This is a genomic window from Arthrobacter stackebrandtii, from assembly GCF_017876675.1.
GTDB classification, from domain to species: Bacteria; Actinomycetota; Actinomycetes; order Actinomycetales; family Micrococcaceae; genus Specibacter; species Specibacter stackebrandtii.
Window position 1 is genome coordinate 916,309 of sequence record NZ_JAGIOI010000001.1, and the last position, 922,746, is coordinate 1,839,054.

747 protein-coding genes, 12 tRNA genes, 12 rRNA genes, 4 pseudogenes and 4 riboswitches (1 of these 779 only partly in view) are annotated in these 922,746 nt (G+C 64.1%); of the genes and pseudogenes, 347 read left to right on the plus strand and 428 right to left on the minus strand.

What is annotated here, in order from left to right; translation table 11 throughout:
• Window positions 1–313, plus strand: the 3' portion of a protein-coding gene (locus tag JOF48_RS03825; RefSeq protein ID WP_209677467.1) for a YciI family protein. The gene continues 53 nt to the left of window position 1, outside the view; 313 of the gene's 366 nt are visible here — the last part of the coding sequence; the start codon falls outside the window, past its left edge; its stop codon occupies window positions 311–313.
• Window positions 314–377: 64 nt separating this feature from the next.
• On the opposite strand, the gene JOF48_RS03830 is transcribed toward JOF48_RS03825, so the two are convergent.
• A complete protein-coding gene (locus tag JOF48_RS03830; protein WP_209677468.1) occupies window positions 378–791 on the minus strand; it encodes a hypothetical protein in 414 nt (137 codons plus the stop codon).
• A gap of 138 nt (window positions 792–929) precedes the next feature.
• Here JOF48_RS03830 and JOF48_RS03835 point away from each other — a divergent pair, with 138 nt between their 5' ends.
• Window positions 930–1,322 carry a phage holin family protein gene (locus JOF48_RS03835; RefSeq protein ID WP_209677469.1) on the plus strand — a complete coding sequence of 131 codons (393 nt, stop codon included), beginning with the start codon at window positions 930–932 and terminating at the stop codon, window positions 1,320–1,322.
• 78 nt (window positions 1,323–1,400) lie between these two features.
• Here JOF48_RS03835 and JOF48_RS03840 read toward each other — a convergent pair whose 3' ends face one another.
• A complete protein-coding gene (locus JOF48_RS03840; protein WP_209677470.1) occupies window positions 1,401–2,105 on the minus strand; it encodes a TetR/AcrR family transcriptional regulator in 705 nt (234 codons plus the stop codon).
• A gap of 25 nt (window positions 2,106–2,130) precedes the next feature.
• Here JOF48_RS03840 and JOF48_RS03845 point away from each other — a divergent pair, with 25 nt between their 5' ends.
• Complete coding sequence (locus JOF48_RS03845; protein ID WP_342591146.1) at window positions 2,131–2,964, plus strand: oxidoreductase; 834 nt, start codon at window positions 2,131–2,133, stop codon at window positions 2,962–2,964.
• A gap of 110 nt (window positions 2,965–3,074) precedes the next feature.
• Here JOF48_RS03845 and JOF48_RS03850 read toward each other — a convergent pair.
• Window positions 3,075–3,157: transfer RNA gene (locus tag JOF48_RS03850), tRNA-Leu, on the minus strand.
• Between the two features lie 298 nt (window positions 3,158–3,455).
• On the opposite strand from JOF48_RS03850, the gene JOF48_RS03855 reads away from it, so the two are divergent.
• Complete coding sequence (locus JOF48_RS03855; RefSeq protein ID WP_209677472.1) at window positions 3,456–4,238, plus strand: CPBP family intramembrane glutamic endopeptidase; 783 nt, start codon at window positions 3,456–3,458, stop codon at window positions 4,236–4,238.
• A gap of 69 nt (window positions 4,239–4,307) precedes the next feature.
• Here the strand turns inward: JOF48_RS03855 and JOF48_RS03860 are convergent, their stop codons facing one another.
• Window positions 4,308–4,451, minus strand: a complete 144-nt coding sequence (locus JOF48_RS03860; protein WP_209677473.1) for a hypothetical protein — start codon at window positions 4,449–4,451, stop codon at window positions 4,308–4,310.
• A gap of 260 nt (window positions 4,452–4,711) precedes the next feature.
• Between JOF48_RS03860 and JOF48_RS03865 the strand changes: the two genes are divergently transcribed.
• Window positions 4,712–5,227: a hypothetical protein gene (locus JOF48_RS03865; protein WP_209677474.1), complete on the plus strand. Its 516-nt coding sequence runs from the start codon at window positions 4,712–4,714 to the stop codon at window positions 5,225–5,227.
• 475 nt (window positions 5,228–5,702) lie between these two features.
• On the opposite strand, the gene JOF48_RS03870 is transcribed toward JOF48_RS03865, so the two are convergent.
• Window positions 5,703–6,344: a metal ABC transporter ATP-binding protein gene (locus tag JOF48_RS03870; protein WP_209677476.1), complete on the minus strand. Its 642-nt coding sequence runs from the start codon at window positions 6,342–6,344 to the stop codon at window positions 5,703–5,705.
• A gap of 53 nt (window positions 6,345–6,397) precedes the next feature.
• Here JOF48_RS03870 and aztB point away from each other — a divergent pair, with 53 nt between their 5' ends.
• The 5 genes from aztB (at window position 6,398) to JOF48_RS03895 (ending at window position 12,756) form a co-directional block, all read left to right on the plus strand.
• Complete coding sequence (gene aztB / locus JOF48_RS03875; protein WP_209677478.1) at window positions 6,398–7,303, plus strand: zinc ABC transporter permease AztB; 906 nt, start codon at window positions 6,398–6,400, stop codon at window positions 7,301–7,303.
• Complete coding sequence (locus tag JOF48_RS03880) at window positions 7,300–8,532, plus strand: ABC transporter (RefSeq protein ID WP_209677480.1); 1,233 nt, start codon at window positions 7,300–7,302, stop codon at window positions 8,530–8,532. Before aztB ends, JOF48_RS03880 begins: the two co-directional genes overlap by 4 nt.
• An 8-nt stretch (window positions 8,533–8,540) precedes the next feature.
• A complete protein-coding gene (gene aztC, locus JOF48_RS03885) occupies window positions 8,541–9,440 on the plus strand; it encodes a zinc ABC transporter substrate-binding protein AztC (protein WP_425353703.1) in 900 nt (299 codons plus the stop codon).
• Between the two features lie 37 nt (window positions 9,441–9,477).
• Complete coding sequence (aztD, locus tag JOF48_RS03890) at window positions 9,478–10,710, plus strand: zinc metallochaperone AztD (protein ID WP_209684103.1); 1,233 nt, start codon at window positions 9,478–9,480, stop codon at window positions 10,708–10,710.
• A gap of 273 nt (window positions 10,711–10,983) precedes the next feature.
• Window positions 10,984–12,756, plus strand: coding sequence for an ABC transporter ATP-binding protein (locus tag JOF48_RS03895; protein ID WP_209677484.1), 1,773 nt, complete (start codon window positions 10,984–10,986; stop codon window positions 12,754–12,756).
• A 210-nt stretch (window positions 12,757–12,966) separates the two neighbouring features.
• Here JOF48_RS03895 and JOF48_RS03900 read toward each other — a convergent pair whose 3' ends face one another.
• Window positions 12,967–13,713, minus strand: coding sequence for an MBL fold metallo-hydrolase (locus JOF48_RS03900; protein WP_209677486.1), 747 nt, complete (start codon window positions 13,711–13,713; stop codon window positions 12,967–12,969).
• Here JOF48_RS03900 and JOF48_RS03905 point away from each other — a divergent pair.
• Window positions 13,705–13,887 carry a hypothetical protein gene (locus JOF48_RS03905; protein WP_209677489.1) on the plus strand — a complete coding sequence of 61 codons (183 nt, stop codon included), beginning with the start codon at window positions 13,705–13,707 and terminating at the stop codon, window positions 13,885–13,887. The genes JOF48_RS03900 and JOF48_RS03905 overlap by 9 nt on opposite strands.
• Here JOF48_RS03905 and JOF48_RS03910 read toward each other — a convergent pair.
• Window positions 13,884–16,178, minus strand: coding sequence for an MMPL family transporter (locus JOF48_RS03910; protein ID WP_209677491.1), 2,295 nt, complete (start codon window positions 16,176–16,178; stop codon window positions 13,884–13,886). The genes JOF48_RS03905 and JOF48_RS03910 overlap by 4 nt on opposite strands.
• Before the next feature lie 107 nt (window positions 16,179–16,285).
• On the opposite strand from JOF48_RS03910, the gene JOF48_RS03915 reads away from it, so the two are divergent.
• Window positions 16,286–16,909: a MarR family winged helix-turn-helix transcriptional regulator gene (locus JOF48_RS03915; protein ID WP_425353704.1), complete on the plus strand. Its 624-nt coding sequence runs from the start codon at window positions 16,286–16,288 to the stop codon at window positions 16,907–16,909.
• Window positions 16,910–16,951: 42 nt separating this feature from the next.
• On the opposite strand, the gene JOF48_RS03920 is transcribed toward JOF48_RS03915, so the two are convergent.
• The gene (locus tag JOF48_RS03920; protein WP_209677493.1) at window positions 16,952–17,983 is read right to left on the minus strand and encodes a LacI family DNA-binding transcriptional regulator; all 1,032 of its coding nucleotides are present in this window, start codon (window positions 17,981–17,983) and stop codon (window positions 16,952–16,954) included.
• 224 nt (window positions 17,984–18,207) lie between these two features.
• On the opposite strand from JOF48_RS03920, the gene JOF48_RS03925 reads away from it, so the two are divergent.
• The 5 genes from JOF48_RS03925 to JOF48_RS03945 all read left to right on the plus strand — a co-directional run bounded on the left by JOF48_RS03925 (window position 18,208) and on the right by JOF48_RS03945 (window position 25,281).
• Complete coding sequence (locus tag JOF48_RS03925) at window positions 18,208–19,149, plus strand: carbohydrate ABC transporter permease (RefSeq protein ID WP_209677495.1); 942 nt, start codon at window positions 18,208–18,210, stop codon at window positions 19,147–19,149.
• Between the two features lie 9 nt (window positions 19,150–19,158).
• Window positions 19,159–20,073 (plus strand): carbohydrate ABC transporter permease, encoded by a 915-nt coding sequence (locus JOF48_RS03930; RefSeq protein ID WP_209677497.1) that lies wholly within the window; start codon window positions 19,159–19,161, stop codon window positions 20,071–20,073.
• A 77-nt stretch (window positions 20,074–20,150) separates the two neighbouring features.
• Complete coding sequence (locus JOF48_RS03935; protein ID WP_209677498.1) at window positions 20,151–21,491, plus strand: ABC transporter substrate-binding protein; 1,341 nt, start codon at window positions 20,151–20,153, stop codon at window positions 21,489–21,491.
• A gap of 114 nt (window positions 21,492–21,605) precedes the next feature.
• The gene (locus JOF48_RS03940; RefSeq protein WP_209677500.1) at window positions 21,606–23,822 is read left to right on the plus strand and encodes an alpha-galactosidase; all 2,217 of its coding nucleotides are present in this window, start codon (window positions 21,606–21,608) and stop codon (window positions 23,820–23,822) included.
• Between the two features lie 214 nt (window positions 23,823–24,036).
• Window positions 24,037–25,281, plus strand: a complete 1,245-nt coding sequence (locus JOF48_RS03945; RefSeq protein ID WP_209677502.1) for an RICIN domain-containing protein — start codon at window positions 24,037–24,039, stop codon at window positions 25,279–25,281.
• Window positions 25,282–26,035: 754 nt separating this feature from the next.
• Here JOF48_RS03945 and JOF48_RS03950 read toward each other — a convergent pair.
• The 8 genes from JOF48_RS03950 to JOF48_RS03985 all read right to left on the minus strand — a co-directional run bounded on the left by JOF48_RS03950 (window position 26,036) and on the right by JOF48_RS03985 (window position 35,957).
• A complete protein-coding gene (locus JOF48_RS03950) occupies window positions 26,036–26,986 on the minus strand; it encodes a carbohydrate kinase family protein (RefSeq protein ID WP_209677504.1) in 951 nt (316 codons plus the stop codon).
• Window positions 26,987–27,063: 77 nt separating this feature from the next.
• Window positions 27,064–28,623 carry a glycoside hydrolase family 32 protein gene (locus JOF48_RS03955; protein WP_209677507.1) on the minus strand — a complete coding sequence of 520 codons (1,560 nt, stop codon included), beginning with the start codon at window positions 28,621–28,623 and terminating at the stop codon, window positions 27,064–27,066.
• A gap of 83 nt (window positions 28,624–28,706) precedes the next feature.
• Window positions 28,707–30,176, minus strand: coding sequence for a glycoside hydrolase family 32 protein (locus JOF48_RS03960; protein ID WP_209677509.1), 1,470 nt, complete (start codon window positions 30,174–30,176; stop codon window positions 28,707–28,709).
• 10 nt (window positions 30,177–30,186) lie between these two features.
• Complete coding sequence (locus tag JOF48_RS03965) at window positions 30,187–31,206, minus strand: LacI family DNA-binding transcriptional regulator (RefSeq protein ID WP_209677511.1); 1,020 nt, start codon at window positions 31,204–31,206, stop codon at window positions 30,187–30,189.
• Window positions 31,203–32,111 (minus strand): carbohydrate ABC transporter permease, encoded by a 909-nt coding sequence (locus JOF48_RS03970; RefSeq protein ID WP_209677513.1) that lies wholly within the window; start codon window positions 32,109–32,111, stop codon window positions 31,203–31,205. The genes JOF48_RS03965 and JOF48_RS03970 overlap by 4 nt, the downstream gene beginning before the upstream one ends.
• Window positions 32,108–32,989, minus strand: a complete 882-nt coding sequence (locus JOF48_RS03975; RefSeq protein WP_209677515.1) for a carbohydrate ABC transporter permease — start codon at window positions 32,987–32,989, stop codon at window positions 32,108–32,110. The genes JOF48_RS03970 and JOF48_RS03975 overlap by 4 nt, the downstream gene beginning before the upstream one ends.
• Window positions 32,990–33,074: 85 nt before the next feature.
• Window positions 33,075–34,427, minus strand: a complete 1,353-nt coding sequence (locus JOF48_RS03980; RefSeq protein ID WP_425353705.1) for an ABC transporter substrate-binding protein — start codon at window positions 34,425–34,427, stop codon at window positions 33,075–33,077.
• A gap of 60 nt (window positions 34,428–34,487) precedes the next feature.
• Complete coding sequence (locus tag JOF48_RS03985; protein WP_209677517.1) at window positions 34,488–35,957, minus strand: GH32 C-terminal domain-containing protein; 1,470 nt, start codon at window positions 35,955–35,957, stop codon at window positions 34,488–34,490.
• Between the two features lie 1,220 nt (window positions 35,958–37,177).
• Here JOF48_RS03985 and JOF48_RS03990 point away from each other — a divergent pair.
• The 5 genes from JOF48_RS03990 (at window position 37,178) to JOF48_RS04010 (ending at window position 42,637) form a co-directional block, all read left to right on the plus strand.
• On the plus strand, window positions 37,178–38,215 hold the full coding sequence (locus tag JOF48_RS03990) for a LacI family DNA-binding transcriptional regulator (protein ID WP_209677519.1): 1,038 nt from the start codon (window positions 37,178–37,180) through the stop codon (window positions 38,213–38,215).
• A gap of 109 nt (window positions 38,216–38,324) precedes the next feature.
• Complete coding sequence (locus JOF48_RS03995; RefSeq protein ID WP_209677521.1) at window positions 38,325–39,623, plus strand: ABC transporter substrate-binding protein; 1,299 nt, start codon at window positions 38,325–38,327, stop codon at window positions 39,621–39,623.
• Window positions 39,624–39,720: 97 nt separating this feature from the next.
• Window positions 39,721–40,626 (plus strand): carbohydrate ABC transporter permease, encoded by a 906-nt coding sequence (locus JOF48_RS04000; protein WP_209677523.1) that lies wholly within the window; start codon window positions 39,721–39,723, stop codon window positions 40,624–40,626.
• Window positions 40,623–41,504: a carbohydrate ABC transporter permease gene (locus JOF48_RS04005; RefSeq protein ID WP_209677525.1), complete on the plus strand. Its 882-nt coding sequence runs from the start codon at window positions 40,623–40,625 to the stop codon at window positions 41,502–41,504. Before JOF48_RS04000 ends, JOF48_RS04005 begins: the two co-directional genes overlap by 4 nt.
• A gap of 41 nt (window positions 41,505–41,545) precedes the next feature.
• Entirely contained in the window at window positions 41,546–42,637 is a 1,092-nt protein-coding gene (locus JOF48_RS04010; RefSeq protein WP_209677527.1) for a glycoside hydrolase family 172 protein, read from the plus strand.
• Window positions 42,638–43,628: 991 nt separating this feature from the next.
• Here the strand turns inward: JOF48_RS04010 and JOF48_RS04015 are convergent.
• On the minus strand, window positions 43,629–45,884 hold the full coding sequence (locus tag JOF48_RS04015; RefSeq protein WP_342591147.1) for a helix-turn-helix domain-containing protein: 2,256 nt from the start codon (window positions 45,882–45,884) through the stop codon (window positions 43,629–43,631).
• Window positions 45,885–47,038: 1,154 nt separating this feature from the next.
• Here JOF48_RS04015 and JOF48_RS19845 point away from each other — a divergent pair.
• The 7 genes and pseudogenes from JOF48_RS19845 to JOF48_RS04045 all read left to right on the plus strand — a co-directional run.
• A pseudogene (locus JOF48_RS19845) lies at window positions 47,039–47,275 on the plus strand (GntR family transcriptional regulator); the annotation flags it as partial.
• A gap of 18 nt (window positions 47,276–47,293) precedes the next feature.
• Complete coding sequence (locus JOF48_RS19520) at window positions 47,294–47,704, plus strand: GntR family transcriptional regulator (RefSeq protein ID WP_245346739.1); 411 nt, start codon at window positions 47,294–47,296, stop codon at window positions 47,702–47,704.
• Window positions 47,705–48,806: 1,102 nt separating this feature from the next.
• The gene (locus JOF48_RS04025) at window positions 48,807–49,997 is read left to right on the plus strand and encodes an NAD(P)/FAD-dependent oxidoreductase (RefSeq protein WP_209677532.1); all 1,191 of its coding nucleotides are present in this window, start codon (window positions 48,807–48,809) and stop codon (window positions 49,995–49,997) included.
• Window positions 49,998–50,060: 63 nt separating this feature from the next.
• Window positions 50,061–51,461 carry a 2-oxoadipate dioxygenase/decarboxylase gene (gene hglS / locus JOF48_RS04030; protein ID WP_209677535.1) on the plus strand — a complete coding sequence of 467 codons (1,401 nt, stop codon included), beginning with the start codon at window positions 50,061–50,063 and terminating at the stop codon, window positions 51,459–51,461.
• A 49-nt stretch (window positions 51,462–51,510) separates the two neighbouring features.
• Window positions 51,511–53,040, plus strand: a complete 1,530-nt coding sequence (gene amaB, locus JOF48_RS04035; RefSeq protein WP_209677537.1) for an L-piperidine-6-carboxylate dehydrogenase — start codon at window positions 51,511–51,513, stop codon at window positions 53,038–53,040.
• 102 nt (window positions 53,041–53,142) lie between these two features.
• Window positions 53,143–54,282 carry a Glu/Leu/Phe/Val family dehydrogenase gene (locus tag JOF48_RS04040; protein WP_245346391.1) on the plus strand — a complete coding sequence of 380 codons (1,140 nt, stop codon included), beginning with the start codon at window positions 53,143–53,145 and terminating at the stop codon, window positions 54,280–54,282.
• A 40-nt stretch (window positions 54,283–54,322) separates the two neighbouring features.
• Window positions 54,323–57,190 carry an FAD-binding and (Fe-S)-binding domain-containing protein gene (locus tag JOF48_RS04045; protein ID WP_209677538.1) on the plus strand — a complete coding sequence of 956 codons (2,868 nt, stop codon included), beginning with the start codon at window positions 54,323–54,325 and terminating at the stop codon, window positions 57,188–57,190.
• A 1,876-nt stretch (window positions 57,191–59,066) separates the two neighbouring features.
• Here the strand turns inward: JOF48_RS04045 and JOF48_RS04050 are convergent.
• From JOF48_RS04050 to JOF48_RS04080, 7 genes are all read right to left on the minus strand, one after another.
• Entirely contained in the window at window positions 59,067–60,047 is a 981-nt protein-coding gene (locus JOF48_RS04050; RefSeq protein ID WP_209677540.1) for an ornithine cyclodeaminase family protein, read from the minus strand.
• Window positions 60,048–60,082: 35 nt separating this feature from the next.
• On the minus strand, window positions 60,083–60,850 hold the full coding sequence (locus JOF48_RS04055; RefSeq protein ID WP_209684109.1) for an amino acid ABC transporter ATP-binding protein: 768 nt from the start codon (window positions 60,848–60,850) through the stop codon (window positions 60,083–60,085).
• Window positions 60,850–61,788 (minus strand): amino acid ABC transporter permease, encoded by a 939-nt coding sequence (locus JOF48_RS04060; protein ID WP_209677542.1) that lies wholly within the window; start codon window positions 61,786–61,788, stop codon window positions 60,850–60,852. Before JOF48_RS04060 ends, JOF48_RS04055 begins: the two co-directional genes overlap by 1 nt.
• 81 nt (window positions 61,789–61,869) lie before the next feature.
• Window positions 61,870–62,790, minus strand: a complete 921-nt coding sequence (locus JOF48_RS04065; RefSeq protein ID WP_209677544.1) for a transporter substrate-binding domain-containing protein — start codon at window positions 62,788–62,790, stop codon at window positions 61,870–61,872.
• A gap of 40 nt (window positions 62,791–62,830) precedes the next feature.
• Window positions 62,831–63,883: an SIS domain-containing protein gene (locus JOF48_RS04070; RefSeq protein ID WP_209677546.1), complete on the minus strand. Its 1,053-nt coding sequence runs from the start codon at window positions 63,881–63,883 to the stop codon at window positions 62,831–62,833.
• 60 nt (window positions 63,884–63,943) lie between these two features.
• A complete protein-coding gene (locus tag JOF48_RS04075) occupies window positions 63,944–64,747 on the minus strand; it encodes a PfkB family carbohydrate kinase (RefSeq protein WP_209677548.1) in 804 nt (267 codons plus the stop codon).
• A 397-nt stretch (window positions 64,748–65,144) separates the two neighbouring features.
• Window positions 65,145–66,056 carry a LysR family transcriptional regulator gene (locus JOF48_RS04080; protein WP_342591148.1) on the minus strand — a complete coding sequence of 304 codons (912 nt, stop codon included), beginning with the start codon at window positions 66,054–66,056 and terminating at the stop codon, window positions 65,145–65,147.
• A 457-nt stretch (window positions 66,057–66,513) separates the two neighbouring features.
• Here JOF48_RS04080 and JOF48_RS04085 point away from each other — a divergent pair, with 457 nt between their 5' ends.
• The 3 genes from JOF48_RS04085 (at window position 66,514) to JOF48_RS04095 (ending at window position 71,786) form a co-directional block, all read left to right on the plus strand.
• A complete protein-coding gene (locus JOF48_RS04085; protein WP_209677552.1) occupies window positions 66,514–66,828 on the plus strand; it encodes a hypothetical protein in 315 nt (104 codons plus the stop codon).
• 1,413 nt (window positions 66,829–68,241) lie between these two features.
• Window positions 68,242–69,234 carry a hypothetical protein gene (locus JOF48_RS04090; RefSeq protein ID WP_209677554.1) on the plus strand — a complete coding sequence of 331 codons (993 nt, stop codon included), beginning with the start codon at window positions 68,242–68,244 and terminating at the stop codon, window positions 69,232–69,234.
• Between the two features lie 314 nt (window positions 69,235–69,548).
• Complete coding sequence (locus JOF48_RS04095; protein ID WP_209677555.1) at window positions 69,549–71,786, plus strand: putative transposase; 2,238 nt, start codon at window positions 69,549–69,551, stop codon at window positions 71,784–71,786.
• Between the two features lie 287 nt (window positions 71,787–72,073).
• Here JOF48_RS04095 and JOF48_RS04100 read toward each other — a convergent pair whose 3' ends face one another.
• The 3 genes from JOF48_RS04100 to JOF48_RS04110 form a co-directional block, all read right to left on the minus strand.
• A complete protein-coding gene (locus JOF48_RS04100) occupies window positions 72,074–72,625 on the minus strand; it encodes a Pycsar system effector family protein (RefSeq protein WP_209677556.1) in 552 nt (183 codons plus the stop codon).
• On the minus strand, window positions 72,625–73,323 hold the full coding sequence (locus JOF48_RS04105) for an adenylate/guanylate cyclase domain-containing protein (RefSeq protein WP_209677557.1): 699 nt from the start codon (window positions 73,321–73,323) through the stop codon (window positions 72,625–72,627). The genes JOF48_RS04100 and JOF48_RS04105 overlap by 1 nt, the downstream gene beginning before the upstream one ends.
• A gap of 72 nt (window positions 73,324–73,395) precedes the next feature.
• Window positions 73,396–74,121, minus strand: a complete 726-nt coding sequence (locus JOF48_RS04110) for an adenylate/guanylate cyclase domain-containing protein (RefSeq protein ID WP_209677558.1) — start codon at window positions 74,119–74,121, stop codon at window positions 73,396–73,398.
• A 917-nt stretch (window positions 74,122–75,038) separates the two neighbouring features.
• On the opposite strand from JOF48_RS04110, the gene JOF48_RS04115 reads away from it, so the two are divergent.
• Window positions 75,039–75,950, plus strand: coding sequence for a nucleotidyl cyclase domain-containing protein (locus JOF48_RS04115; RefSeq protein ID WP_209677559.1), 912 nt, complete (start codon window positions 75,039–75,041; stop codon window positions 75,948–75,950).
• Between the two features lie 172 nt (window positions 75,951–76,122).
• Here the strand turns inward: JOF48_RS04115 and JOF48_RS04120 are convergent, their stop codons facing one another.
• Window positions 76,123–76,509 carry a hypothetical protein gene (locus JOF48_RS04120; protein ID WP_209677561.1) on the minus strand — a complete coding sequence of 129 codons (387 nt, stop codon included), beginning with the start codon at window positions 76,507–76,509 and terminating at the stop codon, window positions 76,123–76,125.
• Between the two features lie 562 nt (window positions 76,510–77,071).
• Here JOF48_RS04120 and JOF48_RS04125 point away from each other — a divergent pair.
• Together JOF48_RS04125 and JOF48_RS04130 are read left to right on the plus strand one after the other, a co-directional pair.
• Window positions 77,072–77,281 (plus strand): hypothetical protein, encoded by a 210-nt coding sequence (locus JOF48_RS04125; RefSeq protein WP_209677563.1) that lies wholly within the window; start codon window positions 77,072–77,074, stop codon window positions 77,279–77,281.
• A gap of 187 nt (window positions 77,282–77,468) precedes the next feature.
• On the plus strand, window positions 77,469–77,789 hold the full coding sequence (locus JOF48_RS04130) for a hypothetical protein (protein WP_209677565.1): 321 nt from the start codon (window positions 77,469–77,471) through the stop codon (window positions 77,787–77,789).
• 475 nt (window positions 77,790–78,264) lie between these two features.
• Here the strand turns inward: JOF48_RS04130 and JOF48_RS04135 are convergent, their stop codons facing one another.
• The 3 genes from JOF48_RS04135 to JOF48_RS04145 all read right to left on the minus strand — a co-directional run bounded on the left by JOF48_RS04135 (window position 78,265) and on the right by JOF48_RS04145 (window position 85,165).
• On the minus strand, window positions 78,265–78,519 hold the full coding sequence (locus JOF48_RS04135; protein WP_209677567.1) for a hypothetical protein: 255 nt from the start codon (window positions 78,517–78,519) through the stop codon (window positions 78,265–78,267).
• Window positions 78,520–79,040: 521 nt separating this feature from the next.
• A complete protein-coding gene (locus JOF48_RS04140; RefSeq protein ID WP_209677568.1) occupies window positions 79,041–82,019 on the minus strand; it encodes an NACHT domain-containing protein in 2,979 nt (992 codons plus the stop codon).
• A gap of 1,646 nt (window positions 82,020–83,665) precedes the next feature.
• Window positions 83,666–85,165, minus strand: coding sequence for a P-loop ATPase, Sll1717 family (locus JOF48_RS04145; protein ID WP_209677570.1), 1,500 nt, complete (start codon window positions 85,163–85,165; stop codon window positions 83,666–83,668).
• Between the two features lie 1,158 nt (window positions 85,166–86,323).
• Between JOF48_RS04145 and JOF48_RS04150 the strand changes: the two genes are divergently transcribed.
• From JOF48_RS04150 to JOF48_RS04170, 5 genes are all read left to right on the plus strand, one after another.
• On the plus strand, window positions 86,324–88,297 hold the full coding sequence (locus JOF48_RS04150) for a type I restriction-modification system subunit M (RefSeq protein WP_209677572.1): 1,974 nt from the start codon (window positions 86,324–86,326) through the stop codon (window positions 88,295–88,297).
• Window positions 88,294–89,652: a restriction endonuclease subunit S gene (locus JOF48_RS19850; protein ID WP_209677573.1), complete on the plus strand. Its 1,359-nt coding sequence runs from the start codon at window positions 88,294–88,296 to the stop codon at window positions 89,650–89,652. Before JOF48_RS04150 ends, JOF48_RS19850 begins: the two co-directional genes overlap by 4 nt.
• Before the next feature lies 1 nt (window position 89,653).
• Window positions 89,654–91,753 carry a GmrSD restriction endonuclease domain-containing protein gene (locus tag JOF48_RS04160; protein WP_209677574.1) on the plus strand — a complete coding sequence of 700 codons (2,100 nt, stop codon included), beginning with the start codon at window positions 89,654–89,656 and terminating at the stop codon, window positions 91,751–91,753.
• 355 nt (window positions 91,754–92,108) lie between these two features.
• A complete protein-coding gene (locus JOF48_RS04165) occupies window positions 92,109–95,177 on the plus strand; it encodes a type I restriction endonuclease subunit R (protein WP_209677575.1) in 3,069 nt (1,022 codons plus the stop codon).
• Between the two features lie 67 nt (window positions 95,178–95,244).
• On the plus strand, window positions 95,245–95,646 hold the full coding sequence (locus tag JOF48_RS04170) for a hypothetical protein (RefSeq protein WP_209677576.1): 402 nt from the start codon (window positions 95,245–95,247) through the stop codon (window positions 95,644–95,646).
• A gap of 981 nt (window positions 95,647–96,627) precedes the next feature.
• On the opposite strand, the gene JOF48_RS04175 is transcribed toward JOF48_RS04170, so the two are convergent.
• Window positions 96,628–97,596, minus strand: coding sequence for a hypothetical protein (locus JOF48_RS04175; RefSeq protein WP_209677577.1), 969 nt, complete (start codon window positions 97,594–97,596; stop codon window positions 96,628–96,630).
• Window positions 97,597–98,279: 683 nt separating this feature from the next.
• Here JOF48_RS04175 and JOF48_RS04180 point away from each other — a divergent pair.
• From JOF48_RS04180 to JOF48_RS04200, 5 genes are all read left to right on the plus strand, one after another.
• Window positions 98,280–98,828 (plus strand): DUF4192 family protein, encoded by a 549-nt coding sequence (locus tag JOF48_RS04180; RefSeq protein WP_209677579.1) that lies wholly within the window; start codon window positions 98,280–98,282, stop codon window positions 98,826–98,828.
• Window positions 98,825–99,301 (plus strand): DUF4192 family protein, encoded by a 477-nt coding sequence (locus JOF48_RS04185; protein ID WP_209677581.1) that lies wholly within the window; start codon window positions 98,825–98,827, stop codon window positions 99,299–99,301. Before JOF48_RS04180 ends, JOF48_RS04185 begins: the two co-directional genes overlap by 4 nt.
• 50 nt (window positions 99,302–99,351) lie before the next feature.
• Complete coding sequence (locus JOF48_RS04190) at window positions 99,352–99,588, plus strand: glutaredoxin domain-containing protein (protein ID WP_209677583.1); 237 nt, start codon at window positions 99,352–99,354, stop codon at window positions 99,586–99,588.
• Window positions 99,589–100,087: 499 nt separating this feature from the next.
• Window positions 100,088–100,303: a helix-turn-helix domain-containing protein gene (locus JOF48_RS04195; protein WP_209677585.1), complete on the plus strand. Its 216-nt coding sequence runs from the start codon at window positions 100,088–100,090 to the stop codon at window positions 100,301–100,303.
• A 120-nt stretch (window positions 100,304–100,423) separates the two neighbouring features.
• Window positions 100,424–101,575: a tyrosine-type recombinase/integrase gene (locus tag JOF48_RS04200; RefSeq protein WP_209677587.1), complete on the plus strand. Its 1,152-nt coding sequence runs from the start codon at window positions 100,424–100,426 to the stop codon at window positions 101,573–101,575.
• A 178-nt stretch (window positions 101,576–101,753) separates the two neighbouring features.
• Here JOF48_RS04200 and JOF48_RS04205 read toward each other — a convergent pair.
• A tRNA-Thr gene (locus JOF48_RS04205) sits at window positions 101,754–101,827 on the minus strand.
• 132 nt (window positions 101,828–101,959) lie between these two features.
• A complete protein-coding gene (locus JOF48_RS04210) occupies window positions 101,960–102,859 on the minus strand; it encodes a DsbA family protein (RefSeq protein ID WP_209677589.1) in 900 nt (299 codons plus the stop codon).
• A gap of 184 nt (window positions 102,860–103,043) precedes the next feature.
• On the opposite strand from JOF48_RS04210, the gene JOF48_RS04215 reads away from it, so the two are divergent.
• From JOF48_RS04215 to JOF48_RS04235, 5 genes are all read left to right on the plus strand, one after another.
• Window positions 103,044–104,495, plus strand: a complete 1,452-nt coding sequence (locus JOF48_RS04215; RefSeq protein WP_342591149.1) for an alpha,alpha-trehalose-phosphate synthase (UDP-forming) — start codon at window positions 103,044–103,046, stop codon at window positions 104,493–104,495.
• The gene (gene otsB, locus JOF48_RS04220; RefSeq protein WP_209677593.1) at window positions 104,492–105,271 is read left to right on the plus strand and encodes a trehalose-phosphatase; all 780 of its coding nucleotides are present in this window, start codon (window positions 104,492–104,494) and stop codon (window positions 105,269–105,271) included. The genes JOF48_RS04215 and otsB overlap by 4 nt, the downstream gene beginning before the upstream one ends.
• A gap of 203 nt (window positions 105,272–105,474) precedes the next feature.
• Window positions 105,475–106,701 (plus strand): amidohydrolase family protein, encoded by a 1,227-nt coding sequence (locus JOF48_RS04225; RefSeq protein ID WP_209677595.1) that lies wholly within the window; start codon window positions 105,475–105,477, stop codon window positions 106,699–106,701.
• A 177-nt stretch (window positions 106,702–106,878) separates the two neighbouring features.
• Window positions 106,879–107,979 carry an ABC transporter ATP-binding protein gene (locus JOF48_RS04230; RefSeq protein WP_209677597.1) on the plus strand — a complete coding sequence of 367 codons (1,101 nt, stop codon included), beginning with the start codon at window positions 106,879–106,881 and terminating at the stop codon, window positions 107,977–107,979.
• A 453-nt stretch (window positions 107,980–108,432) separates the two neighbouring features.
• Window positions 108,433–109,800 (plus strand): DUF4032 domain-containing protein, encoded by a 1,368-nt coding sequence (locus tag JOF48_RS04235; protein ID WP_209677599.1) that lies wholly within the window; start codon window positions 108,433–108,435, stop codon window positions 109,798–109,800.
• Window positions 109,801–110,042: 242 nt separating this feature from the next.
• On the opposite strand, the gene JOF48_RS04240 is transcribed toward JOF48_RS04235, so the two are convergent.
• The 5 genes from JOF48_RS04240 to JOF48_RS04260 all read right to left on the minus strand — a co-directional run bounded on the left by JOF48_RS04240 (window position 110,043) and on the right by JOF48_RS04260 (window position 117,619).
• Window positions 110,043–111,437: an FAD-binding oxidoreductase gene (locus JOF48_RS04240; protein WP_209677601.1), complete on the minus strand. Its 1,395-nt coding sequence runs from the start codon at window positions 111,435–111,437 to the stop codon at window positions 110,043–110,045.
• Between the two features lie 336 nt (window positions 111,438–111,773).
• Window positions 111,774–113,681: an alpha-amylase family glycosyl hydrolase gene (locus tag JOF48_RS04245; protein ID WP_209677602.1), complete on the minus strand. Its 1,908-nt coding sequence runs from the start codon at window positions 113,679–113,681 to the stop codon at window positions 111,774–111,776.
• A 2-nt stretch (window positions 113,682–113,683) separates the two neighbouring features.
• Window positions 113,684–114,598, minus strand: a complete 915-nt coding sequence (locus JOF48_RS04250; RefSeq protein ID WP_209677604.1) for a sugar ABC transporter permease — start codon at window positions 114,596–114,598, stop codon at window positions 113,684–113,686.
• Window positions 114,595–116,232, minus strand: a complete 1,638-nt coding sequence (locus tag JOF48_RS04255) for an ABC transporter permease subunit (protein ID WP_425353706.1) — start codon at window positions 116,230–116,232, stop codon at window positions 114,595–114,597. Before JOF48_RS04255 ends, JOF48_RS04250 begins: the two co-directional genes overlap by 4 nt.
• A 91-nt stretch (window positions 116,233–116,323) precedes the next feature.
• Complete coding sequence (locus JOF48_RS04260; protein WP_209677606.1) at window positions 116,324–117,619, minus strand: sugar ABC transporter substrate-binding protein; 1,296 nt, start codon at window positions 117,617–117,619, stop codon at window positions 116,324–116,326.
• Between the two features lie 342 nt (window positions 117,620–117,961).
• On the opposite strand from JOF48_RS04260, the gene JOF48_RS04265 reads away from it, so the two are divergent.
• The 6 genes from JOF48_RS04265 to JOF48_RS04285 all read left to right on the plus strand — a co-directional run bounded on the left by JOF48_RS04265 (window position 117,962) and on the right by JOF48_RS04285 (window position 124,479).
• Entirely contained in the window at window positions 117,962–119,719 is a 1,758-nt protein-coding gene (locus JOF48_RS04265; protein WP_209684120.1) for a glycoside hydrolase family 13 protein, read from the plus strand.
• A gap of 12 nt (window positions 119,720–119,731) precedes the next feature.
• Window positions 119,732–120,775 (plus strand): LacI family DNA-binding transcriptional regulator, encoded by a 1,044-nt coding sequence (locus JOF48_RS04270; protein WP_209677608.1) that lies wholly within the window; start codon window positions 119,732–119,734, stop codon window positions 120,773–120,775.
• A 230-nt stretch (window positions 120,776–121,005) separates the two neighbouring features.
• Window positions 121,006–121,233 carry a DUF2283 domain-containing protein gene (locus JOF48_RS04275; protein ID WP_209677610.1) on the plus strand — a complete coding sequence of 76 codons (228 nt, stop codon included), beginning with the start codon at window positions 121,006–121,008 and terminating at the stop codon, window positions 121,231–121,233.
• Window positions 121,234–121,874: 641 nt separating this feature from the next.
• Window positions 121,875–123,029 (plus strand): IS1249 family transposase, encoded by a 1,155-nt coding sequence (locus tag JOF48_RS04280; protein ID WP_209677619.1) that lies wholly within the window; start codon window positions 121,875–121,877, stop codon window positions 123,027–123,029.
• Between the two features lie 150 nt (window positions 123,030–123,179).
• On the plus strand, window positions 123,180–123,644 hold the full coding sequence (locus JOF48_RS19535) for a transposase family protein (RefSeq protein WP_245346394.1): 465 nt from the start codon (window positions 123,180–123,182) through the stop codon (window positions 123,642–123,644).
• Window positions 123,529–124,479, plus strand: coding sequence for an ISL3 family transposase (locus JOF48_RS04285; protein WP_245346745.1), 951 nt, complete (start codon window positions 123,529–123,531; stop codon window positions 124,477–124,479). The genes JOF48_RS19535 and JOF48_RS04285 overlap by 116 nt, the downstream gene beginning before the upstream one ends.
• A gap of 210 nt (window positions 124,480–124,689) precedes the next feature.
• Here the strand turns inward: JOF48_RS04285 and rrf (JOF48_RS04290) are convergent.
• The 4 genes from rrf (JOF48_RS04290) to JOF48_RS04305 form a co-directional block, all read right to left on the minus strand.
• Window positions 124,690–124,806, minus strand: a 5S ribosomal RNA gene (gene rrf / locus JOF48_RS04290).
• A gap of 217 nt (window positions 124,807–125,023) precedes the next feature.
• Window positions 125,024–128,170, minus strand: a 23S ribosomal RNA gene (locus JOF48_RS04295).
• Between the two features lie 141 nt (window positions 128,171–128,311).
• Window positions 128,312–128,635 (minus strand): hypothetical protein, encoded by a 324-nt coding sequence (locus tag JOF48_RS04300; protein ID WP_209677621.1) that lies wholly within the window; start codon window positions 128,633–128,635, stop codon window positions 128,312–128,314.
• A gap of 116 nt (window positions 128,636–128,751) precedes the next feature.
• Window positions 128,752–130,284: ribosomal RNA gene (locus JOF48_RS04305) — 16S ribosomal RNA — on the minus strand.
• Together the 16S, 23S and 5S rRNA genes form the textbook arrangement of a ribosomal RNA operon.
• A 1,356-nt stretch (window positions 130,285–131,640) precedes the next feature.
• Here JOF48_RS04305 and JOF48_RS04310 point away from each other — a divergent pair.
• Entirely contained in the window at window positions 131,641–132,840 is a 1,200-nt protein-coding gene (locus JOF48_RS04310; RefSeq protein ID WP_245346395.1) for an IS110 family RNA-guided transposase, read from the plus strand.
• Between the two features lie 969 nt (window positions 132,841–133,809).
• Here the strand turns inward: JOF48_RS04310 and rrf (JOF48_RS04315) are convergent.
• The 7 genes and pseudogenes from rrf (JOF48_RS04315) to JOF48_RS04345 all read right to left on the minus strand — a co-directional run bounded on the left by rrf (JOF48_RS04315) (window position 133,810) and on the right by JOF48_RS04345 (window position 147,344).
• Window positions 133,810–133,926: ribosomal RNA gene (gene rrf, locus JOF48_RS04315) — 5S ribosomal RNA — on the minus strand.
• 217 nt (window positions 133,927–134,143) lie between these two features.
• Window positions 134,144–137,290: ribosomal RNA gene (locus tag JOF48_RS04320) — 23S ribosomal RNA — on the minus strand.
• A gap of 140 nt (window positions 137,291–137,430) precedes the next feature.
• The gene (locus tag JOF48_RS04325; protein WP_209677621.1) at window positions 137,431–137,754 is read right to left on the minus strand and encodes a hypothetical protein; all 324 of its coding nucleotides are present in this window, start codon (window positions 137,752–137,754) and stop codon (window positions 137,431–137,433) included.
• A 116-nt stretch (window positions 137,755–137,870) separates the two neighbouring features.
• Window positions 137,871–139,403 (minus strand): 16S ribosomal RNA (locus tag JOF48_RS04330).
• Between the two features lie 458 nt (window positions 139,404–139,861).
• Window positions 139,862–143,546, minus strand: a pseudogene (gene glgB, locus JOF48_RS20135) (1,4-alpha-glucan branching protein GlgB).
• On the minus strand, window positions 143,546–145,333 hold the full coding sequence (gene treS / locus JOF48_RS04340) for a maltose alpha-D-glucosyltransferase (protein ID WP_209677623.1): 1,788 nt from the start codon (window positions 145,331–145,333) through the stop codon (window positions 143,546–143,548). Before treS ends, glgB begins: the two are co-directional and overlap by 1 nt.
• Before the next feature lie 4 nt (window positions 145,334–145,337).
• Window positions 145,338–147,344 (minus strand): alpha-1,4-glucan--maltose-1-phosphate maltosyltransferase, encoded by a 2,007-nt coding sequence (locus tag JOF48_RS04345; RefSeq protein WP_245346746.1) that lies wholly within the window; start codon window positions 147,342–147,344, stop codon window positions 145,338–145,340.
• Window positions 147,345–147,722: 378 nt separating this feature from the next.
• On the opposite strand from JOF48_RS04345, the gene glgP reads away from it, so the two are divergent.
• Window positions 147,723–150,338: an alpha-glucan family phosphorylase gene (gene glgP, locus JOF48_RS04350; protein ID WP_209677625.1), complete on the plus strand. Its 2,616-nt coding sequence runs from the start codon at window positions 147,723–147,725 to the stop codon at window positions 150,336–150,338.
• A 129-nt stretch (window positions 150,339–150,467) separates the two neighbouring features.
• Here the strand turns inward: glgP and glgX are convergent, their stop codons facing one another.
• The 6 genes from glgX to JOF48_RS04380 form a co-directional block, all read right to left on the minus strand.
• The gene (glgX, locus tag JOF48_RS04355) at window positions 150,468–152,675 is read right to left on the minus strand and encodes a glycogen debranching protein GlgX (RefSeq protein ID WP_209677627.1); all 2,208 of its coding nucleotides are present in this window, start codon (window positions 152,673–152,675) and stop codon (window positions 150,468–150,470) included.
• Window positions 152,676–152,678: 3 nt separating this feature from the next.
• Entirely contained in the window at window positions 152,679–153,674 is a 996-nt protein-coding gene (gene rlmB / locus JOF48_RS04360; protein WP_209677629.1) for a 23S rRNA (guanosine(2251)-2'-O)-methyltransferase RlmB, read from the minus strand.
• Window positions 153,675–154,116: 442 nt separating this feature from the next.
• The gene (gene cysS, locus JOF48_RS04365; RefSeq protein WP_209677631.1) at window positions 154,117–155,562 is read right to left on the minus strand and encodes a cysteine--tRNA ligase; all 1,446 of its coding nucleotides are present in this window, start codon (window positions 155,560–155,562) and stop codon (window positions 154,117–154,119) included.
• Entirely contained in the window at window positions 155,559–156,095 is a 537-nt protein-coding gene (gene ispF, locus JOF48_RS04370) for a 2-C-methyl-D-erythritol 2,4-cyclodiphosphate synthase (protein WP_209684126.1), read from the minus strand. Before ispF ends, cysS begins: the two co-directional genes overlap by 4 nt.
• A 2-nt stretch (window positions 156,096–156,097) precedes the next feature.
• Window positions 156,098–156,877 (minus strand): 2-C-methyl-D-erythritol 4-phosphate cytidylyltransferase, encoded by a 780-nt coding sequence (ispD, locus tag JOF48_RS04375; RefSeq protein ID WP_209677634.1) that lies wholly within the window; start codon window positions 156,875–156,877, stop codon window positions 156,098–156,100.
• Window positions 156,878–157,085: 208 nt separating this feature from the next.
• Entirely contained in the window at window positions 157,086–157,568 is a 483-nt protein-coding gene (locus tag JOF48_RS04380; protein WP_209677636.1) for a CarD family transcriptional regulator, read from the minus strand.
• A 320-nt stretch (window positions 157,569–157,888) separates the two neighbouring features.
• On the opposite strand from JOF48_RS04380, the gene JOF48_RS04385 reads away from it, so the two are divergent.
• On the plus strand, window positions 157,889–158,359 hold the full coding sequence (locus JOF48_RS04385) for a hypothetical protein (protein WP_209677638.1): 471 nt from the start codon (window positions 157,889–157,891) through the stop codon (window positions 158,357–158,359).
• A gap of 465 nt (window positions 158,360–158,824) precedes the next feature.
• Here the strand turns inward: JOF48_RS04385 and JOF48_RS04390 are convergent, their stop codons facing one another.
• The 3 genes from JOF48_RS04390 to JOF48_RS04400 form a co-directional block, all read right to left on the minus strand.
• Entirely contained in the window at window positions 158,825–163,420 is a 4,596-nt protein-coding gene (locus JOF48_RS04390) for a beta-galactosidase (protein ID WP_209677640.1), read from the minus strand.
• A gap of 287 nt (window positions 163,421–163,707) precedes the next feature.
• Window positions 163,708–164,388: a response regulator transcription factor gene (locus tag JOF48_RS04395; RefSeq protein ID WP_203312309.1), complete on the minus strand. Its 681-nt coding sequence runs from the start codon at window positions 164,386–164,388 to the stop codon at window positions 163,708–163,710.
• Between the two features lie 18 nt (window positions 164,389–164,406).
• Complete coding sequence (locus JOF48_RS04400) at window positions 164,407–165,642, minus strand: sensor histidine kinase (protein WP_209677642.1); 1,236 nt, start codon at window positions 165,640–165,642, stop codon at window positions 164,407–164,409.
• A 171-nt stretch (window positions 165,643–165,813) separates the two neighbouring features.
• Between JOF48_RS04400 and phoU the strand changes: the two genes are divergently transcribed.
• The gene (phoU, locus tag JOF48_RS04405; RefSeq protein WP_209677644.1) at window positions 165,814–166,476 is read left to right on the plus strand and encodes a phosphate signaling complex protein PhoU; all 663 of its coding nucleotides are present in this window, start codon (window positions 165,814–165,816) and stop codon (window positions 166,474–166,476) included.
• Between the two features lie 222 nt (window positions 166,477–166,698).
• On the opposite strand, the gene JOF48_RS04410 is transcribed toward phoU, so the two are convergent.
• Window positions 166,699–167,445, minus strand: coding sequence for a phosphoglyceromutase (locus JOF48_RS04410; protein WP_209677646.1), 747 nt, complete (start codon window positions 167,443–167,445; stop codon window positions 166,699–166,701).
• A gap of 211 nt (window positions 167,446–167,656) precedes the next feature.
• Here JOF48_RS04410 and JOF48_RS04415 point away from each other — a divergent pair, with 211 nt between their 5' ends.
• Entirely contained in the window at window positions 167,657–168,490 is an 834-nt protein-coding gene (locus JOF48_RS04415) for a class I SAM-dependent methyltransferase (protein ID WP_209677648.1), read from the plus strand.
• Window positions 168,491–168,978: 488 nt separating this feature from the next.
• Here JOF48_RS04415 and JOF48_RS04420 read toward each other — a convergent pair whose 3' ends face one another.
• Together JOF48_RS04420 and JOF48_RS04425 are read right to left on the minus strand one after the other, a co-directional pair.
• Entirely contained in the window at window positions 168,979–169,338 is a 360-nt protein-coding gene (locus tag JOF48_RS04420) for a DUF2516 family protein (RefSeq protein ID WP_342591152.1), read from the minus strand.
• A 95-nt stretch (window positions 169,339–169,433) separates the two neighbouring features.
• Window positions 169,434–170,630, minus strand: coding sequence for a trans-sulfuration enzyme family protein (locus JOF48_RS04425; RefSeq protein WP_209677650.1), 1,197 nt, complete (start codon window positions 170,628–170,630; stop codon window positions 169,434–169,436).
• 138 nt (window positions 170,631–170,768) lie between these two features.
• On the opposite strand from JOF48_RS04425, the gene tmk reads away from it, so the two are divergent.
• The 5 genes from tmk (at window position 170,769) to JOF48_RS04450 (ending at window position 175,894) form a co-directional block, all read left to right on the plus strand.
• The gene (gene tmk, locus JOF48_RS04430) at window positions 170,769–171,443 is read left to right on the plus strand and encodes a dTMP kinase (protein ID WP_209677653.1); all 675 of its coding nucleotides are present in this window, start codon (window positions 170,769–170,771) and stop codon (window positions 171,441–171,443) included.
• Window positions 171,440–172,609, plus strand: a complete 1,170-nt coding sequence (locus JOF48_RS04435) for a DNA polymerase III subunit delta' (protein ID WP_209677655.1) — start codon at window positions 171,440–171,442, stop codon at window positions 172,607–172,609. Before tmk ends, JOF48_RS04435 begins: the two co-directional genes overlap by 4 nt.
• A 17-nt stretch (window positions 172,610–172,626) precedes the next feature.
• Window positions 172,627–174,183, plus strand: a complete 1,557-nt coding sequence (locus JOF48_RS04440) for an alpha/beta hydrolase (RefSeq protein WP_209677656.1) — start codon at window positions 172,627–172,629, stop codon at window positions 174,181–174,183.
• Window positions 174,184–174,357: 174 nt separating this feature from the next.
• Window positions 174,358–174,433: transfer RNA gene (locus tag JOF48_RS04445), tRNA-Thr, on the plus strand.
• A gap of 192 nt (window positions 174,434–174,625) precedes the next feature.
• Entirely contained in the window at window positions 174,626–175,894 is a 1,269-nt protein-coding gene (locus tag JOF48_RS04450) for a low temperature requirement protein A (protein ID WP_209677657.1), read from the plus strand.
• Window positions 175,895–175,965: 71 nt separating this feature from the next.
• Here JOF48_RS04450 and JOF48_RS04455 read toward each other — a convergent pair whose 3' ends face one another.
• From JOF48_RS04455 to JOF48_RS04490, 8 genes are all read right to left on the minus strand, one after another.
• A complete protein-coding gene (locus tag JOF48_RS04455) occupies window positions 175,966–177,147 on the minus strand; it encodes an ABC transporter ATP-binding protein (RefSeq protein ID WP_209677658.1) in 1,182 nt (393 codons plus the stop codon).
• Window positions 177,144–178,760 (minus strand): ABC transporter permease, encoded by a 1,617-nt coding sequence (locus JOF48_RS04460; protein WP_209677659.1) that lies wholly within the window; start codon window positions 178,758–178,760, stop codon window positions 177,144–177,146. Before JOF48_RS04460 ends, JOF48_RS04455 begins: the two co-directional genes overlap by 4 nt.
• 5 nt (window positions 178,761–178,765) lie before the next feature.
• Window positions 178,766–179,824 (minus strand): iron ABC transporter substrate-binding protein, encoded by a 1,059-nt coding sequence (locus JOF48_RS04465; protein WP_209677660.1) that lies wholly within the window; start codon window positions 179,822–179,824, stop codon window positions 178,766–178,768.
• Between the two features lie 126 nt (window positions 179,825–179,950).
• Window positions 179,951–180,451, minus strand: a complete 501-nt coding sequence (locus JOF48_RS04470; protein WP_209677661.1) for a hypothetical protein — start codon at window positions 180,449–180,451, stop codon at window positions 179,951–179,953.
• Window positions 180,452–180,456: 5 nt separating this feature from the next.
• The gene (locus tag JOF48_RS04475; RefSeq protein WP_209677662.1) at window positions 180,457–181,128 is read right to left on the minus strand and encodes a bacterial proteasome activator family protein; all 672 of its coding nucleotides are present in this window, start codon (window positions 181,126–181,128) and stop codon (window positions 180,457–180,459) included.
• Window positions 181,129–181,490: 362 nt separating this feature from the next.
• Window positions 181,491–181,691 carry a YbdD/YjiX family protein gene (locus JOF48_RS04480; RefSeq protein WP_209677663.1) on the minus strand — a complete coding sequence of 67 codons (201 nt, stop codon included), beginning with the start codon at window positions 181,689–181,691 and terminating at the stop codon, window positions 181,491–181,493.
• 2 nt (window positions 181,692–181,693) lie between these two features.
• Window positions 181,694–183,961: a carbon starvation CstA family protein gene (locus tag JOF48_RS04485; RefSeq protein WP_209677665.1), complete on the minus strand. Its 2,268-nt coding sequence runs from the start codon at window positions 183,959–183,961 to the stop codon at window positions 181,694–181,696.
• A gap of 336 nt (window positions 183,962–184,297) precedes the next feature.
• The gene (locus JOF48_RS04490; protein WP_209677667.1) at window positions 184,298–185,281 is read right to left on the minus strand and encodes an NAD(P)H-quinone oxidoreductase; all 984 of its coding nucleotides are present in this window, start codon (window positions 185,279–185,281) and stop codon (window positions 184,298–184,300) included.
• A 95-nt stretch (window positions 185,282–185,376) separates the two neighbouring features.
• Here JOF48_RS04490 and JOF48_RS04495 point away from each other — a divergent pair.
• Both JOF48_RS04495 and JOF48_RS04500 read left to right on the plus strand, forming a co-directional pair.
• Window positions 185,377–185,464, plus strand: a tRNA-Ser gene (locus JOF48_RS04495).
• A 948-nt stretch (window positions 185,465–186,412) separates the two neighbouring features.
• Entirely contained in the window at window positions 186,413–191,224 is a 4,812-nt protein-coding gene (locus JOF48_RS04500) for an ExeM/NucH family extracellular endonuclease (protein ID WP_209677669.1), read from the plus strand.
• A 138-nt stretch (window positions 191,225–191,362) separates the two neighbouring features.
• Here JOF48_RS04500 and JOF48_RS04505 read toward each other — a convergent pair whose 3' ends face one another.
• Window positions 191,363–193,315, minus strand: a complete 1,953-nt coding sequence (locus tag JOF48_RS04505; RefSeq protein WP_245346397.1) for an FAD/NAD(P)-binding protein — start codon at window positions 193,313–193,315, stop codon at window positions 191,363–191,365.
• A gap of 157 nt (window positions 193,316–193,472) precedes the next feature.
• Here JOF48_RS04505 and JOF48_RS04510 point away from each other — a divergent pair, with 157 nt between their 5' ends.
• The 5 genes from JOF48_RS04510 to JOF48_RS04530 all read left to right on the plus strand — a co-directional run bounded on the left by JOF48_RS04510 (window position 193,473) and on the right by JOF48_RS04530 (window position 197,819).
• Window positions 193,473–195,575 (plus strand): prolyl oligopeptidase family serine peptidase, encoded by a 2,103-nt coding sequence (locus tag JOF48_RS04510; protein WP_209677673.1) that lies wholly within the window; start codon window positions 193,473–193,475, stop codon window positions 195,573–195,575.
• A gap of 140 nt (window positions 195,576–195,715) precedes the next feature.
• Window positions 195,716–195,807 (plus strand) — tRNA-Ser (locus JOF48_RS04515).
• A 100-nt stretch (window positions 195,808–195,907) separates the two neighbouring features.
• A complete protein-coding gene (locus tag JOF48_RS04520) occupies window positions 195,908–196,579 on the plus strand; it encodes a FadR/GntR family transcriptional regulator (protein WP_209677675.1) in 672 nt (223 codons plus the stop codon).
• A 131-nt stretch (window positions 196,580–196,710) separates the two neighbouring features.
• Complete coding sequence (locus JOF48_RS04525) at window positions 196,711–197,073, plus strand: PadR family transcriptional regulator (RefSeq protein WP_209677677.1); 363 nt, start codon at window positions 196,711–196,713, stop codon at window positions 197,071–197,073.
• A complete protein-coding gene (locus JOF48_RS04530) occupies window positions 197,070–197,819 on the plus strand; it encodes a DUF1129 domain-containing protein (RefSeq protein WP_209677679.1) in 750 nt (249 codons plus the stop codon). The genes JOF48_RS04525 and JOF48_RS04530 overlap by 4 nt, the downstream gene beginning before the upstream one ends.
• A 260-nt stretch (window positions 197,820–198,079) precedes the next feature.
• Here the strand turns inward: JOF48_RS04530 and JOF48_RS04535 are convergent, their stop codons facing one another.
• The 8 genes from JOF48_RS04535 to JOF48_RS04570 all read right to left on the minus strand — a co-directional run bounded on the left by JOF48_RS04535 (window position 198,080) and on the right by JOF48_RS04570 (window position 206,863).
• Window positions 198,080–199,063, minus strand: a complete 984-nt coding sequence (locus JOF48_RS04535) for an ABC transporter substrate-binding protein (protein ID WP_209677681.1) — start codon at window positions 199,061–199,063, stop codon at window positions 198,080–198,082.
• A 58-nt stretch (window positions 199,064–199,121) separates the two neighbouring features.
• Window positions 199,122–200,144: an ABC transporter permease gene (locus JOF48_RS04540; protein ID WP_209677683.1), complete on the minus strand. Its 1,023-nt coding sequence runs from the start codon at window positions 200,142–200,144 to the stop codon at window positions 199,122–199,124.
• Window positions 200,145–200,162: 18 nt separating this feature from the next.
• Window positions 200,163–201,680 carry a sugar ABC transporter ATP-binding protein gene (locus JOF48_RS04545; protein WP_342591153.1) on the minus strand — a complete coding sequence of 506 codons (1,518 nt, stop codon included), beginning with the start codon at window positions 201,678–201,680 and terminating at the stop codon, window positions 200,163–200,165.
• Between the two features lie 351 nt (window positions 201,681–202,031).
• Window positions 202,032–202,907 (minus strand): amidohydrolase family protein, encoded by an 876-nt coding sequence (locus tag JOF48_RS04550; RefSeq protein ID WP_245346398.1) that lies wholly within the window; start codon window positions 202,905–202,907, stop codon window positions 202,032–202,034.
• The gene (locus JOF48_RS04555) at window positions 202,900–203,868 is read right to left on the minus strand and encodes an aldo/keto reductase (RefSeq protein ID WP_342591154.1); all 969 of its coding nucleotides are present in this window, start codon (window positions 203,866–203,868) and stop codon (window positions 202,900–202,902) included. Before JOF48_RS04555 ends, JOF48_RS04550 begins: the two co-directional genes overlap by 8 nt.
• A complete protein-coding gene (locus tag JOF48_RS04560; RefSeq protein ID WP_209677689.1) occupies window positions 203,865–204,179 on the minus strand; it encodes an L-rhamnose mutarotase in 315 nt (104 codons plus the stop codon). The genes JOF48_RS04555 and JOF48_RS04560 overlap by 4 nt, the downstream gene beginning before the upstream one ends.
• Window positions 204,176–205,504, minus strand: a complete 1,329-nt coding sequence (locus tag JOF48_RS04565) for an alpha-L-fucosidase (protein WP_209677701.1) — start codon at window positions 205,502–205,504, stop codon at window positions 204,176–204,178. Before JOF48_RS04565 ends, JOF48_RS04560 begins: the two co-directional genes overlap by 4 nt.
• Before the next feature lie 33 nt (window positions 205,505–205,537).
• Window positions 205,538–206,863: an L-fuconate dehydratase gene (locus tag JOF48_RS04570; protein WP_209677704.1), complete on the minus strand. Its 1,326-nt coding sequence runs from the start codon at window positions 206,861–206,863 to the stop codon at window positions 205,538–205,540.
• Between the two features lie 204 nt (window positions 206,864–207,067).
• On the opposite strand from JOF48_RS04570, the gene JOF48_RS04575 reads away from it, so the two are divergent.
• Together JOF48_RS04575 and JOF48_RS04580 are read left to right on the plus strand one after the other, a co-directional pair.
• Window positions 207,068–207,949, plus strand: a complete 882-nt coding sequence (locus JOF48_RS04575) for a fumarylacetoacetate hydrolase family protein (RefSeq protein ID WP_209677706.1) — start codon at window positions 207,068–207,070, stop codon at window positions 207,947–207,949.
• 2 nt (window positions 207,950–207,951) lie between these two features.
• Window positions 207,952–208,710, plus strand: a complete 759-nt coding sequence (locus JOF48_RS04580) for an SDR family NAD(P)-dependent oxidoreductase (RefSeq protein ID WP_209677708.1) — start codon at window positions 207,952–207,954, stop codon at window positions 208,708–208,710.
• Window positions 208,711–208,937: 227 nt separating this feature from the next.
• Here JOF48_RS04580 and JOF48_RS04585 read toward each other — a convergent pair whose 3' ends face one another.
• The gene (locus JOF48_RS04585; protein ID WP_209677710.1) at window positions 208,938–211,088 is read right to left on the minus strand and encodes a RecQ family ATP-dependent DNA helicase; all 2,151 of its coding nucleotides are present in this window, start codon (window positions 211,086–211,088) and stop codon (window positions 208,938–208,940) included.
• Window positions 211,089–211,184: 96 nt separating this feature from the next.
• Here JOF48_RS04585 and JOF48_RS04590 point away from each other — a divergent pair, with 96 nt between their 5' ends.
• The 4 genes from JOF48_RS04590 (at window position 211,185) to JOF48_RS04605 (ending at window position 214,847) form a co-directional block, all read left to right on the plus strand.
• Window positions 211,185–212,600 carry a phosphomannomutase/phosphoglucomutase gene (locus JOF48_RS04590; protein WP_342591155.1) on the plus strand — a complete coding sequence of 472 codons (1,416 nt, stop codon included), beginning with the start codon at window positions 211,185–211,187 and terminating at the stop codon, window positions 212,598–212,600.
• A gap of 30 nt (window positions 212,601–212,630) precedes the next feature.
• Window positions 212,631–213,110: a hypothetical protein gene (locus JOF48_RS04595; RefSeq protein ID WP_245346399.1), complete on the plus strand. Its 480-nt coding sequence runs from the start codon at window positions 212,631–212,633 to the stop codon at window positions 213,108–213,110.
• Between the two features lie 3 nt (window positions 213,111–213,113).
• The gene (locus JOF48_RS04600) at window positions 213,114–213,563 is read left to right on the plus strand and encodes an RrF2 family transcriptional regulator (protein WP_209677714.1); all 450 of its coding nucleotides are present in this window, start codon (window positions 213,114–213,116) and stop codon (window positions 213,561–213,563) included.
• A gap of 111 nt (window positions 213,564–213,674) precedes the next feature.
• On the plus strand, window positions 213,675–214,847 hold the full coding sequence (locus JOF48_RS04605) for a globin domain-containing protein (RefSeq protein WP_209677716.1): 1,173 nt from the start codon (window positions 213,675–213,677) through the stop codon (window positions 214,845–214,847).
• Between the two features lie 169 nt (window positions 214,848–215,016).
• Here JOF48_RS04605 and JOF48_RS04610 read toward each other — a convergent pair whose 3' ends face one another.
• Window positions 215,017–216,846: a phosphoenolpyruvate carboxykinase (GTP) gene (locus JOF48_RS04610; RefSeq protein ID WP_209677718.1), complete on the minus strand. Its 1,830-nt coding sequence runs from the start codon at window positions 216,844–216,846 to the stop codon at window positions 215,017–215,019.
• Window positions 216,847–217,136: 290 nt separating this feature from the next.
• On the opposite strand from JOF48_RS04610, the gene JOF48_RS04615 reads away from it, so the two are divergent.
• Window positions 217,137–217,209, plus strand: a tRNA-Arg gene (locus JOF48_RS04615).
• 256 nt (window positions 217,210–217,465) lie between these two features.
• Here the strand turns inward: JOF48_RS04615 and JOF48_RS04620 are convergent.
• The 3 genes from JOF48_RS04620 to JOF48_RS04630 form a co-directional block, all read right to left on the minus strand.
• The gene (locus JOF48_RS04620; RefSeq protein ID WP_209677720.1) at window positions 217,466–218,239 is read right to left on the minus strand and encodes a lipase family protein; all 774 of its coding nucleotides are present in this window, start codon (window positions 218,237–218,239) and stop codon (window positions 217,466–217,468) included.
• Entirely contained in the window at window positions 218,236–218,973 is a 738-nt protein-coding gene (locus JOF48_RS04625; RefSeq protein ID WP_209677722.1) for an alpha/beta fold hydrolase, read from the minus strand. The genes JOF48_RS04620 and JOF48_RS04625 overlap by 4 nt, the downstream gene beginning before the upstream one ends.
• Before the next feature lie 77 nt (window positions 218,974–219,050).
• Entirely contained in the window at window positions 219,051–219,782 is a 732-nt protein-coding gene (locus JOF48_RS04630) for a FadR/GntR family transcriptional regulator (RefSeq protein WP_209677724.1), read from the minus strand.
• Between the two features lie 433 nt (window positions 219,783–220,215).
• Between JOF48_RS04630 and JOF48_RS04635 the strand changes: the two genes are divergently transcribed.
• The 9 genes from JOF48_RS04635 (at window position 220,216) to JOF48_RS04675 (ending at window position 232,112) form a co-directional block, all read left to right on the plus strand.
• The gene (locus JOF48_RS04635) at window positions 220,216–221,835 is read left to right on the plus strand and encodes an ABC transporter substrate-binding protein (protein ID WP_209677727.1); all 1,620 of its coding nucleotides are present in this window, start codon (window positions 220,216–220,218) and stop codon (window positions 221,833–221,835) included.
• A gap of 135 nt (window positions 221,836–221,970) precedes the next feature.
• Window positions 221,971–222,927, plus strand: coding sequence for an ABC transporter permease (locus tag JOF48_RS04640; RefSeq protein WP_281067957.1), 957 nt, complete (start codon window positions 221,971–221,973; stop codon window positions 222,925–222,927).
• Window positions 222,928–222,930: 3 nt separating this feature from the next.
• Window positions 222,931–224,970 carry a dipeptide/oligopeptide/nickel ABC transporter permease/ATP-binding protein gene (locus JOF48_RS04645; RefSeq protein ID WP_209677730.1) on the plus strand — a complete coding sequence of 680 codons (2,040 nt, stop codon included), beginning with the start codon at window positions 222,931–222,933 and terminating at the stop codon, window positions 224,968–224,970.
• A complete protein-coding gene (locus JOF48_RS04650; RefSeq protein WP_209677732.1) occupies window positions 224,967–225,794 on the plus strand; it encodes an ATP-binding cassette domain-containing protein in 828 nt (275 codons plus the stop codon). Before JOF48_RS04645 ends, JOF48_RS04650 begins: the two co-directional genes overlap by 4 nt.
• Window positions 225,795–225,946: 152 nt before the next feature.
• Window positions 225,947–226,876 carry a dihydrodipicolinate synthase family protein gene (locus JOF48_RS04655; protein ID WP_209677735.1) on the plus strand — a complete coding sequence of 310 codons (930 nt, stop codon included), beginning with the start codon at window positions 225,947–225,949 and terminating at the stop codon, window positions 226,874–226,876.
• Between the two features lie 135 nt (window positions 226,877–227,011).
• Window positions 227,012–227,944, plus strand: coding sequence for an ROK family protein (locus tag JOF48_RS04660; RefSeq protein ID WP_209677738.1), 933 nt, complete (start codon window positions 227,012–227,014; stop codon window positions 227,942–227,944).
• A 35-nt stretch (window positions 227,945–227,979) separates the two neighbouring features.
• On the plus strand, window positions 227,980–228,654 hold the full coding sequence (locus tag JOF48_RS04665; RefSeq protein WP_209684136.1) for an N-acetylmannosamine-6-phosphate 2-epimerase: 675 nt from the start codon (window positions 227,980–227,982) through the stop codon (window positions 228,652–228,654).
• 333 nt (window positions 228,655–228,987) lie between these two features.
• On the plus strand, window positions 228,988–230,079 hold the full coding sequence (locus JOF48_RS04670) for an ABC transporter ATP-binding protein (protein WP_209677741.1): 1,092 nt from the start codon (window positions 228,988–228,990) through the stop codon (window positions 230,077–230,079).
• The gene (locus JOF48_RS04675) at window positions 230,076–232,112 is read left to right on the plus strand and encodes a YhgE/Pip family protein (RefSeq protein ID WP_209677744.1); all 2,037 of its coding nucleotides are present in this window, start codon (window positions 230,076–230,078) and stop codon (window positions 232,110–232,112) included. Before JOF48_RS04670 ends, JOF48_RS04675 begins: the two co-directional genes overlap by 4 nt.
• 9 nt (window positions 232,113–232,121) lie before the next feature.
• On the opposite strand, the gene JOF48_RS04680 is transcribed toward JOF48_RS04675, so the two are convergent.
• The 4 genes from JOF48_RS04680 to JOF48_RS04695 form a co-directional block, all read right to left on the minus strand.
• Complete coding sequence (locus tag JOF48_RS04680) at window positions 232,122–232,643, minus strand: SixA phosphatase family protein (protein ID WP_209677747.1); 522 nt, start codon at window positions 232,641–232,643, stop codon at window positions 232,122–232,124.
• A gap of 132 nt (window positions 232,644–232,775) precedes the next feature.
• The gene (locus JOF48_RS04685; protein ID WP_209677750.1) at window positions 232,776–233,606 is read right to left on the minus strand and encodes a winged helix-turn-helix domain-containing protein; all 831 of its coding nucleotides are present in this window, start codon (window positions 233,604–233,606) and stop codon (window positions 232,776–232,778) included.
• A 641-nt stretch (window positions 233,607–234,247) separates the two neighbouring features.
• Entirely contained in the window at window positions 234,248–235,528 is a 1,281-nt protein-coding gene (locus JOF48_RS04690; protein ID WP_209677753.1) for an MFS transporter, read from the minus strand.
• Complete coding sequence (locus JOF48_RS04695; RefSeq protein ID WP_209677756.1) at window positions 235,529–236,041, minus strand: MarR family winged helix-turn-helix transcriptional regulator; 513 nt, start codon at window positions 236,039–236,041, stop codon at window positions 235,529–235,531. It lies immediately after the preceding gene.
• A gap of 200 nt (window positions 236,042–236,241) precedes the next feature.
• A riboswitch (cyclic di-AMP (ydaO/yuaA leader) is annotated at window positions 236,242–236,417 on the plus strand.
• A 4-nt stretch (window positions 236,418–236,421) separates the two neighbouring features.
• On the opposite strand from JOF48_RS04695, the gene JOF48_RS19540 reads away from it, so the two are divergent.
• Both JOF48_RS19540 and JOF48_RS04705 read left to right on the plus strand, forming a co-directional pair.
• Window positions 236,422–237,126: an aggregation-promoting factor C-terminal-like domain-containing protein gene (locus tag JOF48_RS19540; protein WP_245346400.1), complete on the plus strand. Its 705-nt coding sequence runs from the start codon at window positions 236,422–236,424 to the stop codon at window positions 237,124–237,126.
• The gene (locus JOF48_RS04705) at window positions 237,084–237,887 is read left to right on the plus strand and encodes a formylglycine-generating enzyme family protein (RefSeq protein ID WP_342591156.1); all 804 of its coding nucleotides are present in this window, start codon (window positions 237,084–237,086) and stop codon (window positions 237,885–237,887) included. Before JOF48_RS19540 ends, JOF48_RS04705 begins: the two co-directional genes overlap by 43 nt.
• A 133-nt stretch (window positions 237,888–238,020) precedes the next feature.
• On the opposite strand, the gene upp is transcribed toward JOF48_RS04705, so the two are convergent.
• A complete protein-coding gene (gene upp, locus JOF48_RS04710; protein WP_209677758.1) occupies window positions 238,021–238,659 on the minus strand; it encodes a uracil phosphoribosyltransferase in 639 nt (212 codons plus the stop codon).
• 22 nt (window positions 238,660–238,681) lie between these two features.
• Between upp and tadA the strand changes: the two genes are divergently transcribed.
• Window positions 238,682–239,179: a tRNA adenosine(34) deaminase TadA gene (gene tadA, locus JOF48_RS04715; RefSeq protein ID WP_342591157.1), complete on the plus strand. Its 498-nt coding sequence runs from the start codon at window positions 238,682–238,684 to the stop codon at window positions 239,177–239,179.
• Between the two features lie 85 nt (window positions 239,180–239,264).
• On the opposite strand, the gene JOF48_RS04720 is transcribed toward tadA, so the two are convergent.
• Entirely contained in the window at window positions 239,265–239,765 is a 501-nt protein-coding gene (locus tag JOF48_RS04720) for a hypothetical protein (protein ID WP_209677761.1), read from the minus strand.
• A 24-nt stretch (window positions 239,766–239,789) separates the two neighbouring features.
• Window positions 239,790–240,983, minus strand: coding sequence for a DNA glycosylase AlkZ-like family protein (locus tag JOF48_RS04725; RefSeq protein ID WP_209677763.1), 1,194 nt, complete (start codon window positions 240,981–240,983; stop codon window positions 239,790–239,792).
• Between the two features lie 82 nt (window positions 240,984–241,065).
• Here JOF48_RS04725 and JOF48_RS04730 point away from each other — a divergent pair.
• The 12 genes from JOF48_RS04730 (at window position 241,066) to JOF48_RS04785 (ending at window position 258,690) form a co-directional block, all read left to right on the plus strand.
• Window positions 241,066–241,155: transfer RNA gene (locus tag JOF48_RS04730), tRNA-Ser, on the plus strand.
• A 189-nt stretch (window positions 241,156–241,344) separates the two neighbouring features.
• The gene (locus JOF48_RS04735) at window positions 241,345–242,226 is read left to right on the plus strand and encodes a DUF4132 domain-containing protein (RefSeq protein ID WP_209677766.1); all 882 of its coding nucleotides are present in this window, start codon (window positions 241,345–241,347) and stop codon (window positions 242,224–242,226) included.
• Complete coding sequence (locus JOF48_RS04740) at window positions 242,223–247,208, plus strand: hypothetical protein (RefSeq protein ID WP_209677769.1); 4,986 nt, start codon at window positions 242,223–242,225, stop codon at window positions 247,206–247,208. The genes JOF48_RS04735 and JOF48_RS04740 overlap by 4 nt, the downstream gene beginning before the upstream one ends.
• Entirely contained in the window at window positions 247,205–248,365 is a 1,161-nt protein-coding gene (locus tag JOF48_RS04745) for an ATP-binding protein (protein ID WP_209677772.1), read from the plus strand. Before JOF48_RS04740 ends, JOF48_RS04745 begins: the two co-directional genes overlap by 4 nt.
• Entirely contained in the window at window positions 248,362–251,850 is a 3,489-nt protein-coding gene (locus tag JOF48_RS04750) for a DUF5682 family protein (RefSeq protein WP_209677776.1), read from the plus strand. Before JOF48_RS04745 ends, JOF48_RS04750 begins: the two co-directional genes overlap by 4 nt.
• Window positions 251,843–253,513, plus strand: coding sequence for a hypothetical protein (locus tag JOF48_RS04755; RefSeq protein ID WP_209677779.1), 1,671 nt, complete (start codon window positions 251,843–251,845; stop codon window positions 253,511–253,513). The genes JOF48_RS04750 and JOF48_RS04755 overlap by 8 nt, the downstream gene beginning before the upstream one ends.
• 191 nt (window positions 253,514–253,704) lie before the next feature.
• Window positions 253,705–253,845 carry a hypothetical protein gene (locus JOF48_RS04760; protein ID WP_209677782.1) on the plus strand — a complete coding sequence of 47 codons (141 nt, stop codon included), beginning with the start codon at window positions 253,705–253,707 and terminating at the stop codon, window positions 253,843–253,845.
• 136 nt (window positions 253,846–253,981) lie between these two features.
• Window positions 253,982–254,761, plus strand: coding sequence for a response regulator transcription factor (locus JOF48_RS04765; protein ID WP_209677785.1), 780 nt, complete (start codon window positions 253,982–253,984; stop codon window positions 254,759–254,761).
• Window positions 254,758–256,335, plus strand: a complete 1,578-nt coding sequence (locus JOF48_RS04770; protein ID WP_245346401.1) for a sensor histidine kinase — start codon at window positions 254,758–254,760, stop codon at window positions 256,333–256,335. The genes JOF48_RS04765 and JOF48_RS04770 overlap by 4 nt, the downstream gene beginning before the upstream one ends.
• A 74-nt stretch (window positions 256,336–256,409) precedes the next feature.
• Window positions 256,410–257,072: a hypothetical protein gene (locus tag JOF48_RS04775; RefSeq protein WP_209677789.1), complete on the plus strand. Its 663-nt coding sequence runs from the start codon at window positions 256,410–256,412 to the stop codon at window positions 257,070–257,072.
• Window positions 257,073–257,130: 58 nt separating this feature from the next.
• On the plus strand, window positions 257,131–257,850 hold the full coding sequence (locus JOF48_RS04780; RefSeq protein ID WP_209677792.1) for a YcnI family copper-binding membrane protein: 720 nt from the start codon (window positions 257,131–257,133) through the stop codon (window positions 257,848–257,850).
• A 147-nt stretch (window positions 257,851–257,997) separates the two neighbouring features.
• Window positions 257,998–258,690 carry a DUF4232 domain-containing protein gene (locus tag JOF48_RS04785; RefSeq protein WP_209677795.1) on the plus strand — a complete coding sequence of 231 codons (693 nt, stop codon included), beginning with the start codon at window positions 257,998–258,000 and terminating at the stop codon, window positions 258,688–258,690.
• A 19-nt stretch (window positions 258,691–258,709) separates the two neighbouring features.
• Here the strand turns inward: JOF48_RS04785 and JOF48_RS04790 are convergent, their stop codons facing one another.
• On the minus strand, window positions 258,710–259,264 hold the full coding sequence (locus JOF48_RS04790; RefSeq protein WP_209677798.1) for a hypothetical protein: 555 nt from the start codon (window positions 259,262–259,264) through the stop codon (window positions 258,710–258,712).
• Window positions 259,265–259,465: 201 nt separating this feature from the next.
• Between JOF48_RS04790 and JOF48_RS04795 the strand changes: the two genes are divergently transcribed.
• Complete coding sequence (locus tag JOF48_RS04795; RefSeq protein ID WP_209677801.1) at window positions 259,466–264,376, plus strand: ATP-dependent helicase; 4,911 nt, start codon at window positions 259,466–259,468, stop codon at window positions 264,374–264,376.
• 209 nt (window positions 264,377–264,585) lie between these two features.
• A complete protein-coding gene (locus tag JOF48_RS04800; protein ID WP_209677805.1) occupies window positions 264,586–265,404 on the plus strand; it encodes a DNA-formamidopyrimidine glycosylase family protein in 819 nt (272 codons plus the stop codon).
• On the opposite strand, the gene JOF48_RS04805 is transcribed toward JOF48_RS04800, so the two are convergent.
• The 5 genes from JOF48_RS04805 to JOF48_RS04825 are packed head-to-tail and all read right to left on the minus strand — an operon-like array spanning window position 265,380 to window position 270,088.
• Entirely contained in the window at window positions 265,380–266,129 is a 750-nt protein-coding gene (locus JOF48_RS04805; RefSeq protein ID WP_209677808.1) for a polysaccharide deacetylase family protein, read from the minus strand. The genes JOF48_RS04800 and JOF48_RS04805 overlap by 25 nt on opposite strands.
• Before the next feature lie 40 nt (window positions 266,130–266,169).
• Window positions 266,170–267,192, minus strand: a complete 1,023-nt coding sequence (locus JOF48_RS04810; RefSeq protein ID WP_342591158.1) for a LacI family DNA-binding transcriptional regulator — start codon at window positions 267,190–267,192, stop codon at window positions 266,170–266,172.
• 37 nt (window positions 267,193–267,229) lie between these two features.
• Entirely contained in the window at window positions 267,230–267,961 is a 732-nt protein-coding gene (locus JOF48_RS04815; RefSeq protein WP_209677814.1) for a cupin domain-containing protein, read from the minus strand.
• Window positions 267,962–267,969: 8 nt separating this feature from the next.
• Window positions 267,970–268,923, minus strand: coding sequence for a DUF6807 domain-containing protein (locus JOF48_RS04820; protein ID WP_209677816.1), 954 nt, complete (start codon window positions 268,921–268,923; stop codon window positions 267,970–267,972).
• Between the two features lie 43 nt (window positions 268,924–268,966).
• Window positions 268,967–270,088: a Gfo/Idh/MocA family protein gene (locus tag JOF48_RS04825; RefSeq protein WP_209677818.1), complete on the minus strand. Its 1,122-nt coding sequence runs from the start codon at window positions 270,086–270,088 to the stop codon at window positions 268,967–268,969.
• A gap of 519 nt (window positions 270,089–270,607) precedes the next feature.
• Between JOF48_RS04825 and JOF48_RS04830 the strand changes: the two genes are divergently transcribed.
• Entirely contained in the window at window positions 270,608–271,624 is a 1,017-nt protein-coding gene (locus JOF48_RS04830; RefSeq protein WP_209677820.1) for a LacI family DNA-binding transcriptional regulator, read from the plus strand.
• Window positions 271,625–271,658: 34 nt separating this feature from the next.
• Here JOF48_RS04830 and JOF48_RS04835 read toward each other — a convergent pair whose 3' ends face one another.
• The 11 genes from JOF48_RS04835 to JOF48_RS04885 form a co-directional block, all read right to left on the minus strand.
• The gene (locus JOF48_RS04835; RefSeq protein WP_209677823.1) at window positions 271,659–272,876 is read right to left on the minus strand and encodes an endo-1,4-beta-xylanase; all 1,218 of its coding nucleotides are present in this window, start codon (window positions 272,874–272,876) and stop codon (window positions 271,659–271,661) included.
• 51 nt (window positions 272,877–272,927) lie between these two features.
• Window positions 272,928–273,893, minus strand: a complete 966-nt coding sequence (locus JOF48_RS04840; protein ID WP_209677825.1) for a glycoside hydrolase family 43 protein — start codon at window positions 273,891–273,893, stop codon at window positions 272,928–272,930.
• Window positions 273,890–275,479 carry a glycoside hydrolase family 43 protein gene (locus JOF48_RS04845; protein ID WP_209677827.1) on the minus strand — a complete coding sequence of 530 codons (1,590 nt, stop codon included), beginning with the start codon at window positions 275,477–275,479 and terminating at the stop codon, window positions 273,890–273,892. The genes JOF48_RS04840 and JOF48_RS04845 overlap by 4 nt, the downstream gene beginning before the upstream one ends.
• On the minus strand, window positions 275,472–276,110 hold the full coding sequence (locus JOF48_RS04850; protein WP_209677830.1) for a YesL family protein: 639 nt from the start codon (window positions 276,108–276,110) through the stop codon (window positions 275,472–275,474). Before JOF48_RS04850 ends, JOF48_RS04845 begins: the two co-directional genes overlap by 8 nt.
• A gap of 53 nt (window positions 276,111–276,163) precedes the next feature.
• Window positions 276,164–278,521: a beta-xylosidase/alpha-l-arabinosidase gene (locus JOF48_RS04855; RefSeq protein WP_209677833.1), complete on the minus strand. Its 2,358-nt coding sequence runs from the start codon at window positions 278,519–278,521 to the stop codon at window positions 276,164–276,166.
• Between the two features lie 80 nt (window positions 278,522–278,601).
• Window positions 278,602–279,549, minus strand: a complete 948-nt coding sequence (locus JOF48_RS04860; protein ID WP_209677835.1) for a carbohydrate ABC transporter permease — start codon at window positions 279,547–279,549, stop codon at window positions 278,602–278,604.
• Window positions 279,543–280,580, minus strand: coding sequence for an ABC transporter permease (locus JOF48_RS04865; protein WP_209677838.1), 1,038 nt, complete (start codon window positions 280,578–280,580; stop codon window positions 279,543–279,545). The genes JOF48_RS04860 and JOF48_RS04865 overlap by 7 nt, the downstream gene beginning before the upstream one ends.
• Window positions 280,581–280,658: 78 nt before the next feature.
• Window positions 280,659–282,329 (minus strand): ABC transporter substrate-binding protein, encoded by a 1,671-nt coding sequence (locus JOF48_RS04870; RefSeq protein ID WP_209677840.1) that lies wholly within the window; start codon window positions 282,327–282,329, stop codon window positions 280,659–280,661.
• Between the two features lie 331 nt (window positions 282,330–282,660).
• Window positions 282,661–283,302 carry a maleylpyruvate isomerase family mycothiol-dependent enzyme gene (locus JOF48_RS04875; RefSeq protein ID WP_209677842.1) on the minus strand — a complete coding sequence of 214 codons (642 nt, stop codon included), beginning with the start codon at window positions 283,300–283,302 and terminating at the stop codon, window positions 282,661–282,663.
• Window positions 283,303–283,441: 139 nt separating this feature from the next.
• Complete coding sequence (locus tag JOF48_RS04880; RefSeq protein ID WP_209677844.1) at window positions 283,442–284,473, minus strand: CU044_5270 family protein; 1,032 nt, start codon at window positions 284,471–284,473, stop codon at window positions 283,442–283,444.
• Window positions 284,448–285,035, minus strand: coding sequence for an RNA polymerase sigma factor (locus JOF48_RS04885; protein WP_342591159.1), 588 nt, complete (start codon window positions 285,033–285,035; stop codon window positions 284,448–284,450). The genes JOF48_RS04880 and JOF48_RS04885 overlap by 26 nt, the downstream gene beginning before the upstream one ends.
• 152 nt (window positions 285,036–285,187) lie before the next feature.
• Between JOF48_RS04885 and JOF48_RS04890 the strand changes: the two genes are divergently transcribed.
• Window positions 285,188–286,111 (plus strand): pseudouridine synthase, encoded by a 924-nt coding sequence (locus JOF48_RS04890; RefSeq protein ID WP_209684161.1) that lies wholly within the window; start codon window positions 285,188–285,190, stop codon window positions 286,109–286,111.
• Between the two features lie 109 nt (window positions 286,112–286,220).
• Here the strand turns inward: JOF48_RS04890 and JOF48_RS04895 are convergent, their stop codons facing one another.
• The gene (locus JOF48_RS04895) at window positions 286,221–286,526 is read right to left on the minus strand and encodes a hypothetical protein (RefSeq protein WP_209677846.1); all 306 of its coding nucleotides are present in this window, start codon (window positions 286,524–286,526) and stop codon (window positions 286,221–286,223) included.
• 101 nt (window positions 286,527–286,627) lie between these two features.
• Here JOF48_RS04895 and JOF48_RS04900 point away from each other — a divergent pair, with 101 nt between their 5' ends.
• On the plus strand, window positions 286,628–287,425 hold the full coding sequence (locus JOF48_RS04900; RefSeq protein WP_209677848.1) for a VOC family protein: 798 nt from the start codon (window positions 286,628–286,630) through the stop codon (window positions 287,423–287,425).
• A gap of 185 nt (window positions 287,426–287,610) precedes the next feature.
• Here the strand turns inward: JOF48_RS04900 and ppc are convergent, their stop codons facing one another.
• Window positions 287,611–290,430: a phosphoenolpyruvate carboxylase gene (gene ppc / locus JOF48_RS04905; RefSeq protein ID WP_209677850.1), complete on the minus strand. Its 2,820-nt coding sequence runs from the start codon at window positions 290,428–290,430 to the stop codon at window positions 287,611–287,613.
• Between the two features lie 192 nt (window positions 290,431–290,622).
• Window positions 290,623–291,201 (minus strand): SRPBCC domain-containing protein, encoded by a 579-nt coding sequence (locus JOF48_RS04910; RefSeq protein ID WP_209677853.1) that lies wholly within the window; start codon window positions 291,199–291,201, stop codon window positions 290,623–290,625.
• 134 nt (window positions 291,202–291,335) lie between these two features.
• On the opposite strand from JOF48_RS04910, the gene JOF48_RS04915 reads away from it, so the two are divergent.
• Window positions 291,336–292,142 (plus strand): DUF1684 domain-containing protein, encoded by an 807-nt coding sequence (locus tag JOF48_RS04915; protein WP_209677855.1) that lies wholly within the window; start codon window positions 291,336–291,338, stop codon window positions 292,140–292,142.
• A gap of 347 nt (window positions 292,143–292,489) precedes the next feature.
• Here JOF48_RS04915 and JOF48_RS04920 read toward each other — a convergent pair whose 3' ends face one another.
• Together JOF48_RS04920 and JOF48_RS04925 are read right to left on the minus strand one after the other, a co-directional pair.
• Complete coding sequence (locus JOF48_RS04920) at window positions 292,490–293,689, minus strand: acyl-CoA dehydrogenase family protein (RefSeq protein ID WP_209677858.1); 1,200 nt, start codon at window positions 293,687–293,689, stop codon at window positions 292,490–292,492.
• Window positions 293,686–294,465, minus strand: a complete 780-nt coding sequence (locus tag JOF48_RS04925) for an SDR family NAD(P)-dependent oxidoreductase (protein ID WP_209684163.1) — start codon at window positions 294,463–294,465, stop codon at window positions 293,686–293,688. Before JOF48_RS04925 ends, JOF48_RS04920 begins: the two co-directional genes overlap by 4 nt.
• Window positions 294,466–294,638: 173 nt before the next feature.
• Between JOF48_RS04925 and JOF48_RS04930 the strand changes: the two genes are divergently transcribed.
• Entirely contained in the window at window positions 294,639–295,688 is a 1,050-nt protein-coding gene (locus tag JOF48_RS04930; protein ID WP_209677861.1) for a glycoside hydrolase family 76 protein, read from the plus strand.
• 42 nt (window positions 295,689–295,730) lie between these two features.
• Here JOF48_RS04930 and JOF48_RS04935 read toward each other — a convergent pair whose 3' ends face one another.
• Window positions 295,731–296,969, minus strand: a complete 1,239-nt coding sequence (locus JOF48_RS04935; RefSeq protein ID WP_209677864.1) for a trans-sulfuration enzyme family protein — start codon at window positions 296,967–296,969, stop codon at window positions 295,731–295,733.
• Between the two features lie 113 nt (window positions 296,970–297,082).
• Here JOF48_RS04935 and JOF48_RS04940 point away from each other — a divergent pair, with 113 nt between their 5' ends.
• The 5 genes from JOF48_RS04940 to JOF48_RS04960 all read left to right on the plus strand — a co-directional run bounded on the left by JOF48_RS04940 (window position 297,083) and on the right by JOF48_RS04960 (window position 301,686).
• Window positions 297,083–297,574, plus strand: a complete 492-nt coding sequence (locus tag JOF48_RS04940; protein ID WP_209677867.1) for an Lrp/AsnC family transcriptional regulator — start codon at window positions 297,083–297,085, stop codon at window positions 297,572–297,574.
• A 155-nt stretch (window positions 297,575–297,729) separates the two neighbouring features.
• A complete protein-coding gene (locus tag JOF48_RS04945) occupies window positions 297,730–298,404 on the plus strand; it encodes a fasciclin domain-containing protein (protein WP_209677869.1) in 675 nt (224 codons plus the stop codon).
• A 48-nt stretch (window positions 298,405–298,452) separates the two neighbouring features.
• Window positions 298,453–299,064, plus strand: a complete 612-nt coding sequence (sigK, locus tag JOF48_RS04950) for an ECF RNA polymerase sigma factor SigK (RefSeq protein ID WP_342591160.1) — start codon at window positions 298,453–298,455, stop codon at window positions 299,062–299,064.
• Complete coding sequence (locus JOF48_RS04955) at window positions 299,064–299,915, plus strand: anti-sigma factor (protein ID WP_209677872.1); 852 nt, start codon at window positions 299,064–299,066, stop codon at window positions 299,913–299,915. The genes sigK and JOF48_RS04955 overlap by 1 nt, the downstream gene beginning before the upstream one ends.
• 154 nt (window positions 299,916–300,069) lie before the next feature.
• Window positions 300,070–301,686 carry a molybdopterin-dependent oxidoreductase gene (locus JOF48_RS04960; RefSeq protein ID WP_245346403.1) on the plus strand — a complete coding sequence of 539 codons (1,617 nt, stop codon included), beginning with the start codon at window positions 300,070–300,072 and terminating at the stop codon, window positions 301,684–301,686.
• A gap of 42 nt (window positions 301,687–301,728) precedes the next feature.
• Here JOF48_RS04960 and JOF48_RS04965 read toward each other — a convergent pair whose 3' ends face one another.
• The gene (locus tag JOF48_RS04965; RefSeq protein WP_209677875.1) at window positions 301,729–302,319 is read right to left on the minus strand and encodes a YdeI/OmpD-associated family protein; all 591 of its coding nucleotides are present in this window, start codon (window positions 302,317–302,319) and stop codon (window positions 301,729–301,731) included.
• A gap of 48 nt (window positions 302,320–302,367) precedes the next feature.
• Here JOF48_RS04965 and JOF48_RS04970 point away from each other — a divergent pair, with 48 nt between their 5' ends.
• From JOF48_RS04970 to tgt, 4 genes are all read left to right on the plus strand, one after another.
• Complete coding sequence (locus JOF48_RS04970) at window positions 302,368–302,934, plus strand: VOC family protein (RefSeq protein WP_209677878.1); 567 nt, start codon at window positions 302,368–302,370, stop codon at window positions 302,932–302,934.
• A gap of 55 nt (window positions 302,935–302,989) precedes the next feature.
• Entirely contained in the window at window positions 302,990–303,529 is a 540-nt protein-coding gene (locus JOF48_RS04975) for an NUDIX hydrolase family protein (protein WP_209677881.1), read from the plus strand.
• 206 nt (window positions 303,530–303,735) lie between these two features.
• Window positions 303,736–304,452, plus strand: coding sequence for an SRPBCC family protein (locus JOF48_RS04980; protein ID WP_209677884.1), 717 nt, complete (start codon window positions 303,736–303,738; stop codon window positions 304,450–304,452).
• 146 nt (window positions 304,453–304,598) lie between these two features.
• Complete coding sequence (tgt, locus tag JOF48_RS04985; protein ID WP_245346404.1) at window positions 304,599–305,972, plus strand: tRNA guanosine(34) transglycosylase Tgt; 1,374 nt, start codon at window positions 304,599–304,601, stop codon at window positions 305,970–305,972.
• A 111-nt stretch (window positions 305,973–306,083) separates the two neighbouring features.
• Here tgt and JOF48_RS04990 read toward each other — a convergent pair whose 3' ends face one another.
• A complete protein-coding gene (locus JOF48_RS04990; RefSeq protein WP_209677887.1) occupies window positions 306,084–306,854 on the minus strand; it encodes a queuosine precursor transporter in 771 nt (256 codons plus the stop codon).
• Window positions 306,855–307,144: 290 nt separating this feature from the next.
• Here JOF48_RS04990 and JOF48_RS04995 point away from each other — a divergent pair, with 290 nt between their 5' ends.
• Window positions 307,145–308,062 carry a hypothetical protein gene (locus tag JOF48_RS04995; protein WP_209677890.1) on the plus strand — a complete coding sequence of 306 codons (918 nt, stop codon included), beginning with the start codon at window positions 307,145–307,147 and terminating at the stop codon, window positions 308,060–308,062.
• A 68-nt stretch (window positions 308,063–308,130) separates the two neighbouring features.
• Here JOF48_RS04995 and JOF48_RS05000 read toward each other — a convergent pair whose 3' ends face one another.
• Window positions 308,131–308,730 (minus strand): hypothetical protein, encoded by a 600-nt coding sequence (locus JOF48_RS05000; protein ID WP_209677893.1) that lies wholly within the window; start codon window positions 308,728–308,730, stop codon window positions 308,131–308,133.
• Window positions 308,731–308,894: 164 nt separating this feature from the next.
• On the opposite strand from JOF48_RS05000, the gene JOF48_RS05005 reads away from it, so the two are divergent.
• From JOF48_RS05005 to JOF48_RS05020, 4 genes are all read left to right on the plus strand, one after another.
• A complete protein-coding gene (locus JOF48_RS05005; protein WP_209677896.1) occupies window positions 308,895–310,076 on the plus strand; it encodes an alpha/beta hydrolase in 1,182 nt (393 codons plus the stop codon).
• A 97-nt stretch (window positions 310,077–310,173) separates the two neighbouring features.
• Window positions 310,174–311,100, plus strand: a complete 927-nt coding sequence (locus JOF48_RS05010) for an NADP-dependent oxidoreductase (protein WP_209684172.1) — start codon at window positions 310,174–310,176, stop codon at window positions 311,098–311,100.
• Window positions 311,101–311,293: 193 nt separating this feature from the next.
• Window positions 311,294–312,496, plus strand: a complete 1,203-nt coding sequence (locus JOF48_RS05015) for a hypothetical protein (RefSeq protein WP_209677899.1) — start codon at window positions 311,294–311,296, stop codon at window positions 312,494–312,496.
• An 84-nt stretch (window positions 312,497–312,580) separates the two neighbouring features.
• The gene (locus JOF48_RS05020; RefSeq protein ID WP_209677902.1) at window positions 312,581–313,831 is read left to right on the plus strand and encodes a hypothetical protein; all 1,251 of its coding nucleotides are present in this window, start codon (window positions 312,581–312,583) and stop codon (window positions 313,829–313,831) included.
• A 49-nt stretch (window positions 313,832–313,880) separates the two neighbouring features.
• Here JOF48_RS05020 and JOF48_RS05025 read toward each other — a convergent pair whose 3' ends face one another.
• Together JOF48_RS05025 and JOF48_RS05030 are read right to left on the minus strand one after the other, a co-directional pair.
• A complete protein-coding gene (locus JOF48_RS05025) occupies window positions 313,881–314,804 on the minus strand; it encodes a ketopantoate reductase family protein (protein ID WP_209677905.1) in 924 nt (307 codons plus the stop codon).
• Complete coding sequence (locus JOF48_RS05030) at window positions 314,801–315,301, minus strand: DUF2127 domain-containing protein (RefSeq protein ID WP_209677908.1); 501 nt, start codon at window positions 315,299–315,301, stop codon at window positions 314,801–314,803. The genes JOF48_RS05025 and JOF48_RS05030 overlap by 4 nt, the downstream gene beginning before the upstream one ends.
• A gap of 219 nt (window positions 315,302–315,520) precedes the next feature.
• Here JOF48_RS05030 and JOF48_RS05035 point away from each other — a divergent pair, with 219 nt between their 5' ends.
• Genes JOF48_RS05035 through JOF48_RS05055 form a run of 5 tightly spaced genes read left to right on the plus strand, consistent with a single transcriptional unit; the run spans window position 315,521 to window position 321,250 of the window.
• Window positions 315,521–317,053 carry a fumarylacetoacetate hydrolase family protein gene (locus JOF48_RS05035; RefSeq protein ID WP_342591161.1) on the plus strand — a complete coding sequence of 511 codons (1,533 nt, stop codon included), beginning with the start codon at window positions 315,521–315,523 and terminating at the stop codon, window positions 317,051–317,053.
• Window positions 317,050–318,591, plus strand: coding sequence for a 5-carboxymethyl-2-hydroxymuconate semialdehyde dehydrogenase (hpaE, locus tag JOF48_RS05040; RefSeq protein WP_209677925.1), 1,542 nt, complete (start codon window positions 317,050–317,052; stop codon window positions 318,589–318,591). The genes JOF48_RS05035 and hpaE overlap by 4 nt, the downstream gene beginning before the upstream one ends.
• Window positions 318,588–319,691 carry a 3,4-dihydroxyphenylacetate 2,3-dioxygenase gene (gene hpaD, locus JOF48_RS05045; RefSeq protein ID WP_209677927.1) on the plus strand — a complete coding sequence of 368 codons (1,104 nt, stop codon included), beginning with the start codon at window positions 318,588–318,590 and terminating at the stop codon, window positions 319,689–319,691. Before hpaE ends, hpaD begins: the two co-directional genes overlap by 4 nt.
• 12 nt (window positions 319,692–319,703) lie before the next feature.
• Entirely contained in the window at window positions 319,704–320,489 is a 786-nt protein-coding gene (gene hpaH / locus JOF48_RS05050) for a 2-oxo-hept-4-ene-1,7-dioate hydratase (RefSeq protein WP_209677929.1), read from the plus strand.
• Window positions 320,474–321,250, plus strand: coding sequence for an aldolase/citrate lyase family protein (locus tag JOF48_RS05055; protein WP_209677931.1), 777 nt, complete (start codon window positions 320,474–320,476; stop codon window positions 321,248–321,250). Before hpaH ends, JOF48_RS05055 begins: the two co-directional genes overlap by 16 nt.
• A 75-nt stretch (window positions 321,251–321,325) precedes the next feature.
• Here JOF48_RS05055 and JOF48_RS05060 read toward each other — a convergent pair whose 3' ends face one another.
• Complete coding sequence (locus JOF48_RS05060) at window positions 321,326–321,706, minus strand: VOC family protein (protein ID WP_209677934.1); 381 nt, start codon at window positions 321,704–321,706, stop codon at window positions 321,326–321,328.
• 150 nt (window positions 321,707–321,856) lie between these two features.
• Between JOF48_RS05060 and JOF48_RS05065 the strand changes: the two genes are divergently transcribed.
• Window positions 321,857–322,693, plus strand: coding sequence for an MBL fold metallo-hydrolase (locus JOF48_RS05065; protein ID WP_209677937.1), 837 nt, complete (start codon window positions 321,857–321,859; stop codon window positions 322,691–322,693).
• A gap of 58 nt (window positions 322,694–322,751) precedes the next feature.
• Here the strand turns inward: JOF48_RS05065 and JOF48_RS05070 are convergent, their stop codons facing one another.
• From JOF48_RS05070 to JOF48_RS05080, 3 genes are all read right to left on the minus strand, one after another.
• Window positions 322,752–323,594, minus strand: coding sequence for a VOC family protein (locus JOF48_RS05070; protein WP_209677940.1), 843 nt, complete (start codon window positions 323,592–323,594; stop codon window positions 322,752–322,754).
• Window positions 323,595–323,653: 59 nt separating this feature from the next.
• Window positions 323,654–324,055 carry an NUDIX domain-containing protein gene (locus JOF48_RS05075; protein WP_209677943.1) on the minus strand — a complete coding sequence of 134 codons (402 nt, stop codon included), beginning with the start codon at window positions 324,053–324,055 and terminating at the stop codon, window positions 323,654–323,656.
• A 104-nt stretch (window positions 324,056–324,159) separates the two neighbouring features.
• Window positions 324,160–324,513 carry a hypothetical protein gene (locus tag JOF48_RS05080; RefSeq protein ID WP_209677946.1) on the minus strand — a complete coding sequence of 118 codons (354 nt, stop codon included), beginning with the start codon at window positions 324,511–324,513 and terminating at the stop codon, window positions 324,160–324,162.
• Between the two features lie 208 nt (window positions 324,514–324,721).
• On the opposite strand from JOF48_RS05080, the gene JOF48_RS05085 reads away from it, so the two are divergent.
• Window positions 324,722–325,096, plus strand: coding sequence for a VOC family protein (locus tag JOF48_RS05085; RefSeq protein ID WP_342591162.1), 375 nt, complete (start codon window positions 324,722–324,724; stop codon window positions 325,094–325,096).
• Window positions 325,097–325,138: 42 nt separating this feature from the next.
• Here JOF48_RS05085 and JOF48_RS05090 read toward each other — a convergent pair whose 3' ends face one another.
• Entirely contained in the window at window positions 325,139–325,654 is a 516-nt protein-coding gene (locus JOF48_RS05090; RefSeq protein ID WP_209677951.1) for a putative immunity protein, read from the minus strand.
• A gap of 166 nt (window positions 325,655–325,820) precedes the next feature.
• Between JOF48_RS05090 and JOF48_RS05095 the strand changes: the two genes are divergently transcribed.
• From JOF48_RS05095 to JOF48_RS05105, 3 genes are all read left to right on the plus strand, one after another.
• On the plus strand, window positions 325,821–326,894 hold the full coding sequence (locus tag JOF48_RS05095) for an endonuclease/exonuclease/phosphatase family protein (RefSeq protein ID WP_245346406.1): 1,074 nt from the start codon (window positions 325,821–325,823) through the stop codon (window positions 326,892–326,894).
• Between the two features lie 262 nt (window positions 326,895–327,156).
• Window positions 327,157–327,393: a hypothetical protein gene (locus JOF48_RS05100; protein ID WP_209677954.1), complete on the plus strand. Its 237-nt coding sequence runs from the start codon at window positions 327,157–327,159 to the stop codon at window positions 327,391–327,393.
• Window positions 327,394–327,481: 88 nt separating this feature from the next.
• Window positions 327,482–327,964 carry a carboxymuconolactone decarboxylase family protein gene (locus JOF48_RS05105; protein ID WP_209677973.1) on the plus strand — a complete coding sequence of 161 codons (483 nt, stop codon included), beginning with the start codon at window positions 327,482–327,484 and terminating at the stop codon, window positions 327,962–327,964.
• Between the two features lie 10 nt (window positions 327,965–327,974).
• On the opposite strand, the gene JOF48_RS05110 is transcribed toward JOF48_RS05105, so the two are convergent.
• A complete protein-coding gene (locus JOF48_RS05110) occupies window positions 327,975–328,613 on the minus strand; it encodes a dihydrofolate reductase family protein (protein WP_209677976.1) in 639 nt (212 codons plus the stop codon).
• 206 nt (window positions 328,614–328,819) lie between these two features.
• Between JOF48_RS05110 and JOF48_RS05115 the strand changes: the two genes are divergently transcribed.
• Complete coding sequence (locus JOF48_RS05115) at window positions 328,820–328,987, plus strand: hypothetical protein (RefSeq protein WP_209677979.1); 168 nt, start codon at window positions 328,820–328,822, stop codon at window positions 328,985–328,987.
• A 143-nt stretch (window positions 328,988–329,130) separates the two neighbouring features.
• Here JOF48_RS05115 and JOF48_RS05120 read toward each other — a convergent pair whose 3' ends face one another.
• The gene (locus JOF48_RS05120; RefSeq protein WP_209677981.1) at window positions 329,131–329,658 is read right to left on the minus strand and encodes a hypothetical protein; all 528 of its coding nucleotides are present in this window, start codon (window positions 329,656–329,658) and stop codon (window positions 329,131–329,133) included.
• Window positions 329,651–330,001, minus strand: a complete 351-nt coding sequence (locus JOF48_RS05125) for a PadR family transcriptional regulator (RefSeq protein ID WP_209677983.1) — start codon at window positions 329,999–330,001, stop codon at window positions 329,651–329,653. Before JOF48_RS05125 ends, JOF48_RS05120 begins: the two co-directional genes overlap by 8 nt.
• A gap of 77 nt (window positions 330,002–330,078) precedes the next feature.
• Here JOF48_RS05125 and JOF48_RS05130 point away from each other — a divergent pair, with 77 nt between their 5' ends.
• Both JOF48_RS05130 and JOF48_RS05135 read left to right on the plus strand, forming a co-directional pair.
• A complete protein-coding gene (locus JOF48_RS05130) occupies window positions 330,079–330,804 on the plus strand; it encodes a DNA methyltransferase (RefSeq protein ID WP_209677985.1) in 726 nt (241 codons plus the stop codon).
• 497 nt (window positions 330,805–331,301) lie between these two features.
• Window positions 331,302–331,796, plus strand: coding sequence for a DUF1801 domain-containing protein (locus JOF48_RS05135; RefSeq protein WP_245346407.1), 495 nt, complete (start codon window positions 331,302–331,304; stop codon window positions 331,794–331,796).
• Between the two features lie 70 nt (window positions 331,797–331,866).
• On the opposite strand, the gene JOF48_RS05140 is transcribed toward JOF48_RS05135, so the two are convergent.
• The 6 genes from JOF48_RS05140 to JOF48_RS05165 form a co-directional block, all read right to left on the minus strand.
• Window positions 331,867–333,759, minus strand: coding sequence for an FAD-binding monooxygenase (locus JOF48_RS05140; protein WP_209677989.1), 1,893 nt, complete (start codon window positions 333,757–333,759; stop codon window positions 331,867–331,869).
• 163 nt (window positions 333,760–333,922) lie between these two features.
• Entirely contained in the window at window positions 333,923–335,002 is a 1,080-nt protein-coding gene (locus JOF48_RS05145) for a phosphotransferase family protein (RefSeq protein WP_209677991.1), read from the minus strand.
• Window positions 335,002–336,297, minus strand: a complete 1,296-nt coding sequence (locus JOF48_RS05150) for an acyl-CoA dehydrogenase family protein (RefSeq protein ID WP_209677993.1) — start codon at window positions 336,295–336,297, stop codon at window positions 335,002–335,004. Before JOF48_RS05150 ends, JOF48_RS05145 begins: the two co-directional genes overlap by 1 nt.
• On the minus strand, window positions 336,294–337,088 hold the full coding sequence (locus JOF48_RS05155; RefSeq protein WP_245346408.1) for an SDR family oxidoreductase: 795 nt from the start codon (window positions 337,086–337,088) through the stop codon (window positions 336,294–336,296). Before JOF48_RS05155 ends, JOF48_RS05150 begins: the two co-directional genes overlap by 4 nt.
• A 125-nt stretch (window positions 337,089–337,213) precedes the next feature.
• Window positions 337,214–337,732, minus strand: coding sequence for a GIY-YIG nuclease family protein (locus JOF48_RS05160; protein WP_209677996.1), 519 nt, complete (start codon window positions 337,730–337,732; stop codon window positions 337,214–337,216).
• Window positions 337,733–337,818: 86 nt separating this feature from the next.
• Window positions 337,819–338,658, minus strand: a complete 840-nt coding sequence (locus JOF48_RS05165) for a DMP19 family protein (protein WP_209677998.1) — start codon at window positions 338,656–338,658, stop codon at window positions 337,819–337,821.
• Window positions 338,659–338,873: 215 nt separating this feature from the next.
• Here JOF48_RS05165 and JOF48_RS19855 point away from each other — a divergent pair, with 215 nt between their 5' ends.
• Window positions 338,874–339,317 (plus strand): GNAT family N-acetyltransferase, encoded by a 444-nt coding sequence (locus JOF48_RS19855; protein ID WP_209678002.1) that lies wholly within the window; start codon window positions 338,874–338,876, stop codon window positions 339,315–339,317.
• Between the two features lie 22 nt (window positions 339,318–339,339).
• Here JOF48_RS19855 and JOF48_RS05175 read toward each other — a convergent pair whose 3' ends face one another.
• A complete protein-coding gene (locus tag JOF48_RS05175; RefSeq protein ID WP_245346409.1) occupies window positions 339,340–340,863 on the minus strand; it encodes a helix-turn-helix transcriptional regulator in 1,524 nt (507 codons plus the stop codon).
• A 148-nt stretch (window positions 340,864–341,011) separates the two neighbouring features.
• On the opposite strand from JOF48_RS05175, the gene aceA reads away from it, so the two are divergent.
• Entirely contained in the window at window positions 341,012–342,334 is a 1,323-nt protein-coding gene (aceA, locus tag JOF48_RS05180) for an isocitrate lyase (RefSeq protein ID WP_209678009.1), read from the plus strand.
• A gap of 115 nt (window positions 342,335–342,449) precedes the next feature.
• Window positions 342,450–344,099 (plus strand): malate synthase A, encoded by a 1,650-nt coding sequence (gene aceB, locus JOF48_RS05185; RefSeq protein ID WP_209678012.1) that lies wholly within the window; start codon window positions 342,450–342,452, stop codon window positions 344,097–344,099.
• Between the two features lie 178 nt (window positions 344,100–344,277).
• Here aceB and JOF48_RS05190 read toward each other — a convergent pair whose 3' ends face one another.
• A complete protein-coding gene (locus JOF48_RS05190) occupies window positions 344,278–344,520 on the minus strand; it encodes a DUF2630 family protein (RefSeq protein WP_209678015.1) in 243 nt (80 codons plus the stop codon).
• A 138-nt stretch (window positions 344,521–344,658) separates the two neighbouring features.
• Between JOF48_RS05190 and JOF48_RS05195 the strand changes: the two genes are divergently transcribed.
• Entirely contained in the window at window positions 344,659–345,375 is a 717-nt protein-coding gene (locus JOF48_RS05195) for a DsbA family oxidoreductase (protein WP_209678017.1), read from the plus strand.
• Window positions 345,376–345,467: 92 nt separating this feature from the next.
• Window positions 345,468–346,559 carry a S1C family serine protease gene (locus JOF48_RS05200; protein WP_209678019.1) on the plus strand — a complete coding sequence of 364 codons (1,092 nt, stop codon included), beginning with the start codon at window positions 345,468–345,470 and terminating at the stop codon, window positions 346,557–346,559.
• Here the strand turns inward: JOF48_RS05200 and JOF48_RS05205 are convergent.
• The 8 genes from JOF48_RS05205 to JOF48_RS05240 all read right to left on the minus strand — a co-directional run bounded on the left by JOF48_RS05205 (window position 346,549) and on the right by JOF48_RS05240 (window position 355,615).
• Window positions 346,549–347,490: a TolB family protein gene (locus tag JOF48_RS05205; protein WP_245346410.1), complete on the minus strand. Its 942-nt coding sequence runs from the start codon at window positions 347,488–347,490 to the stop codon at window positions 346,549–346,551. The two genes, JOF48_RS05200 and JOF48_RS05205, sit on opposite strands and share 11 nt — an antisense overlap.
• Before the next feature lie 93 nt (window positions 347,491–347,583).
• Window positions 347,584–348,327, minus strand: coding sequence for a ThuA domain-containing protein (locus JOF48_RS05210; RefSeq protein WP_209678033.1), 744 nt, complete (start codon window positions 348,325–348,327; stop codon window positions 347,584–347,586).
• 1 nt (window position 348,328) lies between these two features.
• Window positions 348,329–349,426 (minus strand): Gfo/Idh/MocA family protein, encoded by a 1,098-nt coding sequence (locus tag JOF48_RS05215; RefSeq protein ID WP_209678035.1) that lies wholly within the window; start codon window positions 349,424–349,426, stop codon window positions 348,329–348,331.
• A 245-nt stretch (window positions 349,427–349,671) separates the two neighbouring features.
• Entirely contained in the window at window positions 349,672–350,511 is an 840-nt protein-coding gene (locus JOF48_RS05220; RefSeq protein WP_209678037.1) for a carbohydrate ABC transporter permease, read from the minus strand.
• Complete coding sequence (locus JOF48_RS05225; RefSeq protein WP_342591164.1) at window positions 350,504–351,478, minus strand: carbohydrate ABC transporter permease; 975 nt, start codon at window positions 351,476–351,478, stop codon at window positions 350,504–350,506. Before JOF48_RS05225 ends, JOF48_RS05220 begins: the two co-directional genes overlap by 8 nt.
• Window positions 351,479–351,561: 83 nt before the next feature.
• A complete protein-coding gene (locus JOF48_RS05230) occupies window positions 351,562–352,866 on the minus strand; it encodes an ABC transporter substrate-binding protein (RefSeq protein ID WP_209678041.1) in 1,305 nt (434 codons plus the stop codon).
• Window positions 352,867–353,306: 440 nt separating this feature from the next.
• Window positions 353,307–354,386, minus strand: coding sequence for a LacI family DNA-binding transcriptional regulator (locus JOF48_RS05235; protein WP_209678043.1), 1,080 nt, complete (start codon window positions 354,384–354,386; stop codon window positions 353,307–353,309).
• Window positions 354,383–355,615, minus strand: a complete 1,233-nt coding sequence (locus JOF48_RS05240; RefSeq protein ID WP_209678046.1) for an ROK family transcriptional regulator — start codon at window positions 355,613–355,615, stop codon at window positions 354,383–354,385. The genes JOF48_RS05235 and JOF48_RS05240 overlap by 4 nt, the downstream gene beginning before the upstream one ends.
• 137 nt (window positions 355,616–355,752) lie before the next feature.
• Here JOF48_RS05240 and JOF48_RS05245 point away from each other — a divergent pair, with 137 nt between their 5' ends.
• The 4 genes from JOF48_RS05245 to JOF48_RS05260 are packed head-to-tail and all read left to right on the plus strand — an operon-like array spanning window position 355,753 to window position 359,809.
• Window positions 355,753–356,487, plus strand: coding sequence for a sugar phosphate isomerase/epimerase family protein (locus tag JOF48_RS05245; RefSeq protein ID WP_209678049.1), 735 nt, complete (start codon window positions 355,753–355,755; stop codon window positions 356,485–356,487).
• A gap of 5 nt (window positions 356,488–356,492) precedes the next feature.
• Window positions 356,493–357,599: a Gfo/Idh/MocA family protein gene (locus JOF48_RS05250; RefSeq protein WP_209678052.1), complete on the plus strand. Its 1,107-nt coding sequence runs from the start codon at window positions 356,493–356,495 to the stop codon at window positions 357,597–357,599.
• A 9-nt stretch (window positions 357,600–357,608) separates the two neighbouring features.
• Window positions 357,609–358,796, plus strand: coding sequence for a Gfo/Idh/MocA family protein (locus JOF48_RS05255; RefSeq protein ID WP_209678055.1), 1,188 nt, complete (start codon window positions 357,609–357,611; stop codon window positions 358,794–358,796).
• Window positions 358,797–358,807: 11 nt separating this feature from the next.
• Complete coding sequence (locus tag JOF48_RS05260) at window positions 358,808–359,809, plus strand: sugar phosphate isomerase/epimerase family protein (RefSeq protein WP_209678058.1); 1,002 nt, start codon at window positions 358,808–358,810, stop codon at window positions 359,807–359,809.
• Window positions 359,810–359,886: 77 nt separating this feature from the next.
• Here JOF48_RS05260 and JOF48_RS05265 read toward each other — a convergent pair whose 3' ends face one another.
• From JOF48_RS05265 to JOF48_RS05305, 9 genes are all read right to left on the minus strand, one after another.
• Window positions 359,887–360,645 (minus strand): SDR family oxidoreductase, encoded by a 759-nt coding sequence (locus tag JOF48_RS05265; RefSeq protein ID WP_209678061.1) that lies wholly within the window; start codon window positions 360,643–360,645, stop codon window positions 359,887–359,889.
• 76 nt (window positions 360,646–360,721) lie between these two features.
• Window positions 360,722–362,065, minus strand: a complete 1,344-nt coding sequence (locus tag JOF48_RS05270; RefSeq protein ID WP_209678064.1) for an MFS transporter — start codon at window positions 362,063–362,065, stop codon at window positions 360,722–360,724.
• 53 nt (window positions 362,066–362,118) lie between these two features.
• Window positions 362,119–363,141 (minus strand): 5-oxoprolinase subunit C family protein, encoded by a 1,023-nt coding sequence (locus tag JOF48_RS05275; protein ID WP_209678067.1) that lies wholly within the window; start codon window positions 363,139–363,141, stop codon window positions 362,119–362,121.
• The gene (locus JOF48_RS05280; protein ID WP_209678070.1) at window positions 363,138–363,854 is read right to left on the minus strand and encodes a 5-oxoprolinase subunit B family protein; all 717 of its coding nucleotides are present in this window, start codon (window positions 363,852–363,854) and stop codon (window positions 363,138–363,140) included. Before JOF48_RS05280 ends, JOF48_RS05275 begins: the two co-directional genes overlap by 4 nt.
• A gap of 1 nt (window position 363,855) precedes the next feature.
• Window positions 363,856–364,644 carry a LamB/YcsF family protein gene (locus tag JOF48_RS05285; RefSeq protein ID WP_209678073.1) on the minus strand — a complete coding sequence of 263 codons (789 nt, stop codon included), beginning with the start codon at window positions 364,642–364,644 and terminating at the stop codon, window positions 363,856–363,858.
• 187 nt (window positions 364,645–364,831) lie between these two features.
• On the minus strand, window positions 364,832–365,647 hold the full coding sequence (locus JOF48_RS05290) for an ABC transporter permease (protein WP_209678076.1): 816 nt from the start codon (window positions 365,645–365,647) through the stop codon (window positions 364,832–364,834).
• A gap of 2 nt (window positions 365,648–365,649) precedes the next feature.
• Window positions 365,650–366,573 carry an ABC transporter permease gene (locus JOF48_RS05295; protein WP_209678079.1) on the minus strand — a complete coding sequence of 308 codons (924 nt, stop codon included), beginning with the start codon at window positions 366,571–366,573 and terminating at the stop codon, window positions 365,650–365,652.
• Window positions 366,570–367,688 carry an ABC transporter ATP-binding protein gene (locus JOF48_RS05300; RefSeq protein ID WP_209678082.1) on the minus strand — a complete coding sequence of 373 codons (1,119 nt, stop codon included), beginning with the start codon at window positions 367,686–367,688 and terminating at the stop codon, window positions 366,570–366,572. The genes JOF48_RS05295 and JOF48_RS05300 overlap by 4 nt, the downstream gene beginning before the upstream one ends.
• A gap of 47 nt (window positions 367,689–367,735) precedes the next feature.
• Window positions 367,736–368,815: an ABC transporter substrate-binding protein gene (locus JOF48_RS05305; RefSeq protein WP_209678085.1), complete on the minus strand. Its 1,080-nt coding sequence runs from the start codon at window positions 368,813–368,815 to the stop codon at window positions 367,736–367,738.
• A gap of 305 nt (window positions 368,816–369,120) precedes the next feature.
• On the opposite strand from JOF48_RS05305, the gene nac reads away from it, so the two are divergent.
• The gene (nac, locus tag JOF48_RS05310) at window positions 369,121–370,050 is read left to right on the plus strand and encodes a nitrogen assimilation transcriptional regulator NAC (RefSeq protein WP_209678088.1); all 930 of its coding nucleotides are present in this window, start codon (window positions 369,121–369,123) and stop codon (window positions 370,048–370,050) included.
• A gap of 121 nt (window positions 370,051–370,171) precedes the next feature.
• Here the strand turns inward: nac and JOF48_RS05315 are convergent, their stop codons facing one another.
• Together JOF48_RS05315 and JOF48_RS05320 are read right to left on the minus strand one after the other, a co-directional pair.
• Window positions 370,172–370,849, minus strand: a complete 678-nt coding sequence (locus tag JOF48_RS05315; protein ID WP_209678091.1) for a 4-carboxy-4-hydroxy-2-oxoadipate aldolase/oxaloacetate decarboxylase — start codon at window positions 370,847–370,849, stop codon at window positions 370,172–370,174.
• A 31-nt stretch (window positions 370,850–370,880) separates the two neighbouring features.
• Window positions 370,881–372,089 carry an aspartate transaminase gene (locus JOF48_RS05320; protein ID WP_209678094.1) on the minus strand — a complete coding sequence of 403 codons (1,209 nt, stop codon included), beginning with the start codon at window positions 372,087–372,089 and terminating at the stop codon, window positions 370,881–370,883.
• A gap of 447 nt (window positions 372,090–372,536) precedes the next feature.
• Between JOF48_RS05320 and JOF48_RS05325 the strand changes: the two genes are divergently transcribed.
• The 3 genes from JOF48_RS05325 (at window position 372,537) to JOF48_RS05335 (ending at window position 374,620) form a co-directional block, all read left to right on the plus strand.
• Window positions 372,537–372,923 (plus strand): hypothetical protein, encoded by a 387-nt coding sequence (locus tag JOF48_RS05325; protein WP_209678097.1) that lies wholly within the window; start codon window positions 372,537–372,539, stop codon window positions 372,921–372,923.
• Window positions 372,924–372,935: 12 nt separating this feature from the next.
• A complete protein-coding gene (locus JOF48_RS05330) occupies window positions 372,936–373,319 on the plus strand; it encodes an RNA-binding S4 domain-containing protein (protein WP_209678100.1) in 384 nt (127 codons plus the stop codon).
• Window positions 373,320–373,441: 122 nt separating this feature from the next.
• A complete protein-coding gene (locus JOF48_RS05335) occupies window positions 373,442–374,620 on the plus strand; it encodes an FAD-binding domain (RefSeq protein WP_209678103.1) in 1,179 nt (392 codons plus the stop codon).
• Between the two features lie 79 nt (window positions 374,621–374,699).
• Here JOF48_RS05335 and JOF48_RS05340 read toward each other — a convergent pair whose 3' ends face one another.
• Window positions 374,700–375,560, minus strand: coding sequence for a TM2 domain-containing protein (locus JOF48_RS05340; RefSeq protein ID WP_245346411.1), 861 nt, complete (start codon window positions 375,558–375,560; stop codon window positions 374,700–374,702).
• Window positions 375,561–375,613: 53 nt separating this feature from the next.
• Entirely contained in the window at window positions 375,614–376,441 is an 828-nt protein-coding gene (locus tag JOF48_RS05345; RefSeq protein WP_209678106.1) for an Rv1352/Rv1906c domain-containing protein, read from the minus strand.
• Between the two features lie 336 nt (window positions 376,442–376,777).
• Here JOF48_RS05345 and JOF48_RS05350 point away from each other — a divergent pair, with 336 nt between their 5' ends.
• Genes JOF48_RS05350 through JOF48_RS05360 form a run of 3 tightly spaced genes read left to right on the plus strand, consistent with a single transcriptional unit; the run spans window position 376,778 to window position 381,748 of the window.
• Entirely contained in the window at window positions 376,778–378,820 is a 2,043-nt protein-coding gene (locus JOF48_RS05350; RefSeq protein ID WP_209678108.1) for a helix-turn-helix transcriptional regulator, read from the plus strand.
• A 13-nt stretch (window positions 378,821–378,833) separates the two neighbouring features.
• Window positions 378,834–380,570 carry a class I SAM-dependent DNA methyltransferase gene (locus tag JOF48_RS05355; protein ID WP_209678111.1) on the plus strand — a complete coding sequence of 579 codons (1,737 nt, stop codon included), beginning with the start codon at window positions 378,834–378,836 and terminating at the stop codon, window positions 380,568–380,570.
• On the plus strand, window positions 380,567–381,748 hold the full coding sequence (locus tag JOF48_RS05360) for a restriction endonuclease subunit S (RefSeq protein WP_209678114.1): 1,182 nt from the start codon (window positions 380,567–380,569) through the stop codon (window positions 381,746–381,748). The genes JOF48_RS05355 and JOF48_RS05360 overlap by 4 nt, the downstream gene beginning before the upstream one ends.
• A 64-nt stretch (window positions 381,749–381,812) precedes the next feature.
• On the opposite strand, the gene JOF48_RS05365 is transcribed toward JOF48_RS05360, so the two are convergent.
• From JOF48_RS05365 to JOF48_RS05390, 6 genes are all read right to left on the minus strand, one after another.
• Window positions 381,813–382,223 (minus strand): hypothetical protein, encoded by a 411-nt coding sequence (locus JOF48_RS05365; protein WP_209678117.1) that lies wholly within the window; start codon window positions 382,221–382,223, stop codon window positions 381,813–381,815.
• A complete protein-coding gene (locus JOF48_RS05370; RefSeq protein ID WP_209678119.1) occupies window positions 382,220–382,627 on the minus strand; it encodes a helix-turn-helix domain-containing protein in 408 nt (135 codons plus the stop codon). The genes JOF48_RS05365 and JOF48_RS05370 overlap by 4 nt, the downstream gene beginning before the upstream one ends.
• Window positions 382,628–382,642: 15 nt before the next feature.
• Window positions 382,643–383,020 (minus strand): hypothetical protein, encoded by a 378-nt coding sequence (locus JOF48_RS05375; protein ID WP_209678121.1) that lies wholly within the window; start codon window positions 383,018–383,020, stop codon window positions 382,643–382,645.
• Window positions 383,021–383,233: 213 nt separating this feature from the next.
• Window positions 383,234–383,788 (minus strand): PIN domain-containing protein, encoded by a 555-nt coding sequence (locus tag JOF48_RS05380; RefSeq protein WP_209678123.1) that lies wholly within the window; start codon window positions 383,786–383,788, stop codon window positions 383,234–383,236.
• A 65-nt stretch (window positions 383,789–383,853) separates the two neighbouring features.
• Window positions 383,854–384,738, minus strand: coding sequence for an ImmA/IrrE family metallo-endopeptidase (locus JOF48_RS05385; RefSeq protein WP_209678125.1), 885 nt, complete (start codon window positions 384,736–384,738; stop codon window positions 383,854–383,856).
• Window position 384,739: 1 nt separating this feature from the next.
• On the minus strand, window positions 384,740–385,063 hold the full coding sequence (locus tag JOF48_RS05390; protein ID WP_209678127.1) for a helix-turn-helix domain-containing protein: 324 nt from the start codon (window positions 385,061–385,063) through the stop codon (window positions 384,740–384,742).
• Between JOF48_RS05390 and JOF48_RS05395 the strand changes: the two genes are divergently transcribed.
• Together JOF48_RS05395 and JOF48_RS20140 are read left to right on the plus strand one after the other, a co-directional pair.
• Window positions 385,062–385,337 carry a hypothetical protein gene (locus tag JOF48_RS05395; protein WP_209678129.1) on the plus strand — a complete coding sequence of 92 codons (276 nt, stop codon included), beginning with the start codon at window positions 385,062–385,064 and terminating at the stop codon, window positions 385,335–385,337. The two genes, JOF48_RS05390 and JOF48_RS05395, sit on opposite strands and share 2 nt — an antisense overlap.
• 457 nt (window positions 385,338–385,794) lie before the next feature.
• Window positions 385,795–386,193, plus strand: a pseudogene (locus JOF48_RS20140) (HipA N-terminal domain-containing protein); the annotation flags it as partial.
• Between the two features lie 64 nt (window positions 386,194–386,257).
• On the opposite strand, the gene JOF48_RS05405 reads toward JOF48_RS20140, so the two are convergent.
• Both JOF48_RS05405 and JOF48_RS05410 read right to left on the minus strand, forming a co-directional pair.
• Window positions 386,258–386,437, minus strand: coding sequence for a nucleotidyltransferase family protein (locus JOF48_RS05405; protein ID WP_209678135.1), 180 nt, complete (start codon window positions 386,435–386,437; stop codon window positions 386,258–386,260).
• 184 nt (window positions 386,438–386,621) lie between these two features.
• A complete protein-coding gene (locus JOF48_RS05410; protein ID WP_209678138.1) occupies window positions 386,622–388,463 on the minus strand; it encodes a DUF262 domain-containing protein in 1,842 nt (613 codons plus the stop codon).
• 545 nt (window positions 388,464–389,008) lie between these two features.
• Between JOF48_RS05410 and JOF48_RS05415 the strand changes: the two genes are divergently transcribed.
• Window positions 389,009–390,922: a lipase family protein gene (locus JOF48_RS05415; protein ID WP_209678141.1), complete on the plus strand. Its 1,914-nt coding sequence runs from the start codon at window positions 389,009–389,011 to the stop codon at window positions 390,920–390,922.
• 84 nt (window positions 390,923–391,006) lie between these two features.
• Here JOF48_RS05415 and JOF48_RS05420 read toward each other — a convergent pair whose 3' ends face one another.
• Entirely contained in the window at window positions 391,007–392,824 is a 1,818-nt protein-coding gene (locus tag JOF48_RS05420; protein WP_209678144.1) for a plasmid pRiA4b ORF-3 family protein, read from the minus strand.
• A gap of 207 nt (window positions 392,825–393,031) precedes the next feature.
• Between JOF48_RS05420 and JOF48_RS05425 the strand changes: the two genes are divergently transcribed.
• The 3 genes from JOF48_RS05425 (at window position 393,032) to JOF48_RS05435 (ending at window position 398,428) form a co-directional block, all read left to right on the plus strand.
• Entirely contained in the window at window positions 393,032–396,220 is a 3,189-nt protein-coding gene (locus JOF48_RS05425) for a type I restriction endonuclease subunit R (RefSeq protein ID WP_209678147.1), read from the plus strand.
• 193 nt (window positions 396,221–396,413) lie between these two features.
• A complete protein-coding gene (locus tag JOF48_RS05430; RefSeq protein ID WP_209678150.1) occupies window positions 396,414–397,382 on the plus strand; it encodes a cyclase family protein in 969 nt (322 codons plus the stop codon).
• Window positions 397,382–398,428, plus strand: coding sequence for an NAD(P)-dependent oxidoreductase (locus JOF48_RS05435; RefSeq protein WP_245346412.1), 1,047 nt, complete (start codon window positions 397,382–397,384; stop codon window positions 398,426–398,428). Before JOF48_RS05430 ends, JOF48_RS05435 begins: the two co-directional genes overlap by 1 nt.
• A 214-nt stretch (window positions 398,429–398,642) precedes the next feature.
• Here the strand turns inward: JOF48_RS05435 and JOF48_RS19550 are convergent, their stop codons facing one another.
• The 4 genes from JOF48_RS19550 to JOF48_RS05455 form a co-directional block, all read right to left on the minus strand.
• Window positions 398,643–400,121: a sulfatase family protein gene (locus JOF48_RS19550; protein ID WP_245346413.1), complete on the minus strand. Its 1,479-nt coding sequence runs from the start codon at window positions 400,119–400,121 to the stop codon at window positions 398,643–398,645.
• Between the two features lie 147 nt (window positions 400,122–400,268).
• On the minus strand, window positions 400,269–401,411 hold the full coding sequence (locus JOF48_RS05445) for an ABC transporter ATP-binding protein (RefSeq protein WP_209678153.1): 1,143 nt from the start codon (window positions 401,409–401,411) through the stop codon (window positions 400,269–400,271).
• Window positions 401,408–403,147, minus strand: a complete 1,740-nt coding sequence (locus JOF48_RS05450; RefSeq protein ID WP_209678156.1) for an ABC transporter permease — start codon at window positions 403,145–403,147, stop codon at window positions 401,408–401,410. The genes JOF48_RS05445 and JOF48_RS05450 overlap by 4 nt, the downstream gene beginning before the upstream one ends.
• Window position 403,148: 1 nt before the next feature.
• Window positions 403,149–404,246, minus strand: coding sequence for an ABC transporter substrate-binding protein (locus JOF48_RS05455; protein WP_209678159.1), 1,098 nt, complete (start codon window positions 404,244–404,246; stop codon window positions 403,149–403,151).
• A 403-nt stretch (window positions 404,247–404,649) separates the two neighbouring features.
• On the opposite strand from JOF48_RS05455, the gene JOF48_RS05460 reads away from it, so the two are divergent.
• Window positions 404,650–405,213, plus strand: coding sequence for a VOC family protein (locus tag JOF48_RS05460; RefSeq protein WP_209678162.1), 564 nt, complete (start codon window positions 404,650–404,652; stop codon window positions 405,211–405,213).
• Here JOF48_RS05460 and JOF48_RS05465 read toward each other — a convergent pair.
• On the minus strand, window positions 405,203–406,165 hold the full coding sequence (locus JOF48_RS05465) for a sugar-binding transcriptional regulator (protein WP_209678165.1): 963 nt from the start codon (window positions 406,163–406,165) through the stop codon (window positions 405,203–405,205). The genes JOF48_RS05460 and JOF48_RS05465 overlap by 11 nt on opposite strands.
• A 197-nt stretch (window positions 406,166–406,362) precedes the next feature.
• Here JOF48_RS05465 and JOF48_RS05470 point away from each other — a divergent pair, with 197 nt between their 5' ends.
• Window positions 406,363–406,863, plus strand: a complete 501-nt coding sequence (locus JOF48_RS05470) for a UPF0158 family protein (RefSeq protein WP_209678168.1) — start codon at window positions 406,363–406,365, stop codon at window positions 406,861–406,863.
• Between the two features lie 124 nt (window positions 406,864–406,987).
• On the opposite strand, the gene JOF48_RS05475 is transcribed toward JOF48_RS05470, so the two are convergent.
• From JOF48_RS05475 to JOF48_RS05535, 13 genes are all read right to left on the minus strand, one after another.
• On the minus strand, window positions 406,988–408,613 hold the full coding sequence (locus JOF48_RS05475) for a ribonuclease J (protein WP_209678170.1): 1,626 nt from the start codon (window positions 408,611–408,613) through the stop codon (window positions 406,988–406,990).
• Window positions 408,614–408,892: 279 nt separating this feature from the next.
• Window positions 408,893–409,096, minus strand: coding sequence for a hypothetical protein (locus JOF48_RS05480; RefSeq protein ID WP_209678174.1), 204 nt, complete (start codon window positions 409,094–409,096; stop codon window positions 408,893–408,895).
• A 122-nt stretch (window positions 409,097–409,218) separates the two neighbouring features.
• Entirely contained in the window at window positions 409,219–410,847 is a 1,629-nt protein-coding gene (locus JOF48_RS05485; RefSeq protein WP_209678177.1) for a DUF5671 domain-containing protein, read from the minus strand.
• Between the two features lies 1 nt (window position 410,848).
• Window positions 410,849–411,310, minus strand: coding sequence for a hypothetical protein (locus JOF48_RS05490; protein WP_209678180.1), 462 nt, complete (start codon window positions 411,308–411,310; stop codon window positions 410,849–410,851).
• A 323-nt stretch (window positions 411,311–411,633) separates the two neighbouring features.
• Window positions 411,634–411,933: a helix-turn-helix domain-containing protein gene (locus tag JOF48_RS05495; protein ID WP_209678183.1), complete on the minus strand. Its 300-nt coding sequence runs from the start codon at window positions 411,931–411,933 to the stop codon at window positions 411,634–411,636.
• Entirely contained in the window at window positions 411,930–412,298 is a 369-nt protein-coding gene (locus JOF48_RS05500; RefSeq protein WP_209678186.1) for a type II toxin-antitoxin system RelE/ParE family toxin, read from the minus strand. The genes JOF48_RS05495 and JOF48_RS05500 overlap by 4 nt, the downstream gene beginning before the upstream one ends.
• A gap of 366 nt (window positions 412,299–412,664) precedes the next feature.
• Window positions 412,665–412,925: a VanZ family protein gene (locus JOF48_RS05505; protein ID WP_209678189.1), complete on the minus strand. Its 261-nt coding sequence runs from the start codon at window positions 412,923–412,925 to the stop codon at window positions 412,665–412,667.
• Between the two features lie 9 nt (window positions 412,926–412,934).
• The gene (locus JOF48_RS05510; RefSeq protein ID WP_209678205.1) at window positions 412,935–413,273 is read right to left on the minus strand and encodes a VanZ family protein; all 339 of its coding nucleotides are present in this window, start codon (window positions 413,271–413,273) and stop codon (window positions 412,935–412,937) included.
• 170 nt (window positions 413,274–413,443) lie between these two features.
• Window positions 413,444–413,737 (minus strand): hypothetical protein, encoded by a 294-nt coding sequence (locus JOF48_RS05515; RefSeq protein ID WP_209678207.1) that lies wholly within the window; start codon window positions 413,735–413,737, stop codon window positions 413,444–413,446.
• Window positions 413,738–413,812: 75 nt separating this feature from the next.
• Window positions 413,813–414,859 carry an LLM class flavin-dependent oxidoreductase gene (locus JOF48_RS05520; protein WP_209678209.1) on the minus strand — a complete coding sequence of 349 codons (1,047 nt, stop codon included), beginning with the start codon at window positions 414,857–414,859 and terminating at the stop codon, window positions 413,813–413,815.
• Between the two features lie 95 nt (window positions 414,860–414,954).
• Window positions 414,955–415,101 (minus strand): hypothetical protein, encoded by a 147-nt coding sequence (locus JOF48_RS05525; protein WP_203312505.1) that lies wholly within the window; start codon window positions 415,099–415,101, stop codon window positions 414,955–414,957.
• A gap of 228 nt (window positions 415,102–415,329) precedes the next feature.
• Window positions 415,330–417,075 carry an ABC transporter ATP-binding protein gene (locus JOF48_RS05530; protein ID WP_209678212.1) on the minus strand — a complete coding sequence of 582 codons (1,746 nt, stop codon included), beginning with the start codon at window positions 417,073–417,075 and terminating at the stop codon, window positions 415,330–415,332.
• Window positions 417,076–418,893, minus strand: coding sequence for an ABC transporter ATP-binding protein (locus JOF48_RS05535; RefSeq protein WP_209678215.1), 1,818 nt, complete (start codon window positions 418,891–418,893; stop codon window positions 417,076–417,078).
• Window positions 418,894–419,115: 222 nt separating this feature from the next.
• On the opposite strand from JOF48_RS05535, the gene JOF48_RS05540 reads away from it, so the two are divergent.
• Entirely contained in the window at window positions 419,116–420,393 is a 1,278-nt protein-coding gene (locus JOF48_RS05540; protein WP_209678218.1) for a hypothetical protein, read from the plus strand.
• A gap of 167 nt (window positions 420,394–420,560) precedes the next feature.
• Here JOF48_RS05540 and JOF48_RS05545 read toward each other — a convergent pair whose 3' ends face one another.
• On the minus strand, window positions 420,561–421,568 hold the full coding sequence (locus JOF48_RS05545) for a 1-aminocyclopropane-1-carboxylate deaminase (protein ID WP_209678220.1): 1,008 nt from the start codon (window positions 421,566–421,568) through the stop codon (window positions 420,561–420,563).
• 177 nt (window positions 421,569–421,745) lie between these two features.
• Between JOF48_RS05545 and JOF48_RS05550 the strand changes: the two genes are divergently transcribed.
• Window positions 421,746–422,399 (plus strand): GntR family transcriptional regulator, encoded by a 654-nt coding sequence (locus JOF48_RS05550; RefSeq protein ID WP_209678223.1) that lies wholly within the window; start codon window positions 421,746–421,748, stop codon window positions 422,397–422,399.
• On the opposite strand, the gene araA is transcribed toward JOF48_RS05550, so the two are convergent.
• The 9 genes from araA to JOF48_RS05595 all read right to left on the minus strand — a co-directional run bounded on the left by araA (window position 422,396) and on the right by JOF48_RS05595 (window position 433,054).
• Window positions 422,396–423,916: an L-arabinose isomerase gene (gene araA / locus JOF48_RS05555; RefSeq protein WP_209678225.1), complete on the minus strand. Its 1,521-nt coding sequence runs from the start codon at window positions 423,914–423,916 to the stop codon at window positions 422,396–422,398. The two genes, JOF48_RS05550 and araA, sit on opposite strands and share 4 nt — an antisense overlap.
• Window positions 423,917–423,961: 45 nt before the next feature.
• On the minus strand, window positions 423,962–424,663 hold the full coding sequence (locus JOF48_RS05560) for an L-ribulose-5-phosphate 4-epimerase (protein WP_209678228.1): 702 nt from the start codon (window positions 424,661–424,663) through the stop codon (window positions 423,962–423,964).
• Window positions 424,660–426,342 (minus strand): ribulokinase, encoded by a 1,683-nt coding sequence (araB, locus tag JOF48_RS05565; protein WP_209678231.1) that lies wholly within the window; start codon window positions 426,340–426,342, stop codon window positions 424,660–424,662. Before araB ends, JOF48_RS05560 begins: the two co-directional genes overlap by 4 nt.
• A gap of 230 nt (window positions 426,343–426,572) precedes the next feature.
• Entirely contained in the window at window positions 426,573–427,610 is a 1,038-nt protein-coding gene (locus tag JOF48_RS05570) for a LacI family DNA-binding transcriptional regulator (protein WP_209678235.1), read from the minus strand.
• Between the two features lie 311 nt (window positions 427,611–427,921).
• Entirely contained in the window at window positions 427,922–429,067 is a 1,146-nt protein-coding gene (locus JOF48_RS05575; RefSeq protein ID WP_245346414.1) for a Gfo/Idh/MocA family protein, read from the minus strand.
• Complete coding sequence (locus JOF48_RS05580) at window positions 429,064–429,852, minus strand: ThuA domain-containing protein (protein ID WP_209678241.1); 789 nt, start codon at window positions 429,850–429,852, stop codon at window positions 429,064–429,066. The genes JOF48_RS05575 and JOF48_RS05580 overlap by 4 nt, the downstream gene beginning before the upstream one ends.
• Before the next feature lie 74 nt (window positions 429,853–429,926).
• Window positions 429,927–430,787, minus strand: a complete 861-nt coding sequence (locus JOF48_RS05585) for a carbohydrate ABC transporter permease (protein ID WP_209678245.1) — start codon at window positions 430,785–430,787, stop codon at window positions 429,927–429,929.
• Between the two features lie 9 nt (window positions 430,788–430,796).
• Complete coding sequence (locus tag JOF48_RS05590; protein WP_209678248.1) at window positions 430,797–431,759, minus strand: carbohydrate ABC transporter permease; 963 nt, start codon at window positions 431,757–431,759, stop codon at window positions 430,797–430,799.
• 65 nt (window positions 431,760–431,824) lie between these two features.
• Complete coding sequence (locus JOF48_RS05595; RefSeq protein ID WP_209678251.1) at window positions 431,825–433,054, minus strand: sugar ABC transporter substrate-binding protein; 1,230 nt, start codon at window positions 433,052–433,054, stop codon at window positions 431,825–431,827.
• A 270-nt stretch (window positions 433,055–433,324) separates the two neighbouring features.
• Between JOF48_RS05595 and JOF48_RS05600 the strand changes: the two genes are divergently transcribed.
• Window positions 433,325–434,350 carry a LacI family DNA-binding transcriptional regulator gene (locus JOF48_RS05600; RefSeq protein ID WP_209678253.1) on the plus strand — a complete coding sequence of 342 codons (1,026 nt, stop codon included), beginning with the start codon at window positions 433,325–433,327 and terminating at the stop codon, window positions 434,348–434,350.
• A gap of 106 nt (window positions 434,351–434,456) precedes the next feature.
• Here the strand turns inward: JOF48_RS05600 and JOF48_RS05605 are convergent, their stop codons facing one another.
• Window positions 434,457–434,972 carry a MarR family winged helix-turn-helix transcriptional regulator gene (locus JOF48_RS05605; protein WP_209678255.1) on the minus strand — a complete coding sequence of 172 codons (516 nt, stop codon included), beginning with the start codon at window positions 434,970–434,972 and terminating at the stop codon, window positions 434,457–434,459.
• 120 nt (window positions 434,973–435,092) lie between these two features.
• On the opposite strand from JOF48_RS05605, the gene JOF48_RS05610 reads away from it, so the two are divergent.
• Window positions 435,093–436,145, plus strand: coding sequence for an LLM class flavin-dependent oxidoreductase (locus JOF48_RS05610; RefSeq protein WP_209678258.1), 1,053 nt, complete (start codon window positions 435,093–435,095; stop codon window positions 436,143–436,145).
• Entirely contained in the window at window positions 436,142–436,849 is a 708-nt protein-coding gene (locus JOF48_RS05615; protein WP_209678260.1) for an NADPH-dependent F420 reductase, read from the plus strand. The genes JOF48_RS05610 and JOF48_RS05615 overlap by 4 nt, the downstream gene beginning before the upstream one ends.
• A gap of 121 nt (window positions 436,850–436,970) precedes the next feature.
• Here the strand turns inward: JOF48_RS05615 and JOF48_RS05620 are convergent, their stop codons facing one another.
• Window positions 436,971–437,510, minus strand: a complete 540-nt coding sequence (locus tag JOF48_RS05620; protein ID WP_209678261.1) for an OsmC family protein — start codon at window positions 437,508–437,510, stop codon at window positions 436,971–436,973.
• 34 nt (window positions 437,511–437,544) lie between these two features.
• Window positions 437,545–437,660: riboswitch (SAM riboswitch) on the minus strand.
• A gap of 171 nt (window positions 437,661–437,831) precedes the next feature.
• Between JOF48_RS05620 and JOF48_RS05625 the strand changes: the two genes are divergently transcribed.
• From JOF48_RS05625 to JOF48_RS05635, 3 genes are all read left to right on the plus strand, one after another.
• A complete protein-coding gene (locus JOF48_RS05625) occupies window positions 437,832–439,469 on the plus strand; it encodes an ABC-F family ATP-binding cassette domain-containing protein (RefSeq protein ID WP_209678262.1) in 1,638 nt (545 codons plus the stop codon).
• 499 nt (window positions 439,470–439,968) lie between these two features.
• Complete coding sequence (locus tag JOF48_RS05630; protein ID WP_209678264.1) at window positions 439,969–441,375, plus strand: FAD-dependent oxidoreductase; 1,407 nt, start codon at window positions 439,969–439,971, stop codon at window positions 441,373–441,375.
• A gap of 203 nt (window positions 441,376–441,578) precedes the next feature.
• Window positions 441,579–442,040, plus strand: coding sequence for a hypothetical protein (locus JOF48_RS05635; RefSeq protein WP_245346417.1), 462 nt, complete (start codon window positions 441,579–441,581; stop codon window positions 442,038–442,040).
• A 287-nt stretch (window positions 442,041–442,327) separates the two neighbouring features.
• On the opposite strand, the gene JOF48_RS05640 is transcribed toward JOF48_RS05635, so the two are convergent.
• The 6 genes from JOF48_RS05640 to JOF48_RS05665 all read right to left on the minus strand — a co-directional run bounded on the left by JOF48_RS05640 (window position 442,328) and on the right by JOF48_RS05665 (window position 448,676).
• On the minus strand, window positions 442,328–443,581 hold the full coding sequence (locus JOF48_RS05640) for an alpha-L-fucosidase (protein ID WP_209678265.1): 1,254 nt from the start codon (window positions 443,579–443,581) through the stop codon (window positions 442,328–442,330).
• Window positions 443,582–443,735: 154 nt separating this feature from the next.
• Complete coding sequence (ccsB, locus tag JOF48_RS05645; protein WP_209678266.1) at window positions 443,736–444,824, minus strand: c-type cytochrome biogenesis protein CcsB; 1,089 nt, start codon at window positions 444,822–444,824, stop codon at window positions 443,736–443,738.
• Window positions 444,824–446,545: a cytochrome c biogenesis protein ResB gene (gene resB / locus JOF48_RS05650; protein WP_209678267.1), complete on the minus strand. Its 1,722-nt coding sequence runs from the start codon at window positions 446,543–446,545 to the stop codon at window positions 444,824–444,826. The genes ccsB and resB overlap by 1 nt, the downstream gene beginning before the upstream one ends.
• A complete protein-coding gene (locus JOF48_RS05655; protein ID WP_209678268.1) occupies window positions 446,545–447,303 on the minus strand; it encodes a cytochrome c biogenesis CcdA family protein in 759 nt (252 codons plus the stop codon). Before JOF48_RS05655 ends, resB begins: the two co-directional genes overlap by 1 nt.
• A 14-nt stretch (window positions 447,304–447,317) precedes the next feature.
• Window positions 447,318–447,905, minus strand: a complete 588-nt coding sequence (locus JOF48_RS05660; RefSeq protein ID WP_209684190.1) for a TlpA family protein disulfide reductase — start codon at window positions 447,903–447,905, stop codon at window positions 447,318–447,320.
• A gap of 108 nt (window positions 447,906–448,013) precedes the next feature.
• Window positions 448,014–448,676, minus strand: coding sequence for a histidine phosphatase family protein (locus JOF48_RS05665; protein WP_209678269.1), 663 nt, complete (start codon window positions 448,674–448,676; stop codon window positions 448,014–448,016).
• A gap of 162 nt (window positions 448,677–448,838) precedes the next feature.
• On the opposite strand from JOF48_RS05665, the gene JOF48_RS05670 reads away from it, so the two are divergent.
• The 3 genes from JOF48_RS05670 to JOF48_RS05680 all read left to right on the plus strand — a co-directional run bounded on the left by JOF48_RS05670 (window position 448,839) and on the right by JOF48_RS05680 (window position 451,267).
• A complete protein-coding gene (locus JOF48_RS05670) occupies window positions 448,839–449,396 on the plus strand; it encodes a YceI family protein (RefSeq protein WP_209678270.1) in 558 nt (185 codons plus the stop codon).
• 183 nt (window positions 449,397–449,579) lie between these two features.
• A complete protein-coding gene (locus JOF48_RS05675) occupies window positions 449,580–450,377 on the plus strand; it encodes a hypothetical protein (protein ID WP_209678272.1) in 798 nt (265 codons plus the stop codon).
• A 191-nt stretch (window positions 450,378–450,568) separates the two neighbouring features.
• Window positions 450,569–451,267 carry a hypothetical protein gene (locus JOF48_RS05680; protein WP_209678274.1) on the plus strand — a complete coding sequence of 233 codons (699 nt, stop codon included), beginning with the start codon at window positions 450,569–450,571 and terminating at the stop codon, window positions 451,265–451,267.
• Window positions 451,268–451,310: 43 nt separating this feature from the next.
• On the opposite strand, the gene JOF48_RS05685 is transcribed toward JOF48_RS05680, so the two are convergent.
• The gene (locus JOF48_RS05685) at window positions 451,311–452,009 is read right to left on the minus strand and encodes a redox-sensing transcriptional repressor Rex (RefSeq protein WP_342591165.1); all 699 of its coding nucleotides are present in this window, start codon (window positions 452,007–452,009) and stop codon (window positions 451,311–451,313) included.
• Between the two features lie 118 nt (window positions 452,010–452,127).
• Complete coding sequence (locus JOF48_RS05690; RefSeq protein WP_209678280.1) at window positions 452,128–452,403, minus strand: glutaredoxin family protein; 276 nt, start codon at window positions 452,401–452,403, stop codon at window positions 452,128–452,130.
• Window positions 452,404–452,511: 108 nt separating this feature from the next.
• Here JOF48_RS05690 and JOF48_RS05695 point away from each other — a divergent pair, with 108 nt between their 5' ends.
• Complete coding sequence (locus tag JOF48_RS05695) at window positions 452,512–453,324, plus strand: HAD family hydrolase (protein ID WP_209678282.1); 813 nt, start codon at window positions 452,512–452,514, stop codon at window positions 453,322–453,324.
• 108 nt (window positions 453,325–453,432) lie between these two features.
• Here the strand turns inward: JOF48_RS05695 and JOF48_RS05700 are convergent, their stop codons facing one another.
• The 6 genes from JOF48_RS05700 to JOF48_RS05725 all read right to left on the minus strand — a co-directional run bounded on the left by JOF48_RS05700 (window position 453,433) and on the right by JOF48_RS05725 (window position 458,431).
• Complete coding sequence (locus JOF48_RS05700; RefSeq protein ID WP_074712200.1) at window positions 453,433–453,531, minus strand: 30S ribosomal protein bS22; 99 nt, start codon at window positions 453,529–453,531, stop codon at window positions 453,433–453,435.
• 114 nt (window positions 453,532–453,645) lie between these two features.
• Window positions 453,646–453,882: a helix-turn-helix domain-containing protein gene (locus JOF48_RS05705; protein ID WP_209678284.1), complete on the minus strand. Its 237-nt coding sequence runs from the start codon at window positions 453,880–453,882 to the stop codon at window positions 453,646–453,648.
• 109 nt (window positions 453,883–453,991) lie between these two features.
• Window positions 453,992–455,137: a 3-deoxy-7-phosphoheptulonate synthase gene (locus tag JOF48_RS05710; protein ID WP_209678286.1), complete on the minus strand. Its 1,146-nt coding sequence runs from the start codon at window positions 455,135–455,137 to the stop codon at window positions 453,992–453,994.
• Between the two features lie 200 nt (window positions 455,138–455,337).
• Window positions 455,338–456,348: an acetylxylan esterase gene (locus JOF48_RS05715; protein WP_209678289.1), complete on the minus strand. Its 1,011-nt coding sequence runs from the start codon at window positions 456,346–456,348 to the stop codon at window positions 455,338–455,340.
• A gap of 204 nt (window positions 456,349–456,552) precedes the next feature.
• Window positions 456,553–457,494 carry a carbohydrate ABC transporter permease gene (locus JOF48_RS05720; protein WP_209678291.1) on the minus strand — a complete coding sequence of 314 codons (942 nt, stop codon included), beginning with the start codon at window positions 457,492–457,494 and terminating at the stop codon, window positions 456,553–456,555.
• The gene (locus JOF48_RS05725) at window positions 457,487–458,431 is read right to left on the minus strand and encodes a carbohydrate ABC transporter permease (RefSeq protein WP_209678299.1); all 945 of its coding nucleotides are present in this window, start codon (window positions 458,429–458,431) and stop codon (window positions 457,487–457,489) included. Before JOF48_RS05725 ends, JOF48_RS05720 begins: the two co-directional genes overlap by 8 nt.
• 339 nt (window positions 458,432–458,770) lie before the next feature.
• Between JOF48_RS05725 and JOF48_RS05730 the strand changes: the two genes are divergently transcribed.
• From JOF48_RS05730 to JOF48_RS05765, 8 genes are all read left to right on the plus strand, one after another.
• Window positions 458,771–460,069 (plus strand): ABC transporter substrate-binding protein, encoded by a 1,299-nt coding sequence (locus JOF48_RS05730; RefSeq protein WP_209678301.1) that lies wholly within the window; start codon window positions 458,771–458,773, stop codon window positions 460,067–460,069.
• Window positions 460,070–460,135: 66 nt separating this feature from the next.
• The gene (locus JOF48_RS05735) at window positions 460,136–461,299 is read left to right on the plus strand and encodes an acetylxylan esterase (protein WP_209678303.1); all 1,164 of its coding nucleotides are present in this window, start codon (window positions 460,136–460,138) and stop codon (window positions 461,297–461,299) included.
• Entirely contained in the window at window positions 461,296–462,138 is an 843-nt protein-coding gene (locus JOF48_RS05740; protein ID WP_209678305.1) for an alpha/beta hydrolase, read from the plus strand. Before JOF48_RS05735 ends, JOF48_RS05740 begins: the two co-directional genes overlap by 4 nt.
• Window positions 462,139–462,213: 75 nt before the next feature.
• A complete protein-coding gene (locus JOF48_RS05745) occupies window positions 462,214–463,521 on the plus strand; it encodes an ABC transporter substrate-binding protein (RefSeq protein ID WP_209678307.1) in 1,308 nt (435 codons plus the stop codon).
• Window positions 463,522–463,591: 70 nt separating this feature from the next.
• Window positions 463,592–464,770 (plus strand): L-talarate/galactarate dehydratase, encoded by a 1,179-nt coding sequence (locus JOF48_RS05750; protein WP_209678309.1) that lies wholly within the window; start codon window positions 463,592–463,594, stop codon window positions 464,768–464,770.
• Window positions 464,771–464,841: 71 nt separating this feature from the next.
• Window positions 464,842–466,191, plus strand: coding sequence for an ABC transporter substrate-binding protein (locus JOF48_RS05755; protein WP_209678311.1), 1,350 nt, complete (start codon window positions 464,842–464,844; stop codon window positions 466,189–466,191).
• 133 nt (window positions 466,192–466,324) lie between these two features.
• A complete protein-coding gene (locus JOF48_RS05760; protein WP_209678313.1) occupies window positions 466,325–468,319 on the plus strand; it encodes a DUF6807 family protein in 1,995 nt (664 codons plus the stop codon).
• The gene (locus JOF48_RS05765; protein ID WP_209678316.1) at window positions 468,316–469,437 is read left to right on the plus strand and encodes a M24 family metallopeptidase; all 1,122 of its coding nucleotides are present in this window, start codon (window positions 468,316–468,318) and stop codon (window positions 469,435–469,437) included. The genes JOF48_RS05760 and JOF48_RS05765 overlap by 4 nt, the downstream gene beginning before the upstream one ends.
• 93 nt (window positions 469,438–469,530) lie before the next feature.
• Here the strand turns inward: JOF48_RS05765 and JOF48_RS05770 are convergent, their stop codons facing one another.
• From JOF48_RS05770 to JOF48_RS05790, 5 genes are all read right to left on the minus strand, one after another.
• Window positions 469,531–470,982, minus strand: coding sequence for an aldehyde dehydrogenase (NADP(+)) (locus tag JOF48_RS05770; protein WP_209678317.1), 1,452 nt, complete (start codon window positions 470,980–470,982; stop codon window positions 469,531–469,533).
• Between the two features lie 119 nt (window positions 470,983–471,101).
• Window positions 471,102–472,184, minus strand: a complete 1,083-nt coding sequence (locus tag JOF48_RS05775; protein ID WP_209678318.1) for a mandelate racemase/muconate lactonizing enzyme family protein — start codon at window positions 472,182–472,184, stop codon at window positions 471,102–471,104.
• A gap of 13 nt (window positions 472,185–472,197) precedes the next feature.
• Window positions 472,198–473,121 (minus strand): 5-dehydro-4-deoxyglucarate dehydratase, encoded by a 924-nt coding sequence (locus tag JOF48_RS05780; protein ID WP_209678319.1) that lies wholly within the window; start codon window positions 473,119–473,121, stop codon window positions 472,198–472,200.
• Window positions 473,122–473,129: 8 nt separating this feature from the next.
• Entirely contained in the window at window positions 473,130–474,065 is a 936-nt protein-coding gene (locus tag JOF48_RS05785; protein ID WP_209678320.1) for an NAD-dependent epimerase/dehydratase family protein, read from the minus strand.
• Window positions 474,066–474,068: 3 nt separating this feature from the next.
• Window positions 474,069–475,490, minus strand: coding sequence for a Gfo/Idh/MocA family protein (locus tag JOF48_RS05790; RefSeq protein ID WP_209678322.1), 1,422 nt, complete (start codon window positions 475,488–475,490; stop codon window positions 474,069–474,071).
• A gap of 210 nt (window positions 475,491–475,700) precedes the next feature.
• Here JOF48_RS05790 and JOF48_RS05795 point away from each other — a divergent pair, with 210 nt between their 5' ends.
• The gene (locus JOF48_RS05795) at window positions 475,701–476,735 is read left to right on the plus strand and encodes a LacI family DNA-binding transcriptional regulator (RefSeq protein WP_209678324.1); all 1,035 of its coding nucleotides are present in this window, start codon (window positions 475,701–475,703) and stop codon (window positions 476,733–476,735) included.
• A 186-nt stretch (window positions 476,736–476,921) separates the two neighbouring features.
• Here the strand turns inward: JOF48_RS05795 and JOF48_RS05800 are convergent, their stop codons facing one another.
• On the minus strand, window positions 476,922–478,181 hold the full coding sequence (locus JOF48_RS05800; RefSeq protein ID WP_209678326.1) for an NAD(P)/FAD-dependent oxidoreductase: 1,260 nt from the start codon (window positions 478,179–478,181) through the stop codon (window positions 476,922–476,924).
• A gap of 167 nt (window positions 478,182–478,348) precedes the next feature.
• Window positions 478,349–483,853 (minus strand): rhamnogalacturonan lyase family protein, encoded by a 5,505-nt coding sequence (locus tag JOF48_RS19860; protein ID WP_281067960.1) that lies wholly within the window; start codon window positions 483,851–483,853, stop codon window positions 478,349–478,351.
• 305 nt (window positions 483,854–484,158) lie between these two features.
• Between JOF48_RS19860 and JOF48_RS05810 the strand changes: the two genes are divergently transcribed.
• Window positions 484,159–486,525, plus strand: coding sequence for a beta-galactosidase (locus tag JOF48_RS05810; RefSeq protein WP_209678329.1), 2,367 nt, complete (start codon window positions 484,159–484,161; stop codon window positions 486,523–486,525).
• Window positions 486,526–486,540: 15 nt separating this feature from the next.
• On the opposite strand, the gene JOF48_RS05815 is transcribed toward JOF48_RS05810, so the two are convergent.
• The 4 genes from JOF48_RS05815 to JOF48_RS05830 are packed head-to-tail and all read right to left on the minus strand — an operon-like array spanning window position 486,541 to window position 491,654.
• On the minus strand, window positions 486,541–488,034 hold the full coding sequence (locus JOF48_RS05815; RefSeq protein ID WP_209678333.1) for a rhamnulokinase: 1,494 nt from the start codon (window positions 488,032–488,034) through the stop codon (window positions 486,541–486,543).
• On the minus strand, window positions 488,031–490,130 hold the full coding sequence (locus JOF48_RS05820; protein WP_209678336.1) for a bifunctional aldolase/short-chain dehydrogenase: 2,100 nt from the start codon (window positions 490,128–490,130) through the stop codon (window positions 488,031–488,033). Before JOF48_RS05820 ends, JOF48_RS05815 begins: the two co-directional genes overlap by 4 nt.
• Before the next feature lie 2 nt (window positions 490,131–490,132).
• The gene (rhaI, locus tag JOF48_RS05825; protein WP_209678339.1) at window positions 490,133–491,299 is read right to left on the minus strand and encodes an L-rhamnose isomerase; all 1,167 of its coding nucleotides are present in this window, start codon (window positions 491,297–491,299) and stop codon (window positions 490,133–490,135) included.
• The gene (locus tag JOF48_RS05830) at window positions 491,292–491,654 is read right to left on the minus strand and encodes an L-rhamnose mutarotase (RefSeq protein ID WP_209678342.1); all 363 of its coding nucleotides are present in this window, start codon (window positions 491,652–491,654) and stop codon (window positions 491,292–491,294) included. The genes rhaI and JOF48_RS05830 overlap by 8 nt, the downstream gene beginning before the upstream one ends.
• Window positions 491,655–491,782: 128 nt before the next feature.
• Between JOF48_RS05830 and JOF48_RS05835 the strand changes: the two genes are divergently transcribed.
• The 3 genes from JOF48_RS05835 to JOF48_RS05845 all read left to right on the plus strand — a co-directional run bounded on the left by JOF48_RS05835 (window position 491,783) and on the right by JOF48_RS05845 (window position 497,859).
• Entirely contained in the window at window positions 491,783–492,787 is a 1,005-nt protein-coding gene (locus JOF48_RS05835) for a LacI family DNA-binding transcriptional regulator (protein ID WP_209678345.1), read from the plus strand.
• Window positions 492,788–492,977: 190 nt separating this feature from the next.
• Window positions 492,978–495,500 carry a rhamnogalacturonan lyase gene (locus tag JOF48_RS05840; protein WP_209678349.1) on the plus strand — a complete coding sequence of 841 codons (2,523 nt, stop codon included), beginning with the start codon at window positions 492,978–492,980 and terminating at the stop codon, window positions 495,498–495,500.
• A 373-nt stretch (window positions 495,501–495,873) separates the two neighbouring features.
• Window positions 495,874–497,859, plus strand: a complete 1,986-nt coding sequence (locus JOF48_RS05845) for a beta-galactosidase (RefSeq protein ID WP_425353733.1) — start codon at window positions 495,874–495,876, stop codon at window positions 497,857–497,859.
• 105 nt (window positions 497,860–497,964) lie between these two features.
• Here JOF48_RS05845 and JOF48_RS05850 read toward each other — a convergent pair whose 3' ends face one another.
• From JOF48_RS05850 to JOF48_RS05895, 10 genes are all read right to left on the minus strand, one after another.
• Window positions 497,965–498,639: a Poxvirus protein I5 gene (locus JOF48_RS05850; protein WP_209678354.1), complete on the minus strand. Its 675-nt coding sequence runs from the start codon at window positions 498,637–498,639 to the stop codon at window positions 497,965–497,967.
• 2 nt (window positions 498,640–498,641) lie between these two features.
• A complete protein-coding gene (locus JOF48_RS05855) occupies window positions 498,642–499,565 on the minus strand; it encodes a carbohydrate ABC transporter permease (protein ID WP_209678356.1) in 924 nt (307 codons plus the stop codon).
• Window positions 499,562–500,515, minus strand: coding sequence for a carbohydrate ABC transporter permease (locus JOF48_RS05860; protein WP_209678358.1), 954 nt, complete (start codon window positions 500,513–500,515; stop codon window positions 499,562–499,564). Before JOF48_RS05860 ends, JOF48_RS05855 begins: the two co-directional genes overlap by 4 nt.
• A 17-nt stretch (window positions 500,516–500,532) precedes the next feature.
• Complete coding sequence (locus tag JOF48_RS05865; RefSeq protein WP_209678360.1) at window positions 500,533–501,819, minus strand: ABC transporter substrate-binding protein; 1,287 nt, start codon at window positions 501,817–501,819, stop codon at window positions 500,533–500,535.
• 234 nt (window positions 501,820–502,053) lie between these two features.
• The gene (locus JOF48_RS05870; protein WP_209678362.1) at window positions 502,054–502,998 is read right to left on the minus strand and encodes a glycoside hydrolase family 43 protein; all 945 of its coding nucleotides are present in this window, start codon (window positions 502,996–502,998) and stop codon (window positions 502,054–502,056) included.
• Complete coding sequence (locus JOF48_RS05875; protein ID WP_209678364.1) at window positions 502,995–503,912, minus strand: family 43 glycosylhydrolase; 918 nt, start codon at window positions 503,910–503,912, stop codon at window positions 502,995–502,997. Before JOF48_RS05875 ends, JOF48_RS05870 begins: the two co-directional genes overlap by 4 nt.
• A complete protein-coding gene (gene arfA, locus JOF48_RS05880; RefSeq protein ID WP_209678366.1) occupies window positions 503,912–505,447 on the minus strand; it encodes an arabinosylfuranosidase ArfA in 1,536 nt (511 codons plus the stop codon). The genes JOF48_RS05875 and arfA overlap by 1 nt, the downstream gene beginning before the upstream one ends.
• A gap of 328 nt (window positions 505,448–505,775) precedes the next feature.
• A complete protein-coding gene (gene gdhA, locus JOF48_RS05885; protein WP_209678369.1) occupies window positions 505,776–507,116 on the minus strand; it encodes an NADP-specific glutamate dehydrogenase in 1,341 nt (446 codons plus the stop codon).
• Window positions 507,117–507,325: 209 nt separating this feature from the next.
• Window positions 507,326–508,168, minus strand: coding sequence for an ArsR/SmtB family transcription factor (locus JOF48_RS05890; protein WP_209678372.1), 843 nt, complete (start codon window positions 508,166–508,168; stop codon window positions 507,326–507,328).
• A gap of 127 nt (window positions 508,169–508,295) precedes the next feature.
• A complete protein-coding gene (locus JOF48_RS05895; protein WP_209678375.1) occupies window positions 508,296–509,444 on the minus strand; it encodes an acetoin utilization protein AcuC in 1,149 nt (382 codons plus the stop codon).
• A 176-nt stretch (window positions 509,445–509,620) separates the two neighbouring features.
• On the opposite strand from JOF48_RS05895, the gene JOF48_RS05900 reads away from it, so the two are divergent.
• From JOF48_RS05900 to JOF48_RS05920, 5 genes are read left to right on the plus strand one after another with little or no spacing between them, the layout of a single operon-like run.
• The gene (locus JOF48_RS05900) at window positions 509,621–510,997 is read left to right on the plus strand and encodes a TrkH family potassium uptake protein (RefSeq protein WP_245346775.1); all 1,377 of its coding nucleotides are present in this window, start codon (window positions 509,621–509,623) and stop codon (window positions 510,995–510,997) included.
• Between the two features lie 40 nt (window positions 510,998–511,037).
• Window positions 511,038–511,676 (plus strand): potassium channel family protein, encoded by a 639-nt coding sequence (locus tag JOF48_RS05905; protein ID WP_062292706.1) that lies wholly within the window; start codon window positions 511,038–511,040, stop codon window positions 511,674–511,676.
• Between the two features lie 49 nt (window positions 511,677–511,725).
• On the plus strand, window positions 511,726–512,235 hold the full coding sequence (locus JOF48_RS05910; protein ID WP_209678380.1) for a methylated-DNA--[protein]-cysteine S-methyltransferase: 510 nt from the start codon (window positions 511,726–511,728) through the stop codon (window positions 512,233–512,235).
• A 13-nt stretch (window positions 512,236–512,248) separates the two neighbouring features.
• Window positions 512,249–512,860, plus strand: coding sequence for an RNA polymerase sigma factor (locus tag JOF48_RS05915; protein WP_342591166.1), 612 nt, complete (start codon window positions 512,249–512,251; stop codon window positions 512,858–512,860).
• Window positions 512,853–513,473, plus strand: coding sequence for a methylated-DNA--[protein]-cysteine S-methyltransferase (locus JOF48_RS05920; protein ID WP_209678385.1), 621 nt, complete (start codon window positions 512,853–512,855; stop codon window positions 513,471–513,473). Before JOF48_RS05915 ends, JOF48_RS05920 begins: the two co-directional genes overlap by 8 nt.
• Window positions 513,474–513,665: 192 nt before the next feature.
• Here the strand turns inward: JOF48_RS05920 and proC are convergent, their stop codons facing one another.
• The 8 genes from proC to trhO all read right to left on the minus strand — a co-directional run bounded on the left by proC (window position 513,666) and on the right by trhO (window position 525,891).
• Window positions 513,666–514,505: a pyrroline-5-carboxylate reductase gene (gene proC / locus JOF48_RS05925; RefSeq protein ID WP_209678387.1), complete on the minus strand. Its 840-nt coding sequence runs from the start codon at window positions 514,503–514,505 to the stop codon at window positions 513,666–513,668.
• A 378-nt stretch (window positions 514,506–514,883) separates the two neighbouring features.
• The gene (locus tag JOF48_RS05930; RefSeq protein ID WP_209678388.1) at window positions 514,884–515,726 is read right to left on the minus strand and encodes a sugar phosphate isomerase/epimerase family protein; all 843 of its coding nucleotides are present in this window, start codon (window positions 515,724–515,726) and stop codon (window positions 514,884–514,886) included.
• Window positions 515,727–515,732: 6 nt separating this feature from the next.
• On the minus strand, window positions 515,733–516,722 hold the full coding sequence (locus JOF48_RS05935; protein WP_209678389.1) for a Ppx/GppA family phosphatase: 990 nt from the start codon (window positions 516,720–516,722) through the stop codon (window positions 515,733–515,735).
• Between the two features lie 135 nt (window positions 516,723–516,857).
• Window positions 516,858–519,665, minus strand: coding sequence for a family 20 glycosylhydrolase (locus JOF48_RS05940; protein WP_209678390.1), 2,808 nt, complete (start codon window positions 519,663–519,665; stop codon window positions 516,858–516,860).
• Window positions 519,666–519,907: 242 nt separating this feature from the next.
• The gene (gene topA / locus JOF48_RS05945; RefSeq protein ID WP_209678391.1) at window positions 519,908–522,697 is read right to left on the minus strand and encodes a type I DNA topoisomerase; all 2,790 of its coding nucleotides are present in this window, start codon (window positions 522,695–522,697) and stop codon (window positions 519,908–519,910) included.
• Between the two features lie 136 nt (window positions 522,698–522,833).
• The gene (locus JOF48_RS05950; protein ID WP_209678392.1) at window positions 522,834–523,109 is read right to left on the minus strand and encodes a hypothetical protein; all 276 of its coding nucleotides are present in this window, start codon (window positions 523,107–523,109) and stop codon (window positions 522,834–522,836) included.
• A 126-nt stretch (window positions 523,110–523,235) separates the two neighbouring features.
• Entirely contained in the window at window positions 523,236–524,897 is a 1,662-nt protein-coding gene (locus JOF48_RS05955) for a DUF7059 domain-containing protein (RefSeq protein ID WP_209678393.1), read from the minus strand.
• A 100-nt stretch (window positions 524,898–524,997) separates the two neighbouring features.
• The gene (gene trhO, locus JOF48_RS05960; RefSeq protein WP_209678394.1) at window positions 524,998–525,891 is read right to left on the minus strand and encodes an oxygen-dependent tRNA uridine(34) hydroxylase TrhO; all 894 of its coding nucleotides are present in this window, start codon (window positions 525,889–525,891) and stop codon (window positions 524,998–525,000) included.
• 75 nt (window positions 525,892–525,966) lie between these two features.
• Here trhO and JOF48_RS05965 point away from each other — a divergent pair, with 75 nt between their 5' ends.
• Entirely contained in the window at window positions 525,967–526,680 is a 714-nt protein-coding gene (locus tag JOF48_RS05965; protein ID WP_209678395.1) for a GNAT family N-acetyltransferase, read from the plus strand.
• 106 nt (window positions 526,681–526,786) lie between these two features.
• Window positions 526,787–529,120 (plus strand): DEAD/DEAH box helicase, encoded by a 2,334-nt coding sequence (locus JOF48_RS05970; protein WP_209678396.1) that lies wholly within the window; start codon window positions 526,787–526,789, stop codon window positions 529,118–529,120.
• A 32-nt stretch (window positions 529,121–529,152) separates the two neighbouring features.
• Here the strand turns inward: JOF48_RS05970 and JOF48_RS05975 are convergent, their stop codons facing one another.
• From JOF48_RS05975 to ssd, 7 genes are all read right to left on the minus strand, one after another.
• Window positions 529,153–529,521, minus strand: a complete 369-nt coding sequence (locus tag JOF48_RS05975; protein ID WP_245346419.1) for an Rv3654c family TadE-like protein — start codon at window positions 529,519–529,521, stop codon at window positions 529,153–529,155.
• Window positions 529,505–529,954 (minus strand): TadE family type IV pilus minor pilin, encoded by a 450-nt coding sequence (locus tag JOF48_RS05980; RefSeq protein WP_245346420.1) that lies wholly within the window; start codon window positions 529,952–529,954, stop codon window positions 529,505–529,507. The genes JOF48_RS05975 and JOF48_RS05980 overlap by 17 nt, the downstream gene beginning before the upstream one ends.
• Before the next feature lie 30 nt (window positions 529,955–529,984).
• Entirely contained in the window at window positions 529,985–530,308 is a 324-nt protein-coding gene (locus tag JOF48_RS05985; protein ID WP_245346421.1) for a DUF4244 domain-containing protein, read from the minus strand.
• A gap of 153 nt (window positions 530,309–530,461) precedes the next feature.
• On the minus strand, window positions 530,462–531,010 hold the full coding sequence (locus JOF48_RS05990; RefSeq protein ID WP_342591167.1) for a type II secretion system F family protein: 549 nt from the start codon (window positions 531,008–531,010) through the stop codon (window positions 530,462–530,464).
• A gap of 2 nt (window positions 531,011–531,012) precedes the next feature.
• Window positions 531,013–531,963 (minus strand): type II secretion system F family protein, encoded by a 951-nt coding sequence (locus tag JOF48_RS05995; RefSeq protein WP_209678401.1) that lies wholly within the window; start codon window positions 531,961–531,963, stop codon window positions 531,013–531,015.
• Complete coding sequence (locus tag JOF48_RS06000) at window positions 531,960–533,249, minus strand: TadA family conjugal transfer-associated ATPase (RefSeq protein ID WP_209678403.1); 1,290 nt, start codon at window positions 533,247–533,249, stop codon at window positions 531,960–531,962. Before JOF48_RS06000 ends, JOF48_RS05995 begins: the two co-directional genes overlap by 4 nt.
• Entirely contained in the window at window positions 533,246–534,409 is a 1,164-nt protein-coding gene (gene ssd / locus JOF48_RS06005) for a septum site-determining protein Ssd (protein WP_209678405.1), read from the minus strand. The genes JOF48_RS06000 and ssd overlap by 4 nt, the downstream gene beginning before the upstream one ends.
• 119 nt (window positions 534,410–534,528) lie before the next feature.
• On the opposite strand from ssd, the gene JOF48_RS06010 reads away from it, so the two are divergent.
• Complete coding sequence (locus JOF48_RS06010) at window positions 534,529–536,244, plus strand: bifunctional 3'-5' exonuclease/DNA polymerase (protein WP_209678408.1); 1,716 nt, start codon at window positions 534,529–534,531, stop codon at window positions 536,242–536,244.
• Window positions 536,245–536,365: 121 nt separating this feature from the next.
• On the plus strand, window positions 536,366–538,003 hold the full coding sequence (locus JOF48_RS06015; RefSeq protein WP_209678411.1) for an amidohydrolase: 1,638 nt from the start codon (window positions 536,366–536,368) through the stop codon (window positions 538,001–538,003).
• 22 nt (window positions 538,004–538,025) lie between these two features.
• Here the strand turns inward: JOF48_RS06015 and JOF48_RS06020 are convergent, their stop codons facing one another.
• Genes JOF48_RS06020 through JOF48_RS06030 form a run of 3 tightly spaced genes read right to left on the minus strand, consistent with a single transcriptional unit; the run spans window position 538,026 to window position 540,789 of the window.
• Window positions 538,026–538,721: an NUDIX hydrolase gene (locus JOF48_RS06020; RefSeq protein WP_342591168.1), complete on the minus strand. Its 696-nt coding sequence runs from the start codon at window positions 538,719–538,721 to the stop codon at window positions 538,026–538,028.
• Complete coding sequence (nth, locus tag JOF48_RS06025) at window positions 538,718–539,560, minus strand: endonuclease III (protein WP_209678414.1); 843 nt, start codon at window positions 539,558–539,560, stop codon at window positions 538,718–538,720. Before nth ends, JOF48_RS06020 begins: the two co-directional genes overlap by 4 nt.
• Before the next feature lie 2 nt (window positions 539,561–539,562).
• Window positions 539,563–540,789, minus strand: a complete 1,227-nt coding sequence (locus JOF48_RS06030) for a hypothetical protein (protein WP_209678417.1) — start codon at window positions 540,787–540,789, stop codon at window positions 539,563–539,565.
• 533 nt (window positions 540,790–541,322) lie between these two features.
• Between JOF48_RS06030 and acs the strand changes: the two genes are divergently transcribed.
• Complete coding sequence (gene acs / locus JOF48_RS06035) at window positions 541,323–543,296, plus strand: acetate--CoA ligase (protein WP_209678420.1); 1,974 nt, start codon at window positions 541,323–541,325, stop codon at window positions 543,294–543,296.
• Window positions 543,297–543,451: 155 nt separating this feature from the next.
• Window positions 543,452–543,910 carry a type II 3-dehydroquinate dehydratase gene (gene aroQ / locus JOF48_RS06040; RefSeq protein WP_209678423.1) on the plus strand — a complete coding sequence of 153 codons (459 nt, stop codon included), beginning with the start codon at window positions 543,452–543,454 and terminating at the stop codon, window positions 543,908–543,910.
• Window positions 543,911–543,934: 24 nt separating this feature from the next.
• Here aroQ and JOF48_RS06045 read toward each other — a convergent pair whose 3' ends face one another.
• Window positions 543,935–545,119 (minus strand): MarP family serine protease, encoded by a 1,185-nt coding sequence (locus JOF48_RS06045; protein WP_209678426.1) that lies wholly within the window; start codon window positions 545,117–545,119, stop codon window positions 543,935–543,937.
• A 256-nt stretch (window positions 545,120–545,375) separates the two neighbouring features.
• Here JOF48_RS06045 and JOF48_RS06050 point away from each other — a divergent pair, with 256 nt between their 5' ends.
• Window positions 545,376–546,053 carry a Crp/Fnr family transcriptional regulator gene (locus tag JOF48_RS06050; protein ID WP_203312602.1) on the plus strand — a complete coding sequence of 226 codons (678 nt, stop codon included), beginning with the start codon at window positions 545,376–545,378 and terminating at the stop codon, window positions 546,051–546,053.
• A gap of 98 nt (window positions 546,054–546,151) precedes the next feature.
• Here the strand turns inward: JOF48_RS06050 and JOF48_RS06055 are convergent, their stop codons facing one another.
• Genes JOF48_RS06055 through sp36 form a run of 3 tightly spaced genes read right to left on the minus strand, consistent with a single transcriptional unit; the run spans window position 546,152 to window position 547,708 of the window.
• On the minus strand, window positions 546,152–547,081 hold the full coding sequence (locus JOF48_RS06055) for an NUDIX hydrolase (protein ID WP_209678429.1): 930 nt from the start codon (window positions 547,079–547,081) through the stop codon (window positions 546,152–546,154).
• Entirely contained in the window at window positions 547,065–547,550 is a 486-nt protein-coding gene (locus tag JOF48_RS06060; protein ID WP_209678432.1) for a RidA family protein, read from the minus strand. The genes JOF48_RS06055 and JOF48_RS06060 overlap by 17 nt, the downstream gene beginning before the upstream one ends.
• 2 nt (window positions 547,551–547,552) lie before the next feature.
• On the minus strand, window positions 547,553–547,708 hold the full coding sequence (sp36, locus tag JOF48_RS06065; RefSeq protein ID WP_170120892.1) for a Sp36 family protein: 156 nt from the start codon (window positions 547,706–547,708) through the stop codon (window positions 547,553–547,555).
• A 36-nt stretch (window positions 547,709–547,744) separates the two neighbouring features.
• Between sp36 and JOF48_RS06070 the strand changes: the two genes are divergently transcribed.
• From JOF48_RS06070 to JOF48_RS06080, 3 genes are all read left to right on the plus strand, one after another.
• On the plus strand, window positions 547,745–549,997 hold the full coding sequence (locus JOF48_RS06070) for a transglycosylase domain-containing protein (protein ID WP_209678435.1): 2,253 nt from the start codon (window positions 547,745–547,747) through the stop codon (window positions 549,995–549,997).
• An 11-nt stretch (window positions 549,998–550,008) separates the two neighbouring features.
• Window positions 550,009–550,959 (plus strand): metallophosphoesterase, encoded by a 951-nt coding sequence (locus JOF48_RS06075; protein WP_209678437.1) that lies wholly within the window; start codon window positions 550,009–550,011, stop codon window positions 550,957–550,959.
• 123 nt (window positions 550,960–551,082) lie between these two features.
• Window positions 551,083–551,159 (plus strand) — tRNA-Pro (locus tag JOF48_RS06080).
• A 254-nt stretch (window positions 551,160–551,413) separates the two neighbouring features.
• Here JOF48_RS06080 and JOF48_RS06085 read toward each other — a convergent pair.
• The 3 genes from JOF48_RS06085 to JOF48_RS06095 form a co-directional block, all read right to left on the minus strand.
• Complete coding sequence (locus JOF48_RS06085) at window positions 551,414–553,366, minus strand: glycosyl hydrolase family 18 protein (RefSeq protein WP_209678439.1); 1,953 nt, start codon at window positions 553,364–553,366, stop codon at window positions 551,414–551,416.
• A 429-nt stretch (window positions 553,367–553,795) separates the two neighbouring features.
• Window positions 553,796–556,444: a glycosyl hydrolase family 18 protein gene (locus tag JOF48_RS06090; protein ID WP_209678441.1), complete on the minus strand. Its 2,649-nt coding sequence runs from the start codon at window positions 556,442–556,444 to the stop codon at window positions 553,796–553,798.
• Window positions 556,445–556,619: 175 nt separating this feature from the next.
• Complete coding sequence (locus JOF48_RS06095) at window positions 556,620–559,130, minus strand: helix-turn-helix transcriptional regulator (RefSeq protein WP_209678443.1); 2,511 nt, start codon at window positions 559,128–559,130, stop codon at window positions 556,620–556,622.
• Window positions 559,131–559,361: 231 nt separating this feature from the next.
• Here JOF48_RS06095 and JOF48_RS06100 point away from each other — a divergent pair, with 231 nt between their 5' ends.
• From JOF48_RS06100 to JOF48_RS06110, 3 genes are all read left to right on the plus strand, one after another.
• Entirely contained in the window at window positions 559,362–559,712 is a 351-nt protein-coding gene (locus JOF48_RS06100) for a zinc ribbon domain-containing protein YjdM (protein ID WP_209678445.1), read from the plus strand.
• Window positions 559,713–559,743: 31 nt separating this feature from the next.
• The gene (locus JOF48_RS06105) at window positions 559,744–561,717 is read left to right on the plus strand and encodes a DUF6541 family protein (protein ID WP_209678447.1); all 1,974 of its coding nucleotides are present in this window, start codon (window positions 559,744–559,746) and stop codon (window positions 561,715–561,717) included.
• A gap of 134 nt (window positions 561,718–561,851) precedes the next feature.
• Window positions 561,852–563,153 (plus strand): helix-turn-helix domain-containing protein, encoded by a 1,302-nt coding sequence (locus tag JOF48_RS06110; protein ID WP_209678449.1) that lies wholly within the window; start codon window positions 561,852–561,854, stop codon window positions 563,151–563,153.
• A 183-nt stretch (window positions 563,154–563,336) separates the two neighbouring features.
• On the opposite strand, the gene JOF48_RS06115 is transcribed toward JOF48_RS06110, so the two are convergent.
• Together JOF48_RS06115 and purD are read right to left on the minus strand one after the other, a co-directional pair.
• Complete coding sequence (locus JOF48_RS06115) at window positions 563,337–564,311, minus strand: phosphoribosylaminoimidazolesuccinocarboxamide synthase (RefSeq protein ID WP_209678451.1); 975 nt, start codon at window positions 564,309–564,311, stop codon at window positions 563,337–563,339.
• A gap of 9 nt (window positions 564,312–564,320) precedes the next feature.
• A complete protein-coding gene (purD, locus tag JOF48_RS06120) occupies window positions 564,321–565,613 on the minus strand; it encodes a phosphoribosylamine--glycine ligase (protein WP_209678454.1) in 1,293 nt (430 codons plus the stop codon).
• Between the two features lie 102 nt (window positions 565,614–565,715).
• Here purD and JOF48_RS06125 point away from each other — a divergent pair, with 102 nt between their 5' ends.
• From JOF48_RS06125 to purM, 5 genes are all read left to right on the plus strand, one after another.
• Window positions 565,716–566,723 (plus strand): asparaginase, encoded by a 1,008-nt coding sequence (locus tag JOF48_RS06125; protein ID WP_209678457.1) that lies wholly within the window; start codon window positions 565,716–565,718, stop codon window positions 566,721–566,723.
• Window positions 566,720–567,073 (plus strand): sterol carrier family protein, encoded by a 354-nt coding sequence (locus JOF48_RS06130; RefSeq protein ID WP_209678459.1) that lies wholly within the window; start codon window positions 566,720–566,722, stop codon window positions 567,071–567,073. Before JOF48_RS06125 ends, JOF48_RS06130 begins: the two co-directional genes overlap by 4 nt.
• A gap of 118 nt (window positions 567,074–567,191) precedes the next feature.
• Window positions 567,192–567,560 carry a hypothetical protein gene (locus JOF48_RS06135; protein WP_245346423.1) on the plus strand — a complete coding sequence of 123 codons (369 nt, stop codon included), beginning with the start codon at window positions 567,192–567,194 and terminating at the stop codon, window positions 567,558–567,560.
• 80 nt (window positions 567,561–567,640) lie between these two features.
• Window positions 567,641–569,203 carry an amidophosphoribosyltransferase gene (purF, locus tag JOF48_RS06140; protein ID WP_209678462.1) on the plus strand — a complete coding sequence of 521 codons (1,563 nt, stop codon included), beginning with the start codon at window positions 567,641–567,643 and terminating at the stop codon, window positions 569,201–569,203.
• 12 nt (window positions 569,204–569,215) lie between these two features.
• Window positions 569,216–570,364 carry a phosphoribosylformylglycinamidine cyclo-ligase gene (gene purM / locus JOF48_RS06145; protein ID WP_209678465.1) on the plus strand — a complete coding sequence of 383 codons (1,149 nt, stop codon included), beginning with the start codon at window positions 569,216–569,218 and terminating at the stop codon, window positions 570,362–570,364.
• A 123-nt stretch (window positions 570,365–570,487) separates the two neighbouring features.
• On the opposite strand, the gene JOF48_RS06150 is transcribed toward purM, so the two are convergent.
• Complete coding sequence (locus JOF48_RS06150) at window positions 570,488–572,005, minus strand: sensor histidine kinase (protein WP_209678468.1); 1,518 nt, start codon at window positions 572,003–572,005, stop codon at window positions 570,488–570,490.
• Window positions 572,005–572,697 carry a response regulator transcription factor gene (locus JOF48_RS06155; RefSeq protein ID WP_209678471.1) on the minus strand — a complete coding sequence of 231 codons (693 nt, stop codon included), beginning with the start codon at window positions 572,695–572,697 and terminating at the stop codon, window positions 572,005–572,007. Before JOF48_RS06155 ends, JOF48_RS06150 begins: the two co-directional genes overlap by 1 nt.
• A gap of 161 nt (window positions 572,698–572,858) precedes the next feature.
• On the opposite strand from JOF48_RS06155, the gene JOF48_RS06160 reads away from it, so the two are divergent.
• Entirely contained in the window at window positions 572,859–573,776 is a 918-nt protein-coding gene (locus JOF48_RS06160; protein ID WP_209678474.1) for a D-alanyl-D-alanine carboxypeptidase family protein, read from the plus strand.
• Window positions 573,773–574,291 (plus strand): LytR C-terminal domain-containing protein, encoded by a 519-nt coding sequence (locus tag JOF48_RS19570; RefSeq protein WP_209678476.1) that lies wholly within the window; start codon window positions 573,773–573,775, stop codon window positions 574,289–574,291. Before JOF48_RS06160 ends, JOF48_RS19570 begins: the two co-directional genes overlap by 4 nt.
• Window positions 574,292–574,524: 233 nt before the next feature.
• Here the strand turns inward: JOF48_RS19570 and JOF48_RS06170 are convergent, their stop codons facing one another.
• Window positions 574,525–574,755, minus strand: a complete 231-nt coding sequence (locus JOF48_RS06170) for a DUF3073 domain-containing protein (RefSeq protein ID WP_209678479.1) — start codon at window positions 574,753–574,755, stop codon at window positions 574,525–574,527.
• A gap of 324 nt (window positions 574,756–575,079) precedes the next feature.
• Here JOF48_RS06170 and JOF48_RS06175 point away from each other — a divergent pair, with 324 nt between their 5' ends.
• A complete protein-coding gene (locus JOF48_RS06175; protein WP_209678483.1) occupies window positions 575,080–576,546 on the plus strand; it encodes a hypothetical protein in 1,467 nt (488 codons plus the stop codon).
• A 94-nt stretch (window positions 576,547–576,640) separates the two neighbouring features.
• Here JOF48_RS06175 and clpB read toward each other — a convergent pair whose 3' ends face one another.
• Complete coding sequence (gene clpB, locus JOF48_RS06180; RefSeq protein WP_209678487.1) at window positions 576,641–579,256, minus strand: ATP-dependent chaperone ClpB; 2,616 nt, start codon at window positions 579,254–579,256, stop codon at window positions 576,641–576,643.
• Between the two features lie 150 nt (window positions 579,257–579,406).
• Between clpB and JOF48_RS06185 the strand changes: the two genes are divergently transcribed.
• The 3 genes from JOF48_RS06185 (at window position 579,407) to JOF48_RS06195 (ending at window position 580,922) form a co-directional block, all read left to right on the plus strand.
• A complete protein-coding gene (locus JOF48_RS06185) occupies window positions 579,407–580,186 on the plus strand; it encodes a MerR family transcriptional regulator (protein ID WP_209678490.1) in 780 nt (259 codons plus the stop codon).
• A 119-nt stretch (window positions 580,187–580,305) separates the two neighbouring features.
• The gene (locus tag JOF48_RS06190) at window positions 580,306–580,716 is read left to right on the plus strand and encodes a hypothetical protein (RefSeq protein ID WP_209678493.1); all 411 of its coding nucleotides are present in this window, start codon (window positions 580,306–580,308) and stop codon (window positions 580,714–580,716) included.
• Window positions 580,713–580,922, plus strand: coding sequence for a helix-turn-helix transcriptional regulator (locus tag JOF48_RS06195; RefSeq protein ID WP_209678495.1), 210 nt, complete (start codon window positions 580,713–580,715; stop codon window positions 580,920–580,922). Before JOF48_RS06190 ends, JOF48_RS06195 begins: the two co-directional genes overlap by 4 nt.
• 384 nt (window positions 580,923–581,306) lie before the next feature.
• On the opposite strand, the gene JOF48_RS06200 is transcribed toward JOF48_RS06195, so the two are convergent.
• Both JOF48_RS06200 and JOF48_RS06205 read right to left on the minus strand, forming a co-directional pair.
• The gene (locus JOF48_RS06200; RefSeq protein ID WP_209678498.1) at window positions 581,307–581,639 is read right to left on the minus strand and encodes a hypothetical protein; all 333 of its coding nucleotides are present in this window, start codon (window positions 581,637–581,639) and stop codon (window positions 581,307–581,309) included.
• A 47-nt stretch (window positions 581,640–581,686) separates the two neighbouring features.
• The gene (locus JOF48_RS06205; protein ID WP_209684212.1) at window positions 581,687–583,075 is read right to left on the minus strand and encodes an MFS transporter; all 1,389 of its coding nucleotides are present in this window, start codon (window positions 583,073–583,075) and stop codon (window positions 581,687–581,689) included.
• A 340-nt stretch (window positions 583,076–583,415) separates the two neighbouring features.
• Here JOF48_RS06205 and JOF48_RS06210 point away from each other — a divergent pair, with 340 nt between their 5' ends.
• Together JOF48_RS06210 and JOF48_RS06215 are read left to right on the plus strand one after the other, a co-directional pair.
• Complete coding sequence (locus JOF48_RS06210; RefSeq protein ID WP_209678501.1) at window positions 583,416–584,297, plus strand: helix-turn-helix transcriptional regulator; 882 nt, start codon at window positions 583,416–583,418, stop codon at window positions 584,295–584,297.
• A gap of 168 nt (window positions 584,298–584,465) precedes the next feature.
• The gene (locus JOF48_RS06215; RefSeq protein ID WP_209678504.1) at window positions 584,466–585,029 is read left to right on the plus strand and encodes a hypothetical protein; all 564 of its coding nucleotides are present in this window, start codon (window positions 584,466–584,468) and stop codon (window positions 585,027–585,029) included.
• Window positions 585,030–585,344: 315 nt separating this feature from the next.
• Here JOF48_RS06215 and JOF48_RS06220 read toward each other — a convergent pair whose 3' ends face one another.
• The 6 genes from JOF48_RS06220 to JOF48_RS06245 all read right to left on the minus strand — a co-directional run bounded on the left by JOF48_RS06220 (window position 585,345) and on the right by JOF48_RS06245 (window position 592,646).
• Window positions 585,345–586,532 carry an acyltransferase family protein gene (locus tag JOF48_RS06220; RefSeq protein ID WP_209678506.1) on the minus strand — a complete coding sequence of 396 codons (1,188 nt, stop codon included), beginning with the start codon at window positions 586,530–586,532 and terminating at the stop codon, window positions 585,345–585,347.
• Window positions 586,529–588,226, minus strand: a complete 1,698-nt coding sequence (locus JOF48_RS06225; RefSeq protein ID WP_209678508.1) for an FAD-binding oxidoreductase — start codon at window positions 588,224–588,226, stop codon at window positions 586,529–586,531. Before JOF48_RS06225 ends, JOF48_RS06220 begins: the two co-directional genes overlap by 4 nt.
• Window positions 588,223–589,497 carry an FG-GAP repeat domain-containing protein gene (locus JOF48_RS06230; RefSeq protein ID WP_209678510.1) on the minus strand — a complete coding sequence of 425 codons (1,275 nt, stop codon included), beginning with the start codon at window positions 589,495–589,497 and terminating at the stop codon, window positions 588,223–588,225. Before JOF48_RS06230 ends, JOF48_RS06225 begins: the two co-directional genes overlap by 4 nt.
• Window positions 589,494–590,717: an MFS transporter gene (locus JOF48_RS06235; RefSeq protein ID WP_209684214.1), complete on the minus strand. Its 1,224-nt coding sequence runs from the start codon at window positions 590,715–590,717 to the stop codon at window positions 589,494–589,496. The genes JOF48_RS06230 and JOF48_RS06235 overlap by 4 nt, the downstream gene beginning before the upstream one ends.
• Window positions 590,718–590,722: 5 nt before the next feature.
• The gene (wecB, locus tag JOF48_RS06240) at window positions 590,723–591,904 is read right to left on the minus strand and encodes a non-hydrolyzing UDP-N-acetylglucosamine 2-epimerase (RefSeq protein ID WP_209678512.1); all 1,182 of its coding nucleotides are present in this window, start codon (window positions 591,902–591,904) and stop codon (window positions 590,723–590,725) included.
• A 67-nt stretch (window positions 591,905–591,971) separates the two neighbouring features.
• Entirely contained in the window at window positions 591,972–592,646 is a 675-nt protein-coding gene (locus JOF48_RS06245) for a hypothetical protein (protein ID WP_209678514.1), read from the minus strand.
• Between the two features lie 218 nt (window positions 592,647–592,864).
• Between JOF48_RS06245 and JOF48_RS06250 the strand changes: the two genes are divergently transcribed.
• Genes JOF48_RS06250 through galU form a run of 5 tightly spaced genes read left to right on the plus strand, consistent with a single transcriptional unit; the run spans window position 592,865 to window position 596,953 of the window.
• On the plus strand, window positions 592,865–593,710 hold the full coding sequence (locus tag JOF48_RS06250; RefSeq protein WP_209678516.1) for an alpha/beta hydrolase: 846 nt from the start codon (window positions 592,865–592,867) through the stop codon (window positions 593,708–593,710).
• Window positions 593,707–594,228 (plus strand): hypothetical protein, encoded by a 522-nt coding sequence (locus JOF48_RS06255; RefSeq protein WP_209678518.1) that lies wholly within the window; start codon window positions 593,707–593,709, stop codon window positions 594,226–594,228. Before JOF48_RS06250 ends, JOF48_RS06255 begins: the two co-directional genes overlap by 4 nt.
• Window positions 594,225–595,214 (plus strand): MsnO8 family LLM class oxidoreductase, encoded by a 990-nt coding sequence (locus JOF48_RS06260; RefSeq protein WP_209678521.1) that lies wholly within the window; start codon window positions 594,225–594,227, stop codon window positions 595,212–595,214. The genes JOF48_RS06255 and JOF48_RS06260 overlap by 4 nt, the downstream gene beginning before the upstream one ends.
• Window positions 595,186–596,064 carry a hypothetical protein gene (locus tag JOF48_RS06265; protein ID WP_209678524.1) on the plus strand — a complete coding sequence of 293 codons (879 nt, stop codon included), beginning with the start codon at window positions 595,186–595,188 and terminating at the stop codon, window positions 596,062–596,064. Before JOF48_RS06260 ends, JOF48_RS06265 begins: the two co-directional genes overlap by 29 nt.
• Entirely contained in the window at window positions 596,057–596,953 is an 897-nt protein-coding gene (gene galU / locus JOF48_RS06270) for a UTP--glucose-1-phosphate uridylyltransferase GalU (RefSeq protein WP_209678527.1), read from the plus strand. The genes JOF48_RS06265 and galU overlap by 8 nt, the downstream gene beginning before the upstream one ends.
• Window positions 596,954–597,124: 171 nt before the next feature.
• Here galU and JOF48_RS06275 read toward each other — a convergent pair whose 3' ends face one another.
• The 4 genes from JOF48_RS06275 to JOF48_RS06290 all read right to left on the minus strand — a co-directional run bounded on the left by JOF48_RS06275 (window position 597,125) and on the right by JOF48_RS06290 (window position 599,867).
• Window positions 597,125–597,673, minus strand: coding sequence for a hypothetical protein (locus JOF48_RS06275; RefSeq protein ID WP_209678530.1), 549 nt, complete (start codon window positions 597,671–597,673; stop codon window positions 597,125–597,127).
• A 38-nt stretch (window positions 597,674–597,711) separates the two neighbouring features.
• Entirely contained in the window at window positions 597,712–597,963 is a 252-nt protein-coding gene (locus tag JOF48_RS06280) for a hypothetical protein (RefSeq protein ID WP_209678533.1), read from the minus strand.
• A gap of 189 nt (window positions 597,964–598,152) precedes the next feature.
• Complete coding sequence (locus JOF48_RS06285; protein ID WP_245346424.1) at window positions 598,153–599,505, minus strand: permease prefix domain 1-containing protein; 1,353 nt, start codon at window positions 599,503–599,505, stop codon at window positions 598,153–598,155.
• Window positions 599,505–599,867: a PadR family transcriptional regulator gene (locus JOF48_RS06290; RefSeq protein ID WP_209678539.1), complete on the minus strand. Its 363-nt coding sequence runs from the start codon at window positions 599,865–599,867 to the stop codon at window positions 599,505–599,507. The genes JOF48_RS06285 and JOF48_RS06290 overlap by 1 nt, the downstream gene beginning before the upstream one ends.
• Before the next feature lie 291 nt (window positions 599,868–600,158).
• On the opposite strand from JOF48_RS06290, the gene JOF48_RS06295 reads away from it, so the two are divergent.
• From JOF48_RS06295 to JOF48_RS06310, 4 genes are all read left to right on the plus strand, one after another.
• A complete protein-coding gene (locus JOF48_RS06295; protein ID WP_209678542.1) occupies window positions 600,159–601,043 on the plus strand; it encodes a DUF4031 domain-containing protein in 885 nt (294 codons plus the stop codon).
• 65 nt (window positions 601,044–601,108) lie between these two features.
• Complete coding sequence (locus tag JOF48_RS06300; RefSeq protein WP_209678545.1) at window positions 601,109–601,816, plus strand: VOC family protein; 708 nt, start codon at window positions 601,109–601,111, stop codon at window positions 601,814–601,816.
• A gap of 137 nt (window positions 601,817–601,953) precedes the next feature.
• Window positions 601,954–602,403 (plus strand): ASCH domain-containing protein, encoded by a 450-nt coding sequence (locus JOF48_RS06305; RefSeq protein WP_209678547.1) that lies wholly within the window; start codon window positions 601,954–601,956, stop codon window positions 602,401–602,403.
• Window positions 602,404–602,778: 375 nt separating this feature from the next.
• The gene (locus tag JOF48_RS06310) at window positions 602,779–603,438 is read left to right on the plus strand and encodes a pentapeptide repeat-containing protein (RefSeq protein ID WP_209678550.1); all 660 of its coding nucleotides are present in this window, start codon (window positions 602,779–602,781) and stop codon (window positions 603,436–603,438) included.
• 145 nt (window positions 603,439–603,583) lie between these two features.
• Here the strand turns inward: JOF48_RS06310 and JOF48_RS06315 are convergent, their stop codons facing one another.
• Window positions 603,584–604,057 carry a hypothetical protein gene (locus tag JOF48_RS06315; RefSeq protein WP_209678553.1) on the minus strand — a complete coding sequence of 158 codons (474 nt, stop codon included), beginning with the start codon at window positions 604,055–604,057 and terminating at the stop codon, window positions 603,584–603,586.
• Window positions 604,058–604,202: 145 nt separating this feature from the next.
• On the opposite strand from JOF48_RS06315, the gene JOF48_RS06320 reads away from it, so the two are divergent.
• From JOF48_RS06320 to JOF48_RS06335, 4 genes are all read left to right on the plus strand, one after another.
• Window positions 604,203–605,420 (plus strand): sensor histidine kinase, encoded by a 1,218-nt coding sequence (locus JOF48_RS06320; RefSeq protein WP_209678556.1) that lies wholly within the window; start codon window positions 604,203–604,205, stop codon window positions 605,418–605,420.
• An 11-nt stretch (window positions 605,421–605,431) separates the two neighbouring features.
• Window positions 605,432–606,058 carry a response regulator transcription factor gene (locus JOF48_RS06325; RefSeq protein WP_209678559.1) on the plus strand — a complete coding sequence of 209 codons (627 nt, stop codon included), beginning with the start codon at window positions 605,432–605,434 and terminating at the stop codon, window positions 606,056–606,058.
• A gap of 198 nt (window positions 606,059–606,256) precedes the next feature.
• Complete coding sequence (locus JOF48_RS06330) at window positions 606,257–607,240, plus strand: aldo/keto reductase (protein WP_209678562.1); 984 nt, start codon at window positions 606,257–606,259, stop codon at window positions 607,238–607,240.
• 46 nt (window positions 607,241–607,286) lie between these two features.
• The gene (locus JOF48_RS06335) at window positions 607,287–608,966 is read left to right on the plus strand and encodes a sialidase family protein (protein ID WP_209684216.1); all 1,680 of its coding nucleotides are present in this window, start codon (window positions 607,287–607,289) and stop codon (window positions 608,964–608,966) included.
• A gap of 185 nt (window positions 608,967–609,151) precedes the next feature.
• On the opposite strand, the gene JOF48_RS06340 is transcribed toward JOF48_RS06335, so the two are convergent.
• A complete protein-coding gene (locus JOF48_RS06340) occupies window positions 609,152–609,667 on the minus strand; it encodes a PspA/IM30 family protein (protein ID WP_209678565.1) in 516 nt (171 codons plus the stop codon).
• A 6-nt stretch (window positions 609,668–609,673) separates the two neighbouring features.
• The gene (locus JOF48_RS06345; RefSeq protein ID WP_209678568.1) at window positions 609,674–610,252 is read right to left on the minus strand and encodes a hypothetical protein; all 579 of its coding nucleotides are present in this window, start codon (window positions 610,250–610,252) and stop codon (window positions 609,674–609,676) included.
• 152 nt (window positions 610,253–610,404) lie between these two features.
• On the opposite strand from JOF48_RS06345, the gene JOF48_RS06350 reads away from it, so the two are divergent.
• The 4 genes from JOF48_RS06350 (at window position 610,405) to JOF48_RS06365 (ending at window position 612,626) form a co-directional block, all read left to right on the plus strand.
• Window positions 610,405–610,806, plus strand: coding sequence for a YccF domain-containing protein (locus JOF48_RS06350; protein ID WP_209678571.1), 402 nt, complete (start codon window positions 610,405–610,407; stop codon window positions 610,804–610,806).
• 102 nt (window positions 610,807–610,908) lie between these two features.
• On the plus strand, window positions 610,909–611,142 hold the full coding sequence (locus tag JOF48_RS06355) for a hypothetical protein (RefSeq protein ID WP_209678574.1): 234 nt from the start codon (window positions 610,909–610,911) through the stop codon (window positions 611,140–611,142).
• Entirely contained in the window at window positions 611,142–611,747 is a 606-nt protein-coding gene (locus JOF48_RS06360) for a HutD/Ves family protein (protein ID WP_209678577.1), read from the plus strand. The genes JOF48_RS06355 and JOF48_RS06360 overlap by 1 nt, the downstream gene beginning before the upstream one ends.
• Window positions 611,748–611,789: 42 nt before the next feature.
• Window positions 611,790–612,626: a PhzF family phenazine biosynthesis protein gene (locus JOF48_RS06365; protein WP_209678580.1), complete on the plus strand. Its 837-nt coding sequence runs from the start codon at window positions 611,790–611,792 to the stop codon at window positions 612,624–612,626.
• A gap of 57 nt (window positions 612,627–612,683) precedes the next feature.
• Here the strand turns inward: JOF48_RS06365 and JOF48_RS06370 are convergent, their stop codons facing one another.
• The 4 genes from JOF48_RS06370 to JOF48_RS06385 all read right to left on the minus strand — a co-directional run bounded on the left by JOF48_RS06370 (window position 612,684) and on the right by JOF48_RS06385 (window position 616,951).
• Window positions 612,684–612,890 carry a hypothetical protein gene (locus tag JOF48_RS06370; protein ID WP_209678582.1) on the minus strand — a complete coding sequence of 69 codons (207 nt, stop codon included), beginning with the start codon at window positions 612,888–612,890 and terminating at the stop codon, window positions 612,684–612,686.
• A gap of 104 nt (window positions 612,891–612,994) precedes the next feature.
• Window positions 612,995–613,675, minus strand: a complete 681-nt coding sequence (locus JOF48_RS06375; RefSeq protein ID WP_209678585.1) for a response regulator — start codon at window positions 613,673–613,675, stop codon at window positions 612,995–612,997.
• Complete coding sequence (locus tag JOF48_RS06380; protein ID WP_245346426.1) at window positions 613,668–615,008, minus strand: sensor histidine kinase; 1,341 nt, start codon at window positions 615,006–615,008, stop codon at window positions 613,668–613,670. The genes JOF48_RS06375 and JOF48_RS06380 overlap by 8 nt, the downstream gene beginning before the upstream one ends.
• A 257-nt stretch (window positions 615,009–615,265) precedes the next feature.
• Window positions 615,266–616,951 carry a DEAD/DEAH box helicase gene (locus JOF48_RS06385; protein ID WP_209678589.1) on the minus strand — a complete coding sequence of 562 codons (1,686 nt, stop codon included), beginning with the start codon at window positions 616,949–616,951 and terminating at the stop codon, window positions 615,266–615,268.
• A gap of 676 nt (window positions 616,952–617,627) precedes the next feature.
• Here JOF48_RS06385 and trmB point away from each other — a divergent pair.
• The 7 genes from trmB to JOF48_RS06420 all read left to right on the plus strand — a co-directional run bounded on the left by trmB (window position 617,628) and on the right by JOF48_RS06420 (window position 630,705).
• Complete coding sequence (trmB, locus tag JOF48_RS06390; protein WP_209678592.1) at window positions 617,628–618,584, plus strand: tRNA (guanosine(46)-N7)-methyltransferase TrmB; 957 nt, start codon at window positions 617,628–617,630, stop codon at window positions 618,582–618,584.
• A gap of 373 nt (window positions 618,585–618,957) precedes the next feature.
• Window positions 618,958–622,671 carry a nitrate reductase subunit alpha gene (locus JOF48_RS06395; protein WP_209678595.1) on the plus strand — a complete coding sequence of 1,238 codons (3,714 nt, stop codon included), beginning with the start codon at window positions 618,958–618,960 and terminating at the stop codon, window positions 622,669–622,671.
• Entirely contained in the window at window positions 622,671–624,389 is a 1,719-nt protein-coding gene (gene narH / locus JOF48_RS06400) for a nitrate reductase subunit beta (protein ID WP_209678599.1), read from the plus strand. Before JOF48_RS06395 ends, narH begins: the two co-directional genes overlap by 1 nt.
• Window positions 624,386–625,015 carry a nitrate reductase molybdenum cofactor assembly chaperone gene (gene narJ, locus JOF48_RS06405; protein ID WP_209678602.1) on the plus strand — a complete coding sequence of 210 codons (630 nt, stop codon included), beginning with the start codon at window positions 624,386–624,388 and terminating at the stop codon, window positions 625,013–625,015. Before narH ends, narJ begins: the two co-directional genes overlap by 4 nt.
• 4 nt (window positions 625,016–625,019) lie before the next feature.
• On the plus strand, window positions 625,020–625,766 hold the full coding sequence (gene narI, locus JOF48_RS06410; RefSeq protein WP_209678605.1) for a respiratory nitrate reductase subunit gamma: 747 nt from the start codon (window positions 625,020–625,022) through the stop codon (window positions 625,764–625,766).
• A 40-nt stretch (window positions 625,767–625,806) separates the two neighbouring features.
• Entirely contained in the window at window positions 625,807–627,042 is a 1,236-nt protein-coding gene (locus tag JOF48_RS06415) for an MFS transporter (protein ID WP_209678608.1), read from the plus strand.
• A 270-nt stretch (window positions 627,043–627,312) separates the two neighbouring features.
• Window positions 627,313–630,705, plus strand: coding sequence for a DEAD/DEAH box helicase (locus JOF48_RS06420; protein ID WP_209684220.1), 3,393 nt, complete (start codon window positions 627,313–627,315; stop codon window positions 630,703–630,705).
• 92 nt (window positions 630,706–630,797) lie between these two features.
• On the opposite strand, the gene JOF48_RS06425 is transcribed toward JOF48_RS06420, so the two are convergent.
• The 4 genes from JOF48_RS06425 to dnaK form a co-directional block, all read right to left on the minus strand.
• Window positions 630,798–631,238, minus strand: a complete 441-nt coding sequence (locus JOF48_RS06425) for a heat shock protein transcriptional repressor HspR (protein ID WP_209678611.1) — start codon at window positions 631,236–631,238, stop codon at window positions 630,798–630,800.
• 87 nt (window positions 631,239–631,325) lie between these two features.
• On the minus strand, window positions 631,326–632,312 hold the full coding sequence (locus JOF48_RS06430) for a DnaJ C-terminal domain-containing protein (protein ID WP_209678614.1): 987 nt from the start codon (window positions 632,310–632,312) through the stop codon (window positions 631,326–631,328).
• A gap of 90 nt (window positions 632,313–632,402) precedes the next feature.
• The gene (locus JOF48_RS06435; RefSeq protein WP_209678617.1) at window positions 632,403–632,972 is read right to left on the minus strand and encodes a nucleotide exchange factor GrpE; all 570 of its coding nucleotides are present in this window, start codon (window positions 632,970–632,972) and stop codon (window positions 632,403–632,405) included.
• 2 nt (window positions 632,973–632,974) lie between these two features.
• Window positions 632,975–634,840 carry a molecular chaperone DnaK gene (dnaK, locus tag JOF48_RS06440; protein WP_209678619.1) on the minus strand — a complete coding sequence of 622 codons (1,866 nt, stop codon included), beginning with the start codon at window positions 634,838–634,840 and terminating at the stop codon, window positions 632,975–632,977.
• A gap of 431 nt (window positions 634,841–635,271) precedes the next feature.
• Here dnaK and JOF48_RS06445 point away from each other — a divergent pair, with 431 nt between their 5' ends.
• Together JOF48_RS06445 and JOF48_RS06450 are read left to right on the plus strand one after the other, a co-directional pair.
• Window positions 635,272–636,126, plus strand: a complete 855-nt coding sequence (locus JOF48_RS06445; protein ID WP_209678622.1) for a methyltransferase domain-containing protein — start codon at window positions 635,272–635,274, stop codon at window positions 636,124–636,126.
• 42 nt (window positions 636,127–636,168) lie between these two features.
• Complete coding sequence (locus JOF48_RS06450; RefSeq protein ID WP_209678625.1) at window positions 636,169–636,597, plus strand: hypothetical protein; 429 nt, start codon at window positions 636,169–636,171, stop codon at window positions 636,595–636,597.
• An 84-nt stretch (window positions 636,598–636,681) separates the two neighbouring features.
• On the opposite strand, the gene JOF48_RS06455 is transcribed toward JOF48_RS06450, so the two are convergent.
• A complete protein-coding gene (locus JOF48_RS06455) occupies window positions 636,682–638,166 on the minus strand; it encodes a multicopper oxidase family protein (protein WP_209678628.1) in 1,485 nt (494 codons plus the stop codon).
• 94 nt (window positions 638,167–638,260) lie between these two features.
• Here JOF48_RS06455 and JOF48_RS06460 point away from each other — a divergent pair, with 94 nt between their 5' ends.
• The 3 genes from JOF48_RS06460 (at window position 638,261) to pabB (ending at window position 641,690) form a co-directional block, all read left to right on the plus strand.
• A complete protein-coding gene (locus tag JOF48_RS06460) occupies window positions 638,261–638,881 on the plus strand; it encodes a LysE family transporter (protein ID WP_209678632.1) in 621 nt (206 codons plus the stop codon).
• 72 nt (window positions 638,882–638,953) lie between these two features.
• Entirely contained in the window at window positions 638,954–639,457 is a 504-nt protein-coding gene (locus JOF48_RS06465; protein WP_209678635.1) for a low molecular weight protein-tyrosine-phosphatase, read from the plus strand.
• Window positions 639,450–641,690, plus strand: coding sequence for an aminodeoxychorismate synthase component I (pabB, locus tag JOF48_RS06470; RefSeq protein ID WP_209678638.1), 2,241 nt, complete (start codon window positions 639,450–639,452; stop codon window positions 641,688–641,690). Before JOF48_RS06465 ends, pabB begins: the two co-directional genes overlap by 8 nt.
• Before the next feature lie 275 nt (window positions 641,691–641,965).
• Here pabB and cls read toward each other — a convergent pair whose 3' ends face one another.
• The gene (cls, locus tag JOF48_RS06475; RefSeq protein ID WP_209684222.1) at window positions 641,966–643,390 is read right to left on the minus strand and encodes a cardiolipin synthase; all 1,425 of its coding nucleotides are present in this window, start codon (window positions 643,388–643,390) and stop codon (window positions 641,966–641,968) included.
• A gap of 210 nt (window positions 643,391–643,600) precedes the next feature.
• Here cls and JOF48_RS06480 point away from each other — a divergent pair, with 210 nt between their 5' ends.
• Window positions 643,601–644,209, plus strand: a complete 609-nt coding sequence (locus JOF48_RS06480) for an HdeD family acid-resistance protein (RefSeq protein ID WP_209678640.1) — start codon at window positions 643,601–643,603, stop codon at window positions 644,207–644,209.
• Between the two features lie 3 nt (window positions 644,210–644,212).
• A complete protein-coding gene (locus tag JOF48_RS06485; protein ID WP_209678642.1) occupies window positions 644,213–645,112 on the plus strand; it encodes an aminodeoxychorismate lyase in 900 nt (299 codons plus the stop codon).
• Window positions 645,113–645,128: 16 nt separating this feature from the next.
• Here the strand turns inward: JOF48_RS06485 and JOF48_RS06490 are convergent, their stop codons facing one another.
• Window positions 645,129–645,767, minus strand: a complete 639-nt coding sequence (locus tag JOF48_RS06490) for a Pr6Pr family membrane protein (RefSeq protein ID WP_209678644.1) — start codon at window positions 645,765–645,767, stop codon at window positions 645,129–645,131.
• A 111-nt stretch (window positions 645,768–645,878) separates the two neighbouring features.
• Window positions 645,879–646,001: riboswitch (SAM riboswitch) on the plus strand.
• An 83-nt stretch (window positions 646,002–646,084) separates the two neighbouring features.
• Here JOF48_RS06490 and JOF48_RS06495 point away from each other — a divergent pair.
• The 3 genes from JOF48_RS06495 (at window position 646,085) to JOF48_RS06505 (ending at window position 648,091) form a co-directional block, all read left to right on the plus strand.
• A complete protein-coding gene (locus JOF48_RS06495; protein ID WP_209678645.1) occupies window positions 646,085–646,345 on the plus strand; it encodes a DUF1737 domain-containing protein in 261 nt (86 codons plus the stop codon).
• A complete protein-coding gene (locus tag JOF48_RS06500) occupies window positions 646,342–646,734 on the plus strand; it encodes a rhodanese-like domain-containing protein (protein WP_209678647.1) in 393 nt (130 codons plus the stop codon). Before JOF48_RS06495 ends, JOF48_RS06500 begins: the two co-directional genes overlap by 4 nt.
• A gap of 145 nt (window positions 646,735–646,879) precedes the next feature.
• Window positions 646,880–648,091 (plus strand): O-succinylhomoserine sulfhydrylase, encoded by a 1,212-nt coding sequence (locus JOF48_RS06505; RefSeq protein ID WP_209678648.1) that lies wholly within the window; start codon window positions 646,880–646,882, stop codon window positions 648,089–648,091.
• A 105-nt stretch (window positions 648,092–648,196) separates the two neighbouring features.
• Here the strand turns inward: JOF48_RS06505 and JOF48_RS06510 are convergent, their stop codons facing one another.
• Window positions 648,197–649,729 carry a UDP-N-acetylglucosamine 1-carboxyvinyltransferase gene (locus JOF48_RS06510; RefSeq protein ID WP_209678649.1) on the minus strand — a complete coding sequence of 511 codons (1,533 nt, stop codon included), beginning with the start codon at window positions 649,727–649,729 and terminating at the stop codon, window positions 648,197–648,199.
• Between the two features lie 235 nt (window positions 649,730–649,964).
• On the opposite strand from JOF48_RS06510, the gene JOF48_RS06515 reads away from it, so the two are divergent.
• Entirely contained in the window at window positions 649,965–651,011 is a 1,047-nt protein-coding gene (locus tag JOF48_RS06515) for a LacI family DNA-binding transcriptional regulator (protein WP_209678650.1), read from the plus strand.
• A gap of 112 nt (window positions 651,012–651,123) precedes the next feature.
• On the opposite strand, the gene JOF48_RS06520 is transcribed toward JOF48_RS06515, so the two are convergent.
• The 9 genes from JOF48_RS06520 to JOF48_RS06560 form a co-directional block, all read right to left on the minus strand.
• A complete protein-coding gene (locus tag JOF48_RS06520; protein WP_209678651.1) occupies window positions 651,124–652,077 on the minus strand; it encodes an L-lactate dehydrogenase in 954 nt (317 codons plus the stop codon).
• Between the two features lie 150 nt (window positions 652,078–652,227).
• The gene (locus tag JOF48_RS06525) at window positions 652,228–653,493 is read right to left on the minus strand and encodes a glycoside hydrolase family 32 protein (RefSeq protein WP_209678652.1); all 1,266 of its coding nucleotides are present in this window, start codon (window positions 653,491–653,493) and stop codon (window positions 652,228–652,230) included.
• 123 nt (window positions 653,494–653,616) lie between these two features.
• Window positions 653,617–654,504, minus strand: a complete 888-nt coding sequence (locus tag JOF48_RS06530) for a carbohydrate ABC transporter permease (protein ID WP_209678653.1) — start codon at window positions 654,502–654,504, stop codon at window positions 653,617–653,619.
• 9 nt (window positions 654,505–654,513) lie between these two features.
• Window positions 654,514–655,470, minus strand: coding sequence for a carbohydrate ABC transporter permease (locus tag JOF48_RS06535; RefSeq protein ID WP_209678656.1), 957 nt, complete (start codon window positions 655,468–655,470; stop codon window positions 654,514–654,516).
• On the minus strand, window positions 655,470–656,864 hold the full coding sequence (locus JOF48_RS06540) for an extracellular solute-binding protein (protein WP_209678660.1): 1,395 nt from the start codon (window positions 656,862–656,864) through the stop codon (window positions 655,470–655,472). The genes JOF48_RS06535 and JOF48_RS06540 overlap by 1 nt, the downstream gene beginning before the upstream one ends.
• A gap of 138 nt (window positions 656,865–657,002) precedes the next feature.
• The gene (locus JOF48_RS06545) at window positions 657,003–657,800 is read right to left on the minus strand and encodes an energy-coupling factor transporter transmembrane component T family protein (RefSeq protein ID WP_209678663.1); all 798 of its coding nucleotides are present in this window, start codon (window positions 657,798–657,800) and stop codon (window positions 657,003–657,005) included.
• Window positions 657,797–659,362: an ABC transporter ATP-binding protein gene (locus JOF48_RS06550; RefSeq protein ID WP_209678666.1), complete on the minus strand. Its 1,566-nt coding sequence runs from the start codon at window positions 659,360–659,362 to the stop codon at window positions 657,797–657,799. Before JOF48_RS06550 ends, JOF48_RS06545 begins: the two co-directional genes overlap by 4 nt.
• A gap of 2 nt (window positions 659,363–659,364) precedes the next feature.
• Entirely contained in the window at window positions 659,365–660,000 is a 636-nt protein-coding gene (locus JOF48_RS06555) for an ECF transporter S component (protein ID WP_209678669.1), read from the minus strand.
• Window positions 660,001–660,047: 47 nt separating this feature from the next.
• A riboswitch (TPP riboswitch) is annotated at window positions 660,048–660,166 on the minus strand.
• Between the two features lie 166 nt (window positions 660,167–660,332).
• Window positions 660,333–663,188, minus strand: a complete 2,856-nt coding sequence (locus JOF48_RS06560; protein WP_209678672.1) for a glycoside hydrolase family 84 protein — start codon at window positions 663,186–663,188, stop codon at window positions 660,333–660,335.
• Between the two features lie 324 nt (window positions 663,189–663,512).
• Between JOF48_RS06560 and JOF48_RS06565 the strand changes: the two genes are divergently transcribed.
• Window positions 663,513–663,773 carry a DUF4235 domain-containing protein gene (locus JOF48_RS06565; RefSeq protein WP_209678675.1) on the plus strand — a complete coding sequence of 87 codons (261 nt, stop codon included), beginning with the start codon at window positions 663,513–663,515 and terminating at the stop codon, window positions 663,771–663,773.
• 86 nt (window positions 663,774–663,859) lie between these two features.
• On the opposite strand, the gene mnhG is transcribed toward JOF48_RS06565, so the two are convergent.
• From mnhG to JOF48_RS06595, 6 genes are read right to left on the minus strand one after another with little or no spacing between them, the layout of a single operon-like run.
• On the minus strand, window positions 663,860–664,225 hold the full coding sequence (gene mnhG, locus JOF48_RS06570) for a monovalent cation/H(+) antiporter subunit G (protein WP_209678679.1): 366 nt from the start codon (window positions 664,223–664,225) through the stop codon (window positions 663,860–663,862).
• The gene (locus JOF48_RS06575; RefSeq protein WP_209684225.1) at window positions 664,222–664,488 is read right to left on the minus strand and encodes an MrpF/PhaF family protein; all 267 of its coding nucleotides are present in this window, start codon (window positions 664,486–664,488) and stop codon (window positions 664,222–664,224) included. The genes mnhG and JOF48_RS06575 overlap by 4 nt, the downstream gene beginning before the upstream one ends.
• 5 nt (window positions 664,489–664,493) lie before the next feature.
• A complete protein-coding gene (locus tag JOF48_RS06580; RefSeq protein WP_209678682.1) occupies window positions 664,494–665,153 on the minus strand; it encodes a Na+/H+ antiporter subunit E in 660 nt (219 codons plus the stop codon).
• Window positions 665,150–666,772 carry a Na+/H+ antiporter subunit D gene (locus JOF48_RS06585; RefSeq protein ID WP_209678684.1) on the minus strand — a complete coding sequence of 541 codons (1,623 nt, stop codon included), beginning with the start codon at window positions 666,770–666,772 and terminating at the stop codon, window positions 665,150–665,152. The genes JOF48_RS06580 and JOF48_RS06585 overlap by 4 nt, the downstream gene beginning before the upstream one ends.
• Window positions 666,769–667,302, minus strand: a complete 534-nt coding sequence (locus tag JOF48_RS06590) for a Na(+)/H(+) antiporter subunit C (RefSeq protein WP_209678686.1) — start codon at window positions 667,300–667,302, stop codon at window positions 666,769–666,771. Before JOF48_RS06590 ends, JOF48_RS06585 begins: the two co-directional genes overlap by 4 nt.
• Window positions 667,299–670,274, minus strand: coding sequence for a Na+/H+ antiporter subunit A (locus JOF48_RS06595; RefSeq protein WP_209678688.1), 2,976 nt, complete (start codon window positions 670,272–670,274; stop codon window positions 667,299–667,301). Before JOF48_RS06595 ends, JOF48_RS06590 begins: the two co-directional genes overlap by 4 nt.
• Before the next feature lie 200 nt (window positions 670,275–670,474).
• Between JOF48_RS06595 and JOF48_RS06600 the strand changes: the two genes are divergently transcribed.
• Entirely contained in the window at window positions 670,475–671,791 is a 1,317-nt protein-coding gene (locus tag JOF48_RS06600) for an MFS transporter (protein WP_245346428.1), read from the plus strand.
• 165 nt (window positions 671,792–671,956) lie between these two features.
• Here the strand turns inward: JOF48_RS06600 and dcd are convergent, their stop codons facing one another.
• Window positions 671,957–672,550, minus strand: coding sequence for a dCTP deaminase (gene dcd, locus JOF48_RS06605; protein ID WP_209678691.1), 594 nt, complete (start codon window positions 672,548–672,550; stop codon window positions 671,957–671,959).
• 190 nt (window positions 672,551–672,740) lie between these two features.
• Here dcd and JOF48_RS06610 point away from each other — a divergent pair, with 190 nt between their 5' ends.
• The 6 genes from JOF48_RS06610 to JOF48_RS06630 all read left to right on the plus strand — a co-directional run bounded on the left by JOF48_RS06610 (window position 672,741) and on the right by JOF48_RS06630 (window position 676,388).
• Window positions 672,741–673,226, plus strand: a complete 486-nt coding sequence (locus tag JOF48_RS06610; protein WP_209678693.1) for a cation:proton antiporter regulatory subunit — start codon at window positions 672,741–672,743, stop codon at window positions 673,224–673,226.
• Between the two features lie 7 nt (window positions 673,227–673,233).
• A complete protein-coding gene (locus JOF48_RS06615; protein WP_209678695.1) occupies window positions 673,234–674,412 on the plus strand; it encodes a cation:proton antiporter in 1,179 nt (392 codons plus the stop codon).
• Window positions 674,413–674,522: 110 nt separating this feature from the next.
• On the plus strand, window positions 674,523–674,804 hold the full coding sequence (locus JOF48_RS06620; RefSeq protein ID WP_209678698.1) for an SHOCT domain-containing protein: 282 nt from the start codon (window positions 674,523–674,525) through the stop codon (window positions 674,802–674,804).
• Between the two features lie 90 nt (window positions 674,805–674,894).
• A tRNA-Gly gene (locus JOF48_RS06625) sits at window positions 674,895–674,965 on the plus strand.
• A gap of 128 nt (window positions 674,966–675,093) precedes the next feature.
• Window positions 675,094–675,228 (plus strand): hypothetical protein, encoded by a 135-nt coding sequence (locus JOF48_RS19865; protein ID WP_281067961.1) that lies wholly within the window; start codon window positions 675,094–675,096, stop codon window positions 675,226–675,228.
• A complete protein-coding gene (locus tag JOF48_RS06630; protein ID WP_209678701.1) occupies window positions 675,225–676,388 on the plus strand; it encodes a N(5)-(carboxyethyl)ornithine synthase in 1,164 nt (387 codons plus the stop codon). Before JOF48_RS19865 ends, JOF48_RS06630 begins: the two co-directional genes overlap by 4 nt.
• A 9-nt stretch (window positions 676,389–676,397) precedes the next feature.
• Here JOF48_RS06630 and JOF48_RS06635 read toward each other — a convergent pair whose 3' ends face one another.
• A complete protein-coding gene (locus JOF48_RS06635; protein ID WP_245346429.1) occupies window positions 676,398–676,820 on the minus strand; it encodes a VOC family protein in 423 nt (140 codons plus the stop codon).
• A gap of 18 nt (window positions 676,821–676,838) precedes the next feature.
• The gene (locus JOF48_RS06640) at window positions 676,839–677,936 is read right to left on the minus strand and encodes a fatty acid desaturase family protein (RefSeq protein WP_209678706.1); all 1,098 of its coding nucleotides are present in this window, start codon (window positions 677,934–677,936) and stop codon (window positions 676,839–676,841) included.
• Between the two features lie 184 nt (window positions 677,937–678,120).
• On the opposite strand from JOF48_RS06640, the gene JOF48_RS06645 reads away from it, so the two are divergent.
• Complete coding sequence (locus JOF48_RS06645) at window positions 678,121–678,540, plus strand: very short patch repair endonuclease (RefSeq protein WP_209678709.1); 420 nt, start codon at window positions 678,121–678,123, stop codon at window positions 678,538–678,540.
• On the opposite strand, the gene JOF48_RS06650 is transcribed toward JOF48_RS06645, so the two are convergent.
• Window positions 678,537–679,790, minus strand: coding sequence for an MFS transporter (locus tag JOF48_RS06650; protein WP_209678712.1), 1,254 nt, complete (start codon window positions 679,788–679,790; stop codon window positions 678,537–678,539). The two genes, JOF48_RS06645 and JOF48_RS06650, sit on opposite strands and share 4 nt — an antisense overlap.
• 130 nt (window positions 679,791–679,920) lie before the next feature.
• Between JOF48_RS06650 and JOF48_RS06655 the strand changes: the two genes are divergently transcribed.
• The 5 genes from JOF48_RS06655 (at window position 679,921) to JOF48_RS06675 (ending at window position 684,971) form a co-directional block, all read left to right on the plus strand.
• On the plus strand, window positions 679,921–680,796 hold the full coding sequence (locus tag JOF48_RS06655) for a LysR substrate-binding domain-containing protein (RefSeq protein ID WP_342591171.1): 876 nt from the start codon (window positions 679,921–679,923) through the stop codon (window positions 680,794–680,796).
• Between the two features lie 73 nt (window positions 680,797–680,869).
• A complete protein-coding gene (gene panD / locus JOF48_RS06660; protein ID WP_209678718.1) occupies window positions 680,870–681,286 on the plus strand; it encodes an aspartate 1-decarboxylase in 417 nt (138 codons plus the stop codon).
• A 101-nt stretch (window positions 681,287–681,387) separates the two neighbouring features.
• Window positions 681,388–682,314 carry an AEC family transporter gene (locus tag JOF48_RS06665; protein WP_209678721.1) on the plus strand — a complete coding sequence of 309 codons (927 nt, stop codon included), beginning with the start codon at window positions 681,388–681,390 and terminating at the stop codon, window positions 682,312–682,314.
• A gap of 30 nt (window positions 682,315–682,344) precedes the next feature.
• Window positions 682,345–683,937: a helicase HerA-like domain-containing protein gene (locus JOF48_RS06670; RefSeq protein ID WP_209678724.1), complete on the plus strand. Its 1,593-nt coding sequence runs from the start codon at window positions 682,345–682,347 to the stop codon at window positions 683,935–683,937.
• Between the two features lie 50 nt (window positions 683,938–683,987).
• Complete coding sequence (locus tag JOF48_RS06675) at window positions 683,988–684,971, plus strand: hypothetical protein (protein WP_209678727.1); 984 nt, start codon at window positions 683,988–683,990, stop codon at window positions 684,969–684,971.
• A 78-nt stretch (window positions 684,972–685,049) separates the two neighbouring features.
• Here JOF48_RS06675 and JOF48_RS06680 read toward each other — a convergent pair whose 3' ends face one another.
• From JOF48_RS06680 to JOF48_RS06720, 9 genes are all read right to left on the minus strand, one after another.
• On the minus strand, window positions 685,050–685,334 hold the full coding sequence (locus tag JOF48_RS06680; RefSeq protein WP_209678729.1) for a DUF4190 domain-containing protein: 285 nt from the start codon (window positions 685,332–685,334) through the stop codon (window positions 685,050–685,052).
• Between the two features lie 112 nt (window positions 685,335–685,446).
• Window positions 685,447–687,372: an NHL domain-containing thioredoxin family protein gene (locus JOF48_RS06685; RefSeq protein WP_209678732.1), complete on the minus strand. Its 1,926-nt coding sequence runs from the start codon at window positions 687,370–687,372 to the stop codon at window positions 685,447–685,449.
• Window positions 687,372–689,591 carry a bifunctional copper resistance protein CopD/cytochrome c oxidase assembly protein gene (locus JOF48_RS06690; RefSeq protein ID WP_245346795.1) on the minus strand — a complete coding sequence of 740 codons (2,220 nt, stop codon included), beginning with the start codon at window positions 689,589–689,591 and terminating at the stop codon, window positions 687,372–687,374. The genes JOF48_RS06685 and JOF48_RS06690 overlap by 1 nt, the downstream gene beginning before the upstream one ends.
• A gap of 268 nt (window positions 689,592–689,859) precedes the next feature.
• A complete protein-coding gene (locus tag JOF48_RS06695; RefSeq protein WP_203314156.1) occupies window positions 689,860–690,141 on the minus strand; it encodes an HU family DNA-binding protein in 282 nt (93 codons plus the stop codon).
• A 390-nt stretch (window positions 690,142–690,531) separates the two neighbouring features.
• Window positions 690,532–690,837, minus strand: coding sequence for a 30S ribosomal protein S14 (rpsN, locus tag JOF48_RS06700; protein WP_203314155.1), 306 nt, complete (start codon window positions 690,835–690,837; stop codon window positions 690,532–690,534).
• A 4-nt stretch (window positions 690,838–690,841) separates the two neighbouring features.
• Entirely contained in the window at window positions 690,842–691,009 is a 168-nt protein-coding gene (rpmG, locus tag JOF48_RS06705) for a 50S ribosomal protein L33 (protein ID WP_044574616.1), read from the minus strand.
• On the minus strand, window positions 691,009–691,245 hold the full coding sequence (rpmB, locus tag JOF48_RS06710) for a 50S ribosomal protein L28 (RefSeq protein WP_113716244.1): 237 nt from the start codon (window positions 691,243–691,245) through the stop codon (window positions 691,009–691,011). Before rpmB ends, rpmG begins: the two co-directional genes overlap by 1 nt.
• 339 nt (window positions 691,246–691,584) lie before the next feature.
• The gene (locus JOF48_RS06715; RefSeq protein WP_209678739.1) at window positions 691,585–691,755 is read right to left on the minus strand and encodes a hypothetical protein; all 171 of its coding nucleotides are present in this window, start codon (window positions 691,753–691,755) and stop codon (window positions 691,585–691,587) included.
• 142 nt (window positions 691,756–691,897) lie between these two features.
• On the minus strand, window positions 691,898–692,671 hold the full coding sequence (locus JOF48_RS06720; RefSeq protein ID WP_209678742.1) for an SGNH/GDSL hydrolase family protein: 774 nt from the start codon (window positions 692,669–692,671) through the stop codon (window positions 691,898–691,900).
• A 111-nt stretch (window positions 692,672–692,782) separates the two neighbouring features.
• On the opposite strand from JOF48_RS06720, the gene JOF48_RS06725 reads away from it, so the two are divergent.
• Window positions 692,783–694,165, plus strand: a complete 1,383-nt coding sequence (locus JOF48_RS06725) for an MFS transporter (RefSeq protein ID WP_209678745.1) — start codon at window positions 692,783–692,785, stop codon at window positions 694,163–694,165.
• A 60-nt stretch (window positions 694,166–694,225) separates the two neighbouring features.
• On the opposite strand, the gene JOF48_RS06730 is transcribed toward JOF48_RS06725, so the two are convergent.
• The gene (locus JOF48_RS06730) at window positions 694,226–696,100 is read right to left on the minus strand and encodes an ABC transporter ATP-binding protein (protein ID WP_209678748.1); all 1,875 of its coding nucleotides are present in this window, start codon (window positions 696,098–696,100) and stop codon (window positions 694,226–694,228) included.
• Between the two features lie 102 nt (window positions 696,101–696,202).
• Here JOF48_RS06730 and JOF48_RS06735 point away from each other — a divergent pair, with 102 nt between their 5' ends.
• A complete protein-coding gene (locus tag JOF48_RS06735; RefSeq protein WP_209678751.1) occupies window positions 696,203–696,664 on the plus strand; it encodes a MarR family winged helix-turn-helix transcriptional regulator in 462 nt (153 codons plus the stop codon).
• A gap of 136 nt (window positions 696,665–696,800) precedes the next feature.
• On the opposite strand, the gene JOF48_RS06740 is transcribed toward JOF48_RS06735, so the two are convergent.
• From JOF48_RS06740 to JOF48_RS06775, 8 genes are all read right to left on the minus strand, one after another.
• Entirely contained in the window at window positions 696,801–698,000 is a 1,200-nt protein-coding gene (locus tag JOF48_RS06740) for a metal-dependent hydrolase family protein (protein ID WP_342591172.1), read from the minus strand.
• The gene (locus tag JOF48_RS06745; RefSeq protein WP_209678754.1) at window positions 697,997–698,419 is read right to left on the minus strand and encodes a VOC family protein; all 423 of its coding nucleotides are present in this window, start codon (window positions 698,417–698,419) and stop codon (window positions 697,997–697,999) included. Before JOF48_RS06745 ends, JOF48_RS06740 begins: the two co-directional genes overlap by 4 nt.
• An 85-nt stretch (window positions 698,420–698,504) precedes the next feature.
• The gene (locus tag JOF48_RS06750) at window positions 698,505–699,536 is read right to left on the minus strand and encodes a siderophore-interacting protein (RefSeq protein WP_209678756.1); all 1,032 of its coding nucleotides are present in this window, start codon (window positions 699,534–699,536) and stop codon (window positions 698,505–698,507) included.
• Window positions 699,533–700,459, minus strand: a complete 927-nt coding sequence (locus JOF48_RS06755; RefSeq protein WP_209678759.1) for an ABC transporter ATP-binding protein — start codon at window positions 700,457–700,459, stop codon at window positions 699,533–699,535. The genes JOF48_RS06750 and JOF48_RS06755 overlap by 4 nt, the downstream gene beginning before the upstream one ends.
• Before the next feature lies 1 nt (window position 700,460).
• Window positions 700,461–701,420 carry a FecCD family ABC transporter permease gene (locus JOF48_RS06760; protein ID WP_245346799.1) on the minus strand — a complete coding sequence of 320 codons (960 nt, stop codon included), beginning with the start codon at window positions 701,418–701,420 and terminating at the stop codon, window positions 700,461–700,463.
• Between the two features lie 104 nt (window positions 701,421–701,524).
• Window positions 701,525–702,673, minus strand: coding sequence for a FecCD family ABC transporter permease (locus JOF48_RS06765; protein WP_209678762.1), 1,149 nt, complete (start codon window positions 702,671–702,673; stop codon window positions 701,525–701,527).
• A 49-nt stretch (window positions 702,674–702,722) separates the two neighbouring features.
• Window positions 702,723–703,778: an iron-siderophore ABC transporter substrate-binding protein gene (locus JOF48_RS06770; RefSeq protein ID WP_209678765.1), complete on the minus strand. Its 1,056-nt coding sequence runs from the start codon at window positions 703,776–703,778 to the stop codon at window positions 702,723–702,725.
• A 231-nt stretch (window positions 703,779–704,009) separates the two neighbouring features.
• Complete coding sequence (locus JOF48_RS06775; RefSeq protein ID WP_209678767.1) at window positions 704,010–704,507, minus strand: MarR family winged helix-turn-helix transcriptional regulator; 498 nt, start codon at window positions 704,505–704,507, stop codon at window positions 704,010–704,012.
• A 148-nt stretch (window positions 704,508–704,655) separates the two neighbouring features.
• Here JOF48_RS06775 and JOF48_RS06780 point away from each other — a divergent pair, with 148 nt between their 5' ends.
• Complete coding sequence (locus JOF48_RS06780; protein WP_209678769.1) at window positions 704,656–705,291, plus strand: NADPH-dependent F420 reductase; 636 nt, start codon at window positions 704,656–704,658, stop codon at window positions 705,289–705,291.
• A 223-nt stretch (window positions 705,292–705,514) separates the two neighbouring features.
• On the opposite strand, the gene JOF48_RS06785 is transcribed toward JOF48_RS06780, so the two are convergent.
• Together JOF48_RS06785 and JOF48_RS06790 are read right to left on the minus strand one after the other, a co-directional pair.
• A complete protein-coding gene (locus tag JOF48_RS06785) occupies window positions 705,515–706,534 on the minus strand; it encodes a glutathione S-transferase family protein (protein WP_209678772.1) in 1,020 nt (339 codons plus the stop codon).
• Window positions 706,535–706,667: 133 nt separating this feature from the next.
• Window positions 706,668–707,888 (minus strand): AI-2E family transporter, encoded by a 1,221-nt coding sequence (locus JOF48_RS06790; RefSeq protein WP_245346430.1) that lies wholly within the window; start codon window positions 707,886–707,888, stop codon window positions 706,668–706,670.
• Window positions 707,889–708,511: 623 nt separating this feature from the next.
• Between JOF48_RS06790 and JOF48_RS06795 the strand changes: the two genes are divergently transcribed.
• Window positions 708,512–709,507: an alpha/beta hydrolase gene (locus tag JOF48_RS06795; protein WP_342591173.1), complete on the plus strand. Its 996-nt coding sequence runs from the start codon at window positions 708,512–708,514 to the stop codon at window positions 709,505–709,507.
• A gap of 221 nt (window positions 709,508–709,728) precedes the next feature.
• On the plus strand, window positions 709,729–710,226 hold the full coding sequence (locus tag JOF48_RS06800) for an HIT family protein (protein WP_209678778.1): 498 nt from the start codon (window positions 709,729–709,731) through the stop codon (window positions 710,224–710,226).
• A gap of 14 nt (window positions 710,227–710,240) precedes the next feature.
• Here JOF48_RS06800 and JOF48_RS06805 read toward each other — a convergent pair whose 3' ends face one another.
• Both JOF48_RS06805 and JOF48_RS06810 read right to left on the minus strand, forming a co-directional pair.
• On the minus strand, window positions 710,241–711,080 hold the full coding sequence (locus tag JOF48_RS06805) for an alpha/beta fold hydrolase (RefSeq protein WP_209678780.1): 840 nt from the start codon (window positions 711,078–711,080) through the stop codon (window positions 710,241–710,243).
• 121 nt (window positions 711,081–711,201) lie between these two features.
• Entirely contained in the window at window positions 711,202–711,363 is a 162-nt protein-coding gene (locus JOF48_RS06810) for a hypothetical protein (RefSeq protein WP_209678782.1), read from the minus strand.
• Between the two features lie 492 nt (window positions 711,364–711,855).
• Here JOF48_RS06810 and JOF48_RS06815 point away from each other — a divergent pair, with 492 nt between their 5' ends.
• The 5 genes from JOF48_RS06815 to JOF48_RS06835 are packed head-to-tail and all read left to right on the plus strand — an operon-like array spanning window position 711,856 to window position 716,978.
• Window positions 711,856–712,965 carry an ABC transporter ATP-binding protein gene (locus JOF48_RS06815; RefSeq protein ID WP_209684233.1) on the plus strand — a complete coding sequence of 370 codons (1,110 nt, stop codon included), beginning with the start codon at window positions 711,856–711,858 and terminating at the stop codon, window positions 712,963–712,965.
• A gap of 16 nt (window positions 712,966–712,981) precedes the next feature.
• On the plus strand, window positions 712,982–713,698 hold the full coding sequence (locus JOF48_RS06820) for an ABC transporter permease (RefSeq protein ID WP_209678784.1): 717 nt from the start codon (window positions 712,982–712,984) through the stop codon (window positions 713,696–713,698).
• 17 nt (window positions 713,699–713,715) lie between these two features.
• The gene (locus JOF48_RS06825; RefSeq protein ID WP_209684235.1) at window positions 713,716–714,465 is read left to right on the plus strand and encodes an ABC transporter permease; all 750 of its coding nucleotides are present in this window, start codon (window positions 713,716–713,718) and stop codon (window positions 714,463–714,465) included.
• Between the two features lie 32 nt (window positions 714,466–714,497).
• Entirely contained in the window at window positions 714,498–715,445 is a 948-nt protein-coding gene (locus JOF48_RS06830; protein WP_209678786.1) for an ABC transporter substrate-binding protein, read from the plus strand.
• Window positions 715,446–715,460: 15 nt separating this feature from the next.
• A complete protein-coding gene (locus tag JOF48_RS06835; protein WP_209678788.1) occupies window positions 715,461–716,978 on the plus strand; it encodes a dihydrolipoyl dehydrogenase family protein in 1,518 nt (505 codons plus the stop codon).
• A gap of 134 nt (window positions 716,979–717,112) precedes the next feature.
• Here JOF48_RS06835 and JOF48_RS06840 read toward each other — a convergent pair whose 3' ends face one another.
• Window positions 717,113–718,225 carry a serine hydrolase domain-containing protein gene (locus JOF48_RS06840; protein WP_209678790.1) on the minus strand — a complete coding sequence of 371 codons (1,113 nt, stop codon included), beginning with the start codon at window positions 718,223–718,225 and terminating at the stop codon, window positions 717,113–717,115.
• The gene (locus JOF48_RS06845) at window positions 718,222–719,595 is read right to left on the minus strand and encodes a glycoside hydrolase family 125 protein (RefSeq protein ID WP_209678794.1); all 1,374 of its coding nucleotides are present in this window, start codon (window positions 719,593–719,595) and stop codon (window positions 718,222–718,224) included. Before JOF48_RS06845 ends, JOF48_RS06840 begins: the two co-directional genes overlap by 4 nt.
• Before the next feature lie 111 nt (window positions 719,596–719,706).
• On the opposite strand from JOF48_RS06845, the gene JOF48_RS06850 reads away from it, so the two are divergent.
• From JOF48_RS06850 to JOF48_RS06860, 3 genes are all read left to right on the plus strand, one after another.
• A complete protein-coding gene (locus tag JOF48_RS06850) occupies window positions 719,707–722,904 on the plus strand; it encodes an alpha-mannosidase (RefSeq protein ID WP_209678797.1) in 3,198 nt (1,065 codons plus the stop codon).
• The gene (locus JOF48_RS06855) at window positions 722,901–724,163 is read left to right on the plus strand and encodes a glycoside hydrolase 5 family protein (RefSeq protein ID WP_209678800.1); all 1,263 of its coding nucleotides are present in this window, start codon (window positions 722,901–722,903) and stop codon (window positions 724,161–724,163) included. Before JOF48_RS06850 ends, JOF48_RS06855 begins: the two co-directional genes overlap by 4 nt.
• A 106-nt stretch (window positions 724,164–724,269) precedes the next feature.
• Window positions 724,270–724,728, plus strand: coding sequence for a DUF5956 family protein (locus JOF48_RS06860; RefSeq protein ID WP_209678803.1), 459 nt, complete (start codon window positions 724,270–724,272; stop codon window positions 724,726–724,728).
• Between the two features lie 156 nt (window positions 724,729–724,884).
• On the opposite strand, the gene JOF48_RS06865 is transcribed toward JOF48_RS06860, so the two are convergent.
• The 5 genes from JOF48_RS06865 to JOF48_RS06885 all read right to left on the minus strand — a co-directional run bounded on the left by JOF48_RS06865 (window position 724,885) and on the right by JOF48_RS06885 (window position 730,240).
• Entirely contained in the window at window positions 724,885–725,310 is a 426-nt protein-coding gene (locus JOF48_RS06865; RefSeq protein ID WP_209678806.1) for a universal stress protein, read from the minus strand.
• 111 nt (window positions 725,311–725,421) lie between these two features.
• A complete protein-coding gene (locus JOF48_RS06870; RefSeq protein WP_209678810.1) occupies window positions 725,422–728,307 on the minus strand; it encodes an FAD-binding and (Fe-S)-binding domain-containing protein in 2,886 nt (961 codons plus the stop codon).
• Window positions 728,308–728,404: 97 nt separating this feature from the next.
• Window positions 728,405–728,896 carry an acyl-CoA thioesterase gene (locus tag JOF48_RS06875; RefSeq protein WP_209678813.1) on the minus strand — a complete coding sequence of 164 codons (492 nt, stop codon included), beginning with the start codon at window positions 728,894–728,896 and terminating at the stop codon, window positions 728,405–728,407.
• Window positions 728,896–729,666, minus strand: a complete 771-nt coding sequence (locus tag JOF48_RS06880; RefSeq protein ID WP_342591174.1) for a GntR family transcriptional regulator — start codon at window positions 729,664–729,666, stop codon at window positions 728,896–728,898. The genes JOF48_RS06875 and JOF48_RS06880 overlap by 1 nt, the downstream gene beginning before the upstream one ends.
• The gene (locus tag JOF48_RS06885; RefSeq protein WP_209678816.1) at window positions 729,659–730,240 is read right to left on the minus strand and encodes a GNAT family N-acetyltransferase; all 582 of its coding nucleotides are present in this window, start codon (window positions 730,238–730,240) and stop codon (window positions 729,659–729,661) included. The genes JOF48_RS06880 and JOF48_RS06885 overlap by 8 nt, the downstream gene beginning before the upstream one ends.
• 173 nt (window positions 730,241–730,413) lie before the next feature.
• Between JOF48_RS06885 and JOF48_RS06890 the strand changes: the two genes are divergently transcribed.
• Window positions 730,414–730,896, plus strand: coding sequence for a hypothetical protein (locus JOF48_RS06890; protein WP_209678819.1), 483 nt, complete (start codon window positions 730,414–730,416; stop codon window positions 730,894–730,896).
• 15 nt (window positions 730,897–730,911) lie between these two features.
• Here JOF48_RS06890 and JOF48_RS06895 read toward each other — a convergent pair whose 3' ends face one another.
• From JOF48_RS06895 to JOF48_RS06905, 3 genes are all read right to left on the minus strand, one after another.
• Entirely contained in the window at window positions 730,912–731,412 is a 501-nt protein-coding gene (locus JOF48_RS06895; RefSeq protein ID WP_209678822.1) for a DUF456 domain-containing protein, read from the minus strand.
• Between the two features lie 128 nt (window positions 731,413–731,540).
• Window positions 731,541–736,883, minus strand: a complete 5,343-nt coding sequence (locus JOF48_RS06900; RefSeq protein WP_209678825.1) for an HtaA domain-containing protein — start codon at window positions 736,881–736,883, stop codon at window positions 731,541–731,543.
• A gap of 173 nt (window positions 736,884–737,056) precedes the next feature.
• A complete protein-coding gene (locus JOF48_RS06905) occupies window positions 737,057–737,863 on the minus strand; it encodes an LPXTG cell wall anchor domain-containing protein (protein ID WP_209678828.1) in 807 nt (268 codons plus the stop codon).
• A gap of 179 nt (window positions 737,864–738,042) precedes the next feature.
• On the opposite strand from JOF48_RS06905, the gene JOF48_RS06910 reads away from it, so the two are divergent.
• Genes JOF48_RS06910 through JOF48_RS06925 form a run of 4 tightly spaced genes read left to right on the plus strand, consistent with a single transcriptional unit; the run spans window position 738,043 to window position 742,723 of the window.
• Window positions 738,043–739,245: a heme/hemin ABC transporter substrate-binding protein gene (locus JOF48_RS06910; protein ID WP_209678831.1), complete on the plus strand. Its 1,203-nt coding sequence runs from the start codon at window positions 738,043–738,045 to the stop codon at window positions 739,243–739,245.
• Entirely contained in the window at window positions 739,242–740,423 is a 1,182-nt protein-coding gene (locus JOF48_RS06915; protein WP_209678834.1) for a FecCD family ABC transporter permease, read from the plus strand. Before JOF48_RS06910 ends, JOF48_RS06915 begins: the two co-directional genes overlap by 4 nt.
• Window positions 740,420–741,250: a heme ABC transporter ATP-binding protein gene (locus JOF48_RS06920; protein WP_342591175.1), complete on the plus strand. Its 831-nt coding sequence runs from the start codon at window positions 740,420–740,422 to the stop codon at window positions 741,248–741,250. The genes JOF48_RS06915 and JOF48_RS06920 overlap by 4 nt, the downstream gene beginning before the upstream one ends.
• Before the next feature lie 51 nt (window positions 741,251–741,301).
• Window positions 741,302–742,723, plus strand: a complete 1,422-nt coding sequence (locus tag JOF48_RS06925) for a DUF2079 domain-containing protein (protein WP_209678837.1) — start codon at window positions 741,302–741,304, stop codon at window positions 742,721–742,723.
• 89 nt (window positions 742,724–742,812) lie between these two features.
• On the opposite strand, the gene JOF48_RS06930 is transcribed toward JOF48_RS06925, so the two are convergent.
• The 3 genes from JOF48_RS06930 to JOF48_RS06940 form a co-directional block, all read right to left on the minus strand.
• On the minus strand, window positions 742,813–743,508 hold the full coding sequence (locus tag JOF48_RS06930) for a biliverdin-producing heme oxygenase (protein ID WP_209678840.1): 696 nt from the start codon (window positions 743,506–743,508) through the stop codon (window positions 742,813–742,815).
• Between the two features lie 136 nt (window positions 743,509–743,644).
• Window positions 743,645–744,919 carry an MFS transporter gene (locus JOF48_RS06935; RefSeq protein ID WP_209678843.1) on the minus strand — a complete coding sequence of 425 codons (1,275 nt, stop codon included), beginning with the start codon at window positions 744,917–744,919 and terminating at the stop codon, window positions 743,645–743,647.
• A 57-nt stretch (window positions 744,920–744,976) separates the two neighbouring features.
• Window positions 744,977–746,029, minus strand: a complete 1,053-nt coding sequence (locus JOF48_RS06940) for a Gfo/Idh/MocA family protein (protein ID WP_209678846.1) — start codon at window positions 746,027–746,029, stop codon at window positions 744,977–744,979.
• Window positions 746,030–746,079: 50 nt separating this feature from the next.
• Between JOF48_RS06940 and JOF48_RS06945 the strand changes: the two genes are divergently transcribed.
• The 4 genes from JOF48_RS06945 to JOF48_RS06960 all read left to right on the plus strand — a co-directional run bounded on the left by JOF48_RS06945 (window position 746,080) and on the right by JOF48_RS06960 (window position 749,473).
• Entirely contained in the window at window positions 746,080–746,466 is a 387-nt protein-coding gene (locus JOF48_RS06945) for a helix-turn-helix domain-containing protein (protein WP_209678848.1), read from the plus strand.
• Between the two features lie 75 nt (window positions 746,467–746,541).
• On the plus strand, window positions 746,542–747,321 hold the full coding sequence (locus JOF48_RS06950; protein WP_209678850.1) for a sulfite exporter TauE/SafE family protein: 780 nt from the start codon (window positions 746,542–746,544) through the stop codon (window positions 747,319–747,321).
• A gap of 132 nt (window positions 747,322–747,453) precedes the next feature.
• Complete coding sequence (locus JOF48_RS06955) at window positions 747,454–748,095, plus strand: hypothetical protein (protein WP_209678851.1); 642 nt, start codon at window positions 747,454–747,456, stop codon at window positions 748,093–748,095.
• Between the two features lie 52 nt (window positions 748,096–748,147).
• Entirely contained in the window at window positions 748,148–749,473 is a 1,326-nt protein-coding gene (locus tag JOF48_RS06960; protein ID WP_209678853.1) for an aminotransferase-like domain-containing protein, read from the plus strand.
• A 130-nt stretch (window positions 749,474–749,603) separates the two neighbouring features.
• On the opposite strand, the gene JOF48_RS06965 is transcribed toward JOF48_RS06960, so the two are convergent.
• From JOF48_RS06965 to JOF48_RS06980, 4 genes are all read right to left on the minus strand, one after another.
• Complete coding sequence (locus tag JOF48_RS06965) at window positions 749,604–751,019, minus strand: dihydrolipoamide acetyltransferase family protein (protein ID WP_209678855.1); 1,416 nt, start codon at window positions 751,017–751,019, stop codon at window positions 749,604–749,606.
• A gap of 11 nt (window positions 751,020–751,030) precedes the next feature.
• Complete coding sequence (locus tag JOF48_RS06970) at window positions 751,031–752,005, minus strand: alpha-ketoacid dehydrogenase subunit beta (protein ID WP_209678857.1); 975 nt, start codon at window positions 752,003–752,005, stop codon at window positions 751,031–751,033.
• Complete coding sequence (gene pdhA / locus JOF48_RS06975; protein WP_209678859.1) at window positions 752,002–753,267, minus strand: pyruvate dehydrogenase (acetyl-transferring) E1 component subunit alpha; 1,266 nt, start codon at window positions 753,265–753,267, stop codon at window positions 752,002–752,004. Before pdhA ends, JOF48_RS06970 begins: the two co-directional genes overlap by 4 nt.
• Before the next feature lie 164 nt (window positions 753,268–753,431).
• The gene (locus tag JOF48_RS06980; protein ID WP_209678861.1) at window positions 753,432–754,553 is read right to left on the minus strand and encodes a histidinol-phosphate transaminase; all 1,122 of its coding nucleotides are present in this window, start codon (window positions 754,551–754,553) and stop codon (window positions 753,432–753,434) included.
• Window positions 754,554–754,617: 64 nt separating this feature from the next.
• Between JOF48_RS06980 and JOF48_RS06985 the strand changes: the two genes are divergently transcribed.
• Window positions 754,618–755,037: a phage holin family protein gene (locus tag JOF48_RS06985; protein WP_209678864.1), complete on the plus strand. Its 420-nt coding sequence runs from the start codon at window positions 754,618–754,620 to the stop codon at window positions 755,035–755,037.
• 32 nt (window positions 755,038–755,069) lie between these two features.
• Here JOF48_RS06985 and JOF48_RS06990 read toward each other — a convergent pair whose 3' ends face one another.
• Together JOF48_RS06990 and JOF48_RS06995 are read right to left on the minus strand one after the other, a co-directional pair.
• Entirely contained in the window at window positions 755,070–756,656 is a 1,587-nt protein-coding gene (locus JOF48_RS06990) for a hypothetical protein (protein ID WP_209678867.1), read from the minus strand.
• Window positions 756,650–757,051 (minus strand): putative T7SS-secreted protein, encoded by a 402-nt coding sequence (locus tag JOF48_RS06995; protein ID WP_209678870.1) that lies wholly within the window; start codon window positions 757,049–757,051, stop codon window positions 756,650–756,652. The genes JOF48_RS06990 and JOF48_RS06995 overlap by 7 nt, the downstream gene beginning before the upstream one ends.
• A 157-nt stretch (window positions 757,052–757,208) precedes the next feature.
• On the opposite strand from JOF48_RS06995, the gene purB reads away from it, so the two are divergent.
• Window positions 757,209–758,651, plus strand: a complete 1,443-nt coding sequence (gene purB / locus JOF48_RS07000; protein WP_209678873.1) for an adenylosuccinate lyase — start codon at window positions 757,209–757,211, stop codon at window positions 758,649–758,651.
• Between the two features lie 125 nt (window positions 758,652–758,776).
• Here the strand turns inward: purB and JOF48_RS07005 are convergent, their stop codons facing one another.
• The 3 genes from JOF48_RS07005 to JOF48_RS07015 form a co-directional block, all read right to left on the minus strand.
• A complete protein-coding gene (locus JOF48_RS07005; protein ID WP_209678876.1) occupies window positions 758,777–759,199 on the minus strand; it encodes a hypothetical protein in 423 nt (140 codons plus the stop codon).
• Window positions 759,196–760,092 carry a phospholipase A2 gene (locus JOF48_RS07010; protein ID WP_209678879.1) on the minus strand — a complete coding sequence of 299 codons (897 nt, stop codon included), beginning with the start codon at window positions 760,090–760,092 and terminating at the stop codon, window positions 759,196–759,198. Before JOF48_RS07010 ends, JOF48_RS07005 begins: the two co-directional genes overlap by 4 nt.
• Window positions 760,093–760,552: 460 nt before the next feature.
• Window positions 760,553–760,834 carry a hypothetical protein gene (locus tag JOF48_RS07015; protein WP_209678882.1) on the minus strand — a complete coding sequence of 94 codons (282 nt, stop codon included), beginning with the start codon at window positions 760,832–760,834 and terminating at the stop codon, window positions 760,553–760,555.
• A gap of 78 nt (window positions 760,835–760,912) precedes the next feature.
• On the opposite strand from JOF48_RS07015, the gene JOF48_RS07020 reads away from it, so the two are divergent.
• Window positions 760,913–763,246, plus strand: a complete 2,334-nt coding sequence (locus JOF48_RS07020; protein ID WP_209678885.1) for a helix-turn-helix domain-containing protein — start codon at window positions 760,913–760,915, stop codon at window positions 763,244–763,246.
• Between the two features lie 9 nt (window positions 763,247–763,255).
• Here JOF48_RS07020 and JOF48_RS07025 read toward each other — a convergent pair whose 3' ends face one another.
• Together JOF48_RS07025 and JOF48_RS07030 are read right to left on the minus strand one after the other, a co-directional pair.
• Window positions 763,256–763,426 (minus strand): hypothetical protein, encoded by a 171-nt coding sequence (locus JOF48_RS07025; protein WP_209678888.1) that lies wholly within the window; start codon window positions 763,424–763,426, stop codon window positions 763,256–763,258.
• A gap of 118 nt (window positions 763,427–763,544) precedes the next feature.
• Window positions 763,545–764,756 (minus strand): aminotransferase class I/II-fold pyridoxal phosphate-dependent enzyme, encoded by a 1,212-nt coding sequence (locus JOF48_RS07030; protein WP_209678891.1) that lies wholly within the window; start codon window positions 764,754–764,756, stop codon window positions 763,545–763,547.
• Between the two features lie 91 nt (window positions 764,757–764,847).
• On the opposite strand from JOF48_RS07030, the gene JOF48_RS19995 reads away from it, so the two are divergent.
• Complete coding sequence (locus JOF48_RS19995; protein WP_209678894.1) at window positions 764,848–765,498, plus strand: aminoacyl-tRNA hydrolase; 651 nt, start codon at window positions 764,848–764,850, stop codon at window positions 765,496–765,498.
• Window positions 765,499–765,623: 125 nt separating this feature from the next.
• On the opposite strand, the gene JOF48_RS07040 is transcribed toward JOF48_RS19995, so the two are convergent.
• Both JOF48_RS07040 and rlmN read right to left on the minus strand, forming a co-directional pair.
• On the minus strand, window positions 765,624–766,748 hold the full coding sequence (locus JOF48_RS07040) for a lytic polysaccharide monooxygenase (RefSeq protein WP_209678897.1): 1,125 nt from the start codon (window positions 766,746–766,748) through the stop codon (window positions 765,624–765,626).
• Window positions 766,749–767,140: 392 nt separating this feature from the next.
• Window positions 767,141–768,400: a dual-specificity RNA methyltransferase RlmN gene (gene rlmN, locus JOF48_RS07045; RefSeq protein ID WP_209678900.1), complete on the minus strand. Its 1,260-nt coding sequence runs from the start codon at window positions 768,398–768,400 to the stop codon at window positions 767,141–767,143.
• A gap of 265 nt (window positions 768,401–768,665) precedes the next feature.
• Here rlmN and JOF48_RS07050 point away from each other — a divergent pair, with 265 nt between their 5' ends.
• Entirely contained in the window at window positions 768,666–769,673 is a 1,008-nt protein-coding gene (locus JOF48_RS07050; protein ID WP_209684248.1) for a YdcF family protein, read from the plus strand.
• A gap of 457 nt (window positions 769,674–770,130) precedes the next feature.
• Here JOF48_RS07050 and JOF48_RS07055 read toward each other — a convergent pair whose 3' ends face one another.
• The 10 genes and pseudogenes from JOF48_RS07055 to JOF48_RS07100 all read right to left on the minus strand — a co-directional run bounded on the left by JOF48_RS07055 (window position 770,131) and on the right by JOF48_RS07100 (window position 779,084).
• Entirely contained in the window at window positions 770,131–771,378 is a 1,248-nt protein-coding gene (locus JOF48_RS07055) for a low temperature requirement protein A (RefSeq protein WP_209678904.1), read from the minus strand.
• A 500-nt stretch (window positions 771,379–771,878) separates the two neighbouring features.
• Entirely contained in the window at window positions 771,879–772,967 is a 1,089-nt protein-coding gene (locus JOF48_RS07060) for an IS110 family RNA-guided transposase (RefSeq protein WP_209676708.1), read from the minus strand.
• A 123-nt stretch (window positions 772,968–773,090) separates the two neighbouring features.
• Window positions 773,091–773,336 carry a hypothetical protein gene (locus tag JOF48_RS20145; protein ID WP_425353734.1) on the minus strand — a complete coding sequence of 82 codons (246 nt, stop codon included), beginning with the start codon at window positions 773,334–773,336 and terminating at the stop codon, window positions 773,091–773,093.
• Window positions 773,337–773,474: 138 nt separating this feature from the next.
• Window positions 773,475–774,783 (minus strand): annotated as a pseudogene (locus JOF48_RS07070) (ISL3 family transposase).
• 90 nt (window positions 774,784–774,873) lie between these two features.
• A complete protein-coding gene (locus JOF48_RS07075) occupies window positions 774,874–775,500 on the minus strand; it encodes an IS3 family transposase (RefSeq protein ID WP_281068046.1) in 627 nt (208 codons plus the stop codon).
• A 16-nt stretch (window positions 775,501–775,516) separates the two neighbouring features.
• The gene (locus tag JOF48_RS07080) at window positions 775,517–775,894 is read right to left on the minus strand and encodes a helix-turn-helix domain-containing protein (protein ID WP_209678913.1); all 378 of its coding nucleotides are present in this window, start codon (window positions 775,892–775,894) and stop codon (window positions 775,517–775,519) included.
• Window positions 775,895–776,083: 189 nt separating this feature from the next.
• Window positions 776,084–776,431, minus strand: a complete 348-nt coding sequence (locus JOF48_RS07085) for a heavy-metal-associated domain-containing protein (RefSeq protein WP_209678916.1) — start codon at window positions 776,429–776,431, stop codon at window positions 776,084–776,086.
• A 215-nt stretch (window positions 776,432–776,646) separates the two neighbouring features.
• Window positions 776,647–776,838 (minus strand): hypothetical protein, encoded by a 192-nt coding sequence (locus JOF48_RS07090; protein ID WP_209678919.1) that lies wholly within the window; start codon window positions 776,836–776,838, stop codon window positions 776,647–776,649.
• A gap of 84 nt (window positions 776,839–776,922) precedes the next feature.
• Window positions 776,923–777,309, minus strand: coding sequence for a DUF1304 domain-containing protein (locus JOF48_RS07095; RefSeq protein WP_209678922.1), 387 nt, complete (start codon window positions 777,307–777,309; stop codon window positions 776,923–776,925).
• A gap of 26 nt (window positions 777,310–777,335) precedes the next feature.
• Window positions 777,336–779,084: a pyruvate dehydrogenase gene (locus JOF48_RS07100; RefSeq protein WP_209678925.1), complete on the minus strand. Its 1,749-nt coding sequence runs from the start codon at window positions 779,082–779,084 to the stop codon at window positions 777,336–777,338.
• Window positions 779,085–779,251: 167 nt separating this feature from the next.
• Between JOF48_RS07100 and JOF48_RS07105 the strand changes: the two genes are divergently transcribed.
• Window positions 779,252–780,733, plus strand: coding sequence for a mannitol dehydrogenase family protein (locus tag JOF48_RS07105; RefSeq protein WP_209678928.1), 1,482 nt, complete (start codon window positions 779,252–779,254; stop codon window positions 780,731–780,733).
• A 103-nt stretch (window positions 780,734–780,836) separates the two neighbouring features.
• Here the strand turns inward: JOF48_RS07105 and JOF48_RS07110 are convergent, their stop codons facing one another.
• The 3 genes from JOF48_RS07110 to JOF48_RS07120 all read right to left on the minus strand — a co-directional run bounded on the left by JOF48_RS07110 (window position 780,837) and on the right by JOF48_RS07120 (window position 784,509).
• Window positions 780,837–781,802, minus strand: a complete 966-nt coding sequence (locus tag JOF48_RS07110) for a type IV toxin-antitoxin system AbiEi family antitoxin domain-containing protein (protein WP_209678931.1) — start codon at window positions 781,800–781,802, stop codon at window positions 780,837–780,839.
• 245 nt (window positions 781,803–782,047) lie between these two features.
• Window positions 782,048–783,481: a xylulokinase gene (gene xylB / locus JOF48_RS07115; protein WP_209684250.1), complete on the minus strand. Its 1,434-nt coding sequence runs from the start codon at window positions 783,479–783,481 to the stop codon at window positions 782,048–782,050.
• Window positions 783,482–783,555: 74 nt separating this feature from the next.
• Window positions 783,556–784,509 (minus strand): sugar-binding transcriptional regulator, encoded by a 954-nt coding sequence (locus tag JOF48_RS07120; protein WP_342591177.1) that lies wholly within the window; start codon window positions 784,507–784,509, stop codon window positions 783,556–783,558.
• Window positions 784,510–784,635: 126 nt separating this feature from the next.
• Between JOF48_RS07120 and JOF48_RS19870 the strand changes: the two genes are divergently transcribed.
• The 4 genes from JOF48_RS19870 (at window position 784,636) to JOF48_RS07140 (ending at window position 788,943) form a co-directional block, all read left to right on the plus strand.
• On the plus strand, window positions 784,636–786,024 hold the full coding sequence (locus JOF48_RS19870; RefSeq protein ID WP_281067964.1) for an ABC transporter substrate-binding protein: 1,389 nt from the start codon (window positions 784,636–784,638) through the stop codon (window positions 786,022–786,024).
• Window positions 786,025–786,095: 71 nt separating this feature from the next.
• Window positions 786,096–786,971: a carbohydrate ABC transporter permease gene (locus JOF48_RS07130; RefSeq protein WP_209684256.1), complete on the plus strand. Its 876-nt coding sequence runs from the start codon at window positions 786,096–786,098 to the stop codon at window positions 786,969–786,971.
• 3 nt (window positions 786,972–786,974) lie between these two features.
• A complete protein-coding gene (locus JOF48_RS07135) occupies window positions 786,975–787,853 on the plus strand; it encodes a carbohydrate ABC transporter permease (RefSeq protein WP_209678934.1) in 879 nt (292 codons plus the stop codon).
• 4 nt (window positions 787,854–787,857) lie between these two features.
• Complete coding sequence (locus tag JOF48_RS07140; protein ID WP_342591178.1) at window positions 787,858–788,943, plus strand: NAD(P)-dependent alcohol dehydrogenase; 1,086 nt, start codon at window positions 787,858–787,860, stop codon at window positions 788,941–788,943.
• Between the two features lie 179 nt (window positions 788,944–789,122).
• On the opposite strand, the gene JOF48_RS07145 is transcribed toward JOF48_RS07140, so the two are convergent.
• A complete protein-coding gene (locus JOF48_RS07145) occupies window positions 789,123–789,848 on the minus strand; it encodes an alpha/beta fold hydrolase (RefSeq protein ID WP_209678937.1) in 726 nt (241 codons plus the stop codon).
• A gap of 75 nt (window positions 789,849–789,923) precedes the next feature.
• On the opposite strand from JOF48_RS07145, the gene JOF48_RS07150 reads away from it, so the two are divergent.
• Window positions 789,924–790,679, plus strand: a complete 756-nt coding sequence (locus JOF48_RS07150; protein ID WP_209678940.1) for a helix-turn-helix transcriptional regulator — start codon at window positions 789,924–789,926, stop codon at window positions 790,677–790,679.
• Between the two features lie 14 nt (window positions 790,680–790,693).
• Here JOF48_RS07150 and JOF48_RS07155 read toward each other — a convergent pair whose 3' ends face one another.
• Window positions 790,694–790,984 (minus strand): MoaD/ThiS family protein, encoded by a 291-nt coding sequence (locus tag JOF48_RS07155; RefSeq protein WP_245346431.1) that lies wholly within the window; start codon window positions 790,982–790,984, stop codon window positions 790,694–790,696.
• 9 nt (window positions 790,985–790,993) lie between these two features.
• Window positions 790,994–792,112, minus strand: coding sequence for a WD40/YVTN/BNR-like repeat-containing protein (locus JOF48_RS07160; RefSeq protein WP_245346432.1), 1,119 nt, complete (start codon window positions 792,110–792,112; stop codon window positions 790,994–790,996).
• A 154-nt stretch (window positions 792,113–792,266) separates the two neighbouring features.
• Here JOF48_RS07160 and JOF48_RS07165 point away from each other — a divergent pair, with 154 nt between their 5' ends.
• From JOF48_RS07165 to JOF48_RS07175, 3 genes are read left to right on the plus strand one after another with little or no spacing between them, the layout of a single operon-like run.
• Complete coding sequence (locus JOF48_RS07165; RefSeq protein ID WP_209678943.1) at window positions 792,267–792,575, plus strand: metal-sensitive transcriptional regulator; 309 nt, start codon at window positions 792,267–792,269, stop codon at window positions 792,573–792,575.
• A gap of 2 nt (window positions 792,576–792,577) precedes the next feature.
• Window positions 792,578–792,802, plus strand: a complete 225-nt coding sequence (locus JOF48_RS07170; RefSeq protein WP_209678946.1) for a heavy-metal-associated domain-containing protein — start codon at window positions 792,578–792,580, stop codon at window positions 792,800–792,802.
• A gap of 39 nt (window positions 792,803–792,841) precedes the next feature.
• Window positions 792,842–795,181, plus strand: a complete 2,340-nt coding sequence (locus JOF48_RS07175) for a heavy metal translocating P-type ATPase (protein ID WP_209678949.1) — start codon at window positions 792,842–792,844, stop codon at window positions 795,179–795,181.
• 130 nt (window positions 795,182–795,311) lie between these two features.
• Here the strand turns inward: JOF48_RS07175 and JOF48_RS07180 are convergent, their stop codons facing one another.
• Entirely contained in the window at window positions 795,312–796,385 is a 1,074-nt protein-coding gene (locus JOF48_RS07180) for an EamA family transporter (protein ID WP_245346433.1), read from the minus strand.
• A 71-nt stretch (window positions 796,386–796,456) separates the two neighbouring features.
• Between JOF48_RS07180 and JOF48_RS07185 the strand changes: the two genes are divergently transcribed.
• Window positions 796,457–797,029, plus strand: a complete 573-nt coding sequence (locus JOF48_RS07185) for a CGNR zinc finger domain-containing protein (RefSeq protein ID WP_209678952.1) — start codon at window positions 796,457–796,459, stop codon at window positions 797,027–797,029.
• Between the two features lie 124 nt (window positions 797,030–797,153).
• On the opposite strand, the gene JOF48_RS07190 is transcribed toward JOF48_RS07185, so the two are convergent.
• From JOF48_RS07190 to JOF48_RS07210, 5 genes are all read right to left on the minus strand, one after another.
• Entirely contained in the window at window positions 797,154–797,945 is a 792-nt protein-coding gene (locus JOF48_RS07190) for a carbohydrate ABC transporter permease (protein WP_245346815.1), read from the minus strand.
• Window positions 797,946–798,046: 101 nt separating this feature from the next.
• A complete protein-coding gene (locus JOF48_RS07195) occupies window positions 798,047–798,946 on the minus strand; it encodes a carbohydrate ABC transporter permease (protein ID WP_209678958.1) in 900 nt (299 codons plus the stop codon).
• Window positions 798,947–799,038: 92 nt separating this feature from the next.
• A complete protein-coding gene (gene ngcE / locus JOF48_RS07200) occupies window positions 799,039–800,457 on the minus strand; it encodes an N-acetylglucosamine/diacetylchitobiose ABC transporter substrate-binding protein (RefSeq protein ID WP_209678961.1) in 1,419 nt (472 codons plus the stop codon).
• 155 nt (window positions 800,458–800,612) lie between these two features.
• Entirely contained in the window at window positions 800,613–801,377 is a 765-nt protein-coding gene (locus JOF48_RS07205; protein ID WP_209678964.1) for a sugar isomerase domain-containing protein, read from the minus strand.
• A complete protein-coding gene (locus tag JOF48_RS07210; protein ID WP_209678967.1) occupies window positions 801,370–802,341 on the minus strand; it encodes a MurR/RpiR family transcriptional regulator in 972 nt (323 codons plus the stop codon). Before JOF48_RS07210 ends, JOF48_RS07205 begins: the two co-directional genes overlap by 8 nt.
• A 92-nt stretch (window positions 802,342–802,433) precedes the next feature.
• On the opposite strand from JOF48_RS07210, the gene JOF48_RS07215 reads away from it, so the two are divergent.
• A complete protein-coding gene (locus tag JOF48_RS07215) occupies window positions 802,434–803,465 on the plus strand; it encodes an N-acetylglucosamine kinase (protein ID WP_209678970.1) in 1,032 nt (343 codons plus the stop codon).
• Between the two features lie 24 nt (window positions 803,466–803,489).
• Here JOF48_RS07215 and JOF48_RS07220 read toward each other — a convergent pair whose 3' ends face one another.
• The 4 genes from JOF48_RS07220 to dnaB form a co-directional block, all read right to left on the minus strand.
• Entirely contained in the window at window positions 803,490–803,867 is a 378-nt protein-coding gene (locus JOF48_RS07220; RefSeq protein WP_209678973.1) for a hypothetical protein, read from the minus strand.
• A gap of 74 nt (window positions 803,868–803,941) precedes the next feature.
• The gene (locus tag JOF48_RS07225; RefSeq protein WP_209678977.1) at window positions 803,942–804,547 is read right to left on the minus strand and encodes a hypothetical protein; all 606 of its coding nucleotides are present in this window, start codon (window positions 804,545–804,547) and stop codon (window positions 803,942–803,944) included.
• A gap of 9 nt (window positions 804,548–804,556) precedes the next feature.
• Entirely contained in the window at window positions 804,557–805,960 is a 1,404-nt protein-coding gene (locus tag JOF48_RS07230; protein ID WP_209678980.1) for an MATE family efflux transporter, read from the minus strand.
• Between the two features lie 75 nt (window positions 805,961–806,035).
• Window positions 806,036–808,636 (minus strand): replicative DNA helicase, encoded by a 2,601-nt coding sequence (gene dnaB, locus JOF48_RS07235; protein ID WP_209678983.1) that lies wholly within the window; start codon window positions 808,634–808,636, stop codon window positions 806,036–806,038.
• Between the two features lie 562 nt (window positions 808,637–809,198).
• On the opposite strand from dnaB, the gene JOF48_RS07240 reads away from it, so the two are divergent.
• Window positions 809,199–809,639 carry a DUF1801 domain-containing protein gene (locus JOF48_RS07240; RefSeq protein ID WP_209678985.1) on the plus strand — a complete coding sequence of 147 codons (441 nt, stop codon included), beginning with the start codon at window positions 809,199–809,201 and terminating at the stop codon, window positions 809,637–809,639.
• A 72-nt stretch (window positions 809,640–809,711) separates the two neighbouring features.
• On the opposite strand, the gene rplI is transcribed toward JOF48_RS07240, so the two are convergent.
• The 4 genes from rplI to rpsF all read right to left on the minus strand — a co-directional run bounded on the left by rplI (window position 809,712) and on the right by rpsF (window position 811,488).
• Complete coding sequence (rplI, locus tag JOF48_RS07245; RefSeq protein WP_209678987.1) at window positions 809,712–810,161, minus strand: 50S ribosomal protein L9; 450 nt, start codon at window positions 810,159–810,161, stop codon at window positions 809,712–809,714.
• A 15-nt stretch (window positions 810,162–810,176) separates the two neighbouring features.
• Window positions 810,177–810,416: a 30S ribosomal protein S18 gene (gene rpsR / locus JOF48_RS07250; protein ID WP_005273147.1), complete on the minus strand. Its 240-nt coding sequence runs from the start codon at window positions 810,414–810,416 to the stop codon at window positions 810,177–810,179.
• An 87-nt stretch (window positions 810,417–810,503) separates the two neighbouring features.
• On the minus strand, window positions 810,504–811,106 hold the full coding sequence (locus JOF48_RS07255) for a single-stranded DNA-binding protein (protein WP_209678989.1): 603 nt from the start codon (window positions 811,104–811,106) through the stop codon (window positions 810,504–810,506).
• Between the two features lie 76 nt (window positions 811,107–811,182).
• Window positions 811,183–811,488, minus strand: a complete 306-nt coding sequence (gene rpsF, locus JOF48_RS07260; protein ID WP_103467154.1) for a 30S ribosomal protein S6 — start codon at window positions 811,486–811,488, stop codon at window positions 811,183–811,185.
• A 278-nt stretch (window positions 811,489–811,766) separates the two neighbouring features.
• Between rpsF and JOF48_RS07265 the strand changes: the two genes are divergently transcribed.
• The 3 genes from JOF48_RS07265 to JOF48_RS07275 are packed head-to-tail and all read left to right on the plus strand — an operon-like array spanning window position 811,767 to window position 817,297.
• Window positions 811,767–813,224: a DUF3375 domain-containing protein gene (locus tag JOF48_RS07265; RefSeq protein WP_209678991.1), complete on the plus strand. Its 1,458-nt coding sequence runs from the start codon at window positions 811,767–811,769 to the stop codon at window positions 813,222–813,224.
• Window positions 813,221–814,003 carry a DUF4194 domain-containing protein gene (locus tag JOF48_RS07270; protein ID WP_209678993.1) on the plus strand — a complete coding sequence of 261 codons (783 nt, stop codon included), beginning with the start codon at window positions 813,221–813,223 and terminating at the stop codon, window positions 814,001–814,003. The genes JOF48_RS07265 and JOF48_RS07270 overlap by 4 nt, the downstream gene beginning before the upstream one ends.
• Window positions 814,004–817,297: an ATP-binding protein gene (locus JOF48_RS07275; protein ID WP_209678994.1), complete on the plus strand. Its 3,294-nt coding sequence runs from the start codon at window positions 814,004–814,006 to the stop codon at window positions 817,295–817,297.
• A gap of 51 nt (window positions 817,298–817,348) precedes the next feature.
• Here the strand turns inward: JOF48_RS07275 and JOF48_RS07280 are convergent, their stop codons facing one another.
• Window positions 817,349–818,188, minus strand: a complete 840-nt coding sequence (locus JOF48_RS07280; RefSeq protein ID WP_209679011.1) for an EamA family transporter — start codon at window positions 818,186–818,188, stop codon at window positions 817,349–817,351.
• A complete protein-coding gene (locus tag JOF48_RS07285; protein ID WP_209679013.1) occupies window positions 818,189–819,040 on the minus strand; it encodes an alkaline phosphatase family protein in 852 nt (283 codons plus the stop codon).
• Between the two features lie 76 nt (window positions 819,041–819,116).
• Here JOF48_RS07285 and JOF48_RS07290 point away from each other — a divergent pair, with 76 nt between their 5' ends.
• Window positions 819,117–819,986: a LysR substrate-binding domain-containing protein gene (locus JOF48_RS07290; RefSeq protein WP_209679015.1), complete on the plus strand. Its 870-nt coding sequence runs from the start codon at window positions 819,117–819,119 to the stop codon at window positions 819,984–819,986.
• Window positions 819,987–820,412: 426 nt separating this feature from the next.
• Here JOF48_RS07290 and rrf (JOF48_RS07295) read toward each other — a convergent pair.
• From rrf (JOF48_RS07295) to JOF48_RS07310, 4 genes are all read right to left on the minus strand, one after another.
• Window positions 820,413–820,529: ribosomal RNA gene (rrf, locus tag JOF48_RS07295) — 5S ribosomal RNA — on the minus strand.
• Window positions 820,530–820,746: 217 nt separating this feature from the next.
• Window positions 820,747–823,893, minus strand: a 23S ribosomal RNA gene (locus JOF48_RS07300).
• A gap of 141 nt (window positions 823,894–824,034) precedes the next feature.
• Window positions 824,035–824,358: a hypothetical protein gene (locus tag JOF48_RS07305; protein ID WP_209679017.1), complete on the minus strand. Its 324-nt coding sequence runs from the start codon at window positions 824,356–824,358 to the stop codon at window positions 824,035–824,037.
• A 116-nt stretch (window positions 824,359–824,474) separates the two neighbouring features.
• Window positions 824,475–826,007 (minus strand): 16S ribosomal RNA (locus JOF48_RS07310).
• A 1,739-nt stretch (window positions 826,008–827,746) separates the two neighbouring features.
• Here JOF48_RS07310 and JOF48_RS07315 point away from each other — a divergent pair.
• Window positions 827,747–829,045: an ISL3 family transposase gene (locus JOF48_RS07315; RefSeq protein WP_245346434.1), complete on the plus strand. Its 1,299-nt coding sequence runs from the start codon at window positions 827,747–827,749 to the stop codon at window positions 829,043–829,045.
• A gap of 219 nt (window positions 829,046–829,264) precedes the next feature.
• On the opposite strand, the gene rrf (JOF48_RS07320) is transcribed toward JOF48_RS07315, so the two are convergent.
• The 6 genes from rrf (JOF48_RS07320) to JOF48_RS07345 form a co-directional block, all read right to left on the minus strand.
• A 5S ribosomal RNA gene (gene rrf, locus JOF48_RS07320) occupies window positions 829,265–829,381 on the minus strand.
• Between the two features lie 217 nt (window positions 829,382–829,598).
• Window positions 829,599–832,745: ribosomal RNA gene (locus tag JOF48_RS07325) — 23S ribosomal RNA — on the minus strand.
• Between the two features lie 141 nt (window positions 832,746–832,886).
• On the minus strand, window positions 832,887–833,210 hold the full coding sequence (locus JOF48_RS07330; protein WP_209676077.1) for a hypothetical protein: 324 nt from the start codon (window positions 833,208–833,210) through the stop codon (window positions 832,887–832,889).
• Window positions 833,211–833,326: 116 nt separating this feature from the next.
• Window positions 833,327–834,859, minus strand: a 16S ribosomal RNA gene (locus JOF48_RS07335).
• A 488-nt stretch (window positions 834,860–835,347) separates the two neighbouring features.
• Entirely contained in the window at window positions 835,348–835,725 is a 378-nt protein-coding gene (locus JOF48_RS07340; protein ID WP_209679019.1) for a hypothetical protein, read from the minus strand.
• A 1,168-nt stretch (window positions 835,726–836,893) separates the two neighbouring features.
• Window positions 836,894–836,976, minus strand: a tRNA-Leu gene (locus tag JOF48_RS07345).
• Window positions 836,977–837,390: 414 nt separating this feature from the next.
• Between JOF48_RS07345 and JOF48_RS07350 the strand changes: the two genes are divergently transcribed.
• Genes JOF48_RS07350 through pknB form a run of 7 tightly spaced genes read left to right on the plus strand, consistent with a single transcriptional unit; the run spans window position 837,391 to window position 847,096 of the window.
• Entirely contained in the window at window positions 837,391–838,194 is an 804-nt protein-coding gene (locus JOF48_RS07350) for an FHA domain-containing protein (RefSeq protein ID WP_209679021.1), read from the plus strand.
• Window positions 838,191–838,676: an FHA domain-containing protein FhaB/FipA gene (locus JOF48_RS07355; RefSeq protein ID WP_209679023.1), complete on the plus strand. Its 486-nt coding sequence runs from the start codon at window positions 838,191–838,193 to the stop codon at window positions 838,674–838,676. Before JOF48_RS07350 ends, JOF48_RS07355 begins: the two co-directional genes overlap by 4 nt.
• 1 nt (window position 838,677) lies before the next feature.
• Entirely contained in the window at window positions 838,678–840,399 is a 1,722-nt protein-coding gene (locus JOF48_RS07360) for a PP2C family protein-serine/threonine phosphatase (protein WP_209679026.1), read from the plus strand.
• On the plus strand, window positions 840,396–841,817 hold the full coding sequence (locus JOF48_RS07365; RefSeq protein WP_342591179.1) for an FtsW/RodA/SpoVE family cell cycle protein: 1,422 nt from the start codon (window positions 840,396–840,398) through the stop codon (window positions 841,815–841,817). The genes JOF48_RS07360 and JOF48_RS07365 overlap by 4 nt, the downstream gene beginning before the upstream one ends.
• A complete protein-coding gene (locus tag JOF48_RS07370) occupies window positions 841,814–843,268 on the plus strand; it encodes a peptidoglycan D,D-transpeptidase FtsI family protein (RefSeq protein WP_209679028.1) in 1,455 nt (484 codons plus the stop codon). Before JOF48_RS07365 ends, JOF48_RS07370 begins: the two co-directional genes overlap by 4 nt.
• Window positions 843,265–845,100 carry a protein kinase domain-containing protein gene (locus JOF48_RS07375; protein WP_209679031.1) on the plus strand — a complete coding sequence of 612 codons (1,836 nt, stop codon included), beginning with the start codon at window positions 843,265–843,267 and terminating at the stop codon, window positions 845,098–845,100. Before JOF48_RS07370 ends, JOF48_RS07375 begins: the two co-directional genes overlap by 4 nt.
• 58 nt (window positions 845,101–845,158) lie before the next feature.
• The gene (gene pknB / locus JOF48_RS07380) at window positions 845,159–847,096 is read left to right on the plus strand and encodes a Stk1 family PASTA domain-containing Ser/Thr kinase (protein ID WP_209679034.1); all 1,938 of its coding nucleotides are present in this window, start codon (window positions 845,159–845,161) and stop codon (window positions 847,094–847,096) included.
• Between the two features lie 106 nt (window positions 847,097–847,202).
• Here the strand turns inward: pknB and JOF48_RS07385 are convergent, their stop codons facing one another.
• From JOF48_RS07385 to JOF48_RS07395, 3 genes are read right to left on the minus strand one after another with little or no spacing between them, the layout of a single operon-like run.
• Entirely contained in the window at window positions 847,203–847,841 is a 639-nt protein-coding gene (locus tag JOF48_RS07385) for an anthranilate synthase component II (RefSeq protein ID WP_209679036.1), read from the minus strand.
• A gap of 1 nt (window position 847,842) precedes the next feature.
• Complete coding sequence (locus JOF48_RS07390; protein WP_209679038.1) at window positions 847,843–848,007, minus strand: hypothetical protein; 165 nt, start codon at window positions 848,005–848,007, stop codon at window positions 847,843–847,845.
• A gap of 2 nt (window positions 848,008–848,009) precedes the next feature.
• Window positions 848,010–848,936, minus strand: coding sequence for a class E sortase (locus JOF48_RS07395; protein WP_342591180.1), 927 nt, complete (start codon window positions 848,934–848,936; stop codon window positions 848,010–848,012).
• A gap of 194 nt (window positions 848,937–849,130) precedes the next feature.
• Here JOF48_RS07395 and JOF48_RS07400 point away from each other — a divergent pair, with 194 nt between their 5' ends.
• Window positions 849,131–849,385, plus strand: coding sequence for a cell division protein CrgA (locus JOF48_RS07400; protein WP_209679040.1), 255 nt, complete (start codon window positions 849,131–849,133; stop codon window positions 849,383–849,385).
• Here JOF48_RS07400 and JOF48_RS07405 read toward each other — a convergent pair.
• On the minus strand, window positions 849,382–849,678 hold the full coding sequence (locus JOF48_RS07405) for a hypothetical protein (protein ID WP_209679051.1): 297 nt from the start codon (window positions 849,676–849,678) through the stop codon (window positions 849,382–849,384). The two genes, JOF48_RS07400 and JOF48_RS07405, sit on opposite strands and share 4 nt — an antisense overlap.
• A 360-nt stretch (window positions 849,679–850,038) precedes the next feature.
• Window positions 850,039–852,711: a helix-turn-helix transcriptional regulator gene (locus JOF48_RS20000; protein ID WP_209679054.1), complete on the minus strand. Its 2,673-nt coding sequence runs from the start codon at window positions 852,709–852,711 to the stop codon at window positions 850,039–850,041.
• A gap of 242 nt (window positions 852,712–852,953) precedes the next feature.
• On the opposite strand from JOF48_RS20000, the gene JOF48_RS07415 reads away from it, so the two are divergent.
• Complete coding sequence (locus JOF48_RS07415) at window positions 852,954–853,121, plus strand: hypothetical protein (protein ID WP_209679057.1); 168 nt, start codon at window positions 852,954–852,956, stop codon at window positions 853,119–853,121.
• Window positions 853,122–853,380: 259 nt separating this feature from the next.
• Here JOF48_RS07415 and JOF48_RS20230 read toward each other — a convergent pair whose 3' ends face one another.
• Together JOF48_RS20230 and JOF48_RS20005 are read right to left on the minus strand one after the other, a co-directional pair.
• Entirely contained in the window at window positions 853,381–853,608 is a 228-nt protein-coding gene (locus JOF48_RS20230) for a Clp protease N-terminal domain-containing protein (protein WP_483414898.1), read from the minus strand.
• A 6-nt stretch (window positions 853,609–853,614) separates the two neighbouring features.
• Entirely contained in the window at window positions 853,615–853,899 is a 285-nt protein-coding gene (locus JOF48_RS20005) for a Clp protease N-terminal domain-containing protein (protein WP_342591181.1), read from the minus strand.
• A 191-nt stretch (window positions 853,900–854,090) separates the two neighbouring features.
• Between JOF48_RS20005 and JOF48_RS07430 the strand changes: the two genes are divergently transcribed.
• Together JOF48_RS07430 and JOF48_RS07435 are read left to right on the plus strand one after the other, a co-directional pair.
• Window positions 854,091–854,702: a histidine phosphatase family protein gene (locus tag JOF48_RS07430; protein ID WP_245346436.1), complete on the plus strand. Its 612-nt coding sequence runs from the start codon at window positions 854,091–854,093 to the stop codon at window positions 854,700–854,702.
• A 473-nt stretch (window positions 854,703–855,175) separates the two neighbouring features.
• Entirely contained in the window at window positions 855,176–855,727 is a 552-nt protein-coding gene (locus JOF48_RS07435; protein ID WP_209679069.1) for a flavin reductase family protein, read from the plus strand.
• A 30-nt stretch (window positions 855,728–855,757) separates the two neighbouring features.
• Here JOF48_RS07435 and JOF48_RS07440 read toward each other — a convergent pair whose 3' ends face one another.
• Both JOF48_RS07440 and JOF48_RS07445 read right to left on the minus strand, forming a co-directional pair.
• Window positions 855,758–856,480: a rhomboid family intramembrane serine protease gene (locus JOF48_RS07440; RefSeq protein ID WP_342591182.1), complete on the minus strand. Its 723-nt coding sequence runs from the start codon at window positions 856,478–856,480 to the stop codon at window positions 855,758–855,760.
• Window positions 856,481–856,718: 238 nt separating this feature from the next.
• Window positions 856,719–857,261 (minus strand): peptidylprolyl isomerase, encoded by a 543-nt coding sequence (locus tag JOF48_RS07445; RefSeq protein ID WP_209679075.1) that lies wholly within the window; start codon window positions 857,259–857,261, stop codon window positions 856,719–856,721.
• Window positions 857,262–857,370: 109 nt separating this feature from the next.
• Here JOF48_RS07445 and JOF48_RS07450 point away from each other — a divergent pair, with 109 nt between their 5' ends.
• On the plus strand, window positions 857,371–858,483 hold the full coding sequence (locus JOF48_RS07450) for a hypothetical protein (protein WP_245346437.1): 1,113 nt from the start codon (window positions 857,371–857,373) through the stop codon (window positions 858,481–858,483).
• Between the two features lie 123 nt (window positions 858,484–858,606).
• Here the strand turns inward: JOF48_RS07450 and JOF48_RS07455 are convergent, their stop codons facing one another.
• The 12 genes from JOF48_RS07455 to dnaA form a co-directional block, all read right to left on the minus strand.
• A complete protein-coding gene (locus JOF48_RS07455; protein ID WP_209679078.1) occupies window positions 858,607–859,518 on the minus strand; it encodes a DMT family transporter in 912 nt (303 codons plus the stop codon).
• A 170-nt stretch (window positions 859,519–859,688) separates the two neighbouring features.
• A tRNA-Ala gene (locus JOF48_RS07460) sits at window positions 859,689–859,764 on the minus strand.
• Between the two features lie 36 nt (window positions 859,765–859,800).
• Window positions 859,801–859,920, minus strand: coding sequence for a DLW-39 family protein (locus JOF48_RS20150; protein ID WP_209679081.1), 120 nt, complete (start codon window positions 859,918–859,920; stop codon window positions 859,801–859,803).
• Between the two features lie 35 nt (window positions 859,921–859,955).
• A tRNA-Ile gene (locus JOF48_RS07470) sits at window positions 859,956–860,029 on the minus strand.
• Between the two features lie 117 nt (window positions 860,030–860,146).
• Window positions 860,147–860,689, minus strand: coding sequence for a DUF3566 domain-containing protein (locus JOF48_RS07475; RefSeq protein WP_209679084.1), 543 nt, complete (start codon window positions 860,687–860,689; stop codon window positions 860,147–860,149).
• On the minus strand, window positions 860,686–863,331 hold the full coding sequence (gyrA, locus tag JOF48_RS07480) for a DNA gyrase subunit A (RefSeq protein WP_209679087.1): 2,646 nt from the start codon (window positions 863,329–863,331) through the stop codon (window positions 860,686–860,688). Before gyrA ends, JOF48_RS07475 begins: the two co-directional genes overlap by 4 nt.
• Before the next feature lie 69 nt (window positions 863,332–863,400).
• The gene (gyrB, locus tag JOF48_RS07485; RefSeq protein WP_209679090.1) at window positions 863,401–865,509 is read right to left on the minus strand and encodes a DNA topoisomerase (ATP-hydrolyzing) subunit B; all 2,109 of its coding nucleotides are present in this window, start codon (window positions 865,507–865,509) and stop codon (window positions 863,401–863,403) included.
• A gap of 326 nt (window positions 865,510–865,835) precedes the next feature.
• On the minus strand, window positions 865,836–866,387 hold the full coding sequence (locus JOF48_RS07490; protein WP_342591183.1) for a DciA family protein: 552 nt from the start codon (window positions 866,385–866,387) through the stop codon (window positions 865,836–865,838).
• A gap of 31 nt (window positions 866,388–866,418) precedes the next feature.
• Window positions 866,419–867,648, minus strand: coding sequence for a DNA replication/repair protein RecF (gene recF / locus JOF48_RS07495; RefSeq protein ID WP_209679095.1), 1,230 nt, complete (start codon window positions 867,646–867,648; stop codon window positions 866,419–866,421).
• A gap of 21 nt (window positions 867,649–867,669) precedes the next feature.
• Window positions 867,670–868,689: a phosphogluconate dehydrogenase (NAD(+)-dependent, decarboxylating) gene (gene gnd, locus JOF48_RS07500; RefSeq protein ID WP_425353707.1), complete on the minus strand. Its 1,020-nt coding sequence runs from the start codon at window positions 868,687–868,689 to the stop codon at window positions 867,670–867,672.
• Window positions 868,610–869,734, minus strand: a complete 1,125-nt coding sequence (gene dnaN / locus JOF48_RS07505; RefSeq protein WP_209679101.1) for a DNA polymerase III subunit beta — start codon at window positions 869,732–869,734, stop codon at window positions 868,610–868,612. The genes gnd and dnaN overlap by 80 nt, the downstream gene beginning before the upstream one ends.
• 457 nt (window positions 869,735–870,191) lie before the next feature.
• A complete protein-coding gene (gene dnaA / locus JOF48_RS07510) occupies window positions 870,192–871,640 on the minus strand; it encodes a chromosomal replication initiator protein DnaA (protein WP_209679105.1) in 1,449 nt (482 codons plus the stop codon).
• 554 nt (window positions 871,641–872,194) lie between these two features.
• On the opposite strand from dnaA, the gene rpmH reads away from it, so the two are divergent.
• The 11 genes from rpmH (at window position 872,195) to istB (ending at window position 883,600) form a co-directional block, all read left to right on the plus strand.
• Complete coding sequence (gene rpmH / locus JOF48_RS07515) at window positions 872,195–872,332, plus strand: 50S ribosomal protein L34 (protein WP_011776797.1); 138 nt, start codon at window positions 872,195–872,197, stop codon at window positions 872,330–872,332.
• Between the two features lie 55 nt (window positions 872,333–872,387).
• Entirely contained in the window at window positions 872,388–872,813 is a 426-nt protein-coding gene (gene rnpA / locus JOF48_RS07520) for a ribonuclease P protein component (RefSeq protein ID WP_209679108.1), read from the plus strand.
• A complete protein-coding gene (yidD, locus tag JOF48_RS07525) occupies window positions 872,810–873,205 on the plus strand; it encodes a membrane protein insertion efficiency factor YidD (RefSeq protein ID WP_342591184.1) in 396 nt (131 codons plus the stop codon). Before rnpA ends, yidD begins: the two co-directional genes overlap by 4 nt.
• Before the next feature lie 18 nt (window positions 873,206–873,223).
• Window positions 873,224–874,186, plus strand: a complete 963-nt coding sequence (gene yidC / locus JOF48_RS07530) for a membrane protein insertase YidC (protein WP_209679111.1) — start codon at window positions 873,224–873,226, stop codon at window positions 874,184–874,186.
• Window positions 874,186–874,707 (plus strand): Jag family protein, encoded by a 522-nt coding sequence (locus JOF48_RS07535; protein ID WP_209679112.1) that lies wholly within the window; start codon window positions 874,186–874,188, stop codon window positions 874,705–874,707. The genes yidC and JOF48_RS07535 overlap by 1 nt, the downstream gene beginning before the upstream one ends.
• 84 nt (window positions 874,708–874,791) lie before the next feature.
• Window positions 874,792–875,430 (plus strand): 16S rRNA (guanine(527)-N(7))-methyltransferase RsmG, encoded by a 639-nt coding sequence (gene rsmG / locus JOF48_RS07540; protein WP_209679114.1) that lies wholly within the window; start codon window positions 874,792–874,794, stop codon window positions 875,428–875,430.
• Window positions 875,431–875,546: 116 nt separating this feature from the next.
• Window positions 875,547–876,551, plus strand: a complete 1,005-nt coding sequence (locus tag JOF48_RS07545) for a ParA family protein (protein ID WP_281068049.1) — start codon at window positions 875,547–875,549, stop codon at window positions 876,549–876,551.
• A gap of 87 nt (window positions 876,552–876,638) precedes the next feature.
• Window positions 876,639–877,694 carry a ParB/RepB/Spo0J family partition protein gene (locus JOF48_RS07550; protein WP_209679116.1) on the plus strand — a complete coding sequence of 352 codons (1,056 nt, stop codon included), beginning with the start codon at window positions 876,639–876,641 and terminating at the stop codon, window positions 877,692–877,694.
• Between the two features lie 2,388 nt (window positions 877,695–880,082).
• Window positions 880,083–880,574 carry a GNAT family N-acetyltransferase gene (locus JOF48_RS07555; protein WP_209679118.1) on the plus strand — a complete coding sequence of 164 codons (492 nt, stop codon included), beginning with the start codon at window positions 880,083–880,085 and terminating at the stop codon, window positions 880,572–880,574.
• A gap of 1,014 nt (window positions 880,575–881,588) precedes the next feature.
• Window positions 881,589–882,833 carry an IS21 family transposase gene (gene istA, locus JOF48_RS07560; RefSeq protein WP_209684278.1) on the plus strand — a complete coding sequence of 415 codons (1,245 nt, stop codon included), beginning with the start codon at window positions 881,589–881,591 and terminating at the stop codon, window positions 882,831–882,833.
• Window positions 882,830–883,600, plus strand: coding sequence for an IS21-like element helper ATPase IstB (gene istB, locus JOF48_RS07565; protein ID WP_209679120.1), 771 nt, complete (start codon window positions 882,830–882,832; stop codon window positions 883,598–883,600). Before istA ends, istB begins: the two co-directional genes overlap by 4 nt.
• Window positions 883,601–885,266: 1,666 nt before the next feature.
• Here the strand turns inward: istB and JOF48_RS20155 are convergent.
• Window positions 885,267–885,836 (minus strand): HNH endonuclease signature motif containing protein, encoded by a 570-nt coding sequence (locus tag JOF48_RS20155; protein ID WP_209679122.1) that lies wholly within the window; start codon window positions 885,834–885,836, stop codon window positions 885,267–885,269.
• A 193-nt stretch (window positions 885,837–886,029) separates the two neighbouring features.
• Here JOF48_RS20155 and JOF48_RS07575 point away from each other — a divergent pair, with 193 nt between their 5' ends.
• Window positions 886,030–888,267 carry a putative transposase gene (locus tag JOF48_RS07575; RefSeq protein ID WP_209679124.1) on the plus strand — a complete coding sequence of 746 codons (2,238 nt, stop codon included), beginning with the start codon at window positions 886,030–886,032 and terminating at the stop codon, window positions 888,265–888,267.
• On the opposite strand, the gene JOF48_RS20160 is transcribed toward JOF48_RS07575, so the two are convergent.
• The 6 genes from JOF48_RS20160 to JOF48_RS07605 form a co-directional block, all read right to left on the minus strand.
• Window positions 888,264–890,138 (minus strand): DUF222 domain-containing protein, encoded by a 1,875-nt coding sequence (locus tag JOF48_RS20160; protein ID WP_425353708.1) that lies wholly within the window; start codon window positions 890,136–890,138, stop codon window positions 888,264–888,266. The genes JOF48_RS07575 and JOF48_RS20160 overlap by 4 nt on opposite strands.
• Window positions 890,139–892,035: 1,897 nt before the next feature.
• Window positions 892,036–892,362, minus strand: a complete 327-nt coding sequence (gene trxA, locus JOF48_RS07585) for a thioredoxin (protein ID WP_209679130.1) — start codon at window positions 892,360–892,362, stop codon at window positions 892,036–892,038.
• Between the two features lie 18 nt (window positions 892,363–892,380).
• On the minus strand, window positions 892,381–893,361 hold the full coding sequence (gene trxB, locus JOF48_RS07590) for a thioredoxin-disulfide reductase (protein ID WP_209679133.1): 981 nt from the start codon (window positions 893,359–893,361) through the stop codon (window positions 892,381–892,383).
• Window positions 893,362–893,448: 87 nt separating this feature from the next.
• Complete coding sequence (locus JOF48_RS07595) at window positions 893,449–894,846, minus strand: ABC transporter substrate-binding protein (protein ID WP_209679135.1); 1,398 nt, start codon at window positions 894,844–894,846, stop codon at window positions 893,449–893,451.
• Window positions 894,847–895,065: 219 nt separating this feature from the next.
• The gene (murJ, locus tag JOF48_RS07600) at window positions 895,066–896,904 is read right to left on the minus strand and encodes a murein biosynthesis integral membrane protein MurJ (RefSeq protein ID WP_209679138.1); all 1,839 of its coding nucleotides are present in this window, start codon (window positions 896,902–896,904) and stop codon (window positions 895,066–895,068) included.
• Window positions 896,905–897,023: 119 nt separating this feature from the next.
• Window positions 897,024–897,560, minus strand: a complete 537-nt coding sequence (locus JOF48_RS07605) for an NUDIX hydrolase (RefSeq protein ID WP_209679141.1) — start codon at window positions 897,558–897,560, stop codon at window positions 897,024–897,026.
• Window positions 897,561–897,697: 137 nt separating this feature from the next.
• Here JOF48_RS07605 and JOF48_RS07610 point away from each other — a divergent pair, with 137 nt between their 5' ends.
• The 4 genes from JOF48_RS07610 to JOF48_RS07625 are packed head-to-tail and all read left to right on the plus strand — an operon-like array spanning window position 897,698 to window position 902,789.
• Window positions 897,698–899,209, plus strand: a complete 1,512-nt coding sequence (locus JOF48_RS07610) for a CCA tRNA nucleotidyltransferase (RefSeq protein ID WP_342591187.1) — start codon at window positions 897,698–897,700, stop codon at window positions 899,207–899,209.
• A gap of 48 nt (window positions 899,210–899,257) precedes the next feature.
• Window positions 899,258–899,881 carry a histidine phosphatase family protein gene (locus tag JOF48_RS07615; RefSeq protein WP_209679147.1) on the plus strand — a complete coding sequence of 208 codons (624 nt, stop codon included), beginning with the start codon at window positions 899,258–899,260 and terminating at the stop codon, window positions 899,879–899,881.
• Between the two features lie 51 nt (window positions 899,882–899,932).
• Window positions 899,933–901,342 carry a glycosyltransferase family 87 protein gene (locus JOF48_RS07620; RefSeq protein WP_209679150.1) on the plus strand — a complete coding sequence of 470 codons (1,410 nt, stop codon included), beginning with the start codon at window positions 899,933–899,935 and terminating at the stop codon, window positions 901,340–901,342.
• Window positions 901,335–902,789 carry a phytoene desaturase family protein gene (locus JOF48_RS07625; protein ID WP_209679153.1) on the plus strand — a complete coding sequence of 485 codons (1,455 nt, stop codon included), beginning with the start codon at window positions 901,335–901,337 and terminating at the stop codon, window positions 902,787–902,789. The genes JOF48_RS07620 and JOF48_RS07625 overlap by 8 nt, the downstream gene beginning before the upstream one ends.
• A gap of 165 nt (window positions 902,790–902,954) precedes the next feature.
• Here JOF48_RS07625 and JOF48_RS07630 read toward each other — a convergent pair whose 3' ends face one another.
• The 3 genes from JOF48_RS07630 to JOF48_RS07640 form a co-directional block, all read right to left on the minus strand.
• The gene (locus JOF48_RS07630; protein WP_209679156.1) at window positions 902,955–903,344 is read right to left on the minus strand and encodes an META domain-containing protein; all 390 of its coding nucleotides are present in this window, start codon (window positions 903,342–903,344) and stop codon (window positions 902,955–902,957) included.
• 176 nt (window positions 903,345–903,520) lie between these two features.
• Window positions 903,521–904,225: an ABC transporter ATP-binding protein gene (locus tag JOF48_RS07635; RefSeq protein WP_209679158.1), complete on the minus strand. Its 705-nt coding sequence runs from the start codon at window positions 904,223–904,225 to the stop codon at window positions 903,521–903,523.
• 48 nt (window positions 904,226–904,273) lie between these two features.
• The gene (locus tag JOF48_RS07640) at window positions 904,274–905,404 is read right to left on the minus strand and encodes an ABC transporter permease (protein ID WP_209684280.1); all 1,131 of its coding nucleotides are present in this window, start codon (window positions 905,402–905,404) and stop codon (window positions 904,274–904,276) included.
• Between the two features lie 198 nt (window positions 905,405–905,602).
• On the opposite strand from JOF48_RS07640, the gene JOF48_RS07645 reads away from it, so the two are divergent.
• The 8 genes from JOF48_RS07645 (at window position 905,603) to JOF48_RS07680 (ending at window position 922,659) form a co-directional block, all read left to right on the plus strand.
• Window positions 905,603–906,895 carry a sensor histidine kinase gene (locus tag JOF48_RS07645; protein ID WP_209679160.1) on the plus strand — a complete coding sequence of 431 codons (1,293 nt, stop codon included), beginning with the start codon at window positions 905,603–905,605 and terminating at the stop codon, window positions 906,893–906,895.
• Entirely contained in the window at window positions 906,888–907,538 is a 651-nt protein-coding gene (locus tag JOF48_RS07650) for a response regulator (protein WP_209679162.1), read from the plus strand. The genes JOF48_RS07645 and JOF48_RS07650 overlap by 8 nt, the downstream gene beginning before the upstream one ends.
• A 169-nt stretch (window positions 907,539–907,707) precedes the next feature.
• On the plus strand, window positions 907,708–909,042 hold the full coding sequence (locus tag JOF48_RS20010) for a C40 family peptidase (RefSeq protein WP_342591188.1): 1,335 nt from the start codon (window positions 907,708–907,710) through the stop codon (window positions 909,040–909,042).
• 435 nt (window positions 909,043–909,477) lie between these two features.
• Window positions 909,478–915,765, plus strand: coding sequence for a carbohydrate binding domain-containing protein (locus tag JOF48_RS07660; RefSeq protein ID WP_342591189.1), 6,288 nt, complete (start codon window positions 909,478–909,480; stop codon window positions 915,763–915,765).
• A 14-nt stretch (window positions 915,766–915,779) separates the two neighbouring features.
• The gene (locus JOF48_RS07665; protein WP_203311757.1) at window positions 915,780–916,358 is read left to right on the plus strand and encodes a hypothetical protein; all 579 of its coding nucleotides are present in this window, start codon (window positions 915,780–915,782) and stop codon (window positions 916,356–916,358) included.
• Between the two features lie 266 nt (window positions 916,359–916,624).
• Window positions 916,625–919,951, plus strand: coding sequence for a DUF7927 domain-containing protein (locus JOF48_RS20015; RefSeq protein WP_209679166.1), 3,327 nt, complete (start codon window positions 916,625–916,627; stop codon window positions 919,949–919,951).
• Between the two features lie 70 nt (window positions 919,952–920,021).
• Complete coding sequence (locus JOF48_RS07675; RefSeq protein WP_209679168.1) at window positions 920,022–921,560, plus strand: SpaH/EbpB family LPXTG-anchored major pilin; 1,539 nt, start codon at window positions 920,022–920,024, stop codon at window positions 921,558–921,560.
• A 19-nt stretch (window positions 921,561–921,579) separates the two neighbouring features.
• On the plus strand, window positions 921,580–922,659 hold the full coding sequence (locus tag JOF48_RS07680) for a class C sortase (RefSeq protein ID WP_209679170.1): 1,080 nt from the start codon (window positions 921,580–921,582) through the stop codon (window positions 922,657–922,659).
• Window positions 922,660–922,746: the final 87 nt, after the last annotated feature.

Below are 922,746 nucleotides of genomic sequence, written 5' to 3' on the forward strand. Positions count from 1 at the left end.
GGAAAGCATGGATCCGGCCGTGATCCAGCCGATCATCAACGCGGTGGATGCGTTCAATGCCAGGCTCCGGGCCAAGGGTGCCTGGGTGTTTGCCGGCGGCCTGCACCCCATCCAGACGGCCACCACGGTGGACAACACAGGAGACGGCGCGGTCGTGACCGACGGCCCGGCCCATCAGGGCGAGGAATACCTCGGCGGCTTTTGGGTGATCGAGGCGGCCGGCCGGGACGAGGCACTCGAGTGGGCCAGGCAGGCGTCGAAGGCATGTGCGGGCGTTGTCGAAGTCCGTGCATTCCAGGACGAGCCCGCCTAAAAGGCCTAAAGCACGACGGCGGCAGGCGTGAAATGCACCGCGGGCCGGACCCGTTGTGGCCCGGCTATCCCACCGCTTTCTTCAGGAGCGCAACCAGCTGCTTCTTCTCAGCGGCGCCAAGCTTCGTCACGGCGTACGCATTCGGCCAGAAATTCCCTTCGTCGAGCTTGGCGTCCTCCTGGAACCCTATGGTCGCGTACCGCACCTTGAACTTCGCGGCGGCCTGGAAGAACACCACAACCTTGCCCGCGGCGTTTACGTAGGCGGGCATGCCGTACCAGGTCTTCGGAGACAGCGCCGTGTGCTCGGCCACGAGGTCGTGCAGCCCCTGTGCCAGTTCCTGGTCAGGCCCCTCCATCTCCGCGATGGCCGCCTCGCATGCCGCCGCCATGTCGGCGCCGGCCTTGGCCGCCTTCGCCTCGGCCGCCGCTGCCCGCATGGCCGCCTTTTCTTCCTTGCTGAACGTTGTGTTTGCCATGTCCTGCTCCTTAATCTCGATTGCACAACCCACACTAGGCGGGCCGCACCGCCTGTGCTTCTTGATTCCTGCTCAGGTGCCGTGACGGCGGCTGCTAGTGTTTCACCAACCGGGCACGACACACACCTAGGGGTTTTCATGATCAGATTTCTTATCCGCGTCGCCATCAACCTGGTCACCGCAGCACTGGGCCTGCTGCTGGCCGGCTGGATCATTCCAGGCGTCACGCTGCAACCAGGCGGTTTCATCGTCGCCATCGTGATCTTCACGGCCGCGCAGGCCATTCTCAGCCCGTTCATCTTCAACATTGCCCGCCAGTACGCCTCCCCCATCCTGGGCGGAATCGGGCTGGTCTCCACGCTGGTGGCGCTGTTCCTGGCCACACTGTTTTCCAGCGGGCTGAAGATCAGCACCGTCACCGCCTGGGTCCTGACGCCCCTGGTGGTCTGGATTGTCACGGCCCTGGGCGGCTGGATCCTCGGCGCCATCTTCATCAAGAAGCGCCTCGAAGCCCGGCGCACCACGGCCTAGCCCGGCACGCCCCGTCCGCACTGAAGCACGACGGCGGCAGGCACCTTCCGCAGGGAAAGCGCCTGCCGCCGTCGAACGTCATGCGCCCAAGGCGGGCCCCAAGTTCCTGTCAGGCCTTGCCAGGATGGTGGCCACGGCCTTGTCCAGTTCCTGTTCGACGTCGGTCCAGTCGCGCTCCAGCTCGGCGGCCACGCGGGGGAAGCGCGCGGCGATGGCGCCGGGCAGCCACTCGGGGACGTCGCGGTCCGGCGCGCCCGGCGGCGGGACGAGGGCGGCGAATGCGCGGGCCAGCGCATCCAGCAGCAGCGCGATGTGCAAGGGGTCGGTGACCTTCCCCCGGTCCAGGACCAGCAGCAGTGAGTTCATCCACGCGAGGCGGTTGGGGTGGCCGGGCATGCCGTTGACCTGGACCCCGGCCAGCCAGGGGTGGTCGAGGTAGCGCTGCCACAGGGCGCGCGTCCAGGCCTGCGCGACTTGTTCCCAACCCGGCCCCGGCGCGGGGCTGCCGTCCAGCTCCGGAGGGATGCCGACCGCCTGCTCCGTCATCAGTTCCACGAGGGCTTCCTTGGACTCCACGTATCTGTACAGGGCGGTGGTGGTCAGGCCCAGCGTGCCTGCCACCTTGGCGAGGGTGAGCGAGGCCAGCCCTTCAGCGTCAGCGAGCGCGCAGGCGGCGGCGGTGACCTCCTCCACGGTGAACCTCGGCTGCGGCCCGCGCACCCCGGGCACCGCCAGCCCCCACAACAGCCGCAAAGTCCTGTCCTGAATCCGTTGACTGTTCATGACGTTCACAGTACATTATTTAACTGTGAATAATATAAACAGTAATCAGAAAACGGTCCTCGTCACCGGCGCCTCCTCCGGCCTCGGCGCCCTCACGGCGCAACTGCTTGCGGAGCGCGGCTACCGGGTGGCCGGCGCTGCCCGGCGCAGCCACCTCGTGGCGGAGCTTCCGGGCGTCCTCCCCGTGCAACTGGACCTCAGCGACGAATCCAGCATCGATGCCGCCGTCTCCGCCGTGGAGGCGGAGCTGGGCCCCGTCGAAGTGCTCATCAACAATGCCGGCTACGGCGAATTCGGCTCCGTCGAGGAAACACCCCTGGACCGGGCCCGCCGCCAGTTCGACGTCAACGTGTTCGGCCTGGCTGCCCTGACCCGGCGCGTCATCGGCCCCATGCGCGACGCCGGGCGCGGACGGATCGTGAACGTTTCCAGCCTCGCCGGCGAATTCAGCTCGCCGCTGGGCGGCTGGTACCACGCATCCAAGTTTGCCCTGGAGGCGCTCTCCGACAGCATGCGTGCGGAGCTGCGCCCGTTCGGCATCGATGTGGCCGTGGTGCAGCCCGGCCCGGTCCGCACCGCCTGGCACGGGGAAGCCATGAGGTCGCTGGAGGCCTCCTCCGGAGGCGGACCCTACGCGGACATGGCGGCCGCCGTGGCCGGCTACCACCGCGCATCGGCGGATGCGCCCATCACGAGCGACGCCGGAACGGTCGCCCGGGTGATTGCCCGGGCCGCCACCGAGGACAGGCCGCGCACCCGCTACCGGGTGGGACGCGGCTCCTCGACGGCGGTGGCCCTGAGCCGGCTGCCCGACCGCATGTTCGATGCCATGACCCGCAGGCAGTTCGGCATCCCCTGACGCTGCGGCACCCGCGGGAGCCGGCGCACCTCCACGGCGGCGGGGTTCCGGCGGCGGGACTTAACCAAAAAAGGCTCCCCGGGAACCGAAGTTTCCGGGGAGCCGTTCTGTGCGCGGAGGGGGACTTGAACCCCCACCCCGTTTCCAGGACTAGCACCTCAAGCTAGCGCGTCTGCCATTCCGCCACCCGCGCAGGTGACCACATGGCTGCGATTGCCCTTCCGGGTGAATCGGCAGCCGCTGCATCAGCGTTGAAGACAATATCACGGTTTCGCTCCCAATTTCTGGCGCCCCTCCCCGGGCCGCTGCCGCGCAGCAGTGCCACCCTGCTCCTGCCCGGTTTGTCTCCTTGCTCTCAACCTCCTGTAACACTGGCGACACACGGGCCCTTTTTACCTTTTTCACGTTCCTGCGGGCAGTAAATTTATGGCATCAGCTCCTGAGCAATCAGGGTCCGGGGGCACACCGATTGAATCTCCAGAGGAGACTCGATGTCAGCACGAGTGAAGGTTCAGGACAAGCAGCGTTTCGGCCGGCTCATCGAAAGGTCCGACGGACGCGATTTTCCCTACTACAACGGGGAACCGGTCGAGGTGGCCGCCTGGAAGTGGGGCCTGATCGTCCTCGCCTGCATCGCCGGGTTCGCCGCGCTCATCTTCTACCCCGCAGCCAACGACGTCCAGGCCTTGGTCCCCCGGATACTGTTCCCCGCCATCCCGCTGGCACTGTTCATCTACTTCACCGGCAGCTACTGGACATCATTGTTCAAGAAGCTGAGCGGCATGGACTTCCTCACCATGGCGGGTTTCGCGGCCTTGAACCTTGCCGTCTCATCGGGCGTCGGCGTGATCGTCATGTCCATCTTCGGCGCCAACGCCAACACCGCCACCGACTCCACCGCGGCAGGCGGTCCGGGCGGGATTGCGGCCTTCTACCTCGGCACGGGGATCCAGCTTTTCGGCGAGGAAATCTTCACGATCCTGCCTTTCCTGGCAATCATGTACCTGCTGCACACCAAGGCCGGCATGTCCCGGAACACCGCAATGCTCGTGGCCTGGTTCGCCACGGCCCTGTGGTTTGGCGCGGCCCACCTGCCCACCTACGGCTGGAACTTCGCCCAGGCCTTCCTCATCATCGGCTCCGCCCGCCTGGTCCTGACGCTGGCCTACATCAGGACCAAGAACATCCTGGTCTCCACCGGCGCCCACATCATCAACGACTGGACCATCTTCACCTTCAGCCTGGTGGCCGCGGCCGCCGCCTCCGCCGCATAGCTCCGCCGCACAAGGCACGACGGCGGCACCCGCCCTTTGCTTGAGGGGCGAGTGCCGCCGTCGGATTTTTCAGGCGCTGCCGCCTTCCGCTTCCTCCCCGCCGTCCTCCGGCGGGGCCGCCGCCCCTTCCGGCGGGATCTCATCCTCCACCATGGGCGCGCCGTAGCCGCCCTCGTGGATTTCCGGCAATTCCGATGGTTCCTGGCTGCTCACCGCATCCTCCTCGGCCTACTGTTTTCGGGTTGTCTGCCGGCGGCGGGCGGGTCTTCGCACCAACTGCTTCCCGGGGTCCCGCGCCGGTCCCCCACTACACAGAATCCCACTGCCGGCCCCCTTGCACCACCCACCCGGCACCCCCATTTTCGGCGGCGCCGGCTGGAGCGCCGGCCGGCGAAAGTGCTTGAACAAAAAACCTGTTCCGGTGGCACACTCCGGCGTAGTGTGATATGCGCAACACTGCTCAGGAGGACACAATGGAACACGCACCAGCAATGATCGTCGGCCTGCCGGACATGATGCACGCACTCCGCCAGGAGTCCCGCCGCATCATGGCCGAGAACAAGGGGGACTACGTCGCCGAGCACATGGCGATCCTCGGCAGGCTCACGGCCGCCGGGCTCGTGACCGGCAAGGAGGCCGCCACCCTGCTGGACTTGTACAAGCTGGGCTTCGACGCCGGCGAGCCCAAGGGGGACGCCCGGAAGGCCTACTTTGAAACCCGCGACGTCTATGCCAAAATGCTCGCCACCGAGGGAACCAGCCCCGTGGCACTGGTAGTCGCCTCCGCCGCCCTGGGTTCCTTTGAAGTCTCCGAGGGCGACGACGGCTCAACCACCGTCAGCATCGCCCGCGTCAGCTACGGCCAAAGCCTTGCCGGAATCGGCGCCGGCATCGGTTCCCTGATCGGCGGCCCCGCCGGCGGCGTCCTCGGCGGTGCCATCGGGGGCCTGCTCGGCGGCATGGTCGACGACAAGAAGGGCAAGAAGTAGCCACGTCAGCGCTGCAGGTCCACACCCAAAACAAGTACGACGGCAGCATTCCCCCGTGCGCCGGCCGGCAGCCTTCGACACCGGGCCCTAAAGCGCTCCTGAACGATCCGCTACCTTCAACCTGCCACAAACTGGCGGCAAATCAACGCAACACCTGCAATGAACTGGAGCCCGGAGGCACCACGCAAGGATGGGGAGCTGCCCGTATCGCAGCCAGGTCGGCGCCCGTCCTGAAACTGCGGAGTGCATTGGCCAACCGTGCTGTGGATGCACGTGCCGGTGGACTTGTGGGGCTCGGCCTGCCCCACCAGAGAAATTGATTTCAGGGAGGACTCTCCATGCTGCAGGCCTTTCCATTATGTGCCAAACATCCTGAGTCGGTGGGCTGTTCCACGTTTGGTGCCCGAGCTTTCACCCTTGCTCGGCCGGGAGGGCGCCATTCGAGATCAAACCACCAGGCTGCCCGGCCGGCGCGCTAGCCAACCCGGCGCCCGCCCTCCAGCCTGATCACCGACGTGGCGGCGGCAATGGAGTCCTCGTCGTGGCTGACGCAAGCCACCGCCGCGCCGCGGCGTGCTTCCTCGGCGAGCATGGAGCTGGTCCGCTCCCGGCTCTCGGCATCGAGCCCGGCCGCAGGTTCATCCAGGAGGAAAATGCCCGCCCGGCGGGCCAATCCCTGCGCGAGCAGCGCCCGCTGGCGCTGGCCCCCGGAAAGGCTGCCAAAGGGCGCATCGGCAAGATCGGCAAGCTGGACGCGGTCCAGGGCTTCCGCCACCCGGAACCGCCGCTCCCTGGCACCGACTCTCCCGGAAGGGGCCGCCGGTGAACCCCAAGTGCCCATCATGGCCACGTCCCGGACGGTAAGGGGCAGCGCATCCGGCACGGTGGCCCGCTGGACCACCAGCGCCACCTCACCGCCCCGCTCCACGGTGCCCGCCAGCGCCCTGCGGACACCGGCCAGGATTTCGATGAGGGTCGACTTGCCGGCACCATTGGGCCCGGCAATCGCAGTCACCGTTCCCCATCGCAGGTCAACATCGAGATTCCAGAGGACGGGAACGGCGCCAAAACTGAAGGACAGGTTTCGCCCGCGCAGGGCATGGTCAGAAGAATTCACACCTCATCCTAACCCCATTTGATAATCGTTCTCATTATCATTAATGTGATCACATGCATTGGCTCACAGACCCCTTCTCGGCGGACTTCCTGCTGCGCGCCCTGTTGGGCGGCGCCCTCGTTGCGATCATCTGCGGCGTCGTGGGGACCTGGGTTGTTGTCCGCGGCATGGCGTTCCTCGGCGAGGCGATTGGCCACGGCATGCTCCCGGGCGTTGCCCTGGCCACCATGGCCGGGGCTCCCGCAATCGTGGGCGCTGCGGCGAGCGCCATCGTCATGAGTGCCCTGATCAGCGCACTGCAGCGGCGCGGCCGGTTGTCCCATGACACAAGCATCGGCCTGCTGTTTGTTGCCATGCTGTCCCTCGGCGTCATCATCGTCTCGCACTCGCAGTCCTTTGCCACCGACGCGACAGCCATGCTTTTCGGCGACATCCTGGCCATAACCGGCGGCGACTTGGTCGCCCTGCTGTGCGCCGCGGTGGTGACAACCATCCTTGCTGCGGTCCTGCACCGCAGCTTCGTTGCCGCGGCATTTGACACCCGCATCGCCGCCACCCTGGGACTGCGGCCCCAAGCAGCACAGCTGGCCCTGGTGGGCCTGGTCACGCTGGCTGTGGTCGCCTCGTTTCAGGCGGTCGGATCGCTGCTGGTGGTGGGGATGCTCCTCGCCCCGGCCGTCGCAGCCACCCCGTGGACATCGCGCATCCCCGCACGCATGGCGGTCGCATCCGCGTTCGGCATTCTCGCCGCCGGGCTGGGCCTGCTCTGCTCCTGGTACGCCGGCACGGCGGCAGGGGCGTCAATTGCCGCGTCCGCCATCGCACTTGCCGGACTTTCCAACGCCGCAAAAGCCCTCACCGCAGTGCGCGGACGCCAGGCGGCAACCACCCTCCAACAAACCATCGAAGAACGCATGCCCCTGCCCGTTACCGTTCCACCTTCTGGAAAGCAGCCATGACCATCCGAACACCACACCCCATACTGGCCGCCCTCATTTTGCTTGCCGTCACGGGATGCAGCAGTGCACCCGCCACGCAACCCGGCGGGCAAGAATCTGCCGCATCCGGGCACGGCGCCATCGCAGGGGTTGCCGAGCTCGCCGAACCACAGCTCCACCTGGTGGCCATCGACGCCGCGGGCCAGGCCTCCATGCTGGACCTCCTGGACGGCACCGAGTCCCGGCTCGGTTCCGTGGCACCTCCGGTGAATGTCGCCAGCGACGGGCGCTATGTTTTCGCGGCCCACACCAACGGGGTGGAGATCCTTGACAGCGGCGTGTGGACCTGGGATCACGGAGACCACTCCCACTACTACCGCACCAAACCCACCAGCCTCGGCACCGTTGCCGGGGAGGGCACGGCTGCTGTCTCCACCGGCCCGCTCTCCACCAGCGGCACCACGGGCATGTTTTTCCCGGCTTCCGGCACCGCTGTCCTGGTTGAGAATTCGGCGCTTTCGGACGGAACAATCTCCGAGACCCTCCGCCTGGATGTTGCCCCGCATGCCGGCATCATCGCACCGCTGGGTGATGGCGCGGTCGTCACCGAAGCGGATGGAAACGGCGCCCCCGCACGCCTGCGCGCCATTGATGCCGAAGGCAGGGAACTGACGACGGCGGATTGCCCCGCCGCCGCGGGCACCATCACCACCCGGGCGGGGCTCGTGATCGGATGCGCCGATGGCGCGGTGATCGCCACCGGCGATGGCACCAAGCCCGTGCTCAAACACGTCCCTTATCCAGACGGGGCACCCGCCCCGGCAACGTCGTTCGACGCCCGCAAGGGCCGGCCCACGGTGGCCGGCCTGGGCAAGGATGCCGGGGTGTGGCTGCTCAATGCACGCGAGGCCGCGTGGAGCTGGCTTCCCACCTCCACGCCAGTGCTCGCCGCCGCCGCGGTGGACGACGCCGCCGGACACGTCGTTGCCGTCGGCGCCGACGGCACAGTCCAGGTCTATGACGGCAAGACCAAGGAGCGCATTTCCTCGACCGCGCCGCTGATGCCCGCAACCCTGGCCGACCCGGAAATGCTCGGGAAGGTGGAACTGGCCGTTGACGGCGAGCGCGCCTACGTCAATGCACCGGCAGAGGGCGTGGTGTTTGAGATTGCCTACGCCGACGGCGCCCGCATTGCCCGCACCCTCACGTTGCCGACGCAGCCTGTGCACCTCGTGGAGACCGGCCGGTGAGGCGCCCAGTGCGCGCGCTCGTTGCCGCGGTGGCGGCGCTGCTTGTGTCGGGGTGCTCGCAACAGGCGCCGCCGCAGGGCCCGCAGGTGGTGGTCACCACGAACATCCTGGGGGATGTGGTTGGTCAGGTCCTGGGCGGCCAGGCCACCGTGACCACGCTCATGGGCCCCGGAGCCGATCCGCACTCCTTCGATGTTTCCGCCCAACAGGCGGCCTTGATGGGCCGTGCGGACCTGCTGGTTTCGAGCGGGCTGGGCCTGGAGGAAGGGCTGGCCCGCCATCTGGAGCGGGCCGCCGCCGCGGGCGCTCCCCTGCTGGTCGCAGGTGAGATGGTCGACGTCGTGCCCTACAGTGCGGGGGACGCGGAAGGCGCGCCGGACCCCCACTTTTGGACCGATCCGGCCGCCATGCTCGAGGTCGTCAACGCCATCGAGGCCGCCGCGGGCCGGATCGAGGGGATCGATGCGGGATTGCTGGCCGCCAGTGCGTCCGCCTACCGGGACCAGCTCACCGAGCTCGACACCGAGATGACCACGGCATTTGCGGCACTCCCCCGGGAACGCCGCGCCTTGGTCACCAACCACCACGTTTTTGGGTACCTGGCGAAAAGGTTCGATTTTCGGCTGATCGGGGCCGTCATACCCGGGGGAACCACGCTCGCGGCTCCCAGCGCGGCGGACCTGCGCCAACTCAGCGAAGCGATCACCGGCGCCGGCGTCCCCACCATCTTTGCCGAATCTTCCCAGCCCGACCGCCTGGTCCAAGCCCTCGCCAAGGAGGCCGGCGTCGACGTGCAGGTCAGCGAATTGTTCACGGAATCGCTGACCGGCCCCGGGGGCGGGGCACCCACTTACCTGGACATGATGCGCACCAACACCCAACGAATCGTCCTGGGGCTTTCCCCCTGATCACGCAGCACAACTGTGCTTAAACCCAACAATGAAAATGAGGAACCACCACATGCTCCACCCAAGAAATTCCCGCCTGGCAGCCACCGCCGTTCTGGCAGGGATCGTACTGATGGCCTCTGCCTGCGGCACCGCATCCGGCACGGCCGGTTCAACTGCCCCGGCGTCCGGCGCCTCGAGCACTGCCACTGACGCACACGGACGCATTGCAGTTTCCTTCGAGGGCGGCGTCAGCGTCCTTGACGGCACGACCCTGGAGGTTGTGAAGACGTTTGATTCAGAGGAGTTCACCAGGCTCAACGCGGCCGGAGACGGCCGGCACGTCTTCGTGACCACGTCGGAGGGCTTCCAGCTGCTCGACATGGCCGAACCCAAACTCACCGATCTGGTGGTGGATGCTGCGGCGCCCGGCCACGTGGTCTGGCACGCAGGCAATACGGTCCTCTTCGACGATGGAACGGGCACCACCACCATCTTCAAGACTGCCGACCTGGCCAACATCAGCGGCGCACTGCCCGGGACACGGACGCATGCGGCGGATGCGGCCCACCATGGCGTGTCCATCGTGCTGGAGGATGGAACGCTGCTGAGCACCGTGGGTGATGAAACGTCGCGTTCCGGAGCCATCGCCTTGGAGGCGCATGAGGACCATTGGCACTCATTCACGGAGGGCAGGGACTGCCCCGGGATCCACGGTGAAGGCACCGCCGCCAATGAGGCCGTGGTGTTCGGCTGCGAGAACGGTGCACTGATGTACCACCACGGCAGGTTCCACAAGTTCACCGCACCGGACAAGTACGGCCGGATGGGCAACGCCTTTGTCTCTGAGACCAGCCCCATCGTGGTTGGCGACTACAAGAATGATCCCGACGCCGAAGGCTACCTGCTCAACTCCGTGGCCCTCATCGACACCGAGCAGCACAGCTACAACGTGGTTGAGCTTGCCGGCAGCATCCGGTACACCTTCCGGGGCGTGGCCCGGGGCCCTGAAGACCTCGCCTACATTCTCTCCACGAACGGCTCCATCCACGTGATGGATCCCCACGACGGAAAGATCGTCAGTGAATTCCCCGTAATTGCGGGCTGGGAGGGCCCCGCCGAGTGGCAGGACGCCCACCCCGCCATCACGGTCAACGGCAACACCGCCTATGTCACCGAACCCGCGGCCAACACCATTCATGCAGTGGACCTCACCACCGGCAAGGTCACCGCCTCAAAGAAAATGGACGTTGTCCCGAACGAAATCGCCATCACCGTCGGGGCACACTAACCGCTCCCGCATTCTCAACACAGCAGGTGCCGCGCCGTTCGGGCTGCGGCGCCTGCTGCGCTGCCTGCCAACATCCAAAACAAGTACGACGGCGGCAGGAGCCTTTCGCAGTGAAGGTCGCCTGCCGCGTGGAACCAGTGCGCCGGGGACGCTGCCGCGGACCGGACCGCGGGGCACCCGGGCGGGGCAGCCGCCGTCGGGCGTGGTCTTGAAAAGTTGCAGGGGAAGACGGCGCGGAACCAATGCGGCAGCAGCCTTGCTATAGTTTTCAGCATGCCTCGGAAAGCGCTTCCCAAGTCGGTTGTTGTGGTCGACGGAAACCACCCCATTCGTTCAGTCATCCGGCTCCTGCTGCGGCGCCCCGGACGGATCATTGCCGCCGTGCTCGCGTTTGCGGTGAAGGAGGTTCCGGTCTGGTTCCTGCCGGTGATCACCGCGGCAATCATTGACATTGTCACCGTGGGCGGGCCGGTGGAGTCGGTGCTGTGGTGGAGCCTGGCGGCGGCGGTCCTGCTGCTGCAGAACTATCCGAACCACATCATCTACACGCGCAATTTCATGACGGTGGTGCGCGACACCGGATCCGAGCTGCGCAACGTGCTGGCGGCGCGGCTGCAGAGCCTGTCGATCGGCTACCACACGCGCATGAACTCCTCGATTGTGCAGACCAAGGTGGTGCGCGATGTGGAGAATGTGGAGATGATGCTGCAGCAGGTGACGCATCCGCTGCTCTCGTCGGTCATGGTGATGACAGGCGCCATCACCATGACGGCCGTGGCCGTGCCGCAATTCCTGCCCGTGTATGCGCTGACCGTTCCGATTGCGATCGGCATCCGCTACGGAATGCGCAACCGCTCGCGGCACCGCAACGAGCGGTTCCGGCTCGAGGTCGAGGGCTTTTCGGCGCGGGTGGGCGAAATGGCCTCGCTCATCCCGGTGACGCGCGCGCACGGGCTGGAGGAGACCGCCGTGACGCGTGTTTCAACCAGCGCCGACGGCGTCCGGCGCGCCGGTCTGCACCTGGACATGCTCAACGGCCATGTTGCCTCAATTTCCTGGGTCACGATGCAGTTGCTCGGCGTGGGATGCCTGGTGCTGGCCGCAGTGTTTTCCATCAGCGGGCTGCTGCCCATCTCACCTGGGCAGGTGGTGCTGCTGTCCACGTACTTCGCGCTGCTGACGCAGGGGCTGACCCAGCTGCTGATGCTGATCCCGGTGGGTGCGCGCGGGCTGGAATCGGTGCGGTCCATTGCCGAGGTGCTGCAGGAGCCCGACCTGGAGCAGAACGAGGGCAAGCTGCCTGTTTCCAAGGTGGTGGGCAACCTGTGCCTCGACGCCGTGAGCCAGCGGTATTCCGACGCCGAGACCGACTCCATCCACAACATCAACCTCGACATCCGGGCCGGCGAAACCGTTGCCTTCGTCGGCTCCTCCGGCTCCGGCAAGTCCACCCTGCTGAACCTGGTGCTCGGCTTTGTGCGCCCCACGCGCGGGAAGATCCTGCTGGACGGCGTGGACATGCAGCTCCTTGACCTGCGCACCGCCCGCCGCTTCGTCTCCGTGGTGCCGCAGGAGTCGGTCCTGCTCGAGGGGACCATCCGCGACAACATCGCCTACGGCCTCCCCCACCTGGACGATGAACGCATCCGCACCGCACTGCGGGATGCCAACGTGCTCGATTTCGTCGAGGGGCTGCCCGAGGGCTGGGACACCACGGTTGGCGAACGCGGCGCCCGGCTCTCGGGCGGGCAGCGCCAGCGTCTGGCCATTGCCCGCGCCCTGGTCCGCGACCCGCGGATCCTGCTCCTGGACGAGGCGACGAGCGCGTTGGACCCCGAGTCCGAACACCTGGTCAAGGATGCGCTCAACCGGCTGATGCAGGGCCGCACCACCCTGGTTGTTGCCCACCGGCTCTCCACGATCCGCCAGGCCGACCGCATTGTAGTGCTCGAGCACGGACGGATCGTGGAGATTGGCACGCACGAGGAACTCCTGGCCGTGTCGGGGAGGTACGCCCAGCTGCACGCAACCCAGGTGGGGCAGTAACCGGCGCCGCAGGAGCAGGCGGCCAGGGCGAACGCCCCGCCCCTATGGGCACCGCCATGGCGCGGCGGCTTACCAGCGGCAGCAGCGCGGGATCGACCACGACCAAGCTGGCGCCGTACGCCGCCGCCTTGTCCCCTCACGATGGCCCGCGGCACGGAACAGCAGCGGGCCCGGCGCGGCGCCGCCGCACCGGGCCACCGAGTGCCGGCCTCATCCGCCCAGGCGGGCGATGATTCCTTCCAGCGGTCCGGCAAAGGCGGGGCCGTGCCCTGGCAGCACCACATCCACCTCAAGGCCCGCGAAACGCTGAAGCGCCGCATGGGCGCCGGGCACGTCGTGGTGGAACATGGGGTGCAGCATTTGCGGGCCGGCCACGGTGCTGATCATGTGCCCGCCGATGAGAGCATCACCGCTGGCCAGCACCCTGGCCTGCGGGAAATAGTAGGCACGGTGGCCGGGAGTGTGCCCCGGCGTGTCAACAGGCACGGGAGAGCCGGGCAGCGCGGCGAGGGTGCCGTCGTCGGCCACGGCGGCCTGGGCAATGTCATTCTCCTGCAGCCCGCCTGCACGGATCGCATGCAGCGACCAGCGAAAGACGCGCGGCCGCCACATCTTGGGCAGCACCTGGGCAAACCCCACCTGGTGCTTTTCGCTTCCCAAAAGGCTGGGACGTTCGGCTGCTGCGGAGTAGACGGGGGTGCCGTAGTTGTTGGCAAGGTGAGCGGCAGCGCCGGTGTGGTCGGTGTGGGCGTGGGTGATGAGCAGCGCGGCGGCATCGGCCGGGTCCAGGCCCAGACCGGTGATGGATTCCAGCAGCAGCGGCAGGTCGCCCGGGTAGCCGGCATCCACCAGGGTGAAGCGCCGTCCCTCGCGGGCAATGACCCAGTTCGACGCCGGCCCTTCCACAAGGAACAGGCCGGGCGCGCATTCACTGGTGTGGAATCTGAGGTGGCTCATGGACAGCCTTTCGACGGCGGGCGGTTGGTTTCCATTATTGCCGGGGTCGGTGGGACCTGGCTGCCAGGCGTGAACGGGCCGCGGCGCGATGCAGCCAGCCAACGGGTGGGCACGGCCACCATCCTGTGGACGCCGGAGCGCCCGGCAACGGTGGAGATCCCGGTCATTCCCTAGGCCGTTGTCCCGCCCGGCGCCGCGGCGTCCCGGTCCTCCCGCGGCAGGCTGCCGCTCTCCCCCGCGGCCGCCGTGCCGGCAACATCCCCCATTTCGCCGTCGTCAGATCCCCCTGTCCGCGACAGCCGCGACGGCCACCAGATCGTCCGGCCCAGGTCGTACGCCAGCGCCGGCACCAGCAGCGAGCGCACCACAAACGTATCCAGCAGCACCCCGAACGCCACGATAAACGCGATCTGCACCAGGAACAGGATCGGAATCACGGCCAGCGCCGAGAACGTGGCGGCGAGCACCAGCCCGGCGGAGGTGATGACCCCGCCGGTGATGACCAGGCCGCGGATGACGCCCGGGCGCGTGCCGTGCTGCAGCGATTCCTCCCGCACGCGGGTCATGAGGAAGATGTTGTAGTCAATGCCCAGCGCCACCAGGAAGATGAAGCCATAGAGCGGCACGGCCGGGTCGGCGCCGGGGAACTTGAACACGTGGTTGAACATGAACGCCGCCACGCCCAGTGCGGTCCCGAACGAGAGCACGGTGGTCAGCACCAGCAGCACCGGGGCTAGCACCGAGCGCAGCAGCAACATCAAAATCGCCAGGATGACCGCCAGGACGGTGGGGATGATGAGGTTGCGGTCGTGGATGGAGGCGTCATTGGTGTCGATGGCGGTGGCGGTGACCCCACCCACCAGTGCCTCCGGCAGGCTTGCCCTGATCCCACGGACGACGTCGGCCGCGGCCCCTGAGTCTGCCGCCTCCTCGAGCGTTCCCTCCAGCATGATGTTCCCGTCCGCCACTGTGGGCAGGGGCACCGGGGTGCCGGGCGGGCCTGCGGGTAAAATCCCTTCGGCGGTGACGGGGGCCGAACCGCTGGCGGAATCGGCGCTCCTGACGGAGACCGAGTTGATGCCCGGCTGGGCCAGGAGCGCATCGGCTGCGCTTTGCAGCTCGGCCTCGGGGACAACCACCAGGACGGGGCTGCCGCTGCCGCCGGGGAAGTGCTCGCCGAGCACTGCTTGCCCGTCGCGGGCCTCCGAGGCACCCAAGACCAGCTCGGACTGCGGGACGCCGCTGGCGTTCAGGGACGTGGCACCGAAAGCCCCCACCAGCAGGATGCCCGTCGTCACCAGCCAGATGGTGCGGGGCCGGCGCTTGATGGCGCCGGCCAGCCTGCCCCAGATTCCGGTGGTGTGCAGGCCGTGCTCCGCGGCGACGACATCGGGTTCATAGGCGGGGAGCCGAGGCCAGAAGGCATTGCGGCCGAAGGCGAAAAGCAGGGCGGGCAGCAGGGTCAGGGCCGAGAGCATTGCGAAAACAATGCCGATGGAGGCCACCGGCCCCAGGGAACTGTTCGACTTCAGGTCGCTGAGGAGCAGGCACAGGAGTCCGGCAATGACGGTGCCACCGGAGGCTGCGATGGGCTCCACCGACTTGCGCACCGCCTGCCTGCTGGCCGTCCACTTGTCAGTGGTCACGCGCAACTCCTCCCGGAAGCGGGAGACATAGAGGAGGGAGTAGTCCGTGGCGGCGCCGATGACCAGGATGAACAGGATGCCCTGGGTTTGTCCGTTGAGCATGAGCACGCCGGCCTTCGCCAGCCACCACACGCTCAGCAGCGCCACACAGAGGGCAAAGAGGCTGGTGGCCAGGACCGCCACGGGCAGCAGCAGGGAGCGGTAGACCAGGACCAGAATGACAAAAACCGCCAGCAGGGCCACCGCCAGGAGAATGCCGTCAATGCCGGCGAAACCGTTGACCAGGTCGGCGGTAAATCCGGCAGGGCCGGTAACGTATGCCGATGCGCCGTCGGGCATGGAATTGCGCAGGGAGGTGCTGATGGCCTCGACGGCCTCGGTCAGGTCAGCGCTGGATTCAATCGGCACAAACGCCTGCACCGCGCGTCCGTCCTCGGAAGGGATGGCCGGGGAGATTCCGGCAGTGACACCGGGGATCTCCGCCAGATCGGCGATTCCCTGGCTGACGGCCTCAAGCTCGGCGCCGGTCAGCGGGTCCGGCGCGGCAACCACCACGACTGCCCGAATGTCATCCGATTCACGGAAGTCGCTGAGCATCCTTTGCACTTGGGTGGCGTCGGCCGATTCAGGAAGGTACGTGGTCTGGTCATTGGAGGACACCTCGCTGACCTTGCCAAAGTACGGGCCGCCAATGGCGCCGCCGACGAGCCAGACAATGATGACCAGCGCCGGCAGCAGGATCCGCAACCACTTGGCAGGCTTATGAGGGGGCGCATCGGTCCCGCTTACGGTCTGGGTGGGCTGCCGCGTCTTGGTCATGTGCTCATCTCCGGTACAGACTGAAATTTCCTCTAGCTTAGCTAGCAAATAAATCGGCACGCAAGATTCATCGCTGCATATATTCGCCGGTCGGTAGAATTATTCTCATGGCAAGTACCGAGGCAACCCCCACACCGTTGCCGGGCAGTCTCTACGACGTGGATGCCGTGGACCCGCAAAGCCAGCTGGTGGACCGGTCCGCCATGTCCAAATCGGACATTGCGCACATCGGGGAGCTCATGGCGGCGCTTGGCAGGCTGCGCACCGCTGAGCAACAGCTCTCCGACGCATCGCTGAAGTACATGAAGCTGAACCAAACTGACATGCGGGCACTGCACTACCTGATCGTCGCAGCCAACACCGGCGCCGTTGCCACCCCCGGCGCCATTGCCGGCCACCTCAAAATTTCGACGGCGTCCACCACCAAGCTGCTGGACCGGCTGGAGAAGGCGGGCCACATCACCCGCTCCCCCACCCCAGCGACCGCCGCGCCCTGGCCATTTCCATCACACCCGAAACCCGCCAGGCAGCCATGGACACCGTGGGGCGCCAGCACGCCAAACGATTCCATGCGGCCGGACGGCTCACCACGGAGGAACGCGATGTGGTCATCCGGTTCCTTGACGACATGGCCAGGGAAATATCACTCACGGATGAAGCTTGGGCTCAACGTGATGCCCCGGCTGAATTGCCCGCCAATACCGATGGTCCCTTGTCCTAGCGGGGCGTGACAGGCAAATCTGCGGCGCGCGGCAATTCTTATTGAGCCGGGGTCAGGCAAACACGCCGGGGCAGCCGCACGACTGCCGGACACGGAGCGTTGTGGGAAAGATCCGCTGCTGCGGCTCCCCCTTGCGGCGCGCCTTCAGGATGCCCTCAACCGCGGCTTCGGCCATCTCCCGCACTGGCTGTTCCACGGTGGTCAGCGCCGGCCACGTGTATTCGGATTCGGCGGAGCCATCGAAGGACGCCAAGGCGATGTCGCCCGGAACGGCGACCCCCGCTTCGTGGAGGGCGCGGAGAATGCCGACAGCCTGCATGTCGGAGCTGGCGAAGATGGCCGTTGGCCGGGTCGCCGCGGCCAGGAGCCGCTTTCCAGCTTCATAGCCGCCTGACCGGGTGAAGGAACTGCGCGCGATGGGCCCTTCCGCAAGCCCGGCCTCCTCAAGTGCCCGGAGCCAGCCCAGTTCACGGTCATCAACGTCGTTGCCAACGTTGGTACCCATGACCAGGCCAATACTCGTGTGCCCGTGCCCAATGAGGTGCTGCACGGCAGCCTGCGCACCGGCCGCGAGATCCACACCGACACCGTTGACCCCTGCAATTTTGTGGTCCTGGTTGAGCAGCACCCAGGGGATGTTGGCCTTTTCAAGGTCTTCAAGGTCCGGATCGAACAGGACGCTGGCCAGGAGCACGCCGTCCACCTGGCGGGCCGCCAGGTTCCGTACGCTGCGGCGTTCCTTGGCGAGGTTCCCGTCGGAGTTGGTCAGCACCAGGGCATAGCCCCGCTCGGCCGCCGCGTCCTCCACTGCATGTGCAAGGAGGGAGAAGAAAGGGTTGCTGTTGTCCGGGATGACCAGTCCGATGGTCTCGCTGGAGCCAAGCTTCAGTGCGCGCGCGGCCGCATTGGGGCGGTAGCCGAGGACGCGGATCGCATCCTGAACCTTCGCTTCGGTGGCTGGTGCCACCTTCTTTGGCCCGCCATTGACCACGTAGCTGACGACGGCGGTGCTGACACCGGCGTACCTGGCAACGTCGTTGCGAGTCGTCGGGCCGCGGGGCGTATGGGTCGCCGGAGTGGTCATGCTGTCCATGCTAGCCGGGCTCTCCTTTCACCTCAGTGAAGAGCAGCCGGGAAGGCCACCTTCAACAGTCCCATCCTGCCATCACAATCTACTCGAGTCAATTTGTCGAAAACTGTACCAATCACTGGATTCAAAGGAATTAATTAAGCTGTTGCCACACCTTTTCTACTCGTGTAACTTGATCATCGTTGTCTTCCACATCACAGTCCAGGAAAGGGGCGACGATGACCACCCTTGCCAAACACGTACGAGCCGAGCGGCCACAAACGGGCCCGCCGAGCCCCCGCGGCGGCTACCGCCGGCTGGGCGACCTCAAGATCGCCCTCTTCTTCATCGCTCCGGCCATGATCGGCTTCATCTTCTTCTACGTCGTGCCCACCGTCCGGGGAATCTACCTGAGCTTCACCGAGTACAGCATCCTGGGCGACCCGGAATGGATCGGCACCAGGAACTATGAACGCATCGCCAAGGATCCGCTGTTCTGGAACGCCTTGGGCGTCACCTCCGAATACGTGGTGATCAACATCGTCCTCCAGACGGCGCTGGCCCTGGGCCTGGCCATCCTCATGCACCGGGTGGCAAAGTCCACGCTCGTCCGGGGAGCGCTCCTGATGCCCTACCTGATGGCCAACGTCATCGCGGCCCTGCTGTGGTTCTGGATGCTTGACTACCAGATCGGCATCGTCAACCAGATCATCGAATGGATGGGGCTGCCCCGCGTGGCCTTCTTCGGCAACGAACAGTGGGCCATCCCCACCCAGGCACTGATCAACACCTGGCGCCACATGGGCTACACGGCACTGCTGATCTTCGCCGGTTTGCAAGCCATCCCGAACAGCGTCTACGAGGCCGCCAGCATTGACGGTTCCAAGGCCGTCAGCACGTTCATGCGGATCACCCTGCCGCTGCTGCGCCCCGTGCTGGTGCTGGTCCTGGTGGTGACGGTGATCGGATCCCTCCAGGTCTTCGACACTGTCGCGGTCACTACCGCCGGCGGGCCCGTCAACGCCACCCGTGTGCTGCAGTTCTACATCTACCAGCGGGCCTTCACCGAACAGGACTTCGGCTATGGGTCAGCCATGGCCGTCATCCTCTTCCTCATCCTCGCCATCGTGGCATTCATCCAAATCAAATTCCTCCGCGGCAACCAGTCGGACCTGGACTAAGGACACCCCATGAGCACTCTTGCCTCCCCCAAGTCCGGCTCCCGCCGTCGTGCCTTCAACTGGCGCCGCGGCATTGCCTTGGCACTGCTTGCCCTGGCTGTCGCCGTGAGCATCCTGCCCTTCTACTGGGTCCTGCGCACGGCGCTGTCCACGAACGGCTCCCTCGCCGCGAACTCAGCCAACCTGCTGCCGGCCGACTTCAACCTGGGCGCGTTCAAGCGGGTGTTTGGCCTCCAGAGCCCCGCCGAAGCCATCGCGGAAGGCGGCTCCGGGGCCTCGATCAACTTCTGGCAATACCTGTGGAACTCGCTGGTCTTTTCCACAATCACCACCGCCTGCGCCGTATTCTGCAGCTCGATGGCGGCCTACGCCTTCTCCCGGCTGCGGTGGAAAGGCCGCGACGCGGTCTTCTCCCTGTTCCTGGCCACCATGCTCGTCCCGCCGATCTTTACCGCCCTGCCCAACTTCCTGCTCATCAAGAACCTGGGCTTGCTGAACTCCATGCTCGGACTCGTGCTGCCCTACCTGTTCATGACCCCGTTCGCGATCTTCTTCATGCGCCAGTTCTTTTTGAACATGTCCCGGGAAGTTGAAGAAGCGGCCATGCTCGACGGCGCCAAACACTGGCGGATCTTCTTCCAGATCGTCATGCCCAATGCCGCCGCCCCGATCGCCACCCTCGCACTGCTGACCTTCATGGGGCAGTGGAACGAGTACTTCTGGCCGCTGCTCGTGGGCACCACCGAGGAATCCCGGGTGCTCACCGTGGGGCTGGGGGTATTCAAATCCCAGTCCCCGCAAGGCGCGCCTGACTGGTCCGGGCTGATGGCCGCCACCCTGGTCTCCGCCACGCCCGTGCTGATTCTCTTCGCCATCTTCGGCAAGCGGATCGTCAACTCCATCGGCTTCAACGGCACCAAATAGTTTTCTCCACCGCCCAGCCGCGGAACCGGCAGAAGCCCGGCCCGCATCCATTTTCCGCATTGAAAGGACCAACCATCATGAACAAGAAGGCATTCACCGCCGTCGCCGCCGCCGCTCTCGCCCTGTCGGCCTGCTCGGGAGGAAGCGCCGGAGGCAATTCAGCCACAGGCGAGCTCGACTACTGGCTCTGGGACGCCAACCAGCTGCCCGCCTACCAGCAGTGCGCCGCGGACTTCACCAAGGCCAACCCGGACATTACCGTCAAGATCACCCAGACCGGCTGGGATGACTACTGGTCCAGGATCAACAACGGCATGGCCTCCGGCACCGCACCGGATGTCTTCACCGATCATCTGTCCAAGTACCCGGACTTCCTCAAGACCAATCAGCTGCTGGCCCTTGACGACGCCGTCACCAAGGACTCGGTGGACCTGACGCAGTACAACGAAGGCCTCGCCGACCTCTGGGTGGGCCCGGACGGCAAACGCTACGGCCTGCCCAAGGACTGGGACACTGTTGCGCTGTTCTACAACAAGAAGATGGCCGCCGATGCCGGCATCACCGCGGAACAGATGGGCTCCCTGGACTGGAACCCACAGGATGGCGGAAGTTACGAGAAGATCATCGCCCGGCTCACCGTGGACAAGAACGGCAAGCGCGGGGACGAGGCAGGCTTCGACAAGAACAATGTTGCCGTCTACGGCCTGGGCCTGAAGGGCTCCGACGCCGACAGCGCCGGCCAGACCCAGTGGAGCTATCTGTCCGCCACCACCGGCTGGACCGCCACGGACAAAAACCCGTGGGGAACCCACTTCAACTACGACGATCCGAACCTCCAGGCCACCATCGACTGGTGGGCCTCGCTCGTCGCGAAGGGCTACATGCCCAAGCTCGAGACCACCGTGGGCGCCGACGTTGCCGACAACTTCGGTGCAGGGAAGGCTGCCATCAACAGCCACGGTTCCTGGATGATCGGCCAGTACACCGGCTACGAGGGCATCGACCTCGGCATCGCCCCCACGCCCCAGGGCCCCGACGGCGAGCGCGCCTCCATGTTCAACGGCCTGGCCGATTCCATTTGGGCCGGAACCAAGAAGAAGGACGCCGCCATCAAGTGGGTCGAGTACCTCGCCTCCACCGACTGCCAGGACGTCGTGGCCTCCAAGGCAATCGTGTTCCCGGCCATCACCACCTCCTCCGACAAGGCAGCTGAAGCCTTCAAGGCCAAGAACGTGGACGTGAGCGCCTTTACCCAGCAGGTGAAGGACAAGACCACCTTCACGGGCCCGATCACGGACAACGCCGCCAAGATTGCTGGCATCATGACCCCGGCCATGGACGCGGTGCTTTCCGGCAAGTCCCCGGCCAGTTCGCTGACGGACGCCAATGAGCAGGTCAACGCCCTCTTCACGGAGTAGGCCTGGTTCCCCGCGGGGAACAACTGACAGGTCCGGGTGCTGTGCGCCCCTCGGCAGCGGCGCCCGGACCGCCCCTTTTCCCACGAACCACCTTTTTCTGAAAGCGAGCGCCACATGCGCCCCCTCCACCTACGTTCCGCCGGCAGCAGCCTGGTGATAAGTTTCAGCAGCGGAGAGGCCGAGGTCATCCATTGGGGCTCAGATCTGGGCAGCACCCTCCCGGACCTGGCCATCCTCAGCGAGGCGATCCCGAACTCCACCATCGACGCCACAGTCCCGGCCGGGATCCTTCCCCAAGGCTCTTCGGCATGGCGGGGCCGCCCGGGCCTTCGCGGCCACCGGATCTCCGACGGCGTGCCCGGCCTCGACTTCTCCCTCCGCCTGCGGGTGGTGGGCGCCACCGCGGACGGCACCACGGCCGCCATCACGCAGTCCGATCCAGAGGCTGGGATCACCGTGGCCTCGCACCTCACCCTGCACGCGGGCGGACTCCTGGAGCTGCGGCACACGGCCACCAATGACGGCGCCACGCCGTTCCAGCTCGACGAACTGGCAACCATGCTCCCGGTGGCGCCGGACGCCGTCGAAATTCTTGACCTGACCGGGCGCTGGTGCCGGGAACGCCACCCGCAGCGCCGCACCATCCAGCAGGGCACCTGGGTCCGCACCGGCCGGCACGGGCGCACCGGGCACGATTCCTCACTGCTTCTCGCTGCGGGGACGCCCGGCTTCGGCAACCGGCACGGCAAGGTCTGGGCCACACACCTGGCCTGGAGCGGCAACCACGAACAGTTCGTGGACAACGTGGCGGACGGCCGCACCATGATTGGCGGTTCCGAGCTTCTGGGCCCGGCCGAGGTGGTCCTGGCGCCCGGCGCCAGCTACACCACACCTTCCCTGTTCGCTGCCTACTCGGACCGCGGCCTGGACGGCATCAGCGAGGCCTTCTACAGCTGGTTCCGCGCCCGGCCGCACCACGTGCTGCCGGCCGCCGAGTCCGGCGGGCCCGCTGCAGGAAAGCCGCGCCCGGTGGTGCTCAACACCTGGGAGGCCGTGTATTTCGACCACAAGCTGGACACCCTGGTGGAGCTGGCCGAGTCTGCCGCGGAGCTCGGCGTCGAGCGTTTTGTGCTCGACGACGGATGGTTCCGCGGGCGCCGCGACGACTCCGCCGGGCTGGGCGACTGGTATGTGGACGAGACGCTGTGGCCGGAGGGCCTCACCCCGCTGATCGACGCCGTGACGTCGCGTGGCCTGGAGTTTGGGCTGTGGGTGGAGCCGGAAATGGTCAACCTCGACTCGGACATCGCACGCGCCCACCCAGACTGGATCGTGCGGCCGTCAGCGGCGTCGCCCAAGGACGGCGGGCGGCTGGCGCTCGAGTGGCGCAATCAGCACATCCTGGACCTGGTCAACCCGGAAGCCTGGCAGTACATCTTTGACCGCATCGACGCCCTGCTGCGTGAAAACAACATCAGCTACCTGAAGTGGGACCAGAACCGGGACCTGCTGGAGCACGGCCACCAGGGCCGGCCCTCGGTCCACCAGCAGACCTTGGCCGCCTACAGGCTGTTCGACGAACTCAAAAAGGCCCACCCCGGCGTCGAGATTGAGAGCTGCTCCTCCGGCGGGGCACGCGTGGACCTGGGGATCCTGGAGCGCACCGACCGCATCTGGGCCTCGGACTGCAACGACGCCCTGGAACGGCAGACCATCCAGCGCTGGACCGGGATGGTGGTTCCACCGGAGCTGGTGGGCGGGCACGTCGGCCCCACCACCTCGCACACCACGGCCCGCACCCACGACCTGTCCTTCCGCGCCATCACGGCCCTGTTCGGGCACTTCGGCATGGAGTGGGACGTCAGGGAAATCGCCGGTGCCGAGCGCGAGGAGCTCAAGCGCTTTATCGGCCTCTACAAGGAGCACCGCGGCCTGATCCACTCCGGACGGATGGTCCGCGCGGACCTCGCCGACCCCTCCCTGATGCTGCACGGTGTGGTTGCTGCGGGGGCCGGCGCCACGGGAACAGCCGGCCCTGCAAGCGGCACGACGGCGGCGCTGTTCGCCTTGGTCAGCACGGGAACCTCATTCGCCGAGCAGCCCGGCCGCATCACCATCCCGGGGCTGGATCCGGACCGCAGCTACCGGGTGGAGGCCGTCTTCCCCGCACCCGGGGACGCGGACTACGCCCGCACGTTCGTTCACACCAGTCCCCCGGCCTGGCTGGATGGCGGAGCCGAAGCCAACGGGCGCTTCCTGGCCGAGGTGGGCCTGCCAATGCCCGTGCTCAACCCGGAACACGCCGTCGTCCTGAGATTTACGGCGCTCTAGGATCCGCATGTCGAATCCTGCACAATCAGCAGCCTCCCGATGCCGGGGGCCGCCGGAAGCCCGGCCCACTGGATTCGGAAGGGGGCCGAATGTTTTCTCAACCCAACTTAGCAATGGGACCCAAGCTGTTGATGGAATTTGCCGCTCAAGGACTTTGAGGGCGTTGCCGTCGACAGCGGGTCCGGATCATCCCATGAATCTGGAGGAAAGCACTATGGAACAACGCAGTTTTGGTCGCCGAACCCTATTTGCCGGCGCGGCAGCACTCGGTCTTTTCGCACCACTGTTGGCGAACAGCCCCAAGGCAATGGCCGCCGGATCGACCTGGTCTCCGGACCATGGCTGGAGCTTCATACCGTCGCTGAGCGACGACTTCACGGCTCCCGCAAGCAGCGATCGCTGGAACCGGGGCCTCTGGTACCCCAAGTCGGGCGCCGGAACCTTCACAGACGGCAACGTTGCCTTCGAAGACGGGCTGCTTAAATTGCATGCCACCGTGGGAGAGGACGGCGGACCCACATACAGGTTCGGCGCCGTTGAGTCCTACTTCGACCTGCCGGGCGTCTGCAGTTACGTTGAGGTGCGGGCCAAGGTGCTCGACCGCCGGGCCAACGTCCTGTCCGCAATTTGGCAGCAGTCGTCCAACTACGACCACGTTGACGAATTGCTCAAGGGGGCCGACCCGCACCCGGAGGTCGATGTGGAGGAAACCTTCTCCTTTGACTCGATGGTGATGGCCAACCACACCTGGGGTGCGGATGGACATGTTGCCTTCGGCGGCAACTATTTCCCAACGGGCCAGGCTGACCTTAGCCAGGAATTTCACACATATGGCATCGAGCGGCGCGATGGGCGTCTGCGCTTCTACTTCGACCGGAAGCTCGCGTGGGATCTCGCCGCGCCGCATCCGTCCCTGGTGCGGATGTCGCGGCACCAGGTGCTCAGCCTGGAAGGCCACTTGGGCCAGCCGAACCCGGAGTTCCTGCCGGCCAGCTATGACATCGACTACGTTCACAGCTACTACTACACGGGTGCGCACAGGGCCCCATCGCAGCACTGCCAGCTGGTCAACGCGGCCAGCGGTCTGGCACTGACCATCGACGGCGCAAGCGGCATGCGACTGCGCAAGCCAAACGGCCGTCCCGGCCAGGCGTGGCTCGTCCAGGAAACCGACGACTTCACCTACACAATCGAGCACCCCAAGAGCCAGACCATGCTCGTGCTGGAGAACGGCAACGGGCAGGTCGGGGTTCCTGTGGTGGTCGAGCCAGCGAAATCCACCGGCCCCGATGACGGCAGCAGTCGCCGCCGATGGCACGTCCTGCCAGCTGGGGAAGACAGCTTCCACATTCTGTCCAAGTTCAGCGGGCTGGCTATGGACGCAGGTGACGGCGCGTTGCTCCAGCAGGAGCAAAACGCCGGCGACTCCCAGCGGTGGCTGCTGCAGCCCATTCGCTGACGCCGAAGGCTGGACGTCCGGTGGGACGTCCAGCCTTCGCTGTTTCAGTCCGAAATGCCCGGAAGTGGGGAGGGCGGATCAGTGACGCGACGACATGGGCTGCGTCTTGGTTAATGGATGTTCCCGTAGCCCATGCGATACAGACATGGTTGCCATTTTGCCATTGGCGTACCTTAAATCCAGTGGCTTCCAAGGACCAGCGCAGGAACGGTCGTCCAACCCTGCACATCCACTATTCACGTCTCGCGGAGAAACTTCTCATGCGATGCCCCTGTTCTTGGATTCGAACCGACGACCCCCGCTTGCTGATCGAGCGGCAAAATATGCCTGCCAAAAGACCCTTTTGACTAGTTCTTGACTGGTGTGCTTGCAACAATGCAAGATACTAAAATGTGGTCGTTGCGCCATCAAAAGTATGAGTTTTGTATGACGTGGTGAGAACTCCTGCCCGACTGACGCACGCCCTCAGCCACGTCAATCAGGCGTCAATACTTCGCTTTTCATTTTACTCTTGATCTATCACTGTCGGCTGACATGTCACCAACTTCAAAATACGACTAGGGCAATCGCCAATGGGTTACCCGCGCACTGGTCCTGGATGGTTGCGGCCTTGGAGCAGATCTTTTGACCACGTACGACGACGCTATTGAAACGGCGACACCATTCCCGGGGTCATTCACCAAAACGAATCCAGGCATCCGGGAACTCTCGAATTCGGAGCGAAACAACAAGGTGGACATGCGAGTTGCCGGAACTACGAACGATAAGTCTCCTCGAAAAGTTCTGCTCGTGTCGGCGGGTCTGCTCCAGGTCGCGAGACAGTGATTGCTGCGGATCTGGCGCAATCAGCAATGAGTTCGGAAATCTCTGTGCTTCCCATCGAGGAAATTGCCTGGCTCACGCGGCTGCCGAACGCTCCCTTGGCGATCAATGCATCGATAAGGGTGCCCATGAAGGTGTCGCCGGCGCCTACTGTGTCGACGACGATTGTGGGTACGGCGGGTACTCGGATTGTGGCGCTGCGGGACATTGCCAGCGCTCCGTTGGCTCCCGAAGTGATTACGACGAGCTCGGGCCCTGACGCGAGCCACCGGTGCGCAACCAATTCCATATCTTCGCCCGGATATAGCCAAGCGATGTCTTCGTCGCTGGCTTTCACAACGTCGACCTTGTTCACGAGCGACAGCACTCGTTGCCGGGTTTCGTCGGGGTTCTCCACCAGACTCGGGCGAATGTTCGGGTCGAAGGTGATCAAGGCCTTGTCGCGGCAGTTGTCCACCAAAACTGTCACTGCATCGGCGCCTGGCTGAAGGGTTGCCGCAATTGAACCGACGTGGAGCATGTCAATCGCACAAACCTCCTCAACGGCCAGGCTCCAGTCGATGTCGAACTCATAGTCAGCCGCACCGTCGGCATCGAGGTTCGCAGTTGCGGTTGACGTGCGTGCAGTCCGTTGCGCATGAACTGTGACACCGGAAGCCTGCAGCCAGGCCGTGGCATCGAGGCCCCGTTGGTCCTCGCCCAAGCTGGTCAGCAGTTGCGGACGTCTGCCGAGCCGGCCAAGGGTCAGGGCCACGTTGGCACAGCTGCCCCCTGGTCTCTCCTCGATGGTGCCATCATGCTGGTGCAAGATGTCGGTGAGTGTCTCGCCGACGACGAGAACTCTGGGTTCACCGATTTTGTCTTGCTGCTGGTATCTGGCCACTTTTAGGCCCTTTCGTGACGGATTGCGTGGAAGGCACCATCCCCGGACTGATTCATCCGGGGATGGTGTCTGGTATCTCAGTTGCTCGCGTCGAGTTCCCGGATGGTGATGCCGCTGAACGTCGCGGTCCCGCCGTCGGAGTAGAACGATATCCCGGTGTCGCCATCTGCAAAGTGAACTTGCTGGGAGAGCACTGTGTGCCCGGCGTTGACGAACACTTCGACGCTTTGGGTGTCCACGAAGATTCTCAGATGCATTGAGCGGGCGTTCGCATCGATCGGAGCACATGCCCGGGAGTACGGTGCGAGTTTGTATCCGTTGACGTCTGAGGGGGCCCGGTCAACATAGATCTCGTTGCCGTATTTTCCAATGTTGGTGTGGCGGGTGCCGTCGGCAGACCTCCCCACCGAGACGCCAACATTGGTGGCGGTGTCCCAGCTGATGTCCAGTTCAAGCTCATATGCCCGTCCGGTGTACGGCAGGACAAAGCTTCCGTTGACGTTTTGTCCAGGAATCGGTGTTGTTGCCCCTGCGTAGTTGGCCAGGGATGCCACCGGGCTGCTCAGCAAGCTGTACGCTCCGCCGGGTTGGCGTTCCAGGCGAAGCTCTCGTGTGATGGAATTCTGGCCGTTGTATCCGTCACTGGCGTCCGTGGGTACGTCGCGAGCTGCGTACTTCCAGTTGTTCATCCACGCGATGGCCAAGCGCCGTGTCTCAGGCGCGTCCTTCGATGGCCAGGTGACGGCAGCATACCAGTCCCAGCCCCAGTCCAGCCACTGCGGGGTGAGGTCCTGGGCTGTGAACTGCTCCCCGTCCCACGTTCCCATCCAGTAGGCGTAGGTCATGGGCAACCCAATGCTGTAGGCGTCCATGCTGGCTCCGAGGATCCAGTGGCGGGTACCGTCGCCAGCGGTCATTTCGAACAGGTCGGGGCATTCAATGCCGCCAAGTGCGTGGTTGGGGTAGTCGAAGTTGAGCTTGAGGGTCCAATCGTGCAAGTTGCTTGAGGTGTAGAAGCTTGCATAGCGTGCCCGCCCAATGACGCACACCCATTCATCGCGTGCGCCGTCCCAGTGAATCTTGGGGTCCCGAAACCACTCCGCGTTTTCGATCTCCGCCGGAGTTGTTGCCGTTCGCCCGTCGGTGTTGACAATCACGGGGTTGGGCAGGGCCGCGAAGGTAAATCCGCCGTCGGTGGACCAGTAGAGGTATTGCTCCTGGTACTTGCGGATACCGTCAGTTGGTTTCGTGGCCAGGGCGATGACTGCACCGGCCCCGTAGTCGGCAGTGTTGGCGGTGTCGACCACTGCGCACCCGGACCAAACCGGGAAGTCCGGTTCCAGCGGCATGACGGTGCCGTGGTGGGTGAAGGACACACCGTCGAGGGTGGTGGCATGGTCCCAACCTCCTGGGCCGTTGTTCTGGCCAGAATGCAGGTAATAAAGTTGGTAGGCGCCATTGGTGGTGACTGGTCGTTGCGGGTCACAGAGCCAGCCTGAGGGTGGTGTCATGTGGTACTTGGCCCGGAGGGAGGTTTCTGCCCGAGCGGCAGTGGGCAGGCCTGCGCTCATCAACAGTGCGAGGGCACCGGTTCCTGCGCCTTGCAAGACAGTTCGGCGGGAGATTTCGGGGATCATAGTTGCTTCCTTTCAAAATCTGGCGGGCGCGTGGGAGTGCCCGCCAGGGTCATTTTGGCAGTTGCAGTACAGGTGCATGTGGATCAGAGAAGGGCTGTGGCCCGCACAGGCTGGGCGGAGGGTACCGGTGCCTGCGTTTCGGGCACGTCACAACTTCGCGACGAAATTCTGCCGGGCTGGCTGCTCTCAAGGCGAGCAGTTACTGGGCCCGTTCCGAGGACAACTAGGTTGGATGCGCTTATTTCGCCGTCATTGACGAAGAGTTCAAGCAGCGGCCCGTCAAGGCTTAACAGGAGTTGTGCTGGCCCTGAGGAGTCGAGGGCAACGGTGCAGGTGGCTGGGAAGTGGGGATGCACAGCGGCCACGGCGTCGCCCTGTCGGGTGATGCTCAAGATGCCAGTTTCGGGAGAGTGTTCAATGACGACTTTGGCTTCGGCTTCGCCGTTAAGGGTGACTCGAAATGTTCCGGTTGTGCTTGGATCCCAACGAAGCTCCATAAACGAATGGCCACTCAGGACTGCCTCAAAGGGTTGCGCAAGGAGCCACTCAGCTGCTGGAGCGGCGGATAAGAACCATTCCTGGACGAATTGTGGCGGTTGTTGGATGAGACGCGGTGAGCCGGCACTGGTGCGCAGTGACAACCGCCGGGGCAACGACATTGCTCCCCGCCACGGAGCCGTGGGGATGGCACCGGCATAGCTCCAGTTACTCATCCACCCGAGCATGATCTTTTCTCCGGCAGGAGCGTTATCAAAGGTCACTCCTGCATAGAAGTCCCGCCCATGGTCAAGCCTGGTCAGTTCGTTTGAGTCTGCGGTGAATGTTCTCCCATCGAAGTCCCCAATCACATAGCTCATTGAGGACCCCTTCGGATCGGGGTTGTCGCCGACGGGGTTGGTGCTGATCAGTAACACCCAGCGGATGTTGCCAGTGTCTCCGTCCACGGGAAGAGGGATGAGATCCGGGCATTCCCAGACAACTCCGTCCGCTCCGAGCGGACCAAACGTACTCTCGTGTTCCCACGTGCGCAGGTCAGTCGATGAGTAGAAGAGCACCTGTCTGTCGTCTGCCTCAACGGTGAGCATGATCCAGTGATTATTCCCTTCCCCATCTGCACATTGGATCACTTTGGGGTCACGAAATGCGCTGGTCCCGCGGTCCAAGACAGGGTTTTCCGGGTCCAGCTCCCAAGTGAAACCGCCGTCAACGCTCGTAGCCCTGGATTGTGCTTGGTGCTCGTCTTCGTAGGCACTCGTGTAATAGGCAGTAAGGAGGGGCCCGCCGTCGGATTGGCTGGCCACGATGGAGCCCGAAAAAATCTGTTCCCTATCTCGATAGGGCAGCGCTACGGAGTGCTCGGTCCAATGCTGCAAATCTGCGCTGGTGGCGTGGCCCCAGCTCATGTTCCCCCAGTCAGATCCCTCGGGGTTGTACTGGTAGTAGAGATGCCAGAGACCGCGGTCGTAGACAAGCCCGTTGGGGTCATTCATCCAGTTGCGTTGCGGCGTGAAATGGAATAATGGCCTCGGCATCAGGCCGTCTGAGTGGTTCATTGATGTGTCCTTAGATAGAGTGCCGCAGAATCGGCGGACAGGCGATGAGCGTGGGCACGGCGCCAGAGGAACTTTCGAGGCCAAGGAGCATCCTGACCCCTGCCGCACCCAGCTCGTAGTGGGGAAGGGCAACTGTCGATAACGGCGGGCGAAGATGGGCCGCAATGACATCCTGGTTGTCAAAACCCATGACAGCCATGTCTTCCGGGATCCGCAGTCCTTTTTCACGCAGTCCGTCGTAGAGACCCATGGCCACCCGGTCATTGTGGCAGAACACCGCGCTCGCGCCGGATGCGATGATATCCGTGGTGGAGACGAAACCGCCTTCTTGCTCTGGGGTCGCGAGAAAAACCAGCGATTCGTCGAAGTCAATGCCGGCGGCATCCAGTGCGGCCCGATACCCAGCTAGTCGTCCTGATTGGGCTGGTGACGGTGTGGTTGTGTTGATGAAAGCGATCCGGCGATGGCCGGCGGCTAGCAGTCCCTCTGTCGCGCTTCGGCCGCCTTGTTCCTCGTCTGGGACGACGGAGGCAAGCCCGCTTCCAGATGCAAAGCAATCCACGAGAACCGCATCCGTTTGTTGAAGCATGGGCGGAACAGTAATCTCGCGGTGATACCAGGTCGAATACAGGATTCCCTGCACCTGGTGTTCAAGCATCATGGCAATTGCTTCGTCTTCGGCAGCTTGATTGCCATCCGTATTGGCAACGAGCAACACATAACCGTTCTTCCAGGCCTCATCCTGTGCACCGTGAATAATCTGGCCGGCAAAGGGAGTTGTTGCAATTGCATCTGCGACGAGTCCAATGAACCGAGACGTGCCTTGTGAGAGGGTTTTTGCCAGCATATTTGGTCGATACGCAAGCTCGGCGACAGCGTTGTGCACCCTCTGCCGCGCTTCGTCTCCGATTCGGGCACCGGGCTTGTCATTGATCACGTTCGACACTGTTGCCACGGATACCCCGGCAGCTTTTGCCACATCACGCATCGTCACCACATGGGTGCCCCTGCCAGGCTCTAGAGTGCTCATCCCTTGGTTCCTCCACTCTCGAGGCCACTGATCATGGCCTTATTTAACACGAGGAATACCAGCAGCAACGGCGTCACTGTCACGCAGACGGCAGCAAACGTCGCCGTCCAATCCGTGTTTCCCATCGCGCCAATGTAATTTTGCAAGCCTAGTGGGATTGTCTTGAGCCCATCGGAGAGCACAAAGGTGTTGGCAAAAATAAAGTCGTTCCAGATGAAGATGCTGTTCACCAGAACCACGGTAATGATGGTGTTTACCGACAGGGGGAAGGTAATCTTGGAGAAAATTCTGAACGGACCGGCCCCGTCCAACGAGGCTGCCTCATACATTTCCCGTGGAATGTATTCGTAAAAAGAGCTGAACAGGTATACGGCCATGGGCAATGCGAAAGCGGCCAGCGGGATAATCATGGACATGTGCGTATCCAAGAGGCCAATTTTGGAGTAGTCGATGAACAACGGAACCAAGGCGATCTGCACCGGAACAATGATTCCCAGCAAGAACAGCGCACGCACCACACCGCTAAAGCGGAAGCCGAGGACCTGCAGTGCAAAGGCTGCCATCATCCCGGCCACAACAATCAGCAGACTCGAACCGAGGGTCACGATGAGGCTGTTGAGGATGTTCAGCCCTAGGTTTCCCGCGGAGAAGGCCCTCGAGTAGTTTTCCAGTGTGAACTGTGTGGGAATAGCGAAGGGGTTTCCGGCGGCAAAGTCAGTGGCTGTGCGAAAGCTGGTCAGGACGAGCCAGAGCATGGGATAGACCTGCACGACGACAACCACCACCACTGTTGCGCTCAGGAGCCAACGCTGGACTCGAAGCCGCGTGGGCTTCTTCCTCCGTGCCGGTTCGCGTGGTGTCGCAGGAGCTGTTTTGGTGGGCGGGGTGAGAACTGAGGCGCTCATGATTTGTCCCTTCGGCGAAGGAGTAGGAAGATCAGGCCCACGGCAACCAGGCACTCAACGACGATGAAGACGGAGATTGCGCTGGCGTAGCCGTAGTCGGTGTGGACGAATGCTGTCTTGTACATGTACGTGGTCAGCAGTTCTGAGGACTGCCCGGGCCCGCCATTGGTGAGCAGGTAGGGAATGTCGAAGCCGCGCAGGGCGAACGTGGTTGCCATGATGGTGGTGGTGATCCAGACCGGGCGGATGTGGGGGAAGCGGATGCGCCAGAATACTTGCCACCAGGAGGCTCCATCCAGGCGAGCCGCCTCTTCCAATTCCTTAGGTACGGAGAGCAGTGCCGCGTAGATGATCAGCATGTAGAGGCCCGTGAAACGCCAGCCTTCTGGAATGGAAACAGCTGCCAGTACCGTGTTTACGTTGGAGAGCCATGCGGTTTGCAGTTGCTCCAACCCTACCCAGGCCAGGACTTGGTTGAACAAGCCAACCGGCTCCAGCGAGTAGATCCGTTGGAAGAGCAAAGCGATGGCGACGGTGGAGATTACAGCAGGAAGCAGGTAGAGGGTTTTCACCAGTTCGCGTGCGCGGGTGATTCCCGTCAGGAGCCCTGCAACGGCGAGCGCGCCGCCAAGTTGGAGCACCAGGCAGATGGCCAGGTAGCCCAGGGCGTTGCCGAATGCGGTCCAGAAGACGTCGTCGCGGGTGAACATCTTGGCGTAGTTATCCAGACCAATGAACTTCATGGCCGTGATGCCGTCCCAGCGGAAGAAGCTCAGGAACAGTGATTGAACAATGGGGAAGAGGACGGCCAGACCGTAGAGGAGCAGCGGCGGGACCAGGAATACTGCCACTGAGAGTCCGGACCGGCCAGGAAGCATGGTCCCGTAATCTGACTTTCTTTTCTTGGCGGGTTTGCCCCGCCCGGCCCGGGGGGCGAGCTGTGCTCCGGGGCTTTGCGTTGTACTAGCCATTGTTGTTCTCCGCGAGGCTTGCGTCCATGGTCTTGATGAATTCATCGGGCTTGATGTTGCCCTGAACAAGCAGGGTCAGTTCCTGCTGCAGACGGGTGTTGGTGGCGGGGTCCAGCTGCGTGTCCCAGGGCATGGCGATGGCGTCGCCTACTTCGTCTGCTGCCTTGACTGCGCGCTCATATAAGGGGGTTGCGTTATCAGGAATGGTGGTCTGGACGTTGTTTGTCGGCGAAAGCGCACCGGTGGCTGCATAGACTTCGGGGTATTTTGCGAGGGCGAAAGCCAGGAAGTCGCGTACCAGCGGATCGTAGGTTTTGGCGTTGACTGCCATGCCAATGCCCGACGGCGTGACGTATTCGTTGGTTTTGGTCACGGCTCCGTCAATGGTGGGCAGGGTGAAGTAGTCCACTGAGTCACGGACAGCCGGATTGAGGTTATCAGTGGCCAAGTTGCCCAGTTCCCAGGTGCCGATGTTATACACGGCGGCCTTGCCTGAGGTGAACAGTGCCTGGGCGTCTGCATAGCCGGTTGAGGAGAAGCCTTCCTGGAAGCAGCCGGACTGTCCCAGCTTGTACAACCATTCAGCTGCTGCCTTGCCGGCGGGGTCCCCAAAGGATGCCTTGCCGTTCTTCAGGTTCTGCACGTACTCGGGTCCTGCCATGCGGAAGGGGTAGTAAGCCATGTAGCGTTCCAGCGGCCACTGGTCCTGTCCGTCCAAGGCGATGGGCGTGATGCCCTTATCGCGCAGGGAGGTGCACATCTGGGGGAAGTCATCGAGAGTCTTGGGAACCTCAACTCCGGCGCTCTTCAAAAGCGAGGAGTTGTACCAGAAGGTCTCCAACTGGAACTCGAACGGCACCATGTACAAGGAGCCATCGTCGAAACGCTGGTAGTTCAGTGCTGCGGGCCGGTATTCATCAGTGAGGTTCAAATCCTTGAGCAGTTCTTCCACATTGACCATGCGCCCCTGTGTGGCAAGCTTCTGCGCAAACGGGGTGGCATCCGTGTCGAAGAGTTCTGGCAACTTGTTAGCTGCTGCCAGTGTCTCGTACTTCTGGATGTAGGAAGGACGGTCAGGGGTGGTGATGAGGTTGAGCTTGAAGCCGGGGTGATCAGCCGTGTATTCCTTGGCAATTTGTTCCATGGCCTTGATGACGCCGCCATCGGCCGGGCGGGACAGCAGCCAGGAAATCTCGCGGGGAACAACATCCCCTGCCGGGTTGATGTCAACAGCCTCGGCGGGACCGGTGGATCCTGAACAGCTGGTCAGGGCCAGTGCTGCTGCAACGACGGCGGTGAACAGTGCGCTCTTGTGCTTGGTGATGTGCATTGAGAGAATCTCCATTGATTGTTCTGCGGATAGTGGTACTTATGGCTGGGTAACGGTGGGTGCGGAAGAGATGAGTTAGGAAATGGTGGCGAGGAGTCCGACGTCGGCGGTGTCCCCTATGGGTTCTCCACGTGTGGTGAGCGAGAACTCGGTGACTGTAGTGGTTCCTTCCCCGACGAACACACCCAACAGGCCTGCCTGGTGGTCATAGATGCGGGTGCTGAGTACGGTCGTGTTATCAACGGTGGCGATGCAAATATCACCATCAACGATGACTTCCAGCTCGTGCTCTCCCGGCTCAAGAGACACTGCCCGTTCCAGTTCGACGGCATAGGGCACGTCCCCTGAAATCTGCCACTGTTCTGTGCCTGTGGAGGTGCGGGGCCAGCGGTCAAAGACCAAACGTCCGCGCTGCGGCTCCAATCGCAGCGTGTAGCCGGTGTCCCCGTCCTTGCTGGCGCGCAGCACCACGCCGCATTCGCGGGTATCTTTGGTGATGTCGAACCGGGCTACGGCCCGGAAGGTGGAACCAGGGTCCTCGGGAAGGAGGGCATCGGCGTAGCCATCGGAGGCGTTGAGAAGTGTTCCGGCGAGGTCTTCAGGCAGCGGGTTGGTGAAGGTTTCGCGGAATTCTTCCGTGGGATGGAAGGCGAGTGTGCCATCCTGGCGCTGTTCGGCCTCGAGCACGGACATGGTGCCCGCCCACTGCCAGGCTCCGGCGTCGTTAGAATTTTCTCGGGACGCTATCCAGCCAAAGAAGAAGCGGCGATTATCGCGAGCTGCAGACTTTGCCGCGTAGAAAGCTCGGCCGTCGAGTGAGTCATATTCCGGGACAATCCAGGGACCGGAGAGGCTGCGTGCCATACGGTACCTGGTGGTGAATGAATCACTGAATTCCGAGTACACCATGTACCACCACTGGCCCCATTTGAAGACTTCGGGGCATTCATGAGCGATGTAGCGTCGTGGGTTCCAAAACGGCGGGGCGGCTTCCCACATGGAGAGATCCCGCGAGGTGCACTGGGCAATGACGCCGCGCCGACGTTCCGGGCCGTGACCGTGGCGAGCGGTGATCAGCATGCGCCACAGCTTGGCGTCCTCGTCCCAGAAGACGAAAGGGTCACGCCAATCCCCGGTTTCGTAGCCCTCAGTGGCCCCGAAGGTGTCTGCTTCGTGGCGCTGCCAGGATTCCATGCCGTCATGGCTGGTGGCGTGCATAACCAGTTGCAGGGCTCGGCCGTCAACGCCTGTATTGGCAGGATTCTGACCGGTGTAGAAGAGGTGATGGACTCCTTTGGGATCCAGCACGATGCTGCCGGTGTAAATATTGAAGTCCGGTGCTCCCGGCCCCCCCGAGGCAACTTCCTCCCCAGTTTCTTGGAATTGCACGAGGTCCTTCGTCACTACACGGTGCCAGGGCATCCCCTCTTTGGGGGTCTTCCTGGACTCGTACAAGTAGAAGAGATGGAACTCTCCGTCCTGTTCCCACGGGATGATGTCACCCACCCATGCGTGGTCCGGCTGGTACAAGCCTCGATGATTCATTAGTTACCTCAAGATGTTTGGTTAAGCGGTTATTCAAGACCATAATCGGACTTGCAAGTCATGGTCAAGCGGTTAACCAAATATTTCTCGAAAATGTTATTACCTGTCTTATGTCTCCCGGACGACTCGGACGGCCGCACTGGGTCAGGGTGGATCCACAACGGAAACCGCTCAGGGAGGGTACATGGAAGGCCACGACACAGCGGAAGTCTTGGCTAGCAGGCACAAAGGCGCTCATGAGAAGCAGTAGTGCACGAAGCAGTGTTCCTATTGACGCAAAGGCCACGACTGGGTCACGAGCGACCAGTACCAACGACAATCTTCAGGCCCACCCTGCCCGAGACGAATTGAACGAGCCGCACCGAGCTGGCGCCCTTCGGCGCCAGCAAGGATGCATTTACCCAAGCCGAGGCAGCATTCGATGGGCGGGCCTCACTCATGGGACATTCGAACCGAAACAGCCTGCGCTGAACGATCCAAGCTAGGACCGAAGGTAAATACCAACGAAAACTGTCCCCGCAGGTCAGAGCTTTTTCAGCGCTATAAACCCATCGTCAATTATCAACGCTTATGAACCCCGCTGTCCCGTCAGGGGTCCAGTTCACACCGCCAATGGGTTTTTTGACCTGTTTCTGCATAGTGAGCTTGCAACAACAAGTGATACTAAACGCTCTCCCCTTTGCACTGATTGGGATGAGTTTTGTATGACGTGGTGGGAACTCCCGCCCTACGGCTTCGCGGCCTCAAGCATCGCCAATCAGCCATCACTTCCGCCCTCACCAGAACAGCGAAGCCGCAACTTCAACCCACCCTAAACTCACACCATTATTTTACCGGTAATGGCAGCATACGGCCGAGTATCAGCTGGGCTGACAACCAACCACTAGCACTTTGGCATTGCGAACGCCCATTCCGCTGCCCGTCGCTCGGGCCGCAGGCGTGTGGATGCCCACCGAACCAAAGGGTATCCAGGATGCTATGGCAGGAAACATCCGCATGCCCGATTCCGCATCACTACCCCAAAACAAGACGGCACCATCTGATCAACAACCATTTCAGGCATGGGACAAGGCCCTAATACCACCTGACGAACGTTACTCAATTGCGTAACGATTGAGTAACGTCATTTGCGTCAACTCGTTTGACGAGATCAAGGTTACATCAATCGTTTGCAGTCAAGAGTCAAACGTTTACATAGACCTTGAAGGAGCGTGCACGTCATGTCACTTGTGACACTGAAAGACATTGCCATCGAAGTTGGTGTGTCAATCTCCGCAGTGTCACTCGTTCTGAACGGCCGCGGTGAAGGCCGAGTTAATGCAAAGGTCGCTGCCCGGATCCAGACTGTTGCCGATGATCTTGGCTACGTCCCAAACCTCCTTGCCCGTGGTCTCAAGACTAAACACTCGCTAACCATTGGATTGTTGGCAGACGGGGTGGCATCAACCTCCTTTGCTGGTTCTATGGTTACAGGCGCCCAGACAGCTGCGGCCGAGTTCGGCTATCTTCTAATGCTTATAGACACGGTGGGCATGACCGGGCTGGAAACTCCGGCGGTCAAGGCACTCCTACAGAGGAATATCGAAGGGCTCATCGTGGCTCCCGATTACCACAGTCATGTAAAGCTGCCACGGGTACCACGATCGATGCCGATTGTTGTACTCGACGGACGGCCCGCTCAGGGAGAGGCCGACGCTGATTGGGTTGTGCCGGATGAGGTAGGAGGCGCTGCTACCGCAACACGTCGCCTCCTTCAGGCCGGACACCGTCGTATTGCCATGTGCAACTTGGATGATGAGCGTTACATCGCGTCATCACTTCGCAGGCAGGGCTACGAGGAGGCGATCCGTGATGCTGGGCTCGTACCCGATCCGTCACTGCACGTGACTTGTGCGGAGCTTAGTGCCGAGGCCGCGCGTGCCATGGCGCTGGAGCTCCTTCAAAGGGCAGATCGACCCACAGCTGTTTTTTGCTTTTCGGACAGATTGGCTTTTGGGGTGTATCAGGCCGCAGCCCAAATAGGGCTCAGCATCCCCGAGGACCTGTCCATCGTCGGCTTTGACAACCATCCCTTCGTGGCTGAAAGTCTCCTACCGGGTCTTACAACCATCCAACTGCCACACTATGCCATGGGCGATTGGGCGGCCCGTTGCCTAATCCGACGCAGCCAACACAGCCAAGAATCCATTCAGCCTGTTTCGTACCTTGCTGCCTGCCCACTCGTGGAACGCGGTTCAGTCGCACCACCAGCTGCCTGACAAAACATCTCCATTCACAAACCCCTAACTCTTTCATAGCGAGCGCTATGAACCTTCGCCGAGCCCATAAACGGGACTGCCGGCAACTACCCAGAGAGGACCTCGCATCATGCGATCCATTTCCCGCCGTCAGGCCCTTGGAGGCCTTGGCGCACTCAGCCTCACAGCACTGACACTTACCGCTTGCAAAGCAGCGGGAGGTGGCAGCGACAAATTCACCATCCTGCAATATGAAGATCCCACCACTCCGCAGGGCCAGGGCTGGCAAAAGGCAGTCGAATTGTTCAAGGCCAAGCATCCAGACGTCACAGTCGACGTCCAGCAAACAAGCTTCGATGCTTTCAGGCAAAATGCCAAGATTCTCCTGAGCGGCAACACTGTCCCGGACGTAGTTGAGTTCAATAAGGGAAACGCCGATGGCGGGCAGCTTGCCTCTCAGGGACTGCTGGAGCCCCTCAATGATGCCGTGACCAAGTTCGGCTGGGATAAGAAGGTCAGCGGTTCGATGGCTGCCTTCGCGAAATATGACGAGGAAGGCAAAGCCGGCTCCGGTGACTGGTACGGAATTCCCAACGTCGGGGAATACGTCTACTTCTACTACAACAAGACCAAGTTCGCCAAGGCTGGCATTTCTGAGATTCCCACCGATCTCGCCTCCTTTGAGGACGCGATGGATAAGTTGCAAGCTGTCGGAGAGTTGCCCATTTCCAGTTCCGCCAGCACAAGCCAGGGATTCAACCAAATGTGGATCTGGTACTCCCTGGTATCGGCGGAAGCAAGCCGCAAGGATATCGACGATTTCATGTTTATTCGGGACCAGGTCAACTTCAATTCAGGCGCTTGGAAGGACGGAACCGAGCGTTTTCAGCAATGGATAGATAAGGGCTATATCGGCAGCCAGCTCGGCGGATTGTCCTTCGAACAGGCCACTGTCAACTTCTTGTCTGAAAAGGCGGCCATGCTCCCTTGGAATAACGGCATGTTCGCCCGTATCCGCGAAGACGCCTCTTTCGACTGGGGATTCTTCATCATGCCAGGCGCCCAACTTTCCATGGGATCATCCGGTCATCTTTGGGGAGTTCCCGCAAAATCGAAGAACAAAGATCTCGCCTACGACTGGATCGAGACCACGCTAAGTCCAGAAGTCCAGAACCTGATAGGTCAGAAAGGCGGACTACCACTAGCTGGGGACACCGAAACCATTTCCGATCCACTCACAAAAGAGTTGACCGAAAGGTTCGACGAAGTCGTCAAGGCTGACACTCTGTCCTTCTACCCCGACTACCCCGTGCCAGGATTCTTGGACTTCATTCAAAACCATATGCAGGCGATGTCGAACAAGAACGAATCGGCCGACGAGTACTTGGACGCACTCCAAGAGTTCTACGACAAAGGCACCAAGGACTAGCACCGCCAGCGTCGGGGTGGAACTCCCCTCCTTGCCCCGACTACCCACTCAATCTGGACACTCTAACGAACTAACGAACTAACGATTGGATTCTGCCGTGAGCAAAGGACTGGCGCCAACATTGCGCCGACCGAGCGGCTACTGGCTATACCTGTTGCCGATCTTCATCGGCTTCCTGGCCGTGGTCGCCGTCCCATTCGGGACCAACATCTATTTCTCGTTCTTCCGGTGGAAGGGCGGGGCAGCGCCCATGCATTGGAATGGCCTCAACAACTACTCCACGCTGCTTGCCGATACCGAATTTTGGAACTCTCTGCGTAATTCGATCTTCATGGTCATCGCCATCGTCATCATTCCCACCGTGATCGGCCTCCTGCTGGCGGCACTATTGACAGACACTATCGGCCGGCGCTTTGGGCCACGGATAGCCAGCTTCTTGAGGGCGACCTACTACCTCCCACAAATCCTTCCCATAGCAGTCGCAGGCTTCATGTGGAGCTGGATTCTAGACCCTGCGAATGGCGCCATCAACACTCTCCTGCACTCACTTGGCATGGATGGCCCAGACTGGCTGGGAAATCCCGATCTGGCCATCTACTCAGTCATGCTAATGCTCATCTGGCTGCAAATCGGGTACCCCCTAGTAATTTTCATGGCGGCACTTTCGAGAGTGGATCCAGAACTCTACGAGGCAGCGGCCCTGGACGGTGCGGGTAAGTGGCGACAATTCGTCGCCATCTCCATGCCAACCATCCGACCGGAAACGTTCATTGTGGTGCTGACAGCCACCGTGGCAGCCCTGAAAGTCTTTGCACCGATCCTGATACTCACCGGCGGAGGACCAGAAGGATCCACCGTAGTGCCGTCGTTCTATGCCTACCGCAACTTTTTTGAACTCTCACAAGTAGGCTACGGCTCCGCAATTTCCACCGTAATGGCCCTAGTTATCTTCGCCATAGCAGCGCTCATGCTGTGGTGGCAACGTAGGCAGGAAATAAGATGATTACCACCAAATTCGTCAATGGTGTTCGAACCAAGCACAAAGGCCGCCACCCCAAACATCGGACAGTTAATGAATGGCTACTTCTAGCCGTCGCTGTACTCTGCGGCATAGCTGTTTTTGCACCCTTCGGGCTAATTATTCTCAATGCCTTCAAGTCCTCCAAAGATTATTCAAGCAACGGACCGCTAAGTTGGCCCACATCAATTTCGTTTGATGCCTTCGTGGACTATCTGGGGCGGGTCGACTTTCCCCAAGCGCTCTGGAACTCCCTGCTGATTTCCACACTTGTGGCAGTCATCGCTGTCACTCTTTCGCTAATGAGTGCTTACCCGCTAGGAGTCGGGCGAGTGAAATCAAGCGGAATGGTCCTGGCCGTCCTGCTGGTTGCCACCATGCTTCCTCACGAATCCTTGATCTACCCGCTCTTCTACGGCGCACAGGCCACAGGAACTTTCAACACCGTGTGGAGCGTCATCATAGTATTCTCCGTCCTGCAAGCAGCCTACGGAACCTACCTGCTGTCCAGCGTCATGGGAGCCATCCCCAAAGAACTAATCGAAGCGGCACAACTTGACGGCGCCGGCCGATGGCAAATCCTATGGAAAGTGCTGGTTCCAATCCTAAAACCAAGCCTCTCCGTACTTGTGGTGTTCTTCTTCATCTGGACCTGGAACGAATTCTACATACCCGTAGTACTGCTATCCGACCAATCCTCCCAAACAATACCCATCGCCCTCGCCACCCTCCGCGGACAACACAACATCGACATCACAGTACTCAACGCAGGCTCCCTCCTGTCATTAGTACCCACCCTTGTCTTTTTCCTCCTCTTCCAACGAACCCTGGTGCGCGGCGTCGCAGCAGGGGCAGTCAAATAGCTTTCACGACCAATTCCCCATCAACGAAAGGCAACATCATCATGACCATCTCATGGGCCATCCAGCCCCCAGGCGTCAGCAGCCGATCCATCAACGCTGAAAACTTCACTGGAGAGTCAGGCCAGGGCGCCAAAGCTTCCTCCAAGCTGGGCCCAGGACGAAAAGGCTCCGCATGGGTCAACATCCCACCAGGTGAAACAGCAATCCTGGCCGACATTAAAGGGACAGGAGTCATCCGGCACATTTGGATGACAGTAACGGACAAGACAGACCACGGACCTTTCGTGCTTCGCGACCTTGTACTTCGCATGTACTGGGACGGTTCAGAAACTCCCAGCGTCGAAGTCCCTCTGGGCGACTTCTTCTGCAACGGATTTGCGCAACGAGCTCTTGTCACCTCCGAACCCATCGTCGTAGCACCCACAGGCGGAATGAACAGCTTCATTCCGATGCCATTCCGAGATGGCGCCCGCATCACCGTCGAGAACCAGCACGGAGGAGAACTGACACATTTCTTCTACCAGATCGACTACACACTGGGCGACGACGTAGCCGACGCGATGTATTTCCACGCCCAGTGGCGCCGCTCTAACGGAAACCTCCCACTCGGAGAAGATCATGTAATTCTGGACGGTGTAGAAGGCAAGGGCACCTACCTAGGTACCTACGTAGGCATCGCCTCTCTACAGCGCTATTGGTGGGGGGAAGGAGAGGTCAAATTCTATGTAGATGACGACACAGAAAACCCCACGCTTTGTAGCACTGGGCTTGAGGACTACGCAGGAGGCGCCTGGGCTTTCCAAGACGAACTACGCAGCGACCCCGAACCCAAAGTCCTCACATTCAACGCACCTTATTTCGGCTACCCATTCCACGAGACAGTCGATCGAACCAAGGGCGCGCCCTTCCACCCCGGGATGCCCCCCATGCATGGCGTCTACCGTTGGCACATCCCCGATCCCATCTACTTCCAAGAGCGACTTCGGGTAACTGTTCAACAGATCGGAACCTGGGACCACGGAGGACTGTTCGAACGCAGCGACGACATCAGTAGCACCGCCTACTGGTACCAGGACAGCGTGAACCAGGATCTTCCTGAACTCCTTCCCGCCGAACAACGGTGGCCACGGTAGGTCTTGGCCTCCCCTACCTATACACAACCTGGCGCGGAACCCACGCCGGGCAAGGTCTCTCATACCTGCCGCTACTACCCATGAAGTTTGGGTTGCGGAGACTAATAGCGACCTCGAGCACCTAGGGAACACACGACCGGAAATCCAGCTATAAAAAGCAGAGGAGCCAGTCACCTAGGGCTCACATTCAACCTGTTATGGAGAAGCAGCCCTGGACTCTGGACGAGTCCAGGGCTGCTTTGTGCAGTCAGTCAGAGGGCCAGACAGTCCTCTCGCCCAGCACTTCCAGGTACAGGCCTGGAGCTAGAGACAATCGAACCGAAACAGCCCGCGTTGGAGGGCTGGAATTTCAACCGCATGTAAATACCAACCAAAACTATCACCACATGTTAGAGCATGTTGAGTACTCAAAACCTCTCATTAGCTTTCAATAGCTAAGAGCCCCGCTGTCCCGTCAGGGTCAATTTCACGCTACCATTGGGGCGTTTTGACCTGTTTCTACATGGCGTGATTGCAGCAACAATAAGTGATACTAAATACTCTCCACTTTGCACTGATTAGGATGAGTTTTGTATGACGTGGCGGGAACTCCCGGCCGATTGCTGCTCGGCCTCGGGCATTGTCAGTCAGCCACCAATGTTGCTCTTCTCATTCTACTCTCGATACATCCTGAGCTGCCCGTTCTATTCTCACCGGGCTGATTTTCTTGTGGATCCGAGTGAACCCGATGATCTGGAGCATAATGCGGGCCATGCGCGAGTGAATGCCGCTTGCCCAAAATAGGCAATCGTGAAAACAGCGGCAATGCAGAGGAACAGTCCCCCAGCTGAATGCTGAAGGGTGGTTTGGGAAGCTATCGAAGTCCCCTCCGGTCACGGAGGATTCAACCTCTTTCACGGCTAGTATGAATTCACGTGCGGCCGGGTGTTTTCACGAGGCGGCTCGCAGCTGACCCCAGGACTCCGGTCATGGCGATTTAATACTTTTAGCATCATGCCTTGTTTTTGATGGCGTATTTGAGGATCAGGTTGGTGCCGGGGTAGCGGGTTTTGGTGTTGGTGAGGTGGTCGCAGAGTTCGGCGGCTGCCGCGGTTTTGGCTTTGGTCGGTAGCGGGTCCAGGGTGATTGTCAGGTGCCCGGGCTCGGCGGTGTCGATGTCGCCGGTCTGGTTAAACATCTGGCGCATGAGGGCGTGGGCTTCCTGGTTCGCGCGTTTGTAGCCGGTGTTGGTGCGGATCTCCCTCGCGATCGTCATCGCGGTGTTGTAGGCGGCCATCCGGATGCCGGTATGGATCAGCTTCGTCTCAGTATCCAGGACTTGTTGGCCCGGGTTCAGGTCCCCGAGGCGGAGCTTCGCCGGAATTCCCTGATGAACTTTTTCAGCAGCAATCAAGGCGTTTTCTGCTTCCCAGAGCGGTGCCATGGCCTGGTTGTGCATGTCATTGGTGACCGTGACAGTCAGTTCCTTGGAGCCTTCCGCCGGGGTTTTCAACGCCATCAAGTTGATATCAGCGATCGCGGCGGCCTCGGCATGGGCGTTGCGGGCGGCAACAACTTTTTGGTAGGCGCGGGCCTTCGCCGGTTCCGGCACCAAACGGTCCTCGTTGTCATCGGTGCTGGTGTAGGAGTCGTGTGAGTCGAGGGCGAAGTGCATGCGCGCATAGCGGAACTGGTTTTCCTGCCGCCACCGATTCCCCATCCGATACACGACCTCCCCAGCGCTCATGGTCCGGTCAGTGGTGAGGATGTGGATTTGCCGTGTGCCACCACCGGTGGTGCCCACGATCCGGCTGATCTGGCGGATACTGAAGACTTCACCGGTCTTCTTCGTGGTGTTCAGGGGCAGGTCAACGAGCGTGTCAGCGACCGACCAAGTCTTCTCTTCACCGTGCTCATCGGTGTAGGACACCTGGGCGAACAACTTTTCTTCGATGTCTTTGGTGGTGCCTTTGCGCCAGGTCAGCACATCAAAACCAGCACTATCCATGTGCTTGAACAAGGCGGGGGACCATCCTCCGCGATCGAAGCCGACCAACACGCGGCGGTCATCACCCACCGCTGTGCGCAGTTCCGGCAACAGGTCGCGGAGTTCGGCGGCCAGGGACGCACCGGGTGCGGCCATGACGACGAAGACCGGCGAACCGTGCGCGTCGGTGACCCAGGTTTCCTCGGTCGCCGGGACCGGGAACTTCAACCTCGTGGAGTAGAGCTTCCCGATCTTTTTCGTGCCCTGGTAGGCGCGCACATGACCATCAACATAGAGGATCGCTGACAGGTCCTCACCACCGGAACCGGTGCCGGCCAGATGGTGTTTGGCGAGGGCGGCGATCAGTTCCCCGGCTTTGCCCGTTTCGGCAAGTTGGCTGATCCGGCGGCGGATGGTTTTCACTTCAGGTGCCCGATCCAACCCCAACACCCGACCAAGCTCTTCTGGGTTGAAGCGTGTGGCGCCTTCGGCGCGGGCTTCCCCAGCCAATGCCCGCAGCACACTATCAATCAGGATCGTTTCGAGGCCGTAAAACCCATTCGGCAAGGACCCGTACACTTCCCTCGCACAGCTGATCAGGCCGGTGGTTTCCAGGGCGGGGAAAGCCAGAAACAGTCCGGCATGGCGAACACGGGCGGCCGGGGAAAACACCGGGACCGCGCACTCAAGGAGCCCGGCAGCAGCACGCTCGGCAGTGCGTGGTGCCGGGGATGGAAAGAGCGGCAGCTCAGGCTGCGGTGCTGGTACTGGTGTTGATTTCAGAGTTTCAGACTCGGGGGCTGCTGCTTCTGTGGCAGCTTGTTCGGCAGCGATTTTCAGGGCACGGCGGACACTGAACTCCGAGACGCCAACCATGTTGCCGACGGCCTGCTGGGACAGGCCGGAGCTGCGCAGTTCCACGATCTGGGCGATGACAGTGTCGCTGAGTCTGGATGCCTTCTTCGGGCCCTTCTTTTCCGGCACCAACGCAGCAATGCCACCGACGGCCGCCCGCTGGACCCATTTCCACACCGCCACCGAGGAAACTCCGAAAGCGGCCGCGATCTGCGTCTGGGAGGCCGCACCCAAACGCACCAATTTCACTGCCGCCCACCGACGTGCTGCAGCGTCTTCGGCATCCCACACGTCACACAGTTGCCCGCGAATATAGACTTCCCCGCCACGGTCGTTCTCCACCAGGGACACCGCCAAGCCCACCGACACGGCAACAGGATCCATCGTCACAGGCAGGGGAAGTTGAGCAGTCATAAAAACCATCATTTCACCCCTCGATAGACGACAAAACTCTAACTCTATTTTATCGTATCGTGGCCAAAATTAACAGCCCTTCAGCCACTCAAAACCCCTGAAAATCAACGAACTTCAAATGCCTGCCCCCAACCATGACCGGAGCCCTGGACCCGGGAAGCAATCTATTGACCGCTTTCCGCGAAATAGCCATGCCATGCTATCGGCAGCAGCAACCGATTGGCGTCCGTGAGCAAAGTAATCCATTCCGGGCCATCACCACCCGGCAGTCAAGTACCCATCAGGTACCGCTGCACGCGTAAACTCGCGTCAACCAGCAGGCAAATTCATTCGAAAGTCATCCACGAACCCAGCCAATCAAGTGCCCATCTGGCAGGAATCGTATTCATTGGCCACGGCTGTCTAGAAGAGGTTTTCCGTAGCAGGCGTGAGGCGATCGGGTAGCGGTTACGGGGAGATCGGGTCAAACGCAGGAGCCCCGGTGTCTCGGATACAGCCGGGTCCTGTGTCAACCATGTGACGAGGATAAACACCAACTACGCGGATGTAACTTCGTGGACTACCGGCACCAACTAGGGCTATCCGCCAGGGAAAATGCGCCCCGTTTCATGGCGTTCCTGTGGAAGTTCGCAATCATGATCCCGCGGCTCGCAAGGTGAAACATACTCTACCGACGTCACCCGTGGCGCACGCACCGACTGTCACCCGCCATCAAACTTGCGGGCCATTTAGCATCCAGCCGACCTTGGAGACGCCTTTGGATAGGCCCAAGAGCGGCTGTTTCACCGGCCCCATCCATTTGGCGGCGGCTGCGACCCGCAATTCACCCACGCGCAAAGGGCGGACTGCATGAAGGTAGCTAAACAAATAGGGCGTGATCCTCTAGGTCCCGCGGTCTTCAGCATGGCGCGGATCCCGACGGCTAGAAATTAGACCCAGCGCAGGCCACACAAGGCCCGACTCGTCGATTGATTACAAAATAAGTTGACCAGCCACCGCTTTGCGTGATATACAATCGATAGTCCATGACTCAGAGAGTTCCGCGGACAGGCACCCCTCGACTAAGTACGAACAGTTAAGGCCACCCACTCGCACGGAGGCCTTTCGTTAGCCTGAAGGAAGCGACTTAATATGTTAAATAAGACCACCACCAACGGACGTATCAAATGACTGGTCCTCAGTATCCTGCGGTAGGCATTCCCGACTTGGGAGACAGCCGACCAACACTCAAAGACGAAGCGGGCTCCATAGTCCGTCGCGCACTTATGTCTGGGGCTATGCAGCCAGGTAAGATCTACTCCGCAAACGCCCTGGCTATCCAACTTGGAGTGTCAAACAGTCCAGTTCGCGAAGCAATGATGGCACTGAGCGAAAAAGGACTACTCGAAGTAGTCCGAAACCGGGGATTCCGTGTCGTAGAGATGAGCGCAGAAGACCAACGGGAGATTTACGGCCTTCGCCTATTGATCGAAGTCACCGCTGTCGGCCGCGTCGCCGAACAAGGCATCTCCGCGGACGATGGTAAACAGTTGTCTGCCATGGCAAAGGCAACTCTAGCGGCCGCCAATCCAAATACCATGGATGACTACCTCGAACTTGACCACGAATTTCACCTATCCATTGTGCGACTATTGGGCAGCCCCCGCTTGTCCAAGATCGTCGAGAACCTTCGGGATCAAAGCCGGGTTAGCGGCTCCTATCATCTTGCCGAGCGCGGACTAATCGCTATCAGCGCAGCAGAACATGCCCCCATCCTTTCCGGACTGATCGCCGGCGATCGAAAACTAGTTGAGTCACTCATGACCAAACACCTCAGCTATTCATTGCCCTAAACTGCACGGTCGTGGCTCTTGAGAAACGAACTAGCGCAGACATTTATGACTTTTCATCACAAGAATTTCGAATGTCCCCCTGCATCTACGCATACTGCTGGAAATCACGAATAGGTTACCGGCACCCCGTCGATAGCCTCTGGCCGTAACGTTGGTACATTCATCTGGTATGTCACCCCGTGGGCGTCAACAACCGAGCGGCTCCAGGCACGGTTTCCGGCCTACCGCGCTCTCAGGCCCTTCGGTCAATCAGATGTGTCAGATGCAATATCCGAAGACACCACCGGCCTGACTATCGGAGCTCGTACCTCATAGTCGGGCGGGCCCGGGGAGCCGGGGAGCGCCGCGGTTTGAATTGAACACCCATCGGCACATGCCCGGCCACGGCCCTCCGAACAAGCACCGGAGCAGCAGGCTCAGCTCACCCAGTACAGCCATGGGATCAGCCCTCCAATGTCATTCAGATTCTTCAGATAGTCGCGCAGTGCTCCCCGCCGAGAATGGACCTGCGTCGCGCGCACCCATCAGGCTGGCGCCTGCCAAACGGTGAGCGTCAGCATAGGGTTCACAGTGCCCAATACCCTCGATGGGGAAGCTAGGATCCGTTTCCCCCATGACAGCCCTTGATGCCACAGCCAGCAAGCAGCTGGTCCATAGGGCCAAGACTCTCGCCCCGAAACCTTCCTGGGTACTGAAACGCATCGAGTTCGCAATGGCCGTCTACGATACCGGCTCCTGGGACGCGCGAAGCCACCTCTCCGCGCGTCCATAAGCGATGACACGATGAACCGAGCTTTGCTTTCAGTGATGGGCGAATACCAGGCAGAAAGGGCGACGGCGGGAGCGACCATTGAATCCACGCCACGAGCGCCCGCATGAACAAGCCGGTGAATGAATGAACTCCAACACCATGGACCCGCCGGGCCCGGCACAACATTGCGTCAGAGACTCCGCCCCACCAGGCCGTCGCACAGAAAGTCATTTGTCAACTTACTTGACGTAGCTCACATCCTGCCTCATGATGGTTGTATATAACCCGTTACCGATAGTTGCTACCCGCAGGGCGGTGGGTACGACATCCGCGCCTGAGACAGGATGATCAATGTCAAATGTGGTCTCGCTACAGCTCCCCCCCGGAACCAAACAACCCTCACACGCGGATGTCGTCATCATCGGTGGAGGCATCATGGGAACCAGCATCGCATTTCATCTTGCCGAAGCCGGTGTTCGCAACATAGTAATTGTTGACCGGTCCGAGCTCGGAGCAGGGTCATCCTCGAAGCCGCTCGGCGGCGTGAGAGCAACATTTTCAGACCCCGCCAACATAGTCTTGGGCCAACGTAGCCTCGCCGCGTTTGACACTTTCCAGCAACGCTTCGCTACGGACATTGGTTTGCGCAAGGTCGGATACCTCTTCCTGTGCCGCAGTGAGTCAGAAATGCTGGACTGCGAGCGAAGCACCATCATCCAAAACGGTCTGGGCGGGGACAGTCGAATGGTTTCCCCCGCTGAAGCAATAGGGATCAACCCCTTCTTGAGCCAGGACGCACTCATGGGCGCTTCCTACTCACCTAATGACGGATTTGCCGAGCCCGGGAAGGTCGTAAGGGCATACGCCGATGCGGCGGCCGCCCTTGGCGTGCGCATTCTTGAACACACGGAAGTCATGGATGTCGGCACGACCGGCGCAAGCATAAGTTCAGTGACCACTAATCGCGGCACTATTAGGACAGAAGCAGTAATTTGTTGCGCCGGCGCCTGGTCTCGCCGCATTGGTGCAATGGCTGACGTCAGTCTCCCTGTAGTACCGTTGCGGCGCCAGATCGGCATCACCCGTCAAATGAGCACCCCCATGCCCACCGTGCCGTTCACGTTGGACCTGTCGACCACCATGTACTTCCACAACTACCGCAACGGCATGCTGCTCGGCATCTCCAACACCAACCAGGAGCCTGGGTTTGACCGGGACTTCACACATGAATGGCTGCCCGAATTTACTGCTGCAGCCCGAGTGTGTGCGCCTGCACTGGCTGAACCGGATCTTGAAGGTGGATGGGCCGGGCTATATGAGAACACTCCCGATCACAACGCACTCATCGGCACGTCTCAGTCCGTCGAAGGGTTCTACTACGCCACCGGATTCTCCGGCCATGGATTCCTGCAAGGACCTGCAGTTGGGGAACTTATTCGAGACCTCTATCTAGGCCGGGAATCCTTCATGGACCACACATCGTTTTCCGCAGAACGCTTCGAAACGGCCGAGCATCGCATTCAAGAAGTCCACATCATTTAGAGCGGGACCCGTGACACCCGGCAATCTAATATCATCAGCAAATTTATCGAAAGGAACCATGCAATGACTGCCCTTGAAACGTGGGAGCTTCGAGCCGAGTTCGCTAGTCGGCTCTCCATCATGTACGGGCAGGAAGTGCCTGCCTACAACACGCTCGTCGATGTTTCCACGGAAGTGAATGAAGCCTATGTCGCCAAACATGGCGCCGAAGCTGAACGGTTGGGCAGCATTTCACGCGTCACGGCCGAGCGCCATGGTGCCATCCGCGTAGGATCACCGAAGGAAATGGCCCAGGTTGCTCGCATCTTTGCAGCTTTTGGCATGTACCCGGTGGGGTTCTATGACCTTCGCGACGCATCCTCAAGTTCAGTGCCTGTTATTTCGACGGCGTTCCGGCCCATTGACAAGGACGAGCTGGCAAGGAATCCGTTCCGCGTCTTCACGTCCATGCTTGCAGCGGAGGATCCGAGATTCTTTGACTCTGAGGTGCGCGCCGAGCTGGCCGAATTCATCGGGGCACGCAACCTGTTTGGAGAGGACCTGCTGACCCTGGCCGACAAGGCCACGGCCAGTGCCGGGCTTGACCCGGACGACGCGGAGAGACTGCTCGACCTTGCCACCGCCGCCTTTGAACTCTCGGGTGAGCCCGTGGACTACGAGTGGTACAAGAAGCTGGAAGCCATCTCGGCTGTGGCCTCCGACATCGGCGGCGTTTCCACAACACACATCAACCACCTCACGCCACGTGTCTTGGACATCGACGATCTCTACGAGCGCATGCAGGCCCGCGGAATTACGATGATCGATGAAATCCAAGGGCCACCGAACTGGGGTGGACCGGACGTCCTCCTTCGCCAAACTTCCTTTCGGGCACTAGGCGAAAATCGAGTATTCCGGTACGCAGACGGTTCCACCGATGAAGGCGAACTGCGGGTGCGCTTCGGCGAAGTTGAGGCACGCGGCATTGCCCTGACAGTGGGCGGGCGCGACCTCTATGACCGTATGGTGGCCGAGTCTGATGCCAGGCTCGCAGCAGCCCCCGAAGGCACGACCCGCGTCGAGGCAGCCGCCATGGTGTGGGCCGAGAACCTTCCGCTCACCGAGAAAGAGCTGGCCTTGCAGGGCCTGGCCTATTTCACCTACGGGCTCGATGAAGGGCAGCTGCGCCAAAAGGATTTGGCCAGCCCGGTCACCTTGGCCAGCCTGGTCGAAGCCGGTATTGCTGTGCCGGAACCAATCGTTTATGAAGACTTCCTCCCCCGCTCCGCTGCGGGAATCTTCCAGTCAAATTTGACCGAGGAAGGCTCCAAGGACGAAGAGCAGATCGGAACCAACTACGACATCCACCAGATGTCAAAGATTGTCGGGACGACGGTCCATGACCCCAACGATCTTTACCAACGCCAACAGGAGGACTCCATTGCGGCCCTCGCTAGTCGCCTCAACGTCACCATCACCCAGTAGCCCCATCCACAAACCATCAAGACCAACCAACCAACCGTAGGAGATCACGATGCCTGAAACTCTGACCCAGACGTCCGAAATTGCAACAATGGTTCGAACCTCACTCGAAGCCTGCGGCGTCAATATTGATGCTCTCGGCGGCCCCCACGAGGCTTCTTCACCCCTCACCGGCGAAGTGCTGATGAACCTTCCGGTCAACTCGGCCACGGACATCCACACCATGATCGGGCAGGCCCACGAGGCGTTCAAAACGTGGCGCGATGTTCCGGCTCCGGTTCGCGGCAATCTGGTCAAACGCTGGGGTGAGCTGCTGACCGAGCACAAGGAAGACCTGGCCAATATCGTGACCGCAGAGGCGGGTAAGATACGGTCTGAGGCCCTGGGCGAAGTGCAGGAAATGATCGACATCTGCGATTTCGCCGTCGGTCTTTCCCGCCAACTCTATGGCAAGACTATGCCGTCGGAGCGTCCAGGCCACCGACTGATGGAGACGTGGCACCCGCTCGGTGTCGTTGGCGTCATCTCCGCCTTCAATTTCCCCGTTGCCGTCTACTCCTGGAATACGGCGGTGGCCCTTGTCTGCGGCGACACCATTGTGTGGAAGCCGTCCGGGATGACGCTGCTCAGCGCGCTGGCAGCTGATGCCCTGCTGGCCCGTGCTGCGAAAGATGTTGGTGCGCCGGAGAATCTGCACAAGCTCGTCATGGCCGACCGCGATGGCGGGCAACTGATTGTCGATGACCCCCGGGTTGCCCTGCTCTCCGCCACCGGGTCAGTCCGGATGGGGCAGGAAGTCGCCCCCCGGGTGGCACAGCGTTTCGGCCGCGCGCTCCTTGAACTGGGCGGTAACAACGCGGCCATCGTCACGCCGTCGGCCGACCTGGATCTGGCTTTGCGCGGGATCGTATTCGCCGCTGTTGGAACCGCCGGGCAGCGCTGCACATCAATGCGTCGCCTGATTGTCCACGAGTCGATTGTCGACGAACTGACGGCCAAACTGGTCGGCGCCTATGCGACGCTTCGCATCGGCACTCCCCTGGATGAGGAGAACCTGATCGGCCCGCTGATCAACAAGGCCAGCTTCGAGGGAATGCAGAACGCCATCAAGGCGGCCCAGGATCAAGGCGGCACTGTCCTGTGCGGTGGCCGCCGTGTCAACGCTGACGCCGAGCCCGGCGCCTACTATGTTGAACCGGCAATCGTGCGCATGCCCGCACAGACTGCCGTCGTCAAGGACGAAACGTTTGCACCACTGCTCTATGTCATGACCTACACCGATTTTGACGACGCCGTTGCCCTGCAAAATGATGTTCCGCAGGGACTGTCGTCCGCTGTGTTCACTAACGACCACGCCGAGGCTGAACGCTTTATGTCTGCCAGTGGCTCGGACTGTGGCATTGCCAATGTCAACATCGGCACCTCGGGAGCTGAGATTGGTGGGGCCTTCGGTGGCGAAAAGGAAACCGGTGGTGGTCGTGAGTCAGGCACCGACTCATGGAAGACCTACATGCGCCAGGCAACCAACACCGTCAACTTCTCAGGCCAGCTCCCGTTGGCCCAGGGCGTGAAATTCCTCTAGTATCCGCACGGTGTCGGTGCTGGCATATCCTGCCGGCACCGACACGGACCACCCCGTTACCTACCCAATTACTTTGCGGCAACACATAAGGAGTATCCAGCGATGGCCAGTCTGTTCGACATGATGGATGAATGGGGACCGGAAAAAATCGTTTCGGTCAGCGATTCAAAAACTGGAATGAAGGGCGTACTTGTCATTGACAACACCGCCCGCGGCATGGGCAAGGGTGGTACTCGCATGCAGCCGGGAGTCACTGTCGAGGAAATTTCTCGGTTGGCCCGTGTCATGACGTGGAAGTGGGCTGGTGTCGACCTTTTCTTCGGGGGCGCCAAGGCCGGCATCCGGGCCGATCCCCATTCCCCTCACAAGGAAGCAATGCTCCGTTCATTCGTGAGGGCCCTCAGCAACGAAGTACCTTCCGAATACGTTTTTGGTCTGGACATGGGGCTGACCGAGAACGACGCAGCCATCATCATTGATGAGCTCGGTGACCGCGGCGCCGCTGTGGGTACACCCTATGACTTAGGTGGTGTGCCCTACGACCAGTTGGGCATTACCGGCTTTGGGGTCGCTGAAGTAACCGATGAGGCAGCGGCTACCATCGGACTCCAAGGCCAGAGGGTCGCCATTCAGGGCTTCGGTGCCGTCGGCCATGCCGCCGCCTCCCGGCTGCACGAGCTGGACTACAGTGTTGTGTCCATTTCCACGGCAGAAGGCGCCTTGCACGACCCGGACGGCCTGGACATTCCGAAACTTTTAGCGATGCGTTCCAGGCTTGGCGACGGCTTCGTGAAGGAGTTCCCGGAACTGGCCATCCCGATAGGCACCGAGTTGTTCGTGGATGCCGAGATCGCCATTCCTGCTGCTCTCCAAGATGTCATCAACGAGGCGAACGTTGGCGGGATCTCCGCCAAGCTTGTCGTGGAAGGTGCCAACCTTCCCACTAATGGCGCCGCACAGCAGGCTCTTCGCTCCGCATCCGTCACCGTGGTACCGGACTTCGTTGCCAACGCCGGCGGCGTCGTTAGTGCAGCGTTTGCGATGGAGGCCAGGTATTCGCCCTTCCGTCCCGAAACGGAACAAATCTTTACAACCGTATCCACGAAGCTCCGAGCCAACACGGTCACCGTCCTGGCCGAGGCCGACAGACTGAACTCGACCACACATGAGGCAGCCCGGTCCTTGGCACAGAGCCGTGTGCGCCGGGCAATGGAGCTCCGCGGCAAGCCCCTTCAGCACTAATCTCCGCCCCACCTCTGCAGGAAAAAGGAAAGCACCGCGCATGAATATCGATCAGGTTGTCCGCGAATTGACCGCGGCCGTTGCAGGCATCGTGGACAGCAGCACGCGTCGGCGCGCGGAGTATTCAACGGATGCCTCGAACTACCGAGTGGTACCCCAGGTGGTAGTCATGCCCAAAGACGAGGACGACGTCGTCGCGGCCGTCAAGATTGCCCGAAAGCACAGCCTGGCAATCACCGGTCGGGGTGGCGGCACGTCCTGCGCCGGCAATGCTGTCGGCCCCGGCATGGTGCTGGACTTCAGCAGATTCATGAACCGGATCATCAGCATTGATCCTGACAGCAAGACCGCGGTTGTCCAGCCCGGCGTTATTCTCAGTGACTTGCAGCAGGCTGCAGCTGTCCACGGGCTGCGTTTTGGCCCCGATCCTTCAACGTCGGCACGGTGCACCATCGGAGGCATGATTGGCAACAACGCATGTGGCCCCCACGGCCTCTCGTATGGGAGAACAGCTGACAATGTGCGCAACTTGCGCTGGCTGACGGGCTCCGGCCAAGTTGTCAGTCTGGGGTCGGGGAAGGACGCCACGGCGCAGATTCCAGGACTGGATGAATTCATCCTCTCGAATCTGGAGGTACTCCGGCTGGAGTTCGGTCGGTTCGGCCGGCAAATCTCCGGCTACAGCCTCGAACACCTTCTCCCTGAAAATGGTCGGAATGTTGCGTCTGCCCTGACGGGCACGGAAGGAACCTGCGGCATCATTCTCGAGGCAGAGGTTCGATTAGTGGAACAGGCACCTGCCCCTGCCCTCGCCGTACTTGGATACCCTGATATGCCTGCAGCTGCGGATGCGGTCCCGCATTTGCTCCCACATCATCCTCTGGCGCTCGAAGGACTCGATGCCAAGCTTGTGAATGTCATCCGCACTGCAAAAGGCGAACAATCCGTCCCGAACATGCCAGCCGGCAACGGGTGGCTCATGGTGGAAATTGGCGGTGCAACCTCCGAAGAAGCCGTCGTCGCAGCCGAAAAGATGGTTCTGGATGCGGGCGCACTTGACTCGCTGATCCTCCCGGCCGGACCCGAGGCGAAGCGATTGTGGCAAATTCGGGCCGACGGTGCCGGTTTGGCAGGCCGAACCGCGGCAGGAAACCAGGCATGGCCGGGTTGGGAAGACTCAGCCGTCCCGCCTGAACATTTGGGCGACTATCTGCGGGATCTTGAAGCTCTGATGGCCAGCGAGGACGTCTCAGGATTGGCATATGGCCATTTTGGCGACGGCTGTGTTCACGTTCGGATTGATTTCCCGTTAGACGGTGACACCGTGGTGATGCGGCGTTTCCTGACAGCGGCCGCGGGACTCGTTTCCAAATACGGCGGATCGCTATCTGGGGAACACGGTGACGGACGAGCCCGAGGCGAACTATTAAAAACCATGTATTCGAACAAAGCACTGGAGGCAATGGCGGGATTCAAGGCACTCTTCGACCTGCAGGACATCTTCAATCCAGGTGTGGTCGTCAACCCGGAACCATTCGACGCAAACTTGCGCCGACCCCAGGCCAATAACCTGTTGGCTTCCGACGGCTTTGCCTTCGCGCACGACGGCGGCAACATCGCCAATGCGCTCCACCGTTGCGTTGGAGTGGGTAAATGTCGTGCGGACCTGCGCCAAGAGGGAGGATTCATGTGTCCGTCGTACCTGGCGACCAAGGACGAAAAGGACTCTACCAGGGGTCGTGCACGTGTCCTGCAGGAAATGCTCAACGGCGGTAGCGTGGACATGTCATGGAATTCTCCCGAGGTTCATGACGCTCTTGACCTGTGCCTCAGCTGCAAGGCCTGCGCCAACGATTGCCCCACTGGCATCGACATGGCCATGTACAAATCCGAAGCTCTGCACCAGACCTACAAGGGAAGACTGCGCCCCATCAGCCACTACACCCTTGGGCGGTTGCCTACATGGCTGGGCATGATCGGACCATTTGGACCCTTGCTCAACAAGGTTGCCTCCATTGGGGTCCTTCGCCGTACGATGCTCCGTCTGGCGGGAGCGGATCCCCGTAGAAGCCTGCCCACGTTTCCCAAGGCCCCCTTCCATTCCCTCAAGGAAGCCGCTCTCCCGGCGGAGGACGATTCCCGCCTCTCGGCTACCACAGCGACTAACCCCACATCCAGCGACGCAGCCCCAAAGGTACCCCGAGTCCTGCTCTGGGTGGATTCATTCTCCGACGCACTGAGCCCAGAGGTCCCGATTGCCGCCCTCAAAGTCCTTAAGGCCGCGGGGTGCGACATTGAGTTAGCGGGTCCTGGCGCCTGTTGCGGATTGACCCTCATCTCCACCGGACAATTGACCGCAGCCAAGGCCTCCCTGCGTAAGACCCTTGACGTTTTGCATCCCCACGTTGTGGACGGAAGGACAATTATAGGTCTTGAACCATCCTGCACGGCCGTGTTGCGCTCGGATTTGCTGGAACTGTTACCCGACGATGAGCGTACCCGGGCAGTTTCTGGGGCAACCAAGACAGTGTCGGAGTTCCTGACGTCCATCAACTGGTATCCGCCAACCAGTGGCGAGCGAATCGTCGCGCAGCCTCACTGTCATCAACACGCTGTCATGAGATATGGCAAGGATCTGGAATTGTTGGAATCCATGGGCTGCGATGTCGAAGCTTCCAATGGCTGCTGCGGTCTCGCTGGAAACTTCGGGATGGAAAAGGGCCACTACGACGTTTCTGTTGCGATCGCAGAACAGGGGATCCTAGCCAAGATATCAAGCGAACCCGATCGTTCGATCGTTGCTGATGGATTTTCCTGTCGAACGCAGGTGAGCGATCTGGCCGGTCTGGAGTCTCGACACATCGTCCAGGTCATCGCCCAAGCTCTCGACAACTCACGCGTTGACTGACTGAACACTTCGAAGGAATCAACCCTTGCCATTTCGAGTGGACAGGAGTCCAATTCAGGTTCCTACCGCAAGTCGTTTTCAAGGTCGAGTTTGCGCTCGCGTCTATTTTGGGTCCGTCGGCGTACTAATCGGCAGTGGTCTCGAATTCTGTTAGGAATGATAGGGCGATTAAATTGGCGTGGCAGAAATACGGTTTCGGGCTGCAGTGCATTGGGAAAACCCGCGTGCTGATCGGAGACAAGTTCGCTCGCACGGAGGCGCGGAACAACGGCGCCAGGCATGTCCACGGTCTACTGTCGGATATGGAGCACAAGACCTCTTAGCCCCTGTCCGAGGGGTGCCCGGCAGGGTACCCCAGATATGATGCAGCGGCTGCTCTCGACGACCGACTGCGGCCGGGCGCAATCCGCAACGCCCTGTTCGGCTACATGAAAAAGCACCCGGGCGCCCTGCAGGCACTCTTGGCAATTCAAGAAATCCGTCTCCTGAAAAGGGAACCCCGTCGGCTGGAATCGCCAGCCAAAATTTAAGCGCCACAATGCGGGCGAAAACTGCCTGATCGACTGTTCCTGCCTAGGCTTGCCGGCCCGGCGCATATTCCTGGATGGGGCACGCTGGCGAATACCGAAATGAATGACGCGGCGCGCCGCAAACGGGCGGAGGTTCCGGTGGATCGGGTGATGTCCACCAGGCCATCCTTGCTGCTGAAATGATTGGCCATGCTCTGGGTGCCGGAGTTGAGGCCGAATGGGAAACCGGGGTCACCGTCCAGCATGCCGGGCTGCACCGTTTGGAATCCCCGGAGGCATGTGTTTAGCAGAAGCTTTCGGTAGCACGTGTGGGTCGATCGGGTAGCGGCTGTGGGACCCGGTAGCGCCGGGTCCCACAGCCGCTGCTTATGTTATTGGCGGTTGCGTCACCTCGCTCCCCGACGTGGGTGCGGCGGTCCGTGTTGGACCCGTTGCGCTGGATGTGTTCGCCGGCATTGGAGAAGACGGGGTGGAGGCGGATTCTCCAATGGCCTCGCCGCAGGGAATTGCGTCCATGAGATGTTCCTCCAAATACAGGTTTGTGGGTTGGCCATTCGGGGACCGGTAATTTAGCACAGTCGCGCCACTCAATTTCTGTCAGTGCCGGGGCGGCCAGACGAGTCGCCACTGGCCTGGCAGCCCAGGTGCAGCAGCCTGTCCACGGTTGCGTGGCAAGGATCTTGGGCATGAGAGCTCATCGAAGCAGGCCGGGTGTACTTTGGAGGATGTCGTGGGGGAGCAATTCGAGTAAGCAGCGTTCTGGACTCAGCCGAGCCCTTCGGCGGCGTCGGTTGCCACGGGCAGGAGCTCGAAGCCCATCGGTTATGACCCGATCAGTGTGCAGCTGGCCGGAGGGCGGCTTTCGTGACTGTCTGTAGACGTGGGCAACGGTTGGGGATCCGGAAGAGCTGACCAAGGGATTTGAGAAAGTAGGCCTACCTGGCGCGAAGCGGCCGAGGGCGACAAGCCATGAAAGCCGTCGTCATCCGGCGCGACCGAAAGCGCTACCCGGTCCCCACGCGCACGCTACCGGATCGACCCACACCTGCTATCCGAAGCCCTTCTATGCAAACACCAGCCCAACAACCACCACGTCACCTCGACAACGAAAGCCCCGCCGGAAACATCCAGCGGGGCTTTTCAACGCCACCCACACCGTCAAAAAACCTGACGGCTAACACATTGGGCTGTACAGCCTCAGTCATATGTCACACCTACAGAAACGGCCAAGCCGGCTGTTACCACCGTTCTAAGGCGCCGCGCGACACCAATAGAACAATACGATGCGCTGATTGGCAATGATACTTCTCTACGCCAGGGGCCATGATTAGTCACACAGAGGCATATCAGAAGGGAACATCGACTCCATAATTATTTTCGAGTGCCCCTTGATAGACGGCCCACGCCGCGGCTGCATCTTGGGACCCAAACCCGAGGCTATGAAAAACTATGATCTGCTCATCGTTTCGCCGCCCCTGCGCTGTCCCCGTCCAGATGTCGCCCACCGGAACTAACTGATCATGCGAGAGGACCCCTGCGTTCAAAGCCTCAACAACACATCCAGCATTGACAACTGCCTTCGATACATCGTCCACGACAACCAGATTGGCTCGAGCAGTAGTGTTCAAGTCCAGTTCTCGCTTGTCCGCCTCATAAGAGCCAAGAGTCAGAACCGTCGCTCCTTGTGCCAACCAAGTTCCATCGATTACCGGTGCCAAACTAAGTGTTGCGGTAGCCACGATTTGAGCGCCTTCGACGGCCTGCCGGCATGTTTCAGTCGCTTGGACATCTATGCCGGTCACCTCTTGTACTTCCAATGCGAGTCTTTCACGATTGGCCTTAGTGGGACTCCAGATCCGAATCTTCGTTATGTCCCGAATCTCCGAAACATGGAGTGCAAGCTCCCTCGCCTGCGCGCCAGAACCAATGATGGCAGCTTCAGTTGCATCCTTACGCGCAAGCAGGTCAGCAGCTGCCAATACACCGTGAGCCGTCCTCATCGTAGTAATTTCAGCACCATCCATGCAGGCTAGCGGGACACCGGTATCAGCGTCCAGCACGGTAACTAGGCCTTGAACAGTTGCAATTCCGGCTGATGAATTACTTGGGATTTGTACACCAAACTTGCACGTAATTCCTGTTGCACCTCGAGTCAACCCAGTATGGACGAACACAAATGAATCTGATGTTGTTCCGGGGTGTTGGAGACTACCACCGACAAAATCATCATGGCGAAGCGCAATAAATGCATCCCGCTGGGCCGCGAGCGATCGCCTAATCGATAGAGACTTCCGAATCTCTGTCGCACTCAGAACTTTAAGCCCCATGTCACACTCTCCTAATTTATCAAAACAATGATCAATTAAACCCTTGAAAGAAACGACTTCGTCCGCTCATGCTGCGGGTTACCTATTACACTTTCCGGGGCACCTTCCTCGACGATATATCCACCGTCCATAAAAACAACATGATTGGCCACATCCCTGGCAAACGCCATTTCATGAGTGACTACAGCCATTGTCATGCCGTCCTGAGCCAGCGACTTCATCACCCAGAGAACCTCACCGACGAGCTCCGGATCGAGAGCAGAGGTTGGTTCATCAAAAAGCATTACCTTTGGCTTCATCGCCAGAGACCTCGCAATGGCTATTCTCTGCTGTTGCCCACCAGAGAGTTGATGCGGGTAGAACCGTGCCTTTTCCACGAGCCCGACTCGGTCTAGCAATTCCATGCCGGCCTTCCGTGAGTCCTCATACTTCTCCTTCTTAACCGTCAGCGGCGCCTGCATGATGTTCTCGAGAGCCGTAAGATGCGGAAACAGATGAAACCCTTGGAACACCATTCCCATGGCTTGACGTTGGGCTGCAAGCTCTTTGGGGTGCATTTCATAGAGCTTATTTTTTTCCCATTTCATCCCAACGGGGCAGCCATCCAGGTATACAACTCCCGAATCAGGTGTTTCCAATCTATTCAGGCACCTAAGAAGAGTACTTTTTCCTGAACCGGACGCCCCAATAATACACGTTACGTCCCCGCGTCTAATAGTCAGGCTGATGTCTTTTAGGACGTGGTTAGATCCAAAACTTTTAGAAACACCATCGACGACCAGTAAAGGTTGTGTAGAAGTAATCACAACGAGCGTTCCTTTCCAACGGAAAATCTAAAGGCATCGCGCCAAGTTCGACCCGCCCCCTTGATTGCGGCGTCGTTTCGCCTTTTGAGTCGCTTTTCGACCACATGCAGAGCAAATGTGAGTATTGTAGCTAAGGCAAGATACCAAAGCGTCGCTACGATCAAGAGTGGGACAGTTTGGTATGTACGTGCGTAAATCATCTGTGCCGAATAGAGCAAATCTGGAAGAGCCAGAACGCTGACTAGGGAAGTGAATTTAAGCATAGAAATGGTGTCGTTACCTATCGGTGGTATGACTATCCGGATGGCCTGGGGCAACACAATTTTTCTCAATGTCTGGCCTCGCGTCATTCCAAGGGAGGCAGCCGCTTCGGTCTGTCCCCCACTGACCGCTTGGATTCCAGCGCGAATCATTTCAGCCGCATACGCGCTCTCCGTCAAAGCGAGACCAAGAATAGCCGCACTAAACGGTGTGATAACCGTATTTGTATCCCACGACATCAAATCTGCGCCAAACGGAATTCCCAGTTTGAGTTCCGGAAATATGAGTGCAAGATTGTACCAGAGCACAAGCTGCACTAGCGGAGGCACGCCGCGGAAGAACCAGATCCAGCCCAAGCTTACCCACTGAAATACTGGGTTATCTGATAGCCGCATAACGGCCACAATGACCCCGATAAAAAGCCCAATAACCATGGCAATCACTGTCAAGAGTATTGTACGGCCCAGGCCAGAAAGGATTTCCGGTGCAAACAGATACTGAAATACTACGGGCCATTGTAAGTTCTCATTGGTTACCAACACTCGCGCGAATGCGAGAACAAGAAGTGCAATGATCGCGCCACCGATCCACCATGATGGATGACGCCGCTTGATGGCTTTTTGGTCGACATGCACTTTCGGGTTGGGACTACTTGTTCGCTCAATGATAGTCATAGCCTGCTCCTTTTGGGCCGAGTTGTTAAAGATTATGTGGCGCCGCCAGATCTGTCTCGGAGGCGCCACACTTCTCTGTTTTTAGGGATTTGGGTTGTTCTCAGTGACAAGAACAGCCTTCTCAAGCAAACCCTGAGTACCTACGCCCCATTTGTCGAGAACTTCTTTATACCTTCCATTATCGATGAGCACTTGGATTGCTGAACGAATTGATTCACCCAGCGGATTTCCTTTAGTAACACCGATCCCGTTGTACACGGGATTCGAGAGTAGATCAGAGACGTACGTCGTCCCTGTTTGTTTGGCGCTGTAGAGAAGCTTTGCAGAGCCGGCGGCCACGATTTCGACACGCTTGGAGGAAACTGCAAGTTCGGCATCGTTCTGAGTCGTAAACTGCTTCAGGTCGATTGGGTTGGCTGAGCAATTCTTCTTGCTCTCTTCAAGGAGATACTGGTAGTCCCAGGCGCCGGTGAGGACAGCTACCGAGTGTCCACACAGATCAGCTGTACTGTCCACCTTGATCGGAGCTGAGGCCAAGGACCCGTACGCAGTTCCTTCTTTGCGCTGCGGGATGAAATCAAGCGATTTGAGTCGATCGGGTGTAACCCCAAAGGATGCAAAACCTGCATCGTACCGTTTGGTGGCTAGCCCCGGAATGACGGATTCAAAAGTCGTTCCCTCGATGCTGTAATCGACACCTAGGACCCCGAAAATTGCAGCTGCCATGTCGATGCTCCACCCCTTGAGCTGACCATCCTCCATGAACTCATCCGGTGGCCAGTCATTGAATGCACCCACCTTGATTTTCTTGCCTTTATAGGCAGCGGGTAGGGCATCGTGCAGGGCTTGGTCAAAATCTTGCGATTTGGCTGCCGGTGACTCGCTCGTGTTCGTCGCTGCATTTGTACCGCCGCATGCACTCAGCATCAATGCTGAGCTTGCCAAAATAGCACAGATGGAGACTACCCGTGATCCGCGCGCATGGCTGGATGTTCTGAACATGATGTATTCCGATCTAATCAATTATTGGACCATCGAAAATTTAGTAATCAACCTGCCACATATAGCGACGACCGTCGAGTTCGTAGCCTGTGGCCGCCGAGAGATAGGCGGCAATTCGTGTTGTGAGTGCGTGATAGACAATTGGACTGACAAAGGCCCGCATCTCGGAATCTACCCCCGAAAATGTAAAGCTCTTGGAGTCGACATACTGAACTTCACCCGCATACGTTTCAAGGAATCTCTTGACACGCTCCCCCATCGGACGCGTGCCGTCTTCACCTAAGAAGACAATGATCTTAGAGCGCTTATCCACGACCTCAAACGGACCCTGGAAAAATTCATTTGAATTCACTGTTGATGCGTGCATCCACTGCATTTCCTGCATAAAGCACATGGTGAAGGTCAATGCAGCACCATACAGTGGTCCAGAAGCAAGCACATAGGTCATGGGCGCCTCTTTGATTGTCTGGGCAATCAATTCTGCTTGTGGCTCGAATTCCTTGAGTGATTCTAAAATCACGTTCGGCGAGTCAACAAGGACCTGCTCTCGAGACGATGTATCGACCCCGTCCAGTCGAAGGATGGCCAATCCAGCGAACTGCAACATCAACTGCGATGCAGCCAGGCCGCCCAATTGAGAACGCAGGCCATCTTCCTCAGGCTCTGGCACAAAAACGGTGTCAAATTGCGAACCGAGTGGCGAGTCTGGCTTGAGCGTGAAAGCAAGAACTGTGGCACCTTGCTCGGCAGCCCAAGCTGCTGCCCTCACCGTTTCCGCAGTGTTTCCAGTGCCTGACAGCGCAATTACAAGGCTGTCCGGGCCAACGGATATCGGTTTACGGTAGTAGAATTCGTCGGAATTGATCCGAGTCGTGGGAATGCTTGACTCGGTATCGAGAATGAACTGCAGGGGAACCAGCCCTACATATGAACCACCTGACCCCACCAAAAAAATTCTCTTAGGAAGGCCGGCCAGACTGGAAATCTCTTCGTCGATTTTATTGCGAACGCTCAAGGCCTTCTGCAGCGATGGCATCAGATCCTCGGGGATAAGGGAAGCCTCGCGGATACCTACGTATGTGCCATTTGTCATGGAATTTCCTCTCGAATAATACAATTATCGTGTTTACTATTGCTGTCTGGTTGAATACTTCTATGTCACTCTTTGGTGAAGAATACTTGGGGCACCATGCCCCACTCCACCAAAGTGTGTGCAAGTTTCTGCCGCCCTACGTGCAGCCTCCTGCAAGAAATCCTGGGGTTGCGTGCCGGCAACCAGCCCAGACAAGACGGTGGCCACGAAAGTGTCGCCCGCACCCAAGGTGTCCAGTGTTTCGACAGGAACAGGAGCAACCGAGAAGGATTCTTTTGCTGAGCGTAGGATGGCTCCGTTACTACCGCGGGTGACGAGAACCCATTGGGAACCGCTAGTCAACGCTAGGTCAACAAGTTCTTCCACCTCTGAATCATCGAGATTTCCTCCCGAAAAACTGGCCAGAAAACAGTATTTCCCAATTTCTCGGATAAATTTCTCATCCGAAATCGTGGAGAAATCATAAGATACGAGAGTTTGTTCAGCCAAGGCTCCAATAAATTCGTCAGTCCCACTTTGCTGGGCGGAATGAACGATTGTATGTCTCGCGGCGAAAGCGATATCACCTTCCGAGAGTTGGAACCTTGAAACTCCCACGTTTGAATCGAGAAACACTCGATCCCCATCCTGGTGTCCAATAATACAATATGCGGATGGGCCATCTATTATACGACCACGTTCAAAGCTGACGTTCTCTTCTTGCAAAGTGGCCCGAATCAGATCGCCTCGAGCATCTGTCCCAACGGCACCAAGATATGAAACCGTCATTCCTGTTCGAGCCGCCTGGATGGCGACATTCAAACAATTGCCACCAGGAAACTCGAGTCCCAGATCTGGATAGCAGTCAACCAGGTTGTCACCCACTGTTAGGAGTGTTTGCATTCAAAAGACCTTCCCATCAGTTACATATTTACAACGCTTGCAGAGCAAATCCGCATCCATGATGTTTATGTGGTGGACATATGTCCGCATTTGCCGCAGACGTATTCCACTCGTTGGCAACGGAGCCAATTTGATTTATTTAGCAATTTACTTGCCATTGACACAATCATGCCCGCGTGTGACTCGGGACACAAGCGAGAGTTCTTGCCTGGTTCCGTTTAGCAAAGCTAAACGATTCTGAGTGATAGTTGGTCCATGCTGCGTCATGGCCCAGCACGGCAGGCGAGCCTGGTCCGACTCGTCAGTCTTCTGCTCTCGTCATGTGGCGGCTTGTATCCGGGAGAAAATAGTCGCCATTTCCTGCTTCACCAAGGCATCACTATGGAATGCCAAGCCCACGAACAGTCTCAGCAATCACCTCAGCCGTCCTGAGCGGAGCTGATCGATCATAGTTATCTTGCAGCCGCTCGATCAGGACGATCTGACGTTGAACTGGCGTATCGAGGCTACAGACCCTTAGGCTACGAGACCCCGCGAACTCAAGCATCATTGGTGTAACCAGACACACCCCTAGCCCTGCAGCCACTAGCGACAGGGAAGCAGCCGTGTCATTAATTTCAAAGGCAGCCCGTGGTTCGAAGCCTGCCTGGCGGCATACGGTCCGTACGGCCACACCGAAGTGAGTGTTGGCAGGTGGAAGGATCCAGTCTGAATGTGCCAAATCAGTCAAGGCCACGCAGTCAGGCATCTCGGAAGTCAATGAAACGGCCAGCCCAAAGTCCTCGGCAAGGAGAGCACGAAGTTTCGTCCCTTCCTCCCTTGGGATGGGCGCTGCCGAATAGTCAAGACCGAGTGCAAGATCCACGTCAGAGAGACGAACCCGTCGCCCAACTTCATCAACGGCAAATTCACGCGCTTGGAGAATGATCAGGGGATATTGGATACGGAGTTTCTCAGCTACGGGCGGCAGCAAGCTACCTACCGCAGTTGCAAAAACGCCCAGTGACACAGTTCCTGCGGCGGCCTGCACCGCGTTTCGCACAGCCTGACGAGAACTCGCTTGTGCCTTTAAGAGCTCGTCGGCGTGCATTGCAAGTACGCGCCCGGCATCGGTAAGCTCCACTATCCTCCCCACACGTTGAAGCAATGGAGTTCCCACAACCTTCTCAAGCGATGAAAGTTGTTGCGAAATTGCCCCAGTCGTGTAGCCTAGCGCCTCAGCGGCGGCGATCATGGTGCCTCGATTAGCGACCTCTTTTAGAGCCCGTAAGGAGGCCCAGCTCATATCCATATCTGATCCTAACTCTCACCCCGAGGATTCCATGAGCGTGGCAAGGTATGGCTCTTTGGCTCCGTAACAGAGGTGATTAAACGCAATTCACTGGACATCATTGGCATGCAAACACAGCCAAGGCCTAGTGGCAGCACCCGCTGACGTAACCCCCCAAGTGTTGCCGACTGAGATTTGCTCCATGGCACTCTCCGTGAATCTTCTGATGCTTTCCTCTTTGCCTAGACGAGTCAAGACAGAAGCAGCACCCTCGGTTTGGTCGACTTTTGGGTGTTGCGCCATGCGTCGTCAGCTGGACTTTTGGCTTATCGAGCGCGTTCAGTGCACGCTTCATCACGTCAAGTTCGATCGTGCCGGCGCTAACACCGAAAAGCTTGATCGCCGGGCGAGCTCCTGCCGTCCTCCCTTGGTCGCCTTAATAACGATTGCGCCAGGGGTCGGGAGGTCACCAAGCCGTATGAACCGCGACCTCGCCTCCGACATTGAGCTCGGTTTCTTCCTCGCCGACTACCGCAATTTCGCCGTCTCCAGCATCGCCGTGACACTTCAACGCAACGGTAAGATCAGCGAACGACCCACGAAGCGCTCCTACGACACCGCCATCATCACCTACGAGCTCATGACCCGCGGCCTGAACAGCGACCGCAGCCGCCACATGACCCGCCTGCTCAACCACGCCCACCGCCACGTTCCCGGCAGCCAAGAAGACTTCCTCTACGTCCTCCTCACCCTCCTCGTCCCAGGTCCAAGGAAGTGGGACACTCCCCCATGAAAATATCTCCGTCCTGGGCTTAGCTCTAGCCGCAAAGGACGGGCGAATCCCAGCAAACGCGGCGACCGGACATTCCAACCGATATTGCTTCGTCGAATAAGCGGTCTAAATTCTCCGACCCAATACATCCAGGAAACTATCGCCGCAGGTCAGCGACATATTCGACGCCGGACAGTCATCAAGAGTTTTCAACGTTTGTCACCCCGCTGTCCTGCCATGGGTCCATTTCAAGCTGCCAATAGGCCCTTTTGACCAGTTTCTGCATGGCGTGATCGCAACAACTAGCGGTACTAAACACTCTCCACTTTGCACTGATTAGGATGAGTTTTGTATGACGCGGTCGGAACGCCTGCAGGACCGTCTAGAGACCTCAAGAATCGCCATTCAGCAACCAACTCAATGCGAGCTATTTTACTCTTGATTTCTCCCGAACGGCCTGTGCATGATCCCAGATCGGTCTTTGTGCAGATCGAACTCTTGCTGCATAGAGAGCAGTGTCATACCCTCAGAACAACAGGCTGGTTGGACAAAGGAGTAGGCGATGTGGATTATGAGATGGTCATTTTCGCATCGGGTATTCACTGACGACAGGATCCAGTCAGAACCGCTGGCGCAACGCTACAAGAATTCTCGGTTTACCGCCCATGTGTGCTGACTGCGCCACAGCTCAATCCTTCAGATTCACGAATATCGGATCTCGCCACCGCTTGACCATGGCTACACGCATTAAGAGTGATCTTGTCAGGTCGGGCTCACAGCACCAGACCTCGGGCCGGCTCAACTTGGGTGCCGCGTACGCCAATTTTGTGAACGCAGTAAAATCACCCGACGTCGTTGGCGGCGCAGTTTCTTATGCGGCAGCCCACCTGTGGAACTGTTCCCCGACCATTGGCGAATTGCGGCTGCCCCAGATCCAGCGCCGAGTCAAGCGTGTGAAGCATGGATCTAATAAGTCGAGCAGAGAGCAGCCCTGTTGGATAATCATCGGGATGATTGATGACCACAACCAACCCGAGGATGACGCAGATGCTCGTGAGCCACGCGCGCGGGAAGGGCATTTGGCATTTGGCGACGGCAACGGCAAAGTCGCGAAAGTGGAAAGGAGCCGTTGCAGATTCCTGAGCTTGGTGACTCATCCCGAAAGGACGAAGGATAACGGCCTTACCAGTGTTCGGCTCGTTCGGGTCAACCAACCAACCCAGATGCGAGGTTCACTGGTCTGGGAGCAGTGTGCCACTAGCCACCGGTCTGGCAGATACCAGCTTCATTTTGCCCCTTGGGCGACAAATTCAGAGACGAATCAGGAACAATCCTGGGAGTTCCAACGCCGTACGAAGTCCTCGTTAGGGCACAGAAAGACGATGCCCCCACCCTCTTGATATTGCGCCTACATGCTTGAAAAAGGAACCTCCGATGGCAAGACCTCTTACCAGCAAAATCGTCCGCACGCTAACTTTAAGGGACGCAAGGGAGTTAATCACTGCGCTAATTTGGACGCCGTTAGCCTTAACAGGAACAATAATAACAATTATTGCCTATTTTGGACTGCAAATACAGCCGCTAATACTCTCCATAATTTTTGTTTCGTATGGAGTCAGCGCCATCCTTGGCCTGATTAGCCTCACCGTGATTTACAGACGGAGAATCGCTCGGCTATCGCAAGAGATAGCGGGAAAACAAGACGAGGCCACGAAGCTGGAGAAGAAATTACGCACTCAAATTGCAATTCATCAGAATCAAAAATCTCTTATCGAAACACAATTCGGAAAAATTATTCGCAACAATGTGGGGCCCCGACACTCCATCAGCTGGACAGAAAAGATAACCATCGGCAGCAACGGGGATACTGTAATTGATCGCATTATGCGAATAAAAGCGATGAAGGGAGGGAATTCAGTATTCTACACGAATCTGTCCGGCAATGACACGTCAACTGAAAGTGACATTACCGTCGAGGCTTGGAGAGTCAGTCTAGACAGCGTTGGAGAGACCGCGGCAGATCTGATACACCTTTTCATCCCATCGAAGAAGCAAAGTGAAATTTTCGTTTTACTTGGGCGAGAAGTTGAGGAGGATGAAGAGTATATTATCCACATACGCTGGTACTGGAGAGGGTACAGCAGGTTACTTATGAGCGGCGCTCGAGAAGACTGGATAATAACTATTGGAAATATTTGTGACCAATTTAGTATAATTATCGACGTACATAAGACTGATTACTTTACTAATAATCGCCTTTTCTTAGACAAGCCTTCTAATAGAATTAATACCCAATTGGATTGGAATCGGACTGAGTCTGACGAAAAATATAGCATGGTAGCTCGAGTCTCTGGAATCAAAGCAGGAAGCGTTCTTGGTGCGCGCTTTAACCCCACAGTTGACCCCACGGTTCAACAATTAGATTAATCTCAATAACGATTGTTATTTATCTTCTCGATTGCATGTGTATAGAGGAGGCTTTCGGTAGCGGGTGTGGGTCGATCCGGACATACAAACCCATGAGTCCCGGCGCCTCCGAAGAGATGAGATTAGATGTCTACGAATTCACGAGATTGCACACCGGATCGACCCCAGGCCTCCGGACATGGTCAGTGCGCGGTTTTTGTAGTTTGTTGAATTGCCGCGGTTCTTACTGCGGCTGAGGCTGTTAATTTCACGCCTGTTGTGAGATAATAAAGGCGTGATGATTTCTTGTGTGGGTGGGTGAAACAATGGTTTCAATGACTACCCAAACCGCCCTTCCCGTACTTCCGGACCTTGGCGCTGTGCTCATGGGCGAGCGTGCGGCCCTGCTGGAAAACGCCTCTGGTGGCAAGGTCTTCATTAACGGGCAGCTGGCCTATGTGTGGGGTGCGGGCCAGGACGGTCTGCGCCGGTTGGCGGCCTCTCAACTGGTCGATACCGGTGCCGCCCAGGTCAACGAGGTCGCCGCAGCTTTCGGCGTCAACACGGAGTCGTTGCGGCGCTGGCGCAAGTCCCTTGAAGGCACTGGCCTGATGGGCCTGGCACCGGTAAAGAAGGGACCCAAACGCCCTTCCCTACTCACGGAAGCCAAAGCAGCAGAAATTCGTGCTATTCGTGCCGGCGGTTTGAGCCTGCGGGCCACCGCTGAAGCGACGGGGGTTTCCACCGACACGGTCCGGCGCGCCATGGCCATGACCACCACGGCAGAAACACCGACCACTGATGCTGCCCACGATTCTCTGGTACCCCTTGAAGCAGCGGGGCAGCGTGCACTGCCGCTCTTACCAGCCCCGGTGGCCCGCGATGCCGAGCGGGCCGCTGCCGGCCTGCTCGAGGCTGCAGCGCCTTTGTTTGCCCCGGCCGCCAACGTTCGCCACGCCGGCTTGTTCCTGGCCTTCCCCGCACTGGAATCCACCGGTCTGATCAGCTGTGCGAAAGAGGTGTACGGGGCGTTGCCGAATGGTTTCTATGGCCTGGAAACGATCCTGATCGATAGCGTGCTGCGAGCACTGGCCGGGGAATCTAGGGCTGAGGGCGCCACCCGCTTTGACCCGGGTGAGCTCGGGCGGGTGTTGGGGTTGGATCGGGCCCCGGAAGTAAAAACCATACGCCGCCGGATCAGCCAACTCGCCGAAACCGGCAAGGCCGGGGAACTGATTGCCGCCCTGGCCAAACACCATCTGACAGGCACCGGGCCTGGCGGTGAGGACCTGGCTGCGGTGCTTTATGTTGACGGGCACGTGCGCGCCTATCAAGGCACGAAAAAGATTGGGAAGATCTACTCCACGAGGCTCAAGTTCCCAGTCCCGGCGACCGAAGAAACCTGGGTCACCGACGCCCATGGTTCACCGATCTTCGTCGTCATGGCACAGCCCGGTGCGTCCCTGGCCGCCGAATTGCGCGAGCTGCTGCCGGAGCTGCGCACAGCCGTTGGGGATGACCGGCGCGTGTTGGTCGGCTTCGACCGCGGCGGCTGGTCACCGGCATTGTTCAAGCACATGGACTCAGCCGGTTTTGATGTGTTGACCTGGCGCAAAGGCGTTACGGAGGACATCAGCGAAGATCTCTTCACAGAGGTCACGCACACCGACGACCACGGGCAGAGACGCAAATGGTCGGTCGCTGACACGCCCGTTGACCTGCCCCTGGCCACCACCAAAACCAGCGGTGAAGTCTTCACGATCCGGCAGATCAGCCGGATCGTGGGCACCACCGGTGACGGGAGCAGGCAAATCCACATCCTCACCACCGACCGGACCATGAGTGCCGGGGAGGTTGTGTATCGCATGGGCAATAGGTGGAGGCAGGAAAATCAGTTCCGCTACGCCCGGATGCACTTCGAGCTTGACTCCCACGATTCCTACACCAGCACCGGTGACGATGAGGAGCGGATGGTGCCGAACCCTGCCAAGGCCAAGGCGTACCAAAAAGTCGTTGCCGCCCGGAATGCTCATGCCGAGGCCGCTGCGATCGCCGAGACGAACCTGATGGCGCTGAAAACCCCGGCAGAAGGCTCCACGGAACTGGCTGTCACGGTCACCAGCGCCATGCACAACCAGGCCATGGCACCGCTCTGGGAAGCAGAAACGGCGCTGATCGCGGCCGAGAAGGCTCACAAAGCCATTCCGGCAAAACTCCGTCTCGGGGAGCTGAACCCGGGCCAGCAAGTCCTGGATACCGAGGTCAAGCTCATCCATACCGGCATCCGCATGGCCGCCTACAACACCGCGATGACCATCGCCCGCGAGATCCGCACCAACACCGGCTACCGGCGCGCCAGCCAGGAAGCCCACGCCCTCATGCGTCAGATATTCAACCAGCCCGGCGACATCGACACCACCAAGCCCGGCGTCCTCACCATCACCCTGGACCCGCTGCCCACCAAGGCCAAAACAGCGGCCGCCGCCCAACTGTGCGAGCACCTAAACAGCGCTGAAACTCGCTACCCCGGCACCGAGCTCATCCTGCGCTACAAAATCAAGAACACCACCTAGCACCCCACAGCAATTACCTCACCATGACCGGAGCCCTGGACCCACACCTGCTACCGAATGCCTCGTCTAAACATTAAGCAGAAATTGCGAGAAATACCAAGACTGCGAGAATTCACCGTGTCCTGCTGGATGGTTCGTTCAGCGGTGAATGAAGCCTGCCAGCTCACGCTCCGGGACGTTGACTGTTGGGCTCCAGGATACTGGACACCAAACCTATGTGCGAATTACTGGCCTAGAACACAGGCAATGACCAATATGAATTTTGTTCACAGCTACTGATTGCTACCTCAGGGGGTAAAGCCAAGCCTGATTAGAGTCGCGCAAGCAACCAGTCCCAGCCCCGCCATTGAGGCAAGAATGAGTGATACCTTTACGAGCAAGTGCTTTTGCCAGGTGATTTTACTCATGCGTACCAACTGGTTAGTCAGGATAGGCAGCATCTTTGCTTCTTGGATCTTGGCTGGCAGTTCATTAAGTGGCCAAAATTTCAAATGACCAAAATAGATAAAATTGTCTTGCCACTCATTTTTGACATGTCGCATGCGAAGTCGCGGGATAACCACCCACATTGCGCATCCGGCAGCCATGATCAAAGCAACAGCAGCCCCGTAGTAGGTTAATTCCTGCCAAGGACCTTCGAGCCGATTGAACAATCGGTCCTTGCCCGAAAGGGTGACGACCATGGCGAAGCCAGCAGACTCTAGCGCAAAAGCAAATGAGGCCTTCGCATCTACTTTGCCGGTCCAGTCAACTATGGCCCCGTGGATACGCCACGCAGTGTCCAAGGCTTCCTTGTCGTCGCTAGCTGGCTTGCGCTCGGGCCGTTGACTCCACCGCATCAGACTCCCCACCTTGCATTGCTTCGGAAGAGCGTCGTGAGCCCACCCTCTTCATTCCGAACATCAGTACGTGTCCAGAAGGCCGTTCCCTCGAAAGAGGTCACCTCGTTGGACATCGATTCATAGACGGCTTTTGTGATGGTGAGCGAGTAGTCATCACGGATCTCACTCAACTTAGCTGCTTGATTTGGCGCTTCGCCGATTGATATCAGGTCGTTGTTGTCCCTCACTCCGCCGCGAACAATCAGGGCCTCCCCAGTGTCGATTCCGATTCCATGTTTAATCGTGTAGTAATTCTCGAAGTCGGTCCAGCGTTCGGCCATCGCCGGCCTCAGGATTTCGACCACCGCCCAGTTGATGGCCAGGGCGGCGCGCACCGCCCTCGTCTCTTTGTCATGCCCGATGAATACGGCCATGACTCTGTCACCATCAAAGCTGCGTATCGCTCCTTGATATTCCCTAAATACACGAGAAGCCGTACTAATGTATGCCCGGATGACAGCAGCGGTGACTTCTTTGTACACAGTCTTGGCCAATTTTGATGACCCAGCAAGATCGGCATACACGTAGGTTGCATTGACCAAACGCCCGCCGTTCTTCAATACAATGTCGTCGGTTTTTGGCACAACAGTTCCGTTACTGATGTTCCAGTCGACGTAAAGGATGTCTTGAACCGATTGCTGAAGGGACGGATACAAGAAGGATCTCCTAAGTGCTTGAAGGGGGATGCGATGGGTCAGCCTCCTGCCCCACTGCCAGACAATCGTTGGTCATTTAAGCGGCCAAAAGTACGATGTTTTGTAGTATGAGTAGGTTTTCCCTCCCATGGCGTAACTGAACGGACCTCGCCACATATCGACACCTTTGCTCAGTTTGGCCGCATCATTCAGTTTGTTGTACGTGCCACTACCGATGAATGTCGAGAAATGATCTTGCCTGAGATCGCTCAATTTTGCCGCGAGGTTTGGAGCGGTCCCGACCGAAATCATGTCGTCGTTTCCTCTGAACCCTGCCCTGACAAGAAGTGATTTCCCGCTTGCTATTCCGCACGCGTGTCGAAGCTGCCATCCGCTTTCTTTGATGGATCCGAACTGACTAGCGATGGCAGGCTGTACCAAGCTGTTCATCGCCCATTTGATTTGCAAAGCAGATTTTGCCGCTCGTGAGTACCGGTCGTTTCCTGCAAAGATCCCCATGACTCTATCGCCGTCGAAGCTACGGATATGTCCATTGTTAGCTCGGATTATTCGTGTACTCACTGACAGGTACGCCTTCATGACTCTGGCGACAGTTTCGGCCGGGGATACAGCAACCAGACCAGAAGAGTCTGCCATGTCGGCGTAGAGATAGGTCGAGGGCAAGTACACGCCCTCTGAGTAACCCATGTTGGACGGGTCAGGAACAGTTTCAAGTGCAAAATCGGTTCGCACAGTGGTGCTAAGCCGCGTATTGACCGTCTTGGCGATGTCGCCTTCAATGTCAGACCTAAGTGCCAAGTCCCCTCCTGTGCTACTTGAACGATGTAACCAAGCCTATCTGGGAGCACCGACATTCAGCTTGCTGTTCGGCCCATATGTCAGCCATGTGTTGGCGTCCAGTTCAAACTGTCCAATCCCGGCCATGTGGGCTGTCTACTTGCGGCCAACAGTGGCGGCCGCCGGCCGGCACGGCCGGGTTCTGGTTCCCACCATTTTCTGGATCGTTTGGGGCTGGTGGAAAAGCGCAGGCAAGCGACGGCCCCGGGTAATCTCTCGTTGGGCATTCGAGAGTCGCCCCGATCTGAACGGCGGTGCTGATTGGAAGACTTCGCGAGCATCACGTCGTTTTAGCTGAACAGAGGCCAAGAGCATGACACTGCTGATCCGCAGTGCCAGAGTCAAGCAGAGACGATGCGAACTGTTCAGGGTTCCTGGACATGGACTGTGCGCCGGAAGACCCGCCCCTCCTCACCCGGCGGCACGGGCGTAGGCACAGCTGCCGTGCCACCGGCAGTCAAAACGTGCCGTGGGCCCCACTGCAGACGACGGGTAACACTCCCTCGGTATTGGCAAACCGTCGTGGACTCCCCACGGTGCAAATGCAGCCTGGTGAACGAGAAGGTGGCAAGGCCGGAGACCATCGTGGGTGCGTCGACGGTCATAGTTGAGGTGAGCTCCAGCTTGGCCCGGAATTTCCGTGCAGTTCCTGCCGATGGGTCTGACTGCCCGCGGGGGCATGAACTGGCCATGGCGGCCAAAATTACCGCGAGCCCACTGGAGGCCAGTGGGCAGTTTCAGTTGTCCGCCGACCTACACGGCTGAATGTCGGACCCAAAAGATAGTCTTGAACTAACTACGAGTGGGAGCAGGATCTCTTGGACCTTGACCAGTTATTGGACACCGTCAGCAAGCGTACAGCCGATAGATTCGAGAGTATGCCGAAGGTGGTGTACAAATCATCATTGGATTTGGCGAATTTACCCATCGACGCGAAAACCTGGCACCGTCTCGATGACCTTGTTGCTGTCTTCTTCGACTTAAAATCTTCCACAAATTTGGAGAAAGGCCGCCGCCCGGCCAGTACCGCCAGCATCTATGACGCCGGGGTCGGTGGTGTGGTAAAGATATTGGAGGCCTTCAGCGCCGATTTTGTCGATATTCAAGGCGACGGTGGTTTCGGATTATTCTGGGGCGATACCCGATTCGAAAGAGCCATGTGCGCCGGTATCTCCATCCGAACTTTCAGCACCGACTTCACCCAGAAACTCGAGAAGAAATGGCCTGACGCCCCTTCAACCGGTTTCAAGGTTGGCATTGCCAGCGGCCCAATCCTCGTTAAACGCGTCGGCCTTCCCCGCCACCTTGATCTGCAGGAACCGGTCTGGGCAGGTCGCCCCGTTAACTATGCAGCCAAGGCCGCCCAGCAGACGGACCCTGACTATCTCTTGGTCACGGGAAGTGTTTGGGACCAGATCGAGAATAATGACTTTCTGGCGTTTTCATGTGGATGTTCCGGCGGTCAGCCTGACTCTGCTACTCCAGTCCTTCTCTGGGAAGAACGGATTTTGGATAAAATCCCCGACGACGAGCGGTTTGGCCAGGCACTGAAAAGCGGTTGGTGCCCGAGCCATGGGGACGAGTTTTGCAATGCCATACTTGCGGGCGAGACCAAACGTGAAGGATTGACCGAAGCAGCACTCCATGGTCGAAATCTCTTGGGTTCAGGATCAATGGAGAAGCTCGAGGCCACCAAACGCAGAAGGATGGATCGGATAGCACTTGACACCGAATTCATGGCCGAGCGAGCCCGCCAATTGAGAGCACTAATCGACGAGCTGGGCCGCTAGATTTCTACTGCGATGTAATGAATCAACACTGATGGCACATGAATCCAATCCGACTCCCACATCCAATCGCTTAAAGCACCGACTTCGGTGACGTGTAGATCCTTGGGTCCGAAAGATTCGACATTATGCGGTGACAACCCGGGGATACCTGAAATCGGAACCCACGGCTGGGTCACCGGTTCCACAAGGTAGCGCGGTGCTTCGCGATGAGTTCGCGCTCAAGTTTGTGGGCTTCGCCTCCGTTTTCTACGGTTTTCCATCGTATTTCCAGCCTCAAATGATCTATGGCCAGACGAGCCACGGTCTTGGCGCGCTGCGCTTGGCCGCGCAGCGCTTCGCCAAGCCTCTCTTGAATCCATCCAGAATCAGCCAGAGCTCTATCGAACGCATGTTCGCCGAGTCCCGACACCGCTCCTTTTCCACTTGCGTACACGGCCAGACGACCGCGCAGCCCATTCCCCTGCCTGAGCCCCGCCATACCGACATACACGGGGGCAGCGTTCGGTTCCTTCGCTGGTCGCAGCATATAGACCCCTGGAAAGGGTGGAATATGGTCCATTGCATGAGAAAAGTCGAACCAATCAGACCAAACTCCGTGCACGACGGTGGCCTGTGGAGCTGCGCCCCGAAGCGTCAAAACGGCACTCTCTCGAGTGGGGGTCGGCCATTGATTCACGATGGGCTTTGGTAGTTGACCCCGTTTCTGCAATCCATTTTCTGCAGCTAGCTGCTCGACGTAGGTTCGCCGGAGAAACCAGTTTCCTCCTCGTTGAGGTGGAACTTGCCAGGTTCCCTCGGGTCGTTCTCTTCGAAGGCGGCGCCGAAGCGTCTGTAAGTTCATATGAAGTAGCTCTGCAGCTTCCGCAGCAGTGAGCGCGTCGTCATCCATACCAACATTCTGACGAATTTGGCGCGCAATCTCGAATATGCGAATTCGACCGCCACCTCTGTTTCAGGTTCCTTGACCTTCTGCGGCTGCCAATTGTCATGAACGATCGCCATTGCTGGGCCCACGTTTTTCGGCTGGTCGCTGATCAATTCGAGGTCTACGATGGATTGAACCAGCGGCATCAGCGCCAGCAGGACAATGGAGTGATTGATGCCCAGACGGGAGGTCTCCTATGCGCATCCATGCCAGCCTCGCCGAGTCAGCCCGCCGCCAAGCCACAGCCAGCCCCGAGGACTGGGAAGCCACCTACCGTCAGATGGTCCTCTACGACCTCGCCACGGACATCGAGCTCGGCTTCTTCCTCGCCTACTACCGCAACTTCGCCGTCCCCAGCATCGCCGCAACATTGCAGCGCAACGGCGAAATCATCGAACGCCCATGAAGCGCTCCTACGACACCGCCGTCGTCACCTACGAGCTCATCACCAGCGGCCTGAACAGCGACCGCGGCCGCCACATGATCCGCCTGCGCAACCATGCCCACCGCCACGTCCCCGGTAGCCAAGACGACTTCCTCTACGTCCTCCTCACCCTTCTCGTCGCCCCATCCACTGGGCCCGTTCACACGTCTTGCGGGCGCCAACCCAGGCAGAGGAAACCGCAGCAACCCGTTTCTACCAGGAGCTCGGCGCCCGCATGAACATCGCCGGCATCACCGCAACATTCCAAGACACAGAGCACTTCTTCGACCGCTACGAACACGACACCATCGCCCACTCCCCCGCCGGAGCCCAACTGATGTCCAGCACCCTCCAAGTTCTCATGTCCAGGCTCGCTGGCCCTGTCAGGCCGTTGACCAGGCCAATGCTTTCCGCCATGTTCGACGACGACCGTCTCACCGATGCACTCGGCCTGCCCACCCATGGGCAGACGAAGCCGGAATTGCCGTAGCAACTTTGAACCACAATGCTCAGCCTGTTTGCCCAGCGGCATGGACGACTCACATCCTGCGAATGAGCGCCGTCTACAACCCTCCGAACGCCGACAGAGCGAATCATGGTGAGGCGCAACCATCTGGTCTGGTCCATCGCCGCCTCGGCTGCATGGGTTCAATCCCACGCCTAGTTCAGTGTCCTGCGAGCTCTCGAATTCGAACCGAAACAGCCAGCGCTGCCCGGCCCGAAGAACAACCGCATGGAACCAGCAATGAAGACTATCGCAGCAGGTCAGAGCATGGTGAGCACTAAAGACCATTCATCAGTTATCAACGTTTATGAACCCCGCTTTACAAGTATCCTGTTGCCGATTGTTGCCAATACCCGCTGTTGGCCCATGTTTCCGAGAACGACGCGGAACAATGGCAGGTACTAAACACTCTCCAGTTTGTGTTGATTCTGGAGAGTTTGTGGCGAGTCGGTTCCAATTCTCACTTGCCGATCTGTGGCCAAGAGAATGCATCCAACCATTCATTGCCATGTTCGGACTTTTCGGCCAGATCCTCGAGAAAACCTTCTCTCCCAACTTCGAAGGTCGCTTCGATTCCCACGGCCTCAAGCAACTGAAATACGATTAGCACCGCCTGAAAGTGCTCACAGAAAAGTAGTCTGCTGGCGCGGTGGCCATTCCTCTCTGCCATAGTCATTTTCGGAATAGCCTCACGATTCTGCTCGGATATCCTCATTTTCATCGGCCTTGAGTGGTCCAGTTTGGCTACACGCCGGGCATGCGCCGCTGATTGAGTGCGACAGTCCCGAGGTAATCGGCCACCAAGGTGGCTCTTCAGAATCCAGTGTGTGGCCCGGGCTGTCGCCGAGGAGCCGCCGGACGCTGTTCACGGGATGGATCCCTTCCACGTCATCCGCCGGGACAACAAGTACCGCCGGCGGATCCAGCAGTCAACGCGCAGACAACGCGAGCGTGCCAGCGACCCACTCTACAAGGCAAGACCGATGGAATCCGACTGCTTCAGCCCAAAACTACACTCTGGACTCTGAAGAGCCCCACAGTAGGCTCATTCATGACTCGTAGCCGTGTCGTGATGAACGCTCCAAGAACATAAATCACAACACGGCTACGAGCCACCTCTATTTAATGTCATCAAATATTTAATGTCATCAAAACAGATTTTCTCACGAACCGCGGAGAGTCCCCAAAATACTATTCCATGCGAACCAACGGCAGAGAGGTATACTACGTTCAATGCTAAATATATTCAACTTCAGATTGCCCGTTTTGCGATCTATTTGATTCCGTCAGCTCAAATACGGAAACCTTATTTTGAAGCCAAAGCCCAGCAAATTCCTTCAGCCGTTCGGACAAAGAATACTTCTCCAACTCCAAAATATCGAATGATGTCGCAGTGGAACGAGCATCGCGAAGGCGTTCAAATAGTCCATTGGCACCTTCAAAGCTCCGTTCAGCATTTGAAACGCGAGGGACCACTTCTGATCTAGATAGTCCAATCAAAAATGTTGTCTCTATAACACTCTGTGAATTTGATAGATCAATGGAATTTCCAGTATAGAATCCCGTGTATACCCCACGAGAATGCGTCCAATGATTACCCGATTCGATCGTTTTCCAAAACTCATTCAAGAAAATCTCAGACAACTCTTCAGAAAATGCCACGGAATCTTCAAAACCATCACGATGATCTGTATGACCAATAAACATCATCAAGCTGGCCAGCGATGTACTTTTCACATGGAGATATGATAAGTCACCAAAATCGAAAAACACATCACTGAAAGCCATGCCACTCTGCAAGCAATGTTCAACAATTTCCTTCGGTGACATGATTCCAGAAATCATCACATCAGACCGATAGGAGAAATCCAACTCAAAGAAGTGCCGCAGATCGTCCGCAACCTCAGTTGCGATTGCTCGAAATAGCGGCATCCATGTCGACCAGCCCTGATCATGCTGGTAAACGCTCCCCGGCCAGGCTAGGCTCTGCCCAAAAAAGATCATGCGGCACGCCGAAATCCACTGTGAGCTACCACGTTCAGCAATGGCCAATTTGATTTCAACACTATGTACTTCAGCGATAGTCTCCCGATGCGCCTCAACGCCCGAAGACATGAGTTCCAACCAAGGTCTGGTCGAGTAATGGAATTCCATCGATCTAGGTTTATCCATTCCATCAAAGGCGAACTGAACACAAGTGCGGGAGAGCTTGCGTAAAAAAGCCGGTGAAATTGTCGAAAAATAGGCGCATCGTGCAATAAATGCGACAACACTTGTTCGACCGAATAACGACCGCTTGCGCCGCTCGTCCAACATTGCCGTTAGTACGCGCTCAGACCCGCGATCGACGCTTTTGTCTTCAATCTGCACAGCCAATTGAGCAACCACATCCCACTCTTCCTTTGCAACTTTAGGAAGAAGGGTTTTCGCAAGCTTCTCTGGCGTATCATGAACTCGCGTAAGGTGGAATGCAGCAAAGTACTCCATAAATGTGCGATGGGTGAATGTAAACAAAGGATCACCGTCGGCGGTCGTCCCTGCGTCAGAAAATACCCACGCGCGGCCCTTACAAAAGTCCACAAACTCAGTTGCAGCCCGTATAGAATCGTCAGCTGTGTCGAAAGCCCTCCCCCGAAGATAGGAGGCCATTTCCTGAACCAGTTTATCGTAGTCAACGCCCGTTTCAACGTCTTGCGTGTCAAGCATCCAGAAAGCTACGTGTTTGAGTGCGGCGTCGACGTGAGCCCGCGCCTCAAGCGGTACCACAATGTCACGATGACCATCCCATTTTTCGAAGAGAAGGTTGGCGCATTTTTCATATACGGCCGGCCGATTTCTTGGAATAAAGTTCTCGCCTCTGAATATAATGCACATGAGCGACAACATCAAAGGGTTCGAACGCAAGTCCGGCACCGACTGGCTTTGCGTCATGAAAGATTCAGTGAGCTTTCCTACTTCGCCATCACCATAGTCATTCTGGCAAGCGAACCATTTATGAACGTAATTTCTTACATCGCGTTCCTCGAAAGACGAAATCACACGCACTGAGAAAATCTCGGCATCCAATTTTGACTGATTATATCCAATCCTCCGTGAAGTTACCAAAATTCTGGCAAGTGGATAGAGCAAACCAAATATCTCGACAGTTTGGCTCACCAATCTGCGCTTAGTTGTATCAATCAATTCATCTAGTCCGTCAAAAATTACGGCGGCCTCACCGGTCATAAGCAAAGCTTCGACTAGCCCTTGTGGAGCCGGGAATTGATATTTGCTACTTAATTGCTGTTCGATATATTGAACTATATTGAATTCGTTAGAAACCTGTGCATATTCTCGAAGGGTTACATGAAAGGGAATAATCCCTTCATCGCTCCCGGCCCAATGCATAGCTATATAGTTAGAAAAAGTTGACTTTCCGCCGCCAGGATCTCCCAGAAGAATGGTTCGATCTATCGTGGTTCGAAAGCTATCAAAATCGAGATTCGATCCATCATTATAGTTTTGCGGTCCACCAACAGAGACATTTGGCAGCACATAGAGTTCTGCCATTGGAAATTTTTGATTATTATCAAAATCTGGCGGCTGAATGAAACCATGAACTCGCGAACACAAAGTTCTGTACGTTGAAATCCATCGTTGTCGGCTCTCGACTGTGCCGGGCGTCATGGTTTCTGATATTGCGGTAAGATTTTTATCTACGTTTTCTAAAACCGCCGTTAGTCTTTTAAGAAGAGCGCCCTGTTGGAGACTCACCAGTGATCCTGGGTTTTTGGTTCGAATCTGTTCAAGGATGGAGACTGACGCCTCCTCTAAGGATGAGATAACATTGTTGCAAAAGAATTCGCAGTCGTCTTCGCTGGACTTAGAAGACAACTCACTTTCAAGGATTATTCTCATGGACAATTTTGTTGAATCAAGGAGATCATGGCTATGATCGGTAACTATGGCAAGGAACATTTGCTTAATCATTCCCCGGAACGCCTGACTATTTAGCGCGTGCTCGACGTCAGTGGCCGTAATCCCACCGCGCATGAACGTTGCAAGGCGGACGGATGAAACCGAAGCAGCCACTGCCTCGGCGTCGAGTTGTTGAACTGCCATTGTCAGGGTATCGCTTGCTCGCTGCTTTTTTCTGCGCGAATGTTCACCAGCCATGGCTGATGCCTGGATCACACATTCAAGAAGTACCGAAACTAGCCCAAAATCTATTGCCATGACCGTCCATCGTAATAGGTATGTCGATATTAGATAGGGTACAGATCGTGGTCCCATCCTCGAGGATTCTAACAGTTCCTTTTGACAAACTCTCCCTCACATCAAGCGTGGATTCGGTAGCATGGGTAGCGTGGTTGATCGGATTGTCGATATGGGGCCCGGGATCACAGGGACCCACTTTTGCAAATCCTCATCCAGGAAGCCGGGGGCGTGATGTCAAGCAAATTGGGACTGCGAACGGATGACGTCATGTGGCGACAATTTCGAGGAAGTCGCAACGCAGAAAATTGCCTCAGATTCACGTGGTCGCTGGTTCGATTCTAGTCCGGGGCACAAAAGGGCCTCTGACCTGCAATTTTACTGTTTCAGCCGAGCGCGTCGAGGGGCCAAATCACGTTATTGAACGAAAAGTTGGTCACGTTTTTGACATTTTCGGGGCCTAATCCGACTCCATTTGACGTCACGATTTTCAATCTGCGGACGGTAAATCGGCGGAAATCCGCGGTTTTTTCATACCCGGGTGGCTTGAAACCGTCGCAACCAAATATTGGCCCTCAGATCGCCGTACGCAGGGCCCTGGCACAAACCCCCCTTCAATGCCCTTAGTCAACCGGGCTCCTGAAGAATTCGAGCAGAGCTATCGTGAGAAACAAGTCGGCTCGTTACCCGAGGGGACACCCGCAGGGCGGCGACAAAATCTCTGGGAAAGTCCACAGCTTAAACGCAATTTCTGGATGGCCTCGATTATCTCCACGTACGCGAACCAGAAGAGCATGTCCTGGCCGATGAGTCTTCTGAAATTGCATTCAATCGCGCTAGAGAGTTCGGCCGTTAGCAATTGTCGTCTCCCGCGCAGTGCGCCCCGATCCATGAGCAGCTCGGGCGCATAATCCAAGCGAGGTCGCGTCGAGGTGGGTTGTGATTGACAGTTCGATCACACGCCGGATCCGGATATGAGACTCGACCAATAACACGCAGAAGGCGACGATTGAACCGACAGTAGCCCAGACATCCAAACCAGAAATGCCAGGCTCCACGATGGCCGGAAAGGCATATATGGCGATCGTAAGTGGGAGGATGAGACCGCATGACAGCCGAAGGTCGGTCCATAATTTTACCAGCTCACTGTCAGTCGGACCGTCGGCATAGCTAGATGGATAAGGCCCCACGGCCTCACGGATAAAGATTTTGTATGCAGCGGGTCTATCCACACTCTCTAGGTCCGAGTAGTCTGCCACCTCCGCCATCTCCGACTTCAGGCGGCGCACGGTGGCTTGCGGCACGTACAGCGACGTCCAAAGACGTCGCACGACATGCCAATCTTCTGTGTTCACGTGTAGCGGCGCCCATAAAACGACGCGGCGCGCCCATAAGACGGCAAATCCAGACGTAAATCCACACCACCATGACCCCAAGAGCGCCGAGAGCACCAGCGCAAGTAGCAGCCACCCGGGTATACTGATCGAGCTCAGAAGAGGCCAAAAGGCGGGCGCGATCCACTTCTGCGGTTGCGCAAATATAGGCCAGCGAGTCAGTATTATGAGTGCACCTAGGAAAGCCAACAATAGGCCTGTTGGTATTGATGACCGCCAATACCTGAATTCTTGAACCATCTCCATAAGCTTGTCAGTCATGCAGCACTCACCTTAAGAGAGACCGAACTTCTTGGACCACGCGTGGGTAAGCGCGTTGTGAAGTACCAATGTTCCCTGAACATTAAGATCTACGTCATTTCGCCGGTGATAGAAGACTAAATATCTCTCTCCTCCGTTGTCGAAGAGATTTCCGAGAGCTCCCGCAAAAAAGAGCAGGCGAAGGAATTCATCCGCCTTTGTCTCCAGTCCTGGGAAATGCTTCTGCAATGAACGTCGGTAATCACCTCTTGTGAACCGCGAATCCTCCATCCATTTCAGAGCCTGCAGGGCAGCCTCTGCCTCTTCGCGGCCACCTTCGTAGCCAGCAAACTCACCGTGGAGCGCATCGACAAAGTACTTAGTCGAGTACTGCAAGACTCCCTCTCGGATAGTCTCGATGGGCAGTGGCTTGACCGGAGTAGGATCCAAATGCATAGAGGCTAAGCGGATGTGTTCCATGAGCTGGAGGATGTCACGGGGTGTATGCCGCGTTAGATTGAGAAGGTATTGCAATCTCGAGGGATTGCGTTGTCGAACACCTCCACGACCCCCAACAGGAGAAATCTTTTCAGGGAAATATGACAGCACGTCTATTGGTCCATCGCCCCGCTCCTGACCGGATTTGCGGTTGATTAGCTGGATCAGAGGCGACGATACCCCGGCCGCACCAGACAGGACGCGCCAATCCAGATCAAATGCGAAGTCACGCATTTTATGGGCGTCTGGCAATACCAAAGAGATACGCGAAAAGATGTCATTTCGGATCAACAACACCACCGATCCAGTGGCCCTAGCTTCCATCAATTCGATGTTGATTTCATAGGCAGCTTGCGCTAGACCAGACAGCGACTCGTCATAGGCTGCATCGTTGAGGAAAATGGAATCTAATCCATCCAAAAGTAGGATATGCCGATTTGGCGAGGTCAGCGATTTCGCCCAGCGTTCAAGATACGGAAGTAGGGTGTAAATCCCGAGCTCCCGTCCGCCTTCCTCTTTGAACAAGGATCCTACCTGGCTGGTTGGAAAGGTGAACTTCGCGCCATGCGCCTTTAGTAGACTGTGGCCTGAGTCGGCGGCCATAAAACCGAAGTCGCGAAGGCCCTTAATCACGCGCCTAATGTCACGGATCTGAGAAATTTTGGTTTCAGGATCGCTCAGCGCGACGTCCAGATAATTACTGAGGAGAATGAAGCGCCAAGCATTTCTCGTGCGGACGGCACCCTGTGGCTCACCCGTCTTCAATTGAGGAATCTCGGCCAAAGGGAGATGAGACGCGTTTTTCATGCGCGCGAAGTAGCGGCCCTTCATGCTGGTCTTCTCGATGTACAGGCCTAGCGCCGATTTTCCTGTGCCCTTCGGTCCCAGAATAAGGTTGACTTCCCCGCTGACTACTCGATCAATTGCGCCGTTCACGTCCACGTAGCTCTTGATGAAGTCCTCGGGGTTTGACCTCAACTCATGGTTGGGATCACTCTTTCCGAAGTACAGCTTCGTGAATGGCGTCTGATCCATGGCTCCTCGTTCGTTTGCTTTCTCGCATGTGACGATAGCACCACACAACTGTTATGTTCCGGAACTGGGCCGAGGGTGAGGCCATCTGCACTTATACAGCGCCCTGAACAACGCAGTTCGTTGAAATGCGACGGCCCGCTCTCAAAAATCGGTGACATGCCGCCTACCATGTCGAGGAACCTGCAAACGGCCATCAAACGGCGTCTCCGGCACTGTGCTGCAGGGCCTCGTCACGTTTTTGCTCACGTTTTTGAACGACAACACACGCCAATCCATGGCATACCAAAGGGGCACTGTCGTCCCGCACTACCCCGGAACCCGGCGGTTTTTGGCGTGTATCGAAGACTGTTGACATGAGGTTCCTGAGTTTCTCTTGGTCGTGGGTTCAATTCCCGCCCGGGGCACCCAAATGTGGCTCTGACCTGCGGTTTCATTCCGCGGGTCAGAGGCGTTTCAGGCCAAAAACGGCCCAAGTCACGTTTTACTCACGTTTTTGAACGAAAACTTGGTCACGTTTTTGGCTAGTTGCGGGACGGAAATAGGTTCGATTTATAGTCACGTTTTTCACTGAAAGCCCCATATTTTTCATCGTCCATTACTGGCGCTTTGGCAGTAAGAGTCGCCAGTCGGCGCGCTGCACACCCAGCAAATTTCCCTCGCCTCCAGAGTCATATACCCATCGGACATCGAACCAAATCACAGCGGTACATGGTCCATCTGAACGGCATTCGATCACACCGGACCACCTTCAGGGGACCAACACTTCGGAGAGGTTCTACTGTCCCCAATAATAGGCAGCGAGACCTGCACTGAATCAGCCCAAATCCCATGATTCAACCCAGACGCCAGTCAGCCGAACATCTTCCGGAGGTGTCCCCATAGCGCGTCAATTCCGTTACGCTAGTCAGCACGTTTCATGGCGCCAACTTCGCCTATGCCCGACCCGGCAGACAAGCCAACTGGTAGGAATACGACCGGCCTACCCCTTCGAATTGTTCCCCGCCGACCAAGTCAAACGCATCCAAGTCAAGGATTGTCCCAAGGCGCTAGTTCGCGACGGGAACAGCAAGACCCGGTTGACGCCATCTCGTCGCATATGATGCAAGCCAAAGAACCTTTAACGTATGGCCCCATGAACACGGGCGGGAATGGGGAGTAGTGGCAGGTAACAACAACGCCAATTTGGTGTGGAGCATCGCGAATATTCTGCGGGGAACCTACAAGCCGGCACAGTACGGGTCGATCATTCTGCCCTTCACCATCCTTCGCAGGCTGGACTGCGTCCTCGACGACACCAAGCAGGCCGTGCTCGATGAACAGGCAAAGAAACAGCACCTGGGCATCCCCCTGGATACCTTCCTGGAGAAGGCGTCCGGCCACAACTTCTTTAACACCTCAAAGTTCAGCTTTGACAAACTGCTGGACGACCCGGCGAACATCAAGAGCAACGTGCTCAGCTTCGTCCAAGCGTTCTCTGAGAATACCCGGGACATCTTCGAGCGTTTCGAGTTTGAGAAGACTCTAGAGAAGCTGGACCACGCGGATCTGCTTTATCACGTGGTCAAGGACTTCGCCGGGATCGATCTCCACCCAGACACCATCACCAACATTGAGATGGGCCTCATGTTCGAGGAACTCATCCGCCGCTTTGCTGAATCCTCGAACGAAACTGCCGGTGAGCACTTCACGCCGCGCGAGGTCATCCAGCTCATGGTCCGCCTCCTCATTGACACCGAAGATGACGTGCTGACTAAGGACGGAATTGTCCGCAGCATCTACGACCCCACCGCTGGCACCGGCGGCATGCTCACCGTCGCCCAGGAACACCTGCGTGAGTACAACCCCAGCGCCACCCTTGTTGCCTACGGCCAAGAAATCAACGACGAGTCCTACGCCATCTGCAAATCCGATCTGCTCATTAAGGGCCAGGACATCTCCAACATCTACGTCGGAGACACACTGGCCAACGACCAGGCAGCCGGCAAACAATTCGACTTCATGCTGTCCAACCCACCCTTCGGCGTCGAGTGGAAGAAAATCCAGCCACAGATCCTGAAGGAACACGAACTCCACGGCTTCGACGGTCGCTTCGGCCCCGGCCTCCCCCGCGTCAGCGACGGCTCCCTACTCTTCCTGCTCCACCTGATCAAGAAAATGCGCCCAGCCCACGACGGCGGCTCGCGCATCGGCATCGTTCTGAACGGTTCGCCCCTGTTCACCGGGGGCGCCGGCTCCGGCGAGTCGGAAATCCGCAAGTATCTGCTGGAGAACGACTTCGTCGAGGCCATCATCGCTCTGCCCACGGATATGTTCTACAACACCGGCATCGCCACCTATGTCTGGGTCCTGTCCAACAACAAGAGGCGGAAACAGCCCGATCGGGTGGGCAAGGTCCAGCTCATCAATGGCGTGGACTTCTTCCAAAAAATGCGCACGAGCCTCGGCTCCAAACGCAAGGAACTCGGTCTCGACGACATCGCCACCATCGTCAGCCTCTACGGAAGCTTCACCAGTGACGACGACACCTCGAAGATCTTCAACACCACAGACTTCGGCTACCGCGCCATCACCGTGGAACGCCCACTAAAGCTCAACTTCGCATTCACACCCGAACGCGTCGACGCTGTTCTCAGCGCTAAGGCATTGGGAAAGCTCGACGCCGGCACTCGACTTCGACTTGAAGCCTGCCTCCGCACCGAAACAGTAGGCCAGAAGAAGGACGTGGTCTACAAGAACCGCGACCAGTTCACCAAAATCCTCAAGGCTGCACTCGTCGCTGACAAGATCATCTTGGCGGCACCCATTCTCAAGGCGGTGCTGGCTGGCTTGTCGGAGCGCGACGACACCTCCGATGTCTGCACGAAGGGCAAAACACCCGAGGCGGATGCGGACTTGCGCGATACCGAAAACGTGCCACTCAACGAAGACATCCAGGAATACTTTGCCCGCGAAGTGCTCCCCCACGTCCCCGACGCCTGGATCGATGAAACCAAAACCAAAATCGGCTATGAAATCCCCTTCACGCGCCACTTCTACAAGTACGTCGCACCACGTTCCTTGGAAGAGATAGACACCGAACTCAACACCCTCATAGCCGAAATCACGAATCTCCTGGCCGAGGTAGAGAAGTGACGAAGTTCGAGCCATACACCGAATACAAAGACTCCGGTGTGGAATGGCTTGGCCAGATTCCAATTGAATGGGACGCACACCGTATCAAGATGTCGGTGCAATCTGCACGCAACGGCATTTGGGGCCAAGATCCTCAGGACGGCTCTCCCTCAGTTTGGTGTGTGCGCGTGGCGGATTTTGATCGCAAGTCTCACACGGTGGGGTCCGCCACACGGACAATGCGGTCGATCACATCTGACGAATTGGTGCCACGTAGGCTTAGCCGCGGTGATCTACTCCTAGAAAAGTCGGGGGGCGGGGAGAACAACCCCGTAGGTTTCGTGGTTCGCTTCGACTACGACGATGTCGCGGTATGCTCCAACTTCGTAGCCAAGATGCAGCTGCTTCCGGGAATGGACTCCCGATTTTGGACTTATGTGCATGCGACAACCTATTCGGTCCGGCTTACACAGCGTTCAATCAAACAAACGTCCGGAATTCAAAATTTGGATCAGGCGAGCTATTTCAATGAAGTTGCGCCATTCCCGCCTCCCAAAACGCAAGCTCAGATCGCTGATTTTCTTGACCGCGAAACGGCTCAGATCGACGACCTCATCGGCAAACAGGAACGCCTCATCGAGCTCCTGGCCGAGAAACGCCAGGCAGTCATCACTCAGGCAGTCACCAAAGGTCTCGACCCCGAGTCGCCCACCAAACCGTCGAGAATCCCTTGGCTTGGCGATGTGAATGCCGAGTGGCCGATTCGACCGCTGAAGGCGGTCGGAGAAATCAACCTCGGAAAAATGATTCAGCCTATGCCGAAGGCAACCGGTGACGTTCAAGCACCGTATTTACGTGCAGCCAACGTCCAGCCCGGCGGCGTGCTTACGATCGACGACGTCAAGGAAATGTGGTTCACCAAACGCGAGCTTTCCTCGTTGGACGTTTTGGCGGGCGATGTCGTGGTCGTGGAAGGTGGTATTGGCGGATTCGGCAGGGCTGCTTTCGTAGACAACGACTTGGCGGGTTTTGGGTACCAGAACTCAATCAACCGGATCCGTCCCAATCAAGACGTCGACGGACGATTTCTCACCTATCTTTTGCTGACTGCCCGTCAGTCGGGCTTCATCCACGCATATTGCACGGGTGTCTCGATGCCTCATCTGACTGCCGAAAAATTGGCCGTCATCCAGGTCCCATTTCCGGATTATGCCACACAGACTGCTATTGGCGATTTTCTGGACCAACGGTTGAAATCATTCGCACAGCTGTCGTCCAAGGCCAGCAACGTGATCAGTATTCTTCAGGAGCGCCGATCAGCACTCATTTCGGCTGCTGTCACCGGAAAAATCAACGTCTTATCCAAGGAGTTGTAGCATGAGCACGGTTTTCAAACCCGTCGGATGGAAGGTTCAGGGACTCGTTGACTCTGTCGAGTCCGGTGTTGTCCAGTTGCCCGATCTACAGCGGCCCTTTGTATGGCCGAAGTCAAAGATCCGTGATCTGCTCGACTCAATGTATAGGGGTTATCCAGTTGGCGAGCTGATGTTCTGGAACGTGTCTCAGGAGGACTCATCCCGCACCATCTCCGGGGCCACTGGTCGAATCGGCTCACATCAGATCATTGATGGACAGCAGCGACTGACGAGCCTGTATGCCGTGTTTAAAGGTGCTTCGGTCAGGGATGCTGACTACAACAACAAGACTATGTCTGTAGCCTTCAATCCACTCACCGAAAAGTTTGAAGTAACTAACACGGCAATCGAAAAGTCGGCAGACTGGATCAGCAATGTGTCCGACTTCTTCGCAAACCCTTTCAAGGTGAGGAAATCCTACAAGAAGCGTTATGAGGAGGCTCGCGGTGAGCTTGGTGAGGACGAAGAAGAGTTGATTGAAGAACGCCTCGGGCATCTGGAGGGCCTTCGCAACTATGAGTTTACGGTCGTCGAAATCCAGCCCGAGGCGGATAAAAAGGTCGTTGCCGACATTTTCGTTCGGATCAATTCGGAGGGCGTGAGCTTGAAAGCATCTGACTTCATCCTGACGTGGCTCAGCGTCTTCTGGCCGGAGGGCCGGGAAAAATTGGAAGACTTCGCCAGAAACTCCCGCCTGACGACCCAACGAGCTAGCGAAATCGCAGGATATAGCGTCAAGTGGACACCGATCAATAACTTCCTCGCAGTAGACCCCGGCCAGCTCGTCCGTGTTCTGGTAGCTGTTGGACAGAATCGCGCGAAACTGGGCGACGCATACAATTCGCTTCAAGCCAAAGATCGCAGCACAGGGTTTGTTGTCGCAGAGCGCCAGGATGCCGAACTCGCAAAGCTGCGGGCCGCACTCCCTGTGGTCTTGAAAGAGCTGCATTGGACAGAATTCATTCGATGCTTGGCCGTTGCGGGCTTCAAATCTAGAAAAATGGTTACCTCGGATATGAATATCCTGTCCAGTTACGCGCTGTGGATTATGGGGCGCACCCGTTTCGGTGTGGACCTCACTGTCCTGCGAAGCCTAATGGCCCGTTGGATTTTCATGTCTCAACTGTCCGGACGCTACACCGGTAGCGCAGAAACGCAGCTTCAGAAGGATTTAGATCGTTTGACGGCCATCGATGGAAACTTGGCTGCGGACTTCGTTTCAGCACTAGAGACTGTGATTGCCGCGGAGCTGTCGGACGATTTCTGGTCGCTACGTATGCCAGAATCTCTGATCACTTCGTCGGCGGCGCTTTCACCTGCCTACCAGACCTACCTCGCAGCACTCAATATCCTAGATGCAGACATGTTTATGTTAGACAACAAAGTTCAGCAGTGGATGGACCCATCGCTCCCAGCACCGAAGGGCACCGAGGGACATCACCTCAACCCTCGCAAGTACCTGGAAAACGTGGTGGGGGTCAAGGACCTCAAGAAGATCAACCAGGTTGCCAACTTCGCTCCAACAGACTGGAGCACGAACATCTGGATATCCGATCGTGAACCCGCCGAGTACTGGCCAGCTCTGGTGGCTGAGCGTGGATTAGAAGGCGACAGGCTACGCCAACAGATGTTCTGGCATGCCCTGCCCGAGGACTGGCAATCGATGGGATTTGACGAATTCCTGCAAGAGCGGCGCATTTTGATGGCCCAGGTTACCCGTGCCGGCTATGAGCGGCTCAGAGCTGGACAATCAGTGGCTTCTCCCATCAACATAATCGCGCATGCGGCCACACGCCCGGAAACTAATATAGGTGACCTGATCGAAGCAGGTGTCTTGTCTGCGGGTGAATTTCTGTGCCCCGAAGACGACTCCATTCGAATGCGAGCCGAAGTGACTGACGACGGAGTAGTCGTCATCGACGGCCACGAGTTTTCAACTCTTGATGCCGCCGCGCATCATGCTGGGGCGGACAATGTTCCCGGGGCCGATTTCTGGCAGCTGGACAGCGACAACGATGATCAGGTCTCAATTCAGGATTTGATGAACAGAGCTTCGCGATGAACACAGTACTTGCTCGGCATGGGACGACCTACTACTTCCGTCACCGGAGCTGCGAACTAGAGGGCCATCTAGTCAGTGAGGGGATGCTCGTCATGGCCGGTTCGTCGGCGCGTAAGGACCCGAGGCCGGGAGCGCCCGAAACCATCATTCATCGCCGAAGCCGACTTCTGTTGGATGGCACTGCGAAAATTGAGTTCAATCGTCTCGTGCTCGCCCAGAACCATCTTTTTGCTACTCCATCACTGGCGGTGGACTTGATGAACGGGGGTCATGTGCGCGAACCATTAAAGTTGTGGCGGGATGCCAATGGGGGAACACTGCAGGATATTCTTGGAACCGAGTAGGGGAACTCACCATGGCACAGCACAACGAATCAGCGTTTGAGGACGAGATCTGCCAGGCACTGCAGAACGACGGATGGCGGTACTCGCCGAACGATCACGGGTACGACAGGGAACGAGCCCTCTTCCGAGAGGACGTTTTTGGCTGGCTGGAGGACACCCAACCGGAACAGTTGGCAAAAGCCATCAAGCCTTCGGACTCTCCGGCTGAGCAGGAGGCCGCGAAGCTGCTTCTGCTGACGCGCCTGTGCAAGGTGCTGGACAAGCCAGCCACGAGGGAAGCCGGCATGCTCTCCGTACTCCGCACCGGATTCAAAGACGTTTCAGCGAAGTTTGACATGTGCCAGTTCAAGCCAGCCATGGGCCTGAACCCCGTCACTCTTCAGCGTTACGGCAAGGTCCGCCTAAGGGTTATGCGCCAGGTGCACTACTCGACGTCGAACCAAAACAGCATTGACCTGGTCTTGTTCGTCAACGGCCTGCCGGTGGCAACCATCGAGCTGAAGACGGATTTCACGCAAAACGTCACCGACGCCGTCGAACAGTACAAGCACAACCGGCTCCCACGGGATGCCAAGACCAACAAGGAAGAGCCTCTGCTAGCCTTCGGCCGGCGGGCACTGGTGCACTTTGCCGTCAGCAATGACGAAATCCAGATGACCACCCATCTCAAGGGCAAGGACACTTTCTTCCTTCCGTTCAACCTGGGCGACGACGGGCACAAGGGCAACCCCGTCAATCCTCATGGCTCGCGCACCAGCTACCTGTGGGAGCAGGTGCTCCAGCGCGACACATGGCTGGGCATCCTGGGCAAATTCCTGCACCTCCAAGTCAGCGACACCACCAACCCTGTCACCGGAGAGCGTGACGTCCGCAAGTCACTGCTATTCCCGCGGTACCACCAGCTGGACGTCGTCACCAAGCTCGTGGATACGGCCCGTGTGGAAGGCCCTGGGCACAAATACCTGGTCCAGCACTCCGCCGGCTCGGGCAAAACGAACTCGATCGCCTGGACAGCCCACCAGCTCAGCACCCTTCACAACGCCAAAGATGCGAAGGTTTTCGACTCGGTCATTGTTGTCACGGACCGCACCGTCTTGGATACCCAGCTTCAGGACGCGATCTATCAGATCGAGCACAAGTCCGGCGTCGTGGTGCCCATTCGCGGAAACGCCGGATCCAAGTCAGCAGAGCTGACCACCGCCCTGGTGGCCAGAACACCGATCATTATCGTCACCATACAAACTTTCCCATTTGCTCTGAAGGCCATCGCTGAGTCGAAGGCGTTGGGCGGGCGGAGCTTCGCCATCATCGCCGACGAGGCGCACTCATCCCAGGCAGGCGCGACGGCAAACAAGCTCAAGCAGGTGCTCTCCGCCGAAGAACTGGCGGACGTCAACGATGGCGGCGAGATCGACGTCGAGGCGTTTCTCGCCGCCGAGATGGCGGAACGTGCGGATGCGAAGAACATTAGTTACTTCGCGTTCACAGCCACACCCAAAGAAAAGACGCTGGAACTGTTCGGCCGCAAGGGTCCAGACGGGCTGCCGCAGCCCTTTCACCTGTACTCCATGCAACAAGCCATCGAGGAGCACTTTATCCTGGACGTGCTCCAGAATTACACCTCCTACAAGGTGGCGTACAAGCTGGCGCACCAAGGTCGCGAATACGACTCCGAAGATCCGAAGGTGGAGAAGTCCGAGGCACTCAAGACACTCATGAAGTGGGTGAAACTCCACGAGCACAATATTGCCCAAAAGGTAGCTCTCATAGTGGAACACTTCCGCGACAACGTCGCCTGGCGCCTCGATGGCAAGGCGAAGGCCATGGTGGTCACCGGGTCGCGCAAAGAGGCAGTGCGGTACAAGTTGGCCATTGACAAGTGCATTGCCGACGCCGGCTACACCGGGATGGGGGCTCTAGTCGCATTTTCCGGCGAGGTCGTCGACACCGACTCTGGCCCAGAGCCTTTCACCGAGCACAATATGAATGATGGACTCAAGGGCCGATCCTTGCCTGAAGCATTCGCTTCCACGGACTACCGCATCATGCTGGTGGCCAATAAGTTCCAGACCGGGTTCGACCAGCCACTTCTGGTGGCCATGTATGTCGATAAGAAACTCTCCGGCGTCTCCGCCGTCCAGACCCTGTCCCGCCTAAACCGGACCGCCATCGGCAAGGACCAAACGTTCGTGCTGGACTTTGTCAACGAACCAGCCGACATCCTGGCATCGTTCGAACCTTACTTCCGGCAAGCGACCATCGAGTCCATCTCGGACCCCAACGTCGTACACGATCTGCAGGCAAAACTCGATGCCGCCCAAATTTACACGGACTCCGAGGTGGAAGGACTGGTCAAGGCCTACCTCACCGAGTCCGGCAACAACGCTCTCTCCGGTTGGGTAGCACCGGCCAAGTCCCGGTTCAACACCCAATACAACGCCACCGTCGCCAACGGCGACACCACCAGTCGGGACAGCCTGGACCAGTTCCGCAAGGATTTGGGCTCATTCATCCGAGCGTACGACTTCCTCTCACAACTCTACGACTACGCCGAGACGGATCTGGAAAAGCGCTCCATCTATTTCAAACACCTCCTTCCCGTCCTCCGCGTAAACGATGCCAGGGTGCAGCTGGACCTCTCCGAGGTCGTGCTGGCGAAGTACGCGCTTAAGGACAAAGGCACCACCACCCTTGAGCTCTCAGGCGACGGAGAACCACTCAAGCCCCTCACGGATGTGGGGACGGGTACGGCTAAGGACCCGGTCATGGTCACCTGGGCCGACATCATCCAACAGGCCAACCTGCCTTTTGAAGGCGAAAAGCTTGATGCTGTGGCTCACTTCGTAGACGGTGTGAAGCGCGAGCTCGCGAAGAACACCACCTTGCAGTCTCAAGCCCGCAACAACTCCCACCAACACTTCCGCAGCAGCCCCGACTTGGCCCACGCCGTCACCACCGCCGTGTCCGACGCTCTGGACAGCCACACCAGCCTGAGCCTGCAAGCGTTGGGTAGCAAGGACAAAATGAAGGCACTGCTGGAGATGTTGAGCTCACTGGTTTATGAAGAGCTCCAAAGCTGAACGCCATTGTTACTGGGGTTCCTCGCTACTGAAACTATTATTTTCCGTCAAGGAAGGTCCTAACGAGATGACTGATCATGAACTGCCAAAACCCTCTGAAAGGGACAAGAATTTGAATTCTGAGAACGACCATAGCGAACAAGCTGAAGAAGGGTCGACTACCCGTTGGCAACGGATCAAAGGGCACCGATATTTCAAACCTGCACTTGCCATTGGCGGTCTTGTCACCATAGGCGGGATCTCGTTCTTTGCCGCAAAGTCTCCAGAAGCCAGAGAAGCCGCCAAGGATCTATTCATTGACGGACTATCAGAGATAGTCCACGAAAGTGGCAACGTCACGAGCGAGGCGTCGAAGAGAAAGTCGCCGGCTGGGCACACCGTGAGCAGCCACGAACGACGGCAACACTTCGGTCCTGGCCGTACTGAAACCAAGACGGTACCCATTCCGTCTTACCCGCGAGGTGGGTAAAGCCTTTACAAAGTTTGCGATTTGGTAAATAGACACACGCGAAGACGAACGGGACACTCCGGGAGTCCCTCTCAGCGGGCAAGAAGCCCGGTTGGACGGACGTCTCATCGGGGACGAGGGAAAGTTAGGGATCGAGATTCTGCCAGCATCTCGGCAGCGGCAAACTACTTTCAGGCCCGACTAGTTGTCGCCAGGCACAGCACTTGCGGCGCTGAGCGATTTTCATGGCAGCGAGGGTGCCCGAAGCCGCTTTCGCAGGCCCGTCGGAGCTGACGACGTCTGCAGGCGTGGGGTAGCAAGGACAAAATGAGGGTGCTTCTGGAGATGCTGAGCTCGCCGGTTAATGAAGAGCTGCAAAGTTAGCTGGCTGCCGGAGCCAAATGAAATCCGTGTGAACTGAATACGACCGTAGTCACTCGAGTGATGACGGATTCAGTGGGCGCCAGAACTGCAAGCCACTCACAATGCACGGACCAATTCGATTATCCGTGTCCACGGCAGGTGCCTGCGCAATAGTCCAGAACGTTTTCGTGGGTTACTTTCAGCCCGGGCTGCGTCGGCAGCGATTTGGACCACGTCGAGGTCTTCGCCGAGAGCCTCAGCCATCCAGACGTACGCGGCCGGACAAAGCAGTCGGTTGTACGTGGTGCGAGCACTGACGTTCGGGACTTGACGAGTGAACGCACCACTTCCTTGGCTGTTCTGGCCTTGAAACCAAGTAACCATATGCTCCCGCTGACTCGTCCACCACGCTCCCTGAAGTTGCGGACAATCACGCTCATAGGCATCAGATATTGGCAAGTGTGGCTCCAATAACTGCAACACACGAGCAAACTCATCTACATGCAAATCGTCGTTCAAGGCACCCCTGACCATCCCCCAACTTTTACGTAAACTTTAGCGCCGTTTGTCCACTGAGCTGACCCACCGGGCATCCTGAGTTCGTAACTGTAGATCCGCCTATTCTGACACCATAAGAGGCTAGACAAGCTGGCGTGTCAGCATATCGGAGAGAAGATCGGCAAACTCATCTCGGAGCTCGGGGAGAGCGTCGGCTGCGTCTCGGTTCAGGAGCTCGTCCACACTCCAGACTGCAAAGAACGGTTGCCGGGGCAGCAGAATGCCGACCCTACGAATGCCCAACGAATCATCAACGTCAAGCAGGGTGTAGCCCAAGAGCTGGAACAAGGTCTCCCGGAGCCAAGGATTGGTGACCTTCTCCGTTGTCTTGAGATCCACGAGAAGGTCCCCGATGGTCCAATCTGCGTCGGCCCCTCCCACCGCTGCACTTCCCAGGAATCGGGGATTCGGCACATAACGTTCGCCTGCCGCGATCTCTTGATTCCACTGATCAATGAGCGGTGTTGCACCGTCACGCATGAGTTCAATGTCGAAGAGCAGCGACTCATCGATGCCCATCATGAGATCGACGGCATCTTTTGCTCGTCTGATCTGCCGTCCAAGATTGCCCGACAACGCCAGTTCAGGGCCGACTCGCATGATGCTCTCGCACCACGCGAGAGCGACGGAGGCTCTGGCAACACTCATACGATGGGGGTTCTTCTCCTTGAGGGTGTTATAGGCAAAACCCAGGGCCATCTCGAGTACTTTGTGGATATGCTTCCCCCGAGGGACGACCGTCATGTCCTTGGCGAGAATATCCAGCCCTTTCTGACCGGCCGTATTTGCGAAATCGAACCCCGGTAGGTCCATACGCAGGCGGTAGTCAAGGGCGATTCCTGCAACGATGGCATGGCTCTTTCGATCCTCAACTGCCTCAGGAATCGAAAGCCGAGCTTCACGTGCCGTAAGTTCATCGAAACCGAAAAACTCAGCCATCGCCTTTCCATCGCGCCCAGCGGTTCCGGCAAGCGCGAGCTCCGGGGCACATGCTTGGATGAACTGCCGAACAGCCGACTGCTTATCACTAAGGTGGGATGTAAGGGTCATGGGGCAACCCTACCGTCGACGACCGACAGTTCAACGGAATGCCGAATCCAGTGTTCTGTCATCGGGCCAGGTGCCGGAAGCCCGGTGCCAGGTCGAATTCCGTCCACCATTTACTATCCGACGTCATAAAGCCCCGCACCCAAATTGAGGTGTCTAGTGAATTCTTGAAATTCATCGAGCTTAAGAATCGGCTGGCCGCAAAAGGCAGCTTCAGGTGGCCAGCAGCAATCTCCACTCGACTTTTGTCCACTATCTGCCAATCCATTTGAATCCAGGCGCTCAACGATGTCGTACTAGAGCACCCGACACGATGAACGAGCATGAACAAGAGTCTTCATCCATGGACTGAGCGCAGTCACACACCACCGGTCAGCATAAGCGACCCCGCCAGTCGATGGACCTGCATGAACTCATGCCGAACCGCGTTGTGCCTTCTGGTACCCCATCATCGCTGGGCGGGCCCTCCACGCAACCAGGGCGCTACGCGCCGGCCACTCCTCCAAAAATTCTTCCTCGGCGCTCCTGCGTCGCTTATTTCCTCGAAACAATTTTTGCCCCGTGCCCGGTACCCCAAGTTGCCCTCCGGCCCCTAACACCCAGCGGTGATTCCTCTTACCAGAAGGCACCAACAGAGCAGGCGGCTGTGAACAACCAGCCACTGTGCACACAGGAAGAGCACGACAATGGAACCGATCAGAATCAGCAGCCCGGCCGACGCCATCAGCTACATGGGCCACAGCCTCGGCTACTGGCCCAAGGACAGCCTCGTCTGCGTCGCCCTCGACGGCAAGAAACTGGGCCCCACCCTCCGCGTCAACCTGCCCAGCACAGCAGACGTCGGCCAGAGCTACGTCGAACGCGTCGCCCACGCCGTCGGCATCGACCGCGACGCCACGGCCGTCCTCATCGCCCTGTTCACCCACCAGCCATGGGGCCCAGAACACCCAAAGCCCTTCGCCGCCATGGTCCAGGGACTCCAGCGACGCCTCCTGGCCGCCGGGCTGCTCGTCCACGACGTGTGGATCGTCGGCCCCGAATCCTTCGCCACCTACGGCGGCGCCAACCCAGCCTCGTGTGACCAGGAGACCCCGCTGGCGGCCCTTGAATCCTGCCTCCTGAACGCCGAGCTGGTCTACCGGGCTGCCTCATCGAACAGAACGACCCTCCCGCCATCCCCGAACTGTTCACCGCCGTCGACCACGAGGCCGTCGAAGCAGCCCTTCAGAACATGACTGCCGACCCGGGCAAGTGCCTCGACGAGGCCTACTGGTTGTGGGTGGACCTCATTGACCACGATGGTGAACCAACCCATGAGCAGTTGGCCGAGGTCCTTGCCGGGCTGCAGCACATTGGGCTCAGGGACCAGATCCTGGCCGACATGCCCGGCCTCAATGAACCCATGGCAGCCACACTATTCGGCGCGACGGAGGCAGCACAGCAGTGGGACCGGATCGACAGCTCCGAGAAGTTGCTGCGTCAGCTGCTCACGATCGCGTCCCCAGCCCACGCTGCCGCGCCGTTGACGATGCTCGGGCACATCTGCTGGTGGAAGGGCAGGGGAACGGCTGCCGCGAATTACATGCACGTCGCCCTGACGTTCGACCCCGACTACCACCTGGCCCGATTGCTGAACCAGCTGCTCGGCGCCGGCGTCGTGTCTAGTTGGGCACAACACAAGACCACCGCGTACCGGAACCACCATTAGCCATTCCACACGATTCAACGCCGGAAGAATCAGAGAGTGAGGTGAGGGCAATGAACGTCATGGTGTACAGCAAGCCAGGCTGCCAGCAATGCAAGTTCACGTGCCTGTCCCTGGACCATGCCGGCATCTCCTACGACGTTGTCGACCTGACCACCAACGCCGCCGCCCTGGAATATGTCCAGGACCTCGGGTATTCCCAGGCCCCAGTCGTCGTCGTGAACGACCACCACCACTGGTCAGGTTTCAACCCCACCGAGATCGAGCGGCTCAAGCTCGCGATCCAATAATCACCCTCCAGCTGGAGACCCAGTGCCGCATGAAAACCTCATGCGGCACTCCCCTGCGCCACCACCCGTTCACCGATATCTCCCCCCAACCCACCGCTGCAGCCAGATCCCACTTCGATCAATTCCTCTGGCAAAAGCACCCCGACTTACCGCGCAGTTTCCGCTACAAAAAATCCCTTCACACATCTGGCATCCAAGGTTTGGGCGTCGATTTTGAGCACGTCGCTGACTGATGCGGACCTTCAAATGGCAGTGTATTTCTGGCCAGGATTTGATGCATGTAGGCGGAGCACCCTTCGTGCAACACCACAAGCCACGCCTTCTGCCCCAATGCTCCGCAACGGAACTCGTTGGCTTCTGTGGCTACTCACAGAGCCTTTCGCTTCCTCAATGTCCGTCTAAGAACAGCCAAGTAACCATGAGTAGAATCCGCACAGATCACGTCGTTTAGCCTGCGCACCACCATGAACAGGTACGAAGGAAACCGGAGGAGGCTGAAATGTATGAGCAAGTGGTAGCAACTGATTCGATCGCTGCAACGACGGATGAGTGGCTGACGCCAAAGGAGATCTGCAGTCTGTTGCAAATCCCGGAACAGACGTTTTACCAGTGGCGAGCCAAAGGGGTGGGACCGCATGCATACCGGATCGGCCGGCACTTGCGCGTCACACGGCAGGATCTGAATGCGTGGCTCGCCCAGCGTTCGGAATCCTAACCGCACAGAACAGGTCATTCAACGATGAGCAGACAACCGCTGCCCCTCGGCGCATGGGGAACCATCCACACCAAACGGTCTCCAGCCAATACTTGGCTGGCGGAATCCCGCTACCGTGACATGGACGGAAAAGTCCGACGGGTGGAGGCACGGGGCCCATCCGCGGCCGCCGCCCGCCGGGCATTGCAACAAAAGCTCGCCAACCGCAAGACGCCGCGCTTCGGTTTGATCACCCGTACCGACAAGATCGACCGCCTCATTGAGATATTTCTTGTGGACCTGGAGGCGTCCGACAGGGCTGCACGCACCAAGGACAAATACGTCTATATGGTGAACAAGCACATCTCCCCCAAGATCGGCTCGATCAGAGTAGGAGAGGCAACCTCTGGTCTTGTTGACCATTTCATACGCTCCGTTGTTCAGGACTCGGGGCCTTCCACTGCCAGAACCTGCGGCGCCGTGCTCTCCTGGATGTTCAAGGTTGCCCTGCGCCACGATGCCGTCGTCGTGAACCCGGTTCTCGGGGTATCGATTCCCCGGCTACGGACGAAGAAGCCTCAGGCCCTGGATGTCTTGCAATATCAGGATCTCCGGAAGAAACTCATTGCGTGGGAGCAAGCACCCGCACTCGGCAGGCCACGTTCACAGGAACTCCACGAAATAGCGGACGGCTTGGTCGCCCTGGGTGTCCGGCCAGGAGAGCTCTTCTCACTTCTCTGGGAAGACCTTGATTTGGAGACCAAACCACCCACCATCTTCGTCCACACCACTGTCATCAGGACCACCAACGGCGGAGTCACAATCCAGGACCATCCAAAGACCAGACACGGCATCCGCCAGTTAACAGTCCCTGACTTCTTGGTCCAGCAACTAAGTGAACGCCGCCTCCGTCAGGCAAAATCAGCGATACCCAACCCGCTGGGCTTGATTTTTCCGTCCTCCACCGGCACTGTGACCGATGCGAACAACGTTGGAAAAATCTGGCGCGAAGCTTCGGACTCGATCGGCTATGACTGGGTGACCCTGAAGACGTTCAGGAAGACCAATGCGACTCTCATTGCCAGGACTCTAGGCCCCGAGGCCGCCGCCTACCAGGCGGGCCATTCGAAGGTGTCCATGACGCAGGAGCACTATATTGAAGAACGCCGCGGGGCGCTGGACACCAGAGCCGTCATTGATGCCTTCAAGCCAACAGACGGGTCTCGACAGCCTCCCCCAGCGAAGCAACCAGCCCCGAAAGCTGGGGCGCAAGGTCCCACCGCCGGACCCTGACAAATCACCGCTTTTGGAGGATCATGGGCCTCATGAAGACCCTCCAAAAACAGCGGAAACTAGCGGCAAACAACGAAAGTGGAGAGTCAATCTGGAGAGTTTGTGGAGACTTTAAGGACGAATGGCCCCTTTCGGGGCCATTCTCACTTCCAAAATCCCTGTAAATCCGGGCTTTTTGGGCCCCCTATCAGATTCGAACTGATGACCCCCGCTTTACAAGAGCGGTGCTCTGGCCAGCTGAGCTAAGGAGGCAGACGCAATCAAGCGCTCCACAAGGCTACCGTAAGCGGGAACAAAAAAGAAAACCGGCCCGTCCGGCGGCAGTGCCGCCCAACGGGCCGGTTTCGCGGGCCGGCTCCCTAGGGATCCAGACCTCAGTCGGCCTTACTTCTTGGCATCCAGGACGCGGGTCTTGAAGGCGTCGAACGACTCCTTCGAGGACCACTGCTCGCCGTCCATGAACACGGACGGGGTGCTGTTGATGCCGTGGTTGGAAGCCAGGGTGCTCGTGAAGTTCACGTACGGGCGGTACGTCTTCGCGTCCACGCAGGAGCTGATGTCGGCCGCGCCGACCTCCTTCGCGTAGCCCACAAGCTTGGAGTTGCTCAGGCCCTTGGAGTTTTCCTGCGGCTGGTTCTGGAACAGCTTGTCCAGGAAGTCCTGGTACTTCTCCGGCGATTCCTCGGCAACGCAGACCGCGGCGGCAGCCGCACGCGAGGAGTAGTTGGTGCCCTGCGAGAAGCGGTCCAGGAAGCCCAGCGCACGGTACTCAAGCGTGATCTTCTTGTCCGTGGCCAGCTGCTTCAGCTCGGCGCCGTAGGTCTTCTCAAAGTCGCCGCAGAACGGGCACATGAAGTCGAAGTAGATCACGGTCTGGACGGGCTCGCCCTTGGCCGTGGCCTTGATGCCGATCTCGTCCAGGCCGGTCGCCGCTGTGGGCGCCGCCGTGGGGGGCGTTCCGGCGTCGGCAATGTCAACGGTCTTCACCGTGGTGGTGGGCGGAATCAACGCGCCGTTGGCACCGAAGGCCACACCGCCGTAGGCGTTCATGTTGCTGGAGACGGGGCCCGCGGCAGGAATGGGCTCATTGTTCTTCTGCGTGTTGATGACCACCAGGGCGATGATGACAACAATGGCCAGCGCGGAGGCCAAGACGCCGCCGCGGATCAGCCAGGAGTTGCGCTTTTCCTTTTTCAGCTGGGCCTCGCGCAGCTTCTTCGCGGTCTCGCGGGCCTGCGCGGTCCGCTCTGCCTTGGTCAGGCGTGGTTCGTTCTTGGAGCTCATAATTCCTCAAGTCATTGGGCAAGAAAAAAGCCGTCCACCGGCGAGTTCCAGATCATCTTATGGGAGAAACCTTGGAGAACGCCGAAAAGTTGGGCATCCCGGATCGTTACCTCTTATATGACGGCATTTACACCCCACCGGCTAAGCTGGCAGCAACCTGAGACCTAATCAATGGGAGTTGCACGTGCCTGAAGAAACAATCAGTAAACCGGCCCTCCACCCCGGCAGTTCAGACTTCATTGTCGTCTCCAACAGGCTGCCAGTGGACAGGGTTTCAACGGAAGATTCCGACGACGGCTGGCGGCGTTCGCCGGGCGGGCTCGTCACCGCGCTGGCACCGGTCATGGCCAGCCGCGAGGGTGCCTGGGTGGGCTGGCATGGCGCCCCCGACGAGGAACTGGCCCCCTTCCACCACGAGAACATGGACCTGATCCCCGTGGCGCTCTCCGCCGACGAGGTGGAGCTGTACTACGAGGGCTTCTCCAACTCCACCCTGTGGCCGCTCTACCACGACGTCATTGCCCCGCCGGAGTTCCACCGCACCTGGTGGGACGCCTACCGCAAGGTCAACAAGCGCTTCGCCGCGGCCGCCGCCAAGACCGCTGCGCACGGTGCCACGGTCTGGGTGCAGGACTACCAGCTGCAGCTGGTCCCCCAGTACCTGCGAGCGCTGCGCCCCGACCTGAGCATCGGCTTCTTCAACCACATCCCCTTCCCTCCTCCGGAGATCTTCGCCCAGCTGCCCTGGCGCGCCGAAATCATCGACGGCCTGCTCGCCGCGGACCTGATCGGCTTCCAGCGCCCCAGCGACGCCGCGAACTTCCTGCGCTCCGCCCGCCGCTTTGTGGGCGCCGGCGTCAAGGCCGCACAGGTGCAGATCAAGGATGAGGAGGGCTCCGTGGTCCACATTTCCCGCGCCGCCGCCTTCCCCATCTCCATCGACGTCACCACCATCCAGGAACTGGCGGTCCGCCCCGACATCATCAACAGGGCCCGGCAGATCCGCGAGGACCTGGGCAACCCGCGCACCATCCTGCTCGGCGTGGACCGGCTCGACTACACCAAGGGCATCACCCACCGACTCAAGGCCTACGGCGAACTCCTCAACGAGGGCACCCTGACGGTGGAGGACGCCGCCATGATCCAAGTGGCCAGCCCCAGCCGCGAGCGCGTGGAAAGCTACCGCCTGCTCCGCGAGGAGGTGGACGGCATGGTGGGGCGCATGAACGGCCAGTTCGACACCATCCTGCACACCGCCGTCCGCTACCTCCACCACAGCTACCCGGTGGAGGAAATGGTGGCGCTCTACCTGGCCGCCGACGTCATGCTCGTGACCTCCCTGCGCGACGGCATGAACCTGGTGGCGAAGGAGTACGTGGCCGCCCGCGGAGACAACACCGGCGCACTGGTCCTGAGTGAATTCACCGGCGCCGCCGACCAGCTCAAGTCCGCGCTCCTGGTCAACCCGCACGACATCGACGGGCTCAAGGCCGCCATCATGCGCGCCGTGCACCTGGCCCCGGGCGAGTCCAGCCGCCGCATGCGCGCCATGCGCCGGCAGATCCTCACCCACGACGTCCAGCGGTGGAGCGAGGACTTCCTCACCACCCTCGCCACCCAGGCCACGCCGGTATGACCCTGGCACCCGAACTCCGCGACGCCCTCGCCGCCCTGGCCCGGACCCCGCAGCTGCTGCTGGCCCTGGACTTTGACGGCACCATGGCACCCATCGTCTCGCGCGCCGGCGACGCCCGCCCCCTCCCCCGCTCCGCCGCGGCCCTGCAGGCCTTCACGGAACTGCCAGGCACGACGACGGCGCTCGTCTCCGGGCGCGCGCTGGCCAGTTTGCGGGAGGCCGCCACACCGCCGGCACCGACACTTTTGGTCGGCAGCCACGGGGCGGAAAGCTGGTGGGGGCCGGACTCCCCCGCCCTGGAGCTGACCGTGTCCCAACAGGCGGCGCTGGACGAGGCCCGCACCAGCGTGGCCGTGGCAGTCGGGGCAAACCCGGGCACCCTGGCGGAGCACAAGCCCGCCGGGGTGGTGCTGCACTACCGGCTGGCCGAGGCGGAGCACGCACGCAACGCGGTCGAGCATGTCCTGAAGACGCTGGGAAACCACCCGGGGCTGCACATCAGCACGGGGAAGATGGTGCTGGAGATCTCGGCCATCAAGGCCGACAAGGGCCAGAGCCTCACGGCGCTGCGGGAGTTCTGCGGCGCCACGGCCGTGTTCTTTGCCGGCGACGACGTCACGGACGAGCACGCCTTTTTGGCACTGCAGCCCGGCGACCTCGGCATCAAGGTGGGCCCGGGCACCACGGCGGCGCCGCACCGGATCGAAACCCCGGACGACCTCCCCGAAGTCCTGGAATTCCTCCTGCAAGCCCGCCAGGCATTCCTCACCACCTAACCCTCACCACCTAACGCGTACCACCCACCTTCCGACGCTGTCGCAGCAATGGCCGGCTTTTCCCCGACGCTGTCGCAGCAATGACCGGTTTTTCCCAAACGCGGTCGCAGCTGTTGGCTAAACTCGGACGCGGCGGCAGCTCCTGCCGCCAAGACCGAACCCGGCACCACCACGCCACGCCACCGCCGTCGAAAGGCCCCGCCATGCCAACAACCCTGATCCGCAACGTCCGGCCGTGGGGCGGGGAGCCCAGCGACGTCACCGTGGCGGGCGAAACCATCGCCGCCGTCACCGCGCACGAGCCGGGCTCCGCCGTCGTGCCTGCCGAAGGGACCACCGTGGTGGAAGGGCGGGGCCGGCTGCTGCTGCCGAGCTTCTCCGACGTCCACGTGCACCTGGACTCCACCCGACTGGGCCTGCCGTTCCGCGAACACACGGGCGCGCCCGGCGTGTGGGGCATGATGCTCAACGACCGCAACAACTGGCGCCACGCGGAGGCCTGCATCGATGAGCGGGTGGAGACCACGCTGCGGATGATGATTGAGCGCGGCACCACCCGGGTCCGCAGTTACGCGCAGGTGGACGTGGACTGCGGCCTGGAGCGCTTCGAGGCCGTCGCCGCCGCCCGCGAGACGCACCGGGGGCGGGCGGACGTGCAGATCATCGCGTTCCCGCAGGCCGGGCTGCTCCTGGAGGACGGCTCCGCGGCCATGCTGGAGGAGGCGCTGAAGGCCGGGGCGGACGTGGTGGGCGGGATCGACCCCTGCTCCCTGGACCGCGACCCCGTGCGCCACCTGGACATCGTGTTCGGCCTCGCCGAGAAGTACCAGCTCCCCGTGGACATCCACCTGCACGAGCCCGGCGAGCTGGGCCATTTCAGTGCCTCCCTCATTGCCGAACGCACCCGGGCGCTGGGCATGCAGGGCCTGGTCACCATCTCCCACGGCTACCCGCTGTGGAGCGTCAGCGAGGCACACACCCGATCCCTCATTGAGACCTGGGCGGAGCTGGACATTTCGACGGCGACCGTCGCCCCCGCGGGCCCGCACCAGCTCCCGCTTGCCAGGCTGGCGGAGGCCGGCGTCCGGGTGGGCCTGGGCGAGGACGGCCAGCGCGACTACTGGTCCCCGTACGGCAACGCCGACATGCTGGACCGCACCTGGCAGCTGGCCTTCGCCAACGGCTTCCGCGCCGACGAGCTCATTGGGCACGCCGCCGCCGTGGCCACCATGGGCGGTGCTGCCATCCTTGACCGTTCCCTGCCCAGGCTGCGCTCAGCCGCCGACCGCCCCGGAACCCAGGTGTCCGACGTCGCAAGTTTCATCCTGGTCCCCGGCGACAGTGTTGCGGCCGCCGTCATGGACCGGCCGGCGGACCGGACAGTGCTGCACCGCGGGCGGGTGGTGGCGGACCAGCTGGCGCTGGTGTAGCGGCCCCGATGTCCGCATGCTGGGCGAAAGCGGCCCGTGAGTTGGAACACGCAGAAAATGTGTCATACTTCATAGGTCAGCTCACAAACTGCCTCGGTGGTTTGCGGCCTGGTGAAAGAAACAACCATTCACAACGGATCGTTCGGCACGTACCTGCCGATGAAGGGATTTATTGCTGTGGCTACAGTAACTTTTGACAATGCAACCCGCATTTACCCGGGCACCACCAAGCCCGCTGTTGACAAGCTCAACATTGACATCGCCGATGGCGAATTCCTGGTTCTGGTCGGCCCCTCCGGCTGTGGCAAGTCCACGTCGCTGCGCATGCTCGCCGGCCTGGAAGATGTCAACGCCGGCCGCATCCTCATCGGCGACCGCGACGTCACTGACGTTCCGCCGAAGGACCGCGACATCGCCATGGTCTTCCAGAACTACGCGCTGTACCCGCACATGTCGGTTGCCGACAACATGGGCTTCGCCCTGAAGATCGCCGGCGTTTCCAAGGAAGAGCGCGCCAAGCGTGTCCTCGAAGCCGCAAAGCTCCTGGACCTCGAGGCGTACCTGGACCGCAAGCCGAAGGCACTCTCCGGCGGTCAGCGCCAGCGTGTTGCCATGGGCCGCGCCATTGTGCGTAACCCGCAGGTCTTCCTCATGGATGAGCCGCTCTCCAACCTCGATGCCAAGCTCCGCGTGCAGACCCGTACGCAGATCGCATCCCTGACCCGCCGCCTGGGCGTCACCACCGTATACGTGACGCACGACCAGGTCGAGGCCATGACCATGGGTGACCGCGTTGCAGTCCTCAAGGACGGCCTCCTCATGCAGGTCGACACCCCCCGCAACCTCTACGATGCCCCGCAGAACGTGTTCGTTGCCGGCTTCATCGGCTCCCCCGCCATGAACCTGCTGGAACTGCCCGTTGTCGACGGCGGCGTGAAGTTCGGTGGCGCAATCTACCCCGTTCCCTCCGCTGTTCTCGGCGAGGCCGCAGGCAACACGGTCACCGTTGGTGTCCGCCCCGAGGACCTCGAGGTTGTTGGCGCCGGTGAAGGCCTGGCTGTTGAGGCCGACGTCGTTGAAGAGCTGGGTGCCGACGCTTACGTCTACGGCCACTCCATCATCGACGGCAACGAGCGCGACATCGTCGTTCGTGTCGACGGCCGCCGCCCACCGCTGAAGGGCGACACCATCCACGTCCGCCCGCAGGCCGGCCACGTCCACCTGTTCGACGCCACCTCCGGTGCACGTCTGGGCGACAAGGCTGTCATCCGCGACTAATTCGCGGCCTCGCTTGTCGAGACCTTGCAAGGCGCGGCTGCCTGTTGGATTTTTCCAGCAGGCAGCCGCGCTTCACTTTTTTGCCCGGCTTTACCGTTTGGCCCGGCTTTCCGTTTTGCCAGGCCGCCGGCAGGCCGCAGGCCGTCCGCGGGCCGCCTTGTGCCTAACCAGAGGCCACCTTGTGCCTGCTAATGGACCGCCTGCACCGGTCCGCGGGCCGGGACTTTGAACATGCGCACGCCGGGGTTCCTCGCTGGCGCAGCCATGATGGTGGCGCACGCGCAGGGGGCTTCGCCGGCGCATGTCCAAAGTCTGCCTCCGGCATGCGCCACGCCGGCGTCCCCACGCGCGCATGTCCGAAGTCGCCCTCCGGTATGCGCCCCGCTGCGACGCTGCCGTGCGCATGACGCGCCGACAATCCACCAGCGCCACTTTTAAGGGAGAATTTGAAGCATGACTGAACAACCAGGCGCCAAGTGGAACCACGAGCCCACCGACTTTGACCAGATCGGCAAGCTGCCGCGCGATTCCGCAGCACCGGCCGCCGTGCTGGGCTCGCTGAACATCACCGCAGCAGCCGCCGACCCCGGCCTGCTGGACCTGCCCTGGCACATCCGGCTCGAGGACTGGCCGGCTGCGAACCTTGCCGCACTCCCCCGCGGCATCTCGCGCCACATTGTGCGCTTCGCCCACCTGGACGGCTCCGTCATCGCCATCAAGGAAACGTCCGAGCACGTGGCCCGCCACGAGTACCACATGCTGCGCAAGCTCGCCCGCCTGGACGTGCCCTGCGTGGAGCCGGTCGCCGTCATCACCGGCCGCACCACGCCGGAAGGCGCACCGCTGGACCCCGTGCTCGTCACCCGGCACCTGAAGTTCTCCCTGCCCTACCGCGCCCTGTTCTCACAGAAGCTGCGCCGCGACACCCTCACCCGTCTCATCGACGCCCAGGCCCTGCTGCTGGTGCGCCTGCACCTGGTGGGCTTCTACTGGGGCGATGTCTCCCTCTCCAACACCTTGTTCCGCCGCGATGCCGGAGCCTTCGCCGCCTACCTCGTCGATGCCGAAACCGGCGAGCTCTACCCGGACCTGTCCACAGGCCAGCGCGAATACGACCTCGAAATCGCCCGCGTCAACATCGCCGGCGAACTCATGGACCTCCTCGAGGGCGGGCTCATCGAGGACAAGGTGGACCCCGTCGCCACCAGCGAACTCATCATGGAAAGCTACCGCCGCCTCTGGGCCGAGCTGACCGAGAAGGAGTCCTTCGAGCTGGAGGACCGTTGGCGCGTGGGCGCCCGCATCCGCCGCCTGAACGAACTCGGCTTCGACGTCGAGGAGTACGCCATCAAGACCACCCCCGACGGCTCCACCATCCAGCTCCAGCCCAAGGTGGTCGACGCCGGACACCACCAGCGCCGCCTGCTCCGCCTAACGGGGATCGACGCCCAGGAGAACCAGGCCCGGCGCCTGCTCAACGACATGGACTCCTTCCGCGCCGACTCCGGCACCACCGTGGATGAGGAAATCAGCGCCCACAACTGGGTCAGCTCCATCTTCGAACCCATCGTCCGGGCCATCCCACGCGAGCTCGGCGGCAAGCTGGAACCGGCCGAAGTGGTCCACGAGGTCCTCGAGCACCGCTGGTACAAGTCCAAGGACGAGGAACGCAATGTGCCCCTGGCCGAGGCCGTCCAGTCCTACGTGGACAACATCCTGCGCTACCGCCGCGACGAGGATGCCATCATGCTCAGCACCGACACCGAGACGATCAAGATGCTCGAGGGCGGGGTCCTCCCCGACGCCGCCTTCGAAGACTGACCCCGCCGCCGGCCCCTCTTTCCCGATGCTGTCGCACCATTGGCCGCTTTTCCCTCGACGCCGTCGCAGCAATGCCCGGTTTTCGGTCGACGCTGTCGCACCCTGCGCCAAGCGGTGCGACAGCGTCCGTGAATAATCAACCATTGCTGCGACAGCGTCCCTTGCGGGCGCCGGATGGCACAGGTAGGATCGGGCGACGGCGTCCCGTCGGGCCCCGGCCGCGTGCCCTTGGGCGCGGGCGTTCAGGGGCGGGCGGGGATGGCCTTGCCCGGGTTGAGGATCCCCTGCGGGTCGAACAGTTCCTTGATGCGCCGCTGCAGCTCCAGCACGTCCTCGGCCTGCTCCAGCGGCAGCCACCGCAGCTTGTACTGCCCGATCCCGTGCTCGCCCGTAATCGTGCCCCCCAGCTCCAGCGCCTTGGCCACCGACTCGTCCAGCGCCGCATTCAACGCTGCAATCCCGGCCGGCTCAAACGTGGGCACCGAGAACGTGGGGTGCAGGTTGCCGTCGCCGGCATGCGCGATCACCTGCAGGTCCACCCCGTGCCGCACCGCCATCTCGCCCAGCGCCGTAATGTAATGCACCAGCTGCGAGCGCGGCACCGCCACGTCCTCCCCCACCCGGTTCTCCGCGTCCACGTCCAGCCCTCGGTTGTTGCGCCGCAGATCCACCAGCCGCCGTGCCTCCTCCGGGTCTTCCCGGCTGACGGTGCCGCCCAGTTTTTCAAGTTCGACGGCGGCCACCGCCTCTTCCGCTTCTGCCGCCAGCCCGTCGAACTGGATCAAAAGTAGCGCGGTGCCCCGTTGGGAGAGGTTGCTGCCGTTGCGGAAGTCGAGTTCCTCCAGGGCCTGGCCGTCCATGAGCTCCAGGATGCACGGCTGCACGCGGGCGGCGCCCAGCGCCAGCACGCCGGCGGCGGCCTGCTGCACCGAGGGGAAGAATACGGCGAGCGTCCGGACAATGGTGGGCAGGTATTTCAGCCGCACGGTTGCCCCGACTACGATGCCCAGCGTCCCCTCCGAACCCACAAACAGGCTGGTCAAGTCGTAGCCGGCGACACCCTTGAATGTGCGGTGCCCCGTGGTGATGAGCGATCCGTCTGCCATGACCACGTCCAGCGACAGCACGGCATCTCGGGTCACCCCGTACTTGGCGCAGCGCAGCCCGCCGGCGTTTGTGGCGATGTTTCCGCCGATCGTGGAGATCTTGTAGCTGGCCGGATCCGGCGCAAACATCAACCCGTGCGCTGCAATGGCGGTGTTGAGGTCGCCGTTGATGACTCCCGGTTCCACCCGCGCGATCTCGTCGGCAGGGTTGATCTCCAGGATATGGTTCATGCGTGTTAAATTAAGCACTACGCAACCGGCGGTGGCATGGGCGCCGCCGGAGACGCCGGTGCCGGCACCCCGCGTCACGAGGGAAACTTTGTGGGAGGCCGCGGCACGCACCACGGACTGGACCTGCTCCACCGACTCCGCCCACACCACGGCCAGGGGCAGCTGGAAGTCAGTCACCGGCCCCTGGTCAATGGCGAACGTCTGCAGGTCACCGCCGTCAACGCTGACCTGGTCCACGCGCAGCACCGCCCGCAACTCCGCCAGAAATTCCCCGCCCGGCCCGATTTCCTGTTCAGCCATGTCCTGCAAGCCCTTCCCACGTCCTCGATTGCAGCTTCCAGTCTATGGTGGCCGGCAGCCGGGCACCCATGCGCGGGCACGCGGCCGCGCCCCGAGGCGGCAACCGGAAACAACGGTCCGCCGGCGTTTTTTCACAACCCGCCATTGCTGCGCTGGCGTCGGGGAAAAAGCAACCATTGCTGCGACAGCGTCGGAGAGGAGGGAACAGGTCGAAGAGAACGCGGAGACGGGGAGAAGGAGAATCGGAGAGGGGCGCCGGCGGGCACCGGCGAGCGGGCCGGCGGGCGCCGCCGGCGGGTGCCGGCGGGCGCGGGCCGGGAATCTAGCGGGAGAAAATCACCACGCCGGCGCCTCCAGCCCGGGCAGCCGCCACACATAGGCCCCGGGACCGCCCAGGGTGAGCTCCGACGCCGTGCCCGCAACGGAGCCCACGCTGAACGCAGGCTCGCCCAGCGCACCGGCCGCCAGCCCCAGCTCGGCCAGCTGCACCGTGGCGGGCGCCCGCACGGCCACCACCAGCAGCGACTCCGCCGCCGACTCGCGCACAAACGCCAGCACGTCGCCGTCGGCCAGCAGCCAGCGCATGCCGCCGCGCGTCGCCGGGCTCCCGTGCCTCAGCGCAGCCAGCGCAGTGTAGGGCTCCCGCAGGTCGGTGACCACGCGGTCCGGCTCGTCCCATGGCATGGGCGTGCGCGACGCCTCGCCGTTCCAGCCCTCCAGGCCAAACTCGTCGCCGGCAAAAACCACGGCAATGCCGGGCAGCAGCATGGACAGCGCCGCCGCCACCACCGGCCCGCCGGGGATCATTACCGACGCCGCGCGGGCCGTGTCGTGCGTGTTCAGCGCGTTCATGGTGGCGCTGCGGACCGGCCAGCTGAAGGCGCTGGAGAGGTCGCGGTGCGTTGCCAGCACGACGTCGGCCGCCACCTTGGGCGGTCCCGACATGGGTGTGCCAAAAAAGTCGACCGACGCCTTCGGGTCGCCCAGCCACTGCCAGATGGGTCGGGTGAAGTTGGAGTACGTCATGGCACCCTGCCAGCCGAAGCCGTCAACGTCAGGCCCGGCATCCGAGGTCTGTTCGCCAAGGACCAGCGCGTCCGGATTGATCTCCAGGATGCGTTTCTGGATGAGGTCGGCGACCTCCTTGTTGAGGTCCTGGGCGCCGAGGCGTCCGGTCATGTTCCCCACGTCGATCCGCCAGCCGTCCAGGTTGAATGGAGGCTTGAGCCAGCGGGCCACGACAGAGTCCTCGCCGGTGACGAAGGCCTCGCGCAGCGCCTCCGAAGCCCAGTTCAGCTTCGGCAGGGACTTGATGCCCCACCACGATTCATAGTCCGTGTGGTCTTCGTTGAAGTAGTAGTAGCCGGCCTCAACTGAGTCCGGGTCGGCCTGGGCCCGCTTGAACCATTCGTGGGCGTCGCCCGTGTGGTTTGAGGTGAGGTCGCCCATCACCTTCATGCCGCGGGCGTGGGCTGCCTCAACGAGGCGGACCAGCGCCGCGTCGCCGCCCAGGAGCGGATCCACCTCGTCAAAGGTGGACGCGTCGTAGCGGTGGTTGGAGCGGGCTGCAAAGAACGGGGTCAGGTACACGATGTCCGCACCCAGTGCCTGCAGTTCGTCCAGTTTTTCCGTCACACCGTCGAGGTCGCCGCCGTAGAACTGGGTGGCGGTGTCCGGGCCGCGGCCCTGCACCGGGGTGTCCCAGTCGCAGGGCACGGCCCATTCAGGGCTCGGGTGCTCCCCGGCCGCCGCGGAACGGGCGAAACGGTCGGGGAACACCTGGTAGAGGACGGCGTCGCGGGACCAGTCAGGTGCCGCAATCGCCGTGGTGCGGCGGAAGTCGTGGTAGTCGGAGGTGTCGCGGTTGTGCAGGCCCTGGTTGTTCAGGTGCCAGTAGACGGGGCCGTCGCTGCCGGGGACCTCGATGACAAAGCGGTACAGGGCCACCGGGTTGACCTGCAGCATGGAGGCCTCCCACCACACCCAGCCGTCAGCACTGCCTGCGCGCCCGACGCCGCTGCCGCCATCCGCTGCACCGGCGCCTTGTGTGCCTTCCGCAGCATCCAGACGAACGGCCTCGTCGTAGCGAGGCTCCGCGTCCTGGACGCTGCGCACCCAGACCCGGGAGGCGCTCCCCCAAACCTGGGGCACGCGCAGCCGAAGCCGGCAGCGTTCGCCGAGTGCCGCCGTCGTGCCTTCAACATGCAGTGCCGAACCATCATGGTGCGGTTGATTGACCGTCATTGCTACCCCTTTACTCCGCCTTGGACCAAACCACTGACAATGTACCGCTGAAGGAACAGGAACAGCGCCATGACAGGCACTGCGGCCAGGACCGCGCCGGCGGAGAAGACGCCCCAGTTTTCGGACCGGGTCTCGGCCACGAAGGAATACAGGCCCACGGCGAGGGTCTGGGTGTCGGGGTCCGTCAGCACCACGGAGGCGATCACGAACTCGCTGGAGATGCCGATGAAGGACAGCAGCCCCACGACGGCGAGGATGGGTGTGACCAGGCGCATGATGATGCCGAAGAAGATCTGCACGTGGGAGGCGCCGTCGATCATGGCCGCCTCGTCCAGGGACATCGGGACCGTGTTGAAGAAGCCGTACATCAGGTAGGTGTTCACGCCCAGCGCGCCACCGAGGTACACCATGATCAGGCCGAGCTGGCTGCCCAGGCCCAGCCACGGGACAACATCCGAGATGCCGTTGAGCAGCAGGAAGATCGCGACGACGGCCAGCAGCTGCGGAAACATCTGCATCAGCAACAGCGAGAGCAGGCCCACGCGGCGGCCCTTGAAGCGCATGCGGGAGAAGGCGTACGCGGCCATCGCGCCGAGGAAGACCGTGGCGGCTGAGGTGACCAGACCGATCACCAGCGTGTTGACGAACCATTTCGCGAACGGGCGGTCGGGGTTGTTGAACAGGTCCACGAAGTTGCCGAAGTCGATGGTGGTGAACAGCCCGGCCGTGCCCACCAGCGTGCCGTTGGAGTTCAACGCGGCGGAGAGCACATACAGCAGCGGAAAGATGGCGAAGATGGTGACCACAACGCCCACCAGGTGGCGCCAGCCCTTGTCCTTGAACCAAGCGCCAAAGGAACGACGGCGGTGCATGGGTTGGTCTGTCTGGGTGGTCGCGGGAGCGGTGATGGTGCTCATCGGTTCACTTCCTCAAGTGCCTTGGTTTGCTTGAAGCTGATGGCTGACACGGTGGCGACAATGATGAAGATGATGATCGCCAGCGCGCTGGCCAGGCCGTAGTCGCGGCCGGTGCCCTGGCCGAACGCCACCTTGTAGACGAGCGTGATCAGGATGTCCGTGGAGCCGATGTTGCGGGTGGTGTCCTCGAAACGGGGCCCGCCGCCGGTCAGCATGTAGATGACGTTGAAGTTGTTGAAGTTGAAGGCGAAGGACGCAATCAGGAGCGGTGCTATGGAGACCAGCAGCAGAGGCAGCTTGATGGAGCGGAAGACGCGGAACGGGCCGGCACCGTCCACGCGGGCCGCTTCGTCCAGTTCAGTGGGCAGCGACTGCAGGGCGCCCGTGCACACGAGGAACATGTAGGGGAAGCCTAGCCACAGGTTCACCACCAGGACGCTGATCTTGGCCAGGACAGGGTCCGTCAGCCAGCCGATCTCGGCACCGCCCAGCAGTGTCTGGTTGAGCCAGCCGAACTGCGGGTTGAGGATGCCGGACCACACCAGGCCGGACAGGAATGCGGGGAACGCATATGGCAGGATCATGAGCACGCGGTAGACCTTCTTGCCGCGCAGGTCATCCCGGTTGAACGTGATGGCCAGGAACAGGCCCAGGGCAAAGGTCAGGATGACGGAGGCGATGGAGAACGTGAACGTCCAGAGCATGACGCTGAGCAGCGGCGCCCGCAGGGTGGGGTCCGTAAAGGCCCGGACAAAGTTGTCAAAGCCCACGTTGATCTTCCAGCCTGTGGAGAGCTGGCTGCCGTCCGCAGCGGCAAAGGCTCCTTCCCCGTTGTCGGTGTACGTGGCCCCTGTTTCAACGTCGGTAAAGGTGTCAGTCGCCGCGTCGTAGGTCATGCTCGGCTTGAAGGCGAAGGATGTGGTGCCGTCGGGCGTCCGCAGGCTGCCCTGTGCGGGGTCGTCGGAGACGGGGACCGCGATGTCCAGGATCGCATCCTGCCGGGCGATGATCTGGTTGAAGTTCAGGGTGTCATAGCCGGGGACGGAGATGGCCTTGCCGGAGCCGTCCGTGACGGCGTCGGTGACGGTGCTCATCGGCTCGGTGGCGGATCCCATGGTCACCACGCCCTCGGGACTGGTGAACAGCAGGAAGAGTTCGCCGTTCTGATCCAGGACGGACGTTTGGTAGGCGGGCGAATCCGGCACACGGGTCTGAGCCATGATCTGGATCGCCGAGATGGCGTCCTCCTTGGTGCTGTTGTGTCCGTCTCCGTAGTTGGTGAAGGCGATGTAGCCGGAGTACAGCACAACAAACACCTGGAACACCACCAGGAAAAACACTCCCGGCGCGAGGTACTTTGCGGGGAGCCCTCCCTTGCGGAGGTAGATCCAGTTGATCAGCACTGTCACCGCCGCAGCGATGGCCAGCACCACCCAGGACTGGGCCATGAACAGCATCATCATGACATAGACGGCGAAGGCGTCCACGAGTCCCAGCAGGACAATCTTGACCAAGATGCCCTTAAGAGAGTCGGGGCCATGGTCCTTGAACTGGCGGGGGCGGCGCTTCAGCTGCGAAGGGGCAGGGGAAGTCGCGACCGCGGCGTCATCGGTGGTTTGGGGGGCTAGCGTCACTGGGGGTCCTCTATAAAAGCGTTTTTCTAGATCAAGGAGGGGTGTGCGGCCGGCAAGGCAGCACACCCCTTCCACTCAGGCTGGGTGGGGCCTAGGCGCCGATCTTGGACTTGATGGAGTCGGCCATCTTGGGCCAGGCGGTGGCGGGATCAGCCTTGCCCTTGATCAGATCAAGCTCGGTGGCGCCCCAGTCGTTCCACACGGCATCCATTTCGGGGATGGCCGGCATGGGAACGCCGCCTTCACCGATCTTGCCGAAGGCTTCAACAATGGGATCCTTGGCAGCCTTCTTGAAGGAGGCGATCAGGGCCGGCGGGCGTCCACCGGTCGTGAACATGGAATCCTGGGCGTCTTCCGTGGTCAGGTAGTTGGTGACGAAGGACGTGGTGGCCAGGGCATTGGCGCTCTTGGCGCTGATGAAGAAGCCGTTGACTCCGACGAACGGCTGGGCCTTGTGGTCGCCCGCGGTGGGCAGCGGGTCGATGGCAAGGTCAATGCCGGCAGCCTGCAGGTCCGGGACATTCCACGGGCCGGTCAGGTAGTACGGGCTCTTGCCGTTCTTGAACTCTTCCTTGGCAATGTCGCCGGTGATGTTGGAGTTGAGCACCTTGGAACCGGTGTCGCCCCACTCAACGAGCTTCTTGGCAAACGCGATGCCCTCGGGGCCGCCGATGACCAGCTGCTTGGCGTCGTACTCGCCCTGGGCATCCGTGCCGAACACTGCCGAACCCATCGAGGTCTGCAGCGGGTACAGGTGGTAGGGGTCTCCCTGCTTGGGGTCCAGACCAACCAGGAAGGCGTACTGGGCCTTGCCTGCGTCAACGACTCCCTTGCCGGCGGCCACAACTTCGTCGAAGGTGGTGACGGCGGCGGGCAGCAGTGCCTTGTTGCGCAGCAGTGCAATGTTCTCCACTGAGTACGGCACGCCGTAGGTGGCGCCGTCGAAGGTCATGGCCCGGATGGACGTGGCAGTGAACGCAGCGGCCTTGTCGCCAAGTTCCACCGGTGCGATAACGCCGTTCTGGACAAACTTGCCTACCCAGTCATGCGGGCCAACAATCAGGTCCGGGCCCTTGCCCGTGGGAACCTGGGTAATGAAATCGTCGCGGACCGCGGAGAAGTCCTTGACGACGAGCTTTACTTCAATGCCGGTCTCTGCCTTGAACTTGGCGGCAATGTCCTTCAGTGCGGGTGCACGCTCGGCATCCACCCACATGGTGATGGTGCTGGCCCCGCCCGCAGCGAGATCCGAAGGCGTCGGAGAGCTGGTTGCGGGCTTGTTGTCGGCGCCGCAGGCGCTGAGTGCAACTGCGGTCACTGCAGAGAATGCGCCCATGGCAAATACGCGGCGGCTAACCGGTGTGGCGCTGATGTTCGGCAACTTCATTGTGTCCCTCTCTTGGGCCCTGCACAGCCGTGACGGCCAGTTCCGGGCAAAAACTTCTGATGGTGGTCCACCTCACAGGTGGTGGGTAGTCACCAACATACATGAAAGCGTTTCCAATTTGAAGTCCGATTTACCAAATTGTGACCTAAGAAGTCACACAAGACGCCGGGAAGCGCTTCACTCTGCAGGCAACGCAGTTAAAATTGCAGGGGCTTGAGACCCGAATTCCCCGCCATTCAGCGATCATTTGCCCTTGCGGGCCGACAAATAATGAGAACGTTTACATTTTTACTTCAAGTCTCTACTCTTAGACACATGTCTTCCATCAACACGGCACACGCAATGACTGCGGCAGCCTCCCCACGCATCGACCCGGCGGCTGCGCCAGAGACGGCCTCCCATCCAGCGCCCGCCGCAGCGCAGTCCCCCGCACCCGCAGCCGCTCCGGACCACCATTGGTCGCGCGACTCCGTGATCTACCAGATCTACCCGCGGTCCTTCAGGGACACCAACGGTGACGGCGTCGGCGACCTTGCCGGAATTACGGCGGAATTGGGCCAGCTTGCCGATCTTGGCGTGGACGCCGTCTGGCTGTCCCCCTTCTTCAAGTCGCCGCAGCGCGACGGCGGCTACGACGTCGCCGACTACTGCCAGGTGGATCCTCTCTTCGGAACCATGGCCGACTTCAACCTGCTCGTGGCCACCGCCGGCCGGCTCGGGCTGCGCACCATCATCGACCTCGTGCCCAACCACTGCTCCAGCGACCACGTTCTCTTCCAGGCGGCACTGGCCGCCCCCGCCGGCAGCCCCGAACGGGACATGTTCATCTTCCGGGACGGCCTGGGAACCGATGGCAGCCTGCCGCCCAACAACTGGCAGTCCCACTTTGGCGGATCTGCCTGGACCCAAACCACCAATGCCCACGGTGCTCCGGGCCAGTGGTATCTCCACCTGTTCGACCCCACCCAACCCGATTTCAACTGGGACAATCCCGCCGTGCATGCCGAGTTTGAACGCATCCTAAGGTTCTGGCTGGATAAGGGCGTGGACGGGTTCCGCGTGGACGTTGCCCATGCGCTGGTCAAGGCAGCAGGCCTGCCCGACTGGGGCGGCACGGCCTGGGGCGGCAGCATTGAGGGCTTCCCCGGCGAGAAGGCACCCATGTTTGGCCAGCCCGGCCTGGCGGACATCTACCGCCGCTGGCGCGAGGTGCTGGCCGAATACGGCCCGGACCGGATTCTCTGCGCGGAAGCGAACGTCGACCCCCTGGACCGCATGGCGAACTGGGTGCGTCCCGACCAGATGCACCACGCCTTCAACTTCCCCTACCTGGTCACGGGCTTTGAGGCCCCCGCGCTGCGGCAGGTAGTGGATGACTCGCTGCAGGCCTTCGGCGGCGTCGGCGCCACCAGCACGTGGGTGCTGTCCAACCACGACCGGGTCCGGCACGCCAGCCGCTTCGGCTATGAGGGCCGCGAACCGCGGGAGGAGGACGGCGTTGGCCCGGCCGACCCGCAGCCCAACCTGGCGCTGGGGCGCCAACGGGCCGCTGCGGCGTCGTTGTTCATGCTTGGCCTCCCGGGAGCCGCCTACCTGTACCAGGGGGAGGAGCTTGGCCTGCCCGAGCACACAACCCTGGCCGACGAATACCGCCAGGACCCCACCTTTGCCCGCACAGGCGGCGAACGCATCGGCCGCGACGGCTGCCGCATCCCCCTGCCCTGGCGCGCACTGTCGGACGGCGCAGGCTTCAGCCACGGCACCGCCACAGCCGCAGCACCCTGGCTGCCGATGCCGGAGGGCTGGGAGGAATACGCCCGCGACCTGCAGTCGGCCAGCCCCTCCTCGCACCTGTCCATGTACCGCAATGCCCTCCGCATCCGCCGTGAGCGGGCCCTTGGTACCGGTTCACTGCAATGGATGGAAGAATATTGCACAGGACACACTCTGGCCTTCCGCAACGGAACCACCGTGGTCCTGCTTAATACGGGCAGCACGCCGGTGGAGCTCCCTGCAGGAACCATCCTGCAAAGGTCCCAGGCACATCTGGGCGGGCACGCCGTCCTGGAAGCCAATGAAGCGGCCTGGCTGGCAACATAAGTGAAGGAACCAATGGACAAAAAAGTCGCAGGCATCAAAGACGTCGCGGAACTCTCCGGACTGTCCATCGCCACCGTCTCCCGGGCCCTCGGCGGCAAAGGCAGCGTCTCCCCCAAGAGCCGCAAGCTGGCCCAGGACGCCGCGGCCGAGCTCGGCTTTGTCCTCTCCTACGCAGCATCCAGTTTGGCGTCCGGGCGCAACCACAACGTTGGTGTGGTTGTGCCCGCCGTCAACCGCTGGTTCTTTTCCTCCCTCGTGGACGGGATCTCCTCGGAACTCATCGAGGCCGGCTACGACCTCACCCTCTACACCACCAGCCAGAATGAGAGCCACCGCGCCACCATTCTCACGGACTTCCTGCTGCGCAAGAGGCTCGACGCCGTCATCGCCGTCTCCCTCGAGCTCACCGAATCGGAAATCCAGCAGCTGCTGGCCATCCACCGCCCCGTCATGGGCGTGGGCGGCGCCCTGCCCGGGGCCGACAGCATCCGCGTCGACGACTTCCAGCTCGCCAAGATGGCCACGGAGCACCTGATCGGGCTCGGACACACACGCATCGCCCACATTGGCGGCGCCAACGAATACGACGCCGACTTCAAGCTACCCCGGACCCGCCGCAGCGGCTTCGAGGTGGCCATGCAGGAAGCCAAGATCAGCTACCCGGCGGAATGGCTGCAGACCTCGGACTTCACCGTGAACGGAGCCTTCGCCACGGCCAAGTCCCTCCTCGGCACAGGCCGAACGCGCCCCACGGCCATCTTCGCCGCGTCCGACGAAATGGCCTTCGGCACCATCATGGCAGCCTACGACTTCGGCCTGCGCGTCCCCGAAGACCTCTCCGTCATCGGCATCGACGGCCACGAGCTCGGCGAGGTCTTCGGCCTGACCACCTTCGACCAGAACCCCCGCGGCCAGGGAGCCCACGCCGCCCGTCGCATCCTTGCCCACCTGGAGCAGAAGTCCCCCAGTGAGCGCGTCCAGCACGAGCCCTACGCCGAGGAATTCCCCACCAGGCTCGTGGTCCGGCACAGCACCGCCGTCCCCCCGGCACCGTAGCTTCCCTGGGGCACCAGGGCAGGCTCCGGCATTCATCCTTAACGCACGACGGCGGCACCCGGCATGGGTGCCGCCGTTCTGTTTTGTGGGCCCGCCTCCCGTCCCTGGCGGACGCGGCTACGGCAGGAAGGGAACGTCAGTCTTTGCCCAAAGCAAAGACACCAGCCGGGTCCGCGTTATCGTGGACAACAAGACCGGGAACATCATCACCGTCATCAAGGGATAGAGCCATGGAAATTACCTACGACTCTCAGGCAGACGCAGCCTACATCAGGATCGGCGGGCCCATCGCTGACGGCCAGGCAACACAGCAACTCAACGCGATCGAAACACCCGGAGGAAACGGGGAAATCACCCTAGATTTTGATGACGCCGGACATCTGCTGGGCGTTGAAGTACTGTTCGCGTCCTCGGTGCTCGCCCCAGATGTACTAACAACCGCCACGAAAATGGACTAAATCCAGTTTCAGGCGATTCAGGCCCTCGTGGCAGTACCGCACGGAGCACAAACCCTGTTAAGTTCTTCGTGCTCTACTGCAACAAGGGAGTGACCGGGGCCACGCCGTGGCCGGAGCGCAAAAGCCCTGGTGCCTGGCGCCGTTCACCAACCCGCCGGCCGGCCCCCAGCCTGCACCCGGCACGAGCCCGACGACCGGACCCCTCGGCGGACGGCACGCCCGCACCCAACACCAACACCAACACCAACATGGTGGCAGGATCCTTCTCCGCGCACGCGGCGGGCGCTCCCCGAACGGGGGCTCATGCGGCGCATGCGAAGGCTGGTGCCTCCCCGGGGCGATGGCCGGCACGGTGCCGGTGGTGGTGTGTGGGTGATGAAATGCGGGTGGCCGCCTGGTGGGGCGGCCGTGGTGGTTTAAGTGGGTGTGGCCGCCTGGTGGGGCGGCCGGGGTGTGGGTGTTAAGTGCGGGTGGCCGCCTGGTGGGGCGGCCGGGGTGTGGGTGTTAAGTGGGTGTGGCCGCCTGGTGGGGCGGCCGTGTGGTTTTGGGGGTTAGCGGCCAGAATGTGTGTATGAAAAGTGGCTTTTGGCCAGTAATCATATGGGATGCAGGGCCCTGTACATGCTTTGAAAGCATGTACGGTGACAGTTCCCAAGAATCACCCCAGGTGTGGTGTATGTACTAAGAAGCTCGTAAAGAATGGCAAGACCAGCGCGGGAAGAACTAGGTGGCGGTGCAAGTCCTGTGGTGCTTCCATCACCCAGTCACGTGTCGATGTCAGCAAGAAAGCAGAGTTCACAGCGTTCCTGTCCTGGATCACCGGCAAGGACCGTCAGGAAGCCCATGCAGGCTCCGCACGCACCTTTAGGCGTCAGAGTGCCTGGTGCTGGACGGTGTCCCCTACAGCCGTCGTGAGCGGCGAAATACACCCCCAGATCATGCTTGACGGAACGTACTTCAACGACTGGTGCGTGCTGGTCGCCTACACCGGCAACCACGTCATCGCCTGGCAGTGGTGCGACAGAGAAAAGAATGCGTCCTGGTCTGCCCTGCTGCAACAAATCCCGGCACCTGCGGTCGCGATCGTTGACGGGCACAAAGGCCTGGAAAGTGCGCTGCGCGAGCACTGGCCAGAGACGAAGGTGCAACGGTGTCTTTTTCATATCCAGCAGAACATTCGAACACACCTCACGATGCGCCCAAACCTCGATGCCGGCAAGGAATTACTGGCACTAGCCAAGGCCCTGACACCGATCCAAGACCTTGACCAAGCCGCTGTCTGGGCCGGGGAATTCGCTTCCTGGGAAGCACGCTGGGAGTCCTTCTTGAAGACCCGAACCTACGCGAAGAAGAACGGCGAGAGGCCCTCCCATATCGGCACGAACCAGCAATGGTGGTTTACACATCTACGCCTGCGTCGGGCCCGCGGAACACTGGCCACGGTATTGAAAAATGGGCACCTGTTCACTTGGCTCACCGCCGCCACCAACGAGCACAAGATCGACCGCACCACCAGCCCCTTGGAAGGCGGAATCAATGCCGGTCTCAAGCACCTTCTACGCGATCACCGTGGTCTCACCGACGACCACGCCAAACGAGCCGTTGACTGGTACCTCTACCTCCACAGCGAGTCTCCGAAAGACCCCTGGACGTTCGTGAAACCCAGCCACTGGCAGCCCCAAAGAAAACAAAGCAAAACCATCGAAGAGCCCATCGGGCCAGCCCTCTACGACACAGCCTTCAGCCCCGAAGACGGGAACGGAATCCAACAAGGATGGGGCGGAAGAAGCCGATGACACGCCCGGGCCATACACACATTCTGGCCGCTAACCCGGCTCTCCGTGGTTCGTGGTGAATTCTGGTTTCGTGTCACTGAACGGAGGTGGCTCGTAGCCTGCGTTGTGATGGATGTTCTGACGCATTCATCGATGACAGGACTACGAGCCTTGAACGAGCTTACTTTGCCGCACGCTGATGCTGCCACCACGATCTTCAATCTTCACGATTACCGCGTTCTGGGAGCCGAGACGTTGAGTTTCGGCCAACGCAGAATCCATATTGAAAGCACCGTCGATTCCGGATGCCCTAGCTGCGGTGTCATCGGCACCCGGCGCCATTCCGGCCGGCAGCAACGCGTTCGCGATATCCCGGTGGCTGGTCCGGTGGAAGTCGTGTGGGCCAAGCGGCGATTGTTCTGCGACGAATCATCATGTCCCCGCAGAACCTTCTCTGAATCCACGCTCGAGATCCCGGCCAGGTCACGCACCACGAGCCGGCTCCATGGCGCACTCGTTGATGCGGTGGTCTCTTTCCGGGCGGGCAGCGACAGAAACAGCCATCGCCCATGGGGTCTCGTGGTGGTTGGTGCAAAAAGCCTTGACCTTGGCGGCAACGAAACTGCCCAACGTTGATCTCTTACGGCCACGCATGCTCGGTATTGATGAACACCGTTTCCGGTCCGTGCGCTTCTTCAAAGACCCGGAAACGAGTCTCTGGAAGCGCATTGAGCCGTGGATGACGACGATCGTTGACCTGGATACCGGGCAGATACTGGGTGTTGTTGACGGGCGAGACCACACCGGGGTCGGTGCGTGGCTCATCAAGCGGCCCCTGGAGTGGCGGCTCGGCGTGCAAGTTGTTGCTATTGATCCCTCAGCAGCCTTCCGAAAAGCATTGCGGATGTGGCTGCCCCGCACCGCCGTCTCAGTGGATCATTTCCATCTGATCCAGCTAGCGAATCAGGCACTGACAGAAGTCAGGCAGCAACTTTCTCATCAGGTACGTGGTCGCCGTGGCCGGGCCGTGGATCCAGCCTGGGCGCACCGGATGCTGCTCCTGCGGGCCAGCGACACACTCTCAGATCGAGCACGGGCGAAGCTAGAGACAGTCTTCGCGACCGATGACCCGACGAGGAAACTCAAGGCTGCCTGGGACGTGAAAGAGCAAGTGCGAATGCTGCTGCGCACCGGCTCCTTGGAGGATGCCGAGCTGGCCAAGGAAGAACTCGAACGCCTCGTCAAGGAATCCAATCAGCCAGAAACGACCAGGCTCTGGCGGACCATTTGCCGTTGGTGGAAAGAGATCGAGGTCCTCATCGTCACCGGCGCCACCACAGGAAAAGTCGAAGCCAACAACACCAGCATCAAACACATCAAGAGGACCGGCCGTGGCTTCGTCAATAGCGCCAACTACACAACACGTATTATGCTCAGGAGCGCCGCCCGAACAGCGGTGAATCATCCATGACAACAATGGAATTCACCACGAACCACGGAGAGCCGGTTAAAGGGGTGTGGCCGTCTGGTGGGGCGGCCGGGGTGTGGGTGTTGAGTGCGGGTGGCCGCTTGGTGAGGCGGCCGTGGTGGTACCGGTGGTGTGGTGGTGGTGTGGTTTGGTTTTTAAGTGGAGGGAGGCCCCGCACCTGGTGGTGTGGGGCCTCGACCTCGTTTTGGTGTTGTCCGGCGGTGTCCTACTCTCCCACATCCTCTCGAATGCAGTACCATCGGCGCTGTGGGTCTTAGCTTCCGGGTTCGGAATGGGACCGGGCGTTTCCCCCACGCTATGACCACCGTAACTCGTTCCCCGAACCGTGTTTGGTTGGGTGGCTTGTTGGGTGTTCCTTTTGTGAACAACTTGTTGTTATTTTATTGTACAGGCCCCTGGTGCCGTCCCGTACCGTTGTGGTGGTGGGGGTGGTCACAGGGTTTCTGTGGTGTTGGGTTTCCAAACGGTTTGTTGTTTGGGAACCACATAGTGAACGCGAGCAGTCTTAGTGTTTATAAGAGTGTGTGTGGTGTAAGTTATCGGCTTATTAGTACCGGTCAGCTTCACGAGTCTTTAGTCCTCGCTTCCACGTCCGGCCTATCAACCCAGTGGTCTAGCTGGGGGCCTCTCACACATAAAGTGTATGGAAATCTCATCTTGAAGTGGGCTTCCCGCTTAGATGCTTTCAGCGGTTATCCCTTCCGAACGTAGCTAATCAGCGATGCACTTGGCAGTACAACTGACACACCAGAGGTTCGTCCGTCCCGGTCCTCTCGTACTAAGGACAGCTCTTCTCAAATTTCCTGCGCGCGCAGCGGATAGGGACCGAACTGTCTCACGACGTTCTAAACCCAGCTCGCGTACCGCTTTAATGGGCGAACAGCCCAACCCTTGGGACCTACTCCAGCCCCAGGATGCGACGAGCCGACATCGAGGTGCCAAACCATGCCGTCGATATGGACTCTTGGGCAAGATCAGCCTGTTATCCCCGAGGTACCTTTTATCCGTTGAGCGACGGCCATTCCACAATGTGCCGCCGGATCACTAGTCCCGACTTTCGTCCCTGCTCGAGGTGTCCCTCTCACAGTCAAGCTCCCTTGTGCACTTACACTCGATACCTGATTGCCAACCAGGCTGAGGGAACCTTTGGGCGCCTCCGTTACTTTTTAGGAGGCAACCGCCCCAGTTAAACTACCCATCAGGCACTGTCCCTGACCCGGATTACGGGCCGAAGTTAGATGTCCAAAGTGACCAGAGTGGTATTTCAACGATGACTCCACCACAACTAGCGTTGCGGTTTCACAGTCTCCCACCTATCCTACACAAGCCACTCCGAACACCAATACCAAACTATAGTAAAGGTCTCGGGGTCTTTCCGTCCTGCTGCGCGTAACGAGCATCTTTACTCGTACTGCAATTTCGCCGAGTTTATGGTTGAGACAGCGGGGAAGTCGTTACTCCATTCGTGCAGGTCGGAACTTACCCGACAAGGAATTTCGCTACCTTAGGATGGTTATAGTTACCACCGCCGTTTACTGGGGCTTAAATTCTCAGCTTCGCACTTGCGTGCTAACCGGTCCTCTTAACCTTCCAGCACCGGGCAGGAGTCAGTCCGTATACATCGTCTTGCGACTTCGCACGGACCTGTGTTTTTAGTAAACAGTCGCTTCCCCCTGGTCTCTGCGGCCCACACCCGCTCACGGACAGCTAGTGTCCTTCACGGGGCAGGCCCCCCTTCTCCCGAAGTTACGGGGGCATTTTGCCGAGTTCCTTAACCATAATTCTCTCGATCGCCTTAGTATTCTCTACCTGATCACCTGTGTCGGTTTGGGGTACGGGCGGTTGGAACCTCACGTCGATGCTTTTCTTGGCAGCATAGGATCACCGAATTCCCCCATGCGGGGGTCCCATCAGATCTCAGAATCGTCATCAAAGACAACACAACGGATTTGCCTATCGTGTTTCCTACATCCTTAGACCGGGACTACCATCGCCCGGCTCGGCTACCTTCCTGCGTCACACCTGTTAATACGTTTACATCCCCAGATCGGGTCCCACGCGCAACAAGACTCCCTGGCCCGAAGGCACGCAGAATCAAGTCTTGGGTGGTTAGTATCACTGGTTCAATAGGGGCGGTTCTTCACCGGTACGGGAATATCAACCCGTTGTCCATCGACTACGCCTGTCGGCCTCGCCTTAGGTCCCGACTTACCCAGGGCAGATTAGCTTGACCCTGGAACCCTTGATCATTCGGCGGACGGGTTTCTCACCCGTCTTTCGCTACTCATGCCTGCATTCTCACTCGTGCAGCCTCCACCACTCGTTCACACGGCGGCTTCAATGGCTGCACGACGCTCCCCTACCACTCCAAACCCCTGAACCAACTTGCGTTGGCTTGGGTAGTGTTTGAAATCCACAACTTCGGCGGTGTACTTGAGCCCCGCTACATTGTCGGCGCGGAATCACTTGACCAGTGAGCTATTACGCACTCTTTTAAGGATGGCTGCTTCTAAGCCAACCTCCTGGTTGTCTAAGCAATCCCACATCCTTTCCCACTTAGCACACGCTTAGGGGCCTTAGTTGGTGGTCTGGGCTGTTTCCCTCTCGACTATGAAGCTTATCCCCCACAGTCTCACTGCTACGCTCTCACTTACCGGCATTCGGAGTTTGGCTGACGTCAGTAACCTTGTAGGGCCCATTAGCCATCCAGTAGCTCTACCTCCAGTAAGAAACACGCAACGCTGCACCTAAATGCATTTCGGGGAGAACCAGCTATCACGAAGTTTGATTGGCCTTTCACCCCTACCCACAGCTCATCCCCTCCATTTTCAACTGAAGTGGGTTCGGTCCTCCACGCGCTCTTACACGCGCTTCAACCTGGCCATGGGTAGATCACTTCGCTTCGGGTCTAGATCACGCCACTACACTCGCCCTATTCAGACTCGCTTTCGCTACGGCTTCCCCACACGGGTTAACCTCGCGACGTAACACTAACTCGCAGGCTCATTCTTCAAAAGGCACGCCATCACCACAACAAGGTGGCTCTGACGGATTGTAAGCACACGGTTTCAGGTACTATTTCACTCCCCTCCCGGGGTACTTTTCACCTTTCCCTCACGGTACTTGTCCGCTATCGGTCATTAGGTAGTATTTAGGCTTATCAGGTGGTCCTGACAGATTCACACGGGATTTCTCGGGCCCCGTGCTACTTGGGATACTCACCAGGGAGTGCACTGCATTTCAGTTACGGGACTCTCACCCTCTACGGTCGGCCATTCAAAACCGTTCACCTATACATGCACCATTCCCCTTCCCAGTCCGGCAGAACTGGATCGGTAAGTCCCACAACCCCGCACCATGCAACGCCCGCCGGCTATCACACATGACACGGTTTAGCCTGATCCGCGTTCGCTCGCCACTACTAACGGAATCACTATTGTTTTCTCTTCCTGTGGGTACTGAGATGTTTCACTTCCCCACGTTCCCTCCACACACCCTATATATTCAGGTGCGGGTCACCACCTCGCCTTGCGACGGGTAGCGGGGTTCCCCCATTCGGACACCCTCGGATCAAAGTTTGGTTATCAACTCCCCGAGGCTTATCGCAGATTCCTACGTCCTTCTTCGGCTCCTAATGCCAAGGCATCCACCGTGCGCCCTTAAAAACTTGACCACACACATGCAGTCAAACTCACAAGAACAACACAAAATGTTGCACTCACAAAATTTTTGTACTTCTATCGAGAGAACCATGAAAACAAACACCAACCACACACACAAGTGCATGCAAGCCGGCATCCAGTTCCAGGTTCATTCATTTTCTCAAAGAAATTGCTTTCTTATAAAAGATGCTCGCGTTCACTATGTAGTTCTCAAACAACAACCCCACCACACACATCCCCACCAACAACACCAAAGTGTCCAAGTCAGCAAGTCCGTCATGTGCGGGAAACCAGGCACAACCACAAACCCAACCCCACAAAAAAGGGGGAGGGCCTGTTGTTGTTCCAGGACCCAACAGTGTGCCAAACACTACCCACCAGAACACAGCAATCCATGATGAAACGTTCCCCGCAACCCCCAAAAGGATTGCTGTACTAATCTCGGACTGCCCCGTGCCGGCAGGCACCTGTTTCATTGATATTCCACCCTTGAGCAACCCACCGAGAAACAAACGTTCTCGCAATGGATTATTCTCCTCACACCACCGGCAGTCACCATGCGGTGCCTGTTGTGGTGTTTGGTGCTCCTTAGAAAGGAGGTGATCCAGCCGCACCTTCCGGTACGGCTACCTTGTTACGACTTAGTCCCAATCGCCAGTCCCACCTTCGACCACTCCCTCCCTTGCGGGTTGGGCCATGGGCTTCGGGTGTTACCAACTTTCGTGACTTGACGGGCGGTGTGTACAAGGCCCGGGAACGTATTCACCGCAGCGTTGCTGATCTGCGATTACTAGCGACTCCGACTTCATGGGGTCGAGTTGCAGACCCCAATCCGAACTGAGACCGGCTTTTTGGGATTAGCTCCACCTCACAGTATCGCAACCCATTGTACCGGCCATTGTAGCATGCGTGAAGCCCAAGACATAAGGGGCATGATGATTTGACGTCGTCCTCACCTTCCTCCGAGTTGACCCCGGCAGTCTCCTATGAGTCCCCACCATTACGTGCTGGCAACATAGAACGAGGGTTGCGCTCGTTGCGGGACTTAACCCAACATCTCACGACACGAGCTGACGACAACCATGCACCACCTGTAAACCGACCGCAAGCGGGGCACCTGTTTCCAGGTGTTTCCAGTTCATGTCAAGCCTTGGTAAGGTTCTTCGCGTTGCATCGAATTAATCCGCATGCTCCGCCGCTTGTGCGGGCCCCCGTCAATTCCTTTGAGTTTTAGCCTTGCGGCCGTACTCCCCAGGCGGGGCACTTAATGCGTTAGCTACGGCGCGGAAAACGTGGAATGTCCCCCACACCTAGTGCCCAACGTTTACGGCATGGACTACCAGGGTATCTAATCCTGTTCGCTCCCCATGCTTTCGCTCCTCAGCGTCAGTTAATGCCCAGAGACCTGCCTTCGCCATCGGTGTTCCTCCTGATATCTGCGCATTTCACCGCTACACCAGGAATTCCAGTCTCCCCTACATCACTCTAGTCTGCCCGTACCCACCGCAGATCCGGGGTTGAGCCCCGGACTTTCACGGCAGACGCGACAAACCGCCTACGAGCTCTTTACGCCCAATAATTCCGGATAACGCTTGCGCCCTACGTATTACCGCGGCTGCTGGCACGTAGTTAGCCGGCGCTTCTTCTGCAAGTACCCTCAACCAGTCAACGACTGGCCTTGTTCCCTACTGAAAGAGGTTTACAACCCGAAGGCCGTCATCCCTCACGCGGCGTCGCTGCATCAGGCTTGCGCCCATTGTGCAATATTCCCCACTGCTGCCTCCCGTAGGAGTCTGGGCCGTGTCTCAGTCCCAGTGTGGCCGGTCACCCTCTCAGGCCGGCTACCCGTCGTCGCCTTGGTGAGCCATTACCTCACCAACAAGCTGATAGGCCGCGAGTCCATCCAAAACCAATAAATCTTTCAACACAACCCCATGCGGGACCATGTCAATATCCAGTATTAGACCCCGTTTCCAAGGCTTATCCCAGAGTTAAGGGCAGGTTACTCACGTGTTACTCACCCGTTCGCCACTAATCCCCCCGCAAGCGGGGTTCATCGTTCGACTTGCATGTGTTAAGCACGCCGCCAGCGTTCATCCTGAGCCAGGATCAAACTCTCCGTTAATAACTAAACAGACACACACAACCACACCGGAAAAAGATGACAGCTGCGTGCACTAAATTCGAAACCAGCTAAACGATCATGCATCACCACAGGGGCGGCAACACACAACCAAATAACCAATCAAATAAATAAATTGGTATCAATAAAACTTGGCACACTATTGAGTTCTCAAACAACAACCACACCCAGCCACACACCCAAACCAAAACAAACGCTTCAGTCCGTGGCGATCAGCACCGGGGCAACTTTTCAATCTTACCCCCCAACAAGCCAGAAAGCAAAACCAACCAAACCGGCCAGCCCCACCCACCAGAACACAACCATCCACCAGCAAAACAAGTCCGCCGGCAAACAATCAAGAAAGGGGATCCGTTGACCTCCGCACCAAGCGGGGCAACTCGAAAAACAATACACCCCTTTCCACCCAAACGCACATCCACCACCACCCCCCACCACCCAAAAACACCCCACACCAACCCACCAACCCCCCAAAAACCCCGGAAACACAACCAACAAACACCCCACTGTGATCCCCATCCCACACCCCACCAACACCCAAAAACCACCACCAAAACCACCACCAAAACCACCACCACCATGACCCACACCACCCCACCAGACCAGACCACGCACCCTCCGCCCGACACCCCGCACCACAAAAAACCCGGGGCCCAGGGGCACACCACCAGACCCAGCAACCAGACCCCGGCCCATCGCTGGCAGCAACCAGCCCCCTGCACCCCCGCCACCAGGCCCCCGCCCATAGGTTGCAGCAACCCGGCCCCGGGGCACCAGGGAACAAGCCACCAGGGCCGCCGGCCGGGCAACAAATCCACCATCCCGGGCCACCAGCGTCACACCCGGACCATGACCGCCGGCAAAAAAATGCGTCCGTGCCACGGCACCCGGCTCCCGGCACCCGCCCCAGCAGCCACAACACCAGACCTGACGCGACGACAGTGCAGGCGAGACAGGCAGCCAAGGGAAACCAGCCCCAGGGCAGGCAGACGGCCAAGGGAAACCAGCCCCAGGGCAGGCAGACGGCCAAGGGAAACCAGCCCCAGGGCAGGCAGACGGCCAAGGGAAACCTGCCCCCCGTTACCTTTTTAGTAGCCCCTAAACGAGTAAGAATTGGGGTTGTTGGCCTGTCGGTCCCGGCATGATTAAGTCCCCCAGTCGTTGATGATCCGGGGGGTGTTGTCACCGGGGTCCGATAGGCGCCAGGGGATCGCTAATGGGGACCGGACCAGCACAAGGAACCGTCGTGTAGGTCAGCCGTAACGTGGATGCCGAGCCTTGCCGCCGTAGGACAAGCCAACGAATGTTTCACAGGACTAGATTTCTGGGAGGTTTACGTTGATCAACAACCATGACGAAGTCGATATCTTCATCGGTGTTGACGTCGGAAAGAGCAATCACCACGCGGTCGCTATTGACCGGGCAGGCAAGAAAATCCTGGACCGGGCCCTGCCTCAGGACGAGGCGAAGATCCGGGCGATCATCCAGGCCGTGGCCGGCAAAGGCACAGTGCTGCTCGTCGTTGACCAGCCCTCGACCATCGGGGCGCTGCCGGTGGCCGTGGCCCGTGCCGAGGGCATCATGGTCGGCTACATTCCCGGCTTGGCCATGCGTCGCATCGCGGACCTGCACCCGGGAGAGGCGAAGACCGACGCCCGGGATGCTGCCATTATTGCCGAGGCAGCCAGGTCGCTGCCGCACACGCTGCGTTCGATCGCCCTGGCTGATGAGCAGGCCGCGGAACTGTCCATGCTCTGTGGTTTCGATGATGATCTGGCCAAGCAGGCCACCGCGACCTCGAACCGGATCCGGGGCCTGCTCACCCAGATCCACCCGGCCCTGGAACGGGTTATCGGCGGCCATCTGGACCACCCGGCCATGGCCGAGTTGCTGATCAAATACCCCTCCCCGGAGAAGATCCATAACGCCGGGCAAACCCGGGTCAGGACGCGGTTGACCAAGTACGCTCCGCGGGGCGGGAAACCCTGGTCTGCGGACATCTTCGCCGCCCTGAGCGAGCAGACAGTGACCGTGCCCGGGAGCGGTTCAGCCGGGATCGTGCTGGCCCAACTCGCCGCGATGCTCAAGCAACTGCGCACCGCCCGCAATGAACTGCTGACACAGATCGAAGCGCTCGTGGAGGCCCACCCTCTTCACGAGGTCCTGACCTCCATGCCGGCCGTCGGTGTCAGGACCGCAGCACGCATCATCACCGAAGTCGCCGGCAAAGAATTCCAATCCTCCGGGCACCTGGCCTCCTACGCCGGCCTCGCCCCGGTCACCTGGCGCTCCGGGACCTCGATCCGCGGCGACCACCCCTCAAGGAAAGGCAACAAAACCCTGAAACGGGCCTTCTTCCTCTCCGCGTTCGCCGCGCTCAAAGACCCGCTCTCACGCGCCTACTACGACCGGAAACGCGCCGAGGGCAAACGGCACAACCAAGCCCTGATCGCCCTCGCCAGACGCCGCTGCGACGTCCTGTTCGCAATGCTCCGCGACGGCACCCTCTACGACGCCCCAACCATCAAAACCACCTAACACCCGGCTCCCGGCACCCGCCCCAGCAGCCACAACACCAGACCTGACGCGACGACAGTGCAGGCGAGACAGGCAGCCAAGGGAAACCAGCCCCAGGGCAGGCAGACGGCCAAGGGAAACCTGCCCCCCAGGGCAGGCCGGAGGCCATGGGAAACCTGCCCCCGGACCCGTGTACGGGAGCCGTCCCCGGGGTCCGGCACCGCCAACAGTGCGATTCCAGCCGGGCGATGAAGGCCCCGGCACCCCTTCAAGGACCTCCCTCCCCAGCCCAAACCCCATACCACCCACACCCCACAACCCCACGGCAGCACGGCTGCAGGGGCAGCGGGGCAGGTGGCGTCGGCGGATTCCTTGCGGGATGCCGGTGTTTGAACCGGCAACCACCGGGACCGGCACGAAAGGAAGGCACCAGGGAACCAGCCACACCGGCAACGCCGGGCCCGCCGGGCGTTCCGGCAACCGGTCATACGTGGCCGGAGCGCAAAAGCCCTGGCGCCGTTCGTCAACCCGGGGCCGGCACCGGCAGCTGCCTGGTGGCAGGATCCTTCTCCGCGCACGCGGCGGGCGCTCCCCGAACGGGGGCTCATGCGGCGCATGCGAAGGCTGGTGCCTCCCCGGGGCGATGGCCGGCACGGTGCCGGTGGTGGTGTGTGGGTGATGAAATGCGGGTGGCCGCCTGGTGGGGCGGCCGGGGTGATGAAATGCGGGTGGCCGCCTGGTGGGGCGGCCGTGGTGGTTTAAGTGGGTGTGGCCGCCTGGTGGGGCGGCCGGGGTGTGGGTGTTAAGTGCGGGTGGCCGCCTGGTGGGGCGGCCGGGGTGTGGGTGGTTAAAGGGGTGTGGCCGCCTGGTGGGGCGGCCATGGTGTGTGGTTGAGCCGGCCGCGGAGAGCCGCCGTGGTGGTTTTGGTGTTTAAGTGGAGGGAGGCCCCGCACCTGGTGGTGTGGGGCCTCGACCTCTTTTTTTGGTGTTGTCCGGCGGTGTCCTACTCTCCCACATCCTCTCGAATGCAGTACCATCGGCGCTGTGGGTCTTAGCTTCCGGGTTCGGAATGGGACCGGGCGTTTCCCCCACGCTATGACCACCGTAACTCGTTCCCCGAACCGTGTTTGGTTGGGTGGCTTGTTGGGTGTTCCTTTTGTGAACAACTTGTTGTTATTTTATTGTACAGGCCCCTGGTGCCGTCCCGTACCGTGTTGGTGGTGGGGGTGGTTACAGGGTTTCTGTGGTGTTGGGTTTCCAAACGGTTTGTTGTTTGGGAACCACATAGTGAACGCGAGCAGTCTTAGTGTTTATAAGAGTGTGTGTGGTGTAAGTTATCGGCTTATTAGTACCGGTCAGCTTCACGAGTCTTTAGTCCTCGCTTCCACGTCCGGCCTATCAACCCAGTGGTCTAGCTGGGGGCCTCTCACACATAAAGTGTATGGAAATCTCATCTTGAAGTGGGCTTCCCGCTTAGATGCTTTCAGCGGTTATCCCTTCCGAACGTAGCTAATCAGCGATGCACTTGGCAGTACAACTGACACACCAGAGGTTCGTCCGTCCCGGTCCTCTCGTACTAAGGACAGCTCTTCTCAAATTTCCTGCGCGCGCAGCGGATAGGGACCGAACTGTCTCACGACGTTCTAAACCCAGCTCGCGTACCGCTTTAATGGGCGAACAGCCCAACCCTTGGGACCTACTCCAGCCCCAGGATGCGACGAGCCGACATCGAGGTGCCAAACCATGCCGTCGATATGGACTCTTGGGCAAGATCAGCCTGTTATCCCCGAGGTACCTTTTATCCGTTGAGCGACGGCCATTCCACAATGTGCCGCCGGATCACTAGTCCCGACTTTCGTCCCTGCTCGAGGTGTCCCTCTCACAGTCAAGCTCCCTTGTGCACTTACACTCGATACCTGATTGCCAACCAGGCTGAGGGAACCTTTGGGCGCCTCCGTTACTTTTTAGGAGGCAACCGCCCCAGTTAAACTACCCATCAGGCACTGTCCCTGACCCGGATTACGGGCCGAAGTTAGATGTCCAAAGTGACCAGAGTGGTATTTCAACGATGACTCCACCACAACTAGCGTTGCGGTTTCACAGTCTCCCACCTATCCTACACAAGCCACTCCGAACACCAATACCAAACTATAGTAAAGGTCTCGGGGTCTTTCCGTCCTGCTGCGCGTAACGAGCATCTTTACTCGTACTGCAATTTCGCCGAGTTTATGGTTGAGACAGCGGGGAAGTCGTTACTCCATTCGTGCAGGTCGGAACTTACCCGACAAGGAATTTCGCTACCTTAGGATGGTTATAGTTACCACCGCCGTTTACTGGGGCTTAAATTCTCAGCTTCGCACTTGCGTGCTAACCGGTCCTCTTAACCTTCCAGCACCGGGCAGGAGTCAGTCCGTATACATCGTCTTGCGACTTCGCACGGACCTGTGTTTTTAGTAAACAGTCGCTTCCCCCTGGTCTCTGCGGCCCACACCCGCTCACGGACAGCTAGTGTCCTTCACGGGGCAGGCCCCCCTTCTCCCGAAGTTACGGGGGCATTTTGCCGAGTTCCTTAACCATAATTCTCTCGATCGCCTTAGTATTCTCTACCTGATCACCTGTGTCGGTTTGGGGTACGGGCGGTTGGAACCTCACGTCGATGCTTTTCTTGGCAGCATAGGATCACCGAATTCCCCCATGCGGGGGTCCCATCAGATCTCAGAATCGTCATCAAAGACAACACAACGGATTTGCCTATCGTGTTTCCTACATCCTTAGACCGGGACTACCATCGCCCGGCTCGGCTACCTTCCTGCGTCACACCTGTTAATACGTTTACATCCCCAGATCGGGTCCCACGCGCAACAAGACTCCCTGGCCCGAAGGCACGCAGAATCAAGTCTTGGGTGGTTAGTATCACTGGTTCAATAGGGGCGGTTCTTCACCGGTACGGGAATATCAACCCGTTGTCCATCGACTACGCCTGTCGGCCTCGCCTTAGGTCCCGACTTACCCAGGGCAGATTAGCTTGACCCTGGAACCCTTGATCATTCGGCGGACGGGTTTCTCACCCGTCTTTCGCTACTCATGCCTGCATTCTCACTCGTGCAGCCTCCACCACTCGTTCACACGGCGGCTTCAATGGCTGCACGACGCTCCCCTACCACTCCAAACCCCTGAACCAACTTGCGTTGGCTTGGGTAGTGTTTGAAATCCACAACTTCGGCGGTGTACTTGAGCCCCGCTACATTGTCGGCGCGGAATCACTTGACCAGTGAGCTATTACGCACTCTTTTAAGGATGGCTGCTTCTAAGCCAACCTCCTGGTTGTCTAAGCAATCCCACATCCTTTCCCACTTAGCACACGCTTAGGGGCCTTAGTTGGTGGTCTGGGCTGTTTCCCTCTCGACTATGAAGCTTATCCCCCACAGTCTCACTGCTACGCTCTCACTTACCGGCATTCGGAGTTTGGCTGACGTCAGTAACCTTGTAGGGCCCATTAGCCATCCAGTAGCTCTACCTCCAGTAAGAAACACGCAACGCTGCACCTAAATGCATTTCGGGGAGAACCAGCTATCACGAAGTTTGATTGGCCTTTCACCCCTACCCACAGCTCATCCCCTCCATTTTCAACTGAAGTGGGTTCGGTCCTCCACGCGCTCTTACACGCGCTTCAACCTGGCCATGGGTAGATCACTTCGCTTCGGGTCTAGATCACGCCACTACACTCGCCCTATTCAGACTCGCTTTCGCTACGGCTTCCCCACACGGGTTAACCTCGCGACGTAACACTAACTCGCAGGCTCATTCTTCAAAAGGCACGCCATCACCACAACAAGGTGGCTCTGACGGATTGTAAGCACACGGTTTCAGGTACTATTTCACTCCCCTCCCGGGGTACTTTTCACCTTTCCCTCACGGTACTTGTCCGCTATCGGTCATTAGGTAGTATTTAGGCTTATCAGGTGGTCCTGACAGATTCACACGGGATTTCTCGGGCCCCGTGCTACTTGGGATACTCACCAGGGAGTGCACTGCATTTCAGTTACGGGACTCTCACCCTCTACGGTCGGCCATTCAAAACCGTTCACCTATACATGCACCATTCCCCTTCCCAGTCCGGCAGAACTGGATCGGTAAGTCCCACAACCCCGCACCATGCAACGCCCGCCGGCTATCACACATGACACGGTTTAGCCTGATCCGCGTTCGCTCGCCACTACTAACGGAATCACTATTGTTTTCTCTTCCTGTGGGTACTGAGATGTTTCACTTCCCCACGTTCCCTCCACACACCCTATATATTCAGGTGCGGGTCACCACCTCGCCTTGCGACGGGTAGCGGGGTTCCCCCATTCGGACACCCTCGGATCAAAGTTTGGTTATCAACTCCCCGAGGCTTATCGCAGATTCCTACGTCCTTCTTCGGCTCCTAATGCCAAGGCATCCACCGTGCGCCCTTAAAAACTTGACCACACACATGCAGTCAAACTCACAAGAACAACACAAAATGTTGCACTCACAAATATTGGTACTTCTATCGAGAGAACCATGAAAACAAACACCAACCACACACACAAGTGCATGCAAGCCGGCATCCAGTTCCAGGTTCATTCATTTTCTCAAAGAAATTGCTTTCTTATAAAAGATGCTCGCGTTCACTATGTAGTTCTCAAACAACAACCCCACCACACACATCCCCACCAACAACACCAAAGTGTCCAAGTCAGCAAGTCCGTCATGTGCGGGAAACCAGGCACAACCACAAACCCAACCCCACAAAAAAGGGGGAGGGCCTGTTGTTGTTCCAGGACCCAACAGTGTGCCAAACACTACCCACCAGAACACAGCAATCCATGATGAAACGTTCCCCGCAACCCCCAAAAGGATTGCTGTACTAATCTCGGACTGCCCCGTGCCGGCAGGCACCTGTTTCATTGATATTCCACCCTTGAGCAACCCACCGAGAAACAAACGTTCTCGCAATGGATTATTCTCCTCACACCACCGGCAGTCACCATGCGGTGCCTGTTGTGGTGTTTGGTGCTCCTTAGAAAGGAGGTGATCCAGCCGCACCTTCCGGTACGGCTACCTTGTTACGACTTAGTCCCAATCGCCAGTCCCACCTTCGACCACTCCCTCCCTTGCGGGTTGGGCCATGGGCTTCGGGTGTTACCAACTTTCGTGACTTGACGGGCGGTGTGTACAAGGCCCGGGAACGTATTCACCGCAGCGTTGCTGATCTGCGATTACTAGCGACTCCGACTTCATGGGGTCGAGTTGCAGACCCCAATCCGAACTGAGACCGGCTTTTTGGGATTAGCTCCACCTCACAGTATCGCAACCCATTGTACCGGCCATTGTAGCATGCGTGAAGCCCAAGACATAAGGGGCATGATGATTTGACGTCGTCCTCACCTTCCTCCGAGTTGACCCCGGCAGTCTCCTATGAGTCCCCACCATTACGTGCTGGCAACATAGAACGAGGGTTGCGCTCGTTGCGGGACTTAACCCAACATCTCACGACACGAGCTGACGACAACCATGCACCACCTGTAAACCGACCGCAAGCGGGGCACCTGTTTCCAGGTGTTTCCAGTTCATGTCAAGCCTTGGTAAGGTTCTTCGCGTTGCATCGAATTAATCCGCATGCTCCGCCGCTTGTGCGGGCCCCCGTCAATTCCTTTGAGTTTTAGCCTTGCGGCCGTACTCCCCAGGCGGGGCACTTAATGCGTTAGCTACGGCGCGGAAAACGTGGAATGTCCCCCACACCTAGTGCCCAACGTTTACGGCATGGACTACCAGGGTATCTAATCCTGTTCGCTCCCCATGCTTTCGCTCCTCAGCGTCAGTTAATGCCCAGAGACCTGCCTTCGCCATCGGTGTTCCTCCTGATATCTGCGCATTTCACCGCTACACCAGGAATTCCAGTCTCCCCTACATCACTCTAGTCTGCCCGTACCCACCGCAGATCCGGGGTTGAGCCCCGGACTTTCACGGCAGACGCGACAAACCGCCTACGAGCTCTTTACGCCCAATAATTCCGGATAACGCTTGCGCCCTACGTATTACCGCGGCTGCTGGCACGTAGTTAGCCGGCGCTTCTTCTGCAAGTACCCTCAACCAGTCAACGACTGGCCTTGTTCCCTACTGAAAGAGGTTTACAACCCGAAGGCCGTCATCCCTCACGCGGCGTCGCTGCATCAGGCTTGCGCCCATTGTGCAATATTCCCCACTGCTGCCTCCCGTAGGAGTCTGGGCCGTGTCTCAGTCCCAGTGTGGCCGGTCACCCTCTCAGGCCGGCTACCCGTCGTCGCCTTGGTGAGCCATTACCTCACCAACAAGCTGATAGGCCGCGAGTCCATCCAAAACCAATAAATCTTTCAACACAACCCCATGCGGGACCATGTCAATATCCAGTATTAGACCCCGTTTCCAAGGCTTATCCCAGAGTTAAGGGCAGGTTACTCACGTGTTACTCACCCGTTCGCCACTAATCCCCCCGCAAGCGGGGTTCATCGTTCGACTTGCATGTGTTAAGCACGCCGCCAGCGTTCATCCTGAGCCAGGATCAAACTCTCCGTTAATAACTAAACAGACACACACAACCACACCGGAAAAAGGCGACAGCTGCGTGCACTAAATTCGAAACCAGCTAAACGATCATGCATCACCACAGGGGCGGCAACACACAACCAAATAACCAATCAAATAAATAAATTGGTATCAATAAAACTTGGCACACTATTGAGTTCTCAAACAACAACCACACCCAGCCACACACCCAAACCAAAACAAACGCTTCAGTCCGCGGCGATCAGCACCGGGGCAACTTTTCAATCTTACCCGCATAAATTCTCCGGAGTCAAATCCGTGATTTCGACCGGTTCAAACTCTCATTTGAACACAATTCAGTGGGCCCTTTTCGAGGCCATTGATTTGGTCTTGTCCGGATCTGAACGGTTCGTTCAGCGGAGTACTAACTCTAGCACCTCCCCGCCGTGAACACCAAACGGAGGGGAGGTGCCCAAAAATTCCCCGGGTTCTAGGCGTTTTTGGGTGCCAAATACAGTGCTGCGAGGGGCGGCACCCTCAGGGTCACAGTGTGGTCCTGGCCATCCCAGGGAAGCCGCTTGGCGGAGAGACCGCCGATGTTCCGGACATCCGATCCGCCGTACTCGGCAAGATCGGTGTTCAGGACCTCCTTCCACACCCCTCCGGCCGGGACCCCGACGTTGAAATCCTCGTAGGCGACGCCGGCAAAGTTGAATACGCACACAAGCGGGTTCCCGGCCTTGTCCCACCTGACGAAGGAGAGCACGTTGTGGGCCGTGTCCCCGCCGTTGATCCAGGTGAAGCCCTCCGGGACATTGTCCAGTTCAAAGAGCGCGGGGTTGCCGGCATAACTGCGGTTCAGTTCGCGGACAAGTTGCTGGACCCCTTCGTGGGCAGGGTTCTCCGTCAGCCACCAATCGAGGCCGTGCTGTTCACTCCATTCCGCTTCCTGGGCAAACTCGGTTCCCATGAAGATCAGCTGCTTGCCCGGGTGGGCCCACTGGAACGCCAGGTAGGCGCGCAAGTTGGCGAGCTGCTGCCACCGGTCCCCCGGCATCTTGCGCAGAAGGGATCCCTTGCCGTGCACCACCTCATCGTGGCTGATGGGCAGCAGGAAGTTCTCGGTAAACGCGTAGACCAGGGAGAACGTGATTTGGTTGTGGTGCCAGCCCCGGTTGACCGGGTCCTCCGCCATGTACTTGAGCGAGTCGTGCATCCAGCCCATGTTCCACTTGATGCCGAAGCCCAGCCCCCCACCGCTGGTGGGGGCGGTGACACCGGCAAAGGCCGTGGATTCTTCGGCGATGGTGACAATGCCGGGGTTGCGCCGGTAGGCGGTGGCGTTCATTTCCTGCAGGAAGCTGATGGCTTCCAGGTTCTCGCGGCCGCCAAAGCGGTTGGGGCTCCAGGCGCCGTCATCACGCGAATAGTCCAGGTACAGCATGGATGCGACTGCATCCACCCGCAGCCCGTCGATGTGGAACTCCTCAAGCCAGTACAGCGCATTGGCGACCAGGAAGTTCCGCACTTCGTTGCGGCCGAAGTCAAAGATCAGCGTGCCCCAGTCGGGGTGCTCCCCCAACTGCGGATCGGCATGCTCATATTGTGCGCCGCCGTTGAACCTGGCCAGCGCCCACTCATCCTTGGGGAAGTGCGCCGGCACCCAGTCCATGATGACGCCGATGCCGGCCTGGTGCAGGGAGTCGACGAGGAACCTGAAGTCGTCGGGATGCCCAAACCGGGAGGTCGGAGCATAGTAGGAAGTGACCTGGTAACCCCAGGAACCTCCAAAGGGGTGCTCTGCCACGGGCATCAGTTCCACGTGGGTGAAGCCGAGCCACCGGGTGTACTCCACCAGCTCCTTGGCCAGCTCACGGTAGCTGAGCTCGGGCCGCCACGACCCGAGGTGCACCTCATACACACTCATCGGCGCATTGTGCGGGTCTGTCGCCGCGCGCCGGGCCATCCAGTCCTGGTCCTTGAAGGCGTAGGAGGATTCCACCACGCGCGACGCCGTCAGCGGCGGCACCTCTGTACCCTGCGCCATGGGGTCGGCCTTCTGCAGCCACTGCCCCTGTTCGGTCAGGATCTCAAACTTGTAGCGTGCGCCGGCGCCCACGTCGGGGATGAACAGTTCCCAGATGCCGCTGTTGCCCAGGCTGCGCATGGCGTGTCCGCGCCCGTCCCAGCCGTTGAACTCCCCGACAACCCGCACTGCCCGCACCGCCGGAACCCAGACGGCGAAGCTGACGCCGCTGACCTCGCCCAGGGAGGAGTGGTAGCGCTGCACATGGGCGCCAAGGACGGTCCACAGGGTCTCGTGGCGCCCCTCTCCGATGAGGTGCAGGTCAACTTCGCCCACGGTGGGTAGGTAACGGTAGGGGTCATCGGTGCGGTGCGAACCCTGGCCGTAGTCGACGTCGATCCGGTAGTCGGGCACGTGGCCGGCCTCGTCCACAGGAACGACCGCAACCCAGATTCCGCCGTGCTCGTGGACCATGGGAAACACCCCGGCGCCGGTCTTCACCGCGACACCCGTGGCCAGGTGGCGGAGGGTGCGGATGGTGGCAAAATCCTCCCCGGCGAGGTGTGCGCCCAGCACTGAGTGCGGCGCATAGTAGCTTCCGGCCGAAATTTGGGCCAGGATTTCTTCGCTGACCGCCAGAGGGGCAATTTTTTTCAGTGCCATGTCACACCACTTTCCTAGAATGAAACAATTCCCGCACCGCATTGACCGGCACCCACGCCCAGCCGGGCCTGTTTTGCAATTCGTAAACCACCTCGTAAAGCGCCTTGTCCAGCCACAATGCCACGAAAAGGGGGTCGGTGCGTGAAATCCCCGCCTGCATGACGTCCTCGTACCCTTCCAGGAACGCCCGGGAGCAGTCCTGCACCCACTGTGCGGCTGTTTCGACGGGTTCAGTTCCGGCGCGGGCCTGTGCACCTGCGTAGTCAAAGGAACGCAGCATGCCCGCGAGGTCGCGCTGCACCACGTCCGGACGGCCGCGTTCGGCCAACGGGCGCAACGGCTCGCCTTCAAAGTCCAGGAAATACCACCCGCTCCCCGGCTCCTCTTCCCGGAACAGCAGTTGCCCCAGGTGCAGGTCGCCGTGGATGCGCTGCAGCGGCGGCAGGGCCTTTATTTGGTTCAGTTGTGCCACAACTTCCTGCAGCTGGTCCCCGTAGGGCCCGACGGCGGGGCCCGCAACTTTCCATGAGCCCTCCAGCCGGGTGCCGATCGCCCGCGTGAAGTCCTCCACGGCGGCACCGCGTCCGGGCACGCCGGGCATCCGTTCGCGCATGGCTGTGTGGAGCCTGGCCAGTTCAGTGCCAATGGCCCGGGCGTGGGCAGTAAAGTCGGCGCCCGGTCCGGCCGCTGCCAGGGCAACTGCCCAGCCGTCCGTGGCCCCGGCCAGGAAGTCATGGACCCCAAAAAGTGTTGCCCCGCCGGGTGTCCAGTTGGCCGCCGCCTGAAGGGCGGGCACGTGGACAGGCGGACCGGCGGCCAGGGCGCGGCCAACGTCGACTTCAGGGTGCAGGCCCCGGTGCAGGACTCGGAAGAACTTGGCAATCAGCTGCCGTCCGCCCACATCAAAGACGACCGAGCTGTTGGACTGCTCGGATGTCACCAGCGCGGCGGAGCCGAGCTCTTCTCCCCCGTCCGGCTGCCAGGCCGGGTTGCGCCACAGCTGCACGCCTGGCAGCCCGGTGGTGCCCGCCGCGACGGACAGCCAGGCCTGCACGAAGCGGCGGTCCGCCAGCCCGTCGAAGACCCAGGCGCCAGGCAGACCAGCCTGCGGCGCCAGCCACCCAATGCAGGCGGGCGAATCGGCTGCGGCAGCCGCGGCGTCGGGCCCGCCGCCGGGGGTGCCCGCGGCACCCAGGGTTCCCGTATGTGGCACAGGCGCGCCATCTTGGGCAATGCTCAGGGGCAGCTGCAGCAAAAGGCCGGATCCGGCGTCGTGCGGGGAAGCGGCGGGCCCGTCCTGGCCGGGATCGGAGTCAGGGGGAAAGTCCACCGTGACGAGCAGGACCAGCAGCCGGACGGCGGGGTCGGGGGACGGCAGCTCGATGCGGCCGGCAACGCTCAGCCGCGCTCCGCCGATGCCCTTGCGCGGGTACCAGCGCTGGTGCGGCAGCCAGTCCGCCAGCAGGTCCAGCAGCGGCCCCGCCATCAGTACCCGAACTCCGACCCGGTGATGACGGGCAGCGCCTGGGTCTGCGTGGAGAGCGTGTTGGAGGCCTGCGAGCGCACGCGGAGCCAGAAGAAGTCGTAGGAGCCGAGGGTCAGGGTGAGCTGGCCGTCGTCGCCGATGCCCGGGAAGATGTCCGAGCCGAAGAGGTCACGCAGGCCGCGGCCGGCGAGCGCGGGCAGTTGGATGCTGGCGGCGGACGGGTGTTGGGAGAGGTTGTAGACGCAGAGGACGGATTCAGGTCCTTCCCCTTCAACGTTGCCCACCGGCAGGACGCGGAGGAACGCCAGGACGGAGTCGTGGGAGGTGGCAACGTGCTCGTAGCGGCCCAGGCCGAAGGCGGGGTGGGCCCGGCGGACGCTGAGGATCTGCTTGGTCCAGTGCAGGAGCGAGCTGCCGTGGGCCATCTGCGCTTCCACGTTGACGTGGTTGTAGTGGTAAACGAGCGACTGCACGACGGGGAGGAAAAGCTTGCCGGGGTCGGCGCTGGAGAAGCCGGCGTTGCGGTCGGGGTTCCACTGCATGGGGGTGCGGGAGGCGTCGCGGTCGTTGAGCCAGATGTTGTCGCCCATGCCGATCTCATCCCCGTAATAGAGGAAGGGGCTGCCGGGCAGGGCGAGCAACAGGGCGTTGATGAGCTCCATCTCGGCGCGGGAGTTGTCCAGCAAAGGTGCCAGCCGCCGTCGTATGCCAATGTTGGCCTGCATCCGCGAATCCGGGGCATACCAGCCCAGCATGGCCTCGCGCTCGGTGGGCGTGACCATCTCCAGCGTGAGCTCGTCATGGTTGCGCAGGAACGTCCCCCACTGGGCGCCGTGCGGAATGCCCGGGGTGCTGGCCAGCGTGTCGATGATGGGCGCGGCCTTCTGGTCGCGGAGCGCGTAGTAGAGGCGGGGCATGATGGGGAAATGGAAGGCCATGTGGCATTCCGGGGCCTCTTCGGTGCCGAAGTAGTCCACAACCTCGTCCGGCATCTGGTTGGCCTCGGCGACGATGATGCGGCCGGGGAACTCCCTGTCCACCATGGCGCGCAGCTCCGCGAGGAACTGGTGGGTTTCCGGCAGGTTCTCGCAGTTGGTGCCGTCCTCGGCGTACAGGTACGGGATGGCGTCGGCTCGGAAGCCGTCGATGCCCTGGGCGAGCCAGAAGCGGGCCACGTCCATGACGGCCTCGCACACGGCCGGGTTGCGGAAGTTCAGGTCCGGCTGGTGGCTGAAGAAGCGGTGCCAGAAGAACTGGCGGCGGATGGGGTCGAACGTCCAGTTGGACTCCTCCGTGTCCACGAAGATGATGCGCGCGTCCTGGTAGAGCTCCGTGGTGTCGGACCACATGTAGAAGTCGCCGTAGGGCCCCTCGGGGTCTTCCCGGGAGGCCTTGAACCACTCGTGTTCATCGGAGGTGTGGTTGATGGGCAGGTCGATGATGATCCGCATGCCGCGCTCGTGGACCTGCGTGACGAGCGACTTGAAGTTGCCCAGCGTGCCGTAGCTGTCCATGACGGCGTTGAAGTCCCGGACGTCGTAGCCGCCGTCTCGCAGGGGCGAGTCAAAGAAGGGCGGCAGCCACAGGCAGTCGATGCCCAGCCACTGCAGGTAGTCCAGCCGGGCGATCAGCCCGTCGAAGTCCCCGGTCCCGTCCCCGTTGGCGTCGGCGAAGCTCTGGACCAGGACTTCATAGAAAACGGCCTTCCGGTACCAGTGCAGGTCATGCGCCACGCCGGGCGCATTCAGGTTGAACTGCGGTGCACTGTTGCTGAACGTGAAGGCCATGGCGCTAACGCCTGATGTGCAGGATGTGGGCCGGTTCCATGTGCGCGTCCAGCCGGAAGTAGTTCCTCTTGCCCCAGTTCCAGGTGGCCCCCGTGACGAGGTCATCCACAATGAAAGTCCCGTCCGGGGAAAGCCCGTCCAGGTGGAGTGCGTCGAGGTCCAGTATGACCTCCCCCTCCCGCATGCTGTGGGGGTCCACGTTGATGACCACGATGATGGTGTCCTTGCGGGCCGGCTCCGTGTCCGTGGCGGCGACGGCCTTGTGCTTGCTGAACACGAGCGTGGCCTCATCAGTGCTTTCGTGCAGGCTCAGGTTTTGCAGGTCCAGCAGGGCGGGGTGGGCGCGGCGGATCCCGTTCAGCAGGGTGATGAACGGGGCCAGTGACTTCCCGGCAGCCTCGGCGGCGGCGAAGTCACGGTCCTTGTACTCATACTTCTCGTTGTCGATGTTCTCCTCGGAACCCGGGCGGGCCACGTGTTCATACAGTTCGTAGCCGGCGTACATGCCCCACAGCGGGCTGGACATGGCCGCCAGGATGGCTCGGATCTTGAACGCGGCCGGCCCGCCGTACTGCAGGTATTCGGTGAGGATGTCCGGGGTGTTGACGAAGAAATTGGGGCGGAAGTAGCCGGCGGATTCGCGGCTCACATGCACCAGGTACTCCTCCAGCTCTTCCTTGGTGTTGCGCCAGGTGAAGTAGCTGTACGACTGCTGGAACCCCGCACGCCCCAGGGCGGCCATCATGGCGGGCCGGGTGAAGGCCTCGGCGAGGAAGACGACGTCGGGCCTCTCTGCGTTGATGGTGCCGATGAGCCACTCCCAGAACCAGACCGGCTTGGTGTGCGGGTTGTCCACCCGGAAGATCCGCACGCCGCGCTCCACCCATAGGCGCACAATGCGCAGGATCTCCGCGCTGAGCCCGGCAGGGTCATTGTCAAAGTTCAGCGGGTAGATGTCCTGGTATTTTTTGGGTGGATTCTCGGCGTAGGCGATGGTGCCGTCCACGCGCGTGGTGAACCATTCCGGGTGCGCGGCGGCCCAAGGGTGGTCGGGGGCGCACTGCAGGGCCAGGTCCAGGGCAACCTCGAGGTCCAGCTCACTGGCGGCCTCCACGAAGGCCGCGAAATCCGCCTCCGTGCCGAGGTCCGGGTGGATGGCGTCATGCCCGCCGTCCGCCGAGCCGATGGCCCACGGCGAACCCGGATCCGCCGGCCCCGCCACCAGCGAATTGTTGGGGCCCTTGCGGTTGATGGTGCCGATGGGGTGGATGGGCGGCAGGTAGACCACGTCGAACCCCATCGCGGCGACGGCCGGGAGCCGGTGCGCGGCGGTGCGGAAGTTCCCGCTGGTCCACTCCCCCGTCTCGGGGTGGCGGCGGGCACCCTCCGAGCGCGGGAAAAACTCATACCAGGCGCCGCGGCCGGCGGCGTCGCGCTCCACAAGCAGCGGGTACTTTTCGCTGCGGGTCACCAGGTCCCGGAGCGGATGGCGCACGACGGCGGCGCGCACCTCCTTGCCGGTGCCGGCGGCCAGGCGGTCGTTGGTGTTCAGGGACGTGTCCCCCAGGGTTCGGGCGGCCTGCTTGAAGATTTTGGCCTGCTCCGGGGCGGCCGCCTTGGCCTCCCTGGCCGCGTTGCCCAGCAGCAGCGCGCCCTCGGCCAGCATGACGTCCTCGTCCACGCCGGCGTTGATCTTGACCTGGGCGTTGTGCGCCCACGTGGCGTACAGGTCCGTCCAGCCCTCCACAGCAAAGCTCCAGCTGCCCTCCGCTGCGGGGGTGAGCACCCCTTCCCAGGAATCCGTGCCCTTGGCCCCGGGGGCCATGGCGGCGCGCTGTGCCTCGCTGCCGTCGGGTGCGAACAGGATGGCCGTGGCGCCCAGGACGTCGTGGCCGTCGCGGAACACCACGGCGCTGACGCGCACGTCGGCACCGCGGATCCCCTTGGCCGGGAAGGCGCCGCCCTCAATGACGGGCTGGACGTTGGTTACCGGAATCCGGCCAAAGCGCAGGCCCTCACGGGGGTCGGCGCCCGGGGCCTTGGCGGCCTCTGATGCGGGGGTGTCCGCGGCGGGGGCGGCCGCGGCCCTCCTCCCGGCAGCGGCAGCCGCCGCGGCGGGCACAGCGGAAGGCGGGACGGGCGCCGTCGTGCCTGGCCTTGAAACAGCGCCATCCCCGGAAGCGGTGGCCGGGGCTGCGGCGGCGGGCACTTTGGGCGAAGGCTGGGATGTACTCACAATCTAGACGTTAGCGACTCCCGGCCCGGATTGCTAAGGTTTGCGGCGATTAGGGCCCCGCGGCGCGTCACGGGTGGACGGCGGCGCGTAACAAGCGCCAAATTTGTCACAGCTTGTGTCGGGGCACGGCGGCGGTGGGCTAGTGTGACCGGCATGAAGGCAATCCGCAGATTTACCGTTCGCACCGTCGTTCCTGCGCAGATTTCCGCGCTGACCAAACTGGCCACCAACCTGCGCTGGTCGTGGCATGTGCCCACCCGCGCCCTGTTCGAATCGCTGAATCCGGAGCTGTGGGAGAAGTCCCGCCGCGACCCGCTGGCACTGCTGGCGGCGCTGTCCCGCGAGCAGTTCCAGGAGCTCGCCGCCGATCCCGGCGTGGTGGCCCGGGTGGACGCGGCGCAGGAGAGCCTGGAGACGTACCTGTCCGAGCCGCGCTGGTACCAGGGGCTGGGGGCCGGCGCGCCGGAATGCATTGCCTATTTCTCCCCGGAATTCGGCATCACCGAGGTGCTGCCGCAGTACTCGGGCGGGCTCGGCATCCTGGCAGGCGACCACCTCAAGTCCGCATCCGACCTCGGGGTGCCGCTCATCGGCGTCGGGCTCCTCTACCAGGCGGGCTACTTCAAGCAGTCGCTGTCCAAGGACGCGTGGCAGCAGGAGAGCTACCCGCTGCTGGACCCGGATGCCCTGCCGCTGACGCTGCTGCGCGAGGACGACGGCACGCCGGCGCAGGTGACGCTGCCGCTGCCCGGCGGGCGGGTGCTGCGCGCACACATTTGGCGGGCCGATGTGGGGCGGGTGCCGATGCTGCTGCTCGATTCGAACGTGGCGGGGAACGATGACGCCGCGCGCGGGGTGACCGACAGGCTGTACGGCGGCGGCGGCGAGCACCGGCTGACGCAGGAACTGCTGCTGGGCATGGGCGGGGTCAAGGCGCTGCGCGTGCACGCCCGGCTCACCGGGACCGCGGCGCCGGAGGTGTTCCACACCAACGAGGGGCACGCCGGATTCCTCGGCATCGAGCGGATCCGTGAGCTCATGGACGCCTCGGTGACTCCGGAGCCGCTGTCGTGGGGCGAAGCGCTGGCGGCGGGCCGGGCGTCCACTGTTTTCACCACGCACACCCCGGTGCCGGCAGGCATCGACCGCTTCCCGCGCGGCATGGTGGAGCACATTTTCGACGGCGGGCTGGCGCCGGGCGTGCCCGTGGGCCCCATCCTGGAGCTGGGCGCCGAGAATTACGACGGCGGCGACCCCGGCGTGTTCAACATGGCCGTCATGGGGCTGCGCCTGGCCCAGCGCGCCAACGGCGTGGCCAAGCTGCACGGCGTGGTCTCGCGCGGCATGTTCTCCGGGCTGTGGCCGGGCTTCGATGTGGCCGATGTGCCCATCACCTCCGTGACCAACGGCGTGCACGTGCCCACCTGGGTCGACCCTGACCTGGCAGCCCTGGCCCGGGAGCGCTTTGGCGCCGAGGTGCTGGACGGGCCCGACTGGTCCAAGGTGTACGAGGTCAGCGACGCGGATGTGTGGGCGATGCGCCGGCGCCTGCGTTCCGCCCTGGTGGACGACGCCCGGCTGCGGCTGCGCGCCTCCTGGAAGAAGCGCGGCGCCGCGGACGCCCAGCTCGCCTGGACCGATTCCGTGCTGGATCCCGATGTGCTGACCATCGGCTTTGCCCGCCGCGTGCCCACGTACAAGCGCCTGACCCTGATGCTGCGCGACCCCGCCCGGCTCAAGGCCCTGCTGCTGCACCCGGAGCACCCGATCCAGATCATCATCGCCGGCAAGTCCCACCCGGCCGACGACGCCGGCAAGAAAATGATCCAGGACCTGGTCCAGTTCACCGACGACCCCGAGGTCCGCCACCGCATCATTTTCCTGCCCAACTACGACATCGCCATGGCCCGCACGCTGTTCCCCGGCTGCGACGTCTGGCTCAACAACCCGCTGCGGCCCCTCGAGGCGTGCGGCACCTCCGGCATGAAGGCCGCCATCAACGGCTCGCTGAACCTCTCCGTCATGGACGGCTGGTGGGATGAGATGTACGACGGCGAAAACGGCTGGGCGATCCCGACGGCAAATACCGGGGCCGGGGACGATGAACGGGACGACATTGAGGCGGCAGCCCTGTATGAGCTGCTCGAAACGCAGGTTGCCCCGCGGTTTTACGGCGAAGTGGTGGCCGCGGCCGCCGGTGCTGCCGGGCCGTCGCAGCCCCACTCCGGCGGGCTGCCGGCGCACTGGATCTCCATGATCAAGCACACCCTTGCCGACCTTGGGCCCAAGGTTTCTGCCAACCGGATGGTGGCCGAGTACGTGGAACGGCTGTACCGGCCCGCCGCCGAATCCGGCCGGGCCGCCCGGGCCGCCAACCATGCCTCGGTGCGCGAATTGGCGGCCTGGATCGACCGGGTCCGGCCGGCCTGGCCTGCGGTCCATGTGGAGCATGTGGAGTCCCACGGCCTCTCCGACGAACCCCAGATCGGCGAGTCCGTCCTGGTCCGCGCCCACGTCAACCTGGGCCCGCTGGCCCCGGAGGACGTGTCCGTCAGCGTGGTGTACGGGACAGCCGGCGACTCCGACGAGCTGCTGGACACGCGTGTCCTGGAACTCGGATCTGCAGAGGAGACCGGCCCCGGCCGCTACCAGTTCTCCGCGGATCTGCTGATCGACCGCTCGGGCAATTTTGGCTACGGCATCAAGGTGCTCCCGCGGCACGCAGCCCTGGCCAACCCCGCGGAGCTGGCGCTGATCACCACGGGGTAGCTGGCGGCTGCATCAATCGGAGGTCCGCGCTGACGACGTGGCAAGCTGGCGAGTGTCCATGAAATTTCATGGACGCTCGCCAGCTTGCCACGTCGTGGGTCCCGACAGCCTCGGCCAGTGGCGTGGCAGTTACCGCGGGGTGAGGTCGTTGCGGTAGATCTGGACGGTGTTGGCGTCCACCCGCACGGCGTCTGCCGGTTCCACCAGCGGAACCGAACGGGGCAGGCGGAAGGTTGGTTCGCCGTCGTCCATGAAGGAAGGTGCCTCCGTGGACATCCGCAGCATGTAGGGGCGGGGTGTGCCGGCGCGGGAGCCGTCGGGGCCGGTGAAGCGCGGGTTTGCGGGGAGCACCACCTGCTCGTCGGTGACGCCGGTGTTGAAGACGATGAGGCCGTCGACCGTGCCGTCCGGGGAGCCGATCAGCATGGTCAGGACGCGTTCGTGCGGGTTGGTCCAGCGTTCCGGGGTCATGGGTGTGCCGTCGGCGGCGAACCAGTGGATGAATGCCTGGCCGCCACGGGTGGGGTAGGTGCTGGGCTGGGCGGCGAGGAAGTCCTTGCGGATCTGCAGGAGGCGGCGGGTGGCGGCGAGCATGGTCAGTGCCTCGCTGTCCATGGTCCAGTCGATCCAGGCGATTTCATTGTCCTGGCAATAGACGTTGTTGTTGCCGCCCTGGCTGCGGGCGAGCTCGTCGCCGGCGGTGATCATGGGCACGCCCTGGGCCAGCAGCATGGTGGCCATGAGGTTGCGGGCGGTGCGGGCGCGCTGGGCCAGGGTGTGGGGGTTGTTGGTGATGCCCTCGATGCCGTGGTTCCAGGAACGGTTGTTGTCGGTGCCGTCCCGGTTGTCTTCCTGGTTGTCCTCGTTGTGCTTGTGGTTGTAGGCCGTCAGGTCCGCCAGGGTGAAGCCGTCATGGGCCGTGATGAAGTTGATGGAGGCGAGCTGGCTGCGGCCCGAGGCGGCAAACATCGCGGCCGAGCCGCCCAGGGCGTCCCCAAACGTGGCCAGCCCCTTGCGGTGGTGGCCGGCGAGCATGGCCGCGCGGTCCGTCAGCCACACCTCACGGACGGTGTCGCGGAAAGTGTCGTTCCAATCGGCCCAGCCGGTGGGGAAATGCCCCGTCTGCCAGCCGCCGTAGCCCACGTCCCACGGTTCTGAAATGAGCTTGGTGGAGGCGAGCACGCCGTCGGTGGCCGCCGCGAGCAGGAACGGGTGTTGGTTGGTGAATTCGTGGACGCCGTTGCGGGCGAGCGAGACGGCCAGGTCAAAGCGGAAGCCGTCGATGTGGAACTCCTCCACCCAGTAGCGCAGCGAATCCATGGCCATCTTGATGACGTGAGGGTTGCCGAAGTTCAGCGTGTTCCCGCAGCCGGTGGTGTCGTAGTAGTGGCCGTCGCGCATCCGGTAGTAGTGTTCCTCGGCCAGGCCCCGCCAGCTCAGGGTCCGGCCGCCGCGGCCGCCCTCGGCGGTGTGGTTGTAGACCACGTCCAGGATGACCTCGATGCCGGCCTCATGCAGCAGCTTGACCATGCCCTTGAGCTCGGCCTGCACCGCCTGCGGGCCGGCCTTGCGCGCGGCCTCGCTGGCGTACCCCACGTGCGGGGCAAAGAAGCCCAGCGTGTTGTAGCCCCAGTAATTGGTTTTTCCGGTGCCGTGCAGGTGCGGCTCGTCGATGTGGAAATGAATCGGCAGAAGCTCGACGGCGGTCACGCCCAGTTCCAGGAGGTGCTTGATCATGGCCGGGTGGGCCATGCCGGCATAGGTCCCGCGGATGTCTTCCGGGATGTCCGGGTGCAACATGGTCTGGCCCTTGACGTGGGCCTCGTAGAACACAGTCTCGCGCCAGGGCGTGTTGGGGCGCCGGGCCGCTCCCCAGTCGAACCCCCGGTCCATCCGCACCGAAAGGTAGCGGCTTTCGCTGTGGACGGCGCCGGCACCGTCCGCACCGTCCACGCCGTCGGGCTGGTCTGTTTGGTCCGTCTGCTCGATGTAGTGGCCGTAGGGATCCAGCAACAGCTGCACCGCTTCCGGATCGATCAGCAGCATTTCCTCCCGGGAGGCGCCGGGCTGGGTGTAGAAACCGTACCGGCTGCCCACGGGCAGGTTTTCCACCAACCCGTGGTGGACGCCGTCGGTCTTGTCAGGCAGCAGGACGGCCTTCCAGTGGCCGCCGGGAGGCTGGAAGCAGAGCACCACGTGGCTGAACGACGGCGAATACACCGCCACGTTGACAGCATCCGGGCCTTGTTCCGCCGGCAGCCCGGTGACGCCGAGCGGAAAATGGCGCGACAGTGCCGCGCCCAAGGTGCTGATGGCCTGGATGACTGTCACTGCCATGGGCTACGCCTGGACCGCGCGCTGCCTCGAGATCTCGTACAGGCTGATGCCCACCGCCATCGAGGCGTTCAGGGACTCCATGGCGGAATCGATCGGGATCGAGACAATCTGGTCGCAGTTTTCGCGGACCAGGCGGGACAGGCCCTTGCCCTCGGAGCCAACCACAATGCACACGGGCTCCTGCGCCAGGGTGAGGGCCGGCAGCGAAACGTCGCCGTCGCCGTCGAGCCCCAGGACAAAGAAGCCCATCTTCTGGAAGGCGCCGATGGCACGGTTCAGGTTGGGGGCCTTGGCCACGGGGACGCGGACGGCTGCGCCGGCGCTGGTCTTCCATGCGGCTGCCGTGACTCCGGCGCTGCGGCGCTCCGGGATGATGACGGCGTGGCCTGAGAAGGCCGAGACGCTGCGGATGATCGCGCCGAGGTTGCGGGTGTCGGTGATGCCGTCGAGGGCGACGATCAGCGGGGCATTGGAGATGTGGCCCTTTTTCCACTTGGCGATGATCTCGCTGGCGGTGTCCACGGCGTCTTCGTACTCGTACGGCGGTATCTGCAGGACCAGGCCCTGGTGGACTGCGTCTTCGGTGAGGCGGTCAAGCTCCGGCTTGTGGGCCTCCAACAGCGGGATGCCGCGCTCGGTGGCGAGCTTGATGGATTCGCGCACGCGCTCGTCCATCTCGATGCGGACGGCAACGTAGAGTGCCTTGGCGGGAATTGCCGCACGCAGCGCCTCAAGCACGGAGTTGCGGCCGGTGACGAGCTCTTCCATGGCCTTGCCCTTGGGGCCGGAGTTGCGGCGCGGGGAGGCGCTGGTGCCGGCACGCTTGGCGGCGGAGCGCTCGGCGAGCGCCTTGTTCTTGTAGGCCTTGTGGTACGTGCGTTCCTCAGCCTTGGGGGTGGGCCCCTTGCCTTCAAGCGCCTTGCGGCCCAGTCCGCCTGTGCCCTTGGAGGGGCCCTTCTTAAGCTTGCGGACGGCGCCGGAACGGGGATTGTTGGCCATGGTGAAACCCTTACGATTGGTGCGGTGCCTAAGTGTTGGCCCCGAAGTTCGTCAAACAAATCTTCTCAGCGGGCACATTTTTGGCACGCTTGATAACGGGAAACAACAAACCCGTAGCTATTAGCTTACGGCCTCAAGGCAAATCGGCCATGTATGCGACGTGAAAAGTGCGCCTTCTCACCATGCTTGGCATCCAAGGCCCCACCGCCGGCTCGTGTTTCGCGGCTCCCCACCCGCCTCTTCCGCACACGACGCTGTCGCAGCAATGGCTGGTTTTTCGGGATCGCTGTCGCAGCAATGGCTGGATTCCATTCAGCGCCGTCGCACTGCCCGAGACGGAGTGCGACGGCGTTGGTGAAAAAGTGGTCATTGCTGCGAGGGCGTCGAGGAAAAGGCGACCAATGGTGCGACAGCGTCGGGTGCGGGGTGAGGGCGGGTGGGGCTATTTCTTCAGGGACCAGGTGGCGCCGTTGGCTGTGTCGGCCACCTCGACGCCGGCAGCGCCCAGCAGGTCACGGATCCTGTCCGACTCCGCCCAGTTCTTTTCCGTCCTTGCCTGCGCGCGGGCTTCCAACTGGGCCCTGACGAGCACGTCCAGGGCGCCCAGCTCGGCTTCGGAACCGCTCCCCTGCTGCCACTGCGGATCGAGCGGGTTGATGCCCAGCGCATCCGTCATGCCCATGACGGCCGCCACAGCCTTCGCCACAGCCTTGCCGTCTCCGGCGGCGATCGCGGAGTTGCCGGCACGGACCGTTTCGTGGAGCACTGCCAGGGCGGCGGGGATGTTCAGATCCTCATCCATCGCCTCCCGGAACTTGGCCGGAATCGCGGAGCGAGACGAGAGCGCCCCCAGGTCCCGCAGCCTTCCGTGCTGTTCCTGCGGCGCCAGGAACGGCGTCGCCGCATCAAGGAAGGTTTCAATGCGTTCGACGGCGGCCGCGGCCTCCGTGAGCGAGCCCGGCCGGTAGTCCAGGACGGAGCGGTAGTGTGCCTGGCCCAGGTAGTAGCGGACCACGAGCGGCCGGGCGAGTTCGAGCATTTCGCGCGGGTTGATGGTGTTGCCGATGGACTTGGACATTTTTTCACCTTCATAGGTGACCATGCCGTTGTGCATCCAGAAGTTGGCGAAGCCGTGCCCGGCGGCCTGCGACTGGGCCATCTCGTTTTCGTGGTGCGGGAAGCGCAGGTCCAGCCCGCCGCCGTGGATGTCGAACTCGGTGCCGAGGTATTTGGTGACCATGGCGGAGCACTCAAGGTGCCAGCCGGGGCGGCCGGCGCCCCACGGGGAAGCCCACTTGGCGGTCTCAGGCTCGCCCTCCTTGTGGCCCTTCCACAGCGCGAAGTCGCGGGGATCGCGCTTGCCCCGGGGGTCGGCGTCGGGCGCGGCCTGCATGTCATCAATGTTCTGGTGCGTCAGCGAGCCATACTGCGGCCAGGAGCGGACGTCGAAGTAGACGTCGCCGGAGTCATCCAGCGCGGGGTAGGCGTGGCCGCGCTCGATCAAGGTGGCGATGAGCTCGTGCATCTCCGGGATGTGGCCGGTGGCGCGGGGCTCGTAGGTGGGCTTGAGGATGCCGAGCGAATCGTAGGCGTCCTCGAAAGCCTGCTCGAAACGGTAGGCCAGGGCCCACCAGGGCTCGGTGTTTTCCTCGGCCTTGACCAGGATTTTGTCGTCGATGTCGGTCACATTGCGGACCACCGTGACGTCGTAGCCGCTTACCTGTAGCCAGCGGGTCAGCTGGTCGAAGGCGAGGGCGGAGCGGACGTGGCCGATGTGCGGCTCGCCCTGGACGGTGGCGCCGCAGTAATACAGCGAAACCTGCCCGTCTTTGAGGGGGGTGAAGTCGCGGGTGGCGGCGGTGGCGGAGTCATGGAAGCGCAGGGTCACGGCTCTAGGGTATCCCGTCGGGTCGATTCGGGGTGTGTGGATTCAGGTTGGGTGCGTTGGACCACCAATGCGGTGGCCATGGCGGTGATGCCTTCGTTGCGGCCGGGGAATCCCAGGCCGTCCGACGTCGTGGCGCTCACCGACACGGGGGCCCCTGCGGCCTCTGTCAGGACGGCTTCGGCTTCCGCGCGGCGCGGGCTGAACTTGGGCCGGTTGCCGATGAACTGTACGGCAATGTTGCCAATCTCAAAGCCGGCATCACGCACGATGCGTGCGGCCTCGGTGAGAAGGCGGACGCCGGAGGCGCCGGCATATTCGGGCCGGTCGGTGCCGAAATGCGTGCCGAGGTCGCCCACCCCGGCCGCGGAAAACAGGGCGTCGGCAGCCGCGTGGGCCACGGCGTCGCCGTCGGAGTGGCCGCTGAGGCCGCGCTCGCCCTCCCACAAGAGGCCGGCAAGCCACAGCGGGGCCGGGGCATCGTCGGGCGCGAAGGCATGGATGTCGATGCCGATGCCGGTGCGGGGCAGGAACATGCTCACCCCTCCACCCAGCGCGGGCGCAGCGGGCCCTCCAGCATGGCCTCGGCCAGCAGCAGGTCCATGGGCGTGGTGACCTTGAAGCTGTGGGTGGATCCCTGCACCACGTAAACCTCGTCTCCCAACGCTTCCACCAGCATGGCGTCGTCGGTGATGCGCGAGGCGGTCTCGGCGTCGAACGTCAGGGCATTCTCATGGGCGCGGCGCAGGGTGGCCAGGTCAAAGCCCTGGGGAGTCTGCACCGCGCGCAGTTGGTCGCGGGACGGGGTGCCGACAACTTTTTCCAGCCCGGCGCCGGTGCGGGGCAGGTTGGCGGGCTGGACGGTCTTGATGGTGTCGGTGACGGCGAGGGCCGGGATGACGGCGGTGGCACCGTCGCGCAGGGCTGCGGCCACGCGGTTGAAGACGCCCGACGGCGTAAGGGGCCGGGCAGCGTCGTGGACCATGACGGTGGTGGTGCCGTCCGCGACCTCGGCCAGCGCTGCGGCAACGGAGGCGGACCGGTCCGCACCGCCGTCGACCACGGTGAACTTCACGCCGGCAGTGGCGGCCTCGGCGCCCAGGCCGCGGCAGATCTCGGCCAGCTCGGCGTCGTCGGCGGGGATGGCAACGCAAATCTGCGCGGCGATGCCTGCCTTGAGGACGCCCTTGACGGCATGCGCCAGCAGGGGTTCCCGGCCCAGTGGAACGCGAGCCTTGGGGACCCCGTGGCCCAGGCGCTGGCCGGACCCTGCTGCAACAATCACCACGGCGCAGCTGCCGTTGTCTACCTCACTCATGGTTCCTACATTAGTCCGCCCGCGCAGAATTGGCCGTGGAGGAAGCCGGGCGCTGCGATGAGGTCCAATAGAAATCAGCCATTGCCGTTGCTGCGATGGCGATGAGGCAAAACCAGCCAATGCTGCGAGAGGGTTGGTGGGCGCGGGCATGAAAAAGCCCCCGCACCGTGGGTGCAGGGGCCAGTTCGTACGGCAAATGCCGGTCAGGCTATGACGCGAGAACCTCGTCGAGGACCTCGGCGGCCTTGTCTTCGTCAGTCTTTTCAGCCAGGGCCAGTTCCGAAATCAGGATCTGGCGGGCCTTGGCGAGCATTCGCTTCTCGCCGGCCGACAAGCCGCGGTCGTTGTCACGGCGCCACAGGTCGCGCACAACTTCTGCAACCTTGATGACATCGCCGGAGGCAAGCTTCTCCAGGTTGGCCTTGTAACGGCGGGACCAGTTGGTGGGTTCCTCCGTAAACTCAGCACGGAGCACTTCAAAAACGTGCTCCAACCCTTCCTTGCCAACTACGTCGCGCACCCCAACAAGGTCCACGTTCTCCGCAGGAACTTCAATCGTCAGATCCCCCTGGGCAACCTTCAGCTTGAGATAGATCTTCTCTTCACCCCGAATGGTGCGCGTCTTGATCTCCTCGATCTTTGCTGCACCGTGGTGTGGATAAACTACTGTCTCGCCAACCTCAAAAAGCATGTGGATTCTCCCTTTCCAATGCCCCTAGTTTACCACGGTTAACCAGTCACTCCCTTGAGTTTCCGCAGGTCAGGCCCCGCCGGAGCTACGCTTGCGGCGCAATTCCTCCAACATTTGGAGATTTCCCGACCCTTGACTATTTCCCGCCGGGATGCATCCGAGGGCCTGGTCCCGTCGCCCCTGACGCAGCTGCCGGAGTCCCGAAGAGTACATTTTGGGCAATTGCGGATAAGCTGGACAAAGATATTTTGTCTTTTCCATGAGGAGTTACTGACGTGAGAATCGCTGCCGGCATTCGCGGTACCAAACGAGCGCAACGCTTGAGCCTGATTGCAGCCATCGGCATTGGTGCCATGGCGTTCACCGGTTGCAGTGCAATCAACCAACAAAGCACCACCATGGAGGTCACTGTTTCCGACGGTGTCAACCTGAACATGGGTCCGCTGGAACTGCGCAACGTCTTGATCATCTCCGAAGCTGCCGGCGAACCCGGCAACGTCATTGGGACCTTCTACAACACGTCCGACAGCGACATCACACTGACCGTCAGCGGCGCACAGGGCGCTTCGACTGAAATCACCGTCACACCAGGCGCGCCCACCGTTGTGGATGCCAAGGCCAACCGCGCAACCCTCAGCACCACGGCCGAGGCACCCGGCGCCATCGAGACCCTCGAGCTGTCATCCTCCGCCGGTGAAACCGAAACCCTGAAGGTCCCCGTCCTCGACGGCACCCTGGCAGAGTACAAGGCACTGGTTCCCACCGCGGCCGCAACGGAGTCCACCCCGTAAGGTTCGGCTGGTTTTACAGAGCTTCGCTCCAGCAGCACACAAGCGGGGCCGGTTGCCATGATGGCAACCGGCCCCGCTTTTGTTGTTCCTGCCGTGTCCCGACGGCGTTGCCTGGCTTTGCCGTGGCCGCTGCGGTTCCGGCGGTGACCTTGTGTGGAACGGAGTCCTGAGCGCGCCGGGCACAAAGCCACCGGGTTTCCACGGACTGCTCCCGCGTCAGGAAAAAGTTGACCACTGCTGCGCTGGCGTCAAAGAAACACCGACCATTGCTGCGCTGGCGTCGGGGAAAAAGCGGTCAATGGTGCGACAGCGTCGGGTATGGCTGGGGCAGGCACCGTTTGGGCCGACGGCGGGAGGCTGGCTTGCGCCGGCATCCCGCCGTTGGTCGGTGCAGCTTTCGCAGGTCGGTGCTGCTTTCTCGGTCGGTGCTGCTTTGTAGCTCGGTGCTGCTTTCGCAGGTCGGGGCTACTTCGCCGGCGGACCTGTGATCTTCAGTGCCTCCCAGCCATGCAGGGTGCCGTCCCCGGCAAACACGGCAACCTTGTTGTCTCCCGGCTTGGTGTCCGCCGGGGTCGAGACCGTGACGGTTCCATCCGCCAGGGCCTTGTGCCAGCCGAGCCCGGCGTCGTTGAGGTACACGTAGAACCATTCGCCGGCAGCCAGGTTCGCCAGGGCCACCTCGCTGGTGCCGCGCGGGAACTTGTTCTTGCCCAGCCCCAGGTCGACCTGGCTCCCCTTCATCAGGTCCGCCTTGGCAGCCGGTTCGGGGGTGAAGGCCGGCTCGGCCGCTTCCGGCGCGCCGACCGTGACGGCCAGCTCCGTGCTGCCCAGGACCGCACCCGACACCGCATCCTTGATGGAGACCTTGGCTGTGTAGCTGCCGTCGGCGGCAATCGCACGGCTTGCCGTGAACGCGCCGCCCTTCACGGGAACCGTGACAGCTTCGCCGCCGTCGCCGAAGTCGACGACTGCATTGGTGAGCGCACCGTCCCCGATGGCAGCCAGCGCGGAGGTGCCGCTGATGGCAACGGGCGTGCCGGCGTCGTACTTCTCCTTGTCAGGCGCTGCCGAAACCTCCGGCAGCGTGTACGACGGGGCCGCGTTCAGCGTGGTGGGCACGCCGCCGAGGCTGGTGCCGCGGTCCACGAGGGTGAAGGAGTCCGGGCCCTCGCCGTCGCGCTCGGTGGTGAGGGCGATGGCGAGCGTGTTGGTGCCGGACTTGTTCAGGAAGCCGCTGGGGATGGTGAAGGTGCTCTGCGGGCCGACGTTGCCGACCCAGGTGCCGGTGTTCCAGCCGTTGACGTAGATGACGGCGCGGGCGAAGGACTTGCGCCCGTTCTCGAACTTGGCGTCGTTGATTTTCAGGCCGACGGCGGTGTCCGTGCCGGCCGGGACGGCGAGGTCGAAGCTGGTGCGGTACCACGTGACGCCGGCCTTGGCGGGCTTGAACATGGTGGTGCCGGCCCAGGCGCTGTCCGGGTAGCCGGGCAGGTACCAGCCGGCGCGTTCGCCGTAGAGGCCGCCGGTGTTGTACATGGTGCGGTCGGTGTCGACGGGCGCCGCCTTGTCCTTGGCGCCCTGCAGCTTCCACGTCACGGCGCCGCTGCTGGGCAGGACGGCGTCGAACAAGCCGCGGTTCTGGCGGGACAGTCCGTCGTCGCTCCAGTCCAGGTTTTGGCCGTGGTTGCGCACCACTGCCGAGACCACCGTTTCCTGGCCGGCCTTGATGACGCCGGCCGGGACCTGGATGGTCGCCATGCCGCCGTTGGCCGCTGCGGCGCCGGCGAAGGTGCCGTTGACCCAGACGAGCATGTTGGCGCCGTTGCCGCCCTGGCCGCGCAGCTGGATGCTGGTGGCGTCCGATGCCGCTGTGAAGTGCGCGCGGTACCAGGTGTCGCCCTCGTAGAAGCCGTAGAACGCGGTGTCCAGGACCTTGCCCTGGTTGGGGCCGGGGCCCTGGCGGGTGTTGGCGGCCGTGGTGGCGGTTGCCTCCAGCCAGGCGGAGTCGTCAAAGTCGACGGCGGACTCCGGGTTCTCGCCGGAGACCTTCCATTCGGTGAGGGCCGGCAGGGCGGCTGCCGCGGGGCCTTCGAGCGTTGCCTCGAGTTGGCCGTTGGTGCCTGCCGTGGTGGCCAGGGCCGTGCCGTTCCAGGTGGCCTTGGTGATGCCGGCGGGTGCGTAAATGCCGATGGTGCGGGCGGACTTGGAGTCGCCGGTGAGGTGGACGGTGTCGCCGTCGAACTCGGCCGAGCGGACCAGGTCGGTGCCGGTGACCATGACGGTCTTGTTCTCCTGCGTGCCCTTCACGAGGCCCTCCAGCGTCCACTGCTGGGACGTGGCGGTGCGGTCGGTGGTCAGGATGAGCAGGTCGGGGGCGCCGCCGCCGGTGATCTTCACCGTGGTGCCGGCGCCGTGGACGTAGTTCAGGCGCAGGGTCTTCTTTTCAGCATCCCAGGTTGACTCCACCGGAGCGCCGCCCAAGGCGGCCACCTGCGGTTCCGAGGCGTACTGGAGAACTGTCTCGCCGCCGTCGTCCCTGGCACCGTTCAGGGCCAGCAGCGTGCCGTCCGCGAAGGGCATCCTGGTGAAGATTTCGGAGGTGCTGTAGAGCATTTTCTGCCCGTCGAAGGCCCAGTCGGCGACGACCATGGCGGCGTCGCGGCCGTGCAGCTTCAGGAAGGTGCCGGCCTTCTGCGGGATGCGGTCAAAGCTGACGGCGTCCGCGGGGGCCTCGGTGCCGGTATCCGGTCCGGAGGTTTCAATGGCGTCGAGGCCGATGAAGGTGCCGTCGGCTGCCGGGTCGCCCTTTTCGCCGGTGTTGACGACCTTGATGGTGTGGTCGGCGCTGGGATCCAGGCCCGTCTTTTCGAAGGCCGTGAAGCCGGACTGGCCGTTGGGGTTGTTCACATAGGAGTTGGTCTGGCCGGCCAGGACGCCGTCAATGTAGACGTCCGCCTTGGCGTGGTTGGTGGCCTGCGGGGTGATCAGGCGGACCTCGGCGGCACGGAAGGTGTATTCGTAGAAGGCGCCCTTGACGTTGCTGAAGGTCTGGGTGCCCTTGTAGTCGTTGGCCGTCCACACCTTGCCGCTGGCATGCTCCCATTGGGACGCGCCGTTGGCCTCGGAGTAGCGGATGGCGGGGTCGACGTCGTCGAGCTTCACCGTGGCGGCCTGGTCCGGGGAGGCGATCACGTCGAAGGCGTCGATGGTGACGAAGGTGCCAGAGCTGGCGGCATCCTTCTGGCCGGTGACGACGATCTTGATGGTGTGCTCAACGGCGGGGTCCAGGCCGTCCTGCTGGAAGGCGACGTACTGGAAGTTGGCGTTCTGGCCGCGGTAGGTGTTGGTCTGGCCCACCTTGACGCCGTCGATGTAGACGTCGCCGTAGCCGTGGTTGACGGACTGGGCCGCGATGACGCGGATGCCGGCGCCGGTGAACTTGTACTCGACAGAGTCCCCTGCCTTGTCGCTGAAGGTTTCCGTGCCCTTGTAGTTGCCGGCGGCCCAGGCCTCCCCGTTGGACTTGCCCCAGTTGCCGGTGAAGGTGATGGCGCCGGTGTCGCGGTCATCGCTGGTGTAGCTTGCCTCGACGACTTCCTCGGCGGCGCCGAGCGTCAGCGGGACCGTGAACTGGGCCTCGGCGGTGCTGTTGCTGTCCGACTGGCGGAAGCCGAGGTAGCGTGCGCCGTTGCCGGTGACCGAGTTTTCCGCCTGGCCTTCCGAGGCGATGCGCTGGTAGGACTTGACGCTGCCGTTGCCGCCGTCCACGGGGGCGCCGTTTTGCGGGACCATGTTGGAGATCGGGTCGAAGTCGCGCTGGAAGTAGCCGAGTTCCTTTTGGACAGTGGCTTTGGGGGTCAGCTGGCGGTCCTCGTTGATGGCTGCACCGTAGTCATAGGACGTGAAGCCGGACGACGGCGAACCGGTCCAGCCCCAGTTGGTGCCGCCGTACTGCATGTAGTAGTTGAACATGTTGATGCCGTTGTTGAGGTTGTTCACCCCGTACTGGCGGGTGAAGGCCGGGTCCACAAATTCGGCACACCGGTCGGTGTTGAAGTTGGCGCCCCACGGGGTGAACGCGCCACCCTGCCCTTCTGCAATGAACATGGGGCTCGTGGCCGTCATGGCGCGGAAACGCTGCTCCATGTCGGGGATCTGGCCGCGGCCCGCCGAACACGTGAAGCCCAGCGGATACTGGTCAAAGGCGTAGAAGTCCAGGCCAACGTTGCCGCCGGCCGTTCCGGATCCGGGGACGTAGGCGCCGTTCATGCTGTAGTCGTTGTGGAAGACGGGGACGGTGATGCCGTCTCCCTTGATCTTGTCCACGAGCGCCTTCATGAAGGCCGGGCGGTCGCCTCCTTCATTGAGGAGTTCATTTTCGGCCTGGTACATGACGATCGATCCGCCGCCGTCGGTGACCTGGTGCTTGAGTGCGATCTTGTTAAAGGCGTTGATCCAGTCAAGGGACTCCCGCAGCGCTTCCGGGTCGGTGCTGCGCAGCGAGTGCGAGCCGTTCTTCGTGAGGTAGGCGGGGAGGCCGCCCATGGAAATTTCCGCGTTGACGTAGGGGCCGGGGCGGGCGATGACGTACAGGCCCTCCTCCTCGGCCATGGTCAGGAGGAGGTCAAGGTCCTTGATGCCGGTGAAATCGAACTGGCCGGGCTCGGTGGAGTGCAGGCCCCAGAAGAAGTACAGCGAGACGGCGTTGAATCCGCTGGCCCGCATTTTTTGGAAGGTGTCACGCCAGTCGTCCGGGCTGGGCAGGCGCCAATAATGGAACTCGCCGGACCAGACGTTGAGGCGTTCCCCGTCAACCATGAACGACTTGGAGTCATGGGTGACGGTGTGGGCCCGGCCGTCATTGCCGGGAAAGAGGACCTTGTTGCCGGACGCCGCCGTTCCGGCCACGGCTTCCGTGGCACTGGGCGCGGCTCCGGCGTTGGCGTCGGTTGCGAAGGCGGGAGCGGAGATGCTCATCAGGCCCATGGCAGCAGTGGCCATGATGGCGGCAGCCTTCACGCCGTGGCGCTGCCTTGGGGGTCGGGACGAAAACACAACCATGGGTCAAGTCCTTCAAATCTGGCGGGACCGCATGGTCCGCGCGTGATGTTATCCATCACACCGTATGACGTGAAGCACACTCAGGCAAGCAAATTTGAACAAATTACCCGAAATTACGAACAATCTAGCCGAATGGCCAACAGCCTGGACCGGCACCGTTTTGGGGCAGGCGCCGCGTTCGCCGGGCATCGGCGGGAACGCCCGAAAGCTGAAAGGCCGTCTTTCGGCAGGCGCCCGGCGATGGCAGGGCGCCTGCCGAAAAGCCCCCAAAGGTGGCAAGGGGCCTGTCAGGGCTCAAACTTGTAGCCCAGTCCGCGGACGGTGACCAGGAACTTGGGCGCCGCGGGGTCGGGTTCGATCTTGCTGCGCAGCCGCTTGATGTGGACGTCGAGCGTCTTGGTGTCGCCCACATAGTCCGATCCCCAGACCCTGTCGATCAGCTGCCCGCGCGTGAGCACCTTGCCGGCATTGCGCAGCAGCATCTCAAGCAGCTCGAATTCCTTCAGCGGGAAGCTGACCGACTCCCCGTGCACGTTCACCACGTGCCGCTCCACGTCCATCCGGACGGGGCCGGCCTGGACGGTGGAGTTCAGCAGCTCCTCGGGCTCGGCCTGGCGGCGCAGCACGGCGCGGATCCGCGCGATCAGCTCCCGCGATGAGTACGGCTTGGTGACGTAGTCGTCCGCGCCGAGCTCCAGGCCAACGACCTTGTCGATCTCCGAGTCCTTGGCCGTGAGCATGATGATCGGGACGCTGGATCGCTGGCGCAGGTGCTTGCACACCTCGGTCCCGCTCATGCCGGGCAACTGCAGGTCCAGCAGCACCAGGTCGGCGCCGCTGCGCTCAAATTCAACCAGGGCGTCCAGGCCGTTGTCGGCCACCTGGACGTCGTAGCCCTCCTTGCCCAGCAGGAAGGACAGCGGGTCGCTGATGGATTCCTCATCCTCAACTATCAAGATTCTGCTCACGCTCGTTGCGCTCCTTTGTTAAAGATTGGGGTGCCGGCCGGCGCTGTGGTGCGTGCCGGCGTCGGACGTTGGATTGGAAAGTTGAGGCAGGCGCACGGTGAACGTGGACCCCATCTTTGGCGCAGACCACAGTGTCACCTCGCCGCCGTGGTTGCCCACGATGTGCTTGACGATGCTCAGGCCCAGGCCCGTGCCGCCGGTGTGGCGGGAGCGGGCGGCATCGACCCGGTAGAAGCGTTCGAACACACGGTCCTGCTCGGCGGGGGTGAGGCCGTCGCCCTGGTCGGAAACGCTGACGGACACGACGCCGCCCTCGACCGAGAGCCCGATCCCCACCTGGGTGTTGTCGGGCGAGTAGCGCACCGCGTTGTCGATCAGGTTGCGCAGGGCGGTCACCAGCTGGGACTGGTCGCCGTAGACGGCGGCCGGCAGCGCGGCGCCGACGGCCAGCGTGATGTTCTTGCTCTGGGCCGGCATCCGGGTGCGGTCCACAGCCTCGGCGATGACCTCGTTGATGTCCACCTCGGTGGCCACTTGCGCCACGTCCTTGCCCTGCAGCCGGGAGAGCTCGATGATGTCCTGGACCAGCGCCGCGAGCCGGGCCGATTCCGTCATCATCCGGGAGGCAAAGCGCTTGACCGTGGCCTGGTCCTCCGGGGCGGACTCCAGCGCCTCGGCCAGAAGGGAAATGGCACCGACGGGGGTCTTCAGTTCATGGGAGACGTTGGCGACGAAGTCGTTGCGGACGGCCTCCGTGCGGGCGATCTCGGTGCGGTCGTCGGCCAGCAGGAGGATGTATTCCTCCCCCAGGGGGGCCACCCGGACCTGGATGACCAGGGTGCCCTGTCCGGGACCGCCGGCCGGGGCCGCCTCCGAAGGCGGGCCGGGCGCCGTCGAACTTGGGGACGCGGCACTGGAGAGGACGACGCGCGGGAGGATGAGGTCCGCCTCCTCGATGACGCCGTCGCGCCGGACCCGCTGGGCAAGCCTGACCAGTTCCTGGTGGACCACGGTGTGGCCGCGCACCAGGCCGAAGGCGTAGGCGGCGGGGCTGGCCCGGACCACGCCGTCGACGGTGTCGATCACGATGTACGCCTTGCCGACGACGGAGAGGACTTCGGCGGCCCCGTCGGGCAGGGTGGGCTCGTCAATGTGCACCGGAAAGCGGCGCGAGCGTTCACTGAGACTGAACGCGAACATGCCGAAGATGCCCAAGGCCAGGCCTATGAGCCCGGCAAACAGTCCTACAACCATGGGATCCACGCCTCAAGCCTATGCTGTGGGCACGGCGAATTCGGCAAAACCGGTCCGTTGCACGGCCCGTTCAACAAACGTTCACTTTGCGGTGCCGCGCAGTTCACCTTGGGATGGCATGCTAATAGCCACATATGGGCACAACTCTCTGCCCCTTGAAAGGACACACGCGTGCGTAAAGTTTTCCAGGCCGAGCTTCACCAGATCGGCGAAGGGCTCATCGAGATCTCCTCACTGGTGGGCGAGGCCGTCATCAAGGCCACCACGGCTTTTGCCTCTGCGGACCTCCAGCTGGCCCAGGAAGTCATCGCCGCCGACGCCCGCATCGACTTTTTGCAGAACGACCTCGACGAGCGCGCCATTGACGTGCTTGCGCTGCAGGGGCCCGTGGCGAGCGACCTGCGCATGATCGTGGGTTCGCTGCGGATGAGCGCCTCCCTGGAGCGGATGGGCGACCTCGCCCGCCACATCGGCCAGCTGACCCGCCTGCGCTACCCCAACCATGTGATCCCGGCACCGCTGACGGAGACGTTCGCGGAGCTGGCGCGCCTGGACATCCACATTGCTGAAAAGGTCACGGAGCTGCTGGACAGCCGCGACCTGGAACTGGTCGCCGACATCTCCGCGGCAAAGAGCCAGATCAATGCGCTGCACAAGACGGTGTTCTCCACCATGGCTGCACCCGAATGGCAGGAAACGGCCGCCACCACGGTGGATGTGACGCTGGCCAGCCGGTACTTCGAGCGCTTCGGCGACCACGGCGTCTCCGTGGCCCGCAAGGTCTCCTACCTGGTCACCGGCGAATGGCAGCCCGAGGACTTTCTCGCCGGCTAGTTCCTGTTTTGCCCAGCTGTGCATTTGCCCAGTGAAAAATGATCCCGATCCCGCCAAATGATCCCGGAATATCGGGGTCATTTGGCAGGATCGGGATCATTTTTGTGTGCCGCCGCGCGTTGGCCCGCCGGGGCGGCGCTTAACGTTCGACGGCGGCCGGTGACCTTTCGCGCGAAAGGTCACCGGCCGCCGTCGTAATTTAAGGCAGTGTTGCTGCTTGCCTTACTTCTTGCCCTGGTTTGCCACGGCCTGGATGGAGGCGGCTGCGGCTTCCGGGTCCAGGTACTTGCCGCCGGGGGTGATGGGGGCGAAGTTTTCATCCAGTTCGTAGACGAGCGGGATGCCGGTGGGGATGTTCAGGGAGGCGATGGCGTCGTCGGAGATGCCGTCGAGGTGCTTGACGAGGGCGCGCAGCGAGTTGCCGTGGGCCGTGACCAGGACCGTCTTGCCGGCCTTGAGGTCTTCCTTGATGTCCGATTCCCAGTACGGGAGCAGGCGGACCAGGACGTCCTTGAGGCACTCGGTGCGCGGCAGGGCGTCGCCGAGGTCTGCATAGCGGGGGTCGTGTGCCTGCGAGAACTCGCTGTCGTCAGAGAGCGCGGGCGGCGGGGTGTCGTAGCTGCGGCGCCATTCCATGAACTGCTCTTCGCCGAACTCGGCGAGCGTCTGGGCCTTGTCCTTGCCCTGCAGCGCACCGTAGTGGCGCTCGTTCAGGCGCCAGTCGCGCTTGACGTCGATCCAGCCGCGGTCGGCCTTTTCCAGGGCCAGGTTGGCGGTGTTGATGGCACGCTTGAGGCGCGAGGTGTAGAGGATGTCGGGGAGGAGGTTGTTCTCCACGAGCAGCTCGCCGCCGCGGACGGCCTCGGTGCGGCCCTGGTCGTTCAGGTCAACGTCCACCCAACCGGTGAACAGGTTCTTGGCGTTCCACTCACTGTGGCCATGTCGAAGCAAAATCAGCGTATAGGTCATGCTGCCATCCTACCGGGCAGGGTTGTGCGGCCCGGAAATACTACGCGCTTGCTACGTCGCCGGGGGCATTGCCTGCGGAAAATGTGTCCGGTCGCACAGCCTGCAGGGGCCCGTTTTGGCGAGACGGTCCGCAGGCACAAAATAAAATTTACAGGTGGTTCAACGTGCGCAAAGAGTAGGCAGCCCCTCCGCCGACCCCTCAAAACGGGCCGTGCGGCAACGCAACAAGCCGTTTGGCAACGCCACCCGCGGCACCACCAATCCCAACCGCCTGCGCCGCGTGGACCGCTGGCTCGCGGGCCCCGAGGCGTGGCGCCTGCGCTGCGAGAGCAGCCCCCTGGTGGTGGACCTTGGCTACGGCGGCTCCCCCGCAACGGCCGTTGAACTGTACTCCCGCATCCACGCCGTCTGCCCCGACGCCCACGTGACCGGCATCGAGATTGAACCCGAGCGCGTCCGCATCGCCAAGCCCCTGGAGCACGACGGCCTGGACTTCTGCGTGGGCGGCTTTGAAATCCCCATCCCCGGCCAGGCCACCATGGTCCGCGCCTTCAACGTGCTGCGCCAGTACGACGAAGCCGACGTCCGCCTCATCTGGGACACCGTCTGCGCCCGCCTCTCCCCGCACGGCATCTTCGTGGACGGGACCTGCGATGAGATCGGCCGCCGCAGCACCTGGGTCGCCCTGGACGCCGCCGGCCCGCAGTCGCTGACCATCTCCATGCGCTTCGGCGGCTTCGAGCTGCCCTCCGACATCGCCGAACGCCTCCCCAAGGCGCTCATCCACCACAACCTGCCCGGCGAAAACATCCACGGCTTCCTGCAGGCGCTGGACAAATGCTGGCTGGCTGCGGCTTCGCTGGCCCCGTTTGGGAACCGGCAGCGCTGGCTGCGCATGTGCCAGGACATGCACGACGCCGGATGGCCGGTTGTGCGTTCACCGGCACGTTGGCGTCTGGGAGAGTTGACGGTCGACTGGGCCGCGGTGGATCCGGCCGCGGTTTATGTGCCGCCCGCGTCGGCCGCCGCCCCCGTGGCGGTTTAAGGCGCCGCGCGCTGCAGCACCACCCGGTGCCAGTGGCGCAAGCGTGCTGTTCTGCGCAAAGTTTGATGCTGGCCCGACGCAGGACAGTGTCATGCGTCGGGCCGCGGCCTGGCTCTGCGCAGAACAGTGCACTCTGCGTGGATTTTTAAAGCCCGACGGCGGCCAACGCACCTGGGCGGGCCGGACGCCGTCGAGCTTCACGGCGCCTGCGCACGGTTAAATTCGAATCGTGCGCAACTCCAAGAGCGGCGCACGATTCAAGAAAAACCGCGCGCAGGCGTGGTGAGTATTGGCAGGCAGCGAAGAAATTCAGCCGCTGCGCCCTGCTGGTGGGGCAATCAAGTGGGCCAGCCACCGAACGTATACGCATGGCTCAGGCCCAGTCATGCGCCTGGGCACTCATACGCACAACTCAAGCCCAGTCATGCGCATAAGTTCTCCCATGTCTGCGGCGGGCAGGGCTGCATGCCGGCGGGCGGTGCCGGCTGCTACCAGGAGGAGCCGCGGTTTTGGTGTCCCCTGCCCCGGCCGCGGACCTCTGCGAGGGCGGGTCGGACGTCGGCCAGGTAGACGCCTGCTGCGGTGGCCCCGGCCAGGGACAGGATCATGCCCATTCCCATGGAGGGCACCATGAGGGCCATCAGCGGAACCACTGCATAGAGGAAGCCGAAGAACACGGCGCCTGCTGTGATGGCCGTCCAAAAAGTCTTGGTCTTCTTGTAGACGCGCTCAAAATCGGCGGACGGCGTGCGCAGGCAGTCAACCAGTGCCCACACCTGAATTCCCAGTGCCAGCAAGCCGAGGGCACCGAGGACAAAGAACTGGAAGAAATTCAAGTAGATAGCCACAATCCAAGCTTACAGTGGCGCGCCTGCAATTCGGCAGGGCTTCGGCTGGGATTGCGCTGGGCGCCACCGTTCCGTCGGCGGTACCGCCCGGGACGCTACTGTGCCGGGGCGGCCAGGCCCCCTCGGGCAGCCTGCGACAGCGCCTGGTTCAGGTCGGCCCAGAGGTCCTCGACGTTTTCAATGCCCACGCTCAGCCGCAGCAGGCTGGCGGGGACCGTGGCCGGCTCATTGGCGTGGCGGCGGCGGCGTTCAATGAGGGATTCCACCCCGCCCAGCGATGTTGCCGGCGTCCAGACCTTCAGCGCGGACACCACGGCGTCCGCCGCTTCCTGGCCGCCGGCCACCTCAATGCAGAGGATGGAACCGAAGCCGCTCATCTGTGCCTTGGCGCGGACGTGGCCCGGGTCGGAAGGCAGACCGGGGAACAAAACCCGGGAAACGCCGTCGTGCATGTCCAACCGGTGGGCCAGGTCCAGCGCGCTTGCCTGCGAGCGCTCCACCCGCAGTGCCAGTGTGCGCATGCCGCGCAGGGCCAGCCAGGCCTCAAACGGGCCCGCGATGGCGCCGTGGATGGAGCGGTGGTGCAGGAGGGTGTGGCGCAAGTCGGCATTGGAGGTGGCGAGGGCGCCAAGGATGACGTCGGAGTGCCCGGCCAGGTACTTTGTGACGGAGTGCAGCACGACGTCCGAGCCCAGTGCCAGCGGCTGCTGCACGAGCGGAGTGGAGAAGGTGTTGTCGGTGACGACGAGGGCGCCGACGGCGTGGGCGGACCGGCAGAGCACGGCCATGTCGGCCACCTCCAGCATGGGGTTGGTGGGGCTCTCCAGCCACAGCATGTCCGCGGCCTTCTCCCCGGCACCGGTGAGGGCGGCGATGACCTCGTCATTGTTGGCAACGTCCACGGTGCGCAGCGTGAACAGCCCCTTGGCTGACTGCTCCTGTGCCATGACCAGCGCGCCCTGGTAAGAGTGGGAGGGCATGACCAGCACCCCGCCCACGGGAATCAGGGAGAGCGCGGCGGAGACTGCGGCCAGGCCGGAGCCGAAGACCAGGGCCGGCTCCGTGGCGCCTTCGAGCTGCGCAATGGCGTCTTCCAGCGGGTCCCACGTGGGGTTGGAGTAGCGCCCGTACGCGCGGTCGCCGTCCACCACCTGCCCGGTCCCCACATAGGTGGAGGAGAGCACGATGGGAGGGTTGACCGGTGCGTCGTGCCCGCGGGCGGGCCGCCCGGCCGCCACTACAACGGTGTCGGGGCTGAGCTGGTCTGGGTGTGCGGAAGGCTGGTACGTCATAGCTTCCAGCGTAGACCGCCCGCGCCGCCGCCCCCGCGCAATGTGACATTTGCGCTCAACATTGTGGATAACACGTAATTGTGGACAACTCCGCCACGGCCCAAGGATGCTTTCAGTTTGGGCCGGTAGGCTTATGGCGTGACTGAATACTCTGCCCCGAAGCCGGGCCTTTTTATTGCCTTCGAGGGCGGCGACGGTGCGGGAAAATCCACCCAGGCGCTGCTGCTGGCCAAGGCCATGTCCGACGCCGGCCAAACAGTCGTGCGGACCCGTGAACCGGGCGGGACACCGGTGGGCGAAAAACTGCGCTCGCTGGTCCTCGACCACGGCCAGGGCGAGATTGATGCGAAGACCGAGGCGCTCATCTTTGCCGCCGCCCGCGCCGCACACGCCACCCAGGTCATCGCCCCCGCCATTGCGCGCGGCGACATTGTCATCAGCGACCGCTACGCCGATTCCTCCATCGCCTACCAGGGTGCCGGGCGCGGGCTCGGCACGGACGCCATCGTGGCACTCAACAACTGGGCCACGAGCGGGCTGTGGCCCGACCTGACCGTCCTGCTGGACGTCTCCCCCGAGTCCGGCCGCGACCGCCGCACCGCCGGGGACGCCGCGGAGGACCGGCTGGAATCCGAGCCCGACTCCTTCCACGCCGCCATCCGCGAGGCCTTCCTGGCCCGTTCCTCCGCCCACCCGGACAAGTACCTGGTGCTGCCGGCGTCCGCCTCCGTGGCCGAGCTTGCCGCTGCCATCGAGGCCCGCGTCAAGGCCCTGCTGGCCGGCCACGGCGCAACCGCCGCGGGCTCCGCATGAGCGTCTGGGTCGACCTCCAGGGGCAGGACTCCGTGGTGGCGCAGCTGCGCCGTGCCGCCCAGTCCAGCAACCCCACCCACGCGTGGCTGCTGACCGGCCCGCCCGGCTCCGGCCGCTCCAACGCGGCCCTCGCCTTCGCTGCAGCCCTGGTCTGCGAACAGGAACAGCTGCAGGCGCGCGGCTGCGGCATCTGCAAGGCTTGCCACACCACCATGAGCGGCACCAACGCCGACGTCACGTTCATCGCCACCGAAAAAACCACGATCACCATCGAGGAAGCACGCGAGCTGGTCCGCAAGGCCCACGACAGCCCGTCCTCCGCCCGGTGGCGCGTCATGATCGTGGGCGACGCAGACCGCATGGCCGAGCGCACCACCAACGTGCTGCTCAAGGCCATCGAGGAGCCGCCGCCGCGCACCATCTGGATCCTGTGCGCCCCCAGCCCGGCAGACGTCCTGGTCACGATCCGCTCCCGCTGCCGCACCCTGACGCTGCGCCTGCCCCCCGTCGAGGACGTGGCCGCGCTGCTGGTCCGCCGCGACGGCATCGAGCCGGAGCTGGCCCTCACCGCAGCCCGCGCCGCCCAGAGCCACATCGGGATCGCCCGCCGCCTGGCCACGGACGCCGGGGCCCGCGAACGCCGCGACGCCACCGTCCGCCTGCCGTTGAACCTGCGCGACGTCAGCACCGCCGTCATGGCCGCGGCCTCCCTGCTGGAGTTGGCCCAGGCTGAGGCCGCCTCCTCCAATGAAGAGCGCGACGCCGTTGAGAAGGCTGCGCTGCTGCGGTCCCTGGGCGCACCGGAGACCGGGACGCTGCCGCCCCCCATGCGGTCGCAGGTCCGGGCCCTCGAGGAGGACCAGAAGCGCCGGGCCAAGCGCTCGGTGACCGACCACCTCGACCGGGCCCTCACCGACCTCCTCTCCTTCTACCGGGATGTGCTGGTGCTGCAGCTGGACACCGCAGGAGGGTCCGGCGTCGGGCAATCACCGGCAGACCTTGTCAACGAGCCGCTGCGCGCCATGCTCACCGATTTTGCCGCACGCTCGCGCCCTGAAACCACCTTGGCGCGCATGGATTCGGTCAACGCCGTCCGGCGCCGCCTCACCACCACCAATGTCGCCCCGCTGCTGGCCCTTGAGGCCATGGCAGTCAGCCTGCTCTAACCCGTGAAGGATTCCCCATGACTGCCGCACCCGTCCGACGGCGACCCCGCCTCCGCCTGCCCCTCACCGCCGCCGCCGCGGTCCTTGGGCTGCTGCTGAGCTCGTGCTCGGTGCTGGCGCCGGAGAAGCCCGCGGCGACGCAGCAGACCTCCGCCGGGCCTGAGATTGTGGGCGACGTGCCGGCCGCGCTGGCGGATTTTTACACCCAGGCGGTGACCTGGACTGCCTGCAACGGCGGGTTCCAGTGCGCCGAGGTGAAGGTGCCGCTGAACTATGACAAGCCGAAGAAGGACTCCATGGCGTTGTCCGTCATCCGGCTGCCGGCCACCGGCAAGCGGCTCGGGGCCATGCTGGTCAACCCGGGCGGGCCGGGAGGTTCGGGCGTGAACATGGTGAAGGACGGCGGGAAGTCGTACTTCTCGGCCAAGCTGCGCGGCGCCTACGACGTGGTGGGCTTTGACCCGCGCGGGGTGCAGCGCTCGGCGCCGGTGAAATGCCTGGACAACGCGCAGATGGATGCCGCCCGCCAGGTGGACTACGACCTCTCCACCGACGCCGGCTTTGCCGCGGGCGAGGCCGAGACGAAGGCGCAGACTGAACTGTGCAAGAAGAATTCCGGGCCCGACCTGCCGTTCATCGACACCGTCAGCTCCGCACGGGACATGGACATCCTGCGGGCCGTGGCGGGCGATCCCAAGCTGAACTACATGGGATTCTCCTACGGCACCAAGCTCGGCGCCACCTACGCGGGACTGTTCCCGGACCGGGTGGGCAAGTTCTCCCTGGACGGCGCCCTTGATCCGGCGCTGGACATCGACGCCGTCTCGATGGGCCAGGCCGTGGGCTTTGAAAATGCGCTGCGCGCGTGGGCCGCGAACTGCCTCACCGGGGCGGACTGCCCCGTGTCCGGCACCGTTGACAACGCCATGGAGCAGATCCGGAAACTAAACGCCGTGTACACGGCCACCCCGCAGCAGACCCCGTCCGGGCGGGTGGTGACGGGATCGGAGTTCATGAACGCCATCGCCTTCACCATGTACTCCACGGACCTGTGGGAGCCCCTGTCCGGCGCCCTGGCCCAGGCCTTCGCCGGCGACGCCTCGGGCATGCTGATGCTCGCCGACTTCTCGGCGGACCGTGATTCGGACGGAAACTACAACTCGAACACTTCCGCCGCTTTCACAGCGATCAACTGCCTTGACTACCCCATGAACTGGGACCTCACGCACATGCGGGAGCAGGCCGCCCTGCTGAAGAAGGCGGCACCCACGTTTGGTGAACTGCTCGCCTATTCCGGGCTGTCCTGCAAGTACTGGCCGTATCCGGCCACAGGCACGCCGGCGCCCATCACCGCCCCCGGGGCCGGGCCGATCCTGGTGGTGGGCACCACCGGGGATCCGGCCACCCCCTACAAGTGGGCCGAGGCCATGGCCTCCCAGCTGGAATCCGGCGTGCTGGTGACGTGGGAGGGCGAAGGCCACACCGCCTACGGCCGTGCCAACGACTGCCTGACGAACGTTGTTGACGACTACTTTGTGGACGGGAAGGTGCCGGCCTCCGGCACGCGCTGCTGACCCCGGGGCGGGAGGATCGCTGGCGGCGGCAGTTCCCGGGCCGGCGCAGCGACGGGCAGCACGGCTCCGTCCGGACCGGACGGCGGGTGCGGATTTTGTACATCCGCCCTGCTCATATTAGAGTTGTTTCTTGTGTTCAGCTGCTCGTCCCTGATGGGACGGAGATGACCGCAGGCCTCCATAGCTCAGTTGGTAGAGCGTCTCACTCGTAATGAGAAGGTCAACAGTTCGATTCTGTTTGGAGGCCCCACGAAAACCCCGCCACGGCGGGGTTTTTTTGTTTCCCGGCACCCGAGCTGCAGGCTCCGGTACATCCCGCACACCTGCCAAACGCATTTCGGACGGTGCCTGCGGAAAGGGACGGACGCATTTCCCCGTCCTTTCCGCAACTACCGTCCTTTCCACCGGAGGGCGTCCTGGGGCCCGGGTCTACCATTGGCACATGGACGGAAAGCCCACAAGAGGTGCCCTGCCCGGCCGTCCCCGGGACGCGACTGGCCAGTCCAAGCGACGGCCGACGCAGGCGCGCAGCCGCACCCCTGCCCGCGAGCCCGGCAGGGTCCACTGGATGGAGCTGTTTTTCGACCTCGTGTTCGTGGCCTTCGTGGGACAGCTGGCCCACGGCATCCATGGGGATCCAGGCTGGGCCGAGTACGGCACGTTCCTGCTGCTCTTCTTCCCGGCATGGTGGGCGTGGGCCAACATCGTCTCCGTCATCAACCTGCTGCCGCAGCTCACCTCGCGCTCTCTGGGCGTGGCCATGCTGGCGGCCATGGCGGCCTCCGCGCTCATGGCTGCGGCGGCGCCGGAGGCCCTCGGCCAGCGGGCCTGGGCATTTTCGCTCGCCAACGCCGTGCTGCGGGTCCTGCTGCTGGTGCTGTGGCTGTACCAGCACCGGGGGCATTCCGCGGACCCTTCCTGGCGCATCTGGATCTACAACGGCGGAACGGCCGTCCTGTGGCTGGTGGCTGCGCTGCTGCCGGTGCCGGGCGCCGTCGTGCTGTGGGCGGTGGCCATCGCGGTCGAGGTGGGCATGGTGGCCAACAGCAACCGGATCGGGGCCGACCGAAGCATGGCGGGCATCAACATTGAGCACGCGGGCGAGCGGCTGGGCCTGTTCGTCATCATTGTCCTGGGCGAGTCCGTGTTCAGCATTGTCACGGAGGCGGCGGAATATTGGAGCGCCGGCGCGGGCCTGGCGGCGGCGCTGGGCTTCCTGGTGGTGGCGCTGCTGGGCTGGGCGTTCTTCCAGTACGGGGTGGGCACGCTGAACGCCGGGCTGGAACGGCTGCACACCCGCGGGGACCTCACCGGCATCCTCCAGACCACCTTGTTCCTGCCGTTCATCCTGATTGTCGGGGTGACGTCCCTCGCCGCGGGCATCGCCACGGCCATTCCGGCACCGTTCGACCCCCTGCCGTGGGGTGCGGCCATCGCGGTCGGCGGCGGCATCGCACTCTTCTACGCCACCAACGCCGCCGTCTCCCTGCGCTACGGCCGGCCGGCCCGGCCCGTCTTGGCGTGGGGCATCCCCACCGTGGTGCTGGCGCTGGGACTCGTGCCGCTCGGCGCAACCCGGCCGGCCGCCGTCGTGCTGGGGGCTGCGGTGGTGCTGCTGGCGCTCGTGACCACCTACGTCGAAATCAAGGCACGACGGCGCAGCGCCGCGCCCTGGGTGCCGGGCACGCCGCCGGCGGGCCCCGGCGAATGATGCGGCGTTCGCAAATACGGGCGTTTATCTGATGCGGCGTCCGGGAAAACGGGGACGTATGTGATGCGGCGTCACTCGTCCCAGGGGAAGATGACGCCTTCGCCCACGACCTTGAGGGACAGCTGCGTGCCGGGGCGGGCCAACATGGCGTTCCAGTGGCGGATGTTGATGGTTTCGCCGCCGACGGGCTGGTGGGGGTCGCGCGGGTGCTCTGCGTCGACGAGGATTGGTTCGAGTTTGATCCGGACCGTGGTTTCGGGGCCGAAGTAGTCGGTGTCGACCACTGTTCCGCGGATCGGCCCGCCGCTGGAGATGCGGATCTGCTCCGGGCGCAGCATGATGTGCACCTTGCCCTGGACCGGCGGACGGCGCACCGGGATCCCGCCGAGCGAACACAGCGCCAGGGAGCCTTCCATCCAGGCCTCGAGGATGACGGCGTCGCCCAGGAATTCGGCCGTGGCCCGGTCTGCGGGGCGGGTGTAGACCACGAACGGGCTGCCGGTCTGGGCCAGCTTCCCGTCGCGCATGACAGCCACCTGGTCGGCGAAGCTGAGGGCCTCGGCCTGGTCGTGGGTGACGAGGATGGTGGTGACGCCGGCCTGGTCCAGGGTGTCCGAGACCGCCTTCCGGGTGGCCACACGCAGCCCGGCGTCGAGGGCGCTGAAAGGCTCGTCAAGCAGCATGAGTTCGGGCTGGCGGGCCAGCGCACGGGCCAGGGCCACGCGCTGCTGCTGGCCGCCGGAGAGCTGGTGCGGGCGGCGCTTGGCGTAGGCGCGGTCCATGGAGACCATTTCCAGCAGCTCCCCCACCCGCAGCGAGGCAGCCTTGCCGCGCAGGGGCAGGCCGAAGGCGATGTTGGCGCCCACGCTCAGGTGCGGGAACAGGGCGCCGTCCTGGGCCACGTAGCCCACGCTGCGCTTGTGCGCCGGCAGCCACTTTTCCGGGCCCGCCACCTCGGCGCCGCCCAGGGCGATCCGGCCCGAATCCGGTGCCGAGAATCCTGCGATCAGTCGCAGCAGCGTGGTCTTTCCCGACCCTGAGGGGCCGACGATGGCTGTGGTGCGCCCTTGCGCCACATCCAGGTCGACGCCCTTGAGCACCTCCGTGCCGCCGAAGCTCTTGTGGACGCCGGTGATTTGCAGATGGTCGGGGACGTCGCTGGAATCGTGCACAAAGGTGCGGCTGTCGGACCCCGGGCGGGCCGCAGGGGCAGCCGCCGACGTGCCGCGGGAGGGGTGGGGCTGGGTTGTCATTGTCCTGCGGCTTTCTTGGATTGCACAAAAAGAAGGTAGGTCATGGGCGCCGAGAGCACGATCATGAGCAGGGCATAGGGTGCGGCGCCCATGTAGTCAATCTCGCTGCTCATGGACCAGAACTGGGTGGCGAGGGTGCGGGTGCCGTTGGGCGCCAGCAGCAGCGTGGCCGTCAGCTCGTTGACGATGCCCAGGAACACGAGCGCAGCCCCGCCGGCTGCGGCTGGTGCGGACAGCCGCAGCGTCACCTTCAGGAAGGCCACCAGCGGCGGCTTCCCGAGGGCCTGTGCCGCCTCGTCCAGGGTGGGCGGCACCTGCGCCAGGCCTGCCCTGAGGTTGACCAGGGCGCGCGGCATGAACAGCAGCGCGTAGGCCGCCACCAGTACGATGGACGTCTGGTAGATGGCCGGCAGGTTGTGGACCGTGATGGTCACCAGGGCCAGGGCCACCACGATGCCCGGCATGGAGCTGGAAATGTAGTTGACTGCTTCCAGGACCTTGCTGACGGGCCCGGGGTGGCGGATCACCAGGTAGGCGAGGGGGAAGGCGAGCACGGTGGTGACCGCGGCGCCGGCCAGGCCGTAGCCCAGCGTCTGCAGGAGCGCCTGGAGGAGGTCGGCCCGCTCCCAGACCGCGGCACCGCCGGCGATGAGCCACCGCCCCACGTGCCAGAACGGAACGCCGAGGGCCAGCGCGGTGACGGCCGCCAGCCCCAGCTGGGCCGGGAGCTGCCAGCTGCCCAGGCGCAGCCGCTGCGGGCTGGACTGCACGCCGGCACCGACCCGGGCGTAGCGGGCGCTGCCGCGGGTGCGGGACTCGGCCAGCAGGAGCAGCAGGCAGAAGAGAACCAGGACGCTGGCCAGCATGTTGGCGGCCGCACCGTTAAAGGTGGAGCGGAACTGGTCGTAAATGGCGGTGGTGAAGGTGTCGAAGGTGATCATGGCAAAGGCGCCATACTCGGCGAGCAGGTGCAGGGACACCAGGAGGGCGCCGCCGGCCGCCGACAGGCGCAGCTGCGGCAGCACCACGCGGAAGAAGACACGCCATGGGCCGAGCCCCAGCGATGCGGCCGACTGTTCCAGGGCCGGGTCCAGCCGGCTCAGCACGGCAGCCACGGGAATGTAGACCAGCGGGAAGTAGGACAGCACGGAAATCAGCACGCCGCCAAAAATGCCACCGAGCGACGGAATGGCGCTGACCCACGCGTAGCTGTTCACAAATGCGGGGATGGCCAGGGGTGCGGCCAGCAGGACCGACCAGGCCTTGTGGCCGGCCAGCCGGGTGCGTTCCACCAGCCAAGCCCCGCCAATGCCGATCACCACGCACAGCGGAACAGTGATCAGGACCAGGGCAAGGGTGTTGAGCAGCAGTTCGCCAACGCGCGGGCGGAACACCAGTTCAACAATGGTGTCCCAGCCGGCATTGACGGTGGCAGCCACAACATAAACCAGCGGCACGAGGGAAAACGCCGCAATCAGGCAGCAAATGAGGACAACCGGCCAAAGGCCGGGGCGTCTGCCCCGGCCTTTGGCTCGGTGTTTCAAGGGTCGGGCACCTGGCGGGCCAACCGCCGTCGTGCCTGTCCTTGAAGAAAGGTCTTGCTGTGGACTCATTGAATTTAGAGTAGCCCAGCCTGGGTCATCAGATCGGTCACCTTGGCGGAGTTCAGCGTGGCCGGGTCAACCTTGGGGGCGTCCAGGTCCTTGAGCGGGACCAGCTGGTCGTTGGCTGCAACGTCGGAACCCACCGGGTATTCGAAGCTGCCGCCGGTCTGCAGGACGGTCTGGCCGGCCTTGCCCGTGACGAATTCGAGGAACTTCTGGGCGTTGTCCTGGTGCTTGCTGGAGGCCAGCACGCCGCCGCCGGAGATCGAGACGAACGCGCCAGGGTCCTGGTTCTTGAAGTAGTGCAGGGCCACGTTCTTGGAGTTCTCGCCCGTCTTGGCCTGGTCGCCGAACCAGTAGTAGTGGTAGATGACAGCGCCCTCAACCTCGCCGGCGTTGACGGCCTTCATGGCGGTGCTGTTGCCCTCGTAGGCCTTGGAGTTTTCCTTCATGCCCTTGAGCCAGGCGCTGGTGGCGTCCTCGCCCTCGAGCTCCAGCATGGCGGAGACGATGGCCTGGAAGTCGGCGCCCGACGGCGATGCGGCCCAGCGGCCCTTCCAGTCCGGGTTCTGCAGGTCCATGAGGGACTTCGGCAACTGGTCTTCCTTCAGCTTCGTCTTGTCGTAGGCGAAGACGGTGCTGCGGGCGGCGATGCCGGTCCACTTGTTGGTGGAGGGGCGGTACTCGGCCGGAACCTGCTCCTGGATCTTCTTGCTGGTGTCGGCGAAGAGGCCGGCGTTCTCCACCTGCGTCATTGCAGGCGAGTTTTCCGTCAGGAAGACGTCAGCCGGGGACTTGTCGCCCTCGGCGATGATCTGGTTGCTCAGCTCCAGGTCGCTGCCCTGGCGGAGGGTGACCTTGATGCCGGTCTCCTTGGTGAACTCGTCCACCCAGGCCTGCGTCAGCGATTCGTGCTGCGCGTTGTAGACCGTGATGCCCTGCTCCGAGCCGGCGGCGCTGCTGCCGGCCGGCGCGGGGGATCCGCCACAGGCGGCCAGGGCCAGGACGGAGGCGCCGGCCAGGGCGGCCAGCGAGGTCTTGCTAAAGGTCTTCTTGGTGAACCAGGTGCTCATGGGGGCCTCTCGGCGTTGAAAGTAATTAGCGAACGTAAATTGATCGTAATCCATGAGACGGCAGGCTTACCTCACAAATGTCCAATTGTGACGCAGCTCTCCCCATGTTTTTTGCCCGAACGCCCGCTACTCGCCGGTAGCTGCCGTTTTGTGCAGCAGCGCCCCGGCCCTGGCCACATGCCGGTGCACTATTTCCGCCTTGAGCCCGACGCCGGACACCTCCCCTGCGCCCAGCCTCACCAGGGCGAGGGCCTCGGCTGCGGCCGCGAGTGCGGTTCCGGCCTTTGAGAGTTCGCGGTGGACGTCGTTGAGGTATCCGCCGGTGCCCAGCGGCACCTCCAGTCCGTCGCTGGGTGCCGTCTTTTGGGCTTCCATGGCGATGCTGCGGACCTCCGGCAGCAGGTCCGCCAGCCCGTCGGCCAGCTGCACCATGGCGGCGTAGTTGTCCCGCGCGGACTCGGGCGCCTGTCCCGCGGCGGGCGCCGCTTCGGCCAGCCCCTCCAGCATCTGGTGGAAGCGGTCCAGGCCGCGGCGGAAGCGGTCGTGGGCGCGGCGCCAGACGCCCTTGCCGAGTTCGGCGTCGTCGCGCTTGGCTTGTTTTGCGGCGCCAAAAAGTCCCTTGAACATGCGGCTCAGAGGTACTGTCCGGGGGTGCCGGAGTCGGGTCCGCCCATCGCGGAGCTGTCCTGTCCTGTGGTGGCGGGGCCGCCGCGGCCGGCGGGGGCCCGCTGGGGTTCACCGTTGGGGCCCACCACGACGCCGGGTGCAATCACGGTTCCGGGCGGCAGCTGGTGCATGGCAAGGCGCGCGGCGGTCTGCTGGTTGGCCATGGCCTGGGCGGCGATCGCCGTCTGGATGCCGTGGAACAGTCCTTCCAGCCAGCCGACCAGCTGGGCCTGGGCTATGCGCAGCTCGGCATCGGAGGGTGCCTTGTCATCGGTGAACGGCAGGCTCAGCCGGTGCAGTTCCTCAACAAGTTCGGGGGCCAGCCCGTCCTCAAGCTCCTTGATGGAGCGCCCATGGATTTCCGCCAGCCGCGTGCGGGCGGCATCATCCAGCGGCGCGCTCTTTACCTCGTCCAGGAGCTGCTTGACCATGGTTCCAATCCGCATGACCTTTGCGGGCTGGTCCACCATCTCGGCGACGTTTGCCGGGCGGCGACCCTCCCCGTCTTGCGCAGCGCCGGCGCCCGTGGACCTCTCCCCCGCACCGCCGGGGCCAACTGCGGATCCGCCGGCTGCCGTGTCCAGAATTGTGCCTTCGGCCGGGTCTTCAGTGGCCGGGTTCTGCGCCTTTTCACTCATAGGGCCAGTCTCTCACGGCCGCGCAAGGCCTACACCCCGGGTCCACGCCCGTCACTGGGCCCACGCCTGCGAGGGGCCCGCTGCTGGCTTGCCGGCGGTGGGAGCAGGTGGGTGGGTCCACAGGGTCGCGGGCCACATTGACTGTTGGCCCAGCGAGCCGGCAATGGGGAGAACCTGGGGAACGACGCCGCGTCCCCGTCCCCTGCCGACCCGGCACCCTGGTGCCGGCGGGCTGGTGCCGGCGGGCTGGGTGACGGGACCCGGCGTCGTCCGTGGCATTAACCGCCGATGACGTGGCAACCTTGCGAATGTAGGGGTAATTTCCACTACGCTCGCCAGCTTGCCACGTCATGAACGCAGGGTCAGCAGCAGCGGCCCTCCGGGTTGGCATCCTGGCGGTCGGTTTTGTCGCGCCAGAACTCCTTCACCGTCATGGGTGCCGTGGCGCAGCCGGTGGACTGGTGGTGGGCCAGGTACTTTTCGTAAGAGTCCTCGCCGAGGACCCCCTTGAGGTACGTGGCGACCACCGCCAGACCGCGGCCGGCGGCGCGCAGCACACCCATGTCTAGTGCCCGCTCCGGACAGGCTGCTTGCCGGAGTCGGCCCATTCCTTCAGGACTGCCTGCTCGGTGGAGTTGGGCAGGATCTGGGCCGGGGCGAAGATCCTCGAGACCACGGCCGGGTCTTCCTTGCTGGATCCGCCGCCAGCCTTGATGGAACGGACGGTGACCATGACCGCCGTCGTAATCACGATCAGGGAGAGCACCACAAAGATGATGGACAGCGTGCCCTGGACGAAGGTGTTGCGGACAACGGCCTCCATCGCTTCGACGGTCTTGGCAGTGCCGTGGCTGGTTTCGCCGGCGGCCAGCGCCGCCTTGAACGCGTTGTGCTGGGCCCAGTAGCCGACGGCCGGGACGGTGGAGAAGATCTTCTGGAACGAGGCCACCACGGTGACCACGGTGACGAAGACGAGCGGCAGTGCCACCATCCACAGGTACTTCACCTGGGTGTTTTTGGAGACGATGACCAGGCAGACGGCGAGTGCGATGGCGGCGAGGAGCTGGTTGGCGATGCCGAACAGCGGGAACAGTGTGTTGATGCCGCCAAGCGGGTCGGTGACGCCCATGATCAGGATGGCGCCCCAGCCGGCGACCATGATGGCCGTGGTGATCCACATGCCGGGGCGCCAGGCGGTGTCCTTGAACTTGGGGACGAAGTTGCCGATGGAATCCTGCAGCATGAAGCGGGCCACGCGGGTTCCGGCGTCGACCGCGGTGAGGATGAAGAGCGCCTCGAACATGATGGCGAAGTGGTACCAGAAGCTCATCATGGCCTGCCCGCCGGCGACCTGCTGCATGATGTGCGCCAGGCCCACTGCCAGGGTGGGGGCGCCTCCGGTGCGGGAGACGATGGACTCCTCGCCGACGTCCGCCGCAGTCTGGGCGAGGGTGGCGGGGTCAACGTGGACGCCGGTCAGGCCGAGCGAGTTCACGAACGCCGCGGCGCCCTCGATGGTGCCGCCGGTGGCCGCGCCGGAGGAGTTCATGGCGAAGTAGATGCCGCGGTCGATGGACAGCGCCGCGACGAGCGCCATGATGGCCACGAAGGACTCCATGAGCATGCCGCCGTAGCCGATGTAGCGGGCCTGGCGTTCCTTTTCGATCAGTTTGGGCGTGGTGCCGGAGGCGATCAGGGCATGGAAGCCGGAGAGCGCGCCGCAGGCGATGGTGACGAAGAGGAACGGGAACAGGGCGCCGGAGAAGACGGGGCCGTCGGAGCGGCCGGCAAATTCGCTGAATGCCGGGACGTTAATGCTGGGGCGGACCAGCACAATGGAGCCGGCCAGCATAACGATGGTGCCGATCTTCATGAACGTTGAGAGGTAGTCGCGCGGGGCCAGCAGCAGCCACACGGGCAGGATGGCGGCGATGAAGCCGTAGATGATGACAGCCCAGGCGAGGGTGGTGCGGTCCAGGGTGAACGTGGCCGCGCCCCAGTCGGTGGCCGCAACCATGCCGCCGCCAATGATGGCCGCGAGCAGCAGGACAACGCCGATCAGGGAGACTTCCATGACCTTGCCGGGGCGCAGGTAGCGCAGGTAGACACCCATGAACAGGGCGATCGGGATGGTCATGGACACGGAGAACACGCCCCACGGGGATTCGCCGAGGGCGTTGACCACAACGAGGGCGAGGATGGCGACAATGATGATCATGATCAGCAGGGTGGCGATCAGGGCCGCGGTGCCGCCGACGACGCCGAGCTCTTCGCGGGCCATCTGGCCGAGGGAGCGCCCGCCGCGGCGCATGGAGAAGAACAGGACCAGGTAGTCCTGGACCGCACCGGCGAGCACGACGCCGACAATGATCCAGATGGTGCCTGGCAGGTAGCCCATCTGGGCCGCCAGGATGGGGCCAACCAGCGGACCGGCGCCGGCGATGGCGGCGAAGTGGTGGCCGAACAGGACGTTGCGGTCGGTGGTGACGTAGTCCTTGCCGTCGGCCTTGTACTCGGCCGGGGTGGCGCGCTTGTCGTTGGGCTTGAGGAGGTACTTCTCAATGACCTTGGAATAGAAGCGGTAGCCGATCAGGTAGGTGCAGACTGCGGCGAAGACGAACCAGATCGCGTTGACGGATTCCCCGCGGACCACGGCAAGCATGACCCAGGCGACGCCGCCCAGCAGTGCGATGGCTGCCCAGATGGCAATCTTCAGCGGCGTCCACGGGTGGTCGGCCGCCTCCTGCTCGAGGTCCACTGCCACCGGTGGCAGGTTGGGGTCCTGGACAAGTTGGTCGCCCGGATCGGCGGCCCTGTTGGACGGCGTTGTCATAATCTTCCCTACGCTAAAACGTGAATGCGGCCACATAACCGTAGCGACATGACTCACACCCTAATGTCAATGTGGTCCGAATCATGGTCAGCATGCGGTGAACGGTGGCGTTTCAGCGGCGAACGGGAGTGATTGTCGTGATGTCCGACGGCGGGAGGCGGCGTTGCGCTGGCACGCCACCTCCCGCCATTGCTGCGCCAGCGTTCGCAAAAAACCCGCCATTGCTGCGCTGGCGTTGGGAGGGTGGGGTGATTGCGCCGGTGGACGGTGGGGTGATTGTGCCGGTGGACGGTGGGTGCCAAAGGGCAGGGCGCCAGGTGGCGGACCCCAGCGGGCTCAGATCGTCAGAAGAACCTTGCCCACGTGGGCACCGGAGTCGAAGTACTGGTGCGCGGCGGAGGCCTGCTCCAGCGGGAATGTCCTGTCGATCATGGGCTTGACGGCGCCGGAGGCGACCAGCGGCCAGACGCTCTCGCGAACACCGTCCATGATGGCCGACTTTTCCTCGACCGGGCGGGCGCGCAGGGTTGTCCCGATGACCGCCGCACGCTTGGTGAGCAGCGCACCCAGGTTGAGCTCCGCCGTCGCGCCTCCCTGCAGGCCGATGACGACCAGGCGGCCGTAGGTGGCAAGGGAGGCGACGTTGCGGGCCAGGTATTTGGCGCCGACGACGTCGAGGATCACGTTGGCTCCGGCGCCGCCCGTGAACTGCCGCACGCGCTCAACAAAGTCCTCGGTGCGGTAGTTGACGGCCGCGTCGGCACCGAGGTACCCGGTGAGCATGGCGACCTTTTCGTCGCTGCCGGCCGTGGCGATGACCCGTGCGCCGGCGGCCTTGGCGAGCTGGATGGCCATGGCGCCGATGCCGCCTGCACCGCCGTGGACCAGGAGCGTCTCGCCGGCCTGCAGCTGGGCCGTCATGAACAGGTTGGAGTGGACGGTCGCGGCAACCTCGGGCAGCCCTGCGGCCGAAATCACATCAATGCCCTCCGGCAGCGCCAGCACCTGGCCTGCCGGCGCCACCACCTGCGCGGCATAACCGCCGCCGGTCAGCAGCGCCACCACCTTCTGGCCCACACTGAACGGCTTGGTGACATGCGGGCCAAACCCTGCAATCCGCCCGGAAACCTCCAGGCCCAGGATGTCGGAGGCGCCCGGCGGCGGCGGGTAAAAGCCGCGGCGCTGCTGGACGTCGGCCCGGTTGATCCCAGCCGCGACCACGTCAATGAGCACCTCGCCCGGCCCCGGGACGGGCGCAGGCGCCTCGATCATGGACAAAACTTCCGGGCCGCCCGCCCCCGCCGCAACAATCGCCTTCATCGCCTTCTCCATCCCCGTGCGCTACCCGCAAAATCCCGGCGGCCGCCCCGCCATTTTGGTGGCACGGCCCTGCTTATGAAACACTACTAGGGTAAGGAAGGTTGTCCGAGCGGCCGATGGAGCTGGTCTTGAAAACCAGTGTGCGGTAACCCCGTACCAAGAGTTCGAATCTCTTACCTTCCGCGCATCAAGAAGGGAAGTTGGCCCGTCACGGGTCGGCTTCCCTTCGGCGTTTAAGGAACACCTTTCCCAACGATGGCGGCCAAGGTGCGGCCGGAATTCTCGGCGGCGGCATTTCCGGAGATCACTGCGGCAGGCCGCAAGACGTGCGACGGCGCGGGGCACCTTGGGAGCGAAGCGGAGCCGGCCGCCGCCGTGCTTTGGGCGCCGGCGGACGGCGGGGTTGAACCCGCGGGTTACGCGAGCCAGCGAACTGCGGCCACCTTGAACCGGCAGATGATGCGATGGTTGGGCTGATGCGGCGCGCCAACCAGCGGCCCAAGCAGACAAGTTGGATCTGCCGCCGGCTCAAGTAGGCACCGTGCCGTGCGCTGGGCGGGCCTGGGCAGCATCAATCGGACAGCTCCTGCGACCTCCGCACCGTCCGGCCAACCATTCGGACAGCTCCTGCGACCTCCGCACCGTCCGGCCAATCATTCGGACAGCTCCTGCGACCTCCGCACCGTCCGGCCAATCATTCGGACAGCTCCTGCGACGTCGAGGCGGTTTTAGCCGCGTTTGCTGTCCGAATAAATCGTGCGGGACGTTTCTACCCACGTTTGCTGTCCGAATAAATCGTGCGGGTTGCCTCTACCCGCGCTTGGTGTCCGAATGATGCCTGCGGCGGGGTGGCGGCCCTGGATGGCTGCGAGCGCTGCACGGGATGGCGCAGCCCCGCATCATTCCGTGACACGTTTTCGCGGTTTGGACCAAGCTCTTTCGTTTCCACGTAACGTCCGTGCCGTTTGCTTGACCGGCAGCATCCGTTCATGGTTGATTCACATCTATGTGTTTGTATCAAACACGTCCTGCAGGGCCCCTTGGGTCTCCCTAACACTTGCCCCAATTGCAAACTGCGGTTCATCACCACTCGCGGCACAAGGACGTGCCACCCCTTCGAGAGCTGGAGACATGCCGAACAAATCATCCACCAGGGCCGGACTGGGGGCGGTGCTGGCCTTTGGGCTGGTCGCTGCCCCGCTTGCCCTTTCACCTGTGCAGGCCGCACCTGCGGAATCGCCGGCGGCAGCCGCCACCCACGTCATCATCAATGAGACGTACATGAACGGAGGCAGTGCCGGAGCAACACACAAGAACAAGTTTGTGGAACTGTACAACCCCACGGCCGCGGACATTGACCTCAGCGGCTGGTCGGTGCAATACCGCTCCTCGACTGGAACAGCTGCACCGTCGGGCGTTGCGGCACTGACAGGCATCATCAAGGCCAACGACTACTACCTCGTCAAGGGTGCCGCAAACGGCGGCGCCACCCCGGCAGGCATGGACCTGCCTCCCGCGGATTTGGACACCAGCAGCTTCAGCCCTGCAGGTGCCGCCGGAACCGTCATCCTCTCCAACCAGGCCGGCAAGCTTCCCGCGGACCTGCCCGTCGGCTCCCTGGTGGGCACAGCCAACATTGTTGATCTCTTGGGCTATGGCACCTCCAACACCTTCGAGGAGGCCGCGGCCACAGGCCAGTCCCTCACCAATTCGCTGAACCGCACGAACTTCGCCGACAGCAACAACAACGCGGCAGACTTCACCAGCGCAGCCCCGACCCCCACCGGTTCGCAGGGAGCCGGGGAAGTCATCCCTCCGCCCGGCGACGCCGGCACCAAGACCATCGCCGAGATCCAGGGCGAAGGCGCCAAGAGCCCGCTTGAAGGCTCCACCGCCACCACCCGGGGCAAGGTCACAGCGGCCTACCCCACCGGCGGCTTCAACGGCTACTACATCCAGACCCCCGGCACCGGCAGCGACCTGGACATGGCAACGCACAAGGCCTCCGACGCCGTGTTCGTCTTCTCGCCGGCCACTGTGGGCTCCGTTGCTGTGGGCGACTACGTTGAGGTGACGGGCCTGGTCAAGGAATTTGGCGGACCGGACGCGACCACCACGGAGATTGACGTCCCGGACGGTGGCATGACGCAACTTTCCGAGGCCGCGGCAGAGGTGAAAGCCGCCGTCGTCAGTGTCCCGGAAACCACCGAGGGCCGCGAAAGCCTTGAGGGAATGCTCGTGGCACCGCAGGGCGAGTTCACCATCACGGACAACTACTCGCTGAACCAATACGGCGAAATCGGCCTGGCCGTGGGGAACAGCCCGCTGCTGCAGCCAACCGCCGTCGGGCAGGTGGGTTCCGCTGAGCACGCGGCCCAACTTGCACTGATTGCGGCAAAGGCGATCAAGCTCGACGACGGCGCCAGCACCAACTTCTTCACTGCCGCAAACCAGTCGATCCCGCTGCCGTGGCTGAGCGCCGAAACGCCCATGCGCCTGGGCTCGACGTCCGAGTTCATGGCACCGGTCATCTTCGACAACCGCAACAACGCCTACAAGTTCCAGCCGCTGGAGGCGCTCACGCCCGCCAACGCCGAGGCCGTGCAGCCGATCGCGTTTGGCAACAGCCGCGCAGCAGCCGTCCCCGTGGACGTGGGCGGCAACCTGAAGGTGGCCACGTTCAACGTGCAGAACTACTTCATCCAGACCGGCGACATGGACTCCGCCTGCCAGTTCTACAACGACCGCGACGGCAACCCCATCGCGGTGCGGAGCGGCTGCCTGCAGCGCGGCGCCGCAAATGCGGAGAACCTCAAGCGCCAGCAGGACAAGATCGTGGCCGGCATCAATGCTTCCGGCGCCGACGTGCTCTCGCTGGAGGAAGTTGAGAACTCCATCAAGTTCGGCACGGACCGCGACAAGGCCCTCGCCGCACTGGTGGACGCACTGAACGCCGCCGCGCCGGGGACGTGGGACTACGTCCGCTCCCCCGAGCAGCGCCCGGCCGCGTCCGTGGAGGACGTGATCCGCACGGCGTTCATCTTCAAGCCGGCCGTGGCCAAGCCCGTGGGCGACTCCGTCATCCTCGACGACCCCGCCTACACCGGCATCGCCCGGCAGCCGCTGGCCCAGGCCTTCACCCTTGCCGGGAACGCGACAGCCGAAAAGGTCATCCTGATCGCCAACCACTTCAAGTCGAAGGGTTCGGCGGCCACGCCGGATGACACCGACCAGGGCCAGGGCAATTCCAACCTGGCACGCACGAAGCAGGCCACGGCACTCGTGGCATTCTCCACCGCTCAGCAGGCCGCACAGGGCACCGACAAGGTGCTGCTCATGGGCGACTTCAACTCCTACAGCTTTGAAGACCCGATGCTGGTGATGGCCGACGCCGGCTACGTGGACCTGGGCGCCAAGACCGGCAAGCAGTCCTACGCCTACGGCGGCCTGGTGGGTTCCCTGGACCACATCACGGCGACCCCGGGCGCCAATGCGCTGGTCACCGGCCAGGACATCTGGAACATCAACTCCGCCGAGTCGATCGCCATGGGCTACAGCCGGTACAACTACAACGTCACGAACTTCTATGACGACTCTGCCTTTGCCGCCTCCGACCACGACCCCATGATTGTTGGGCTCAACCTTGGCGGCGCTGCGGCGGGCACCCAGGACATCAACCTCCTGAACATCAACGATTTCCACGGCCGCATCGACTCCAACACGGTGAAGTTTGCCGGCACGATCGAGCAGCTGCGCGCAGCCGCAGGGGACGCCAACACCGCGTTCCTGTCCGCCGGAGACAACATCGGTGCCAGCTTGTTCGCTTCTTCCTCACAGGGCGACAAGCCCACCATTGATGTGCTGAACGCGCTGGACCTGCAGGCCTCCGCGGCGGGAAACCACGAATTCGACAAGGGCTGGGCAGACCTGGACGGACGCGTCAGCGACGCCGCCGACTGGGACTACCTGGGAGCCAACGTGTATGCGAAGGGCACCACCACCCCGGTGCTCGATGAGTACAAGGTCGTTGATGTCAACGGCGTGAAGATTGCCATCATCGGCGCCGTCACGCAGGAAACCCCCACCCTGGTCACCCCCTCCGGCATCTCCATGCTGGAATTCGGCGACCCGGTTGAGGCCGTGAACCGCGTGGCCAAGAAGATCACCGACGGCAACCTGGCCGACGTCATCGTGGCTGAATACCACGAGGGTGCCGGCGCCGGAACGCCCGACGGAGCCACCTTTGAACAGGAAGTTGCCGCCGCCGGCGCCTTCCGGGAACTTGTCACACAGACCAGCTCCTCGGTCAACGCCATCTTCACCGGACACACGCACAAGCAGTACGCCTGGGATGCCCCGATCCCCGGTGTTTCAGCTGACGCCGCACTGAAGACCCGCCCCGTGCTCCAGACCGGAAGCTACGGCGAGTTCATCGGCCAGATCGTCTTGACGGTCGATGCCGACAACAATGTAGTTTCCTACACCCAAGGCAACGTCGCACGCCTGGCAGCAGCCGACAAGGATGACAAGGAAGCCAGCGCGGCACTGGACGCCGAACTCGCCGCCACGTACCCGCGGGTCGCCGAGGTCCAGGCCATCACTGACGCAGCCCTGGCCGAGGCCGAGGTTGCCGGCAGCGTCCCCGTCGGCAAGATCTCTGCGGACATCACCACCGCGCAGACTCTTGATCCGGCCACGGGCATTTACACCCGCGATGACCGGTCCAGTGAATCCACACTGGGCAATCTGGTCGGCAATGCCCTCCTGGAAGCCTTGAAGTCTGAGCAGACGGGCGGGGCCGAGATCGGCGTCGTCAATCCCGGCGGCCTCCGCTCGGACCTACTGTACAAGAACGAGGGCTTCGAGGACGGTGTGGTCACCTACGCCAGTGCCAACGCGGTGCTGCCGTTCGTGAACAACCTGTGGACCACCTCGCTCACGGGCGCCCAGGTGAAGACCATGCTGGAGCAGCAGTGGCAGACCAATGCGGACGGCAGCATCCCCAGCCGGCCGTTCCTGAACCTGGGCCTGTCCAAGAACGTGGACTACACCTACGATTCCTCGCGCGACTTGGGCGACCACATCACCTCCGTGGTCATCAACGGTGCTCCGCTGGACCTTGAGCGTTCCTATCGTGTGGGCACGTTCAGCTTCCTGGCCACCGGCGGGGACAACTTCCGCATCTTCACCGAGGGCACCAACACCAAGGATTCCGGCCTCATTGACCGGGATGCCTGGATTGCGTACCTCGGCGAGCAGTCGGCCATTGCACCGATCGCTCCCGACTTCTCCCGCCGCGGCGTGGATGTAGTCGATGCGCCGGCCGCCGTGGTGGAAGGCCAGCAGGTAACGCTGGGGCTCAACAAGTTGGACCTCACCTCACTGGGCGTCACCGCCTCCACCGAGGTCACTGTCCGCTACGAGCCTTCGGGCAGCGGCGGCGGCTTGGGCTTTGCGGTCCTGGCAGCAGCTGTTCTCCCGTCCGAACTGGGCACCTTCCCGGTCACCGGCGGAGCCGCAACCTTGGACTTCACTGTCCCGGAGCAGCTCAACGGTGGTCGTATCACCATCACCACCGACGGCGGCACGTACGCCCGGCTGCCGATCACCATCCCGGTGACGGCAGAGACGGGCACACCGACGGAGACTCCGACCGAGACTCCAACCGAGACCGGCACGCCCACGCCCACGCCGACTGAGACGGACACTTCCGTTCCGGCTCCCACCGAGACGGGCACGACGCCGGCCCCCACCACCCCGGGCGACTCGCCTTCCCCGACGGCCGGCTCGGGCGCCGGCAACGGCAACGGCAACGGGTCGGGTGCTGGCAACCTGGCCTCCACCGGTGCCACGGCGCTCCCATTGGGCTTGGGCGCACTGGTTCTGTTGAGCGCAGGTGCCGCGATTACCTTCGCTGCACGCCGCAAGGCGGCCAGGCACTAGCCCATCGCTGCTGAATCGAACTCTTGATTCAGCAAGGGCACATGAAACTGGCGGGGGCGTATGAATTTCATACGCCCCCGCCAGTTTTTTCATCTGCTCCCGGCAGCAGGGCGCAGGCCCAGTCGTCAGGCTCAGCCGTCAGCCGTCAGCCGTCAGGATGTGCGACGCGATGGCGTCGGAGTCCAGGACGGTCCGGTAGCCACTGCGATATTTGGCCGAGGCCTCGGCCGCAATGGCTGTGCCCCACTGCGTCGAGGACAGCTGCAGCCCCAGAACATACAGCCCCTCAACCGGCGCACCGGCACCGTCCACCACGCGGTACGGAGGCGCCGAGACGTCCAGCCCGCTCGTGGTGACGGGTTCGCCGTCGGACGCCAGCATCAGGCGGGGGCGTGCCAGGCCGTCAGCCATCAGGTTTTGCAGCAGCGTGGATGCCGTGCTGCGGACCTGGTTGGACGGGGCCAGCGCCTCCACGAGGTGGCGGGCCTCGCGGGGAGCACCTGCCACCCACGGGGAGCTGGCCGTGAAGCGCCCGTGCTGGATCCGGAAGACAGGGTCGGGCCCGGCAAAGTGGACCACACCGGCGCGCACCAGGGCTGCCAGCTGCTCCACCCGGAGGGCGGGCGGCCCGCTGGCCAGCCCCTCCACGAACCCCTCGAACCAGCCGCGCAGCTCACCCAGCCACGAACCCTGCGTGATGCCCTGGTCCGCCACGAGCGACTTGATGACGGCCCGGCCGGCGTTCAGTGCACCGATGGCCATCTTGACGGGGTCGTCCTCGCCCAGCGCGGAACCCGCTGCATCCGCCCGGAGATACTCCAGCACGGCGGAATCCAGGTCCCCGTACGAGCCAAACCCGGCCCCCGCGGCGGGCGCATGCGCCGCCAATGGTCGCGCCAGCCCCCGCAGGTCAAGGATGTATCCGTCCCGGACATGCCCCGCAAGCAGGGTCTTGAGACGGTCCTCCCAACCCTGGCCGCCGCCGTCGAGCCCGTCCTGCAGCAGCGCATCCAGCTCCGGCACCAGCGCCGGCGAGACCACCTCCGGCCGGGTCCGGGCCAGGGTGGTGTAGTAGGCCCAGAGGGTGTCGCGGTGCAGGAGCGGCCAGATGTCGTGGTCAAAGCCGGCCGTGGCACCCATTGCCCGGATGGCCGCCACTGCATCCTCGCCAAGGAACCGCAGCTCCACCGACTCCGGGTAGTAGCTGGCCAGCTCCGCCTTGGCCCGGTACGGCGTCCCCCGCCGCGACGCGCCCACAATGACGGGTTCGCGGCCCGACGCCACATAGCGCAGCGCCTCCCCGGCCGGACCGCCGGTGTCCTCAAAACGCCCGCCGCGGCCTTCCGTCAACTGGCCCACCACGTCAAAAAAGTTCAGTCCCATGCCGCGCACCAGCACCGTTTCACCGGCGGGCAGCTGCTCCCAGTCCACATCATTGGGGACGGCCGGGGGCAGGTAGCTCAGGCCGTGTTCGCGTGCTTCGTCCCGCAGTTCGCGCTGGGCGGGACTGAGCTTGGACTCCACGTGGCCCAGCGCCAGCACCACCTGGTCCGCCGCGATCCGCGTCCCGTCCAGCAGCACGACGGCGAACCCGCCTTCCGTCCGGTCACGCACCACGCGCTTGGCCTCCGCGGCATGGACGGTGAGGCGCACGCCGTCGGGCATGGCTTGGGTGAGCTGCGTGAAGCACCACTCAAGGTAGCGGCCGTACAGTGCGCGGCTGGGGAAGTTGGCGGGGCCGAGGGCGGCGAGCTCTTCGATGTCGCCGGCGCTGAGCCGGGCGCAGGGGTTGTCCTGCTGCAGACGGCGCCACTTGTTGAAGCTGCAGCCTGCGACAGGTTCCGCCGCGACTCCCTGGTCCGGGACCAGCGTGGGGAAAAAGCTCTGAGTGTTCATCAGGAACAGGCGCGACTGCTCCGTGCGCCACACGTGCCCGGCGCCCGGCGGGAAGGGGTCGATGAGGTGGATGTGCAGGGGCCGGGGCGCTGCTCCGCGGGCGGAACTCGCTGCATGAGCGGCATGGTGCGCCAGCAGCCGTTCCATGACGGACGTCCCGCGGGGTCCCGCCCCCACAATTGCCACCGTCTGCATGCCCATAGTTTCCACCCCTTGAGCTTAACCGATGCCCGCTCTCACGCTCCTGCGCCCGGTTATCCCTTAACCACGCGCAGCTCCAGGAGTGGCGCGCCAATGAGCGACAACCACGCGCAGGCTCAAAGTCGGCGGCCCGGTTGCCTAGGATGGTGCCATGACTGACACCTCCACTGCCGCCCCGATCGCAGACCAGCCCGCCGATGAGTTCCTCTGGCTTGAGGACATCCACGGATCCGACGCCATGGAATGGGTCCGCGAGCACAATGCCCGCACGGATGCGGCGCTGGTGAACCCCGCCTACACCGCCCTCGAGGCGCGTGTGCTGGAGGTGATGGACTCCAAGGACCGCATCGCCATGGTGTCCAAGCGCGGGGACTGGTACTACAACTTCTGGCGCGACGAGGCGAACCCGCGCGGGCTGTGGCGCCGCACCTCCTGGGAAAGCTATCTGGGCGAATCCCCTGCGTGGGAGGTGCTGCTGGACGTCGACGCACTGTGCGCGGAGTCGGGCGAGGACTGGTTCTGGGCCGGCGCCTCGCTGCTGCGCCCCGCACCCGGGGAGGAGTACCGGCTGGCCATGGTGGCGCTCTCTCCTGACGGCGGCGACGCCGTTTCCTACCGGGAGTTTGACCTCACCGCACGCGCCTTTGTGCCGGGCGGCTTTGGCCTTCCGACGGCGAAGACCCGCCTGAGCTGGGTGGACGCGGACACGCTGTACGTGGGGACCGACACCGGCGAGGGCTCCATGACGGCGTCCTCCTACCCCGCCGCGACCCGGGTGCTGCGCCGCGGTGAAACCCTGGAGCAGCTGGCCCGGAAGGCGCCCTTGTTCGAGGTGCCGCTGGACCACCTCAGCGGCGGCGTCTCGCACAGCAGCACGCCCGGCTTTGAACGGGACGTGGCCTACGACGTCCTGGATTTCTTCAACAGCCGCAGCTACCTGCGCGTGGGCGGGGACTGGGTTCACATCGACGTGCCGGATGACACTAACGTCTCGCTCCACCACGAATGGCTGCTGCTGCGCCCGCGCACCGACTGGACGGTTGACGGGTCCACCTATGCCGCAGGCACGCTGCTGGCCATCGAGCTGGATGCGTTCCTGGCCGGCAGCCGCGCCCTGCGAACCATCTACGCGCCCACGGCGGCCGAGTCGCTGCAGTCGTGGAGCTGGACCCGCGACTTCCTGCTGCTGAACCTGCTCCACGACGTTTCCTCCAGGATCCTGGTCCTGGACCCGGCTGCGGACTGGGCCGCCACCGAGCTGGACGCCTGCCCGCCCCTGCACTCCGTGGACGCCTACGCCGTTGACGACGAGGACCCGGCGGCCGGCAACGACTACTGGCTCATCGCCACAGGCTTCCTCACGCCGTCCACGGTGCTGCGCGGCTCGCTCGACGCCCGCGGCACCGGCGGTGACGCTGCGGCGCTGGTGCGGGAGGCGCCGTCGTTCTTCACTGCGGAAAACTACAGCGTGGAGCAGCACTTTGCCACCTCCGCGGACGGCACCCGCGTGCCCTATTTCCAGGTTGGGCCCAAGGATTTGAAGCTCGACGGCGGGAATCCCACCTTGCTGGGCGGCTACGGAGGGTTTGAGGTGTCGCGGACTCCGTCGTACAGCGGGTCTGTGGGGCGCACCTGGCTGGAGCGCGGCGGCGTGTATGTGGTGGCAAACATCCGCGGCGGCGGCGAGTACGGCCCGGCGTGGCACACGGCGGCGCTGCAGGAAAAACGGCACAGGGCGTATGAGGATTTCGCCGCAGTGGCGCGGGACCTGGCGGCGCGCGGGGTGGCCCGGGCGGAGAAGCTGGGCTGCGCGGGCGGCAGCAACGGCGGGCTGCTGGTGGGCAACATGCTCACACAGTACCCCGAGCTGTTTGGGGCCGTCTCGTGCGGGGTGCCGCTGCTGGACATGCGCCGGTACACGAAGCTGTCGGCGGGCGCGTCATGGATTGCCGAATACGGTGACCCGGACGTGCCGGAGCAGTGGGAGTTCATCAAGACGTTCTCCCCGTACCACCTGCTCCGCTCCGACGTCCCATACCCGGCCACGTTCATTTGGACCGCCACCTCGGATGACCGGGTGGGGCCCGTCCAGGCCCGCAAGATGGCGGCGCGGATGGAATCCATGGACATACCCGTCTGGTTCCACGAGGCCCTCGAGGGCGGGCACGCCGGGGCCGGAAACAACCAGCAGGCGGCTCGGCTGCACACGGCATCCCACGAGTTTTTGTGGCGGGCGCTGAACGGCGGGCTGTAGGCCTGGAGGGTCTCGGCGAGCTGGGATTCCCCCGCGCGCCCCTGCCCGTGATGCCGCAGGGAGCCCTCGTTTTGCTTTGAGGGCCTTCTACTGGGTAAAGTTTGGGATGCTGGTTAGGGGCTTCTACCCTTTCCAGCGCTGGAGACGTGCCAGAGCGGCCGAATGGGCTTCACTGCTAATGAAGTGTGGGGGTTAAACTCCACCGGGAGTTCAAATCTCCCCGTCTCCGCCAAAATATGCACCTCTCGATTCGTCGAGGGGTGCATTTTTGCTTCCTGTCACATGCGGCATTCTTGGCCCCATTAGAAACATCCGACCATTAGACTGTGTGCATGGCTGTAACTGACGAGGCAATCACAAAAATCAAAGACATGATCATCTCCGGTGAGCTGTCGGCCGGTGAACGGCTGCCTCCCGAGAAGGAACTCAGCGAAAAACTGGGCCTGTCCCGCAGCTCCCTCCGCGAGGCCGTCAAGGCATTGGAGATCATCCGCGTGCTGGACGTGCGCCGCGGCGACGGCACGTACGTGACCAGCCTCGAGCCGCAACTGCTCAACGAGGCCATGACCTTCATTGTGGACCTGCACCAGGACAAGTCGATCCTGGAGATCTTTGAGGTCCGCCGCATCCTGGAACCGGCGGCCGCCGCCATTGCCGCCAGCCGCATCGGCCCCGAACAGATCGCCGCGCTGCACGCCACGCTGGAAAGCGTCGACACGGACACGAGCGTTGAGGCGCTGGTCGAGCACGACCTCATCTTCCACAGCCTCATCACGGCCGCCGCCGACAACGCCTACATGGCCAGCGTGCTGGACGCGCTCTCCAGCAGCACCGTGCGCGCCCGCATCTGGCGCGGCCTGACGCAGGAGAAGGCCGTGGACCGCACCCTGGCCGAACATACGGCCATCATCGAGGCGCTCGAACGCGGCGACGCCGAACTCGTCAAGGCGCTCGTCACGGTGCACATCAGCGGCGTCGAGCACTGGCTCCGGCAGGCACTGTAGCCCCTCCCCGCATCATTCCGGCCCGCAGGGGCTCCGAAAATCCGACACATTTCGCGGATTTTGGCGCGCCTGCGGGCCGTCCGCTTTAACTGAAGCTTGCCACGCTATCTAGTTAGACATACTATCTAGACATGAGCCCAACACCTGACGAACCTTGGCCGTCCGACTGGAACCGCGCCTCCCTGGGCCTGTGCACCCTGCAGGCCCTGGCCGGCGGCCCCACGTACGGCTACGCCATCATCACCGCGCTTGAAAAAGCCGGTCTCGGCACCTTCAAGGGCGGCACCCTTTACCCGCTGCTGGCCCGCTTCGAAACGGCCGGCTGGGTCGACATCGAGTGGCGCCCCGGCGAAAGCGGCCCCGGCCGGAAATACTTCTCGCTCACCTCCGCCGGCCGCGGGGAGCTGGACCGCCAGCACCAACAGTGGCTCACCTTCACCGCCAGCACGACGGCGTTTCTCGCCCTCCCCACCAATCAAGGAGTCTCGCAATGAACAGGGAAGCAACGACGAACACGCCCGCGACCAGGAAGTGGGTCGACGAGCTGACCCTTGAGCTGCGCCTCAAGGACGTCTCCGGCCGGTCCATCGGCGACGCCCTGGCCACGGTTCAGGAGTTCCTCGCCGATTCCGGCCAGGCTCCCCAGGAAGCGTTTGGCACTCCGCGGGAGTACGCGGCCAGGCTTGCCGAAGAAATGATGCCGGCCGGCGGCAAGGCCAACGGCACAGGATTGGGCGCCTCGGTCACGCTGAGCACCACGTCGCTCGCCGCATTCCTCATCTTTTCCGCGGCGCTGTCCCCGTGGCTCAAGGGGACGGATCTGCTGGTGGCCGGCTGGCAGCTGGCATCCCTGGCGGTCCTTGTGGGCCTCGTCCTGGCTCTTCCGTTCTACCTGAACTTTATGGTTCGGCACTGGTGGGCGCTGGTCGCGGTCCCCGTTATTGGCGGGGCCGCGGGCGTGCTCTCCGCCATCCTGGCACCCGACACCCCCACCGACGCACTGCTTGTCCTCCCGCCGGCCCCAGTCCTGTTGGCCACGGTTGGCGTGATGGTTGCACTCTCCATCGTTGGCACCGCCATCGCCTTGCGCGAAGCCCCGGACCCCGTCACCGGCCCCCTGGACCCCGCGCCCGCCAAGACACTGGCGGCCCGCTGGTTTGAGATCCTCACGCAGTGGCTGTTCCCGATCTTCGCGCTCGTCCTGCTCGGCTTCACCGCCCTGCTTGAGGCGCTCTCCTAACGCCAGCACGACGGCGCACCCCGTCTCTCGGACGCTGTCGCACCAATGGCCGTTTTTAGGCCGACCCTCTCGCACCAATGGCAGGTCACAACAGGCCCGCGCACGCTGAGGAAAGCGGACTGCGAGGGCGTCGCAAGAAAACAGTTCATTGCTGCGAGAGGGCCATGGTAAAAATGGCCATTGCTGCGAAGGGGTTGGGCAGGGTTAAGCACGGAAGACCCGCAGGCCTTTGGGCCGTGCGGGTCTTCCGTGCTTAACGCCTACTCGTAGAGGTTCGCGGCGATCTTGTCGTCGTCGATATTCTCGGCGTCGTACCAGTAGAAGCCGGTGTCGATGACCTTCTCCACCTTCTCGCCGTTGATCGCGGCGACGGCGGCCTTGACGGTCTCGTAGCCGATGCCGACGGGGTTCTGGGTGACGGCGCCGGCCATGAGACCGTCGCGGATGGCATCCATCTGGGCCTTGCCGGAGTCGAAGCCCACGATGGTCAGATCGCCGGACTTGCCCATCTCCTTGACTGCGTTGACGACGCCGATCGCGGCACCCTCGTTGGTGCCGTACATGCCGGCCAGGTTCGGGTTGCCCGTCATCATGGCCTTGGCGGCATCCGTGGACTTGGCCTGGTCGCCGTCCGCGTACTGGATGTCCACGATCTTGATGTCGGGGGCGTTGGCCTTCATGTAGTCTACGAAGCCGTCGCGGCGGTCGGTGCCGGAGGTGGCCGTCTGGGAGTGGCCGATGATGCCGATTTCACCCTTGTTGCCCAGCAGCTCGGCCATGTGCTTTGCAGCCTCGGCGGCAGCGGCCTTGTTGTCGGTCGAGGCGGTGGCCACGGGGATGTCGGAGTCGACGCCGGAGTCAAACGCGATGACCGGGATGCCCTTGGCCTTGGCATCTTCCAGCACGCCCTCGGCGGCCTTGGAGTCCAGCGCGGCCAGGGCCAGCGCCTGCGGATTCTTCGCCATGGCGTTGTTGAGCTGGTCCATCTGCTGCTGGACGTTGGTTTCCTTGTCCGGGCCCTCGAAGGAGATCTCGACGTTGAATTCCTTGGCAGCGTCCTCCGCACCCTGCTTCACCGACTGCCAGAACTGGTGCTGGAAGCCCTTGGAGACAATGGCGATGTACGGCTTGCCGCCGCCTGCGCCTCCGCTGGCAGCGGGGGCATCGGCCGGGGTGTCACAGGCTGCAACGCCCAGTGACAGTGCGGCTACCGAGGCGAGGGCCAGAAATTTCCTTCTCTGCATGATGTTTACTCCTTTGTGGAAACGGTGATGATCAAATGAACGGTGATGCTGGTGAAAACTAGTTGACGGCCTTCTTGCGGCGCATCATGTCCAGGTAGACGGCGAGCAGGATGACGACGCCCACGGCGACCTGCTGCCATTCCTGCGGGATGGACATGATGGAGAGGCCGTTGGTCAAAACCGACATGATGAGCGCACCAATGACGGTGCCGATGATGGAGCCCTTGCCTCCGGCCAGGGAGGTTCCGCCAATCACGACGGCGGCAATCGCCTGAAGCTCCAGGCCTGCACCGCCTGCGGGCTGGGCCGAGTTGAGGCGGGCGGTGGCGATGACGCCGGCGAGGCCGGTGAAGCAGCCTGCAACGGTGTAGATCAGCACGGTCCACTTGGTGACGTTGACACCCGAGAGCGCCGTGGCCTGCATGTTGGAGCCGATCGAGTAGGTGTAGCGGCCCAGGATGGTCTTGGACAGCAGGAGCCCGGCAATGATCGCAGCGGCGAAGAGGATGAAGACAGCGTTGGGAATGACCAGGCCCGGGATGGACTTGCCCAGGGCGAAGATCTTCTGGAACCCCTCAACCTCGTTGGTGTAAATGGGCTTGGTGCCGGAGATGACCAGGGCCAGGCCGGCGGCGACCATCATCATGGCCAGGGTGGCGATGAAGGAGGGGATCTTCATGACCGCCACCAGGAAGCCGTTGATGCCGCCCATGAGTGCACCGAACAGCACACCGCAGAGGACTCCCACGATCATGGGCATGCCCATCTGCGTCATGAACACCGCCGTCATGACCGAGCACAGGGTCATGCCCGTGCCAATGGACAGGTCAATGCCGCCGGTGATGATGACAAACGTGGTGCCCAGCGCCAGCAGCCCCGTCACCACGGTGGAGAGCAGGATGTTGGAGAGGTTGGCGGCCTGGTAGAAGTTGGAGCTGGCCACGGAGAAGAACAGGACCAGCGCCAGAAGGCTGGCAAACGCCAGCAGCTGCTGGAAGCTGGCGCGGATTCGCGTGTTGAGTTCTGATTTCTTGTGGCTGGCAGCCTTGGCAGCTTGCGCAGCTTCCTTGGTCAAGGTCATCTGAATGCCTTTTCTTTCTTAGTTCGGGACGCGCTGCGCGCTGGATGACGGGAGGGGTGCCAGGACGGCGCCGGCGATGTTTTGGGTGGCCAGTTCCATGATCTTTTCCTGGCTGGCTTCCTCGTTGCTGAGGAAGCCGGTGAGCCGGCCTTCGCTCATGACCGCGATGCGGTGGGACAGGCGCAGCACTTCCGGAAGCTCCGAGGAGATCATGATGATGGACTTGCCCTGGGCGAGCAGTTCGTTCAGGAGTGAGTAGATCTCTTCCTTGGCCCCGACGTCGATGCCGCGGGTGGGTTCGTCAAAGATCAGGATGTCGCAGTCCTTGACGAGCCACTTGGCAATGACGATCTTCTGCTGGTTTCCGCCGGAGAGGTTCTTGGCGATCTGAGCACTGGAAGGGGTCTTGATCCGCAGCTTTTCGATGTATGTGGCTGCGGAGGACTTCATGGCCTTGTCGTTGAGGACACCCATGCGGGAGAACATCTTCAGCGAGCTCAGCGCAATGTTGTCCTTGACGTCGCGCTCCAGCAGCAGGCCCAGGTGCTTGCGGTCCTCCGACAGGTAGCCCACGCCCAGTGCCGCGGCAGCGGCGGGGTTGGCGATGGTGACGTCCCGGCCGTTGAGCTCAATGGTTCCAGCGGACAGCTTGTCGGCGCCAACAATGGCGCGGGCCACTTCCGTGCGCCCGGCGCCCATCAGGCCGGCGAAGCCAAGAATTTCGCCCTTGTGCAGCTCAAAGTTGATGTCCTTGAGGAAGTCCCTGGTTTCCAGGCCCGTGACCTTCAGGACCACTTCGTCCGAGGGCTGGTGGGGCTCGGGCCGCTGGTTGCCGGAGATTTCACGGCCGACCATGAGGTTGATGACCTCGCCCATGGTGGTGTCCTCGGTGTTGACCGTGTCGATGTATTCGCCGTCGCGAATCACGGTGATGCGGTTGGAGATGGCCTTGAGCTCATCCATGCGGTGTGAAATGTAGATGACGCCGGTTTCTTCATTGGTGAAGTTGCGGATCAAGTCGTGCAGTGTGGCGACCTCGGCGTCATTGAGTGCCGCCGTGGGCTCGTCCATGATCAGGATGCGCGACTTGTAGGAGAGCGCCTTGGCGATCTCAACCATCTGCTGCTTGGCCACCGTCAGGTCGCCGACCCGGGCCTTGGGGTCCAGGTCGATGTTGATCTGGTCGAACAGCAGCCGGGCCTTGCGGTTCAGGGCGCGTTCACTGAGGAAGAGGCCCCCGAAGCGGGGTTCGCGGCCGATGTAGATGTTTTGCGCCACCGTCAGGTCCTGCATCAGGTTGAATTCCTGGTGGATGATGCTGATGCCCAGCTCCTGGGCGTGCTTGGTGCCGTTGATGGCCACTTCCGTGCCGTCAATTTCAAAGGTGCCAGAGTCCGGCACGTAGATGCCGGAAAGGAGCTTCATGAGCGTGGACTTGCCGGCGCCGTTTTCACCCACGAGGGCCAGCACCTCGTTGTGGTCCAGGTCCAGCTGCATGTCGGACAGCGCCTTGACGCCGGGGAAGCTCTTGTTCACCCCGGTTATCCGAAGAAGTTTTTTACTCATACTGCCCTCTCAAGCTTCAGATCCGACATCAGACCTCTGTTGAAGCCCACATCGTTGACAACGTTTGCCCGCATTCTGGTTGGAACCCGCCCGGAGCGGCCTGCCCGCATCAGATGTTCACCCTGCGGAGCAAGTCAACATCAGTCATCGTACGTTAGCTGGAACACACATGGGTGTTTTTGACCACAATACATCCGATGTTTACGCAATTGTTACCCAGGCCACAAAGTGTGTGGACGGGACTGCATTGGGGCAAAAAATATCCGGCCCGCAGCTGCAGCTGCGGGCCGGATGGAGGCGCCAAGATGTGTCCAGTGGAGACTAGAATCCATAGGCCCTGCGGGCCGTGCCGGCCCAGACGGCCTGCGCCTCGGCCCGGCTCAGCGAACCGATGAGCCCGGCAATCACGCTGACGGTCTCCGCGTAGGTTCCGCCCAGCAGGCTCACGGGCCAGTCGCCGCCGAACATGAGGCGTTCCGGCCCGAAGGCGGACAGCGCCACGTCCCAGGTGCGGGCCAGGGCCGCCGCGGAAAAGTCCACGCCACCCTCAAACAGGCCGGACACCTTCGCGACGGTGTTGGGCACGGCGGCAACGTCACGCAGCTGCCGCTCCCACTCGGCCATGGAGGCATCTCCGGCTGCACGCGGCGGCTTGCCCAGGTGGTCCACCACCACAGTCAGTTCCGGGAAGTCTCGCGCAATGGCCGCGGTCTGGCCCAGGTGGCGCGGATAGGCGTTGGGCACGTCGAAGGCCAACCCCGCCTTTTCAATCAGCGCCAGCGTTGACCGCACCGGGCCAAGGTCCAGTACGTTGGCCCGGGGGTCGTCGTGGATCAGCGTCCGCACGCCGCGGAACTTGGGGTTGGAGCCCCACGTTTCCAGCAGCGCTGCAGACGCCGTCGGGTCCTCCAGCGGCAGCCAGCCGACCACCCCGACGATCCAGTCGTTGGCGTCGGCCGCTGCGAGCATGGCCTCGTTGTCTTCAGCGGTGTCGTCGGCCTGAACCAGGATGGCCTGTTCGATGCCGGCGGCGGACAGCGCCTCCCGGGCCTGTTCGGCGGTAAACGAGTCGTACAGGACACCGTGCGTGGGCTGCAGCCACGAGTAGCGCCCCTCCCCCAGTTCCCACAGGTGAAGGTGGGAATCCAGGCGGGCCGGAGTGCCGCCGTCGGGCATGGAGACAGTGCCGCTAGCCATGGAAAAGACCTTCATCCAGCAGGCCGCGCGAAACCATCGCGGTCCACATTTCCGTGGGGATGTCGGCCGTCATGCGCTGGGCCGTCTCAACGATCTGCCCCGGCTTGGAAGCGCCCACCACCACGGAACTCACGGACGGGTGTGCCGCGGCAAACTGCAGTGCGGCGGCCGGCAGCTCGACGCCGAACTCGTCGCAGCAGGCGGCCAGGGCCTTGGCACGGGCCAGGATGTCCGCCGGGGCCGGTGCGTAGTTGTAGTTTGCGTCGTCGGGCACCACCGGACGGGCCAGCAGGCCGGAGTTGTAGACGCCCACGTTGACAATGCCCACACCGCGCTCCAGGCACAACGGCATCAGGTCGGTCGCGGCGGGCTGTTCCAGCAGAGAGTAGCGCCCGGCCAGCATGATGATGTCCAGGTCCGCCGCCTGAACGCAGTCGCGCAGCGCGTCCGAGGAGTTGGCGCCGACGCCGATGGCCGAGACGAGCCCCTCCGCGCGCAGCTTCTCCAAGGCGGGCAGTGCCTGGTTGATGCCGGCTTCGAGGTCATAGACATCCGGGTCATGCAGGAACGCAATGTCGATCCGGTCCAAGCCGGTGCGTTCCAGGGAGTCCTCGATGCTGCGGCGGATGCCCGCTTCGGAGGGATCCCAGCGGCGGACGGTGTCAGCCGGGACGTCAAAGCCCTGGGTGTCCCGCGCCCCGGAGGGGTTGTCCACCGGGTCCAGGACGCGTCCCACCTTCGTGGAAATGACAAACTCGTCGCGCGGCTTGGTGGAGAGAAAGGCTCCCACGCGGCGCTCGGACAGGCCCAGCCCGTAGTGCGGTGCCGTGTCAAAGTAGCGCAGGCCCGCGTCCCAGCCGGCCTCCAAGGTGGCGGCAGCAACGTCGTCGGACATGGCCTTGTACAGGTTGCCGATGCCCGCGGCGCCAAAGCCCAAACGGCCCAATTCCGGAACACTCACGGCAGCTCCCACACCTTCGCCAGGCCCATGTCGTCGCCCGAGTAGTCGTCCTCAACTTCCAGCAGTTCCGCCATCACGGCCTGCCACTCGATGTTGACCGGGTCCGTCGCGAGCTCCTTGCGCATGGCCTGGTAGTTGGCCACTTCCACCACGTGGAACAGGTCCCGGCCGCTGCGCCAAATGTTCCAGCTTGTGACGCCGGAGCGGCGCAGTGCAGCGTCCAGCTCGTCGCTGATGCGGGCGTGGACGCGGTCGTACTCGGCTTCCTTGCCGGGCTTGAGCCGTGTGTGCAGGGCAATCTTCTGGGTCATGCGAGTTCGCTTTCTTCAGTGAGGAATAGTTCGATGACGGGCACCGCAACGTTGGGGCGCTGCACTGGAAGCCTCAGGGTCAGGGTCCCGGCTGCTTGCCCGGCAGGGGTCATGTGGCCGGCTTCCTGGCCTTCTTCGAGGATCATCATGGCGACCTCAGAGGCATCATTGAGCAACTGTGCATACCGCACCTTGCCGGCCAGTCCTGGCAGGTGCAGGAACTGGAACGGCCAGGCGAAGGCGTGCACGTAGACACGGTTGCCGCGCTGGGTGTAGCGCACGTCAGTGGGTGGCTGGAAACTGGATGCCCCGGCGCCGTAGATGGACCGGCCGTGGACACGCATCCACTCCCCCATCGCGGCGAGGGCATCGGCGGCCCTCGAATCAATCTCGCCACGCGCCGTGGGGCCGACGTTCAGCAGCAGGTTTCCACCCTTGGCAACCCCGTCAATGAGCATCCGTACCAAAAGGTCCGGCGTCTTGTAGTCCAGGTTGTCGCGGTCATAGCCCCATGAGCCGTTCAGGGTTTGGCAGGCTTCCCAGGGCACCAGCTTGTCGCCGCTGACCATGGCACCGTCCGGCTGGTACTGCTCTGGTGTGACAAAGTCCCCGGGGATGTCCAGGCGGTCGTTGACGACGATGCCGGGCTGGAGTTCACGGATCATCTCCATGAGCGCTTCGGAGCCCCACGCCTCGCGGCCCTTGCCAGGGAACCGACTGCCGGCCGATGCCGTGCCGCCCTCGTTGGGGTAGGAGAAATCAAAGAAGAGGTAGTCGATCGTGCCGTAGTTGCTGAGCAATTCGCGGACCTGTCCGTGCAGGTATTCGCGGTACCGCTCACCCGTCCGGGTGGCGTTGATGGCATCGGCATCGGGGTTGTTGCGGTCCGCATGGTTGCCGTCAATGGCGAAATCCGGGTGATGCCAGTCAATGACGGAGTGGTAGAAGCCGACTTTCAAGCCGGCTTCGCGCAATGCTTCGACGTAGGGCGTCAACAGGTCCCTGCCGCAGGGGGTGTTGGTGGACTTGTAGTCCGTCAGCGCCGAATCCCACAGGCAGAAACCGTCGTGGTGCTTGGTGGTCAGCACCACGTATTTCATGCCGGCGGACTTGGCAGCCGCCGCCCACTCACGGGGGTCATAGAGATCCGGGTCGAAGTGCTCGAAGTACTTGCGGTACTCGGCCACCGGAATTTCTTCCCGGAACATGACCCACTCGTGGCGGGCGGCCAGCGAATACAGCCCCCAATGCACAAACATGCCCAGTCGGGCTTCGGTGAACCACGGCGCATGGTCAATGTGGACTTGGGCGGTATTCGGCTGCATCTTTGTCAGACCTGTTTCATTGCTAGTGGTTGGCTAGTGGACGGCGGCGTTCGTCAGGGCGTCGGCAACCCAGAATGCACCATCGGGGAAAGTGTACTCAGCAACGGACGCGGCATGCATTTCGCTGCCACCGCCCGGGGCAACGGGCGGCCAGTAGCAGCCGTCGTGGACGTCAATCGGCGTGATGAAGTGCTCGTGGAGGTGGTCCACGAACTCAATCATGCGGTCTTCCTTCTGGCCGGAGACGGCCACGAAGTCGAACATGGACAGGTGCTGGACGGCCTCGCACAGGCCAACGCCGCCGGCATGCGGGCAGACGCGGACGCCGAACTTGGCGGCCAGGAGCAGGATCGCGATGTTCTCGTTGACACCGGCCACACGGGCGGCATCGATCTGCAGGACCTGCAGCGAGTCGGCCTGCAGCATCTGCTTGAAGACCACGCGGTTCTGCACGTGCTCACCGGTGGCCACCGGAATCGGCGCCACGCCGCGGGCAATGGCGGCGTGGCCCAGGATGTCGTCGGGGCTGGTGGGCTCCTCGATCCAGGCGATGTCGAACGGTGCCAGGTGCTTCATCCACTCGATGGCTTCCGCCACGTCCCAGCGCTGGTTGGCGTCCACGGCAATCTTGATGTCGGGCCCGACGGCGGCACGTGCGGCGCGCAGGCGGCGCACGTCGTCCTCGAGGTCGGCACCGACCTTGAGCTTGATCTGCTTGAATCCGTCGGCGACGGCCTCGTGGGCCAGGCGGGTCAGCTTCTCATCGGAGTAGCCCAGCCAGCCGGGGGTGGTGGTGTAGCCCGGGTAGCCCTCGGCCAGCAGCGTGGCGGTGCGCTCTTCGCGGCCGGGCTCCGCCTTGCGCAGGATCTCGAGGGCTTCCTCTGGGGTGAGTGCGTCGCTGAGGTAGCGGAAGTCAACCAGGTTGACCAGCTCTTCGGGGCTCATGGTTCCCAGCAGCTGCCACAGCGGCAGGCCGGCGCGCTTGGCCTTCAGGTCCCACAGTGCGTTGGTCACGGCGCCGATGGCCATGTGCATGACGCCCTTTTCGGGGCCCAGCCAGCGCAGCTGCGAGTCGTTGATGAACTCCTTGTAGGTGGCGCCCATGTCGCCCAGCAGCTCTTCAACGTTGCGGCCCAGCAGGTACGGGGTCAGCGCCTTGATGGCGGCCGTTTCAACGTCGTTGCCGCGGCCAATGGTGAAGACAAAGCCGTGGCCTTCGTGGCCGTCGCCGCTGTCCGTGACCACTCGCAGGTAGGCGGCCGAGTAGTCAGGATCCGGGTTCATGGCGTCGGAACCGTCCAGGTCCCGGGACGTTGGAAAGCGTACGTCGCTGGTTTCAACGGCGATGATGGTGCTCACAGGCGCTCCCTATAAGAGGTGTCAAAAGTGGTGGAAGTTACCTCAAGCTAAACATCCGATGTTTTGCATGTCAATATCAGACTTAATGCTGGAAACACGGCCACCTATGGGTAAAGTTGCCTTAAAGCTCAGATGTTAAGGTCCGGCAAGGGCCACCGACAACAAGAACCGCGCACTAAAGCGGTTGCAGAGGAAATGAATTTCATGAAGATTGCACGCCTTGGCGAGCAGGGGCGGGAAATTCCCGTCGTCATTGCCGCCGACTCCAACGGTGCCGAGCAGCACTTCGACGCACGCCCCGTCACAGCCGAGATCGACGGCGTATTCCTGGCCAATGGCGGCCTGGCTACGCTCCGCGCCGCCCTCGACGCCGGCACCCTTCCCGTGCTGGAAAATGCGGCCGAGCTGCGCATCGGCTCCCCCGTGGCACGGCCCAACAACGTCATCTGCATCGGCATGAACTACGCCGCGCACGCAGCCGAGTCCGGCGCCGAGCCACCCACCATCCCGGTGGTCTTCCTCAAGCCGAACAACACCGTGGCCGGCCCCTACGACGCCTCCCCCATTCCGCCGCTGGCGGCAAAGTATGACTGGGAAGTTGAACTGGGCGTCGTCGTCGGCCGCGAGGTCAGCTACCTCTCCTCGGTTGAGGAAGCCGCCTCTGCGGTGGCTGGCTACGTTGCAGCCAACGACCTCTCCGAACGTGAATACCAGCTCCCCGGCGCAGCCGGCCAGTGGACGAAGGGCAAGTCGCTGCCCAAGTCCACCCCGCTGGGCCCGTGGCTCATCCCGGCATCCGAGGTCGATGCCAACAAGCTCCAGCTCAAGAGCTGGGTCAACGGCGAGATCCGCCAGGACTCCAACACGGCAGACCTGATCTTTGATGTCCCCACCGTCATCCACCACCTGAGCCAGTACATGGTCCTGGAACCGGGCGATGTCATCCTCACCGGAACGCCCGAGGGCGTGGCCCTCTCCGGCCGCTTCCCCTACATCCAGGACGGCGACGTCGTGGAACTTGAAATCGAAGGGCTTGGCCGCCAGCGCCAGGAGTTCTTCCGCGCCGGCACCACCAAGGAGGCCTAGATATGAGCCAGGAACTGTCAAACCTCACAGCTGTCATCACAGGCGGCGCCTCCGGCATCGGTGCCGCGATCGCCACAAAGCTGCAGGCCATGGGCGCCAACATTGCCGTCCTTGACCTGAACCCGGAGAACCTGCCCGAGGGCCAGCTCGGATTCAAGTGCAACGTCTCCGACGACGCCTCCGTCAAGGCTGCCATCGATGGCACCGTTGCGGCATTCGGCGGCGTGGACATCGTGGTGAACAACGCCGGCATCGGCGCCATCGGCACTGTCGAAGACAACGACGACGCCGAATGGGCCCGCGTCTGGGACATCAACGTCGTGGGCATGGTCCGCGTTTCCCGCGCAGCGATGCCCCACCTGCGCAAGTCAACGGCCGCCGCGATCGTGAACACCTGCTCCATCGCCGCCACGGCCGGACTCCCCGCCCGGGCACTGTACTCGGCCACCAAGGGTGCCGTGTTGTCGCTGACCCAGGCCATGGCTGCCGACCACCTGCGTGAAGGCATCCGCGTCAACTGCGTCAACCCCGGCACCGCCGACACCCCCTGGATTGGCCGCCTCATGGACCAGGCCGACGATCCCGTGGCCGAGCGTGCGGCACTGAACGCCCGCCAGCCGCACGGCCGCCTGGTGTCTGCCGACGAGGTGGCCGGCGCAGTTGCATACCTGGCAAGCCCGCTGTCCGGCTCCACCACGGGCACGTCCATCGCGGTCGACGGCGGCATGCAGGCCCTGCGCCTGCGCCCCGCAGGCCAGTAGCCCCGCCCCACCAACGCTGCATCACCTTTGGCCCCTTAACGGCCGACGCTGTCGCAGCATTGGCCGGTTTTTCTCGAACGCCGTCGCACCCCGGTGCGGCGGCGTTCGCGGTCTCTGGCCCTTGCTGCGACAAGGATCGTGGGGGCGCCGGGACGCTGATGGAGCTTCGGTGAAAATGGCCCGGAAGGTGACAGAGCGTCCGGGCGGTGCGTGAGCGCGCGGGCCGGTTAGCCGGCCTGGGCAAGCACCAGCGGCAGGACCTGGCCGGCGCCGGCCTGGCGCAGGGCGCGCCCCGCCACGGTCAGCGACCAGCGGCTTTCCACCAGGTCGTCCAGCAGCAGGACAGGCCCGCCGCCGTAGCTTTCAAGCCCCTGCTGCAGCTCCGGCCCCACGGCAAAGCGGTCCCAGACGCCGGCGAGCCGGTAGGCGCTGTTGCCTCCCCGCTCCCCCGTGGGCCCGCCAAATGCCAGCGACATGGCACCAAGGTACGGCAGCCTGCCAATCTCACAGATGGCCTGGGCAAAGGACTCCAGCAGCTGCGGCTTGGTCCGTGAAGGCATGGCAACCACGGCCACGGGGCGCCCGGATCCTTCCCAGCCGCCCTGGCCCCACTCCCGCAGCACCGCCACCACGGCCTGTGCCATGGCGGGATCGAGAGGGGCATCCGGTGCGCCGGAGGCAAACATGGCACGCAGCGCGTTGCCCCAGCCAAGGTCCGTCATGCGGGCCAGGATGCGGCCGGAGGCGGACAGTTCCTCCGCCTTGAGCTTGCCCTTGACGGGCACCCCCAGCCTGTCCATGCCAGTGGGCCACATCGCCCGCGGGTCCAGGGGCAGGCCGGCGTGGCGCAGCGCGTCCCCGGCAGCCTCAGCCGCGCTCGAGACGACGTCGGCGGCAAACCAGCGCCCGGCACAATTGTCACAGCGCCCGCACGGCGCCGCGGTCTCGTCGTCGAGGGCGGCGGCGAGGTACTCCATGCGGCATCCGGACATGCGCTCGTACTCCACCATGGACTGCTGTTCGTCCACCCTGGCCTGGGCGATCCTGCGGTAGCGTTCCTCGTCGTACGCCCACGGCTGGCCCGTTGACTCCCAACCGCCGGACACGCGGCGCACGGCGCCGTCCACGGCCAACACCTTCAGCAGCAGTTCCAGCGGCGTGCGGCGCAGGTCCACCCGGGCCTCCAGCGCGGGGGTTGACATGGGCCTGGGCGACTCGCCGAGCGCCTCGAGGACGGCCATGGCCTTGTCCTGTGCCGGCATGGACGCCGTGGCAAAGTAGCGCCAGATCTCGGCATCCTCCGTGCCCGGCAGCAACAGGACATCCGCGTTGGCGCTGCCGCGGCCGGCACGGCCCACTTGCTGGTAGTAGGCCACGGGCGACGACGGCGCGCCGAGGTGGACGACGAACCCCAGGTCGGGCTTGTCGAACCCCATGCCGAGTGCACTGGTGGCCACGAGCGCCTTGACCTGGTTGTTTTTCAACGCATCTTCAAGCGCCTCGCGGTCCTGGGTGTCGGTGCGGCCTGTGTAGGCCTTGACCACGTGGCCGGCCTCGGCCAGCAGCCGTGCGGTGTCTTCCGCGGCGGAAACAGTCAGGGTGTAGATGATGCCGCTGCCGGGGAGCTCGGCCAGGTGCGTCAGCAGCCAGCCCAGCCGGTCGCGGGAGTCGGCCAGCCGCAGCACGCCCAGTCGCAGCGATTCGCGGGCCAGGGGGCCACGGATGGTGAACACGCCGGCGCCCAGCTGTTCCTCAATGTCGGCCACCACCCGGGAGTTGGCCGTGGCGGTGGTGGCCAGCACCGGAACGGAGGCGGGCAGCTGTGCGATCAGGTCGGCGATGCGCCGGTAGTCGGGGCGGAAGTCGTGCCCCCAGTCGGAGATGCAGTGTGCCTCGTCCACCACCAGCAGTCCCGTGCGCTGCACCAGGGAAGGCAGCTGGTTTTCCCGGAACGACGGGTTGGTCAGCCGTTCGGGCGAGACCAGCAGCACGTCCACCTCGTCGGCGGCCAGCGCTGCTGAAACCTGGCCCCATTCGGTGGCGTTGGCCGAGTTGATGGCCATGGCCCGCACACCCGCACGCTCGGCGGCGGCCACCTGGTCGCGCATCAGCGCCAGCAGGGGCGAAACAATCAGCGTGGGGCCGGCACCTCGGGCCCGCAGCAGCAGCGAGGCCACGAAGTACACGGCTGACTTCCCCCAGCCCGTGCGCTGGACGACCAAGGCGCGCCGTCCGCCGTCGACCAAGGCCTCAATGGCCTCAAACTGGCCCTCATGGAAGACAGCATCCGGGCGCCCCACCAGGGCCCGCAGCACCTCCAGTGCCTGCTCGCGCGTGCTGGACGGGATGGCTTGGGAGGGTGCTGCGGGGAATGTCATGCCCCCAGTATTCCAGCGCGCACCGACAAACGGCCCAACGGGCGCACCGCCCTGTGGATAACCGTCCAGCTTGGCCCCCGGCGGTAGGATGGCATGGTGACTACTGAAGATAATTTGCCGGTTGACCTGTCCAGCTCGTTCAAGGCCTACGATGTGCGCGGGATCGTGGGTGAGACTATCACCACCGAGTCTGTGCGTGCCGTGGGCGCCGCATTCGTGGACGTGCTGGAGCTGAACGGCCAGTCCGTCCTGGTAGGCGGGGACATGCGCCCGTCCTCCGCCGGCTTCTCGCAGGCCTTCGCCGAGGGTGCCGCCGGCCGCGGCGCCAACGTGCGGCTGCTGGGGCTCGTCTCCACCGACGAGCTCTACTTCGCCTCGGGTGCGCTGAAGGCCGCCGGCGTGGTCTTCACCGCCAGCCACAACCCCTCCGAATACAACGGCATGAAAATGACCCGGGCCGGCGCCGTTCCCGTGTCCTCGGAGACCGGCATGACCGAGATCCGCGATCTCGCGCAGCAGTACCTCTCCAGCGGGATTCCTGCGGCGGAGGCCACGGGCACCATCGGCAGCGAAGACGTCCTGAAGGCGTACGCCGAGTACCTGCGCTCCCTCGTGGACCTCTCCGGGTCCCGCCCGCTGAAGATCGTGGTCGACGCCGGAAACGGCATGGCGGGCATGACCACCCCCGCGGTCCTCGGCAATGCGATCCTGCCGGGCCTGCCCTTTGACATTGTCCCGCTGTACTTTGAGCTGGACGGCACCTTCCCGAACCACCCCGCCAACCCGCTGGAGCCGGCCAACTTGCTGGACCTGCAGGCGGCCGTGGTCAAGCATGGGGCGGACATCGGCCTGGCGTTCGACGGCGATGCGGACCGCTGCTTTGTCATCGACGAGCTCGGGGCGCCCGTGTCGCCGTCGGCCGTCACCGCCCTGGTGGCCCGGCGCGAGATCGCCCGTGCCAAGCTCGGCGGCGAAGCCGAGCCCACCGTCATCCACAACCTCATCACCTCCCGTGCGGTGCCCGAACTGATCAAGCACGACGGCGGCCGGGCCGTCCGCACGCGGGTGGGCCACTCCTTCATCAAGGCCACCATGGCGGAGGAAGGTGCCGTGTTTGGCGGGGAGCACTCCGCGCACTACTACTTCCGCGACTTCTTCAACGCCGACACCGGCATGCTCGCCGCCATGCACGTGCTCGCGGCGCTGGGCGAGCAGGACGGCCCGCTGTCCGAGCTGGGCCGCGAATACGAACCCTACGTCTCCAGCGGCGAAATCAACTCCCAGCTGGCCGACGTCCCCGCCGCCGTGGCCCGCGTCCGCGAGGCCTACACCCGCGACGACGTCGTGGTCGACGAACTCGACGGCATCACCTTTACCGCCAAGGACGGCACGTGGTGGTTCAACCTGCGCGCCTCCAACACCGAGCCCTTCCTGCGCCTGAACGCCGAGGCCGTGGACGCCGTCACCATGGCAGACATCCGCGACGACGTCCTGGCGCTCGTGCGCCGCTAAGCGGCCCCAACACCCCATAAAGGAAACACCATGGAGCACACCACAACCGAACAGAACACGCCGGAGACGTCCGCCCCCGCCGAGCTGGCCCCCGAGGTGCAGGATGACCTGAACAAGCTCATCGGCACCGCCCTGGGCGTTGCCGGCGAGCAGCTCGAGGAGCACGGCGCCTTCCTGCCCGTGGGCATCGTCCTGGCCCACAACGGCGAACTCAGCCTCGTGGCCGTCTCGCCGACGGAGGTGGACGGCGGGGAGGAAAGCGAACTCGACGCCGACGCGATGGTGGCGGACCTGTTCGCGGCACTCGCGCAACAGCGCGAACAAAACCGGGCAGCCGCCGTCGTCTGTGACATCCACCTGCCCGACGACGTCACGGACGCCATCCATGTCATGGCCGAACACAGCTCCGGCGTGGGAGTCTCAGCCGTGCGCCCGTACCGCCAGGCGCCCACCGGCTGGGAGTTCGGCAACCCCTTCCTCGAAGTCGGCGAGATCCAGATCTGGGCCTAAGCCATGCGCATCAACTCCTTTTCCGACGTCAGCCTGCGCCTGTTGATGGTGCTGTGCTCGGCGCCGGAGGGCGAACTGTCCACCACCCGCGATCTCGCGGAGCAGGTGGGCACGCCGTACAACCATGTGAGCAAGGCCGTGCTGAAGCTGCGGCAGATGGGGCTCGTGGAAGCCATCCGCGGCCGCACCGGCGGGGTCCGCATCTCCCCCGCAGGGAAGGCCACCACGGTGGGCCAGGTGCTGCGCGTGCTGGACGACCACCAGGACGCGGCCGAATGCCGCACCGAGATGGGTGAATGCCCGCTGGCCCACAACTGCGGGCTGCGCGGCGTGCTAAACCACGCCCGGGAATCGTTCTACGTATCGCTGGACAACGTGACCATCTACAGCCTGGCCAGGAAGACCAATGACGGGCCGGTGCCTGTGATGTTAAGCACAACCCGCCCTGGCTGATCCGCACCAAATCAGCATTTTTCTACGACTTGTAGAAAATGGGAATTTAAACTCGCATTTTAAATGCTACTTTGGGTTTGTCATCCCGACTTTCACCCAAGGAGTACCAAGATGCTTTCGGAAAAATCGCGCCCCATCATTGAAGCCACCCTGCCCCTGGTGGGTTCACGGCTGGGCGCCATCACCCCGAACTTCTACGGCCGCATGTTCGCCGCACACCCGGAGCTCCTCGACGGCCTGTTCAGCCGCGCCAACCAAAACAACGGCGAGCAGCAGAAGGCCCTGGCCGGTTCCATCGCCGGATTCGCGTCCGCCCTGGTGGCCAACCCGGACCTGATCCCCGAGACCATGCTCAGCCGCATCGCCCACAAGCACACCGCCCTGGGCATCACCGAGGACCAGTACGACATCGTCTACAAGTACCTCTTTGAGGCCATCGCGGAAGAGCTCGCCGACGTCATCACGGCCGAGATCGCCGAAGCCTGGACCGAGGTCTACTGGCTCATGGCCAACGCGCTCATCAAGATCGAAAAGGGCCTCTACGCCGCCCAGGCCAACGACAAGATGTGGATGCCCTGGACCGTCGTGGCAAAGACGCCCGCCGGCACCGACTCCATGACCTTCGTCCTGGCCCCTGCCGACGACACCCCCGTCACCGCGGCCCGCCCCGGCCAGTTCGTCTCCGTCAAGATTGCCCTGCCGGACGGCCTGCTGCAGGTCCGCCAGTACTCGCTCAGCGCCGACGTCGAGTCCACCACCCGCCGCGTGTTCACCACCAAGCGTGACGACGGCGGCGAGGTCTCGCCCGTGCTGCACAACAATGTGAAGGTGGGGGACGTCGTCGAACTTTCCAACCCCTACGGCGATGTGACGCTCGACGGCGAGGGCCCGGTTGTGTTTGCGACCGCCGGCATCGGCTGCACCCCCTCTGCGTCGGCGCTGCGGTCGCTGGCCAATGCGGGCGGGGACCGCGAGGTGCTGGTGCTGCACGCCGAGAAGAACCTCGAGGCCTGGGCGCTGCGCGAGCAGATGACCACCGATGTGGACGCCATTGACGGCGCCACCCTGCAGCTCTGGCTGGAGGAGCCCACCGAGGGATTCCACAAGGGCTTCATGTCCCTCGAGGGCCTTGACCTGCCGGCTGACGCGTCGATGTATGTGTGCGGGCCGCTGCCGTTCATGAAGGCGATCCGCAGCCAGGCGATCGATGCCGGCATCCCGTCGACGAAGATCCACTACGAGGTCTTCGGCCCGGACGTCTGGCTCACCGGCGCCGCCAACTAGCCGCTCCCCATCCCGACGCTGTCGCACCAATGACGGGTTTTTCGGCAACGCTATCGCACCGACTGCGATGGCGTTGCCGAATTTCCTGCCATTGCTGCGATGGCGTCATTGGGCCAGGGACGGCAAAGGGCCGCGGTTCCCGTTTCGGGAGCCGCGGCCCTTTGGTTTGTCAGGCTGCGAAGCGCTGCTTCAGACCCTCAAGCTCGGCGGCCATTTCCGCAGGGAGGGAATCGCCGAAGCGGGCGTACCACTCGTCGATGCCGGCGAGCTCGGCCTGCCACTCGGCCGGGTCCACCTTCAGTGCATCCTCGATGTCCGAGGCCGGAACCTCCAGGCCGGCCAGATCCAGCGAACCGTCCGCAGGGACAAAGCCGATCGGCGTCTCGACTGCATCGGCGGTGCCTTCGATGCGCTCGATGGCCCACTTGAGCACGCGGGTGTTCTCACCAAAGCCCGGCCACGCGAAGCCTCCGTCGGCGTTGCGGCGGAACCAGTTCACGAGGAAGATCTTCGGCAGGCGGTCCTGGTTGCCGCCGGCAGACAGGTCAATCCAGTGTTTGAGGTAGTCGCCGGCGTCGTAGCCGATGAACGGCAGCATGGCCATGGGGTCGCGTCGGACCACGCCGACTGCGCCAGTGGCTGCGGCCGTGGTTTCGGAGGACAGCGTGGAGCCCATGAAGATGCCGTGGGTCCAGTCGCGGGACTGGGTGACAAGGGGAACCGTGGTCTTGCGGCGTCCGCCGAACAGGATGGCGTTGATCTCAACACCGGCGGCGTCGAAGTAGTCCTTGGACAGCATGTCCACCTGGTCGATCGGCGTGCAGAACCGCGAGTTGGGATGGGCGGCGGGGCTCCCCGCATCGGGGGTCCAGTCCTGGCCGCGCCAATCCGTCAGGTGAGCGGGCACTTCCTCGGTCATGCCTTCCCACCACACACCGCCGTCGTCCGTCAGGGCAACATTGGTGAAGATGGAGTTGCCCTTGACGATCGCGGCCATGGCGTTGGGGTTCGTGGACCAGCCGGTGCCCGGGGCGACGCCGAACAGGCCGGCTTCGGGGTTGACGGCGCGCAGCTCGCCCTCCTTGCCGAAGCGCATCCAGTTGATGTCATCCCCCAGGGTCTCGGCCTTCCAGCCGGGAATGGTGGGCTCGAGCAGGGCCAGGTTCGTCTTGCCGCAGGCCGAGGGGAAGGCGGCAGCCACGTGGTAGGTCTTCTCCTCGGGGCTGGTGAGCTTCAGGATCAGCATGTGCTCGGCGAGCCAGCCCTCGTCCCGGGCCATGACAGAGGCGATGCGCAGGGCGAAGCACTTCTTGCCGAGCAGCGCGTTGCCGCCGTAGCCGGAGCCGTAGGAGAAGATGGAGCGCTCCTCAGGGAAGTGCACAATCCACTTCTCCTCGTTGCAGGGCCACGGGGTGTCGGCCTGGCCGGGCTCCAGCGGGGCACCGACCGAGTGCAGCGCAGGCACGAAGAAGGCGTTGGTGGACTCAATCTTGTGCAGCACCTCGGAGCCGATGTTGGCCATGATGCGCATGGAGGCCACCACGTAGGCGGAGTCGGTGATCTCCACACCGAACTTGGGGTCCTCGGCATCGAGCGGGCCCATGACGAACGGAATGACGTACATTGTGCGTCCGCGCATGCTGCCGGCGAAGCGGTCGTTGAGGATCTCCTTCATGGCGGCCGGTTCCATCCAGTTGTTGGTGAAGCCGGCGTCGCGCTCCTTTTCGGAGCAAATGAAGGTGCGGCCTTCAACCCGGGCCACGTCCTTGGGGTCCGAGAAGGCTGCGAAGGAATTGGGGAACAGCTCCGGGTTCAGCCGCGTGAGCGTGCCCTCTTCCACCAGCTGGTCCGTGAGCTGCGCATATTCCTGTGCAGAGCCGTCCACCCAGCGGATGTTCTCCGGCAAGGTCAGAGCTGCAACTTCCGACACCCAGGCGGCGAGGCCCTTGTGGGTGGTCATTGCCTGCTCAACGGATTCCTGCACTGGCGCGTGGACCATTATGTTTCCCTTCATTGGGTTTTTAGGTGGTGTCTAAATGCTATGACCCGGCTTTCCCGACTTTTGGGCATTGGATGTGGGATGTATCCACCTCCCCTTGGGGCGATTTCGCGCGTTTCCGCGGTTTTCATTCTCTTTCCCAGCTCAGTTTTGTGACTCACATCACCTAGACCGGTCTAGTGCTGGGGAACACTGTCCCAACAGGGCTTTCCGATTTGGACTCTCCGGCCAAGGTGGGTTAGAGTTATTCACGGCCCGAGGGTCAACAAAGAAACAAAGAAACAAAATATGCGTGCGTAGCTCAACGGATAGAGCATCTGACTACGGATCAGAAGGTTGGGGGTTCGAATCCCTTCGCGCGCACTTCAAGAAAGAGTCCCAAGCTTCGGCTTGGGACTCTTTCGTTTAAGGCGATTGTCTCGCATGGCCTTGGCGATTTCCAGCGATCGGTGTGACCGCCTCATGGATGCTCTCGCAGCAATGGCTGGATTGCGCGGATCGCCGTCCACTTTGAAGTGCGATGGCGTTTCAAATTATCCAGCCATTGCTGCGACAGCGTTTCAAAGAATCGAACCATTGCTGCGATGGCGTTGCCCGGAAAGCCTGGATTGCTGCGCCGTCAGGCCTCCGCCGCCAGTTGTGCCACGGCATGGCCGACGGCGGCCAGCACCGTTTCATCGGACAGCGTGCGGAAGTGTCCGGAGACGGGCAGTTCAATGTTGGCGGCACCGGCCAGGGCACTGCCCCCGGGAATGTGCGGATCAAATTCCGGGTAGATCGAGACAACCTTGTGGTTCAGGGCAGCCTGTTCCTGCAACGCCAGGAGCGCCCCGTCCGCGGGCGAAAAGTCGCGCATGGTCCGGGACATCAGATATCGGGCGTAGGGCGAGCCGGCAAACGGGGTGGCCACGGCCACCATCCCCAGCACCTCTACCCCGGCGGCGGGGGCTGGGAGGGGCGATCCGCCGTCGCGCGTCAGGTCGGTGCGGTGCAGCCGGACGCCTTTGGCACGGTCGGCGTCCAGCATGAGATGCTTGCCGATCAGCCCGCCCTTGCTGTGGGCCAGCAAAATGCACCGGGTGACGCCATGGCCGGCGTGCAGCGCGGCGAGCCTGGCCGTGGCGAGTGCGGCGGAATCCGGCACGGGCAGGCGGTTGAAGCCAAGCGCCGGAACCGTGAAAACCCTGTACCCCAGGGCGCTCAGGCGGGCGGCGGCAGGATCCAGGAAGAACCATGATTCGTACACGCCTGGCAGCAGCACGACGGCCGGCAAGGCGGGGTCGCCCTGTGCGTAGTGGGCCGGGGCCCCGCGGCGGAACACCGACTCGAGCTGGCGCCAGCCCGCGTACAGGTAGTCCAGCGACCACCAGCCCAGGCGCTTGAGCATCTTCATGCGGCGCCCACATGGGCCAGGATGTATTCGGCAACGCAGTGCCCGTCCTTGACCATGGTCTCGTGGCCGCGCCCGGCGACCTCCACCATGGTTGCGTTCGGGATCATCGCCGTGACCCCCTCAACCCAGCCGTGCGGGCAGACGCGGTCCCGGCCGCCGCGGATCACAAGCGTCTGGGCCTGGATGCGCGGCAGCGTGTCCTCGATGCTGTGCTCCATCATGCTGTGCAGCTTCTTGATGAACCAGCGAGGACCGGTTTTCGCATAGTTCCGCACGCCGACGGCAACGACCTTGGGGCTTTCGCCGAACAGGTCCTGCGCCATGCGCCAGGCTTGTTTGCCGATGGTGCGTTCATGGCTGTTGACCGTGGGTGCCACCAGCACCAGCTCCGGGAACAGGTCCGGGCGCTGGGCTGCAGCCTCGGCCACCACCTGGGTGCCCATGGAATGGCCCACCAGGATGGGCCGGTCCAGCTGTTCGGCCCGCACAAAGTCTATTAACAGCGCCCCCATTTGGGCCATGGTGAGTGCCTGTTCGGGTTCGCGTGCGTCGCCAAAACCGGGCAGGTCAATGGCCACCACGCGGCCGTGGCCCTCCAGCGCTGTGCTGAGCTGCGCAAAATAGGAGATTCCCATGCCAATGCCGTGCACCAGCAGGAACGTCCGGGCCGCCACAGTGCCGGTGTCGGTCATGACGATCTCATGCTCACCGAAGACTACTTTGCGCACGCTCATGCTTCACAGTATCGCCGAGTTTCGCCAACCCGGGTGAGACGGGCGCCCGGGTAGTTCACCAGGGCGACCGGCAATGGTCAGTCAACTTCGACGAAGAGCCTGATTTTGGTGCGGATGCCGTCGAAGTGGCGGCTGAGGAGTTCGGCAGCGGCCGCGGCGTCCTTGGCTGAGACTGCGTTGTAGATGTCTCGGTGTTCGGCCGCCGTGTTGACCAGGTTCACGCTGTCCGTGCCGATCTCAACATGGATCTTTCGGTAGACCTTCCAGAACACGCTCATGAGGTTCATGAGCAGGTCGTTGCCAAGCGGCTCAAACAGCAGGCGGTGGAACTCTGCGTCGGCTTCGGAAAATTGTTCACCGCTGGCGGCGAGTGTCTCCATCTTCACCACGGCTGCTTCAATCTCCACCAGGTGTTCCGGGCTGACCACGCTGATGCACCCTCCGATGAGGCCCGATTCGAGAGCCTGGCGGATGTCAACGAGCTGCAGCGCCTCAAGACCTTCGTGGCGCAGTGACAGGCGCCCCCGGAAGGTCAGCCCGTCCGCCAGGGCATCAAAGTTGCTGGGTGCCACAAACATGCCGAACCCATGACGGATCTCAATGACGCCCAGCGCCTGCAGGACTTTCAACGATTCGCGCAGGGTGTTGCGGCCAACGCCGAGAACTTCACACAGTTCGCTCTCGGTGGGCATGGGGTCCCCGGCATCGAGGTCCCGCTCGAGGATGAGTTCCATGATGTCTGCCTGAAGCGCACGAAGCCGTGCCTGGGCACTGAACCTGGCCTTCGGCACTGCGGTTGAAATGGACAACTAAACTCCTCAGTTAGATAGGTGCTGCACGGTCCACACAGATTTTCACTTCAATGGCGAAATCAGGCGAACCGTCCCCGAGTACCATTGTTTCCAAGGCACGTGATCACCGCGGCTCGTGAGCCGGGCACCCGCAAGGGCGCCAAGGTGACCTAAGACATACAATATCGGATGTCCGACGTCTTGCCTATCCCCGCCACGCAGAGGGCCCCCGCCAGGCTTCACCACCCATTCGGGGAGGCTTGACCCGCGGACCCCTTCCGGAACCGGCGTCGCAACCGCCGTCGCGCCCTGGAACTCACGGACGCAGTCCGTGACCAAACCGAGACCACATTGCCACTTGACCTATCTTAGTGATGGCAATTACAGTTTCATCATAAGCATCGGACGTCCTACATCCGATAACTAATAAACGAAATGGTGAGTCCACAGAATGAGCAATACTCTTCAGAACCTACCTGCGACACCGGCGTCGCGTCGCACCTTCCTCAAGGCCGCTGGCGTCCTTGGTGCTGCAACAGCTTTCACCGCCACCCTGGCCGCCTGTGGCTCCAGTGATTCCAAGCCGGAGACCTCTGGCCCCGCGGGCGCAATCAACAAGGATGGCAGCATCGAAGCTGGCATCTCCTACTCGCTGTCAACTGGTTTTGACCCGATGAGCTCCTCGGGCGCAACCCCGATGGCAGCCAACCTGCACATCTTCGAAGGCCTGGTGGAACTTCACCCGGCAACGCGTGAGCCCTACAACGCCCTCGCCAAGGAAGACCCCAAGCAGATCGACGACCTCACCTGGCAGGTCACGATCCGCGACGGCGCCAAGTTCCACGACGGCACCCCCGTCACCACCGAGGACGTTGCCTACTCCTTCGAGCGCGTGCTGGACCCGGCCAACGCCGCCCTGTTCGCACAGTTCATCTTCTTCATCGACTCCGTCAAGGCCCTCGATGACAAGACGGTTGAGTTCAAGCTCAAGACCGCGTTCGCCGGCTTCGGCCCGCGCATCTCCGTGGTCAAGGTTGTTCCCAAGGCCATCGCCTCCAAGGACCAGAAGTCCTTCGACGCCAACCCCGTCGGCACCGGCCCGTACAAGTTCGTCTCCGCAGCCAAGGACGACAAGATCGTCTTCGCCCGCAACGACGACTACAACGGCTCGAAGCCGGCACTGGCCAAGGACATGACCTGGTTCCTGCTCTCCGATGCATCGGCCCGCGTCACGGCCATGCAGTCCGGCCGCGTCCAGGCCATCGAGGACGTCCCGTACCTGGACGTCGATGCCCTGAAGTCCAAGGTTGACGTTGAGTCCGTGCAGTCCTTCGGTCTCATGTTCCTCATGTTCAACCTGTCCAAGGCCCCCTTCGACAAGAAGGAAGTCCGCCAGGCACTGCACTACGCCATCGACAAGGACGCCCTCATCAAGACCGCCCTCCTGGGCAACGCCGCGGCCGCCACGTCCTACTTCCAGGATGGCGGCGCCAACTACCAGAAGGCTTCCACGGTTTACACCTACGACGCCGAGAAGGCCAAGTCGCTGCTCGCTGACGCCGGCGTTTCGGGCCTGAAGCTGACCCTGACCAGCACGGACACCGCCTGGGTCAAGGACGTCACCCCGCTCATCAAGTCCAACTGGGATGCGATCGGCGTGCAGACCACGCTGGAGCCCCTGGCCTCCGCAGCCGTCTACGCTCCTGACAAGGTTGGCGGACTGAACTACGACGTCCTGGCAGCCCCCGGCGACCCGTCGGTGTTCGGCAACGACGCAGACATCCTGCTGAGCTGGTTCTACCGCGGCGACACCTGGGCCAAGAACCGCTTCGCATGGAGCGACTCGGCAGAGTACAAGGAAGTCCAGACCAAGCTCGATGCAGCCCTGGCCGCTTCCGAGGCCGACGCCAAGAAGCTCTACAGCGAGATCATCAACATCGTGGCCGAGCAGGCTCCGCTGTACCCGATCTTCCACCGCAAGCTGCCCACCGCCTGGAACCCGAAGGAACTTGACGGCTTCACGCCGCTGCCCACCACGGGCATCTCCTTCATCGGAGTCGGGCGCGTCTAGCAACACCGTTTCACACAGACCGGAGGGGCTGTGGCCTACCACTGGCCACGGCCCCTCCGCTCTGACACCATCTTTCCTATGACGCAGCGCACAGTCCCCGCTGGCGCCTGCAAAATAGAACCGGAGTAAAGTACATTGGCAAACTTTTTGCGACTGCTGGGACGCCGGCTCGCAGCCCTACCGTTGATGATCCTGGGTGTAACCCTGCTCGTCTTCGTGGTGCTGCAGTTCGCTCCTGGTGACCGTGCCGTTGCAGCCCTGGGCGAAGGTGCCTCACAGCAGGCCCTCGAACAGTACCGCGAGGCAAACGGTCTCAACGACCCCCTATTCATTCAATACTTCAACTACCTCGGCAAGCTGCTCACGGGTGACTTCGGCACGACACTGCCTCCGGCAAAGCCGATCACCGAGGTCATCGCCAGCGCCTTCCCCGTAACGTTGCAGTTGACCTTCCTCGGCGTCTTGATTGCAGTCGTCATCTCCCTGATCTTCGGCGTTCTTGCAGCCCTGTACCGCGACACCTGGGTTGACCAGGTCATCCGCATCTTCTCCGTTGCAGCCATCGCCACCCCGTCCTTCTGGCTGGGCATCCTGCTGATCCAGTGGTTTGCACTCGGGGACAACTCCTGGTTCCCCTCCGGCGGCCTGGCCGATCCCGATGAAGGGTTCGTGGGCTGGCTGCAGTCGATGACGCTGCCGGCCATCGCCCTGGCCATCCCGGTCTCCGCATCGCTGATCCGCGTTGTCCGCACCTCAATGGTTGAGGAGCTGGACCGCGACTACGTGCGCACCGCGATCGGCAACGGCGTCCCGTACACCACAGTCGTTTCCAAAAACGTCCTCCGCAACGCCCTTGTCACCCCGGTGACCGTGCTGGGCCTGCGCATCGGCTACCTGCTGGGCGGCGCCGTCGTCATTGAAATGATCTTCTCCCTGCCCGGCATGGGCCAGCAGATCCTCAACGGCATCACCAACGTCGACACGAACCTGGTCCAGGGCGTTGTCCTCGTCATCGCCGTGACCTTCGTCATCGTGAACATCCTGGTGGACCTGCTCTACCTGCTCATCAACCCCCGAATCAGGACGGTCTAAGTCATGCGTAGCAAACTTGCCGAACGGCTCAGCGCGCCTGGCCTGCGCTTCAAGGCCCTGACACTGGGTTCCAAGCTGTCCCTGCTGTTCCTGGTCTTCATCACCCTCGTGGCGATCTTCGCCCCGCTCATCGCCCCGCACGACCCGCTGCAGACCGGCACCCCGGCCCAGCCGCCGAGCAGCGAGAACTGGTTCGGCACCGACCGCATCGGCCGCGACATCCTCTCCCGCCTCATGTACGGTGCCCAGGCATCGCTCATGATCGGCATCGGCGCCGTCGCCCTGGCCATCGTGCTCGGTGCAACCCTTGGCGCACTGGCCGCGACGTCCTCGAAGGGCGTCAACGAAGTCATCATGCGCATCATGGACATCCTGATGGCGTTCCCGGGCATCGCCCTGGCCGCCGTGCTGCTGACCTCGTTCGGCAACTCGGTGCCCACCATCATCATCTCCATCGCCATCATCTACACCCCGCAGCTGGCCCGCGTGGTCCGCGCCAACGTGCTCTCCCAGTACGGCGAGGACTATGTCCGTGCCGAGCGTGTGATCGGTGCAGGCCGCGCCTACATCATGGTCAAGCACATCGTGCGCAACACCGCCGCCCCCGTGCTGGTGTTCGCCACGGTCATGGTGGCTGACGCCATCATCCTGGAAGCCTCCCTGTCCTTCCTGGGCGCAGGCATCCAGGACCCCGACCCCAGCTGGGGCAACGTCATCTCCTACGGCCGAAACCTGGTCCTCTCGGGCGGCTGGTGGGCCACCACGTTCGCCGGCCTGGTCATCCTGATGACCGTGCTCTCGCTGAACATCCTGGCCGAAGGCCTCACCGACGCCATGGTGAACCCGCGCATCAAGCGCGCTGCGCCGGTGAAGGACGACGACGGTTCGGCAGCTGCCGCTCTCGAGCTCGCCAAGGCTGACGCGGCGGCACGCGCGGCGATTGAAGATCCCTTTGCGGCCCTGAACGAAGAGCTGCTGCAGCTTCGGGCCGTGGAACTCTCCCGAGGAGACCGCCTCCCGCAGGTTCCGGAGACGGCCCGCGTGATCCTCGAGGTCAAGAACCTCTCGATCCGCTTCCCCGGCCGCTACGGCGACACCGCCATTGTGGACAACGTCTCCTTCAGCGTCCGCGAAGGCGAAACCATGGGCCTGGTGGGCGAGTCCGGCTGCGGCAAGTCCATCACCTCCCTCGCCGTCATGGGCCTGCTGCCCAAGACCGCCGAGATCACCGGCTCCATCACGTTCGACGGCAAGGAACTGCTGGACCCCGCCACCAAGCACGCCTCCACGAAGGCCTATGAGGGCCTGCGCGGCGAGCAGATCGCCATGGTCTACCAGGATGCGCTGAGCTCGCTCAACCCGTCCATGCTGATCAAGGACCAGATGCTGCAGCTGACCCGCCGCAACGGCCGCAAGACCCCGGCCGAGCTGCTGGAACTGGTGAAGCTGGATCCGGAGCGCACGCTCAAGAGCTACCCGCACGAGCTTTCCGGCGGCCAGCGCCAGCGCGTGCTGATCGCCATGGCCCTGTCCCGCTCGCCCAAGATCGTGGTGGCCGACGAGCCCACCACAGCCCTGGACGTCACGGTGCAAAAGCAGGTCGTGGACCTGCTGAACGAACTGCGCGAGCAGCTCGGCTTCGCCATGGTCTTCGTCAGCCACGACCTTGCCCTTGTCGCCTCCCTGGCGCACAAGATCACCGTCATGTACGCCGGCCAGGTGGTGGAATCCGGCCAGGCTTCGGAGCTGCTGGCGCACCCCACCCACGAATACACCCGTGGCCTGCTGGGCGCCGTGCTCTCCATCGAATCCGACGCCGTCCGGCTCCACCAGATCCCGGGCACGGTTCCCTCGCCCCGCGAGTTCGCCGTCGGCGACCGGTTTGCCAGCCGTTCACAACGTCCCGACGCCGACCCGAACCAGAAGCTGGCCTTTGTGCCGATCGTCCGGGACGGCGAGACCCTTGAACACTTCTGGGCAAGCCACAAGAAGGAAGATGCACTGGCGGTTTCCGCCGGGGCAGATACGGAAGGTGCCTCATGAGCAAGCATGCAACAGCTGAAGCCGGGACGGGCGCAACGCCCGTCATCGAGCTGAAGGACCTCCACGTCCACCACCGCACCCGCTCCGGCGGGCTGTTCAAGCCCAGCTACGTGAAGGCCGTCAACGGCGTGAACTTCTCCATCAGCCGCGGTGAAACCGTGGGCATCGTGGGCGAGTCCGGCTGTGGCAAGTCCACGCTGGCCTCCGTGCTGGTCGGCCTGCAGACCCCCACCTCCGGAGAGGTGCTGTTCCACGGCAAGCCGGCCATCAAGCGCAACGCAGCGATGCGCAAGGAGTTTGGCCGCTCGGTTGCGGTCGTTTTCCAGGATCCGTCCACCGCGTTGAACCCGCGCATGACCATCCAGGACATCCTCGTTGACCCGCTGGCCGTCCACGGCATTGGCAACAACGCCTCGCGCCTGGCCAAGGTCTCCGAACTGTTGTCGCTGGTCGGTCTGCCGCAGTCGGCAGCCGAGGTCACGCCGTCGCAGGTTTCCGGCGGACAGCGCCAGCGTGTGGCCATTGCCCGCGCACTGGCACTGGACCCGGACATCATCGTGGCGGACGAGCCCACCTCGGCACTGGATGTTTCCGTCCGCGCACAGGTGCTCAACCTGCTCTCTGACCTGAAGAAGGAGCTGAACCTGGGCATGGTCTTCATCAGCCACGACATCCAGACGGTCCGCTACGTTTCAGACCGCATCGCCGTCATGTACTACGGGGAGATTGTGGAAGAAGGCTCGGCCGAGCAGATCTTCGACAACCCCTCGAACGACTACACGAAGAAGCTCCTCGGCGCCGCGCCGTCACTCCTTCACATCTAATGCCCGTGCCCTCCCGCCTTGGTGCTCCGCACCGGGGGCGGGTCCGGGCACGTGGACCCAACGAGCGGCGGGTATCAACATCTCCCGTTCGTCGAATGGGCCCGAAACACCCATAAATTTCCACCCATCAACACAATTTTGGAGCAATTAACGTGACTACCGTCGCATCCCGTTTCCAGGGCGTCATCCCGCCCGTCTGCACCCCCCGCACCGCCGAGGGCGCCATTGATGTCCCCTCGCTGGAAAACCTCACCCGCCACCTGCTCGAAGGCGGCGTCACCGGCCTGTTCGTCAACGGCTCCTCCGGCGAAGTCACCCACATGACCAACGCAGAGCGCGACACCGTGCTGACCACCATTGCCGGCGTCAACGCCGGACAGGTCCCCCTGCTGGTTGGTGCCGTTGAGCAGACCACCAACCGCGTCGTTGAAGAAGCACAGCGCATGGTGTCCCTCGGTGCCGACGGCATCGTGGCCACCAGCCAGTACTACGCCATCAGCAACGCCGAGGAGACCGGCCGCCACATCCGCACCGTTGCAGCCTCGGTTGACGTGCCGCTGTTCGTCTACGACGTGCCGGTCCGCACCCACTTCAAGATGCCCACCGACCTGCTGCTCGACCTCGGCCGCGAAGGCGTCATCGCCGGAGTCAAGGACTCCTCGGGCGACGACGTCTCCTTCCGCCAGCTGCTCATCGGCGCCAAGGACATCCCCAACTTCGACATCTTCACCGGCCACGAAGTGGTTGTTGACGGTGCACTGCTGGGCGGCGCACAGGGTGTCGTCCCGGGCCTGGGCAACGTTGACCCCAAGGGCTACCGCCGCCTGTACGACGCCGCCGTTGCCGGCGACTGGGCCGGCGCCGCTGCCGAGCAGGACCGCCTGGCAGACGTCTTCAACATCGTCTACACGCCCAAGGCCGGCCGGGTTTCCGGCAACGCCGCGGGCCTGGGCGCATTCAAGACCGCGCTGGTGCTCATGGGCATCATCAAGACCAACGTCATGAGCGCCCCGATGCTGGCACTGGACGAGGACGAGACCGCAGCCATCAAGGTCGTCCTTGAGCGCACGGGCTTGATCTAGTCCCCACGCCCTCCCCAACCGAATCCGCTGGCGCGAATTCGGTTGGGGCCCTCGGGCGCGTGGGCCCAAATCGTGGCCCACGAACGATGCTGGGGCGCACGTGTTTTTGTTTGATTTGAATTTGAAGGATTCCTCATGCGGTATGTAGTTGGCGTTGACCTCGGCGGAACCAAGACGGCGGCCGGTGTCGTGGCCGAGGACGGCTCGGTCCTGCTGACGGACCAGATCCCCACCCTGAACCGCGACGGCGGCGAGGCCATCCTGGACGCCACCGCAGCGATGGTGCGCTCCCTGATGGAACGCGCCGCCGCGCAGGGCGCCACGGTCGATGCCATCGGCGTGGGCTCCGCCGGCGTCATCAACGCCGCCGAAGGCACCGTCATCTCCGCCACCGACGCCATCCTCGGGTGGACCGGCACCGCCATCACCGCGGGACTCTCGGCAAGGCTGGGACTGCCGTCCGCCGTCGTCAATGATGTGCATGCGCACGCACTCGGCGAGGCCTGGAAGGGTGCCGGCCACGGCGCCGAAACAGCACTCATGGTGGCGTTCGGCACCGGCGTCGGCGGCAGTTTTGTGGTGGACGGCAAGCCGTTGCTGGGCCACCGCTTTGTGGGCGGGCATGTGGGGCACTTTGCCTCGCCCCTTGCCGTGCACGACGGCGTTCCCCTCGCCTGCTCCTGTGGGCACGCGGGCCATGTGGAGGCCGTCGCCTCGGGCCCGGCCATCCACGCCGCCTATGTCCGCAACGGCGGAAACCCCGCACTGGCAGACACGCGGGCCGTATTTGACGCAGCCCGTGCAGGTGATTCACTGGCTTTGTCCGTGATTGCCACGGCCTCGGCCGCCGCCGGACAGGCTGTGGGCGGGCTCATCAACATCCTGGACCCGGCCGTGGTGGTCGTCTCCGGCGGGCTGGCAGACGCCGGTGAGCTATGGTGGTCCGGCATGGATACCGCCATGCGTGCCGAGCTTCTGGCACCGCTGGCCGATGTCCCCGTGGTGCGCGCCAGCCTGGGCAACACCGCAGCCATGGTGGGCGCCGCCTCCCTCGTTCTTCACCGCTAATCCCGTTTTATCTAGGAGTCACTGTGACGCTGAAAATGACCAACTTCGATGCACTCAAGGGACAGCTCGTGGTCTCGGCGCAGGCCTACCCGGGCGAGCCCATGCGGGATCCCCGCACCATGGCCCAGATCGCGGCAGCAGCCGTGACCGGGGGCGCCGCTGCGATCCGCGTCCAGGGCATAGCCGACATCCAGTTTGCCCGCGCCGCTGTTGAGGTTCCCGTCATTGGTCTCTGGAAGGACGGGCACGACGGCGTCTTCATCACCCCCACGCTGCGCCATGCCCTGTCCTGTGCGAGCGCCGGTGCCGACATCGTCGCGATCGACGGCACCCGCCGCCCCCGTCCGGACGGCCTGACCCTGGCTGAGACCATCGAGGGCATCCACGCCAACTCCAATTCCCTGGTCATGGCCGACTGCGGCTCCTTGGACGACGCCGTTGCCGCCGCCGAGGCCGGTGCGGACCTGATCGGGACCACCCTGGCCGGCTATTCGGGCGAGCGCCCCAAGACCGACGGCCCCGACCTGGAGCTCATCGCCGAGATCGCCGCCGCCAACCTGGGCAAGCCGCTCATCGCCGAGGGCCGGATCCACTCCCCTGCGCAGGCGCGCGCCGCCATGGACGCCGGCGCCTTCGCCGTGGTGGTTGGCACCGCCATCACGCACCCGAGCACCATCACGGGCTGGTTCAAGGCCGCCCTGGACGCCTGACGACTGACGACTGACAGCCTGCCCTGAAAGGCGGTTTCCTCGCTTGACACGCGAGGGAACCGCCTTTTCCGTGCCCGGTGCGGCCCGCCGTTTCCGGGCCGTGGCAGGCGCAGAACTCCGCGATTCCCCGTCTGCAGGCCGCAGCCGCAGCGGTCCACGTGGCGCGGCTGCCGGATCAGCTCCGATATTCATCTCGCCCACAGTTTGCGCGCCGTCCTTGGGATGGAACAGTCGGTGTGGAAAGCTGGCAGGTGATTGACCCTACGATTTCTTGTACTGACTGGTCAGTTTCTGATATTTTGGGTCGGCTCCCCTCCGGACGAAGGAATGCCCATGCTCAGCACCAACCAACTGCACATCATCGGGCGCAGGCACACCCTGCTGCCGGCCACGACAGTGGAAGCCCACAAGGGCGAGGTGCTGCTCATCCAGGCCGACGGGCAGGAACGCCGCACCGCACTGTCACTGGCGCTGACGGGCCGCATGAAGCCCAGCTCCGGAACCGTGGCGCTGGGCCGCGACGCCTCAATGGCGGCGCTGCGCCGGCGGAGCACCATTGTGGACGCCCCGGACGTCAACGCCCCGGAACACCATTTGACTGTCCACTCCCTGGCCTCCGAGGACCTGGCACTGGTCCCGTACAAATTCCGGGACCGCACCCGGCCCACGGAATGGCTGGTCACGCGCGGCTTCCGGGACCTCCTGGGCAAGTGGGTTGAGGAACTTGAACCTGCCAGGCTGCTTCACCTGCAGCTCGAACTCGCCCTGGCCGACCACGGCGTGGAGCTGGTGGTGGTGGATTCCCCGGACAGGCACAGCGCGGACGCCGGAACCTGGCTGCCGCTCCTGGAACTGGCCGCCGCCGGCCGGATGGGGCTTGGCCCCGAGGCGACTGCCCAAACCCCGCCGCGCCCACTGCTGGTTGTCGGCGTGGTGGGCCGGCTGCCCGACGGCTGGGAAGGGCCGTCCGCCGTGGCCGGCAATGCCGACCATCCGGTCGCACATCCCTCCGCGCAGTCGGCCGCACAGTCGGATGGCACCCAGAACCCCGCCCCGGCGGATGAACTGGTCGAGGCGTCCGATGCAGAGGAAGCCGCCATTGCCAATGTCCCGGCTGGGGTGAATGGCCCGGCCGAAGGGGACAAGCCGGCAGCGGTGGCCGACGCAGCAGAGGCGAAAGACCCGGCTTCGGCGGACGGCACTGCTCCCGACACTGGTGCCGCGGGGGCCGTGGCCGGGGAGGCGGGAGACCCACCCGCCGCACCCGCGGACGCTGGAGGGGAACCCGCCCCACCCGCCGCACCCGCCGCACCCGCCGCACCCGCAGAAAGCACAGCGGAAGCCGGGATGGCGGCGCAACCCGGCCCGGCCGACGTCGAACTTTCCGATGCAGAACACCAAGGTATCCAAAAGGACAAGCAATGACAGTCTTCAGGCTCGCACTGTCCGAGCTCAAGCGCATGACAGGTGGCATCCTGCCGAAACTGACCATCGTGGCCATGGTCATGGTGCCGCTGCTCTACGGGGCCGTGTACCTCTACGCCAACTGGGATCCGTACGGAAACCTTGACCAGCTCAAGGCTGCCGTCGTGGTTGAGGATGAGGGCGCCGTCACGAAGGACGGCAAGGAACTGCACGTGGGGCGCGATGTCGCCGAGAACCTGGTGGAGGGGCACAAGTTCGACTGGCAGCTGGCCGACACGCCGGATGAGGCGAACAACGGGGTCAAGAACGGCAATTTCGCCTTTGCCCTCATCATCCCCAAGGACTTCTCCGCCAATCTCGCATCGCCGGAGAACTTTGATTCCGCCACGCAGGCCATGATGAGCGTGACCACCAATGACGCCAACAACTACCTGCTGACCTCGATCGTCGACAAGGTGACCACACAGGTCCACGCGTCGGTCGCCCAACAGGTGGGCGAGCAAACAGCCAACTCGCTGCTGACAGGCTACGGGACCATCCACGCCCAGCTGGTCAAGGCTGCCGACGGGGCCCAACAGCTGGCCGACGGGGCAGCAACGCTTGATACCGGGGTGGGAACGTTGAAAACCGGAACGGCGGAGTTGCTCACCGGCGCGAATACACTCGCCGCCGGGCAGGCCACGCTGCTCAGCGGGGCCCAGTCACTGCAGGCCGGGGCCGGTGCCTTGAATACCGGCCTGGACCAGTTGAACACCCAGACCGCAACCTTGCCGGCTGACACCCAGGCGCTGTCCGACGGGGCTGCCGCCGTGGCCCAGGGCAATGCCACGCTGAACGGCAAGGTCCAGAGTGCCATTGGCACCGTGGACAAACTGGACAGCGCCGCGTCGGAGGCGATCAGCGGAAGACTCGACCAGCTGGTGGCGGACAAGGTCCTCACCGCGGACCAGTCTGCGAAAATCCGGGAAAGGCTGGGTGAGTCGACCACCACCCCGGCCGTCACCGATCTCAAGGACCAGCTGGCCGCCGACGCCGCTGACATCCAGAAGCTCGCTGACGGCTCCGCCGCCGTGGCGGCCGGCGCCTCCAAACTTGCCGGCGCAACCCCCGCCCTGACATCCGCGATAGGCCAGCTGGCCGCCGGTTCCGCCGAGTTGTCCACCGGGTCCGGGACCCTGGTCGAGGGCCAGGATTCCGCCCTCGCCGGGGCAAACCAGCTGGCTGCCGGCGCCCTGAGCCTGGACACGGGTGCCGGTGAACTGAAGGAAGGTTCCGCAAAGCTGTCCACCGGGGCCGCCGAGCTCGCAGACCAACTGCGCAGAGGGGCAGGCGACGTGCCCGACCCCAACGACAAGGACAAGGACAATGCCGCCGGGGTCATTGCAGATCCCATCCGCGTGGACTCGGTGTCCCAGGCCCAGGCAGCCAACTACGGCTCGGGCCTGGCGCCGTTCTTCCTGGTCCTGGCCCTGTGGATTGGCGCCTTCATGCTGGTGCAGGTCATGCGTCCGTTGACGGTGCGTGCGCTCGCGTCCAACGCCCCGTCCTGGAAGATAGCCCTTGGCGGCTGGCTGCCCTTTGCCACCGTCGCCTCAGGGCAGGCGCTGCTTCTGTATGCGGTGGTGAAGTTCGGGCTCGGCCTGGACCCCAGCCATCCCTGGCTGACCTTGGGCCTGCTGCTGCTGGCGTCGTTGGCGTTCACTGCCCTGATCCAGGGGATCGTGGCCCTGCTCGGCACCCCCGGAAAGTTTGTGGTGCTGATCCTGCTGGTGCTGCAGCTTGTCTCCTCCGGCGGCACGTTCCCGTGGCAGACCACGCCGGAGCCCCTGCACATCATGCACCAAATCCTGCCCATGGGGCATGTGGTGGAGGGGATGCGGCACCTGATCTACGGGGCCGACCTTGCCCCGCTTGTCTCCGTTCTCCTTGGCCTGCTCGGCTACACGCTGCTGGGCCTGCTGATGGCGTGGGCTGCCGTGGCCAAGAAAAAGACGTGGACGCTGAAGACGCTCATGCCGGAAATCGAGGCCTGAGCCGGCGCCCTACCGTGGCACCACGAAGTTCTTCAGTTCGGCATCCTGCCCGTCCAGGGTGGCCCAGTCGCCGGTGTGCTCAAACACGGCGAAGGCGCTGGTGGGAAACCCGGAGGCCAGGTCCATGTAGGCGTCCTGGTCCGAGTCCCGCGAGGCCAGCCGCAGCGCCAGCGACTGGATTCCCGGCATGTGGCTGATGACCATGAGCGTGTTGACGGTCTCCGGAACATGGTTCACAACGGAGAGCATCTGGGTGGCACCTGCCTCATACAGGCCGCGTTCCAGCTTGGGGGTGGGCGCCTTGTCCGCCAGCTGCTGGCAGACCCAGGTGCAGGTCTGCCGGGTGCGCAGCGCCGAGGAACACAGGATGAAGTCGGGCACCACGGCGTTCTCCACCAGCCATTTGCCGGCCAGCGGCGCCTCGGTGTGGCCGCGCTGTGCCAGCGGGCGGTCGTGGTCCTCCACGCCCAGCGGGAATGCGGCCTTGGCGTGGCGCATCAGGATCAGCCGTTTGATGTGGTGTTCGCTCATGCCCCCAGTTTAGTGAGTAATAAAAAGTCCGACGGCGTTCGGCCCACCTGGGGTGGGCCGAACGCCGTCGGACGCTGTCAATGCATGGCCGCAGCTTACGAGAAGTGGGCGCGGCCGGGGCTGGGCCTGGGGCTAGATGGAGTATTCCGGGGCGGCCCAGATGACGACTTCGGGGTGCTCGTAGAAGCGGTAGCCTTCGCCGCGGACCGTGCGGACCGTGTTGGCCAGGCGGCCCAGCTTGGAGCGCAGCCGGCGGACATGGACGTCGATGGTGCGCTCGTTGGGGGCTTCCTCGCCGCCGCCCCACAGGTTTTCCAGGAGCTCGTCGCGGCAGACGGTGCGGGCACCGTTTTCCACGAGGTAGTTCAGCAGTTCAAACTCCTTGAAAGTCAGGTTCAGGGTGTCCCCGTCCAGGTGGACTTCGCGGCGGGCCAGGTCGATGAGGACGCCGGAGGGGCGCTGGTCGGCGGGCGGGGCCGGGATGGCCTCCGGGCGCGGGCGGACCGGGACGGTGGGGTCGCCGAACGTGGAGCGCACGACGTCGAGCGGGGTGCCCACGGCGTCGGCCGGGGCGATGGCGACTGCCGCGTAGCTCTGTGCCTGCGGGACGAGGCTCTGGGCATAGGTGCGGATGTCCTGGGCGAGCTTGGCCAGGGAGGTTCCGGCAGCCGCGGCCGTGTCTTCATCAACGCCGACATACAGCACAAAGCCGCGGGCGACGTTGTCGGGGCTGACGCCGCGCAAGCGGTCCGAACCGGCTCCGGCAATAACGGGCGTGGGTGCTGTCATGGGGCTGCTCTCGGCATGGGGCACCGCGCGAAGGCGGTCTGCGGCGGTGGCGGTTTCAGCGCGGGCACTGTAGCCGGTGTGCTCAAGGTGGGCGGTGCGTGCGCCGGACGTGCGGGCGCCTGCCTTGGCGGCATTTCTTACAGAGATGTGGACGTATCCGGATGCTACTGACATTGAACTACCTCGGTGTATGGCCGTACTCAACGGCGCGAATGCTTCCATCGGTCCACGTGGCATGGTGAACCTTTGATGTCCTTTGGCACAAGGACCGGCCCTGGGGCCAAAGACTGGTGCCGCACCGTTGCGGTTGTTGCTGGCGGTGTGACTCCCAGTGCCTGTGAGCTAGGCCTGCATTCGGCAACCGCAACGAGACTGTCCGGTGGTTGCAAAGGGGACAGTTGCTGCGGCTGCAGAAATCACTGAGTGGGTGTTCACATGTGACAGTCTGCTACGTAACATTCACATCCTGCAAGTAATAAACGGCCCAAACGTCCACCATATGAGATTTTGCATTAATTTGTGATCAAGCGGACTCTGTTGCTTTGCTCTCATTTGGAGCGAACTTTGCCCAAAATATCGAAGATATGGGACGTTGCTTGCCGCACTTCAATAATTCATTCGGTCAGAAAGGCATACGCCACGAAATAATTCACCAGCATTCAATGCATGCAAGTGACGCCCCTGGCAAGTTTGTTTCCATGCACAGCATATTCACAGACAATCACGCTAGGTAAACAGCTGTTTACTGGGCGTAACTCCGCCCGGGTCCGCCCGCCCAGTGCCCCCTGCCTGGCCTGCCTTCGGCAGCTCCCAGTTCAGGCTCCGGGACCCGCGCGGTGCAGGCCGTGGACCATGAACGAGGGCCGCAGCTGCCGGACCTGGTCGCGGAACCGGACGTTGTTCCGCCGGTTCATCAGGAGCAGGGCAAGCATCCCCGCCGCCATGGCGGCCACGGCACCCATGCCAAGGGACCAGCGCGCACCGAACTCGGTGGCGATCCACCCCACCAGCGGCGCCCCGATCGGCGTGCCGCCCTGCAGCACCACCATGTACACGGCGAGCACCCGCCCGCGCATGGCCGCGTCCGTGGTCAGCTGGACGGTGGTGTTGCAGGCGTTCATGAACGTCAGCGACGCCAGCCCCACGGGCACCAGCGCCAGCGCGTACCAGCCAAACGTGGGCATGAATGCGGCCACCGCCACCGTGACGCCAAAGGCCAGCGCGCCGCCCACAACATAAAGCATCCGCATGGTCCTGCGCCGCGCGGCGAGCAGCGCCGCTGCGAGGGTGCCCACGGCCATGACCGAACCCAGCAGCCCGTATTCCCCCGGCCCCAGGTGGAACACGGTGGTGGCCATGAGCGCGTTTGTGATCTGGAAGTTCATGCCAAAGGTGCCCACCACAAACACCAGCACCATGATCATCAGCAGGTCGGGGCGCTGGCGGATGTACACCAGCCCCTCCCGGATCTGCCCCTTGGCGCGCGGCACGTGCACGGCCGGCACCAGCTCGCTGGTGCGCATCCGCAGCAGCGAAAGGATGACGGCGCCGAAGCTCGCCGCGTTGATGAGGAACGCCGGCCCCGTCCCCACCAGGGCAATCACGATCCCTGCCACGCCCGGTCCGGCCAGCCGCGCCAGGTTGAAGGACGCACTGTTGAGTGCGACGGCGTTGGGCACGTCCTCCTTTTCGACGACTTCGGAGACAAACGCCTGCCGCGACGGGGCGTCAAAGGCGCTGGCCACGCCCAGCAGGAAGGCCAGCACGTACACATGCCACAGCTCGACGGCCCCGGTCACCACCAGGACTCCCAGCACAAGCGCACAGAACCCCATGGCCGTCTGGGTGAGCAGCAGCAGCCGGCGCTTGTTGACGCGGTCGCCCAGCAGCCCGGCGTAGGGGCCAAGGAAGACGATGGGCAGGAACTGCAGGCCCGTGACAATGCCGGCGGCCGTGCCGGAATTGTTGGTCAGCACCGTCAGCACCAGCCAGTCCTGGGCAACGCGCTGCATCCACGTGCCGATGTTGGACACCAGCGCTCCCGTCACCCACAGCCGGTAGTTGAACACTTTCAGGGCACGGAACATGGAATTCATTCAGGAGCTCATCTCCTGCAGGATCACGGCCGCCTCATGGAGCGTGGCCCGCTGCTGCGGGGTCAGCGCCGCCACCTGCTTCGCCAGCCACGCCGTCCGCTTGGAGCGCGCCCGCAGCAGGGCGGCCGAGCCCGTCTCCGTGATCCGCACCAGCACCTGGCGCCGGTCCTCCGGATTCTCCTCCCGGCTGACCAGCTCCGCCGCGGCCAGGGCGTTCACGATCCGGGTCATGGACGGCGCCTGGACCTGTTCCCGGGCGGCCAGCTGCCCCACCGTCAGCGGGCTGTGCAGGATGCCTGCCAGCACCGAGTACTGGCCGGGGCTGATTTCCCGGGTGGCAGCCTCGGCCCGGAGCCGCCGCGACGTGCGCATGACCGCAACCCGCAGCTCGGCCGCGAGAGCGCCGGCACCGATGGGCTTGCCGGTTTTCCTCCCGCCCACCCCCTGCGCAACGGGGGCCGGGGCACCCGGGGAAGGGTCCGGCGTCGTGCCTGCAGGGGAAAAGTCAGTCATGGGTGCTCAGCTGCCTCAAGGAATTGGTTTCGTATCGTCAAACATCCACTTTAGATCGTTAGCATTGCTAAGTAAATGACGGTTTCGTCACGTAGCTGTGAAAGTGTTACCAAAATGTGACACGCGGCACGGATTCCGTTAAGCTGGCAGAAGTGCCGCTTGGACCACTTCCGGTCCGGCACCAGTGGACGGTTCGCCGAGCTCTGCCGCCGCCCACTCCCGTTCCCGAATAACCAGGCAGAGACGGGGGACCCAATTTTTGCGGGTCTCTTGGTAGTGGAGACCCTTGGGGTTAAGCCGTGCAGCGTTTCTGGCCGCACAGCCGGACGCTCTAGTCCGTTCCCGACAGCTCACCTCGCAGGCGTAGAGAGGCTTCCCACATGTCTGCTGCACCGCAGCGCGGCCGCCGCCGCGCCGAACCCCAGCGCCAACGCACCCTTTTGGGGCTGCCGGCCCAGCACCGGGGCACTCATTCCAACAGCCGTTCCATGCATCCCGCCCTCGCCGCAACCGTGCGCGGCGTCGCCACGCTGGCCGTGGTCGGCGCCCTGGTTGGCGCCGGCGTCGTGGCCAAGCAGCTCGATGTCCCGACCGTCACCAGCGCCGTGGCCAACGGCCACTCCCTCGCCAGCATCGCCTCGATGCTTGAGGGACCGCCCGTTGCCGCCGCCACCAACGCCACGATCAAGTTTCCGGGCTTGGAGGTCTCCTCCAGTGCCCGGCCCACCGTTGACCCCATGAAGGCCGAGGCCGAGCGCATCGCAGCCCTGGCCGTTGACGACGCCGCGGCGGCCCAGGCCTACGCGGCCGGACAGATGGCCTCGTTCGGCTGGGGCGCCGACCAGATGAGCTGCCTCATTCCACTGTGGGAACGCGAATCGGGCTGGCGCACCTCCGCGGCCAACCCCTCCAGCGGCGCGTACGGCATCCCTCAGTCGCTTCCTGCCGGCAAGATGTCCAGCGCCGGCGCCGACTGGGCCACCAACTACGAAACCCAGGTCCGCTGGGGGCTGGGCTACATCCAGGGCCGGTACGGTTCGCCGTGCGGGGCCATGGACCACTCCAACTCGGTGGGCTGGTACTGACCCTGCCTGCACTGGCGGCCATTCCCGGCGGTGCCATCACCCTGCGCGACGCCCGCGCCGGCACCGTCCGCGAGGCGGTGCTGGCCCCGTTTTCCCTGGGCCGCACGCAGCTCACCCGAGCCGAGTGGCACCTGGTGACGGCCGACGGCGGGAGCCCGCCTGCCGCCGTCGGCCTCCCCGCGCATCCGGTCACCTGGTTTCAGGCGGTGGAGTTTTGCAACGCGGCCTCCCAACGCGCCGGCCTTGCCCCGGCGTACCGGATCGACGGGCGGTCTGTGGACTGGGATGTTGCCTCGGACGGCTTCCGGCTGCCCACCGAGGCCGAATGGGAGTGGGCCGCGCGGGCCGGGAGCACCGCGCCGGTCTACGGGGAGCTGGCTCAGATTGCGTGGACGGCCGCCGATTCCGTGGCCGGCCCGCAGCCCGTGGGCCTGAAGCGCGCGAACAGCTTCGGCTTGTTCGACATGATCGGCAACGTCTGGGAGTGGTGCTGGGACTACGCCGACACGGCGCGTTACGGCGACTACCGAAGCCTGCGCGGCGGCGGCTGGGATGACCCGCAGTGGAGGGCCCGCGCGTCTGTCCGGCGGGGCAGTGCGCCCGACGCCGTGCTGGAAGACGTCGGGTTCCGTGTGGCTCGCGGGCCGGTTGGCCTGCCCGGGGCCGGAGCCGCACAGGGCTGGTCTGCCGCGGCGGACCGCGAACGTGCCGCCGTCAAGGGCCCGCGGCCGGTGGGCTGGACGCCGCTGCGCGGACTGTAGCCCGCCGAACGTCCAGTCCGCCCCACCCATTCGCCCTCCCGCCAGCCCATTCGCCGAACGTACAGATGATGCCGATGTTCCACGGGAACATCGGCATCATCTGTACGTTCGAGGTAGGTGGAGGAGGTGGGGGCTAGTCCACGACGCCGTAGAGGCGGTCGCCGGCGTCGCCGAGGCCGGGGACAATGTAGGAGTTCTCATCCAGGCCCTCGTCGATCGAGGCCAGGACCACGTGGACGTTGTCGCGTCCGCCGTGGGCGGCTTCCAGCTTGGCCAGTCCCTCGGGGGCGGCGAGCAGGCAGATGCAGGTGATGTCCGCGGCGCCGCGGTCAAAGAGGAACTTGAACGCCTCGATCAGGGTTCCGCCGGTGGCCAGCATCGGGTCGAGGACGTAGACCTGGCGGCCCGTGAGGTCTTCGGGCAGGCGCTCGGCGTAGGTGATGGCCTCGAGGGTTTCCTCGTTTCGGGCCATGCCCAGGAAGCCCACTTCGGCGGTGGGAAGCAGGCGGGTCATGCCCTCGAGCATGCCCAGGCCGGCGCGCAGGATCGGCACCACCAGGGGTGTGGGCTTGACCAGTCCGGTGCCAATGGCCTTGGTCACGGGGGTTTCAATGTCCACGGGCTCGACGCGTACGCCGCGGGTCGCCTCGTAGGCCAACAGGGTCACCAATTCCTCGGTGAGCTGGCGGAAAACAGGTGACGGGGTGGTCTTGTCCCGCAGGACTGTCAACTTGTGGGCAATAAGCGGATGATCCGCAACCAGTACGCGCATGAATAAAAGCTACCATTGAGCCGTGCCCAACACATCGAATTTTCTGCCTTTGGAGACCACCACCACGGCCCGCCACGCCGAATGGATGGGTCTTGCCCTGACGGAGGCACGGCGCGCCTTGGCCACGGCGGATGTGCCAATCGGTGCCGTGGTGCTTGGCCCGGACGGGGAAATCCTGGGCCTGGGCAGCAACGAGCGCGAGGCGCACGGGGACCCCACGGCGCATGCGGAGGTGGTGGCGATCCGGGAGGCGGCGGCAAAGCTGGGCACGTGGCGTCTGGCGGACTGCACCCTGGTGGTGACCCTGGAGCCGTGCACCATGTGTGCCGGGGCGATTGTGCTGGCCCGCGTGCCGCGCGTCGTTTTTGGTGCCTGGGACGAGAAGGCCGGGGCGGCGGGGTCCGTGTTTGACGTGCTGCGTGAACGGCGGCTCAACCACTGGGTCGAGGTGTTTCCCGGGGTCCGCGAGGACGAATGCGCCGCCCTGCTGCGGGATTTCTTCGGCGGCCACCGCAGCTAGACAGCGCCCCTGCGGCGCCGGGTCTGTGCCGTGACACGTGTGCGCCCCGGCCATGCCCGCCGCGACGCGGCATGCGAGTGGCCTGTCAGGGCTCGATGGTGAGCGCTTCCATGGGAATCTCGCACGAGGCCCGCTGAAGATCCCCCGCACCCGTCCCGGCGGATCCGTTCCCGGTGTCGCCGGAACCCTTCAGACGGTTGTTCTGTCCTGTGTCGTCGCACCAGTCAAGGTCGTAAGGGTACGCCACCACGGCGCCTAGGCCGGGGACGGCAGAAGCGGGGATGGTGACAACGGCACTGAACCCGCCGGCGTCGTTCATGGGTGCAAGGGTGTCAACAACTTTTGCCCCGGAACCGTCCATGATTTCCAGCTGGACCTGCGCGCCGTCGCCGTAAGCCGGATTGCAGTCGGCATCTTTCGCACTGACCGTGACATGAGATCCCGGTGCGGCCGCATCGGCGCTGACCGTGAACGGCGGCGGCATGCAGCCCGTTCCCATCGGGTCCTCCTCGGCGGTGCCGCAGCCGCCGCTGGCCAGCACCACGGCCGCCACAACACCGGACACCACCCAATTCAATCCGCCCATGGCCATGCCTGTCCCCCGTCCTGTCTACCGCGATGCGGCATTGAGTGCATCGATCCGTTTTTGGCGGCTCGCCGGCGAGTCGAGGCTGAAGGAGCGGAAGTCGCCGAGATCCTCGCGGATCCAGTTCTCCACTTCCTGGATCCTGCCCTGAACGGCGTCCGTGGGTTCGTGGAAGAGCCAGTGGGCAATGCGTTCGTTGCCGGGGTCGTACTGCCAGAGCCCGATGATCCGGCCCCGGTCCACGATGGGGTGGTCGGGGAGGTCAGCCGTGAGCGCGAGCTTTTCCCGGCCCACAGCGAGGCCGCGGTCCTCCTCCGCCACGTGGTCGGCCGAGTTGCGGCGCAGCAGGAACAGGGCGTCGGAGCCGGCCAGCAACTGGATCTGCTCCTCCGCGGGGGCCGCAAAGGTCGCGGCAGCCTCGGCGTCGGCCGGCAGCATCCAGAGCCCGTCCGGGTCCACCACGGTGGATTCCACGGCGTCCACGGCGGCGAGCGCGGCCTTGGTCTGCGCCACCGTGAAGGCAGTGAACCACTGGGTCTGCTTGAGCGTGGCCCCGCCCGTCCAGCGCAGGTACCTTTCCATCAGCTTGGCCCGGGCCTGTTCCGGCGATTGCTGCGGAGCGGGCAGCCCCCACGCGGTGTAGGCGTACCGCTGCATGTCGAGCCGGCCGTTGACCGGGACGCGGCGGATGCGGCCGTCGGCCTGCAAGAGCCCCAAGACGGTGGGAAGCGTGGTGGAGGCGCCCTTCTTCTTGCCTTCCTCGCCGAGGCTGCGGACGGCGGCGCCCAGCTTCTCCCGCAGCTCCTTCGGGTCCAGCGGGCCGGTGCCGTTGGCGGCCGCTTCCTGCAGCAGGGCGAGCGTCCGGTCCTCGAGGTCCTTGATCTCCCGGCGTTCGACGCCGAGCTTGTCGAGCACTTTCACCGTCGCCTCCGCTGCCCCCTGGCCAAGCGACAATCCCCAGGCGAAGTCGTCTGCGCCGAGCACATAGGTGCAGCCGCGCGCCGTCGGAAGTTCATGGATCTTCAGGGCTGCCACATCTGAATCGATTTGTTTCCTGCGGATGCCGGCACGGGAGAACAGCGTCAAGTAGGGGTTGGCGCCGCCGATCGAGCGCGCCCAGCCCGTCTTGGTGAGGAGCTCGGCGGCGCTGGTGCCTGCCAGGGATCCGTCCAGGCCTTGTTTGTGCCAGCTCCAGGCCCGGCGCGTTCCATTGTCCATACCGCTTATCTTGCCCCATCTGTCCAGCACAGTACTGGCTCATTTTTGTTGTGACGCTTTGAGCCGGTAAGGTTGTCACGTTGGCGATGTGTCCGAGCGGCCGAAGGTGCAACACTCGAAATGTTGTTCAGGTGAAAGCCTGACGTGGGTTCAAATCCCACCGTCGCCGCCAATTGGAAGGCGCTTGTTTCGTTGAATTTTCAACGGAGCAGGCGCCTTTCTTCTTTAAAGGATCCGCCCTATTGTGCCGCCCTCTGTGCCATCCGAACCCCACGGACAAACGTGTCAGCCCCCTGTGGCAGACTAATCATCGACATCTAGAGGGAGCAATTCCTGCAGGCATTCAGGGGGCATTGGATTCATGACCGTTTGGCTGGACACTGGCATCGACTACAAGGTGGGTGTGCGCGATGGCAAGGTCATTGCGCTCAACAAAGCCGGCAAGGAACTCAAAACCGTTCCTGCCAAACTCAAGGACAACGAGGTCACCGCGAATCTGCGTGACCTCCTCGAATGGTTGGCAGGCCACGAACGTGAAGTCGGCGCCCAAATCAATGACTGGATGGTCCAATCCCTGCCGGTCACCACAGAACTTCTGCGCCAAGTGTGGGCTGATGAAAGCTGGCGCACAGCGCTCACGGATCTTGTCATTGTCCCGTGCTCCTCAACCGGTGTCCCGGCCCCGGGCGATGGACCGTCGGGATTCCTCCGCAGCGCGGATACCACCGTTGGCATCGGCCTGGTCACCTTGGATGGCGAAAGCGAAGTCCTCGAATCCGAGCATTTCCTCATTGCCCACCCCATTGACCTCGGCGAGGACCTCGATGACTACCGCGCTTTTGCCGCCGAACTCGGAATCGTCCAAAACACCGCCCAACTCATGCGCGAAACGTTCACCGCCGGCGAGCGCGACCCCGAGTCAACCAGCATCGCTGACTATGCCGACGGCGAGTTCGAAGCCCTTCAACATGCGACCTCCCGTGCCCGCACGCTGGGCTACGTGGTCAAGGGCGGATTCGCCGTCTGCAACCTAACCTCCCAGGGCGCACCTGTTCAGGCAAGCTACTGGGTTGGCTCCGGAGATCCTCAATACGAGACCTCCACAGGCGATCTCAACTGGGTCAGCGGCGGAACCACCTTGGCGCTCAAAGATGTTGGGGCAGCAGCATTCAGTGAAGGCATGAGGATGGCCGCGGCCATCTATGCAGGACGCAAGGTTGAAGCAGGAGACGATGCAGCGTGAGCACCACCATGGAGGCTAAGTTGAGTGCGGCGGGTGCCATCGTCGCAACTGATCCGGGAACTGAGAAAGTAGTGCCTTACGTAGCGTGCAGCTACTCCCACCCAGCTCTTGCAGGTCGCACTGTGGTGCGGGTCCTGCCCCAGGGGCTGCAGGAAGCAGAGGACCTGGCTCTTTCCACCATGGGGCTGGAAGCAGATTCTTCCGCCACGGTTGGTTTTAGCCGTCGCATCGCCCTCGGCTTCCCGGCCTGGCCGCTGATCCACGACCCCTCCAACGCCCGCCATGCGCTGGCGCTCGTCAAGGACCTGGAACGCGCCGCCCGCATGGCCAAGGCCAAGCCCGGCGCCGCCAAGGACGACATCGATGCCCTTGCCGTCCGGCTCGGATCCAGCGCACCCCATTTTCTGCCCACCTTCTTGGAAGAAGTGGGCCGCATATTCGTGGGCCTCGGCAACCGGCCCATGGCTGGCCAGTTTTTTGGCCGTGCCCGCACGGCAGAACGCGTCCACAGCCTGGCCATCGATGAAAACCGCCATCGGGAAGTCTTCCTTGAATTCGCCTTCGCCGGTGCCCTGACGGTCAAGGCCTTGACCGAGGAAGCCAAGGACCTCCCCTCCCGCGTCTCCGCCGAGGAAGCCTACAAGCTCTTCCGCCACCTCAGCGTGGAACGGGTCGAGGGCGGTCTGCCACCTTACGCGGCCATGGCCAAGGATCTTCGCAGCATGGCCAAGGCAGCCAAACTGGATGCCGTGGCTGAGGACATCTCCGTCGTCGCCGAGCTCCTTACCGCCCCGTCCACCAAGAGGGCCGTCAAGGGCTTCTGGACCACCTATGCCAAGGCCATCGCTGCGGCAGCCAAGGACGACGCCGGTCTCAAGTTAGCGCTGTTAACGTTGTTTCCCAGCGAAGTCGACAGCGCAACGTGGGTCAAGATCCTGCGTGCGGCAGGCGCCGTCGACCTTGCCAAGGAAGGGGCGGTTGAGCTTTCCACATGGCTGGGGCAGCTCATGGACCACCATCACGGGTCAGGGTGGGGATATCCCGCCGCCAGTCCTGAGCTTGAGGCGCTGATTGCAGAAATTGGTGCCCTAATTCTCGCCCAGGCGCCGAGCCAGGAGGGCGCCAGGGTGATCGCGCTTACCGCGTGGCGCAATCTCGACCTGGATCTTCTGGACGTACTGGCGGAACTGAACCTTGAAGTCTCCTACGGCGATCGTGACCGTGTACCGATCGATGTCAGTGACCACCTCAAGCGGGCCAACAACTCCCGCAGCTTGGAACATTTGGCCGCATCAGCGCAATGGAAGCCCATCTTGGAACGCGATGTGGTTCATGCCATGGGCCGCTCCACGCGCCCCAACCCACACACCAAGCGCGGCGTCACCACTGATGAACTCATGGCACAGCTGGATGCCTACCCTGGTTTGCGCACCGCATTGCGCTCCCACCTCAGCGGGGCCATGGCCAGGGCGGAGTCCTCACTCTACGAGTTCGGCCGGCTCATGGACCTTGCCGAAAGCCTTGCCTCCCCCACCGCCATGACCATGGTGGGAGACCTGCTAGCCGACCTCCCAGCGCCCGACATCGCCGCCCAAGTAGCCGCAGTTTTCAACACTGGGATCATGGATGAGCTGGGTTGGGAAAGCCTGGAAACAACAGTTGCAGAGTACGAATCACGGGCAAAGGACCGCTCGGTCAGCGTCACTTCTGCATGGCCTAATGCAGTGGTTTTCGATGATGTCCGCGCCACTGTCGTGGGCCGTGAGGGCATAGTCATTGAGCACACTGCTGTGATTCCCAAGGGCTATGAGCCAGGTAAGTACAGCAGCATTAACTTCACATCCGTTGCGGATGACCTCCTGGTTGATTGGTCCCCGGAGAATCACTCCGGTGATTACGCCTATTGGGCCAGCAACCCGCAAGATATTTTCAAAGTTGATGGGGACTGGGTCCCTTCCTGGATCCGTTCACTGCCCGTGGGTGAGACGGGACGAACCTTTGGGCACCGCCAACTGCAGGTGGGAGAGCGCGCAAAGTTGAAGTACAGGACGGATCCCTTGGCCGGTGACGGGAAACATTTTTGGCTGGCCAAGAACTACCACCGCCATGAGAAGAAGAAATCGGTCTGGCTGGAATTGGATGTCGCCACCGGTGAAGTGGGCCGGGAGTCATTCCCTGCCTTCATTTCCACCATTGCCGCACGCCGCGGTGTCACGGTCCAGCCGGAATCCAGCACCTTGCGGCCATTGCCGACCGAATACGCAGACAATCCCCTGGGCTGGGCCAACGGTGCGGTGGGACATTGCTGGTACGTCAACGAGTCCGGTGACAGCTGCATTGAACGCCTTGACGGCGTACAGGCGGGAGGGTTCGTGGAGCTCTCCCGCCGCCGCGATGAACGATACGCCTTCAGTGACAGCCACCTGATGGCATGGCCCGGCGGTTCCCTGGTGCTGGCAATGAGGAGTCGCCTTGCCAACGCGGGCACGGGCGCAATTGTTTCCGCCTCCGACGGCACCAACCGCTTCCACTATTCAGCGGGGACGACTCATTTGGTAGAGCCGGAACACCGGCACAACCTGCGTCCGCGCCACACCCCCACCAGTGAACGGCTACGTACCGTCACTGGTGCGGATCTGGCCGTGTTGGTGTCCGCCACGCAAACAGCCCCGGCCCGCGACGGTAAACGAGCCGAGTTCACCGCCGCGGAGCAAGCCTCAGTGAACAAGCTTTTCCCAGGCATCCCGTACCCGCTCATGGCTGGCATCATGGGCATTCTGCACGGTGCCAAGGCGGATGCTGCCATTGCAGGACACCTGCGCGGCACCGCCATCGGAAGCCTGGGCGGCAGTGGCCAGGGCACCGCTGAAGAAGCGCGTTCTGCGACAACTGAACTCAGCCGCGCCCAGATTCTTTTCCAAAGGGTGCCTGCCGGGTTCACTTCTCTGACGGGCAGCAGCTACCGCGGCAATTACTACTTCAGCGACGACTCGCAGGACGTCTCCCTGACGGGGATGTTCGCCAACATGTCCGCCACGGCAGCCGTCTTGGACAATGCCGCCACCGCAGGCGGGTTGCAGACAACCACTGATGCCAAGCCCGTAGCTTTCTTCAAGAAGCTGCTGGGCAGGAAATCACCGGAACCCACCGCTCCGGGCGCAACGGCTGCCGCGGAGTGGGTCAACACCGACGGCTCATGGGTGGAAGTGTTCCAATCCCCTGCCGCCATGATCGCCCAAGGCATGGCCGCCCATACCTCCGCTGATGACAAGGACCGCTATGCACTGATTCTGCAAGCCGTCGCCGAATCCGGCCTGGCCAACAGTTCAGGTGAACTGGGCGGTGTTCGCGTCAGGGCAGAAGCAAGCCGAAATCTGCAGCCCGGGCAGTTGCTCGAAAGCGGCGCCGGAAAGGTACTGCTCGTTGCGAAAGTACCCCAGTCCTACCCCATCGATGAGAGCAAGAACTTGTTCGCCGCCGTCGTACACGGGGCACCGTCCTACGAGAAGCTCGGACTGGATCTATTGTTCAGTGTTCCGGCGGAAGCCAGCACCTTAAGTGCTGCGGACCTGCAGACGGCAGCTGGCCTGCTTGGCTCCGCCCCGGCCGCCACCGACCGGGCGGCTGCCAATGGGGCGCAGGTGCAGGCGTTGGTCGAGGCCACCGGCATGCTGGAAGAGGAAGCCATTTTCTTGCTGGCAGGCATCCCCGTCCCCGAGCATTCCTGGCACAACTTGGAGAGCGACTTCGTCAAAACCCTGGGCCTGACCGCCAGCAGCGCAAAGTTGGCCCGGGATACTTTTGATGTCCTGGACCGCTATGAGAAGCGGACCCTTTTGGCCTCCCTTGTGCCAAATAGGGCCAGCGACTACTTCACGGCCGGTGTGGACGCGGGAAAGGTGGCCACGTGCTGGACGGCACTTTTCGGCCCCAAGATTGAAGTGGAGCCGGAAATTCTGCGGGCTGCTTTCGCCGGCCTGAAAGGCGTTTCGCACAGCATGGCCCTGATCCGCTGGGCGTTGTCACCAAATACTGACGCCGTGCTCCATCACGGCAGCGTGCTGGATTATCTGCAGGCGTGCCTGTGGCTGGCATACAACCTGCCAGCCCGGCATCCCTCTCGCGCCCTGCTGCCGCACAAAATCATGGCCATCCGCGGCAGCCTGGCCAATTGGACTGAACCTTTACTGGTTGGCACGGACACCAGCAACTCCTTCCGGACCAGCCACGGCCTGCCCAGCAAGCCGCACGGCGCCAAGGCGCACGCCAAGGAAAACCCGCCGGTGGGCAGCGATTCAATGGGAATCTTCACGGCCAACTACGACATACACAACAGGTGGGAAGAGATTGCCTTTGACCAGATCACGGTGAATGCCGCCAAGTTCACGGCTGCGGACCTGCCCGTTTTGGCAACCATAGAGACCCAAGACAGCAGTGCAAACACCTTGCGCACGCTCTTCGATGGATCACTGGATGAGTTCTGCGCAGCGCTGTCCGCGGAAAACTTCGCTGCCCCCGGCGCGTTGACCAACCCGCTGGTCAGCGCCCCGGACACGGTTGCCCAGGCCGTCACGTCCCTGGGTGTTTCGGAGGAGGCCGCCGCGTTGTTCCTGCAATATCTGGCTATGCCTGACCCCACCAATCCCCGGGTACAAAAATGGAACGGGTGGACCCCGGCCAAACGCACCAAGGCCGGGGCAGAGCTGGAGAAGGCAAAGCTCGTGGTCCGTGCCAAGCGGGCCCGTGCCGGCCGGGAACTGTTCCTGGACGGCGGCTGGGTTACGCTCACCGGCAGCAACTTGCCAGTGGAGGCCTGGAAAACAGCGCTCTATGGCCTCCCCGTTGGCGACAAACCGCAACTCCCGCTGGAGAACCTGCTATTGAGTGAAACCCTCCCACAACTCTTTGAGCGTGCCTGGGCCCGTTACGAATCCGGCGACAAACCCCAGTACTCGCAGCTCAAGACAGGACGTGGAGCATGAACCAGGTGACGGCGCAGCGCCAAATCAATCCTCCCGAGGCTAGCTACGCTACGGAGCTGGCGTTTCTCAAGGCGTACGACGGCGGTCCCCGGCCTCCCGGCTGGCAGCTGACACCTGCCGCCGTGGTCACCTTCATCCTCGGCAGCAGCAGCGCGCTGAGCCTGCCCAAGACGGCCCTCACCCAGGCTGAGGTGAGCTCCGGTGCGGTTCCACAGCGGCTGGCCATCACGCCCAAGTATGTGGGCAGCGCATCGCTGGTGGAGCGGTGCGTTGTGACCCTGGCCGGCGAGCGCGGACTCATGCTGGTGGGTGAACCAGGCACCGCCAAGTCCATGCTGTCCGAGCTCCTGGCGGCGGCGGTGTGCGGCACCTCCCAGCTCACGGTGCAGGGCACGGCGGGCACCACCGAGGACCAACTGCGTTACGGCTGGAACTACGCCCTCCTGCTAGCCAAGGGTCCCAGCCCCGAGGCCCTGGTTCCGAGCCCCGTCATGACCGCCATGACTACCGGGGCGGTGGCTCGCATTGAGGAGATCACCCGCTGCCAGCCCGAAGTGCAGGACGCCCTGGTCTCGCTGCTCTCCGAACGCCGCATCTTTGTCCCCGAGCTGGGCGAAGCCACGTACGCCGTGCCCGGATTCGCACTGATCGCCACCGCCAACCTGCGTGACCGCGGCGTCAGCGACATGAGCGCCGCGCTTAAGCGCCGCTTCAACTTCGAGGTGGTGGACCCCATTGCCGAGCTGGCGCACGAGATCGCCCTGGTCTCGGCGCAAACCACACAGGCGCTGCGACGGGCCGGTTCCACGCTGACCCCGGACGCTGTCGTCATTGAAACACTGGTCACTGCCTTCCGGGACCTGCGCCAGGGCCGCACCGTGGAGGGTTGGCCCGTGGAGAAACCCTCCACCGTGCTCAGCACCGCGGAGGCTGTTTCCGTATCCACCTCCATCGCGCTCATGGGCGGCTACTTCGGTGCCGGGCGGGACCCCTTGGATCTCATCCCCGGCCACCTTCTGGGCGTGGTCCGCAAGGACGACGAGAACGACGCCGTCAGGCTCCTGGGCTACTGGGATGCGGCCGTGCGCCGGCGCGCCGAGTCAGGCACCCGAACCTGGGCGCGTATGTGGGAGCTGAGGGACGAGCTGCAGGCGTGAGTCCCAAACACGCCCCTGCTTCATACCGCCAGGAGCCTGCCGACGCGTTGGCCGCTCTGGTGGATTCCCGCGCGCCCTTCCTCATTGGCGTGCGGCACCATTCGGCGGCCCTCGCCGCGTCCATGGAGGAACTGCTGGACAGCTTTGCCCCGGAGGTCCTGGTCATCGAACTGCCGGCCCAGGCCCAGGATTGGCTGCCGTGGCTAAGCTCGCCGGACACGGTGGCTCCCCTCGCGTTCGCTGGCGCCGGGGCCGATGGCTACCTGGCCTTCTACCCCTTCGCTGACTTCAGTCCTGAACTCGTGGCCCTCCGCTGGGCCCGCGCGCACAATGTACCCGTGCTGTGTGCCGATGCTGCCATGGGCTCGGAACCTCTGGCGTCTACGGATACGTCCGACGCCGGCCACCCCGCCCAGGTGCCCGGCCCCGCCGTCGAGGGTGAGTCACCCACGGCCTACACCGCTTCTCTCCTGCGGCACACGTCCGCCGACCGGGACGAGCTGTGGGAGGTGCATGTGGAAGCGCCGGGAGCCGGGGCAGGCGCCGAGGCCATCCGTGTGGCGGGTTTGGGCATTGGCTGGGCACACCGCTGTGATGAGCTGTCGGCGGCCGGATTGGGTCCACAGGACGCCTACCGTGAAGCCGTGATGCGCCATGTTCTGCAAGGTGCATTGGAAACGCACCAGCGTGTTGCGGCCGTGGTGGGCAGCTTTCACGCGGCAGCGCTTCTGGAACCGGCCGCGGATGAGCTGCCTGCTGCGACCACCACGCAGGTGAGCTGTTCTCTGGTGCCTTATGAATTTGCGCACCTGGATTCGCGTTCCGGCTACCCCTCAGGGGTCAAGGACCCTGCGTGGCAGCAGGGCGTACTGGAAAGCCGCCTGGATGTTGCAGCACTCCGCGAGCACACCATCACCATGGCCACCCAGGTGGCCCGCGAACTGCGCACTGCAGGACACCCCACGGGCCCGGCCGAGGCCCGCGAGGCCGTGCGGCTCTCGCTGGATTTGGCCGCGCTGCGAGGCAACCATGCCGCCGGACGGCGTGAACTCCATGAAGGATTCGCCTCGGTTTTTGCCCAGGGAGATGTTTTGGGCAAGGGCCGGGCCGTGGCACGTGCGGCCCAAAAGGTGCTGGTGGGCCAACGACGTGGAGCCATCGACCCCTTGGCTCCCCGATCCGGGTTGGTGGTGAGCCTGGCCGAAACCATGACTGCTGCGCGGTTACCCTTCGGCCCCGATTTGATGTTGGCGCCGAAGATCTATGACCTTGACCCGTTGCGGACCACCGCTTCCGGAAAGGACGGATTGGACCGGCTCCGCCAACTGGTGCTGGCCCGCCTGGTCGTAGCAGGAATCCACTACGCCACTGCCCAAGACGTTCAGAGCAGTTTTGGCCCGGCCCTAACCCACCGCTGGAAGGTCCAGTATGTGGCGGGCACCGTGGCCACAGTGGAACATGCAGCCCTGCGCGGGGTGACCTTGCAACAGGCTGCGGACGGCGCACTCTTGGCAGCGCTGAGCCATCAAGTGAGAGAACAAGGCCCCACCCCGGCTCAAATCACCGAGGGCTTGAACCGCGCAGCGGGGGCGGACCTGGCAACACCCTTCGCGATGTACCTGTCCGCGGCGGAGGAGACCTTCCTGGACCGGGCATCGCTGGCAGAGCTCCTGGGACTTCACGATCTTCTGGAGCAACTCAGCGCCGGGCATATTGCCGTCTTTTCGGCACAGGAGTGGCTGCCGCGAATCACACGGCTGACCCACCTTGTCCTGGCTGCGGCACTCACCCAGGTGGAGGGGCTGCGTGGCAGCAAGGACCCGGAGGATGCCACCTCCCTGGGGCGGTTATTCAGGCAACTTCCCACTCCTCCGCTGCGACTGGTCGCCACCATTGGCAGCTTCAAGGACAAGGCCTCACCCCTTATCCAAGGCGCGGCCTGGGGCATTCTGGCCTGCTCCGGCCACCTCCCGGAAGACGAGCTCGCCCAGGAACTCAGCGGCTGGATCATCGGATCCAACTCAACAGAACAACGTGAAAAGCTGGGGCAGCGTCTCACCGGTCTCTGGCTCTGCGCCGGCTCCCTCCTGGAATCCGGCAACGCCGTCATGTCCGGGCTCATCGCCACGCTTGAGACACTCAGCGATGCAGCCTTCCTGGAACGCGTTCCGGCCCTGCGCGGCGGTTTTGACGTCCTGAGCCCGGCGGACCGGCAGCGCGTCCTGGACTCCGTGCGTTCCCACACGGGGGCAGCTGTGGAAAACAGTTCCGTGGACCCTCAGCTCCTGCTGGCCTGGGCCACGGCCGATCAGCAGGCCTGGGCTTTCCTGGAATCCAGCGGACTGCGCAACGGCATCACCGCTGTGAACCGTTGGCGTTTGGTGCTGGGTCGTGAGCAGCAGGACCTGGATGGGCCGGGGCGCCGCTATGCCCGCAGCCTAGATGAACTGTATGGCCATGGCTCCGGTGAAGGCGCCGAGAGCGACCGGATGGGCCGTGGGGGCGGCCAAGAGGACAGCTTCCCCAGCGCACGGGTTTGGGCCGATGAGCTGGAGGCGCTCTTCGGCAGCGACGTTCGTGAAGAAGTCCTGGCCCACGCGGTAGCCCGGGGCCGGGCCGATGCTCTAGGCCAGGTCCGCCCGGATGCCGTGGTGCCTTCCGTTGAGCTGCTGGGCAATGTGCTCAATCTGGTGGGCGCCCTCCCCGAATCCCAGTTGGGCCCGGCTCGCGCCCTGGTGCGGAGCATCGTGGAGCAGCTTTCCCGCGAGCTGGCCAATGAACTACGCCCCACCCTGCACGGGATAGCCGGGGTACGCACCACCCGGCGCAAGACCCCGCGAATTGATTTGCCCGGCACCATCCGCGCCAACCTCGCCACAGCCCGGCCACGCGTACTGCATGAACCAGGGAAGGAGCCAGTGGCAGGATGGCAGATCCTCCCGTCCTCCCCCGTGTTCAAAACCCTGTCCAGCAAGTCCTCCACCTGGGACATCATCGTCCTGGTGGATGTCTCCGGCTCCATGGAGCAGAGCGTTATTTTCGCGGCCCTGACCTCCGCCATCTTGGCTGCTGCGCCCGCATTGCAGGTCCACTTCGTGGCGTTCTCCACCCAGGTACTGGATCTCAGCGAGCATGTCACGGATCCGTTGGCACTCCTGCTGGAGGTTTCCATCGGCGGAGGGACGGACATCGGCAAGGCACTGGCGTACGCCCGCACACTTATCAGCCGGCCGCAGAAGACACTGCTCGCCGTCGTCTCTGACTTCGAGGAAGGCGCCTCGGTGCCACGCCTGGTCAATGAATGCGCCGATCTGGCTGCCAGCGGCGTGCACATGATGGGCTGCGCAGCCCTCGACCGCAGCGGCAACGCAACGTATAACGTCAGCATCGCCTCGCAGTTGGTGGCGGCCGGCATGCCTACTGCTGCGGTGACACCGCAGGGCCTGACGGCCTGGGTTGCGGAGGTGGTGAAGCGGCATGCCTGAGAACTATCCGCGTGTCAGCGCCCTGCTGCTCGCCGAGGTGTTGGACTCCCTCCCGGCACGGCTGCGCAAGAAAATCGATCTCGCCCAGAGCGTGGATGCCACCGATCCCGGGCACCTCAGCGACGGCTCGTTCGTGGTCCGGCAGGGCAGCGCAACGGTCACCTTCACCGCGTCCATTGCGCTGACGCTGGAAGATGTGAGCTGCGACTGCCTCCTTTCCCCGCGCTGCCTTCACCTGGCCCAGGCGCTGCTGCGCTGCGAAGTTTCCACCGCCCCAGATCCGACGCCGGATGGCTTGGACGGTGCCTCCGTCACCGATTCGGTGGTCACCGTGCCTGCTGCTGATACTGGTTCCGGCCCCCTGACTCCGGACCAATTGGGGGTGGTGGAACGTTCCCTGGCAGCCTTTGTGAAACTTCTTGGCGCAGGTACGGCGGCGCGGGATCCCCTGCAACTTGCAACGTTTTTGCGTCTGGCGCACGAGGCCAAGGCCCAACGGCTCTACACCCTCGGTGTGCAGTGCACCGCTGTGTGCGCCGTGTTGTCCACGCAGGGAACTATTGCCCGAAACTCAGCAGTTACCAACCTCGCGGACGCCTACTTGGCGGCCCACCATTTGGCGCACCGACATGCCCAAGGTGAGGTTCCGGCGTCGTTCTTGGGGAAGCCGCGCAGAAGCTATGCGGGGAGGGAAGCCCTGTCGCTCCAGGGGATTTTCACGGAACCGATCATTGCCGCAACCGGGCATGCAGGGGTGGCCACTTATCTGCGGGACAGCGGCGGTGCACTGTGGAGTGTGCATTCCAACATGCCGGTTCTGGGCGGGGACGTCGCAACCGACCAGGCACGGCAGTACTACCAGCGTGCCCCGCGGCTGGGCGGGATCAGCACCAGCCATCAGGAACTGACGCGGCGCACCCTCCTGGTGAGCAATGCGAAGGCCAGCGAGGACGGCCGGCTCGGTGCGGCCGCGCAGGTCGCCGCGGTGGCGGGGGCCGTCGGCGACTGGGATCCGCAGTGGTTTGCCGCCGACACCACGGAGGAGATTGACTTTGTGCGGCTCGAGGTTCGCGGGCTGAGCGGCACTGCGCTGGCGTTGGCCGGGCCGGACGGGAGGATTGTTACGGTACAGCCCAGTGCGGCGGCCCGTGCGTTGGGGGCCCTGGATGATCTGCTCGAACTGGCCCGGCATCCTGGGACATTGCTGCACTGCGTGCTGCGGCGCACGGTTGACGGCCTGGAGCTGTTGGCCTTCGCCGTAGACGCCGATCAGATTCGACTGCCGGATTCGTGGCATGGCAGAGTCATGCTGGGATTGGACCGTCTGGCACCGGCATACTTTAGCTCCCCTTCCCAACAGGCCCGGCAGCTGCCGCCTGTGGCCGCCGGTCCGTGGCCGATCATGATGCAATGGCTGGGCAGGGTCGCCGTGCACGGGCGTGCCGCGCTGGTGAACGACAGGAGCTCGCTGGCCACCGATGCTGCCCGCCTCCAGGATGCCAATTGTGTTTATGGGGCCCGACTATTGCTCGAATTGCAGGCCGCTGCTCACCAAAGTTCACGGGCCTTCGACGGAACAATCGTGTATCTTCCTGAGCCCCTGCCCAAAGCGTGGTTGGCCCTGGCGGTGTTTGCGCAGGCCTGGCTGGCTGCGGCGTCGTGAGCCAAAACCACTTGGCGATCTTCACCGTGCCTTGAAAACCTCAACGCAGTACCAATTTGGCGGGAATTGCTAAGCTTGGATAAGCGCCGATGCCTTCGGCGATCTTTTTTCGTTGCGCACCACAGCCTCGTGGAAGCACAGCAACGACTCTCACGGTCCTGTTTCAAACGGCCGCCGAACAAAGGAAACCATTGGCTACTCAAGCAAAAGCACAGACCTCAGCACACTCTTCGGAAAGCACCGCCGGCGACCTGGCAGGAAACATCATCGGAGGCGCTGCAGTGTTCATCGGCGTCGTCGGTTTGGCCCTCTTGATCTTCTTCGGCATGTAATAACGCCGTTAGCCAAAATGCCCGCCGCAATAATGCGGCGGGCATTTTTGTGCCCTGGACCATTGGCCATTTATGACACAGCGAACTTCCAGCAACCGTCCAGCCAACAACGGGAAGCATGTCAGAGAATGGTGGCATGCCCACTACCGCAGCGCCCTCAGGCCCGGCCGCCGCAACTCCCCAGCCCGCGCCGGCACACGAACCCCTCCCCAAGCTCACCCGGGCAGACGGCGAGCCCATCCGCGCGCTGGTGGTGGACGATGAGCCCGAGCTGGCCGACCTCATGCGCCGCGGACTGGAAATGACCGGCTGGGAGGTGCGGACCGCCAATGACGGCTTCGCCGCGCTGCGCACGGCCCGGGAATTTGTCCCCGACGTGCTCGTCCTTGACGTCATGATGCCCGGAATGGACGGGGTGGAACTGCTGCAAAAGCTCCGCACCATCTACCCGGACGTGCCCGCCCTGTTCCTGACTGCGAAGGATGCCGTCACGGACAAGGTGACCGGGCTGGCGGCCGGCGGCGACGACTATGTCACCAAGCCGTTCAGCATGAAGGAGGTGCTGCTGCGCCTGCACCGAGTGGTCCAACGCTCCGGGATCACTGCCCCGCAGTTCGCCCTGCTGCAGGTGGGGGACCTGACCCTGAACAAGGACACCAAGGTGGTCCAGCGCGACGGGACGGACATCCCGCTGACCGGCACCGAGTTCGAGCTGCTGAAGTTCCTCATGGAAAACCCACGGCACGTGCTGAGCAAGTCTCGCCTGCTGGACCGCGTCTGGAACTACGACTTCGGCGGCCAAAGCAACATCGTGGAACTCTACATCTCCTACCTTCGCAAGAAGGTCGATGCCGGCCGGCCGCCCATGATCCACACCGTCCGCGGCTCCGGCTACGTGATCAAGCCGGCACCATGACCAACCCGAGCACCGGTGCCGGCCCGGCCGGAGGCGCCATGGCCGGCAGCGTCGCCGGGACGAGAATCAGCACCAGGCTCCGCCAGCTGTCCCGCCCGAACCGCTGGCACTTGAGCACTCGCCTGGTGGCCCTCCTGCTTGCCCTGCTCACGGTCATCGCCGTGCTGATCGGCATGGTCAGCTACGCCACCTTGAGCATGACACTGACCAACCAGTTGGACTCCTCCCTGCAACAAGCCTCGGTGCGCACCGCCGCGTTCTACGCCAGCGCGCCCGGCACCGGCACGCCCGACCCCCTCGAAGCCCGGGCCACCAGTGCCGGCCAGTTGAGCGCGGTCCTGAGCAACGGCCTCGTGCACTATGCAGGAATCCTCTCCCCCACCGGCGTGCGGCAGCAGCTCACCACATCCGACGCCGACATCCTCGCCGGTCTCTCCCCCAACGGCGACGTCAGCAGCAAGCGGCTCTCGATTGGCGGATACAGGCTGCAGGCCGTGGCCGTGCCCGGCGGGGACACCCTGATCACCGGCCTGCCCCTGGCCGCCACGCAGCAGACGCTCTCCACCCTGGTCCTGTCGATCGTGCTGGTCTCGCTGGCCGGCATGCTGGCCCTGGGCTGGGCCGGAACCCTCATCATCCGCCGCAACCTGCGCCCGCTCGCACAGCTGTCGGCAACGGCCACCAAGGTTTCCACGTTGAGGCTCGACGCCGGTGAGGTCGCCCTGGGCGTGCGTGTCCCGGAGGCCGCGGCGCATCCGGGCACCGAGGTGGGCAATGTGGGCCACGCGTTCAACGCCATGCTGGACAATGTGCAGCACGCGCTGGAGGCCCGCCAGCGCAGCGAGACCAAGCTGCGCCGCTTCGTGGCCGATGCCAGCCACGAACTGCGCACCCCGCTGACGGCGATCCGCGGCTATGCCGAGCTGCTGGCCATGAGCGAACCCCTCAGCGCCGACGGCCAAACCGCGCTGGGCCGGGTCCAGGACCAGTCTGTCCGCATGAGCCGGCTCGTGGAGGACCTGTTGACGCTGGCCCGGATCGACGAGGCCCAGCAGTCCGTGGGAGGGACGGCCGGGCGGCCCCTGCAGCCGCTGAACCTGAGTCCGCTGGTCATGGAAGCCGTGAGCGACCTGCAGGTGGCCACGCCGGACCACACGTGGAGCTTTTCCGTGCCCGACGAACCCGTGGACGTCCTGGGCGAGGACGCGGCACTGCGCCAGGTCCTGCTAAACCTGCTGGGCAACGCAGCCAAGCACACACCGGCCGGGACCACCGTCCACACCGAACTGACGGTTTCCCAGGTCGGCTCCTGCACCCTGGCGGTCAGCGACGACGGCCCCGGGATCGACCCGGCGTTCCAGCGCATCATTTTTGACAGGTTTTCACGTGCCGACCAGGCACGCACCAGCACCACGGGCAGCACCGGCCTGGGGCTGAGCATTGTGCAGGGCATTGTCGCCGCCCACGGCGGCACGGTCTCCGTGGCGAGCAGGCCCGGGAGCACCGTGTTCACCGTGCAGCTGCCGCTGGCGCGTGTCGCCTCGGTCGGCGCCCAAGCCGCGCCCGCACAGTAGCCCGCGGGCCCCTTTTCACGGTCGCAGGCCTTCGCCGATAAACTGGCACCCTTGGCCTGATCGAAGGGAGCACCGTGCCGCACGCTCCCTTCAGGCTGCTCCGAACCACGGTTGTGGGTGCCACGGTAATGGGCCTGGCCGCCGGGGCGCACCTGTTCGCAGGCGGCACGCTTCCCGCAGCCCCCATCATGGCGGCGCTGCTGGCCCTGCACATACTCGGCACCACCGCAGCAACCCAATTCCGGCTTGCCCTCCCGGCCATGTCCGGACTGCTTGCCGGCAGCCAGATGGTGCTGCACCAGGCGTTTGAGTCCCTCTCCCACGGGGCACACCTGGGCGCCCAGGCCGGCGCACTCTCCGGCTCCGCGGCCGGAGCGGCCGCCCACCACACCCAGTCCGCGGAGGCTCACGCGGCGGCCATGCTGGCCCAGGCCGCGGCAGACCCCTCGACCCCGACGCTGGCCGCCATGGGCCACGGCCCGATGTCCGGTTGGATGCTCGCAGCACACATCGGCGCCACGCTGGCCGCGGCGGTCCTCCTGGCCCACGGGGAAAACGCCCTGTGGGCCCTCGCAGGCTGGCTCCGGCCGCTGTACCGCAGCGCCGCCGTCGTGCTGCCTGTTCCCGCGCAGCCGGCCCACACCCGGGTGCTGCCGCCACCGCTGCCCCGCCCGCCGTGGCGCAACCTGCGGCCGGACACCAGGCGCGGCCCGCCCCGGCTCCCCGCCTTCGCATAACACCCTTCGACACGGTCGCGGGGTGTCCCCCCGTCATTTCATTCGAAAGGTTTCACCCATGCGATTTTCGCGCACCCTCAAGTCCTCCGCCGCCGTCGGCACCACTGCCGCCCTCATGATGCTGGGGCTCGGCGCCGCCTCCGCCCACGTCAACGCCACGCCTTCGGAAACGGCCGCCGGCGCCTATTCGCTGGTCACGTTCTCCGTGGCACACGGCTGCGACGGCTCGCCCACAACGTCCATGACCATCACGCTGCCGCAGGAACTCACCGACGCCACCCCCACCGTCAACCCGAACTGGACCATCAGCACGGCCATGGAAAAGCTCGACACGCCGCGCACCCTGGCCAACGGCAGCAAGGTCAGCGAGCGGACCAAGTCCATCACCTACACGGCCAAGACACCTCTCGCCGACCACCAGCGCGACGCCTTCACCCTCTCCGTCCAGCTGCCGGAAACGGCCGGTACCACCCTGAACTTCCCCACGCTGCAGAGCTGCGAAAAGGGGCAGACGGATTGGGCCCAGATCCCCGCGGCCGGCGCCGACCACGACTCCGTTGACGCCCCCGCCCCGTCGCTGACCGTCACGGCTGCTGCCGCCGGTGACGGACACGGCGGCCACGGCACTGGCACGAATGCTGCGGCCGGTTCCGGCGCGGATGCCTCCGGCACGTCCGACGGCGGCGCCTCCTGGCCGGCATGGCTCGGCCTGGGTGCCGGGCTGGCCGGGCTGGCCCTGGGCGCTGCGGCGTTCGTGCGCAGCGGCCGCAAGGCCTGACCCTCCACCGTCTATGACGCGGTTGTTGCACTGGAAAGCGCTTGCTTTCACGTATTTGGTGCAACAACTGCGTCACAGTCGGGACCGGGGCTGGATTGTCGGCGCGTCACCATTGACTCATGCTCCGTGCCCGGCAAAAGTGGGGTCATGACCACTGACAACAGCAGTCCCGCCACCCCCGGCACTCCCGGGAAAAAGTCGAACACCGGAAAGGTCGTCGCCCTGACCGTGACCATCACGGTGCTGGCCGTTGCCGTGGTCCTGCTCCTGTGGACCCAGTTCAACGGCAAGGACACGGCCGGGACGGCCCCCACGGAAACGCCCTCCGCCACCGGGGCACCCACCACTGAGGCGGCCCCAAGCGAATCCGCAACGGCGCCCACGGAGGAGGCATCGCCGTCGACCGCGCCCGCAGCATCGCCCCTGTGCACGGCGGCGTCATTGACCGGCGCCCTGGACGCCAGCAGCGGCGGCGGCGCGGCGGGGAGCGTCTACATGCAACTGGTCCTGACCAACAGCGGCTCCGCCGACTGCATCCTGGACGGCTACCCGGGGGTTTCCCTGGTCAAGGCCGGCACGACCGAGCCCATCGGTGCGCCGGCAGAGCGTGATCCGGCGGCACCGTCCAACGGCCCCATCACACTTGGACCGGGCCAAAACGCCTCGGCCACCCTGAGGTACACGCAGGCCGGCAACTACCCGGACTGCAAGAGCGAGCAGGCCGATTCGGTGCTCGTCTACCCGCCGAGCGACACCGGCCACCTGGAAATCGCACACCCTCTGACAGCGTGCAGCAACGCAGACATCAAGCTGCTGACCATCGGGGCGTTCCAGCAGTAGCAGGCACCAGCCGCGGCGGCTACGGCCTCAGCGCCTCGTCGGGGTCGAATTCCTCAAAGGAACCAATGAAGCCGGGGTCGCTGTCCTGTGATTCGCGGCGCCGGCCGTGGCGCAGTTCGTGCAGCTTGTTGGCGGTGAACGCCAGCACGCCGCAGGCCACCAGCTGCAGCGCCGCACCCCACACGTCGGCGTGGATGAGCATCGCCAGGAAGCCGGCAAGGAACACGGCGGCCCCGGCGGTGATGAGCAGCCGGAAGCGTTCGAAGTAGCCGTACACAACAATGGCCGCGCCAATGGCCAGCCACGGGCCGGTCCCATTGAGAAAAGGCAGCAGCGCGCCCAGCAGCAGGCCCGCCACGGTGCCGCCCAGCAGGTACAGGTAATGGTTTCGCGGGGCAACCCACCAGGACGGGTTCTTCCACAGCCACAGCGCACTGGCGCCGCCCACCAGCAGCGAACCGGCCACCAGCAGCCACGCATCGGCGCCCTGCCCACGGTCGGTCACCATGTTGGCCGCGGCCGCCAGCAGAAACAGCAGGGACAGGCCCAGCAGGGGAACCCAGTTGTTCCCCACATGACGTGTTTGAATAGCCCCCACCTACTTTCAAGACCTGCGGAACCCCGCCCGCACCTCCATGGCCCCGGACGGTTGCCGGCAGCTGGTGCCGCATCTATCGCTAGATTACAGCGTGGCCCCGACACTCCTTCACCACTGGTGTCCCGCATCACATGCAGGCGCGTGTTTGCGCCGCCTTCCCCACACAATGTCGGTGCGATGCGGCATGATGGAGCCGTGCACGCAACCACGCCCGCCGCAGGCCACGCGGCCATGAACCAGTTCGCTGCAGCCACGCGCGAATGGTTCCTCGGCGCGTTCGGCTCCCCCACCCCCGCACAGGCCGGCGCCTGGGAGGCGATCTCCGGCGGCGCCCATTCACTCGTCGTGGCCCCCACCGGATCCGGCAAGACCCTGGCCGCATTCCTGTGGGCCCTGGACGGCCTCATCGCGAGGGACAGCGCCACCCCTTCAAGCACGACGCCGGATCCCGGCCAATTGCCCCCCGGCACCTTCAGCGGGGCTGCTTCGGGGACGGGCACCGCGGGTGCGGGCGCTTCCGGTGCGGCGTCCCCGGAGAAGCCGGGCACCCGTGTCCTCTACATCTCCCCGCTGAAGGCCCTGGGCGTGGACGTTGAGCGGAACCTTCGGGCACCCCTGATCGGCATCACCCAGACCGCCGCGCGGCTGGGTGTTGAGGCCCCGCATGTCAGCGTAGGCGTGCGCTCCGGCGACACCCCCGCCAATGAACGCCGCCGCCTGCTCAGCCACCCGCCGGACATCCTGATCACCACGCCCGAATCCCTGTACCTCATGCTGACGTCCAAGGCCCGCGAAACACTCACCGGCGTCGACACCATCATCATTGACGAGGTCCACGCCGTCGCCGGCACCAAGCGCGGCGCCCACCTGGCCCTCTCGCTGGAACGGCTCGACGCCCTGCTGGAAACCCCTGCCCAGCGCATCGGCCTCTCCGCAACTGTGGAGCCGCATTCCACGGTTGCCCGCTTCCTGGGCGGCCTGGCACCGGTCACCATCGTGGCCCCGGCCAGCACCAAGACCTGGAACCTGGCCGTCACCGTCCCCGTGGCTGACATGACCGAACTCCCCGCCCTGGCTGCCGCGCACGACCTCGGCCGCGCCTCCGGCCTGCAACCCAACGCCTCCATCTGGCCGCATGTGGAGGAGAAGATCGTGGACGCCGTGCTGGCGAAGAATTCCACCATCATCTTCGCCAACTCCCGCCGCCTGGCCGAACGCCTCACGGGCCGCCTCAACGAGATCTACATGGAGCGGCTCGAGCTTGCCTTGGCTGGGGAGCTGGTGAAGGACGACGCCGTTCCCTCCGACACTGAACCGTGGCGGACAGCGCCGTCCCCGGCCCGGCTCCCGGCGGAGATGATGGCGCAGGCCGGTGCCGTGGCGGGCGCACCCAACGTGCTGGCGAAGGCGCATCACGGCTCGGTGTCCAAGGAGCAGCGCGCACTGATCGAGGACGACCTGAAATCCGGCCGGCTGCGCGCCGTGGTGGCCACCTCGAGCCTGGAACTGGGCATCGACATGGGGGCAGTTGACCTTGTCATCCAGGTGGAGTCGCCGCCGTCGGTGGCCAGCGGCCTGCAGCGCGTGGGGCGTGCCGGGCACCAGGTCGGTGAGATTTCAGAGGGCCTGCTGTTCCCCAAGCACCGGGCGGACCTGCTGCATTCTGCGGTGACGGTGGAGCAGATGCTGGCGGGTGAGATCGAGCCGCTCGCCATCCCGGCCAACCCCCTCGATATCCTGGCGCAGCAGACCGTGGCAGCCACCGCACTGGAATCCATCGATGTCGATGAATGGTTTGAGACGGTCCGACGCAGTGCCCCGTTCACCGCCCTGCCCCGATCGGCCTTCGACGCCACCCTTGACCTGCTGGCCGGGCGCTACCCCTCGGATGAGTTTGCCGAGTTGCGCCCGCGCATCATCTGGGACCGGACCGCGGGGACCATTACGGGGCGGCCCGGCGCGCAACGGCTGGCAGTCACCTCCGGTGGCACCATCCCGGATCGGGGGCTGTTCGGCGTCTTCATTGTTGGCTCCGAAGAGGGCGCTCCCGGTACCGCCAACAAGGGCGGGCGCCGCGTAGGCGAACTGGATGAGGAGATGGTCTACGAGTCCCGCGTGGGTGACGTCTTTGCCCTGGGCGCAACGAGCTGGAAGATCGAGGACATCACCTTTGACAGGGTCTTGGTCTCCCCCGCGTTTGGCCAGCCGGGCAAGCTGCCGTTCTGGAAAGGTGATTCCCTGGGCCGTCCCGTGGAGCTGGGCCGGGCACTAGGCGCGTTCATCCGGGAGGTCAGCGCCGCACCTCGCGCAAAGGCGCTGGATCGCTGCACCGCCACCGGCCTGGATGAATGGGCCGCCAACAACCTCCTCGGCTACCTTGATGAGCAAAAGGCCGCCACCACCCAGGTCCCCGACGACAAGACGCTCATGGTGGAGCGTTTCCACGACGAGCTCGGCGACTGGCGCGTGGTCCTGCACAGTCCCTTCGGTATGCCAGTCCACGCGCCGTGGGCACTGGCCGTCGCTGCCCGGTTGCACGAACGCTACGGGCTGGATGGTTCCGCCATGGCCTCCGACGACGGCATTGTGCTGCGCGTGCCCCTCATGGACGATGAGCCGCCCGGGGCAGAGCTGTTCATGTTCGACCCCGAGGAACTGGGCGGGATCGTCACAGCGGAGGTGGGCGGTTCCGCCCTGTTCGCCAGCCGTTTCCGTGAATGCGCCGCCCGCGCCTTGCTTCTTCCGCGCCAGAATCCGGGCAAGCGCTCGCCCCTGTGGCAGCAGCGACAGCGTTCCTCCCAGTTGCTGGATGTGGCCCGGAAGTACCCGCAGTTCCCCATCGTGTTGGAGACCGTGCGCGAATGCCTGCAGGACGTCTATGACCTCCCCGCGTTGAAGAACATCGCCGCCTCCATTGAACGGCGCGAGCTGCGCATGGTGGAAACCACCACGAACGAGCCCTCGCCCTTCGCCCGCTCCCTGCTCTTCGGCTACGTGGCCAGCTTCCTCTACGAGGGCGATTCACCGCTCGCCGAGCGCCGCGCCGCCGCACTGTCACTTGACCCTGCGCTCCTCGATGAGCTGTTGGGCCGGGCTGAGCTGCGCGAGCTCCTTGACCCCACCGTCATCGCCCTGACTGAGTCACAGCTGCAGCGTCTCGCCGCCCCCGGCAAGAACAATGATCGCCGCACCCGGGGCCTGGAAGGTGTGGCGGATCTGTTGCGCCTGCTCGGCCCGCTCACCGTTGCGGAGGTTGCCGCCCGTCTGCTGCCTGCGTTGCAAGAAGCGGACGACGCCGGCCTGCCGCCTGCCGCTGTCGACTCACCGCTGCACGTGGCACAGGCCGCTTCCCATTTGGAAGAGCTGCTCAGGACCAACCGTGTCCTCCGCGTGAACATGGCCGGGGAGGAACGCTTTGCCGCCATTGAGGACGCGGCCCGGCTGCGCGACGCCCTCGGCATTCCTCTGCCAATGGGTGTTCCGCTGGCCTTCATCGAGCCCGTGGCTGATCCCCTCGGCGACCTCATCGCCCGCTATGCCCGCACCCACGGGCCCTTCACCACAGCAGATGTTGCGGTGAGGCTGGGACTCGGTGTCGCTGTCGTCCATTCAGGGTTGACGCGGCTGGCCGCGGATCGGCGGGTCACGGAGGGCGAGTTTTTACCCACCGGGCTTGGCCGGCAGGATGGCGGCCCCGAATGGTGCGATGTTCAGGTGCTGCGGCAGTTGCGCAGCCGGTCCCTGGCGGCATTGCGGGCCGAAGTGGAGCCTGTGGATGCGGCCACCTTTGGGCGATTTCTCCCGGCCTGGCAGCATGTCACTGCCGTGTCCGGTTCCCCTGCCTTGCGTGGTTTGGATGGTGTGCTGACAGTGGTGGACCAGTTGGCGGGATTGCCGATTCCGGCGTCAGCGTGGGAGCCGTTGGTGCTTGCGGCACGGGTCAGGGACTACTCACCTGCCATGTTGGATGAGCTGATGTCCACTGGCGAGGTACTCGTCTCCGGCGCAGGTCCCATTGCCGGAAATGACGGTTGGCTGAGCCTGCACGTGGCTGAATCTTCTGAACTCACACTGCACCCGGCCGCCGATTTTGAGCCCACCGACTTCCAGCAGCGGGTGCTCGCTGCATTGGGCAACGGCGGCGCGTACTTCTTCCATCAGCTGCGTGAGATGACAGCCGACGGGCCGGATCTGGTGGCCTCGGATGACGAGTTGACCGTTGCGTTGTGGGATTTGCTGTGGGCAGGGCGCATCAGTAACGACACCTTCGCCCCAATCCGTGCCCTGCTGGCTGGCGGGCACACTGCGCATAAGCAGAAGGCGCCGCCGTCTCGGTTACGGCCTGCGCGCGCTGGGCGGTACGGGCGGCTGCCCGGCCGTGCCGCGGGTGTGCAGCGCGGGGCGCCGCCCATGGGGGCCGGCCGCTGGAGCCTGCTGCCTACTGTGGAAGCTGCCGCAGACACAGCCCAAAATACCCTGCGCAGCCATGCCCTGGCCGAACTATTTCTGGACAGATACGGCGTGGTGACGCGCGGCTCCGTCATGAATCACGGGCTGCCCGGCGGATTCGGGCTCATGTACAAAGTGCTGGCCCGGCTGGAGGAGGGAGGTCGGTGCCGCCGCGGCTACTTCATCGAGCACCTCGGCGCGGCACAGTTCGCCGTCTCCGCCACGGTGGATCGACTGCGCAGTTTCAGCGAAGACGCCGCACTGAATCCTCACCCGCCGCAGGCTCTGGCGCTGGCCGCCACCGATCCCGCCAGCCCCTACGGCGCGGCCCTGCCCTGGCCACCGCTGGATTCCGGACACCGCCCGGGACGGAAGGCAGGGGCACTGGTAGTGATGGTCGACGGCGCACTGGTCCTGTATGTGGAGCGCGGCGGCCGCACGCTGTTGTGCTTTAGCGACGACGAATCATCCGTTTCGTTGGCAGCCGGGGCGCTGGTGCAGGTGGTCAAACGCGGGGCGATCGACAAAATGGCCATTGCGAAAGTCAACGGCGCGGACGTTTTGGGGACCCCTCTGGCCGTAGCGCTGCTAGCGTCCGGGGCCTACAGCTCACCCAGCGGAGTGCGGATCCGCGCCTAACCCCAACGCCGTATCACCTTTGGCACCCTCTTTCCCGACCCCGTATCACCTTTGGCTGGATTCCGCCCAACGCCGTATCACCTTTGGTTGGGTTCCCTTTCTCCATTGCTACAGCGTTGCCGAAAACCCCACCAAAGGTGACACCGCGTCAGCGAATAATGAACCAATGGTGATACGGCGTCGGGGAGAGGGAGGGGTGTGGATCCGAAATGCCTGAGGGCGATACCGTTTGGCGGCAGGCCCGGGACCTGCGCGCAGTTCTTGAAGGCAAGAAACTCGTTTCCAGCGATTTCCGAGTGCCTGCCCACGCCACGCTGGATCTATCCGGCCAAACCGTAACCTCCGTCGAATCCCGCGGTAAGCACTTGTTGATGTACGTTGGCGGACTCGTCATCCATTCGCATCTCGCAATGGAAGGGCATTGGGACAGTTATCCGGTGCACAACGGCCGGTCTGCAAAGTGGCGCAAGCCAACCTTCGCGGCCAGGGCTGTGCTCACAACGGACCAGGCCCAAGTGGTGGGATTCTCGCTGGGCACGCTGGAAGTCTTGCCGGAAGCGTTGGTGGGGAACGCCGTCGGACATCTTGGACCGGATCTGCTGGGGCCGGGCTGGGATGCGGAAGAAGCGCTGCGGCGGTTGTTGGCCGAGCCTGAACGGGCGATTGGGCTGGCACTTTTGGATCAGCGAAATTTGGCCGGGATTGGCAACATCTACCGCAATGAGTTGTGTTTCCTGGGCCGGATCCACCCGGCTTCGGCTGTCATGGGGGTGCCTGATCTGCCGCGGATGGCGGGTCTGGCCAAGCGGCTGCTCGAGGCCAATCATGACCGGTCGCAGCGTTCAACCACGGGAGGCCAGGCACGGGGCGAGGCGGCGTCGTGGGTCTACGGCCTGGCCGGGAAACCATGTAAGCGATGCGGTGTGCTGATCACGCACGGCACGTTGGCCGACCCTGCGTTTACCGTCCGAGCCGCCCGAGATATTTATTGGTGCCCACGCTGTCAGGCGGAACCCGGCGCGAGCTGATCCGGCACAGCATTTGGAAATTCTGCCGGGCCCCCTCGCGGAAGCGTGAAGGCCCAGCCGGCGGCAATTTTTTCAGGCAACACCCTCTTCAGCGCCGTGACGGTATTGCGCCGGTCGCCCCCGCCATCATGTGCCAAGACAACGGCGCCGGGTTCAAACGCCGCCCGAAGATTGGCGGTCAGCGTTGGCACACTTAGATCGTTGCCGTCCCAATCATGAATGACATTGCCCAGACCCAGCGATTGCATGCCTAAGGCCGCCGCCACCTCGGCCGTGTTACCCCAGCTGCCATTGGGCGCCCTGAAATAGGGAACGGGCGCTGACGGATTCTCCACCACTTGCCGAATAATGGTGAGGTTCTCTTTCAAATCCCGCTCCACCTGGCTGCGGGTCCACGACCCCATGTCCGCAAACGATGTGCCGTGATTGCAGAGCACATGCCCCTCGGAGACGATCCGTCGCAGCAGTGCTGCGCCGCCAGGGGCCAAAATGTTCTCGCCGATGACACAGAAGGTGGCAAGAACGCTGTGTTCTCGGAGGAGGTCCAAGACGTCGGAAGTTTCGCCGGGGTTGGGACCGTCGTCGAGGGTGAGGGCAACCGTGTTGCCCTCACCCCGTGCGGCTGCCAGCGGCGCCGTCGTGGGGTTGACGGCCCCTCCAGCTACAAATTCCCGGTCGCTGGCGGGGCGCCACGTTTCCTGCGCCCCACCGCTTTTTGCTGTCATGGTCCCCTCCGCATGGTTGTTAGCGACTGCCGGCTACTTTTCAGACTTGGGCGGGTGCCGCCGTCGAGCCTCTGACAATAAGTTCAGTACCGAGCTCGATCCGCTGGGGAAGTTCCTCGTCACCATCCAAGTGCCGCAGCAGCGCACGCATGGCCGTTTCAGCCATGTGGACCACGGGCTGTCGGACGGTGGTCAGGCCCGGTTCGATCCAATCGGCGGCGGGAATGTCATCAAAACCAATGATGCTCAGGTCCTGCGGAATGCGCAGTCCGGCATTGCGTGCAGCCCGGTAGGCCCCCAGTGCCTGTTCATCGTTGCCGGTGAAAATCGCCGTGGGGCGGTCCTCCAGCTCAAGAAGCTTGCGGGCTCCTGCCTCGCCGGCCGCTACCGAAAAGTCTCCGGGCACAATCAGGGCCGGGTCCATCTCAATGCCGGCGCGTCGCAACGCCGCCAGATGCCCGTCCTCCCGCGCGCTGCTGCATTGCAGATCGGGGCGTCCACCAATCATGCCGATGCGGCGGTGCCCCAAGGCCAGCAGATGCTCCACAGCCGAGAAGGCCCCCTCCCAGTTCGCAGCCCCCACCGTCATAAGGTCAGGTCCCGGCTGCCCCACAGGGTCGATCAGCACCACCGGGATGCCAAGGGATTTGATGCGTTGAATCTGCTTTGCGTCCAGTTCATAGACTGCCAGGAGCAGACCGTCTGATTTACGCTCCGCCAGATTGGCAAGCCAGGGGCGGATCCTGGAACCATCAAGCGACAAGCTGCTGACCACCGTGCCATAGCCCGCGTCTTGGGCTACGCGTTCCACACCCTCAATGATCTCAAGGGACCATTCCGATCTGAGTCCGGGAAAGACCAGATCGATCAGGCCAGCCTTTTTTTGACGTTTGGCCGGTCGGCGCGAATAGTCACGCCGGGCGATGATTTCTTCCACCCGGGCACGAGTTTCGGCCGCAACGTGGGCGTGCCCGTTGAGTACCTTCGACACTGTGGGAACTGAGACCCCGGCTTCCTGCGCTATCTCACTGATCGTTGCGCGACCGGCGTCTTTTTTGGCCACTTGGACCCCCTTTCTACGGCCGGCACCTTCACCAGCCTCATGAATTTTCCGAAAGTCCCCACGTTTGGATCCGTCCGCACATGCCGTACGTCCTGTTGTCCTTTCGTTGCCCCATGGTAGTCCGCGCATCCTGCAAATAGTAACTATCGGCCCGCTCAAGAAACTCCAACTGCGCTCGTGTCGCCGCCGCTTGCCTTTCGGCCCCGTACACCAGCAGCTTCTGCCAGTGGGAAGTACGCGCACCAACGATCCTTGCCGCTGCGTGGTGGAAGTCTGCCAAGGCCGCAGAACCTTCCTCCAGTACAGCCTTCTTCAGCGCAAAATACCCTTCCAGCGCCAAATCCCGCCGACGGCGGGCCGCGGATTCCGTCGTCGGGTCATCGCTGTCGGCGTCGCCGGGTGTCAAGGCCGCTGCCTGGCTGTAGACCGTGCCATCAACAAGGTGTGCGGGCGGAAACGTCATGACGGCATCACCGTTCTCCGGCAGGCCCGCATTCTGCATCACGACCAGGACACGCAGGTCTCCGGAATCATTGATCGCCCGGTGGATGGTGCCGGGGGTAAACCACAGCACGGTCCCCGGTTCCAATGGCGTGGACTTAAAACCGCCGGAGTCCAGGGTCTCCAGCCGTCCGTGCCCCTGCTGCACCGCATATGCCTCTGCCGACGTCGTGTGAAGATGTGGTGCACCTCCGGCCGCGCCGTCCCTTGCGGGCCAGTTGTAGATGCTGACCTCTGAGAGTGCAGTCGCACCTGGGAAGGTAGTCACAAGCGTGCTCAGACCCAAGCACCCAGGGCTGCCGTGGCTACCCCTGCCAGCGACTCTGCCGATTCCTGGTCAACCTCACCGTCGGAGATCACCACGGCATAGCGATACGTCAGCGGGGCGCCGTCCTGCAGCAATACTTCTTCGCTGAAGAAGGGGGCTGACCCCATGCAGGCAAACATGGAGGAACGGGCAAACCACTGGTTCGGGGCGCCCGGATTGGAGCCATCCTCAACAAAAGTGATAGTGGAGGCATTGCAACTCTGGTCGTGCTTGCCGGTGAAGGCCAACCATTCGGAGCGGGTGCCCATGAACTCATCCGTGCCTGTTCCTGCGGCGGAACGGAACTGGCCACCGGTGAAGGACCGCGGACCACGCCAGAAGAGACCGCCGTAGCCGGCGTTGTCCCGTCCCTCGGTGGTGGGGCTGCCGATGCTGATCGGGGCCGGGGAGATGTTGCTGATTTCGGTTTCAAAAAGCAGCGCCCAGGCGAGGACTCCGGGGACGTCCAGGAGTTGGATGTTGAAGCGGCGTTTCTCCGCAATGACAGGATCGCCTTCCTGGGAGCTCCATTCGAGTTCCTCGGCTGCCGTGATGCCAGCCCCGCCGTCGTCGATGCTGCTGAAGGCCTTGTGGTCCATGGCGCCGTTGTTGTCCAGATCCGTATATTCGGTGGCCCGGGTATAGCTTGCACCACCCCAGAAGTTGTCCTTGCCAACGTTGGGCAAGGCCAGGGAGAGTCCCTTGTGCCAGACATGATCCCATGGCCGGAAAATGGTGACTTCGTCGCCCCCCAGTGTGGTGAGCGGGTGGAAATAGGGCCGCGGGCTTTCATATTGAACGTCGGTGGGGTTGTAGGTGTAGCTGGCGATCTGTTGGCCTCCGACGGTGAAGGTCAGTGCTGCACCGTCATCGGAGTAGCGCAGTTTTGTGGAGCTGGGGAGTGTCGTTACGGGGCTGGTCATGTTGGTCTCCTGGAAAGAGTGACGGTCGATTAAGCAGGGTCGGTTAGACGGGGGAAGGCACGGAAAGGGCGGTTTCATCCAGAACCCGTGTGCCCAGCCCTGCTCCGTCCATCCCTGCATAGAACGGGTGCCCGGGCACGATGTCCCCACGGCGGACAGGTACACCGGTGAACGCGGAGGCATAGATGGCTGCGGCGAGTTCCAGCGTCTGGCGTGCCGAATCGGCGCCTGCAGGAAGAGGCTTGCCCGCATCCAGTGCGTCGTACATGGCCAGGAACTGGGCGGAGTGTCCGCTGCCTCGTTCCAGCGGCTGCCCGCTCCATGCGTTGGCCACCGTGGACTCGTGGCCGGGCGCCGGGGTGAGCGTCCAGTTGTCAGTGGAATAGCCATAGAGGTGGCTGAGCTCAATGGTGGCGAATTCGCAGTCGATCCGGATGTCTGAGGTTTCGCGGGGAGAGAGCAACGAGTTGATCAGAGTTGCCACTGCACCGTTTTCAAATCGGACCAACGCGACGGACAGATCCTCTGTGGAGGTGGCCCGCGCCTGCCTCGAGGCAATGGCGGTGACCTCAGTCCAAGGGCCCAACAGGTGCAGCAACAGGTCAAATTGGTGGATGCCATGACCCATGGTGGGTCCCCCGCCTTCGGCCTTCCAGCTTCCGCGCCACGGTAGTTCAAAGTAGCTGTCGGGGCGGTACCACAATGTGTCACAGCGAGCCACGAGGGGACGGCCAAAATCACTGCCGCCGATCAGGGCCTGCGCTGCCGCCGACGCATCACCAAAGCGGTGTTGGAAAACGCAGGAGAACTGCGTCCCGCCAACGGCCTGTGCTGTGTTGAGTCGGTCAAAATCCGCCAGGCTCAGTGCCGGCGGCTTTTCCGAGAGGACATGCACGCCAGCTTCGAGGCATTCGATGGCTTGGTCAATGTGCAACATCGGTGGTGTGCAGAGGTGGACAATGTCCGGTTTGGCTTCCGCCAGAAGCTGCGTCAGGTCCTGATACCTGCCAACGATGCCGTGCTCATCGCTAAAAGCCGCCAGCCGAGCCTCGTCCACATCACATGCGGCAACCAGTTCCACCCGGTCCTTGGCCCGAGACAGGTTGTCTGCATGGATGGCTGCGATCCCGCCCGTGCCTACCAGTGCTACCTTGTACGTCCTCATCTAAATATCTCCGTCTTTGCAGCTTTGAGTGGTCGCGTCATTCGTGGAAAGTTTCTAACTTGGTCAAGAAGTTTCTTAGCAATCCGCAGGCAAGAAACCCCATGGCTATCAACCGTAGAAACAACATATGCTGAAAGTCAAGGGTTTTGTGCACAGAAAGTAAGCATAACTTTCTGATAATTGTTAAAATGGGCATTTCAAGTCCAAGACGGCTTTGGCTACCGGAATTTCGGGGCCGCGGCCACCAAAGGCTTGCCCCGAATACCACCTCGATTCCACGGTTTGCTTCGCCATCTATTCCGCCGGCAACGCCGCCTAGGCAAAATCGTTTGCGACAGGCTCCATGCCGGATGATTGGTCCCACACCGCCGGAAAGTACAGCGCCGCACAGTTGCTGACGGCAGTGGGGCGCTGGACCCTGCAAGGGCAGGCTACAGGGCAGGCTTGCCCTTCAATGCCCGCCTGAATCAGTACCATGTTAGAAGCCGAGGGTTTCGGCGTCTGGGAAAGGAACGGAAAATGGCCAAGGGCCGCATCACCATTGCCGCAATCGCGAAGGAACTCAGCGTGTCCGTACCGACCGTTTCCCGTGTGCTCAATGGCAAGGAAGACGTCGCCGAGAGTACTCGCGTTCGGGTTGAGGAAGCACTGACCCGCCACAACTACCGCAAGCCCGTCGCAGTGAATTCCACGGCCAGATCAGCAGAGTTGCTTGATCTGGTCTTTCACGAGGCAGGCAGCGGCTGGGCCCACGAGATTATCCAGGGCGTGGAGTACGCGGCGGGGCCGGAGCGTATCGGCGTCGTACTCTCACAACTGGGTGGCTCTCACCGGCCTTCCAAGGAATGGCTCGACAGTATTATGGCCCGCCGTTCCATCGGCGTGGTCCTCGTCCTGTCCGGACTGGATGAATCTCAGCGCCACCAGCTCGATGCCCGTTCAATCCCCTATGTCGTCATCGATGCCCATGGTGACCCCGGGTTGGGTGTGCCCACCGTTGGCTCCAATAACTGGAACGGCGGCCTGGTCGCCACCCGGCACCTCATCAGCCTTGGACACAAGAGAATTGCTGTCATTTCCGGCCCCTCCGATGTCATGTGCAGTAGGGCTCGCGTAGACGGTTACAGAAGTGCCCATGACGAGGCGGGCATCGATTGTGACCCGGCGCTGGTTCGGTGGGGAGACTTCGAGATGACGGCCGGACACAAATATGCTCTCGAGCTTTTGCAGGGCCTTGACCGCCCTACAGCGATTTTCGCCGGTTCCGACTACCAGGCCTTGGGAGTCATGCGGGCAGCCCGCGAGCTGGGCCTGATCATTCCCCGAGACCTATCCATCGTTGGATACGACGATCTTCCCGTGACGGAGTGGCTCACTCCCCCGCTCACCACGGTGAACCAGCCGCTGGTGAAGATGGCAACCATGGCCACGCAGATGCTAATTTCCATAGCCCGGGGAAAGCCACTGGCCTCGTCGCGTGTGGAGCTGGGTACCGAATTGATCGTCCGGGAGTCAACCGCGCCGCCGCAGTCCTAGAACTGCGGCGGCGCCCGCCGCGCCGGACGTGCGCCTACGCAGGAAGCTGCAGGTCAACCTGGGCCGGCCCCGCAGCGAGGTCCACCAACACGTGGGAGTCGCCCGAGGCAACGTCAAAGCTGCCGGCAAACGCGTCAAACTGGATACGTCCGTCGTTGTCGGTGACCAGCTCGACCGGATCCAGCCACCATTCTCCGCGGATGAGATCTCGCAGCGCTGAATACGAGGGTTTCTGCGTGCCGTCTGCTCGCAGAAAACCCACTGGAGCGCCCAGCCACGCGCCTGCATCGTCAAAGCCCCAATAGGTAATCGATTCGACGGCAGGATGCGCCACGAGGGCCGAATAGTGGCGAACAATGTCCTCAGCCTGACGCGCCTCACCATCCGTTGTGGTGGGCCAGTCAGCAACAACGTAATCATTGAGGTCCTCGATCTCCGGTGGCATCAGGTCACCGGACAGGATGGTCGTTTCCGTCCAGTGCAGCGGCAGTCCGAACCGTGCAAAGCGATTGCAAATTTCGTTGAGCTGGTCTTCCCCTCTGAACCCCTGATGCATGTGCGATTGCAGGCCAATGGCATCGATCGTGATGCCTGCCGCCAGTACTTCCTCCACGAGACGCTCATACCGGGGCCCCAAATCGAAGTCATTCAAGATCAGTTGCGCCTCGGGGTTCTGACTCCGCGCCTCCTCGACTGCGAGCGCCACCATGGCTACGCGCCCCTTCTCAGCGCACATGCGTGTGATGGCATTCTTGATGTCGTCCGGCTCGTTGACGAAGTCCGGCATGATGACGACCTCGTTGATCGCGTCCCAGGAATCAACGACGCCGGCAAAGTCGCCCACTTCACGGCGAATGCGCCCGCGCAGCAGCTCCTCTGCCTCGGACAACGGCAGCTCATCCACCCATGGGGCTTTGACTGTATGCCACACGAGCGGATGCCCCTTGAGCCGTACCCCGCGGTTGGCCAACCAATTGGCGCAACGAAGGACGCCCTCACGATCAGTGACACCTCGGACGGGCTCGTAGCGCCCCCAATAGAACGCCAGCGTTGCGGTATCGAATAGTTGGGTCCAGAGTTCGCGGGTTTCGCCTGACTCCTCCGCCATATCCGGCGGTGTGCAGCCAAACCCAAAAGCATGCTGACGTTGCGCAACGGTGATGGGCCTGCCTGACAACGGTCTGCCTAGCTCATCGGTGACTGTGATGGTCGCGTTGACCTTGCGGTGGGCATAACGATCTGTACTAGTCATGATTGATTTCCTTTTTGTTTTCGGCAAGCCCGGAGCTCAGGTAATTGCTATTCAGCGCGGATAGAAGGCATCCAACGCTTTGTATTCGGAAGACTGCAAAGGCAGCACGGTGCCGTGTTTGGTATTTTCCGGGAGACTGAAATACGGCACCCTGCGCCAGTCACCGGCCTCGATATCGGTAGTAGTGTAGGCCTCGTAGCCTTGGGGTGAGCGCGCATATTGGTCCACCCAGAGGTACCATCGGTTCTCATCGTTGTCCCGGAATGCCAATGGCCCTTCAACGTTGGGAGCAATTTCTTGGCCAATATCGTGGGCGACTGTGACAAAGTCATGAGCAAAGAACGCGGAACCTCGTTGATGGAACACATGCAGGCTCCCTGGAGCTGCGTCGTCGTGCTTGGCGAAACGGTGAACGGAGGTGTCCGTCACGAGCACGCTCATGTCAATGACGCCACCGAGCTGCTCCAGATACGTCTCCGCGGGCGTGAAGGCAACAAAGTCCCGGGTTCGCGTCACCATAATTTGGCTGGGCCCGGTCTCTGCCTGCATCTCTGATTCGTGCAGCTGCGGACCACTTGTGGCCAGGCCCGCAGAGAAGAAGACCAGATAATCTCCTGATAACGGATCGTAAACGGCCTTCGGCGCCCAAGCCATCCCTGCTCCTTCCGGAGCGACAGTGATGTATCGCGGCTCAGACCAGCTGATCAAATCGGTGGAATCCCAAATCACCAAATCCCGGCTGCCCTGATGCCTGAATTCCCACCAGTTCGGACCGGCTGGACGCCAGACACGCAGATCTGTCGCGACAATGTGGAACACCCCATTGAGGCCGCGAACGATATTGGGGTCGCGAACGCCGCCTGTTCCACCGCGTGACTCAAGAATCGGCTCACCCTGATTCAAGCGACGCCAGGCAAGAGGGTTGTCTCCCTCGCTCAACGACAGGAATATTTTCTCCATGTGGCCGACGCGATCCTCGACGAAATGCACCAACAGGTAGCCGAAAGGCTCGTTCACTGTCCCTCCCGTAAATCTGAAAAAATGGCGAAGCCGTGATCCCCCGCCGTCAGGGCCCCGTATGTAACTCCCACGAAGCCGCCGTCGTGCTTGGCACAAAGGTGCGAGATGTCCACAGCACCGGACCGTACGGCCACCCCACCATCTGGCTCCCAAACGGCGACCGCGCTGGTGCCGTGCAGTTCAAACGCCAGAACGCCTGACGCCGTTCCCGCCAAGAAATCCGGCGCAGCAAGAGGGGTCCGCAACGTGGTGCGGGCAGATGTTGTCGGAGCGTGCCCATTGAATGACTCAATTTGCACGGCACCGTCACCCACCGTGAGCGTCACGAAAGCCGTGGCGGAGTAACGCAGGCCCAGGCCGGCGCGAACCCCACTGCTGGCATCGACCAGTCGAACCTGCACTCGTGTTGTGAGCCCAGCCAGTCGCTTGGCAACAAAGGCCGGTGTGGATCCGCTGAGGCCTTCCCCGGACTCGATCCGGAACTCATCAGAATCGTCGGTCAACGTGCAGAACTGCGAGGGATGCCGCCGCACAGCGATAACATCTCCGTGCCGGCCAGTGCTTGACGTCGCCGTCTGCTCAGAGTTCACAAAAGTGGCAGAGCTCGAGGGTTGCTGGACTATGAACCCGCCGGGGTTGAGTGGCAACTGCCCCTCGCCCGGCGCGAACACCGGCCACCCGTCTTCCCACGACACGGGGACCAGGAACGTCTCCCGGCCCAGCAGGTCGCAGTGATCCCAGGCCCGGGTGGCCAAACAAACGGCCCACCAGGTACCGTCCGGCGCCTCAACAAGATCGGCGTGGCCAACGTTTGACACGGCTGCCCCACGACCCAGATTTCGATGCGTCAACACCGGGTTTGCCGGGTTTCCAGTGAAGGGGCCGAGGGGAGATGCGGCCCGGGCCACAATAATCGCATGGTAAAAGCCCGTGCCGCCTTCAGCGGCCAATAAGTAGATATACCCCTCGTGGTGGAAGAGATGGGGGCCCTCCGACCAGATTGCCCCGCGCAAGGCCCCGGACCAGATGATGGTCTCCTCGCCTTCCGGTTTAAGCGTTTGGCTGTTCAGCCGCCTCACCCAAACTTCTGTTTGCTGCTCCCATTCAGGCTCGGGAGCCAAGCGGGTGCCATGGGCCCACAGCGTGCCGTCGGGCTCAACCATGATGGAAGGGTCAATGCCGTCCATGTCCCACCAAATCGGATCCGACCATGGCCCTGCCGGGTCAGTGGCGGTGACAACAAAGTTTCCCGATCCATGTTCGCCGCCACCCACCAGCGTGCAAACCAGGAGGAAGCGGGTCCCGTCATGGCGGATCGTTGGCGCAAACAAACCACCGGAATCGCCAACCAGCGAGACATCGATTTGGCCGGTCCGGTCCAGCACATGACCGATCAATTCCCAATTGATCAAGTCCCGGGAGCGGTGAATCGGCAGCCCGGGCAGATACTCAAAGGTGGAATTGACGAGGAAAAACCACGTTCCATCCTCCCCGTCAACACGACACACGGACGGGTCCGGATAGAAACCAGGCAGTACCGGGTTGACACTATCCCAAAGTAAGGCAGTTTGCTGATCAGTCATGTGTGATGAACCTCCGTGTTATCTCAGTAATCAATGGTTGTGCAATGAGCCAGAGAATCCCCATGAAGGCCCAAGCGAGCAGTAGAAGTGCCAGTTCGGAGCCTAAATTGACGGTGCCCACGGCTACCACCAACAGGGCCAAGAAACCAAGGCTCACCCGCCACTGGCTAAACACCTCAACCGCGGCAATCCGCATCGAATCACGGGTCCTGAACGAGAACAGCGAGGCAGCGACCAGCACATGCGCCGACCAGACACCGAGCAGCACCAGGATAACGAAGCCCACCGGCCGTAGTACTGAGGCGAACGGAACGGAGTCAGCGAAGGCAATGTTGACGATCAGCACCGTGTCCGCCGCAACCACGAGGGTCCACCACTTCATGGTGTCTGTGAAGTTCAGCTTGTAGCCACGCCACAGGGCTCGGGCCGGAGAAAGATCCGGTGCTGCGGTCCACGCACGGAGGCCATAAATCGCCGCTGAGAGTGCAGGCCCCACAGGGAGCAGCGCAACGACGAAGAAGCCAATGTTTGCCGAGTTGGCACCCAATAACGTCCACACAACAAGTGTTGGCGCGCACATCAGGGCGAGAAACGCGGCCAGCACGATCAGCCGGTAGGTGGTTGCTGTCATTCGAGACAAAGCGCCCTGCCCAATCTCGGCCGACAATGAATTCGAGCTCATCGCTAACCCCGCTTTGCTGTGTCGGGGTGAACGTGGACCTGGCAGATGGCCAGCAATTCCCGGTCCATGCCAACGACGGTTTCGCGCCCCACCAATGTTCGCCGGAACACGGCGTGCACGTCGCTGCTTGAGCGGGAAACGCGCAGCTCCACCGAGCCCGGCTCCACAATTTGTTGCAAATTGAGCCCAGCGAAGGAGGTCAGGTCCGAGTGCAGCGAGAACTGCACATTCGCACTCTCCCCCGGCTCAAGTACAACCCGCTTGTAAGCCACCAAGCGGATGTCTGGCCGGGTCACCTGCGCCACAGGGTCGTGCAGGTAGACCTGTACGACGTCGGCCATCCTCCTTGCGCTGCCATTGGTGATTTCCACACTCAAGTTCGTATGCTCCCCAATCGGCCATTCTTGGGCGTCACCGTTCGTTTGTCCCCACGTAAGTTCGCCATAGGAAAGGCCGTGCCCGAAAGCAAAAAGTGCCGTGGGGTCCAGATTTGATACGTCGTTGAGCATCCCCAGTGGCGGAGCAAGGTATGTTCCTGGCTGCACGTTGGGTTCCCGCGGAATACTCACGGGAAGGTGCCCGCTGGGGTTGACCGCACCCGTAAGGACTTCGGCGATGGCCTGGCCTCCACGCTGACCGGGGAAAAATGTCTGCACAATGGCCGCACATTTATGCGCCACGTCGCCCAACGCGTAGGGGCGCCCGGCGAGCAGGAGCAGGACCACCGGTGTTCCGGTTTCCAATACTGCTTCCAGCAGAGCCTGCTGCTCGCCCGGCAGGCGTAGATCCGCCGCATCACAACCTTCTCCTGACGTGCCCCGGCCAAATAGGCCGGCCTGGTCACCCAGAACCAGCACAGCAACCTCAGCGCCTGCTGCTGCCTGTGATGCAGCAGCAAACCCGCTCCTACCCTCAGCTTTAACGTCACATCCCTGCACGTAGGAGATCCCACTCCCGTGCTGTTCACGCAGTTCGGACAGCACCGTTCCAATCTCCAACCCAAGTCCACGTTCTGGGTGTTTGACGCCAACATGTGCGGGAAATGAGTAGCAGCCAAGCATGGAATACGGGTCATCGGCCAGAGGACCGATCACTGCGATGCGCGCGGCTGGTTTAAGCGGCAACACCCCATCGTTCGCTACCAAGACCACGGCCTCACGGGCGAGCTCAAGTGCCAGCGACTGAGACCCGGGAGTGTCGAAATCCACGGTCTCCGGCGCAGTGGGCTGGTAATCGGCATCCAGCAATCCCACATCAATCTTCTGGATTAGGACCCGCCGCAGCGCCCGGTTAACGATGTCCTCGGAAATCGAACCGGCACGGACCGCATCGTTCAGCGGTTTCCCGTAGGCGGCAACCGAGGGCAGTTCAACGTCAATCCCGGCTGAGAGCGCCCGGCCGGCTGCTTCGCCGTCTGTTCCTGCGACGCGCTGCAGCGTTCGCAGAAACGCGATGGCAAAGTAGTCGGCCACCACCACACCCTGGAACCCCCACTGCTGACGCAGTACTTCCGTGAGCAGTTCCCGGTCCGCAGCAGCAGGGACGCCGTCAACTTCGGCATAGGAGTTCATGACAGAGCGGGCCCCTCCATGGCGCAGGGCCATTTCAAAGGGCGGGTAGTAAACGTCCGCCATTTCCCGGGGACCTGCTGCCACAGGAGCATGGTTGCGGGCCGCCCGCGATCCGGAATATCCGGCGAAGTGCTTGAGCGTCGCGACAATTCCGGTACTTTCTAGGCCCTGAACATAGGCTGCACCAATGGTCCCGACCAAGTATGGGTCTTCACCGATGGTCTCTTCCACCCGGCCCCAGCGATAGTCACGAACCACGTCCAGCACGGGCGCCAGACCCTGATGCACGCCGACGGAACGCAATGACTGGCCAATTTGCGTAGCTACCCGGGCCACTAGCTCTGGATTGAAACTCGCCCCCCACGACAAGGGGACCGGGTATGCGGTGGCTCCCCACGCGGAGAAGCCCGCAAGACACTCTTCGTGGACTTGGGCTGGTATGCCGAACCTGTTGGCTGCCATGATTTGACGCTGGGCCTTGGCCAGCGACTGAGCCCCTGACAACGGATCAACGGGAACGGTGCCGAAGGGCCGGGTGAGTTGTCCGAGCCCGTCGATAATGACGTCCGCGAACACCGGCGCGTCCTTGCTCATATCACTTTGGTAGGGGGCGACATCGCCACCCCCGTCATCAGCACCAACCCACAAGCCGACCAACTGGCTCGTTTTCTCCTCGAGCGTCATTTCTGCGATCAACGCATCCGCCCGAGCTGCCGATGAAAGCGAAGTGTCCTGCCATGGTTTGGCATGGAGGGATGTCGTCTGGGCGACGGAGCTGTCAATTGTCATTCTTTGCAAACCTTTAACTTGTAGATGGTCCTGGGCAGAGAGCCGAGGAAAGAGCACCGAACAGAGTGCGAATGGTACGTCTAGCCCTTGACGGAGCCAAGCATGATGCCCGAGACAAAATGGCGCTGGACAAATGGGTAGACGCACAGGATCGGAATAACGGTGAGGATCATGGTGACCGATTGGATGTTGGCGGACAGTTCAGTTGCTGTGCTTCCCGCCGCGGCAGCGCCTTCTGTCGCAGCGCTGGACGCACCGGCGAGCAGGTTCCGAAGAAACAAGGTGACGGGGAAGAGTTCACTTTTGTCGAGGTAAAGGAACGCGGCAAACCAGTCGTTCCAGAACGCCACAGAATAGAACAGCACCATCGTGGCGATCACTGCCTTCGACAGGGGCAGGACAATTCGACCGAAGATCCCAAACCAGCTAAGCCCATCGATCTGGGCGGCTTCCTCCAAATCCTTCGGAAGGTTCTCGAAAAACGATTTCATCACCAGCAGGTTGAACACGGAGATTGCACCAGGAATCACCAGCGCCCACATGGTGTTCTTCATGCCCAGAGAAGAGATCAGGACATAGTTTGGAACAATTCCACCATTGAAGAACATGGTGAAAACGGCAAGCCCAATTAAAATCTTTCGTCCACGAAGGTGCTCCTTGGCCAGTACATAGGCGAAACTCGTGGTGAGCACCATGGCGATGATCGTCCCCACCACGGTATAGAGGACTGTGTTGCCGTAGTTGCGCCAGAACATGCCGTTGTTGCCTACTGCTATGTAGGTGTCTATGTTGAAATCGACTGGCCAGAAACTGACCATTCCTGCCTTGATCGCCCCAGGGGAGCTGAAGGACTGCGCCAGCACGGTCACGAAGGGGTACAACATGATCAAGCACAGAATCACCAACAGTGTTGAGTTCACCCACGTGAATATCCTGTAGCCCTTGGACTCCCATGGGCCCCTGGGCTTCCTTGGCTTGTCTGACCGGCGTGTTTTCGCACCTTTAGCCAGGTCTGTTTGAATCACCATAGACTTGCTCCTACCACTCGACGCGAAATAAAGTTCGCGGTCAGAACCATTACCAACCCAATCAACGCTTGAAACAATCCGATTGCAGCGGCATAACTAAGATTGTTTGACACCAGGCCCACGCGGTACAGATATGTCGAAATGACGTCCGCCGTGGAGTAGGTCAAGGGGTTGTAGAGCAACAGGACTTTTTCAAAGCCGACGTTAAGGAAGGTACCGATGTTCAGAATCAGCAGGGTCATCATGGTCGGACGAATGCCTGGCAGGGTGACATGCCAGATCTGGCGCCAGCGATTGGCGCCGTCGATCTCGGCAGCCTCATAGAGTGAAGCATCCACCGTCGTCAATGCCGCCAGGTACAGGATCGTTCCCCAACCCACTGTCTGCCAGACTTCAGAGCCAACGTAGATCGCGCGGAACCATTCGGCACGTTGCAGGAAGGGAATCGCTTCCCCTCCCATCCCCGTGATGATCTGATTCACGGTGCCCTGCAGGGATAGCAGCTGCATGACCATGCCGACGATAATTACGATCGAGAGAAAATGCGGCAAATATGAAATTGACTGCACAATACGTTTGAACGTCTTCTTACGTACCTCGTTAAGAAGGAGCGCAAGCAGGATAGGAAGGGGGAAACAGACGATGAGCGTCAGCCCGCCTAATATTACAGTGTTGGAGAAAACATGCCAGAACACTGGGTCGTTGATGAACATGGAGACATAGCGCATGCCCACCCACTCATCACCGAATATATTGCCGCCCGGGCGAAAACGCCGGAAGGCAATGACGTTTCCAAGCATTGGTGCATAGCGGAAGATGGCAAGGAAAATCAGTGGCAAGATAGCGAGCGCGTAAAGCTGCCAGTCCCGCTGGATGGCTTTGCGCAGCGGCCGCCGTCCCGCGCTCTTTTTCACGCGTCGTGATTGCCCCAGCGGTTCGGTGCCAATCTGGCCCACTGCCCCGCGGCCGGGGAGCCCGCCCGGGGGTGGTGCCGCAGCCGGGTCCGGCTGCTTCGTTTTTATTGTGGTCATTTCTTTGCTCCATCAGTTCGACCGTTTATCGGTTCGAGGCGCCGTGGGGCGCCTCGAACCAGCGAAAATTGCAACGGACTACGCTTTGGCCGCAAAACGCTCGCGGGCGTTGTTCATCAGGTCAACATATCCGGCAAGCCCTTGACCTTCGAGCTCCTTGACGAACGCGCCCCATTCGCTGAGGTCACGTTGTCCGAGGATGAACTTCAAAGTGTTGGTGTCGACAGTGTCCTTCAGCGGAGTAGCCGTCAATGATGCCTGCTCGAGTTCACCTTCTTCCAATGGAGCCGGCGGGGTAGGGGCAAGTGGCGTTCTGGTTGAAAGAACGGCATCGATATATTCAACGTCTTCTGGTGTGCTGTATGACTCCTTCAGCTTTCGACTCTCCGTCGATTCCGAGGGGAAGGTCGCAAAGCCGAGATCAACTTCAAGGTCGGTCTTCCCGTCCGGGTTCAGGTTGCGAGCGTCAAGGGAGAACTCTTTGTTCAGCGTGATTGTTCCGGCTGCGTCCTTGGTGTAGTGCTTGCCCTCAACTCCCCAGCGCAACAATTCACGCGCCTCCGGGTTGTAGTAGAACCAGTCAAGGAACTGCAGGAGGGCCAGGAAGTTCGGCTCGTCTTTCGCCTTGGAACTGATCATGAAACCATGCCAGAAGTTACGAGGCTCCACTATGTTGCCTGCAGGGCCACTCGGAGGCGGAACGAGGCCTACCTTGTAGGCACCGGCACCCAAGGTCTTATCGAGCGCGATCGAGTACTCAATCGCGGTATTAGTGGAACCGGACGCGGCGAAGATCTTACTATTGGCGAACTTCTCGGAAACTGTCGCGTTTCCGCCGCCCGCGTCGGCCGCCGTCATGGACTCAACATCAAGCAAGCCGTCTTCCACCAGTCCGTGGAAGTAGGTGACCATCTCTTTGTATTCGTCAGAAGTTGCAGCGTACTTGAACTTACCTGCGCTTTCGTCCCACATCATGCCGTTGCCGAAGCCCCAGCCTGCCTGCGTCCCGAACGCACGAGCCGCGTAATTCAGCAGCGACTGACCCTCAAAGCCGTCGGCCAGCGGGTACGAATCGGGGTATTTCTCCTTGATCTTGAGCATTGCGGTGCGCAATTCATCCCAAGTATCGGGGATTCCTCCGCCAACTTCCTCAAACACGTCTTTACGAAGCACCACAGAGAACACAGGTACTGATACTTCCTGCAGGCCCGGCATCATGTAGTATTTGCCGTCGGACTGACGCAGGTTTTCAACCATGGCCTCCAGATCCCATTCCGTCGCATACTTCTTGAAGTTAGGCATCATGTCCGAGTAATCACTCAGCGGCAGGACAGCACCGGAGGACACAAATGCTTCCTCTTCGCCTGTGTAAATGAGCGGAATGATGGAGGGGGCGTCACCGGCGCTGATGAGCAGACTCCGCTTTTCCTTGGCGTCGCTGAAGGGGATGTGTGTCAGGTCAAGGGTGACGTTGGTGCGCGACTTGATTTCCTTGAAAATCTCCCAGGAATCCTTCACCGGGGTGTCGGGCCAATCAGTCCAGAGCAAACCAAGGTTCAGTGCTTCGGTGCTCTTGAACTGCGTGTCCGCAGCAAAGTTCTCCATCGCACCGAAATTCTGGGTCGTGATATCAACTTCGGCTTTAGGTTTGCTGCTGCAACCTACCATCGCAAACAATCCTGTCGCGGCAATGCCCGTGATGAACGCGCGCCGACTGACGGGCGGTGTCTTGAACGTGAAAGGTGTCATTTTTCTCTTCCTCGAGTATTGATTGAGCTATCCTGCATCTAGTCCGATAGTTTCGATATATTTCCGATACTTTTGAAGAGTAATTCAGGTCACACTCTATGTCAATGGCTTCTCACGAATGCACAGGCGCAAGAAGACACCGCAAGGCGGAAGCGAGATATCACCCGCCACCACGCAGGGGATGCAAAGCGATTTACCATGACGCGTCGGTACTGGTTCCACCGTCGTTTATTGAGTGGTTGCCACAGACCCCTTGGACGTAGTCCATCCACTGGTGCTGCGTTGCCAAGTTGCCCCGACAGTCAAAGACTGCGGCGCTCAAAGTCCTGCCTTACGGCTCCAGACGCGTGCCCAGCAGCTCCACACCGGGTCCCCGGAGGTCGTCGAGGTAGGCGGCGCGGCCGGCCATCGCCATGACCAAGTTCAGAGTTGGGCCGGTGACGAGCGGGCCGTCTCCGTATATGAAAGGGCCGTCAATGGCTTTCAGGCGCAACCCGGCAACGTTGTTCTTGCTGGGTACGGCAAAATTGCGACTGGCGAAGAATTCAGCAACTGGGGTCAGTGCTTCAACGGTAGGCTCCGTGCTGAGCCCCAGCGGCTGGCGGATGTCCTGGGCATGGACCACAACCTCGCCGAGATACGCCGGAATGTCCGACGTCGGAGCAACAGTGCTGCTCACAACTCGCCGAAAGTTTTCCAGAGTTTGGCTCGGCGTGGTCCCCTTGTGTTCGTTGAGGCGGCGCAGGTTGTGCATGTCAGGGCGGAATCGGGCGCCCGCCATGCTGCGGATCCAACGCCACTGGCCAATGCTTGCCGCGGCGGTCAGGTGAGCCACAACCTGTTCCACGTTCCATTGTCCACACAGTGTTTCATGCTGCCATTGCTCCGATGACAAGCTTGCTAGGTCATCTGCGAGCGCCGCACGTTCAGCATGCACCAGGGCCCACAAATTGTTGTGTTGGTTCTTCGCCATGTGGTTACTTCCCCTATTTCCGTTTACGTGGCTCTAATCCTATGGGGCTGTCCTTAAAGCAGTCTGCTGGTGCGGTTGGCCCCGTTCGTTGAGTCAACCGCACCAGCAAGTCTTGTGTTCATCCCCCACGGAAGGAGGTTTACGGCGCTGAATCCACCACCGAAGTGCGGATGGTGGTCCAGCCAATGGTGGTTCCTGCCGGGATGGATCCCCGATCGGTCAGGGCCACTTCCCGTTCCCCGATCAACTGCCCCGTGGCCGGATCAATGATGATGTCCTGGCGAAATTGGGAAACGTCTTCCACCCTGCCGATGGCGACGCCGGTTTGACCGTCTAGGGTGGCTTGACTCTCCGTGACAGTTACACCCGGAATCATTGCAGCGGCCTTGTAGAGTGCGGCTCGCAGGTCAGCCGGAACAAGTCCCGTTCGCAGAAAATCTGCAATGAAGACGAGGGCCTCCCCGTCCACCGACTGGCCCTTCCCCGCGGTTTTCAGGTAGATGCTGTTCAGCAGCATGCGCGGGTCCCGGGAGTAGGCGGCTAGTTCTTTTTCGTCTGGAAAAGAGCTTACTGAGTCATAAAACGCCCCCCGGTTGCCTCGGAGAAGTTCGGAGGTGTCCCCCATTTCTTCCTTTTGACTCATCGCGACTTCCTTGGCTTCCTCGCTGAAGAACGTGGTGGGGATTCGTCCTGATCGTTCCCAGACCCACTCTTGGTCACGGTCGGCAGGAACATACATGGACATCTTTTCCGTGTCCAGCCAATCCACCTCACCATGAGCACCAACGCCGTCTGGTGGATAGTGCGCACTGGAACGCGTCAGCCAAAGGTTGGTGCTGTCAATCTTCAGGTACTGGCCGGGCCCCACGACGGGATCGCTGGTCTTGATGGCCATCTCGGCGGCCTGGTTGAGTACCTCAGCGGCCTCAGCAGTGGAGGCTCCGCGCCAGCCGGCGAGCCCCACCACATTGGTAGCCACCAGCGCTGTTGCCAAACCCAGCGTGGCAACAGAAGCCAACGAGATCCGCAGAGCCTTGGTCCGGCGTCGTACCTTACCCTTGGCGCGCGGATCAATCCGCTGCAGCAATTGCTGCCGACCGCCGTCGAACACGGCGTCCTTCACGATGGGGGTATCTTTGCGCATGTCACGCAGTAGCTGGAGCTCGTCCATGATCTGCCTCCTCAGTGTTGTTCAGAAAAGCTCCGGCAGCCTCTTTGAGTTTGCGCCGGGCCCGGTTGAGTCGTGACCTCACAGTGCCGACAGGGACGTTGGTTGCCTCGGCGATGCCTTCATAGTTCAGGTCCGCCCAGGCGTAGAGCAGGATGCACTCCCGGTCCGCCGCGGATAGTTTCCGCAGCGCTGCCGCCAGGGCCGAGGTGGCCGCCGCCGCATCAAGCTGCTCGGCGATCCGCTCCGTGCTGTCCGCATAGGCGTCACGACCGGATGACTTGGCCATGATTTTCAGCATTTTCGCCTCGGTCCGATGGTGCTTGCGCAGCAGGTTGGTGGCGATGCCAAAGAGCCAGGGCCGGGCGTCCTCCCAGGCATGGTCGAAGGATTCCCGCCGCTCAAAGGCGATGAGGAACGTCTCTGCCATGACATCTTCCGCGGCAGATTCGCCTGCCCGGCGGCCTGCATAGCGATAGATCATGCGGGCGTATTTGTCGTAGAGCGCGGTGAAGGCGTGGGGGCTCTCACCGGATCTGCGGATCAATTCACTGTCTGTAGTCACGCCATGTATTGCACGGTGGGTCGAAAAGAGTTCACGGGTGCCGCCGTCGTGCTTGTTGTTGCTGTCCGCCAGCGGGTCCTCCAATGATCCTTTTCACCCTAGCAAGCGCTGTGGTCCGGGCTGACCGGAAGCCTCGGTACCCTTGAAAGGTGATGAAATCTCCTCTTCCCGTGCGCAATGGCGTCAATGCCACCCGCATGAGAATGCCCGAAGAAGGCCCCTGGGCTACTGCCATGGAATACGTGCTGGACAAGTTCAACCACGTTGACCCGGTGGGCATTGTGGACCGTTTTGAACGCGGCGAGGTCAAGGCGCTGGGCGGGGAAATCGTCACTCCAACCACACCCCTGAGCGAGCACCTGTTCATTTGGTACTACCGCGAACTGCCGGTGGAAAAGCGCCTGCCGGTGGAGTTGTCTGTGTTGCACCAGGATGAGCATCTGGTGGTGGTGGACAAGCCGCACTTTTTGCCGACGACGCCGGGCGGCATGTATGTGCAGGAGTCGGCGCTGGTGCGCCTGCGCGTGCTGCTGGACCTGCCGGACCTGGTGCCGATCCACCGCCTGGACCGCATGACGGCAGGCGTGCTGCTGTTCTCCGCGAACCCGGAGACCCGCGGCAAATACCAGATGCTGTTTGAGAAGCGCCGGATCGAAAAGACGTACCGGGCCGTGGCCCCCGTCCGTGACGAGCTGGAGTTTCCACTGGTGGTGCGCAGCCGCATGATCAAGTCGCGCACCTACCTGCTGGCGCAGGAAATTGCGGGCGAGCCCAATGCGGAAACCCGGATCGAGCTGATGGACACCCGGGTTTCTGCCTCCGGCGCCACGCTGGGGCTCTACGACCTCCAGCCCCACACGGGCAAGACCCACCAGTTGCGGGTCCATCTGGCGTCGCAGGGAATTGGGATCCTCAATGACCTGTTCTACCCGGTGCTCCACGAGCAGGCGCCGGACGACTACACGAAGCCACTGCAGCTCTTGGCACACAGCATTTCCTTCCAGGACCCGTTGACGCGCGAGCCCGTGAAGTACTTCTCGCAACTGGAGCTCGCGGCGTTTCCGGACCACAACTAGCCCTCGGGTCTTGCCCCTATGTGATGCGGCGTTGGTGAAAACACACCCCTATGTGATGTGGCGTTGGGGAAAACACACCCCTATGTGATGCGGCGTCGCAGGCGCGGGACTAGAGGGTGAGCCACTTCCCGGCGGAGCGGCGGAAGGTGCGCAGCGCACCCGTGGTGGCCACGGTGTTCACACCATGGGCCAGCGAAACCGCAGCGTTGCGCGCAAGCTGGTTCTCGGCGTCGTACTCGCTGGCCTCCACCATGAAACGGACGGTGATCCGGGGAGTCCCGGCCACAATGTCGAGCTGGTTGGCCTCGACCACATGGGCGGCGCCGACGGCGGCGACGGCCATGTCCATGACCTCTTCGGGGGCGTGGCCGGGACGCAGGCCGGTGATCTGGATGGTGGCACGGAAGGAAGGCATTGTTCCAGCCTATTGCGTGCGGGCGCCATCCTTTCCACTGGCGGGGCGGATCAAGCAGTCGTAGGCTCGAGACGGCGGCAAAACAGCGTTGAGGAGCAGCCATGAGCGAAAGAAACCAATACCCGGCCGGGGTCCCGTGCTGGGTGGAGACGTTCCAGCCAGACGTGGATGCGGCCGTGAAGTTCTACTGTGACGTGTTTGGCTGGGAATCAGTTGGGCCCGGACCGTTGGGCGACGGCGGCCGATACTATGTGGCGCGGCTGCGGGGCCTGGACGTGGCCGGCATTGGCTCGCAGCCTTCCCCGGATGTACCGACGTCGTGGCTCACATCAATTGCGGTTGCGAACGTGGACGACGCCGTTGCCTCCGCCGTGGAGGCCGGCGGCTCCGTTGTCATGGGCCCCTTGGACGCCGCCCCGGCCGGTCGGTCCGCCGTGGTTGCCGATCCGCTGGGCGCCGTGCACGGACTGTGGGACCGCGGCACCCGAGCCGGCGCACGCCTGGTCAACGAACCCGGCGCCTGGGCCATGAGCCAACTGCGCACACCGAATCCCGCCGGTGCTGCAGACTTCTATGCGGCCGCCCACGGCTGGACCACCGAAACGTTCGGTGAGGGCGACGGCGCAGCCACCATGTTCCGGCTCCCCGGCTACGTGGGCGGCCTGCCGGAACAGCCGGTGTCCCGGGAAGTCGTGGCCACCATGGTGCACGGCCGCGGGCCGGCGCAGTGGAGCCCCAACTTCTGGGTCCCGGACGCCGATTCCGTGGAAAAGCTGACGGCGGAGCGCGGCGGGCGGACCGTGGTTCCGGCCTTCAGAACGCCAGCCGGCACCACGGTGGTCCTGCTGGATCCGCAGGGCGCCCTGTTTTCCGTGACAGAGGTGCGCCGCAAGGGTTGATCGGCGCTGCCGTCACACAAAAATGATCCCAATCCCGCTTTCTGACACCGGGATCGCGGCGTCAAAAGCGGGATCGGGATCATTTTCCAACGGTGCAGGTGTGGTGTGCGCGGGGAGCTGTTGGGAGGGGCCCACGCTCCCGAGGGCCCCGCCCCGAGCTCGCGAGAGGCGGGAGGGAGTGGGGATTACCCCGTGTTGCGCAGGCCGGCGGCCACACCGTTGATGGTGATCAGCATGGCGCGTTGCAGGCGTTCGTCGACCTCGCTCGCAGTGATGTCTGCCTCGCGGACGCGGCGCAGCAGTTCCACCTGCAGGTAGGAGATGGGATCCAGGTACTGGTCGCGGACGTTCAGGGAACGCTTGAGCAGCGGCTGGTTGTCCAGCAGCTCCGTTTCGCCGGTGAGGAGCTGGATTTCAGCCACGGTGAGGTCGTACTCGGCGCGGATCGTGGCGAACAGGTGCTGCAGTTCGGCGGGCACCAGGGTGGCCACGTAGTGTGCGGCAATGGCCATGTCCGTCTTGGCCAGGGTCATTTCAACGTTGGAGATGGTGGAGGAGAAGAAGTGCCAGTTGGCCAGCATCTCCTTCAGTTCGGCCTCGCGGCCTGCCTCGCGGGCCGCCTTCAGGCCGGAGCCGACACCGAACCAGCCGGGCACGATCTGCCGTGACTGGGTCCAGCCGAACACCCACGGGATGGCGCGCAGGCCGCCCAGGCCGGCGCCGGAGTCGGGGCGCTTGGACGGGCGTGAGCCGATGTTCAGCGACCCCAGCTGCTCCACCGGCGTGGAGGCCAGGAAGTAGGCGGGCAGGTCCTCGTGGTCGATCAGGGTCCGGTAGCTGCCGAACGCGGCATCCGACATGACTTCCATGATCTCGCCGAAGCGGCCCAGGTCGTCCTCGGAGTGGCGCGGCGCCTGGTGCAGCGCTGAGCCCTGCATCACGGCCGCGAGTGAGAGTTCAAGGTTTTCGCGGGCCAGTTCCGGCAGGGAGTACTTGTCGGAGATGACCTCGCCCTGTTCGGTGAACTTGATGGCACCTTCCAGGACGCCGTTCGGCTGGGCCATGATGGCGTCGTAGGTGGGCCCGCCGCCGCGGCCCACGGAGCCGCCGCGGCCGTGGAACATGCGCACGTTGACACCGTGCTTGACGGCGACGTCGCGCAGCTTGCGCTGGGTCTTGTGGATCTCCCACTGCGAAGTCAGCACGCCGGATTCCTTGTTGGAGTCCGAGTAGCCGAGCATGATTTCCTGCACGTTGCCGCGCAGGCGCACCAGTTCGCGGTAGGCCGGGTCGGAGAGCAGCTGGTCCACGATCTCGGCGGAGGCGCGCAGCTCGTCAACGGTTTCCAGCAGCGGGGCGAAGCCGATCTTGGCGTAGCGGTTTTCGCCCGTGAGCTGGACGAGGCCGGCCTCTCGGGCCAGCACGGCGGGGGCCAGGACGTCGTCGGCGCCGCGCGTCATGGAGATGATGTAGGTTTCCACCACGTCCGGACCGTAGGTGCGCAGGGCGCGGCGCACCACACGGAAGACGTCGTAGGTGCCGTTCGCTGCGCCGTCGAGCTTGATGGGGTGGCCGGAGAGCGGACGGTGGCTGGCCAGCTCGGTGCTCAAGACGGCCATGCGCTCGGCGCGGTCCAGCTCCGCGTACGGCTTGCCCAGTTCGCCCACACGGTCCACCAACTGGCCGACGGCGTCGTGGTGGTGGTCGGCGTGCTCGCGGATGTCCAGCGTGGCCAGGTGCAGGCCGAAAGAGGAAATGGCCCGGCGCACCGAGGCGAGCGCGCCGTCGGCCACCAGTGCGGCCGAGTTGTTGCGCAGGGAGTTTTCGAGCAGGCCCAGGTCCGCCAGCAGTTCGGCGGTGGTGCTGTAGTCGCGGCCGGGCTCGTGGTAGGCATCCGCAGCCACGCGCTTTTGCGTGTTGATGAGCTTGGCCTTGATGCAGGTCAGCTTCAGGCGGTAGGGCTCGTCGGCATTGAGCTCAAGGACGCGGGGGTCGATGTGCGGCAGGTTGAGCAGGTCCGCCACGATGGAGTCAGTCAGCGCCTCGTCCGCGCCGTACAGCGCAATCGAGTTGGAGAGGATGCTGAGCAGCTCGTCAATCAGGGCCAGGGAGATCTTGACGGCGTTCTGGTTCTGCAGGATCAGGACCTCGCGCGTGACGTCGGAGGTGACGTTCGGGTTGCCGTCGCGGTCCCCGCCGATCCAGGAGCCGAAGCGCAGCGGTGCGGCGTCGGCCGGCAGGGTGACGCCGTGCTCGCCGAGAAGGTCGCTGAGCTCGGTCAGGACCTCAGGCATGGCGTCGGTGAGGATGTTGCGCAGGTAATAGATGGCGTTGCGGGCCTCATCCATGGGGGTGGGGCTGACCTTGCGCAGCTCGTCCGTCTGCCACATCTGGTCGATGATTTCCGCCAGGGCGCGGTCCTGCCGGGCGCGGGTGGTGGTGCCCTCGTCGGACGGTGTGGCCAGGATGTCGGAGAGCTTTCGGATCTTGTCCAGCACGGACCGGCGCGATGCCTCGGTGGGGTGGGCGGTGAAAATGGGGCGGACGTCGAGTTCGTTGACCACCTTTTGCAGCGCCTCGGTGCCGGCCTGTTCGGCAATCTCAGACACAGCCTTCGCCAGCCAGCCGTCTTTTTCGGCGCGGCTGCGCAGGCTGCGCACGCGGTGCACCTGCTCAGCGGCGTTGGCCAGGTGGAAGTAGAACGCAAAGGCGCGCACCAGGTCGGTTGCCTGCTCAAGCGGCAGGGAGGCGAGGACCTCGCGGACCTGCTCTGCGACGTCGTTGGCGCTCCACGGGCCGGTGCCGGTTTCGCCGCGGGCGGCTTCCTTCGATTCCTTGGTCAGCAGGCGGACCTGTTCCACCATGGCCAGCAGTTCGGGGCCGTGCTGGCGGACCAGTGATTCACCCAGCAGGGTGCTGACGCGGCGCACATCACGGCGCAAATCGGTGTCCTGCTGCGGATCCTGCGCGGCGTCCTGGGGTGTTGTGGGCAAGTCTGAGCTCATGAGTCAGCGTCCTTACGGTCTGTGAATCTGGGGTGCTCGTATGCGGCATTGAATACGGTTGGGCCCAAGACAGGGCCTCTAGGATCCTACTTTGCGCAGGCGATCGGCGGCGAATCTGTCTCACATGATGACGACGCTGCAGCCTGCGCTGCCATCCATGCCCGACGGCGGGGCGCGCCCGGGTGCCCGGCGCTACCCGGCGGCGTACAGCGCGTGGACCTGTTGCCAGCAGGGGTGGAAATCGTCCCACCAGTGCTGCCAGTCAACGCTTTTGCCCTGCAGCGCCTCCTGCAGGTGGTCCAGGTGGACGTGCCAGCCCGCCAGTTGCATGGCCACCACCTCAGCCGGCACCTCAATGGTGTTGCGGAACGTCATCACGGTGCCGCCGCCGTCGGGCTCCAGCTCGATCCGGATCCGCCCGTGCATGGCGTTGGAAATTTCCAGCAGCCGGGGTGCGTCGGCCTCTATGACGCGTCCGTACCACCAGTCGGTCTCGATCCCGTGGCCTTCGTCCTTGACGTTGAGCCATTTCAGGTCGAAGGAGGAGCCGGTCTTGGCCATCCCCCGCGTCCGGGCCCACCACATTTCCGTCTTGTCCGGATCGGTGAACATGGCCCAGACGTCCCCGGGTGCGGCGTCGTAGCGGCGGGTGAAGACCAGCTCCGTCCGTTCCTTGTCCACGGCGGTGAAGGCCCCCTGGGGGAAGCGGGTCATGTCCTTGTTCAGGCCTGCATTGTTTGCGCCTGGTGAATTTGCTGCGTTTGTTGCCATGGGCCCATTGTTTCATCACCATGGCACCGACGTACCGCGCAGCCGCGGTTGGCGGACCCGCGGCTGGCGGCGGAATACGTTCGCGCCTCCGCCCGTTGTGGCAGGCAGTGGACCACCCGCCTCAAAGGAGCAGCATGAGCACCAGCACCGCCGAACTCGACCGCCTGACCCAGCGCTGGGACTGTTTCCGCACGGGCCGCAACGCCGCCCTGGCCGCACCGCACGGCTGGCTGTCGCTCACCTCGTTCCACTGGCTCCCCGCCGCCCCGTCCGCACTTCCCGGCGTCCCTGGTCTCTGGTCCTTTGACGGCACGACGGCGTACCTCACCGCCGCTGCGGAGGACGACCTTTCGATGGTCTCCAGCGGGCAGCCTGTTCTGGGGACCGTCACGGCTGAGTTGTCGGACGAGGAGTCGCTGATGTGGGTCGCGTCCGGCTCCATGGTGGTGGAGCTGGGCATGCGCGCCAACCGCTACATGGTCCGCACCCGCGACGCACAGTCACCCACCCTGGCGTCCTTCTCCGGGGTCCCCGCGTTTGACTACGATCCAGCCATGGTCGTCACCGGTTCCTTCACGCCGTTTGACGCACCGCGGCCCACACCCATTGCCACGGCAAGCCCCGAGGTCCCCGGGGTGGCCGTGCTGGCGGGCGAGGTGTCCTTCGAACTCGACGGCATCCCGTACACACTGGCCGCCGAGGAAGGTGCGCTCGGCTCGCTGGTCATCACCTTCCACGACGCCAGCAATGATGTGTCGTCCTCGCACTGGCGCATGCTGGAGCTGACGAATCCGCGCCCCGACGGCTCCGTGGCGGTCGACTTCAACAGGGCCATCAACTACCCCAGCGCCTTCACAGATTTTGGCACCTGCCCGGCGCCCGTGCCCGGCAACACGCTGCCCGTGGCCATCGAGGCCGGCGAGCGCGACCCGCGGAAGTAGGGACCGCCCGGCCCCGCACCCATCCCCGCCCCAGGTCCAGCGCGACATTCCTCGTGCGCCGCACCTGCACGGGGTTCCACTGCTCCTGCGCACGGTCAAGTCCTCATGGTGCGCAGTTCCTGGAGTTGCGCACGGTTCATGAAGCACGGTGCGCAGGAGTAGTGAAGCTCGACGGCGCCCGGCCCACCCGAGGCGGGTTGGCCGCCGTCGGACATGGCAGACCGGCGCACAAGTGCACTGTTCTGCGCAGCGTCCCGCGCCCACCTGGCGCACAACACTGTTCTGCGCCACGCCGGCACCTAACCCTGCGCAGAACAGCACGCTTGCACCGGATTCGTCCGGAGATCTCACACGATCGCGGAGATGCCTGTGACCGCCCGGCCTGCAATGAGCGTGTTGATCTCGTGCGAGCCCTCGTAGGTGTAGATGGCCTCTGCGTCGGCGAACACCTTCGCCATGCCAAAGTCAGAGACAATGCCGTTGCCGCCCAGGATGGAGCGGCCCAGCGCCACGGTCCTGCGCATGGCCGCCGTGGTGTGTGCCTTGGCAAGGGCAACCTGCCCCATCGCCGGGCCGTCCGGGGAGGCATCCTGCAGCCCGGCGATCCGCACCATCATGGCCAGTGATGCGGTGGCGTTGCCGAGCATCTCCACGAGCTGCGACTGGACCATCTGGAACGATGCGATGGGCCGGCCGAACTGTTGGCGTTCCACCGCATAGGCACGGGCAATGTCAAAGGCGGCCAGTTGCTGGCCCACAGCCTGCCACGCCACGGAGATGCGAGATCCGCGCAGCAGTCGGTTCGTGTCCTCAAAGGAATCCACCGATGCAATCCGGTCGGCTTCCGGCACCCGCACGTCCGTCAGCGTAATGTGCGCGTTCTGCACCGTCCGCAGCGCAATCTTGTTCTCAATCTTCACCCGCTCAACGCCGGGCAGGTTTGCATCCAGGAAGAAGCCGCGAACTTGCCCGGTTTCGGCGTCCCTGGCCCAGAGCAGCATCCGCTCGCAGAATGTCCCGTTGCCAATCCAGCGCTTGGCGCCGTTGAGCACCCAGTGGGTGCCGCCGTCGTCCTCCACCTTCAGCGCGGTGGCGGCCATGCCCCCAGCGACGTCGGAACCGTGGTCCGGCTCGGTCAGGGCGAAGGCGCCGGTGGTCCGCAGCGCCACGGCGTCGGCGAGCATCCGCGCCTGCTGGTCCGGGGAGCCGAAGTCGATGAGCGCCTGGACGAAGAGGTCGTGGTGGACCAGGAAGAACGTGGCGAGGGACGTGTCCGCCCGGGTCATCTCCGCGACCACGAGCCCCGTGAAGAGGTGGCTGTAGCTGCGGCGGTCGGGGGCGGCAAGGTCCAGGGCGGCGATCTTGGGCAGGAGGTGGGCCGGGAACTCGGCGTCGTTCCACCAGCCCACTGCATGCGGGGCCACCTCCTCCGCCAGGAAGACGCGCAGCTGGGCCAGCTTCGCAGCCTCCTCCGCACTCAGCAGCGCCTCGAAGTCGTAGAAGTCGGCGGCCGGCAGCTCCGCCGCCCCTGCGGCAAGGGGGCTCACTTGGGTGCCATCCGAATGGCGCCGTCGAGCCTGATCGTTTCCCCGTTGAGCATGGCGTTGGCAACGATGTGCTCCACGAGCGCGGCATACTCGGCGGGCTTGCCCAGGCGGGAAGGGTGCGGGACCTGCTGGCCGAGGGAATCCTGCGCGGCCTGCGGCAGCCCCGCCAGCATGGGCGTCTCAAAGATGCCGGGCGCAATGGTCATGACCCGGATCTGCGAGCGCGCCAGCTCCCGCGCCACCGGCAGTGTCATGGCCGCCACGGCGCCCTTCGACGCCGCATACGCCGGCTGCCCGATCTGCCCGTCAAACGCCGCAACCGACGCCGTGTTCACAATGACCCCGCGCTCCGGGCCAAACTCGCCGGCGAGGGGTTCGGCGGCAGCCATCGCCTCGGCGCACAGGCGCAGCACGTTGAAGGTGCCCACCAGGTTGATCTGGACGACGCGGCTGAACTGCTCCAGCGGCAGCACGCCCTCGCGTCCCAGCACCTTGCCGGGGGTGGCGACGCCGGCACAGTTCACCACGACCCGCAGCGTTCCAAGCTCCGCGGCGGCGGCAATCGCGGTGCGCACCTGCCCTTCGTCGGTGACGTCGGCGGCCGCAAACACTGCCCGCTCCCCCAACTCCGCGGCCAGGGCATTGCCGGCCTCCGCGGCATGCGGCAGGTCAACCAGCACGACGGCGGCTCCCGCACCATGCAGGCGCCTCGCCGTCGCTGCGCCAAGGCCCGAGGCACCGCCGGTGATGAGTGCGACGGTTCCGTTGGACGAAATTTCCATGGTTCCTCCTCGTTGAGGTCCGCCCCGGCCGAAAACAGGGACGAAAAGAAAATGTTGCGTTAATGCATACTAACTGAATAAGGTCCCCGTTGGCCCCCTCCCGCCGCGCCGGCACACAGGCATCCGGCCCCACATGCGCCGGCTTCCCGGCCGGTACGCTTGGGCTTATGACAGGCGAGTCCCACCATCCCGCAGCACCCGCCGGCTGGGCAGCCCACGCCGAGAATGCTGCCGCGGAGGTCAACAGAATGTTCGGGCACCGCCTCATGGGCCTGCCCGGCACATGGATCGGCGCCATTGCCAGCCCCGCCACGCAGCGTCCCGTGCCGTGGTCGGAATGGCATTACTGGTGGCAGTCGCACTATCTCGACGCCATCATCGACACCGGATTCCAAGGCCTGGAACGCGGAGACAGGACGGGCGCCCGCCGCGAACTGCGACGGGCCCGGGCACTGCTTCGCGGCATCCTCATCCGCAATTTCGGCCGCTTCCCCAACTTCTACTTTGACGACATGGCCTGGCTGGCGCTCGCAGCCGGACGGCTCAACAACCTCTCGCTGCGGCTGGCGGCCCGCCCTGCACGCCTGTCCGCCTTCGCCGCGGGGACACTGACCCGCCAGCTCCACGCCGCCCATGACAACGTGCTGGGCGGCGGCCTCTACTGGTCCCGCAAGCGCGACTTCAAGAACACCCCCGTCAACGGCCCGGCCGCACTTCACTTTGCCAGGACCGGCGACACCGGCACCGCCGCCGCCATCACGGACTGGCTGCGCCGGGAACTGTTCAGCCCCGAACTTGGCCTGTACATCGACGGCGTCCACCCGGCGGCCACCACCCCGGCCACACCCAACGGCCGAAACACGGAACACACCATCTACACGTACAACCAGGGCCCCATCCTTGCCGCCCTGCTGGAATTGGGCCGCCCGCAGGACCTTGCGCAGGCAGCCGCCCTGATCGATGCCGTCGAGGTGCAGCTGGCAACCCCCGGCAACGGCATCCGCCTGGAGCCGGGCGGCGACGGCAGCCTGTTCACCGGCATCCTGTGCCGCTACCTCGCCCTTGCCGCGCACGACGCAAGGCTGCCCGCCCATAGCAGGGACACGGCGTCGCGCCTCATCCAGGACACCGCCCGGCAGGTCCTCGGCCAGCAGCCACAACAGCTCTCGGCCGCCGTCCAGCGCTGGATGGTCTTCTCGGCTGCCGCCTCACTTTAGGCACGACGGCGCCCGGCCGGCGGCAGGTGCCCCGCCGCCGGATCAGCGGGTGGCAGCGCCAGCTGCCAGTTCCGTCCGCGCCGAGTGCGCTGCAGCGAGGGCCTGGTCGAGATCGGCCATCAGGTCGGCCGGGGATTCCAGGCCGATGGACAGCCGGACAAGGTTCGCGGACGGCCTGGCCTCGGGTGCGACGGGGCGGTGGGTCAGTGCGGCGGGGTGCTGGATGAGCGAGTCCACGCCTCCCAGGGACACGGCGTGCGTGAATAGCCGGACGCCGGACGTCAACGCCTTGGCCGCCTCGAAACCGCCGTGCAGGCTGATGGAGACCATGGCGCCGGGGCCGGACATCTGGTGCTGCAGCAGCCCCTTCGGGTCGCCGTCAAGGCCCGGGAAGTGGACCTTTTCCACCGCCGGATGGTTCGCCAGCCATGCTGCAACTTGTTGGGCGCCTTCCTGCTGGGCCCGGACACGCACGGGCAGCGTGGCCAGCCCGCGGTGCAGGAGGTATGCGCCTAGCGGGTGGAGGATGGCGCCGGTGATGGCGCGGACGCGGCGCAGGGACTCGGCCGTCTCCTCGCTGCAGGCGATGATCCCGCCGACGGCGTCGCCGTGGCCGCCAATGTACTTGGTGGCGCTGTGCAGCGACATGGCTGCCCCGAGGCTGATGGGGTTTTGCAGCACCGGTGTGGCGAAGGTGTTGTCTACCAGGACCGGGACGCCGTCGGATTGCGCAACGACGTGGCGGATGTCCACCAGGTCCAGGGTGGGGTTGGCCGGTGTTTCCAGGATGACCAGCACAGTGGTGTCGCGGATGGCGGCGGCCACCCCGTCCTCGTCGCAAAACGTGGTTTCCACCCCGAGCAGTCCCGAGTCCAGCAGGTGGTCGGTGCCTCCGTAGAGCGGGCGCACGGCCACGATGTGGGGCAGGGCGCCGTTGCCCGCACCGGCCCGCGCCGACCCCTTGCCGGCCAGGATCGCAGCCGTCACGGCAGCCATGCCCGAGGCGAAGGCCACGGCGGCCTCCGCCTTTTCCAGCACCGCGAGGCCGGCCTCAAAGCGGGCGACCGTGGGATTCCACAACCGCGCGTATACGTTCCCGCCCCCGGGCAGCGGGTGCCCGCCGGTGGCCATGGACTCGTAGGAGTCCCCGCCATGGTCAATGTCCGGCAGCGGGTTCGTGGTGGACAAGTCAAGGGGCAGGGCGTGGACGCCCAGTGCCGTCAAGTCGTCCCGCCCCGCATGGACGGCCTGGGACTCGAGGTTCATAAATTCAGCAGTCATGCCCCAACCATGAACGAAAATGCAATGAATGGCTAGATAGTTGGGCGAAAGGCCCATAGAATCGGCCCAATCAGCATTTTTCACCACCATAAGGCAATGAGACGGGTGTCACCTTGGAGAAAAAGCAACGGGCGGCAGCCGCACCGGCGGGGCTGGACCACACCGACCTGGCCATCCTCCGCGCCCTCACCGCAGACGGCGGCCTGACCAACAAGGCCGTCGCATCGCACCTGGGCCTGGCCGAGTCCACCTGCGCGAACCGCCTGCGCCTCATGCGCAACTCCGGCGTCATCATCGGCAACCGCATCACACTGAACCTGGCCGCCCTGGGCTTCCCCATCCAGGCCGTCATCAAGGTCCGGCTCGGCAGCCACAACGCCGAACACGTCAATGCCCTCTACACCGCGCTGACCCAGGTCCCCGGTGTCATCCACGCATTCCATGTGGCCGGCGAGGACGACTTCCACCTCCACGTCGCGGTGGAGAGCCCGGAGGCCCTGCGCGACCTCGTCCTCAAGCACGTCACCGTCAACCGAGTGGTCCGCCAGACCGAAACCCAGCTGATCTTCGAGGCCCGCGACGGTGTGGGCGTCCTGGCCAACTAGGAGACTCCGGTCACAAAACTTTCTCCTGCCATTTCCAATCCGTGCCGGGAACGGCTCCGAAGTACTCCCTGACAGCCCAAACCGGCGTCGCATTTGCGGCAACGGTCTGGGAAGCGAAACGGAATCCTTCCGCTTTCACACTAGGGAGAATCATCATGAACACCACCTTGAAGTTTGGAAACCGTAAGAGCCTCAGCCTTGGTCTGGGCCTCTTGGCCATCACCGCCTTGGGCATCACCTCGTGCAGTGCTGGAACCACAACCACTCCCAGCCCCACGACGGAAGCCCCGATGACAACGTCGGCACCCGCCAGCACGGAAGCCATGGACGGCGAAGGACTCGTGGGCGCCGGTTGCGCCGCCTACGCAGCTGCTGTCCCCAGCGGAGCTGGTTCGGTGGCCGGCATGGCTGCGGACCCTGTTGCCACGGCCGCATCCAACAACCCCTTGCTGAAGACCTTGACGGCCGCAGTTTCTGGGCAGCTGAACAAGGACGTCAACCTGGTTGACACGTTGAACTCCGGCGAGTTCACGGTGTTCGCCCCGGTTGATGACGCCTTCGCGAAGATCCCGGCCGAGACCATCGAGGGATTGAAGACGGACTCCGCAACCCTCACGTCGATCCTGACCTACCATGTTGTCCCCGGCCAGTTGGCCCCCAGCAAGATTGCCGGCGAGCATGCAACAGCCGAGGGCAGCAACTTGGAGGTCACAGGCACCGGCGACAACTTGGAGGTCAACGGTGCCAAGGTCATCTGCGGCGGCGTCAAGACCGCCAACGCCACCGTGTACCTGATCGACACGGTCCTGATGCCGCCGGCCAAGAAGTAGCCGGTCAAGCAGCAGAACTTTCCAACACAGATCGAAAGGCGCGGTCCCATGGGCACTGAGCGTGACAAAGTGGAGACCATGCGTTTACCCTGGTTGCGTTCCGTGGAGCCCCTGGCACCACCAACCCACGAAGACTTGATCCGCCTCGTCGCCCTCGGCGACGAGGCGGCCTTCGAGGAACTCTACGACGCGGTCGCACCCAGGGTTTTCGGTTTGGTGCGCAAAGTGGTCCGAGACCCGGACCAAAGCCAAGAAGTAACCCAGGAAGTCTTCGTCGACATTTGGGCGCAGGCTTCCCGCTTTGATGCCGACAGGGGAAAGGCGATGTCCTGGATTCTGGTTATCGCGCACCGCAAGGCAGTGGACAAGGTTCGGGCCAGCCAGGCCAGCAGCAACAGGGACCTGCGCGAGGGCATCAAGGAGTATCAGGAAAGTTACGACGATGTCGCGGATACTGTTGAATCCCAGTTGGAGGCAGAGCGCGTCAACAAGGCGCTTGACTCACTGACGCAGGTACAACAGGAAGCGATCCGGCTGGCCTACTACGGCGGGTACACACACCAGGAAGTAGCCGAACTGTTGAAGATCCCGGTCGGTACTGTTAAGACAAGGATTCGGGACGGCATGATCAGGCTCAGGGACAGGTTAGGAGTGGCGTGATGGAACAACAATTGCATTTACTGACCGGCTCCTACGCCTTGAACGCCCTGGGCGAGACGGAACGGGGAGACTTCGAACGCTACGCGTTGACTGACCCCCAGACATTGGAGGAAGTCCGCAGCCTGAGCGAAACGGCCGCACTGCTGGCCTACGGCACTCCCACTGAAGCCCCGCCCGCTGCATTGAAGGCGGAGATCATGGCGGCGATTCGCAACACCAGACAGCTTCCGGCAGCCTCCGTGGTGCGCGATATTTCCACCGCGACGGGTACTCCGGCACAATCAAGGCGAAATCATGTGGCGCGCGGCCGCGCAACTGAGCGCCCGCAAACCGCCGACGGCACGATAAAGCGCCGGGTTCCTGTGCTCAGCGCCGCGGCGGCACTGGTGCTCTTTGCCGGCGTCGGCCTGGGCGGTTGGGTCGCCGGACAAGCCGCAACGCAGCGGGACATGGAACAAAAACTTGTTGCCATCGCGGCACAACAGCAGGCTGCACAAACCCAACAAGAAGCCATGTTGGGCATCGTCAGCTCTCCCGATGCCAAGATCGCCACCACGGCGCTTTCGGACGGCGGCTCCGTGACAGTTGCCTCCTCAAGCGAGGCGAACAAGGCTGCCGTCATGGTCCAGAATTTGCCTGCGCTGCCCTCCGGCAAAACATATGAATTGTGGTTCATTTCGGCGGCCGGCGCCGTTCCGGCAGGGCTCATGTCCACCACCGATCCCACCGTTGCCGGCATGCAGGTGCTCAACGGGCCCCTGGGCGGGGCAACCCATGTCGGCATCACGGTGGAACCTGCCGGCGGTTCCGCTGCCCCCACCTCCACCCCCATAGTGGTGCAGGAGCTCTAAGGCCTCTGTTGCGCCGGCACCACAGTGGCCTTCAGTTTTTGCAAGCAATCTTGCCGGCGGGCAATCCGGCGGGCGCCCGGCTCCGAAGTACAAGAAAGCACTTCCACCGGCTTCGTCCAGCGGTGGCCACAAAAGATCTTTCAAGGAGCCTGGCATGGGCAAGCGAAGCACCACCACACGGCACAGCAACTGGCGCAGCATGGCAGCAGGATCACTCACGGGCATCGTCGCGGCAGGCAGCCTCTTTGCTGTGGCAGAGCTGGCATCGGCCTTCTCTGGGCCTGCAGCGTCCCCACTGGCCTCGGTGGGGTCAACGTTCATCGATTTCACCCCGGCGTGGCTGAAGAACTTTGCCATCGCCACCTTTGGCACCAACGACAAGCTCGTGTTGCTGATCTCCATGGTCGTTGCAGCGGCAGTGCTGGCGGCGGCGGCTGGCGTGGTGGCACAGCACAAGCCCAGGGCCGGCGCTGCCATGGTGCTGGGTTTCGCCGTCGTCATGGGCTTGTGCATCACCACCCGAGCCGGTGCCGGCGCCTTTGACCTTGTCCCGCTCCTGCTCGGCACCGCGGCCGGCCTCTGGGTCCTGCGTTATCTCACGGCTGCCGCTGCCGGACACTCCACCAACTCGCGACCACCGGCGGAAAGCTCGACGGCGGCAGGAGCCACAGCGGCTCTCGGCCAGGGGGATGCCTCCTCACCCAGCAGACGCGCGTTCCTGTTGCGTTCGGCAGCGGTGGCCGGCGTGGCCGTCGTCGTCGGTTTTGGCGGGACACTGCTCTCCACTGCCCGGAACACGGCGGTGGCGGTGCGCGAGTCGCTGAAGCTGCCGGCACCGAAGTCCAAGGCCGCCCCGCTGCCCGCGGGCGTTCAGGCCCCGGTGGAGGGTATAACCCCGTTTGTCACACCCAACAGCGACTTTTACCGCATCGACACGGCCTTGATTGTGCCTGAAATTGACCCGGCCAACTGGGAGCTGCGCGTCCATGGGATGGTGGAGAATGAGTTCACCCTGAGCTTTGACGAGCTTCTGGCCGCCGAGCTCGTTGAGTCCCATGTGACCCTGACCTGTGTTTCCAACGTGGTGGGCGGGAATCTGGCTGGCAACGCCAAATGGCTAGGCTATCCGCTGCGGGAGGTCCTGGCCCGCGCCAAGCCAACAGCCGGGGCCGACATGGTGCTCTCCACCAGCATTGACGGCTTCAGCGCTTCCACCCCACTGCCGGTGTTGCAAGACGGCCGGGACGCACTGCTGGCTGTCGGCATGAACGGCGAACCGCTGCCCCTGGAACACGGCTTTCCGGTCCGCATGGTGGTGCCGGGACTGTACGGTTTTGTTTCCGCCACCAAATGGGTCGTGGACCTGGAAGTGACAACGTTCGCCGAGAAGGCCGGTTATTGGACGTCCCGCGGCTGGTCGTCCCACGGACCCATCAAGACCGCATCCAGGATCGAGGTGCCGCGGGCGCTGGCCCGGGTCCCGGCAGGAAAGGTCGCCATCGGCGGCAGCGCCTGGGCCCAAACCACGGGGATCTCCAAGGTTGAGGTCAGGATTGACGATGGCGGTTGGCAACGTGCGGAGCTGGCTGCGGAAGCGTCGGTGGACACTTGGCGGCAGTGGTCCTACTCCTGGGACGGCGCAGTGTCCGGCACCCACAAGGTGCAGGTGCGCGCCTATGACAGCCAGGCCCGGTTGCAAATCGAAGAGCAGGCCCCGCCGGAGCCCGACGGCTCAACGGGCTGGCATTCCATAACGTTCACGGTGGCGTAGCCCCGCTCCCGGGACGGCCCCGCCTGGCATGCCGCCATCGGCCTACGCGGGGCGGCGTTTTTGCGGATATGGCGTTTCGCCAGCCTCGAGCATTTGCACAAATCCGGCGATCTTTGACGCCCGGACGGCCGGGGTCTTGACCGAGGTGGTGCGGTAAATAAGGGCATATCGGTTGACCGAGGTAAGCACGTCGAACATGGCCTGCGCCGCTGGACTGGCCGAAATCGCCTCGGCAAGATCATCCGGGACCTGGGCATCCGCCTGCCCGGAGTATGCAATTTCCCATCGGCCGTCTGCCTTCGCTGCGTCGGCGGCTGCCGTCCCGGCCGGGCGCATGCGGCCCTCCTCGCAGAGCCGCTCATAGTGCCCGGTGTTAATCTTTGACCAAATACTTCTGCGCGTCCGGGGCGTGAATCGCCGCAGGTGGCTGCCGTCATCGCGTTTGCCGGCCACCCCGTCGATCCAGCCGAAGCACAGCGCCTCATCCAGCGCGGCCGCGTAAGTCAGCTCCGTGACGGTGCCGCCCTTCTTGTGCAGGACGAGGCGGACGCCGAGGCTTGCAGCGTGGTGTTCAACGAGCCATTCTCGCCAGGCAGCAGCATCGGGCAACAGAAGTTCAGGGAGTTCAGCCATGGTCCAACACTAATATTGGAAACAACCACCGCACCACCAGGAGAAACCATGCTGCGCGTCCGCCCCGTCCACTTCACATCCGATCTCGACGGCTACGCCGCCCAGTTGGAAGACCAGGGCCTCAAATGCGTGGAAAACCACGGCGACTGGCGCGTCTTTGACTCCGGCAACGGCAAGGTGGGCATCCACCAGGCTGATGCCGGCAGCCCCATGGACGGCGCCACCGAGCTGGGCTTCGAGGTGCGCGACCACGAAATCTTTGTCCGCCGCACGCTAGAGGACGGAACACAGGCGGAGGTGGTGGATTCCCGCCACGGCGGCACGGCCCGCGTCACGGCGCCCGGAGGGTTCAATTTTCTGGCCGACCCCGTCACGGACCTCAGCCTCCCCACGGGCGGGCCACTTGCCGTCACGGCTGTCTGGCACACCCCGGACACCGCTGCCGCCGAAAAGGTCCTGGCCGACATCGGCGCGAAATTTGTGCAGCACCGTGCGGACGGCGGATCACTGTTCCGGGCCAAGAACGGCGGTTTCGTGGCGACAATCAAGGGTGGGTCGAACGCCGTCGAACTTGAAATCAGCCGCGACCTGGACGGTGGGGGCAGCGAACAGTGACGGCATTTGTGCAGCGGAGGCGGCACCCGGGCCGCGGATGGGGTAGAACTTAGTTATGAGCGTGCGCACCCCTGACCCGTATCCCGGCTGGCTGTCCCCCGAGGACCTGTACGAGGCCCGCAACCGGCTGCCCATGGTCTACGTCGAGGCGGTCCCGGTGCGCCTGGATCCCCTCGGCTACGTCAACGAGGTGGGGCTGCTGCTGCAGGCAGACGAGGAAGGCTCCATGGTCCGGACCCTGGTGTCCGGGCGCGTGCTGTACCGCGAGACCATCCGCGCCGCGTTGATCCGCCACATCGAGAAGGATTTGGGGCCGCTCGCCTTCCCGCAGCTGCCGGTCAGCCCGGTCCCGTTCACGGTGGCGGAGTACCTGCCGTCGCCGTCCCAGACCGGCTTCACGGATGAACGCCAGCACGCCGTGGCCATGGTCTACGTGATCCCCGTGACGGGCGAATGCACGCCGCGGCAGGACGCGCTGGAGCTGACCTGGATGACGCCCGAAGAGGTGCTCAGCCCCGGCGTGCAGGCCGAGTTCGTGGGCGGCCGCGGCGCCCTGGTCCGCCAGGCGATCTCCTACGCCGGCCTGGGCCGCTGACCCTCCCCTCGACGCTGTCGCAGCAATGACCGCTTTTTAGCCGACGCCATCGCAGCAATGACCGGTTTTTCTGCGATGCTGTCGCACTGCCCGGCACGGCGCCGGAACGCGGCGGCACGCTGGAAGGTGGGCTGCCGCCGTCGGACTTTGGGCCGGGAATGCCGGGATGCTGGCCCGAACAGCCGTTCCAGCGTAGATTACGTGTCATGGCGACTAACCAGCTCTCGGTCCTCATCAACGCCGATGCCGAACAGGTCTGGCTCATGCTCCGCGAGCCGGCCCGCATTGCGCAGTGGCACGGCTGGGACATGGACGGCCTGGACGAGGAAATCCGGCAGATCTACGACTCCAACGTGGTCGAGAGCGGCGACCACCTGCGCCTGACGCTGGAAATGGGCGACGTCTTTACGCTGGAACCGCAGCCTGACGGCACGCTGCTGACCATGACGCGCGGCGTGGCAACGGGCGAATGGGCCAAGTATGACCCCGACATCACGGAGGGCTGGACCATGTTCCTCCAGCAGTTGAAGTTCGCCCTGGAACGGCATCCGAAGACGGCGCGGCGCACCTTTTACGTTGACGGTGCCAGCTCCGCGAACACCAACTTGTGGGACGCCCTGGGCATCGACACCGGCTGGCTTCCGGATCCGGGCGAACCATATGAGCTCACGCTGGCCACGGGCGCCACACTGTCGGGCAAGGTCTGGTACCGCACCGATTCGCAGCTGGGCCTGACGGTGGAGGACTACGCAGAGCACGGCGACGGGCTGCTGATTTTGGCCAGGCAGTCGCGGCTGGAGGGCATCCGCGAACATCCGGGGGCACAGGTTATCGCCACCACGTACGGCCTGGGCGCAGCGGACTTCGACGCGATCGGCAGCCAGTGGGATGCCTTCATGGAGACCCATTTCCCGGACGAATAGGCCGGCCGGCGGTGCGACAGGGTTCCACAGAACCTGGCCATTGCTGCGCTGGCGTCGGCAAGAATTGAGCCAAAGGTGATGCCGCGTCGGGGAGGGGTTGGACACCTTCTGCCGCACCAGCCGGCAATCACTGGCAAAATGGTTGAATGCCCTCCCCTGACAACATGCCTGAGCTCCTTGTGTCCGCGCCCGCCACCACCCCCGGCCAGGCACCCGCCGCAGCGCCGGGCACCGACCCCGGCCATCCGGCGTCGCAGGCGGAATTTGGCTTTGCAGTCACCACGCGCCTGAACGAGACCTGCGCACCGAGCGCGGCGGCGATCGAGCAAAACGGGGGCAAGTTCCAGGGCCGCACGGGCGTCATCACCACACCCCACGGCATCATCAAGACCCCTGCGTTCATCGCCGTGGGCACCAAGGCCACAGTGAAGGCCGTGCTGCCGGAGTCCATGGAGGACCTTGGCGCGCAGGCACTGCTCTCCAACGCCTACCACCTGTACCTCCAGCCCGGCGCGGACATCCTCGACGCTGCCGGCGGCCTGGGCAAGTTCATGAACTGGCAGGGCCCCACCTTCACCGACAGCGGCGGCTTCCAGGTCATGAGCCTGGGCTCGGGCTTCAAGAAGGTCATCAACATGGACGCCGTGGCCGCCTCACCGCACGCCGGAGCCGACGATTCCGTGGCCGTGGGCAAGGAGCGCCTGGCGCACATTGACGACGACGGCGTCTGGTTCAAGTCGCACCTGAACGGGGACATGCACCGCTTCACCCCCGAGGTTTCCATGCAGGTCCAGCACCAGATCGGGGCCGACATCATGTTCGCCTTCGACGAGCTGACCACGCTGCTGAACTCCCGCGGCTACCAGGAAATGTCCCTCGAACGCACCCGCCTCTGGGCGCTGCGCTGCATCGAAGAACACTTCCGCCTGACCGAGGAGCGCACCGGAAAGCCGTACCAGGCGCTGTTCGGCGTCATCCAGGGCGCCCAGTACGAGGACCTGCGCCGCAAGGCCTCCCACGACCTCGGCGAAATGAACTTTGACGGCTTCGGCATCGGCGGGGCCCTCGAGAAGGAAAACCTGGGCACTATTGTGCGCTGGTGCGCCGAGGAACTGCCCGAGGACAAGCCGCGCCACCTGCTGGGCATCTCCGAACCGGATGACATCTTCACCGCGATCGAGAACGGCGCGGACACCTTCGACTGTGTCTCCCCCACCCGCGTGGCCCGCACCTCCGCGTTCTACACCCCGGACGGGCGCTTCAACCTCTCCGGCGCCAAGTACAAGCGCGACTTCACCCCGCTGTCGGAGGAATGCGACTGCTACACCTGCGAAAACTACACGCGCGCCTACATCCACCACCTGTTCAAGGCCAAGGAAATGCTCTCCTCCACCCTGGTCTCGATCCACAACGAGAGCTTCGTGGTCAAGATGGTCGACGACGCCCGCCTCGCCATCGAGGACGGCACCTTCTTCGAGTTCAAGGCCGAGACCCTGCGCCGCTACTACCCCAACCGTTAGCCGCACCGCAGAACCTTTAAACGTACGACGGCGGCACCTGGGTGGGCTTTCCAACTCACCCGGGTGCCGCCGTCGTTCATCACATCACGCGGCCGGCGCAGCGGCCGGGGACTACGCGGCTGGGACGGCCTCCACGTAGGAGGGCTCGTGGCGCTTGAACCAGCGGATTGCCAGCGCGGTGACGGGGATCAGCGCGTACTGCACGCCCACCTTGTAGACGAAGCCCACCAGCACGTAGTTCGCGAACATGCCAAAGCCCACGATCCCAATGACGGGGGCTGCGACGGCGCAGAAGATCAAGGTGTCCAGGAACTCGCCGGCGCCGCTGGAGCCCATGAGCCGCATCCACAGCTTCCGCTCGCCGTGGTGCGCCTTGAGCCGGACCATGATCCAGGAGTTGACGGTCTGGCCGGCCAAAAACGCCAGCAGGCTCGCCAGCACAATTTGCGGGACCGGGCCCAGCGCCTCGGTCAGGGCGGCCTGCTTGGCCACGCCGTAGTCGTCGGTGAAGCCGGGCAGGGCGATGATCACCCAGTAGCAAAGGGAGGCGAAAATGGACAGGGCAAAGGTGGTGAGGATGGCCTTGCGGTTGACCTTGAAGCCGTACAGTTCGCTGATCACATCGCCCAGGATGTACGCGAAGGGGAACAGGAAGAAGCCGCCGTCGGTGATGATGGGGCCAAACTGCACGCCCTTGGAGGCGCCAATGTTGGACAGGATCACAATCACGGCCATGCATGCCAGGAGAATCCCAAAGTAGGGGCTCCCGACGGCGGCAAAGGCGGCACCGGGTGCCGGGGCGGGGGTCGTGGATTTCCCGGTCTCTGGGCCGGTGGTGCGGGGAGGGGTTGCCGAAGCATTGCTTTGCAGCGGGGACGTCATGGGTCTCAAATTTCTTTAGCTGAGTGGTTCGCTCATGCCGCACCCGCAGGGGTACGGCCGGCTGTATTATCACTGGGCCCGTCTGCACCCGGGCCATGCACCATTGTGTCACGGCGCCGAAACCACCCGGTCAACCACGGCATTTCACCTGCGCACCCCCGCCCTGTACCGCACCGCCCTTGCGGCAAAAGCGATCTTTCTTCCCGCAGGCCCGGACACGAAGGGAGGGGACGCGTTAGGCTGAATCGAACGTCGAGTGCCATCGCACGGGAAGCCGAGGAGTTGCACAAATGAATTACTGGTGGGTCAGCCATGGCCGCAATTACGAATCAGCCATCAATGACGGAATGCTGTGGAGCTGCCCGGATCCACACGGCGATCCGGACGGCACCCGCGAGCTCATCAAGGAGCTGCGCAAGGGCGACATCGTGTTCAACTACTTCGGCCCGTATGTGCGCGCTGTCAGCGTGGTGCTGGAGAGGTGGCAGGACGCGCCCCGGCCTGAGGGCTTTGAAAAGGGCCTGGACGAGTCCGACAACGGTTGGCTGGTCCGCACGCATCCGCTGGCCAAGAACCTCCAGCTGCATCGGGACCGCGCCGCGGACATCACTGCCGCCGATGAGCCCGAGGCCGGCGAACCCAAGCCGTTCAACGCCGCCGGCAAGCCCCGGCCGCGCTACATTTCCCCGCTGACGGCGGAAGAGGGCCAGGAGCTGCTGGCGGAGGCCGGCGTCACGGCGCCGCAGTCCTCCGCCATGAGCCTGCGCGGGCTGCCCGGCAGCGCCTGGGGCGCGGACGAACCCGATGACCAGACCCTCACCACCATCCGCCTCGAGCAGGCCTACCTGCGCAAACACCTGCTCAGGGACCGGCTGACGGCCTCCTGCGCCATCTGCGGCGAACACCTCCCGGCCCGGCTGCTGATTGCCGGCTATATCAAGCCCCGGCCCGCCAACAGCGAGGAGGAGCGCATGGACTACGAGCACAACGCCATGCTGACCTGCGCGCTCGGCTGCGACGCCCTCTACGAGTGGGGCTACATCGTGGTCGGCGCCAAGGGCCAGATCCAGCCCGGCCAGCCCGCGGAGACGCCGCGCATCGAGGACGCCGTGGAGGCGCTCGTGGGCCGCAACTGCAGCGCCTTCGACGAAAACACGGCAGATGCCTTCGCCGAAAACAAGCGGCTCATGCTGGAGCCGCAGCCCTAAAGGCACCGCAGGATGGTCGACGGCGGGCACCCGCCAAGGTGCCCGCCGCCGGCTTTCGCTGTGCCCGGCTACCGGGCGAAGGTGAGCACCTCCGCCAGCTGGCTCCACCCGTCCACGGCGGCGAATCGCTGCGCCTGGGCCTCCCCGGCCACCAGGTAGATGACGTCGGCGCCGTGGGCGAAGGCCTCGTCACCCAGGCCGGCCACCATGGCGTGCTCAAACCGGGCAAGCTGCTCCTCGTGCCCGTCGTCAACCGCCAGCCGTGAAATGACGGCCAGCCCGGCACCCATGGCCAGTCGGCCGCTGCCCACCGGCCGGTCAAAGAGGGCCAGCTCCACCAGGTCGTAGTTTTCCATGGGCGCATCGGCCAGGTACGCGTCCGCCGGCAGGTCGGGGTTCAGGTCAAGGTCCTCGGTCGCTGCCCGCAGCAGCAGGGCTCGGTCCGTGGTGCGCAGCCCCAGCGACTGGGCATACCCAACGGCCCCCGCCGCATCCTCGGTCACCAAGACCAGCTCGGCACCATCCACCGGCACGGCCGCCTCACCCGGCCAGACGGCCACGCGCCGGCCGCCCATGAGCACCGCAGCGCCCTCCGCCGTGGACTCAAGGTCCTGCACCGCCGCCCATGCCCGGGCCCAGTCCTGAAAAGTGTCCTGCCAGGAATCCATGTCCTCACCTTTTCCTCACGTACGAATCTGCCGCGCAGCCGCAGGATCCAGCCGGAGAGCGGCCGCGCCCCTCCAGCATAGGCACACGGCGGCGCGGATAATTATCGGACACCGCACGGCCCGCCACACTCGCCGCAGACACCCCAACCCGTTAGCATCAAGCCATGACCTCTTGGCAGCAAGACATCCTCGGCCCGGACTTTGAACAGCTCACCCTTGACCTGCTCGAGGGCTCCCCCGCCACCCTGGTGAGGTACGCAGGCCATGCCCCTAAATGGGAGCCGTCGTCGCTGACCGGGGCCGACATCCTCTACGTCCACGGCTGGTCCGACTACTTTTTTCAGCGCGAACTTGCCGAATTCTGGCACCGCGCGGGTGCCAACTTCTACGCCCTGGATCTGCACAACTACGGCCGCAGCCTGCGCCCCGGGCAGGTTCCCGGCCAGGTGGCCTCGCTCAACGAGTACGACGGCGACATTGCGGCGGCGCTGTCGGCGATGGGGCGCGCCGTGCCCGCAGAAGGTGACGCGGCGCCGCCGGTCCCGGCCCGGGCCGCCGACCAGCAAACTTTTGAACGGGCCTTTCTGGAGGAGGCCCGGCAACGGCTCAGCGCCGCCTTCGACGCCCTGGCTGGGCGGGAACGCACCGAGGTGCCGGAACCGGTTCCCGGTGTCCGGCCTCTGGTCCTGTTGGGCCATTCAACCGGCGGGCTGACCCTGAGCCTGTGGGCCGCCCGGCACCCGGGTGCGGCGGCCGCCGTCGTGCTCAACAGCCCCTGGCTGGAATTCCAGGCCAGCGAGGTGGGGCGGGCCGTGGTGGCCCCGCTGATCCAGGCGCGGTCGCGGTTCAAGCCCCATGCCCCGCTGCCGCAGATCGATCCCGGCTTTTACACGCGGGCGGTGTCCAAGAAGTTTGATGGCGAGTGGGAGTATGAGTCCCAATGGCGCCCGGACCACGGATTCCCGGTGACGCCGTCCTTTTTGAATGCCGTGTTTCAGGGCCAGGCGACAGTGGCTCGCGGGCTGGGCATCGACGTTCCTGTGCTTGTCATGCTGTCCGACAAAAGCTACCTGCAGCCGAAGTGGTCGTCGGACGCGCTCGCGGCAGACGTGGTGCTGAACGTTGATTCGGTGGCGCGGCGGAGCCTGGAACTCGGGCCCGCCGTGACACTGCAGCGGATCACCGGAGCCTTCCACGACGTGTTCCTCTCGCCCGGAACCGTGCGGGCGCAGGCCTATGCCGGGATGGGGCGGTGGGTGGAGGCGGCATTGAACACCGACTCGCGGCGGTTGTGGGACCAACGGACCCGGCCCGGGCAGGCGCAGGTGGGGCAGGCTGCCGGATAGGCCGAACCGTGTGAGCAAGGGCACGGAATCCCGGCCGGGGCGTGCCCGTTGAAACAGGTGCAGCGACGAAAGGAACGTATTCACCATGAGTGCAACCATGAAGGCCATGAGCTACGCCGTGTACGGCGGCCCCGAGGTCCTTGAATTGACTGAACGCCCGGTGCCCAAGGTGGCTCCCGGTTCCGTGCTGGTCCGGGTCAAGGCCGCCGGGGTGAACCCGGTGGACTGGAAAATCATGGCCGGCGGGCTCGACCCGTTCATGGACATCAACTTCCCGGTGACACCGGGCTGGGACGTGGCCGGCGTGGTCGAGGCGGTGGGCTTTGACACCCCCGAATTCCAGGTGGGCGACGAGGTGTATTCCTACGGCCGGCGCGACACCGTCCAGGGCGGCACCTTTGCCGAGCTTGTGGCGCTGCCCGCCGCAATCGTTGCGCACAAGCCCGCCGCGCTCAGCTGGGAGCATGCCGCGGCCCTTCCGCTGACCGGGATGACCGCCCAGCGCACCCTCGACACACTGGGCGTCAGCCCGGGCGAGACCCTCCTGGTCCACAACGGTTCCGGCAGCGTGGGCCGCACCGCCATCCAGTTGGCGGTGCTTGAGGGTGTGCGGGTCATCGCCACCGCGTCCGCGAAGAACCACGCACGCCTGCGCCAGCTCGGTGCGGAGCCGGTGGAGTACGGCCCCGGCCTGCAGGACCGCGTCCGGGAACTGGCCCCCGACGGCGTCGACGCCGCGGCCGATTTCGCCGGAGGTGTCCTGGAGGACACCCTCGCACTGCTGAAGCCCGGCGGACGGCACGCCTCCATTGCCGACTGGACGGTGCTACAGCACGGCGGGCAATACGTTTGGGTCCGGCCCGACGCCGACGAGCTGGCCCGCCTGTCCCTCTTGGTGGAGGCCGGCGCACTGGTTGTCGACGTCGCGCAAACGTTCCCGCTGGAACAGGCCGCCGACGCCTTCCGGGCGAGCATGTCCGGCCACGGCGCGGGCAAGATCGTCCTGACCCCCTTCACCCCCTAACCCGACGCCGCATCAGATAATCCCCACTTTCCCCCAACGCGGCATCAGATAATCCCTATTTCCACCCAACGCGGCATCAGATATGGCGCCGTTCGTCCCAACGCCGCATCACGTGCGGGCATTCTTCGCCGATGCCCGCACGCCGGAGGCGATAACGTTGTAGGGATTCGTCCCGCTGACCGCAAGGAACCCTGTGGCCAAGAAGTCCAAGAACACCAAGAAATCCCGATTCGGCAACCCGGCCAAAGCAGCGGCGGATGCTGCAGCAAAGACTGAAGCCCGCAGTGCTGCCGATGCCCGGCTGGACCGTGCCATGACGGCTTTGTCGTCGGGTTTTGTCGACTGGCTCGAAGCCCAGAGCCGCCCAGATACGTCAATCGATGTCAGTTTGGCCATCTTGGACGACTTCTTCGACATGTACCGGATCATTGAGCCGCACGCGGACCCCACCAATCTGGTGCCCGAGGCCGTCTACGAGGTCATGGATGTCACGGCGGACGCCAACCCCCTCGGGGTCCTGACCCTGCGCAGCGGTGTCAACGATTACGTCAGCTATCTGGCCCAGGCCAGCCTCTGGACGGGGACGCCGGAGGACCTGGCAGCGGTGCGTGCCGAGTTGGTGCGCACCGATGCGCCGGAGACGCTCGACGGCGCACACCTCACCGATGCGGACGGACCGGACGGCGGCGACTTCGAGTTCGCTGACATTTTTATTCCGGAGCTGTCGCCGGAGGATCTCGTGGCGGCCGCGCAGCATTCCCCCTTGTGGTTGAACACCCTGGCACTGTTGGACTGGGTGGGTGACGGCCGCGAGCTGGGGCCGGACGGGAAAATTACCGACCAGGAACAGGCAGCCGCCGTCATCAGCCACAGCGGATTCAAGCGCTTCACGAACGCCCAAAACAACAACACTGCTGGCCAGCATGGTGCAGACCGGTTGGCCTTCTATTGGGAAATGCTGGCCGCGAACAGCATCATCACGGTGGCCGACAACAAGATTTGCGTGGCCGATGGCGCCCCGCAGCAGGACGACACCGACGACATTGCGCACACCATGAGCAACCTGCTCGGCTACTACGTTTTCTCGGTCATCCTGGCGGACGCCGTGGACGATGACCTCGAGGACTGGCAAAATGCCATGGCCGGTTGGCTTTCCAGTGCCGCATCCGCAACCCCACCGGCGGCCGCCGTGCTCTTGCACGCCTTGGAAGAGCCCGAGGAAGATCCGGCCGCCTACTACACGGCCGAGTACATCGCACGATGGGCGGAAGAAGGCCTGGTCACCTTGGATGAGCACCTGCTGGTTCCACCCGCATGGCGCGCCGACGTGTACGACATCCTGCACGATGATTTCCCCATCCAGGCCGTGGGTCCGGGCGCCGAAGCGGGCCAGTAACCGCAGCAACTCCCGCTGCCGAAAGATCCCCTGTGCCCGAGCAGCTACGGTTGAAGCATTCATCCCCTGACCGCAAGGAACCCTGTGGCCAAGAAGTCCAAGAACACCAAGAAGCCCCGATTCGGCAACCCGGCCAAGGCCGCCGCCTCAAAAGCCGCTGGGACGGAAGCGAGCAACGTCCTCTCACTCAGTGACGCCATTGCACAACGTGCCAAGGCCGGATTGCTCCCAGAAACCATGGATCGCCTGGCAGCTGACTTCCGGTCATGGATGACTGCGGCCGGCGTCCCTGGCGACGAGGTCGACCGCTTGTCCAGCCTCCTCATGAACTACTTCCGCAACTACGCAGCCAGCGTGAGCATCCCCGATCCCACGAATCTGGACGTTGAGTTGACCGGCCTGATGCTCGAAGACGCGGGACGTTTCCACCCCGAAATGCGCATCAGTGTCTCCCTCGCACTGAACTCGTACCTCAAGTTCATGGTGACCACCGGGGCATGGACGGGTCCGACAGATGCGATGCTCGAATTGTTGGACCTGACGGCCACCGACATCCTCGCCCCGCCACGCCACGAGCTGGCACCTTATGTTTTCCACGACTCGGCGAATCCAGTTGCGGACGGCGTGGACCGTGCCTCCCGTCCATACGTCCAGCGGGCGGTGGCCCTCCTGACCTGGATCGGCGGAGGCCGCCCGCTGACCGCCACGGGCCTGCTGCGCCGCAAGGACATTGCCGAGGCTGCCGCGTGCGTTGATGCGCACGTTGTCGGCAGCGCACGGGTCGACTACGCAGGGCCCGGCAACGGATCTCCCCGGGCGGTCACATCCATGGCGAACGTGCCTCGCCTGATGGACTATTGGCATGCCCTGATTGACACAGGCCTGCTCACGGCCGGAAAGACCAAGGCGGCACCGACCAAGGCAGCCGAGGCCTTCCTCAAGGCCCCTGAACTGGCACAGGAAAAGACGATGCAACTGGCATACTGCCTGTTCTACGATTGCGCCATTCCTTTCGATGACGCGGCCCCGTCTGTATCCGCCGAGGCTGGGGTCGCCCGTTTGTTGGCAGCGGCCGCTTCCAACCGTCCCGACATCGCTATCCCGTTTGACCCTGAAGAACCCGAGCCGCAAGCAGACACCGAGGGACCAACCCCGCCTTTTCGGCTCAGCTCGTGGCGGACACTCAGGGTGAACAGTTCAATTAGCGAGCTTGTCGGCGCCGGCCTTGTCGAACAAGGACCGTTTCCGGTGGTCCCGCCGTCACTGCGGGGCGCATTGGCGCCCGTATTGGAACACTTTGACGAGATGATCCAGGCAGCAGGGCCCGAAAGGTGATGCCGCGTTCGCCGAAAGAGGCCATTGAGGTGCAGCGCCCGGAAGGGTTTTAGCCCCGGGCCATCCCCGCCTCGTGGACGCGCAGCTGCAGCAGGGCCAGGTCCACCAGAGGTGTGTCCACGCCAACGCTGCGCGCCCTGCGGGCGAAGTCGCCCACGATGTGTTCCCCCTCGTTGGGCAGCCCGGCCGTGACGTCGCGGTACAGCGAGGACGTGAAGTCGGACCCGTCTTCGGTCAGGAAGGCCACCGTCTCCGCCTGCTCCCCCGGGGACACCGGGAACCCGGCAGCCGCCGCCACCGCACCGGCCTCCGCCACGACGTCGGCCACAAAACCGGCACCGCCGGGAACCGCGGCGATGTCGCCCACGGGCCCGCGCATCAGGCACGTCACCACGCCGGCGGAGACGATGAACACCCACTTCTGCCACATCGCGTCGAGGCCATCCTGCGCCGGGACCACATCGATGCCCGGCACCGAGACCTCCGCCACCAGCCGTGCCAGGCGTTCCGACGCGTCGCCGCCCTGCTCCCCCAGCGTCCACCGCGCCAGCGGCCGCAGCACCGCAATGTCGCCGGCCGCATCGATCGTGCCCACCAAATGCACCACGGACCCCAGCACCTTCTCCGCCCCAAACGCCTCCGCGAGCGCATCCATGTGCGCCATCCCGTTCAAAAACGGCACGATCACGGTCTCGGGCCCAACGGCCGGGGCCACATCGGCGATGGCGCTTTGGAGCCCGGCAGCCTTCACGGTGAGAAGGACGACGTCGAACGTCCCACCCAGCTGCCCCGCCGTGGCCACCTTTGGCTCGATGCGCAGCTCCCGCTCCAGGCCGGCCACGCGCAGTCCCCGCTCCCGCAGGAATTCGGCGCGCCGCTCACGGACCAGGAAGGTGACGTCGCGGCCGGCGTCGGCCAGCCGGGCACCAAAATAGCCGCCGGTGGCGCCTGCGCCCACAATGAGAATTTTCATGCCGTGCCGTCCTTTTGCCCAAGCCGTGTTCGGTGCCGGCGGTATTCGTGCCAGGTGAGCACCACAATCAGAATATCGAACAGCGTCAGTGCCACCAGCCCCGCCGACGGCGTCACGGCCAGCTGGTAGAACTGGTACAGGATGAAGATGGCCAAGACGACGATCATCCACGGATACGCCCATAACTTATTACGAAGCAGCGCGGCCACGAGCACCACTTTCACAATGCCGTGGGCCAGCAGGTAGAAGGCGGTGAAGAGGACAACATGGTCGGTCAGGCTGTCGGCGCCACGAAGGATGTGGGTCGCGATGAAGTCGTTGGGATCCTCCGTCAGTTCCGGCTGGGTGACAAGGATGGCCAGCTGCCTGATCCTGTCCGGTGCGGTGAAGAGCAGAAGCGTGCCGGCAATGAGTTCCAGGACGCCGTCGAGGCCCTTGACGATGATGCCGACGTAGAAAAGCCGGGCCCACCAGTCGAATTTTTGAGTAATTTTCACCGTATCTCCTCGCCGCTTGGTGTGAGCGTAGCACCGGAGGGGTGGAGTGGGGCCCGGGCCCCACGTACCCCGGCCCTGGTTGACGTGGGCGCAGCGGCGGCGGAAGCTTGAGCTACATGGTCCGGACGCCGCCCGGCGGAACGGGCCATGGCAGCGCAACCGCCGCGGCCGCCCCGGCCCCGGCAGCAGTCAACGGCGACCGTCAAGGCGGGGTGTTTCGTGGAGCAGGTTTCAGCAGGCACGTTCAGGCAGGCGGGCAAGGTCATCGCCGTCCATGTGTCCTACCGCTCGCGTGCCGAACAGCGCGGCAGCATGCCAACGGAACCGTCCTACTTCCTCAAGGCCGCCTCGTCGCTGGCCCTGTCCGGCACAGAGGTTGAGCGCCCCGCCGGCTGCGAGCTGCTCGCCTTCGAAGGCGAGATCGCGCTGGTCATCGGCACCGCCGCCCGCCGCGTCAGCCCTGCGGAGGCGTGGTCCCACGTCCGGTTCGTCACCGCCGCCAACGACCTCGGGGTCTACGACCTCAAGTATGCCGACAAGGGCTCCAACGTCCGCTCCAAGTCCGGCGACGGCTTCACCCCGCTGGGCCCGGCCCTCATCCCCGCCCCCGCCGTGGACCCGGCCGGCCTGCGCATCCGCGCCTGGCTCAACGGCGCGCTCGTCCAGGATGACAGCGGCGCGGGCATGCTGTTCCCGTTCAGCCGCATCATCGCGGACTTGTCGCAGCTCATGACGCTGGAACCGGGCGACATCATCCTCACAGGCACCCCGGCCGGATCCTCGGTGGCCGTGCCGGGCGACACCGTCGAGGTGGAGGTGGACGACCCCGCCGCAGCCCTGTCCACCGGCCGGCTGCGCACCCCCGTTGTGCAGGGCCAAACCCCCATGGCGGTGTACGGCAGCGGGCCCCGTGCCACCGACGCCGACCGCATCGACGCCTGGGGCTCCCCCGCCGCAGCCGGCATCCCGGAGCCGGCCCCGCCCCTCCCCGCCGGCGGACTCAGCCCGGAACTGCGCCGCAAGCTGCTCAGCGTGGGCACCGCCACCCTCAGCTCCCAGCTGCGCCGCCGAGGCCTGGACAACGTCAGCATCGACGGCCTCGCCACCACCCGGCCCGGGGTGCGGATCGTGGGAACTGCCCGGACACTGCGCTTCGTGCCCAATCGCGAGGACCTCTTCAAGCGCCACGGCGGCGGCTTCAATGCCCAGAAGCGCATCATCAATTCCCTGCACGACGGCGAGGTGCTGGTCATGGAGGCCCGCGGTGATCCCGGCGCGGGCACCTTGGGTGACGTCCTGGCCCTGCGGGCCCAGGTGCTTGGCGCCGCCGCGATTGTCACCGACGGCGGGGTGCGCGACATCGCCGAGGTCGCGGCCCTGGAACTGCCCGTGTTCCACGCCGGAGCCCACCCCGCAGTCCTGGGCAGGCGCCACATCCCCTGGGACACGGACGTCACCGTCTCCTGCGGCGGCGCCACCGTCCAGCCCGGCGACATCATTGTCGGCGACGATGACGGCGTGCTGGTCATCCCGCCGTCGTACGCGGAGGACGTGGCGGACGCCGCCATCGCCCAGGAGCACGAGGAAATGTTCATCGCGGAAATGGTCGCACAGGGCCACAGCGTGGAGGGGCTGTTCCCCATGGACGCGCACTGGCGGACCCGGTTCGCCGTATGGGCCGCCGCGCCCGGAACCGCCCGCCACCCGGGCCACACGGGCCATGACAGCCAAGCAGAAGGAAACGCCCCATGAGCCATTTCATCCCGGACAAGCTGCCCGCGCACATCCGGCACTACATCGACGGCGGCCATGCGGACTCTGTGGGCGGGGAGACCTTTGACGTGCTGGACCCGGTGTCAAACGGCAACTACGCCACGGCCGCCGCCGGGCAGAAGGCGGACGTGGACCGGGCCGTGGACGCCGCCACGCGCGCATTCCGGGACGGGCCGTGGCCGCGGCTGAAGAACCGCGAGCGCGCCCGCGTGCTGAACAGGATTGCCGACGCCATCGAGGCCCGCGAGGACCGGCTGGCCGAACTGGAAACCTTTGACACCGGCCTGCCCATCACCCAGGCCCGCGGCCAGGCGCAGCGCGCGGCGGAGAATTTCCGCTTCTTCGCAGACCTGGTGGTGGCCCAGCTCGACGACGCCATGAAGGTTCCCGGCGCGCAGCTGAACTACGTGAACCGCAAGCCGGTGGGCGTGGCCGGGCTCATCACGCCGTGGAACACGCCGTTCATGCTGGAGTCGTGGAAACTGGCGCCCGCGCTCGCCTCCGGCTGCACCGTGGTGCTGAAACCGGCTGAATTCACTCCGCTCTCCGCGTCGCTGTGGGCCGGGATCTTCGAGGAGGCGGGCCTGCCGCGGGGCGTGTTCAACCTGGTCAACGGCCTGGGCGAGGAGGCCGGCGACGCCCTCGTGAAGCACCCCGGCGTACCGCTGATCTCCTTTACGGGCGAGACCACCACGGGGCAAGCCATCTTCGCCAACGCCGCCCCGAACCTGAAGGGCCTGTCCATGGAGCTCGGCGGCAAGAGCCCCTGCGTGGTGTTCGCCGACGCCGACCTCGACGCGGCGATCGACTCCGCCCTGTTCGGCGTGTTCTCCCTCAACGGCGAGCGCTGCACGGCCGGCTCGCGCATCCTGGTGGAGCGGGGCATCTACGAAGAGTTCTGCGAAAGGTATGCCGCCCGGGCCAGGAACATTGTGGTGGGCGCCCCCCACGACCCCGCCACCGAGGTGGGCGCGCTGGTGCACCCGGAGCACTACGCCAAGGTCATGCGGTACGTGGACCTCGGCAAGTCGGAGGGCCGCCTGCTCGCCGGCGGCGGCCGCCCCCCGGGCCTGGACACCGGAAACTACGTGGCCCCCACCGTCTTCGCGGACGTGGCCCCCGACGCGCGGATCTTCCAGGAGGAGATCTTCGGCCCAGTCGTTGCCATCACGCCCTTTGAGGACGACGCCGGGGCGCTGGCCTTGGCGAATGGCGTCAAGTACGGCCTGGCCGCCTATGTGTGGACGAACGACCTGGTGCGTGCCCACACCTTCGCCCAAGGCCTGGAGGCGGGCATGGTGTGGTTGAACAGCCACAACGTGAGGGACCTGCGCACCCCGTTCGGCGGGGTCAAGGCGTCGGGGCTGGGGCATGAGGGCGGCTTTCGCTCCCTCGACTTCTACACCGACCAGCAGGCCGTCCACATCACGCTGGGCACCGTGCACACGCCCAGGTTTGGCGCGGGGCCGTCTGGGGATGCAGGCCCCGGCCGCCCGCCCCGGGAGGAGCGGCCATGACAGATTTCGTGCACACCCCGAGCCTCCCGCCGCCGGACATCGTGCGCTGCGCCTACATGGAACTGGTGGTCACGGATCTCGCCGCGTCCCGCGAATTTTACGTGGACCTGCTGGGCCTGCACGTGACCTTTGAGGACGCGGACACCATCTACCTGCGCACCCTGGAGGAGTTCATCCACCACAACCTGGTCCTGCGGCGGGGCCCGGTGGCCGCTGCCGCCGTGGCAGCCTTCCGGGTCAGGACCCCCGCCGACGTTTCCCGCGCCGAGGCGTACTACCAGGCGCTGGGTGCCCGCACCGAGCGCCGCCTCGGCGGTTTCGTGAAGGGCATTGGCGACGCCGTCCGGGTGGAGGACCCGCTGGGCTTCCCCTACGAGTTCTTCTACGAGGCGGAGCACGTGGAACGACTGACCCAGCGCTACGACCTGTACAGTGCAGGCGAGCTGGTCCGGCTGGACCACTTCAACCAGGTCACCCCGGATGTCCCGCGCGGCCAAAAGTACCTGCAAGACCTGGGGTTCCGCGTCTCCGAGGACATCCAGGACGCCGCCGGAACCACGTATGCGGTGTGGCTGCACCGCAAGCAGACGGTCCACGACACCGCCCTGACCCAGGGCGACGGCCCCCGCATGCACCACCTGGCGTTTGCCACGCATGAAAAACAAAACATCATCGCGGTCTGCGACAAGATGGGGGCGCTGCGCATCTCCGACAGGATCGAGCGCGGGCCAGGCCGGCACGGTGTCTCCAACGCGTTCTACCTCTACATCCTGGACCCCGATGGGCACCGGGTGGAGATTTACACGCAGGACTACTACACGGGCGATCCCGACAACCCCGTCATCACGTGGGACGTGCACGACAACCAGCGCCGTGACTGGTGGGGCAACCCCGTGGTCCCGTCCTGGTACACCGAGGCCTCCCTGGTCCTGGACCTCGACGGGCGGCCCCAGCCGCTCAGCCAGCCGGCGGGCGTATCCGAGCAGGACGTCACGGTTGGCGCCGACGGCTTCTCCTACACGCGCGGGCCCAGCGGCGTGCAGCACGGCGAGGGCCACGGCGATGGGCCGCAGGGTTTCAAGCTGGGCGGCCAGCTGTGAGGGGGCCGGGCCATGCTTGACGCCGCCACCGTGGCAGCCATCGCCGACGAACTCGTGGAGGCCGGACGGACTAGGATCCCCGTCCCACTCCTGACCGCACGTCACCCCGGCATGACCGTGGACGACGCCTACCGGGTGCAGCGCCTGTGGCGCAGGCGCGGCGAGGCGTCTGGCCGGGTGGTCGCCGGGCACAAGATCGGCCTGACGTCCAAGGCCATGCAGCGCGCCACCGGCATCACGGAACCGGACTACGGCGTCATCTTCCGCGACGCCATCCTGGACAGCGGCGCCACGCTCGAGTGGTCACGCTACACCCGCCCGCGCGTCGAGGTTGAACTCGCCTTCCTGCTCAACAACGACATCCACGGTCCGGACGCCACTGTCTTCGACGTCCTGCGCGCCACCGAATACGTCACCCCTGCCCTGGAAATCCTGGACTCCCGCATCGAGATGGAGGGCAGGACCATCGTGGACACCATCAGCGACAACGCCGCGCTCGGCGCCGTGGTGGTGGGCGGCACCCCGGTGAAGCCGGACGCCGTCGACCTTCCCTGGGTGGCGGCGGTGCTGCACCGCAACCACACCGTGGAGGAAACCGGGGTCGCGGCCGGCGTCCTGGGCCACCCGGCAAACGGCGTCGCCTGGCTGGCCAACAAGCTCGCCGCCCACGGGGAGATGCTCAGGGCGGGCGAACTCATCCTCGCCGGATCCTTCACAGCCCCGTTGTGGGTCAACGCGGGCGACACCATCTACGCCGACTACCGCGAACTGGGGACCATCACATGCCATTTCGAGTAGACCCGTCGCTCAAGGACGCCCTCGCCGACGCAACCCGCCCGCTCGTGGGCATGTGGGTGTCCTCCGGCAGCGCGCTCATGGCCGAGATTTGTGCGGGGTCCGGGCTGGATGTGGTGCTGGTCGACGGCGAGCACGGCCCCAACGGGCTCGAGGGCATCCTCGCCCAGCTGCAAGCCGTCCGCGGCCACCCGGTGACGGCGGTGGTGCGCCCGCCAGTGAACGATGCCGTCGTCATCAAGCAGTACCTGGACATCGGTGTGCAGTCGCTCATGGTCCCCATGGTCCACACCGCGGCCGACGCCGAGGCTGCCGCAGCCGCCGCGCACTACCCGCCGCGGGGTGTGCGCGGGGTCGGCTCGGCACTGGCCCGGTCCTCCCGCTGGAACCGCATCCCGGACTACGTCCAGCGCGCGTCGGAGACGATCACGGTCATGGTGCAGATTGAATCCGCCGAGGCCGTGGGGAACGTGGCGGACATCCTGGCCGTGGACGGCATCGACGCCATCTTCCTCGGCCCGGCCGACCTCGCAGCCTCCATGGGCAGGCTGGGGGCGCAGGACCATCCGGAGGTGGTGGCCGCCGTCGAGCATTGCATTGCTGCGGCGAAGGCGGCGGGCAAGCCGGCGGGGGTCAACGCCTTCGCCGAGGCCACGGCCCGGCACTACCTCGGCGCCGGTGCCGGCCTGGTGGTGGTGGGCGCGGACGTCACCCTGCTGGCGCGCGGCAGCGAGGGGCTGGCCGCCACCTATATTCCCCAGTGATGGAACGACGGCGGCGCACCGGCCAGCGGGCTGGGCCCGGTTTTGCCGTGTGGCAGGTGCCCAGTCAGCGGAGCGTTAGCCGGGGCGGACCGCCGTGAGGCAAAACGGGTGGCCTGCCGGGTCCAGCAGCACCCTCCATTGGTCGGGGGCCGGCTGGATCTTGGCGGCAGTGGCACCCAGTGCCACGGCGGAATCACTTGCCGCATCCAGTTCCTCCACGGCGATGTCCAAGTGAAGTTGCTGCCGTTGGGGGCCTTCCGGCCAGTCCGGGGGAACAAAGCTGTCAACGCGCATCAGCGTGAGCATGGGACCTGCCCCTGCCAGGGCGATGACCCCTCGGTCCGGAGTCGCGAAGGCCTCCGTGAGGCCCAGAAGCCGGGAGTAGAAAGCCGCCAACACGTCTGTATCCGGGCAGTCCAGTGAGATGGAGGCAAGTTGTCCGACACGCTCAGTCATGGACTAAAACTACAGGAACGTGGCCCGGTCCGGGCGCCCTCGAATTGGCCCAGCCGGTTGAGGAAGTCGGCACGGGCGGCGGAAGGCAGGGGTAGCGGGCCAATAGCATGCCAAGGACACGTCCCAACCGGCCGCAGTAGTATCAACAACATGTCATGGACAGAAGTGGGTGCCGGCGTGTTTGTGCAGCGGTATGAGGCCGGGGACATCAACATCGCGGCCGTCGTCGGGCCGCACGGGGTGACGGTGGCCGACACCCGCGGTTCCGGCGCGGAGGCGCAGGAAGTCCTGGACGACGTCGCGCGGCAGTTCGAGCTGCCGGTGGTTGCGGCCATCAACACGCATGCGCACTACGACCACAGCTTCGGCAACGCAACTTTCGCCGGGCTCGGGGTTCCTGTCGTCGGACACCACCGGATTCCCGCCCACTACGCAGCCTTCGAGGCCCCGCGCCTGGCAGCATGGCAGGCAGATCCGTCCCGCGAACCCGACAAGCATTGGCACGACGTCGTGCTGGCGCCGCCCACGGACTCCATCCACCGGCCCACGACGCTTGCGCACAGCGGCCGGGACATTGCGTGCATCCCGGTTTCCGCCGGCCACACCGACACGGACCTGGCCGTCCTCGTGCCGGATGCGCGGGTCTGGCTGCTCGGAGACCTGGTGGAGGAATCCGGGCCGCCCATGTTTGGTTCCGGAAGCCGGCCGCTTGGCTGGCCGGGCGCCGTCGATGAAATCCTGCTGCAGATCCGGCCTGGTGACGTTGTGGTGCCGGGCCACGGCCGGATAGTTGACCGCGATTTTGTGGTGCACCAGGCATCCGCCCTGCACAGCGTGGCCGGCGCCATCCGCAGTTCCCATGCCGCGGGGCACACGGTCGACGAGGCGGTGCAGGCCGCGGCCCTGCCCTGGCCGGATTGGATGCTGCGCTCCGCGTTCGAGGAGGGGTTTTCCGAGCTGGGTGCAGCCCCGCAGGAAGTCCGTTGACGTAGCCTGCGGCCTGGCCTGGACGCAATTCTCGCGGTCCTGGCCCCTGACCGCGCCGTCAGCCGGACGGGGGCGTGAACTGGCTGGCGGTGAATTGGGCTCCCTGGGGGTCCCGGATCAATGCCGTGCGGGTCCAGAGGCTGTCGCTTTGGCCCATGATGCTGGCACCGAGCCGCCCGGCCGCATCCACCGCCTGGTCGCGGTCGTCAACCGTGAACGAAACATGCCAGTGAGGCGGCTCGTTGGGTGCGGAGTCCGCAATCCACGCAATGGCATCCTCGAATCCGGAGGGTGTGGCTACGTTTGCCTGCCGCGCCCTGATGCCGGGATCGATGGTCGCCTCAAGGTGGTCTCCGTAGCCGGGCCTGCGGATCAGCAGCCCGAAGCCAAGGTCGTCGACCTGCCAGCCGAATGCGCCGCCATAGAACGCCGTCGCCGCGCCGGGGTCTGAGGTGTGGAGGTCGCTGAAGTTCCAGGAACCGGGCATGTTCGCCACCTGCGACCCCGGACGGCGCCGGGCCTGCCAGATGCGGAATTCGGCGCCTTCAGGATCTGTGAGCACTGCCGCTCGGCCTCCCTCCCCCGCGTCAGCCGGAGGTGATTTCATCGTGGCACCAGCGGCGACCAGTCGCTGGGAGGAGGTATCGGCGTCGTCCACGGCGATGTAGGTGTTCCATGCTGCCGTGCTGTTCCCGGTGCCGGCGATCCCGCCCACATCCTGGCCGTTGAGCTTGGCTATCAAGTAGCGGCCCGGCGCGTCAGGCGGCATGGCGTCCTCGAATGTCCAGCCAAACATTCCGCCGTAAAATGCGGCGGCCGCATCGACGTCCGGCTGTTCGGTGTCAATCCAGCATGGCACGCCCTGGGGGTAGGTCCGTTGTGTCTTCTCAGTCCCGTCCATGTCCAAAGCCTAGCGAGGAAGGGTCCGCCCGGGTACCCCTGGGCCACGGCAGCACCGCATCAAGGCAGCATGCGGGCGAACAATGCCGGGTAGTCCCGATCGGCCAGGTCCAGGGTGTTTGCCTCGTCAACGCTGAACCAGGCGATTTCGTCATGTTCATCCGGTGCAGCATTGACCACGTCACCATCCCAGTCATCAATCCGCCACACCTCCACGAAGAGACCACCATCGCGGCGAGTATGAACTGCACTGCCGGCCGGCGGACTGATTGCCACGTTCAGTTCTTCCCTCAGTTCGCGAACAAGTGCCTGCCTGCCACTCTCGCCGGGCTGCCGATGCCCGCCAGGAAGGTCCCAGACATTGGGGTGGGAAGGCTTGGTTGGCGACCGGTGCACGAGCAACACGCGCCCAGCCCGAACCAGCAATCCGCACGAAACCTGGTGCCCCACGGCCTGATCCATGAAACGAGTCTACGGACTTCTGAGCTGCCCGGGCCATGCGGATCCCCCGCCCCGCCTTTCGTATCTGGTCCGTGCAGGAGTGCCGCCACCCCACGATGGTGCAGCTAGCGTGCCAGTTGGCGAAGTTGGTCCTCCGCAACCGGGAACGGCAAGGTGTAGTAGATCTGGGGTGCGGTCATGTCGCCCCAGTCGTCCTTCTTGACACGGACGGCTGTGGGCGACACCTCGGCGATTCGTACGCGCAGCCATCCGCCGTCGTCCTGGCGCAGCTCATGTGGTTCGGCAAGGTAGGCCAAGCCAAGTTCATCAAGGGTCTCTTCGGCGTGCAGCCAGTCCACCGCGCCTGTCCGCCGGCGTCCCAGCAGGTCGATGGCGACAAATCCTTCCCCGTGGGGCACCATCCATCCGACGCGCTCCCCGTCACCGGTTCTGCGATGTTCTATCCAGCCCTCTTCCATCCATCCACTCTATAGATCCCGCGCCCCTGTTGCCGGGCATGTCACTGGGGCGTCCCGGCTCGCGGGATACCCCTGTCCTGCCACCGCCAGGCCGGTGGAGCACCATCGACACAACGTCGGGCAATCGCCTTGGACTGTCGGCCGCCATCGGAGCGGTTGTAGAGTCAAATCAATCGAGAAGACAGGGGAACCCATGAGGCTGCATCACGTGCAAGTTTCAATGCCCAAAGACGGCGAAGACCAAGCCCGGATGTTCTACGGGCAGGCCCTGGGGCTGACAGAGGTTGAAAAGCCGCCATCGCTGGCTGGCCGCGGCGGCTGTTGGTTCCGGGCGTTTGAGGGTTCCTCCGTCGTGGCGGAAATCCACTTGGGCGTCGAGTCTGTGTTCATGCCGGCCCAAAAAGCCCACCCCGGCCTTGTGGTTGCCTCCACGGCCGAGTTGGAGGAACTGGCGGACAACATTCAGTCGGCTGGCCTGGAGCTTTCATGGGAAGAGCGGTACACCTTTGAGGGCTACGAGCGGTTCCATTGCCGGGATCCCTTCGGCAACCGGGTTGAAATTCTCACCGCACTGAGCGACTGACGCCCGGAAAAGCCGCCCGCCACCTCCAGCACGCCCGCATATTCAATCACTGAACACAGACCAACAGATGTCATTGCGGCGTGCCTGGTCTTCGAGTATGAGGTCATAAAGGCCGCCGGGAAGCTGCCTGCGCTGCCAGTCACGCTCGGCGCGGCCCGCCTCTTTGGCCCGCACGCTGGGTGCCGCGGCCTGAACGGCCTTGATGGCGTAGGCGGCAGCGCCGAGGTCGTGCTCCGGCACATGGGCGACGCAGGCTGCCTGGCCGGCCGCATAGGCGGCAAACCGTGCGGCGCCCCGCAGCGGGCGCGCTGCCCCCATGGCGTGCCCGCCCAACGCTCGGGTCGCCATCATCTTGGCCTGGCCGAGGGCCCAGGCACGCGCGGCCCCGATTGCCTCGCGGGGACGGGTGTCGCCGCCGCAGGCCTCCTCAAAGAAGTGCAGGACGTGTTCAGCACAGTCGGCCGCCCACAGCGCGAGAAGCCAGTGGTCGCCATCGCCCAGAGTCCCGCCACGGCGGATGCCCACGAGCCGCGGGTCTCGAACATCAGGGAGAATCATGCGGCCACTTTACGCCGCCACGGCGCCTGAAAGGGGAACCCTGCGTGTTGATGACGGCCGGGGCGCCTGTTCATTTGCCGTTGGCCTGCCCCTCATGCAGCACGGAACCAACGTTTGCAAACCACCGCTACCGTGTTGGGCTGAATCCAAACGGGAAAGGTTGTCAATGAACCAGGTGTCACGCAGGAGCGTTGTTCGAGGAATTGCCGGAGCTGCGGCGTTGGGGGCGTTGTCGGCAGCAGGAGCCGGCTCCGCCGCCGCGGCAGCCCCCGACAGGAACCCGTTGAAGGTGCTGGTCCTCAACGCCTGGCACGGCGGCAAACAGGTCCCGGGCGGCGTTGGCATGGTTGCGGACATCATCAGGGAATCGGGGGCCACGCTGGCCTTCATCCCGGAAGCCAACGAGACAACACCTGACATAGTGGCCAGGCTCAACGCCTCGGGGCTGAACTACCAGTACAAGATCACCGGCGACAATGCGATCATCTCCGCCCACCCCATCAGCGAAGCAACCGCCATGCCGTACATGACCAAGGCCGTCGTGACCGTCGGTTCCGTCGAGGTTGCCGCCTACGCAGCCCACCTGCAGTACCAGTGGTACGCCACTTATCTGCCGCGCGGCTACGGCGCAGGCGTGCCCAACGGCGAGTTTTCCGAGTTCGGCTGGAACAAGATGCCCGGCGGCCCGGTGACGGATGCCGCGGCCGTCGCCCGCGTCAACGACGCCTCCGGACGGCCGCAGGTCATCGCCCGGTTCATCGAGGATGCACGCAAGGAGCGGCAGCTGGGGCGCGCAGTCATCCTCGGCGGTGACTTCAACGAGCCCTCAACCCTGGACTGGACACGCCGCACGTCGCGGCTGTTCGACCACAACGGTGTTGTCCTGCAGTGGGGCACAACGCAGGCGTTGCAGGAGGCCGGTTTCGTCGATGCGTACCGGCGCCAGCACCCCAACCCCGTCACGCACCCCGGATTCACCTGGCCTTCGGACAACCCCCACGTCACCACCGGGCAGCTGACGTGGGCCCCGGAGGCGGACGAGCGCGACAGGATCGACTACATCTTCCACCATCCAGACCCGCGCCTGAAGTTGCAGGACGCCCAGGTCGTCGGCCCCCAGACATCGATCGTGCGGAACCAGCGGGTCGCCGAATCGGGCAAGGACCCTTTCGTGCTGGCCGACATGCCCTGGCCCACGGACCACAAGGGGGTCCTGGCGAGCTACACAGTGCGCGGGTAGGACCGCCGCGCGAAGGTGCCGGCCGCCGTCGAGCCTTGTAAAAGACAGGCACGACGGCGGCACACCGGCCGGGCGGTGATGGTCACCGGCGGCGCCGGCATCCTTGCCGCCCTCCGCCACGGATTTCGCCACCTGCCATCACAAGCGGTTTACCCTTAACCTCATGGATGCGACAGGGACGAATCACCAACGCCGGCGTGAGTTGCTGGCTGGGAAAGTTGCCGGGCCGGGGGTCACTGATCCGCAGTTGCGGGCCGATGTGATGGCGCGTAGCGCGGGCGCCACCATATCCGTCGAGAACCCCTACGATGCCCTGGCCCGCCAGATCGGCGAGTCGTCGTATCGGGTAACGGACGCGCAGGTGGAAGCTGTGAAGGTTGCCGCCGGGAGCGACAAGGCCGCCTTTGAGATGGTTTTCGCGGCGAGTGTTGGCGCAGGCCTGGCTCGGTGGGACGCAGCATTGAGTGCCATTGAGGGGCTTGACGATGCGCCTGCATGAGATCGAGCGGGGAGACCGTCCCTCGAGCCGAATGCTGTTCAAACTTATTTCCGCCATGTCCGGAGTCCGGTTTCCGGACGCTGCGCGGGTGGCCTTTTACCACCGTGATTTCGCCGGTCCGGCGCTCAACAATTGGACGCAGCAGGTCATGCGCGGCCCCAGCGAGTGGTCCGTGGGCGAACGGGAGCTGATGGCGGCCATGGTGGCGCGGTTCAACTCCTGTCCGTTCTGTGTGGGCGCCCACGGCGCCGTTGCCGTCCACGGCCTCGGCTCTGAAGTTGTTGATGCAGCTTTGGGCGACTACAAGTCGGCCCCGATTTCCGGCACCCTGCGGGCGGCCCTGGCGTTCATTGAAAAGATGACCCGCACACCCGATGCCCTGGGGACCGATGACGCCCGGGCAGCAATCGCTGCCGGCGTCAGCCGGAACCAGCTGCTCGACGCCGCTGCCGTCGCGACCGTCTTCAACATCGTCACCCGCTACGCGAACGCCCTGGACTTCGAAATTCCGGGTCCCGACGACTTTGCCAAGTCTGCCAAGACGCTGCTGAAACGCGGATACGCGTCCTGATCCCTCGTTCCTACCGGCGATAGGTGACGTGGATGGTGCCGCTTTCGGCGGTCTCGCTCGTGACGGTGTAGTCGTTTTCCAGGCCGCGGAGCTCATCCCACAACCGGATCCCACGGCCCAGCAGGATCGGGGTGATGCCAACATGCAACTGGTCGACCAGTCCGGCCTTGAGGAAGTCGCGCGCCGTCGTGGGGCCTCCCCCGATGCGCACATCCTTGCCGCGCGCCGCCTCAACTGCCCGCCCAAGTGCTGCGTCGGGGCTGGCATCGATGAAGGTGAAGGTCGTGTCGGCAACTGTGATGGCCGGGCGGGGTTTGTGGGTCAGGACAAAAACGGGGACATGGAACGGCGGTTCGTCGCCCCACCAGCCTCGCCAGTCGGGGTCATCAGGGTAATTGTGGAGCCCGAACATGCCGGCCCCCATGATCTCCGCCCCGATCCCCTCGAAGTAGGCAGCCGCATACTTGTCGTCAACGCCCGTGGTGCCTTCGCCGCTGCTCTCATGCAGAACCCGCTCGCGAAAAGTGCGGGTCGCCGTGTAGGCCTCAACAAGGCGGCCCCAGTCCAGCCCAAACGAGTTATCCGGGGTTGCATCCGTGGTCGTGGCGAACCCGTCCAGCGAGATATTCAGGTCAACTCGAACGGCCATGGTGCAGGTCCCCTCACATGAAATGGTGGCGGTGTTGCCGGCATCAGGATATGTCCGGCAGGCCCCCGGCGGAACCCCTCGGGCACATTTTGGAACACGCCCGACGGCGGCAGGCCGGTTGGGTGCCCTCGGCCGCGCGGCGCCGTGGGTACTGTGGGACAACCGACTTACCGGACTTTCTGGACACCACATGGCAGGAGCCATCCATGAACATCGACGAAAATGCACGACTGGCCGCAGAGTACGCCAACAAGGCGTCCGAGGTTGCCGGCAAACTGAAGCCTGGCACCTATGACGCCGTCCAGTCCCTGGCCCTTCTGTCAATTGCCCACAGCCTCATCGCCCAGAACAACGCTGACAAACCCACTCCCTGAGAGGGCTCCGCATGGCGGCACCGTCCAGCCCCTTCGGACAGTCAGCGCGAGTCACCGGATCGAGTGGAACCCGCCAGCGGCATCAGTGGCTGCGTCCGTGCAGGCATGGCACCACGCCAGCCCTGAATGCTCCATCGCGCGGGTCAGCGCCGGAACGCCCGCCAAATCCGGGCGCCCGCCAGGAAGGCCACAAGGACGATCGCCGCCGGCACCATCAGCCACGCCCAACCTCCGGTCCAGCCGATGCCAAACCCTTCCGGCGAAGAGAATGCCTGGACGGGAATGAACAAGAACTGCGAGGTGGCGCTGCCGACAGATGCGCCGTCGACCACGGCGAGCATGCCAAGGGCATAAGTCAAAAACAGTATCCAGTAGACCAAGAGGGCAGCCCCTGCCGTGACAATCCCGATCGACCACAGCGGGCGCAGCGCCCCTTCATCGGTGTAGCGCGCTGCCAATGTCCGCGGCGTCCCCAGGTCGCGCAGTGCAGCGCCCGTCTCCCGGGGATCCGCCGCGAGTTCCTCCCGCAGCCCCTTGACGACGGCCTTGCGCTCCCCGCCTGGCAGGCCGCCCTCAAGGTGCCACTCAAACCTGGTCATATAGGCATCGATGCGAAGGCGGTCGGCAATGGACCTCCGCGAACGGATGGCCGGCGCAATGGCATCAGTCATGGTCTTTTCCTTCATTGGTGAGGGCACTGTCGACGGCGCATGAGACCAGGTGCCACTGCTCCCGCGCCGCATTGCGCGCCTTTTGTCCGGCTTCGGTGATGGCAAAGTACTTGCGCGGCGGCCCGTTCGGCGACGCGACAGGGCGGGTTGTGACCTGGCCGTCCCGTTCGAGCCGGGCAAGCACCGGGTAGATGAGCCCCGTGCTGACGTCCAGGCCCAGGGCACCAAGCCGCTCAAGAATCTCATAGCCGTACGACTCGCGCTCCCCGATCAGGGTAAGAGTGAGCAGCGGCAGCGCCGCACGGACTATTTGGGCATCCTGTTGGGCCTGTATTCGTGACACACTACTAGTAAACTATTAATAGCAAGAAGGCGCAACCATCCCTCAATCCCCCAGCATTGACGGGTAAACTACGCCAGATGAAGGGCCTGGAATCTCAATTGCTCGGCAGCACGCCACCATCGTCCCCGCTGGACGCCCAACTCAGCGCAACAATCGACACTTTCCTGGCGGAACGCCCTCCGGGCGCCGACGAAGATGTCCACATGGTCTCAGCCCTCGCGGACCACATCATTGAACGCTGCACCAAACCGGGAGACCTGGTGTTCGACCCCTTCGCCGGCTTCGGCACAACCCTCGGCCGCGCCGTCGCACTGGGCCGAAGGGCCCTCGGCATCGAGCTGTTGCCCGAGCGCGCGGACTACCTGCAGGAGCGCATTCCGGGGGCGCGCATCATCGAAGGCGACGCCCGGGAGCTGCTCCGGCTTGTCCTCAGCATGGAGCCGCCCGGCGCCGTCACCAGCGTGGACATGGTCCTGGCGTCCCCGCCCTACATGACCTCCACGTTCCACGAGCCCGACCCCCTCACCGGTTACGAGGAAAACAACGGGGACTACAACCGGTACCTGTCCGAGCTCGGCCTCGTGGCAGCCCAGTGCGCCAGCCTCGTGGTGCCCGGCGGCTACGTGGTCTGGAACCTCTCCGACATCCACCACATGGGCCGAACCACCCACCTGATCAGCGACTGCGCACACGTGCTCGCCCAGCACCTCACCCCTGTCGGCATCACCGAGATTGTGTGGGACGAGTACCCGCACGATCTCATCGCCGACGCCCTGCTCGTCTTCCAGCGCCCGCACTCGTAGTTGCCCACGGTTGGGAAGCAGCTCCACGTCCACAACCAGCTCCGATTCAAAATTCCTGGTCGACTCGAGGCTGTCCCACACTGGTTGGCATTTCCTGCCCGTGGTGGAGGTGGTCGTTGTGGCGAAGAGAAGGGGTGGTCAGATCTCGCCGCGGGACGCTACGGCGACATTGCCGATGAGAACCTCGATGGCTTCATCGGACAGCTCGGTGCCCACGCAGCACGGGCCGGTTGATGGCGCGATACCGTCAGACCCACGTCGCTCAGACCGATATCAGCCGGTGGCCCTCAACTTGGGAATTGCGGGCTGAGCTGTGTCGCGTACGACCCGCTGGCATTCAAGACCGGTGAAGCGGCCGCCATGCAGGGCAGGCTTTCCACCTGGGATGGGTCGTTTCGGGGACGCCACGGACCTCTCCCGAATTCCAGCCGTCCCGCCAGCCTGCCGCGGGCAAATTATTCGTGCAATTCCTTGAGCAGCAAGGGATAATCTTCTCCATGACCAGCCGTGAGCCTGACAACCCTGAATCCGCACAACAATCGTCGGACCCTGCAGCGCAAACCGACGTTGCCTTCACGCTGCCGGAAGCCATGACCGGCAGGGCCAGCCCGGCAAAGGCGGCAGTCGGCGACAAGCCCGTCTTCACGTACATCGCCAGCCTGCCGCAGCCGCAGCGCGGCATCGCCGAAGCTGTCGATGCGCTGGCGGCCAGAACGTTGCCGGACCTCCAACGCTCGGTGAAATGGGGCATGGCCTACTACGGCGTCGGGGACGGCTGGTGCTTCAGCTGCGGCGGCTTCGCCAGCCACGTCAAGCTCATGTTTGTGAACGGGGCTTCGCTTGAGCCGGTCCCGCCGGTGACGCCGGTGGGGATGGGCAAGTTGACCCGGGGCGTGGACCTCAAGTCCATAAACGACATCGATGAACAGCAACTCGCTGCGTGGATGAAGCAAATCACGTCCGTGCCGGGTGTTGGCGGCAAGAAACGCTGAAGCGGAGTCCTGATGCCAGGGAACGCACCCGCCCAGGGGATCACGGTGATGCTGTCCATGGCAGCCACGATCACCGCCGCGGCAGCATGATCCCGTCAAAGAACGCAGAGAGCCCCGCAGTCTCCGCCAGCGGCAGCACGTTGGCCACGTACTGGTCCGGGCGGACCACCACCACGGCTCCGCCGCGCGAAATCCCGCGCTCCGCAAAAATGTCCCGCAGGGGATCGGCAGCGTAGACCAGCTCGTAGTCAATGAGCCCAAAGGGGCCCGTCCGCGGCATGAAAAGAGCAGGCACGCGACCCAACGGGACACCCTCAAAGTCCTGCTGGGCAACAAGTTTCACGTCAAACACGGCGTCAATGTCTGCGTCCGGCGGCGTGTAGCGAAGCAGCGGCGAATCCGGTGAAGTGGACATCCACGCCGCCCAGTCCGAGAGCAGGGACGGTTCCCCCACTGCCGGCGCATCCGCGAAGGCGTAGATGCGCCAGCGCCCGTCGGCCCGGTGGTGGTGGCCCAACTGGACAGGATTGGCGTCGGCCACGCGCACCACCGGCGCCGACTTGAACCGCTTGCCAACCGGAAAGCCCGTGGCCAACTCCTGGTGCACGGCAGTGCCAGTGATCATGGACGGCTGGTATTCCGTCATGAAGCCGGCCGGAAACTCAAACGTCCGCACATAGAAGTTTTCCAGCTCGGTGGGGTCCTCCATGTCCTCAGGCCGCATGGCCATGAGCGTGGACCACTCCAGGTCAAAGTCAATGAGGTTCTTCGCAATGACCTGCCGCTCGGCCGAGTACGTGGCCAGCAGGCTCGCGGGACTGCGCCCCTCCAGCACATGCGCAATTTTCCACGCCACGTTGAACCCGTCCTGCATGGACACATTCATGCCCTGCCCGGCCTTGGCGCTGTGCGTGTGGCAGGCGTCGCCCGTGATGAACACCCGCGGCAGCCGCCCGCCGCACTCGGCGAGGGGGACGTCGTCGAACCTGTCCGTCAGGCGGTGCCCCACCTCGTAAACGCTGGTCCAGGCGACGCTGCGCACATCGAGCGTGTACGGGTGCAGGATCTTGTTCGCCTTGGCGATGATCTCCTCGATGGTGGTGCCCCGGACCGCCTCCGAGCCCCCTTGGGGCACCTCGCCGAGGTCCACATACATGCGGAACAGCGAGCCGCCCTCGCGCGGAATCAGCAGAATGTTCCCGCCGTCCTCCGACTGGATGGCGCACTTGGACCGGATGTCGGGAAAATCGGTGACGGCCAGGACATCCATGACACCCCACGCGTGGTTGGCGTGGACGCTGGTGTGCTTGGCGCCGATGCATTCCCGCACCCGGCTGTGCGCTCCGTCCGCACCCACCACATACTTTGCCTGCACCACACGTTCGACGCCGGCCCCCTCACCTTGGGTGCGCGCCAGCGTCACGGCCACCGGATACTCCCCTGATTCGGCGATGGACAGGCTGCGGAACTCCCAGCCATAATCCGGCTTGATGCGCGCGGGCGAATAGGCCATAACCTCGGCAAAGTAGTCAAGCACGCGGGCCTGGTTGACGATCAGGTGCGGGAATTCGCTGATCCCTGTGGTGTCGTCCGGGGCGCGGGCCGCACGGGCGATCTTCGTCCGGTCTGCCGGGTCCGGCTTCCAAAAGACAGTGGCCGTGATCCGGTAGGCCTCCGTGATGATGCGCTCGGCGAAGCCAAAGGCCTGGAACGTCTCCACGCTGCGGGCCTGGATGCCGTCGGCCTGGCCAATCTCCAGCCGCCCGCCGCGCCGCTCGATGATGCGGGTGTTGATGCCCGGGAACGCAGCCAGCTGGGCGGCCGCGATCATTCCCGCGGGGCCGGTGCCCACGACGAGCACGTCCATGGTGTCCGGCAGCTCCGCCGGGCGGTCGATCCCGGTCCCTGCAGCCGCCTTGATCCGCGGGTCGCCTGAGACATATCCGTGCTGGTGGAACTGCATCTGCTGCCCTCCGTACCTGCCAACCCTCCGCCCGCGCCAAGGGGGCGCTGCACCTTCATCATGTGCCACCCGGGCACCCCAATCAAGGGGTGCGGCGGGACACCCGGGGCGGCAGGCCGGCGTCGTGCATCATTGTCCGGGACACCGCAACGGGACACAGGAGTTACGGCAGCCGGGCGGCGTGGGCGGCGGCGATTTCCAGCAGCCGCGGCACTCCTGTTTCCAGCGCGGCCCCGAAGTCCCCGCCGTCGGCACGTTCCCCGTTCTGCCAGCGGGTGTAGATGGCCTCGCTGAAAACGGCGGCCTTCCACAGCGCGAGCGCCTGGTACCAGGGCAGCGCGGACAGGTCCAGGCCAAAGTGCGCGTTGTAGCGCTGCGCCAGTTCGCCGCGGTCCAGGTAGCCGGGCTGCGCCGTCACGGGCGTGAGTTCCAGCAGGGTGGAGGGCGCGCCGGCCTGGGCGTACGTGGCCGTCAGGTAGCCAAAATCTGCCAGCGGGTCTCCCAATGTGGCCATCTCCCAGTCGAGCACGCTCTTCACATGCGCGGGGCCCTGCCGCGCGAACATCAGGTTCCCGAGCCGGTAGTCGCCGTGGATGACGGCGTTGCGCTGCGTGTCCGGCCGGTTCAACTCCAGCCACCCTGTCAGCTCCGCCACCTGCGGCAAATCCCGGGTGGCGCCCATGTCCCACAGCGCCGCAAACCGCGAGACCTGCCGTTTCAGGTACCCGTCCGGGCGCCCGATTCCGGCAATGCCGCCGCTGCCGGCATCCACCGAGTGCAGCCGCACCAACATGTCGACGGCGGCTTCGCTCGTGGCGCGGCGCTGGGCGGGCGCGTCCAGGTGCGCCGGAATTTCATCCGTGATGACGTCTCCCTCCACGTGGCTCATCACATAGAACGGCACGCCCAGCACGTGCTCGTCAGCGCACACGGCCAGAATTTTCGGCACCGGAATGCCCAGCGGCGCCAGCAGCGACTGGATGTGCGCCTCCCGGACCATGTCGTGCGTGGACGGCGGCAGAGGCGGCCGCGGACCCCTGCGAAGCACGACGTCGGACCCCTTCCGTTTGATCCGGAACGTCACGTTGGACTGTCCCCCGCCGATGCGCCGGGCGTGCACAGGGCCGGAGCCGATGCCGGCCGCGTCCAGGAATTCCGCCACGCGCTCGAGCACCAACAGCGGCGGTGCGTCCTGCCGGGCCGCTTCCCCGGTGGTCTGCACGATGTCCTGGCCGGCGCCCATCAGCGTTCCCCTTCGTAAATTCTGGCTGTGCCCTGGAATGGTTCCCCTGCTGCAACTGCGCGGCGGCGTTCCGATGCCGCACGGCGGGCGATGGCCCATTTGTGGGTCTCGGTGGAGCCGTCGTAGATGCGGAACGGGCGGACCTCGTTCAGATATTGGGCCAGGGGAAGGCCGTCGGAGACGCCGTCGCCGCCGCAGAGCTGCACGGCCCTGTCGATGACGCGGTACACGGCTTCGGAGACGTGCACCTTGGCCACGGACGACAGTGCGGACCCGGCCTTTGCATCGACGGCGAGCAGTGCCGCACACTTGGCGATGATGGCGTCTGAGGTTTCGATGTCGATGACGGACTGGGCGATCAAGTCCTGGGCTATGCCCAGCTGTGAGAGGTGTGCACCGAAAATTTCCCGGGTGTTGGCGCGGTCCAGCATGATGTCCATGGCGCGGCGGGCCAGTCCCAGCCAGCGCATGCAGTGGGTCAGCCGGGCCGGGCCCAGCCGCACCTGGGCGTACTTGAAGCCGAGGCCGGCCTCGCCCAGGACAGCGGAGCCGGGGACGCGGACGCCGTCGAAATGCACGTTGGGGTGCCCGCCGGGTAGATAGCTGTCCACCGTGTGGATGGGGTTCCCGATCCGCACCCCGGGTGTGGCCATGGGCACCAGGAACATGGTGGCTCCGGCGGGGGCTGACGCTGCCGTGCCCGCAGCCGCCGGGTCCGGCGCGCCTTCCGTGCCGGCCCCGTCCGCCCCTGTGCGCGCCATGACGATGGCAAAGGAGGCGAAGGTGGCGCCGCTGGTGAAGCGTTTGTGCCCGGTGATCAGCCAGCCGCTGCCGTCACGGACGGCGGTGGTGGCCAGCGCGTCGGGGTCGGATCCGGCGCCGGGGTGCGGCTCGCTCATGGCAAAGCACGAGCTGATCTCGCCGGCGGCAAGGGGCCCCAGAAAGTCCCGCTTCTGCGCGTCGGTGCCGATCAGGTTCAGCATGTGCATGTTGCCCTCGTCCGGTGCCATGCAGTTCAGCACTGCCGGGCCGATCGGCGAATAGCCGGCCTCCTGGAACACAGTCGACCAGTGCTCCAAGGCCAGCCCCTGCCCGCCAAATTCCTCGGGCACGTGCGGGGCGAACACGCCGGCGTCTCGCGCGGCAGCCTGCAGCTCGCGCCGGACGGCCAGGTTCAGTGCCTGGCCAGGCCGCGGTTCGGCCGGGACCACTATCTCGCGGATGAAGGCCCGCGTGCGCACCCGCAGTTCTTCAACGGACGACGGGTGGAGGCCGGCCGGAGGAACGCTGTTCATCCCAGGCCTCCCGCGTTGCGCAGGCCGCCGTCGAGCGTGAGCACCTGCCCCGTCACCCAGGAGGCGTCGGCGGAGGCGAGGAAGGCAACCGCGGAGGCAACGTCGTCGGGCTCCCCCAGCCGCCCCAGCGGATAGGCCGCGGCCACCTCCGCCTCACGCCCCTCATAGAGGGCAGCGGCAAAACGGGTCTTGACCACCGCCGGCGCCACGGCGTTCACCCGGACTTCCGGCGCCAGCTCCATGGACAGCGTGCGCGTCAGGTGCGCGACGGCGGCCTTGCTGACCCCGTAAAGTCCCAGGCCGGGTGCGGGGACGTCGCCGCTGATGGAGCCCACGTTCACCACATTCCCGTGCCGCGCCCGGAACCGCAGCCCGGGATGCGCCAGCACGGCCTGGGTCCAGGCGAGCGTGCCGATCACGTTGACCTCAAAGATCTTGCGCGCCGCGTCCAGGTCTGCTGTTTCCAGCGGCCCGTAGACCGGGTTGATGCCGGCGTTGTTGACCAGGATGTCCAGCCCGCCAAAATGATGTTCGACGGCGGCCAGCACCTCCGCGCGGTGGGCGGGGTCGTCCGCGTGCCCGGCAACGGCAAGTGCACTGCCGCCGAGGGTGGACAGGGCCGCATCGAGGGGTTCCTGGCGGCGTGCGGTGATGAGGACGCGGGCCCCCTCGGCCGCCAGGCGTTGCGCGACCGCCAGCCCGATCCCCCGGCTGGCACCGGTGACAATGGCGTTCTTGCCGGTGAACCTCCGGCCCGGGCGCGTCGTTGCAGGCATGCTGTCTTGGGGCATGGCGGTCCTCAATCGTTGAGCCTCGCGATTACCTGGCAGTAACCAATGCCAGCATGCTGCGGTTTTCGGCAGCGGTCAAGGGATCGCGGCCCGGACGCCACGGGTCCGCGCGCCCGGCTGGGGCCTCAGCCCTTGTCGCGAAGGGCGTTTCGGTTTGCCACCGTGGTGACGGTTGAGACGTGCAACTGCTCGGGTGTCAGCCCGTCGCGGTTGAAGGGTGGGCGGAGTTCGGCGCGCATGGCGTCTTCAATGCCGGCCATGCTGTCCGTATCCTGAAACACGCAAAACGACGTGCCAAGGTTGCTGGCCATCCAGACGCTCAGAAGCTCCTCGTCGGTGTCGGTCAGCCGCGGATGCGCGGACCTGCCGTGCCACTGGGCCTGGAGCCCCAGGACGGCCGCCAGCGAACGGCGAAAAGTGGACTTTGACGTCTGTGTGTCATGGTGCCGTGCCCGGCTGCGCAGGTTCGTCGCCCGCCCCACGTAGATCAGGCCTCCGCGTTTCAGGGGCTGCAACTCGGCAGGCCATTCAACGTTTTTGGGCAGGCCTCCGGTCAGGTAGTACTTGTAGATGCCGGGACCAAGGGGCATCTGCTGCCACGCGGTCTTGGCAGGTGCGGTCTTTGTCCATTTGAGTGCTTCCATGCGTTGACCTTACGGCACGGTTGCGGCGAACCGTCCTTCCGGTTCGCCGCAACCGTGCGGCAGGCTGCGTCTGGCTCCAGCCGGCTTTAGGCCTCGGCGAAGTCCTCTTCAAGCTCAAACTCCACGCTGGCAAGCACGTCATGTGTCAGGGGGTCGATCATGACCGCCTCCTCGTCACCGTCGATCATGATGAATGCGCCCTGGTCGGTGGTGAAGTGCCAGGCCAGGACAGTCTCGCCGTTGTGCTCGTGGTTGGGGTCGCCCATGGTGATCTTCACGAGCTCGTGGCCGGAGACATCGCAGAGCTCGCGGATGATCAGCTCGAACTCCGGGGCGTCCTCCAACTCCGCCTCGGCCCGGCGCTCCTCGAGGTCCTCGATCAGTGCCACACGGTCAGCGATGTGCGCGGCAAGTTCAGCTTCTTCCAACACGAGCATCCCGAGCTGGCTGCGCAGCCAGGCGGCGTTGAGGCCGGTGACGTCCTCGGCCTCGAACAGGTCCTCGAACTCGGCGTCGAGGGCATCCATGGCGACGGCGCCGTCGGCACGGTTTCCTTCCATGTCCGTACCCTCGTCGAGGTAGTCCTGCAGTTCCGTTTCGGTGAGCAGCTCGTACAGTGCGGCGGTCCGGTTGAACAATTCAAGGTGGGCTGTGGCGCCCATGGCCTCGAGCCCCTCGCGGATGTACGTGTCCAGTTCCTCGCGGTCGGGGGTCATGAAAACATACTGGGCGAAACCGCCGTCGAGCGCCTGGGTCAGGTAAAAGTCCACGAAGTAGCTGCGCAGGGCGTTGGGCGCGATTTCATCGGCGTTCAGCAGGGAACGGTACATTTCATTGACGACGGAGACGTTGTCGCCGACAACGTCCTCGTTGTTGCCGGCAGCGCCCGCAGCGGTCAGGACGACGGGAATGTGGTGCGTGGTCATGGAGGTTCCTTAGCGTTCGGGGCCATTGGTGCTGACGCCTTCACGCTATGCGGCCGATTGGGACGCACGACACATGTTCGGGTGAACGTCCGGCGAAGAACCGGGGAACGTTTCCTGCTAACTCAACGGCCCTGCCCGTGCATCGATTGCCGCAGCACGCTGATCTCCACCCGGTTGCACGCGAGTAGTGTTGAGGGATGGAAATAAGGGCTGGGGTGTCCGGCAAAGACGAAGTATCCAGCGTCAAGCTCTGGCTTGACGCTTTGGCCGCGAGGGACGGCGAGGTGGATTCCGAGTCCGTCGGAGCGCGTGCCCGCGAGAAATTCAACGAACAGATCGTCCGATTCGCTGTGCTGGGCCGTGGAGTGGATGGGTTTGCCCTGACCACCAACCCGGATTGGGGCGTGGCCCGTTTGGAGATGCTTGCCATCTCTCCGCACACGTCCATCCGTGGCGGGGGCCGTGCTCTCTTGACCGATGCCATCAGCCACGCCGGAAGGGCCGGCTTCCACCGCTTCGAACTTCAGGTTCGCGACGGCAACTCCAAGGCGATCGGCCTCTACGAATCAGCTGGACTGAAGCAGGAAGGAGTAGGGCAAAAACATCCGTTGGGCGGCCGGCCCATGCTGACTTTTTCCCTATCCCTTGCCGTGATTTAGCTGCCGTGGAACGCCGCCAGAACTAACGCCCTTCATGGGCCGCCAGGAACTTGTACACCTCCGTCTCATCAACCCCGGGGAAGGCGCCCTGCGGCATGGCGGCCAGCAGGTGGGAGTTGGCGCGCGTGGACGGCCACGCATTGCCTGCCCACTGGGCCGAAAGCTCCGACGGCGGCCGGCGGCAGCAGTCCGGGTCCGGGCACCGCGACTGCGAGCGCTCGGTGGTTTCCCGGCCGCGGAACCACTTCACGTGCGCGTACGGCACCCCGATGCTCAACGAGTATTCGCCCGATGAGTGGCGCTCCGTTCTGGCCGTGCACCAGTATGTTCCCACGGCCGTGTCGGTGTATTGGTTGAAGGCGCGGAACTTGTCCGGCACCTCAAAGACGGCGCGTGAGGTCCAGAACCGGCACACGGCCTGGCCCTCGATGGCACCGGTATGGTCGGCGGGGAAGTTCACTCCGTCGTTCTCGTAGGCCTTGTGGATGATCCCGGATTCGTGCACCTTCTGAAAGTGCGTGGTGATGCCCAGGTGCTCCGTGGCCAGGTTCGTGAAGCGGTGGGCGGCCGTTTCATAGGAGACGGCGAAGGCGTCGCGGATGTCCTCAATGGCCAGCTCCTTTGCCGCCTTGGCCTCCTTGAGGAAGTCCACCGTGGCCCGTTCGGGCATGAGCAGCGACGCAGCAAAGTAGTTGGTGTACACGCGCTGGCGCAGGAAGTCGGCGTAGTTGCGCGGCGTCTGGTGCCCCAGGACGTAGTGCCCGAGCGCCTGCAGGAGCACCGACCGCGGATCATGGTCGGAGCGCTGCCCGTGCGTGAGGTAAATTCGGCGGTTCTTCAAATCCGTCACAGACCGGGTCGAATGCGGCAAATCCCCCACGTAATGCAGGTCAAAACCAAGGTGCTCGGCAACGTCGGCGGCTACGTGGTGGGACAGCGGCCCGTGGTCATGCCCCACCGCCTTCAGCAGCTCCTGCGCCTGGCGTTCAATCTCCGGGTAGTAGTTGTTGCGCCCGCGCATTTCCATGCGGATTTCATTGTTGGCCCGCCGCGCCTCCTCCGGCGTGGCCGACTGCTCATCCAGCCGCCGCTCCAGCTCGTGCTGCAGCCCCACCAATGACTCAAGCACTTCCGTGGAAAGCCGCGAGTTCACGCGGACTGTGGGCAGTCCCAGAGACTGGTAGAGCGGCCCGCGCTGCGCCCTTTCCAGCTCAATCTCCAGCGCCGCGCGCCTGCTGGGAGGCTCGTTTCCCAGCATCTGGTCAAGCCCGACGCCGAGTGCACCGGACAGTGCCTGGAGCAGCCCCAGCTTGGGCTCCCGTTTCCCATTTTCAATCAAGGAAAGTTGCGACGGCGCAGCACCCACCTTGGCGCTCAAATCATCCAGGGTCATGCCCAGATTTTTGCGCAGGTGCCGCACCCTCCTCCCAAGTGAAATGATGTCCAGCTCCCCGGAACCGGCAGCTTCCTTGCCGCGCTTGCCCTGCACATCGCCTGTGTTCCAGCCCACATTAGTCATTTCTTGAGGATACGCGAAGAAATACAATTCTTTCCACCATTGCCCCCTAGAAACCCCTTGAAAAGCCCTGAATAGTAGAAATCACAAAGAAGAACCCCTTCCGGACAGACTCGGTCCCCGATCAGTCCGGATACCCCCACCAATGGCGGTGGGGACAAACACAAGGAGCTCCATCATGACTGCAGCATTCGAACCCGCAAAGACGCCGGAACAGATTCGCACCGAAGCTGTGGCCGCCCTCGAACTCGAGTGGGCCGCAGACTCCCGCTGGAACGGCGTGGATCGCTCCTTCAGCGCAGATGATGTCATCCGGCTCCGCGGCCGCGTCAACGAGGAACACACCCTGGCCCGCCGCGGTTCCGAGAAACTCTGGAACCAGCTGCGCAATGCGGCTCCCGGCGGCTACACCAACGCCCTGGGTGCACTCACCGGCAACCAGGCCGTCCAGCAGGTCAAGGCCGGGCTGAAGGCCATCTACCTCTCCGGCTGGCAGGTCGCCGCCGATGCCAATTCCAACGGCAACACCTACCCTGACCAGTCCCTCTACCCCGTGGATTCGGTGCCCAAGGTTGTCCGCCGCATCAACAACGCCCTCCTGCGGGCAGACCAGATTGAATTCTCCGAGGGCCTGCAAACCGTCGAGGACTGGCTCGTCCCGATCGTGGCCGACGCCGAGGCCGGCTTTGGCGGCCCGCTCAACGCCTACGAGCTCATGAAGTCCATGATCACCTCCGGCGCCGCCGGCGTGCACTGGGAAGACCAGCTCGCCAGCGAAAAGAAGTGCGGGCACCTGGGCGGCAAGGTCCTCATCCCCACGGCCCAGCATGTCCGCACGCTGAACGCCGCAAGGCTCGCGGCCGACGTCGCCGGCGTCCCCTCGGTGATCATCGCCCGCACCGATGCCGAGGCTGCAACGCTGATCACCTCCGATGTTGACGAGCGCGACCAGCCGTTCCTCACCGGCGAGCGCACCGCCGAAGGTTTCTACCACGTGAAGAACGGGATCGAGCCGTCCATCGCCAGGGCCCGCGCCTACGCCCCCCACTCCGACCTCATCTGGATGGAGACCGGAACCCCCGACCTCGAGCACGCCAAGAAGTTTGCCGAGGGCGTGAAGTCCGAGTTCCCCGACCAGATGCTCGCCTACAACTGCTCACCGTCGTTCAACTGGAAAAAGCACCTGGACGACGCAACGATCGCCAAGTTCCAACGAGAGCTCGGCGCCATGGGATACACCTTCCAGTTCATCACGCTGGCCGGCTTCCACTCCCTGAACTACTCGATGTTTGATCTTGCCCATGGTTACGCCCGCAACGGCATGAGTTCCTACGTCGAACTGCAAGAGCGTGAATTTGACGCTGAAGACCGCGGCTACACCGCAACCAAGCACCAGCGCGAAGTAGGCACAGGCTACTTCGACCTGGTGGCGACCGCCCTGAACCCAAACAGCGGCACCCTCGCACTGGCCGGCTCCACCGAAGCCCAGCAGTTCCACTAACCCTCCTTCCTTCCCCTTCACATCCATGACGCAGTTGTTGCACCGAAACAGGCCAAATTGGTTGAAATTGGTACAACAACTGCGTCATAGATGAATCCAGACTTGGAGAACTCCCATGAACTCGACCAACAGCCTGAACGGAATCACGTTCAACGGCATCACCATGACGGCACCGCCCATCCACCGCCAGGAAGAAATCCTCACCCCCGAGGCCCTGGACTTCATCGCCGCCCTCAACCGCACCACCACCGCGCGCCGGCAGGAACTGCTCGAAGCCCGCAGCACCCGCCGCTCCCAGATCCTCGGCGGCACCGACCCCCGCTACCTGCGCGAAACCCAGGCCATCCGGGAGGACCACCGCTGGCGTGTCGCTCCCCCGGCCCCCGGGCTGGAGGACCGCCGCGTGGAAATCACCGGCCCCGTTGACCGCAAGATGACCATCAACGCCCTGAACTCCGGCGCCAAGGTCTGGCTCGCCGACATGGAAGACTCCTCCACACCCACCTGGGGCAATGTCATCCGCGGACAGCTCAACTTGATCGACGCACTCGAACGCCGCATCGACTTCACCAGCCCCGAGGGCAAGGAGTACAAGCTGGCCCCGGCGGAGGAACTGCCCACCATCGTGGTCCGTCCCCGCGGTTGGCACCTGCCGGAGAAGCACCTGCTGATCAACGGCAAGCCCATGGCCGGCGGAGTTGTTGACTTCGGCCTGTACTTCTTCCACAACGCCCGCCGCCTCATCGCCCAGGGCAAGGGCCCGTACTTCTACCTGCCGAAGATCGAAAACCATCTCGAGGCTCGCCTCTGGAACGACATCTTCATCCAGGCACAGGACCTGCTCGGCATTCCGCAGGGCACCATCCGCGCAACTGTCCTCATCGAGACCATCACGGCCGCCTTCGAAATGGAGGAAATCCTCTACGAACTGCGCGACCACGCCGCCGGCCTGAACGCCGGGCGCTGGGACTACCTGTTCTCAGTCATCAAGAACTTCCGCACCCGCGGCCCCCGCTTCGTGCTCCCGGACCGCAACCAGATCACCATGACGGCACCGTTCATGCGCGCCTACACCGAACAGCTGGTCCGGGCCTGCCACACCCGCGGCGCCATGGCGATCGGCGGCATGGCCGCCTTCGTGCCCAACCGCCGCGACCCCGAAGCCAACGCCAACGCGATGGCCAAGGTCCGTGCCGACAAGACCCGCGAGGCCAACGACGGCTTCGACGGTTCCTGGGTGGCACACCCGGACTTGGTCCCCGTTGCCATGGAGGTCTTCGACGAGGTCCTGGGCTGGAACCCCAACCAGATCAGCCGCACCCGCGAAGAGGTCGAGCTCGATGACCGTGCCCTGTTGAACATCGCCGGCACGGAAGGGAAAATAACCGAACAAGGCATCCGCGACAACATCTGGGTGGGCATCCAGTACATCGAATCCTGGCTGCGCGGCCACGGCGCCGTCGCCCTGAACAACCTCATGGAGGACGCCGCCACCGCGGAAATCTCCCGCTCGCAAATCTGGCAGTGGATCCACAGCCAGGCCATCACGGACACCGGCGAACTCATCACCTACGACTGGGTCCGCGAAATGCTCGAGGAGGAATTCATCAAGCTCCCCCGCTTCGAGGGCGACCGATTCGACGACGCCCTGGAGATCTTCACCGACGTGGCCATGGGCGAGACCTTCCCCGCCTTCCTGACCACCTCGGCCTACGCGAACTACCTGCACGCCGAGCAGACCGAACGGCAGCTCGCGGCGGCTTAAGTTTGGTTGCCGCACCGGATGCGACGCCACTGCAGGCCCGAGATCCGGGTTCCGGTGAGGCAGCCTTAGTTTCACCCACAGTACGACGGCGGTTGGCGGGTTTCACACGGAACCCGTCAACCGCCGTCGAACTTTGTGCGAGCCGGCCACCCCTGGCAGGGGCCGGCTGCTGTGCCGGCTACTGCCGGTAGCCCTCGACCTCGTCGACCGGGCGCACCTGCGCCTCGTCGGGGCTTAGTCCAGCATGGAGCTTCGCCTGCCGCTGGCGCAGCAGGTCCCAGCACTGGTCCAGCTGGACCTCAATGGCTTTCAGCTGTGCGGCGCGCTCGGGCAGCTTCGCCTGGTCCGGGGCGGAATCGCGCAATTCCTGCTCAGCCTTGACCAGTTCCTCGATTTTGTGGTGCACCTGGTTGTTGTCCATGCCGCATCTCCTCAGCTGCTGTCCGGCCGCATTTTCACTGTCCAGTCCCACGTTAGTGCTGTTTTGGCCCATCGGCGAGGGATGCGCCCGAGGCCAGCACCGTGGAATAACCGGCGCGCCCACCCCGTTGGCGAAAGTATGAAGATTGAAATTTGGTCCGATGTGGCCTGCCCCTGGTGCTACATTGGCAAGCGCCGTTTTGAAACTGCCCTGGACAGCTTCGCCCACAAGGATTCCGTGGAGGTGCAGTGGCGCAGCTACCAGCTGGACCCCACCATCCCCGAGCACTACGACGGCACCGAGCTGAGCTACCTTTCCGAGCGCAAGGGCATGGACCCGGCCCAGGTTGCCGGCATGTTTGAGCATGTGACCGCGCAGGCTGCGGGTGAGGGCCTGAACTACAAGTTCGACGACGTGGTGGTCGCCAACAGCTTCAACGCACACCAGCTGCTGCACCTGGCCGCGGCTCATGGCAAGGGTGACGCCGTGAAGGAAGCGCTGCTGTCGGGCCACTTTGAGCACGGCATGGACATCGGCTCGCGCGAGGCACTCGTGGAGCTCGGCACCGGGGCAGGATTGTCTGCTGCCGAGATCAACGAGGCGCTGGACACCGACAAGTACGCCGACGACGTCCGCCACGACTTTGCCGAGGCCCGCGCCATCGGCGTCACCGGAGTGCCGTTCTTTGTCCTGGACCGCAAGTACGGCATCTCAGGCGCACAACCGGCCGAGGTGTTCAGCCAGGCCCTCGAACAGGCCTGGCAGGAAGCCAACCCGCTGACGATGGTTGCCGCCGGATCCACGGACGGCTCCTCCGACGCCGAGGTGTGCGGCCCGGACGGCTGCGCCATCTAGAGATTTTCCCCCGGCACGGCCGGCCGCCACAAAGCATGCCGTAGCATGGGCCTTGACGCCGCGTTCGCGGCCGTCCTTGATTGGGGTCCCACATGACTGCTCAGCAAGATACCGCCTGGTTCAGGCGGCTCCCGTTGTCCACCTGGATTGCCGCCGCCGTGGCCCTGGCCCTCGTCGCCGGGCTGTTGGGCGGCTGGATCGGCAGCCTGCTGACGCGCCCCGCGGCCACGTCCGCCGCATTGTCCGGCAGCTGCGACGCCACCGATGTGGCCCAGGGCGTGCTGCCCGGCGTCGTCACTGTCTCCGTCAGCAACGGTGACGCGTCCGGCGTCGGAAGTGGTGTGATTGTGCGCCGCGAGGGCTACATCATGACCAACAACCATGTCATCTCCCCGGCGGCCTCCGGCGGCAAGATCGAGGTGCTGTTCAGCGACGGCAACTCCGCGCAGGCGGAGCTGGTGGGCCGTGACCCCAAGTCGGACCTTGCTGTCCTGAAGGTCAAGTCCAGCAAGGGCCTGCCCACTGTTGAGCTGGGCAAGTCTGCGGCGGTTCTGGTGGGCCAGCCTGTTGTGGCGCTCGGCGCTCCCCTGGGACTCTCCAGCACGGTGACCTCCGGCATCGTCAGCGCACTGGGCCGCAACGTGCCCGTGCCCAGCGACGACGACTCCACTGCTGTCCTTGTTGGTGCCATCCAGACCGACGCCTCCATCAATCCCGGAAACTCCGGCGGCGCGCTGGTTGACTGCGGCGGGAAACTGATTGGCATCAACAGCGCCATTGCCACCATTCCCAACGAGGCCGACGTCTCCACCGGCAGTGTGGGGATCGGCTTCGCCATCCCCGTGGACCTGGCGGCCCGGATCACGGACCAGCTCATTGAGACAGGCAAGGTGGCCTATCCCTACTTCGGCGTGAGCGCCGTCCCGCTGCCGCCCGAGGCGGCAGCGCACTTTGGCGTGGAGGACGGCCTATATCTGCAGTCGGTGGCGCCAGGTGGCCCCGCCGACAAGGCCGGGCTGCGGCGCAGCGACATCGTCACCCTCCTGGATGGCCGGCCGGCCACCAGCATCGCCGTCCTGACGGAAGTCACGCTGGCCAAAAAGGCCGGGGACACCCTTAAAGTGACCTACGTGCGCGGTGGCAAGACGGCCACCACTAACCTCACGCTGGGGATCATTCCGTAGCCTTCTCCATCGGGTAGGCGACCATCGCAATCCTGCGGCCGTCTGGCGACCAGCTCGGAACATTCATGGTGCCCTGCCCGCCAAAGACGCGGGCGAGGTCGCGGATGCTGCCGTCTGCCTCCAAAAGGCGAACGACGACTGGCACGTCGGCCGGGTGCCCCAGCGTCCCCGGTGGGAAGCTGACATAGGCGATTCGGGTGCCGTCGGGCGAGGGGTGCGGGAACCAGTTGACGCGTTCGTCAAAGGTCAGCTGCTCGGGTTCGCCGCCCCCGGCGGGCATGCGGAACAACTGGGCGTGCCCGGGTTTCGATGAACCGCGTTCCGAGTTGAAGTAAATCCACTGCCCGTCCGGTGAGAACTCGGCGCCGTCGTCGGGAAACCTGTCATTTGTCAGCTGCCGGTCCGGGCCGCCGACGGCCGGGATGGTGTAGACGTTGGTGCACACTTGTCCACCGTTCACCTCGAGGCCGATGTAGGCCAGCGTGGTGCCGTCCGGGGAGACCCCGTGCAGGTAGTGCCTGAAGTTCGGGCCGTTGTCGTTCGTGACCCGGCGGGGTGCCTGGCCGGCCGTTGCCCGTTGGGTTGCCGCGTCCACTCCAGCAAGATCCACGGCGTAGATGTGGCCGTCGTCGCTGGAGACGTAGGCCGTGCCGCCGTCCGGGCTGATGACGTGGTCGTTGTTGATCCCGGCAATGCCTCCCAGATCTATCTCTTCCAGTCCTGCGCCGTTGTCCGCCGAATCCGCACCACGGTGCCCATCCGCGTGGACGGGCAGCCGGAATAGCTTGCCGCCGCCGTTGATGATCAGGTTCCCGCCGTCGGGGCTCCAGTTCGGCGCCTCGAAGTGCAGTGTTCTCGATGTGTATCGAACTGTGGGCGCACCGGTCGCCACATCGAGCAGCTGTAGTTCAGCACGTTGTTTCGGATGCATCCTTTTGCCCTCCATTTTCGCGAGGACGTGGCAAGGCGGCGAGTGTCGGGGAAATTTGCCCTACGATCGCCAGCTTGCCACGTCACCGGTGAGTCAGGCGAGGAAGGATTCCCTGGCCGGATTGGTCACTGCCGGCTGCTGGCGGTGCTGTTGCGGCTGGGCCACCCAGCCGACGCCGTTGGCGAGGACCCTCTGCACCTGAGGATGGTGGTAAACAGGGTACTCCTGGTCGCCGGGGCTGAAGTAGAAGATCCGCCCCTTGCCGCGGGAGAACGTGACGCCGGAGCGGAACACCTCGCCGCCGGTGAAGGAACTGATGAAGATCAGGTCGTCCGGATCCGGGATGTCGAACAGCTCGCCGTACATCTCCTGCTCCGGGATGACGATGGGGCTCTCCACCCCGGCGGCGATGGGGTGCGACGGCTTGACCGTCCACACCAGTTCGCGCTCGCCCTCGTTCCGCCATTTCAGGGAACAGGTTGTGCCCAGCAGTTTCGTGAAGATCTTGGCGAAGTGTGCCGAGTGGAGGGCCACCAGCCCCATCCCGCCCAACACATGGCGCTGGACCCGTTCCACCACCTCATCGGGCACGTCGTCGTGGGCCATGTGCCCCCACCACAGCAGCACGTCGGTGGAGGCCAAGGTTTCCTCGTCCAGGCCAAATCCCGGGGATGCCAGTGTGGCGGTGGTGATGGCGGCATCCGGGTAATAACGCTGCAGCGCGTCTGCGATGGCTCCGTGCATCCCGTCCGGGTACATGTCCGCCATGGTGGCTGGGTCGTTGTTGCGTTCGTGGACGCCTTCGTTCCACACCAGGATGTTGAGTTTTTGGGTCAATCTAGAGCCTCACTTCTCGTTGTTCACGGGCTGACTGGTAGCAGGCGTCGATGATCAGGGCCCGGGTGAGCGCCACTGATCCGTCATGGCTGCCCCATTCGTCCGCACCCGCGCGGATGGCCGCGACAAAGTCGTCCACCACGGCTTGGTGTTCCCCGTCCTCCAACGGCTCCGCCATATAGTCGGTGTTGGCGCCGTCCTTGTCGGCAAAAATGCGAAGGCTCGATGCCGCGGCGTCGGGTGAATCGACGACCCGCAGCTCGGCCCCGCCTTCCGTGCCGAAAACACTGAAGTCCATGAGGTCGGCCGGGTCCCGGTAGCCGGCCCAACCGGCCTCCACCACCAGCGTCACCCCGCCCTCGAGCCGGATGAATGCGGAGGCCAGGTCCTCCACCTCAAAGGCAAGGCCCGACGCCGCAGCGGTAAATCCCTCACTGCCGCCCCTGCCCCTCGGCCCCAGTTCGGCATAGGTGGACGCCGACACCGAAATCACTTTTGGTTCGCCGAGCAGGTGCAGGGAGTAGTCGATCACGTGCACCCCGATGTCGGCCATGGGCCCGCCGCCGGCCAGCTCAGGGCTGGTGAACCAGCTGCCCAGCGTGGGGATGCCGCTGCGCCGCAGCCACGAGGCCTTGGCGTAGTAGGGGCGGCCCAAGCCGCCGTCGTCAATGATGGACTTGAGCTTCCTGATGTCCCCGCGCCGCCGGTGGTTGAACACCACGTCCAGCACGCGCCCGGCCCCGCGGGCGGCAGCGACCATGGCCGCGCCCTCCTCGCCGTTGCGGGCAAGCGGCTTTTCACTGAGCACGTGCAGTCCACGTTCCAGGGCTCCCACGGCAATGGGTGCGTGCAGGAACGTGGGCACGGCGACGCTGATGGCATCCAGGCCTTCCAGTTCCAGCAGGTCCTCCCACCGGGCGAAGCCGTGCGGAATGCCGTACTCGACCCGGAGCGATTCCAGCAGTTCGCTCTCCATGCCCGCCACGGCCACAATCTCCACGCCGTCAATGGCACGGAACGCCTTGAGGTGTTGCTGCCCGGCCCAGCCGACGCCGACAACACCCACCTTCAGCGGTTCCGGCACGATTTCATTGCTCACAAGGGCACCTTTTCCTGGGTTGTAGGACTTGCCTGAATCTTTCGCGGACCGCCCGCAAATGAGAGCCGGCGCACACTGTCCAAGCTAATGGAACTTTGGTGGCCGTTCAATCAGCCACGGCCCTGCCAATTTTTGATGGACGACGGCGGCACCCGGGTGAGAAGGAAATCCCACCCGGGTGCCGCCGTCGTACCGTTCAGGCGCAATTTCCGGGCCCGCGCATCGCAGCCCGGCCGGCGCGCCTGCTACTTCACGGCGCCGGCTGTCAGGCCTGCCACGAAGTTCTTTTGCAGCAGCAGGAAGCCGATCACGATGGGGATGCTGACCACTACGGAGGCAGCCATGATCTGGTTCCAGTAGACGTTGGTCTGCGTCGAATACAGCTGCAGGCCCACGGCCAGTGTGCGGTTGGCGTCAGTGGTCATGACCGAGGCGAACAGGACCTCGCCCCAACTGGTCATGAAGCTGTAGATGGCGACGGCCACCAGGCCCGGGCGGGCGGTTGGCAGGATCACCTTGAACAGGGCGCGCATGGGGCCGCAGCCATCGACCTTGGCGGCCTCGTCGAGCTCACGCGGGATGCCGTTGAAATAGCCGGCGAGCATCCAGATGGAGAACGGCAGCGAGAACGTCAGATAGGTGATGATCAGTCCCGTGCGGGTGCCCACCAGCTGCAGGCCGAAGTTCGTGTTGATGTTCACGAAGATCAGGAACAGCGGCAGCAGGAACAGCACGCCCGGGAGCATCTGGGTGGAGAGCACCGTGGTGGAGAATATTGTGCGCCCGCGGAACGAGTACCGGGAGATGGCGTAAGAGGCGAAGATCGCGATGATCAGCGAAAGCACCGTGGCCACGGAGGAGACAATTACCGAGTTCACAAAGTAGTCGGCCAGCGGGACGGTCTTCCACATGTCGATGTACGGCTGGATCGTCAGGGTTGAAGGCCACCACGAGAACGCCCCCTGAACATCCTGAAGCGGCTTCAGGCCGGAGATGACCATGACGTAGATGGGCACGATCGTGAAAATGCTCAGCAGCGTGATGGTGGTGATGCGGAAAATCTTGGTGCCGGTTGTGTCATGCATTGTCTTTCCTCCGGTTCATGGCGAGAAGGTAGATTCCGCTGACAACCAGCAGGAACAGCAGGAGCAGCACTGACATCGCGGCGCCGGAGCCGAAGTTCCAGGTCAGGAACGAGGCGTTGTAGATGTGGAACGAGATCAGGTCGCCGGCCGGGGGCTGCGAACCACCGAAGAGGACGAAAGGGGTGTTGAAGTCGTTGAAGGTCCACAGGAACATGACCAGGACCAGGACCATGTTGACGGGGCGCAGCATGGGCAAGGTGATGGCCCACCACTGGCGCAGCGGCTTGGCACCGTCCACGGCAGACGCCTCGTAGACGTCGTTCGGGACGGACTGCAGGCCCGCCATCAGCATGAGGAAGGCGAAGGGCCACAGGCGCCAGATGGCAACAATGACGACGGACAGAAAGGCGTTGTCGCCAATCAGCCAAAACGGCTTGTCGCCCGGGAGCCCCAGGTTGTCGAACAGGAAGTGGTTGAGCGCACCATTGTCCTTCTGAAGCATGAACTTCCAGGCGATGACGCCGGCGTACATGGGAAGGGCGTAGGGGATCAGGAACAGGGTGCGGAAAATGGCGCGGCCCTTGAATGCCTTTTGCAGGGCGACGGCGGCAGCCATGCCCAGCCCCCAGGACAGGCCCACCACAAGGATGGTGAAGGCTACCGTGATGCCGAAGGACTTCAGCAGTCCCATCCCGACGGCGGAGTCAAAGTCGAGGGCGACCTGGTAGTTCTTCAGGCCGATGAATGGTGCATTGCCCCAGTTGGCGATGAACATCTTGGTGAGCTTGAGGAAGCTCATCCAGATGCCCGTCACCATCGGGATGACGTGAATAACAAGTTCAAAGACGACGGCGGGGGCCAGCAGGGCGTACGGCAGCCACCACCCGGCGCGGCGGGGCTTGCCAGCCCTTCTCTTGGGCGCCCCGGCTGCGGGACCGGATTTCTTCAGGGCGGTGGGAGCAGACACTGCAAACACTCACCTTTCATGTGTAGGGGTTGAAGAAGCGGCCGGGAGGCGTCCCATGCGGGACGCCTCCCGGCCAGGGATGATCAGCCTGCTGCTTCAACTGCCTGCTGTGCGGTGGTCAGTGCTGCCTTGATGTCGGCCTTGCTGACGGTGCCTCCGGAGGCGACTGTGGCGAACATCTGGTTCATGGCCTTGCCGACCGTGCTCTCAAACTGGTCCTCGGCGGGAACCAGGGGAAGGGGCTTGGACTTGTTCTCGTAGATGTCGGAGAAGGTCTTGGCCAGTTCCGCGTTGTCGGTGAAGCTCGGCGTCACGCCTGCCAGCACGGGAAGGGCTGCGAAGGGCTTGTCCAGGGTGGCCTGGGTTTCCTCGCTGGTCATGAACTTCACGAATTCCAGGGCGGAGTCCTTGTTCTTCGTGTTCTTGAAGATGGACATGTTGATGCCGGCCACCATGGTGGCAATGTCCTTGCCGCCTTCGGGTGCGGGGAAGGCCACGACGCCGAAGGCATCCTCGGCCATGCCCTGCGAGGCGATGGAGCTGTTGGCGTTGTTCTGGCTCAGGACCATGGCCGCCTTGCCGTTGGCAAAGTCATTGATGGCGTTGGTGGCGTTGTCGTACTGGGCATCGGCCGGGTCCACCACCTTGTCCGTCTGCATCAGGTCGAGGTAGCGGGAGATGCCGTCCACGATGCCGTCCGAGGTGAACGTGGGCTTGCCGTCGGCGTCGAAGAATTCGGCACCGTTCTGGGCGGCGTTGATGAAGGCGAAGTGCGAATTCTCGGTGTAGCTGCCGGCCGCCAGGGCGAAGCCGTGAACGTCACCTGTGGTCAGCTTCTTCGCGGCCGCCACCATTTCCTCCCACGTGGTGGGCGGGGTGATGCCGGCATCCTTGAACATGGCCTTGTTGTAGTACAGCCCATACGCGAGGCCGTACAGGGGCACCGAGGTGGGATCCTCGCCGGGGATGCCGCCGGTGTCCATGGCGGTCTTGACGAACTTGTCCTTGCCACCGATCGCGGTGAAGGCGGCATCGTCGAAGGGCATGAAGGCTCCGGTGGACTGCAGCGAAGCGGCCCACGTATTGCCGATGTTCAACACATCGGGCGCCTGTCCGGACGTGACCGCGGTCTGGATTCGGGTCTGCAGGTCATTCCAGCCGATGACTTCGAGGTTGACCTTGATTCCGGTCTGCTCCTCGAACTTCTTCAGCTCCGGGGTGAGGACTTCCTTGTCATTGTCCAGGCTGGTGCCCTGGTTGCTGGCCCAGTAGGTCAGGGTCTTGCCACCGGCATCGGTGGATCCGCCGCCTGACCCTCCGCTGCAGCCGGTGGCCGTGACGGCAAGGGCTGCGATCGCCGCAGCCGCGGCAAAAGTACGTAATTTCACTTGGATGACTTCCTTGTCTGTGGGGAACTATGCGCAATTATTGGACGTTTGCGAACGCCGAAAGTGCGTTGCGCCCGGCGTGATTCCAAACCTAGAACAACTTATGCCGGTCGTCAATCAAAAGTACGAACTACTTTTGAAACTTACGTACTTTCGACATGAAGAACGGCCTCACGAAACTCGACAGAGCCACCGTTTCATCAGCCAAAATCGCTCAACCATGCCGAAAAGACGCGTATTTTCGGTCAGTCAAGGTGGTGTAACCAGAATAACTGAACCGGTTCAGCACATGAGCTAAGTTACCAAGTTGTTATGAATGGTTGGCGGTCCTGGCCGGCGGCAGCAGGGCAGTCCCATGACTGGCCGAAAGCACCGCCGGCCCGCGCGCCTGCACTGGAACGCCGCGTCGGCCAGCAGTTTAATTCGAACGGCGCGCCGCCCTAAAAGGTGTTGCGCCCCAGGCTCTCACGGACGCTCAGGACGCCGGGAGCGGCTTCCAGGTTGCGGGGCGCGTGTCCGGCGATCAGCTCCAGCAGCAGCTGGGCGGAGTTGCGCCCGAGCTCGGGGACGTTCCGGGCGATGGCGGCAATGCCCGGAGAGCTCAGCCGGCACAGGATGGAATCGTCCCAGCTGACCACCGAGACCTGCCCGGGGACGCTGAGGTTCAGGCGGCCAAGCGCCTGCAGTCCACCAATGGCCATGAGGTCGTTGCCGTAGATGATGGCCGTAGGGAACTCAGGCGCCCCCGGGACCAGGCCGGCCATCAGCGCAATGGTGGCCAATCCGCCGTCGTCCGCGGAATAGTCGGAAGAGCTCAGCGCCACCGTCATGCCCAGCCGTGCGGCATGGGCCAGGATCTCCGCTGTCTTCACCTCCTCGTGGACCAACCCCACCGGTCCGGAAACAAAGGCGATGCGCCGGTGCCCCCGTTCGTGCAAGGCATCCACCACCGTGGCCGCGCCCAGGGCCTGTGACACGGTCAGGTTGGAATTGCGGGGCCCCGGCGGGGTGTCGATGCCGGCACCGAGTCGCACGTAGGGCATCCGGAATCGGTCCAGCACGGCGGGCCGCGGGTCGTCGCGCACCAGGTCGAAGAGGATGATCCCGTCCACGCGCCCCTCCCCCGCCCACCGTTCGTACACGGCCAGGTCCCGGCGCTGTGGACCGGCAACCGTACGCGGGTCCATGATCCGCAACAGCAGGTTCATGTCGTGGGCGCCCAGCACGGCCTCGATGCCGGCGAGAACGCTCATGTAAAACGGTTCTTCACCGATCTGTTCCGGATCACGGTACAGCACAATCCCCACAGCCTCGGTGCGCGACTGCGAGAGGGCCCGGGCACTTGAGCTGGGGTACCAGCCCAGTTCTCCGGCCAGGGCCAGGACGCGTGCCCGGGTGGATTCGCTGACGCCGGGCTGGCCGTTGAGCGCATAGGAAACCGATGCCTTGGAGATGCCCAGCCTGCGGGCCAGGTCGCTGATGGTCACCTTGCCAGCCGGGCCGGAGTCCACGGGGCTCACCCTTGCGGCTGTGCTGCGACGAGCCGGTCCACGGACGCAGGCGCCAGGACGTGGTCAACCACCATGCGGCCGGCGCCCAGCACGCCGGCGTGGTCTGCGGCCATGGACTGGACAATCCGCAGGCGCGCCGTGGCCAGTGGCAGCGAGCGCTGGTAGACAATCTCACGGACTCCGGCCATGAGGTATTCGCCGGCCGAGGACAGGCCTCCGCCAATGACAATGACGGAAGGGTTGAGAAGGTTGACGGACGCAGCCAGCACGTCGCCGATGTCGCGCCCGGCCTGGCGCATGGCCTGGATCGCGGCGAGATTTCCGCGGCGGGCCAATTCCAGCACCTCCTCGCCAGTTTGGGCGGGGACGCCGGCCGCGGACAGCGTTGCTGCCACGGCGGGGCCGGAAGCCATGGCTTCAAGGCAGCCGTAGTTTCCGCAGCGGCACAGCACGTCCCCGCCCCGGGGCACGCGGACGTGGCCGATGTCGCCGGCGGTGCCGTCGGCCCCCCGCTGCAGCAGTCCACCGCTGATGATGCCGGCCCCAATGCCCGTGGCGACCTTGATGAACAGAAGGTCCTGCGCTTCGGGCCAGAAGTTTGCGCGCTCTCCCAGCGCCATGATGTTCACGTCATTGTCCACAAGCACGTCAGTCGCGTACCGCTGTTGCACATAGCCCGGAACGTCAAAACCGTCCCAGCCGGGCATGATGGGCGGGCTGGCCGGGCGTCCCGAGGAATGTTCAACGGGCCCGGGCAGGCCAATCCCAATTCCCACCAGCTCCCGCTCATGGCGGCCGGCCTGTGCCAGCACGGTGCTGCACAGTTCCAGCACCGCATCAAGCACGGGTGTGGGCCCGGCCGCGATGTCGATGTTCTCACGCAGTTCGCTCAGCACCCGCCCGCCAAGGTCCGTCAGGGCGATGAGGACGTGTGTGGCGCCGACATCCACAGCCAATATCACCCGGGAAGATGGATGAAAGGCAAAGCGCGACGGCGGTCGCCCGCCTGAGGAGACGGCCTCGCCTGCCGGACCTATAAGCCCCACCGCGCTGAGCGCCTCGATCCGGGCAGCTACGGTGGAGCGGGCCAGCCCGGTGATCTCCGCCAGTTCCGCGCGCGTGCGCGCCTGCCCGTCACGCAGGACTTGGAAAACGTCACCGGCCCTGGAGTGGCTGAACGGCTCGGCGGCCGTTGGGCCCGCGGATCGCGAATGTTGCTGAACTGGTGACTTTGACATTCCCAATAAATAACACACAGGCTTCCATCTGTCACAATTCAAAGGATCGGCCATTTCGGGTCAACTTTTGCTTGACGCTCGTCAAAAGTTCCCATAGGTTGATGTGGAACACACTTTCATGCCCGCTAGGAGCTCCAATGACGTATTCCCTGCAGTTGTACACCGTCCGCACGCCACTCGAGGCGGACCTGCCCGGCACCATCGCCCGGGTGGCGGAGCTGGGCTTCACCAAGGTTGAGCCCTACAACTTTGTGGCCACGGCCGATGAACTGGCCAAGGCCTTTGCCGAAAACGGCATCACCGCCCCTTCCGGCCATGCACCCCTGCTGAGTGCCGACCAGGACGAAATCTTTGCCGCGGCCAACAAGCTGGGCATCACCACCGTCATAGACCCCTTCGTCCCGGCCGACCGGTGGCAGAGCGCAGAAGACATCCAGAAGATTGCGGACGGCCTTAACGCGGCCGCAAAGAAGGGTGCCGGGTACGGCGTCCACGTCGGCTACCACAACCATGCGTGGGAGCTTGAGTCGAAGGTCAACGGCACCACGGCACTGGAGTACCTTGAATCCCTGCTGGACCCTGAGCTGGTGTTGGAGGTCGACACCTATTGGGTCTCCGTCGGCGGGGCAAACGCCGTCGACATCCTGACCAGCCTCGGCGAGCGGGTCAAATACATCCATATCAAGGACGGCCCCTTGAACAATGACACCAAGGCCCAGCTGCCCGCCGGCCAGGGCGAAGTTCCCGTCTGGGACGTCATTGGCGCGGCAAAGCACATGGAAGTCGGGGTCGTGGAGTTCGACGACTACGCCGGAGACATCTTTGAAGGCATCGCCGCAAGCCTTGCCTTCCTCAATGCTGGAAAGGCCTAAGCACCATGGCAAAAAACGGACCCGTTGGAATCGCCTTCATTGGCGCCGGCAACATCTCCAAGCAGTACCTGGACAATCTCACTTCCTTCCCCGACGTCAAGGTGCTGGTCATCGCTGACCTCTTCGAGGAGGCAGCGGCAGCCCGTGCAGCCGAATACGGCATTGAGGTTTCCGGCGGAGTGGATGCAGCACTGAACCACCCGGATGTGGAAATCATCGTCAACCTGACCATCCCGGCCGCCCACGTGGAGGTGGCCACCGCGGCTGTCCGCGCCGGCAAGCACGTGTGGACGGAGAAGCCGTTCTCCTTGGACAGGGAAAGCGGGCTCGGCCTGCTGAAGGAGGCGCAGGCTGCGGGAGTCCGCCTTGGCTGCGCCCCCGACACCTTTCTCGGGGCGGGCCTGCAGACGGCCCGCCGACTGATCGATGCCGGGGAAATCGGCACGCCGCTGACGGCCCTGACCATGTTCCAGTCCCCCGGTCCGGAATCCTGGCACCCCAACCCGGCATTCCTGTTCCAGGAAGGCGCCGGCCCGCTCTTTGACATGGCCCCCTACTACCTGACCACGCTTGTCCAGGCTTTCGGTTCCATCGACAAGGTGGCCGCCGTGGGCAATACAGCCTTTCCGACCCGCACCATCGGTTCCGGGCCCAAGGAGGGCGAGGTGTTCGACGTCGAGGTTCCCACCCATGTCAGCGCCATCGTCCAGTTTGCCTCCGGCGCGTCGTCGCACAGCGTCTACAGCTTCGAGTCGCCCAAGGCCCGGATGGGGTTTGTGGAGATCACCGGAACCCAGGGCACCATTTCGCTGCCGGATCCCAACAACTTCGACGGCGACATCAAGCTGTGCCGCCGCGGCGAGGACGACTGGACCACCATTGCCGCCGAGGGTCCTGACAACGGCCGCGGCCTGGGCGTGCTGGACATGGCCCGCGCCATCCGTGCCGGGGTTCCGCACCGTGCCACGGGCGAGCTTGCCTACCACGTGCTCGACGCCATGGTCTCGATCAGCGAGTCCGTGGACAGCGGTGAATTTGTCGCCGTCAGCAGCACCGCCCCGACCTCCGAGCCGGTCCCCGTTGACTGGGCACCGACCGCAGCAACCCTCTAGGAACCTCCCATGACCTCCCCCCAATCCAACAGCCCCGGCACCCGCCCCCTGGGTGTCGCCGCCATCGGCTACGCCTTCATGGGCCAGGCCCACTCCAACGCGTGGCGTTCGGTGGCAAACCACTTCGACGTCCCCGCTTTCGAGCAAAAGGTCTTGGTGGGCCGGGATGCCGGGGCCGTGGCCGCCGCCGCCGCCAAGTACGGCTGGAGCGAATCTGCCACGGATTGGCGGGAGGTCATTGCACGCGAGGACATCGACATCATCGACATCTGCGCCCCCGGCTGGCTGCATGCTGAAATTGCGACGGCGGCCCTCGCCGCCGGCAAGCATGTGCTGGTTGAGAAGCCCCTCGCCAACTCCATGGCCGAGTCCGTGTCCATGGTCGCCGCCGCGCAGGCCGCCCGTGAGATTGGCGTCCGGTCCATGGTGGGCTTCAACTACCGCCGGATCCCCGCACTGGCCCTGGCCCGCAAGCTCATCGCCGACGGCGAGCTGGGCACGGTCCGGCAGGTCCGGGCGTCGTACCTGCAGGACTGGCTGGCCGATCCGGAGTCCCCCATGACGTGGCGGCTGCGCAAGGAAACCGCAGGCTCCGGTGCGCTGGGAGACATCGCCTCCCACGCCGTCGACCAGGTCCAGCACCTCCTGGGCGACACCGTCATCGCGGCCTCCGGCAAGCTTCACACCTTCACCACTGAGCGCCCGGGTCCGGACGGCCCCGAGCCGGTCACGGTCGACGACGCAGCCTGGGCCACGCTGGAAATGGCCGGCGGTGCCGTGGCCAGCGTGGATGTTTCGCGGGTGGCCCTGGGCCAGAAGAATGCGCTGCGGGTGGAGGTTTACGGCACGAACGGGGCCCTGACATTCAACCTGGAGAACCCCAACGAACTGTTCTACCTCAATGCCCGGGAGCCCATCGAAGTGCAGGGGTTCCGGCGCATCCTGGTCACCGAACCCGTGCATCCGTACATTTCCGGCTGGTGGCCGCAAGGGCATGTCCTGGGCTGGGAGCACAGCTTCACGCACCAGATCAGGGACTTCCTGCTGAACATTGCCGACGGAACTGACCCCTCGCCGTCGTTCGAGGAGGGGCTCGGCGTCCAGCAGGTCCTGGCCGCGATCGAGGACTCCTCCGCCGCCGGCGGCGCAACCGTCACGCTGGCCGAGCCCGCCATATCCACCACCCGCACTTCCTAAGGACTGAATTCATGGCACGCCCCTACACCCTGTTCACCGGCCAGTGGGCCGACCTCCCCTTCGAGGAAGTTGCCCGGCTGGCTTCCGAATGGGGCTACGACGGACTGGAGATTGCCTGCTCGGGCGACCACCTGGACCCGTGGCGCTGGGACGAGCCCGGCTACGTTGCCGGCAAGCTCGCCACCCTGGAGAAGTACGGCCTGAAGGTCTGGGCCATCTCCAACCATCTCAAGGGCCAGGCGGTGTGCGATGACCCCATCGACTTCCGCCACCAGGCGATCGTCGGCACCAAGGTGTGGGGCGACGGCAATCCCGAGGGAGTGCGCCAGCGAGCCGCCGAGGAGATGAAGCTGACCGCACGGCTGGCCCAGGCACTCGGCGTGAAGACAGTTGTGGGCTTCACGGGCTCGTCCATATGGCAGTATGTGGCGATGTTCCCACCCGTCCCGGAATCGGTCATCGAGGCCGGATACCAGGACTTTGCCGACCGCTGGAACCCCATCCTGGACGTCTTTGACGAGTGCGGCGTACGCTTCGCCCACGAGGTGCACCCCTCCGAAATCGCCTACGACTACTGGACTACCGTCCGCTCACTGGAGGCGATCGGCCACCGGCCGGCGTTCGGGCTGAACTGGGATCCGAGCCACTTCATGTGGCAGGGCATCGACCCGGTCTCCTTCATCTGGGACTTCAAGGACAGGATCTACCACGTTGACTGCAAGGACACGAAGCTGCGCCCCACCGGCCGCAACACGGTCATGGGCTCGCACCTGCCGTGGGGCGATCCGCGCCGCGGCTGGGACTTTGTCTCCGCAGGGCGGGGCGACGTGCCCTGGGAATCCTCCTTCCGCGCGCTGACCGCCATCGGCTATGACGGCCCCATTTCCATCGAATGGGAGGACGCCGGCATGGACCGCCTGCAGGGGGCGCCCGAGGCACTTGCGGCACTGAAGAAGTTCGACTTCGCCCCCTCGGCCTTGTCTTTCGACGCCGCCTTCAGCAACCAGGACTGATTCTTTTTAACCAACGACGGCGGCACCTGGGTGGGATTTTCTTCCCACCCAGGTGCCGCCGTCGTTCTTGTTTTTTCCTAGGCAGCTTCGCGGCGGTCGAAGGTCAGGCCCCCGGGGACCTGGAAGGTGGGCATGAGTTCCAGCATGCCCACGTTAACGTGGCGCGGTGTCTCAACGGCATAGTCCAGGGCGTTGACGATGTCGTCGGTGGTGAGCGATTCGTACCCTTCGTAGTACGTCTCCCACGCTTCCTGCATGGCCTCCGGCGAGCCGCCCATGTTGCGTCCGAAGATCTCGGTTTCAACACGTCCCGGGCAAATTTCCGTCACACGGATCCGCTTGCCCAGGGTGTCGTTGCGCAGCTGCCGCGACACCTGGTGAACGGCCGCCTTGGTGGCGTGGTAGGCGGTGTGACCGAAGAAGTTGTAGAGGCCGGCGATGGAGCTGATGTTGACGATGTGCCCCAGATCCCGCTCAACCATGCCCGGCAGGACCAGGCGGGTCAGCTGGAGCAGGCCGCGAAGGTTGACGTCGATGAGCTCGTCAATGTCGTTTTCGGACGAGGTCAGGATGTTGCCCGGCCGCGAGACTCCAGCACAGTTCACCAGGACATCCACCTTCAGCTCCGACACCATTGCTGTGAGCGCGGCAGTGTCTGTCAGGTCGAGAACGTGCGGGATGGCGCCCGTCCGGTCGGCCAGTTCCGCGAGCCGTTCCTCGTTCCGGGCCACGGCATGGACCGTCAGGCCGCGCTTCGTAAGGCGCTCCGCAATGGCGGCGCCCATTCCTGTTGACGCCCCGGTGACAAGAGCCGTTGAGTAGTCGGAAAATGACATGGTTGTCTCCCAATATGTGTAGTGAATCGTCTATTTGGTACCCGCCGGACGGCTGTTGGGCTGCCCGTCTTGCTGCCTATTCGTCGCGCAGCGGCAAGTGGGCCCTGTCCTGGACCGTGCTGACTGCCAGCAGGGTTCCCAGTGCCGTGATGACCGCATAAAAAGCCGGCATGTAGATGTTGCCCGTGGAGGCAATGAGCCAGGTCATCAGCAGCGGTGCCGTTCCACCAAAAAGTGCCGATGACACGTTGTAGCCGAGACCGTACGCCGAGTACCGCACCCGTGTTGGGAACAGTTCCACGATGAGGATGTGGATTACGGCGGTGTGTCCGGAGAATGCGATCGCCATGATGCAGGCGCCCAGGATGGCCAGGCCCATCTCCCCCGTGGCGATGAGCGCATAGGACGGGATGCCCACAATGGCCATGGCGATGGCGGACCCGGCAATGACCTTCTTACGGCCAATCCGGTCTGAAAGGCTGCCCATGATGGGGATGGCAATGCAGATGACCACCAGGCTGCACGCCGTGACCAGCAGCGCCTGGCCTATGCCAAAGTTGAGCTGCTCTCCCTTCAGGAACGTTGGCATGAAAGAGAACAGGACGTAGTACCCGGAGCCGTTCATCAGGGGAATGAAGAGCGCCAGCAGCATGGCCCGCCGGTGGACGGGGGTGGCGAACGCTTCCTTCAGCGGGTTCTTGGACAGCCCGCCTTCCTCCTTGAGCTTCTCAAAGTTGGGGGTGTCGGTGATCGACTTCCTGATGTACCAGCCAATGAAGCCCATCGGGATGGCCACCAGGAACGGGATGCGCCAGGCAAACGCACCAAATCCGCCGCCGTTGATGGCTTCCTCGGTGAGCCATGGCGACATGGAGTAGGCCACCAGTGTGCCTGTGAGGAGTGCCGCAAAAGAGGCGATTTGGGCATACGAGGTAATGATGCCGCGTCTGCCCTCGGGTGCGTGTTCGGCCAGAAACGTCATGGCACCGGCCGATTCGCCGCCGACCGAGAAGCCTTGGAGAAGGCGCAGGGTGATCAGAAGGATGGGTGCTGCGATGCCGATGGCGGCATAGCCGGGCAGCATGCCGATGCCGGCAGTGGCCACACTGATCAAAAGAATGACGAAGACCAGGAGACGTTGGCGCCCGATCCGGTCTCCGAGATAGCCGCAGACGACGGCTCCCAGCGGGCGGACCAGGAAGGAAATGGCGTAGCCGGCAAAGACGAACAGCAAGGCGTTGTCAGGGTTGCCCGGCGCCAGGAAGACCAGGGCCAGGGTCCCGGCCATGAAGGCAAAGATGCCGTTGTCGTAAAGCTCGACAAAGATCCCTACGCACCCGGCGGTGACGACCTTCCGGGTTTGTGCCGCGTTGAGCGGTGCCTCTGGCGTGCTTTCAACACGCATTGTTGTGCTTGTCATCTATATTCCTCATTGAATTCATGGACGGGCCGTGGCTGGGGTGGTTCATAGCCTCAGGCCGTTTGATTGCTCTCGAGAGCGTTGGCTCCGCTCCCGGTGGTTCCGCTCTGCAAGCCGAGCAGGCCGAATACTGTATTGACGCGGGTCCGCAGCTTATCCAGCTCACGCATTGCGGAGCGGTGGTTCGCAGTGGCTTCGGCAACTGTCGTGTGGCGAAAGGTGATGAGATGTCCTGGCCGGGCTTGCGCCAGGGCATCGAGAGAAAGGCTTGTGACCACTGCCATCACGGGATATCCCGCGGTCACTCCGCGTCCTCGGTGCAGCACCAGCAGTTCGTCCCGCGAGGGGACTTCGACGGCCCCCACGGGCACTCCGCGTGAGAGCACCTCTGAGGTGAGCTGCCGCTCGGGCAGGTCGCCGCGGAGCCGGAGCCCTATGTGGTTGCTGCGGTCACCGACAGTGTAGGAACCGCTGAACAGCTTTTGGGCTGTTTCGCCAAACTCCTCGATGTCCGGGCCGTCCGTGACCTCAATGACCGGATGCGTGCTGATGCCGGGCCTGGACAGTCCGAGCCGGAACAGCGGCAGGTCAAAATAGGGCTGGCGGATGGGTCGTACGCTCCGCCTCGTTGCCAGGGAGTCCCCGTCCATGAGCCGGTGGCCGAAGCCAACCACCGTGTCGGGCGCGCAACTGCCAAGAAGGGTGGGTGTTTCGACGGAGCCATGGATTGCAAGGTACGCACGCAGGCCGCCCCTCATGGCGCGAATGGAAATCGTTTCCCCTGCTGCCACCGAGACCGGCTCCCACTGCGGGCATTCCCTGCCTCCCACGGTCAAGGTCAGGGACGCCCCCGTCACGGATATCAGGATGTCCTCGGTGCTGCGCAGCCGGACATCCAATGCGGTGATTTCCAGCAGCGGCTCATTGTCATGGTTTCCCACGAGAATGTTCGCCGCACGTGCAGAAAACTGGTCCAGGGCACCGTTGACGGGCAGGCCGTAGCGCGGGCCGCGGACACGGCCAAGGTCGGTGACGACGCTGTGGCCGCCTTGTTGAACCAGAAGTGTCCCAGTCATGGCAAAGCCTCCAGCGGTTGGCCGTCGTAGCGTGCGAAGTCCTCGGGTGAAATCCGGTGAAAGCGCAGGACATCCCCGGGCAGGTAGGGCACCAGTGGTTCCCTGGATGCGTCAAGCAGCGTCAGTGGTGTCTGTCCGATGACGCACCAGCCGCCCGGAGCGGAGGCCGGCGCGATGACCGCCTGCCGGCCGGCCACCGAAACGGCACCTGCCGGTACTGAGATGCGTGGGTCCTTCAGCCGCGGAACCGGCAGGGGAAAGTCGGGACCGTCCATCATGGGTGAACCGGCGGGTGCGCCCAGGCAGCGGATGACATAAGACTTGGCTGTGTGAAGCCGGATGATTTCCTCAACGCCAAGGCCTTCATGGTCGGCCACGCGTGCCAGGTCCGGGCCGAACTGCCCGCCATAGACCACGGGTACTTCAAATTGCCGAGGGGTGCGGGAGGTGGCGCCGACGAAGTCGATCTGGCGCATCGCCAGGAGCACAATGGCACGCACCTGGCGCGCCGAGGTGAGGTGGGAGTCAAACTCCACGAGCAGCGAATCATAGGTGGGGACGGCCCCGTGGATGCCGTCCATGCCTGACGAGTCAAGCCAGCCGGCCAGGGCATGGACTGTCTTCCAGTCATGCTCCCGGTCGCCGGTGGTGGCGACGACCCGCAGGGCCGCGTCACCAGCTTCATGCACCTCGATGGTGGTGGATGCACCCATGTCAGGCCACCAGCCGCTTGTTCTCAAGGACCTTGCGGAGCGGCGCAATGCGCACGCCGGAGGCCGTCAGTTCGGTGCGTATAAGCCTCGCAAGGTCCACGGCACCCGGGTTGTCTCCGTGCAGCAGCACCGTGTCTGCAGTGATCGGGAGGTCAGTTCCGTCCACGGCCCGGATCAGTCCTTCACAGACCATTCGAATGGTCCGGTCAACGATTGCCTTGGCGTCGCGGATGACCGCACCCGGCTGGCTGCGGGGAACGAGCGTGCCGTCAGGCATGTAGGCGCGGTCGATGATTCCCACAATTCCGACTGGCAGCCCACGCTCCGAGCCGGCCTTGGACAGCTCCCCGTCCTGCGCCACCAGGATGAGGTCCGGGCGCACGCGGGCCGCCGCATCGGCCACCGCATCGGCGTAGTCCGCCCTGGTGGCCACGAGGTTGCCCAGGCGGCCATGGGGGGCAATGTGTGAAATTTCGGTACCGTGGTAGGCGGCGAAGCCGTTCAGGGCGCCGAGCTGGTATAGGACGTCGTTGCGGACTTCGGCGGCGGTCAGGTCCATGGCACGGCGGCCAAATCCCCTGAGGTCTGGAAAACTGGGGTGTGCCCCGATGCTGACTCCGCGGCGGACACATTCGGCAACGGTGGCCTCCATGATGTCGGGGTCCCCGGCGTGAAATCCGCAGGCGATGTTGGCGCTGGAGACGATGTCCAGCAGCGCCTTGTCGTCCCCCATGCTCCAGGCGCCGAATCCTTCGCCGAGATCTGCGACAAGATCAATTGTGGGCCCCATTGCTGCCTTCCTATACGTTGTTTGGCGTTCCGTGCCGGGAGCTGTTTCCCGGTTTCATGTCATTGAGTCTGTCACCGAGAGTTGGCTCACACAAAGACCTAAAAACTGTCATGAGACAGCTTCGGCTTATGACCCACGCCACGGAAATGGCGGGTGCCGGGCATCCGCCGACACCCGCCAAGGGGTTCTAATTGAGGGCTTTGCGGAGCCCCATGACACGTTCCACCACAACGACGACGGCCAGGGAGATCAGGATAAGGATCACCGAGAGTGCGGCCACGGCCGCATCGGCCGAGTTTTCCACATACCGAAGGACCTGGACGGGAAGTGTCGGGAGCCCGGATTCGGCGACGAAGAGCGAGATCACCGCTTCGTCGAAAGAGACGATGAAGGCGATGACTCCGCCGGCAATGACACCGGGGCGGATGATCGGCAGGGTGACCCTGCGAAACACCGTCCAGGGGCCGGCACCGAGGATGCGTGCCGCATCCTCGCACGAGGTGTCGGCGGTGGCCAGGCTCATGATGGTGGTCCGGATGACGAAGGGGATGGTGATGGCCACGTGCCCAATGATGATCCCTGTGTATGTGTTGTTCAGGTTCAACGGCCCAAACAGAAGGACCATGCCCAATGCCAGGACGATGCTGGGCGTCAGCAGCGGCGAAAGAAAGAACGCTTCCATCGCCGGCTTGGACTTGAATTCGAACCGTTGCAGGGCCATCGCCGCGGGAACGCCGATGGCCAGGACAACCACCGTGACGAACGCGGCCACAATGAGGCTGACCTTCATGCCTTCCACGAAGATGGTTTCCGAGGGAAGCGCCTGGTACCACTTCAGCGTGAAGCCCTCGGGCGGGAAGGAGAGGTATTGGTTGGATGCGAAGGACACCACGAAGACGATGATCAGCGGCGCCAGCAGGAAGAGGTAGAGAAGAAAGACGACGATGTTGAATATCGGCTTCGCGGGATTGAACCGCGGTTTGAAAAGGCGGAGTTCACTCATGGTCAGCCTCCGATCTTTTGGACGATGCGCTGGTATATGGCAATGATGGTGCCGAACAGGACCAGCAGGATGACGGACAGGGCAGCAGCAAACGGCCAGTTCAGCAGGCCCGTGGTTTGGTCGTAGATTTCCGTGGCCAGCACTTGCACACTGCCGCCGCCAAGGAGTCGCGGGGTGATGAACGTGCTGATGGCCATGACAAAGACCAGTAGGAACGCAGTGAAAACACCGGGAAGGCTCAGCGGCAGGGTGATCCGCATGAATACCTTGAACTTGCTCGCACCCAGTGATCCGGCCGCTTCCTCCAGTTGCGGGCTGAGCCGCCCAAATCCGGAGATCATGGCCAGGATCGCATAGGGCATGAAGATCTCGACCAGGCCTATGGTCACGCCAGTCATGTTGTTGGTCAGTTTCAGCGGTGAGCCAATGAGGCCCATGGATTCCAGTGAAGTGTTGACGAGGCCGTTGGTGCCCAAAATGACCATCCAGCCGTAGGTGCGCACAACAGCGGATGTCAGGAGCGGTGCAATGGCGATGGCGAGCAGTAGCCCCTTGTATTTGCTGGTGCTGCGCACGAGGAACAGTGCGATCGGGTAGGACACAACCAGGCACAGCACGCCGACGGTCAGGCCCATCCTGAACGTGTCGAGCGTGACCCGCCAGTAGTAGGGGTCGGTGAGGGGCTTGATGTAGGTCTGGAATGTGAAGGTGTCGATGACGACGCCGTCCGGCGCTCCTTCGTTGAAGGACATCCTGACCATATAGAGCAGCGGAAAGACGAAGCTGACCAGCAGTCCGAGAATCCCCGGTATCAGCAAGGCCAGGTAGGCGCGCTTGCGCCGCTTGTTCGCAGCCGCTTCAAGAACGCCCGATTCCAGGCCCTTGCGGATTCCGGGAACAGGGTTTTCTGTCTTGATCATTGTCATGCCGCAACCGCTTTCGCATGCTCCGGGAGGATGTACGCGTGCTCGGGGTCCCACGACAGGTATGCCGTGTCACCGGTGTGCGGCAGGCTGCCGCTGGTGGTGTGGAGCTGCGATTGCAGGATTTCATCGCCGACCCTGACGGCGATCGTCAGGGTGTCACCTGTGTAACTGACCTGTTCAACGGTGCCCTTGAGTTCCTGGGCGGAAGTTGACGGCTGCAGGGAAGCCCTGAGGCGGTGCGGGCGGATGAGCACGGGCAGGCTGTTGCCGGTCAGTCCGGGGGCGCCCACGGCGCCGAACTGTCCCAGCCCCGGCACCTCGATCTTGTAGTTCCGCTCCCCGGCCGCGGAGGCCTGGCCGACGTCTTCGCCAACTGTGATGGTGAGGAAGTTTGCCTGGCCGATGAAGTTGGCAACAAAGTGTGTGCGGGGACGTTCGTAGACATCGACGGGCGAGCCGAACTGCTCAATGAGGCCGCCGTTCATGACGGCGATGCGGTCGGCCATGTCCAGGGCCTCGTCCTGGTCGTGCGTTACGAACAGGGTGGTGGCCCGGGTGCGCTGCTGGATGGACCTGATTTCCGTGCGCATCGTGTCGCGAAGCTTGGCGTCCAGGTTGGACAGCGGCTCATCGAGCAGCAGCAGGGTGGGTTCGACGACAAGCGCCCGCGCGAGAGCGATGCGCTGTTGCTGGCCACCGGAGAGCGCCTTGGTGGCCCGCTTGCCAAGGTGGCCCAACTGGACCATGTCCAAGGCTTCGGCGACACGGACCTTTTGTTCGGCTTTGGGAACCTGGCGCATCTGGAGCCCGAAGGCCACATTCTGCTCAACGTTCATGTGCGGGAAGAGTGCATAGGACTGAAAAACCATTCCCATGCCGCGCTTGTTGACGGGTTCCTGGGTGATTTCGCGGCCGTCGACCATGATGGACCCGGCGGTGGGATCCATCAGGCCGGCAACCATTCGCAGCGTTGTTGTCTTGCCGCAGCCGGACGGTCCCAGAAGTGCCACCAGGTGCCCTTCCTCCACTTCCATGTTGAGGCGGTCGACGGCGGGCGCCAGGCCTGCAGCGTACTTCTTCGTTAGATCAACGATCGACAGTTTTGATTCAGTCATGGTTTGGTTCTCCTGGAGCGGTAAGTGTGAAGGGCACCTGGGTGCAGTTACTTGATGATCTGGCGCTTCCAGGTGTCAGTCCACTTATCTCTTGCGGATGACAGGAAGTCCACGTCAAGCGGGACGATGTTCAAGGAACCGTCAGTGGGTACAACACGATTCTTGACGTCCTCCGGCAGCTCCGCGTTGGTGACGGACGGAGCATAGAAGAGCTTTTCGGCAAACGCTGCCTGCGCTTCGGCTGACAGCGCGTAGTCGATGAACGTCTTGGCTGCTGCGGAGTGCGGGGCGTCCTTGACCAGGTTGATGGTGTTGATCTGGTAGACGGTGCCTTCCTTGGGGAATGTCACGCCCATCTTCTTGTTGCTCTGGTCGCTGTAGAACTGGCCTCGCGCGTTCTGCCCCAGGCCGAGCACCGTCTGACCGGTGATGATGCTTTGGTATTCGTCGGGGTTCGGGGCGAACGTCTGGACGGCCGGCGCCAATTCCTTCAGGCGGGCCACCGCCTTGTCGATGCTCTTCGTGTAGTCCTCACCCTCCATTTTGGAGGTGATGGCGGTCAGCGAAAGGCCCAGCAGTGATGGCGGCGCATTCACGTTGATCTTGCCTGCGTAGGCCGGATCCCACAGCACATTCCAGCTCTCAGGGGCTGTTGGGAATGTGGCGGTGTCGTAGACCAGGCCAATGGCATCGAGCATTACGACCGGGCCGAATCCGTCCTTGTTCTGGAACTCATCAGCGACGTTGGCCAGGTTGGGAACTCCCGCTGCGTCGATTTTCTCAAACAATCCCTGCTTGTTGCCTGAGGTTGAGACGGAATTGTCCATGATCGCAACGTCCGTGGCCGGCTTGCCCTTTTGGCCTTGCAGCGCACTGAGCATCTCGGCGGACGAGCGCTTGGATGAGTATGTGATCTTGATGTCGGGGTATTTGGCCTTGAAGGGCTCGATGACGGCAGCGTTGTACTGGTCCTGCCAGACACCCGAGTACGCGATGAGGCTCACTTCGCCCGACGTCGGGCTGTCGCCGCCGGCGGCACTGCCGGACCCGCCGCATGAGGCCAGTGCCAGCGCCATTGCGGAGACCGTCGTCACTGCAGCAATCTTGCCCATAATTGATTTCTTCATTTGCAGATTCCTTCTACTTGGCAAGGCACCAGCCTTGCAGTGGACTATTCAAAAAAGCAGGTTTCAGCATTTTCTGCCGATCGGCCAGCGACACTTCCATGTGCAACTACGGCGACAATCCCGGATTGAAGAAGTTTTCATCCCGATCGCCGCAGGATAGAATTGGCGCGGCGTCGGAATTTCCGTCTCAGATCAACCTATTATGCGAGACGTGGATCACACAAAGACCTATTGTGTGTCCCTCCATACATTTCAGATATGACCCCTGACCCGACACCCAGGAGCCATCAGGAAAGAAGAGCACCATGGACACGCGCAGGCTTGCCTATTTTGTGAAGATCGTTGACTCCGGCAGCATCACCAAGGCCGCGGCGGCCCTGCATGTGGCCCAGCCGGCACTCAGCCAGCAAGTCTCTGCATTGGAGAAGGACCTCAAGCAGCGGCTCCTGATCAGGAGCAAGCAAGGCGTCTCCCCCACCGCCGCCGGATACACCCTGTACCGGCACGCCCAAACCATCTTGCGCCTCGTGGAACAGGCCCGCTCGGACGTTTCCGCCTCGGGTGCCGCACCATCCGGGCGCGTCTCCATCGCGATCGCACCCTACAGCATGGCGTCGACCCTGACACCGCGGATCATGAGTGAGGTCAGCCGGAGATATCCCGACATTGTGCTTCATTTGACGGAGATATATGGTGGCGTGCTCAGTGACGCCATCCGCAACGGCCGCCTGGACATGGCCCTCATTTATGAGCCCGGGCCCATTCGGGGTGTCCAATTCACCACTTTGAGCATCGAAGAACTTTATCTGGTGGCAAACGCCAAGCGCGTGTCAGCGGCCGTTGCGGAAAGCGGCATGACAACGTTGCAGGAAGCCGCCAGCTTTGGCATGATCCTTCCGGAACAGAACCACACCCTGCGGCAAATCGTCGAGGAAGGTTTCAAGGACAAGGGTCTGGAACTTCAGCTGGTGGGCGAAGTCGAGTCCTCCCCCACCCTAAGGCAACTGCTTCGCGCCGATCTGGGAGCCACCATCCTTCCCCGTTCAGCCGCCGAGTCCCTTTTTGACGACGAGGATTTCGTCTTCCTGCGTATCACCGATCCCACATTGTCATGCAAGATTGCATTGTGCACCCCGGACCACGAGCCGTTGTCAGAGGCAGCATCCGCCGTTCTGAGAATTCTCAATGAGATGTTCCATGAAATGCTCACCGAAAATGGAGTGCAAAACGCGTAATTAGTCCATTTGCATTTCTAATTCCAATTTCGAACGTTTTCATCGGACCGGTCTGCCCCTCAAAATAGAATTCATTTTGAGGGGCAGGCTGCTGCGTGGACAATTTATCCAGGCCTCTTGGCTACGCGTCCTCAACCAGGAGACCCTTGGCCTTGAGCACCTCCGTGAGGTTGCACAGCTCAATGGTTGTGCCGCCTGCCAGGTACCTGCCCATGAGTTCGCGCTCTTCGTCGTCGCGCTGCTGGGACAGGCGGATGACATCTTCGATTTCTTCACGGCGAATGACGACGACGCCGTCGGCGTCGCCCTTGAGGATGTCGCCGGGGTAGATGATCTCGTCGCCGAAGACCACCGGGTGGTTGATGGGGCCGATCGTCTCCTTGACGGTTCCCTTGATGCAGACGTTGGCCGAGAAGACGGGCAACCCCAGTTCGATGAGGTCCTGGGTGTCCCGGACGCCGGAATCAGTCACCATCGCGGCCAATCCCTTGGCCTTCATGGCGGTTCCCAGCACGTCACCGAACGTTCCGGCTTCACCGTATTCGCCGGCTGACACCAGGACGACGTCCCCGGCTTCGGCATAGTGGATGGCCACCTGCAGCATGAGGTTGTCCTTGGGCGCGCAGCGCACGGTCACGGCCGGACCGCAGAAGGACATGTTCCGGTCGATCGGCTTGATCTTGGAATTGAGTGCGCCCTTGCGGCCCTGCGCCTCGTGAATGGTGGCGGATGAAAACTTGGCCAGCCTGGCAACGGCTTCGGCGGTGGGGCGCTCAAACTTGGTTTTGACATGAATCATGGCAGTGCTCCTTGGGTGTTTGGTGTGGAAACTAGCTAAGTGCCATGACGGATTTTTCAATGGCGGCAAGCGCCTCATTGATGACTTCCACGCTGGTGGCGTAGGAAATCCGGAAGTACGGGCCGACCCCGTAGGCGGATCCCTGAATGACCGCCACTGAGGCGCTGTCGAGCAGGTACATGGTGAAATCCTCATCGTTGCTGATGACGGCACCGTCGGGGGTTGTCTTGCCAACGACGCCGGCACAGTTGACGTAGGCGTAAAAGGCGCCGTCGGGCGTCCTGCAGGCCAGGCCGTCGATGGCGTTGAGACCGGCCACGGCAATGTCGCGGCGGGAGCGGTACACGTCCCGGCTTTCCAGCACGAATGTCTGGTCCCCGATCAGGGCTTCGGCGGCGGCAGCCTGGCTGACGGATGAAGGGCATGAGGAAATCTGTGACTGCAGCTTGTTGATGGCGGCAATCACGGGCTTTGGCCCAACCGCATAACCCAGTCGCCAGCCGGTCATGGCGTACGACTTGGACACTCCGTTGACCATGAGGACGCGCCCGTCCAGTTCCGGTGCCACCCTGAGCAGGCAGGCCGGGCGTTCGGTGCCAAAGTAGATTTCATCGTAGATTTCGTCCGTCAGGACATGAACCTGGGGGAAATCAGCCAGGACCCGGGCCAGTCCGCGCAGTTCCTCTGCAGTATAAACGGCACCGGTGGGGTTGGAGGGAGTGTTCAGGATCAGCCATTTGCTCCGGTCCGTCAGTGCAGCGGCCAGCGACTCGGGTGTCAGCTTGAAGCCGGCGTCTTCACCGCACTCCACAATGACGGGCGTTCCTTCGTTGGCCAGGACCATGTCGGGGTAGGACACCCAGTAGGGGGCGGGGATGACCACTTCGTCGCCTTCGCCCAGTGAGGCCATGAAGGCCGTGAAGATGACCTGCTTGGCGCCGCCGCCAATGGTGATCCGATCTGGCGTGTAGCGGACGCCGGTCCGGGATTCCATGGAGTGGATGATCGCAGCCTGCAATGCAGGCGTCCCTGCAACCGCGGTGTACCTGGTCTCACCGTTACGGACAGCCGCGATGGCGGCTTCCTTGATGTTCGCCGGGGTGTCGAAGTCGGGCTCGCCGACTGTCAGGTCAAGAATCCTCCGGCCCTCTGCCTTGAGCTCGCGGACACGTCCTGCGGCTGCAACGCTGGGCGAAGATTTGATGCGGGTCACCCGAGATGCGGGCACAAATTCAGTCATTGGAATTCCAAGCACTAGGACCGGATGGGGGGTTTCACTTCCTTTGAGCCTAGGTACCCCGGGTGGCCTGTGACCAAGACCTAAACCGCGTGGAACTATAAGCGGATCTTATGGCCTGCGTCACGGAACCTGCTTCCGCCGCTTTCTTATGGCGGCACGCATTTTAGGTATGTCCCCGCCAGACCATTTTCTGAGTAGCCTCCTAGTGAGGCAACAACCCAACCCCTGCAACTGAATCGAGCAATCGCATTGTCCCGCAGCCAGGATGTCCGCCACCGACCAGCATTCTCAACATCCGCGCCGGCGGCGCCGGGATCCTCCGCTGCCGGATATCGATACCGCGGCAATTCCGGTTTGGACCAAAATGCCGCACAGCTTGACCAACTCAGGAGCAGGTTCCAGCAGCAACGCCAGCTTCTTGCTTTCAAGTCCGCCAGACTCCGCGGAGTGACGTCAACGCTGAACCGGCAGCTGGCACTGGCGTTGGAAGACGGCGTGAAAGCCGGGGCGCTGGCGGAGGCCGCCCAGCTCTCACGCAAGGAAGTGATGCATGCGGGGCTGGCGTTCGAGGAGCTCCACCCAACAGGGACGCCGGCCCGACACCACTTGGCGGCTGTTCACAACCTGGGCGACGAGCTTTCCTCGATGAAGCTCTCCAAGGCGGCGACCGAGGCCGACCAGTTGGAGCTGCTTGCGGCTACCCGGAGGCAGGGCATCATGGACGACTTCGAGCTGGCACGCCTGACAGGTCTTCGGCATGACCAGATTCGACGGTTGGCATGGGGCGTAGGTACACACGGCGCAACCTCCCGGCGATCCGGCGGGCCGCAGTAGACTCAAGACATTATGAGCATTCCCAAAAGTTCACCGGCGTCGGTGCGCATTGACGCTTGGCTCTGGTCCATCCGCGCCTACAAGACCCGGTCCATGGCAACGGCAGCCTGCCGCGCCGGCCACGTGAAACTGAACGACGTCAACGCCAAGGCCGCCCACACCGTGGTCCCAGGGGATACCATCCGCGTCCGCCAGCCCGGGTACGAGCGAGTCCTGGAAGTCCGGGCCCTGATCAACAAGCGGGTGGGCCCCGAGGCCGCGTCGCACTGCTTCACCGACCACACTCCCCCACGCCCCGTCTTGCCCGCGCTCGGCCTGCCCCAGCGCGACCGCGGCGCCGGCCGTCCCACCAAAAAGGACCGCCGCAAGATGGACAGGCTCCGCGGGGAGCACTGAGTCGGTTTCCTTGGTCGCGTGCTTTTTCCAAGCACGACCGCGGCATTTCCCTCGCGCGGCCGGGCGCCGCGTGGCGCGTCGCGGGTCTATGCTGGAAAAAAGTGCAGCATCGAGGTGTCGACGTGAAAATCTTGATAGTCGGGGCCGGCATTGCCGGACCAGCCGTGGCATATTGGCTCAACCGAGCCGGACACCAAACCACGATCGTGGAGCACGCCTCTGAGTTGCGAGGCGGCGGGTATATCGTTGATTTTTGGGGCGCCGGTTTTGATGTGGCGAAAAAGATGGGCATCGTTCCGCAGCTGATGCGACGCGGGTACGTCATGACCGAGGCCCGGACGGTCAACCGCAACGGGCACCGGCTGGCCACCTTGAAGACCGAGAAAATCCTGGAGGCGGCCGGGAGATACGTCAGCGTGGCCCGTTCAGATCTGGCGTCCGTCATTTGCGACGCCCTGGACGGCAACACGGAATTGATTTTTGATGACACGGTGATGCATCTTGACGACGACGACCAACGTGTCCGCGTGACCTTTCGCAGCGGCACAACGCAAGATTTCGATTTGGTCGTTGGCGCCGACGGACTGCATTCCCGTGTGCGGCAGCTGGCTTTTGGTCCGGACGCGGACTTTGAAAAGTATCTGGGCATGGTGGTGGCCTGCTTCGAGACCACCTCCTACTGGAGACGCAACGAGCTCGCCGCGATCATGTATGCCGGGGTTGGTTTCCAGGCGACCCGGCTTTCCCTCCGCGATGACTCCACCATGATCCTGTTCAGCCTGCGGCACGACGGCGAACTGCCCGCCACCCGCGTGGAGCAGGAACGGCTGGTGCGCGCGAAGCTGGCGGACCAGGGGTGGGAGCTGCCTGCCATGCTGGAGCTGATGTCGAAAGCAAAAGACTTCTACTTCGACGCGGTGAGCCAGATCCGCATGCCGCAGTGGTCATCCGGCCGGGTGGCGTTGGTGGGGGACGCGGCAGCCTGTCCGTCGTTTCTGGCCGGTCAGGGTTCGGCGCTGGCGGTGGTGGAGGCCTACACCCTGGCGGCCGAACTCGCCGCAACACAGGACCACCGGCTCGCCTTCAGCCGTTACCACGATCGCTTGGCTGCGTTCCTGCTCTCCAAGCAGGATGCGGCGGTTGGCCTGGGCCTCGCCTTCGCACCCAAGAACCGGTTGCAACTGGCCACCCGAAACGTGGTCATGAAACTGATGGCGCTGCCCAAGGTTGCCGACTTGGCGATGGGCAAAAGCTTTCACGACGCCGTCGAACTGCCGCACTTTGCCGCGCACGAACAATGACACCGCTTCACTCCCGGTGACCGCGATGCGGTGACGGAAGGCGATGCGGTGCCATTGTTGACGGTCCTCACGGTGCGGTCTACCCAGGGATCTGCACCCGGGCCACCTGCTGCAGCAGCTGATCCGTTACGCCAACGGTCACCGGGCCGGGTGCGATGTCGAAGGCCACGAAACCGCGGGACTTGTCGCCGGCCACCACGTCGCCCGAGGGCAGCAGGTCATCGGCGAAGAACGCGAAGTCGCCCTCGCGCCCGTCCGCGTCCTTGGCAGTGAAGTACAGCGGGTTGGAGGAGGTTGTTCCTGACTCGGTCTCCCAGAGCACATCGAGCAGCAGGTACCCGCCGTTCTTGGCGTCGGTGGCCAAGACATTCGTGCTGACAACATCCGTGCGGACGGTGGAGAGGATGGTGATTTTTGCGACGTTGCCGTTCTTCAAATCCACCATGAAGGGAACACCCACGGCGGGCTCTGCCGCGGTCGGTGCCTCGGCCTTCTCCGCCGGTGCCTCGGCTTTGTCCACCGGATCGGCCGGAGCCGCAACGGGAGCAACTGCGGCCGGCTTGTCTGCCACTGAATCCGAGGATCCGCCCGCCCCCGCACCACCTGACACCGAACCGATGACCAGCAGCACAGCGGTGACAATCCAGGCCACCACCTTGTGCTTGGCATATCCCGCAAGCGGCCTCCCCTGCTTGTCCGTCTGTTTGCCGGCCAGCGTGATCACCAGATCCACCAGCATCCACACGCCCGCACCGCCAAGTGTGACGAGCTTGAGAATGCCGGTCCCCATCTTGCCCAGGTAGAAGCGGTCCACGCCAAAGACCCCGAGAAACAGGGACAACAGCCACGTGGTGACGAAGGATTTGCTGCCGGCGGATTCCGTCATGGGCAGGTTCGACGGCGGCATCGGCTGCGCGTCCTTGTAAATGTTGTGCGTCATTTTCATGTCTTTCTCTAGGTGCCCGCACCGTTTCCGGCACGGCGTGAGTGTGTCTACTGCTTGGTCCAACTCCCGCAGCGGCTGGACTTGAAGTCCTGCCCTTCGCTGAGTGTCACGGATGGCCGGCCTCCGCCCGGAAGGTCGTTGTCAACGATGTCCGAACCATTTGTCCCCGTGGTCAGAATGGCCCAGTAGCAGGATGAGCCGACGTCGGCCGTGGGAATGTAGCTGCCGGGTTCGATGTCGCGGCCCACTGTCCGGGTGCCGTCGCCGAAGGTGTTCTTGGCCTTGACGGCCTCGGCACCGGCTACGGCCTCCTCGCGCTTCTTCACGGCAGCCTCCGCCTCGGCGACCTTCTTTTCGGCTCCCGCCACGGCTGATTCACGCGCCGTTGCATCGTCGTCCCGGGCTTTCAGGGTTCCCTGCAGGTCGGCATACTTTTCATCCAGCTTTCGAAATGAAACCCTGGAATTCTCAAGGTCCTGTTCCACGGATGACTTCTCCGACGCCAGTTGAACGTAGGCGTCGCTCGTGGCCGGGTCCGGCAAAGTGGTGCCCAGAAATGTTCCCCCGCCAAAAAGTGCGACGGCGGCCAGCCCTCCCGCCAGCACCTTGGACTTCCAGCGGCGCTTCGAACCCGCAGCCGGCTTTTTGGCCGGCGCACTCTTTGGGGCCGCCCCACTTTTCTTGGCCGCGCTCCCCTTGGGTCCGGGACTCTCCTTCGGCGCCGCGCTTCCTTTGGGCGGCACAGGCTTTCCGGTGGCCGGCGGCACAACCTTTCCAGGTGGCGCGGCCGTGCTTGCCGGCGTCTCGCTGCCGGACTTCCGTTCCTCATCTGTCATGGCGACCTTCCTCTTTTCCTTCTCCAGTTCCTTCGTCATCAGGCACATCAGGGGCACCGGCGCCAGCTGGGGCGCCGATGGGAAGGGCCGCCGGGATTGGCGGGGTGCCAAAGAGCTGCCCGTGAGCCAGTCCCAGCGGGTAGCCGGCGCTGCTGAAAATCAGCTTCTGTCCGGTCTTTCCCGTGCCAGCGTTTTTGCTGCCCATGATGTGCTTCCCCCAAACGATTGATGCTTTCCGGATGCTGACAGGAACACGCTATGGCCTAAAAATTCCAACATTCAGAAACCAACTGATAAGAGGACTTATCAACATGTTGTGCACAGATTGTGGACAACGCCCTAAACTGTTCACAGGTCAAAAGAACGGGAGGGCACATGAGCGGGCAGTCGAACACCCTGCGCATCTCCCTGGCCGAAATTGCCGCCCTGACCCGGGTGAAACGCCCGGTGGTGTCCATGTGGCGGCGCCGCAGCGAAGACACGGAGACACCGTTCCCGGAAGCTGTCCAGCTCAAGGGCGGCCAGCAATTGTTCGACGCCGGCCAGGTCCAGGACTGGCTCGCGGCCACCGGGCACGGCAACAATCCCCAGGCGGTGCAGGACATGGCCGCCTTCGCCCGCCACGACTCCTCACGCACGGATCCGGCAGCAGCCTTTGCCGCCACGACCGCGCTCATTACGCTGCGCCGCCTGAACGGCGGCCCGCTTGGGGAGCTGGGCACCGATGACCTGCTCGACGCTGCCGACGAAAACGATCCCGACGACGAGTTCCTGTACTCCGAAATCGAGAACCTGGGCGCGGCCGTCGTGGACTTCGCCCTCCGCGCCGACCAGCTGGTGGAAGCCGCCTACTCCCCCGAAGCAGCCTTCGAAACCCTCATGCGGGATCGCTTCCGCGCCGGCCTGCGGGACCACGCGGACACGGCACTGGCCGGGGCGGCCATCGAGCTCGCCGCACGCGCCGCCGTCGAACTTTCCCGAAACGGCGGAACGGAGGCGCCGGTCTTTGTCGACGCCAGCAGCGGCGGCAGCGACCTGCTCGTGGCCGTGGTGCACACGCTTCCCGAGGACGCCGATCCGCGGCTGCTCACCTCCAATGACGGTGGCCAGGCGTCGCGGACGGCCCTGCGCCGGCTGCTGGTCCATGGCGCCCGCCGCGAACATCTCCAGGTCACGGAGTCGGGCGCATTCGGCGTGTCCGAGCCCGCCGTGCACGTGGCCTCGTACCCGCCACCCGGTGCGCCGGGGATGCGGCCGGCGCAGATGCTCGCCGCCATTGAAAACACCGTGCTGCAGATGGACGATTCGCAACGCGGCGTGGTGGTGGCCCCGGCGGCAGCGTTGACGGATGCCGTGGAGGACCCGGCCGCGGTGGCGGTGCGGTCGGACCTGTTGCGTTCGGGCCGGGTGCGCGCCATTGTCCGCCTCCCGTCCGGGCTGGTTCCGGCGAAGACGCGGCAGGCACTGGCCCTGTGGGTGCTGGGTCCGGCCCACGCCTCGGTGCCGATTGCCGAGCGCTGGACCATGGTGGCGGACCTGTCCGGCACTGCCCTGACCGCCGACGCCGTCCAGGATCTGGTGGGCGATCTTGCCGTCTCGATGGAGTCGGCCGCCACCATCCGCGCCCACGCCATGCGCTTTGCCCGTGTTGTCCCCACGTCCCGGCTGCTGGCCAGCCGGGGCGCGCTGGTCAAGCCTGCCTCGGGGCGCGGTCCTGGCAGGGATGCCGCCGAGCAGGCGGTGCGGGCGGATGCACTGCTGGCCCGGCTCAACGCCCCGTCAGCCACCCCCTCGGGCCTGCCGTTGGCGGTGTCTTTGGGGCACGGCGCCCCGGCCACTGCCTCCGTGGAGGAACAGTTGTCCCGGGGGCACCTGCGCTACGTCAAGGGTGCGCGCCTGCTGGCCGCCCTTCCTGCCACGGACGACGGCGGAGCCCGGGTTTTGGGGCTGCCGGAGCTTGGGCTCGCGGAGGCTTCCGGAACGGGCGCCCCCGGGGAGCGGCGCGTTGACCGGCTGGTGCTGGCAGCGAATCATCCGCATGCCCGCCTGAGCGAGCCGGGCGACGTCGTCTTCGCCACGGCTCCCACTCCGGCGGCGATGGTGGATGTGGAAGGCGGGTCCGTCGTCGAATATCCGGCCCGGGTGCTGCGCATCAGCGGCGCCGATCCCGGCGGGCTCATGCCGGAGTTGCTGGCCGCTGACATCAACGCGGCCGCCTCCAAGAACTGGCGGGGCTGGGCGCTGCGCCTGGTGCCGCATGCCACGGCGCAGCAATTGCGCCCCGTTCTGGACCTCCTGGACCAGGAAGAGGCTGCCGCCCGGCTCCGGCTGGCGCAGCTCACCGAACTCACCGCGCTCCTGCGGGACGGCGTCAGTGCCGGTTCCCTCGTTGTGGACGCTACGATCGATTTAACGTAAAGAAAGCTGGATCATGCCCGCACCAAAGAGAAGTACAGCGAGGAAAGTGGACGCCGCCCCGTCCACCATGAAGGAACTGAAGGACACGTTGTGGAAGGCCGCGGACAAGCTGCGCGGGTCCATGGACGCCTCACAGTACAAGGATGTCATTTTGGGGCTGGTGTTCCTGAAGTACGTCTCGGACGCCTTCGACGAGCGGCGTGAGCAGATCCGCACCGAGCTGCTGGCCGAGGGGCTGGACGAGGACCAGATCGGCCAGCTCATTGACGACACCGACGAATACACCGGCCGCGGCGTGTTCTGGGTGCCGGCCCGTGCCCGGTGGCAGTATTTGGCGCAGAATGCCAAGGGCGCGCAGGCCACACTCGATGAGCATGCCAAGAGCATTGGCGAACTGATCGACGACGCGATGGCGTTCGTGATGGGGGCGAACCCGTCGCTGGCGGCCACGCTGCCGATGATCTTCAACAAGGACAACATTGACCAGCGGCGCCTGGGCGAGCTGCTGGATTTGTTCAACTCGGCCAAGTTCACCGGCCAGGGCGCCACCAAGGCGCGCGACCTGCTGGGCGAGGTCTACGAATACTTCCTGGAGAAGTTCGCCCGCGCGGAGGGCAAGCGCGGCGGCGAGTTCTACACGCCGGCCGGCGTGGTGCGGGTTCTGGTGGAGGTGCTGCGTCCGGACCATGGCCGTGTGTACGACCCCGCGTGCGGTTCGGGCGGCATGTTTGTGCAGGCCGAGAAGTTCCTCGAAGCGCACAACAAGGAAGGCTCGGAGATTTCGGTCTACGGGCAGGAACTCAACGAGCGCACCTGGCGGATGGCGAAGATGAACCTTGCCATCCACGGGCTCAACGGCAACCTGGCTTCGCGTTGGGGCGACACCTTTGCCCGCGATCAGCACCCGGACATGCAGGCCGATTTCGTCATGGCCAACCCCCCGTTCAACATAAAGGACTGGGCCCGTTCGGAGAGCGACCCCCGCTGGAAGTACGGCGTTCCGCCGGCCGGCAACGCGAACTATGCGTGGATCCAGCACATCATTTCCAAGCTGGCCCCGGGCGGCACGGCCGGTGTGGTCATGGCGAACGGCTCCATGTCCTCCAACTCCGGCGGCGAGGGCGAGATCCGTGCCCAGCTGGTCGAAGCCGACCTGGTTTCCTGCATGGTCGCACTGCCCACTCAGCTGTTCCGCTCCACCGGCATCCCCGTGTGCACGTGGTTCTTCGCCAAGGACAAGACCACCGGGGCTGGCGGGTCCGTGGACCGGACCGGGCAGGTCCTCTTCATTGACGCCCGCAACCTGGGACACATGGTGGATCGTGCGGAGCGTGCGCTGAGCGATGAGGACATCGCGCTGATTGCGGACACCTTCCACGCCTGGCGCGGCACCCCGCCGGTCGAGACCCCTTCGCTGGTCGAGCCTGTCGAGACCCCTTCGCTGGTCGAGACCCCTCCGCTTGTCGAGACCCCTTCGCTGGTCGAGCCCGTCGAGACCCCTCCGCTGGTCGAGCCTGTCGAGACCTACGCCGACATCCCCGGCTTCTGCAAGTCCGCCACCCTCGCGGAAATCAAGGCCGCCGACTACGCCCTCACCCCCGGTCGCTACGTTGGTGCGGCAGAGGTTGAGGACGACGGCGAGCCGATCGAGGAAAAGATCGACCGGCTTTCTGCGGAGCTGTTTGAGCAGTTCGACGAGTCCGACCGGCTGGCAGCCGTTGTCCGCGAGCAGCTGGGGCGGGTTTCATGAGTTTGCCCCACGGGTGGAATACGACGCCGATCGGCGAAGCTGGTAAGTGGCTCTCAGGTGGGACACCGAGCACTGGAAATTCCGAATACTGGAACGGTGATATCCCGTGGATCAGTTCCGGTAGTTTGACCAATTTCAGACTCACGACTTCGGACCGGAAGGTCACTGCTAAAGGTGCCGAAAACGGCACCCGAATGGTTCAGCCGAGGACCATCTTGATGGTCGTCCGCGGAATGTCATTGAAGAGTGAATTTCGCATTGGCGTGGCAATGCGGCCGATGACTTTCGGACAAGACTGCAAAGCCCTAGTAGCAGGGGAAAGCTTCGACCCAACTTTTTTGGCCTACGCAATTCTGGCCCAAACTCCGAAGATCTTAGGCATTGTCGACGAGGCCGGCCACGGCACTGGTCGTCTGAATTCTGACCAGCTTTATGCCGTAGAGATAGGCGTCCCACCGATGCCGGAGCAGCGCGCCATCGCAGAAGTCCTTGGCGCCCTCGACGACAAGATCGCCGCCAACACTAAACTCGCTACAACGACAACGAGTCTAATGACGGAATTGATAGCATCTTATTCTGCGACGGTTCCCTTGTCTGACGTGGTTGATCATCGGAAAACATCCAGAAACCCAAGCGCTCTCTCTCGCGGCAGGGTTGCTCACTTCAGCCTCCCTGCCTTTGATCTAGACAAGAGCCCGGAAGTTTGCGAACCCTCGACGATCAAGAGCAACAAGTTCTTGATAGATAAGCCTTCGGTGCTAATTTCCAAGCTGAATCCGCGGTTCCCAAGAATTTGGGACGTAGCAACGTTGCCGGGCATGATGTCTTTGGCCTCAACGGAGTTCTTGGTTCTGGAGCCGAAGTCGATTTCTACCGCCGTGCTCTTTGCCATCCTCTCGCAACCTTCATTCAGCGCTTCCTTGCAGACTCAAGTTGCGGGGACATCTAGCAGTCACCAACGAGTAAAACCAAGCGATCTGATGGCGACACGGATTCCGAACCCGGCAGCGATACCAGAATCTGTTCTGGCCCAGATCACTTCGCTGGGAGCGCATACTGCTTTGATGCGGTTGGAAAACAAGACATTGTCTGCCACCCGCGACGCGCTGCTGCCCCAGTTGATGTCCGGCAAGCTGCGCGTCAAGGACGCCGAACCGCTCGTCTCAGCAGCGGTCTGAAATAGGGGTGGCAATTGTGCAAGTATCACTTGCACAATTGGCCCCAAAGTAATTCGTTCCCTAATTAGTCGGGGACCTGCTCATCGTCATCGTCCGGGAACGGTTCCACTTGAACCAGAGGCATGTATGCGGGCAGTTCCAAAGTCTCCCTTGTGAGAGAAATTGCCACAGAGCCAGCCATGCGGGCATACTCATACAGGGCTTCACAAGCATCTGAAGCCCCAAAGAGTCGCGAAAAATCCTCGTCTGCATACGGAATTCCAGTATCAACGACTAGAGCTCCCACTGAGACGGTCACCTGAACTCCTTCGCCAGCACCATGCAGCCAGCCGAGTGCGTATCGCGCACTTTCCTCAGCGTCTCGTTCACCGTAGGAGACTTCCCACATCAGGTCGTGCGCCGATTCATCACCAGCATGGACTTCGACGCCCACCACCCTGTGATCGATACTAAGAAATAGTTGAGACTGGCTCATTTCGCTACCCCCATTGCGCTAATCAAACGCTTTTCGGTGAGTTTTTTCGCCTGCGCAGGAGCAGTTTGGTGTGCCCGTTGAACCTGACGCGCTCGGTATTGCTCCATCTGCACTATTCGTCCGCGCGCGGCCTGCTGACTTTGGACAGAAAAGGTGGACCGCAGTTCAAGCTTTGCCCCCAAAACATGAAGGGTCTTGGCTAGGCTTCTAACAGTGATGTTTCGTTCACCAGCAAGTCGAGCAGTGACCTCGCTCTTGCTGACGTTCAGCGCCCGAGCAAGTTCACTTTTGGTCATTGCAGAGCGTTCAAGCGCATTGGCAATTAGTTCACTGGCGTCGACCATGGCTGCCTCTTCCGCGTACGCCACGGCATATCCAGCATTTTCGGTGTCAAAGATCCCCATGATCTCGCCTTTCTCTTAATGTCCGCATTCTCTGAAAATATCCAGTGCTTTTTCTATCTCGGCCGGCACTCTATTGTCCTTCGGCTTATCCCGTCCATGGGTCGCATACCAATAGATACCGGCGTTTACCAGGTACAGCCGATATTTATCGGCCTTCAACTCAGCGACAACCAGTCCGCTAGATTCACGCCGGAGCTGCCGATAATTCTCAGGCGACTTGATCGGCGTTCCGTCCCGAAGATACTCCAGGTACCTCTGGTATCTGGCCTGGAAACGTTTTTGTAGACCTTGAATAAACTCAACTGAATCACACCTCCCCGATGGCCGAATCAGCCCAAGGATCGTGCCACAGTCATCCAAGAGCTCGATCGAACTCCTCAGGTGTTCAGTCATAACTGAACACCTGCTCTAAATCTACCAGACCACGCATCCATAGGCATGCACGATAAAGGGAACCGAAAACTTCCATGAGCCGAACATAACAGCAGGGTACGACACGATCCCTTCCACATCAGAAAACTGCCCCTTGAACCAACCACATCGTCTCGCGGCCCGAGCGAGAGGTGAGATATCGCTGGCACGCAAGTGCCCGACGTCGTGCATGGACTAGCGATTCGCTGCCCAGCGGGGTGAATCGAGAAGACCAGTCATCTCCAGGGGCAGGAGTCCGTCATCGAGAGACATCATCTGCACACACAGTTTACGAAGGGCCGCATGGTCAGGGAGATGGCGGCCGGCGATAGAACGCTCGAGCACGGTCACGCTCGTGATCATTTGCAGCTGCCCGGTCTGCGGTTCGGCAGTCCTAAGCCGGCCCAACCGGCGGGACTCGTGCGAGGCGAGGAGCTGCCCTCCACGATCGTCAATGAGAACAGTGACGTCGTATCCTCGCTCAGCTTGAGTGGCAGCATGGGCCACCACCATCATTTCGCCCAGATCTTTGCCGTTCTTGATCCGGCCCGACATGGGCATTTTCGCAATACGTTCAAAGCTCTCACTCAAGGGCCCGGCAGCATCGTCATTGAGGATTTCCAGTAACGCCCGCGGAAGCTTTCCAAGAACGCTCTGCGTGCGTGAAAAACGTTCATCGGTGCGAGCCTTGCGCGTCATTTCCGAATGGACCGTCTCGGGAACACATAGCGGCCCGAGCGCCTCAAACAACGTCCTCTCCCTATTGGATTAGAAGAAGTTCAGGCCGGGGCCCGCGTCCATAATCGGAAGTGCCCTCACATCCCATCGATCCGTTCGCTTAGGGGTTCGTCCGGATCGTCGAGTTCGTCCAGTGCTTCAAGGAAGAATCGATCTGATTCAATAGCTGGAAGGTCCTCGACACGTAACAATTCAGGTTCCACCGCCTTGGGTACGATGCCAGCGGCATCCAATTCAGCTTTAACCTCGGACGCAGGGACGCCTCGAATGGATGCCACAGTCTCAACTGTGATCACGCCTTGCTCATAGCCGCGGATGGCGCGAGTCAGCAGACGCTGCGGCGCACGGGTCCGGGAAGAATCAGCTTGAAGTGTCCGGTATTGGTCGAGCCAGCCGAATTGAGTGGCCAGCCTCGGAGTGCGGAGCGCCATCCATGCAGTCTTGGTTTGCGTGTTGATCAATCCCGCCGAGCAAAGCGCAATTGAAGCAATAGCAGGGGACACGAGGAATGTCTGTACGACGGACGAAAGGTCCGACAGGGATATTTGCCCTGCTGTACGGGCTCGCAGAAACCACTGAAGAGAATCCTCAGGAACGAGCAGATGACGCGCAAAGGCATCGGCACGCGTTTCCCGGAATTCACGAACTACAGGCACCGACTGCTGGAAGTCCACCCAGTCACAGAATATTGCGTGGGAGAGTTCGTGGGCGAGCGTGCTCCGTTGCCGCATCGGGTGATTCGTTTTGGCGACGCCAATAAATGTCGCTTCGCTTTTCGGGTCGAACATTGTGAGGCCATGCTCTCCACCGTTGGTTTCAACTTCCAGAACAGCCACGTCGATGTCCAGGCTGGTTTCAATGAGTGCAACCAAATCGGTCAGGGGCTGCAAGCCGAGTCCGTAATCCCTGCGGAACTTGGCAGCTGCAGCCTTGCCCTCTTGTTCGGCCGAAGGCGTGCTCATCTCAAATCGCCTGGGCATCCAGGTAAGCGTTGAGATCTGCGAATTGCAGCAGCCTGTCACGCATAACGGTCATCTGAGATCCATCTGTGGCGCGCGGGGCATAGAGCACCCTTGAGGCTGCGCCTGATCCGGTCAATGCAGACACAGAAATACCAGTGGCACGGGCAATATCGACCAACTCGCCAGTCTTTGCCATTCGATCGCCTGACACGATCCGGGACAAAGTGGACTGCGAGATTTCCGTGAGGTCCGAGAGCTGCCGCTGAGTCAAGCCAGCGGCCTCATAGGCTGTTTTCACGCGCCGCCCCACGCTGGTTGCGTCCATGGCACACCTCCTTGAATCAATTGCCTTTATTGATTCAATCGTAGCACCGCGCGCGCACACGGCAGTCAGAACCTTCCACCAGAACCGACCAGCGACCAGCGATCGCAACCACAAGGCACAGTGCGTGACGCTGGAACGGAAGTGGCCGGCGTCGAACATGCCGCACATTTCATCCGAGGCGGAACAATCACTGGCTCTGCGCGGCACCCTGATGCACCTGTTCTCGAGTGCATTACTCAATTACCGTGGTTATGTATCGAAATCAGGTACATAACCACGGCGTCGACAGGACTGCGCTGACCAGCACAACGCCCCCCCCGTGCGAATGAGTGCTTCGTTGCGCGCGCGAGGGATCAGCCTTGGCCTCTCGCAGGCGGAACTCTCCAATCAGCTGGGAATCTACTGTACAAGGATCAGCGCAATGGAGAACGGCACTTTCGGCAGCGCCAGGCTTCTGTTTGACGTGTCCGAAGGCATCGGACCGGACGTTTTCCTTCTCACCCGGGACACGGGAGTCGCCCGCGAGATTCGCCACCGCCAAGAATCCGCTTTCGGCGCGTCAGTGGGAACCAGAGTCAAGAGAGCTGCCCGTTCATGTCATCCTGAATGTCTGGCTGGACGGTGTCTACCGAGCTTTCCTAACCACTGACGGTCCCGGTGGAGGAGCCGCGCTCACATATACAACCGAGAGCATCGAAAAGTGAGGTGCCGGATTCCCGCTTGTCTCAGTCCGACTGACCGTTTCGAAAGACATGTACCCCGCCAACAGGAACCGCGCCTTCATTGACGGTCTACTTCCGGAAGGCCACGTCAGGGTACTCCTCGCGGACCGGGCCCGCGTCGCCGCCGACGACACGTTCGGCTTGCTGCGCGCCAACGGCATGGGCTGTGCCGGGGCCGTTCAAGGTGGCGGTGTTCGTGGGCTGACCGACACGGAACTTGCCGACGCCGTCGACGACCTTCCCTCAGCCCCCTGGGAGCCTCCGTGGACCCAGTTGTCCGGACAAGCTAGGGTGGGCTTCAGGGCAAGATGGTTGTCGCTGTTGGCGGCAACCGAATCGGCCTGCCGCTTAACGGCCTGCCCTCGTGCCACATTCTCAAAGCTTCAGCGAGCGCCGACTCCGAGATAGGCCGTTTGAGCAACTGTCACGGGTAGTCGTCGATGCCGCATCAGCCAACGAGAATGCGAGTCTCTTACATCAGGCCGGACGCCTGCATAAGCAGGTTTCCGCCGACGGAATCTGTGTCCACGAAAATGCCAATATCGCTGCGCCCATGCGCCGTTCCGCGGGCAACCGAACCAAAGAGCTTCGGGTTCGTCGCCGCATATTTCGCCAAGAGAGCTTGAAACTCGCCGCGGCGTGATTCGAGCATCTTGCGGAGGGCAAGTGTCTAGGGCGTCGGGACAAGGTTGGACACACCCCAAAGATACCAGGAGTGCTGGACGCTTCTCCCTACTGCATCAGACACTCCGGACGCACTTCCTCCAAATTCAAATGGTCTTTTGAGATGGCTGGTTGCCGGGGCGGCACTGGAAGACGCGGCCCCGGCGTCGTGCCTAACCAACCAGCACGGGCTCCTCCCAGCGCGCAGCCTCTTCAGTATCGGCGGCTGTTTGCACCAGAACGGGCTTGCCCATGGCTGCACCGATGACCTCCAGGAGCGCCTCCTTGCGGGCCTCGAAGAAGCCAGCAAAGTCATCGGCCTCAAGTTGCTCCACGGGGACCAGGTGCGCACGGATGGCATCACGGGTCTCGGCCAGGTCGAGCTGTGCCTTCTGCGCCAGCTCCCCCACATAACGGCTGGGCGCCTTGGCCGAAATGAAGCGGTTGGTGGCTGCCGAAATGGGCGTCTTGTTCACGATGCTCTGCACGTAGCGGTCATCAATACCGTTGTCGGCGCACCACTTTTGCGGGAAGATGTGGTGGATGTCCACACCAAAGTCTTGGTAGGAGCCTTGGTTGATGGTCCGGTTGTAGACCCAGTCCTTGACGTCCCCGCCCATGGTCAAGGCATAGATCCCCTTGTAGGCTGCCGAATTGCGGGTGCGCAGCGTGAAGAGGCGAGAAGGGTCGAACGAGGCGGCAGCAACTGTGCCCGGCTCGTTGCCACCGTGCACCCACGCCTCAACTTCACCCAAGTCCCTTGCAAAACGCGTCTCCACTGCCCCGCCATACAGCTCCCCGAGGACACCGCACCAGTACCACTGGACCAGCAGTTTTGACACACCCATCAAGTCCGCGTCACTACCGAGAACCACGCGAAGTGCAGCAAGTGGCACCAACTGGGTGCGGTAGGGGATGTCCTTTCGTTTGAAAATGGACCGGGCATTCAGGAACTGCCCCGCCCAGATAAATGCGTTGGATAGCGGCTCGGCCCACCTGCGGTAATCCTCCACGGTAAGTTTGAGGATGTCCTTGCGTTTGCAGCTGATGCCCGGGCGCTTCTCATCCGGTCCTGCATGGTCCAGGCGGCGCTGGCGGCTGGTCAGCAGGCTCACCGCCTGCATGAAGTCAGTGTTCTCCACCCCACCCAGCACCTCGTAGGCGTCAACCATGCGCTTTTTGCGTTCCTGCCAATCATCATTGAGCCTGAAATCCGAGCTTCCGGCGGCGAACGTGGCCGTGAGCAGTTCAAAGACGTTCAAGGCCACGCCGCCGGTGTTGACCTTTTCAAAGACGGTGCACACCGCCTCCCGTGAAGTGGTGTTCCGAAGCTCAATAACGGGAACCTTGTATTCCTTTAAAGCTCGCAACGGGCCGGAAGTGAAAGCGGTAAGCTGCTGCAGCAAGTCTTGGCTATCAACATTGCCATCCACCCTCCTCATGCCCATCGCCTGAAGACTGTAACTCATGGCATAATGCTCGTCAAAGACCCGATTCAACGGGAAGACACCGGCTGCTATTTCCTTTTCCAAGGTTGAGTAGTCGGCCTCAACCTTCCTGCCAAAGTCGGACCTGACTATACGGTCCTCCGGCACAAAGAAGATGGCATCGTCTTCCATGTCTGCGGTTTCATCCAGCGACTCGGCAATGCGAATGTAGAACCAGCCGCGCATGGATTTGCCGCGAGTGTCGGTGGTGTCCACAGCGTCCTGGCTTTTTAGCGACTGAAACAGGGATGTGAGCCGTTGCTGACCGTCGAGCAACAACCACTCCGGGGCCGGGTTTGCGGTGCGAACACCCGAGATGGGGCGCACGGCAAAATTGACCTCATCCGATCCTGTTTCCAATGCCATGACCACGCCGACGGGAAAACCCTTTGTGAGACTGGCCAGAAGACTGCGGATCCGATCGACATCCCACTTCCAAGGACGCTGAAAGTCCGGCAATTGGATCCTGCCGTCAGTGACGCTGGTCAAAAGTTCCCGCAGGTCCCGGATAGGGCTGTCAAACGACAATGATCCTCCTCGTAGCGACTATGCACGCCGCCGGGCAGCGCAACTCCATGACTGAGGCTACCTGCTTACCGGGATTTACTCAGAATGTTTCCGGCAGCGCGGTTAAGCCTTCTCCAAATTCAAATGAGACTTGGAGAAAACTTGGAGTTTGGAGGCGGGGCCACGCTGGAAGGTGAGATCAACGGCGTCGTGCGCCGCATGGCGAGAACATTCAGGTCCATTGCGGAAGCCACGAACTTGGACCATCAGATGAGTAAAACATCAAGCTGCGGCGCATCGTTGAGCGCGGGCCTTGCAGGTATTTGGGTTAGTCCTGCGGCTCTGTGGCTTGGGCCAAGCCGAGGGCTTGGAATCCCGGCAGCAATCGTAAGCTGGAGACGGTGCTGGCCCGGTGTCACCGCCGCCACTGCGGGCAACTATCAACCATGCCACGACACAATCCAGCAGCTGTCATGAGGCCCGAATTTGTGCGAGTAAGCTCAGCTATGCAATACCTTGGCATCCAATGATGGGGGCCTGTTTTCCAACCATGATGGGGGCTCATTGTGTCAGACAAGCCAGTTCTGCTATTCCTGCACGGCGTAGGCGACGGTGACCCCGATGGCCAATGGAAGGCGGCACTAGAGCAGTCCCTGGCACGCTCCGGCTATCCAAGCCTCGACGCCGCTACCGTCATAGCTCCCATGTATGCGCATGCGCTCAAGGGTTTCGATGAACCGGAGCAGTTGCCCGCCCGCACTTTCAAGGCGCCCAACCGTGACGCTGCCAAGCTGAATCGCAGGGATTTCGAGCGCCGCCTTGCCGCCATGGAGCACAGGATCGGCAGGCAGGACCAGGAACACCCCTTCAATGAGGCCATGGCGTACGTCGCGACACCCGTTCATGACTGGGCCGCCGATCTGGCAGTGCAGGTCAAGTCCTTTAAGCAAGCGGCGAACTACTTGAGCAGCAAGCAAATCCGCGCCCAGGTCCTGAACCGCATTCTGGCCGCAGTGCCCGAATCCGGCAAGGTGGTCATTGTGGCCCACAGCTTGGGATCCGTCATCGCTGCCGACCTGCTGCTGCGGCTCCCCGTGGATGTTGAAGTTTCCGCCTTGATCACCATTGGCAGCCCACTGGCCAACGGGCGATTCAAGCTCGATGATTTGCGTGATGCACTGACCGACCCGCCGCCTCATCTGTCATGGTGGGTCAATTTCAGGAATGCGTGGGATCCGGTGGCCATTAGGCGCGGACTGTCTTCCGTATTTCCGTGGATGCTGGACCACACCATCAACACAGGTAGTGACACCAACCCCGCTGTCCCGCATGGCGCGATCGCCTATCTTGGTCACAGCACCGTGGCTGACACGATTGGATGTGCGCTCTTTGGTTCCAGGTCCAAGGAGATTGCCTTCGTCCAACCAGCCGTGGACATCCCGCTCAACGAGGTTGAAGTCAAGACATTGATGGGTTTGCGCTACTGCCATCTCATCAAGAATGAGTTGAGCGGCGACATGCGGCGCCGTTACCTCATCGCGCTACGATCTGTTCAGTCGCAGACAATTTCTGATCTTTACGCGCACAATGCAGCCACGAACCGGCCCATCCCATCGCAGTTGGCTCGGCTCGACTTTGACTATTCCAATGACAACTCACTACTGCCGGAACCGACCTTCGACCGGTCGGGAACTTCAAAGGAAGAGGCTGTCACCCTGCTGACAGCAGTCTCCACAACAAACGTTATTGCCCCCTTCGACATCACAGTTTCGAAAGAGATAGAGCAGACGGCGCTGGAAGAACTGGCCTCGGAAATGGGGCTGAAACGTCAGTTCGGGTCCGATGTCCTGGAGGCGGGAAAACGTGCCCAAGGCATCCTGCGAGACAGCCAAAATATGCAATGGGTCAAGGTTGGGGCCCTGGTGGCTGGCACAGCGGCATTGGTTGTCGGTACCGGAGGGCTTGCCTTGACGGCCGCCCCCGGCCTTGCGGGCGCAGCTGTTATCACCAGCGCCTTGGCCAGCTTTGGTCCCGGCGGAATGATTGGCGGGCTGATAACAGCGGGTGCCTTGGTGGGTGGCGGCGGGCTACTGGCCGGTTCCGGCGGAGGAACCATGGTGGCCGGCCTCGCAGGGGACGAGACCAGTGTTGATCAATTCGAAGGATTCCTCGCGCTGCAGTTGGCAGCGGTAATACTTCGCCAGCAGCACAAGATCGACAGCGACCCCTCCGTGTGGCAAGTGCTGACCGAGATAGAAACACGGGTCAGCCGACAACATGAGCGCCTTGATGAAATCTCGGACCCCAAGTCCTCCTCCGTTGCATCTCTGGCCAAGAAGCGCATCATGGTGAAGCGGGCACTCAAATACATGAGTGACAACGGCCTCGAACCCGGCGGACCAGAGAAGGCCGAACCATTGCCCAAAGCTGTGGAAAAGCGCGCGGCACGCTTCATGCCCCAACTGCAGCGCGGCAGGTAGCCCCGCCCGCGGCAACCATCGGCTGGGACCCGCCGGTCCGGCGTCGTACGTGGATTACGACGCAGGCCGGCGGCGGTTGGATGACTAGAACAGCTCCGCGAGCTCTTCGTCCAGCGCCTCGCGGTCGAACTCCTTCGGGTCCAAGGTTTCCCCCTGCTCCATGCCCAGCCAGCCCCGGTATTCGGTGTGCTCCTCGTGGGCGGGATCGTTGACAGCCGCCACAACGTTCTGCCAGCCCCAAGCGCCTCCGCAGTCCTCGGCCGGCCCCATTCCCCGGCCCCCAGTACAGCGCACGGCCGGGCCTTTGGCGAACGGCAAAACCTTCTCCAGGGTGATCCGGTGGCGCCAATTGTCGCCGAAATCGTAGGTGTAGCTGATGTGGTCCTTCTCCGCGTTCAGCAGCTGGCCCACGGTCACGGCAGCCTCATCCTGGGGCGGGTCACCAAAGCCGTCGTCATAGTCGTAGGAAGTCAGCGGTCCGTAGTTGGTGCCGTTGCGCCCCCCGACGTTGAACTCGTGCAGGTGGTAGTCCAACCATTCAAAACTTGCCTGAATAATGCTGTGCAATTGCGCCAGGGTCAGGTCCGAACGCAGCACCAACCGGCGCCACACCGGCGGCTTCGTGTCCTCAATGGCCACCTTCAGCTGCAGCAGCGGCACCGGATGGGTCGGTGCCGGGCCTGGGCCCCCACTGACGGACCCCGGAAGACGTGGACCGGCGACGCCGCCGCCCTCCACGTGCCCACCCATCGCCAGCAAAACCATGGGCACCAGGGCCGGCCGCACCCGCACGGCCCCATCCATGGTGACCAGGCCCAACTCTTCCAGCTCCGCCATGCGCTGGCGCAGGAGCCGGCCGCCAAACTCATCCATGCCCATGCTCTCAAGGGTTTCCGGGTTCTCCAGCAAGGACAACGGAATCGTGTGCCCGGCGAGCGCTGCGGCGTACAGCAGTCCGGCCTGGGCCTCCGCGGCCGGGGCAACCCACGGCGCCCAATCCTGCTCCCCCTTGACCGCCACGGAGAGGAAGTTGGCCATCAATCCGCGCAAGGCTGCCAGATGTGCCGGGTGCCCGGGGCTCAGCATCGCCTCGACGTTGGGGGTGGGCCATGCCTTGGTGGAGCCGACGTCGATAAATCCGCCACCCTCCAGCGCCGCCCAGATCTTCGACAGCAGGGGCAGCTCATGCATGGTCTTCACAATCAGGGGTGTGCCGGGCTCCAGGCCCTCCGCGTTGAAACCGGGTATTAGTTGGCGTTTCGCATTGCGCCCGGCCCCCTTGGCCGCCAGCCCCACGGCCGCCGCGGCGCCCTCAATCTCCGTCAGCTTGAGCGCCCCGGTGGAAGTAACCTGCTTGCCGTCGCCGAGCCATTGCAGCAAGGACGTCAGATGCTTGGCCAGTTGGGTTTCGGACAGCGCGGCAAGTTCCTGCTCCGCGCTCGGGGGCTCCGGCAGGTCCATTCCACCGAGCTCCTCCACTTCCTCGGCATCCATGTGGAACAAGTCATGGATTTGCTCATAGTCCTCCTGGGTGCCGGTCCAGATGCCCGCCTCGTCCAAAAACTCCAGAAACAGGTGGATGGCCTCATGGGCGAACATGAGCGGCTCGTCATCGCCGCCGCTTGCTTCGTCCATGGTCGCAAACAGGGAAGCCAGGGCCTCGCCAAACGGTTCGGCCGCAAATTCGGTGGCCACCGACGACGGCGCCACCTCAAAGTACGCCATCACCAGCAGCTCCACCGGCTTCAGGAAATCCATGGCGTCCTGCGCCGAGATGTCTCGGGTGTCCTTGCACCACTGGATGAAGGCAGGTACGACGGCGTCCACGGCACGGGAGGCGCGCAGCCCTCCAACGGAGGTGACAGTGCGTTGCTCGCTGGGACGCTTGGGCTTCTTGGGCATGGGTTTCCTTTGGGCGGGCGGGCAGGGTCTCGACTACATATTCTATCCGCGGCGGCTGGCCGGGTGGATGCTGGACTTGCGTGCAGCCACGATCCGGCACACCCCTCAGCACACTGATAACCCCTCCTACCGGGTAATACTGCGGCAGCCGGCGCCCGTGCTGATAGCGTCGATCGTGAATCCAGACAGACACGGGGAGAACACATCATGGCAGTGGCAGGCACCGGCTTCTCTGAAGCCGATTGGGAGGGCCTGGCCCTTGAACGGCTGGCCGAGCCGTTGGGCTGGAAACCCGTGCACGGCGAGGACATTGCACCCGGGAAGGGTGAGCGCGAGTCCTGGTCCGAGCTGCTCATCCGCCCCCGGCTGCTGGCCGCCTTGCAAAAGTTCAACCCCACGGTGCCGCTGCAGTACATCAAGCAGGCGCTGGCGGAGATCACCTCCCCCAAGTCCAATGACGCCATCACCGAGAACCAGCGCATCCACGCCTACCTGGTCCACGGCTACAAGCTCAGCTACATTGACCCCGACGGCGCCGACGTCAACGCCACCATCCACCTCCTCAGCGCCGACCCCGATCAGAACGACTGGCTCGCCGTCAACCAGGCCACCCTCATTGCCGGCGACTACAAACGGCGCTTCGACCTGGTCCTGTATTGCAACGGCATGCCGGTGAGCATCATTGAGCTGAAGAAGGCCGGCAGCGCCCAGGCCGATCTCGCCGCCGCCCACGCCCAGCTGCAGACTTACCTGCGCGAATTCCCCATGGCCTTCCGCTTTTGCGTCTTCGCCCTCGCCAGTGACGGCATCAGCGCGAAGTACGGCACCCCGTTCACACCGTTCAACCACTTCTCACCATGGAATGTGGATGACGACGGCGATCCCGTCCCCTTGGGCTTCACCATTGACGGGGAAGTTGTCACCGCCATGGAGACCGCGTTGCTGGGCCTGTACAACCAGGACCGCTTCCTGCAGCTGCTCAACGATTTCACCGCATTCGATGAAAACGCCAACGGGCTGAGCAAGCGGATCGCCAAACCACACCAATACTTCGCCGTCACCAAAGCCGTGGGAAGCACCGTCCAGGCGGTGGAATCGAACGGGAAGGCCGGCGTCGTCTGGCACACCCAGGGATCCGGCAAGTCCATGGAAATGGAGCTGTACACCAACCGGGTGATCCGCCACCCCCGCCTGAAAAACCCGACGGTTGTGGTCATCACCGACCGCAACGAATTGGACGGCCAGCTCTACGAAACCTTCACCCAGAGCCAATTGCTGCCCGAGGCGCCGCGGCAGATCAAGCGCCGCTCCGAGCTGCGGGAGGAACTGGGAAACCGCACCACCGGCGGCATCTACTTCACCACCCTGCAGAAGTTCGGGCTCAGCAAGGCCGAGAAGGACTCCGGCACCGTCCACCCGCTACTCTCCGACCGGCGCAACATCATCGTGGTGGTGGATGAGGCGCACCGCAGCCACTACGACGACCTGGACGGCTACGCCCGCCACCTGCGCGACGCCCTCCCCCACGCCACGCTGATCGCCTTCACCGGCACGCCCATCTCCTTCGATGACCGCAACACCCGCGACGTCTTTGGCGATTACATCGACATTTACGACCTCACCCGTGCCGTGGACGACGGCGCCACCGTGCCCGTGTATTTCGAGCCGCGCCTGATCAAGGTGGGCCTGGCCGGTACCATCACCGAGGAGGATCTGGACAGCGCCGCGGATGACGCCACGGTGGGCCTGGACGTGACGGAACGGGCACGCATCGAGGCGAGTGTCGCCGTCGTCAACGCCGTGTACGGCGCACCGGAACGCATCGCCGCCCTCGCCGAGGACCTGGTTGCGCACTGGGAGCTGCGGCGGGCCGCCATGCACAAGTTTATCGAGGTGCCGGGCAAGGCCATGATCGTGGGAGGGACGCGGGAAATCTGCGCCCGCCTGTACAACGCCATTGTGACGCTGCGCCCGGATTGGCACTCCGGCGAGCTGGACAAGGGCAGGATCAAGGTGGTGTATTCCGGCGACGCCACTGATGCCCCGCCCGTCTCCGACCATGTGCGGCGCGACTCCGAAAACGCCGTGATCAAGTCCCGGCTCAAGGACGCCGAGGACGAGCTGGAACTAGTGATCGTCAAGGACATGATGCTCACCGGATTCGACGCTCCGCCCCTGCACACCTTGTACCTGGACCGGCCGTTGAAGGGTGCCCTGCTCATGCAGACCCTGGCCCGGGTGAACCGGACGTTCCGCGGCAAGGAGGACGGCCTGCTGGTGGCGTATGCACCGCTGGCGGACAACCTGGCCAAGGCGCTGGGCGAATACACGAAGGACGACCAGGCCAACAAGCCCGTGGGCAGGAACATTGACGAGGCGGTTGCCCTGACGTTGGGCCTGTTGGGGACTCTTGGTCAGCTGCTGGCCGGCTTCGATTGGCGGGCAGTTTTGAAGAAGGGCGGGTCCAAGGCGTGGCTCAATGCCGCCACGGGGGCCACCGCTTTCCTGCGCGACCCCGCGCATCCGGGGAACGCGCCGTCGGAAGATGAAACGCTCGCTTCTAAGTACCGCCGCTACAGCGGGCAGCTCTCGCGGGCGTGGGCGTTGTGCTCCGGCTCCGGCGCTTTGGAGGAGGTGCGCCTGGATGTGCAGATGTATGAGGAAATCCGGGTATGGATGGCCAAGTTCGACGCCGCCGACCGCCAGGCCGCGGGCGAACCGATCCCGGAGGACATCCAGAGGCTGCTCGGCGAGCTGATTGCCGGGGCGACGTCGTCGGGCGAGGTGCTGGACATCTACTCAGCGGCCGGCATGCCCAAGCCGTCGCTGGATGACCTGACGCCGGAATTCCTGGCCAAGACCAAGTCCGCCCGTAACCCGCAACTGGCCATCGAGGCGCTGCGCAAGCTCGTGTCCGAGGAATCGGTGGCGACCACGCGCAACAACATTGTGCGCCAGCGCGCCTTCTCCGAGCGCATCACCGAGCTCATGCGCAAGTACACGAACCAGCAGCTCACGAGTGCCCAGATCATTGCCGAGCTTCTGGCAATGGCTGCGGAGATCAATGCCGAGGGCAGCCGCGGCCAAGCCTTCGACCCGCCGTTGAATTCCGACGAACTGGCCTACTACGATGCGGTGTCGGAGAACGATTCCGCCGTGGACGTCATGGGCGAGGGGAAGCTGGCGGAGATCGCCCGTCAGCTGGTGGGCGTCATGCGCCGCGACATCCGCACCGACTGGACCGTGCGCGACGACGTCCGGGCGAAGCTGCGCTCCTCCATCAAACGGCTGTTGGTGATCAACGGCTACCCGCCGGACAGCCAGCCCGAAGCCATCAAGCTGGTCATGGAACAGATGGAATCCATGGCGCCGCGGTTTGCGGAGGCGCGCGGCTGAGCTGCCCCTGGCGCACCCGAGCCCGCCAACTTAACTGGACAAACGGCGTCAATTGTCCAACTTGATCGCTATTGTCCGGGAAAGCTCCTGCTGCGCCCCACGGGTGACCTAAGCTGCGTGTGGCAGCTCACATCACAACGGTGTGTGGGGGCTGCTTCCATCCAGCCGTCCCGCGCCACCAAGGAGCCCAGACATGTCGCCCCACGAAACCGTTGATGATTTAGCCGCAGAAGCAGCTGCCCTCGGCGGGCCAACCGTATCGCAGCAGGAATTCGACGAACTTTTCGAGCAGGTCAAGACGTGGGGGAAGTACTCGAACCCGTCGGCCGGAGCCTGGGAAGCGGTGGGGCCGGCGGCCGCCATCGAGGCGGCATCGCTGGTCAGGACCGGAACCACGGTGTCGATGGCTCTGCCCTGGAATACGACCAGCGGACCCGGCAATGCGAACCCGGCCCTGCACTACATGACCGACCTTGGCGTGCGTGAAGCCCCGGAGCCCTCCTGCAACAAGGATTTCATCGGCGTGGACTACCACGGCAAGGCCGTGAGCCACCTCGACGCCCTCAGCCACATCGCCTACAAGGGCCAGCTGTACAACGGCAACAGCTCACGCGACACGGTCACCGCCGTCGGTGCAGAGTTTGGGTCCGTGACGGCGCTTGGCACATTCGTGGCCCCGGCCGTGCTGCTGGACTTCACCGTCCTGTTCGACGAACCGTGGCTCGAGCCGGGGAAGGCCATCCGGGCTTCGGACATTCTGGCAGCCGAGGAAAAGCTCGGAGTCAAGATCCAGCCGGGCGACGCCGTCCTGATCCGCAGCGGTCACTTCCGACGCCAGCGCGAATGGGGCGTCTGGGACCCCTCAAACTCAAGTGCCGGCCTGCATGTTGACTGCATGCCGCTGCTGGCGGAGCGCGACATCAGATTGCTGGGTGGCGACGGCGACTCGGACGTGCGCCCGTCCCCCACCCCGGGCATCCACTCCCCCGTCCACATCCTGGCCATCACCGCCATGGGGCTGCCGCTGCTGGACAATCTGGACCTTGAGGCGCTGGGGCAGGCCTGCAAGGACGAGGGCCGCTACCGCTTCATGTTTGTGGTGGCCCCGCTGAACATTCCCGGCGGCACAGGCTCACCGGTCAACCCGATTGCGGTGTTCTGATGACATTCACAGTTGGGATTTCAAGGGACTTTCTGGGCGCTGACGGAAAGAACGTCTGGGGCGACATTGGCCTGGACGGGCTGGATGCGGCAGGGATTCCGTGGGAGTACATGGACACGCTGTCACCTGCCCTGACTCCGGATCAAATGGAACGCTACGACGCCATCCTCTATGCCGCCCCGGCCGTCACGGCCGGCTCGTTCGATGGCGTTGCGAACCCACCCGTCCTGCTGGCGCGCTTCGGCGTCGGCTACGATTCCGTGGACCTTGACGCCTGCACCCGTGCGGGCACTGCCGCGACCATCACGCCCGACGGCGCGCGCCGGCCGGTTGCGACCGCCGCCCTGGCCATGCTGTTGTCCGTGGGACACCGCACCGTGGTCAAAGACCGCCTGGTGCGGCAGAAGCGGTGGGACCTGCGGGAAAGTTACATGGGCACCGGACTCACAGGGAAGACCATCGGTTTCCTCGGCGTGGGAAACACCGGCAGTGAACTGATCCGGCTGCTCGAACCCTTCAACGTTCGGTGCATCGGCTACGACCCCTACTGCCCTCCGGAGCGGGCCAAGGAGATTGGCGTGGAACTCATGGAGCTGGACGAGGTCGCAGCCCAGTGCGACGCCCTCGTGATCATGGCACTGCTGACCGAGGCCACGCACCACATCGTCAACGACGCCCTCTTCGCCCGGATGAAGCCCACTGCCACGCTGATCAACATTGCCCGCGGGCCGATCGTTGACGAGCAGGCACTCATCAAGGCGCTGCAAAACGGGACCATTGCCGCCGCCGGTCTTGATGTGTTTGAAGAGGAGCCGGTGGCCAACGAGCTGCTCGAGCTGGAGAACGTGACACTGTCGCCGCACTGCCTGGCCTGGACGGACGAAATGTCCTTGGGAAACGGTTCCAGCTGCGTCCGCGCCATCATCGATGTGGCGTCCGGTGTTGCGCCGCCCTTCATTGTCAACAGGGATGTGGCGGACACCGCCCTGTTCAAGGAGCGGCTGGAACGCCGGCTGGATTCGGCTGCAGCGCTGACCAGCAGGTAAGACAAGAGGTCCGACGGCAGCCATGCGGGCTGCCTCTGTCGACTGCGGCCACTGGGGTCCACATCGAAGAGATGTGGGCCCCTTTCATGTGCCTGGTTGCGGCCGAGCGCACCGGCAGTGGTTGGCGCGAGGGGCCCGTCAACACGAAGTGCCAGGCCCCTGCATGGGCAGGGGCCTGGCACTTCGTGTTGGAAAATAAGTGGGGACCGCGGATTTAGACGGAAGTTGCGTCCACGATGACCCCCGCGGAAGCGCTCCCGTCGTCGAATTTCCCGTGAATGCCGTCGGGCACGGGCATATGGGTGACGAATCCACGCCGTCGTATGGCTTCTTCCCCACCGGCACTTTCAATGATGGCGGCCTGGTCGCTGAATGCCTGGGCATTGACCACTTCCGGATCGCAGATGCTCCTCAATTCTTGGTGCATCGCATCGGCCAGGGTGGTGTATTCCGGGTCCAGGATCAGGTTGCGCCGTTCGTGGGGGTCGGTCTTCAGATCGAACAGCTGGCTCGCATAGTCTCCCGCGTACTCGACATACTTGTACCGCCCCCGCTTGGCCATGAAGATCCCCGTGCTGGAACCGGCCGCGTGATACTCGGCAAAAATGAGTCTGTGCTCGTTGGCGGGGGCTGCCATGACCTCCAAGAGTGATGTGCCAGGGAGGTGGGCGTATTTTTGGCTGCCCGCTCCGATGGCTTCACACACCGTGGGAAAGATGTCCACGTGGCTTACGGGGGTGGAGACACGCCTGCCGCGCTGGACGTTGTGGCCGGCCGCGATCATGGGCACGCCCACAGAGCCCTCGTACATGTTGTTCTTCCACCAAAAGCCATGGTCTCCGACATTGTCACCGTGGTCAGCGGTAAACAGAATCAGGGTTTCCTCTTCCAAGGCCAGTTCTCTGACCGTGTCCAAAATTTCCCCGACCCTGTCATCAAGGAACCGGGTCAGGGCCATGTAGGTGCGCTTCGCATTGCGCACCTGGGCTTCCGTGAAAGGCTCGGCGTATCCGTAGTAGCCACGCAGGATCTCCAGGACGGGGTGCTGCTGGTCCCCCTGCCAGTCGACGGGAAGCTCGACGGCGTCCGGATCCACCGAATCGAAGTACTTCTGGGGCGCTATGAGGGGATGGTGGGGCGACACGAGCGACACAAATAGGGCCCATGGCGAGTCCCTGGTCTTCGCATCCCGCAGCCAGGAACTGGCTTCAGATGCCACGGCCTGGTCGAAAGCACAATAGGATGAATTGCCTGCACCGGCTCCCCGGATCATCTTCGAGAGTTCCGGCCGTGGCTGGATGTTCGCTCGAAGCAGGGAAAAATAGTCCGGGGCTGAGTCAGTCCCGATGGCAAGCCTCTGGTCAGGGAAGCCGACGTCGGCGTTGTCCTTGTAGTGGAGCTTCCCAATCGTGGTGACCTGCACTCCGGATTGCTCCGCTACGTGTCCCCAACTCGGTTTCTGTCCGTTGTAGGGCGTTGCGTTGTCCCAATGGCGGGTCTGGTGCGGGTACCGTCCCGTGGCGATGGCTGCCCTGGCCGGCACACAGATGGGGCTATTGCAGTAGGCGGAATCAAAAACGGTGCCTTCCCGGGCCAGCCGGTCAAGGTTCGGGGTCAAACCCGAAGTGGCCCCATAAGCCCCGAGGTATTTCGGGTTCAGCTGGTCGGCCATGATGAATAGGACGTTTGTCATTTCACTTTTCTTTCAAAAAATCCAAGGGGTCTCGGGCACAGAAAGCTTGCCCGTCGAGGATGGACGGACCAGCCTCCAAAGTGAGGACCTTACCTCAAGGCGTCCGTGCCCTCCGGATTGGTTTCTCGGTCAAGGGACTGCCGGGTGTTACGGTGCCGCAAGCTCCAACTTTTTCACATCCGCTGTCTGTGACCGGTGCTGCTGCTCGTCAGCCGGCACCACATGAGCCAATCGGGGGTCGATGAACAAGCGGAGGCGGGATCCCCGTTCCGGGGCGACTCCCCGACCGAACCTCACGGACAATGGCGTGCTGGAAGCGGGGGAATCCACCGTGCAGCTGCGGAAGCTGCCCATGAACATCGAGTCTGCGACGGTCGCATTGATGACGTTGTCCCCGTCTGCCCTGTCCGCAAATTCAAAGTCCTCCGGCCGGATGGCCAGCCTGGCAGTTTCGCCCTCCCGGACGCCGGCTGCCGCCGATGCCGAAAGCCTGGTGCCGTCTTCCAAGACGACGATTGCTTCATGCGAGACCGGGTCGACTTGCGCCACAGTGACATCAAGCCAGTTGGTCGTGCCGAGGAAGTCCACCACATAGGAGCTCACGGGAGAGGAGTACAAATCCTCAGGTTTTCCGTGTTGAACGACTTCACCAGCGTTTAGGATGGCGATGGAATCCGACATGCTCATGGCTTCGATCTGGTCATGCGTGACATAAATAAAGGTGATGCCGGTCCGCTGCTGGAGGGCGCGCAGCTCGACACGCATGTATTCACGCAGCCGGGCGTCAAGGTTGGACAAGGGCTCGTCCAGCAGTAGGACGGATGGGCGGGACACGAGGGCCCGCGCCAACGCCAGGCGCTGCTGTTGCCCGCCTGAGAGCTGGGCAGGGTTGCGCGAGGACATCCCCTCCAGGCCCACCAGGGCCAGGGCTTCCTCAACCCGGCCCGGAATATCACCCTTGGAAACTTTCTTCATCTCAAGTCCGAAGGCCACATTCTTGAAAACGCTCATGTGGGGCCAGATGGCGTACTGCTGGAAGACCATGCCCATGTCACGCTTCTCCGGCGGCAATGTCTTTCCAGGTGCGGAGAGGATCTTCACATCTGAGAAGATTTTGCCTTCATCAGGTTCCAGGAAGCCTGCAATCATGCGCAGCAGGGTCGTCTTGCCGCAGCCGGATGGACCCAGGATCGAGGTGAATTGGCCGCCGGGGATTTCCAGGCTCAGATTTTTGACCACGTGGTTTCCCTCGTAGATCTTGCTGACGTTCTGTACTGAGATGGAGCTCATTTGGATTCCTTCCGTGCAGCTTTTCGCTGCGGCCGTTCCGCCCCGCCGCGGTTCAAGCGATTGGCGAGATTGGAGACGATGAGCAGCGCGGCGATGATGGTGACAGCAAGGGCTGCCACCGGGCCGAACTGTCCCAATTCATTGAGTCGGATAATTGCGATGGAGATGGTTTCGTTGCCGGAGGAGTACAGCACAATAGTTCCGCCAAGTTCGTTCATGGACGGCATGAGCACCAGCAGCCATGCGGCAATGATGGTGGGTGCCAGCAGCGGCAATGAAATCCTTCTGATCGCCGTGAACCAGGTGGCCCCGGAAATCCGTGCGGCGGCTTCAAGGTCCGGGCTCAGTTGGGAGAGGCCCGAGTTGAGCGCACGGGTGGCCAGCGGGAGAAACCTGACGATGTAGAGCAGCAACAGCAGCGCCGACGTGGCGTACAGGAACCGGAACGGTGGGTTGATGACCGCCAGCAGCAGGCCGAAGCCAATGACAGTGGCCGGCAGGCCAAGTGGCAGCGCTGCGATGTAGTCCGGAACATTGCGGGCCTTGGAGCTGGTCCTCGCGGACACGTAGGAAATCATCAAGCCGATGAGTACACAGATGGTCGCGGCCGCAGCCGCCAGGCCTGCAGAGTTGGCCACCGCCCGGGCGGTCACCGGGTCGTCGACAAACGCCGTCGTGAAATTGTGCAGGGTGAAGTTGGCCGGGGACAGGAAATCTGTGGGCTGGGCTGCGAAGGCGCCCGAGACGAGTACGGCGAAGGGCAGCACTGTCGCGACGATGGCGAACAGGATTGCGAGGGCCGCAGCAGGCCAACGCGCCTTGCCCAGGCTCATGCGCATTGGGGTGATGCCCCTGCCCGCCACGGTGATGAAGGACTGCTTGCTCAAGACCCGTCGCTGGACATAGAGCCCGACTATGGCGAACAGCACCAGGATCAGTGCAAGGACAGCCATTTCGTCCCACCGCGGCGGGTAGCCGCCAAGTGAACTGACGATGCGTGTGGGAAGGAACGTCAACCCCGCGGGACCGCCGAGCACTGCCTGGGGACCAAACTCGGTCATGGCGATGATTCCTGCGAGCAGTGCGCCACCTGTGACGGCCGGCGCCACGAGCGGGAGCACGATGCGGCGGATGACAGCTGCACGCGACGCCTGAAGGGTCTGTGCTGCTTCGATCAGCGGGCCGTCGATGCGCTTGAGCGCGTCGTGGACCATGAGGTAGCTGAACGAGCAGACGTGAAGGCTGATGACCACGACAAGCCCCGGCATGCTGTAGATGTTGAATGTCGGTAGACCCACACTTTTGAAAGCCGTGTTCAGGACCCCTGCCTGAGGACTGAGCAGCAGCGTAAAGGCAATGGCCGTCAGGTATGGGGGTGTCACATAGGTCGCGATGACTGCCGTATGGATTGTCTTGCGGAACGGCCCGTCGGAAACGGCCGTGTACCAGGCCAGCGGCACGCCCACGGCGATTGCTCCCACGGCGCACGAAACACCGAGGATGAGTGTGTTGGAGATGGTCGTCAGCAGCGTTTCGGAGCTGAAAACCGAAACGAAGGCACTGAAGTCAAACCCCTTCGGTGCACCGAAGGCCGTGGCCAGGAGCCAGCCGATCGGATAGGCAATGAGAATCAGCAGGACAACGATCAGTGCGGCGATGGACAGGGGCGAAGTGGGGACCTTGAAGGACCGCTTTTGAGCCCGTTCCCGCTGCCTCGGAAGTTTGGTGGCGGTCATGTCACTGGCCCCATTCTCCACCGAAGATCTTGGCCAGCTTGCCTTGGGCTTCACTGCGCTCCTCAGCGTACTTCTTGTAGTCAGGGACCATGAGCTTGATTTCATCTAGGGGAACGCTTCCAGCCGGCTGGGGAACGCCGTCCCGGGAGACATATTTCTTGCCCACGTCGGCCATGATTTCCATGCCTTCCTGCGACAGCCAGAAGTCGTAGTAGAGCATGGCTGCGTTGGGATGCGGCGCATTCTTCACAACGGATATGGCAGCAGGCTCCAGCGGCACACCTTCACTCGGGATGGTGTAACCGGTTTTCCCGCTGTCGACCTGTGAACTCAGGGCGTGATTGTCATTCTGGGCGATGCCGATGCCCCGTTCGCCGCGTTCGAGCGTCTGCCGCAGCAGTTGTGGCGTCTCAACCTGGAGCGGCTTGCTGGCTCCCCATTTCTCCAGCTGGTCCCAACCAATGTTTTCGCCGAGGGTCCAGAGGCGGGCAGCCCCGGACCCTTGGGCATCACTGAAAAATGCCAGCTGGCTGCTGAATTTCGGGTCCGCGAGATCTGCCCACGATGTTGGCGGGTTGGCGACAAGCTCCTTGTTGTAGGAGATCACGCCCAAGGTCAGCCTCGTATACGTGTAGTAATTGTCCGGATCCTTGAAGTCGGAACGGATCTTGTCAGACTCTGCCGAAACATATGGTTGCGTCAGCCCTTCCGCCTTGAGATAGTTCATTCCCGGCACGTCCGAGGTCTCAATGACATCGGCCTTGATGGACTGCGCCCGCCCTTCTGTGATCAATTTGCTCACGGCGTCCTGTGAGTCACCGCGGAAGTACTCGACCTTGATCCCATATTTTTTGGTAAAGGCTGCGTTGATTGCGTCGAGGGCCTTTACATCGACACTGGTGTAAAGGGTCACCGACCCTTCGGCCTTTGCTGCCTCCACGTCGGGAGCAGTGAGGTTGGATGCTGACTGTGGGGTGTCCCCGGCACCGCCACAACCCGAAATTAGCGCTGCTGATAGTGCGATGGCCAAAGAAATGATGGCACGCTTGCGGTTCAGGAACGATCCTGCCGCAACTGCCGGTCGAGATGAGTTCTTCATTGATCCTCTTCCTGTGATGCTGCTCTGGGGTGGTGCTGGGTTCAGCATCCGTCATGGTGTTCGAACTTCATTCCAAGCTCCTCCGTAATGAGGCTGCTGGCGCCCTGCCGGCGAGGCCGGGCCTGTCCATCTGCTAGATCATAGGAGCCAAAACTACCGCCAGCCGAGGTTTTCCGGGGAATCCGCAGGCATCCGAGCATATGTTCAAGAATGACGACTATTTGAGTGAGCCACGTCATAATTCGACTCGCCGCACCCACTCTTGCACCGCGGAACGGCTGCAAATCCAGTGCAACCAAGAACATTTGTGCAGCTTCGGCAGAATAGTCACCAAGCAGTTCACTTGCCGGCGGCCTCACTCGATACTCGAATGGAAACCACCAACCGCACGGAAGAAGTTGACATGACAAATCCCAGCACTTCACTGGCCCCGGCACATCCCGCGGCGTCATTCAAAATAAAAATGCACCACGTCTGCCTCGTTGTTGCCGACCTCGAGGCCACACGGGACTTTTATGTTGGGGCGCTCGGGTTTACGGAGATCATCCGCCCCACCGACTTTGTTTTTCACGGAGCATATTTCCACAACGGGGACGTTGAGGTTCACGTGGTGCGGGAGAGCAAGCCCGGAAAGCTCAAGGCTGAGGCCATCGCGTGGGACCACGATGAACTGCGAACGGGCCTCTGCAGCCACTTTGCCGTCATGGTGGACTCCTTCGAACCATTCCTGGACGCCCTGGCCAAACGAGGCGAATCACGGGTGGGCGGCCCCCGTGTCCGGGACGACTTTGTGGAGCAGATCTACATCTCAGACCCTGACGGGAACATCATTGAGCTGCTGACCCAGCACGACGAGGCGACAGGCCGCCAGCGCCGGCTGGACATCTTCGACCAGGGCATCGCCGTTCCAGTTGCCCCGGGCTACCCGCTCATCGACCCGCGGGTCAAGTTTGGGCCTAACGGCTGAGTGCAGCCAGCAGTTCCCTTGCGGTGGATTCGTCGGTGACCAGCTCATTGACGAATCCGCCCTTGATGGCGGCGGCCAGGGACCCCACTTTCGGGGATCCCGAAACGACCATGACGCGGCGGGGAATCTCCAACAGCTCCGGCAAGGCTATGCCGATAATGCGGGATGCCAGTTCGGATTCCACTTCCTCGCCCCGGGAATCGAAGAAGTGGCCGCACAGGTGTCCCACCGCCCCGCGCCCTTCCAACTCGGCAAGGGCAACCGGCGACACCGGACTGTAGCTGCCTGTGCCATCAAAACGCTGCATTGAACCCAGGCCGAGAAGTGCAACGTCGCTGGCACGGGCGCGCTCCAGCCCGGCCTGCACTTCCGGCATTTCCAGTGCCTTGTCCCGCACGGTGGCTTCCCGGTAGACAAAGTTGGCCGGCAGCGGCGAAAAGGCCGCGCCGAGGCGGCGGGCGATGTTTTCGGCGACATGATTTCTCTCGTCACTGTCAGTGTTGACGCGCGGCGGGCAGGCCAGAAGATCGACCACGGTGAGCTGGGACTCCGCCCCGGGTTCCAAGGCGGAGGCTACCGCGGCCAAGGTCCGGCTCGCTGCCACACCCAGTTGCACCCCGCCGGACAGCGTGGCCTCCAGGTAGCGGGCAGCCACATAACCAAGCTGGTTGGCCTTCTCCTGGAGGGATTGCGGCCGGTCCATCGAGATGACGCACACGGCGAGGCCAAACTGCCTTTTGAGTTCCTGTTCCAGCTTGGGCAGGCGGTCGACGGGAGGACCGATACGGATCTGGACCACGCCGCGCAGCCGCGCCTCCGACAACAACCTGGAGACCGTGGCCCGCGAGACGTTCACGGACGCTGCGATCTGGGCCTGGGTCTGCCCCTGGATATGGTAAAGGTAGGCAATTTGCTGGATCAACCGGTCGTTTCGCCTGCTGTGGTCGGTCACCTTCGAACTCCTTACCTGGCCATAAGCGCGGATTCCCGCACCTCGATTATAGGCGGGTGGCCGCAGCCACATCCCGGCGCTGCCAGCCCTTCCCCGGTTTCGGCCATCACGGCCCTTGCCCTCCCCGAGGCGGAGGGGGAAATATTGTAGGTGGGGGATTTTCACATCTTCAAGCACCTGTTGCGGAGGGCCGAGTCATGTTGCATTTGAAAGACTTCGATCTTGAGGATCTGGCCATGGCATTGGAAAACCACTTCATGGACTACGACACCTTCTTCTGGGTGGATCCCGCCACGGGCAAGATTGAAATGTGGAGTGAAGGAGTTGCTGACGAGGCCGAGGCGGAAGGCTGGGACGTTGATGAACGCGGCGGCATCCGCATCGACCCCATTGAATCCTACGAGGGTTACCGCGACATGGCGGTCTTCATCTCCATGGTCTCTGACCAGCACTGCAGGGACAGGCTCACCCGTGCGATCGACCGCAGCAAGCCGTTCCGCCATTTCCGCGATGCGCTCAGCCAATTCCCCGCTGAGCAATCGGAGTGGTACGCGTTCCATGACAACCTCATGAAGCGCCGGGCCATTGAGTGGATCCAGGAAAACGGCATGATCGAGCCGGCGGAGGCAGAAACTGCGCTGAACCTGCTTCGGGCAGAGGCCCTGGAGTACCAACCCGGAGAAGGGCAGCCCGACTGATGCCGCATCCGGGAAAACACCCCGGAAGGTGACGGACCCTTAAAAGCCGAGTGCCGCCGTCGTACTTGAAGAAGTACGACGGCGGCACCGGAACCAGGTCTCGACGAGCTCGACCAGCGAAGGCTTACGCCTCGACGATGATGACCGTGTAGACGGGCTTGCGGCGCAGCTGGCGGTCGGACCAGCGCAGCAGGGCCTGGGCCACGGCCTTCTCGGCGTTGGGGCCGGTCTTTTCGCCGCGCAGGCCGGTGATGGTCTTTTCGACCAATCCGGCGGCCTTGGCGACGTCCTTGTCCGTCAGGTTGAAGCCCACGGAGAAGAATTCCGGGTCCTCTTCGATCTTGCCGGTGTCGGGGTTGACGATCAGCAAGACCGTGACGGCACCGTCTTCGGCGAGGCGGATGCGGTCCTGGAGGGACTCCTCCGTGGCCGCACCGGCAACCATGTTCTCGACGTAGACGTAGGCTGCGGGCACGGTGCCGCTGATCTTGGCGACGCCGTCCTTGAGGTCAATGGCGGTGCCGTCCTCAACGATGAACGTGTTCTTCGGCTCGACACCGGTGCGGATGGCCAGTTCTGCGTTGGCCTTCAGGTGGCGGTACTCGCCGTGCACGGGCATGACGTTCTTGGGGCGGACCAGGTTGTAGCAGTACACGAGCTCGCCGGCGCTGGCGTGGCCGGAGACGTGGACCTTGGCGTTGCCCTTGTGGACCACGTTGGCGCCCTGCTTGGTGAGGTCGTTGATCAGGCGGTAGATCGAGGTCTCGTTGCCGGGGACCAGCGAGCTGGCCAGCAGCACGGTGTCGCCCTCGGTGAGGTTGATCTGGTGGTCGCCGCTGGCCATGCGCGCCAGCGCCGCCATGGGCTCGCCCTGCGAGCCGGTGCAGATGAGGACGGCCTTGTTCGGGGCCATCTTCTCCAGTTCCTTGGCTTCAACAAGCATGCCGCGCGGGATCTTCAGGTAGCCGAGCTCGCGCGCCGTGGTCATGTTGCGGACCATGGAGCGGCCAACGAAGGCAACCTTGCGGTTGTACTTGTGCGCGGAGTCGATGATCTGCTGGATGCGGTGCACGTGGCTGGCGAAGCTGGAGACCACAACGCGGCGCGGGGCCGTGCGCAGGACCTGGTCGATGGCCGGGATCAAGTCGGCCTCGGCAGCCAGGAAGCCGGGTACTTCAGCGTTGGTGGAGTCGGGCAGGAACATGTCCACGCCCTCCTCGCCCAGGCGGGCAAAGCCGGCCAGGTCGGTGATGCGCTTGTCCAGCGGGAACTGGTCCATCTTGAAGTCGCCCGTTTCCAGCACGAGGCCGGCAGGGGTGCGGATGGCAACGGCCAGGCCGTCCGGGATGGAGTGGTTGACGGCGAGGAATTCGACGTCGAAGGGACCGAACTTGCGGCGGTCGCCTTCCTTGACCTGGATCATCTTGCCCTTGATCCGGTGCTCTTCCAGCTTGGTCTTCAGGAAGGCAAGGGTCAGCTTAGCGGAGATCACGGGGATGTCGGCACGGTGCTTGAGCAGGTACGGGACACCGCCAATGTGGTCCTCGTGGCCGTGGGTCAGCACCAGGCCAACAACGTCCTGCCAGCGGTTCTTCAGGTACGAGAAATCGGGCAGGATCAGGTCAACACCGGGATGCATTTCCTCAGGGAACAGCACGCCGCAGTCGACGATCAGCAGCTTGCCGTCGTATTCGAAGACGGTCATGTTGCGACCAATTTCACCCAGGCCTCCCAGGGCGACAATGCGCATGGCCCCATCAGCAAGGGCGGGCGGGGTCTGACGAACAGTTCTTCTCATGGGTTCCAAACTTGGTGCTGTAGTGGGCGTTCTGCCGCGGCTGTCCGCAGCTTTCTTGTGCGATGCATTCGGCCAGAAGTTGGTCCAAAGTCGCTAAAAGTTAAGGGGGATTGCTCCAACCCCGATTTTACCACCGCCGCCCGCAGCCCAACGCCAACTGCCGCCGTCGCTGGATGTACGACGGCGGCACTTGTGTTTGGGTTGCTCCCCACCAACATTGGGGTTCTGAGATTACTTCTTTTGTCTCTCGCGGAACCACGCAATGACCAGCCCAAGGGCCGCCCCCGCCGCCACTCCGATGACGATGTTGTCTATGACGATTCCTGCCGCCAGGCCGACCACGAGTCCCAGGCCGAGCCCCGCGCCGGTCCCCTTGTTGGGCGCAGGATTGCCCGTTTTCGGCCTCTGGTCTTTGTCCGTCGTCTTCTCAGTCATCCACCGGGGGTAACAAGGAAGATCCATCGGCAGGGCGGACAGCCCGTAACTACCCCGCGGCTTCCGGTGTTTCAGCCGATCTGGGCTGTCGAGCCGCCTCCGTGGGAACGTGCAGCTCGGTTCTACTCCAGTTCGATGGCCCGCACCGAGCCGGGCCCGTCGATAAGCAGCATGATCCGCGGGCCCGCACCGTCCACCGAGGCGATCGCCGCGGCCAGTTCTTCCTCGGTGGCCTGGTATTCGTCGCCGGCCCTGGCCAACAGCCGGACCCGGGCACCCGTCGACTTCGCCAACGCGGCACGGAGCGGACGGGCATCCCCGCCGGCCACCAGGAGGATTGACTCCAGGGCGCCGTCCGCCTGGGTTTCGGTGGTTTCCAGCACCGTGCGGTCCGCGCGCCAGACTACAAAGTGGTAGAGCGAAACCAGTGCGGTGGCCGTGAGCAACCCGATCGGCGCCCGGACCGACTCGAGCAGGCCCGAGGCCAGCCTGTCGGGTTCCAACAGGAACTCGATGAACCGGAATCCCGCCACCAGAAGTGCGATCAGGGCGACCACAGCGCTGATGCCGAAGACCGCGACCAGGTAGACCCTGCGCCCGCGGGGATCCGCGGGCTTCCCCGGCCGCCAGGCCCGCCACCAGGTCACCGCGCCAAGCACCAGCCAGATCAACCCCGCCAGCAGCAGGCTCCGGGTGTTGTCGCCGGCCAGCGGGGGAACCAACGAAGCAAGTGCTGCGTTGATGCAGACCCCGAGCCCCGAGGCGCCCGCCGCCAGGCCGAGTCCTGAGACCACCTGGCGCCCGGCTTCCAAGGTGCCGGGCAAGCGCCCTGCGAACCATGCCGGCGCGAGGCTGCACACCAGGGAACCGGCAAGGGCAGTGCCCAGCGCCAATGGCGCGGGCGCAAGCAGCTGCAACGACGGACCACGCAACGCGGCATTGCCGAACGTGTACAGCAGGTACCCGGCGCTGCCCAGCGTTGCGGCGCCGGCGGCCAGGACCCCCACGAGCACCAGCGCAACATCGGCGAACCCGCCGCGCACCAACCCCATGCCCCGGCGTACCCAATGCCACCACCACACGGCCAGGCCGCCGGCGATCCAGGGCAGCTGCGCCAGCATGCCCTTCCACCAGGGGCTGCCGATCGAGGGTGCGTGGAAGAACGTGCCAAGGGCCGCGGAAAAGACCACAGACAGCGCAAACGCCACCGCGGTGGCTCCCACGAGCAGGCCGTACCAGCTGCCAAGGATCCCGGGCAGGTTCGGGAGGCTCCGGGGCGCGATCCGGGCATTGCGCCAGATCCGCTGGTGCCACCACCAGACCCCGCCCCATACCAGCGCCGCCGCGAGGTCCTGCCCCCAGCCGTCGGTGCGGCCCATGGCCAGAGTGCCCAGCAGGGAGAACGACGAGGTGCTTGCCGTGATCAGGGCCGTGGCGTACATCGCCGCCAGGTAGAGGCCCCAGGCCGGTGCCGCGGATTCAGCCGGTTGCAGCAGCCTTTTGGACAGCGTCCGCCACAGCAGCAGTGCCAGCGGGCCCGCGATGACCAGGAAGGCGATCGCCCTGGCCAGGGCCGAGGTGCGCCCGGTCCCAGCCGTCTCGCCCGGGCTCATTCCAAGGGCGAGCAACCCCGAGGCGCCCATAGCCGCGACGGTGACCAGTGTGAAGAAGAGAATGTAAAGCACCAGGCGTCGCACCGTGGGCAGCGCGCCCGTGGCCTGGGCACCCGTTGTTTGCGCAGAGGCGGCCATCTCAGTTCACCCCCTGGTCTGTGCAGGCCAGCAACGGCCAGGGTGCGGCGTCGATCGCCCAGCTGTCCTGCCGTTTAACAAGGGCGAAGGAATCCTCGTACCCCGACTCGCCCAGGCCGAAGGGGCCGCGGACCCGAGTTTCGGTGATCGAAACCAGGACCTGGGCGCCGGAGCCGGTGAGCTTGGTGGACAGCAGTGCAACCCGCACGTCTGCCTGGCCGGGGTTTGCCCCCGTCGGGCAGTCACTGGTTGCCTGGGCCGTCAGCAATGCAGCGGCCTGTTCATGGTCACCTGCCAGCAACGATGCTACGTAGCTTTGCACGACCCCCTCGGGGGAACGCGGATCCACCGTGGCACCGCCCGCACGGGTGAGCACCAGCACGAGCGCGAGGACAACCAAGAGCACCGTGATGCCGAGCAGGATCAGCGGCGTGCGGTTCCCGGCCGTTGGCAAGATTTTCATGCCCCAATTATGCAGGGGAAACCACTGCGCGCCTACCTTATCCATCCTGCCGGCCGAATTCCCCCGCTATTCAGGTAATTTCCGTTGCAACGTGATCGTTGTGGCCCACGCCGGGCAGGGTGGGAACCGTGTTGCAACGCGCAGCAAGAGCATACTTGGCATCAAAGTCACCGTCACCGCACCAAGGCGTCGAATGTGAGTTCATGGATGCTTGCGGGAGCTTTGCCAAGGTCTCCCACTTTTGCCACACGCCACTGAGGCGCTGCAGGCGGCCGTCACACCAACGGCGCCCTTGCCCCGGTTGAAGCCCTTGCGCCCGACCATTATGCAGCGATGCGAAGCGATCCGCCGAGAGCATGCGCGATCCTTGACAGCATGACCCCGCCAGGGGCTTGCGCTCCGTTCTCAATTGCTGAGATTACGGCCTGCCGGGTTCCAGCGCGGCGAGCAAGCTCTGTCTGCGTCAGGCCCGCTGCAGTCCTTGCGCCGTAAACGAGTTCCGCCAACTCCAGCCTTGCCTCCGCTTCGATGGATGCGGCGTCGTATTCTTTTCGCTCGGCGGCGGTCATGGCGGACAGCGAGTCGTCCCTCACCTGCTCCCAAGGCGTTGGGTTTGTATTCATTTCTTCTTCCTTCCCTTGTCCGAAGTGTCGTCTTGCGCGGCTACCCGCCTTGCTTCGTGGACGGCCTGCGCCCTCCGTGCCCGCAGGATCTCCGCCCGTTCGTTCATCCGCTGCTTGCGGAACGTCGTCAGCGTCACTGCCTGCCGTACCGGGTCCAGCACGTAAGTGATGCGACGGGCCATGTTTTCGGCGGTAAACCGCAACTCATGCAGCCCCTCACCCAATGGTTTCGTGTGCAGCATCCGCAACATGTGCCCCTGGGTTGCCAAGCGTTCAATGACACGGTCTGCCACTGCCTTGTCCGACGGGCTCAATCCGACATACCAGATGCGGACTTCCTCGGACAGCAAAACGGACCATCTCATGCATCATGTATACCAAGGAGGAGATATCCGATGGTGATGATATTTGTTTCCCAATTTCAGTCATCAGCAAAATTGCCGATGTCACTGAGGACTGCGCTTCAGGACTGCCCGGAGAACTCTAGCCTGCATGCCCCGCGGATGAAATCGGGGACTCTGTGGCCGGGTCCGTGGCGAGTGGTGAGGCAGGCCGCCGTCGTACTTTTTATGAACGACGGCGGCACCTGGCTTTTCATGTCACAGCCGGTTAGGCGGTGGCCGGCTCCCCGCCGATTGCCGGGGCAATGTGCCCGGCAACGTTTTCCAGCATCTTCGTGTTGCATTCGATTCCCAGCTGGCGGGGATGCCGCTGCAGTACGCGCAGCCGGGTTACGGCGAGTCGCGGGTGCTCTCCGGCGCCCCACTGCCATGCATGGAGGCTGCCGGGGTGTCGCGCTGCGCATAGCGCAAGGGCGAGACGACGAATGCAGCGGTCACGAGCAGGACGAGCACGGTCCCGATCGAGCAGACCCGGGTCACCACCGAAGTTGTCCGCGCCCGCAACATACGGCGGGTTGCATTCAGCAGGCCAAACCCGGCCAGGCCCCCAACCGTATTGACGATCAGGTCGGTGGTATCGGAGCTGCCCACCGCCAGGGCCTACTGGCTGATTTCAGGCACCCGGCTCCCCGCGGCGACTGTGGCGGCGGTCTTCCACCACGTCCATGATGGCAGGAGAACGGCGAGGTAGAACCCGAAAGGTACGAAGAGCAGGAAGTTCGCAATGAGTTCCAGGGGCATGCTCGCGCCACTTGTGCCGTTGGCGATGAACGGCACAAGCTTGATCCCGCGCAGTCCGCCACTGCCGACCCAGGGAACCTCGAGCTTCCACAGCACGACCCAAGCCAGCAGGACCAGATAGATCACGAAAAGCACTGCCAGCAGTGTGCTTCTGCCTTCGTCAGGATTCTCATGGGCATGCGTCTCATTCGGGGTCATCGCGGTTCGATTATCCCGCATCAGCGTCCCCCGGCAGGCTCCTCGGTGGCAGGGTTCCATCCGATCGCCGGGGCAATGTACTTGGCGATGTTTTCCAGCATTTTCGTGTTGTACGCAACGCCAAGCTGGCTCGAGATCTGTCACCAATACCGCGGGCAGTCTTGTTAGCCCTACGGGTCGTAGAGATATCCGGTTGCGGGGTCGATTCCAGCGAGGAAGTCACGAATAGAGGCTAAGCGCTGCTCATGGCTAAGTGGTTCAGGGCTGCCGAACGTGCTGAAACCATAACCGTCGTTGGGCCCAGAGATCCAGTCATAATGCGTCGAACCATCGCCGTCGCTCCTGCGCACTGCGAATGTCTCGCCATCCACGGTGAAGTTCCCGAGCTCTCTATAAGTGCGCATGTCCGGAGGCGCAGGCGCATAGAACCATCCCTCGTCCGTAGGGTTGCGATCGCTCTCCATGACTTCAACTCTACCGAACACCGAGAGCCACATCACACAGCATGCCTCTCAGTGGCGCCCCAGATTCTCGGCTCCCTATAAGTTCGGCACCCAGCCGATCGCGGGTGCAATGTGCTCGGCAATGTTGGCCAGCATCTTCGAGTTGTAAGCGACCCCGAGCTGGTTGGGCACCGTGAGCATGAGGGTGTCGGCGGAGCGGACAGCCTCATCGGCGGCCAGCTCTGCCGCAATCTGCGCGGGGTCGCCCATGTAGCTCTTGCCGAAGCGTGAGAGCAGGCCGTCGATCATGCCCACCTGATCGCGGCTGTCAGCCTGGGCACGCAGCCCGAAGTACATCTGGTCCACGTCGTCCACGACAGGAATGACAGAGCGGCTGACGGAAACGCGGGGCGTGAAATCGTGGTCCGCGGCGGCCCACTCGTCCCGGAACAGCTGGATCTGCTCGGCCTGCAGCTGGTCGAAAGGCACTCCTGTGTCCTCCGTGAGCAGGGTGGAGCTCATCAGGTTCATACCCTGCTGGGCAGCCCACACGGCCGTGGCCCGGGAACCGGCGCCCCACCAAATCCGCCGGGACAGTCCGGGCGACTGGGGCTCGATGCGCAGCAGGCGCTCCCCTCCCATGTACGCATGGTCACCGGGCTCCGCCACGCCCGCCCCTGAAATCGCATGTCTGAACGACGCCGTGTGGCGGCGGGCCATGTCGGCGACGGTTTCGCCGTCGAGCGGGTGGTAGCCGAAGTCGGCGGCGCCGTTGGCGGCGGGTTCGGGTGAACCACGGCTGACCCCGATCTGCAGCCGGCCGTCGCTGATCAGGTCAGTGGCGGCCGCCTGCTCCGCCATGTAAAGGGGATTTTCATAGCGCATGTCAATGACGCCTGTGCCGATTTCAATGCGGCTGGTCCGGGCGGCTATGGCGGCCATCAGCGGGAACGGTGAGGCCTGCTGGCGGGCAAAGTGGTGGACGCGGAAGAAGGCGCCGTCGATGCCCAGCTCCTCGGCGGCCACGGCCAGGTCGATGGCCTGGTGCAGTGAGTCCGCGGCCGTGTTGGCCTGCGAGCCCCGGCCCGTGCCGTAGTGGCCGAAGGACAGGAATCCTATGCGTTTCTTGAAAGTTGTCTCCATGTTCGGCACAACACGGCCCCGGCCCGGACTATTCCATGCATACGCATATAGCTACCTGCGCGGAAAGCGCAAGTCCGGGATGCCGGGGCTGCGCGTCAGGCGCGCTTCTTCGTGATCTTGGCTACCGGGTCTGCGGATTCGTCCGCCGCGCCCCGGGCCTTCTTCTCGGCGCGCTTGGCCTTGATGGCGTGGCCCTTGTCCATCTTTTTGTGTTCGTGGTGGTGCGGCTGCTTGTCAGGCATTGCTCTCAACCTCTTCTTCACTGGAAAAGTTCGCTTCGGTTCCGGCCGCACGGCCAAAACCGCCCCCACGTGAAACGTTACGCCTGTTGCCGCCGTCCCGACAGGGGCGGCGGCCGGAGCATGAATCGCGAGGGCGTTCGGGAAAAACGCGCCATTGCTGCGAGAGCGTTCGGGAAAAACGCGCCATTGCTGCGAGAGCGTTGGTGGCGGGTCCGGGACCCGCCGGGGTCAGGCGTCCTGGCGCCAGGAATGCCACAGGGCGGCGTAGGATCCGTTCTTTGCAACGAGTTCGTCGTGCGAGCCCAGCTCGGTGATCCGGCCGGCCTCCACAACGGCCACCCGGTCGGCGTCGTGCGCGGTGTGCAGCCGGTGCGCGATCGCCACGACCGTCCGCCCGGTGAGCACGGCGCTGAGTGAGAACTCCAGGTCGCGGGCGGCCTGCGGGTCGATCAGCGAGGTGGCCTCGTCCAGCACGAGCGTGTGTGGATCGGCCAGGACCAGCCGGGCGAGCGCCAGCTCCTGGGCCTGCGCGGGAGTCAGCGTGTGCGAGCCCGAGCCGACCTCGGTGGCCAGCCCGTCCGGGAGGGCACGCACCCAGGCGAGGGATCCGACGTCGGACAGGGCCTTTTCAATCTCGGCATCCGAGGCGTCGGCCTTGCCCAGGCGGACGTTGTCGGCCAGCGTGCCCACAAATACGTGGTGCTCCTGGGTCACGAGCGCCACCTCGCCGCGCAGCTCATCCAGCGGCCGGTCCACCAGCGGCACCCCGCCAACAGTGACGGACCCGGACGTGGGCCCGTGGATCCCGGCAAGCAGGCGCCCCAGCGTGGACTTGCCCGCGCCGGAAGGGCCAACCATGGCCAGCCGCTCCCCCGGCACGAGTTCCAGGTCGATCCCGTGCAGCACATCGTGCCCGGGGCGGTAGGCGTAGCGGGCCTGGTCCACGAGGATCTCCTCGCTGGCGGGCACGGCGTCAGTGGCGGTGCGGTCAGTGCCCACATTGCGGATGCCCACGATGCGGGCCAGCGAGGAGGCGCCCACCTGGATCTCGTCGATCCACATGATCAGGGTGTCCACGGGGTCGATCAGCTGCATCGCATACAGCGCAACCGTGGCGACCATGCCGGTGGTGACCAGGTCCTGCGAGGCGAGCCAGCCGCCCCACAGCAGGACTGCGGCCACGGGCAGCCAGAAGGAAAATTCGGCGGCGGGGAACAGCACGCTGCGCAGTCCCAGCGTGTATTTTTCCTTCTCGAAGCAGTTCCGCAGCGCGTCGTCGATCCGCCGGCGGCGGTGCGGGCCGAGGCTGAGCGCGTCCACCGTGCGGGCGCCCTCGATGGTTTCTGTGATGGCGCCGTTGAGGACGGCGTAGCTTTCACGCTCGGCGAGATAGCCCGGCGTGGCACGTCTGAGGTACCAGCGCGTGACCGGCAGCAGCAGCGGCACCCCCACCAGCAGTGCGAGCGCCACGAGCGGGCTCGCAATCACGGCCGCCGCCGCGGTCAGGGCGATCGTTGCCACCGACACGAGCACCTGCGGCACGCCGAAGCGGACCGTGTGCGAGACGGAGTCGACGTCGTTCGTGGTGCGCGAAACAAGGTCGCCCGTGCCGGCCTTTTCCACCGTCGACAGCGGCAGCGAGGTGACCTGCTCCATGAATTCCTCGCGCAGCTGGGCAAAAACCTTCTCGCCGAGGACCATGCCCTTGCGCTGCGCCCACCGCGTCAGCAGCGTCTGCACCGCCACAAACCCGGCCAGGCCCAGCGCCACCCCGGCGACAAATCCGCCCGTGGTGCCGGAGGCGATGGCATCCACCAGCCGGCCCACCAGGAGCGGGCCCGCCAGCCCGGCAACGGCCGCAAAGATGTACAGGCCGACGACGGCGGCCAGCGGCTTTTGGTGTTGGCGCAGCAGCCGCAGGCCTTCCGCCTTGACCTGTGCGGAATCCGCCACAGGCAGCCTTGTTTCAGCCATTTATGCCTCCCCTCCATTGCTTTCCAGATGTCCGACGCCGTTTGTTGCGTTGGCACCAACGGCGGCTGCTGCGGTGGTTCCGCCGTGACCGTCCATGCCCTCACCGCGGATGACCACCTTGCGGTATTCCGGGACGGTGTCCAATAGTTCCCTGTGCGTGCCCTGGGCCTGCAACTTTCCGTCCTTCAGGAAGGCGACGGTGTCCATGGCGCCGAGCAGCAGCGGGCTGGCCGTGACCATCACCGTGGTTTTCCCGGGTGTGCCGCGTTCACGCCGCAGGGCCGCGGCAATCCGGGCCTCGGTGTGGGCGTCGACAGCGCTGGTCGGTTCGATGAGCACCAGCACCTCCGCCTCCGTCAGCACCGCACGGGCCAGGGTCAGCCGCTGGCGCTGGCCGCCGGAGAAACTGCGCCCCTTCTCGGTGACCTCGTCATCCAATCCGTTCTCCAGTCCGTCAAAGACATCGTGGGCGCTGGCCACGTCGATGGCGGCCATGATCTCGGCGTCGCTGCGCCGCCCGGCAGGATCCAGTTCCTCACGCAGGGAGCCCGTGAACAGCTGGGGTTCGGCGTCGGAGACCACAATGCGCGAACGCACTTCGCGCAACGGCATGAGGTGCAGCACCTCCCCTCCCCAGCGGACCTCGGCCTCGCGCAGCACTGCGTCCTCAAAGCGGCCCAGCCGCCGGGCCAGGTCCGCAGACTGGGCAGGGTCGGCCGAGACGACGGCACAAAGCCCGCCCGGGGCAACCACCACGCCGGAGACCGAGTCAACCAGGGCGCTCGGTGCGGCAGGCCCGGGAACCGTTGTCTCGGCGTCGTGCACGGCGGACGGCGTGGCCAGGACGTCGATGATGCGGCGAGCGCCAACGTGGGCGCGGATGAAGCGCGAGACGGCGTCGGCTGCGGTGCGGATGGGCGAGACCAGGAACACCGCGTAGCCGTAGAGCGCCACGAGCTGGCCCGGCTCGATCTGGCCAGAGACCGCCTGCAGCGCGCCGATCCAGGTGAAGGCGACACTGAAGACGCCGACGACGAGGACCTGGGCGGCATTGAGGTCGGCCAGGGACCAGGCCACCTTGTTTCCGGCCAGCTGCGTGGCCCGGGAGCGTTCGCGGTAGCGTTCCACGAAGATGTGCTCCCCGCCGATCCCGCGCAGGACGCGCAGCCCGGCCACGGTGTCGGCGCCCAGTGCCGTCATCTTCCCGGCAGCCTCACGCTGTTCCTTCTGGCGGCGCTGCAGCGGCTTGATGACGAACAGCATTCCGGCCCCGCACAGCGGCACGCCGAAGAGCACCACCAGGCCAAGCTGCCAGGAGGACTGGAACACCAGGTATGTGACGAGCAGGTATCCGGCGACGGACCCGGCCAGGCGGGCTGCGACGTCGTAAATTTCACCAATGCGCATGGCATCCGATGCTGTGGTGGACACGACCTCGCCGGTGGAGAACTTTTGCGGGAGCGCGTCGCCGCTGCGGGTCACCTTGTGGCCCACGGTCTGGGCGGAGCGGTAGGCGGCCTGCAGCCAGTTGCTCACCGACGCCCGGTGGCGCAGGGTGGCCGAGATGGATTGGACCACGGTCAGGCCGACGAGCAGGCCCACCCATGAGGCGAGGCGGGCGAAGTCGCCGGGCAGGATGCCCTGATCGATGGCCTGCCCCAGCACGAACGGGGTGAGCGCCTGGCACAGCGTCCAGATGCAGCCGTACAGGACGGCCACCAGAAGCGTGCCGCGCTGGGCGCCGGCCAGCCACAACAGGTACCTTCCGGGGGAACGGAGATCGGGTTTTCCGGCGTTTTTATAGGGAAACGAGCGCACTACGGCCTTCTAGCTTTTTTGTGGATTGGCAGGCGGTTTTGGCGCGATCCGGCAATCCGCCTTCGAGGCGGAGCGATCGGCGCGGGCGGGGGCTGCGTTATCTATCTCACAGGTTCACAGTAGTGCACGCGGGGAGTCCGGGACAACGTTTCCCGGCGCGCCGTCCGAAAATGGGCCGGTTCGGATAGGCTCACGGAATACGCACAAGTGATGGGGGCGGACTTGTCCACGCAGCATGAGCACAACACGGTTGCCATTTCCGAATTCCACCGCGAGAAACGCAGCCAGCGGCGGCAAATCTTCACGCTGCTGTTCCTTGGCTGGCTGCTGTGCCTGCTCATCCTGCAGATCCACCACCCCTTCGACACGGGCGTCATCGCCAACTTCGGTGACCTCAACGTGGTCTGGTCGCGTTTCCTGGAACGGGTGCTCGGCCCATTCACCAATCCCGGAACCTTTGAATTCAGCATTGACGCCCTGGGCTGGATCATCGGGGCCACGGCAACCACGCTGGTGGCCCTCGTGTTCAGCGGCCGCAACCCGCTGGGCATGGCCAACGAGGCCCAGGTCATGGCGCTGGATGAACTACTTGAACTGCTGACCCTGCTGGTGGGAACAGCCGCCGCGGCCACCATGTGGATGGCCCTGCACAATGTGGTGTTCCTGCCCGCCGACCCGGATTCCGGCCCCAAGTTCTTCCTCGCCATGCTGTGCCTGATGCTGGTCATCTTCTCGGTGGTGCGCCAGCGCGACACCGCCGTGCAGCGGGAAATCGATGAGTTCCACCTGACCACCTCCATGCGCCTGCACACCCAGCGGTGGGAACGCATGTGGGGCGTGTCCTCCCGCAACCGCATCCGCGCTGACCACCGCAAGACCAAAAAACTGGTGCTGTGGTGGATGTCCACCGGCCTGCTCATCACGCTTGTTCCGCTGGCCGCCTACAGCGAATTCACGCCCGTGCAGATGGGGCTGTCCGCGGTCGGCCTGGTCCTGCTGGCCGTTGTGACGGCCGCGCTGACCGCATTGGCGGTGTCCCTGTACCGCAGCAATCCGCACCCCGGAGTGGGCCTGGCCTACGCCCTGGTGCTGCTGGTGGTGGTGGTCCTTGTGGTTGTCAGCCCGCTGGCCGTTGCGGCGTGGCAAAACACCCAGGTGCTGCTGTCGCTGCTGGGCTACTTCATCTGGCTGGCCCCGTCGCTGCTGCTGATATTCCGCAAGCCGCAGTCCGCACACATGACGCCGCTGGAATACAGGCTCGCGGCCCGGTCCCAAAACCCCTGGAAGCACTCGCTGGTTGCGGTGTTCGACGGCGCCCGCGAGTCCGCCTATTGGATCGAGCTGGGGCTGGAGGCCCGGCGGCAGCGGCACTACCAGGCGAAACTGGCCCGCCTCATGGCCGACGAGGAGGCCGCCGCGGCCGCTGAGACCGCCTGTGGCCTTGCCGCGGCGGAGAGCTTAGCCGAGGCAGAAGAAATTGCCACGCCACCCGGCAGCTGATTCAAACCCCGCAGCACATCCCGGCCTGTTTTGCCCAACCCTCTCGCAGCAATGGCTGACTTTTTGGGAACCCTCTCGCAACGCTCTTGGCACCCGCCCGGCCCCGGCGGCAGGCGGGCCGGCGGCGCAGGGCGGGTGTCCGGCGTCGTGCTTGGTATTGGTGGGACTCAGCGGAACAGCCCGCTGTAGGCGTTCAGGGCGAGCTGGCCGCCGAGGTGCGCGTACAGGACGTTGCTCGCGGCGGGGATATCCCTGGATTTGACCAGGTCGATGAGCCCGGCCATGGATTTTCCTTCGTAGACGGGGTCGATGATCATGCCCTCGAGGGAACCGGTGAGGTGGATGGCGTCGAGCGTGGACTGGACGGGGATGCCGTAGGAGTCCCCGGCCCAGCCCTCGAGGACGGTGATTTCATCGTCGCGGAGCTCGCGGCCCAGGCCGATGAGGTCCGCGGTGTGGCGGGCGATCCGGGCGACCTGTGCGCGTGTTTTCTCGATCGTGGCGGAGGCGTCGATGCCGATGACGCGGCGGGGGCGGTCCTGCCCGGCGAAGCCTGCGATCATGCCGGCGTGGGTGGATCCGGTGACGGTGCAGACGATGATGGTGTCGAAGAAGACGCCCAGTTCCGCCTCCTGCGCCTGGACTTCATAAGCCCAGTTGGCGAAACCGAGGCCGCCGAGGCGGTGCTCGGAGGCGCCGGCCGGGATGGGGTAGGGCTTGCCGCCTGCGTCCTCAACCTCCTTGATGGCCTGTTCCCAGCTGCTGCGGATGCCGATGTCGAAGCCGGCCGAATCGAGGCGGACGTCGGCGCCCATGATGCGGGAGAGCTGGATATTGCCGACGCGGTCGCTGAGCGGGTCCGGCCAGTCGACCCAGTTTTCCTGGACCAGGCGGGCCTTCATGCCGAGCTTGGCGGCGACGGCTGCGACCTGGCGCGTGTGGTTTGACTGGTACCCGCCAATGGACACGAGCGTGTCGGCGCCCTGCGCGATGGCGTCAGGGACGATGTATTCCAGCTTGCGGGTCTTGTTGCCGCCGAAGGCCAGGCCGGAGTTGACGTCCTCGCGCTTGGCCCAGATCTTGGCGCCGCCGAGGTGTTGGCTCAGGCGGGGAAGGTCGTGGATGGGGCTGGGACCGAAGGTCAGCGGGTAGCGTTCAAAATCCGAGAGTGCCATGACGTCCTTGTCGAGTTGGCTGCGGTGCGCAGGAGTTTGCGGGCTGGCCGCGGTTGAACGGCCAGGCGTTTGCGTATGCAATATATTGCATACCACGGCCGGCCGGGTGTCAAGGGTTGCACGAACACCCATGGGACGGCGGCCCGGAATCAACGGAGGCGATATATCCTATGTTGCATGCCGACTCCCCCGCCCCAAGGAATCCACAAGCGCTCCCTGCTGCGCAATGACGTCTACGAATCCATCCGCGACGCCATCATCGACGGAACCTTCGCCCCCGGCGAACGGCTGCGCGATCCCGAGCTGGAGTCATGGCTGGGCGTGAGCCGGACCCCGATCCGCGAGGCACTGCTGCGCCTGGAACGGGCAGGGCTGATCGTGTCTCAGCCTGGCCGGGCAACCACCGTGGCACCGCTGGACCCCGGCTCCACCGTGAGCGCACAGCAGGTGGTGGCGGCCATGCATGAGCTGGCCACGCGGCTGGCCGTGCCGCAGCTGGGCCAATCGGGGCTGGCCGCCATGGGCCGGGCAAACACCGCCTTTGCCGCGGCGATCAAGAATAATGACGCCGATGCCGCCCTGGCTGCCGACGATGCGTTTCACAGCGTGTTTGTCGACGCCTGCGGCAATGAGATGGTGCCCGTCCTGCTGGAGCAGGCCATGCCTGTCCTTCGGCGGGTTGAGCGCCAGCGATTCAGCTCCCACGAGGCCCAGCATTCTGTGACCGCCCATGCCGAGATCATCCGCCTGGCCGCCCTGGGCGATGCCGACGGCGCCGCCCAGGCCACCCGTGACAACTGGCTGTCACTGGCGGGCGGCGCCGCGCGCTAGAACCCCTGTGCCAGGCGGTAGTATGCCTGGTTCCAGCGGATTTCACGGGCGAAGCCGCGCTGGGTGGTGTCCTCGTCAATGACCAGGAGCTCGGCTTCGAAGATGTCGGCGAAGTCCTCGAACGCCTCGATGCCGACGGCGGTGCTCATCACGGTGTGGTGGGCGGCCCCGGCTTCAAGCCACGCAGCGGCAGAGGTGGCGAAGTCCGGCAGCGGCTTCCACACGGCACGGGCCACGGGCAGGTTTGGCAGCGGCTCATCCAGCGGGACCACCTCAACCTTGTTGGCGGTGAGGCGGAAGCGCTCGCGCATGTCGGAAAGTGCCACCACCACTCCGGTGCCGGGATCGGCGTCGAACACCAGGCGCACGGGGTCCTCGCGCCCGCCAATGCCCAGTGGGTGCACCTCAAGGGAGGGCTTGGACGCGGTCAACGAGGGGCAGACTTCGAGCATGTGCGCACCGAGGATCTTTTCCTGGCCGGGGACCAGGTGGTAGGTGTAGTCCTCCATGAGGGAGGCGCCGCCGGGAAGACCCTCGCCCATGACCTTCGCCGCACGGATGAGCACGGCCGTCTTCCAGTCTCCCTCGGCGCCGAAGCCGTAACCGTCGGCCATGAGCCGCTGCACGGCCAGGCCCGGGAGCTGGCGCAGCCCGCCCAGGTCCTCGAAGTTGGTGGTGAAGGCACCGAAATTGCCGGCTTCCAGGAAGCTGCGCAGGCCCAGCTCAATCTTGGCGCCGTAACGCAGTGACTCGTGGCGCGCCGCTCCCGGGTGGAGTTCGGGCGCCACGTTGTACAGGCGCAGGTACTCCTCGATGAGCGCGTCAACGTCGGCCTCGGACGAGGCGTCCACGGCCTCCACCAGTTCGTTGACGGACCAGGTGTTGACGGAGACGCCGAAGCGGATTTCCGCCTCCGTCTTGTCGCCCTCGGTGACGGCGACGTTGCGCATGTTGTCGCCGAAGCGAGCCAGCTTCAGGGTCCGGACCTGGGCGGCAGCGGCCGCGGCGCGCGTCCAGGTGCCGATCTTTTCCCGCACCAGCGGGTTGGACACGTGCCCCACCACGGTCTTGCGGGCGACGCCCATGCGGGACTGGATGTAACCGAATTCCCGGTCGCCGTGGGCGGCCTGGTTCAGGTTCATGAAGTCAAAGTCGATGTCGGCCCACGGCAGCGCCTCGTTTGCCTGGGTGTGCAGGTGCAGCAGCGGCTTGTTCAGTTCGGTGAGTCCGCGGATCCACATCTTGGCCGGGGAGAAGGTGTGCATCCAGGCGATCAGGCCGATGACCTTGTCGTCCGAATTGGCATCCAGGGCTGCACGGCGGATGGACTCGGAGTCCTTCAGCACGTCCTTGAAGACCACGCGCACGGGGATTTCGGTGGATTCGGCCAGGGTCCTGACCACTTCGGCGGACTGTTCGGCCACCTGGCGCAGGGTTTCCTCGCCGTAGAGGTTCTGGCTGCCGGTCAGGAACCAGACTTCGTATCCGGACAGGGAGTTGTTCAACTGCAAAGACATGTTCATTCCTTCAAGCCTTCTCTTTGAAGGCACAGTGCGGGTGGGTTACTGTCCGTAGACGTTTTGGTAGCGCTGGTGGAGGCTGTCGATGTGGGCGCTGTCAATGGGGATCAGCGGTCCCAGTTCGCGTGAGAGGTGTACGGTGCGGGCCACTTCCTCGCACAGCACGGCGGCCTTGACGGCAGCCCTGGCCGTGGGGCCAATGGTGAATGGGCCGTGGTTTTGCATGAGTACGGCGGGTGAGCGCGAGCCGCTGAGGGTCTCCACGATGCCGCGGCCAATGGAGTCGTCGCCGATGAGCGCGAACGGGCCGACGGGGATCTCCCCGCCGAATTCGTCGCCCATCATTGTCAGCACGCAGGGGATGGGTTCCCCGCGCACGGCCCAGGCGGTGGCATAGCTGGAGTGCGTGTGCACAACGCCGCCCACCTCCGGCATGTGCCGGTAGACGTAGGCGTGCGCTGCCGTGTCGGATGACGGCGCCAGGTCAGGATTGCCCCATCCTCCGTCCACGGGGATCCCGTGGAGGTCGGTGACCACCATGGCTTCCGGCGTCAGCCGGTCGTAGTCGACCCCCGAGGGTTTGATGACCATGAGGTCCTCGCCGGGCACGCGGGCGGAGACGTTGCCGGCCGTCCACACCACAAGCTCGTAACGGACGAGCTCGGCGTGCAGGGTGCACAGCTCCTCCCGGATCCCGGCGATGGCGGCCATGACGGCCGGGGTGGCTGACTCGGGCGCGTTCATGCCGACACCTCCGCAGCGACCTTGTGCGCGTCCCTGGCGATGGCCTTCAGTCGGTGCATGACGTCATTGGCGCCGCGACCAAAGTAGTCGTGCAGGATGCGGTACTCGGCAAACAGGGCGTTGTACGCGCCCACATTTTCCGGGATGGGGGTCACGACCCCCTTGTTCACGCTCCCCATGGCCTGCGAAGCGGCCCGGATGTCGGGGTAAAGCCCGGCCGCAACGGCGGCATGGATGGCAGAGCCAAGCGCCGGTCCCTGGCTTGAGCCGATAGTGGACAGCGGCAGGTTCAACACATCCGAGTAGATCTGCATGAGGAGGGGGTTCTTCATGAGCCCTCCGGCCACAATAAATTCCGTGACAGGAACTCCTGCACTGTTGAAGGTTTCCACGATGACACGGGCGCCGAAGGCCGTGGCCTCCAGCAGTGCCCGGTAGCCGTCCTCCGGGCGCGTGGCCAGGGTCTGGCCGACCACCACGCCGGAGAGTTCATGGTCCACCAGGACAGATCGGTTGCCGCTGTGCCAGTCAAGGGCCACCAGACCGTGCTCGCCAATGCCCTGCTGTTCGGCAAGAGCAGTCAAGTACTCGTGGATCCCGGCCCCCCGCTTGGCAGCCTTGGCGTGGTAGCTCTCAGGCACGGAGTTCTTGATGAACCAGCCGAAGATGTCTCCCACGCCGGACTGGCCGGCTTCGTAGCCGTAGAGCCCGGGGATGATGCCGCCGTCTACGACGCCGCACATGCCGGGCACCTCCCGGAGCTCGCCCGAACTCATGACATGGCAGGTTGAGGTGCCCATGATCGCCACCATCTGGCCAGGCTCCACGGCCTTCGCCGCCGGCGCGGTGACGTGTGCGTCCACGTTGCCCACGGCCACGGGGATGCCCTGGCACAGCCCGGTCCAGGCTGCCGCTTCGGCGCTCAGGCCTCCGGCGGAATCGCCCAGGCTGCCAATGGGGTGGTCCAGCTTGTCCACGACAAAGCGGCCAAAGCCGGGGTTCAGGGCGGAGAGGAACTCCACGGACGGGTAGCTCCCGTCCTGGTAGATGCCCTTGTAGCCTGCCGTGCAGGCGTTGCGGACGTAGTTCCCGGTCAGCTGCCACACGATCCAGTCCGCGGCCTCCACCCAGTGGTCCATCGCGGCGTAGACATCCGGGGCTTCCTCCAGCAGCTGCAGGCCCTTGGCGAATTCCCATTCGGAGGAGATCAGGCCGCCGTAGCGGGGCAGCCAGCTTTCCCTGCGGGCGCGCGCCAGCTCGTTGATGCGCTCGGCCTGCGGCTGTGCGGCGTGGTGGCGCCAAAGCTTGATGTAAGCGTGCGGCTCATGGGCAAATTCAGGCAGTTCACAAAGCGGCGTGCCGTCCGCCGTGGTGGGCACCATGGTGCACGCCGTGAAGTCGGTGCCGATCCCAACAACCAGGGTCGGGTCGATCCCGGCCTGGGCGACCGCGGCCGGAACCGCCTGCTTGAGCACCTGGCGGTAGTCCTCTGGCACCTGCAGCGCCCATTCCGGGGGCAGCCTGTCGGCGGAACCGGGCAGCGAGCGCTCCACGACGGCATGCGGGTAGTCAACAACGGCGGAAGCCAACTCGGCCCCGTCCCGCACCCGCACCACCACAGCACGTCCCGACAAGGTGCCGTAATCGATGCCAACAACGTAAGACTCCTGCGTCCCCATGATTCCCTCTCAAACAGGCCGCCGGCGCAGCGGCCGGAAACCAATGGTATTTGTTAGCGCTAACAATTGCACACGAACCTTACCGCGTCAAGGGCCGCCCACGTCACGGAGATGAATGTCGGCAGCCTGAAGGTGGCCAGGGAGACATTCCGCTGTGAGCGCTAACAGGATACTGGCCGGCCTGCAGCTTGGAACAGTGGAAAGGCGGCCGGTATCCGGCCGGGCCCAGGCTAGCTGCGGGTCAGGGCTGTGGGCTTGGGTCCCGTGCTTGCCCGCTGTGTCAGGTGCGGTTGGATGCGCACGGAAAACAGTGGGTCGTTGCCGGAGATGCCGTCCAGAATCATGGCCACGCAGCGGCGGCCCAGTTCCAGGAAGTCCTGCCGGATGGTGGTGAGCGGCGGGAAGTAGAACCCGGATTCGGGACTGTCGTCAAACCCGACCACCGACAGGTCCCGCGGCAGGTTCAGATTGCGTTCATGGGCTGCGAGCATGACGCCCAGGGACATCTGGTCGTTGCCAGCAAAAACTGCGGTGCATTCACCGGCGTCGATCAGCTCCTGGCCCGCCCGGTATCCGGACTCGGCGCTCCAGTCCCCCACCAGCAGCGGACCCGGCTGCAAGCCGGCGGCAGCGAGTGCCCCCTCCCAGCCGCGGCGCCGCGCCTGGGCGTCCAGCCAGTCGGCGGGTCCCATGATGTGGGCAATCTTCGCATGGCCCAGGTCAAGCAGGTGCTGGGTCGCAAGCCATCCGCCGCGCTGCTGGTCAACGCCAACGCTCTGCACGCCTGCGGCTCCGATGTCGCCGATCACCACCAGCGGCACCCCGGGCTGGAGTTTCTCAATTGCCCGCACAATCTCTTCCTGCGGTGCGATGACCACCAGCGCATCAACCTGGTGCGACAGGTGGTACTCCACGGTGTCGGTGATCGCCTCGAGGCTCATATCCGGCAGCCCCACCGTGTTAACGGCATAACCCGAAGAACGGGCGGCTTCCTGGATGCCGAGAAGGATGCGGGAGGGCCCGTAGTGCTCCATGTTGTGCGCAACAACCCCGAACGTTTCCGAGCTGCGCGTGACAAGCTGCCGCGCGGCAGTGTTGCGCCGGTAGCCCAGCTCGGCGATGGCCGCCTCCACCACGGTGCGCGTCTTGGCACTGACATTGGGATGGTTGTTGATAACGCGTGAGACGGTCTGGTGGGAAACCCCCGCCCTGGCCGCAACATCCTCCATGACGGGAGGGCGGTGGTTGGGCACGACATTCTCACTCATTGAAAGCCTGTTCTTCGGTGGTGGCCGGAATGCTGGGCGCCCGCACACAGCGGCTGGTCAGGGCCCCATTCTCAATCAACTCTTGCTGGGTTCACATTCATTCTCGCAGAGCATGCGCCTGCACGGCCGACCGAAGCGCCGACAGGTCCCGCCCCACTTCTTCATGACAGGGCTGCCACGCATCGTCGTTCGGAGGATGCGCGCTGGGCCTGCGTTCGCCATGGCCGATTGTCATTCTCCGGAGGAGTTCGTTGCCAAGAAAGCGGGTGGGGCACAATGCGTCGCCACACTGTACACCACCCGCTAGTCATTCAGCGCTGCGCGGGAACGCCCCGCCCGGCACCGGACAGCCCCGCAAGCGGCGATTCCCAGCCGGCCAGCACAGCCTTTACCTCCGGATTCAGTTCGGCCTCCAGCGACTGCGCATAAGCGGCGGTGAGGATGTCATCGATGCGCACCCGCTGTCCGGTTTCGGCAGAAAGCACGGCGGCCTCCACCATGGCCAGCGAGTGGACGTTGGCGTGGATTGCCCCGTCCGGCACCACGCCGGTATGCACCGCGGTGACAAACTCGGCGAGGGATCCGGCAATCTCCTCCGGCCCCCCGGCCGAGGCTGGAATCTCCAGTACGGCGCCGTCCAATCCTTCGGCGGTAGGGGCGTTGTCCCCGTCCCACAGTGCCGTCCCCTGCGCACCGTTGACACGCCAGGACCCGTTCCAGGACGTCTCGGCACCATCGGCGCACCATGAGCCCGAGTACACGTAGCGAAGGCCGCCGGCGAACTCAAAGATGGCGGTGGCAGCGGCGTCGGCCTTGAACCAGCTCCAGCTCGGGTTGAACTCCTCGCAGTACACGCTCACGGGGTCCTGCCCGGTCAGGTGGCGGACGGCGTCGAACGGGTGGATGGCCATGTCCAGCAGCAGGACATGGTCCATCTCCTCGCGGAAGCCGCCAAAATGCGGGGCCTTGAAGAACTCGGTGGTGATGACGCCGATGTCACCCAACTCCCCCGCCACGGCTTTCAGCTGCGTGAGTGAGTTGAAGTAGCGGCGCGACTGGCTGATCATCAGCAGCTGCCCGCTGGCCTCGGAGCAGGCGGCAAGCGAGAGCGCCTGCGCCACGGTGGGCGCCGCGGGTTTCTCGCACAGCACCGGCAGCCCGGCAAACATGGCCTCGACATTCACCGGATGGTGGGCCACGGGCACGGTGACATTGACGACGGCGTGTGCCCCGGTCGCTGCTGCCACGTCACCGACGCTCGTGCCGACGGCAACGCCCTGCAGGCCGCGTTGGGCCAGCGCGGCGTGTGCGGCGTCGGTGTTGAGGTCTACGAGGCCGACCAACTCCACGTCGGGGTTGGCGGTGATCGTGTCCAGCCATGCCTGGCCCATCCCGCCGGCGCCGACCTGGACCAGGCGCAGCGGTCCGTCGGCGTTCACAGTTGCGAAAGTGCTCAATTTTCCATTGCTCCCTGGTAGCCGTGGCCGTTGTAAAAGTCTTCGGTGTCGTAGCGCAGCAGGACCGGAACGCTCCGCTCGGGACGCAGGGTCCTGGCCCATTCGACGCCGTTGGCAATGACCTTGCGGACTTCCTTCTGGTGGTAGACGGGGTAGTCCTGGTCGCCGGGGCTGAAGAAGAAGATCTTGCCGAATCCGCGCTTGTACGTCATGCCGCTGCGGAACACTTCGCCGCCGGTGAAGGTGGAGAGAAAGATGAGTTCGTCAGGGGCCGGGACGTCGAAGAATTCTCCGTACATCTCCTGGGCCGGGATGATGAAGGGGTGCGGAATGCCCTGGGCGATGGGATGGGTGGGGTCGACAGTCCAGACGATTTCACGGTCTTCCTCCGAGCGCCAGCGCAGCGTGCAGGAAGTGCCCATGAGCTTGCCGAAGATCTTGGACCAGTGAGCCGAGTGGAGGACCAGCAGGCCCATCCCCGCCAGCACGTGCCGGTGCACCCGCTCAACAACCTCGTCCGACACGTCCGCGTGGGCGGCATGCCCCCACCAGACAAGGACGTCTGTGGCAGCCAGGACTTCCTCGGTGAGCCCGTGCTCCGGGTCGTCCAGTGTCACGGTGGTGACGTCCACTCCGGCGCCAAGGTTCTCCTCAATGCCTTCCTTGATGGTGGTGTGCATGCCGGAGGGATATATGTCCCGCACCTTTTGTTCGACTTGCTCGTGCCGGTTTTCACCCCAAACAACTACTTTGATGGGGGCGGCGGGGCTGGTGGTTCCAGACATGGGGTTCGCTTTCTTGTTTCGATACTTAGTGGCTTTTGGGACTTTAGGCTTCCGGTGAATGTTCCAGGAGCCTTCTACTTGACGGCGCCGCCGGACGCGCCGGCCGCAATGTACTTCTGTGCAATGACCAGCAGCACGATCGCAGGGAGCGAGGACAACACGGCCGTTGCCATGACCGCGCTCCAGTTGGATACCTGGGTGCCGAGGTACTGGTAGATGCCCAGGGTCACCGGCCTAATTTCATCCGTGGTGGTCAGTGTCAAGGCAAACAGGAAGTCGCTCCAGGAGAACAGGAAGGCGAAAAGCCCTGCGGTGATGAGGGCGTTCTTGGCGATCGGCAGGGCGATGGAGATGAATGCCCTGATCTGTCCAGCCCCGTCTACGCGGGCCGCTTCAATGATGGCCGGAGGAATGCTCATCATGAACGCCCGCATGATGAGAATGGCGAACGGGATGGCATGGGTGGCATCCGCCAAGATGAGGCCGACGTAGGTGTTCAACAAGCCAAGGTCGTTGTAAGCGGCATAGAGGGCGTTCGCAATAACGACTCCCGGGATCATCTGGGCAATCAGGATTGCCAGCAGGGCCCAGCTGATCCAGCGAAACTTGAACTGGGCCAGCGCGTAGGCGGCCGGAGCGGCAATGGCCAAGGTGACCACGACCGTGCCCATGGAAATGATCAGGCTGGTGAGGAGATTTCCGCCTTGGTCCGCGATGGCCTTCTCATACCCGGCAAAGCTCGGGTTGAGCGGCAGGAAACTGGCCGAAAGCGTGTTTCCGGACGGTTGCAGGGATGCGTTGATCATCCAGTAGATGGGGAAGAGCATCACGACCAGGAAGATTATGCCCAGGACGGTGGAACTGCGGGTCCGGAGCATTTTCTTCTTCTGCGCTGCTGCATGGTTCACCGGCGGAGTGAGCTGCGTTGTTGTCATGGTGCCCTCCTACTCGTCGACGGCGCGGCGGTTGACGCGCAGGTAGATGACCGCAAATACAAGTGAGATGAGAATCAAGATGTTGGAGAAGGCCGCACCCACACCAAACTGGAAGTTCACAAATGATTCTTGATAGGAGCGCACGGCGATGGTCTGGGTGGCGTTTGCGGGCCCGCCATTGGTCAGGCCGAGGATTATGTCCAGGACCTTGATCGTGTAGACCACCCCGAGTATCAACACAACGCTGACGACGGGACGCATGTTGGGCCAGGTGATGTGCCAGAATGCTTTCCAACCGGTGGCGCCGTCAAGGGCCCCGGCCTCATACAGTTCGGTGGGAATGTCCTGAAGTCCGCCGTACAGCAGGGTGACGTTGAAGGGGATGCCCACCCAGATGTTGACGATGATGACGGCGGCCAGAGCCACCGACGGGCTCGTCAGCCAGGGAATCGCCGGGATGCCGAAGGTGCCAAGGAACTGGTTGAGAATGCCTGAGTCCTGATCGAGGATGGAGCGCCAGGTTGCGCTGGCGACGATCAGTGGCAGCAGCCACGGCAGGAGGAGCATGGCGCGCAGAAAGCCGCTCAGCGGGAACTTCTTGTTGAAGAACACCGCCAGCGCCATGCCAATCGCGAACTGGCCAAGGATCGAGCCCACCGTGAACAGCGCAGTGTTGAGCATTGCCGGGCCAAACAGGTTTGAACTGATGACCGTGACGTAGTTCTGCACACCGACCCACGGCGCCTCGCCCGTAAAGAACGTCTTGGTCGTGTAATCCTGAAAACTCATGGTGACGTTCTTGATCACCGGGTAGCCGAAATACAGGACCATGAAGAGGCCGGCCGGGAGCACAAAGAGGATCTTGGTGATCTCTTCCTTGTTGAACCTGTTGCGCTTTGGAGGCAGCTCGTCCTCGATCCGGGTACTGGCCGGTCCGCTTGCGCGTTTGATTTGTAACGATTCGGAAGTCATGGGTGACCTTTCAGCAGGGGCTCCGCCACCAGGTGGCGGAGCCCCTCGCAGGGACGGTGTTGGTGTTATCCGTTTGCAGCCTGTTTGAAGGCCTCGTCGACACTGGCCTTTCCGGTCAGTGCGAGCTGGATTGCGGTGTATATGGTGGTGGCCGCCTTGGGCCACCCTTCACCAAGCTGGCCCGTGCGCGACCGCGCGTTTGCCACCTGTTCGGTGAAAGACTCCATGGTCGGCATCTCGGCGTTGAATTCCTTCGCCAATTCAGGTTTCGTGGGAACCGTGTACCGCTGCGTTGCCAGCGACATTTGCGTGCTGTCCCTCGTGAAGCAGGTGATGAACTCCGCTGCCTTGGCCTGCTTTTCCTTGTTGCCGGTCTGGGGAACGGTCCACACTTCGCCTCCCAGCGGAGCGATTGGTGTCTGGCCCTCCTTGTTGACGGGCACTTGGACGGAGCCCCACTCCAACGACGGGTCTTCAGAAAGGGCAGGGATCTGCCACGGCCCGTTGACCATCATTGCTGCCTTGCCGGCCATGAACTGGTCCTTTACGTCGCCCTGACCCCAGTTGATGACGCTCTTGGAGGCGGACCCGCTGTCAACCAGGTCCTTCCAAAGCTGCAGTGCCTCCTTGTTTTCCGGGGAATCCAACTTGGCTTCATCGCCGCCGTTGGTCCACATGAACGGCAGGAACTGCCACGAGCCTTCATAGGTTGCAATGGCCGAGAACGCGACACCGTACTGAGAACCCTTTGTCAGCGCCTTTGCCGTGCTCTTCAGCTCATCCCACGTCGCAGGCGGCTGCAGGCCGGCATCAGCCAACAACTTCTTGTTGTAGAAAATGCCCAGCGTGTTGGCGGTCGGGGCCAGTCCGTAGACCTTGCCCTCATAGGTTCCGGCTTCGAGCATGCCCTTGGCAAAACCTGCCGTGTCAACGTCAAAGTCCTCAAGGGGTGCGAGTCCGCCGGTGGCGGCAATCTCCTGCAAATCCGGATTGTCAAGCATCAAAATGTCAGGGAGGGTCTTGGATGAGGACTTCTGCAAGACCTTCTGGATGAGGTCCTTGCCTGGTACCGCCTCGCGTTCGATGGTGACACCAATTTCCGAGGCGCAGCTTTCAATTTCGGTCTTGATTGCCTTGTTGTCCGGCTCGTTGTTGTAGTAGTCCATCAGCGTCAGCTTCGTGGCGTCACCACTGCCGCTGTTGCCTCCGCCACCGCCGCATGCGGTAAAGACGAACGGGATCAGGGCGGCCATGGCCAAGGCCTTGGTCAAGCGTTTCTTGTTGGGGTTTTTCACGTTGGCTCCTTTGCTCATTGTGTTCATGCGGTGCTGCCGAATCAGCATGGGACGATTCGATCCAGCAGTGGAAACTGTCCGAATCGGCGTGCCGCAGCTGACGGGCGGAGAATAGTAAAGCGCTTTACTGTTGCTTGTGAAATAGATCATGCCGTGATGGATGGTCGACTGTCAAGCATTATTTAAGCGCTTTACTTTTGGCATCCAGTAAGCCAGTATGTGAATAAACTAGGTGAGATGCCTTGAGATGCGACCACGGGGAGGAGTGTCATGGCAACGATGCAGGATGTCGCCAACTTGGCGAATGTGTCATTGGCGACCGTGTCCTTCACCATCAACAATTCAAAGCCGGTCTCCCCGAAGACCCGGGCCAAGGTGGAAGCGGCCATGAAGGATCTTGGCTACCGTCGCAATGCCGTGGGCAGCGCCCTTGCCCGGGGAAGAACCCACGTGTTGGCGCTTCTGTACCCGGCCCTGCAGCACCGCTTTTCACCCACGTCGGTCCGGTTCTTTACCAGCGCCGCCGACCAGGCCCGGCTGCGCGGCTACAACCTGGTGCTGTGGCCCATGAGCAACGACGCCGAGGCGGTCTCCGAATTGACATCGTCCGGGCTGGTCGACGGAGTCGTGCTGATGGAAGTGCAGCTGGATGACCCGCGCGTGGCTGAACTTTCGGGAAGCACTGTCCCTTTTGCGCTCATTGGCCGAACCCGGGACACCGCGGGAATTCCCTTCGTTGATGTCGACTTCGAATCAACGGTGGAGAAGGCCATCGACCGCTTCATCCAACTCGGCCACACAGACCTGGTCCTGGTGGACGGCGGCATTGGCAACCAGCTGCTCGGCGGTTACGGCCCGGTGGCAAGGACAAGAAAGGTTTTTGGGGAAGTCACGGCGCAGCGCGGGTTGTCCGGCGCCATCATGAGCGGTGTCCACTCCTCGGCGGGCGGCCGAGAACTGGCTAAGGAATTCGTCGCCTCGCATCCCGAAACGACGGGCGTGCTGATGATGAATGAACAGGCGGGCCCGGGTTTTGTGGCCGGCCTCCAACAAGCTGGGTACCGTTTGCCACAAGATGTTTCGGTGGTGGCCATTGCATCATCGCTGGACATCGTCAGCATGTCTGAGCCTGAGATGGCGGTTTACATTTCCCCCGCAGATGAACTGGGCCGCCTGGGCGTTGACACCCTCATTGACCGGTTGGACAAACTAAGCGACACCCTGCCGCAGCTGCTGATCGAATGCTCGTACTCTTCAGGAGCAACCATGGGCACTGCACCCAAGCGAAAGAAATAGCCCAGGGGAGCCAGCCCCGGCGGCGGGCGGGCCGACAGCCCAGGGCGAGTGTCCGGCGTCGTGCCTGGCAGGGAAAGTGCCCTGCGAAAGAGGCACAGCCTGGGGGCTACTTCCCGGTGCCGAGCATTTCCTCGACGGCAGCACAGGCACCCAGTTCATGCTCCGACAGCGGCGGGGTGTCGCAGGCAACGCGGCGCAGAAGCGTGCGGAACAGCTCTCGCTCGGCCGCGTCCAGGGCGCCCAGGACGACATCCTCTGCCCCGGCGACACTGCGCTGAAGTTCCGCGAGCATGGCCAAGCCGGTGGCAGTTGCCACCACAATGCGGGCGCGGCGGTCGGCGGGATTGAGCTGGCGCTCCACGAGGCCGGCCTTGACGAAGTCGTCCACCAGGTAGGTCATCACGGTGCGGTCAATCCCCAGGTGCTGCGCAAGCGCCAGCTGGTTGGGGAGCTCGCCGCTGGCAACAGCAACCAGGACCTGGTAGCCCCGGGCACCGTGCGGGAACTCACCCATGGCCATGGTCGAGGCATTCTGGTAATTGCGCACCAGGACGCCCAGCGTCCAGCCAAAATCCTCTTGCGGGCTGGTCCGGGGCTGTGCGGTGGCTGCAGTGTTGCTCATGACATCCATCATAACGGAGACCTGCGCTTTACAACAGATCATATTCTAGTAAGATGATCTGTAGAACAACACACATTGTGGCGATGCCACCGGCGGCGCTGCAGACAAGAGGAGCATTTCGTGGAACTTGGCGTATACGGCTTTGGCGATGTCCACCGGGACCCCGTCACGGGTGCAGCGGTCAGCAGCCAGCAGCGCATGGCCGACCTCCTGGAGCGTGCCCGGCTGGCCGATGAAGTCGGCCTGGACTACTTCGGCGTCGGGGAGCACCACCGCGCGGATTTTGCCGTGTCGTCAATCGTCCCCGTGCTTGCCGCCGCGGCCGCCCAAACGAAAAACATCAAGGTCGGATCCGCCGTCACGGTGCTGAGCACGGAGGATCCCGTCCGCGTGTACCAGCAGTTCGCCACCTTGGACCTGCTCTCCGGCGGCCGCGCCGAACTGACGGCCGGCCGCGGCTCCTTCATCGAGTCATACCCGCTCTTCGGTGCCGACCTCAACGACTACGAAGCCCTCTACGAAGAGAAGATCGCCCTGCTGCTGGCCCTCAACGAGGCAGGTCGCAAAGAGGAATCCATCACGTGGAGCGGCAAGTTCCGCCCAGCCCTGGACGATGCCACCATCTACCCGCGCCCCGTGGACAACAACCTGGACATCTGGATCGCCACCGGCGGCACCCCCGCATCGTCGGCCAGGGCCGCGCGCCTGGGCACCAACGTCATATACGCACTGCTGGGCGGGTCGGTCAACAGCTTCGCCCGCCATGCACAGCTGTTCCGGGCCGAAGCCGCCCAAGCCGGACACGACGCCGGCGCACTCAAGGTGGGGGTCAGCGCCGTCGGACTTGTTGCAAAGGACGGCGCGGCGGACACCTTCTACCCCTACTACCGCCACCTCATGGACGGCATTTCCCGCGAGCGCGGATTCTCCGCCCCGAACCGCATAAGCTACGACATGCAGGCGGCACCCAGCGGCGGAATTTACGTCGGCACGCCGGAGCAGGTGGCCGAAAAGATCCTGCTGACGCGCGAACACATGGGCCACGACCGCCACATCCTGCAAATGGACCTGGCGTCGGTGCCGCAAAAGGACGTCCTGAAATCCATCGAACTGCTCGGCACCGAGGTCAAGCCCCTCATCGACGCCGAACTCGCACAGAAGGCCGCAGCATGAGCATCCAGACCCTGAAGCAGCACGACCCCGCCACCACCACAATCGGCATCCTCGGCGCCGGGAAGGTCGGCACCGGCGTGGCCCGCCAGGCCATCAAGGCCGGCTACCGCGTGCTGATCGCGGCCTCCGGAGACCCGAAAGACATCTCGCTGATCATTTCCGTCATGGCGCCCGGCGCCGTCGCGGTCAGCGCGGCGGAGGCCATGGCCGCCGCGGACCTGGTGGTGCTGTCCGTGCCGCTGCACAAGTTCCGCACGCTGGATCCGGCAGGCCTGGCCGGCAAGCATGTCCTGGACACCATGAACTACTGGCGCGACACGAACGGCGACATGCCCGAGCTGGAGGCCGCGCCGTCAAGCTCCGAGATGGTGCACGCACACATCCCCGGCGCCCGGCTGGCCAAGTCACTGAACCACATCGGCTACCACGAGCTCGAGCTGGACGCCCGGCCCGCCGGCGCACCGGACCGCCGCGCCCTGGCCGTCACCTCCGACGACGGGCAGACGCGCGACCTGGTGCTCGGCTTCGTGGAGCACCTCGGTTTTGACGCTGTCGACGGCGGATCCCTCGCCGGGGGCGCCGCGTTCGAACCGGGGACGCCGATCTTCACCGGCTCCTACGACCGGCCCGGGCTGCAGGCGGAACTGCTGGCCCACGCAGCCGGCGCCACCGGCGAAGGGCGGGAGCTGGCACCGGCGCACTAACCCGTACCGGGAGCCACGCACGCCCCACCCCAATTTCGACAACGCAGTTGATGGACCGATTCCGCCATTTTTGGTCCAACAACTGCGTTGTCGATTTTTGGAGCGGATGCGTCCGGCGACGTCAGCCCTTCGTCACCACCGCGCTGACGGGCGTGGCGTTGCTGAACAGGTCCTGCACGGGGCACCGGGCCTCAACAAACCGCCCCAGCTCCTCATAGCTCTCCTGTGATTCCGGGCCGGAAATTCGCACTGCCAGGCGGATGTCGCTGAATCCCGGCCGGACCGACTCATCAATCCCGAACAGTCCCCGCACGTCCAGGTCACCCTCGGCATCCACCTGGATGTCGTCCACCTGAATCCCCAGCAGTTCCGCGTAGAGCCGGTACACCACTACCTGGCAGGCAATGATGGCCCCGAGCGCGTATTCCACGGGGCTCGCGGCCGTGTCGTCGCCGGCCAGCGCGGCGGGCTCATCCACCGTGAATTGGTGCTTGCCGGCGCTGATCCTCGTGGCCACCGAGCCCACCCCCACGCCCGCGGCCTTGTACGTCAGCTGCGCGCTTCCCGGGTTTGCGGCAATCCGCCGGCTCCACGCCGTGCCCGCCTCGAGCAGCCGCGCCGAACGCTGTGCCGCATCGTCAACAAGTGCTGTTTCAGTCATGATGTTCCTTCGGTTTTTGCGGGCGCCGTTCACCCCGCCATACTTACGCCGCAGCGGTTGCCGGGCGTCGAATCCTCACCTGGGGCACCCCACTATGGTGTGGAGGGTTGCCGCCCAGCCGGCCAGGGCCTGTGGCTGGAACTCTTGATTCTGCCCACCAGTCTGCCCGAGCAGCTGTGCCGGCCCCAAGGCCGCCGTCACATGCAGCAACATTCCATGCACGACGCCGGCACTCGCCTCCCCGCCGCCCGACGCCCCGGATGTGGGAGACGCACGCCACGCCCGTCCTGCGCCATCCGCGAAGCAACTTAAGATGGATCCATGAGCGCAACACTTGTGGCCAAGGACCTTTCCGGCGGCCACGCCCACCGCACCCTTTTCTCCAACCTCTCCTTCACGGTTGCACCCGGCGACGTGATCGGAGTGGTCGGTGCCAACGGTGCCGGCAAGTCAACACTTTTGAGCCTTCTGGCCGGAGCCGCCACACCTCAGGGCGGCACCGTGAGCACGGCGCCCCAGGATGCGTTTGTCGGCTGGCTGCCACAGGAGCATGAGCGGGTCGAGGGCGAGTCCATCGCCGCCTACATTGGCCGCCGCACCGGCTGCACCCAGGCCACCGTTGACATGGAGTCCTCAGCCGAGGCGCTGGGGTCCGGCAACTCCGCGGACGACGACCGCTACGCCGCAGCCCTGGACCACTGGCTGGCTTGTGGTGCCGCCGACCTCGATGAACGCATCCCCGCAACACTGGCAGAGTTGGGCCTTGACCTGAGCCCGGACGCGTCCATGACCGGGCTCTCCGGCGGGCAGGCCGCCCGGGTGGCGCTGGCCGCGCTCCTGCTGAGCCGCTTCGACGTCGTGCTTCTGGACGAACCCACCAACGATCTTGACCTGGCCGGGCTGGCTCGGCTGGAGGAATTCGTGAAGGGGTTGCGCGGCGGCGTCGTGCTGGTCTCGCACGACCGCGAGTTCCTGGCCCGCACCATCACCTCCGTCGTGGAGCTGGACCTGGCGCAGAACAAGGTGGCCGTGTACGACGGCGGCTACGACTCCTTCCTGGAGGAGCGTGCCATTGCCAAGCGCCATGCCCGCGAGGCCTACGACGAGTTCGCCGAGAAGAAGGCCGACCTCGTGGGGCGGGCCCGGGTGCAGCGCGAATGGAGCTCGCAGGGCGTGCGCAACGCCATGAAGAAGGCTCCCGACAATGACAAGATCCGCCGCAAGGCCAGCAGCGAGTCCTCCGAAAAGCAGGCACAGAAAGTGCGGCAGATGGAGTCCCGGATTGCGCGCCTCGACGAGGTGGAGGAGCCGCGCAAGGAGTGGGCGCTGCAGTTCAGCATCGGCGCCGCACCGCGCTCCAGCACCGTGGTTTCAACTCTCAACGCGGCCGTCGTGCGGCAGGGCGACTTCACGCTGGGCCCGGTCTCGGCGCAGGTCAACGCCGGGGAGCGGATCGGCATCACGGGCCCCAACGGCGCCGGCAAGTCCACGCTGCTGAAGCTGCTGCTGGGCCGCATCTCCCCGGACGACGGCGTTGCCTCCCTGGGTGCCAACGTCGCCGTCGGGGAGGTGGACCAGGCGCGCAGCCAGTTCCCGGAAGGCACGCCGCTCGGCGACGCCTTCGAGGGGCTGGTGCCGGAAATGAACCAGGGCGAGGTCCGCACACTGCTGGCCAAGTTCGGGCTCAAAGCCAACCAGGTCCTGAGCCCCGTGGGCGCCCTCTCCCCCGGCGAACGCACCCGCGCGTCGCTGGCGCTGCTGCAAGCGCGCGGCGTCAACGTGCTGGTCCTTGACGAGCCCACCAACCACCTCGACCTGCCGGCGATTGAGCAGCTCGAGGAAGCACTCGAGAGCTACGAAGGCACGCTGCTGCTGGTCACGCACGACCGCAGGCTTCTGGAGAATGTTAGTCTGGACACCAGATGGAGCCTGTCCAGAGGTCAGCTGACGGAGCTGTAGCTGCACCGGTTGCAGGGCACCTGCACCGAGGACGTGGCAAAGCGGCGAGGGTAGGGGAAATTTCCCCTACCCTCGCCGCTTTGCCACGTCGTCAGCGCAAGCAGCCCGGCAATGCATTAGCTCAACTAACGAATCTTCACCTTTTGACTTAAGTTCTCTAAAATGTTGCAATGGGTAACAGCTTTGCTGCTCTTTTTGGATCCGCAGCGAAGCCGCTTAATCGAATCTTGGTGCACACGCACCCCACCAGGTTCCGGACAGCACCGCAGGCGTGAGGCCGCGGGTGCACATGTTCCGTATGAACCGCGGGCGGCCATCCGCCTGTTTTGGCCGCAGCCATATCTGCCGCCGCGCACTGTTTGCTTGTTTCGCACCGTGCGCCTTGTAGCTCTGTCACGGATGCACCGTCCCACGGTCCGTTCGCTTGTTCCAGCAGGGCTGTGGATTCGAAGCGTCGCACACAGGCGGCACACATGATCCAAGTGATGAGGAGAACAGCATGACATTGCGAGTCGGAATCATTGGTGCGGGCCCCAGCGGCATGGCACAGTTGCGTGCCTTTGAATCAGCACGCCAGAACGGCGCGGACATCCCCGAGATCATGTGCTTTGAAAAGCAGTCCGACTGGGGCGGCCAGTGGAACAGCAACTGGCGCACGGGCCTGGACGAGCACGGCGAGCCCGTCCACTCCAGCATGTACCGCCACCTGTGGTCCAACGGCCCCAAGGAATGCCTGGAATTCACCGACTACTCCTTCGACGAGCACTTCGGCCGCCCCATCTCCTCCTTCCCGCCGCGCGAAGTCCTCTTTGACTACATCAAGGGCCGCGCCGAGAAGTCCGACGTGCGCAAGTACGTCCAGTTCAACACCGTGGCACGCCACACCGCGTACAACGAAGACACCCAGGAGTTCACCCTGACGGTGGAAGACTTGGCCACCGGCACCACCACCGACCACATCTTCGACAAGTTGGTCGTTTCAACCGGCCACTTCTCCACCCCCGCAGTCCCTGAATTCAAGGGCATCAACAGCTTCCCCGGCGAGGTCCTGCACGCCCACGACTTCCGCGGCGCAGAGCGCTTTGGCGGCAAGAACCTGCTCATGATCGGCAGCAGCTACTCCGCTGAAGACATCGGCATGCAGGCCCACAAGATGGGCGCCCGCTCCATCACCTTCAGCTACCGCAGCGCCCCCATGGGCTTCGACTGGCCCGAAAACACCGTGGAGCGCCCGCTCGTCACGCACTTCGAGGGCAGCACCGCGCACTTCTCCGACGGCACCCAGGGCGAGTTTGACGCCGTCGTGCTGTGCACCGGATACCAGCACAAGTACCCGTTCCTGCCCAGCGAGATGAGCCTGAAGTCGCGCAACGTGCTCTACCCGGGCAACCTCTACAAGGGTGTGGTGTGGCAGCAGAACACCAACCTGTTCTACCTCGGCGCGCAGGACCAGTACTACACGTTCAACATGTTTGATGCGCAGGCCTGGTTTGTCCGCGACGTCATGACCGGTGCGATCGAGCTGCCCTCACTGGAGGAGCGCGACGCCGACATCCAGCTGTGGCTGGAGCGCCAGGCCGCGCTGCCGGACCACAATGCGGAGGCGGATTTCCAGTCGGACTACCTGCGCGAGCTGATCGCGGCCACGGACTACCCGCCGTTCGACCTGGACGCCGTGTCGCAGCTGTTCAAGGACTGGATGGGCCACAAGGAGACCGACATCCTCGGCTACCGCGACATGGTGCACCGCTCAGTCGTCACCGGCACCATGGCCACCAGGCACCACACCCGCTGGCTCAACGCCATGGATGATTCGCTGGAGCGCTACCTCAACGGCCCGTCGCAGGACGTTGACACCGGCACGCTAGCCGCGCTGACCGGCGAAGGCAAGGTCTCCAGCAACTAACCTCCCCCTCGACGCTGTCGCAGCAATGGCTGCTTTTTTCGGGACGCTATCGCAGTTGGTGCGATAGCGTCCCTGTTTAATGCGTCATTGCTGCGATGGCGTTGTTCTGTTGCGCAGGCGCGGGTGCATGCAGCCGGGTATTGACACAGTGCAGAATGAGGCGCATTCTAAAAACATAACTATTGTTTTTAGATGGAGGAGTCATGGCAACGCACTCAATTCCCGCAGCTTCCACGGGTTGGACCTCCCACGCACTGGCGCGCGCGAAGGCCGATCCCACCTACGGCGCGTTCCTGCTGCTGTGGATCGGCTTCATCGCCATCCCGCTGATCATGGGCCTGGACAAGTTCTTCAACGTCCTGACCACATGGGAGAACTACCTGGCCCCCTGGATCGAGAACATCTCCCCGTTCAGCGCCCACGGCACCATGGTCGTGATCGGCATTGTGGAGGTCGTGGCGGCCGTCCTCATGGCTCTGCGCCCCCGCTACGCCGCCTGGGTTGTCTCGATCTGGCTGCTGGGCATCGTGGTCAACCTGCTCACATACTCCGGCTTCTACGACGTGGCCCTGCGCGACTTCGGCCTCATGGTCGCAGCCGTGGCGCTTGGCCTGCTGGCCCGGACGTACACGAAACCCGGCATCCGCAAGGGCGGCATGAAGTAGCCCTCGATCCCAAACTTGAGCTGACGGCGCACCGGAGCCCGCGCCGCCAGCTCATTTCATTGCCCCATCACGACGCCGGACACACGCCCCACGCGTCCGGCCCACCGACGCCGTCGCACCAATGGCCGACTTCCTGCCGGGCCAATCGCGGCAGTTGCGACAGCGTCTGTCATTTTCCAGCCATTGCTGCGACGGCGTCCATCACTTTCCGGCCATTGGTGCGACAGCGTCGGGTGCGGCAGGGGCGTCGGGGGCGGCGGGCGCGGGCGCGGGTGTCAGCCGGGGCATCAATCCGGGGTGTCCGTGGGGGCCAGGTACCGGATCTCCGGCACAGTGGACACGCCGGCGCAGAAGGCCGTCGCGGCAGCCAGCTGCGGGCTCTCCCCCTCAAGCCGGATAACCAGCTTCTGCGCCGTCACAGGCTCGAACACGTGGATCCGCTGCGATCCCACCGTGCCGGCGTCCACCACCAGGTCCCCAGATTCCGTAAAGACCTTGTGTCCGGAAATGCGTTGCCCGCCGGTCAGCACTTCTTCAATCCGGAGGTGGTCAAAGGTGACCGGCGCACCAAAATCAGCCACCCACTCCCCCTCACCCACAGCGGAGAGTGAGGCGGCAAGCGGCGCCGCGAAACGGCGTCGCATTTCACCGGAAAATTCGGCCAGCCGCGCCAGGTCCTCCGCCGGAATCAGCCCGCGCGTGTCCGGCGGCAGGTTCAGCAGCAGGTTCGCGCCCAGGCCGATGGAGCGGTAGTAAATGGCGAGGAGGTGGTCGAGGTCCTTGGGGGCGTCGTCGGGGTGCCAGAACCAGCCGCGGCGGAGGGAGACGTCGCACTCGGGCGGCAGATACAGCGCCTCGGTGAGCGCGGAGGAGTCGACTGTGTAGTTGGAAAACTCGGTTTCGGAGACGACGTAGCGGACGGGGTCGGCGGCCAGCCCGTCCTCGTTGCCGACCCAGCGGATGGTTGGGGCGCCCATGTTGAAGACCATGGCGCCCGGCTGCAGCTCGTCAATGAGCGCCGCAATCCTGTCCCAGGCATACTCGCGGCCCTGTGATCCGGCCCCGTCAAACCACAGCTCAGCGAGCTCGCCGTAGTTGCTGCAGAGCTCGCGCAGTTGGGCCAGGTAGAACTCGTCGTAGGCGTCCGGCTCCGGGTAGCTGGGGGCGTTGCGGTCCCACGAGGAGAGGTACAGTCCCAGCTTCATGCCGTGCTTCCGGCAGGCGGCGGCCACTTCCGCAACAACGTCGCCGGAGCCGCCTCGCCAGGGCGAGGATGCCACCGAGTAGTCAGTGGTGGCGGTGGGCCAGAGGCAGAATCCGTCGTGGTGCTTGGCCGTCAGGACAACGTATTTCGCGCCGAGGGACGCCGCGGTGCGCACCCACTGCCCGGCGTCGAGCTCCGTGGGGTTGAAGGAGTCCGCGGGCAGCGTGCCGTCGCTCCATTCCTTGCCGTGGAAGGTGTTCAGGCCGAAGTGGAAGAACACGCCCAGGGCGTCGCGCTGCCAGGCCAATTGCGCCGGGTTGGGGAGAACTGAATGCATGACGCAAGCCTTTCACACGATTGCCGACAATCCTGCGTTCCGTTAACGCCGAATGGTGCGCCACTTCTGGAGTGGCGCACCATTCGCCCGTAACCACACGCAGAAACCTGATCGCGGGCAGTGGGGGTCGAAAATCAGGGCAGGGGCTGGCGGCCTACAGGCCTGCGTAGGAGTGCAGGCCGGAGAAGTACACGTTGACAATGGTGAAGTTGAAGACCACGCAGAGGTAGCCCACAATCGACAGCCAGGCGGCGCGCGTGCCCGTCCAGCCCTTGGTGGCGCGGGCGTGCAGGTAGCCGGCGTAGACAACCCAGATCACAAACGTCCACACTTCCTTGGTGTCCCAGCCCCAGAAGCGGCCCCACGCCTTCTCGGCCCAGATGGCGCCGAACATGAGGGTCAGGGTCCAGCCCACGAAGGCGATGCCGTTGATGCGGTAGGACAGGTTTTCCAGGCTCAGCGCGTTCGGCACCAGGCGCATGACGGGGGCCTTGTCCGGCTTGCCCAAGGCAATGGAAGCCTCGCGCCGGGCCTGGAACAGCTGCAGCACGGACATGGCAAAGGTGATGGTGAAGAACGCGGACGACAGCACGGCAATGGACACGTGGATGATCAGCCAGTAGCTCTGCAGCGCCGGCACCAGGTGCCCAACGGGCGTCCAGAAGGACACGTGTGCGGCCACAATCATGACCAGCACCAGGCCGATGACAAAGGTGCCAAGGAAGCGCAGGTCGCGCCGCGTGAGCACCAGCAGGAAAACCACGGCCACGGCGAAGGAGCCGGTGGTGCAGAATTCGTACATGTTGCCCCACGGCACGCGCCCAGCCGCAAGCCCGCGCAGGACTACGGCAATGCCCTGTACGACGGCGGCCACGACAGTAAGTGCGACGGCCACCCTGGCCACCACCCGCTTCTGGTTGCCGTAGCGCATGGAGTCGCCGGCCGTGATGCCGTCGGACCCCTCGTGGGTCTTGGAGCTGGGGCGCACGCCGCGGTCCTTGGGCCCGGCCCCCAGGTCCTGCCCGGCAGCGCTGCGGGCGCCGACGCCGGCGAGCACGGCACTGCCTTCGGCGGCACCGCCCTGCTGTGCCGCCTCCGGTGCGGTGGCCAGGCCCTTCTTGACGGCGCTGCTGAACGTCACCAGGTCCCAGACGTAGGCGCAAACGGCCACGGCATAGGCCATGCCGGCCACCAGCATGAGCTGTTCACTGAGTAGTGCAAAGCCTTCATTGATCTCTGGCATTACTGGTCCTTACTTGCCGCGGTGACGCCCGGTGCGGAGTCGGTGGTTGATGTTTGTTCCCCATTTTGCCCCTCGGCCTGCATTGGCACCAGCCACTTCTCGTGCAGTGCCTTGTTGATGGCCGCGTACTCGCCGGCGAGCCGGTGGTCTTCACCGCGGGCCAGCAGGCCGAATTCCACCATGGTGCGCCCGTCCGGATGGTTTCCAGTGCGGATCCAGACACGGCGGCGGTTCAGGAAGAGGGAGGCCATGAGCCCGGCCAGGGCCAGGAGCGAGAAGACCAGGACCATGCCCTGGCCCGGATCGTGCCTGATGTCGAGGGCGGCGAAGCGCTTGATGCCGTCGAAGCTGATGGAGCCGTTGTTGCCCGGCAGCGTGTAGCTCTGGCCCGGTGCCAGCACGATGCCGCCGGCCTCCACGTTGCGGGAGTTGATTTCCTTCATGCCCGACGTGTCCAAGGTGTAGACGTTGCGGGGCACCCCGTTGTCCAGGCCAAGGTCGCCCGTGTAGGCGTTCAGGTTGAGCTGGGGGTTGAAGGGGTCGGGGTCGGAGCCGAAGGCCACTCCCTTGTCGTCAACCAGGGCCGTGGGCAGGAAGAAGCCCACGAAGCCCAGCTGGTTGGGCTTGGCGTCGGGGGCCTTGATGACCATGAGCGAGGTGTAGGCGCCGTCGGTGGGGATGGTGATGACGGGGCCCTGGAAGGCAACGTTGCCCTCGCCGTCCTTGACCGTGACCATGGGCGCGTAGCCGTTGCCCACGAGGTACAGGTTGGTGCCGCCGATGGACACGGGCTCGTTGACCTTCAGCGTCTTGGTCTTGGCTTCGCCGCCGGGCCCGTCCTTGACGGTCAGGGTGGCGTTGAAGTCCAGCGGCTGCCCGTAATGGGATTCCGTGGAGCGGTCGTACTTGACCACCAGGCGGTCCAGGGTGGCGGAGTAGGGGCTGAGCCGGTCGTCGGAAAAGTTGGCGCCCGGGGTGAAGGTGTCGTAGCTGGTCAGGGTGTTCACGAAGGTGTCCCCTTCCACGAGCACCTTCTGCCCGCTGTAGCCAAACAGCCCGCTGAAGGCGACGGCGGCCAGGACGCCGATCATGGCCGTGTGGAACAGCAGGTTCCCGACCTCCTTCATGAATCCGATCTCGGCGCCGACGGAGGGCCGGTCCGTGTCGAGGTCGCGGATGTCCACGCGGTAGTGGCGGGCCTTCAGAATGGCGGCGGCGTCCCTGACCGCGGTTTCAGCATCGATGCCGCTGCCCGCAGGGATGGTGACGGTGCCGTATTCGGCGAGCCGCGAGAGGCGTTTGGGTGTGCGAGGCGGCGCCGAGCGCATGGCCTTCCAGTGGATCTTGGCGCGTGGCAGCACACAGCCGATCAGGGAGGTGAACAGCAGCAGGTAGATGGCCGCAAACCAGGGCGAGGAGTAGACGTCAAAGAGCTTGAACCAGTCCATGATGGGCCCCGAGGTGGGGTTGTCCTTCAGGTACTGGGTCACCTCCGACGGCGCGGAAGGCCGCTGCGGGAACAGGGATCCGGGCACGGCGGCCACGGCCAGCAGGAGCAGCAGGAGCAGCGCGGTGCGCATGCTGGTTAGCTGCCGCCAGGCCCACCGGACCATGCCCGTGATGCCCAGCGCCGGCACCGCAATGTCGCCGCCGCCCTTGGGCGCTTTGCCCGCAACCTTGGGCTCCGCGCCCTTGGGTTCTTCCACCACTGTCTCTTTCATTAGATTGGCAATCTCACGTCATTTAGGAACCACGTCTGCAGCTCATTGATCCAGGTTCCCCACAGGCCCGAAACCATCAACAGGCCCAGCACGATCAGCATGCCGCCGCCAAAGTACTGCAGTCCTCGGCGGTGCTTGCGGAAGAAGGCCAGGGCCCCCATTCCGCGGCGTACACCGAGGGCGATGAACAGGAACGGCAGCCCCAGGCCCAGGCAGTACAGGAATGTCAGGAACGCACCCTTGGCCGCCGAGGATTCATCGAAGTACGACAGTGCCAGAACCGCGCTGAGCGTGGGGCCGATGCACGGCGCCCAGCCCAAACCAAAGGTTACGCCCAAAATGGGTGCGCCCCACAGTCCGGCCGGGGGCTTGGCATGGATCTTGGCCTCGCCCTGGAACCAGCTGAACCCGCCCAGGAACACGACGCCCATGATGATCACGACGACGCCGAGCACCTGGGTGACCCAGGCGGCGTCGGGTCCCATGAGCCAGGCGCCCAGCTGGCCGAACATGGCGCCGATCAGCACAAACACCACGGAGAAGCCGAGCACAAACAGCCCAATGCCGGCAAACATTCGCCCGCGCTTCTGGTTTTCCAGGTCGGCGCCGGTCAGGCCGCTGACGTAGCCCAGGTAGCCGGGCACGAGCGGAAGCACGCAGGGGGAAAGAAACGAGACCAGCCCCGCCAGCACGGCAACTGGCATGGCGAGGAGCATGGATCCGTTGAAGATGATCTCCGCGAAGGGATTGTTCGTCATGGAGGCAGGCGCCGCTAGCTCTCGGCCAGCGCTGAGGTGATGAGGGCCTTCAAGGTGCCCTTTTCGGCCACGCCCAGGACGCGTGCGGAGACGCGGCCCTTCTTGTCCAGCACCAAGGTGGTGGGGACGGACGACGGCGGCACGTACTTGGTCATGGCCAGCAGCACCCCGCCGTCCTTGTCCACGACGCTGGGGTAGCCGAGCTCGAAGGTGCGCTCGAACGCCTCGGCGGTGGCCTTCTCGTCGCGCACGTTCACGCCGAGGAACTCGACGCCGTCGGCCTTGAACTCGGTGTAGAGGGCCTGCAGGTCGGGGGCCTCGATGCGGCAGGGCGCGCATGCCGCGTACCAAAAGTTCAGCACGGCCACCTTGCCGCGGTAGTCCGCCGCGTTCACGGTTGCACCGTCAAACAACGTCCCGGTGAAATCCACGGGGTCCTTGCGGTCGGCGGCGCCGTATTCGCTGACGGAGCCGTCTCCGGCGATGTAGTTCTTGTTGTCGCCGGCATTGGCCTGCTTCGCCAGGGGGTCCTCGCTGGTGCAGGCGGCCAGGGCCACAGTCAGCGCGGCCCCTCCGGCAGCAAAAAGTGCCCTACGGCTCATCAAAGAAGTCACGACGCAATTCTTTCATTTCACGGTTAAGCCATTGCACAGTCGCAGAGGTGGCATTTTGCTCTACAGTACGTCGAAAAGCTGACTGCCAGCTGTGTGTCAGGCCCCGGGTGTGGTGGCCGCGCCCGGGAGCAGGACGGCGGCAGGCTCGCTATAGGCCACGTCCACAATGTCCTCGCCGTCGAACGTCAACGACGTCAGCGAGGCGAGGGTGCATTCCCGGTTGCGGGGGTCGTGCCACAGCCGCTTGCCCTCGGCGCTGCGCCGGGTGGCCCAGATGGGCAGCTGGTGGCTGACCATGACGGCCTGCGCCCCGTCGCCGCCAATTTCGAAGGCTCGACGGCGGGCGTCCCGTGCCGCTTCCAACATGCGTTCCGCCTGAGCCGAGTAGGCCTCGCCCCAGGAAGGGCGCAAGGGGTTGATGAAATAGGGCCAGTGCTTGGGCTTGAGCAATTCTGCCTTGCTCATGACCAGGCCCTCAAAGTGGTTCTCCGCCTCGATGATGCGGGGGTCGGTCACAATTTCCAGGCCCAGAGCCTTGGCCGTGGGCTGGGCGGTTTCCTGCGCGCGGGTGAGAGGCGAGGCAACCAGGTAGACCGGTGCACCGCCGTCGTCCTTCAGCGCGGCAAAGTGCTCCGCCACCATGTCCGCCATGGCGCGCCCGCGCTCGGAAAGGTGGAATTCGGGGAGCCGGCCGTAGAGGACGCCATCGGGGTTGAAAACCTCGCCGTGGCGCAGAAGGTGCACAGTTACTCGGGACATGTTCCCAAGTTTCTCAAAGTTGTTGAACAAGGGGTTAATCCGGACCCGCGAAAAGTTTTTTGAACTCCCGGGAATATTAGATGCAAACGCATGCTTATATCCCGTGAAGGGTTGCTGCACAGGCGATCCTGCAGCTTTGTCACAACTTTCAAGGAGAAGCACATGTCAGCAACAACCATTGAATCCACCGGCCTCGCACAGGGCACCTGGACCCTCGACGCCTCACACAGCACCGTGGGCTTCACCGTCCGCCACGCAGGAATCTCCAAGGTCCGCGGCCAGTTCACCGATGTCGCCGGCGAACTGACACTGGGCGAGACCCTGGCCGACGCCGCCGTGACCGCCACCATCCAGGCTGCCAGCTTCAGCTCGGGCGACGCAGGCCGCGACGGCCACGTCAAGAGTGCCGACTTCTTCGACGTCGAAACCTTCACCACTCTTTCCTTCGCCTCCTCCGCCGTGACCGGCGACGAGGAAGACTTTGAACTGACCGGAGAACTGACTATCCGCGGCATCTCCAAGACCGTCACGTTCAAGGGCGAGTTCAACGGCGTGGCAGTTGACCCCTTCGGCGCCACCCGCGCAGGCTTCGAGGCCAAGACGGTCATCAGCCGCAAGGAATTCGGCCTGACCTGGAACGCAGCACTGGAAGCCGGCGGCGTGCTGGTCTCCGACAAGGTCACCATCACCCTTGACGTTGCCTTTGTGAAGGCCGCATAACCCAGGCCTGCCCACCCTCCGAACCCGGGCACGGCCCGGGGTTTAAGAGGGCTTTAATGCCGGTCCGCTACCATGGCGGACCGGCATTTTCGTGTCCTCGGACGGTGGCCTGCGTCGTTTCTCACAGGACGCTCCCACTACTTTTCGGTGACACGGCACCACTCGACGACTAGGGTTCACACCATGAGCACACCGAATGAGACACCACTTCCCGAACAGGGTGCCGGACAGCCGGCCACGCCTCCCCCACCCGGCTTTGGTTCCCAGCCGGATCCGTCCGTGCCAGGCGGGCAGCCTGCACCGCCCCCGGGCTACCAGCAGCCGGCCCCACAGGCGGGCTACCAGCAGCCTGTCCCCCCGCCCTACCAGGGGCAGCCCTACCCGGGCCAGCCGTACCAGCAGCCGGGGTACCAGCAACAGCCGCCGCCTCCCTACCAGGGCCAGCAGCCGCCGTCGTACCCGGGGCAGCCCGGCTACCAGCAGCAGCCCCCGTACCAGCAGCAGCCGGCCGGCGACTTCTCCGTGGGGATGCCGAAGGACATGCCCAAGTCGTTCCAGGACGTCATGCCGGCCGGCGGGCTGGGCGGGCTCTTCCGCACCGACGGGCTGCCGCAGCTGCTGAAGGTTTCCTACTTCCTGTGGCTGGCGACTGCCGCACTGTGGCTCTTCTTCACATTCTTCGGCTTCATCGGCTCGCTGTTCATGCTGGGCTCGCGCTACTGGCGGGGCGATGCCGTCATGGGCATCATCACCTCGATCATTGCCGCGGCGCTGATTGCCGCAGTTGTTGTGTGCGCCATGAAGCTCAAGGAAGGCAAGCAGTGGGCGCGGATGGCGTTGTCGGCCATTGTGCTGATCGGCTTTGTGCTGATGGCACTGGGCTCCAACGGCGGCAGCCTGCTCGGCGTGGCGGCCGCGGTGCTGATGTGGCTGCCCGAGTCCACGGCGTGGCTCAACGCCCGGGCCAAGGGCCAGGCCTGACGGACCGCTGGCTGTCCCGGCCGGCTGCCCGAACATGTTGCATGGTCGGGTAGTTGGCGCGGGCGGGGTCGCGTAGGGTTTATAGCAAACCCGACGCGGCCCCTTCCCTTTTTAATGCAGCCGCCGACGGCACAGCAGCCCGGGCGGAGCAGCCGCCGGGACCACGGCACGCAAGTGAAAGAGCAGCCATCATGAGCACCCCCGGCGAACAGCCCCAAGAGCGCCCCGCTTCCCGCCCCGGAAGCTATGGCGAGATTGCCCCCGGCGTCCCCCGGTATGGCCAGTACGCCCCGGAAGGCTGGCAGCCGCCGCAGCCGGAGACCCGCGACGCGTCGGGACAGCTGCCCCCGGCCGCCTCCTACCCCGGCTTCAAGGGCGCCCCGCAGGGACCCGACGGCGGCCTGCCGGGTCCGGCGGACCAGCACTTGGCCCCGCCGTCCAAGGTGCTGCTGGCATCGCGGCTGATCCTGGCCGCCGGCATCATGCAGGCGGTCTCCGTGGTGGCGCTGCTGGTGGTGCTGTTTGTTCCGACCATCAAGGCCTCTGTCGTTGACGTGCTGCGCAGCGCCTTCGCGTCCAGCCCCGAGCTGGCAGCCATGTATTCCGACCCCACCATGATGGACACCGTCCTGTTCCTGGCGTTTGTCCTGAGCATCGCCATGACGGCCTGCTACTTCTGGATCTCACGGAATGTGCGCAAGGGGGCCGGCTGGGCCCGCACCACCTCGCTGGTCCTGGCGGCAATTTCCCTGCTGTTCCTGATCCCGCCCAATCCCGTGACCGTCGTCCAGGTGCTGCTGGGGATCATTGCGGTGTACCTGATGTTCCAGGCCCCGGCCGCGGAATTCTTCCGCGCCCGCAAGGACGCCCGGGACGCGCTGAAGCGCTGACGCGCTGACGCCCGCGCGGGGGGCCACTGCCTTCAGGTGCCGCCTACGCGCCCGGGCGGTCCCGCTCCAGGCCCGGCTCCTGCAGCCGCTGCGCGTGGTAGGCCAGGATCTGCAGCTCAGTGGCCATGTCTACCTTGCGCAAGTTGACGTGCTCCGGCACGCTCAGGGCCACGGGGGCAAAGCTGAGGATGCTGTGCACGCCGGCTTCGACCACGCGGTCGCACACTGACTGGGCCACCTGGGCCGGCAGTGCCAGCACCACCATGTTGGCGCGTGTGGATTCCAGCACGGACTCCAGGTTGGCCACGTCGCTGACGCGCAGCCAGCCGATCTCCGTGCCAATAACCATCTGGTCGGCGTCGAGCAGGGCCACCACGTCAAAGCCGCGGGATTCAAATCCGGCGTAGCGGGCCAGGGCTCGGCCCAGGTTTCCGGCACCGACAATGGCAACCCGCCATTCGTGGGTGAGGCCGAGGGCCTGCGCAATCTGCCGGCTCAGGTTGGCCACGTCGTAGCCCACGCCGCGGGTGCCGTAGGAGCCAAGGTGGGAGAGGTCCTTGCGGACGTTGGCGGATCCCACGCCGGCAGATTCGGCCAGGGCGTCCGAGGAGACGTTTTCCACGCCGTCGGCCAGCAGCGCGTTGAGCGTGCGCAGGTACAGGGTCAGGCGCGACACGGTGGCAGGCGGCAGCTGCCTGGCCTGGCCGGCTGGCCGGTCTTCCGGGGTCTGCGCTGGGATCACGGTGTCACTCCACAATTGAAAATGTCAGGCCCAAGCCACTGCCGCACTTCGCAGCGCAGGCAGCATGGAAGCCTGATTCAACTGTAGGACCTGCCCCGCCCCCTGCCAAAAGCTGCGGTTATCCCCCGGTCATGGCGCGACGCAGAACGCTCTCGAGCCGAACAGGATCGATGTGCCAGAAGTCGCGCTGCACGCCGTCGACCAGGACCACCGGGATTTCCTCGCCGAACCGCGCGGTCAGCTCCGCGTCGCCGTCGATTTTCTTCTCTGTCCACGGCAGCCCGAGGTCCCCGGCCACCTTGCCCACCGCGGTGCGGGCGTCGTCGCACAGGTGGCAGCTGGTCTTGGTGATCAATTCCAGCACGGGAACGGTGGCATTGGCAGAGGTGTCCATGCCTACAACCGTACTCAATGCCGGTGGGCCCCGGCACCCGGGTGAAACTTTGCCCACAGTTAATCCCGCGGGCAGGCGGACGCATGAAGGATTGACTAGACTCGTTCCATGCCCGACGTGATCATCAACAGTGCCGAGGCCGCCTCGACCGTTGCACCGCGTCAGGGCGAGGCCGCTTTCTTTGACGTGGACAACACCATGATGAAGGGCGCCAGCCTGTTCCACGTGGCCCGGAAAATGTACCAGAAACGCGCCTTCACGCTGCGTGACGCCGCGGGTTTCGCCTGGAAGCAGGCCAAGTTCATCCTGCGCGGCGAGAACATGTCGGACGTGCACTCCGTGCAGGACTCCGCCCAAAAACTGGCCGCCGGCATCACCGCCGAGTTTGTCCACCAGCTCGGCGAGGAAGTCTACGACGAGATGATCGTCTCCAAGATCTGGCCAGGCACGCGCGCCCTCGCCGAGGAGCACCTGAAGTCCGGCCGGCAGGTGTGGCTGGTGACGGCGACGCCGGTGGAGGTGGCCTCCGTCATTGCCGAGCGCCTGAACCTGACGGGCGCCCTGGGCACCGTGGCGGAGATTGAGGACGGCGTCTACACGGGCCGCATCGTCGGCGAGATCCTGCACGGGCCCGCCAAGGGGCACGCGGTCCGTAAACTTGCCGAGGCTGAGGGCCTGGACCTGGCCGTGTGCTGGGCGTACAGCGACTCCTACAACGACATCCCGCTGCTCACCGCCGTGGGCAACCCCGTGGCCATCAACCCCGACGCCAAGCTGCGCAGGCACGCACGCGAGAACAACTGGCCCATCTACGACTACCGCTCGGGCCGCCGCGCCGCCACCCTGGGGCTCAAGGCCGCCACGGGTGCCGGCGTGGTGTATGGGCTCTGGAAGGGCATCGCCATGGTGCGCAAGCGCTGACCGCAGCGCAGGGCACCGGGGAGGGTCCGCCGTCGGGCATAAAAAACACCCGCCCACCAAAGGTGAACGGGCGCTCTTCGAAGAATAACTTCAAGAAGAAAAGAAGATTTACTTCTTGTTGCGACGCTGGTGACGCGTCTTGCGAAGCTGCTTGCGGTGCTTCTTCTTGGACATCCGCTTGCGGCGCTTCTTAACTACTGAACCCATGAAAGTTCCTCACAAACTGCATAGAACAACCTCGGTTGAGGCCGTAAACGATTAGGTCGACCGATCTCAGGAATCGGTCAAAGCCGAAAATGGATCTTTCCTAGGGTACCGCCTTTACCCTGTATGCGCCGAACCGGAGGTTCCATGCGTCCCTGTGCCATCCACCACGGCCCCGCGCAGATAGCTCTCGACGGCGTTGGCCGGGACGCGGTAGGACCGCCCGAACCGGACGGCCGGCAGTTCCCCGGCATGCACCATGCGGTAGACGGTCATCTTGGACACGCGCATGAGCTCGGCGACTTCCTGCACGGTCAGGAAATTAACGTTGGAGAATTCTTGCTCCTGGGTCATGGCTGTCCTCGATGTTCGATTCACTCGGGAAGGGCCGGCCTCGGCGCGCGGCACCCTCTGCTCCTAAGGATACTGTAGGGGCAGAAGGTGCCCATGTGAAAGTTGTTCTCTAGTGTGACGCGGTCCGGCGGGCGCGCGAGCTGCGGGCCAGGTTGGCCAGCACATCAGCCGTGACGTCCCAGTCCATGCAGGCGTCCGTGACGGACTGGCCGTACACCAGTGCTGCCTGGCCGGCGGCGACCTGGTCCACGTCCAGGTTCTGGGCGCCGCCCACCAGGAAGCTTTCCAGCATCACGCCGGCGATGGTGTGTGCAGAGGCGTCGCCGGCTTCGAGCTGCGCGCCGATTTCCAGGGCGACCTCGGCCTGGCGGTGGTGGCTCTTGCCGGAGTTCGCGTGGCTGGCGTCCACGATCAGGCGAGGGTTGACACTGCCGGCGGCGGCCTTCGCGGAGGCGTCCGCGACGTCGGCGGCCCTGTAGTTCGGGCCCTTGCGGCCACCGCGCAGGATCACGTGGGTGTCCTGGTTTCCGGCCGTGGCAACCAGCGAGGCGCGGCCTTCGCCGTCAATCCCGAGGAACGACTGCGGTGCACTCGCGGCGTTGCAGGCGTCGAGCGCCACCTGGAGGTCCCCGTCGGTGCCGTTCTTGAAGCCGATCGGCATCGACAGGCCGGAGCTGAGCTGGCGGTGGATCTGGCTTTCCGTGGTGCGGGCCCCGATGGCGCCCCAGGAGATCAGGTCGGCCGTGTACTGGGGGCTGATCGGCTCCAGGAATTCGGTGCCGGTGGGCATGCCGAGCTGGGACACCGCCAGCAGGAACTGCCGCGCCATTTCCAGGCCCTTGGCAACGTCGTGGCTGCCGTCGAGGTTGGGGTCGTTGATCAGGCCCTTCCAGCCCACCGTGGTGCGCGGCTTTTCGAAGTATGCCCGCATGACAATGAGCAGGTCCTCCTCGTGCGCCTTGGCGGTTTCGGCCAGCCGTCGGGCGTACTCCAGCCCGGCTTCGGGATCGTGGATGGAGCACGGCCCCACCACCACCAGGAGCCTGTCGTCGAGGCCGTCCATGATGGCACGGACCTGGTCGCGGCCGCGTTCGACGACGTTGCTGCTCGTTGCGTCCAGCGGCAGCTTTTGCGCCAGCTGGGCAGGTGACGGGAGCTCGGTGAACTGGCTGATGCGCAGGTTGGCCGTGGGCTTTGCGTGTGCCGCGGCGGTGTTTTCGGTGGCTGCGTTGTCGACGGCTGCTGTGATGCTCATGGAGAATTTTCCTTTGGTGGGGTGGCAGCGAGCCCCTTGTCAGAAACCCGCCGGAAATGGCGAAGGACAGAGAAAGAATTTCTCTGTCCTGTTGGCTCTGAAGGAAAGTTGGATGCGTGTCAGTTAGACGCGGGCCCCTCCAGAGCCAACGAAAAATACGCATACCAACGGTTTGTCATGCCCTCACCATATGCCCGGACTTATCCGGCGAGCAAATCGGCCACGTAACGCAGCTGCCGGATCCACTGGTGCTCCTGCCCGCCCTCATGGTTGTTGAAGCGGTAGTACTCAATGTCCTTGCCCGGCTGCACGGGTGCGGCGGAGCCGTAGGCGTTGAAGGAGCCGTAAACGGTGGACGGCGGGCAGATGTCGTCCTGGCCGGCGGCCGAGTAGAGCGCCGGGGCGGTGCAGCGGCGGGCGAGGTGGACGCCGTCGAAATAGTTCAGCACCTCAAGGGCGGCGTCATAGTCGTGGCGGCGGCGCTTGAGGTAGGTGGCGATTTCCGGGTAGGGGCCGCGGCCCGCAATGTCGATGGAGCGGGGGAAGTCCTGCAGGAAGGGGACGTCGGGCATGACGGCAATGACGCCGTCGAGCCGGCCCGCGGCAAGGCCGGAGGCGGCGATGGTCAGGCCGCCGCCCTGGCTGATGCCGCTGACGATGACCCTTCCGGGGTCGATTTCCGGGTGGGCCTGCGCGGCCTCGATGGCGCGGAACGAGTCCACGTAGGCGCGGCGGTAGTAGTAGTCCTCGCGGCTGTCGATGCCGCGGGTCATCAGCCCCGGATGGGCAGTGCCGCCGGCGGACGCGTGCGGGTCCGGGGTGTCGCCGAGCAGGCCGCCGTAGCCCTGGCCGCGGGTGTCCATGATGAAGTGGGCGTAACCGGCCTGGGCCCAGCCGGTGTCTTGCTGGACCAGGCCGCGTCCGCCGGAGTAACCGATGTATTGGACCACCACGGGCAGCTTCTCACCGCGGGCGCGGTTGGCGGGCAGGTGCAGCCAGCCCTTGACCGGGTCGCCTCCGAATCCGGCGAACGTGACATCGAAGCTGTCGATGACGGTCAGCATGTTCTCGACCGGCATGAACGTGGCGGCGAGGGGGAATGCACGGGCCTCCGCGATCGTGGCGTCCCAAAAGGCGTCAAAGTCTGCAGGCTCCGTGAGGTCAGATTCGTAGCTGCGAAGCTGTGCCGGGGGCAGGTCAAAAAGGGGCATTGCTGGGTGTCCGTTTCTGGTCGGGCGCGGCAGGTGGCAGGGCGCGCTGGTCCGTTTTGAACATCCTATGTCCATCCCGCGGGCGCCCCGCATGCCGCCGCGAACCCGCACCGCCCGCCCCGATGGACGTTCCACCAGGACAAACATTGCGGGTTCGCGGACAGCCAGACACTGGCCATGCCGGATTCGGCGTGGCGGCGGGTGCTACTTGATGCCTGTGGTGGCGATGCCCTTGATGAGGTAGCGCTGGCCGAACAGGAAGATCAGGAACACGGGCAGCAGGGACACGATCGACATTGCGAAGAGGGAACCCCAGCTCGTGCCGGCCTGCGAGTCGACAAAGGCGCGCAGGGCCACGGGAACGGTGAACATGTCCGGATCCGTCAGGTAGATCAGGGCGCCGAAGAAGTCGTTCCAGGTCCAGATGAACGTGAAGATCGTGGTGGTGGCCAGGGCAGGGACCATCAGTGGCAGGATCACCCGCAGGAAGATGCGGGGGTGGCCGGCCCCGTCAATGCGGGCGGCCTCGTCCAGGTCCTTGGGGATGCCGCGGATGAACTGCACCATCAGGAACACGAAGAACGCATCCGTCGCCAGCAGCTTGGGCACAATCAGCGGCCAGAAGGTGTTGACCCAGCCGATCTGTGAGAACAGCACGTACTGGGGGACGATCACCACGTGGAACGGCAGCATGATGGTCAGCAGCATGACGCCAAAGAGCAGTGTGCTGGCGGTGAACTTCAACCGGGCAAAGGCGTAGGCGGCCATGGAGCAGGAAATCAGGTTTCCCAGGATGCAGCCGATGACGACGATCGCGGAGTTGATCATGTAGTGGCCGAAGGGGTGCGTCAGCGCATTCCAGCCGTTGGTGTAGTTGCTCAGGTCCAGGGTGTTGAGCCACAACCCGGGGTCCTTGAAGATGAGGTCGTCCGGCCGCAGTGATGAGACCACCATCCAGAGGAGCGGATAGATCATGACCGAACCGCTGATGATCAGCAGGACATGCTTGATGAAGGCGCGGCTGCGCGCCTTCCGGCTGAAGGCCAGGGTGCCCCTGGATTCGCGGACACGCCGCTTCTTGCGCGGAGCCTCTGGCACAGCATTGGACACTGAGGCGTCCTTGGAGACGGTTTGCAGGTTAGTCATCGTAGAACACCCAATACTTAGACGCGACGAAGTTGATGGCGGTGAAGGCCCCGATAATGACCAGCAGCACCCATGCCATGGCGGATGCGTAGCCCATGTCGAACTGGCCGAAGCCTTTTTGGTAGAGGTAAAGCGTGAAGAACATGGTTGAATCCGAGGGCCCGCCGCTGCCGCCGGAGACAATGAACGCCTGGGTGAAGGACTGGAAGGCGCCAATGATCTGCAGCACCAGGTTGAAGAAGATGATGGGGCTCAGCAACGGGATCGTGATCTTGATGAATTTCTGCCACGTTGACGCGCCGTCTACATCTGCCGCCTCGTAGTACATGGCGGGAATCTGGCGCAGCCCGGCCAGGAAGATGATCATTGGGGCGCCAAACGTCCACACATGCAGCAGGATGATGGACCCCAAGGCCGTGCTGGGATCGGAGATCCAGCCTGGCCCCTGAATCCCAATCAACGCCAGCAGCTGGTTGACCAGGCCCGTGGTGCCGAAGATCTGCTTCCACAAAATCGCGATGGCGACGGAGCCGCCCAACAGAGAGGGCAGGTAGAACACGGAACGGTAGAACGGCAGCCCCCGGATGCCCTTGTCCAGAACCAGGGCGATCAGCAGCGCAACTGCCAGCTGGATGGGGACACCCACCAAGACATATGTGAATGTGACACCGAGGGAGTTGTGCAGCCTCGTGTCCTTCAACATGCGGGCAAAGTTGTCCAGCCCGATCCAGTTCGGGGACTGCAGCAGGTTGTAGTCCGTAAAGGACAAGTAGAGCGATGCAAGCATCGGGCCCACGGTGATGAAGGCCAGGCCGATGATCCACGGCAACAGGAAGATGTACGCCGCCTTGTTGTCGCGCCGGTCGGCCTTCTTCTCTTCCGCGGTCTTGGGCGCGGTGCGGCGCTTGATCTTGGAAAGTTCACCCAGGGCACTCATGGCTGAGCCCCCTTCGGCATTGTCCCGGCATCAAACATGCCTGCGGTGCGGGCAGCATCGCCTCGGTCGTGGACCAGCATGCGAACCTCCTTTGGTTACGTGGGCGGGGAATTTTTGACAGATTTTCACTAGACTTGGCGTTTGTGCGATGGTGGCCGGCCGAGCCGGAAGGCCCCAAATGAGCGAGACCCACACCACAAGATCGAAGTGACTAATTCCAAAGTAAACGTTTTCTTGACGTCTGTACAGCCCGTTTGGTAAATTTCGAGAAAGCGTTTTCTGTGACCGGCGCCACAAGGGCCCCAAGAGTGCAGATTCGCACCCATGAGAGGTTGAACAATGAAGTTTCAGCTCAAACGGCAGGCCGTCCTTGCAACGTCGGCACTGGCGGCAGCCGCCCTGGTGCTCACAGGATGCGGAGCATCCAGTTCCCCTGAAAAGGAGGGCACGGCAGCCGATCCGGTGACCATCCGCTTTGCCTGGTGGGGCAATGATGCCCGCGCCAAGACGACTTTTGAGGTCATAAAGGCCTTCGAGGCAGAGAACCCGGGCATCAAGGTCAAGGGTGAAAGCACCGAGTTCAGCTCCTACTGGGACAAAATGGCCACGCAGGTTGCCGGCGGCGACACCCCGGACGTCCTGACCATGAGCGGCTCCTATCCCAGCGAATACTCCAGCCGCGGCGTACTTCTGGACCTGGACACGCTCAAGGAGCCCATCGACACCTCCAAGTTCGCCCCCGGCACTGTGGAACTGGGCCAGATCAACGACAAGCAGTACACCATTACCGCTGGCGTGAACTCGATGTCCATGGTCCTGGACCCCGCAGTCTTCGAGGCGGCCGGCGTCGAGCTTCCCAAGGATGACAGCTGGACCTGGGACGACTACAAGGAGATCTCCGCCAAGATCACCGAGGGCTCCCCGACAGGCACCTTTGGCACCACGCCCATGGCCAATGACTCCTTCCTGGCCGTCTGGGCCCGGCAGGGCGGCGAGCCGCTGTACACCGCAGACGGCTCGAAGCTGGGCATCAGCGATGCCCGCGTCGCGGACTGGCTGCAGATGAACCTGGACCTGCAAAAGTCCGGCGGCTCCCCCAGCGCCTCCCAGGTTGTGGAGGACACCTCGGCCCAGCCCGAGCAGACGCTCCTGGGCCAGGGAAAGCAGGGGATGAAGGTCTCCTGGAGCAACCAGCTCAACTCATATTCTTCCAAGGACCTGATCATTGCCAAGCTCCCCGGCGAGTCGGTCCAGGGCGGCGCCTGGCTGCGCTCGTCCATGGAATACGCCATCTCCGCCAAGTCCAAGAACACGGCGGCAGCGGCAAAGTTTGTGGACTTCCTGGTCAACAGCACGGAAGCCGGTGAACTGATCAAGAGCGACCGCGGCATGCCCGCCAACCTCGACGTCCGCGAGGCGGTGAAGCCGCTGCTCAATGAAAACCAGGTCAAGGAAGCCGCCTACCTGGACCGCATTGCGGAAATGAAACTGACCCCGCCCACACCCTTCCCGGCGGGCTCCTCCGCCACCATGGAGATCCTGAACCGCAACATGACGGATGTCCTCTTTGAGAAGGCCACTGTAGACCAGGGCGCCGCGAAATTTGTCGAGGAAGTCAACCTGAACCTCACCAAGTAGCGACACCGCCGGGCCGGGCGCCTGCCACCAGGCGCCCGGCCCTCCCCACTGTTGAAAGGCAACATCGTGGCATTCCCCGAACGGCCCAGCGCCATCCCCGGCTATGAGGACTGGCCCGCCTATGTCCGGTCCCGCCCGACGGCGGACGTCCCGCCCCGCTCGCGGGCGCTGGCCGGCGTGCTTGGCGTGCCAGCTCCCCCGGATGAGGTGTCCCCCACCGTTGAGTGGGAAGGGACGCACGACGGCGTCACCACCACCGCGCTCAGCTGGCAGTTGGGCTTTGGGCCGCGCACGCGGGCATGGCTGGTGAAGCCCGCCGGCACTGCCGGGCCGCTTCCCGCGGTGCTGGCCCTGCACTGCCACGCCGGCGACAAATACACGGGTGCCAGCCGGCTCGTGGAGTTCCCGCCGGGCCGCACTGAGCCCGGCGTGGACAGCGATCCCCGCCGCCACGATTTGTACGGCGGCCGGGCGCTGGCGACGGAGCTGGCCCGCGAGGGTTTTGCCGTCCTGGCCCATGACACATTTTCATGGGGCAGCCGCCGCTTCACCCTTGAGGCTCCCCCGTGGCGCACGGCCGATGCCCTGGCCGGACGTGAGGCGCAGTGGCGGGAACAGTGCCGCACACCGGGTGCGGCCGAGGCCTACAACGCCGCGGCGGCCTTCCATGAGGACACCGTGGCCAAGGCGGCCGGGCTGGCCGGAACCAGCCTGGCCGGCACGGTGGCCCACGACGACCTGGCCGCACTTGGCGTCCTGGCGTCCCTTCCCGGGGTCGACCCGTCACGGCTGGGCTGCCTCGGATTTTCTGGCGGCGGCGGACGCGCCCTGGTGCTGGCAGCGCTGTCCCCGGCAATTCGCAGCTACTCGGTGACCGCCATGATGACCACGTTTGATTCGCTCTTTCCCGCCTATCTGGACGCCCATTCCTGGCTCCTTCAGACCCCGGGGCTGGCACGCCTGGGCGAATGGCCTGAGTTCACGGCCCTCCCGGATGCCGCCCGCTTTCTGGTCCAGTACGCCCTCGAGGATGATCTGTTTCCGGCCGCCGGCATGCGCGCCGCCAACAAGATGCTGGATGACCTCCACCCCTCCGGCCGCTACACGGGCACCTTCTGGCCCGGGGGCCACGAATTCACCATCCCCATGCAGGAGGAGGCTTTCGCCTTTCTCCGCGATGCCCTTGCGCCCGCATCAGCCACGCCAGCCACCACGAAGAGGACCGCATGAACCTGCCGCAGGCCAAGGCACCCGCAGATGCGGCCCGGCACTTCACGGTGACCGGGTCCGGCGTCGTGCCTGAAGAAAGGCGGCAGGAGGGCAACCTCCGCCATGTCGAGGCATTCTGCCCGGCAAACCTTGCCGGGCGCCCCGTCTTCATGGTGCTCCCCGGCGGCGGCTACCGGCACCATGCCGACCACGAGGGCCGTGACGTGGCGGAGTGGCTGAACACGCTCGGCATCAACGCCGTCGTGTTGAAGTACAGCATCGCAGGCGATTCTCCCGTCGATGTGCTGCACCCGGCGCCGCTGCAGGACGCGCGCTCGGTCCTGGCCTGGCTGCGCGGCGGGGACTCCGGACTGGCCGTGGACAGCTCCCGGATCGGTGTTATCGGCTTCTCTGCCGGCGGCCACCTTGCCGCCACGATTTCGACGGGCGCCGATGCCGGCCCGGCCGCCGCCCGCCCCGACTTGGCGGTGCTCTGCTATCCGGTGGTTTCCATGGTGTCGCACACCCACGAAGGCTCCGTTGCGGCACTGTTGGGTCCGGACGCGGCGCTCGACCGGCGGCGGGCGCTGTCCGCGGAACATGCCGTGGACGGCGCGACCCCGCCAACATTTCTCTGGCACACCGCCGACGACGGAGCCGTCCCCGTGGAAAACTCGCTGTCCCACGCAGCGGCCCTGGCCCGCCACGGCGTGCCGTTCGAGCTGCACGTCTTCCCCCACGGCAGGCACGGCATGGGCCTGGCCGTCAATGAACCCGGCGGCCGACACGCGGCCGCCGACTGGGCCCGGCTGTGCCGGAACTGGCTGGCCGGCCGGGGCTGGCTGAACGGCCCGGGCTGAGCCTTGGCCGGCCCGGCCCGAATTTGAGTTCTGCGTTTCCCCCTTTCCATCCCTTTTGCATTGGAAGAAGGCACCATGAAATCCACAATCAACCGACGCCAGTTCGGGCAGCTCCTGTTGGGCACCGCTGCGGTGGGCCTGTTTGCAACGGCCTGCGGGGCCGAACCGGGCACATCGGCCGACGGCAGCACCACGCTGTCCTTCGCATGGTGGGGCAACGACTTTCTCAACGCACAGACCAACGAGGTGACAGCCGCCTTTGAAGCGGAAAACTCCACCGTCACCATCCACCCGCGCCCCGGAGAATGGGGCAGCTATTGGGACAAGCTCGCAACAGTCACTGCCGGCAAGGATTCCCCCGACGTCATCCAGATGGACCAAAAGTACATTGCAGAATACGGCGGCCGCGGCGCCCTCATGGACCTGTCCACCCTGGGTGTGGACACCTCCAAGATCGACAAGGAGGCACTGGCCACGGGACAGTACTCCGGCAAGCAGTACGGATTCAGCACGGGCCAAAACGCACTGGTGGTCATGGCCAACACCGCCGTGTTCAAGGAGGCCGGGGTGGAACTGCCCGACGACCTGACCTGGACCTGGGACGACTACACGAAACTCGCCGCCACAATCTCCGGGGCCGGCAAGGGAACGCTTTACGGGGCGTCGTACGGAAACAATGAGTCGAGCCTCATCATCTGGCTGGGCCAGCACGGCGAGCAGCTCTACACCGCGGACGGGGAGCTTGGCTTCAAGGAGGAGACGGCGGCAAAGTTCTGGGAACAACTCAAGCTCCAGCGCGACAACGGCGCCAGCCCGCCGGCCAGCATCCAAAGCGAGGATTCCTCGGCCAGCCTGGAAAACAGCCTCTTCGGCACCAACCGGCTGGCCATGGGGTGGAGCTGGACCAATCAGCTGGCCTCACTGGAAAGTGCCACGGGCAGTGAAGTCAAGATGCTGCGCGCACCGAGCCTCGACGGCTCCGCCGCGGACAACGGCATGTACTTCAAGCCCACCATGTACTGGTCCGTCTCTTCCCAGTCCAAGAACCCGGAGGCGGCCGGAAAGTTCGTGGACTACCTGCTGAACAACGTCGACGCCGGAAAGATCCTCATGACCGACCGCGGCATCCCCACCAACAGCGAGGTGCTGGCCGCCATCACACCGGCCCTGAAGCCCGCGGACACTGCCGTGGTGAAATTCCTGGCGGACATCAAGCCCGACATCAACCAGGCACCGCCCATCCCGCCCGTGGGTGCCAGCGGCATCCAGGAAGCAATCATCCGCGCCACAACGGACGTGCTCTTTGACAGGCTCACACCGGAGCAGGCAGCCGCGGCATTCACCACCGAAGCCCAGGCCATGCTGGATTCCGCCCGGAAGTAGCCGCCCGCCGCCGGCATGCCGGCACACCGCCAAATCCCGGAGAACGGCCCCACCGAGTAAAGGAACAACAATGTCACTGCTCACCCCACCACGCACACAACCCTCCAGCACCTTGACCGGCAGTCGGATTGAATGGATCAGGCTGTCCTCAGTGGCCCTGCCGCTGGCAGTCCCCGTCAGCGACGCCAAGGTCTTCACCGGCCGGCAGAAGCCCATGACCGAGGTCATTTTCCTGTTCACCGAACTGCGCACCGCAGACGGTACGGAAGGAATCGGATTCAGCTACTCAAAACGCGCCGGCGGCCCCGGCCAATTTGCCCATGCACGGGAGATTGCCGGAGAGCTTCTGGGCGAGGACGCCAACGACATCCAGCGACTTTGGACGAAGCTGGCCTGGGCCGGCGCCTCGGTCGGCAGGTCCGGGCTGGCCACCCAGGCCATCGCATCCATGGACATCGCCCTGTGGGACGTGAAAGCCAAGCGCGCCAACCTCCCCCTCGCCAAGCTGCTGGGCGCCCACCGGGATTCCGTGCGCTGCTACAACACCTCCGGCGGATTCCTGCACACCCCGCTGGAACAGGTGCTGGACAATGCCGACGCCACGGTGGCCAACGGAATCGGCGGCATCAAGATCAAGGTGGGCCACCCCGACGCAGCCGTGGACCTGGCCCGAGTTGCCGCCGTCCACGAGCGGCTGGGCGGGTCCGTCCCGCTCATGGTCGACGCCAACCAGCAATGGGACAGGACCACCGCAACGCACATGGGCCGGATCCTGGAACAGTACAACCTCGCCTGGATCGAGGAGCCCCTGGACGCCTATGACGCCGTGGGCCACGCCGATCTGGCAGCCGCCCTCGACACCCCGATTGCAACGGGTGAAATGCTGGCCAGCGTGGCCGAGCACTGGGAACTGATCCGGCACAAGTCAGCCGACATCATCCAGCCGGACGCCCCGCGGATTGGCGGCATCACCCAATTCCTGAAACTCGCAGCCCTGGCCGACCACGCCGGACTCGACCTGGCCCCGCACTTTGCCATGGAGATCCACCTCCACCTTGCCGCCGCATACCCGCGCGAACCCTGGGTGGAGCACTTCGACTGGCTCGAACCGTTGTTCAACGAGCGGCTCGAGACCAGGGACGGACGCATGCTCGTCCCCGACCGTCCGGGACTGGGCATCACGCTCACCGAACAAGCCCGCGCCTGGACCGTGGCCACCGCAGAATTCGGCGGGCCGGGCCGCTCCTGAGCACCAGCAACACCCCGCCTGCACACCACAGTCAACCGATTCAAGTCAGTCAACGACGATTGGAAGCACCCATGTCATTCATTGCAAGCAACACCGCAACACCCGCCCCCGAACCCGGGCTTTCCCGCCGCGGTTTCCACCGCCTGTTCGGCGCAGCCGCCGTTGCCACGACCATGTCCCTGGCGCTGGCGGCATGCGGTTCCGGCGGCCCGGCAACCAACGCCGACGGGCAGGCGGAACTGCGCTTCAGCTGGTGGGGGTCGGACGGCCGGGTCAAGGTAACGACCGCGGCCATATCGGCGTTTGAAGCTGAAGCCCCCGACATCAAGATCAAGCCGGAGTACGGCGACTGGAGCGGCTACTGGGACAAGCTAGCCACCCAGACGGCAGGCAACGACTCCCCCGACGTGATCCAGATGGATGAAAAGTACATTGCCGAATACTCCTCACGAGGCGCACTGCTGGACTTGTCCAAGTACGGCGTGGACACCACCAACCTGGTTCCCGACGTCCTCAAGGCCGGGCAAAACGATGCCGGCCTGACAGGCATCCCCGCCGGAATCAACGCCGCCACCATCATCGCCAACCCCAAGGTGTTTGAAGCCGCCGGCGTGTCCATGCCGGACGACCAGACGTGGACATGGGAGGACTACAAGAACATTGCCGCTGAAGTGACGGCAAAGTCAGCAGACGGCATCACCGGTTCCACCGCATACAGCGCAGACCAGGCTTCCCTCAACGTGTGGCTGCGGCAGAACGGCAAGGAATTTTACTCGACGGACGGCACGCTCGGCTTTGCCCCCGGCGACATGGAAAGCTGGCTGGCGTTCCTCATCGAGCTCGCCGAGGCAAAGGCCATCCCGGCCGCCTCGACAGTCATTGAGGAGCAGGCCTCCTCCCTGGACCAGAGCGCCACGGCCACCGGCAAAGCCGCCATGTCCTTCTGGTGGTCCAACCAGCTGCCCGCGCTGGAGAACGCCGCCGGAACGGAACTGGTGATTCTCAATTACCCATCCAGGACCGGGTCCTCGGCCGACGCCAAGCTTTGGTACAAGGCATCCCAGTTCTGGTCGGCATCGGCCCGCACCAAGAATCCGGAGGCCGTTGGAGAGTTCATCAACTTCCTGACCAACAGCACCGCCGCAGGCGAGGCGCTGCTGGCCGACCGCGGCGTGCCGGTGAGCACGGTGGTCCGCGCCGCCGTCGCGGACAAGTTGACCCCTGCCGACGTCAAGGTGATCGAGTTCGTCGACAACATCAAGGACAAGCTCGGCCCCGTGCCGCCGCCGGTCCCCAAGGGTGCCGGCGCCATGGAGGACATCATCAAGCGCTACGCCTCGGAAGTCATGTTCAAGCGCCAGTCCCCCGCCGACGCGGCCTCCGGCGCCGTCACGGAAATGAACGCCGCACTCGGAAGCTAGCCCCGAGCCCCGCCGTGGCCATTCGGCACCGGCGGGGCCGGCCCCTTCCCTTGGAAAGCGCTTACCGGATAGTGTGGACAATAACTTGTCATGCACACCCGCTCCGCATCGAACAGACAGAACGGAACCACCCTTGACCACCACGGCCCCCTCAGCTGCCATCGGCACGCCCCTTCCCCGCATCGCACTGGTTGGCGTGCACGGATTCGGCGCCCACCACCTCGTCAACCTGGACAGGCTGCAGGCCCAAGGCGCCCTGGACCTCGTTGCCGTCGCTGACCCCAACCCGCCGGAGGCCGGCCGGCTGGCAGGCTCGGTCGCGGTGTTCAACAACCTCGAGGAGCTGCTCGCCGCCGGAACCGCCCCCGACGTCGTCATCATCGCAACCCCGATCCAGACGCACGCCGCCCTGGGCCTGGCCGCGCTGGCGGCCGGAGCGGACGTCTACCTGGAAAAGCCCACGGCCGCATCCATGGCCCAGTTCCACGAACTCCGCCAGGCCGCCGAGGCCGCCGGCAAGGCCGTCCAGATCGGCTTCCAGTCGCTGGGTTCGCTGGCCCTGCCGGCCCTTGCCGCCCTGATGGCCGACGGCGGACTGGGCACCATCCGCGGCTATTCCGCCACGGGTACGTGGGTGCGCGACAAGGCCTACTACCAGCGCTCGCGCTGGGCGGGAAAGCGCACCATCAACGGCGTGGATGTCGTGGACGGTGTCACCACCAACCCCTTGGCCCACGCCGTGGCCACGGCCCTGCACATCGCCGGGATCCGCTCCGCCAACGCCATCGAAACCGTGGAGACGGACCTGTACCGGGCGCACGACATCGAAGGCGACGACACCTCCGCGGTGCGCATCACGCCCAAGGAGGGACCCGCCGTCGTCAGCGCACTGACCGTGTGCGCAGCGGATCAGACGGAGCCGTTTGTCACCGTCCACGGCACCGCCGGCACCGCCGTGTTCCACTACACGCAAGACATCCTGGACATCACCACGGAGTCGGGCACCACCAGCGAAAGCTACGCGCGCACCGACCTCCTGGAGAACCTGCTCACCCACCGCGCAGACGGCACGCCGCTGCTGAGCTCTCTGGAAAACAGCGGTGCGTTCATGAGCGTGTTGGAGGCCGTGCGCACCGCGGACGACCCGCACCGGATCGCCCCTGAACACATTGAATGGGTGGGGGAAGGAACCGCCGCGCACCCGGTCGTAGCGGACATTGGAGCCTGGATCACGCGCGCGACGGCGGCGCAGGCCACCTTCTCCGAACTGGGCGCACCCTGGGCGCGGCCCGCCGGGGCAACGGACACCATTGAGGTCTCCGGCACCGAGGTGGCCCGCGAAGTCAGCGGCCGCCGGATCGCACCGACGCTGTCGCCGCGCCCGTACCTGCACCCGGTTTCCACCATGGGCGGGACCGTCGTCACCGATGCGATGCCCCTGGACCACGTGTGGCACCTCGGTGCCGGCGTGGCGCTGCAGGACGTCAACGGCGTGAATTTTTGGGGCGGCCGGACGTATCGGCGCGAAGAAGCCGGCTACGTCTGGCGCCCCGACCACGGCCGGATCGAACGGATTTCATCCGTTGACAACGGCGCCTCCCGGACGGAGCGGCTGGCGTGGTTCGGCCCGGACGGGGCGGAACTCCTGCAGGAGGAACGCTCCTGGAGCTGGGAACAGGCCGACGGCGGTGCCTGGACCCTGCGGCTCTCCTTCACCCTGGCCCCGGCCGGCAGCGAACCCGTCAGCCTGGGCAGCCCCGGCTCCAACGGCCGGGAAGCCGGCGGCTATGGCGGCTTCTTCTGGCGCCTGCCGGAGGCGGCAAACATCAACGTCCGAACTCCGCTGGCGTCCGGTGAAGACGCCGTGCACGGCAGCACCGCCCCCTGGCTGGCCTGGTCCGCGGACTTCGCCGGCCGGCCCGCAACCCTCGTGTTCACCGCCCCGCCCGAAGCCAACGACCCCTGGTTTGTCCGGGCGTCCGGCTACCCGGGTGTGGGATCTTCCCTGGCCTGGGACGCCCCGGTGGTGCTGGCGCCGGGCGAATCACTGACCAGGAGCCTGACCGTCACGATCGCCGACGGCCTGGCCACCGACGAACAAATCAAGAATTGGACCACACGCGCATGAACCCCTCAACAATCCTCGCCGACACCAGCACCGCCGCACCCGGTTCAGTCCTTCCTGACACGTCTGCCGCCGACCGCGCGGCCAAGCGCGCCCGGGTCCTGGACATCCTTGCCGCTGCGGGCCGGGACTCCGTCCTGTTGACCAGCCAGAGCGCCGTCAGCTGGTACCTGGACGGCAGCCGCGTGGGCATCAGCCTGGCCGGGGACCCCATTGCCGCTGTGCTGGTCACGGCCGGCGGCGACCACGTGGCGACGTTCAACAACGAGGCCGAACGGCTGGCGGCCGAAGAGCTGCCCGCGGATGTCACCCTCCACGAGGTGCCCTGGCACGGTTCCCTGACGGACGTTTCCGCATGGTTCGGCGCGGGTGTTGCACCGGCGGCCGAGGCGGAGCTGGCCGACGCGCTGCGCCTGGCCCGCCGCTCGCTGCTGCCGGGCGAGCTTCACCGCTACGAGGCGCTGTGCCGCGACGCTGCGGAGGCCCTGACGGAGGTGCTGACCCATGTCACGCCCCGGACCACCGAGCGCGACATCGCGGCGTCCCTGGCCGGACACCTCGTTGCCGCCGGGGCCGACCCGCTGGTGCTGCTGGCCAACGGCGCCTCCCGCGTCGCGTTCCGCCACCCCCTGCCCACGGATGCCGTGCTGGGGCGCCGGGCCATGGCTGTGGTGTGTGCACGCCGCGACGGCATGATCGCCAACGTGACCCGGTGGGTGAGGTTCGACGGCGGCACCCCGGCAGAGCTCGATGCTGAAGCCCGCATCACCGCCGTCGAGGCAGACATCTTCGATGCCACGGTGCCAGGTGCCACGGTCGCAGAAGTACTGGCCGAAATCCGCGCAGCCTACGACCGGCACGGCTTTGGCCCGGACCAGTGGCGCCTGCACCACCAGGGCGGGCCGGCCGGGTATGCCGGCCGCGACCCCCGGGCCACCGACGCCGTCACGGACACCGTGGTCCTGAACCAGCCCTTCACCTGGAACCCCTCGGGTCCCGGCGTGAAAATCGAGGACACCGTGCTTCTGGAGGCAGGCGGCATCCGCCCGCTCAGCCTGGACCCGCACTGGCCTGCAACAACAGTCAACGGGATCCTGCGTCCCCAGACGCTGCAACTGTAGCGAGCCCACCAAGCCGAGGACGTGGCAAAGTGGCGAGGACGTGGGAAATTTCCCACGTCCTCGCCACTTTGCCACGTCCTCACGCTTCAGGAGTTACCCCAACTGCAGCACGCCGTCCACGCGGCGGGGAACGCCCAGCGGGTTGGCCTCGCGCAGCGCCTCAGGCAGCAGCGCTTCCGGGGCGTCCTGGTAGGCAACGGGGCGCTGGAAGCGGCGCACCGCCGTCGCTCCAACCGAGGTAAACAGCGATGTGGTGGCCGGGTAGGGCCCGCCGTGCTGCTGTGCCCAGTTCACGGACACGCCGGTGGGCCAGCCGCCAAAGAGCACGCGCCCGGCCAGGCCGGTCAGCTGGTCCACGAGGGCTGCGATGTCCTCGCCATCCTCAGCCTGCACGGTCGCCGTCAGACTGCCGGGAACGAGGGCCAGGGCCTGCGCGAGTTCCGCGTCGGAGGCGTATTCAATGAGCAGCGTGGTGGGGCCGAAGCACTCCTCCAGCAGCTCCCCCGGGCGCGCTATGACGCCGGCCGCCGTGGTCGAGAAGACCACGGGCGCGGCCCCGTCGGCCTCGGCATCCTGGCCGGTGCTGCCGCTGAGCAAGTCCACGCCCGGCTGGGCGGCCAGGCCGGCAAGCCCCGCCGGGTACGCTGCTGCAATGCGGTCCGTCAGCATGGGCGCAGCCCCCTTGCCGGCGCACTCCGCCGCGACCTCGGCGCCAAAGCTGCTGCCCGCCGGAACGAAAACGAGGCCCGGCTTGGTGCAGAACTGGCCTGCGCCCATCGTGAAGGACGCTGCAAGCCCGGCCGCGAGCTGGCTGCTGCGTGCGGCCAGCGCGGCCGGGGTGATGACCACGGGGTTCAGGCTGCCCAGTTCGCCGTAGAACGGGATGGGCTCCGGGCGGGACACGGCCAGGTCGAAGAGCGCCCGGCCGCCGGGGATGGACCCGGTGAAGCCCACCGCCTTGATGAGCGGGTCCTGCACCAGCGCAGCCCCTGCCTCGCGGCCGGCGACCAGCGCGAACAGGCCGGCGGGAGCACCGGCGTCGGACAAAGCCTGGGTGACAATCTCGGCGGTGCGCTTTGACAGTTCCAGGTGGCCGGAGTGCGCCTTCACAATGACGGGGCAGCCAACGGCCAGCGCGGAGGCTGTGTCGCCGCCGGCCACGGAGAAGGCGAAGGGGAAGTTCGACGCCGAGAAGACGGCCACCGGGCCCACGGGGCGCAGGATGCGGCGCAGGTCGGGAGACGGCGGCGTTGCGCCGGGGTTGGCGTGGTCGATCACGGCTTCCAGGTAGGAGCCCTCCGTGATGACGCGCGCGAACAGGCGCAGCTGGCCGGTGGTGCGGGCCACCTCGCCAGTGAGCCGGACGGTGCCGAGGCGGGTTTCGGAATCGGCAATCTCCACGAGTTCGGCCACGTTGGCGTCGAGGGCGTCGGCGACGGCCAGCAGCCAGGAGGCGCGCACGGCGTCGCTGGCGGCAGCTGCCGGGCCGGATGCTGTGTGGGCGGCGGCGGTCAGGTCTTGGAGTTCTTGCGTTGCGGTCTGCACGGAGGGTTCCTCTGCTTCGGGGTCGGGATGGAACAAGGGGCCGGTTGGGACCGGGCGGATGGTGCCAGGTGGCCCTGTGGGTGGCGGGGCCGGCCGGTGCGCGGGCCCCGCCGGATGCCCTACCGGGCGGGGATGCCTGCGGCGAACTGCAGGCCCAGTCCGGGCACGCCAGTGCCGGAGAGCCGGCTGTCCCGGATCGTGACCGGCGACGGTCCTGCCAGGATGCCCAGCTGCTCGAAGGATGCATCTTCCACGTCCTCGACGGCAACCGGGTTGGCCAGGGTCAGCGCCAGCTGCCCGGACAGTTCCGGGAGCAGGTGCGGAGCCACGGCGATGCTGTTGGTGCGGGCCAGCTCAACGATCCGGCGGAACGGGGTGATGCCGCCAACCCGGACAATGTTGGGCTGGATGATGTCCGCTGCCTCCGCGTCGATGAAGTCGCGGAAGCGCTGGATGGTGTGTACGTTCTCGCCCAGGGCGATGGGCACGGGCGAGTGCTTGCGCAGCCGCCGGTATGCCCAGAGGTCGTCGGCGCGGATGGGTTCCTCCAGCCAGTGCAGGTTGAACTGCTCCAGCCGGGACAGCGCCCGGATGGTGGTGGGCAGGTCCCAGCGCTGGTTGGCGTCGATCATCAGGGCACGGTCCGGGCCGATGACGCTGCGGACCGCAGCCACGCGCTCCACGTCCTCGGCGATGTCGGGCTTGCCCACCTTGATCTTCACTGCGCTGTGGCCTGCGGCAACCCACCGTTCGGCCTGCGCCACGAGCTCCTCGAGCGTGTAGTGCAGGTTCACGCCGGATCCGTAAACCTCCACGGATTCGTGCCGCTGGCCCAGTAATGCCGGCACCGAAACACCCCCGTTGCGGGCGGCCAGGTCCCAGAGCGCCAGGTCCAGCCCCGCCATGGCGATGGTGGTGAGCCCCCCGCCGCCGGCCTCGTGCAGGCGCAGCCACAATGCGTCCCACACTGGTTCCGGATCGGAGGGAAGGCCAACGGCGAATCCGGCAATGTCATGGTCCAACAGTGCCTTGACTGCCCGGGGCCCGATGGTCGGCGTCCAGGAGAACCCGTGGCCGGTGCCGCCGTCGTCCGTTTCCACCGTGGTGGCGATGATGTGGTTTTCCGGTGCCTCCACCCCCCAGCTGCGGCGCAGCGGCACCGTCAGCAGGCGGGTGGTCAGGGCCGTGATCTTGGCGGTCATGGGTCAGGCCGTGTCAGGCGGTGGCCAGCGCGTGGCTGGCGGCCAGCTCGTGGCCCTTGGCCAGGATGTCAGCCAGGCGGCCTTCCTGCTCGGCGGTGGGATTGACCAGCGGCGGGCGGACGGGGCCAACGGGCAGCCCGGCCTGGCGGATGCCGGCCTTGATGAGGGAGACGCCGAATCCGGGGACCTCGTCGCGCAGGCGGACCAACGGTGCGTAGAAGCCCTCGATCAGTTCGGCGCGGCGTTCCTCGTTGCCGTCCATGTAGGCGCGGTAGTAGGCCGTGGCGATTTCCGGCGCCATGGCGAAGGCTGCCGACGAGTACAGCGGCATGCCGAGGCCTCGGTAGGCGCCCTGGGTCAGTTCGGCGGTCAGCAGGCCGTTGAAGAACTGGAAGTCCTCGCGGCCCGTGGCACGCACGGCGGAGACGATTTCCTGGGCCAGGCCCACGTCGCCCACGCCGTCCTTGAAGCCGATGACCTTCGGGTTCGCAGCCAGCTTCACCATGGAAGCGGCGGAGAACTTGGCGTTGGCGCGGTGGTAGACGATCACGGGCAGTGCGCTGGCGGCGGCGATGGCCTCAATGTAGGCCACGAGCCCGTCCTGCGGTGCACCGACCAGGTACGGAGGCAGGACCAGGAGGGCGTCGGCGCCAACCTCGGCTGCGGCACGGGCCGAGTCCAGGGCGTGGCCCAGAGGGCCGCCGGCACCGGCAATGACCGGCACGGCGCCGTTGACAACCTCGACGGCGGCCTGCACCACGGTGCGCACCTCGGCAATGCTGAGGGCATGGAATTCACCCGTTCCGCAGGCGGGGAAGATGCCGCCCGGGCTGAACGGCAGGCGGGAGGCGATGTGCTCCTTGAGAAGGGCAACGTCAACGCTGCCTGCTTCATTGAACGGGGTGACGGGAAAGAAAAGGACGCCTTCGAACTTCATGGTTTCTCCTAGTGTGAGGCGGCGGATGCAAGGTCCGCCCGGTTGGTGTCGGTGAGCTCGGTGCGCCAGCTGCGCTGCGGCGTCCAGCCCAAAACTTTTTGTGCCTTGGCAATGGAAAAGGCCGGGCTTGTGCCGGTCAGCCCGGCAGCCAGGGCTTCGCTGCCCGGCAGGAATTGCGGCATGAGCTTGTCCAGCGGTTCTTTTGCGAGAGCATCTGCGGCGCCCACAAAAAAGGTCTGGGCGTTCTCGATTGAATCCATCTTCTCCAGCAGCACGGCCAGGAAGTCAGCCACGTCGCGGGCATCGACGTAGTTGAACAGTGCCGGTGCGGACAGGGCAGGATCGGCCAGCCGCTCCGCGAGCGTGTGGCCCTGTTGGGTGGGTGCGCCCTCCCATTCCTCCGGGGAGATGACGTAGCACGGCCGGAACGCGGCATACCGCGTGGTGTGGCCGTGCGCCGTGGCGAACATGCGCATGACCTGCTCGGCCACCAGCTTGGACAGCGCGTACGCGTTCCAGGGCTTCGGCTCGGTGTTTTCATCCAGCGGGAAGCTCTCCGGCAACCATCCTGAGGGGTTCCCGTAACCCAGGACGGTGGGGCTGGAGGCGGTGACGATCCGTCCCACCCCGTTCTCGGTGGCGGCCGCGAAAACGTTGTACGCCAGCATGGTGTTCGTCCTGAGGATCACGTCTTCCGGCGCGCTGAAGGGAACGGCGATCGCTGCCAGGTGGATGACGGCGTCGGGCGTGTGCCGGGCCATGACCTCCTGCACCGCCGCCGCGTCGAGCAGGTCAATGGATTCCTGCACGACGCCGGCCGGCGCAGGGTCCCCCGGCAGGGCGCCGCGGTCCACGGAAACCACGGTGTGGCCCGATGCGGCAAAACCGGCAACGACGCTGCGGCCGAGGCGGCCGGAACCGCCGGTGATGAGAACAGTGCTCATGGATCAGCCTTCCTTGTTGTTGTCCGTGTGGCGGGACAGCTCGGCGCCCAGGCCCAGTGAGGGAATGCTGACGGGAAGTCCGGTGACCAGGGAGTCGTTGCCGGCGATGCCCACGGACACGGCGCGCAGCCCGTCCATGTAGCCGGAGGGGCGGCCCAGCGGGTCCTCTCCGGGGCCGTTGAACAGGTCTGCGAGCAGCAGCACGTCGCCGCCGCCGTGGCCGCCTTCGCCGTTGACGATCTCTACCTCGCGGGCAGCCTCCCAGTGGCGCTGGACCACGAGCCGCTCGCCGTTGCGGCGCACGGCATCTTCCTCATCGACGGGGGTGGCGCTGGGGTCCAGGACGTTCTTCTTGTCGTTGCTGTCGTGGACTGCCGCCCGCTCGACCACCTCCAGTTCGGCGCGGCCCTCGGTGCCGTTGACGGCCACGCGGTAGCCTTCCCACGGGCTGTGGGCGTTGAGGGAGTAGCTCAAGGTGGGTCCGCCGTCGTAATCCACGGTCAGGGCCATGTTGTCCTCGATCGTAATGCCTGCGGAGAACACGTCCTGGTCCCGGATGTAGCCGTCAAACTTTTCGTTCGCCAGGTACAGGGCCGCCAGCTTGTCGTCCTCGCGCATGTCCAGGGCAAAGGGGTCGCTGACGCCGTCGAGGGTGCCGCGCGCGGGGCGTTCGCCGAGGCCGCGGTCCGCTGCATTCTCCGCGCCGTAAAAGCGCAGCCCGCCGGAGGCGTAGACGCGGGCCGGCGAATCGTTGAGCCACCAGTTGACCAGGTCAAAGTGGTGGGAGGCCTTGTGGATGAGCAGGCCGCCTGAGTTCTTCTTCTCGCGGTGCCAGCGGCGGAAGTAGTCGGCGCCGTGGACGGTGTCCAGCATCCAGCTGAAGTCGATGCTGGTGACCTTGCCGATGGCGCCGCTCTGGATGATCTCCTTCAGGGCGCTGTTGCGCGGGGAATAGCGGTAGTTGAAGGTGACCACCACGTTGCGCCCGGTTGCCTCGATCGCCTCGGTGATGCGCCGGCAGCCCTCGGCATCGATGGTGAGCGGTTTTTCCACCACGACGTCGGCTCCTGCGTTGAGTGCCTCGACAATGTAGTCCGCGTGGGTAAAGTCGGGCGACGTGACGATGACACGGTCTATGCCGTTGTCCCTGATGAAATCAGTCAATTCTGCCGGGTCAAAGGAGGACGGGGCCGGCGCAGGGTTGCCGTGATCGGCACCGAGGCCACCGGCCAGGGCCGTGTAATAGCCGGTGCGGCCGGGATTGACGTCGCCGATCGCCACCAGTTCGGCCACGTCGGCGTGTGCGCCCATGATGGCTTGCACGTACATTTCGGCACGTGATCCGGCACCGACGAGGGCAAAACGGGTCTTCTTGTTCGACGGCGCTGCTGCGTCCGTTCCGGCTGCTGCCACTGCGGTACTCATGAGCTTGGATGACCTTTCACAACGCTGTAATGGATTCATGCCCCCACTTTTCACGGCTTCCCTTTGAGTGGCCGGGCGTATTGGGGTAGATTTTGAGAAAGCGTTTTCTCAATCCCATATATGATTTGTATCAACAGTCCGGGCGTCCCGTCAAGGGCAGGCAGCGCGGCCGCCGATTTGATCCCGCCCCCTAGTCAAAAAGGAACCTCCATGGCCAAGCGAGACCGACCCGCCCGCATAGGGATATCCGACGTTGCCGCGAAGGCAGGAGTCTCGCTGGCGACGGTTTCCCGGGTCATGAACGGGAACTTTCGCGTTGACCCCGACATCGCAGCCAGGGTGCGTGCGGCAGCGACAGAGCTGAAGTACCAGCCGAACCCCATGGGCCGCAACCTGGCGCGGGGGAAAACCGACACGATCGGCGTGGTCGTGCCGGACCTCGGCAACCCCACGTTCCAGGGCGTGTTGCGCGGTGTCAGCCGGGCAGCAGCACACGACGGCTACCGGGTGCTCATTGCCGACTCCTCAGAAGTTTCCAGCGAGGAATCGATTCTGGCCGGGGAAGCCCGCAGGAGATGTGACGGCGTGGTGCTGTGTGCACCGCGCATGGGCTCGTCTGAATTGGAGGAGCTGGCACCGAGCCTGCATCCACTGGTGTTGGTCAACCGCACCACCGACGCCGAGGACAGCCCCAGCGTGATGGTGGACTACGGCCAGGGCATCCAGGATCTCGCCACGCACCTGGCCGACCTTGGACACGTCCGGATTGCCTATGTCTCAGGACCTGAGAGCAGCGCATCCAACGCGCTGCGCCTGGCCGGACTGGAAAAATTCAAGCAGGGCCACCCGCACGTTGAGCTGGCCATCCTGCACAGCGGCTCCACCTTTGAAGACGGTTACGAGTCTGCCGGCGATGTGGTCGCATCCGGGGCCACAGGGATCCTGGCGTTCAACGACCTGACCGCCATGGGCCTGCTCAGCAGCCTGAATGAGCGCGGCATCAAGGTGCCGGAGGACGTCTCCGTCACGGGTTTCGACGACATCCCGTTCGCCCAGTACACCACGCCTCCCCTGACGACGGCGGCCGTGCCGATCACCGAGGTTGGCGAGCATGCCTGGGCGCAGATGCGGGACCTGCTCAACGGCACATCGACCACGGAATCCGTGCAGGTCTTCCAGCCCCACGTGGTGGCACGCGGCAGCACCGGGGTCCCGGCGAAGTTGAAGGCCAGTTCGCCGAAATAGCCGGATGGGCCAACGATCCCGAAGGCCCCAAGGTCCAGACGCGCCAGCGCCTGGACCTTGGGAGCCGACGGGTGGGCCCACGGCGGCAAGAGCCCCGCGCCGAGGAACGAGGTGTGGGAGCCGACGGGTGGGCCCACGGCGGCAAGGGCCCCGCGCCGAGGAACGAGGTGTGGGAGCCGCCGGGGATCAGCGCAACGGGTTGAAGTGGTGCATGGTGGCGGGAGGGGTGTTGCCCGTGAGCCCGGCCGCCACCATCTTGCCGGTGAGCGGGCCCAGCGCGATCCCCCACATGCCGTGGCCGCCGGCCACGTGCACGCGCGGCGACTTCGTGGCGCCCACGAGAGGGAAGCCATCCGTGGTGCAGGGCCGCGAGCCCACCCATTCCTCTGCCCGGTCCTCCCAGTTGATGCCGGTGAACATGGGCGAGGCCGCATCAACGATCGCCTTGATGCGGCGCGGGTCCAGGGGCGCGTCGGCATCGCGGAACTCCATCATGCCGGCCACCCGGAACCTGTCGCCCAGTGGCGTGCACGCCACGCGTTGCGCCGGGAAGTAGATGGGGTGGGTGGGCATTTCGTCGGGAACCACAGTGAAGCTGTAGCCGCGCCCGGCCTGGACCACCCGCTTGACGCCGAACTTGCGCGCGAGCGTCCCCAGCCACGCACCCGTGGCGAGGACAACGGCGTCGGCCTTGATGAGCCGGCCCTCTGAGCCGACCACATCCACCCCGGCGCCGGTGTCGCGGACGTCGAACACGGTGAAGGCGGTGGCAAGGGTCGCGCCGCGGGCCACCACGGCTGCTGCGAGCGCCTGCATGAACGCCGGCGGGTGGATGAAGCGCTGCTTGTGAATCTGGATGCCGGCCACCACACCGCTGCCAAGCGTGGGCTCCAGTTCACGGATCTCGGCCCCGTCCATGAGGCTGAAGTCCACGTCGCCGCCGGTTTCCCGGATGACATGGAACTCCTTGACCAGGGCGTCGCGGTCCTTGAGCGAGGCAAAGCCGGTGAGGAACGGCTCGGCAGGATAAGTGGGCTCGGCCATGGCGGGGGTGCCGGCGGCAATCTCGTCGAAGGCATCAATCCCTGAGCGGCCAATCTCGGCGAAGATCGCCATGGCGGCCCGCCACTTGCCGGGCGTGCAATTGCGGGCAAAGCCCAGCAGGAACTTCAGCAGGGCGGGGTCGGTGGAGGCCGGAATGTACAGCGGCGAGGCCGGATCCAGCATGGCCTTGACCCCGTACGTCAGCACGGACGGCTCACTCAGCGGCAGGGTCAGGGCCGGGGTCAGCCAGCCCGCGTTGCCCCAGGACGAGCCCGACGCCACCTCGCCGCGTTCCACCACGGTGACCTTGATGCCCTGCTCCTGCAGGTACCAGGCCGTGGACAGCCCAATGATTCCCGCACCAACAACAACTACATGCCCAGGCGCCTTTGCACTGACCACGATTCACACTCCTCGCGCGATTGGCCGGCCTGCTGCCGACGCTGTTCCCAACATAATCATGTTTGGCACTTCCCCCAAATGGCGCTCGCGCGAAAGCACGACGGCGCGTCCCCCGCTTGGGTGGGGAACGCGCCGTCGTGCCTGGGTTGGGTTGGTTGACGGGAGGGCTAGTTGACGGGCGGCCCCGTCACCTTGATGCCGGTCCAGCCGTGGAGGGATCCGTCCCCGTTGAACAGGACCAGCTTGTTGTTGCCGGGCCGGGTGCTGTCCGGGGTGGTCACCGTGATGGTGCCGTCCTCGGATGCCTTGTGCCAGCCGAGGCCGCTCTCGTTGAGGTAAACGTAGAACAATTCGCCGGCGGCCAGGTTGGCAAGCACCACCTCGGAGGCGCCACGCGGGAACTTCTCCTTGTCCAGGCCAAGATCAAGCTGGGTGTCCTTCTTGAGCGTCTTGGCATCGGCCGGGGCCGGCGCGGGTGCCGGCTCCGGGTGGACGGCCTCCCCTGGTGCCGGTTCGGCGCCCGTGTAGGCGATGCTCGGTGCCGCCGGCTTCGCCATGCCCTCACCCAGGAAGTACGAGGTGTGGGGAGGCTGGTTGTAGGCGGTGTTCTGCCAGGCCACGCCCATGCGGTAAACCGGGTCCGATTGCAGGGTTCGCAGCCGGTTCTCGGTCAGATCCACGGTGGTGGCGATGCGCAGAGCCGAGGAGTCGTCCAAACGGGTCACGATTTCCTCGCGCCAGTCGCCGAAGAGATCGGCCTGCAGCGAGGGGTTGCCCTTGGTGTCGTTGTTGGACAGGGTTCCTTCCGCACGGTAGACCTCCTTGCTGGTGTTGGTGGTCCAGTCCCACTTGGAGATGGTGGGCACCCCGGTGCGGGTTTCTTCGGTCCAGGCATGGTCGGTGATCTCCCGCAGGAGGTCCCCGTCCCACCAGGTGAGGAAGTTGGCTGCCGGGATGGACGTGCTGATGAGTTCGCCGTTGGCGGCCACCAGCTGTCCCACGGGCGAGTTCCATGCTGCGTCGCCGCCGATGGCCCAGCCTTCGGCACCGGGGTGCGTCGGGTCGATGTCGGCCATGGCGCCGCGGCCGGTGTCCTTGATGGCCGGAATCGACCAGAGCACCTCGCCGGTGGCGGCGTCGCGGAAGGTGGCGCCGATGCCGTGCTTGGAGGGTGCTTCCTCGTGGGTGGCAAACACCTCCAGGCCGGGACGGGACGGGTCAAAGTCGGAGACATGGAGCGCGTCGCCGTGGCCCAGCTTCGTGTTGTACAGCACCGAGCCGTTGTCGTCGAGGGTCATGGAGCCGAAGACGATCTCATCCTTCTGGTCCCCGTCAACGTCGGCCACCGAGAACTGGTGGTTGCCCTGGCCGCGGTACTCGTCGCCGGCCTGGTTGGAGTCAAACACCCAGCGCTCGTTGAGCGAGGTGCCGTCGAAGTCGTAGGCGGCAACAACGGTGCGGGTGTAATAGCCCCGGCTGAAGACCACGCTGGGGTGCTCGCCGTCGAGGTGGGCCACCCCGGCAAGGAAGCGGTCCACGCGGTTGCCGTAGCCGTCGCCCCACGCGCCCACATCCCCGCGTTCCGGGGTGTAGTCGATCGTGTCCACGGCGGCGCCGGTCTCGCCGTTGAAGACGGTGAGGTATTCGGGGCCGGTGAGCACGTAGCCGCTGGAGTTGCGGTAGTCGGCCCGGGCGTCGCCAATCACGGTGCCCACGCCGTCAACCGTGCCGTCTGCCGTCTTCAGCGTGACCTCGGCCTTGCCGTCGCCGTCCAGGTCGTAGACCTGGAACTGGGTGTAGTGCGCACCGGCCCGGATGTTCTTGCCCAGGTCGATGCGCCACAGCCGGGTGCCGTCCAGCTTGTAGGCGTCCACGTACACGATTCCGGTGTAGCCGGCCTGCGAGTTGTCCTTGGAAATGGATGGGTCCCACTTCAGGATGATCTCGTAGCTGCCGTCTCCGTCAACGTCGCCGATGGAGGCGTCCGAGGCCCGGTATGTGTAGGGCTGGCCGTCCTTGGTGTAATCGTCGGCCGGCTTGTCCAGCGGCACGTCAAGCGTCTGGGAATCCCACACCGTGAAGGGCTCGGTGGCCCACAGCTCGGCACCGTTGAGCACCGTGGAAATCCGGTAGCTCGAGGCCGCTGTGCCGCCGGCGTCCAACACGTTGGTGCTGCCGGTGACGGGCGCCCCGGTGACCAGTTCGCCGTCGCGGTAGACGTTGAACGCAATCGCCTCGGGGTCAAGGCCCAGCATGCGCCAGCCCACGTAGACGCCTTCTCCGGTGGCCACGGCCACGGGTGCCCGGTCCAGGCGTTCCGCCTGGCGGACCAGGGTGGTGACTGCTTCGGTGGTGACGGTCCCGGACTTCTCCGAGACGCCGCCGCCGTTCACTGATGCCACGGCGTACTTGTACGCAATGGTGGTCAGCACGCTCGTGTCCTTGTACTCCGTGCCCCCGGCACGCCCCAGCAGCTTGAAGTCGCTGAAGCTGCCGTCGGCCTTCGCATCGGCGCGGAACACCTGGTAGAACAGGGCCCCGTCCGCTGCAGGCCAGGACAGGGAGACGTCGTTCTTGTTGACGGCGCCCAGGACGGGTTGGCCGGGGACGGCGGCCTTGGCCACGGAGGAGTCAACGGTGGCCACTTCGATGGTGTTGGACGGCACGGACTCGGCGCCGGAGACGTCCAGGGTCACCACGTAATAGCTGTAGTCCAGGCCGATCTCGGCGGTGGAGTCAAGGAATTCCGACGCCGTTGCCTCCCCGAGCGGTTCGGCCGCCTCCGCGGTGCTGGACTTGCGGTAGACGCGGTAGCTGCCCGCGTCGGTGCCGGTCCAGGCCAGGGAAACAGTTGCGGATGCGTCGCCGATGGAGACGTCCGTGGCTGCGAGCGCGGACGGTGCCAGCAGCAGCGGCGTGATCTCAATGCCGTTCAGGCGTGAGGAGCTGCCACCCATGACGATGTTCAGTTGGCCGTCCAGAACCTGAACAGGCTGGCTGAGCTTGGCCGAGACCGAGCCCTTGCCGGCATTGGAGGCGCCAAAGTCCTTGCCCTCAATGATGACGTCCGACTTGGACGTGCCAATCCAGTCGCCGTTGTACGTCTTGACGGCGTAGCTGCCGTTGGGGACGTCCACGGCAAACTCATGCGCCGAGGTGGGCAGCAGGAAGTCGCGTTCCAGGTCGTTCGGGGCCGGGGTGAAGCCGGTCCCCCGGTCGCGCCCGCCCAGGCCGCTGACGTTCAGGAAACCCCAGCCCTTCTCCTTGCTGTACAGCGATTTTTCGCTGGCCTCAAGGTAGCCGGGCATGAGCGGGTTGCCGGCCAGTTGCACGTCAAACTTGTACAGCGGCGCCTTGGTCAGCACCCGCACGGTGTTCGACGGCGCCGAGTCGCCCTTGGCGTTGACGGCCACCACCCGGAAATCATAGGAGGCGCCCTCGGCAAGGTTCCCCACCGTTGCCTGGGGCAGGGTGGATGTTGTGACCATGGACCAGGCCGAGTCTGCGGCATCGGCGTCCTTGCGGAACACCTTGTAAATGTCGGCGCCGTCCACGGCGGCCCACGTCAGCTGTGCCCCGGCGTTGGAAATGGATCCCGCCACGAGATTCGCCGGTGCCGCAGGAACCTCGGCGGGGGCTTCCGCCTCCACCACCTGGGCAGCCAGGGGAATGTCCAGCTTCGCCACATCGGCGGCCACCAGGCGCGCCATCTGGATGGCGCCGTATTCCTGGAAGTGGGTGTCGTCGGCCGTTCCGGACGGACGCGAGGGATAGACGCCTGCCGGCACATGGAGGAAGACGGACAGTGCCGACTCCGGACCGATGCTGTCCAGGTAGGCGCGGGAGGATGCGGAGAGGTCCACGAGTCCGGTCCCGGTATCACGGGCCAGCTCGCTGGCAGCGGCAACGTACTCGGGGAAGGAGACGTTGAATGCTCCGGTGTCTGCATTGAAGGAACGACGCGACACCGGGGTCACCAGGATCGGCGTTGCCCCGCGCTGGACGGCGCCGTCCACGTAAGTGCGCAGGTATTCGGCGTAGTCGGCCGGGGCCGCATACCTGTCGTCAACACCCTTGCTGTTGTCGTTGTGGCCAAACTGCACGAAGAGGTAGTCGCCGGGGCGGATGCCGCGCAGGACCTCGTCGAGGCGGCCCTGGCTGATGAAGTTCTTGGAGCTTCGCCCGCCGATCGCCTTGTTCTCCACCACGACCCCGTCGGAGAGGTAGCGGTCAATCATCTGCCCCCAGCCGGCCTGCGGCGCGTAGTCGGAGGTGTAGCTCTGCACGGTGGAGTCGCCCGTGACCCAAACAGTGGGCTTGGCGCCTGCCTGCCGGGGTGACTTTTGTGTCAGCACCAGTGCGTTGATGTTGGCGGCAGTGCCGCCAAAGTCCAGGTTGAGCTGCCCGTCCACCACGGCGATGTCGAAGGACATCTCCAGGTACTGGCCGGCGGCCTTGGCTGTTTGCTGCACCTTGGCCATCTGCTCGGCCGTGATGGAAATGTCGGTTGCCCCTGCGGCGTCCCCGGCAATCACGTCGACGGTGTAGTCGGCATTGGGCACATCCACCACAAATTCAGTGTCGCCGACGGTGGCAAAGTCGCTGCGGAGGGCGTCGCTGCCGCCCCTGTCGGTGGCTGCAACGGCTGCAGGGTTCACAAATCCGGCGCGGCTTTCGGCCGTGTACGCCGTGCCGGCGCCAATGCCCACCGCGTTGGCGGCGACGGCGCCGCTGCCGAAGTCAAAGGTGAGCGATCCCGACGTCGGAAATTCTGCCGGGGTGGCCGGCAGGGAGGAGACCGCGGCCGACGACGAAACGGACAGCCCCTTGGCGTCCCTGGCCTGAACCTTGTAGAAGTGGACCTTGGTGGTGTCCACGGGGTCGGTGGTGAAGACATCGCCGGTGGTTTCGGCAACCTTCGTGTAGGCGCCGTCAACGGTGTCGGCGCGCGAGACCACGTAGCCGGCAGCGTTCGCCACCTCGTTCCAGCGCAGCGTGACGCCTTGCTCGTCCACGTGGGCCATGCGCACCGCCGTCGGCGCCGCAATCGCGGAGGCCGGCGGGTCAGTGGGCTCCGTGGTCGGCGGGTCCGTGGGCTCCGTGGTCGGCGGGACATCCGTGGCCGCGGTGATGACGATCGCGTTGACATAGCCGCCGGCACCTTCGCCGGTGATGTCAATGGTCAGCTGGCCGTCGGCAACCGTGGTCTGCCACGTCTGCGTGGTGACCGTCTGGCGTGCCTGAACTGTTCCGGCGGCTGCCCCTTCAAGGGAAATCTTGGTCTTGGTGGTGGAGGTTCCGGCCAGCTGGTCGCCGGAACGGATCTCCACGTCATAACTGCCGTTGGGCACGTCCACGGCGAAACCCCAGGCGGTGCCGAGGACAAAATCGTCATTGACGTCGTCGGCCGGGGTCATGCCGCGGTGGCGGGAGACGGGCTCCACACCGTCAACGGGAACGATCCCGAAGCCGGCGGCGGCCGTGTACAGGGTCCCCTGGTTGACACCGGTCCACCCGGAGCCCACGGGGCTTGACGGGGTGCCAAAGTCAAAGGACCAGCGCTCGGGTTCGGCCGCGGACACCGCCGGCAGGCCCAGCAGGGCCATTCCGCATGCCGCAGTCACGGCGACGGCAGCCCTGGCGGGATATCGATATTTGGGTGGGGCTTGCATGCATCACTCCTTGATTCGGTGGACTGCCCGGACGCGGACTGCTTCCGATCCATAAGGGCACTATGTATCGATTCAAATTCTGGCCCGGCAAAATCCCGGCCGTAATTTCCGCAAGTCCAAGCAGTTTTTGCCTGCCGTCGGGCGCATTGAATGCGGCGGCCGCTGCACACGGCGGATCCCTGGGGCATAATGTGGGGTAGCCCACATCTGAATCGATACAACCATAGATTGTTAGCGTTCACAAGGCTTTTTCTCCCGAAGTCGCCGTATGACGGCCCGCCCGCCCGCACCACAAAAGGATTCCCATGCTCCACGCCACGCTCCGCCTGCCCGAACCCCCAGCCGACACCACGCACCGCCCCGTCGCCGCAGAAGGCGGCAGCACAGGGGCGGCCGGCCTGCCGGGAACCGGCACCATCACCGCCAACAGCCGCCACCTCAGCCGGGACGGTGCGCCATGGTTCCCCGTCATGGGCGAATACCATTTCAGCCGCCAGGATCCCGGGCAGTGGCGCACGGGGCTGGAACGCATGAAGCAGGGCGGCATCACTGTTGTCTCGACCTACGTTTTCTGGAACCACCACGAAGAACACCAGGGCACTTTCCGCTGGACCGGCAGCCGCAACCTGCGCGCCTTCGTGGAACTCTGCGCCGAACTGGGGCTGGACTCCGTGGTGCGCATCGGGCCGTGGGCCCACGGCGAGGCCCGCAACGGCGGATTCCCCGACTGGCTCCAGGCCCTGCCCGTCAACCACCGCAGCGACGATCCTGCCTATCTCGCCCACGTGCGGCCCTTCTTCTCCCAGGTTGCGGACCAGCTCAGCGGACTGTTCCACGGCGGCGGCCCGATCGTCGCCGTGCAACTGGAGAATGAGCTGTACGACCAGCCCGGGCACATCCTTACCCTGAAGCACATGGCGCAGGAGCTTGGCATGGCCCCGCCGCTATGGACGGCCACGGCCTGGGGCGGCGCACAGCTGCCGGCCGGAGAGGTGCTCCCGCTCTATGGCGGCTACCCCGAAGCATTCTGGGAAGACGCCCATCCCGGCTGGGCCCGGGGCAGCAGGAAGCACTACTTCTTCAGCCACATCCGTGACGACCATTCCATCGGCGCCGACCTGCGCCCCACGGCCGATTCCGGCACCGCAGCTGAGATGGCGGCACCCTATGCCACCTGCGAGTTGGGCGGCGGCATGCCCTCGGCCTACCACCGCCGGCCCATCATTCCCGCCGCGGACGTCTCCGCACTGGCCCTGGCCAAGATCGGCAGCGGCTCGGTGTGGCAGGGCTACTACATGTTCCACGGCGCCTCGCAGGGCCTGGGCGAGCTCTCCACCTTGCAGGAGTCCCAGTCCACCGGCTACCCCAACGACCTCCCCGTCATGAGCTACGATTTCCAGGCGCCGCTGGGCGAGCACGGCCAGGTCCGGGAGTCGTACCACCGGCTGCGGGCGCAGCATTTGTTCCTTGCCGAGGCGGGCCCCGGGCTTGCCGGAATGCCCATGACCCTGCCGGACACGGTCCCCGCCGGCCTGGACGATGCCGAAACACTCCGCTGGTCCGTGCGCAGCGACGGCCGGGCCGGCTTCATCTTCGTCAACAACCACCAGCCCTCCACCGATGCGCTCGGGGCCAAGGAAGGCGTCCAGTTCAGCGTCACATTGGCCGACGGCGCCCGGCTCAGCATTCCCCGCCGGCCCGCAACCATTGCGGCGGGAGCGCACTTTGTGTGGCCGTTCAACCTGCCGCTGGGCCACGGCGCCACGCTGGTGCACACCACGGCGCAGCTGCTCACGAGCCTGCCGGTTGGACCGCGGACCTGCTTCGTGTTTTCCCGGACAGAGGGCGTGGACACCGAGTTTGAGGTTGCCCTGCCCGCGGACGACGGCGGCACCCGCCAAACGATTCAGCTGGCGGTTCCGCCGGGGCCCGGTCCCGTGGAATTGCCCGTCACGGACCGCGTGTCCATCTTGCTCATTGACGGCGACGATGCCCTGCGCGCCTGGAAGGCCGACTTTGCCGGGGCACCCCGCATCATCCTGGCCGACTCGCTCCTGGCCTCGGCCGGCACGCTGCGGCTGGACATCACCGCACCCCGGCAGGAGGTTGGCATCTATCCGCCCGTGGACAATGTGGCGGCGGTGCCCGGCGATGTCGAGGCTGCCGTCTCACGGCTGGGCGGCGGCGGGCCGCTGGACCGGTTCACGGTGGAGGTCCCCGCCGGATCCCTCGCCACGGCAGGTTCCGCCGAGCTGCTGCAGGAGGCTGCGGGGCCCGCTCCCCTGCGCACGGGCGGGGTGCACGGGCGCGCCGCCGCACCGCTGGACAGCGATTATGAGACGGCCGCCCTGTTCCAGTTGGACTTCACTGCCGAACAGCTGCCGGAGACCGGGCAAAACCTGTTGCGGATCAGCTGGACCGGCGATGCCGCACGGGCGTTCATCGCCGGGGCGCTGGTTTCGGACAACTACTGGAACGGGCTGGCCTGGGCCATCGACCTGGCGCCGCACCGGGACGCGCTGCTGCGCCACGGGCTGCAGATCCGGGCCTTCCCGCTCAATCCCGACGCACCAATCTACGTGGACGAGTCCATCAGGCCTGGGCGAACCACCCTTGACATCCCAGACGTCCGCATCCTGCACCGGAGGCACATGGTCCTGACGGGCCGCTGACGCCCCGCGGCGCCGTCAGCCCCCGGGAAAGTACTTGGTTCCAGGGTGGCTGGCGGCGACAACCGCCCGCAAATCCTGCAGTGCGGCGGGCGCCGCACCGGCCGCACGTGCCTGGACCAGCACATTGCCCAGCGCCGTCGCCTCCACGGGCCCGGCCACAACGGGCAGGCCCGTCGAATTGGCGGTGATCTGGCACAGCAGCTCATTCTGGGAACCGCCGCCCACAATGTGGATGACCTCCACGCGCCGGCCCGACAGTTCCTGCGCCTGCCGCACGGTGCGGGCGTAGGAGGCCGCGAGGCTGTCCAAAATGCAGCGCACGACGGCGGGTGCCCGGCTTTCCAGTCTCCCTCCCGTGGCGCTGACAGCGGCCCGGATGCGGTTGGGCATGTTCCCGGGGGCGATGAAGGCTTCTGAATCAACGTCGATGAGCGGGCCCCCTGCCGGTTCGGCCGCCGCGGCAGCGAGCAGCCCGGCGAGGGACAGCGCGGGTGATGCGGGCGCGGAAGCCGGGGACCCGGCGTCGAGCGCCTCCTCTTCCCAGGAGCGGATCGACTCGCTGAGCAGCCACAGCCCGCCCACATTGCGCAGGTAGCGGGTGGTGCCGTCCACACCGCGCTCATTCGTGAAGTTCGCGGCGCGGCTGGCCTCCGCCAGGACCGGGGCGTCCAGCTCCACGCCCACCAGCGACCACGTTCCGGAGGAAATGTAGGCAAAATTGGGGCCGTCGGCGGGGACGGCGGCCACGGCGGAGGCGGTGTCGTGCGAGCCGACGGCCACCACCGGAGTGCTTCCCGGCAGCCCCGTTCGCGCGGCAGCATCCGGGCGCAGCGTGCCGATGGTTTCCCCGGGCTCAATGAGCGGCGGGAACAGCCTGTCCGGCAGGCCCAGGGCGGCCAGGAACTCGGTGGCCCACTCCCCCGCCACGGCGTCGTACAGGCCCGTGGTGGAGGCGTTGGTGGACTCGGTGCGGCGGTTGCCGGTGAGCTTGAACGCGATGAGATCGGGGATCAGCAGCGCCTGCAGCCCGGTGAGATCCCGGCCGGCGGCCTGCTCGGCAGCCAGCTGGAAGACCGTGTTGAACGGCAGGTGCTGCAGGCCGGTGGTTTCATACAGCCGCTCAGGACCGAGCAGGCCATGGACCCTGCCCACTTGCGTGGCGCCGCGCCCGTCCCTGTAGCTGAACGGGGGCCCCTGGAGTGTTCCGGCAGCGTCGACCAGCCCGTAGTCCACGGCCCAGGTGTCGATGCCGATGCTGGCGACCACGCCGCCAACGGCCGACGCGTGGTCCGCGGCGGCCCGCAACCCGGTGAGCACCTCGGCGAACAGGGCATCGAAGTCCCAGTGCAGGGCGCCTTCACGTTCCACCACGCCATTGGGGAAGCGGTGCACCACGTGCAGTTCGGCCGTCCCGCCCCCAACACCGCCGACGATGACGCGCCCTGAGGACGCGCCAATGTCGACGGCGGCAAACAAAGCCGTGGCGGGCGCGGCAGGGGCAGCGCTCATCGCAGGAAGGCTGCTGCCACGCCGGCGTCGACGGGAATGTGCAGGCCGGTGGTGTGCGAGAGCTCGGCGGAGGTGAGCACGGCGGCGGCGTTGGCCACGTTTTCCGGCAGCACCTCGCGCTTGAGCAGGGTCCGCTGCGCGTAGTATTCGCCCAGTTTTTCCTCGTCCACGCCGTACACTGCCGCGCGCTTGGCGCCCCAGCCGCCGGCGAAGATGCCGGAGCCGCGGACCACGCCGTCGGGGTTGATGCCATTGACCCGGACACCATACTCGCCCAATTCGGCGGCGAGCAGGCGCACCTGGTGGGCCTGATCGGCCTTGGTGGCCGAGTAGGCGATGTTGTTCGGGCCCGCGAAGACGGAGTTCTTGGACGAGATGTAGATGATGTCCCCGCCCATGTCCTGCTCGATCAGCACCTTCGCGGCGGCCTTGGACACGAGGAAGGAGCCCTTGGCCATGACGTCGTGCTGCAGGTCCCAGTCCTTTTCGGTGGTTTCCAGCAGTGGCTTGGAGATGGACAGCCCGGCGTTGTTGACCACCAAATCAAGGCCACCGAATGCCAGCACGGCAGCATCAACGGCGGCACGCACGGCGGATTCGTCCGTGACGTCGGCCTGGATGCCGATGGCCACGTCCGGCCCGCCAAGCTCCAATGCGACGGCCTGGGCCGCCTCCAGGTTCAAGTCGGCGATGACGATGCAGGCGCCGTCGGCGGCCAGGCGGGTGGCGATGGCCTTTCCAATGCCCGACGCCGAACCGGTCACCAGGGCGATCCGGGTGGCGTGCGACTTGGGCTTGGGCATCCGGGCCAGCTTGGCTTCCTCCAGCGCCCAGTATTCGATGCGGAACTTTTCCGCCTCGTCGATGGGGGCGTAGGCGGAGAGCGCCTCGGCGCCGCGCATGACGTTGATGGCGTTGAGGTAGAACTCCCCGGCCACGCGTGCGGTCTGCTTGTTGGCGCCGTAGGAGAACATGCCCACGCCGGGAACCAGCACGATGGCCGGGTCCGCGCCGCGCATGGCGGGCGAATCGGGCAGCGCGTTGCGGTCGTAGTAGGCCGCGTAGTCCGTGCGGTATGCGGCGTGGAGTTCCTTCAGCCGTGCGATGGAGTCCTCCACCGATGCGTCAGCGGGCAGGTCCAGGATCAACGGGGTGACCTTGGTGCGCAGGAAGTGGTCCGGGCAGCTGGTGCCCAGCGCACCCAGGCGCGGGTGCTCTGCCGAGGCCAGGAAGTCCAGCACGGCGGCGTCGTCATTGAAGTGGCCCACCGCGGCCTTGTCCGTGGAGGCAAGCCCGCGGATGGTCGGCGCCAATGCGGCTGCCTTGGCGCGGCGCTCCCCCTCGGACAGCGCACCGTAGCCGGGCAGTGCAGCACCGAACGGGTCCTTGCGGCCGTTTTCCCGGATGTAGGCCTCGGCGGTTTCAATGATCCACAGCGAGTTTGCTTCGGCTTCTTCGCTGGTGGCGCCCCAGGCGGTGATCCCGTGTCCGCCGAGGATGGTGCCGACGGCTCCCGGGTTGTTGTCCTTGATTGCGGCAATGTCCAGGCCCAGCTGGAAGCCGGGGCGCCGCCACGGCACCCAGGCAACCTTGGAACCGAAGATTTTAGCGGTCAGTTCCTCGCCGTCGGCCGCCGTGGCGATCGCGATGCCGGAGTCCGGGTGCAGGTGGTCGACGTGGGCGGCCTCGACCAGGCCGTGCATGGCTGTGTCGATCGACGGCGCCGCGCCGCCCTTGCCATGCAGGCAGTAGTCGAAGGCGGCAACCATCTCGTCCTCGCGCTCAACACCCGGGTAGCTGTTGACCAGGGCGCGCATGCGGTCCAGGCGCAATACGGCCAGTCCGGATTCCTGCAGGGTGCCCAAGTCTCCGCCGGAGCCCTTGACCCACAGCAGTTCCACATCTTCCCCGGTGACGGGGTCCGTGGCAGTGCCCTTTGCGGATGTGTTGCCGCCCGCGTAGTTGGTGTTGCGCTTGTCCGCACCCAAACGGTTGGAGCGGGCGATCAACGCGGCCACCGTGTCGGTGCCGGCCGGCGCGGTGGCGGGGGCCGCCGTCGTGCCTGGTTTGTCAGTCCTGGTGCTCTGCTCGCTCATGGCTACGCGCCCCATCCGGCCTGGGTTCCGCCCACGCGCTCGTCGTTGATTTGCTTCTGGTAGCCGCTTTCAGCAAAGGCGGCGAGGGGGTCCGCGGGCAGGCCGCGGGATTCGCGCCACTCGGCGAGGGCCGGGCGGACGTCGGTGTAGAAGGCGTTGGAGAAGATGTCGTTTGCGCCGAGGACATCGCCGGCGTTCTGCGCCTCGGTGAGGGCAACCCGGTCCACGAGCAGGGCGCGCGCGGTCATTTCCTGCACGTTCAGCACGGAGCGGATCTGGCCGGGGATCTTCTCCTCGAGGTTGTGGCACTGGTCCAGCATGAGAGCCACTTCGCAGCCGCCGCCCAGGCCGCCGCCGCGGATGACCTCGTACATGATGCGGAACAGCTGGTAGGGATCGGCGGCGCCCACGATCAGGTCGTCGTCGGCGTAGAAGCGGGAGTTGAAGTCGAAGGAGCCCAGCTTGCCCAGGCGCAGCAGCTGCGCCACGATGAACTCGATGTTGGTGCCGGGGGCGTGGTGGCCGGTGTCCAGGCAGACCTTGGCCTTCTCGCCCAGGGCGAGGGTGTGGGCGTAGGAGGTGCCCCAGTCCGGGACGTCCGTGTGGTAGAAAGCCGGCTCGAAGAACTTGTATTCCAGGACCATGCGCTGGTTCTCGCCCAGGCGGGCGTAGATCTCCTGCAGCGACTCGGCAAGGCGGTCCTGGCGGCCGCGGATGTCGCCCTGGCCGGGGTAGTTGGTGCCGTCGGCGAGCCAGATCTTCAGGTCGCGGGAGCCGGTGGCATCCATGACGTCGATGCACTCGAAGTGGTGGTCGATCGCCTGCCGGCGGACGGCTGCGTCCACGTGGGTCAGGGAGCCGAACTTGTAGATGTCGTCCTGGAAGGTGTTGGAGTTGATGGTGCCCAGCCCCACGCCGTGATCTTTGGCGTAGGCGTTCAGCGCGTCATAGTCATCCACTTTGTCCCACGGAATGTGCAGCGCGACCAGCGGCGCCAGCCCCGTGAGCTCGTTGACCTTGGCGGCGTCCGCAATCTTCTCCTGCACCGTGCGGGGAGTGCCCGGCGTGCCAAACACCTTGAACCGCGTGCCGGAGTTGCCGTAGGCCCACGAGGGGACCTCAATCGCCAGGTCGTCGAGGCGGCCCAGGGCCGCTGCCATGTCACTCATTGTGTGCATCCTTAGTTTCTTTGCTGGCGGCAGCCAACTGTTCCTCAAGATTGAAAACTTCGTCGAGCACGATGAATCCCTCATCCGGGTTGCCTTCCGACGGCGGGAAGAGACTGGCCATTTCGGCCTGCCACCTGCCGTTGACCTCGGTCAGCGCCATTCGGGCACGCGCCGCGTCCAGGTCGTCGCACTCGAGAATGCCGATCAGCAGGCCGTCATCGCCCAGGTGCAGGGTGTAGTCATTCCAGCCTGCCGCCTTGAGCTCCCGGAGCATCTCGGGCCACACACTTGCGTGTGCTTCCCGATAGGCCGAAAGGTGCCGGGGATCAACGGCAGAACGAAAACAAACCCGCATGGCCTAACCTCATTCTTGAAACGATTCATTGTTACGATTCAAAGTACACTTGTTCACAAATCAATGTCAACCATGGCCCACGACGAAGACCGGGCGGCAATCGGTTGGCTCCATTGCGGAGGAGTTTCATGCGGACTGCAAGCATCAAGGACGTTGCCAACCATGCAGGCGTGGCTGTGGGCACGGTGTCCAATGTCCTGAACTACCCGGAACGGGTGGCCTCAAAGACCCGGGAACGGGTCCAGGCATCCATTGCCGAACTGGGCTTTGTCCGCAACGACGTGGCGCGCCAGCTCCGGGCCGGGCACAGCCGCACCATTGGGCTTGTGGTGCTGGACATCGGCAACCCCTTCTTCTCCTCCCTGGCCAGGGCGGCGGAGGACGCTGCCGCGGAAGGGGGCAACGCCGTCGTCCTTGGCAACAGCGGGCACGATGCCGGGCGCGAGCTGCACTACATCGACCTCTTTGAGGAGCAGCGCGTGCAGGGCGTGCTGATCTCGCCGGTCAAGGACATCACCGCGCGCCTCAAGGCCCTGGTGGCCCGCGGCACGAAGGTTGTACTCGTGGACAGCCCCGCGCAGGAGGGTGCATTCAGCTCAGTCTCGGTGGATGACATTTCCGGCGGCTTCATGGCCACAAAGCACCTGCTGGACATTGGCCGGCGCAGGATTGCCTTTGTGGCAGGCCCCCAGGAATTCCACCAGGTCACGGACCGCCTGACCGGCGCCATGCGCGCGGTGGCGCAGGTCCCGGGCGCCACCTTGGAGGTGCTGCAGGCCTCGGACCTCACGGTGCTGGCCGGGCGCGGCATTGGCGACGCACTGGTTGCCCGGGAATCGCTGCTGCCGGACGGGCTTTTTTGCGCCAACGACCTCCTCGCACTGGGCGTCATGCAGTCACTCACCATGCTGAACACGCTGCGGATCCCGGAGGACGTGGCCCTGGTGGGCTACGACGACATCGACTTTGCCGCCTCGGCCGTGGTGCCGCTGACGTCGGTCCGCCAGCCCACCACGCTCATCGGGCGCACGGCGATCGAGCTGCTCACTGAGCAGCTGGAATCGCCGGAAGCCGGCCCGCGGTCGGTGGTATTCGAACCCGAACTGGTGGTGCGGGCCAGCACCGGAGCCTGATCCGGGCCGGCCGGACTTGAGGCCAACCCCCGCGCAGGACGGTGTTCCCGGCGGCACTCTCGCAAACAAAATGAATCGTGTCAATTTTTGGAGAAATCCTTGACCCCCCGCTCCGGGGGTGGGTACGCTCGGCCATGCACGGAAAGCGTTATCCCACTGAGGGGCGACCCGCCCAGAGATGGATTCAACGATGAATCTCAGCACCCATCCGTTCCGCACAGCCGTGGCCCTGGCCGCGTCCACAGCCCTTGTCTTGGGCGTGGCGATGCCGGCCGGCGCCGCATCCGGCAAGGCCCCGCCCGGCGGCATCCAGCTAGAGTCCCTGGACAGGGGGCTCGTGGCCGTCTCCACCACGGACGGCATTTTCCTCAGCTGGCGCCTGCTCGGATCCGAGGCCACAGGAGCCACCGCGACAGGACTTGCCGGACCTGATTTCACGGTCTACCGCAATGGCACCAAGATTGCGGACGTCACGGACAGCACCAACTTTGCCGACGCCGGCGGCACTGCATCGGACCAATACACCGTGGCACCGGTGGTCAACGGCGTCGAGCTGGCCGCAAGCGGCGCCGTCACGGCGTGGGACCAGGGATTCCACGACATTCCCCTGACCCGGCCCGCGGGCGGGACCACCCCTGCGGGCGAGGCCTACACATATTCGGCCAACGACGTTTCCGTGGGCGACGTGGACGGCGACGGGGCCTACGAATTCGTGGTGAAGTGGGACCCCTCCAACTCGAAGGACGTCTCGCAGGTTGGCTACACGGGCCCGGTCTTCATCGACACCTACAAGCTGGACGGGACGCTGCTCAACCGCATCGACCTTGGCGTGAACATCCGCGCCGGCGCCCACTACACGCAGTTCATGGTCTACGACTTTGACGGCGACGGCCGCTCAGAGACCATCCTGAAAACTGCACCCGGCACCAAGGCCACCGGATTCGCCCCGGACGGATCAGTCAGCAACGAATCATTCGTGACCCTTCCCAAGGCGGACCTCAAGGCAGGCTGGACCAACAGCGACGACTACCGCATGAGCGCCGCCGACTACCACGAACACCTGGTGGGCATGTTCCAGGGCTGGACGGAACACCCGGAAGTGAAGGCGGGCAACTGGCCGGCCACCCTGGAGGAGGCGTTCGGCATCCCCACCACCCACAACTACCCGCTGTCGCGTGCCGATGCCGTGGAGCTGGTGGACTACTTCATGGATGTCTACGCCCCTTCACGCAGCGCCCGGAACCAACTGCGCAACTTTGAAGGCTTCATTGTGGACGGCCCGGAATACCTGACCGTTTTCGACAGCGCCACCGGCAAGGAATTGCAGACGGTGCCCTACGAACCCGGCCGCGGCGACGACGGCCTGATGTGGGGCGACTACGCCATGGCCCGGATCGAACCCGGCAACCGGGTGGACCGATTCCTCGCCGGCGTGGCCTATCTCGACGGCGAACACCCGTCGGCCGTGTTTGCCCGCGGCTACTACACGCGCACCACCATGGCCACCTACGACTGGAACGGCAAGTCCCTGACACAGCGCTGGATGATCGACAGCGGCCACGCCCCCATGAGCAACCCCTTCAACGATTCCCCGCACGGCCGCGACGGCACCGATCCCACCTATGGGAAGATCACCACCCAGGGCTTCCACTCGCTGAGCGCCGCCGATGTTGACGGTGACGGGCGCCAGGAAATCGTCTACGGCTCCGCCACGATCGACGACGACGGCTCGGTGCTGTACAGCTCCCACGACACCATGCCGGCTGGGAGTGCGGACCCCGGAGCAGACGCCCGGCTGGGCCACGGCGACGCCATGCATGTCGCGGACATTGATCCGAACCGTCCCGGCCTGGAAATCTTCACAGTCCACGAAGGCGGAACCTGGGCCCCCTATGGTTCGGCACTGCGCGACGCCGCCACGGGAGAAATCCTGTTTGGCGCCTACTCCGGCAAGGACACCGGGCGCGGGATGATCGGTGATGTGCGCAGCGACGTGCCCGGCATGGAAGTCTGGTCAAGCATGCCCGGCGGCACCGAAGCCAGCGGCCTGCTCAGCTCCGCCGGCACCATCCTTTCCGCAGCGACCCCCGGCACCGACCAGTCCATCCGGTGGTCCGCCAACCTCACCACCGCCATCGTCAACGGCAGCGGCGAGGCCACACCCACGATTGACTCATGGGAACAGGGCCGGATGTTGATTGCCACTGGGACCCGGACAAACAACGGAACCAAGGGCACAGCGTCACTGGTGGCCGATGTCCTCGGCGACTGGCGTGAGGAACTGCTGGTCCGCACGGCCGATTCGGGCGCACTGAGAATCTTCACGAGCACCGAGGTCACGAGCCACAAACTGACCACCCCGATGCACGATCCGCAGTACCGGGTGGAGGTGGCGCGGCAAAACACCACGTACAACCAGCCCTCCTACACCAGCTACTACCTGGCCAGCGACATGGACTTCGCCAAGGTGCCGTTGCTGGCCAAGGCGGCAACCCCCGCGGCGCCCAAGTTCGTGGACGCAGGGAAGTCGGCGCACGGGATCGTCATCATCCCGAACAGCGCCACGATGGACTACTACGTTGACGGGGTCAAGGCAAAGAACGGTTCGACCAAGGTCACCTCGGCATCCGTCACCGTCGCTGCGGTCCCGAAGCCGTTTGTTGCGATCGCCGACGGCGCCACAGCCCGATGGGAGTACACCTTCAAGAAGTAGCAGTCACCCTGCGGCACTGGCCGCGCACATGCCCAGCCGCCCCGGACGACGCACCCCGCGCCCGTCCGGGGCGGCTGTCGTGCTGCGGTCCGAAGACCTGCCACCTGCCGCCGCCGCGGGGACTGCCCTGCCGCAATCGACGGCCTGGAAGGAGGTCTCAAACTACGGCCCGGAACATGGGCGCAACAGTGGAATTGGGAGGGCACCCACGGCTAGACTGGGCCTTTGTGAAACCTTTCAATTTTCACTGAGAGCATTCGAGCAAAGGAGTTCCATGCCTTCCCCCTCCCCCGTTGATTCCAGCAATCCGGCCCCTGCAGCCCTGTCCTCACAGGAGCTGCGCACCGCCCGCCTGTGGGAGTCCCTTCCGGGCATGTCCTATGGCGGGGACTACAACCCCGAGCAATGGCCCAGGGACATCCGCCTGGAAGACATCGGGCTCATGAAACAGGCGGGCGTCAATGCGCTGAGCGTTGGCATTTTCTCCTGGTCGTGGCTGGAGCCGTCCGAAGGCCAGTACGACTTCGACTGGCTCGACGAGATCATGGACAACCTCGCCGCGGCCGGCATCAAGGTTGCCCTCGCCACGGCAACGGCGGCACCGCCGGCCTGGCTGGTCCGCAAGCATCCCGAAATCCTGCCGGTCACTGCCGACGGAACCGTGCTGGGACCGGGGTCGCGGCGGCACTATTCACCGTCGTCGTCCGTCTACCGCACATATGCCGCCGGAATCACGCGCGCCCTCGCCGAACGCTACAAGGACCACCCGGCGCTGGTGCTGTGGCACGTGGACAACGAGCTTGGCTGCCACGTCAGCGAATTCCACGGCCCCGAGGACACCGCAGCGTTCCAGGCCTGGCTGGCCCGGCGCTACGGGACCGTGGATGCAATCAACGAAGCCTGGGGCACGGCCTTCTGGTCTCAGCGCTACGGCAGTTTCGAGGAGATCCGCACGCCCGGCCCGGCGCCCACCACCCTCAACCCCACGCAGCAGCTGGACTTTGCCCGTTTCAATTCGTGGGCGCTGGTCGATTTCTACACCATGCTGGTGGACGTCATTCGCGAGGTCACCCCGGACATCCCCGCCACCACCAACTTCATGGCCTCCAGCGCCACAAAGGCCCTGGACTACTTTGACTGGGCCGGGCGCATGGACGTCGTGGCCAACGACCACTACCTGGTGGCCGCAGACCCCGAGCGCCACATCGAGCTGGCCTTCGGCGCCGACCTGACCCGCGGCGTGGCCGGCGGAAAGCCGTGGATGCTGATGGAGCACTCCACGTCCGCCGTCAACTGGCAGCCACGCAACATGCCAAAGCTGCCGGGCGAGATGGCACGCAACTCGCTGGCCCACGTGGCCCGCGGCGCAGACGCCGTCATGTTCTTCCAGTGGCGCCAAAGCCGGGCCGGCTCGGAGAAGTTCCACTCGGCCATGGTCCCCCACGGCGGGACCGACACCCGGGTCTGGCGCGAGGTGGTGGAGCTCGGCGCGTCCCTGCAGGCCATGGACGCGGTGCACGGCTCCCGGGTGGAGTCACGCACGGCCATCATCTTCGACTACGAATCCTGGTGGGCCAGCGAGCTGGACTCGCACCCCAGCACCGACGTGAAATACCTGGACCTGCTGCGCGCTTTCCACCGTGCCCTGTTCCTGCGCGGCATCACGGCGGACTTCGTCCACCCCTCCGCCAACCTGGACGGCTACGACCTAATCCTGGCCTGCACCCTGTATGCCGTGAACGACGCCGATGCCGCCAACATTGCCGCCGCCGCCACCCGCGGTGCAACGGTTTTGGTCAGCTACTTCAGCGGCATCGTTGACGAGAACGACGCCGTCCGGCTGGGAGGCTATCCCGGCGCCTTCCGCGACCTGCTGGGGATCACCGTCGAGGAGTTCCACCCGCTGCCCGAAGGCGCCGCTGCTGCCGTCGCCGGATCGGGCGTTGACGGGTCGGCCGCCGGCTGGTCGGGGCGGATCTGGAGCGAACATGTGCACTTGGCCGGCGCCGAGCCTCTGGCCAGCTTCACCGAATACCCCTTGGCGGGGGTTCCTGCACTGACCCGAAATGCTGCGGGTTCCGGCTCCGCCTGGTACCTGGCCACGTTCCCCGAAGCCGGGGCGCTGGATGGAATCCTGGGCCGGCTGCTGGAGGAGTCCGGCGTGGCGGCCCCTGTAGTTGCGGCTCCCGGGGTTGAGCTGACTCGCCGCCGGGCAGCCGACGGTACCGGCTACCTGTTCGCCGTCAACCACGGCACGTCCGATGCTTCTGTTGCTGCTTCGGGCATGGAGCTCATCAGCGGCACGCAGTTCACCGGAGTGCTGGCCGCCGGAGCAGTGGCCGTCATCGCCGAGGACTGAGGGCCGGAAAAGCAAAAAGGACGGTATTTGCGGAAAGGGACGGACATATAGTCCGTCCCTTTCCGCAAACACCGTCCGATTCCCCCGGCGGCGCCGTCCCGGGAACTACCGGGCCTGCAATCCCTGCCACCGGTGGTTCACCGAGACCACCGCCAGTGTCATGGCACCGGGGACGATGAAGACCAGCGGCGCCAGCATCCATACGAAGGTCAGGCACATGGCCATGGCGGCGACGAGCAACGCGGTGCCCACCCAGTCCTTGGCCGCATCGTGCCTGGCCTGCGCCCACGCGCCGGCCCAGGCGGAAGGCGGGGTGTCCGCCGTCGAACGTTTCAGCGGGGCAAACTCATGCCACACGCCGGCCGCCCGCAGCAGCAGCACGGCGAACCCGCCGGCCAGCAGCACGGTGGCGGCCAGGACCACGCGCCCGCCCGGCAATTGCCCCGAGCCGGCCAGCAGGAGATTGACGGAGGCAAGCGCACCGGCCCCCAGCAGTGCCAGCCCGAGCTTCCAGCTGCCGGAAAGTGCTGCCTTGAAGTCGGCCCACAACGAGGCGACGGTGTCGGGGCGCCCCGAGATGTGGCGTTCCATGTGGGCCGCGCCGGCAGCATAGGCCGCCGGCGCAGTCACGACGGGCAGCGCCAGGGCAAACAGGCACACCCCCAGGAGCAGGGTCTCGCTCAGCAGGGCAAACTTGTTGACCTTCGGGGCATCGGTGGCGGCGAGCCGGGCGTTGCGGGCCTGGCGGCTTTCCCTGGCGGGCTGGCTGGCGGATGACATGTTTATCCTTTCAGTCCTTGGGTGGAGACGCCTTCGACGATGTGGCGCTGGAAGATCAGGAAGAACAGCAGCACCGGGAGCAGGGCGAGAACGGACATGGCGATCATGGCGCCGTAGTCCGAGCTTTGAGTCTGGTCCACGAAGAGGCGCAGGGCCAGGGGCAGCGGGTATTTGTCGGGGCTGTTGAGGTAGAGCAGCGGGCCGAGGAAGTCGTTCCAGCTCCAGATGAAGGCAAAGATGGAGGCGGTGATGATGGAGGGCTTCATGAGCGGGAGCATGATGCTGCGGAAGATCCGTACGTGCCCGGCGCCGTCGATGCGGGCTGCTTCATCGAGTTCCCGGGGCAGGTTGCGCATGAACTGGACCATGAGGAAGACGAAGAACGCCTCGGCTCCCAGGAACTTGCCCAGCAGCAGCGGGATGAAGGTGTCCACGAGTCCGAGCTGTTGGAAGATGATGTACTGCGGGATGATGACCACGTGGAAGGGCAGCAGCAGCGTCACGATCATGAGGGTGAAGAACAGTTTCCGGCCGGGGAAGTTGATGCGGGTGAACGCGTAGGCGGTCACGGTGGAGGAGAGCACCACCCCGATGACTGAGCCGACGGCCAGGATCAGGGAGTTGCCGAAGAACTGCAGGGTGCTGACGCCGCCGATGCCGTCCATGGCCTTGACGAAGTTGTCGAAGCTGAAGTTCTCGGACCAGATGGCCGCGTTGCCGACAATTTCGCTGCTGGGCTTGAACGAGGATGAGACCATCCAGACGGCCGGGTACATCACCACGGCGATCAGGGCGAGGGTGACGCCGTGGAACAGGAGGGTTTTCAGGCTTTTGCCCAGGATGGTGCGGCTCTTGGGGTCGCGGGCGGCCGGTTCCGCCGGGGCTGTCCCGGCGGCGGGTGGGGTCTTGAGGGCTGTGGATGTCATTTTTCGTCTCCGCTGTAGTGGACCCAGTTGTTGGAGGTCTTGAAGAAGATCAGCGTAATAATGCCGATGACGATGAGCAGCAGCCAGGCCATGGCCGAGGCGTAGCCCATGCGGAAGTCGCCGAAGCCCCTCAGGTACAGGTACAGGGTGTAGAACATGGTGGATCCTGCGGGACCGCCGGAACCGTTGGAAATGATGAACGCCGAGGCGAAGATCTGGAAGGCGTGGATGGTCTCCATCAAGAGGTTGAAGAAGATGACCGGGGAGAGCAGCGGAAGTGTGATGCTCAGGAACTTGCGCACCGAACCGGCGCCGTCCATTTCGGCGGCCTCGTACATTTCGGCGGGGACCTGCTTCAGGCCGGCCAGGAAGATGATCATGGGGGCGCCGAATTGCCACACCGTCAAGAGGATCATCATGGGCATGGTCATGCTCGGGTTGCCGACCCAGCCGCCGATCCCGATGCCGAAGAAGCTCAGGATCTGGTCAACGGGGCCGGCGTCGCCGAACATGGCTTTCCAGACGATCGCGACGGACACGCTGGCGCCGATGAGGGAGGGCACGTAGAACGCGGAACGGTAGAAGCCGCGTCCGCGGCGCTTGCTGTTGAGCAGCATGGCGATCGCCAATGCCGCGATCAACTTGGCCGGGGTGCCGAAGACCACGTAGGTCAGCGTCACCTTCACGGACTGGATGAAGCGATCATCCTGGAACAGCTTGGTGTAGTTCTCGAAACCAATCCACTTGGGTGCTTCAAACAAGTTGTAGTTGGTGAAGGAGAGGTACAGGGAGGAGATCATGGGCCCTGCGGTCAGGAGAATGAACCCCAGGAGCCAGGGCAAAAGAAAGGCGTAGCCGGTGCGGGCCTCCGCCCTCCGCTGCTTGAGTTTCTCATCTCGCAGCGGAGGGCCGGACTTCGCCCGCCGGGTGGGGGCTGGTGTTTGCGTCAATGCGTTGCTTTCGTCGACTATGAGTTTTGGCTGATGACGTCTTCAGCGGACGTGAACCACTGGTCCACGGCCTCGTCAACAGTGACCTTGCCGTAGTTCAGTTCTTCCTGGATGCGCAGGAACTCGGACTCAAGCGTGCCGAAGCCGACGATCGGCGGCTCGGGTGCGTCGGTGAGGTACTTGGCAATGGACTCTTCGTAGGCCACGACCTGGGCGTCAACGCCGTCGAAGGTGGTGCCTTCGCGCTGGGTCTTCGACGCCGGAACGCCGCGCGTGGTCTTGAAGATCTCGCCGACCTCGGGGGAGTTGATCATGAAGTCAATGAACTTCGCGGCCGCGTCCTTGTTCTTGGTCTTGGCGCTGGCCACCATGAGCATGGCCGGCTTCAGGAACAGGCCAAGGTTGTCGGGGTCGTCGGACGGCACGGCCACCATGTTCAGTTCCTTGGCACCGGAGTCTGCAAGGTATCCACCCATGAAGTTGTCCCAGGTGGGCTCGGAGACCGTCTTGTTGGAACCGAAGGGGGACTTGGGCAGCAGCTGGGTGACGTCCGCCGCGGGGATGATCGCGGGGGTGCCGCGCAGATCGCTGTTCATGCTCCACCACGCGTTCAGGTCGGCCTTGGTGAAGCCGAGCTTTCCGTCCGCGGTGAACGCGGGGATGTTGTTCTGGCGCAGGTAGATGTTGAACAGCCACCAGATGCCGCTGAAGTCGGTGGAACCGTAGTACTTGCCACCGCTCTTGGTGCCGGCATCGGTCAGGAACTGCTGGTACTGGGCGTAGGTCCACTTACCTGTGGGCTCGGCAACGCCGATTTCCTTGAGCTTGGCCGGGTCGTAGTAGACGGCGAAGGCGTTGGTGCCGGCAGGCAGGCCGTACAGCTTGTCGTTGACCTGGCCGGACGGCAGCAGGGTCTTGTCAAAGCCGGAGATGTCGATGCCGATGTCGCCGAGGTCCAGGAGCTGGTTGCGCTGGGCGTAGTCGCGCAGGTAGGACAGGTCCCACTGCATGACGTCGGGCAGCCCGCCGCCGGCAGCTTCGGTGGCACGCTTCTGCCAGTAGCCGGCCCAGTCGGTGAAGGTGCCGACAACCTTGATGGTGGGGTTCTGTTCGTTGAAGAGTGCGATGGCCTTGTTCGTGCGCTCGGCACGGTCATCGTTGCCCCACCACGTGTAGTTGATTACCGTGGGCTTTTCCACGGTGCCGGCAGAGCCGCCGCCGTCGGAACCGCCGCATGCCGTAAGCAGTGCCGTGGCAGCCACACCGGTGGCAATGCTGGTGATGAAATTCCTTCTGCTGATCATGGGAGCTCCCTCGCTCATAAGTTCGTCCGACGTCCTGGTGACGGCTGCGACAACGATTCATTCGGCGACTTTCATCACGGCATCCTGTGATGTCAATTACACCTTATGAAACGATACAATATCCGTGATGAGGCACCTTGGCAAGCGCATTCCGCAAAAGTGCCGTTGAAAGGCAGGAAGTTTTGTGAGCGGTAACAGTTGGGTCTCAGTTTGGCCCAAACCTTGTCAATCCTGCTAGTCCCGGCACCCATCGTTCGTCAGCAGCCGGGCCCGCTCAGCCTGAGTGAGCGCCAACAGCGAACCGTGCCGCGCCCCCGGAGGCAGGACCGCGTCCGGGACATGGTCCCAGGCCGCCGCCGCCAGGTCCGTCGTGGTGAACAGCTGATATCCGCGGAGGCCAAACTCGTCCGCCAGCAGGTACCACCGTCCACCTGCGGGGTCGGCGGCAACAGCCGGGCCCTCGGCCCGGACCATGGCCCCCTTGCCAATGTTGCCGGCCACGACGGTGAATGCCGGGTCTTCCAGGGACGTGCCCACCTCCCCAAAAATATGCAGGCCACGGCCAGGTAGCCCGCCCTGGTCGTTGGCGGAGAAGCGGTACCACCGCCCGCCCTCCTCCAGGAACGTTGCGTCAATGACGTCGTGGCCCAGGTCCAGGTAGACCTTCGGCTCCCCGAAAGTGCGGAAATCCGCAGTTTCGGCCATCATCATGCGCTGGTGCGTGCCCGGTCCACGGTCCTCGCCTGCAGCAAAGAGCGCAGAGGCCCACAACACGAGCCATGCCTCGCGCTCCTCGGACCAAAAGGCCTTGGGCGCCCAGGTGTTGCCGGCCCCGGGCGTGGACACGCGGCGGCGGAACGGGCCGTCCCACTGCACAAGATCGGCGGATTCCCACACCAGGATGGAGTCGCTGCCGTGCCGTGTGGCCCGGTTCCAGTCCTGCCCGGTGCCGATTTTCAGGTCGGTGGCGATCATCACGAATCGGCCGTTCCTTTCGTCGCGGATGAGGAAGGGGTCGCGGACGCCGCACTCCCCCACCGCAGAGCGCAGCACTGGCCGCCCGCCGTTGAGCGCCGTCCACGCGGTGGGCGACGGGCCGTCGCTCAGCGCAAACCGCACCTGTTCGCCGTCGGGCTCCTCCTCGCTAAGGAAATAGGCGAGCAGGAAGCCGCCGCTCATCCCAGAACCTCCGAAACCTCAGCCGGCAGCGGCAGGCACAGCGGTTCCGCGGACGGAACCACCTGCTCCAGCAACCCGCCCGGGCCGTGGTGGAGGCGGTCGAAGCGCAGCTCGCGGTGGTAGCCGTTCCCGTCGGGGATGGCGAAGCGGTGGTAGGCAATCACCCAGTCGTCGGTGCCGGGCGCGGCGGTGATGGAGTGGTGGCCCGTGGCCAGGATGCCCCGTGCCACGTCCTTGCGCAGCAGCACGCCCTGGTAGTGCCACGGTCCCAGCGGGCCCGACCCGGTGGAGTAGTGCACCTGGTAATCCTCGCTGCGGGTGTCATCGACGGACCAGGACAGGTAGTAATCCGCGCCGCGGCGGTGCACCCACGCCGCCTCGCGGAAGTTCTCCGGCACCCAGGACACCACGTCCGCCGGCGCGAAGGAGACCATGTCCGGAGCCAGCCTGACGCCGTGGGCCGTGCCGTTGCCCCAATAGAGGTAGGCAGTTCCGTCCGCATCTGTGAAGGTGGCCGGGTCGATCGCGACACCGTCGAAGTCCCCGGGGGACACCAGGGGCCTGCCCGAGTCCACGTACGGACCCGTCGGGGAATCGGCGACGGCCACGCCGATGAAGCCCCGGTCCGCCGTGAAATAGAGGTAATGCTTTCCGTTTGCCTGCGCATAGGCGGGCGCCCAGGCATGGCCGGAGGCCCACTGCGCGTTCCGCACGTCGAAGACTTCCCCGTGGTCCCGCCAATCCCGCAGGTCCGTGGACGTGAAGGCACGGAATGCTGTGGAGCCCCATTCCGGCGAACCGTCCGTGGTGGCGAAAAGCAGGTAGCGCCCGTCCACGACGGCGATATTGGGGTCGGCGAAATGCCCGGCAATGGGCGACGGCGTCTCGCCGCGCCAGCCGTTCTGGCCGCCCATCACGCCTTTTCCACATTAAGTTCGACGACGGCCCAGGACAGGGCGGGCAGCGTCAACGTCAGCTGGCCCCCGGCTGCCGTGACGCCCGTGAGCGGGCGCAGGCCCACCTGGTTGGGCAGTTCCAGGGTGTTTTTGGCGAACCTGTCCAGCCCCGTGGGGACGTCAAGCACCTCAGCCCTGGTGAGCTCTCCGGCGTCGAACCCGCCCAGGCGCACCTCCACCTCGGCGGCCTCGTCCAGTCCCCGGTTGGCCAGGAACAGCGCCATCCTCCCGGTCTCCTCATTCCAGGTGATGCTGGCGTCCACGAGGTCGGTGTCGCCGAAGCGGGCCGTCTCCACCTTGTCCGAGTCCACCACGGTGCGCATGACCTGCCCCTTGGCCAGCTCCGCCATCCGCGCGAACGGGTGGAAGATGGTCTGGCGCCAGGCGGGGCCGTTGGGCTCGGCCAGGATGGGTGCGATGACATTGACCAGCTGGGCCTGGTTGGCGATCTTCACCCGGTCGCCGTGGCGCAGCAGCGAGTTCAGCAGTGTGCCAACCACGACGGCGTCGGTCACGTTGTACCTGTCCTCGATGACTCGCGGGTGCTCCTGCCAGGGCCGCGTGGTCACCTGCTCGGGGCTGTCGGGATCGCCGGGGCGGCTGTACCAGACGTTCCATTCGTCGAAGGAAAGGTTGATGTGTTTCTTGTGCCGGCCCTTGGCGCGCACGGCGTCCGCGGTGGCCACCACGGACTCGATGAAGTGGTCCATGTCGACGGCGCTGGCCAGAAAGCTTGCGGCGTCGCCGTCCTGTTCCTGGTAGTAGGCGTGGAGGGACAGGTAGTCGACCTCCTCGTAGGTGTGGGTCAGCACAGTGTGCTCCCAGTCGCCGAACGTGGGCATGCCCGAGTTTGAGGAGCCGCAGGCCACGAGCTCGATGCCCGGGTCCACGAGGCGCATGGCCTTGGCCGCCTCCTGGGCCAGCCGGCCGTATTCGTGGGCGGTCTTGTGGCCGATCTGCCAGGGTCCGTCCATCTCGTTGCCCAGGCACCAGAGCTTGATGTTGAAGGGGTCCTTGTGCCCGTTTTTCGCCCGCAGGTCAGACCACCGCGTGCCGCCTGGATGGTTGGCGTACTCGACGATTTCGCGGGCCGCGTCGACGCCGCGGGTGCCAAGGTTGACGGCCTCCATGATCTCGGTGCCGGCCTTCCTGGACCAGTCCACAAACTCATGCAGGCCGAAGGCGTTGGATTCCACGGTGTGCCAGGCGCCGTCGAGGCGGCGCGGCCTGTCTGCAACCGGGCCGATGCCGTCCTCCCAGTTGTAGCCGGAGACGAAGTTGCCACCGGGGTAGCGGACCACGGTGGCGCCGAGTTCCTTCGTCAGCGCGAGCACGTCCCTGCGGAAGCCCTGCCCGTCCGCCTCGGGGTGGCCGGGTTCGTAGATGCCGGTGTAGACGCACCGGCCCATGTGCTCCACAAACGACCCAAAGAGCCGGTGCGGAACCTCGGAGACGGTGAATTCTCGGTCAATGCTGATCCGTGCGCGGGTCATGGCGGGTGGCTCCTTGTTGTGTCAGCTTGGGTTGGGATGCATGTGCGCAGCTCCTGGCCGGGCACGCATGCACCCATTATTGTGATCGCTAACATTCAACCTGTCAAGAGATTATTGAAACCTTTCACCCATTGTGCTGCACCTGCTTTCTGCCATCCGTCACACCGCGGCGAACGGCCAAGGAGCAGCGGCGGAGGCCCGGCCGGCCGGGAACGCGCCGCCGCGCCTTGGAAAACACATTAAAAGCACCTGACCCGCAGCCAGCGGGGAAAGCCACGGCAAGATGCGTGAGTTTCCCCGCTGGCTGCGGGTCAGGTGAAGGGGCCTGCTAGATCAGGCCCTGGGCCAGCATGGCGTCGGCGACCTTGACGAAGCCGGCGATGTTGGCGCCAACCACGTAGTTGCCGGGCGAGCCGTAGGTTTCTGCGGTCTCGGCACAGCGGTCGTGGATGCCGATCATGATGTTGTGCAGGCGCTCCTCCGTGTGCTCGAAGGACCAGGCGTCGCGGCTGGCGTTCTGCTGCATTTCCAGTGCCGAGGTGGCCACGCCGCCGGCGTTGGCTGCCTTGCCCGGTGCGAACAGGATGCCCGCTTCCTGGAACACGGAGATGGCGCCGCTGGTGGAGGGCATGTTGGCGCCTTCCGCGAGGGCGATTACACCGCTCTTGACCATGCGGGTTGCGGTCTCGGTGTTGATCTCATTCTGCGTGGCGCACGGCAGGGCAACGGAGGCGTTGACGTCCCAGACGGAGCCGCCCTCGACGTAGCTGACCGAAGCGCCGCGGCGGACGGCGTATTCCTTGAGGCGTCCGCGCTCCTTTTCCTTGATCTGGCGCAGCAGCGGAACGTCGATGCCGTTCTCGTCCACGATGTAGCCGGAGGAATCGGAGCAGGCAACAACCTTGGCGCCGAGCTGCTGGGCCTTGGCGATGGCGAAGGTGGCAACGTTTCCGGAACCGGAGACAACCACGCGCTGGCCGTCGAGGCTGGTGCCGCGGGTCTTGAGCATTTCCTGGGTGAACATGACGGTGCCGAAGCCGGTGGCCTCGGGACGCACCAGGGAGCCGCCCCAGCCGATGCCCTTGCCTGTCAGGACGCCGGACTCGTAGCGGTTGGTGATGCGCTTGTACTGGCCGAAGAGGTAGCCGATTTCGCGGCCGCCAACGCCGATGTCGCCGGCAGGGACGTCGGTGTACTCGCCGATATGGCGGTACAGCTCGGTCATGAAGGACTGGCAGAAGCGCATGACTTCGCCATCGGACTTGCCGCGCGGGTCAAAGTCGGACCCGCCCTTGCCGCCGCCGATGGGCATGCCGGTCAGGGCGTTCTTGAAGATCTGCTCGAAGCCCAGGAACTTCACAATGCCTAGGTACACCGAGGGGTGGAAGCGCAGGCCGCCCTTGTACGGGCCAAGTGCGGAGTTGAACTCAACGCGGAAGCCGCGGTTGATCTGGACACGTCCGGAATCGTCCATCCACGGCACGCGGAAGATGATCTGCCGCTCGGGCTCGCAGAGGCGCTGCAGCACGGCCGCATCAACGAATTCTGGATGCTTATCCAAAACCGGGCCGAGGCTTTCAAAAACTTCCAACACTGCCTGGTGGAATTCTTTTTCCCCGGGGTTGCGGGCTAAAACTTGCTCCCGGATGGCTTCGAGCCTGGTATCCATGAGTCTCCTGAAAAGTGTGAGGCGCCGGAACGCGGCGCATAAATATGCTCACTGGCAATTTTCCAGTCACCCCGGCACTAAGACTAATTTTTCTCATTAAGCGATACGGCGTGCAAGAACCTGCATATTTGGATACCTCAGTCGACGTGACGAAACTCGCCCCAGGCTTTTTTGCGCTTTATTGGCCGCCACTGCCTGCGCTTGCAGGACTAGTCCTTCTTGCGCTTCAGGGATGCCAGCAGCCCGGCACCTTTTTTGGCCGCGCGCCCAACGCTCCTGCTGAGCGCACCCTGCGCTGTGGCGTCGTTGTCCGCGCCGGAGGCAAGAACCGGCTGCGGACCGCGGACGGCCTTGTCCGGAACGGTGGCCGCACCGCGGTTGGCGGGTGTGCCGGCACTGTGCGCCGGCGCCTGGACGGAGGTGCGCCCCGCAGCTTGCCCTGCAGCCTGCGGTGCCGCCTGCACCGATGCGGGGCGTGCGCCTGCGGCCCGGACCAGCTCGGGCGCGGCCACATGCGCGGGCAGCTCGGACCCGGTGGACGGTGCGGCAGCGGCTCTGCCCGCGGCGACAGGGGCAGCAGCGGCGCCTTCGCCACCCTTCGCGGCGGGCTCTTCGACAGTGGCAGGCTGCGGCGCGGACGGTGTAGCCTTGGCCGCCCCGGCGGATACAACCACGGCCGGCTGCCTGCCCGGCTGCCCGGCCAGGGCGTCCGGTGCAGCCTTGGCCGCGGCGGCAGCAGAACCTGCGACGGCGGCAGGCGCTTTGGCGGGCCGGGCGCCGTCGTCCGCAATGCCGGCGCCCAGCGACTCAAGCCAGCTGGACACCAGCGCCAGCGGGGCGGTCTCGATGGCGTAGAACCGCTTCTGCCCCTGGGCGCGCATGGTCACGACACCGGCCTCGCGCAACACGCGCAGGTGCTTGGAAACGGTGGGCTGGGACACCCCCAGCTCGTCCACCAGCTGCCCCACGGCCTTGCTCTCCTGCGCCAGCGCCTCAAGGATGTCCCGCCGGGTGCTTTCGGCAATCACCGCAAAGACTTTTTCAACAACCATTCCACTACCCTAACGACATATGCCCTCCGGGGCATCTTGAGACGCTCCGGAAAACTCGAAAATGACGGGCCGGCGTGTGCAGGTCCCCGAATATTGCGCCGGCCATTGTTTCGCCGGATGGCACGGACTAGTCAAACCACGGGTCCAGCCCGTACAGCGGGAAAACCACCTTGCGGGTGGCCATGACGGTGCGGTCCAGCGCGTCCGACGGGTTGTACCCCACCTCCCAGGAGCGCCACCAGGTGTCGGCGTCCTCGCCCATGAGCAGAGGCGCCACCATCCCGTACTTCTCAGCCACATACGTCCGCCACGTTTCCGGCACGGCGGTGCGCAGCGGCACGGGCCGCCCCGCCACAATCGCCATGAGGTGGCTCCATACCCGCGGCACCACGGAGACAATGTTGTATCCGCCGCCGCCCGTGGCAATCCACCGCCCGCCACACACCTTGTCGGCCAGCGCCGCAATACTCAGCGCAGCCTCCCGCTGCCCATCCACCGAGGTGTTCAGGTGCGTCAGCTCGTCATCCCGGTGCGAGTCGCAGCCGTGCTGGCTGACAATGACATCCGGCCCAAACGCCTCCACCAGCTGGGGCACGACGGCGTGGAAGGCCCTGAGCCAACCGGCATCCGAGGTGCCGGCCGGCAGGGCAACGTTGACGGCGGAACCGGCCGCTCCCGGCCCGCCGATGTCGTTGGCGAACCCGGTGCCCGGGAACAGTGAGATGCCTGTTTCATGCAGCGAGATGGTCAGCACTCGGGGGTCGTTCCAAAAGATTTTCTCCGTGCCGTCGCCATGATGTGCGTCTATGTCGATATATGCAACCTTTGACACGCCCGAGTCCAGCAGCTTTTGGATGGCCAGGGCTGTGTCATTGTATATGCAAAAGCCGCTGGCCTTGTCGGCAAAGGCATGGTGCATTCCCCCGCCAAAATTCACCGCCCGCGGCGTGGCGCCGCTGATCAGTGACTCCGCCGCCCGCAGCGAACCGCCGGCCAGCCGGGCGCCGGCCTCATGCATCCCGGCGAAGACGGGGTCGTCCTCCGTGCCCAGGCCGCGAGCCGGATCGCTGAGTGAGGGGTCCTCCCCCACGCGCCGCACGGCTGCCACGTAGTCGCGCGTATGCACCGAGGCCAGTTCGTCGTCGGACGCCACATAGGCTTCCAGCACACTCACCTGGGGCAGGGCAAGGATTCCCAGCTCGCGGGCCAGGCCTGCCGTGAGGTCCAGGCGCTTGGGCGACATGGGGTGGTTGGGGCCAAAATTGTACGCGGACATGGCCGCATCGCAGACTATGCTTGTCGGGACGGCCGCTGGCCCTGAGCTGGCAATTGATGACATCCATCACAGGCTATCGAAGTCCGGCCACAATTGCCGTATTCGCGGCACTTCAGACAGTTCAAGGCAGAAGGGGCAGCACCGCGTTGAGCGCCAATTCGACACTTCCGCAACGGCTGCCACAGTGGCCCCTGCGCGTTGTGGTGGCCATCCGCGATTTCGTGGACAAGGTGGCCAACAGTTCCCCGGCCCGCCTGGCGCTCATTGTTTTTGCCCTCGTGATCCTGGCGTTCACCCTGACGCTGTGCCTGCCCGCGGCGGCCCGCGACGGCCAGCCCACTGCGTTCCACGACGCCCTGTTCACGGCGGTATCGGCCGTCTGCGTGACCGGCCTGACCACAGTCTCAACGGCGTTGCACTGGTCCTTCTTTGGCCAGCTGGTGATCCTGATCGGCATCTTTGTGGGCGGCCTGGGCATCCTGACGCTGGCCTCGCTCATGTCCCTCATGGTCAGCAAGCGCCTGGGCGTGCGCGGCAAGCTCATCGCCCAGGAGGCAATGAACGCCGGGCGCCTGGGCGAGGTCGGCACCCTGCTGCGCATCGTCATCAGCACCTCCGTGGCCATTGAGGTCATCCTTGCCCTGGCACTGGCGCCCCGATTCCTGATCCTGGGCGAATCCATCCCCCAGGCCATCTGGCACGCCACGTTTTACTCGATCTCCTCCTTTAACAACGCCGGATTCACTCCCCATTCCGACGGCGTGGTCCCCTACGAGGCCGACCTCTGGATCCTCACGCCGTTGATGATCGGCGGCTTCATCGGCAGCCTGGGCTTCCCTGTGTTGATGGTGCTGCTGGCCACGGGCTTCCGCTTCAAGAAGTGGACGCTGCACGCAAAGTTGACCATCCAGGTCTCACTCATGCTGCTGGCGGCCGGAACCATCCTGTGGGGTGCCATGGAGTGGACCAACCCGGACACCATCGGCGGCATGAGCGTGGGGGACAAGATCGTCCACTCGCTGTTTGCCTCCGTCATGACCCGGTCCCTGGGCTTCAACCTGGTGGACATGAACGCCATGAACTCCTCCACCATGCTGCTCACCGACGCCCTCATGTTCGTGGGCGGCGGCTCGGCCTCCACGGCCGGCGGCATCAAGGTCACCACCCTGGCCGTGATGTTCCTGGCCATCGTGGCCGAGGCCCGCGGCGACAACGACGTGAAAATCTATGGCCGCACCATCCCCCAGGGCACCATGCGCGTGGCCATCTCCGTCATCATGATGGGGGCAACGTTCGTCATGATCGCCTGTGGCCTGCTCCTGGCCATTTCGGGCGCAAGCCTGGACCGGGTACTGTTCGAAACCATCTCCGCCTTTGCCACCGTGGGGCTGAGCACGGGGCTCTCAAGCGAGCTGCCGCCGTCGGGCGTCTATGTCTTAAGTGCCATGATGTTCTTTGGCCGTGTCGGCTCCATCACCCTTGCGGCAGCCCTGGCCCTGCGCCAGCGCCGCCAGCTGTTCCACTATCCGGAAGAGAGGCCCATCATTGGCTGACAAAGTAGATTCCAGCAACCGCCCGCCGCACAACGCGCCCGTGCTGGTCATCGGCCTGGGCCGTTTCGGTGCCGCCACCGCGCACCAGTTGGTCAAGCAGGGCCGCGAGGTGCTCGCCATTGAGCGCGACCCCGCCCTGGTCCAGAAATGGGCAGGCGTGCTCACCCACGTGGTGGAGGCCGATGCCACCAACATCGACGCGCTGCGCCAGCTCGGGGCACAGGACTTCAGCTCCGCCGTCGTGGGGGTGGGCACGTCCATCGAATCCAGCGTGCTCATCACAGTGAACCTGGTGGATTTGGGCATCGCGCACCTGTGGGTCAAGGCCATCACGCAGTCGCACGGCAAGATCCTGACCCGCATCGGCGCCAACCACGTCATCTACCCCGAAGCTGACGCCGGCGTCCGGGCCGCGCACCTGGTGGGCGGGCGCATGCTGGACTTCATCGAGTTCGACGACGACTTCGCGATCGTGAAAATGTACCCGCCCAAGGAGACGCAGGGCTTCACGCTCGAGGAATCCAAGGTGCGCTCCAAGTACGGTGTCACGGTGGTGGGCGTGAAGTCGCCGGGCGAGGACTTCACCTACGCCCAGCCGCACACGCGCGTCTCCAGCCGCGACATGCTCATCGTCTCCGGCTACGTCGACCTGCTGGAGCGTTTCGCCTCGCGGCCCTGACCTCACGTTTTTCGGCTTCACCGCGTCTACAAGGCAGGAGGTGTTTTTGATGGTCCAACACATCATTTTTGATTCACCCATCGGCCCGCTGACGGCCGTGGAGAACGACGCCGGACTGGCGGCCGTGTACATGGCGGTCCACAAGCGCCGCCCGGCTGAGGAGACGCTGGGGCCGCTGCTGGCTGCCGGGGTTTCGCCGGTGCTGGCTGCGGCGCAGGAACAGCTGGGCGAGTATTTTGCCGGGCAGCTGCGGGAATTTTCCATCCCGCTGGCACCCGCCGGGAGCGAGTTCCAGCAGCGGGTCTGGTCCGCACTGCGGGACATCCCGTATGGCGAGCTCCGCAGCTACGGCGAACTGGCCGCGACGCTGGGCGATCCGTCCATGGCCCAGGCGGTGGGCTCAGCCAACGGCCGCAACCCGATCAGCATCATCGTGCCCTGCCACCGGGTTGTCGGTGCGGACGGCTCCCTCGTGGGCTATGCCGGCGGGCTGGAGCGCAAGCAGTTTCTGCTGGAACTGGAAAACCCGTCTTGGACGCACACCGAGGCCCTGTTCTAGTGGAGCCGGCCTAGTGGCTGGGGGTTCCGTGCCTGCCGTGCTGCCGCCGTTTGAAGCGGTCGTGTCGGCACACGGCGCCATGGTCCTGCGGGTCTGCAGGGCCCTTGTCGGCCCGTCCGACGCCGACGACGTCTGGCAGGAAACTTTCCTCGCCGCCCTGCGCGCCTACCCGGCATCGTCCGGGGTGCGGAACCGGGAGGCGTGGCTGGTCACGATCGCACGCAACAAGGCGGTTGACCACCACCGGCGGGCAGCGCGCATTCCCGTGCCCGACGGCGCACCCGGCCTGGGCGGCGAGGGCGCCGATGCCAGGGGCCGGGGCGGGCGTCTCCCAGGCGGGGACGGCGCCGGCGGCGGTGCACCGGGAGGCGGGGACGCCGTCGTGCGGGCCGTGGAAGCCGGGGAAACTGCCGCCGGGGTGTGGGCCGCGCTGGCCCGGCTGCCGCGAATGCAGCGGGAGGCCGTGGTGTACCACCACCTGGCCGGCCTGCGGCATGCGGAGGTGGCGGAGCTGTTGGGGAATTCGGAGGCGGCGGCGCGGCGGGCGTCGGCCGACGGGATGAAATCGCTGCGGGCGCTGCTGCTGCCCGGAGGGAGAGTTGTGAGGAGTGGACGTGATGACTGAGCTAAAACTGCCCGCTGGGCTGGCTGCGCTGGCCGGCGGCGAAGAGGCTGCCGCGGAACGGCTGCATGCCGCACTGGCGCGCGCTGCCGCGCAGGACGGCCTGCTGGATGTGGCGTACAGGATTGTTGACTCGCCGGTGGGGCCGCTGCTGCTGGCCGCCACGGACGCGGGGCTGGTGCGGGTGGCTTTTGCCCGCGAGGGGCACGACACCGTGCTTGAACAGCTTTCCGCCGCGGTCAGTCCGCGGGTGTTGAGGGAGCCTGGCCGGCTGGACGGGGCTGCGCGGGAACTGGACGAGTACTTTGAGGGGCGGCGGCATACATTTGGGCTGCCGCTGGACCTCCGCCTGGCCGGCGGCTTCCGCCGCGAGGTGCTGGCCCATCTGCCGGAGATCGGCTACGGGCACACGGCCAGTTATGCGGCGGTGGCGGCCCTGACCTCGAGTCCGAGGGCGGTGCGGGCCGTGGGGACCGCATGTGCGCGGAATCCGCTGCCGCTGGTGGTGCCGTGCCACCGCGTGGTCCGCTCCGACGGCAGCCAGGGCGCCTACCTGGGCGGCACGGAGGCCAAGGCCTGGCTCCTGGCCCTGGAGTCGTCCGCGGCATCAGCCTGACGCCCTTCCCCTCGCGCCCCGCCGCGCCCAGCCCCGCCTGCCAGAGGACCCTATCGCAGCATTGGCGGCTTTTTCATGAACGCCCTCGCAGCAATGGCATCTCTTGGCGAACGCATTCGCAGTTCACTGCGAGAGCGTTCACTAAAATTCAGCTATTGCTGCGAGGGCGTCTGAGGGGCGGGCGGGATCGGATCAGTTGGGGGCGGCGAGCTCTGCCGTGATCTGCGCGGCGCGGGCGGCTGCGGCCTGCGCCCCCGTTTCGATGATCGCCGGGAGGCCGTCTCGGTCGAAGCTGGCGATGGCTTGTTCGGTGGTGCCGTTGGGGCTGGTGACGGCGCGGCGCAGCTCGGTGGCGTTGGCACCTGGTTCGGCCAGCATGATCCCGGCACCGGCGACAGTCTCTCGGGCCAGAATCTGGGCAATCTGGGGCGACAGCCCAAAGCCCTCGGCGGCTGCGGCCATGGCCTCGGCCAGGTAGAACGCGTAGGCCGGGCCGGAGCCGCTGATGGCGGAGACCGCATTCTGTTGGTCTTCGGGAACATCCAGGACCACGCCGGAACCGTCAAAAATCTCATGGGCGGCAGCCAGGTGGTGCTCGTCGGCGGCGGTGCCTGCCGAGAGGGCAACCACGCCGCGGCCAACCTTAAGTGGGGTGTTGGGCATGGAACGGACCACCGGCTGGCCCGGGTGCAGTGCGGCCTCCATCTGGGCCAGCGAGACCGCAGCAGCAACGCTGACCACCACGGCGTCCCCGGGGAGCGCGTCTGCAATCTCGCGGCACAGGTCAATGATGCCAACGGGCTTGACCCCCAGGATCACCACGGATGCACCGGCAACGGCCTCGGCATTTGCACCAGGTTCCTCATTGGAGGCCAGCGCCGTGACCCCATGTCGGGTGGCCAGTTCGTGCGCCCGCTCGGGCCGGCGCACGGTCACCGTGACGGCGCTTGGCAGGGTTCCTGCCGCCAGCATGCCCGACAGGATGGCCTCGCCCATGGAACCGCAGCCTAGAAATACAATCTTTTTCATCATGCCCCCATCTTTGTTGTCTGCCCCACCGCATGCAAGAAAGCCTGTCTCGGTCGCGCCGGGGCGGGAAAGGCCAGCCATCAACCGGAGTGCCGCGGCCGCTGCCCAAACGGCCTGAAGCGAGGTGTCAAATCCGTTAAGGGCAAATGCACAGCTGGCGCCCCGGCTATTCTCAACCACGGCCAGTAATCTTTTAATTACCTCATAAGGGTGCGAGTGATGATCGGACTGGTCCTGTCCTGAAGGCCAGTCAAATCGCCGGAGATCTCGCCAGTGTTTCCCCCCATCCACTGGCCTGTACCTCCGGCGATTTCGCATTTAACGCGGCCCCGGCCGGCACCCCTGGCCTCCCGCCAGCCAGTCAGCCCGCCTGCTCGCTCGCTATGGCAGCGTCTGCCCCAGGTGCACGCGGGCGAATTCCAGGGTCTCGGCCAACCACTCCTCGCGCTGCCCGGCACCCTTGGCCTTGCGTGTGGAGATCTCGGCGACCACTGCGCCGTCGAACTCGTTTTGGGAGATGTGCTGCAGGACCTCAACGCATTCCTGCGTCCCATGCCCGGGAATCAGGTGCTGGTCCTTGGTGGACGGGGAGTTGCCGTCCGTCAGGTGGATGTGCCGCAGCCGCGACCCCAGCGCCTTCACGGCGTCCAGGCTCGAAGCACCGGCCGACGCACCGTGGGAGAAGTCCCAGGTGACGTCCTTGTAGTCCTGCGGAACCGGGTCCCAGTGGGGCAGGTAGGCGAGCGCCTCACGTCCGCGCACGCGCCACGGGTACATGTTCTCCACGGCAATCCGGACGCCAAAGGCATCGGCAATGTCGCGCACGCCCTGGGCAAACGTCTCGGCGTAGTCGTTCTGCCAGCGGAACGGCGGGTGCGCAACCACCACGTCGGCACCCACATCAACGGCCAGCTGGGCCGAACGCTGCATCTTGTTCCACGCGCTCCCCCACACCTGCTGGGTCAGCAGCAGGGTGGGTGCATGGATCGCCAGGATGGGCTGCTCGTAGCGCTCCGCCAGCCGGTTCAGCGCAGCGGCGTTCTGGCTGTCGCCGTTGTGCGTGACCAGCACCTCGACGCCGTCGTAGCCCAGGTCCGCCGCCACGGCGAAGCCGTCATGGACAGAGAGTGGATACACCGACGCCGTGGACAGCGCCACCGGAATGTGGCGGGCCGGACCGGGTGTTGCCACTTGGTCCTGCGCTTGCGTCGTGTGGTCCGTCATCTCCGCCTACCTCAACTCTTCGGAATTCTTCAGCCTAGCAACATGCGCCGGCGGGTCCAGCGGCCCGTCAAACACCAGCTGGTCGAGCCTGCGCAGGATGAGTCCCTCGCGCAGCGCCCACGGGCTGATCTGCATGCTCGTGACGTTGAACTGTTCCAGCGCCCCCTGCGCCACCATGGCACCGGCCAGCACCTGCTTGGCCCGCGCTGCGGACACCCCGGGCAGGTGCAGCCGGTCCGCCGACGACATCGCCGAGAGCCGCTGGCTCCACAACCCCAGGTCGCTCAGGTGCAGTTCGCGGCGCACATACGGGCCCATGGACGACGGCGCAGCCCCGGTGATGCGGGCCAGCGCCCGGAAGGTCTTGGAGGAGCCGGTGACGATGTTGGGCGCACCGAGCGCCTTCGTCTCGGCGATGGGGCCCTTCAGGGTGGCCTTGATGTGCTTGCGCAGCGCCTTGATGCTCTTGGCCGTGGGCGGGTCCTCGTCCAGCCATTCGCGCGTAAGCCGGCCCGCGCCCAGCGGCACCGAATGCGCCAGGTCGGGCAGTTCGTTGGCGCCCTGGGAAATTTCGAATGAGCCGCCGCCAATGTCCAGGTTCAGGATGGTCCCGGCGCCCCAGCCGTGCCAGCGCCGCACCGCGAAGAACGTCATGGCCGACTCTTCCTCGCCCGTGAGCTCCGTGAGCCGGACGGTGGTCTCGTGCTGCACCCGGTCCAACACCGCGGCACCGTTCGTGGACTCCCTGATGGCCGAGGTGCAGAACGCCAGCAGGTCCTTCGCCTTGTGCTTGGCAGCAAATTCCCACGCCTCGAGGATGAACTCGATCAGCTCATGCTGCCCCTCGTCGTTGATGTTGCCGGCGTCGTCCAGGTACTTCACCAGGCTCAGCGCACGCTTGTGCGAGGCATAGGGAACCGGGTTGGCCCCGGGCCGCGCATCAACCAGCAGCAGGTGGACAGTGTTGGACCCGATGTCAAGCACGCCTAATCTCATAGGCCCATTATTGACCCTCCGGACGCCGGGACGCGAAAGGCCGCCCGACGGCGGAGCAACAGTTTCGCTGTTTCGCCGGCCGGGCGGCCCTTGGCCTGCGCCACGGCGGGCACACCGCCTGCCGTGGCAGGCCCGCTACCCGCCGGTTCCGCCTCCGGCCACTGCCGGGTCCGCGGCCGCGGCAGCATCAACGGTGAACTCCGCGAGCGTAGTCCACGGGTTGCCGTTCTGTTCGGACAGGGCTTTCAGCGTCACGAAGCGGCCGGTGGCAGGCGAGGGCAGGGACACCGTCTGGAGGCCGGCCTCGTTGGGGAAGTTCCCCTCGGTCACCTTGGCGCCCGGGGCATCGGCGGTGTCTGCCACGTACAGCTCCCACCCCTTGATGCGGCCGTTGGCGGCGCCGGCGGAGCTCCCCTGGCGCGGCAGGAGGTTCACAGCGCATATGTCCATGGCACTGCCCAGGTCCACCGTGATGGTGTGCGGCAGGGGCGCGTTGGACGGCGTCCAGGCGGTGCCCCAGAAGGTGCCCGGGTCCCCGTCAATTGCGTTGCTGCCGGGGGTGACCTCGCCACCCCCGTTGTTGTAGCTGTCCACGATGGCCGCCACGGGCCGCACCGGCGCATCGGAGCAGCTCAGCAGCGTCGTTGCAGTGGAAGTGACCGACTGCTTTACTGTCCCCGCCTGGTAGGTGGTGGTTGCCGCGATCGAGGAGTCGCCGTAGCCTGCACCTGCTGGCGGCGTGGCCGTAAAGGTGGCCACTTCCTGCGCCCCGGCCGGAATGTTGCCGGGGACATGCTGCTTCCGGTCAAGGGTCCAGCCTGCGGGGACTGCCGGGGTGATTTTGACTCCCTTCATGCGCTCGGGCGTACGGTTGTCCACCGTTACCGTGATGGTGGCCGGCGAGCCCGGAACCAGACGGGCAGGTGCCTCAATGGAAGTGGTCACTTCACCGGCCAGGGCAAAGGCTGCGGCGCCGCGGACATCGGGCGCTTCCTGGGTCAGGGCCCCGGCTGCGTTGACGCTCAGGGGCAGCTGGGTGATGGCATTTCGAATGAGGTATCCGCCGTCCTTCTCCAGGATTTCCCACTTCTGCAGGTTGTTGGCATTGCCTGCGGTCGCACACGTGGACAGTGTCGGGGGCAGGTCCTGCTGCATGGGTGCCTGCAGCCACAGCACGCCGCCGGCCATGGCCAGGCACTGGCCGTTTTCGGCAACGATCTTGTAGTAGTTGTCGCTGGTGGCCGTGAACGTCCATTTTTCGGCCGCCGCGTCGGAGACTGACACTCCGGCTCCGTCTGCATTGACGGACAAGCCGGCGGTCGAGATGCGGTAGCCGCCGTCGCCGACCGGGGTGCGGTCGTAGCTTTCGTAGCCGGGCGCGTGTCCCAGGTTCTTGGCCAGGGCGGTGAATCCGGCGTAGTCGGCGACAGGGCGGGGGCTGCCCCAGGTCGCCTGGGCGACGAAGCGCGTGGCGTCAAGGATCCGCGCATCCATCATGTTTTCGGTGGCCGAGGGAGTGTCGTCCGGCCAGACCGAAAGCTTGGCGCCGACCACGCTGCCCTTGCCGGGCACATCGGTGACGACCGTGCCGCCGTCGAACTTCCTGGGCGTCCAGCCGGAGTTCCACAAGTTGGAAACGTTGGCGGTGAAGCCGCCGGGGCGGTTGAAGTACAGGGCCTGGGAGGAGTTCTGCACGTCGTGGCCGGCATCAAGCAGGGCCTGCGGCTTCGGGCCGGAGTTGAGCCAGTGCTCCACCACAATGTCCTTGTCCAGCGGGATCACGCTGGAGGAGGGGACGCCGTCGTTCCAGATGCGCAGCGTCTTGCCGGTGGATTTCACATGCGCGTTGACCTTGTTCATGAACCAGATGAAGACGTCGCCGGGGCCGGAGCCGGCCGGGAAAATTTCCGGGTGGGCGGCCACGAAGGCTGCGAACTGCGGGTAGTTGGCGTAGCTGTCGCCCATCATGTATTCATCCCCGCCCATGTGCCAGTACGGCTGGCCGGGGAAGGCCGCGGCATATTCATCGGCCAGCCTGGTGACCATGTCGAAGGCTTCGGGCTTGCTGATGTCCAGCTGTTCGACCTTCTTCTGCCCGTTCCTGTTGACCAGCTGCAGCTCGGGGTAGTTGTACAGCCAGGGGCGCATGTGGCCGGGGCTGTTCACCTCCAGGACCAGCTCGATGTGGTATTTTTTGGCCCATGCGGTGATCTGCGCGGCTTCTTCGGCAGTGTAGTAGGCCCAGAAGTTGGCCTTGGGGTAGGCCTCGGTCTTCAGCTTGGTTTCCAGCCACAGCTGGTTCATTTTGTTGTAGGCCATGTCCTTCATGGTGCGCTCCAGCGACTCCAGTGAGATCGTGACCTGGCAGGCACACAGGCCCACTCCGCGTTCGGCATATTCGGGGACGTCGACCGAGGTGCCCCTGGCAACCCGGTTCCCCTGCACCAGCAGCTGGGCGACCGTCTGGGTGCCGTAGAACGCGCCGGTGTCGGTGGCGCCGGTGACCTTGAGGGTCTGCCCCACCACGAGCCCGTAGCCTTCCTTGCCGAGTTCCGCGCTGCGTGAAGGGTCGACGGCGACCACCACGTCGCCTGCGACGGCGCCGGCTGCCGCCGTGCCCACCGTGCGGCCGAGAACTTCGGAAAGCTGCGCGGCGAGATCCCCGGACAGCACGGTGTTCGCACCGATGACTTTCGCACCGGCTCCCAGGGTGAATTCGCCGTCGGCGGCGGTCCAGGAGGCCAGGCCCGGAATGGTCTGCGGTGCGCCTTCCGGGGTCAGTGGGACGGCGCCTGATGGTGCTGCTGCGGCCTGGACGGCCGGGGCGGGCGCCGGTGCGGCCTGGGCGCCAGGCAGGGCCACTGCTGTTGAGGCCAGTGCCAGCGAGGCCGCTGCCAGGGCAGAGACAACAGCCTTTGCGCCTGCATTGTTGCGAATTTTCATGTCTCCCCATGCGGTTGGATTGCTTGGACGTTTCCGGGCCCACGATTCCAATGCCACAACAAAAGTGGCTCACGTCACGGTGCTGGGCCCACGGACATTGTTACGGATAACAATTCGGATGTCCATGGCTTCGCGGGAATTCGATCCCCTTTCTGTCCTTTCGGACAGGCCCACCGGGCGGCCCTTTCCCGCGGCACGCAAAAGCCCCGCACATCGGATGGATGTGCGGGGCTGTGACGATGCTACTTCTTCGGTGCGGCCTTCTTGGCCGGAGCCTTTTTCGCGGCCGGCTTCTTGGCCGGGGCCTTCTTGGCGGGAGCCTTGGCCGTCCGCTTGACCGGGCCGCGCTCGCGCTTGTCGGCGAGCAGGGCGATGGCGGTCTCCCGTGTCAGTTCCTCGATCTCCGTGCCGCGGGGCACGGTGATGTTGGTGATGCCGTCGGTGATGTAGGGGCCGAACCGCCCCTCCTTCACCACGATCTTCTTCTCGGAGACGGGGTCGTCGCCGAACTCGGCCAGCGGCGGCACAGCGGCGCGGGCGCCGCGCTGCTTGGGCTGGGAGTAGATCTCCAGCGCCTGCTCCAGCGTGATGGTGAAGATCTCCTCCTCGGTGCCAATGGAACGCGAGTCGGATCCCTTCTTCAGGTACGGGCCGAAGCGGCCGTTCTGGACCGTGATCTCCGTGCCCTCGGCGTCGGTGCCCAGCACGCGGGGCAGGCTCATGATGGCCAGGGCTTCCTCCAGCGTGACCGTGTCAACCGTCATGGACTTGAAGATGGAACCCGTGCGCGGCTTGGCCTTGACGGGCTTCTTCGGCGGCTTCGGCTTGCCGTTCTTGTAGTACTCGACAGGCTGGTTGGCGATCTGCTCCGCCGTCATCTCCGGGATGACCTCGGTGACGTACGGGCCGTAGCGGCCGTTTTTGGCCACCACGGTGTGCCCGGTTTCCGGGTCCACGCCCAGGACGCGCTCCTCGGGGGCTGCGGTGTCCATGAGCTCCTGCGCCTTTTCAGGCGTGAGTTCGTCCGGGGCCAGGTCCTCGGGGACGTTGGCGCGGGCGGCCTCGATGATCTCGCCGGTCTTGGCATCGACCGTGGGGACGGTTGATTCCAGGTAGGGGCCGAACTTGCCCACGCGCAGCACCAGGGTGTCGGTGATGGGCATCGAGTTGATCTCCCGGGCGTCGATCTCGCCCAGGTTGTTCACGATGTCCTGCAGGCCGCGGTCCCCGTCGCCGCCAAAGTAGAAGTGCTTGAGCCAGTCGGAGCCCTGCTCCTGGCCGTTGGCGATGCGGTCCAGGCCCGTTTCCATGCCGGCGGTGAACTCGTAGTCGACGTAGTCGGTGAAGTGCAGTTCCAGCAGGCGCACCACCGAAAACGCAATCCAGCTGGGTACCAGGGCGGAGCCCTGCTTGCGGACGTAGCCGCGGTCCATGATGGTGGACAGCGTGGACGCGTACGTGGACGGGCGGCCGATGTCGCGCTCTTCCATTTCCTTCGTCAGGGACGCTTCCGTGAAGCGCGGCGGCGGTGAGGTGTCGTGGCCGTTGGCCTTGACCTCGGAGGCGGTCAGGGAGTCGCCTTCCTTGACGTTGGGCAGGCGGCGGTCGGAGTCGTCGGAGGCGTTGCGCGCCTCGTCCCGGCCTTCCTCGTAGGCTGCGAGGAAGCCGCGGAAGGTGATGACGGTGCCCGACGCCGAGAACTCTGCGTCCTGCCCGTCAGCAGCGCCGCCAACAGCCGTGGCACCCAGCTTGATGGTCGCCGTCGAGCCCTTGGCGTCAGCCATCTGGGAGGCGACGGTGCGCTTCCAGATCAGCTCGTACAGCTTGAATTCGTCGCCGCGGAGGGCGCTGGCCACCTGGGCGGGGGTGCGGAAGGAGTCGCCGGCGGGGCGGATGGCCTCGTGGGCTTCCTGCGCGTTGGAGCTCTTGTTGGCGTAGACGCGTTTGGATGCGGGCACATACTCGGGGCCGTAGAGCTCCGAGGCCTGCTTGCGGGCGGCGTTGACAGCCTCGTCGCTCAGCGAGGAGGAGTCGGTACGCATATACGTGATGTAGCCGTTTTCATACAGGCGCTGGGCCGTGGACATGGTCGACTTGGAGGTGAAGCGCAGCTTCCGCCCGGCCTCCTGCTGGAGGGTCGACGTCGTAAACGGCGGGGCGGGCCGGCGGGTGTAGGGCTTGTGCTCAACCGAGCGGACCTTGAACGGCGCCTCCTGCAATGCGCCGGCGAGTGCCTTGGCCGCGACCTCATCGAGGTGGGCCACATTCTTGCCGGTCAGCACGCCCTGGTCGCTGAAGTCGCGGCCGGAAGCCACGCGCAAGCCGTCCACGGCGGAGAGCTTGGCCACGAAGTTTTCGCCGGTTTCGGGGGCGAAGGCTCCGGCCAGGTCCCAGTAGTTGGCGGAACGGAACGCCATGCGCTCACGCTCGCGCTCCACCACCATGCGGGTGACCACGGACTGCACGCGGCCCGCGGAAAGCTTGGGCGCCACCTTGCGCCAGAGCACCGGGGAGAGCTCGTAGCCGAACAGGCGGTCAACGACGCGGCGGGTTTCCTGGGCGTCCACGAGGTCAGTGTCCAGTTCGCGCAGGTTGCCCATGGCGCGCTGCAGCGACTCCTTGGTGATTTCCGCGAACGTCAGCCGGTGCACGGGCACCTTGGGCTTGAGCACCTCGAGCAGGTGCCACGCGATGGCCTCGCCCTCGCGATCCCCATCAGTTGCGAGGTAAAGTTCGTCGGCGTCCTTGAGCTGCGCCTTGAGCTCTGCCACCTTTTTCTTCTTGTCCGGGGAAACCACGTAGTACGGCTTGAAGTTGTTGTCCAGGTCCACGGCGAACTTGCCGATCGAGGACTTTTTCAGCTCGGCGGGCAGCTCGGAGGGCTGCGGCAGGTCACGGATGTGACCGATCGAGGCCTCCACGACGAAACCTTCGCCCAGGTACTTGGCGATGGTCTTGCTCTTGGCAGGGGACTCTACGATTACGAGCTTTTTGCCGGTCTTTGGCTTGCTGGCTGCTGCCTTGCTGGGCACGGTACTCCTACGGGGAATGAAAGGTGGACGAACGGCGTCCCCAAGAGCCTAGTTCACCATATTTTTACCGCGAACGCGCATTGCCTGTGAAACTCCGCCCCAAAAATCACTGCTTTCAGGGGCGGCTCCCGGCCTGTCATTCGTTCTCGCCGCCGAAGGAAGCTGCCTGGACGGCGGGCCGCCCGGACAGTGCGTCGAGGAGGACGTGGCGGGAGCCGCGCCCCTCAATTTCCAGCTCCACTTCCACCAGATTCCCGCTTGTTTGCGCGGTCCCGGCGTTCAGCACCCGGTCCATGACACCGCTGCCGCCGTGCTCCGGAGCCCCCGTGGTGAATCCCAGAATCTGGAATCCCAGCCCGGTGCAGCCCTGCAGGATTTCCCGCAGGGAGCCCGCCCCGTGCCTATATGTCACGTGCAACACATGGAAGCGCCGGCCCGACAGCCGCACCCGCCGCTCCCCCACCGGACCCCGCATCACATATGCCGCGTTTTTCCCCGACGCGGCATCAGATAAGTCCCGATTTCGGGGAACGCCGCATCACTCGCTGGGAAGCAGGAATCCGTCGCGGACGAGGTTGCGGACATCCCGGGCGAGGTCGGCGGCGAATTCGGGGTCGTCCCTTTCCAGCAGCGCCGCCAGGGCGCCGATGATCTGTCCGGCGGTCAGGTCGCCGTCGCACGCGGACACAAAACCGGCCAGCTCGGTGCTCATCAAATTGGTGCGTCGCAGCCCGGCTCCCTGGCGCAGCAGGATGACGCCGGGGTGTTCAGCCCCCGGTTTTTGGTGGCGTTCCTCGGTGACGTCGGTGGCCGTCAGCAGGTATTCAAAGGTGAGGTCGGGGTGCGCCTTGAGCCATTGGGCGCGGTCGAGGGCGTCGGCCAGGTGCGGGCCCACGGGCTGCTCGATCGGGTAGAGGATTTCCTCGAAGCGCGGGTCACTGGCAGTTTCGCCCTCAGCCGGGCGGCGCAGCAAGATGTAGCCGAAACCGATGCCGCCGACGCCGCGGGAGGCAAAGTCCAGCAGGTAGTCCTCGTAGGCGCTGGCGTAGGCATCGGAATCCCGGCCCTGCGAGGCGTCCTGCAGCCACGTCTCGGCGTAGCCGCCCGGGGAAACCTGCTCGCGCTGAATGAACCAAGCTTCTGATCCCGGAGCCAGCCACTGCGAGGGGCGGGCATGCCACTCGGCGTGGGTGCCGCCGTCGGACGTTTCAGTGCGGGTGACCTCCCAATTCCCCAGCATCTGCGCGATGCCGCCCGGGTTCAGCACACCGGGAAGCCCACGGACCAGCTGCTCCACGATGGCGTCGCCGGCCAGGCCGCCGTCGCGGTACGTGAACTGGTCCGCGCTCTGCTCGCCACGGTGGCGGGGCGTGATGACGAACGGCGGGTTGGAGACCACCAGGTCGAAGCGCTCGTCCGCAACAGGCTCGAGCAGGCTGCCCAGTCGCAGGGAAACGCGGGCACCAGGGTTGGCGGGGTCCAGATCCGCCGCTTCGAGCCGGAGCGCGGGTGCGTTCAGGGCGAGGTTGAATCGGGTGAACGCCAGGGCCCGCTCCGAAATGTCGGTCGCAACCACGGTTTCGGCGTGGTGCAGCAGGTGGAAAAGCTGGATGCCGCAGCCGGTGCCCAGGTCCAGCGCCCTGCCAACGGGCTGGCGGACGGTGCCCTGGGCGAGGGTGAGCGATGCCTGGCCAATGCCCAGAACGTGGTCCTTGCGCAGCACGCCGGGACGCTGGTGGGCGCCGAGGTCGCTGGCCACCCACAGGTTGGTGTCCTGTTCCTGTTCGTTCGCCGCGGGCCAGCCGTAGGGGCGGAGGTCGACGGCGGCACGCACCTCTGCAGGCCGGTCCGCCTCCGCGGTGGGGCCGGGAGAGTTGGTGGGTGCGGGCTCAATGAGGCCCAGGTCCGTGAGTGCCTTGAGCCCGGTTCCGGGGAGCGCCCGGGCCAGGTCCCCGGCCGGCACGTCCTGGGCCAGCAGCCACAGTTTGACCACGGTGGCGAGCTGGTCGTTGTTGCCGCGCAGCAGCAGGGCCGCCGGCACCGTCTGGTCCCGGCCCAGCGCATGGTTGGCGTCGTCCCCGAGAAGCTCCGCCACGCCGTCGACCGTGAAGTTGGCGGCGGCGAGGTCGGCCGCAAGGGCCGAGAGCAGGGGAAGGTTGTCGCTGCGCGGGGCACCGGGCACGGAGGCGAAATCAGTCATTGGACAAGCCTAGCGAGTCCGGGGCCGCGCATGGGCGGGCCTGGCGCAGCAGGTGCGTGCCGCCGTCGCGCGTCAAGGGAAGCGCGGGAGGAAGTGGGGATCAGTCGGTGCAGCCCTGCGGGCACTGCAGGGTTTCCGGTGCGCTGGCGCAGTCGGCGCAGTAGAGGTTCAGGTTGCGGCAGCTCGGGTTGGAGCAGTTTTCGAACTTGTTGCTGGGGCTGCTGCAGCGGATGCAGTGGCCGATTTCCTTGGCCTCGTCGCTGAATTCCATGTGCATGCGCTTGTCGAAGACGTAGAGGGAGCCTTCCCAGAGCCCCTTGTCCTTGAAGGTCTCGCCGTAGCGGACGATGCCGCCGTCCATCTGGTAGACCTCCTTGAATCCGCGGTTGACCATGAGGGAACTCAGGACCTCGCAGCGGATTCCGCCGGTGCAGTAGGTGACGACGGGCTTGTCCTTGAGGTCGTCGTACTTGCCGGAGTCCAGTTCCTTGATGAAGTCGTGGGTGGTGTCGACGTCGGGGACGATGGCGTTCTTGAATTTGCCGATCTGGGCCTCGAAGGCGTTGCGGCCGTCGAAGAAGACGACTTCCTCGCCTTTGGATTCCTTCTCGGCCACGAGCTCGTGGAGTTCCTCCGGCTTGAGGTGCGTGCCGCCTCCGACAACCCCGTTTTCATCGACCTTGAGCTCGCCGGGGGCGCCGAAGCTGACGATCTCATCGCGGGCTTTCACGCTCAACCGGGGGAAGTCGTCGCCTGTTCCGTCGGACCACTTGATGTCCATGTTTTTGAAGCCGGGGTATTCGCGGGTGGTCTTCAGGTATTGCTTGACGTCCTTGATGTCCCCGCCGACGGTGGCGTTGATGCCGTCCTTGGAGATGATGATGCGTCCCTTGAGGTTCAGTTTCTCGCACAGGGCACGCTGCCAGAGCTTGATCGCTTCCGGATCGACAAGGGGGGTAAAGCCGTAAAAGAGCACAATTTTGTTCAAAGCCACGTCTTAAAGCCTACGGTGCGGCGCCAAATTGCAGCCGGTGGGCATCATCGGGTCATTCCCGCATAGGCTGTAGACATGAGGTTTGGTTCCATGGAACTTGAGGAGCACACCGCCGCGTGGGTTGCCGGCTGGAGTGCCATACGCGGCTTTCAGGTTCGCACGGGGCCAGGCTACCTGGCCGCGAAGCATCCCGACCTCGACGGTGGTTGGGAGTACGTCTGTGCAGATCCCGCGCGGGAGGCCTTCGCCGTCCTTGCAGCCGAGGTGACCGGCTCAGCCCACCGCTCCCTGTCCATCATTGGCCCCAACATCCACGAATACGTGAAGTGGGCACACGCCGCCGGCATGGGCATGGTCTCCACCTCGGAACACCTGATGGTGTGCGCCATGGAAACCCAGGACAACGAGGACCCCTTCCTGGTTGATCCCGATCTGCGCCTGGTGGTGAAGCATCTTGGTTCCCGGAGCAGCGCATCCGTGTGCCAGGCCAGGCTCACCGGAGCGATCCTGCGCGGCGATGCCATCCTGGCCCGCGGCAGCGTTGCCATCCAGGGCGAACATGCTGTCTTTGACGGGCTGGAGACGCACCCCGGGCACCGCCGCCAGGGGTTGGGCATGATGATGATGAAGTCCCTGACGGCGCGGGCGCTCGAATACCCCGTCACCACGGGCCTGGTGCTGGCAAGCACCGGCGGCCAGCGGCTCTACCACAAGTTGGGGTGGCGCAGTCTCAGCCCCATGACGGAACTCGTCCCGAGGGAGCGCCTGGCGGAGCTGGCCCGGCTCTAGCCGGAACCAGTGGGCGCGGGCGACGGCGGTCCAGGCCTTTTCATTGCTCGGCGCCCGGGTGCCGGTCCCGGCTGCCGCCACGGGCGTGCGGTGGCACAATGATGGGGTGCCTACCAATGATTCGCTGATCTCGCTGCTGGGTGGAGGCGGGAGCCCCCCGCAGCTGCAGCATGTCCGGCGGATCCCCGCGCGGCGGGAGGTGACGGAGCCGTGGCCCGATTGGGCCCACCCGGACCTGGTCACCTCCTATGCCAACCTCGGCATCGCCGAACCGTGGCGCCACCAAGTTGCCGGAGCCAACGCCGCGCACAAGGGTGAGCACACCATCATTGCCACGGGAACGGCTTCTGGAAAGTCGCTGGCCTACCAGCTGCCGGCCCTGGACGCCGTCCACCGTGCAGCCCTGGAACTCGCCGCGAATCCGGGCAGGCTGGAAGACGACGGAGCGGTGGCCCTGTACCTGGCCCCGACCAAGGCGCTTGCCGCCGATCAGCTCGCGGCCCTGCTCTCCCTGCACCTGTCCACCCTGCGGGCTGCCACCTATGACGGCGACACCGCACCGGGCGACAGGCGCTGGATCCGCGACCACAGCAATTTCATCCTGTGCAATCCGGACATGCTGCATTTTGGCGTGCTGCCCAACCACACCTGGTGGGCCCGGTTCTTCCGGCGGTTGCGCTACGTCATCATCGATGAGGCCCACAGCTACAGGGGCGTATTCGGTTCGCACGTGGCGGTGCTGTTGCGCCGGCTGCGGCGGATATGTGCGCACTACGGCTCCAATCCCGTGTTCATCGGCGCCTCCGCCACCTCGTCGGATCCGGGCAGTTCGTTCGCCCGTTTGGTGGGCGCCCCGGTCACCACGGTTACGGAGGATTTCTCCCCGCACGGTGCCACAACGGTTGCCCTGTGGGAGCCGGAACTGACCGAGTTCCAGGGCGAAAACGGGGCCAAGACCCGCAGGACCGCGATTGCCGAAACCTCCGACCTCATGGCCAACCTGGTGTCCTCCCACGTCCGCACCATCGCCTTCATCAAGTCCCGGCGAGGGGCAGAGACCATTTCCACCGTCACGAAGCGGTTGCTTGAGGACGTCGATCCGAGCCTTCCGCCCCGGGTGGCTGCCTATCGCTCCGGCTACCTGCCAGAGGAACGCCGGGAGCTGGAAAAGGCGCTGCGATCCGGCCAGCTGCTGGGGGTATCCAGCACCTCCGCCCTGGAGCTGGGCATCGACATTTCCGGACTCGACGCGGTGTTGGTGGCCGGCTGGCCCGGCACTCGGGCCTCCTTCTTCCAGCAAATCGGCAGGGCGGGCCGTGCCGGACAAGACGCACTGGCTGCCTTTGTGGCCAGCGACGATCCCCTGGACACCTTCCTGGTCCACCACCCCGATGCCATTTTTGACCTCGCCGTAGAGGCCACGGTGTTTGACCCGGCCAACCCCTACGTCCTGGGCCCGCACCTTTGTGCAGCTGCCGCCGAACTCCCCATCACGCACCAGGACCTGGCGATCTTTGATGAAAGCACCCCGGCGCTCCTGGACCAGCTGGTCGCCCAGGGCTACCTGCGAAAGCGGCCCGCCGGCTGGTTTTGGACCCACCCCCAAAGCGCCGCCGCCATGGTGAACCTGCGCGAGGACGGCGGCGGTCCGATCAACATCATCGAGGCCGACACTGGCGCCCTCCTGGGCACGATGGGATCCCCACAGTCCCACTACCAGGCACACACCGGCGCGGTGTACGTCCACCAGGGCACCAGCTATGTGGTTCTTGAACTGAATGAGGCCGAGCACTGCGCGCTGGTGCGCCGGGGAACACCGGATTTTTACACAACGGCCCGGGACGTCACCCAGATCGAGGTGCTGGAATCGCTCCGGCACGAGCAGTGGGGTCCCGTGGAAATGCATTTCGGCCCCGTCCAGGTTCGTACACAAGTGGTCTCCTTTCAACGCAAGGCCCTCATCTCCAACGAAGTTCTCGGTGAGGAACCCCTGGAGCTCGAGGCCCGCGACTTGTTCACCAAGGCAGTCTGGTTCACGCTGGACAACGCAACACTGCTGGCCGGGGGGCTCGTCGAGCCTCAGTTTCCCGGGGCCCTCCACGCCGCCGAACATGCCGCGATCGGGCTCCTTCCGCTGGTGGCCTCGAGCGACCGGTGGGACGTGGGCGGGGTGTCCACGGCCATCCATGCCGACACAGGCCAGCCCACCATATTTGTTTATGACGGCCACCCCGGCGGGGCGGGATTCGCGGAGCGGGGATTCGACATGGCCCGTGTGTGGCTCAAGGCAACACTGGAGGCCATCCAGTCCTGCGAATGCAAGGGCGGCTGCCCGTCCTGTGTGCAATCCCCCAAGTGCGGCAACAAGAACAACCCCCTTGACAAGGACGGTGCCGTGCTGCTGCTGAAGGTCCTGCTCAGGCACTCCCGCCTGGCCTGACGCCGCCGGCCGCGCCGTTCAGGCTTCCCGGTTCAGGGCTGCCCGGGCAGCACGTCCGCCGGTGGAGGTCCGGCCCGTGCCCGGCCGTGCGCCAGCCAGGGCAGCGTGGTCGCAACGGATACCTCCACGGTGGCGGACATGTCGGCGTTGAGGGTGCAGGCAACGAGTGCTGCCCCATGCTGCTGGGCGGTTTCCCCCGCGGCCTGGCAGGGATCCCCTGCCATCAGGCCCCGGTAAGTGTCAGCGGCAGCGAGTGCGGCCAGGTCCGCTGCCGTCGCTGCCTTGGAAGCTGCCACGGCGGCCTGGCCCAGCGCCACGACGAAAACCATGAGCAGCAGCATGGCCAGCGCCAGACCCGCGCTGAGGACGGTACCCGAGCCCCGCTCATCCTTTATTAACATGGGCCACCTCCGCCTTCCCCGCCTCATGGGCCACCGCCGGTGGTGGTGTGGCTATCCCCGGCCACCCCTGCCCCTGGTTGCGCTCCATCTTGGCGCTCGCCTGGGCTGCCTGCTTCCACGGCACCAATCCCGACAGGGCCCCGCCCACACGGCCTTCCACCGTGACAGTGGCGTACTCCGCAGCGGCGCCGACAGAGACCGTGACCGCAGTCCCTGAGACCCTCTGAACAATTTCCATGACCTGTTCCGACGAGTCGCCCCGGGCCAGTGCCCTTGCACCGGCCCGGGCCCCCTCCTCCAGCCGCAGCTGGAGCAGGCCCGCCGACACGGCAAGCAGCAGGATGGCCAGCAACGCCGTAACGGCAGGCAGTACCACGGCCAGCTCGGCCGTCACCGAACCCCGCATGCGGCGCCGTTCGTTGATGGTTCCCATGATGCCTGCCTCCCGTGCCGCGTCCAGGCGCTAAAAGCTCAACGCCGTGCGGATGATGTTCATCAGGAAGCCGCGAACCTCGTCGCTTTTGAGGATCACCACCAACAGCCCGGCAAAGCCCACGGCCGCCAAGGTGGCGATCGCGTATTCTGCCGTGGCCATACCCGCCTCCATGCCGGCCTGGGCCCAGCCCTGGCCCCGTGCCCCGCTGGCGTCCGATGCGCCGGCTGCGAACGGCGGATTCTCCACGGGGGCCTGCAGGCTCGCCCCGGGGAAGATCTCGCTGATGTTCTGTTCCACCCTGTCCCGTGCCATGCCGGGAGCGCTGCCCCCGGCTGCTTCAATGCTGCTCATGCCAACTCCTTGGATCAATTAATCGGTGCCCGCCAGCTGCTGCCGCAGGCCTGGTCCATTCACTCTCCGCCGGCGGGGAGGGGCAGGAAACCCCCAATTTCCAATAGGTGGATGAATCGGCCCCCTGGTGTGCCTGTGGATGAATGGATTAGGCTACATCGACGGAATCATGGCCATCACCACTGGTACGACACCCACCGCGATGAACGCCGGCAGGGAGCAGAGCCCCAACGGCATCACCAGTTTCACGCCCAGCGCGGCCGCCCGCTTCTGGGCGCTCCGGGAGGCGGCCGTCCGGTAGTGCTGGGCCTGGGCATAGAGCAGCGGCGCCGCTGACGCCCCTGTCAGGGCGCCAAAGCTGAGGGCGTCGTGGATCTGCACCATGTCCGTGTCCACGAGGGAGCCTGCCCACGAGTCCTCCCACGATGCACCAATGTTGAGTCCTGCGACCACCTGCAGCAGGCTCTTGCGCAATCGGTTCCCGGCGACACCGGCCACCACTTGCAGCGCACCCTGGATGCTCAGTCCTGAGTCCAGCGCCGTCCCCAAAAGCTCCAGCAGCAGGGGGACTGAGGCCACCCCGCTGGACATTCCCGGCGCCGGCTCGGGCCGGCATGCCTGGGGCAGCCGGCGGGCCGGGGACCGGCCCCACAACAGCGCCGCGGCCAGGGCAGCCAGTGAAAAGACCAGCAAGGCGCCCACGGCTAATTCACATCCTGGAGCACGGATGGACCGGCTGCGCGGGCAATCATCCGCGCCGACCACGTCCGTCCCGCGACGGCAAAGACCGCCCCGACCGCCAGCACGGACCAGCCAACGGGGCTGCCAAAAAGGACCCCGAGGGGGTCCACACCCATGAGCATGCCCAGGCCCAGCCCGACCAGCGGCAGCCAGGTCAGCAGCCGGACAGTGGCGCGGGGTCCTGCGAGCGCAGTTTCACGTTGGGCTGCGGCATCCTGTTCTGCTTCGAGCGTGCCCGCCAGCCGTTCCAGGACGGCGGCAACCGGGGCACCGCTGGCTTCGCACACTTCAAAGCATGCGGCAATGTCCAGCCACAGGCGTCGTTGGTCCAGGCTGAGCGCCCCTTGGTCCGGCGCGGCCCTTTTCAGCCGGCTCCCGCCGGACGTCTCCCGGCAGGTGGTGCGTATGGCTGTGGCCGTGGGCAAGCCCAGCTCGCTGGCCCGCTGCACGGCGATCACCAGGATGAGGGTGGCATCGGTGCCGTCCCGGCCTGCACCCCGTCCGTCACGGCGTGCGCCGGGCGGGTGTTGCGGATGAACGGTTGCCAGCATGCCGTGCCGCAGCATTGTGGCGGCGGCGCCGGGAGGACTGCCGGGCACATCCCACCGCTGAAGCTGCGCCGACGTCCTGGTGGACAACGGCACCCCGCCAGGCGGTGCTGTCCGGTTGAGTTCCATGGCCAGCACATGGACCATGGCCTGCCACAGGGCAGGCCCCGTCCGGCCTGCGGACAGCAGGGACGCCAGTTGCCGCACCAGCCGCGGCTGTTCCTCGCTTGTCGGTGCCATCTGCCTGCGGGACGTGTCACGCAGCCCGAATAGTCTTCGATGCACCGGAACCCACCACCGCCGGCCACGGCTGCCGATGAGGATGCAGGCACCTGCGGAGAGGAACAGCACCAGCACCGCGCTCATGGCCGGTCCACGATGCCGCCACGAACACCAGCCAGGGACGCAGTGTCCATGCCCAGCCGGGCCGCCAGCAACTGCCAGCCCGGACCGGATTGGACACCGCCTCCGGTCCCTTCCCCACCGGGCAACGGCCCGCCGTCGTCCCCAAGGGGCGAACCTGCCGGCCCGCACAAGGTCAGTGCCGGGGTTGCCACGAGCCGGCCGTCGCGCAGCCCCACCACGGCAATCTCGGCAACTGTTCGCCGGCCGCCGACCCTGGCCAGGTGGATGACGACATCCAGTGCGCTGGCCCCCTGCAGGAAGACAGCTTCCGGCCCCATGCCGGCCAGCGCGCCGAGGGCTGCCAGCCGGGCCGGAACGTCGTGGGTACCGTTGGCGTGGATGGTTCCGCCGCCTCCGCTGTGGCCGGTGTTCATGGCCATGAGCAGTTCCCTGACCTCACTGCCCCGGCACTCCCCCACGATCAGCCTGCCCGGATTCATGCGCAGTGCCTGCCGGACCAGCTCTGCCAGCTCGACGGTTCCTGCACCTTCCGCATTCTCATGCCGCGCCTCCAAGGTGACAACGTGCGGATGGACCGGCTCCAGTTCGGCGGCGTCCTCGATGAGCACCAGCCGTTCCGTTGCCGGGCACAGCGCAAGCAGGGTGGAGAGCAGTGTGGTTTTTCCGGCCCCCGTGGCTCCGCTGATGAGGAAGTTCAGCCGCCCCGCAATGATCGCTGCCAGCACGCGGGCCATCTGCCGGTCCAGGCTGCCGTCGGCCACCATGTCCGCCAGGGACAGCGACGTCCTGCGCTTGATGCGGATGGACAGCAGCGTCCCGGCCGAGGAAATGGGCGGCAGGACCGCATGGACCCGGTATCCGCCGTGGATCTTGACGTCGACGCAGGGGCTGCTGTCATCCAGCCGGCGCCCGCCGCTGGCAACCAGCCTGACGGCGAGCGCCCGCAGTTCAGCTTCACCGGCGAAGCGCACCGCCACGCGTTCCGGCCCACCGCCCCGGTCCTGCCACACAGAGTCCGGGGCGTTGACGAAGATGTCCGTGACTGCCGGATCCTTGACGAGCCCCTGCAACGGGCCCAGCCCGTTCAGTTCCGCCGAGATCCGCTCCATCGCCACGAGCGATCCTGCCGTTCCCAGCAGCCGGCCACTTTCCCGCACGGCGGCAGCCACCTGAAGGTCAGTGACCGGCCCGTTCTGGGCCAGCACGCTGCGCCGCACCTCATCCAGCAGCTGTGCATCAATGCCGTCCCACCCGTCCGGGGTGCCCGGGAGCGGCTGGGCGCTCATGGCCGCCGCCTCCCGTGGCGGGCGGCAGGGCTGGCGGCACCGGGTGCGCCGGCAGCAGGCTCCCCGGCGACCCACTGCAGAAGGCCGGAAAGCAGTGTCCGCACCGCCCGCCGTCGCAACAGGTCAGCCGGCCGCTGCGCCTCCAGTGCCCGGGCCACGCCGCGCAGCTGCGGGAACTGGCCTGCCAGGGCAAGCTCGACGGCGTCGGCGACCATCGCGGCGTCGAGCCCTTCGCCGAGGGGTCCGCGCACCACGGCGGCGAGCGGCATGGGCGGCAGCGCCGGGACGAGGGCCAGGGCCGCGGCGGCCGCACGGGCTCGTGCAGGAACTACCAGGGCCAGGCCCTGGCAGTGCGCCGCGAGCGCCGCCACGGCCGACGGATTGCATGCAAGGTCCACCACCACGAGCCCGTACGCGGCCCGGGCCGCCCGCAGCACCTCACCCACGGCCGCGGGCGTCTGTGCGGGCACGTCGGGTTGTGGCGCGGAGTTCCAGGAAAGCATTGCCAGGGCGCCCAGCTGGGGCAGCGACGCGGCCAGCTGTTCCGGGTTGATGGCGCCCGACGCCCGCAGCAGGTCAGGCCAGCGCAGCCCCGGCAGGTGCTGCGCCGACAGCGCCGCGTTGAGCCCGCCGCCCCACTGGTCACCGTCCACCAGCAGTGTCCGGGTGCCGCGCGCCGCCGCCTCGGCCGCCAGCAGCACCGCAAGTGTTGAGGCACCCGCGCCGCCGCTGGCGCCCATGACGCCCACCACCGCGGCGCCCGGGCTGGAGTTGCGAAGCCGTCCCAGGTAATTCGCCAGCCAGGGGGCCGAATCCGGCAGCACGGCGACCCTGTCGGCCCGCTGCTGTTCCGCCCGTTGCCACACCCGTGAACCGTCCTGCGCGAAACCCACCACCACAGTCGGCCCCTTCCAGCCGGTCAGCTCCAACTGCGGGGATCCGGCACCGGCATCCACCAGGACGGCGGCCACATCACCCCAACGCCCCGCCATCTGCTCCAGGCTCCCTGCAATGACCAGTTCGACGGCGGCTGCCGCACACACGCGCCCCACCGCACCTTGCAGCTCGGCCGCATCGGACAACAGCAGGACCGTGATGTCACGGCGGGGCAGCCATGCCCCGGGCTCCGAGGTTTGCGGGTGCCGCATGCGAGTTCTCATGAAGCAACACTGGACCCGGCGCCGGCGCATTGCCACAGCCCCTTGCCGAAAAGTGGACAACTTGGCCGGCAGCGGCGGCTGTGGAGGAATTAACGCCCCGTCGGTGGACAATAGAACTTATGTACGCATTGCTGGCCGCCGGCCCCGACAGCACCACCGCCGCGGTCCAGCTGCGCAACGACGACGGCACGCCGGCCTCGGCGGCCCGGACAGTATCGCGCGCGCAGCTGCCGCAGACGGTGCGGGAGCTGGAGGACGCGCACCGCCCGCGCTGGGTGTGGGACCGTGCCGGCAACTGGTACCCGCAACTGCTCGAGGGCTCGGTCCGGGTGGAGAAATGCCACGACCTCGCCCTGTGCCAAAACCTCCTGCTGTTCTCCGAATTCGCCGCCGCCACCGGCTATGCCGGGCAGGCCACACCGCTGCCGCCGGAAACCATGGCCCCGATCGCCGCCTCGGCCCCCACCGGCCAGGACAGCCTCTTTGACGCCCCCGCCGCCGCCAACGCACCACAGGCATGGGGGCTGGACAGCGTGTTCCGGGAACTGTCGGCGCAAAAGTTGGCCGTCAATTCCGCCACGCACCCGTCCCGGCTCACGCTGCTGCTCATTGCCGAATCGGCCGGTGCACTTGTCGCCGCGGAGATGCAGCATGCGGGCATCCCGTGGCGGGAACAGCTGCACCGGCGGCTGCTCCAGGATTTGCTCGGCCCCGAACCTGCCGGCCACACCCGCCCCGACAAACTCGAGGCCATGGCCGTGGAATTGCGGGCTGCCCTCAACGCCCCGTCGCTGAACCCCGATTCCCCGCAGGACCTCATCAAGGCGCTGCACCGGGCCGGGATCGATGCCAAGTCCACACGCAGCTGGGAACTCATGGAGTTCAAGCACCCCGCCATCGAGCCCCTGCTGGCCTACCGGAAGCTGAGCCGCCTGTTCACCACCAACGGCTGGAACTGGCTGGAGCAGTGGGTCCATGATGACCGCTTCCATGCCGAATACGTCGTGGGCGGGGTCGTCTCGGGCCGCTGGGCGTCAAAGGGCGGCGGCGCCATGCAGATCCCCGCCCAGATCCGCGGAGCCGCCGTCGCCGACCCCGGCTACACGTTTGTCGTTGCCGACGCCGCCCAGCTGGAGCCCCGCGTCCTTGCCGCGCTGGCCCAGGATTCCGCCATGGCCGCCGCCGGCCAGGACGGTGCCGGGCACAACAAGGACCTTTACGCCGGCATCGCCGCCCAGGGTTTCGGCGGCGACCGCAGCATGGCAAAAATCGCCCTCCTCGGCGCCATCTACGGGGCCACCACGGGCGAGTCCGGCCGGCTCGTCCCTCAGCTGGCCCGCATGTATCCGCGCGCACTGAACTATGTGGAGGAGGCGGCCCGCGCCGGCGAACGCGGCGAACGGGTCAGCACCTACCTGGGCCGCAGCACCCCGCCCGTCTCCCCCGAATGGCTGGCCGGGCAGCGCAGCACCACCGCCGATGAGCAGCGCCGCGCCGAAGCCGCCGCCCGGTCCCGCGGCCGTTTCACACGCAATTTTGTGGTGCAGGGGACGGCCGCTGAATGGGCCCTGTGCTGGCTGGCTGAATTACGACGCCGGCTGCGGGCCTTGCCGGGCCCCTCCCCTGCCGCCGGGGCCGGCCGGGCAGCGGGGGCCGAGATGGTGCTCTTCCTGCACGACGAGGTCATGGTGCACGCGCCCCTGGAACAGGCTGAGGAGGTCACCCGGATCATGCACGAATCGTCGCGGCGCGCCACCGAGCTGATCTTTGGCCGGATCCCGCTGGAGTTTCCCGTCAATGTCACCGTCGTGCAATGCTACGCTGACGCAAAGTAGGGCACGGGCCGGATCCCGCCCGGCACCCCGTGACCATTGGAAGGCACCGAAAGGCTCCCTCATGACGACGCACAATCCGGCCGGCACGGCGCCTGCACACCGACCGAAACAACCACGCGGAGTGCGCGGAGTGCACGCGGAGCAGCTGTTTTACAACGGCACCATCCTGACCATGGCCGGCCCGGAGCCCAGCCACGTGGAGTGCCTCGTCACCAGCGGAGGCCGGATTGCCTTCGCGGGCGCCCGGGAGGAGGCTCTCCGGCTGTTCCCCGCCGCCGAGGCCCGCGACCTCGCCGGGGCCGCCTTGCTGCCGGGGTTTGTTGACGCCCACAGCCACCTGGCCGCCGCCTTCGACCTGGCGGACCGGGTCAATGTGGGACCGCCGCCCATGGGTGCATGCACCGACATTGCCTCCGTCCTGGACACTCTGGAAGCCTTCCGGGACAGCCGGGGCACGGGACCGGACGGGTGGGTCACCGGCTACGGCTATGACCAGGAGGCCCTGGCCGAGAACCGGCACATCACGGCGGCCGACCTTGACGCCCGCTTCCCGCAGCAGCGGGTCATGCTGGTCCACGTTTCCAGCCACGGGATCGTGCTGAATTCGGCCGCCCTGGCCTGGGCCGGCATTGACGAAACCACCGCCACCCCGGCCGGCGGCGTCATTGCGCGCGTGCCCGGGACGCAACAGCCGGCCGGCCTGCTCATGGAAACGGCCTACCTGGAGCTCGTGGCAGCCAAGCTGCCGGTCCTGGGCACACAGGACAAGCTGGAACTTCTCGATGCCGTCCAGCAGGGCTACGCCTCCCGCGGCTACACCCACGCCCACGAGGGCTTTTCCGGCGTCACCGATCTGGACTTCTTCCAACAGGCCGCCGATGCGGGACTGCTCTACCTGGACGTGGCCGCCCTGGGCTCCTTCGTCGATGCCCCGCAGTGGCTGGGCAATCCGCACTACCCCACTGGCAAATACCGCAACGGCTTCAAGATTGCCGGGCTCAAGGTTCTCCAGGACGGCTCGCCGCAGGGCCGCACTGCCTTCATGCGCGAGCCGTACCTGACCGGCGACCTGGACGGGAACCCCGGCTGGCGCGGGGAACCCACCATGCCGTTCAAGGTTTTCGCGGAGGTTGTCGCCACCACCCTGGCGCACGGCGTCCAGCTGTATGCCCATGTCAACGGCGACGGCGCAATCGACAACCTCATCGACGCCGTCGAACAGGCCGGATCCACGGTCACCGACGACGCCCGCACCGTCGCCATCCATTCGCAGTTCCAACGCCCGGAACACCTGCCGGCCTACGTTCGACTGGGCATCACGCCCAGCTACTTCACCAACCACACGTACTTTTGGGGCGACGTCCACCGCGCCAACGTGGGCGAGGCCAAGGCCGCGTTCATCAGCCCCATGCAGTCGGCACTGGAGGCCGGGCTCCGGGTGTCCAACCACAGCGACTTCCCCGTAACCGCACTTGACCCGATGTTCATTGTGTCCACGGCCATGAACCGCACCACCCGGACAGGCCACACCCTCGGCCCCGCCGAGCGCGTCGGCGCATACCAGGCTCTGCAGGCGCTCACCTCGGGCCCGGCGTACCAGCTTTTTGAAGAGGACCGCAAGGGCATGCTCAAGGTGGGCATGTTGGCTGACCTTGTCATGCTCGACGCCGATCCCCTCACCTGTGCCGCGGGGACGGTCCAGGACATCCGGGTCCTGGAAACCATCAAGGAGGGCGTCACGGTCTACCGCCGGCCCTAGGGAATTTCCGGGGCGCCCGGGCCTAGATCGGGGCCGGGATCTCCCGGGCCGCATCCCAGGGAACAGCCCAGCCGAGTTCCTCGAAGACGTAGTTCAAGATGCCAGCCGTGAAACCCCACACCACGGTGCCGGCCACCACGAACGCGGGGCCGCGGTACGTCTGCCCGCCGCGGCGCATGACGGCCATGCAGCGGTTTTCCGGATCCAGCAGGTCCCGGACCGGAACGCGGAACACCTGGGCGGATTCGCCGTAGTCCACCACGTCCACGGGCGTCTGCCGCGTCCACCAGCCCACCACGGGCGTGACCTGGAAGTTGCTGACGGGCAGCGGCACCTCGGGCAGCACCCCCAGGACTTCAACGCCGAGCGGGTCCAGGCCCGTTTCCTCTTCGGCCTCCCGCAGTGCGGCAGCCTCCACCCCGGCATCGTCCAGGTCGACACTTCCTCCGGGGAAGGCCACCTGGCCGGGGTGGTCGTTCAGCGTGGCCGCGCGTTCAATGAGCAGCACGTCCAGGTCGGCCGAGGCGAGCGGCTTTTGCGAGGCCGCCGGAACATTGTCCAGGGCGCCAAAAAGCATAAGCACGGCGGCCTTGCGGGTGGTGGCGGCGTCCATGGGCATCTGCCACAGGGATGCCTTCCCCAGCCGCATGGCCTCCGGCAGCGCTGCCGTCTGCGCGGCCTTTAGCGGCAGGGCGGCAAGGTCGGCATAGGCACTCACTTGCCGGTGCCCGTACGCAGGGTCCGGCCCGTCTCGGCTGCTTCCCTCCGGTCCTCTGCCTGCGATTCCTGCCGGTACTGCGCCGCCTGCGCCGAATCCGCCAGCATTTTCGCCAGCAGTTCCTCCTGCCCGGGAGCCAGCTCATACTTGAGCAGCTTGGCAGCCTTCACCGGGTCCACCTCGCCGTCGCCATAGGCGGGGCACAGGTGCGCAATGGGGCACACCCCGCACGCCGGTTTCTTGGCATGGCATATCCTCCGGCCGTGGAACACCACGCGGTGCGAGACCATCGTCCAGTCCCTGCGCTCAAACAAGGCGGCGACGTCGGACTCGATCCGGACCGGGTCCATGGAATCCGTCCAGCCAAAGCGCCGGGCCAGCCGGATGAAGTGCGTGTCCACCGTGATGCCGGGGACCCCAAACGCGTTCCCAAGCACCACGTTCGCGGTCTTCCGCCCAACTCCCGGGAGCGTGACGAGGGCTTCCACGGAACCGGGGACCACGCCGTCGTACTCATCCACCAGGCGGTTGGCCAGGGCCAGCAGGTTGGCGGCCTTGGCCCGGAAAAACCCCGTGGTCCGGATCAGCTCCTCCACCTCCATGATGGGGGCCTGTGCCATGGCGAGCGGCGTGGGGAAGCGGGCAAACAGGGCTGGGGTGATGGCGTTGACCCGGACGTCGGTGGTCTGGGCGGACAGGACGGTGGCCACGAGCAGTTCGAAGGGGTTGCGGAAATCCAGCTCCGCATGAGCGTAGGGATACAGCTCCGCCAGCTCGCGGTTGATTTTCCGGGCCCGGCGCTTGAGCCCCAGCGCGGTTTCCTGATCCCACTTGCCCATGTTTACTGGCTGTCCGAGGCGCGCTCAATCCCCACAAGGTCCAGCAGCACTCCGGTCTTTCCGTGGCTGTCCTGGACCAGGAAGCTGTTTCCGCGGTCCTCGAGGGCCAGGATCCACGCGCCGGGCGCCAGCTTGAACACAAACTGCCGGGTGGTCTCGTCAATCACGTTTTGCGGCCGGTCCACGGCAAACCAGAACGGCTCCGCGCTGACGGCAGGCGCGGCGGCGGGATCCACCGTCGCTGCAATGCTGGCCTTGGCAGGCGCCTCCTCGGCGGGCTGTTCCGGCAGCTGCGGGTTGAACGACGTGGGCAGGTCCTCGACGGGGTCGACCGCCTGCGGCAGTGCGGTGGTCCCGGCCTCGGCAGCCGCAGGTGCCGCTGCCGTTGAACTTCCGACGGCGGATCCCGCACCCTGCGCCGGGGTTGCGACAGCGGACGCGGCGGGGGTTGCAGCGGCGGGGGAAGCAGCGGGGGTGGCGGACGGGGCCGCGGCGGATGCACCGGCAGCCGCGCCAAACACGGCGGCCGCGCCGGTATCGGAGCCGGCACTTGCCGTGCGGGCATCCTTGGCGGGGGTGAACACCTGGCCGGCAGCCGTGTGGCCGGCGGCGCCGGGCCGTGAAGCAGACCAGCCGGACGCTGCGGCAGCGGATGACCCGGAGGCCGCCGGCGCCTTCGCACCCACGGGCTTCGGCGAGGCCGGGTGCACGGCCGGGGCAACGGCGTCGCGCGCGGTCACGTGGGCGGGGACCTCGGCGCGGCCGGCAAAGTCGGCGGCCAGCACGGGGATCCACATGGCGCACGTGGTGGATGCCATGAGCACCACGGCGCCGATCAGGCCCACAAGGTACCCGATCCGGAAGTTTGTGGCGGTGCCGGCGAAGAAGAAGAGCACGGCGAAGACGGCCACCACGGACGCAAACTGGTCCAGGGAGAGCGAGCCGAGCCGCAGCCGGGTGCCGGGGCTGAAGCGGCGGATCAGGAAGAGCGCGCCGACGGCCAGCGGCAGGACCATGCCAATGCCCACGTAGAAAAGGTTCGTGGTGCTCCACAAGTTGAAGCTGCCCACATCGGTCACCACGAGCGGGATCAGCGAGCCGATGAAAATGATCGCCACCGCACCGAGAACGGCAAGGTCCCTGATGGTGAGCGGGCCGGCCACGGCAGTGCCGCCGGTGGTGCCGGAATCTGCGGTGCCCTGAGTTGCTGGCGTGTGTTGCTCCGTCATGGTCATACTCCTCATAGTCACGATTGTTCCCCAGCCTAGTAACAGCAGGGCGGCAACACTAGCGGGGCACAGCGTTTAGGCATTAATTGCGCGCTGATTCACAGCCGCCGTCCAGCTCCCGGAACGACGGCGCCCGGCCCACTTTGCGCGCCCGTGCGGGCTGCGGGGTGTGTGCATCCAGCCGGCACAGGCCCAGCACCCAGCTGTGGCGGAGCCGCCCGCCGGCGCCAGTACCTGCTGGCCCCCGAACCACCAGGCTCCCGCCCGGCGCCGTGTGCCCCACCCCGGCCAACAGCTCCGCCAACCGGCGAACCGCCCGCGGACTGCACTTCACCGCAGATCCGGCACCATTGAACCCATAGCACTGTGACGGCGAACACGTCCACCTGTGAAAAGCGCTACAGTTAACGCAGGAACAACGTTGTCCTTGGCATCCACTGCCGACGCACCTCCACCACTCTAAATGGACGTGTTGCTGTGCTGCACAGGCGGGGTCCGGGGCGGCAGCAAAGTAAGGAATGAAGGGATATTAGATGTCTGAGGTTACAACCGCAGCAGACCAGTCCGGCGACGCACTGGAGAACCTGCTCACGGAAAGCCGCCAGTTCGCGCCAAGCGTGGAATTTGCCGCAAACGCGGTCATCCACGGCGACGAATACGCCAAGGCCAACGCCGACCGTCCCGCATTCTGGGGTGAAAAGTCCCGCGAACTGCTGACCTGGTCCAAGCCCTTCACCAAGACCCTTGACTGGTCCAACCCGCCCTTCGCCACCTGGTTCGAGGACGGCGAGATCAACGCCGCCTACAACGCACTGGACCGCCACGTCGAGGCCGGCAACGGCGACCGCGTCGCCATCCACTTCGAGGGCGAGCCCGGCGACACCCGCACCTACACCTACGCGCAGCTTACCGAAGAAGTCAAGAAGGCCGCCAACGCCTTTGAAACCCTGGGACTGGCCAAGGGCGACCGCGTCGCCGTCTACCTGCCCATGATCCCCGAGGCCGTCATCACGCTCCTCGCCTGCGCCCGCATCGGCGCCATCCACTCCGTCGTCTTCGGCGGCTTCTCCGCCGACGCCCTGCGCTCCCGCGTCGACGACGCCGAGGCCAAGCTCGTCATCACCGCCGACGGCACCTTCCGCCGTGGCAAGCCCAGCTCCCTCAAGCCCGCCGTCGACGAGGCCCTGTCAGCACCCGGGCACTCAGTGCAGAACGTCGTTGTGGTCAAGCGCAACGGCCAGGACGTGGACTGGGTCGAGGGCCGCGACGTCTGGTGGGACGACACCGTCGGTGCGGCATCCACCGAGCACACCGCCGTCGGCCACGCCGCCGAACACCCGCTGTTCATCCTCTACACCTCCGGCACCACGGGCAAGCCCAAGGGCATCCTGCACACCACCGGCGGCTACCTCACCCAGACCGCTTACACACACCGCGCCGTGTTTGACCTGCACCCGGAAACGGATGTTTTCTGGTGCACGGCCGACGTCGGATGGGTCACCGGCCACTCCTACGTCACCTATGCGCCGCTCATCAATGGCGCCACCCAGGTCATGTACGAGGGCACCCCGGATTCCCCGCACCAGGGCCGCTTCTGGGAGATCGTGGAAAAGTACAAGGTCTCCATCCTCTACACCGCCCCCACGGCCATCCGCACGTTCATGAAGTGGGGCGAGGACATCCCCGCCAAGTACGACCTCTCCTCCATCCGCCTGCTCGGCTCGGTGGGCGAACCCATCAACCCCGAGGCGTGGATGTGGTACCGCCGCGTCATCGGCTCAGACAAGGCACCCATCGTCGACACCTGGTGGCAGACGGAAACCGGCGCCATCATGGTGGCCCCGCTGCCCGGCGTCACGAGCACCAAGCCCGGCTCGGCCCAGGTCCCCATGCCCGGCATCGCCGTTGACGTGGTGGACGAGCTCGGCCAGTCGGTGCAGCACGGCCACGGAGGCTACCTCGTCATCCGCGAACCCTGGCCTGCCATGTTGCGCGGCATCTGGGGCGACAACGAGCGCTACAAGGACACCTACTGGTCGCGCTTCGACGACATGTACTTTGCCGGCGACGGCGCCAAATGGGACGAGGACGGCGACGTCTGGCTCCTGGGCCGCGTGGACGACGTCATGAACGTCTCCGGCCACCGCCTCTCCACCACGGAGATCGAGTCTGCGCTCGTCAGCCACCCCTCCGTGGCCGAGGCCGCCGTCGTTGGTGCTGCCGACGAGACCACCGGCCAGGCCGTTGTGGCGTTCGTGATCCTGCGCGGCTCGGCCGTGGAAGATGCCGACATCGTCACCACCCTGCGCAACCACGTGGGCCACGAGATCGGCCCGATCGCCAAGCCGAAGACCATCCTGGTGGTCCCCGAGCTGCCCAAGACCCGCTCCGGCAAGATCATGCGCCGGCTGCTCAAGGACGTAGCCGAAGGCCGCACCGTGGGCGACTCCTCCACCCTGGCCGACAACACGGTCATGAACCAGATCGCGGAGTCCCTGCGCAAGTAGTCCCCGCACCCTCCCCGGTCTCGTTCCTCGGTCGGGGCCCCTCGGGCGCGTGGGCCCAACTATCTGTGACGCAGTTGATGGACCGATTTCACCATTTTTCGGTGTTTTCGCCCCACCAACTGCGTCACAGAATTGTTTAAGGGCATTATTGAGCCATGACTTCTTCCACACCAGCCAACCGCGGCACCCTGCTGGTCCTCAACGGGCCCAACCTGAACCTGCTGGGCACCCGCGAGCCGGGGATTTACGGCTCGGCCACCCTGTCCGACGTCGAACAGCTCACCACAGCGGCGGCCGGGGCGGCGGGATTCAGCACCACCTGCCTGCAGTCCAACCATGAGGGCGCCCTGGTCGATGCCATCCATGCGGCGCGCGGCACGGCGGTGGGCATCATCATCAACGCCGGCGCGTACACGCACACGTCGGTGGCGCTGCGCGACGCAATTTCCGCCGTCGAACTGCCCGCGGTGGAGGTGCACATTTCCAACATCCACCAGCGCGAGGAATTCCGGCACCACTCGTACCTGTCGGCGGTGTGCAGCACGGTGATCGTGGGGGCCGGCGTGCACGGCTACGCGCTGGCAGTCAGCGCCCTGGACAACATGCTGGACTAGGTCCGGCGCATGTTCAGCGCAGTGTCAGCCCACCTTGCAGACACCGGAAGCCACGGCGCTGACCAGGTGCGGGGCTGCGGCGATCACGGGGCCTGCCTCCTCCATGGTGAGGGCAAAGCCCACGTTGTCGGTGTTGGTGGACTTGGCAAAGACCACGCCCACCACGTTGCCGGCAGTGTCCAGCAGCGGCCCGCCGGAGTTGCCCGACTGTACTTGCCCGGCCAGCTGGTAGACGTCCAGCAGCGACGGGGTGCCCCCGGCAATGTCCGGCACCATCATGGGCCCGGAGGAGCGGACGACGGCGGGGCGCACCTGCAGCGGGCCGCCCAGCGGGTATCCGGCAAAGGCGGCCGGGGTGTTGGCCGGGACGGTTCCCGACGACGGCAGCGGCGCCGCGTCGAGGCCGTCGACGGCGAGGACGGCCAGGTCCTTGACCGGGTCAAAGAACACCACGCGGGCCGGCAGGGCGCCCTGCTGCTGGGTCTGCACCACGGGCTCGGTCACGCCGGACACCACGTGGGCGTTCGTCAGCACGCGTCCCGGAGAGACCACAAAGCCGGTGCCGGTCTGGTTCTGCCCGCACTGGAACGCGGTGCCGGAAATTTTCATGACGGACCGTGCTGCGGTGTTCCAGGCGTCCGTGTTGGTGTCGGCATCGGGGGCCGCCACCTCCACGTTGGGGCCGGACGGGTCCAGCAGCGCGGGGATGCCCTCCTCCAGCACGAGCGAGCGGATCTGCGCAACTCCTGCCTTGACGGGATCCGGCGTCCAGGTGTCGATGGCGGAAAGGACTTGGGACTTGCCCAGCTGTGACGACACAGCCGGGATGCCCAGGTTCGAGACGCCAAAAGCCAGCATGGAGACGATAAGTGCGCCCACCACAACATTGAGTGCCCCGCCGAGGATGCGGTTGACGGCCTTGATGGATCCCGACCGGACGCCGCCTCCAATCAGGTTGCCCAGCCGCATGCCAATCGCGTGGCCCAGGGCCATCAACACGATGGTGGCGGCGATGACCATGACGGTGCGCCAGCCGGGGCTCGGGGCGAACTGGCTGACAAACGGCGCCGCGAAAAAGGCCGCCACGGCGCCCGCCGCGAAACCGGCGATCCCGCCAAGGCTCGCCACGAGGCCTACATTCAAGCCGTAGATGAGCTGCCAAAGCAGCCAAAGGACCAACAGGACATCGAGCCAGGAGAAACCAAACACTGCGGTCCATGCCCCTCTCCGGCTCCAGCCGTTTATGGTGGCCGGCGCGGTGTTCCACGCAGGCCGGGCGCAGGCAGCACCCAAATGCACATGTTACCGGGGCAACCCGGGTGCCTGCTGTGCTTTTCCGCCCCCGAATCTGCCAATATGCTGACAACGAACGCCCGGAATGCCAAATTGGTCACAAAAAGGGAAAAGTTCTGAAACAATCAGTAATAGGTCATTACTGAATAGCTACATACTGCAAGGAGTTTTCATGGACATCGAGGTACTACGCCGGGCCCCACTTTTCGCCACGCTCGACGATGAGGCATTCCGCCTGTTGACGGACGAACTGGCGGAGGTCGATCTTTCCCGCGGAGCTTCGGTCTTCCGTGAGGGCGACCAGGGCGACCAGCTCTACTTCATCGTTTCCGGCAAGGTGAAGCTGGGACGCACCTCTTCTGACGGCCGCGAGTCGCTCGTCGCCATCCTCGGCCCGGGCGAGCTCTTCGGCGAGATGGCCCTCTTCGACCCGGCACCGCGCAGCACCACCGCCACGGCTGTCTCCGAGACCCGCCTGGCCGGCCTGAAGAACGAGTCCCTGAACTCGCTCCTGCGCAACCGCCCCGAGGTATCCATGCAGCTGCTGCAGGCCCTGGCCCGCCGCCTGCGCCGCACCAACGACAACCTCTCCGACCTCGTCTTCTCCGACGTTCCCGGCCGCGTTGCCAAGGCCATCCTGGATCTTGCGGACCGCTTCGGCCGTCCCGCCACCGACGGCATCCTCGTCGCCCACGAGCTCACGCAGGAGGAACTGGCCCAGCTGGTCGGCGCCTCACGCGAAACCGTCAACAAGGCCCTGGCCGAGTTCGTCCAGCGCGGATGGCTCCGCCTGGAAGCCCGCGCCGTGGTCATCCTGGACGTCAACCGCCTGCGCCAGCGCTCCCGCTAGCCCCCACCGGCCACTGAACCAGCGGCCCAGCGCAGCGAAAGTACAAAAGATGCCGATGCTCCAGTGGAGCATCGGCATCTTTTGTACTTTCGCTGGACCTACCGCTCGCGGCAGGGCGCACCTTCGGAGGCGGGCGCGGTTGCCACCTCGAGGCTGAAGCTGCCGTCGTCCCCCACCACCAGCTTGGGCCGGTACTCATTGATGGGACGCTTGTGGTTCAGGTAGGCAATGCAGCCGCGGGCGGCGGCGATCTTCTCCAGGATGATCTCCACGCCCGGCACCACCAGCTCACCCAGCACCAGGCCGGAGGTGTTGGGCTGGCCGATCTCATCCCCCAGTTCCGTGGTGGCGCGCTGCGCCAGAATGTCCCCGGCGCTGGCCCAGCGGCCCCACACGCCCTTGCTGCTGAGCAGCGACGCTTCCTGGTTGACGGGGCGCGCCGCGGCAAAGTACCGCGTGTCAAAGCGGCGGTGGGCAAAGTCCGGGCTGGTCCAGTGGTTCAGCGGCTTGAGCAGGTCGGTGCGCAGCGCCAGGCTGTACCGTTCCAGCAGCTCGGCAAAGGTGGACTCCTGGGTGGCGATGGATTCGCGCATCCTCATCCATTCCGGGCCGGTGTTGTTTTCCACCAGCGACGACGCGTCGGCGCCGGCCAGCAGGATGCCCGTTTCCTCGAACAGTTCCCGGATGGCCGCCACCACATGGCGCCTGGCCAGGCCGATGTCATCCGTCCCCAGGCTCTTGGCCCACACTGAGGGGGCCGGTCCCACCCAGTCCGTGACGTCGTCGTCCGCGGTCTCAATGGTGCCGCCGGGAAACGCAACCGTTCCCAGCGGAGACTCGCCCGGCCGGTACGTCAAAAAAGTCTGCAGGCCGGCGGCGCTGTCCTTCAACAGCACCACCGACGATGCCTGGCGCGGCTTGCTCGGCGTGCGTTCGCCGAACTCCAGCCACGCCTGCGCGGCTTCCTGCTGGTCTGCGCTCAGCGGGAAGCGGCGCGTCCCCGTGGGGGTGTTACTGGAATTCTGCAACCAGCTCAACCTCAACGGGAGAGTCCAGGGGCAGGACAGAGACCCCGACGGCGGAGCGTGCGTGGACGCCTGCCTCGCCAAATACTTCACCCAGGAGCTCGGAGGCGCCGTTGATGACGCCCGGCTGGCCGGTGAAGGAGGGGTCCGAGGCCACAAATCCAACCACCTTGACGATGCGTGTTACGCGGTCAAGGTCTCCTATGACGCTCTTGAGCGCGGCAATGGCGTTGATTGCGGAGGTCGCGGCCATGGATTTTGCGTCCTCAGCTGAAATCTCGGCGCCAACCTTGCCGGTAGCTGTGAGTTTGCCGTCAATAAAGGGCAGCTGACCGGAGGTGTAGACGTGGTTGCCGGAAATGACGGCCGGCACGTAGGCGGCCACGGGTGCGGCGACAGGCGGGAGGGCCAGTCCGAGCTCGGCAAGACGGGCTTCAATGCGCGAGGTGCCTTGATTTGACGCGGTTGTCATGGCTACGCCTTCTCCCGCTTCAGGTAGGCCACCAGGCCGCGGCCGTCGGGTCCGGGAACAACCTGCACCAGCTCCCAGCCTTCGTCTCCCCAGCTGTCGAGAATGGCCTTGGTGTTGTGAATAATGAGCGGAATTGTAGAGTACTCCCATTTGGTCATACGTCAAAGCGTAGCCCCTGCCGGTAAACTGGAAAAATGGCAGCAAAAAAACACCCCATTTTCGATACCGCCACAACGCTGGGCAAACTGGTGGCCTTCCTGGGCATCAGCTCCGTCTGCGGCGTCCTCGTGGCAGGTCTGATGGTTCCGGCAGTGGCACTCGCAGGTGGTGCGACCACCTCCGGTCTCACCATGTTCGACGACATTCCGGATGAGATGACAATTGGCACACCCGCCTTGTCGTCCAAGATTTTGGCCTCAGACGGCTCCCTCATCGCCACGTTCTACAACCAGAACCGTACCGAGGTCCCGCTGGACAAGATCTCCGAGCACATGAAGAACGCCATTGTCGCGGTGGAGGATGCCCGCTACTACGAGCACGGCGGCATCGACACCCGGGGCCTGATGCGTGCTGTCGCGTCCATGGCGGGGGGCGGCTCCCGCCAGGGCGCCTCGACCATCACCCAGCAGTATGTCAACAACGTCATCATCCAGACGTACGCTGCCAACGGCGAAAATGACAAGGTCAAGCTGGGCAACGACAAGCAGATTGAAGACAAGGTCCGGGAGATCAAGCTCGCCATCTCTGTCGAGAAGAAGATGAGCAAGGACGAGATCCTCCAGGGTTACCTGAACCTGGTGCTGTTCGCCAACAACAACTACGGTGTTGAAGCCGCCGCCAACTTCTACTTTGGCGCCCATGCCGCGGACCTCAACCTGCAGCAGTCCGCCCTGCTGGCCGGCGTGGTCAACAGCCCCAACTACTACGATCCCGTGGCCAACCCGGAGAATGCCATCTCCCGCCGCAACCTGGTGCTCGACCACATGCTTGACCAGGGCATGATCGATGCCAAGCAGCACGACGAGGCTGTGGCCACCGGCGTGGACCTGAACATCCAGCCCAACAAGCTCGGATGTGTTTCCGCCACCAGGGCTGAATACTTCTGTGACTACGTCACCAACGTGATTGTCAACGACGCCGCCTACGGCGACAGCCCGGAGGCCCGCCGCAAGCTGCTGGAACAGGGCGGCCTGACCATCACCACCACCCTGGATCCGGGCCTGCAGGACGCCGCCCAGGCCCAGTTCGAGAACTTCACGCCCATGGCCAACAACCCGGACCGGGTGGGCCAGGCGCTCGTCACGGTCCAGCCCGGCACGGGCAAGATCCTGGCCATGGCACAAAACACCAAGATCGCAGCCCCCGAGGGACAGTTCGCCTCCGACTACAACTTCAACGTGGACAGTTTCGACAAGAACGGGAACCCGCTGGGCGGCGCCGGCGGCTTCGACGTTGGCTCCACGATCAAGCCCTTCACCTTTGCCGAATGGCTCAATGCCGGCCACCGCACGGATGACATCGTCGACGCATCGGTGCGCAAGTACCCACTGGGCTTCCCGTGGCAGAACAGCTGCGGCGTGTCCAGCGGCATCTACGACGACAACTACCCGGGAGCCAGTGACCTGCAGAATGCCGAACCCGGCTACTACAGGAGCTTCACAGCCCGTGAAGGCCTGTACAACTCCCTGAACACGGCCACCTTTGCCACGGCCGCCAAGCTGGACTTGTGCAACATCCAAAAGATGATGACGGCCACGGGCATCCACAATGGAAGCGACCCCAACCAGCCCTACAACCTGGACAACGTCTCATCGCTGCTGGGTTCCGGTGAGGTTTCACCTCTGATCATGGCTTCGGCCTTCTCCACCTTTGCCGCAGGCGGCGTCCACTGCGACCCCATCGCCCTGCTGTCCATCACCAATGCCAAGGGCGAGCCTCTCCCGGTGCCCCCGGCCAATTGCAGCCAGACAGTCAAGCCCGAGGTGGCTGCCGGTGTGAACTCGGTGCTGCAGCAGGTGCTGACTAAAGGTTCCGGTTGGCAGATTCCGCTGACCTACCCCGCTGCCGCCAAAACAGGCACGACCAACCAGTCCGAGCACACCTGGACCATCGGCTACACGCGCGGCCTGGCCACCGCATCTTGGCTGGGCAGCCCGGAGGAAAAGAGCCGGTCCAACAACGGCCTGCTGGTCGCCAACCAACGCATCGACTACATCGACGGCGCCACCTATGCGGGCAAGACGTGGCAGGGCTACATGAACGCGATGGCGGGCTGGTTCGACGTCGGCGCCTTCGACCAGCCGCCGGCCAGCATGGTCTACCCGCCGGCACCGATCAAGCCGAAGGAAGACCCAAAGGACAAGGGCAAGGACAAGAACGACGGCCAGGACAAGCCCACCGGCGACGACGGCTCGTACAAGCCCGGCCAGGACGAGAAGAAGGACTAGGCGCAGCGTCCATGACACCCAAGCGCACTGCCCCGTCCCGCATCTCCCAACTGGGTGCGGCGGCGGGGCTTGCCGTTGCCGCAGGGGCCGGCGCCGTGGCCTACGGTGCCTTGATTGAACGAAACTGGTTCAGCATCAGGGAGGAGTCCCTGGCCATCCTGCCGGCAGGCTCCGCCCCGTTCACCATCCTGCACCTCTCCGACATCCACTTCTCCCCCGGGCAGCACAAGAAAGTTGCTTGGCTGCGCAGCCTGGCAGAGCTGAAACCGGACCTTGTGGTCAACACCGGTGACAACCTGAGCCACAAGGATGCCATCCCGCCGCTCCTGGACGCCTTGACGCCGCTCCTAGCGTTCCCCGGCGTTTTCGTCCCCGGCTCCAACGACTATTACGCCCCGAGGCTCAAGAACCCGTTCACGTACTTCACGGGGCCGTCCCAGAGCCCCTCTGACGGCAAGCACAAGCCCGTGGAGCTGGACACCGACTCACTGTTTGGCGGGTTTGGCGCCGGAGGCTGGGTCAACCTGACCAACCGCGCCCAGTCCATCCCGATGAAGGGCATCCGCTTCGACTTCAGCGGCGTCGACGACCCCCACCTGAAGCGCGAGCGCTACGCCGGCTGGCCGCGCGGTGCCGCCGGGCAGGATTCCGCCCCGCACCTGAAGGTCGCCGTCATCCACGCCCCCTACCAGCGCGTCCTGGACCACTTCACCAAGGACGGCGCCGACCTCCTGCTGGCCGGCCACACTCACGGCGGCCAGGTCTGCATGCCCGGCTACGGGGCCCTGGTCAGCAATTGCGACCTCCCCACCTGGCGCGCCAAGGGACTCCATGACTGGAGCGCCGGGGGAAGCACGACGCCGGTCAACGTCTCCGCGGGCATCGGCACCTCCCGCATGGCCCCCTTCCGCTTCGCCTGCCGTCCGGAAGCCGTGGTCCTGACCCTGACAGCCAGGGCCTGAATGTGCTGATTTCGCGGCGGCGGTAACAATGGCGCCGGCCGATTTCGTGTTCTCGGCCCCCTTCCGCTATTCTTGAGAGGTTGCTTTTCCAAACCTTCACTGGTTGCGGGAAGTGCAGCGGATCGGGGTGTGGCGCAGCTTGGTAGCGCGCGTCGTTCGGGACGACGAGGCCGCAGGTTCAAATCCTGTCACCCCGACCAAGTGAAAGACCCCCTCCTTCGGGAGGGGGTCTTTGTCGTTAAGCGCCGCTGTCAGTCCCGCGCCGGATCCGGCCAGGGCCGCAGGCCAATAGGGGTCAGACTGGGTGGAGCGCGCAGAAAGGGCCCCGTCCGTGAAGAGGGAGCCCTTTCGTTCATCAGGGTGGAGCATTGGGCGACGGGGAGCCCGGCCGGCCCGTCCAGCCCAGGAACGGTCTGGTTTTTGACGGGGCGGCCGGCGTCACTCCGGGTTCAGGCTAGGCGCAGGCTCCGAGGTTTTCCCAGGGGCCCCACTGGGAGGCACCGGGCTTGTCCCCCAGGTTCCACCACTTGGCCTTGTAGCTGACACCGTCAAGGGTGACCGTGTCGCCGCCAACATAGGTTGCCGTGGCCGCCCAGGCAGCGGCGCAGGTGTCGCCACCGGGGTTTTCAGTGGGCGTGACAGTGGGAACATCCGTCGGCGTGTCAGTGGGAGTGTCCGTGGGGACATCCGTGGGCGTGTCCGTGGGGACATCCGTCGGGGTCTCTGTCGGCTGCTCCGTCGGAGTCGTGGAGCCGTCGCAGTCCGTTACCTTTTCCCAGGCCGCGTCGGTTCCGGGGGCAGCGCCCTGGATCCACCATTTGGCCTTGTATTCAACACCGTTGTATGAAGCCAGCGTGCCGGCCGTGTACGTGCTCGTGGCGTTCCAGGCAGCAGCCTTGCATTCGCCCGGAGCCGGGGGATCCGTGGGGTTCGTGCCGCCGTCACCGGGGTTGCCCGTGACAGGCGGTGCAGGCTCGGAGATGGGGCCGGCCTTGGCTCCACGGAAGTCCGTGGCCATGATTCCTGACAGCTCGCCTTCCTTGTCGCCGTCAAGCTCCCACCACATGCCGCCACCGAGGCCGTTGTCCACAATGTAGTCGGTCTTCTGCTTGGTGGTCTGTGCGTTGTCGTAGCTCCACCACTGCGTGCCGTCGTAGCGCCAGGCAGCACCAAGAGTGGCATCGTAGTAGTCGGTGCCGCGGTTCTTGAGCAGGGTGTAGTCTTCGATGCCCTTCTCCCAGGTGCCGGGAGCACCGTCGGTTGCTGCACTCCATGCCTTCTCAGAGGCGACACCCGTCCAGCCGCGGCCGTAGGCTGCCAGGCCGATGGTGAGCTGCTTGGGGTCTACACCGTTGCTGGTGTAAGCCTTGACGGCCTTGTCAACGCTGAACTGGCGGTGGGCGGCACGCGTGTCTGTGGGGTCGTCATACAGGTTGCCCTGGTGGCCGGCGAGCGTGGAGTCCCACGCGCCGTGCAGGTCATAGCCCTGAATGTTGCCGTAGTCGAGCGACTTGAAGTTCTCGGGGTCGTTCCAGCCGCCGGCTTCGATGTCAACGATGTTGGCCGGCATGAAGGCACTGAGCATGTACTTGCGGTCCTGCGTGGCACCGTACTCGTCCAGCTGCTTGCGGAATTCCGCCAGCAGGGCCTTGAAGTTGGCGCGGTCGTTGACCTCATCAACAATGTTGCCAACTTCACCGTTGGGCGATCCGGGCCATTCCCAGTCAATGTCGATGCCGTCGAAGATGCCGGCAGCGGCACCGGGGCCGCCACGGCCTTCAAACACGGGCAGGTTGCCCTTGATGTACAGGTCGATGCAGCTGGAGACCAGCTTCTCGCGGGACTCCTTCGTGGCTGCTGCGGCGGAGAAGTTCTTGGACCAGGTCCATCCGCCGAGGGAGATCATGACCTTCAGCTGCGGGTGCTTGGCCTTGAGCTGCTTGAGCTGGTTGAACGAGCCGGCCAGCGGCTGGTCCCAGGAGTCGGCCACGCCGGAGACAGACTTGTCCGCGGTGTAGCCCATGCCGAAGTCGGCCCAGGCATCGCCGGCGCCGTCGGAGCCGTTGGGTCCGGTGCCCTGGGCCTTGTTGGCCATGAAGCACTTCAGTGTCTGGTTGTTGATGTTGCCAAACGAGTAGTTGATGTGGGTGAGGTTGTTGGCGGCACCCGAGACATCAAGCTGCTTTGCCTGGAATGCACGGCCATAGACGCCCCACTGGGCGAAGTAGCCCACGTTGCGGTAGCCGTTGACCGTCGAGGTCTGGGGGGCCGACGCCGTGTCACCTACCGGGGCGGCGTTGGCGCCGAGCGTATTCAGCCCGCCCGCCATCCCTGCCACCATGGCCCCGGCGGCTAGCGTCGCCATGACCTTGGAGATGCGGCCACGCCGCTTTGCGAATTCTGACATTCACGATCCTTTTCGTATCGGGGGTGCGATCTGCCGCACCCTTGCCACCCACTACGCTAGGCAACGGTGAACTGGCTCACATCAGCACCATCCACATGTTTTCCCACTGCCCCCTTGCGTAAGTGTTTCCACTTATCCCACGCGCGACGGCGCACGGCCCGCCTTGGGTGCCCTGCCGCCGCACCGAATCCCGGCCCATCCCGTCTGTGACGCAGTTGTTGCAGTGGAAAGCGCTTGCTTTTGCGAAAACGGTGCAACAAGTGCGTCAAGGATCCAGTCCCCGGCAGGGAGCCGGGTGGAGGTGGGGACCGGGCAGGCGGGCACGTCCGCAGCAAAAGGCCCGGCCCCGCACCTGTGAAGGGGTGCGGGGCCGGGCCCGTGTGAACGCTCAGCTAATGGCTGCTCGTGGTGTTGCGTGGTGGTGCGTAATTACTTGCAGAGTATGGCATCACCCCATGCACTGGTGGCACTGGAGCCGGGCTTGTCGTTCTGGTTCCACCACTTGGCCTTGTAGGTGGCGTTGTTGTACGTCACCAGGGCCCCTGCAGTGTAGACACCCGTGGCGTCCCACGCCGTGGCGCCGGTGCAGGTTTCGGACGGGCCTGCGCCGTTGCCGCCGCCGGTGCCGGCGGAGGGTTCAACCACCGTGACGCCACGCGGGTAGTCGGCCAGCAGTGCGTACGTTTCCGAGCCGATGGCGACACGGAAGTTGGAGATCATCGAGGTGGGCAGCGTCCAGGCCAGCTTGGTGTTGACCGTGGCGCCGGGGGCGATGCCGCCCGCGGGAACCTTGATGCTGTAGGTGTGGAAGTCGCCCTTGAGCCCGCCAACATTGCTGCCGGTGTGGTCGCTGGAGATCTTGGTGATGGACCAGCCGGACTGCTCCTTCATTTCGCCGGTGTCGCTGGTGGCGCTGTCGAAGGTGATGGTGGCGCCGGCCGGGATGGCCGTCTTGGTGTTGTTGGTGAAGTGCAGTTCCGGGTTGATGGGGTAGTTGTTGTCACCCAGGGCGAAGCCCTTGAGCTGGACGTCCAGGTCGATGGCCTTGGTGGGCATCGGCACGTTGGCCTTCGTGGCGCCGTAGGGGCCGGACTTGGACAGCGTGTCGTGGATCTTGTTGACCAGCGTGGAGCCCATTTCGTACTGGCCCTTGGTGGAGTTGTACGAGTAGTCGCCTGCCAGTTCCCAGATCATGATGCCGCCCATGCCTTGGTCGGCCACGTAGTCCGCCTTCGCCTGGATGGCCGCGTCGGAGTCACCGGTGAGGAGCGTCTTGGTGGTGTCGTTCCACCACCATTCGTTCTTGGTGACGGCGTCGAAGTTGTGCGAGTAGCTGCCGGTGAACTGCTCTGCAGGAGTGCCGTAGCTGGCGGTGTAGTCGCCCACGACGCCCTTCTGCAGGTTCAGCACGTGCCAGATCGGGTTCACGCCGGAGGGAACTTCAGTTCCTGTCGGGTCGGAGTCGTGCCACAGGTTGTCGATGCCAACAGCGCCGGCGCCGCACTTGGAGTTGCCGCCGTTGCTGGGGCCGGTGCCCGGAGCACACTTGGCCTGGTCGGCCAGAACAGAGGAACCGTACATGCCGTTGGTGCCGCCCTGGACGCCAGTCCAGCCGCGGGTGTAGAAGGGAACGCCCAGGTTGACGCGTCCCGCGGGCAGTGCGCCGCGGAAGTAGTGGTAGGCCCAGTCGGAGTTCAGGTAGCCAATCCCCTTGTAGGCGTTGTAGACGCCGCCGGCGGCAAGCTCAGGGTCCTTGCCGTCGTCGAACAGGGCAGCGTTGCCGCCCACGTAGTTGTTCCATGCGCCGTGGAGGTCGTAGCTCATCATGTTGACGTAGTCGAGGTACTTCACGACCTGGTGGGCTTCCATGCCGCGCAGCAGCCAGCCGGAGGCCGGTGCGGCCACGGTCAGCATGTAGTACTTGCCGTCCTCGGCGCTGGCCTTGTCCAGCTTGGTGCGGAGGGTTTCCATCAGGTGCATGTAGTTCTCGAAGAGAACTGCGCGCTTCTTGTCGGAGAACTGGAAGTCATCCGGGTTGCCGGCCTTGGTGTTGCTGGTGGCGTATTCGTAGTCGATGTCCACGCCATTGAAGCCGTACTTGCGGATAAACTCAACGGCCGAATCGGCAAAGGTGTCGATCTTGGCCTGTGATTCGGTCAGCGTGTAGAAGCCGCCGTCGGCGACGCGTGAACCGTCGGCAGCGAAGTAGCCGCCGGTCTCGGCCCAGCCGCCCACGGAGACCAGGGTCTTCACGCCGGGGTTGGTCTTCTTGAACTTCTCCAGCTGGTTCAAGTGGCCGGTGAATGGCAGCGCCGGGTCCATCTCGGCCCCTGCCACGCCGGGCCAGGTCATGTCGGTTGCGGCGTTGCCGGCGTTTTCGGCGCCGACCGAGACCTTGTTGTTGCCGTCGATGTGGGCGAAGGCGTAGTTGATGTGGCTGAGCTTGTTCCAGGGGATGTCGTTGGCCAGGTAGCGGGGGGTGCCGTCCAGGCCGGTGCGCCAGCTGGTGAAGTAGCCGATGACACGCTGGTCCAGGCCGTTGGGGAGCTTCTCACGGCCCGCTTCGTCGTACACCGAGCAGTAGGGGACGTCGATGCCGGGGGTCTGGTACAGCCCGTCCGGGCGGCACTTCTCATCCGGGTTGCTGGTCCACGGGGTTCCGGTGCCGGCCGTGGGCGTGTCGGTCGGCGTATCCGTGGGCGTATCCGTCGGCGTGTCGGTGGGAGTGTCCGTGGGGGTGTCCGTGGGGGTGTCGGTCGGCGTGTCCGTCGGCGTGTCGGTCGGAGTGTCCGTGGGCGTATCCGTCGGGGTGTCCGTCGGCTCCGGAGTGGGCACGCCGGTTCCACACGGGCCCTGGCTGGTCCACGGGCCCCAGGCGTCGGCGCCCGGCTCGTTGTTCATGGTCCACCACTTGGCCGCGTAGTTCTCGTTCCCGTGCGAGACGACGTCGGTTCCGGTATAGACGGAGGTGGGGCTCCACGCGGTTGCGCAGGCCGTGGTTTCGGCGGCAGATGAGGGGGCCATGGTGGCCATCTGCGTCGTGATGCCAATGGTGGCGACGAGCGCTACGCCCGTCACAAGGGCAGTTGCCCTTTGCCGCCATCCAGGCATTGTGGATGTCTGCATGAAATTCCTGTTCTGAATGGGTGAGTGTGATCCCTGCAGCGCAGGGTTCACACACCCGCGCTGGCTGGCCACCACGCTATCGCCGGAGCGGATCCTCGCACATCAGCACAAATACGCATAGGTGGGACTACGTAGCCGCGGTGCTCCACCCGGCGCCCATGCGGTGGGCGGCAACGCTCAATTCCACGCGCGAACGCACCTGAAGTTTGTGGAAAACCCTGCCCAGGTGGACCTCCACGGTCCGCACGGAAACATGCAGCGTTGCGGCCGCCTGCCGGTTGGAGGCGCCGTCCACCACCAGCATGGCCACTTCCAGCTCGCGTTCGGTCAGCAGTTCCGCCCAGACGGTGCGGCACTCATCCAGCGGCCCCACAGGCAATGGATGTCCGACGGCGCGGGGAGCCTCCGGGACCCGCGGCACCATGCCGGTTTGCACGGCAAGCAACGTCGCGGCATGGGCTGCCCGGATATCTGCCAGGTGCAGCGGGCCGGTGTGCGGCGCCGGCAGTTGCGCCTCCACACCCGGGTGCCCGGCGAGGGAGTCCAACATGTTGTCCACAGCCGTCTGCCAGGCCGGTGTGCCGGTTTCGCGGAAGAGGTCCGCCGCGACCACGAGGTGTTCCCTCGCCATGGCCGCATGGTCGTGGCGCAGGCAGGCCTGGCCCAGCACGAACTCCGTGCGGGCGCGCTCGTAGGGGGAGGACAGGCCGGCACTGGCCGCCTGGGCCTGGCTGTAGTCGCGGGAGAAGCGGTCCGAATCCGTGGACCGGAGCAGGCGCCGGGCCTCGGCGGCCCGGCGGTGGCCGTCCGGCACGAGGCGCAGCGGGCCGGGGACAGGCACGGCTCCTGTGGTTGGGTCCGCGGGTGCGCCAGCGGCAGGAACACCAGGGGATCCGGAATCATCGCGGGCACCGGCCTCCGGCGGTGCGTCGGGGCCGGTCTCGTCAAAGCCCGGCACGAACAGGGGGAACGACGCCCCGCGCGCGGCCCGGTCGACGGCGAGCCGGCCCAAGGTCGAGGACTCGAGCAGATTGCCTTCAAAGTAGGCGGTGAGAGCCCTGTCGGTGAGGTCGGCGGTGCGGATGAAGGACGAGGCCGAGATGGGGCAGCCGGCGCCGAGAGCGCGCGCCATGGGGCCGACCTTTCCGTTGGTCACCACGTCCAGGCGCCGGGCCAGGGCAACGCCCAGCCCGGAGAGCGGCAGGCCCGCCGGGAACACCGTCATGGCAAGTTCCAGCTCTGCCGCAGCCCTGGCGGCGTCGCCCTGCCAGAAATGCAGCAGCGAGGCGGCCACGGCACGGTAGGCCATCCCCAGCGGGGAGGCGGCCCGGTGCAGCTGCCCGATGGAGCCGCGCCGGGCACCTCCGGAACCGGGCGTGCCGCCGCCCGGGCCGGCCACGCAGGGACCTGCCTGTAGCAGCCTGAGCCCGGCTCCGGCGTCGTCCGCCATGCCCATGGTCAGGGCCTCCATGACCACCCTGACATCGGAGAACTCCAGCACCCCGCCCTCCTGCCCCTGGCGGCAGCAGCGGGAGGCGTTGGCTCCGGGGACGCCGAAGAGGGCGCACCAGCCGCGGGCGGCGCACAGGGGCAGCCCCTCGAGGGAATTCTCCTCGACGAGGGCCTCGGCCTGCGCCAGGAACCGGCCGGCGTCCTCCAGCCGGCCGCCGGCGGCGCACAGGCCCGCAGCCAGCCCGCAGGCCTTGGCCACGGAGCGCAGCACGCGGGTGGCACCGTCGCCATCCTGGGCGGGCACGGCCGCCAGCAGCGACGTGGCGCGGCGTTCGGCAAGAACCGTGGGGACCTCGCCCGTCAACAGCGCCTCCGCATGGATGTACGGGGCGAGGGCCAGGGCCGCGAGCTGCGGGTCGGCGGCGTCCAGGACGGGGGCCAGCCAGGCGACGGCGTCGGAGACCAGGCCCAGTTTCAGCGCCGCGGCGCCGCAGGCCAGGTGGCTGTCCAGGACGGCTGGGCCGTTGGCGTGGCTGGCGGCCTCGCGGGCGATCGCGTGGGCCCAGACCGCGTTGCCGGCCAGCTCCGCCTCCCGGGAGAGCTCCAGCAGGGCCGGCACCAGGGCGGTGTCCCCCTCAAGGGTGGCCAGGGACTGGTGCCACACGGCCTTCCCGCGGCGGCCCAGCCCGGCGTAGGCGTGCTGCATGAGCACATGGGCGTTGGTGCGCTCAGCCTGCGTGGCGGTTTCGTGGATCCACAGGCGCATGCGGGGGTCTGCAAAGGAAAAGTGGCCTGCCACAAACTGCAGGTGCGGTCCCAGGGGTCCGCCAATCAGCTCTGCCATGCTTCCGTGGGCCAGCGTCAGCAGCACCTCGGTGCGGTCCTCCACGCAGACGGCGGCGGCGAGCAGCAGTTCGCGGTCGGCCGGGCTGAGCGAAGGGCTGCCGAGCCGCGCGGCGAGCCCGGGCAGCAGCGGCAGGGGGTCCGGCAGGGCGCTGTGGCCGGCAAGCTGCCCGGGGCTGAGGACACCGGCCACCTCCAGGGCGGCGTCCAGGTCCCCGGCAAGGTCGCGGCACAGGGCGGCCGCGACGTTGGGGGCCATGGCGATTCCGCGGTCGGCAGAGATGACCAGCAGGTCCGGAACCGTCCCTGCCGGCCCGTTCCCTTCAGGGTAATCCAGCGTCATCGTGCCCTCCGCCCGAGTCGTCCTCATTAACGCACTGACATTTGTAAGTAATCCTTACAAAGTTGTCACACGATATCAATCGGCGGTTTATCCATACCGTGGATTTCCCTTACACAGTGGAAAAACCCGCGTCACAAACGGAACCAGACCGGCCTTCGGGGCGGCAGCCGGCCCGCCCGGCCGCGGCAGCGCGCCGTCGTTCCCCAGGGGCCAGCGGCTAGGATGGAGGGCATGACTGAGACACTTCCCCCCTGCCCCGTCTGCGCCAGCGCCTACACCTACGAGATGGGCGAACTGTTGGTGTGCCCCGAATGCGCCCACGAATGGTCGCCCGCCGAGGCGGCTGCGGAAGCCGAGGCTGAGACCGTGGTGAAGGATGCCGTGGGCAATGTGCTCGCGGACGGTGACACCGTGAGCATCGTCAAGACCATGAAGGTCAAGGGCAGCCCGCAGGATCTGAAGATCGGCACGAAGGTGCGCAACATCCGCCTCATCGCCCCCGTCAACGGGCACGACATCGACGCCAAGGTGGACGGCTTCGGCCCCATGAAGCTCAAGTCCAGCATCGTCAAGAAGGCTTGATCCAGGCGTCCCCCGCCACCGGACCTGACGCATGAACCTGTGGTTTGAGGCGCTGCCGGCATTCCTGGCGGCCCTGCTGGTCTTCACCCTCCCCGGCGCGGCCGTCCTGGCGGCCCTGCACGTGCGCGGGATCATGCTGCTCCTGCTGGCACCGGCCGTCTCCGTTTCCGTGGTTGCCGTCAGCGCCATCACCGCCCCGCTGATCGGGCTGGCGTGGGGCCTGCCCGTGGTCCTGCTGGGCACTGCCGTTGCCGCGGCCGGCGCGTGGGCTGCACAGCGGTTCATCCCCGCCCTGCGGCCGGCTTCGGCAGGCCGCAGCGGGTGGTCCGGGCTCGCCGCCGTTGCGGCCGGGGTGCTGCTGTCCCTGGCCATCACGACGGCGCTGCTCACCCTGGTTGCCCCGACCCCCGAACAGTTCACGCAGGGCTATGACTCGGTGTTCCACCTGAACGCGACCGAGTACGCAGTGGAACGGGGCAATGCCTCCTCCTTCGCCGTCTCCGGCTTCATCCTCCCGCCGGGGAAGTCGTTGTTCTACCCGGGAGCCTGGCATGGACTGGCCAGCCTCCTCATCACATTGACCGGCATCAGCGTCCCCGCCGCCACCAACCTGGTGTGGCTTGTGGTGGCCGGGGTGGTGTGGCCGTTGAGTGCCATCTTCCTGACCCGGGTGCTGTTTGGCCGGCGCCCGCTCCTGCTGCTGTGCGCCGGGATCTTTGCCGCGGCGTTCCCGGCGTTCCCGTGGCTGCTGCTGCAGTACGGTTCCGCATATCCGAATTCGCTCTCCAACGCACTGGTTCCGGTGGGGATCGGCCTGGTCCTGATGATCCTGCGCCCCGCCGTCCACACGGGGCTGGAACCGGCCCAGGCGCTGGCTGTTGTGGCGCTCTTCCTGCCCGGCGCCGTCACGGCCCAGCCCAACGGGGTGTTCAGCGTGCTGCTGGTGCTGACACCGCTGCTGCTGTTCATGCTGTTTGCGTGGCTGCGGGCCGGCTTCGCGGCTGGCCGCCGCAGCGGCTGGCTGCGGGCGGCCCTGCTGCTCGTGGCGCTGGCTGTGGCGGCCGGCGCCCTGCTGGCCCTTCCTCAGATCCGCAGCCTGTTCAACTACGCCTCCCTTGCGTTCATGCCGTTCCCCCTGGCTGTGCTGCGCAACGCCACCATGGCCCCGGCCCCGATCTGGTTCCCCGCCGTGGCCCTGTCCGCCCTGGTGCTGGCGGGCGTGCTGGCCGGCCGACGCCGCCCCGGCCTGGGCTGGCTGCCCGCCGCAGTCCTCCTGCTCGTGTTCATGTACCCAATGACCGCCGGCACGGACTTTGGTCCCGCCAACGTCATGTTGGCACCGTGGTGGGACAACCCGGAACGCATTGCCGCGCTGCTGCCGCTGCTCGCGGTGCCCCTCGCCGCGCTGGGCATGGTGAGCTGCACCGACTGGCTCGGCCGGCGCCTGCCCTCCCTTGCCCGGCGCAAGGGGCGGCCGGCCGCGGTGGCCGGGCTCGCCGTCGTGCTGGTCCTGGCCAACCCGGGACTGTGGCAGATGAAGGAGCAGGTGGGAATCATGTACAACGTGCCGCCGGCACCGGACGGGCTGGCGCAGGTTGATGCGCAGGAACTGGCGCTCATCCACCGGCTTGGGGAGTTCACCACCCCGTCGGACGTGATTGCGAACAACCCGTACAACGGCTCGGCGCTGGCCATGGCGCTGGCCGGGCGGACCATGCTGTTTCCGTACAGTTCGCAGGCGGAACTGACACCGGACCAGTTCACGCTGCGGTTCTGGCTCAACCGCGTGGACAGCGATCCGGAGGTGTGCGCCGCGGCAAAACGGCTGGGCGTGACGCACCTGCTGGACTTCGGCACGGACTACATTCCGGCGTTCGACCATCCGCGTTCGCTTTACCCCGGCGTGACGCTGGCACCCGATTCCGCCGGCTTCACGCTCGTGGCCAGCGACGGCCATGCCCGCCTGTTCAAGTTGACAACCTGCGCCGGAACACCGGCAAAGTAACGACATTAAAGCCGCAGGGGCCGATTCCGGGCCCTATTTCTGTTAGGTTTTAGCCAACGAACAATCCGCCGGCCGCGGCTCCCCCCACCTGGTGGGCTGCTGCCGGGCGGCCGGTGCCAGGCAAGGAGCAGTACGTGGGCAGCAGTTTTGGTGAACGGCTGAAACAGGAACGTTTGTCACGGAACCTGACCCAGGGTGAACTGGGCGGGGAATTGTACTCGGCGAGCTATATCTCACTCCTTGAGAACGCGCACCGCGAACCTACGTCCGAAATCATCCGGCAGCTCGCCGGGAAGCTTCTGGCAGTGGCACCGGTCACCGGGCCTGCGGTGCGGACAGGTGCGCCCGGCCACTGGGCCGACGGCGGGCCGGACGGCGGCGTGTCGGCGGAGCAGACGCTTGCCGACGGCGCGGCCTCGGCCCGCGACACCGACTGCCTTCGGCTCTCCCTTTGCGCCCGGCAGAGCTGGGACACCCGCGACTACTCCGGGGCCGCCTCCAGCGCAACGGAGGCCGCCGAGCTGGCACGGGACGGCGACAACTCGGTCAGCTGGTGGAACATGATGTTCCTGGCGGCCAATGCGCACATGCGCGCCGGCAACCACGACGCCGCCGTTGCCGTGCTGGGGACACTGCTGGAGGACCCCATGACTGTGGGCTGCGACGCCCTGTCGATGCGGGCGGACCAGGTCATGGCCGCCGCGATGCTCTCGCAGGGATCGCTGGCGGAAGCCATTGAGCACGCCACCAGGGCCGTGGGAGTTGGTTCCGGGGACAGCCCTGAGGAATTCAACGCATACCTGCTGGCGCTCCAGACGCTGGTTGGGGCGCTGACGGAGGTGGGCCGGCTGGATGAGGCGTGGAACCACTCACTGGCGCTGGCCGAATCCATCACGTCGGCAACCCCGCCCCAGGTGGCCGGGGAGATCCACTGGGTGGTGGGCAATGTGGCATTCATCCGCCGCGACACCCGTGCCGGGCTGGAACACCATTCCAAGGCCGCGCGGCTGATCTCCCCCACCGCAGACCTTTCCCGCTGGGCCCAGTTCAACAAGGCCACGGCCTGGGTGCGGCTCTCGGCCGGCATCGTGGAGCCCGCCACGCTGCAGGCCATTGAACGCAGTGAACTGGCGCATTCGGTGGTGGGTGCCACGCCCGCCGAAGTCATGGAGGTGTCATTGCTGCGCGCCCGGTGGCACTACCTCAACGGCGAGCTGGACCTGGCGCTGGAACTCTTGTTTGCACTGGAGCGGGACCACGAGCAGCTGGCCCCCCACATTGCCGGCGACACGGCGCTGCTCCTCGGCGACACCCTGCGCGATTCCGGCCGCAGCGACGAAGCCCGCAACGCCTTCCTTCGCGCCCTCGAACGATTCACCCAGGCCGGCGCGCTGGACCGCGCCGAAGTTGCCTCGGGCCACCTCGCCACACTGTAGGCCGGCTGCGACACCGGGCACCAGGCACCCCACGGGGTTCCCGGCCTGCCCAAAGAAAAATGATCCCGGCCCCGGCTTTTGACACCGGGACGGGATCAAAAGCCGGGGCCGGGACCATGAAGCGGGACCGCGGTCATTGTTCGCGGCAGGCCCAAGGGGGCTGCCTGGGCGAAAGTGGCGCCGCTACACGAATGTGGCGCCGGTGAGCCGCTCGTAGGCTTCGACGTAGCGGGCGCGAGTGCGCTCCACGACGTCTGCCGGCAGGGCCGGCGGCGGGGTGTCCGAGGCACGGTCCCAGCCGGAGGCGTCACTGGCGAGCCAGTCGCGCACATACTGCTTGTCAAAGCTGGGCTGCGCCTTGCCGGGAGCCCACAGTTCGGCGTCCCAGAAGCGTGAGGAGTCCGGGGTGAGGACCTCGTCGCCCAGCGTGATGACGCCGGTTGCGGGGTCGGTGCCAAACTCCACCTTGGTGTCGGCCAGGATGATGCCGCGTTCGCGGGCGATCTCCTCGGCACGGGAGTAGATCTCCAGTGTCAGGGCACGCAGTGCGTCCGCCGCAGCTGCGCCTACGGTGTCCACCATCTTTTCAAAGGTGATGTTTTCGTCGTGCTCGCCCACCTCGGCCTTCGCCGACGGGGTGAAAATTGCTTCATCCAGCCGCGAACCGTCCACCAGGCCGGCCGGCAGCGGCAGGCTGCACACGGTCTGTGATTCGCGGTATTCAATGAGGCCGGAGCCGGTCAGGTAGCCGCGGGAAATGCATTCAATGGGGAACATCTCCAACTTCTTGCAGACCATGGCGCGCCCAGCCACGGCAGCGGGCACACCGTCTTCCACCGTGGTTGCCACCAAGTGGTTGGGCACGTTCAGCTGCTCAAACCACCAGAGGCTCAGGCCGGTCAGGATCCGTCCCTTGTCCGGGATTTCCGTGGACAGGACGTGGTCGAAGGCGCTGATGCGGTCGCTGGCAACCACCAGGACCACGTCGTCACGGCCGGCGAACGGGGCTTCGGCGGCGGTTGGGTCCACGGCACCGAGGGCCCCGGGGCGAGCTTGCGGGCTCTGGGCGGGGTTGGGGACGTAGAGGTCGCGGACCTTGCCGGAGTAGATGTGGGTCCAGCCGGGCAGGACGGGGGCAGCGGGAGTTCCTGAAGTCATGATGGTCCTCTATGCCTGTGCGGCGGTGTTTGCGACGGTAATTTCCCCGCGGGCAGCCTTGGCCGCAATGTCGGTGCGGAACTGGCCGCCCTCGAGGGAGATCTCCTCGATGCCCGCGTACGCCTTCTCGCGAGCATCCTCCAGGTCCACGCCCAGGCCCACAACGGCCAGCACGCGGCCGCCCGCACTGACGGTGTTGCCGTCCGCGTCGGAGCCGGTGCCCGCATGCAGGACGTGCACGCCGTCGAGCCTGTTGGCTTTCTTCAGGCCACGGATCCGGTCGCCGGTGCGCGGCGCGTCGGGGTAGTTTTCGCTGGCCAGCACGACGGCGACTGCCGTCTCAGGTGCCCAGCGCAGCTCGTCAATGTCATCCAGCTGGCCCTTGGCGGCCGCCATGAGCACGCCGCCGAGGGGCGTCTTCAGGCGGGCGAGGACGGCCTGGGTCTCGGGGTCGCCGAAGCGGGCGTTGAATTCGATGACGCGGGTGCCGCGGCTGGTCAGCGCCAGGCCGCAGTACAGGACGCCGGTGAACGGGGTGCCGCGGTGGGCCATGGCATCGATGGTGGGCTGGGCCACGCGATCGATGACTTCCTGGACCAGGCCGGCGGGGGCCCACTCCAGCGGGGAGTACGCGCCCATGCCGCCGGTGTTGGGGCCCTCGTCGCCGTCGAAAATGCGCTTGAAATCCTGCGCGGGTGCCAGCGGAACCACCGTGCGGCCGTCGGCCAGGACAAAGAGGGAGACCTCGGGGCCGTCGAGGAACTCCTCGATGACCACCGTGCCGCCCACGTCAAAGCAGGACTGGGCGTGGGCCAGGGCCTCGTCGCGGTCGTTGGTGACCACAACGCCCTTGCCGGCGGCCAGGCCGTCGTCCTTGACCACGTAGGGGGCGCCGAAGGTGTCCAGCGCGTCGGCGGCTTCCTCTGCGTTGACCGCAACCTTGGCCATCGCGGTGGGGACCTGCGCCTCGGCCATGACGGCCTTGGCGAACGCCTTGGACGCCTCCAGCTGCGCGGCCTCCTTGCTGGGCCCGAATACCGGGATGCCTGCGGCCCGCACGGCATCGGAGACACCGGCGGCCAGGGGCGCCTCGGGTCCCACGACAACAAGGTCGCTTTCCAGCTTGAGCGCGAGGGCGGCAACGGCGGCCGGGTCATTCGCATTCACGGCGTGCGTGGGCACAATCGCGGCGATGCCGGCATTGCCGGGGGCAGCGTGGACTTCACTGACGTTGGGGTCGCTGAGCAACGAGCGGACAATGGCATGTTCGCGGCCTCCGGGGCCAATGACTAAAACCTTCACCCCTTTAGGGTACTTGGCTTCGGTGCAGGGGCCGCAAAGTGACGTTCGCAACTGCGGCGGGTCACCGGCGCCGCCGCCCACCCCAGTGGCTAAGATGAGCGCATGATCCATACCTTTCGGGCGCACGACGCCGTTGAGCTCGCCGTGCTCGAACGCAGCGGATTTGTTGAGTCTGTGCACATCGGTTCGGCTGTCGTGGTGGCCGGCGACGGTTCCGTTGTGACGGCCCTGGGTGATGTCACGGCACCGGTCTACCCCCGCTCCGCCGTCAAGCCCTTCCAGGCACTTGCCTCCATGCAGGCGGGCGTCCCGTTGCGCGGTGCGCAAGTGGCCGTCGCCGCCGGCAGCCATACCGGCTCCCTGGACCACATGGACGTCGTGGAGGGAATGCTGAAGTCGGCGGGCCTGTCCGAGGCCGACCTGGGCTGCCCCGCCGCATGGCCCGGCGACTCGACAGCCCGCGCGTGGCTGGTCCGCACCGAGCGGGGCCAGTCCCGGCTGGCCATGAACTGCTCCGGCAAGCATGCCGCCTTTCTGTGGGCCTGCGTGGAAAACGGCTGGGACAGGAAGGGCTACCTGGAGCCAAACCACCCCATGCAGCGCGCCGTGCGCAACGTCCTGGAGGAATACACGGGCGAGACCGTCCGGCACACCGGCGTGGACGGCTGCGGCGCGCCGGTCATGGCCGTGTCACTGACCGGTCTTGCCCGCGCGTTCGCAACCCTGGCCAAGGCGCCGTCTGACAAAAACGCCAACGCCCGCGCCGCCACCATCGCCACGTCCATGCTGGACTACCCCTGGGCGGTTGAGGGGCATGGCAGGCCCAACACCGTGGTCATGGAACAGCTCGGCGTCATTGCGAAGATGGGCGCGGAAGGCGTGCTCGCCATGTCCACCAGTACCGGGGCCAGCGTGGCCGTGAAGATGCTGGACGGCAACGGCCGCGCCGCAACCTTGGTGGGCCTGACCATGCTGACGGCAGCCGGGGCGCTCGACGTGCCGGAGGTCGCGGACGTGCTCAGCCAGGTGGTCCCGCCCGTCATGGGCGGCGGCCACACCGCCGGCAGCCTGCGCCTGGGCAGCGCCGTCAGCGCCCTCCTGGGCCAATGAGCGCCCGCCGCCGCATCAACATTGAAGAGGGCAGCGCCGCCCTGGCCGCCTGGCGCGCCGGCGAGCGTGCCCGCCCCGTCACCGCCATGGCCGTGCGCTACACCCTCGAGGAGCTGGCCGCGCGTGCCCCCGGCAATTCCGTGGAGGTCCGCGTGCCCCCGTTTGGGGTCACCCAGTGCATCGCCGGCCCCCGCCACACCCGCGGCACCCCGCCCAATGTGGTGGAGTGCGACGCCGAAACCTGGCTTGCGCTGGCGACCGGCGAGACCGGCTGGGGCGACGCCGTCGAACGCGGCCTGGTGGCGGCCTCGGGATTGCGTGCGGACCTCTCCGGCGAACTCCCCCTCTAGCGCCCGCCCGGCTGTCAGCGAAGGACCTTTCGTGGTCCGCCCGGCTGGCAACGCCGGCCCCTCACGGGTCCCCTCCGGCTGGCAGGCGGCTCCAAGCTTGGCCGGGTACCCTTGATCCATGACTTCCCAGCCTGACAACACCACGCCCGCAACCCCGAGCGCCGACACCTCCGGGGCCGCAGAAACCGTGGGCTCCGCCCGCAAGCTGCAGGTGCGCCGCGCTCCGAAGTATGTGCCGTTCCTCGTGGCCGGCGGCCTGGCAGGCATCGTGACAGCCGCCATTTTCACGTTCATGTTCCCGGCCGATGAACAGTTCGATCCCTCGAGCGTGTTCGGTCTTTTTGCCGTGCTGCTGATCCTGCCGGGCATGGGCATGGGGGCTGTGGTGGCGCTGATTCTCGACCGCCAGGGCCGCAAGAAGAGCGAAACCCTCGTCGTGGAGCAGCTCCCTGACGACAACGGCAATGCATCGGCTGAAACGGCCTGAGCAGAGGGCCGTGCGCGTGGCCCCATAACGTCCGTCACACATGGTTCGAGGGCTTGGCCAATACATGAGATAATTTTTTAGTGGCACGCGGAGACGGAAAACTATCACATGACCTTTTGCCCGGCGAAAAGGGACCTCAGGACGCTTGTGGCGTCCTGGGCATCTGGGCCCCCGGCGAAGAGGTTGCCAAACTAACCTATTACGGGCTGTATTCACTGCAGCACCGTGGCCAGGAATCGGCGGGCATCGCTACAAGCGATGGCAAGCGGATCAGTGTGTACAAGGACATGGGGCTTGTTTCCCAGGTTTTTGACGAATCAACACTGAACACGCTGACCGGGCACATGGCTGTGGGCCATTGCCGGTATTCCACCACCGGTTCGGCCAACTGGGCCAACGCCCAGCCCACCCTGGGCGCAACAGGCAGCGGCACGGTCGCCCTGGCCCACAACGGCAACCTGACGAACTCGGCTGAACTGCATGAGCTGGTCATCGAGCGCTACGGCGTGCCCACGGCCGGGGAAATGGCGCAGGGCAACACCACCGACACTGCCCTTGTCACCACCCTGCTCCAGGGCAAGGAGGGCCATACCCTCGAAGAAACCGCCATGGAGCTGCTGCCCAAGGTGCACGGCGCCTTCTCCTTCGTCTTCATGGACGAGCACACCCTTTACGCAGCCCGCGACCCCCACGGCGTCCGCCCGCTGGTCCTTGGCCGCCTCGACAGCGGCTGGGTTGTCGCCTCCGAAGGCGCAGCCCTGAACACCATCGGCGCCAGCCTCATCCGCGAGATCGAGCCCGGCGAGTTCATCGCCATCGACGAAGAGGGCGTCCGCTCCCAGCGCTTCGCCCCGGCCACCCCGGCCGGCTGCGTGTTTGAGTACGTCTACCTGGCCCGCCCGGACGCCACCATTGCAGGCCGTTCCGTTTACGAATCCCGCGTGGAGATGGGCCGCCAGCTGGCACGTGAAAACAGCGCCGTGGCCGACCTCGTCATCCCCGTCCCGGAGTCCGGCACCCCTGCAGCCATTGGCTATGCGGAGCAGTCCGGCATCCCCTTCGCGCACGGCTTCGTCAAGAACGCCTACGTGGGCCGCACCTTCATTCAGCCCAGCGAAACTCTGCGCCGCCTGGGCATCAAGCTCAAGCTCAACGCCCTGGAGTCCGTCATCCGCGGCAAGCGCATCGTGGTGGTGGATGATTCAATCGTCCGCGGCAACACCCAGCGCGCCGTGGTGCGCATGCTGCGCGAGGCCGGCGCCGCCGAGGTCCACGTAAAGATCTCCTCCCCGCCCGTGCGCTGGCCATGCTTCTACGGCATCGACTTCGCCTCACGTGCGGAGCTCATCGCCAATGGCGCCGCCGTGGACGAAATCTGCAAGTCCATCGGCGCCGACTCCCTGGAGTACATCTCCGAGGACGGCATGATCAACGCCACCGAACAGCCGCGCGAACGCCTGTGCACGGCCTGCTTCACCGGCACCTACCCCATTGAACTTCCCAGCAGCGACCGTTTGGGCAAGAACCTGCTCGAACGCACCAAAGCCGGCAACGCCACCCCTTCCACCGGTTGCGATCCGGGTCCTGATTCGGAGATGGAATCCATCCTCACCGACGAAGACCGCACCGCCAGTAATCCGTAAGAAAGAGACGCCATGACCAACGCCTCCCATGATTCGGCCGCCCAGGCAATCACCTACGCCAGCGCCGGTGTTGACACCGAAGCCGGCGACCTCGCCGTCGAACTGATGAAGGAAGCCGTCAAGGCAACCCACGGCCCGTCCGTCGTGGGCGGGTTCGGCGGGTTCGCCGGCCTCTACGACGTCTCCAAGCTGCTGACGTACAAGAAGCCCTACCTCGCCACCTCCACCGACGGTGTGGGCACCAAGGTCGCCATCGCGCAGGCCATGGACATCCACGACACCATCGGCTACGACCTCGTCGGCATGGTTGTCGACGACATCGTCGTGGTCGGCGCCGAGCCGCTCTTCATGACGGACTACATCGCCACCGGCAAGGTTGTCCCGCAGCGCGTGGCCGACATCGTCCGCGGCATCGCCGGCGCCTGCAAGGTGGCCGGAACCGCACTGGTCGGCGGCGAAACCGCTGAGCACCCCGGCCTGCTGGCCCCTGATGAGTACGACGTCGCAGGTGCTTGCACGGGTGTCGTCGAGGCTGATTTGCTGCTGGGTCCGGAACGGGTGCGCGAAGGCGATGTCATCATCGGCATGGCTTCCTCGGGCTTGCACTCCAACGGCTACTCACTGGTCCGCCGCGTCATCAACCATGCCGGCTGGGCACTGGACCGCCAGGTTTCCGAGCTGGGCCGCACCCTGGGCGAGGAGCTCCTGGAGCCCACGCGCGTGTATGCCGCAGACTGCCTGGACCTGACCCGCTACCTGCCCGTCACGCAGGAAAAGGCCGTCCACGGCTTCAGCCACATCACCGGAGGCGGTTTGGCTGCCAACCTGGCACGCGTGCTGCCGCAGGGCCTCATCGGCACGGTGGACCGTTCCACGTGGAGCCTGCCGGCCATCTTCAACCTGGTCTCGCAGCTGGGCAACGTTCCCCTGGCCGATCTTGAGCGCACCCTGAACCTCGGCGTGGGCATGGTGGCCGTAGTTTCCGCCGACGCCGCCGACGATGCAGTGGCCCGCCTGAACTCCCGCGGCCTGCCGTCATGGGTCATGGGTACCGTCACCCGTGAGTCCTCGGATTCCGACAAGACCGGTTCCGACTACACGCAGGGCGCCAAGGGCGTTGACGGCGGCGCGGTCCGCCTGGTCGGCAACTACGCCTCCTAGGCAAAGCAGTCCAGGACTCACCCGAAAATGGACGGTGTTTGCGGATAGGGACCGGGGTATAGCTCCGTCCCATTCCGCAAATACCGTCCTTTTTGCATCCGGGCGCCGCTGTGTGCGCGAGGATCAGCCGGCGGCGCCCTGCGGCGGCAGCCTGACCGTGAAGACTGTTGGGTGGCCCGCGCTGCTGAGCTTCACGGAGCCGCCGAGCAGGCGGCAGTTCTCCTGCACCAGCGACAGTCCCAGGCCGGAACCGCCGCGACTGCGAGAGCTGTCCGTCTTGTAGAAGCGGTCAAAGAGGCGGTCCATGCTTTCCGCGGGAATGCCCCGGCCATGGTCGCCGACTTTCACCACCAGGCTGGTCCCGTCCTTGAACGCCTGCACCTTGATGGGCTCACCGCCGTGGTTGGCAGCGTTCACCAGGAGGTTGCCCACCACCACATCAAAGCGGCGCGGGTCGGTGGTGAAGCGCAGTTCCCCGTCCGCCTCCACGTGGACGCCCGGTCCCATGCCCCGCGATTCCAACAGCACCAGGACCTGGCTGCGAACATTGAAGCATTCCGCCTGCACCGTGTTCCGGGAAGCGTCAAAGCGGGAGATTTCCAGCAGGTCCTCCGTCATGGCATGCAGCCTGCGTGCCGAGCGCGCGGTCACGGCGGCTGCTTCCTGGACAGGCCCTTCGCCTCCGGAGGCGTTTTCCAGCACATCAGCCATGGCCACCATGGCAGTGACGGGGGTCCGGAGCTCATGCGAAACGTCTGCCACAAACCTCCGGGACTGGGCCTCCTTGGCCGTCAGTTCTCCCATGGCGGCTTCGAGCCGGTGACCCGCGGCATTGAATGCCTCCACCAGGCCGGTGAGTTCCTGCACTCCCTTGACGTCGACATCCAAGGTGCCGTGGCCGGCGTCGAGCCTGTCAACGGCATTGCGCAGCTGCCGCACAGGACGGGCGATCCACCGGGCCAGGGCGACGCCCGCCAACGCGGCGACGAGGGCCATGATGGCCACCAGCCAAATGGTGGAGGCCGCCAGGGCGTTAATTTGCTGCTGCTGTGTATCCATGGAATAGCTGGCGTACAGGTAGGCAGCGACCGTGCGCTCTCCCTCCGCCCGGATATCGGGTGCCCTGGTTGGGTCCGTCGGCGCCGCGGAGCTCTTCGGCGCTGCCGTTTCTGGCGGCGCCACAGGGGTCCCGGTTTCCTGCGGGTGCATGGTCAGGGTCACGGGTGCGCCAATGAGGAAGTCGTAGCTGAGGCCATGGCGCTGCCGCAGCCAGGAAACCCGGTCGGATTTCTTGACGGCGTTCTGGAAGGATTCAGGAAACAAGCCCACGAAGCCTGCGCCGGGTTCGTCCGCCGTCCCGTCCAAGGCCAGCAAGGCCGGACCCCGGAGTCCGTCGCTGGCAATGGCGAGGAGGTCCTGGTCCGTCAGCGCGGCGCATTCATCGGGAAGGCACGGCATGGGTTCCTCGGCCTTCACACGCATGGCATAGAACTCGTCAAAGCGCCGTTCCTGCTCGGCCTGCAGGATGTTGTTGCGGGCGCTCGTGTACATCACGACACCGGTCACCACCACGCACACCACCGCGATGAGGGCGCAGGCGATGGCCAGCCTCCCGCCGAGCCCGGACAGAAAGCGGCGCATCAGTCGCCGTCGAATCTGTAGCCAAATCCGCGGACTGTGGCAATGATCTTCGGCTGGGCGGGCTCGTCCTCAATCTTGCTGCGCAGCCGCTGGATGCAGGCATCCACTATGCGGGACTCGTTCAGGTAGTCGGTGCCCCAGACCTCACGCAGCAACTGCACCCGGCTGCGCACCTGCCCGCGGTGGTTGGACAGTTCGAGCAGCAGGCGGGTTTCGGTGGCCGTCAGCGGCACAGTTTCGCCGTTTTTCGTGGTGACCAGCGACTTCCGGTCCAGCACAAGCGTGCCGCTGGCCGCCACGTCGCCGCCGCCCACCGGCGCCGCAGGTAGGGAGGAGCGGCGCAGCAGGGCGCGGATCCGCGCGTCGAGCAAGTAGGGCTCAACCGGCTTGACCACGTAGTCATCCGCCCCGGATTCCAGGCCAAGCACGACGTCGGCATCGTCACCGCGCGCTGTCATCATGATGATCGGAATGGTGGACACCTCACGGATCCGGCGGCACACCTCACGCCCGTCAAGGTCCGGCAGCATGAGGTCCAGGACCACCAGCTCGGGTGCGGGGTCGGCGGTGGCCAGGGATACGCCGTCGTGCCCCAGGAAAACGCCGTGGACACTGTGGCCGCGCTGCGCCAGGGCCAGGCGGAAGGCCGCGTTGATGTCGGGGTCGTCTTCCACCAGCAGGATTCTGGCCATGCAGTCCGCCTCCAAAGCAGTCGATTCCGGCGGGTGCCGCTCACTCCATGGTAGGCGTGGTTTTGCCGCACCAACGCGGGAAATGGTCCGCCGCCACAACTGTGACACGTTGGTGACACTGGCCGGAAGCAGCCCGGACATTCCCTTCCTAGCTTTGAATCATGCAAACATTCACCCAACGATTCATGGTCCTGCTGACCGCCGCGCTGCTGGCCCTGACCACCGCCGTCACCGGCTGTGCGGCACTGGACCTCAGCCGGCCGGCTGCGCCGCCAACAACGGCCTTGGAGGTGGAGTGGCCCTCCGCAGACAGCAGCCTGGTCCTGCTGTCCGGCGGAACGCCCGAGGTAAACCATCCCGACGGCAAGCCCCGCCCCACGGCCAGCACGGCGAAGCTGATCACCACGTTGACGGTGCTGGCGAAGCATCCGCTCGCGGCCGGGCAGCAGGGGCCGTCCCTGGCCCTGGATGCAGGGGATGTGGAGCGCTACGAACGCACCGTCGCGGAAGGCGGAAGCTCCCTGCTGGTCCACGACGGGATGGTCATGACCCAGTACGCCATGCTTGAGGCGATGCTGCTGCCGTCGGCCAACAATGTGGCGGATTCCATGGCGCTGTGGGCCTTTGGCTCCATGGAGGCGTACCGTGCAGCGGCCACCGAACTGGTGCGGTCGCTGGGCATGGACTCCACCACCATTGGCAGCGATGCCAGCGGCTTCTCACCCACCACCACCAGCACGGCCGGCGACCTGGCACTGCTGGCCCGAGCCGCCATGGGCGAACCCGTCATTGCTGAAATCGCAGCTCAGGCATCAGCAGTGATTCCCGGATACGGCCCGGTGCACAACACGAACACCCTGCTGGGAACCTCCGGGATCGTGGGGCTGAAGACGGGAACCAGTCCGCAGGCCGGCGGCGTGTTCATGTTCGCCGCCCAGGTTTCGCTCAAGGGTGTGCCGACCATGGTGGTAGGCGCTGTCATGGGGGCTGGAAAGTCCTCCACCACGGCCATGGAAGCGGCCCGGCGGCTGCTGGACTCCGTCGGCGGGTCCGTCGCACCCGTGGGGCAGCACCAGTGACGGAGCGGTCAGGGGCATTGGCTGTCACCGTGTTCCTTGGCACCGCCGCCGTCCTTGCCGGCGCCATTGCGGCCGTTGCCGGAATCGGCCTGAACTCGGCAGCCTCGAAGATCCTCCCCGCTCCGCCTCCCGCCTGTCCCACCGCGGGCATCGAAGCGGCACCCTTGGCTGGATTGTCGGTCAAGATTCACAATGCCGCACACGTGGAAGGGCTGGCGGCCGGCATGGCCACGCGGCTCAAGGCCCACGGCATCACCGTGGAGTCGGTGGGCAACAGGGATGCTCCCGAGCTGGCTGCGTCCGGGGCCGATGTCGTCATCACTGCCCCCTCCGGGAATCTCGCCCCGGCCATGGCCCTCCAGGGCTTGTTTCCCCGGTCTGTGTTTCTGCTGGAAGACGGCGAAGCCGGCACCAGCCTCTACCTCACATCCGAGAAGCCTGCCATGGCGGACGCACCGGTGGGCGGAATGGGCACGCTGCGCTGCTCGGTCGGCACTCCAGCACCGACGCCCTGAGCACCGGCACGGAGCGCGGAGGCGCCGCAGAGTGGGCGCCGCGGGCGATGGACCCGACCGGAAGCGGAAAGACCCCTACCTGGCCGAATATCCCCGGATTCCCGGCACCTCAAAGCGTGATCGCTGCGGTACTTGCACTAAATCCAAGAACAGCAAAATCCCCGCACGTCGCGGCAGCTCAAGTGCTGCCGGTCGTGCGGGGTTGCTGCGTTTGGTGCTCGAGTGGGAACTACCTAGCCGATTCGGCGGGAGTCCACATCGTCGTCGTCCTCAAACTGATCCGCATACTTGTCTTCGTACGCCGAATAGTCCGGCTCAGCCGGTACATCGCTGTGATGGCTCGAAGTTCGCCGAGATGCTCCACCGAGCTCTCGCTGCAGAGCGGAATAATCAGTGTTCGGGGAGTAGTACTTGATGTCCCGAGCCTGCTTGGTTGCCTTCGCCTTTTGACGGCCGCGCCCCATGGCGTGACCCCCTTTTACACTTGGACCGGAGGTGGTCGCTCGGGCTAAGAGCGAGGCTCCGGAATATTCGGTCAATTTGTCGTACTCCTAGATTACATTAGTTCTGCCGCGATCGTGTCCCCTTTGTGCCGTTCTGCCCTCAGCCAAACGCGGGGAAAGGGCGGCGGGACGCGCGTTATTCGGTAGAGTCACGTATATGGCGAGCATTTCGGCGCTCGAAACGCGTGCCACAGGATGCCGCAAAGTGTCACTAAACACCCTCAGAACCCCATCAAACGCATTGGATCTTGCGCTTAAGGCAGTGCATCACGGAAGGTTGGTCCCATGAACGAGAGCAGCAAAGCCAACGATCATGGCATCCCCGAAGAGCCCGCCGAGGCCACCGTCCCCGATCCCGTGGAGCCGGAAATCAGCACCCCCAGCCTTGGCGAAGCCGAGATCAGCGAGGATGTGGCCGAGTCGGTGGACCTGAAATCCGCAGAAGCGGAGGCCGCAGCGGTTGAGCATGAGGCGGAAATGGCCGCCCTGGCGGTGTCGTCAGATGCGGAGACGTTCGACGGCGGGGCTGCCGCGACTGCCGCCGCCGAGGCCGCGGAGGCTGCCGCTTCCGGCACCCCGATCGAGGTCAGTGAAAGTGCGGACGTTGCGGCGGGACCTGGCACAGATGCGAGCGTCCCGGCACCAGCACCAGCACCTGATGAAACCAGGGCTGAGGCACCGGCTGGTGATGCCCAGGACAGCGGGACCCCGGCCGCGCCGGCAACAGCGGCAGGCGGGGAATCCGCCGTCGGACCTGAAGGTGAAGCATCAGCATCGATACCTCCGACCGGGCCCGTGCACATTGGTCCCGGCATCGACGACGGCCACGGCTGGCGCCGTCCCGAGGCCCGCTGGGAGCAGTCAGGCACTCCGTGGACACCCAAGGGCGACCAGTGGCAGTCGCCTTCGCAGATTTCCCGCAACGCGGCCGATGCCGCAGAGGCGGCTGCAGCGGCCGGTGGCGGCGTTGAGGGCCCCGCGGTTCCGGCAGCCGACACCCCGGAGCCCGTGGTTTATCCGGCCGGCACGGTTCCGCCCGGTTCCGCCGACGGCCGTGGCACCGCAGCGTCCGGGCCAGACGCGGATGGCGCTCCCGTCGTTGAAACCAACTCGAGGAAGCTGCTGACAGTGGCCGCAATCGTCATTGTTGGGCTGGGTTTGCTGATCGCCTTCATCATGCTGCTCGTGGGCCTGTTCAACGGCGGCGACAACGCTGCATCCACAGGCGCGGCCGCGGCCAGCATCCAGCAAAGTGCCACGGTGTCGGCCCAGGCCAGTGCGTCCGTGACAGCATCGACGGCAGCCACTCCGGCCGCCACCGCCGCCTCGGCGGCAGCGTCAGCCAAGCCAACTGCGACGCCCAGCGCCACGGCTGCGGGCAACACTGCCCTGATCGTTGCGAATGTGTCGCCGCTGGACTGGATGGCAGGCGACTGCCTGAAGGACTTCAAGGACACCTCCACCGCCGCCGACGTGGTCCGGTGCAGCACGCCGCACAACGCCCAGCTCGTGGCCACTTTCTACTACGGCGTTGACGAGGCCTTCCCTGGCGTGGCCGAGCTCAAGGCCAAGGCCGCCCAAGTGTGCAAGGGCGTGCAGTACACCTCGGAAGCAGCGGCACTGACCACCCTGAAGCAGACCACGGCCTACCCGACGGAGACAACGTGGACCGAGAAGGATGACCGCCGGGTCGACTGCATGGTGCATGACTCTCGTGGCGGAAACAAGCTGGACACCACGCTGACCCAGTAACCCGGGCGGCATCGCTTGTGCCGCACCTCCCGACGCAAAAAAGCTTGGACCCTGCAGTGCAGGGTCCAAGCTTTTTTGTGCACAGGCGTCCGGACTACTTTCGGCTGACAGTCAATCCGGCGCTGCCGGCCGAGTCCATGTCCAGCTCGTCGAAGTCGGCGGCCGCGTCCACCAGGACGGTGTCCCCGTCCATAATGGTCCCGGCCAGGATTTCCTTGGCGAGACGGTCGCCAATCTGGCGCTGGACGAGCCGGCGCAGCGGGCGGGCGCCGTAGGCGGGGTCGTAGCCGGTCAGGGCCAGCCACGCCTTGGCGGCATCGCTCACCTCCAGGGTCAGGCGGCGTTCGTACAGCCTCGAAGCCAGGGCCTGCACCTGCAGGTCAACAATCTTCGAGAGCTGCTCCACGCTCAACGCATCAAACATGACGATCTCGTCGAGGCGGTTCAGGAACTCCGGCTTGAACGAGGACTCCACGACGGACATGACGGCCGCGTGCTTTTGCTCCTCGTTCAGCGAGGGGTCCACTAGGAACTGCGAGCCGAGGTTGCTGGTCATCACGATGATGACGTTGCGGAAGTCGACAGTGCGTCCCTGCCCGTCGGTGAGCCGGCCGTCGTCGAACACCTGCAAAAGGATGTCAAAGACTTCCGGATGCGCCTTCTCCACCTCGTCGAGCAGCACCACGGAGTACGGACGACGGCGCACGGCCTCCGTCAGCTGCCCGCCCTCGTCGTAGCCCACGTATCCCGGAGGGGCTCCGACCAGCCGCGAGACCGAGTGCTTCTCCGAGTACTCGCTCATGTCGATGCGGATCATGGCGCGTTCGTCGTCGAAGAGGAAATCGGCCAACGACTTGGCCAGCTCCGTCTTGCCAACGCCCGTGGGTCCCAGGAACAGGAAGGAACCCGTGGGGCGGTCCGGGTCGCTGATGCCGGCCCTGGCGCGGCGGACGGCGTCGGAAACTGCCGTCACTGCGGAGGACTGGCCGATCAGGCGTGAACCCAGGACATGTTCCATCTGGAGCAGCTTCTGGCTTTCACCTTGCAGCATGCGCCCGGCGGGGATGCCGGTCCAGGCGGAGATGACCTCTGCGATGTCATCGGCAGTGACCTCCTCAGCCACCATCAACTCGGGCTTGTCGATGGATTCCTCCTCGGCGGCGGCCGCCTCCAGCTCGCGCTGCAGGGCGGGCATTTCACCGTAGAGGATCCGCGAGGCCTGCTCGAGGTCGCCGTCCCGCTGGGCCTTGTCGGCCACGGAGCGCAGCTCGTCCAGCTTCGCCTTCAATTCACCCACCCGGTTAAGTCCGGCCTTCTCGGCCTCCCAGCGCGCGTTGAGCCCGGCCAGCTCCTCCTTCTTGTCAGCCATGTCGGCGCGCAGCGCTTCCAGGCGTTCAATTGAGGCGGGATCGCTTTCCCCGCTCAGGGCCAGCTCCTCCATGGTCAGGCGGTCCACGGCGCGGCGCAGCTGGTCAATCTCCTCCGGTGCGGAGTCGATCTCCATGCGCAGCCGGGACGCGGCCTCGTCCATCAGGTCGATGGCCTTGTCCGGCAGCTGGCGGCCGCTGATGTAGCGGTTCGACAGGGTCGCGGCGGCAACCAGGGCGGAGTCCGCGATGGCCACCTTGTGGTGAGCCTCGTAGCGCTCCTTCAGCCCACGCAGAATGCCGATCGTGTCATCGACGCTGGGCTCGCCCACGAACACCTGCTGGAAGCGGCGCTCCAACGCCGGGTCCTTCTCAATGTTTTCGCGGTACTCATCCAGCGTGGTGGCACCGATCAGGCGCAGCTCGCCGCGGGCCAGCATGGGCTTGAGCATGTTGCCGGCGTCCATGGCACCCTCGGAGGCACCGGCGCCAACCACGGTGTGGATCTCGTCGATGAACGTGACGATCTGCCCGTCGGAGGCCTTGATTTCCTCCAGGACAGCCTTGAGCCGCTCCTCAAACTCGCCGCGGTACTTGGCCCCGGCCACCATGGCAGACAGGTCCAGGCTGATGAGGGTCTTGCCGCGCAGGGATTCCGGCACGTCGCCGGCCACCATGCGCTGGGCCAAGCCCTCGACGACGGCTGTCTTGCCCACGCCGGGCTCGCCGATGAGCACGGGGTTGTTCTTGGTGCGCCGGCTCAAGACCTGCACCACGCGGCGGATCTCCGCGTCGCGGCCGATCACGGGGTCAAGCTTGCCGGAGCGGGCAATGGCAGTCATGTCCACGCCGAACTTGGACAGGGCCTCGAAGGTGTTCTCCGGATCGGGCGTGGTGACCTTGCCGTCGCCGCGCACGCTCGGCAGCGCGGCATCGAGTGCGGCCCGGGTGGCACCTGCCTGGCGCAAGGCACTTCCTGTTGCTCCGGCGTCGTCCGACAGCCCCAACAGCAGGTGTTCAGTGGAAACGTAGCTGTCCCCCATGCGCTCGGCGGCCTGCTGTGCAGCCTGCACCGCGAGGAGGGTGTTGCGGCTGAGCTGGGCCTGGGCCACGGACGTGCCTGACGACGACGGGAGGTTGCGAATGGCCGTGCTGGCACCGACACTGACCTCATCCGGGTCGACGCCGGCGGCCTTCAAGAGGGCGACGGCCACGCCCTGGCGCTGGTCCATGAGGGCCTTGAGCAGGTGCGCGGGCTCCACGGTGGGGTTGCCGGCGGTGGAGGCGTTCATGGCGGCGGCGGAAAGAGCCTCCTGGCTCTTCGTGGTGAATTTGGCGTCCAAGAGAGATCCTTTCGTTGATGGGCGACTCACTATTCGTAAAGTTGAGTCTACTACGCTCAACTTCGAGTTGGGGGATCTTATTCCCGATATTTTTCCGTGGGCGAAATTGCTGTTGACATTGACGCAGCGTCAACCTTTAGAGTTTCTGACATGAGCACCAATGAGGCCCCGACCGACTGGTCGATCCAGGAAATTGCCGCACTTGCAGGAACCACCAGCCGGACATTGCGCCACTACGGAACGATCGGGCTGCTGCAGCCAAGCCGGATTGCCAGCAACGGGTACCGGCACTACAACCAGGGCGCACTGGTGAGGCTGCAGCGAATTCTGCTGCTGCGCGAACTCGGACTCGGACTGCCGGCCATCGCCGAGGTGCTGGCGCAGGAAGGTTCGGCGGCAGCGGCATTGCGCACCCACGTTGCATTGCTGCGGGGCGAACAGGAACGGCTGTCGCGGCTCATCGCGTCAGTTGAAAAGACCATTGCAGCAGAGGCTGCGGGAGAGGAAATCATGGCAAAGGACATGCTGGACGGTTTTAACCACACCGTTCACAAGGAAGAAGTGGAGCAGCGCTGGGGCAAGGAAGCCTATGCCCGCAGCGACGCATGGTGGAAGGGGAAGAAGCCTGCCGAACAGGCAGAGTGGAAGAACCTCGTTGCGGCGCTGAACGCGGACTGGATTGCCGCATTGGCCAGTGGCACCACGGCCGACTCCGCAGTGGCACAGAACCTGGCGCGGCGGCACGTTGAGTGGCTGGCATCGGTTCCGGGAACGCCAGCAGCAACTCCGGGCGGCGATATTCGCAGCTATGTGCTGGGGTTGGGCGAAATGTACGTTGCCGATGAGCGCTTTGCCGCGAACTACGGCGGCCTTGAGGGCGCCAAGTTCGTTCGCGACACCCTGCGCCTGTACGCGGAGCGGGAGCTGTAGAACCGCCCGAACCCGACAGGCCGGCCGCGTGCTTGGGCGCCAAAAAGTAAAGCAACCTTGACATTACCCTGGTGACAATGTCAAGGTTGCTTTACTTTATTGGAGCATCGGAGTTGAGCATGAAGAAACAAGTCATCAGCGTCCTCGCCATCGCACTTGCAGCGCTGGCCATCCTGCTGGGGTGGGCAAACGCCGTCGAACCGCCCCTGGACTTGGCGCCGCGCATCCTCGCCGGAACCGTCGTTTTTGCGACAGGGCCGACGGTCATGTTCCTGAAGAGGCGCCACCAGGCGCGGACGCTGGAGCAGACCGAGGGCAGCTTCGAGAAGGAGATGTCCACACGAGCCCAGTCGGCGGCCTACGTTGACACCCTGGTGATACTGGTGGCAGCCCTGGCGGCGGTGGTGATTTTCGCCGACTCAGCATTCGCTTCATTCTCCCTGCTGGCTGCCATCTCTCTTGCCATTGCCTCATTCTGGTTCCGCTACCACCGCGCACAACGCGCCCTTCTTGCGGAAGAACCTGCGTGAAGAACCAGATTGCCGAATCACGGAAGTCCGCCGGCTGGTCGCAGGAACAATTAGCCTCCGCCCTGGGGGTCTCGCGCCAGACGGTCATTGCCCTGGAACGCGGTAAGTACAACCCGAGCCTCCCACTGGCCTTCCGGCTGGCTCGGACTTTTGAGACCACCATCGAAGACCTGTTCATTTTCAGCGAGGAAAACCAGGACGAGTAGCTTTCGTCCCGGGTTTGGCTGGGCATGGCCGTCTTGTGTTGGTTCGATTCCATCGACGCTGTGGGGGTGATCCATCCGACGCGGCCGTCGGGGTTTGGTTGGGGTGTCCAGCCGCGCAGGGTGATGTGTTGGCGTTCGGGTTCGTTGATGGTGCGGCGTTGGCCGTTTTTGTTTTTGTCGTCTTTGAGGTGGCGCATGCGGTGGTGGGGTTTCGTAGGCGGGGGCGAGCCATGGCCAACTTCACCACCCAAAACCAGCACCAACTCGTTGCTGCCCAACCAAAAAGAACCGTACCAACTGTCCCAGATCCTTGACACACCTCACTCCGGACTGACCTTACGACGATTAGACTTGCAACAGATACTCCTAAAACACTGTCTCAAATCACCATACGGGCGCACTAATTGTCGCGATGTCATTATGCTGTATCAGCAGATCCAAGCTTGCCATCGTTGTAATAAACGCCTGATCTTCGGACATCGATTTGAGGAACGATAAGTGAACGCGCCGCACGCCATCAAGGACCTCTACAGGAACGGACAACGGCGGCACCTCCACGCCCAAGACGGCAGTCACATCTACTTCAAGTGCGGACATCGGATCGAGATCGAGCGCAGTACGGAAAACCGATACTGTCCCTGCTTTCAGCTGCAGGTCACCTACAGCTGATTCGTCCCTGAATGCCAGCGCCATAGAAACAACCGAGTCTCGCTTCACCTGGTGGGGCCTTGGCTCGAATCGGGCCGACGGCCCGGAGTAAGGGATCAGGCTCCAGACTTCACCGGTTTCTTGAGTAACAATCCCACGGCCACGGCTGTGAGCAGGCACAGGCCCGCATTCACCCAAATGGCTGTGGTGACGCCGCTGAGGACTGCATCGGCCTGGTTGTTTCCGATGGCCAGAATCTGGGCGGTGAAGATGGCGCTCATGATCGGGATACCCATCGTGATGCCGATCTGCTGGCTCATAGTGGCAAGGCCGGTAGCCAGGCCCTGCTCATCCTCAGGAAGACCGGAGGTGGCGGTGACCATGAAACCGACGATCACGACAAGGTTGGCAACTCCACCGAGGAATGTGGCAACCAGCACCAGGCCAATGGATGCCGGGTCCGTGCTGAGGAGTACGAGGGCCCCAGTGGCGATCGCCTGGACAATAAATCCGTAGACGATGGTCTTCTTGTTGCCGATCCGTCCGATGACCTTGGGTCCGAGGATGCCACCGAGTACGGTGCCGAGGCCCAGCACTGCGAAGGCCAGACCGGCACCAAGCGGGGTGTAGCCAAGGACCTGCTGCAAGTAAAGGGTCAGCAAGAACACCAGGGATGTTTCGGTGACGAAAGCAAGGATGCCGGCGATGTTGCCCCACGCGACCGTGGAGCGCTTCAAGATCTCCAGCGGCACCAGCGGTGAGGTTGCCCGTCGTTCGACGGCGACGAAGGCAACAAAGAGCACGACGGTTGCCGCCATGGAACCCAGAGTAAGGGGGTTGGTCCAGGAATGCTCGGCCGCGTTCGTCAAACCGAAGACAAGTGCCAGAAGGCCGAGGGTAACGGTAATGGCGCCCGGGACGTCCAGTTTCAACTTCGTGGTGGGCTTGCTCTCGGCAAGGACGACGGGGGCGATGATGAGCACTGCGATAGCTACGGGTACGTTGATGAAGAACGCCCACCGCCAGCTCAACAGGTCCGTCAGGAGTCCGCCGAGAATAGCGCCGGTCGTGAAGCCCGCGGCCATCAGTGACCCGTTTAGGCCGAGGGCCTTGTCGCGCAACGGGCCTTCCGGGAAGGACGCCAGCAGCAACGACAGTGCAGCAGGAACGACAATGGCCGTAGCAATGCCTTGGCCGACGCGGGCGATAAGCAACAAAGCCGGGTCCGACGCCAGGCCGCCGGCTAGCGACGCTGCCCCAAGCAGGGCCATGCCGATGATGAACATCTTGCGGCGCCCGGCAATGTCGGCGACACGTCCGAACAGCAACGTCAGTCCCGCGGCGCACAGTGCGAATGACGTCGCAATCCACTGGAGGTTCTCCAAGCTGAAGCCGACATCGGTGCCGATGGCTGGGAGAGCTACGTTGAGGATGGAGAAGTCCACGGCAAGCGTGAAGCTCGCCGCCAGCAGGACAATCAGTGCCAGTCGCTGCCGGCCCGTCATGCGTCCCACCGGCGCACTCGTTGGTATGGCTTCGATCGAGGGTGGGACGCCGGGTCCTGTGGTGACATCCGGTTGGGTGGTCATTACGGTGATCCTTCTCTGGAGGGTGTAGCCGCCCATGGCGGCATCTTCACAATCTCCACAGTCACGGAATTCCCGGGGATCAACCACACCCCCTCTTGCCTACCCCTGAGAGTAACAGGCGGAATGCTGCCTACCCTGCTTCGGTGCCGTTGTCTTATCACAAGTACATATCACAAGTACGTATATGTGTCTTGACGTTTAGCGTGTCACTGGCAGGGACAGGACATAGACGGAGAAGACCGGCAGAATGGGGCGCATGAGTAATCTAAGTGAACTTGGGGAGTTCCTTCGTGTCCGAAGAGCTGCCTTACAGCCAGAAGACGTCGGCCTTCTGAACTACGGCATCCGCCGGGTACCCGGCCTCCGCCGGGAAGAGCTTGCCATGCTTGCCGGAGTCAGCAACACCTACTACACCCGGCTGGAGCAGGGACAAAGCAACAACGCCTCCGAGGCGGTCATCGATGCCATCGCCCGAGCCCTGAACCTGAACACCGACGAACGCGCGCACCTGTTCAACCTGGCCCGGCCAGGCAGAACCAAACGGCGGACGCTGACTAAGCCCGATAAGGTACGGCCAGGCACGTTGCGGCTAATCCAGTCAATGTCCAACACACCCGCCGTCGTCTTGGGACGTCGCAGCGAAGTACTGGCCTGGAACCGGATTGGTCACCGACTCGTCGCTGGTCACTTGGACTTCACTGCCCCGGAAACGCCTACGACGCGGCCTAACATGACGCAGCTGCTATTCCTGGACCGTCACACGCGTGAGTTGTACACGCGATGGCTTGAGGAAGCCACACGCGCGGTGTCATCGCTACGGCTGGTAGCGGGCCGCTCCACCGATGACCCGGCACTCGCTGCGCTGGTCGGTGAACTGACCATGAACAGCGAAGAATTCGCGAACCTGTGGGCACGGCACCCGGTGGAGAACTGCATGTCGGGGCTGAAGTACATGCACCACCCGGAGGTAGGCGATTTGGTACTGAATTTCGAGGTCCTGACGCCGCCCGATGAATCAGGCCACCGGATCCTCATGTACACCGCTGATCCTGGGACACCCGCGATCGAAGCACTGCAGTTGCTCACTTCCAGCGACGCTGGTGTGGCCAGCGAAGCCCAACACCTCGCCGCCAAGTAGCCGAGGCGCTCCCCCGCCCCTTGCGGTCTCGGTGCTAGGAAGGGCTCCAGGGTCAAACTGCCCGCCGACCAACCAATTTGGGTCGGCGGGCAGTTTGTGTGTTCCCCTGTATCAGGACAGCTCGTCAGCCGATACATAGGAGGGACAGACAAGATCACTGCACACCAGGTGGCATGGCCCAAAGGACGTAGTGAAACCCCTGATGACGTGCGTCGTGCGGGGGCCGAACTGTCCAAAATCTTTGCCTCGATCGACGTGTTCTACGTTGACGGAGCCATCAAGCTGCGGGGTGTCGAAGAGCGTTCTTCGTTGGGAGGCGACGACAAAAAGACCGTTCCTTTCCCTCTCTCGCACGCCGTGTCGCGCCATCTCTTGGTCTCCATTGACCATTTCCATTCCCTGCGGGCATCCCTTCAACTCGCCAATGCGTTGAATACCTATGCCCCCTTCACCTTGCTGCGGGGCAGCCTCGAGGGCGCTACCAATGCCCTGTGGTTGCTGAAACCCGAACAACGCAATGAGCGGATCACCCGCCATGTACTGGCCTGCCTGGCCGAAGAACCCCCGGCGGAGCCTCGGGGTGATTCGATGGAATCGCTCATCGTGCAGTATGGACTCGACCGTTCCAGGGTTCTGGGCGGGATTCCTTCGTTTGGTTCCATCGCCATGACCGAAGACAAGGAGATATGGTGTAAGGGCGACAATATCGGCGAGCTAGGCTGGCGGATGTGAAGTGGACTGGCTCACGGGCGGGAATGGGCAACCTTGCATGTGCCGCATCGGCAGTTCTTGCGTGAAGTCGCTATGCGCGTCTCGGAGGTCCGGCTCATGACGGGAATGAGCGACATCGCTGTAATGGCGCAGCTCGCTTACACCATGTTGACGGAGGCGGTGGCTTTGTTTTCGACCGGTTCAAGCCCCCAATAATGACAGCGTAAAAAGAAGGCCCGATCGTGATGTGAACTGCTCCCCGCAAGTCAGAACTGAATTCTCAGTCCAACTTTCGGGGAGCAGTTCAATGGATCGGACCTTCTTTTACTTACTTCCTTAACTCACTGTAATGGTGGCCTGAGCCGGTTCTGGCTGAACTGGTTTGGGTCGGGGCCGGGCCCACCGGTCCATGACGGGCTTCTCCACCAAGGCGTACAGGGCCCATCCACCCAACAGCGTCGCCACGAAGAACCCAGCTACCACCAACCAGGCGACAGGTGTCGTGTACACCTCGTTGCCAAGCAGGATGCGGCCGTAGAAGATCACCACGCCCTGGCACAGGTAGAAGCCGAAGGAGATGTTCCCCAACCAGACCATGGGTTTGGATCCGAGGAAGCCAGTTCGCCCGGCAATGTCTCGGGTCGCCACGGTGCAGATGGTCGCCGCGACAGGGATGATGGTGGCCACGTTGAAGGAGTACACGAACGGGACAACCATCGCTGCGGCATATCCGGCGACGCACAGGACGAGGATGTGCCACAGCTTCAAAGGAACCCAGCGCCCGGACAGGACGATCCGGGCCAAGATAGAGCCAAGAATGAATTCGATCAGACGGGCGGGCGGAAAGATATACCCGAACCAGAACTGCGCCTCGGAGATCGGCGTCAGGGCCGAAACAGGTGTTGCGGGGATCAGGTAGGTGGTGACCAGTTGAACGGCGATCATCGCAGCGACCATGATCCACACCCAAGCCCAGAGCCGGGTGCCGGGAATCTTCCGGATGGGGACCATCAGCAGCGGGAACAGCATGTAGAAGAGCAGTTCGCTGTTCAGGGTCCATGACGGTGGGTTCACCGCTACGTAGACGGCGGCGTCAGGGATGAACGAGTTCACCAGGAATAGGTTGCTGATCCAGCCAAGCGGTGGGTTGATGGCGGCTGCGAACAGGATCATCGACAGCACCCACATGACCAAATGGTTGGGGAAGATCTTCAGTAGCCGGCGGCGCCAGAATTGTCGCTTCGGTTCGCCGGGTTTGGATGCCCAAGCCAGCAGGAAACCGCTCAGGACGAAGAAGAATGAGACACCGACGTACCCTGCCTTACTGACCAGCCATTCCAGGGTGGATCCGAGCTCCGCATCTGCAAACGGATTGATGGGGTCGTTGGGCGGGATGGGTGAGTTGGACAAGGTGATGTGGAAGAAAAACACCAGCAGCGCGGCGAAGAACCGCAGCCCGGTCAGGGAGGGCAATTTACTGAGGCGGGGACGGGCGGTGGTAGCTTCGGGGACTGGGGCGGTCATGAGGCACTGCCTGTCGGGAGTTCGATGCCGAGGCTGTGGGTGAAGTAGTTGGTTGGATCCCAGCTGGCCTTGGCGCGTTGGAGCCGGGGGTAGTTTCCCTTGAAATAGAGGGTCTGCCAGCCAACACCTGAGCTGTTGTGATCGGAGTTGGCTACATCGACGTCCGGGTAGTTGATGTAGCAGCCATCCAGTTGATCTCCGGGGACGGGGACGCCGCCGGTGTTTTTGAACATGCCTTCGTAGGTTTCCCGCTCCCAGCGAAGGTAGAAGTCGTCGTCGGCGGCTTCCGGCCAGAATGTTTGGAGGCAGAATTTGAAGGCCGACTGCCGTTGGGCGTTGGCTGTGGCATCCTGGGCGACGGCGTTGACCTGGCCGCCGAAGGAGAACAGGACCAGCATGGTGTTCGGGTTGGTGAAGTCGGGCCGGGTCATCTGGCGGTAGAGTACCGCGATCTGGTCATCGGTGAACTTCTGGTTCAGGTATGCCGATTTGTGGGCGCCGCGGCTGGTGGGGTTGGTGATGACCGGATTGTCGGTCCCCACCAGGCGGGTCGCTTGCAGCCATGGGATTTCCCGGGTCTTGAAAAACTCCGGCATAGCCGGGATTTCCCCGTTGGGCTTCTCCACGGGTTCGGCGGTGATGGCGACCCCGTCAAGGACGGCCGCCACATAGCGTTCCATGACGCCCTTGGCGTCCGGGGATGCTGCGTCTATCTGAGTGAACATTCCCAGACTTCCGTGGGCCTTGGAACTGACGTTGAACAGGCTGCTCAGATGCGATTCCGGGGTGCCAGGTTGGCGGTACTTTTCGTGCCATGCTCCGAAGTTGGTCATGAGGCGCCGGAACGATGTTTCGTCCAGTTGGTCCCAAGGGAGGGAGATGGCGCTCACCAGCACGGTGGAGGGGGCTTTGACGAGTTGTTCGGAAGGGTTCTTTCCTTGGGCGCCCGGGGACCGGAACCAGTATTTGGTGACGATGCCCCAGTTCCCGCCGCCCCCGCCGGTGTGCGCCCACCACAGGTCACCGAGCTCGCCTTTGTCGTCCCGTGTTGCTGTGACGGTGCGGACTCTACGGCGGGCGTCCACGGTCACAACTTCAACGGCGTAGAGGTGGTCCACGACCAGTCCGTGTGAGCGTGACAGCAGGCCGTAGCCGCCGCCGGCGATGTGGCCGCCGGCACCGACGCTGTAGCAGATACCTCCTGGAACTGTGACGCCCCAGTTCTTGTAGAGGGTTTCGTAGACGTTCATCAGTCGCGCGCCGGGCTCCACCGCGAAGGCGCCCATCTTTTTGTCGTAGTAGACCGCGTTCATCGGGGACACGTCGAGGATGACCTGGACGGATGGGTTGCAGACGAAATCAGCGAAGCAGTGCCCGCCGCTTCGTACAGAGACTTTCTTTCCGGTGCGCACCGCTTCTCGGACCGCGGCCTCGGCGTCCTTTGTGCTCGTGATGAGCCGGACGTAATCCGGGTTGGAGACGAAGCGCTGGTTGTTGCCCGTCATCAGGTCCATGTAACGGGAGTCCCCGGATTTGATGACGGAGCCGTCAGGGACAACGGCCGAACCGGAGGCCGCATGGGCTTCCGGGGCGTTGGCTGTCCCGATGGCGGCCAATGAAGCTGCCGCGAGAGTGCCTACTGAGCCAGCCATGAAAAACCTACGGCCGACACCGTTCTTTTCGGTGGTCGTCATGAGTTGGCTCCTTCACGTTGGACGGTGTTGTTCGGGTGCAGGGTGATTTCGGCTCGGGGAGCAACGAAGTAGTGCTGGACCGAGTAGGAAATGGTCGCGAAGTCTTCCACACCGCGGCCGGTAAAGTCCCCGGCGACAATCCGAGCGATGGACTCCCCGGAGACCTTCCATTTCAAGAACAAACCCTTGGCCAGGTCAACGGCCTTGTAGTAATATGCGCCTTGCCACGGTTCGGGACCTCGCAGTCCGATGAGAAATTCGTCGTCGCCGTCACCGTCGAAGTCACGGCACATGACGGTGTGGCCGGGCCCTTCGCCGTTCTCGTTTGGGTCCCCGTAAATATCGAGCAGGTGCCGGGTCCAGCCGGTAGCTTGGGTGTCTCCGCCGCTGCGAACATACACTGCCACGGTGTTGCCGTGGAAGGGTTCGATGGCAGCGACGTAGGCCAGCGGGTCTTCGCCCACCCGTCCGCCGTCGACGTCACCACTGCCTTTAAAGGTTGTTTTCTCGAACTGGCTTTCCTCGCCGTCGCCGATATGCTCCCACGCCCAAGCGAGGTTGTCCTGGTCGTAGTAGAGCCAGGTGATACCTTCATCGGAGGCCATGAGGATCGAATCCAACGGTGACCCGGGGATGAGTCCACCCTTTTTCGCGACGCCGTGGATCATGCGGAAGTCCGAATCACTGATGAGTTCCTTATCCCATTCGGCGCGGGGGTCATTGGTGGGGGTGAACAGCACCACGGGCAGGACTGCGTGGACGTCTTCGACGGCGACGATGGGGAATCCGATGATCTGGACTTTGTCGGTGCGGGTGAAATGGCCGACCCGCAGGCGGTGCATGCCGATGGCACGCCCTACGTAATGCCTTTTCCAGTTCTCGGTGGTTTCAGACGGGTTGCCGGGGTTTTCGAGCCAGTCGATCTTTCCGCCTTCAGGATCGGCGTGGTGGATGGTGCCGCCGGGACCGTACAGCTGGTAGCAGACGACCAGGTCGGTGGTCCCGTCACCGGTGATGTCACCGAAGTCCATGCCGACGGGTTCCTTGATTTTGTCGAGCACAAGCTTCTTTTCCCAAGTGGGGTTCTTGTACCAGTAGATTTCTCCAACTTTGAGGCCGTAGCCGACCAGGTCGGGTTTGCCGTCCCCGTCGATGTCAGCGGCTTCGAGCCAGTACCCATCGCGGAGGAAGTCCGTCACGGTTTCGGTGCCGAACACTGGTTCGGTGACATCCACCGATGGTGTGGTTTTGGGCAGTGCCGGGGAGGTCATGAGTAAGCCTTTCGTGTCAGTTCGGTTGCATGTGGTACCGTTTCCGGCGTGCCGGACGGCCCGGTGGGTTGGTTTCGACGCAGCAGCAGCGATGCCGTGCCCATGAGGGCGACAGCGGTGACGGCCAGGGCTGCGCCCACCCAGATGGGGGAGGCCAGGCCGAGCCCTGCTGCGATAGTGGTACCGCCGAGGTAGGCGCCGATGGCGTTGCCGAGGTTGAACGCGGAGATGTTGACGCCGGAGGCCAGCGTTGGGGCCTTGTGGGCGAACGACAGGACGCGTGTCTGCATTCCGGGCACTGCGGCGAACCCGACGGCGCCGAGGAGGAACAACGTCACGGCCGAGCCTGCGGGGCTGTGGACGGTGAGAGTGAACGCCGACAGCACAATGGTCAGGGCCGACAGCAGGACAAGCAAGGATTTATCTAGGTTCCCATCTGCGGTTTTTCCGCCGATGATGTTTCCGGTGAAGAGGCCGGCGCCGAAGATCACCAGCATCCATGCGACGGCGTCCGGCGGCAACCCGGCCAGTGATGTCAGCATGGGCGCGATATAGGTGAACGCGCCGAACATGGCTCCGAAGCCGAAGACTGTGACCAGGATGGACAGCCACACCTGACCGGATGTGAAAGCTCCGAGTTCCCGGCGGAGCTGGCCGGGGCCGCGTTCGGCTGCGTCCTTTGCCGGGACGTAGGCGATCAGCCCGGCCAAGGCGATGACCCCGACGATGGTGATGGCCCAGAACGTGGAACGCCAGCCCAATTGCTGGCCCAGGAATGTCCCCAACGGGACGCCGAGGACATTCGCGATGGTCAGCCCGGCGAACATGACCGAGATTGCCCTGGCCTTACGGTCTGAGGCAACCAGGTTCGAGGCCAGCACGGCACCGATTCCGAAGAATGCTCCGTGGCAGAGGGCGGCAACCACCCTGCCGAAAAACATGGTGGCGTAATCCCCTGAGACCGCCGAGAGAAGGTTTCCGACGATGAAGAGCACCATCAGCGCGCACAGGACTGTCTTGGGGCGGAGGGCCGCCGTCGCTGCAGTCACCACGACGCCACCGACGGCGACACTGAGCGCGTAGCCGGAAACCAGGTGCCCGGCAACTGGGATGCTGACAGCGAAGTCCGCGGCTACCTCCGGCAGCAGACCCAGGATGACAAACTCGGTCAGGCCGATGCCGAACCCTCCTACTGCGAGGGCAAGCAGGCCCAACGGCATCCTGGTCATGCCGCTGATCGTGCTGTAGCAGGCACGAAATCTGCGCCCGGAACGAAGGGCATTGCGGCCGGGCCCATCCGGAAATAGTGTGCGACGGCGGCGATGGTGCGTTCGGTGGCTTTGCCGTCACCGTAGGGGTTGATTGCGGTCGCCATCTCCATGTAGGCATTCGGATCATCGAGCAGGCGTTCGACTTCGTGGACGATTTGGCCACGGTTGCGGCTGACCAGACGCGAACTGCCGGTCAGGATCGATTCGCTGCGTTCGGTGATTTCCCGTAGCACCAGGGTGGGTTTCCCCAAGGCGGGGCCTTCTTCTTCGGCTCCTGAGCTGTCTGAGAGGATCAGGTCGCTGCGCTGGAGCAGCTTGCAGAAACTCAAGTACGGAAGCGGGTCAACCATGTCCACGTTGGGAATCCCAGCCAGGGCAGGGACCATGACTTCACGGACTTTCGGGTTCAAGTGCAGCGGGACGACGATGCGCGCATCCTCCCGACGCCGGGCTATGTCGGCCAATGCTGCAGCGATCTCCCTCATCGGCCGGCCGTGGCTTTCACGCCGGTGGGTGGTGGACAAGATCACTTTGCGGGGATCATCGTCCAGATCCGCCAGGGCCGGTTCCCCGTACCCGCCAAGGTTGTTCATTCCCCATTGCAGCGCATCGACGATGGTGTTCCCGGTGACAACGATCGAATGTTCCCGGACTCCTTCGCGGATCAGGTTGGCACTGTTGCCCGGGGTCGGGGCCAGATGCAGGGCCGCGATCTGCGCCACGAGCTTCCGGTTCACTTCTTCAGGGAACGGCGAGTTGTTGTTGCCGCTCCGGAGACCGGCTTCGACGTGAATGATGGGGACGGAGCGGTGCAATGCTGCCAGTGCACCGGCGAGTGTGGTAGCCGTGTCTCCATGGACCATGACGGCATCCAGGCCTTCCATATGATCTCCGGCGCACAGCCCCTCAAGAATCCGGTGGGTCACTTGTGAGAGGGTCTGTTGTTCTTTCATGATGCGCAGTTCAACGTCAGGGGTGATGCCGAACTCCTCCAGCGTGCTGTCAAGCATTTCGCGGTGCTGGCCGGTGGAAATCAGGACCGGGCGGAACCTGGAGTCCTGGATCAGGGCGTGGATGATGGGGGCGAACTTCACAGCTTCGGGGCGTGTACCGAAGACGATTCCAATGGTTTTCATGGCTTCTCTCTTGAAAATGGGCGAAAAGGACCTGCCGGTTGTGACCGGCAGGTGTGGAACGGAGTGATTAGCTGAGGTGGTATTCCAAAGCGAGCCAGATACAGTCTGTGTCGGCCCGGTATTGGTGCCACGGGTAGACGAACGTACCCTCTCGTTCCAGACAGAACGGCACAGGGTTGGTGTTGCCGGGGCTCAACTGCTGGTCCTCATACAAGGTGGCATGCTCCGGTGACGTGAATTTCTGCATATGGCCGAGCCCGGCAATCTGGGTATGGACCTCAATGAAGTCATGCCGGTTGTGAATTCCGCAGTCTGTTCCTGCGGGGCTGAACCACAAGTTTGCCTTCACGGCGAACGACTTTTCTCCCGGTTCGAGACCGGGCTGGCGGAGCACAACGGCGGGATCCAGTTGGACTGTGCCGATGGTGTGCTGCGCCGAACGGAGAAGGACCGGATGTCCGGGTCGGCCACCATAAAAGTCGACCCAGCCGAGATCCCTGGCGATTTGTTCAGCGTTCGGGATCGTCTCCAGAGAGAGTACGGCGAGCAGAGCTCCCGTGATGGTGCCGCCGTAAAGGACAGTGGAGCTGAAGGTAGGCAATGCCGATGACTGTCCGTGACCTACCAACGCGTCGCTACTTGCGAGGTTCACTACGACGACTGGTCCTGCAACCTCGTATTGCTGCACGTCTCGCAGCACAAGAGCATGAGCCAGTTGGCTGCTAAAGGGCAGTTCTTCCAATAGGACAGTTTCCACAATTACCTCCAAGGTTCATCACTCAATCTTCGTGTGCTTACGGAGCGGCACAAAGAAGTGGGACGGTGCGAAACCTTCGATAGGCCACCACGCTGTCCCACTAGAGCAAGTATTGGCAGTGCCAGGCAAAGTTATCCACCCCCTGTCAGTGCTAGGCAGAACAGGGACAGGCGCGGGTCGGCTCTGGAGTGAAGGATGAAAGCATGACTTCAGATACTTCTGCACGGCCCGGGGCCGCGTACCGCCGCGAAAATCGGCCGAGTGTCCCCTGGACGGACATGTTTGTGCAGGGCGCGGACGGTAAGGACATCCGGGTGCGCGTTTATGAACCCGCAGCCCGCCCGTCCGTAACATTGGTCTGGGCCCACGGCGGCAGCTGGACCCGGGGTTCGATCGAAGGCTGGCACGAAGCGTGCGCCGCTTTGGCATCCCTTGGCACGGCTCGGATCGTCAGCGTGGGCTATCGGCTTGCACCCCGATGGCTGCACCCGACCGCCGTCATGGACATCGCTGCAGCAACCCTTTGGGCACAGAAGAACTACTCTCACTCAATCTTCATCGGCGGTGACAGCGCCGGTGGAACCCTGGCCGCTGGCGTCGCCCTCTGGTTCCGGGACAACGGGCTCGACCTAGACGGGCAAATCCTTGCCTACCCGCCGTTGGATCCCGAATGCACCGCAGACTCCTACAGGGAATCCAGATCTTTCCCGCCCCGTTCACTGCTGCTCGATGCGTGGGGCGAGTACGTCGGCTCGGACACGGAGCTTCGCGGACGGCTGTACCTTTCACCGCTGCACGCCGGCAAACTCTCCGGGCTCTGTCCGGTCTCGCTCATTGTTGGCTCCACTGACCCGGTGCGCGACGACGTCGAACATTTCGTGAAGCGTCTGGCAGCATCTTCGGTTCCTGTCGAACTGGAGATAAGCCCGGCTGTCGCTCACGGACACTTTCTGGACAGTTCACCGACGAACCCGGTTCACCGGTGGATCCACACCCGCTTGAGCAATCCGGACCAACCACCCGCTACGACAGATGGAGAAACGAAATGAGCACGATAACCAGCCCGGACGCTGCCTACACCAAGGCGTTGCTGCGGCACTTCTCCGACCTCCGCGACGGAACACACGGAGAAGCCGTAAGCCGACAGGACAAAGAAGACCTGTTCCGTGCCGCAGCTGACCTGTTGGAACCGTACGCACGCCAAGCCCTCAACGAAGTAAACGAGGTGCTCATGCTAGGTCAAGGAACTGTGGAATCATCCGGGATTGGCCGCTCGCCAGACACCGGCCTGATCTACTCCTGGACGCTCGGATGGGCCGAACAGCGCGCTGCTGGCATCCCTCCAATTACCATTCATGCCTACTACGGCCGTGGATTCCATCACCCACATCTGAGGGGCGGGACGGTCAAGGAATGGCCGTTGAATGTTTTCACCCCCGAACAAGCAGCGCAGGAGTTGCCCATCCTTCGAGCCATAGCCTCCGCCGAAATCCACAACCTCGTCTTCCTGTCCGACTTCACCATCGTGCCCTCATCCAAGCCCGGCACCACCACCTCGACACGATGAGACTCTCAATCCTGGACCAATCCCCCATCGCTACAGGCAAAAGCAAAGCCGAGGCACTGCGCGAAACCATCGCCTTGGCCCGCGCGGCCGAGGAAGAGGGCTACCACCGTTTCTGGCTCGCCGAACACCACGACTCCCCCGGCTTTGCCGGCACCACCCCTTCGCTGATGGCACTGGCCGTTTTGGAGGCAACCACCATGATCACCGTCGGCTCCGGCGGCGTCTTGCTGGGCCTGCACGAACCCTGGCAGGTTGCCGAAGCCTTCGAGATCCTTGCAGCCCTCCATCCCGGCCGGGTGAACCTCGGCGTCGGCCGAGCAGGGAGCGGTGGGACAGGCACCTTCAACGAAAAGGTCATCGAACTGCAAGCCCGTCTCGGCCTGGTGCCCGGAACGAGAGAGCGGGAGGACCTGGATATTTGGTTGCTGGGGGCCGGCACCGGCTCAGCGCCTCTTGCCGCCGCCACCGGATCAGGCTATGCCCACGCCCACTTCCTCAACACCGGAAGCGCCAGGACCGCACTTGCCCACTACCGGAAGAATTTTCAGGCCGGTACGGTGCGTCGCGAACCCGAAACCCTTCTCGCGGTCCGCGTCATTGCCGCCACCACCGACGCTCAGGCACATGAACTCGCGAACCCGGTCCGGCTCTGGAGGGCACGAAAAGACCTGGGCCGGGACGAACCCTTCCCGGTCAGCACCAACCCTGCGAACTGGTCCTCCGAGGAAATCCGCCGTAGTGAAAACACCGAAGCCCGTCTGATCGTGGGGGCCGCGGACGACATCGCACTCCAGCTCTCAGACCTGGCCGATGAACTGGACGTCGAAGAACTGATGATCAGTACCCCAGTGCCGCGACTGGTGGACCGCATCAACTCCAACCGACTCCTCGCCCGTGCCGTGGCCCGGCTGTTCCCGGCAGACGAGAGCGCCATCGCAGGAAAGGACAAACCAAAGAATGCATCCCCTCGTTTCAGCCATTCATGACCTTGCCAGGCACGACCCGGGCAAAGCTTCCCTTCGGTGGAAATGCAATGACTTCCCTTACGCAGCGGTAGACAGACAGATCAACACCCTCGCCCTAGCGATGCAGCTCAAAGGAGTACGGGCTGGTGAGATTGTTGCCTTCGAAGCCTCCTCTGGCCCGGATTCCGTCGTCTCAATGGCAGCGCTCTGGGCGCTCGGAGCCGCCGGGTTTCCAATCCGGTCAGTTGCTGGGGGACCTTTGCCCGCCCATGCGGTCCTTGCGGGGGCCACCGGATTTCTCCACCCCGAAGGCAATTACATCAAATCCGCCGCGCCCGGGCACGAACCACCTGTCCCCGCTTCATTGTGGCTGCACACCGGAATTGGAACCCGGGCGACAGTCGTAGACCACCATCACTTCAACGAGGTGCTGGAAGGGGCTGAAAAGAAGTTCAGCCTCTCATCCCGAACGGTGCTTGGACTAACAGACATCGCGCAGCCCGGCTCGATGCTCGACCTGTGGGCGGTTCTGGCCGCCGGCGGAACAGTCGACCTCCTCAACGACTACGAAACACTGCCAAGCGATTGTCTGCTGCAACACCTACGCGAGACAGGAGCGGACCTACTCATTGCCCATCCAGCACTTCCTGAACGGCTCAGCGACACCCCCGGTGCCGTGTTCACACAGTTCCGCGACGTAGTGGTTCTCGAAGGCTTCGACCTCCAATCCCGCACCACACTTGCGAACGCCTTCCCGTGCTCCATCTTCCACCTGTGGGACTCCTCAACCGATATTGAGGGCATGTCTGATGACTCACCCTCTGACTTTGTCGACGGTACTAACTACAAAATTAAGGACCCTCATGCGTAAAGCAGTTATTCCAGCGGCCGGTCTCGGAACACGATTCCTTCCAGCAACCAAAGCCATGCCGAAAGAAATGCTCCCTGTCGTGGACAAGCCCGCAATCCAGTACGTCGTAGAAGAAGCAGTCAGGGCAGGGCTGACCGACGTCGTTATGATCACCGGACGTAACAAACGTGCCCTGGAAGATCACTTCGACCGTGAGCCCTTCCTTGAACAAATCCTTGAGTCCAAGGGCGATCTTGCTAAGCTGGCCGCCGTCCAAGAATCCTCGTCACTGGTCGATCTGCACTACCTGCGCCAAGGCGACCCGAAAGGCCTAGGGCATGCCGTCCTGCGGGCCCGGGCTCATGTCGGCAATGAACCTTTCGCTGTACTCCTCGGGGATGACCTCATTGACGAGCAAGACAGTATCCTCGACGACATGGCCCGTGTCCAGGAGCTCACCGGCGGCTCGGTGGTGGCGCTGATGGAGGTCGAGCCGGAACAGATCAGTGTCTACGGTTGCGCCGATGTTGTCTCCAGCGAGGTTGACGGGTCTCTCAGGATCCGTGGCCTCGTTGAAAAACCCGAGCCCATCCATGCTCCCTCGAACCTCGCCATCATCGGCCGCTACGTCCTGCACCCGCGCATCTTTGATGTCCTGGATCAAACCCCGCCAGGGCGTGGAGGGGAAATTCAGCTAACGGATGCCCTGCAAACCCTGGCAGTCTCCGAAGGTGAGGGCTCCGGCGTGTACGGCGTGATCTTCAGAGGCCGCCGCTTCGACACCGGCGACAAGCTGAGCTACCTCAAAGCCGTGATGACGGTCGCCTTGGAACGCGGGGACACAGGCCCCGCGCTACGGGAATGGCTCGAAGAAGTAAGGACCCCGGCCCGACAGTCCGCAGATGCTTGACCAGTGACCGACAGAAGGACGGAAAGGCCCAGGCTAGTCGCCAAATGGACACGAACCCAGCAAGATACTAGGCACTTAGAGAAGTCAGCACGGCCAAAGCTACTTCTCCGAAGCAGTCGCCTGAACGCAGAATGGTCACACATGTCTTGTTGCCTCATTTAGAAACCCCCGCTAACCCTTGTGGTTCCACCGGGTGTTGACGGGTGGTTTGGCCGGCGGGATTTTCTTGGCCAGGGAAAGCTTTTCCAGCTCGCCGGCCAGGCGGAGGATCTCGCATTGAAGGTGGGCCGGTTTGATCCTTTTGAAAGCGGCGTTCATGGTGATAGCCGGCCGTTTGCGCATTGTTGGGTGTTTGATGGCGCGTTGGTGCGGGGTCGCTGGAACGTCGTAGCGGTTGATGACCTTGGCCCCGTAGCGCAGCTTGGAAACCAGTTCTTGCTGGGGCAGCAGGTAGTTCGTGAAGACCCGGTCCAGATCCCAAATCTCGTTGAGCGTGGCCAGCTCCGCCGGGGTGTCATAGCGCAGGTACCCGATCACTTCGCGGACCCTGGCCCAGTTCTTTTGCACCACATGGGGGCTATCATTTTTGTTGTACGGCCGAGACCGGGTGAACGTGATCTTGTGTTCTTCGCAATACCTGAAGAGGTGGTCGTTGATGAACTCACTTCCGTTGTCCGAGTCAATCCCGATGATCGGGAACGGAAATACGACCATCACCATCCGCAGGGTGTCAAGCCCCGGGTTTGGTGGAGGGTTTGTTAGACCCGTTCCATCGATTTGATGGCGGGCAGGTTTGCGTAGTAGTTGGTCTCTGCTTCCACGGGTGGGATGTATCCGATTTCTCCGTGGAGGCGCCGGTGGTCGTACCAGTCGACGTATTCAGCGACGGCTATTTCGAGGTCGTTGATGCCGGTCCCAACAACAGGAAGGGCGATCCCGGCCAGAAGCCCAGCCACACCCAATCGTGTGGCATCGCCCCGGTCCTCCGGGAACTGCTCCGGAATGCCCATGCACCCATTTCACCCCGCACGTTCGAGCCGCAAAATAGTTTCTAGAACAAACCTACCATTAATGGATCAGCACCCCGCCCGCACCCGCGATGCGGTGCCGCCGCATTGGGAGCGGCGGGCTACTCGAGGGGAAGTTCAAAAGCACCCTGCATGGCCTCAAGAACGGTCCATGCGACCGGCTGGGCAACCTTACGAAAATGAAAACAAGGGAGGGAAGACCAGTACGACAACAGCAGCCCAAACCCCGTAAACCGGCAAGTAGCTTGTCTGCCATCGTTCAACGACGGCAAACGGTCGCCTGCCGCGCAGGAAGGCGACAGCCAACCATGCAGCCCAGACCAGGTGGATCAGCAGCAGAATGTTCAACCCCAGCGCAGCAGTCCTGTTCGGACTGTATCCAAATTCGGCGATGCGGGTGAGCATTGCCGTCAACATCACGGCATTCACACCAAGCGCAGCGAGCACCAGGACCAGCTGCAGGCCATCAAACAAGCCGGGAGGGGCCAGCGAGTCGCGGGCGGAAATCGAATAGAGCAGCAGACAGAGAACCAACACAAGAATGGCATTCATAAGTATCAGCAGGTTGCGGTCCGCATCCACTAGGCCGCCAGCGGTTGCGAGAACAGGCAACAGCGCCAACAACATGGCAGCCGTCAAAGGCGTAAATACGCGGGTAAGGACGGGTGCAATATTTTCAACGACCTGCTGCTTGGCCTCAACAAGCCAACCCGCAACGACGACTGCGCCGGGCACCGCGAACGGGAGGATCCACTCCTCCATGACTGACTCGAAGTCGATGCCAATGATCTGCAGGGTGGCCAGCGTAAGCCCAATCAGGACTGCGCCGCCCAGCGCCAGGAGCGTGAAGTAAATGGCAAACTCTCCGGTAAACCGAACGAAGTCCATCCGCCGCCTGCCAGATCGCCAGCGCCCGCCGACATAGGCCACCCCCACCAGGAGCCACAGCACCACCACGGAGTGGAGTGCGGCAAGCATGGCTGTGGAGCCCCCGGGCACAAACGGGTACAGGTTGAGCGTGGCCGCCAAGACGACGACGGGGATCACGAGTGCCGCCACCACCCGGATGGACACTCGGCGCTTCCACGCAAAATAGCCCGCCAGGAAGGGGAGGGTGAGCAGCCCGACGTTGCGCGCGAGCGCCTCACCGTCGCCGATCAGCGCCAGGCCAACCTTGACAGCCACTCCCGCCCCGACGGCGAGCGCCAATACCACCGCCAGTTCGCGCCAGGGCGGCGCCCCAGCACCATCGGATCCGTCGGGCAGAAGGACCAACTGCTTCCACAGCCTGTCGGAGTGTTCCCGGGCAAACTCGCGGGACACGGCGTCCAGGTTGCCCAGGCGCTTAATGGCAACAAGGAATGCTTCCTCGTCATCGAGGCCACTTGCCTGCCGTTCGGCAATCTGCTCGCGCAGGTGGTCTTCGAGTTCGTCAACATCCACCGGGGAGATCGCCTGGTTGCGCTGGATATATCCGCGCCACCTGTCGATCTGCGCCTCAAGTTCGTCGTGCGAAACCTCCATCACGCCCAACCTTCCACCGCGGCAGGGAATCGTGGCGTATTTTGCCACACCTGTCGCAACGCGCCTGAGACGACCGCCCACTGTTGCTGTCGGTCGGCGAGCGCTTCCCTCCCAGCCTGCGTGATGGCGTAGTGCTTGCGCCGGCGCCCGGCGTCGGAAGTGCCCCAGGATGAGGACACGTAGCCGAGCCGCTCGAGGCGGTGAAGCAGGGGGTAGAGCATTCCGTCGGTCCACTGCATGCCACCGCCGGAGAGCTCACCGACCCTCTTGAGGATGGCATAGCCATACAGGTCCCCATCCATCAGGATGCCCAGCACCAGCGGGGTGGCGGAAGCCGCCACCAGGTCCTTGTCAATGCGCATGCCAACTCCCATACATAGAACTGAAGGGTATTAAACATAGCAGCTCTAGGTATGAAAGCAGAGAGTGGGCATAACTCTTTTGGGCCGGCAGGCAGGCAAGGGGCCGCCGCTGCAAGCCACCCCTGGAACCGGCCGGCCTGCATTGGCAGCCATCCAACCGTGGCCATGAAGCCTAAAACCATCGACATCGAAGTTCGGGGCCTTGAAGCTACGCCCCTTCTTCACCGAACCCGGCCTGACAGCCGCGGCCGGGGAGGGGCCAGGCACCGACCTGGTGCGTAAACTTGGGCCATGATCTTCATCGATCCGCCATTTTGGCCGGCGCACGGCACGGTGTTCTCGCACCTGATCTCCGACATCTCAGTCGAAGAGCTCCACTCCTTCGCTGCCGCCAACGGCGTGGCTGAACGCGCATTCGACCTGGATCACTACGACGTCCCGGCGCGGATCTACCAGGACCTCATTGACGCAGGGGCAACACCCATTACCGGCAAGGAACTGGCACGCACGCTGGTGGCGTCGGGCCTGCGCATCAAGGCCAAGTACCGGGTCAAGTCCGTGTCCAGCGTCCTCGAACGGCGCTGGAATGCACTCATGCCCGAGCATCCAAGGCTGGGCGCGGAACTGCTCGAACGATGGAACGAACCACACCGCCACTACCACTCCGCCACCCATCTGCTCGCAGTACTGGAAGCACTGGATGCCCTGACCGACCGCCAAACAACCCTGCCAGTGGCACTGGCAGCCTGGTTCCACGACGCCGTCTACAACGGCACAGCCGCAGACGAAGAAGACTCAGCCATTTTGGCACAAGTGCGCTTAAACAAACTTGTACCCCCAGACGAGTCCGACGAGGTCGCCCGCCTTGTGCGCCTGACCGCCACACACTCCCCCTCAGCCCGGGACGACGCCGGACACCTCCTTTGCGATGCCGACCTCGCCATCCTCGGCGGCGGGCCGGACGCATACTCCCGTTACACCGCCGGTATCCGGAAGGACTATGCCCACGTGTCGGAGCCAGACTTTGCCAAGGGAAGGGCCGCCGTCGTGCGTCAATTGCTGGCGCTGGAACCAATGTTCCACACGGCCAGGGGCAGGGAATTGTGGGCTGCCCGGTCGCGGGAGAATCTCAACCGGGAGCTCGAGTCGCTTCTGGCCGGTTTGACCTCAAGCTAACTGCAGCTAGTTTCATGGGGCTGACAGCGCGGCAAGCCCGCATCCCCCGGAAAGGCACTGCAACTATGAGAATTCTAAGCGCATCAATCACCGTCCACGACGTCGCGGAAGCAGCACGGTTCTACCGCAACATCCTCCTGCTGCCGGTCGAGGAATCCCCCAACGGGGCGGTGGTCACGATCGGCGCCAGCCGGCTGGTCATGAGCGCCGGCGAGAGGTTCGACGGCGCACATCACCTGGCGTTTGGCATCCCGCCGTCGGATTTTGGGCCGGCCCATGAATGGCTGGCGCAGCGCGTCCCCCTGCTCCGTTCAGGGGGCTCGGAGGTCATTCTCGGCTCGGACGAATGGAGCTCGAGATCGCTGTATTTCGAGGGCCCCGAAGGCATCATCCTGGAGCTCATCGCGCGCGACGCCGATGCTGCCGCAGCTTCCAGCGTCACCGCAGCGTCCGCTCGGTCCACCGCTTCAGGGACGGGCGGAAATCCGCGCATGCTGTCCATCAGCGAGGTGGGCATTGGCGTGGCCGATGTGCTGGGCGCCGTGGCGAAAGTGTCGCGCGAGCTGGCCATTCCCGTGTTTTACGACCTTTCCGGCACCTTTGCATCGATGGGCAGCCACGACGGACTGCTGATCCTTGTGCACGAGGACCGCATCTGGTTCCCCACAGCCTCATCGCGCCCGGCGCACGGGCCGCTGGCCGTCGAGATTGAATCGCCCGCGGGAAATGCCCGGCTGCAGCTGGGTGCGGAGGCATCGGTGGCCGGCGGGTAGATTCCGGCCGGACCATCGCGGCAGTTTCCCACGCTGCCGCCGGAACTTAGTTTATGGCACTGTTGCGCTACAAAGCGCAGTCGATTCATGGCCCGACCGTGCCATATAACGGCAGTGGCGGCCAGTAGGCTTTGGGCATGAGCCTCAACGACCTCAGAAACGCGCCGGAATTTGCCGGTCTTCCCATCTGCGAATTCGCGTTCCCCGGGCCGCTGCGCGACCAGCTGGTGGCGGCAGTCCTGGACGGCTCCAAGACGTCCACCACCGCCACGCTCATCGAGTTCGAGGTGGAGCAGGAAGAGCTGCCGCGCGCCGGCGAACGCGAAGTCGTGGTGGATTCCGGAGGCCGGGGCGTTGCCGTCATCGAAATGACGGAGGTCCGCTTCGCACGGCTGGCGGATGTCGACCTCCGCCATGCCATCGACGAGGGAGAAGGCTTCACCACTGTTGCCCAGTGGCGGTCCGGGCACGAGGAGTTCTGGCACTCCCCCGAAATGCGCGAAGCCATGAAGGACCCGGACTTTACGGTTGATGACAGCTCCATGCTGGTGCTGCAGCGATTTGTGGTCACGGCCCGGCTGCCGTAGCCGGCACCGCGCATCCGCCGTATGCTGGCGCCATGGAGACTACGGGGACCGTCCGCCTTTGGAATGACGAAGAAGGTTGGGGTGTCATTGACTCTGACGCAACACCGGGCGGCAGCTGGGCCCACTACTCGGACGTCGCCATTGCCGGCTAAAGGACACTGCAGCCCGGACAGGCAGTCTCCTTTGAGTGGGAGGCCGCGACCCAGGACGGCTTCCGCTTCCGCGCAACCAGGGCGTGGCCTGCCGGAACCAAACCAACAGCGGCCGCACCCCCAACGCACGGCGGGGACGCCTACAGTTCAGCACTGGAGATCACCTTCGACGACTGAGGGTTATCAGAAAACCCCAGCCGCCGCACCCGGATAACCTGAGTGCATGGCTTCGAAGAACACGCCCCGCGCACCCCGGCTCACACCTCTGGACCTGCATGACCTCGTGGACAACGAGGACGCCTTCTTCGGCCCCGGCGAAACATACGACGGCGAGCGCTTTGACCGCCCCGCCTTCGACGAAGCAAACCTGACCTCCACCGACTTCCTGGAGTGCGAACTCAACGGCCCCACCCTGAACGACGCCGAACTGCGCGGCGTGCGCTTCCGCGGCACCGCCATCAACGACAGCTTCGCCCCGATCATGAAAGGTCCGCGCACCAGCTGGCGGGACACGGAAATCACCTCTCCGCGCTGGGGTTCGGCTGAACTGTACGACAGCAGCTGGCAGTCGGTCCGGATCGACGGCGGCAAAATCGACTTCCTGAACCTGCGAGCCTCCAAGATCATCGACCTGCAGATCAGCGATTGCATCATCGGCGAGCTGGACCTCGGCGGGGCCAACGTCACCCGGCTGGCATTGAAGAACTGCCGCATCGGAACCCTGGATTTCCAGCAGGCCACCTTGAAGGATGTGGACCTGCGCAGCACGGACTTCCGCACGCTCAACGGTGTGGGATCCATGGCCGGCGTGGTGGTTGACGACTACCAGCTGGGCCTGCTGGCACCCATTCTTGCCGCACACCTGGGCATCACCGTCGCCTGAGCGCACCGGCCGGCCGGCACCCTGCGGAAGGCAGCCCGCCCACCCAGGCGGCTGGGGCCGGAAGGCAGCAACCCAAGCCAGGCCCCGCCGTCGTGCGTGCCAGCAGCCGGCCAAGACCGCCCTGCAAGCCGCACAAACCCGCCAGCTAGCCAACCAGCGAGACGCCCAGCGCCGCGGCGATTCCGAATCCGGTGCCCCAGATAATGATGGAGATGACCTGCCACAGGATCACGGCGTTCTTCGGCGCCCCGAAGGAGACCATGGCGGCGGAGGTGATCTGGCTCGGCAGGATGGCCTGGCCGCCCAGGCTGACGCCGGCGACGCCATATTTGTCGAACGCGCGGCGCAGCTTGGCCCGGCGCGGGGTGAGTTCCTTCGGCGCCCTGCCGGCGGTGGCCTTCGCCCGGACGCCGTGGGCGCCGAGCACGAAGATCAGCATGGAGATGATGTTGCCCGCTACGGCCGCCGCAATGGCCACCACCGGCCCCAGCCCAATCAGCACGCCAATGACCGAGCCAAAGTAGGACTCCACGAACGGGATGGCGGCCACCAGCATCACGCCCAGCCACTGGAGGGCCCCGGGGAGGGTGGCGGCGAACTGCTGCAGGGATTCAATCATGACGGCTGCTTTCATCGGTGGAAACGTTGATGGTTCAATCCTTTCCCGCCCCCGCGCCCGCGCCCAGTGCCGCCGCGTCACCACTTCCCCGGGCACTTTTGCACGGCCCGGCCATGACAAATGTCATTGGCCTAAACTGAAGCGCATGCCCACCCCTGAGATCCCGCAGCCGCACGCCGCCCTGGGCCGCAATGTGCGCACCACCTGGACGTACACGCTGGGATCCATTGTGTTCATCCTCATTGTCCTGGACGCCACGCTGCTCAGCATTGCCGTGGAGTCCTTCAATGCCATGCACGACGCCGTTTCCGGCCTTTTGATTCTTTTCCTCCTCGCCGCCGTGGCCACCCAGGTGCGCTACGCGTGGTTCCTCCGGGTGGGGCTGGGCGGCGGGCTTCCGGCGGTCGGGTGGACCCTGGCGCTGCTGGTGCCGGCTGCTGCAGTGTGGGTGCTGGGGCTGTTCCTGCCATCCGGTGCACTGGTGTGGACGGTTCCCGTGTGGCTGGGGGTGTGCCTCCTGGCGTGCCTGCTGCCCAGACGGCCGCGATGGGCGGTGCTGGGTGCCGGTCTGGCGTCGGCCCTGCTTTTCGCCTTGCTGTACGGGGTGGTTCACGGCGCGTCGGTCCTGGTGCCGGACAACCCCGGCACGCTCATGCTGGTGGTGTATGCGGCGGGCATGCCGCCGATGCTGCTGAGCGCCCTGTGGTTCTGGCGGGTGGTGGTGGAGCTGGACCGGAGCCGGCTGCTGGGCGTCGAACTGGCCGTGGCGCAGGAGAGGCTGCGTTTTGCCGCGGACCTTCACGACATCCAGGGCCACCACCTGCAGGTGATCGCGCTGAAGTCCGAGCTCGCGGAGCGGCTGCTTCCCGTCAATCCAGACGCGGCGCTGGCCAACATCCGCGAAACGAGGCTCATTGCCAAGCAGGCGCTGGAGGAAACCCGGACGCTGGTGTCGGGGTACCGGGAGACGTCGCTGGGCGACGAGCTGGAGAATGCCCGCGAGGTGCTTGCTGCCGCCGGTGCCGACTGCGAGCTGGTGCTTGGGTCGGTTCCCGCCGACCCTGCCACCCACAAGGCACTGGCCATGACGGTGCGTGAGGCCACCACCAACATCCTGCGGCACAGCGATGCCACAGCCGCCGCCATCACGCTGGCCGCCGCACCCGGGGCGCCCGGATCACCAGGGGCAACCGTGCTGACCATCAGCAACAACGGGGTGCAGTCGCCTCATTCCGGCAGCGGCACCGGGCTGCTGGGGCTGCGCGAACGCATCGAAGCTTTGGGCGGAACCCTTGAAACCACATTGGACAACGGCCGCTTTGAACTGCAGGCCCGGGTCCCCGGCAGCCCCATTCCCCAGTAAGGAACACCATCATGACTGAGCCTGCACAGGCCCGCCGCATCCGGCTGCTGATTGCCGACGACGAACATCTCATCCGGGGTGCCCTGGAGGCGCTCCTGGGGCTCGAACCTGACATCGAGGTGGTGGCCAGCGCGGACAACGGCGTGACCGCGGCTGAACTGGCCGCCGCCACCCAACCGGACATCTGCCTGCTGGATTTGGAAATGCCGCAGGCCGACGGCCTCGAGGCGGCCGCGAAGATCCTTGCCACCGTGAACACGCGGGTCATCATCGTCACCCGCCACGCGCGGCCCGGTGTGCTGCGGCGCGCGCTGGCGTCGAAGGTCTCCGGTTTCGTGCCGAAGTCCACGCCGGCCCAGGAGCTGGCGCACGTGATCCGCGACGTGGCGGCCGGCAAGCGCTACATCGATCCGGACATCGCCGCTGCCGCCTTGACGGCCGAGCGCTGCCCGCTCACGGACCGTGAACTGGACGCCCTGCGCGTCAGCCGTTCCACCACCAGCGTCGCGCAGATAGCGCAGGCCATGCACCTGGCGCCCGGCACAGTCCGCAACTACCTCTCCTCCGCCATGATGAAACTCAACGCCGCCTCACGCCACGAGGCCGCCGACAGGGCGTGGCAGCAGGGCTGGATCTAGGCGGAGGGCCGCCCAAACCTTCACCCGGCCACCTGCACGAGGCGCTGGAACCTTGCCTGCCCTGAAGGACTGCCAGCGAACTGCCAGCCGGGCCCCCCTTGCCCCGCCCGCACATTTGCAGGAGCATTTTCATGAATCCACCCGCCAGAAACCCTCCCTCACGGAGCGGCCCGGCATCCACGCGGAAGCAGGAACACCATGAAGACCATGAAATTGGGCAGCCAGGGGCTCGAAGTCTCCGTCGAGGGCCTCGGCGCCATGGGCATGAGCGCGTTTTACGGACAACGGGACGACGCCGAATCCTCCGCCACGCTCAACCGCGCCCTTGACCTTGGGGTCACCTTGATCGACACCGCCGAAATCTACGGGCCGTTCCTCAACGAGCAGCTCATCGCGAAGGCGATCGGGCACCGCCGTGGCGAATACTCGCTCGCCACAAAGTTTGGCAGCGAGGTCACCGACGACGGCGAACGCGGCCCCGTGAACGGAAGCCCGGCTTACGCGCGCAAGGCCCTGGAACGATCCCTGCGCAACCTGCAGACCGAGACGGTGGACCTCTACTACCTGCACCGCGTGGACCCCGGCACTCCCATCGAGGAGACAGTGGGCGCCATGGCCGAGTTCGTCAAGGAAGGCAAAGTTCGTTACCTGGGCCTGTCCGAAGCCGCTCCTGAAACAATCCGCCGCGCCCACGCAGTCCACCCGGTCACCGCCCTGCAGACCGAATATTCCATCTTCGAGCGCGAACCCGAGGGCAACGGTGTCCTGGAGACCGTCCGTGGGCTTGGCATCGGCTATGTCGCGTATTCACCGCTGGGTCGGGGTTTCCTGACCGGCAAGATCAGCACCCCGGATGACCTCCCGGAGGGCGACTGGCGCCGCACCATGCCCCGCTTCACACCCGAAAACCTCGCTGCAAACCTGCAGCTGGTGGACCGGATCAAGGACCTGGCCGCGGCCAAGGGCGTCACGGCCGGCCAACTGGCCTTGGCATGGGTGCTGGCCCAGGGTGTGTGCGCCATCCCCGGCACCAAGCGCCGCACCTACCTGGAGGAAAACATTGCGGCCGCCGGAATCGAGCTGACCGCCGCTGACCTCGAAGCCCTGAACACCGCCGCCCCCGCGGGAACCACCGCCGGCACAAGGTACGACGAAGCCGGGCTGAAGTCGTTGTACAAGTAGGCGGACCCTGGATGCGGCCGGGCATCCGGCTAAACTTACACAGGTGATGACACGTCCTACCTCTTCTGTCCATGTACTTGCCCGACGCGGAGTCGCCGACCACCGCCAGTACCGCATCCCGGCCCTGGCCGTGTCCACGCAAGGCACCATCCTGGCCGCCTACGACGGGCGCCCCAACCTGGACGACCTGCCCAACCCCATTGACCTGCTCCTGCGCCGCAGCACAGACAACGGCGCCACCTGGGGCCCGCAGCAGACCGTCCGCACCGGCACCGGCCTGGACGGCTACGGCGACCCCTCACTCCTGGTCGACACCCACACTGGTCGCATCTTCATGTTCCATGCTGCCGGCACGCACGCCGGATTCTTCGAGGCCGTCCCCGGCCTGGCTGACGAAGACGCCATCCAGCACGCCGACCTCAGCTTCTCCGACGACGACGGCGCCACCTGGTCCCACCGCCGCCTCACAGCCATGCTCAAAACAGAAGGTGTCACGGGGCTGTTCGCCGCCGCAGGCGCCGGAATCCAAATCCACACGGGCCCGTTCGCCGGCCGCCTCGTCCAGCAGTTCGTGCTGCTCCACGACGGCGAGATCAAGGCCGCCAGCGCCTACAGCGACGACCACGGCGAGAGCTGGACCTTGGGCGCGTTCATCCCCGGCGCCAACGAAAACAAGGTCGTCTGCCTGGCGGACGGCAGCCTGCTCATGCACTCGCGCGCCACCCCGCACCGCCTCACGGCGAACTCATCCGACGGCGGCCAGACCTGGTCGCCCGCGCAGCCGCACATGGAGCTGCCCGACCCCAGCGACAACGGCTCCGTCGCCCGCTTCGACGGCCTGCCGAACGTCACCGCACTGGCCACCCCGGAAACCGACAACTGGCTCATCGCCACCCACAACCACGACCCCCTCCTGCGCCGCAACACCCTCCTGAAGCTTTCGCAGGACAACGGCGCCAGCTGGCCCTTCGCCGTCGTGCTCTGCGGCGGCAGCTCGCAGTATTCAACTGCCGCCCGCCTGCCCGACGGCCGCATCGGCGTCCTGTACGAGCGCCAGGGCTACCGGGACATCGTGTTTGCCGCCCTCGATCCGCAGGAACTGTTCGCCTCCCCCGCCGCTTCCCTGACGCACGACGCCGGAACCTCCTTCGCGGGCGGCGTCGCCTTCGATGTGGTGTTGCGTTCCATAACGCCCGGCCGGCCCGCCGTGTGGGAAAGCGTGGGCGAGAGCTTTGTGCTCACCCAGACCGACGGCGACTGGGACCCCGCGGCATGGAAGGAAGTGGGCCAGGGCTACTCCGAGGACGCCCCGCAGGTGCTTTCCAACAGGGAGTCCCAGGACCTGAACTACGGCGCGGTGGTGCCCGGGTACAAGGCCGGCGACGTGCTGGCCTTTGCCGGGCGCATCGAGAACCGCGGCGGCGAGCCCGTGCGGGCCGGGGTGTTGCAGGGCGGCGAATCAACGGAACTGCCAGGTGCCGCGCATGCCGGCACGGTGGAACTGCTGGCCCTGGAACTGCTGGCTCCGGGCACGGTGCGCGGATTCAATGCGAACTACACCGTGACGGAGGCGGATGTTGCTGCAGGCCGGGCGTCGGTGGAATTCAGCCTGCTCATGGGCGAGAAGGAAGGTTCCAAACGGGCGGCAGATGCTGGCGAACCTGCCGGCGGCGCGCGCCGGCTGTTCAGCTTCGACACGGCAACGGGTGACATCACCGAATCCTGACGCCATCGCACCATTGGCCGGTTTCTTCAAGACCCTGTCGCACCATTGGCCGGTTTCTTCAAGACCCTGTCGCACCATGGGCCGGGTGCGGTGCTCCGGACAGCAGGGGTTTGAGCCGGAGATCCCCAAGAACTTGCCATTGCTGCGACAGCGTCCGGGAGAAAGCCGCCAATGCTGCGACAGCGTCAGTTGGGGGACGGGGGTTGCTTGTCCCCAAAATCCTCCAGGGCCTTGGCGATGGACTGGTTGGCGTCGGCTGCCTTGTGCACCGCGCGCAGCGTTTCCGCCGTGACGTTGAAACCGGCCACGCGCGCCTGGAGCTGGGTCAGTGCGGCGATCAGCATGGTTTCCTGCTCGGCGAGGGCGTCACGCTGGGAGACCAGGTCGGCCAGCTGCCCCTCCATGATGAGATGCCGGCCCATGGCTGTTTGGACCGACTCCTCATCTCCATCGTCCCGGGACTTTTCCGCCAGTGCCGCCAGGGCATCCAGCGCCTTTTGGAGGTCGGCGGCCTGCAGGTCCAGCCGCTGGCGGCTCACGGAAACATCGGCAACGCCGCGGCGCATCTTTTGCACCGCGGCCTGCTGCTTCAGCTGCGCATCAGCCAGGGTGAGCTGGCCGTCCCGGGAGGCTCCGCCGTCGAGCTTCCCTGCACTCCTGCCGGCACCGAAGAACGCGGCGATCCGGGCGAACAGGCTCATGGGGGCCTACTGGTCGTTGCCGAGGTCGGTGTAGGTCTTGGACCAGTTCTTGAGCATGGTGGCCTCGATTTCGAGGGAGCGCGTGAGGTCCTGCAGGTCGGAGTCTCCCGCAGGGGCGGCGGCGCTGGCCAGGGCCTTGCGCACGCCGGTGGCGGTCTGCGTGATCTGCTCCACCTGGCCGGCAAGGTTCTTGGCGTAGACACCCTGGATGGCCAGATCCGGCTCCTGCTGGGCGACCAGAAGCTGGTGTTCCATGACGGTGCCGGCCTGCTCCAGCGTGGCGAAGATTGAGGGCAGCTTGCCGGTGTATTGGCCGGTTCCCTCGGCAACGTCCAGGGAACGGCGGGTGGCTTCCAGGGATTCCTGCAGCGACACGCGTTGCCGGAGGATCTCGCCGACGGGGCCGGACGTGGATTCGGCCCGCACCTTCAGGGCGCTGCGCTTGGCGGACTCGTACTTGGGCTTGCCCTTCTTGACCAGGCCCAGGACGCCGCGGGACAGCATGACGCCCCCGGTGACGATGGCAACCACAACCAGGGCGATGACCACCAGTATGACAATGAAAACGACGGTCCAAAGGTCCATGGGTGATAGCTTTCCTGCCGTTGCGAACTAATGCCGATGCAGTTCAGCCTAGCACCGGAAACTCCGCGTTTTTCGGCTCCGGCGGGCGGTTTCAGGGTTAAGGCAGGGGCATCCCTGAGGTGTTTGTCGGCGGCGCAGGGCAGAATGTAAAAATGAAGACAATCTTAAACATCATCTGGCTGCTGTTTGGCGGCCTGTGGCTGGCTCTGGGTTACGTCCTGGCCGGAATCCTGTGCTGCATCCTCATCATCACGATCCCGTGGGGCATCGCCTCGTTCCGCATTGCCGGCTACGCATTGTGGCCGTTTGGGCGCACCGTCATTGAAAAGCCGGGCGGCTCGGGCGTGGCCAGCGTCCTGGGCAATGTCATTTGGATCCTGGTGGCCGGGATTTGGATTGTCATCGGGCACATCACCACCGCCATTGCCATGGCGATCACCATCATCGGCATCCCGCTGGCCATCGCCAACCTGAAGATGATCCCGGTTTCCCTCATGCCCCTGGGCAAGGAGATTGTCTCCACCAACCAGCCCTTCGTTTCCACGTACAGGTGACGGACGCGCACCGCGGCATGGTCCCGGCACCGCAGGCTCCGGCCCCGGCTCCCCGGGCCGCCCTCGCATCGGGCACCCAGCAATGCCGCGTAAGCTTGAGCCATGCGCAATAAGACCGATTGGCTTGACATCCTCGTCAACTTCGCCAGCTTTGCCGCCATGATCATGGTTCTGACATTCGTCCGCGTCGGCCTGCCCCTGAAGATCGTGCTGGCCTTCGCCGTTTCCCTGGCCATTTCCGGCGGCTGGTCGTACTACAAGCGCAAGCTCCGCCGCCGGCCCAGCGACCTCAAGCGCCTGCACGTTTACAGCGAGAAGAACGCGGACGAGCAGTAGTGCAGATCATCCGCCACGCCCCGCTGAAGGACGTCCAGTGGCCCTGCGGCACGGCCCGCCACATCGCCGCCGGCCCCGATGCCGCAAATTGGGACTGGCGCGTGAGCATGGCAAGCCTGGCCAAGGCCGGCCCGCTCACACCCATGCCGGGGAAGGACCGGATCCTCATCGTGGCCGAGGGTGAACTGATCGCCCTGGCCGTCGACGGCGCCGAACAGGCCCTGGAAAAATTCCGGCCCTTCCGCTTCTCCGGCGACGCCGACACCACCGCAACGCTGCCCACCGGCGCCCTGAAGTGCCTGAGCCTGACCACCCGGCGCGGCGCGTTTAAGGGGTTCGCGGCCATCATTGAGCTTTCCAAGAAGCGTCCGCACCCAGTCTTTGCGGACCAGTTCGCCGTGCTGCTGCAGGGTTCCGCCACGGTTTCCCCGGCATTGGCGGACGACGGCGGGGCCTCCTCGGGCGGCTCCGGCACCGATGCGCCGGGAACCCAGGCCACGGTCCCCGAGGTGCTGGGCAAGTTCGACACTGTTGTTGGCGCCGACGACGCGCCGGAAATTTCCGGCCGCGGCTTCCTTGCAGTGTTGAGCATCGACCCCGCCTGACCGCCCGCACCACCCACTGGCCGCACCTGTTTGAGAGGTCCCGTGCAAACCCTTAACTACACCGAAGTCGACGTCTTCTCCGACGAGCCGTACCGGGGGAACGCCCTGGCGGTGGTCCACGGGGCCGACAGCCTGTCCACGGAGCAGATGCAGCAGTTCGCGAACTGGACCAACCTGTCCGAGACCACTTTTCTGTTGGCACCCACCGTGCCGGAAGCCGACTACCGCGTCCGCATTTTCACGGCAAGCGAAGAGTTCCCGTTTGCCGGGCATCCAACGCTGGGCTCGGCGAAGGCCTGGCTCGACGCCGGCGGCACGGTGCGTCCAGACGGAACGGTGGTGCAGGAATGCGCCGCCGGTCTGGTCCGGATCCGTGTTTCGGGGGAACTGCTGGCGTTTGAGGCGCCGCCGCTGACGCGCTATGAAGCCGTGGCCGCAGATGTCGTGGACCGGATTGCCCGCGTGTTGGAGGTTCCCCGGAATCACATCCTGGATGCTTCATGGCTGGTCAACGGGCCCCGCTGGATCGGCGTGCGCCTGGCATCGGCGGAGGCTGTGCTGGCGCTGCGTCCGGACCCGGCGGCGCTGGGCAACCTGGAAATCGGCGTCGTGGGCCCCTGTCCCGCCGGCGCGCAGACCCAGTTTGAAGTGCGGGCCTTCTGCGGCGGGGACGCCGTGTGGGAGGACCCCGTGACCGGGAGCCTGAACGCCGGCCTCGCCCGATGGCTTGTGGGCACGGGCATCGCTCCCCCGCAATACGTCGCCTCCCAGGGCACCGTGTTGGGCCGCCTGGGCCGGGTGCACATCAAGGCGGACGACGGCGCCATCTGGGTGGGCGGGCATGTAACCCCGTGCGTGGCGGGCACGGTGCGGCTCTAGCCTGGGCTGCCGGCCGCTGCCGGCCCGGGTTTTGGACCTGGTCACGCCGGCACGACGTCAGAAATGCTGCGGTTCGCGCTCCCATTCAACCCGCACATTGACCCCGCCCACCGAGGTGTGTTCAATATGCGTCTTGATGTCGCCCGGCTTGGCACCCATGTCGGCGATCTTTTGCCGGTAGCCCTGGACCAGGACCTCAAGGCTCTCCTCGGTCCACTCCCCGGGGCGCAACTTGGTTGAAATCTCCACATCGTTGGCACTCATGACAACTACTCCCACTCCACAAGATCCGTTGCTGATCATTAAAAGGTAGGACCCCGGCGGCGGTCAGGCAAGGGAAACGGGCACCAATTCGTCAGTCCCGGCGCCTACCCCAGAAGGCGCCGCTCATAGGCGAAGGCGACCAGTTGCAGACGGGTGCGCAGGCCAAACTTGTCCAGCACGCTGCGCAGGTGCGTCTTGACCGTGGCCTCGGAGACGAACAGGCTGCCGGCGATCTCGGCATTGGCCAGCCCCTTGGCCGCCAGCAGGAAGATGTCACGTTCACGAGGCGACAGTGGTGCCAGGATGGAGAGGTCGGGAACCTCCTGCGGATACGTCCTGGCGGCATGCAGGAACAGGTCCTGAACGGATCCGGGCGCAATGACGGAATAGCCTGCATGAACCGTGCGGATGGCCGAGAGCAGGAATTCAGGCTCCGCACTTTTGAGCAAATATCCGCTGGCCCCGGCCCGGACCGCTTCCACCACGGCCTGGTCTCGGTTGAAGGTGGTCAGTGCGATGATGCGCGGTTTGTCGATGCCCGCAGCTGCCGCCGCTTCGGAAATGCTGCGGGTGGCGGCAACGCCATCCATTACCGGCATGCGCACATCCATGAGCATGATGTCCGGTTGAGCGCTGGCAGCCAGGGCCACCGCTTCCTCGCCATTGGAAGCCTCCCCGGCAAACACCATGTCCTTCTGGCTCTCGACCATCATGCGGATGCCTGCACGGAATAGGTCCTGGTCGTCAACGAGCGCCACGGAGATGGCGGAACCAGGGTTACCCACTGTGACTACTTCCCGCCGCGGCAGGCTCCAACGCGCCCTGCAGCAGTGCCAGCCCAGTGCCGGGGGCGCGGCCTGCAGTGTCCGTGGCACCGCCGTCGGACGAGCTCTGGGTCAACCCATAAGGGAGGAAAACCGTTACACGGAAATGCTTGCCGTCCATGCCGGCGCTCATCCATCCGCCCGCCATGTGGGCACGTTCGCGCATGCCTGCGATGCCGCGCCCCTGTCGGGGAACCCCCGGTTGCGTGGGCGGGGATTCCGGCAGGTCCGAGGAAATGTGCAGTGTCAGGCCCGGGCCGCTCCAGTCAAAATGCACCGCGACAGCATTGCCGCGGCCACCGTGCCTGAGCGCATTGGTGAGACATTCCTGAACGATCCGGAACACGGCAACCTGCGCACCTGCGGTCAGGTCAACCGGGATTCCGGACTCACTGCGAGTGATCTTCAGGCTGCTCTGCTGCATCCGCTCGATCAACGGTTGGACGTCACTGAGATTTGGCTGGGGTGCGGCCGTGCTGCCGGTGCCCACACCTTCAATGACCCGCTGGGCGTCCACCAGCGCGTTCCTGGCCGCTCGGGAAATGTTCTCCAGTGCCGTGGCAACGTGACCGGGCTGGTCTTCGCTGAGGTAGCGGGCACCGTCGGCCTGCGCGGCAATGACCGCCAGGGAGTGCGCCAGGACGTCATGGAGATCCCGGGAGATTCGGGTCCTCTCCTGTTCAACCACCAGGTCGGCTTCCGCCCGCGCCAAGGTTTCCTCCACCAAGGTGCGGTCTTGGAACAAGCCCAAACGCTCCTCATACAGCGAAAGCGTGCGTCCCGCCGCAGCAAAACCTGTCCCGATCAGGAGCAGGAGCGCCAGAAGCTGCCAACCGTACATTCGCAGCATGGCAAAGTCCCCCATGTTGTTGAAGTACCAGCCAACACCGCCACCGTACCGCCACGACAGCATGAGAACGGTCATGAGCGCCGCAAAGATGGCGTTGCAGGCCACCGAGACAACGCGTTCACGGCGGTCACCGGTCCACTGGATAAAGGCCATTGCCATGAATGAACCAAGATACATCGGCCAATAATTGGACTCCATGGGTGGTATCACGCCCAGCAACTGCCCCACCAGGAGAGCGCCGACAAGGCCCAGCGATACGTACGGCTGCCACGTGGCCACGGCGATTGCGCACGCCACCAGGAACAGCGGCCAGAGGCCGGCCCACTGAAGCAGGTCAGGCCACGGACCCATGCGACCGGCTTCGCCAACCATCCACAGGACCACGAATACCACGGCGGCGAGCGGGGCACCCCAAGTTCGCAGCACCTTCATCAAATTTTCCATGCCTGCAACACTAGCCATGCCCAATGGATGTGACGCCGGGTTTGGGGCTTCCCGGGCCGAGTTCCACCCAAAAGCCAGAAGGTTCAGCCTTTGGGCCAGCCGCGGGCAGGCGTTCGGCCGGCAGGTGCCGCGGCGGCGCGAGGCGCGCACCGCCGTCGCGCATCAGCATGTTAAACAAAAATGCCCGCAAGGAACGGCGGCAGTCCCCGAAAATTCGTGGACATCCGCCGTTCCATGCGGGTCAGTTTTGGCAGGGTCTAGCGGCCGCGGCGCTGGTTTGAGGCCGGGGCCGAGGCGCGGCGTGATCCGCCGGAACGGGCCGGGCGGGACTGGCCGCCGCCGTTGGCGTTGTAGCTGCCGCCGGAGGTGCCGCCGGTGTTCGAGGACCAGACGGCGCCGGAGCCGCTGCGTGAGCCGGCACCTTCCGACGATCCTTCGCGGGAGCCGCCCTGGCGGGTGCGGCGGCCGCGTGCCACGTCGCCGTCGCGGGCCGGGCGGCCCTCGCCGGAACGTGCAGGACGGCCGGGACCGCCTGCACGCGGGGCCTGCGCGATGCCCTCGCGGCGCTCGGAACGGTTGCCCGCCGAGCCTTCGCGTGAACCGCCTTCGGAAGCGACGCGTCCACGTCCGCCGCGGCCGCCACGGCCGCCGGCTGTGGGGGCTGCGCCGGAGCGGGCGCGCTTGCGCTGGGCGTTGGCGCCGGTGGAGGTGCCGCCACCTTCAGCCGGGCGCTTGGCTGCGAGCAGTGCTGCCCGGGTGCGCGGGTCAACCTTGTCTGCAATCTCACCGACGAGGTCGGCGATCAGGGGTGAGGACGTGGTGACGCGCTCGAAGTTCACGTTGACGCCGGCGGCGCGCATGAGCTTCTTGACGTCGCCCTGCTGCTCGGGGAGCGTCAGGGTGACCACAACACCGTCGGAGCCGGCACGGGCCGTACGGCCTGAGCGGTGCAGGTATGCCTTGTGCTCTGTCGGCGGGTCAACGTGGATGACCAGCTCGATGTCGTCAACGTGCACGCCGCGGGCGGCAACGTCGGTGGCGACCAGGACGCGCACGTCGCCGGAAGCGAACTCGGCCAGGTTCCGGTCGCGGGCGTTCTGCGACAGGTTGCCGTGCAGGTCGACGGCGGGGATGCCGGCGTCGGTCAGGGTCTTGGCCAGCTTGCGGGCGTGGTGCTTGGTGCGCATGAACAGGATGCGGCGGCCGGCACCGGAGGCCAGCTCGGTGATGACCTGCTTCTTCACGGTCTGGTCGTTGACCACCAGGACGTGGTGCTCCATGGTGGATACCGCGGCCTTGGGCTCGTCCACCGAGTGGGTGAGCTGGTTGGAGAGGTAGCGCTGGACGATCTTGTCCACGCCGTTGTCCAGGGTTGCGGAGAACAGCATGCGCTGCCCCTGCGTGGGTGTGGTGTCCAGCAGGCGCTTGACCACGGGCAGGAAGCCGAGGTCAGCCATGTGGTCGGCCTCGTCCAGGACGGTGATCTCAACGCTTTCCAGCGACACAATGCGCTGCTTCATGAGGTCTTCGAGGCGGCCGGGGCAGGCGATGACAATGTCGACGCCGGCGCGCAGCGCCTTTTCCTGGCGGGCCTGTGAGACACCGCCGTAGATGACGGTGGTGTTCAGGCCCATGGCCTTGGCGAGGGGCTCAATTGTGTTGTTCAGCTGGGTCGCCAGCTCGCGCGTCGGGGCAAGAACCAGTCCCATGGGGCGGCCGGGCTTGCGGAAGTACGGTGCTTCGCGCTCGGCCAGGCGGGCCACGAGCGGGATGGCGAAGGCAATGGTCTTGCCCGAGCCGGTGCGGCCGCGGCCCAGCACGTCGCGGCCTGCCAATGTGTCCGGCAGGGTCTTGACCTGGATGGGGAATGCTTCCTCAATGCCGTTTCCGGCGAGCGAAGCAACAATTTCCTTGGGCGCACCAAGGGCAGCAAAAGTCGTCATGTAAAGAGAAAATCTTTCGTAAGGCGGTTCAACGTCCCACGGGCAGTTTTGACCGCGGGTTCGCCGATTCAATGCCAGAGCCAGTCAACCGCGAGCGCCAAAGGGCAATTTCAGTGCGGGACAAGATGCATGCGTTCATCGACGCAGAATGCGCAGGATGCACATTAAGTAAGGCAATTCTAACAGCCTTACGACGCCGGACCCCTCCTTGGTGCCGCATCTCACCATCCGCTCCGGGTCGCCGGGGCGGATGGCACAGCCGGGGCGGGCAGGAAAAGTGCCGACAGCTGGGCAAAACCCGGCCGACAGGTCGGGGCAGGGCACGGCGACGGTGGGCAACGCACGGCCGGCGTGATTCACTCTTCGAGCCAGCAGGCTATGCGTGCAGCTCGTGCTTCGATGTTGAAACAGCAGCACCTGCGATCGCCCAACTTCAAACAGCGGCTCTTGCGGCAATCCCAGCGGCAAACCAGCGATTTCATCGCGATTTTCATCGCAGGTGCTGCAGTTTCAACTGCGGCAGTCGCATGTACTGCGGTTTCAACCGTGGAAATCGCAAGAGCTGCTGTTTCAACGCACCTGTCCACCCCGAAATCGTGTCATCTGCCGACTCAGCGGGAGCAAGCCCAATCGGCGCTTCCCGGGGCCCGTCCGAACCCCGGTACCCTTAATGGTGATGAGTGAAACCCCAGCTTCCGCACCCGAATCCGCAGAATCCGCTGCAACCACCGCGCCGGCGGCAACGGACACCGCCACCGCAGGCAACACCGCCGAGGAGCGCGCACCGCGCACGGAGGACGGCACCGCCCGCCCCATCACCCCGGGGACGCAGGCCGCCGAAGGGACCTACCGCCGCCAGACGGTCTCATTCGTGCGACGCGGCACCCGCCTGCAGGGCAAGCGGCAGAAGGCCTGGGACGAGCACTCCGCACACCTGGCCGTTGACGTGCCGCGCCACATTGCAGACACCTCCGTGCACCCCGAATACGTCTTTGATGCCGCGGCGGAGTTCGGCCGCACGGCGCCGGTCGTCGTCGAGATTGGTTCCGGCCTGGGCGACGCCGTCATCCACGCCGCCATGGAAAACCCGGACAAGGATTTCCTCGCCGTGGAGGTCTACACGCCAGGCCTGGCCCAGACCATCCAGAAGATCGTCGCCAACAACATCACCAACGTCCGGGTGGTGCAGGCAAACGCCCCCGAGGTCCTGAGCAGCATGCTCCCGGCCGGATCCGTCAGCGAGGTGTGGGTGTTCTTCCCGGACCCGTGGCACAAAACCAAGCACAACAAGCGCCGCATGGTGAAGGACGCGTTCGCCCCGCTCGTGGCCCGCGTCCTGGAGCCCGGCGGCACCTGGCGCCTGGCCACCGACTGGTCCGCCTACGCGGAGCAGATGCTGGAGGTGGGCAACGCTTCGGAGGACTTCACCAACATTTACGACGGCGAACGCACCGGTGCCGAGAGCCCCCTCACCGAGGCGCGGCTCAGCGGAGTTGACTGCGAACAGAGCGATGAAGCGGACGAGGCAGGAGGCTGGGCCCCGCGCTTTGACGGGCGCGTCCTGACCAGCTTTGAGGGCAAGGCCCACAAGGCCGGCCGGGTCATCTTCGACCTCGCCTTCCGCAAAAACTAGCCAGCGGCGGAGCCGGGGCGGGCAGTGGCGGCCCCTCCGCCCCGGCGGACGGCAGTTCAACCTGCGTCAGCAGGTGCCTTGGCCCCCGGGAATACGTGTAGGCCCCCAAATTCGAGATTTGGGGGCCTACACGTATTTCCGGCGCCATTCTGCACCGCCTGGGGCCGCCCCACCAGGCCAGCTGCCACCGGCGCAGCTCGAAGCAAATTCAGCGTAACAATCAATTTTTCGCGCGTAACATTCGATGAGACCATTGACACATTCCTCCTCGCCTGCGCAAAAGTCGCATATTTTAGGCAAGAATTAGATCACCCTTATGTTGACTATTTGACCGGTCGTAGAAAACGCCTGCGATGCACCATATGGTGGTGCCATGACTGCCGAAACTTATGTCGCTGGGGTCGATGGCCCGGCGTCGGACGCGATGTTGAAATTGGGGCGTTTCTTCACCAAATGGGATGAAACCGACGATGGCCGGGCGGTGTTCCGAGAGGGCGGACGTGCCGGGGACATCTTCTACCGCGACCGGTGGAGCCACGACAAGGTGGTGCGCTCAACCCACGGCGTGAACTGCACGGGCTCCTGTTCCTGGAAGGTGTACGTCAAGGACGGCATCATCACCTGGGAATCCCAGCAGACCGACTACCCGTCCGTGGGCCCGGACAGTCCCGAGTATGAACCCCGCGGCTGCCCCCGCGGCGCCGCGTTCTCGTGGTACACCTACTCCCCCACCCGCGTCCGCTTCCCCTACGCCCGCGGCGTCCTCGTGGAGATGTACCGCGAGGCCAAGGAACGCCTCAAGGACCCCGTCCTCGCGTTCGCCGAGGTCTCCACGGACCCCGAAAAGCGGCGCAGGTACCAAAACGCCCGCGGCAAGGGCGGCCTGGTCCGCACCTCCTGGGCAGAAGCGCTGGAAATTGCCGCCGCTGCCCACGTGAACACCATCAAGACGTACGGCCCCGACCGCGTCTCCGGCTTCTCGCCCATCCCGGCCATGTCCATGGTCAGCCACGCGATCGGCACCCGCTTCGTGCAGCTCATCGGCGGCGTCATGACCTCCTTCTACGACTGGTACGCGGACCTTCCCGTCGCCAGCCCGCAGGTGTTCGGCGACCAGACCGACGTCCCGGAGTCCGGCGACTGGTGGGATGCCACGTACCTGATGATGTGGGGCTCCAACGTCCCCGTCACACGCACCCCTGACGCGCACTGGATGGCCGAGGTCCGCTACCGCGGCACGAAGGTCATCGCCATCAGCCCCGACTATGCGGACAACACCAAGTTCGCCGACGAATGGCTCCCCGCCCAGGCCGGCACCGACGCCGCCCTCGCCATGGGCATGGGCCACGTGACGCTCAAGGAATTCTTCGTTGACCGCCAGGTCCCGTTCTTCCAGGACTACGTCCGCCAGTTCACCGACCTGCCTTTCCTGGTCCGTCTCGAGAAGCACGACGGCGGAGCTTACGTTCCCGGGAAATTCCTCACCGCCGCGTTCGTCCCCGGCCAGGAAAACCTCGAAGACGCCGAGTTCAAGACCATGCTCTTCGACAAGGTCACCGGCGAGGCAATCGTCCCCAACGGCACCATGGGCCACCGCTACTCCAAGACGGGCGAAGGCAAGTGGAACCTTGATTTGACGGGCATCGAGCCGGCACTGAGCCTGGACGAGGTCACCGGCGAATCCGTGGAGATCCTGCTCCCCTGCTTCGAGGACCCCGAAGGCGCCGGCACCATCATGCACCGCGGCGTGCCCGCGAAGATGGTGGGCGGCCACCTGGTCACCACGGTCTACGACCTCATGCTCGCCCAGTACGGCGTGGGCCGGCCGGGCCTGCCCGGCACCTGGGCCAAGGACTACAACGACGTTTCCGTCCCCTACACCCCGGCCTGGCAGGAGGAGATCACATCCGTCCCGGCCCAGGCCTGCATCCGCGTGGCCCGCGAGTTCGCCCGCAACGCCGAACAGTCCAAGGGCCGCTCCATGATCATCATGGGCGCCGGCATCTGCCAGTGGTTCCACGGCGACACCACCTACCGCGCCATCCTGGCCCTGGTCATGCTGACGGGCTGCATGGGCCGCAACGGCGGCGGCTGGGCCCACTACGTGGGCCAGGAAAAGTGCCGCCCCATCACCGGCTGGGTATCCCTGGCCAATGGCCTGGACTGGTCGCGCCCGCCCCGGACCATGATCGGCACCGGCTACTGGTACATGCACACCGACCAGTGGCGCCAGGACGGCTACTCGGCCGACGCGCTAAAGTCGCCGCTGTCCACGGGCAACCTGGACGGCATGCACACGGCCGACGCCCTGGCACAGTCCGTGCGCCTGGGCTGGATGCCCTTCTACCCGCAATTCGACTCCAACCCCCTTGACCTCGCGGACAAGGCCATCGCGGCAGTGGCAGCCGGGGAAGCCCCGGATGAGAAGACCTGGATTGCCCAGTCGCTCATGAACCGCACCGTCAACCCCGCCATCGAGGACATCGACGCCCCGGAAAACTGGCCGCGCACCCTGGTGCTGTGGCGCTCCAACCTGTTCGGCTCCTCCGCCAAGGGCAACGAGTACTTCCTGCGGAACCTGCTGGGCACACACAACAATGTCATGGGCCAGGACAGCCACGAATCGCTCAAGCCGCAGGACGTGAAATGGCATGAGGAGGGCCCGGAAGGAAAGCTGGACTTCCTGATGTCCGCCGACTTCCGCATGACCAGCACCACCCTGCTCTCCGACGTCGTGTTCCCGGCCGCCACCTGGTACGAGAAGCACGACCTCTCCTCCACCGACATGCACCCGTTCGTCCACGCCTTCACCCCGGCCATCGACCCGCCGTGGGAAACCAAGACGGACTTTGAGCTGTTCACCGCACTGGCCGAGGAACTCTCACGCCAGTCGGCGAAACACCTGGGCACCCGCAAGGACCTGGTCAGCGTCCCGCTGATCCACGACACCGTGGGCCAGATCGCCCAGCCCGGCGGCGTGGTCCGCGACTGGCGCAAGGAGGGAATCGACGGCGTCCCCGGCCAAAACATGCCGAACTTCACTGTTGTGGAGCGGGACTACACGGCCATCGCCCACAAGCTCACCGCCGTCGGACCCCTGGCAGACAAGCTCGGCTTCACCGTCAAGGACATCACCTACAAGCTGGACACGGCCCTGGCCCACCTGGGCAAGGTGAACGGCGTCATGATGGGCGGCGCCGCGCACGGCCGCCCGGCCATCGACACCGACGCGAAAATGGCCGAGGCCATCCTGACGTTCTCCGGCACCACCAACGGCCAGCTCGCCGTGGCCGGGTTCAAGGAAATGGAACGGAAGACGGGCATGAAGCTCGTTGACCTGGCCGAGGGCAGCGAGGAAAAGCACATCTCCTTCGCCATGACCCAGGCCGGGCCGCAGCCCGTCATCACCTCGCCTGAATGGTCCGGCTCGGAGACGGGCGGGCGCCGCTACGCACCGTTCACGCAGAACATCGAGCGGCTCAAGCCCTTCCACACGCTGACCGGGCGCATGCACTTCTTCCTTGACCACGACTGGATGATCGACATTGGCGAAATGCTGCCGATCTTCCGCCCGCCACTGGACATGCACCGGCTGTTCGGGGAACCAAAGCTGGGCCCCAACGGAGACAAGGAAATTGTGGTGCGCTACCTGACACCGCACTCCAAGTGGTCCATCCACTCCGAATACCAGGACAACCTGCTGATGCTTTCCCTCTCCCGTGGCGGTCCCACCGTTTGGATGAGCCCGCAGGACGCCGGGTCAATCAATGTCAAGGACAACGAATGGGTTGAGTGCGTCAACGCCAACGGCGTGTTTGTGGGGCGGGCCGTGGTCAGCCACCGGATGCCCGAAGGCGTGGCGTACATCTACCACGCACAGGAACGCACCATCGACGTGCCGAAGTCGGAGGCCACAGGCCGCCGCGGCGGCATCCACAACTCCGTCACGAGGCTGCTGGTCAAGCCCAGCCACCTCATTGGCGGGTACGCGCAGCTGACGTACGCGTTCAATTATCTTGGCCCCACAGGAAACCAGCGGGACAACGTTTCCACCATCCGTCGCCGTTCCCAGGAGGTGCAGTACTAATGCGTGTTATGGCTCAAATGGGCATGGTCATGAACTTGGACAAGTGCATTGGCTGCCACACGTGCTCCGTCACGTGCAAGCAGGCATGGACCAACCGCGCAGGCGTTGAATACGTCTGGTTCAACAACGTGGAAACCCGCCCCGGGCAGGGTTATCCGCGCCGCTACGAGGACCAGGAGAAGTGGAAGGGCGGCTGGGAGCTGAACAAGCGCGGCCGCCTGAAACTCAAGGCCGGCGGTCGCGTGAAGAAGCTGTTCGGCCTCTTCGCCAGCCCCCTCCAGCCCGAGCTCAAGGACTACTACGAGCCCTGGACCTACGACTACAAGACCCTGGTTGACGCCCCGCTGGGCGACGACTTCCCGGTGGCCCGGCCCAAGTCCCTCATCACGGGCAAGGACACGAAGATCGAGTGGAGCGCCAACTGGGACGACGACCTGGGCGGCACCTCGGAGATGGGCCACCTGGACCCGATCGTGGAGAAGGTGCGCCGCGAGTCCGAGGACAAGATCAAGTTCGAGTTCGAGCAGACGTTCATGTTCTACCTGCCGCGCATCTGCGAGCACTGCCTGAACCCTTCCTGCATGGCATCCTGCCCCTCCGGCGCCATTTACAAGCGCGTCGAGGACGGCATTGTGCTGGTGGACCAGGACCAGTGCCGCGGCTGGCGCCAGTGCATGACCGGCTGCCCGTACAAGAAGATCTACTTCAACCACAAGACCGGCAAGGCCGAGAAGTGCACGTTCTGCTACCCGCGCATCGAGGTGGGCCTGCCCACCGTGTGCTCGGAAACCTGTGTGGGCCGGCTGCGGTACCTGGGGCTTTTCCTGTACGACGCCGATGCCGTCACCGCTGCTGCCTCGGTCACGGATCCGCAGGATCTGTACCAGTCGCAGATGGATGTGCTGCTGGACCCCAACGATCCCGCCGTCATCAAGGCCGCCCGTGAACAGGGCATCCAGGAGGACTGGATCGAGGCTGCGCAGAAGTCGCCCGTGTACGCACTGACCAAGGTGTACAAGGTGGCCCTGCCGCTGCACCCGGAATACCGCACCATGCCCATGGTCTGGTACATCCCGCCGCTGTCCCCCGTGGTGGACCTGCTCCGCGACCAGGGCCACGACGCCGAGGACAAGGACGTATTGTTCGGCGCCATTGACGCCCTGCGCATCCCGGTGGAGTACCTGGCCGAGCTGTTCACGGCCGGCGACACCGGTCTCGTGACGGAGGTGCTGCAAAAGCTGGCGGCCATGCGTGCCTACATGCGCGGCATTTCCCTGGGCAACGACCCCGACGAGTCCATCCCCGCCGCCGTGGGCATGGACGGCGCCACCATGTATGAGATGTACCGGCTCATGGCCATCGCCAAGTACGACGAACGCTACGTGATCCCCAAGGCCCACGCCGAGCAGGCCCACGACCTGGAGGAAATGGGCTGCTCGCTGGACTTCGAGGGCGGCCCCGGCATGGACTCCATGGGCATGTCGCCCTTCGGCGAGGCCAGCGGACGCCCCACACCGGTGGCCCTGGAAACCTTCAACGCGCTCAAGGACCGCCAGACCTCCGACTCGGTGGCCGGGCCGGACACGCTGCGCGGCCGCGTGAACCTGCTCAACTGGGACGGCAACGGCGCACCCTCCGGGCTGTTCCCGCAGCAGCACCCCACCGAGCCGCCCGCGGACGACCTTGAAGGTGCTGTCGAAGGCGGTGGCGGATCATGACCGGGGCCGGCAAAAAGGACCGGGTGACGTTCCTGGCCGCCGCGTGGTGCCTGTCCTACCCGGATGCCGAACTCGTGGGCCGCGTGCCCTTGATGCGCGCCGCCCTCGGCGAGTTTCCGGGCGCAAGCCGGCCCTTCGCCGTCGTGCTTGACCAGTTGGAGGGCACGGACCTGATGTCGCTCCAGGCCCAATACGTGCAGGAATTCGACCTGGGCAAGCGGCACGCGCTGCACCTGTCCTACTGGACGGACGGGGACACCCGGCGGCGCGGGGAGGTGCTGGGCGCGTTCAAGAAGGTGTACCGCGGGCAGGACACGCTGGTGGACACGCGCGGTGAACTGCCCGACTTCCTGCCCATGGTGCTGGAGTACTCGGCCACCGTGGACATGGCAACGGGCAAGGAACTGCTGGTGCAGTACCGGCCCAGCCTGGAGCTGATCAAGTTTGGCCTGCTGCGCGACAATCTGCCGCACAGCGACATTGTGCAGGCCATTTGCAACACCCTGCCGGGCGCCTCCCCGGAAGACGAACAGGCCGTGATGAAGATGGCGGGCTACGGCCCGCCCACCGAATCCGTGGGCCTTGACCCCTATGATCCCCGTTTGCTGCCCATGAGAGGGGCCTGACGCAATGAACATCTTCCTCTGGGGCGTGCTCCCCTACATCATGGTGGTCATCCTGGTGGGCGGCTCGATCTGGCGCTACAAATACGACCAGTTCGGCTGGACCACGCGCTCCTCGCAGCTGTATGAATCGAAGTTGCTGCGGATCGGTTCGCCCGTCTTCCACTTTGGCCTGCTGGCCGTGATTGCGGGCCACGTCTTTGGTCTGCTGATCCCGAAGACGTGGACCGAGGCCGTGGGCATGACGGAGAACATCTACCACTTCAACGCACTGTTTGTGGGCACGATTGCGGGCGTGGGCACGCTGGGCGGCATTGTGCTGCTGATCTACCGGCGCCGCAAGACAGGGCCCGTGTTCATGGCGACCACGAAGAACGACAAGCTCATGTACGTGGTGCTGGTGGCGGCCATCGTGTTCGGCCTGTGGACCACACTGGCCAGCGTGTTCTGGCCAGTGCATGACATGACGTACCGGGACACCGTCTCGCCCTGGTTCCGCTCGCTGTTCATCTTCCAGCCGGACATTGGGGCCATGGCCATGGCGCCCACCTCGTTCCACATCCACACGCTCGTGGGCATGCTGCTGTTCATGGTGTGGCCGTTCACCAGACTGGTGCACGCGTTCACCGCGCCCATGCACTACCTGTTCCGGCCGTACATTGTGTACCGCTCACGGGACAAGGGCGCCAGCGTCGCACCCCGCGACGGCTGGTCCGAGGTGGGCACGCACGACCGCGACACCAGCAAGCGCTAACCCTTCCACGATTTCTCATACCGGACAGCAGGAGAGAGACATGGCAACACCCACAGCCACCAACCCGCCGGCCCTCAAGGGGCAGGCCCTGAACCTTACGCTGGCGACCGCCGCCTCGGTGGTCGGGTTCTGGGCCTGGAACATCATTGCAACACTGAGCACGCACTACGCCAACAACATGGAACTGTCCGCCGGAACCATGGGCATCCTGGTGGCCATGCCCATCTTCGTGGGCTCACTGGGCCGCATCGTCGTGGGCACCATGACGGACAGGTTTGGCGGCCGGGCGCTGTTCACCTTTGTTCTCGTGGCCACCATACCCACAGTGCTGCTGGTTGCGTTGGGAGGGGCACTCAACTCCTTTGCCATAGTGCTCATCGCCGGCTTCCTGCTGGGTGTGGCGGGCACGGTCTTTGCCGTGGGCATCCCGTTTGTCAGCGCCTGGTACCCGCCGGCCCGCCGCGGCTTTGCCACCGGCGTGTTTGGTGCCGGCATGGGCGGAACGGCCCTGGCCGCATTCCTGAACCCTCGCCTGGTGAAGTCCATTGGCTATGTGCCCACGCACCTGCTGATAGCCGGAATCCTGGCCGTCATGGCCGTGCTGGTCTGGGTCTTCATGAAGAACGCGCCCGGTTGGGAACCCAACAAGGCACCCGTCATGCCGAAACTCATCGACGCCTCCAAGCTGGCCGTGACCTGGAAGATGTGCTTTCTGTACGCCGTGGTCTTTGGTGGTTTCGTCTCCTTCGCCACCTACCTGCCCACGTACCTGCGCGATGTGTACGCCTTTGATCCCAGCGCTGCCGGAGCCCGGACCGCCGGCTTCGCCTTGGCCGCCGTGATCGCCCGGCCCATTGGCGGCGTCATTGCGGACAAGATCGGCTCCAAGCCCGTGGTCATTGCATCCCTGGTGGGCGTTGCCATCCTTGGCTTCTTCGTGGCGCTGGAACCGGCCGCCGACGTCCAGGCCGGCCCCGTCTTCATCGCCCTCGCCGCGGCCCTGGGCCTGGGCACCGGCGGCGTGTTCGCCTGGGTGGGCACGCTGTCCCCGGACGGCAAGGTCGGCACCATCAGCGGCATTGTCAGTGCCGCAGGCGGCCTGGGCGGCTACTTCCCGCCGCTGGTCATGGGCTGGACCTACAACCCCGACGCCGAAAACTACAAGTACGCCATTGGCCTCTCACTGCTGGTGGTGACGGCCATCGTGGCGCTGCTCTTCACCTTGTTCTTCGTGAAGGATCCGGCGAAGAAGAAGTTGGAACCCGCCGTGAAATAGCCACTTCGCCGAGCAGGGGCCCATCACTGCACCGGCTGGGCACAACGACGGCGGCGGGCTGGACACATTCCAGCCCGCCGCCGTCGTCGTTCTTCCTGGCGGAGGCCGGCAAGCTGCCGAATTTGCCACCGGAACGTGCCGCAGAACCACCAAGCCCACCACGCCCGCAAATACTGCGTAGGATTGATAGATGTGGTTCGCACACTTGCGCCACTCCCAACCGACAGGTGGAAAAGTTCTGTGACGTCCTCCTCCGCCGGTCCGCGCCTCATGACGCGGATCGCCGAGTTCAGCGAGAATTCCATTGCTGCAGGCCGCGCCTACGCCGATGAGGACCGGGTCAGCGCCATCACGCTGGAACCGGCCACCGGGCTGCTGTCCGGAACCGTGGCCGGCACCAGGGACTACAAGTCCACGGCCAAGCTGGTCCGCGAGCACGACGGCGTCATCGCCTGCCGGGTGGGCATCTGCAACTGCCCCGTGCGCCAAAACTGCAAGCACGTGGTGGCCTTGATCGCCGCCGCCGAGGCAGACATTTCCTTCACCGATTTTTTCCTCCCCGAGGAAGCCCCGCAGGAGCCCACCTTCTTGGAGACCCTGCTGGCCAAGGCCAAGGACGGCAAAAAAGCCGCGGCCGCCCCGGGCGCGGAGCCTCTCGAATCCTGGGAGGCGGCGCTGTCCGCACTGCTCCCCCCGGCCGCCGCACCCCCCAGCCAGGACACGCCCGCGCTGGGCCTGCAATTTGAGCTGCACATGCCGCCGCCGCGATTCTCCTACCGCGGCCGCGGCGCCAGTGTCCCCTCCGAACCCGTCCTGAACGTGCGCCCCGTGGTCATGGGGGCGCGCGGCAAGTGGGTCAAGACCGGCGTCAGCTGGGCCACGCTCGGCTACCTTGCCTACGGCGGCACCCACGACCGCACCCAGCTGGACTGGCTCAGCGAATTCCTGTCCTCGCACAGCCCCCGCCAGTACAACCACGGCAACGCCAGCGCCTGGCTCTCCCTCAACGACTTTGCCGGGCGGAACCTGTGGCAGCTGCTGGGCACCGCCAACAAGAACGGCGTCGCCCTGATCCAGTCGGGCAGCGGCGACCCCGTGCGCATCCTCAACCATGAGGCCGTGCTCGCCCTTGACGTCACCCAGGGCACGGACGGGCTCGACGTCGGACCCCTCATCGAGGTGGACGGCTCGCCCGTCACCGCCGAGATCACGGGCCGCATCGGCAACCCGGTCACCGGGCTGTTCTTCGGCGACCAGGCCGAACCCGCGGCGGCGGGCCCGGGCACCCAAGGCCGTTCCGCCGTCGTGCGCGGAAACATCACCCTGGCACCGCTGCCGGCGGACGTCTCCGCGCAACTGCTGGATTTTGCGCTGCGCAAGGAGACCGTCCACGTTCCGGAACAGGCGCGGGAGAAGTTCCTGACGCAGTTTTACCCGCAGCTGAAGCAGGCGGCGCAGGTGGTGTCGGCGGACCATTCCGTGGAGCTGCCGGCGTATGTGGAGCCCACGCTCTCGCTGCTGGCCGCGTTTGGCGGGGACCACACGGTGCGGCTGCACTGGGAATGGCACTACCCCGTGGGCAGCCGCGTCACGTCGCTGCCGCTGTGGCCGGAGCTGGGTGAAACCGCGGTGCGCGACACCGGCGCCGAGGCCCGGCTGGTGGAATCCGTGGGGCGCCCGTGGGAGGACATCACCGCCATGGGCGTCGCCTCGAACAACGCGTGGGGCGAGCCCGCCCTGGCCTCGACCGCCGAGCTGACCGGGCTGGACACGCTGACGTTCACCGAGACCGTGCTGCCGCGGCTGCAGGAGCTGCCCGGCGTTGAGGTGGAGACCACCGGCGACATCGCCAGCTACCGGGAGGTCACCGAGGCGCCGATCGTCACGATTTCCACGAAGGCCACGGATGAGCGCGACTGGTTCGACCTTGGCATCGTGATCACGCTCGAGGGCCAGTATGTGTCCTTCGCGGCCGTGTTCTCCGCCCTGGCCGCCGGGAACACGCGCATGCTGCTGCCCAGCGGCGCCTACTTCTCCCTGGACCGCCCCGAACTGCACCAGCTGCGGGCCCTGATCGACGAGGCCCGCAGCCTCAACGACATCAAGGACGGGCAGCTGCGGATCAGCCGCTTCCAGGCCGGGCTGTGGGACGAGCTGGCCCAGCTGGGCATCGTGGATGAGCAGGCGCAGGCGTGGCGGACCGCCGTTTCCGGCCTGCTCGACGGCGGGCCAACAGTTCCGCTGCCGGCGCCCGAGGGCCTGAACGCAACCCTGCGCCCGTACCAGCTGGACGGTTTCAACTGGCTGCATTTCCTGTACAGCAACGGGCTGGGCGGGGTGCTCGCCGACGACATGGGCCTGGGCAAGACCGTGCAGACGCTGGCGCTGATGTGCCAGGTCCAGGCTGAGCAGGACGGGCTGAAGGCACCGTTCCTGGTGGTGGCACCCACCTCCGTGGTGGGCAACTGGGCCAGTGAGACCGTGAAGTTTGCGCCGGGGCTGAAGGTGGTCACGGTTTCGGAGACCTTTGCCAAGAGCGGGCTGGACTCGGCGGGCTTCTTTGCCGGCGCCGACATCGTCATCACCTCCTACGCCCTGTTCCGGATCGACTTTGAAGCATATGGCGAACAGGACTTTTCCGGGCTGATCCTCGACGAGGCGCAGTTCGTGAAGAACCACCAGTCCAAGGCATACCAGTGCGCGCGGAAGCTGAAGGCCCCGTTCAAGCTGGCCGTCACCGGCACACCCATGGAGAACAATCTCATGGAGCTGTGGGCGCTGTTGTCCATCGTGGCGCCGGGCCTGTTCCCGAGCCCGAAGCGCTTCGCCGAGTTCTACCAGCGGCCCATTGAGAAGAACACGAACGCCAAGCTGCTGCACAAGCTGCGGACCCGGGTAAAGCCCCTCATGCTGCGCCGCACCAAGGAAGCCGTCATTGCGGACCTGCCGGCCAAGCAGGAGCAGATCCTGGAAGTGGAGCTGAACCCGCGCCACCAAAAGATCTACCAGACGCACCTGCAGCGCGAGCGCGCCAAGATCCTGGGGCTGCTCAAGGACGTCAACAAGAACCGCTTCACGATCTTCCAGTCGCTGACGCTGCTGCGCCAGCTCAGCCTGGACGTGACGCTCGTGGACGAGGGCCAGGCCGGGGTGCGCTCCTCCAAGCTGGACGTACTGTTCGAGCAGCTGGAGGATGTGGTGAAGGAGGGCCACCGGGCCCTGATCTTCAGCCAGTTCACCGGTTTCCTGGGCAAGGTCCGGGACCGGCTCACGGCCGAGGGCATCGACTTCACGTACCTGGACGGGGGCACCCGGAACAGGGCCGCCGTCGTCGAGGAATTCAAGACCGGAACGGCGCCGCTGTTCCTCATCAGCCTCAAGGCCGGCGGTTTTGGGCTCAACCTGACCGAGGCGGACTACGTGTTCATCCTGGACCCGTGGTGGAACCCGGCGTCCGAGGCCCAGGCCGTGGACCGCACGCACCGGATCGGGCAGAAGAAGAACGTGATGGTCTACCGCCTGGTCGCCAAGGACACGATCGAGGAAAAGGTCATGGCGCTGAAGGCGAAGAAGTCGCAACTGTTCTCAGATGTCATGAGCGGGGAATCACTGGCTGGCGGCACGCTGACAAGCACCGACCTGGCCGGCCTGTTCGCGGAGTGACACCAAAGCCCTGTTAAAAACAGATAACGCCGTTGTTGGACCCAACCCAGTGGGATCGGTCCAACAACGGCGTTGTCGATATTGCTTGGCGGTCAGCGCTGCGGGCGCCAGACCACCATGGCCTGGCTGCGGGGGCGGGGGCGCTGGCCCCGGGCCAGTGCAACAATGTCCCCGCCTGCCAACCCGGCGGCGAACACGCGGCTGTTGGGGCGCAGCGCCCGCGACTGGCCCTCCGCCGTGACGGCTTCCAGCTGCTCGCTGAGTTCAAGCACCCTGGCACGCAGCGCCTCGACCTGGTTCTCCAGCTCCATGATGCGCTTGATGCCTTCCAGGGACACCCCGGCCTGGGAGAGTCGCTGCACCTCCCGGAGCATGTCGACGTCGTGCTGCGAGTACCGCCGCGCGCGTCCGGGGGCACGGCTGGGCTTGACGATGCCGAGACGGTCATATTGGCGAAGGGTCTGCGGGTGCATGTCCGCCAGCTCCGCGGCCACGGAAATCACAAAAATGGGCGCGTACGGATCAATTTGCATCGCAATTCCCTTCCTCAACAGTGCTTCTTTGTCCCCCCTGGCCATTCCCCCGGTGTCCCGGCCGGTCCGGGCCGGCCGGGACAGTTGCTACAGTTTTGCCTTGTCCTTCAAGGCTGCGCGCGGATCGCCGTCGGCTGTCGCCTCGGCGAACGCACGGACGGCATCCTCGGCTTCCTTGCTGAGCTTCTGCGGCACGGCCACGTCGATCGTGACGAGCAGGTCGCCGTCGCCCTTCTTGGTCTTGACGCCGGCACCCTTGACGCGCAAGGTCCGGCCCGACGGCGTGCCCGCCGGAACACGGACCCTCACCGTGTCGCCGGTGAGGGTTGGGACGCTGATGTCGGCTCCCAGCGCGGCCTCCGGGAAGGTGACCGGAACGTGGATGCGGATGTTGTTGCCGTCGCGGACAAAGAAGTCGTGCGGCTTGACGTTGACGGTGACCATGAGGTCGCCGGGGCCGGCCGCACCCTGCTGGCCCTTGCCCTTGACGCGCACCTTCTGGCCGTCCTTGATGCCCGCCGGGATGCGCACGTCAATGACCTCGCCGTTGGGCTCGCGCAGGCCGATCTTGGTGCCGTTGATGGATCCGGCAAAGGAAATCGAGGTGCTCGCCGTGCGGTCCGCACCCTTGGTGGGCGTGGGCTGGAATCCGCCCCCGCCGAATCCGCCGCCGCCGCCGAACAGGTCGGCAAATTCCGGCGGCAGGCCTGAGCCGCCAAATCCACCGCCGCCACCACGCGAGCCGCGCCCGCCGCCGCCGAACAGGTCTCCGAAGACGTCTTCAAAGCCGCCGCCTCCGCCGCCGTGGCCGCTGCCAGGTGCGCTGAACCGCGCACCTCCGCCCATGGCCCTGATGGCGTCATACTGTTCACGGTCTTCCTTGCTGGACAGCACTGAATACGCTTCGGAGACGTCCTTGAAAGTCTTTTCCGCCTGGGCATCACCGGAGTTGGTATCCGGGTGATACTTGCGGGCCAGTTTTCGGTAGGCCTTCTTGATGTCGGCCTCCGATGCATCTTTGGACACACCGAGGATTTTGTAGAAGTCTTTTTCAACCCAGTCCTGACTTGCCAAGACGCCTCCTTTCTAAAAGTTTGTGGGGAACTGCTGTGTTCCGGCGGCCGGGCCATTGCTGGGTCCGGCCGCCGGAACAGGTGAAACAGTTTATGCTTCGGGCACTGCCACGATCACCTGTGCGGCGCGCAGGATGCGTTCGCCGGACTTGTAACCGTTGCGCAGGACCTGGCTGACCGTGTCGATTTCAACATCGGCGCCGGGCTGCTGGATGAGGGCCTCGTGCACCGTCGGGTCGAAGGGCACGCCGACTTCGGCGATGCGCTCCAGGCCGTAGGTGGTGAGCGTGGTTTCCAGCTTGGCGGCGATGGCTGCGAACGGACCGTCCTCAAGGTCGCCGTGGGCGCGGGCCGCGTCGATGTCGTCCATGACCGGCAGGAGTGCGTTCAGCACACCGATCACGGCCATCTGTCCGGCAACGGCCCGGTCGCGCTCAACGCGCTTGCGGTAGTTGACGTACTCGGCCTGCAGGCGCAGGAGGTCGTTCTTCAGCTCGATCGCCACATCGGACTCCGCACCCTGTGCCACGGATTCCTCGGCCGGAACCTCAACACCGTTGAGGATGTCCTCGGCCTGTGAGAGGGCATCGCCCTCTGCGCCGGCCGGGGTGCCGGCGGCTTCGCCGTCCGGCACCTCTTCGGGGTTTACGGATTCAGACATAGTTACTTCTTCTCGTCTTCGTCGATGATCTCGGCGTCCACGATGTCTTCCTCGGCACCGGCATCGGAGGATGCGGCACCTTCGGAAGCGTCGGCGTCGGCCGTGGCACCCTCAGCCTGGGCTGCGGCGTAGATGGCCTCGCCCAGCGTGGACTGCGACGCCTGCAGCTTCTCGAACGCGGCCTTGACGGCTGCGTCGTCGTCGCCTGCAAGGGCGGTCTTCAGCGCGGTGACATCTTCCTTGACGGGGTTCTTGACCTCGTCGGCGAGCTTGTCGTCGTTGTCGGCCAGAACCTTGTCCACCGAGTACTGCAGCTGCTCTGCGGAGTTGCGCAGGTCTGCTGCCTCGCGGCGCTCCTTGTCCTCTGCGGCGTGCTCTTCGGCTTCGCGGACCATGCGCTCAATGTCATCCTTGGACAGCGAGGAGCCGCCCGTGATGGTCATTGACTGCTCAACACCGGTGCCCTTGTCCTTGGCGGACACGTGCACGATGCCGTTGGCGTCGATGTCGAAGGTGACCTCGACCTGCGGGACGCCGCGCGGGGCCGGTGCGATGCCGGTCAGCTCGAATGTGCCCAGCGGCTTGTTGTCGCGGGTGAACTGGCGCTCGCCCTGGAAGACCTGGATGGCCACGGACGGCTGGTTGTCGTCAGCGGTGGTGAAGGTCTCGCTGCGCTTGGTCGGGATGGCCGTGTTGCGCTCGATCAGGTTGGTCATGACACCGCCCTTGGTCTCGATGCCCAGGGACAGCGGGGTGACGTCGATCAGGAGGACGTCCTTGCGCTCGCCCTTCAGAACACCAGCCTGGAGAGCAGCACCTACGGCCACAACCTCATCCGGGTTGACGCCCTTGTTGGGCTCCTTGCCGCCGGCCAGTTCCTTGACTAGTTCGACGACGGCCGGCATGCGGGTGGAGCCGCCGACGAGCACGATGTGGTCGATGTCGGAAACCTTGATGCCGGCTTCCTTGATGACGTCGTTGAACGGCTTCTTGGTGCGCTCGAGCAGGTCCTTGGTCAGGTCCTGGAGCTTGGCGCGGGTCAGCTGCTCGTCCAGGTGGACGGGGCCGTCGGCCGTGACGGAGAGGTACTGCAGGGAGATGTTGGTGCTGGAGGAAGAGGAGAGTTCCTTCTTCGCCTGCTCGGCAGCTTCCTTCAGGCGCTGCAGGGCGATCTTGTCCTTGGACAGGTCGATGCCCTTGACCTTGAGCTGGTTCAGCAGGTAGTCAACAATGCGCTGGTCCCAGTCGTCGCCGCCGAGGCGGTTGTCGCCGTAGGTTGCGCGGACCTGGATCGTGGAGAAGTCGTCTTCGTCCTTGCCAACTTCGAGCAGGGAGACGTCGAACGTTCCGCCGCCGAGGTCGAAGACGAGGATGAGCTCGTCTTCCTTGCCCTTGTCGAGGCCGTAAGCCAGGGCAGCCGCGGTGGGCTCGTTGACAATGCGCAGCACGTTCAGGCCCGCGATTTCGCCGGCTTCCTTGGTGGCCTGGCGCTCAGCGTCGTTGAAGTAGGCCGGAACGGTGACCACAGCGTCGGTGACCTTCTCGCCCAGGTACGCTTCGGCGTCGTTCTTGAGCTTCATCAGGATGCGGGCGGAGATTTCCTGCGCCGTGTACTTCTTGTCATCGATCGCAATGGTCCAGTCGGTGCCCATGTGGCGCTTGACGGAAGCGATGGTGCGGTCGATGTTGTTGACGGCCTGGCGCTTGGCGATTTCGCCGACCAGGACTTCGCCGGTCTTGGAGAACGCGACGACGGACGGCGTGGTGCGGCCGCCTTCAGCGTTGGCGATGACGGTGGGCTCGCCACCTTCCAGGACGGATACAACAGAGTTGGTGGTTCCGAGGTCAATACCTACGGCACGTGACATAAGTGGTTCCTTTCATGAGCCGCTGCCTGAACAGTTCCGCCCGAGTGGCGGTTCGCTCAACCAGCGGTATTGAGCGTTCTGCACTCAACTTTACTCAGACTCGCTTCCATGTCAAGCCAAGTTGAGCGCAGTTCACTCAACTTTCACTTTCGGTGAACAAGCACGACGCCGGATGGCCGCTTTTTGTGCCCCGCGCCACCTTTGCGCGGGGCTCCTGGGGGACGGACGGGCGTGGTTTGGCGCACGCCCGGGCGCGCGGCAGGAGTTTCTTGCCCCCACCCGGAAAATGATCCCGATGCCGCTTTCTGATGCAGAAATCCCGGGATCAGAAAGCGGGATCGGGATCATTTCCAGCCACCGGGCCCGGCGGATGCGGCCAAATTGTGGGACGTTCTGGCCGCATCCGCCCAGACGGGCGTACGCTCCCAGTTATGAACGAGCAATCCAGCACATGGCCACAATCCAGCCACGGGCAGCCGGAAGAGCGCGGCGACGTCTACACGCACGGCCACCACGAGAGCGTGCTGCGGTCGCACGCTTCGCGGACGGCGGCGAACTCGGCGGCCTACCTGGTTCCGCACCTCACACATGGGCTCAGTGTCCTGGATGTGGGCTCCGGCCCCGGCACCATCACGGCGGATTTCGCCCGCCTTGTGGCACCCGGACCGGTGCTGGGCCTCGACCGGGCACCTGAAGTGGTGGCGGCGGCCGAGTCGCTGGCCGCCGAACAACATCTGTCCAACCTCAGCTTCGACACGGGAGACATCTACAGCCTCGACTTCCCTGATGACAGCTTCGATGTGGTCCACGCCCACCAAGTCCTGCAGCACCTGACGGACCCCGTGGCCGCCCTGAAGGAGATGCGACGCGTGGCGAAGCCGGGCGGCATCGTGGCGGTCAGGGACGCCGACTTCCACGGCATGTCCTGGTACCCGCAGCCGCCCGAGATGGACCAGTGGATGGAGCTGTACCAAAAGGTGGCCCGGCACAACCAGGCGGAACCGGACGCCGGGCGGCGGTTGCTCCACTGGGCGAAAGAAGCAGGCTTTGCCGACGTTACGGCGTCGAGCGCCAACTGGCTGTACGCCAGCGATGAGCAACGCGCCTGGCTGGCGGGCGTTTGGGCTGACCGGGTGACCGGCTCGGCCTTCGCCGAACAAGCCGTGGCCTACGGCTTCGCCGATGCCGCCACCTTGGCGCGGATCTCGGCGGCGTGGAGGAGCTGGGGCGAAACAGAAGACGGCTGGTTCCTCATGCCCAACGGGGAAATCATCGCTCGGGCGTAGGGGCGGGCGGCTGCTTTCCGTGCCACACGGTAGCTTGGCAGGATGACATCGATTCGGAAAGCATTTTGGGGACTGCCGGCCTTTGCCCTGGCGGGCATGCTGGCAGGTTGTTCGATTGACGCGGTCATTTGGGGGCCTGATGGCTACAAGGTGATTCAAGCAACCGAATCGCTTGTAGCCGATCTGGCGGCGGGGGAAAACTCCGATCTCCTGTGCGCAGACTTCGCGGCGGACCTCGGCACAGCCGCCGACTGGTCCGGGCGCTCGGCGGGCGAACCGGAAAAATTTGCCGCCCGGTATTGGCCCGATCAAGCAGAACTCAACCCCCAGTGGAGCATCAACCTGGAGGGCCTGCCCGACGGTGCAGGGCCGGGCAGCGATTTCCCGGGAGACGTCTTCTTTCGCGAGGCCGACGACGGCGGGCTGTGCGTGGTGGACATCACGTGGACAACGCTCGTCTCCGTGGGCTGACCCTCCGGGCGCCGTGGGTTGACGCCGGCGTCAGCGCCGGTGGCATGGCCGGGATGTCACGGCACCAGCCGGCCACCCGTACAGTTACGCGTCGACCACCAGGAACTGGCCCATCATGCCCATGTCCTCATGCCAGAGCAGGTGGCAGTGGTACATGTACGGGACCACGGGGTCGGAGAGCTTGCTGAACTGCATCAGCAGGCGGATCGTGACGCCGGGCGGGGCGTAGACGGTGTCCTTCCAGCCGGCGAGCTCCGGCAGCGGGGGCTGCTCGTTGAGGCTGAGGATCTGGAACTGGACGTCGTGGATGTGGAAGTTGTGCGGCTGGTTGTGGGAGTTCAGCACGGCCCAGGATTCGGTGGCGCCGGCCTTGATTTCCAGGTCGATCCGGTTCATGTCCATGGACTTGGAATTGATGACGTTGTTGCCGAGCATGAACATGCGCATCTCGCCTGCGAGCACGGGATCCGGGTATTTCACGGCGGCCAGCTTGGCCGGGACCGGTGCGGCCGGGGCGAGCCTGGCGGCGGCCTTCAGTGAGAGGACATCGAGGGTGTCCTGCGCACCAGCGTCCACGGCACGGAAGTCCACCACCCCCAGCTCCTGCGGGTAGGAGCGCAGCACCGCGGTTTCTCCGGGGGCCGCGGCCACGATGATCTCGGCACGCTCGCCGGGGGTGAGCATGATCCGGGTCAGCGGCACAGGGGCGGCGAGCAGTCCGCCGTCGGAGGCGATCATGGTGAAGGTGCGGCCGTCGGAGAAGCCGAAGTTGTAGCTGCGGGCGCTTGAGGCGTTCAGCAGGCGCAGGCGCGTGTGCTCGGCGGTCACCTCCAGCACGGGCGCCGCGGTGCCGTTGACCAGGATGGTGGTGCCGAGCATGCCGACGCCGATACGGTCCGTTTCAACGAGTGCACCGTTGGAGGAGAAAGTCTTGTCCTGGACGATGACCGGGATGTCATCCACGCCGTATTCGCGGGGCAGCGCCAGGGCGCCCTCCTCATCGTCGTCAACGATGAGCATGCCGCCGAGGCCCTTGTACACGTGGCGTTCGGTGGCCCCGTGCGGGTGCGGGTGGTACCAAAGCGTGGCCGCCTGCTGGTCGATCTGCCACTCCGGCGACCATGTCGCACCGGCCTCCACCATCTGGTGCGGTCCGCCGTCGGCCTTTGCGGGCAGGCGCATGCCGTGCCAGTGCAGGGTCGTGGCCTCGGGAAGCTCGTTGTGGATGTTGATGCGGATGTTATCGCCGCGGCGCACGCGCACCGTGGGGCCGAGCAGCGCGCCGTTGACGCCCCACGTGCTGGACGGGCCCTGCGGGACAATGTTCGACTCCCCCGCCTGGGTGGTCAGGTCAAAGGTGAGCCGGCCGCCGTCGACCGTGGCTGGTGCGAGCGGCGGGATGTGCAGGGGATTGCGGAACTCGACCTTGCCGGTGGTGTCCATCGCCTTGCGCTCCCCGGGTCCGCCGCAGCCTGCCAGGACCGCGAGCGCGCCGGCGCCAAGACCGAGGGTGGACAGCTGGAGCATGCGGCGGCGGGTGGGGCCGGACCGTGGGAGGGAAGCACTCATTTGCCTCATCATAGTTGCGGCATCTGGGAGCATCCTGCCGGGCCGGGCGCGGCGGTGGCGCGGATCACCGCCTGCGCGGCGCTAAACTTGCCCAGTGCAGTTTTCCCTCTGGCTGGCCCTTGTGGGCGCCGGCGCCATGATCAGCCTGACACCGGGCGCGGGCGCCATCAACACCATGTCCAACGCCCTGACGTCCGGGTTCCGCCGCTCCTTCTGGGGCATCCTCGGCCAGCAGGTGGCACTGGTCATCCACGTGGTGATCGTCGCGGCCGGCGTGGGCATCCTGGTCTCGCAGACCCCGGTGCTGTTCATGCTGATCCGCTACGTGGGCGCCGCCTACCTGGTGTACCTGGGCATCCGGCAGCTGCTGGCCAAGCCGGTGAAGAACGACGGCGGGGACTCGCCTGCCGCACTCGAGTCCGGCTTCTCGATGTTCCGGCGCGGGCTGTGGGTGAATCTGTTGAACCCGAAGGCGATCGTATTCTTCCTGGCGTTCATGCCCCAGTTCATCCGCCCCGATGAGCCGCTGCTGCCGCAATACGTCATCCTGACAATCACGGTGGTGGTCATCGACATCATCGTCATGTGGTTCGTCTTTGCCGCAGGTGCCAAGCAGCTCAAGCACCTGACCGCCAGCGAACACGGGCAGCTGGTGCTGAACCGGATCTTCGGCGTGCTGTTCATTGTGGTGGGCGCGCTGCTGGCGCTCGTGTAGCCGGGCATTCCTCCACAGGGGCGGCAGCGGGCACCTGGCCGGGCGTACGGCGTGCGCCGATAGACTGGTTCAATGACCACCACGTTCCGGATCATCACCGTCTGCACCGGCAATATCTGCCGCTCCCCCATGGCTGAGTTCATGCTGGCGGCCGCCGCCGCGGAGGCGGGGCTGGACGTGGCCGTGGATTCTGCCGGCACCACCGGCTGGGAAGTTGGCGAGCCCATCGACCCCCGCGCCAAGGCGGAGCTGGCCCGCCATGGCGTCCCCGCCACCGGCCACACGGCACGAAAGTTCAACCCGTCCTGGTTTGCCGAACGCGAGCTCATCCTCGCCCTGGACACCGACCACTACGACGCCCTCCGTGCACTCGCACCGACGCCGGAAGCAGCCGCAAAGGTTCGCATGCTCCGCTCCTTTGACCCCGCCGTTGCCGCCGAAAAGCCCGACGCCCAGGGCATCTACGACCCCTGGTACGGCGACGCCAAGGACTTTGAGGCGAGCTGGGATTTGATCGCCGCCGCCGTCCCCGGCATCCTGGCGCACGCCACGGCGCACGGTCCCGCCCGTGGCTGACCCGCGCCCGGTCCCGCAGTTCGCAAACCCGCAGCGGCCCGTCATCATCGCTGTCGACGGCCGCTCCGGCGCCGGAAAAACAACGATCGCCGTGGAGCTCGCCGCCCTCCTGCGCCGGCACCGCACCGTCTCCCTGTTCCACCTCGAGGACATCTACCCCGGCTGGGACGGCCTTGCCGGCGGCGTGGAACGCTACATTGACACCGTCCTGGCGCCGCTGCGCGCCGGGCTGCCCGCCACCTGGACCGCCTGGGACTGGGAGGCCAGGCACGACGGCGCCTCCCGGACCACGGAGGCGGCTCCCGTGGTGCTGGTGGAGGGTGTGGGTTCCTCGCACGGCCGCGCGGGCGGGTTTCTGGACGCCGTGGTCTGGGTTGATGCGCCCAGCAAGACGCGCAAGAAGCGCGCGCTGGAACGCGACGGCGAGACTTATGCTCCATTCTGGGACATCTGGGCGCAGCAGGAAGAACGCCTGCTCAACGGCAGCACCGTCCCGGCCGCAGCCGACATTGTGGTGGACGGGCGCCACGGGGTGGCGGATGCACCCGAGTTTGTCCTTGACGCACTGACGCAGCTCCCTGCCCTGGAAAACGTGCTGGCCCCCGAACTGGCCCGGCGCCGCGGACTCGAGGTGGTGGTCACCCGCCTCGACGGGCTGCCCCAGGCCGAGTTGCTGTTTCACTCCCTCTATGGCGGAAGTGGCAACGCTGCCTGGCTCGACAGCTCCATCGCGGAAGTCCAGAAAACGGCAGGCGAGGCAACGGCGGGCACCACCACCGGAACGGCAGGCAGCGGCCCGGCGCCAGCTGCCCCGGAGACCGCGCGCTCACGGTTCTCCATCATGGCCGATTCCGCCGGCTGCTTTGGCCAGCGCGCCAGCCACCATCACGGGCTGACCATTGTGTCCGCCGGCCAGGTCACCACGCACATCCGCGGCTCGTTCTTCCACTGGCTGGACTCCGTGTGGGGCCGCAAAGCCGTGCGTGCACCCATCCACTACCCGGGCGATTTCACGCTCGGCTGGCTCGGCTACCTGGGCTACGAACTCAAGGCCGAAACCGGCGGCGCGGCACGGCCCGACGAATCCACGGCCGGACCGGGCGCAACGTCCGCGATCCGGGCCGCGGCCGGGCAGGGAACCTCCGTCCCCGACGCCGCACTCCTTTTCGCCGGCCGCGCCGTGGTGCTGGACCACCGGGAGGACTGCCTCTACGTGCTGGCCCTCACCGGTGTCCAGCATCCGCAGTCGTACCGGGAGGCAGAGGATTTCCTGGAAACCGTCCACACCGCCCACGCCGCCGCTTTGGCGGCCGCAGCCCTCGCCGGCGCAACACCGCAGGCCGGCCCTCCGGCGTCGGGCCTGCCGGACAAGGCGCCCGCCTTCACGGCGAGGGACGGCGAGCGCCGCTACAAGGACATGATCGCGGCGGCGCAGGCCCAGATCCACGACGGCAATTCCTACGAGGTCTGCCTGACCACCACGCTGGAGGCGCACGCGCAGGACGGCATGGACCCGTGGGCCGCCTACCGGGCCCTGCGCCGCCGCAGCCCGGCACCGTTCGCCGCGTTCCTGCGCCTGGGCAGCCTGAGCGTTGCCAGCACGTCACCCGAACGTTTCCTGCGCATTGACTCCGAGGGCCTGATGCGCGCCGAGCCGATCAAGGGCACCCGCCGCCGCGACCCGGACCCCGCCGCGGACGCCGCACTCAAGCAGGACCTGGCCGCCTCGCCCAAGGACCGCGCGGAAAACGTGATGATCGTGGACCTGCTGCGCAACGACCTCTCGCACTTTGCCCTGCCCAATACCCTGACCGTGCCGCGGCTGTGCGCCATCGAAAGCTATGCCACGGTCCACCAGATGGTCAGCACCATCGAGGCGCAGCTGGCCCCCGGCAATTCGCGTGCGCAGGCCGTGGCCGCCGCCTTCCCGGCCGGGTCCATGACGGGGGCGCCGAAAATCAGCACCATGGCCATCCTCGACGCGCTCGAGGCCGGCCCCCGCGGGATTTATTCGGGCGCGATCGGCTATTTTTCACTCAACGCGGCCACGGACCTTTCGGTTGTCATCCGCACCCTGGTCCTGCAGGACACGGACGACGGCGGCACGCACCTTTCGCTGGGCATCGGCGGCGCCATTACGGCCGACTCTGAGGACGAGGCGGAATGGCAGGAGATCCAGGCCAAGGCCTACGGAGTGCTCTCGACACTGGGCGCAAAGTTCCCCTCAGGCTGAGCAGCAGGCGCCGATTTTATGATTAGAGGGGGTGCTAATCGTAAAACGTTTGGCAAAGCTGGTCATCGCTTTACGATTAGCTGTGCGTCATTCGTAAAATCGTTCCGTTTCCGCCAATGAGCGCCCACCCTCTGGGCGCAGGCGCCGAAACCGTGACGAGTCGTGCTCATGCGCACCAGCCCAGCGCGGGCCATGTATGAACGGGTCCCGAGGCGGTTGGGCCCACAGCCGCGAGGGGCCCAAGCCGAGGAACGAGGCTTGGGAGCGGCTGGGGACTACTGGATTGTTGCAGTCAACCGGGCCACGTTGTCCACGTAGCGCGCCAGCATGGGCCGCTGCATCCACTCATCCAGCTGCAGTTCCCGGGACATGGATCGGTAGTGGTCCTCGACGGCGTGCATCTGGCGCACCACGTCATCATCGATCATCATGACCGTGACCTCGAGGTTGAGCGAGAAGCTGCGCATGTCCATGTTGGAGGAGCCGATCACGGCCACGTCAGAGTCCACCGTGAAGTGCTTCGCATGCAGCACAAACGGCTTGGGATAGAGGTAGATCCGCACACCGGCACGCAGCAGCGCCTCATAGTAGGAGCGCTGGGCGTGGTGGACCAGGAACTGGTCGCCCACCTCGGAGACAAACAGTTCCACGGTGATCCCGCGCTGGGCGGCCGTGGTGATGGCGTAAAGCAGCGAATCATCCGGCACAAAGTAGGGGCTGGAAATGGTGATGCATTCTTCGGCCGAATACAGCAGCGTATTAAAGAGGCGCAAGTTGTTCTCTGTGCGATATCCCGGGCCGCTGGGCACCACCTGGCACAGGGATCCGCCGGTGAAGGAATCCCAGTGATACGCCGCCAGCTGCGACTCCAGCGATTCCTCGGTTTCCGAAGACCAGTCGGTGGCAAACATGACATTGAGCGTGCCAACAATGGGACCCTCCAGCCGCGACATCAGCTCCACCCATTCGCGCCCCACCTTCACGTTGCGCTTCTTCCGGTAGGAGGGTTCAATCACGTTTTGGGAACCTGTGAAGCCGACCCGGCCGTCCACCACCAAGATCTTGCGGTGGTTGCGCAGGTCCGGCCGGCGCCACTGGCCCTTGACCGGCAGCAGTGGCAGCATGCGCCGCCACTCAATCTGGCTGGCCTTGAGCCGGCGGACCATGCCCCGGTAGCCGGGCACACGCAGCGAACCGATGTGGTCAAAAAGGACCCGCACCCGCACACCCCGCTCGGCGGCCGCTTCCAATTCCCTGAACAGCCTGTCCGTGCTGGCGTCGGAGCTCATGATGTAAAACTCTGCATTGACGTAGTGCGTGGCCCGGCTGATTTCATCCGCCATGGCGTCCAGGGACTCCTGGTACCCCTCGATCAGCTGAACCGAGTTGCCGCCCAGCGCCGGGAAGTAGCCCAGGTTCTGGTTCAGTTCCATGGCGGACTTCACCCAGGCCGGGCCGTCATAGTCGGGCACCTGGGAGGCAATGTCGCGGGTGCCCTCGACGATTCGCCGGTTGACGTCGTCCTGGGTCTCCCGCCGCCGTCGAGAGAGCCGGAAATTGCCAAACATGAGGAACAGCAGTAGCCCGACGTACGGCAGGAAGAAGATGCACAGCAGCCAGGCCATCGCGGTGGTGGGGCGCCGGTTGCCGGGAATGACACCCAGCACCACGACGCGGATGACCAAGTCGACCAACACCAGCAGGGCCGATACCCATGCACTGCCCGTTGGCAGGCTAATCGCTGTCCAAACCACCGCACCTCCCGTGCCCAACGTCGCGGAATGCCGGACGGGTCGTGCCCGCTCCGGTGACACCACCTTATCCGCCGAAATTGCCGCAACGCCGCTCCCACGCGCACCGGTGGCCAACAGTTATGCTTGGCTGACCTACCACGAATAGCTGAGGCAACAATGAGCGCTTCCCAAGAAACTATCGACATCTTCGCACTTGATCCGGCAACCCTGACCAAGAAGGCCATCAACGGCATGCGCGTTGCCTTCGGCGTCAGCGGCATCATCGCCGTGGTCCTGGGCATCATCCTGCTCGTGTGGCCGGTGAAGACCATTGCCGTCGTGGCCGTCATCCTGGGCATCTACTTCCTGGTGGCCGGCGCCATCAAGGTGGGCGTGGGCATCTTCGGACACAGCATCTCCGGCGGCATGCGCGCACTGAACATCGTCCTGGGCCTGCTTGTGATGGTCGCGGGCATCATCGCCCTGCGCAACTCGGCAGCCACGGGCGAGGCGCTGCTGATCTTCACTGTCATCATGATCGGCATCGGCTGGATCATTGAAGGCATCATTGCCCTGGTTGAGTCCGGCAAGGCGGAGAGCCGCGGCTGGGCCATCATCTTCGGCATCATCAGCATCATCGCCGGCATCGCCGTGCTGGCCATTCCGGGCTGGACCGCATTCTGGCTGGTCATGATGAGCGCCATCATGCTGGTCATCCTGGGCGTTGTCGGCGTGATCCGCGCGTTCACCTTCGGCAAGGAATTCCTGAAGGCCGCTAAGCTCTAACGCATGACAGTTTTGGTTTTCCTGGACCCCGTCCACCCCGCAGGCCGCCTGGCCGACGCCTCGATCCCCACCATTTTGGCCACGGATCAGGGCCTCACGCGGGGTGACGGGGTTTTTGAATCCCTCCTCGCAGTAAATGGTGTGCCCCGCAAGATGCAGGCACACCTGGACCGCCTCGCCGTATCCGCACGCACCATGGACCTGTCCATCCCCGGCGCGGGTGAGTGGCAGGCGGCCATTGCGACGGCGCTCACGGCCTACGCCGCAGCCTCCCCTGACGGCGGGCAGTGCGTGGTCAAGCTCATTTCCACGCGCGGGCCCGAGGGCGCCGACTCGCCCACCTCATGGGTCACCGTGGCGCCCGTGTCCCCGTCCGCGGCAGCCCAGCGCGAGAAGGGCCTGGCCGTGGTCCTGCTGGAGCGCGGCTACGACAGTGACATTGCCGCACGGGCACCCTGGCTGCTCATGGGTGCCAAGACCCTGTCCTACGCGGTCAACATGGCGGCGCTGCGCCACGCCCACAGCGTAGGCGCCGATGACGTCATCTTCACCAGCAACGACGAACTTGTGCTGGAGGGTCCCACCTCATCGGTCCTCCTGGCACACATCTCGGATGATTCCGGCATCCCGGTCAAGCGCCTCATCACCCCGCACCTGGACACCGGGATCCTGCCGGGCACCACCCAGGGCGCCTTGTTCGCTGCGGCCAGGGAGGCCGGCTGGGAGCTGGGCTACGGCCCCGTCACACCCGCCGACCTGTTGGATGCCGACGCGGTGTGGCTGATCTCCAGCCTGCGCCTGCTGGCACCGGTCAACTCGATCGACGGACAGGAAATCGGCAACGCTGCCACCCGTGCCGCGCTCACAGCCGAGCTGTCGGCGCTGCTGGCCGCAACGGAATAGCCCGCCCCGCGTACAGCTAGGCGTAGGACCTGTCGCGGCTGGTGTGCCGCGCGCCGAGCTTGTTGCCCAGCCACATGGCCAGCGCCGTCGTGGCCACGAACACCACCGCAATGATGAGGCAGGTCAGCAGGACCGCAGCGTATCCGCCGTCGGCCGGGTTCAGGAAAGGGTAGGCGTACCAGCCGGTGGCCGCGCCCCGGACCAGCGAGTACGCGAGGTAGGCCAGCGGGAACAGCACGGCCACGCCGATGCGCTTGAGCGGGATGGGGTGGCGGGGCGGGAAGATGAGCCAGTCTGCCACGATGGCGACTGGCATGACATAGTGCAGCCACGTGTTGATCCAGGGCAGGAGCGAGCCGAGGTCGACATCCCGCAACAGGGCGCTGAACACAATGCCCACCAGTGCCATGCACACCACCGAGATGCAGCGCAGCAACGCCCAGGCCGGGCCAAGGTCCTTCCCGCGCCAGGCCAGCACCGATTCAACCACCAGCACCGCGGCGGCAAAAATGTTGGACAGGTTGGTGAAATAGCTGAAGAAGTTCAGCACGCTGAAGCCGTGGCTGATGTGGATGCCCAGCTGAATTCCGACGGCGGCGAGGGTCGTGGCGCCAAAGGCGAAGCGGACGGCGGCAAACATGCGCGTGGTGGTCATGGATTCATGATGCCAGTGCCGGGGCCCGCGCGTCTGCTGATTTCCGTCATGTTGCGCCATACTCGCCCTGCGGTGGCGGTCCGGGAGCATGCGTGTGTTATTTTCAAAGGGAGTAATGAGTGCCAGCGCCAAGCCCTGACTTGCTGGACGGCAACCCTCTGTTCCGGCGGGGTGCCTCAGGTGAATACTCGGCAAACCCAGTGATCCATGGCTGGCAATTTGCAAGCGTGAACCATCCCGCGGCGTCTTTGGCCCAACCCCAGGCACCGCCCCCAGCTCCCGCTTGCTGCGTCGGCTACTTGCAATGAGGAGTACCCATGTCCGCGCACGAATCCCCCCTGGCCTACCGGCTCATCACCGGCCCCGACGACCGCGTCTTTTGTGAGCGGGTTTCGGAAGCCCTCGCGGAAGGGTATGTGCTCCATGGCGGACCGGCCGTGACCTTTGACGGCACCTCCGTGGTGGCCGCCCAGGCCGTGATCCTGCCCGCCGCCGTGGCCGTCAGCGACGCCGCTGTCGCCACCGCGGTTGACGATCTGGACGCCGAACTTGAGTTCGACGGCGAGGGCATCGCATGAGCTACGCAGGTGACGTGAGCCCGGAATCGGCGTGGGAGCGCGTGGCGGCGGGCGCCGTCCTGGTGGACGTGCGCACCGAGGGTGAATGGCAGCACATCGGCGTGCCGGACATTTCGGCGCTGAACGCCAAGCCCGCCTTCATCCAGTGGAACCTGGGCAGCGGCCACAACAACCCGGACTTCCTGCGCGAGCTGGCCGAGGTGGTCCAGCCGGGAACCGAGCTGGTGGTGCTGTGCCGTTCCGGCGCCCGCTCCATCGCCGCCGCCGAGGCGGCAACCGCCGCCGGCTACACGGCGTGGAACATCCTCGAGGGGTTTGAAGGCGAGCCCGACCGCTACGGCGAACGCGTGGTCAACGGCTGGAAGAACCGCAAGCTGCCCTGGCACTAGCCTGCCGCGGCCTGCCAGCCAGCCGCAGGCGGCCACCACCGGCAGGCACACCAAACCCAACCGGCCCCGGGGTGCGCCAAGCGCATGGCGCAAGGGCCGCCGTCGTACTTCACCAGCACCACAAGCGAAAGCCAAGGAACCACCATTGAGCAACTTTAATGAGCACGCAGCCACATGGGCAGAGGACACCCAAGCCGTCCGCGGCGGCCTTGACCGCAGCAACTTCCAGGAAACGTCCGAGGCCCTGTTCCTGAACTCCGGGTTTGTGTACGAGTCCGCGGAGGCCGCCGAGCAGGCGTTCACGGGCGAGGTGGACCGGTTCGTGTACTCACGCTACGGCAACCCGTCGGTGGCCACGTTCCAGGAACGGCTGCGGCTGTTGGAGGGCAAGGAGGCATGCTTTGCGACGGCGTCCGGCATGTCGGCCGTGTTCACCGCCCTGGGCGCGCTGCTCGCTGCCGGGGACCGGGTGGTGGCGTCGCGCTCGCTCTTCGGCTCCTGCTTTGTGATCCTGAACGAACTGCTCCCGCGCTGGGGCGTGGAGACCGTGTTTGTGGACGGGCCGGACTTGGAGCAGTGGCGCGAGGCGCTCTCGGTGCCGACCACGGCCGTGTTCTTTGAGTCCCCGTCGAACCCGATGCAGGAGATCATCGACGTCCAGGCCGTGTGCGACCTCGCCCATGCGGCGGGCGCGCAGGTGGTGGCCGACAACGTGTTCGCGACCCCGCTGCTGCAGCGCTGCGGCGACTTCGGCGCGGACATCATCGTGTATTCGGGCACCAAGCACATTGACGGCCAGGGCCGCGTGCTGGGCGGAGCCATCCTGGGCACGAAGGAGTTCATCGACGGGCCCGTGAAGAACCTCATGCGCCACACCGGGCCGGCGCTGTCATCGTTCAATGCCTGGGTGCTGACGAAGGGCCTGGAGACCATGAACCTGCGCGTGACGCACTCGTGCAACAACGCGCTGGCGCTCGGCGAATTCCTCGAGGCGCAGCCGCAGGTGGCCCGCGTGCTGTACCCCCACCTGCCCTCGCACCCGCAGTACGAGCTGGCCAAAAAGCAGATGAAGGCCGGCGGCACCGTGCTGACATTTGAGCTGGCCGAACCGGCCTCCGGAACGCGCAAGGACGCCGCGTTTGCCTTGCTTAACGCGCTGTCCATCATCGACATCTCCAACAACCTGGGCGATGCGAAGTCCCTGATCACGCACCCGGCCACCACCACCCACCGCGCCATGGGGCCGGAGGGCCGTGCAGCGATTGGGCTCTCCGACGGTTTCCTGCGTTTGTCCGTGGGACTCGAGGACCTGGACGACCTCAAGAAGGACCTCGCGGCGGCGCTGGCAGCAATCTAGGGGCTGAACTGTACGGGCGTCCCTCCCAAGCACGACGGCGGCCGGTGACCTTTCGCGCGAAAGGTCACCGGCCGCCGTCGTGCTCGGGGAAGAAGCCGAGCCGGATCAGTCCTGAAAGTATTCGATCTCGGCGCCCACGGTGTTGAGGCGCTCGGCCAGGTCCTCGTAGCCGCGCTCGATGACGTAGATGTTGCGCAGCTCGGAGGTGCCCTTCGCGGCGAGCATGGCCAGCAGGATGCAGGCTGCCGGGCGCAGTGCCGGCGGGCAGCCGATTTCCGCGGCGCGCCAGGCGGTGGGGCCGGTGATGTCGATGCGGTGCGGATCCAGCAGGCGGACGCCGGCGCCGAGGCGGTTCAGTTCCGTGAGGTAGATGGCACGGTTCTCGTAGACCCAGTCGTGGATCAGCGTGGTGCCCTCGGCGCAGGAGGCGATGACGGCGAAGAACGGCAGGTTGTCGATGTTCAGGCCGGGGAAAGGCATGGGGTGGATCTTGTCCGGTGCGGCCTTCAGTTCGGAGGGCAGCGTGGTGATGTCCACGAGGCGGGTCTTGCCGTTGCGTGCCACGTACTCGGCCGACTTGAGGTAGCGGAAGCCCATCTGCTCGAGCACCTTGAGCTCAATTTCCATGAACTCGATGGGTACGCGGCGCACGGTGACCTCGGACTTGGTCACGATGCCTGCCGTGATGAGCGACATGGCCTCGATGGGATCCTCGGAGGGGGCGTACTCAATGTCCACGTCGATGCGGGACTTGCCCTTGATGGTCAGCGTGGTGGAGCCCACGCCTTCCACCGTGACGCCCAGGCCCTGCAGGTAGAAGCAGAGGTCCTGGACCATGTAGTTGGGGCTGGCGTTGCGGATGACGGTGGTGCCCTCGCGGTGGGCGGCGGCCATGATGGCGTTTTCGGTGACGGTGTCCCCGCGCTCGGTGAGCACAAAGGTGCGGTCTTCGCCGTCGCTGCGAGGGGCCTGGACCAGGTAGAAGCCGTCGTGGGCGTTGACGTCCAAGCCGAACTCGCGCAGTGCCTGCATGTGCGGCTCCACGGTGCGGGTGCCAAGGTCGCAGCCGCCGGCGTAGGGGATGCGGTAGGGGTTTTCCTCGTCCAGGAGCGGGCCCAGCAGCATGATGACACTGCGGGTGCGCTTGGCGGCGGCGATGTCCATCTGCGCCAGGTCCAGCACCTCCGGGCGGCGGATCTGCAGGTCGTTGTCATCGAGCCAGGTGCATTCGACGCCAATGGACGTCAACAGCTCAACAATGCGGTTGACCTCCTCAATCCGGGCCACGCGGCGCAAGGTGGTGGTGCCGCGGTTCAGCAGGCTGGCGCACAGCAGAGCCACGCCTGCGTTCTTGCTGGTGTTCACGTCAACGCTGCCGGAAAGCTGGCGGCCGCCGTGCACGCGCAGGTGGGTGACGGCGTTTTTGGACACGGCCCCGACGCTGAAGAGATTCGCCTCGAGGAGGTCTTCCATGCGTTGGATCATCTTCAGGCTCAGATTCTGCTTGCCCTGTTCCATCCGCGCCACGGCACTCTGGCTGGTTCCGAGATGGGATGCCAGCTCGCCCTGGGTCCAGCCTTTTTCGTTCCGTGCATCCCGCACCAAAACGCCGACAGTTTCTGCAGCCACTTGAGTCATAAGTGCATTTATATCACGGTATGCATAATTCCCCGGGATCATGTGACCTTTTGGACAGTCTTTGAAGAAAATTCACGTAAATAATCGCCATGTGCGATAAATGCGCTGTCAGTTGTGCGTTAATGCCCCGCTTGTTACTCCACGGTACACCGGCGGGTCCGCCACGCCTGAAACATCCGCCGTCGCGGCGCAACATTGAGGCAGTAAGCTGGCCTAACACGATTTAGGAGGCTCCATGGCACGCAAGGCCACTTCCCAGGACGTTGCCAACCGCGCCGGCGTTTCCCGCAGCGCAGTCAGCTTCGTGCTAAACGGCAGGGCGGACGGCAATATCGCCAAGGACAAGCAGCTGCGCATTCTGGCGGCCGCCAAGGAACTGAACTACACGCCCAACGCCGTCGCGCGTTCACTACAGGCCCAGCGGACCCACACCATCGGGGTTGTCACCGACACCATCGCCGGCGGCCCGTTCGCCGGTGAGCTCCTGCAGGGTGCCAGCAGCGCCGCGTTCGATGCCGGATACCTGTTGTTGGTCATCGAGACCCAAAATCAGGAGGCCCGCGAAAACAGTGCATTCACCATGCTTCTGGACCGGCAGGTGGACGCCCTGGTGTTTGCCGCGGAGAGCATGCGTCCGCACACGCCACACCCGGCCATGCACGGAGTTCCTGCCGTTCTTGCCAACTGCTTTGACCCGGAGGGCGGGCTTCGCTCCGTCATGGCGGACGAGGTTGCGGGCGGGCGCAGCGCAACGCAAATCCTGCTCGACAGCCGCCACATCAATATTGCGTACCTCTCCGGCCCCCTCGACGCGGTCGCCGCACAGCGCCGCACCGAGGGTTTTGACACCGCCATTGCTGCCTCCGGCCGTCCCCCCATCAAGGCTGTGGAAACCGGCTGGGACATCAATGACGGTTACGCCGCCGCCATGCGCCTTTTCTCGGACGACGGCGGCCACTCGCCGAAGCACGACCGGCCCACCGGTGTTGTGTGCGCCAATGACCGGGTGGCCCTTGGCGTCATGCTCGCCTGTGCCCGGCTGGGACTGCGTGTCCCCGAGGACCTCAGCATCGTAGGCTACGACAACCACGATCCTCTCGCCAAGACCACCGTGCCGGGCCTGACCACGGTGGCGATCCCCCACCGTGAAATGGGCGAAAAGGCCGTGGAAATTCTGCTGGGCGAGCTCAGCAATGGAATCCGCAAGGAATCTTCCGGAACTGTCTTGATTCCCTGCCCCGTAGTGATGCGCGGCTCCGTGGCAGCGCCGCCGCTGCGCTAACGTCCGTGAATAACCCGCCACTGCTGCGACAGCGTTGGGGAATAACCCGCCAATGGTGCGAGAGCGTCGGGGAGGGTTGGTTGCACCGGACCAGCTGGCGGCCGGGCGAGGCTCAGGTGAACAGCGCGATGGAGTCGGCCAGGGTCTGCGCCGAGTGCTGCAGCTGTTCGGCTTCGCGGTCGTCCATGGGCGTGTCGAGCACGCGCTGCACGCCGCCGGCACCAACGATCGACGGCACGCTCAGCGCCACGCCGTCGATCCCCCGGTACCCGTGCAGCACGCTGGACACTGGCAAAACCGCACGTTCGTCTCGCAGCACGGCCTCAACGATGCGCGCCCCGGAGAGCCCGATCGCGTAGTTCGTGGCGCCCTTGCCGGCGATGACCTTGTAGGCCGCGTGGACGACGTCGTGGGTCAGGGTCTCCAGCCGCTCCCGCGGAAACAGCAGCGCGCCGGAGGAATCGGTCCATTCCGGCAGCGGCGTCTGCCCAATCGTAGCAGCCGACCACAGCGGAAATTCGGTGTCTCCGTGCTCGCCAACAATTAGCGCGTGCACACTCTGCGGCGCCACGCCGGCAGCCTCCGCCACGAGCCAGCGCAGCCGCGCCGAGTCCAGCACCGTGCCGGAGCTGAAGATCCGCCCGGGCGGCAGGTCCGTGATGCGTTCGGCCACGGCGGTGAGGACGTCGCACGGGTTTGTCACCAGGATATAGACCGCGTGCGGCGAGAGCTCGATCAGCGCCGGCAGCATCTTGGACATGATGCCTACATTGACGCCTGCCAGTTCCAGCCGAGTCTGGCCCGGCTCCTGTTTGGCGCCGGCCGTGATGACCACGACGTCGGATCCCGCCGTCAGCCCGATGTCGCTGCCTCCGGTAATGCTTGAGGAGCCAACGAACGGAGTCCCGTGCGCCAGGTCCAGCACCTCGGCCTCCGCCTTGGCGGTGGCGATGTCGTACAGCACCACCTCGCGCGCGGAACCGCGGATCAGGGCGGCGTAGGCCAGGGCAGTGCCGACGCTTCCGGCGCCGACAACGGTCAGTTTTGTGTTCCGTGGGATCGTCATGACCCCAGTATCCCTGCCGCCCGCCGCCCACGGGCCCGCCGCCGGGATTGTGTCTTGGCGTGTCGGCGGGCCCTGAAGCACGACGGCGGCAGGCACCTTCCTGCTGGAAGGTGCCTGCCGCCGCGGTGCAGGGGCAGTCCCGGCTGCGGCCTAAAGCGCCAGGGCGTGCACCGTGGCGGCGCCGCGCACCTCAAAGTGCGAGGTCGCCGTGGGGTAGGCGCGCACAGTGTGGGCAGGTGCGTCCCCGGCGAAGACCTCCAGGAGGGAGCCGTCAACGAGGATGCGCCCGGCAGGGATGGCGGCCACTGTCCGCTCACTGCCGCCGTCAACAAATACGAGTTCCACGGCCCCGGGTGCGAGGACCTCGAACGCGCGGGTGGCTTGCGGCAGGGAGAAATCGGGCGCGCCGTCGGACAGCAGGCCGGCACGCAGCGTGTCCACCTCTGCCACGGGTTCCGAGTGCAGCACACCGTCGCGGAAGGACAGGACGCGCGCGTAGCTGAGCACGCCGGCCCAGCCCGAGGCGAGGGTGTCGGCGTGGTTCCGGGATTTTTCCCAGCTCCAGCCCCACATCAGGGTGCGCGGCTCTGTTGCGGTGCCGGCCACCACCTGGGGGGCGTAGAAGTCGGGGCCGGAATCAACCAGGCCCCCGCCGGTGGGCAGGAACTTCAGTCCGGCACCGCCCTCGCTGAGCTCGCCTGTCAGGTAGCTGACACGGTCCATTGAGTGGTCGTCGCGGTTCCAGAGGGAGAGCATGAGGATCCACTGTCCGTCCACCTCGAACAGCTGCGGGCATTCCCAGATCTGCGCGGGCGCCCACTCCTGGGCAACGTCCGTGCCGCCGGTGACGAGCGGGCCAAGGTATTCCCAGTTGGTCATGGTGTGGCAGCGGTAGAGCAGGATGGCGGGGGTGCCGTCCTTGTAGCCGGCGCCCTGGATGGCGTACTGGCTGCCGTTGAAGGTGAAGAGGAAGGGGTCGCGGACGTCGCCGATGTTGGGTTCATCCGGCATGCCGGCGATGCCTTCGTCGGCCTGCTTCCAATCGATCAGTGTGCGGTCCGAGGTGGCCGTCAGTACAAGGGATTCGTGCTCGGTTTCGGCGATGCCCGTGTAGTAGGCGGTGGGCACGTCCCCGTCCATGGCAATGACTCCTGACCAGGCACCGACGGCGTCCGGGCCGCCCTTGCGCGGGAACAGTGCGGTGGGCTGCTGGGTCCAGCGGACCAGGTCGGTGGAGGTGGCGTGGCCCCAGTGGACGTTGCCGTGGATGGGCGCATCCGGGTTGTACTGGAAGAACAGGTGGTGGACGCCGTCCACGAAGATGGCGCCGTTGGGGTCGTTGATCCAGCCCTGGTCCGGGCGGCCGTGGAGGGCAGGGAACGCGGGGTCGCGGAGGGCGGGGTCGGTGGTGCTCACGGGTGGTTCTCCTTGGTGGGTGTTGTTGTCCGGCGGGTTGTCCGGCGGGAGGCAGGGCTGGTGGTTTGCATGGCTGTGGGGCCCTCCGGTGGGGCCAACCGCCAGGGGCAGGGCGGAGGCGGCTTACTTGTTAACGCCGGCGGTGAGGCCCTCGCGCAGGTAGCGCTGGCCGAACAGGAACACCACGAGGGCGGGGATCATGGACAGCACCACCCCGGCAAGGACGGTGGCAACGGAGCCGGTGCCCATGTTGCCCTGCAGCGAGACCAGGCCCAGGGGCATGGTGAAGTTTTCCTCGCTGATGGTCATGATGAGCGGCCGGAAGAATTCGTTCCAGTGGAAGTTGAAGGCGAGAATGCCCACAACAGCCAGCCCCGGCCAGGCGAGCGGCAGGTAAACGGAACGGAAGGTGCGCAAGGGGGATGCGCCGTCGATCGCGGCGGCCTCCGCCAGCTCACCCGGCAGCCCGATGAAGAATTGGCGCATCAGGAAGGTGCCGAACGCCGTCGGAATGGCCGGCAGAATCAGGGCCAGCAGCGTGTCCGAGAGGCCCATGCCGCGGATCAGCATGAAGACCGGGACGATCGTGACCTGCATGGGGACCATCATGGTGGCCAGGACCACGCTGAACAGCACACCGCGGCCCTTGAAGTCGATGCGGGCAAAAACATAGCCGGCGAGTGCCGCAGTGAACATCTGGCCCACAGCGATGATGCCGGTGACCAGCGCCGAGTTCCAGATCAGCAGCCACATGTTGACCTGCTTGAACACGTCGGCATAAGAGTTGAAACTCAGGCCGGAGAAGAAGGATCCTCCGCCTCCCAGGGATTCGGTGGGCGGGCGCATGGACGTCATGACCGTCCACACCACGGGGCCAAGAGTCAGGAATGTTGCAACGATGAGGATGGCTGCGCGGCCTGCGGTGCGCCCGGTGATGCGGACCTTCTTGCGGGGCGGCAAGGCGCCGCGGCCGGGGACGGGATTGCTTTCTTTCACGGAAATGGTGGTCATGGCACTGTCCTAGTTGTAGTGCACGAAGCGTCGTGAGAGGCGGAATTGGATGGCCGTCACCAGCATGATCAGCAGCGTCAGCACGATGCCGATGGCGAAGGCGCGGCCAAAGTCGAGCTGCTTGAAGGCTGTTTCATAGATGACCATGACGGCCGTGCGGGTGGAGTCGCCGGGGCCGCCGCGGGTGATGACGTACGGCTGGTCAAAGATTTGCAGGGCGGAGATGATCGCCATGACGCTGGCCACCAGAAGCGTGGGGCTGAGCAGGGGCAGCGTGATGTTCTTGAACTGCTTCCAGCCCGTGGCCCCGTCAATGGAGGACGCCTCGTACATTTCAGTGGGGATGGAGCTGAGCCCGCCAACGATGAGCAGGAACGTGAAGCCGAAGTTCTGCCAGACGTAGACCAGGATGATGACCACCATGGCCCCGCCCTGCGATGTCAGCCACGGCACTGCCGGGATGCCCACCAGGGCGATGACCTGATTGACCAGCCCGAAGTTCTGGTTGAACAGGTAGCTCATGATGATGGACACGCTGGAGGCCGAAAGCACCAGCGGCAGGAAGAACGTGGAGCGGAAGAAGGTGCGCAGCCAGTTGGGCATCTTGGATTGGATGAGCACGGCCAGGCCGATCGAGACGCTCAGCTGCAGGGTCACGGCCACCGCCACGAAGCCCACCGTGTTCAGGAACGCCCTGCGGATGGTGGGGTCGGCGCCGATGGAGACAAAGTTGTCCACGCCCACGAATTCCGGGGCGCTGATGATGTCCCAGCGGAAGAATGCCAGGGTCAGTGAGGCGACGATGGGCACCAGGGTGAAGATGGCGATGCCGATGATGGTGGGGGCCAGGAACAGTGCGGCGAGGCGTTTGCCTCCCTTGTCCCTGCCGGATCCCTGCCCGGTCCCGGCATTCTTGGCCGCCGGCACCTTGGCGCCGGCACGGGTTTGCTCGACTGTGGTGGACATTAGACCCTCCTCATGGCGAGCTCGAGGTCACGCTGGAGCGTGGACATGGCCGGCCGGATATTGGCGGCGGAGCCGGTCACGGCGCCGAGGACATTTTTGATCAAGGCGCTTTCGACGGCGGCCTGCTGCGGCGGTGCGGGGATGGGACCGGAACTGGGGAACTTGTCCAGGGTGTCGTAGAAGACCTGCCAGTGGGCCGGCCCCTTGCCCGAGTACAGTGCCTCATTCACCATGGAGCGGCGGGTGGGCGTGGTGTTGGGGTTGGGCATGGCCAGCTCCATGGCCTCCTTGGATGCACAGAACTTGATCCATTCCCAGGCCTCGTCCTTGCGGGTGGAGGTCTTCATGATCGCGTAGCCGGCTGCGCCAAACTGGTGCCGCTGGGTCCGCCACTTCGGGAAGAACTGCACATCGAAGTCGTTTTCGCCCATGCCGGCCTCGTGCAGGCCCTCGACCCAATAGCCGCCGGCAGGTGTGGTGCCAATGAGGCCCGAGGCGAACTGTGCCACGAGCTCGTTGCCGCCGCCCTGGGCCGGGCTGGTGCCCAGACCCTCGGCGACCAGGGTGCGCAGGAATTCGAAGCTCTCTGCCACCTTGGGGTCCTCGGCGTTGGGCTCAAGCCACTGGTAGCCGCCGGAGCGCATGCCGCGGGTGGGGTCGTTGGCATAGAAGGAGTCCCAGAACCAGCTTCCGCCGGTGCTGCGCGTCTCCTTCAGGAAGCTTGTGTCGTTGACGTACAGCCACGGCACCACACCGCCGAAGAGCCGGTTGGTCCAGTAGTACGGCACAAACTGCTTGCCGCCGGTCTTTTTCATGGCCGTGAGTGAATTGTAGAAGTCGTCGTGCGTCCAGTTGTCCGCAGGGCGGGCCAGGCCTGCCTTGGCGAAGGCACCTGTGTTCATGTACATGTTGGCGCTGTTGAAATCCAGCGGAAGCTGGAACAGGCTGCCCTGGTACATGAACGCCTCCACCAGGGAAGGGTGCACGTCGTCAAAGTAGTCCTGCACGTCCGTGCGGTCCCGCTTGACGAACGCGTCCAGCGGCTCGGCCAGGCGTTCGGCGAACAGCTGGGCGCCTTCCGTGGCCACCAGCACCACATCCGGTGAGGTTCCGGCGGCAACCATGGTGAGGATCTTCGCGAAGAAGTCGCCCCAGTCGGCGCCCTGGATGGCCTGGATCCGCACCTTGATGTTCGGATGGGCGGCAGAAAAAGCCTTGACCAGGTTGGCGCGGCTGGCAGCGTCCTGCGCATTGCCCAGGATGGCAACATTGAGCGACTCCGAACCCCGCCCTGGGATGTCTGCTCCTGTCAGCCGGGGCCAGCTTGCCCCGACTGCACCGACCGCGCCAACGCCGAGCAACCCCAGCATGGCCCGTCTTGTTACGTCACTCATGTTGCCTCCTCGCAACTTCCTAACTCGTGTTAGGAAGCATGACAGACGAACCTAACACGTGTCAAGCATGATGCAGGTCACAAAAGAAGCCCGCTGCGGCGCGGATGCGCTGCAGCGGGCTTCCCGGATGAGAATTCCCTAGCCAAACACCGGGTTCCAGGTGCCAAGCACGACGGCGGTCCCCACCGACAAGGCGGCCAGCCCCAGACCGGCGGCCGCCACCCAGACGTCCAGGCGGGTGAAGGCCGACTCTCGGGCCCATGTCCGCGGACCGGCCCCAAAGCCCTTGGCCTCCATGGTGACCGCCAGCCGGGATGCCCTTCGCACCGCCTGAACCAGCAGCGCCATGGCCTGCCCGAGTTGGGACTTCATCCCGCGGAACAGTCCGGGCTCGCCGCCCACGCCGCGGGCACGGCGGGCCATGCCGAGGGTCTGCCACTCCGCAACAAGCAGGCCCACCAGGCGCATGGCCGCGAGTGCCCCGAGCACAAAGCGGTGCGGCAGCCGCAGCTTTTGGGCCAGTGCGTCCGCCAGGTCGGTGGGGTCGGTTGAAGCCAGCACAATGATGCCCGGCAGGGCCACCGCCAGGCCGCGCAAGGCAATCGCCACACCGGCCTCCACTGAACCGGTGGTGAACGTGACCGGCCCCAGCGAAAGCAGCAGCTCTCCGGTCTTGGGAGCCAGGAGCGCCGTTCCGTACCCCCCGACAACCGCTGCGAACAGAATGGGCCAACCGCGAGTGAGCAGCATGCGCAGGCTCAGCCCGGCCAGGGGCAGCAGTGCACACTCCAGCACCAGGGCCACCGTGGCCGACACCCAGTCGACGCTGAACAGCAGCACAATGGTCAGCGCCATGCCCGCACCCAGCTTGGACAGCGGGTTGGCACGGGCCAGCAGCGCGGTGGACCTCGGGGTGGCAATGATGTCCACACTCATGAGCGCACCGCCTTGATGCGATCCGCCGGGACGTCGATACCCAACATCTCAACGGCAGCGCAGGCCGGGGTGCCCAGGTCCAGCCGGGCGCCGCCCAGGGCGGCGCTGAAGGCGGCGTCATGCGTCACGGAGACCACGGCCGTCCCGGCATCCAGCAGCTCCGTCAGCAGCGACGCCAGTTCAGCCCAGGTATTGGCGTCCTGCCCAAAGGTGGGCTCGTCCAGCACCAGCACCTGCGGGCTCGCCGCCAGCACGGTGGCCACCGACAGCCTTCGCTTCTCCCCGCCCGAAAGCGTAAACGGGTTGGCCTCGGCCAGGTGTTCCAGGCGCAGGCGTGCCAGCAGCCCGTCCACCTGTTCCTCGCCGCGCCCCAGGATCCGGGGCCCAAACAGGAGTTCGTCCCGGACGGTGCCCGCCACAAATTGGTGTTCAGGTTCCTGGAAAACGGTGCCGATCCGGCTGATGAGCTGCTTGCCGCGCCACTTCAGCGGATCTGCGCCGGCCCCGCGCGCCAGTTCCGGCAGCGCCGAGAGCCGCCCGCCGGCAGGGGCCAGCAGCCCCGCCAGGGTCAGGGCCAGGGTGGATTTCCCGGCGCCGTTGGGCCCGGTGACGCTCAGCGCCTGCCCGGCAACCACCTGAACCTGGGGCACGACGGCGGCCGGAACCACCGGGCGCCGCTTCCGTCCCCTGGTGCGGGAGACCGCGAGGGCCTGCGCTTCCAGCAGCAGGTGCGCACCGGCGTCGGGTGTGGCAGTGCGGGGGCGCACCGCCGGGACGAACCCGGGGACCCAGATGCCGGCGCCGGCCAGCAGTTCCCTGCTCTGCGCGAGGACGGTGGCGGGAGGGCCGTCGAACAGCACGCCGCCGGGTTGGCCGAGGCCGGCTGGGGCGAGCACGATGATGCGGTCCACCACGTCGAGCCAAACCGAGACGCGGTGCTCCACGACAACCAGGGTTGCCCCGGTGTCGTCGAGGCTGCGGCGGACGGCGTCGCGGACTTCCACGACGCCGGCCGGGTCAAGGTTGGCGGTGGGCTCGTCGAGCAGGAGCAGCCCGGGGCGCATGGCCAGCATGCCGGCGAGGCCCAGACGTTGCTTTTGCCCTCCGGACAGGGCGGAGCTGGGGTGATCCAGGGGCAGGGTAAGGCCCACGGATTCCAGCGCTTCAGGGACGCGGCGCCAGATTTCCTCCCGCGGGACGGCGAGGTTTTCGGCGCCAAAGGCAACGTCGTCGCCAATGCGCGAGAGGACCACCTGGGCGTCCGGGTCCTGCTGCATGAGACCGGCACGGCCGCGTGATTCGGAAACCGGCCGGCCGTCGATGAGCAGTTCACCGGTCTCGTTGGCGTCCTCGTCCTGGCCCAGAACGCCGGCCAGGGCGTGGAGCAGGGTGGACTTGCCGGCGCCGGAGGGGCCCAGAAGCAGGACCCGCTCCCCCGGTTCAATGGCCAAATCAAGGCCCTGGACGGCGTGGGCGCTGCGGCCGGAGTGCTGCCATCCCCAGCCCCTGGCCGTGATGCGGGCCGGCGCCGCACCTGCCTTGGGGAGTGGGGCGCTTGCCACGTTTACACCACCCGTTCGGTGGCGGCGTTCCGCGAGGGCAGGTTGGCCAGGGCCCCCGTGCGGGCGAGCCCGCGCACCGCCAGCCAGGAGACGAGCCCGGCAATGACGGCCCCGGAAACCATGGCCAGGACGATGTAGACGAGCTTCCACTCCAGGGCCCAGGCGATGTTCCACACCAGTGAGTCGTTGATGCCCAGCGCCAGCCCCGCCAGTGCGCCGGCCAGCAGCGCAACGGGCAGGTTGAACTTGCGGTAGCGGAAGATCGCGAAGCCCAGTTCCGCGCCGAGGCCCTGGATGAGGCCGGACAGCAGCACGGTGAAGCCGAAGTGGGTGCCCAGCAGGCCCTCCACGGTGGCGGCGATCAACTCGCAGTACAGTGCCGCGCCGGGTTTGCGGATGACGAGTCCGCCAAGGACGCCGGCAATCAGCCAGCCTCCGCCGTACAGTGCCCCGATCGGCGGGAAGGCGACGGTGAAGGCGCTGACCACGCCGTAGCCGGCGGACCAGAGCCAGAAGATGACGCCGACGGCGACGCCGAGGACGGACACCACAACGATGTCCACGACGCGCCAGTTGCTGGGGCGCTTGGGTGTGTTGGTGCTTGGTTGGGCGGTGGCGCCCGAAAATGGCTTGCTCATGTTTCCTCCTTTGCAGGAGGGGCGGCTGCCTGCGGTATTTCCGCGCAGCCGAAGAGAACTCGACTCCCTTCGCCGGTACTAGCCGGAGCAGGTTCGAGGGTCTGCGGCGAACCGCACTCTCAGCGCCACTTCCCAATAACGGGTGGACGCTCCCCTGTCGTGTTTGAATTGCGGCTTCAGTTTACCCCCGGGCCCTGCACGCGGCCAATGCGCGGCGGCGCACCGTGCATTGCGGACCAAAAGGCGGGGCCCGCACCGAATGCTGCATTCGGTGCGGGCCCCGCCGTTCAGGCCGGCCGGCGTGGCGGGCGGATGCCTGCCACACCGGGGAATTACCCCTTCTTGCCGCCCCCGTTGGAGAGGCTGTTGCCCTGGGTGCCGCCCGGCTTCGTGATGTACGGGCCACTGCCCACGGGTCCTGTCGCGCGCAGCCCCAGTTCGTAGACAACCGGGAGCCCGTCGGCGCCGGGTGTGAACAGGATGCGCACCCCGGAAACGGGCTTGCGGCTGTGGGCCGGGGTGTTGGCATTGGCGTTCGGCTTCAGGGTTGCCTCCTGGAAGCTGGCAGCCGGGTCCAGGGCACCCCAGGTGACCCATTCGCCGTCGACCAGCAGCTGCAGGTCCCCCGCCACATGGCCCACGATGGCCACAGATTCCATGTGCACCGGCTCGTCCAGCAGGTACGTCATGTGCGAACCCTCAACAGGGGATTCGGCGGCTTCAAAGGCGGTGGCGATGCTGGCGTCGAAGGCGTTCTCGACGCCGGTGCCGTTGGCGCCGGGCACGTTGGTGCCCAGCTTGGTGGCGGCCGAGAATGCCTGGAACTCGCGGATCTTGATCCACTGGCCGCCCGGGTTTGTTGCGGCGGCGGACAGGCGGAAGTAGCGGGCGTTGACGGGCGTGTCGAAGCTCTGCTCGATGCGCGGCTTGCTGTCAAAGGTGCCGGCTGCGGTCCAGGTGGCCCCGTCCTGCGAGTACTCAACGCGGGCGTGGTAGATCATGTCGCCCGCACTGGAGTCGGAGTCGGCCTGCTGGATGAGTACCTTGCCCACCTCCTGCACGGATCCGAGGTCAAGGGTGACGCTGGAGCCCACGGACGGTGCCGCGTTGGACCACCAGAAGCTCTTGGGGTCCCCGTCAACCATGCGCGACGGCGTGTAGCTCTGGTAGGTGCCCAAGGTGCTGGAGGCGGTGCCCGGGTAATTCTCCGATGCCTTCACGGGCGTCAGGTTCAGCCAGGCATCGTAACGCTTGGCGGCCTCCGTGGTGAAGGTTTCAAAGAGGCCGTCGCCGACGGAGGGGATTATGACATTGGGTGTGATGCCAATGTTGTTCGGCCCCACGTCGGGGACGGTGGGCCGCTTGGCCAGGGCCATCTCGGCGCCCGCGGCAAGGGCGGCATCGGTGGCCGCCACGCCGTCGCCGGATTTGGTGGCTTCCAGCATCGTGACCTGCTCATCCATGGCCGCGGCCCAGTTGGCGGCGGCGTCGATCCACGGCTCGGAATCCGTGTAGAAGCCGGTCATGGCCATGGTTGAGAGGACTTCCGGGCCTGTCTTGATGACGGCCAGGCGGTCCTTCAACGGCTGCATCCCGGCCGTGTCGCCGGCGTCATAGGCCGCCCAGAAGGCGGCGATGTCGGCTGTCAGCGCGGGTGCCGTCTGGGAGCTGGGGCGGTAGGGCTTCCAGCTCTGGTTCAGGTCAACGAAGGTCTCCAGCGAGGCCCGGACTGCGGGGTCTGTTCCGGCGAGTTCGGAGATGATCGAGGACTGGGTGGTGGCGGGGCTGTAGGCCGGGCCGTTCCACGCGTAGTCGCCAAACCCGGCCAGCGCGATCATCGAGGAGTAGGGCTCAATCATAGGGTTGGAGGTGATGCCGTCAATGTGCTTGTAGAGGTTGGGGTCGCGGCCTTCCACGGGGTTCAGGAACAGGCGCCCGCGCTGGCCGTCGTTGACCGGCAGGTTGTCCCAGATGTAGAAGTGTTCGGCGTTGTAGGTGTCCACGGCACGTGTGACGGAGGCTTCCGTGATCTGGTCGGAGAAGACGCCCTCGCCGGTCCACTGGATGCGGATTGAGTCGTCCGTGGAGAGGCCGAACTGGTCCTTGTAGGCGTCGGGTCCTGAGCCGGCGTAGTTGGTGGGGACGGTCTGCAGCGGCTCCAGGCCGTGGACGTTGACGTAGTCGTTGACCAAACGGTTCAGGTAGAACGCCTGCCCCTGGGCCAGGCTGCGGAATCCGGGGAGCGTGAACTTGGCCCGGTCGGCGGCACAGTTGAGCCGCGGGTTGATGTCGTCCAGGGCGATGTAGAAGCTGCGCACGCCGATGCTGCGCAGCTGCTCGAACTTGGCCGTGGTGGCGTTGAAGTCGTTGGTGTCGGAGTAGCAGACGTCGTTCCCCGGGGACAGGGCAAACGTGAAGTTGACGTGGTTGGCGCTGGCCGTGTCCACGAGTTCCTTCAGCTTGGCCAGTTCCGCGGCGGGGTACAGTTCACGCCACTTGGCGCGCAGGTAGTTGTCGTCCTTGGGCGTGTAGATGTACGTGTTCATCTTGTGCTTGCCGTAGAACTCAAACTGGTCCAGGCGGGCCTGGTGCGACCACGGGATCCCGTAGAAGCCTTCGATGCCGCCTCGGATGGACATGAGCGGCCAGTCCCTGACGGTCATGGCCGGGGCTTCGCCGCCGGACACCACCTGGCCCAGGCTCTCCACGGCATAGAAGGTTCCCGTGGCGTCCCTGCCGTTGAGGACCAGGACGGGCTTGCCGGAGATATTGCCGGTGGCAATGACATAGCCGTCTGCGGCCAGCCCGTCGGCACTTGTGGACCCAAGGGTTGCCAGTGCTGCGGGCAGGGCCGCGTTGTCCGCCGTGGTTCCGAGGAACACCGTGGCGCCGTCGGCATTGGCCGCATCCACAAATTCCACTGTTCCGCCGGCGGCGGCGATGACCTCGGCAAGACGGTCCTTCGCCGGGGCGTCGGTGCCGGACCCCACCGCCACCTTCACCGTTCCCGTCAGTGGAACCGCGACGCCGGAGCTGCCGGCTTCCTGCGGCGGCGGCAGGATTTCCGCCGGCGTGGCGGCGGCCTCGGCCGACGGCAAGGCTGCCGTGGACAGGGCCGCCATGCCTCCCCCTGCGATGATGGCCAGGGCCAGGGCCCCGCTGGCTACGTTCTTGAGCGCGCTTTTCACACAAAATCCCCTCTTGTGGCTGCATACCTCCGGAACACCGCGTGTTATGGATCACAGGCGCGGCTGCTGCAACAGTAGCCACGTGCGCCAATGGCCGTCAATGGCCCAAACGGCTAGTCACAGCCGCCGTCCGGCCAACACTTTTTCCGCCGCAGGCGGCCCGGGGCTGTGACTGGGACCCGCACGGCCCGGGCATGCGCTCCCGGTCCGGCAGGGCGCGCGGCGGCCGTCTTGTCACGGTCGCCACACTGGGGGGCGCCAGGCGTTAGGCTAACCATAGGGACTTGCCTGCAACAGCCAGGCCACATAATTCAGGAGTCACACATGAACATCGTCTTCAAGCTGCTCGGCACCGGAGTTAGCCTGGGTGCCGGATTCGTCGCCAGCAAGCTGGTGGACACCGTCTGGGAAAAGACCACCGGCAACAAGCCGCCCAAGGACGGCGCCGACCTGGGCAACAGCCTGCGTTCGGCACTCACGTTCGCACTCGTGTCCTCAGCCGTGGCGGCTGTGATCCAGGTTGTTGCCGGGCGCACCACGCAGAAGGCCATTGCCCGCTTCAACGCGCATCCCACAGAAGTTTAGGTAATCCGCCGCAACCCCCAAGCATGCACACATGACCCCCCAAGGGCGCGCCTTGGGGGTCATCTGCATGCTGTGGGGAAAGGCAGTCAGCTCCCGGGTGCGTCGTCCTCGACGGCGGCCGCGACCACCTGGTCGAGCTCGTCGACGCTCAGCATTTCCGGACGGCGGTGCTTCGTCCTGTAGCCGGCACGGCCCACCATGTGCGCCGAGACCGGAACCGTCAGGAGCTGGAACAGCCAGGCCACCAGGAGGATGGGCAGCAGGGCCCACGACCTCATCTGCAGGCCGAGCGCCGTCAGCATCAACAGCAAGCCCAGCACCTGCGGCTTGGTGGCGGCGTGCATGCGGCTCATCAGGTCCGGGAAGCGGAGCAGGCCGATGGCGGCGGCAAGGCTCATCAGCGCACCGCCCACGAGGGCGATGGCCGTCAGGACATCAATGAGGGTGTTCATCCGTCCTCCTTCTTGTGGGCCACGAAACGGGCCACCGTCACCGAGCCGATGAATCCAATCACGGACAGCACCACGAGCAGCGCCAGGTTGTCCAGGTTCCTGTCGACAGCCATTTCCGTGGCCAGGGCCGCACCGAAGATGGCCAGCAGCACGTCGGCGGCGATGACCCGGTCCAGCAGGGACGGTCCCTTGGCTATGCGGTAGATGGTGCCCGCCGCGGCCAGGGTCAGCAGCACGGCCACCACCAGGACCACAATGTTCATGGCGCTCATGGCTTCTCCCCCGCGTTGTTGCCTGCCCCGGCGCCCGCTGCACCGGACGATTCACGCGGAACGTACGTCCCTGCGTCGAGCCTGTCGGCATGGCTGACCATTGGCCCGCCCGCCCGCTCCGCGTTCAGCGCAGCCAGCTCTTCCCGGGTGCCCATGACCTGAATCAGCCTGGCCTCGAAGCCCTGCACGTCCGACCTTACCTTGGCGGCGCCGGCCGGGGTCTGGACATTCATGGCGTGCACGTAGAGCGTTGCCCGGCCGCGGTCCACCTCGACCACAAGCGAACCGGGGATGAGCGAGAGCACGTGGCCGACGGCGGTCATGAGCAGGTCGGAGGGGCTGCGCAACGGCACGGCAACGACGGCGTTGCGAATCCGGGGACCCTTCACGACAGCCCAATACAGGACCTGGAAGCTGGCGACAGTCACCTGGCCGATGAACCAGAGCATCATGCCCACGGCCCGCAGCGGGTTGAACCGTCCGCTCAGTTCGATGGGCGGCAGGTAGAAAAGCTGGGAGACGATGATGGCAATGACGGCCCCGAATATCAGGTTGCCGGCGCTGAAGTCCCGCCACAGGGCGCCCCAGACAATGACCAGCCAGATGAGCAGTGGCAGCTTCTGCCACAGGCTCCTGGCGCTCTTCGGTGTTCTCACAGGGCCCCCGATCCAAGCACGGCGGCAATGTAGGGCACGCGTTCGAGCATGCCGGCCGCGGCCGCATTGCACAGGTCAAACAGCGGGCCGGCAAAAACCGTCATGGCCACGCCCAGCACCACCAGACCCATGGTGGAATACACCATCATTTTCGGCAGGATGGGGATCTCGTTGTCGCCGGAGAAGCGGCCCTCGGTGGCGTCCACATACTTGCTGGTGCGCAGGGCCCGCATGCTCGGCGCGCCGGAGGCGTCGGGCGCGGTGGCCAGGAGCACGGGGTCCGGATTCTCGGCGTCGGCGGTGCTGCGCCAGAACACGCGGTTCCAGACGCGCGCCATGACCAGCAGGGTCAGCAGGCTGGCCACGACGCCGCCAACGACCAGGGCGTAGGCCATGGGCGAGCCGTCCTCGACGCCGGCCTGCAGGAGGCCGAGCTTGCCGAGGAAGCCGGAGAACGGCGGAATGCCTGCCAGGTTCATGGCGGGAACAAAGTAGAGCACGCCCAGGATCGGCGACAACTTCGCCAGGCCGCCCAGCCGCCCGATCGAGGAGCTGCCGCCACGGCGTTCAATGAGCCCGGTGACCATGAAGAGGGAGGTCTGGATGGTGATGTGGTGGATGGTGTAGAAGATGGCCGCGGCCAGTCCGAGCACCGATGAGAGCGCGACGCCGAAGATCATGTACCCGATGTGGCTCACCAGCGTGAAGGAAAGCATTCGCTTGATGTCTGTTTGGGCCACGGCGCCCAGGACTCCCACCAGCATGGTCAGCAGGGCCACCACCAGCAGGGGCGTGTTGAAGTCGTCCGACGGGAACAGCAGGGTTTCCGTACGCACAATGGCATATACGCCGACCTTGGTCAGCAGGCCGGCAAACACCGCTGTGACCGGCGCCGGGGCTGTTGGGTAGGAGTCGGGGAGCCAGAAGGACAGCGGGAAGACGGCTGCCTTGATGCCGAACGCCACGAGCAGCAGCACATGGAGCACGTTCTGGGTTCCGGGGTCCAGCTCGCCGAGCTTGATGGCGAGGTCGGCCATGTTGACCGTGCCGGTTGCCCCGTAGACCATGGCGATGGCAATCAGGAACAGCACCGATGACACCACACTGACCACGACATAGGTGATGCCGGCGCGGATGCGCGAACCGGTTCCGCCCAGGGTCATGAGCACGTAGCTGGCGGTCAGCAGGATTTCGAAGCCGACATAGAGGTTGAACAGGTCGCCGGCCAGGAAGGCGTTGGAGACACCGGCCACCAGGATCAGGTAGGTGGGGTGAAAGACGGAGACGGGCCCGCCCTCTTCACCGTCTGCGGCGCCCTGCCCGGTTGCGTAGGCGAGCACGGCCAGGCTCACCGCTGAGGAGACCACCAGCAGCAGCGAGGAGAACTGGTCGGCGACCATGACGATGCCGAACGGCGGCGCCCATCCGCCCAGTGCCACGGCGATGGGCCCGGTGTTCCAGACGCTGGCCAGGACGAGCACTTCCAGCCCCAGGGTCAGGGTGATGGTGCCCAGGCTGACACGGCGCTGGGCACGCGGATGCTTGATGAGGACGAATGCGAGGGCGGCTCCCAAGAAGGGCAGGACGACTGCTAGCGGTGCCAGGCTGGCGATGTTCATGCCTTCTCCTTCCCGGGCCGCTCCGGCTTGCCGGCTTGCTCTGGTTTGGCGGGTTTGTCCTGCCGCTTTGGCCCGATTCCGGGAATGGTTTCCCGTTTGTCGAGCGGCTGGTCGTTCTCGTGGAAGTCGGAGATTTCCACCGCAATCTCGGAGTCTTCCTCGTCGTCGTACAGGTTCTGGGTGGCGACGCGGATGTCTTCGCGGTCCACCTGGATGTCATCGGCGCGGCTGAGCAGCCATGACCGGTAGATCAGGCCAAGCATGAAGGCGGTGACGGCGAAGGAAATGACAATCGAGGTGAGGATGAATGCCTGCGGCAGGGGGTCGTTGTATTCCACTGGGGGAATATCCTTGTTGAAGACCGGCGCCAGTCCGGCATAGCCTCCCGTGGTGAGCAGCAGGAGGTTGGTGGCATTGGCCAGCAACATCAGGCCCAGGAGCACCCGGGTCAGGCTTCTTTCCAGCAGCAGGTAGATGCCCACGGCGTACAGGACGCCCATGACGAGCAGGAGTGTCAAGTTCGCGCTCACCGGCCAACCTCCAACGGCTCGTCGTCCTCGATCAGTTCAATTCCGGCCATGCCGCTTTCTTCGTGCTGGTCAATTTCCGAGCCGAGGCTGCGGAGGACGTCGATGACAAGGCCCACAACAATCAGGTACACGCCGATGTCGAAGAGCGTTGAGGTGACGAACTTGATGTTGCCAAAAATGGGCCAGTCGAAGCTGATGATGGCACTTTGGAACACCTCTCCGCCAAAGAACAGGGGCATGAGCCCGGTCAGCGCCGCCATGGCCAGCCCGAGGCCCAGGAGGGTGCCGGCGGAAACACGGGTGGCCTCCGCCAGCTCAAAGCGCCCGCCGGCCAGGTAGCGGATGGTGAGGGCAAGCCCGGCCACCAGGCCGCCGGCAAAGCCGCCGCCGGTGCCGTTGTGTCCCACGAGCAGCAGGTAGACGGAAATGACCATGATGCTGTGGAACACCAGGCGCGTGACCACCTCAATGATGATCGATCGCCGTTCAGGGGCCAGCGTCCGGCCGGCCACCAGCCACGGGTTGCGGGTGGAGGCGGAGAATTTCTTGGCGATCTTGATGGTGGGTGCCGGCAGGGACGAACGCAGCTTGCCAATACTCCCGGTTTCCACGGTTTCGGCGCGGGGAAGGCTCATGCCGCGGCCCCTGACGAAGATCAGGCTCGCAATGCCCGTGGCGGCGATGGCAAGTACGGAGACCTCTCCGAACGTGTCCCAGGCGCGGATGTCCACCAGGGTCACGTTGACGACGTTGAGGCCGCCGCCGCCCTCATATGCCATTCTCGGCATGGACAGGCTGACGGGGTCGTGGATGCGCGATCCCATGGCAAGGGCCCCCACCACCACCATGGTGGCGCCGAATCCGATGCCCAGTATCATGCGCAGGCCCTTGTGGCTGCCTGACTTGCGCTCTTCCAGGCCGGCCGGCAGTGAGCGCATGGCAAGCACAAATGCCACGAGGATGATGGTTTCCACCAGCATCTGCGTCAGTGCAAGGTCCGGGGCGCCCTGCAGCGCAAAGATCAGGGCAATGCCGTAGCCGGTCACGGAGACCATGAGGACGGCCATGAACCGTTTTGAGGCCCGTGCCGCCGCGACCGCACCGATGATGATGACGGCACCGGCGACAATTTGGAACGGGGATCCGGGGTCGACGAGGTAGAGGTTGTTGCTCCACTGCTGGTCGCCGAGGATCAGCACCGCCAGCACGGCGGCAATGGCCGTCGACAGGATCACGACGAGGTAGAAAAACAGTGAACCGCGCTGGGTGCGCCCGGTGACCCAAATCGCCACCGCATCCAGGATCACGATGGACTGGCGGTAGCCGCGCTCGGCGTCCACCACCGACGGCACCTTGGCCTGCCATGCCTCCACCCGTGCACGGGCCAGGAACAGTGCCAGGCCAAGCACCACGACCACGGCGCTAAGGCCCAGGGCAGGGGTGAAGCCGTGCCACAGCAGCAGGTGCAGCCCGTTGGGGTCATAGGAGGGGAACTGCGAGCTGTACGGCTTGATCCACCCTTCAACAACCGACGGGACAATGGCGTAGGCGAGCGTCAACATGGCCAGCAGCGCCGGCGCCGCCAGGAACAGCCATCCCACGGGCTTGAACGCCGTGGCCATGCCCTTGGACTTCGTGGCGAACCCGCCCCACATGAAGCGGGCGCTGTAGGCAAACGTCAGCGCGGACCCGAGGACCACACCCACCACGACAAGCCACCCGACGACGGCGCTGGAGGGTCCGTGGCCTGCATTGGCCAGCAGCGCCTGAAAGACGCCTTCCTTGGCCACGAAACCGGCGGTCGGCGGCAGCCCCGCCATGGATGCGGCACCGATCAGCGCCACCACGCCCAGCTTGGGCGCGGACTTGAATACGCCCGAGAGTTCCCGGATGTCGCGGGTGCCGCTTTGGTGGTCAATGATGCCAACCACCAGGAACAGCGACGCCTTGAACAAGCCGTGGGCCAGCACCATGGCGAGGCCGGCCATGGCCGCCTCCTGCCCGCCCAGTCCCACGACGAGCGTCAAAAAGCCCAGCTGGCTGACGGTGCCGTACGCCAGGATGAGCTTGAGGTCGTGCTGGCGCAGCGCCCGCCAGCCGCCGAGCAGCATGGTGCCCAGGCCCAGCACCAGGATCATGGCCTGCCAGTATTCCGTCTGTGAATAGCCGGGCGCCAGGCGGGCAATCAGGTAGATGCCGGCCTTCACCATGGCGGCAGCGTGCAGGTAGGCGCTGACGGGCGTGGGCGCAGCCATGGCGCCGGGCAGCCAGAAGTGGAAGGGCAGCAGCGCCGACTTGGTCACGGCGCCCACCAGGATCAGCGCAATGCCAATGTCCAGAACAGTTCTGGAACTTCCGACGGCGGCCATCAGCTCGGGCGCCTTGGCCACCACCGCGGAGATGCTGTAGGTGCCTGCCGTTTCACCGAGCATGATGAGTCCGACCAGCATGGCGAGCCCGCCAAAAGTCGTCACGATCAGGGCCTGAAGCGCGGCGCGGCGGGCCGCGATGCGGGTGCGCGCATAGCCGATCAGCAAATAGGAAAGGACCGTGGTCAATTCCCAGAAAATGAACAAAAGAATAAAGTTGTCGGCCGTGACCAGCCCAAACATGACCCCGGCGAAAGCGAGCAGCTGGGCACCAAAGCCGCCCAGTCCGGCGTCGTTGGTCTTGAAATAGCGGGCGCAATACGCCAGCACCAGCGCACCAATTCCAAGGACAAGGAGGCACAGAATCCAGGAGAGCTGATCCATCCGGAAGTCCAGGTCCAACCGCAAAACCGGCACCCAGGGGATGTTCAGCGAAGGGCTGGGGAGTGTGTTGGAGAACACATTGTTGTACTGGGAAATGAGCCAAACGAAGCTGATTCCGGGGATTGCGGCCAGCACATAAAATGCCGAACGTCCCATGCGCGAAAACAAAATGGGCGCAAAAATGGCCACAAGGAAGTGCGCACAAAGGACAAATAACACTAAAGTCTCCGCATGTTTCGGGCCGGCAATGAGCGAATCACGGGGGTGAATGTTGGCGATCCAACCCTCCAAGCCTATCAAGTGGGCGGCACCTAAAATGCCGCGGCGGCCGCCCGCGGCACGCTCCGCCCGGGTGAACGGTGCCTTAATGTTCGCGCGGCAACCGCGCCGCGGCACGGGGCCCGGATAGCATGTGCCGTATGACGAACTCAGGCGCGGCCCCCGTGCCCACAGCCAACACGGAGAAGAATCCCGGGACCATCTGGCAGATCACGGCCTGGTCGTTGTGGGATTGGGGCGGCGCTGCATTCAACGCCGTGATGACCACGTTTATCTTCACGGCCCTGTACCTGACCAAGAATGAGGGGTTTGGCGGCGCCGACAAGGCCACCGCCACCCTGGCCTTCGCCATGTCCGTTTCCGGCTTTGCCATCGCCGCGCTGGCACCGGTCGCCGGCCAGCGCACAGACCACAGCGGCCGGCGCAAGATGTGGCTGGGCATCAACACCCTGATCGTCGTAGTGCTGACGGGTGCGTGCTTCTTTGTCCAGCCCAGCGAGTCCTACCTGCTCCTTGGCTGCATGCTGATCGCGGCCGGGCACGTGTTCTTCGAAATTGCCGGCGTGAACTACAACGCCATGCTCCTGCAGATCTCCAACAAGCACACCATTGGCCGGATCAGCGGATTCGGCTGGGCTGCCGGCTACCTGGGCGGCATCGTGGCCCTGCTCATCGTGTTCTTCGCTCTCATCAAGCCTGAGGTGGGCATCTTCGGGATCACCAGCGCCGACGGCATGACCTACCGCGCCGTGGCCGTCTTCTCTGCCCTGTGGATCCTCATCTTCGCCATCCCCGTCATGTTGGCCATCCCGGAAACCAAGCCGGACCCCAACGAGCCCAAGGTGGGCTTCTTCCAGTCCTACAAGGAACTGTTCCAAACCATCATGCGCCTGTGGAGGCACGAGCGACACACGCTCTTCTTCCTGGTTTCCTCCGCCATCTTCCGCGACGGGCTGGCCGCCATATTCACCTTCGGCGCCGTCCTGGCCGTGGGCTCCTTCGGCTTCGAGACCGGCGACGTCCTCATCTTCGCCATCGCCGGAAACGTGGTGGCCGCAGTCGGCGCACTGTCCGCCGGCTTCTTCGACGACAAGTTCGGGCCCAAGGCCGTCATCGTCACCTCACTCGTGGGCCTGCTTGTTTCCGGCGGCGCCCTGCTGTTTCTGGACGGCAAGGAAGCCTTCTGGATCTTCGGCCTGATCCTGTGCCTGTTTGTCGGCCCCGCCCAGTCCTCGGCCCGCACCTTCATGGGCCGCCTTGCCACCCCGGGCCACGAGGGCGAAATGTACGGCCTCTACGCCACGACCGGCCGCGCCGTCTCGTTCCTGGCGCCGATGCTGTTCGGCTGGTGCATCATCATCTTCGGCGCGCAGCGCTGGGGCATCATCGGCATCCTCGCCGTGCTGCTGCTGGGCCTGCTGTTGCTCCTGCCGGTCAAGGCCCCCGCCCACCGTTAGCCAACCATCCCGCTCACAAAGTACGACGGCGGGAGGCCGCCGTGGCGCTGCCAAGGTGACCTCCCGCCGTCGTGAATTACGAACAAAAAACGCCGCCTCCCCACCGTCTGGCAGCGGGAAAACGACGTCTCTCGATGTGCCCGCGTCATCGCAACGGGCGCCGCATCACTGGTCGGAGGGCAGCTCAATCCGGGTGCGGTGGAAATTCTGGTGCGAGCGCGACGCGGTGGGGCCGCGCTGGCCCTGGTAGCGGTTGAGGTTGTTGCCCGTGCCGTAGGCGTTCTCGGCCGGCGAGGTGAGCTGGAAGAAGCAGAGCTGGCCGATCTTCATGCCCGGCCACAACTTGATGGGCAGCGTGGCGACGTTGGAGAGTTCCAGCGTGACGTGGCCGGAGAAACCGGGGTCGATGAATCCGGCGGTGGAGTGCGTGAGCAGGCCCAGGCGTCCCAGTGAGGACTTGCCCTCCAGGCGTGCAGCGACGTTGTCCGGCAGCGTGACCGTCTCATAGGTGGAGGCGAGGGCAAATTCGCCCGGGTGCAGGATGAAGGCCTCGTCCGGGTCAACCTCAACCAGGCGGGTCAGCTCGGGCTGCTCCTCGGCGGGGTCGATGTGGGCGTAGCGGTGGTTGTCGAACAGCCTGAAGTACCTGTCGATGCGCACGTCAACGCTGGAGGGCTGCACCATGGCGGGGTCGTAGGGGTCCAAGACAATGCGCTTGGCGTCAATTTCGGCACGTATGTCGCGGTCAGAGATCAGCACACCCTAAATTTAGCGCATTTGGGCCCAACGGCTTGTCCGCGCCCGTCACGCGGGGACGCGTCCGGGGCGGTTAAGGGTCCCTTTCGGCGGGCACCGGAGCGGAAGGCGGGCTGCCCGCGGCCGTCGGGACTAAATGGTGCACGGAATGCGTTTAACCCCAGTACGGAAAGACCCGACTAAAGTTGGAGCCATGAATATTGAAGAGACGCCTCTTCCCGGAATTGGCGTGCGCAGGGAGCTGCGCCTGGCCACCGGACGGCGGGTGGGCGTTGTGACCCACCGCGACGGCCACACGGAACTGATCCTCTCCCGCGTGGACGACCCGGACGCGTGCGCCGCGTCCATCCCGCTCAGCGCCGATGAGGCCTCGACGCTGGGCCAGCTGCTGGGTTCTGCCCAGCTGGTTGCACAGCTGACGGCGGAGCAGGAGGACGTCTCCGGCATCAGCACCCACCAGATCATGATCCGCAAGGGCACCGCGTTCGCGGGACGGCCGCTGGGCGACACCCAGATGCGCACCCGCACCGGCACCTCCATCGTGGCCCTGCTGCGCGGCGACGACGTCATCGCCTCCCCGCGCCCCGGCGAGATCCTGAAAGTCGACGACCTCGTCGTCATCGTAGGCACCGACAACGGCCTGGCAGACGCCGCCCTGATCCTGCAGTCCCGGCCCTAGCTGCACCATGGACCCAACGACCCTCTCACTGATCCAGCTCGGCATCGTCTTTTTCGCGCTCGGATTCCTGGGTCGTTTGGCCGGCCGCATCGGCATGTCGCCGGTCCCCCTGTACCTGCTGGGAGGGCTGGCATTCGGCAACGGCGGCTTCGTCAACCTCGGCGGCATTGACGACTTCGCCCACATCGCCAGCGAGATCGGCGTCATCCTCCTGCTGCTTATGCTCGGACTGGAATATACGGCAAAGGAACTGGTCACTGGCCTGCGCCAGTCATGGATGGCCGGACTGGTGGACCTTGTCCTGAACATGCTGCCCGGAGTCGCCGTCGCCCTGATCCTTGGCTGGGGCCCCGTGGGCGCGCTGGTCATGGCAGGCATCACCTACAGTTCCTCCTCCGGCATCATCGCCAAGGTGCTGGGCGACCTCGGCCGCCTCGGCAACCGCGAAACCCCCGTCATCCTGGCGGTGCTGGTCATTGAGGACCTCGCCATGGCCGCCTACCTGCCCATCCTGACAGCCGTCCTGGCGAGCGTGTCGTTCCTGGGCGGGCTGACCGCCGTCGGAATTTCCCTGGCCGTCATCACCATGGTCCTGCTGGGCGCACTGCGGTATGGGCACATGGTCTCCAACGTCCTGGACAGCCCGGACCGGGAATCGTTTCTGCTGAAGCTGCTCGGTGCAGCGCTGCTGGTGGCGGGGGTGGCCTCGGCGCTGCAGGTCTCGGCCGCGGTGGGCGCGTTCCTGCTGGGCATCGCCATTTCCGGCGGCACGGCCGAGAACGCCACCCGGGTCCTGGAGCCCCTGCGCGACCTCTTCGCCGCCATGTTCTTTGTGCTGTTCGGCCTGAACACAGACCCCCGCACCATCCCGCCGGTCCTGGGCGTGGCGCTCATCCTTGCCCTGGTCACAGCCCTCACGAAGGTGGCCACGGGGTGGTGGGCGGCGAAGCAACAGGGCATAGGCGTGCCCGGCCGGGCCAGGGCCGGCGCGGCGCTGATTGCCCGGGGCGAGTTCTCGATCGTCATCGCCGGGCTGGCCGTGGCATCCGGCGCCGTTCCCACGGAGCTCGCGGCCCTGGCCACAACCTACGTGCTGATCATGGCTGTCAGCGGCCCCATCGCCGCCCGGTACGTGGAACCGCTGGTGCGCGTGGTTCAGGGCAAGAAGCCGGAACCCGCCATTTAGGCAGCCCGACGGCGGCCCGCGACTTTTTGCGTCCTTCCCGCCTTGGGCAGGGCCGTAGTATGAGGGAACCGGCGGGCGGCTTCGCCCAACGGCACCCTGAGGAGATCACCATGGCATTTGGACGACGCAACCGACCCAGTCTTTTGGGCACCGCAGCCCGCACGGCAGTCATTGCCGGCACAGCCACGGCAGCCAGCAACGCGGTGAACGCCAAGGCCGCCGCGCAGCATGCGCAGGCAGTTCCTCCCGCAGCCCCCGCAGTGGAGGCCGCTCCCGTGGCAGCCCCGGCCGATGACCTGCTCAACAAGTTGGAACGCCTCGCCGCCCTGCACGCCTCCGGCGCCCTGACCGATGCCGAATTTGCAGCGGTGAAGGCATCCATCATCAGCTGACGGGCGTGTCACTGGTCATGAGCACACCGCGGCACGGGCTAGAATCAATAGCGGAACTTCAGCTGCGGCCTGCCGCACATGGGTTCCAGTGCGGGCGTAGCTCAATGGTAGAGCGCTAGCTTCCCAAGCTCGATACGCGGGTTCGATTCCCGTCGCCCGCTCTGTGTGAATGCTGTTGCCCCCGGCCTGGCCGGGGGCAACAGCTGTTTAACATGCGCTGCGGATTAACGCACCGGTGCGTGTAGGGTCAGGCTACGGGGTCATTTTGGCCCCACCTTAGGGAGCTGACATGGGCGACAAATCACCACGGCAAACCGCATCGAAGAAGTCAAGCAAGTCCATCAAGGAAAAGCGCGCCGACAAGCGGGCCGGCGAAACCGCTGCAAACATTGCTGACAAACCCACCCCCGCAAAGAAAAAATGAGTGCCGCGAGGACCGGGCTGCGGCTCGGCGTTTTAGGCAAATCCAGCAAGCCCGATGAGCGGCGTGCACCCATCCACCCCGAGCATTTTTCCCGCATCGAGCCCGACATCCTCGCCCGGATGGTGGTTGAGGAGGGGTACGGCACCCGCTTTGGCATGTCAGACGGCGCGCTGGCCGGTTTGGTGGGCTCGGTCGCCTCCCGCGAGCAGGTCATCGCGCAGTCGGATGTACTGCTTCTGCCCAAGCCGCAGGCATCGGACCTGGCCGACATGAAGGACGGCCAGGTGCTGTGGGGCTGGCCGCACTGCGTCCAGGACCGCGCCATCACCCAGCTTGCCATCGACAAGAAGCTGACGCTGATCGCCTTTGAGGTCATGAACCACTGGGCCTCCGACGGCGGTTTTGGGCTGCACGTGTTCCACAAGAACAACGAGCTGGCCGGCTACTGTTCCGTCATGCACTCCCTGGCACTGACCGGGTCCACCGGCGACTATGGCCGCCGCATGAGCGCCGTCGTCATTGGCTTTGGTGCCACGGCCCGGGGTGCCGTGACGGCCTTGAAGGCCCTGGGCATCCACGATGTGCAGGTGCTGACCAGCCGGAGTGTGGCAGCCGTTGCCGCGCCGATCCATTCGGTCGAGATGGTGCAATTTGATTTCGCACCCGAAGCGCCGCACGCCGGTTTTGTCATGCTTGAGGACGGGGATGTACCGCTGGGCGAGTTCCTGGCGGAGGCGGACATCGTGGTGAACTGCACCCTGCAGGACCCCAACGCGCCCATGACGTACCTGACCGAGGCGGACCTTGACGGGTTCCGGCCCGGCAGCCTGATTGTGGACGTCTCGTGCGACGAGGGCATGGGGTTCAGCTGGGCCCGCAGCACAACGTTCACCGACCCCATGTTCACCGTGGGCGACCACATCAACTACTACGCCGTGGACCACAGCCCCAGCTACCTGTGGAATTCGGCCACGTGGGAAATCAGCGAGGCCCTGATGCCGTTCATCGAGACGGTGCTGGAGGGCCCGGACGCATGGGCTGGACGGGACACCATTCAGCGCGCCATTGAAATTTCCGACGGCGTCATCGTCAACCCGGCCATCCTTGAGTTCCAGCGGCGCCAGGAGGCGTATCCGCACCTGCCTCTGGCCGAAGGTTAGACGGAGCGGCTAGAACAGTTTGTGGGACGCCTCCGGCAACAGTGGTTCGAACAATTCGACCAGGTTGCCGGAGGGGTCCTCCAGCAGAATCTGCCTGACTCCGATTCCTTCGATGATGCCGCCGCGGAAATGAACTCCCGCCGCGCTGAGCCGGGACGCCTCTGCGTCCAGATCGGGCATCTGAAGTGAGAACCTGTTCCACCCGCCCGGCGCCGGCACGGCGCCGTCGGGCGTGGCCCTGCCTCCCCCGCCGGGGGCGCCCTTGGCATCCACGGATCCCGGGGCGCTGAGCAGCAGCCGCAGGCCGCCGAGGGTGAGCATCGCGAATCCGGGTGCCGGATGCATGACTTCCGTGAACCCCAGCAACCGCACGTAAAAGTCCAAGGCGGCATCGACGTCGTGAACGATGTACCGGACACTGACCTGCTCCATGACCTCCTCCATCCTGTCCTATTGGCGGTATTGCCGCACGAGCGGGCATTCAAAGGGGTCCGCCGCAGACAGGCCCACCCGGTTCAGGTAGCGCACCACAATGGCGTACGACTCCAGCAGGCCAGTCTCGGTGAAAACAATGCCGTTGCGTTCACAGGCCTGCCGCACCATGGCGTTGGCGCGGGGCAGCTCGGGCCGGGCCATGTCCGGGAACAGGTGGTGCTCCACCTGCCGGTTCAGCCCGCCCATGAGCGTGTCCATGAACCAGCCGCCACGGATGTTGCGGCTGGTGACCACCTGGCGGGTGAGGAAATCCACCCGGCTTCCGGCCTCCAGAACGGGCATGCCCTTGTGGTTCGGCGCAAATGAGGCGCCCATGTAGAACCCGAAGACTCCCATTTGCACGGCAAGAAACGCAAGGGCCATTCCCCACGGCAGCACCATGAACAGCAGGGCCAGGTAGACACCGAATCGCAGCACGAGCATCGCAATCTCCACGTACCGGTATTTGACTCCGCGCCGGGCAAACAAGGTCCTGCCCGAGTCGAAGACCAGGCTGACACCCAGGAACAGGATCAACGGAAACAGCAGCGTTCCCTGGTGTCGGGTGAAGGCGGCGGGCAGTCCGTGCTTCGCGGCAGCACCTTCCTCATGGAACGCCACCACCCCCGTGTGGATGTCCGGGTCCTTGCCCTTGGTGTTCGGGTTTTGGTGGTGGGCAGTGTGCTTCTTGACCCACATGGCGTAGCTCATGCCCACCAACAGCGGCCCGAGGATCCTGGCGCTCCAGTCATTGACAGGGCCCGAGGCAAACACTTGGTGGTGGGCAGCTTCGTGCCCCAGAAAGGCGAACTGCGTGAACAAGACCCCCAGGGCTGCGGCGATCAGCAGTTGGAACCAGGTCTGCCCCAGCAGCATGAAGCCGGCGCCTGCGGCGGCGAGCAACAGCAGCAGTACGGCAAACACCACCGCGTAGAAGGTTCGACGGCGGCGCATGAGGCCTGCGGTCCGCACACTTTTCAGCAGCACCGCATAGGTCTCAATGATCGGGTTGCCGCGAGTGGGACGATCCACGGCGTGACGCGGCCCTATGGCGGGTCTGAGTCGTGCTTGCATGGTGTCACCGGCGGGTCAGGGTCGACCGTCAAAGCCGGCAATTGAGAGCGAAAAGGATCTTCCGTAGCTTCCATTTTAGTCCCCCGACCGATGGAAAGACCGGGCCGCTGCCGGGCGAAATTGCGCCGCCAGGCGCTGCCCAATTCCTGGGCCGGCACCCAGCCACTGCGCGTAGCATGGCCGCATGGTTGATTCACTGACCAGGGAACAGCGCCATAAAGTGATGTCGCACATCCACAGCAAGGACACCAAGCCGGAAATGCTGGTGCGCCGGATGTTGTTCGCCGAAGGTTACAGGTACCGGCTGCATGCGGCAGACCTGCCCGGCACTCCGGACCTGGTGTTTCGGCGCCGCCGTGTGGCTGTCTTCGTCAACGGTTGTTTTTGGCATTCGCACAGCTGCCCCAACGGCACACACAAACCCGCCACCAATGCCGAGTTCTGGGAAGCCAAGCGCAACAGGACCGTTGAACGCGACGGGCAGGCGCTCACCGAACTGGCCAATCGCGGCTGGACGGCCGTCACGGTGTGGGAATGCGAGTTGCGAAGCCTGAACGCCGTGGCCGATTCCCTCCACCGCGCCCTGGGGCCGCCCCGGCTTTAGCCCGCGGGCTTCGCTTCAATGAAAATCGGGTGCCTGGCGCTGCGCAGGTTCAAGCGCAGTGTCAGCTGGCCCCGCTTGGCCAGCACCAGCCCGATCACCACGGCGGCCAGGGCCTGCCCGCCAATGAGCACCATGATGTACAGGCTCATGACCCTGCCTCGGATCGTGACATTCGTGGACATTTGCACCAGCTGGTTGGAGCTGGTCAGGAACAGCAGCGAGGCAAAGCCCGCCACCACCATGACGGCGCCAAACGTGACCATGTTGGGGGCCAGCGAGGCGATCATCAGCACCACTCCGTAGGCACCCGCCGCAGACATGACACCACGCAGGCGCAGCGTGGCGACGCGGGTGGAGGCCAGTGCCCCGCACAGCGCACCGAGCGCAACCAGGGTGTTCAGCAGGCCGTAGCCTCCGGCACCGGCGTCGAACACGTTGTTGGCGTAGGCGGCCATCAGCACCGGCAGGCTTAGGCCAAAGATGGCAAAAACGGCGGCCATCATGGCCGGCCAGAAGATGGTCGGCTTGCCAATGGCGTAGCGGAAACCCTCCGCGAGCTGCCCCTTGGCGCGCTTCACCGGAGGCATGAGCACCAGCTCGTTCTTGCGGATCAGCAGCAGTGAGATGACGGTGATGGTGCAGGCCAGTGCATTGGCGGCAAAGGCCCAGCCGCCGCCGATCGCCATGATCATGACACCGCTGACTGCCGGGCCGATCATGCCGCCCAGCTGGAAGATCGAGGAGTTCAGGCTGATGGCGTTGCGCAGTTGCGCCGGCCCCACCAGTTCGTTGACGAAGACCTGGCGGGCGGGCTGGTCGGCCACCACCACCAGGCCCAGCACGAAGGCGATGACATAGATGTGCCAGACCTCAAGGTGCCCGGTCAGCGCCAGCACGGCCATGATTGCCGCCAGCGCACCGGCCGCGCCCTGGCTGATCATGAGGATGAGGCGCTTGGAGTAGCGGTCTGCGAGGATTCCGCCCAGCGGCATGAGGACGAGGGAGGGGATGAACTGCATGAAAACGGTAATTCCGACGGCGGTCACCGAACCTGAGAGCTCCAGGACCATCCAGTCCTGGGCCACCCGCTGCATCCAGAGGGCGATCACGGCCAGAAGGTTGGCGGAAGCGAAGATGCGGTAGTTTCGGATCTTGAGCGAGGAGAACGTCTGGCTCCACGGCGGCCGGGTGGTCACGATGTTGATGGGGGCGGTCAGGGCGGGATTCTGCGGTGTTGAGGGGGGAGTCAACGGATCAGTCCTGGGACTCGAAGGTGATTGGGCTTTACCTCTTCAACCATAGGCCGTAACAATTTATGCCGAAATAGTATGATGCCTATAAACACTATTGAAGAACGTAATAGTCCCTAGGATGTGGACCGTGTCGGACGCCCCAACTTTTGACCCCGTTCAGCTCAAGAGCTTTCTTGCGTTGGCAGAGACCCGCAACTTCACCAGGGCCGCCGAACGGCTGGGCATCAGCCAGCCAACGGTCAGCCAGCATGTGCGGAAACTGGAGCAGGCGGCCGGGCGAATCCTGGTCACCCGAGACACGCGCGAACTCCGCCTGACGGACAACGGCGACGCCATGGCCGGCTTTGCCCGCACCATCCTGTCCGCCAACGACGCCGCGACCCGCTACTTCTCCGGTGCCGCCATGAAGGGCCGGCTGCGCTTTGGCACTGCCGACGACCTGGCCATTACGGGCCTGCCCCGGATCCTGCGTGAATTCCGCCAGCTGTACCCGCAGATCAACCTCGAGCTGACCGTCAGCCAGAGCGACCAGCTGCACCGCCGCCTCAAGGCCGGCGCCCTGGACCTCGTCTTCGTCAAGTGGGTGTCCGGCGCACAGGAGGGCGAGGTGGTCAAGAAGGACACCTTCGACTGGGTGGGCCTCGAGCAGACCGTACTGGAGCCGGGCGAGCCCGTGCCAGTCATCGTCTACCCGGCCCCGAGCCTGAGCCGGAAGCTGGCGCTCGACGCCCTCGAAGCCGCGGGCCGCACCTGGCGGGTCACCTGCACCACCAAGCAGATCAGCGGGGTCCTGGCTGCACTGCGGGCGGGGATCGGCATTGCCGTCATGCCGACCTCGCTGGTTCCGGAGGACTTAAAGGTGATCACCAAGCGCTTCGACCTGCCGCCAGTGGGCGACGTCGACTTCACCCTGATCCGCAACCCGCTGGCCAACACCGAGGTGGTCGACGCCCTGACCCGCGCCATCATGGGCCGCAAACTGACGCCGGTGGGACGGCGATAGGTGGCCCCGAAGCCGGTGCGGTAAGGCAGCTCACAGCCATTCCTGGGCCCGCGGCGGTAGACTTGACCCCGTTATGATGCGAACAATGTTTAAGTCCAAGATCCACCGCGCCACCGTCACCCACGCCGACCTGCACTACGTGGGCTCCGTGACGGTCGACGCCGATCTGCTGGACGCTGCGGACATTCTGCCAGGCGAGCTCGTCTCGATCGTGGACATCACCAATGGTGCGCGCCTGGAAACCTACACGATCGCCGGCGAGCGTGGGTCCGGCGTCATTGGCATCAACGGTGCCGCCGCGCACCTGGTCAACGTTGGCGACCTCGTGATCCTGATGACCTACGCCCAGATGAGCGACGCCGAGGCGCGCGACTATGTGCCCTCCGTCGTCCACGTCGACGCGAACAACAAGATCGTCCACCTGGGCAGCGATCCGGCCGAGGCCATCACCGAGGGCCTGCTGCGCCCCGCCTTGGCGCAGTCCCGCTAACCCAGTCCCGCCTGCCCGCCCCGGCAACTTCCGCGGGTGCCGATGGTGCGGCCAAGGGGTGCAGTCCGGGCATCGGCGCCCGGTTCACTAAGCTGTAGCTTGTGCTGTCCGTCATCGAGGGTTTCTCCGTAGTCTGGCTCATCATCCTGGTGGGCTGGTTCGCGGGCCGCAAAAAGGTCCTGGGCGAGAACGCCCAAATCGTCCTGAGCAGGCTCTCCTTCTTCGTGGCGAGCCCGGCACTGCTCGTGGAGACTCTGGCCCGGGCGGATCTCCATGTGGTTTTTGCCGCGCCCCTCCTCGTGGCCGCGGCCAGCGCCGTCATCACGGCCGGAATCTGCCTTGTCATCGTAAAATTCTGGCTCCGGCGCACGCTGGCCGAATCACTGCTGGCAGCCATGTCTTCCTCCACCGCGAATGCCGCCAACCTGGGTATTCCCATTGCGGCATATGTCCTGGGCGACGCGGCCTTGATTGCCCCCGTGCTGGTTTTCCAGCTGGCGTTTTACACGCCCGTCTACCTCATGCTGCTCGACGGCCTCACGAGCGGCCGCCGCGCCACGCCCGGGCGGGTGCTGCTGCAGATCATCAGCAACCCGATGATCCTTGGCACCGCGGTGGGCCTGGTGCTGTCGGCCACCGGCTGGGCGCTTCCGTCGCTCGTGGCGGAGCCGCTGCACCTGATCGCCGGCGCCGCCATCCCCTCCATCCTCATCGCCTTCGGCATGTCGCTGGGGACCACGCGGCCGCTGAACCCGGCCGACGGCAGGCGCCCCGACATCCTCCTGGCCACAAGCTTCAAGTTGGTGCTGCACCCCACCGTCGCCTTCCTGTTGGGGCACTTTGCCTTGGGGCTGGGCGGGGCGGAACTGTTCGCCGTCGTGATTGCCGCGGCACTGCCCACGGCACAGAACGTCTACGTGACGGCGCAGCGCTACCAGGTGGGCGTCGCCGTCGCCAAGGACACCGTGCTCCTGACCACCGTGCTGGCCATTCCGGCAATGTTCGGCGTGGCGTTCCTCTTGGGCTGAGTCGGCGGGGATGCGCGGTACGCTTTCGTTATGGCTAGCAAATCCGCATCAGAGTTGATCACGGCAATCACCACCGGCTACACCTTTGAGGGCTCCTCGATCGCCCTCGGCGCGGCCATGGCCGACGGCGAAATCCACCCGGAAGCGCAGGTGTCGCTGCCGCTGGCCATGATGAACCGCCACGGCCTCGTCGCCGGAGCCACGGGCACGGGCAAGACCGTCACGCTGCACATGATCGCCGAACAGCTTTCAACCGCGGGCGTCCCCGTCTTCATGGCTGACATCAAGGGCGATCTCACCGGCCTGGCCACGGCCGCCGAGGGCAGCGAAAAGCTCACCGCACGCACCCAGGCGCTCGGCCAGCAGTGGGAATCCAAGGCATTCCCCGTGGAGTTCCTGGCCCTGGGCGGCAACGGCAGCGGCGTCCCGGTCCGCGCCACCATCACCTCTTTTGGTCCCATCCTGCTGGCCCGCGTGCTGGACCTGAATGAAACCCAGGAATCCAGCCTGCAGCTCGTGTTCCACTACGCCGACACCAAGGGCCTGGAACTTTATGACCTGAAGGACCTGCGCGCCGTCATCCAATTCCTCACCTCCGACGAGGGCAAGGATGACCTGAAGGAACTCGGCGGGCTGTCCAAGGCCACGGCCGGCGTGATTCTGCGCAACCTGATCACCCTGGACGCCCAGGGCATGGGCGAATTCTTCGGCATGCCAGAGTTTGACACCGCCGAACTGCTGCGCACGGCCCCCGACGGCCGCGGTGTCATCAGCTGCCTGGAACTGCCCAGCGTGCAAGACAAGCCGCTGCTGTTCTCCACCTTCCTGATGTGGCTGCTGGCGGACCTGTTCCGCGACCTGCCCGAGGTGGGCGATCTCGACAAGCCCAAGCTGGTCTTCTTCTTCGACGAGGCGCACCTGCTCTTCAACGACGCCAGCAAGGCCTTCCTGAACGCCATCACCCAGACGGTGCGGCTCATCCGTTCCAAGGGCGTGGGCATCTTCTTCGTCACCCAGACCCCCAAGGACGTGCCCGCCGACGTCCTGGCGCAGCTGGCCAACCGCATCCAGCATGCCCTTCGCGCGTTCACCCCTGAGGACGCCAAGGCGCTGAAAGCCACCGTCTCCACGTTCCCGATCAGCGGCTACGACCTCGAGGAGGTCCTCACCAGCGCCGGGATCGGCGAGGCCGTGGTGACCGTCATGGATGAAAACGGCGCCCCCACCCCGGTGGCCCTGACCCGCCTGCGCGCCCCAGGATCCGTCATGGGCCCCAGCTCCCCCGACGCCGTCCAGGCCGTCATCGCGGCCTCCGCCCTCCTGCCCACCTACGGCACCGCCGTCGACCCCGTCTCCGCGTACGAGAAGCTGCAGGCACCCTCCGCACCTGCCGCTCCCGCCGCCCCCACGGGACCGGCCGTGGGCAGCCCCCTTCCCCCGCCGCCTCCCGTCAACCTTCCGGCACCCAAGAACGACGGCGGCATCGCCGCCGATGTCATCGGCGCCTTGGGCGGGGCTTTCGGCAGCGGCCTCAAGGGCGGGCTGCAGAGTGCTGCCAGGTCCATGGGGCGCAGCCTCATCCGTGACATTTTCGGCACGGCGCCGCGCAAGAGACGCCGATAATCGTGAGCACGATTGAGGTCACAGAGTCTGAAACCGGTACAGTGGACGGGATGAAGAACGGGACCCAATTGATTAAAACGACCGCAACATGGCTCATGATCTTCATGCTGGCATTGGCAGCGTGCATCGTCACGATCGTGGTCGTCAACAACAAAAGCTTTGGTCCCGAAGGCACGGTTTCGCACTACCTGAAAGCGCTCGAGGCCGGCGACGGCGCGAAGGCGCTGGGCCTGCTGCAGGCGAAGGTCCCCGCCGGCAACGCGGCCGGCCTGGACAGGGCAGCCCTGTCCGCCTCCATGGAGGGGTTGAAGGACCTCACCATCGGCGACGCCGTGGACGGCCCCGACGGCCAGAAGATCGTCACCGTCAGTTACACGATCGACGACGTCGGTTATTCCACTGAATTCAAGCTGGTGTCCGGTTCCAAGCAGTGGCTGTTCTTCGACACCTGGCAGATGGTTCCCGGCACGCTCCCCCACGTCGATGTTTCCGTGGTGAACGCCAACCAGGCGTCCATCAACGGTGTGGACGTCAACATGCCGGACGGTCGCAACTCCTTCGCCGTGTTTTACCCGGGCCGCTACGAATTTGAGTACCGCTCCCCGCTCTTCGCCGCTCCCCCCGTGGCGAGCGCCGTGACCGGCCAAGGTGCGGTGTCCGCCGTCGGACTGGCCACCGGGCCCACGAGCGAGCTGCTGTCGCAGGTGGACGGGACCATCCGCAGCTACCTCGACGCCTGCACGGAACAGGCCGTCCTGATGCCCACGGGCTGCCCCATGAGCGCCAGCACGGACAACCGCGTGGTGTCGGACGTGAAGTGGTCCATTCTGGAGTACCCCACCATCAGCATCACGCCGTACGGCGGGCAGTGGGTGCTGGCGCCGCTGACCGGCAAGGCCGAGGTTGCCTACCAGGAGCAGAACCTGTTCACCGGCTTGATCACGGATGTGAAGGTGCCGTCCGACTTCACGTTCTCCGCGACCCTGAGCATCAACGGAACCGACGTCAACGTCACCCCGGTTCTCGACTACTGACGCGCCCGGGCCCCTCGTGGTGATGGCAGGCAACGACGCCTCCACCCCCGTTGAGGGCTTGGCTGACGACGCCTGTGTTTAGCCCGGTATCGGCATGACGGCGAAGACGTAGACAATCGCGGTCACCAGCGCGTAGGCGGCAAAGGCGTAGCTGACTGCCAGGGCGCCCAGGGCGAGCGCACGTCCCCGTTCGCCGCGTGACTTGATTTGCTGGAGCGCGATGTGGCCCGGGCCCACGGCAAACACGAAGACCGCGGAGATCCCAAAGAAGACGAGGCAGGCGATGGCCACCGCCGTCATGGCGGCCGAGACCACGGACATCTTGTTCAGCGGTTTGAGAGCAGTTTCTTGAAGGTCCTGCATGGGTTTCCCCTCCACCCGGTCAGGCAAGCGATGGCGGTCGTCGCCATCCATCCCAGACTAGGGCAGCCCCCTCCAAAGTTCCATTGGAGGGGGCTGCGCTGTGGTGCGGCTGTTACTGGACGCCGCGGAGGTCCAGTGCCAGCTCGGAGGCGCCGTCGGCGGTGATGAGCACCGGGATGCCCCAGTCCTGCTGGTAGAGGTGGCAGGCGGCGTGGTCCGGGATCTCGCCGTTGGCGTCCTCCGGCCCGTCGCATGCTGCGGCGCGGGCCGTAAAGTGCAGCACACCCTCGGGCACGTCCGGGTTCAGCACCAGTGTGCGCGCCAGCCCCACGGAGGTTCCCTCGCCGCCCAGCAGCAGTTCCGGCGGCGTGGAGGAGACCTTCAACTGGGTGGGGTCGCCCCAGCGGTCATCCAGCTTCTGCCCCGTGGGGGCGGCAAAGTTGATGGTCAGCGCCAGTTCGCCGGCGGCCACTGGCGTCTTGGGCCGCTGCGTCTGGGCGGCGCCCTCGTCGACCTGCAGGGCGTTCTTGGGCAGCGGCAGGCGGATCAGCTGGTGGCGGTTGGCCTCCACCACAATGAGCAGCGGCACCTCGCCCGATTCGTCCAGCAGCACGTCGCTGGGCTCAGCCAGGCCGCGCGCCAGCGTGCTGACGGTCTTTGCGGCGGGGTCGTAGCGGCGCACGGCACCGTTGTAGGTGTCGGCGACGGCGACGGAACCGTCAGGAAGCACGGCCACGCCGAGGGGGTGCTGCAGGCGTGCCTGGGCGGCCTCACCGTCCCGGAAGCCGAAGTCAAAGAGCCCCTCGCCGATGGCCGTCTCAACTGTTGCGCCGCCGTCGGCAAACTTCAGCACGCGCAGTGCCGAGGTCTCCGAATCTGCGATCCAGATGTTGCCCTTGGCGTCCTCGGTCACGCCGGAAGGCTGGGCAAACCAGGCCTGCTCCGCCGGTCCGTCCAACAGACCCTCGAGCCCGTTGCCGGCCACCACGGTGACTGCGCCGGTGGCGGGTGCGAAGCCGAAGATCTGGTGGGTGCCGGCCATCGCGATGATGACCGTCTCCAGCACGTGCGAGTACGCCACGTCCCACGGCGAGGACAGCGCCACCTCGAGCGGCTCGGAGCCGAGCTCGGTCTCGGAGGCGGGCGCGCCGTCGTCATTGACGCGGGCTGGCCCGGCCTCGAGCAGGCGCTGCACGCCGTTGCCGGCCAGGGTGCGGACCTCGCCGGTGGCCAGGGTGATCCCGCGCAGGCGGTGGTTGACGGAGTCGGCAATGACGACGTCGTAGCCGACTTCCGCCGCCAGCGCGCCCGGGAGCAGCGCAAGTCCCTGCGGCTCGTTGAATTCCGCCTCCTCCGCGCTGCCGTCGCGGAAGCCCTTGGCACCGGATCCGATGGTGCGCACCACGGTGGCCAGGTCCGGACCGGTCTCAACGAGGCGGTGGTGGCCGGTGTCGGAGACCAGGAAGTTGCCGCTCTCCAGCGGCAGGACCTTGCCGGGGAAGCGGAGGTCGCGGGCCACGGGCTCGGGCGCCACGTAGGGGCCGTCGCCGCGATGCAGTGTGCCCTTGGCCTCGTGCTCGGCGATGAGTTCGGGGATCAGCGAGGCCAGGCCTGCTGCGTGTCCTTCCCCGGAGAGGTGCGCCACGATGTAGCCCTCGGGGTCAACCACCACCAGGGTGGGCCAGGCGCGGGCCGAGTAGGCCTGCCAGGTGACCAGTTCAGGGTCGTCCAGGACGGGGTGGGTGATGTCGTAGCGTTCCACGGCTGCGGCCAGGGCCACGGGGTCCGCCTCGTGCTCAAACTTGGGCGAGTGCACGCCCACGGTGACCAGGACGTCCTTGTACTGCGCCTCAAGCGGGCGCAGCTCGTCCAGGACGTGCAGGCAGTTGATGCAGCAGAACGTCCAGAAGTCCAGGATGACGATCTTGCCGCGCAGCTTGTCCAGGCCAAGCTCCACGCCGCCGGTATTGAGCCAGCCTCGGCCCTCAAGCTCGGAGGCCCGGACACGGACGGAACTGGTTTTCGTTGCGGAATCCACTACTTTGCTTCTCCTTGCTGGGCGCCCTGCGGGGCGGCTGTCGGGTCATCGGTGGGGGTTGCATCGGCCGGTGCGCCGTCTGCTGCGGAAGGTGCACCGGGGGTGCCGCCGCCCGCCCGGGCCGGGGCTGCGCCGTCGTGCTTCTCATGCGGCCTGCCCAGGTGCGGCAGCGCGGGTCCGGACTGGGCCGGGGACATTGCAGCGTCTCGGGCTGCCAGCTGCGCGAACATGTCATTGTAAGCGCCCAGGTCGGCGTCGTTATTCCGGTCGGCGGCGCGGTCCCTGCGCTTGGTCTCGCGCGCATCCGACTTAGACCACATGTAAGCGACGCCCAGGGCAATGATCAGGGTGGGGAACTCGCCGATGCCCCAAGCGATGCCGCCCGCTGTTTGCTGGTCGATGAGTGCGGAGTCGCCCCAGGGCCGGCCCATGTTGCCGAAGTAGTCGCCGGAGAGCAGCGCCGTGGACATCATGAGCGAGACACCGAAGAATGCGTGGAACGCCATGGTGGCCAGGAGCAGGAGCAGCCTGAGCGGGTAGGGGGCGCGGGTGGGGAGGGGGTCGGCGCCGATCATGCTCTGCACGAAGATGTAGCCGGTCAGGGTGAAGTGGACGATCATGAGCTCGTGGCCCACGTGGTACTTCATGGCCAGGTCGAAAGCCGGCGTGTAGTAGAACAGGATCAGGCTGCCGGAGAAGTTCGCAGCGGCAAACAGCGGGTGGGTGATGATCTTCGAGTACCAGGAATGGACCAGGACCAGGATCCACTCGCGGATGCCGCGGGAGCCGTCGCGGCGCGGGGCCAGGGCCTGCAGCGCCAGCGAGACGGGCGAGCCCATGGCCAGGAACAGCGGGGCGATGGCCATGAGGGCCATGTGCTCGATCATGTGGGCGCTGAAGGTCACGGCGCCGTAGACGGCCGGGCCGCCGGAGGTGATGTAGACCAGGGCCAGCAGGCCGGCAAACCACGAGACGGTGCGCAGCACGGACCATTTGTCACCGCGCCGGCGCAGCTTCGTGACGCCCATCAGGTAGGCGGTGCCGGCCAGCACGGCAAAGGCCACCCACAACCAGTCGAAGCGCCACTCCGTGAACCAGCTGGAAAGCTGCGGTTCGGGCGGCAGCGGGTAGCCGGTGAGGATCTGTGCGGGGGTCAGCGCCTCCGCGGACAGCTCACGCGACTGCGGCGGGGCGGAACGGCCCAGGGCCACGGCGATGCCGCTGACGGCGCCCATGACCAGGAACTCCACGAAGATCAGCTGCCAGAGCAGGCGGCGGGTGCCGGGGCCGCCGTGGGTGGCCGGCTTGGCACCCTGCTTGGTGCCTCCCTCCAGGCGGGGGATGATCCATTCGCGGTGCATGTAGCCGACGGTGCCCAGCACCACGACGGCGGCAAACTTGGCCAGGATCAGCTGGCCGTAGGAAGAGTAGAAGAGGTCATGCCAGTTGGTGATGCGGATGGCGCCGTTGATGATGCCGGAGCCCGCCACCAGGATGAAGGAGAACAGCGCCAGCGCCGAGAAGCGCTTGAGCGTCTGGGCCGTGATGGCGCCCAGCAGTTGCGACACCACCACCAGGACGATGATGCCGCCCACCCACAGCGACGCGCCGGAGACGTGCAGGAACAGCGAGTTGACCGCGCCCTTGTGGTCGGCGCTCGAGGCCGAGTGCCCGATCAGCGCCTGCGGCACGAACGACAGCATGGCCAGCACCAGCGGCACCGCCAGCCCGCTGATGTTGCGCAGCCCCATGACCAGCGTGGTCACGACGGCGGCCACAATCGTGATGATCAGCCAGGCCTGGCCCACGGGCAGTTCGGTCATGAAGAACACCAGCATGTTGGTGTATTCGGTGGTGCCGGCCAGCGCCAGCCCGGAAATACTGGAGTACGTCAGCACCAGCACGGCAATCGCGGCAACGGTCCAGACGCCGCCCGCCACCATGGCCAGTGTCATGGCCCGGGTGAACGCGGGATGTTCCGGCTCCGGCGCACGCTTGGCAGCATCCTGCTTGTGGCTGCCGGTGCGTGGCCGGTGCGGCTTGAGGTCCTTCGGCAGGATCACCACGGCAAACACCAGCGCACCGATCACGGTGGACAGGGCCACGTTGTGGATGGTGGTGGCCATGGGGAGGCCCCACCTCGTGAAGGCGCCGGGATCAGCCATGTCCTGGACCGCCGTCGCACCTGTCCAAAGCAGGGAGAGGACGACGGCGGCCATGGCGGCTGCCAGCCCCAACCACCACCAGCGGCTGCGGATGCCGTTGGCAAAGCTGTGCCCCGGGGTGGCCGGAGCTGTGCGGGCGGTGGTTGCGGGGGAAGAGTCTACGGGTGACACACCACCTATTCTCCCGCACCCGGTGAACATCGGACGAATCAGGGAGCTCTCAGGAAAGGGTCGCGGTGTGGCGCCGGCGGAGGCACCGCTTAAAAGGTGAAGGCGGCCACCCCGTGGGGAGACCGCCTGCACACATGCTTTTGCGAAGAAATTACTTCTTGACAGCAGCCTTCAGCTTGGAGCCGGCGGACAGCTTGACGCTGTGGCCTGCGGCGATCTGAATGGTCTCACCGGTCTGCGGGTTGCGGCCGGTGCGAGCTGCACGGTCGGTGCGCTCAACGGAGAGCCAGCCCGGGATGGTGATCTTTTCGCCGGCTGCAACGGAGCTCTCGAAAACGGAGAAGAGTGCATCCAAAACGCTGTTCACTGCGGTCTGGCTGGTCTCAGCCTTTGCAGCAACTTCAGCAACCAGTTCGCTACGGTTCTTAGCCATGTTTGTCCTCCTGGACGTCAAGTGAATCCAATTCCACGCGGTTGCGTGTCAACCACTGCTAGCGAACTTACCAGCAATTCCGCGAGATTCCGGTAAATTTCCGCATTTTTCGGCGTTTTCAGGGTCATTTTCCCCGTGTTGCCGGGTTTTTTCGCTCTCGGCCGAGCGTTTTGGGCCTGCTGAGCCGCCTTGCGGCACCTTCGGGTGCGACCTGCGGGCCCCCGATGACACGCGACTCACAGCACACGGCCGCCTCGCAGATGGGGCGAATGCGCGGCTGCTTCGGGGGGCCGGAGGAGTGCCGGCCCGGACCAACGGAAGAGTCGAAGGGCGGCAAAAAGGGCGGCCACCCGAAGGTGACCGCCCTTTTTTACTGCCGGAAATCAGTGATTACCAGCTGGACTTCTTGATGCCGGGCAGTTCGCCAGCGTGCGCCATCTTGCGGAAGCGTACACGGGAGATGCCGAACTTCTGGAGCGTTCCACGCGGGCGGCCGTCGATGGCGTCGCGGTTGCGAACGCGTACCGGTGAGGCGTTGCGGGGGAGCTTCTGCAGGCCCAGGCGGGCTGCTTCGCGCTCTTCCGGAGTGGAGGCGGGGTTAACGAGGGCCTTCTTGAGGGCGAGACGCTTTTCGGCGTAACGCTCTACGATGACCTTGCGCTGCTCGTTCTTCGCGATCATGGACTTCTTGGCCATAGTCTTAGCGCTCCTCTCGGAATTCAACGTGCTGACGGATCTTGGGATCGTACTTCTTCAGGACCAGGCGGTCCGGAGTGTTACGACGGTTCTTGCGGGTCACGTACGTGAAACCGGTACCCGCGGTGCTCTTCAGCTTGATGATCGGACGTACGTCCTTGTCTTTTGCCATTAGAGCTTCACCCCACGTGCCAGAATCTGTGCAACAACGGCGTCAATACCGCGTACATCGATGACCTTGATGCCCTTGGCAGAAACCTGCAGGGTCACATTGCGGCGCAGGGACGGAACCCAGTAGCGCTTCTTCTGAATGTTCGGATCGAACCGGCGCTTGTTGCGGCGGTGCGAGTGCGAAATGCTATGCCCAAAGCCCGGCTCGGCTCCGGTCACCTGGCAGTGTGCTGCCATGATCACTCCTAGTTAAATATGTGGATACGGCTCACTGGTGCAAACCGTGCGCTTCGGCGGCGTCCGCCCCGGGACAGCATTCTTCCCACAACATTTTCATGATTGAAAAAGAAGAAGTGCTCTCCGGCGAATACCCGAATGCACGCAACTTGAGCCCCTAACTACCGGCCCGCGGGAGGATAATCACCGCAAACCGGAGCAATTGCACACGCTCCGCGCCACCTAGCGCCTAACCAGTCTAGTTGCTCCCGGCCGATATGACTAATTGACATACCACACCCTTGCCCGGACATGGCCCGCGGCGCGGCAGGCGCGCAGGGCGAGGGTTGTTTCAAGGTGTCAGGACGGCCAGATGCCCCTGATGTCGCGGTCGGCGGACGCCTGCTGGCCGGCAGGGAAGCCAACCCGTAAAAAAGCAGCGTCGGTGTCGCGAAGCTGCCGCATGTTGCGCAAGGCTTCACGCAATGTCTCCGGCGCCGCCTGCAACGTCGCTCCCGCAATATCAGCCATCGTGGTGCTCTCTTTCCGTAAACCAGTAATCCGTGTGTCGTTGTTTCCGACACTACGGACATGGCACGGCGCACACATCGGTAATTACTACGTATCTTTGAGTTTCAGCCGATGCCGGCCCCCGACAACCGGCCGGAGCAGTTCAGGCGAGCGGGCTGCGCAGGGCCGGGTACCGGGCGCTGAGATTGTCGCCCGAGGAAACCCCGCGCAGGCGGCGGCTGACCCAGGGCCCCACGTATTCCCTGGTCCAGGCGGCGTTGTCCTTGAGGACCTCCGCCGAGGTCTTGACGGGAATGGGCGGCAGCTCGGGGAGGGGGATGCGCACGGTTTCACCGATCTGCTCCAACACGCGGTTGGCCATGTTGATGTGTCCGGGGGTGGACATGTGCATGCGGTCGATCCCCCACAGGCGCCAGTCGTTGTACTCCCGGAAGCGCCAGTAGTCCACAAGTTCGGCGCCGTGGGTCTCGGCAACCTCGCGGACCAGTTCGTTGTAGACGGCGGTGCGTCCGCGGATGCTGGAGAAGACCTTCGAGGAGCTGGCGTCGTAGCCGGTGAAAATGAGCAGGCGCGTGCCCGTTGCCGCCAGCTTGCCCAGTCCGTCAGAGTACCCGGCGATCATGGCGTCAATGTCCACCTTGGGGCGCAGGATGTCGTTGATGCCGGCGTAGATGGTGACGAGTGTGGGATTCAGGGCCACAGCCGCGTCGATCTGCTCGGAGAGGATCTGCCTCATCTTCTTGCCGCGGATCGCGAGGTTGGCGTAGCCCCAGCTCTCCTCCGAATGGGCCAGTGCCAGCTGCTCAGCCGCCCGGTCCGCCCAGCCGCGGACCTGGTTGGGCAGGGCCGCGTCCGTGTCGCCGAGGCCCTCCGTGAATGAATCGCCCAATGCCACGTACCGTTGCGAAAATTCCACGCCTGCTCCTTGTGGCCGCAGTCTGGCAGCGGCCGTCATCCGATTGCGGTCTTTTGTTGTCTCAACCATTAATTAGGCTAATCCTATGACTTCGTTCCTCCAGTTCCCCGCGTGAGCTCCCCCGCGACCATCTGGGGCGGGCAGTACCGTGGCGCCACCCTGGGATTTTTCGGCCTGGCATTCATGGTGGCCTACTCCTTCGCCGCCGTCACGACGGCCATGCCGGCGGCCGCCAGGGAGCTCGACGGGCTGCCGCTCTACGGCCTGGCGTTTGGCATCACCATGGCCACCTCCATTGTTTCGATGACCCTTGCCGCCCATTGGATTGACCGGTCCGGGCCCCAGATGCCACTGCTGGCCGGCGTGGGCATCTATGTGCTGGGCATGTTCCTTTCCGCGTGGGCCCCCACCATGGAACTGCTGGTGGCGGCGCGCGCCCTGACCGGTTTCGGTTCCGGGCTCGACGGCGTCGCCCTCTACGTGGGCATCGCCCGGGTCTTCCCGGCGCACCTGAGGCCCAAGATGTTTGGCGCCCTGGCCGCTGCCTGGCTCTTGCCCTCCATCGTTGGGCCCGCCTTGAGCGGTGTGGTCACCGACCACTTTGGCTGGCGCTGGGTGTTTGGCACCGTACCCGTCCTGGCCATTGCCGCCGTGGCCCTTCTGCTGCGCGGCAGCCGTGGCAGCGGCATGAATGTGGCTGGGGAGGATGCCGTGCCCCGCACGACGGCGATGCCCGGCTCCCGCTGGTCCGCCCGCCTTTGGTGGAAGCCGGCCTGGGCGGTGGTGGCGTCCGCCTCGGTGCTGATGCTCGGCGATGCCACGACCCTCGTGCAGCCGTGGTGGCCCGCCCAGCTGGGTGCCGCCGTCGTGCTTCTTGCGGTGGCCGTGAATGTCCTGCTGCCGAGGGGAATGTGGCGGGCGGCGCACGGCCTGCCCTCGCTCATCCTGATGCGCGGGCTGATGGGCACCGGTTTCACGATTGCTGACGTCTACCTGCCGCTGTTCATGATCGACCAGCGCGGCTTGCCGGCATGGCTGGCCGGGCTGTCCCTGACGGTGGGTGGCATAACGTGGGCGGTGGGCGCATGGCTGGCGGGACGGGGCACGTTGCGGCCGGGACAGTCGCTGCGCTGGGGCGCTGCGTTCATGCTGTTCGGCATGTTGGTTGCCGCGCTGGTGCTCATCCCCGGCTGGCCCGTCTGGATTGCGTGGGTGGGCTGGGCTGCTGCCGGATTCGGCATTGGTGTGGCCTACCCGACGCAGTCGGTGGTGGTGCTGGGCGAATCTGCGCCGAGCGAGCAGGGCGCCAATGCGTCTGCCCTGCAACTGAGCGAGACCCTGTTGACGGCAACCATGCTGGCCGTGGTGGGTGCAGTTTTTGCCGCCCTGCTGGGCCTTGGCGAGGCCGGCTATGCCATGGCATTTGGTGTGGCGTGTGCGCTGGGGCTTGGCACGCTGCTGGTTTCGCGGCGTGCGGCGGCGGGCCAGGCGTAGCCGCCTGCCCGGGCCGGCCAGGCCGGCATTTTCAACCGCGGCGCCGGATGGCCGGACCGCTCAGGAAGCCAGTTCCAGTTCTTCGCCTGCCGCGATGAGCGCAGCGTAGGCTCCGCCGGCGCTGCGGAGGTTCGACGGCGTTCCCACCTCCACGAGTTCGCCGCCCGCAAGCACGGCGAGCTGGTCCGCATCCTCCACCGTGGTGAGGCGGTGGGCGATGGTCAGGGTGGTGCGGCCCACGGCCAGGTGGTCCAGTGCCAGCTGCACGGCAGCCTCGGTGGTGTTGTCCAGTGCGGAGGTGGCCTCGTCCAGGACCAGCACGCGCGGGTTGCGCAGGATGGTCCGGGCGATGGCAAGGCGCTGCTGCTCGCCGCCGGAGAAGCGGTGGCCGCGGGCGCCGACCAGGGTGTCCAGCCCGTCAGGGAGTCCGGCCACAAGGTCTGCGATTTGTGCAGAAGCCAGGGCCTTCCAGAGGGTGGCATCGTCGGCGTCCGGCGCGGCCAGCAACAGGTTTTCGCGGATGGAGGCGTGGGCCAGGTAGCTCTCCTGCGACACCACACCCACAATGCGGGCCAGCACATCCGGCGCTATGTCGCGGACGTCCACGCCGTCGATCGTGACCCGGCCGCCGGTGGCATCGTGCAGCCGAGGAAGCAGGGCACCCAGCGTGGACTTGCCGGAACCGGTGGGGCCGACCACGGCGGTGCCCGAGCCGGCCGGAAGCGAAAGGTTGATGCCGCGCAAAACATCAGGGCCGCCGTCGTACGCGAAATGGACGTTTTCAAAGCGGACTTCGCCGCGCACCGTCTCAGGGTCCAGCGCAACCGGGCGGGCAGGGGCCTTGATCTCCGGCTCGAGGTCCAGGTATTCAAAGATGCGGGAGAACAGGGCCATGGCGCTGACCCACTGCACGCCGAGGTTCAGCAGGCCCATGATGGGCCGGAAGATGGTGGACTGCAGGGCCGTGAACGCGACGATGGTGCCGATGCTCAGGGTGGTTCCGGGCAGGCCGCCGGCGAAGTAGATGAGGGCGGGGATGGCGGAGAAGATGATGCTCATGGTGGCCATCCGCCAGCGACCGGCCAGCTGTGAGCGCAGTTCCAGGCCGATCAGGCGCTCGGAGCTTTCGGTGTAGCGGGCGGCGTCGCGGCCCGTGGTGCCGAGGGTTTTGGCCAGGCGCACGCCGGAGATGCTCAGGCCTTCCTCCACGTAGGTGTTCATGGTGGCGAGCTCGGCCTGCATGGTTGAGGTGATGTCGCGGCGCAGCAGGGCCACGCGGCGGGAGAACCAGACGGCGGGCGGGATCACGAAGAGCGAGAGCAGCGAAAGTTGCGGCGAGAGGACGATCATGGCGGCCGCGGTGGCGACGGCGGTGGTCACGTTGGATGCGATGCCGGTGGCCGTTGAGGTGATGACGGACTGCATGCCGGAGATGTCGTTGTTCAGGCGCGACTGCACCTCGCCGCTGCGGGTCCTGGTGAAGAACGCGAGCGACTGCTTCTGCAGGTGCGTGAACAGCCGGGTGCGCAGCGTGTGCATGATTTTCTGGCCCATGCCCGTGGTCATCCAGGTCTGGACCACGCCGATGACGGCGGTTGCGGCGGCCACGGCGATCATGGCGCCGGCCAGCAGCCCCAGCAGCCGCAGGTCCTTGTGGGGCAGCGCTTCGTCGATGATGCCGCGGACCAGGAACGGCTGCGCCAGGCCGATCAGGCTTGAGGCGCTGATGAGAAGCACGACGACGGCAATGGTCGCCTTGTGCGGTGCGAACAGGGCGGCGATGCGCTTCGGGTTCACGGGGTGCAGCTTGATTTGTTTCTTGTCGGCCGGATTGATGCGGCCCGGGCCGCGGCCGCCATATTCGCCGCGGGCGTTGAAGTTAGAAGTGCCGGTGTCTTCACGGCCAGGTTTTTGAGTTCGGGTTTTCTCCCTCATGGGCGCCACCTCCAAATGGTGTGCGGGGTGCGGGACTCGCACCAACTAATAGAGAGGTTACCTCACTATGTGGTTGCGTGTCAATATTGGTATGCTGGCGGCATGGCTTCCCCTGACGATGCGCCGGACCTTGGCGAACTTTTTCACGCTGCATTCCGCGGCCTGCGCCGCACCTGGGCCGAGCAGCTGGCCCCCTGGGAGCTGACCCCGCACCAGTGGCGGGCGCTCATGACCCTGCTCCGTGGGCGCGGCGGCTCCGGCCGCCCAGGCTCCGCCTGCGACGTTGCGGCGGACGTCCGACTGAAGGACCTGGCGGACCGGCTGCGCATCGCCCCCCGTTCCGCCACCGAGGTGGTGGACCAGTTGGAGGTCAAGGGGCTGGTCCGGCGGGAACCGGACCCCACGGACCGGCGGGCAACACTGATTGTGGCCACCGGTGCCGGGAAAAAGCTCTTCGCGGACGTCCAGGCGGAGCGCCGCGACAAGTCAAGCGAGTACTTTGCCCGGCTCTCCCCCGAGGACCGCGCCGAACTGGCAAGAATCCTGGCCCAACTCCCCCACTAACACGCGCCCACCCAGGACGCTCTCGCAGCAATGGCTGATTAATTGCAAACGCTCTCGCACACCCTGGCAGGGTGTGCGAGAGCGTCCGGGGAAAACCAGCCATTGCTGCGAGATCGTCACGGGTTAGGGGCAGGTGTCAGGCCACCACGCGGCCAGCTTGTATGACCGTTCGCGGGCGCGACTCGTCCCACAGCACGGAGGCGTCCTCAAAGGGGTTGCCGTCCAGGACCAGCACGTCGGCATGGGCGCCCACGCCGATCCGCCCAATCAGCGGGTCCTGCAGCAGCTCCGCATTGACCGATGTCATGGACCTCAGCGTTTCGAGCATCCCGGCGGCCTCGACCTGCAGCCGCACGCCGGCCAGCTGCTCGGTTTCCAGCGCTCCCATGAGGTCCGATCCGAAGCCCACCTTGACGCCGGCTGCGAGCGCCAGCTCAATCGCGGTCTTGCCGGCGGAGAGCACCTCCACATTCTTCGCCTGCGATACGGGGTGCAGCCCCAGTTCTTCGCCGAAGCGGTCCATCGCGTAGTAGGCGGCCAGGGTGGGCACCAGGAAACTGCCGTGCGCGGCCATCAGCGCGGCGGTTTCCGCGTCCAGCAGGTTGCCGTGCTCAATGCTCCGCACCCCGTTCTCCACCGAATGCCGGATGGCCTCGGGCGAATAGGCATGCGCGGCCACATAGCGGTTCCGGCGCCCCGCCTCCTCGGTCACGGCCCTGATCTCCTCGGCCGAATACTGCGGCACGCGGATCGGGTCGGTCAGCGAGACCACCCCGCCGGAGGTCATGATCTTGATGGCGTGCGCGCCCGTGCGGAAGCGGTTGCGGACGGCCTTGCGCAGCTCATCCACACCGTCCACAACGTCGCACATGTGGCCGTGGCTGAAGCACAGGTCAAGGTCCTCGGCGCGTGGATCCCCGTGCCCGCCGGTCTGGCTCAGCGCCGGGCCGGTGAACAGGTAGCGCGGCGAGGCAAACAGTCCCTCGCGCACGGCCTTTGCCAGGCCGATGTCACCGCCGGCCACGTCGCGCACCGTGGTGAAGCCGCGGCGCAGCGCCTTGCCCAGGCGCAGCGATCCGGCCAGGGCGGCGTAGCTCAGGGGGCCGCGCTCCACTTCCATGCCGCCAAGCCCGACGGCGTACGCGTGGAAGTGCGCATCGATGAGCCCCGGGACCACCACCTTCCCGGACGCATCGAGCACCTCCCCTTCCGGGGCCACCTGCCCAACCGCCGCGATGGCGCCGTCGCGCATGACGATGGAACCGGCCACCAGCTCGGGCGAGGTGCCGTCAAAGATCAGCGCATTGGTGATGGTTTGGACAGCAGCAGGGCTCACGCCTGTCCTTCCCCGGGGGTGCCGGCAATGTTGACCATCCACGGCACGCCGAACTTGTCGGTCAGCATGCCGAAGGTGTCGCCCCACGGGGCCTTGGTGAGGGGCTCGCCGATCGTGGCGCCGTCGGAAAGGGCGTCCCACCAGCCGCGCAGCACCGTCTCGTCGTCACCGCTGAGGGAGACACTGGAGTTGGCACTGATTTCCATGCTGTTGGGGACGTCGGCGCCCATCAGGACGATGTCGTTGTCGCCGGTCAGCATGGCGTGCATGATCTTGTTGCCCTCGGCGGGGTCGTCAAACATGGGCATCTCGGCGTAGGTGCTCAGGTCCAGGGTGCCGCCGAAGATTGAATGGTAGAACTCCATGGCGCCGCGGGCGCTGTCGCGGAAGTTCAGGTAGGGGTTGAGGCGTACTGTCATGATGGCACTCCTGAAGTGGGGATTGGATCGGACACATGAAATTATGCTCCGCTTCCGGCGCCCTGTCAGCAGCCGCGGCCAAACGCTATCCCGGCAGGGCCTGGCCCTTGCGCCAATACCCCATGAAGGCCACCGAATTCCTGTCCATGCCGACATCGCGCACCAGGTAGCGGCGCAGCCCCCGGATGGTTGCCGCCTCCCCCGCCAGCCACGCATACAGGCCGTGCCCGGACGAAGCGGCAGGGGTTTCCCAGAGGATCGTGGCATCAACATCCACGTCCTCGGGCTCCTCGCCAACATCGCAGGCGGCGGGGACAACAATGGTCCCAACGCTCCGGGCCAGCGACTCACCGTGGGCCCCGTCCCCACGCGCCAGCCAGCGCACCTCAACACCCGGCGGCACGCTCAGGTCCAGGAAGTCCGCTGCCGAGGGAACCTCCAGCACGGCGTGGCCGCTCACATGCTCCGGCAGGTTTTCCAGGATGGCGGCGATCGCGGGAACGGCCGTCTCGTCGCCCACCAGCAGGACCCTCTCAGCAGAACCCGGCGCAAACTCGATCCCCACGCAGTCGCCCCAGCGTGCGCACGGGCCGATGACCGTCATGGCGTCACCGGGCTGCGCTGCGGCGGCCCATTCGGCGGCCGGCCCTGATGCGGCACCCGGGCTGCCGTCTGCCTGCCCAGAGTCCAGGTGCAGGACAAAGTCGACGTCCAGTTCGGCCGGAACTGCCGGACGCCCGCCCGCGGCGGCAACCGCAGGGCGCAGGGCCCGGACGGTGTAGGTGCGCATGACTCCGCGCACGGACTCATCCAGCTCTCGCCACTTTTGGTACCAGTCGTCCCGCAGCGAGCCGCGGTCCGCGCTGAGCGCCGGCAGCGGGTGCCCCGGCGAGGGGATCATGACCTTGATGCGCAGGTCCAGGGTCTGCCCGTCGGCATTGGAGCCAAACAAGTCCAAATCGGCGCCCCGAAAGGTGATCCGCCGGAAGTGCGGCGTCAGCTGCTCCACGGCACTGACTTCAAGCTCAAAGGCACGGATGGGCCGAATCCCATCCCCTGCCGCACCGCCGGCCCCGGCCACTGCATCCACAGCCCGTTCCTCAACCGTTGAACTCATGCCTGCACACCTTCCGATTCGGGAACCATCTCAAGATCCTGCAACTTCTTTGCCGCGGCATCCGCCAGCAGGGCCGCCCGGCGCCCAATGGGCACCACCATGGGCGTGCCCACCACGGGGTCTGCCACCACCACCGATTCCAGCCCGAAGACTTCCTGCACCAGCTCCGCCGTCAGCACCGTGGACGGCGCCCCCTGAGCCACGATTGCACCTGATTTCATGGCGACCAGGTGGTCCGCGTAACGCGCAGCCAGGTTGAGGTCGTGGAGCACAATCGCCACCGTGATCCCGCGCCGTGCATTGAGCTCGGAGACCACGTCCAGCACCTCCACCTGGTGCGCCAGGTCCAGGTAGGTTGTGGGTTCGTCCAGCAGCAGCACCTCTGTTTCCTGCGCCAGCGCCATGGCGATCCACACACGCTGGCGCTGCCCGCCGGACAGCTCGTCAATGTTGCGCCCGGCCAGCTCGGCCGTGCCGGTGACGTTGAGCGCGGCGGCCACGGCGTCGTCGTCGGCCGCCGTCCACTGCCGGAACCAGCCCTGGTGCGGGCTGCGTCCCCGCCCCACCAGGTCGGCAACGCTGATGCCGTCCGGCGCCGTGGGCGATTGCGGCAGAATGCCAAGCTCGCGCGCCAGCTTGCGGGTGGGCACCTTGTGGATGTCGGCCCCGTTCAGATGCACGACGCCGGCACTTGGCGCCAGCAGCCTGGCCAGCCCTCTCAGCAGCGTGGATTTGCCGCAGGCGTTGGCTCCCACAATGATGGTCACCTTCCCTGCGGGCAGTTCCACGTCCAGCTGGTCCACAATCTGCCGGTCCCCGTAGCCCAGTGTCAGGCCGCTGGCGGACAGGGTTGCGGCGCGCAGTTGGCCGGCAGGATTTCCGGCAGAAAGACCGGCGGCACGCTGTTGTGTTGTGAAAGCCATCTCAGCCTCCTTGGTTGGCACGGTTGGATGAAATGAGCAGCCACAGCAGGAACGGTGCCCCGAGCGCACCCGTGACAACGCCCACCGGCAGCGACGTTCCAGGGACGGCGTTGACGGCGGCAAAGTGGGCGGCCAGCACAATGGCCGCCCCCACCAGTCCGGACAGCGGCAGGCTCGCCGCTCCCCCGTTCAGCCGCTTGGCGATGGGTCCGGACAGGAACGCCACGAAGGCGATCGGTCCCGCGGCGGCGGTGGGGAATGCCGCAAGCAGCACGCCGAGGACGATCAGCAGCAGGCGGGCCCGCGGCACGTTGAAGCCGAGCCCGGCTGCGGTGTCGTCGCCCAGCGACAAACCGCGTAGCTCGCGCCCGCCAAGGGCAACCAGCGGCGCCAGCACCACCAGCGCGACGGCCAGGATGCCCACGCGCTCCCAGTTCGCCGAGTTCAGCGACCCCGTCAGCCACACCATGAGCTCCTGGGCGCTGCTGATGTCCGCCCGGGACATCAGGAAGGTGACCACAGCCTGCATGAACGCCGCCGCTCCAATCCCCACCAGGATCAGGCCTGTGCCGCCCCGGCCGCGCGCCAGGACGGAGATCAGCAGCGCCACCAGGAGCGCCCCGACGATTGCCGCCGCCGAAACACCGCCCCCGCGAATCCCAAAAAGCACCACGGCGGCCACCGCCGCGGCGCTGGCCCCGTAGCTGATGCCGATGATGTCCGGGCTGGCCAGCGGGTTGCGCAGCATGGTCTGGAACACCGCACCGGCCACACCAAACGATGCCCCCGCAAGCAGCCCCAGCAGCGCCTGCGGCAGCTTGTTTTCCATGACGATGAAGCTGGCACCGGGAATGTTCTCCCCGCCCAGCATGGCCAGAAGATCGGGAACGGTGACAGTGAAACTTCCCAGCAGGACGTTCACGGCCAACAGCGCGAACACCAGCACGGCCATGCCGCCCATGATGCATGCCCGACGCCGGGCAGGAGCCTTGCGCTGCCCGCGCAGCCAGGCGCCGTCCACCACGGGCGGCGCGGCGTTGGGCATGGCGTTCTTCTCCAGGAGGCTCACAGCTCGGCCTGCTTTCCGCGGCGCACCACGGCGATGAAGACCGGCGCGCCAATGATTGCGGCAAGAATGCCGGCGGGCACCTCGCTGGGGAGCAGGATGACGCGGCCCGCCACGTCGGCCGCCAACAGCACGGCCGGTGCGGCAAGCAGGGAAAGTGGCAGCAGCCAGCGGTAGTCCGGACCCACCAGTCCGCGCAACAGGTGCGGCACAATGAGCCCGATGAAGCCGATGGGCCCGGCCAGGGCGGTCGCGGAGCCGCACAACAGCACGATGCCGACGGCCGACACGGCACGTCCCACTCCGGGGCGCTGGCCCAGCCCGCGCGCCATGTCATCGCCCAGGGCGAGGGTGTTGAGCAGGCGGCCCGTGCACAACAAAATCACCACGCCCACGGCAACAAACGGCAGCACGGCCAGAATGGAATCCCAGGACTTCCCGGCGAGGGCGCCCACCTGCCAGCGCCGGAACAGTTCCAGCGAGTCCTGGCTCGAGACCAGCATGGCGCTCATGAGCGAGCCCATCCCGGCGGCAACCGCTGCACCGGCCAGGGCGAGCTTGACCGGCGTGGCGCCGCTGCGGCCCAGGCTTGCCACAAGATAAACAACGACGGCGGCCACCGCACTTCCGGCGAAGGCGAACCACAGATAGCTGGAGACGCCGGCGGCGCCGAAGAAGAAGATGCCGGAAACAACGGCCAGGGAGGCTCCGGCGTTGACGCCGAGGATGCCCGGATCGGCCAGCGGGTTGCGGGCCACGCCCTGCATGGAGGTCCCGGCCAGGCCCAGCGACAACCCCACCACGAGCCCGGCCACCGTGCGCACGATGCGGGAAAGCACCACGGCATGATCGCCGTTGGCGGGGTCAAAGGCGAACAGTGCATCCAGCACCGTGGCAGGTGCGATGCTGCGGGCGCCGATGGCCAGCGAAGCCAGTGCTACGAGCAGCAGGGCGGCACCCAGGACAGCGAGCCAGCACAGTCGGCGGCGGGTGTTGAAGCCCTTGGCCGCCAGCGACGGGGCGGGCCCCGGCGCCGTCCGCGCACCCGCCTGGGTGGGCACAGCGGAAGCGGCGGAGGGCTGGGAGGCGGTGTCCGGCGTCGCGCTTCCGGCAACGGACGTTCCTTCCGCCGCTGTTCCCTCCTGCATGGCCACTCCTCCCGCCACCGTTGGCGCTGCGCCGCCCACCGGTCCGCCCTTAGGCCTTCTCGGCCGCGGCGGCGAGCTGGGGCAGGAACGCGTCAAGCGCCCAGGGCAGGCTCAGCGGGGAAGATGCGGAAATGGCCAGGGTGAGGGTGTTGTCGGAATCGGCCACGAAGGCACCGGACTTGACGGCGGGGATCTGGCCCAGCAGGGGGTCCTTGGTGATGGCTTCCTTGGTCTTGGAGTCGGGCACCCAACTGACGAAGACCTGGGAGTCGAGCTCGTTGGCCTTCTCTGCGGACCAGGGGATGAAGAAGCCGTCGGCGTTCTTCTCTGCCTCGACCACCACGGGCGCCAGCTCCATGCCGATGCTGGTGAGGAACTTGGGGCGGTTGTCGCCGGAGAGGTAGACGTTGACGCCGTCGCTCTTGGCGGGCTCAAGGTTGCCGTAGATGAAGGTCTTGCCCTTGATGGCCGGGTACTTGGCGGCCTGTTCGGCGATGGTCTTTTCCGTGGCGGCGATGAGATCCTTGGCGGCCTGTGAGCGGCCCAGCGCGGCACCGATCATGGTGGTGGAGTCCTGCCAGGCGGTGCCGTACGCGGCTTCCGGGAAGGCGATGACGGGGGCGATCTTGGACAGCTTGTCGTAGTCCTCCTGCGTCAGGCCCGAGTAGGCGGCGAGGATGATGTCCGGGCTGGTCTTGGCGATCTCTGTGAAGTTCACGCCGTCCTCTTCGGAGTACTGGACCGGGGACTTCTCGGTGCCGATGGCTGCGCCGGCCTTCTCCAGGGCCGCATCCTTCCACGGCACGGAGCCCTGCTCGTTGCCGCCCCATTCATTCTTGGGCATGCCGACGGGGATGACGCCGAGGGCAATGGCGATGTCGTCATTGACCCAGGAGACCGTGGCCACGCGCTGGGGTGCGGCCTTGATGACGGTCTCGCCGTAGATGTGCTTGACCGTGACGGGGAACTTGTCTGCCGCAGCGGGTGCATTTTGGGTTTCGGTGCCGCCGACTGTTCCCGTGGAGCAGCCTGCCAGGCCCACTCCGAGGGCTGCGAGCGATACTGAAAGGCCCAGCTTGAGACCTTGGCGGCGCGAAAATTCCATGTCGATTCCTAACGGTGACCCCAACGGCAAGGCATGCCACGTTTAGGCAAGCCTTAGCTAACACTAGGGGAACATTTCACCATTAGGCAAAGTTTTGCTGACCTATTAGCCTCTTCGCGTCGTGGTCGCAGCAAAAATCCGGGACTTTTCAGGGCGGAATGTGGGCAGAGTCACGCTTGGCAGGTTCGCAGCCCGAGCCGCATTCAGCCGACCCCGAGGGCACTGCGGCCCTCAGGCCCGCGGCCGCTCCGGGCGCAGCGTCCAGTGCGCTTCATCCAGGCCCCGCACGATCTTGCGTCCGATGCGGGCAAGGTCATCGACATCCTTCTGGCCCAGCTGGTCAAAGACGAATTCCCGCACAGTTTCCACATGGGCAGGCGCGAGTTTGCGAATAAGCGCCATGCCCACGCCGGTAATGGCAGCCTCGGTGACGCGGGCGTCGGCGGCGTGGACGGAACGCTGCACGAGACCGCGGGCCTGGAGCTTTTTCACCACATGCGACAGCCGGGACAATGAAGCGGAGGTGCGGGCGGCAAGCTCGCTCATGGGGAGGGCCTCACCGTCGGCCTCTGAGAGCATGGCCAGCACGTTGTACTCAAAGAGCGACAGCTTGGCCTCCTGCTGCAGCGGGGCCTCGATGGCGCCCGGGAGCAAAGTGGTGACGGAGAACAGGGCCAGCCAGGCGGCGCGCTCCTGTCCATTGAGCCAGCGCGGTTCCATGTCAGTCATGGCGCCATCTTTTCACGTTTCCCGAAGCGAAATGGAGAGCCGGTCGGCCGCCAGAAGTTTTTACTTGACGCTTCAAGCAATGTCGTCTATTATTTAGTTGTAGCTTCAAGTAAATAACTTCCAGCTAATCCTAGAGAGCAGGAACATCATGAGCACAGTCACCATCATCGGAACCGGAAACATGGCCCGCGGAATTGCCGCCCGGGCACTCGCCGCCGGCCGCACCGTAGAACTTCTCAACCGCGATGCCGGCAAGGCCGCCGCCGTTGCCGCAGAACTGGGCGGCAACACCACCTCCGGCGCAGTGGGCCAGGTCCCGTCGGGCGACATTGTGGTTCTCGCAGTACCATTCGATGCGGCCAAGGAAATCGTCACGGCCTACGGCGAGGCGCTGGCCGGCAAGACCATCGTGGACATCACGAACCCCGTGAACTTTGAAACCTTTGATTCCCTGGTGGTGGCACCGGACACTTCGGCCGCCGAGGAGATTGCCGCACTGACCCCCGGCAACGTTGTCAAGGCCTTCAACACGAACTTCGCCGGCACCCTGGTCGCGGGTGAAGCAGGCGGGCACAAGCTGGACGGCTTCATTGCCGGTGACAACACCGACGCCACCGCTGCCGTGGCCTCACTGATGTTCGACGGCGGCATGCGCCCCCTCGTTGTGGGCGCACTCAAGCGTTCACGCGAACTCGAGGGATTCCAGTTCCTGCTCATGACGCTGCAGGCCAACCCGGAGTTCGAGACGTTCAACTGGAACACCGGACTGAAGGTCCTGGTCTAACCACCCGGCGCGCGGCGTCCCGCCAAGAAGCGTGGCCTGTCAGCTTCCCGCTGACAGGCCACGCTTCTTGCGTTGCTTGACCGGCTTTCGCCCGGCCAACCGTCGTCGCAGGGAAAACTTCAGCGCTGGGCTGCTCAAACAAATCCGGCCAGCGGGCCTCGATATCAAACTCAGCGGCCATGACGGCCCCCTTCCACATCTAAGGCCGTTCTACCAAGCGGTCTTACGCGTCAACCGGGCGAGTGGGCGCCGTCCCGGACCCGAAGGGGCTCCCACCCAGTGACTCGCGGCCGTGCGCCGTCGACCATCCGGACGTGTCCGGGCCGAGCGGGACAATCTGGGTGGGGTTCAGGTCCTCATGGACGATGTAGTAGTGGTCCTTGATCTGCGCGAAGTTCACGGTGTCGCCGAATCCGGGGGTCTGGAAGAGGTCGCGCGCGTAGGCCCAGAGGACCGGCATTTCGGTGAGCTTGTTGCGGTTGCACTTGAAGTGCCCGTGGTAAACGGCGTCGAAGCGGACCAGCGTGGTGAAGAGCCGCACGTCGGCCTCGGTGATGGAGCCGCCCATGAGGTAGCGCTGGCCAGCAAGGCGTTCCTCGAGCCAGTCAAGGGCAACGAACAGGCGCTCGTAAGCCGCGTTGTAGGCCTCCTGCGAACCGGCGAACCCGCAACGGTAGACGCCGTTGTTGACCTCGGTGAAGATGCGCTTCATGACCGGAGTCATCTCCTCGCGCAGCGCTTCCGGGTACAAATCCGGGGCGCCCTCGCGGTGGAATTCGGTCCACTCGGTGGAGAAGTCGAGGGTGATCTGCGGGAAGTTGTTCGTCACCACGGCGCCGCTGGGCACGTCGACAATGGCCGGGACGGTGATGCCGCGCGGGTAGTTGGGGGTGCGCTTGAAGTACGCATCCTGCAGGCGTTCGATGCCCAGGACCGGATCAACTCCGCCTTCGTCGAGGTCGAAGGTCCAGGAGCGGACGTCGTGCGTGGGGCCGGTGACGCCGATGGAAATGGCGTCTTCCAGGCCCAGCAGGCGGCGGACGATCGTGGAGCGGTGCGCCCATGGGCATGCCCTGGACACGACCAGCCGGTACCGCCCGGCCTCCACCGGGTAGCCGTCCTCGCCGCCGCGCGTGATCCGCGTTTCGATGTAGTTGGTGTCCCGCGTGTACTCCTCACCAGTGACGTAGGTGCCCTTGGTGCTGAATTCCGTCTCTGTTGACTGCGTTCCCGAAGTGTCCATGGGGCCAGCCTAGCGCCGGTGCCTGAACGGTGCCCGGATTCCTGCCCGGCCCGGCCACCTCCATGGCCAGGCACGACGGCGGCACTCGCCTTCCGGCGTCGGCCGCGGTTGGGTGCGGATCCCCCAGGCGGCCCTAAACCTTGGCGTTTTGCTTCGGCACCCACACCTGCCTGATGATCAGCAGGAGTGATGCCGTGACAGGAATGGCGATGAAGGCGCCCAGCAGGCCCATCAGGGTGCCGCCCGCAACGGCGCTGATGATGACCAGCGGTCCCGGAACGGACACGGCGCGGTTCATGATGCGGGGTGTCATGACATATGCCTCGACCTGCATGTAAATGAGGTAGGCGATGGCGAAGATGATGGCGGGCGTGAGGCCCGTGAAGAGCGCCATGCCTGTGCCGATCACCCAGAACAGGACCGTGCCGATCATGGGAATCAGGGTGATGCAGAGAGCCGCGACGCCCATCAGCAGTGCGAAAGGCAGGCCCAGAATGGCATAGAGGATGCCCACCAGCGAGCCGTTGATGAACGCCAGAATGATCATGCCGCCGACGTAGGACCCCACGGATCCGGTGATTTGTTCGGTCAGTTCCGCCAGCTTGCCGCGGTCGCGGGCCGGGACCAGTGTGTACATGGCGGCTGTCATCTGCGGCAGCGAGGCCAGGAAGTACAGGGTCAGCACCAGAATCACAATGAGGCCGCTGCCCGCATTGAGCAGGGAAGCGCCCACCTGCAGGGCTCCGCCCCCAATGGCGGCAATATTGCCGGGGTTGCTCAGGAAGGTCTGAATGTCGGCGAGTATCCCGTTCAACGAATCGCTGAACTGTTTCTCAAGCCAGGCGTACGTTCCGGTGCCCTGGAAGTCCCGGACCATGGCCGGAACAGACTGCACGAATTGCGCAATTTGATCCACCACGGTGGGGATCACCAGGCTCAGGAGCAGTGCTATGACGGCAATGACCAGGCCAAAGGCCGTGGCGACGGCCGCCGGCCGTCCCATCCCGTGCTTCTGCAGCGCCACCACCACGGGATTCAAGCCGAGGGAAATGAATAGGGCCACCACAATGTAGATGATGACGCTGACAAGATCCTGCACGGCAAAGCTCAGGACGAGGGCCGTCAGGCCGCCAAGTGTCAGGAGGAAGCCGGTGCGAAACGGGGAGTCCATACGGCTGGATACCTGCCGGCGGCGCCCTGTCTTGCGGCCGTACGTCGCAGCGTCCACACCGGTTGTGGCAACAGCTTCGTTTGGCTTGGCCGGAGCCTCGGCGGGCTCGGTCGCGGCAGGAGTAACTGCGGGCGCCGCGGTCCCAGTGGCCTGGGGGTTTCCTCCTGGGGTTATTTCAGCCATGACTGCACCTGCCCGTCATGAAAAGCGGCGGCAGCCCCAACTGGTCCAACGCCAGGCGCGGGGCGCAGGGAATGACGTCGACCAGAAGCGGCGCCATCGGTCACGATCAGTTGATCCACAGATTTCCCCAAACTCAATGTGTAGCTTGCCGCGTTCGGCACGTTTGCTCATGATTATGGCATGCGGGCGCAGTTCAGGGAGCGGCATTGCGCGGCCGCGTCGGCGACTGAACACGGCCCGGCCTGGGCGAGAGCGCCATGCTCGGCAATTTTGGCCTGCACATGATCGACAAACCCGGGCGGGCAATCCACAAGAACGCCACCCACACAGAGGGCCGTCCATGGCGGCCCAAGTTCCGCCGTCGTCCGCGGTTGGGAGGGGAGTCATACCCGGAGAGCGGGCCGAATCTGTGATCTACTGACAATCACTGCCGTTCTCGAAGTTCAGGCCGGGCTCCCGCCAGGTCCATCCTTTGAGAAATCGCCGTACACGCGGTGGCGGTATTGTCTTGACATCGATGGGGGACTTGAAACGACATGGATCAGAGCGTCACAGCGAGCGGTGCCCACACGTCCGGGCGGAAACGACCACGCCGGCGCAGGCTCTTGGTCGCAGGTGGAATCGTGCTTGCAGCTGTTGTCGTTGCCGCGACCGTCGCAGCGGCCTCCCCGTGGCCGTCGGTGATGGTCATCCGCACGGTGTTTGAGAAGGGCGCTTCGGCAACCGTCGCCGAAATGGAGCCCCACGTTCCCGACACCAAGCTCACCGAGTACCGGGATGTCGCCTACGCGCCGCCGACCGGCTCGCTCCCGCAGTCGGACACCACCCTCGACGTTTTCACCCCTGCCAACGGCACCAAAAAGTTGACCACGATCGTTTGGGTGCACGGCGGTGCATGGATCTCCGGCCAGAAGGAGAACATCGAGCCCTACATGCGCATCCTCGCGGCCCAGGGCTACACAACCATCGCGCTGAACTACACAACGGCGCCGGAAGCCGCCTACCCAACGGCGCTCACTCAACTCAATACGGCGCTGGCCTACATTGGCGAGCACGCATCCGACTGGAACGCCGATCCCAACCGGATCGTGCTTGCAGGCGACTCCGCCGGCAGCCAACTGGCGAGCCAACTCGCCACCCTCACCACCAACCCCCGCTATGCACACCTTGCGGGGATGGTCCCTGGGCTCAAGAAGGAGCAGCTGATTGGGGCCATCCTCAACTGCGGCGTCTACGACATGCCCGCCATGTCCGCACTCAACGGCATCGAAGCCTGGGGGCTGCAGGTTTCCCTGTGGGCCTACGCCGGCACAAAGGACTGGTCCTCCAGGTCAACCGGCTCCCTGATGTCCACGATCGAATTCGTCAACGCCGACTTTCCGCCGACATTCATCAGCGGGGGAAACGGTGACGCCCTCACCTGGTCGCAGTCGATCCCGTTTGCCCAGGCCCTTGAGGATGCCGGCGTGTCTGTGACACCGCTCTTCTGGCCGTCAAACCACGAACCAAAACTTCCCCATGAGTACCAGTTCCACCTTGACCTCGACGAGGCGAATGTGGCACTGGCCGACACGCTCAAGTACCTTCAGTCGCTCGATTCAGCCCCAACCTCCAAGTAGGGGTTTCGAGGCGGAATTTCCGTCGAGCCTGGAATCTGCGTGAGTTTTCGGCCGGCGGGGCGCGGCCACACCCAAAGCCAAGCCCGACGGCGGTAGGCAAGTTCCGCCGTCGTCCGCGGTCAGCGCTGCGTGCGTTGGATGTGATCCATGGATCGACTACCCAGGCAGTGGGAACGACTGCTGGCAGTAGAGAATCTCGTTCACCCTACGAAAGGGCCGAAATGGACTCCTGGAAACTAGATCGCGTCGGGTCAGCCATCAAGGGCGAAAATCCCACGGTAATGACACGCCTCAACGGCGGATTTGCTGTTATCGGCGACGTCCAATGGCTGCCGGGCTACTCGGTACTGATCACTGACAGGATCGGAGTTGACAGGCTTTCTGACCTCCCCCGCCCCGAACGGTCAGCATTCCTGAACAGCCTCGATATTCTGGCCGAGGCCGTCGAAATTGCCTGCAGCCAGCTGGACCCCGCATTTCTCCGGGTAAACATAGAAATTCTTGGCAACAAGGACCCATTCCTGCACGCACACGTTTGGCCCCGGTACCAATGGGAGGCGCCTGAAATGCGCTCGAAACCTGTCTGGCTCTACCCCGGAACCAACTGGTCAGACCCGGCCACATCGCTAAACTCCTCGCACGCCCCCTACAGGTCCGCCATTACGGCACACATCACGGAACTCGCGACGCCCAATGCAGTCCGACAAGTCCGGCGTTGAGCAGGCGGTTTGTGTTAGCTGAGGTCGCCCAGGAACCTGGCCACTGCCCGCTCCTCATCATCAGCATGGGGTCCGATCCACAGGAAGTGGCTCACTGAATCGGTCATCACCAACGTTGAATTCCTGAGCTGGGCGGCAAGTGCCTGCGGGTGTTCGGGGCCCACTGCGGCATCGTTTCGGCTCGCGACGATGAGCGTGGGCTGGGCGGGGGAAGGAATGGTGCCGACAGGTTCGCGCAGGTCGTTGCTGAAGCCACTGCCGGATCTCATGCGGGACAGCAGGCCGGCGAGTTTCGCCCTGTCTTCCACCTGCAACCGGGCGTATGCGGTGCGGGCGGGCAGTGTTGACAGGGACGAGAGCATCACCCTCAGCATGGCTCCCGGCAAGGCAGCGAACGCATAGCGCGTGAGCGCCCAAGTCACGCGCTCAATGCGGGGGCGGAACGCAACCCTCGCGACGATTCTGGTGAATCGGCCCGGCCACGGCAGGAAGCTCGTTGAACTCTCCAGGATCAGCCCGGTGACCAGGTGCGGGTGGCGTTCCGCGAAGGTCATCGCCGTCCGGCCACCGGCGGAGACCCCGACGGCAACAACGTCGTCGTACCCGAGCGTCTTGCACAGCAGAGCGATCCGGTCGGAGAACGCGGCCGGATCGGGCCCTGCTTCGAGGGGCGTGCGCCCGTAGCCCGGCCGTGAGGGTTGCAGGATCGAGCAGCCCGCATCAAGGAACACGTTTTGCCCAATGTCGAGTTCGGCGCGCATGTGGCCACCGTGGAACAGGACGGCGAGGCGGCGTCCCCCGGGGCGGAGCAGGTACTCAACACTCTCGCCGTCAATCATCCCTGCAGTGGTCATGGATCGAGTGTAGGTCCCGCCTATGGGCCGCATCCACTGTGCCGTTCACGCTTGTCCCTGCGGTTGCCTGGCCCGGCCAATTCCAAACCTAAGCGCGACGGCGGCAGGCGGCACCAGGCAGTTATCTGGAGTCGCTGCCTTCAGCCTTCCGGGCGAGCTGCTCTTCCAGCAAGGCAAGGGTTTTCTCGTTCGCATCACGGATTCGATGAAGCGCCCCCACAATGCTGATGGCCGCGAAAGCGACAACGAGGATCAATGCAACAAGCAGCCACGTGATGTCCATGTACCCACTATGCCACCCCACCGTGAACGAGGAGCGTGCCTGCGTCATGAGCGTCGATGGCGTCATTCAGTCACCGTTGTTCACAAGTAAGGACGCCAGTGGCGGCCCAAGACACTCGGCCCAAGGTCAGCGAAAGCGCCAAGACAGTTCTCAGCTTGGACCTCCCTGACGTACAGCAACAGCAGCCTCAGGCAGACGCCAACTATTTGAGCCGGGCAAATGGCCCGCCCCGTCGCCATCATCACAGGCACCCGCGCGCGACGGCGGCACGCGCCTTCCGCCGTCGTCCGCGCTAAGCGAAACCCGCCGAACACGGCGCGGGGCGCTTTACTGGGCAAATTGGGCCTGCCTATGATCGAGGGGCACAGGTGAACGATCCACAAGAACGCCACCCACAGTCAGGAAGTACCCATGGCGGCACCAGAAACCACCGCCGCACCACAGGCCGGCGGCACCACCGCGCAGGAAACCATCGACCAGGCCGGCGAGGCCATGGTTGAATTCCACAACGTCAGCAAGATCTATCCGGGCCAAGCTGCCGTGGAAAACCTCACCCTGAGCGTCGCCACGGGCAAGATCACGGTTTTTGTTGGCCCGTCAGGCTGCGGGAAGACCACCTCGCTGCGCATGATCAACCGCATGGTGGAGCCCACCTCCGGCACCATCACGGTGGGCGGGCGCAGCGTCGCCACCATCCCGGCCCACGAACTGCGCCGCTCCATGGGCTACGTCATGCAGCAGGCCGGGCTGCTCCCCCACCGCACCGTCTTGGACAATGTCTCCACAGTGCTGCGGCTCAACAAGGTGCCGCGCGCACAGGCCCGGAAGCGCTCCCTGGAACTCCTCGAGACGGTCGGCCTCCCCGCCTCCATGGCCCGGCGCTACCCCAACCAGCTCTCCGGCGGACAGCAGCAGCGCGTCGGCGTGGCCCGGGCCCTGGCCGCCGACCCGCCCGTGCTGCTCATGGACGAGCCCTTCTCCGCCGTGGACCCCGTGGTCCGCGCCGAGCTCCAGGCGGAACTGCTCCGGCTCCAGCGCGAGCTCGCCAAGACCATCATCTTCGTCACGCACGACATCGACGAGGCCACCCTCCTCGGCGACCGCGTTGCCGTGTTCGCCACCGGCGGCCGCGTGGCCCAATACGCCCCGCCGGAGGAAATCCTGCGGGCGCCGGTGGACGATTTCGTGGCCAACTTTGTGGGCCGTGACCGCGGCTTCCGCCACCTCTCCTTCAGCCCCGGCGGCGACGTTCCCCTGCACCCGGCCCCCACCGTTCTGCCGGGGGATGCCCCGGGCGGTGAAAATTCCACGCACGACGCCGGGGCTGCCGCCGCCTCCCGCTGGATGCTCGCCGTCGACGCAGACCGCCGGCCGCTGGGCTGGCACGCGCCGGGCGCGTCGGCGGCAGGCGGAAGCACGGAGCTGGTTCCCGGCGGCTCGCTGTTCCACGAGGGCGATTCCCTCCGCAACGCCCTCGACGCGGCGTTGTCCTCCCCCTCCGGGCTGGGAGTCGCCGTTGACGGCGCAGGGCGAGTGGCCGGCGTCGTGCATGCCGCCGAAGTCCTGGCGGCAATAGACGCCGCCCGCGAAGGCAGGCACTGATGGGCGGGGCAAGCTGATGGACTGGTTCCTCGCCAACCTGCCTCAGGTGCTGGAGCTGACCGGCTACCACCTCATCCAGGCCGTGGTGCCGCTGGCGCTCAGCATGGCCATCGCGATCCCGCTGGCACAGCTGGCCCGGCTCAACAAGACCGCCGGCGGCATCATCCTGTCGGTGGGCTCGCTGCTGTACACCATCCCGTCGCTGGCCCTCTTCGTGATCCTGCCGGGCATCCTCGGGACCCGGATCCTGGACTTCGCCAACATCATCGTGGCGCTGACCATCTACGCCGTGGCACTTCTGGTCCGCTCCACCCTGGACGCCCTGAACTCTGTGGACGATTCCATCCGCCAGTCCGCCACCGCCATGGGCTACCGCCCGTTGAAGCGTTTCCTCCAGGTGGACCTGCCGCTGTCCATCCCGGTCCTGTTCGCCGGCCTGCGCGTCATCTCGGTCAGCAACATTTCGCTCGTGACCGTCGGCTCGCTGCTGGGCATCCCGTCGCTGGGCTTCTTCTTCACCGACGGCCTGCAGCGCAACTTCCCCACGGAAATCATCGTCGGCATCATCGGCACTCTCGTGCTGGCACTGCTCATGGATGTGGTCTTGGTGGCCCTGCAACGCCTGCTGACCCCATGGCTGCGCGGCGGCACGGCCGCGTCGGTCCCCGCGTCCGCGGATGCAGGCGCCCCTGCACCACCGGCTTCCCCCGGCACGACGGCGGTGCTTCCGTGACCGTTCCCGCCGCCTATATGCCGATTGGGACATACCCTGCCACCGCCTACACCTCCGCCAACCCCTTCGGGCAGGGCTGGCAATGGCTCACGGACCCCGCCAACTGGCAAGGGGCGGCGGGCATCCCCACCCGCATCGTGGAGCACCTGGGATTCACGGGCCTGACCCTGGCAATCTCGCTGGCCATCGCCGTCCCGATCGGACTGTATGTGGGGCACACGGGGCGGGGACGCGTCGTCGTGGTGGCCATGGCGGGCATGCTTCGGGCGCTGCCAACGCTGGGCATCATGACGCTGTTTGCGCTCATCGCCACGTCGACGCTGTCGCTCATGCCGGCCATCTGGTCGCTGGTGCTGCTGGCCGTGCCACCCATTTTGACAGGGACCTATGCCGGAATTTCCTCGGTGGACAGGGGCCTGGTCGATTCCGCGCGGGCCATGGGCATGCGCGAGCCGCAGATCCTGTTCGGCGTGGAAGTGCCCAACGGGCTGTCCGTCATGCTGGGCGGGCTGCGCTCGGCCGTGCTGCAGGTGGTTTCCACCGTGGCCGTGGTGGCGTTCATCAGTTTGGGCGGCCTGGGCAGGTTCATCATTGATGGTTTGGCCGTGCAGGACTACGGTCAGGTATTGGGCGGAGCCGTGGTGATTGCCGTGCTGGCCATTGTGCTGGACGGCCTTTTGGCACTGCTGCAGCGCACCGTGGTGTCGCCCGGGCTGCGGAACGTTTCACGGGGAACGGAACCCGATGCAGTGCTCGCACAGCTGTAAAAAGTAATGTCGGACAAAGTGGAAGAGAAATCATGAAGCAAAATACCGTCACCACCCGACGCGCCCTGTTTGGCGCCGCTGCCGGGCTGTCGCTGGCCCTGACACTGAGCGCCTGTGGCGGGTCCCCGCTGGCCCCGGAGTCGTCCGGCAACGCGTCCGGCGGCGACGCCGGCCCCATCGTGGTGGGTTCTGCGAACTTCCCGGAAAACGCCATCATCGCCGAGATCTACGCCGGCGCGCTCAACGCCGCGGGCGTGAAGGCGGGCACCAAGCTGAACATCGGCGCCCGCGAGGTTTACATCAAGGCCCTCGAGGACGGCTCGGTGGATGTGGTCCCCGACTACAGCGGCAACCTCCTGGGCTTCGTTGACACCGCCAACACCGTGAGCGACCCCGCCGGGATCCTGGCTGCACTGCCGGACAAGCTGCCCAGCGGACTGTCCGTGCTGGACGCCTCGGAGGCGGAGGACAAGGACGCCATGGTGGTCACCGCCGAAACTGCAGCCAAGTACAACCTGAAGACCATTGAGGACCTGGCCAAGGTTTGCGACCAGCTCACCCTCGGCGCCCCGCCGGAGTTCCAGACCCGCCCCTACGGGCTGCCCGGGCTGAAGACCAACTACAACTGCGTGCCCAAGTCCTTCACGCCCGTCAGCGACGGCGGCGGCCCGCTGACGGTCAAGGCGCTGCTGAACAACGAGATCCAGGTGGCTGACATCTTCACTACCTCCCCCGCCATCCCGGCCAACAAACTGGTGGTGCTGGAGGACCCCAAGCACAACTGGCTGGCCCAGCAGGTGCTGCCGCTGGTCAAGACGGACCGAATCAGCGACGAGGCCAAGACCGCACTCAACAACGTCTCCAAGCTCCTGACCACGGCGGACCTGATCTCCCTGCGCGACGAGGTTGAGGGCGACAAGAAGATGGAGCCCCAGGCGGCAGCCGCGGCGTGGCTCGCCGACAAGGGCATCAACAAGTAGCCCGGGAGCAACCACATGCCCTCCACGGAATATGCCGCAGCCGGGCTGCCGCCCGCCGAAGAAGTCGACGTCGTCGTGGTGGGCATGGGTCCGGGCGGCGAATCGATGGCGGGCGAGCTGGCCGCGGCCGGCCTGTCCGTGGTTGGCGTTGAGGCGAGGCTGGTCGGCGGGGAGTGCCCGTACTACGGCTGCATCCCGTCCAAAATGATGATCCGGGCTGCCAACACGCTGGCCGAGGCGCGGCGCGTTCCGGAACTGGCCGGCACCGCCCGCGTCTCCCCCGGCTTCGCCGCAGTCGCCCGCCGCATCCGTTCTGAGGCAACCGACAACTGGGACGACACCGCAGCCGCCGAACGCTTTGCCGGCAAGGGCGGGCTGCTGGTCCGCGGCACCGGCCGGCTCAGCGGCCCGCGCGAGGTCACCGTCTCCCCGGCGCCCGCAGCCCCGGGCCCCAAGCCTCCGGACACCGCTTCCCAGCCCGGCGGCGAACGCACCTTCCGTGCGCGCCTCGCCGTGGTGCTCAACCCGGGCACCAACCCTGCGGTCCCAGACGTTCCGGGGCTTGTGGGCACACCCTATTGGACCAACCGTGAGGCTGTGCAGGCGTCCGAAGCGCCCGATTCCCTGATCGTGTGGGGCGGCGGCCCGATCGCCGTGGAACTGGCCCAGTCATTCGCCCGCTTCGGCACAAAGGTCACCATGGTCCTGCGCGGTTCCCGGCTGCTGTCGCGGGAGGAACCTGAGGCCGCGGAGCTGCTGGAGGCGGTGCTGCTGGACGAAGGAGTGGAGATTCTGCGCAACCGCGGCGTCACGGCAGTGTCCCATGCCGGCGGGCGCTTCACAGTGGACCTGGCTGCCGCCGGCGGCAGCCCGGGTGCGCCCGGCGGCGAGGCTGCCCGGCTCTCGGCCGGGCAGCTGCTCGTGGCGACGGGGCGCGCCCAGGCGCTGGCCGCCGTCGGACTTGTCGAGGCAGGCATCGCATGGGACGGCCACCATGCGCCGGCGGTGGACGGCCACATGCAACTGGCCGACGGCCTCTATCTCATCGGCGACGCTGCGGGAGCGGGCGCCTTCACCCACATGTCCATGTACCAGGGCAACATCGCCGCCGGGCACATCCTGTCGCGGGCCGAGATTGGCGGCGCGGGTGCCGGCCGGGACCGTGGCGTTGCCGAGGGGCACGCCGTGCCTCGCGTGACTTTCACGGACCCGGAAATCGGCGTCGTGGGCATGACCGAGTCGCAGGCCCGGGAGTCCGGGCGGGCCGTACGGACCGGATTTACGGAGCTGGGCGCCTCGACGCGCGGATGGATCCACGGGCCGGGCGGCGGCGGCTTCATCAAGGTCGTTGAAGATGCGGACGCAGGTATATTGCTGGGCGCCACGTCGGTCGGCCCCATGGGCGGGGAGGTCCTGTCCATGCTGGCGCTGGCCGTGCACGCGCGCATTCCGGTGTCCACGTTGCAGGGCATGATTTGCGCCTACCCCACGTTCCACCGGGCCGTCGAGGCGGCGTTGGCAGACCTGCACTGAGGGACAGCCAATTTCCACCCCTCCCGCCCACCCCTCCCATCTATGACGCAGCAGATGCAGCGGAAAGCGCTTACTTGGACAGATTTTGTGCAGTATCTGCGTCATAGACGGCGGGTCAGGGTGTGGCGGCTGGGTCAGGAGGAGAGCAGGACCGTCCGGACGGCGGCACTCAGTTGCAGGGCCCGGCCGGTGGTGGTGCCTTCCTCGTTCTTGGCGGGAACGTAGCCGAAACCAACCCCGTACATCGGGTCGGCGTAACCCATGGCGGCGTTGGCGCCTTCGTGGCCGAAGGCCTGGGCGCTGCCGAAGTCCATGCGCGGGTGCGACTTCATAAAGGTGATGGCAAAGGCGCTGGTGTCACAGAAGACCCGGTCCAGGCCCCACACCTGCTCCTCAGCCATGAGCGCGATGGTTTCAGGCGTCAGGTATGCGGGCACACCGTCGACTCCGGTGATGGCCCCTGCGTAGACACGTGCCAACCCGTCGGCCGAGCCCACACCGGCACCGCTCGTGCTGCCTTCCGCACGTACCGAACGGACGTTGGGCATGCCGAGGAGGTTCCCGGCCTGGACATTGCCGGAGACGCCGGCGATGGAGAAGGGGTCAAAGAACGCCGGGGCAGGTTCTTCGTCGAACAGCACGGGGCGGTAGCGGTGGTCCTCCGACTCCGGCAGGCCCAGGAACATGCCGGCGTCCAGGGGCACGCGGATCCGGCGGTTGTACACGTCCTGCAGGCGTTCGCCGGTGGTGCGCCGGCACAGTTCCTCGAGGAAGACACCCATGGTCAGTGCGTGGTAGCCGAAGATTCCGCTTCCCGGGCGCCACATGGGTGCCAGCGCGGCCAGGCGGTCGGCCACAGCGGGCAGGTCGTTGTACTCCTCCATGGCAAAGCCGCCCTGCACACCCACCAGTCCGGCCTGGTGGGAGAGAAGCTGGCGAACGGTCACTGCGCCCTTGCCCTGCTGCGCAAACTCGGGCCAGTAGCTGGCCACCGGGGCGTCCAGGTCCACGTGCCCGTCCTGGACCAGCAGGCTGAATGCCAGCGCGGCCACCCCCTTGGAGCAGGAAAACACGCCGGTCACCGAATCAACTGAGGAGTTCGGTCCGCCCACCAGGTCAATGGCCTTCTCCCCGCCCACGTAGACGGCGAGCTGGGCACTGTAGGCCGGATCGGCGTCGAGCATGGCGTCAAAGAGCTCGCGGACAGGGGCAAATTTTTCGGCGGTGAAACCCTGGGAAGAAGTCATGGCTCCACTCTAGGAGCAAAATGGCCGCCCCGTGACTCATCCGGCAGGGCCCCAATCCCGCAATAGTCGAGCACCAGCTCGGCGAACATCGAGTTCGCCCAGGAGAACCACGGCCGGGTGAAATTTTCCGGCGCGGATGGGTCGAAGCCCTCGTGCATCATGCCGGTGCCGCCGGTGGTGTCGCGCAACAGCCGAAGCAGGCGCAGTTTTTCGGCACGGTCCGGCGTCGTCAGCCCCTGGACGGCAAGTGCAATGGGCCAAATGTAGCCCGGCGGCGTGTGCGGGCTGCCGATCCCGGCGGCCCGCGTGCCCTCGTAGTAGTGGGGGTTTTCCGGGCCCAGAATATATGCGCGTGTAGCCATATACAGCGGATCATCCGCTGCAATCCCGCCGGTCAACGGCAGCGACAGCAGGCTGGGCATGTTGGCGTCGTCCATCAGCAGCGTGTTGCCCAGCCCGTCCACCTCGTAGGCGTACATGTCCCCATGGGCGGGGTGGAGCACCACGCCGAAGGAGGCAACGCCGTCGGAAATTTCCCGGGCCAGCCCGACGGCGTCCGAGGCAAGTTCCGCGTCCCCGTACACTTCCGCGGCGATCTCCGCGAGCTGGCGCAGCGCCTGGGCGGCGAACAGGTTGCCGGGGATGTTGTAGCTGTAGGTGCAGGCGTCGTCGCTGGGCCGGAATCCTGCCCAGGTCATCCCGGTGCGGCCCGCCGCGGGCCCCCGCCCGTCCCGTGCGAGCATCTCGGTGGGCAGCTCCGTCTGCCGCACGAAAGTGTACGGGGAGCTGTTTTCATGGTCCTGCTCCAGCCGCAGCTGCGACACGATGGCCTGCAGGACTCCGCGGACCATGCCGTCAAAGACGTCCGCGCGGCCGGTGCGCCGCCACACCGCGTGGGCCAGCCAGATGGGGAAGGCGAGCGAGTCGACCTCGTATTTGCGCTCCCAGATCCAAGGGTCCTCGCACGCGTCCGCCGGGTCCCATGCGGCACCGCTGGCTGTCTGGTTGAAGGCGTTGGCGTAGGAGTCCTGCGCAATGCAGCCAAACTGGCGGCGGCTCAGCCCCGCCAGCACCTGGTACAGCTCCTCCGCGTCCGCGCCTCCCTCCGGCCCCAGAAACCGCAGGAACGGCAGCATTTGGGCCGAGGAATCGCGCAGCCACATGGCTGGGATGTCACCCGTGATGACAAACGTGGTGCCGTCCGGCTCACGCGACAGCGTGGTTTCGAGCGTGTCGCGCAGGCCGCGGTGGAAGATGTCCGCAAGTTCCGCATCGCCCGTCAGCCCCGCCACCCGGGCCGCGCATTCACGCAGCGGAACCTTCAGGAATTCCGCCGCATCCCATTGGCCGGAGGCTGCTGCACTGCCCACTTTTTCTCCTTATCCGTTGGAACTCACCAGCTTATGCGCCGCCGCGTGAGCTGCCCCACTAGACTGAATTTTTGAAGCGTTCAACCGACCGCCACGGGAAGGTCCACACTCATGCACGACAAGCACGGTCTCATCCACGACCGGCTCAAGCGGGTCCTCACGGAGCGGATCATCCCCGCCATCCACACCCCCGTCGCACCGCTGGAGCTGACGGCCTGGCATGTGGAGGGCGGCCAGGGCGAACCCGTGGACCCCTCGGTTGCGCTGGGCCTTCCTGCCGCAGACGACGCCGGGCACTCCCCTTCCGCCACCACGGCGCCTGCCGCCGGGGTCGTCTACGCGCCGTTTTCCGTGGGCACGCCGTGGGGGCCTCCGTGGGGCACTAGCTGGATCCACCTCACCGGCACGGTCCCGGCCGAAGCGGCCGGCAAGACCGTGGAACTCGTGGTTGACCTGGGCTTCAGCCAGTCCTGGCCCGGATTCCAGGCCGAGGGCCTCGTGTACCGCCCGGACGGCACCACCGTGAAGGCGCTCAACCCGCTCAACACGTGGGTCCCGCTGGACGGCATCACCCCCGGCGGAGCGGCCCGGGGCGGCACGGTTGGTGACAGCGCGGGCCTGGCCCGCGGGGGCGAGGCGGTTGACCTCTACGTGGAGGCGGCCGCGAACCCATTTGTCTTCACCGACAACCCGTTCATTCCCACGCAGCTGGGCGAAAAGTCCACGGCCGGCGACACCCCCCGCTACATGATGGCCCGCGCCGACATCAACGTCTTCAACACCGAGGTGTGGGAGCTCGTGCAGGACCTGGAGGTCCTCGACCAGCTGCAAAACGAGCTGGACCTGGGCAACCCGCGCCGCTGGGACATCCTGTACGCCCTGGAACGCGCACTCGACGCCGTGTCCCTCACCGACATCCCCGGCACCGCGGCCGCGGCCCGCGCATTGCTGGCGGAGGTGCTGGCGCAGCCGGCCAACGCCAGCGCCCACCGGCTCACCGCAATTGGCCACGCCCACATCGACTCGGCATGGCTCTGGCCCGTGCGCGAGACAGTGCGCAAGGTGGCCCGGACGACGTCGAGCGTGGCCACCCTGCTGGAGCTCTATCCCGAGTTCCAGTTCGCCATGTCCTCCGCCCAGCAATACGAGTGGCTGAAGGAGCAGCGGCCCGAGGTCTTTGCCCGGGTCAAGGCCGCTGTGGCGGAGGGGCGCCTCATCCCGGTGGGCGGCATGTGGGTGGAGTCGGACACGAACATGGTGGGCTCGGAGGCCATGGCGCGCCAGTTCACGTACGGCCAGAGGTTCTTCCGCGAAAACTTCGGTGTGGAGTGCCAGGAGGTGTGGCTGCCCGATTCCTTCGGCTACTCGGCCGCGCTGCCGCAGATCGTGAAGCAGGCAGGTGCCAAGTGGTTCCTGACGCAGAAGATCTCCTGGAACACCGTCAACAAGTTCCCGCACCATACCTTCAACTGGGAGGGCATCGACGGCACCCGCGTGTTCACGCACTTCCCTCCCGTCGACACCTACAACGCACAGCTGTCCGGCCAGGAACTGGCTCACGCCGTGAGCAACTTCCGTGACAAGGGCGCGGCAAAGAATTCCCTGGTTCCATTTGGCTGGGGCGACGGCGGTGGCGGGCCCACGCGCGAAATGCTCGCCAGGGCGAAGCGCACCAAGAACCTGGAGGGCTCACCCCAGGTGACGATCGCCTCCCCTGCGGAGTTCTTCACCGCGGCCGAGGCCGAATACCCCAACGCCCCCGTCTGGAAGGGTGAGCTCTACCTTGAAATCCACCGCGGCACCTACACGTCCCAGGCGCTGACCAAGCAGGGCAACCGCCGCAGCGAACACCTCCTGCGCGAAGCCGAGCTGTGGAGCGCCACGGCAGCGGCCCGGGGGCTCATCGACTACCCGTATGAGGAGCTCGACCGGATCTGGAAGCTGGTCCTGCTGAACCAATTCCACGACATCCTGCCCGGCTCCTCCATCGCCTGGGTGCACCGCGAAGCGGCGGAGAGCTACGCCTGGATCACCAGCGATCTCGAAGCCATCATCAGCCCGGCGCTGCTGGCGCTCGCACCGTTTGCCGAGCCGCTCGACCCCGGCTCGGAGCAGGATTTCGCGAACTCCACGCTATTCAACGCCTCACCCTACCCGCGCCGCGGCATCGCCCCCCTGAGCGCGGGCGTCCCGGAGCCGGACACCGCCCAGGTGACTGTGGAGCGGGACGGAAGTGACGTCGTCGTGCGCAACGGGCTCATCACCGTGCGTTTCGGCGCGGACGGCGTCATCAGCTCCATTCTGGATGTGGCGGCGGACCGCGAACTGGTGCCGGCCGGGCAGGGCGCCAACCTGCTGCAGCTGCACGCCGACTTCCCCAACATGTGGGACGCGTGGGACATTGATGAGTTCTACAAGAACACGGTGACGGACCTTCGCGAGCTTGATTCCATGGAGGTCACCATGCTGGGCAGCCAGCCCGAGGTCACCATCAAGCGCAGCTTCCGAAGCTCGCACATCACCCAGCGGGTGCGCATTGCCCCGGACTCCAAGGTCATCACGGTCTACACCGAGGTCGACTGGCACGAGCAGGAGACGTTGCTCAAGGCCGCGTTCCCTCTTGACGTGCACGCCGACCACGCCCGTTTCGAGACGCAGTACGGCCACATCCAGCGCGCCACGCACGAGAACACCTCCTGGGACAACGCCCGTTTTGAGGTGTGCGCGCACCGCTGGGTGCATGTGGGTGAGCCAGGTTTTGGTGCGGCGGTCATCAACGATTCCACCTACGGCCACGATGTATCCCGCCACCCCGGCACCAACGGTTCCAGCTTCACCACCGTGCGGCTGTCGCTGCTGCGCGGGCCCCGATTCCCCGATCCGCAAACGGACCAGGGCCCGCACTCCTTCACGTACGGCCTGGTGGTGGGATCCGAGGTGGCGGACGCCGTGGCCGCCGGCTATGCCATGAACCTGCCGTGGCGCGGAGTACCGGCTGGAGCCGCCGCCGTCGAACCGCTGGTGAGCACCGACTCCCAAGGCGCTTTGATCGAAGCGGTGAAGCTGGCCGATGACCGCAGCGGCGACGTGATTGTCCGCCTCTACGAGCCGCTCGGCGCGCGGGCCAAGGTGACGCTCTCGGCGTCGTTCCCCGTGGCCTCCGTGGTGGAGAACAACCTCCTCGAGCAGCCGTACGACGCCGGTTCCCTCTCCCTGGGATCCCCGGACGCTTCCGGCAATCCCGCCATGACGCTCACCCTGCGCCCGTTCCAAATCCTGACCCTGCGCCTGCAGAAAGGCAACAAATGATCCCCGCAGTGCCCGGCTCGCCACGTTCCACCCCTCTGCGCTGGGGTGTGAACTACACACCGAGTGAAGGTTGGTTCCATTCCTGGCAGGACTTCGACGTGGACTCCGTCCGCGCGGACTTTGAATCCATCGCGAAGCTGGGGCTGGACCACGTGCGGATCTTCCCGCTGTGGCCGCTGCTGCAGCCGAACCGATCGCTCATCCGCCCCGCCGGCATTGCCGATGTGGGACGCGTGGTGGACGCCGCTGCCGAATTTGGACTGGACGTCTCGGTGGACGGGCTGCAGGGGCACCTCTCCAGCTTCGACTTCCTGCCATCGTGGGTGACCAGCTGGCACCGCCGCAACATCTACACCGATCCCGACGTGGTGGCGGCCGAGGCAGATCTCATCACCGCCCTGGCCAACGAGGTCACCTCGCGCCCCAACGTCCTGGGCATGACGGTGGGCAACGAGACAAACCAGTTCGCGGTGGAACGGCACCCCGAGCAGCAGCTCACCAGCCCCGCCGAGATGGGCGAATGGTTCAAAACCCTTCTCGCCGCTGCCCGCAAGGTGTGGCCCACGGGCATGCACCAGCACAGCTTTGACGACAATGCTTGGTTTGTGGACAGCTGCCCCGTCACACCACGCCACGCCGCAACCCTGGGCGACGCCACCACCGTCCACTCATGGGTGTTCGTGGCCGTGGCGCACCTCTTCCCGCAGGGCCATCCGGCCCGCACGCTTTTTGCGGACTACCTGGTCCAGCTGGCCGACGCCTACTCCGACGACCCCGCCCGCCCCATCTGGCTCCAGGAGATCGGCGCACCGTACCCGGCCGTGCCCTTCGACGGCGCCGCGGACTTCCTCGAACAAAGCCTGCGCCCCGTGCTGGACACCCCGAACCTGTGGGGCGTCACGTGGTGGTGCTCGCACGATGTCAGCCGCAAGCTGGCCGATTTCCCCGAACTGGAATACACGCTTGGCCTGCTTGATTCGGACCGCCGCCCCAAGCCCGCGGGCTTGCGCCTGGCCGAGCTGATTGCTTCCGAGAGGGCAAACCCCACAACACCTGTCCAGCGGGATACGGCACTCACCTTCGATCCGGGCGACGAGGACACCGGCGTCGGCCGCTCGGTGGCCGATCCCTCCGGAGAGCTGTTCACCTCGTGGCTGGCGCGTGCCGCCTCGGGCACCAAGCCCGCCCTGGTGCGTGCTGCAAAGACGTCCGACGCCGACTACCTCGCCGCCCGCGGCATCACGAACGTCATCCCCTGACGCCGCATCAGATAAACCGCACTTTCGCCCGACGCGGCATCAGATAAACCGCACTTTTCGCCAACGCCGCATCACTGGCGTTTCCCCGGACAAGGAGGCTGACCCCATGCAAGGCACACTGGAGCACTGGGATCAGGTCGCCTTCAAGGACGCGGAAAGCGGCTGGGAGGCACTGGATGAAAACGGCTGGTTTGCCATGATGGCGTGGGCGGCCGGGCCGGACAATGTGCGCAAAACCGTCCAGTCCGACGAAGGCCGTATCATCCGGCGCACCGTCATCGCCGACGGCGTGGAATCCACGAGGCTGGAGCCCTTCACACCGGAGGACCGCGCCATTGTCGAGGACGCCATCAACAGCGACCTCGAGAGTGCCGGCATTCCACCTCGTCCGTCCGGATTTGTCTGGCACCTGCGCATCCCAGGGGACTGGTCCGGAGACTCGTCCGTGATTGACACGCTGGGCGCCCGGATTCTCAAGGAGCAACGGGACCAGCAGACAATGGCAGCACTACGGTCACACATTGAGAGGATCGTGGCCGGATATTACACCGAAAACGGCTGCTAACCGCCGCCCTTCCGGAACCGGGGGCAGATAACCTGTTTCGCCCCCTGTGGACCGGTGGCGAATCGCATTTGCTGCCCCGCGCCCGCCACCCTTTCCGGAAAGAAAGCACGAAACCCCCGCAACGCCTAGCGTTGCGGGGGTTTTGCGAAACAGCAATTAGCTGTCGGTCTTCACGATGTACACGTCGCACGGTGCGTTGTGTGAAACAGCGTTGGCAACCGAGCCGAGCACGCGGGCCAGGCCCTGCATGCGGATGTTGCCCACAACGATCAGGTCAGCCTTGAGCTTCGTGGCTTCTTCGAGCAGGACGTCGGCGGGCTTGCCCAGCGCCGAGGAGTACTCGGTCTTGACGCCGCTGATCTTCAGCTCTTCGGCAACGCGCTGAGCAACACGCTCGGCCTCGTCCGCCGTGGAGAGGAACCATTCGTCGTTCCCGATGGCAACCTTTTCGGTCTTGTCCTCGCCGAACGCGGTCACAACACGCAGGGTGCGGCCGGTGGCCTTGGCCAGTTCCGCGGCGACGCGGGCAGCCTTCATGGACGTTGAGTTGCCGTCTACGCCGACAATGATGATTCCAGCCATTTGTTTCATCCTTTGCTTGCTTGCCAAACGCCGGTGCGTTGCACACTGGCGCCATTCCTGTCCCCTACTTTAGCCACAAAAGTGCCCAAATAGGCCTAAACGTGCCCGAACTTACGCCCCTGTTACAGGATCCTTGCCGCAAACGGCGTCCGCGAGGATTTCCAGCACGTGCCGGTAGTCACGGCCGGTGGCTCGCGTCATGCCCAGTTCGCACGTCCGGTTGCAGGATGCATGCCCGACGGCGTCCATCGCCGCTACATCCGCGGCCTGTGCCGCCGTGGCTGAGGCGGTGAGTTCCGGGTGCAGCATGCCCCGGTCCCCGGCAAAGCCGCAACAACCCCAGCGCTCCGGCACCTGGACGAATTCTGCGGCGGCCCCGGCCACTGCCTCGAGCGCCGGGTTCAGGCCCATGCGCGCCGAGGAACACGTGGGGTGCAGCGCCAGCGACTCCAGCTTTTCCCATTTCTCGTCCAGCCGTGGCAGCAGCTCCTGTGCCGTGAACTCCACCGCATCAACCACGCGCAGCGGCCGCTGTCCGGGCACGAGCCGCTCGCTTTCAATCGTGTGCAGCAACCCTTCCGTGCAGCTGGAGGCGTCGCAGATGACCGCGAGCTCCCCGTCGCGTGTCGCCTCCCGCAGCAGCTTCAGCGTCCGGGCGTGCATCGCCGCGAGCCCCGACGCCATCCCCTTCGAGGACCACGGCGTCCCGCAGCAGGCATCCGAAATTCCCTCCGGCACCAGCAGTTCCACTCCGGCCGCGGCGCACAGCTGCTCAAAGCTCGCCTGCACGCCCGACGCACCCTCCCCCGCGGGGCCGAACATGACGTTCACGCAGGCGGGGAAATACACGGCCGCCGGCTCCCCGGCAGGTGCCGCCCGCCGTCGGGCCGCTCCGCCCGCGGGCAGCTCGGAAGAGTACAGGGGCAGGGTGTCCTCACCGAGTATTTTTCGCGCCACCTTATTGACCGGAAGCACGACGGCGGCCGGCACCTTGGCGGCCACGCCCAGCGCCAGCCCGGCCCCCTGGGTGACGGCGCCCCAGTGTTTCGCGGCCGCGCCCCATACGGCGCCCTCCACCGTGCCGGCGTCGCGTTCGCGCAGGTGTTTGACCAGGGTGCCGGTGTTGATGTCCACGGGGCAGGCGGTTTGGCACATGCCGTCCACGGCGCAGGTGTCCACACCCGCGTAGTCGAAGTCCTTGGCGATGGCGTCCGCCAGTGCAGTGTTGCCCTCGCTGCGGGCCTGTTCCATGTCACGCAGGGTGACGATGCGCTGGCGCGGGGTCAGGGTCAGGTTCTTGCTGGGGCACACGGGTTCGCAGTAGCCGCATGAGACGCAGCGGTCTACCTCCGGGTCTACCGCGGGCGGCGCCGCCTTGATGTGGCGCAGGTGTGCCATATCATCGTCGTCGAGGATGACGCCTGGGTTCAGCATGCCGGCAGGGTCGCACAATTCCTTGATGCGGCGCATGACACCATAGAGCTCATCGCCGTACTGGCGGCGCACAAACGGCGCCATGACGCGGCCCGTGCCATGTTCGGCCTTGAGCGATCCGCCTTCGCCGAGCACTACGTCCACCATGTCCTCGGTGAACGCGGAATAGCGCTCAAGCTCCCCCTTGCTGGCAAACTTGTCCGTCAGCATGAAGTGGATGTTGCCGTCCTTGGCGTGGCCGAAGATGACGGAATTGGCATAGCTGTACTTTTTAAAGAGTTCGCCCAGGGCGACGCAGGTGCGGCCCAGCACAGGGACCGGAACCACCACGTCCTCGAGCAGCGCCGTGGTGCCCAGCGGCCGGGCGCCGGCCACCGAGGTGTAGAGGCCCTTGCGAAGGTGCCACAGTTCGGCTCGGACCGTGGCATCGGAGCTGAAGTCGGCGGGCTCGTCCAGGCCGAGCGTGGCTGCCAGCGAGACGGCCTTCGCGTTCAGGTCCGCGAGTTCATCCCGGTCGCCGGTCTGGTATTCGACCAGCAGGGCCGCGTGCCGGTCCACGTTCAGGTCCCGCACCACGCCGGGGACCTGGGTGAGCCCCTGCCCCACCTTCAGTGAGAGCGAATCCATGAGCTCCACGGTGGCGGCGCCGCTGTCCACGAGCGCCGGCAGAGCCGAGTTTGCCGCCTCCAGGTCCTTGAAGACCAGCAGCCCCGACGTGGCGTGGGCCAGGCGCGGCACAGTCCTGAAGACAGCCTCGGCCACAAAGCCCAGGGTGCCCTCGCTTCCGATGACCAGGTGGGCCAGGATGTCCACGGGGTCGTCAAAGTCCAGTAGGGAGTTCAGCCCGTAGCCCATGGTGTTTTTCATGGCGAATTGCGCTTCGATGGTTGCCCGCGATGCCGGGTTGCTGCGCACCCTTTCGGCCAGCTCACCCAGGCCCCTGAACAGTTCCGGCTCCTGGGCGCGCAGCCGGGCGGCGGCATCCGGAGCGCCGGTGTCGATGACGGTGCCGCTGGGCAGCACCAGGGTCAGGGATTCCAGCGTCCGGTAGGCGTTGTCCGTGGTGCCGCAGGCCATGCCGGAGGAGTTGTTGGCGACCACCCCGCCAATCGTGCAGGCAGCCTCGCTGGCCGGGTCGGGGCCGAATTTGCGGCCAAACCGCAGCAGACGCGCATTCAGCTCCCGCACCGTAACCCCCGGCTGCACTCGCACCCGGGCCCCGCCGTCGAGCACGTCAATGGAACGGAAGTTCTTTCGCACATCCACCAGCAGGCCTCCGCTGACCGCCTGGCCGCTGAGGCTCGTGCCGCCGGAGCGCAGGGTCAGGGGCAGGCAGCGGGAGGAGCTGATGCGCATGAGCGCGCCCACCTCGGCGGCGTTCGCGGGGACCGCCACGGCCTGCGGGATGAGGAGGAAATGGGAGGCGTCGTGGGCGTTGGCGTGGCGGTCCAGGGCGCCCGTGCGGGTCTGCTCCGCGCCGCCCATTGCGGCCCTGACCTCCTGCAGCAGTGCGCCGCCAAGAACGTCCGTGGTGCCGCCATCCGCGCCTGTTTGTACCGACATGTTGCCCCTTCGCCATCGCTTTCCATGAGTATTGCACCTTCGCGGGAACCCCGCGGAGGCCGTGTCGGGCCCGGGCAGGTCCGCAGGGTACGCCCGGTCACGCCCTGAAGTTTGCCGGACCCTTCAAGGGGGCAAGCTGCGCCTTCTTTTCCGCCGTGAGCCGCACCAGGGAGCCGCTGGGTTCGTGGAAGAATGCCAGCACGGTTTCGGCAATGACGCACCTGCCGCCGGTGACGGGGTCAAAAATGGCATAGGCAACGGTGAAGCTGGCTCCCTTCACGGAGCTGATCCACACGTGCACGCGTGCCGGAATGTTGCGGTAGTTCAAAGGAGTCAGGTATTTGACCCGGTGCTCGACGACGAGGGCCTGCACGTCCGCGTCGAGCTCGGAGAAGATCGGTTGGGCCACGTCCACGCCGGGCAGCCCGGTCCCGGCCGGCGGGCCGAAGGCGTGCACGCGTGCCTCCTCGAGGATCCGCACCACCTCCACGTTGTTGATGTGGCCATACGCGTCCATGTCACCCCAGCGCATGGGGACGTCGAGCGCGAGGTGCGTGCCGCCGTCGGGCGTGCCGTTGTGGGCGGACATCAATATCCTCGGCTTTCGTTGGGCATGGCTGCCAGCACCTGCTCCTGCGCGGCGGCCAGGTAGTTTGAGAGTTTCTCGGCGGCCTGCCCGCCCTGCCCCGCCTGCCACAGGGCCAGGATCTCGGCGTTTTGGCTGCTGAAGGGTGCGTGGAAGGCCGGGTTGGAGTCCATCGCATGGAAGACCAGGCGCATCTCCTGTTGGATGTGGGACATGAGCGCGTCCAGCCGGGCACTGCCCGCCAGGCCCACCACGAGCGCATGGAACTGCTGGTTGGCGGCCGCCATGCCGGGGATGTCGTTCCGCCCGCGGGCGTCGAGCCCCTGCCGCACTGCCGCCGCCAGGCCCGCCTCCACGGTTGCCTGCCTCCCCTGGAGCAGCGCGGCGGGTTCGAGGATGCGCCTGATCCGGTACATTTCCGCCACATCCGTGCGCGACGGCTTGGCCACAAACACGCCGCGGTTGGGGATGCGGGTGACGATTCGTTCCGCACTGAGCACGGCGAACGCTTCGCGCAGCGTGTTGCGCGAAACGCCCAGCGACTCACCGAGCGCCTGCTCGGACAGCTTGCTCCCGGGGGGCAGCTCGCCACCCAGGATCGCGGCCCGGAGCCGTTCTGCAAGGCCATTGCCGGCCGGTCCGGAGGCCAGTGCTCCGGCTGGTTTTTCGCCGGCCGGCTTTTGCGCGCCGGAACGGGCCGCATCGGCGGCAGGCACGCCCAGGCCGGGATCCGGCGTCGAACGCGGCAAGTTCCGGCGGTGCAGCTCAGGCACGGGCCTGCCACTCCCTCTTGAGAACGGCGTAGTGGCGCAGCGTGATCCATTCACCCTTGGACCAGTCGGCCTCGACAAACGTAGCCTCCAGGCGCATGCCGAGCCGGGTCATCAGTGCGGCGGATTTGTCATTGCGGTCATCACAAATGCCCTCGACGCGGTGCCAGCCAAAATGGTTGAAGGCAATGTCCAGGGCGGCGGTGCAGGCGGCAAAGGCAATTCCGCGGCCCTGCACGCAGGGGCTGAAGACAAAGCCGATCTCGCCGCGCTGTGGATTGGCGGCATCCCATTTCAGCAGGACCTCGCCGACGGCCTCCGCCGAATCACCATGTTCCACCGCAAGATCCAGCCACTGGCCCGGTGTGGACAGCTCGGACTGCGAAGCCATCGACGCGACGGTGAGCCGGGTGTCGGCCATGGTGTGAGGCGGGTGGGGCAGGTAGCGGGCCACCTCCGCGAGCGAACGGTAGGCGTTGACGGCGGGCGCATCTGCCTCGGTGACCGGTCGCAGGCGGATGCCGCTGCCGGTGAAGGGATAGGCCGGCTGGGGCGGGGCGGAAATCTTGGGGGCCATGGAAAGATCCTAGTGCCGAATGCCCGCACCGCCCGGACGCCGGGCCTTGGCGGACGCTGCCGGGACGCGCCCGCGCGGCGTGAGGACACATGCCGGCGCGGCGGCGGACCGGTTGCGGCATTTCGCAGATTCCTACCGGCAAACGGTCAGGCTCGTTCGGTAGCATGATTCGCATGCCTGCCGCCCCAACAACCCGACGCCGCGTGGAACTCGTTCTGGTTCCGCTGGTCGCCGCCTTTTGCATGGCGTTCATCATCGGCGCCATCGTGTTGGACCGGGATGGCCGCCCGTGCCCTTCGCCGAACTGGAACAACCAAGTCACGCTGTCGCTCTCGGGCAACCTCCCCAGTTCCACCCAGGCCGCAGCCGTGACGGCGTGCACCAGCACCGACTGCGTCCCTGCAGCACCGACCACGGTTGCCGCGGCGGCGCTCCATTCGATTGCCAGCAACCGAATCCTGGCCCAGCAGGCCGACGGCAGCTGGCTGCTGAACCTGGGCGCCAAACCGCCGAACTCGGTCAGCTTCAGCGTGTTCGATCAAAATGGCGCGGTGCTCGCCACCCAGTCAACCGCCTTGAACTGGACCCGGGTTTCCGGCAATGAACGCTGCGGGGGACGCATGGCCGGCCTGCACGTAGTGGTGGACATGCCCTAATTTCCTCAACTGCTTTTAGCGGTTGAGGAAATACACCAGGACCCCCACGCCCCATGTGCCGGCGGCCAGGGCGGCAAAACCGAATTCAGCGAGAATCCCCAGTCCCGTCGCCTTCAAGGCCGCCAGCGACGACGAAACGGCCGCCTTCGCGTCCTTCTGGCGCAGGAACTCGGAGGCGAACAGCCCCACGGCGAAACCCACCAGCAGCCCCACCACGGGAATCACAAAGAACCCCACGATGCCCAGCAGCAGGCCGACAACCACCGACCTGCCCGGGATCGACTTCTTTTTCATGGCCCGCCCGGTCAGGACGGCACTCGAGGCCATGCCCGCCGCAACAAAAGTCACACCGACACCGAACACCACCCACCCCGTGGCGTTTCCCACCGCAAGGGCCCACGCCAGCAGGCTGATCGCGATCAACATGCTGCCCGGCAATACCGGGACGATGATCCCGGTGGCACCCACCAGGATGGCGAGGCCGCAAACAATGGTCCAAATGATCTGAGCATCCATCCTGCAATGATCCCATCCCGGATGCATCGAAGGGCTCCTGCAGTCGCAGGAGCCCTTCGATGTTTCTTATGTGACGGTACTGCCGCGCGGCCGCACTGTCAGCGCTGTCTTATGGCAGCAATCGCGCCCTACGAATGGCGACGGCGGCCCGTTGCGCGGTTGCCGGCGATCACCCCGGCACCCAGCAGCAGGATCATGATTGCGCCAATGACGGCCGCGTCCATCCCCGTTGCGCCGGTCTTGGCCAAGGTTCCTGCACTCGCCGCGGCAACGGTCGTCGGAGCGGTGGTTGCCGTTGTCCCGGGAACAGGCTGGGCTGTTGCTGAGGCCGTCGGCGCATCGGTAGGAGCACCGGTGGCACCACCATTGACCACGTCGATGGCGGCAGCACCGGAGCAGCCGAGAATAAAGCTGAGGGGATCCATGGCATCGCCGGCTGCGTAGAAGTCAGCGAAGGGTGCAACGCCGCTGGAAGCCAGCACGGCGGGGATGTTGGTGCCCGCATAGGCCACGCCACCGCCTGCCAGGGAAGCGCTGCTGAGATCCAACTCGGCCAGGACCACCGATGCATAGTTCACGTCGCCTCCCGGAGCTGCACCTTCGGTGGCCGATTCAAGCGAACGACTGACAACGTCTGCCTTCAACGAGCCTGCGTTGCCGTCCAGGACCAGCGTGACGTTGGAAATCGTCACGGACAGTACCGCCCCGGATCCGTAGTCGTGGCCCTGGAAGGAGGCGACGCCGTCGAACCTCACTTCACCGGTGCGCTTGGTTGAATCAATCGTGCCAATGCCATTGCTGAAGGTGAAGACCTGATCGGCGGAAACCTCAGCACCGTTGAAGGTGATGTTTCCGTCGGCGATGTTGCCGGTGATGTATTTGCGGAAGGATTCCTTGACACCCCAGACCAGAGCACCGTCCACAATCGTGCCGTTGGTGCACTTGGCATCCGCAGGAACGTTGGAGACCGGGGGAAGGGTGTCCACCGGCTTTTCGACCGGCTTTGACGGACCGACCGTGGCTGGCGGAAGCTCGGGAGCAACTTCATCGTCCTTGCCATCTCCGGGATTGACGGCCGCGGCCGTCACTTCAAGCATCATGGATGCCGTCTGAACACCAGCCGTGACAAGTGCCCGGGCCTGCTGCGGTGCAGTTGCGGTGGCAGTCAGCGTGTAGCTGCCAGCCTTCTGCGTTGCCGGCACCGGCCATTGGCCTGAGAACGAGCCGTCCTCTCCAACAAGCAAGGAGTTGAGCACGGTTTCTTCGTGGATGTCGAAGCTCAGCGCATCAAATGACTCACCCGCCTCGTAGAAGGATGCGAACGCGGGCGCACCGGCCTCGGTCAGGACAGTGGACAGGTTCTTGCCCGACAGGCCGTTGCCGTCTCCGTCCAGGGACGTGGCGCCAATGGCAACCAGCGCGACATCGGTGAAGTTCTCCGAGGCCCCTGTCAGGGACTTGCTGACCACATCGGCAATGAGCTGCTTGTTCTTGGCATCCACACGAAGATTGGACAGGTTCACCTGAAGTGCACCTTCATGGCCGACCATCGAAAGGGTGCCTGCGTAGCCTGCAACCTTTCCGTCGGCGTCATAGGAAGCCGCGGGGAAGTGGAACGTGCCGTCGCCGTTTATGGTGGCACCTTCACTTGCCGTGATCGTGCCCTTGGCAATGTTGCCCTCGAGATAGCCACGGAACGAGGCCCGGACACCCCAATCCAGTCCGCCGGATATCTCCGTCGAAGCAGGTGTTCCCACCTCAATGGCGTTGCCGTCCAAGTCGAATGCCAGCTGCGAACCGGGAGCGAAGTCGCTGCCTGAAAGGTACAACGTCCCGCCTGCTGCAACGGTGGTGTTCATCGAGAACAGCTTGGGGAGCGTGAACTCCGGAATTTCGGGTTCGGTGACGACCGGTGCGGACGGGTCGGCCCACGCCAGTTCAACAAAGGCATCCTGGCTGCGGTCGGCGGCATCTTCGTTGTCGCTTTCCAGCGGTGACACAAACGTCGCGATGTAGAGCGTGCCGTCAACAGCGTTGAAGCCGCCATTCTTGAAGACCGTGGTGACGGAGAAGTCGATCGGACCGAACGTTCCATCCTTGTTTGTCTTCACGCGGGCAGCGTTCTCGTAGTCCTGGGGCCGGTCAGACCCTCCCGGGCCCTGGGCCACTTCTGCGAGGTAGATCCAGCGGCTGGGACCGTACCCGCTGCCGGAAACGGTGACCCTGCTGCCGTGTTTCAGGCCGGTTGCAGGCTCAACCGTAAGCGTCGGCTTGTCAGCCGGAACCTCCGGCTCCACCGGTCCAGGACCACCAACCGTGACAGGAGCGTAAAGCTCCTGCGCAGCATTGACCGTGCCACCGGCAGCATAGGTGTAAACACCAAAGTTGCCAGCCTCCGGCCACTCAACCTCAGCACCAGAAACAACCTTCTTCTGCACCGTCAAAACCGTCGAGAACGAACCATCAGCAGAAACCTCAACCCACTGACCACGCACAGCACCCTGGAACGCCGCAGGAACAGCATCAAAAGCAGCCTGACTCAACGCCCACTTCTGATCCCCCACCACACGAGCAGAAGCAGGAGCACTCACAGACGGCTGCCACACATCAGCAAACTTGCCAAAAACAACATACGTACCGGCAGGACTACCCCCAGCAATCGGCGGACGATTACCCTCCGGAGCAACATTCGCAGCAGGATCAAAACCAGACCCCTTCACCACAATCTGCGTACCCTCAGAAACCGGACCAACCAACGAAGTCACACCATCAGCAGCAAAAACCTCCACCTCAGGAACAAACACCGGAACCTCCGGCTCCACCGGTCCAGGACCACCAACCGTGACAGGAGCGTAAAGCTCCTGCGCAGCATTGACCGTGCCACCGGCAGCATAGGTGTAAACACCAAAGTTGCCAGCCTCCGGCCACTCAACCTCAGCACCAGAAACAACCTTCTTCTGCACCGTCAAAACCGTCGAGAACGAACCATCAGCAGAAACCTCAACCCACTGACCACGCACAGCACCCTGGAACGCCGCAGGAACAGCATCAAAAGCAGCCTGACTCAACGCCCACTTCTGATCCCCCACCACACGAGCAGAAGCAGGAGCACTCACAGACGGCTGCCACACATCAGCAAACTTGCCAAAAACAACATACGTACCGGCAGGACTACCCCCAGCAATCGGCGGACGATTACCCTCCGGAGCAACATTCGCAGCAGGATCAAAACCAGACCCCTTCACCACAATCTGCGTACCCTCAGAAACCGGACCAACCAACGAAGTCACACCATCAGCAGCAAAAACCTCCACCTCAGGAACAAACACCGGAACCTCCGGCTCCACCGGTCCAGGACCACCAACCGTGACAGGAGCGTAAAGCTCCTGCGCAGCATTGACCGTGCCACCGGCAGCATAGGTGTAAACACCAAAGTTGCCAGCCTCCGGCCACTCAACCTCAGCACCAGAAACAACCTTCTTCTGCACCGTCAAAACCGTCGAGAACGAACCATCAGCAGAAACCTCAACCCACTGACCACGCACAGCACCCTGGAACGCCGCAGGAACAGCATCAAAAGCAGCCTGACTCAACGCCCACTTCTGATCCCCCACCACACGAGCAGAAGCAGGAGCACTCACAGACGGCTGCCACACATCAGCAAACTTGCCAAAAACAACATACGTACCGGCAGGACTACCCCCAGCAATCGGCGGACGATTACCCTCCGGAGCAACATTCGCAGCAGGATCAAAACCAGACCCCTTCACCACAATCTGCGTACCCTCAGAAACCGGACCAACCAACGAAGTCACACCATCAGCAGCAAAAACCTCCACCTCAGGAACAAACACCGGAACCTCCGGCTCCACCGGTCCAGGACCACCAACCGTGACAGGAGCGTAAAGCTCCTGCGCAGCATTGACCGTGCCACCGGCAGCATAGGTGTAAACACCAAAGTTGCCAGCCTCCGGCCACTCAACCTCAGCACCAGAAACAACCTTCTTCTGCACCGTCAAAACCGTCGAGAACGAACCATCAGCAGAAACCTCAACCCACTGACCACGCACAGCACCCTGGAACGCCGCAGGAACAGCATCAAAAGCAGCCTGACTCAACGCCCACTTCTGATCCCCCACCACACGAGCAGAAGCAGGAGCACTCACAGACGGCTGCCACACATCAGCAAACTTGCCAAAAACAACATACGTACCGGCAGGACTACCCCCAGCAATCGGCGGACGATTACCCTCCGGAGCAACATTCGCAGCAGGATCAAAACCAGACCCCTTCACCACAATCTGCGTACCCTCAGAAACCGGACCAACCAACGAAGTCACACCATCAGCAGCAAAAACCTCCACCTCAGGAACAAACACCGGAACCTCCGGCTCCACCGGTCCAGGATCAACAGTCTCCGCGACAGCCACCGTCAAAACAGCTGCGTCGGAGAATACCGTTCCGGCGCCATTGGTGAAGGCAGCGCGGTACTGTCTGCCGCTGCCACCGACTGTTGCCGTGAAAGTCAGCGTGGGCGCAATGGCACCGGCAATATCGGCCCACTCGCTGCCATCCGCACTGACCTGCCACTGGACCGACTCGTATCCGGTGCCGGCCGCGGCAAAGGTCGCGTCCTCGCCGTCCTTGACCGATGCGGCAGCGGGTGACGCGGCAACCTCGGGCTTGGCCGCCACGACAGGTTCTGTCACGGTCAGCAAGGCAGCGTCGGAGGGTGCCTCGCCGCCTGCATTAATGAACACTGCACGGTACTGCTTGCCGTTGTCGGCAATGAGCGGCGTGAATGTCAGCGTTGCGCCTGAAGCGCCATCAATGGGCGCCCAGTCACTGCCGTTGTAACTTGCTTCCCAACGAACCGATTCGTAGCCGGTCCCATCCGCCGAGAAAGTCACGGCCTGGCCGACCTCAACGGTTTGGGCCACGGGCGGGGCCGCAACCACGGGGATTGCGACCGGCACATCGTAGCTTGCCGTGAACGTCACGGGGTCAAAGGCGGAGCCTGCCCCGTACATGCTTGCGAAAGCAGGCGCACCTGACTCCGTCAAAGTTGTGGGCAATGCCGTTCCGGCAGCCTCACCACCGGAAATCGTTGCTCCCGCCAGCGGTTCGCCCGAGCCCAGGGTGGTGAGATCCACGTCGGCGTAGGTCACGACGCCATCTTCACCCATGGACTTGCTCTGAACATCGGCGATCAGGATGCCCCGCGCCAGGTCAAGGCGAATGTCCGCGATGCTGATCGCGAGTGCATCGTCGTGGCCGGAGAAGCTGACAGAACCGCCGAAGGCCACAGTCTGTGCCGAGGGATCAACGGCGGCAGCCGGGAATCTATAGGTCCCGTCGGCATTCTCGATTGCTCCTCCCCCAAGAACGGTGGTCCCGTGGGCAATAGGAGACTTCAGGTAGTCGCGGAAGGATTTCCGCACACCCCAGTCGAGGCTGCCGCTGGTGGCCACAAAAGCAGTGTCCTCCGATGCCGTGGCCGCCGGTGCCGTGACCGCGAGTGCTCCGCCGGTCATGGACAGAGCGGCGATCACGGCCAGTGGGCGGCGCCACCAAGGGCCCCGTTGCAAGGTCATCATGGCTTTCCTCTGGTTGGTCGATTGGATTTCACTGCGGGGTGGGCGGCTCATTGTCCACCTCGGCGGCGCTTGGTCATCACCAGCGCACCGGCACCGGCGGCTAGGAGAACGGCACCTGCGGCGACGTAAACGGTGGTTGATGCGCCTGTCTTGGCCAAAGGATCGGTCGACTTGCCGGTGCGTGTTTCAGCCGCCGTGGCTTCGCCTGGCGCGGCATTGCCCGCGGCACCGCCTGAAGCGTTGCCGGCTTCACCGGCATCTTCGGCGGCGGGTGCTTCAACGGCACCGAAGCTGATGGGGACCATGACGTCCGCGCTGCGATCCGCGCTTCGGGTGTGGTCCGCACGGGTCACGACGACACAGCCATTCGGAGCCTGCCCCGGATCTTGGCAATTGGTCATGCTGTCGGAGGCGACGACGCCCAGGGCGACCGAGAAGGACCCTGTGCCGCCGCTCTGGGTGAATGGCTGCGCCAGGCCCTGCCCGTAGCTCGGAGGGTTGGAGGAAATCCATACGGAGCTGCCTGAACCGCCGGACATGTCGACCCCGCCGAGGCAGGGCGTTGCCACGGCACCGGGACCGTTGTTGACGCAGATGCCAACGTAGATTCCCTTGCTCAGGTCGTATCCGGCACCGCTGACCACGACGGAATCCCCGGCAGCATTCAGCCCTTCGGAGCGATCCACGCTCAACGTTTGGCCCGAGGGTCCCGCGGCCGCCGTTGCCATGGAACTGGCACCGCCAACCAGCACAAGTCCACCCGCCAGAGCGAGGGCGCCGGCAAGGCGGCCGGCCCTCCGGACGCCGCTTCGGCGTGACACCCTGGCCGCTTCAGGGCGAGCTGTCCCGTTCATTTGTCTCCTTGATTGTTCTGCTGCCGATGGCAGCCAAAAATTAGGCCATTTTTATTTGACCTAAAGTAAACCTAACCTAGGGTAGGCTAACTTAAGAAAACGAGCGATTTTCATTGCTCTGAAATTGCCTGTCCACAAACCCGCGTTCCACCTGCAGGACGCCTCCTCCTGGGAAATACATGATTCTCGCTTCATCCCGACCTTCCGCCGCGCGCGCCTCACGCCCCCGCGGGGCACAGCGGACGATTGCATTCTTTGCCTCCGTGCTGGTCGCCGCCGTGACGCTCTCCGCATGCGCACCGCCCACGCCCACGGCCGGGGAAACAGGCACGACGGCGGCCGCCTCACCCCAGCAGGGCCCCGTTGCGGCCTGCACCGATGGCACCTCCGGCAAGCTCAAGCTGCCGGCTGACTGGCAGGCCGCGGACCCGGCGGCGAACCCCGTCGCCAAGGGCACACCCAATCATGGGCCGGTAACGGTCAATACGGACGGCATCACCTTGCCGATCGTGGCTCCGGCGCCCACGCCGCAACTCCCCACCACTGTTGCTTCATGTGACGGTGAAACCGTGGAGGTGGCTGACGTCAGCCGCATCGTCACGATCGACCTTCACGGAACATTGACAGAAATCGTCTACGCCCTGGGACTGGGCGCGAACGTCGTGGGACGCGACCGGGCCGCCGACTTCAAGCAGGCACAGGGCGCCACCGTTGTCACTCCCATGGGACACGACCTCAACGCGGAAGCCATCACGGCCCTCAATCCGAGCGTCGTCCTGACCGACACCACGATTGGACCCCTGGAAGTCCAGGAACAACTGCGTGCGGTCGGCATCCCCGTCATCTTCTTTGACCCGTCCCGCACCATGGCCGGCATCAGCCACCAGATCACAGCCGTGGCACAGGCAATGGGGGTCCCGGCCGCCGGCGTTGAGCTGAACGGGATGGTGGGGGCGGACATGGCGGCTGCGCTATCTGCGGTTCCCGCCGACAGCACCCCTGTGCGAATAGCGTTTCTGTATGTTCGGGGAACTGCCGGCGTCTACTTGATGGCAGGCCCCGGATCGGGAGCCGACGACATTATCAAGTCTGTTGGCGCAACCGATGTGGGAACCGACATCGGCTTGACCATGCCGTTCACCCAACTCACCTCCGAAGCCCTGATCAATGCCTCCCCTGACGTGCTGCTGCTCATGACCGGCGGGCTGGAAAGCGTTGGCGGTCCAGAGGGGCTGGCCAAGATCCAAGGCATTGCGCAGACACCGGCCGGGGCGGACCGGCGCATAATCGACGTGGCCGACGGCACCCTGCTCAGCTTCGGTCCGCGCAGCGGCCAAATAGTCAAGGCCCTGGCGGAGGCCGTCCATGGAGTGAAGTCATGACAGCCGCCCCGGCAACCAAGGATCCGACGCCTGCGGCAGGGTCCCCGGAATCGGCGGCGCCGGTCCTCGGCGGAACTGGCCGGCGTTCGACGCGCAACAGAAAACACCGCCTCATCGTGGGAATCTTGGCTGCCGCGCTTGCCGTTGCAGCCGTGGTCGCCGCAGGCAGCGGACAGCTGCACATCACCTCTGCTGAGGTGGTTGGCAGCGTCCTGCACGGCATCAACAACTGGATCCAAAGCTGGCTTGACTACTTCGGCGGGGGCTTGACCGCGCCGCTGGGCTGGGCGCCGCTTCCCGAGCACCCCCGGGGCTACGAAACCCTCTGGTCGGTGCGCTTTCCGCGCGTCGTCCTGGCCATGATCGTGGGGGCCGCACTCGCCTGCGCCGGGACGGTCATGCAGGGCGTGTTTGGCAATCCCCTGGCAGAACCCGCCGTCGTCGGCGTTTCCTCCGGCGCCGCTGTCGGGGCAAGCACCGCGATTGTGACCGGACTGGCCACGCACGGCAACTGGATCGTGGCCGCCTTTGCATTCTTCGGCGGCCTCATCACCACCCTGCTGGTGTACAGCCTTTCCCGCAGCAAGGGCCGCACGGAAGTTGTCACGTTGGTCTTGACCGGCATCGCCGTCAACGCCTTCACCTTTGCCCTGATCGCGTTCTACACTTACGTGGCCGATCCCAATGCGCGCGAGCAATTGGTGTTCTGGCAGCTTGGCAGCCTCAACGGAACCGGCTGGCTCAGCGTCGGTTCGGTGTTGCCGCTGCTTGTCGTCGGCTTGTCCATGGCCTTCCTCGCAGCAGGAAAACTCGACCTGCTGGCCTTGGGCGAACGCTCTGCGCGTCACCTGGGTGTCAATGTTGAGCGGCTGCGCATGACCATGATCATCGCGGTGGCGCTCCTGGTCGGCGCCGGCGTTGCCTTTACCGGCATTGTGAGCTTCGTCGGATTGGTCGTCCCGCACCTCATCCGCATCATTGCCGGCCCCGGACACAAACTGCTCCTGCCGGCCAGCGCCCTGGGCGGCGCACTTCTGGTCCTGCTCGCCGACCTTGGCGCACGGACAATTGTCCCTTATTCGGACCTGCCCCTGGGCATGCTGACGGCGCTCATCGGCGGACCGTTCTTCTTCTGGCTGCTCCGACGCACCCGCAATGAGCAAGGAGGCTGGGCGTGAGCCTGCTCGACGTATTCCGTTCCCCGCCAACCGAGATTCCGGCAGCACCCGCGCCGGGAGAGCTGGCCATTTCCGCCACGGGAGTTACCGTGAAACTGGGCGGCAAGGCTGTTCTGCGGGATGTTGACCTGCCGGTCAAGGCAGGGGAAGTCCTGGCACTGGTCGGCCCCAATGGTGCCGGAAAATCTACGCTCCTTGCCGCCCTCGCCGGCGACCTGGACCTGGACGGCGGCGAAATCATCCTCGGCGGTGAACCGCTGAACCAGTGGAAGGCCGAGGAACTCGCGCTGCGCCGGGCAGTCCTGCTGCAGCAGGTCCAGCTCAGCTTCCCCTTCACCGTCCTTGACGTCGTGCAAATGGGTCGCGCCCCGTGGTCCAACACTGCCGCTTCCGCGTTCGACGACGAGCGAGTGTCCGCGGCCATGCTCGCCACCGATGTCACCGCCTTTTCGGCCCGAAAGTTCTCCTTTCTGTCGGGCGGGGAAAAGGCGCGGGTCGCCTTGTCCAGGGTACTTGCCCAGGACACTAACATTCTGATGCTGGATGAGCCCACAGCAGCCCTCGACCTGCGCCACCAGGAACTGGTCCTGCAAGTGGCCAGGGCGCGCGCCGAGGCCGGCCGGGCCGTGGTTGTCGTGCTCCATGACCTCAATCTCGCAGCCGGGTACGCCGACAAGGTGGCGGTCCTGGAGCAGGGCCGGCTGGCGGCACTGGGCACCCCCAATGAAGTCCTGACAGAGGGGCTTCTCAGCCGTGTTTACCAGTACAAAATCGACGTCATGGCCCACCCAATGTCCGGCCGCACCGTGGTGCTTCCCCGCCGCTGAGCCCGCCCACGGATGGGGCGCAGCCAGGGTCCCGGCGCTTAGACTGTCCCTGTGACTACTGTGCAAAAAGCCGCCACGGATCCCAAACCTCCCGCAACTGCAGCCGGTTTGTCCGCACTTTCCCGCGCACGGCAGGCCCTGGCTCCGTGGGCCGTCCCCGCGACCGTGGGCACCCTGGCACTGGCCCTCTATTCTGTGTTCTCGTGGCTGCAGTGGCGAAGTTTCACCATTCGCTCCTGGGATCTGGGCATCTTTGACCAGCTGGCCAAGGCCTATTCAAATTTCCAGCCGCCAATCGTCAGCCTGAAGGGCGAAGGCTACAACCTCCTGGGAGACCAGTTCCACCCGCTGCTGGTGGTGCTGGGCCCCGTCTACAAGCTGTTCCCCCATGCGTTCACGCTTTTGGTTGTCCAGAACATCCTCATCGCCTTCTCCGTCGCGGTTATCGCCCACTGCGCCATAAAGCACCTGGGCCGGTTCACCGGCGTCAGCATCGGTGCCGCGTATGCGCTCAGCTGGGGCCTGCAGTCGGCCATCGACGCCCAGTTCCATGAAATTGCCTTTGCCGTTCCGTTTTTGGCGCTCTCGCTCAGCGCGCTGCTGGACGAGAGGTGGCGGTCGGCCTGGATTTGGGCCGCATTGCTGGTCTTCGTCAAGGAAGACCTTGGCCTGACAGTTCTGGTCGTAGGCCTCGTCATGACCCTCCGCGCCCGCACCATGGCGGGATTGTGGCTTTCGGCATGGGGCCTGGGCTGGTTCGTGCTCGCGACGCAGGTGATCCTGCCGGCGATGAACCCCGGCGACCAGTGGGCCTATGAAAGCCAGCTGAACATCGCGGGCCTGCTCAGCGATCCGCTCTCACTGTTCCACCCGGAGAAGGTCATCACGGTGCTGGCGCTGGTCGCCATCACCGTGGGCCTGTGCCTCTTCTCGCCGCTGACCCTGATTGTGCTGCCCACCCTCGCCTGGCGGTTCCTGTCCGAGCTGCCCGTCTACTGGGGCCAGGAATGGCAGTACAGTGCGGTGCTCATGCCCGTGGTGTTTGCCGCGGCCATCGACACCCTCATGCGCCGCCGGCCCCTCATTTCACTGCGCCTGCGCAAGCTGCTGGGTGCCGCCATGCTGCTGGTCGGCGTTGTCCTGAGCAGCCAGTACGCCTTCGGAATGCTGCTCAGCCCGGCCACCCATTTCCCCACCGCCACAGCCGAGTCCTCGAACAACGCGCTTGCAGCCGTGCCCGACGGTGTCACCGTGGAGACCGACATCTCCCTCATGAGCTACCTCGTGGACCGCACGGAAGTCTATTGGATCGGCAACCAAAACCCGGCCCCGGAGTATGTTCTCATCGACGTCTCCGGCCGCCAGGGCGTCTCGCCCGACGCCGCCGCCATCGAGGCCGAACAGCGGTTCCCGGGCACCACCTACCAAATGGTGTTCGCCGATTCCCGGTACCAGGTGGCCCGGCAGCCGTAGCTGCGCCACGCTTAAAGCGAGGACGACGGCGGAACGCAAGGTCCGCCGTCGTCCTCAGTTGCGTGGGTGGCCGCCCGGGCAGGGGCTGGTCAGGCCGCGGCCTTGCGGGCGGCGTCGAGGTCAACAAATACGGCGCGGTTGAGCTCGAAGGACTCGGCCGCAAAGTTCAAGATGGCGTCCTTCTGCCCACGGGTGAAGTTGGTGGTGTCGAGCAGGTCCCGGTAGCCGTCCTTGTAGGGCTTGGGCTTGGCGATCTCGTTGAAGGCGTAGAAGTTCAAGCCTTCATCGGCAATGCCGTAGTGGCGCTGGACCATGCGCGAGATGATCAGGCCGCCGGAGAGGTCGCCCATGTAGCGGACGTAGTGGTGGGCCAGCAGGAATTCGATGGACTCGCGGCCCATGGTGGACAGCGCGTCGGCGTAGGCCAGGGTGGCGGGCACAATGGCGATCCGGCCGTCGGCCAGCTGTGCATCCCAGTCGGCGCCGTGGTGGTAGGCCATGTCGGCCTCCAGGGCAGCAACCCGGGCCAGTTTCGGGTCGATGAAGGCGCCCAGCTGCGGGTGGTCAACGTGCGCGGCAAGCGCAGTTTCCATGGCCCGGTAAATGACCAGGCTCTGGTCGAGCAGGCTCACCAGGGCTGCAGCGTCCAGGGTTCCGCCCATCAAGTCCGCCACAAACGTGGAGTCTTCCGCGGCCATGTGGGCTGCAGCTGTGTGGGTCTTGAGCTCCTGCGACAAAGCGGCAGTGGCTCCGGGAAGGGTGGATTCAACGGCGGGCGCAGACACGGGCAACTCCATAATTAGGTTAAGGTAACCTTAGCTAATCAAAGTTGCTGACACTCTGTCAAGATCTTAATGACACAGTGTCAGCGAAGTTGGTCACAGAGCTCCCGGCGGCGCCGGCCGGCCATTGGCTGGTCCCCTAGTCGACGCCCTTGATTTTCACAACGAACACCGCACCCAGCAGGCCAATGACGGCCGCCACCACGTAGAGCGTGACGTAGCCGCCCAGGATGGTGACCAAGGGCCAGGCAATGATCGGTGCAATGACCTGCGGAAGTGAATTGGCCACATTGATCACACCCATGTCCTTGCCCCGGCTCGCGGCCGAGGGCAGGACCTGGGTCAGGAGGGCGAAGTCGACCGCCAGGTACACGCCGTAGCCGATCCCCAACACGGCGGCGCCGGCGAGCGCGCCCGGCCACGTGGGGAAGAACGCCAAAATGAGTGCGGCGGAGGCAATGATGGCCGAGGAGGCGATGACGAAGGGCTTGCGCCTGCCCACCCGGTCCGTCCAGCGCCCGCCGATCACGGCGGTGACCAGCGTCAGGATCGAATACATGCCGGTCAGGATCAGTACGCCCATCTCAGGGTTCTCGTAGCCCACCGCGTCGCTGAGGAAAAACAACAGGTACAGCGTCACCAGGTGGTTTCCCACATTCACCAGGAAGCGGGTGATCCAGGCCCAGCCAAAGTCCGGGTAGAGGCGCGGGGAGATCCAAAACCCCTTGGCGAAGGATACCCACGTAAACGGCGGCCTGTCGGCCGGGTCCAGCACGTGGTCGTTGGAGAGGAACAGGTAGGGGATCATCCCGGCGCCCAGTGCCACGGCACAAATGACGTATCCGAGCGGAAAGTTTCCGGCCACGGCGGCGGCGATGGCGGCACCCACCAGGATGCCCACCACAGTGCCCATCGAGGCCAGCCCGCCAATGCTGCCGCGCTGGCGCACCGGCACCTGGTCGGGGATGGCGGCCGTGGTGGCCGCCAGCGCACCATTGCACCCCAGTTGCACCAGGCACCACAGAAGCGCCATCGCGGCAACGGTGGGGGCCCCCGCAAGGCCCAGCAGGCCGGCCATGCCCAGCAGCGCCCCGATGAAAACCCACGGGACGCGCCGGCCAAAACGGGAGACCGTCCTGTCGCTGAACGTCCCAAACAGCGGATTGGCCACGAGGGACATCGCGGCACCGGCACCGGTGACCAGGGCCAGGATGCCTTCCTTGTCGGCCTCGCTGAAGTGTGCCGCCTGCTGGCCAAGCAACACCTGGATCGGGCCGAAGAATGCGGCGTTGATACCCACGTTGACCAGCACAATCGAGAGAATCCACCGGGGGCGGACATTCACGGCTGGTTCGGCGAGTGCCAAATGGGTGGGTTCCGGATGATGGTACCCGGCGGCGTCCTTGCGGCTCATGGTGGGCTCAGCCTCCCGCGGTGCGTAGGTCTATGGCTCGACAATTGTTCGCCCAGCTTACGTGCTGGCGGTGCGTTGCACATGGGCGGCACGTAATTCTTCGACAATGCGCAGCCCCGCCACGGAGTCTGCCGGGTCCACGGGGACGGGTCCGCCGTCGAGAATGGCTGCGGCCAGCAGCTCGTAATAGCGTGAGAAATTTCCGCGTTCGGTGGGCACGGGCACGGTGTTCCCGTCTGACCCCAGCCTGCCCCACGCATCTTCCGGCTCCACGCCGTAGCCCGGCATCCCCGGGAGGACACCTGCCTGGATCTGCGATTCCTGCACATCGGCACGGCCCTTGACGTACGCCCCGCCGGAACCGAGCACCCGCAGCCGTGGGCCGTTTTGGGCCACGTTGGCGTTGACCCACAGGTGGGAGATGACGCCGCTGGCGTGCTCGAGGGCAATGAAGACGTCGTCCTCGGCCCGTTCCATCGGCCGCCTCGCCCGCAGCTCCCCGTAGCTGTGCACCACGGGACCAAAAAGCAGCAGCGCCTGGTCAATCAGGTGCGTGCCGAGGTCGAAAAGCAGCCCGCCGCCGTCGGCCACCCCAGCCTCCGCCTTCCACACCTTGGTGATGGCGGGCTGGTTGCGTTCCAGCCGGGATTCAAAGCGCCACACCTCGCCCAGCGCGCCTTCCGCCAGAAGCCGCTGCAGGGTCAGGAACTCACCGTCCCAGCGCCGGTTCTGGTAGCTGCTCAGCAGCCGGCCGCGCTCCGTCGCCAGCGCGATCAGGGCCTCACCCTGCGCGCTGGTGAGCGCGAAGGGCTTGTCAACCACGACGTCGCACCCTCCTTCCAGCGCCGCCTCCGCCAGCGGCACGTGCGATGCCGGCGGGGTCGCCACCACCACAAGGTCGATGCCCGTGCGGTCCCGTCGCAACTCCCATTCCGCCCGGCTGAGAACCGCCGCCCCCGGGTGGTCCCGCCGGGCCTCCGCTTGGCGCCCGGGATCGGAGGCGACAATCACGTCGATGCTGAACTGCGGCAGCGCCGCCAGCGAAGGGGCGTGAAAAACGCGCCCGGCCAGGCCGTACCCCAGCAGCGCGGTGCGGATCACTTGTGTCATGGGCCAACCATACCGGCAGGCCCCTGGTCGTGACGGATACCATGTGTTCCATGACAAACGATGCCCCCAGGGTCAGCCCGCCCCTGTCCCCAGCCCAGCAGGCGTCCCTCACCCGCGCCCTGTCAGGCAGCGACGACGTCACAGTCTTTGTGGATGGCACGGCGCACCGCCTGGAAGCAGGTGCCGGAGAGGCTGTCCTGGACCTCCTGCTGCGCCTCTCACGGGGTGACGCCGTCAGCGTGGCCAGCATTTCGGAATTGCTCACCACCTCTCAGGCTGCGGACCTTGCCGGTATCTCCAACACGTTCCTGCGCAATTTGACGGACCGCGGTGAACTGGCAGTGCAGTACCGCGGATCGCACCGGCGCATTCGCCGCGAGGACATCATGGCGTGGCTGGCCGCGCAAAAAACGCGCAAGGAAGAGCCGGGCTCCTGACCCTGCGCGGGGCCGCGTTACCCTGAGTGGAGATGCCCCGCACCCCGCGGGCTTTTCCCGACGCTAGGACGAGTCATGCTGGAGCTTGCGGCAATTCTCCTGGCCGGCTTCTGGGCCGGCATGATCAACGTGGTGGTGGGTTCGGGCACACTCGTGACGTTTCCCGTGCTGCTCCTGTTTGGCTATCCGCCGCTGACCGCGAACATCTCCAACAACATCGGCCTCGTGGCCGGCGGCCTCTCCGGCACCTGGGGCTACCGCAGGGAGCTGGCCCCCAACAAGGCCACCCTCATGCGCCTGCTGCCGGCCTCCGCGGCAGGCGGTTTGGTCGGGGCTGTGCTTTTGCTGGTACTGCCCGCCACCGCCTTCAACGCCATCGTTCCGGCACTGATCGTCCTGGGCATCCTCATGGTGGCGTTCGGCCCCGCCCTGCAAAGGCGCATGGCAACGCGCCGCTACACCGGCCCCCGTGAGGACGGGGCAGGACCTTCCCGCAGCACCGCGGGCCTGGTCGCGGGCATCTTTGTCCTCGGCATGTACGGTGGCTATTTCGGCGCGGCTCAAGGCATCCTGATCGTGGGGCTCATGAGCATCGTGACCACCCTGGCCCTGCAGCAGATCAACGCCGTCAAGAACGTGCTGACCACCACCGTCAACGCCGTCGCGGCCCTGACCTTCATCATCGTGGCCGGCGCGTACATCGACTGGAAGGTCGTGGGGCTGATCGCCGTCGGCTCCCTCCTTGGCGGCCTCGTGGGCGCACGGTTCGGGCGCAGGCTTCCTCCCGCCGCGCTGCGTGCCACCATCATCATCGTTGGCACGGCGGCCCTGGTGAAAATGCTCTTCTTCCCGTAGACGGTGCACGCCGTGACCGGGCCGCGACCAGATTGCATTTCAGGCCCCTTTGCACCGGGCCGCTGTCGGTCCGCGCGGCCCGCACGTAGCGTGTAGTGACGGGGAAAACCTGCACATCCAAGGAGCCACGACATGAGCACAATACGCATCTCCCCACTTGCCGCAATATTTGCCGCCGGAGCCCTGGCCCTTGCAGGCTGCACCGGCAGCCCGGGCACACCAGGCACCCCTCCGCCATCGGCCGGCGCCACAAGCAGCCCTGCGGGTGGCGCGGCAACCGGCCCAAGCCAGGCACCGGCGTCGACCATGCCGGAAAGTCCCGCCGTATCCCGCGGGTCCGCTCCCGGCGGTGAGCCCACCGTCCTGCCCACCACGGCCTCCGTGACCATTTACTACATCGCGGTGGGCGACGGCGGGACGGCCGGCCCCGAGGTCGGCTGCGGCGACAGTGCAGTGGCCGCGACCAGCCCGGCGGTCACCTTCACCGACCCCGTGGAAGCCGCCCTGGAGGAGCTGCTGGGGAGCAAGGATGAGGAAATCGGCCAGTCGGGGCTGCGCAATGCGCTGTGGCAATCGGAGCTGGTGGTGACAGGGGTGGACAGGTCGGCAACGCCCCTCTCGGTGCACCTGGAAGGCACGCTGGCACTGGCGGGCGAGTGCGACATCCCGAGGGCCGAGCAGCAGCTCATGCTCACCGCAGAGCACGCCGCAGGGGCACCGGTGGCCATCACCGTCAACGGCAAACCCCTGGCCGAGGCGCTGAGCCTGAAATAGCTGTTGAAAACTTTTGATGCCTATTTAGCAACAAAAGCTATATCCTGAGCACGTGAACACTACAGCCCCCGGTGCCAATGCCGCCGCCGAAACCCTGTCCGAAGAAGCCGTCGACGCCCTGGCCAGGGCCGGCGGAGCGCCCCACGCCCCGGCGGGTCGCGGCGCGCCGCACCCCCACGAAGCACTGCTGTCCTCCCGGGCTGCGAACATCAAGCAGTCGGCCGTGCGCGATGTCTTTGAAATTTCCATGCAGCCCGGTCTCGTCTCCTTGGCCGGCGGAAACCCCTACCTGCAGTCGCTGCCCCTCGAGCGCCTCGCCGCCACGGCCGCCGAAATTGTTGCCGAACACGGCCTGGAGGCCCTGCAGTACGGGGGCGGGCAGGGCACGGAGGAGCTGCGCACGCAGATCTGCGAGGTCATGGCCGCCGAGGGCATCCTCGACGCCGATCCGGAGAACGTCGTCATTACGGCAGGCTCCCAGTCCGCACAGGATGTTGCGGCGAAGGTCTTTTGCGATCCGGGCGACGTCATCCTGCTGGAGGACCCCACCTATGTGGGTGCGTTGAACACCTTCGAGGCGTACGAGGTCGACGTGCAGCCGGTGGCCGGCGACGAGCATGGCATCATCCCGTCCCTGCTGCGCGAGCGGATTGCCGCCCTGCAGGCCGAGGGCAAGCGGATCAAGCTGCTGTACACGATCCCCAACTTCAACAACCCCTCCGGCGTCATGCTGGCGCCGGAGCGCCGGCAGGAAATCGTGGATATATGCCGCGAGGCGAATATTCTGGTACTGGAGGACAACCCCTACGGCCTGCTGAAGTTCGATGGCGTTCTGCCGGAGCCGCTGCGTGCGGCGAACCCCGACGACGTGCTGTACCTGGGCTCGTTCTCCAAGATCTTCGCCCCGGGCCTGCGCATTGGCTGGGCCCTGGTCCCGGCACACCTGAAGCAGCGCTACTACCTGGCCAGCGAGGCCGTGACCCTGTGCCCGCCCACCCTGAATCAGATGCTGGTCAGCGAATATCTGCGCAACTACGACTGGCAGGGCCAGATCGCCACGTACCGGGCGCTCTATGCCGAACGCTGTGCCGCCCTTCTGGAGGCACTGGACGAATTCATGCCGGAGGGTGTTTCCTGGACGCGTCCCGAGGGCGGCTTCTTCGTGTGGCTGACCCTGCCAGAGGGCATTGACACATACCCGCTGCTGCATGAAGGCATCGACGCCGGGGTGGTGTTCGTCCCGGGCGCCGCATTCTCGGCGGCTGAAGGACCCAGCAGCAAGCTGCGCCTGGCCTTCAGCGCCGTTCCGCCGGGGACCCTCCGCGAAGGCGTCAGGCGCCTCGCCCCGGTGCTTGCCAAGGCCATCGCCGCCGCATAGCCCGCCCCCATGGCGCAGCACCCGCGACAATTCCTGCCGGGAAGGGTGCTGCCCAACAGCGGTGAAGGGATGCCATGCCGGCGCCTTGGACGGGACGCGGGGCGGCGCGCCTGTAACAATGCGAACTACGTCAGTCGAGCAGCAGCGCGGGCTCTTCCATGATTGCTGCGACGTCCGCCATGAAGCGTGCGGACAGGTCGCCGTCCACCACTCGGTGGTCAAACGACCCGCCGAGCGTGGTGACCCAGCGCGGCACAACCTCGCCATCCACAACCCACGGCTTCTGCTTGATCGTGCCGAACGCCACGATCGCCACCTCGCCCGGGTTGATGATGGGCGTGCCGGTGTCAATCCCGAGCGCACCGATGTTCGTGACCGTCAGTGTCCCGCCCTGCATGGCGGCCGGGGCGGTCTTGCCCGCACGGGCCGTGGTGGCCAGCTCGTTCAGCGCAACGGCCAGCTCCTTCAGGCTCAGGTCCTGTGCGTCCTTGATGTTGGGCACCATGAGCCCGCGCGGCGTGGCCGCGGCAATGCCCAGGTTCATGAAGTGCTTGATGAGGATCTCATCGCCGGTCCAGGTCGCATTGACGGAAGGGTTGCGCGCGGCAGCCCAAATCACGGCCTTCGCCAGGATGAGCAGCGGCGAGACCTTGATGCCCTCAAAATCGCGTGACACCTTCAGCCGCTTCACAAACTCCATGGTGCGCGACGCGTCAACGTCCACAAAAATGCTCACATGCGGTGCGGTGAACGCGCTGTCCACCATGGCCTTGGCAGTCGCCTTGCGCACGCCCTTGACCTTGATGCGCTCAATGCGGGGGTCCTCCGCCGAGCCCTGTGCGGCGGCGGGTGCCCAGAAGGATCCCGCGGCAGCCTGTTCGGCGGCGCGCTGGTCGTGGTAGCTGAGCAGGTCCTTCTTAGTGACTTCCCCGCGCAGCCCGGTGGCCAGGACCTCGCTGAGGTTGATGCCCAGGTCCTTGGCCGCCTTGCGCACCGGCGGCTTCGCCAGCACCCGGTTGGCCCGGGCCACCATGCGGTTGGCGGTGGCCGCCGCCTTGCCGATGATGCCCGACGCCGGATCCTGGCCGGGTGCCTTGGCTGCGGCAGGTGCCGGTGCGGCAGCAGGCGCAGCCGCCTGGGCGGGCACGGCGGAAGCCGCAGCCAGCCGCGGGCGGCGCTTGACGGCGTCGGCCTTGGGACCGGAGCCGACCAGCGGCTTGAGCACTTCAGCCTCTTCCGGGGCAGGGGCTTGCGGGGCAGCCGTCGCCGGGGCGGCAGGTTCAGCCGCCGAACCCTGGACAGAACCCGAGCCGATGGCGATGATGGGCGTGCCGACGTCCACCGTCTCGCCCTCGGCAACCATCAGCGCCGCCACCACGCCCGCATAGGGGGACGGCAGCTCGACGAGCGACTTGGCCGTTTCAATCTCCACGATGACGTCGTTGACGGCAACGGTGTCGCCCTCCTTGACCTTCCAGGAGACGATTTCGGCCTCGAGCAGGCCCTCGCCGACGTCGGGCAGCTTGAACAGGTTGGGGGCAGTCATGGTGGGCCTTCCTAGTATGCGAAGGCGCGGTCCAACGCCTCCAGCATGCGGTCGATGTCCGGCAGGTAGTGCTCCTCGACGCGTGCCACGGGGTAGGGCATGTGGAAGCCACCGACGCGGATGGCCGGGGATTCCAGCGAATAGAAGCAGCGTTCGCTGATGCGGGAGGCGATTTCTCCGCCGATGCCGCCGAAGGTGGGGGCTTCGTGGGCCACCACCAGCCGGCCGGTCTTGTTGACGGAGGCCTCGACGGTGTCAAAGTCGATGGGGGAAATGGATCGCAGGTCAATGACTTCCACGCTGTGTCCGTCTTCCGCGGCGGCGTTGGCCGCGGCCAGGGCAACGGGGACCAGGGGCCCGTAGGCGACGATTGTGGCGTCGCTGCCTTCGCGGATCACGTGGGCCTTGAACGGGTCGCCGGGGCTGTTTTCGGTGTCGACCTCGCCCTTGAGCCAGTAGCGGCGCTTGGGTTCGAAGAAGATGACCGGGTCCTGGCATTCCACGGCCTGCTGGATCATCCAGTAGGCGTCGTTGGCGTTGGAAGGGGTGATGATGCGCAGCCCAGCCGTGTGGGCGAACAGGGCCTCCGGGGATTCCGAGTGGTGCTCGATGGAGCCGATGCCGCCGCCGTAGGGAATGCGGATAACGACGGGGGCGCTGAGCTGGCCGTCGGAGCGCGTGTGGATCTTGGCCAGCTGCGTGGTGATCTGGTTGAAGGCCGGGAAGACGAAGCCGTCGAACTGGATCTCGCAGATGGGGTGGTGGCCGCGCAGTGCCATGCCGATCGCCGTGCCGACGATGCCGGATTCGGCCAGCGGGGTGTCCATGACGCGGTGGGCGCCGAACTCGGCTTTCAGGCCCTCGGTGATGCGGTAGACCCCACCCAGGGAACCGATGTCCTCCCCCATGATGAAGCTCTTGGGATCGTTCGAGAGCTTGGCACGCAGGCCCTCATTGATGGCCTTGGCAATGGTCATTGTGCTCATGCGGCACCGCCCTGGATCTGCGAGTTGTTGGTGTCGGCATCGGCGAAGGAAGCCTCGTAGCTTTCAAACCAGGCGAGCTCCTCGGCCACCAGCGGGTGGGCCTCGGCGTAGACGGTGGCGAACTTCTGGCGGATGTCCGCCCCGCCCAGCGCCAGCGTGGCGCGCCGGACGTGGGCAGCCAGCTCATCGCCGTCGTTCTTCACCTGCTCAAAGAATTCATCATCGGCCAGCCCTTGGGCGCGCAGGTAAGTTTCCAGGCGCGCCAGGGGATCCTTGGCCTTCCAGAATTCCTCTTCGGCATTCATGCGGTACTTGGTGGGGTCGTCGGCGGTGGTGTGCGCGCCGATCCGGTAGGTGGAGGCCTCGATCAGGACCGGCCCGTGGCCGTTGCGGGCGTGGTCGAGGGCCCACTGGGTCACGGCGTAGACGGCCAGGACGTCGTTGCCGTCCACCCGGATGCCGGGGATGCCGTATCCGCCCGCGCGGTTGACCAGCGGAATCTTGGACTGGACCTCGAAGGGGACGGAGATGGCCCAGTTGTTGTTCTGGCAGAAAAACACGACCGGGGCGTCGTAGGAGGCGGCAAACACCATGGACTCGTGGACGTCGCCCTCGCTGCTGGATCCGTCGCCGAAGTAGGCCACGACGGCGGCCGGCTCGGTTGCGGGGTCGGCTGCCAGGTCCCGGGAGATGCCCATGGCGTAGCCCACGGCGTGCAGCGTCTGGGCCGCCAGCACCAGCGTGTAGAGGTGGAAGTTGGTCTCGCGGGGGTCCCAGCCGCCGTTGGAGATGCCGCGGAAAAGCTTGAGGAGGTCCGCAAGGTCCAGGCCGCGGGTCAGGGCAACCCCGTGTTCGCGGTAGGTGGGGAAGGCGTAGTCGGCAGGCTTCATGGCCCGTCCGGAACCGATCTGGGCAGCTTCCTGGCCAACGACGGGAACCCACAGGGCGAGCTCGCCCTGGCGCTGGAGCGCGGTGGCCTCGGCGTCAAAACGGCGCACGGTAGCCATGTCGCGGTAGAAGCCGCGCAGCACCTCGGGGTCCAACGCCTCAATGTAGGGGCTGAAAGTGGACTCGTGGTGCAAGGCGCCGTGCTCGTCGAGAAGCTGGACCGCCTCATCGGGGCCGACGGTTCGATTCTGCAGCACACCGGCCGAACCACCTGCCTGCGGGCGCCCGGGGGCAGGTGCGTCCGGGGCGGGCGCCCCCTGGATTGGCGATGCGTCGCCAGCGGTGCCACTGGCAGCGTGCTGGGCGTTGCCCATGCTGTCTCCTCGTCTGCCGAACCTCACGGGACCCGTAGTCCCACGTCGACTCGTTGGTATCGATATATGCCCTCAATGGAATACATTCCGCAGGCCGCATATATATACGTTTTCGATTTACAACTGTATCGGTACATGCCCGCAAACAGCGTCTTTGTTAATGGCTAGGAACGGTGCGGCTCTTTTGTATAGCCTGCACAGATTTCCAGGAACCGGGTGTTGGCGGCCACTTCGCCGATGCTGACGCGCACACCCTCGTCGCCGAAGGCGCGCACGGAGAGCGCGTGTTCTTCCGCCAATGCTGCAAACTCTTGGGTGTTGTGGCCCAATTCCAGCCACAGGAAGTTTCCCTGGGCGTCGGGAACCTGCCAGCCCAGGTCCGCAAGTCCCGCCATGACTCGGGTGCGCTCGTCGACCAGGCTTTGTACTCTTTCCACAACCTGGTCGTAGTGCTCGAGGGATGCAACAGCGGCCTGCTCGCCAATGCCGGAGACGGCGAACGGCGTGGCTGCGGCCCTCAGGTATTGGGTGATGCCGGGCTGGGAAATCGAATAACCCACGCGCAGTCCCGCCAGTCCATGCGCCTTGGAGAATGTCCGCAGCACCATCACATTGGGGTATTTGCGGTACAGCTCAACACCGTTGACGGCGTCTTCGGCACGAACAAATTCCTGGTATGCCTCGTCAATGACGATGACCACGTCACTGGGGACGCTGCGGATGAACTCTTCCGTTTCACCTGCGCGCAGCGCCGGACCCGTGGGGTTGTTCGGGGTGCACAGCAGCACCACCTTGGTGTTTTCGGTGACCGCTGCAGCCATGGCCGGAAGGTCGTGGCGGCCGTCGGCCTGCACCGGCACCTGGACGCTCTTTGCGCCGGCCAGCCCCACACAGATGGGGTATGCCTCGAACGACCGCCAGGCGTAGAGGACCTCGTCCTGCACGCCGTCGTCGTTCTGACCGGAAAAAGCGGCAAGGATCTGGTTCAGGGCGCCGAGGCTTCCGGCACCGGTGACAATGTCGTCGGCGGGGATGTCCAGAAAGTCGCTAAGGGCGTTGCGCAGCAAGGTGCAGCTCGTGTCCGGGTAGCGGTGAACACCCGCGGCACCGCGGAGGACCTCGAGCACGGCCGGGACCGGCCCCAGCGGGTTCTCATTGGAGGAGAGCTTGAAGCTTTCTAGCCCAGGGACTGCCACGGGCGGCTTGCCCGCCGCGTACTTCGGCAGGCGGCCCACTACGTGGCGCGGCTGCACGCCGGCATGGTCGGAGGCATTCATGGAGGTCATGCCCCAAGCTTATTGCAGTGCTTCACATACCTTTCATGGTTCCATCCTGTGGAATCATGGACGCATGGGAAGATTTGTGGTTCGAGTGCTCATTAACGGCCTTGCGATCTGGGTTGCCAGCTGGCTCCTGCCCGGGCTGACCATTGCACCGGCAAAGGTGGTTGGTGGAGACATTGTCGGAACCGGCGCCACTGCGGACACCATCAACACGGTGCTTGCCTACCTCTTCATCGGCCTCATTTTCGGCGTGGTCAACGCCCTGGTGAAGCCCATCGTGAAATTGCTGTCGCTGCCTGTCACCATCCTGACGCTGGGACTGTTCACGGTCATCATCAATGCCGCAATGTTGTGGCTTACGGCCTGGGCCAGCAGCTACACCCCCATCCAGTTCTCCATCGACGACTTCTTCTGGACCGCAATCCTGGCCGCCTTGATCATCAGCATTGTCTCCATGGTCGCCGGCAGCCTGACACGCACCCGGTAGGCCCCGACTGCGGCGCATTCCCGCCCGCCGCTTCACTGCGCCTGTGTCGGCGTGTAGTGCATTCCGGAATGCTTGAGCTTCTCGTGCCCCTTCGCGATTTCCGCCGGGCTCGGGCCTTGCTTTTCGGGGCGCGGGTCATTGATGTCACTGCCTTGGTAGGCCCATTTGGTGGTTTTCACGGTGGCCCCGGCAATGCCGGCGCCAAAGAACACGGCCAACTTGTCCCGGACCCCTTCAATGGCCGGATCGCCGCTGGCGTCAAGCATCCTTGCATCCTCGAGATAGTTCCCCATGTCATGGGCCTGCCCGGCGATGTCCACCGCACTGGCGCCCTCCGGCATGGGCGGGCGGCGGGTGGTGACGCTGACCCAGTTCTTTGATTCGTGCCTCTGCCCGGCATCAGCGGCGGCAACAATGTCATCAACGCTAGACAGCTCAAACACGTCTACGTCGTCGCCAATGTCGGCATGCCTGATGGGCGCGCCAGCCACCAATACAATTTTGACGTTGACTTCGGCCAGAAATTCCGGGTCTGCGGCAGCTGCGGCAACATGGATCCCGCCACCGCTGTGGCCCGTCAGCAAAACCTCCTCCCCGGCCTTGTAGCCGGATTGCCGCAGGGCCTCCTTAATGAGTTCCTGCACCAGCACGTCCTGCTGGGCGAAGGCGGCCCTTTGTTCAGAGGTGAGGCCCTCGAGGTTGCCTTCCATGTCGAAAATGTTGGAACTGTCCAGCTTGCTCCACACCTCCGTGCCCGGCAGGTGGACCGCCCAGACAGCCGTGCCGTCGTACCGTTCCACCTTTTCCACCGAAATGGACCCACCAGGCAGGCCATAGGCTTCGTTGGTCGCAAGCATGGCGCCTGCAAGGTCCACCGTCAGCTCACCGCTCTGCCCGCCATCTTCCCTCACCGCCTGTGCGGCGTTTCTGGGCGGCGACCATTCATGGACCGGGACCTGGCGGACCTCGATGTGTCCAGGCCGCAGCAGGCCGGCAGCATCCATGAGGCCGCGCAGCACCACAGGCGCCTTCGAACCCGCAGCCGCGGCATCCTTGGTGCCGCCAAAGGCCAGCATGAAGGCCGCAGCGGTGCCCGGGCCGAACAAGCCGGCCAGGTATGCCGGCGTGTCATTGATCATGGCCTCGGCAGTGTCCCGGAGCCCCTTCTCCCTCGAATCCTTCAGTAGCCTGTGCAGGTCTGAAACGAGGGCCAGGGGCATCATGGGGCCAAGTGCCCACAGGAGCAGCCCGTGGTTGAGCGCCTTCGCCTGGCGCACGGTCGCCATCCTGTTAGCTGCTGCTGCCTCGGCGGCCTCGTAGTTGGCTGCAGCCTGGCTTGCCTGTTGCGCCAGGGCTGCCGTGTCCACGCGGAGGCTCTGGCCGTGCCACACGGCACTTTGGAGTGCATGGGTTGCGTCATAAGGATAGAAGGGAGCGGACAAGGCGGCGTCTGCAAGCCATGCGTGTTCGGTCCCCATCCGGTCAATGAGCGGGGACATTTGTTCGGCAAGGCGGGCAATCCGCGTCGCCGTGTCTGCAATTTCTGACACGGTATAGCTTGCCGACCCGACCCCTCCTGTGACAGTGAACGAGGTGGAGTCCTGCGGTTCATTCACCATGGCGCACCCCCGCCTTGTTGCATCGGCATCCATGGCCCCGTGCTGCTGCCGTGGTGTCCCCCGAACCGCTGCGCCCCGAACCCTGCAGGGAGGGGGGCCGTGGGATCGTCCTGCGATTCCACGATCTGAAGCTGGCGCCCGTACTTGTCCACCAGGGCGGCGGCCTGCTGCACAGCGGAAATGGCCGCCACCATGCCCGCCTGGCGTTCCGCGAGCTGCCTGCGAAACCCTTCCGCCGCCGCGGATTGCCAGTCCCGGCCGTCGACCTGCGCCAGGCCTGACTGGAGCGTCATAAACTCCGCCGCAATCTGGTTGAGCCGCTGGGCCACCACCAAGACCGCTGTTGAAGACAAAGCTGAGGCATAGCCCGTGGCCATTCCGTATGTGACTCCCATGGGGCACTCCATTGTGTAAATTTCCCGGCGAAAAGGTGCTTGGCTGCCAGCCTAGGAATCGGCCGGAACGCATTCCATGGGCTCCGGGCAATTTGTGGACAAGCAACGCCGCCGCACCCGCTGTGGAGGAATTGGCGGTCCATGAAAGAATTGAGCCATGTCTGATTCCGCAAATGCCACAGCCCGCATCCCTTCCGGCCGCCTGTCACTGGCCGCCTCCTCCGAGCGCATCGCACTTGGCCCCCTGGACGGCCGCTACGCCGGTGCCGTTGCACCGCTGGTGGACTACCTGTCCGAGGCCGCCCTGAACCGCGACCGCGTTGGCGTCGAAGTTGAATGGTTTATCCACCTGACGGACAACAATGTCCTTCCCGGCACCGAGACGCTGACCGCGGAACAGAAAGCCGGCCTACGCGCCATCGTCACCGAATTTGACGCCGCTTCCGTTGCGGAACTGGCCGACATTGAAAAGGTCACCGTCCACGACGTCAAGGCCGTGGAATACTTCATCGGCAACCGCCTGGCTGCCCTCGGCCTGGAGCGCCTAAAGCCGCTGGTCCACTTCGGCTGCACCAGCGAAGACATCAACAACCTCTCCTACGCCGTGGGCGTCAAGGGCGCCGTCGAGGACGTCTGGCTGCCCGCAGCCCGCGCACTCGTCGCGAAGATCACCGAAATGGCCGAGACCAACCGCGCCGTCCCCATGCTCTCGCGCACGCACGGCCAGCCCGCAACCCCCACCACACTGGGCAAGGAACTGGCCGTCACGGCCTTCCGCCTGACCCGCCAGCTGGACCGCATCGCCAAGACGGAATTCCTGGGCAAGATCAACGGCGCCACGGGCACCTACGCCGCGCACTACGCATCCGTCCCGGCCGCCGACTGGGAAGTTGTCGCCAAGGGCTTCGTCGAGGCCCTGGGCCTGACCTGGAACCCTCTCACCACGCAGATCGAATCCCACGACTGGCAGGCAGAGCTCTACGCGGACATGGCCCGCTTCAACCGCATCCTGCACAACCTGTGCACGGACGTGTGGAGCTACATCTCCATCGGCTACTTCGCCCAGATCCCCGTTCCCGGCGCCACCGGTTCCTCCACCATGCCACACAAGGTCAACCCGATCCGCTTTGAAAACGCCGAGGCCAACCTGGAGATCTCCAACGCCCTCCTGGACACCCTGGGCGCAACCCTGGTGACCAGCCGCTGGCAGCGCGACCTCACCGACTCCTCCAGCCAGCGCAACATCGGCGTGGCATTCGGCCACTCCTTGCTGGCCATCAACAACGTGCTGGGCGGCCTGGGCCGTCTGGACACCGCCGAGGCCGTCTTGGCTGCGGACCTGGACACCAACTGGGAGGTCCTCGCCGAGGCCATCCAGATGGTCATGCGCGCCGAGGCCATCGCCGGTGTCGAGGGCATGGAAGACCCCTACGAGCGCCTCAAGGACCTGACCCGCGGCCACCGCGTGGATGCCGCCCGCATGCAGGAGTTCGTCTCCGGTCTGGGCCTGTCCGACGGCGCCCAGCAGCGCCTGCTGGACCTGACCCCGGGCAAGTACATCGGCATCGCCGAGTCGCTGGTGGACCACCTGAACAAGTAATTTTGAAAAAATTCCCCACAGGGAATGCTCGACGGCGGCACCTCGCTTGCGCTTCAAGCGCTGGCGGGGTGCCGCCGTCGTTTGTCAACGAATCGCCGGCCTACGTTCGAGCGGCCGCCGGTGACTCAGGGGCTTGCGACGCGACTGCCCTTGGGCCAAAAGACCGCGGCAAACACGGTCAAGAGCAGCAGCACTCCCGTTGACGCGAGCCACAGGAACATGCCGCCGATATCCCCGGCCGCACCTGCGGACGACCCAAAGGACAGCAAAACACCAGCCATGACGGCTGATAATGCCCCAAGGACCGACAACGCGACCATCATGAACGTCCGAATACCTCGGTCCTGAGGTCGCGGACGCGCGCTCAGGACCGCATAGCTCAGCGGAACCGCCAGGGCAAAGGCCGCCGCAAGCGCACAACCAAGCACATACAAGCCTTCGATCCGGGGCAGGAGCAGGCCGCAGGCAGCTGCCAGGACTGAGAAAAACAGCGGGATCACCCGGACGAGCCAATTCGCAGTATCTGAAATATTATCGCCCTTCATCATGTCGTCCAGGTTTTCACTGAGACCACGGCATAATATGATGCAGCAACCGCGGAGCAAGAATTACGGGTAACGCCCGGACCATAGGCAGTGCGGCAACTTGTCGTCAAATTGACTCCGAGCGCAAGGTCACAGCCCTTTCGCAATGACTTCTGCACTGCCTTGCTCTTGCCGAGATTCCCTTCAATGCACATGTCGTGGCGTGCACAGGAGCCCCGGAAATCGGCATTAAACCAACTATCTGGCGACATTGTACAATAGTCATGAAGCGATTTTCGAGAATGCTTCGTATTGTATACGTAATTTCCGGGAATGCTCACGCCAGCGGCGCGGCTCTGCGCAAGCAAAGTTCCCTCTGCGCCACCCATCGACATGGATTTATTTACTGGTACTTCTCGAAAAAACTGATGATATGCGGAGATCAGCCGAATATCATCTTTATGACCCTTTCTGATAATCGCTGGAGCTAACGTAACAGGGAAGCTTGCATCCACACCCACGTTCACTACCTGTCGAATCACATTCCCATGCACCTCATAGTGCGATTCAAGGACCTTGCCATTCGCATCAACCGCGAATGGATCGGAAAGGTCACCAAAAACTTTTCCCTTGACTTTGACCCGAACACCACCATTCGAGGTTTCCACCAATTTGCGGTCCGACTGAAGTCCACTGAAACCCTCAACAGCGTAGCCGTTATCATCAATCTTGCCTTCAACAATAATCGCATCAAGGAAAGGAGAGTATTCGTCGGATCCGCCGAGAACTTTGGAATCACCAGATTGAACACGGCTCTCATCGCCGACCACATCGAAGTCATCTCCGCCCAAGTATTCAGGAGCGGCATTCGCAGACGGCGCAGCAAACAACGCCCCCAAACACAGCAAAGCGACCACTATAAAACTGCGTATACGTCGTTTCAAAAAATTCCCCATATTACTCAACCACTTGCCCTCACAATCTATGAGGCAGGTTCAGCATCGCACAACAGAGCTAGCGTCATATCCAGAGTCGATCGGATGGCCCGTACGCACGTCTCCTGATGCGTGAAAGTATGTCACACCGACTCATGCACTCCCCGCTCACGAGCGTGAATATCCGGCAGAAGAATGTTCGATAGTCTTGAAATACTGTCACCGACTCAAGGGGGGACGATAATCACTGGACCCCGCTCTTCACTTATGGCTGTCCTTTTGGACAATGGTTGCCCTGTAACATTTCGTCATATCGAAGGTTTTTAGGTCCGAGGAAAGCTGGCCGGCCGGGGTTGCTCCGGCTGATTCCCACCGACTCTCGGTATGCCGGCCTCCGGTAAGGAGTCCCGTCAAACCTTAAAGAGCCACTTGTCTGCCCTTGTCAGTACGAAGGATCCAGCCAATCCGTACCTGGAATGAGCGTGGCGTCCCGCCGCCAGATCCAGAGGCGGCACGGCTGGGTCGATCCCCTGCGCACCCCGATGCATGGCGGCGCCCCCACGGGAATGTTGCAGTCGGCGCAGCGCAGATCTTCCCGCAACAGGCCGTTGGCCACCACGCCGCTTTGCAGCAGATGGACATCCCCGTAGATCCCCATCTGCAGCAGTCGGCCGCCAAGGTTGGTGGCACGGGGCGCGTTGTGCTCCTGAAAGACCCGTGTCATGGCAAATCCCGTGTCCTCAGGGCTCCGGTCATGGTCGGGGACAGGCATTTGAAGTTCGTTGATTTTCAGGGGTTTTGAGTGGCTGAAGGGCTGTTAATCTTGCCCGCGATACGAAAAATAGAGTTAGTGTTTTGTCGTCAATCGAGGGGTGAAATGATGGTTTTTATGACTGCTCAACTTCCCCTGCCTGTGACGATGGATCCTGTTGCCGTGTCGGTGGGCCTGGCGGTGTCCCTGGTGGAGAACGATCGTGGCGGGGAAGTCTATATTCGCGGGCAACTGTGTGACGTGTGGGACGCCGAAGACGCTGCTGCACGTCGCTGGGCGGCAGTGAAATTGGTGCGTTTGGGTGCGGCTTCGCAGGAGCAGGTCGCGGCAGCTTTCGGAGTTTCCTCGGTGGCGGTGTGGAAATGGGTCCAGCGGGCGGCCGTCGGTGGCATTGCTGCGTTGGTGTCGGAAAAGAAGGGCCCGAAGAAGGCTTCCCGACTTAGTGACACTGTCATCGCCCGGATCGTGGAACTGCGCAGCACTGGCCTGTCCCAGCAGGCTGTCGGCGACATGGTTGGCGTCTCGGAATTCAGTGTCCGCCGCGCCCTGAAAATCGCTGCCGAACAAACTGCCACAGAAACAGCAGCCCTCGAGCCAGAACCCCTGGAACCAGCACCAGCACCACAGCCTGAGCTGCCGCTCTTTCCAGCCCCGGCACCCCGCACTGCTGAGCGTGCCGCCGCCGGCCTGCTCGAGGCTGCAGCGCCTTTGTTTGCCCCGGCCGCCCATGTTCGCTATGCCGGACTGTTTCTGGCGTTCCCCGCACTGGAAACCACCGGACTACTCGCCTGCGCTAGGCAAGTGTACGGGGCGTTGCCGAATGGTTTCTACGGCCTGGAAACGATACTGATTGATAGTGTGCTGCGGGCACTAGCTGGGGAAGCCCGGGCCGAGGGCGCGACCCGCTTTGACCCGGAGGAACTTGGGCGGGTGTTGGGGTTGGATCGGGCCCCGGAAGTAAAAACCATCCGCCGCCGGATCAGCCAACTTGCCGAAACGGGCAAAGCCGGGGAACTGATCGCTGCCCTCGCCAAACACCACTTGTCAGGTACCGGTTCCGGTGGTGAGGACCTGGCGGCGATTCTTTATGTTGATGGGCATGTGCGCGCCTACCAGGGCACGAAGAAGATCGGGAAGATCTACTCCACACGGTTGAAGTTCCCGGTTCCGGCGACCGAGGAAACCTGGGTCACCGACGCGCACGGTGCCCCTGTCTTTGTCGTCATGGCCGCGCCCGGTGCGTCCCTGGCCGCCGAACTCCGCGACCTCCTGCCGGAACTGCGCACCACGGTCGGGGACGAGCGGCGGGTGCTGGTCGGCTTCGACCGCGGAGGATGGTCCCCCGCCTTGTTCAAGCACATGGATGCGGCTGGTTTTGATGTGCTGACTTGGCGCAAAGGCACCACCAAAGACATCGAAGAAAAGTTGTTCGCCCAGGTGTCCTACACCGACGAACACGGTGAAGAGAAGACTTGGTCGGTTGCTGACACGGTCGTTGACCTGCCCCTGAACACCACGAAGAAGACCGGTGAAGTCTTCAGTATCCGCCAGATTAGCCGGATCGTGGGCACCACCGGTGGTGGCACGAGGCAAATTCATATCCTCACCACTGACCGGACCATGAGCGCTGGGGAGGTCGTGTATCGGATGGGGAATCGGTGGCGGCAGGAAAACCAGTTCCGCTACGCGCGCATGCACTTCGCCCTCGACTCACACGACTCCTACACCAGCACCGATGACAACGAGGACCGTTTGGTGCCGGAACCGGCGAAGGCCCGCGCCTACCAAAAAGTTGTCGCCGCCCGGCGCCACCACGCAGAAGCAGCAGCCATAGCTGATCTGAACCTGTTGGCATTGAAAACCCCGACCGAGGGCACCGATGAAATCACGGTGACCAGTGCCATGCACAACCACGTCATGGCACCAGTATGGGAAGCAGAAAGTGCTTTGGTTGCTGCTGAGAATGTACATCAAAGCATTCCGGCGAAGATCCGCCTCGGTGACCTGAACCCGGGCCAACAAGTCCTGGATATCGAGGTGAAACTGATCCACACCGGGATCCGGATGGCCGCCTACAACACGGCGATGACGATCGCCAGAGAGATCCGTACCAACACTGGCTACCGGCGCGCGAACCAGGAAGCCCACGCCCTCATGCGTCAGATGTTCAATCAGCCCGGTGACGTGAATACCACCGACCCCGGCCATCTCACCATCACTCTGGACCCGCTACCGACCAAGGCCAAAACTGCGGCCGCCGCTCAGCTGTGCGAGCACCTCACCGCCACCGAAACCCGCTACCCCGGCACCAATCTCATCCTCAAATACGCCATCAAAACCAAGGCCTCGGCTCTCATCAAATAAATCGTGATGTCAGGAGCCCTGGTCCTCCAGCCCCGAGACGGCCCGCATCAAAAAACACACCAGGCATTCATTGGGGTGCGGCGTCATGAGGCTGCCGGCCAGCTGCCAAAACTCCCGGTCCTCCCGATCCTCCGGATCTTCCATACCGTCGTCGTCAGCGCTGAAGTCGTAGTCGTCCATGCGTTTTCCTTTCCATGGTTCAACCATGGCGGGCCGAACACGCACGCAAAAGGGCGGCTTGGGGAATTGTGGACCACCGCCTCGCCACGCCCGGCTGTGGAGGAACGAACGGGCCCGCTCAGCCTGCGTGGGCGCGCTGGAACCGTTCGATTCGCGCCATGGCCGAGCTGACGGCGTCGTACCCGGCGGCAAAGCTCAGGCGCACGGTGGCTGTCCCGCCCACCCCGTCAAAGTCGGTGCCCGGCACCAGCGCCACGGCCTCGGATTCCAGCAGCGCGGCGCAGTATTCACGCGAATCCGCGAAACCGGCAAGGGCGGGCCCCAGGTTTGCGTAGTAGTAGAAGGCGCCGTCGGCCGGGGCGGCGTCCGTCCAGCCCAGATCCGCAACCTTGCCAAGAATGTAGTTGCGGGTGCGGGAGAACTCGGCCACCCAGGCGTCCGCCTCCGCATACGACTCCCCACTGAACGCCTCCACGGCCGCCATTTGGGCCGGCGCCGGCGGGCACAGGGCCACGTTGCCGGCCAGCGCGTCCACGCCGGGCAGGAGGTCGTCGGGTACAAGTGCCCAGCCGAGCCGCCAGCCGGTCATCCCCCAGTACTTTGAAAAGCTGGAAATTACGACGCCGGACTGGTCCAGTTCCCAGGCGCAGACCCCCTTGGGGTCGGGGTTCCGGGGCGCCGGGTAGGTGATGCCGTGGTAAATCTCGTCGCTGATCAGGCGCACCCCGTGCTCGCCGCACCACTGCGCCAGCTCCGCCAGTTCCTCCCGGGACACCATGGTGCCGGTGGGATTGGCGGGCGAGGCCAACATCAGTCCCGCGAGCGGACCATGCTGGGCCACAGCCTGCCCAAGGAGCGCGGGGGTGGGCTGGAAGCGGGTGTCCGCTCCGGCGTCGAGCTCCACCACCTCAATACCCAAGGCCGTGAGGATGTTTTTGTAGGCCGGGTAGCCGGGGCGGGCGAGGGCCACCCTGTCACCGGGGTTGAAGGCGGCCAGGAAGACCAGCATGAAGGCGCCGGAGGATCCGGTGGTGACTGCGATGTTGCGGGCGGGAACGTCCAGCCCATACCAGCGCTTGTAGTGCCCGGCGATGGCCTGGCGAAGCTCGGCGATCCCGAGCGCCGGCGTGTACGTCAGCGGCGTCCCGGCGGCATGGATGGCCGCGGCACGGGCGGAAACGGCGGTGGGCGCTCCCCCGCTGGGCTCGCCCGCACAGAGGGAAATGACGTCGCGACCGGCTGCGCGGAGGTCGGCCACGCGCTGCAGGATGTCCATGACGGCGAAGGGCTGCACACTGGCGCGGGCGGCGACGGCGAGGGGTGGGCGCATGGGAACTCCTTGGGTGGCGGCGGAATCAGGCCTCAAGCAGCCTTGGGCTGGACTCCAGCTTGCCACACGCCGCTGCCGATACCCTTGTGGGGTGAGTGAATATACCGAACGTGCCCGGGGAGAATTGATCCAGCCCATCATCTTGTATGTGGACCGCGAGGAGCCGGCCGGCGAGCAGCATGGCATTGCTGCGGCGGCGCTGGCGTCCGTGCAGGCCTACCTGCAGGACCCCGCGAATCCGGACTGGCGGGTGTGGGCATCGGAGGCGTTTGGCAAGACGGTCCGGCGTGCCGACGCGAAGATGTTTGCCAAGGTCCGGGCGGCATTCCCGGAGGCGGTGCTGGCGACGGTGGGTGAGGGATCCGCCGTCGGGCTGCCGCCCATGCCCGCAGATGCCCTGCCCAAACTGCTGGCCAAGCTGCAGGTCTCCGGCACGGCGTTGCCGCCCGGGGTACCACTGCCGCCTGCGCCGCTTTCCATTGTGTTGAACGGCTCGCTGGGGATGTCCACGGGCAAGGCCTGCGCCCAGGCGGCGCATGCGCTGTTTGCCTGGCTGGTGGAAGCCAAACCGGCCGTGGTGGAACAGTGGGTGGCCGACGGTTTCCCCCTGGGCGTGCTGGACCTGCCCGCCAAGGAGTTCCGCAGGGGTGCGCGGAAGGCGGCAGGGCCGGTGATCCGGGACGCCGGCCGGACGGAGATTGAGCCGGGATCGACGACGGCGTATGTGACCCTCTCCCGTTAAACAGGATCGAGCCCTGCCCTCAGCGTTGAGCTGCGCGTCTCCAGCCGCTCATATCAACACCAAGGGCAGAACTCGATCCTGCCGGGGCCGGCCAGCCGGCCCCGGGTCAAGCTACCGGACTGGGACTAGCAAACGCCCAGGTCCTTCCAGACGCCATACTTGTCCGTGGCACCGGGCTCGTCGCCCTGGGTCCACCACTTGGCTTCCCAGTTGTGGCCGTTGCTGGAGATCTGGTCTCCGCCGCTGTAGATGTTGCCGGCAACCCAGGGTGCCAGGCCGCATGCAGCAGGGTCGCCGGGGGTGGCGGAGACCGTCGGTGCCACGGACGGTGAAGCCGTGGGTGCGGTGGCGTCGGCGCAGGGGCCCACGTATTGCCAGACACCGGAGGCATCCACCAGGTTGGGGGCGTTGCCCACGGTCCACCACTTGGCCTTCCACACATCGCCGTTGTAGTTGACCTCGTTGCCGCCAACATACGTCTGGAGGACGTTCCATGCCGCGGCATCGCATACTTCACCTGCCGGGGGGACGGTCGGCTCCGTGGTGGGGGCTACGGTCGGGGCAACCGTGGGCTCCGTCGTGGGCTCAACCGTCGGCTCAACCGTCGGCTCAGTCGTGGGCTCAACCGTCGGGGCAACGGTGGGAGCAACCGTCGGCTCAGTCGTGGGCTCAACCGTGGGTTCAACCGTCGGGGCAACCGTCGGCTCAGTCGTGGGTTCAACGGTGCCGGTCTTGGTGACGTTGACATCAAGGCAGTTGTAGAAGGCGTTGATGGTGTCGGCAACGTTCCAACGGGCCAGAATCGTGTGCTCGCCCTCGGGCAGATTGGTCAGGCGGTGGGTTACAAGAGCTTCCGGCTTTGCACCATTGCTCTCCACCGTCTGGATCAGCTTGCCGTCCAGGAAGTACTCCCAGCTCGCCGTTGCGTGGCGGGCCGTGATGTTCCAGTTGATGTCAACGTCGGTGCCGATGGTCTTGACCGGCCAGGGCAGGGTGTCGTCGTTGAGAATGGCATAGTCGACGTTGCCGCCGCTGCATTCCATTGATCCCTTGGGCGCTTCCACGCTCTGGGGCTCGTACTTGAGCTTGCCGCAGTCGAAGGACAGGGCCCCTGCCGCGCAGCTGTCTTGGCGGCTGGGCGGATCGGTGACCCAGCCATGGGCCGAGGCGCTGCCAGCCAATGCGACAGGTGCGATTGCCGTGGCGGCAAACACGAGTGTCAACATGCCTGCCTGAAGTGGCTTCTTCAAGAAATTCTCGCTTCGTGTGGGGAACGGGTGGCCGTCATAAGGTGAGCGGCCCGTCCGAAATTTCCGGACCGAGCAACCACGCTAGCCAAAATCGCCTGCCGCTGTAATGAGGGAAACCCCTTAGCGGACCTACGTAGGGACCCATTCATGCCTCCCACGGAATGCTTTAAAAACCCCGCAACGACGCCGGAAGCCGGGCTTGGCGGGGCTCCCACCCAGGGCGGCACACACCTGCACTGACCGCGCAAGTTTCGCCTATGTGACGACGCCACCCCGCGCACGCGCCCGCCAGCCACCCTTAAAAGCCAAGGACGACGGCGGAACCCAGGTTCCGCCGTCGTCCCTCAGACAGTGATTCTTCGGCAGGGCGCTCAACTGGCGCCCGCCCGGCGCTACTCCGTGGCGGCGAGCTGCCCGCAGGCGCCGTCGATTTCCTTGCCGCGGGTGTCGCGCAGCGTGGTGGGCACGCCGTGCTCGATCAGCGTGTCAATGAATTCCTGCATGACATGCGGCTCGGAGGAAGTCCAGATGGAGCCGGGTGTGGGGTTCAGCGGGATCGGGTTCACGTGGACCCAGCCGCGGCCGCGCTGGTTCAGCTTCTTCGCGAGAAGTTCAGCACGCCACGGGTGGTCGTTCATGTCCTTGATCAGCGCGTACTCAATGGAAACGCGGCGGCCCGTGACCTTGTAGTAGTTGTACGCGGCGTCAAGGACCTCATCCACCTTCCACTTGTCGTTGACCGGGATCAGCTCGTCGCGCAGCTCGTCGTCCGGCGCGTGCAGGGAGAGCGCGAAGGTGATGCCCAGGCCCTCCTGCGCCAGCTTGTTGATGGCCGGCGCCAGGCCCACGGTGGAAACCGTGATGCCGCGGGCGGACATGCCCAGGCCCTCGGGGGCTTCGGCGACCATGCGGTGAACGGCATTCATCACGCGCTTGTAGTTGGCCAGGGGCTCGCCCATGCCCATGAAGACGATGTTGGTGACGCGCTCGGCGTCGTGCCCGCCGTCGCGGCGCAGGTTGCCCAGGCCGCCCTCGGCGATGACCCGGTTGGCCTGCACAATCTGGTCCAGGATCTCGGCCGTGGACATGTTGCGGGTCAACCCGGCCTGGCCGGTGGCGCAGAACGGGCAGTTCATGCCGCAGCCGCACTGGCTGGACACGCACAGGGTCACGCGGCCGGGGTAGCGCATGAGCACCGACTCCACGAGCGAGCCGTCAAAGAGCCGCCACAGGAACTTGATGGTGTCGCCGTTGTCCGTGGTGAGGCGCTTGACCTCGGTCAGCAGCTTCGGGAACATCGTCTCGACGATCTCGGCGCGGCGGTCCTTGGGGAGATCGCTCATCTGCTCGGGATCGGTGGTGTAGTGCTGGAAGTAGTGCACGGAGAGCTGCTTCGCGCGGAACGCCGGCAGGCCCATCTCCTTGAACTTCGCCTCGCGCTCGGGCAGTGTCATGTCAGCCAGGTGCGCCGGCGGCTGCGACACGCGCGGGGACTTGAACTGCAGCAGCGGCCGTCCGCCCGGGTCCTTGGCCTGCTTCCAGCCCTCCGTGGCAGGCATGACCTGCGCCGCACGGCGGACCGGGCGCGTCTTCGAAGCGATCGAGGCGGGTGCGTCGACGGCAGGGCTGGGGGCGTTTTTGGGGGAAGTCATCCTTTCCATTGTCCCTTAGTTGGCCGGCTATGTCCCGCCGTGGCCGCCAAGATCACATTTGTGCCCCTGCCGTCCCGTCGCGCACAAGGCATGCACGACGGCGGCACCCCCTTCCGCAGGCTGCTCGGCCTGCGTCGTGGCTGCGCGGGCGGCCGGTGCCGGCGCGGCCCGGGGCAGCTGCCCCCGTGGTTGGACCGGGGGCACAGGACACTCCTCCCCTGGTGCCATGCGCAGCCGGCAGGCCAACAACTAGGCTGAATGCGTGATGTCACTCTTCTTCGCTGCGGCCCTCGGCTGCTCCTATGTCTACTTGCGGCGCAAGGACCCGCGGATGCTCCGCAACGGCCTCGTCCTGGTGGCCGCCTGCTGGTTTGCGGCGGTGGGCGCGCTGGATGTCCTTTCGCAGTGGTTCCCGTGGACCAGCTGGATCACCCTTGCCCTGTTTGCCCTGACCCCGCTGGCCATTGTGGTGCTGGCCGGATTTTTGATCAGCAATGGAGCAACCATGATGCGTCATGAAGGGCGGAGCCTGGGCAACCTACTCTCCCTCATCGCCGGCGTCGCGCTCTTGGGACTGCCGGCAGTGGCCCTGCTGCTGGTCACCACACTGAACCCGGTGGCGATTGGCATGGCCGCGCTGCTGTTCTTTTTGTGCAGCTACTTCGGCGTGGTGTTTGTGGTGTTCCTGGCCTATGCCGTGGTTTACGGCAGGATGAAGCACAGCACCACCCCGGACGCCGTGGTGATTCTGGGCTCGCAAATCATCAACGGAAAAGTTCCGCCACTGTTGCGGTCCCGGCTCGACAAGGGCATTGAGGTGTACCACGCAGTCCCCTCCGCGGCGGCTCCCCTGCTGATTCCCTCAGGCGGCCAGGGCGCGGACGAGGCCATGCCTGAAGGGGTGGCAATGGCCGAATATCTGGTGGCCGCCGGGATTCCCGGTGAGCATGTGGCGGCCGAGGACCAGGCCGTAAACACGGCACAGAACCTGCAGCTCTCCACCGTTGTGGCCCGGGCCCATGGCAGGACCGGCGCCATGGTGGTGGTGACCAACAATTACCATGTACTGCGCGCCGCCCTGCTGTCGCGCAAGCTGGGGCTCGACGCCCAGGTTGTGGGCTCTCCCACCGCACGGTATTTTCTGCCAAGCGCATTTCTGCGCGAGTTTGTCGCCATCTTGCAAGAACACAGGAAACTGCACGTGTTCATGTGCCTGCCATTTCTGGCCCTGACAGGATTGCTGACTGCAGCCATCGTGCTGGTCAGCCAGTAGTCGGCAACAACTGAAGCGGCCGGCGCCCAGCCCGGGTGAACTGCACCCCGAAAGTTGGACTCGGTAATTAGGAGTCTATGGGGCCCGGGGATGATCCGTACGGGAATTCACGCTAAGGGGATCATGTGCTCGGAGTGCATCGTTTGGTTCCCCATCATCGGGTTACTTCTCGGGCAGGGTATAGGGCAATCTGACACCTGCAGAAGTAAGGTTTTTCGAAAATTCCCGAAGCTGTCTGCATGTGCTCCGGTGAACGACCGCGGCTTACGGGAAACTAACGGGACGGCGTTTCCCGTACGACAACTCCGGCTACCCGGGTGGTCTTTCAGTTCGGGAAATTCGGCGTCCCGGTTGACTGTTCAACAGATCAAGAATGCTAACTTCGATGACAGGGCCCTGCCCATCGCTGAGGTAGTCAAAACTGAATCTACGAAAAGTAGCCCGGACTATGGTGGTACTAGCTCGCCGCAGATTCCAGCCGTTGGATAGCCACTGCCCTGCCCTTGTGACTACTTCGTTCGTCGAAGGCGATTACCAACCCCAGAACAATCATCATTTCAAGCATGCACAGTGATACTGGCACGCCTGCAGCTGCCATTCCCACGCCCGCTCCGAGGCCGGCTACGACGAATGCCGCGACCCATACGAAGCTGCGGTCCACGCCCAACAGAGACGTATACAGGGACGTAAGCGAAATCTGGAAGATAGCGATGGGTATCGCAATGGAGGCTACTGCGATGGTTGCGCTGATGTGGGTTTCGTGGGCGATGAAGTACGCAGCAACGTGGAGTCCGGCGCCTGTTGCAGCAATCGCTGCGAATACAGGCATGTGCCAGTATCCGAATCTCGGGCCTCGGTCCCGTCTGGCGTGGAGGGCCTGGCCGGAAGGCAATACGAAGTAAATCCACCACATTGCGAAGGCTAAGCCAGTGCCGCTCAATCCGACTAGTGCTGTTTCAACGCTCCACCCATCGATGGCCACGATCGCACGAAGAGTCTCGATGGCACCGAGCAAGCATTCACCCAAGGCAATGATGGCCAGGAGGCCGAATCGTTCGGCCATGTGGTGTGCATGCCACGGGGTCCCGGTTCCTTTTCGTTCTGCCGTGTAGGGGATCATCACTTCAAGGATGAACAAAGGAGCCGCCATGGCAAGCATGGTGGGTATGTTGGCATCGACCAACAACACGGCAACCCATCCGACCTGAACAATGGCCAGGTACGCGGCATACCGCAGGCACACCTGACGATGGGCGGGGTCTTGGCGGGCGGCGCGCAGCCACTGGAAGATTAGGGCCACCCGCATGATGATGTAGCCGGCCACCATGGTGGCGTTATCGACATGGTTGCCTTCAATGATCGAGTGGAACAATGGCTCAATGCCCATGGCCAAGACCAGGACACCCACCATCTGGACCATGGTCACGAGACGGAATACCCAGTCATCAGTGTCGTATGCGCTGGCGAACCAGGAGAAGTTAATCCAGGCCCAGATAATGCAGAACATCGCGAAGGCGAAGGCGAGGAGCCCGGGCCAGACGTGAGCTTCCGCTATCGCGTGGGCAAACTGGCTACCAGCAACGCCAAAAGCAATAACGAAGGTCAAATCGAAGAAGAGCTCCAGAGGAGTCGACGCACGGTGCTTTTCGTGAGGATCGCGGCCACCCATGCGGGACAGGGTATGGCGCAGGGGATTCGTGGACATGAGCGGAGGACTACCTTTACACCGGAGACAAGAGTACGGATCTGCAATGCCTAACCCTCAATACGGGCGAAATGAATCCTGCGGATCACCCAGTTACTATACTGCGAAGTCTCAGCCATTGAGCCTTGACCACTCATGAATAGCTGCACCGATGTGGCACCGAACTGGGCCGAGATTGCATCAATCTCGGCCAAGTCCGGTGTGATGAACTGACCCCAGGCCCACGAGGGCTATGCTCGACCGCCCCAAGATGGACAAATATGAGGCTGAAAGTCTTCTTTGTCCAGGCACCTCAGCCATCAAGAACCATCTTAAAAACGACTCACGTCCCGCGTTGGCCCTACGGGAACAGGTATGTCCAGGGCTGAACTTCAGCGCGAATTTCCGTTCAGATCATCCGCGGACCCCGAGTCTACGCAGCCAGTGCTTGTGATCGATATTCCATTGGGCTCAGACACTCAAGCGTCAACGAGATTCGCTCATGGACTCTTCTATATCTGTCAAGCCGCTTCCTGCACCTTTGTCGCCTGAGCCGCGGCAGTCAGAATCCTGAACACCCGACGGGCCAGATAGCGCTTGATGCAACGTCGGATTTCTTTGTCGGTCTTACCTTCGGCACGTCGTTTCTCGACGTAGTCGCAGGTTTCAGAGTCGTAGGTCATCCTGGTGATCGCGGCCATGTGAAGAGCACTGTTGAGCCTTCTATCGCCTCCACGGTTCAGCCGATGCCGAACGGTGTTCCCGGACGATGCGGGGATGGGATTCACGCCGGCCAGACAGGAGAAGGCAGCCTCGCTACGGACCCGTCCCTCGTGCGACCACGCCACCAGACATTTCGCCGCGGCGACCGCCTGGAATCCCTTCTCCTCAAGCAGGGGCGCGGCTTCGCTGACCTTGACCAGCTCGTCCAGCTTTTGCTCGTTGGACTCCAACTGCTCACCGAGGTCCAGGATGTGTTTGGCGAGGCGGACCGCCTCGGAGCGGGCGATACTCAAAGCCAGTTCTTCCACGCGTTCACGCCAGCGTGAGATCTCCTCGATCTGGACTGGGGTGAGCTTCCTGCGGGCATCAATGCCGAGATTGTTACTTCGTACCAAAGCGTTCAATGCGTTGATCGAACGGGTACGGCCCTTGGTCATGGACTCGCGGGCGGTGACCAGGATCCGCAAGCCTTGGCGGATCCCTTCATTCAAGCGGGGGCAGCGCAGTTTCTCGACCGGCAACGACAGCACGGCCATGCCCATCCGGTGGGCGTCCAAGGCATCGGTTTTACCGACACCGCGGTTCTTCTTGGCATCCATACGAGGAGCCTCGGTAACGGGGAATCCATGGGCGGCTACGGTACCGGCGAGGATCGCTCCGTAGGACGCGGCTCCCTCGATAACCCAGAGGGTATCGGCGTCGGCGTTGGTGCGGCGTGCGACCCATTTGATGGCGCGGTTGATACCGGCCGCGGTAGTCGGGAAAGACTGCGTATCCAGCAGTGCGCCATTGGTGGCGTCAAGGATGGCGTAGACGTGGTTGCGTGCGTGAGTGTCGACACCCACGACAAATGGGTGGCAATGAGAGACGATAGACAGAGCGGTCACCGTGCTTTTCCTTTTGTGATGGACTTGGTTGGTGGCCGTTGACGGCCGGTACAAGTCCGGGTAGGAATCACTACGGAACAGAACTGTGAGGGGTCACGCCCGTGAGGGTGGACAATCTTCTAATCAAGCTACCGTGGTGGGCCGGACGGGTACCGGCCGAACCATCCTGGTAGACGGACAAGTCCACAAAAGGACACCATGAGGGTCAGTTGTACCAAGGGTCACGCCTGCAGTGTGGAGCGGCCGGTAACTATCCTGCCAGCCAGTCCCAGACCAGCTAAAACAAGTCTCACAGTTGTACCAGTGGATGTAGTCTTCCAGCTCGGTGACGAACCCACTGGCATCGGTTAAGTTTTGGCGGTGGAACATCTCCTCTTTCAAATGTCCGAAGAAGTTTTCCATCACCGAATTATCTAGGCAGTTACCCTTTCGGGACATGGATTGGGCCATGTTGGCATTGCTGAGAAGTTTTTGCCAGCTGGTGTGCTGGTATTGAAAACCGGCTCTTCAGATTTGAGGGTGTAGTTTTGGTCTGAATCCGCCGGATTCCAGCAATGCCCGGGCGACATAGATTGGTGAGATTGCGGAAGCCGAGGGCAGATCCGCGGAGGTGTTCCAAACGGCCATTGATCGCTTCAGTTGGGCCATTGGAGGTTCTTGGGTGGTCGAAGTATGCGAGGATGTCGGCTGCCCTGCGTTTGAGTGTTCCGCCCATCTTTTTCAACTCTTTCAGCGCGGCCGGAACGCCGGTACTGAGGGAGTCAATGAGTGCCTGCATGAGCTTCTTGCCCTGGACCGGGTCTTTCTCCCGGTAGGCGGAGATCATGCGTTGATATGCGCCCCATGTTGCTTCGACCTCGACATGCTTCTCGTCGGCGAAGAGGTCAATGATGCGTTGCTGTTGCTTCTCGGTCAGCAGCCCGTCCCCGGTATGTAGCGTCAGCCGGGCTTTGTAGAGTGGGTCTCCGGCCCGTCCACGGTGTCCGCACGTGTCCTGCTGTACCCGGCGCCGGCAGTCATCGAGCGCGTCCCCGGCAAGACGGACTACGTGGAACGGGTCCATGACCGCAACAGCTTCGGGGAGCTCTTCGGCGGTGGCACTTTTGAAGCCGGAGAACCCGTCCATGGCCACGACTTCCACCCCGTCCCGCCACTGCTGCGGGCGAGCCTGTAACCATGTAGCGAAGACCTGTTTGGAGCGGCCCTCGACCATGTCCAACAGCCGGGAAGGGCCCGTCTTGTCACGGGCCGGGGTGAGGTCGATGATGACGGTGACGTACTTGTCCCCGCGCCTGGTGTGGCGCCAGACATGCTCGTCAACACCGATGATCTTGACCCCGTCGAAGCGGGTGGGGTCATTGATCAGGACCCGTCGCCCTTCGGCCAACACGGCCTTGTTCGCGGTATTCCAAGACACGCCCAGCCCCTCGGCGACACGGGCAACAGTGAGGTGCTGACAAACAATGCCTTCAAGCGCCCACACCAGGCCGCGTCGGGAGAGCTTTGACCGTGGCTCAGCGGCTTCAGCGGTGTCTTGCCTCCAGACATGACCGCACTCGGTGCACTTGTAGCGGCGGATCCGCACGAGCAAAGTCGTTGGTCGCCAGCCGAAGGGTTCATGGCCGAGTTCCCGCGTCACGGTGTCCCTCGGAATACCTTGGCTCCCGCACTTGTGGCACCACTCGTCCGTAGAAGCCACCTGGCAGGCAATCACGGCACGATCCGGGGCAAGGAACTGTCCGGTCGCTTGCAAACCAAGGCCGTCAAGACGGCAGAAAGTAGTCAGGTCAGGGCATTGGAAGGTAGCGTTAAACACGAGGGCCTTGCTGTAGAAAACGAGATCTAGACAATCTGATTCTCTACCAAGGCCCTCACCTATCCCGAACCAACTTCCCCGCCCCGGCTCTCACGCGCACCAACCCCGACTACACCCTGCATTCGGAAGAGCCTGAAAACCCTGATCTGAGTGCATCATCGGGGTCTCACCCGGGGCCAGGGTCCCGATCGCCTCGATGAGTGATTCGTTGGTGAACGCCGTGTTTGGAGATTCGGAAACCGAGTAGGCAACGATAGAGCGGTCGAACAAGTCCAGCACCGGTGAGAGGTAGACCTTGCGCTCAGCGATTTTGAACTCGGTCACGTCGGTCACCCATTTGGTGTTCGGCGCCGCAGCGTTGAACTCGCGTTTGAGCAGGTTGTCGGCGATCCTGCCGACCTGGCCCTTATAGGAAGAATATTTGCGCCGAGTGCGGACTTTGCAGACCAGGTTCTCCTCACGCATCAGCTTCAACACGGTCTTCCGTGCGATCTGCTCGCCTTGGCGCGTCAGGACTGCGTGGACGCGTCGGTGTCCATAGCGGCCTCTGGCACCGGTGAAGACTTCGTGGATCTGGGCTCGAAGCTCAGCATGACGGTCAGGCTTCTTCAGGGCCGCTTGGCGGTGGAAGAACGTAGAACGAGCCAGACCAGCTGCCTGTAGCAACAGGGGCAGAGAATGGGATGCCTTGAGGGCAATCACGGCGCCAACTTTCAGCGCCGTGGTTAGTTCCTCAAGGCTCGTACTTTTTTAGGTAAGCATTCTCCGCCAGTAGACGTTGATTCTCGTGACGCAGCTTCTCCAGCTCGCTGACTTCGCCCGATGAGGTGGCAGGGGCAGATTTGGGTCGCCCCTTGGCCTTGGGTCGCAAACCGTCTTCGCCATGGATTCGATAGGTGTGGATCCATGTGCGCAAGAGCGTTGGAGAACTGAGTTCGTGCTTGAAGGCTATCTCAGGCTGGGTTCCTTCACCATTCAGGAACTGACGAACAATCGCGAGTTTGAACTCGAAGCTGTACACCGGTTTGGTCGGTTTACTTTCCAACATTGCTCTACCCCAAATCATGAATCGTTCCCGAAGAATCCGGGTGGCCTTGGCGCTGACGTTCATTTTGGAGGCTACAGCGTAGTACCCGAATCCCTCCTCGAAAAGATCAAGGGCGGCTAACCGCTGAGCGGGGGTCAAGGAACTTTGTGGACGCATGAAAATCTCCCTGGAATTGCTGGAACTGAATTATTCAGTCCAACTTTCGGGGTGCAGTTCAGGGAGGGGCTGGCGCCGGCCGCTTCGAAACGCCGCTTAGGCCGAAACTTCTGCCGGGTAGCCGGCGGCAATAACGGCCGCAGTGACAGTCTCGGGGCTGACGTCGCCTGCAACACTCAGGGTTGAGGTGCCTCCGTTGACAAGTGCCACGGATGCGGATTCGACGCCGGCCAGCCCGGCCACCAGAGTCTCCACCTTGCGCACGCAGCTGCCGCAGGTCAGGCCCTGCAGGTCAAAGTTGATGCTGCCTGCCACATCCGGCGCCTGGACCGCGGTGTCCTTGGCGGAGCCGCAGCCGCAGGAGGAATCCTGCACGGGGGCAAGTCCCAGTTCGGTGGCGTTCGAGGTGTCGGCTGTCTTGGTTTCTGTAGTGGAGTCACACATGGTGTGGCATTCCTTTCAACGCAGGGTAATTGGACACGTTGTGGGTTGAAGGGAACGTAATGGCTTGAGGCGCGTGGCCCGGCCGGGACAAACCTATGTCACTGACAACAACTCAATAATACCCCCTAGGGGTATGTGCTGGGAAATTGGCCGCACGGTGGGCCTGCAGCGGCGGGCGGGCGCCGCCGTCGCGCCTGAGAAACGTGCACAAGGCGTCAGTCAACAAACTCTGACTGGGTCACAATGAAATCCCACTCCCGCTGCGTCAACGTGCCTCCAGTGAGACTGCCGCCGGCGCCCTCCACGGCCTCCGCCACAAAGTCCGGCACGGATTCCGACTCGTTGTTTTCGCGCAGCCACTGCTTGGCCGGCAGTTCCATATTGATCCACCACAGGTGAATTTCCATTTGGGCCACCCCCTAGGATGCCCCTTCACGCTATGCCTGTTCGAGTGGCCGGGCAATGGCTTGCAGGCAGTTTTCGCGGTGCGCCTAAATGGCCAGCCAGACGGTCAGCAGCACGACCGCCACCAGCGGGAACGCCAGCTGCACGGCAGCGGCCCGCACCTTGTTCGGCGCGGATATCAGCAGGACCAGGCCGGCGGCAAGCATGGATCCGCAGCCGGCCAGCACCAGCGCAGCCCCGACGGCGTGGTGGCCGGTGGTCGCGGCCACAATGCCGGCCACAGCCACAATGGCGAGAAAAAGGTTGTAGAAGCCCTGGTTGAAGGCCAGCTCCCTGGTTGCGGCAGCCTGCTCAACGCTGGTTCCGAAGGTTTTGCGGGTGGCCGGCAGCGTCCAGCGCAGCGATTCCAACACAAAAATGTAGACATGGACGAGCGCTGCCAGGCCGGCGAAAACAAGTGCTGCAGCGAGCATGGGGGTTCCTTCCCTGACGTTGGGCCTCAGCCGCGCGGAATGTTGCGCAGGTTTGAACGGGCCATGCTGACGGCCTCGCCGGCGCCCCTGTTCAGCACAATCTTGGACATGGCCGTGGCGAATCCCACCACCTGCCCACCCTTGATCTTGGGCGGGATGGAGAGGGCATTGGGATCGGTGACCAGCTCCACCAGGGCCGGCCCCTCATGGGCGAAGGCCGCCCGATACGCGTCGGCGATATTGGCGGGGTCGGTGACCCTGACGGCGTGAAAGCCCATGGCTGCGGCAATGGCCGCATAGTTCACGTCGGGAACATCCACACCAAAGTCCTGCAGCCCGTCCACCAGCATTTCCAGCTTCACCATGCCAAGGGTGGAGTTGTTGAACACCACCACCTTGACGGGCAGCTTCTGTGCTGCGGCAGTGATCAATTCACCCAGCAGCATGGACAGTCCGCCGTCGCCGGAGACGGAGATGACCTGCCTTCCGGGATGGGCGGCCTGCGCGCCGATGGCTTGCGGCAGGGCGTTGGCCATGGAGCCGTGGAGGTAGGAACCGATCAGGCGCCGGGTGCCCAGGGGGTTGATGTAGCGTGCTGTCCAGACGTTGCACATGCCGGTGTCGGCAGTGAAGATGGCATCGGCTGCGGCGATTTCATCCAGCAGCGACGCCGCATATTCGGGGTGGATGGGCACCAGCGCATCGGCGTTGCGGGTGTAGGCGCCGACGGCCTTGTTCATCAGCTTGTCGTGCTTTTTCAGCATTTGATCCAGGAACTTCGAGCTCTTCTTTGCCGCCACAAGCGGCAGGAGGGCCTGCAGGGTTGGCAGCACGTCGCCATGCACGGCGATGTCAACGTCGGTGCGCCGGCCCAAATGTTCCGGGGCCCTGTCGACCTGGGCGGTGCGGGTGGCGGGAAGGAATTGGTCGTAGGGGAAGTCTGTGCCCAGCAGGATCAACAACTCGGCACCGGCAATGCCCTCCGCGGCGGCCCCGTAGCCAAGCAGGCCAGTCATGCCAATGTCGTACGGGTTGTTGTGCTGGATAAAGTCCTTGCCGCGCAGGCTGTGGCCAATCGGAGCCTTGACCAGTTTCGCCAGGGCAAGCACCTCGTCGTGGGCGCCCTGGACGCCGGCACCGGCAAAGATGGCCACCTTGTCAGCCTTGTTGATGGCTTCGGCCAGCTCCGCGACGCTTTCTGACGCCGGGACCAGGCTTGCAGGCCGCACGGTCCGTTGCAGGGGCGACGGCGCGGTGGCGGGCAGACTCGCGATGTCGCCGGGCAGCGTCACGACGGCCACGCCGCGCAGGCCCACGGCGTGCGAGATGGCGTTGTGCATCACCCGCGGGGCCTGGTCGGAGGTGCTGATCAACTCGGAGTACACCGAGCACTCGTCAAACAGCCTGTCCGGGTGCGTTTCCTGGAAGAAACCGCTGCCGATTTGCACGCTGGGCAGGTGCGAGGCGATCGCCAACACCGGGGCACCTGTGCGGTTGGCGTCATAGAGACCGTTCATCAGGTGCAGGTTGCCCGGCCCGCAGGAGCCCGCACATACGGCCAGCTCGCCGGTCAACTGGGCTTCCGCACCGGCCGCGAAAGCAGCCGCCTCCTCGTGGCGGACATGGATCCAGTCGATGCCGCCGTTGGCTGAGCCGCCGGTCTTCCGCACCGCGTCCACCAGCGGATTCAGGCTGTCGCCCACAATCCCGTAGATGCGCCGCACACCGGCGGACTGCAATTGTTCAATGAGCTGGGTGGCAAGTTCCTTGGCCATGGGGGCCTTCCTGCAGCAGAGTCCTTTAGCGGATACTGGCCAATATAGCCCCCTGCGGCCAGCGGCGCAGCGATCGCACGGCCAATCGGCAATTCGCTCATTTGAGAAACGTAGTTCTGCTCATTTGATATGGTGGGACGAAGATCACGTCGCCCAAGGAGCGCAGCATGCCGCAACTCAACGCAGAGACCCTGACCCATTTGCCGGAATCCGTCTCGATTCCCAACTACGACCGCGCGGCGGTAACAACGGGAATCGTGCACTTTGGGGTGGGCGGCTTCCACCGCGCGCACCAGGCCATGTACCTGGACCGGCTGATGAACGCCGGCCAGGCTCTGGACTGGGGCATCTGCGGTGTTGGCGTGCTGCCCCATGATGCCAAGATGGCACAGGTCATGGCGGAACAAGACTGCCTTTACACAATGCTGCTGAAGCACCCCGACGGCCGCCGCGAGGCACGGGTCATCGGCTCCATGACCGAGTACCTGTTTGCCCCGGCGAACCCAGAGGCCGTCATTGAAAAGATGGCCTGCCCGGACACCCGCATCGTCTCGCTCACCGTGACGGAGGGCGGCTACAACTTCCACCACGTCACCGGCGAGTTCGACGCCGAAAACCCCGACGTCCTCCACGACTTGACGCCCAACGCGGCCCCCCGCACCGCGTTCGGCCTCGTCACGGAGGCCCTCTCCCGCCGCCGGGCCCGCGGCATTGAGCCGTTCACCGTCATGTCCTGCGACAACATCCAGGGCAACGGCGACGTCGCGAAGAAGATGTTCACGGCGTTCGCGGAACTGCGCGACCCGGATCTTGCCGCCTGGATGCGTTCCAACGTACTGTTTCCGAACTCCATGGTGGACCGGATCACCCCCGTCACCACCGATGAGGACCGCAGCGCCATCGCCAAGGAATTCGGCGTCGTGGACCAGTGGCCCGTGGTCTGCGAGCCGTTCGAACAGTGGGTCCTCGAGGACCACTTCACGCTGGGCCGCCCGCCGTTTGAGGACGCCGGCGTGCAGGTGGTGGACGACGTCGAGCCCTACGAACTCATGAAGCTGCGCCTGCTCAACGCCAGCCACCAGGCCCTCTGCTACTTCGGCACACTGGCCGGCTACACCTACGCGCACGAGGTCGCCCAAGACCCGCTGTTCGTGCAGTTCCTGCTCGACTACATGGACCTCGAGGGCACGCCCGCGCTCTCCCCGCTGCCCGGCGTCGACCTCCCGCTCTACAAGCGCACGCTCATCGAGCGCTTCGCCAATGAGCACGTCCGCGACACCCTTGCCCGCCTCTGCGCCGAGAGCTCGGACCGCATCCCCAAGTGGCTGATCCCGGTGGTCTGGATCAACCTGAAGAACGACGGCGGGATCTCCCGTTCCGCCGGCATCGTCGCCTCCTGGGCCCGCTATGCCGAGGGGACGGACGAGGCCGGCGGGCCCATCACCGTGGTTGACCGGCTCAAGGAGCCGCTCATGGCCGCCGCGGCCCTGCAACGGGAGGACAAGCTGGCGTTCCTGCGCAACCGCGACGTCTTCGGCGACCTCGTGGACAACGAACGCTTCACGGAGGCCTACCTGCGCGCCCTCGACACCCTGCACACCCGCGGCGCCCGTGCCGCCGTTGCGGAATTGGTGGCACTGGGCCGGTAGCGCCGCCAGTTCGCCACCCAGCCTTCGCCGAGGACGTGGCAGGCTGGCGATTGTAGGGGAATTTTCACCCGCGGTCGCCAGCCTGCCACGTCCTGGGCGGGCGCTACTTCAATCGGAGGCTGGCTGCGGCAATGGCGGCCAGGATCCGCCGTTTCAGCAGCTCCGGGTTGTCCAGATCATTCCACTCAACCCGAATGAACATCCAACCCTCCTCCATCAGCTCGCGCTCCCGCTGCCGCTCCTCGTAGATGGCCTCGTCGGTGCGTTGGTAGTTGAAGTACTTGGTCTTCCCGTCGAATTCCAGGGCCAGCTTGATGTCCTGCCAGGCCCCGTCGACGCGATAGTTGTTGCCGGCGGCCCGCAACCAGACCTGATAGTCCGGTTGCGGGATGTCCATGTCCGACACCACCAGGCGCATCCGGGTCTCGCCGGCTGATTCTGAGCCCTTGTCCAAGGCCCCCAGCACCCGCCGCGCGGCCCTGACGCCCCTATGCCCGGCCATCCCATCCAGCAACTGGAGCATGACATCAAGGCGCGCACCGCGGTGCAGCCCGGAATCCCCAATAATCACTGCAGTGACAAAATCCTCGGTCCGCGCACAATCCACAATCGTTTGCTCAAGCGAGGTCACCCTCACCTGCCCAAACTTTCCGTGTGTAATGCGCCGGCGCAGCTCCGGAGCCAGCGTGCGGCGGTGCACGCGGACACCCGGCACAGCACTGTCGCCGGCAAGCGCAGACTTCGCACTCACATGGACAACCGGGCCGCCGTTCCAGACGTGAAGCCCCCACAACCGAGCCGCACTGAGGTGGCTGTACAGCGCCTTGGCCTTCGTGGCCTGGCAGTGCGCAAGCAGCCGCAGCATGTCCTTCTGGGACGGATACTGGTTCTCCCAGTCCGTTCTGCGAATGTACACGCCGTGCCGGAGACGGACGAGCAGGCCGCATTTCACGCCCATGGCCAGGCGCCGCGGCCCCAACCCGGCACTTGAGAGCTGTGCCGTGGTGGCAGAAGTGAGGCCCGCCGGCCAGTCCCGGTCAAGCCTCGACGCCAGTGCTTGAATGTCCATGCCTCAAGCCTTGTCCCGCTTGGGCGCGGATTCAATGCCCTCCGCACCGGCTGTGGATAACCCCGCCCTGTGGATCCGGACCGCCGAGGACGTGGCAAGTCGGCGACTGTGGGGGACATTTCACCTACAGTCGCCAGCCTGCCACGTCCTCGGCAGTTGCCCGGCCGGCCTGCCACGCCGTCGACGCTTGGCCGGTCAGTTGAGAGCGCCGGTCGGAGTGCGCCAGTCGGAGTGCGCCGGCCGTCCTACACCCCGTAAACGGTTCTCCGCGCAGAGGAGTACCGCCCGCGCACTGTGGCACCCCATCCGCCGTCGGGCATGAAGGACTCCTCGATCCGCCGGCCCCACACCGGCAGTTCCCCGGTGGCGGCCCAGGCGGCCTGGCGTGCGGCACCGAGGGCCACGTATTCGCGCTGTTCGGGGACGTCGACGGGCACCCCAAATACGGTGGCGGCCGCCTCGCGCAGCGCCCGCGACTTCGAGCCGCCGCCAATCAGCAGCACACGCTCCACGGGCACGCCGAATGAATGCAGCCCGGCAAGGGCGTCGGCCAGGGAATTCAACACGGCCAGCACGGAGGCGCGGGCCAGGTTTTCCGGCGTCATGTTGGCCCGGGTCATGCCCGTGAGCGTGCCGGTGGCGTCGGGCAGGTTGGGCGTGCGTTCGCCGTCGAGGTACGGCAGCAGGGTGAGGCCCCCGGCATCGGGCGCGGCGGCGAGTGCGAGCCGGTCAAACTCGGCCAAGTCCACATTGAGCATGGCCGCACCGGCCGCCATGACGCGGGCCGCGTTGATCGTGGCCAGCAGCGGCAGGTGCCGGCCGGTGGCGTCAGCGAAGCCCGCCAGCTGGCCGGACGCGTCCTGCACCGGTTCCTCCGAGACGGCAAACACGGTGCCCGAGGTGCCGATCGAGACGGCCACCTCGCCCGGCGCCAGCTCCAGCCCCAGCGCGGCCCCGGCGTTGTCCCCCATGCCGGCACCAACGACGGCGGAACTTGCGCCCCAGCGTGGCAGGAGTTGCCCGGCGCTTGCGTTGGGAGCGAGCACCTCCGGGAGCGCAGGCACGGAGCCGAAGTATTCCTTGAGCAGGTGGGGCCGGTAGGTGTTGGCCACCGGGTCAAAGTAGGCGGTGCCGGAGGCGTCGCTGCGGTCTGTGGACCAGGTGCCGGTGAGTTGGCGGTTCAGCCAGTCGTGCGGCAGGCCCACGGTGTGAAGCCGGGCTGCGGCGTTCGGCTCCGAACGGGCCAGCCAGGCCAGCTTGCTCAGCGTGAAGGAGGCAACCGGAACCACGTTCACGGCCTCGACCCAGGCCTTCGCGCCGAAGTCGGCAACCATGGCCGCGGCATCATCGGCGCTGCGGACGTCGTTCCACAACAGGGCGTCATGGACTGGTTCGCCGGCGCTGTCCACGGCCACCATGCCGTGCTGCTGGGCGGCAACGGACACGCCGGCGACGCGGCCGCCCAGCGCATCGATGCCGGCCGCGGCCCACGCGTCCCCAAGCGCAACGGTCCACACCCCGGGGTCCACGGCCGTCCCGTCCGGATGGGCCGCCGAGCCCGTGGAAACCTGGGCCCCGGTGAACAGGTCCACGGCAACCACCTTGCAGGACTGGGTGGAAGAGTCGATGCCAACCACGACGGAGCCGGCGGCTGCCGAGACGGCAGAAGACGGACTCACAGATGCCTGGCCAGGCGTCGGCGGGCGGGGCACCTGGGCGCCGGCCGCCGTCGCGCCTTCCCCCGAAGCAGCACTCACGCGGTGGCGCCTTGGGTTGCGGCGTGGGATTGCAGGGCAAGCGCCAGTGACTCGTCCAGGACCAGCGTGTGCACGATTCCGGCGGCGATGCAGGCCCGGACGGCGTCGGCACGGGCGGCCCCCTGGGCCACGGCGATGACGCGCGGGGTGCCCTGCAGCTGTCCGACCGTGACGGAAAGTGTGCGGGCATCGAGCTCGGCAGCAACCGCAGTGCCGTCGGCGGCGATGAGCCGGCCGGAGCATTCGGCCACGGCGCCCCTGGCGATGCCGTCCTGCCGGACCGCGTTGTCCACGCGCTCCCAGACGGTGGAGAGGTTGGGGGCCCAGGCGCCAATGGCCACAACGGCCAGGTCCAGGGAGTCGGCCTTGCTCATGGCGTCGGCGATTTCCGGCTGGCGCCGCAGGCCGGACGCCGTGGCGGCACTGTCAACCACGAGGGGAGCCCACATGGGCCAGGTCCGGCCGCCGCCCACACGGCCCAGGCGCTGGATCAGTTCCAGGGGATTGCCGCCGCCGGCCGAGGGCAGTGCACCGGCCAGTTGCACGATGTTGCACTTGGGCAGTTCCGTGACGTGGCGGGCGGCGAGGTCCAGGGTGCGGGACCAGGAGATGCCGATGGTCATGCCGGTGCGGGCCGCGGACATGAGCTCTCCGGCGACGGCCTGGGCCTGGAGGTCGCGCTGGCGGAAGTCGTCGTCGACCGACTTGACCACCACCACCCGGTGCAGCCCGAGGCGATCGGCGAGCGCACCGGCGTCGACCTCCACGGCGGCGCCGGGGCGGCGGATTTCAATGTGGACGATGCCCTCGGCGCGGGCCTCGTCGAGGAAGCGGGCCACCTGGAACCGTGAGATTCCGTGTTCGTTGGCGATCTCCACCTTGGAATGGTTGTCCAGGTAGTAGGCCTGCCCGATGCGGGCAAGCAGCTCCTCGTGGGTAATTTCCGGCACGGCGCGCCTTCCTAAAAAGAAACATTTGAGCGACTGCTCTTGCTCAAATGAGTATATATGACTAGAGTCACTTAACAAATGAGCAAGATCATGTTCTCAAATGAGCAACGAGATTGAGAGTGACCAATGAAGTTCCCACCATTTCGCGCCGCAAAGGCGCACCGGCCGCGGCCCGGCAAGAAGGCTGCCGGCTGGATGGCCCTGGCCGCCGCCGCAACCCTCACCCTGGGCGGCTGCGCTCCGGCCGGTGCAGCCCAGGACACCCTCGTGGTGGCCATCGTTGCCAACCCGCAGATGAAGGACGCCATCTCCCTGCAGGATGACTTCAAGGCCAAGCATCCCAACGTCAACGTGAAGTTTGTGACGCTGCCGGAGAATGAGGCCCGCGCCAAGATCACCGCGTCGGTGGCCACCGGCGGCGGCGAGTTCGACGTCGTCATGATCTCCAACTATGAAACGGAGATGTGGGCGGCCAACGGCTGGATTGAAAACCTTCAGCCCCTCGCGGACGCCACCCCCGGCTATGACACCAAGGATTTCATCCCCACCATCAAGGACGCGCTGAGCTACCAGGGCGACATGTATTCGGTCCCGTTCTACGGCGAGTCCTCCTTCCTTGTGTACCGCGAGGACCTGTTCAAGGAAGCCGGCATCACCATGCCCAAGCACCCCACCTGGGACGAGATCGGCACCATCGCCCGCAAGCTCAACGACCCCGCCAAGGACTTTGCCGGCATCTGCCTGCGCGGCCTGGCCGGCTGGGGCGAGGTCATGGCCCCGCTGGACACCGTCATCAACACCTACGGCGGCCAGTGGTTCGACATGGACTGGAACGCCAAGCTGGACTCACCCGAGGTCAAGGCCGCCGTCACCGACTATGTGGACCTGCTGCACGACGCCGGCCAGCCCGGCGCCGCGACCAGCGGCTACGGCGACTGCATCACGCGCTACAGCCAGGGCAAGGCGGCCATGTGGTACGACGCCACGGCCATGGTTTCCAGCATCGAGGATCCCGCCTCCTCCCTCGTGGCCGGCAAGTCGCAGTACGCCCCCGCACCCGTGGAGAAGACGGAGTCGGCAGGCTGGCTCTACAGCTGGTCGCTCGCCATCCCCACCACCACCAAGCACAAGGACGCCGCCTGGGACTTCATCTCCTGGATGACCAACAAGGACTACATCAAGCTGGTCGGCAACAACATCGGCTGGGAGCGAGTTCCCCCGGGCAGCCGCCAGTCCACCTATGAGATTTCCGAATACGCCGCCGTCGCCAAGGCCTACGCCAAGCCCACCCTGGACGCCATGTACAGCGCCAAGCAGGCCACGTCCATGGTCAACCCCGTCCCCTATCCCGGCCTGCAGTTTGTGGCCATCCCGGAATTCCAGGACCTCGGCACCCGGGTCAGCCAGCAGATTTCCGCCGCCATTGCCGGGCAAAAGTCCGTCGGTGAAGCGCTGAAGCAGGCCCAGCAGTATGCAGAGCCCATCGCCGCGTCATACCAAGAAGGAGGCAAGTAGTGGCTACCACCCTGGTTGACAAGCACAACCTCAAACAGCACCAGCGCCGCACTGAAAAGGACGGCTCCGGCATGTCCAAGGCGGAGGGCTGGCGCCGCCGCGGCCCACTCCTGCCCGCGCTGATTTTCACAATCGTCATCACGCAGCTGCCGTTCCTCGTCACCATCTGGTACTCCATGCGGAACTGGAACCTCCTGCGCCCCGACGGCAACCAGTTCAACGGCCTGCAAAACTATGTGGACATCTTCCGCGACTCCACCTTCCGCAGCTCGGCAGTCAACAGCATCGTCATCACCCTTGGCTGCGTGTTCTTCGCCATGGTCCTGGGCATCATCTTCGCCCTCCTGCTCGACCGCAAGTTCCGCGGCCAGGGCGTGGTGCGCACCATGCTCATCACCCCGTTCCTCATCATGCCGGTCGCCGGGGCCACGCTCTGGAGCATCTCCATGCTGAACCCGAGCTTCGGCCTGGTGAACTGGGTGATCTCCCTCGTGGGCATCCCGCCCGTCGACTGGACCTCGCAGCACCCCATCGTCTCCATCCTCATGGCGCTGGTCTGGCAGTGGACCCCCTTCACCATGCTGCTGGTGCTGGCCGGCCTGCAGTCCCAGCCCAAGGACGTCCTTGAGGCCGCACAGATCGACGGCGCCGGCTGGACCAAGACGTTCTTCTGGGTCACACTTCCCCAGCTGCGCCGCTACATCGAACTCGGCGTGCTGCTGGGCACCATCTACGTGGTCAACACCTTCGACCAGATCTACCTCATGACCGCGGGCGGCCCCGGGACGGCGAGCGCCAACCTGCCGTTTTACATCTACCAGCGGGCCTTCCTGGGCTTCGACATCGGACAGGCCGCAGCCATGGGCGTCGTGGTCGTCATCGCGACGATCATCATCGCCACCCTCGCCCTCCGCCTGATCTTCCGCAGCTTTGACGCAAAGGACTAAGCCGTGACAACCACCATCACTCCCCCTGCAACCGCCCCCGTTTCGGCCGAGCGGAAGTCCCGTGAGGCACGACGGCGTTTCGCCGGTTCCAGCATCACCACCCTTACGTGGCTGCTCGCCTTTGTGTTCTTCGCACCCGTGATCTGGCTCGTCATGACCGCGTTCAAGCCCGAGTCAGCGGCCGCCTCCAACCCGCCCGTGTTCTTCTTTGTCCCAACGTTCGAGCAGTTTGAGGCGGTGCTGGCCAACGGTGCCGGCGCGTACTTCCTCAACTCGCTCATCGCCACGGGGCTCTCAACGGTGCTTGTCATCGTGCTGGCCGTCCCGGCGTCGTACGCCCTGAGCATCCGGCCAGTGAAGAAGACCTCTGACGTGCTTTTCTTCTTCATCTCCACCAAGATGCTGCCGGTTGTTGCCGTCATCATGCCCATCTATGTCATTGCCGGGCAGATCAAGGTGCTGGACAACATCGGCACCCTCGTGGTGCTGTACACGGCCATGAACCTGCCCATCGCGGTGTGGATGATGCGCTCCTTCTTCCAGGAAGTCCCGGCGGAGGTGCTCGAGGCCGCTTCCATGGACGGTGCCGGGCTCATCAAGACCCTGCGCACCATCCTGATCCCCATGGTCACGCCAGGCCTGGCCGCCACGGCCCTGATCTGCGTGATCTTTGCCTGGAATGAGTTCTTCTTTGCCCTGAACCTCACGGCCGCCAATGCCGCCACGGTGCCGGTGTTCCTCGTGTCGCAGATGACCAGTGAGGGCCTGTTCCTGGCCAAGCTGTCGGCAGCCTCGGTGCTGGCGTCGCTGCCTGTGGTCATTGCCGGCTGGGTGGCCCAGAAGCAGCTGGTCCGCGGCCTCTCCATGGGTGCGGTGAAGTAGAAACATGGCAACCCAGGCAACCTCAATTCCAGAAGCGTCGGCAGGAACCATGTTGAATTCACCCACCGCGCCGGCCCCCGCCGTTCCGGACACCATGACGGCCTCGGTCCTGGTCCGGCAGGGCGAGCTGCGCACCGAACAGCGCCCCGTCCCCGCACCAGGGCCGGGCGAGGTGCTCGTGCGCATCACTTCGGTGGGCGTGTGCGGATCCGACACCCACTACTTCACCCACGGCAGGATCGGCAGCTTCGTGGTCGATTCGCCGCTGGTGCTGGGCCACGAGCCCGCCGGCGTGGTGGTGGCACTGGGGCCGGGCGTCACCGATCGCGAGGCAGGGCAGCGCGTCTCGCTTGAGCCGGGAATCCCGGATCCGCTCTCGAGGCAGTCGCTGGCCGGCTGCTACAACCTTGATCCCGGCGTGCGGTTCTTTGCCACGCCTCCCATCGACGGGGTGTTTTCCGAATACGCGGTGCACCCGGCAGCCTTCTGCCATCCCGTCCCGGACTCAGTCTCGGACGACGCCGCAGCACTCCTGGAACCTCTCAGTGTTGCACTCGCGGCCCGGGCAGCCGGAAAAGTCCAGCTCGGCGACAAGGTACTCGTGGCCGGAGCCGGGCCCATCGGGCTGCTCATCTCCAAGGTGGCCCAGCTGGCCGGGGCAACCGTCACCCTGACAGACGTACGGGCTGAACGCCTCGAAATTGCGGAGGCCTACGGCGCTGCGCAGACGTTTACGGCAGCCAACCAGCCGCCTGTCGTACCCGAATTCGATGTCTTCATCGACGCCAGCGGCGCCGAGCGGGCCATCCTGGGCGGGCTGGAACGGCTCGCCCCGCGCGGGCGCGCCGTCCTGGTGGGCATGGGCGCGGACACTGTCGCACTTCCGGTGCCGCTGCTGCAGGGCCGGGAGCTGACGATTACCGGCACCTTCCGCTATGCGAACACCTGGCCCACCGCCATCGAGCTGGCCGCCTCCGGCCAGGTTGACCTCGACGGCCTCGTCACCTCAACCCACGGGCTGGCAGACGTGGAGGCTGCGCTGACGGCAGGCGCCACCCCGGGCGCCCTGAAGGCCATGGTCCACCCCTAAAATACCGACGCCATCGCAGCAATCGACCGTTTTCTGGGGACGCCATCGCAGCAAATGCGTGATTATTCGCATCGCGAGCGCAGCAGGCAATGGGCCGTTTGGTGCTCGGCGCAGGAACGACGCGGTTTGGTTTTCGAGCAGGCGAGGTGCCGGCCACAGGCCGGCGCCTCGTGCTGTGGTCAGTCGGCTGCGTAAGCGTCCAGGATGATCCGGGCCAGCGCTTCGGGGCGGCTCCACATGGGCCAATGGCCCGTTGGGAGGTCGATGTAGTCGACCTTTTTGAGGTTTGCGACCTCAGCGAACATTGGGTGGCCTGCTTCGACGAGCTCCCTCACCTGCGAGCTCGGAATCGAACAACACACGAGAGTGTTCGGCACCTCAAGGCGGGCGTCGTTGGTGAGTTCCACGGCTTGGCGCAGCACAGGACCTGGCTCCGGAACGGCACGATTCCTGAACCGTTCAAGAGTGCCGGCATCCAGGCCCTCAAGGCTGGCTTGCCGGCCAAGCACGTTGAAGGGCGGCAGCGGAAGCCCCTCTGCGTCTTCGGGGAAGCCAGGGGCGAAAGCTGTGCCGGGGGCGACCGGGCCGCTGTCGACCCAGATCACCCGGCGGACCAACTCTGGATGCCGGTCGAGGACGAGACTCACCGGGGCGTTGGCGCCGCTGTGTGCCACAATGACCGCCTCCCCGTCATCAGCAGTCAAGGCCCGCTCGATTGCTGCGGTCTGATCATCAAGCGTTCTGGAGGATCGTTCAGCGTCCGTTGGGTCCAGGCCCGGCAGAGTCAGTGGAACAGCCCACGGCCCGTTGGCCGGAAGGTTCTCAAGCAATTCGTCCCAAGCCCAGGCACCCAGCCAGTGGCCAGGCACAAGGATTATTTTCGGGCTGGTCTTTTCAGTTGTCATGTCAGAATCCTCGCAGCAGGTTTGGACAACTGCATGTCACTATTTATGGCACGATTATGGCAAGGGGGTGGTGCAATGAAGCGGACGGAGAGGCTTCACGCGTTGTCGGAAATGCTGCGTCGCAGCGGCTCTCGCGGGCGCACAGCCGAACGGCTGGCGAGCGAGTTCGGCGTGTCCGTGCGCACCATCAAGAGGGACCTGGATGCGCTGGAGAACAGCGGCGCGCCAGTCTGGGCCCGTCCGGGGCCCGGCGGCGGGTACGGCCTGGCCGGCCGTGCCAATCTCCCGCCAATCACCCTGACACCGGAGCAGGCAGTGGCCCTGCTCGCTGCCGTCACGGCAGCGCCTGATGCGCCTTTTGCGGATCTCGCCGCCGCAGGCATCCGGAAGATTGTCGATGTGCTGGACCCGCGGACCCGCAAAAGGGCGGACGAACTCGCCCGCCGAATCTGGATCAACACCGAAACTCCCGTTGCGCGGGTGATCAGCTCCGCCCTCGAGCAGGCAATGGCGGAGCAACTGGTTGTCCGGATCCGCTATTCCTCGGCCACTGGAAACACAACCACCCGCGACGTTGAGCCCGTGATCTTCGCTTGCCGGGACGGGCGCTGGTACCTGATCGGCTGGTGCCGCATGAGGAACGACATGCGGTGGTTCCTGCTCAAGCGCATCGAACGCGCCAGCGTCACCAGGATGCCTTGCGGGGACCATGGCGTTGAAGAGGCCGGCATTCCCCCGGCGACCGCCAGATCGGTACGGCTCGGAGATGGCCAACAACCAGTGCAAGCACGCCCGGATTTGAGGCTGGATCCTGACGAACGTGAGGGATAAACTCCGGGCGAAGGCTAACCGCCGGCGACGGACTGGATGACCAGCAGTTCGGCACCGGCGGCGATACGGGTGTCCAGGCCGGAGAGCCGGCGCACCTCGTCTCCGTCGAGGTAGATGTTGACGAAGCGGCGCAGCGCCCCGGTTTCGTCCCTTAGGCGGCGGCCGAAAATGGGGTACTCCGCGGCAACGGCATCCAGCAGCTCGGACAGCGGAGCCCCCTCCCCCACGTCAAGCCGCAGTTCCGCACTGTCCCCCACCAGGGGCTGGAGCAGCCGTGGCACGAGCATCGTCACCTCTCCCGACATAGCAGCCGCCTAGATCACGGCGGCGCGGACGCACAGGACATCCGGCAACTGTGTCAGCACAGGCTCAAAGTGGGCACCCTCGTCCGCACTGGCATACACGGTGCCGCCGCGGGTGCCGAAGTACAGCCCTGCCGGTTCCGCGGTGTCAACGGAAGCCGCATCACGAAGCACCACGTTGAACTCGGGCTGAAGCAGGCCGTCGGCCAGCCGTGTCCAGGACGTCCCGCCGTCATCCGTCCTGTGCACCGCCAACTGCCCGTCCGGCGGAATCCGCTGGGCATCGGCAACGAGGGGAATGACCCAGGCGGTGTCCGAGCGGCGCGGGTGGGCCAGGATGGTGAAGCCAAAGTCCGCGGGGAGCCCGCCGGCAATGTACTCCCATGAATCACCGCTGTTGCCGCTGCGGTACACGCCGCCGTGGTTTTGTGCGAACAGCACCTCCGGGGTGTTGGGATCGCGGGCCACCTTGTGCACGCACTGGCCGAATTCGGGCGTCTCCTCGGGCAGGAACGTGGCACCGATGCCCTTGTTCCGGGGCTCCCAGTTGGCGCCGCCGTCCACGCTGCGGTAGACGCCGCCGGTGCTCATGGCGACATGGATGGCATTTTCATCAAACGGGCTGGGCAGCACAGTGTGTGCCGCGGCGCCGCCAAATCCGGCGCCCCACTCGGAGCGGTGCGGGTGGTCCCACAGCCCGCGGTTCAGCTCGAAATGCTCGCCGCCGTCAGTGGATTTCCATACCGAGATGGGCTCGCAGCCTGCCCACACCACGCCCGGCCGGTCCGCGGAGTCGGGCTGGATCTGCCAGACCCGCTCCAAGGCGGCTTCCGTGTCGGGCGGGAAGGTGATGGCGCCGCGCTCAGGCTCCTGCCAGGTGGCGCCGAGGTCGTCCGAGTGCGCCACCGTGGGACCCCAGTGCTCGCTGCGCAGGCCCACCAGGATCCGTGTCCGCCCGTCGCGGGTGTCAATGCCGATGCTGGGGATCTCCTGCATCAGGAAGTGCGGGCCGGTGAAACTGTAATTAACCCTGTCGTTGCTCGTGCCCAGCCAGAGGCCCTTCTTGGTGCCCACCGCCAGCAGATGGGTCATTTCGGAGCGCATGCCATTCGTTGCTTCGCTATTTTCCATGGGTTAAAGTCGACCACCGCAGCCGTGGCACGGCAAGGGTTACCAGCCGGTAATTTGCGCAGGCCAGGAATGGCAACCGTCCACCCCGGCGCCTCCTGAAGCATACCCCCCAGGGGTACTTGACACATACCCTATGGGGGTATAAATTGGAGACATGGAAACAGAACAATACGGATACTCGGAAGAGAAGCAGGCCTACCTCCGACGCCTCAAGCGCGCCGAGGGCCAGGTCCGCGGTATCGCCCGGATGGTCGAGGAAGACAAGTACTGCATCGACATCCTCACCCAGATGGCCGCCGTCAACAAGGCCCTGCACGCCGTCAGCATCGGCCTGCTGGAAGACCACATTGCGCACTGCGTGGTCAACGCCGCCAATGAATCCCAGGAATCAGGCAACCCGGAGATCGTCTCCGACAAGGTCGCCGAAGCCACCGCCGCAATTTCCCGCCTACTCAGGAGCTAACCATGAACACCACCACCATCAACGTCTCCGGCATGACCTGCGGCCACTGCGTCAGCTCCGTCACCGAGGAACTCACAGAACTGGCGGGCGTTGAGAACGTCGCCGTCAACCTCAACGCCGGAGGCATCTCCGAGGTCACCATCACCTCCACCCTGACCCTGCGCCCGGAAGAGATCTCCGAGGCCGTTGCCGAGGCCGGCTACCTCGTCGTCGCCAACAACGCCTAGCCCGACACCACCCAAACCACACTCAAAGCAAGGAGCGCCATGAGCGCCTCAGACATTTTGTCCCAAACCGCCACACCCGGCCCCCGCATGGTCGAGATCGACATCGAAGGCATGACCTGTGCCTCGTGCGTCAGCCGGGTTGAACGCAAGTTGGGCAAACTCGAAGGCGTCAGCGCTTCCGTGAACCTCCCGCTGGAATCAGCCCAGGTCACGGTCCCCGCCGGCATGTCAGACCAGCAAATCCTCGACACCGTCAAGGCCACCGGCTACAAGGCCACCCTGAAGAATCCCCCCGCCGTTAAGCACGACGCCGGAACCCAGCTTGCGCACGACACCCACCCGGGTGCCGCGCAGGTAAGCGTCCAGCACGGCGATCATGCCGAGCAAGGCTCGCATGAGGACCACATGGCCCACGGCGGCACGGCGTCGACCCTGCGCCCCCGCCTCATCCTTGCCGCCATCCTGACCGTCCCGGTCTTTTTGGTGTCCATGTTCCCGGCCCTGCAGTTCCCAAACTGGGGCTGGGTTGCCGGAATCCTGACCCTGCCAGTCGTCACGTGGGCTGCTTGGCCGTTCCACCGTGCGGCAGCCATCAATGCCCGCCACTTCGCGTCCACCATGGACACCCTGGTCTCCATCGGCGTCAGCGCAGCATTCCTGTTCTCGGCCGTCGAACTGGCCATGGACCCCACAATGACCGCGCACGGCGGCGCCATGGCCGGCCACGCACCCCTGTACTTTGAGGTCTCGGCCGTCGTCATCACCTTCCTGCTGCTGGGCCGCTACCTGGAGGCCCGCGCCAAGTCCAAGGCCGGCGATGCCCTCAAGGCGCTGCTGAACCTGGGCGCCAAGGAAGCCACGGTGCTGCGCAACGGCGTCGAGGTCAAGATCCCGGCGGCAGACCTGGCCGTGGATGAGATCTTCGTGGTCCGCCCCGGAGAGAAAATCGCCACCGACGGCGTCATCACCGACGGCATTTCCGCCGTGGACACCTCGCTCATCACGGGCGAATCCCTGCCCGTGGACGTGGTCCCCGGAGACAGCGTCACCGGCGCCACGATCAACACCTCCGGCCGCCTGCTCGTGAAGGCCACCCGCGTCGGCAGCGAAACCACGCTCGCCCAAATGGGCAAGCTGGTCAGCAACGCCCAGGCCGCCAAGGCTCCCATCGCCCGCCTCGCCGACCGCATCAGCTCCGTGTTTGTGCCGATCGTGCTCGTCATCGCCGTCCTCACCTTTGCCCTCTGGCTGGTGTTCAGCGGCGACATCCAATCCGCGTTCACGGCCGCCGTGGCCGTGCTGATCATCGCCTGCCCCTGCGCCCTGGGCCTGGCCACGCCGGTCGGCCTGCTGACCGGAACCGGCCGTGCCGCCCAGCTCGGCATCCTCATCAAGGGCCCGCAAGTCCTTGAGGACACCCGCGTGGTCAACACCATCCTCCTGGACAAGACCGGCACCGTCACCGAGGGCCGCCTCTCCGTGGTCGACGTCGTCCCCCTCACCCAGGTGCCTGCCGCAGAGCTTCTGCGGCTGGCCGGGGCAGTGGAATCCCACAGCGAGCACCCCATTGCCCACGCCATCACGGCCCATGCCCGTGAACAGGCTGGCGGCGACGGCACACTCCCCGAGCTCAGCGACTTCATGTCAGCGCCGGGCGGCGGCGTCCGCGCCGTGATCGAGGGCAGCACCGTGCTGGCCGGCCGGGCAGGCTGGCTGGAGGAAAACGGCGTCGTGCTTTCCGCGGAGGCCCGTGCATCACTGGCCGAGCAGCAGCAGCGCGGCACCACGGCCATTTGGGTTGCCGTGGACGGTGAAGCAGCCGGACTGATCGCGCTCAAGGACACCATCAAGGCGGGGTCCAAGGAGGCCATTGCCAAGCTGCAGGAACTGGGCCTGCGCCCCATCCTGCTGACCGGTGACAACGCCGCCGTGGCCGCCCAGGTGGCCGCCGCCGTCGGAATCGCGCCGGAAGATGTGTATGCGGACGTCCTGCCGGAAGGCAAGGTTGAGGCTGTCAAGAAGCTGCAGGCCGAAGGCGCCACGGTGGCCATGGCCGGCGACGGCGTGAACGACGCCGCAGCCCTGGCACAGGCCGACCTTGGCATCGCCATGGGTTCGGGAACGGATGTGGCCATTGCCGCCGCGGACCTCACGGTCATGGGCAGCGACCTCGGCCAGGTCGCCACTGCCATTGCCTTGTCACGCAAGACCTTGGGCACCATCAAGACGAACCTGTTCTGGGCGTTCTTCTACAACGCGATCGGCATCCCCATCGCTGCACTCGGCCTGCTCAACCCGATGATCGCCGGCGCCGCCATGGCTGCCAGCTCGGTGCTGGTGGTGGCGAACTCGCTGCGGCTGCGGCGCTTCGGCCGGTAGCCCGGGCAGGCCCGCCGCGAGAATGCGGCGGCGGTCAAGCGGCGGCAAGCCTGCCGCGAGGTGAGCGGCACAGTGAAGCGGCCGGCGATGCAAAAATCGCCGGCCGCTTCACTGTTCCGCACCGCTCCATCTATCGTGGACCGGCATCCGCCAGGCCCTCCGCCGCCGCAGCAGCGTCCGCGCCGCCGGGGCCGGCAGGCGCATTGAGGTCCACCTCGAACGTCCCGCCGCGGACCGGCGACCCGCGCAGCTCATCAAGGCGCACAAGCACCACCCCGGCCATGATCGCCACCCCGCCCAGCAACTGAACGAACCGCGGCATCTCCCCCAGCAGCAGCCAGGCCCAGACCACGGCAAACAGCACCTCAAACAGCGCCACAAAAGACGCCACCTTCGAGCCCAGCCCGCGGGTTGCCACGATCCCCATCAGGTACGCAAACACAGTGGTGACCAGCACCAGCCCCAGCACCGGAACCAGCCAGGAGACCTCGGCCCCTGCAAAGACGGGGTTGTTGAACGTGAACGCCATGGGCAGCAGGCCCGTCCAGCCAAGCAGCAGAATCAGCACGGCCCCCACCGCCATGCCGCCGCCGGCCATGAGAACGGGAGGGACGTCGTCGTCCGTCCTGGCCGACATCACAAAGTACACGGCCGAGCACACCGCCGCACCCAGCCCCCACAGCACGCCGGCCACACTGACTCTCTGGTCTCCGGCCAGGTCAAGCACCAGCACGAGTCCCGCCATGGCGCTTGCCCCGCCAATGATGGTCAGCAGCCTCGGGCGCCGGCGCGTCATGAACCACGCCCAGACCACCAGGAGCACGGGCGAGAGGTATTCCAGCAGCAGCGCCACGCCCACCGACAGGTGCTGCACTGCGTTGAAGTAGAACAGCTGGCACAGGGCAATCGGTGCCACGCCGTAAATTGCAATCCGTCCAAGCGAGCCTTTCACGGTGGTCCAGCGCCGCACCAGGATGATGGTGACGGGCACCAGAAGCACGACGGCGGCACCCCCTATGCGGACGGCGACGGCTGCGCCGGGGGTCCAGCCGACATCGAAAAGCGACTTCGCGAAGGGACCCGACAGTGCAAACGCCGCGGCCGAGATGAGTGCCAGCAGCAGCGCAGGTGAGGCGAGGGCGGTCCGGGCGGCGGGCATGGGACGCACGGCAGGCGTGCCGGAGGAGGGGTTTGGGGCGGTCATGGCTGTCCAAGTGTCAGGAGTGAAAGGCGTTACACTGGTGACATTACGCTCGTCCATTGTCAGGAGTCAACATGGTCTTTAGTCATGACACGGAGCTGGCCCTGGCGTCGGCTGTCAACTTGATCAACACGGGGCCCACGTCGCTCGCAGAGGACGGAGCGGTCAGTGGCGCCGACACCCTGGAAACCGCCGCACAGCTGGATGAGTTTGTGCGCCGGGAACAGTTTTCAGGATCCCGCGAACACTCCGCACAGGAGCTCGCCGCCGTGCGGGACATGCGGGACGAGCTGCGCACCATTTTCACCGCAGGAGAGACCGAGGCGGCAATGCTGGTCAACGGCCTGCTGGCCAGGGCGCATGCCCTGCCGCAGCTGGTCAAGCACGATGCGTGGGACTGGCACCTGCACGCGACCGCGCCGGCGGCACCGCTGGCCGAACGCATGGGCGTGGAGGCTGCCATGGCACTCGTGGACGTGATCCGCAGCAAGGAACTGCCCCGGTTGAAGGTGTGCGCCGCACCCGACTGCTGCGCTGTGGTTATTGACCTGTCCAAGAACCGGTCCCGGCGGTATTGCGACACCGGAAACTGCGGCAACCGCGCCCACGTGGCTGCCTACCGCCGCCGCAAGTCGGAACAGGCATGAGCCGCACAAACCAACGACCACAAGGACGATGGAGTGAGGTCCACTTAACCAGTTGAGGCCCGCATCGACTGGCGATGCGGGCCTCTTTTGGCATTCTACGGAAGAAGATTCCGTGGGACTGAATTTACTTCATGGTTCCTGCAGACACCGAGCCCTGGAGCTGGCGCTGGAACAGCACGTACATGATCAACACGGGGATGATCACGATGATGGCTGCTGCGAACATGGCGCCGAAGTCCACGGCGTAGCCCATCTGGCCGGCAAAGGCGGCGATGCCCTGCGACAGCACGTAGTTCTCCGGCTTGGTGTTGATGGCAACCGGAATCAGGTACTGGTTCCACAGGCCGAGGAAGTTGAAGATGGCCACTGAGGCCATGCCGGGCTTGGCCATGGGAAGCATGACCTGGAAGAAGGTGCGCCACTCGCCGGCACCGTCAATCTGCGCCGCTTCTGCGATCTCGTGTGGGAGCGCCTTGAAGAATGAGAACAGGAAGAACACGGTGAAGGGCAGCGCGAACGCCACGTACACAATGATCAGGCCCGGCAGCGTGTTCAGCAGGCCGATGTTCTTCAGGATGAAGAACAGCGGAACGATGGCCAGGAAGATCGGGAACGTCAGGCCGGCGAGCATCAGGTAGTAGATGGCCCGCGAGCCCGGGAACACGTAGCGCGCCAGCACATAAGCACACATGGCGCCCAACACCATGACGATCACCAGGGCGAAACCCACGACGATGACAGTGTTGAAGAAGTAGTTGCCAATGCCGGCCGTGTTCCACGCATTGAGGTAGTTCTCAAATTTCCAGTCGGCTGGAAGCGAGAACGGCGAGGCAAGGATTTCCTTGGTCGTCTTGAACGAGGAAAGCAGTGTCCACAGCAGCGGGATGAGCACCATCAGCGTCCAGAGGGCGAGCATGGTGTGTGAAACGCCAGCTACAACCTTGTCACCCTTGGTGTCCTGGGCCTTGCGTTCAACGTGGTCGTTGAGCGCCGTGGTCTTGGAGAGTTGGATAGACATTATTCAGACACATCCTGACTGCCGCCGGTGATCTTGTTGACAAGGAACACCAGTGCGGAGAAGAGCAGCGTAATGGCGGCCAGCACCACGCCCATGGCGCAGGCCAGACCGAACTGGTTCTTGCCGAAGGCCGTCATGAACAGCTTTTGCGACATCACCAGGGTGGAGTTTTCCGGGCCGCCCGTGGAGTTCAGGACAGACATGTAAACGAAGGCGTCCAGGGCAAGGATGCCCATGTAGACGTATGCCGTCTGGATGTTGTCGCGGATCAGCGGGATGGTGATGCTGATGGCGGTGCGGAAACGACCGGCGCCGTCAATGCGGGCGGCCTCGAACGTCTCTGCAGGGATGCCCTTGATGGCGGCAATGAACAGGATCATGTAGAAGCCTACGAAGCCCCACACAATGACCACCATTGAGGCGATCATGGCCGTGCGGGAGTCGCCCAGCCAGGCGTAGTCCTTGAAGCCGTCGAAACCCACGGCCGTCAGAATCCCGTTGAGCAGGCCGTTTCGGGGTGCGAAGATCTGCGCCCAGATGATGCCGATGACAACGGCAGGAATGACATAGGGGAAGAAGGAGATGACACGGTAGAACCCGGCGCCCTTCAGGCCCTTGATCTGCCCGCGGCTGCTGCCGCCGATGGTGACCAGGGTGGCCAGCACCAGGGACAGGATCACAGTGATGATGGGCAGGAAGATGGCGAGGGTGATGCTGTTGCGCACCGAGAGCATGAAGATGTCATCGTTGAAGAGCTTGACGTAGTTGTCGAAGCCCACGAACGGCATGTTGTTGTCGAAGCCGCCCCAGCTGGTCATGGAGTAATAGATCGCCTGGGCGAACGGAGAAATCACAAAGACCAGATAGATCACCAACGGCAGTCCCAGGAAGACTGCCATGAAGCTAACCTTGTCGAATGTCAGTTTTTTCCGGCGCCGCCGGGCAGTGGCGACAACGCCACTGCCCGACTGCACTTCGTTTGTTGCTTGGGTCACTTCACTTCAATCTTCTTGACCGAGGAGTCGTTCGCCACGTTGTCGGTGATCTTCTGCATGGCGCTCGTCAGGCCGGCAACATCCAGCTTGCCGTCCAGGAAGGAGTTCCACGGCACCAGCAGGTCGGCGTTCATGCCGTAGGTGTCAATGAAGTTCCAGGTGAAGATGTTCTTCCCGGCACCTTCCAGCATGGTGGTCTGGGAGACCAGCGCGGTGGAACCGAAGCCGTCGGCGGGCACGGTGCCCTTGACGACTGTGGGAGCCAGCTTCTCCTTGGCGAAGTTGGTTGCAGCTTCCTTGGAGAGCATGGTGCGCAGCAATTCCTTGCCGGCAGCCGGGTTGACGCCCTTGGAGGGGACGATGAAAGGCTCGCCGCCCGCGGAGCGGACACCCTTCTGGTCGATCTTCGGGCTGGAGGAGACAACGGGAGTCGGAGCACCGGTCATCTCGAAGCCTTCCTTGGTGACATCCTTCATCTCGTTTTCGATCCAGGAGCCCGAGGGGTACAGCAGGGCTTCCTGGTCGTTGGACCAGGCAGCCTGAGCGGCCGTGAACTCAGTGCCGGAGCCGCCGGGGACAAACATGCCCGCCTTGACGATCTTTTCCAGGGCGGTCAGGACTTCCTGCATGGCCGGCTGCGACCAGCAGTCGGGCTTCAGGTTTTCCAGCGACAGGCGGACCTCGTCGCCGCCTTCCTTGATGGCCGACTCGATGGCCATGGTCAGGTAGTATGTGGCTGCCTGCTTGCCCCAGACGAACAGGTACTTGCCCTTTTCCTTGGCCTTGGTGCCCAGCTCGTAGGCCTCATCCCAGGTGGTGGGGACGGTCCAGCCATTTTCCTTGAACAGGCTGGCGGAGTACCACACGGCGTAGACCGTGAGCACGTAGTTGATGGCGGCGAGCTTGCCGTCAAAGGTGCCCGGTGCCAGCACGCCGTCGAACAGGGTGTCGGCAATCTTGGTGCCTTCGAGGTTATTGGCATCAATGACACCCTGCAGGTCCTCGAGCTGGTCCAGGATGGTGCTGAAGCCGATGGACTTGGCGCCCGAGTTGTCGATCAGGTCCGGCGGGGTGCCGCCGGCAAAGCGGGGCTGCAGTTCCTGCGCAATGTCCGTCGAGGGGCTGATCTTCACGTCAATGTCCGGGAAGTTCTTGCTCAGGATCTTGCCGGCGAACTCGACGTAGTCGATGCCGTATCCGCCCTTGAAGATCACAGCGTCCAGTGCGCCGGTTGAGGCCAGGCCGAACGGGTTCTTGGTGGGGTCAACTTCGCCGCCGGGAGCCTTCGAAGTCTCGCTGGATCCGCCGCCTCCTGCGCAGGAAGCCAAGGCTCCACCCACGGGCAAAAGAACGGCGGTGGCCAGTGCACCGCGGAGGAATCCACGGCGCTGCAGCGGCTTGTTCTGAATAGTCATTCTGTGTACTGCCTTCCATTGATGGTTCGAACGTTAGAAAACGGTCTTACTCTGTACTGCTCTGTACTTGGAAAGTACGGGCACTGCATTTCACTGCAACTTGCTTCGGCTGACTTCACGCGCTGTAGCTGACTTCAACTACTTGGCTGTTGGAATCACGCCTCACGCCTGAGCCGGCCAACATACTGGCCCACCAGTGCTGTGTTGTGTTCGTCCCCGCCCGGAATATTTGCCGAAATATAGATGGGCGGTTTCTTCCCCGCACGAACCAGGCATTGGACCGTCTCAATGGTCAGCAGCTGCGCAATGTACGCAGACGTGATGGATGACACGGCACCAACACCCCCTCCGCCGGAAACTTGTAGGGTCGTATCGCCATACGGCGCCCTGTTATCCATAACAATATCGGCAATCTCACTGAGACGCATCCCACTCGGGTGTTTCGTCGCCACGGCATTGGTGTGCTCGAGGCTTGTCACGGCGATGACTTTGTGTCCGCGCTGCTTGGCGGCCAGGGCGAGTCCCACGATGGAACCGTTCACACCCGAGTTGGAGGCGATGATGAAGATGTCGCGGGGGTCCACCAGCGAGAGGTTGAAGAGCTCCTCCGCGACGCCGGTGTCCCGCTCCAGAACGGAACCTTCCAGGGAGTCCAGCACGGACACATCGCGGTCCCCATGCAGGACCAGGTCGCGCAGGGCAATCTTGCTGGTGGGGATCAACCCGCCGGCGCGTCCGGCAATTTCCATGGCGAAGGCCTCGGAATGGCCGGTGCCAAAGGCCTGGATAACGCCCCCGTTGGCAAGCGTGTCGGCCATGGCATTGGCCGCCTCGACCAGTCCGCCGCCAGCCGCCCAGGCAGTGATGGCGTCAAGCCGTGTGGAGACCTCGAGGCTGAAGGCTGTCAGTGAATCAGGCACGGTCGTCCACCTTTCCGGAGTTTCGTGAACCGCGGCCCGTGCCAACCTCCAGCCGGGCGGCCCGGGTGGGGCGCCGGTGGGGGGAGACTGCCATGGCGGACGCGGCAAGTTTTGATGTGGTCTGGGCAAAGTTCACCTGGGCCACCAGCAGGTAGATCAGGTCGAGGACCAGCAGTTGCACGTGCTTGGCGGAGAGGTCATCCGGCTGCAGGAACTGCTCGTGCACTGAGGTGATGATTGACTCGTCGGCGCTTTCCGCCAGCGGGGAGCCGGGGTTGTTGCTCAGCGCCACTGTCAAGGCGCCGGCTTCTCCGGCTTCGCGCAGCATCTGCAACGTCTCTTCCGTGCGTCCGGTGTTTGAGATGCCGATGGCCACGGAGTTGGAGTCCTGGATCGCGGCACTTGTCAGGCCAGCATGGACCTCAGCCCAGTAATGGGCGTTGATCCCGATCCGGTACAGGCGCGACTGCAGCTCCTTGGCCATGACCGAGCTGCCGCCGATGCCGTAGATGTCCACGTGCTGGCACATGGCGATCCGGCGGGCAACCTTGTTCATCTGGGCCAGGTCAATGACCGCCGCGGTCTCCGTCAGTGAACGGGTGTGGGCGTTGACCAACGTGCTGAGTACATCACGGGGCGAATCATCCGGGCCAAAGGCGCGGCCAATGTCGGCCTTCCATGACTCCCGCGCGTCGCTGCGCCCCAGGTCCGAGGCGATGCTGACACGGAAAGGCACGTAGCCGGCGTAGCCGAGCAGGCGGCAAAAACGTGTCACGGTGGCCGGTGACGTCTTGGTCTGTTCCGCCAGTTCCATGATGGACAGTTCCAGCGGGGCCTGCGGATGCTCCAACAGGTAGGAGCCGATTTTCGCCATGGCGGCCGGCATGTCAGGTAGTTTGGCCTGAATGCGGTTCACAACACCGGCGGCCGGTGCAGCGGCCGCAGAGGACGTGAAGGCTGACATGTGAAAATCCATTTCTTTTCGGTGAGTACATACTGAAAACTATTATCGTCCCCGATGTAAGTCAAGTCACACCTAGACACAGAATGATAACGATGCGAAATTATCTAGCGATTGACGCCGGCGGAACCTCCACGAGGGCCGTCCTGGTTGACCCTTCCGGGCAGTGCCTGGGATACGGCACGGCGGGCGGTGGGAACCCGGTTTCCCGCGGATTTGAGTCTGCACTGGCCGCACTTGTGGAGGCCTCCCGGAAGGCCCTCGGGGACACCCCCGGCGGCGTCGAGGGGGCACTTGCAGGAATGGCCGGCGCCTCACTCGAGCTGCCGTCACAATTGTTCCGGGAAGGGTTCCGGACGCTCGGGTTGCGCGGAGAGGTCATGATCGAATCTGACCTTTTGGCCGCCTTTTACTCAGGAACCTTTCACGATGATGGCCTGGCTTTGATAGCTGGTACCGGAGCCGTCGGCGCGCGGGTTGTGGACAGCAGGCTCGACATGGTGGCGGATGGAACCGGCTGGCTGCTTGGCGACAACGGTTCAGGATTCTGGCTGGGCAGGGAGGTTGCCCAGGCGGTTGCTGCGGCCCTTGACGGGCGCGGTCCTGCGACGGCACTGACGCCGCTGGTGCTGGCTGAGCTGGACATCACCCTGGACCCTCAGGCGCGCACCCTGGGACGCCTGCGGGCGCAGCAGCAGCTGATTTTCAAGGTTTATGAGCTGAAGGCGATTGAACTTTCACGGTTTGCCCCACTGGTCTTCGCCGTTCCGGAGGATGCCGTTGCCCGGGCCATCGTCGACCGTGCGGCGCAGGCACTGGCCCAGACTCTGGTGGCGGCATGGGAGGGCAGCGGCGCCTCCGGCTCCGGGGCGTCCGGGGAGCAGCTGGCGGCCCAGCCGCTGGTATTTGGCGGCAGCGTGCTGACCAAGGGCGGCACAGTGGCTGCTGCCGTCGTTGAACGCCTGCGCACGGCCACGGGCGTTGGCTCGGGCGACATAGCACCCGTGCTGGTGGGCGACGGAGTGGTGGGTGCTGCTGTCCTGGCACTCAAGCGCCACGGCATCGCCGTGGATGCCCGTGTCTTTGCCCGCATACAGGAAAGCCTGGCCGCCCTCCGCGGCGGATAGCAGCCAGGGCCGGAAGTCAGCGTTTCAGCGGGTGGGGGCTCCGCCGTCGTCCGTGTCCCTGCCGCTGCCTGCCGAAGGGCCTGTTTCGCCGTCACGGGCCTGGCTGTCCTGCCGGGCCTGCTTGAGGCGGTCGGCCGAGCGGCGGTTGATGCCGGAACCCTCGCTGAGGGAGGGGTCATTCTCCTTGTGGCCCATGACCAGCAAGGAGGCGATGAGCAGGGAGGCGACGAAGGCGATCCCGAACGCTATCCCGCCCAGGTCCCAGCGCAGGCCGTTGCGGGTGCCGCCGGCGGAGACGATCAGCGTCACCAGGCCGGCCACGGCACCCATGGCGAAGGAGAAGCCGAGGGGAAACTTGATGGATTTGGCAGAATCCTGGTTCTGCGGCTCTACACTGCCCACAATTGGTCCTTTTGCTTGTTTGGTATTTCACGCACCACGCGCTTCTACGCAGGGTAGAACATATGGTGTCCAGTTTACGCGGCTTTTGCCTTGCCGCCGTCATGGCGGAGTGTGAGGGCCGACAAGGTCCACAGGGCGCCGGTCATCATTGCACCGCCGCCCATCACGCCAAGGATGGCGTGGGGGCCCGCGGCGGCGAAGAAGGGCAGCAGAAGGCCGGTGCCCAGGCCCAGTGCGCCGGAGATGATCCAGTCGCCACGCAGCGGCGGACGGCCCCCGCCGGCTGTGCGTTTCCGCATCCCGGCGAACAGCTCTGCGGCGCCCATGACGGCCAGGGCGGCGCCGGCAAGCCAGGCGGTGACGACGGCGCTCAGTGACACGGCCGCGACCACGGCACTGACGGACAGCAGGCCGACAGCACCCGCTATGGCCATGCGGCGGGAGTCCCCCCGGGGCAGGTCGAGTGTGCGCAGCACCCAGTAGTGCGAGGCGGCGAGGGCCAGGAAGTACAGTGCCACACTGACACACAGGCCCACCGTGCCCGGGTTGCCCCAAAACACCGTGGTCAGGCCGAACGCCAAGGTCACGAGGGCGCGCAGGAGAACCGGCTGCCAGACTGGACGCGATCCACTGGCGGAGGTGCTTGCGTTGCTGGGCTGGGGCAGGGCTGTTTCAGTCACGCATCAAGTCTAGCCGCGGCCGGGCCGGGCGCCGACTTGCAGCCACCGTCCCGTGCGGGCCCGCAGCCCCAGGGTCAGTCCGCGCGCACCCATGTAGCCGATGCTGAAGGCGGCCCAGACCCAGAACAGGCCCGCGGGGGTGTCACCCAGGCCCGCATGCCAGACCCAGTAAAGCAGCGGCAGGTAGATCACAAGGTTGGCCATGCCGGCGAGGGCCAGGTAGCGGGCGTCGCCCGCGCCGATGAGGACGCCGTCGAGCACAAAGACATAGCCCGCAAGGGGCTGGCCGACAGCCATGACCAGCAGCGCCGCGGCCAGTGCTGCGTGGACGCTTGCGTCCGAGGTGAAGATCCAGCCCACAACGCCCGAGACCGCCCAAAGCCCCAGTCCGGTAATGACGCCGAACCCCAGGCCCCAGCGGGTCATGGTGCGTGTCAGCAGATGGACCTGGGCGGTGTTGCCGGCGCCAAGCTCCTTGCCCACCAGCGCCTGGGCCGCGATGGCGAGGGCATCGAGGGCAAAGGCGAGGAAGCTGAACAGCGTCATGGCGAGCTGGTGAGCGGCGAGGTTTGCGGGGCCCTGCGCCGTGACGACCAGGACGGTGACGAGGATTGCCGCCCGCAGCGACAGCGTGCGCAGCATGAGCCAGCTGCCCACGGTGGAGACCGCACGGACGCCCGCCCAGTCCGGCCGCAGGGAAACCTCGTAGTGCCGCGCCGCCCGGGTCACAATCACCAGGTAAACAGCGGCCATCCCCCACTGCGCGATCACAGTGCCGAGGGCCGCGCCGGCCACTGACATGCCAAGGCCGTAGACAAAGGCGAAGTTCAGGACGATGTTGATGCCGAAGCCAACCGTGGCAACGATCAAGGGTGTCTTGGTGTCCTGCAGGCCGCGCAAAACGCCCATGGCGGCCATGACCAGCAGCATCGCCGGGATGCCCGCCAGGCTGACCAGGAAGTATTCCTGTGCGTAGGCCAGGACATCACCGTGGGCACCCATGGCGTTGAGCAGGGGACCGCCGGTGAACATGCCGACGACGGCGAGCACCAGTCCCAGGCCGGCCGCCAGCCACAGTCCGTCCCGGCCCACGGCAAGTGCCTCTGCGTGTTTGCCGGCACCCAGGAGGCGGGCCACTGCGGGGGTGGTGGAGTAGGCCAGGAACACCATGAGTCCCACGACCGTCTGCAACACCGTGGCGGCAAGGCCCACTCCGGCAAGTTGCGGCACACCCAGGTGGCCAACGATGGCGGAGTCGGCCAGCAGGAACAGCGGTTCGGCGATGAGGGCGCCGAAGGCGGGGATGGCCAAGCCGCGGATGGCCCTCGCCGTGGAGCGGCGGCTGGCTGCCGTGCCGGTCTTCGGCGTCACCGAGCCACGCACCTCGGGGCCTGGGATGGGATTGTTGGGCATGGATTCCTTGGGCATGGGAGAGCTGTCCGGGGCGTGGTTCAACAGTAGCGGCCGAAGGGCGGCCGCCGCCGTGAACTAGTAGCCGCCACCGCTTTCGCTGGCCATGTTGGCGAAGCGCGAGTAGTGGCCCTGGAAACCAAGCACGATGGTCTTGGTGGGACCGTTACGGTGCTTGGCCACGATCACGTCGGCTTCGCCGGCCCGCGCCGACTCCTTGTCGTAGATGTCTTCGCGGTGCAGCAGGATGACCATGTCGGCATCCTGCTCGATCGATCCGGATTCACGAAGGTCGGAAACCATGGGCTTCTTGTCCGTGCGCTGTTCGGAACCTCGGTTCAGCTGAGAGAGGGCCACCACCGGAACTTGCAGTTCCTTGGCGAGCAGCTTCAAGGCACGCGAGAACTCGGAGACTTCCTGCTGTCGTGATTCCACACGCTTGCCGGAGGACATCAGCTGCAGGTAGTCGAGGACCACAAGCTTCAGGTCATGCTGCTGCTTGAGCCTTCGGCACTTGGCGCGGATTTCCATGAGTGACATGTTGGGGGAATCATCGATGAACAGGGGGGCCTCGTTCATCTTGCCCATCGTCGTGGCGATCTTGGACCACTGGTCGTCCTTGACGGTTCCCTTGCGGAGGTCCTGCAGACTGATGGTGGCCTCGGCAGAAAGCAGTCGCATGGCGATTTCGTTGCGGCCCATTTCCAGGGAGAAGACAACAGTGGCCATGTTGTGGTCAATCGCGGCAGACCGGGCCCAGTCAAGTGCGAACGTTGAGTTGTGCGTGGGAATGAAGGACGGGCCCGCCAGATACAGATGACTGCTGTGGGCGATCTGTATGCATTTCACCGGAACCGAATCAACGGCGCGTACGGACGTGATGAACCGCTGGCTGCGCTTGGGCGTTGCCCTCGCGTCGCGTTCCTTGTGCAGCAACTGCTTGCGAGTCAGTCCGAAGACCACATCATCCGTGGCGAAAGTGATCGTGTAGGCGGTGGAAGAAGACTCTGATCGCCCCCGGACGGACTTTTCTGACCATCCGGTTCGGTAGCCCAAGCTGTGGATGAGTTCCCGGGTACCCCTCGCCAAGACGAGATTCGTCACAGCAAATTGCACGCAGCCACTGCTGGTCACGGTTCCATCCGTATCAAGAAGCCCAGCGAGCAGTTCCCGACGCTGGGCTTCGCTGGCCCGAAGATACACGTCGGGAATGTGCTTGTTGTTCAACAGCGAGTTGGAGCGCAAAAGCGCCTGAAGTGATCCATGGTCGAGACGGCACGGTTCACAGCGAAGTCCACCGCTGCAGGCAATGCCGCAGTCAATGCATGTTGGAGCAGGAACGGGATCAGTTGTGTAACGTGCCTTTCGGCCACAATTCTGAGAGCAAGTGCGCACCTGACGCTGCTTGCTGGTGAACGCTTCCCCGCACACGACGCAAATCCCGTCAAAGACAAATGACTCCGGTGGCAGGTGGATGCTCATCGTCAGATCAGTAACAGACTTTAGTTCATAGCCTTCGGCGGAAATCCGCATGAACACTTCATCGTCCGCGTTCGTGACACGGGCAGCAGCCGATTCACCGTCACCAAGCCACGCACCTAGCGTGTATGGTCCGATGGGAAGCTCCGCTGTCGGAAGGTCCAGTGCCCCGGTGTTGTGTATTGAGTGGTTCAGCCGATTGTCCGATACAGCGCACCGCAATGTGTTTGCGATTTGCGTGGTTGTCCGCACTTCCGCGGTGATTCTCGGATGAGTGGATGTCTGGGCAGATTTCCTCGAAGCCCTGGTGTCGGTGAGCCACTGGTGTTCGGCATCCGCTATGAGGACACTGCCGTCGTCAAAAGTCACTTCAAAGCAGGGCCGATCCAGCATGATCTCGGTGGCTGCCACAACTGTCGTCGGGGTTCCATCCGCAGCCAGAACCCAGTCGCCCTCTTTGACCTCTCCCATCGTGGTCCAGCCACTCGGCGTGGGCAGCAAGGTGTCCGTTGCCAGAGCCTTGCCCACGGCCGGACGAGCCGCGATGACGATCATCTGGCCCGGGTGCAGGCCGTTGGTCAGTTCATCGAACTCGTAGAAACCGGTGGGCACGCCCGTCATGCCCTGGCCCTTGTGGCCCGACGCCTCGATTTCATCCACTGTGGATTCCATGACGTCCTTGAGCAGGACGTAGTCCTCAGTGGTGCGCCGCTCGGCCACGGCAAAGATTTCCGCCTGAGCGGCGTTGACCGTGTCCTCAACCTCGCCGTCCTGGGCGTAGCCCATCTGGACGATCTTCGTGCCAGCAGTGACCAGCCGGCGGAGCACGGCCCGCTCGGCCACGATCTCGGCATAGAAGCCGGCGTTGGCAGCGGTGGGAACGGACTGGATGAGCTGGTGCAGGTAGGCTGCGCCGCCGGTCTTCGTGATCTCGCCGCGCTTGGTCAGCTCATCGGCGACGGTGACGGCGTCGGCGGGCTCGCCTCGGCCATAGAGGTCCAGGATGGCCTCATAGATACTCTCGTGGGAGGGCCGGTAGAAGTCATTGCCGCGCAGGACCTCAACGACGTCCGCGATGGCGTCCTTGGAGAGCATCATGCCGCCGAGCACGCTTTGCTCGGCAACAAGGTCCTGGGGTGGTGTCCGGGCGAAATCCGGTTCGCGGGATGAAGCTTCTGATTCCCTGGCTGGAGCCGACATTGTGGTGCCTCTTTCTGCCCTGCTGGCCGGGCGCTTCACCGCTGGAAGGCGGCGTATACCTATTGCTACTACTCTTTACCAGCTGGTTCCGACAAAGTTGCCGCAGAGGAGCGCTCAACTGCAACGTTAGACGCAGAAACGGCAACCACCAACCCCGTTATCCACCCAGCCTGTGGATAACCGGTGCATTAACTGCCCCAGCTTGTGCACAGGATGGGGACAACGATGTGGATAACTACGGACAGGGTTGTGGAACATGCCTCTGACCTGCATAAACACTGTCCACCACTTGTGGAGAACCACAATATTTACATAGCTGGAACATCTTCCCGGGATCCCTTGACGCTCCGGGTGACACAAGATACAGCGGTGATATCCACAGATATATGCGTGTGTGTGGATATCCCCGCCCAGCCCGTCCACAGCGCACCGGTCCGGTGCCTTCCTGCGTAACAAAGTGCGCGGACCATGTGCCTGCATGCGCACACGGACATGTTGGCCATCTATATAGTTGGCTGCACGACACCGCCGCCGTGCGCCCGGCCCACAGGAGAGCGATTGCATGAGCAACAAGACCCCGCCCACAAATATTGACCCGAGGGAATTCATTGCCGAAGTGGACACCACAGCCGTCCGCCGCGCGGATGCCATCACCCTTCTGGAGATGATGGAGGACGTCACCGGCCTGCCGCCACGCATGTGGGGACCGAGCATCATTGGCTTCGGGGAATACCACTACAAGTACGCCTCGGGCAGGGAAGGCGACACGGCCGCCGTCGCATTTTCCCCGCGAAAGGCCAGCCTGGTGGTCTACGGCCTGGGCGAGCCGCCCGGAGCCGCACCGCTGCTGGAAAGGCTGGGCAAGTTCAAGTCGAGCGTGGCCTGCACCTACATCAGCAAGCTGGCGGACGTCGACATGGACGTGCTGCGCGAGCTGGTGGACATGACGTACCGCCACTTCACCACCCGAGATATCCAGTCGCAGCAGTCACAGCCGGACTGAGGCGGAAACCGGCCCAAAAAAGCCCGGCCCCCGCAATGGGGACCGGGCTTCTTGTGAAGCGGTGCAGCGAGACTAGCTTGCTACAACGTTCAGGGTGATCGTTGCTGAAACATCTTCGTGGAGACGAAGGGTTGCAGTGTGCTTGCCGACCGACTTGATGTGGGCGGGCAGTTCGACCTTGCGCTTGTCAATGGTGCCCAGGCCTGCAGCTGCAACAGCATCTGCGACGTCGGCAGCCTTGACGGTGCCGAACAGGCGGCCCGAGGCGCCGGCCTTGACCTTGAGGACAACGGCGTTGGCCTGGAGGGCAGCTGCCTGCTCCTGTGCAGCCTCAACGGTTGCGTGCGCGTGAGCAACACGTGCAGCCTTGATGGTCTCCACCTGCTTCTCACCGCCCTTGGTCCAGGTCAGTGCGAAGCCGCGGGGCAGAAGGAAGTTACGTGCGTAACCGTTCTTCACCTCAACGATGTCGCCAGCGGCGCCGAGGCCGCTTACTTCGTGGGTCAAAATGAGCTTTGCCATGTTTATTTATCTCCCTTAACCGCGGCCAGCGCCGGAGTAGGGCAGCAGTGCAACTTCGCGGGCGTTCTTAATTGCCTGTGCGATCTTGCGCTGCTCCTGGACGGTGACACCCGTGACGCGGCGCGCACGGATCTTTCCGCGATCAGAGATGAACTTGCGCAGCAATGCTACGTCCTTGTAGTCGATGACGGTGACGTCAGCGGCCTTCAAGGGGTTGGACTTTGGTTTGGGCTTACGGAGTTCAGCCTTAGCCATCGTGGAGCTCCTTAGTATTAGTGGAGCCCGTGGATATTAATCCGCGGGATGGTGAGCGTGCGACGGTTGCCGCACAAATGATTTTGTTTAGAAGGGGGGCTCGGAGTTGTCCGGGCCCGCACCCCAGCCGCCGGTGTTTCCGCCGGGCGTTGCCCAGGGATCCGCCGCCGGTGCAGCCTGGGGCTGCTGCTGGCCGCCGCCCCAGGGAGCGTTGCCGCCACCCTGGTTGCCGCCGCCGAAGCCGCCCTGTCCCCCGCCGGCGTTTCCGCCGCCGAAGTTGCCGCCCTGTCCGCCGCCAAAGTTGCCGCCACCCTGACCGCCGGAGCGCTGGGTGCGGTTGACCTTGGCATTGGCGTAACGGAGCGAGGGGCCGATTTCCTCGACCTCAAGCTCCATGACGGTGCGCTTTTCGCCTTCTTTGGTGTCGTAGGTCCGCGACTTCAGCCGGCCGGAAACAATCACGCGCATGCCCTTTGTCAGGGATTCGGCAACGTTCTCGGCCGCTTCACGCCAGATCGACGCACGGAGGAACAGCGTTTCGCCGTCCTTCCACTCGTTGGACTGGCGGTCAAAGGTCCGAGGAGTGGACGCAACGGTGAAGTTCGCTACTGCTGAACCGCTCGGGGTAAACCGAAGTTCGGGGTCACCGGTGAGATTACCAATGACCGTGATAGTGGTTTCGCCTGCCATCTGCTCCTGCTTCCTGCTTGGTGTTTTCCTACTGGCGTTTTTCCTGCAACGGAAAAGCTAAAACGAAGTGCCGAAATTACTCGGCAACAACCTTCTGCTCTTCCGGGCGGGTGATCTTGGTGCGCAGGATGGTCTCATTGAGGCCAAGCACGCGGTCGAGTTCCTGTGCGGTAGCAGGCTCAGCGGTGAAGTTCACCACGGCGTAGATACCCTCGGACTTCTTCTGGATGTCGTAAGCCAGGCGACGACGGCCCCAGATGTCAACCTTTTCGATGGTTCCACCATCGTTGGTGATGACATTGAGGAACTTCTGAAGCGACGGCTCAACGGTACGCTCATCAACATCGGGGTCGATGATTACCATCAGTTCGTAAGGACGCATATGTGAACCCACCTCCTTTGGTCTAGGCGGTTACGGCATTTCCGTAACAGGAGGTTCATTTGCGATGCCCGTGCGGCGGTCAATTCCACATAAATGTGGTCCCGGTGCCAGCACAGACTTGTCCATCTTACCGTAACTACGACGCCGGACGGTCGCGCCTGTGGGTAACTCTCACCACACGCTTCGGCCGGGTTGCGCACAGCTGCAACGGGAATCCGCAGGGCCTTCATGCCTTAAAATGGAATGACACCCCGATTCTCCTGCCGAAAGGCCGTGCCATGCGCTCCACCGACCAAGCCGTTGCGCAGTGGCACGCGCAAAAACAACTGCGGCTCAGCCCGGCATGGAAGCTGCTTCAGGGCGCCCCGTGGGCCCTTGCCTTCCTGCGTGCGGAATTCACGGCATCCAGGCAGCGGGTGGGCCTGGAGGAGTTCCACGCCGACCTGGCCGACTTCATGAAGGAGCTCCGCGAGGAGAACCTCAGCCTGAACGACGCCTGGCAGGCGTCGCACTACGCGGATTCCTGGGTGCGCAGCCAGTTCCTGTCCCGCCCCATGGTGGAGGGCAGGTTCCACTACGAACCCACCGCAGCAACGGCCCGGGTGCTGGCATTTGTGGACAGCCTGACGGGGCAGCACACCAACCTCAACAGCTCCCGCCTGAGCACGCTGCTCAACAGCATCGAGACCCTCTCGCGGCAAAGCGACCCCAACCCGGAGTCCCGCATCGCCGCACTTGAGGCCGAAATTGCCGAGCGCCAGGGCGAGATTGCCGCCCTGCGGAGCGGCGCCAGCCCGGCCATCCTCTCGGATGATTCCGCCGCAGCTGCGGCCCGCAGCGTGCTGGACCTTGCCGCGGGCCTGCCTGCAGACTTCAAGCGGATGCGCGACGGTGTCGAGGCCATGCTGCATTCAATCCGCACGGAAATCATGGAATCCTCGGTGACGAAGGGTGTTGCGGTGGGCCAAGTCCTGGCCGGCGACAAGGCCCTGCGCGGCACGGCCGAGGGCGAGACCTTCCAGGGCTTCACCGAGTTCCTCAACGATCCCGTCCAGCAGGCCCGCTTCCGACAGTCGGTCAATGAAGTGCTGGAGCGCGACTTCACGGACCAGCTGACCTCCGAGGAGCGGGCCAACCTGGCCTCACTGCTGCGGGAGATGCGCCGCCAGGCCGCCGAGGTGCACGCCATTTACGGGCGCCTGTCGGAGAGCCTGCACGCCTACGTCCAGTCCGCCGAATTCCAGGAATCGGTGCTGCTGCGCAAGGCGATCCACGCCGCCGAACAGGCCGTGGCCACGGCGCCGCTGGGCGCCCGCACCGGGGTGGTGGAACCGCGGCTGTTCGCCCCCAACTTTGAGACGCTGTCCGGGCTGGGCATCTTCAATCCTGACGACCACGTCCCGCCGCCCAAGCTGGCCGCACCACCGGCCCTGAGCGACGCCGACATCCACCGCACCCCCGTGACGCCGGCGCCTGACATGCCAACCCTGCGCGCCGCCGTCGAACGCGTGCGGGAAACGCGCAACGGCCAGGCCACCCTGGCCGAGGTGTACGCGGGGCTGCCGCATGAACTCCGGCACATCAACACCATTCGCGGGCTTATCCTGGCCGCGCGCGGCTCCGGAGACAACGTCGACACCGGGCGCAGCGAGACGCTCGAGTTCACCCAAATAGACGGCACCGTGCGCACCGCAACCGTCCCCTTGTTCACCTTCACAAAGGAACCCATAGCATGAGCAGCACCGAGCGCACACTCTTCCCCGGCGACACCGGTTCCTTCCCGCTGGACATGCGCCAGGCACTGGTGCGGCTGCTGCGCGGGCCGTACATCGACGGCGCGACCGACCCTGCCCTGTGGACCACCGTCCTGACCCACGCAGTCTCCCTGCAGCAGTACCTCAGCGAGATATTCCTGCTGCTGGAGATCGACGGCGAACGCAAGATCGCACTGCTCTCGCCTGCCGGGGTGGACGCCGTGCATACCCAGCCGATCGTGGCGCGCAAGCCCCTGCGCAGGGAGGAGACGCTGCTGGCGCTGCGGCTGCGCGTGCTGCTGGACAGGCACGCCGGCTCGGGCACGGACGTGGGCATTTCCCGCGCCGGCGCCAGGGAGATCCTCGCCGAACACCGCCAGCCCGGCGCCGTGGACGACAAGCGCCTGGATGAACAAACCGATGCCGCGCTGGCCCGGCTGCTGAACCTGAAACTGATCCTGCCCACGGAACTGCCGCACGAATACCGGGTCAGCAACGCCCTGGCGCTGGCCCTGCCGTTTGACTCCATCGACCAGATTCCGGCGTACCTCGCTGCCATCGACGCTGCCACGCAGGATGCCCCGGACGGCCAGGACGAAGCATTTGACCTGGACGGCGGGCCTGAAGTGGAAGTCGAGGTGGACGGAGGGCTGCACGGGCAGCTTGCGGACGATGCACGCAGCGCAAAGGACAGCGGCACCGCCGAGGACACCGGCCGGGAACGCACCGCGCAGGACACCACGATGCAGGAGATCTTCTAAGTGAGCATTGCAACCACCCTGCCCATCGGCGGGGAACTCAACCCGGGCCAGTTCCGGCTCAGCCAGATCCAGATCATCAACTGGGGCACCTTCCACGGCCGGCACAGCATGTATGTGGACCGTGCCGGGACGCTGCTGACAGGCCATCCCGGCGTCGGCAAGTCCACCTTGTTTGACGGCATCCAGCACATTTTCTACGCGGCGCCGCGCCTGAACGAATCCGCCCACGAGGCCTCAAACCGCAAGGACCGCCGCACCACGTTCAGCTACATGCGCGGGCGCAAAATCAAGACGGCCAGCGGCATTGAGTACCAGCGCCCCAGCGCCACCTGGTCCGCCACCGCACTGGTCTTTGAGGACGGCCTGGGCCGTCACGTCACCATCGCCGCCCTGTTCGACCTGCCCGCCAACGGGCTGGAGGGCCAGGTGGGCAAGCACTATGTCATCCACGACCGGCCGCTGGACACCGAGGCGCTGGAGAACCACGGCAGCCGCCGCTTCTCGCCCTCCTCCCTGCATGCCGCCCTGCCCGGTGCCGAGGCGTTCGACGTACACAAGACCTTCGCCGAACGCTTCCGGCGCAGGCTCGGCATCCACAACGACAAGGCATTCAGCCTGCTGCGCACGCTGCAGAACGGCAAGGGCCTGGACAAGGGCGTCAACCGCTTCTTCCGCTACGAGGTCCTGGACAAGCCGGCCACGCTGGCGGCGGCCGCGGCAGCGGTGGAGGACTTCAGCCACTTGAGCGGCATCTACCGCCAGCTGGAGGACGCCCGCGGGCAGCGCGATGCCCTGGCGCCCGTGCCGGAACTGCACCAAAAACTCCGGCACCTGGCAGAGAAGCATGAGCGCACGATTGAGTTAAAAAACGTCCAGCTTCCCCTGCTCCGGCAGCAGTTCCAGGGCGAGCTGCTGGCGTCCCGTGCAGTCGCCCTCGCTGAAGCGCAGGCCCACAAGAAGGCCGACATCACGGCCGCCGGACAGGCCAAGGATGCCCTCGCCGAAACTGTTTCCGCACTGGCCCGGCAGCACGCCACCCACGGCGGGCAGGCCATCGAGTCCCTCGAAAAGGACATCCGCACAGGCCGGCGCGAGCTGGCGGAGAGCCAGCGCCTGGAGGCCGCTGCCCGCGACGAACTTGACGCCACCGGGCTCGAGTATGACTGGAGTGCGCAGGGACTGGCCGCTGCGCGCCTGGCTGCGGCGTCCGGCGTCGAACACCAGCAGGTGGACATGGACGCGGCGCGCACGCTGGAATACCAGGCCGTCGCCGCCAGTGTGAACCTCAAGGCCCGGGAAAAGGCGCTGCGGGCCGAGATCGCAGCCTACGAGCGCCGCGGCTCCAACATTGACTCGCGCAGTGCCGCCGCCCGGCGCGCCATCTGCGCCGCGACCGGCCTGGAAGCCGCGGACATGCCGTTTGCCGGCGAGCTGGTGGACATGGGCGCCGGACACGGTGCATGGCGGCCGGCGGCGGAAAAGGTGCTGCGTTCGCTCGCCACCACCCTGCTGGTTCGGGGTGGCGACATTGCGGCCGTCACCTCGGCCATCAACGCGCTCGACGGCCACGGCAAGCTGCGCTGGATCGACCTTGGCGTGCCCGCCAAGCCTGCCAAGGAGGGCCGCAACCAGCTGGTAGGCAAGCTGGATTTCCATGATTCCGAGGCAGGAGCCTGGCTCCGCGGGAAAATCGCGGCCGACTTTGCCTTCACCTGCGTTGACGACGACGCCGCCCTGCACGAACAGGCCAAGGCCGTTTCGCTGGCGGGAACCGTGAAGCTGGGGCAGGCGCTGTTTGAACGAGACACCCGCACCATCAACCCGGGCGACTACCTGCTGGGCTTCAACAACGTGGCGAAGATTGCCGAACTTGAGGACCAGGCCCGGCTGCTGGCCGACGAGCAGGGGGCCTTGGACGCCGCGGCGGCCGAAAGCAGCCTGGCGAAAGAACAGTCGGTCCGCAGGCTGGCGGCCCTGAAGCGCGTCGCCGCAGACCCCCGCACTTTTGAGGAGCTGGACTCAGCAGCCCCGGCGGCAGCGCTGGAGGCCTTGCAGGCCACCCTTGAAGCCACCATCGCCGGCAGCACCACGCTGGCCCAGCTCCGGGATTCGCTGGCGGAGGCCCAGGGTGAACTCGAGGCCGCCGTCGGGCGCGTGGCAGTGCTGCACCACGACCTGGCCGGAATCGAGAAGGACCTTGCCGCGGTCCAGGGCGTGTTGGCCGGAGGCAGCCCGGACAAGGCTGCGGACGACTGGGCGCAGGAGGCATTTGCGCCGTTCCTGGAGGCGGGCGAACCCGCCTCCCTCGACGAGCTCGAAGTCCTGCTGAGCCATGTCGCCGTCGACCTTGGGGAACGGATCGCCACCATCAAGGAACGCCAGTTCCGCACCGAAGCCGCGCTGAGTGAGATCTTCAAGGCGTTTGCCCGGCAGTTCGGGCCAACAATGAGCGCCAGCCACGGCACCGGTGCCGAAGCCGCTCCCCACTACGAGGAGCTGTACCACCGCATCGTCTCGGACGGGCTGCCGCAGCGCCAGGAGGAATTCAAGGAGTACTTCAACAACCGCTCCTACGAACGATTCTCCGACCTCCTGCAGCTGCTGGAAGAAGAACGGCGATCCATCGAGGAACGCATCCTGCCCCTGAACCAGATCCTGGCCGACGTCCCCTTCGAGAAGGGCAGCCGGCTGCGGCTGGAGGTGAAGACCACCGTTCCCGACGAGGCACGCGCGTTCCGCCAGGACCTCAAGGAGGCCCTCGGAAATGCCTACACCAAGGCAACGGAGGAAACCATGGCCAGCAGCTACCAGCAGCTGGAACGGCTCGTCACCTCACTGGCGGATCCCGCCATGGCGTCCTGGACCGACACCGTGCTGGACGTCCGCCAGCATGTCACCATCAGCTGCAACGAGCACCGCCCGAACGGGGAAACCGAGCTCGGCCTCGAACCCGGCACCCTGTCCGGCGGCGAGGGCCAGCGGTTCACGTCGTTCATCATGGGCGCCGCCCTGGCCTACCAGCTGGGGATCGATGTCCAGGGCTACAGCACCTACGGCACCGTCATGATCGACGAAGCCTTCATTCAGGCCAACTCCGAATACGCCGGGGCCGGCATCAACGCGCTGCAGGAATTCGGCTTCCAGCTGCTGCTGGCGGCACCCGAAGACAAGGTGGACCTGTCCCGCCACCTGGGTTCAGTCACCGACATCATCAAACATCCGCAGGCCAACGTCTCTGGTTTTGTCTCCACCGGCCAGTCGCCGGCCACCGCAACGGACATCATCCTGCGGTAAACACGGTCCGCCCCTGGCCAGGGTAGCCCCGCCCATCCCGCTGCTGGGCCATCAGCCCAACTGAAGGGCCACAATTCCGGCGACTGCCGCCGTCGTCCATCCCAGCCTTGCCCTGGAGAACTTTTCGCCGAAAAACAGGAAGCCCACCAGGCCGGCGAGCAGCACGGAGGACTCGCGCAGGGCTGAGACCAGGGCTAGCGGGGCAAGGCCCTGCGCCCACACCACAATCCCGTATGCGAGCAGCGACAGCAGGCCGCCGAGCGAGCCAAGGCGCCAATGCCGGCCCATGGCGCCCAGGTAGGTGCGGCGGTCCGGGGCGGCCAGCCAGCAAACCACGGGCAGCAGGACGCCCTGCAGCAGAAACAGCCACGCGATGTAGGCGAAGGAATCACCGGATTCACGTACGCCCACGCCATCCACCAGCGAGTAGGCCGCGATGCATACGCCCGTCAGGAGGGCGAAGATGACCCCAGTGCGGCTGCCACGTTTTCCGAGCAAGGCCAGTGACAGCAGTGATCCGCCCACGACGGCGACGCCTGCCACCTGCACCCAGCTCAAGTCTTCTGCCAGGAGGGTCACCGAAACGACTGCCACCAGCAGGACTGCCAGGCCTCGGGCGAGTGGATAGATTTGGCTGAAGTCGCCATGTTTGTAGGACGCGGTCAGCAGGAGCAGGTAGCCGGTTTGCAGGCCCGCCGAGACAGCTATGAAAGGCCAGGCTTCAGCCGCGGGCAGGCCAAACGCGGCAACCCCAGCCGCGCCGGCCACCAGATAGACCAGGGCGATGAGAGTGGCTGACGCCAACCGGTGGGGGATGTGCTTGGCAATCGCATTCCAAGTGCTGTGGAAGACGGCCGCCAACAGCACCAGAAGGGTTATGCCCAGGGTCATTTAGCGGTCACCAAACGGCACACCGCTGAGGTCGGGTGCCTCCAGGCCGAACGTTTTGAGCACCTGGACTGCGATGTCCGCATGGTCCAATGCAGTGATTCCGGCTGGAAGGCCCGGTCCGCTGGCGGCCATCCACGCGGTGCGCTCCTCAGGCGAGTCACCGCCGTGGCCGCCTTCAGTCAGGTGGCCGTGGTCGGTGACCACAATGACGGTCCAGTCTTCATCGCTGCGGCCGGGACGGCCGTCGATCGCGTCGAGCAGCCTGCCCAACCGTGCGTCGCATCGCTCAATGGCTGCCGTGTACCCGGCGCCGGTTCCGTGGTTGTGGGCCTCAACGTCGCACTCGCCAAAGTACACAAAGCTGGCAGCGAGGTCTTCTGTCAGCAGCCGCTGCGAGGCATGGTCGGCAATCTCGTCGTCGGCCTTGATCCAGCTTGCGCTGTTGTTCTCACCCTCGGGATCAACCGGATTCACCCATCCACCGGATGAAAAGATGGGCCCGCACGCCGTCTTGGCTGCTAGGGGGAACCAGCTGGCGGCCATCATTGTCTGCAGTTCCGGCCGCCGCTGCCGAAGCAGGGCCGTGAAGTCTGCATAGCGTCCCAACTCCGGTGGGTGCGTCTCATTTCCAACCACTCCGTGCCGGTCCATGTAGACGCCGGTTGCAACCGTCGCCCAGACGGGCCCTGAAACGGTCAGGTTTTTCTCATGGACCTGGACCGGCAGCAGCACACCGGCGTCTGCGAGGGAGTCAAGGTACGGCGTTCCAGCATGCACAAGTGAGTCGTGGCGGACCCCGTCAATGCCAACAACCAAGACATGGGGTACACGCGGCGTTAATGAATTGTTCACGTTCCTACGCTACTGAAGGAGCATGGGCGATCTCTATTCACATTGAGTACTCCTATGTCGAATATAGAATTCATCTATGAACATGACCCACTTGCGCGCGTTCCACCTTGTCGCCTCCCATGGCAGCTACTCGGTTGCTGCGACCGCGGCGGGAGTCAGCCAGCCAACATTGTCGGAACAGGTCCGCCGACTGCAAATGGACCACGGGGTGTTGCTGTTGCACCGGACCCGCGGGGGCATGGAAACCACCAGTAAGGGCGAGGAACTATTCAAAGTGACCCGCAGGATCTTTGCAGCCGAACGCGATGCAGAACTGCTGCTCTCAACCGAGAACATGACAGTCCAGGCACGACTGCGCCTCGGCGCCGATGCGCCCGTCCATGCAGTCCCGGTCCTGAAGCGGCTTCGCGAGCTGCACCCCGGAGTGAAGATCTCCATCAGCAGTGGAAACTCAGCAGGCATCCGGGCCCAGGTGCTCAGTGGCGCCTTGGACGCAGGCATCGTCGCGGATGCCACGACCGATCCGCTGCTGACCACGCAAGTACTCACGACGCAGGACTTGGTGGCAGTGGTGCTGCGCGACTCGGCGCTGACTGCCATGAGAACGGCGAGTGTGCACATTCTCAACAGTCAGCCAGTCGTCATCCGCGAACAGGGCTCCGTGACCCGCAGTGCCACAGAAGAAGCCTTCCTACGGTGGAATGTGGTCCCGTCGGAGGTTACGGAAGCCGGCAGCAGGGAAGCTGTGGAAGCATCCGTGCTGGCGGGATTAGGCACGGGGCTCATGGGTGAAGTGGAATTCAGTCACGACCCCAGGCTGGCACTTGTCGACTTCAACGAAGGCCTTCCGCCTCTGGTGGAATACATCGTGCATCGCACAGATCGCGGCAACGACCCGGCGCTGAGGGCGGTCCTCGCTGCTGCTTTGGGCACCGTTGCTTCTTGACTCGACGCCCGCCAGGAAGCAGCAGAAGGACCTGTTGCTGCCGGTGTGTGGTGGTTGTGGCTGCCGACTTGGCGGAAACCCTCAGCGGTCAGGCTCGGTGATATGACGCGGTAGTCGGGCAGATTGAAAAGCATGGTGGCAGCGTCAACTGCCACAACGGTAGGCTCGTTCAAGGCTCGTGGTCCTGTTCCAGGTTGTATGCTTAGACACACTCATCCCAGCAGGGCCACGGGCCCTTTGCATAGGCAAATCAAGAACTCAAACCCCCACCAACCGCGGAGAGCCGGTTAAAGGGGTGTGGCCGCCTGGTGGGGCGGCCATGGTGTGTGGTTGAGCCGGCCGTGTGGTGGCCGTGGTGGTTTTGGTTGTTAAGTGGAGGGAGGCCCCGCACCTGGTGGTGTGGGGCCTCGACCTCGTTTTGGTGTTGTCCGGCGGTGTCCTACTCTCCCACATCCTCTCGAATGCAGTACCATCGGCGCTGTGGGTCTTAGCTTCCGGGTTCGGAATGGGACCGGGCGTTTCCCCCACGCTATGACCACCGTAACTCGTTCCCCGAACCGTGTTTGGTTGGGTGGCTTGTTGGGTGTTCCTTTTGTGAACAACTTGTTGTTATTTTATTGTACAGGCCCCTGGTGCCGTCCCGTACCGTTGTGGTGGTGGGGGTGGTCACAGGGTTTCTGTGGTGTTGGGTTTCCAAACGGTTTGTTGTTTGGGAACCACATAGTGAACGCGAGCAGTCTTAGTGTTTATAAGAGTGTGTGTGGTGTAAGTTATCGGCTTATTAGTACCGGTCAGCTTCACGAGTCTTTAGTCCTCGCTTCCACGTCCGGCCTATCAACCCAGTGGTCTAGCTGGGGGCCTCTCACACATAAAGTGTATGGAAATCTCATCTTGAAGTGGGCTTCCCGCTTAGATGCTTTCAGCGGTTATCCCTTCCGAACGTAGCTAATCAGCGATGCACTTGGCAGTACAACTGACACACCAGAGGTTCGTCCGTCCCGGTCCTCTCGTACTAAGGACAGCTCTTCTCAAATTTCCTGCGCGCGCAGCGGATAGGGACCGAACTGTCTCACGACGTTCTAAACCCAGCTCGCGTACCGCTTTAATGGGCGAACAGCCCAACCCTTGGGACCTACTCCAGCCCCAGGATGCGACGAGCCGACATCGAGGTGCCAAACCATGCCGTCGATATGGACTCTTGGGCAAGATCAGCCTGTTATCCCCGAGGTACCTTTTATCCGTTGAGCGACGGCCATTCCACAATGTGCCGCCGGATCACTAGTCCCGACTTTCGTCCCTGCTCGAGGTGTCCCTCTCACAGTCAAGCTCCCTTGTGCACTTACACTCGATACCTGATTGCCAACCAGGCTGAGGGAACCTTTGGGCGCCTCCGTTACTTTTTAGGAGGCAACCGCCCCAGTTAAACTACCCATCAGGCACTGTCCCTGACCCGGATTACGGGCCGAAGTTAGATGTCCAAAGTGACCAGAGTGGTATTTCAACGATGACTCCACCACAACTAGCGTTGCGGTTTCACAGTCTCCCACCTATCCTACACAAGCCACTCCGAACACCAATACCAAACTATAGTAAAGGTCTCGGGGTCTTTCCGTCCTGCTGCGCGTAACGAGCATCTTTACTCGTACTGCAATTTCGCCGAGTTTATGGTTGAGACAGCGGGGAAGTCGTTACTCCATTCGTGCAGGTCGGAACTTACCCGACAAGGAATTTCGCTACCTTAGGATGGTTATAGTTACCACCGCCGTTTACTGGGGCTTAAATTCTCAGCTTCGCACTTGCGTGCTAACCGGTCCTCTTAACCTTCCAGCACCGGGCAGGAGTCAGTCCGTATACATCGTCTTGCGACTTCGCACGGACCTGTGTTTTTAGTAAACAGTCGCTTCCCCCTGGTCTCTGCGGCCCACACCCGCTCACGGACAGCTAGTGTCCTTCACGGGGCAGGCCCCCCTTCTCCCGAAGTTACGGGGGCATTTTGCCGAGTTCCTTAACCATAATTCTCTCGATCGCCTTAGTATTCTCTACCTGATCACCTGTGTCGGTTTGGGGTACGGGCGGTTGGAACCTCACGTCGATGCTTTTCTTGGCAGCATAGGATCACCGAATTCCCCCATGCGGGGGTCCCATCAGATCTCAGAATCGTCATCAAAGACAACACAACGGATTTGCCTATCGTGTTTCCTACATCCTTAGACCGGGACTACCATCGCCCGGCTCGGCTACCTTCCTGCGTCACACCTGTTAATACGTTTACATCCCCAGATCGGGTCCCACGCGCAACAAGACTCCCTGGCCCGAAGGCACGCAGAATCAAGTCTTGGGTGGTTAGTATCACTGGTTCAATAGGGGCGGTTCTTCACCGGTACGGGAATATCAACCCGTTGTCCATCGACTACGCCTGTCGGCCTCGCCTTAGGTCCCGACTTACCCAGGGCAGATTAGCTTGACCCTGGAACCCTTGATCATTCGGCGGACGGGTTTCTCACCCGTCTTTCGCTACTCATGCCTGCATTCTCACTCGTGCAGCCTCCACCACTCGTTCACACGGCGGCTTCAATGGCTGCACGACGCTCCCCTACCACTCCAAACCCCTGAACCAACTTGCGTTGGCTTGGGTAGTGTTTGAAATCCACAACTTCGGCGGTGTACTTGAGCCCCGCTACATTGTCGGCGCGGAATCACTTGACCAGTGAGCTATTACGCACTCTTTTAAGGATGGCTGCTTCTAAGCCAACCTCCTGGTTGTCTAAGCAATCCCACATCCTTTCCCACTTAGCACACGCTTAGGGGCCTTAGTTGGTGGTCTGGGCTGTTTCCCTCTCGACTATGAAGCTTATCCCCCACAGTCTCACTGCTACGCTCTCACTTACCGGCATTCGGAGTTTGGCTGACGTCAGTAACCTTGTAGGGCCCATTAGCCATCCAGTAGCTCTACCTCCAGTAAGAAACACGCAACGCTGCACCTAAATGCATTTCGGGGAGAACCAGCTATCACGAAGTTTGATTGGCCTTTCACCCCTACCCACAGCTCATCCCCTCCATTTTCAACTGAAGTGGGTTCGGTCCTCCACGCGCTCTTACACGCGCTTCAACCTGGCCATGGGTAGATCACTTCGCTTCGGGTCTAGATCACGCCACTACACTCGCCCTATTCAGACTCGCTTTCGCTACGGCTTCCCCACACGGGTTAACCTCGCGACGTAACACTAACTCGCAGGCTCATTCTTCAAAAGGCACGCCATCACCACAACAAGGTGGCTCTGACGGATTGTAAGCACACGGTTTCAGGTACTATTTCACTCCCCTCCCGGGGTACTTTTCACCTTTCCCTCACGGTACTTGTCCGCTATCGGTCATTAGGTAGTATTTAGGCTTATCAGGTGGTCCTGACAGATTCACACGGGATTTCTCGGGCCCCGTGCTACTTGGGATACTCACCAGGGAGTGCACTGCATTTCAGTTACGGGACTCTCACCCTCTACGGTCGGCCATTCAAAACCGTTCACCTATACATGCACCATTCCCCTTCCCAGTCCGGCAGAACTGGATCGGTAAGTCCCACAACCCCGCACCATGCAACGCCCGCCGGCTATCACACATGACACGGTTTAGCCTGATCCGCGTTCGCTCGCCACTACTAACGGAATCACTATTGTTTTCTCTTCCTGTGGGTACTGAGATGTTTCACTTCCCCACGTTCCCTCCACACACCCTATATATTCAGGTGCGGGTCACCACCTCGCCTTGCGACGGGTAGCGGGGTTCCCCCATTCGGACACCCTCGGATCAAAGTTTGGTTATCAACTCCCCGAGGCTTATCGCAGATTCCTACGTCCTTCTTCGGCTCCTAATGCCAAGGCATCCACCGTGCGCCCTTAAAAACTTGACCACACACATGCAGTCAAACTCACAAGAACAACACAAAATGTTGCACTCACAAAATTTTTGTACTTCTATCGAGAGAACCATGAAAACAAACACCAACCACACACACAAGTGCATGCAAGCCGGCATCCAGTTCCAGGTTCATTCATTTTCTCAAAGAAATTGCTTTCTTATAAAAGATGCTCGCGTTCACTATGTAGTTCTCAAACAACAACCCCACCACACACATCCCCACCAACAACACCAAAGTGTCCAAGTCAGCAAGTCCGTTGCGTGCGGGAAACCAGGCACAACCACAAACCCAACCCCACAAAAAAGGGGGAGGGCCTGTTGTTGTTCCAGGACCCAACAGTGTGCCAAACACTACCCACCAGAACACAGCAATCCATGATGAAACGTTCCCCGCAACCCCCAAAAGGATTGCTGTACTAATATCGGACTGCCCCGTGCCGGCAGGCACCTGTTTCATTGATATTCCACCCTTGAGCAACCCACCGAGAAACAAACGTTCTCGCAATGGATTATTCTCCTCACACCACCGGCAGTCACCATGCGGTGCCTGTTGTGGTGTTTGGTGCTCCTTAGAAAGGAGGTGATCCAGCCGCACCTTCCGGTACGGCTACCTTGTTACGACTTAGTCCCAATCGCCAGTCCCACCTTCGACCACTCCCTCCCTTGCGGGTTGGGCCATGGGCTTCGGGTGTTACCAACTTTCGTGACTTGACGGGCGGTGTGTACAAGGCCCGGGAACGTATTCACCGCAGCGTTGCTGATCTGCGATTACTAGCGACTCCGACTTCATGGGGTCGAGTTGCAGACCCCAATCCGAACTGAGACCGGCTTTTTGGGATTAGCTCCACCTCACAGTATCGCAACCCATTGTACCGGCCATTGTAGCATGCGTGAAGCCCAAGACATAAGGGGCATGATGATTTGACGTCGTCCTCACCTTCCTCCGAGTTGACCCCGGCAGTCTCCTATGAGTCCCCACCATTACGTGCTGGCAACATAGAACGAGGGTTGCGCTCGTTGCGGGACTTAACCCAACATCTCACGACACGAGCTGACGACAACCATGCACCACCTGTAAACCGACCGCAAGCGGGGCACCTGTTTCCAGGTGTTTCCAGTTCATGTCAAGCCTTGGTAAGGTTCTTCGCGTTGCATCGAATTAATCCGCATGCTCCGCCGCTTGTGCGGGCCCCCGTCAATTCCTTTGAGTTTTAGCCTTGCGGCCGTACTCCCCAGGCGGGGCACTTAATGCGTTAGCTACGGCGCGGAAAACGTGGAATGTCCCCCACACCTAGTGCCCAACGTTTACGGCATGGACTACCAGGGTATCTAATCCTGTTCGCTCCCCATGCTTTCGCTCCTCAGCGTCAGTTAATGCCCAGAGACCTGCCTTCGCCATCGGTGTTCCTCCTGATATCTGCGCATTTCACCGCTACACCAGGAATTCCAGTCTCCCCTACATCACTCTAGTCTGCCCGTACCCACCGCAGATCCGGGGTTGAGCCCCGGACTTTCACGGCAGACGCGACAAACCGCCTACGAGCTCTTTACGCCCAATAATTCCGGATAACGCTTGCGCCCTACGTATTACCGCGGCTGCTGGCACGTAGTTAGCCGGCGCTTCTTCTGCAAGTACCCTCAACCAGTCAACGACTGGCCTTGTTCCCTACTGAAAGAGGTTTACAACCCGAAGGCCGTCATCCCTCACGCGGCGTCGCTGCATCAGGCTTGCGCCCATTGTGCAATATTCCCCACTGCTGCCTCCCGTAGGAGTCTGGGCCGTGTCTCAGTCCCAGTGTGGCCGGTCACCCTCTCAGGCCGGCTACCCGTCGTCGCCTTGGTGAGCCATTACCTCACCAACAAGCTGATAGGCCGCGAGTCCATCCAAAACCAATAAATCTTTCAACACAACCCCATGCGGGACCATGTCAATATCCAGTATTAGACCCCGTTTCCAAGGCTTATCCCAGAGTTAAGGGCAGGTTACTCACGTGTTACTCACCCGTTCGCCACTAATCCCCCCGCAAGCGGGGTTCATCGTTCGACTTGCATGTGTTAAGCACGCCGCCAGCGTTCATCCTGAGCCAGGATCAAACTCTCCGTTAATAACTAAACAGACACACACAACCACACCGGAAAAAGATGACAGCTGCGTGCACTAAATTCGAAACCAGCTAAACGATCATGCATCACCACAGGGGCGGCAACACACAACCAAATAACCAATCAAATAAATAAATTGGTATCAATAAAACTTGGCACACTATTGAGTTCTCAAACAACAACCACACCCAGCCACACACCCAAACCAAAACAAACGCTTCAGTCCGTGGCGATCAGCACCGGGGCAACTTTTCAATCTTACCCCCCAACAAGCCAGAAAGCAAAACCAACCAAACCGGCCAGCCCCACCCACCAGAACACAACCATCCACCAGCAAAACAAGTCCGCCGGCAAACAATCAAGAAAGGGGATCCGTTGACCTCCGCACCAAGCGGGGCAACTCGAAAAACAATACACCCCTTTCCACCCAAACGCACATCCACCACCACCCCCACCACCCAAAAAGCACCCCCCACCAACCCACCAACCCCCCCAAAAACCCCGGAAACACAACCAACAAACACCCCACTGTGATCCCCATCCCACACCCCACCAACACCCAAAAACCACCACCAAAACCACCACAACCGTGACCCACACCACCCCACCAGACCACGCACCCTCCACCCGACACCCCACACCCCGCACCACAAAAAACCCGGGGCCCAGGGGCACACCACCAGACCCAGCAACCAGACCCCGGCCCATCGGTTGCAGCAACCAGGCCCCTGCACCCCCGCCACCAGGTCCCGGCCGGGCCGGTCGTGCAACAAATCCAGCATCCCGGGCCACCAGCGTCACACCCGGACCATGACCGCCGGCAAAAAAAATGCGTCCGTGCCACGGCACCCGGCACCCGCCCCAGCAGCCACAACACCAGACCTGACGCGACGACAGTGCAGGCGAGACAGGCAGCCAAGAGAAACCAGCCCCCAGGGCAGGCCGGCAGCCAAGAGAAACCTGCCCCCGGACCCGTGTACGGGAGCCGTCCCCGGGGTCCGGCACCGCCAACAGTGCGATTCCAGCCGGGCGATGAAGGCCCCGGCACCCCTTCAAGGACCTCCCTCCCCAGCCCAAACCCCAGCCCACCCACACCCCACAACCCCACGGCAGCACGCCGGCAGGGCTGCAGGACTGCGGGGCGGCGGGGCAGGTGGCGTCGGGCGGCGGGGCAGGTGGCGTCGGCGGATTCCTTGCGGGATGCCGGTGTTTGAACCGGCAACCACCGGGACCGGCACGAAAGGAAGGCACCAGGGAACCAGCCACACCGGCAACGCCGGGCCCGCCGGGTGTTCCGGCAACCGGTCATACGTGGCCGGAGCGCAAAAGCCCTGGCGCCGTTCGTCAACCCGGGGCCGGCACCGGCAGCTGCCTGGTGGCAGGATCCTTCTCCGCGCACGCGGCGGGCGCTCCCCGAACGGGGGCTCATGCGGCGCATGCGAAGGCTGGTGCCTCCCCGGGGCGATGGCCGGCACGGTGCCGGTGGTGGTGTGTGGGTGATGAAATGCGGGTGGCCGCCTGGTGGGGCGGCCGGGGTGATGAAATGCGGGTGGCCGCCTGGTGGGGCGGCCGGGGTGGTTTAAGTGGGTGTGGCCGCCTGGTGGGGCGGCCGGGGTGTGGGTGTTAAGTGGCTCTCCGTGGTTCGTGGTGAATTCTGGTTTCGTGTCACTGAACGGAGGTGGCTCGTAGCCTGCGTTGTGATGGATGTTCTGACGCATTCATCGATGACAGGACTACGAGCCTTGAACGAGCTTACTTTGCCGCACGCTGATGCTGCCACCACGATCTTCAATCTTCACGATTACCGCGTTCTGGGAACCGAGACGTTGAGTTTCGGCCAACGCAGAATCCATATTGAAAGCACCGTCGATTCCGGATGCCCTAGCTGCGGTGTCATCGGCACCCGGCGCCATTCCGGCCGGCAGCAACGCGTTCGCGATATCCCGGTGGCTGGTCCGGTGGAAGTCGTGTGGGCCAAGCGGCGATTGTTCTGCGACGAATCATCATGTCCCCGCAGAACCTTCTCTGAATCCACGCTCGAGATCCCGGCCAGGTCACGCACCACGAGCCGGCTCCACGGCGCACTAGTTGATGCGGTGGTCTCTTCCGGGCGGGCAGCGACAGAAACAGCCATCGCCCACGGGGTCTCGTGGTGGTTGGTGCAAAAAGCCTTGACCTTGGCGGCAACGAAACTGCCCAACGTTGATCTCTTACGGCCACGCATGCTCGGTATTGATGAACACCGTTTCCGGTCCGTGCGCTTCTTCAAAGACCCGGAAACGAGTCTCTGGAAGCGCATCGAACCGTGGATGACGACGATCGTTGACCTGGATACCGGGCAGATCCTGGGTGTTGTTGACGGGCGAGACCACACCGGGGTCGGTGCGTGGCTCATCAAGCGGCCCCTGGAGTGGCGGCTCGGCGTGCAAGTTGTTGCTATTGATCCCTCAGCAGCCTTCCGAAAAGCATTGCGGATGTGGCTGCCCCGCACCGCCGTCTCAGTGGATCATTTCCATCTGATCCAGCTAGCGAATCAGGCACTGACAGAAGTCAGGCAGCAACTTTCTCACCAGGTACGTGGTCGCCGTGGCCGGGCCGTGGATCCAGCCTGGGCGCACCGGATGCTGCTCCTGCGGGCCAGCGACACACTCTCAGATCGAGCACGGGCGAAGCTAGAGACAGTCTTCGCGACCGATGACCCGACGAGGAAACTCAAGGCTGCCTGGGACGTGAAAGAGCAAGTGCGAATGCTGCTGCGCACCGGCTCCTTGGAGGATGCCGAGCTGGCCAAGGAAGAACTCGAACGCCTCGTCAAGGAATCCAATCAGCCAGAAACGACCAGGCTCTGGCGGACCATTTGCCGTTGGTGGAAAGAGATCGAGGTCCTCATCGTCACCGGCGCCACCACAGGAAAAGTCGAAGCCAACAACACCAGCATCAAACACATCAAGAGGACCGGCCGTGGCTTCGTCAATAGCGCCAACTACACAACACGTATTATGCTCAGGAGCGCCGCCCGAACAGCGGTGAATCATCCATGACAACAATGGAATTCACCACGAACCACGGAGAGCCGGTTAAAGGGGTGTGGCCGTCTGGTGGGGCGGCCGGGGTGTGGGTGTTGAGTGCGGGTGGCCGCCTGGTGGGGCGGCCATGGTGTGTGGTTGAGCCGGCCGTGTGGTGGCCGTGGTGGTTTTGGTTGTTAAGTGGAGGGAGGCCCCGCACCTGGTGGTGTGGGGCCTCGACCTCGTTTTGGTGTTGTCCGGCGGTGTCCTACTCTCCCACATCCTCTCGAATGCAGTACCATCGGCGCTGTGGGTCTTAGCTTCCGGGTTCGGAATGGGACCGGGCGTTTCCCCCACGCTATGACCACCGTAACTCGTTCCCCGAACCGTGTTTGGTTGGGTGGCTTGTTGGGTGTTCCTTTTGTGAACAACTTGTTGTTATTTTATTGTACAGGCCCCTGGTGCCGTCCCGTACCGTTGTGGTGGTGGGGGTGGTCACAGGGTTTCTGTGGTGTTGGGTTTCCAAACGGTTTGTTGTTTGGGAACCACATAGTGAACGCGAGCAGTCTTAGTGTTTATAAGAGTGTGTGTGGTGTAAGTTATCGGCTTATTAGTACCGGTCAGCTTCACGAGTCTTTAGTCCTCGCTTCCACGTCCGGCCTATCAACCCAGTGGTCTAGCTGGGGGCCTCTCACACATAAAGTGTATGGAAATCTCATCTTGAAGTGGGCTTCCCGCTTAGATGCTTTCAGCGGTTATCCCTTCCGAACGTAGCTAATCAGCGATGCACTTGGCAGTACAACTGACACACCAGAGGTTCGTCCGTCCCGGTCCTCTCGTACTAAGGACAGCTCTTCTCAAATTTCCTGCGCGCGCAGCGGATAGGGACCGAACTGTCTCACGACGTTCTAAACCCAGCTCGCGTACCGCTTTAATGGGCGAACAGCCCAACCCTTGGGACCTACTCCAGCCCCAGGATGCGACGAGCCGACATCGAGGTGCCAAACCATGCCGTCGATATGGACTCTTGGGCAAGATCAGCCTGTTATCCCCGAGGTACCTTTTATCCGTTGAGCGACGGCCATTCCACAATGTGCCGCCGGATCACTAGTCCCGACTTTCGTCCCTGCTCGAGGTGTCCCTCTCACAGTCAAGCTCCCTTGTGCACTTACACTCGATACCTGATTGCCAACCAGGCTGAGGGAACCTTTGGGCGCCTCCGTTACTTTTTAGGAGGCAACCGCCCCAGTTAAACTACCCATCAGGCACTGTCCCTGACCCGGATTACGGGCCGAAGTTAGATGTCCAAAGTGACCAGAGTGGTATTTCAACGATGACTCCACCACAACTAGCGTTGCGGTTTCACAGTCTCCCACCTATCCTACACAAGCCACTCCGAACACCAATACCAAACTATAGTAAAGGTCTCGGGGTCTTTCCGTCCTGCTGCGCGTAACGAGCATCTTTACTCGTACTGCAATTTCGCCGAGTTTATGGTTGAGACAGCGGGGAAGTCGTTACTCCATTCGTGCAGGTCGGAACTTACCCGACAAGGAATTTCGCTACCTTAGGATGGTTATAGTTACCACCGCCGTTTACTGGGGCTTAAATTCTCAGCTTCGCACTTGCGTGCTAACCGGTCCTCTTAACCTTCCAGCACCGGGCAGGAGTCAGTCCGTATACATCGTCTTGCGACTTCGCACGGACCTGTGTTTTTAGTAAACAGTCGCTTCCCCCTGGTCTCTGCGGCCCACACCCGCTCACGGACAGCTAGTGTCCTTCACGGGGCAGGCCCCCCTTCTCCCGAAGTTACGGGGGCATTTTGCCGAGTTCCTTAACCATAATTCTCTCGATCGCCTTAGTATTCTCTACCTGATCACCTGTGTCGGTTTGGGGTACGGGCGGTTGGAACCTCACGTCGATGCTTTTCTTGGCAGCATAGGATCACCGAATTCCCCCATGCGGGGGTCCCATCAGATCTCAGAATCGTCATCAAAGACAACACAACGGATTTGCCTATCGTGTTTCCTACATCCTTAGACCGGGACTACCATCGCCCGGCTCGGCTACCTTCCTGCGTCACACCTGTTAATACGTTTACATCCCCAGATCGGGTCCCACGCGCAACAAGATTCCCTGGCCCGAAGGCACGCAGAATCAAGTCTTGGGTGGTTAGTATCACTGGTTCAATAGGGGCGGTTCTTCACCGGTACGGGAATATCAACCCGTTGTCCATCGACTACGCCTGTCGGCCTCGCCTTAGGTCCCGACTTACCCAGGGCAGATTAGCTTGACCCTGGAACCCTTGATCATTCGGCGGACGGGTTTCTCACCCGTCTTTCGCTACTCATGCCTGCATTCTCACTCGTGCAGCCTCCACCGCTCGTTCACACGGCGGCTTCAATGGCTGCACGACGCTCCCCTACCACTCCAAACCCCTGAACCAACTTGCGTTGGCTTGGGTAGTGTTTGAAATCCACAACTTCGGCGGTGTACTTGAGCCCCGCTACATTGTCGGCGCGGAATCACTTGACCAGTGAGCTATTACGCACTCTTTTAAGGATGGCTGCTTCTAAGCCAACCTCCTGGTTGTCTAAGCAATCCCACATCCTTTCCCACTTAGCACACGCTTAGGGGCCTTAGTTGGTGGTCTGGGCTGTTTCCCTCTCGACTATGAAGCTTATCCCCCACAGTCTCACTGCTACGCTCTCACTTACCGGCATTCGGAGTTTGGCTGACGTCAGTAACCTTGTAGGGCCCATTAGCCATCCAGTAGCTCTACCTCCAGTAAGAAACACGCAACGCTGCACCTAAATGCATTTCGGGGAGAACCAGCTATCACGAAGTTTGATTGGCCTTTCACCCCTACCCACAGCTCATCCCCTCCATTTTCAACTGAAGTGGGTTCGGTCCTCCACGCGCTCTTACACGCGCTTCAACCTGGCCATGGGTAGATCACTTCGCTTCGGGTCTAGATCACGCCACTACACTCGCCCTATTCAGACTCGCTTTCGCTACGGCTTCCCCACACGGGTTAACCTCGCGACGTAACACTAACTCGCAGGCTCATTCTTCAAAAGGCACGCCATCACCACAACAAGGTGGCTCTGACGGATTGTAAGCACACGGTTTCAGGTACTATTTCACTCCCCTCCCGGGGTACTTTTCACCTTTCCCTCACGGTACTTGTCCGCTATCGGTCATTAGGTAGTATTTAGGCTTATCAGGTGGTCCTGACAGATTCACACGGGATTTCTCGGGCCCCGTGCTACTTGGGATACTCACCAGGGAGTGCACTGCATTTCAGTTACGGGACTCTCACCCTCTACGGTCGGCCATTCAAAACCGTTCACCTATACATGCACCATTCCCCTTCCCAGTCCGGCAGAACTGGATCGGTAAGTCCCACAACCCCGCACCATGCAACGCCCGCCGGCTATCACACATGACACGGTTTAGCCTGATCCGCGTTCGCTCGCCACTACTAACGGAATCACTATTGTTTTCTCTTCCTGTGGGTACTGAGATGTTTCACTTCCCCACGTTCCCTCCACACACCCTATATATTCAGGTGCGGGTCACCACCTCGCCTTGCGACGGGTAGCGGGGTTCCCCCATTCGGACACCCTCGGATCAAAGTTTGGTTATCAACTCCCCGAGGCTTATCGCAGATTCCTACGTCCTTCTTCGGCTCCTAATGCCAAGGCATCCACCGTGCGCCCTTAAAAACTTGACCACACACATGCAGTCAAACTCACAAGAACAACACAAAATGTTGCACTCACAAAATTTTTGTACTTCTATCGAGAGAACCATGAAAACAAACACCAACCACACACACAAGTGCATGCAAGCCGGCATCCAGTTCCAGGTTCATTCATTTTCTCAAAGAAATTGCTTTCTTATAAAAGATGCTCGCGTTCACTATGTAGTTCTCAAACAACAACCCCACCACACACATCCCCACCAACAACACCAAAGTGTCCAAGTCAGCAAGTCCGTTGCGTGCGGGAAACCAGGCACAACCACAAACCCAACCCCACAAAAAAGGGGGAGGGCCTGTTGTTGTTCCAGGACCCAACAGTGTGCCAAACACTACCCACCAGAACACAGCAATCCATGATGAAACGTTCCCCGCAACCCCCAAAAGGATTGCTGTACTAATCTCGGACTGCCCCGTGCCGGCAGGCACCTGTTTCATTGATATTCCACCCTTGAGCAACCCACCGAGAAACAAACGTTCTCGCAATGGATTATTCTCCTCACACCACCGGCAGTCACCATGCGGTGCCTGTTGTGGTGTTTGGTGCTCCTTAGAAAGGAGGTGATCCAGCCGCACCTTCCGGTACGGCTACCTTGTTACGACTTAGTCCCAATCGCCAGTCCCACCTTCGACCACTCCCTCCCTTGCGGGTTGGGCCATGGGCTTCGGGTGTTACCAACTTTCGTGACTTGACGGGCGGTGTGTACAAGGCCCGGGAACGTATTCACCGCAGCGTTGCTGATCTGCGATTACTAGCGACTCCGACTTCATGGGGTCGAGTTGCAGACCCCAATCCGAACTGAGACCGGCTTTTTGGGATTAGCTCCACCTCACAGTATCGCAACCCATTGTACCGGCCATTGTAGCATGCGTGAAGCCCAAGACATAAGGGGCATGATGATTTGACGTCGTCCTCACCTTCCTCCGAGTTGACCCCGGCAGTCTCCTATGAGTCCCCACCATTACGTGCTGGCAACATAGAACGAGGGTTGCGCTCGTTGCGGGACTTAACCCAACATCTCACGACACGAGCTGACGACAACCATGCACCACCTGTAAACCGACCGCAAGCGGGGCACCTGTTTCCAGGTGTTTCCAGTTCATGTCAAGCCTTGGTAAGGTTCTTCGCGTTGCATCGAATTAATCCGCATGCTCCGCCGCTTGTGCGGGCCCCCGTCAATTCCTTTGAGTTTTAGCCTTGCGGCCGTACTCCCCAGGCGGGGCACTTAATGCGTTAGCTACGGCGCGGAAAACGTGGAATGTCCCCCACACCTAGTGCCCAACGTTTACGGCATGGACTACCAGGGTATCTAATCCTGTTCGCTCCCCATGCTTTCGCTCCTCAGCGTCAGTTAATGCCCAGAGACCTGCCTTCGCCATCGGTGTTCCTCCTGATATCTGCGCATTTCACCGCTACACCAGGAATTCCAGTCTCCCCTACATCACTCTAGTCTGCCCGTACCCACCGCAGATCCGGGGTTGAGCCCCGGACTTTCACGGCAGACGCGACAAACCGCCTACGAGCTCTTTACGCCCAATAATTCCGGATAACGCTTGCGCCCTACGTATTACCGCGGCTGCTGGCACGTAGTTAGCCGGCGCTTCTTCTGCAAGTACCCTCAACCAGTCAACGACTGGCCTTGTTCCCTACTGAAAGAGGTTTACAACCCGAAGGCCGTCATCCCTCACGCGGCGTCGCTGCATCAGGCTTGCGCCCATTGTGCAATATTCCCCACTGCTGCCTCCCGTAGGAGTCTGGGCCGTGTCTCAGTCCCAGTGTGGCCGGTCACCCTCTCAGGCCGGCTACCCGTCGTCGCCTTGGTGAGCCATTACCTCACCAACAAGCTGATAGGCCGCGAGTCCATCCAAAACCAATAAATCTTTCAACACAACCCCATGCGGGACCATGTCAATATCCAGTATTAGACCCCGTTTCCAAGGCTTATCCCAGAGTTAAGGGCAGGTTACTCACGTGTTACTCACCCGTTCGCCACTAATCCCCCCGCAAGCGGGGTTCATCGTTCGACTTGCATGTGTTAAGCACGCCGCCAGCGTTCATCCTGAGCCAGGATCAAACTCTCCGTTAATAACTAAACAGACACACACAACCACACCGGAAAAAGATGACAGCTGCGTGCACTAAATTCGAAACCAGCTAAACGATCATGCATCACCACAGGGGCGGCAACACACAACCAAATAACCAATCAAATAAATAAATTGGTATCAATAAAACTTGGCACACTATTGAGTTCTCAAACAACAACCACACCCAGCCACACACCCAAACCAAAACAAACGCTTCAGTCCGTGGCGATCAGCACCGGGGCAACTTTTCAATCTTACCCCCCAACAAGCCAGAAAGCAAAACCAACCAAACCGGCCAGCCCCACCCACCAGAACACAACCATCCACCAGCAAAACAAGTCCGCCGGCAAACAATCAAGAAAGGGGATCCGTTGACCTCCGCACCAAGCGGGGCAACTCGAAAAACAATACACCCCTTTCTGCGGGTGTGCAAATCGGACGGCGCCTCTGCAAATTGTGGGCGGAAAAGTGGTGGCCACAATAGCGGCTATGCCGCCTTGGAAGCCTTGGCGAGGTACTTGGGCACTAGTACAGCGCACAGGGCTGTCACACCCCAGACTATGAGAGTGGCCCAGATCCACGTCCAGAATCCATAGATTCGAATGCCGCCAAATGGCAGGTTGGCAATGATGAGTGCCAACCAGGTGGAGACCAGTGACGCTGCGCCTGCCATGGCTGGCAGGTGCTTGGTGGCGAGTTTTGCAACCAGACCCACCAATACCGACTGTGCAATGGTGAACATGACCACCGCGGTGATGAAACCACCGATGCCCAAGGAGAAGCGGGACAGAAGCATGGCGGCCAAAATGAGTGCCACTGCAGAACTGCCCAGCTGAAAGCCAATCTGGATCAAAAGTTGTTTCATGTGACGATCCTATGTGCCCCAATAGGGAAGCGGCCAGAGCCGGGGCTCGTTTTCGGCCGGGCGCCCTCTTTATAGCCACATCCCCGCGAGGTAGTTGCAGATCCGGGGCGCCGGCTGTGGATCTTCTGTATATAGGGATACCTGGACAGCGGGTGCCGAACCATCTGGGGCAAAGTTGTAGAAGCTGTGCATGGCTGAGGTATCGCTTTTGACAGCGCGGGCCGGTGAAGTCCATTTCTGCAAGGTCGGTCAGTGGATGGGATCAGCGAGCAATCCGTGCTGCTGATTGCGGCCACACCATGTTAATACCCGTGTGACGCCATGCCCCTTCGGCAGGAAGAGATTGCGGGTGCTTGCTCGCATCGCATGGTGGCGGCTCCCCAATCCATGTCTTCTCCGCCGACAGCGTCTCACCAACGAACAGGTCCCATAGTGATTAGCTCCTATGGTGATAACCGCCGAGGACGGGGAACGGTTGTCCGCAGATGCGCGAATCGACCACATGGCATGGCCGACTTCCCCGTATTCATAGCCTGGCAAGTCGCAGCGGGCACGCACGGGGCGCACGACTCAGACCGACCGGGTCGGCGCATGAATGCGGTTCGCGGATCCGCCTTCCAGCGACACGTAGCAGGACCGGGTGGTCGCGGTGGGGTTGCCGCATCGGGGCATGACCCTTACCCTCCGTGTCATGGATGGAAAGTTGCCGGTAACGGGCTCAGCGCTACGGCGTCCCACATCAGCTGTTCGATGACCGGTCACCTGCTGCCGGCATCGACATCCAGAAGACACACCTTCTACCGCATCCCTTATATAAGGAAGGACGGCGATGCCGGAAGCCAGGCCAGATTATCTGGCTGATTTGTCGGTGCTGCGCCAGCGCGCCACCGAATTCCTGAAGCCCAGCACGCCTCACTGGATGTTGCCATTAGATAGATAAGAGGAAGGCTGACGGAGCCAAACGCACATGGTGAGACTTCGCCATCCCTGCCTTCACCGCCCATGGCTGCTCGGGCTGCTGGGTCGAAGACCGTTGAGGCTGGCTCTCGAGCCGAACCGGCGTCCGGGAGAGGCAATTGGAGCGCACGTCCACGGCCTCACAGAACGTTCGGGCAACAAAAGATCCCCGGAAGGAACACTTGGTTCCTGCCGGGGATCTTTCAAAACGTGCGCGAGGGGGGATTTGAACCCCCACGCCCTTTCGGACACTGGCACCTGAAGCCAGCGCGTCTGCCGTTCCGCCACTCGCGCGTTTTTTGAATCTGCTTCACTGTCGGACCGAAGTGATTTCGGCTTTCAGTGGAACAGCGAGATCAAGCATATAGGACGTTTGCCCGATTTGCCTAAACGAGCCGCTCCACACACGTCCCGGAGCGGGTAAATCACCCTTCAAATGTGCCCCACAGCCCCTAGAACACGCGGATTTCCCTTCTCTCAAAACTTCCTTAAACTTCCCCTACCAGGGTAGGAAATTTGCCACATTCGGCCCTCTCTATGGGTATATTCAAAGACTGCGGCAGTAGTATCAAGCTTGAACACGGTTGTCCGCAGCGCGGATGACCCTCGCGTTGCGCCCGTTCACGGGCCGCGAGGAGACTCTGGATTCACCCCGCGTCAGCGGCGGCAACGAGAAGCAGTATCAACACCTTGAGGAGAGGAGAGCGCATGGGATTGTTTGACAACGTCGAAAAGGGCATTGAAAAGGCAGTGCGTGGCGCCTTCTCACTGGGCTCCAAGACATTGCAGCCGGTGGAGATGGCCAACGCCCTCCGCCGCGAGCTGGACGACAAGGCCATGACCCTTGATGCCGGCCGCACCTTGGCACCCAACGTATTCAACATCGAACTGGGTGACACCGACTTTGAACGCGCCCGCACTTGGGGGGTCACCCTCGCTGAAGAGTTGTGCGACGTCGTCATCAACCATGCGCGCAGCCAAGGCTATGTTCTGCAGGGCCCCGTACGCGTAGCCTTCAACCATCATGACGAAATGCGACCCGGCCAGTTTGAGGTCGTGTCCTCCACGGAGCGGGAAAGTGCCGCCCCGTCACAGCCGGCCCAGGCGCCGGCCCGTCCCACCCAAGGTCCCAGTGCGCCGTCGGAAGTCCCGGCACCTGTCTACAAGCGGCAGCCTGCCCCGTCACCCCCGCAACCAGCCGCTGCACAAGGCCAGCCAGTGCTGGATATCGACGGCCAACGCTATTCGTTGAACGCCGCCTCGATTGTCCTTGGACGTTCATCGGAGGCAGACATCTTGATAGACGACACGGGTGTATCCCGCAAACATCTGGAAATCCGCACTGCCGGCGGTGTGAGCACCGCAGTTGACCTTGGCTCAACCAACGGCAGCTACGTCGACGGCCACCGGATCCAAGGCATGGCGGCCCTGAGGGACGGATCCACCATCACCATGGGACGGACACAAATTACGTTCCGCATCCTGCCAGTACGCGGCGGAGGGCAGCGATGAACGAGCTCAGCCTTGTTGTAACAATCCTGCGCTTCGGCTTCCTAGTCCTCATGTGGATTATGGTGTTCGCCGTGGTGGCTGCAATGCGCCGCGACCTTGTCATCGGCCGCAAGGCCAAGGTTGGGGCCCCCACGGCCCGCCAGGCACGAAAGCACCCTGAATTGGTGGAAGAGGCGCCTCCGGCCAAGGTTCAAGCACGTGAACTCGTGGTGACTGAGGGCCCACTGGCAGGAACCACCCTTGAGCTCGCTGGCATCCCCATCCTGCTGGGGCGCGCCCAGGAGGCCACCCTCGTCTTGGAGGACGACTACGCCTCCGGCCGGCACGCCCGCCTGTTTCCGCAGGGGACCCGCTGGTTTATTGAAGATTTGGGCTCCACCAATGGAACCTTCCTCGGTGGCAACGCACTGACGCGTACACTTCCCGTGGAACTTGGTGTTCCGGTGCGGATCGGCAAAACGGTCATCGAATTGAGGCCGTAAGATGGCCGATACCCCGCTGCTTCTGCGCTATGCCGCCAGATCCCATGTGGGCATGGTCAGGGCAAAGAATGACGACTCTGCATATGCCGGCCACTTTCTGGCCGTTGTTGCCGACGGCATGGGCGGGCACGCCGGCGGTGACGTGGCCAGTGCGTCCACCGTGCTGGACCTGATCCACCTCGACCACAACCGCCACGGCGACGACGCCGAAGCGAACCTGGCGGACGAAATCCAGAGCGCCAACTCGTTGCTGTCCGAGCTGGTCCACGTCAACCCAAAGCTTGCCGGCATGGGCACCACCGTGACCGCGCTGCTACTGTCCGGAGACCGCCTGGCCTACGCCCACATTGGTGATTCGCGCGCATACAGGCTCAAGGACGGCGTCTTCGAACAGATGAGCACCGACCACACCTTCGTCCAGCGCATGATCGACGAGGGCCGCATGACGGAGGCTGAGGCCGAGGTCCACCCCCACAAGAATGTGCTCATGCGCGTCCTGGGCGACGTGGATGCCTCCCCTGAACTGGACCTGAAGTACTTTGACGCCACTGCCGGCGAACGCTGGCTGCTGTGCTCCGACGGGCTGAATTTCGTCCGTCACGAAATGATCGAAGAGGTCATTCGCAACACCAAATCGCTGGCCACCGCCGCCGACACCCTGATCGAGCTGACCCTGGCCGCCGGTTCCCCCGACAATGTCACAGTTGTCGTCTTCGACATCGAGGAGGGCGTGCTTGACGACGCCCCCACCGCCTCACTGGAAACCATTGATCCTGCTGCCGGCCAGCCCGCTGAGCTGCCGGCGTCTGATGCTGAAGATAAAGCGCACGACGCCGGACACGCACCCGAGGATGTTGCGCCAGCTTCCGCTTCGCCCGCCGACGGGGACGCCGCCGATGGCGCCGAAATCCCGGCTGCCGAGGCTGCAGTGGAGAACAACAGTTCCGGCGCCCTCGATGTCAACATCCGCGAAGCAGCCATTCTCAGGCAGCTTGCCTCCCGGGAACATGAGTTGGTGGGAGCGGCCCTGACAGCCAACGCGGAAGGCAAGATCCCGCACCTGGCCCGCAAGCCAGTGACGCAGCGTGCCGCCATGGTCCTGACTCACAAACCGGTCGCTGCCCCCACCATCGTGGAAGATACCGAAGTATCCCTGCCGCGGCTGCGGTACCGGCCCCTGGTGGTGGCAATCATCGCCGTGCTTGCGACCCTTGCTGTCGTGGCCGGCTCGTGGGCCGCCTACGCCTGGACGCAAACCCAGTTCTTTGTCGGTGCCGCCAACGGCAACGTGGCCATCTACCAAGGCGTGTCACAATCGCTTGGCCCCATCCCACTCTCGCATCTCTACCGTGAGACCGATGTTGAAGTTGAATCCCTGCCGGATTATTCCCAGCAGCTGGTGGCCAAGACCATGCCTGCCACAACCCTCGGCGACGCGGAACAGATCATCGAAGACCTGCAGCTGGGCACCGGCACCAGCCTGCCTCCCTGCGATCTGGTTGAACCGACCACGAAGGCGGCCACGGGCAAAGCCACGGCATCTGGCACTGCCACACCCTCTGGCGCTGCAACCACGGCCGCACCAACCACCGCTGCGCCCAGCCCTGCTGCAACCGCCAAACCCGAGGGAACAGCCGCAAGCACGGCAAAGGCCAGCGGCACGGCAACGGCAAAACCCTCGCCGACACCCACCCCGACCTGCATTCCAGGAGGTGCAAAGTGAGCCAGCTTCTCACCGTGGCAAAACCGCGGCGCAACACCGAACTGCTTCTGCTGGTGCTCGCCCTTGGCATGTCTGCCCTGGCCAATGCGCTGGTCAACATGAACCTGGGCCGCACCTTTGACAACGACTACTTCACGCAGATCGCGGTCCTCACCATCCTGGCACTGGCCTTCCATGTTGTCCTGCGCCTGAAGGCAAAATATGCCGACCCAGTCATATTGCCCATTGTGGTTGGCTTGAATGGCCTTGGCCTTGCCGTGATCCACCGGCTGGACATCACATCCGGGCTAAAGGATGCCCCGCGGCAGTGGATGTGGACCAGCCTTGCGGTGATATGTGCCATCGCCGTCATATGGTTTCTGCGGGACCACCGTATCCTTCGACGCTATACCTACATTTCACTCGTTGCTTCTGTGGTCCTGCTGATTCTGCCCATGGTGCCGGGCATCGGGTGGAGTGCATACGGGGCAAGTGTCTGGATCAAGATTGGACCATTCAGCTTCCAACCGGGTGAAATCGCTAAGATCACCCTTGCCATATTCTTTGCCGGGTATCTATCCTCCAACCGCGACCTGATCCTTTTGGCGGGCAAGAAGATCGGGCCGCTTCAGCTGCCCCGCGCACGCGACTTGGCACCGATGCTCGTGGCCTGGCTGGCCAGCGTGGGCGTATTGATCTTCCAGCGCGACCTCGGATCGTCAATCCTCTTCTTCGGCCTGTTCATGGTCATGATCTACGTGGCCACCAGCCGCGTGAGCTGGATCTTCATCGGCCTTGGGCTCATCGCAGTGGGTGGGGTTGCCGCCTACCAATTTTTCCCGCACGTCGCCCGACGCATCGATGTTTGGATCAATGCCTTCGACCCCGCCTATATTGGCGCTCAGTACGGCAGCTTCCAGGTAGTGGAAGGTCTGTTTGGCATGGCCAACGGCGGCCTCATGGGCACGGGCTTCGGCCAGGGCTCCCCCGACAAATTGCCGGTGGCCAACAGCGACATGATTATTGCGGTTATCGGCGAGGAATTGGGCCTCATTGGCCTGTTTGCGGTGCTATGCCTGTACGCCCTGCTGATTTCCCGAGGCTTTCGCGCAGCACTGGGCACAAGGGACGCCTTTGGCAAGCTGCTGGCGGTGGGGTTGTCCTTTGCCATGGCCCTGCAGTCCTTCGTCATCATCGGGGGTGTGACGCGGCTGATTCCCCTGACGGGTCTCACCACGCCGTTCCTGTCCGCCGGCGGTTCGTCGCTTCTGGCCAACTGGATCATCGTGGCGTTGATCCTGAAGATTTCAGATGCCGCACGCCGCCCCATAGACATGTCCGGCCTGGCCGCACCGAGCGATCCGATCCTTCCACCGGCCCAGATGAACCCCAACAACAACCATGACGGACTAAGCCCGCAGGAGGTGAGCGCACCATGAACCAAGCCATCCGAAATTCATGGATAGTGGCCATAGCCCTGTTCGCACTGCTGTTTAGCTCCGTTACCTACGTGCAGTTTTTTGCCGCTGATTCCCTCAACAAGAACCCGAACAACCAGCGCCAGCTCCTGGCCACGTTCTGCAACAGCCGCGGCCCCATCCTTGTGGGCGGCCACGCGATAGCCGAGTCCGTGTCCACCAACAGCGACTGCAAGTACCAGCGCGTCTACAACGAGCCCTACCTTTATGCCGGGCTCACTGGCTTCTACAGCAAGTATTCGGGACAGTACGGCATCGAGTCGGCCATGAGTGATGAACTGACTGGCACCTCTGACGGCGCGCTGTTTGACCGAATTGCCCAGGTTTTTACAGGCGCGCAGCCCCAGGGCCGTTCCGTTGAACTCACTATTGATCCCGTCATACAGCAACTGGCCTACGACATGATCCCGGACAATGTGGCCGGCTCCATCGTGGTGATGAACCCCAAGACGGGGGCCATCATCGCCATGGTCTCCAAGCCGTCCTACGACACCAACTTGATGGCCACGCATGACAAGGCCGCCTTTGACGCTGCCATGGCGGAGCTCGTCAGCGTACCCGGCATCAACCTCTTCGGTTCATCTGCCTACAAGCAGCTGTATTCCCCCGGCTCGGTGTTCAAGATCATCGACACCGCGGCGGCCCTTGAATCCGGAAAGTACAAGAAGGACAGCATCCTTCCGAACCCCGCCAACTTGGCGTTCCCGGGCATCGAATACACCCTGCCCAATTATGCCTACGGCCAGTGCTACACGCAGGACAAGGCGTCGTTTGCCTTTGCCCTGGAGAATTCCTGCAACACACCCTTTGCCAGCATTGCCCTTGACATCGGACAGGACGCCCTCACCGCAGAGGCCGACAAGTTTGGATTCAATGACAAGTCGCTGACGTTCCCCGATTCGGTGGTGCCCAGCCGCTTCCCCGGAAGCAGCGGAACCCTGGACGACGCCGCCCTCGCACAGAGCGCGATCGGCCAGCGCGATGTCCTTGCCACTCCCTTGGAGATCGCCATGATGACGGCCGCCATCGCCAATGGCGGCAAGCAAATGGCACCCAACCTCGTCAAGGCCGTCCGCACACCCGATCTCAAGACGGTTTCATCCCTGGAACCCCAGGTCCTGAGGCAGTCGACGACACCCGAGATTGCGGCGCAGATCACCGAGTGGATGGTTAGTGTGGTCAACAACGGGATTGGCTCCGCAGCCGCCGTGCCAGGCGTTGAGGTGGCAGGAAAAACAGGAACAGCAGAGGTCAGTGACGGTTTGAACAACGCATGGTTTACAGGATTCGCCCCGGCGAACGACCCAGAGGTGGTGGTCAGCATCGTCATGCCAAATGTTGACGTGGCCACAGGAGCAGAATTGACAAGTCCCAATGCAAGCAAACTCTTCAAGGCGGTGTTGAAAAAGTGAGGCCTACATCTGGTATCACCTTAGGCGGCAGGTTCCAACTCACTTCACGCATTGCCATCGGTGGCATGGGGGAGGTGTGGAAGGCCCAGGACCTGGTCCTTGGCCGCATCGTTGCGATCAAGATCCTCAAGGACGAATACACGGGCGATCCCGGGTTCCGGGCGCGATTCCGTGCAGAAGCCAAGCACACGGCCCTGCTGAACCACGACGGCATTGCCAATGTCTTTGACTACGGCGAGGAGGACGGCTCCGCGTACCTGGTGATGGAGCTTGTCCCCGGCGAGCCCTTGTCCGCGCTGATTGAGCGCGAGCACGTGCTCTCCGCGGACTGGACGCTGTCAATGATCGCCCAGACCGCCCGCGCCCTGTCCGTGGCCCACGCCCAGGGCCTGGTGCACCGCGACGTCAAGCCCGGCAACCTGCTCATCACGCCAGACGGCAAGGTCAAGATCACCGACTTTGGCATTGCCCGCCTGGCCGACCAGGTGCCGCTGACACAGACCGGCCAGGTCATGGGAACGGCACAGTACTTGGCGCCGGAGCAGGCAACTGGGCAGATCGCCACCGGAGCAAGCGACATATATTCCCTTGGCGTCATAGGTTATGAGTGCATCACGGGCCACCGGCCATTCTCCGGTGAATCCCAGATCGCCATCGCCCTGGCCCAGGTCAACGACGCCCCGCCGCCGTTGCCGGACACACTGCCCACGCCTGTCCGTGCGCTGCTGATGTCCATGCTGGCCAAGGATCCGACCAACCGGCCTGCCAACGCCCTGAAGCTGGCGGAGGCGGCCGAGGCCATCCGCGCCGGCGACATCAAGGCTGCCCACGCCGCCGTCCCCGGGATGCTCCTGTTCGAAGCCAGCACCGGCCCCATCACCGCACCCGTTGACATCAACGCCACCGCACCCACGTCCGTGGTCAGCAACATCGCCGAGCCAAACACCACAGCACTGCCCGTAGTGGAGGAGTCACCGGTTCCCGAACCGTATGCTCCCACGCGTGCGGAGATGCTGGGTGCCCAGCGTGCCTGGACGGACGAGCCCGACGGCGTCGACCTCCTTGACGACGACGAGGAACCGGCCGTGGAACCCAAGAAGAAGGGCCGCAGCCCCTGGACGTGGCCCCTTGTTGCCCTGATCGCATTGCTCGTCTTTGCCCTCGGCGCACTGCTGCTGCAGTCCCTCGGCATCTTTGACGCCAAGCCTGCCCCAACGGTGTCGCAGACCCAGACCCAGGAAGCCCCGCCCACAACGTCCGAGGCGCCGACACCCGTTGAGACCACGCCGGAACCCGTCGAGACCACGCCGGAACCTGTGGATATCAACAACAATGCGTACGCTGGCAGGTCCATCGCCGATGTCACTGCAGATCTCACCGGCATGGGAATGGTGGTGTCTCCCGTTGATGAGGCAAGCGACACAGCCCCTCCGGGGGTGGTGATCCGGGTCGAGCCGACCGGGCCCCAGATCATGGGCAGCACCATCACGGTCTACGTCTCCACCGGCCCGGACCTGACCACGGTGCCGTCCTTTGCCGGCAAGACAGGCGACCAGTATGACGCCGAACTGGTGGAAGCCGGCTTCATCCCCAACCGCGCCGAAGAGCCGTCCTCGACCGTGGAGGCAGGCAAAGTCATTCGCGTCCAGCCCACGGCCGGTGAGAAGGCTGCGCCTGGTTCCGTGGTGCTGTACTTCGTCTCCACAGGACCGGCGCCCGAGCCGACCCCTAGTGCCCAACCTGAACCGGAGCCGAGCGCAACCCCGAGTGCCGAATCGGCACCCAAGGATGAGCCCAGCCAGGGCCCGGCCAAGGATGAGGCAAAGCAGTAGCCTTCCAACATCAAATCCCGAACACCCTCTCCCACGATCGAAAGGACAACAGATACTCATGAGTGTCCCCGGCGTCCTTAATGACCGTTACGAGATTGGCGAACTGCTGGGCCGGGGTGGGATGGCCGACGTCTACAAGGCGCAGGACACCCGCCTCGGCCGGGCCGTCGCCGTCAAGCTGCTGCGGGCGGACGTCGCCCGTGATTCACAGTTGCAGGCCCGCTTCCGCCGTGAGGCGCAGGCCGTGGCCGGACTGAACCACCCCTTCATTGTTGCCGTCTACGACACCGGTGAGCACATCACCAACGACCATGTCCGCGACAGCGCCCACCTGCCCTACATTGTGATGGAGTATATCCACGGGCGCACGCTGCGGGACTTGATCCGCAGCAAGGACATCAACATTGAGCAGGCCGTCAACTACACCATGGGTGTCCTGGCTGCGTTGGACTACAGCCACCGCGCAGGCATTGTGCACCGCGACATCAAACCGGCCAACGTCATGGTCACGGAAGATGACCACGGAGTCCTGGGCCAGGTCAAGGTCATGGACTTTGGCATTGCCCGGACCATTGCCGATTCCGCTGCCACCATGACGCAGACACAGACTGTCATGGGCACCGCCCAGTATCTCTCCCCCGAGCAGGCCCGCGGGGAGAACGTCGACGCCCGCAGCGACCTGTACTCGGCCGCCTGCCTGCTGTACGAAATGCTGGCAGGCAGGCCCCCGTTTACGGGCGACTCGCCCTTCACCGTGGCCTACCAGCATGTGCGCGAGCACCCGGCACTGCCCAGCAGTTTCAATCCGGAAATCTCGCCCGCCCTGGACGCGCTGCTGATGCGCGCGCTGGAAAAGGACCGTGCGAACCGGTTTCAGGACGCGGCTGCATTCCGCCGCGCCCTGCGGGCAGCCAGTGCCGGCGTCATGCCCCCGGAACCCCGTGTCAGCCAGGCCCCGATTCCAGCAGCCGCCCGGCTGCCTTCAACCGGAGTTGTCAGCCCCTCACCTTCATCTGTTTTAACGGACGACGACGGTCCCTCCACGCGTGCCATGGCGAAGGAACTCGCAGGTGGGGCCTTGACAACGAACGACGGCGGCTTTGAGGAGGTGCCGGACGTTCCCCCGTCCACCAAGCGCCGGCGCACCGCCTGGATGGTCACCTTGTTCATCCTGCTCGCCGCAGTTCTGGGCGGCGGTGCATACTTGGGGTACAACCTCCTGCAGTCCAGGCCCCCGGCAGTCCAGCCCGTCGCGGTGCCTTTCTTGGTGAACAGCCCAGAAAGTGAAGCCCTAAACCAGCTGCGCGATGTGAAGCTGGAACCGCACAGCACCGAGGAATACTCTGCGACAGTCACGGCCGGGCAGGTGATCCGCACGGACCCTGCGGGCGGGACCAGCCTGAATCCGGGCTCCACCGTGCAGGTTTACGTTTCGAAGGGCCCCTCAACGGTCACCATTCCGGAGGGCCTGGCCGGGCGCACGGACGCGGATGTCCGGGCGCTGTTGAGCAGCCTGAACCTGAAGATCATGCCCAATGACATGGTCAATGACGGTTCCATCGCGGCCACGCTGGTGGTCACCACCGACCCCGCACCCGGTGAGACCGTTCCTGCAGGCTCCAGCATCACCATGAAGGTCTCCAATGGGGAGATTCTGATGCCGTCGCTCTTTGACCTGACGGATGACCCGGAACAGGTGAAAGAAGTGGTCACAGCAGCGCTCAAGGCCGTCTCGCCGTTCCTTGAGGTGACGTTCAGCGAGGCTGAAAACACGGTGGTGACACCCGGACTCGTTACCGGCCAGTCCATCAGCGCCGGAACCACCGTGCCTCAGCGGACCACAGTGAATGTGACCCTTGCTGCGGCCCCGGTAACCGTGGAGCCGCCTGCTGCTGAGCCCACGCCTGAGCCAACACCCAAGGCCAAGGCCTCGGAGAAGGCCCAGCCCACGGCGACTCCGGACCCACCGGCAGGCGATTCGGGCAAAGGCCAGTAGATGAAAAGGCCCGGCCACTCCGTCACGGAGTGGCCGGGCTTTTCTGTGCCGCCTGCATCTCAACCTTTGAGGGGGAGGGCGTCCGGCCCAGCTGTTCGCGGCGTGTTCAGCTGTTGATGAGCGGACTCAACGTCGCAGCCCTTGCAGCGGCGCCGGACAGCCCCAGGGACTCGAGCCAGTTGCCCAGCATGGTGTATCCGCCCTCGGTGAGCACGGATTCGGGATGGAACTGGACCCCGCACAAGGGGGCACTCTTGTGCGCCAAACCCATGATCACGCCGTCGGCCGTCTTCGCAGTCACCTCCAACACCTCAGGGATGCTGGACGGCACAGCAGCCAGCGAATGGTAGCGGGTTGCGGTGACGGGGCTGGGAAGGCCTGCAAACACGCTCGTGCCGTGGTGCAGGACCTCACTGGTCTTGCCGTGCATGAGCTGCTCGGCATGCGTCACCACGCCGCCGTAGGCCTCCGCCAGTGCCTGGTGGCCCAGGCACACCCCAAGCATGGGCTTCGCGTGCCCGCCGCACCACTTGATGAGTTCGATGCACACCCCGGCCTCTGCGGGGGTGCCGGGACCGGGGGAGACGAGGACGCCGTCGCGCGCCTCAGCCATCTCGATGGCTTCCGCCAAGGTGACGTCGTCATTGCGGACCACTGTGGTCTCCGCGCCCAACTGCTGCAGGTAGCCAACCAGTGTGTAGACAAAGCTGTCGTAGTTGTCGATCACAAGAATCCGTGTGGCCATCTCAGACCCCACCACCAATCGTCGAATCGTTCAGGGGATTGAATTGGGAAAGCCAGGGAAACACAAACTGCATGAGCAGCAGCACGGCCGCGACCACCAGAACGATCGCGATGATGATCCGGAACCACAAGGGACCGGGCAGGTTTCTAAAGATCCAGCCGTACATGACTAGCCTTTCTGGTTCGCTGCTACGAGGTCCGCGATGGCGGATGGAGGTCCGGCACTGGCCGGCTGCCAGGATTCCAGCAGCGAGTAGGCGATGATCCGTTCCTCGGCGCCGAAGCGGGGGTTGCAACTGGTCATGGTCAGGAACCACTCGGTGGGCACGGCCTCCGGGTCCGTGGGCACGGGCAGCAGGACGTCGGCCCGGTCCGGCATGACGATCTGGTTGTTGCGGAACACGTACGTGTAGTAGCCGTCCTTGGTCTGGATATAGATCTTGTCGCCGGGCACCAGGGTGTGGATGGCGTCCAGGACGGCGCCGTGCGTCTGCCGGTGGCCGGCTATGGCAAAGTTGCCGACGCCGCCAGGCATGGTTGAGGAGTCATAACGGCCGAGTCCAAGGGAGTCCAACTGTGCCGGTGCCACGCCTTCAACCAGGGGGCGGCTGTAGTTCTCGCCAAACCGGGGGATGTAGGCGACGCCGAACACCTCACCCGGCACTGCCGGCTCGGCCGTCACCACCGGTTCACCGTAGTCGCTTGGCGTCCCCGGGTCAGGGGGAGTGAGCGGACCCTGGAAATCCCGGGCAAACTCGGAGACAGCCTGCTGCTGCACGGAATTGGCCTCGATATTGGTCCACCACAGTTCCCACACCACAAACAGCAGCAGGACGATTCCAGCAGTAATGAGCAGCTCGCCCAGGACCTGGACGAGGGTGCGGAAGAAACCCTGTTTGGGGCGCTGCCTGCTGCGGCGGTTCCCGGCGCGGCCGCCTGGGCCGGCTGGGCTGTTTCCGGCGCTGCGCGCCCGGCCGGTGCGGCTGCCGGGCTGTCGCCGGGCCGCCTCCTCACGCAGACGGTGCCGGCGCTCGTTTCCGGAGATCAGCTCCTGCACGCCCACCCCGGAATCGGCATGGTCTGGCGATGGAGCCACGCGGTTCTCCTTCACGGCTGGTGGGCGATAATGTCATGCAATCCCTGGGCACATTAAATGCAGTTAGAATTGCCTCAACAATACCGGCAGTTCACCACCTGAGAACAATTTGCCCACGCAACACCTGCGCTCATGAACCGCCCATCCACCTATCGAGCGGACCGCCCAGCCGGCCGCGTTGTCAAGGAGCTCCTGTGCCTGAGTCCAAATCGCGTCGCCGCCCCGCCAAGGGACCCGCCCAAACTCCTTCCAGCAAGGCACAGCAGCCCAACGCGGTGTGGTTCCTCCCCGTCATGGTGACGCTGATGCTTCTGGGGCTCGTCTGGATCATCACGTACTACATTTCCGACGGCGGGTTCCCCATCCCCAACATTGGCAACTGGAACATCGGAATTGGCTTTGCCATTGCCCTGGCCGGGTTCATGATGACCACGCGCTGGCGCAGCTAGCCTCCGGATTCCTCCTCTGAACCCGGGTCGCTTTGCACGTAGCGGCCCTTCGGATCTCCTGCGGTACGGCCCGGCACATCGCCGGCCGTGCCGTAGTCAGCCTCAACGAAGCGCCCCCGGCCGTCGTTTTCCGACGCCTCCTCCGTGCCCGCCAGGCCGTAGTCGCCCTCTATGTAGCGGCCTTCCGGATCCCCTGACTCGTGTCCCGGCTCTGCGCCGGCCGTGCCGTATTCGCCCTGGACATACCGTCCCCGGCCCGCTTCGCCGTCCACCGGCTCTTCATAACTGGACATTGTGCTGCCCTGCCTTCCACAGCACCAACACCGAAGCCCTGGTGGCTGTCACTGGTGCCGCTCCTCTTTTCAGTCTAGGCCGCCGCCAGCGACTTAGACAGGGCAACAGCCTGGACAGGGCAGCCGTGCCCGGCCGCGGGCCCGCAGGCGTCCCCGTTGGAGCAACTGCGACCGCTCGCCATGTCGGGTCCTGCTGGAAACGGCGGGCCCTGCGTCGTACGGCCCCGCCTCAAGGGCCGGGGCGGCGCCTGGCTGTTCCTGGCGCCTATCAACACTCAACACTGGTTCGTCACTAGTTCCGGGCACCCGCACAGTATCAAACGGCGGCCCGGCAGGGCATAACCTTCAGCGTTCCACCACTCAGGAATAGTAGCCGCCGCTCTCCTTTGGAGTGTCCCCGCCGTTCATGAGTGCCGCCAATTGTTCGCGCGACTGCAGATCCAGCTTGATGAATGTCCTGTACAGGTGGCCTTCAATGGTGCGCAGCGAGACATTGAGGCGGGCGGCAATTGAGTTGTTGGATTCGCCCTGTGCCACAAGCAGCGCGATCTGGTGTTCTCGCCGGGTCATCTTGGGCTGGTCAATGGACTGGAAAACTGGTGAGACCAGCCCTGGCATCTGCTCACGCATGGCCACCACTTTGCTGGCCGCCTTGCGGCTCTTGTGGACCTTCCCCCGGTCACTGAACTTTCGCAGCGCATGCGCGGCAAGCTCCACGCCAATGAGTTCATAACCAAGATCCATGGCGGTGGTGCTGGCCAGGTCCAAGACGGCAGGATCCTGGGACTCCATGGCGTGGACCCACGTGATGAAGAATTCCTTACTGCCGGATTCCACCTGCTGGGCAACCTCTCCCAGGCGGGCGACAGCCGAGGATTCACCCACCCTCAACAGCAAGGAGAGGACCGTCGCCTCAATGCCCAGGTAGCCGTTCGCGGCACACTCGCGCTGCAGGCTTCTCAGCCTGGCCAGGCCAAGGTCGTGCTGCCCGGTCAGGCACTGAGCTGCAGCCGCGTAGGCGGTGCCTTCAATTTCATTGAACTTGCCCGTGCGTTGGTTCAGGGCCGCCAATCGGGTCAGGCACCGCTGCGAGGCCGGAATATCGCCACTCATGACGAGCCCATAGGCCTGGATTCCCAGCGCCGTTGGCAGCACGGACCAGGGATCGTATTCTGCCAGCGCTCCAACGGCCGGTTCCAGTGCTGCCAGCACATCTGGGATATGGCCGCGGCGGCAGGCCATCATGGCAGCGCCCAGGTCCCGCAGGCCGCCCGCATACAGCAACAGGTCGGCATTCCGGAACGTGTCGGGTTCCAGGGCCGCGGCCACCTCATCCCACGCGCCGTCGTAAATCAAGGTGGCCACTGCACGGGTGTAGGCCAAAATTGAAATGTCGGGCCGGGAAAATCCCGTGGGCGCCTCTAGTTCATCGAAAATCTCCATGGCGAGGACCCTGGCAAGATCCACCCGGCCCATGGCCGCGAGTATCTCCGTGTGGAGTCCTTTCAACGACACACGATGCCCGGCGTTGTCTGCCAGCGGATGCCGGCGCAGGGCTTCAATCAGCTCCCTGGCGTGTGCGATGTCGCCGGTCGACACCTCCATCGTGGCACGGATGACCAGGACGGCAATGTCCGCCGGAGTGGATAATCCGTCCAACACAGGCGCTCCGAAGCGGGCATCGTATGCGGCAAGTGCCGCCTTGAGCTCGGCCTGGTATCCAACGCTGGCAAAATGGCTGAGGTGAACGGCATGGAGGGCATATGCGCCGTCGTCAGCATTCTCCGCCATGGCAAACGACTGCGCAGCCAGCAGGCGTGCCTCATCCGGCTCATTTTGGTTCACCATGGCGATGGCCCGCTCCGCCAGCATTGGCGCCGAATGGTCTGAGAGGCTGAGGCTGTTGCTGAATGCCAGCGCATCCAAGGGGCGCATCAGTTGGTTGGCGCACGTGGCTGCTTCCAACAGCCGCCCCTCCGGCACGGGCAGTCCACACGCCAGGGCCCACCGGGTGAAGCTGATGGTTGCTTCCGGGGTGGCGCGTTCTGCCGGAGGCACGAGGCGGGTGACGTCGGCCCAGTACTGGCGGGCGCGCCCCACAGGAACCGTGGCTCGTATGGCTGGTGCAGTGACGGCCTTGGACAGGCGCATGGCCAGCTGCGGACCCGGCAGAATCTCCACCAGCTCGCGCTGCTGGATGTCATCGACGGCATCGGAGCTGGTCAGGTCCAACAAAACGTCGAGTGGAAGCTGCCCGGCCAATGCCAAGATCTCGACGATGCGCCGTGAATCAGGGGCCAGGTGCTCCAGGTCCATCTGGAGGTATTCCCATGACTCGGAGCCAAGCCTGTCATCCGGATGGTCCAGGACCCACACGCCGCCGATGTTGCGCAGCGATCCTTCATCCTGTGCGCCCGTCACCAGTCCCTGCAGCACGAGGGGGTTTCCGGAGGAACGCTTTGCGAGGTAGTCCGCCGTCGCACCAGTGACCTTGCCGCCCAGGATGTCCTCCAGAAAGTCCCGGACGTCTTCTGGTTGGAGAGGTGCAAGCTCATAACGTCTCAGGTGGCCGTCGCGCCACAATTCACGCAGGTAGCTGTCGTGGCTGCCCGGCCGGTCCACAATGATCAGCTTGCATTCGGTCGACATGAGCACTTGCAGGATGATGGCGGCACTGTCGCTGTCAAGGAACTCTGCGTTGTCCACCATGAGAAACACATGGGGATTGGATTCCAGGCTGAGCTGGACCTGGCCCATCAGGCCATTCAGGACCTCGTAATAGTTGTTGCTGCGGACAACGTTGGATCCAACCCTGGCATTCACGGCGCCGAACGGGATGCCGGCCAGTGCCTTGCTTGCGGAGAGCCTGATGATGGCGGCCTGTGGACCCAGGGCAGCATGGACCTGCCCGAGCATCCACGTCTTACCCACCCCGCGGGGGCCGACGATGAGCACACCACGGGAGGAGCCATGCACCAGCGTCCTCACAATGTCTTCGGCGTTCGCCCGGCGGGCCACATTTCCCCATTTCACACAATCACGGCAGCAGCTGCCCTCGGCTGGTGCCGGACAGCTGATCCCGGCACCCAAGACCAGACCATAGCCAAGTGGCTAAATGCATACTCATTCTAGGGACATATGGTCAGCCATGTCGACGACCCTACGGGATATTAAGTACGCACCCTTGATTTTCCCGGCATCGGATCGTCCTGCTCCTGAAGATAAGTGGCCAACGAGCGTTCTCCGGGACTCGGTGAAGGCCAAGTCTCGGGAAGTTGGTGCCGGCCGTTGGCCTGTTGGTGGGCACCAGGCAGCCGGACGGTACAACCCGGGATACACGCGGCTGGCACTATGCTGCCGGCGAGCAGATGAACATCGCCGCCGGACAAACCAATCGCACCATTCCGTTCAAGATCTGCAACACCCTGGGCAGTGGCAGCTGAATGGTTGAGGTTCCCGGCACCAATCAAGACTTTGCCAGGCTCGACAGCGGGTAGCGCCCCCGCCCCGAGCACTGCCCACGTCCCGGTGGCCGTGGCGGTGGGATGGATCTCGGACAGCTCGAACAGTTCGGCGCTGGTATGCCGACCGGCGCGCCACGGCGGGGCCAGAGTTCGCACGGCCGTCCGCGCAGCTGGCAACCTAGATCTCGGGGCGCATCTTGACCAGGTCAGCTGGACATACTCGGGGGATCGATGCCGGCTACCCAGCCCCGGCCCACCCATCACCCCTTCGTAAGAGCCGCCATTGCCCGCGCTTCGCACCGTCTCGATCCGCACCTGCAGCGACCAGCGCCTCATCCAGGCTGTCGCCATGGACACTCAGCGCCCCCAACAACAGGTGCTTGATCCTGACATGATCGGAATGAAGCTCCCGCGCTGTGCGCTGCGCCGCCTTTAGTGCGTCCAGAGACTTTCGGGCGAACGGCAACGATTCTCAGGTTTCTTGCGGACGAGGGGAGGCGAAACTCAATATCGCAACACAGACCTCCTCCGGCCAGACGCCCGGCGCCGCCTGCACTGCGTCCGGGAAAGCGTGCAAAAGCCCCAATAGTAGATGCTCAGGACCGATATACGAGTCATGCATCATTGTCCTTGACTCTTCCTGAGCCAGGACCAGCGCCCGCCGAGCAGCTTCGGTGTAGTTCTCAAACAACTTTGAACCGCGCGTGCCCTTGAGCGTAGTCTTCGCGATGCGCCAGCACCACGGACCGCCTTCCAATGCGCGGAAAAGTGCAACTCCCGGCTGGCGTTACCCGTCACCAGCGAGTTTCTCTGACCTGCGGTGATGCTCGAACCACAGCTGCTGAAATTCCATGTTTTGTGTCCCTGTCTTGAAAAGCACGGCCGGCGTTCTGATCGATCTAGACTTGGAACTTTCCTGACTGAAATGGAGAATCTGGCTTGCGAAACTTGTACATTGTCACCCATACAGAGGCCACGCACCACGTAGAGAACCTCGTCGGCGGTTGGTACGATTCCGCCCTCACCTCCAAGGGAACAAAGGATGCCCAGCTTGTAGCCTTGGCATTGCGGAAGCTCATCCCAACCGATGAAGATTCTCTGCTGTTTTCTTCAGATCTCCTCCGCGCACGCCAAACTTCAGAACCGATTGCTGAAATCCTCGGCTCCACGCCGGTGATGGATGCTGACCTCCGAGAGCAGTCCTATGGCGCAGCCGAGGGCACGCCACCCGGAACAACTCCCTTTGCGCCTCCTCCCGCCCAAGGCGATCGCATGAGGCACCGAGACGGAATTCAGGGGTCGGAGACCAGATTCGAGTGGGCGGGGCGCGCCTACGCTGCTCTCGACCGAATCCTCACCGTGGAGTCAGCTCACACAATTGTGGTCACCCATGGAGGCACCGCGACCTACCTGATTGCCGCATGGATAGGGCTCCCACTTGAAGCTGCCGGCCACGTGAAGTTCAAAACATCGCCTGGCGGGATCAGCCACCTGCGAGAAGACGATTTCTTCCACGACCGGCAAGTGGTGACACTCAACGACCACAGCCACCTCAACTGACAGTCACCGCACCACTGGCACAAGTAGCGGTGACACCAATTCAGGATCTGCGGCAGGCATCTCCGCAGCATGCAAATTGGCAGTTGACAGGCGTGAAAACCCTCTGTCCCCAAAGTTCTCCACACTGTGGATAACTTTTTCCCACAACCCACAGACTTATCCACGGGCGTTGACAAGTCCTTCGAACTATCCACAAGCAGTCTTCGAAGCTGTGGTTATCCCAAGTTGTTCACAAAGTTATCCACAGACGTGGATAACTTTGCGCGATGAAAAGCCCGGCATGCCGTAAGACCCCGTCAGAAAGTAATCCACAGCTGTGGAATTACATGTGTGTAACTTATGCCCAATGTGCATAACCCTGTGGAGAACTAGTAGTTCGACGAGTCTTCAGGTACTCGAACTACAGCTCTGTAAGTTATGCCCATGTGTGGACATCACTGTGGATAACTGTGGATACGTGGGAGTATTGAGCCATGGAACTAGCCGATTCTCTCGATGTCCACAGAGTTTTCCCACAGGATCCGAGCCAGGATCAAATCGATGAGTACCGCCGGCTCAGTGCAGAGCAGGCCGGCTCGGTGGCTGTGATCAGCACGAAGCAGCGCGGACGGGACCATGCGGCCACGGTCAGTGCCTTCATTTCAGTCTCCTACGACCCACCGACATTGTTGGTGAGTCTCTATGCGGAGTCCAGGATTGCCCTGGCGGTGGCGGAATCAGGCAACTGGGCTTTATCGCTGCTGAGCGCCGAACAGAAGAGGCAGGCCAACTGGCTGGCAAGTCCCGGCACCCCGGTTGAGGGGCTGTTGAACCAGATTGATTTCAGGCGCGGCCCCGCAACCGGCAATGCTGTCATTGCCGGGGCACTGGCGTATTTCGAGGTGGAGACGACACAGGTCCACACGGCCGCAACCCACCTGTTGGTGGTGGGACAGGTCGTATCCATGGGCGAGGACGCGCTGTGGACCCGGGAACTGTCCCCGCTGATCCACTACGGCGGGGACTACCGCCGGCTCAAGCCCTGACGCCCAAGGCGCGCCGGGCGCCGTCGATTATCAGAAGATAAATACAGGGAAGGTGGAAACCTTCCACAGCGTCAGCGCCACAAGGATGAGGACGACAGCAGCCATGCCGCCCCACTGGATGAGGTTCCGGTTCTTCGCCGGAGCGTAGGCGATGGCCGTTGCGCACAATGCGCCGGCAACCAGGCCGCCCAGGTGTGCCTCCCAGGCGATGCCGGGCACCATGAAGCCGATGACGGCGTTGATCAACAGGAGCACCACGATTTGGCGCAGGTCTCCGCCGCGCTTCTTCTGGACGACAAAGAGTGCACCGAAAAGGCCGAACACGGCACCGGAGGCTCCAACGACCCAGGTGTCGTAAGGGGCAATCAAGAGCACGCCGACTGACCCGGCGAAGGCGCTGACAAGGTAGAGAGCCAGGAAACGGGCCCTGCCGAACGCCGGTTCAAGGGCGTTGCCCAGGATCCACAGGGCATACATGTTGAATGCAATGTGCATGATGGACGTGGAATGCAGGAATGCCGAGGTCAGCATCCGCCACGGCTCGGACTCCGTCAGGGCCGGCGCGTAGGCAAAGGTCTGCATGATGAAGTTGTCGGGGGCAAGCCACAGGAGGGCGTAGCCGGCCAGACAGATGACCATCATGGTGATGGTGATCACCGGGCGGCCGGCACGTGCCACGCCGCCGAAAATCGTCCGGCGGGAGGCGACGGACTTGCTGGTCTCGCGGACACAATCCACGCATTGCACGCCCACGGCGGCGCTCCGCTGGCAGTCTGGGCACGCAGGGCGGCCGCACCGCTGGCAGCTCACGTAGGAGACACGGTCAGGGTGGCGCGGACAGACAGGTGCGCCCACGGCGGGACCTGGGACCGGGTATGGCGTGCTCATCGTGAATATTCCTTGTTGGTCATATATAAGGAAGGCCCCAGCCGCCGGCACGCGCGGTGCCGGCGGCCGAAGCCAGGAAAGCAGATTGAAGCCAGTAGCCCTGTTAGAGCTGCTCGACGGTGACGGAGTTGATGACAACGTCCTCGCGCGGCTTGTCGCCTGCACCGGTTGCAACGCCTTCAATGGCATCAACGACGGCGCGTGAGGCCTCGTCGGTGACATCGCCGAAGATGGTGTGCTTGCCCTGCAGCCAGCTGGTGTTCACGGTGGTGATGAAGAACTGTGAACCGTTGGTGCCGCGGCCGCCCTGGATGCCTGCGTTCGCCATGGCGAACTTGTAGGGCTCGTTGAAGTTGAGGTCCGGGTTGATTTCATCGTCGAACTGGTAGCCTGGGCCACCGATGCCGCGGCCCAGGGGATCGCCGCCCTGGATCATGAAGTCCTTGATGATGCGGTGAAAGATGGTGCCGTTGTAGAGCGGGGCAGTCGTCTTCTCGCCGGTGGCCGGGTGCGTCCATTCCCTGGTTCCGGTCGCCAGGCCAACAAAGTTGTCCACCGTCTTGGGAGCGTGGTTGCCAAAGAGGTTGACCTCGATGTCGCCAAGGCTCGTGCTGATAATTGCTTTTGCGGTTGGGATTGCAGTCATGGCGATATTCTGCCACGACTAAGTGGGAGTTTTCTGACAACGGCGGCCATTCCGCGCGCGGCGAACTGTGGCGGGATAGCAACGGCCCGGTTGTGGACGTAGGCTGAACATGAAACTGCTGACACCTGGAGGAAATGTGAAGAAGGTTGACCGTTTTACCCAAAGTTTGGAAGATTCACTCAATACCGGCGTGGATTGGGCTGCGCCCCATGTTGAACATGCAAAGGACTGGACAGCTCCCCGGGTGGAGGCGGCGCTGGCTTGGGCCGTACCCCGCATTGAGAAGGGCATCGAGCAGGCTTCCCCCATCGTCCAGGACGGCCTGCGCAGAGCCGCCCAGTACACCGCCGACGGCGTGGCAACCGTAACGCCCAAACTCCAGGAAGGCCTTGAAAAGTTGGCGCCAAAGATCTCCGATGCCGTGGACGACGCCACCCCCCACATCCAGGAGGCGATCGCCAAGACCGGCCCGGCCATCACCACAGCCAAGGGCAAGGTGGTGGACGACTTCATCCCGTTGTTCTCGGAGAAGCTGGGTGACGCCGCGCACGCTGTCGAATCCGCGCTGGAAAGATCCCAGGCCCCTCAGAAGGTGGAACTCGTTGCCGCCAAGCTGGCAGGCAACAAGAAGGCGATCGCCAAAGCTGAGAAGGCGGCCCGGGAATCCGCCCAGAAACTGGCAGTCGAGCTGAAGAAGGCCGCCAAGGACGCCGCAAAGAAAGACAAGAAGTCCGGCAAGGGCTGGATCGTGGTGGGTGTCATCGTCGCCGCCGGCACCGCCGGCGTTGCGGCATGGAAGGCGTCCAAGCCCGTGGCGGACCCCTGGCAGACCCCGGCACCCGTGGTACCCGCCGCTCCCGTCCCTGCCCCTGTTGCGGCGGACGACGGCGCAGCCACCAAGGCTGCCACGGTCGCCGACACTGTGGGGGCGAAGGCGTCGAACGCTGCCGCCGAGGCGAAGGAGAAGGTCGCCGACATGGCCGCGAAGGTTGCAGACAAGGCTGGCGACGCCGCAGCCGAAGTTGCATACAAGGCTGACAAGGTCGCGGACAAGGTTGCCGACGCCGCAGCCGAGGCGAAGGACAAGGTTGCCGACGCTTCGGAATCCGCCAAGGGAGCAGCGGCCGACATCGCCGGCGACGTCAAGGAGGCCGCATCAGATGCCGTGGAATCTGCCAAGGACGCGGCTGCAAAGCCGAAGCCGAAGGCTCCCAAGCAGTAAAAATCACCAAACGCACGTGTGGTGCGGGCTGGGCCGGGATCCGAGGGGATCCCGGCCCAGCCGTGTTTTGGGCCAGTATGCGTCCCCGGTGCTGCCGGCAGACCACAGACCTTGGCGCTGCGCCTAAGCGGCGTCCTTGCGTTTCTTTCCGGACGGGAGCTGCAGGGGCTGGTTCTTCAGGCCGCTGCGGCCCTGGCGCATGATGACGATGGCCAGGCCGGCCAGGATCAACGTGAGGCCAACATACGTGCCGCCTGGCAGCGCCTGGCCAAGGAAGATCCCGGCCAGGAGCGCGGCCCCGGGTATCTCCAAAAGAATCATCATGGAAACCACCAGCGGGGAGATTGTGGCCAACAGATGGTTGAAGATGGTGTGTCCAAGGAGTTGGGCCGCCACCGTGACCGCAATAATGCCCCACCAGGCCTCAGCCGGAATGTCCACCAGCGGCTGGCCCAGCACCAGGCACATGGCCAGCAGCACCACTGAACACAAGCCGTAACAAATGCTGGAGTAGACACTCGTGGAAAGCGTTTTGCGGGCACGCGCGCCGGCCAGGGTGTAGACGGCGGCCAGGGCACCACCCGCCATGGCCAGCAGGTCACCGAGCAGCGCCTCCCGGGACACTCCCATGTCGAACCCTGTGATGACCACGACGCCAATGAGCGCTGTCCCCAGCCCCAGGATGACCGGCCGTGCAGGCCTCCTGCCCCTGATCCACTGAAACAGCGCAATCCAGGCCGCCTGCAGGCAGACCAATGCGGTGGCTGCGGCCACGCTGGTCAATTTCACGGAGGTGACAAAGCAGGCAAAGTGCAGGGCCAGGGCAGTTGCTGCAATCACCAGATATTTCAGTTCCGTGCGGTTCAGCGAGGCGAACTGGCCCCGGTCCTTCAGCGCCGCGGGAATGCCCAGTGCCACGGCGCCAAAGACATTTCGCCACAGGGCGATGGTGAGGGGTGGTGCCATGGTCGCCGCCATGATCGGGCCCGATGCCGACACGCCCAAAATGCCGACAACGGCCAAGAAAATGATCACTGTTCAAGCCTAAGGCACCCCAACGGTGCCCACCTCCAGCCGAGAAGGGGATTGTCCGTCTCGCCGGGGCTGTTGTGGAGCAGGAAAAGCGGCCTGCCTCCCCGAGGATGTGGTGCCGACGACGTTTAAAACAGAACAACCCCGGTCCAAGGACCAGGGTTGTTCGTTCATGGTGGAGGCACGGGGACTCGAACCCCGAACCCCCTGCTTGCAAAGCAGGTGCGCTACCAATTGCGCCATGCCCCCATGAGGCTGATTCAGTATATATGAATCAAGGCCAACTCATTCAACCGAATCTGTTGCCTTGCTCCATGTTGTCTTCACAACTTTGGTTTCCCGCCACTTCCTATTCAGGATAATTGCAGCACCCAAAGCCGTGATAACTATCAACAACTTCTTCACCGCACACCATCCTGACCAGGAACCGTTGGATTCCGTGGGCGTACCTGGACTTGAACCAGGGACCTCTTCGTTATCAGCGAAGCGCTCTAACCGCCTGAGCTATACGCCCTCACCGGCCCTCATCGGGCCGAGACAAAACTTTACCGCACAGAATCGGAAAGTCCAAAATCGGCGGGCCTGAAGCCACTTCTGGCCCGCCGATTCCCGGATTCATGCAGATTTTTCGCTAATCATCGGTCAGCGTGACACCAATTCCGCCCACCAGGGTGGAGGAAATGTTGTACAGCCAGGCCGAGAGGACCGAAAGTGTGGTCAACAACACGACATTGACGACAGCGACAATGGTGGAGAACGAAGCCACCTGGCCCAGCGAGGCAAAACTGAGCAGGTCAAACGGAGTGCCGGCCTCCTGGCCCTGAATCTCATTGATGAACTGGTTGACCTTGTCGAACAGGCCCATGGCATCGAGAACGGACCAAAGCACGATCGTGGCCACGACGGTAATGATCCCGAGAGCCACCGACAGCAGGAATGCCATCTTCAGCACGGACCACGGATCGATCTTGCTGATCAGTAGCCGGGCGCGCCGGGCCTTCGCCTTGGGCGCGGGCTTGACCAGTGACGGCGGCGCCTTCGGCCGTGGCGCGGCAGATGCCGGACGCTGGGCCGACGGGGGCTTTGGGGCGCCACTGGGGCGCTGTGGCGGTCGGGCAGGGGCACCTACCTTGGGTGCTGAACCAGGCCGCGGAATCGGCTTATTGGTGCTCAATCGGTACCTCCAGTTATTCCGTCATTACCGCTTAACGGTACTTCATCATTCTGCTGGACCGTTTCGAGCACTCCGTCGGCCGTTGCCGGCGACTGGGCTTCTTCATCCATTTCATCGTCTTCTTCAAGGCCGCGCTCAGTATTCCGTGCAATGCCAATTATGCGGTCGTTCTTGTCCGGCTTGGCAAAGATGACGCCCATGGTGTCGCGGCCCTTGGCCGGAACCTCTGAAACATTGGACCGGACCACCTTTCCTCCGCTCATAACCACCAGGACTTCATCTTCTTCCTGCACGATCAATGCACCAATGAGGTCACCGCGGTCCTCCACGAGTTTGGCAACCTTGATGCCCAGCCCTCCGCGCCCTTGGAGCCGGTATTCCTGAACGGCAGTTCTCTTGGCATAACCTCCTTCTGTGACAATAAACACAAAGGACTCGTCCGTAACAACCGAAGCTGACAGCAGTTCGTCAAAGTCACGGAACTTCATTCCAGTCACGCCCGACGTGGCACGGCCCATGGGCCGCAGCGCCTCGTTGGTTGCGGTGAAACGGATCGACTGGCCCTTGCGGGACACCAGCAGGAGGTCGTCGGTGTCGGAGACGAGCTGCGCCGAGACGAGCTCATCGCCGTCGCGGAGGTTGATGGCAATGACGCCCGCGGAACGGTTGGTGTCGTAGTCCTCAAGCGAGGTCTTCTTGACCAGCCCGTTCCGGGTCGCCAGGACCAGGTACGGCGACTGCTGGTAGTCCTTCAGTTCCATGACCTGGGCGATTTTCTCGTCAGGCTGGAACGCCAGCAGGTTCGCCACGTGCTGGCCCTTGGCATCACGGCCGGCTTCGGCCAGCTCGTACGCCTTGGCGCGGTAGACCCGTCCCAAGTTGGTAAAGAAGAGCAGCCAGTGGTGCGTTGTGGTCACGAAGAAGTGCTCGACGACGTCGTCCCCGCGCAGCTGCGCCCCCTTGACACCCTTGCCGCCGCGGTGCTGCGTGCGGTAGTTGTCGCTTCGGGTGCGCTTGACGTAGCCGCCGCGGGTGATGGTGACGACCATTTCCTCTTCGGGGATGAGATCTTCCATGCTCATGTTGGGGTCATAGCCCATCATGATCTCGGTGCGGCGGTCGTCACCGAAGCGTGCGGTGATCTCCGCCAGTTCCTCGCTGACAATGCCGCGCTGCACCTCCGGGTCCGCCAGGATGCGGTTGAACTCGGTGATCATGGTCTCCAGGACATCTGCACGGTCCTGGATTTTCTGGTGCTCCAGGGCGGCCAGGCGGCGCAGCTGCATGTCCAAGATGGCCTTGGCCTGGATTTCATCAATGTCCAGCAGCTGGATCAGGCCGTCGCGGGCCTCCTCGGTGGTGCTGGAACGGCGAATCAGGGCGATGACCTCGTCGAGGGCGTCCAGGGCCTTCAGGAGTGCGCGCTGGATGTGCGCCTCTTCCTCGGCCTTTCGAAGCCGGAACCTGGTCCGGCGGACAATGACGTCCATCTGGTGGGTGACCCAGTGGCGGATGAAGGCGTCAAGCGGCAGGGTGCGGGGCACACCGTCAACAATGGCCAGCATGTTGGCGCTGAAGTTTTCCTGCAGCTGTGTGTGCTTGTACAGGTTGTTCAGGACCACCTTGGCGACGGCGTCGCGCTTGAGCACGATGACCAGGCGCTGGCCGGTGCGGCCGGAGGTCTCATCGCGGAGGTCGGCGATGCCGGCGATCTTGCCGTCCTTGACGAGGTCGGCAATCTTGATGGCCAGGTTGTCCGGGTTTGCCTGGTAGGGCAGTTCCGTGACGACGAGGCAGGTGCGGCCCTGGATTTCCTCAACGTTGACCACGGCGCGCATGGTGATCGAGCCACGGCCTGTGCGGTAGGCATCCTCGATGCCCTTGCGGCCCAGGATCTGCGCGCCGGTGGGGAAGTCGGGTCCCTTGATGCGTTCGATGAGTGCCTCGAGCAGTTCCTCGCGGCTCACGGTGGGGTTGGCCAGGTACCACTGGACGCCTTCGGCGACCTCACGCAGGTTGTGCGGGGGAATGTTGGTGGCCATGCCCACCGCGATGCCGGAAGAGCCATTGACCAGCAAGTTGGGGAAGCGGGACGGCAGGATCGTCGGTTCCTGGTTCTTGCCGTCATAGTTGTCCTGGAAATCGACGGTTTCCTCGTCGATGTCGCGGACCATCTCCATGGCCAAGGGCGCCATCTTGGTTTCCGTGTAACGGGGGGCGGCAGCGCCGTCGTTGCCGGGGGAGCCGAAGTTGCCCTGTCCCAAGGCCAGCGGGTAGCGCATTGTCCAGTCCTGGATCAGGCGGACCAGGGCATCGTAAATGGCCGTGTCGCCGTGGGGGTGGTACTGGCCCATGACCTCGCCGACAACGCGGGCGCACTTGTTGAAGGAACGCTCCGGACGGTAGCCGCCGTCGAACATTGCGTACAGCACGCGCCGGTGGACCGGCTTGAGTCCGTCACGCACGTCAGGCAGTGCACGGCCGACAATGACCGCCATGGCGTAATCCAGGTAGGAGCGCTTCATCTCATCCTGGAGATCAATCTGCTCTACCTTGTCATGGAGCAGGTTTCCTTCATGAACCTCGACGGCGCTTTCATCCGTGGTGGGTTCGTCCGGGTTCTGTGGTGTTTCGTCACTCATAATCTTAATATTCCATTCCCAATATATGTCGGTTTCGCACTATTTCCGGAGGGGCACGTCATGGCCCGTCTAGATATCGAGGAAGCGGACATCCTTGGCGTTTTGCTGGATGAAGTTCCGTCGTGATTCGACGTCTTCGCCCATGAGGATGGAGAAAATCTGGTCGGCTTCGGCTGCGTCGTCCATGGTGACCTGCAGGAGGGTGCGGTGTGCCGGGTCCATGGTGGTGTCCCACAGCTCGGTGTAGTCCATCTCGCCCAGGCCCTTGTAGCGCTGGATGCCGTTGTCCTTGGGAATCCGGCGCCCGGCGGCGGCACCTGCAGCCAGGGCGGCGTCGCGCTCCTTGTCGCTGAACACGTAGTCGTGCGGCGCGTTGGACCACTTGATCCGGTAAAGCGGCGGCTGTGCCAGGTACACGTAGCCGTTTTCAATCAGTGGGCGCATGTAGCGGAACAGCAGCGTCAGCAGCAGCGTGGTGATGTGCTGGCCATCAACGTCTGCATCGGCCATCAAGACGATCTTGTGGTACCGGGCCTTCTCAACGTCGAAGTCCTCGCCGATGCCGGCGCCGAACGCCGTGATCATGGCCTGGACCTCGGCATTGCCAAGGGCGCGGTCAAGGCGGGCCCGCTCAACGTTGAGGATTTTTCCTCGCAGCGGCAGGATGGCCTGGGTGTTCGGGTTGCGGCCGCGGACGGCCGAGCCGCCTGCCGAGTCACCCTCCACGATGTAAATTTCGGACAGTGCCGGGTCCTTGGACTGGCAGTCCTTGAGCTTTCCGGGCATGCCGCCGGATTCCAGCAGGCCCTTGCGTCGCGTGTTTTCGCGTGCCTTGCGGGCTGCAAGCCGGGCCATCGATGCCTGGATGGACTTGCGGATGACATCGCGGGCCGGGCCGGGGTTGCGTTCAAGCCAGTCGCCCAGGCCGTCGGTGACAACGCGCTGAACGAAGCCCTTGACCTCGGAGTTACCGAGCTTGGTCTTGGTCTGGCCTTCAAACTGCGGTTCAGACAGCTTCACCGAAATGACAGCAGTGAGTCCCTCACGGATGTCGTCGCCGGTGAGGTTGTCATCCTTTTCCTTGATGATGTTTTTTTCCCGCGCGTAGCGGTTGATCAACGACGTCATGGCAGCACGGAATCCTTCTTCGTGCGTGCCGCCTTCATGCGTGTTGATGGTGTTGGCATACGTGTGGACACTCTCCGAGAAGGATGTGGTCCACTGCATGGCAATCTCCACGGCCATGCTGCGTGAGGAGTCCTCGGTTTCAAAGGCGATGACGTCCTCATGGACGGTCTCGTACTTCTTTGAGTTGTTCAGGTGCTTCACATAGTCCAGCAGGCCGTCGTTGTACTGGTAGACAACCACGCGCTTGCCGGTTGCCAGGTCCTTGCCCTCGGGAATGGCATCCAGGTCCGGGTCTTCATCGTTCTCGGCGGCCACCACGCGTTCGTCAGTCAGCGTGATCTTCAGGCCCTTGTTCAGGAACGCCATCTGCTGGAAGCGTGCCCGCAGCGTCTCAAAGTCGAACTCGACCGATTCGAAGATTTCCGGGTCCGGCCAGAATGTCTGTGTGGTGCCGGTTTCAGTGGTGGTCTCGCCCTTGACCAGCGTGCCCTGTGGCTTTCCGCCGTCGGCAAAGAGCATGCGCCAGACAAAACCCTTGCGGCGGATTTCAGTCTCGACCTTGCGGGAGAGGGCGTTGACCACGGAAATGCCCACGCCGTGCAGTCCACCGGAGACCGCGTAGCCGCCGCCACCAAACTTGCCGCCGGCGTGCAGGATGGTCATGACCACTTCAACCGTTGGCTTGTGCTCGGTGGGGTGCATGTCGACGGGGATGCCGCGGCCGTTGTCCACAACTCGGACGCCGCCGTCGGCGGTGAGCGTGATTTCGATGTGGTCGCAATAACCGGCAAGGGCTTCGTCAACCGAGTTGTCAACCACTTCGTAGACCAGGTGGTGCAGGCCGCGCGGACCGGTGGAACCGATGTACATGCCGGGGCGCTTGCGGACGGCTTCGAGGCCTTCCAAAACCGTAATGTCGCCTGCATCGTAGTGCGGCGCATTGGCAGGTGCTGCGTCTGCCGCGGGTGCTGCGCCTGTATCTGGCGCCGCCTCCGACGGTGTGTCTTCCGGTTCTGGATTCACGGCACTATCCGAATTGTTCGTCGTCACAGGCGCGTTCGACCCCTTTTGTTGTTCAGCTCGATTGCCGACGCCAGGAACGATCACGGGACTCTCGTGCACCGTGCGCCAATTCCTTGTCGAAGGCAGATAAATACCGCTCTCAACGAAACCAAAAACCTGCCACAGCGCCGCGGAGAGACGGTTATAGTGCCAATTCTACCTTGAGACGGGCCCAGATGGTGGCCCAACGTGCCCTAGAACGCGTAAAAAGCGGCTCAGGGCGCAATTGCCAGCTCTTCTTTAAGGAGATGTACGGCCGATGGTGTTTGAATCGCCCTGCAGCGCCTTGGACAGCTTGGGTCCGACGGCGCGCGTCATCCGTAGGTGTCGCGGGGTCCGCGCCCCTTGACATTGCGGAATCCCTTTCGCCAGCTTGGCGCTGCCGGGCCGAGGACCATGATCTTCGTGACGACGCCGCGACCCAGGAGGTCATCAAACTTCGCCAGCAGGGATGATGACAACAGCCGCAGCTGCGTGGCCCAACTGGTCGAGTCGCACCTGATGTGGAGCGTGGTTTCCTCAAAGCTCTCCGGCTGGCAATGGGCGGCAATGTCCGGCCCCACCAGCGTGTCCCACTGGGACATGACGGATCCAACAGCCAGTGGTGAGCTCCATCCCCTGTCCGAGACAAGGCGGTTCACCACGTTGCCCAGCCCCTGCGGGTCACGGCCCCCGCCGTACTTTGCATCCAGAAACGGCTTCCGCTTGTTCTTGGAAACAGGCTTTTCACCCAACCGGCTGCGTGGAATCCGTAATTCTCCCCGGCTCTTGGCGATGGTCCGCATGCGGTTCAGTGCAGCCTGGGCAGCATCAACCTCGGTGACATGGTCACTCGCGGCCGCCGCCCTGCTGCTTTTTTTCCCCACTGGATCACCGTGGGAATTTCCCCGCGGCTGGTCATTCATTGGGCACAACCCCGCCGGGAACCACTTGGACGGTCGCCCCCGCCAGTTCAGTCGGAATGTCTTCACCCACAGCCGCCGTTACAAGGACCTGCTCGGCGGTCGAAACCATGCCGGCAAGTTTTCGTCGACGCTGGGCATCCAGTTCCGCAAAGACGTCGTCCAGTATCAGGATGGGCTGGTTGCCGGCGACGTGCTTGTCCTCGTCCAGGACGTGGAAGGAGGCAAGCCTCAGTGCCAGTGCAATCGACCAGGATTCCCCGTGCGAGGCATAGCCGCGCGCCGGCGCCTGGCCCAGCAGCAAGTCCACCTCGTCACGGTGCGGTCCCACCAGCGACATGCCCCGCTCAAGTTCACGCCTTCGGGAGGATGCCAGTTCCACGCGGTACTTCTCCGCCAGCTCTTCCACCGAAAACAGCGAAAGGTCTTCACCCTCGTCAACCTCATCAGGCACCCCAGCCGTTGGCGGGCCGGACGTGTCGGGGGATGCGCCGTCGTACTTTTCCGGCTCATTCAGGCTGCTGCGGTAGATGGCCCTCAACAGTTTTGACCCGTCGGTGAGCTGGGCGTAGGCCTCTGACATGTGCGGCCGCAGCCGGTTGAGCAATTCCAGGCGTGCTGCCAGGAGTTCCGCGGCGATGACGGCCAGGTGTTCATCCCAGACGTCAAGGGTGGACAGATGCGACTCTGAAACACCGGAACGGGAGAAATGCTGTGACCGTGCAGACTTCAACAGTGCATTGCGCTGTTTGAGCACCCTGTCGTAGTCGCTGCGGGTTCCGGAGTGGCGGGGCAACAGGACAACGAGGAGGTCGTCCAGGAAACGACGGCGGTTGCCGGGATCCCCCTTGACCAGGGCCAAATCCTCGGGTGCGAAAAGGACGGTGCGGCAAATGCCCAGGACGTCCCTTGCACGGACAGGGTTGGCACGGTTGATGCGGGCCCGGTTGGCGCGGGAGGCGTTGATTTCCACTTCCACCATCACCTTTTGCTCGCCCCGGACAAGCTGTGCCCGGACAAGTGCCCGTTCGGTGCCGAAGCGGAGGAGGGGTCCGTCGCTGCTGACCCGGTGGGATGAGAGTGTGGAAAGGTAACCGATGGATTCAACGAGGTTCGTCTTGCCCAGTCCGTTGGAGCCAACGAGAACTGTGACGCCGGGCGACAGGGTGAGATCGACCTGGGCGTAGCTGCGAAAATCGGTCAGCGACAGGTGTTCAAGATACATTGAGCCAAGCTTTGTGCACTGCTAGGAGCCCGCAGGTTTGGTGGCGTGACCGCCAAACTGGTGACGCAGTGCCGAAACCATCTTCATGGCGGGGGAGTTGTCTTCGCGCGAGGAGAACCTGGCGAACAAGGCTGCTGTGATGGCCGGTGCCGGAACGGCGTTGGCAATGGCCTCCTCAACAGTCCAGCGGCCCTCGCCGGAATCTTCGACATAGTCGTCGATTGATTCCAGGCCGGGATCTTCATCAAGTGCCTTCACCATCAAATCCAGCAGCCAGGAACGCACAACGGTTCCCTTTTGCCAGGCGCGGAAAGTTCCAGGCAGGTCCTCAATGATTTCCTTCTTGGCCAGCAGTTCGTAGCCTTCTGCGTAAGCCTGCATGAGGCCGTATTCGATGCCGTTGTGGACCATTTTTGCGTAGTGGCCTGCGCCGACACCGCCAACGTGGACAAAACTGTCGGCCCGGTCGCCTTCGGGACGCAGTGCGTCAAGGACCGGAAGGGCCCGATCCACATCCTCTTTGGCGCCGCCGGCCATAAGTCCGTAGCCGTTTTCCAGGCCCCAGACGCCGCCGGAAACCCCAACATCCATGAAGCCGATGTTCTTGGCAGCCAGCATTTCACCATGCTTTTGGTCCTCGGTGAAACGTGAGTTCCCGCCGTCGACCAGCAAGTCACCCGGTTCCAGCAGCACGGACAATTCGGTGATGACCGAGTTGGTGATCTCTCCTGAAGGAACCATTACCCAGATGAGCCGGGGTGACGGGACGGCCTTCACCAGTTCGGCAAGGTTCGGGACATCCGTGACGTCGGGGTTGCGGTCATATCCGGTGACATCAATGCCGGCGGCCCGCAGCCGTGCACGCATATTAAAACCCATTTTTCCAAGTCCGACGAGTCCGATGTGCATGAAATTAGCTCTCTTTCGTGGGTTGGCGGCTGATGGGTTTTGTTTCTTTAGCCTATTGGCCCGGCAACCTGACCGGCATGACCAGGTAGCGGTATTCGTCGCGGCGTTCGCCGTCGATTTCGTCCTGGGCACTGAGCATGGCCGGCTTCGGGGCTGAAGTGAACGAGAAGCGGACGTACTTGCTGTCGAAGGCGCTGAGGCCTTCACTCAGATAGTGGGGGTTGAACGCGACCGTGATTTCGTCACCGACGAGTGCGGCTTCCAGGTTTTCCGAGGCCTGTGCATCCTCGCCCGTGCCGGCATCCAGCGTCAGCTGGCCGTCTGTGAAAATGAGCCTGACGGGGGTGTTTCGTTCGGCAACGAGCGAAACACGGCGGACGGCCTCAGCCAAGGCATGGGTTTCGACCGTGGCGTGGATGGGTGTGGTGTCCGGGAAAAGCGAGCGGATCTTGGGGTAGTCGCCGTCAACCAGCAGCGAGGTGGTTCGACGTCCGCCGCTTTCAAAGCCGATGAGCTCGCTGTTGTCGGACAGTGCGATGTTGATGTTTCCCGAGCTGCCCAGCGTCTTGGCAACTTCACTGAGCGTCTTCGCCTTGACGAGTGCGCCGGTGGAAATATTGGGGTTGGTGGGGTTCCAGCGAATTTCACGCAGTGCCAGGCGGTAGCGGTCTGTTGCCAGAAGTGTAATGAGGTCGCCCTCGATTTCCATTTTCACGCCGGTGAGGATGGGGAGGGTGTCGTCCTTGCTGGAGGCAATGATTACCTGGGAAACAGCCTGGGCGAAGGCTTCACCATCGACTGTTCCGCTGATATCCGGAAGGGCGGGCAATTCCGGATAGTCGCTGACCGGCATGGTTGCCAGATGGAAGCGGCTGCTGCGGCAGGTCAGTGTGACTTTGCTGCCATCGGTGTCAATGTCAACGGGTGCAGAGGGAAGGCTGCGGCAAATGTCCGCAAGGAGCCTTCCTGAAACCAGAATGGTGCCCTCCTCTGAAATGTCAGCAGGAATGTGCAGGCGCGCTGAAATTTCGTAGTCGAAACTCGACAGGCTCAGAGTTCCGGCTTCTGCCTTCAACAACAGCCCGGAAAGCACTGGGACAGGCGGACGCGGTGACAGGGAACGTGCGGCCCAGCTGACTGCTTCGGTCAGAACATCCCGTTCGACTCGGAACTTCACGGAAGGGTGCCGCCTTTCATGGTGCGAAAAAGTATCGTGCTGGTTTTGCCTGGAGGGCCGGTAGGAGCCCTGGGCAGGAATGACATTACATGCTTGCAGCTAGCTTAGCCCCTTGGGCAAGGCCTGTGGGCATTGCTTTGGGGTTCACGGGGACTGCCGGCGGGTAGGAACCAGATGTTCTTTGAAACGAAGAATTCTTGTAGTTCGTAGTGTTAATAAGTCCTGTGGATACTGTGGATAAGTGCCCTCAGCCGCGGGGTTCCGCGAAAATTGGCTGTGCACAGTGTGTGAGGTTCTTCCGTCTGAGGCTGTGGGGAGCGGTGGAGAACTTTTCCTGCCGATTTAACGATCCACAGGCGACCCTGTGGTTATCCGCAGGGAACGGCCGTTGTACACCGACTTATCCACAGGGTTGTCCACACCTGTTAATTTCTTTAAATTTTGCCCGCTGCGCGGGCTAGCCCTCGCGCTGCTGCTGTTTGATCTTGTTGGTCAGTTCCGTGACCTGGTTGTAGATGGCCCGGCGCTCTGCCATGAGTTCGCGGATCTTGCGGTCCGCGTGAATGACTGTTGTGTGGTCCCGACCGCCAAATTCCTGGCCGATCTTGGGCAGTGACATGTCCGTCAGTTCGCGGCAAAGATACATGGCGATCTGGCGCGCGGTCACCAGGGTCCTGGTGCGGGACTTGCTGCACAGCTCCTCGAGGGAAATATTGAAGTAGGCGGCCGTTTGTCCCAGGATTGCCGTTGAGGTGATCTCTTGGGCGCCGTCGTCGGTGATCAGGTCCTTCAAGACCAGTTCCGCCAAGCCGACATCCACGGGCTGTCGATTGAGGCTGGCGAAGGCGGTGACTCGAATCAGGGCGCCTTCAAGCTCACGAATGTTGGTGGAGATCTTGGAAGCAATGTACTCAAGGGCGTCGTCGGGGGCAGAAAGGCCCTCACCAATGGCCTTTTTGCGCAGAATGGCAATGCGGGTTTCCAGCTCCGGCGGCTGGACGTCCGTCAACAGGCCCCACTCAAACCGGGACCGCATACGTTCCTCAAATCCCTGCAACCGCTTGGGCGGAAGGTCTGAAGTGATGACCACCTGCTTGTTGTGGTTGTGCAGGGCGTTGAAGGTGTGGAAGAACTCTTCCTGCGTGGCGTCCTTGTTGGCCAGGAACTGGATGTCATCGATGAGCAGGATGTCCACGTTGCGGTACAACTGCTTGAAACTGGCGCCTTCATCGTCGCGGATGGAGTTGATGAAGTCGTTGGTGAATTCCTCGGAATTCACGTAACGGACCCGGATCCCGTTATAGAGGCGGCGTGCGTAGTGGCCAATGGCGTGCAGGAGGTGGGTCTTGCCCAAGCCGGAGTCGCCATAGATGAACAGTGGGTTGTAGGCCTTGGCCGGCGCTTCAGCAACGGCCACGGCTGCAGCGTGGGCAAACCGGTTGGAGGAACCAATGACAAAGGAGTCGAAGACGTACTTGGGGTTTAGCCGGCCAAATTCCTGAGAGGTGCTGGGAAGTGTAGGGGACGGCTTGGAAGACGACTCGACAGGTTCTGCCAAGACAATCTGCTCATGGTGGCTGGGTGTGGAGAGGGCAACAGGCGAGGGAGCGGGCTCCTCTTCCTTGACCGGGGGAACCAGATCCGCGTTGACGCTGAACGCACAGCTGATTTCCTCCGAGAATACTTGCGCCAACGCATCGCTTAGCGCGGTGTGGAGCTGCGTCTGAAGAACTTCGCGTGTGAGTTCATTGGGAACGGCCACCAGCAAGGTGTTTCCAATCAGGCCCTGGGGCTGGGTCAGGACAACGAAGCCCCGCTGCCTGGGTGAAACCCGTTCATCCTGTTCCAAGATCCTGATGACGCGCCGCCAGGAACTACCAACGTCATTGATGTCCTCAGTGCTCATTGATTGTTCCGTCCTTACTCCCGCGTGGATTGCAGGAATGCTCATAGTTACACGCCGGTCGGGCGTGATCTCGGTAACACAAGGCAAGGTGCCATTTTTGCCGCCATGTCAACCGTCGAATCACAGTAATCCACAGAGTTATGCACATCCGTGGATAACTTGCTACGCGCCTAGCCTAGAGGATGAAAAGCCCAGAAGATAGCGGGGCAAACAGCTTGTGGATAAATCTCACAACAGGGGGTGATTCAGGGCTCCGTCCACAGCTGTTGTCCACGAACTTGTGCACAGCTGTGAATAAAGGTGTGGAGAGGTTGCCGGAGCCGCAATCCGCCTGTTTCCGGGGTCGGCGCCCGCGTTCGGCTCGACCCGGCGTTTGACTGGGATGGCCATGATGACCTAACGTTGTGAAGTCCCATGTGTCTGTTTTGCGCACCTGCGTGCGCCTCCTGTAATGGGAGGCAAAATGAACAGGCATCCATATACTTAGCGTCGACCCCTTTCTTACCTGTTAGCTACGGGCAAGGCGCATCTTTGATTGTCTTGGAGTAACTACCGTGAGCAAGCGGACTTTTCAGCCGAACAACCGCCGTCGTGCCAAGAAGCACGGCTTTCGCCTTCGCATGCGCACCCGCGCCGGCCGCGCCATTTTGGCCGCACGCCGCGGCAAGGGTCGCGTAGAGCTGTCGGCCTAAACAATAACTGCTTGACGCTTCGTCGAGCCTTAGTGAAGTAGCGGTTGATCGCAGGGTGCTGGCCACCAGAAATAGAATGCGGACATCCGCCAACTTCTCACATACTGTACGTTCCGGCGTCCGCAATGGACGCCGGAACTTAGTGTTATATATGGTGTCCACTTCGTCGGATGAACCCAGCCAAATCGGGTTCATCGTGTCGAAATCTGTTGGGAACGCCGTGACCCGCAATCTCGTTAAGAGGAGACTGAGGGAGATAGTTGTCGAAACACTTCGGCAGCATCCCCAGGGAGTCAATGTGGTGGTGCGGGCCCTGCCCGCATCCGCCGCTGCCTCCTTCAGCGAACTTGTCACGGACTACCGCAAGGCAAGCTCCTCGGCTCTGTCCCGTTTGCACGGGCGGCCGGGAAGCCCACTGCCTTCGACACTGGCACCTGCAGTGGATAAGGTGAGCGGGCACAGAGGAGGAGAAGTTTTGTGAGCACATCGCAAACTGAACGTCGGGCACCCAAGTGGTTGTCCGACGTCGTGCTCTTCCTTTGGCACCTCCCCCAAAACATCCTGATCATCGTCTTGAAAATGTACCGGCGCGTCATCTCACCCATTTATGGGCAGGTGTGCCGGTTTTTTCCGTCATGTTCGGCCTATGCCCTGGAAGCCGTGACCGTACATGGCGCGGTCAAGGGCAGCTGGTTTGCGGCGCGGCGCATCATTCGGTGCCACCCGTGGAGTGCCGGCGGGTTGGATCCTGTTCCGTCCCCGGCCCATGTTGACTGGGACGACCCCACCACGGTGCCCCTCATTGTTCAGCTGAACCACCCGGATGTATTTCTGGCTAAACAACAGGAAACGCAAAGCCGCAACGCGGCTTGAGGAGATAGATAAAGAAATATGGGCTTCTTCAATACAATTCTGTTCCCGTTCAAGTGGATTGTTTCCTGGATCATGGTGGCATTCCATGACCTGTTCACGTGGATGGGCATGGATCCCGCCTCGGGCGTCACTTGGACGCTGGCCATCATTGGCCTCGTTCTGGTGATCCGTGCTGCGCTGATTCCTGTCTTTGTCAAGCAGATCAAGGCACAGCGTGGCATGCAGGCCTTGCAGCCGGACATGAAGAAGCTCCAGGCCAAGTACAAGGGCAAGACAGACCAGCTCTCACGCCAGGCCATGGGCCAGGAACAGATGGCGCTGTACAAGGAGCACGGCACCAACCCGTTCTCCGCATGTTTGCCCATGCTGATCCAGATGCCGTTCTTCTTCTCCCTCTTCCAGGTGCTTTCCGGTGTGGCCAAGGCCAACATCAACAACGAGGGCATCGGGGCCATGACGCACGACGAGGTCGTGCAGTTCGATGAAGCCACCATCTTTGGTGCGCGGCTCTCGGATGCGCTGCTCCCGTCGTGGCAGGGTGGCAACCTGACCGTTGCGATTGCCGTACTTTCCATCGTCATGATCCTGGCGATGATTGCGTCGCAGTTCATCACGCAGAAGCAGATCATGTCCAAGAACATGTCTGAAGAAGCCATGCAGGGCCCGTTCATGCGCCAGCAGAAGATGATGCTTTATGTCCTGCCGCTCGTGTTCGGCATCGGTGGCATCAACTTCCCCATCGGTGTCCTGATTTACTGGACCACCACCAACCTCTGGACCATGGGCCAGCAGTTCTTTGTCATCCGCCGGATGCCCACGCCTGGATCGCCTGCCTACAAGGAATACCAGAAGCGCCGCGAGGCCAAGGGCTTGCCGCTGCTGGGCGCGTCCAAGAAGCAGGTTGAGGAAGTTGTCGAGGAGATTCCTGAGCCCAAGGGCCAGCGGAACCAGCCACAGCGCAAGAACAGGAAGAAGAAATAATGTCTGAAGACACACAAATCATCCCTGAAGAAGCAACGGCCGCCATCGGTGTCAGCCGTCTCGAAGAAGAAGGCGACATCGCCGCCGACTACCTCGAGGAACTCCTGGACATTGCCGACATCGACGGAGATATCGACATCGAAGTGCGCAATGGCCGCACCTACATTTCCATCGTCGCCGAGGAAGGCTCCGATTCACTGGCCAGCCTGGTCGGCGAGGACGGGGAAGTCCTGGACGCCCTGCAGGAGCTGACACGGCTGAGCGTGTTGTCCGCCACTGAATCCCGCTCACGACTGGTTCTGGACATTTCCGGCTACCGTGAACGCCGCAACGTTGAATTGGCCCAGATTGCCAAGGACGCAGCCGAAGAGATCAAGTCGGGAGCCGAATCGGTGGCACTGGCACCCATGGGCGCCTACGAACGAAAGATCGTGCATGACGCCGTTGCCGAGCTCGGCCTGGAATCCGAGTCCGAGGGCGAAGGCGCCAAGCGACACATTGTAGTGAGCGCCGCGTCCTAAGGCGCAGTGCACCAAAAGAAGCAAAAACGGTCCCGGCCACTACCTCAGGGGAGTGGCCGGGATCCGAGTTTAGAGGACACAAACGTGGTGGAACTTACGGCACAAGAGGCTGTTGCGGCCCAACAAATTTTTGGCGACCGCCTTGGCCTTGCCAAGCGGTATGTTGAACACCTGGCGACATCCGGGATCGAGCGGGGACTGATCGGCCCGCGGGAGGTTCCACGCCTGTGGAGCCGGCATGTGCTCAACTGTGCCGTTGTGGCCGAATTGATTGACGACGGCGCCAAGGTCGCCGATGTGGGCAGCGGCGCCGGCCTGCCGGGCCTGTGCCTGGCGATCGCCCGCCCTGACCTGTACCTGACCCTGATCGAGCCGTTGGAGCGCCGCGTCATATGGTTGGAGGAGGTGGTCATGGACCTTGGCCTCTCTAACGTGGAGATCATTCGCGCTCGTGCCGAAGCCGCCATTGGCAAGGTGGAATGCACCGTGGTGACCGCGCGCGCCGTCTCTGCCCTCAACACCCTGGCGCCGCTCACCATCCCGCTGCTTGGTGGTGAAGGTGAACTGCTGGCCATCAAGGGCCGCAGCGCGGAAGAGGAAATCACCAAGGCAGCAAAGGTCCTGAAGAAGCTCGGCGGCATGCACACAGAGGTGGTCATTGCCGGCGGGGACATTTTGGAAGAACCCACCACAGTGGTGCGTGTGAAGGTGAAGCGGCGCTGATCCCCGATGCTGTGGGTTGGAACCGATAGGCTAGAGGTTGGCAAGCATAGCCACAGGAAAGTGAGAGTGCCAGCGTGACCAGTAGCGAAGCATCTTCGCAACGGATTCCTCCGTTCATGACGTTAGGGTCTGCACGCTCCAACGCCTCAAATCAACCGAAAGTGTTTGATTTTCCTCGACGTGACGATGTTTCACGTGAAACGGATGTTGAACGCTTCGATCCTTTGGACAACGACTTTGATGACAGCAGCCCCATTGCGAGCCAGCTGGTAAACGAGACCAAGCGCCGCGAACGGCTGCTGGGGCGGGAATTGCCGCGGCCGGCACATACCCGCATCATGACCGTAGCGAACCAGAAGGGCGGCGTCGGCAAGACAACCACGACAGTCAATGTTGCGGCTGCGCTTGCGTCTGCAGGTCTTCACGTTCTTGTTATCGACATCGATCCGCAGGGCAATGCGTCCACAGCGCTCGGCGTGCCGCACCATGCTGAAATTGACAGCATCTACGATGTCCTCATCAATGACTTTCCGATGTCGGAAGTTGTGCAGCAATGCCCCGATATTGACAATCTGTACTGCGCGCCTGCGACCATCCACCTTGCGGGAGCGGAAATTGAACTGGTTTCCCTTGTCGCGAGAGAACAGCGGCTGCGACGGGCTATCGACGAGTATGTGAAATTCCGCGATGCCAATGGCCAACAGCGTCTCGACTTCATCTTTATTGACTGCCCTCCAAGCCTCGGACTTCTGACCGTGAACGCGTTCTGCGCGGCCAATGAAGTAATGATTCCCATCCAATGTGAGTACTATGCTCTGGAGGGCCTGAGCCAGCTGCTGAAGAACATTGAGATGATTCAAAAACACCTGAACTCTGATCTTGTTGTTTCGACCATTCTGCTCACCATGTATGACGGAAGAACCAACCTGGCGGCACATGTCGCCGCGGATGTTCGCGAACACTTCCCCCAGCAGGTGCTCCAGGCCATGATTCCGCGATCAGTGAGAATTTCAGAGGCGCCGAGCTACCAGCAGACTGTTATGACGTATGATCCGTCGTCCACAGGTGCGTTGTCATATTTGGAGGCCGCGGCGGAGCTGGCAGAACGCTCCGTTGGCTGACAATGCCGTGCCTGATTCAAATTCCCACATACAATGAAGTCCAGCAGGCCCCACATTATCGGGGTCAATTCAATGGAGGATGTCTCAATGACTGACAAGCGCAGGGGTCTTGGCCGCGGTTTGGGTGCTCTAATCCCGAACTCTTCAGGCGATGAGACAGGTGCGACGCAGCCGACGCGCCCCGTGGACCTGTTCTTTCCAGAGCCGAAGAACCGCAAGGCACCTGTCACAGCCGCTCCGGCTGCAGAAGCTGCAGCGCCAGTTGCTGCCACAAAGCAGACACGCTCAAGGAAGAAACCAGTGGCTGAAGAGGCTGAGCTGGTCGATGTTCCTGGTGCTACGTTCATGGAACTTCCTGTTGGGGAGATTCATCCGAACCGGAAGCAGCCACGTACGGTATTCGATGAAGACGACATGGCTGAGTTGGTCCACTCCGTCAAGGAAATCGGCATACTTCAGCCGATTGTCGTGCGAAAGTCCACGGAAAAGGGTGACCAGCCCTATGAATTGGTCATGGGTGAGCGCCGCTGGCGTGCCAGCCAGGCGGCTGGACTTGAAACCATCCCTGTCATCATCAGGGAAACCACGGATGACAACCTGCTGCGCGATGCCCTGCTTGAGAACCTTCATCGCAGCCAACTGAATCCCCTTGAAGAAGCCGCAGCATACCAGCAACTTCTTGAAGACTTCGGCACAACACATGAACAACTAGCCGACAAGATTGGTCGATCCCGCCCGCAGGTTTCAAATACCCTGCGTTTACTGAAGCTTCCGCCCGTGGTGCAGCGACGTGTCGCAGCCGGTGTCCTCTCGGCAGGCCATGCACGGGCCCTGCTGGCACTGCCCGATGGTGATGCCATGGAACAGTTGGCTCAAAAGATCGTTGCAGAGGGCATGTCTGTTCGTGCCACAGAGGAAGCTGTACAGCTGTACCAGGCCCCCGCCGGCGACAAGAAGGCGCCGGCCAAGGCGCCCAGCCCGCGCCACGAGCGTCTCGATTTCCTGGCGAGTTCACTTGCTGACCGCTTGGACACCAATGTGAAGATCTCGTTGGGCGCCCGCAAGGGCAAGGTCAGCATTGAGTTTGCCTCAGTTGAGGACCTGAACCGAATCATGGATGTATTGGCACCCGGCAACAACTAGTTGCTGATCGTCGATTGAGGTGGTGTTTCACGTGAAACGCCACCTCAATGGCGTTAAGGTGCGTTCTCCTGGAGCCATCCTAAGCCAAATATTTTCTTCCAGCTTTTCCTGCAAATGACTGGGTAGTTGCAGTCGGGCATGTTGCTGGGGGAGTCGCACCGCTGTTTCACGTGAAACAGCTTGCTTGCGGTTCTCTGACCACCGTGATGGATGAGAGCCTCGGATTTCGTTGGAGTCCTGCAAGTCCCTGATGCGCCTGTGCACCGAGATCGATCGCCTACGCACCGGCTGAGCCATGATCGGGCTGATGCTGGCGCAATGTAAGCAATAGCCTTCGTGAACTCGCTGCGATGCGCTATGTACGCTCAATGAACAAGTGTTGTTTCCTGCACAATCAAGTACCTCGCAAACTTGCTAGGCCTAGTCCACTAGAGACGAGGTCGGGCTGTGACAGTGCCCTGCGAGGCGCGAGGCCATGGCGCGGGTGAAATTGAATAGTGCATCGGAACTGGCAAGGTGCGACGGTGATGACCCCTAATCCGACAAGACACCACAATTCTCAATAGTGGACCGTGGACGGCAGCCTCTGTGCTCCGCTGCAAAGCGTCGTCGTGGCTGTCTCCGGTCGAGGTGGTTAACCTAGCTGCCTCAACTCTGCAAGCACATTGGCGCATAGGTGAAAATCAGGCTGGTGGGATTCCGTCACCACGAGCAATTGTGCACATATGCCCCTATTGGGGCGAGGGCCTGTGGTAGCCCGCAAGGGCCTGGTAGGCGTTGGATGCTACATGCGCTCGGCCAACGCCCTTGAGGGCCCTGAGGGGACGCTGGAAGCTGCGGGGAGGGGCATGATGCCTGCCGGGTCACTCCGGCCTGGGCAGGCTCCTGGGAGTGGGGCCATGAGGGAAACACATACCCTGCTTTGTTGAATCTCGGGGGATCGTATCCGGCTACCAACGTTCATGAGCGCGCCGCTCCCTGGGCGGGCGCCTAACTAACAGGGTAGACCGCGAGGTTCAGGACCTGCGGCTGGAAACCGAACTTCGCCTCCCAAAAGGATGCGGTGCTTGCCGAGGCCGCAGTAAAGCAATCGAGATGCAGTGAATCGCCTTCAGGACCGGCGGGCAAGGTGCTGCCTGACCCTAATGGGGTAGAAGTCAGGTGCGAGTAGGACGGGAGATCGCTAGTCGTTGGACCTCAGGATTGAGGAAGGTGGTCTGGGCGAGCCTGAGTGCTGTCCCACGGTCATGGACGCCTGCCGGCTTCAAAAGCATGGGCCTTCCGGCCGCGTGTGGCCGTTGGCCGACTGCCCTGAAGGGTCGGTGCGGTTCTTCGGCCCGGGCTGCAGAGGAAGTCATGCCACCGATTCTCCTAGAAGTGTCACTTGGATCGTTTTGGTGAAAGCCGGGCGGTTGGCTGCCGCGGGAATACTCCCTTGCCCACGATCTGATTTGTCGAAATCCGCTACACCGTCCCTTCGGGCCGCAGCCATGACCAACAGGAGTAGGAGACGTAGGTGTTGGGCATTCGAGCAGGGACCCCACGAAGTTGAACGCCAAGCTTCCCGGCAGAGACGGGGCAGCCCTGCGGGCAGGAGAAGCACACTGTACAGATAGCTCTTCACTGTCCAGCCAGCATTGGAATGCCATCACCCACGCAGCATGCGGCTTGGGCCAGGTTCCTTCGACCGCACGGCATCGATGCGCGCTATATGTCGGTTGTAGTCATTCAGGTGCTGCTGCCTGTCGCGTTGCCCTGTGCCGGGCCGACGCCATCAAGGTCACCGGGAACGCGCTGGCATCGAGGGTTGTTGGGGGCAGACACCGCACGATCGCTACCTTTCGTCCATGGAGGTCTCGATGGAACGCACTGGCTTCGACGTGTATCGAAACCCGCGCCCTGAGCATATGTGAGCGGTCCGTGCTTCACTCTTCCCGCCTCAGCCTCGAGTTCCTGGTCTGCCCAAGAAATGACCGGCCGGTACGCCGCGGCCATGGCTTGAGTATCTTGGTCGGTGCAGCCCAGGGGTGCTGCCGTCCGGAAGACCCCGTGCCGCGGCCCTGGAGCATGATCGGCAGCTGCACGTGAGGTAGGCTCCTGAGCCATGCTCTGCGCACCTGAAGGAGCGATACTAATTGGGCGCCGCCAGCCGCCAGAAATGGGTGCCACCGCCACCGACTCGACGACGCCTATGGACGTAGCTGCATGCCCGGGCCCGATGCCGACGCCGATGGCACACTCAACTCCCCACTCCCATCGTCAACACGCGCGAGGTTGTCATCGACAAACAGCGCGACAGGTAACAATGGATCTCAGGATTGGCGAACAGATGAAGGGCAACGCTGACTCTGTTTCGGAGCGCAACGTCTCGTGTGTCAGAATACCGTCATGGAACTCAGACTCTTGCCCATGCCCGACGTTGAATTGGCTGCATGGATTGCGGCCAGTCTCAACGACTATGTTGCGGACCGAATCAAGGGCGGCGAGACCGCTGAGCTTGCAGAAGCCACAGCAGAGAAGTCCTTCGCCGAACTCTTTCCAGACGGTAAACCAACTGTTGGACACGTCGTACGGAATGCCATCCGAGATGACGGGGAAGCAGTCGGGTACATCTGGATTGGCCCGGACTCCAGCAACGGCGAGTCGGCTTGGTGGGTGTGGGATATTGCAGTCCATGCGCAGCACCGAGGTCGCGGCTATGGACGGAAAATCATGGAACTGGCTGAGGCAAAAGCCGTAGCGAGTGGGGCGACGAGCATGGGCCTGCATGTCTTCGGGTTCAACACTATAGCCAGGGATCTCTATGAATCAATGGGATATGCGCCAACGTCAATCAGGATGGCAAAGCAATTGAATGCGACACCTGCAGAAGTCATCTAGTAGGGAGACAGGATCCTCACTGAGCCGGTGAGGTCTGCCTTTTGAATCAGTCACGTTGGAGCCCTTGCGCATGTCGGTGGTCCGCACCAGGAATCAGATTCGAGCTACATTGTAGACCGGGGTCAAGATGTGTGGTTCCTTGCCTGCCGCATAGCTGGCGCCCAGGGCCCACGGCTCATTCATGAATCGATTTCCCGATGCGTAGCGTCAGTCAACGTCCAATGGCATCGCTGCCCGCTGGGAGAGTCCGTGCAGGCATACCCTCTCTGCGCACAGCTAATCTTGTGGAAACCCAGGCCCGGGTGACGCAAGAGAAGTTTAGAATCATCCAATTGATGGTCGTCTCAAGGTGACTCGGAAATCGTTGCCTGTAGGCGTCTGCAAATAGCACTCCTTGTGGTGGCAAGACAGATTCTTGAGGGACGTGGCGGCAGCTTCATTGATGGCGTCTACACGCGGGTGGTGCTCTAAACGGCGAGCCGCCGGTAGGGGTGCCTGCGCCGAACATGTTGATCATCGTGGACGGTGTCCAACGAGTCCTGGGCTGTCACGGCTACCCAATGTTCCTTGCCGCGTGGGCGTCACTAATCTGGCTGCACATATCGATGTTCTGAGAATTGCACAGACACTATGGCATGCCAGGCTGGGTCGTGCGGCCAAGGCCAGGTAGCTGGTACCTACTGCCCCACCCAGCAGAGACGGCCGCTGGTCGGTTGCCAGCGGGGTGGGACCATGGTGTCCACTCGCCCCCAGATAGGAACCACAACATATCGCGACCTGTCCTTTGGCGAAGGGCCATGTGGTGAACGTCTGCTCACCATGTAGCTTCGAGTACGGTCAACGGCTGCCCGATCAGAGTGGCGGGTCAGTTTCCTGCGAACCATTCGCGCGGTGACCTATCATGTGGGGCTTTGGTTCAACCACGCGCTGGGCTTTCTGGCTGAGGTGTCGACGCCAACCGAAAATAGGGCCATAATCGCCAGTTGAAAATGAGGCCACCTGACATCATTGAAGGTGATCAATTTGGATGATTGGGTAACTATCCGCCACCGCTACGCGAACGAGAAGATCTCCAAGCGGGAGCTGGCGAAACAGCTAGGCGTCTCGCGTGGCACTGTAGATCGGGCGTTGGCCGCGAAGGCTGCGCCGAAGTATGAACGAAGGCCTGCGGGTTCTTCCTTCGACGCTTTTGAGAAGGATGTTCGGCGCTTGCTAGTGGTGACGCCGAGGATGCCGGCAACGGTGTTGGCAGAGCGGGTGGGCTGGACTGGGGCGGCGTCTTTGTTCCGGGCCAAGGTCGCAGCGATCCGGCCCGAGTATGCGCCGGCGGATCCGGCGGACCGCCTCGTGCACGAACCGGGCAAGGTGGTGCAGTGTGATCTATGGTTCCCGCATCAGCCTCTGCCGTTAGGGCACGGGCAAGAGGGCAAGCCTCCGGTGCTGGTGATGACTAGTGCTTATTCTGGGTTTGTGCAGGCTCGCATGATTCCCTCCCGGACGACCGAGGATCTGCTCGGGGGTATGTGGGAGCTGATCCAGGAGGCCGATGCTGTACCGGCTCGCCTGTTGTGGGACAACGAGACTGGGATCGGGCGCGGGAAGCTGACCGAGGCGGCCAGCGCGTTCGCCGGGGTGTTGGGTACCGAGATCAAGCTCTTGCCACCGAGGGATCCTGAGTCCAAGGGCATGGTGGAGCGGATGAACGGGTTCTTCCGCCGCGGGTTCATGCCGGGTCGTGATTTCATTGACCCGCATGATTTCAACGACCAGCTCTATGCCTGGTTGCCACGGGCGAACGCCCGCTACACCCGCACCCGCGGCGGCACCCCGGCAGACATCGTGATCGAGGACCGGGCGGCAATGCGCCCGTTGGGTCCCATCGCCCCGGAAGCCGTGTTCCGCAAAGAGATTCGACTGCCCAGGGATTACTACGTACGGGTTCATTCGAACGACTACTCCGTGGACCCGTCCGCGATCGGCCGGCTCGTGCAGGTCACAGCAGATCTGGATACGGTCACGGTCACCGCCGGCGCTACGGTGTTGGCACGGCATGAACGCCGATGGGCCAAACACCAGATCTTCACTGACCCGGCCCATGTCAGCCGCGCCGCCGAGTTGCGTCGGGACTACCGGACCTCCATGGCCCGGAAACCGCCAGGGCAGGAGGCCGTGCAGGAGCGAGATCTTTCCATCTACGACCAGGCCTTCGGACTCTCCACCCCCAGCGACGACCTCGAGTTGGCTGGAGCTGCGCAATGAGCGCCGTCACCGCAAACGCGGGCAAGGATGTTCAGTACTACGCCCGGGCGCTGCGGGCGCCTCGGATCGGGGACGGGTACCGGCACCTGGCCGACACGGCCCGGGATGCGGGCTGGACGCATGAGGAATACCTTGCCGCCGTGCTCTCCCGGGAAGTCGCCGAGCGCGAAGCCTCCGGTGCCGCGTTGAGAGTCAAGGCCGCGAAATTCCCTGGCCACAAGACCCTGGAGGAGTTCAACTTCGATCACCAGCCCGCTGCCGACCGGTCCCTGATCGCTCATCTGGGCACTGGGTTGTTCCTGGAGGAAGCGAAAAACGTTGTCTTGCTCGGCCCGCCCGGGACAGGGAAAACGCACCTGGCCGTCGGTATCGCTACCCGCGCCGCCCACTCCGGGCACCGGGTTCTCTTCGATTCCGCGACCGGCTGGGTGGCCCGCCTCGCCCAGGCCCACAACCGCGGGCAACTGGCCGCCGAGCTGGCCAAACTGCGCCGCTACAAGCTCCTCATAATTGACGAAGTGGGCTACATCCCGTTCGACCAGGACTCCGCGAACCTGTTCTTCCAGCTCGTCTCCTCCCGCTACGAGCGGGCCTCGCTAATCCTGACCAGCAACCTTGCCTTCAGCCGCTGGGCCGACGTGTTCGGTGACGCCACGATCGCCTCGGCCATGATCGACAGGATCATCCACCACGCCGAAGTCATCAACCTCACCGGCAACAGCTACCGCCTCCAAGGCCGGCTCAAGCCACAAACAATGGCACAATAAGACCACACACCGTGGCCCCGTTTTCAATTGGCAAAAGTGGCCCTATTTTCGGTTGGCGTTGACATGAGGGCAGGACAGGTGCGAGGAGTCCAACATCTCCTGCAAGCCAGAGTCACTCACCGGTCGAATCTCGACCTAGGTCGTATTGGTCTACTGGCGGTCGGTGTTGGCCTCCTGCCATCATGGGCACCTTGGTGAGTGGGAGCAGAACAGGTTCGCTGCGGTTGAGGCTCGGATCAGTTTGCTCAATACGAGATCCCGAAATGGCAGTGGATACAGTCCTGCGTTCAGCGCACCATGACGCCAACCTCCGGCCCGTTGGCTCGGAGACAGACGGAGGCGGCACTCGATGGCTCGCGATGCTGCCGCGGCGATTGCTTGCGACATGGAGGAGAATGGCGCAGAGGACGATGCTAGGTGGATGGAAGAATCTACGGGCGCCAAACGGAATACTTGTTATGGCGATGGATCGCCTGCCGGCCTAGATGGGACTCCTCTGCTTGAGAATCCCGTCCGTTGCGATCGGCGCCTGCAGATCCTGCCAACGTTTCATCGGCTTTGTTTGCGGCAAAGGTTCCCCAACCCGCGCTTTGAACATCGCAAGTCCGGAAAGGCAGATTGGACGGTAGCGCCAGTTCGACACATAGACGTTGATTACCTGACGGGTCTGCCTGTGCGCTTTCACTCATCGACGATGGGCTGTCCGTTAGAAGACTCGTCCATGGGGATCCCGTGGAGGTGAATGCTCAAGGCGAACGGACTCAGGTGCAGGTTCGTTTCACGTGAAACTCATGCGGGGATCGGATGACGACACATTACGAAAATGGCTACTCGGTGAGGCGGTGGAGTTGTTGGTGCAGCCAGCTTCTTTACGCAGATGAATAGGTGCCACGGCTGGAGTGCCTGAGTAATGTCTCTGAGGTTGAATGGGCTTCCCATGCACTGGGACGGCAAATGGCAATCCGGGAGCTCGCGACGCCCCAAGGGCATGGCACCCCCTGTCCTGCGACCAGGTGCCCGGCGGCCGAGGCGGATGCTCGGACTCCGATGTCGGTCAGCTGAGCGCGTGGGGGATGCACGGCTCTCTCTTCGTGTGGCGTGAGCATAGCAGTCAGCTGTCCTGTCGCCGGCCCGAATACTAAGAAGGAGCAAGGCGACCGTGCCGCGGGTAGTGCCACCGTGACGGGGCCGCAGTAAGTTGATGATCGGTCCGCTCCGAGGACACCACAATACTGGGTAGACATTAGGCGCCTGGGATGTGCCATGCCCGGGGAGCAGTGGCACTGTCTGGAGCCTATTATCTCCTCGCTTTCGGAGGGGGCACACCCCGAGCGGCGCTGGCTACTTCTGCCCGGCCGCCAAGCCAAGCGACGGCGGATCGCAAGGGTTCAGGCAAGACACCCCATTGACTGCGGCAGGATCTAGGGCACCAGTTTGACTTGCGATCATCTGGACTGGGGTGAAGGGGTAGCCAAGCCTCTTGGGGACGTCTCCACCCGAACCTACGGCACCGCCTTGACCATTGCATCGCAGGCTACGCGGCGAACAGTGCCGCCCAAACCAGCGATAGCGGGATGTCGCGTTTCACGTGAAACGAAATGAAGGGGTTCGACTGTACTGGCCATGGAACCGCCAAGTTATGCCTGAGTGCGACTTCGGGACAGGATCAAGAAACTTTGCAGCGGCCCAGATCCGGGTCGTGAAGCCCACGGAGGATGGCTTGGCGATCCATGATGGCAGAGTCCTCGGGCGAAGGACGCCAGGCAGCGGGTTCCGCTGGAAGTACGTCAGGGTTCCAGTGAGGATCCTCTGCCAGCGCAGAGGCATCGAAGTCGAAGTGTTCTGCAGTGGATGGCGCGAGGGCCAGCTCGATGAGCGCCTTCAGCCATCGAGGATACTGCATCAATACCGGCTCACTCGGGTCGGATGGGAAGAGTCGACCCGTTGGGGAGCTCCAAGATACGTGGCCGTCTTCCTCGACCACCGGCGTCCAACCCCGAAGACCAACTCGGGCACGCTCCGGATTGGGGTGAGTGCGCTTTGATCCGCTCTTGGTCTTGTCATCTTTGAAGTGTTTGAGCAGATGGTGATGAAGACACAAGCTCTCGAGGTTGCCGAACGTGGTCTGTCCGCCACCTTCAAATGCCCTAATGTGGTCTACATCGGAGCTGCATGCCTTCGCCGTGCACCCTGGGAACTGACAGTATTCATCCCTGATTCGGATCATGGTACGCATCGCTTTGGTGATGCGGTAGCTCTCGGGTGCAATGTCCAGGGGCTCAGGCCTCCGGACATGGTCAGTGCGCGGTTTTTGTAGTTTGTTGAATTGCCGCGGTTCTTACTGCGGCTGAGGCTGTTAATTTCACGCCTGTTGTGAGATAATAAAGGCGTGATGATTTCTTGTGTGGGTGGGTGAAACAATGGTTTCAATGACTACCCAAACCGCCCTTCCCGTACTTCCGGACCTTGGCGCTGTGCTCATGGGCGAGCGTGCGGCCCTGCTGGAAAACGCCTCTGGTGGCAAGGTCTTCATTAACGGGCAGCTGGCCTATGTGTGGGGTGCGGGCCAGGACGGTCTGCGCCGGTTGGCGGCCTCTCAACTGGTCGATACCGGTGCCGCCCAGGTCAACGAGGTCGCCGCAGCTTTCGGCGTCAACACGGAGTCGTTGCGGCGCTGGCGCAAGTCCCTTGAAGGCACTGGCCTGATGGGCCTGGCACCGGTAAAGAAGGGACCCAAACGCCCCTCCCTGCTCACGGAAGCCAAAGCAGCAGAAATTCGTGCTATTCGTGCCGGCGGTTTGAGCCTGCGGGCCACCGCTGAAGCGACGGGGGTTTCCACCGACACGGTCCGGCGCGCCATGGCCATGACCACCACGGCAGAAGCACCGACCACTGATGCTGCCCACGATTCTCTGGTACCCCTTGAAGCAGCGGGGCAGCGTGCACTGCCGCTCTTACCAGCCCCGGTGGCCCGCGATGCCGAGCGGGCCGCTGCCGGCCTGCTCGAGGCTGCAGCGCCTTTGTTTGCCCCGGCCGCCAACGTTCGCCACGCCGGCTTGTTCCTGGCCTTCCCCGCACTGGAATCCACCGGTCTGATCAGCTGTGCGAAAGAGGTGTACGGGGCGTTGCCGAATGGTTTCTACGGCCTCGAGACCGTCCTGATTGATAGCGTGCTGCGAGCACTGGCCGGGGAATCTAGGGCTGAGGGCGCGACGCGCTTTGACCCGGGTGAGCTCGGGCGGGTGTTGGGGTTGGATCGGGCCCCGGAAGTAAAAACCATCCGCCGCCGGATCAGCCAACTCGCCGAAACCGGCAAGGCCGGGGAACTGATTGCCGCCCTGGCCAAACACCATCTGACAGGCACCGGGCCTGGCGGGGAGGACCTGGCTGCGGTGCTTTATGTTGACGGGCACGTGCGCGCCTATCAAGGCACGAAAAAGATTGGGAAGATCTACTCCACGAGGCTCAAGTTCCCAGTCCCGGCGACCGAAGAAACCTGGGTCACCGACGCCCATGGTTCACCGGTCTTCGTTGTCATGGCCGCACCCGGCGCGTCCCTGGCCGCCGAACTGCGCGACCTCCTGCCCGAGCTGCGCACAGCCGTTGGGGATGACCGGCGCGTGTTGGTCGGCTTCGACCGCGGCGGCTGGTCACCGGCATTGTTCAAGCACATGGACTCAGCCGGTTTTGATGTGTTGACCTGGCGCAAAGGCGTTACGGAGGACATCAGCGAAGATCTCTTCACAGAGGTCACGCACACCGACGACCACGGGCAGAGACGCAAATGGTCGGTGGCGGACACGCTCGTTGATCTGCCCCTGGCAACGACCAAGACCAGCGGTGAAGTCTTCACGATCCGGCAGATCAGCAGGGTCGTGGGCACCACCGGTGACGGGAGCAGGCAAATCCATATCCTCACCACCGACCGGACCATGAGTGCCGGGGAGGTTGTGTATCGCATGGGCAATAGGTGGAGGCAGGAAAATCAGTTCCGCTACGCCCGGATGCACTTCGATCTTGACTCCCACGATTCCTACACCAGCACCGGTGACGATGAGGAGCGGATGGTGCCGAACCCTGCCAAGGCCAAGGCGTACCAAAAAGTCGTTGCCGCCCGGAATGCTCATGCCGAGGCCGCTGCGATCGCCGAGACGAACCTGATGGCGCTGAAAACCCCGGCAGAAGGCTCCACGGAACTGGCTGTCACGGTCACCAGCGCCATGCACAACCAGGCCATGGCACCGCTCTGGGAAGCAGAAACGGCGCTGATCGCGGCCGAGAAGGCTCACAAAGCCATTCCGGCAAAACTCCGTCTCGGGGAACTGAACCCGGGCCAGCAAGTCCTGGATACCGAGGTCAAGCTCATCCATACCGGCATCCGCATGGCCGCCTACAACACCGCGATGACCATCGCCCGCGAGATCCGCACCAACACCGGCTACCGGCGCGCCAGCCAGGAAGCCCACGCCCTCATGCGTCAGATATTCAACCAGCCCGGCGACATCGACACCACCAAGCCCGGCCTCCTCACCATCACCCTGGACCCGCTACCCACCAAGGCCAAAACCGCGGCCGCCGCCCAACTATGCGAGCACCTAAACAGCGCCGAAACTCGCTACCCCAGCACCGAGCTCATCCTGCGCTACAAAATCAAGAACACCACCTAGCACCCCACAGCAATTACCTCACCATGACCGGAGCCCTGGGGCTTGCTGCTAATGGGATCCACTAGGAGTCGGTAAAGACTCGGTGCATTCGCGGTCAGTTCCTTGGCGACCTCAATGCTGATGGGACCGACCCCTTCCATCCATGCGGGTTCCGTAGTGGCGCCAAGAAGGGACAAGACGGGGACAACAACAATCGGAAGAACACGAGGCAGTGGCGGCCAAATTGAATCGTTGCCTGACTTCCCGGGCTGCGGTGGTTCCCCATCTGGTTGCAGGTCAGTTTGCGCCCGAAATTCAGGCACTGGAAGGAGCGTTGGGGGAGTGGCTCCAGGGAACCAATCTGGCTCATTTCTGGGGTCAGGCTCTTTGAAGTTGGGATCCCGGTAATCGGGATCATCAAAGACGGGGACGTTCCACGGGTACATCCACCAATACCTTGCCCCGTCGTCGCATCCAGGATCATCCGATCCGCCAGCCACGAATGTATCGGTTCTTGCCGTCTCAAATGGGATGTTTGACCGGTTTGCGAAGCCTTGGGGTGAATTGCTGATGGGCTCCTGCCCTGACTTCGACTCGGGAATGGGCTCATCTTGTGTATTGCCATCTGATGCGCCGGTAAGCCCATCTGTGGAGGTGCTTTCATTGTCCCCAGACCCAGACCCAGACCCAGACCCAGACCCAGACCCAGAGCCAGAGCCAGACCCAGCCCCAGACTCGGTGCTGGCAGTGAAGGTGGCCTTGGGATGGGATGCGTGAACAGGAGTGGGAGACGGAGGTGGTCCGCAGGACGGTAGGTCCGGGCTTGGGTAGGGATTCGTTCCATCGCTGTAGGGCACACCCGCTGGTTCTGGAAATCCGACCCGGGATGGGGCGAAGATGTTGTTCTCTGCAAGACTTTGATTCAGCAGCATGGCTGCTGCAACGTCTATCCTCAGCTGCGTCAGCGTGCGACTTTCATGGGGACCCTGTGCTGCCTGAGCTGTGGCAGTGCATTGGTCCCAGATGCCCTCAACAGTGGGCGCAGGCGCGTAGAAGCTCAACCAGGCCATACCGTCACGCGCATGGCTCTTGGTCATTCTGCGGTCTGAATACGCCTTGCGGGTGCGTGGGACCAGGCTCTCCGGGTACCGGCGTTCACGCATGCGGCGGGCCTTCTCGCGGAAGCTGGGAATCGTACAGTTCTGGGCTTTGCCAAGCAGTAGGAGTTCAAAGGCCGCTATGTCAGCGTCGGGAACTCCGGACTCACGAAGCAATGACGTTTCCTCTGCGATGATGACGGCGTGTTCCCACCCCAGCTCGCCTCTGTGGAGATGTTGCATGGTGGTGGGCAATTGCCTCACCAGTGTTGTGGAGTGGAGCATCAGATTGTTGCCAGCGCCCTCGGGCAATTGCAGGACCGCGGCCAGTTCTGCGGCCATGCTTGAAAGGGAGTTCTGGCACTGCCAAGCATCGAGTGCGAGAATTCCGGCTTCGAGTTCTACGCTGCTGGCGAGACGGTCAATCAGTACCGCTGCCATGCCGGCGCAAGTGTTCTGGTGCTTCTTAAGTGCATCCACGGACGACATGCAGTCGTCCATGAGCCGCCGGGCGTAGTCGAGTTGTGACGCGCAGGCAGTCTGGGGAGACGTGGCGGATTCTTGGGGTCCCGGCCCATCTGGATGACCCGGGTCAGAAATTTTGTTGCTATTGGTGGGGCCAGGAAAGACCGGCAGGGGGATCATCGACTGAATGTCAGTGGCAAGTGGTTGAATGCGGGGAAGGTTCAGCGCTGCAATCAGCTCCGCCACAGCAGCTGTGGTGGATGTGTCAGCCCGTCCATACGGGAAATTCTGAAGATTGCCCATAACTAATATTAGAACAAAGATTCGCATTACACAATAGCTTACATTAGATTGTAATCATTAGATTCTAGTGCCATGTGGCGCCGGGTGGGCGCATTCAAGCCCGGGCGAGGGGCCTGGCTGGGGAATGTTTCACGTGGAACGAGCCTGTCGGTCAATGCGGAGATGCGTGGGGTTCGAAGTCTCACAATAGTGACCGCGCGTCGGGCGATACCTGGGAGGGGTTGTGCGACGGATGGCGAAAGGCGCGAGGCATGGCGAGTTAGCAGCCTGCTGGGCCTTTCCAGTCCCTGAGTGGATCGAAACAGGGGCGCGCCGGCGGGTGAGTATTTGCTTGTTTGTGAGCCAGCAATATTCCGCGTGGGGACCGCCACGGGAAGCGCAATTGTTCTCCGCGTGGGCCACTAGTGGACTTGCCGGGAGCCATTTCGCCGACGGTGTGGTGGGCGATGCCGCGGCGTAAGAAGGTTCGCCCTGGACCGCTCGCCCCTGCAGGCTGCCGGGCAATGCCAACTACGGGATGTGCACGGCGGACTCCAAGCTGGCGGCGATAGCGGAGCAGTTGTCCAGCGGGGACCCCGAGGGGAAGCCTCTCCGGAAGTGGCGTGCGCCCGGGGAACGCCGTTGCGGCCCGGCTCCACGTGTTCTGCACGCGGTGTCCGCATATGGACCGGCACCGGCACCGGCACCGGCATCCGCGCCGACGTGGTCAATAACCGGGACGCCCACCACCCCATCCGGATCCGAGCCAGAAGGTACACGTGACGCGAGAACATCGACGCCGTCCAGGAATAGATCAGGCCCATGGGAAGGTGGTGGCTCCCACGCGGGGAGGTACTGGCCCCCAACAGCATTATCACTGGCTCCCGACGGCGATAATGGGTGGTCCCCAGACCATCGATTACTCAGCAGGAGGGTGCTGGCGTGCAGGCGGCGCGGGGAAGATCAGCTGAGGCGGTCCGGTGTCTCCTCGATGCGACCGGGGGTGCTGAAGTAAGTCGCGGGGTGGCTAAGGTTGGGGTTGAAATTCTGAGGCGCCTGATAGTCGATCGAGGCTATGTGCCGTCACAGCGCGGACGCTGCCTTCATGGCGCAAGATACTTGCGGGTACCGGATGTAACTATGTGTTAGCCTGCGCTCAGCCCTGGCTTGCAGTTGATCTAAGATGCAGCTCATGGAGCGACCAAGGTGCCGCGTGGTTTGACGGGACTGGCGATCGAAGCTGCTCGGGGGGCAGGTGTGTCAGCCGCTTGAAGTTCAGCGGCCCATCGCGGTCGGATGGTCCAGATGCCAGGACGGGTTGCGGGGTGGGTCTGGTGCGTGGTCAGGGCGGTTGGCCTGGTGGGTCAGGAGCGTGGTTGGGGCCGTTGGTTGGTTGGGTCGGAGACGTGACCAGGGTTCGCGCGCTTCAAATCAGAGGCGGGTCGGCCGGCGGGATGGCAGTTTGGCGATCTCTGGCTGGGGGCTGAACGCGTTGATTCTGGACACTCCCGCTCTCTGACACCTCGGCGCGTTCGCCTGGCACTGTCAACTTCCGGAAAGAAGAGATGTGCAACAAGTGGCTATGAGGGGGGAAGGCTGCCAGCGCGAATCTGTTGGTGAATTGAGGGCCGACGACGAATTGAGGAACAACGGTGCAGGTTGCCGAAGTGCGCCAACGGTTGATGGCGCCCGTTGGCAAAATTTGGGTGGGCCGGGTTGAAATAGTGACTGAAAACCGTCCGGTAACAGAAAGTGGCCGCATTATTTTTGGCGCTTAGGATCAATCTGGGAGAAGCGAATATGGGGTGTTAAACAGCTGGGGGCCGGACAATGTCCGGCCCCCAGCTGTCTACTCTTCGCATCTTGCGCCTTGGCCTATGCGAACCCAAAGTTGCTCCGCTTGGGGCAGCTTCAGGGCTCGCGGGTAGGCGACAGGCCCGCGACCCTACTTAAGGACGCTGGCGAATTCCTTCTCAAAGTACTGCTTGGGGCGTGCGCCAATGACGGTGCCCGTTACTTCGCCGCCCTGGAACAGGTAGACAGCGGGAATCGAAGTGATTCCATACTTGGCGGAGATTGCCGGGTTGGCGTCGACATCGACCTTGACTACCTCAACCTTCTCAGCGTGCTCCACGGAGATTTCGTCCAGGATGGGACCGAGCTTGCGGCAGGGGCCACACCATTCTGCCCAGAAGTCCACGATGACAGGCTTGTCTGAATTCAGGACCAGTTCTTCAAATGTCGCATCAGATGCGCTCTTGGCATTGCTCATGGCTGTCTCAGCTTTCTCTTAGGAATCCTGCTCGGCGAGGAAGTGCTCCACATCCAGGGCGGCAACACATCCGGAACCGGCGGCCGTGATGGCCTGGCGGTAGGTGGGGTCAACGACGTCGCCTGCGGCGAAGACGCCGGGGAGGCTGGTCTTGGAGGAGCGGCCTTCGACGGCGATCGTGCCGGCTTCGGTCAGTTCCAGGACACCCTTCACGAGGTCCACTCGGGGATCGTTGCCTATGGCAACGAAAACGCCGGTGACGGCAAGCTCGGAGGCCTCACCGGTGACCAGGTTGTTCAGGCGGACGCCGGAGACCTTGGCTTCCCCGTCGATGCCCACCACTTCAGAGTTCCAAATGAACTTGATCTTGGGGTGGTTCAGGGCACGGTCGGCCATGATCTTTGAGGCGCGGAGGGTGTCACGGCGGTGCACAACGGTGACGGTCTCGGCGAACTTGGTCAGGAAGATGGCTTCCTCCATGGCGGAGTCGCCGCCGCCAATCACGGCGATGTCCTGGCCCTTGAAGAAGAAGCCGTCACAGGTGGCACATGAGCTGACGCCGTGGCCGACGAGGCGCTTCTCGCCCTCCACGCCCAGGGCGCGGTAGGCGGACCCGGTGGACACAATGACCGTGCGGGCCTTGAATTCCTGGCCGTCGGCCAGGGTGACGGTCTTTACCGCACCTTCAAGCTCAACGGAAGTGACGTCGTCGTACATGACCTCGGTGCCAAACTTCTCTGCCTGTGCGCCGAGGTTCTCCATGAGGTCCGGGCCCATGATGCCGTCGGGGAATCCGGGGAAGTTCTCCACGTCGGTGGTGTTCATGAGCTCGCCGCCGGCGGTCACGGAACCGGCGATCATGAGGGGCTTGAGGTCTGCACGGGCGGTGTAAATGGCCGCGGTGTAGCCTGCCGGGCCGGAACCGACGATGATGACATCGCGAACGTCGCTGGCGGGGGTTACTTCAGTGCTCACGGGTGAGTGTTCCTCTTCCTTCATTGACTGGACCGCATTGGCAGCCCAACGGGACCTTCGATAGCCACAACCGGTGGGGGATCCCAGATATTCCGCACCGGTGCTTGAAAGCTACTTGATGCTGATCTCGGCAATCTTCAAGCCGTAGGGATACTGGGTGAACGGAGCCAGGTTGGGCAGCTGCGTGAAGTTGATGATGACGTACTTGCCCTTGGCTCCGGGAGCGGCAGGAATGGTCAGGTCGGGGGCGCTGAAGGAGCCGTTGCCGATCTTTGTGGCTCCGTCGACGGAAGGTTTGTCGTTGGTCAGGATGTTGAACTGGCCACCGGTGCCGTTGAGCTGGGTGATGGTGACGGAACTGATGTTGGAATCCGCCTCCAATTCCACGGCGAGGTTGATGCCCTCCGTCATGCCGGCAAAGTCGGCGCTGGAGAACTCGACGGTGGGCCAGTAGGTGGCCTTGTTGCCGTCGATGGCGTCCGGGAGCCGAGGGAAGTAGGTTTCACCGTAGTTGGGCACGCCGTCGGCGTAGGTGGTGACGTCCGTCAGGCCCTTGATGACAGGGAGCACCGGCGCGGGTTCAACCGGTGCCTGCGAGCTGGGTGTGCCTGTGCTGTTGCTGCTGGTTTCATCCGACGGCGCGGCGCTGGTGTTGCCGCCTGCCTGGTTGGAGCCGTTCAGCAGGCCGGCGATGTGCTGGACCGCAAAGACCAGCGCAATGATGAGCAGCACGCTGACGATTGCACCGGTCAGCCACCGTCCGCTGATGCGCGGGGTGTTGCGCTCGTCGTCTTCCTCATCGTCGTAGTAGTCCTCTTCGTAGCCGTCGCTGGCCGCGCGCAGCTCGGTTGGGAAGACGCCCGGGCGGTTGGTGCCGGAATTCGCGGGCTGCCCGGCGTCGTCGTTCATGAAGCCAAAATCAGAGTCGTCCCAGACGGTGACCTTGGAGGCCGGCCCCTTCGCCGCCGCTGGAGGCACGACGGCGTCACCCGGCTGGGTTGGACGTCCCACCGCAGCAGCGGGCGGGGGTGTGGGGTCCGGCTCCCGGTGCACGCGCGGCAGCGGGTGGGCGGGTGTCAGCGGTGAATTGTCTTCATAAACGTAGCCGCTGGCGGTGGGGGCGGCATCACGGGCCGCACCAAAGATTTCAGTGCCCAGGGTGTCGGTGAAGAACGGCTCCTGGTACGTTTCTTCCACGGGTTCGGTGGGGACGACAAGGTCAAGGAGATCAGCCGGGGTGGTTCGTGCGGCGATCAGGTAGGCGGAGCTGTCCTGGACACCAAGGTCAAGGATGGAGACGTTGGAAATTCGTGCACCGGTGGCCACTTCGCGGGCACTTTGTGTCAGGTGCTCGGAGTTGTCGACGGACGCCACCAAAATGCTAACGGGCCGGTTCAAGACCTGGTCCAGGCCATCCAAAATGACGTCGTTCTCAGCGGAAGCCAAGATACGGCCAGTCACCTTGTAGCGACCGCCAAGGATGGAGCCCACATCAATAGGTTGTGGCACCAATTCCTCCTCTAACATGCATGGTGGCCTGTGCTGCGGATGCGCACGAAGCCATATTCTGACTGATTCTATAGGAAAACCCTGTAAGAACCATGGATTCCGCTACCGGATGATGGCGGCGGCATTATGCCGAAACTACCCCATAAAACGATGCGTGGCTGCCTAAAAAGCTCGGGGCGGCACCCGATAAAGGCCCCAACGGCGCCCAAACATCAACCTTTAGCGCCCCGGCAGGCGGCTCTTGACCTTGGACAGGACGGGATTCATCAGGGCATCCACCTCTGGAATCCGCATCTGCTTGAGGATGACGAAATAGAGGACCGCCATCACGGTGCCCACAACGGCGAGGACGATTGCCGAGGCAGTAATGGACTGCCACATGAAGCCGTCGCTGGATGAACTGCCAAAGAGCCGCAGGAGCAGCTCGCCCGCAACGCCGGCTGCGAGGGCCGCCACCAGGTAGCGCATGTGGGCGCGCATGACGAGTCCTTGGCCGTAGTCGCCGATCTTCGCCCTCAGGAAGAAATGGCTGATAACTGCGGCAGCCACATTGCTGATGGTGTAGCTGAGCGCCAATCCGTAAATGATCCATTCGTGCGGCAGTGATCCCGCGTACAGTGCGGTGCATAAACCAATGGCCACCATGATGCACTGAATGATGAATGGCGTCTTGGCGTTTTCCTGCGCATAAAACACACGGTTGAGGATGAAATTGATGCTGTAAAAAGGGGCGCCGATCGCGAGGATGGCGAGGGTGATCGCCACCTGCCGGCCGACGTCGGGCTGGTTGCCTGAGAAGAGCATGCCGAAGGGTCCCGACAGCACCAACAGGGCGATCCCGGCGAAGACCGTGGCGATTCCCGTGGTGCGCAAGGCCGCGGCCAGGGAGTCACGCACCCCCGAGGAGTCATTGCGGGCGGCAGCATGGGCCATGGCCGTAAACATGACGGTGGCGATGGACAGCGCGATGATCGAGTGCGGCATGATGTACAGCTCGGTGGCGCGGTTCAGGACCAGGATGCCCGGATTCGAGGTGGCCGATTGGGGGTCGCTGTCCGTGGGGATGGTCGCAACACGGAGGATGACCAGGAAGAACAGGTTGCCGATGATCATGGTGCCCATGGTCCAGGTGGCGATCTTCGCGGTGGAGCCAAGGCCCGTACCCTTCAATCCAAACCGCGGACGCAGGTTGAGCCCGAGCCGGTGCACAGGGATGATCAGAGCCGCCGCCTGGATGACAATGCCCAGCGTGGCGGTGCCTGCGAGCATCGCCGTTTCACCCAGGGTCCAGTTGTCCACGGTGTGATGGCTGTTGGCCTCGCTGCCGGCCACCAGGATGAAGACCAGCAGCCCGGCGATGGCCACCACGTTGTTGAGGACGGGCGCCCAGGCGTAGGCCTTGAAGGAATCATGGGCGTTGAGCACCTGGCCCAACAATGAGTACAACCCGTAAAAGAAGATCTGGGGCAGCAGGAACAGGCCAAAGATGATGGCCAGTTGCATGTTCTTGCCTGTAAAGGACATGGTCAGGCCCATGAGCGGAACCACCAGCACCAAGACAAGGGCCGTCAATCCCAAGAGCCCGGTGATGCCCACGGTCAAGAGCCGGGAAATGAACTCAGTGCCGCCGTCGGCCTCGCGGCTGGCCTTGGCGATCTGTGGGATCAACACTGCATTGAACACGCCGCCGGCGATCATGATGAAGATGAGGTTGGGCAGGTAGTTCGCCGCTTCAAAGATGTCCGCCACAGGGCTGCCGATGATGGCGATGCTGAGCACGATGCCCTTGAGGAACCCCAAGATGCGCGATGCCATGGTGCCCAGGGCCAGGGACGCGCTGGACCGCACCGCGCTGGGCGCGGCACCGCCGGGGGCTTCACCCTCCCCCTCGTTGTCCATGTCGATGATGGGCAGGGCCCCCGTGGCGGGGCCGACCATCATGGCGGACTGCGGATTGGCCTGCACCACGGCAAACATGGAAGTGTCCACGGTGGGCCGCGCAGATCGCGGCGCCCACGTGGGTTTTGGCGGGATTTGTACCCGTTCTTCGTTAGACATCGTTCCCATCATCTCACCGCAGCCTTGGTGGGGGCTGGTAACCGGGAAAGCGGTGTTGGATACATGTCGGACACAGGGCCCACCCCTCGGCAGGGTGTCCGCAGTTTCCCGGCATGGGCCTAAAAGTGCTCCGGCAGCAGTTCGCGGGCAAGGTCCGTGATGCGCCGTTCATTGGGAAACGACAGCTTCCGGGCCAATTCGTCAAGCGGAACCCAGGCCACATCCACGGCCTCGTGGTCGGGGTCATTCTCAATGGTGAGGAACCCGCCGGTGGCCCGCAGCAGGAAGTGGTGGACCGTTTTGTGCACGCGGTGGCCGCTGACGGTGAACCAGTAGTCGATGCTGCCGAGCGGGGCCAGCACGTCCCCGGCGATGCCGGTCTCTTCCTCAATCTCCCGCACGGCGGCCTGGGCATGGGTTTCCACGCCTTCGGGATGGCCCTTCGGCAGGCACCACTCAAGCCGGCCACCGCGGTTGATGCGGGCAATAATCGCAACCCGGGGGGCGCCGTCGTGCATCTCCACCACCACGCCGCCGGCGGAGACTTCCTCCATGGTGGGCAGCTGGCTGGGGACCGGTGCCGCGGGCATGCCTTGGGACCCCAGTGCCGGCGGCAACGGGTTCCTCTTCGGCGCGCGCGGCACGGGGTGGACCATGGAGTCCACTCTAGCTATCTTTGGGCGCCGATGATGACAGGAAGGCGCGCAGTTTGCCATGTCCGCGCGTGCAGGCGGCGGATGCGGGCGGCGGCGTGTCGGCAAAAGTCTGGCATTCTTAAGGAACCATGGATTTAGTGCCTGATACTTCAAAACTTGACCCGGTCGTCCTTGAGCTGGGACGGCTCTTTGACGACGCCGGATATGAGCTTTCGCTGGTTGGCGGGCCTGTGCGGGACCTCTTTTTGGGACGAATTTCCCCGGACCTGGATTTCACCACCAACGCCACGCCGGAGCAGATTCTTCAGGTGGCCCGGAAATGGGCGGACTCGCACTGGGAGATGGGCCGGGACTTTGGCACCATCGGCTTCCGGAAGCGCAACCGGAACAAGGAGGTGCTTCTCATTGAGGTCACCACCTACCGGGCCGAGGCGTACGACCCTGACTCCCGCAAGCCGGTGGTGGCGTTCGGCACCTCGCTCGTGGATGACCTGCAGCGCCGTGACTTCAGCGTCAACTCGATGGCGCTGCGGCTGCCCGGCATGGAGCTGGTGGACCCGTTTGGCGGCACCGCCGACCTGGCCGCAGGCATCCTGCGCACACCCGGCGCGCCCGAGGACTCCTTTTCCGACGACCCCCTGCGCATGATGCGGGCAGCCCGGTTCGCCTCGCAGCTGGGCTTCGACCTCCACCCGGAAGTGCTGGCCGCCATGACTGGCATGGCTGAGCGGATCAGCATCATCTCCGCCGAGCGGGTCCGCGACGAACTCGTGAAGCTGATCTGCGGTGCCCACCCGCGGGCCGGCGTGGACATCCTGGTTTCCACGGGGCTGGCCGAGCTGGTGCTGCCCGAGGTTCCAGCGCTCAAGCTGGAAACGGACGAGCACCACCGCCACAAGGACGTCTACCAGCACTCGCTGCAGGTCCTGGAACAGGCGGCCGCCCTGGAAACCGGGCCCGACGGCGCCGTGCCCGGCCCTGACTTCGTGCTGCGGTTTGCCGCGCTGATGCACGACGTCGGCAAGCCCAAGACCCGCCGTTTTGAGCCGGGCGGGGGTGTCAGTTTCCGGCACCATGACCTGGCTGGCGCGAAGCTCACCGCCAAGCGGATGCGGGCGCTGCGCTTTGACAACGACTCGATCAAGGCCGTCTCACGCCTGGTGGAACTGCACATGCGCTTCTACGGATACGGCGAATCCGGCTGGAGTGACTCCGCCGTGCGCCGCTACGTGACGGATGCCGGGCCGCTGCTGGAGCGCCTGCACCGGCTGACCCGCTCCGACGTCACCACGCGGAACCAGCGCAAGGCCGAGCGCCTCTCATTTGCCTACGACGACCTGGAACAGCGGATTTCCGAACTCGCCGCCCAGGAGGAGCTGAATTCCATCCGCCCCGACCTGGACGGCGGGGCCATCATGGCGCTGCTTGGGGTCAAGCCGGGCCGTGTGGTGGGACGCGCCTACAACTTCCTGCTTGAACTGCGCATGGAACACGGCCCGCTGGGCCCGGAGAGGGCTGAAGCCGAGCTGCGGGCCTGGTGGGCGGACCAGCCGGAGTCGCAGGAAACTGGACCCGAAACGGAACCCAGGGCCCCCGAGTCTCCGGCTGCGCCGGGATCCCCGCTTCCGGCGCAGGACACCTCAGACTGACGGGCAGATATTCCCTCACCCCTATATTCTTAGATTGGAATATGAACCATGAGCGCTGACAATGTTGGAACCACACCTGCTGCCGCCGTTCCCGGCGGACCAAAGCTGTGGCTGCTGCGCCACGGCGAAACGGAATGGTCCCGCAGCGGGCAATACACGGGCCTGACGGACATTCCGTTGACCGAGGAAGGGGAAGGGCAGGCGCGGTCGGCACGCAAGGCGCTGGCTGGCGTCGAGCTTGACCTGGTGCTCACTTCGCCACTGCAGCGGGCGCACACGACCGCCATCCTCGCGGGCTACCCGGACGCAGTGGTGGAGCCGAACGCCGTCGAATGGGACTATGGCGACTACGAGGGCATTGACAGCGCCGTGGTCCGGGCGGAAAACCCCGGCTACTTGATCTGGGACAACGGTGTTCCCAACGGTGAGTCCCTGGATTCCGTGGCGGCGCGGGCGGACAGGATCGTGGAGCGTGTCCGTGCCGTGACGCGCGAGGACGGGGCACAGGCCAACGTGCTGCTCGTGGCCCACGGGCACTTTCTGCGCATCCTGACGGCACGGTGGCTGGGGCTGCCGGCCGGCCAGGGCCGGCACTTCATGCTCGGCACCGCCAAGGTCTGCACCCTGGGTTGGGACAAGAAGACGCCGGCCGTGGAGCAGTGGGGGCTGTAATGCTGTGCCGGAACGGGCACCGGGACTGAGCCAGCCGGTAGGCTCGTGTCCATGCAGGAAACACCGCCTTCGGGGTCGTCCACGCCGCAGCCACTGATCGTGCCGTCACGCAGCGACCCCCTGCTGTCTGCCATGACCGAGCCGGTGGGCGGACCGCTGGGCAGGCGCACTGCACCCGGTGTCGTCAAGCCCGGATTCTTCACGGTGGAGCGGGTGCTGGTGCTCGTGACGGCCGCGGCCGCGCTGCTGGCGGTTGTCCTGAAGGGCCACTGCCGAACCTCCGGATGGGCCACGCCCGACCAGTACTCCACGGTTTGCTATTCCGTGTTTCCCAACGCCTTCCTGGACGGCCAGCTGGAGAAGCTGGTGCCGTTCTTCAGCCAGGGGTCCCCTTTCGACGGTCCGGTCCTGGCCGGATGGGTGGCTGGCGCGGCTGCGTGGCTGACCTCCGCAGCCGGCGGCGGACCGGTGCGCCAGCTGGCGTTCTTCGACGTCAACGCAGCGCTGATTGCCCTGCTGTGGATCCTGACGGTGGTTGTTGCGGCACGGACCGCCGGGCGCAGGAGCTGGGACGCGGCGATCATTGCCGCCAGCCCCGTGCTCATCCTGACCGCGTACGTCAGCTGGGACTTCTGGGCCGTGGCACCGGTGGCCCTGGCCTTGTATTTCTTCGCCCGGGGACGTGCCGTGGCGTCGGGAGCGGCCCTGGGCGTTGCGGCCATGGCAGCGCCGTATCCCGTTGTCATCCTCTTGGCACTGCTGTTCCTGGGAATCCGTGCGGGCGCGTTGACCAAGATGCTGGAGCTTCTGGCGGCCGCCCTGGTGTCCTGGCTGCTGGTGCTGGCGCCGGTCATGCTGTTCAACCCGCCGGCCTTCGCAGACCACGTGAAACAAATGATGGCAGCCGAACCAACGGAATCCTCCATTTACGGCGGCTACAACCTGGTTGCCCAGCGGCTGGGCCTGGACGAGATGCATGTGGGCACCGTCAATGCACTGTCGGCTGTGCTGCTGGTGGTGCTGGTTCTCGGGATCATGGCTCTGGCGTTCTATGCACCGCACCCCCCTCGTGTGGGACAGCTGTTGTTCGTGGCCGTGGCCGGATACGTGGTGCTCAGCAAGGACACCGAGCCGTGGCATGCAATGTGGCTGGTTCCCCTCGCGGCGCTGGCCCTGCCCAAATGGCGCCCGGTTCTGTTGTGGCAGGCCGCCGTGGTGGCACACTTCATCGCGCTGATGCTGTTCCGAAGCAAGGGGCTGGGGAACCTTGGCAACCAACACGCGATCGACATGCCCTACTTCTTGCTGGCGGCCATGATCTCCATGCTGGCCACCTGTGCCCTGGCGGCGATGGTCGTCCGCGACATATACGCCCCTGAGCATGATGTGGTGGCCCGGGGTGGCCAGGACCCGCAGGGCGGCGTCCTGGACCCGGCCCCCGCGCGGGCCCCCCATGCCTGACGTCGCCGTGGTGGGCTCCGGGCCCAACGGCCTGGCTGCAGCCGTGACGATGGCACGCGCCGGCCTCTCAGTGCAACTGTTTGAGGCGGCCGGGACCGTGGGCGGCGGCATCCGCACAGCCGAACTGACACTGCCCGGTTACCGGCACGACGTCTGCGCGGCAGTCCACCCCATGGCGCTGGCGTCGCCATTCTTCCAGGCCTTTGAACTGGGCAGGCGCATCGAGCTGCTGGTGCCGGACGTTTCCTACGCCCACCCGCTCGACGGCGGTCGCGCCGGCATTGCGCACCGCAGCCTGGACCGGACGGTGGCCGGACTCGGGCCGGACGGGCCCGCCTGGCGGCGCCTGATGGAGCCGCTGCTCAGGCGCCTTGACGGGATCGTTGATTTTACCCAGGACAAGCTGCTGCGGCTTCCCGCCGATCCGCTGGCCGTGGCGGCCTTTGGGCTTCGTGTGCTGGCCCAGGGCACTCCGGGATGGAACGTTGGGTTTAAGTCGGACGTGGTCCCGGCCATGCTGACGGGAGTGGGGGCGCATGCGATCGGGCGGCTTCCCTCCCTCGCGACGTCCGGGGCCGGCCTGCTGCTGGGTGTCCTGGCCCATGCCGGCGGATGGCCTGTCCCGGCGGGCGGCAGCCAGGCCATTGCTGATTCGCTGGCCGATGACCTTGTGGCGCACGGCGGGGAAATCACCGTCTCCCACAAGGTGCGGAGCATAGCGGAACTGAAAGCCGCCACCGGTGCCAGGGCAGTTATTGCCGATGTCACGCCCAGGGCGCTGGCGGCCATGGCCGGGGACATCCTGCCGCCGCGCTATATGCGCAGCCTGGAATCCTTCCGGTACGGGCCCGGCGTGTTCAAGGTGGACTTTGCCCTGTCCGGCCCGGTTCCCTGGATCGCGCCCGGCGTGGGACGGGCGCCCACGGTGCACCTGGGCGGATCCCGGGCAGCCATCGCCTTCGCAGAATCGGAAGTGCTGGCTGGCCGCCATCCCGAGAATCCCTACGTGCTGGCTGTTCAGCCATCCGTTCTCGACGGCAGCCGTGCACCTGCCGGCCACCACACCTTCTGGGCCTACACGCACGTGCCGGCCGGCTCCACGCGGGACTGCACAGAACAGATCATTGCCGCGGTGGAGCGGCACGCGCCGGGTTTCCGCGACCTCATCCTGGCCAGCCGGGGGCAGACGGCCCGCGACATGGGCGAATACAACGCCAATTACATTGGCGGGGACATCAGCTCCGGCGCAGTGACGTTGGGCCAGCTGTTGAAGCGGCCCGTGGTGTCCGCCGACCCGTGGCGCACACCCGCCGCTGGACTGTACCTGGGTTCCGCCTCCACGCCGCCGGGGCCGGCCGTGCACGGCATGGGCGGATGGCTGGCCGCACGGTCGGCGCTGAAGCACTCATTCGGGCTGCCCGCCCCCGACCTGGGAATGGGTGCCTAGACCCAGGTCCCGAAGCTGGGCTCCCAAACCGCACTGCTGCGTGGTGAAAAAATACAACCGGCCCGCAGCCAGGGGCCAAAACTGGCGAACAATCGCCAAGTCTCGAGCCCGGGCTGCGGGCCGGTTGCAAAGAATGTGGTGCCGGTGTGGGGCCTGCCGACCAGGCTAGTTGCGGCGGTCCAGGGTGCCAAGCTCGGCGCCGGTGGCGTCGTGGACGGTGAGCGTGTCGCCGTCGACCTTGGCGGTGGCCGCCTTGGAGAGCCAGGTGTCAACACCCTCGCACTGCATCAGCGTGCCGCCCAAGTTCTGGAACTTCAGTTCGCCCTGTGCGTAGAACCACTGACCGGAGAGGCGGTTGCAGCCGTCGCTGCCGCTGATGAAACCGGCCTGCTCGAAGCTGGCATCCTGGTCTGCGGCCAATGCGAGTTCGAGGTACGGCTGCTTGTCGGTGTTGTAGCCGTCGCCCCACGTGCCGACGGGGCCCGTTGTGGCACCGCAGGAGGAGATGGTCAAGGCAAGGAGAAGGCCGCCGGCAAGGGCTGCAAGACGTTTCATTGTGTGGGTGGCTCCGATCGCACTGGTCTAAAGGTCCGTTTCCCTTATGTTATTGCATGGCCGGGAATTCCCGGCTTCTGGCGGGAGCTCCGGCGCGGAAGCGGCGCCCGGCCCCGGGCCTGCAGCCGCCCGGACCGGAGCCGGGCACACAGGCCGGGCACCCGCCGTCGCAGGTGTCAGTGGGCGCCAACGCCGGCGTCGGCAGGAACCGGTGCCGTCAGGACGCCGTCGCGCATGGTGGCGACGGCATCGGTGAGCGGGACGAACTCGGTGTCGTGGGTGACCATGACGGTGGCGACATTGAATTCGTCGCAGACCTCTCGCAGCAGGCGGACGATGGAGTCGCTGCGGGCGTGGTCCAGAGCGGCGGTGGGCTCGTCAACCAGCAGCACCTTTGGCTGCGCCATGAGGGCGCGGGCAATGTTGACGCGCTGGCGCTGGCCGCCGGAGAGCTGGTGCGGGCGCTTCTTGGCGCAGTCGGCCAGGCCCACCAAATCCAGCAGTTCGATGGCCCGGGCGGCGGCAGACTTGGGGGACTTGCCGCGCAGGTGGTCCGTGATGACAAGCTGCTCGGCGGCGGTTAGCGAGGCGAGCAGGTTCGGCTGCTGGAAGATGATGCCCACCTTGTCGCGGCGCAGCGCGGCCAGCTCCTTCTCGTTGAGGCCGGTCGCGTCGACGCCGTCGATCACCACGAGCCCGCTGGTGGGCTTGATGAGGGTGGCGGCCACTGCGAGCAGGCTCGACTTGCCCGAGCCCGACGGGCCCACCAGGGACACGAACTGGCCGGGGTGGACGGCAAGGTTTACGGCATCCAGCGCGGTCATGGTGCCTTCGCCGTCCGGGTATTCCAGCGTCACGTTGACAAGATTCAATGCAGTCATGGGAGGTTCCTTAGAAATTGTGGGGTGTTCGGCAGGCACGGCAGCGGGTCAGTTGCCGCCGAGGGCGATCATGGCGTCGACGCGGGTGACCTTTCGGACGGCCAGTGCGGCGCCGGCCAGGCCCAGGGCCACAATGCCCACCATGGGCAGCAGCGTGGTGGCCGGTGTGAGCAGGAACGGGGCGGCCTTGGCGGCGAAGATGCCGCCCGCGATGCCCACGAGCCCGCCGAGCCCGGCGCCGGCCAACAGCACCAGGGCGGCCTGCGTCAGGGCGTCGCGCAGCAGGTAGCTGCCGGAGGCGCCCATGGCCTTCAGCACGGCGATGTCCCGGGTGCGCTGGACGGTCCAGACGGTCAGGAACGCCACGATCACCAGGGCCGAGATGCCGTACAGGAACGCCTGCATCATCATGAGTGAGCCGTTCTCACTCTTGTAGCCGCCCAGGCCGGCGAAGGATCCGCTGCGGGTGGTGCTGATGGTTCCGGCCGCGGCATTGGCGGCGTCGGTGTCCACGGTGGCGCCCTTGTCATAGGTCACGGCAAGCACGGTGGCCAGCTGGTCGGGGTCGCTCAGGTGCGCAATCTTGGTCCAGGTGGGGAGCGTTGTCCAGACAACCGAGCTGTGCGAGTACCACTCGTCCACCACAATCCCGCCAACCGCCAGCTCCGTGCCAGCAATGGTCACGGCGTCGCCGGTCTTGAGGTTGAGTTCCTTGGCCACGCTTTCGCCGATCACCACAGTTGAATCGCTGATGTCCGACGGCGCGATCCCGGCTTCCGCGGCCGTCCCGCCATCCGCGGGGGTGCCGACGCCAAAGACCGCCACGTTGGCGATGCCCTGGCTGTCGCCGGCGCCCTGGAAACGGCTCTGGCTCACGCCCAGCGGCACCACCGAGGAGACGCCCGGCGTGCCTGCCCAGCTGTTGGCCTGTTTCTCCGTGACCTGGCTTTCGGTAAACGAGATCTTGGGGTCGTTCTTGGCCGGCGCGCCAAACACCATCTGGCTGACCGGGGTTCCGGACGCCTCGCCGAGGTCGGCGACGGCGGAGGTGGACTGGTTGCCCAGCCCGGCTGTGAGCCCGGACAGCAGCACCAGCAGCAGGCTGATCAGCGCCACGACGGCGCCCATCAGGGCAAAGCGCCCCTTGGCAAAGCGGATGTCTCGGATCGCGAGGAACATGTACAGCTCTTTTCTGGTGCCGGACCACGAGGATTTGTCCGGGATGATTTGCAAGTACTTCAACCTTCCCGTGGAACTGCAGCCGTTCCATCGCGGCCTTGGATGATCTGCTGGCGGCAGGAGGTTGATCCTGCCATCAACCTTTTGGTTGATGGCGTTTGAGGAATATGTGGGAGGGCGTGGGGATAGGCTTGTGCCATGTCTGCCGTGGATGCACCGCCCGTGACCAGTGGCACGATCCTGCGCTTCCTGCGCGTGAGCCTGCATGTTGGCTTTGCCGTGCTGCTGGGCGTTGGCATGGTGCGGCTGATCCTGGAGCCCGACGGCGGTGCCGGCCGATACTTCTACCTCGCGTTGTCGCTGCTGCTGGCCGCAACCTACCTTGTGGGGACGGTTGCCGAGAAACGCTTCTCCGCGGGGGCCCTGAAGCGCAACCCGCGCCGCTACGCCGTCGTGTGGCTGGCGCTCATCACTGTGATGTGGGCAGTGCTGATGTTTGGCACGGTGGAGTTCTCCTGGCTGGTCTTCCCCCTCTTCTTCCTGCACCTGCACCTGCTGCCGCGCTGGGCGGGCATCACCATGGTGCTGCTCATGACGGCCGGCGTGGTGTTTGCCCAGTGGCGCGCGTCGGGCGCCGCGTACCCGCCCATCGCAGTCATTGTGGGGCCGGTTTTCGGCATGGGGTTTTCGGTGGCAACGTCCAAGGCGTACCGGCTCCTGTACCAGGAGGGGGAAAACCAGCGCCAAGCCGCCGACGAGCTCCGCCGCACCCGTGCCGAGCTGGCCGCCACCCAGCACGAATCCGGCGTCCTGGCCGAACGTGCCCGGCTGGCCCGGGAAATCCACGACACCCTGGCCCAGGGCTTCTCCTCCATCATTCTGGTCTCCCGTGCGGCACGGCGTTCACTGGCCTCGGGCGACCTGGAATCCACGGAGGAAAGCCTGGCCATGGTGGAGGCGACGGCGGCGGAGAACCTGGCCGAGGCCCGGAATTTTGTGCGCGGGCTCTCCTCCCCGGCATTGTCGGAGGCATCACTTGTGGAGAGCCTGTCCAGGTTGTGCGCCAAGACCCAGCGGGAGGCGGCCGCGCGTGGCGGAAAGCTTCGGTGCAGCTTCCGGCTCGACGGCGAACCCATTGACCTGCCGCAGCCCTACAAGGTGACGCTGCTGCGCGCCGCCCAGGCGAGCCTCGCCAATGTCTGGCTGCACGCCAAGGCGGACTCCGCCGTCGTCAGCCTGGCGTTTCTGGGCAGCGAGGTGACACTTGACGTGTTCGACGACGGACGCGGCTTTGAGCCGGAAAGGCTCGCCGACACTGTGGCCGGGCGGGCGGATGGGAGCGGCTTTGGGCTGCGGTCGCTGCGTGAGAGGGTGGTTGCGCAGGGCGGGACGCTGACCATTGAGTCGGCCCCGGATGAAGGGACGGTGGTGGCCATCCGGCTGCCGCTGGAAGCTGGCGTGAGTGCAGGGACAGGGAATGTTGATGGGTGAAATTAGGATCCTGCTGGTGGATGACCACCCCGTGGTGCGTGCCGGGCTGCGGGCCATGCTGACCGAGTTTGAGGGCTTCACGGTGGTGGCGGAGGCGCCGGAGGGGGCCGCCGCCGTCAAGGAGGTGCAACGGCTGGCCGTGCTGGGCGAGCCCGTGGACGTGGTGCTCATGGACCTGCAAATGGGTGAGGGCATGGACGGGGTCAGCGCCACCAAGGCGTTGAAGGAGCTGCCAGACGCGCCGCCGGTGCTGATCTTGACCACCTACGACACCGACGCCGATATTTTGGCTGCTGTGGAGGCCGGGGCCAGCGGCTACATGTTGAAGGATGCGCCGCCGGAACAGATCCGCAGCGCGGTGCAGTCGGCCGCGGCGGGGCAGACAGCGCTGGCACCCGAGGTCGCGGCGCGGCTCATGGGACGGATCCGGAATCCCGCACCGGTGCTCTCTGCCCGGGAGGTGGAGCTGCTGGAGTTGCTGTCCACGGGCATGAGCAACAAGGCCATTGCCAAGGAGCTGTTTATTTCCGAAGCCACCGTCAAGACTCACCTGGTGCACATTTACGACAAGCTGGGCGTGGACAACAGGACGGCGGCCATCTCCGTGGCGGTTTCCCGGCGGATCATCCGCAGCGCGGGGTAGCAGCAGCCGGAACTGAGCGATGTTATGGATGACATGCCGTGAAAGATTTTCGCGCAGAAGCATCGCCAGAGGCGTCAGGAACAGCTAGGCTCGTCTTACCGCGTGCAAAGAAGCTGGAGGGCCATCTGTGGGGACAAGGCAAGGTGGCGCACACCGGTACCCGTTGAGCATGGCAGTCATCTGCACGGTGCTGGCATCCGGCGGCCTTATTGCGGCAGGTTATTCGGAAACCTCCACGGCGGATGCTGCCGCGTCCCTGAGCCGCAGCAGTCTCACGCGCATGGCCAATAATTTTGACGAGGTGGCCGCGATCGGCTTCGACCCCGTCATGGCTCCGGGATATGGCGTGAAACTTTCCTTTGCAGACATGCTGCTTGAAGCCCGCCGCCCCACTCCCAAGCCGCTCTTTGACCTAACAGACCCCAATGCGAGCACCCCCCACCTGGCTCAGGGCGTCTATGCCATGCGTTCCAAGCTTCCCGAGATCAGCGCGGCGGAAATGTCGCAGGTCCGCCGCGAGATCATGGCGGCCGCCTACCTGGGCCTGGGGCACTCTTATGTCTGGGGCGGGACCAGTTTTGACCACGGCTGGGACTGCTCTGGATTTGTACAATGGGCCTATGCCCGGGCCGGCATTTCGCTGCCTCGCACCGAGCAGTGGGCTCCCATGGTGGAGACGAACAACCCGCAGCCCGGCGACCTCGTGGCGCAGAACCCCGACGGTCCCAACCACTGGTCGCACATCGGCATCTACATTGGCAACGGCAAGATGATCAGCGCCCTCAATCCCTCGGTGGGCACCATCCTGCACGCCCCTTCCGATGTCAGCAGCTCGTCCACGTACTTCACCCTTCCCGCCTTTGCCTCCTCCGACGAACTGGCCAGGGCCGAGGCGGCGGCGAAGGCAACGGCAAGCGCATCGGCCAAGCCCGGCGCTTCGGCGAAACCAAGTGCCAGTGCATCTGCCAGTGCCACGATGAAGGAAACCGGGAAGGCAACGGGCACGCCCACGGCGAAGCCAAGCGCGAAGCCGACACCCAAGCCGACCGCAAAGCCGACGGTTCCCGGAACCACGCCGCCGACAACCAAACCGACCACGACTCCGGGGACCACCGCACCGACCACGCCGCCAGCAACCACTCCGGGGACCACAACGCCGCCCAGCACGCAGCCCACCGCCACCCCGACAACAGCACCAACAACGACTGCGCCAACCCCGACCGCTGCGCCGCCGGCGACAACGGTGGCGCCTCCGCCGCCTACGACTCCAGCCGCCAGCGCACCGCCAACCACGGCGTCGCCATCACCAAGCCCGATCCCGTCGGCAACTCCGAGTCCCACGCCAACAGCGACACCCACACCGACACTGACAGGTGATGCGGATCCCGCCGCTGCCGATCCCACAAGTTCGGCGCCGGCGCAGACCGATGCCGCCGGGACCACCTTGGAATCAGGTTCCGATTCGCCGGCCGCGCAGCCAGCCGAGAGTCCCTCCGCACCTTAGTGCTGCCGAGCCGCAAGGCGCCTGGCCCGCCCCTCGATCCGTCCGTCGCCGGGGCAGCAGGCATGCCATTGGACGGCAGGATCTTTCTTTGCGGATTCCCTGGTGAACTGTGCCAAGAACCTGACCCAATGAGCTCCGAACAGGTTCAAAATGAGTCTCACGTCACATTGGAAGCGTTTGCAGTAATTTGTTGGAAACGCTTGCATTAAATTGGTGGCTTGTGTTGAGTGACAAGAGGCGCGGTGCAAGAGCAGCGCGCTTTTTGATGCAAAGGAGCACAGCATGCACGGAAGTGTGACTATGGAGGCGCAGCGGAGCCTGCGCCGATTATTGGCGGTCCTTGCGGCCGCATCCCTCCTGGTTACGGGGTTGGTCGCCACAGGCGGCGCCTCTCCAGCCCAAGCAGCTGCGGCCGGTCCCAAGGACACGATCGCAGTGCTTTTTTCATACACCTGGAACCAGATCGCCAAGGAATGTGAATCAACGCTGGGTCCGGCGGGGTATGGCTACGTCCAGACCTCCCCGCCCCAGGAACATGTGAAAGGCAGCCAGTGGTGGACTTACTACCAGCCGGTCTCGTACAAACTTGAGACCAGGATGGGCACCGAGGCTGAATTCACCTCAATGGTCCAGCGGTGCAAGGCCGCCGGCGTCGGCGTCATCGTCGATGCAGTGATCAACCACATGTCCGGCAAGTCAGAAGGCGGTACAGGCTGGGCAGGGACACCATTCCAACACTACGACTACCCCGGAATTTACAGCAGCAGCGACTTCCACAACTGCCGCAAGGACATCACCAACTACCAGGACCGCTATGACGTCCAGAACTGCAACCTGGTCAACCTCTCGGACCTGGATACATCCTCCGACCACGTGCAGCAGACCATCGCCAACTACCTGAACCGCTTCGTCGACATGGGAGTTGCCGGTTTCCGCATTGACGCCGTCAAGCACATTGCTGCACAGGACATGGCAGGAATCTGGAATCGCGTGCGCAAAAAGGACTCGCTCTACGTGGTGCAGGAAGTCATCCGTGCCAACGAACCGGTCCAGCCTGAGGAGTACATCTCCATCGGCGACGTCCACGAGTTCGGCTTTGCCCGCAAGCTCAAGGAGGCCTTCGGCGGATCCCGCATCGACTGGCTGATCTCGGGTGCCGGTATTGGCGGCAGCTGGGACGGGTTCCTCAAGCAGGACGATGCGGCAGTATTCGTGGACAACCACGACACCGAACGCAACAACGAAACCCTGTCCTACAAGGACGGAAAATCCTACGACCTGGCCCAGGCGTTTACCCTGGCCTGGCCATACGGATCCCCGTCCGTCCACTCCGGATATGCCTTCTCTGACAAGGACGCAGGCCCCGCCCTTGACGGCCAGGGCCGTGTCATTGACCCGGCACCGGGCCAGAACGGCTGGACGTTCAAGCACGCGCAGAACGACATCCAGAACATGGTTGGATTCCGCGTGGCAACGTACGGCACGGCAGTCGCCAACAAGTGGTCCAGCGCGGACGGCTCTGCCATGTCGTTCAGCCGGGGCGACAGGGGCTTCATCGCCCTCAACAACGGCAGCGGCCAGGTCCAGCGCGAATTCACCACCAGCCTGCCCGACGGCAAGTACTACAACGTGATCACCGCCAAGCGCACCGGCGGCACCTGGAGCGGCGACACAGTCACCGTTGCCGGGGGCAAGTTCACGGCCACAGTGTCTGCCAAGACCGCCCTTGCCCTGCATGCGGGTGCAAAGGTTGAAAGCTGCGTCGACGTCAGTGCACCCAGCACCCCTGCGGCCGTCAGCGCCAAGGTCGACGGCGGTTCGCTTGCGGTTTCGTGGCAGGCGTCAAGCGACGACTGTGGCGTATCCGGCTACGACGTGGTCCGCACAGGCGGAAGCGGCGGGGCGGTCACCAAGACCGTCACGGGCACGACTCTGACAGACAAGACCTTCTCGGCAGCCACCGCATACACGTACACGGTGACGGCCAGGGACGCTTCCGGCAAGTCAAGTGCAGCCTCTGCACCAGCCACCGTCACCACTCCGGAAGCACCGGTCGTGACCGGCACATCGGTGTACTACAAGGCACCGTCCGGATGGTCCAAGGCGTATATGCACTACCGCTCCGGCACCGGCGCATGGACGACGGCACCCGGCACGGAGATGGCGCCGGTGGCCGGACTTGCCGGATGGTTCTCGGCAACGGTTGATGCGGCGGACGGCGCTGCGCTGACCGCCGCCTTCAACAATGGCGGGGGAACATGGGACAACAACGGCGACAAGAACTATGCCATCCCGGCAGGTCCGGAATGGTCCGTGTCGGAGGGCAAGGTCGTGGCCGGAACCCCCGACAAGCCGGTCGTGACGGGCTCCTCGGTGTACTACCAGGCACCCGCCGGCTGGACGAAAGCCTACCTGCACTACCGTGTTGGCACGGCCGCCTGGACCACGGCACCGGGCGTCGAAATGACGCCGGTGGAGGGCATCCCGGGTTGGTTCAAGGCTTCCATCGAGGCTCCTGCCGGCACTGCCACCACCGCTGCATTCAACAATGGTGCAGGTGCCTGGGACAACAACGGCGGCAACAACTACGCCATCCCGACAGGCCCGGCATGGTCGGTGTCGGGCGGTTCCGTCAACGCAGGAGCGCCCCAGAAACCGGTGGCACCCAAGCCGCTGGCGGGGAAGCTGGACCTTTTCTACAAGACGGGCCCCGGCTGGTCGACAGCCAACGCGCACTACCAGGTTGGTGCGGGTGCCTGGACCGCTGCTCCGGGCATTGCCATGGCGGCCGTGTCCAGCTGCGTCTCGGGTAACGGCTGGTACCGCCTGACAATAGACAGCGGAACTGCTGCAAACGTGACAGTGGCATTCAACAACGGCGCAGGGGCATGGGATAACAACGGAGGCAAGAACTACACGTTCACGACCGATGTTGCCGCGGTGTCCGCAGGAAAGGTCACAACCGCCGACCCCTGTGGCGTGATTGTGCCTGAGCCGGCCATTCCGGCCATGCCAACGGCCGTCGCGGTCAAGCCGCTGGGCAGCACCAGCATCCAGGCAACGTGGACTGCCGTCCCCGACGCCACCAGCTACTCCATCTCATACGGGCTGGACGGGCAGGGCGAGCCCCTGTTCGTCAAGGTCTCATCGGGAACTGAGCTCACGGCGCCGGGCCTGCTCCCGGGCAAGCGCTACTGGTTCAAGGTGCGTGCGGAAAACGCAGCGGGGGCCTCGGCCTACTCGCCGGCAGCCTTCGCCACCACGGAGGCCGAAATTGAGCCGACCGTTGAACCCACGGCAACTGCCACCGTTGAACCCACAGCACCTCCGACCAGCGAACCGGGCGATCGCGTGGGAACCGACCACTCGGTCGGGCTCTACAAGACGAACCCCTCGGCGCAGGTTGGCAAGTCGAAGGCCATCACGGTCGACGGCGATGCCTCGGAGTGGACCGCGGACATGATCATCGCCCAAGGCGTGGCAAACGACGATCCGCGCATCTTCCGCGGATCGCATGAAGGCCCTGTCTACGATCCCTATGCGCTCTACGGCTCCTGGGATGACGATAACCTCTACCTGATGTGGCAATTCACCAACGTCACGGACGTGGTGGACCCGGCCCAGGGGTACCCCATCAGCGATAACGGCAAGCCTTACCAGGGAGACATCCCCCAGGCCATTGCTCTGGACGTGAACAACCGCGGCAGCAATGGCATGGTCACGGCGGACGAAAAGGGCGTCTGGGGCATGCGCTACTCCTTTGCGAACAACGAGGCAGACCACCTGCTGATGTTCTCAAGCAAGCCCAAGGTGGGCCAGCCGTCGATCTTCTCGCTCAACTCGGATGACGAATTCGACTATGAGCCGGAAAACGTGAGCGCTTTCAAGGACGCTGGCGTGAGCTTCGCCTACGGAGATGGTTTCGTCGGATCAACTGTGATGGGCATCAAGAAGAACGGCTATGAGGGATATGTTCCGGCCGATTTGAAGGATGCAGCGAACTTCACGGATCTGTTGACGAAGGGCCACGACAAGGCCCAGGACACCACCTACGAGATGAAGATCCCGTTGGCTTCGCTCGGCATCGACCGCGGCTATCTGGAAGGCAATGGGGTCGGCGTCATGCTGGTTTCCACTTTCGGGGAATCCGCAATTGGCTCGCTGCCGTACGATCCGACAACGCTGGACCATGCCCTGGACCCCTACACCGCGGATGAGTCAACGTCAGCTGAGAAGGAGGACGTGGATACGTTCACGGCCAAATTCGCCAGTGTTGGTAGCGTCGGCACATCATCCGTCCTGCCGGCAACACCCAAATCGGTGACAGCTGCCCCCGTGGGAACGACAAGTCTCAAGGCGTCGTGGGCTGCCGTTGCAGGCGCCACCTCGTACACCGTCACCTATGCAGCTGAGAGCCAGGGCCAACCTGTCTTCGTGAAGGTCGCTTCGGGCACCCAGTTCACGGCGACGGGCCTGGCACCGGGAACCCGCTACTGGTTCAAGGTGCGCGCGGAGACGACTGCGGGGGCTTCGCCCTACTCGGCCGCGGTTTTTGCGGCCACCGACACAGAGGTGGAGCCCACCACCGAGCCCACCGAGACACCGACCATCGATCCGACGGTGGAACCAACGGTGGATCCCACCCCGGAACCCACCGTCGACCCGACCCCGGAACCGACAGTGGATCCCACCCCGGAACCGACAGTTGACCCGACGCCGATCCCCACACCCACCGTTGACCCGACGCCGGGTCCCGGAACGGAGCCTGGCGGCTCGGTGGCCGGGGCAACCCAGGGTTCACCTTTGGGCGGGGACCCCCGTGAAGACTCGATTTACTTCATGATGACAGCGCGCTGGAATGACGGCGACAGCTCGAACAACATGGGCGGAAGCCAGCATGTTAAGTCGGGCAATGCCGCCAACAACGACCCGATGTACCGTGGGGACTTCCAAGGTGTCATCGACAAGCTCGACTACATCAAGGGAATCGGCTTCTCTGCCATCTGGATCACCCCGGTGGTCACCAACCGCAGCGACTATGACTTCCATGGTTACCACGGCTGGGACTTCCAGCGCATTGATCCGCGCCTGGAATCAGAGGGTGCCACTTACCAGGAACTGATCGATGCTGCCCACGCCAAGGGCATCAAGATCTACCAGGACGTGGTCTACAACCACACCTCGCGGTGGGGTGAAAAGAACCTCTTTGTCCCCACCGTCTTCGGCACACGTGATGCACAGTGGGACTGGTACTACGACGAGCCGGTGGAAGGCAAGGCCTACAACCCCGCCGAAACCGACGCCGACGGCAGCACCTACAACGGGGACTTGTGGTCCACAACCCAGCCCGCAGACCAAAAATGCAAGAACTGGGGCGTGCAGAGCGGCTTCTCGGCTGAAGGCTACAAGGTGTACAACTGCCAGTGGCCCAACGCCACCTCGGGCATGTTCCCGGCCGACACCTTCCACCAGTGCTGGATTGGCAACTGGGAAGGCAAGGACGCACAGGACTGCTGGATCCATGAGGACCTGGCTGACCTGAACACCGAAAGCGCCAAGGTGCAGGACTACCTGATCGACACGTACAACAAGTACATCGACATGGGTGTGGACGGTTTCCGTGTCGACACGGCGGTGCACATTCCGCGCGTCATGTGGAACCGGCACTTCCTGCCGGCGCTGCAGGAGCACGCAGTGGCAACGCATGGTGACAAGGGCAAGGACTTCTACGTCTTTGGCGAGGTCGCCCAGTTTGTCCATGACAAGTGGAACCGCGGATCCGTAAACCATTCGGCCCCGTTCTACACCTGGAAGGAGCGCCGCTCCTACAGCATTGACGACGTTGTGGCGGCGGCCGAGCAGTTCCAGTATGAGAACCTCATGGGACCTGCCGGCCAGCCGACAAGCGCCAACCACAAGCTGGACGGCAACAATTACCACAAACCCGACCATTCGGCGTCGTCCGGCATGAGCATCATCGACATGCGGATGCACATGAACTTCGACAACGCCTCCAATGCCTTCCATTCGGGCATGGACTCCGACGACGCAACGAACGATGCCACCTACAACGCCGTGTATGTGGACAGCCATGATTATGGTCCGGGAAAGTCGCAAGTGAGGTTCGACGGCGGCACGGATGCCTGGGCGGAAAACCTGAGCCTCATGTGGTCCTTCCGGGGAGTGCCTGTGCTGTTCTACGGTTCAGAGATCGAGTTCCAGGCGGGCAAGCCGATCGACTGCGGGCCCACGTGTCCGCTGGCGACCACCGGCCGTGCCTACTTCGGCGACCACCTGGCGGGAACCGTGACGGCCGGAGATTTCGGCACTGTCACCTCTGCCAGCGGTGCAGTGGCTGAGACGCTGCAGAAACCGCTGGTAAAGCACCTCCAGACACTGAACCAAGTCCGTCGTGCCGTCCCAGCCCTTCAGAAGGGCCAGTATTCAACGGACGGCGTCAGCGGAAACATGGCGTTCAAGCGCCGTTTCACGGAAGGCTCCGTGGACAGCTTTGTGCTGGTTGCGGTTTCTGAAGGGGCGTCGTTCTCCGGCATCCCCAACGGCACCTACGTGGATGCGGTAACCGGTGACAGCAAGACGGTCTCCAACGGATCGCTGACCATTCCGCTCTCCGGCAAGGGCAACATGCGTGCGTATGTGCTGTCCCTGCCAGGCAACCCTGCCCCGGGCAAGGTTGGCAATGGAAGCCCCTTCCTGAAGTGAGGACTGCAGACGAAATGCGAACCAACAAGATGGGCCTCTGGGCAAGGGGCGCCACGGCTGCGGCGGTCATGTCGCTTGCGCTTGCCGGCTGTACCGTGGGCGGCCCGCCGCCCACCGCGACGCAGGACGCAGCGCCCTCTGCTGTGGAATACGTGCCTGATGCCTCTGCAGCAGGTGCCGCCGTGCTCGAGAGCATCACCGACTGCAAGGCAGTCGGTGAGCACTTTGGGGCGTTGCTGGATGGGATGGAACCCACGATGGAATCGGTCAGCGATGCCAGTGTGTTCTGCGACTGGGCTGCAGCCGACGATGAGGAGACTGTCTTCAGCGTCGAAGTGTGGCCTGCAACAAGTCCCGTTCCCGCCGCGGAGGCAGTTGCTGCTTCAGGCGGCACGGTCCTTGAGGATCCGCGCATTTCGGACGCTGGCGGCATTGTCTATGCAATCGCCCCCAGCAGCGAGGCGCTCGCCCTGACGGTGCTGCTGCCGGAGTACTCCATCTCGGCGACGGCACTCAACTTGGTGTCCGAGGCCGAGCAAAAGCAACAGATGTCCGTCGGCCTGTTTGAAATGACAGGACTGGCAGCCAGCTGAGTTGCCCGGGCCACGCACGGCCCGCGATGCCCGGGCAGGGAATCCCCTGCCCGGGCATCGCCTTGTCGCGGCGATGTCATAAATGGAAGCGTTTCCAAGTATTTTGTGGAAACGCTTGCAAAAATTGGATGGCGTTGTTAGCCTGATTACTAATTCTGTCGGACGGCGCGCCGAAGAACAACGACGCCGAAAATCTATTGGGGGAACAAATGCCACGGCACCAGCCTGTCCGCACGCCCAGCTTCCGGAAGCAGCAACGTTCACGTGTGCTCCATCAGTGGTTTGCGGGCGTGGGCGCCCTCATGCTCGCAGGAACCCTGGTCGTTGCGCCGGGCATTGCCGGGCAGGAACCCGCGGCGAAGGCCGCCAGCGGAAACTCGGTCTACATCGACGAGCCGCTGCAAGGCGAGGCGCCGCTGACCGGATGGTCGCTGTCCGGTGACGGCAACGTCTCTGACGTCAGCGGAAATCAGGCGGGTGCATGGCTTCCGCAACTGAGCACGATATCTGAGAACAACAACGTCAACCACAGCATCAACACGAACAACTGTGGGTTTAGCACCGGCGCCAACCAGTGGCCGAGGTGCCTGGCGAACAAAAGCCCGGACCGCGACGGCAAGTGGATGACGTTGACGACGGACAACACCAACGCAAACAGTGCCAACAACAACGGCGGTGCGCAGGCCGGCACAGCCCTGAACAACACACCCTTTAAATCCGACTTGGGCGTGGTGCTCGAATACGACCAGCGTCTGTACCGCACCAACGACGGCCGCATCGGAGGCTCTCCGGCCATCCAGGGCGGCGGTGACGGCCTGGCCGTCTACCTGGCAGACGCCAACGGCAACAACTACGGCAACAGCGGCATCGACACGTCTGTCGGCGAGGCCGGAGGTTACGGTGCAGGCCTCGGATACTCGGCCGTGTCATACAACGGCGACAATCTCTGCCCCGCTGCGCAGGGCGTGGCAGGCGGCTACATCGGCGTCGGCTTCGACGTGTACGGCAACTACCAGAAAGCCGAGAACACCAACGCCACCACCCAGTACAACCGCGCGACACGGCCATGGAGCGTGGCGCAGAGCAACCCTGCAGCGTTTGCAGACCTCGGCGGCGGAGTCACATCTGCCCGCATCCCCCAGTCCATCGGCCTGCGCGGCTCGGGCGTGCGCTACACCGACCCACCTGCGTGCGACCCCGCTGCAACGGGCGGCATGAACCAGGCCTTTGGCCTTGTTGCCACCAATGATGCCCTCGTGACGCAGCCCGGCAACGTCACCGTCTTCCAGCCGAAATGGGACGGCAATGACACTGCCGCCGACTACAAGGCCGGCTACAACGACAAGCAAAGCGGCACGTGGGTGAACCTTCCCCAGAGCGCAATTACCCAGGCCACGGCTGCGCAGTTGCCGGCGGGCCTCGGCGACCCGAAAGGATACGTGATGCTCACGGTGCCGGCCGCGGCAGCCCCGTTCGACCTCTGGTACACGCGCAAGAATGTAACCGCCGGTGCCAACTTTGTCGGCATCAACGGGGACGCGGCCCTGGGCAAAGCGCCCAGCTACACGCCGCTGAAGCGCACGGTTGGCGGTTATCGATGGCTGGCCGGAACAAACAACCTGTCAAGCGCACCGAACCCGACCAACCCCGGCCTCATCAACGACAACGCCGCTGCGCGCCAGGGCGCCGTCATTGACAACGCTCAGATGGACTCGACCAAGTACCGCCGCGTGCGGATCACCCTCACGCCGAAAGCCGACGGGTCACGTTCCGTAAAGGTGTACTGGACCGACAAGTTGAATGTCTCGGATGACAAGTGCTACACCCCGGCCGGTGTGGAAATCACGGGAGTCGGCGCCAACGGTTCCAGCGACAGCTGCATCAGCGGCGGCGGCACGTGGCACCACGGCCAGCCCTATGCCTTCAACGAGCAGTTCTCATACGACGTCGCATCCAGCAGCTATCAGGCCGAGCTGCCGACAGAGTTCAAACTTGGCTTCTCGGCCTCGACCGGCTGGGCCGTCAACTACCACCAGATCCGCAACGTGCGCGTGACGAGTGTCGTGGACCTCGCGGTCGACAAGACCGTGCAGGCAACAGGTGCGGGCAGCTCAATTGACGACGGCGCGTGGGCCGACGAGACCCAGGTGAATGCCGGCGAGAAGGTCGCCTACAAGATTGATGCCTGGAACAACGGGATCTCCGACCTTGACGACGAATACCCCGCCAGCCTGGTGGACGGCCTCGACCAGGTGCCGTTCGACGACCTGGCCAACGTGGCGTGGACCGCAACGGCCACGGGTGATGCGAAGGTGTGCACGACATGGAACACGGCAACCGTGAAGTGCGATGCATACGGCACAACGCTTTCCGGAACCGGAGCGCTCACGGATGCAGCGCCCCTGCGCTGGGCTGCGGCCTCGCGGACCCACGACCCAACGGCAAACATCAACGTCGTGTTCACAGGCACTGTCGGCGCGTCGACAGGCGAAGGCAGCTACCCGAACACCGCAGTCGTGGCCACGAGCCGTGTGGGCGGCCCCCAGGAAGACGACTTCAGCAACAACAAAGACGACGCCCTGATCACGGTCCTCCCGCACATCCCGCAGTGGACGCTTGGCAAGGCCGCTGAGCCGGCATCAGGCAGCCTGGTGGGAGCGGGGGAAACGATCGAATACACGGTCTCGGTTGAAGCCCTCGACCCTGAGCCCATCGGAACCGTTGCGGGTGTTTCAGTGGTCGACAACCTCGCAGAGGTGCTGCAATACGCAGAATTCGAGGCCGGTTCCGTGCTCATCAACGGCGCTGCACCGGCGGCCGGGGTGACCGTCACGGAGCCGGTGCCGGCGAACAACCAAACGCTCACAGTCGCCGGGCTCAACCTGCCTGCCGCAACAACAACGCCCATAACCTACAAGGTGACGGTCAAGGATCCCGCTGCATCGAACGTGTCATTCCGCAACTACGTGCTTGGCGTGCTTGCGGACAACCCGCCGGTGCAATGTGCGGCAGACAGCGAGGCCGACTACCTGGCCAACTGTTCCACCATTCACCACACGCCCAGCCTCCTTCAGGTGCTGAAGGTCGGCGAAGATTCCACCGGCGCCACGATCCCGTTCGAAGGGTCCGAGTGGGCCATCTACCCGGACGACAACGGTGCACCTGCCGCGACGCCGGTGGTGGAGTTTGGCCCGGAGCCCAAGTCGCCGGAAATTGGCACAGGCCTGTTCCAGGCCCAGTTGGCACCCGGCAGCTACTGGCTGGCGGAGACCAAGGCGCTGGACGGCTTCAATCTACTGCCCGGACCCGTGGCATTTACCGTGGCCGCCGACGGCACCGTGACACTGGCCGGAGGAAATACGGGTTCGATTGAGGCGTGTGCCGTGGCGGCGTCCACAGGGCTGTGCCAGCACATACCCGCCGACAACACCACCGTCCCCACCATCGTGGTGCAGGACGTTCCGATTCTTGCCCTGCCAGAAACTGGCGGGTTGGTTCCCCCATGGTTGTTCTATGCCGCTGGGGTCTTGATGGTCGCCCTAACCGGGACCATCGCCGTTGTACTCATCAGGCGACGCCGCGATGACGCATGACCGCCGCAAACCCGCGGCATTCACACCCTTCAAAACTGCACGATCGACACACGGAACAGGAGAACTACCTGTGAATTCCTCATTCACGCGTCGCTGGCGGAATACGCTCGCGATCACCGCCATCGCCGCTCTCACGGCCATTGGCTTCGCCAGCCCGGCGGCCGCCGCCCCGACGATTGACCCAGGTGCGACCGGCAGTCTCACCATCCACAAGCGGGTCAACCCGGCGGGAGTCCTGACCCCGGGCAATGGGCTGGAAGACCCCGCCGCCCCGGGAGGCCCGCTGGCGGGCATCAACTTTGACCTACAGTCCATCGGCAATGTTGACCTGCTCACGACCGCAGGTTGGACGGCAGCAGGCGCGTTTGCGCAGGACCCAAGCACCATCCCGGCCGGGGACCTCGGCACTGCCGTCTCGGGGACCACGACAGCCCCCGATGGCAGCTACACGTTTGGCAACCTGGACATTGGCGCCTACCTCGTCACCGAGCGGCTGACGCCTGCCCAGGTCGACAGCGGCATCTCCGGCGCGTCACCCTTCGTCGTGACCATCCCGATCACGGATCCGGACAACCTGGACAACTGGGTGTATGACGTCCACGTTTACCCCAAAAACCACCAGACCGAACCCACGAAGACCGTCGATGACGGCCCGAACTCGACCTACCAGGTCGGCGACCTGATCGACTGGACCATCTCGGCCCAAGTCCCCTCGCAGGCAACAGATGCCTACGCCTTCAAGGACGAACTGGTTGCCAACCTCGAGATCCCGGCGAGCGTCGCAGACAACATTGAGGTAGCCATTGGTGGAACCGCACTTGTGACTGCCGACTACACGTTCAGCTACGACGCGGCGGGCGGCAACGTCCTCACCGTGGAGCTCACTGCGGCCGGCCTGGCCAAGCTCAATGCTGTGGCAGGCGGCACCCAGAACATTGCACTGACGATCACCACTAAGGTTGTGTCCCTGCCGGCAAACGGCATCATCGAGAACGAGGGCATCATCTTCCCGAACTCGGGCTACCCGATTTCGGGTCCGGGCGTTGTGACTCCGCCGGTGGAGTCCAAGTTCGGTGCGATCAACGTCCTGAAGGTTGATGCATCCGACGACGCGAAGTTCCTTGCAGATGCTGAATTCAAGGTCTTCAAGAGTGAAGCCGACGCACAGGCATACGCCGCTGATCCAACGGGGAACGCCGCCCTCCCGCTGAAGGCGCAGGAAAACGGCGCCGGCGCCCTGGTCGAGACGTTCACGACGGGCACCAACGGTGAAGTTTCGATCTTCGGCCTGCGCGCCTCCAACTGGCAGGACGGCGTGGAGCTGACTGATCCGGCAACCTTCCAGAACTACTGGCTGCTGGAGACAAAGGCGCCCCAGGGCTACGTGCTCTCGACGGCTCCGTTTGGGCCGATCACGGTGGCGTACAACAGCGCAGCGCCGACAGTCCTGCCGTTTGGCGACCTGAACGTGCCCAACGTTGAAAAGACCGAACTGCCGCTTACCGGTGGAACCATTGCAACCGGCATCTTCTTCCTTGCCGGAGCCCTGATCCTCGGCGGCATTGCGCTGCTGGTTGTCCGCTCACGCAAGCGTGGAGCCATGGCATAAGGCAAGCACCATCCTGGCGGTGGGCGACGCATCCGTGCGCCGCCCACCGCACAGCTGTTTCTGCCGTGCAAAGCCGTTCCAGCAGCACTCGAATGCACTAGTACAAGATGGCACATCAATGAGTATTTTTCTTCAACCAGGCCCGGGACCAGACTCCGTTTGGGAGCCGGAACCGGAGCAAACGCCGAGCCCGCGCCGCCGCAGTTCCGCGGCCTTACGCGGGTTTAATGCCCTTCTGGTGCTGGGGGCCCTGGCCGGGGGAATTGTCTTTTCCTACCCGCTGGCGGCTCCATGGATAGCCGATTCCATCCAGGCCGACGCGGTTGTCAAGTATGAGCAGCAAAACTCCGAGATCGACCCGCAAGCCCGCCAGCGGCTGCTTGCTGCTGCACATGAATACAATTCCCACCTGCCCAGCGGACCGCTCCGCGACCCATACGTCATCAATGAACGCGGTGAAGCGGTCAACATGGAAGAGGGCCGCGAACAGTACCAGCAACAGCTCGCGATAAATCCCGACGATCCCGCAGCACCCATGGCGCGACTGGTGGTTCCCGGGTTGGGCCTTGACCTGCCCGTCTACCACGGAACCGATGAAGAAACTCTGACGCGCGGGGTCGGGCACTTTTACGGTTCCGGACTGCCCGTGGGTGGTGCAGGAAACCACGCGGTTCTGAGTGCGCACTCCGGATACGTCAACTCGACCCTGTTCAATGACCTGCCCTCGATGAAGCTGGGCGACACCTTCACCCTGACGGTGCTGGGGGAGGTGCTGACATACAAAGTCGACAACATAGCGACAGTCCTTCCCAATGAATCTGAGCTGTTGCGACAGGTGCCCGGCAAGGATTACGTGACACTCCTGACGTGCACACCGCGGTACGTGAACACGCACCGGCTGTTGGTCCGCGGCGAGCGGATACAGACGGAGGATGCCGAGGCGAAAGTCGCTCAAAGCCAGCTGGTCAGCGCCCCCGATCCAGGCCTGCCTTGGTGGGTCTTGATTGCGCTGGGGCCAGCCACGCTCACGCTCCTTTTGCTCATCCGACCCGCACCGCACCCCCTCGGTGGCATGCGTCACATTCAAAGGAATGGTTGACCTGCATCACACTTTTAAGTGATTGTTGGTGAGTATTTGATTTACAAATCAATCACGAACCATCGTCAATAGTTGAAAGTGAGTTCG

What these genes read in the sequence shown, in the direction of transcription:
- JOF48_RS03830 (WP_209677468.1), bottom strand. Translation starts at nt 791, where the DNA reads ATGGCAAACACAACGTTCAGCAAGGAAGAAAAGGCGGCCATGCGGGCA.
- JOF48_RS03835 (WP_209677469.1), top strand. Translation starts at nt 930, where the DNA reads ATGATCAGATTTCTTATCCGCGTCGCCATCAACCTGGTCACCGCAGCA.
- JOF48_RS03840 (WP_209677470.1), bottom strand. Translation starts at nt 2,105, where the DNA reads ATGAACAGTCAACGGATTCAGGACAGGACTTTGCGGCTGTTGTGGGGG.
- JOF48_RS03855 (WP_209677472.1), top strand. Translation starts at nt 3,456, where the DNA reads ATGTCAGCACGAGTGAAGGTTCAGGACAAGCAGCGTTTCGGCCGGCTC.
- JOF48_RS03865 (WP_209677474.1), top strand. Translation starts at nt 4,712, where the DNA reads ATGGAACACGCACCAGCAATGATCGTCGGCCTGCCGGACATGATGCAC.
- aztB (WP_209677478.1), top strand. Translation starts at nt 6,398, where the DNA reads ATGCATTGGCTCACAGACCCCTTCTCGGCGGACTTCCTGCTGCGCGCC.
- JOF48_RS03880 (WP_209677480.1), top strand. Translation starts at nt 7,300, where the DNA reads ATGACCATCCGAACACCACACCCCATACTGGCCGCCCTCATTTTGCTT.
- aztD (WP_209684103.1), top strand. Translation starts at nt 9,478, where the DNA reads ATGAGGAACCACCACATGCTCCACCCAAGAAATTCCCGCCTGGCAGCC.
- JOF48_RS03895 (WP_209677484.1), top strand. Translation starts at nt 10,984, where the DNA reads ATGCCTCGGAAAGCGCTTCCCAAGTCGGTTGTTGTGGTCGACGGAAAC.
- JOF48_RS03900 (WP_209677486.1), bottom strand. Translation starts at nt 13,713, where the DNA reads ATGAGCCACCTCAGATTCCACACCAGTGAATGCGCGCCCGGCCTGTTC.
- JOF48_RS03910 (WP_209677491.1), bottom strand. Translation starts at nt 16,178, where the DNA reads ATGACCAAGACGCGGCAGCCCACCCAGACCGTAAGCGGGACCGATGCG.
- JOF48_RS03915 (WP_425353704.1), top strand. Translation starts at nt 16,286, where the DNA reads ATGGCAAGTACCGAGGCAACCCCCACACCGTTGCCGGGCAGTCTCTAC.
- JOF48_RS03920 (WP_209677493.1), bottom strand. Translation starts at nt 17,983, where the DNA reads ATGACCACTCCGGCGACCCATACGCCCCGCGGCCCGACGACTCGCAAC.
- JOF48_RS03925 (WP_209677495.1), top strand. Translation starts at nt 18,208, where the DNA reads ATGACCACCCTTGCCAAACACGTACGAGCCGAGCGGCCACAAACGGGC.
- JOF48_RS03930 (WP_209677497.1), top strand. Translation starts at nt 19,159, where the DNA reads ATGAGCACTCTTGCCTCCCCCAAGTCCGGCTCCCGCCGTCGTGCCTTC.
- JOF48_RS03935 (WP_209677498.1), top strand. Translation starts at nt 20,151, where the DNA reads ATGAACAAGAAGGCATTCACCGCCGTCGCCGCCGCCGCTCTCGCCCTG.
- JOF48_RS03940 (WP_209677500.1), top strand. Translation starts at nt 21,606, where the DNA reads ATGCGCCCCCTCCACCTACGTTCCGCCGGCAGCAGCCTGGTGATAAGT.
- JOF48_RS03945 (WP_209677502.1), top strand. Translation starts at nt 24,037, where the DNA reads ATGGAACAACGCAGTTTTGGTCGCCGAACCCTATTTGCCGGCGCGGCA.
- JOF48_RS03955 (WP_209677507.1), bottom strand. Translation starts at nt 28,623, where the DNA reads ATGATCCCCGAAATCTCCCGCCGAACTGTCTTGCAAGGCGCAGGAACC.
- JOF48_RS03960 (WP_209677509.1), bottom strand. Translation starts at nt 30,176, where the DNA reads ATGAACCACTCAGACGGCCTGATGCCGAGGCCATTATTCCATTTCACG.
- JOF48_RS03965 (WP_209677511.1), bottom strand. Translation starts at nt 31,206, where the DNA reads ATGAGCACTCTAGAGCCTGGCAGGGGCACCCATGTGGTGACGATGCGT.
- JOF48_RS03970 (WP_209677513.1), bottom strand. Translation starts at nt 32,111, where the DNA reads ATGAGCGCCTCAGTTCTCACCCCGCCCACCAAAACAGCTCCTGCGACA.
- JOF48_RS03975 (WP_209677515.1), bottom strand. Translation starts at nt 32,989, where the DNA reads ATGCTTCCTGGCCGGTCCGGACTCTCAGTGGCAGTATTCCTGGTCCCG.
- JOF48_RS03980 (WP_425353705.1), bottom strand. Translation starts at nt 34,427, where the DNA reads ATGGAGATTCTCTCAATGCACATCACCAAGCACAAGAGCGCACTGTTC.
- JOF48_RS03985 (WP_209677517.1), bottom strand. Translation starts at nt 35,957, where the DNA reads ATGAATCATCGAGGCTTGTACCAGCCGGACCACGCATGGGTGGGTGAC.
- JOF48_RS03990 (WP_209677519.1), top strand. Translation starts at nt 37,178, where the DNA reads ATGTCACTTGTGACACTGAAAGACATTGCCATCGAAGTTGGTGTGTCA.
- JOF48_RS03995 (WP_209677521.1), top strand. Translation starts at nt 38,325, where the DNA reads ATGCGATCCATTTCCCGCCGTCAGGCCCTTGGAGGCCTTGGCGCACTC.
- JOF48_RS04005 (WP_209677525.1), top strand. Translation starts at nt 40,623, where the DNA reads ATGATTACCACCAAATTCGTCAATGGTGTTCGAACCAAGCACAAAGGC.
- JOF48_RS04010 (WP_209677527.1), top strand. Translation starts at nt 41,546, where the DNA reads ATGACCATCTCATGGGCCATCCAGCCCCCAGGCGTCAGCAGCCGATCC.
- JOF48_RS04015 (WP_342591147.1), bottom strand. Translation starts at nt 45,884, where the DNA reads ATGATGGTTTTTATGACTGCTCAACTTCCCCTGCCTGTGACGATGGAT.
- JOF48_RS19520 (WP_245346739.1), top strand. Translation starts at nt 47,294, where the DNA reads ATGAGCGCAGAAGACCAACGGGAGATTTACGGCCTTCGCCTATTGATC.
- JOF48_RS04025 (WP_209677532.1), top strand. Translation starts at nt 48,807, where the DNA reads ATGTCAAATGTGGTCTCGCTACAGCTCCCCCCCGGAACCAAACAACCC.
- hglS (WP_209677535.1), top strand. Translation starts at nt 50,061, where the DNA reads ATGACTGCCCTTGAAACGTGGGAGCTTCGAGCCGAGTTCGCTAGTCGG.
- amaB (WP_209677537.1), top strand. Translation starts at nt 51,511, where the DNA reads ATGCCTGAAACTCTGACCCAGACGTCCGAAATTGCAACAATGGTTCGA.
- JOF48_RS04040 (WP_245346391.1), top strand. Translation starts at nt 53,143, where the DNA reads ATGGCCAGTCTGTTCGACATGATGGATGAATGGGGACCGGAAAAAATC.
- JOF48_RS04045 (WP_209677538.1), top strand. Translation starts at nt 54,323, where the DNA reads ATGAATATCGATCAGGTTGTCCGCGAATTGACCGCGGCCGTTGCAGGC.
- JOF48_RS04050 (WP_209677540.1), bottom strand. Translation starts at nt 60,047, where the DNA reads ATGGGGCTTAAAGTTCTGAGTGCGACAGAGATTCGGAAGTCTCTATCG.
- JOF48_RS04060 (WP_209677542.1), bottom strand. Translation starts at nt 61,788, where the DNA reads ATGACTATCATTGAGCGAACAAGTAGTCCCAACCCGAAAGTGCATGTC.
- JOF48_RS04065 (WP_209677544.1), bottom strand. Translation starts at nt 62,790, where the DNA reads ATGTTCAGAACATCCAGCCATGCGCGCGGATCACGGGTAGTCTCCATC.
- JOF48_RS04070 (WP_209677546.1), bottom strand. Translation starts at nt 63,883, where the DNA reads ATGACAAATGGCACATACGTAGGTATCCGCGAGGCTTCCCTTATCCCC.
- JOF48_RS04080 (WP_342591148.1), bottom strand. Translation starts at nt 66,056, where the DNA reads ATGGATATGAGCTGGGCCTCCTTACGGGCTCTAAAAGAGGTCGCTAAT.
- JOF48_RS04085 (WP_209677552.1), top strand. Translation starts at nt 66,514, where the DNA reads ATGAACCGCGACCTCGCCTCCGACATTGAGCTCGGTTTCTTCCTCGCC.
- JOF48_RS04090 (WP_209677554.1), top strand. Translation starts at nt 68,242, where the DNA reads ATGGCAAGACCTCTTACCAGCAAAATCGTCCGCACGCTAACTTTAAGG.
- JOF48_RS04095 (WP_209677555.1), top strand. Translation starts at nt 69,549, where the DNA reads ATGACTACCCAAACCGCCCTTCCCGTACTTCCGGACCTTGGCGCTGTG.
- JOF48_RS04100 (WP_209677556.1), bottom strand. Translation starts at nt 72,625, where the DNA reads ATGCGGTGGAGTCAACGGCCCGAGCGCAAGCCAGCTAGCGACGACAAG.
- JOF48_RS04115 (WP_209677559.1), top strand. Translation starts at nt 75,039, where the DNA reads ATGCCGAAGGTGGTGTACAAATCATCATTGGATTTGGCGAATTTACCC.
- JOF48_RS04120 (WP_209677561.1), bottom strand. Translation starts at nt 76,509, where the DNA reads ATGGACCATATTCCACCCTTTCCAGGGGTCTATATGCTGCGACCAGCG.
- JOF48_RS04125 (WP_209677563.1), top strand. Translation starts at nt 77,072, where the DNA reads ATGCGCATCCATGCCAGCCTCGCCGAGTCAGCCCGCCGCCAAGCCACA.
- JOF48_RS04135 (WP_209677567.1), bottom strand. Translation starts at nt 78,519, where the DNA reads ATGAGGATATCCGAGCAGAATCGTGAGGCTATTCCGAAAATGACTATG.
- JOF48_RS04140 (WP_209677568.1), bottom strand. Translation starts at nt 82,019, where the DNA reads ATGGCAATAGATTTTGGGCTAGTTTCGGTACTTCTTGAATGTGTGATC.
- JOF48_RS04145 (WP_209677570.1), bottom strand. Translation starts at nt 85,165, where the DNA reads ATGGATCAGACGCCATTCACGAAGCTGTACTTCGGAAAGAGTGATCCC.
- JOF48_RS04160 (WP_209677574.1), top strand. Translation starts at nt 89,654, where the DNA reads ATGAGCACGGTTTTCAAACCCGTCGGATGGAAGGTTCAGGGACTCGTT.
- JOF48_RS04165 (WP_209677575.1), top strand. Translation starts at nt 92,109, where the DNA reads ATGGCACAGCACAACGAATCAGCGTTTGAGGACGAGATCTGCCAGGCA.
- JOF48_RS04170 (WP_209677576.1), top strand. Translation starts at nt 95,245, where the DNA reads ATGACTGATCATGAACTGCCAAAACCCTCTGAAAGGGACAAGAATTTG.
- JOF48_RS04175 (WP_209677577.1), bottom strand. Translation starts at nt 97,596, where the DNA reads ATGACCCTTACATCCCACCTTAGTGATAAGCAGTCGGCTGTTCGGCAG.
- JOF48_RS04180 (WP_209677579.1), top strand. Translation starts at nt 98,280, where the DNA reads ATGGAACCGATCAGAATCAGCAGCCCGGCCGACGCCATCAGCTACATG.
- JOF48_RS04185 (WP_209677581.1), top strand. Translation starts at nt 98,825, where the DNA reads ATGACTGCCGACCCGGGCAAGTGCCTCGACGAGGCCTACTGGTTGTGG.
- JOF48_RS04190 (WP_209677583.1), top strand. Translation starts at nt 99,352, where the DNA reads ATGAACGTCATGGTGTACAGCAAGCCAGGCTGCCAGCAATGCAAGTTC.
- JOF48_RS04195 (WP_209677585.1), top strand. Translation starts at nt 100,088, where the DNA reads ATGTATGAGCAAGTGGTAGCAACTGATTCGATCGCTGCAACGACGGAT.
- JOF48_RS04200 (WP_209677587.1), top strand. Translation starts at nt 100,424, where the DNA reads ATGGACGGAAAAGTCCGACGGGTGGAGGCACGGGGCCCATCCGCGGCC.
- JOF48_RS04210 (WP_209677589.1), bottom strand. Translation starts at nt 102,859, where the DNA reads ATGAGCTCCAAGAACGAACCACGCCTGACCAAGGCAGAGCGGACCGCG.
- otsB (WP_209677593.1), top strand. Translation starts at nt 104,492, where the DNA reads ATGACCCTGGCACCCGAACTCCGCGACGCCCTCGCCGCCCTGGCCCGG.
- JOF48_RS04225 (WP_209677595.1), top strand. Translation starts at nt 105,475, where the DNA reads ATGCCAACAACCCTGATCCGCAACGTCCGGCCGTGGGGCGGGGAGCCC.
- JOF48_RS04235 (WP_209677599.1), top strand. Translation starts at nt 108,433, where the DNA reads ATGACTGAACAACCAGGCGCCAAGTGGAACCACGAGCCCACCGACTTT.
- JOF48_RS04240 (WP_209677601.1), bottom strand. Translation starts at nt 111,437, where the DNA reads ATGGCTGAACAGGAAATCGGGCCGGGCGGGGAATTTCTGGCGGAGTTG.
- JOF48_RS04245 (WP_209677602.1), bottom strand. Translation starts at nt 113,681, where the DNA reads ATGACGGTCAATCAACCGCACCATGATGGTTCGGCACTGCATGTTGAA.
- JOF48_RS04250 (WP_209677604.1), bottom strand. Translation starts at nt 114,598, where the DNA reads ATGAGCACCATCACCGCTCCCGCGACCACCCAGACAGACCAACCCATG.
- JOF48_RS04260 (WP_209677606.1), bottom strand. Translation starts at nt 117,619, where the DNA reads ATGAAGTTGCCGAACATCAGCGCCACACCGGTTAGCCGCCGCGTATTT.
- JOF48_RS04265 (WP_209684120.1), top strand. Translation starts at nt 117,962, where the DNA reads ATGACTGCGGCAGCCTCCCCACGCATCGACCCGGCGGCTGCGCCAGAG.
- JOF48_RS04270 (WP_209677608.1), top strand. Translation starts at nt 119,732, where the DNA reads ATGGACAAAAAAGTCGCAGGCATCAAAGACGTCGCGGAACTCTCCGGA.
- JOF48_RS04275 (WP_209677610.1), top strand. Translation starts at nt 121,006, where the DNA reads ATGGAAATTACCTACGACTCTCAGGCAGACGCAGCCTACATCAGGATC.
- JOF48_RS04285 (WP_245346745.1), top strand. Translation starts at nt 123,529, where the DNA reads ATGCGGTGGTCTCTTTCCGGGCGGGCAGCGACAGAAACAGCCATCGCC.
- JOF48_RS04300 (WP_209677621.1), bottom strand. Translation starts at nt 128,635, where the DNA reads ATGAAACAGGTGCCTGCCGGCACGGGGCAGTCCGAGATTAGTACAGCA.
- JOF48_RS04325 (WP_209677621.1), bottom strand. Translation starts at nt 137,754, where the DNA reads ATGAAACAGGTGCCTGCCGGCACGGGGCAGTCCGAGATTAGTACAGCA.
- treS (WP_209677623.1), bottom strand. Translation starts at nt 145,333, where the DNA reads ATGGCCTTCACGTTCAGCAACAGTGCACCGCAGTTCAACCTGAATGCG.
- glgP (WP_209677625.1), top strand. Translation starts at nt 147,723, where the DNA reads ATGAAGGCAATCCGCAGATTTACCGTTCGCACCGTCGTTCCTGCGCAG.
- glgX (WP_209677627.1), bottom strand. Translation starts at nt 152,675, where the DNA reads ATGGCAGTGACAGTCATCCAGGCCATCAGCACCTTGGGCGCGGCACTG.
- rlmB (WP_209677629.1), bottom strand. Translation starts at nt 153,674, where the DNA reads ATGGCCAACAATCCCCGTTCCGGCGCCGTCCGCAAGCTTAAGAAGGGC.
- ispF (WP_209684126.1), bottom strand. Translation starts at nt 156,095, where the DNA reads ATGTTCCTGCCCCGCACCGGCATCGGCATCGACATCCATGCCTTCGCG.
- ispD (WP_209677634.1), bottom strand. Translation starts at nt 156,877, where the DNA reads ATGAGTGAGGTAGACAACGGCAGCTGCGCCGTGGTGATTGTTGCAGCA.
- JOF48_RS04380 (WP_209677636.1), bottom strand. Translation starts at nt 157,568, where the DNA reads ATGCTTTTTGAGGTTGGCGAGACAGTAGTTTATCCACACCACGGTGCA.
- JOF48_RS04390 (WP_209677640.1), bottom strand. Translation starts at nt 163,420, where the DNA reads ATGGTTGTGTTTTCGTCCCGACCCCCAAGGCAGCGCCACGGCGTGAAG.
- JOF48_RS04400 (WP_209677642.1), bottom strand. Translation starts at nt 165,642, where the DNA reads ATGGTTGTAGGACTGTTTGCCGGGCTCATAGGCCTGGCCTTGGGCATC.
- JOF48_RS04410 (WP_209677646.1), bottom strand. Translation starts at nt 167,445, where the DNA reads ATGACCTATACGCTGATTTTGCTTCGACATGGCCACAGTGAGTGGAAC.
- JOF48_RS04425 (WP_209677650.1), bottom strand. Translation starts at nt 170,630, where the DNA reads ATGACGTACCAGCCTTCCGCACACCCAGACCAGCTCAGCCCCGACACC.
- JOF48_RS04435 (WP_209677655.1), top strand. Translation starts at nt 171,440, where the DNA reads ATGAGCGTCTGGGTCGACCTCCAGGGGCAGGACTCCGTGGTGGCGCAG.
- JOF48_RS04440 (WP_209677656.1), top strand. Translation starts at nt 172,627, where the DNA reads ATGACTGCCGCACCCGTCCGACGGCGACCCCGCCTCCGCCTGCCCCTC.
- JOF48_RS04450 (WP_209677657.1), top strand. Translation starts at nt 174,626, where the DNA reads ATGGACGGAAAGCCCACAAGAGGTGCCCTGCCCGGCCGTCCCCGGGAC.
- JOF48_RS04455 (WP_209677658.1), bottom strand. Translation starts at nt 177,147, where the DNA reads ATGACAACCCAGCCCCACCCCTCCCGCGGCACGTCGGCGGCTGCCCCT.
- JOF48_RS04460 (WP_209677659.1), bottom strand. Translation starts at nt 178,760, where the DNA reads ATGAGTCCACAGCAAGACCTTTCTTCAAGGACAGGCACGACGGCGGTT.
- JOF48_RS04465 (WP_209677660.1), bottom strand. Translation starts at nt 179,824, where the DNA reads ATGAGCACCTGGTTCACCAAGAAGACCTTTAGCAAGACCTCGCTGGCC.
- JOF48_RS04470 (WP_209677661.1), bottom strand. Translation starts at nt 180,451, where the DNA reads ATGTTCAAGGGACTTTTTGGCGCCGCAAAACAAGCCAAGCGCGACGAC.
- JOF48_RS04475 (WP_209677662.1), bottom strand. Translation starts at nt 181,128, where the DNA reads ATGAGTGAAAAGGCGCAGAACCCGGCCACTGAAGACCCGGCCGAAGGC.
- JOF48_RS04480 (WP_209677663.1), bottom strand. Translation starts at nt 181,691, where the DNA reads ATGGGTGTGCTGCGCGCCGCCGGCCGCGGTCTGGCGGTGGTCGCCACG.
- JOF48_RS04485 (WP_209677665.1), bottom strand. Translation starts at nt 183,961, where the DNA reads ATGACAACGCCGTCCAACAGGGCCGCCGATCCGGGCGACCAACTTGTC.
- JOF48_RS04490 (WP_209677667.1), bottom strand. Translation starts at nt 185,281, where the DNA reads ATGAAGGCGATTGTTGCGGCGGGGGCGGGCGGCCCGGAAGTTTTGTCC.
- JOF48_RS04500 (WP_209677669.1), top strand. Translation starts at nt 186,413, where the DNA reads ATGCCGAACAAATCATCCACCAGGGCCGGACTGGGGGCGGTGCTGGCC.
- JOF48_RS04505 (WP_245346397.1), bottom strand. Translation starts at nt 193,315, where the DNA reads ATGCAGACGGTGGCAATTGTGGGGGCGGGACCCCGCGGGACGTCCGTC.
- JOF48_RS04510 (WP_209677673.1), top strand. Translation starts at nt 193,473, where the DNA reads ATGACTGACACCTCCACTGCCGCCCCGATCGCAGACCAGCCCGCCGAT.
- JOF48_RS04520 (WP_209677675.1), top strand. Translation starts at nt 195,908, where the DNA reads ATGGCTGTAACTGACGAGGCAATCACAAAAATCAAAGACATGATCATC.
- JOF48_RS04525 (WP_209677677.1), top strand. Translation starts at nt 196,711, where the DNA reads ATGAGCCCAACACCTGACGAACCTTGGCCGTCCGACTGGAACCGCGCC.
- JOF48_RS04530 (WP_209677679.1), top strand. Translation starts at nt 197,070, where the DNA reads ATGAACAGGGAAGCAACGACGAACACGCCCGCGACCAGGAAGTGGGTC.
- JOF48_RS04535 (WP_209677681.1), bottom strand. Translation starts at nt 199,063, where the DNA reads ATGCAGAGAAGGAAATTTCTGGCCCTCGCCTCGGTAGCCGCACTGTCA.
- JOF48_RS04540 (WP_209677683.1), bottom strand. Translation starts at nt 200,144, where the DNA reads ATGACCTTGACCAAGGAAGCTGCGCAAGCTGCCAAGGCTGCCAGCCAC.
- JOF48_RS04550 (WP_245346398.1), bottom strand. Translation starts at nt 202,907, where the DNA reads ATGGCTAGCGGCACTGTCTCCATGCCCGACGGCGGCACTCCGGCCCGC.
- JOF48_RS04560 (WP_209677689.1), bottom strand. Translation starts at nt 204,179, where the DNA reads ATGACCCAGAAGATTGCCCTGCACACACGGCTCAAGCCCGGCAAGGAA.
- JOF48_RS04565 (WP_209677701.1), bottom strand. Translation starts at nt 205,504, where the DNA reads ATGCAGCCGAATACCGCCCAAGTCCACATTGACCATGCGCCGTGGTTC.
- JOF48_RS04575 (WP_209677706.1), top strand. Translation starts at nt 207,068, where the DNA reads ATGAAGATTGCACGCCTTGGCGAGCAGGGGCGGGAAATTCCCGTCGTC.
- JOF48_RS04580 (WP_209677708.1), top strand. Translation starts at nt 207,952, where the DNA reads ATGAGCCAGGAACTGTCAAACCTCACAGCTGTCATCACAGGCGGCGCC.
- JOF48_RS04585 (WP_209677710.1), bottom strand. Translation starts at nt 211,088, where the DNA reads ATGACATTCCCCGCAGCACCCTCCCAAGCCATCCCGTCCAGCACGCGC.
- JOF48_RS04595 (WP_245346399.1), top strand. Translation starts at nt 212,631, where the DNA reads ATGGAGCACACCACAACCGAACAGAACACGCCGGAGACGTCCGCCCCC.
- JOF48_RS04600 (WP_209677714.1), top strand. Translation starts at nt 213,114, where the DNA reads ATGCGCATCAACTCCTTTTCCGACGTCAGCCTGCGCCTGTTGATGGTG.
- JOF48_RS04605 (WP_209677716.1), top strand. Translation starts at nt 213,675, where the DNA reads ATGCTTTCGGAAAAATCGCGCCCCATCATTGAAGCCACCCTGCCCCTG.
- JOF48_RS04610 (WP_209677718.1), bottom strand. Translation starts at nt 216,846, where the DNA reads ATGGTCCACGCGCCAGTGCAGGAATCCGTTGAGCAGGCAATGACCACC.
- JOF48_RS04620 (WP_209677720.1), bottom strand. Translation starts at nt 218,239, where the DNA reads ATGAAGATGCTCAAGCGCCTGGGCTGGTGGTCGCTGGACTACCTGTAC.
- JOF48_RS04625 (WP_209677722.1), bottom strand. Translation starts at nt 218,973, where the DNA reads ATGAGCGTGCGCAAAGTAGTCTTCGGTGAGCATGAGATCGTCATGACC.
- JOF48_RS04635 (WP_209677727.1), top strand. Translation starts at nt 220,216, where the DNA reads ATGAGCAATACTCTTCAGAACCTACCTGCGACACCGGCGTCGCGTCGC.
- JOF48_RS04645 (WP_209677730.1), top strand. Translation starts at nt 222,931, where the DNA reads ATGCGTAGCAAACTTGCCGAACGGCTCAGCGCGCCTGGCCTGCGCTTC.
- JOF48_RS04650 (WP_209677732.1), top strand. Translation starts at nt 224,967, where the DNA reads ATGAGCAAGCATGCAACAGCTGAAGCCGGGACGGGCGCAACGCCCGTC.
- JOF48_RS04660 (WP_209677738.1), top strand. Translation starts at nt 227,012, where the DNA reads ATGCGGTATGTAGTTGGCGTTGACCTCGGCGGAACCAAGACGGCGGCC.
- JOF48_RS04665 (WP_209684136.1), top strand. Translation starts at nt 227,980, where the DNA reads ATGACCAACTTCGATGCACTCAAGGGACAGCTCGTGGTCTCGGCGCAG.
- JOF48_RS04670 (WP_209677741.1), top strand. Translation starts at nt 228,988, where the DNA reads ATGCTCAGCACCAACCAACTGCACATCATCGGGCGCAGGCACACCCTG.
- JOF48_RS04675 (WP_209677744.1), top strand. Translation starts at nt 230,076, where the DNA reads ATGACAGTCTTCAGGCTCGCACTGTCCGAGCTCAAGCGCATGACAGGT.
- JOF48_RS04680 (WP_209677747.1), bottom strand. Translation starts at nt 232,643, where the DNA reads ATGAGCGAACACCACATCAAACGGCTGATCCTGATGCGCCACGCCAAG.
- JOF48_RS04685 (WP_209677750.1), bottom strand. Translation starts at nt 233,606, where the DNA reads ATGTCAGTAGCATCCGGATACGTCCACATCTCTGTAAGAAATGCCGCC.
- JOF48_RS04690 (WP_209677753.1), bottom strand. Translation starts at nt 235,528, where the DNA reads ATGAATTCCATGTTCCGTGCCCTGAAAGTGTTCAACTACCGGCTGTGG.
- JOF48_RS04695 (WP_209677756.1), bottom strand. Translation starts at nt 236,041, where the DNA reads ATGACTGACTTTTCCCCTGCAGGCACGACGCCGGACCCTTCCCCGGGT.
- JOF48_RS19540 (WP_245346400.1), top strand. Translation starts at nt 236,422, where the DNA reads ATGTCTGCTGCACCGCAGCGCGGCCGCCGCCGCGCCGAACCCCAGCGC.
- upp (WP_209677758.1), bottom strand. Translation starts at nt 238,659, where the DNA reads ATGCGCGTACTGGTTGCGGATCATCCGCTTATTGCCCACAAGTTGACA.
- JOF48_RS04720 (WP_209677761.1), bottom strand. Translation starts at nt 239,765, where the DNA reads ATGGGCGGATTGAATTGGGTGGTGTCCGGTGTTGTGGCGGCCGTGGTG.
- JOF48_RS04725 (WP_209677763.1), bottom strand. Translation starts at nt 240,983, where the DNA reads ATGGACAATGGAACGCGCCGGGCCTGGAGCTGGCACAAACAAGGCCTG.
- JOF48_RS04735 (WP_209677766.1), top strand. Translation starts at nt 241,345, where the DNA reads ATGACCGTTTGGCTGGACACTGGCATCGACTACAAGGTGGGTGTGCGC.
- JOF48_RS04745 (WP_209677772.1), top strand. Translation starts at nt 247,205, where the DNA reads ATGAACCAGGTGACGGCGCAGCGCCAAATCAATCCTCCCGAGGCTAGC.
- JOF48_RS04755 (WP_209677779.1), top strand. Translation starts at nt 251,843, where the DNA reads ATGCCTGAGAACTATCCGCGTGTCAGCGCCCTGCTGCTCGCCGAGGTG.
- JOF48_RS04765 (WP_209677785.1), top strand. Translation starts at nt 253,982, where the DNA reads ATGCCCACTACCGCAGCGCCCTCAGGCCCGGCCGCCGCAACTCCCCAG.
- JOF48_RS04770 (WP_245346401.1), top strand. Translation starts at nt 254,758, where the DNA reads ATGACCAACCCGAGCACCGGTGCCGGCCCGGCCGGAGGCGCCATGGCC.
- JOF48_RS04780 (WP_209677792.1), top strand. Translation starts at nt 257,131, where the DNA reads ATGCGATTTTCGCGCACCCTCAAGTCCTCCGCCGCCGTCGGCACCACT.
- JOF48_RS04785 (WP_209677795.1), top strand. Translation starts at nt 257,998, where the DNA reads ATGACCACTGACAACAGCAGTCCCGCCACCCCCGGCACTCCCGGGAAA.
- JOF48_RS04795 (WP_209677801.1), top strand. Translation starts at nt 259,466, where the DNA reads ATGCGGCATGATGGAGCCGTGCACGCAACCACGCCCGCCGCAGGCCAC.
- JOF48_RS04800 (WP_209677805.1), top strand. Translation starts at nt 264,586, where the DNA reads ATGCCTGAGGGCGATACCGTTTGGCGGCAGGCCCGGGACCTGCGCGCA.
- JOF48_RS04805 (WP_209677808.1), bottom strand. Translation starts at nt 266,129, where the DNA reads ATGACAGCAAAAAGCGGTGGGGCGCAGGAAACGTGGCGCCCCGCCAGC.
- JOF48_RS04820 (WP_209677816.1), bottom strand. Translation starts at nt 268,923, where the DNA reads ATGACCAGCCCCGTAACGACACTCCCCAGCTCCACAAAACTGCGCTAC.
- JOF48_RS04825 (WP_209677818.1), bottom strand. Translation starts at nt 270,088, where the DNA reads ATGAGGACGTACAAGGTAGCACTGGTAGGCACGGGCGGGATCGCAGCC.
- JOF48_RS04830 (WP_209677820.1), top strand. Translation starts at nt 270,608, where the DNA reads ATGGCCAAGGGCCGCATCACCATTGCCGCAATCGCGAAGGAACTCAGC.
- JOF48_RS04835 (WP_209677823.1), bottom strand. Translation starts at nt 272,876, where the DNA reads ATGACTAGTACAGATCGTTATGCCCACCGCAAGGTCAACGCGACCATC.
- JOF48_RS04845 (WP_209677827.1), bottom strand. Translation starts at nt 275,479, where the DNA reads ATGACTGATCAGCAAACTGCCTTACTTTGGGATAGTGTCAACCCGGTA.
- JOF48_RS04850 (WP_209677830.1), bottom strand. Translation starts at nt 276,110, where the DNA reads ATGACAGCAACCACCTACCGGCTGATCGTGCTGGCCGCGTTTCTCGCC.
- JOF48_RS04855 (WP_209677833.1), bottom strand. Translation starts at nt 278,521, where the DNA reads ATGACAATTGACAGCTCCGTCGCCCAGACGACATCCCTCCATGCCAAA.
- JOF48_RS04860 (WP_209677835.1), bottom strand. Translation starts at nt 279,549, where the DNA reads ATGGTGATTCAAACAGACCTGGCTAAAGGTGCGAAAACACGCCGGTCA.
- JOF48_RS04865 (WP_209677838.1), bottom strand. Translation starts at nt 280,580, where the DNA reads ATGACCACAATAAAAACGAAGCAGCCGGACCCGGCTGCGGCACCACCC.
- JOF48_RS04870 (WP_209677840.1), bottom strand. Translation starts at nt 282,329, where the DNA reads ATGACACCTTTCACGTTCAAGACACCGCCCGTCAGTCGGCGCGCGTTC.
- JOF48_RS04875 (WP_209677842.1), bottom strand. Translation starts at nt 283,302, where the DNA reads ATGGCGAAGAACCAACACAACAATTTGTGGGCCCTGGTGCATGCTGAA.
- JOF48_RS04880 (WP_209677844.1), bottom strand. Translation starts at nt 284,473, where the DNA reads ATGGACGAGCTCCAGCTACTGCGTGACATGCGCAAAGATACCCCCATC.
- JOF48_RS04890 (WP_209684161.1), top strand. Translation starts at nt 285,188, where the DNA reads ATGAAATCTCCTCTTCCCGTGCGCAATGGCGTCAATGCCACCCGCATG.
- JOF48_RS04895 (WP_209677846.1), bottom strand. Translation starts at nt 286,526, where the DNA reads ATGCCTTCCTTCCGTGCCACCATCCAGATCACCGGCCTGCGTCCCGGC.
- JOF48_RS04900 (WP_209677848.1), top strand. Translation starts at nt 286,628, where the DNA reads ATGAGCGAAAGAAACCAATACCCGGCCGGGGTCCCGTGCTGGGTGGAG.
- ppc (WP_209677850.1), bottom strand. Translation starts at nt 290,430, where the DNA reads ATGAGCTCAGACTTGCCCACAACACCCCAGGACGCCGCGCAGGATCCG.
- JOF48_RS04910 (WP_209677853.1), bottom strand. Translation starts at nt 291,201, where the DNA reads ATGGCAACAAACGCAGCAAATTCACCAGGCGCAAACAATGCAGGCCTG.
- JOF48_RS04915 (WP_209677855.1), top strand. Translation starts at nt 291,336, where the DNA reads ATGAGCACCAGCACCGCCGAACTCGACCGCCTGACCCAGCGCTGGGAC.
- JOF48_RS04930 (WP_209677861.1), top strand. Translation starts at nt 294,639, where the DNA reads ATGACAGGCGAGTCCCACCATCCCGCAGCACCCGCCGGCTGGGCAGCC.
- JOF48_RS04935 (WP_209677864.1), bottom strand. Translation starts at nt 296,969, where the DNA reads ATGACTGCTGAATTTATGAACCTCGAGTCCCAGGCCGTCCATGCGGGG.
- JOF48_RS04945 (WP_209677869.1), top strand. Translation starts at nt 297,730, where the DNA reads ATGAACACCACCTTGAAGTTTGGAAACCGTAAGAGCCTCAGCCTTGGT.
- sigK (WP_342591160.1), top strand. Translation starts at nt 298,453, where the DNA reads ATGGGCACTGAGCGTGACAAAGTGGAGACCATGCGTTTACCCTGGTTG.
- JOF48_RS04955 (WP_209677872.1), top strand. Translation starts at nt 299,064, where the DNA reads ATGGAACAACAATTGCATTTACTGACCGGCTCCTACGCCTTGAACGCC.
- JOF48_RS04960 (WP_245346403.1), top strand. Translation starts at nt 300,070, where the DNA reads ATGGGCAAGCGAAGCACCACCACACGGCACAGCAACTGGCGCAGCATG.
- JOF48_RS04965 (WP_209677875.1), bottom strand. Translation starts at nt 302,319, where the DNA reads ATGGCTGAACTCCCTGAACTTCTGTTGCCCGATGCTGCTGCCTGGCGA.
- JOF48_RS04970 (WP_209677878.1), top strand. Translation starts at nt 302,368, where the DNA reads ATGCTGCGCGTCCGCCCCGTCCACTTCACATCCGATCTCGACGGCTAC.
- JOF48_RS04975 (WP_209677881.1), top strand. Translation starts at nt 302,990, where the DNA reads ATGAGCGTGCGCACCCCTGACCCGTATCCCGGCTGGCTGTCCCCCGAG.
- JOF48_RS04980 (WP_209677884.1), top strand. Translation starts at nt 303,736, where the DNA reads ATGGCGACTAACCAGCTCTCGGTCCTCATCAACGCCGATGCCGAACAG.
- tgt (WP_245346404.1), top strand. Translation starts at nt 304,599, where the DNA reads ATGCCCTCCCCTGACAACATGCCTGAGCTCCTTGTGTCCGCGCCCGCC.
- JOF48_RS04990 (WP_209677887.1), bottom strand. Translation starts at nt 306,854, where the DNA reads ATGACGTCCCCGCTGCAAAGCAATGCTTCGGCAACCCCTCCCCGCACC.
- JOF48_RS04995 (WP_209677890.1), top strand. Translation starts at nt 307,145, where the DNA reads ATGAATTACTGGTGGGTCAGCCATGGCCGCAATTACGAATCAGCCATC.
- JOF48_RS05000 (WP_209677893.1), bottom strand. Translation starts at nt 308,730, where the DNA reads ATGGATTCCTGGCAGGACACTTTTCAGGACTGGGCCCGGGCATGGGCG.
- JOF48_RS05005 (WP_209677896.1), top strand. Translation starts at nt 308,895, where the DNA reads ATGACCTCTTGGCAGCAAGACATCCTCGGCCCGGACTTTGAACAGCTC.
- JOF48_RS05010 (WP_209684172.1), top strand. Translation starts at nt 310,174, where the DNA reads ATGAAGGCCATGAGCTACGCCGTGTACGGCGGCCCCGAGGTCCTTGAA.
- JOF48_RS05025 (WP_209677905.1), bottom strand. Translation starts at nt 314,804, where the DNA reads ATGAAAATTCTCATTGTGGGCGCAGGCGCCACCGGCGGCTATTTTGGT.
- hpaE (WP_209677925.1), top strand. Translation starts at nt 317,050, where the DNA reads ATGAGCCATTTCATCCCGGACAAGCTGCCCGCGCACATCCGGCACTAC.
- hpaD (WP_209677927.1), top strand. Translation starts at nt 318,588, where the DNA reads ATGACAGATTTCGTGCACACCCCGAGCCTCCCGCCGCCGGACATCGTG.
- hpaH (WP_209677929.1), top strand. Translation starts at nt 319,704, where the DNA reads ATGCTTGACGCCGCCACCGTGGCAGCCATCGCCGACGAACTCGTGGAG.
- JOF48_RS05055 (WP_209677931.1), top strand. Translation starts at nt 320,474, where the DNA reads ATGCCATTTCGAGTAGACCCGTCGCTCAAGGACGCCCTCGCCGACGCA.
- JOF48_RS05060 (WP_209677934.1), bottom strand. Translation starts at nt 321,706, where the DNA reads ATGACTGAGCGTGTCGGACAACTTGCCTCCATCTCACTGGACTGCCCG.
- JOF48_RS05065 (WP_209677937.1), top strand. Translation starts at nt 321,857, where the DNA reads ATGTCATGGACAGAAGTGGGTGCCGGCGTGTTTGTGCAGCGGTATGAG.
- JOF48_RS05070 (WP_209677940.1), bottom strand. Translation starts at nt 323,594, where the DNA reads ATGGACGGGACTGAGAAGACACAACGGACCTACCCCCAGGGCGTGCCA.
- JOF48_RS05075 (WP_209677943.1), bottom strand. Translation starts at nt 324,055, where the DNA reads ATGGATCAGGCCGTGGGGCACCAGGTTTCGTGCGGATTGCTGGTTCGG.
- JOF48_RS05080 (WP_209677946.1), bottom strand. Translation starts at nt 324,513, where the DNA reads ATGGAAGAGGGCTGGATAGAACATCGCAGAACCGGTGACGGGGAGCGC.
- JOF48_RS05090 (WP_209677951.1), bottom strand. Translation starts at nt 325,654, where the DNA reads ATGATTCTCCCTGATGTTCGAGACCCGCGGCTCGTGGGCATCCGCCGT.
- JOF48_RS05095 (WP_245346406.1), top strand. Translation starts at nt 325,821, where the DNA reads ATGAACCAGGTGTCACGCAGGAGCGTTGTTCGAGGAATTGCCGGAGCT.
- JOF48_RS05100 (WP_209677954.1), top strand. Translation starts at nt 327,157, where the DNA reads ATGGCGCGTAGCGCGGGCGCCACCATATCCGTCGAGAACCCCTACGAT.
- JOF48_RS05110 (WP_209677976.1), bottom strand. Translation starts at nt 328,613, where the DNA reads ATGGCCGTTCGAGTTGACCTGAATATCTCGCTGGACGGGTTCGCCACG.
- JOF48_RS05115 (WP_209677979.1), top strand. Translation starts at nt 328,820, where the DNA reads ATGAACATCGACGAAAATGCACGACTGGCCGCAGAGTACGCCAACAAG.
- JOF48_RS05120 (WP_209677981.1), bottom strand. Translation starts at nt 329,658, where the DNA reads ATGACTGATGCCATTGCGCCGGCCATCCGTTCGCGGAGGTCCATTGCC.
- JOF48_RS05130 (WP_209677985.1), top strand. Translation starts at nt 330,079, where the DNA reads ATGAAGGGCCTGGAATCTCAATTGCTCGGCAGCACGCCACCATCGTCC.
- JOF48_RS05135 (WP_245346407.1), top strand. Translation starts at nt 331,302, where the DNA reads ATGACCAGCCGTGAGCCTGACAACCCTGAATCCGCACAACAATCGTCG.
- JOF48_RS05140 (WP_209677989.1), bottom strand. Translation starts at nt 333,759, where the DNA reads ATGCAGTTCCACCAGCACGGATATGTCTCAGGCGACCCGCGGATCAAG.
- JOF48_RS05145 (WP_209677991.1), bottom strand. Translation starts at nt 335,002, where the DNA reads ATGGGCGCCGGCCAGGACATCGTGCAGACCACCGGGGAAGCGGCCCGG.
- JOF48_RS05150 (WP_209677993.1), bottom strand. Translation starts at nt 336,297, where the DNA reads ATGAACAGCGTTCCTCCGGCCGGCCTCCACCCGTCGTCCGTTGAAGAA.
- JOF48_RS05155 (WP_245346408.1), bottom strand. Translation starts at nt 337,088, where the DNA reads ATGCCCCAAGACAGCATGCCTGCAACGACGCGCCCGGGCCGGAGGTTC.
- JOF48_RS05160 (WP_209677996.1), bottom strand. Translation starts at nt 337,732, where the DNA reads ATGGAAGCACTCAAATGGACAAAGACCGCACCTGCCAAGACCGCGTGG.
- JOF48_RS05165 (WP_209677998.1), bottom strand. Translation starts at nt 338,658, where the DNA reads ATGACCACGCACCACATTCCCGTCGTCCTGACCGCTGCGGGCGCTGCC.
- aceA (WP_209678009.1), top strand. Translation starts at nt 341,012, where the DNA reads ATGACTGCAGCATTCGAACCCGCAAAGACGCCGGAACAGATTCGCACC.
- aceB (WP_209678012.1), top strand. Translation starts at nt 342,450, where the DNA reads ATGAACTCGACCAACAGCCTGAACGGAATCACGTTCAACGGCATCACC.
- JOF48_RS05190 (WP_209678015.1), bottom strand. Translation starts at nt 344,520, where the DNA reads ATGGACAACAACCAGGTGCACCACAAAATCGAGGAACTGGTCAAGGCT.
- JOF48_RS05195 (WP_209678017.1), top strand. Translation starts at nt 344,659, where the DNA reads ATGAAGATTGAAATTTGGTCCGATGTGGCCTGCCCCTGGTGCTACATT.
- JOF48_RS05200 (WP_209678019.1), top strand. Translation starts at nt 345,468, where the DNA reads ATGACTGCTCAGCAAGATACCGCCTGGTTCAGGCGGCTCCCGTTGTCC.
- JOF48_RS05205 (WP_245346410.1), bottom strand. Translation starts at nt 347,490, where the DNA reads ATGCATCCGAAACAACGTGCTGAACTACAGCTGCTCGATGTGGCGACC.
- JOF48_RS05220 (WP_209678037.1), bottom strand. Translation starts at nt 350,511, where the DNA reads ATGCATGACACAACCGGCACCAAGATTTTCCGCATCACCACCATCACG.
- JOF48_RS05240 (WP_209678046.1), bottom strand. Translation starts at nt 355,615, where the DNA reads ATGTCAAAGTCACCAGTTCAGCAACATTCGCGATCCGCGGGCCCAACG.
- JOF48_RS05245 (WP_209678049.1), top strand. Translation starts at nt 355,753, where the DNA reads ATGACGTATTCCCTGCAGTTGTACACCGTCCGCACGCCACTCGAGGCG.
- JOF48_RS05250 (WP_209678052.1), top strand. Translation starts at nt 356,493, where the DNA reads ATGGCAAAAAACGGACCCGTTGGAATCGCCTTCATTGGCGCCGGCAAC.
- JOF48_RS05255 (WP_209678055.1), top strand. Translation starts at nt 357,609, where the DNA reads ATGACCTCCCCCCAATCCAACAGCCCCGGCACCCGCCCCCTGGGTGTC.
- JOF48_RS05260 (WP_209678058.1), top strand. Translation starts at nt 358,808, where the DNA reads ATGGCACGCCCCTACACCCTGTTCACCGGCCAGTGGGCCGACCTCCCC.
- JOF48_RS05265 (WP_209678061.1), bottom strand. Translation starts at nt 360,645, where the DNA reads ATGTCATTTTCCGACTACTCAACGGCTCTTGTCACCGGGGCGTCAACA.
- JOF48_RS05270 (WP_209678064.1), bottom strand. Translation starts at nt 362,065, where the DNA reads ATGACAAGCACAACAATGCGTGTTGAAAGCACGCCAGAGGCACCGCTC.
- JOF48_RS05275 (WP_209678067.1), bottom strand. Translation starts at nt 363,141, where the DNA reads ATGACTGGGACACTTCTGGTTCAACAAGGCGGCCACAGCGTCGTCACC.
- JOF48_RS05280 (WP_209678070.1), bottom strand. Translation starts at nt 363,854, where the DNA reads ATGGGTGCATCCACCACCATCGAGGTGCATGAAGCTGGTGACGCGGCC.
- JOF48_RS05285 (WP_209678073.1), bottom strand. Translation starts at nt 364,644, where the DNA reads ATGGGGCCCACAATTGATCTTGTCGCAGATCTCGGCGAAGGATTCGGC.
- JOF48_RS05290 (WP_209678076.1), bottom strand. Translation starts at nt 365,647, where the DNA reads ATGAGTGAACTCCGCCTTTTCAAACCGCGGTTCAATCCCGCGAAGCCG.
- JOF48_RS05295 (WP_209678079.1), bottom strand. Translation starts at nt 366,573, where the DNA reads ATGACAATGATCAAGACAGAAAACCCTGTTCCCGGAATCCGCAAGGGC.
- JOF48_RS05300 (WP_209678082.1), bottom strand. Translation starts at nt 367,688, where the DNA reads ATGACTGAATCAAAACTGTCGATCGTTGATCTAACGAAGAAGTACGCT.
- JOF48_RS05305 (WP_209678085.1), bottom strand. Translation starts at nt 368,815, where the DNA reads ATGAAGAAATCAATTATGGGCAAGATTGCTGCAGTGACGACGGTCTCC.
- nac (WP_209678088.1), top strand. Translation starts at nt 369,121, where the DNA reads ATGGACACGCGCAGGCTTGCCTATTTTGTGAAGATCGTTGACTCCGGC.
- JOF48_RS05315 (WP_209678091.1), bottom strand. Translation starts at nt 370,849, where the DNA reads ATGATTCATGTCAAAACCAAGTTTGAGCGCCCCACCGCCGAAGCCGTT.
- JOF48_RS05320 (WP_209678094.1), bottom strand. Translation starts at nt 372,089, where the DNA reads ATGACTGAATTTGTGCCCGCATCTCGGGTGACCCGCATCAAATCTTCG.
- JOF48_RS05330 (WP_209678100.1), top strand. Translation starts at nt 372,936, where the DNA reads ATGAGCATTCCCAAAAGTTCACCGGCGTCGGTGCGCATTGACGCTTGG.
- JOF48_RS05340 (WP_245346411.1), bottom strand. Translation starts at nt 375,560, where the DNA reads ATGACGCACAACATTTACAAGGACGCGCAGCCGATGCCGCCGTCGAAC.
- JOF48_RS05345 (WP_209678106.1), bottom strand. Translation starts at nt 376,441, where the DNA reads ATGACGAAGGAACTGGAGAAGGAAAAGAGGAAGGTCGCCATGACAGAT.
- JOF48_RS05350 (WP_209678108.1), top strand. Translation starts at nt 376,778, where the DNA reads ATGAGCGGGCAGTCGAACACCCTGCGCATCTCCCTGGCCGAAATTGCC.
- JOF48_RS05355 (WP_209678111.1), top strand. Translation starts at nt 378,834, where the DNA reads ATGCCCGCACCAAAGAGAAGTACAGCGAGGAAAGTGGACGCCGCCCCG.
- JOF48_RS05360 (WP_209678114.1), top strand. Translation starts at nt 380,567, where the DNA reads ATGAGTTTGCCCCACGGGTGGAATACGACGCCGATCGGCGAAGCTGGT.
- JOF48_RS05365 (WP_209678117.1), bottom strand. Translation starts at nt 382,223, where the DNA reads ATGAGCCAGTCTCAACTATTTCTTAGTATCGATCACAGGGTGGTGGGC.
- JOF48_RS05370 (WP_209678119.1), bottom strand. Translation starts at nt 382,627, where the DNA reads ATGGGGATCTTTGACACCGAAAATGCTGGATATGCCGTGGCGTACGCG.
- JOF48_RS05375 (WP_209678121.1), bottom strand. Translation starts at nt 383,020, where the DNA reads ATGACTGAACACCTGAGGAGTTCGATCGAGCTCTTGGATGACTGTGGC.
- JOF48_RS05385 (WP_209678125.1), bottom strand. Translation starts at nt 384,738, where the DNA reads ATGAGCACGCCTTCGGCCGAACAAGAGGGCAAGGCTGCAGCTGCCAAG.
- JOF48_RS05395 (WP_209678129.1), top strand. Translation starts at nt 385,062, where the DNA reads ATGGCACACCTCCTTGAATCAATTGCCTTTATTGATTCAATCGTAGCA.
- JOF48_RS05390 (WP_209678127.1), bottom strand. Translation starts at nt 385,063, where the DNA reads ATGGACGCAACCAGCGTGGGGCGGCGCGTGAAAACAGCCTATGAGGCC.
- JOF48_RS05405 (WP_209678135.1), bottom strand. Translation starts at nt 386,437, where the DNA reads ATGCTCGAATCACGCCGCGGCGAGTTTCAAGCTCTCTTGGCGAAATAT.
- JOF48_RS05420 (WP_209678144.1), bottom strand. Translation starts at nt 392,824, where the DNA reads ATGCCCAAGAAGCCCAAGCGTCCCAGCGAGCAACGCACTGTCACCTCC.
- JOF48_RS05425 (WP_209678147.1), top strand. Translation starts at nt 393,032, where the DNA reads ATGGCAGTGGCAGGCACCGGCTTCTCTGAAGCCGATTGGGAGGGCCTG.
- JOF48_RS05430 (WP_209678150.1), top strand. Translation starts at nt 396,414, where the DNA reads ATGTCGCCCCACGAAACCGTTGATGATTTAGCCGCAGAAGCAGCTGCC.
- JOF48_RS05435 (WP_245346412.1), top strand. Translation starts at nt 397,382, where the DNA reads ATGACATTCACAGTTGGGATTTCAAGGGACTTTCTGGGCGCTGACGGA.
- JOF48_RS19550 (WP_245346413.1), bottom strand. Translation starts at nt 400,121, where the DNA reads ATGACAAACGTCCTATTCATCATGGCCGACCAGCTGAACCCGAAATAC.
- JOF48_RS05445 (WP_209678153.1), bottom strand. Translation starts at nt 401,411, where the DNA reads ATGAGCTCCATCTCAGTACAGAACGTCAGCAAGATCTACGAGGGAAAC.
- JOF48_RS05450 (WP_209678156.1), bottom strand. Translation starts at nt 403,147, where the DNA reads ATGACCGCCACCAAACTTCCGAGGCAGCGGGAACGGGCTCAAAAGCGG.
- JOF48_RS05455 (WP_209678159.1), bottom strand. Translation starts at nt 404,246, where the DNA reads ATGAAGAACTCATCTCGACCGGCAGTTGCGGCAGGATCGTTCCTGAAC.
- JOF48_RS05460 (WP_209678162.1), top strand. Translation starts at nt 404,650, where the DNA reads ATGACAAATCCCAGCACTTCACTGGCCCCGGCACATCCCGCGGCGTCA.
- JOF48_RS05470 (WP_209678168.1), top strand. Translation starts at nt 406,363, where the DNA reads ATGTTGCATTTGAAAGACTTCGATCTTGAGGATCTGGCCATGGCATTG.
- JOF48_RS05475 (WP_209678170.1), bottom strand. Translation starts at nt 408,613, where the DNA reads ATGCGCATTGTCGCCCTGGGAGGCCTGGGTGAAATTGGTCGCAACATG.
- JOF48_RS05480 (WP_209678174.1), bottom strand. Translation starts at nt 409,096, where the DNA reads ATGACTGAGAAGACGACGGACAAAGACCAGAGGCCGAAAACGGGCAAT.
- JOF48_RS05485 (WP_209678177.1), bottom strand. Translation starts at nt 410,847, where the DNA reads ATGGCCGCCTCTGCGCAAACAACGGGTGCCCAGGCCACGGGCGCGCTG.
- JOF48_RS05490 (WP_209678180.1), bottom strand. Translation starts at nt 411,310, where the DNA reads ATGAAAATCTTGCCAACGGCCGGGAACCGCACGCCGCTGATCCTGCTC.
- JOF48_RS05495 (WP_209678183.1), bottom strand. Translation starts at nt 411,933, where the DNA reads ATGAATACAAACCCAACGCCTTGGGAGCAGGTGAGGGACGACTCGCTG.
- JOF48_RS05500 (WP_209678186.1), bottom strand. Translation starts at nt 412,298, where the DNA reads ATGAGATGGTCCGTTTTGCTGTCCGAGGAAGTCCGCATCTGGTATGTC.
- JOF48_RS05510 (WP_209678205.1), bottom strand. Translation starts at nt 413,273, where the DNA reads ATGACCCCGAATGAGACGCATGCCCATGAGAATCCTGACGAAGGCAGA.
- JOF48_RS05515 (WP_209678207.1), bottom strand. Translation starts at nt 413,737, where the DNA reads ATGGAGAGCGATCGCAACCCTACGGACGAGGGATGGTTCTATGCGCCT.
- JOF48_RS05520 (WP_209678209.1), bottom strand. Translation starts at nt 414,859, where the DNA reads ATGGAGACAACTTTCAAGAAACGCATAGGATTCCTGTCCTTCGGCCAC.
- JOF48_RS05525 (WP_203312505.1), bottom strand. Translation starts at nt 415,101, where the DNA reads ATGCCTGACAAGCAGCCGCACCACCACGAACACAAAAAGATGGACAAG.
- JOF48_RS05530 (WP_209678212.1), bottom strand. Translation starts at nt 417,075, where the DNA reads ATGGCTGAAACAAGGCTGCCTGTGGCGGATTCCGCACAGGTCAAGGCG.
- JOF48_RS05545 (WP_209678220.1), bottom strand. Translation starts at nt 421,568, where the DNA reads ATGGCACTCTCGGATTTTGAACGCTACCCGCTGACCTTCGGTCCCAGC.
- JOF48_RS05550 (WP_209678223.1), top strand. Translation starts at nt 421,746, where the DNA reads ATGCCGACTCCCCCGCCCCAAGGAATCCACAAGCGCTCCCTGCTGCGC.
- araA (WP_209678225.1), bottom strand. Translation starts at nt 423,916, where the DNA reads ATGTCTTTGCAGTTGAACAACTCCCTGTCCGGATACGAAGTCTGGTTC.
- JOF48_RS05560 (WP_209678228.1), bottom strand. Translation starts at nt 424,663, where the DNA reads ATGAACGCGCCCGAGTCAGCCACCCCGGCCGTCATGGCCGCCATCGCC.
- araB (WP_209678231.1), bottom strand. Translation starts at nt 426,342, where the DNA reads ATGGGGACGCAGGAGTCTTACGTTGTTGGCATCGATTACGGCACCTTG.
- JOF48_RS05570 (WP_209678235.1), bottom strand. Translation starts at nt 427,610, where the DNA reads ATGAGTGAGAATGTCGTGCCCAACCACCGCCCTCCCGTCATGGAGGAT.
- JOF48_RS05580 (WP_209678241.1), bottom strand. Translation starts at nt 429,852, where the DNA reads ATGTCTGGAACCACCAGCCCCGCCGCCCCCATCAAAGTAGTTGTTTGG.
- JOF48_RS05585 (WP_209678245.1), bottom strand. Translation starts at nt 430,787, where the DNA reads ATGACAACAACGCAGCTCACTCCGCCGGTGAACCATGCAGCAGCGCAG.
- JOF48_RS05590 (WP_209678248.1), bottom strand. Translation starts at nt 431,759, where the DNA reads ATGACTTCCGAATCGTTACAAATCAAACGCGCAAGCGGACCGGCCAGT.
- JOF48_RS05600 (WP_209678253.1), top strand. Translation starts at nt 433,325, where the DNA reads ATGGCAACGATGCAGGATGTCGCCAACTTGGCGAATGTGTCATTGGCG.
- JOF48_RS05605 (WP_209678255.1), bottom strand. Translation starts at nt 434,972, where the DNA reads ATGAGCAACACTGCAGCCACCGCACAGCCCCGGACCAGCCCGCAAGAG.
- JOF48_RS05615 (WP_209678260.1), top strand. Translation starts at nt 436,142, where the DNA reads ATGAGCATCCAGACCCTGAAGCAGCACGACCCCGCCACCACCACAATC.
- JOF48_RS05620 (WP_209678261.1), bottom strand. Translation starts at nt 437,510, where the DNA reads ATGACTGAAACAGCACTTGTTGACGATGCGGCACAGCGTTCGGCGCGG.
- JOF48_RS05625 (WP_209678262.1), top strand. Translation starts at nt 437,832, where the DNA reads ATGAGCGCAACACTTGTGGCCAAGGACCTTTCCGGCGGCCACGCCCAC.
- JOF48_RS05630 (WP_209678264.1), top strand. Translation starts at nt 439,969, where the DNA reads ATGACATTGCGAGTCGGAATCATTGGTGCGGGCCCCAGCGGCATGGCA.
- JOF48_RS05635 (WP_245346417.1), top strand. Translation starts at nt 441,579, where the DNA reads ATGGCAACGCACTCAATTCCCGCAGCTTCCACGGGTTGGACCTCCCAC.
- JOF48_RS05640 (WP_209678265.1), bottom strand. Translation starts at nt 443,581, where the DNA reads ATGCATTCAGTTCTCCCCAACCCGGCGCAATTGGCCTGGCAGCGCGAC.
- ccsB (WP_209678266.1), bottom strand. Translation starts at nt 444,824, where the DNA reads ATGCCAGAGATCAATGAAGGCTTTGCACTACTCAGTGAACAGCTCATG.
- resB (WP_209678267.1), bottom strand. Translation starts at nt 446,545, where the DNA reads ATGAAAGAGACAGTGGTGGAAGAACCCAAGGGCGCGGAGCCCAAGGTT.
- JOF48_RS05655 (WP_209678268.1), bottom strand. Translation starts at nt 447,303, where the DNA reads ATGACGAACAATCCCTTCGCGGAGATCATCTTCAACGGATCCATGCTC.
- JOF48_RS05660 (WP_209684190.1), bottom strand. Translation starts at nt 447,905, where the DNA reads ATGAGCCGTAGGGCACTTTTTGCTGCCGGAGGGGCCGCGCTGACTGTG.
- JOF48_RS05665 (WP_209678269.1), bottom strand. Translation starts at nt 448,676, where the DNA reads ATGTCCCGAGTAACTGTGCACCTTCTGCGCCACGGCGAGGTTTTCAAC.
- JOF48_RS05670 (WP_209678270.1), top strand. Translation starts at nt 448,839, where the DNA reads ATGTCAGCAACAACCATTGAATCCACCGGCCTCGCACAGGGCACCTGG.
- JOF48_RS05675 (WP_209678272.1), top strand. Translation starts at nt 449,580, where the DNA reads ATGAGCACACCGAATGAGACACCACTTCCCGAACAGGGTGCCGGACAG.
- JOF48_RS05680 (WP_209678274.1), top strand. Translation starts at nt 450,569, where the DNA reads ATGAGCACCCCCGGCGAACAGCCCCAAGAGCGCCCCGCTTCCCGCCCC.
- JOF48_RS05690 (WP_209678280.1), bottom strand. Translation starts at nt 452,403, where the DNA reads ATGGACACCTCTGCCAATGCCACCGTTCCCGTGCTGGAATTGATCACC.
- JOF48_RS05695 (WP_209678282.1), top strand. Translation starts at nt 452,512, where the DNA reads ATGCCCGACGTGATCATCAACAGTGCCGAGGCCGCCTCGACCGTTGCA.
- JOF48_RS05700 (WP_074712200.1), bottom strand. Translation starts at nt 453,531, where the DNA reads ATGGGTTCAGTAGTTAAGAAGCGCCGCAAGCGGATGTCCAAGAAGAAG.
- JOF48_RS05705 (WP_209678284.1), bottom strand. Translation starts at nt 453,882, where the DNA reads ATGACCCAGGAGCAAGAATTCTCCAACGTTAATTTCCTGACCGTGCAG.
- JOF48_RS05710 (WP_209678286.1), bottom strand. Translation starts at nt 455,137, where the DNA reads ATGAGCATCACAGCAGCCGTCGACAACGCAGCCACCGAAAACACCGCC.
- JOF48_RS05715 (WP_209678289.1), bottom strand. Translation starts at nt 456,348, where the DNA reads ATGCCCCTTTTTGACCTGCCCCCGGCACAGCTTCGCAGCTACGAATCT.
- JOF48_RS05720 (WP_209678291.1), bottom strand. Translation starts at nt 457,494, where the DNA reads ATGACTAACCTGCAAACCGTCTCCAAGGACGCCTCAGTGTCCAATGCT.
- JOF48_RS05725 (WP_209678299.1), bottom strand. Translation starts at nt 458,431, where the DNA reads ATGAGTGCCCTGGGTGAACTTTCCAAGATCAAGCGCCGCACCGCGCCC.
- JOF48_RS05730 (WP_209678301.1), top strand. Translation starts at nt 458,771, where the DNA reads ATGAAGTTTCAGCTCAAACGGCAGGCCGTCCTTGCAACGTCGGCACTG.
- JOF48_RS05740 (WP_209678305.1), top strand. Translation starts at nt 461,296, where the DNA reads ATGAACCTGCCGCAGGCCAAGGCACCCGCAGATGCGGCCCGGCACTTC.
- JOF48_RS05745 (WP_209678307.1), top strand. Translation starts at nt 462,214, where the DNA reads ATGAAATCCACAATCAACCGACGCCAGTTCGGGCAGCTCCTGTTGGGC.
- JOF48_RS05750 (WP_209678309.1), top strand. Translation starts at nt 463,592, where the DNA reads ATGTCACTGCTCACCCCACCACGCACACAACCCTCCAGCACCTTGACC.
- JOF48_RS05755 (WP_209678311.1), top strand. Translation starts at nt 464,842, where the DNA reads ATGTCATTCATTGCAAGCAACACCGCAACACCCGCCCCCGAACCCGGG.
- JOF48_RS05765 (WP_209678316.1), top strand. Translation starts at nt 468,316, where the DNA reads ATGAACCCCTCAACAATCCTCGCCGACACCAGCACCGCCGCACCCGGT.
- JOF48_RS05775 (WP_209678318.1), bottom strand. Translation starts at nt 472,184, where the DNA reads ATGACCGCCAAGATCACGGCCCTGACCACCCGCCTGCTGACGGTGCCG.
- JOF48_RS05780 (WP_209678319.1), bottom strand. Translation starts at nt 473,121, where the DNA reads ATGAAGTTCGAAGGCGTCCTTTTCTTTCCCGTCACCCCGTTCAATGAA.
- JOF48_RS05785 (WP_209678320.1), bottom strand. Translation starts at nt 474,065, where the DNA reads ATGAGCACTGTTCTCATCACCGGCGGTTCCGGCCGCCTCGGCCGCAGC.
- JOF48_RS05790 (WP_209678322.1), bottom strand. Translation starts at nt 475,490, where the DNA reads ATGAGTACCGCAGTGGCAGCAGCCGGAACGGACGCAGCAGCGCCGTCG.
- JOF48_RS05795 (WP_209678324.1), top strand. Translation starts at nt 475,701, where the DNA reads ATGGCCAAGCGAGACCGACCCGCCCGCATAGGGATATCCGACGTTGCC.
- JOF48_RS19860 (WP_281067960.1), bottom strand. Translation starts at nt 483,853, where the DNA reads ATGCAAGCCCCACCCAAATATCGATATCCCGCCAGGGCTGCCGTCGCC.
- JOF48_RS05810 (WP_209678329.1), top strand. Translation starts at nt 484,159, where the DNA reads ATGCTCCACGCCACGCTCCGCCTGCCCGAACCCCCAGCCGACACCACG.
- JOF48_RS05815 (WP_209678333.1), bottom strand. Translation starts at nt 488,034, where the DNA reads ATGAGCGCTGCCCCTGCCGCGCCCGCCACGGCTTTGTTTGCCGCCGTC.
- JOF48_RS05820 (WP_209678336.1), bottom strand. Translation starts at nt 490,130, where the DNA reads ATGAGCGAGCAGAGCACCAGGACTGACAAACCAGGCACGACGGCGGCC.
- rhaI (WP_209678339.1), bottom strand. Translation starts at nt 491,299, where the DNA reads ATGAGTGACATGGCAGCGGCCCTGGGCCGCCTCGACGACCTGGCGATT.
- JOF48_RS05830 (WP_209678342.1), bottom strand. Translation starts at nt 491,654, where the DNA reads ATGCGGGTTTGTTTTCGTTCTGCCGTTGATCCCCGGCACCTTTCGGCC.
- JOF48_RS05835 (WP_209678345.1), top strand. Translation starts at nt 491,783, where the DNA reads ATGCGGACTGCAAGCATCAAGGACGTTGCCAACCATGCAGGCGTGGCT.
- JOF48_RS05840 (WP_209678349.1), top strand. Translation starts at nt 492,978, where the DNA reads ATGAATCTCAGCACCCATCCGTTCCGCACAGCCGTGGCCCTGGCCGCG.
- JOF48_RS05845 (WP_425353733.1), top strand. Translation starts at nt 495,874, where the DNA reads ATGTCCTATGGCGGGGACTACAACCCCGAGCAATGGCCCAGGGACATC.
- JOF48_RS05850 (WP_209678354.1), bottom strand. Translation starts at nt 498,639, where the DNA reads ATGTCATCCGCCAGCCAGCCCGCCAGGGAAAGCCGCCAGGCCCGCAAC.
- JOF48_RS05855 (WP_209678356.1), bottom strand. Translation starts at nt 499,565, where the DNA reads ATGACATCCACAGCCCTCAAGACCCCACCCGCCGCCGGGACAGCCCCG.
- JOF48_RS05865 (WP_209678360.1), bottom strand. Translation starts at nt 501,819, where the DNA reads ATGATCAGCAGAAGGAATTTCATCACCAGCATTGCCACCGGTGTGGCT.
- JOF48_RS05870 (WP_209678362.1), bottom strand. Translation starts at nt 502,998, where the DNA reads ATGAGCGGCGGCTTCCTGCTCGCCTATTTCCTTAGCGAGGAGGAGCCC.
- JOF48_RS05875 (WP_209678364.1), bottom strand. Translation starts at nt 503,912, where the DNA reads ATGGGCGGCCAGAACGGCTGGCGCGGCGAGACGCCGTCGCCCATTGCC.
- arfA (WP_209678366.1), bottom strand. Translation starts at nt 505,447, where the DNA reads ATGACCCGCGCACGGATCAGCATTGACCGAGAATTCACCGTCTCCGAG.
- gdhA (WP_209678369.1), bottom strand. Translation starts at nt 507,116, where the DNA reads ATGGATACCAGGCTCGAAGCCATCCGGGAGCAAGTTTTAGCCCGCAAC.
- JOF48_RS05890 (WP_209678372.1), bottom strand. Translation starts at nt 508,168, where the DNA reads ATGGTTGTTGAAAAAGTCTTTGCGGTGATTGCCGAAAGCACCCGGCGG.
- JOF48_RS05895 (WP_209678375.1), bottom strand. Translation starts at nt 509,444, where the DNA reads ATGTCCGCGTACAATTTTGGCCCCAACCACCCCATGTCGCCCAAGCGC.
- JOF48_RS05910 (WP_209678380.1), top strand. Translation starts at nt 511,726, where the DNA reads ATGGTCCAACACATCATTTTTGATTCACCCATCGGCCCGCTGACGGCC.
- JOF48_RS05920 (WP_209678385.1), top strand. Translation starts at nt 512,853, where the DNA reads ATGACTGAGCTAAAACTGCCCGCTGGGCTGGCTGCGCTGGCCGGCGGC.
- proC (WP_209678387.1), bottom strand. Translation starts at nt 514,505, where the DNA reads ATGATGAAAAAGATTGTATTTCTAGGCTGCGGTTCCATGGGCGAGGCC.
- JOF48_RS05930 (WP_209678388.1), bottom strand. Translation starts at nt 515,726, where the DNA reads ATGACGGACCACACGACGCAAGCGCAGGACCAAGTGGCAACACCCGGT.
- JOF48_RS05935 (WP_209678389.1), bottom strand. Translation starts at nt 516,722, where the DNA reads ATGAGATTAGGCGTGCTTGACATCGGGTCCAACACTGTCCACCTGCTG.
- JOF48_RS05940 (WP_209678390.1), bottom strand. Translation starts at nt 519,665, where the DNA reads ATGAAAATTCGCAACAATGCAGGCGCAAAGGCTGTTGTCTCTGCCCTG.
- JOF48_RS05955 (WP_209678393.1), bottom strand. Translation starts at nt 524,897, where the DNA reads ATGACTGATTTCGCCTCCGTGCCCGGTGCCCCGCGCAGCGACAACCTT.
- JOF48_RS05965 (WP_209678395.1), top strand. Translation starts at nt 525,967, where the DNA reads ATGAGGTTTGGTTCCATGGAACTTGAGGAGCACACCGCCGCGTGGGTT.
- JOF48_RS05975 (WP_245346419.1), bottom strand. Translation starts at nt 529,521, where the DNA reads ATGTTAATAAAGGATGAGCGGGGCTCGGGTACCGTCCTCAGCGCGGGT.
- JOF48_RS05980 (WP_245346420.1), bottom strand. Translation starts at nt 529,954, where the DNA reads ATGGGAACCATCAACGAACGGCGCCGCATGCGGGGTTCGGTGACGGCC.
- JOF48_RS05985 (WP_245346421.1), bottom strand. Translation starts at nt 530,308, where the DNA reads ATGAGCAGCATTGAAGCAGCCGGGGGCAGCGCTCCCGGCATGGCACGG.
- JOF48_RS05995 (WP_209678401.1), bottom strand. Translation starts at nt 531,963, where the DNA reads ATGAGCGCGGTGCTGGTGCTGTTCCTCTCCGCAGGTGCCTGCATCCTC.
- JOF48_RS06000 (WP_209678403.1), bottom strand. Translation starts at nt 533,249, where the DNA reads ATGAGCGCCCAGCCGCTCCCGGGCACCCCGGACGGGTGGGACGGCATT.
- ssd (WP_209678405.1), bottom strand. Translation starts at nt 534,409, where the DNA reads ATGAGAACTCGCATGCGGCACCCGCAAACCTCGGAGCCCGGGGCATGG.
- JOF48_RS06010 (WP_209678408.1), top strand. Translation starts at nt 534,529, where the DNA reads ATGTACGCATTGCTGGCCGCCGGCCCCGACAGCACCACCGCCGCGGTC.
- nth (WP_209678414.1), bottom strand. Translation starts at nt 539,560, where the DNA reads ATGGGCAAGTGGGATCAGGAAACCGCGCTGGGGCTCAAGCGCCGGGCC.
- JOF48_RS06030 (WP_209678417.1), bottom strand. Translation starts at nt 540,789, where the DNA reads ATGACGGAGCAACACACGCCAGCAACTCAGGGCACCGCAGATTCCGGC.
- acs (WP_209678420.1), top strand. Translation starts at nt 541,323, where the DNA reads ATGTCTGAGGTTACAACCGCAGCAGACCAGTCCGGCGACGCACTGGAG.
- aroQ (WP_209678423.1), top strand. Translation starts at nt 543,452, where the DNA reads ATGACTTCTTCCACACCAGCCAACCGCGGCACCCTGCTGGTCCTCAAC.
- JOF48_RS06050 (WP_203312602.1), top strand. Translation starts at nt 545,376, where the DNA reads ATGGACATCGAGGTACTACGCCGGGCCCCACTTTTCGCCACGCTCGAC.
- JOF48_RS06060 (WP_209678432.1), bottom strand. Translation starts at nt 547,550, where the DNA reads ATGACAACCGCGTCAAATCAAGGCACCTCGCGCATTGAAGCCCGTCTT.
- sp36 (WP_170120892.1), bottom strand. Translation starts at nt 547,708, where the DNA reads ATGACCAAATGGGAGTACTCTACAATTCCGCTCATTATTCACAACACC.
- JOF48_RS06070 (WP_209678435.1), top strand. Translation starts at nt 547,745, where the DNA reads ATGGCAGCAAAAAAACACCCCATTTTCGATACCGCCACAACGCTGGGC.
- JOF48_RS06075 (WP_209678437.1), top strand. Translation starts at nt 550,009, where the DNA reads ATGACACCCAAGCGCACTGCCCCGTCCCGCATCTCCCAACTGGGTGCG.
- JOF48_RS06085 (WP_209678439.1), bottom strand. Translation starts at nt 553,366, where the DNA reads ATGTCAGAATTCGCAAAGCGGCGTGGCCGCATCTCCAAGGTCATGGCG.
- JOF48_RS06095 (WP_209678443.1), bottom strand. Translation starts at nt 559,130, where the DNA reads ATGACGCTGGATTACCCTGAAGGGAACGGGCCGGCAGGGACGGTTCCG.
- JOF48_RS06100 (WP_209678445.1), top strand. Translation starts at nt 559,362, where the DNA reads ATGACTGAGACACTTCCCCCCTGCCCCGTCTGCGCCAGCGCCTACACC.
- JOF48_RS06105 (WP_209678447.1), top strand. Translation starts at nt 559,744, where the DNA reads ATGAACCTGTGGTTTGAGGCGCTGCCGGCATTCCTGGCGGCCCTGCTG.
- JOF48_RS06115 (WP_209678451.1), bottom strand. Translation starts at nt 564,311, where the DNA reads ATGACTTCAGGAACTCCCGCTGCCCCCGTCCTGCCCGGCTGGACCCAC.
- JOF48_RS06125 (WP_209678457.1), top strand. Translation starts at nt 565,716, where the DNA reads ATGATCCATACCTTTCGGGCGCACGACGCCGTTGAGCTCGCCGTGCTC.
- JOF48_RS06130 (WP_209678459.1), top strand. Translation starts at nt 566,720, where the DNA reads ATGAGCGCCCGCCGCCGCATCAACATTGAAGAGGGCAGCGCCGCCCTG.
- JOF48_RS06135 (WP_245346423.1), top strand. Translation starts at nt 567,192, where the DNA reads ATGACTTCCCAGCCTGACAACACCACGCCCGCAACCCCGAGCGCCGAC.
- purM (WP_209678465.1), top strand. Translation starts at nt 569,216, where the DNA reads ATGACCAACGCCTCCCATGATTCGGCCGCCCAGGCAATCACCTACGCC.
- JOF48_RS06150 (WP_209678468.1), bottom strand. Translation starts at nt 572,005, where the DNA reads ATGCGCCGCTTTCTGTCCGGGCTCGGCGGGAGGCTGGCCATCGCCTGC.
- JOF48_RS06155 (WP_209678471.1), bottom strand. Translation starts at nt 572,697, where the DNA reads ATGGCCAGAATCCTGCTGGTGGAAGACGACCCCGACATCAACGCGGCC.
- JOF48_RS06160 (WP_209678474.1), top strand. Translation starts at nt 572,859, where the DNA reads ATGCAAACATTCACCCAACGATTCATGGTCCTGCTGACCGCCGCGCTG.
- JOF48_RS06170 (WP_209678479.1), bottom strand. Translation starts at nt 574,755, where the DNA reads ATGGGGCGCGGCCGTCAAAAGGCGAAGGCAACCAAGCAGGCTCGGGAC.
- JOF48_RS06175 (WP_209678483.1), top strand. Translation starts at nt 575,080, where the DNA reads ATGAACGAGAGCAGCAAAGCCAACGATCATGGCATCCCCGAAGAGCCC.
- JOF48_RS06185 (WP_209678490.1), top strand. Translation starts at nt 579,407, where the DNA reads ATGAGCACCAATGAGGCCCCGACCGACTGGTCGATCCAGGAAATTGCC.
- JOF48_RS06190 (WP_209678493.1), top strand. Translation starts at nt 580,306, where the DNA reads ATGAAGAAACAAGTCATCAGCGTCCTCGCCATCGCACTTGCAGCGCTG.
- JOF48_RS06205 (WP_209684212.1), bottom strand. Translation starts at nt 583,075, where the DNA reads ATGACGGGCCGGCAGCGACTGGCACTGATTGTCCTGCTGGCGGCGAGC.
- JOF48_RS06210 (WP_209678501.1), top strand. Translation starts at nt 583,416, where the DNA reads ATGAGTAATCTAAGTGAACTTGGGGAGTTCCTTCGTGTCCGAAGAGCT.
- JOF48_RS06220 (WP_209678506.1), bottom strand. Translation starts at nt 586,532, where the DNA reads ATGACCGCCCCAGTCCCCGAAGCTACCACCGCCCGTCCCCGCCTCAGT.
- JOF48_RS06225 (WP_209678508.1), bottom strand. Translation starts at nt 588,226, where the DNA reads ATGACGACCACCGAAAAGAACGGTGTCGGCCGTAGGTTTTTCATGGCT.
- JOF48_RS06230 (WP_209678510.1), bottom strand. Translation starts at nt 589,497, where the DNA reads ATGACCTCCCCGGCACTGCCCAAAACCACACCATCGGTGGATGTCACC.
- JOF48_RS06235 (WP_209684214.1), bottom strand. Translation starts at nt 590,717, where the DNA reads ATGCCGTTGGGCCTGCTTGCCCTCGCAGTAGGAGGGTTCGGCATCGGC.
- wecB (WP_209678512.1), bottom strand. Translation starts at nt 591,904, where the DNA reads ATGAAAACCATTGGAATCGTCTTCGGTACACGCCCCGAAGCTGTGAAG.
- JOF48_RS06250 (WP_209678516.1), top strand. Translation starts at nt 592,865, where the DNA reads ATGACTTCAGATACTTCTGCACGGCCCGGGGCCGCGTACCGCCGCGAA.
- JOF48_RS06255 (WP_209678518.1), top strand. Translation starts at nt 593,707, where the DNA reads ATGAGCACGATAACCAGCCCGGACGCTGCCTACACCAAGGCGTTGCTG.
- JOF48_RS06260 (WP_209678521.1), top strand. Translation starts at nt 594,225, where the DNA reads ATGAGACTCTCAATCCTGGACCAATCCCCCATCGCTACAGGCAAAAGC.
- JOF48_RS06265 (WP_209678524.1), top strand. Translation starts at nt 595,186, where the DNA reads ATGCATCCCCTCGTTTCAGCCATTCATGACCTTGCCAGGCACGACCCG.
- galU (WP_209678527.1), top strand. Translation starts at nt 596,057, where the DNA reads ATGCGTAAAGCAGTTATTCCAGCGGCCGGTCTCGGAACACGATTCCTT.
- JOF48_RS06275 (WP_209678530.1), bottom strand. Translation starts at nt 597,673, where the DNA reads ATGGTGATGGTCGTATTTCCGTTCCCGATCATCGGGATTGACTCGGAC.
- JOF48_RS06280 (WP_209678533.1), bottom strand. Translation starts at nt 597,963, where the DNA reads ATGGGCATTCCGGAGCAGTTCCCGGAGGACCGGGGCGATGCCACACGA.
- JOF48_RS06285 (WP_245346424.1), bottom strand. Translation starts at nt 599,505, where the DNA reads ATGGAGGTTTCGCACGACGAACTTGAGGCGCAGATCGACAGGTGGCGC.
- JOF48_RS06290 (WP_209678539.1), bottom strand. Translation starts at nt 599,867, where the DNA reads ATGCGCATTGACAAGGACCTGGTGGCGGCTTCCGCCACCCCGCTGGTG.
- JOF48_RS06295 (WP_209678542.1), top strand. Translation starts at nt 600,159, where the DNA reads ATGATCTTCATCGATCCGCCATTTTGGCCGGCGCACGGCACGGTGTTC.
- JOF48_RS06300 (WP_209678545.1), top strand. Translation starts at nt 601,109, where the DNA reads ATGAGAATTCTAAGCGCATCAATCACCGTCCACGACGTCGCGGAAGCA.
- JOF48_RS06305 (WP_209678547.1), top strand. Translation starts at nt 601,954, where the DNA reads ATGAGCCTCAACGACCTCAGAAACGCGCCGGAATTTGCCGGTCTTCCC.
- JOF48_RS06310 (WP_209678550.1), top strand. Translation starts at nt 602,779, where the DNA reads ATGGCTTCGAAGAACACGCCCCGCGCACCCCGGCTCACACCTCTGGAC.
- JOF48_RS06315 (WP_209678553.1), bottom strand. Translation starts at nt 604,057, where the DNA reads ATGATTGAATCCCTGCAGCAGTTCGCCGCCACCCTCCCCGGGGCCCTC.
- JOF48_RS06320 (WP_209678556.1), top strand. Translation starts at nt 604,203, where the DNA reads ATGCCCACCCCTGAGATCCCGCAGCCGCACGCCGCCCTGGGCCGCAAT.
- JOF48_RS06325 (WP_209678559.1), top strand. Translation starts at nt 605,432, where the DNA reads ATGACTGAGCCTGCACAGGCCCGCCGCATCCGGCTGCTGATTGCCGAC.
- JOF48_RS06330 (WP_209678562.1), top strand. Translation starts at nt 606,257, where the DNA reads ATGAAGACCATGAAATTGGGCAGCCAGGGGCTCGAAGTCTCCGTCGAG.
- JOF48_RS06335 (WP_209684216.1), top strand. Translation starts at nt 607,287, where the DNA reads ATGACACGTCCTACCTCTTCTGTCCATGTACTTGCCCGACGCGGAGTC.
- JOF48_RS06340 (WP_209678565.1), bottom strand. Translation starts at nt 609,667, where the DNA reads ATGAGCCTGTTCGCCCGGATCGCCGCGTTCTTCGGTGCCGGCAGGAGT.
- JOF48_RS06345 (WP_209678568.1), bottom strand. Translation starts at nt 610,252, where the DNA reads ATGGACCTTTGGACCGTCGTTTTCATTGTCATACTGGTGGTCATCGCC.
- JOF48_RS06350 (WP_209678571.1), top strand. Translation starts at nt 610,405, where the DNA reads ATGAAGACAATCTTAAACATCATCTGGCTGCTGTTTGGCGGCCTGTGG.
- JOF48_RS06355 (WP_209678574.1), top strand. Translation starts at nt 610,909, where the DNA reads ATGCGCAATAAGACCGATTGGCTTGACATCCTCGTCAACTTCGCCAGC.
- JOF48_RS06370 (WP_209678582.1), bottom strand. Translation starts at nt 612,890, where the DNA reads ATGAGTGCCAACGATGTGGAGATTTCAACCAAGTTGCGCCCCGGGGAG.
- JOF48_RS06380 (WP_245346426.1), bottom strand. Translation starts at nt 615,008, where the DNA reads ATGGAAAATTTGATGAAGGTGCTGCGAACTTGGGGTGCCCCGCTCGCC.
- JOF48_RS06385 (WP_209678589.1), bottom strand. Translation starts at nt 616,951, where the DNA reads ATGACGACTTTTGCTGCCCTTGGTGCGCCCAAGGAAATTGTTGCTTCG.
- trmB (WP_209678592.1), top strand. Translation starts at nt 617,628, where the DNA reads ATGAGTGAAACCCCAGCTTCCGCACCCGAATCCGCAGAATCCGCTGCA.
- JOF48_RS06395 (WP_209678595.1), top strand. Translation starts at nt 618,958, where the DNA reads ATGACTGCCGAAACTTATGTCGCTGGGGTCGATGGCCCGGCGTCGGAC.
- narH (WP_209678599.1), top strand. Translation starts at nt 622,671, where the DNA reads ATGCGTGTTATGGCTCAAATGGGCATGGTCATGAACTTGGACAAGTGC.
- narJ (WP_209678602.1), top strand. Translation starts at nt 624,386, where the DNA reads ATGACCGGGGCCGGCAAAAAGGACCGGGTGACGTTCCTGGCCGCCGCG.
- narI (WP_209678605.1), top strand. Translation starts at nt 625,020, where the DNA reads ATGAACATCTTCCTCTGGGGCGTGCTCCCCTACATCATGGTGGTCATC.
- JOF48_RS06415 (WP_209678608.1), top strand. Translation starts at nt 625,807, where the DNA reads ATGGCAACACCCACAGCCACCAACCCGCCGGCCCTCAAGGGGCAGGCC.
- JOF48_RS06420 (WP_209684220.1), top strand. Translation starts at nt 627,313, where the DNA reads ATGACGCGGATCGCCGAGTTCAGCGAGAATTCCATTGCTGCAGGCCGC.
- JOF48_RS06425 (WP_209678611.1), bottom strand. Translation starts at nt 631,238, where the DNA reads ATGCAAATTGATCCGTACGCGCCCATTTTTGTGATTTCCGTGGCCGCG.
- JOF48_RS06435 (WP_209678617.1), bottom strand. Translation starts at nt 632,972, where the DNA reads ATGTCTGAATCCGTAAACCCCGAAGAGGTGCCGGACGGCGAAGCCGCC.
- dnaK (WP_209678619.1), bottom strand. Translation starts at nt 634,840, where the DNA reads ATGTCACGTGCCGTAGGTATTGACCTCGGAACCACCAACTCTGTTGTA.
- JOF48_RS06445 (WP_209678622.1), top strand. Translation starts at nt 635,272, where the DNA reads ATGAACGAGCAATCCAGCACATGGCCACAATCCAGCCACGGGCAGCCG.
- JOF48_RS06450 (WP_209678625.1), top strand. Translation starts at nt 636,169, where the DNA reads ATGACATCGATTCGGAAAGCATTTTGGGGACTGCCGGCCTTTGCCCTG.
- JOF48_RS06455 (WP_209678628.1), bottom strand. Translation starts at nt 638,166, where the DNA reads ATGAGTGCTTCCCTCCCACGGTCCGGCCCCACCCGCCGCCGCATGCTC.
- JOF48_RS06465 (WP_209678635.1), top strand. Translation starts at nt 638,954, where the DNA reads ATGACCACCACGTTCCGGATCATCACCGTCTGCACCGGCAATATCTGC.
- JOF48_RS06480 (WP_209678640.1), top strand. Translation starts at nt 643,601, where the DNA reads ATGAGCGCTTCCCAAGAAACTATCGACATCTTCGCACTTGATCCGGCA.
- JOF48_RS06485 (WP_209678642.1), top strand. Translation starts at nt 644,213, where the DNA reads ATGACAGTTTTGGTTTTCCTGGACCCCGTCCACCCCGCAGGCCGCCTG.
- JOF48_RS06490 (WP_209678644.1), bottom strand. Translation starts at nt 645,767, where the DNA reads ATGACCACCACGCGCATGTTTGCCGCCGTCCGCTTCGCCTTTGGCGCC.
- JOF48_RS06495 (WP_209678645.1), top strand. Translation starts at nt 646,085, where the DNA reads ATGTCCGCGCACGAATCCCCCCTGGCCTACCGGCTCATCACCGGCCCC.
- JOF48_RS06500 (WP_209678647.1), top strand. Translation starts at nt 646,342, where the DNA reads ATGAGCTACGCAGGTGACGTGAGCCCGGAATCGGCGTGGGAGCGCGTG.
- JOF48_RS06510 (WP_209678649.1), bottom strand. Translation starts at nt 649,729, where the DNA reads ATGACTCAAGTGGCTGCAGAAACTGTCGGCGTTTTGGTGCGGGATGCA.
- JOF48_RS06515 (WP_209678650.1), top strand. Translation starts at nt 649,965, where the DNA reads ATGGCACGCAAGGCCACTTCCCAGGACGTTGCCAACCGCGCCGGCGTT.
- JOF48_RS06520 (WP_209678651.1), bottom strand. Translation starts at nt 652,077, where the DNA reads ATGACGATCCCACGGAACACAAAACTGACCGTTGTCGGCGCCGGAAGC.
- JOF48_RS06530 (WP_209678653.1), bottom strand. Translation starts at nt 654,504, where the DNA reads ATGACCACCATTTCCGTGAAAGAAAGCAATCCCGTCCCCGGCCGCGGC.
- JOF48_RS06535 (WP_209678656.1), bottom strand. Translation starts at nt 655,470, where the DNA reads ATGTCCACCACAGTCGAGCAAACCCGTGCCGGCGCCAAGGTGCCGGCG.
- JOF48_RS06540 (WP_209678660.1), bottom strand. Translation starts at nt 656,864, where the DNA reads ATGAGTGACGTAACAAGACGGGCCATGCTGGGGTTGCTCGGCGTTGGC.
- JOF48_RS06545 (WP_209678663.1), bottom strand. Translation starts at nt 657,800, where the DNA reads ATGAGTGTGGACATCATTGCCACCCCGAGGTCCACCGCGCTGCTGGCC.
- JOF48_RS06555 (WP_209678669.1), bottom strand. Translation starts at nt 660,000, where the DNA reads ATGAGCAAGCCATTTTCGGGCGCCACCGCCCAACCAAGCACCAACACA.
- JOF48_RS06565 (WP_209678675.1), top strand. Translation starts at nt 663,513, where the DNA reads ATGAACATCGTCTTCAAGCTGCTCGGCACCGGAGTTAGCCTGGGTGCC.
- mnhG (WP_209678679.1), bottom strand. Translation starts at nt 664,225, where the DNA reads ATGAACACCCTCATTGATGTCCTGACGGCCATCGCCCTCGTGGGCGGT.
- JOF48_RS06575 (WP_209684225.1), bottom strand. Translation starts at nt 664,488, where the DNA reads ATGAACATTGTGGTCCTGGTGGTGGCCGTGCTGCTGACCCTGGCCGCG.
- JOF48_RS06585 (WP_209678684.1), bottom strand. Translation starts at nt 666,772, where the DNA reads ATGAACATCGCCAGCCTGGCACCGCTAGCAGTCGTCCTGCCCTTCTTG.
- JOF48_RS06600 (WP_245346428.1), top strand. Translation starts at nt 670,475, where the DNA reads ATGACGAACTCAGGCGCGGCCCCCGTGCCCACAGCCAACACGGAGAAG.
- JOF48_RS06610 (WP_209678693.1), top strand. Translation starts at nt 672,741, where the DNA reads ATGAATATTGAAGAGACGCCTCTTCCCGGAATTGGCGTGCGCAGGGAG.
- JOF48_RS06615 (WP_209678695.1), top strand. Translation starts at nt 673,234, where the DNA reads ATGGACCCAACGACCCTCTCACTGATCCAGCTCGGCATCGTCTTTTTC.
- JOF48_RS06620 (WP_209678698.1), top strand. Translation starts at nt 674,523, where the DNA reads ATGGCATTTGGACGACGCAACCGACCCAGTCTTTTGGGCACCGCAGCC.
- JOF48_RS19865 (WP_281067961.1), top strand. Translation starts at nt 675,094, where the DNA reads ATGGGCGACAAATCACCACGGCAAACCGCATCGAAGAAGTCAAGCAAG.
- JOF48_RS06630 (WP_209678701.1), top strand. Translation starts at nt 675,225, where the DNA reads ATGAGTGCCGCGAGGACCGGGCTGCGGCTCGGCGTTTTAGGCAAATCC.
- JOF48_RS06635 (WP_245346429.1), bottom strand. Translation starts at nt 676,820, where the DNA reads ATGGAGCAGGTCAGTGTCCGGTACATCGTTCACGACGTCGATGCCGCC.
- JOF48_RS06640 (WP_209678706.1), bottom strand. Translation starts at nt 677,936, where the DNA reads ATGCAAGCACGACTCAGACCCGCCATAGGGCCGCGTCACGCCGTGGAT.
- JOF48_RS06645 (WP_209678709.1), top strand. Translation starts at nt 678,121, where the DNA reads ATGGTTGATTCACTGACCAGGGAACAGCGCCATAAAGTGATGTCGCAC.
- panD (WP_209678718.1), top strand. Translation starts at nt 680,870, where the DNA reads ATGATGCGAACAATGTTTAAGTCCAAGATCCACCGCGCCACCGTCACC.
- JOF48_RS06670 (WP_209678724.1), top strand. Translation starts at nt 682,345, where the DNA reads ATGGCTAGCAAATCCGCATCAGAGTTGATCACGGCAATCACCACCGGC.
- JOF48_RS06675 (WP_209678727.1), top strand. Translation starts at nt 683,988, where the DNA reads ATGAAGAACGGGACCCAATTGATTAAAACGACCGCAACATGGCTCATG.
- JOF48_RS06680 (WP_209678729.1), bottom strand. Translation starts at nt 685,334, where the DNA reads ATGCAGGACCTTCAAGAAACTGCTCTCAAACCGCTGAACAAGATGTCC.
- JOF48_RS06690 (WP_245346795.1), bottom strand. Translation starts at nt 689,591, where the DNA reads ATGGCCGCCGTCGTCCTCTCCCTGCTTTGGACAGGTGCGACGGCGGTC.
- JOF48_RS06695 (WP_203314156.1), bottom strand. Translation starts at nt 690,141, where the DNA reads ATGGCTAAGAACCGTAGCGAACTGGTTGCTGAAGTTGCTGCAAAGGCT.
- rpsN (WP_203314155.1), bottom strand. Translation starts at nt 690,837, where the DNA reads ATGGCCAAGAAGTCCATGATCGCGAAGAACGAGCAGCGCAAGGTCATC.
- rpmG (WP_044574616.1), bottom strand. Translation starts at nt 691,009, where the DNA reads ATGGCAAAAGACAAGGACGTACGTCCGATCATCAAGCTGAAGAGCACC.
- rpmB (WP_113716244.1), bottom strand. Translation starts at nt 691,245, where the DNA reads ATGGCAGCACACTGCCAGGTGACCGGAGCCGAGCCGGGCTTTGGGCAT.
- JOF48_RS06715 (WP_209678739.1), bottom strand. Translation starts at nt 691,755, where the DNA reads ATGGCTGATATTGCGGGAGCGACGTTGCAGGCGGCGCCGGAGACATTG.
- JOF48_RS06730 (WP_209678748.1), bottom strand. Translation starts at nt 696,100, where the DNA reads ATGAGGGAGAAAACCCGAACTCAAAAACCTGGCCGTGAAGACACCGGC.
- JOF48_RS06735 (WP_209678751.1), top strand. Translation starts at nt 696,203, where the DNA reads ATGGCTTCCCCTGACGATGCGCCGGACCTTGGCGAACTTTTTCACGCT.
- JOF48_RS06745 (WP_209678754.1), bottom strand. Translation starts at nt 698,419, where the DNA reads ATGACAGTACGCCTCAACCCCTACCTGAACTTCCGCGACAGCGCCCGC.
- JOF48_RS06750 (WP_209678756.1), bottom strand. Translation starts at nt 699,536, where the DNA reads ATGAGTTCAACGGTTGAGGAACGGGCTGTGGATGCAGTGGCCGGGGCC.
- JOF48_RS06755 (WP_209678759.1), bottom strand. Translation starts at nt 700,459, where the DNA reads ATGGCTTTCACAACACAACAGCGTGCCGCCGGTCTTTCTGCCGGAAAT.
- JOF48_RS06760 (WP_245346799.1), bottom strand. Translation starts at nt 701,420, where the DNA reads ATGGGCGGCATGGCCGTGCTGGTGTTCGCGCTGTTGGCCGTGAACGTC.
- JOF48_RS06765 (WP_209678762.1), bottom strand. Translation starts at nt 702,673, where the DNA reads ATGCAGGAGGGAACAGCGGCGGAAGGAACGTCCGTTGCCGGAAGCGCG.
- JOF48_RS06770 (WP_209678765.1), bottom strand. Translation starts at nt 703,778, where the DNA reads ATGGAATTTTCGCGCCGCCAAGGTCTCAAGCTGGGCCTTTCAGTATCG.
- JOF48_RS06775 (WP_209678767.1), bottom strand. Translation starts at nt 704,507, where the DNA reads ATGACTGACATGGAACCGCGCTGGCTCAATGGACAGGAGCGCGCCGCC.
- JOF48_RS06780 (WP_209678769.1), top strand. Translation starts at nt 704,656, where the DNA reads ATGAGCACAGTCACCATCATCGGAACCGGAAACATGGCCCGCGGAATT.
- JOF48_RS06785 (WP_209678772.1), bottom strand. Translation starts at nt 706,534, where the DNA reads ATGGACACTTCGGGAACGCAGTCAACAGAGACGGAATTCAGCACCAAG.
- JOF48_RS06790 (WP_245346430.1), bottom strand. Translation starts at nt 707,888, where the DNA reads ATGGCTGAAATAACCCCAGGAGGAAACCCCCAGGCCACTGGGACCGCG.
- JOF48_RS06800 (WP_209678778.1), top strand. Translation starts at nt 709,729, where the DNA reads ATGGACTCCTGGAAACTAGATCGCGTCGGGTCAGCCATCAAGGGCGAA.
- JOF48_RS06805 (WP_209678780.1), bottom strand. Translation starts at nt 711,080, where the DNA reads ATGACCACTGCAGGGATGATTGACGGCGAGAGTGTTGAGTACCTGCTC.
- JOF48_RS06810 (WP_209678782.1), bottom strand. Translation starts at nt 711,363, where the DNA reads ATGGACATCACGTGGCTGCTTGTTGCATTGATCCTCGTTGTCGCTTTC.
- JOF48_RS06815 (WP_209684233.1), top strand. Translation starts at nt 711,856, where the DNA reads ATGGTTGAATTCCACAACGTCAGCAAGATCTATCCGGGCCAAGCTGCC.
- JOF48_RS06820 (WP_209678784.1), top strand. Translation starts at nt 712,982, where the DNA reads ATGGACTGGTTCCTCGCCAACCTGCCTCAGGTGCTGGAGCTGACCGGC.
- JOF48_RS06825 (WP_209684235.1), top strand. Translation starts at nt 713,716, where the DNA reads ATGCCGATTGGGACATACCCTGCCACCGCCTACACCTCCGCCAACCCC.
- JOF48_RS06830 (WP_209678786.1), top strand. Translation starts at nt 714,498, where the DNA reads ATGAAGCAAAATACCGTCACCACCCGACGCGCCCTGTTTGGCGCCGCT.
- JOF48_RS06835 (WP_209678788.1), top strand. Translation starts at nt 715,461, where the DNA reads ATGCCCTCCACGGAATATGCCGCAGCCGGGCTGCCGCCCGCCGAAGAA.
- JOF48_RS06840 (WP_209678790.1), bottom strand. Translation starts at nt 718,225, where the DNA reads ATGACTTCTTCCCAGGGTTTCACCGCCGAAAAATTTGCCCCTGTCCGC.
- JOF48_RS06850 (WP_209678797.1), top strand. Translation starts at nt 719,707, where the DNA reads ATGCACGACAAGCACGGTCTCATCCACGACCGGCTCAAGCGGGTCCTC.
- JOF48_RS06855 (WP_209678800.1), top strand. Translation starts at nt 722,901, where the DNA reads ATGATCCCCGCAGTGCCCGGCTCGCCACGTTCCACCCCTCTGCGCTGG.
- JOF48_RS06860 (WP_209678803.1), top strand. Translation starts at nt 724,270, where the DNA reads ATGCAAGGCACACTGGAGCACTGGGATCAGGTCGCCTTCAAGGACGCG.
- JOF48_RS06865 (WP_209678806.1), bottom strand. Translation starts at nt 725,310, where the DNA reads ATGGCTGGAATCATCATTGTCGGCGTAGACGGCAACTCAACGTCCATG.
- JOF48_RS06870 (WP_209678810.1), bottom strand. Translation starts at nt 728,307, where the DNA reads ATGTCGGTACAAACAGGCGCGGATGGCGGCACCACGGACGTTCTTGGC.
- JOF48_RS06875 (WP_209678813.1), bottom strand. Translation starts at nt 728,896, where the DNA reads ATGTCCGCCCACAACGGCACGCCCGACGGCGGCACGCACCTCGCGCTC.
- JOF48_RS06885 (WP_209678816.1), bottom strand. Translation starts at nt 730,240, where the DNA reads ATGGCCCCCAAGATTTCCGCCCCGCCCCAGCCGGCCTATCCCTTCACC.
- JOF48_RS06890 (WP_209678819.1), top strand. Translation starts at nt 730,414, where the DNA reads ATGCCTGCCGCCCCAACAACCCGACGCCGCGTGGAACTCGTTCTGGTT.
- JOF48_RS06895 (WP_209678822.1), bottom strand. Translation starts at nt 731,412, where the DNA reads ATGGATGCTCAGATCATTTGGACCATTGTTTGCGGCCTCGCCATCCTG.
- JOF48_RS06905 (WP_209678828.1), bottom strand. Translation starts at nt 737,863, where the DNA reads ATGAACGGGACAGCTCGCCCTGAAGCGGCCAGGGTGTCACGCCGAAGC.
- JOF48_RS06910 (WP_209678831.1), top strand. Translation starts at nt 738,043, where the DNA reads ATGATTCTCGCTTCATCCCGACCTTCCGCCGCGCGCGCCTCACGCCCC.
- JOF48_RS06915 (WP_209678834.1), top strand. Translation starts at nt 739,242, where the DNA reads ATGACAGCCGCCCCGGCAACCAAGGATCCGACGCCTGCGGCAGGGTCC.
- JOF48_RS06935 (WP_209678843.1), bottom strand. Translation starts at nt 744,919, where the DNA reads ATGAGCCGCAAGGACGCCGCCGGGTACCATCATCCGGAACCCACCCAT.
- JOF48_RS06940 (WP_209678846.1), bottom strand. Translation starts at nt 746,029, where the DNA reads ATGACACAAGTGATCCGCACCGCGCTGCTGGGGTACGGCCTGGCCGGG.
- JOF48_RS06945 (WP_209678848.1), top strand. Translation starts at nt 746,080, where the DNA reads ATGACAAACGATGCCCCCAGGGTCAGCCCGCCCCTGTCCCCAGCCCAG.
- JOF48_RS06950 (WP_209678850.1), top strand. Translation starts at nt 746,542, where the DNA reads ATGCTGGAGCTTGCGGCAATTCTCCTGGCCGGCTTCTGGGCCGGCATG.
- JOF48_RS06955 (WP_209678851.1), top strand. Translation starts at nt 747,454, where the DNA reads ATGAGCACAATACGCATCTCCCCACTTGCCGCAATATTTGCCGCCGGA.
- JOF48_RS06965 (WP_209678855.1), bottom strand. Translation starts at nt 751,019, where the DNA reads ATGACTGCCCCCAACCTGTTCAAGCTGCCCGACGTCGGCGAGGGCCTG.
- JOF48_RS06970 (WP_209678857.1), bottom strand. Translation starts at nt 752,005, where the DNA reads ATGAGCACAATGACCATTGCCAAGGCCATCAATGAGGGCCTGCGTGCC.
- pdhA (WP_209678859.1), bottom strand. Translation starts at nt 753,267, where the DNA reads ATGGGCAACGCCCAGCACGCTGCCAGTGGCACCGCTGGCGACGCATCG.
- JOF48_RS06980 (WP_209678861.1), bottom strand. Translation starts at nt 754,553, where the DNA reads ATGACCTCCATGAATGCCTCCGACCATGCCGGCGTGCAGCCGCGCCAC.
- JOF48_RS06985 (WP_209678864.1), top strand. Translation starts at nt 754,618, where the DNA reads ATGGGAAGATTTGTGGTTCGAGTGCTCATTAACGGCCTTGCGATCTGG.
- JOF48_RS06990 (WP_209678867.1), bottom strand. Translation starts at nt 756,656, where the DNA reads ATGGTGAATGAACCGCAGGACTCCACCTCGTTCACTGTCACAGGAGGG.
- JOF48_RS06995 (WP_209678870.1), bottom strand. Translation starts at nt 757,051, where the DNA reads ATGGGAGTCACATACGGAATGGCCACGGGCTATGCCTCAGCTTTGTCT.
- purB (WP_209678873.1), top strand. Translation starts at nt 757,209, where the DNA reads ATGTCTGATTCCGCAAATGCCACAGCCCGCATCCCTTCCGGCCGCCTG.
- JOF48_RS07005 (WP_209678876.1), bottom strand. Translation starts at nt 759,199, where the DNA reads ATGATGAAGGGCGATAATATTTCAGATACTGCGAATTGGCTCGTCCGG.
- JOF48_RS07015 (WP_209678882.1), bottom strand. Translation starts at nt 760,834, where the DNA reads ATGACACGGGTCTTTCAGGAGCACAACGCGCCCCGTGCCACCAACCTT.
- JOF48_RS07025 (WP_209678888.1), bottom strand. Translation starts at nt 763,426, where the DNA reads ATGGACGACTACGACTTCAGCGCTGACGACGACGGTATGGAAGATCCG.
- JOF48_RS07030 (WP_209678891.1), bottom strand. Translation starts at nt 764,756, where the DNA reads ATGCGCCCACCCCTCGCCGTCGCCGCCCGCGCCAGTGTGCAGCCCTTC.
- rlmN (WP_209678900.1), bottom strand. Translation starts at nt 768,400, where the DNA reads ATGACTTCCCCCAAAAACGCCCCCAGCCCTGCCGTCGACGCACCCGCC.
- JOF48_RS07050 (WP_209684248.1), top strand. Translation starts at nt 768,666, where the DNA reads ATGTCACTCTTCTTCGCTGCGGCCCTCGGCTGCTCCTATGTCTACTTG.
- JOF48_RS07055 (WP_209678904.1), bottom strand. Translation starts at nt 771,378, where the DNA reads ATGTCCACGAATCCCCTGCGCCATACCCTGTCCCGCATGGGTGGCCGC.
- JOF48_RS20145 (WP_425353734.1), bottom strand. Translation starts at nt 773,336, where the DNA reads ATGTTCCACCGCCAAAACTTAACCGATGCCAGTGGGTTCGTCACCGAG.
- JOF48_RS07080 (WP_209678913.1), bottom strand. Translation starts at nt 775,894, where the DNA reads ATGAACGTCAGCGCCAAGGCCACCCGGATTCTTCGGGAACGATTCATG.
- JOF48_RS07085 (WP_209678916.1), bottom strand. Translation starts at nt 776,431, where the DNA reads ATGTGTGACTCCACTACAGAAACCAAGACAGCCGACACCTCGAACGCC.
- JOF48_RS07090 (WP_209678919.1), bottom strand. Translation starts at nt 776,838, where the DNA reads ATGGAAATTCACCTGTGGTGGATCAATATGGAACTGCCGGCCAAGCAG.
- JOF48_RS07095 (WP_209678922.1), bottom strand. Translation starts at nt 777,309, where the DNA reads ATGCTCGCTGCAGCACTTGTTTTCGCCGGCCTGGCAGCGCTCGTCCAT.
- JOF48_RS07100 (WP_209678925.1), bottom strand. Translation starts at nt 779,084, where the DNA reads ATGGCCAAGGAACTTGCCACCCAGCTCATTGAACAATTGCAGTCCGCC.
- JOF48_RS07105 (WP_209678928.1), top strand. Translation starts at nt 779,252, where the DNA reads ATGCCGCAACTCAACGCAGAGACCCTGACCCATTTGCCGGAATCCGTC.
- JOF48_RS07110 (WP_209678931.1), bottom strand. Translation starts at nt 781,802, where the DNA reads ATGGACATTCAAGCACTGGCGTCGAGGCTTGACCGGGACTGGCCGGCG.
- JOF48_RS19870 (WP_281067964.1), top strand. Translation starts at nt 784,636, where the DNA reads ATGAAGTTCCCACCATTTCGCGCCGCAAAGGCGCACCGGCCGCGGCCC.
- JOF48_RS07130 (WP_209684256.1), top strand. Translation starts at nt 786,096, where the DNA reads ATGTCCAAGGCGGAGGGCTGGCGCCGCCGCGGCCCACTCCTGCCCGCG.
- JOF48_RS07140 (WP_342591178.1), top strand. Translation starts at nt 787,858, where the DNA reads ATGGCAACCCAGGCAACCTCAATTCCAGAAGCGTCGGCAGGAACCATG.
- JOF48_RS07145 (WP_209678937.1), bottom strand. Translation starts at nt 789,848, where the DNA reads ATGACAACTGAAAAGACCAGCCCGAAAATAATCCTTGTGCCTGGCCAC.
- JOF48_RS07150 (WP_209678940.1), top strand. Translation starts at nt 789,924, where the DNA reads ATGAAGCGGACGGAGAGGCTTCACGCGTTGTCGGAAATGCTGCGTCGC.
- JOF48_RS07155 (WP_245346431.1), bottom strand. Translation starts at nt 790,984, where the DNA reads ATGTCGGGAGAGGTGACGATGCTCGTGCCACGGCTGCTCCAGCCCCTG.
- JOF48_RS07160 (WP_245346432.1), bottom strand. Translation starts at nt 792,112, where the DNA reads ATGGAAAATAGCGAAGCAACGAATGGCATGCGCTCCGAAATGACCCAT.
- JOF48_RS07165 (WP_209678943.1), top strand. Translation starts at nt 792,267, where the DNA reads ATGGAAACAGAACAATACGGATACTCGGAAGAGAAGCAGGCCTACCTC.
- JOF48_RS07170 (WP_209678946.1), top strand. Translation starts at nt 792,578, where the DNA reads ATGAACACCACCACCATCAACGTCTCCGGCATGACCTGCGGCCACTGC.
- JOF48_RS07175 (WP_209678949.1), top strand. Translation starts at nt 792,842, where the DNA reads ATGAGCGCCTCAGACATTTTGTCCCAAACCGCCACACCCGGCCCCCGC.
- JOF48_RS07180 (WP_245346433.1), bottom strand. Translation starts at nt 796,385, where the DNA reads ATGACCGCCCCAAACCCCTCCTCCGGCACGCCTGCCGTGCGTCCCATG.
- JOF48_RS07185 (WP_209678952.1), top strand. Translation starts at nt 796,457, where the DNA reads ATGGTCTTTAGTCATGACACGGAGCTGGCCCTGGCGTCGGCTGTCAAC.
- JOF48_RS07190 (WP_245346815.1), bottom strand. Translation starts at nt 797,945, where the DNA reads ATGCTCGCCCTCTGGACGCTGATGGTGCTCATCCCGCTGCTGTGGACA.
- JOF48_RS07195 (WP_209678958.1), bottom strand. Translation starts at nt 798,946, where the DNA reads ATGGCAGTCTTCCTGGGACTGCCGTTGGTGATCTATCTGGTCTTTGTG.
- ngcE (WP_209678961.1), bottom strand. Translation starts at nt 800,457, where the DNA reads ATGACTATTCAGAACAAGCCGCTGCAGCGCCGTGGATTCCTCCGCGGT.
- JOF48_RS07210 (WP_209678967.1), bottom strand. Translation starts at nt 802,341, where the DNA reads ATGTCAGCCTTCACGTCCTCTGCGGCCGCTGCACCGGCCGCCGGTGTT.
- JOF48_RS07215 (WP_209678970.1), top strand. Translation starts at nt 802,434, where the DNA reads ATGCGAAATTATCTAGCGATTGACGCCGGCGGAACCTCCACGAGGGCC.
- JOF48_RS07230 (WP_209678980.1), bottom strand. Translation starts at nt 805,960, where the DNA reads ATGCCCAACAATCCCATCCCAGGCCCCGAGGTGCGTGGCTCGGTGACG.
- dnaB (WP_209678983.1), bottom strand. Translation starts at nt 808,636, where the DNA reads ATGTCGGCTCCAGCCAGGGAATCAGAAGCTTCATCCCGCGAACCGGAT.
- JOF48_RS07240 (WP_209678985.1), top strand. Translation starts at nt 809,199, where the DNA reads ATGAGCAACAAGACCCCGCCCACAAATATTGACCCGAGGGAATTCATT.
- rplI (WP_209678987.1), bottom strand. Translation starts at nt 810,161, where the DNA reads ATGGCAAAGCTCATTTTGACCCACGAAGTAAGCGGCCTCGGCGCCGCT.
- rpsR (WP_005273147.1), bottom strand. Translation starts at nt 810,416, where the DNA reads ATGGCTAAGGCTGAACTCCGTAAGCCCAAACCAAAGTCCAACCCCTTG.
- JOF48_RS07255 (WP_209678989.1), bottom strand. Translation starts at nt 811,106, where the DNA reads ATGGCAGGCGAAACCACTATCACGGTCATTGGTAATCTCACCGGTGAC.
- rpsF (WP_103467154.1), bottom strand. Translation starts at nt 811,488, where the DNA reads ATGCGTCCTTACGAACTGATGGTAATCATCGACCCCGATGTTGATGAG.
- JOF48_RS07265 (WP_209678991.1), top strand. Translation starts at nt 811,767, where the DNA reads ATGCGCTCCACCGACCAAGCCGTTGCGCAGTGGCACGCGCAAAAACAA.
- JOF48_RS07270 (WP_209678993.1), top strand. Translation starts at nt 813,221, where the DNA reads ATGAGCAGCACCGAGCGCACACTCTTCCCCGGCGACACCGGTTCCTTC.
- JOF48_RS07280 (WP_209679011.1), bottom strand. Translation starts at nt 818,188, where the DNA reads ATGACCCTGGGCATAACCCTTCTGGTGCTGTTGGCGGCCGTCTTCCAC.
- JOF48_RS07290 (WP_209679015.1), top strand. Translation starts at nt 819,117, where the DNA reads ATGAACATGACCCACTTGCGCGCGTTCCACCTTGTCGCCTCCCATGGC.
- JOF48_RS07305 (WP_209679017.1), bottom strand. Translation starts at nt 824,358, where the DNA reads ATGAAACAGGTGCCTGCCGGCACGGGGCAGTCCGATATTAGTACAGCA.
- JOF48_RS07330 (WP_209676077.1), bottom strand. Translation starts at nt 833,210, where the DNA reads ATGAAACAGGTGCCTGCCGGCACGGGGCAGTCCGAGATTAGTACAGCA.
- JOF48_RS07340 (WP_209679019.1), bottom strand. Translation starts at nt 835,725, where the DNA reads ATGAAACAACTTTTGATCCAGATTGGCTTTCAGCTGGGCAGTTCTGCA.
- JOF48_RS07350 (WP_209679021.1), top strand. Translation starts at nt 837,391, where the DNA reads ATGGGATTGTTTGACAACGTCGAAAAGGGCATTGAAAAGGCAGTGCGT.
- JOF48_RS07355 (WP_209679023.1), top strand. Translation starts at nt 838,191, where the DNA reads ATGAACGAGCTCAGCCTTGTTGTAACAATCCTGCGCTTCGGCTTCCTA.
- JOF48_RS07360 (WP_209679026.1), top strand. Translation starts at nt 838,678, where the DNA reads ATGGCCGATACCCCGCTGCTTCTGCGCTATGCCGCCAGATCCCATGTG.
- JOF48_RS07370 (WP_209679028.1), top strand. Translation starts at nt 841,814, where the DNA reads ATGAACCAAGCCATCCGAAATTCATGGATAGTGGCCATAGCCCTGTTC.
- pknB (WP_209679034.1), top strand. Translation starts at nt 845,159, where the DNA reads ATGAGTGTCCCCGGCGTCCTTAATGACCGTTACGAGATTGGCGAACTG.
- JOF48_RS07385 (WP_209679036.1), bottom strand. Translation starts at nt 847,841, where the DNA reads ATGGCCACACGGATTCTTGTGATCGACAACTACGACAGCTTTGTCTAC.
- JOF48_RS07390 (WP_209679038.1), bottom strand. Translation starts at nt 848,007, where the DNA reads ATGTACGGCTGGATCTTTAGAAACCTGCCCGGTCCCTTGTGGTTCCGG.
- JOF48_RS07405 (WP_209679051.1), bottom strand. Translation starts at nt 849,678, where the DNA reads ATGTCCAGTTATGAAGAGCCGGTGGACGGCGAAGCGGGCCGGGGACGG.
- JOF48_RS07435 (WP_209679069.1), top strand. Translation starts at nt 855,176, where the DNA reads ATGGAACTAGCCGATTCTCTCGATGTCCACAGAGTTTTCCCACAGGAT.
- JOF48_RS07445 (WP_209679075.1), bottom strand. Translation starts at nt 857,261, where the DNA reads ATGACTGCAATCCCAACCGCAAAAGCAATTATCAGCACGAGCCTTGGC.
- JOF48_RS07450 (WP_245346437.1), top strand. Translation starts at nt 857,371, where the DNA reads ATGAAACTGCTGACACCTGGAGGAAATGTGAAGAAGGTTGACCGTTTT.
- gyrA (WP_209679087.1), bottom strand. Translation starts at nt 863,331, where the DNA reads ATGAGTGACGAAACACCACAGAACCCGGACGAACCCACCACGGATGAA.
- recF (WP_209679095.1), bottom strand. Translation starts at nt 867,648, where the DNA reads ATGTATCTTGAACACCTGTCGCTGACCGATTTTCGCAGCTACGCCCAG.
- dnaA (WP_209679105.1), bottom strand. Translation starts at nt 871,640, where the DNA reads ATGAGCACTGAGGACATCAATGACGTTGGTAGTTCCTGGCGGCGCGTC.
- yidC (WP_209679111.1), top strand. Translation starts at nt 873,224, where the DNA reads ATGGGCTTCTTCAATACAATTCTGTTCCCGTTCAAGTGGATTGTTTCC.
- JOF48_RS07535 (WP_209679112.1), top strand. Translation starts at nt 874,186, where the DNA reads ATGTCTGAAGACACACAAATCATCCCTGAAGAAGCAACGGCCGCCATC.
- JOF48_RS07545 (WP_281068049.1), top strand. Translation starts at nt 875,547, where the DNA reads ATGACGTTAGGGTCTGCACGCTCCAACGCCTCAAATCAACCGAAAGTG.
- JOF48_RS07550 (WP_209679116.1), top strand. Translation starts at nt 876,639, where the DNA reads ATGACTGACAAGCGCAGGGGTCTTGGCCGCGGTTTGGGTGCTCTAATC.
- JOF48_RS07555 (WP_209679118.1), top strand. Translation starts at nt 880,083, where the DNA reads ATGGAACTCAGACTCTTGCCCATGCCCGACGTTGAATTGGCTGCATGG.
- istB (WP_209679120.1), top strand. Translation starts at nt 882,830, where the DNA reads ATGAGCGCCGTCACCGCAAACGCGGGCAAGGATGTTCAGTACTACGCC.
- JOF48_RS20155 (WP_209679122.1), bottom strand. Translation starts at nt 885,836, where the DNA reads ATGCGTACCATGATCCGAATCAGGGATGAATACTGTCAGTTCCCAGGG.
- JOF48_RS07575 (WP_209679124.1), top strand. Translation starts at nt 886,030, where the DNA reads ATGACTACCCAAACCGCCCTTCCCGTACTTCCGGACCTTGGCGCTGTG.
- JOF48_RS20160 (WP_425353708.1), bottom strand. Translation starts at nt 890,138, where the DNA reads ATGCGAATCTTTGTTCTAATATTAGTTATGGGCAATCTTCAGAATTTC.
- trxA (WP_209679130.1), bottom strand. Translation starts at nt 892,362, where the DNA reads ATGAGCAATGCCAAGAGCGCATCTGATGCGACATTTGAAGAACTGGTC.
- trxB (WP_209679133.1), bottom strand. Translation starts at nt 893,361, where the DNA reads ATGAAGGAAGAGGAACACTCACCCGTGAGCACTGAAGTAACCCCCGCC.
- murJ (WP_209679138.1), bottom strand. Translation starts at nt 896,904, where the DNA reads ATGTCTAACGAAGAACGGGTACAAATCCCGCCAAAACCCACGTGGGCG.
- JOF48_RS07605 (WP_209679141.1), bottom strand. Translation starts at nt 897,560, where the DNA reads ATGGTCCACCCCGTGCCGCGCGCGCCGAAGAGGAACCCGTTGCCGCCG.
- JOF48_RS07615 (WP_209679147.1), top strand. Translation starts at nt 899,258, where the DNA reads ATGAGCGCTGACAATGTTGGAACCACACCTGCTGCCGCCGTTCCCGGC.
- JOF48_RS07620 (WP_209679150.1), top strand. Translation starts at nt 899,933, where the DNA reads ATGCAGGAAACACCGCCTTCGGGGTCGTCCACGCCGCAGCCACTGATC.
- JOF48_RS07625 (WP_209679153.1), top strand. Translation starts at nt 901,335, where the DNA reads ATGCCTGACGTCGCCGTGGTGGGCTCCGGGCCCAACGGCCTGGCTGCA.
- JOF48_RS07630 (WP_209679156.1), bottom strand. Translation starts at nt 903,344, where the DNA reads ATGAAACGTCTTGCAGCCCTTGCCGGCGGCCTTCTCCTTGCCTTGACC.
- JOF48_RS07635 (WP_209679158.1), bottom strand. Translation starts at nt 904,225, where the DNA reads ATGACTGCATTGAATCTTGTCAACGTGACGCTGGAATACCCGGACGGC.
- JOF48_RS07640 (WP_209684280.1), bottom strand. Translation starts at nt 905,404, where the DNA reads ATGTTCCTCGCGATCCGAGACATCCGCTTTGCCAAGGGGCGCTTTGCC.
- JOF48_RS07645 (WP_209679160.1), top strand. Translation starts at nt 905,603, where the DNA reads ATGTCTGCCGTGGATGCACCGCCCGTGACCAGTGGCACGATCCTGCGC.
- JOF48_RS07650 (WP_209679162.1), top strand. Translation starts at nt 906,888, where the DNA reads ATGGGTGAAATTAGGATCCTGCTGGTGGATGACCACCCCGTGGTGCGT.
- JOF48_RS20010 (WP_342591188.1), top strand. Translation starts at nt 907,708, where the DNA reads ATGGCAGTCATCTGCACGGTGCTGGCATCCGGCGGCCTTATTGCGGCA.
- JOF48_RS07665 (WP_203311757.1), top strand. Translation starts at nt 915,780, where the DNA reads ATGCGAACCAACAAGATGGGCCTCTGGGCAAGGGGCGCCACGGCTGCG.